Source organism: Micromonospora kangleipakensis (genome assembly GCF_004217615.1).
Lineage (GTDB): Bacteria > Actinomycetota > Actinomycetes > Mycobacteriales > Micromonosporaceae > Micromonospora > Micromonospora kangleipakensis.
Genome location: NZ_SHLD01000001.1, coordinates 5,439,680 through 6,362,425, shown reverse-complemented (window position 1 = coordinate 6,362,425; position 922,746 = coordinate 5,439,680). Strand labels below are relative to the sequence as shown.

Annotated in this window: 801 protein-coding genes, 4 tRNA genes and 25 pseudogenes (2 of these 830 only partly in view); 464 read left to right on the top strand and 366 right to left on the bottom strand. The window is 72.2% G+C overall.

From position 1 onward, the window contains the following. Window positions 1-221: the final stretch of an aldo/keto reductase gene (locus tag EV384_RS30270; protein WP_130338710.1), read on the top strand. Its footprint begins 853 nt before the window's first position; only the last 221 of its 1,074 coding nucleotides appear in the window; its start codon lies beyond the left edge, outside the window; the stop codon is at window positions 219-221. A 443-nt stretch (window positions 222-664) separates the two neighbouring features. Here EV384_RS30270 and EV384_RS30265 read toward each other — a convergent pair whose 3' ends face one another. Continuing rightward, window positions 665-1,756, bottom strand: coding sequence for an IS630 family transposase (locus tag EV384_RS30265; protein WP_130328966.1), 1,092 nt, complete (start codon window positions 1,754-1,756; stop codon window positions 665-667). A 159-nt stretch (window positions 1,757-1,915) separates the two neighbouring features. On the opposite strand from EV384_RS30265, the gene EV384_RS30260 reads away from it, so the two are divergent. After that, entirely contained in the window at window positions 1,916-3,298 is a 1,383-nt protein-coding gene (locus tag EV384_RS30260; protein ID WP_165440115.1) for an RNA-guided endonuclease InsQ/TnpB family protein, read from the top strand. A gap of 11 nt (window positions 3,299-3,309) precedes the next feature. On the opposite strand, the gene EV384_RS30255 is transcribed toward EV384_RS30260, so the two are convergent. Further along, the gene (locus EV384_RS30255; RefSeq protein ID WP_130338706.1) at window positions 3,310-3,945 is read right to left on the bottom strand and encodes an NAD(P)-dependent oxidoreductase; all 636 of its coding nucleotides are present in this window, start codon (window positions 3,943-3,945) and stop codon (window positions 3,310-3,312) included. Window positions 3,946-4,510: 565 nt separating this feature from the next. Between EV384_RS30255 and EV384_RS30250 the strand changes: the two genes are divergently transcribed. Beyond that, entirely contained in the window at window positions 4,511-5,482 is a 972-nt protein-coding gene (locus tag EV384_RS30250) for a quinone oxidoreductase family protein (protein WP_207232516.1), read from the top strand. A gap of 166 nt (window positions 5,483-5,648) precedes the next feature. On the opposite strand, the gene EV384_RS30245 is transcribed toward EV384_RS30250, so the two are convergent. Beyond that, window positions 5,649-6,008 carry an ArsR/SmtB family transcription factor gene (locus EV384_RS30245; RefSeq protein ID WP_130338704.1) on the bottom strand — a complete coding sequence of 120 codons (360 nt, stop codon included), beginning with the start codon at window positions 6,006-6,008 and terminating at the stop codon, window positions 5,649-5,651. Window positions 6,009-6,075: 67 nt separating this feature from the next. On the opposite strand from EV384_RS30245, the gene EV384_RS30240 reads away from it, so the two are divergent. The 3 genes from EV384_RS30240 (at window position 6,076) to EV384_RS30230 (ending at window position 8,553) form a co-directional block, all read left to right on the top strand. After that, window positions 6,076-7,170 carry a cation diffusion facilitator family transporter gene (locus EV384_RS30240; protein ID WP_242624368.1) on the top strand — a complete coding sequence of 365 codons (1,095 nt, stop codon included), beginning with the start codon at window positions 6,076-6,078 and terminating at the stop codon, window positions 7,168-7,170. 76 nt (window positions 7,171-7,246) lie between these two features. Next, window positions 7,247-7,579, top strand: a complete 333-nt coding sequence (locus tag EV384_RS30235) for a PadR family transcriptional regulator (protein WP_130338700.1) — start codon at window positions 7,247-7,249, stop codon at window positions 7,577-7,579. Continuing rightward, window positions 7,573-8,553: a hypothetical protein gene (locus EV384_RS30230; protein WP_242624367.1), complete on the top strand. Its 981-nt coding sequence runs from the start codon at window positions 7,573-7,575 to the stop codon at window positions 8,551-8,553. The genes EV384_RS30235 and EV384_RS30230 overlap by 7 nt, the downstream gene beginning before the upstream one ends. A gap of 39 nt (window positions 8,554-8,592) precedes the next feature. Here the strand turns inward: EV384_RS30230 and EV384_RS30225 are convergent, their stop codons facing one another. From EV384_RS30225 to EV384_RS35665, 3 genes are all read right to left on the bottom strand, one after another. Then, entirely contained in the window at window positions 8,593-9,813 is a 1,221-nt protein-coding gene (locus EV384_RS30225; protein ID WP_242624366.1) for a M48 family metalloprotease, read from the bottom strand. Window positions 9,814-9,944: 131 nt separating this feature from the next. Further along, window positions 9,945-10,376, bottom strand: coding sequence for a hypothetical protein (locus EV384_RS30220; RefSeq protein ID WP_130338698.1), 432 nt, complete (start codon window positions 10,374-10,376; stop codon window positions 9,945-9,947). A gap of 262 nt (window positions 10,377-10,638) precedes the next feature. Beyond that, entirely contained in the window at window positions 10,639-11,652 is a 1,014-nt protein-coding gene (locus EV384_RS35665; protein ID WP_207232515.1) for a hypothetical protein, read from the bottom strand. On the opposite strand from EV384_RS35665, the gene EV384_RS36950 reads away from it, so the two are divergent. From EV384_RS36950 to EV384_RS30195, 4 genes are all read left to right on the top strand, one after another. Beyond that, entirely contained in the window at window positions 11,651-11,773 is a 123-nt protein-coding gene (locus EV384_RS36950) for a hypothetical protein (protein ID WP_278045655.1), read from the top strand. The two genes, EV384_RS35665 and EV384_RS36950, sit on opposite strands and share 2 nt — an antisense overlap. A gap of 77 nt (window positions 11,774-11,850) precedes the next feature. Further along, window positions 11,851-13,284, top strand: a complete 1,434-nt coding sequence (locus EV384_RS30205) for an RNB domain-containing ribonuclease (protein WP_130338694.1) — start codon at window positions 11,851-11,853, stop codon at window positions 13,282-13,284. Between the two features lie 94 nt (window positions 13,285-13,378). Next, window positions 13,379-14,077, top strand: a complete 699-nt coding sequence (npdG, locus tag EV384_RS30200; RefSeq protein ID WP_130338692.1) for an NADPH-dependent F420 reductase — start codon at window positions 13,379-13,381, stop codon at window positions 14,075-14,077. Window positions 14,078-14,141: 64 nt separating this feature from the next. Further along, window positions 14,142-14,447: a VOC family protein gene (locus EV384_RS30195; protein WP_130338690.1), complete on the top strand. Its 306-nt coding sequence runs from the start codon at window positions 14,142-14,144 to the stop codon at window positions 14,445-14,447. Window positions 14,448-14,508: 61 nt separating this feature from the next. Here the strand turns inward: EV384_RS30195 and panB are convergent, their stop codons facing one another. Together panB and EV384_RS30185 are read right to left on the bottom strand one after the other, a co-directional pair. Next, on the bottom strand, window positions 14,509-15,354 hold the full coding sequence (gene panB, locus EV384_RS30190; RefSeq protein ID WP_130338688.1) for a 3-methyl-2-oxobutanoate hydroxymethyltransferase: 846 nt from the start codon (window positions 15,352-15,354) through the stop codon (window positions 14,509-14,511). Window positions 15,355-15,476: 122 nt separating this feature from the next. Beyond that, on the bottom strand, window positions 15,477-17,240 hold the full coding sequence (locus EV384_RS30185) for an NAD+ synthase (RefSeq protein ID WP_130338686.1): 1,764 nt from the start codon (window positions 17,238-17,240) through the stop codon (window positions 15,477-15,479). A gap of 224 nt (window positions 17,241-17,464) precedes the next feature. Here EV384_RS30185 and glnA (EV384_RS30180) point away from each other — a divergent pair, with 224 nt between their 5' ends. The 4 genes from glnA (EV384_RS30180) (at window position 17,465) to EV384_RS30165 (ending at window position 20,608) form a co-directional block, all read left to right on the top strand. Continuing rightward, window positions 17,465-18,814: a type I glutamate--ammonia ligase gene (glnA, locus tag EV384_RS30180; RefSeq protein ID WP_130340909.1), complete on the top strand. Its 1,350-nt coding sequence runs from the start codon at window positions 17,465-17,467 to the stop codon at window positions 18,812-18,814. Between the two features lie 80 nt (window positions 18,815-18,894). Beyond that, window positions 18,895-19,320 (top strand): DUF350 domain-containing protein, encoded by a 426-nt coding sequence (locus EV384_RS30175; RefSeq protein WP_130338684.1) that lies wholly within the window; start codon window positions 18,895-18,897, stop codon window positions 19,318-19,320. A gap of 32 nt (window positions 19,321-19,352) precedes the next feature. Then, on the top strand, window positions 19,353-20,045 hold the full coding sequence (locus EV384_RS30170; protein ID WP_130338682.1) for a helix-turn-helix transcriptional regulator: 693 nt from the start codon (window positions 19,353-19,355) through the stop codon (window positions 20,043-20,045). A 191-nt stretch (window positions 20,046-20,236) separates the two neighbouring features. Beyond that, on the top strand, window positions 20,237-20,608 hold the full coding sequence (locus tag EV384_RS30165) for a VOC family protein (protein ID WP_130338680.1): 372 nt from the start codon (window positions 20,237-20,239) through the stop codon (window positions 20,606-20,608). A 254-nt stretch (window positions 20,609-20,862) separates the two neighbouring features. Here the strand turns inward: EV384_RS30165 and EV384_RS30160 are convergent, their stop codons facing one another. Both EV384_RS30160 and EV384_RS30155 read right to left on the bottom strand, forming a co-directional pair. Next, on the bottom strand, window positions 20,863-21,333 hold the full coding sequence (locus EV384_RS30160) for a hypothetical protein (RefSeq protein WP_130338678.1): 471 nt from the start codon (window positions 21,331-21,333) through the stop codon (window positions 20,863-20,865). A gap of 152 nt (window positions 21,334-21,485) precedes the next feature. Further along, window positions 21,486-22,415, bottom strand: a complete 930-nt coding sequence (locus EV384_RS30155) for a S66 peptidase family protein (protein WP_130338676.1) — start codon at window positions 22,413-22,415, stop codon at window positions 21,486-21,488. Between the two features lie 70 nt (window positions 22,416-22,485). Here EV384_RS30155 and EV384_RS30150 point away from each other — a divergent pair, with 70 nt between their 5' ends. Continuing rightward, a complete protein-coding gene (locus EV384_RS30150) occupies window positions 22,486-23,253 on the top strand; it encodes a type 1 glutamine amidotransferase (protein ID WP_130338674.1) in 768 nt (255 codons plus the stop codon). A gap of 1 nt (window position 23,254) precedes the next feature. Further along, the gene (locus EV384_RS30145; RefSeq protein WP_130338672.1) at window positions 23,255-26,341 is read left to right on the top strand and encodes a bifunctional [glutamine synthetase] adenylyltransferase/[glutamine synthetase]-adenylyl-L-tyrosine phosphorylase; all 3,087 of its coding nucleotides are present in this window, start codon (window positions 23,255-23,257) and stop codon (window positions 26,339-26,341) included. A 318-nt stretch (window positions 26,342-26,659) separates the two neighbouring features. Here EV384_RS30145 and EV384_RS30140 read toward each other — a convergent pair whose 3' ends face one another. Continuing rightward, window positions 26,660-28,231, bottom strand: a complete 1,572-nt coding sequence (locus EV384_RS30140) for a hypothetical protein (protein WP_130338670.1) — start codon at window positions 28,229-28,231, stop codon at window positions 26,660-26,662. Window positions 28,232-28,275: 44 nt separating this feature from the next. Here EV384_RS30140 and mptB (EV384_RS30135) point away from each other — a divergent pair, with 44 nt between their 5' ends. From mptB (EV384_RS30135) to EV384_RS30120, 4 genes are all read left to right on the top strand, one after another. Continuing rightward, window positions 28,276-29,676: a polyprenol phosphomannose-dependent alpha 1,6 mannosyltransferase MptB gene (gene mptB, locus EV384_RS30135; RefSeq protein ID WP_207232514.1), complete on the top strand. Its 1,401-nt coding sequence runs from the start codon at window positions 28,276-28,278 to the stop codon at window positions 29,674-29,676. A gap of 6 nt (window positions 29,677-29,682) precedes the next feature. Next, window positions 29,683-31,179, top strand: a complete 1,497-nt coding sequence (gene mptB, locus EV384_RS30130) for a polyprenol phosphomannose-dependent alpha 1,6 mannosyltransferase MptB (RefSeq protein WP_423202928.1) — start codon at window positions 29,683-29,685, stop codon at window positions 31,177-31,179. 78 nt (window positions 31,180-31,257) lie between these two features. After that, window positions 31,258-31,602: an ArsR/SmtB family transcription factor gene (locus EV384_RS30125; RefSeq protein ID WP_130338664.1), complete on the top strand. Its 345-nt coding sequence runs from the start codon at window positions 31,258-31,260 to the stop codon at window positions 31,600-31,602. Window positions 31,603-31,618: 16 nt separating this feature from the next. Further along, window positions 31,619-32,083, top strand: a complete 465-nt coding sequence (locus EV384_RS30120) for an SRPBCC family protein (RefSeq protein ID WP_130338662.1) — start codon at window positions 31,619-31,621, stop codon at window positions 32,081-32,083. A gap of 70 nt (window positions 32,084-32,153) precedes the next feature. Here EV384_RS30120 and glnA (EV384_RS30115) read toward each other — a convergent pair whose 3' ends face one another. After that, the gene (gene glnA, locus EV384_RS30115) at window positions 32,154-33,578 is read right to left on the bottom strand and encodes a type I glutamate--ammonia ligase (protein ID WP_130338660.1); all 1,425 of its coding nucleotides are present in this window, start codon (window positions 33,576-33,578) and stop codon (window positions 32,154-32,156) included. Between the two features lie 255 nt (window positions 33,579-33,833). Here glnA (EV384_RS30115) and EV384_RS30110 point away from each other — a divergent pair, with 255 nt between their 5' ends. Then, window positions 33,834-34,238 (top strand): RDD family protein, encoded by a 405-nt coding sequence (locus EV384_RS30110; RefSeq protein ID WP_278045654.1) that lies wholly within the window; start codon window positions 33,834-33,836, stop codon window positions 34,236-34,238. A 166-nt stretch (window positions 34,239-34,404) separates the two neighbouring features. Here the strand turns inward: EV384_RS30110 and EV384_RS30105 are convergent, their stop codons facing one another. After that, entirely contained in the window at window positions 34,405-35,094 is a 690-nt protein-coding gene (locus EV384_RS30105) for a DUF4191 domain-containing protein (protein ID WP_130338656.1), read from the bottom strand. A 217-nt stretch (window positions 35,095-35,311) separates the two neighbouring features. Here EV384_RS30105 and EV384_RS35180 point away from each other — a divergent pair, with 217 nt between their 5' ends. Both EV384_RS35180 and EV384_RS30100 read left to right on the top strand, forming a co-directional pair. Then, the gene (locus EV384_RS35180) at window positions 35,312-35,482 is read left to right on the top strand and encodes a hypothetical protein (protein WP_165440113.1); all 171 of its coding nucleotides are present in this window, start codon (window positions 35,312-35,314) and stop codon (window positions 35,480-35,482) included. After that, window positions 35,479-38,688 carry a helix-turn-helix transcriptional regulator gene (locus tag EV384_RS30100; protein WP_242624365.1) on the top strand — a complete coding sequence of 1,070 codons (3,210 nt, stop codon included), beginning with the start codon at window positions 35,479-35,481 and terminating at the stop codon, window positions 38,686-38,688. Before EV384_RS35180 ends, EV384_RS30100 begins: the two co-directional genes overlap by 4 nt. Before the next feature lie 99 nt (window positions 38,689-38,787). On the opposite strand, the gene EV384_RS30095 is transcribed toward EV384_RS30100, so the two are convergent. Both EV384_RS30095 and lipA read right to left on the bottom strand, forming a co-directional pair. Next, window positions 38,788-40,470: a DUF423 domain-containing protein gene (locus EV384_RS30095; RefSeq protein ID WP_130338654.1), complete on the bottom strand. Its 1,683-nt coding sequence runs from the start codon at window positions 40,468-40,470 to the stop codon at window positions 38,788-38,790. A 60-nt stretch (window positions 40,471-40,530) separates the two neighbouring features. Beyond that, window positions 40,531-41,577, bottom strand: coding sequence for a lipoyl synthase (gene lipA, locus EV384_RS30090; protein WP_207232513.1), 1,047 nt, complete (start codon window positions 41,575-41,577; stop codon window positions 40,531-40,533). A gap of 390 nt (window positions 41,578-41,967) precedes the next feature. On the opposite strand from lipA, the gene aspS reads away from it, so the two are divergent. Next, entirely contained in the window at window positions 41,968-43,254 is a 1,287-nt protein-coding gene (gene aspS / locus EV384_RS30085; RefSeq protein WP_130338650.1) for an aspartate--tRNA(Asn) ligase, read from the top strand. Between the two features lie 43 nt (window positions 43,255-43,297). On the opposite strand, the gene EV384_RS30080 is transcribed toward aspS, so the two are convergent. The 3 genes from EV384_RS30080 to EV384_RS30070 are packed head-to-tail and all read right to left on the bottom strand — an operon-like array spanning window position 43,298 to window position 46,218. After that, entirely contained in the window at window positions 43,298-43,690 is a 393-nt protein-coding gene (locus EV384_RS30080) for a VOC family protein (RefSeq protein ID WP_130338648.1), read from the bottom strand. A gap of 4 nt (window positions 43,691-43,694) precedes the next feature. After that, on the bottom strand, window positions 43,695-44,342 hold the full coding sequence (lipB, locus tag EV384_RS30075) for a lipoyl(octanoyl) transferase LipB (protein WP_130338646.1): 648 nt from the start codon (window positions 44,340-44,342) through the stop codon (window positions 43,695-43,697). Between the two features lie 52 nt (window positions 44,343-44,394). Then, the gene (locus EV384_RS30070) at window positions 44,395-46,218 is read right to left on the bottom strand and encodes a DUF6311 domain-containing protein (protein ID WP_130338644.1); all 1,824 of its coding nucleotides are present in this window, start codon (window positions 46,216-46,218) and stop codon (window positions 44,395-44,397) included. 192 nt (window positions 46,219-46,410) lie between these two features. Here EV384_RS30070 and EV384_RS30065 point away from each other — a divergent pair, with 192 nt between their 5' ends. After that, the gene (locus tag EV384_RS30065) at window positions 46,411-47,622 is read left to right on the top strand and encodes an extracellular catalytic domain type 1 short-chain-length polyhydroxyalkanoate depolymerase (protein WP_130338642.1); all 1,212 of its coding nucleotides are present in this window, start codon (window positions 46,411-46,413) and stop codon (window positions 47,620-47,622) included. 14 nt (window positions 47,623-47,636) lie between these two features. On the opposite strand, the gene EV384_RS30060 is transcribed toward EV384_RS30065, so the two are convergent. The 5 genes from EV384_RS30060 to EV384_RS30040 form a co-directional block, all read right to left on the bottom strand. Beyond that, window positions 47,637-48,536, bottom strand: a complete 900-nt coding sequence (locus EV384_RS30060; protein WP_130338640.1) for a TIGR01777 family oxidoreductase — start codon at window positions 48,534-48,536, stop codon at window positions 47,637-47,639. 135 nt (window positions 48,537-48,671) lie between these two features. Further along, window positions 48,672-49,178: a DinB family protein gene (locus EV384_RS30055; protein WP_130338638.1), complete on the bottom strand. Its 507-nt coding sequence runs from the start codon at window positions 49,176-49,178 to the stop codon at window positions 48,672-48,674. Then, window positions 49,168-49,476 (bottom strand): hypothetical protein, encoded by a 309-nt coding sequence (locus tag EV384_RS30050; protein WP_242624364.1) that lies wholly within the window; start codon window positions 49,474-49,476, stop codon window positions 49,168-49,170. Before EV384_RS30050 ends, EV384_RS30055 begins: the two co-directional genes overlap by 11 nt. Next, window positions 49,473-49,736, bottom strand: a complete 264-nt coding sequence (locus EV384_RS30045) for a hypothetical protein (RefSeq protein WP_130338636.1) — start codon at window positions 49,734-49,736, stop codon at window positions 49,473-49,475. The genes EV384_RS30050 and EV384_RS30045 overlap by 4 nt, the downstream gene beginning before the upstream one ends. After that, entirely contained in the window at window positions 49,733-50,020 is a 288-nt protein-coding gene (locus EV384_RS30040) for a hypothetical protein (protein WP_242624363.1), read from the bottom strand. Before EV384_RS30040 ends, EV384_RS30045 begins: the two co-directional genes overlap by 4 nt. Window positions 50,021-50,342: 322 nt before the next feature. Between EV384_RS30040 and EV384_RS30035 the strand changes: the two genes are divergently transcribed. Beyond that, window positions 50,343-50,582 carry a winged helix-turn-helix domain-containing protein gene (locus EV384_RS30035; protein ID WP_130338632.1) on the top strand — a complete coding sequence of 80 codons (240 nt, stop codon included), beginning with the start codon at window positions 50,343-50,345 and terminating at the stop codon, window positions 50,580-50,582. Between the two features lie 74 nt (window positions 50,583-50,656). Here the strand turns inward: EV384_RS30035 and EV384_RS30030 are convergent, their stop codons facing one another. The 5 genes from EV384_RS30030 to EV384_RS30010 all read right to left on the bottom strand — a co-directional run bounded on the left by EV384_RS30030 (window position 50,657) and on the right by EV384_RS30010 (window position 55,294). Then, window positions 50,657-51,580, bottom strand: a complete 924-nt coding sequence (locus EV384_RS30030) for a TIGR03621 family F420-dependent LLM class oxidoreductase (protein WP_130338630.1) — start codon at window positions 51,578-51,580, stop codon at window positions 50,657-50,659. 183 nt (window positions 51,581-51,763) lie between these two features. Beyond that, a complete protein-coding gene (locus EV384_RS30025; RefSeq protein ID WP_130338628.1) occupies window positions 51,764-52,657 on the bottom strand; it encodes an oxidoreductase in 894 nt (297 codons plus the stop codon). Next, complete coding sequence (locus tag EV384_RS30020) at window positions 52,654-53,184, bottom strand: hemerythrin domain-containing protein (RefSeq protein WP_207232512.1); 531 nt, start codon at window positions 53,182-53,184, stop codon at window positions 52,654-52,656. The genes EV384_RS30025 and EV384_RS30020 overlap by 4 nt, the downstream gene beginning before the upstream one ends. 155 nt (window positions 53,185-53,339) lie before the next feature. Next, window positions 53,340-54,671: a low temperature requirement protein A gene (locus EV384_RS30015; RefSeq protein ID WP_130338626.1), complete on the bottom strand. Its 1,332-nt coding sequence runs from the start codon at window positions 54,669-54,671 to the stop codon at window positions 53,340-53,342. 44 nt (window positions 54,672-54,715) lie between these two features. Then, entirely contained in the window at window positions 54,716-55,294 is a 579-nt protein-coding gene (locus EV384_RS30010; RefSeq protein ID WP_130338624.1) for a TetR/AcrR family transcriptional regulator, read from the bottom strand. Window positions 55,295-55,442: 148 nt separating this feature from the next. Here EV384_RS30010 and EV384_RS30005 point away from each other — a divergent pair, with 148 nt between their 5' ends. Further along, the gene (locus tag EV384_RS30005; RefSeq protein WP_130338623.1) at window positions 55,443-56,390 is read left to right on the top strand and encodes an SDR family NAD(P)-dependent oxidoreductase; all 948 of its coding nucleotides are present in this window, start codon (window positions 55,443-55,445) and stop codon (window positions 56,388-56,390) included. Window positions 56,391-56,456: 66 nt separating this feature from the next. Here the strand turns inward: EV384_RS30005 and sucB are convergent, their stop codons facing one another. Together sucB and lpdA are read right to left on the bottom strand one after the other, a co-directional pair. Then, window positions 56,457-58,277 (bottom strand): 2-oxoglutarate dehydrogenase, E2 component, dihydrolipoamide succinyltransferase, encoded by a 1,821-nt coding sequence (gene sucB / locus EV384_RS30000; RefSeq protein ID WP_130338621.1) that lies wholly within the window; start codon window positions 58,275-58,277, stop codon window positions 56,457-56,459. Window positions 58,278-58,344: 67 nt separating this feature from the next. Continuing rightward, entirely contained in the window at window positions 58,345-59,772 is a 1,428-nt protein-coding gene (lpdA, locus tag EV384_RS29995; protein ID WP_207232511.1) for a dihydrolipoyl dehydrogenase, read from the bottom strand. Window positions 59,773-59,913: 141 nt separating this feature from the next. On the opposite strand from lpdA, the gene EV384_RS29990 reads away from it, so the two are divergent. Beyond that, entirely contained in the window at window positions 59,914-60,243 is a 330-nt protein-coding gene (locus tag EV384_RS29990) for a hypothetical protein (protein ID WP_130338617.1), read from the top strand. 63 nt (window positions 60,244-60,306) lie between these two features. Here EV384_RS29990 and EV384_RS29985 read toward each other — a convergent pair whose 3' ends face one another. Beyond that, complete coding sequence (locus EV384_RS29985; protein WP_130338615.1) at window positions 60,307-61,878, bottom strand: leucyl aminopeptidase; 1,572 nt, start codon at window positions 61,876-61,878, stop codon at window positions 60,307-60,309. Between the two features lie 162 nt (window positions 61,879-62,040). Between EV384_RS29985 and gcvT the strand changes: the two genes are divergently transcribed. After that, window positions 62,041-63,171 (top strand): glycine cleavage system aminomethyltransferase GcvT, encoded by a 1,131-nt coding sequence (gene gcvT / locus EV384_RS29980; RefSeq protein ID WP_130338613.1) that lies wholly within the window; start codon window positions 62,041-62,043, stop codon window positions 63,169-63,171. Between the two features lie 10 nt (window positions 63,172-63,181). On the opposite strand, the gene tnpB (EV384_RS29975) is transcribed toward gcvT, so the two are convergent. Beyond that, entirely contained in the window at window positions 63,182-64,597 is a 1,416-nt protein-coding gene (gene tnpB, locus EV384_RS29975) for an IS607 family element RNA-guided endonuclease TnpB (RefSeq protein ID WP_242624362.1), read from the bottom strand. Between the two features lie 109 nt (window positions 64,598-64,706). Continuing rightward, complete coding sequence (locus tag EV384_RS29970) at window positions 64,707-65,048, bottom strand: putative quinol monooxygenase (RefSeq protein WP_242624361.1); 342 nt, start codon at window positions 65,046-65,048, stop codon at window positions 64,707-64,709. A gap of 42 nt (window positions 65,049-65,090) precedes the next feature. Here EV384_RS29970 and EV384_RS29965 point away from each other — a divergent pair, with 42 nt between their 5' ends. Next, entirely contained in the window at window positions 65,091-65,495 is a 405-nt protein-coding gene (locus tag EV384_RS29965; protein ID WP_130338611.1) for a winged helix-turn-helix transcriptional regulator, read from the top strand. Between the two features lie 34 nt (window positions 65,496-65,529). Here the strand turns inward: EV384_RS29965 and EV384_RS29960 are convergent, their stop codons facing one another. From EV384_RS29960 to EV384_RS29945, 4 genes and pseudogenes are all read right to left on the bottom strand, one after another. Then, window positions 65,530-66,822, bottom strand: coding sequence for a DUF2314 domain-containing protein (locus EV384_RS29960; protein WP_130338609.1), 1,293 nt, complete (start codon window positions 66,820-66,822; stop codon window positions 65,530-65,532). A gap of 65 nt (window positions 66,823-66,887) precedes the next feature. Next, window positions 66,888-67,661 carry an adenosylcobinamide-GDP ribazoletransferase gene (gene cobS / locus EV384_RS29955; RefSeq protein ID WP_130338607.1) on the bottom strand — a complete coding sequence of 258 codons (774 nt, stop codon included), beginning with the start codon at window positions 67,659-67,661 and terminating at the stop codon, window positions 66,888-66,890. Further along, entirely contained in the window at window positions 67,651-69,636 is a 1,986-nt protein-coding gene (locus EV384_RS29950) for a bifunctional adenosylcobinamide kinase/adenosylcobinamide-phosphate guanylyltransferase (RefSeq protein ID WP_130338605.1), read from the bottom strand. The genes cobS and EV384_RS29950 overlap by 11 nt, the downstream gene beginning before the upstream one ends. A 1,156-nt stretch (window positions 69,637-70,792) precedes the next feature. Next, window positions 70,793-71,689, bottom strand: a pseudogene (locus EV384_RS29945) (serine/threonine-protein kinase); the annotation flags it as partial. 142 nt (window positions 71,690-71,831) lie between these two features. Here EV384_RS29945 and EV384_RS29940 point away from each other — a divergent pair. Then, a complete protein-coding gene (locus EV384_RS29940; protein ID WP_130338603.1) occupies window positions 71,832-72,032 on the top strand; it encodes a hypothetical protein in 201 nt (66 codons plus the stop codon). Beyond that, window positions 72,029-72,826, top strand: coding sequence for a site-2 protease family protein (locus EV384_RS29935; protein ID WP_130338601.1), 798 nt, complete (start codon window positions 72,029-72,031; stop codon window positions 72,824-72,826). The genes EV384_RS29940 and EV384_RS29935 overlap by 4 nt, the downstream gene beginning before the upstream one ends. A gap of 48 nt (window positions 72,827-72,874) precedes the next feature. Here the strand turns inward: EV384_RS29935 and EV384_RS29930 are convergent, their stop codons facing one another. Together EV384_RS29930 and EV384_RS36555 are read right to left on the bottom strand one after the other, a co-directional pair. After that, window positions 72,875-73,873 (bottom strand): aldo/keto reductase family protein, encoded by a 999-nt coding sequence (locus tag EV384_RS29930; protein WP_130338599.1) that lies wholly within the window; start codon window positions 73,871-73,873, stop codon window positions 72,875-72,877. Window positions 73,874-73,955: 82 nt separating this feature from the next. Beyond that, the gene (locus EV384_RS36555) at window positions 73,956-78,410 is read right to left on the bottom strand and encodes a WG repeat-containing protein (protein ID WP_242624360.1); all 4,455 of its coding nucleotides are present in this window, start codon (window positions 78,408-78,410) and stop codon (window positions 73,956-73,958) included. A 161-nt stretch (window positions 78,411-78,571) separates the two neighbouring features. On the opposite strand from EV384_RS36555, the gene EV384_RS29920 reads away from it, so the two are divergent. The 3 genes from EV384_RS29920 to EV384_RS29910 are packed head-to-tail and all read left to right on the top strand — an operon-like array spanning window position 78,572 to window position 81,243. Continuing rightward, the gene (locus EV384_RS29920; RefSeq protein ID WP_130338597.1) at window positions 78,572-79,423 is read left to right on the top strand and encodes an ABC transporter permease; all 852 of its coding nucleotides are present in this window, start codon (window positions 78,572-78,574) and stop codon (window positions 79,421-79,423) included. After that, the gene (locus EV384_RS29915; RefSeq protein WP_130338595.1) at window positions 79,416-80,219 is read left to right on the top strand and encodes an ABC transporter permease; all 804 of its coding nucleotides are present in this window, start codon (window positions 79,416-79,418) and stop codon (window positions 80,217-80,219) included. The genes EV384_RS29920 and EV384_RS29915 overlap by 8 nt, the downstream gene beginning before the upstream one ends. A gap of 34 nt (window positions 80,220-80,253) precedes the next feature. Next, entirely contained in the window at window positions 80,254-81,243 is a 990-nt protein-coding gene (locus EV384_RS29910; RefSeq protein WP_242624358.1) for an ABC transporter ATP-binding protein, read from the top strand. Window positions 81,244-81,271: 28 nt separating this feature from the next. Here EV384_RS29910 and EV384_RS29905 read toward each other — a convergent pair whose 3' ends face one another. The 4 genes from EV384_RS29905 to nadA all read right to left on the bottom strand — a co-directional run bounded on the left by EV384_RS29905 (window position 81,272) and on the right by nadA (window position 84,994). Beyond that, window positions 81,272-81,457: a hypothetical protein gene (locus EV384_RS29905; protein WP_242624357.1), complete on the bottom strand. Its 186-nt coding sequence runs from the start codon at window positions 81,455-81,457 to the stop codon at window positions 81,272-81,274. Window positions 81,458-81,540: 83 nt separating this feature from the next. Further along, window positions 81,541-82,188, bottom strand: coding sequence for a DUF3043 domain-containing protein (locus EV384_RS29900; RefSeq protein ID WP_165440112.1), 648 nt, complete (start codon window positions 82,186-82,188; stop codon window positions 81,541-81,543). A 36-nt stretch (window positions 82,189-82,224) separates the two neighbouring features. Continuing rightward, entirely contained in the window at window positions 82,225-83,637 is a 1,413-nt protein-coding gene (gene murA, locus EV384_RS29895; RefSeq protein WP_242624356.1) for a UDP-N-acetylglucosamine 1-carboxyvinyltransferase, read from the bottom strand. A 157-nt stretch (window positions 83,638-83,794) separates the two neighbouring features. Then, window positions 83,795-84,994, bottom strand: a complete 1,200-nt coding sequence (gene nadA / locus EV384_RS29890) for a quinolinate synthase NadA (protein WP_130338591.1) — start codon at window positions 84,992-84,994, stop codon at window positions 83,795-83,797. A gap of 68 nt (window positions 84,995-85,062) precedes the next feature. Between nadA and EV384_RS29885 the strand changes: the two genes are divergently transcribed. The 4 genes from EV384_RS29885 (at window position 85,063) to EV384_RS29870 (ending at window position 88,530) form a co-directional block, all read left to right on the top strand. Next, window positions 85,063-86,199, top strand: coding sequence for a glycerate kinase family protein (locus EV384_RS29885; RefSeq protein WP_130340900.1), 1,137 nt, complete (start codon window positions 85,063-85,065; stop codon window positions 86,197-86,199). Between the two features lie 166 nt (window positions 86,200-86,365). Then, entirely contained in the window at window positions 86,366-86,734 is a 369-nt protein-coding gene (gene erpA / locus EV384_RS29880) for an iron-sulfur cluster insertion protein ErpA (protein WP_130338589.1), read from the top strand. Window positions 86,735-86,962: 228 nt separating this feature from the next. Beyond that, window positions 86,963-87,940: a carbohydrate kinase family protein gene (locus EV384_RS29875; protein ID WP_130338587.1), complete on the top strand. Its 978-nt coding sequence runs from the start codon at window positions 86,963-86,965 to the stop codon at window positions 87,938-87,940. Continuing rightward, window positions 87,937-88,530, top strand: coding sequence for a P-loop nucleotide/nucleoside kinase family protein (locus EV384_RS29870; RefSeq protein WP_130338585.1), 594 nt, complete (start codon window positions 87,937-87,939; stop codon window positions 88,528-88,530). Before EV384_RS29875 ends, EV384_RS29870 begins: the two co-directional genes overlap by 4 nt. 4 nt (window positions 88,531-88,534) lie before the next feature. Here the strand turns inward: EV384_RS29870 and EV384_RS29865 are convergent, their stop codons facing one another. Both EV384_RS29865 and EV384_RS29860 read right to left on the bottom strand, forming a co-directional pair. Then, entirely contained in the window at window positions 88,535-88,762 is a 228-nt protein-coding gene (locus EV384_RS29865; protein WP_130338583.1) for a sulfurtransferase TusA family protein, read from the bottom strand. Beyond that, a complete protein-coding gene (locus EV384_RS29860) occupies window positions 88,759-89,910 on the bottom strand; it encodes a cysteine desulfurase family protein (protein WP_130338581.1) in 1,152 nt (383 codons plus the stop codon). The genes EV384_RS29865 and EV384_RS29860 overlap by 4 nt, the downstream gene beginning before the upstream one ends. A gap of 169 nt (window positions 89,911-90,079) precedes the next feature. Between EV384_RS29860 and ctaC the strand changes: the two genes are divergently transcribed. After that, a complete protein-coding gene (ctaC, locus tag EV384_RS29855; protein WP_130338579.1) occupies window positions 90,080-91,051 on the top strand; it encodes an aa3-type cytochrome oxidase subunit II in 972 nt (323 codons plus the stop codon). A 10-nt stretch (window positions 91,052-91,061) separates the two neighbouring features. Continuing rightward, complete coding sequence (locus EV384_RS29850) at window positions 91,062-91,487, top strand: cytochrome c oxidase subunit 4 (protein ID WP_130338577.1); 426 nt, start codon at window positions 91,062-91,064, stop codon at window positions 91,485-91,487. Between the two features lie 181 nt (window positions 91,488-91,668). Here EV384_RS29850 and EV384_RS29845 read toward each other — a convergent pair whose 3' ends face one another. The 4 genes from EV384_RS29845 to EV384_RS29830 form a co-directional block, all read right to left on the bottom strand. Beyond that, window positions 91,669-91,872, bottom strand: a complete 204-nt coding sequence (locus EV384_RS29845; protein ID WP_130338575.1) for a hypothetical protein — start codon at window positions 91,870-91,872, stop codon at window positions 91,669-91,671. A 221-nt stretch (window positions 91,873-92,093) separates the two neighbouring features. Further along, complete coding sequence (trpD, locus tag EV384_RS29840; protein ID WP_130338573.1) at window positions 92,094-93,140, bottom strand: anthranilate phosphoribosyltransferase; 1,047 nt, start codon at window positions 93,138-93,140, stop codon at window positions 92,094-92,096. A gap of 86 nt (window positions 93,141-93,226) precedes the next feature. Beyond that, entirely contained in the window at window positions 93,227-93,625 is a 399-nt protein-coding gene (locus EV384_RS29835) for a response regulator (RefSeq protein ID WP_130338571.1), read from the bottom strand. Between the two features lie 106 nt (window positions 93,626-93,731). Further along, a complete protein-coding gene (locus EV384_RS29830) occupies window positions 93,732-94,685 on the bottom strand; it encodes a cytochrome c oxidase assembly protein (RefSeq protein WP_130338569.1) in 954 nt (317 codons plus the stop codon). A 108-nt stretch (window positions 94,686-94,793) separates the two neighbouring features. On the opposite strand from EV384_RS29830, the gene ctaE reads away from it, so the two are divergent. The 5 genes from ctaE (at window position 94,794) to EV384_RS29805 (ending at window position 99,984) form a co-directional block, all read left to right on the top strand. Further along, window positions 94,794-95,393 (top strand): aa3-type cytochrome oxidase subunit III, encoded by a 600-nt coding sequence (gene ctaE, locus EV384_RS29825; protein ID WP_089013301.1) that lies wholly within the window; start codon window positions 94,794-94,796, stop codon window positions 95,391-95,393. Between the two features lie 72 nt (window positions 95,394-95,465). Continuing rightward, window positions 95,466-96,302 (top strand): cytochrome bc1 complex diheme cytochrome c subunit, encoded by an 837-nt coding sequence (gene qcrC, locus EV384_RS29820; RefSeq protein WP_130338567.1) that lies wholly within the window; start codon window positions 95,466-95,468, stop codon window positions 96,300-96,302. 67 nt (window positions 96,303-96,369) lie between these two features. Continuing rightward, window positions 96,370-97,458, top strand: coding sequence for a cytochrome bc1 complex Rieske iron-sulfur subunit (gene qcrA, locus EV384_RS29815; RefSeq protein ID WP_130338565.1), 1,089 nt, complete (start codon window positions 96,370-96,372; stop codon window positions 97,456-97,458). Then, a complete protein-coding gene (gene qcrB / locus EV384_RS29810; protein ID WP_130338563.1) occupies window positions 97,455-99,083 on the top strand; it encodes a cytochrome bc1 complex cytochrome b subunit in 1,629 nt (542 codons plus the stop codon). Before qcrA ends, qcrB begins: the two co-directional genes overlap by 4 nt. A 226-nt stretch (window positions 99,084-99,309) precedes the next feature. After that, window positions 99,310-99,984, top strand: coding sequence for a DUF4142 domain-containing protein (locus tag EV384_RS29805; protein ID WP_130338561.1), 675 nt, complete (start codon window positions 99,310-99,312; stop codon window positions 99,982-99,984). Window positions 99,985-100,041: 57 nt separating this feature from the next. On the opposite strand, the gene EV384_RS29800 is transcribed toward EV384_RS29805, so the two are convergent. The 5 genes from EV384_RS29800 to EV384_RS29780 form a co-directional block, all read right to left on the bottom strand. Then, window positions 100,042-100,329 (bottom strand): Lrp/AsnC family transcriptional regulator, encoded by a 288-nt coding sequence (locus tag EV384_RS29800; protein WP_043329379.1) that lies wholly within the window; start codon window positions 100,327-100,329, stop codon window positions 100,042-100,044. An 80-nt stretch (window positions 100,330-100,409) separates the two neighbouring features. Beyond that, window positions 100,410-101,237 (bottom strand): nucleotidyltransferase family protein, encoded by an 828-nt coding sequence (locus tag EV384_RS29795; protein WP_130340899.1) that lies wholly within the window; start codon window positions 101,235-101,237, stop codon window positions 100,410-100,412. A 131-nt stretch (window positions 101,238-101,368) separates the two neighbouring features. Further along, window positions 101,369-101,908, bottom strand: a complete 540-nt coding sequence (locus EV384_RS29790; RefSeq protein WP_130338559.1) for an NUDIX hydrolase — start codon at window positions 101,906-101,908, stop codon at window positions 101,369-101,371. Window positions 101,909-101,956: 48 nt separating this feature from the next. Continuing rightward, on the bottom strand, window positions 101,957-103,747 hold the full coding sequence (locus tag EV384_RS29785; RefSeq protein WP_130338557.1) for a RelA/SpoT family protein: 1,791 nt from the start codon (window positions 103,745-103,747) through the stop codon (window positions 101,957-101,959). 128 nt (window positions 103,748-103,875) lie between these two features. Next, window positions 103,876-105,633, bottom strand: a complete 1,758-nt coding sequence (locus EV384_RS29780) for a DEDD exonuclease domain-containing protein (protein WP_130338555.1) — start codon at window positions 105,631-105,633, stop codon at window positions 103,876-103,878. 127 nt (window positions 105,634-105,760) lie between these two features. Between EV384_RS29780 and EV384_RS29775 the strand changes: the two genes are divergently transcribed. The 5 genes from EV384_RS29775 to EV384_RS29750 all read left to right on the top strand — a co-directional run bounded on the left by EV384_RS29775 (window position 105,761) and on the right by EV384_RS29750 (window position 110,514). Then, window positions 105,761-107,233 carry an NYN domain-containing protein gene (locus tag EV384_RS29775; RefSeq protein ID WP_130338553.1) on the top strand — a complete coding sequence of 491 codons (1,473 nt, stop codon included), beginning with the start codon at window positions 105,761-105,763 and terminating at the stop codon, window positions 107,231-107,233. A 143-nt stretch (window positions 107,234-107,376) separates the two neighbouring features. Continuing rightward, window positions 107,377-107,589 carry a hypothetical protein gene (locus EV384_RS29770; RefSeq protein ID WP_130338551.1) on the top strand — a complete coding sequence of 71 codons (213 nt, stop codon included), beginning with the start codon at window positions 107,377-107,379 and terminating at the stop codon, window positions 107,587-107,589. An 11-nt stretch (window positions 107,590-107,600) separates the two neighbouring features. Next, on the top strand, window positions 107,601-107,960 hold the full coding sequence (locus EV384_RS37485) for a zinc ribbon domain-containing protein (protein WP_423202927.1): 360 nt from the start codon (window positions 107,601-107,603) through the stop codon (window positions 107,958-107,960). Between the two features lie 173 nt (window positions 107,961-108,133). Beyond that, window positions 108,134-109,393: a M48 family metallopeptidase gene (locus EV384_RS29755; RefSeq protein WP_130340898.1), complete on the top strand. Its 1,260-nt coding sequence runs from the start codon at window positions 108,134-108,136 to the stop codon at window positions 109,391-109,393. Further along, window positions 109,390-110,514: a glycosyltransferase family 4 protein gene (locus EV384_RS29750; protein WP_130338549.1), complete on the top strand. Its 1,125-nt coding sequence runs from the start codon at window positions 109,390-109,392 to the stop codon at window positions 110,512-110,514. The genes EV384_RS29755 and EV384_RS29750 overlap by 4 nt, the downstream gene beginning before the upstream one ends. Window positions 110,515-110,607: 93 nt before the next feature. Here the strand turns inward: EV384_RS29750 and EV384_RS29745 are convergent, their stop codons facing one another. The 5 genes from EV384_RS29745 to EV384_RS29725 form a co-directional block, all read right to left on the bottom strand. Then, window positions 110,608-112,275, bottom strand: coding sequence for a putative bifunctional diguanylate cyclase/phosphodiesterase (locus EV384_RS29745; RefSeq protein ID WP_130340897.1), 1,668 nt, complete (start codon window positions 112,273-112,275; stop codon window positions 110,608-110,610). A gap of 82 nt (window positions 112,276-112,357) precedes the next feature. After that, the gene (locus EV384_RS29740) at window positions 112,358-113,170 is read right to left on the bottom strand and encodes an SAM-dependent methyltransferase (RefSeq protein WP_130338547.1); all 813 of its coding nucleotides are present in this window, start codon (window positions 113,168-113,170) and stop codon (window positions 112,358-112,360) included. 196 nt (window positions 113,171-113,366) lie between these two features. After that, window positions 113,367-114,035: a response regulator transcription factor gene (locus EV384_RS29735; protein WP_007072219.1), complete on the bottom strand. Its 669-nt coding sequence runs from the start codon at window positions 114,033-114,035 to the stop codon at window positions 113,367-113,369. A gap of 7 nt (window positions 114,036-114,042) precedes the next feature. Continuing rightward, entirely contained in the window at window positions 114,043-115,734 is a 1,692-nt protein-coding gene (locus EV384_RS29730; protein WP_130338545.1) for a sensor histidine kinase, read from the bottom strand. A gap of 14 nt (window positions 115,735-115,748) precedes the next feature. Then, window positions 115,749-117,560, bottom strand: a complete 1,812-nt coding sequence (locus tag EV384_RS29725; RefSeq protein ID WP_130338543.1) for an AMP-dependent synthetase/ligase — start codon at window positions 117,558-117,560, stop codon at window positions 115,749-115,751. A gap of 191 nt (window positions 117,561-117,751) precedes the next feature. Here EV384_RS29725 and EV384_RS29720 point away from each other — a divergent pair, with 191 nt between their 5' ends. From EV384_RS29720 to EV384_RS29695, 6 genes are all read left to right on the top strand, one after another. Beyond that, window positions 117,752-118,207 (top strand): SRPBCC family protein, encoded by a 456-nt coding sequence (locus tag EV384_RS29720; RefSeq protein ID WP_130338541.1) that lies wholly within the window; start codon window positions 117,752-117,754, stop codon window positions 118,205-118,207. A gap of 40 nt (window positions 118,208-118,247) precedes the next feature. Then, on the top strand, window positions 118,248-118,934 hold the full coding sequence (locus EV384_RS29715; protein WP_130338539.1) for a hypothetical protein: 687 nt from the start codon (window positions 118,248-118,250) through the stop codon (window positions 118,932-118,934). 52 nt (window positions 118,935-118,986) lie between these two features. Continuing rightward, window positions 118,987-119,943 carry an ROK family glucokinase gene (locus EV384_RS29710; RefSeq protein ID WP_207232508.1) on the top strand — a complete coding sequence of 319 codons (957 nt, stop codon included), beginning with the start codon at window positions 118,987-118,989 and terminating at the stop codon, window positions 119,941-119,943. 55 nt (window positions 119,944-119,998) lie between these two features. After that, on the top strand, window positions 119,999-120,706 hold the full coding sequence (locus EV384_RS29705; RefSeq protein WP_130338535.1) for an endonuclease/exonuclease/phosphatase family protein: 708 nt from the start codon (window positions 119,999-120,001) through the stop codon (window positions 120,704-120,706). A gap of 104 nt (window positions 120,707-120,810) precedes the next feature. Then, a complete protein-coding gene (locus tag EV384_RS29700; protein WP_130338533.1) occupies window positions 120,811-122,217 on the top strand; it encodes a flavin-containing monooxygenase in 1,407 nt (468 codons plus the stop codon). Then, window positions 122,214-123,038: an alpha/beta hydrolase gene (locus tag EV384_RS29695; protein WP_130338531.1), complete on the top strand. Its 825-nt coding sequence runs from the start codon at window positions 122,214-122,216 to the stop codon at window positions 123,036-123,038. The genes EV384_RS29700 and EV384_RS29695 overlap by 4 nt, the downstream gene beginning before the upstream one ends. 27 nt (window positions 123,039-123,065) lie before the next feature. Here the strand turns inward: EV384_RS29695 and EV384_RS29690 are convergent, their stop codons facing one another. Next, a complete protein-coding gene (locus EV384_RS29690; RefSeq protein WP_130338529.1) occupies window positions 123,066-124,484 on the bottom strand; it encodes an alpha,alpha-trehalose-phosphate synthase (UDP-forming) in 1,419 nt (472 codons plus the stop codon). 170 nt (window positions 124,485-124,654) lie between these two features. After that, on the bottom strand, window positions 124,655-125,503 hold the full coding sequence (locus EV384_RS29685) for a DUF308 domain-containing protein (RefSeq protein ID WP_130338527.1): 849 nt from the start codon (window positions 125,501-125,503) through the stop codon (window positions 124,655-124,657). Window positions 125,504-125,746: 243 nt separating this feature from the next. On the opposite strand from EV384_RS29685, the gene EV384_RS29680 reads away from it, so the two are divergent. Further along, window positions 125,747-126,448, top strand: a complete 702-nt coding sequence (locus EV384_RS29680; RefSeq protein WP_130338515.1) for a lysophospholipid acyltransferase family protein — start codon at window positions 125,747-125,749, stop codon at window positions 126,446-126,448. Window positions 126,449-126,455: 7 nt separating this feature from the next. On the opposite strand, the gene EV384_RS29675 is transcribed toward EV384_RS29680, so the two are convergent. Further along, window positions 126,456-130,037, bottom strand: a complete 3,582-nt coding sequence (locus EV384_RS29675; RefSeq protein ID WP_130338500.1) for an ATP-binding protein — start codon at window positions 130,035-130,037, stop codon at window positions 126,456-126,458. 179 nt (window positions 130,038-130,216) lie between these two features. On the opposite strand from EV384_RS29675, the gene EV384_RS29670 reads away from it, so the two are divergent. Then, on the top strand, window positions 130,217-130,426 hold the full coding sequence (locus tag EV384_RS29670) for a hypothetical protein (RefSeq protein ID WP_130338498.1): 210 nt from the start codon (window positions 130,217-130,219) through the stop codon (window positions 130,424-130,426). A gap of 79 nt (window positions 130,427-130,505) precedes the next feature. Here EV384_RS29670 and EV384_RS29665 read toward each other — a convergent pair whose 3' ends face one another. Further along, window positions 130,506-131,198, bottom strand: coding sequence for a Crp/Fnr family transcriptional regulator (locus tag EV384_RS29665; protein ID WP_130338496.1), 693 nt, complete (start codon window positions 131,196-131,198; stop codon window positions 130,506-130,508). Between the two features lie 247 nt (window positions 131,199-131,445). Between EV384_RS29665 and EV384_RS29660 the strand changes: the two genes are divergently transcribed. The 5 genes from EV384_RS29660 to EV384_RS29640 all read left to right on the top strand — a co-directional run bounded on the left by EV384_RS29660 (window position 131,446) and on the right by EV384_RS29640 (window position 135,118). Further along, on the top strand, window positions 131,446-131,943 hold the full coding sequence (locus EV384_RS29660) for a polyadenylate-specific 3'-exoribonuclease AS (protein WP_130338494.1): 498 nt from the start codon (window positions 131,446-131,448) through the stop codon (window positions 131,941-131,943). A gap of 86 nt (window positions 131,944-132,029) precedes the next feature. Next, complete coding sequence (locus EV384_RS29655) at window positions 132,030-132,533, top strand: pyridoxamine 5'-phosphate oxidase family protein (protein WP_130338492.1); 504 nt, start codon at window positions 132,030-132,032, stop codon at window positions 132,531-132,533. Between the two features lie 183 nt (window positions 132,534-132,716). Further along, on the top strand, window positions 132,717-133,745 hold the full coding sequence (locus EV384_RS29650) for a 6-phosphofructokinase (RefSeq protein WP_130340896.1): 1,029 nt from the start codon (window positions 132,717-132,719) through the stop codon (window positions 133,743-133,745). Between the two features lie 73 nt (window positions 133,746-133,818). Continuing rightward, the gene (proC, locus tag EV384_RS29645; protein ID WP_130338490.1) at window positions 133,819-134,637 is read left to right on the top strand and encodes a pyrroline-5-carboxylate reductase; all 819 of its coding nucleotides are present in this window, start codon (window positions 133,819-133,821) and stop codon (window positions 134,635-134,637) included. 130 nt (window positions 134,638-134,767) lie between these two features. After that, on the top strand, window positions 134,768-135,118 hold the full coding sequence (locus EV384_RS29640; protein ID WP_130338488.1) for a DUF2203 domain-containing protein: 351 nt from the start codon (window positions 134,768-134,770) through the stop codon (window positions 135,116-135,118). 32 nt (window positions 135,119-135,150) lie between these two features. Here the strand turns inward: EV384_RS29640 and EV384_RS29635 are convergent, their stop codons facing one another. Genes EV384_RS29635 through EV384_RS29625 form a run of 3 tightly spaced genes read right to left on the bottom strand, consistent with a single transcriptional unit; the run spans window position 135,151 to window position 137,677 of the window. Then, on the bottom strand, window positions 135,151-136,098 hold the full coding sequence (locus EV384_RS29635) for a threonine ammonia-lyase (RefSeq protein WP_130338486.1): 948 nt from the start codon (window positions 136,096-136,098) through the stop codon (window positions 135,151-135,153). Between the two features lie 50 nt (window positions 136,099-136,148). Beyond that, window positions 136,149-136,823 (bottom strand): class F sortase, encoded by a 675-nt coding sequence (locus EV384_RS29630; RefSeq protein ID WP_242624355.1) that lies wholly within the window; start codon window positions 136,821-136,823, stop codon window positions 136,149-136,151. Beyond that, window positions 136,820-137,677, bottom strand: coding sequence for a DUF4397 domain-containing protein (locus EV384_RS29625; protein ID WP_130338484.1), 858 nt, complete (start codon window positions 137,675-137,677; stop codon window positions 136,820-136,822). The genes EV384_RS29630 and EV384_RS29625 overlap by 4 nt, the downstream gene beginning before the upstream one ends. Window positions 137,678-137,836: 159 nt before the next feature. On the opposite strand from EV384_RS29625, the gene EV384_RS29620 reads away from it, so the two are divergent. Beyond that, window positions 137,837-138,328: a GNAT family N-acetyltransferase gene (locus EV384_RS29620; RefSeq protein ID WP_165440111.1), complete on the top strand. Its 492-nt coding sequence runs from the start codon at window positions 137,837-137,839 to the stop codon at window positions 138,326-138,328. A gap of 61 nt (window positions 138,329-138,389) precedes the next feature. On the opposite strand, the gene EV384_RS29615 is transcribed toward EV384_RS29620, so the two are convergent. Continuing rightward, window positions 138,390-139,079 carry an NADPH-dependent F420 reductase gene (locus EV384_RS29615; protein WP_130338482.1) on the bottom strand — a complete coding sequence of 230 codons (690 nt, stop codon included), beginning with the start codon at window positions 139,077-139,079 and terminating at the stop codon, window positions 138,390-138,392. Between the two features lie 237 nt (window positions 139,080-139,316). On the opposite strand from EV384_RS29615, the gene EV384_RS29610 reads away from it, so the two are divergent. Continuing rightward, on the top strand, window positions 139,317-140,120 hold the full coding sequence (locus EV384_RS29610; RefSeq protein ID WP_130338480.1) for an SGNH/GDSL hydrolase family protein: 804 nt from the start codon (window positions 139,317-139,319) through the stop codon (window positions 140,118-140,120). Window positions 140,121-140,191: 71 nt separating this feature from the next. Here the strand turns inward: EV384_RS29610 and EV384_RS29605 are convergent, their stop codons facing one another. Then, window positions 140,192-140,680, bottom strand: a complete 489-nt coding sequence (locus tag EV384_RS29605; protein WP_130338478.1) for a glutathione peroxidase — start codon at window positions 140,678-140,680, stop codon at window positions 140,192-140,194. 145 nt (window positions 140,681-140,825) lie between these two features. Between EV384_RS29605 and EV384_RS29600 the strand changes: the two genes are divergently transcribed. Next, window positions 140,826-142,463 (top strand): glycosyl hydrolase family 18 protein, encoded by a 1,638-nt coding sequence (locus EV384_RS29600; RefSeq protein WP_130338476.1) that lies wholly within the window; start codon window positions 140,826-140,828, stop codon window positions 142,461-142,463. A 71-nt stretch (window positions 142,464-142,534) separates the two neighbouring features. On the opposite strand, the gene EV384_RS36550 is transcribed toward EV384_RS29600, so the two are convergent. Next, entirely contained in the window at window positions 142,535-142,795 is a 261-nt protein-coding gene (locus EV384_RS36550; protein WP_242624354.1) for a helix-turn-helix transcriptional regulator, read from the bottom strand. Between the two features lie 406 nt (window positions 142,796-143,201). Further along, entirely contained in the window at window positions 143,202-144,089 is an 888-nt protein-coding gene (locus EV384_RS29590) for a lytic polysaccharide monooxygenase (RefSeq protein WP_130338474.1), read from the bottom strand. A 150-nt stretch (window positions 144,090-144,239) separates the two neighbouring features. Between EV384_RS29590 and EV384_RS29585 the strand changes: the two genes are divergently transcribed. From EV384_RS29585 to EV384_RS29575, 3 genes are all read left to right on the top strand, one after another. Beyond that, window positions 144,240-144,710, top strand: a complete 471-nt coding sequence (locus tag EV384_RS29585; RefSeq protein ID WP_423202926.1) for a hypothetical protein — start codon at window positions 144,240-144,242, stop codon at window positions 144,708-144,710. Between the two features lie 102 nt (window positions 144,711-144,812). Continuing rightward, a complete protein-coding gene (locus EV384_RS29580) occupies window positions 144,813-146,219 on the top strand; it encodes a class II 3-deoxy-7-phosphoheptulonate synthase (RefSeq protein ID WP_130338470.1) in 1,407 nt (468 codons plus the stop codon). Beyond that, window positions 146,212-147,240, top strand: coding sequence for a threonine aldolase family protein (locus tag EV384_RS29575; RefSeq protein WP_130338468.1), 1,029 nt, complete (start codon window positions 146,212-146,214; stop codon window positions 147,238-147,240). The genes EV384_RS29580 and EV384_RS29575 overlap by 8 nt, the downstream gene beginning before the upstream one ends. Window positions 147,241-147,369: 129 nt before the next feature. Here EV384_RS29575 and EV384_RS29570 read toward each other — a convergent pair whose 3' ends face one another. Continuing rightward, window positions 147,370-148,230: a deoxyribonuclease IV gene (locus EV384_RS29570; RefSeq protein WP_130338466.1), complete on the bottom strand. Its 861-nt coding sequence runs from the start codon at window positions 148,228-148,230 to the stop codon at window positions 147,370-147,372. Then, window positions 148,227-150,212, bottom strand: a complete 1,986-nt coding sequence (gene pknB / locus EV384_RS29565; protein ID WP_130338464.1) for a Stk1 family PASTA domain-containing Ser/Thr kinase — start codon at window positions 150,210-150,212, stop codon at window positions 148,227-148,229. Before pknB ends, EV384_RS29570 begins: the two co-directional genes overlap by 4 nt. A 167-nt stretch (window positions 150,213-150,379) precedes the next feature. On the opposite strand from pknB, the gene EV384_RS29560 reads away from it, so the two are divergent. After that, the gene (locus EV384_RS29560; protein WP_130338462.1) at window positions 150,380-150,769 is read left to right on the top strand and encodes an Rv2175c family DNA-binding protein; all 390 of its coding nucleotides are present in this window, start codon (window positions 150,380-150,382) and stop codon (window positions 150,767-150,769) included. 149 nt (window positions 150,770-150,918) lie between these two features. Here the strand turns inward: EV384_RS29560 and EV384_RS29555 are convergent, their stop codons facing one another. Further along, the gene (locus EV384_RS29555) at window positions 150,919-152,001 is read right to left on the bottom strand and encodes a polyprenyl synthetase family protein (protein ID WP_130338460.1); all 1,083 of its coding nucleotides are present in this window, start codon (window positions 151,999-152,001) and stop codon (window positions 150,919-150,921) included. Between the two features lie 9 nt (window positions 152,002-152,010). Continuing rightward, window positions 152,011-153,501: an NsdA family TPR-like regulatory protein gene (locus EV384_RS29550; RefSeq protein WP_242624353.1), complete on the bottom strand. Its 1,491-nt coding sequence runs from the start codon at window positions 153,499-153,501 to the stop codon at window positions 152,011-152,013. Window positions 153,502-153,737: 236 nt separating this feature from the next. On the opposite strand from EV384_RS29550, the gene metF reads away from it, so the two are divergent. Both metF and EV384_RS29540 read left to right on the top strand, forming a co-directional pair. Continuing rightward, complete coding sequence (metF, locus tag EV384_RS29545; RefSeq protein ID WP_130338458.1) at window positions 153,738-154,655, top strand: methylenetetrahydrofolate reductase [NAD(P)H]; 918 nt, start codon at window positions 153,738-153,740, stop codon at window positions 154,653-154,655. 46 nt (window positions 154,656-154,701) lie between these two features. Then, window positions 154,702-155,391, top strand: coding sequence for a CDP-alcohol phosphatidyltransferase family protein (locus EV384_RS29540; RefSeq protein ID WP_130338456.1), 690 nt, complete (start codon window positions 154,702-154,704; stop codon window positions 155,389-155,391). Between the two features lie 33 nt (window positions 155,392-155,424). Here EV384_RS29540 and EV384_RS29535 read toward each other — a convergent pair whose 3' ends face one another. The 7 genes from EV384_RS29535 to EV384_RS29505 form a co-directional block, all read right to left on the bottom strand. Next, the gene (locus EV384_RS29535; RefSeq protein WP_130338454.1) at window positions 155,425-156,912 is read right to left on the bottom strand and encodes a phytoene desaturase family protein; all 1,488 of its coding nucleotides are present in this window, start codon (window positions 156,910-156,912) and stop codon (window positions 155,425-155,427) included. 11 nt (window positions 156,913-156,923) lie between these two features. Continuing rightward, the gene (locus EV384_RS29530; RefSeq protein ID WP_130338452.1) at window positions 156,924-158,048 is read right to left on the bottom strand and encodes a glycosyltransferase family 2 protein; all 1,125 of its coding nucleotides are present in this window, start codon (window positions 158,046-158,048) and stop codon (window positions 156,924-156,926) included. Next, on the bottom strand, window positions 158,045-158,860 hold the full coding sequence (locus EV384_RS29525; RefSeq protein WP_423202974.1) for a carotenoid biosynthesis protein: 816 nt from the start codon (window positions 158,858-158,860) through the stop codon (window positions 158,045-158,047). The genes EV384_RS29530 and EV384_RS29525 overlap by 4 nt, the downstream gene beginning before the upstream one ends. Continuing rightward, the gene (locus EV384_RS29520) at window positions 158,860-159,432 is read right to left on the bottom strand and encodes a GNAT family N-acetyltransferase (protein WP_130338448.1); all 573 of its coding nucleotides are present in this window, start codon (window positions 159,430-159,432) and stop codon (window positions 158,860-158,862) included. Before EV384_RS29520 ends, EV384_RS29525 begins: the two co-directional genes overlap by 1 nt. Next, window positions 159,429-160,202, bottom strand: coding sequence for a monooxygenase (locus EV384_RS29515; RefSeq protein WP_130340892.1), 774 nt, complete (start codon window positions 160,200-160,202; stop codon window positions 159,429-159,431). Before EV384_RS29515 ends, EV384_RS29520 begins: the two co-directional genes overlap by 4 nt. Window positions 160,203-160,231: 29 nt before the next feature. Beyond that, window positions 160,232-160,720 (bottom strand): YbaK/EbsC family protein, encoded by a 489-nt coding sequence (locus EV384_RS29510; protein WP_130338446.1) that lies wholly within the window; start codon window positions 160,718-160,720, stop codon window positions 160,232-160,234. Between the two features lie 70 nt (window positions 160,721-160,790). Then, complete coding sequence (locus EV384_RS29505) at window positions 160,791-161,522, bottom strand: TetR/AcrR family transcriptional regulator (protein WP_130338444.1); 732 nt, start codon at window positions 161,520-161,522, stop codon at window positions 160,791-160,793. 93 nt (window positions 161,523-161,615) lie between these two features. Between EV384_RS29505 and EV384_RS29500 the strand changes: the two genes are divergently transcribed. After that, window positions 161,616-162,812 carry an FAD-dependent monooxygenase gene (locus EV384_RS29500; RefSeq protein ID WP_130338442.1) on the top strand — a complete coding sequence of 399 codons (1,197 nt, stop codon included), beginning with the start codon at window positions 161,616-161,618 and terminating at the stop codon, window positions 162,810-162,812. On the opposite strand, the gene EV384_RS29495 is transcribed toward EV384_RS29500, so the two are convergent. From EV384_RS29495 to EV384_RS29485, 3 genes are read right to left on the bottom strand one after another with little or no spacing between them, the layout of a single operon-like run. Beyond that, window positions 162,794-163,606 (bottom strand): FAD:protein FMN transferase, encoded by an 813-nt coding sequence (locus EV384_RS29495; protein WP_165440110.1) that lies wholly within the window; start codon window positions 163,604-163,606, stop codon window positions 162,794-162,796. The genes EV384_RS29500 and EV384_RS29495 overlap by 19 nt on opposite strands. A 14-nt stretch (window positions 163,607-163,620) precedes the next feature. Further along, window positions 163,621-164,163, bottom strand: a complete 543-nt coding sequence (locus EV384_RS29490) for an FMN-binding protein (RefSeq protein WP_130338438.1) — start codon at window positions 164,161-164,163, stop codon at window positions 163,621-163,623. Between the two features lie 20 nt (window positions 164,164-164,183). Then, complete coding sequence (locus EV384_RS29485; RefSeq protein ID WP_130338436.1) at window positions 164,184-165,581, bottom strand: ferredoxin reductase family protein; 1,398 nt, start codon at window positions 165,579-165,581, stop codon at window positions 164,184-164,186. Between the two features lie 547 nt (window positions 165,582-166,128). Here EV384_RS29485 and EV384_RS29480 point away from each other — a divergent pair. The 9 genes from EV384_RS29480 to EV384_RS29440 all read left to right on the top strand — a co-directional run bounded on the left by EV384_RS29480 (window position 166,129) and on the right by EV384_RS29440 (window position 176,912). Next, window positions 166,129-166,578: an SAV_6107 family HEPN domain-containing protein gene (locus EV384_RS29480; RefSeq protein ID WP_130338434.1), complete on the top strand. Its 450-nt coding sequence runs from the start codon at window positions 166,129-166,131 to the stop codon at window positions 166,576-166,578. Window positions 166,579-166,727: 149 nt separating this feature from the next. Continuing rightward, the gene (locus tag EV384_RS29475; protein WP_242624352.1) at window positions 166,728-167,510 is read left to right on the top strand and encodes a hypothetical protein; all 783 of its coding nucleotides are present in this window, start codon (window positions 166,728-166,730) and stop codon (window positions 167,508-167,510) included. A 46-nt stretch (window positions 167,511-167,556) separates the two neighbouring features. After that, complete coding sequence (locus EV384_RS29470) at window positions 167,557-169,197, top strand: DNA polymerase Y family protein (protein WP_130338432.1); 1,641 nt, start codon at window positions 167,557-167,559, stop codon at window positions 169,195-169,197. 222 nt (window positions 169,198-169,419) lie between these two features. Further along, window positions 169,420-172,833 carry an error-prone DNA polymerase gene (locus EV384_RS29465; protein ID WP_130338430.1) on the top strand — a complete coding sequence of 1,138 codons (3,414 nt, stop codon included), beginning with the start codon at window positions 169,420-169,422 and terminating at the stop codon, window positions 172,831-172,833. 94 nt (window positions 172,834-172,927) lie between these two features. Then, window positions 172,928-173,110: a hypothetical protein gene (locus EV384_RS29460; RefSeq protein WP_130338428.1), complete on the top strand. Its 183-nt coding sequence runs from the start codon at window positions 172,928-172,930 to the stop codon at window positions 173,108-173,110. Between the two features lie 42 nt (window positions 173,111-173,152). Next, entirely contained in the window at window positions 173,153-173,902 is a 750-nt protein-coding gene (locus EV384_RS29455; protein ID WP_207232507.1) for a methyltransferase domain-containing protein, read from the top strand. Continuing rightward, window positions 173,899-175,080 (top strand): alkaline phosphatase family protein, encoded by a 1,182-nt coding sequence (locus EV384_RS29450; protein ID WP_130338425.1) that lies wholly within the window; start codon window positions 173,899-173,901, stop codon window positions 175,078-175,080. Before EV384_RS29455 ends, EV384_RS29450 begins: the two co-directional genes overlap by 4 nt. A 61-nt stretch (window positions 175,081-175,141) precedes the next feature. Next, entirely contained in the window at window positions 175,142-176,401 is a 1,260-nt protein-coding gene (locus tag EV384_RS29445) for a DNA polymerase IV (protein ID WP_130338423.1), read from the top strand. 115 nt (window positions 176,402-176,516) lie between these two features. Next, window positions 176,517-176,912, top strand: coding sequence for a DUF3040 domain-containing protein (locus tag EV384_RS29440; RefSeq protein ID WP_130338421.1), 396 nt, complete (start codon window positions 176,517-176,519; stop codon window positions 176,910-176,912). Window positions 176,913-177,398: 486 nt separating this feature from the next. Here the strand turns inward: EV384_RS29440 and EV384_RS29435 are convergent, their stop codons facing one another. Genes EV384_RS29435 through EV384_RS29425 form a run of 3 tightly spaced genes read right to left on the bottom strand, consistent with a single transcriptional unit; the run spans window position 177,399 to window position 182,236 of the window. Continuing rightward, window positions 177,399-179,867, bottom strand: a complete 2,469-nt coding sequence (locus EV384_RS29435; RefSeq protein ID WP_130338420.1) for a transglutaminase TgpA family protein — start codon at window positions 179,865-179,867, stop codon at window positions 177,399-177,401. Between the two features lie 16 nt (window positions 179,868-179,883). Further along, on the bottom strand, window positions 179,884-181,182 hold the full coding sequence (locus EV384_RS29430; protein WP_130338418.1) for a DUF58 domain-containing protein: 1,299 nt from the start codon (window positions 181,180-181,182) through the stop codon (window positions 179,884-179,886). A gap of 1 nt (window position 181,183) precedes the next feature. Continuing rightward, entirely contained in the window at window positions 181,184-182,236 is a 1,053-nt protein-coding gene (locus tag EV384_RS29425; RefSeq protein WP_130338416.1) for an AAA family ATPase, read from the bottom strand. A gap of 448 nt (window positions 182,237-182,684) precedes the next feature. Here EV384_RS29425 and leuS point away from each other — a divergent pair, with 448 nt between their 5' ends. Beyond that, window positions 182,685-185,525 (top strand): leucine--tRNA ligase, encoded by a 2,841-nt coding sequence (gene leuS / locus EV384_RS29420; RefSeq protein ID WP_130338414.1) that lies wholly within the window; start codon window positions 182,685-182,687, stop codon window positions 185,523-185,525. 383 nt (window positions 185,526-185,908) lie between these two features. Here leuS and EV384_RS35175 read toward each other — a convergent pair whose 3' ends face one another. From EV384_RS35175 to EV384_RS29400, 4 genes are read right to left on the bottom strand one after another with little or no spacing between them, the layout of a single operon-like run. Further along, window positions 185,909-186,091, bottom strand: a complete 183-nt coding sequence (locus EV384_RS35175; RefSeq protein WP_165440109.1) for a hypothetical protein — start codon at window positions 186,089-186,091, stop codon at window positions 185,909-185,911. Beyond that, window positions 186,091-186,831, bottom strand: coding sequence for a TVP38/TMEM64 family protein (locus EV384_RS29410; RefSeq protein ID WP_130340890.1), 741 nt, complete (start codon window positions 186,829-186,831; stop codon window positions 186,091-186,093). The genes EV384_RS35175 and EV384_RS29410 overlap by 1 nt, the downstream gene beginning before the upstream one ends. Beyond that, window positions 186,771-187,493 carry a type 1 glutamine amidotransferase gene (locus EV384_RS29405; RefSeq protein ID WP_130338412.1) on the bottom strand — a complete coding sequence of 241 codons (723 nt, stop codon included), beginning with the start codon at window positions 187,491-187,493 and terminating at the stop codon, window positions 186,771-186,773. Before EV384_RS29405 ends, EV384_RS29410 begins: the two co-directional genes overlap by 61 nt. After that, window positions 187,483-188,730, bottom strand: coding sequence for a MurT ligase domain-containing protein (locus tag EV384_RS29400; RefSeq protein ID WP_130340889.1), 1,248 nt, complete (start codon window positions 188,728-188,730; stop codon window positions 187,483-187,485). The genes EV384_RS29405 and EV384_RS29400 overlap by 11 nt, the downstream gene beginning before the upstream one ends. Before the next feature lie 355 nt (window positions 188,731-189,085). Between EV384_RS29400 and mraZ the strand changes: the two genes are divergently transcribed. From mraZ to EV384_RS29275, 25 genes are all read left to right on the top strand, one after another. Next, entirely contained in the window at window positions 189,086-189,517 is a 432-nt protein-coding gene (gene mraZ, locus EV384_RS29395) for a division/cell wall cluster transcriptional repressor MraZ (protein WP_089013373.1), read from the top strand. Between the two features lie 205 nt (window positions 189,518-189,722). Further along, window positions 189,723-190,832, top strand: a complete 1,110-nt coding sequence (gene rsmH / locus EV384_RS29390; RefSeq protein ID WP_130338410.1) for a 16S rRNA (cytosine(1402)-N(4))-methyltransferase RsmH — start codon at window positions 189,723-189,725, stop codon at window positions 190,830-190,832. Further along, window positions 190,829-191,431 carry a cell division protein FtsL gene (gene ftsL, locus EV384_RS29385; protein ID WP_130338408.1) on the top strand — a complete coding sequence of 201 codons (603 nt, stop codon included), beginning with the start codon at window positions 190,829-190,831 and terminating at the stop codon, window positions 191,429-191,431. The genes rsmH and ftsL overlap by 4 nt, the downstream gene beginning before the upstream one ends. A 4-nt stretch (window positions 191,432-191,435) precedes the next feature. Further along, window positions 191,436-193,655 (top strand): peptidoglycan D,D-transpeptidase FtsI family protein, encoded by a 2,220-nt coding sequence (locus EV384_RS29380; protein WP_130338406.1) that lies wholly within the window; start codon window positions 191,436-191,438, stop codon window positions 193,653-193,655. A 92-nt stretch (window positions 193,656-193,747) separates the two neighbouring features. Continuing rightward, entirely contained in the window at window positions 193,748-195,271 is a 1,524-nt protein-coding gene (locus tag EV384_RS29375; protein ID WP_130338404.1) for a UDP-N-acetylmuramoyl-L-alanyl-D-glutamate--2,6-diaminopimelate ligase, read from the top strand. After that, on the top strand, window positions 195,268-196,665 hold the full coding sequence (locus EV384_RS29370; protein ID WP_130338402.1) for a UDP-N-acetylmuramoyl-tripeptide--D-alanyl-D-alanine ligase: 1,398 nt from the start codon (window positions 195,268-195,270) through the stop codon (window positions 196,663-196,665). Before EV384_RS29375 ends, EV384_RS29370 begins: the two co-directional genes overlap by 4 nt. Continuing rightward, window positions 196,662-197,786, top strand: a complete 1,125-nt coding sequence (gene mraY, locus EV384_RS29365; protein WP_130338400.1) for a phospho-N-acetylmuramoyl-pentapeptide-transferase — start codon at window positions 196,662-196,664, stop codon at window positions 197,784-197,786. Before EV384_RS29370 ends, mraY begins: the two co-directional genes overlap by 4 nt. A gap of 231 nt (window positions 197,787-198,017) precedes the next feature. After that, window positions 198,018-199,415, top strand: coding sequence for an FtsW/RodA/SpoVE family cell cycle protein (locus tag EV384_RS29360; RefSeq protein ID WP_207232677.1), 1,398 nt, complete (start codon window positions 198,018-198,020; stop codon window positions 199,413-199,415). Continuing rightward, window positions 199,415-200,521: an undecaprenyldiphospho-muramoylpentapeptide beta-N-acetylglucosaminyltransferase gene (gene murG, locus EV384_RS29355; RefSeq protein WP_130338396.1), complete on the top strand. Its 1,107-nt coding sequence runs from the start codon at window positions 199,415-199,417 to the stop codon at window positions 200,519-200,521. The genes EV384_RS29360 and murG overlap by 1 nt, the downstream gene beginning before the upstream one ends. Before the next feature lie 31 nt (window positions 200,522-200,552). Next, entirely contained in the window at window positions 200,553-202,034 is a 1,482-nt protein-coding gene (gene murC / locus EV384_RS29350; protein ID WP_130338394.1) for a UDP-N-acetylmuramate--L-alanine ligase, read from the top strand. Then, window positions 202,031-202,849, top strand: coding sequence for a cell division protein FtsQ/DivIB (locus EV384_RS29345; protein ID WP_130338392.1), 819 nt, complete (start codon window positions 202,031-202,033; stop codon window positions 202,847-202,849). The genes murC and EV384_RS29345 overlap by 4 nt, the downstream gene beginning before the upstream one ends. 262 nt (window positions 202,850-203,111) lie before the next feature. Continuing rightward, window positions 203,112-204,227, top strand: a complete 1,116-nt coding sequence (gene ftsZ / locus EV384_RS29340) for a cell division protein FtsZ (protein ID WP_089013383.1) — start codon at window positions 203,112-203,114, stop codon at window positions 204,225-204,227. A 9-nt stretch (window positions 204,228-204,236) separates the two neighbouring features. Further along, entirely contained in the window at window positions 204,237-204,989 is a 753-nt protein-coding gene (locus EV384_RS29335) for a YggS family pyridoxal phosphate-dependent enzyme (protein WP_130338390.1), read from the top strand. A 192-nt stretch (window positions 204,990-205,181) separates the two neighbouring features. Then, window positions 205,182-205,874 (top strand): cell division protein SepF, encoded by a 693-nt coding sequence (locus EV384_RS29330; protein WP_130338388.1) that lies wholly within the window; start codon window positions 205,182-205,184, stop codon window positions 205,872-205,874. Between the two features lie 28 nt (window positions 205,875-205,902). Next, window positions 205,903-206,208, top strand: coding sequence for a YggT family protein (locus EV384_RS29325; RefSeq protein ID WP_130338386.1), 306 nt, complete (start codon window positions 205,903-205,905; stop codon window positions 206,206-206,208). A gap of 43 nt (window positions 206,209-206,251) precedes the next feature. Further along, complete coding sequence (locus EV384_RS29320) at window positions 206,252-207,055, top strand: DivIVA domain-containing protein (protein ID WP_130338384.1); 804 nt, start codon at window positions 206,252-206,254, stop codon at window positions 207,053-207,055. Between the two features lie 74 nt (window positions 207,056-207,129). Continuing rightward, complete coding sequence (locus tag EV384_RS29315; RefSeq protein ID WP_130338382.1) at window positions 207,130-207,720, top strand: hypothetical protein; 591 nt, start codon at window positions 207,130-207,132, stop codon at window positions 207,718-207,720. Between the two features lie 12 nt (window positions 207,721-207,732). Then, the gene (locus EV384_RS29310; protein ID WP_130338380.1) at window positions 207,733-208,032 is read left to right on the top strand and encodes a DUF167 domain-containing protein; all 300 of its coding nucleotides are present in this window, start codon (window positions 207,733-207,735) and stop codon (window positions 208,030-208,032) included. A gap of 22 nt (window positions 208,033-208,054) precedes the next feature. Next, a complete protein-coding gene (locus EV384_RS29305) occupies window positions 208,055-209,557 on the top strand; it encodes a potassium/proton antiporter (RefSeq protein ID WP_130338378.1) in 1,503 nt (500 codons plus the stop codon). A 230-nt stretch (window positions 209,558-209,787) separates the two neighbouring features. Then, complete coding sequence (locus tag EV384_RS29300) at window positions 209,788-210,207, top strand: TraR/DksA family transcriptional regulator (RefSeq protein WP_007463005.1); 420 nt, start codon at window positions 209,788-209,790, stop codon at window positions 210,205-210,207. Between the two features lie 66 nt (window positions 210,208-210,273). Next, entirely contained in the window at window positions 210,274-210,897 is a 624-nt protein-coding gene (lspA, locus tag EV384_RS29295; protein WP_130338376.1) for a signal peptidase II, read from the top strand. Next, a complete protein-coding gene (locus tag EV384_RS29290) occupies window positions 210,894-211,838 on the top strand; it encodes an RluA family pseudouridine synthase (RefSeq protein WP_130338374.1) in 945 nt (314 codons plus the stop codon). Before lspA ends, EV384_RS29290 begins: the two co-directional genes overlap by 4 nt. Window positions 211,839-211,882: 44 nt before the next feature. Further along, a complete protein-coding gene (locus tag EV384_RS29285; protein WP_130338372.1) occupies window positions 211,883-212,797 on the top strand; it encodes a hypothetical protein in 915 nt (304 codons plus the stop codon). Window positions 212,798-212,914: 117 nt separating this feature from the next. Continuing rightward, window positions 212,915-214,432, top strand: a complete 1,518-nt coding sequence (locus EV384_RS29280; protein WP_130338370.1) for an AAA family ATPase — start codon at window positions 212,915-212,917, stop codon at window positions 214,430-214,432. A 47-nt stretch (window positions 214,433-214,479) separates the two neighbouring features. Next, window positions 214,480-215,406 carry a DUF2567 domain-containing protein gene (locus EV384_RS29275; protein WP_130338368.1) on the top strand — a complete coding sequence of 309 codons (927 nt, stop codon included), beginning with the start codon at window positions 214,480-214,482 and terminating at the stop codon, window positions 215,404-215,406. Here EV384_RS29275 and EV384_RS29270 read toward each other — a convergent pair. Further along, on the bottom strand, window positions 215,321-216,025 hold the full coding sequence (locus EV384_RS29270; protein ID WP_130338366.1) for an LON peptidase substrate-binding domain-containing protein: 705 nt from the start codon (window positions 216,023-216,025) through the stop codon (window positions 215,321-215,323). The genes EV384_RS29275 and EV384_RS29270 overlap by 86 nt on opposite strands. A gap of 231 nt (window positions 216,026-216,256) precedes the next feature. Here EV384_RS29270 and hisD point away from each other — a divergent pair, with 231 nt between their 5' ends. The 12 genes from hisD to hisF all read left to right on the top strand — a co-directional run bounded on the left by hisD (window position 216,257) and on the right by hisF (window position 224,612). Then, window positions 216,257-217,579, top strand: coding sequence for a histidinol dehydrogenase (gene hisD / locus EV384_RS29265; RefSeq protein WP_130338364.1), 1,323 nt, complete (start codon window positions 216,257-216,259; stop codon window positions 217,577-217,579). Then, window positions 217,576-218,661 carry a histidinol-phosphate transaminase gene (locus tag EV384_RS29260; RefSeq protein WP_130338362.1) on the top strand — a complete coding sequence of 362 codons (1,086 nt, stop codon included), beginning with the start codon at window positions 217,576-217,578 and terminating at the stop codon, window positions 218,659-218,661. The genes hisD and EV384_RS29260 overlap by 4 nt, the downstream gene beginning before the upstream one ends. Window positions 218,662-218,706: 45 nt before the next feature. After that, window positions 218,707-219,318, top strand: coding sequence for an imidazoleglycerol-phosphate dehydratase HisB (gene hisB, locus EV384_RS29255; protein ID WP_130338360.1), 612 nt, complete (start codon window positions 218,707-218,709; stop codon window positions 219,316-219,318). Window positions 219,319-219,326: 8 nt separating this feature from the next. Further along, window positions 219,327-219,476, top strand: coding sequence for a hypothetical protein (locus EV384_RS35170; RefSeq protein ID WP_165440108.1), 150 nt, complete (start codon window positions 219,327-219,329; stop codon window positions 219,474-219,476). After that, on the top strand, window positions 219,476-220,099 hold the full coding sequence (gene hisH / locus EV384_RS29250; protein WP_130338358.1) for an imidazole glycerol phosphate synthase subunit HisH: 624 nt from the start codon (window positions 219,476-219,478) through the stop codon (window positions 220,097-220,099). The genes EV384_RS35170 and hisH overlap by 1 nt, the downstream gene beginning before the upstream one ends. A gap of 175 nt (window positions 220,100-220,274) precedes the next feature. Then, window positions 220,275-220,598: a hypothetical protein gene (locus tag EV384_RS29245; RefSeq protein WP_130338357.1), complete on the top strand. Its 324-nt coding sequence runs from the start codon at window positions 220,275-220,277 to the stop codon at window positions 220,596-220,598. Window positions 220,599-220,614: 16 nt separating this feature from the next. After that, a complete protein-coding gene (gene priA, locus EV384_RS29240) occupies window positions 220,615-221,343 on the top strand; it encodes a bifunctional 1-(5-phosphoribosyl)-5-((5-phosphoribosylamino)methylideneamino)imidazole-4-carboxamide isomerase/phosphoribosylanthranilate isomerase PriA (protein ID WP_130338355.1) in 729 nt (242 codons plus the stop codon). Further along, window positions 221,340-221,753 carry a RidA family protein gene (locus EV384_RS29235; RefSeq protein ID WP_130338353.1) on the top strand — a complete coding sequence of 138 codons (414 nt, stop codon included), beginning with the start codon at window positions 221,340-221,342 and terminating at the stop codon, window positions 221,751-221,753. Before priA ends, EV384_RS29235 begins: the two co-directional genes overlap by 4 nt. Before the next feature lie 92 nt (window positions 221,754-221,845). After that, the gene (locus tag EV384_RS29230; protein ID WP_130338351.1) at window positions 221,846-222,292 is read left to right on the top strand and encodes a MarR family winged helix-turn-helix transcriptional regulator; all 447 of its coding nucleotides are present in this window, start codon (window positions 221,846-221,848) and stop codon (window positions 222,290-222,292) included. A 1-nt stretch (window position 222,293) separates the two neighbouring features. Continuing rightward, window positions 222,294-222,725: an organic hydroperoxide resistance protein gene (locus EV384_RS29225; protein WP_130338349.1), complete on the top strand. Its 432-nt coding sequence runs from the start codon at window positions 222,294-222,296 to the stop codon at window positions 222,723-222,725. Window positions 222,726-222,772: 47 nt separating this feature from the next. Beyond that, window positions 222,773-223,771 (top strand): NADP-dependent oxidoreductase, encoded by a 999-nt coding sequence (locus EV384_RS29220; RefSeq protein WP_130338347.1) that lies wholly within the window; start codon window positions 222,773-222,775, stop codon window positions 223,769-223,771. Between the two features lie 73 nt (window positions 223,772-223,844). Continuing rightward, window positions 223,845-224,612, top strand: coding sequence for an imidazole glycerol phosphate synthase subunit HisF (gene hisF / locus EV384_RS29215; RefSeq protein ID WP_130338345.1), 768 nt, complete (start codon window positions 223,845-223,847; stop codon window positions 224,610-224,612). A 40-nt stretch (window positions 224,613-224,652) separates the two neighbouring features. Here the strand turns inward: hisF and EV384_RS29210 are convergent, their stop codons facing one another. Together EV384_RS29210 and yczE are read right to left on the bottom strand one after the other, a co-directional pair. Continuing rightward, window positions 224,653-225,114 (bottom strand): hypothetical protein, encoded by a 462-nt coding sequence (locus EV384_RS29210; protein ID WP_130338343.1) that lies wholly within the window; start codon window positions 225,112-225,114, stop codon window positions 224,653-224,655. A gap of 176 nt (window positions 225,115-225,290) precedes the next feature. Continuing rightward, window positions 225,291-225,968, bottom strand: a complete 678-nt coding sequence (gene yczE / locus EV384_RS29205) for a membrane protein YczE (RefSeq protein ID WP_242624350.1) — start codon at window positions 225,966-225,968, stop codon at window positions 225,291-225,293. 59 nt (window positions 225,969-226,027) lie between these two features. Between yczE and yczR the strand changes: the two genes are divergently transcribed. Then, window positions 226,028-227,485: a MocR-like transcription factor YczR gene (gene yczR / locus EV384_RS29200; protein ID WP_130338341.1), complete on the top strand. Its 1,458-nt coding sequence runs from the start codon at window positions 226,028-226,030 to the stop codon at window positions 227,483-227,485. A 277-nt stretch (window positions 227,486-227,762) separates the two neighbouring features. Beyond that, a complete protein-coding gene (locus EV384_RS29195; protein WP_207232506.1) occupies window positions 227,763-229,073 on the top strand; it encodes a low temperature requirement protein A in 1,311 nt (436 codons plus the stop codon). A 66-nt stretch (window positions 229,074-229,139) separates the two neighbouring features. Here EV384_RS29195 and EV384_RS29190 read toward each other — a convergent pair whose 3' ends face one another. The 3 genes from EV384_RS29190 to EV384_RS29180 all read right to left on the bottom strand — a co-directional run bounded on the left by EV384_RS29190 (window position 229,140) and on the right by EV384_RS29180 (window position 232,810). Further along, window positions 229,140-230,966, bottom strand: coding sequence for an AMP-dependent synthetase/ligase (locus EV384_RS29190; protein WP_130338339.1), 1,827 nt, complete (start codon window positions 230,964-230,966; stop codon window positions 229,140-229,142). Window positions 230,967-231,108: 142 nt separating this feature from the next. Continuing rightward, window positions 231,109-232,056 carry a terpene synthase family protein gene (locus EV384_RS29185; RefSeq protein WP_130338337.1) on the bottom strand — a complete coding sequence of 316 codons (948 nt, stop codon included), beginning with the start codon at window positions 232,054-232,056 and terminating at the stop codon, window positions 231,109-231,111. A gap of 124 nt (window positions 232,057-232,180) precedes the next feature. Further along, complete coding sequence (locus EV384_RS29180; protein WP_130338335.1) at window positions 232,181-232,810, bottom strand: TIGR03085 family metal-binding protein; 630 nt, start codon at window positions 232,808-232,810, stop codon at window positions 232,181-232,183. A 216-nt stretch (window positions 232,811-233,026) separates the two neighbouring features. On the opposite strand from EV384_RS29180, the gene EV384_RS29175 reads away from it, so the two are divergent. Both EV384_RS29175 and EV384_RS29170 read left to right on the top strand, forming a co-directional pair. After that, window positions 233,027-234,904: an ABC transporter ATP-binding protein gene (locus tag EV384_RS29175; protein WP_130338333.1), complete on the top strand. Its 1,878-nt coding sequence runs from the start codon at window positions 233,027-233,029 to the stop codon at window positions 234,902-234,904. Further along, window positions 234,901-236,682: an ABC transporter ATP-binding protein gene (locus EV384_RS29170; RefSeq protein ID WP_130338331.1), complete on the top strand. Its 1,782-nt coding sequence runs from the start codon at window positions 234,901-234,903 to the stop codon at window positions 236,680-236,682. The genes EV384_RS29175 and EV384_RS29170 overlap by 4 nt, the downstream gene beginning before the upstream one ends. A 266-nt stretch (window positions 236,683-236,948) precedes the next feature. Here EV384_RS29170 and EV384_RS29165 read toward each other — a convergent pair whose 3' ends face one another. From EV384_RS29165 to EV384_RS29155, 3 genes are read right to left on the bottom strand one after another with little or no spacing between them, the layout of a single operon-like run. Further along, on the bottom strand, window positions 236,949-237,545 hold the full coding sequence (locus EV384_RS29165) for a TetR/AcrR family transcriptional regulator (protein ID WP_130338329.1): 597 nt from the start codon (window positions 237,543-237,545) through the stop codon (window positions 236,949-236,951). Next, a complete protein-coding gene (locus tag EV384_RS29160; protein ID WP_130338327.1) occupies window positions 237,545-238,300 on the bottom strand; it encodes an ABC transporter permease in 756 nt (251 codons plus the stop codon). Before EV384_RS29160 ends, EV384_RS29165 begins: the two co-directional genes overlap by 1 nt. Then, the gene (locus EV384_RS29155; RefSeq protein ID WP_130338325.1) at window positions 238,297-239,040 is read right to left on the bottom strand and encodes an ABC transporter ATP-binding protein; all 744 of its coding nucleotides are present in this window, start codon (window positions 239,038-239,040) and stop codon (window positions 238,297-238,299) included. Before EV384_RS29155 ends, EV384_RS29160 begins: the two co-directional genes overlap by 4 nt. A 106-nt stretch (window positions 239,041-239,146) precedes the next feature. Here EV384_RS29155 and EV384_RS29150 point away from each other — a divergent pair, with 106 nt between their 5' ends. The 5 genes from EV384_RS29150 (at window position 239,147) to EV384_RS29130 (ending at window position 243,224) form a co-directional block, all read left to right on the top strand. After that, a complete protein-coding gene (locus tag EV384_RS29150) occupies window positions 239,147-239,536 on the top strand; it encodes a MerR family transcriptional regulator (RefSeq protein WP_130338323.1) in 390 nt (129 codons plus the stop codon). After that, window positions 239,533-240,537: an aldo/keto reductase gene (locus tag EV384_RS29145; protein WP_130338321.1), complete on the top strand. Its 1,005-nt coding sequence runs from the start codon at window positions 239,533-239,535 to the stop codon at window positions 240,535-240,537. Before EV384_RS29150 ends, EV384_RS29145 begins: the two co-directional genes overlap by 4 nt. Window positions 240,538-240,634: 97 nt before the next feature. Next, window positions 240,635-241,069 (top strand): phosphoribosyl-AMP cyclohydrolase, encoded by a 435-nt coding sequence (gene hisI, locus EV384_RS29140; protein WP_130338319.1) that lies wholly within the window; start codon window positions 240,635-240,637, stop codon window positions 241,067-241,069. Next, on the top strand, window positions 241,066-242,619 hold the full coding sequence (locus EV384_RS29135) for an anthranilate synthase component I (RefSeq protein ID WP_130338317.1): 1,554 nt from the start codon (window positions 241,066-241,068) through the stop codon (window positions 242,617-242,619). Before hisI ends, EV384_RS29135 begins: the two co-directional genes overlap by 4 nt. Beyond that, window positions 242,616-243,224 (top strand): Trp biosynthesis-associated membrane protein, encoded by a 609-nt coding sequence (locus EV384_RS29130; RefSeq protein WP_130338315.1) that lies wholly within the window; start codon window positions 242,616-242,618, stop codon window positions 243,222-243,224. The genes EV384_RS29135 and EV384_RS29130 overlap by 4 nt, the downstream gene beginning before the upstream one ends. Here the strand turns inward: EV384_RS29130 and EV384_RS29125 are convergent. Then, entirely contained in the window at window positions 243,217-243,492 is a 276-nt protein-coding gene (locus EV384_RS29125; RefSeq protein ID WP_130338313.1) for a hypothetical protein, read from the bottom strand. The genes EV384_RS29130 and EV384_RS29125 overlap by 8 nt on opposite strands. 488 nt (window positions 243,493-243,980) lie before the next feature. On the opposite strand from EV384_RS29125, the gene trpC reads away from it, so the two are divergent. From trpC to trpA, 3 genes are read left to right on the top strand one after another with little or no spacing between them, the layout of a single operon-like run. Continuing rightward, window positions 243,981-244,784 (top strand): indole-3-glycerol phosphate synthase TrpC, encoded by an 804-nt coding sequence (trpC, locus tag EV384_RS29120; RefSeq protein WP_194801305.1) that lies wholly within the window; start codon window positions 243,981-243,983, stop codon window positions 244,782-244,784. A gap of 38 nt (window positions 244,785-244,822) precedes the next feature. Continuing rightward, window positions 244,823-246,067: a tryptophan synthase subunit beta gene (gene trpB / locus EV384_RS29115; RefSeq protein ID WP_130338309.1), complete on the top strand. Its 1,245-nt coding sequence runs from the start codon at window positions 244,823-244,825 to the stop codon at window positions 246,065-246,067. Continuing rightward, complete coding sequence (trpA, locus tag EV384_RS29110; protein ID WP_130338307.1) at window positions 246,064-246,867, top strand: tryptophan synthase subunit alpha; 804 nt, start codon at window positions 246,064-246,066, stop codon at window positions 246,865-246,867. Before trpB ends, trpA begins: the two co-directional genes overlap by 4 nt. Window positions 246,868-247,451: 584 nt before the next feature. Here the strand turns inward: trpA and EV384_RS29105 are convergent. Beyond that, window positions 247,452-248,036: an NUDIX hydrolase gene (locus EV384_RS29105; RefSeq protein WP_130338305.1), complete on the bottom strand. Its 585-nt coding sequence runs from the start codon at window positions 248,034-248,036 to the stop codon at window positions 247,452-247,454. Between the two features lie 103 nt (window positions 248,037-248,139). On the opposite strand from EV384_RS29105, the gene lgt reads away from it, so the two are divergent. Next, window positions 248,140-249,354, top strand: a complete 1,215-nt coding sequence (gene lgt / locus EV384_RS29100; protein WP_423202925.1) for a prolipoprotein diacylglyceryl transferase — start codon at window positions 248,140-248,142, stop codon at window positions 249,352-249,354. A gap of 11 nt (window positions 249,355-249,365) precedes the next feature. After that, on the top strand, window positions 249,366-250,553 hold the full coding sequence (locus EV384_RS29095) for an FAD-dependent oxidoreductase (RefSeq protein ID WP_130338303.1): 1,188 nt from the start codon (window positions 249,366-249,368) through the stop codon (window positions 250,551-250,553). A gap of 42 nt (window positions 250,554-250,595) precedes the next feature. Here EV384_RS29095 and EV384_RS29090 read toward each other — a convergent pair whose 3' ends face one another. Continuing rightward, window positions 250,596-251,441 carry a GNAT family N-acetyltransferase gene (locus tag EV384_RS29090; protein WP_130338301.1) on the bottom strand — a complete coding sequence of 282 codons (846 nt, stop codon included), beginning with the start codon at window positions 251,439-251,441 and terminating at the stop codon, window positions 250,596-250,598. A 145-nt stretch (window positions 251,442-251,586) separates the two neighbouring features. Here EV384_RS29090 and gltB point away from each other — a divergent pair, with 145 nt between their 5' ends. The 4 genes from gltB (at window position 251,587) to EV384_RS29070 (ending at window position 260,402) form a co-directional block, all read left to right on the top strand. Then, on the top strand, window positions 251,587-256,296 hold the full coding sequence (gene gltB / locus EV384_RS29085) for a glutamate synthase large subunit (protein WP_130338299.1): 4,710 nt from the start codon (window positions 251,587-251,589) through the stop codon (window positions 256,294-256,296). Next, window positions 256,289-257,806, top strand: coding sequence for a glutamate synthase subunit beta (locus EV384_RS29080; RefSeq protein WP_130338297.1), 1,518 nt, complete (start codon window positions 256,289-256,291; stop codon window positions 257,804-257,806). The genes gltB and EV384_RS29080 overlap by 8 nt, the downstream gene beginning before the upstream one ends. A gap of 248 nt (window positions 257,807-258,054) precedes the next feature. Further along, window positions 258,055-259,653 carry an MFS transporter gene (locus EV384_RS29075; RefSeq protein WP_242624349.1) on the top strand — a complete coding sequence of 533 codons (1,599 nt, stop codon included), beginning with the start codon at window positions 258,055-258,057 and terminating at the stop codon, window positions 259,651-259,653. Window positions 259,654-259,880: 227 nt separating this feature from the next. Next, complete coding sequence (locus tag EV384_RS29070; RefSeq protein ID WP_130338295.1) at window positions 259,881-260,402, top strand: hypothetical protein; 522 nt, start codon at window positions 259,881-259,883, stop codon at window positions 260,400-260,402. A gap of 319 nt (window positions 260,403-260,721) precedes the next feature. Here EV384_RS29070 and EV384_RS29065 read toward each other — a convergent pair whose 3' ends face one another. Further along, window positions 260,722-262,143: an alkaline phosphatase PhoX gene (locus EV384_RS29065; protein ID WP_130338293.1), complete on the bottom strand. Its 1,422-nt coding sequence runs from the start codon at window positions 262,141-262,143 to the stop codon at window positions 260,722-260,724. A 194-nt stretch (window positions 262,144-262,337) separates the two neighbouring features. Here EV384_RS29065 and EV384_RS29060 point away from each other — a divergent pair, with 194 nt between their 5' ends. Together EV384_RS29060 and EV384_RS36545 are read left to right on the top strand one after the other, a co-directional pair. Next, a complete protein-coding gene (locus EV384_RS29060; RefSeq protein ID WP_130338291.1) occupies window positions 262,338-264,989 on the top strand; it encodes an FtsK/SpoIIIE domain-containing protein in 2,652 nt (883 codons plus the stop codon). Then, entirely contained in the window at window positions 264,986-265,951 is a 966-nt protein-coding gene (locus EV384_RS36545) for a hypothetical protein (RefSeq protein ID WP_242624348.1), read from the top strand. Before EV384_RS29060 ends, EV384_RS36545 begins: the two co-directional genes overlap by 4 nt. Here EV384_RS36545 and EV384_RS29050 read toward each other — a convergent pair. Continuing rightward, window positions 265,921-266,925, bottom strand: a complete 1,005-nt coding sequence (locus tag EV384_RS29050; protein ID WP_207232505.1) for an FAD-dependent oxidoreductase — start codon at window positions 266,923-266,925, stop codon at window positions 265,921-265,923. The two genes, EV384_RS36545 and EV384_RS29050, sit on opposite strands and share 31 nt — an antisense overlap. A gap of 123 nt (window positions 266,926-267,048) precedes the next feature. Between EV384_RS29050 and EV384_RS29045 the strand changes: the two genes are divergently transcribed. Beyond that, a complete protein-coding gene (locus tag EV384_RS29045; RefSeq protein ID WP_130338289.1) occupies window positions 267,049-267,981 on the top strand; it encodes a LysR family transcriptional regulator in 933 nt (310 codons plus the stop codon). 88 nt (window positions 267,982-268,069) lie between these two features. Continuing rightward, entirely contained in the window at window positions 268,070-268,333 is a 264-nt protein-coding gene (locus EV384_RS29040) for a DUF6244 family protein (protein WP_130338287.1), read from the top strand. A gap of 6 nt (window positions 268,334-268,339) precedes the next feature. On the opposite strand, the gene EV384_RS29035 is transcribed toward EV384_RS29040, so the two are convergent. The 3 genes from EV384_RS29035 to EV384_RS35160 form a co-directional block, all read right to left on the bottom strand. Next, a complete protein-coding gene (locus tag EV384_RS29035) occupies window positions 268,340-268,588 on the bottom strand; it encodes a flavin reductase (RefSeq protein ID WP_242624347.1) in 249 nt (82 codons plus the stop codon). Further along, entirely contained in the window at window positions 268,585-268,785 is a 201-nt protein-coding gene (locus EV384_RS35165) for a hypothetical protein (protein ID WP_165439839.1), read from the bottom strand. Before EV384_RS35165 ends, EV384_RS29035 begins: the two co-directional genes overlap by 4 nt. 125 nt (window positions 268,786-268,910) lie before the next feature. Beyond that, window positions 268,911-269,054, bottom strand: coding sequence for a hypothetical protein (locus EV384_RS35160; RefSeq protein WP_165440107.1), 144 nt, complete (start codon window positions 269,052-269,054; stop codon window positions 268,911-268,913). Between the two features lie 310 nt (window positions 269,055-269,364). Between EV384_RS35160 and EV384_RS29030 the strand changes: the two genes are divergently transcribed. The 4 genes from EV384_RS29030 to EV384_RS29015 all read left to right on the top strand — a co-directional run bounded on the left by EV384_RS29030 (window position 269,365) and on the right by EV384_RS29015 (window position 276,222). Then, window positions 269,365-269,583 carry a winged helix-turn-helix domain-containing protein gene (locus tag EV384_RS29030; protein ID WP_130338283.1) on the top strand — a complete coding sequence of 73 codons (219 nt, stop codon included), beginning with the start codon at window positions 269,365-269,367 and terminating at the stop codon, window positions 269,581-269,583. Window positions 269,584-269,723: 140 nt separating this feature from the next. Next, complete coding sequence (locus tag EV384_RS29025; protein ID WP_130338281.1) at window positions 269,724-273,200, top strand: type I restriction endonuclease subunit R; 3,477 nt, start codon at window positions 269,724-269,726, stop codon at window positions 273,198-273,200. Next, on the top strand, window positions 273,197-274,708 hold the full coding sequence (locus EV384_RS29020; RefSeq protein WP_130338279.1) for a restriction endonuclease subunit S: 1,512 nt from the start codon (window positions 273,197-273,199) through the stop codon (window positions 274,706-274,708). The genes EV384_RS29025 and EV384_RS29020 overlap by 4 nt, the downstream gene beginning before the upstream one ends. After that, the gene (locus tag EV384_RS29015) at window positions 274,705-276,222 is read left to right on the top strand and encodes a type I restriction-modification system subunit M (RefSeq protein ID WP_130338277.1); all 1,518 of its coding nucleotides are present in this window, start codon (window positions 274,705-274,707) and stop codon (window positions 276,220-276,222) included. The genes EV384_RS29020 and EV384_RS29015 overlap by 4 nt, the downstream gene beginning before the upstream one ends. 39 nt (window positions 276,223-276,261) lie before the next feature. On the opposite strand, the gene EV384_RS29010 is transcribed toward EV384_RS29015, so the two are convergent. Both EV384_RS29010 and EV384_RS29005 read right to left on the bottom strand, forming a co-directional pair. Next, window positions 276,262-276,705: a hypothetical protein gene (locus EV384_RS29010; RefSeq protein ID WP_130338275.1), complete on the bottom strand. Its 444-nt coding sequence runs from the start codon at window positions 276,703-276,705 to the stop codon at window positions 276,262-276,264. Between the two features lies 1 nt (window position 276,706). Then, complete coding sequence (locus tag EV384_RS29005) at window positions 276,707-279,109, bottom strand: AAA family ATPase (protein WP_130338273.1); 2,403 nt, start codon at window positions 279,107-279,109, stop codon at window positions 276,707-276,709. Between the two features lie 452 nt (window positions 279,110-279,561). On the opposite strand from EV384_RS29005, the gene EV384_RS29000 reads away from it, so the two are divergent. From EV384_RS29000 to EV384_RS28995, 3 genes are all read left to right on the top strand, one after another. Then, the gene (locus tag EV384_RS29000; RefSeq protein ID WP_130338271.1) at window positions 279,562-279,789 is read left to right on the top strand and encodes a hypothetical protein; all 228 of its coding nucleotides are present in this window, start codon (window positions 279,562-279,564) and stop codon (window positions 279,787-279,789) included. A 37-nt stretch (window positions 279,790-279,826) separates the two neighbouring features. Beyond that, window positions 279,827-280,003, top strand: coding sequence for a hypothetical protein (locus tag EV384_RS35155; RefSeq protein ID WP_165440106.1), 177 nt, complete (start codon window positions 279,827-279,829; stop codon window positions 280,001-280,003). Window positions 280,004-280,497: 494 nt separating this feature from the next. Then, window positions 280,498-281,325, top strand: coding sequence for a lipase family alpha/beta hydrolase (locus EV384_RS28995; RefSeq protein ID WP_130338269.1), 828 nt, complete (start codon window positions 280,498-280,500; stop codon window positions 281,323-281,325). Between the two features lie 55 nt (window positions 281,326-281,380). Here EV384_RS28995 and EV384_RS28990 read toward each other — a convergent pair whose 3' ends face one another. From EV384_RS28990 to EV384_RS37470, 4 genes and pseudogenes are all read right to left on the bottom strand, one after another. Beyond that, window positions 281,381-282,253, bottom strand: coding sequence for an aldo/keto reductase (locus EV384_RS28990; RefSeq protein WP_130338267.1), 873 nt, complete (start codon window positions 282,251-282,253; stop codon window positions 281,381-281,383). A gap of 98 nt (window positions 282,254-282,351) precedes the next feature. Beyond that, window positions 282,352-285,969 (bottom strand): annotated as a pseudogene (locus EV384_RS37480) (PAS domain S-box protein); the annotation flags it as partial. Between the two features lie 45 nt (window positions 285,970-286,014). Then, window positions 286,015-286,353 (bottom strand): annotated as a pseudogene (locus tag EV384_RS37475) (response regulator transcription factor); the annotation flags it as partial. A 159-nt stretch (window positions 286,354-286,512) separates the two neighbouring features. Further along, window positions 286,513-287,961, bottom strand: a pseudogene (locus tag EV384_RS37470) (sensor histidine kinase); the annotation flags it as partial. A 439-nt stretch (window positions 287,962-288,400) separates the two neighbouring features. Between EV384_RS37470 and EV384_RS28980 the strand changes: the two are divergent. The 5 genes from EV384_RS28980 (at window position 288,401) to EV384_RS28960 (ending at window position 293,061) form a co-directional block, all read left to right on the top strand. Beyond that, window positions 288,401-288,766, top strand: coding sequence for a YciI family protein (locus EV384_RS28980; protein ID WP_130338264.1), 366 nt, complete (start codon window positions 288,401-288,403; stop codon window positions 288,764-288,766). A 268-nt stretch (window positions 288,767-289,034) separates the two neighbouring features. Then, the gene (gene pyk, locus EV384_RS28975) at window positions 289,035-290,483 is read left to right on the top strand and encodes a pyruvate kinase (RefSeq protein ID WP_130338262.1); all 1,449 of its coding nucleotides are present in this window, start codon (window positions 289,035-289,037) and stop codon (window positions 290,481-290,483) included. Then, the gene (locus tag EV384_RS28970) at window positions 290,480-291,361 is read left to right on the top strand and encodes an acyl-CoA thioesterase (protein ID WP_130338260.1); all 882 of its coding nucleotides are present in this window, start codon (window positions 290,480-290,482) and stop codon (window positions 291,359-291,361) included. Before pyk ends, EV384_RS28970 begins: the two co-directional genes overlap by 4 nt. 78 nt (window positions 291,362-291,439) lie before the next feature. Then, entirely contained in the window at window positions 291,440-291,910 is a 471-nt protein-coding gene (locus EV384_RS28965) for an RrF2 family transcriptional regulator (protein ID WP_130338258.1), read from the top strand. 122 nt (window positions 291,911-292,032) lie between these two features. Then, window positions 292,033-293,061: a sulfite exporter TauE/SafE family protein gene (locus EV384_RS28960; RefSeq protein ID WP_130338256.1), complete on the top strand. Its 1,029-nt coding sequence runs from the start codon at window positions 292,033-292,035 to the stop codon at window positions 293,059-293,061. A 426-nt stretch (window positions 293,062-293,487) separates the two neighbouring features. Here the strand turns inward: EV384_RS28960 and EV384_RS28955 are convergent, their stop codons facing one another. The 3 genes from EV384_RS28955 to EV384_RS28945 form a co-directional block, all read right to left on the bottom strand. Next, window positions 293,488-294,921, bottom strand: a complete 1,434-nt coding sequence (locus EV384_RS28955; protein ID WP_242624346.1) for a pyridoxal-dependent decarboxylase — start codon at window positions 294,919-294,921, stop codon at window positions 293,488-293,490. Window positions 294,922-295,155: 234 nt separating this feature from the next. Next, window positions 295,156-296,151, bottom strand: coding sequence for an LLM class flavin-dependent oxidoreductase (locus EV384_RS28950; RefSeq protein WP_130338254.1), 996 nt, complete (start codon window positions 296,149-296,151; stop codon window positions 295,156-295,158). 60 nt (window positions 296,152-296,211) lie between these two features. Then, a complete protein-coding gene (locus EV384_RS28945; RefSeq protein ID WP_130338252.1) occupies window positions 296,212-296,691 on the bottom strand; it encodes an Lrp/AsnC family transcriptional regulator in 480 nt (159 codons plus the stop codon). A 102-nt stretch (window positions 296,692-296,793) separates the two neighbouring features. Between EV384_RS28945 and EV384_RS28940 the strand changes: the two genes are divergently transcribed. Further along, on the top strand, window positions 296,794-297,954 hold the full coding sequence (locus EV384_RS28940; protein ID WP_130338250.1) for a trans-sulfuration enzyme family protein: 1,161 nt from the start codon (window positions 296,794-296,796) through the stop codon (window positions 297,952-297,954). A gap of 7 nt (window positions 297,955-297,961) precedes the next feature. On the opposite strand, the gene EV384_RS28935 is transcribed toward EV384_RS28940, so the two are convergent. The 3 genes from EV384_RS28935 to EV384_RS28925 form a co-directional block, all read right to left on the bottom strand. Then, entirely contained in the window at window positions 297,962-298,612 is a 651-nt protein-coding gene (locus tag EV384_RS28935) for an NAD-dependent epimerase/dehydratase family protein (protein WP_130338248.1), read from the bottom strand. A gap of 77 nt (window positions 298,613-298,689) precedes the next feature. Beyond that, window positions 298,690-299,439 (bottom strand): helix-turn-helix domain-containing protein, encoded by a 750-nt coding sequence (locus tag EV384_RS28930; protein WP_130338246.1) that lies wholly within the window; start codon window positions 299,437-299,439, stop codon window positions 298,690-298,692. Window positions 299,440-299,471: 32 nt separating this feature from the next. Further along, window positions 299,472-299,555, bottom strand: a tRNA-Leu gene (locus EV384_RS28925). Between the two features lie 94 nt (window positions 299,556-299,649). Here EV384_RS28925 and EV384_RS28920 point away from each other — a divergent pair. From EV384_RS28920 to polA, 8 genes are all read left to right on the top strand, one after another. Further along, entirely contained in the window at window positions 299,650-300,270 is a 621-nt protein-coding gene (locus EV384_RS28920; protein ID WP_109801938.1) for an ANTAR domain-containing response regulator, read from the top strand. A 173-nt stretch (window positions 300,271-300,443) separates the two neighbouring features. Continuing rightward, window positions 300,444-301,613, top strand: a complete 1,170-nt coding sequence (locus EV384_RS28915; protein WP_130338244.1) for a hypothetical protein — start codon at window positions 300,444-300,446, stop codon at window positions 301,611-301,613. 257 nt (window positions 301,614-301,870) lie between these two features. After that, the gene (locus EV384_RS28910) at window positions 301,871-303,034 is read left to right on the top strand and encodes a branched-chain amino acid ABC transporter substrate-binding protein (RefSeq protein WP_130338242.1); all 1,164 of its coding nucleotides are present in this window, start codon (window positions 301,871-301,873) and stop codon (window positions 303,032-303,034) included. Window positions 303,035-303,131: 97 nt separating this feature from the next. Then, window positions 303,132-304,082 (top strand): branched-chain amino acid ABC transporter permease, encoded by a 951-nt coding sequence (locus EV384_RS28905; RefSeq protein ID WP_130338240.1) that lies wholly within the window; start codon window positions 303,132-303,134, stop codon window positions 304,080-304,082. After that, window positions 304,079-305,233 (top strand): branched-chain amino acid ABC transporter permease, encoded by a 1,155-nt coding sequence (locus tag EV384_RS28900; RefSeq protein WP_130338238.1) that lies wholly within the window; start codon window positions 304,079-304,081, stop codon window positions 305,231-305,233. The genes EV384_RS28905 and EV384_RS28900 overlap by 4 nt, the downstream gene beginning before the upstream one ends. Then, a complete protein-coding gene (locus tag EV384_RS28895; protein WP_207232504.1) occupies window positions 305,226-306,146 on the top strand; it encodes an ABC transporter ATP-binding protein in 921 nt (306 codons plus the stop codon). The genes EV384_RS28900 and EV384_RS28895 overlap by 8 nt, the downstream gene beginning before the upstream one ends. Next, window positions 306,136-306,846, top strand: coding sequence for an ABC transporter ATP-binding protein (locus EV384_RS28890; RefSeq protein ID WP_130338236.1), 711 nt, complete (start codon window positions 306,136-306,138; stop codon window positions 306,844-306,846). The genes EV384_RS28895 and EV384_RS28890 overlap by 11 nt, the downstream gene beginning before the upstream one ends. 147 nt (window positions 306,847-306,993) lie before the next feature. Beyond that, entirely contained in the window at window positions 306,994-309,693 is a 2,700-nt protein-coding gene (gene polA / locus EV384_RS28885) for a DNA polymerase I (RefSeq protein ID WP_130338234.1), read from the top strand. Window positions 309,694-309,701: 8 nt separating this feature from the next. Here polA and EV384_RS28880 read toward each other — a convergent pair whose 3' ends face one another. From EV384_RS28880 to EV384_RS28870, 3 genes are read right to left on the bottom strand one after another with little or no spacing between them, the layout of a single operon-like run. After that, window positions 309,702-310,133 (bottom strand): DUF3140 domain-containing protein, encoded by a 432-nt coding sequence (locus tag EV384_RS28880; RefSeq protein WP_130338232.1) that lies wholly within the window; start codon window positions 310,131-310,133, stop codon window positions 309,702-309,704. After that, window positions 310,120-310,338 carry a hypervirulence associated TUDOR domain-containing protein gene (locus EV384_RS28875; protein WP_130338230.1) on the bottom strand — a complete coding sequence of 73 codons (219 nt, stop codon included), beginning with the start codon at window positions 310,336-310,338 and terminating at the stop codon, window positions 310,120-310,122. The genes EV384_RS28880 and EV384_RS28875 overlap by 14 nt, the downstream gene beginning before the upstream one ends. Window positions 310,339-310,377: 39 nt before the next feature. Then, window positions 310,378-311,184: a class I SAM-dependent methyltransferase gene (locus tag EV384_RS28870; protein WP_130338228.1), complete on the bottom strand. Its 807-nt coding sequence runs from the start codon at window positions 311,182-311,184 to the stop codon at window positions 310,378-310,380. A gap of 366 nt (window positions 311,185-311,550) precedes the next feature. Here EV384_RS28870 and rpsA point away from each other — a divergent pair, with 366 nt between their 5' ends. Then, on the top strand, window positions 311,551-313,044 hold the full coding sequence (gene rpsA, locus EV384_RS28865; protein WP_130338226.1) for a 30S ribosomal protein S1: 1,494 nt from the start codon (window positions 311,551-311,553) through the stop codon (window positions 313,042-313,044). A 135-nt stretch (window positions 313,045-313,179) separates the two neighbouring features. Continuing rightward, a complete protein-coding gene (coaE, locus tag EV384_RS28860) occupies window positions 313,180-314,361 on the top strand; it encodes a dephospho-CoA kinase (RefSeq protein WP_130338224.1) in 1,182 nt (393 codons plus the stop codon). Between the two features lie 80 nt (window positions 314,362-314,441). Here the strand turns inward: coaE and EV384_RS28855 are convergent, their stop codons facing one another. Further along, the gene (locus EV384_RS28855) at window positions 314,442-316,001 is read right to left on the bottom strand and encodes a hypothetical protein (protein WP_207232503.1); all 1,560 of its coding nucleotides are present in this window, start codon (window positions 315,999-316,001) and stop codon (window positions 314,442-314,444) included. 298 nt (window positions 316,002-316,299) lie between these two features. On the opposite strand from EV384_RS28855, the gene uvrB reads away from it, so the two are divergent. The 4 genes from uvrB to EV384_RS28835 all read left to right on the top strand — a co-directional run bounded on the left by uvrB (window position 316,300) and on the right by EV384_RS28835 (window position 320,712). Then, entirely contained in the window at window positions 316,300-318,408 is a 2,109-nt protein-coding gene (uvrB, locus tag EV384_RS28850; protein WP_130338222.1) for an excinuclease ABC subunit UvrB, read from the top strand. A 16-nt stretch (window positions 318,409-318,424) separates the two neighbouring features. Further along, the gene (locus EV384_RS28845; protein WP_130338220.1) at window positions 318,425-319,252 is read left to right on the top strand and encodes a helix-turn-helix domain-containing protein; all 828 of its coding nucleotides are present in this window, start codon (window positions 318,425-318,427) and stop codon (window positions 319,250-319,252) included. A 24-nt stretch (window positions 319,253-319,276) separates the two neighbouring features. Then, a complete protein-coding gene (locus EV384_RS28840) occupies window positions 319,277-319,645 on the top strand; it encodes a VOC family protein (protein WP_130338218.1) in 369 nt (122 codons plus the stop codon). 152 nt (window positions 319,646-319,797) lie between these two features. Then, window positions 319,798-320,712, top strand: coding sequence for a helix-turn-helix domain-containing protein (locus EV384_RS28835; protein ID WP_130338216.1), 915 nt, complete (start codon window positions 319,798-319,800; stop codon window positions 320,710-320,712). 48 nt (window positions 320,713-320,760) lie between these two features. On the opposite strand, the gene EV384_RS28830 is transcribed toward EV384_RS28835, so the two are convergent. Then, the gene (locus EV384_RS28830; RefSeq protein WP_130338214.1) at window positions 320,761-321,522 is read right to left on the bottom strand and encodes an SDR family oxidoreductase; all 762 of its coding nucleotides are present in this window, start codon (window positions 321,520-321,522) and stop codon (window positions 320,761-320,763) included. A 136-nt stretch (window positions 321,523-321,658) separates the two neighbouring features. Then, the gene (locus EV384_RS28825) at window positions 321,659-321,952 is read right to left on the bottom strand and encodes an antibiotic biosynthesis monooxygenase family protein (protein WP_130338212.1); all 294 of its coding nucleotides are present in this window, start codon (window positions 321,950-321,952) and stop codon (window positions 321,659-321,661) included. A 103-nt stretch (window positions 321,953-322,055) separates the two neighbouring features. Here EV384_RS28825 and pnuC point away from each other — a divergent pair, with 103 nt between their 5' ends. From pnuC to EV384_RS28810, 3 genes are all read left to right on the top strand, one after another. Then, window positions 322,056-322,709, top strand: a complete 654-nt coding sequence (pnuC, locus tag EV384_RS28820) for a nicotinamide riboside transporter PnuC (RefSeq protein WP_130338210.1) — start codon at window positions 322,056-322,058, stop codon at window positions 322,707-322,709. Then, window positions 322,706-323,785 (top strand): AAA family ATPase, encoded by a 1,080-nt coding sequence (locus EV384_RS28815; RefSeq protein WP_242624345.1) that lies wholly within the window; start codon window positions 322,706-322,708, stop codon window positions 323,783-323,785. Before pnuC ends, EV384_RS28815 begins: the two co-directional genes overlap by 4 nt. A gap of 414 nt (window positions 323,786-324,199) precedes the next feature. Continuing rightward, window positions 324,200-325,198 carry a TerC family protein gene (locus tag EV384_RS28810; protein ID WP_130338208.1) on the top strand — a complete coding sequence of 333 codons (999 nt, stop codon included), beginning with the start codon at window positions 324,200-324,202 and terminating at the stop codon, window positions 325,196-325,198. Between the two features lie 56 nt (window positions 325,199-325,254). Here the strand turns inward: EV384_RS28810 and EV384_RS28805 are convergent, their stop codons facing one another. Continuing rightward, entirely contained in the window at window positions 325,255-326,172 is a 918-nt protein-coding gene (locus EV384_RS28805) for a C40 family peptidase (RefSeq protein WP_130338206.1), read from the bottom strand. A 58-nt stretch (window positions 326,173-326,230) separates the two neighbouring features. Next, entirely contained in the window at window positions 326,231-327,328 is a 1,098-nt protein-coding gene (locus tag EV384_RS28800) for a mandelate racemase/muconate lactonizing enzyme family protein (RefSeq protein WP_130338204.1), read from the bottom strand. A 44-nt stretch (window positions 327,329-327,372) separates the two neighbouring features. On the opposite strand from EV384_RS28800, the gene EV384_RS28795 reads away from it, so the two are divergent. Then, window positions 327,373-328,170: a tyrosine-protein phosphatase gene (locus EV384_RS28795; protein WP_130338202.1), complete on the top strand. Its 798-nt coding sequence runs from the start codon at window positions 327,373-327,375 to the stop codon at window positions 328,168-328,170. Window positions 328,171-328,248: 78 nt separating this feature from the next. Here EV384_RS28795 and EV384_RS28790 read toward each other — a convergent pair whose 3' ends face one another. Next, on the bottom strand, window positions 328,249-329,115 hold the full coding sequence (locus EV384_RS28790) for a serine hydrolase (RefSeq protein ID WP_130338200.1): 867 nt from the start codon (window positions 329,113-329,115) through the stop codon (window positions 328,249-328,251). Between the two features lie 73 nt (window positions 329,116-329,188). Here EV384_RS28790 and EV384_RS28785 point away from each other — a divergent pair, with 73 nt between their 5' ends. After that, window positions 329,189-329,866, top strand: coding sequence for a class I SAM-dependent methyltransferase (locus EV384_RS28785; RefSeq protein ID WP_130338198.1), 678 nt, complete (start codon window positions 329,189-329,191; stop codon window positions 329,864-329,866). A gap of 197 nt (window positions 329,867-330,063) precedes the next feature. On the opposite strand, the gene typA is transcribed toward EV384_RS28785, so the two are convergent. Next, a complete protein-coding gene (typA, locus tag EV384_RS28780) occupies window positions 330,064-331,932 on the bottom strand; it encodes a translational GTPase TypA (protein WP_130338196.1) in 1,869 nt (622 codons plus the stop codon). A 134-nt stretch (window positions 331,933-332,066) separates the two neighbouring features. Here typA and EV384_RS28775 point away from each other — a divergent pair, with 134 nt between their 5' ends. The 6 genes from EV384_RS28775 (at window position 332,067) to EV384_RS28750 (ending at window position 339,003) form a co-directional block, all read left to right on the top strand. Then, entirely contained in the window at window positions 332,067-333,527 is a 1,461-nt protein-coding gene (locus tag EV384_RS28775) for a DedA family protein (protein ID WP_130338194.1), read from the top strand. 70 nt (window positions 333,528-333,597) lie between these two features. Next, the gene (locus EV384_RS28770; RefSeq protein WP_130338192.1) at window positions 333,598-334,476 is read left to right on the top strand and encodes a lytic transglycosylase domain-containing protein; all 879 of its coding nucleotides are present in this window, start codon (window positions 333,598-333,600) and stop codon (window positions 334,474-334,476) included. 259 nt (window positions 334,477-334,735) lie between these two features. After that, a complete protein-coding gene (locus EV384_RS28765; RefSeq protein WP_130338190.1) occupies window positions 334,736-335,251 on the top strand; it encodes a MarR family winged helix-turn-helix transcriptional regulator in 516 nt (171 codons plus the stop codon). A gap of 5 nt (window positions 335,252-335,256) precedes the next feature. Next, window positions 335,257-336,924 (top strand): CocE/NonD family hydrolase, encoded by a 1,668-nt coding sequence (locus EV384_RS28760; protein WP_130338188.1) that lies wholly within the window; start codon window positions 335,257-335,259, stop codon window positions 336,922-336,924. Between the two features lie 220 nt (window positions 336,925-337,144). Further along, window positions 337,145-337,720, top strand: coding sequence for an ArsR/SmtB family transcription factor (locus tag EV384_RS28755; protein WP_130338186.1), 576 nt, complete (start codon window positions 337,145-337,147; stop codon window positions 337,718-337,720). Further along, window positions 337,717-339,003, top strand: coding sequence for an MFS transporter (locus EV384_RS28750; protein ID WP_242624344.1), 1,287 nt, complete (start codon window positions 337,717-337,719; stop codon window positions 339,001-339,003). The genes EV384_RS28755 and EV384_RS28750 overlap by 4 nt, the downstream gene beginning before the upstream one ends. 49 nt (window positions 339,004-339,052) lie before the next feature. Here EV384_RS28750 and EV384_RS28745 read toward each other — a convergent pair whose 3' ends face one another. Then, window positions 339,053-339,256 carry a cold-shock protein gene (locus tag EV384_RS28745; protein ID WP_007462771.1) on the bottom strand — a complete coding sequence of 68 codons (204 nt, stop codon included), beginning with the start codon at window positions 339,254-339,256 and terminating at the stop codon, window positions 339,053-339,055. A gap of 170 nt (window positions 339,257-339,426) precedes the next feature. On the opposite strand from EV384_RS28745, the gene EV384_RS28740 reads away from it, so the two are divergent. Both EV384_RS28740 and EV384_RS28735 read left to right on the top strand, forming a co-directional pair. After that, a complete protein-coding gene (locus EV384_RS28740; protein ID WP_130338184.1) occupies window positions 339,427-340,116 on the top strand; it encodes a class I SAM-dependent methyltransferase in 690 nt (229 codons plus the stop codon). 100 nt (window positions 340,117-340,216) lie between these two features. Next, window positions 340,217-340,840 carry a DedA family protein gene (locus EV384_RS28735; RefSeq protein WP_130338182.1) on the top strand — a complete coding sequence of 208 codons (624 nt, stop codon included), beginning with the start codon at window positions 340,217-340,219 and terminating at the stop codon, window positions 340,838-340,840. A gap of 105 nt (window positions 340,841-340,945) precedes the next feature. Here the strand turns inward: EV384_RS28735 and EV384_RS28730 are convergent, their stop codons facing one another. Together EV384_RS28730 and EV384_RS28725 are read right to left on the bottom strand one after the other, a co-directional pair. Continuing rightward, on the bottom strand, window positions 340,946-341,599 hold the full coding sequence (locus EV384_RS28730) for an MBL fold metallo-hydrolase (RefSeq protein WP_130338180.1): 654 nt from the start codon (window positions 341,597-341,599) through the stop codon (window positions 340,946-340,948). Between the two features lie 7 nt (window positions 341,600-341,606). Next, window positions 341,607-342,323, bottom strand: coding sequence for a maleylpyruvate isomerase family mycothiol-dependent enzyme (locus tag EV384_RS28725; RefSeq protein WP_130338178.1), 717 nt, complete (start codon window positions 342,321-342,323; stop codon window positions 341,607-341,609). Between the two features lie 179 nt (window positions 342,324-342,502). Between EV384_RS28725 and rsgA the strand changes: the two genes are divergently transcribed. The 6 genes from rsgA to EV384_RS28695 all read left to right on the top strand — a co-directional run bounded on the left by rsgA (window position 342,503) and on the right by EV384_RS28695 (window position 351,725). Further along, window positions 342,503-343,582: a ribosome small subunit-dependent GTPase A gene (gene rsgA, locus EV384_RS28720; protein ID WP_130338176.1), complete on the top strand. Its 1,080-nt coding sequence runs from the start codon at window positions 342,503-342,505 to the stop codon at window positions 343,580-343,582. Between the two features lie 195 nt (window positions 343,583-343,777). Continuing rightward, window positions 343,778-346,720, top strand: coding sequence for an excinuclease ABC subunit UvrA (gene uvrA / locus EV384_RS28715; protein WP_130338174.1), 2,943 nt, complete (start codon window positions 343,778-343,780; stop codon window positions 346,718-346,720). Between the two features lie 144 nt (window positions 346,721-346,864). Beyond that, window positions 346,865-347,347, top strand: a complete 483-nt coding sequence (locus EV384_RS28710; RefSeq protein ID WP_130338172.1) for a Rieske (2Fe-2S) protein — start codon at window positions 346,865-346,867, stop codon at window positions 347,345-347,347. Between the two features lie 316 nt (window positions 347,348-347,663). Continuing rightward, entirely contained in the window at window positions 347,664-348,146 is a 483-nt protein-coding gene (locus tag EV384_RS28705) for a Rieske (2Fe-2S) protein (RefSeq protein WP_130338170.1), read from the top strand. Between the two features lie 121 nt (window positions 348,147-348,267). Continuing rightward, window positions 348,268-350,208 (top strand): excinuclease ABC subunit UvrC, encoded by a 1,941-nt coding sequence (gene uvrC, locus EV384_RS28700; protein WP_130338168.1) that lies wholly within the window; start codon window positions 348,268-348,270, stop codon window positions 350,206-350,208. An 863-nt stretch (window positions 350,209-351,071) separates the two neighbouring features. After that, window positions 351,072-351,725 (top strand): C39 family peptidase, encoded by a 654-nt coding sequence (locus EV384_RS28695; protein WP_130338070.1) that lies wholly within the window; start codon window positions 351,072-351,074, stop codon window positions 351,723-351,725. A gap of 60 nt (window positions 351,726-351,785) precedes the next feature. Here EV384_RS28695 and recQ read toward each other — a convergent pair whose 3' ends face one another. Then, the gene (gene recQ / locus EV384_RS28690; protein ID WP_130338166.1) at window positions 351,786-353,651 is read right to left on the bottom strand and encodes a DNA helicase RecQ; all 1,866 of its coding nucleotides are present in this window, start codon (window positions 353,649-353,651) and stop codon (window positions 351,786-351,788) included. A 292-nt stretch (window positions 353,652-353,943) separates the two neighbouring features. Between recQ and rapZ the strand changes: the two genes are divergently transcribed. The 8 genes from rapZ (at window position 353,944) to EV384_RS28650 (ending at window position 360,971) form a co-directional block, all read left to right on the top strand. Continuing rightward, on the top strand, window positions 353,944-354,831 hold the full coding sequence (rapZ, locus tag EV384_RS28685; protein WP_130340880.1) for an RNase adapter RapZ: 888 nt from the start codon (window positions 353,944-353,946) through the stop codon (window positions 354,829-354,831). Then, on the top strand, window positions 354,828-355,823 hold the full coding sequence (locus tag EV384_RS28680; RefSeq protein WP_130338164.1) for a gluconeogenesis factor YvcK family protein: 996 nt from the start codon (window positions 354,828-354,830) through the stop codon (window positions 355,821-355,823). The genes rapZ and EV384_RS28680 overlap by 4 nt, the downstream gene beginning before the upstream one ends. Window positions 355,824-355,877: 54 nt before the next feature. Further along, window positions 355,878-356,858 (top strand): DNA-binding protein WhiA, encoded by a 981-nt coding sequence (whiA, locus tag EV384_RS28675; RefSeq protein WP_130338162.1) that lies wholly within the window; start codon window positions 355,878-355,880, stop codon window positions 356,856-356,858. Between the two features lie 263 nt (window positions 356,859-357,121). After that, window positions 357,122-358,126, top strand: a complete 1,005-nt coding sequence (gap, locus tag EV384_RS28670; RefSeq protein WP_130338160.1) for a type I glyceraldehyde-3-phosphate dehydrogenase — start codon at window positions 357,122-357,124, stop codon at window positions 358,124-358,126. After that, window positions 358,123-359,346, top strand: coding sequence for a phosphoglycerate kinase (locus EV384_RS28665; protein WP_130338158.1), 1,224 nt, complete (start codon window positions 358,123-358,125; stop codon window positions 359,344-359,346). The genes gap and EV384_RS28665 overlap by 4 nt, the downstream gene beginning before the upstream one ends. Beyond that, window positions 359,346-360,137: a triose-phosphate isomerase gene (gene tpiA, locus EV384_RS28660; protein ID WP_130338155.1), complete on the top strand. Its 792-nt coding sequence runs from the start codon at window positions 359,346-359,348 to the stop codon at window positions 360,135-360,137. Before EV384_RS28665 ends, tpiA begins: the two co-directional genes overlap by 1 nt. 95 nt (window positions 360,138-360,232) lie before the next feature. Further along, window positions 360,233-360,493 (top strand): preprotein translocase subunit SecG, encoded by a 261-nt coding sequence (secG, locus tag EV384_RS28655; protein ID WP_109805976.1) that lies wholly within the window; start codon window positions 360,233-360,235, stop codon window positions 360,491-360,493. A 133-nt stretch (window positions 360,494-360,626) separates the two neighbouring features. Next, window positions 360,627-360,971 carry an RNA polymerase-binding protein RbpA gene (locus EV384_RS28650; RefSeq protein WP_130338153.1) on the top strand — a complete coding sequence of 115 codons (345 nt, stop codon included), beginning with the start codon at window positions 360,627-360,629 and terminating at the stop codon, window positions 360,969-360,971. Between the two features lie 45 nt (window positions 360,972-361,016). Here EV384_RS28650 and pgl read toward each other — a convergent pair whose 3' ends face one another. From pgl to tkt, 6 genes are all read right to left on the bottom strand, one after another. After that, window positions 361,017-361,787 carry a 6-phosphogluconolactonase gene (gene pgl, locus EV384_RS28645; protein WP_130338151.1) on the bottom strand — a complete coding sequence of 257 codons (771 nt, stop codon included), beginning with the start codon at window positions 361,785-361,787 and terminating at the stop codon, window positions 361,017-361,019. A 126-nt stretch (window positions 361,788-361,913) separates the two neighbouring features. Next, window positions 361,914-362,930, bottom strand: coding sequence for a glucose-6-phosphate dehydrogenase assembly protein OpcA (locus tag EV384_RS28640; RefSeq protein WP_130338149.1), 1,017 nt, complete (start codon window positions 362,928-362,930; stop codon window positions 361,914-361,916). Between the two features lie 31 nt (window positions 362,931-362,961). Further along, entirely contained in the window at window positions 362,962-364,512 is a 1,551-nt protein-coding gene (gene zwf / locus EV384_RS28635; protein ID WP_130338148.1) for a glucose-6-phosphate dehydrogenase, read from the bottom strand. A 2-nt stretch (window positions 364,513-364,514) separates the two neighbouring features. Then, window positions 364,515-366,164 (bottom strand): glucose-6-phosphate isomerase, encoded by a 1,650-nt coding sequence (locus EV384_RS28630; protein WP_130338146.1) that lies wholly within the window; start codon window positions 366,162-366,164, stop codon window positions 364,515-364,517. A 73-nt stretch (window positions 366,165-366,237) separates the two neighbouring features. Further along, a complete protein-coding gene (gene tal / locus EV384_RS28625; RefSeq protein WP_130338144.1) occupies window positions 366,238-367,416 on the bottom strand; it encodes a transaldolase in 1,179 nt (392 codons plus the stop codon). A 15-nt stretch (window positions 367,417-367,431) separates the two neighbouring features. After that, window positions 367,432-369,570 (bottom strand): transketolase, encoded by a 2,139-nt coding sequence (gene tkt / locus EV384_RS28620; RefSeq protein ID WP_130338142.1) that lies wholly within the window; start codon window positions 369,568-369,570, stop codon window positions 367,432-367,434. 268 nt (window positions 369,571-369,838) lie between these two features. Between tkt and EV384_RS28615 the strand changes: the two genes are divergently transcribed. The 3 genes from EV384_RS28615 to EV384_RS28605 all read left to right on the top strand — a co-directional run bounded on the left by EV384_RS28615 (window position 369,839) and on the right by EV384_RS28605 (window position 372,320). Further along, window positions 369,839-370,798, top strand: a complete 960-nt coding sequence (locus EV384_RS28615; RefSeq protein ID WP_130338140.1) for a heme o synthase — start codon at window positions 369,839-369,841, stop codon at window positions 370,796-370,798. A 260-nt stretch (window positions 370,799-371,058) separates the two neighbouring features. Then, entirely contained in the window at window positions 371,059-371,394 is a 336-nt protein-coding gene (locus EV384_RS28610) for a hypothetical protein (protein ID WP_089013506.1), read from the top strand. Window positions 371,395-371,402: 8 nt separating this feature from the next. Continuing rightward, the gene (locus tag EV384_RS28605; protein WP_130340879.1) at window positions 371,403-372,320 is read left to right on the top strand and encodes an ATP-grasp domain-containing protein; all 918 of its coding nucleotides are present in this window, start codon (window positions 371,403-371,405) and stop codon (window positions 372,318-372,320) included. A 37-nt stretch (window positions 372,321-372,357) separates the two neighbouring features. Here the strand turns inward: EV384_RS28605 and EV384_RS28600 are convergent, their stop codons facing one another. Next, window positions 372,358-373,320, bottom strand: coding sequence for a COX15/CtaA family protein (locus EV384_RS28600; RefSeq protein ID WP_207232502.1), 963 nt, complete (start codon window positions 373,318-373,320; stop codon window positions 372,358-372,360). 98 nt (window positions 373,321-373,418) lie between these two features. Here EV384_RS28600 and EV384_RS28595 point away from each other — a divergent pair, with 98 nt between their 5' ends. The 12 genes from EV384_RS28595 to EV384_RS28540 all read left to right on the top strand — a co-directional run bounded on the left by EV384_RS28595 (window position 373,419) and on the right by EV384_RS28540 (window position 382,839). Beyond that, a complete protein-coding gene (locus EV384_RS28595) occupies window positions 373,419-374,168 on the top strand; it encodes a helix-turn-helix transcriptional regulator (RefSeq protein WP_130338136.1) in 750 nt (249 codons plus the stop codon). Next, complete coding sequence (gene sufB / locus EV384_RS28590; RefSeq protein WP_130338134.1) at window positions 374,165-375,595, top strand: Fe-S cluster assembly protein SufB; 1,431 nt, start codon at window positions 374,165-374,167, stop codon at window positions 375,593-375,595. The genes EV384_RS28595 and sufB overlap by 4 nt, the downstream gene beginning before the upstream one ends. Before the next feature lie 85 nt (window positions 375,596-375,680). Further along, the gene (gene sufD, locus EV384_RS28585) at window positions 375,681-376,823 is read left to right on the top strand and encodes a Fe-S cluster assembly protein SufD (RefSeq protein ID WP_130338132.1); all 1,143 of its coding nucleotides are present in this window, start codon (window positions 375,681-375,683) and stop codon (window positions 376,821-376,823) included. After that, window positions 376,823-377,149: a non-heme iron oxygenase ferredoxin subunit gene (locus EV384_RS28580; protein ID WP_130338130.1), complete on the top strand. Its 327-nt coding sequence runs from the start codon at window positions 376,823-376,825 to the stop codon at window positions 377,147-377,149. The genes sufD and EV384_RS28580 overlap by 1 nt, the downstream gene beginning before the upstream one ends. Then, a complete protein-coding gene (gene sufC / locus EV384_RS28575) occupies window positions 377,149-377,922 on the top strand; it encodes a Fe-S cluster assembly ATPase SufC (protein WP_130338128.1) in 774 nt (257 codons plus the stop codon). The genes EV384_RS28580 and sufC overlap by 1 nt, the downstream gene beginning before the upstream one ends. A 23-nt stretch (window positions 377,923-377,945) precedes the next feature. Beyond that, window positions 377,946-379,250, top strand: a complete 1,305-nt coding sequence (locus EV384_RS28570) for a cysteine desulfurase (RefSeq protein ID WP_130338126.1) — start codon at window positions 377,946-377,948, stop codon at window positions 379,248-379,250. Next, window positions 379,250-379,726: a Fe-S cluster assembly sulfur transfer protein SufU gene (gene sufU, locus EV384_RS28565; protein WP_130338124.1), complete on the top strand. Its 477-nt coding sequence runs from the start codon at window positions 379,250-379,252 to the stop codon at window positions 379,724-379,726. The genes EV384_RS28570 and sufU overlap by 1 nt, the downstream gene beginning before the upstream one ends. Then, window positions 379,723-380,124, top strand: coding sequence for a metal-sulfur cluster assembly factor (locus EV384_RS28560; protein WP_130338122.1), 402 nt, complete (start codon window positions 379,723-379,725; stop codon window positions 380,122-380,124). The genes sufU and EV384_RS28560 overlap by 4 nt, the downstream gene beginning before the upstream one ends. A gap of 371 nt (window positions 380,125-380,495) precedes the next feature. Beyond that, entirely contained in the window at window positions 380,496-381,131 is a 636-nt protein-coding gene (locus EV384_RS28555) for a LysE family transporter (RefSeq protein ID WP_130338120.1), read from the top strand. A 122-nt stretch (window positions 381,132-381,253) separates the two neighbouring features. Next, window positions 381,254-381,916 (top strand): acVLRF1 family peptidyl-tRNA hydrolase, encoded by a 663-nt coding sequence (locus EV384_RS28550; protein ID WP_130338118.1) that lies wholly within the window; start codon window positions 381,254-381,256, stop codon window positions 381,914-381,916. Between the two features lie 131 nt (window positions 381,917-382,047). Then, window positions 382,048-382,347: a muconolactone Delta-isomerase family protein gene (locus tag EV384_RS28545; RefSeq protein WP_130338116.1), complete on the top strand. Its 300-nt coding sequence runs from the start codon at window positions 382,048-382,050 to the stop codon at window positions 382,345-382,347. 126 nt (window positions 382,348-382,473) lie between these two features. Continuing rightward, window positions 382,474-382,839 carry an SgcJ/EcaC family oxidoreductase gene (locus tag EV384_RS28540; protein ID WP_130338114.1) on the top strand — a complete coding sequence of 122 codons (366 nt, stop codon included), beginning with the start codon at window positions 382,474-382,476 and terminating at the stop codon, window positions 382,837-382,839. A 139-nt stretch (window positions 382,840-382,978) separates the two neighbouring features. Here the strand turns inward: EV384_RS28540 and ypfJ are convergent, their stop codons facing one another. Further along, window positions 382,979-383,890 (bottom strand): KPN_02809 family neutral zinc metallopeptidase, encoded by a 912-nt coding sequence (gene ypfJ / locus EV384_RS28535; protein ID WP_130340878.1) that lies wholly within the window; start codon window positions 383,888-383,890, stop codon window positions 382,979-382,981. A gap of 248 nt (window positions 383,891-384,138) precedes the next feature. On the opposite strand from ypfJ, the gene EV384_RS28530 reads away from it, so the two are divergent. Further along, window positions 384,139-385,743: an ABC-F family ATP-binding cassette domain-containing protein gene (locus tag EV384_RS28530; protein WP_130338112.1), complete on the top strand. Its 1,605-nt coding sequence runs from the start codon at window positions 384,139-384,141 to the stop codon at window positions 385,741-385,743. 55 nt (window positions 385,744-385,798) lie between these two features. Here EV384_RS28530 and EV384_RS28525 read toward each other — a convergent pair whose 3' ends face one another. Next, on the bottom strand, window positions 385,799-386,401 hold the full coding sequence (locus EV384_RS28525) for a cadmium resistance transporter (protein ID WP_130338110.1): 603 nt from the start codon (window positions 386,399-386,401) through the stop codon (window positions 385,799-385,801). 226 nt (window positions 386,402-386,627) lie between these two features. On the opposite strand from EV384_RS28525, the gene EV384_RS28520 reads away from it, so the two are divergent. From EV384_RS28520 to EV384_RS28510, 3 genes are all read left to right on the top strand, one after another. Further along, a complete protein-coding gene (locus EV384_RS28520; protein ID WP_007462679.1) occupies window positions 386,628-386,855 on the top strand; it encodes a helix-turn-helix domain-containing protein in 228 nt (75 codons plus the stop codon). Window positions 386,856-386,901: 46 nt separating this feature from the next. Continuing rightward, window positions 386,902-387,669: an enoyl-CoA hydratase/isomerase family protein gene (locus EV384_RS28515; protein WP_130338108.1), complete on the top strand. Its 768-nt coding sequence runs from the start codon at window positions 386,902-386,904 to the stop codon at window positions 387,667-387,669. 112 nt (window positions 387,670-387,781) lie between these two features. Further along, window positions 387,782-389,761, top strand: coding sequence for an ABC transporter ATP-binding protein (locus tag EV384_RS28510; protein WP_130340877.1), 1,980 nt, complete (start codon window positions 387,782-387,784; stop codon window positions 389,759-389,761). Window positions 389,762-389,785: 24 nt separating this feature from the next. On the opposite strand, the gene mug is transcribed toward EV384_RS28510, so the two are convergent. From mug to EV384_RS28480, 6 genes are all read right to left on the bottom strand, one after another. Next, entirely contained in the window at window positions 389,786-390,370 is a 585-nt protein-coding gene (gene mug / locus EV384_RS28505; protein WP_130340876.1) for a G/U mismatch-specific DNA glycosylase, read from the bottom strand. Between the two features lie 145 nt (window positions 390,371-390,515). After that, window positions 390,516-391,277 (bottom strand): SDR family oxidoreductase, encoded by a 762-nt coding sequence (locus EV384_RS28500; protein ID WP_130338106.1) that lies wholly within the window; start codon window positions 391,275-391,277, stop codon window positions 390,516-390,518. A 42-nt stretch (window positions 391,278-391,319) separates the two neighbouring features. Then, window positions 391,320-391,796, bottom strand: coding sequence for an SCO6045 C-terminal-like domain-containing protein (locus tag EV384_RS28495; RefSeq protein WP_130340875.1), 477 nt, complete (start codon window positions 391,794-391,796; stop codon window positions 391,320-391,322). 98 nt (window positions 391,797-391,894) lie between these two features. Next, entirely contained in the window at window positions 391,895-392,713 is an 819-nt protein-coding gene (locus EV384_RS28490; RefSeq protein ID WP_130338104.1) for an MbnB/TglH/ChrH family RiPP precursor modification enzyme, read from the bottom strand. Further along, window positions 392,710-393,618, bottom strand: a complete 909-nt coding sequence (locus EV384_RS28485; protein ID WP_130338102.1) for a TIGR04222 domain-containing membrane protein — start codon at window positions 393,616-393,618, stop codon at window positions 392,710-392,712. The genes EV384_RS28490 and EV384_RS28485 overlap by 4 nt, the downstream gene beginning before the upstream one ends. Before the next feature lie 123 nt (window positions 393,619-393,741). Then, window positions 393,742-394,314 (bottom strand): TetR/AcrR family transcriptional regulator, encoded by a 573-nt coding sequence (locus EV384_RS28480; protein WP_130338100.1) that lies wholly within the window; start codon window positions 394,312-394,314, stop codon window positions 393,742-393,744. Between the two features lie 106 nt (window positions 394,315-394,420). Between EV384_RS28480 and EV384_RS28475 the strand changes: the two genes are divergently transcribed. The 3 genes from EV384_RS28475 to EV384_RS28465 all read left to right on the top strand — a co-directional run bounded on the left by EV384_RS28475 (window position 394,421) and on the right by EV384_RS28465 (window position 397,099). Continuing rightward, on the top strand, window positions 394,421-395,275 hold the full coding sequence (locus tag EV384_RS28475) for a carbon-nitrogen hydrolase family protein (RefSeq protein ID WP_130338098.1): 855 nt from the start codon (window positions 394,421-394,423) through the stop codon (window positions 395,273-395,275). Between the two features lie 62 nt (window positions 395,276-395,337). Beyond that, entirely contained in the window at window positions 395,338-395,982 is a 645-nt protein-coding gene (locus EV384_RS28470; RefSeq protein ID WP_130338096.1) for an HAD family hydrolase, read from the top strand. Between the two features lie 187 nt (window positions 395,983-396,169). Further along, on the top strand, window positions 396,170-397,099 hold the full coding sequence (locus EV384_RS28465) for a serine protein kinase RIO (protein WP_130338094.1): 930 nt from the start codon (window positions 396,170-396,172) through the stop codon (window positions 397,097-397,099). A 43-nt stretch (window positions 397,100-397,142) separates the two neighbouring features. Here EV384_RS28465 and EV384_RS28460 read toward each other — a convergent pair whose 3' ends face one another. After that, on the bottom strand, window positions 397,143-397,391 hold the full coding sequence (locus EV384_RS28460; RefSeq protein WP_130338092.1) for a DUF2630 family protein: 249 nt from the start codon (window positions 397,389-397,391) through the stop codon (window positions 397,143-397,145). Between the two features lie 138 nt (window positions 397,392-397,529). Here EV384_RS28460 and EV384_RS28455 point away from each other — a divergent pair, with 138 nt between their 5' ends. The 8 genes from EV384_RS28455 to EV384_RS28420 all read left to right on the top strand — a co-directional run bounded on the left by EV384_RS28455 (window position 397,530) and on the right by EV384_RS28420 (window position 406,695). Continuing rightward, a complete protein-coding gene (locus tag EV384_RS28455) occupies window positions 397,530-398,447 on the top strand; it encodes a GNAT family N-acetyltransferase (RefSeq protein WP_130338090.1) in 918 nt (305 codons plus the stop codon). 207 nt (window positions 398,448-398,654) lie between these two features. Continuing rightward, window positions 398,655-399,992, top strand: coding sequence for a cytochrome P450 (locus tag EV384_RS28450; RefSeq protein ID WP_130338088.1), 1,338 nt, complete (start codon window positions 398,655-398,657; stop codon window positions 399,990-399,992). A 38-nt stretch (window positions 399,993-400,030) separates the two neighbouring features. Next, the gene (locus EV384_RS28445; protein ID WP_130340874.1) at window positions 400,031-400,906 is read left to right on the top strand and encodes a terpene synthase family protein; all 876 of its coding nucleotides are present in this window, start codon (window positions 400,031-400,033) and stop codon (window positions 400,904-400,906) included. 5 nt (window positions 400,907-400,911) lie between these two features. Beyond that, complete coding sequence (locus EV384_RS28440; RefSeq protein ID WP_130338086.1) at window positions 400,912-402,549, top strand: prenyltransferase/squalene oxidase repeat-containing protein; 1,638 nt, start codon at window positions 400,912-400,914, stop codon at window positions 402,547-402,549. A 112-nt stretch (window positions 402,550-402,661) separates the two neighbouring features. Next, window positions 402,662-405,202 carry a sensor histidine kinase gene (locus EV384_RS28435; RefSeq protein ID WP_130338084.1) on the top strand — a complete coding sequence of 847 codons (2,541 nt, stop codon included), beginning with the start codon at window positions 402,662-402,664 and terminating at the stop codon, window positions 405,200-405,202. Between the two features lie 86 nt (window positions 405,203-405,288). Continuing rightward, the gene (locus EV384_RS28430; protein WP_130338082.1) at window positions 405,289-405,720 is read left to right on the top strand and encodes a roadblock/LC7 domain-containing protein; all 432 of its coding nucleotides are present in this window, start codon (window positions 405,289-405,291) and stop codon (window positions 405,718-405,720) included. Continuing rightward, window positions 405,717-406,106 (top strand): DUF742 domain-containing protein, encoded by a 390-nt coding sequence (locus EV384_RS28425; RefSeq protein WP_130338080.1) that lies wholly within the window; start codon window positions 405,717-405,719, stop codon window positions 406,104-406,106. The genes EV384_RS28430 and EV384_RS28425 overlap by 4 nt, the downstream gene beginning before the upstream one ends. Further along, window positions 406,087-406,695, top strand: coding sequence for a GTP-binding protein (locus EV384_RS28420; protein ID WP_130338078.1), 609 nt, complete (start codon window positions 406,087-406,089; stop codon window positions 406,693-406,695). The genes EV384_RS28425 and EV384_RS28420 overlap by 20 nt, the downstream gene beginning before the upstream one ends. A gap of 62 nt (window positions 406,696-406,757) precedes the next feature. Here EV384_RS28420 and EV384_RS28415 read toward each other — a convergent pair whose 3' ends face one another. Next, on the bottom strand, window positions 406,758-409,643 hold the full coding sequence (locus tag EV384_RS28415) for an aconitate hydratase (RefSeq protein WP_130338076.1): 2,886 nt from the start codon (window positions 409,641-409,643) through the stop codon (window positions 406,758-406,760). Window positions 409,644-409,803: 160 nt separating this feature from the next. Here EV384_RS28415 and EV384_RS28410 point away from each other — a divergent pair, with 160 nt between their 5' ends. Then, the gene (locus tag EV384_RS28410; protein WP_130338074.1) at window positions 409,804-409,998 is read left to right on the top strand and encodes a VOC family protein; all 195 of its coding nucleotides are present in this window, start codon (window positions 409,804-409,806) and stop codon (window positions 409,996-409,998) included. Between the two features lie 116 nt (window positions 409,999-410,114). Next, the gene (locus tag EV384_RS28405; protein WP_130338072.1) at window positions 410,115-410,771 is read left to right on the top strand and encodes a DedA family protein; all 657 of its coding nucleotides are present in this window, start codon (window positions 410,115-410,117) and stop codon (window positions 410,769-410,771) included. Between the two features lie 87 nt (window positions 410,772-410,858). On the opposite strand, the gene EV384_RS28400 is transcribed toward EV384_RS28405, so the two are convergent. Next, window positions 410,859-411,512 carry a C39 family peptidase gene (locus EV384_RS28400; protein WP_130338070.1) on the bottom strand — a complete coding sequence of 218 codons (654 nt, stop codon included), beginning with the start codon at window positions 411,510-411,512 and terminating at the stop codon, window positions 410,859-410,861. Window positions 411,513-412,153: 641 nt separating this feature from the next. On the opposite strand from EV384_RS28400, the gene EV384_RS28395 reads away from it, so the two are divergent. Next, complete coding sequence (locus EV384_RS28395; protein WP_130338068.1) at window positions 412,154-412,531, top strand: ArsC/Spx/MgsR family protein; 378 nt, start codon at window positions 412,154-412,156, stop codon at window positions 412,529-412,531. 17 nt (window positions 412,532-412,548) lie between these two features. On the opposite strand, the gene EV384_RS28390 is transcribed toward EV384_RS28395, so the two are convergent. After that, window positions 412,549-412,761: a hypothetical protein gene (locus EV384_RS28390; protein ID WP_130338066.1), complete on the bottom strand. Its 213-nt coding sequence runs from the start codon at window positions 412,759-412,761 to the stop codon at window positions 412,549-412,551. Between EV384_RS28390 and EV384_RS28385 the strand changes: the two genes are divergently transcribed. Both EV384_RS28385 and EV384_RS28380 read left to right on the top strand, forming a co-directional pair. Next, window positions 412,760-413,422: a hypothetical protein gene (locus EV384_RS28385; protein ID WP_130338064.1), complete on the top strand. Its 663-nt coding sequence runs from the start codon at window positions 412,760-412,762 to the stop codon at window positions 413,420-413,422. The genes EV384_RS28390 and EV384_RS28385 overlap by 2 nt on opposite strands. Window positions 413,423-413,462: 40 nt before the next feature. After that, a complete protein-coding gene (locus tag EV384_RS28380) occupies window positions 413,463-413,852 on the top strand; it encodes a hypothetical protein (RefSeq protein ID WP_130338062.1) in 390 nt (129 codons plus the stop codon). A 21-nt stretch (window positions 413,853-413,873) separates the two neighbouring features. On the opposite strand, the gene EV384_RS28375 is transcribed toward EV384_RS28380, so the two are convergent. Beyond that, window positions 413,874-414,419 carry a GNAT family N-acetyltransferase gene (locus EV384_RS28375; protein WP_130338060.1) on the bottom strand — a complete coding sequence of 182 codons (546 nt, stop codon included), beginning with the start codon at window positions 414,417-414,419 and terminating at the stop codon, window positions 413,874-413,876. 145 nt (window positions 414,420-414,564) lie between these two features. On the opposite strand from EV384_RS28375, the gene EV384_RS28370 reads away from it, so the two are divergent. After that, a complete protein-coding gene (locus EV384_RS28370; protein WP_130338058.1) occupies window positions 414,565-415,239 on the top strand; it encodes a hypothetical protein in 675 nt (224 codons plus the stop codon). A gap of 433 nt (window positions 415,240-415,672) precedes the next feature. Further along, complete coding sequence (pulA, locus tag EV384_RS28365; protein ID WP_130338056.1) at window positions 415,673-421,171, top strand: pullulanase-type alpha-1,6-glucosidase; 5,499 nt, start codon at window positions 415,673-415,675, stop codon at window positions 421,169-421,171. A gap of 69 nt (window positions 421,172-421,240) precedes the next feature. Here the strand turns inward: pulA and EV384_RS36540 are convergent, their stop codons facing one another. The 3 genes from EV384_RS36540 to EV384_RS28350 all read right to left on the bottom strand — a co-directional run bounded on the left by EV384_RS36540 (window position 421,241) and on the right by EV384_RS28350 (window position 427,371). Beyond that, complete coding sequence (locus EV384_RS36540) at window positions 421,241-423,241, bottom strand: hypothetical protein (RefSeq protein WP_242624343.1); 2,001 nt, start codon at window positions 423,239-423,241, stop codon at window positions 421,241-421,243. 444 nt (window positions 423,242-423,685) lie between these two features. Continuing rightward, complete coding sequence (locus EV384_RS28355; protein WP_130338052.1) at window positions 423,686-425,587, bottom strand: hypothetical protein; 1,902 nt, start codon at window positions 425,585-425,587, stop codon at window positions 423,686-423,688. Between the two features lie 299 nt (window positions 425,588-425,886). Then, on the bottom strand, window positions 425,887-427,371 hold the full coding sequence (locus tag EV384_RS28350; protein ID WP_130338050.1) for an aminopeptidase P family protein: 1,485 nt from the start codon (window positions 427,369-427,371) through the stop codon (window positions 425,887-425,889). Between the two features lie 111 nt (window positions 427,372-427,482). Between EV384_RS28350 and asnB the strand changes: the two genes are divergently transcribed. Beyond that, window positions 427,483-429,444, top strand: coding sequence for an asparagine synthase (glutamine-hydrolyzing) (gene asnB, locus EV384_RS28345; protein WP_130338048.1), 1,962 nt, complete (start codon window positions 427,483-427,485; stop codon window positions 429,442-429,444). Window positions 429,445-429,726: 282 nt separating this feature from the next. Here the strand turns inward: asnB and EV384_RS28340 are convergent, their stop codons facing one another. Continuing rightward, on the bottom strand, window positions 429,727-430,101 hold the full coding sequence (locus EV384_RS28340) for a nuclear transport factor 2 family protein (protein ID WP_207232501.1): 375 nt from the start codon (window positions 430,099-430,101) through the stop codon (window positions 429,727-429,729). 50 nt (window positions 430,102-430,151) lie between these two features. Between EV384_RS28340 and EV384_RS28335 the strand changes: the two genes are divergently transcribed. After that, window positions 430,152-431,084, top strand: coding sequence for a carbohydrate kinase family protein (locus EV384_RS28335; RefSeq protein ID WP_130338046.1), 933 nt, complete (start codon window positions 430,152-430,154; stop codon window positions 431,082-431,084). A gap of 189 nt (window positions 431,085-431,273) precedes the next feature. Here the strand turns inward: EV384_RS28335 and EV384_RS28330 are convergent, their stop codons facing one another. Together EV384_RS28330 and EV384_RS28325 are read right to left on the bottom strand one after the other, a co-directional pair. Then, window positions 431,274-432,104 (bottom strand): MBL fold metallo-hydrolase, encoded by an 831-nt coding sequence (locus EV384_RS28330; RefSeq protein WP_130338044.1) that lies wholly within the window; start codon window positions 432,102-432,104, stop codon window positions 431,274-431,276. After that, window positions 432,101-432,505 (bottom strand): thioesterase family protein, encoded by a 405-nt coding sequence (locus EV384_RS28325; protein WP_130338042.1) that lies wholly within the window; start codon window positions 432,503-432,505, stop codon window positions 432,101-432,103. The genes EV384_RS28330 and EV384_RS28325 overlap by 4 nt, the downstream gene beginning before the upstream one ends. A 299-nt stretch (window positions 432,506-432,804) precedes the next feature. Between EV384_RS28325 and EV384_RS28320 the strand changes: the two genes are divergently transcribed. Next, the gene (locus tag EV384_RS28320) at window positions 432,805-433,887 is read left to right on the top strand and encodes a phosphatase PAP2 family protein (RefSeq protein ID WP_242624342.1); all 1,083 of its coding nucleotides are present in this window, start codon (window positions 432,805-432,807) and stop codon (window positions 433,885-433,887) included. A gap of 19 nt (window positions 433,888-433,906) precedes the next feature. On the opposite strand, the gene EV384_RS28315 is transcribed toward EV384_RS28320, so the two are convergent. The 3 genes from EV384_RS28315 to EV384_RS28305 all read right to left on the bottom strand — a co-directional run bounded on the left by EV384_RS28315 (window position 433,907) and on the right by EV384_RS28305 (window position 436,384). Further along, window positions 433,907-435,244: a PH domain-containing protein gene (locus EV384_RS28315; RefSeq protein WP_130340872.1), complete on the bottom strand. Its 1,338-nt coding sequence runs from the start codon at window positions 435,242-435,244 to the stop codon at window positions 433,907-433,909. A gap of 359 nt (window positions 435,245-435,603) precedes the next feature. Continuing rightward, window positions 435,604-436,131, bottom strand: a complete 528-nt coding sequence (locus EV384_RS28310; RefSeq protein ID WP_130338040.1) for a PH domain-containing protein — start codon at window positions 436,129-436,131, stop codon at window positions 435,604-435,606. Between the two features lie 22 nt (window positions 436,132-436,153). Continuing rightward, window positions 436,154-436,384, bottom strand: coding sequence for a hypothetical protein (locus tag EV384_RS28305; protein WP_130338038.1), 231 nt, complete (start codon window positions 436,382-436,384; stop codon window positions 436,154-436,156). Between the two features lie 240 nt (window positions 436,385-436,624). On the opposite strand from EV384_RS28305, the gene EV384_RS28300 reads away from it, so the two are divergent. Genes EV384_RS28300 through EV384_RS28290 form a run of 3 tightly spaced genes read left to right on the top strand, consistent with a single transcriptional unit; the run spans window position 436,625 to window position 439,661 of the window. Next, window positions 436,625-437,731: an AAA family ATPase gene (locus EV384_RS28300; protein WP_130338036.1), complete on the top strand. Its 1,107-nt coding sequence runs from the start codon at window positions 436,625-436,627 to the stop codon at window positions 437,729-437,731. Next, window positions 437,710-438,714, top strand: coding sequence for a DUF58 domain-containing protein (locus EV384_RS28295; protein WP_130340871.1), 1,005 nt, complete (start codon window positions 437,710-437,712; stop codon window positions 438,712-438,714). Before EV384_RS28300 ends, EV384_RS28295 begins: the two co-directional genes overlap by 22 nt. Further along, a complete protein-coding gene (locus EV384_RS28290) occupies window positions 438,711-439,661 on the top strand; it encodes a VWA domain-containing protein (RefSeq protein ID WP_130338034.1) in 951 nt (316 codons plus the stop codon). Before EV384_RS28295 ends, EV384_RS28290 begins: the two co-directional genes overlap by 4 nt. A gap of 69 nt (window positions 439,662-439,730) precedes the next feature. On the opposite strand, the gene EV384_RS28285 is transcribed toward EV384_RS28290, so the two are convergent. From EV384_RS28285 to EV384_RS36945, 3 genes are all read right to left on the bottom strand, one after another. Next, the gene (locus EV384_RS28285; protein ID WP_130338032.1) at window positions 439,731-439,946 is read right to left on the bottom strand and encodes a hypothetical protein; all 216 of its coding nucleotides are present in this window, start codon (window positions 439,944-439,946) and stop codon (window positions 439,731-439,733) included. 301 nt (window positions 439,947-440,247) lie between these two features. Further along, window positions 440,248-440,910: a response regulator gene (locus tag EV384_RS28280; RefSeq protein WP_130338030.1), complete on the bottom strand. Its 663-nt coding sequence runs from the start codon at window positions 440,908-440,910 to the stop codon at window positions 440,248-440,250. Further along, window positions 440,907-442,133: a sensor histidine kinase gene (locus EV384_RS36945; protein WP_130338028.1), complete on the bottom strand. Its 1,227-nt coding sequence runs from the start codon at window positions 442,131-442,133 to the stop codon at window positions 440,907-440,909. The genes EV384_RS28280 and EV384_RS36945 overlap by 4 nt, the downstream gene beginning before the upstream one ends. Window positions 442,134-442,288: 155 nt before the next feature. On the opposite strand from EV384_RS36945, the gene fabG reads away from it, so the two are divergent. The 4 genes from fabG to EV384_RS28255 all read left to right on the top strand — a co-directional run bounded on the left by fabG (window position 442,289) and on the right by EV384_RS28255 (window position 445,719). Further along, on the top strand, window positions 442,289-442,993 hold the full coding sequence (gene fabG / locus EV384_RS28270; protein WP_130338026.1) for a beta-ketoacyl-ACP reductase: 705 nt from the start codon (window positions 442,289-442,291) through the stop codon (window positions 442,991-442,993). 39 nt (window positions 442,994-443,032) lie between these two features. After that, the gene (gene fabI / locus EV384_RS28265; protein WP_109947124.1) at window positions 443,033-443,800 is read left to right on the top strand and encodes an enoyl-ACP reductase FabI; all 768 of its coding nucleotides are present in this window, start codon (window positions 443,033-443,035) and stop codon (window positions 443,798-443,800) included. 69 nt (window positions 443,801-443,869) lie between these two features. Next, the gene (locus EV384_RS28260; RefSeq protein ID WP_130338024.1) at window positions 443,870-444,901 is read left to right on the top strand and encodes a ferrochelatase; all 1,032 of its coding nucleotides are present in this window, start codon (window positions 443,870-443,872) and stop codon (window positions 444,899-444,901) included. Next, the gene (locus EV384_RS28255; protein WP_207232500.1) at window positions 444,850-445,719 is read left to right on the top strand and encodes an HAD-IIA family hydrolase; all 870 of its coding nucleotides are present in this window, start codon (window positions 444,850-444,852) and stop codon (window positions 445,717-445,719) included. The genes EV384_RS28260 and EV384_RS28255 overlap by 52 nt, the downstream gene beginning before the upstream one ends. A gap of 24 nt (window positions 445,720-445,743) precedes the next feature. Here EV384_RS28255 and EV384_RS28250 read toward each other — a convergent pair whose 3' ends face one another. After that, window positions 445,744-446,538 carry a hypothetical protein gene (locus tag EV384_RS28250; protein ID WP_130338020.1) on the bottom strand — a complete coding sequence of 265 codons (795 nt, stop codon included), beginning with the start codon at window positions 446,536-446,538 and terminating at the stop codon, window positions 445,744-445,746. A gap of 181 nt (window positions 446,539-446,719) precedes the next feature. Between EV384_RS28250 and EV384_RS28245 the strand changes: the two genes are divergently transcribed. Then, complete coding sequence (locus EV384_RS28245; protein WP_130338018.1) at window positions 446,720-447,532, top strand: DUF3097 domain-containing protein; 813 nt, start codon at window positions 446,720-446,722, stop codon at window positions 447,530-447,532. Between the two features lie 252 nt (window positions 447,533-447,784). Here the strand turns inward: EV384_RS28245 and EV384_RS28240 are convergent, their stop codons facing one another. Beyond that, complete coding sequence (locus EV384_RS28240) at window positions 447,785-449,101, bottom strand: serine hydrolase domain-containing protein (RefSeq protein WP_130338016.1); 1,317 nt, start codon at window positions 449,099-449,101, stop codon at window positions 447,785-447,787. A 95-nt stretch (window positions 449,102-449,196) separates the two neighbouring features. Here EV384_RS28240 and EV384_RS28235 point away from each other — a divergent pair, with 95 nt between their 5' ends. From EV384_RS28235 to EV384_RS28220, 4 genes are all read left to right on the top strand, one after another. After that, the gene (locus EV384_RS28235; RefSeq protein WP_130338014.1) at window positions 449,197-449,670 is read left to right on the top strand and encodes an NfeD family protein; all 474 of its coding nucleotides are present in this window, start codon (window positions 449,197-449,199) and stop codon (window positions 449,668-449,670) included. A gap of 5 nt (window positions 449,671-449,675) precedes the next feature. Then, the gene (locus tag EV384_RS28230) at window positions 449,676-450,782 is read left to right on the top strand and encodes an SPFH domain-containing protein (protein ID WP_130338012.1); all 1,107 of its coding nucleotides are present in this window, start codon (window positions 449,676-449,678) and stop codon (window positions 450,780-450,782) included. A gap of 149 nt (window positions 450,783-450,931) precedes the next feature. Continuing rightward, on the top strand, window positions 450,932-451,732 hold the full coding sequence (locus EV384_RS28225) for a hypothetical protein (RefSeq protein ID WP_130338010.1): 801 nt from the start codon (window positions 450,932-450,934) through the stop codon (window positions 451,730-451,732). Window positions 451,733-451,825: 93 nt separating this feature from the next. Then, the gene (locus tag EV384_RS28220) at window positions 451,826-454,030 is read left to right on the top strand and encodes a transglycosylase domain-containing protein (RefSeq protein WP_130338008.1); all 2,205 of its coding nucleotides are present in this window, start codon (window positions 451,826-451,828) and stop codon (window positions 454,028-454,030) included. Between the two features lie 22 nt (window positions 454,031-454,052). Here EV384_RS28220 and EV384_RS28215 read toward each other — a convergent pair whose 3' ends face one another. Both EV384_RS28215 and EV384_RS28210 read right to left on the bottom strand, forming a co-directional pair. Continuing rightward, a complete protein-coding gene (locus EV384_RS28215) occupies window positions 454,053-454,490 on the bottom strand; it encodes a GNAT family N-acetyltransferase (RefSeq protein ID WP_130338006.1) in 438 nt (145 codons plus the stop codon). Window positions 454,491-454,520: 30 nt separating this feature from the next. Then, window positions 454,521-455,123: a nucleoside/nucleotide kinase family protein gene (locus tag EV384_RS28210; protein ID WP_130338004.1), complete on the bottom strand. Its 603-nt coding sequence runs from the start codon at window positions 455,121-455,123 to the stop codon at window positions 454,521-454,523. 177 nt (window positions 455,124-455,300) lie between these two features. Between EV384_RS28210 and EV384_RS28205 the strand changes: the two genes are divergently transcribed. From EV384_RS28205 to EV384_RS28190, 4 genes are read left to right on the top strand one after another with little or no spacing between them, the layout of a single operon-like run. Beyond that, window positions 455,301-455,858 (top strand): dihydrofolate reductase family protein, encoded by a 558-nt coding sequence (locus EV384_RS28205; RefSeq protein ID WP_130338002.1) that lies wholly within the window; start codon window positions 455,301-455,303, stop codon window positions 455,856-455,858. A gap of 21 nt (window positions 455,859-455,879) precedes the next feature. Next, complete coding sequence (locus EV384_RS28200; protein WP_242624545.1) at window positions 455,880-456,749, top strand: TrmH family RNA methyltransferase; 870 nt, start codon at window positions 455,880-455,882, stop codon at window positions 456,747-456,749. Window positions 456,750-456,788: 39 nt separating this feature from the next. Continuing rightward, window positions 456,789-457,367: a hypothetical protein gene (locus EV384_RS28195; RefSeq protein WP_130337998.1), complete on the top strand. Its 579-nt coding sequence runs from the start codon at window positions 456,789-456,791 to the stop codon at window positions 457,365-457,367. 55 nt (window positions 457,368-457,422) lie between these two features. After that, on the top strand, window positions 457,423-459,099 hold the full coding sequence (locus tag EV384_RS28190) for a PucR family transcriptional regulator (RefSeq protein ID WP_479724762.1): 1,677 nt from the start codon (window positions 457,423-457,425) through the stop codon (window positions 459,097-459,099). Window positions 459,100-459,127: 28 nt separating this feature from the next. On the opposite strand, the gene EV384_RS28185 is transcribed toward EV384_RS28190, so the two are convergent. Together EV384_RS28185 and EV384_RS28180 are read right to left on the bottom strand one after the other, a co-directional pair. Beyond that, on the bottom strand, window positions 459,128-459,922 hold the full coding sequence (locus tag EV384_RS28185; RefSeq protein WP_130337994.1) for a maleylpyruvate isomerase family mycothiol-dependent enzyme: 795 nt from the start codon (window positions 459,920-459,922) through the stop codon (window positions 459,128-459,130). 101 nt (window positions 459,923-460,023) lie between these two features. Then, window positions 460,024-461,373 carry a MurL-like N-terminal domain-containing gene (locus EV384_RS28180; protein ID WP_130337992.1) on the bottom strand — a complete coding sequence of 450 codons (1,350 nt, stop codon included), beginning with the start codon at window positions 461,371-461,373 and terminating at the stop codon, window positions 460,024-460,026. Between the two features lie 89 nt (window positions 461,374-461,462). Here EV384_RS28180 and murD point away from each other — a divergent pair, with 89 nt between their 5' ends. Together murD and EV384_RS28170 are read left to right on the top strand one after the other, a co-directional pair. Further along, window positions 461,463-462,809, top strand: a complete 1,347-nt coding sequence (gene murD / locus EV384_RS28175) for a UDP-N-acetylmuramoyl-L-alanine--D-glutamate ligase (protein WP_130337990.1) — start codon at window positions 461,463-461,465, stop codon at window positions 462,807-462,809. 78 nt (window positions 462,810-462,887) lie between these two features. Continuing rightward, the gene (locus EV384_RS28170; protein WP_130337988.1) at window positions 462,888-463,253 is read left to right on the top strand and encodes a hypothetical protein; all 366 of its coding nucleotides are present in this window, start codon (window positions 462,888-462,890) and stop codon (window positions 463,251-463,253) included. 10 nt (window positions 463,254-463,263) lie between these two features. Here EV384_RS28170 and EV384_RS28165 read toward each other — a convergent pair whose 3' ends face one another. Then, window positions 463,264-464,232 carry a hypothetical protein gene (locus EV384_RS28165; RefSeq protein ID WP_242624341.1) on the bottom strand — a complete coding sequence of 323 codons (969 nt, stop codon included), beginning with the start codon at window positions 464,230-464,232 and terminating at the stop codon, window positions 463,264-463,266. A 245-nt stretch (window positions 464,233-464,477) separates the two neighbouring features. Here EV384_RS28165 and EV384_RS28160 point away from each other — a divergent pair, with 245 nt between their 5' ends. After that, entirely contained in the window at window positions 464,478-465,776 is a 1,299-nt protein-coding gene (locus EV384_RS28160; RefSeq protein WP_130337986.1) for an aspartate aminotransferase family protein, read from the top strand. 119 nt (window positions 465,777-465,895) lie between these two features. Further along, the gene (locus EV384_RS28155; protein WP_130337984.1) at window positions 465,896-467,383 is read left to right on the top strand and encodes a CoA-acylating methylmalonate-semialdehyde dehydrogenase; all 1,488 of its coding nucleotides are present in this window, start codon (window positions 465,896-465,898) and stop codon (window positions 467,381-467,383) included. On the opposite strand, the gene EV384_RS28150 is transcribed toward EV384_RS28155, so the two are convergent. Continuing rightward, window positions 467,355-468,734, bottom strand: coding sequence for an acyltransferase family protein (locus EV384_RS28150; RefSeq protein WP_130337982.1), 1,380 nt, complete (start codon window positions 468,732-468,734; stop codon window positions 467,355-467,357). The genes EV384_RS28155 and EV384_RS28150 overlap by 29 nt on opposite strands. A gap of 206 nt (window positions 468,735-468,940) precedes the next feature. Between EV384_RS28150 and ngcE (EV384_RS28145) the strand changes: the two genes are divergently transcribed. The 7 genes from ngcE (EV384_RS28145) to EV384_RS28115 all read left to right on the top strand — a co-directional run bounded on the left by ngcE (EV384_RS28145) (window position 468,941) and on the right by EV384_RS28115 (window position 474,046). Further along, window positions 468,941-470,356 (top strand): N-acetylglucosamine/diacetylchitobiose ABC transporter substrate-binding protein, encoded by a 1,416-nt coding sequence (gene ngcE / locus EV384_RS28145; protein ID WP_130337980.1) that lies wholly within the window; start codon window positions 468,941-468,943, stop codon window positions 470,354-470,356. A gap of 61 nt (window positions 470,357-470,417) precedes the next feature. Continuing rightward, window positions 470,418-471,326 (top strand): carbohydrate ABC transporter permease, encoded by a 909-nt coding sequence (locus EV384_RS28140; protein ID WP_130337978.1) that lies wholly within the window; start codon window positions 470,418-470,420, stop codon window positions 471,324-471,326. Then, entirely contained in the window at window positions 471,323-472,219 is an 897-nt protein-coding gene (locus EV384_RS28135) for a carbohydrate ABC transporter permease (protein WP_130337976.1), read from the top strand. The genes EV384_RS28140 and EV384_RS28135 overlap by 4 nt, the downstream gene beginning before the upstream one ends. Window positions 472,220-472,309: 90 nt before the next feature. After that, window positions 472,310-472,846 carry a hypothetical protein gene (locus EV384_RS36940; protein WP_130337974.1) on the top strand — a complete coding sequence of 179 codons (537 nt, stop codon included), beginning with the start codon at window positions 472,310-472,312 and terminating at the stop codon, window positions 472,844-472,846. A gap of 88 nt (window positions 472,847-472,934) precedes the next feature. After that, entirely contained in the window at window positions 472,935-473,309 is a 375-nt protein-coding gene (locus EV384_RS28125; protein WP_130337972.1) for a glyoxalase superfamily protein, read from the top strand. Next, entirely contained in the window at window positions 473,302-473,622 is a 321-nt protein-coding gene (locus tag EV384_RS28120; RefSeq protein ID WP_130337970.1) for an ArsR/SmtB family transcription factor, read from the top strand. The genes EV384_RS28125 and EV384_RS28120 overlap by 8 nt, the downstream gene beginning before the upstream one ends. Further along, window positions 473,615-474,046: an SRPBCC family protein gene (locus EV384_RS28115; protein WP_130337968.1), complete on the top strand. Its 432-nt coding sequence runs from the start codon at window positions 473,615-473,617 to the stop codon at window positions 474,044-474,046. Before EV384_RS28120 ends, EV384_RS28115 begins: the two co-directional genes overlap by 8 nt. Before the next feature lie 129 nt (window positions 474,047-474,175). Here EV384_RS28115 and EV384_RS28110 read toward each other — a convergent pair whose 3' ends face one another. Further along, complete coding sequence (locus EV384_RS28110) at window positions 474,176-475,165, bottom strand: N-acetylglucosamine kinase (protein ID WP_130337966.1); 990 nt, start codon at window positions 475,163-475,165, stop codon at window positions 474,176-474,178. 197 nt (window positions 475,166-475,362) lie between these two features. On the opposite strand from EV384_RS28110, the gene EV384_RS28105 reads away from it, so the two are divergent. The 7 genes from EV384_RS28105 to EV384_RS28075 all read left to right on the top strand — a co-directional run bounded on the left by EV384_RS28105 (window position 475,363) and on the right by EV384_RS28075 (window position 483,004). Then, window positions 475,363-476,331: a MurR/RpiR family transcriptional regulator gene (locus EV384_RS28105; RefSeq protein ID WP_130337964.1), complete on the top strand. Its 969-nt coding sequence runs from the start codon at window positions 475,363-475,365 to the stop codon at window positions 476,329-476,331. Next, on the top strand, window positions 476,328-477,077 hold the full coding sequence (locus EV384_RS28100; RefSeq protein ID WP_130337962.1) for an SIS domain-containing protein: 750 nt from the start codon (window positions 476,328-476,330) through the stop codon (window positions 477,075-477,077). The genes EV384_RS28105 and EV384_RS28100 overlap by 4 nt, the downstream gene beginning before the upstream one ends. Window positions 477,078-477,103: 26 nt before the next feature. Beyond that, the gene (gene ngcE, locus EV384_RS28095) at window positions 477,104-478,516 is read left to right on the top strand and encodes an N-acetylglucosamine/diacetylchitobiose ABC transporter substrate-binding protein (RefSeq protein ID WP_130337960.1); all 1,413 of its coding nucleotides are present in this window, start codon (window positions 477,104-477,106) and stop codon (window positions 478,514-478,516) included. A gap of 32 nt (window positions 478,517-478,548) precedes the next feature. Continuing rightward, the gene (locus EV384_RS28090) at window positions 478,549-479,490 is read left to right on the top strand and encodes a carbohydrate ABC transporter permease (RefSeq protein ID WP_130337958.1); all 942 of its coding nucleotides are present in this window, start codon (window positions 478,549-478,551) and stop codon (window positions 479,488-479,490) included. Between the two features lie 13 nt (window positions 479,491-479,503). Beyond that, a complete protein-coding gene (locus EV384_RS28085; RefSeq protein ID WP_130337956.1) occupies window positions 479,504-480,460 on the top strand; it encodes a carbohydrate ABC transporter permease in 957 nt (318 codons plus the stop codon). Window positions 480,461-480,593: 133 nt separating this feature from the next. After that, window positions 480,594-482,267, top strand: a complete 1,674-nt coding sequence (locus EV384_RS28080; protein ID WP_423202924.1) for a bifunctional 3'-5' exonuclease/DNA polymerase — start codon at window positions 480,594-480,596, stop codon at window positions 482,265-482,267. A 143-nt stretch (window positions 482,268-482,410) separates the two neighbouring features. Beyond that, window positions 482,411-483,004 carry a nucleotidyltransferase family protein gene (locus tag EV384_RS28075; protein ID WP_130337954.1) on the top strand — a complete coding sequence of 198 codons (594 nt, stop codon included), beginning with the start codon at window positions 482,411-482,413 and terminating at the stop codon, window positions 483,002-483,004. Window positions 483,005-483,046: 42 nt separating this feature from the next. Here the strand turns inward: EV384_RS28075 and EV384_RS28070 are convergent, their stop codons facing one another. From EV384_RS28070 to EV384_RS28050, 5 genes are all read right to left on the bottom strand, one after another. Then, window positions 483,047-483,961, bottom strand: a complete 915-nt coding sequence (locus tag EV384_RS28070) for an amidohydrolase family protein (protein WP_130340868.1) — start codon at window positions 483,959-483,961, stop codon at window positions 483,047-483,049. A gap of 5 nt (window positions 483,962-483,966) precedes the next feature. After that, entirely contained in the window at window positions 483,967-484,776 is an 810-nt protein-coding gene (locus tag EV384_RS28065; RefSeq protein WP_130337952.1) for a metal-dependent hydrolase, read from the bottom strand. A 102-nt stretch (window positions 484,777-484,878) separates the two neighbouring features. Next, a complete protein-coding gene (locus EV384_RS28060; protein WP_130337950.1) occupies window positions 484,879-486,498 on the bottom strand; it encodes a serine/threonine-protein kinase in 1,620 nt (539 codons plus the stop codon). Window positions 486,499-486,643: 145 nt separating this feature from the next. Further along, window positions 486,644-487,969 (bottom strand): glycosyltransferase family 4 protein, encoded by a 1,326-nt coding sequence (locus tag EV384_RS28055; protein WP_130337949.1) that lies wholly within the window; start codon window positions 487,967-487,969, stop codon window positions 486,644-486,646. A gap of 142 nt (window positions 487,970-488,111) precedes the next feature. Further along, a complete protein-coding gene (locus EV384_RS28050) occupies window positions 488,112-490,052 on the bottom strand; it encodes an amylo-alpha-1,6-glucosidase (protein ID WP_130337947.1) in 1,941 nt (646 codons plus the stop codon). 42 nt (window positions 490,053-490,094) lie between these two features. Here EV384_RS28050 and EV384_RS28045 point away from each other — a divergent pair, with 42 nt between their 5' ends. Further along, entirely contained in the window at window positions 490,095-492,797 is a 2,703-nt protein-coding gene (locus tag EV384_RS28045) for an MGH1-like glycoside hydrolase domain-containing protein (RefSeq protein WP_130337945.1), read from the top strand. A gap of 66 nt (window positions 492,798-492,863) precedes the next feature. Here EV384_RS28045 and EV384_RS28040 read toward each other — a convergent pair whose 3' ends face one another. Then, on the bottom strand, window positions 492,864-494,213 hold the full coding sequence (locus EV384_RS28040) for a hypothetical protein (RefSeq protein WP_242624339.1): 1,350 nt from the start codon (window positions 494,211-494,213) through the stop codon (window positions 492,864-492,866). A gap of 174 nt (window positions 494,214-494,387) precedes the next feature. On the opposite strand from EV384_RS28040, the gene EV384_RS28035 reads away from it, so the two are divergent. From EV384_RS28035 to EV384_RS28020, 4 genes are all read left to right on the top strand, one after another. After that, the gene (locus EV384_RS28035) at window positions 494,388-495,086 is read left to right on the top strand and encodes an HAD family hydrolase (protein WP_130337943.1); all 699 of its coding nucleotides are present in this window, start codon (window positions 494,388-494,390) and stop codon (window positions 495,084-495,086) included. 21 nt (window positions 495,087-495,107) lie between these two features. After that, a complete protein-coding gene (locus EV384_RS28030) occupies window positions 495,108-495,893 on the top strand; it encodes a DUF4184 family protein (protein ID WP_130337941.1) in 786 nt (261 codons plus the stop codon). 349 nt (window positions 495,894-496,242) lie between these two features. After that, window positions 496,243-496,479, top strand: coding sequence for a GntR family transcriptional regulator (locus tag EV384_RS28025; RefSeq protein WP_130337939.1), 237 nt, complete (start codon window positions 496,243-496,245; stop codon window positions 496,477-496,479). Between the two features lie 70 nt (window positions 496,480-496,549). Beyond that, entirely contained in the window at window positions 496,550-497,257 is a 708-nt protein-coding gene (locus EV384_RS28020) for an AMIN-like domain-containing (lipo)protein (RefSeq protein ID WP_130337937.1), read from the top strand. 73 nt (window positions 497,258-497,330) lie between these two features. Here the strand turns inward: EV384_RS28020 and EV384_RS28015 are convergent, their stop codons facing one another. From EV384_RS28015 to EV384_RS28000, 4 genes are all read right to left on the bottom strand, one after another. Further along, window positions 497,331-497,606, bottom strand: a complete 276-nt coding sequence (locus EV384_RS28015) for a hypothetical protein (RefSeq protein WP_130337935.1) — start codon at window positions 497,604-497,606, stop codon at window positions 497,331-497,333. Between the two features lie 47 nt (window positions 497,607-497,653). Beyond that, window positions 497,654-498,085: a RusA family crossover junction endodeoxyribonuclease gene (locus EV384_RS28010; RefSeq protein WP_130337933.1), complete on the bottom strand. Its 432-nt coding sequence runs from the start codon at window positions 498,083-498,085 to the stop codon at window positions 497,654-497,656. Window positions 498,086-498,270: 185 nt separating this feature from the next. Continuing rightward, window positions 498,271-498,627 carry a VOC family protein gene (locus tag EV384_RS28005; protein WP_130337931.1) on the bottom strand — a complete coding sequence of 119 codons (357 nt, stop codon included), beginning with the start codon at window positions 498,625-498,627 and terminating at the stop codon, window positions 498,271-498,273. Between the two features lie 56 nt (window positions 498,628-498,683). After that, window positions 498,684-499,262 (bottom strand): DsbA family protein, encoded by a 579-nt coding sequence (locus EV384_RS28000; RefSeq protein WP_130337929.1) that lies wholly within the window; start codon window positions 499,260-499,262, stop codon window positions 498,684-498,686. A 234-nt stretch (window positions 499,263-499,496) separates the two neighbouring features. On the opposite strand from EV384_RS28000, the gene EV384_RS27995 reads away from it, so the two are divergent. The 6 genes from EV384_RS27995 to EV384_RS27970 all read left to right on the top strand — a co-directional run bounded on the left by EV384_RS27995 (window position 499,497) and on the right by EV384_RS27970 (window position 506,279). Beyond that, on the top strand, window positions 499,497-500,786 hold the full coding sequence (locus tag EV384_RS27995; protein ID WP_130337927.1) for an ABC transporter substrate-binding protein: 1,290 nt from the start codon (window positions 499,497-499,499) through the stop codon (window positions 500,784-500,786). A gap of 40 nt (window positions 500,787-500,826) precedes the next feature. Further along, entirely contained in the window at window positions 500,827-501,822 is a 996-nt protein-coding gene (locus EV384_RS27990) for a carbohydrate ABC transporter permease (RefSeq protein ID WP_130337925.1), read from the top strand. Window position 501,823: 1 nt separating this feature from the next. After that, window positions 501,824-502,660, top strand: a complete 837-nt coding sequence (locus tag EV384_RS27985; protein ID WP_130337923.1) for a carbohydrate ABC transporter permease — start codon at window positions 501,824-501,826, stop codon at window positions 502,658-502,660. Window positions 502,661-502,669: 9 nt separating this feature from the next. Beyond that, entirely contained in the window at window positions 502,670-503,878 is a 1,209-nt protein-coding gene (locus EV384_RS27980) for an ABC transporter ATP-binding protein (RefSeq protein ID WP_130337921.1), read from the top strand. A gap of 557 nt (window positions 503,879-504,435) precedes the next feature. Then, a complete protein-coding gene (locus tag EV384_RS27975; RefSeq protein ID WP_242624338.1) occupies window positions 504,436-505,452 on the top strand; it encodes a mechanosensitive ion channel family protein in 1,017 nt (338 codons plus the stop codon). A 230-nt stretch (window positions 505,453-505,682) separates the two neighbouring features. Further along, entirely contained in the window at window positions 505,683-506,279 is a 597-nt protein-coding gene (locus EV384_RS27970; protein ID WP_165440104.1) for a DDE-type integrase/transposase/recombinase, read from the top strand. A gap of 116 nt (window positions 506,280-506,395) precedes the next feature. On the opposite strand, the gene EV384_RS27965 is transcribed toward EV384_RS27970, so the two are convergent. Beyond that, the gene (locus EV384_RS27965; RefSeq protein WP_165440103.1) at window positions 506,396-507,328 is read right to left on the bottom strand and encodes an NAD-dependent epimerase/dehydratase family protein; all 933 of its coding nucleotides are present in this window, start codon (window positions 507,326-507,328) and stop codon (window positions 506,396-506,398) included. Between the two features lie 200 nt (window positions 507,329-507,528). Here EV384_RS27965 and EV384_RS37465 point away from each other — a divergent pair, with 200 nt between their 5' ends. The 3 genes from EV384_RS37465 (at window position 507,529) to EV384_RS27950 (ending at window position 511,273) form a co-directional block, all read left to right on the top strand. Next, window positions 507,529-507,873, top strand: coding sequence for an integrase core domain-containing protein (locus EV384_RS37465; RefSeq protein WP_423202973.1), 345 nt, complete (start codon window positions 507,529-507,531; stop codon window positions 507,871-507,873). A 435-nt stretch (window positions 507,874-508,308) separates the two neighbouring features. Next, window positions 508,309-509,595 carry an IS256 family transposase gene (locus EV384_RS27955; protein WP_423202900.1) on the top strand — a complete coding sequence of 429 codons (1,287 nt, stop codon included), beginning with the start codon at window positions 508,309-508,311 and terminating at the stop codon, window positions 509,593-509,595. A 295-nt stretch (window positions 509,596-509,890) separates the two neighbouring features. Next, the gene (locus tag EV384_RS27950; protein WP_341273645.1) at window positions 509,891-511,273 is read left to right on the top strand and encodes an RNA-guided endonuclease InsQ/TnpB family protein; all 1,383 of its coding nucleotides are present in this window, start codon (window positions 509,891-509,893) and stop codon (window positions 511,271-511,273) included. Window positions 511,274-511,372: 99 nt separating this feature from the next. Here EV384_RS27950 and EV384_RS27945 read toward each other — a convergent pair whose 3' ends face one another. Further along, a complete protein-coding gene (locus tag EV384_RS27945) occupies window positions 511,373-511,675 on the bottom strand; it encodes a helix-turn-helix transcriptional regulator (RefSeq protein ID WP_130337909.1) in 303 nt (100 codons plus the stop codon). 66 nt (window positions 511,676-511,741) lie between these two features. Between EV384_RS27945 and map the strand changes: the two genes are divergently transcribed. From map to EV384_RS27935, 3 genes are all read left to right on the top strand, one after another. Further along, the gene (gene map / locus EV384_RS27940; RefSeq protein ID WP_130337907.1) at window positions 511,742-512,527 is read left to right on the top strand and encodes a type I methionyl aminopeptidase; all 786 of its coding nucleotides are present in this window, start codon (window positions 511,742-511,744) and stop codon (window positions 512,525-512,527) included. Window positions 512,528-512,628: 101 nt separating this feature from the next. Continuing rightward, window positions 512,629-512,763, top strand: coding sequence for a hypothetical protein (locus EV384_RS36935; protein WP_278045651.1), 135 nt, complete (start codon window positions 512,629-512,631; stop codon window positions 512,761-512,763). Window positions 512,764-512,821: 58 nt separating this feature from the next. Next, window positions 512,822-513,262 (top strand): hypothetical protein, encoded by a 441-nt coding sequence (locus EV384_RS27935; RefSeq protein ID WP_130337905.1) that lies wholly within the window; start codon window positions 512,822-512,824, stop codon window positions 513,260-513,262. Between the two features lie 296 nt (window positions 513,263-513,558). Here the strand turns inward: EV384_RS27935 and EV384_RS27930 are convergent, their stop codons facing one another. The 4 genes from EV384_RS27930 to EV384_RS27915 form a co-directional block, all read right to left on the bottom strand. Next, a complete protein-coding gene (locus tag EV384_RS27930) occupies window positions 513,559-513,951 on the bottom strand; it encodes a hypothetical protein (RefSeq protein ID WP_130337903.1) in 393 nt (130 codons plus the stop codon). A gap of 266 nt (window positions 513,952-514,217) precedes the next feature. Continuing rightward, window positions 514,218-516,326: a xanthine dehydrogenase family protein molybdopterin-binding subunit gene (locus EV384_RS27925; protein ID WP_130337901.1), complete on the bottom strand. Its 2,109-nt coding sequence runs from the start codon at window positions 516,324-516,326 to the stop codon at window positions 514,218-514,220. After that, window positions 516,323-517,315 carry an FAD binding domain-containing protein gene (locus tag EV384_RS27920; protein WP_130337899.1) on the bottom strand — a complete coding sequence of 331 codons (993 nt, stop codon included), beginning with the start codon at window positions 517,313-517,315 and terminating at the stop codon, window positions 516,323-516,325. The genes EV384_RS27925 and EV384_RS27920 overlap by 4 nt, the downstream gene beginning before the upstream one ends. Continuing rightward, window positions 517,312-517,863 carry a 2Fe-2S iron-sulfur cluster-binding protein gene (locus EV384_RS27915; RefSeq protein ID WP_130337897.1) on the bottom strand — a complete coding sequence of 184 codons (552 nt, stop codon included), beginning with the start codon at window positions 517,861-517,863 and terminating at the stop codon, window positions 517,312-517,314. Before EV384_RS27915 ends, EV384_RS27920 begins: the two co-directional genes overlap by 4 nt. Window positions 517,864-517,911: 48 nt before the next feature. Here EV384_RS27915 and EV384_RS37460 point away from each other — a divergent pair. The 3 genes and pseudogenes from EV384_RS37460 to EV384_RS27905 form a co-directional block, all read left to right on the top strand. Beyond that, a pseudogene (locus tag EV384_RS37460) lies at window positions 517,912-518,085 on the top strand (hypothetical protein); the annotation flags it as partial. A 55-nt stretch (window positions 518,086-518,140) separates the two neighbouring features. Further along, a complete protein-coding gene (locus tag EV384_RS27910) occupies window positions 518,141-519,052 on the top strand; it encodes an XdhC family protein (protein WP_130337895.1) in 912 nt (303 codons plus the stop codon). Between the two features lie 58 nt (window positions 519,053-519,110). Continuing rightward, entirely contained in the window at window positions 519,111-519,563 is a 453-nt protein-coding gene (locus EV384_RS27905; RefSeq protein WP_130337893.1) for an NTP transferase domain-containing protein, read from the top strand. Here the strand turns inward: EV384_RS27905 and EV384_RS27900 are convergent. Then, the gene (locus tag EV384_RS27900; protein WP_130340866.1) at window positions 519,551-520,687 is read right to left on the bottom strand and encodes a winged helix DNA-binding domain-containing protein; all 1,137 of its coding nucleotides are present in this window, start codon (window positions 520,685-520,687) and stop codon (window positions 519,551-519,553) included. The genes EV384_RS27905 and EV384_RS27900 overlap by 13 nt on opposite strands. 42 nt (window positions 520,688-520,729) lie before the next feature. On the opposite strand from EV384_RS27900, the gene EV384_RS27895 reads away from it, so the two are divergent. The 3 genes from EV384_RS27895 (at window position 520,730) to wrbA (ending at window position 522,739) form a co-directional block, all read left to right on the top strand. After that, window positions 520,730-521,488, top strand: coding sequence for a HipA family kinase (locus EV384_RS27895; protein WP_130337891.1), 759 nt, complete (start codon window positions 520,730-520,732; stop codon window positions 521,486-521,488). Continuing rightward, on the top strand, window positions 521,485-521,853 hold the full coding sequence (locus EV384_RS27890) for a DUF3037 domain-containing protein (RefSeq protein WP_130337889.1): 369 nt from the start codon (window positions 521,485-521,487) through the stop codon (window positions 521,851-521,853). Before EV384_RS27895 ends, EV384_RS27890 begins: the two co-directional genes overlap by 4 nt. A 268-nt stretch (window positions 521,854-522,121) precedes the next feature. Continuing rightward, the gene (gene wrbA / locus EV384_RS27885) at window positions 522,122-522,739 is read left to right on the top strand and encodes an NAD(P)H:quinone oxidoreductase (protein WP_130337887.1); all 618 of its coding nucleotides are present in this window, start codon (window positions 522,122-522,124) and stop codon (window positions 522,737-522,739) included. A gap of 70 nt (window positions 522,740-522,809) precedes the next feature. Here the strand turns inward: wrbA and EV384_RS27880 are convergent, their stop codons facing one another. Continuing rightward, entirely contained in the window at window positions 522,810-524,783 is a 1,974-nt protein-coding gene (locus EV384_RS27880; protein ID WP_130337885.1) for an anthranilate synthase family protein, read from the bottom strand. Between the two features lie 261 nt (window positions 524,784-525,044). Between EV384_RS27880 and EV384_RS27875 the strand changes: the two genes are divergently transcribed. The 4 genes from EV384_RS27875 to EV384_RS27860 all read left to right on the top strand — a co-directional run bounded on the left by EV384_RS27875 (window position 525,045) and on the right by EV384_RS27860 (window position 531,003). Beyond that, on the top strand, window positions 525,045-526,448 hold the full coding sequence (locus EV384_RS27875) for an FGGY family carbohydrate kinase (RefSeq protein WP_130337883.1): 1,404 nt from the start codon (window positions 525,045-525,047) through the stop codon (window positions 526,446-526,448). Between the two features lie 105 nt (window positions 526,449-526,553). Further along, on the top strand, window positions 526,554-529,187 hold the full coding sequence (locus EV384_RS27870) for a nitrate- and nitrite sensing domain-containing protein (RefSeq protein WP_130337881.1): 2,634 nt from the start codon (window positions 526,554-526,556) through the stop codon (window positions 529,185-529,187). Further along, window positions 529,184-530,563, top strand: a complete 1,380-nt coding sequence (gene tnpB / locus EV384_RS27865; RefSeq protein ID WP_130337879.1) for an IS607 family element RNA-guided endonuclease TnpB — start codon at window positions 529,184-529,186, stop codon at window positions 530,561-530,563. Before EV384_RS27870 ends, tnpB (EV384_RS27865) begins: the two co-directional genes overlap by 4 nt. A gap of 17 nt (window positions 530,564-530,580) precedes the next feature. Beyond that, on the top strand, window positions 530,581-531,003 hold the full coding sequence (locus tag EV384_RS27860; protein ID WP_130337877.1) for a roadblock/LC7 domain-containing protein: 423 nt from the start codon (window positions 530,581-530,583) through the stop codon (window positions 531,001-531,003). Window positions 531,004-531,137: 134 nt separating this feature from the next. Here the strand turns inward: EV384_RS27860 and EV384_RS37455 are convergent. Next, a pseudogene (locus EV384_RS37455) lies at window positions 531,138-532,006 on the bottom strand (glycoside hydrolase family 1 protein); the annotation flags it as partial. A 16-nt stretch (window positions 532,007-532,022) separates the two neighbouring features. Between EV384_RS37455 and EV384_RS37450 the strand changes: the two are divergent. After that, window positions 532,023-532,118, top strand: a pseudogene (locus tag EV384_RS37450) (glycoside hydrolase family 48 protein); the annotation flags it as partial. Window positions 532,119-532,563: 445 nt separating this feature from the next. Further along, a complete protein-coding gene (locus EV384_RS27845; protein WP_165440099.1) occupies window positions 532,564-533,451 on the top strand; it encodes a phosphatase PAP2 family protein in 888 nt (295 codons plus the stop codon). Here EV384_RS27845 and EV384_RS27840 read toward each other — a convergent pair. Further along, the gene (locus EV384_RS27840; protein WP_130337873.1) at window positions 533,448-533,903 is read right to left on the bottom strand and encodes a YbhB/YbcL family Raf kinase inhibitor-like protein; all 456 of its coding nucleotides are present in this window, start codon (window positions 533,901-533,903) and stop codon (window positions 533,448-533,450) included. The two genes, EV384_RS27845 and EV384_RS27840, sit on opposite strands and share 4 nt — an antisense overlap. 108 nt (window positions 533,904-534,011) lie before the next feature. Between EV384_RS27840 and EV384_RS27835 the strand changes: the two genes are divergently transcribed. Further along, complete coding sequence (locus EV384_RS27835; RefSeq protein WP_130337871.1) at window positions 534,012-534,683, top strand: maleylpyruvate isomerase N-terminal domain-containing protein; 672 nt, start codon at window positions 534,012-534,014, stop codon at window positions 534,681-534,683. A 67-nt stretch (window positions 534,684-534,750) separates the two neighbouring features. On the opposite strand, the gene EV384_RS27830 is transcribed toward EV384_RS27835, so the two are convergent. Beyond that, window positions 534,751-535,614, bottom strand: coding sequence for a DUF1028 domain-containing protein (locus tag EV384_RS27830; protein ID WP_130337869.1), 864 nt, complete (start codon window positions 535,612-535,614; stop codon window positions 534,751-534,753). A gap of 286 nt (window positions 535,615-535,900) precedes the next feature. Between EV384_RS27830 and EV384_RS27825 the strand changes: the two genes are divergently transcribed. Then, window positions 535,901-536,881 carry an LLM class F420-dependent oxidoreductase gene (locus EV384_RS27825; protein WP_130340864.1) on the top strand — a complete coding sequence of 327 codons (981 nt, stop codon included), beginning with the start codon at window positions 535,901-535,903 and terminating at the stop codon, window positions 536,879-536,881. A 1-nt stretch (window position 536,882) separates the two neighbouring features. Further along, on the top strand, window positions 536,883-537,674 hold the full coding sequence (locus EV384_RS27820) for an SDR family oxidoreductase (protein WP_130337867.1): 792 nt from the start codon (window positions 536,883-536,885) through the stop codon (window positions 537,672-537,674). Window positions 537,675-537,692: 18 nt separating this feature from the next. On the opposite strand, the gene EV384_RS27815 is transcribed toward EV384_RS27820, so the two are convergent. From EV384_RS27815 to EV384_RS37540, 8 genes and pseudogenes are all read right to left on the bottom strand, one after another. Continuing rightward, on the bottom strand, window positions 537,693-537,962 hold the full coding sequence (locus tag EV384_RS27815) for a hypothetical protein (protein ID WP_130337865.1): 270 nt from the start codon (window positions 537,960-537,962) through the stop codon (window positions 537,693-537,695). 29 nt (window positions 537,963-537,991) lie between these two features. After that, window positions 537,992-540,220 carry a transglutaminase TgpA family protein gene (locus EV384_RS27810; protein ID WP_130340863.1) on the bottom strand — a complete coding sequence of 743 codons (2,229 nt, stop codon included), beginning with the start codon at window positions 540,218-540,220 and terminating at the stop codon, window positions 537,992-537,994. Between the two features lie 160 nt (window positions 540,221-540,380). Continuing rightward, the gene (gene tnpB, locus EV384_RS27805; RefSeq protein WP_242624540.1) at window positions 540,381-541,727 is read right to left on the bottom strand and encodes an IS607 family element RNA-guided endonuclease TnpB; all 1,347 of its coding nucleotides are present in this window, start codon (window positions 541,725-541,727) and stop codon (window positions 540,381-540,383) included. Between the two features lie 5 nt (window positions 541,728-541,732). Continuing rightward, the gene (locus EV384_RS27800) at window positions 541,733-542,314 is read right to left on the bottom strand and encodes an IS607 family transposase (protein ID WP_130337861.1); all 582 of its coding nucleotides are present in this window, start codon (window positions 542,312-542,314) and stop codon (window positions 541,733-541,735) included. A 37-nt stretch (window positions 542,315-542,351) separates the two neighbouring features. After that, window positions 542,352-543,515 carry a DUF58 domain-containing protein gene (locus EV384_RS27795; protein ID WP_130337859.1) on the bottom strand — a complete coding sequence of 388 codons (1,164 nt, stop codon included), beginning with the start codon at window positions 543,513-543,515 and terminating at the stop codon, window positions 542,352-542,354. A gap of 3 nt (window positions 543,516-543,518) precedes the next feature. Further along, window positions 543,519-544,514, bottom strand: a complete 996-nt coding sequence (locus EV384_RS27790) for an AAA family ATPase (RefSeq protein ID WP_130337857.1) — start codon at window positions 544,512-544,514, stop codon at window positions 543,519-543,521. Window positions 544,515-544,544: 30 nt separating this feature from the next. After that, window positions 544,545-547,115: a fibronectin type III domain-containing protein gene (locus EV384_RS27785; RefSeq protein WP_207232671.1), complete on the bottom strand. Its 2,571-nt coding sequence runs from the start codon at window positions 547,113-547,115 to the stop codon at window positions 544,545-544,547. A gap of 2,050 nt (window positions 547,116-549,165) precedes the next feature. Beyond that, window positions 549,166-549,630 (bottom strand): annotated as a pseudogene (locus tag EV384_RS37540) (tetratricopeptide repeat protein); the annotation flags it as partial. 244 nt (window positions 549,631-549,874) lie between these two features. Between EV384_RS37540 and EV384_RS27765 the strand changes: the two are divergent. Further along, window positions 549,875-549,958 (top strand) — tRNA-Leu (locus tag EV384_RS27765). 1,002 nt (window positions 549,959-550,960) lie between these two features. Here EV384_RS27765 and EV384_RS27755 read toward each other — a convergent pair. Next, window positions 550,961-551,182 carry a winged helix-turn-helix domain-containing protein gene (locus EV384_RS27755; RefSeq protein ID WP_242624334.1) on the bottom strand — a complete coding sequence of 74 codons (222 nt, stop codon included), beginning with the start codon at window positions 551,180-551,182 and terminating at the stop codon, window positions 550,961-550,963. A 186-nt stretch (window positions 551,183-551,368) separates the two neighbouring features. Between EV384_RS27755 and EV384_RS27750 the strand changes: the two genes are divergently transcribed. Next, window positions 551,369-551,575 (top strand): hypothetical protein, encoded by a 207-nt coding sequence (locus EV384_RS27750; protein ID WP_130337853.1) that lies wholly within the window; start codon window positions 551,369-551,371, stop codon window positions 551,573-551,575. 137 nt (window positions 551,576-551,712) lie between these two features. Here EV384_RS27750 and EV384_RS35660 read toward each other — a convergent pair whose 3' ends face one another. Genes EV384_RS35660 through EV384_RS27735 form a run of 4 tightly spaced genes read right to left on the bottom strand, consistent with a single transcriptional unit; the run spans window position 551,713 to window position 555,011 of the window. Next, a complete protein-coding gene (locus EV384_RS35660; protein WP_207232496.1) occupies window positions 551,713-552,027 on the bottom strand; it encodes a phospholipase D-like domain-containing protein in 315 nt (104 codons plus the stop codon). An 11-nt stretch (window positions 552,028-552,038) separates the two neighbouring features. Then, the gene (locus EV384_RS35655; RefSeq protein WP_207232495.1) at window positions 552,039-552,422 is read right to left on the bottom strand and encodes a hypothetical protein; all 384 of its coding nucleotides are present in this window, start codon (window positions 552,420-552,422) and stop codon (window positions 552,039-552,041) included. Next, entirely contained in the window at window positions 552,412-554,478 is a 2,067-nt protein-coding gene (drmB, locus tag EV384_RS27740; protein ID WP_242624333.1) for a DUF1998 domain-containing protein, read from the bottom strand. The genes EV384_RS35655 and drmB overlap by 11 nt, the downstream gene beginning before the upstream one ends. Next, on the bottom strand, window positions 554,475-555,011 hold the full coding sequence (locus tag EV384_RS27735; RefSeq protein WP_207232494.1) for a hypothetical protein: 537 nt from the start codon (window positions 555,009-555,011) through the stop codon (window positions 554,475-554,477). Before EV384_RS27735 ends, drmB begins: the two co-directional genes overlap by 4 nt. 634 nt (window positions 555,012-555,645) lie before the next feature. Here EV384_RS27735 and EV384_RS36930 point away from each other — a divergent pair. Beyond that, window positions 555,646-555,774 (top strand): hypothetical protein, encoded by a 129-nt coding sequence (locus tag EV384_RS36930; protein WP_278045650.1) that lies wholly within the window; start codon window positions 555,646-555,648, stop codon window positions 555,772-555,774. Window positions 555,775-555,960: 186 nt separating this feature from the next. Here EV384_RS36930 and EV384_RS27730 read toward each other — a convergent pair whose 3' ends face one another. Together EV384_RS27730 and EV384_RS27725 are read right to left on the bottom strand one after the other, a co-directional pair. Beyond that, window positions 555,961-556,605 (bottom strand): response regulator transcription factor, encoded by a 645-nt coding sequence (locus tag EV384_RS27730; RefSeq protein ID WP_130337851.1) that lies wholly within the window; start codon window positions 556,603-556,605, stop codon window positions 555,961-555,963. Further along, window positions 556,596-558,083, bottom strand: coding sequence for an ATP-binding protein (locus tag EV384_RS27725; RefSeq protein ID WP_130337849.1), 1,488 nt, complete (start codon window positions 558,081-558,083; stop codon window positions 556,596-556,598). Before EV384_RS27725 ends, EV384_RS27730 begins: the two co-directional genes overlap by 10 nt. 109 nt (window positions 558,084-558,192) lie before the next feature. On the opposite strand from EV384_RS27725, the gene EV384_RS27720 reads away from it, so the two are divergent. From EV384_RS27720 to EV384_RS27710, 3 genes are all read left to right on the top strand, one after another. Beyond that, window positions 558,193-558,846 (top strand): hypothetical protein, encoded by a 654-nt coding sequence (locus EV384_RS27720; RefSeq protein WP_130337847.1) that lies wholly within the window; start codon window positions 558,193-558,195, stop codon window positions 558,844-558,846. A gap of 68 nt (window positions 558,847-558,914) precedes the next feature. Continuing rightward, window positions 558,915-559,568, top strand: coding sequence for a hypothetical protein (locus tag EV384_RS27715; RefSeq protein WP_130337845.1), 654 nt, complete (start codon window positions 558,915-558,917; stop codon window positions 559,566-559,568). After that, entirely contained in the window at window positions 559,550-560,653 is a 1,104-nt protein-coding gene (locus EV384_RS27710; RefSeq protein ID WP_165440098.1) for a TRAP transporter substrate-binding protein, read from the top strand. The genes EV384_RS27715 and EV384_RS27710 overlap by 19 nt, the downstream gene beginning before the upstream one ends. Here the strand turns inward: EV384_RS27710 and EV384_RS27705 are convergent. Further along, on the bottom strand, window positions 560,550-562,232 hold the full coding sequence (locus EV384_RS27705) for an ATP-binding protein (protein ID WP_130337841.1): 1,683 nt from the start codon (window positions 562,230-562,232) through the stop codon (window positions 560,550-560,552). The two genes, EV384_RS27710 and EV384_RS27705, sit on opposite strands and share 104 nt — an antisense overlap. An 86-nt stretch (window positions 562,233-562,318) precedes the next feature. Here EV384_RS27705 and EV384_RS27700 point away from each other — a divergent pair, with 86 nt between their 5' ends. Continuing rightward, a complete protein-coding gene (locus EV384_RS27700) occupies window positions 562,319-563,497 on the top strand; it encodes an outer membrane protein assembly factor BamB family protein (protein ID WP_130337839.1) in 1,179 nt (392 codons plus the stop codon). A 185-nt stretch (window positions 563,498-563,682) separates the two neighbouring features. On the opposite strand, the pseudogene EV384_RS37440 reads toward EV384_RS27700, so the two are convergent. The 5 genes and pseudogenes from EV384_RS37440 to EV384_RS35635 form a co-directional block, all read right to left on the bottom strand. After that, window positions 563,683-563,844: pseudogene (locus EV384_RS37440) on the bottom strand (transposase); the annotation flags it as partial. 82 nt (window positions 563,845-563,926) lie between these two features. Next, window positions 563,927-564,166, bottom strand: a pseudogene (locus tag EV384_RS37435) (transposase); the annotation flags it as partial. Further along, window positions 564,105-564,488, bottom strand: a complete 384-nt coding sequence (locus EV384_RS37430; RefSeq protein ID WP_423202972.1) for a transposase — start codon at window positions 564,486-564,488, stop codon at window positions 564,105-564,107. The pseudogene EV384_RS37435 and the gene EV384_RS37430, both read right to left, overlap by 62 nt. 91 nt (window positions 564,489-564,579) lie before the next feature. After that, window positions 564,580-564,861, bottom strand: coding sequence for a hypothetical protein (locus EV384_RS27690; protein WP_130337837.1), 282 nt, complete (start codon window positions 564,859-564,861; stop codon window positions 564,580-564,582). A 259-nt stretch (window positions 564,862-565,120) separates the two neighbouring features. After that, window positions 565,121-565,792 (bottom strand): integrase core domain-containing protein, encoded by a 672-nt coding sequence (locus tag EV384_RS35635; protein ID WP_242624332.1) that lies wholly within the window; start codon window positions 565,790-565,792, stop codon window positions 565,121-565,123. Between the two features lie 835 nt (window positions 565,793-566,627). On the opposite strand from EV384_RS35635, the gene EV384_RS37425 reads away from it, so the two are divergent. Further along, a complete protein-coding gene (locus tag EV384_RS37425; RefSeq protein WP_423202922.1) occupies window positions 566,628-567,071 on the top strand; it encodes a helix-turn-helix transcriptional regulator in 444 nt (147 codons plus the stop codon). Here the strand turns inward: EV384_RS37425 and EV384_RS27670 are convergent. After that, window positions 567,002-567,787, bottom strand: a complete 786-nt coding sequence (locus EV384_RS27670) for a phytanoyl-CoA dioxygenase family protein (protein WP_130337833.1) — start codon at window positions 567,785-567,787, stop codon at window positions 567,002-567,004. The genes EV384_RS37425 and EV384_RS27670 overlap by 70 nt on opposite strands. A gap of 102 nt (window positions 567,788-567,889) precedes the next feature. Here EV384_RS27670 and EV384_RS27665 point away from each other — a divergent pair, with 102 nt between their 5' ends. Next, on the top strand, window positions 567,890-568,735 hold the full coding sequence (locus tag EV384_RS27665; RefSeq protein WP_130337831.1) for a helix-turn-helix transcriptional regulator: 846 nt from the start codon (window positions 567,890-567,892) through the stop codon (window positions 568,733-568,735). Between the two features lie 57 nt (window positions 568,736-568,792). Here EV384_RS27665 and EV384_RS27660 read toward each other — a convergent pair whose 3' ends face one another. From EV384_RS27660 to EV384_RS27640, 5 genes are all read right to left on the bottom strand, one after another. Next, window positions 568,793-569,182, bottom strand: coding sequence for an integrase core domain-containing protein (locus EV384_RS27660; RefSeq protein ID WP_130340859.1), 390 nt, complete (start codon window positions 569,180-569,182; stop codon window positions 568,793-568,795). A gap of 583 nt (window positions 569,183-569,765) precedes the next feature. Next, window positions 569,766-570,563, bottom strand: coding sequence for a carbohydrate ABC transporter permease (locus tag EV384_RS27655; RefSeq protein WP_165440097.1), 798 nt, complete (start codon window positions 570,561-570,563; stop codon window positions 569,766-569,768). A gap of 42 nt (window positions 570,564-570,605) precedes the next feature. Continuing rightward, on the bottom strand, window positions 570,606-571,433 hold the full coding sequence (locus EV384_RS27650; protein WP_165440096.1) for a carbohydrate ABC transporter permease: 828 nt from the start codon (window positions 571,431-571,433) through the stop codon (window positions 570,606-570,608). A 200-nt stretch (window positions 571,434-571,633) separates the two neighbouring features. Beyond that, entirely contained in the window at window positions 571,634-573,148 is a 1,515-nt protein-coding gene (locus EV384_RS27645) for an ABC transporter substrate-binding protein (RefSeq protein WP_165440095.1), read from the bottom strand. Window positions 573,149-573,374: 226 nt separating this feature from the next. Then, the gene (locus tag EV384_RS27640) at window positions 573,375-574,448 is read right to left on the bottom strand and encodes a LacI family DNA-binding transcriptional regulator (protein ID WP_130337823.1); all 1,074 of its coding nucleotides are present in this window, start codon (window positions 574,446-574,448) and stop codon (window positions 573,375-573,377) included. Between the two features lie 237 nt (window positions 574,449-574,685). Between EV384_RS27640 and EV384_RS27635 the strand changes: the two genes are divergently transcribed. From EV384_RS27635 to EV384_RS27595, 9 genes are all read left to right on the top strand, one after another. Beyond that, window positions 574,686-576,215, top strand: a complete 1,530-nt coding sequence (locus tag EV384_RS27635; protein ID WP_130337821.1) for a family 43 glycosylhydrolase — start codon at window positions 574,686-574,688, stop codon at window positions 576,213-576,215. A gap of 146 nt (window positions 576,216-576,361) precedes the next feature. Then, the gene (locus EV384_RS27630; protein ID WP_130337819.1) at window positions 576,362-577,363 is read left to right on the top strand and encodes an aldose 1-epimerase; all 1,002 of its coding nucleotides are present in this window, start codon (window positions 576,362-576,364) and stop codon (window positions 577,361-577,363) included. After that, window positions 577,360-580,842, top strand: a complete 3,483-nt coding sequence (locus EV384_RS27625) for a glycoside hydrolase family 38 N-terminal domain-containing protein (protein WP_130337817.1) — start codon at window positions 577,360-577,362, stop codon at window positions 580,840-580,842. Before EV384_RS27630 ends, EV384_RS27625 begins: the two co-directional genes overlap by 4 nt. After that, window positions 580,839-581,174 carry a hypothetical protein gene (locus EV384_RS35625; RefSeq protein ID WP_207232492.1) on the top strand — a complete coding sequence of 112 codons (336 nt, stop codon included), beginning with the start codon at window positions 580,839-580,841 and terminating at the stop codon, window positions 581,172-581,174. The genes EV384_RS27625 and EV384_RS35625 overlap by 4 nt, the downstream gene beginning before the upstream one ends. Before the next feature lie 96 nt (window positions 581,175-581,270). After that, on the top strand, window positions 581,271-582,101 hold the full coding sequence (locus EV384_RS27615) for an SDR family NAD(P)-dependent oxidoreductase (RefSeq protein ID WP_242624331.1): 831 nt from the start codon (window positions 581,271-581,273) through the stop codon (window positions 582,099-582,101). Between the two features lie 127 nt (window positions 582,102-582,228). After that, the gene (locus EV384_RS27610) at window positions 582,229-583,035 is read left to right on the top strand and encodes an SMP-30/gluconolactonase/LRE family protein (RefSeq protein ID WP_165440094.1); all 807 of its coding nucleotides are present in this window, start codon (window positions 582,229-582,231) and stop codon (window positions 583,033-583,035) included. After that, on the top strand, window positions 583,032-584,084 hold the full coding sequence (locus EV384_RS27605; protein ID WP_130337813.1) for a mannonate dehydratase: 1,053 nt from the start codon (window positions 583,032-583,034) through the stop codon (window positions 584,082-584,084). Before EV384_RS27610 ends, EV384_RS27605 begins: the two co-directional genes overlap by 4 nt. After that, entirely contained in the window at window positions 584,084-584,935 is an 852-nt protein-coding gene (locus EV384_RS27600; RefSeq protein WP_130337811.1) for a fumarylacetoacetate hydrolase family protein, read from the top strand. The genes EV384_RS27605 and EV384_RS27600 overlap by 1 nt, the downstream gene beginning before the upstream one ends. A gap of 338 nt (window positions 584,936-585,273) precedes the next feature. Further along, window positions 585,274-586,002, top strand: coding sequence for an SDR family NAD(P)-dependent oxidoreductase (locus tag EV384_RS27595; RefSeq protein ID WP_341273644.1), 729 nt, complete (start codon window positions 585,274-585,276; stop codon window positions 586,000-586,002). 176 nt (window positions 586,003-586,178) lie between these two features. On the opposite strand, the gene EV384_RS35135 is transcribed toward EV384_RS27595, so the two are convergent. Both EV384_RS35135 and EV384_RS27585 read right to left on the bottom strand, forming a co-directional pair. After that, window positions 586,179-586,748: a hypothetical protein gene (locus EV384_RS35135; protein ID WP_165440093.1), complete on the bottom strand. Its 570-nt coding sequence runs from the start codon at window positions 586,746-586,748 to the stop codon at window positions 586,179-586,181. Then, window positions 586,745-587,233 (bottom strand): recombinase family protein, encoded by a 489-nt coding sequence (locus EV384_RS27585; protein WP_130337805.1) that lies wholly within the window; start codon window positions 587,231-587,233, stop codon window positions 586,745-586,747. The genes EV384_RS35135 and EV384_RS27585 overlap by 4 nt, the downstream gene beginning before the upstream one ends. A 119-nt stretch (window positions 587,234-587,352) precedes the next feature. Between EV384_RS27585 and EV384_RS27580 the strand changes: the two genes are divergently transcribed. After that, entirely contained in the window at window positions 587,353-588,132 is a 780-nt protein-coding gene (locus EV384_RS27580; RefSeq protein WP_130340857.1) for a transposase family protein, read from the top strand. Between the two features lie 50 nt (window positions 588,133-588,182). Here EV384_RS27580 and EV384_RS27575 read toward each other — a convergent pair whose 3' ends face one another. The 3 genes from EV384_RS27575 to EV384_RS27565 form a co-directional block, all read right to left on the bottom strand. Continuing rightward, window positions 588,183-588,686, bottom strand: coding sequence for an NUDIX hydrolase (locus tag EV384_RS27575; RefSeq protein ID WP_130337803.1), 504 nt, complete (start codon window positions 588,684-588,686; stop codon window positions 588,183-588,185). Between the two features lie 72 nt (window positions 588,687-588,758). Next, window positions 588,759-588,941, bottom strand: coding sequence for a hypothetical protein (locus EV384_RS27570; protein WP_130337801.1), 183 nt, complete (start codon window positions 588,939-588,941; stop codon window positions 588,759-588,761). A 21-nt stretch (window positions 588,942-588,962) separates the two neighbouring features. Then, window positions 588,963-589,202 (bottom strand): hypothetical protein, encoded by a 240-nt coding sequence (locus EV384_RS27565; protein ID WP_130337799.1) that lies wholly within the window; start codon window positions 589,200-589,202, stop codon window positions 588,963-588,965. A gap of 962 nt (window positions 589,203-590,164) precedes the next feature. On the opposite strand from EV384_RS27565, the gene EV384_RS27560 reads away from it, so the two are divergent. After that, entirely contained in the window at window positions 590,165-590,503 is a 339-nt protein-coding gene (locus tag EV384_RS27560) for an AbrB/MazE/SpoVT family DNA-binding domain-containing protein (RefSeq protein WP_242624330.1), read from the top strand. After that, window positions 590,500-591,519: a tyrosine-type recombinase/integrase gene (locus EV384_RS27555; protein WP_130337797.1), complete on the top strand. Its 1,020-nt coding sequence runs from the start codon at window positions 590,500-590,502 to the stop codon at window positions 591,517-591,519. Before EV384_RS27560 ends, EV384_RS27555 begins: the two co-directional genes overlap by 4 nt. 156 nt (window positions 591,520-591,675) lie before the next feature. On the opposite strand, the gene EV384_RS27550 is transcribed toward EV384_RS27555, so the two are convergent. Both EV384_RS27550 and EV384_RS36505 read right to left on the bottom strand, forming a co-directional pair. Further along, entirely contained in the window at window positions 591,676-591,981 is a 306-nt protein-coding gene (locus tag EV384_RS27550; RefSeq protein ID WP_130337795.1) for a hypothetical protein, read from the bottom strand. A 270-nt stretch (window positions 591,982-592,251) separates the two neighbouring features. Continuing rightward, window positions 592,252-593,355, bottom strand: a complete 1,104-nt coding sequence (locus EV384_RS36505; protein WP_242624329.1) for a hypothetical protein — start codon at window positions 593,353-593,355, stop codon at window positions 592,252-592,254. Between the two features lie 492 nt (window positions 593,356-593,847). Here EV384_RS36505 and EV384_RS27540 point away from each other — a divergent pair, with 492 nt between their 5' ends. Beyond that, on the top strand, window positions 593,848-595,179 hold the full coding sequence (locus EV384_RS27540) for an MFS transporter (RefSeq protein WP_130337793.1): 1,332 nt from the start codon (window positions 593,848-593,850) through the stop codon (window positions 595,177-595,179). 8 nt (window positions 595,180-595,187) lie between these two features. Here the strand turns inward: EV384_RS27540 and EV384_RS27535 are convergent, their stop codons facing one another. Continuing rightward, window positions 595,188-595,937 carry a Mu transposase C-terminal domain-containing protein gene (locus EV384_RS27535; RefSeq protein ID WP_242624328.1) on the bottom strand — a complete coding sequence of 250 codons (750 nt, stop codon included), beginning with the start codon at window positions 595,935-595,937 and terminating at the stop codon, window positions 595,188-595,190. Window positions 595,938-596,126: 189 nt separating this feature from the next. Between EV384_RS27535 and EV384_RS27530 the strand changes: the two genes are divergently transcribed. The 3 genes from EV384_RS27530 (at window position 596,127) to EV384_RS27520 (ending at window position 598,386) form a co-directional block, all read left to right on the top strand. Beyond that, a complete protein-coding gene (locus tag EV384_RS27530) occupies window positions 596,127-596,423 on the top strand; it encodes a hypothetical protein (protein ID WP_130337791.1) in 297 nt (98 codons plus the stop codon). Window positions 596,424-596,497: 74 nt separating this feature from the next. Further along, window positions 596,498-597,630, top strand: a protein-coding gene (locus EV384_RS27525; protein ID WP_130337785.1) for an IS3 family transposase whose coding sequence is annotated in 2 segments (ribosomal slippage) — window positions 596,498-596,762 and window positions 596,762-597,630 — 1,134 coding nt in all. Because the reading frame shifts where the segments join, the coding sequence is not laid out codon by codon here. A gap of 255 nt (window positions 597,631-597,885) precedes the next feature. Further along, window positions 597,886-598,386, top strand: coding sequence for a hypothetical protein (locus EV384_RS27520; RefSeq protein WP_130337789.1), 501 nt, complete (start codon window positions 597,886-597,888; stop codon window positions 598,384-598,386). Window positions 598,387-598,730: 344 nt separating this feature from the next. On the opposite strand, the gene EV384_RS27515 is transcribed toward EV384_RS27520, so the two are convergent. From EV384_RS27515 to EV384_RS27495, 6 genes are all read right to left on the bottom strand, one after another. After that, the gene (locus tag EV384_RS27515; protein ID WP_130337787.1) at window positions 598,731-599,021 is read right to left on the bottom strand and encodes a hypothetical protein; all 291 of its coding nucleotides are present in this window, start codon (window positions 599,019-599,021) and stop codon (window positions 598,731-598,733) included. 650 nt (window positions 599,022-599,671) lie between these two features. Beyond that, window positions 599,672-600,804, bottom strand: a protein-coding gene (locus tag EV384_RS27510) for an IS3 family transposase (protein ID WP_130337785.1) whose coding sequence is annotated in 2 segments (ribosomal slippage) — window positions 599,672-600,540 and window positions 600,540-600,804 — 1,134 coding nt in all. Because the reading frame shifts where the segments join, the coding sequence is not laid out codon by codon here. Between the two features lie 60 nt (window positions 600,805-600,864). Then, window positions 600,865-601,080, bottom strand: coding sequence for a hypothetical protein (locus EV384_RS35615; protein ID WP_207232490.1), 216 nt, complete (start codon window positions 601,078-601,080; stop codon window positions 600,865-600,867). A gap of 23 nt (window positions 601,081-601,103) precedes the next feature. Continuing rightward, window positions 601,104-601,376: a hypothetical protein gene (locus tag EV384_RS27505; protein ID WP_130337783.1), complete on the bottom strand. Its 273-nt coding sequence runs from the start codon at window positions 601,374-601,376 to the stop codon at window positions 601,104-601,106. Between the two features lie 289 nt (window positions 601,377-601,665). Beyond that, complete coding sequence (locus EV384_RS27500) at window positions 601,666-602,007, bottom strand: sensor histidine kinase (protein ID WP_130337781.1); 342 nt, start codon at window positions 602,005-602,007, stop codon at window positions 601,666-601,668. A gap of 88 nt (window positions 602,008-602,095) precedes the next feature. Continuing rightward, entirely contained in the window at window positions 602,096-602,551 is a 456-nt protein-coding gene (locus tag EV384_RS27495; RefSeq protein WP_130337779.1) for a VOC family protein, read from the bottom strand. Window positions 602,552-603,449: 898 nt separating this feature from the next. Here EV384_RS27495 and EV384_RS27490 point away from each other — a divergent pair. Continuing rightward, the gene (locus tag EV384_RS27490) at window positions 603,450-605,285 is read left to right on the top strand and encodes a glycoside hydrolase family 15 protein (protein WP_130337777.1); all 1,836 of its coding nucleotides are present in this window, start codon (window positions 603,450-603,452) and stop codon (window positions 605,283-605,285) included. 198 nt (window positions 605,286-605,483) lie between these two features. Here the strand turns inward: EV384_RS27490 and EV384_RS27485 are convergent, their stop codons facing one another. Continuing rightward, complete coding sequence (locus EV384_RS27485; RefSeq protein ID WP_165440172.1) at window positions 605,484-606,572, bottom strand: IS110 family RNA-guided transposase; 1,089 nt, start codon at window positions 606,570-606,572, stop codon at window positions 605,484-605,486. Between the two features lie 640 nt (window positions 606,573-607,212). On the opposite strand from EV384_RS27485, the gene EV384_RS36500 reads away from it, so the two are divergent. Then, entirely contained in the window at window positions 607,213-607,518 is a 306-nt protein-coding gene (locus EV384_RS36500; RefSeq protein ID WP_242624327.1) for a hypothetical protein, read from the top strand. A 15-nt stretch (window positions 607,519-607,533) separates the two neighbouring features. After that, window positions 607,534-607,974, top strand: a complete 441-nt coding sequence (locus tag EV384_RS36495; RefSeq protein ID WP_242624326.1) for a tyrosine-type recombinase/integrase — start codon at window positions 607,534-607,536, stop codon at window positions 607,972-607,974. A 151-nt stretch (window positions 607,975-608,125) separates the two neighbouring features. On the opposite strand, the gene EV384_RS27475 is transcribed toward EV384_RS36495, so the two are convergent. Genes EV384_RS27475 through EV384_RS27465 form a run of 3 tightly spaced genes read right to left on the bottom strand, consistent with a single transcriptional unit; the run spans window position 608,126 to window position 610,074 of the window. Further along, window positions 608,126-609,142, bottom strand: a complete 1,017-nt coding sequence (locus EV384_RS27475; protein WP_130337774.1) for a hypothetical protein — start codon at window positions 609,140-609,142, stop codon at window positions 608,126-608,128. A 4-nt stretch (window positions 609,143-609,146) separates the two neighbouring features. Further along, a complete protein-coding gene (locus tag EV384_RS27470) occupies window positions 609,147-609,500 on the bottom strand; it encodes a hypothetical protein (RefSeq protein ID WP_130337772.1) in 354 nt (117 codons plus the stop codon). Window positions 609,501-609,504: 4 nt separating this feature from the next. Then, window positions 609,505-610,074 (bottom strand): hypothetical protein, encoded by a 570-nt coding sequence (locus EV384_RS27465; RefSeq protein ID WP_130337770.1) that lies wholly within the window; start codon window positions 610,072-610,074, stop codon window positions 609,505-609,507. A gap of 57 nt (window positions 610,075-610,131) precedes the next feature. On the opposite strand from EV384_RS27465, the gene EV384_RS27460 reads away from it, so the two are divergent. Next, window positions 610,132-610,497 (top strand): hypothetical protein, encoded by a 366-nt coding sequence (locus tag EV384_RS27460; protein ID WP_130337768.1) that lies wholly within the window; start codon window positions 610,132-610,134, stop codon window positions 610,495-610,497. Between the two features lie 271 nt (window positions 610,498-610,768). On the opposite strand, the gene EV384_RS27455 is transcribed toward EV384_RS27460, so the two are convergent. After that, complete coding sequence (locus EV384_RS27455; protein WP_242624325.1) at window positions 610,769-611,884, bottom strand: helix-turn-helix domain-containing protein; 1,116 nt, start codon at window positions 611,882-611,884, stop codon at window positions 610,769-610,771. Between EV384_RS27455 and EV384_RS27450 the strand changes: the two genes are divergently transcribed. Then, window positions 611,796-613,043, top strand: a complete 1,248-nt coding sequence (locus EV384_RS27450; protein WP_130337766.1) for an MFS transporter — start codon at window positions 611,796-611,798, stop codon at window positions 613,041-613,043. The two genes, EV384_RS27455 and EV384_RS27450, sit on opposite strands and share 89 nt — an antisense overlap. Before the next feature lie 209 nt (window positions 613,044-613,252). Here the strand turns inward: EV384_RS27450 and EV384_RS27445 are convergent, their stop codons facing one another. Continuing rightward, window positions 613,253-614,230, bottom strand: a complete 978-nt coding sequence (locus EV384_RS27445) for an IS110 family transposase (RefSeq protein WP_207232488.1) — start codon at window positions 614,228-614,230, stop codon at window positions 613,253-613,255. 232 nt (window positions 614,231-614,462) lie between these two features. On the opposite strand from EV384_RS27445, the gene EV384_RS27440 reads away from it, so the two are divergent. Then, the gene (locus tag EV384_RS27440; RefSeq protein ID WP_242624324.1) at window positions 614,463-615,575 is read left to right on the top strand and encodes an IS110 family RNA-guided transposase; all 1,113 of its coding nucleotides are present in this window, start codon (window positions 614,463-614,465) and stop codon (window positions 615,573-615,575) included. Window positions 615,576-616,009: 434 nt separating this feature from the next. On the opposite strand, the gene EV384_RS36490 is transcribed toward EV384_RS27440, so the two are convergent. Beyond that, window positions 616,010-616,303: a hypothetical protein gene (locus EV384_RS36490; RefSeq protein WP_242624573.1), complete on the bottom strand. Its 294-nt coding sequence runs from the start codon at window positions 616,301-616,303 to the stop codon at window positions 616,010-616,012. On the opposite strand from EV384_RS36490, the gene EV384_RS27435 reads away from it, so the two are divergent. The 3 genes from EV384_RS27435 (at window position 616,247) to EV384_RS27425 (ending at window position 619,838) form a co-directional block, all read left to right on the top strand. After that, entirely contained in the window at window positions 616,247-616,786 is a 540-nt protein-coding gene (locus tag EV384_RS27435; RefSeq protein ID WP_242624539.1) for a DUF1062 domain-containing protein, read from the top strand. The genes EV384_RS36490 and EV384_RS27435 overlap by 57 nt on opposite strands. 249 nt (window positions 616,787-617,035) lie before the next feature. Then, entirely contained in the window at window positions 617,036-618,151 is a 1,116-nt protein-coding gene (locus tag EV384_RS27430; protein ID WP_130337764.1) for a MerR family transcriptional regulator, read from the top strand. A gap of 403 nt (window positions 618,152-618,554) precedes the next feature. Then, complete coding sequence (locus EV384_RS27425; protein ID WP_207232486.1) at window positions 618,555-619,838, top strand: hypothetical protein; 1,284 nt, start codon at window positions 618,555-618,557, stop codon at window positions 619,836-619,838. Window positions 619,839-620,003: 165 nt separating this feature from the next. Here EV384_RS27425 and EV384_RS27420 read toward each other — a convergent pair whose 3' ends face one another. From EV384_RS27420 to EV384_RS37420, 3 genes are all read right to left on the bottom strand, one after another. Continuing rightward, window positions 620,004-620,594, bottom strand: coding sequence for a DinB family protein (locus EV384_RS27420; protein ID WP_130337762.1), 591 nt, complete (start codon window positions 620,592-620,594; stop codon window positions 620,004-620,006). Between the two features lie 122 nt (window positions 620,595-620,716). Then, the gene (locus tag EV384_RS27415; protein WP_130337760.1) at window positions 620,717-621,508 is read right to left on the bottom strand and encodes a DUF2785 domain-containing protein; all 792 of its coding nucleotides are present in this window, start codon (window positions 621,506-621,508) and stop codon (window positions 620,717-620,719) included. Further along, on the bottom strand, window positions 621,505-621,669 hold the full coding sequence (locus EV384_RS37420) for a nitroreductase/quinone reductase family protein (protein WP_130340853.1): 165 nt from the start codon (window positions 621,667-621,669) through the stop codon (window positions 621,505-621,507). Before EV384_RS37420 ends, EV384_RS27415 begins: the two co-directional genes overlap by 4 nt. A gap of 192 nt (window positions 621,670-621,861) precedes the next feature. Here EV384_RS37420 and EV384_RS27405 point away from each other — a divergent pair, with 192 nt between their 5' ends. Beyond that, window positions 621,862-622,359 carry a YcxB family protein gene (locus EV384_RS27405; RefSeq protein WP_130337758.1) on the top strand — a complete coding sequence of 166 codons (498 nt, stop codon included), beginning with the start codon at window positions 621,862-621,864 and terminating at the stop codon, window positions 622,357-622,359. A 214-nt stretch (window positions 622,360-622,573) separates the two neighbouring features. Here EV384_RS27405 and EV384_RS27400 read toward each other — a convergent pair whose 3' ends face one another. The 3 genes from EV384_RS27400 to EV384_RS35130 all read right to left on the bottom strand — a co-directional run bounded on the left by EV384_RS27400 (window position 622,574) and on the right by EV384_RS35130 (window position 625,856). Next, the gene (locus EV384_RS27400; protein WP_242624323.1) at window positions 622,574-623,167 is read right to left on the bottom strand and encodes a GNAT family N-acetyltransferase; all 594 of its coding nucleotides are present in this window, start codon (window positions 623,165-623,167) and stop codon (window positions 622,574-622,576) included. Window positions 623,168-623,512: 345 nt separating this feature from the next. Beyond that, entirely contained in the window at window positions 623,513-625,672 is a 2,160-nt protein-coding gene (locus EV384_RS27395) for a TerD family protein (protein WP_130337756.1), read from the bottom strand. A gap of 55 nt (window positions 625,673-625,727) precedes the next feature. Then, window positions 625,728-625,856: transfer RNA gene (locus EV384_RS35130), tRNA-OTHER, on the bottom strand. Between the two features lie 465 nt (window positions 625,857-626,321). Here EV384_RS35130 and EV384_RS35125 point away from each other — a divergent pair. From EV384_RS35125 to EV384_RS27370, 6 genes are all read left to right on the top strand, one after another. Further along, window positions 626,322-626,415 (top strand) — tRNA-Thr (locus EV384_RS35125). Between the two features lie 231 nt (window positions 626,416-626,646). Continuing rightward, window positions 626,647-626,808, top strand: a complete 162-nt coding sequence (locus tag EV384_RS35120; protein WP_165440092.1) for a hypothetical protein — start codon at window positions 626,647-626,649, stop codon at window positions 626,806-626,808. Window positions 626,809-626,854: 46 nt separating this feature from the next. Continuing rightward, the gene (locus EV384_RS27385; protein WP_130337752.1) at window positions 626,855-627,103 is read left to right on the top strand and encodes a hypothetical protein; all 249 of its coding nucleotides are present in this window, start codon (window positions 626,855-626,857) and stop codon (window positions 627,101-627,103) included. Between the two features lie 129 nt (window positions 627,104-627,232). Then, the gene (locus EV384_RS27380) at window positions 627,233-627,634 is read left to right on the top strand and encodes an FUSC family protein (RefSeq protein ID WP_130337750.1); all 402 of its coding nucleotides are present in this window, start codon (window positions 627,233-627,235) and stop codon (window positions 627,632-627,634) included. A 48-nt stretch (window positions 627,635-627,682) separates the two neighbouring features. Beyond that, the gene (locus EV384_RS27375) at window positions 627,683-628,063 is read left to right on the top strand and encodes a MerR family transcriptional regulator (RefSeq protein WP_130337748.1); all 381 of its coding nucleotides are present in this window, start codon (window positions 627,683-627,685) and stop codon (window positions 628,061-628,063) included. Between the two features lie 57 nt (window positions 628,064-628,120). Then, complete coding sequence (locus tag EV384_RS27370) at window positions 628,121-629,227, top strand: oxidoreductase (protein WP_130337746.1); 1,107 nt, start codon at window positions 628,121-628,123, stop codon at window positions 629,225-629,227. A gap of 704 nt (window positions 629,228-629,931) precedes the next feature. Here EV384_RS27370 and EV384_RS37110 read toward each other — a convergent pair. Continuing rightward, the gene (locus tag EV384_RS37110) at window positions 629,932-630,372 is read right to left on the bottom strand and encodes a sulfite exporter TauE/SafE family protein (protein ID WP_341273643.1); all 441 of its coding nucleotides are present in this window, start codon (window positions 630,370-630,372) and stop codon (window positions 629,932-629,934) included. Beyond that, window positions 630,272-630,910, bottom strand: a complete 639-nt coding sequence (locus EV384_RS27360) for a maleylpyruvate isomerase N-terminal domain-containing protein (protein WP_130337744.1) — start codon at window positions 630,908-630,910, stop codon at window positions 630,272-630,274. The genes EV384_RS37110 and EV384_RS27360 overlap by 101 nt, the downstream gene beginning before the upstream one ends. Window positions 630,911-631,358: 448 nt before the next feature. Between EV384_RS27360 and EV384_RS35115 the strand changes: the two genes are divergently transcribed. Then, window positions 631,359-631,517, top strand: a complete 159-nt coding sequence (locus EV384_RS35115) for a hypothetical protein (protein WP_165440091.1) — start codon at window positions 631,359-631,361, stop codon at window positions 631,515-631,517. Between the two features lie 166 nt (window positions 631,518-631,683). Here EV384_RS35115 and EV384_RS27355 read toward each other — a convergent pair whose 3' ends face one another. The 5 genes from EV384_RS27355 to EV384_RS27335 all read right to left on the bottom strand — a co-directional run bounded on the left by EV384_RS27355 (window position 631,684) and on the right by EV384_RS27335 (window position 638,297). Next, a complete protein-coding gene (locus EV384_RS27355) occupies window positions 631,684-633,399 on the bottom strand; it encodes an aldehyde dehydrogenase family protein (protein WP_130337742.1) in 1,716 nt (571 codons plus the stop codon). Between the two features lie 106 nt (window positions 633,400-633,505). Then, window positions 633,506-635,062: a long-chain-fatty-acid--CoA ligase gene (locus EV384_RS27350; protein WP_242624322.1), complete on the bottom strand. Its 1,557-nt coding sequence runs from the start codon at window positions 635,060-635,062 to the stop codon at window positions 633,506-633,508. Continuing rightward, window positions 635,059-636,486, bottom strand: a complete 1,428-nt coding sequence (locus tag EV384_RS27345) for an APC family permease (protein ID WP_130337740.1) — start codon at window positions 636,484-636,486, stop codon at window positions 635,059-635,061. Before EV384_RS27345 ends, EV384_RS27350 begins: the two co-directional genes overlap by 4 nt. Window positions 636,487-636,498: 12 nt before the next feature. After that, the gene (locus tag EV384_RS27340) at window positions 636,499-636,885 is read right to left on the bottom strand and encodes an SCP2 sterol-binding domain-containing protein (protein ID WP_130337738.1); all 387 of its coding nucleotides are present in this window, start codon (window positions 636,883-636,885) and stop codon (window positions 636,499-636,501) included. Then, a complete protein-coding gene (locus tag EV384_RS27335) occupies window positions 636,882-638,297 on the bottom strand; it encodes a flavin monoamine oxidase family protein (protein WP_341273642.1) in 1,416 nt (471 codons plus the stop codon). The genes EV384_RS27340 and EV384_RS27335 overlap by 4 nt, the downstream gene beginning before the upstream one ends. Window positions 638,298-638,391: 94 nt before the next feature. On the opposite strand from EV384_RS27335, the gene EV384_RS27330 reads away from it, so the two are divergent. After that, complete coding sequence (locus EV384_RS27330) at window positions 638,392-638,988, top strand: TetR/AcrR family transcriptional regulator (RefSeq protein WP_130337734.1); 597 nt, start codon at window positions 638,392-638,394, stop codon at window positions 638,986-638,988. 252 nt (window positions 638,989-639,240) lie between these two features. On the opposite strand, the gene EV384_RS27325 is transcribed toward EV384_RS27330, so the two are convergent. From EV384_RS27325 to EV384_RS27315, 3 genes are all read right to left on the bottom strand, one after another. Continuing rightward, a complete protein-coding gene (locus tag EV384_RS27325) occupies window positions 639,241-640,869 on the bottom strand; it encodes an isovaleryl-CoA dehydrogenase (protein ID WP_130337732.1) in 1,629 nt (542 codons plus the stop codon). Further along, complete coding sequence (locus EV384_RS27320) at window positions 640,866-641,441, bottom strand: TetR/AcrR family transcriptional regulator (RefSeq protein WP_242624321.1); 576 nt, start codon at window positions 641,439-641,441, stop codon at window positions 640,866-640,868. Before EV384_RS27320 ends, EV384_RS27325 begins: the two co-directional genes overlap by 4 nt. Before the next feature lie 259 nt (window positions 641,442-641,700). Further along, window positions 641,701-642,990, bottom strand: coding sequence for a D-alanyl-D-alanine carboxypeptidase family protein (locus EV384_RS27315; protein WP_207232485.1), 1,290 nt, complete (start codon window positions 642,988-642,990; stop codon window positions 641,701-641,703). Between the two features lie 270 nt (window positions 642,991-643,260). Here EV384_RS27315 and EV384_RS27310 point away from each other — a divergent pair, with 270 nt between their 5' ends. Together EV384_RS27310 and EV384_RS27305 are read left to right on the top strand one after the other, a co-directional pair. Continuing rightward, the gene (locus EV384_RS27310) at window positions 643,261-643,917 is read left to right on the top strand and encodes a response regulator transcription factor (protein ID WP_130337726.1); all 657 of its coding nucleotides are present in this window, start codon (window positions 643,261-643,263) and stop codon (window positions 643,915-643,917) included. Further along, the gene (locus EV384_RS27305; RefSeq protein ID WP_130337724.1) at window positions 643,917-645,128 is read left to right on the top strand and encodes a sensor histidine kinase; all 1,212 of its coding nucleotides are present in this window, start codon (window positions 643,917-643,919) and stop codon (window positions 645,126-645,128) included. Before EV384_RS27310 ends, EV384_RS27305 begins: the two co-directional genes overlap by 1 nt. A gap of 42 nt (window positions 645,129-645,170) precedes the next feature. Here the strand turns inward: EV384_RS27305 and EV384_RS27300 are convergent, their stop codons facing one another. The 10 genes and pseudogenes from EV384_RS27300 to EV384_RS27260 form a co-directional block, all read right to left on the bottom strand. Further along, on the bottom strand, window positions 645,171-645,602 hold the full coding sequence (locus EV384_RS27300; RefSeq protein WP_130337722.1) for a hypothetical protein: 432 nt from the start codon (window positions 645,600-645,602) through the stop codon (window positions 645,171-645,173). A gap of 55 nt (window positions 645,603-645,657) precedes the next feature. Beyond that, entirely contained in the window at window positions 645,658-645,855 is a 198-nt protein-coding gene (locus EV384_RS37415) for a hypothetical protein (protein ID WP_130337720.1), read from the bottom strand. Between the two features lie 375 nt (window positions 645,856-646,230). Further along, window positions 646,231-646,545: pseudogene (locus EV384_RS27290) on the bottom strand (cytochrome d ubiquinol oxidase subunit II); the annotation flags it as partial. A 60-nt stretch (window positions 646,546-646,605) separates the two neighbouring features. Then, window positions 646,606-647,808 (bottom strand): ABC transporter permease, encoded by a 1,203-nt coding sequence (locus tag EV384_RS27285; RefSeq protein WP_207232484.1) that lies wholly within the window; start codon window positions 647,806-647,808, stop codon window positions 646,606-646,608. After that, a complete protein-coding gene (locus tag EV384_RS27280) occupies window positions 647,805-648,512 on the bottom strand; it encodes an ABC transporter ATP-binding protein (protein ID WP_130340849.1) in 708 nt (235 codons plus the stop codon). The genes EV384_RS27285 and EV384_RS27280 overlap by 4 nt, the downstream gene beginning before the upstream one ends. Window positions 648,513-648,514: 2 nt before the next feature. Next, window positions 648,515-649,546, bottom strand: coding sequence for a peptidoglycan-binding protein (locus EV384_RS27275; RefSeq protein ID WP_165440090.1), 1,032 nt, complete (start codon window positions 649,544-649,546; stop codon window positions 648,515-648,517). 17 nt (window positions 649,547-649,563) lie between these two features. After that, the gene (locus EV384_RS27270) at window positions 649,564-650,142 is read right to left on the bottom strand and encodes a hypothetical protein (RefSeq protein ID WP_130337716.1); all 579 of its coding nucleotides are present in this window, start codon (window positions 650,140-650,142) and stop codon (window positions 649,564-649,566) included. 222 nt (window positions 650,143-650,364) lie between these two features. Further along, window positions 650,365-651,249, bottom strand: a complete 885-nt coding sequence (locus tag EV384_RS27265) for a sensor histidine kinase (protein WP_207232483.1) — start codon at window positions 651,247-651,249, stop codon at window positions 650,365-650,367. 2 nt (window positions 651,250-651,251) lie between these two features. Further along, window positions 651,252-651,494 (bottom strand): hypothetical protein, encoded by a 243-nt coding sequence (locus EV384_RS36480; protein ID WP_242624320.1) that lies wholly within the window; start codon window positions 651,492-651,494, stop codon window positions 651,252-651,254. Then, a pseudogene (locus EV384_RS27260) lies at window positions 651,491-652,140 on the bottom strand (response regulator transcription factor). Before EV384_RS27260 ends, EV384_RS36480 begins: the two are co-directional and overlap by 4 nt. 425 nt (window positions 652,141-652,565) lie before the next feature. On the opposite strand from EV384_RS27260, the pseudogene EV384_RS37535 reads away from it, so the two are divergent. The 3 genes and pseudogenes from EV384_RS37535 to EV384_RS27250 form a co-directional block, all read left to right on the top strand. Beyond that, a pseudogene (locus tag EV384_RS37535) lies at window positions 652,566-652,907 on the top strand (AlbA family DNA-binding domain-containing protein); the annotation flags it as partial. Continuing rightward, a complete protein-coding gene (locus EV384_RS27255; protein WP_130337714.1) occupies window positions 652,908-653,708 on the top strand; it encodes a hypothetical protein in 801 nt (266 codons plus the stop codon). Between the two features lie 3 nt (window positions 653,709-653,711). Then, window positions 653,712-654,167, top strand: coding sequence for a hypothetical protein (locus tag EV384_RS27250; RefSeq protein ID WP_130337712.1), 456 nt, complete (start codon window positions 653,712-653,714; stop codon window positions 654,165-654,167). Here the strand turns inward: EV384_RS27250 and EV384_RS27245 are convergent. Then, window positions 654,139-654,549, bottom strand: a complete 411-nt coding sequence (locus EV384_RS27245) for a hypothetical protein (RefSeq protein ID WP_130337710.1) — start codon at window positions 654,547-654,549, stop codon at window positions 654,139-654,141. The genes EV384_RS27250 and EV384_RS27245 overlap by 29 nt on opposite strands. Before the next feature lie 239 nt (window positions 654,550-654,788). Here EV384_RS27245 and EV384_RS27240 point away from each other — a divergent pair, with 239 nt between their 5' ends. The 3 genes from EV384_RS27240 (at window position 654,789) to EV384_RS35110 (ending at window position 657,472) form a co-directional block, all read left to right on the top strand. After that, window positions 654,789-655,073 (top strand): hypothetical protein, encoded by a 285-nt coding sequence (locus EV384_RS27240; protein WP_130337708.1) that lies wholly within the window; start codon window positions 654,789-654,791, stop codon window positions 655,071-655,073. A gap of 752 nt (window positions 655,074-655,825) precedes the next feature. Next, window positions 655,826-657,037 carry an FUSC family protein gene (locus EV384_RS27230; RefSeq protein ID WP_165440089.1) on the top strand — a complete coding sequence of 404 codons (1,212 nt, stop codon included), beginning with the start codon at window positions 655,826-655,828 and terminating at the stop codon, window positions 657,035-657,037. Between the two features lie 228 nt (window positions 657,038-657,265). Further along, window positions 657,266-657,472 carry a hypothetical protein gene (locus EV384_RS35110; RefSeq protein ID WP_165440088.1) on the top strand — a complete coding sequence of 69 codons (207 nt, stop codon included), beginning with the start codon at window positions 657,266-657,268 and terminating at the stop codon, window positions 657,470-657,472. Between the two features lie 130 nt (window positions 657,473-657,602). On the opposite strand, the gene EV384_RS27220 is transcribed toward EV384_RS35110, so the two are convergent. The 7 genes from EV384_RS27220 to EV384_RS27190 all read right to left on the bottom strand — a co-directional run bounded on the left by EV384_RS27220 (window position 657,603) and on the right by EV384_RS27190 (window position 664,717). Beyond that, window positions 657,603-659,108 (bottom strand): tripartite tricarboxylate transporter permease, encoded by a 1,506-nt coding sequence (locus EV384_RS27220; RefSeq protein ID WP_130337702.1) that lies wholly within the window; start codon window positions 659,106-659,108, stop codon window positions 657,603-657,605. A gap of 3 nt (window positions 659,109-659,111) precedes the next feature. Then, window positions 659,112-659,651 carry a tripartite tricarboxylate transporter TctB family protein gene (locus EV384_RS27215; protein WP_165440087.1) on the bottom strand — a complete coding sequence of 180 codons (540 nt, stop codon included), beginning with the start codon at window positions 659,649-659,651 and terminating at the stop codon, window positions 659,112-659,114. A gap of 47 nt (window positions 659,652-659,698) precedes the next feature. After that, window positions 659,699-660,682: a tripartite tricarboxylate transporter substrate binding protein gene (locus EV384_RS27210; protein ID WP_130337698.1), complete on the bottom strand. Its 984-nt coding sequence runs from the start codon at window positions 660,680-660,682 to the stop codon at window positions 659,699-659,701. A gap of 129 nt (window positions 660,683-660,811) precedes the next feature. Then, window positions 660,812-661,597: a triose-phosphate isomerase gene (locus EV384_RS27205; protein WP_130337696.1), complete on the bottom strand. Its 786-nt coding sequence runs from the start codon at window positions 661,595-661,597 to the stop codon at window positions 660,812-660,814. Window positions 661,598-661,599: 2 nt separating this feature from the next. Then, on the bottom strand, window positions 661,600-662,055 hold the full coding sequence (locus EV384_RS27200; RefSeq protein ID WP_130337694.1) for a ribose-5-phosphate isomerase: 456 nt from the start codon (window positions 662,053-662,055) through the stop codon (window positions 661,600-661,602). Next, window positions 662,052-663,782: a dihydroxyacetone kinase family protein gene (locus EV384_RS27195; protein ID WP_130337692.1), complete on the bottom strand. Its 1,731-nt coding sequence runs from the start codon at window positions 663,780-663,782 to the stop codon at window positions 662,052-662,054. The genes EV384_RS27200 and EV384_RS27195 overlap by 4 nt, the downstream gene beginning before the upstream one ends. Beyond that, window positions 663,779-664,717, bottom strand: a complete 939-nt coding sequence (locus EV384_RS27190) for a sugar phosphate isomerase/epimerase family protein (RefSeq protein WP_130337690.1) — start codon at window positions 664,715-664,717, stop codon at window positions 663,779-663,781. The genes EV384_RS27195 and EV384_RS27190 overlap by 4 nt, the downstream gene beginning before the upstream one ends. A gap of 150 nt (window positions 664,718-664,867) precedes the next feature. Between EV384_RS27190 and EV384_RS27185 the strand changes: the two genes are divergently transcribed. Together EV384_RS27185 and EV384_RS27180 are read left to right on the top strand one after the other, a co-directional pair. After that, window positions 664,868-665,587, top strand: a complete 720-nt coding sequence (locus tag EV384_RS27185; protein WP_207232481.1) for a GntR family transcriptional regulator — start codon at window positions 664,868-664,870, stop codon at window positions 665,585-665,587. Between the two features lie 26 nt (window positions 665,588-665,613). Then, on the top strand, window positions 665,614-666,699 hold the full coding sequence (locus EV384_RS27180; protein ID WP_207232480.1) for a 4-hydroxythreonine-4-phosphate dehydrogenase PdxA: 1,086 nt from the start codon (window positions 665,614-665,616) through the stop codon (window positions 666,697-666,699). 69 nt (window positions 666,700-666,768) lie between these two features. Here the strand turns inward: EV384_RS27180 and EV384_RS27175 are convergent, their stop codons facing one another. Further along, entirely contained in the window at window positions 666,769-667,026 is a 258-nt protein-coding gene (locus EV384_RS27175) for a DDE-type integrase/transposase/recombinase (RefSeq protein WP_165440086.1), read from the bottom strand. A 154-nt stretch (window positions 667,027-667,180) separates the two neighbouring features. Here EV384_RS27175 and EV384_RS27170 point away from each other — a divergent pair, with 154 nt between their 5' ends. The 13 genes from EV384_RS27170 (at window position 667,181) to EV384_RS35100 (ending at window position 681,541) form a co-directional block, all read left to right on the top strand. Beyond that, window positions 667,181-667,396: a hypothetical protein gene (locus tag EV384_RS27170; RefSeq protein ID WP_130337684.1), complete on the top strand. Its 216-nt coding sequence runs from the start codon at window positions 667,181-667,183 to the stop codon at window positions 667,394-667,396. 154 nt (window positions 667,397-667,550) lie between these two features. Continuing rightward, window positions 667,551-667,952 carry a hypothetical protein gene (locus tag EV384_RS35610; RefSeq protein ID WP_207232479.1) on the top strand — a complete coding sequence of 134 codons (402 nt, stop codon included), beginning with the start codon at window positions 667,551-667,553 and terminating at the stop codon, window positions 667,950-667,952. 437 nt (window positions 667,953-668,389) lie between these two features. Then, entirely contained in the window at window positions 668,390-669,685 is a 1,296-nt protein-coding gene (locus EV384_RS27160; RefSeq protein ID WP_130337682.1) for an ABC transporter substrate-binding protein, read from the top strand. A gap of 266 nt (window positions 669,686-669,951) precedes the next feature. Next, window positions 669,952-670,773 carry a carbohydrate ABC transporter permease gene (locus EV384_RS27155; RefSeq protein WP_242624319.1) on the top strand — a complete coding sequence of 274 codons (822 nt, stop codon included), beginning with the start codon at window positions 669,952-669,954 and terminating at the stop codon, window positions 670,771-670,773. Further along, window positions 670,770-671,645, top strand: coding sequence for a carbohydrate ABC transporter permease (locus EV384_RS27150; RefSeq protein WP_242624318.1), 876 nt, complete (start codon window positions 670,770-670,772; stop codon window positions 671,643-671,645). Before EV384_RS27155 ends, EV384_RS27150 begins: the two co-directional genes overlap by 4 nt. Window positions 671,646-671,682: 37 nt before the next feature. Next, entirely contained in the window at window positions 671,683-673,998 is a 2,316-nt protein-coding gene (gene yicI, locus EV384_RS27145) for an alpha-xylosidase (protein WP_130337678.1), read from the top strand. Further along, entirely contained in the window at window positions 673,995-674,738 is a 744-nt protein-coding gene (locus EV384_RS27140) for a family 1 glycosylhydrolase (RefSeq protein ID WP_130337676.1), read from the top strand. Before yicI ends, EV384_RS27140 begins: the two co-directional genes overlap by 4 nt. 47 nt (window positions 674,739-674,785) lie before the next feature. Further along, window positions 674,786-675,799 (top strand): LacI family DNA-binding transcriptional regulator, encoded by a 1,014-nt coding sequence (locus EV384_RS27135; protein ID WP_130337674.1) that lies wholly within the window; start codon window positions 674,786-674,788, stop codon window positions 675,797-675,799. A 254-nt stretch (window positions 675,800-676,053) separates the two neighbouring features. Continuing rightward, the gene (locus EV384_RS27130) at window positions 676,054-679,005 is read left to right on the top strand and encodes a glycoside hydrolase family 3 protein (protein WP_341273641.1); all 2,952 of its coding nucleotides are present in this window, start codon (window positions 676,054-676,056) and stop codon (window positions 679,003-679,005) included. After that, window positions 678,944-679,636 carry an HXXEE domain-containing protein gene (locus EV384_RS27125; RefSeq protein WP_130337670.1) on the top strand — a complete coding sequence of 231 codons (693 nt, stop codon included), beginning with the start codon at window positions 678,944-678,946 and terminating at the stop codon, window positions 679,634-679,636. Before EV384_RS27130 ends, EV384_RS27125 begins: the two co-directional genes overlap by 62 nt. A 16-nt stretch (window positions 679,637-679,652) precedes the next feature. Continuing rightward, a complete protein-coding gene (locus tag EV384_RS27120; protein ID WP_130337668.1) occupies window positions 679,653-679,913 on the top strand; it encodes a DUF1272 domain-containing protein in 261 nt (86 codons plus the stop codon). A 137-nt stretch (window positions 679,914-680,050) separates the two neighbouring features. After that, complete coding sequence (locus EV384_RS27115) at window positions 680,051-680,875, top strand: transposase family protein (protein ID WP_130337666.1); 825 nt, start codon at window positions 680,051-680,053, stop codon at window positions 680,873-680,875. Window positions 680,876-681,025: 150 nt separating this feature from the next. Beyond that, window positions 681,026-681,541: a hypothetical protein gene (locus EV384_RS35100; RefSeq protein ID WP_165440085.1), complete on the top strand. Its 516-nt coding sequence runs from the start codon at window positions 681,026-681,028 to the stop codon at window positions 681,539-681,541. 292 nt (window positions 681,542-681,833) lie between these two features. Here EV384_RS35100 and EV384_RS27105 read toward each other — a convergent pair. The 4 genes and pseudogenes from EV384_RS27105 to EV384_RS27090 all read right to left on the bottom strand — a co-directional run. Beyond that, window positions 681,834-681,956, bottom strand: a pseudogene (locus tag EV384_RS27105) (helix-turn-helix domain-containing protein); the annotation flags it as partial. Window positions 681,957-682,135: 179 nt separating this feature from the next. Next, entirely contained in the window at window positions 682,136-682,942 is an 807-nt protein-coding gene (locus EV384_RS27100) for a MurR/RpiR family transcriptional regulator (RefSeq protein ID WP_130337662.1), read from the bottom strand. Further along, a complete protein-coding gene (locus EV384_RS27095) occupies window positions 682,939-684,174 on the bottom strand; it encodes an allantoate amidohydrolase (protein ID WP_130337660.1) in 1,236 nt (411 codons plus the stop codon). The genes EV384_RS27100 and EV384_RS27095 overlap by 4 nt, the downstream gene beginning before the upstream one ends. After that, window positions 684,171-685,388, bottom strand: coding sequence for a pyridoxal-phosphate-dependent aminotransferase family protein (locus EV384_RS27090; protein WP_207232476.1), 1,218 nt, complete (start codon window positions 685,386-685,388; stop codon window positions 684,171-684,173). The genes EV384_RS27095 and EV384_RS27090 overlap by 4 nt, the downstream gene beginning before the upstream one ends. A 166-nt stretch (window positions 685,389-685,554) precedes the next feature. On the opposite strand from EV384_RS27090, the gene EV384_RS27085 reads away from it, so the two are divergent. Genes EV384_RS27085 through EV384_RS27075 form a run of 3 tightly spaced genes read left to right on the top strand, consistent with a single transcriptional unit; the run spans window position 685,555 to window position 688,891 of the window. Then, window positions 685,555-687,141, top strand: coding sequence for an AtzH-like domain-containing protein (locus EV384_RS27085; protein ID WP_207232475.1), 1,587 nt, complete (start codon window positions 685,555-685,557; stop codon window positions 687,139-687,141). Beyond that, entirely contained in the window at window positions 687,123-687,734 is a 612-nt protein-coding gene (locus EV384_RS27080) for a nucleotidyltransferase family protein (RefSeq protein WP_242624316.1), read from the top strand. The genes EV384_RS27085 and EV384_RS27080 overlap by 19 nt, the downstream gene beginning before the upstream one ends. A gap of 47 nt (window positions 687,735-687,781) precedes the next feature. Then, window positions 687,782-688,891 (top strand): XdhC family protein, encoded by a 1,110-nt coding sequence (locus EV384_RS27075; protein ID WP_130337658.1) that lies wholly within the window; start codon window positions 687,782-687,784, stop codon window positions 688,889-688,891. A gap of 4 nt (window positions 688,892-688,895) precedes the next feature. On the opposite strand, the gene EV384_RS27070 is transcribed toward EV384_RS27075, so the two are convergent. Beyond that, window positions 688,896-690,533 carry a PucR family transcriptional regulator gene (locus EV384_RS27070; RefSeq protein WP_130337656.1) on the bottom strand — a complete coding sequence of 546 codons (1,638 nt, stop codon included), beginning with the start codon at window positions 690,531-690,533 and terminating at the stop codon, window positions 688,896-688,898. 146 nt (window positions 690,534-690,679) lie between these two features. On the opposite strand from EV384_RS27070, the gene uraD reads away from it, so the two are divergent. From uraD to EV384_RS27010, 10 genes are all read left to right on the top strand, one after another. Then, the gene (gene uraD, locus EV384_RS36475) at window positions 690,680-691,537 is read left to right on the top strand and encodes a 2-oxo-4-hydroxy-4-carboxy-5-ureidoimidazoline decarboxylase (protein WP_242624315.1); all 858 of its coding nucleotides are present in this window, start codon (window positions 690,680-690,682) and stop codon (window positions 691,535-691,537) included. A 2-nt stretch (window positions 691,538-691,539) separates the two neighbouring features. Next, entirely contained in the window at window positions 691,540-692,382 is an 843-nt protein-coding gene (gene pucL, locus EV384_RS27060) for a factor-independent urate hydroxylase (RefSeq protein WP_130337654.1), read from the top strand. Continuing rightward, the gene (locus EV384_RS27055) at window positions 692,382-693,242 is read left to right on the top strand and encodes an FAD binding domain-containing protein (RefSeq protein WP_130337652.1); all 861 of its coding nucleotides are present in this window, start codon (window positions 692,382-692,384) and stop codon (window positions 693,240-693,242) included. Before pucL ends, EV384_RS27055 begins: the two co-directional genes overlap by 1 nt. Next, complete coding sequence (locus EV384_RS27050) at window positions 693,239-693,751, top strand: (2Fe-2S)-binding protein (protein WP_130337650.1); 513 nt, start codon at window positions 693,239-693,241, stop codon at window positions 693,749-693,751. The genes EV384_RS27055 and EV384_RS27050 overlap by 4 nt, the downstream gene beginning before the upstream one ends. Then, window positions 693,748-695,103: an 8-oxoguanine deaminase gene (locus EV384_RS27045; RefSeq protein ID WP_130337648.1), complete on the top strand. Its 1,356-nt coding sequence runs from the start codon at window positions 693,748-693,750 to the stop codon at window positions 695,101-695,103. Before EV384_RS27050 ends, EV384_RS27045 begins: the two co-directional genes overlap by 4 nt. A 2-nt stretch (window positions 695,104-695,105) precedes the next feature. Then, window positions 695,106-697,424: a xanthine dehydrogenase subunit D gene (pucD, locus tag EV384_RS27040; RefSeq protein ID WP_130337646.1), complete on the top strand. Its 2,319-nt coding sequence runs from the start codon at window positions 695,106-695,108 to the stop codon at window positions 697,422-697,424. Next, complete coding sequence (gene allB / locus EV384_RS27035; RefSeq protein WP_130337644.1) at window positions 697,421-698,728, top strand: allantoinase AllB; 1,308 nt, start codon at window positions 697,421-697,423, stop codon at window positions 698,726-698,728. The genes pucD and allB overlap by 4 nt, the downstream gene beginning before the upstream one ends. 2 nt (window positions 698,729-698,730) lie before the next feature. After that, entirely contained in the window at window positions 698,731-698,955 is a 225-nt protein-coding gene (locus EV384_RS27030; RefSeq protein WP_130337642.1) for a hypothetical protein, read from the top strand. A gap of 903 nt (window positions 698,956-699,858) precedes the next feature. Next, the gene (locus EV384_RS27015) at window positions 699,859-701,970 is read left to right on the top strand and encodes an MMPL family transporter (RefSeq protein ID WP_130337640.1); all 2,112 of its coding nucleotides are present in this window, start codon (window positions 699,859-699,861) and stop codon (window positions 701,968-701,970) included. Window positions 701,971-702,190: 220 nt separating this feature from the next. Then, on the top strand, window positions 702,191-703,246 hold the full coding sequence (locus EV384_RS27010; RefSeq protein WP_207232474.1) for an MFS transporter: 1,056 nt from the start codon (window positions 702,191-702,193) through the stop codon (window positions 703,244-703,246). 163 nt (window positions 703,247-703,409) lie between these two features. On the opposite strand, the gene EV384_RS27005 is transcribed toward EV384_RS27010, so the two are convergent. From EV384_RS27005 to EV384_RS37410, 3 genes and pseudogenes are all read right to left on the bottom strand, one after another. Continuing rightward, a complete protein-coding gene (locus EV384_RS27005) occupies window positions 703,410-704,321 on the bottom strand; it encodes an acyl-CoA desaturase (RefSeq protein ID WP_242624314.1) in 912 nt (303 codons plus the stop codon). A gap of 152 nt (window positions 704,322-704,473) precedes the next feature. Further along, complete coding sequence (locus EV384_RS27000) at window positions 704,474-704,677, bottom strand: cold-shock protein (RefSeq protein WP_130337636.1); 204 nt, start codon at window positions 704,675-704,677, stop codon at window positions 704,474-704,476. 898 nt (window positions 704,678-705,575) lie between these two features. After that, window positions 705,576-705,800 (bottom strand): annotated as a pseudogene (locus tag EV384_RS37410) (transposase); the annotation flags it as partial. 88 nt (window positions 705,801-705,888) lie between these two features. Between EV384_RS37410 and EV384_RS26990 the strand changes: the two are divergent. Both EV384_RS26990 and katG read left to right on the top strand, forming a co-directional pair. Then, window positions 705,889-706,317: a Fur family transcriptional regulator gene (locus tag EV384_RS26990; RefSeq protein ID WP_130337634.1), complete on the top strand. Its 429-nt coding sequence runs from the start codon at window positions 705,889-705,891 to the stop codon at window positions 706,315-706,317. 23 nt (window positions 706,318-706,340) lie between these two features. Further along, on the top strand, window positions 706,341-708,617 hold the full coding sequence (katG, locus tag EV384_RS26985; protein WP_130337632.1) for a catalase/peroxidase HPI: 2,277 nt from the start codon (window positions 706,341-706,343) through the stop codon (window positions 708,615-708,617). 254 nt (window positions 708,618-708,871) lie between these two features. Here katG and EV384_RS26980 read toward each other — a convergent pair whose 3' ends face one another. After that, window positions 708,872-709,810 carry a helix-turn-helix domain-containing protein gene (locus EV384_RS26980; protein WP_130337630.1) on the bottom strand — a complete coding sequence of 313 codons (939 nt, stop codon included), beginning with the start codon at window positions 709,808-709,810 and terminating at the stop codon, window positions 708,872-708,874. A gap of 104 nt (window positions 709,811-709,914) precedes the next feature. Here EV384_RS26980 and EV384_RS26975 point away from each other — a divergent pair, with 104 nt between their 5' ends. Beyond that, the gene (locus EV384_RS26975; protein ID WP_130337628.1) at window positions 709,915-710,976 is read left to right on the top strand and encodes a saccharopine dehydrogenase family protein; all 1,062 of its coding nucleotides are present in this window, start codon (window positions 709,915-709,917) and stop codon (window positions 710,974-710,976) included. Window positions 710,977-711,024: 48 nt separating this feature from the next. On the opposite strand, the gene EV384_RS26970 is transcribed toward EV384_RS26975, so the two are convergent. Together EV384_RS26970 and EV384_RS26965 are read right to left on the bottom strand one after the other, a co-directional pair. Next, window positions 711,025-712,047 (bottom strand): integrase core domain-containing protein, encoded by a 1,023-nt coding sequence (locus EV384_RS26970; RefSeq protein WP_242624313.1) that lies wholly within the window; start codon window positions 712,045-712,047, stop codon window positions 711,025-711,027. Between the two features lie 214 nt (window positions 712,048-712,261). Then, a complete protein-coding gene (locus EV384_RS26965; protein WP_130337626.1) occupies window positions 712,262-713,122 on the bottom strand; it encodes an SAM-dependent methyltransferase in 861 nt (286 codons plus the stop codon). A gap of 295 nt (window positions 713,123-713,417) precedes the next feature. Between EV384_RS26965 and EV384_RS36465 the strand changes: the two genes are divergently transcribed. The 5 genes from EV384_RS36465 (at window position 713,418) to EV384_RS26935 (ending at window position 719,231) form a co-directional block, all read left to right on the top strand. Next, a complete protein-coding gene (locus EV384_RS36465; RefSeq protein ID WP_130337624.1) occupies window positions 713,418-714,515 on the top strand; it encodes a CapA family protein in 1,098 nt (365 codons plus the stop codon). Between the two features lie 129 nt (window positions 714,516-714,644). Next, window positions 714,645-715,328, top strand: a complete 684-nt coding sequence (locus EV384_RS37405) for a hypothetical protein (RefSeq protein WP_423202920.1) — start codon at window positions 714,645-714,647, stop codon at window positions 715,326-715,328. A gap of 130 nt (window positions 715,329-715,458) precedes the next feature. Beyond that, the gene (locus tag EV384_RS26950) at window positions 715,459-716,184 is read left to right on the top strand and encodes a hypothetical protein (protein ID WP_130337622.1); all 726 of its coding nucleotides are present in this window, start codon (window positions 715,459-715,461) and stop codon (window positions 716,182-716,184) included. A gap of 812 nt (window positions 716,185-716,996) precedes the next feature. Continuing rightward, window positions 716,997-717,941, top strand: coding sequence for an RNA polymerase sigma-70 factor (locus EV384_RS26940; protein WP_130337618.1), 945 nt, complete (start codon window positions 716,997-716,999; stop codon window positions 717,939-717,941). Window positions 717,942-718,034: 93 nt separating this feature from the next. Continuing rightward, the gene (locus EV384_RS26935) at window positions 718,035-719,231 is read left to right on the top strand and encodes an NAD(P)/FAD-dependent oxidoreductase (protein ID WP_130337616.1); all 1,197 of its coding nucleotides are present in this window, start codon (window positions 718,035-718,037) and stop codon (window positions 719,229-719,231) included. Window positions 719,232-719,355: 124 nt separating this feature from the next. Here EV384_RS26935 and EV384_RS36455 read toward each other — a convergent pair whose 3' ends face one another. From EV384_RS36455 to EV384_RS26880, 10 genes and pseudogenes are all read right to left on the bottom strand, one after another. Further along, the gene (locus tag EV384_RS36455) at window positions 719,356-719,652 is read right to left on the bottom strand and encodes a prolyl oligopeptidase family serine peptidase (protein ID WP_242624312.1); all 297 of its coding nucleotides are present in this window, start codon (window positions 719,650-719,652) and stop codon (window positions 719,356-719,358) included. Next, on the bottom strand, window positions 719,570-721,483 hold the full coding sequence (locus EV384_RS26930; protein WP_242624311.1) for a prolyl oligopeptidase family protein: 1,914 nt from the start codon (window positions 721,481-721,483) through the stop codon (window positions 719,570-719,572). Before EV384_RS26930 ends, EV384_RS36455 begins: the two co-directional genes overlap by 83 nt. Window positions 721,484-721,574: 91 nt before the next feature. Beyond that, window positions 721,575-721,946: an ArsR/SmtB family transcription factor gene (locus tag EV384_RS26925; protein WP_130336508.1), complete on the bottom strand. Its 372-nt coding sequence runs from the start codon at window positions 721,944-721,946 to the stop codon at window positions 721,575-721,577. Window positions 721,947-722,398: 452 nt separating this feature from the next. Then, on the bottom strand, window positions 722,399-722,863 hold the full coding sequence (locus tag EV384_RS35600; RefSeq protein WP_207232473.1) for a LysR substrate-binding domain-containing protein: 465 nt from the start codon (window positions 722,861-722,863) through the stop codon (window positions 722,399-722,401). Window positions 722,864-723,278: 415 nt separating this feature from the next. After that, on the bottom strand, window positions 723,279-723,734 hold the full coding sequence (locus EV384_RS26910; RefSeq protein WP_130337612.1) for a pyridoxamine 5'-phosphate oxidase family protein: 456 nt from the start codon (window positions 723,732-723,734) through the stop codon (window positions 723,279-723,281). 123 nt (window positions 723,735-723,857) lie between these two features. Then, window positions 723,858-724,484 (bottom strand): VOC family protein, encoded by a 627-nt coding sequence (locus tag EV384_RS26905; protein ID WP_130337610.1) that lies wholly within the window; start codon window positions 724,482-724,484, stop codon window positions 723,858-723,860. Window positions 724,485-724,489: 5 nt separating this feature from the next. Continuing rightward, window positions 724,490-724,954, bottom strand: coding sequence for a helix-turn-helix transcriptional regulator (locus tag EV384_RS26900; protein ID WP_130337608.1), 465 nt, complete (start codon window positions 724,952-724,954; stop codon window positions 724,490-724,492). 43 nt (window positions 724,955-724,997) lie between these two features. Next, window positions 724,998-725,310, bottom strand: a pseudogene (locus EV384_RS36450) (excinuclease ABC subunit UvrA); the annotation flags it as partial. Between the two features lie 23 nt (window positions 725,311-725,333). After that, entirely contained in the window at window positions 725,334-725,744 is a 411-nt protein-coding gene (locus EV384_RS26890; protein WP_130337606.1) for a VOC family protein, read from the bottom strand. A 204-nt stretch (window positions 725,745-725,948) separates the two neighbouring features. Beyond that, the gene (locus EV384_RS26880) at window positions 725,949-726,611 is read right to left on the bottom strand and encodes a hypothetical protein (protein ID WP_242624310.1); all 663 of its coding nucleotides are present in this window, start codon (window positions 726,609-726,611) and stop codon (window positions 725,949-725,951) included. 116 nt (window positions 726,612-726,727) lie between these two features. On the opposite strand from EV384_RS26880, the gene EV384_RS26875 reads away from it, so the two are divergent. Beyond that, window positions 726,728-727,195 (top strand): hypothetical protein, encoded by a 468-nt coding sequence (locus EV384_RS26875; protein ID WP_130337604.1) that lies wholly within the window; start codon window positions 726,728-726,730, stop codon window positions 727,193-727,195. 49 nt (window positions 727,196-727,244) lie between these two features. Here the strand turns inward: EV384_RS26875 and EV384_RS26870 are convergent. Then, window positions 727,245-727,443: pseudogene (locus EV384_RS26870) on the bottom strand (hypothetical protein). A 78-nt stretch (window positions 727,444-727,521) separates the two neighbouring features. Here EV384_RS26870 and EV384_RS26865 point away from each other — a divergent pair. Together EV384_RS26865 and EV384_RS26860 are read left to right on the top strand one after the other, a co-directional pair. Further along, window positions 727,522-727,887 carry a hypothetical protein gene (locus tag EV384_RS26865; protein ID WP_130337602.1) on the top strand — a complete coding sequence of 122 codons (366 nt, stop codon included), beginning with the start codon at window positions 727,522-727,524 and terminating at the stop codon, window positions 727,885-727,887. 45 nt (window positions 727,888-727,932) lie between these two features. Beyond that, a complete protein-coding gene (locus EV384_RS26860) occupies window positions 727,933-729,024 on the top strand; it encodes an IS630 family transposase (RefSeq protein WP_130330592.1) in 1,092 nt (363 codons plus the stop codon). On the opposite strand, the gene EV384_RS26855 is transcribed toward EV384_RS26860, so the two are convergent. Both EV384_RS26855 and EV384_RS26850 read right to left on the bottom strand, forming a co-directional pair. Further along, entirely contained in the window at window positions 728,945-730,087 is a 1,143-nt protein-coding gene (locus EV384_RS26855; protein ID WP_165440084.1) for an RNA-guided endonuclease InsQ/TnpB family protein, read from the bottom strand. The two genes, EV384_RS26860 and EV384_RS26855, sit on opposite strands and share 80 nt — an antisense overlap. Window positions 730,088-730,526: 439 nt before the next feature. Continuing rightward, the gene (locus EV384_RS26850) at window positions 730,527-731,618 is read right to left on the bottom strand and encodes an IS630 family transposase (protein ID WP_130330592.1); all 1,092 of its coding nucleotides are present in this window, start codon (window positions 731,616-731,618) and stop codon (window positions 730,527-730,529) included. Between the two features lie 538 nt (window positions 731,619-732,156). On the opposite strand from EV384_RS26850, the gene EV384_RS26845 reads away from it, so the two are divergent. Then, window positions 732,157-732,651, top strand: a complete 495-nt coding sequence (locus EV384_RS26845; protein WP_130337598.1) for a DUF6624 domain-containing protein — start codon at window positions 732,157-732,159, stop codon at window positions 732,649-732,651. A gap of 236 nt (window positions 732,652-732,887) precedes the next feature. Here the strand turns inward: EV384_RS26845 and EV384_RS26840 are convergent, their stop codons facing one another. Then, window positions 732,888-733,916, bottom strand: a complete 1,029-nt coding sequence (locus tag EV384_RS26840; protein ID WP_130337596.1) for a DMT family transporter — start codon at window positions 733,914-733,916, stop codon at window positions 732,888-732,890. Here EV384_RS26840 and EV384_RS26835 point away from each other — a divergent pair. Next, a complete protein-coding gene (locus EV384_RS26835; RefSeq protein WP_130337594.1) occupies window positions 733,915-735,321 on the top strand; it encodes an aminotransferase-like domain-containing protein in 1,407 nt (468 codons plus the stop codon). The genes EV384_RS26840 and EV384_RS26835 overlap by 2 nt on opposite strands. 220 nt (window positions 735,322-735,541) lie before the next feature. Here the strand turns inward: EV384_RS26835 and EV384_RS26830 are convergent, their stop codons facing one another. Continuing rightward, window positions 735,542-736,591 (bottom strand): hypothetical protein, encoded by a 1,050-nt coding sequence (locus EV384_RS26830; protein ID WP_130340842.1) that lies wholly within the window; start codon window positions 736,589-736,591, stop codon window positions 735,542-735,544. A gap of 61 nt (window positions 736,592-736,652) precedes the next feature. On the opposite strand from EV384_RS26830, the gene EV384_RS26825 reads away from it, so the two are divergent. The 3 genes from EV384_RS26825 to EV384_RS26815 all read left to right on the top strand — a co-directional run bounded on the left by EV384_RS26825 (window position 736,653) and on the right by EV384_RS26815 (window position 739,695). Continuing rightward, window positions 736,653-736,862 (top strand): hypothetical protein, encoded by a 210-nt coding sequence (locus EV384_RS26825; protein WP_130337592.1) that lies wholly within the window; start codon window positions 736,653-736,655, stop codon window positions 736,860-736,862. A 45-nt stretch (window positions 736,863-736,907) separates the two neighbouring features. Beyond that, window positions 736,908-737,441 (top strand): hypothetical protein, encoded by a 534-nt coding sequence (locus EV384_RS26820; RefSeq protein ID WP_130337590.1) that lies wholly within the window; start codon window positions 736,908-736,910, stop codon window positions 737,439-737,441. A 619-nt stretch (window positions 737,442-738,060) separates the two neighbouring features. Next, entirely contained in the window at window positions 738,061-739,695 is a 1,635-nt protein-coding gene (locus EV384_RS26815) for an FAD-binding oxidoreductase (protein WP_130337588.1), read from the top strand. Between the two features lie 133 nt (window positions 739,696-739,828). Here EV384_RS26815 and EV384_RS26810 read toward each other — a convergent pair whose 3' ends face one another. Beyond that, window positions 739,829-740,278, bottom strand: a complete 450-nt coding sequence (locus EV384_RS26810) for an iron chaperone (RefSeq protein WP_130337586.1) — start codon at window positions 740,276-740,278, stop codon at window positions 739,829-739,831. A 438-nt stretch (window positions 740,279-740,716) separates the two neighbouring features. Beyond that, complete coding sequence (locus tag EV384_RS26805) at window positions 740,717-740,902, bottom strand: hypothetical protein (RefSeq protein WP_242624536.1); 186 nt, start codon at window positions 740,900-740,902, stop codon at window positions 740,717-740,719. A 407-nt stretch (window positions 740,903-741,309) separates the two neighbouring features. On the opposite strand from EV384_RS26805, the gene EV384_RS26800 reads away from it, so the two are divergent. Beyond that, entirely contained in the window at window positions 741,310-742,179 is an 870-nt protein-coding gene (locus EV384_RS26800; protein WP_130337582.1) for an alpha/beta fold hydrolase, read from the top strand. A gap of 313 nt (window positions 742,180-742,492) precedes the next feature. On the opposite strand, the gene EV384_RS26795 is transcribed toward EV384_RS26800, so the two are convergent. After that, window positions 742,493-743,248, bottom strand: coding sequence for a PIG-L deacetylase family protein (locus tag EV384_RS26795; RefSeq protein ID WP_130337580.1), 756 nt, complete (start codon window positions 743,246-743,248; stop codon window positions 742,493-742,495). An 84-nt stretch (window positions 743,249-743,332) separates the two neighbouring features. Here EV384_RS26795 and EV384_RS26790 point away from each other — a divergent pair, with 84 nt between their 5' ends. After that, the gene (locus EV384_RS26790; protein ID WP_242624309.1) at window positions 743,333-744,232 is read left to right on the top strand and encodes an alpha/beta hydrolase; all 900 of its coding nucleotides are present in this window, start codon (window positions 743,333-743,335) and stop codon (window positions 744,230-744,232) included. Between the two features lie 369 nt (window positions 744,233-744,601). Here EV384_RS26790 and EV384_RS26785 read toward each other — a convergent pair whose 3' ends face one another. The 7 genes from EV384_RS26785 to EV384_RS26755 all read right to left on the bottom strand — a co-directional run bounded on the left by EV384_RS26785 (window position 744,602) and on the right by EV384_RS26755 (window position 754,290). Further along, window positions 744,602-747,550, bottom strand: coding sequence for a M15 family metallopeptidase (locus tag EV384_RS26785; RefSeq protein ID WP_130337578.1), 2,949 nt, complete (start codon window positions 747,548-747,550; stop codon window positions 744,602-744,604). 9 nt (window positions 747,551-747,559) lie between these two features. Next, on the bottom strand, window positions 747,560-748,828 hold the full coding sequence (locus EV384_RS26780) for a hypothetical protein (RefSeq protein ID WP_130337576.1): 1,269 nt from the start codon (window positions 748,826-748,828) through the stop codon (window positions 747,560-747,562). Between the two features lie 15 nt (window positions 748,829-748,843). Then, window positions 748,844-749,371, bottom strand: coding sequence for a hypothetical protein (locus EV384_RS26775; RefSeq protein ID WP_130337574.1), 528 nt, complete (start codon window positions 749,369-749,371; stop codon window positions 748,844-748,846). A gap of 22 nt (window positions 749,372-749,393) precedes the next feature. Beyond that, complete coding sequence (locus EV384_RS26770) at window positions 749,394-750,668, bottom strand: hypothetical protein (RefSeq protein ID WP_130337572.1); 1,275 nt, start codon at window positions 750,666-750,668, stop codon at window positions 749,394-749,396. Beyond that, the gene (locus EV384_RS26765; protein ID WP_130337570.1) at window positions 750,661-752,859 is read right to left on the bottom strand and encodes a hypothetical protein; all 2,199 of its coding nucleotides are present in this window, start codon (window positions 752,857-752,859) and stop codon (window positions 750,661-750,663) included. Before EV384_RS26765 ends, EV384_RS26770 begins: the two co-directional genes overlap by 8 nt. A gap of 151 nt (window positions 752,860-753,010) precedes the next feature. Continuing rightward, window positions 753,011-753,367 (bottom strand): hypothetical protein, encoded by a 357-nt coding sequence (locus EV384_RS26760; protein WP_130337568.1) that lies wholly within the window; start codon window positions 753,365-753,367, stop codon window positions 753,011-753,013. 122 nt (window positions 753,368-753,489) lie between these two features. Next, window positions 753,490-754,290 carry an AfsR/SARP family transcriptional regulator gene (locus EV384_RS26755; RefSeq protein ID WP_207232471.1) on the bottom strand — a complete coding sequence of 267 codons (801 nt, stop codon included), beginning with the start codon at window positions 754,288-754,290 and terminating at the stop codon, window positions 753,490-753,492. Between the two features lie 463 nt (window positions 754,291-754,753). Here EV384_RS26755 and EV384_RS26750 point away from each other — a divergent pair, with 463 nt between their 5' ends. After that, window positions 754,754-755,905 carry a CapA family protein gene (locus EV384_RS26750; protein WP_130337566.1) on the top strand — a complete coding sequence of 384 codons (1,152 nt, stop codon included), beginning with the start codon at window positions 754,754-754,756 and terminating at the stop codon, window positions 755,903-755,905. Window positions 755,906-756,029: 124 nt separating this feature from the next. Here the strand turns inward: EV384_RS26750 and EV384_RS35595 are convergent, their stop codons facing one another. Both EV384_RS35595 and EV384_RS26740 read right to left on the bottom strand, forming a co-directional pair. Then, window positions 756,030-756,236, bottom strand: a complete 207-nt coding sequence (locus EV384_RS35595) for a dihydrofolate reductase family protein (protein ID WP_207232469.1) — start codon at window positions 756,234-756,236, stop codon at window positions 756,030-756,032. A gap of 647 nt (window positions 756,237-756,883) precedes the next feature. Beyond that, window positions 756,884-757,768, bottom strand: a complete 885-nt coding sequence (locus EV384_RS26740) for a PhzF family phenazine biosynthesis isomerase (protein ID WP_130337564.1) — start codon at window positions 757,766-757,768, stop codon at window positions 756,884-756,886. 89 nt (window positions 757,769-757,857) lie between these two features. On the opposite strand from EV384_RS26740, the gene EV384_RS26735 reads away from it, so the two are divergent. Further along, complete coding sequence (locus EV384_RS26735; protein WP_165440083.1) at window positions 757,858-758,760, top strand: LysR family transcriptional regulator; 903 nt, start codon at window positions 757,858-757,860, stop codon at window positions 758,758-758,760. A gap of 321 nt (window positions 758,761-759,081) precedes the next feature. Next, window positions 759,082-760,107, top strand: a complete 1,026-nt coding sequence (locus EV384_RS26725; RefSeq protein ID WP_130337558.1) for a DUF4331 family protein — start codon at window positions 759,082-759,084, stop codon at window positions 760,105-760,107. Window positions 760,108-760,908: 801 nt separating this feature from the next. Here the strand turns inward: EV384_RS26725 and EV384_RS26720 are convergent. Next, complete coding sequence (locus tag EV384_RS26720; protein WP_130337556.1) at window positions 760,909-761,553, bottom strand: hypothetical protein; 645 nt, start codon at window positions 761,551-761,553, stop codon at window positions 760,909-760,911. Between the two features lie 318 nt (window positions 761,554-761,871). Between EV384_RS26720 and coaD the strand changes: the two genes are divergently transcribed. Further along, a complete protein-coding gene (gene coaD / locus EV384_RS26715) occupies window positions 761,872-762,321 on the top strand; it encodes a pantetheine-phosphate adenylyltransferase (RefSeq protein WP_242624307.1) in 450 nt (149 codons plus the stop codon). A gap of 407 nt (window positions 762,322-762,728) precedes the next feature. On the opposite strand, the gene EV384_RS26710 is transcribed toward coaD, so the two are convergent. From EV384_RS26710 to EV384_RS26695, 3 genes are all read right to left on the bottom strand, one after another. After that, window positions 762,729-763,523, bottom strand: coding sequence for a hypothetical protein (locus tag EV384_RS26710; RefSeq protein ID WP_130337554.1), 795 nt, complete (start codon window positions 763,521-763,523; stop codon window positions 762,729-762,731). Window positions 763,524-763,549: 26 nt separating this feature from the next. Further along, window positions 763,550-766,666 carry a CHAT domain-containing protein gene (locus EV384_RS26705; RefSeq protein WP_130337552.1) on the bottom strand — a complete coding sequence of 1,039 codons (3,117 nt, stop codon included), beginning with the start codon at window positions 766,664-766,666 and terminating at the stop codon, window positions 763,550-763,552. 1,806 nt (window positions 766,667-768,472) lie between these two features. Then, entirely contained in the window at window positions 768,473-769,018 is a 546-nt protein-coding gene (locus tag EV384_RS26695; protein ID WP_130337550.1) for a GNAT family N-acetyltransferase, read from the bottom strand. A gap of 153 nt (window positions 769,019-769,171) precedes the next feature. Between EV384_RS26695 and EV384_RS26690 the strand changes: the two genes are divergently transcribed. From EV384_RS26690 to EV384_RS26680, 3 genes are all read left to right on the top strand, one after another. Beyond that, window positions 769,172-770,611: a hypothetical protein gene (locus EV384_RS26690; RefSeq protein WP_130337548.1), complete on the top strand. Its 1,440-nt coding sequence runs from the start codon at window positions 769,172-769,174 to the stop codon at window positions 770,609-770,611. Window positions 770,612-770,869: 258 nt separating this feature from the next. Beyond that, window positions 770,870-772,108 (top strand): esterase-like activity of phytase family protein, encoded by a 1,239-nt coding sequence (locus EV384_RS26685; protein WP_130337546.1) that lies wholly within the window; start codon window positions 770,870-770,872, stop codon window positions 772,106-772,108. A gap of 901 nt (window positions 772,109-773,009) precedes the next feature. Further along, window positions 773,010-773,726, top strand: coding sequence for a GNAT family N-acetyltransferase (locus EV384_RS26680; RefSeq protein WP_130337544.1), 717 nt, complete (start codon window positions 773,010-773,012; stop codon window positions 773,724-773,726). A gap of 121 nt (window positions 773,727-773,847) precedes the next feature. Here the strand turns inward: EV384_RS26680 and EV384_RS26675 are convergent. Then, window positions 773,848-774,644 (bottom strand): annotated as a pseudogene (locus tag EV384_RS26675) (IS5 family transposase). 1,120 nt (window positions 774,645-775,764) lie between these two features. Between EV384_RS26675 and EV384_RS26670 the strand changes: the two are divergent. Next, a complete protein-coding gene (locus EV384_RS26670) occupies window positions 775,765-778,989 on the top strand; it encodes a DNRLRE domain-containing protein (RefSeq protein ID WP_130337542.1) in 3,225 nt (1,074 codons plus the stop codon). 231 nt (window positions 778,990-779,220) lie between these two features. Next, window positions 779,221-785,409, top strand: a complete 6,189-nt coding sequence (locus EV384_RS26665) for an RHS repeat domain-containing protein (protein WP_130337540.1) — start codon at window positions 779,221-779,223, stop codon at window positions 785,407-785,409. Between the two features lie 776 nt (window positions 785,410-786,185). On the opposite strand, the gene EV384_RS35590 is transcribed toward EV384_RS26665, so the two are convergent. Together EV384_RS35590 and EV384_RS35585 are read right to left on the bottom strand one after the other, a co-directional pair. Further along, window positions 786,186-786,869 carry an integrase core domain-containing protein gene (locus tag EV384_RS35590; protein WP_242624306.1) on the bottom strand — a complete coding sequence of 228 codons (684 nt, stop codon included), beginning with the start codon at window positions 786,867-786,869 and terminating at the stop codon, window positions 786,186-786,188. After that, a complete protein-coding gene (locus EV384_RS35585) occupies window positions 786,824-787,237 on the bottom strand; it encodes a hypothetical protein (protein ID WP_242624305.1) in 414 nt (137 codons plus the stop codon). The genes EV384_RS35590 and EV384_RS35585 overlap by 46 nt, the downstream gene beginning before the upstream one ends. A gap of 1,360 nt (window positions 787,238-788,597) precedes the next feature. On the opposite strand from EV384_RS35585, the gene EV384_RS26655 reads away from it, so the two are divergent. The 3 genes from EV384_RS26655 (at window position 788,598) to EV384_RS26645 (ending at window position 798,270) form a co-directional block, all read left to right on the top strand. Further along, window positions 788,598-791,390 carry a DNRLRE domain-containing protein gene (locus tag EV384_RS26655; RefSeq protein ID WP_165440082.1) on the top strand — a complete coding sequence of 931 codons (2,793 nt, stop codon included), beginning with the start codon at window positions 788,598-788,600 and terminating at the stop codon, window positions 791,388-791,390. A 62-nt stretch (window positions 791,391-791,452) separates the two neighbouring features. Further along, the gene (locus tag EV384_RS26650; protein ID WP_130337536.1) at window positions 791,453-797,806 is read left to right on the top strand and encodes an RHS repeat domain-containing protein; all 6,354 of its coding nucleotides are present in this window, start codon (window positions 791,453-791,455) and stop codon (window positions 797,804-797,806) included. After that, complete coding sequence (locus EV384_RS26645; protein WP_130337534.1) at window positions 797,803-798,270, top strand: hypothetical protein; 468 nt, start codon at window positions 797,803-797,805, stop codon at window positions 798,268-798,270. The genes EV384_RS26650 and EV384_RS26645 overlap by 4 nt, the downstream gene beginning before the upstream one ends. Before the next feature lie 1,912 nt (window positions 798,271-800,182). Here the strand turns inward: EV384_RS26645 and EV384_RS35095 are convergent. Further along, window positions 800,183-800,467: an SHOCT domain-containing protein gene (locus EV384_RS35095; RefSeq protein WP_165440081.1), complete on the bottom strand. Its 285-nt coding sequence runs from the start codon at window positions 800,465-800,467 to the stop codon at window positions 800,183-800,185. Window positions 800,468-800,656: 189 nt separating this feature from the next. On the opposite strand from EV384_RS35095, the gene EV384_RS35580 reads away from it, so the two are divergent. The 5 genes from EV384_RS35580 (at window position 800,657) to EV384_RS26615 (ending at window position 804,156) form a co-directional block, all read left to right on the top strand. Then, a complete protein-coding gene (locus EV384_RS35580) occupies window positions 800,657-800,833 on the top strand; it encodes a hypothetical protein (RefSeq protein ID WP_207232468.1) in 177 nt (58 codons plus the stop codon). Between the two features lie 117 nt (window positions 800,834-800,950). After that, complete coding sequence (locus EV384_RS26630; protein ID WP_130337532.1) at window positions 800,951-801,364, top strand: PadR family transcriptional regulator; 414 nt, start codon at window positions 800,951-800,953, stop codon at window positions 801,362-801,364. Next, window positions 801,361-802,260 (top strand): permease prefix domain 1-containing protein, encoded by a 900-nt coding sequence (locus tag EV384_RS26625; protein ID WP_130337530.1) that lies wholly within the window; start codon window positions 801,361-801,363, stop codon window positions 802,258-802,260. The genes EV384_RS26630 and EV384_RS26625 overlap by 4 nt, the downstream gene beginning before the upstream one ends. A 248-nt stretch (window positions 802,261-802,508) precedes the next feature. Further along, a complete protein-coding gene (locus tag EV384_RS26620) occupies window positions 802,509-802,952 on the top strand; it encodes an OsmC family protein (protein ID WP_130337529.1) in 444 nt (147 codons plus the stop codon). 421 nt (window positions 802,953-803,373) lie between these two features. Continuing rightward, window positions 803,374-804,156: a class I SAM-dependent methyltransferase gene (locus EV384_RS26615; protein WP_130337528.1), complete on the top strand. Its 783-nt coding sequence runs from the start codon at window positions 803,374-803,376 to the stop codon at window positions 804,154-804,156. A gap of 272 nt (window positions 804,157-804,428) precedes the next feature. Here EV384_RS26615 and EV384_RS26610 read toward each other — a convergent pair. The 9 genes and pseudogenes from EV384_RS26610 to EV384_RS26575 all read right to left on the bottom strand — a co-directional run. After that, window positions 804,429-805,163: pseudogene (locus tag EV384_RS26610) on the bottom strand (RNA polymerase sigma factor); the annotation flags it as partial. Window positions 805,164-805,804: 641 nt separating this feature from the next. After that, a complete protein-coding gene (locus tag EV384_RS26605; RefSeq protein ID WP_130337526.1) occupies window positions 805,805-807,136 on the bottom strand; it encodes an aminotransferase class V-fold PLP-dependent enzyme in 1,332 nt (443 codons plus the stop codon). Window positions 807,137-808,024: 888 nt separating this feature from the next. Continuing rightward, entirely contained in the window at window positions 808,025-809,011 is a 987-nt protein-coding gene (locus tag EV384_RS26600) for an LCP family protein (protein WP_130337524.1), read from the bottom strand. A 292-nt stretch (window positions 809,012-809,303) separates the two neighbouring features. Then, window positions 809,304-811,496, bottom strand: a complete 2,193-nt coding sequence (locus EV384_RS26595; RefSeq protein ID WP_130337522.1) for an FUSC family protein — start codon at window positions 811,494-811,496, stop codon at window positions 809,304-809,306. A gap of 218 nt (window positions 811,497-811,714) precedes the next feature. Further along, window positions 811,715-811,873: a hypothetical protein gene (locus tag EV384_RS35090; RefSeq protein ID WP_165440080.1), complete on the bottom strand. Its 159-nt coding sequence runs from the start codon at window positions 811,871-811,873 to the stop codon at window positions 811,715-811,717. 245 nt (window positions 811,874-812,118) lie between these two features. After that, window positions 812,119-812,352 (bottom strand): putative quinol monooxygenase, encoded by a 234-nt coding sequence (locus EV384_RS26590; protein ID WP_130337520.1) that lies wholly within the window; start codon window positions 812,350-812,352, stop codon window positions 812,119-812,121. A 237-nt stretch (window positions 812,353-812,589) separates the two neighbouring features. After that, a complete protein-coding gene (locus EV384_RS26585; protein ID WP_130337518.1) occupies window positions 812,590-813,171 on the bottom strand; it encodes a hypothetical protein in 582 nt (193 codons plus the stop codon). Between the two features lie 720 nt (window positions 813,172-813,891). Then, window positions 813,892-814,575 carry a DUF1345 domain-containing protein gene (locus EV384_RS26580; protein WP_165440079.1) on the bottom strand — a complete coding sequence of 228 codons (684 nt, stop codon included), beginning with the start codon at window positions 814,573-814,575 and terminating at the stop codon, window positions 813,892-813,894. Between the two features lie 87 nt (window positions 814,576-814,662). After that, on the bottom strand, window positions 814,663-815,715 hold the full coding sequence (locus tag EV384_RS26575; RefSeq protein WP_165440078.1) for an RNA-guided endonuclease InsQ/TnpB family protein: 1,053 nt from the start codon (window positions 815,713-815,715) through the stop codon (window positions 814,663-814,665). Between the two features lie 487 nt (window positions 815,716-816,202). Here EV384_RS26575 and EV384_RS26570 point away from each other — a divergent pair, with 487 nt between their 5' ends. Continuing rightward, entirely contained in the window at window positions 816,203-817,294 is a 1,092-nt protein-coding gene (locus EV384_RS26570; protein ID WP_130330592.1) for an IS630 family transposase, read from the top strand. A 102-nt stretch (window positions 817,295-817,396) separates the two neighbouring features. On the opposite strand, the gene ddaH is transcribed toward EV384_RS26570, so the two are convergent. From ddaH to EV384_RS26545, 5 genes and pseudogenes are all read right to left on the bottom strand, one after another. Then, window positions 817,397-818,167, bottom strand: a complete 771-nt coding sequence (gene ddaH, locus EV384_RS26565; protein ID WP_130337512.1) for a dimethylargininase — start codon at window positions 818,165-818,167, stop codon at window positions 817,397-817,399. A gap of 236 nt (window positions 818,168-818,403) precedes the next feature. Next, window positions 818,404-819,156 (bottom strand): phosphotransferase, encoded by a 753-nt coding sequence (locus EV384_RS26560; RefSeq protein ID WP_130337510.1) that lies wholly within the window; start codon window positions 819,154-819,156, stop codon window positions 818,404-818,406. 70 nt (window positions 819,157-819,226) lie between these two features. Continuing rightward, entirely contained in the window at window positions 819,227-820,171 is a 945-nt protein-coding gene (locus EV384_RS26555) for an FAD-dependent oxidoreductase (RefSeq protein WP_130337508.1), read from the bottom strand. A gap of 486 nt (window positions 820,172-820,657) precedes the next feature. Further along, a complete protein-coding gene (locus EV384_RS26550) occupies window positions 820,658-821,410 on the bottom strand; it encodes an SDR family oxidoreductase (protein ID WP_130337506.1) in 753 nt (250 codons plus the stop codon). 164 nt (window positions 821,411-821,574) lie between these two features. Then, window positions 821,575-821,904: pseudogene (locus tag EV384_RS26545) on the bottom strand (IS481 family transposase); the annotation flags it as partial. Window positions 821,905-822,258: 354 nt separating this feature from the next. On the opposite strand from EV384_RS26545, the gene EV384_RS26540 reads away from it, so the two are divergent. Together EV384_RS26540 and EV384_RS36920 are read left to right on the top strand one after the other, a co-directional pair. Continuing rightward, entirely contained in the window at window positions 822,259-823,230 is a 972-nt protein-coding gene (locus EV384_RS26540; protein ID WP_207232467.1) for a quinone oxidoreductase family protein, read from the top strand. A 512-nt stretch (window positions 823,231-823,742) separates the two neighbouring features. Then, window positions 823,743-823,838, top strand: a pseudogene (locus EV384_RS36920) (hypothetical protein); the annotation flags it as partial. A gap of 89 nt (window positions 823,839-823,927) precedes the next feature. Here the strand turns inward: EV384_RS36920 and EV384_RS36445 are convergent. The 3 genes from EV384_RS36445 to EV384_RS26525 are packed head-to-tail and all read right to left on the bottom strand — an operon-like array spanning window position 823,928 to window position 826,292. Beyond that, a complete protein-coding gene (locus EV384_RS36445) occupies window positions 823,928-824,485 on the bottom strand; it encodes a hypothetical protein (RefSeq protein WP_242624304.1) in 558 nt (185 codons plus the stop codon). Continuing rightward, the gene (locus EV384_RS26530) at window positions 824,482-825,324 is read right to left on the bottom strand and encodes an ABC transporter permease (RefSeq protein WP_130337502.1); all 843 of its coding nucleotides are present in this window, start codon (window positions 825,322-825,324) and stop codon (window positions 824,482-824,484) included. The genes EV384_RS36445 and EV384_RS26530 overlap by 4 nt, the downstream gene beginning before the upstream one ends. Continuing rightward, window positions 825,321-826,292 carry an ABC transporter ATP-binding protein gene (locus tag EV384_RS26525; protein ID WP_130337501.1) on the bottom strand — a complete coding sequence of 324 codons (972 nt, stop codon included), beginning with the start codon at window positions 826,290-826,292 and terminating at the stop codon, window positions 825,321-825,323. The genes EV384_RS26530 and EV384_RS26525 overlap by 4 nt, the downstream gene beginning before the upstream one ends. Before the next feature lie 177 nt (window positions 826,293-826,469). Between EV384_RS26525 and EV384_RS26520 the strand changes: the two genes are divergently transcribed. The 3 genes from EV384_RS26520 to EV384_RS26510 all read left to right on the top strand — a co-directional run bounded on the left by EV384_RS26520 (window position 826,470) and on the right by EV384_RS26510 (window position 829,696). Next, window positions 826,470-827,147: a response regulator transcription factor gene (locus tag EV384_RS26520; RefSeq protein WP_130337499.1), complete on the top strand. Its 678-nt coding sequence runs from the start codon at window positions 826,470-826,472 to the stop codon at window positions 827,145-827,147. 31 nt (window positions 827,148-827,178) lie between these two features. Beyond that, window positions 827,179-828,510, top strand: coding sequence for a sensor histidine kinase (locus EV384_RS26515; protein WP_165440077.1), 1,332 nt, complete (start codon window positions 827,179-827,181; stop codon window positions 828,508-828,510). A gap of 430 nt (window positions 828,511-828,940) precedes the next feature. Continuing rightward, a complete protein-coding gene (locus EV384_RS26510) occupies window positions 828,941-829,696 on the top strand; it encodes an AfsR/SARP family transcriptional regulator (RefSeq protein WP_130337495.1) in 756 nt (251 codons plus the stop codon). Between the two features lie 73 nt (window positions 829,697-829,769). Here EV384_RS26510 and EV384_RS26505 read toward each other — a convergent pair whose 3' ends face one another. From EV384_RS26505 to EV384_RS26485, 4 genes are all read right to left on the bottom strand, one after another. Next, entirely contained in the window at window positions 829,770-832,961 is a 3,192-nt protein-coding gene (locus EV384_RS26505; protein WP_130337493.1) for an efflux RND transporter permease subunit, read from the bottom strand. A 36-nt stretch (window positions 832,962-832,997) separates the two neighbouring features. Beyond that, window positions 832,998-833,477, bottom strand: a complete 480-nt coding sequence (locus EV384_RS26500; protein ID WP_130337491.1) for a hypothetical protein — start codon at window positions 833,475-833,477, stop codon at window positions 832,998-833,000. A gap of 43 nt (window positions 833,478-833,520) precedes the next feature. Continuing rightward, window positions 833,521-836,742 carry an efflux RND transporter permease subunit gene (locus EV384_RS26495; RefSeq protein WP_130337489.1) on the bottom strand — a complete coding sequence of 1,074 codons (3,222 nt, stop codon included), beginning with the start codon at window positions 836,740-836,742 and terminating at the stop codon, window positions 833,521-833,523. Between the two features lie 296 nt (window positions 836,743-837,038). Continuing rightward, entirely contained in the window at window positions 837,039-837,239 is a 201-nt protein-coding gene (locus EV384_RS26485; protein ID WP_165440076.1) for a low temperature requirement protein A, read from the bottom strand. Between the two features lie 413 nt (window positions 837,240-837,652). Between EV384_RS26485 and EV384_RS26480 the strand changes: the two genes are divergently transcribed. Next, the gene (locus tag EV384_RS26480; RefSeq protein WP_130337485.1) at window positions 837,653-838,969 is read left to right on the top strand and encodes an erythromycin esterase family protein; all 1,317 of its coding nucleotides are present in this window, start codon (window positions 837,653-837,655) and stop codon (window positions 838,967-838,969) included. A 129-nt stretch (window positions 838,970-839,098) separates the two neighbouring features. Here the strand turns inward: EV384_RS26480 and EV384_RS26475 are convergent, their stop codons facing one another. After that, the gene (locus EV384_RS26475; RefSeq protein ID WP_130337484.1) at window positions 839,099-839,887 is read right to left on the bottom strand and encodes a lipopolysaccharide biosynthesis protein; all 789 of its coding nucleotides are present in this window, start codon (window positions 839,885-839,887) and stop codon (window positions 839,099-839,101) included. A gap of 758 nt (window positions 839,888-840,645) precedes the next feature. Between EV384_RS26475 and EV384_RS26470 the strand changes: the two genes are divergently transcribed. Beyond that, the gene (locus tag EV384_RS26470) at window positions 840,646-841,869 is read left to right on the top strand and encodes a multidrug effflux MFS transporter (RefSeq protein ID WP_130340838.1); all 1,224 of its coding nucleotides are present in this window, start codon (window positions 840,646-840,648) and stop codon (window positions 841,867-841,869) included. 261 nt (window positions 841,870-842,130) lie between these two features. Here the strand turns inward: EV384_RS26470 and panD are convergent, their stop codons facing one another. Further along, the gene (gene panD / locus EV384_RS26465) at window positions 842,131-842,568 is read right to left on the bottom strand and encodes an aspartate 1-decarboxylase (protein ID WP_130337483.1); all 438 of its coding nucleotides are present in this window, start codon (window positions 842,566-842,568) and stop codon (window positions 842,131-842,133) included. A 763-nt stretch (window positions 842,569-843,331) separates the two neighbouring features. On the opposite strand from panD, the gene EV384_RS26460 reads away from it, so the two are divergent. The 8 genes from EV384_RS26460 (at window position 843,332) to EV384_RS26425 (ending at window position 863,684) form a co-directional block, all read left to right on the top strand. Further along, entirely contained in the window at window positions 843,332-844,435 is a 1,104-nt protein-coding gene (locus tag EV384_RS26460) for a potassium transporter TrkA (protein WP_130337482.1), read from the top strand. A gap of 13 nt (window positions 844,436-844,448) precedes the next feature. Continuing rightward, window positions 844,449-845,819 carry a DUF6002 family protein gene (locus tag EV384_RS26455; protein ID WP_130337481.1) on the top strand — a complete coding sequence of 457 codons (1,371 nt, stop codon included), beginning with the start codon at window positions 844,449-844,451 and terminating at the stop codon, window positions 845,817-845,819. Further along, complete coding sequence (locus tag EV384_RS26450; RefSeq protein WP_130337480.1) at window positions 845,819-848,314, top strand: non-ribosomal peptide synthetase; 2,496 nt, start codon at window positions 845,819-845,821, stop codon at window positions 848,312-848,314. Before EV384_RS26455 ends, EV384_RS26450 begins: the two co-directional genes overlap by 1 nt. A gap of 58 nt (window positions 848,315-848,372) precedes the next feature. Next, entirely contained in the window at window positions 848,373-850,124 is a 1,752-nt protein-coding gene (locus tag EV384_RS26445) for a beta-ketoacyl synthase N-terminal-like domain-containing protein (protein ID WP_130337479.1), read from the top strand. Continuing rightward, window positions 850,121-853,360 carry an alpha/beta fold hydrolase gene (locus tag EV384_RS26440; RefSeq protein WP_130337478.1) on the top strand — a complete coding sequence of 1,080 codons (3,240 nt, stop codon included), beginning with the start codon at window positions 850,121-850,123 and terminating at the stop codon, window positions 853,358-853,360. The genes EV384_RS26445 and EV384_RS26440 overlap by 4 nt, the downstream gene beginning before the upstream one ends. After that, window positions 853,357-857,055 (top strand): non-ribosomal peptide synthetase, encoded by a 3,699-nt coding sequence (locus EV384_RS26435; RefSeq protein ID WP_130337476.1) that lies wholly within the window; start codon window positions 853,357-853,359, stop codon window positions 857,053-857,055. The genes EV384_RS26440 and EV384_RS26435 overlap by 4 nt, the downstream gene beginning before the upstream one ends. A gap of 93 nt (window positions 857,056-857,148) precedes the next feature. After that, window positions 857,149-862,686 carry a type I polyketide synthase gene (locus EV384_RS26430; RefSeq protein ID WP_242624303.1) on the top strand — a complete coding sequence of 1,846 codons (5,538 nt, stop codon included), beginning with the start codon at window positions 857,149-857,151 and terminating at the stop codon, window positions 862,684-862,686. A 20-nt stretch (window positions 862,687-862,706) separates the two neighbouring features. After that, complete coding sequence (locus EV384_RS26425; RefSeq protein WP_278045648.1) at window positions 862,707-863,684, top strand: TauD/TfdA family dioxygenase; 978 nt, start codon at window positions 862,707-862,709, stop codon at window positions 863,682-863,684. A gap of 29 nt (window positions 863,685-863,713) precedes the next feature. Here EV384_RS26425 and EV384_RS26420 read toward each other — a convergent pair whose 3' ends face one another. Continuing rightward, entirely contained in the window at window positions 863,714-864,892 is a 1,179-nt protein-coding gene (locus EV384_RS26420; RefSeq protein WP_130337475.1) for an RNA-guided endonuclease InsQ/TnpB family protein, read from the bottom strand. 132 nt (window positions 864,893-865,024) lie between these two features. On the opposite strand from EV384_RS26420, the gene EV384_RS26415 reads away from it, so the two are divergent. The 3 genes from EV384_RS26415 to EV384_RS26405 are packed head-to-tail and all read left to right on the top strand — an operon-like array spanning window position 865,025 to window position 873,929. Beyond that, window positions 865,025-865,213 carry an MbtH family protein gene (locus EV384_RS26415; RefSeq protein WP_130337473.1) on the top strand — a complete coding sequence of 63 codons (189 nt, stop codon included), beginning with the start codon at window positions 865,025-865,027 and terminating at the stop codon, window positions 865,211-865,213. After that, window positions 865,210-868,350, top strand: a complete 3,141-nt coding sequence (locus tag EV384_RS26410) for a non-ribosomal peptide synthetase (RefSeq protein ID WP_130337471.1) — start codon at window positions 865,210-865,212, stop codon at window positions 868,348-868,350. The genes EV384_RS26415 and EV384_RS26410 overlap by 4 nt, the downstream gene beginning before the upstream one ends. Continuing rightward, complete coding sequence (locus EV384_RS26405) at window positions 868,347-873,929, top strand: non-ribosomal peptide synthetase/MFS transporter (protein ID WP_130337469.1); 5,583 nt, start codon at window positions 868,347-868,349, stop codon at window positions 873,927-873,929. The genes EV384_RS26410 and EV384_RS26405 overlap by 4 nt, the downstream gene beginning before the upstream one ends. 85 nt (window positions 873,930-874,014) lie before the next feature. Here EV384_RS26405 and EV384_RS26400 read toward each other — a convergent pair whose 3' ends face one another. The 5 genes from EV384_RS26400 to EV384_RS26380 are packed head-to-tail and all read right to left on the bottom strand — an operon-like array spanning window position 874,015 to window position 884,171. Beyond that, window positions 874,015-875,997 (bottom strand): hypothetical protein, encoded by a 1,983-nt coding sequence (locus EV384_RS26400; protein WP_130337467.1) that lies wholly within the window; start codon window positions 875,995-875,997, stop codon window positions 874,015-874,017. Then, on the bottom strand, window positions 875,994-877,130 hold the full coding sequence (locus tag EV384_RS26395; protein WP_130337465.1) for a VWA domain-containing protein: 1,137 nt from the start codon (window positions 877,128-877,130) through the stop codon (window positions 875,994-875,996). Before EV384_RS26395 ends, EV384_RS26400 begins: the two co-directional genes overlap by 4 nt. Continuing rightward, a complete protein-coding gene (locus EV384_RS26390; RefSeq protein ID WP_130337463.1) occupies window positions 877,127-879,394 on the bottom strand; it encodes a DUF5682 family protein in 2,268 nt (755 codons plus the stop codon). The genes EV384_RS26395 and EV384_RS26390 overlap by 4 nt, the downstream gene beginning before the upstream one ends. Further along, the gene (locus tag EV384_RS26385; RefSeq protein WP_130340835.1) at window positions 879,394-880,533 is read right to left on the bottom strand and encodes an ATP-binding protein; all 1,140 of its coding nucleotides are present in this window, start codon (window positions 880,531-880,533) and stop codon (window positions 879,394-879,396) included. The genes EV384_RS26390 and EV384_RS26385 overlap by 1 nt, the downstream gene beginning before the upstream one ends. 11 nt (window positions 880,534-880,544) lie before the next feature. Further along, window positions 880,545-884,171: a DUF4132 domain-containing protein gene (locus tag EV384_RS26380; protein WP_130337461.1), complete on the bottom strand. Its 3,627-nt coding sequence runs from the start codon at window positions 884,169-884,171 to the stop codon at window positions 880,545-880,547. Window positions 884,172-884,615: 444 nt separating this feature from the next. On the opposite strand from EV384_RS26380, the gene EV384_RS26375 reads away from it, so the two are divergent. After that, complete coding sequence (locus tag EV384_RS26375; RefSeq protein ID WP_130337459.1) at window positions 884,616-885,917, top strand: MFS transporter; 1,302 nt, start codon at window positions 884,616-884,618, stop codon at window positions 885,915-885,917. 326 nt (window positions 885,918-886,243) lie between these two features. Here EV384_RS26375 and EV384_RS26370 read toward each other — a convergent pair whose 3' ends face one another. After that, a complete protein-coding gene (locus tag EV384_RS26370) occupies window positions 886,244-887,599 on the bottom strand; it encodes an MFS transporter (RefSeq protein WP_423202919.1) in 1,356 nt (451 codons plus the stop codon). 378 nt (window positions 887,600-887,977) lie between these two features. Continuing rightward, window positions 887,978-888,100, bottom strand: coding sequence for a hypothetical protein (locus EV384_RS36915; RefSeq protein WP_278045647.1), 123 nt, complete (start codon window positions 888,098-888,100; stop codon window positions 887,978-887,980). A 292-nt stretch (window positions 888,101-888,392) separates the two neighbouring features. Here EV384_RS36915 and EV384_RS36910 point away from each other — a divergent pair, with 292 nt between their 5' ends. Beyond that, on the top strand, window positions 888,393-888,518 hold the full coding sequence (locus EV384_RS36910) for a hypothetical protein (protein WP_278045646.1): 126 nt from the start codon (window positions 888,393-888,395) through the stop codon (window positions 888,516-888,518). 391 nt (window positions 888,519-888,909) lie between these two features. Here the strand turns inward: EV384_RS36910 and EV384_RS26365 are convergent, their stop codons facing one another. Then, window positions 888,910-889,113 (bottom strand): cold-shock protein, encoded by a 204-nt coding sequence (locus EV384_RS26365; RefSeq protein WP_130337457.1) that lies wholly within the window; start codon window positions 889,111-889,113, stop codon window positions 888,910-888,912. A 382-nt stretch (window positions 889,114-889,495) separates the two neighbouring features. Between EV384_RS26365 and EV384_RS26360 the strand changes: the two genes are divergently transcribed. From EV384_RS26360 to EV384_RS26335, 7 genes and pseudogenes are all read left to right on the top strand, one after another. After that, a complete protein-coding gene (locus EV384_RS26360; RefSeq protein WP_130337455.1) occupies window positions 889,496-890,944 on the top strand; it encodes a DEAD/DEAH box helicase in 1,449 nt (482 codons plus the stop codon). A gap of 246 nt (window positions 890,945-891,190) precedes the next feature. Further along, window positions 891,191-891,781: a DUF309 domain-containing protein gene (locus EV384_RS37105; RefSeq protein WP_130337453.1), complete on the top strand. Its 591-nt coding sequence runs from the start codon at window positions 891,191-891,193 to the stop codon at window positions 891,779-891,781. Between the two features lie 204 nt (window positions 891,782-891,985). After that, window positions 891,986-892,273, top strand: coding sequence for a hypothetical protein (locus EV384_RS36440; RefSeq protein WP_242624301.1), 288 nt, complete (start codon window positions 891,986-891,988; stop codon window positions 892,271-892,273). Window positions 892,274-892,334: 61 nt separating this feature from the next. After that, window positions 892,335-892,556, top strand: a pseudogene (locus EV384_RS37400) (ANTAR domain-containing protein); the annotation flags it as partial. 14 nt (window positions 892,557-892,570) lie between these two features. After that, window positions 892,571-892,702, top strand: a complete 132-nt coding sequence (locus tag EV384_RS36905; RefSeq protein ID WP_278045645.1) for a hypothetical protein — start codon at window positions 892,571-892,573, stop codon at window positions 892,700-892,702. 54 nt (window positions 892,703-892,756) lie between these two features. Continuing rightward, entirely contained in the window at window positions 892,757-893,074 is a 318-nt protein-coding gene (locus EV384_RS26340; RefSeq protein WP_130337451.1) for a hypothetical protein, read from the top strand. Between the two features lie 489 nt (window positions 893,075-893,563). Next, window positions 893,564-894,064 (top strand): inorganic diphosphatase, encoded by a 501-nt coding sequence (locus EV384_RS26335; protein ID WP_130337449.1) that lies wholly within the window; start codon window positions 893,564-893,566, stop codon window positions 894,062-894,064. A 69-nt stretch (window positions 894,065-894,133) separates the two neighbouring features. On the opposite strand, the gene EV384_RS26330 is transcribed toward EV384_RS26335, so the two are convergent. The 3 genes from EV384_RS26330 to EV384_RS26315 form a co-directional block, all read right to left on the bottom strand. Beyond that, window positions 894,134-895,687: a GH25 family lysozyme gene (locus tag EV384_RS26330; protein WP_130337447.1), complete on the bottom strand. Its 1,554-nt coding sequence runs from the start codon at window positions 895,685-895,687 to the stop codon at window positions 894,134-894,136. Window positions 895,688-896,148: 461 nt separating this feature from the next. Further along, the gene (locus tag EV384_RS26320) at window positions 896,149-896,982 is read right to left on the bottom strand and encodes a helix-turn-helix transcriptional regulator (protein ID WP_130337446.1); all 834 of its coding nucleotides are present in this window, start codon (window positions 896,980-896,982) and stop codon (window positions 896,149-896,151) included. A 43-nt stretch (window positions 896,983-897,025) separates the two neighbouring features. Beyond that, window positions 897,026-897,943 (bottom strand): SDR family oxidoreductase, encoded by a 918-nt coding sequence (locus EV384_RS26315; protein WP_278045644.1) that lies wholly within the window; start codon window positions 897,941-897,943, stop codon window positions 897,026-897,028. A gap of 564 nt (window positions 897,944-898,507) precedes the next feature. Here EV384_RS26315 and EV384_RS26310 point away from each other — a divergent pair. The 6 genes and pseudogenes from EV384_RS26310 to EV384_RS26290 form a co-directional block, all read left to right on the top strand. Further along, window positions 898,508-899,212: pseudogene (locus EV384_RS26310) on the top strand (AfsR/SARP family transcriptional regulator); the annotation flags it as partial. A gap of 340 nt (window positions 899,213-899,552) precedes the next feature. Further along, window positions 899,553-899,687, top strand: coding sequence for a hypothetical protein (locus tag EV384_RS36900; RefSeq protein ID WP_278045643.1), 135 nt, complete (start codon window positions 899,553-899,555; stop codon window positions 899,685-899,687). After that, window positions 899,684-901,960: an FAD-dependent oxidoreductase gene (locus EV384_RS26305; RefSeq protein ID WP_130337440.1), complete on the top strand. Its 2,277-nt coding sequence runs from the start codon at window positions 899,684-899,686 to the stop codon at window positions 901,958-901,960. Before EV384_RS36900 ends, EV384_RS26305 begins: the two co-directional genes overlap by 4 nt. Beyond that, entirely contained in the window at window positions 901,957-902,277 is a 321-nt protein-coding gene (locus EV384_RS26300; RefSeq protein ID WP_130337439.1) for a putative quinol monooxygenase, read from the top strand. Before EV384_RS26305 ends, EV384_RS26300 begins: the two co-directional genes overlap by 4 nt. Next, window positions 902,274-903,500, top strand: a complete 1,227-nt coding sequence (locus EV384_RS36895; protein ID WP_130337437.1) for a cytochrome P450 family protein — start codon at window positions 902,274-902,276, stop codon at window positions 903,498-903,500. The genes EV384_RS26300 and EV384_RS36895 overlap by 4 nt, the downstream gene beginning before the upstream one ends. 63 nt (window positions 903,501-903,563) lie before the next feature. Further along, window positions 903,564-904,217, top strand: a complete 654-nt coding sequence (locus EV384_RS26290; RefSeq protein WP_130337435.1) for a TcmI family type II polyketide cyclase — start codon at window positions 903,564-903,566, stop codon at window positions 904,215-904,217. 199 nt (window positions 904,218-904,416) lie between these two features. Here the strand turns inward: EV384_RS26290 and ygiD are convergent, their stop codons facing one another. After that, complete coding sequence (gene ygiD / locus EV384_RS26285) at window positions 904,417-905,286, bottom strand: 4,5-DOPA-extradiol-dioxygenase (protein WP_242624300.1); 870 nt, start codon at window positions 905,284-905,286, stop codon at window positions 904,417-904,419. A 396-nt stretch (window positions 905,287-905,682) separates the two neighbouring features. Between ygiD and EV384_RS26280 the strand changes: the two genes are divergently transcribed. The 6 genes from EV384_RS26280 (at window position 905,683) to EV384_RS26255 (ending at window position 911,430) form a co-directional block, all read left to right on the top strand. Then, window positions 905,683-907,758 carry a heavy metal translocating P-type ATPase gene (locus tag EV384_RS26280; RefSeq protein WP_130337433.1) on the top strand — a complete coding sequence of 692 codons (2,076 nt, stop codon included), beginning with the start codon at window positions 905,683-905,685 and terminating at the stop codon, window positions 907,756-907,758. 196 nt (window positions 907,759-907,954) lie between these two features. After that, entirely contained in the window at window positions 907,955-908,356 is a 402-nt protein-coding gene (locus EV384_RS26275) for a TOBE domain-containing protein (protein WP_130337431.1), read from the top strand. A gap of 11 nt (window positions 908,357-908,367) precedes the next feature. Continuing rightward, window positions 908,368-909,135, top strand: coding sequence for a molybdate ABC transporter substrate-binding protein (gene modA / locus EV384_RS26270; RefSeq protein ID WP_207232660.1), 768 nt, complete (start codon window positions 908,368-908,370; stop codon window positions 909,133-909,135). A gap of 39 nt (window positions 909,136-909,174) precedes the next feature. Then, complete coding sequence (locus EV384_RS26265) at window positions 909,175-909,966, top strand: ABC transporter permease (RefSeq protein WP_130340830.1); 792 nt, start codon at window positions 909,175-909,177, stop codon at window positions 909,964-909,966. Further along, window positions 909,963-911,024, top strand: coding sequence for an ABC transporter ATP-binding protein (locus tag EV384_RS26260; protein ID WP_423202918.1), 1,062 nt, complete (start codon window positions 909,963-909,965; stop codon window positions 911,022-911,024). The genes EV384_RS26265 and EV384_RS26260 overlap by 4 nt, the downstream gene beginning before the upstream one ends. Before the next feature lie 118 nt (window positions 911,025-911,142). Further along, complete coding sequence (locus EV384_RS26255) at window positions 911,143-911,430, top strand: hypothetical protein (RefSeq protein ID WP_130337427.1); 288 nt, start codon at window positions 911,143-911,145, stop codon at window positions 911,428-911,430. Between the two features lie 15 nt (window positions 911,431-911,445). Here EV384_RS26255 and EV384_RS26250 read toward each other — a convergent pair. Together EV384_RS26250 and EV384_RS26245 are read right to left on the bottom strand one after the other, a co-directional pair. Then, a pseudogene (locus EV384_RS26250) lies at window positions 911,446-913,134 on the bottom strand (alkaline phosphatase family protein); the annotation flags it as partial. A gap of 231 nt (window positions 913,135-913,365) precedes the next feature. Beyond that, window positions 913,366-914,091: pseudogene (locus EV384_RS26245) on the bottom strand (CDP-alcohol phosphatidyltransferase family protein); the annotation flags it as partial. Between the two features lie 91 nt (window positions 914,092-914,182). Here EV384_RS26245 and EV384_RS26240 point away from each other — a divergent pair. The 7 genes from EV384_RS26240 to EV384_RS26210 all read left to right on the top strand — a co-directional run bounded on the left by EV384_RS26240 (window position 914,183) and on the right by EV384_RS26210 (window position 919,885). Further along, a complete protein-coding gene (locus EV384_RS26240; RefSeq protein WP_130337414.1) occupies window positions 914,183-915,160 on the top strand; it encodes a zinc-dependent alcohol dehydrogenase in 978 nt (325 codons plus the stop codon). Window positions 915,161-915,163: 3 nt separating this feature from the next. Next, window positions 915,164-915,562 (top strand): 6-pyruvoyl trahydropterin synthase family protein, encoded by a 399-nt coding sequence (locus EV384_RS26235; RefSeq protein ID WP_130337413.1) that lies wholly within the window; start codon window positions 915,164-915,166, stop codon window positions 915,560-915,562. A 3-nt stretch (window positions 915,563-915,565) separates the two neighbouring features. Further along, the gene (locus tag EV384_RS26230) at window positions 915,566-916,603 is read left to right on the top strand and encodes a glycosyltransferase family 4 protein (protein ID WP_130337411.1); all 1,038 of its coding nucleotides are present in this window, start codon (window positions 915,566-915,568) and stop codon (window positions 916,601-916,603) included. Further along, the gene (locus EV384_RS26225; RefSeq protein ID WP_130337409.1) at window positions 916,600-917,415 is read left to right on the top strand and encodes a class I SAM-dependent methyltransferase; all 816 of its coding nucleotides are present in this window, start codon (window positions 916,600-916,602) and stop codon (window positions 917,413-917,415) included. The genes EV384_RS26230 and EV384_RS26225 overlap by 4 nt, the downstream gene beginning before the upstream one ends. 92 nt (window positions 917,416-917,507) lie before the next feature. Beyond that, window positions 917,508-918,476 (top strand): lysylphosphatidylglycerol synthase domain-containing protein, encoded by a 969-nt coding sequence (locus tag EV384_RS26220; RefSeq protein WP_242624532.1) that lies wholly within the window; start codon window positions 917,508-917,510, stop codon window positions 918,474-918,476. Window positions 918,477-918,542: 66 nt separating this feature from the next. After that, window positions 918,543-919,196 carry a GTP cyclohydrolase II gene (locus EV384_RS26215; RefSeq protein ID WP_130337405.1) on the top strand — a complete coding sequence of 218 codons (654 nt, stop codon included), beginning with the start codon at window positions 918,543-918,545 and terminating at the stop codon, window positions 919,194-919,196. Beyond that, the gene (locus tag EV384_RS26210; RefSeq protein WP_130337403.1) at window positions 919,193-919,885 is read left to right on the top strand and encodes a RibD family protein; all 693 of its coding nucleotides are present in this window, start codon (window positions 919,193-919,195) and stop codon (window positions 919,883-919,885) included. The genes EV384_RS26215 and EV384_RS26210 overlap by 4 nt, the downstream gene beginning before the upstream one ends. 148 nt (window positions 919,886-920,033) lie before the next feature. Here EV384_RS26210 and EV384_RS26205 read toward each other — a convergent pair whose 3' ends face one another. The 3 genes from EV384_RS26205 to EV384_RS26195 all read right to left on the bottom strand — a co-directional run. Beyond that, window positions 920,034-921,143: an FUSC family protein gene (locus EV384_RS26205; RefSeq protein WP_130337401.1), complete on the bottom strand. Its 1,110-nt coding sequence runs from the start codon at window positions 921,141-921,143 to the stop codon at window positions 920,034-920,036. A 130-nt stretch (window positions 921,144-921,273) separates the two neighbouring features. Next, entirely contained in the window at window positions 921,274-922,017 is a 744-nt protein-coding gene (locus tag EV384_RS26200; RefSeq protein ID WP_130337399.1) for an amino acid ABC transporter ATP-binding protein, read from the bottom strand. Then, on the bottom strand, window positions 922,014-922,746 hold the 3' portion of the coding sequence (locus tag EV384_RS26195; RefSeq protein WP_130337397.1) for an amino acid ABC transporter permease. Its footprint extends 62 nt past the window's final position; the window shows 733 of its 795 coding nt (coding positions 63-795); the start codon falls outside the window, past its right edge; the stop codon is at window positions 922,014-922,016. The genes EV384_RS26200 and EV384_RS26195 overlap by 4 nt, the downstream gene beginning before the upstream one ends.

Below are 922,746 nucleotides of genomic sequence, written 5' to 3'. Positions count from 1 at the left end.
CCACAGCGTACGTGCCGATCATCGGCCCGCGCAGCGTCGCGCAGCTCGACGACTACCTGGGCGCGCTGGACGTGACGCTGACCCCGGCGCAGTTCGCCCGGCTCGACGAGGTGAGCGCGATCAGGCTCGGCACCCCGCACGAGCTGAACGCGTGGAGCGTGGGCCCCATCCGCGGCGGTGACGCAAGCGTGATCGACGAGCCCGCGATCCCGGTGGCGTGATCTCAGGCGGCGGACCGGCCGCTGCGCTACGAATGCGCACCGGCCGGTCGCTGTCGGAACTGGACGTCGGCCTCATCGCCGGGCCTGCCGCGTCCGAACCGTTCCGCGCCCGCCTGGCCGACACGGCCGCCGCCACGCAGCGCTGACAACCCAGCACGCCGCGCGGGCAGAGCAGGATCACGCTGTCCGATCAGGACATCCGCATGGGTCAGCTCGAGGCGCCTCCGTACGCGCGGCCAGCAGGCCGCTCCGTCGTGCGCGTCCCGGTCCAGGATGGCGTTGCCAACAGATGCTGCTGCGAAAATGTTCGTGTCGGCGTCGCCAGATCTGGAGGGCCGTGTGGCCGGGTCGCACGCGGGGCACCTTGGGTCGCGGCCGAGACGGCCGACTTACCGCGGCGGTGGGTTGGAGGAACTGCGGTCGCCCTTACTGAAGGGCTCAGGCTAGTGTGCTGCGCTAGAAATCCGCCTACAAAATCGTGCGAGTGATTCGAGAATCTCCTCGGCGGTCTTGGTCCAGGTGAAGGGCCTGGGGTTGGTGTTCCAGTCTGCGATCCAGGTGCGGATGTCGGCTTCCAGGCTGTGAACGCTCTTGTGGGCGCCGCGGCGGATCTTCTGCTCTGTGAGGTAGCCGAACCAGCGTTCGACCTGGTTGATCCAGGAGGAACCGGTCGGTGTGAAGTGCATGTGGAAGCGGGGATGGCGGGCCAGCCACGCCCGCACGGCGGGGGTCTTGTGGGTGCCGTAGTTGTCGCAGACCAGGTGCACGTCCAGATCGGCTGGCACGGCTTTGTCGATCGTGGCCAGGAACTTCTTGAACTCGGTCGCGCGGTGCTGGCGGTGCAGTTCGCCGATGACGGTGCCGTCGGCGATGTTGAACGCGGCGAACAGGCTGGTGATGCCGTTGCGGGCGTAGTCGTGGGTGCGGCGTTCGGGCATGCCGGGCATCATCGGCAGCACCGGCTGGGACCGGTCCAGGGCCTGGATCTGCGACTTCTCATCCACGCAGAGCACCACGGCCCGTTCGGGCGGGTTGTGGTAGAGCCCGACCACGTCGACGACCTTCTCGATGAACTGCGGATCCGTGGAGAGCTTGAACGTGTCGGCCAGATGCGGCTTGAGGCCGAAGTCCCGCCAGATCCGTCCGACGGTGGACTTCGACAGTCCGGACTTCTCCGCCATGGAGGTACGCGACCAGTGGGTGGCGTTACGTGGCGTCTGCTCCAAGGTGGCGACGACGACCTCTTCGACCCGGTCCAAACCGATGGACGGAGGACGACCCGGCCGCGGCTCGTCGATCAGTCCGTCCAGCCGCAGCTTCAAAAATCGGCGACGCCATTTCCCCACCGTGGACAGATGAACACCCAGTGCCGTTGCCACATCAGTGTTCGAGCCGCCATCGGCGCAGGCCAGAATGATCCGGGAGCGCATCGCGAGGACCTGCGCCGTCTTCGCCCGCCGCGACCATCGGGTCAATGTCGCACGTTCTTCATCGGTCAACGTCAGCGGCGGGGTGGGACGCCCAGTCCTCGGCATCCCACCACCATACCCACTTATCAGGCGAATTTCTGGCGCACCGCACTAGTGCCGTGTCCAAAAACGTTGGCCGGGTTGGTCGGGGTTGGGAAAATGTCGTACCGGTAGGGTTGGCTTCGGTTTGTGCCTCGTCGTCGGGATCCCGCCGCTGCGCGGGTCGTGCATCGCACCGCCCGCGTCGCGTTGCGGGTGACGCCGGGCCAGCGGCGCCGTTGTTTCGGGCTGCTGCGCTCGGCTGGTGACGTGTGGGCGTGCGTGTTGGAGGTCAACGCGTGGCGGCGGCGCCGCCGGGACGTACCCCTGTCCGGTTATCAGGAGTTGTGCCGGGTGTTGGCGGCATCCGGGCCGGGCACGTTCGCGGAACTGGACACCACGGGTGCGCGGTCGGTGTTGCGCCGGTTCTCCGATGCGTGGTTCGCGGCGGCGAAACGCCGCAAGGACGGTGACCTGTCGGCGCGGTATCCGCGTCGTCGGCGGGGGTTGGTGCCGGTGCGCTGGTATCACGGCACGTTCACCCTTGACAGACTTCGGGTGCGGATCCCGACCGCGAAAGGCACGTCGGCGTTGTGGGTGCGTCTGGCGCGGGAGGTGCCGTATCCAGTTGAGCAGGTCCGGTCGGTCACGCTGCTGTGTGAAGGTGGCCGCTTGTTCCTGGACGTGACCGCCGAGGTGCCGGTGGCGGTCTATCCGCCGGGCGAGGAGCCGGATCCGGGCAGGGTGGCCGGGGTGGATCTGGGGATCATCCACCCGTACGCGGTGGCCGGCCCCGGTGGGGAGGGACTGTTGGTGTCGGGGCGGGCGATCCGCGCCGAACACCGCATGCACCTGGCCGACACCAAGGCCCGCCGCCGTGCCGTCGCCCGCCGGGCGCCGAAGCCGGGCCAGAAGGGATCCCGGCGGTGGCGGCAGTACCGCCGCCGGGCACGCCTGGTTGAGGGCCGGCACCGGCGCAGGGTCCGCCAAGCCCAGCACGAAGCCGCCCGCAGCGTCGTCTCATGGGCGGTGGAGCAGCGGGTCGGTGTGCTGCACGTCGGTGACCCCCGCGGGGTGCTCGCTATTCCTGCTGGGCGGCGGCACAACCTGCGGCTGCGGCAGTGGCAGATCGGCCGGCTCCTGCAGATCCTCACCGACAAGGCCACCCCCGCCGGCATCACCGTCCGCCTGGTCGACGAACGCGGCACCTCCTCCACCTGCCCCGCCTGCCGCAGGCGGGTTCCCAAACCTCGTGGCCGGACCCTGTCCTGCCCGCACTGCGCATTCTCCGGGCACCGCGACCTGGTCGCGGCCGCCAGCATCGCCACCCGTGTTCCGGGCGGCGGATCCACCACCCCGACAGACGTTGTGCTGCCGGAGGTGGTCACGCACCGTCGAGCCGGCCGGCACCTGCCCGGTGCCGGCCGATCCCGACGTGACCCCCGCCGCCCACCCCGGGCGGCGCGAGGATCGGTTGGCCCGCGGAGGCCCGCCCCACCACCCGGTGGGGAGTCGCTCGCCTTCAAGGCGAGGATCCACAACACCCACCGCACACCCGGTGAACGTTAGTGGACACCGCACTAGTAGCCGATCGCGAGCCAGGTGCGGTGGGTACGCGGGTTCTCGAGTTCGTCGGCGAACGCGATCGCGTAGTCGGCCACTCCGAGCAGCGAGCGGCCCTCCTCGTTGGTGACCTGGGCGGTGCTGCTGGTGCGGTACGACCCGGTGCGGGTGCCGGGGTTGTAGGCGCCGAACTCCCCCGCCGGGATGAGGTAGAACCAGTCGACGTTCTCAGGTGCCGAGTTCAGGATGTCCAGCGCCTGCTGGTGGGCGTCGACGACCGGGGCGAATCGGGCGGGGAAGTCGGGGGTGTCCGCCTGGCGGGGACCGCCCGACACGGTGGGGATGATCGCGGCGCCGCCGACGACCCCGAGCCGCGCCTCGCTTTCCTGCGCAGCCCGGAGCAGGGCGGTGACGGCCGCGCCGAGGCTGCCTTCGGGGCTGAGGGCGGGCAGGGCGGCCACGATGGCATCCGCCCCGGCGGTTACCGAGCTGAGGAACGCGGGGTCGTGGACGCTCCCGGTGACGGCGGCGACCTGCGCCGGCAGGTCGGTTTTCCCGGATCGGGAGACGGCGGTGACCTCGTGCCCGCGGCCGGCGAGTTCGCTCACCAGGGCGCCGCCGACGTAACCGGTACCGAAGACGACGATCTTCATGGTGGTTGCTCCTGTTTGTTACGGTTCCTGGGATTACAGTTCCGGATGTTGCGGTTCCTGTTGTTATATTTCCTGCGGTTCGTGCTCGGTGGCGGTTCCCACCGTGGCCGTTGCTGCGGTTTGCGCTACGGACGCTACGGATTTCTCTCTGCACCCCCGACGGAGGTGCGTCAGCCGCGTTTTCCCTCGACGGCGGCGCGTAGTGCGGGCACGACCTCTTCGGCGAACTGCCGTATGGGGTCACGGTCGGACTGCCCAGGTTCAGCGGCCGTCGGGGCGCGATGCTCCGGCCCGCTCCCGCCGCTAGCCCGACTGGGTGAACTGCGCTCAGGCGCGGGCCGACTGCGCTGGGGCAGGGCATGCTGCGATCGTTGACGCTGGCGCGTGCGGAGTAGGCCGGGACGTGTGTGGACCACCGGCTGCGGGCGATGCATCCGTCGGGGCCTCCGCAGGAACCTCCCGACCTTGATGGCGGCGGAAGCGCCAAGCCGGGAGGGCGACGTACTGGCGGCCATCGCGCGGCGGGCCGGGCGTCCGGGAGCAGCAGGGCGGAGAGGAATTCCATATGGTCGACGGGGATGTGCCCGAGCGGATGCAGGCCGCGGCCTTCGACGAGTTCGGCGGTCCGGAGGTGATCACACCGCGTATCCTGCCTGTGCCGGAGATCGCCGACGACGAGGTGCTGCTCAAGGTGTGGAGCGCCGGCGTGGGGGTGTGGGACGCCCTTGAGCGGGAGGGCGCACTGGTGCCCGAGGGCGCCGCGTTTCCCATCGTGCCCGGCGCCGAAGGGGCGGGCACCGTCGCCGCGGTCGGCGGGCAGGTGACCGACGTCGCGGTGGGCGACCTGGTCTACGTGTATGGCCGCAGACGGCCGAAAGGCGGCTTCTACGCCGAGTACGCGGCGACGAAGGCGCAGTACGTCGCGAAGCTGCCGGCGGGTGTGCCGGTGGAGCATGCGGGAGCCATGCCGGCCAACGCGCTGACCGCGTTGTCGGGCCTGGACGTCCTCGGCCTGCCGGCCGGGGAGTGGGTCCTGATCTTCGGCGCGAGCGGCGGTCAGGGGCATCTGGCCGTTCAATTGGCCAAGCGGCAGGGGCTCAGCGTGATCGCTGTTGCCTCCGGGGCGGAGGGCGTGGCGCTGGTGACCCGGCTCGGTGCCGACCTGTCCGTCGACGGTCACGGCGACGTCGTGGAGGTGCTCGCCCGGATCCGGGATGTGGCGCCGGACGGCGTCGGCGGCATCCTGGCCATGGCCGGTGGGGAGACGCTGGACAGGCTCACCGAAGCGCTACGCGACGGTGGCGTGCTCGCGTACCCCAACGGCGTTCAACCGGTACCGCGCGAGCGACCCGGCGTGACGGTCCGGGCCTACAACGGCGAGACGGGTCCCGAGCGGTTGCAGCGCCTCAACGAGCTCATCGAGGCTGGACCGTTCGAGGTGCATGTTGCCGAGACGTTCCCGCTGGGGCGGGCGGCGGAGGCGCATCGACGTCTGCAGACTTCGTACCCGGGCAGGTTGCTGCTGACGGTGACGTGAGGCCCGTTTTCCGGGCCCCTGGCGGGCTGCACCCGCCCAGAGGACATCCGGGCCACGCCTCGGGCTGTCGTGGGCTGCGGGCCGAGAGCGTAGCCCGGCCAGGGCATGGGCCGCGCCGGGTCGAGGCGGGTCGGTCATCACCGGACTCGTCGAGAATGGCGGGAGCTCAGTCGTGCTCAGGTGCACCGGTCACCCGGTGGGATGCGGCGTGCATCACCTCGGTCACCAGCCGGCGCGCATGCCCGCCCCTGGCGCGGTAGAGGGCGCGACGGCCGTCCCGTCGCACGCTCACCAGCCCCGCCAACCGAAGCTTGCCGAGGTGCTGCGACACCGCCGGGCGCGCCATCCCGACCGCCGCCACGAGCGCCGTCACGTCGTACTCGCCCTCGCTGAGCAGCCACATCAGCCGCAGCCGCGTTCCGTCGGCCAGCATCCGCAGCATCTCGGTCGCCGCCTCCACCTCCTGCCCGCGAGGAAGGCGTTGTTGCAGGTCACTGGCATCTGCAACATTGTCGCGTGCGTACATGAGCACATATTATCGCCGCCGTCGGGGGGTACGGACCGTCCGTGCGACCGCACGACCTGGGGGAGCGGTGAACGACCACGACCACGACCACGGCCATGACCACGACCACGACCACGACCACTCGCACGACCACGAACACGAACACGGCCACCGTCACGACGGCCGGCTCGCCGCGTGGTGGCATCGGCTGGCCCACGCCGTCGTCCCGCACTCCCACGACTCGCGGGCGAAGATCGACCCCGCGTTGGAGTCCTCCCGCCACGGGCTACGCGCCCTGTGGATCTCCCTGGTCGGCCTCGGGATCACGGCCGTCGCCCAGGCGGTCATCGTGGTGTTCTCCGGTTCGGTCGCCCTGCTCGGGGACACCCTCCACAACGTCGCCGACGCCCTGACCGCCGTACCGCTGGGAGTCGCTTTTCTCCTCGGCCGCCGCGCGGCCACCCGCGCCTACACCTACGGCTACGGCCGCGCCGAAGACCTCGCGGGCATCATCATCGTCGCGGTCATCGCCGCGTCCGCCATCGCCGCCGCCTGGACCGCCGTCACCCGGCTGCTGCACCCCACCGACGTGACACACCTGCCCTGGGTGGCCGCCGCCGGCGTCGTCGGCTTCGTCGGCAACGAGCTCGTCGCCCAGTACCGCATCCGCGTCGGCCGACGCATCGGCTCCGCCGCCCTGGTCGCCGACGGCCTGCACGCCCGCACCGACGGGTACACCTCCCTCGCCGTCCTCGCCGCCGCCGGCGGCGCCGCACTCGGCTGGCGCTGGGCGGACCCCGTCATCGGCCTGGTCATCGCCGTCGCCATCACACTCGTGCTCAAGGACGCCGCTCGCGAGGTCTACCGACGCCTCATGGACGCCGTCGACCCCGCCCTGGTCGACCAGGCCGAAACCGCGCTGCGGGCCGTCGACGGCGTCCGCGACGTAGCCGCGGTGCGGCTCCGCTGGATCGGGCACCGGCTGCACGCCGAAGCGGAACTGGTCGTGGACGCCGACCTCACCCTCGTCGCCGCACACGAGATCGCCGCCGACGCCGAGCATCAGCTCACCCACGCCGTGCCCCGGCTGACCGGCGCCACCGTCCACACCGACCCGCACAGCCACCCCGGCGGACACCACCACCCTGACCTGTCCCACCGGCGCCGGCAGCCCCTCCGCTGATCGACCCCGAACGGCGCGAGCGGCGTCAGCGAAGCCGTGAACCACCCCTATGTAGAGTTCCGATACAGTGACGTCCATGCGGATGACGATCCCGGTGGCGAAGGTGCTCTCGGCGCTGCTCGCCGACCCGGAGGCCGAGCGGTACGGCCTCGACCTGATGAAGCTCACCGGCCTGCCCAGCGGCACCCTCTACCCGGTGCTGCACCGCCTCCAGGCGGCCGGTTGGCTCGTCGCCGACTGGGAGCAGGTCGACCCGACCGCCGCCCGCCGGCCCGCCCGCCGGTACTACCGGCTGACCGCCGAGGGGGTCCGCGCGGCCCGGCAGGCGCTCGCCGAGCTGCGGGCGCTCAGCCCCGATCCCCGGCCACGTCGGGGTGGCGCCGAGCCGACGGGTGCTCCCGCGTGGTGACCCGGCGGGTGGCCGAGTTCCTGCTCCGGACGGCGACCCGGCGCTGGCCGGCCGAGGTGCGCGACGAGCTGTCCCGCGAGTGGACCGCCGAGCTGCACGTCCTCGCCGAGCGGGGAGAAGGGCTACGGATGCTCCACTTCGCCGGCAGCCTGGCCGTCAGTCGGTCCGCCGGCCCGCTGGTCGACCGGTCGCGGCTGGACGGACGGATCCGCCGGACGGCGGCCACCCTCCTGCTCGCCCCGGTGGCGTGCCTGGCGATCCTGCTGGTTGCGGCAGTGGTGATGAACGTCGTGGTCAACCTGGTCCTCAGCATGCCGAGCTGGGCGAACGCCGCGCATGCGCCGGTGATGACCGCCCTCACCGTGGGTCTCGCGGTGCTGCTGGCCCGGGTGGCGCACCGCAGCGCCGCCCGCAGCGCCCTGCGCGGACCGACCCGCACCGCGCTCGGCATCGTGCTCCCCGTCGGCCTGACCGCCGTCGGTGCGGAATACGCCATGAACGAGACCACCGACGACCTGGTCCGCGTCGCGCCGGGCCTGCTGGTGTGGCTGGCCGGCCTGGCCCTGGTGCTGCACGGCGCCGGGGTGCTCGCCGGCCGCGGCCGGACCCGGGCCGCCTGGCTGGTCGGGGTGCTCGGCGCGCTCGTCGTCGCCGACCTCGCCGTCGTGCTCACAGTGGTCAACCACATCGCCGGCGGCCCGGAAACGGTCATCGACGGGGTGCCGCAGGGCGACACGATCGACCGGATCTCCGCGCCGCTGTGGCTCTTCGCAAGCTGGACGGACTGGTCGTTCGGGCTGCCCCGGCCGACGCCGTGGGAGATCTTCCTGATCGGCGACCTGATGGAGTTGCAGCCCTTCCTCTACCTGGCCTGCACCCCGTACGCGCTCGCGTACGCGATCCGGGCGGCGCGGCCGGCGGCGGCGCGGCCGGCGGACGCGCCGCCCCCCGAGCCGGCGCCGTCGCCCGCCTGAGCCCGCGGCGGTCCGTCCCGCGACGCCCGGGCGGACCGGTCAGCCCGACCAGCTCACCGCCCGACGGACCTGCTCGTACTCCCGGGCCAGTTCGGCGTCGATCCGGGCCCTCCGGGCCTCGGTCAACACCACCTTCGGGTCGCGCCAGGGCCGGCCCGCCAGCATCCGCCGCCGCAGCCCCGCCGGCGGGTGGGTGGCGAAGAGCGACGCCTCGTCGCGAATCGAGAGCTGCCGCAGCAGGGGCAGCCGGGTCGCCGCCGTCGCGCGGGACGCGGCGACCGCCTCCCGCCACCGCTGCGGCCCGTGCCCGGCCTGCGATTCCCGGCGTACGGCGAGGGCCACCGACTCGGTGGCGAGGAACGCGTCGAGCGCCCCGGTCGCCGCCGCCGACCCGGCCACCCGGGCGGACAACTCGTCGGCCAGGTACTCGGCGCGCTGGGTGTCCCGCAGCGCGACGCCGACCAGCAGCAGGTGCGCGCCGAAGCGCAGTCGGGCCAGCACCGACTGGACGGCGTACGCCAGCGCCGCGCCGAGCAGCTCCAGGACGCCGGCGCCGGTCACGGTCCGCACCGGACGCACCAGGTCGGCGGCGGTGCCGAGGGTGGTGAAGACGGGCTGGACGAGCAGCCCCCGGCGCGGGTCGCCGTTGACGAAGTGGCCCAGATCGTGGCCGAGCAGCGCCACCCGCTCCTGCGCCGGCAGCGATCCCCACAGCGGCAGCCCCAGGCAGAGCACCCGTCGCCGGCGCACCCCGACGATGCCGGCGTACGCGTTGATGTCGCCGTCCACCGCGACCACGTGCGGCACCGGCGCGCCGATCGCCGCGGCCACCTCGTCGACGAGGGCGAAGAGCTCCGGTGCCCGGTCCCGGGTGAGCACCTCCGCGTCCTCGTCGAGGCGGTCGAAGCGGGGCCGCAGCGCGCACGCCAGGCCGAGCAGGGCGACGCCGAGCACCACCGACGGGTTCGGGAAGCGGAACGCGACGATCAGCCACACCCCGGTTACCGCGAGGGCGAGCACCGCGCCGAGCAGCAGCACCGAGGCGACCGCGGTGACCACCCGAGCGGTGGCCGGTCCGGCGTCGTCCAACGGCCGCCCGACCAGCCGGTCGAACTGCCGCGCGGTCATCCGGTACGCCAACCGGTACGTCCACCGGTCCACCCAGGCCCAGCCGAACTCGCGCGGCCGTCGGTCCCGGTCGTACGCGTCGAGGTTCCACTCGCAGCCGGCGCACCACGGCGCCGCGCCCCGCAGCGACACGTGGTCGCCGCGCAGCGCGGGCAGGCGCCCGCCCCGGTCGTCGTGTCGATCATGACGACCGATCCTGCCGAGCGGGCGTGGCCGGCGGTACCCGCCGTTCGACCGACCTGGCCGGGCGTCGGCGGCCGGGGTCAGTCCGGGCAGGGCAGCCGCTCGAGCGGCGCCGGGGTGGCGGCGGGGCGTACCACCTGGGCGAAACACGCCCCGACGTTCGCCCGCTGCCAGCCGAAGACCGAGGCGGCGGTCTTCGCCACCCGGACCCGAAAGGCCAGCCGGACGCCCGGATCGGCGCTCTCCACCGTCAGCACCTCGACCCCGTCGACCGCGCCGGCGGCGTCCCGCAGCGCCGGCCCGGACGCGGACGGCGCGGCCAGCAGCGCGGCCCGGGTCCGCTGCGCGGTCGACGTCACCTCCCGGTCGGCGCGCCGGTCCAGCCGGTGCTGGGACCGGTCCCGCAGCAGCGGCACCGCCACCAGCACCCCGGTCGCGACGAGCGCCACGAGCACGGCGGCGGCCAGCAGGCGGCGTCGCCGCCGTGCCGATGTCCCTCCCCCGTACCGCACCCGGGGATTGTGCGTCACCGACCCGGTCCGCGGCTGCCCCGTTCTTCGCCGTTCCGGCATCCGGCGGCCGGCAGCACGTCTAATGTGGAGGACATCGGCGACTATTTGTGGCGATCCGGTGGCGGCCGGACGCTACGCGGTGCACAGTGATCTCATGAGCGACAGCGGAAGTGGTGCGCACTACTACTGGTGCACGCGACACCACCGGGTCGAGACCGATGCCGACGTGTGCCCTGCGAAGCACGTTCTCGGACCGTACGCCTCAGCCGCCGACGCGGAGAACGCCTTGCAGAAGGTGCAGGAGCGCAACGAAGCGTGGGAAGCCGAGGATGCCCGTTGGGCCGGGGAGGGCAGGTAGACGGCGCGGGACGGCCCGCGTCGAGGTACTCCGTGCTCCGCGAGGAGCCACGCGAGAGCACGTCCCCAAGGAGGGAACCGAGATGGCCGAAGCACAAAAGGCCACCACCCGCCCGGCCGCCAAACGTACGACCGCGAAGAAGACCGCCGCGACGCGGCGGTCCACGGGGGCCGCCACGGCCAGGACGGCGACGGTAACCAAGGCGTCTCCGAACGCCTCCGGCGCCGGCGCCGGTCGGGTGCCGGCGAAGCAGGCCGTCGCGAAGAAGGCCGCCGCCAAGAAGGTGGTGGCGGCGGCGCGGAAGGCGCCCGCGAAGAAGGCCCCGGCCACCAAGACCACGGCGAAGAAGGCGCCGGCCGCGAAGGCCGCCGCGAAAAAGGCGCCCGCGAAGAAGGCGCCCGCGAAGAAGACCACCGCGGCGGCGAAGAAGGCCGCCGCGAAGAAGGCGCCCGCGAAGAAGATCACCGCGGCGGCGAAGAAGGCGCCCGCGAAGAAGGCGCCCGCGGCCGCGAAGAAGGCGCCCGCGAAGAAGGCGCCCGCGGCGGCGAAGAAGGCTCCCGCGCGGAAGGCGGCGGCCAAGACCACGGCAGCGAAGAAGGCCCCCGCGAAGACCACGGCCGCCACCCGGAAGGTCACCTCCACCGGGAGGAAGGCCACCGCGGCGGTGAAGAAGGCCGGCCCCGCGGCGAAGAAGACCGCCGCGAAGAAGACCACGACCGCGGCGAAGAAGGCCCCGGCGAAGAAGACCACCGCCGCGAGGAAGACCACCTCGACCCGCCCGACCGGGGGCGCCCGCAAGGCGGCGGCGCAGAAGGCTCCGGCGAAGAAGGCCACCGCCGCCTCCTCGACCACCACGCGCAAGGCGGCGGCCAGGAAGGCGACCTCCGCGGCGTCGTTCGTAGAGCCCGTCGAGGCCATGACGAGCACCTCGACCGGCACCCACAAACGGCTCACCGCCGCCCGGAAGCCCGCCGGCACGAGGGTCGTCGCCGGCCGTTCGACGATCAAGCCGGCGAGCGCCCGGAAGGCGGCCGGCTGACGCCCGGGAACCGCCGCTGACCGACCGTACGTCGAGCCGGTCAGCGGATCACGCGCCGCGCTGTCAGGATTGACGCCGTGGTGATCCGACGCGTACTGGCGCCCCGCATCGACTTCGGCGCGCTGCGCCGCGAGCTGGGACTGCCCGAGGGCTTCCCGGCCGCGGCGCAGCGCGAGGCGGACGACGCGGCCGGCGCGCCGCTGCCGGCCGCCGCCGACCGCACCGACATCCCGTTCGTCACGGTCGACCCCGCGACCTCGCGCGACCTCGACCAGGCGATGCACCTCAGCCGCCGTCCCGGTGGCGGCTTCCGGGTCCGGTACGCGATCGCCGACGTCGCCACGCACGTACGCCCCGGCGGCCCGCTGGAGGAGGAGACCTGGCGGCGCGGCCAGACCGTCTACCTGCCCGACGGCAACGTGCCGCTGCACCCGCACACGCTCAGCGAGGGGGCGGCCAGCCTGCTGCCCGACGCCGACCGGGCGGCGGTGCTCTGGACCATCGACCTCGACGCCGACGGCGACACGGTCGCCGTCGCGCTGGAACGCGCCCGGGTGCGCAGCCGGGCCAAGCTCGACTACGTCGGCGTGCAGCTCGACGCCGACGCCGGGCGGCTGCCCGAGCCGATCGCCCTGCTGCCCGAGATCGGCGCGCTGCTCACCGCCCGGGGGCTGCGCCGGGGCGCGATCAACCTGCCCCTGCCCGAGCAGGACGTCGAACCGGACGGTGACGGCTGGCGGCTGGTGCTGCGTGGGCCGGGACCGATGGAGGACCACAACGCCCAGATCTCCCTGCTGACCGGGATGGCCGCCGCCGACATCATGCTCGCCGGCCGGATCGGCCTGCTGCGGACGATGCCGCCGCCGAAGCCGGAGGCGGTCGCCCGGCTGCGCCTCGCGGCCGCCCCGCTCGGGGTGGACTGGCCGGCGGACCGGAGCGTCGGCGAGGTGCTCGCCGGGCTGGACGCCTCCCGGCCGCGGGCGGCGGCCTTCATCGATCAGGCGGCCGAGCTGATGCGCGGCGCGGCGTACACGGCCTTCGACGGGGAGCCGCCGGAGCAGCCGGAGCACGGCGGGGTGGCCGCCGCGTACGCCCATGTCACCGCGCCGCTGCGTCGACTGGCCGACCGGTACGCGACGGAGGTCTGCCTGGCCCTGCACGAGGGCCGGGAGGTGCCCGACTGGGCGCGCGCCGCGCTGCCGAAGCTGCCGGAGGTGATGGCGACGACCGACCGGACGGCGTCGGCGGCCACCCGCGGCGCGATCGAGCTGGCCGAGGCGGTGCTGCTGGAGCACCGGGTGGGGGAGACCTTCTCCGCCGCGGTGCTGGACGTGGACGCGCCGCCGAACGGCAACTCGAAGCCCGGCCGGGAGCCCGGCGGCACGGTCGCCCTGGACGAGCCGCCGGTCCGCGCCCGCTGCACCGGCGACCTCCCGCTCGGCGAGCGGGTCCAGGTCCGCCTGGCCACCGCCGACCCGACCCAGCGCAAGGTCCTCTTCGACCGCGCCTGACCGCCGTCGACCGCGGCGGGCGGGGCGGGGTCAGCGGAAATTGTCACAGCGGCTCGCGCTGCTGCCGGGCGGGGCGGTTTGCGAGGATGACGGCATGGCTTACGACGCGACCACGCTGCCCGACGTCTCCGGGCTGACCGTCGGCATCATCGGTGGCACCGGCGACCAGGGGCGGGGCCTCGCCTACCGGTTCGCCCGGGCCGGACAGCGGGTGCTGATCGGTTCCCGTTCCGCCGAGCGCGCGGCGCAGTCCGCCGCCGAGATCGCCGCCCTGCCCGGCGTCCCGGCCGGCGCGGAGGTGGCCGGCGCCGACAACGACGAGGTCGCCCGCGACAGCGACGTGGTGATCATCGCGGTCCCGTGGGACGGGCACGCCGCCATCGTCGCCGCGCTGGCCGAGCCGCTCGCCGGCAAGATCGTGGTGGACTGCGTCAACCCACTCGGGTTCGACAAGCAGGGCCCGTACGCCCTCCGGGTCGACGAGGGCAGCGCCGTCCAGCAGGCCGCCCGGCTGCTGCCCGACTCCCGGGTCTGCGCGGCGTTCAACCACGTCAGCGCGCCGCTGCTGGCCGACCCCGAGGTCGACCGGATCGACCTCGACGTGCTGATCTGCACCGAGGACCGGGAACTGGTCGACGTGGTGGCCGCGCTCGCCGCCCGGATCCCCGGCATGCGTGGCATCTACGCCGGGCGGCTGCGCAACGCCCACCAGATCGAGGCGTTCACCGCCAACCTGATCGCCATCAACAAGCGCTACAAGGCGCACGCCGGCCTCCGGGTCACCGACCTCTGACCGACCTGCCGCCCCCGCACCGCACCGGAAGCGCACTGTCACACCATCAGGGCACCATCGACGGATGGAATGGCAACTGGTGATCGACTGTCGGGAGCCGTCGCGGCTCGTCGGGTTCTGGGCGGAGGCGCTGCGATACCGTCCGCAGCCGCCGCCGGAGGGGTACGCGACGTGGCGTGACTGGTACCTGTCGGTGGGCGCACCCTCGCCGAGTTCGTCGGCTGGGACGCGGCGGGCGCGGATCGACGCCGAGGTGGCCCGGCTGGTGAAGCTCGGGGCGCGGGTGCTGGGGGCGATGGACGACCCGGAGAGCAACTACCACTCGGTCCAGCTCGCCGACCCCGAGGACAACGAGTTCTGCGTGGGCTGACCGGAGCCGGCCGGCGTGGTTGCGGGGCGGTGCGGCCGGTCGACCGCACCGCCCGTCGTGCTCAGAACGTGTGCTCGGCGGCCGGGAACTCGCCGCCGCGGACCTCCTCGGCGAAGCGGCGGGTCGCGTCGGTCAGCGCGCCGGCCAGGTCGGCGTAGCGCTTGACGAAGCGCGGCGCCCTGCCGGTACGCAGACCGGCCATGTCCTGCCAGACCAACACCTGCGCGTCGGTGTCCGGCCCGGCGCCGATGCCGACGGTGGGGATCCGCAGCTCGGCGGTGATCCGCTTGGCCACCTCGCCGGGCACCATCTCCAGCACCACCGCGAACGCGCCCGCCTCGGCCACCGCCCGGGCGTCGGCGATCACCTCGTCGGCCGTGTCGCCGCGTCCCTGGACCCGGTAACCGCCCAGGGTGTGCTCGCTCTGCGGGGTGAAGCCGATGTGCGCCATCACCGGGATGCCGGCGCCGACGATCGCCGCGATCTGGTCGGCGCAGCGTCGCCCGCCCTCCAGCTTCACGGCGTGGCAGCCGCCCTCCTTCATGAACCGCACCGCCGTGCGCAGCGCCTGCGTCGGCCCCTCCTCGTACGAGCCGAAGGGCAGGTCGCCGACGATCAGCGAGTGCCGGGTCGCCCGTACCACCGCGCGGACCAGCGGCAGCAGCTCCTCGGCGGTCACCGGCAGGGTGGTCTCGTAGCCGAAGACGTTGTTCGCCGCCGAGTCGCCGACCAGCAGCACCGGGATCCCCGCCTGGTCGAAGATCGAGGCGGTGTACTGGTCGTACGAGGTGAGCATCGCCCAGCGCTCACCGCGCTCCTTGGCGGTGATCAGGTCGCGGGTACGGACCCGTCGGGTGGCCGGCCCGCCGTAGAGGGCGGTCACCTCGGTCGGGGTGGACTCCACCATGACTCTCTCCTTCCTCGAGGCCGCCTCCGCGGTCCCCGGGTTCCGCCGCGATCGTCGCACCGGACGGCCGGCTCACGGCAGGGCAGAGTGGAGGATTTCACTCCGGCCGGCCGGTTAGCCGGTCAGCCGTGCTCGCGCCAGCGGTTGGTGATGGGCAGCCGGCGGTCCCGCCCGAACGCCTTGATGGAGATCTTCGTGCCCGGGGCGGACTGCCGCCGCTTGTACTCGGCGGTATCCACCATCCGCAGCACCTTGTCCACGATCGCCGGGTCGTGCCCCGACTCGATCAGGCCGTCCCGGCCGAGGTCGCCGTCGACGTAGCCGATCAGGATCGGGTCGAGGACGTCGTAGTCCGGCAGGGTGTCGCTGTCGAGCTGACCCGGGCTCAGCTCGGCCGACGGCGGCTTGCCGATCGAGTTCTCCGGGATCGGGGTGGTCTCGCCCCGGCGGGCCGCGTCGGCGTTGCGCCACTTGGCCAGCCGCCAGATCAGCGTCTTCCAGACGTCCTTGACCGGGTTGTAGCCGCCGACCGAGTCGCCGTAGAGGGTGGAGTAGCCGACCGCCAGCTCGCTCTTGTTGCCGGTGGTGAGGACCAGGTGGCCCTCCTGGTTCGACAGCGCCATCAGGATCACGCCCCGGACCCGGGCCTGGAGGTTCTCCACGGCCACCCCGGAGAGCGACATGTTGGCCAGGTAGGCGTCCACCATGGGCTGGATGGGCTGGATCCGGTAGTCCAGGCCGGTCCGCTTGGCCAGCTCCTCGGCGTCCGCGCGGGAGTGTTCCGAGGAGTGCTGGCTGGGCAGCGACACCCCGACCACCCGCTCCGCGCCGAGCGCGTCCACCGCGATGGCCGCCGACACCGCGGAGTCGATGCCGCCGGAGAGGCCGAGCACGACGGAGGGGAAGCGGTTCTTGTTGACGTAGTCGCGCAGGCCGAGCACCAGCGCCTGCCACACCTCGGCCTCGTCGGCGACCGGCTCGATGATCCCGCCGACCGCGACGTTGTCGGTGTCGGCGGGCGGCAGGATGTCGCTGACCTTGACCCGGACCACCCGCATCCCGTCGGCCAGCTCCTCGCCGTGGTCGACCGGCTCCTTCGCCGGCGGCAGCTCCACGTCGTGCACCAGCAGGTGCTCGACGAACTGCGGCGCCCGGGTGAGCAGCGCGCCGTCCGGGCCGACGATCATCGAGTCGCCGTCGTAGACCAGCTCGTCCTGGCCGCCGACCATGTTCACGTACGCGATGGTGGCGCCGGCCTCCGCGGCCCGGCGGCGGACCAGTGGCAGCCGGATGTCGTCCTTGTTCAGCTCGTACGGCGAGCCGTTGATGTTGAGCACCAGCCCCACCCCGGCCTGTCGGGCCACCGCGAACGGCCCGCCGGCCTGCCAGAGGTCCTCGCAGATGGTCAGCGCGACGTCCACCCCGCCGATCCGCACCACGGTCAGCGTGTTGCCGGACACGAAGTAGCGGTCCTCGTCGAACACGCCGTAGTTGGGCAGGTGGTGCTTGAAGTAGGTGGCCACGACCGCCCCCCGGTGCAGCAGCGCGGCGGCGTTGCGGGCGCCCCGCCCCGGCTCGGCGTCGGCGCTGACCTGCGGCGGGCCGTCCGCGTCCAGGTAGCCGACCATGACCGGCAGCTCGCCGAGCCCGTCGGCGGCCAGATCCGCGGCGAGCTGGTGGAGCGCGGCCTTCGAGGCGGCGACGAAGGAGCGGCGGAAGACCAGGTCCTCGACCGGGTAACCGGTCAGCATCAGCTCCGGGAAGAGCGCGAGCTGGGCGCCGGCGTCGGCGGCCTTGCGGGTCCAGCGGCGGACCAGGTCGGCGTTGCCGGCGATGTCACCGACGGTCGGGTCGACCTGGCACAGGGCGAGACGCAGGGTGGGCATATCTTCATCTTGCCCCAGCGTCGCGGACCCTTCACGGCGGGACGCGGGAGACGCGGGCCACCCCGCCCGGCCCGGGCGGACGCCCCGGGCCCGCCCGCCGGGACACGGCGCGCCGCGCGCCGGATGGTCGCGTAACGTCTGCGTAACGAGGCGGGTGGAGACTGGGCGGTCAGGCCGGACCGGCCCGGACCGGTTGCCGGAGATCAGTGTCGCGAGGGGTGGAAGTGGACCGTCAGCAGGAGTTCGTCCTCCGTACGCTGGAAGAGCGGGACATCCGGTTCGTCCGGCTGTGGTTCACCGACGTGCTCGGGACGCTGAAGAGCGTGTCGGTGGCCCCCGCGGAGCTGGAGGCGGCCTTCGAGGAGGGCATCGGCTTCGACGGTTCGGCGATCGAGGGCTTCGCCCGGGTCTTCGAGTCCGACATGGTGGCCATGCCCGACCCGACCACCTTCCAGGTCTTCCCCTTCGAGGGCGGGGTCAGCGGCGAGAGCGCCCGGATGTTCTGCGACATCCTGCTGCCCGACGGCGGGCCCTCCTGGGCCGACCCGCGGCACGTGCTGCGCCGGATGCTCTCCAGGGCGGCCGAGAAGGGTTTCACCTTCTACACCCACCCCGAGATCGAGTTCTTCCTGCTGGAGAACGGCGCCCAGGACGGCTCGGTGCCCGTCCCGGTGGACACCGGCGGCTACTTCGAGCACACCACCCACGCCGTCGCCCGGGACTTCCGCCGCCAGGCCGTGCTGGCGCTGGAGCGGATCGGCATCTCGGTGGAGTTCAGCCACCACGAGGTGGCCCCCGGCCAGCAGGAGATCGACCTGCGGTACGCCGACGCGCTGACCACCGCCGACAACATCATGACCTTCCGGCACGTGGTCAAGGAGGTGGCGCTCTCCACCGGCGTGCAGGCCAGCTTCATGCCGAAGCCCTTCACCGACCAGCCCGGCAGCGGCATGCACACCCACCTGTCGCTCTTCGAGGGGGAGCGCAACGCGTTCCACGACGCCGGCGACCCGATGAAGCTCTCCAAGGTGGCGAAGTCGTTCATCGCCGGCCTGCTGATGCACGCGCGGGAGTACACCGCGGTCACCAACCAGTGGGTCAACTCGTACAAGCGGCTCTTCCCGCAGGCGCTGCCGGACCGGATCACCGAGAGCCCGGCGTACGTCTGCTGGGGTCACCTGAACCGCTCCGCGCTGGTCCGCGTGCCGGCGTACGGCAAGCCGAACTCGGCCCGGGTCGAGGTGCGCTCGCTGGACTCGGCGGCCAACCCGTACCTGGCCTTCGCGGTCATGCTCGGCGCCGGCCTGAAGGGCATCGAGGAGGGCTACGAGCTGCCCCCGGGCGCCGAGGACGACGTCTGGTCGCTGAGCAGCGCCGAGCGCCGCGCGATGGGCTACGAGGCGCTGCCGGAGAACCTGGCCGAGGCGATCGACGTGATGGCCGGCTCGGAGCTGGTCGCCGAGATCCTCGGCGAGCACGTCTTCGACTTCTTCCTGCGCAACAAGCGGGCCGAGTGGGAGCAGTACCGGCGCGAGGTCACCCCGTACGAGCGGCAGCGCTACCTGTCGCTCTAGATCACGGTGGCCCGGGCCCGCTATCGTCTCGATCACCGTGCCGGCACCCCCGCCGCGCGGCGGCGGGCGGGAGGCAGCCGGTGCTGGAGGATCTGCTCAGCGGGGCCTGGCAGAGCGTGGTGTTCGGGGTCGTCGGGGTGGCGCTGATGGCGGCCGGCTTCCTGCTGGTCGACCTGCTCACCCCGGGGCGGCTGCGGGAGCTGATCTGGGTGCGCCGCAACGGCAACGCGGCGCTGCTGCTGGCAGCCAACCAGCTCGGCATCGCCGGCATCGTCTTCACCGCGATCCTCACCAGTTACAGCTCCTTCGGCAAGGGGCTGGCCTCCACGGTGATCTTCGGGGTGGTCGGCCTGCTGGTGATGGCGCTGGCCTTCTTCGTGCTCGACCTGCTCACCCCGGGCCGGCTCGGGGAGATCATCTGCTCGGACGAGCCGCACCCGGCGGCCCGGGTCAGCGCCGCCACCCACTTCGGGGCCGCGCTGATCGTCTGCGCCTGCATCGCCTGAGCAGTGTCGTACCCGGGGCTTAGCTTCCGGGGGTGAACCGGACCGACCGTCTCTACGCCCTGGTGGAGGAGCTGCGGGCGGTGTCGCCGCGCCCGCGCAGCGCCCGCTGGCTGGCCCGGCGCTTCGAGGTCAGCGTACGGACCATCGAGCGCGACATCGGCGCGTTGCAGGCCTCCGGCGTGCCGATCTGGGCCGAGCCCGGCCGCACCGGCGGCTATGTGGTGGACCGCGCGCACACCCTGCCGCCGGTCAACCTGACCGCCGGCGAGGCCGTGGCGATGGCCGTGGCCCTGCACCGGCTCGGCGGCACGCCGTTCGCGTCGGCCGCCGGCGCCGCGCTGCGCAAGCTGGTCGCGGTGATGCCGGCCGCCGACGTGGCCGAGGCGCACCGGCTGGCCGGCCGGGTGCACCTGATCGGCGACGGGCCGACCACGCCCGTCCCGGCCGTCGTCGCCGACGCGGTCACCGCACGCCGGGTGCTCCGCCTGCGGTACGCGGACCGGTCCGGTACGGATTCCGTCCGCGACGTCGAACCGCTGGGCTACCTCGGCAACCCCCGGCACTGGTACCTGCTGGCCTGGTGCCGGCTCCGCGACGGGCTGCGCTGCTTCCGCACCGACCGGATCGTGTCGGTGACGGCGCTGTCGGAGCGGGTGGACCGCGAGCTGCGCCTGGGCGACCTGGACATCCCCCACGGGCGGGTCCGCGCGCTGAGCCTGGTCTGAAACCCGACAGCGCCGGTCCGCCGGACGCGGGATGCTGGCCGGTCCGCCGTCCCCGGACATGACCGCGTGCTCGAGACGCTCCGCATTCCGGAAGGTCCACCGGAAACACCGACAGGACGGTGTCGCGGGCGGGGGCGAGGCTGCTTCCTGACGACGCCGGCCGACCGGCCGGCGCAACGACAGGAGGCAGCATGTCCAGCACGCCCATCACCTGGTTCGAGATCGGCTCCGACCGGCCGGAGGAGGCCGAGAAGTTCTACGCCGAGCTGTTCGGCTGGAGCTTCGAGGAGCAGGGCGGGCCGGGTGCGTCGTACCGGCAGACGACGGCCGGCGGGGAGCGGGGGATCGGGGGCGCGATTCGGGCCACCGGCGGGCAGTCGCCGAACTACGCGATCTTCTACGCCGAGGTGGCCGACGTGGCGGAGACCTGCCGGCAGGCCGAGGCGGCCGGCGGCAAGGTGCTCGTCCCGGCGAAGACGACGCCGAGCGGGCTCACCTTCGCCCATTTGCTCGACCCCTCCGGCAACCACCTCGGCGTCTTCACACCGCCCGCCACGGCGTGACCCGGTGGTCGGTGCGCTCGTGCCCGGGCGGGCGTGCTCAGCCTGCCCGGCAAGCCCGCGCCCGGGAAGATCGGGACGGACGAGCCGTACCGGCGCTGACCCGGCCGGGTCCGCCCCGGCAACGCCGCCGGGGCGGACCCGGAGCCGGCCCCGCACGGTGGCGGGGCCGAGCGCCGGCCGAGAGGGGTGGCCCCGCCGCGGAGACGGTCCGGCCGGGAGGAAGAGAACGGCCGGTGAGGAGCGGGGCCACCGGGTCACTTGTCGGTCGTACCCTCCGGGCCGTGGTGGCCCCGGCCGCCCGGGCCCGGGAAGACGCCGGCCTCGGCGGCCTTGGTGATCGCGTCCGCCTGCTCCTGGGTGAGCTTGCCGTCCTTCACCGCCTGGTCCAGCCGCTCCTTCAGCATCGCCTGCCGGTCCTCGATGGACGGGCGCTCCGGCCGGTCGGCCTTGCGCTGCTCACGCAGCTTCTCCAGCGCGGCGGTGACCTTGTCGGTCGGGACGCCCAGCTCCTTCGCGAGCGCCGCGGCGAAGTCGGCCTCCCGGTCGGCCCGCTGCTGCTGCCGATCGGTGCCCTGATCGGTGCTGGTGCTGGTGCTGGCGCTCGGGCTCGGGGTGGCCGTGCTGTCCCCGGCGAACGCCACCGTGGGGGCGGCGATCCCCACGCCGAGCACTCCGGCGGCGGCCAGGCCGGCCAGCAGGTGCTTCTTCGACATCGTGCGGGACATCAGTCCTCCAGTTGATCGGTGGTGGTGCGATGACCTCACAGACAGTGACCGGCGGAGCTGGGGGCAACCCGTGGCGACCCTGTGCGCGAGCTGGCAATCGCCGGGCGACCGGACGAACGGGGCCCTGCCGGCGCGCGACCGACCGGAACCGGTCAGCGGACCGCCGGGGCGACCGTCAGGGTGCCCGCGTCGGCGTCCAGGACGGCCCGGGTGCCGACCGGGACGGTGAGCTGGCCCACGCCGTGGCCGATCGGGAGGCCACCGAGGACCGGCACCCCGAGGTCGCCCAGCCGCTCGCCGAGCACGTCCGCGACGGTCGTCTCCCAGCCGTCGGCGCAGTCGGTGAACTGGCCCACCGCCACCCCGGCCACCCCGTCCAGGGCGCCGCAGCGGCGCAGCTGGGTGAGCATCCGGTCGACCTTGTACGGCGGCTCCTGCACCTCCTCGACCAGCAGCACCGCCCCGGTCAGGTCCGGCATGTCCGGGGTGCCGATCGACGCGGTGATCAGGCAGAGGTTGCCGCCGAGCAGCGGGCCGACCGCCCGGCCGGGCACCCGCACGCCGAAGGTCTCCTCCGCGGCCGCGGCGGCCACGGTCACCGGCTCGGTGGTCATCAGCGCGGCGTGCAGCGACTCCGCCGAGTGGAGCGGGGTCCGCTCGTCCAGCCAGGCCGCGCCCGGGCCGTGCACGCTGGCCAGCCGGGCCCCCCGCCAGAGCGCGAACTGCAGGGCCGTGATGTCCGAGAAGCCGGCCACGACCTTCGGGTCCCGCCGGACCGCCGCCATGTCGATCAGGTCCACCACCCGCTGCGCGCCGTAGCCGCCCCGGGTGCAGAGCACCCCGCGTACCTCCGGGTCGGCGAAGGCGGTGTTCAGGTCCGCCGCGCGCAGCTCGTCGCCGCCGGCCAGGTAGCCCCGCCGGGCGTACGCGTTCGGTGCCAGCACCGGGCGCAGCCCCCAGCCGGTGACCAGCTCGACGCCCCGGGCCACCCGCTCCGGCCGGGTCGGGCCGGCCGGGGACACCAGCATCACCGTGTCGCCGGGGCGCAGGACCGGTGGGCGCAGGCAGTCGTCGGTTAGCACAGCGGGAGCTTAGTGCGCGCCGGGCTGAGCCGTTCCGGGCGTTCGCCGCCGCACCAGCTAGCCTCGACACGTGGCGACCGCGCTGGTGATCGAGAACGACCCGACCGACGACCTCCGCCGACTGGGGGAGTGGCTGACCGAGGGGGGCCTCCAGCTGCGGGTGCTCCGCCCGCACGCGGGCGAGGAGCTCCCCGCCGACCTGGCGGGGTACGCCGCGCTGGTGGTGCTCGGCGGCGAGCAGCAGGCGTACCCGCTGCCCGACGGCACCCCCGGCGCGCCCTGGTTCCCGGCGCTGGAGGGGCTGCTGCGCAAGGCGGTGCGGTACCGCGTCCCGACCCTCGGCGTCTGCCTCGGTGGCCAACTGCTGGCCACCGCGCACGCCGGCCTGGTCGAGCGGAGCCCGTCCGGCCCGGAGGTCGGCCCGGGCGTGGTCGGCAAGCGGGACGCCGCCGACGCCGACCCGCTCTTCCGGTACGTGCCGCTGATCCCGGACGTGCTCCAGTGGCACTCCGACGAGATCACCGAGCTGCCCCGGGGCGCGACCCTGCTCGCCGCCTCCACCCGCTATCCGCACCAGGCGTTCCGCCTCGGCGACCGGGCCTGGGGGCTCCAGTTCCACATCGAGTGCGACACCGCGATGATCGCCGACTGGGCCCGCGACTCGGAGCTGCTGGCCGAGCTGGGGTACGACGAGGAGCTGGTGGTGACCGCCTGTGACCGGGTGATGGCCGACGTCGAGGAGGTCTGGCAGCCGTTCGCCATCCGGTTCGCCGCCCTCGCCCTCGGTGAGCTGGACGACGACACCACCCGCCGCAGCCTGCCGCTGCTCGGGCACTGAGATGACCCGACCGGCCCGGGGCCGCCTCGCCCGGTACGGCTTCGCTGAGGGCGACGGTCGGGCGCGCGCCGCCGACCTGCTCGGGCCCGACGGGCTGGGGCTGTGGCGGCCGGACGCCCAGGAGCCGGCCGGCGAGCGGGCCGTCGAGCTGCTGGCCGCCCTCTCCCGGGCCGCCGACCCGGATCTGGCGCTGCGCCAGCTGCACCGCCTCGTCGAGGCGGAACGCCGCGCCGCGGGGGCCGGGCGGGCGGTCGCGGCCAACGGCGGCGCCGCGCCGACCGGCGAGAGGACCGGGTCCGCGCTGCTCGACGCGCTGCACGACGACCCGGGGCTGCGCCGCCGGCTGGTCGCTGTGCTCGGGGCGTCCTCGGCCCTCGGCGACCACCTGGTGGCCAACCCCGACCAGTGGTCGGTGCTGGCCACCGCCCCGGACGGGCTCGCCCCGACCGCCGACGGCCGGCTCGACCTGGCCGCCGCGGCGCGGCTCACCCCGTCCACCCAGCCGGTCGCGGTGCTGCGGCAGGCGTACCGGCTGGCGCTGCTGCGGATCGCGGCGGCCGACCTGACCGGCGGGCGCGGCCTGGAGCAGACCATGGCGGCGCTCTCCGCGCTGGCCGACGCCACCCTCTCGGCCGCGTACGAGATCGCCGTCGGGGAACTGCCGGAGGGGACGCCACGCCCCCGACTGGCCGTGGTGGCGATGGGCAAGTGCGGCGGGGACGAGCTGAACTACGTCTCCGACGTGGACGTCATCTTCGTCGCCGCAGACGACGACGACCTGACCGCGGCGACCCTGGTCGCCACCCGGCTGATCCACGTCTGCGGGCTGGTCGCCTGGCCGGTGGACGCCGCGCTGCGGCCGGAGGGCAGCCGGGGGCCGCTGGTGCGTACCCTCGCCAGCCACCTGGCCTACTACCGGCGCTGGGCCCGCACCTGGGAGTTCCAGGCGCTGCTCAAGGCCCGGCCGGCGGCCGGCGACCTGGACCTCGCGCGGGAGTGGATCGACCAGCTCGCGCCGCTGGTCTGGTCGGCCGCCGAGCGCCCGGAGGCGGTCGAGGACGTCCGGGCGATGCGCCGCAGGATCATCGACAGCATTCCGCCGAAGGAGCTGGAGCGGGAGATCAAGCGCGGCTCGGGCGGGCTGCGCGACATAGAGTTCGCCGTCCAGCTGCTCCAGCTGGTGCACGGCCGGGTCGACGAGTCGCTGCGGGCGCCGGGGACGATCCCGGCGCTGCGCGCGCTGGTCGCCGGCGGCTACGTCGGCCGGGCCGACGGCGAGGCGCTGCTGCGCGGCTACCGCTTCCTGCGCGGCGTCGAGCACCGCCTCCAGCTCCAGGGCCTGCGCCGCACCCACACCGTGCCGACCGAGCCGGCCGCGCTGCGCTGGCTGGCCGCCGCGCTGGGCTACACGGCCACCCCGGGCCGCAGCGCCGTCGAGGAGTTCCGGGCCGAGTGGGTCACCCACGCCACCGAGGTACGCCGGCTGCACGCCAAGCTGCTCTACCGGCCACTGCTGGAGTCGGTGGCCCGGGTCCCCGCCGACGGGCTGCGGCTGACCCCGGAGGCGGCCCGGCGCCGGCTGGAGATCCTCGGCTTCGCCGACCCGGCCGGGGCGCTGCGGCACCTGCAGGCCCTTACCGGCGGGGTGAGCCGGACCGCCGCGATCCAGCGCACCCTGCTGCCGGTGCTGCTCAGCGAGTTCGCCGACGCGCCGGAGCCGGACCGGGGGCTGCTCAACTACCGGCAGGTCTCCGACAAGCTCGGCAGCACCCCCTGGTACCTGCGGCTGCTCCGCGACGAGGGCCCGGTGGCCCGCCGGCTGGCCCGGGTGCTCTCCTCCTCCCGGTACGCCGCCGACCTGCTGGCCCGGGAGCCGGAGGCGCTGCGGATGCTCGCCGAGGACAGCGAACTGACCCCCCGCCCCCGCCAGGTGCTCGGCGAGGGCTTCGCCGCCGCGGCGGCCCGGCACGCCGACCCGGAGCAGGCCACCCGGGCGGTCCGCGCGCTGCGCCGCCGGGAGCTGGTCCGGCTGGCCTGCGCCGACGTGCTCAGTCGGGCCGGCGCGCTCGCCCCGCTCACCCCGCGCCCCGCCGACCCCGGCGTACGGGCCGAGCGGGTGCCGACGCTCGCCGACGTCGGCGCGGTCGGCACTGCCCTCTCCGACGTCACCGACGCCACCCTGGCCGCCGCGCTGCGGACCGCCCGGGCCGTCCGGCCGGAGCTGCCCGGGCTGCGGTTCGCGGTGATCGGGATGGGCCGGCTCGGCGGGTACGAGTCCAACTACCTCTCCGACGCCGACGTGCTCTTCGTCTACGACCCGCCCGCCGGGGCGAACGAGAGCGCGGCCAGCGCCACCGCGCACACCATCGCCGAGGAGCTGCGCCGGCTGCTCGGCGTGCCCGCCCCCGACCCGCCGCTGGGTGTCGACGCCGACCTGCGCCCGGAGGGGCGGCAGGGCCCGCTGGTCCGCAGCCTCGCCGCGTACGCGCAGTACTACGCGCGCTGGTCGAAGGTGTGGGAGGCGCAGGCGCTGCTGCGCGCCCGGTTCGTCTGCGGGGACGCCGACCTCGGCGCCGAGTTCGAGGCGATGGTCGATCCGGTCCGCTACCCGGCCGACGGGCTGACCCGCGAGCAGGTCGTGGAGATCCGCCGGATCAAGGCCCGGGTGGAGAACGAGCGGCTGCCCCGGGGCGCCGACCCGGCCACCCACACCAAGCTGGGCCGGGGCGGTCTGGCCGACGTGGAGTGGGCGGTGCAGCTGCTCCAGCTCCGGCACGCGGGCCGGGTGCCGGCGCTGCGCGGCACGCGTACCCTCGACGCGCTCGCCGCCGCCCGGGACGCCGGCCTGGTCGACGCGGACGACGCCGCGGCGATGGCCGCCGGCTGGACCCTCGCGGCGCAGGTCCGCAACGCGCTCATGCTGGTCCGCGGCCGGGCCGGCGACCAGCTGCCCCGGCACGGGGTGGAGCTGGCCGGCGTGGTCCGGCTGCTCGGCCGGGACGACCCCGGCGAGTTCCTCGACGAGTACCTGCGCACCGGCCGTCGCTCCCGGGCGGCGATGGAGCGGGTCCTGGACGCCCCCGCCTGACCGCCCGCATGCCCGGCTGGCCGTGGGCGGGTCGGGGCAGCACCGGCTGCGGTTTCGCCCTGCCGGGCACCCTGGTGTTTGGTCCCTGTGAAGCTGATGACGTAAACGATTGACCGCGCGGTGCCGACCATGTCGCCGCCGGGTCCGGCGGGTCGCCTTCGGTCTGTGGCCCCGCGTCGCCTCACCCGCCGGCCCGGTCCGCTCGGTGATTCATCTACGACATCAGCTTCATAGGGCGTGAAGAGAGGTGTCCGGCCCCGGCCGGGCCGGGTGCGGCGGCCGGGACGGGCCGCGACGGCCGGGACGGGCCGCGGCGGGTCAGCCGCCCAGGGTGTACGTGCCGGCCCGCGGCACGGTCACCGCCGTCCACTCGCCGTCGGCGGCGGTCGTCGCGCCGCCGGAGACGGCCAGCCAGCGGTCGTGCCGCACCCGGACCGGCACGGTCCCCGCCGATGAGGTGCGGAAGGTGACCGACGCGCCGTCCTGACGGACCAGCTCACCGGGGGCGCCGACCAGCGGGGTCGGATCGGTGACGGCGTACAGCCGCCAGTGCCGATCCGACCAGACCTCGGTGAGGTACGGCAGGCCGGCGGCGACCAGCTCGGCCTCGGCCCGGCCGACCCAGGAGAGCTCGGTGTCCGGCACGGCGACGTACTGCACCGCGTTGTCGGCCAGCCAGGCCCGGTAGGACCCGGCGGTGAGCGGCACGCCGGTGCCGGTCGCGCCGGGCACGGTGGTGAAGAAGAGCGGGTTGCGGGCGATGTCCGCCTGCCGCAGCCAACCCCGCGCCAGCGGCACCTCGCCGAGGTGCGCGGCCTCCCAGTAATTGCGGGTCGGCGGCACCTCCACCCGACCGGCGAGCCCGCGGCGGGTCAACTCGGCGCGGAGCGGGTCGAAGAACGCCCGGTCGCTGGTCTGGTCGCCCGCGCTGCGCAGGTCGGCCGCCACCACCGGCGGCTGCCACCAGCACACCACGCCCAACAGCACCGTCAGGGCGAGCGCACCGACCGAACGCCGACGCCGTGCGCCGACCCACCGGGGCAGCCGGGCGGCGGCGGCCAGCACCGGCAGCGCGAACATCACCACCAGGCGGGTGGCGTTCAACCCGACCGGGGTGTGCACCAGCGCCGCGGCCAGCACCCCGGCCGCCGACAGCAGCGCCCCCACCCGCACCGGGCGGTACGCCACCAGGGCGGCCACCAGCAGGCTGGTCAGCACCGCGCGCAGGGTGTCGGTGCGGCTGATGTTCATCCAGCCGCCCTCGCCGAAGAGCAGCCCGGTCACCCCCAGCGGCAGCGCGGCGGCGGCGCCGAGCAGCAGACCGTCGGCGTACCGGCGGGTGAGCAGCAGCGCGACGCCGGCCAGGCCGACGAAGAGACCCGCCACCGGGCTGGTCGCCGAGGCCAGCAGGGCGCCGGCCACGACCAGCGCGGCGCGCGGCCAGCGGCGCCCCGGCGGGGCGTGCGCCGGCAGGGTCAGGGCGAGCAGCGCGGCCAGGCCGAAGGCCACCCCGAGGGCGTACGTCACCCGGCCGGAGACCAGGTTGCCGGCGATCGTGAGCAGCCCGACCAGGCTGCCCAGCAGCGGCCGGGGCACCCCGGCGCGCACCAGCAGGGCCGCGAACGCGGTCGCCGCGGCGAGCAGCGCGAGCGCGCCGGTGAGGCGTACCCCGAGCAGGGCCATCAGCGGCGGCGAGACCAGGCTGTAGCCCCACGGGTGGACGCCGCCGTACCAGCGCAGGTCCACCGGGGCCGTCCCGTGGGCGGCGAAGAAGTCGGCGCGGGCCACCTGGGCGGAGAGGTCCGAGCCGGTCGCCGGCAGGGCCAGGTACAGCACGCCGAGGGCGAGCGCGGACGCGGCGGAGACCACCACCACCCGACTGCCCCGCATGCCCACCTCCCGACCGCGACCACCGTACTGGCAGCATGTCCCGCGTGCCTCACCACCTCTCGCGCTGGACCGGCCTGGCGGGCTCGGTGCTGCTCGCGGTGGCCGCCTTCCTCGGCGGCGCGCTGCCCCACGGAGACCTGCGACCCACCCCGGTCAGCATCTGGCAGGGCCGGAACGGCCCGCTGATCATCGCGCTCTGGCTGGTCGGTACCGGGTTGCTGGCCTGGGCTTGGTGGTCGCTGCGCGACCGGGTGCCGTCGACCCGCTGGGCGCTGGTCACGATCGCGCTCTGGCTGCTGCCGATGCTGGTCACCCCGCCGCTCGGCAGCCGGGACGTGTACGCGTACGCCTGCCAGGGGGCCAGCTACGGCGGCGGGATCAACCCGTACGAACAGGGGGTGTCCGCCCTGCCCTGCCCGTGGCTGGACACCATCTCGTACATCTGGCGGGACACGGCGGCGCCGTACGGGCCGCTCTTCGTGGTGCTCGCCGGGGCGGTCGTCGCGGCGACCGGGTCGCTGGTCGGCAGCATCGTGCTCTTCCGGCTGGCCGCGGTGGCCGGGGTGGCGCTGACCGCGTGGTGCCTGCCGGTGCTGGCCCGCCGCTGCGGGGTACCGCCGCAACGGGCGCTCTGGCTGGCGCTGGCCTGCCCGCTGGTGCCGGTACACCTGGTCTCCGGCGCGCACAACGACGCGCTGATGGTGGGCCTGCTCATCGCCGGGCTGGCGGTGGTGGCCTCCCGGCCGGGTCGCCCGCTGCCGCTGCTGGGCGGCGGGCTGCTGCTGGGGCTGGCCGCCGGGCTCAAGGTCACCGCGCTGGTCGTGGTGCCCTTCGCCGCGCTGGCCGCGATCGCCGGGCCGTTCCGGTTCCGCGCGCTGCTCCGCGACGGCACGTGGGTGGTCGGGGCGGCGGTGGCCACGGTGGTCGGGGTGACCCTCGCCGCCGGGCTGGACTTCGGCTGGATCACCGGTCTGGAGCAGGGCAACCTGGTCATCGCCTGGACCTCGCCGTCGACCGCGGTCGGGCAGACCGTCGGCTACGTCGCGGCGCTCTTCGGCGCGCACGTCGACGCGCTGCCGGTGACCCGGGCGATCGGGGTGCTGGTGCTCGTCGTGCTGCTGGTCTGGCTCTGGTGGCGGGCCCGCCACCGGGACCCGCTCTGGCACGCCGGCCTGGCGCTGGCCGCCACGGTGGCGCTCTCCCCGCTCTTCCACCCCTGGTACTGGATGTGGCCGCTGGCGGTGCTCGCGGCGACCGCCCGGCGCACCGGCTGGTTCACGGTCGTCGCGCTGGTGTCGTCGTTCCTGGTCCTGGCGGACGGCACCGGCCTGCCCCGGTTCACCAAGATGCCCGGCGCACCCCTGATGACGCTGTTGGTGATCGTGGTGGTCGTCCGGTTGGTACGGTCGGCTCGGGCGGCCCGCCAGCCGGCCCCCGCCGACTGAGGAGAGGTGCCGGTGGCCGATCCGGACGCGGCCGACCGGCCCGGACGAGCCCGGTCCGCGCGGTACGCCGGCCTGGTCGGGGCGACCCTGCTGACCGTCGCCGGCTGGCTCGGCGGGGCGCTGCCCGACGCCCCCGCCACCACCCCGGTCGGCATCTGGCGCGGCCCGCACGGGCCGCTGGTCCTCGGCTGCTGGCTGGTCGGCACGGTCCTGCTGGTGGGCGCCTGGTGGGCGCTGCGGCGGGGCGCGCCGTCGACCCGGTGGGCGTACCTGACCGCCGGGCTCTGGCTGCTGCCGCTGCTGGCCGCGCCGCCGCTGGGCAGCCGCGACGTCTACTCGTACGTCTGCCAGGGCTGGTCGTGGACGCACGGCGCCGATCCGTACCGGGTCGGGGTGGCGGCGGCCGGCTGCCCGTGGACGGACGCGGTGCCGCCGCTCTGGCGGGACACCCCGGCGCCGTACGGGCCGTTCTTCGTGCTGCTGGCCGGGCTGGCGGTCGCGCTCGGCGGTGGTCTGGTCGGGGCGGTCGTGCTGCTGCGGGTCCTCGCGGTGGCGGGGCTGCTGCTGGCCGCGCTCTGCCTGCCCGGGCTGGCCCGGGCCGTCGGCGTGCCGACCCGGCGGGCGGCCTGGCTGGCGCTGGCCTGCCCGCTGGTCGGCGTGCATCTGGTCGCCGGCGCGCACAACGACGCGCTGCTGCTCGGCCTGCTCCTGTTCGGCCTGCTGGTGCTGGTCCGCCGGCCCGGCGGGCCGCGGGCGCTGCTGGTGGCCGGGGTGCTGCTCGGGCTGGCGGTGGCGGTGAAGGCGGTCGCGGTGGTGGTGCTCCCGTTCGCGGCGCTCGCCGCGGTGCTGGGCCACTACACGCCGCGCGCGCTGCTGCGGGCCGCGGCCTGGCTGGCCGGGGGAGTGGTCGGCGCACTGCTGGTCACCTCCCTGGTCACCGGGCTCGGCGTCGGCTGGGTGGGTGGGCTGGCCCGCAGCGGCGACTCGGAGCAGTGGACCTCGCCGCCGACCGCGGTGGGCTTCGTCGTCGACTACGCCGGTGCGCTGGTCGGTCGGGAGCCGCACGCGGTGCCGGTGGCCCGCCTGGTCGCGCTGCTGGTGCTGACGGTGCTGCTCGTCGCGCTCTGGTGGTGGGCCTGGTCGGCGCTGCGACGGCTGAACGACGTACGGCAGCGGGTGGCCTGGCTGGCCGCCGCCCGGCCCCGGGTGGCCCTGACCGGGGCGGGCCTGGCGTTGGCCGCCACCGTGCTGCTCGCCCCGGTCTTCCACCCCTGGTACGCCACCTGGCCGCTGGCCGTGCTGTCGGTGGCCACGGTTCCGGTGGCGCGGACGACCTGGTTCGTGCTGCCCTGCGCGGTGGTCTGCTTCCTCGCCCTGCCGGACGGCACCAACCTGGCCCGGTTCACCAAGGCCCCGGGCGCGATCGCGATGACCGCCCTGGTGGTGGCGCTCGGGGTGTGGGCGGTCCGGGTGGCGCTGGCCCGACGCGCGCGCCCGGCCTGATCGGGGCGAAGTGCTTGACGGCGGGCCCCGATCGGCATACGTTTAACGCATCCGTTAATTAACGAGGTGGTTACGAAAGTGGCAGACGATCGGCTCAGCGTCATCTTCGCGGCGCTGGCGGACCCCACCCGCCGGGCGATCCTGGCCCGGCTGGCCGAGGGCGACGCCACCGTCACGGAGCTCGCCGAGCCGTTCGCGATCAGCCTCCCGGCCATCTCGCGGCACCTCAAGGTGCTGGAGAACGCCGGGTTGATCACCCGGGCCCGCAGCGCCCAGTGGCGCTCCAGCAGTCTCAACCCCGAGCCGCTTCGCGAGGCGACGGCCTGGATGGAGCGCTACCGGCAGTTCTGGGACACGAACTTCGACCGGCTCGACGCACACCTCAAGCGGATGCAGGCACAGGCCGAGCAGCACGAGCAGTGACAGAGAGGACAGCACCATGAGCGAGACCACGGCGGCCCAGGAGCTCGTCATCACCCGCGTCTTCGACGCCCCGCGCGAGCTGGTCTACCGCGCGTTCACCGACCCGGACCAGCTCGCCCAGTGGTTCGGCCCGGTCGGCTGGTCGGTGCCCCGGGACACCGTCGACATCGACGCCCGGGTCGGTGGACACCAGCGCTTCACCATGGTCAATGACGCCGACCCGAGCATGACGTCCCCGGCCGACGGCACCTTCAGCGAGGTGGTCGAGAACGAGCTGCTGGTCGGCTACGAGGAGGTCAAGGGCGTCCCCGGGTTCCCCGACGGCACGCGGCTGACCGTGCGGCTGGAGTTCCACGAGGAGCCCGGCGGCAAGACCCGGCTGGTGCTGCGGCAGGGCCCGTTCGACCCGGCCGTCCGGGCGGACGCCGAGGAGGGCTGGGGCAGCTCCTTCACCAAGCTGGACGCGCTGCTCGCCCGCTGACGGGAGCACGAAATGGCCGGGCCGGCCCCGCTGTCGCGGAGCCGGCCCGGCCGGGTGCTGGTGGAGCTGGTCAGCAGTCGAAGTACATGGCGAACTCGTGCGGGGTCGGGCGCAGGCGCACCGGGTCGACCTCGTTGGCCCGCTTCCAACCCACCCAGGTCGAGATGAGGTCCGGGGTGAACACACCGCCGTCGAGCAGGTAGTCGTGGTCGGCCTCGAGCGCGGTGAGCACCTCGGGCAGCGAGCCCGGGACCTGCTTGACGTCGCCCCACTCCTCCGGCGGCAGGTCGTACAGGTCCTTGTCGATCGGCGCCGGCGGCTCGATCTTGTTCTTGATGCCGTCCAGGCCGGCCATCATCATCGCCGAGAAGGCGAGGTACGGGTTGCTGGACGGGTCCGGCACCCGGAACTCGACCCGCTTGGCCTTCGGGTTGCTGCCGGTGACCGGGATGCGGGTGCAGGCGGACCGGTTGCGCTGCGAGTAGACCAGGTTGACCGGCGCCTCGAAGCCCGGCACCAGGCGGCGGTACGAGTTGACCGTCGGGTTGGTGAAGGCGAGCAGCGACGGCGCGTGGTGCAGCAGGCCGCCGATGTACCAGCGGGCGGTGTCCGACAGGCCAGCGTAGCCGGTCTCGTCGTAGAACAGCGGCTCGCCGTTCAGCCAGAGGCTCTGGTGGGTGTGCATGCCGGAGCCGTTGTCGCCAAAGAGCGGCTTCGGCATGAACGTCGCGGTCTTGCCGTTGGCCCACGCCTCGTTCTTCACGATGTACTTGAAGAGCTGGAGCTGGTCGGCGGAGTGCAGCAGGGTGGAGAACTTGTAGTTGATCTCCGACTGGCCGGCGGTGCCCACCTCGTGGTGCGAGCGCTCCACGGTGAACCCGGTGTCGACCAGGCGCCGCACGATCGAGTCACGCAGGTCGGCGTAGTGGTCCACCGGCGGCACCGGGAAGTAGCCGCCCTTGTACGCGGTCTTGTAGCCGCGGTTGCCGCCCTCCTCCTCCCGGCCGGAGTTCCAGGCGCCCTCGATCGAGTCGATGTAGTAGAACGACTGGTGCGCGGAGGTCTCGTGGCGGATCGAGTCGAAGATGTAGAACTCCGCCTCGGCGCCGAAGTACGCGGTGTCGGCGATGCCGCTCGCCGCCAGGTAGGCCTCGGCCTTCTTCGCCACGTTCCGCGGGTCCCGGGAGTACGCCTCGCGGGTGAACGGGTCGTGGATGAAGAAGTTCAGCGCGAGGGTCTTCTGCGCGCGGAACGGGTCGATGAAGGCGGTCGCGACGTCCGGGAGCAGGAGCATGTCCGACTCGTGGATCGCCTGGAAGCCACGGATCGACGAGCCGTCGAACGCGAGGCCGTCGGTGAAGAGTGCGTCGTCGACGGACTCGACCGGCAGATTGAAGTGCTGCATCACGCCGGGCAGGTCACAGAAACGTACGTCGACGAACTTCACGTCCTCGTTCTTGAGGTATCGCAGGAGTTCCTCGGGATTGGCGAACACACGTCCTCCTGGCACGTCCACGGGGTGGCTAGGCTCCTGGCGACGCTATGACCGTGCGGTTGCCCGGCGGTGTCTCCCCTGTTTCCGCCGTGTTACGTCCCTCGCGGAGCGTCATCCCGGCCGCTCAGTCACCTCTGGTTCTCCGTTCGGACCATACCGGCTGTAAGGGGTGTCGCGCCAATTGACACCCTTGGTCCGATTTGACGGGGAGAGCGCATCCGGACCCGCCCCCGCCGCTGGCTACCCTTGACCGCTGTGACCAACCCGAATGCCCCGGCGCCGGCGCCGCCCGCCACAGACCCCGACTTCACCCCGCCGAGCCTCGGTCGCCGCTTCGGCGCGCTGGTCATCGACTGGGTGCTCTGCCTGCTGGCGTCCAGGTTCTTCGCCGACCCGGTCCGCGACGGCTGGGCCCCGGTGCTGGTCCTCGTCCTGGAGTACGGCTTCTTCCTCGGCCTCTTCGCCCAGACCCCCGGGATGTACATCACCCGGATCCGCTGCGTCGCCTGGTCCGACGGCGGCCGGATCGGCCTGGTCCGCGCCCTGTTCCGCGGCCTCCTGCTCGCCCTGGTCGTCCCCGCCCTGATCATGGACGAACACCGCCGCGGCCTCCACGACCGCCTCACCAACTCCGTCATCACCCCCGCCCCCCGCCCCTGACCCCCCTTCACCCCCGCGATCTTGCACTTGCGGCCCGGACCAAAGGCGCGAAACGGGACAGAGTCCGGGCCCCAACCGCAAGATCGACGGGGAGAGGGTGCGGGGGCGCGGGACGAGAAGAGCCGGGCCCGTCAGGGCCCGGCTCTTTCGCGCGTAAGACGGGGGGTTAGCGGCCCCGGGTCTGGCGGAAGGCGCCGCGTGGGGGGCGCATGTTCTTGGGGATCGCGCCCTTGGGCATTTGCGGGCGGGCGGTGAGCGCCTTGAGTCGCTTGTCCAGGGCGTTGACGTCCTTGGGGGCCAGCGAGCGGGGCAGCCGCATCAGGGTCATCCGCAGCTTGCGGATCGGCAGCTCACCCTCGCCCTGGCCGATCACGTAGTCGTGCAGCGGGGCGGAGCCGATCACCTTGGCCAGCCGGCGCTTCTCCTGGCCCAGCAGGCCGCGCACCCGCTGCGGGTTTCCCTCCGCCAGCAGGATCACGCCGGGGCGGCCGATCACCAGGTGCACCATGTCCATCTGGGTGGTGGAGCTGACCGCCGGCGTCACCCGCCAGTCGCCGCGCATGCTCTCCATGATCTGCGCCGCCGCGCCCGGCTGGCCCTCGGCGGCGTTCATCATCGCCTTGTTGGACCGCAGGTTCAGCACGATCAGCACGGCGAGCAGGATGAACAGGATGCCGATCGGCAGCCAGATCCAGCCCCAGAGGATCACCGCGACCACGGTGAGCGCGAGCGGGATCAGCACCGCCGCGGCGGTCAGCGGCGCGAACCACCGGTCCTGCTTGGCGGTGAACTGGAACACCATCCCGATCTGCTTCAGCCGCTGGCCGAACGAGACCTTCTCCTGGGGCTTTGCCATGCCGAAGAGTCTAGTGGTCCGCGCCCGCCCCGTTGATCCGCGGCCGGCCCCTCCGCCCGGCGGGCTGAGTACCTTACGTCGCCACCCGGCCGCTGAGGCCCCTCGGTAAGGAGGGGGAGGGGGTGAAGATCAGGCGGCGGACCCATGCCCCGGGGCCACCTTCGCGCGGAAAGTGAATCTCGACAGCGAAACGACACCGCACGACAGGGGAACCGAGATGTTCGGCAACGACGCAGACTTCCTGCTCACCATCCACCGTACGCACGCCTCCGAGCTGCAGGCCGACGCGGCAGCGGACCGGCTCGCCCGGGCGCTGCCCCGCCGCCACCCGCGCGGCTGGCTGAGCCGGCGCACCCACACCGCCCGCGCCGTCGACACCCGCCGGTGACCGCCACCGCGCTGCCGACGCCGGCCGCCGGCGGGGGCGCCCCCGCGCCGGGGGCGCCCACCGGCCCCGGCCCGACGAGGCCGGGCGGCTCGGCGGCGGTCGACCGGAACGCCCGACCGGCCGCCACGGGGGCGGCCGGTCCGGGCCCGGCGAACGCCGACGGCCCGCCGCCCCGGCCGGCCTCCACCGTCGACCGGTCGCCGGCCGGCCCGGCGCCCGCCGGCACCGGCGAACGGCCCGGGGACCGGCCGGTCGGCGGGGCCGCCGCGGGCGGCGGTCATGGCATGCTCGGTGTCGTGACCGCACGCGCCGCCAGCACCGTCCTCGTCGGCCGCCAGCCGGAGCTGGCGGCGCTGCGCGACGCGCTCGTCCGGGCCCGCGCCGGCGAACCCACCACCGTCCTGGTCGGCGGCGAGGCCGGCGTCGGCAAGACCCGGCTGCTGGAGGAGTTCGGCGGCCTGGCCAGCACCGCCGGGGCACGCGTCCTGGTCGGCCAGTGCCTGGAGCTGGGTGAGGCCGGCCTGCCCTTCGCGCCGTTCGCCGCGGCGCTGCGGGAGGTGCTGCGCCGCGACGGCGCGGACGTCTTCTCCGGGTACGAGCCGGAGTTCGCCCGGCTGCTGCCGGAGCTGGCCCGGGTGCCGGCCGGGGTCGCCGCGCCGACCGGCCTGCCCGTCTCGGACACCCCGCGCGGCTACCTCTTCGACCTGGTCGCTGACCTCTTCCAGCGGCTCGCCACCGGGCAGCCTCTGGTCCTGGTGATCGAGGACCTGCACTGGGCCGACCGGTCCACCCGGGACCTGATCGCTTTCCTGGTCCGGGCGGCCCGGACCGCGCGGCTGCTGCTGATCTGCACCTACCGCACCGACGAGCTGCACCGCGGCCACCCGCTGCGGCCCTTCCTCGCCGAGCTGGACCGCGCCCGCGGCGTCGAACGCGTCGAGCTGGGCCGGCTCGACCGGGACGGCACCGGCGCCATCCTGGCCGACCTGCTCGGCGCCGAGCCCGCTCCCCGGGCCGTCGACGACGTGCACGACCGGACCCAGGGCAACCCCTTCTTCATCGAGGAGCTGGCCGCCGCGGGCGACCCGGTGGGCTGCGCCGCGCTGCCGGAGACCCTGCGTGACCTGCTGCTCGCCCGGGTCGACCGGCTGCCCGACCCGGCCCAGCGGGTGCTGCGCATCGCCGCTGCCGGCGGCACCCGCTTCGCCCACCAGCTCCTCGCCGAGGTCGCCGGGCTGCCCGAGTCCGAGCTGGAGGACGCGCTGCGCGCCGCGGTGGCCGCCCAGCTCGTGGTGGCCGACCCCGACGGCGACTACGAGTTCCGCCACGCGCTGGTCCGCGAGGCCGTCCACGACGAGCTGCTCCCCGGCGAGCACGCCCGGCTGCACGCCCGCTACGCCGCCGCGATCGAGGCGCAGCCGCACCTGGTGGCCGCCGGTCGCGCCCCGGCCGAGATCGCCCACCACTGGTACGCCGCGCACGACCACCCCCGCGCCCTGGTCGCCGCCCGCGCCGCGGCTTGCGCCGCCGCCGACCGGTACGCGTACGCGGAGCAGAGCCGGCTGCTGGAACGGGTGCTGGAGCTGTGGGAGCTGGTGCCCGACGCCGCCGACCGGCTCGGCATGGACCACCTCCGGGTGCTCGAGGAGACCCTGTCCGCCGCCACCACCGCCGGCGACTCCAGCCGCGCCGTCACCCTCACCCGGGCCGCGCTGGCCGAGGTGGACACCGCCGCCGAGCCGCTGCGCGCCGCCCGCCTGCTCGACCGGCGGGGGCGGCTGCTGGCGCTGCTCGGCAAGAGCGACGGCACCGCCGAGCTGCGCGAGGCGCACCGGCTGGCGGCCGGGGTGCCGGACGGCCCGGAGCGGGTCGGACTGCTCGCCGACATCGCCGCCCACCTGGCGAAGATCGATCCGGCGCAGGCCGCCTCGGTGGCCGCCGAGGCGATGGCCGCGGCCGAGCGGATCGGCGTGGACGTCGCGCTGCTGCCCACCCGGATCGCCCTGCTCTGCCGCACCGACAAGGCCCCCGACCTGGGACTGGCCGAGCTGCGCCGGGCGGAGGCCGCGGCCCGGGCCACCGGCAACGCCGCCGTCCTGGTCAGCGCCCTGGTCCACCTCTCCGACGTGCTCTTCGAGCTGGGCTGCTACTCCGAGTCGGAGCAGGCCGCCGCCGCCGGAGTGAGCGAGGCCCGCCGGGTCGGGATCAGCCGCTCCACCGGGGCGTACCTGCTGTCGAACCGGGCCGAGGCGCTGATCGCCCTGGGCCGCTGGGACGAGGCCGACGCGGCCTGCGCCGAGGCGGCCCGGATCGACCCGCCCGGCGTGTCCGGCCTGCACTGGCTCCAGCTCCGCGCCGGGCTGCGGCTGGCCCGGGCACACCCGGCCGCGGACGAGCTGGTCGGCCGCGCGCTCGCCTTCCTCGCCCGGCCGTACCTCTGGCCCAACCACCGGCTGCCGCTGCACGAGCTGCGCGTCGAGGCCGCGCTCGCCGCGGACGACAAGCTGGCGGCGGTGAAGGCGGCGCGTATCGCGCTGGCCGACGAGCGCCTGCCCGACCTGCCCCGGGAGGGGTGGCCGGTGCTCAGCGCCGTTGCCCGCGCCGCCGCCCTGGCCGGGGACGCCGACCTCGCCGCCGACGTGTCCACGATGGCCGCCGCCCTGCCCGCCCGCTATCCGGCGGAGCGGGCGCACGCCGCCCAGGTCACCGCGATCCTGGCGACCGGCGACGCGGCGCCGCCGGCCTGGCGGGCGGCGGTCGAGGCGTGGCGGGCGGCCGGGCAGCCGTACCCGCTGGGCCGGGCGCTGCTCGGGCTGGCCGAGGCGGCCGCCGCGGCCGGGGAGCGGGACGCGGTGGCCGCGGCGGTGCCGGAGGCCGCCGACCTCGCCGCCCGGCTCGGCGCGACGCCGCTGGCCGAGCAGGCCGCCGTCCTGGCCCGCCGGGTCGGGCTGCGCGGCGGTGGCCGTCCCGGCCCCGACCTGCTGACCAGCCGGGAGCAGGAGGTGCTGCGGCTGGTCGCCGAGGGGCACAGCAACAGCCGGATCGCCGAGCGGCTCTTCATCTCGCCGAAGACGGCCAGCGTGCACGTCTCCCGGATCATCGCGAAGCTGGACGTCACCAACCGGGTCGAGGCCGCCGCGCTGGCGTACCGCCTCGGCCTGCTGGACCGTCCCACCGTGACCGTCCCGCCACCGCGCGCCCGGTAGCCACCCGTCCCGGCCGCCCGCCTTGCGCCGGCGGTCAGCCACCGGGAGGCCAGCCGCGCGTGAAGGCATCCGCGCGGCAGGTCAGCCGCGCGCAGGCGGTCAGCCGCGGGGGAGGTAGACCCGCCAGCCCTGGACCGTGACCACGTCCAGCTCGCCGGGGTCCGGGCCGAGCCGCTGGTCGAGCCGGGCGGCCAGTGGCGAGCCGTCCGACGCCACCCAGGCCGCCCGGGGGTCGGCCTCCACCGCCCGCCGGTACGCGGGGTACCGGTCGAAGCCGGGGCGCAGTTCGTCGTCGACCACCGCGCAGACCACGTCCTCGCCGCTGGCGAAGGTGAGCCGGTTGCAGGTCCAGTAGCCGGCCCGCGCGTGCCGTACCCCCAGCCCGTCGAGGGTGTCGACCAGCGCGCGGTGCCGGTCGGCCTCGGCGTGGGTGGCCGGTACGGCCCCGGTGGCGGTGGCGGTGGCGAATGCCGCCGTGCCGAGCATGGCGGCCAGCACGGCGGCCGCCGTGCCCCGGGCGGCGGCCCGGCGGCCGGCCCGCGTGGCGGCCCGGAGTGGCCAGAGCAGGGCCGGGGTGGCGATCGCCAGGCAGGAGAGGTAGCGGGCGCTCTCCACCGGGGTCCGCCCGGCGGCACTGCTCGCCACGTACGCCCCGAGCACCGCCACCGCCCCCACCAGCAGCGCCAGCCGCACCGCCGCCGCGGCCCGCCGCCCGACGGCAGGATGCGCCGACGCCGACGCCGACGCCGACGCCGACGCCGACGCCGACGCCGACGCCGACGGCGGGAGTGGGTGGGGCGGTGACGAGGTGGCGGCCGGTGCGGGCGCGTGGAGGGCGCGCCAGGCGGAGAGCCCGGCGAGCAGCAGCAGGACGGGGAGCGCGACGGCCCACCAGAGCTGCCAGGTGGCACAGTGGCCCGGCGAACAGAAGCCCATGCCGAGCGGCGGTCCCAGCACGAGCCCGCCGTGCAGCCGCTCGCCCCAGCCGGCCGCCGCGTCCCCGCCGCTCGCCGAGAGAACGGCGGCGAAGGGGTTCCGCCCGTGCCGGAGGCTGTCGAGCAGCATCGGCGCCGCGCCGAGCAGGGTCGCCGCCAGCGCCACGACGCCGGCCCGGCCGGCCAGCTCCCGCCGCCGCCACGCCACGAGCACCGCGCCGGTGCCGCCGATGTACGGCAGCAGCAGCGGATCGACCCAGAGCATCAGCCCGGAGATCAGCCCCCACGCCGCCCACCGGGGCAGCCGGGCGCCCGGCCGGCCGGCGCAGAGGTCCAGGGTGAGCAGGGCCAGCGCGACGCCGGCCGGGTTCAGCTCGGGGTAGCCGCCGCCGGCGATCAACTGGTTCTTGACGATCCGGTCGGAGCCGAGCGCGAGGAGGCCGACGACCAGCAGGGCGAACCAGCGGTCCCCGCCGAGCCGCCGGGTCAGCCGCCAGACGAGGAGGAGGAAGAGCGCGTAGAGCGCGAGGGTGGGCAGCCGCAGCGCGAGCACCGACGGCCCGGTCAGTGCGAGCAGCGGCGCGGCCAGGTACGCCTCCAGCGTGCCCATGTACGCCTGCCCGTAGAACCAGACCGGGAAGTCCTGCCCGCGGGCGATGTGCAGGGCGGCGAGCCCCATCGTCGCCTCGTCGCTGTTGGTCGGCGGCGCGTCGGCCAGCAGCAGGGCGAGCCGGTAGCCGACCCCGGCGACGCCGACGAGCAGGGCGAGCAGCACCGGCAGCCGGGGACGCCGGGGCGTACGCGGGCGGACTGCCCCACGCGGCTCCTGGCGTACCCCGGCGGTCATACCTGTGATCATGGCATCCGGGCACGGGCGGACGGCCGGTGACGCGGCATCTCCCCGGCCTCAGCCGGCGGCCACGACCCCCTCGCGGGCCTCCAGCGCCTGCTTGTAGAGCCGCCCGGCCCGGTACGACGAGCGGACCAGCGGGCCGCTCATCACGCCGGCGAAGCCGATCTCCTCGGCCTCCTCGCGCAGCTCGACGAACTCCTCCGGCTTGACCCAGCGGGTCACCGGGTGGTGCCGGGGGGACGGGCGCAGGTACTGCGTGATGGTGATCAGCTCGCAGCCGGCGTCGTGCAGGTCGCGCAGCGCCTGCGACACCTCTTCCCGCTCCTCGCCCATGCCCAGGATCAGGTTGCTCTTGGTGACCAGGCCGTCGGCGCGGGCCTGCCGGATCACGTCGAGGGACCGCTCGTAGCGGAACGCCGGCCGGATCCGCTTGAAGATCCGCGGCACGGTCTCGACGTTGTGCGCCAGCACCTCGGGACGGGAGCTGAACACCTCGGCGAGCTGCTCGGGGACCGCGTTGAAGTCGGGGATCAGCAGCTCCACGCCGCAGCCGGACTGCAGGGCGTGGATCTGCCGGACCGTCTCGGCGTAGAGCCAGGCGCCGCCGTCGGGCAGGTCGTCGCGGGCGACGCCGGTGATGGTGGCGTAGCGCAGCCCCATCGCGGCGACCGACTCGGCGACCCGGCGCGGCTCGTCGGCGTCGAACTCGGCCGGCTTGCCGGTGTCGATCTGGCAGAAGTCGCAGCGCCGGGTGCACTGGTCGCCACCGATGAGGAAGGTGGCCTCCCGGTCCTCCCAGCATTCGTAGATGTTGGGGCAGCCGGCCTCCTGGCACACGGTGTGCAGCCCCTCGCGCGAGACCAGCCCGCGCAGTTGGGTGTACTCCGGCCCCATCTTGGCCTTGACCTTGATCCACGGCGGCTTGCGCTCGATCGGCGTCTCGGCGTTGCGCGCCTCGATCCGCAGCATGCGCCGCCCCTCGGGGGCGACCGTCGCGGTGCGCGCAGCCTGCTCAGTCGTCGGCGCGGAGTGCTCGATGGTCACAAAAACGAGCCTACGCCCGACGGCGGCCGTCGATGAACGTCGGGCGACCGCCGTCACGCCGCAGATGTTGTGACACCGGACACCGAGGGCCGAAAAATCGTCGTCACACCCGCCCGGTCCGGTGCTAGCCTGCCCGGCAAAGCTGTGACGGAGCCGAGTAACGCACCGACCCGCCAGCGCAGAGAGCCGCCGGTTGCTGGAAGGCGGTCTGGCGCCGGGGCGCGAAGACCCTCCCGAGCTGCGGGAAGAACGGCGCGCCCGCGCGCCCAGTAGAGCCCGCCCGGCTGGCCCCGGTCATCAGGCGACGAACGAGGCTCCCGCCCAGGCGGGGGCGAAGGTGTGGTGGCACCGCGAGGTTCCCGCTCGCCCACACCTCCCGGGGCTGAGGCGATGCTTCGCCGCCCGAGGGCGGCGAAGGCGTTGCGATCGACCGAGGAGCAGCCCACCGTGCAACGCATCCTTTCCACCCAGCTCACCACCCATGTCGGCGAGACCGTGCGGATCGCCGGCTGGGTGCACCGCCGCCGGCTGCTCAAGTCGGTGGCCTTCCTGATCGTCCGGGACGCCGCCGGGCTGGCCCAGGTGGTCGTCACCGACCCGGCCGTCCGCGCCGAGCTCGAGCAGCTCACCGAGGAAACCGTCGTCGAGGTCACCGGCACGGTGGTCGCGAACGACACCGCGCCCGCCGGGGTCGAGCTGACCGACCCGGCGGTACGACCGCTCAGCCCGCCCGCCGTGCCGCCCCCGTTCGACCTGTACCGGCCGGCGCTCACCGCCACCCTGCCCACCCAGCTCGACAACGCCCCGACCGCGCTGCGGCACCCGTCCAGGTCGGCGGCGCTGCGGATCTCGGCGGCGGCGGTGGCCGGCTTCCGGGCGGCCCTGGACGCCCGCGACTTCGTCGAGATCCACACCCCGAAGGTGGTGGCCTCGTCCACCGAGAGCGGGGCGAACGTCTTCGCGCTGGACTGGTTCGGCCGGCCCGCGTACCTGGCCCAGTCGCCGCAGTTCTACAAGCAGCTCATGGTCGGCGTCTTCGAGCGGGTCTACGAGGTCGGGCCGGTGTTCCGGGCCGAGCCGCACGACACCGTCCGCCACCTGGCCCAGTACACCTCGCTCGACGCCGAGCTGGGCTTCGTCGCCGACCATCGGGACGTGATGCGGGTGCTCCGGCACACCCTCGCCGGGATGCTCGGCGCGGTGACCGAGCGGGCCGGCGGCGCGCTGGCCACGCTGGGGATCGAGGCGCCGGAGGTGCCGGCCGAGATCCCCGCCGTGCACTTCACCGAGGCGCTGAAGATCGCCGGGGCGCCGGCCGACGAGCCGGACCTCGCCCCGGCCCACGAGCGGGCGCTGGGGGAGTGGGCCCGGCGGGAGCACGGCTCCGAGTTCCTCTTCGTCACCGGGTACCCGATGGCGAAGCGGCCCTTCTACACCCACCCGGACCCGGCTCGGCCGGCGTACTCCAACGGGTTCGACCTGCTCTTCCGCGGCCTGGAGCTGGTCACCGGCGGGCAGCGGCTGCACCGGTACGACGACTACCTCGCCGCCCTCGCCGCGCGCGGCGAGCCGGTCGAGCCGTACGCCGGCTACGTGGACGCCTTCCGGCACGGCATGCCGCCGCACGGCGGCTTCGCCATCGGCCTGGAACGCTTCGTCGCCCGCCTCACCGGCGCGGCCAACGTCCGCGAGGTCACCGCCTTCCCCCGCGACCTGCACCGGCTGACGCCGTGACCCGGCCGGCGGTCCGCCCGCACCCGGGCGGGCCGCCGCGCCGTCAGGCGGGGCCGAGGAGGTCCCAGGGGTTGCCGGTGAGGTCGCGGAAGACCGCCACTCGGCCGTACGGCTCGGTGCGCGGGGGCTTCACGAACTCGACGTTCGCCTCCCGCATCCGACGGTAGGTGGCCTCGAAGTCGTCGACCCGGAGGAAGAAGCCGACCCGGCCGGCCGTCTGGTCGCCGACCGCCGCCTCCTGCCGCTCGCCGTCGGCGCGGGCCAGCAGCAGCCCCGTCCCGCCGCCCGGCGGGCGGACCACCACCCAGCGCTTCGGCCGCCCGTCGTTGGTCAGCGACGGCTTGTCCTCGACCAGCTCGAAGCCGAGCACCTCGGTGAAGAAGTCGATGGCCGAGTCGTAGTCGGCGACGACGAGGGTGACCAGATCGATGCGCACCCGGTCAGCCTTCGAGCGTGACGAGGGTGGGCAGGTGGCGCTCGACGACCGGGAGCACGTCGGCGACGGTGACCGGGCGGCCCAGCTCGGCGGTGAGCGAGGTGGTGCCCGCGTCCCGGATGCCGCACGGGACGATCCGGTCGTAGTACGACAGGTCGCAGTCGCAGTTGATCGAGAAGCCGTGCTGGGTGACCCCGCGGGCCACCCGGATGCCGATGGCGGCGACCTTGCGGGCCGGGCCGCGGTCGTCCTCCGGCACCCAGACGCCGCTGCGCCCCTCGACCCGGCCGGCGGTCAGCCCGAACTCGGCGCAGACGTCGATCAGCAGCTGCTCGGTGCGGCGCACGTAGGCGACCACGTCCACCGGGTCGGGCAGCTTGACGATCGGGTAGCCGACGAGCTGCCCCGGCCCGTGCCAGGTGATCTTGCCGCCGCGGTCCACGTCGACCACCGGGGTGCCGTCCATCGGGCGGTCCCACGGCTCGGTCCGCTTGCCGGCGGTGTAGACGCTGGGGTGCTCCAGCAGCAGTACGGTGTCGCCCTGCTCGCCGGCCACCACGGCCTCGTGCAGCCGGCGCTGCTCGTCCCAGGCGGCCTGGTAGTCGAGGAGCCCGGCCCGAACAGCGGTCACACCGGAAGTCGTCACGCTCACCCGTCCACCCTAGCCCCGCCGACCGCCGGCGGGCTGCGTGAGCCTCGTCGCGTCAGGCCGGCGGGACCTTCCAGAGCCAGACGTCGTCGACGCGCTGCGGGGGGCCCAGCAGGGCGGTGGCGGTGCGGCGGAGGGCCTCCTCGTCGATGTCGTACTTCGCGCCGTGCACCCGGTCGGGCAGCACCACCACCTCGACGTGCCAGTAGCGCAGGTCGGCCAGGGACTCCCTGATGCTGCCGTCGGTGATGATCGGGACGAGGCCGGTCCGCCCGGCCTGGTCCATCAGCGAGTCGAAGGTGCGCGGCACCGGCCCGATCCGGCCGCGGCCGTCCGGGCCGCCGGGGCCGAGGAAGAAGCCGGCCGGGATGCGGAACTCACCCTGCCGGTGGGCCAGCGCGTACGCCTGCCAGCGCTGGCCGTCCGGCGTCACGTCGACGGTCAGCGGCAGCGGGGTCAGCACCCCGCCGGGGGAGACGTGCTGCTTCCAGGTGCCGGCGGTGATGAACGCCGGGATCGGCTCGCGCACGCTGGTCAGCAGCGGGGTGGGCAGCAGCGGCAGCAGCGCGGCGGCGAAGCCGATCGCCCAGGCCAGCTCGGTGGAGCGGTGCCGGGGCGGCGCGGCGCGCAGCCGGTCGACGGTGTACGCCAGCAGCAGCCCGATCACCGGCGCCACGACCAGCGCCAGCCGGGAGGGCAGCGCCGCGTTGACCACCGGCAGGTTGTCCAGCACCCCGAACGGCAGCAGCTGGTCGGTGCGCCGGCCGTTCCACTTGGCCGTCGGCCCCCAGGAGAGCACCGCGAAGACGATCGCGGTGACGGCCAGCGCCCAGAGGGTGGCCCGGAACGCCCGGTCGGCGCGCCGCCGGAGCAGGACGAAGCAGGCGACGGCGAGCAGCAGCAGCGGGATGCCGAAGAACGAGTTCTCCTCGGTCGGGTTGGGCGCCAGCGAGGTGCCCAGCCCGGCCCACCCGGCCAGCGACCGGCGCGGGTACGACCCGTACGCGGCGATGTCCTCGGCGTGGATGAGCGGGTCGAAGCCGGTGCCGTGGAAGCGCTGCGGCCCGGCGAAGTGCAGCCAGAGCGGGTACGCCAGCAGCACCCCGGCGACCAGCGCGGTGACCCCGAGCCCGCGCAGGAAGTGCGGCAGCGCGGCGCGCACCTCGGCCCGGCGGGACGGCTGCGCCGCCCAGACGGCGAGGAACGAGGCGAGCGCGAGGGCGGTGAAGAAGAGCCCCTCGGCGGCGATCGAGAAGGCGACCGCCACCAGCACACCGAGCAGCACCCCGCCGCGGACCGCGTTGCCGGGACGGCGCAGCGCGAACACGCCCCAGATCAGCAGCGGCACCAGCCAGCCGGCGGTCCAGTTCAGATGGGCGTTGGCGTGCGACACCATGGCCGGGCAGTAGCCGATGAAGAGCCCGCCGACCGCGGCGGCCAGCCGGCTGCGCACCAGGTGCCGGCTGAGCAGCCAGTACCAGGCCAGCGCGGTGGCGGCCAGGTTGAGGGTGAGGATCACCAGGAAGGTCGCGGGCGGCCCGATCAGGTACGTCAGCGGCGCGAAGACCCACGCGTACACGGTGATCGAGGTGTTGACCGCGAGGTTCACCCCGTCCGGGACGTTGATCAGGTGGGTGAAGAGCGGGTTCTCCCCGTGAGTGAGCGAGTGCCCGCCGAAGGCCAGCAGCCACTCGAAGAGCGCCTGGTCGCTGGAGTTGACGGTGATCGCCCGGGTGCTCGGGTCGCGCCACATGCCGCTGGTCACCCAGAACGCCAGGGCCAGCGCGGCCAGCGCCACGATCAGGTCGGCGCGGCGGTCCCGGGTGACGGGCACGGAGCCGGGCGACGGGTCCGTGGCCAGGGACGGGGAGATCGGCACGCAGCGGACGTTACCAACCTGACCCGGACCCACCGGTCAGACACGAAACCTCACTTCGCCACGTCTGCTCCGGCCATATCCCGGCATCGACAAATGTGGTTGCCTCGGCCATGTCGGCGAGGTGAAACACCGACGTAACGTCTCGGCAACTCGGGGGTGACTCAGTTCACAATCCGCCACCAGGAGGTCGCCGTGCGCCGCTCCTCATCCCTCCGCACCCGGCTCGCCGGGGCGGCCACCGCGGTCGTGCTGGCCGCGGCCGCCGCGCTCGCCGCCGCCGTCCCCGCCCAGGCCGCCACCCTCACCCAGGTGACCGGCTTCGGCTCCAACCCCGGCAACCTGAGCATGTACGCCTACCGCCCGGACGGCCTGCCGGCCAACGCGCCGGCCGTGGTGCTGCTGCACGGCTGCACCCAGAACGCCGCCGGCTACTTCGCCAACTCCGGCTGGCAGAAGTACGCCGACCTGTGGAAGTTCGCCCTGATCGTGCCCCAGCAGTCGTCGGCCAACCAGTCGCTGAGCTGCTTCAACTGGTTCACCGAGGGGGACATCAACCGAGGCCAGGGCGAGGCGCTGTCGATCAGGCAGATGGTCGACTACGCGAAGTCCAACTACGGCCTGGACGGCAACCGGATCCACATCAGCGGACTCTCCGCGGGCGGCGCGATGACCTCGGTCATGCTCGCCACCTACCCCGACGTCTTCGCCGCCGGCTCGGTCATCGCCGGGCTGCCCTACCGCTGCTCGCCGCCGGCGTCGACCAGCACCTGCCAGTACAGCGGGGTGGACAAGACCCCGGCGGCCTGGGGCGACCTGGTCCGCAACGCGCACTCCGGCTACACCGGCCGGCGTCCCCGGGTCGCCATCTGGCACGGCACCTCCGACACCACCGTCGTGCCGCTGAACGCCACCGAGTCGCGCGACCAGTGGACCAACGTGCTCGGCGTCTCGCAGACCCCGACCAGCACGGCCTCGCTGCCCGCCGGCACCAGCCTGGAGGTGTACGGCAACGACGCGGTCCGCCTCTACCGGGTCTCCGGGATGGGGCACGGCACCCCGGTCGACCCGGGCTCGGCGACCGACCAGTGCGGCACCGCCGCGTCGTACTTCCTGGACACCATCTGCTCGACGTACCGGGACGCGCTCTTCTTCGGCCTGAACGGCGGGGTCACGCCGACCCCGACCGCGACCGCCAGCCCCAGCCCGACGGCGTCCCCGACGCCGACGGCCTCCCCGGTCTGCGTCACCGCCAGCAACTACGCGCACGTGACCGCCGGCCGCGCCTACCAGTCCGGCGGCTACGCCTACGCCCTCGGCAGCAACCAGAACATGGGCCTGTACAACACCTTCTACACCAGCACCCTCAAGCAGACCGGCCCCAGCTACTGGGTCATCGGCTGCTGATTCCGGCTGTGCGCTCACTCCGTCAACGCGGCGTGCAGGGCGGAGCGGAGGTCCGGGTGGCGGTACTTGAAGCCGGCCTTGGTGAGGACGCCGGGGAGGACGCGGGTGCTGGTGAGGATGTCCTGGGCGAAGCCGCCGAGGGCCACCTTCAGGGCCAGCGCGGGGACCGGGATGATCGCCGGGCGGTGCAGCTGGCGGGCCAGCTCCCGGGTGAAGTCGGCGTTGGTGGCCGGGTCCGGGCCGACCCCGTTGACCGGGCCGGCGATGTAGTCCCCGTCCAGCAGGAACGCCGCCGCGTCCAGCCAGTCGCGCAGCGAGATCCAGGACCACCACTGCCGACCGCTGCCCAGCCGCCCGCCGAGGCCCAGCTTGATCGGGCGCAGCTGCGGCTGGAGCATCCCGCCGTCGCGGTGCAGCGGCAGCCCGGTGCGCAGCCGCACCACGCGTACCCCGGCGTCCTCGGCCGGCCGGGTGGCGGCCTCCCAGACCCGGGAGACGTCGGCGAGGAAGCCCTCGCCCGCCGGGGCGTCCTCCTCGACCGTCCGGTCGCCGGTGTCGCCGTACCAGCCGATGGCGGAGGAGTTGAGCAGTACCGAGGGCCGGTCCGCGGCGGGCAGCCCGGCGATGGTGATGGCCAGCGTGGTGGTGGTGTCCACCCGGCTGGACCGGATCAGCTTCTTGTAGTCGTCGCTCCAACGCTTGTCGCCGACCCCGGCGCCGGCCAGGTTGACCACCGCGTCGGCCTCGGCGACCACCGCCGGGTCGAGCTGCGCGGCGGACGGGGTCCACTGCCGCTCGTCGGGGGTCCGCGCCGGCCGTCGGACCAGTCGGGTGACCTGGTGCCCGTCCGAGGTGAGCCGGTCGACCAGCCGGGTGCCGAGGAAGCCGGACGAACCGGCCATGAGGATCCGCATGACCATATCTTCGGCCACCGACCCCGGCTTGGATGCGTTGCACCGAAACCGGCCGCCGCGCTTTCGCCGCCGACCGCCGGCGAGAAGATGCCTGCTCGTGCGCTATGAAGCTGATGACGTGGATGAATCAGCGCCTCACTCGCCGGTCTGGCCGTCGATCGCCTCCCGGATGATGTCGGCGTGGCCGAGGTGCCGGGCGTACTCGTCGATCATGTGGTTGAGCACCCAGCGCAGTGAGTGCTCCCGGCCGGCGTCGAAGGATTGGCCGACAGCCTCCAGCGGACGGTCGGCGGCGATCCGCCGGGACGCCTCGACCTCAGCCCGCCAGATCGCGAAGGTTTCCTCGCCGGTGGCGTGGTCGACGTCGTTGAAGTCCTCGTCCCGATCGTCGGTGCGGGTGAACAGGCTGCCGGGGAAGTTCCCGTCGATCACCGCCTGGAAGTACCACCGCTCGACCGTGGCCAGGTGCCGGACCAGGCCGAGCAGGGAGAGGTTGGACGACGGCACCGCCCGCTGGCGAAGCTGCTCGTCGGTCAGCCCGGCGCACTTCCGCACCAGCGCCTGGCGCTGGTAGTCGAGGAAGGTGTCCAGCAGCGTGCGTTCGTCCGCCGTGGGCGGCAGCTCGAACCGTTCATCGATCATTTGTGCGATCGTAGGCGAGTCCCGGGTCGTGGACAGCCCCGCGCGGCGACCGGCGAGGGACCGCCCAGCCGAGGAAGCGGTCGAAGAGCTGTCCCGGCTCCGGGCCGTCGTGCGGGCTCAGCCTGGGTAGCTGGCCGGCCGCGTCGTGCAGCATCCCGCCCAGGTAGACCAGCAGCGTCACCCGGTCGTCGGCGTACTCCCGGAGCAGCGTGAGGCGGGCGGTCGCGCACGGCCAGGGGGCGGCGCAGGCCCGGCAGAGCCAGAGCGGGCGCAGCGCCACGTGCGGCGGCCCGCTCACCAGCGGCCGCCGTTGGCCCGCCAGGTCTGCGCCGGGGTGAGCCGGCCGACCCGGCCGACCTGCGGGTTCGCCCGGGTCGCCTCGTCCCACGAGCGGGTGTTCGCCGGCGGGGCGGGCGGCTCGGTCGGTACCGGGGCATGCCGGTCGGGGCAGGCGGCCCAGCGCAGGCCGCACGAGCACCAGCGCCGCCCGCCCCGCCAGGTCCGCCGGTGGCGGGGCGCGAGCGGCACCGGCTTCGCGTTCCGTCGCGGCCACATCATCGCCGCCGATCCGGTACGCGCGCCTGCTGGTCGCCGCGCGCCACCAGCTCGTCAACCACCTCGTCGGGAAGGCCGCGCGACCGCAGCACCCGCCGCCCCCAACGGTGCAGCAGGCAGGGGTACGGGGTCCGGTCGCTGCGGCACAGCGGACCGGTCGGCCAGGCTTCTGGGGCGTGCACCACCACCGCCCGGACGGCGAGCCGGACGTCCTCCGCCGTGACGAACCACGGCACCGGCAACTCGCCGAGCACCTTCTCCACCGCGTCCACCGGTTGGTCGACCACAGGCTGCACGCTGCTCCGCCTCTCTCGTCGGGCGGCGCCGAGACGGGCGGGGTCGGCAATGTGCTGCCGGAGCCCGGCACCCGCCCCGGGCCTGCTCACGGGCCCGCCGACACCAGGTCACGGGCAGGGGGTGGCACCCGGCCGACTACCGGGGGAGTGGCCGGCCGGGTGGTTTCACAGGGCGACCAGCTCCGGGTTTGCAGACCAGGGAGCCGGTCAGGTCGAACTTTGTCAGACAAGACTAGTAAAGTCAACGAACTGGTCCTTACTTGTCTCGTAAAGTGTGTTGTGATCGAATGGCGGTGCAGACCAGGGAGTCAACATGCCCGCCAAAGCCAAGTGGGCGCAGCTTGCGGATCACATCCGCGAACAGATTGCGTCCGGACAACTCGCACCCGGCGACAAGCTGCCGTCAACGGCCCAGCTCAAGGATGAGCACGGTGTGTCAGCCGGTGTCGTGCGTCAGGCCATCCTCGTGCTCCAGATGCAGGGCGTTGTCGAGGGTGTGCACGGCGTCGGGGTGTTCGTCGCCGAGCGGCCGGACGGGCAGCACCAGTCCTGAGAGCGATATGCCTGTCAGTGATAAATATGCCTGACAGTCATATCGCTCGCTGGCACAACCGGGTGCGCGCCGGGTCAGGTCAGCGCCGCCAGGCGGGGGAGCAGCGGGGCCAGCGCGTCGACGGCGTCGGCGCGTACCACGAAGCGGGTGATGCCCCAGCGGCGCCGGTGTGCCGCGACCGCCGCGACGATCTCCTCCGCCGTACCGATCAGGACGAACGGGGTGGCCAGCAGCTCGGCGACGGTCAGGCCGGTGTCGGCGGCCGTCTTCGCGGCGGCGGCCTCGGCGTCGTCGGTCACCGCCACCTGCTGGACCAGGGCCTCCAGCGCGGGCGGCTCGGCCCGGCCGGCGGCTCCGGCCGCCACGTGCGCGAGCTGCGCGTCGATCTGGTCGGCCCGCCACCGCACGTCGTGCGCGTGCCCGTCGGCGAGGGTCCGGCCGAAGCCGGTCAGGCCGACCACGTCGGCGTGCGCGCCGGCCCAGCGCAGCAGCGTCGAGTTCGCCGTACCCATGGTCAGCGGGACCCGGCCCTGGACGGGCCGCAGCCCGCCCAGCTTGGCCGCGTGGGCGACCAGTTCCGGGGTGTCCACGGTGACCTCCGCGCCGGCCAGCAGGTCCCGGACGGCCTCCGCGACGGCCACGCAGCGGCGTACCCGGGCGGCGACGTCGGGCCGCTCGCGGCCGACTGCCCGCCACTCGGCGGGGGTGTGGCCCGCGCCGAGCCCGAGCCGGGCCCGGCCGCCGGAGACCACGTCCAGGGTGGCCACGTCGGTGGCGAGCAGGATCGGCTCGCGGACGCCGGCGTTGGAGACGTACGAGCCGAGGCCGAGCGTGGAGGTCACCGCCGCCGCGGCGGCCAGCGAGACGAACGGCGACGCGCCGTGGCCGGGGTGGTCCGAGGCCAGCAGGGCGTCGAAGCCGGCGGCCTCGGCCCGGCGAGCCAGGTCGAGCCAGCTCGCCGCGTCGGCGGGACGGGCCTGGACGGAGAAGATCACCATCGGCCCAGCATCCGGCGTTGACGGCACGGCGGCCAGCCCGGACCCACCGATTCTGCTGACCGGCGAATCCCGAGCCGCGACCCACCGGGCGCCCGCCCGCGTCCTGCGGCGGAAGTCGTCCTGCCCGGGCCGCCGGGGCCGCCCGACGGCCGGGAGGGGCCGCCGGGCACCCGACGCCGAGGCCTAACCGGCGGACCGGTGCACGGCCTCCAGACGGGCCAGGTCGTCGGGGGAGAGGCGCAGCGCGCCGGCCGCCACGTTCTGCGCCTGGTGCTCCGGGTCGCCGGTGCCCGGGATGGCCAGCACGTTCGGGCCCCGGTGCAGCGTCCAGGCCAGCCGGACCTGGGCCGGGGTCACCCCGTGCTCCCGGGCGACGGCCCGCACCTCGTCGTGCTCGGCGCCGCTGGCCCCGGCCTCGCGCCCGCTGGTGGCGAGCGAGAAGAACGGCACGAACGCGATGCCCTCCGCCGCGCACTCGCGGAGCAGCTGGTCGTTGCCGGCGCGGTAGCCCAGGCCGTACGAGTTCTGCACGCAGACCACCGGCGCGACGGCCTGCGCCTCGGCGAGCTGGTGCGGGCGGATGGCGGAGACGCCGAGGTGGCGGATCAATCCGGCGTCGCGCAGCTCGGCGAGCGCGCCGAAGTGCTCGGCGAGGGGCTCCGGGCCGTACACCCGGAGGTTGACCACGTCCAGGTGGTCGCGGCCGAGCTGACGGAGATTCTCCTCGACCTGGCCGCGGAGCTGGTCCGGCCGGGCCATCGGCAGCCATTCGCCGGACGGGTCCCTGCCCGGCCCGACCTTGGTGACGATCACCAGATCGTCCGGGTACGGCGCCAGCGCCCGGTTGATCAGCTCGTTGGCCGACCGCAGCGGCGAGAAGTAGAACGCCGCCGTGTCGATGTGGTTGACGCCCAGCTCGACCGCCCGGCGCAGGACGGCGATCGCCCGGTCCCGGTCGCTCGGGCCGCCGTCGGCCCTGCTGGTCAGCCGCATCGCGCCGAAGCCGATCCGGTTGACCGTCAGGTCGCCCAGGCGCCAGGTGCCCGCCGCCGCGGCGGTGATCGTGTCGGTGGTCATCGTCTCCCCGTCCCCCTCGGATCCATGGTCGGCGCCCCCTCGTCGGGCAGCGGGACGCCGAGCAGTTCCACGGTGTCGCCCGCCTCCCGGTTCACCGCGTTGAGCGCGGCGACCAGTTTCTTCTCCTCGTAGCTGAAGTGCGACTCCAGCAGCGCGGCGAGGCCGTCCAGCTCGGCGCGGACCTCCCGGCCGGCGGTCGGGTCGGCCGTCAGCTCCTCGATCCGGCGCAGGATGCCCGCCACCACCTGGTGGTCCTCCGCCAGCTCGGCGAGGACCGGGCGCAGCGCCGGCTCCCGTTCGGCGAGGACCCGGAACGCGCCGCCGTCCTCGCCGCCGTGGTGGCGGGTGAGTGCGGCGCAGAAGCCCAGGCAGTGGGCGCGCAGGTCCGGGGACGACCGGAGGTCGGCGCCGGGGGAGTCGAGGCTCGTCCGGAGCCGGGCCAGCTCCTCGCGGAGCCAGAGGTGGATCTCGATCAACTGGTTGCCGAGGGCGGTCAGCCGCCCGTTCGGCTCGTGGGATGGGTGCACATGGTCCCCTGCTGTCCCGCGCCTCCATGCCCACGGCGGTCTTCGTGCCGGGCGCACCGCGACGCTGGCGGCGAGTTTACGCGTCCCGCCCCGGGCCGGCTGCCCCCCGCCGCGCCCGCACCACCGCCATGGTGGCCATGGCGGGCGGCTCCGGGTCACGTCGAAGGCTCGTCGGACTCCCGCTCGTGCCAGCGGGCCCGAAAGGCCGCCTCGCGCGCCTCGTGGGTGGTCCGTTCCTGGGCGACGACCGCGTGCAGCGCGTCCCGGCTCTCGCCCATGGTCAGCACCTCCAGCGCCACCAGCCCGACGCAGATGACGGTCAGCAGGGTGAGGGCGGCCAGCCCCGGCAGGCGTTGGCCGACCGGAATGCACGCCCCGAGCAGCAGCACCGTGCCCACCCGGAGCCAGGTGACCGTGTGCAGGGTGCGGAGCTGGAACAGCATGTTGCCGCAGAGATAGCAGATCACCCCACCGAAGAGCAGCGCCACGCCGGGACCGTCCGCGCGTTGTTCCAGCGGAACGTGCGGATCGGCGATCTCGTGCACGATCCGCTCGGCGCCCAGGGCGAACAGGATGATCCCGGCGATCATCGGCAGGTAGAAGTAGGCGTACGCGTCCCGGGCCATCGCCACCCGGGGGCGTCCCTCGGCGGCGTGGAGGGCGATCCGGGCGGCCGGCCCCACCCAGTCGTAGTGCACCCACCACAGGGCGGCGGTGAAGACGATGCCGAGGACGGCGGCGGCGACGGCCGGCCAGGTCGGCGGCTGACCGAGCAGGTTGCTGCCGACGCCGACCGAGATGACCGACTCGCCCAGGGCGATGATCAGGATGAGGTCGTACCGCTCGGTCCAGTGCTCGGCGGACGTGACGTTCCAGCCCCAGGTGCCCGCGATGAGCCCGGTGGAGTACTGCAGCAGCACCACCGTCGCCCAGAGCCCGTCGCGGACCAGGGCGGCCCGGCCCGGTTCCTGGATCTGCGCCGGGATCAGGGCGGCGAGGAGCAGCAGGAAGGTGCTCAGCACCAGCTCCGGGGCGAAGCGGCGCAACTGCCGGCGCTCGTTCGGGCTGTCCCGCACGACGTGCAGGTAGAGGGCCAGGTGCACGGCGCGGATGACCACGTAGCTGCCCGCCGCCACCATCGGCCCGGCCGCGTTCTCCCCGGGGTCCCGGAAGGCCTGCGGCAGCGCCAGCGCGAAGGTGAAGAGCGCGGCCATCCCGGCCACCATCAGCACCGGAACGAAGCCTTCGCCCAGCCGGACCCGGGTGGCGACCAGGCTGTGCACCACCCACGACCACCAGAGCACGGCGAGGACCAGCAGGGCGTGCAGCAGGTTGGTGCCGTTGATGTCCAGGGCGGTGGCCCGGGTGATGATGAAGAACGAGAAGACGAAGACCAGGTCGAAGAAGACCTCGAAGCGGTCCACCCGCGCGCCGGGGGCGATGGCGACGGCCGGCCCCAACCCTCCGCGCCGCCGTTTGCCGCTCACTGGTCGAGTCTCCCAGCGCCCGGACGGCTCCGGCTTGAAACCGCTCAGCCGGTGGCGTGGCGCCGCAGGCCGTCCATCAGCAGGTCGAGCAGGCGGCCGGCCTGCTCGCGCTGGTCGGGCTCGCCGGCGACCAGGGAGACCCCGCTGAGGCCGGCCAGCACATCAGTGGGCGCGACGTCGGCCCGGACGGTGCCCGCCGCGCCGCCCGCCTCCAGCAGCAGGCCGAGCGCGGCGATCAGCCGGTCCCGGCTCTGCGCGTACGGGTTGGCGCCGGAGGCGATGACCAGCCTCAGGGCGTCCGCCATGCCCCGCTTCGTGGAGAGATAGTCGATGAAACGGTCCATCCAGGCGCGTACCGCCTGGTCCGGCGGCAGGCTGGCCAGCAGCTCCGGCGCGGCGTCGCAGAGCTTGGCCAGCTCGTTGCGGTAGGCCGCCTCGACCAGGGCCTCCCGAGTGGGGAAATGCCGGTAGAGGGTGCCGATGCCGACCCCGGCCTCCCGGGCGATCGAGTCGAGTGTTACCTCCGGCCCGGCGTGGGAAAACGCGCGTACCGCGGCGTCCAGCAGCCGCTGCCGGTTGCGCAGCGCGTCGGCGCGCAGCGGTCGGGGGCTGGTGTCGGGCACGTCTCCTCCTCCGGGCGACCGGCCGAGGCGCGGTCGGGTTGGCAAGCGGAGAAGCCTCCGGTTAGTCTCGAGACGTAACGGAGGATCCTCCGATTCTCATCGTAGCGGCCGGACCGGGCGTCCGCGTCGCCACCGACAAGGATGGATCATGACCACCAGCACACCCGTCAGCACGCCGTACTCCCGGGAGACCACCGCCATTGAGGTGGTGCGCGGCATCGACCTCACCGGGCGCCGGGCCGTCGTCACCGGCGGCGCGTCCGGGATCGGCGTGGAGACCGCCCGCGCGCTCGCCGCCGCCGGGGCCGACGTCACGCTCGCCGTACGCAACGTCGACGCCGGTCAGCAGGCCGCCACCGACATCACCGGCACCACCGGCAACGACCGGATCCTGGTGGCCCCGCTGGACCTCGCCGACCTGGCCTCGGTGGCCGCCTTCGTCCGGACCTGGGACGGGCCACTGCACATGCTGGTCAACAACGCCGGCATCATGGCCTCGCCCGAGATGCGCACCCCGCAGGGCTGGGAGATGCAGTTCGCCACCAACCACCTGGGCCACTTCGCCCTGGCCACCGGGCTGCGCCCGGCCCTCGCGGCGGCCGACGGGGCCCGGATCGTCTCGGTCAGCTCGTCGGCGCACCTGCGCTCACCCGTGATGTTCGAGGACATCCACTTCCAACAGCGGCCGTACGAGCCCTGGGCGGCGTACGGGCAGTCCAAGACGGCGAACGTGCTCTTCGCCGTCGAGGTCAGCCGGCGCTGGGCGGACGACGGCATCCTCAGCAACGCCCTGATGCCGGGCGCGATCCGGACCAACCTCCAGCGCTACGTCAGCGAGGAGGACCTCGCCCGGCTGCGCGCCGAGAGCGGGGGCGGGACGACGCCCAGTTGGAAGAACACCGAACAGGGCGCCGCGACCTCGGTGCTGGTCGCCGCGTCCCCGCTGCTCGACGGCGTCGGCGGGCGGTACTTCGAGGACGTCCAGGAGGCCGGGCCGAACCAGCCCGGCACCCGCACCGGGTACGCCCCGTACGCCCGGGACCCGGAGGCCGCCGAGCGGCTCTGGCAGGTCTCCGAGGAGCACCTGCGCGGCTGACCGGCCCGGAAACGGCGAAAGGGCGCCCCGGTCGAGATGACCGGGGCGCCCTCTTTCGCGCGGGTGTTACAGGCCCAGCTCGGCCTCGAAGTTGCCGGCCTCCAGCCGCTCCTTGACCGCGACCAGGAAGCGGGCGGCGTCCGCGCCGTCGATCAGCCGGTGGTCGTAGGACAGGGCCAGGTAGACCATCTGCCGGACCGCGATGACCTCGCCCAGCTCCGGGTCGTTGACCACGACCGGACGCTTCACCACGGCACCCGTGCCGAGCATCGCCGACTGCGGTGACGGCACGATCGGGGTGTCGAAGAGGGCGCCCCGGCTGCCGGTGTTGGTCAGCGTGAAGGTCGCCCCGGCGATCTCGTCCGGGCTGATCTTGTTGGTCCGGGTGCGCTCGGCCAGATCGGCGACCCGCTTGGCGATGCCGCCCAGGTTGAGGTCGCCGGCGTTGTGGATGACCGGCACCAGGAGCCCCCGCTCGGTGTCCACGGCGATGCCGAGGTGCTCCGAGTCCGGGTAGGTGATCGTCCCCGCCGCCAGGTCCATCCGGGCGTTGACGATCGGATGCGTCTGCAGCGCCTCGACGGTGGCGAGGGCGAAGAACGGCAGGAAGGACAGCTTCACCCCGTGCCGCTGCTGGAAGGAGTCCTTCGCCTGCGCCCGCAGCTTGGCGATCTTGGTGACGTCCACCTCGATCACCGTGGTGAGCTGCGCCATCTCGTGCAGCGACTCCTGCATCCGCTTGGCGATGGCCCCGCGGATCCGGGTCAGCTTCTCGGTGGTGCCCCGCTTGCTGCTCGGCTGCGGCTTGGCGGCCGGCTTGGCCGGGGCCGCCGGAGCGGCAGCGGCGGCCGGCTGCGCGGCCGGCGCGGCCTTGGCCGCCTTGGCCTTCTCGGCCGCCTCCAGCACGTCCTGCTTGCGGATCCGCCCGCCGACGCCGGTGCCGTTGACCGAGGAGAGGTCCACGCCGTGCTCGCTGGCGAGCTTGCGCACCAGCGGGGTCACGTAGCCGGCCGCCTCCTCGCCGGCGCCCTGCGCCGGGGCGGAGGGGCGCTGCGGGGTCGGGGTCGGCGCGGCCGGCTGGGCCGCCTGCTCGGCCTGCACCGGCTGCGCGGCGGTCTCCGCCTCGGCCGCCGGCTGGTTGTACGACATGCCCGGGGTCGGCTCCTCGACCTTCGGCTCCGGGGCGGCCTCGGCCTTCGGCTCCGGCTTCGGCTCGGGCTTCGCCTCGGCCTTCGGCTCCGGCTTGGGCTCCGCCTTCGGCTTGGCCGGCGCGGCGCCGGCCGCGCCGATGATCGCCAGGTCGGCGCCGACCTCGGCGGTCTCGTCCTCGGCGACCTTGATCTCCAGCACGGTGCCGGCGACCGGCGAGGGGATCTCGGTGTCGACCTTGTCGGTGGAGACCTCCAGCAGCGGCTCGTCCACCTCGACGGTCTCGCCGACCTGCTTGAGCCAGCGGGTGACCGTACCCTCGGTGACGCTCTCACCCAGGGCCGGCATCTTCACCGGGGTGCCCTCGCCCGACGGCGCCGGGGCGGCCTGGGCCGCCGGCTCCTCGACGGCCGGCTGTTCCGCCTCAACCTGCGGCTCCGCGGCGGCCTCCGCGGCCGGGGCCTCCTGCGGCTCCGGGGCGGCCGCGCCGGCCGCCTCGCCCTCGCCCGCGATGACGGCCAGCTCGCTGCCGACCTCGGCGGTCTCGTCCTCACCGACCACGATGCGGCTCAGCACCCCCGCCGCGGGCGACGGGATCTCGGTGTCGACCTTGTCGGTCGAGACCTCGAGGAGCGGCTCGTCGACCTCGACGGTGTCGCCCTCCTGCTTGAGCCAGCGCGTGACGGTGCCCTCGGTGACGCTCTCGCCGAGCCGGGGCATGGTGACCGATACCGGCATGTTCTCCAGACTCCTTCATTCCCCTGGTGGGATCATCGCCCGTCGCCGGACGCCGCGGTTGTCGTGATCAGGCGTGCGCGTGCAGCGGCTTGCCGGCGAGGGCCAGGTGCGCCTCGCCCAGGGCCTCGGTCTGCGTGGGGTGGGCGTGCACGAGCTGCGCGACCTCGGCCGGGTACGCCTCCCAGTTGTAGATGAGCTGCGCCTCCCCGACCAGCTCGCCGACCCGGGCGCCGACCATGTGCACGCCGACCACCGGACCGTCCTCGATCCGGACCAGCTTCACGAAGCCAGCCGTCTTGAGGATCTGGCTCTTGCCGTTGCCACCGAGGTTGTAGTTGTAGGTCTTGACCTTGTCGCCGTACTGCTCCTTGGCCTTCGCCTCGGTCAGGCCGACCGACGCCAGCTCCGGGTCGGAGTAGGTGACCCGCGGGATGCCGGCCTCGTCGATCACGGCCGGGTTCTGGCCGGCGATCTCCTCGGCGACGAAGATGCCCTGCTGGAAGCCGCGGTGGGCGAGCTGCAGGCCGGGCACGATGTCGCCGACCGCGTACACGTTCGGCACGCTGGTGCGCAGCCGCTCGTCGGTCAGCACGTAGCCGCGGTCCATCTTGACGCCCTGCTCCTCGTACCCGAGGTTGGCGGTGTTCGGGCCGCGACCGACGGCCACCAGCAGCAGCTCGGCCTCGACGGTCTCGCCGCCCTGAATGGTCAGCTTGACGCCGCTCTCGGTCTTCTCGACCTTCTCGAACGGCTTGCCGACCTTGAAGTTGATCTTCCGCTTGCGGAACGCCCGCTCCAGCGCCTTCGACGACTCCTCGTCCTCGGCGGCGACCAGGCGGGGCAGCGCCTCGACGATGGTCACGTCCACGCCGAAGGACTTCCAGACGCTGGCGAACTCGACGCCGATCACGCCGCCGCCGAGCACGATCACCGACGAGGGGACCCGGTCCAGGGTCAGCGCGTGGTCGCTGGTGATGATCCGCTCGCCGTCGATCTCCAGGCCGGGCAGGCTCTTCGCGTACGAGCCGGAGGCCAGGATGACGTTGCGGCCGGTGTAGCGCTTGCCGTCCACCTCGACGACGTTCCTGCCGACCAGCTTGCCGGCGCCCGCCACCAAGGTGATGTTCTTGGCGCCGCCGACCAGGCCCTGCAGGCCCTTGTACAGCCGGGAGATCACGCCGTCCTTGTACGAGTTGACCGCCGCCATGTCGATGCCGACCAGCTCGGCCTTGACGCCGAACTGCTCCGACTCACGGGTCTGGTCGGCGATCTCGGCCGCGTGCAGCAGCGCCTTGGTCGGAATGCAGCCGTTGTGCAGGCAGGTCCCGCCGAGCTTGCCCTTCTCGATCAGCGCGACGGAGAGGTCCAGCTGGGCGGCACGCAGCGCCGCCGCGTAGCCGCCGCTGCCACCTCCGAGAATGACGATGTCGAAGGTCGCTTCGTTCGGCTCGCTCACGTCCAACTCCCAGGTCGCGTCGCTGCATCGGGGGGTCATGGCGGGGTGACACGGACAGACCCCACCTCGGTCATCTTGTCACTCCGAGCGCGAGGGCGCGTAGTGAGGTGCCCAACGACACGTCGTGGACACGTACTCTTGGCACCGTCTTCGATGGTGCACGGGGGAGGAGAGGGTCCGGTGGGGTTGTTCCGTCGACGGAAGCGGACGAGCGTGGCGAGCCGGGACCGGGTTGCCGACCGCGCCGACCTGGACCATCTGGAAAACTTCGCCCGGACCCGGCGGGGGGTCGAGGCGTACATCGAGCCGCGGACGACGGTCACCGAGACCACGGTCATGCTGATCGCCGACGACGGCGAATGGACCCGGCGGCGGATCGACGGCCCGGAGGGCGCGCGCCGCTTCGCCCACCGGCTGGCCATCCCGATCTACGACGTCCGCCTGATGGGCTACCCGCAACGGATGCGCGACTACAACGAACGCCGCAAGCGCCGCCCCGAGCTGTTCTGAGGCCGGGAACGCGGACGGGGCGCCCCCGCGCAGGGGGCGCCCCGTCGTGCTGTCCGGTACCCGTCAGCCGTTGGCGGCGACGTCCTCGACCAGGTGCACCAGGGTGCGGACCGGGACGCCGGTGCCGCCCTTGGTCCAGTAGCCGGTGGCCTCGCCCGAGTGGTAGCCCGGCCCGGCGATGTCGATGTGCGCCCAGGCGACCTCGTCGGTGACGAACTCGCGCAGGAAGACGCCGCCCTGGAGCATGTGACCCGCCCGGTCCATCCCGGCGTTGACCTGCGAGATGTCCGCGACGTCGGAGTCCATGCCCTTGCGGACGTCGTCCGGCAGCGGCATCGGCCAGGCCGGCTCGCCGGTCGCCTCGCCGGCGGCCTTCACCCGCTCGCAGAGCTCCGGGGTGCCCATCACGCCGGCGATCTTCTTGCCCAGCGCGATGACCTGGCCGCCGGTGAGGGTGGAGGTCTCGAAGAGGTAGTCCGCGCCGTCCTCGCAGGCCCGCGCGATGCCGTCGGCGAGGATCATCCGGCCCTCGGCGTCGGTGTTGAGCACCTCGACCTTCTTGCCGCTGTACATGGTGATCACGTCGCCCGGCCGGTACGACGTGCCCGACGGCATGTTCTCCGCCATCGGCAGGTACCCGGTCACCGCCACGGAGGGCTTGAGCGCCGCGATCGCCAGCATGGCCGCGCCGACCGCCGCCGCGCCGGCCATGTCGGACTTCATCTCCCACATGCCCTGCGCCGGCTTGATCGAGATGCCGCCGGTGTCGAAGGTGATGCCCTTGCCGACCAGCGCCACCCGCTTGCCGGAGCCACCGCCCGCCGGGGTGTAGGTCAGCTTGACCAGCCGCGGCGGGGCCTCCGAGCCCTGCCCGACCGCGAGGATGCCGCCGTACCCGCCGGCCTTCAGGGCCGCCTCGTCCAGCACCTCGACGCCGAGGCCGGCGTCCCGGGCGGCGCTCGCCACCGCGTCGGCGAACGACGGCGGGCGCAGCTCGTTCGGGGCGGTGTTCACCCAGTCGCGGCTGAGCCGGACCGCGTCGGCCACCGTCTGCGCCCGGGTGATCTCCGCCTGGGCGGTCGCGTCGCCGGCGTCCGGCACCGCGACCAGCACCTCGGTCACCGGCTCCCGCCGGGCCGGCTGCGGCTTGGTCTTGTAGCCGGCGAACCGGTACCCGCCGAGCAGCGCGCCCTCGGCGACCGCGCGCAGCGCGGCCGGGGCGTCGGCGTCGTCCGGCAGCGGCAGCGTCAGCGCCACCCGGGGCGCGCCGGCGAGGGCCCGCACCGCCGCGCCGGCGGCCCGGCGCAGGGTCTCCGGGGCCGGGGCGGCGCCGGTCGGCTCCGGGCCGAGGCCGACGGCGGCGACCAGCGGGGCGGTGACGGTGCCCAGCGTGGCCAGCTTGATCACCTCGCCGGGGCCGCCGGTAGCGCCGAGCAGCGCCAGCGTCTCGGTCAGCTTGCCGTCGAACGCGGCGGCGATGCTCTCCGCGCCGCTGGCCAGCAGCAGGTTGCCGGCGGGTCCGCTGGTGGCGTCCTGCCCTCCGGTCTGGCTGTGCACGCCGATCACGATGGCGTCGACGGCGAGTTCGGCGGGGTCGGTGTCGACCAGGCTCAGGGTGGTGCTGGGCGATGTCACTGAAGCTACTCCGGGCGGGCCGGGCCGGTCGCGGGGTCGCGTACCGGCGATGAAGGTCTCCGGCGGCAACCTACCCGCCGGACGTCGGGTGCGTCCCGCCGATCGTCCTGACGGGTCCCGCCGATGCTAACGAGCCGTTCAGGCCCCGGTAAGTTGCCACCCATGACCGACGTGACCTCCGACGCCGCCGCGACCCGGCTGCGCCGTTCCCCGCTGCACGAGCGGCACACCGCTCTCGGTGCCAAGTTCGCCCCGTTCGGGGGCTGGGAGATGCCGCTGGAGTACGCCGGTGGCGGCGTGCTCAAGGAGCACACGGCGGTCCGTACCGGCGTGGGCGTCTTCGACGTCTCGCACCTGGGTAAGGCGCGGATCACCGGGCCGGGCGCCGCGGACTTCGTCAACGCCTGCCTCAGCAACGACCTCGGCCGGATCGGCCCCGGCCAGGCGCAGTACACGCTCTGCTGCGACGACGCCACCGGCGGCGTGGTGGACGACATCATCGCCTACCTGCACGCCGACGACCACGTCTTCCTGATCCCGAACGCGGCGAACACCGCCGAGGTGGTCCGCCGGCTGCGCGCGGCCGCGCCGACCGGGATCGAGGTCAGCGACGAGCACGAGGCGTACGCGGTGCTGGCGGTGCAGGGGCCGCGCTCGGCGGAGCTGCTCGGCGCGCTGGGGCTGCCCACCGAGCACGGCTACATGAGCTTCTCCACCGCCACCCTGGACGGGGTGGGGCTGACGGTGTGCCGCACCGGCTACACCGGCGAGCTGGGCTACGAGCTGGTCGTGCCGGCGGAGCACGCGGTCGCCGTCTGGGACGCGCTCTTCGCCGCCGGGGCGGCGTACGAGCTGCGGGCCTGCGGCCTGGCCGCCCGGGACACCCTGCGCACCGAGATGGGTTACCCGCTGCACGGGCAGGACCTGTCGCTGGAGATCACCCCGGTGCAGGGCCGCTCCGGCTGGGCGGTCGGCTGGGACAAGCCGGCCTTCTGGGGCCGGGACGTGCTGCTCGCCGAGAAGGCCGCCGGCCCCCGCCGTACGCTGCGCGGCCTGGTGGCGGTCGACCGGGCCATCCCGCGCCCCGGCATGGCGGTCTACGCCGGTGACACCCGGGTCGGCACCATCACCAGCGGCACCTTCTCCCCGACCCGCAAGCAGGGCATCGCCCTGGCCCTGCTGGACACCGACCCGAAGCTGGCCGACGGCGACCTCGTCGAGGTCGACATCCGCGGCCGCCGCGCCCAGATGACCGTCACCCGCCCCCCCTTCGTCACCCCCTCGGTCAAGTAACCGTTTCCTTTCATGATGCGTAGGTGAGCTCATGATCGGATGTCCTACCTTGCGGTGGGACGGTCCCGGTGTTACCCGCTTTGGCGGTGCCGGGTTGACGTTTCACGGCCACCAGCCCCGCGAGCGGGGTCTTACGGTCGGCTCCACGTCCGTTTCGCGTCTCCGAGCCACTCCCGGCGACGGCGGCCGCCAGCGCGGCCAGGTTCCGTGCGGCGTTGACGTCCCGGTCCAGGACGAGGCCGCACGTGGTGCAGGTGTAGGTGCGCTCGGACAGGGCGAGTTTGGTTTTCACCGCGCCGCAGCCCGAGCAGGTCTTCGAGGATGGATACCACCGGTCGGCCACCACCAGCCGCCCGCCATTCCACCCCGCCTTGTAGGCCAGGTGCCGCCGCAGCTCGGCGAACCCGGCATCAGCGATACGCCGCGCCAGCCGCCGGTTGGCGAGCATCCCCGCCACGTTGAGGTCTTCCACCACGATGGTGCCGTACTCGCGGGCGAGCCGGGTGGTCAGCTTGTGCAGACCGTCACGGCGCAGATGAGCGACCCGGGCATGCGCCCGGCCGAGCCGGGCGCGCGCCCGTTCCCACCGCTTCGACGCCCGTCGGCCGGTGCGCCGGTCAGGGCCGACCCGGCGACAGACGCGCCGGGCCAGCCGCCGCATCCGGCGGGCGGCGGCGTCCAGGTAGCGCGGGTTGGGCTCCAGCTCACCGGTGGACAGCACCGCCAGATGCTTGACGCCCAGGTCTACGCCGACCACCAGTTGTGGCTGGTGTGGAGTGCGTGCGGCGCGGTCGACGTCGACGCAGAACGCCACGTACCAGCGGCCACCGTCGCGGCGCACCGTCGCCGACACGATCCGGGCGGTGCCCGCCTCCAGCCGGCGGGCGAGCTTACGAGCGGACTCGTGCAGCTTCAACCGGCCCAGCCGGGGCAACACCACATGCCTACGGTCCGGCTCGACGCGGATGGCCCCGGTGGTGAACCGCACCGACGGTGTCGAGCGGCGCCGGGACTTGAAACGCGGGAACCCCACCCGCCGCCCGGCACGCTTACCGGTGCGGGAGTCCGACCAGTTCTTCAACCCCCGGGCCAGGGCGTCCAGGCCCGTGTTGAACGCCTCCTTCGAACACTCGGCCCACCACGGCGCCACATCGGACTTCGCCTGATTCCACGCTCTACGCAGCGCGGGCAGCGACCAGCCCTGCGTCGGGGTCAGGTCCACCTCGTCGATGCCATAAGTGCGTTCGGCGGCCCGCTGATCCATCACCGCCTTCACCCGGGCCAGCGCCCAGTTGTGCGCCACCCGCGCCGCCCCAGCGTGAGCCAACACCGCCCGCTCCTGTCGGGGCGTCAGGTCCAACGCGAACCGGTACGCCTGCACCACACCCAACCGCTCCCGGTGCGCCACGCCCAGCACCGTAACCACCCGGTATGACATAAACCCGCAACCACAAACGCCACACCCCCACGGCACCGAGCCGCCGACCGCCTGATCCCCGGCCTTCCGGAGACGCAAACCTCTTGATCAACCTGGTTCAGCGGGTGGAGGTGACCTCGGTGGGGGTGTAATGGCGCATCTCTTCGATGTGGTTGACGTAGGGGCGGATCTCGGCGAAGAAGGCGGGAAAGTTCGGGCCGGTGCGGAAGTCGCGCAGGTGCGCCTCGGCCGAGGTCCAGACGATGCGGAGGATGTGGCTGGACGAGTCGTCCACGCACCGGCTCAGGTCGTAGCCGACGCACTCGGGCGCGGCGTCGAGGGCCTTCGCCGCCCGCGCGTACGCCGGGACGAAGTCAGCCTGCCGCTCGGGCGGGATGCGGTACCTGATGTACTCGACGAGCATGTCGATCAGCCCACCACCGGCGCGCTGCGTGCTCAAGTACGCACTTTCCGGTAAGTGGGTCGGCGAGGGGAGCGCGGGATGGCCCGGCGGTACCACTGCGCCGTGGAGCTGGCTGTCGACGTGATCGGCGGGAAGTGGCGGCCGGTGATCCTCGCCCACCTCAAGGAGGGCGTGCACCGCTACGGCGAGCTGCGCCGCCGGATGCCGGACGTCAGCGAGAAGATGCTCGTCCAGCGCCTGCGCGAGCTGGAGGCCGACGGCCTGGTCGCCCGCCACGACCTGGGCAACCCGAAGTCCCCGCACGTCGAGTACCACCTGACGGCCGAGGGCCGCACCCTCATCCCCGTCCTGGACTCCCTGCACACCTGGGGCCTCGCCCGCGCCGCCCGCACCCACACCCCCTCGACCCCCCACCCGCCGACCCCGCGAGTTGATCAAGAAGTTTGCGTCCCGCGGCCCGTGATTCCTGACGCAACCTCTTGATCAACAGGGCGAGTCGGGGCAGGGCCGGGGCGGGTTACTCCGGGGTGGGGCGTTCGCCGGCGTCGAGGACGGCCTGGGTCCAGCCGCCCTCGATGACGCCGGTGCCGTCGAGCAGGGCCCAGTCGACGACGTCGGTCGCCTCGACCACCACCGGGGCGCCGATCCGCACCGTCGCGTCGGTGGCGGCGTCGCTGGCGCTGACCCCGACGATCCGCTCCGGGCTGTCCCAGGAGGTCACTCCGGCCCAGACGAACTCGGGGCCCTCGTCGCCGGGGAGGCCGTACTTGACCACGAGCTGGGTCTCGGCGGGGAGCTGACCGGCCAGGAAGCGGGCCCGGATGTCGCCGAGCCCGGCCCGCGCGGTGGCGATCGCCCTGCTCATCGCGTCGCCGGGGCGGGCGTACCGGACGTCCGGCTGGATGCCGGCGAAGAGCGTGGCGCAGGCGGCGGCGAAGTACCGCCCGGCCGGGCCCGGGTGGCCGGGCGGCGGTCGCAGGCTGAGGAACGAGTCGGCGTCCGGGTCCGTCGCCGGGTCCAGCTCCAGCCGGAGCAGTACCGGCGCGGTCGCCCCGTGCTGCTCCGGATTGCCGTACGCCACCGCGATGTCGTGGCCGGTCACCGTGGCCAGCACCGGGAGTTGCACGAACGCCGGCACCTCCTCGCCGGCCAGCCCGTCGGTCCAGTCCCGCAGCAGCCGCCGGGCCGCGCCGGTCATCACCGCGCCCCAGGCCCGGGTGAGGTGGTCCGGCACCCCCTGGGCCTGCAGCTCCAGCAGCCCGAACCGGCGCAGCCCCTTGGTGGTGAACCAGAGCCCGTCGGCGTCCGAGGAGTAGGGCACCAGCACCCAGTCGACCAGCCGGATCCGGCCCTCGGCGTCCGGCAGCGAGCGCAGCGCCGTCGCCGGGTCGAGGAACTGCAGGCCGAAGACGTCCACCACGTCGCTGCCGACGGTCTCGGCCACCGCGGCGGCCACCGCGCGGGCCGCCCACTCGTGCGCGGGCGGCCAGCCCGGCCGGTACTCCGCCTGGACCACCACCAGGTGCGTCGCGGCGGCCAGCCGGGCCAGCTGGGCCTCGGTGGCGCCGAACGCGGTGAGCAGGTCCGGCGGCAGCTCCGGGAACTCGCGGATCGGCCGGGTGTCCACGGTCATCAGCGGGCTGTCGAGCATCTGCTTCGCCAGGCCGTACACCGGCTCGGCGAGCCGTCCCTCGAGGGCCTTCACCGCCGTTTTCGGGCTGACCTTGGGCAGCCCGGCGATGGGCACCAGGTAGGTCGCGTCGAGCGACTCCGGCACGGGTACGGGCAGGAAGTCGTCCGTGATGAGCATGCCGTCCCCCATCGACCGCGCCGGTGCTGTCGTTCAAGAACGCTACCTGGCCGGGCGTGCCGCGCTCAGCCGGACAGCACCAGTCCCAGGTAGACCAGCGTGGTGACGATCTCCACGGTGGCGCCGAGCACGTCCCCGGTGACGCCGCCGAGCCGGCGTACCGCGTGCCCGAGGAGCCCGACCGCGACGGCGAGGGCGGCCACGACGGCGAGCGGCCCCTGCCACGGGCGGCCCGGCGCCGCCGGGACCGCCAGCAGCGCGACGGCGACCGTGCCGACGACCAGTGCGACCGGGCCCACCGTGCCGGCCACGAGCGCGCCCAGCCCCTCCGGCCGGGCGGCCGGGACGCCGCGCCGGCAGGCCACCGCGACGCCGAGCCGGCCCGCCGCGGCCGCGGCGACCACGCCCGCGAGCGCCGCCGGCCAGGACCGCCCGGCCAGCTCCGCGAGCGCCGCCGTCTGCAGCAGGAGTACGACCACCAGCGCGACCACCCCGAACGGCCCCACGTCCGGCTTCTTCATGATCTCCAGCGCCGCCGCCCCGCGCCGGTACGACCCCAGCGCGTCCACGGTGTCGGCCAGCCCGTCCAGGTGCAGGCCCCGGGTGAGCAGCGCGCCGAGGCCGACGGTGACCCCGGCGGCGACCAGCGGGGGAGCGAGCGCGGCGGTCAGCAGCAGCACCCCGCCGAGCAGCGCGCCGAGCAGCGCGCCCACCGCCGGGGCGAGCGCCATCGCCCGGCCCGCCGCGGCCCGGTCGATCCGGCCGGTGCGCAGCGGCAGCGTGGTGAAGGTGGTGACCGCCAGTCGGACGCCGTCGGCGAGCCGCGACTCAGTCGGCACGCCGACCGGGGGAGTCCGGCACGGCGACTCGGTCGTCCGGCTCGACGGTGGTGGGTCCCGGCCCGGCCGGCTCGGGCTCGGCGAACTCGGGCTCGGTGGTGGTCGGCCCCGGTCCGGCCGGCTCGGGCTCGGCGAACTCGGGCTCGGGCTCGGGCTCGGGCTCGGTGGTGGTCGGCCCGGGCCCGGCCGGCTCCGGCTCGACGAAGTCCTCCTCCTCCGGGTCGCCACCGAGCGACGGGTGCACCGGGAGGGTGGCGGCCAGCGCCAGCACCGAGCGCAGCAGCGGCAGCGTGGCCAGCGCGGTGGCCCCCTCGCCGAGGTCGAGCCGCAGGTCGAGCAGCGGGGTCAGGCCGAGCACGTCGGCGGCGAGCCGGACCCCCGGCTGCCCGCCGTGGTCGGGCAGCAGGCACCAGTGCCGGGCCTGCCCGGCCAGGTCCCGGCTGACCATGCCGGCGGCCACCCCGACCGGCCCGTCGAGCAGCACCGGCACCCGCCGGGCGGTCGCGCCGAGCAGCACCCCGGTCGCCACCGCGATGTCGCCGCCGCCCAGCTCGGCCAGCACGTCCTTGGCGTCCCGCGGCGAGCGCCGGGTGCGGTGCAGCGCGTCGCGGACCGCCGCGCAGCGGGTCATCCAGGCCGCGTCGTCGATCTCGCCGGACTCGGTGACCACCCGACCGAGCACGGCCGGCGGTTCCGCGCCGGCCGTCGCCGCGAGCACCGCCGCGGCGGCGGCCTCGGTGCCGGCGCCGCACGCCGCCAGCACCAGCAGCTGTACGCCCGCGTCGGCGGCCTGCTCGGCCAGCCGCCAGCCGTACCGCAGGGCCGACTCGACCTCGTCGGCGGTGAGCGCCGGCCCGTCCTCCATCGGTGCCGAGGCCGGCGCCTCGACCACCTGGAGCCCGGCGCTGCTCTCGGCGGCCAGCCGGGCCAGCGCGCCCCGGCCGGCGCGGGCCTGCCGGGCGCGGCGGGCGGACTCGCCCGGCACGGTGCCCGCGGCGGCCCCGCCGGCGTGGTCGCCGTGCAGCAGCAGCACCCGCACCGAGGCCCAGGGCGCCGGGGTGGCGGTGCCCTGGGTGGCGGCGGCGAAGCCGACCACCCGCTCCAGCACCCCTAGGCCGGCGCCGGGCACGTCCAGGGTGGCGAGCCGGTCCACGGCCTGCGGGCCGGCGTAGTCGTCGGGCATCGGGAGTTCCATGCCGGGCTGGATGACCAGGCCGGTGGCGACCATCGGCAGGGCCATGGTCGGCGCGGCCCAGGCCGCGCTCTCCTCGGCCGGCGCGGGGGCCGGCGCGGGCGGCGCGGTCGGGGTGAGCACCTCCGGCAGCGCGGCCTCCGGCGCCCGGGTGGCGGGGGTCGGCGCGGGCTGTTCGGGCGCCCCGGCCTGACCGGGGCCGGCCTGCGCGGGCACCGCGGCGGCCCGCGGCGCGGCGGCCGGCTTCAACCAGCTCGGCTGCCCGGCGATGACCAGCACCACGGCGTCGCAGGCGTCGGCGACCGCGCGGTTGGTCGCGCCCAGCGCGTCGGTGAACGCCCGACCGAGCGGGGTGGTCGGCACCAGGGAGAGCCCGACCTCCGGGCTGACCAGCACGACCCGCGCGGCGCTCGCCCGGAGCGCCGCCGCCAGCTCCTCGACGGTCGCGGTGTCGTCGGCCGGTTGGTGCGCCGGGTCGAGCAGGACCGTCACCCAGCCGCCGAGGTCGTCGACGAGCAGCGTCTCGTTCGACCCGGCGGCGGCGATGACGTCGGCCAGTCGGCGCGGGTCGTCCGCCGTCTCCTCGGTCGTCCAACTGCCCGGCCGCCGGGCCCGGTGGGTCGCCAGGCGGGTCGCCCACTCGGTGTCCTCCGGGTCCCCCGCCGCGGCGGTGGCCACGTAGCGGACCGTCGGCGCGTCGGCGACCAGCGATTCCGCGAACTCGGACTTGCCGGACCGGATACCGCCGAGCACCAGGAGCGTGTTCCACCCGTCAACGGACATGCCCGTACCTTAAAGCCGTCCGGCGGGTCGCCGCCCGCCGCCCCGTACGCCGCCCGGCCGGCGGACGGCGGGTCGACCCGGTCCGACCGGGCCGGGCTCAGCCGCAGTGCTCGAACGCGCTGCCGTAGCTGGCCCCGGCCACCGCGCCGCCCCACCTCACGCAGGCCCCCGCGGCGCCCGCCCGGACCGGGCCGGCGTAGTACTCGAACGCGCCGCTGTCGGTGCTGCGGGTCTTACCCTGCACCTCCAGGTACGCCGAGACGGTGGTGGCCCGACCGACGTCGGTGTCCTTGAGGGTGACCACGCAGTTGGCCCCGCTGGCGGCGTTGTAGAGCAGGTAGACCCGGGCCCGGCGGGACCCGTCCACGGTCAGCGCCGCCGAGTCGATCACCTGGTAGCCGCTGCCGCACACCTGCCCGGCCGTGTACGGGTTGGGCTGCTCCGGCCCGCTCGTCGTGCCGGACGGCTTCGGCGACCCGGTCGTGCCGCCGGCCGGACGGGTCGCCGACGGGCCGGTCGTCGGGGCGGTCACCGGGTCCGTCGAGCGGGTCGGCGCGGCCGACGGGGACCGGATGGCCCGGCCGGTGCGGCTCGGCGTCGCCCCCGGCGTGTCCCCGGTGCCCGCTCCCGACGGCTGCCCCGACGCGGCGAGCGCCGATTCCCCGGTCAGCGCGGCCCGGCGTTCCGGCGACTCGGACCCGCCGGGCGGGCGCAGCGCCGCCACCGCAACCAGGGTCACCAGCGCGACCAGCACGACGCCCGCCGCGCCCGCCAGGGCCAGCTTCCGCCGCCGGGGGCCACTCGCCGGCTCCTCCCGCGTCGGCGGTACGCCGGAACCGGCGTGCCGGTCCTGCTGGGGGCCGTACCCGCCGGGCCGCGCGGCGGCCGGCCATCCCGGGCCGGGCGAGGCGGGGCCGTGCGGGCCCGGCGCGCCGGGCTGACCGGGGGCCGGCAGGTGCGGGGCGGCCGGCGGGCACCCGCCGGGCTGACCCGGCGGCGGCCCGGCGGGTGCTCCCGTGGGGTGGGCGGTCGACGCCGGTCCGGCCGGTCCTCCCGCGGGGTGACCGGCCGACGGCGGCCCGGCCGGTGCTCCTGCTGGTTGGCCGGCCGACGGCGGTCCGGTCGGCGTCGCCGGGGCGGGGGTCGGCAGCGCGGCGGGGCCGGCGACGGCGGGGCCCGGCACCGCCCACGGCGGGCGGGGCGGCACCGGGACGCTGGCCAGCGTCGCGTCCCGGGCGTCCTCGGCGGCCTCGGCCATGGCGGCCGCCCCCGGATACCGGTCGGCGGGGCTCTTGGCCAGCGCCCGGCGTACCACCTCCAGCACCGCCGGGGGCGTGTCCGGCGGGAGCGGGGCCGGCTCGTCCTGGACGTGCCGCAGCGCCACCTGGAGCGGGTTCTCGCCCTCGAAGGGCGGGCGGCCGGCGAGGCAGTAGTAGGCGACCGCACCGAGCGCGTACACGTCGGTGACCGGCGAGACCGGCTGGCCGGCCGCCTGCTCCGGCGACATGTAGGAGGCGGTGCCGAGCACCATGTGGGCGGCGGTGATCCCGGCCATGGTGGTGGACCGGGCGATGCCGAAGTCCACCAGCACCACGCTGCCGTCCCGCTTGACCAGCAGGTTGCCCGGTTTCACGTCCCGGTGGACGATCCCGGCGAGGTGGGCGGCGTGCAGCGCGTGGGCGGCCTGCGCCACCACCGACATGGTGGAGGCCGGGTCGAGCCGACCGGCCCGGCGGACCCAGGTCACCAGCGGCTCGCCGTCGACGTACTCCATCACCAGGTAGCTGACCTGGCTGCCGTCGGCGAGCGTCGCCGAGCCGAAGTCGTGGACCTGCACGATGCCGGGATGCCGCAGCGCGGCCATCATCCGCGCCTCGGCGTGGAAGCGGGTGGTGAACTCCGGGTCGGCGACCAGCGACGGCAGCAGCGCCTTCACCGCGACCTCGCGGCCGAGCAGGGTGTCGGTGCACCGCCAGACGGCTCCCATGCCACCGGTCGCGATGCGTTCGCTCAGCAGATAGCGGTCGCTGAGCACCACTCCTTGAGTCAGCACCGCGTCACCGTACCGGCCGACGCGAAGTTCGTTGATCCACCGGGTGTTCCGGCGGGAGACGGTGGGCGGGACCGTTCCACGCCCGGCCGACTACGCTTGCACGGGTTCCCAGGGGGACGACGACGGCGAGGGGAGACGCGGCATGGCGTGGAGCTGGCGGTACGAGGGCACGGACGGCAAGTCGGTGGACGGGCCGGCGGAGTCGTTCGCGAGCCAGGCGGACGCCGAGTCGTGGATCGGCCAGGCCTGGCGAGAGCTCGCGGCGTCCGGCGTCACCTCCGTCGCGCTCGTCGAGGACGACCGGGTGGAGTACCGGATGAGCCTGCTGCCCACGGCCGAATGATGGGCTACGACCGCCCGGGCGAGCCGCTGGTGCTCGGGGTGCCCCGGGCGGCGTTCCGGCCCAGCCCGGTCTTCCTCGCCCTGGTCGCGCTCTTCGTGACCAGCGGGGTGCTGGCCTGGCAGCGGTACGGCAACATCCGGCTCGACGTCTTCCTCTTCGTGGTCTCGGGCTGGCTGGTCTCGCTCTGCCTGCACGAGTACGCCCACGCGGTGGTCGCGTACCGGGCCGGGGACCGGGACATCGCCCATCGGGGCTACCTGACGCTCAACCCGTTCAAGTACACCCACCCGCTGCTGTCGATCGTGCTGCCGGTGATCGTGGTGCTGCTCGGCGGCATCGGCCTGCCCGGCGGGGCGGTCTGGGTGGACCGGCACGCCATCCCCGGCCGGCTGCGGCACACCCTGGTCAGCCTCGCCGGCCCGGCCACCAACGTGCTGTTCACCCTGGTGCTGGTGGCGGCCCTGCGGATCGGCTTCGGCAGCGGCGGCTCGGTGGAGTTCTGGGCCGGGGTGGGGCTGCTGGCGTTCCTCCAGCTCACCGCCAGCGTGCTCAACCTGCTGCCGGTGCCCGGCCTGGACGGCGGCAACATGATCCAGCCATGGCTGAGCCCGCAGTACCGCCGGACGTACGACCTGTTCGCCCCGTACGGCTTCATCCTGCTCTTCGCGCTGCTGTGGAGCCCGCGGATCGGCGGCTGGTTCTTCGGCGCGGTCTTCGGGATCGCCGACGTGCTGGGCCTGCCGCCGGCCTTCTACTCGATCGGTTTCGAACTGATCCGCTTCTGGCAGGGCTGAGCGGCCCGGTCCGGCCGGCGCGACCGCGCCGGCCGGACCGGACGGCGCTCACGGCCGCTGAGCGGGAGACTCGGTCTTCGCCGCGTCGCGCTCGGTGACCGGCTCGACGATCTCGTCGATCGCCTTGAGCAGGTCGGCGTCGAGCTTCACGCCGGCCGCCTTGACGTTGTCGTACACCTGCTCGGGACGGGACGCCCCGACGATCGCCGAGGAGACGTTCGGGTTCTGCAGCACCCAGGCGATGGCGAGCTGCGGCATGCTCAGCCCGGCCTGCTCGGCCAGCGGCTTGAGCCGCTGCACCCGGGTGAGCACCTCGTCGGTCAGCCAGGCGGCGATGAAGCCCGCGCCGGACTTCTCGTCGGTGGCCCGGGAGCCGGCCGGCGGCGGCTGGCCCGGCAGGTACTTGCCGGAGAGCACGCCCTGGGCCATCGGCGACCAGACGATCTGACCGACGCCCAGCTCCTCGCTGGTGGGGATGACCTCGGTCTCGATGACCCGCCAGAGCATCGAGTACTGCGGCTGGTTGGAGACCAGCGGGATGCGCAGCTCCCGAGCCAGCTTGTGGGCCTCGCGGATCTGCGACGCCTTCCACTCCGAGACACCGATGTAGTGCGCCTTGCCGGAGTGCACGACGTCGGCGAAGGCCTCCATCGTCTCCTCCAGCGGGGTGCTGTAGTCGTACCGGTGGGCCTGGTAGAGGTCCACGTAGTCGGTCTGCAGCCGACGCAGCGAGCCGTCGATCGACTCCATGATGTGCTTGCGGGACAGGCCGCGGTCGTTGCGGCCCGGGCCGGTCGGCCAGTAGACCTTGGTGAAGACCTCCAGCCCCTCGCGCCGCTCGCCCTTGAGCGCCCGCCCGAGGACCGCCTCGGCCTTGGTGCCGGCGTACACGTCGGCGGTGTCGAAGGTGGTGATGCCGGAGTCCAGGGCGGCCCGCACGCAGGCGGTCGCCGCGTCCTCCTCCACCTGGGAGCCGTGGGTGATCCAGTTGCCGTACGAGATCTCGCTGACCATCAGGCCGGAACGGCCTAGGTGTCGGAATTCCATGCCCCGACCCTAGCCCCGTCGGTTGACGGTCACCGCCGCCCGCGCCGCCGGTGGTGGCGTGGCACACCGCCGCCCGGGCGGCTCACAGCACCGGGCTGGTGTCCGCGAGCAGCCGGTCGATCTCCGCGACCACCTCGGCGCGGCTCGGCTGCACCGGGTCGATCAGCGGCTCACCGTTCCGGTCGAGCGCGCCCCAGCGGCCGGTGCCGTCGCCGACCAGGAAGGCGACCGGGTGGATCACCAGTACCCGGTACGCCGGCTCGACGATCACGCGGCCGGTGCGGTCCACCACGCCCCGGCGGCCGGCCAGCTCCACCACGGCCAGGCCCTCCTCGGTGAAGCCGTCCACGTACCGGCCGTCGGGCAGGGCGGTGGGGAAGCCGTGGTACCGGGTCGGCACGACGAGCTGACCGGTCCGGTCGACCGCGCCCCAGCCGCCCCGGCGGACCGCCGCCAGGCCGCCCCGGAACGGGCGTACGTCCTCGAAGCCCGGCGGGATCTTCACGATGTTGGTCGGGTCGACCGCCATCCAGTTGCCCTTGCCGTCCATCGACACCCAGGCCAGGCCGCCGGAGAAGGAGCCCGCCCCCCGGTAGCCGTTGTTCGCCTCGATCAGGGCGGCCCCGGAGGTGTCGATCAGCGCCCACCGGGAGGCCTCCGGGCGGCGTACCCAGGCCTTGCCCTCGTGGAACGGCTGCACCTCGGCGTACCGGTGCTCGATCACCAGGTTGCCCTCCGCGTCGGCGTAGCCCCAGAGCTCCAGCTCCTCGTCGAAGGTGGGCGATGGGGACCGCTCGCTGCGCAGCATCGCCTCGCGGTCGCGCGGCCACGGGCCGAACCCGCCTGCCGCGGCCCGCTCCCGGACCGCGTCCAGCGCCACCCCGGTACGCGCTGCCAGCTCCGGGTCGGCACCCTGGCGCAGGTCCAGCGCCCGCTCGAAGTGGTGGCACGCCTCGATCAGCCGGCCCTGGTCCAAGCAGGACCGGCCGGCGTGCTCGTGCAGCGCCGCGCGCAGCCGGTCGGGCAGCTCCGGGGAGTTCGCCTCGGCGAAGAGCCGGTCCGCCTCCGCGTGCTCACCCCGCCAGCGCAGCACCTGGGCGAGCCGGGCACGCGCCAGCGCGGTCCGCCGCAACTCGCCGGTGGCCTCGGCGTACGTGACCGCGAGCCGACCGTCGGCGAGCGCGTCGTCCAGGTCGCCGAGGATCCGCGAGGCCACCGAGCGGAGGCTCAGCAGCCGGGCCCGGCTCCGGTTGTCGAGCGCGGTGCCCAGCTTGGCGGTGAGGCCGTCGCGGACGACCCGCAGCTCCTCCGGATCGGTCGCCTCCTCGCGCAGCGTCTCCGGGTCCAGCCGCCACCGGAAGGCGGCCAGCGCCTGCTCCGGGTCGGTGGGTGGCGCCGGCTGCTCCGGTTCGGTCTCCGTGGTGGTGTCGGGCTCCGGTTGCGGAGCCGCCGACAGCGGCCCGGCGGGCGGCCCGGACACCGGCTCCGCGGGCGGCCCGGACACCGGCCCGGCGGGCGGCCCCGACACCGGCCCGGCGGAGGACTCGGACAGCGGCTCCGTGGGGGCCCCGGACAGCGGCCGGGTCGATCCGGCCGCCGGGTCCGCCGGCCCGGACCCGGGCTGTGCGGACGTGCGGCCCTGGGCGGGTGGTCCGGAGACAGGCTGCGCGGGCGCGGACGCCGGTGCGGGTGGCGCGGAGACGGGCGGCCCGAAGACCTGGGCGGGCGGCCCGGAGACCGGCCGGGTGGATTCCACCAGCGGCGGTGGGACCGGCCCGGACGCGGGCGGCGCGGAGACCGGCCGGGCGGGTGCCGTCCCGGCCGACCGGGCCGGGGACGCGCCGACCTGCCCGGCGGGGGGCGCGGAGACGGGGCGGTACGCCGGTGGAGCCGACCCGGGCACTCCGGTGTGGTCCGGCTCGGTCCGCGGCGCGCGCACGGATTCCTCCGCGGCGACCGTCGGTGTGGCCGAGCGGGCCGGCGGCGTCGGCTGGCTCGACCGGAACCACGCCTCCCTCTCCTCGACGGTGCGGCCGGACGGCGGTGTCTGCGCCGGAGTGTCGACCGGCGGAGCCGACGGGGCCGACGGTGCCGCCTCGGGAACCGGTGGCGCGGGGGGCGCGGACACCGGAGCCGACGCGGCGGGGGCCGCCGTAGGCGCCGACTCCGGGACCGGTCGCGCGGCCGGCGGTGCGGACGTCGGAACCGGCGGCCCGGACACCTGGACCGGTGGCGTGGACGCCGGGATCGGCGGTGCGGAGACCGGCCGTGGCTCGGCGCTCCTGCCGTCCTCGGCCCTGGTGCCCCGCTCGTCCCGCCGGGATCCGGCCGGGCCGGGGTACGCGGGCGGCGCCGGCCGGGCCGGCGCGTCGGCGCCGGGGTGCCTCTCGCCGTGCCGGGGGGCCGCCGTCGGGTGCGCGGCCGTCCGGTCGTCGTCGGCGTCCGGACCGGCGGGACGCCGCTCGGGCGCCGGCCCGGGGAGGAACTCCGGGCGCGGCCCGGCGGCCGGCGGCGCGGAGGTCGGTCTCGGCTCCTCCGGCGGGGCCGGTCGCGGGGACCGGTCGTGGGGGTGCGGCTGGTCGGCCGGCGGAACCGGGTACCCGGGCCGGCCCGGACCCGGCGCGCCCGAGGTGGGCGCCACCGGCCGGTCGTCGGGCCGGGTGCGGGCGGCGGGCTCGACGGGCGGGCGTCGGCCGTCGTCGTGCCGGCTGGGCGGGGGCTCGACCGGCCGGCTCGGCGACTCGTCGGGCCGGGTACGGCCAGCCGGCTCCGTCGGGGGACGCCAGCCGTCGGCCGGGCGGGCGGTGCCCCGGTCGGCCGGGTGGCCCGGCCGCTCCTCGGGGCGGCGGAACGCGGGTCGGTCCTCCGGTCGGTACCGGTCGTCGGGCCGGGCGGCGGCCGGCTCGGGTCGCCGGCCGTCGTACCGGGGAGCGGCCTCCTCGGCCGGGTGGCGCTGCCAGCCGTCCGGGTGCGACCCGGCGGGGCGCCGCTCATCCCGCCCCGGCGGCGCGGGATCGACCGGGCGTGCCGCCCGACCGTCCGGGCCGGGCCGGTCGATCGGTGCGGCCTGGGGACGCGGTCGCTCGTCCGGCCGGTACCGGGCCGGCTCGGTCCGGGCCCGCTGCTCGGCGGCGGGCCACTCCTCGGGACGGCGTCGAGGTTCGCCCTGGGGGCGGTGGGCGTCCGGCCGCTCGTCGGGAATGACGGCGTCGGGGCGCGGTCGGGGGTCACCCTGGGGGCGGTGGGTCTCCCGCCGCTCGTCGGGGGTGAAGGCGGCGGGCCGGCCGACGGGTCGGGGGTCGCCGTGCTGCCCGGGCAGCCGGTCGGGCGCCGGGCGATGCGGGTCCCCGGTCGGCCAGCGCAGGCCGTCGCGCTCGGGCGCCGGAGGCGCGTCCCGGTAGGTCTCGGCCCGCGCCGCGGCCTCCCGGCGCGGGTCGCGCTCCCGGGGCGGCGGGCCGTCGAAGCCCTGGTCCCGCCGGTCCCTGCGCGGGGCGGTGGTGGGCCGCCCGTCGGCCGCCGGCGTGCCCCACTGGCGCTCCGACCGGGCCGGCGCGTCCGGGCGTCGGTCGGCGGAATGCGGTCGGTGCGGGAACTCGTCGGGCTCGGGCAGCCAGCCGGGCTCCGGGGCGGGGGAGACCGGCCGGTGGGGGGCGGGGTCCGGCGGCGACGTCCGCCGGCCGGATTCCGGGCGGCCCCAGGGCTGGTCGGGCCGGTCGCCGTGCCAGCCGGCGGCGCGGTCGCGGTCCACCGTCCACTCCGGCGTGCGCCGGTCGTGCCGGCCGGATCCGTGGTCGGCGGGCTGCGCCGGGCCGCGCCGGTGGAGGTCGTCGCCGGCCCGGCCGTCCTCGACCCGCCCGTCCGTCCGGGGCCGCCGGTCGCGGGCCTCCACCTCGCCGCGCCGGTCCGACCAGGCCGGACGCTCGCGGCCGTCGGGCGTGGCGCGCGCGTCGTCCCGGCCGCGTCCGCCCGCCGCGTCGCGCCGCGCGCCCGGACCGGGGATCACCGGGTACGCGCCGCGCCGGTCACCGCCGGCGGGCACGACGGGGTATGACCCGCGCCGCTCGCCGGGGGCGGGGCTGACCGGGTGGGTACCGCGCTGGTCACCGTCAGGAACGACCGGGTGGGACCCGCGCCGCTCGCCGGGGGCCGGGCTGACCGGGTGGGACCCGCGCCGCTCGCCGGGGGCCGGGCTGACCGGGTGGGACCCGCGCCGCTCGCCGGGGGCCGGGCTGACCGGGTGGGACCCGCGCCGCTCGCCGGGGGCCGGGCTGACCGGGTGGGACCCGCGCCGCTCGCCGGGGGCCGGGCTGACGGGGTGGGCGTTGTCGCGCGGGTCGCCGGGGGCGGGGCTGACCGGCTGCACCTCGGCGCGCCCGACGACGGCGGAGCGCCCGCGCGGGGCGGGCGGGGTCAGGTAATCGATGCCGATGTCGCCCGGGTAGCGCTGGCCCGGGAACTGGGGGCGCCACTCGGTGGTCGGTTCGGCGACCCAGGCCGGCTCCGCCGGGTCGCGCCAGCGGTCGTATCCGCCACTCATCGGGGCACCCGGTCGCCGCCCGCGCGGCGCGGCCTCGGGGCCGGCTCGCGTCGCTCGCTCACGGCGATGTCACCTCGTTGGAAATTGTCGCGCCGGGCAACCCACGTGCCGGTAGAGTCGCCCGGTCCAGCACGTCATGGCTGCGGAAGGAGGGTAGCGGCGTGGGCTCTGTCACCGCCACTGTGGCACCGCCCACGGACTCAAACGTTACCCGATGGTTTCGGACATTTGGCGCGATGGTCCTGTCCGGCTTCCGGCGCCACGCCACCTACCGGCAGGCCGCCGTCGCCGGGGTGGTCACCAACACGGTCTTCGGGTTCCTGCGCTGCTACATCTTCCTCGCCGTGGTCGGCGCGGCCGGCACCGTCGCCGGGTACGATCGGGCGCAGCTCGCCACCTTCGTCTGGGCCGGGCAGGGCCTGCTGGCGGTGATCCTGCTCTGGGGCTGGACCGACCTGGCGGACCGGATCCGGACCGGGGAGATCGCCAGCGACCTGCTCCGTCCGGTGCACCCGGTGACCAGCTACCTCGCCACCGACCTGGGCCGCGCGGGGTTCGCCTCGCTCTCCCGGCTGCTGCCGCCGGTGCTGATCGGCCCGCTCCTCTTCGACGTGTACCTGCCCCGGCGCTGGGCCACCGTGCCGCTCTTCGCGCTCTCCGTGCTGGTCGCCGTGGTGCTCTGCTTCGGCTGCCGGTTCCTGGTCAACGCCACCGCGTACTGGCTGCAGGACGTGCGGGGCGCGATGATCCTCTGGACGCTCAGCTCCGGGGTGCTCGCCGGGCTCTACTTCCCGCTGCGCTTCCTGCCCGAGTGGTTCCAGCTCGCGCTCTGGTACGCCACCCCGTTCCCGAGCCTGCTGCAGACCCCGCTCGACGTGCTGGTCGAGCGGGACCCGGCCCCGGCGCAGTTCGGGCTGGTGGGGCTCCAGGTCGCCTGGGCGGTGCTGATCCTCGCCGCCTGCCGGCTGGTCCAGCGCCGGGCCGAACGCCGGCTGGTGGTGCAGGGTGGCTGAGCGACTGGCCGCGTACCGGGCGTTGCTCGGGGCGCAGGCCCGGTCGCAGACCGCGTACCGGACCTCGTTCGTGGTGGACCTGGTCGGCAACGTCGGGGCGACCGTCTTCGACGTGGTCACCGTGCTGGTGCTCTTCGGGGTGACCAGGGAGCTGGGCGGGTTCACGCTGCGCGAGGCGCTGGTCATCGTCGGCATCTCGTCGTTCGCGTTCGCCACCGCCGACCTGCTGGTCGGCAACATCGAGCGGCTGCCCCGGTACGTCCGGACCGGCCTCTTCGACGCCGTGCTGGTCCGCCCGCTGGGTGCGCTGCCCCAACTGCTGCTGATGGACCTGCCGCTGCGCAAGGTGTCCCGCGCGCTCTTCGGCCTGGCCGTGCTGGTGGTGGCGGTGACCTCGGCCGGGATCGACTGGACGCCGGGCCGGTTGGCGCTGGTCCTGGTGGCCCCGGTCGCCGCGGTGGTCTTCTTCGGCGCGGTCTTCGTGACCACCGCGACGGTGTCGTTCTACTGGATCGACTCCGGCGAGCTGGCCAACTCGGTCACCTACGGCGGGCGCGACTTCACGTCGTACCCGATCACCGTCTACGGCGGCTGGTTCCGGGCGGTCTTCGCGTACGGGATGGGCTTCGCCTTCGTCAGTTACCACCCGGCGCTGGCGCTGCTCGGCCGGGCCGACCCGCTCGGCCTGCCGGCCTGGGTCGGTTGGACCGCGCCCGGCGTCGCGCTCGTCGCCGCCGCGGTCGCGGCCGTGTCCTGGCGCGTCGGGGTCCGTCACTACCGGAGTACGGGATCATGAGCCAGGTCATCATCGTGCAGTGCGAGGAGTGAGCTTGCGAGCCCCGCAGTCACAAGCAGCGGTCATTCATGCGCGCGGGCTGCGCAAGGAGTTCACCGTCCGGGTGAAGGCCGGTCGGCTGCGCCGGGAGAAGCGGGTGGTCACCGCCGTCGACGGGGTCGACCTGCGGGTGGAGCGCGGCGAGATGCTCGGCTACATCGGCCCCAACGGCGCCGGCAAGTCGACCACCCTGAAGATGCTCACCGGCGTGCTGATGCCGTCGGCGGGCGAGGTCCGGGTCTGCGGCCTGCGGCCGGTGGCCGAGCGGACCCGGCTGGCGCTGCGCATCGGGGTGGTCTTCGGCCAGCGCTCGCAGCTCTGGTGGGACCTGCCGCTGCGCGACTCGTTCGACCTGCTGCGGCACGTCTACCGGGTGCCGGCGGCCGAGCACGCGGCCCGGCTGCGCCGCTGTCGCGACCTGCTCGACCTCGACGAGTTCCTGGACACCCCGGTCCGGCAGCTCTCCCTGGGCCAGCGGATGCGGGGCGAGCTGACCGCCGCCCTGCTGCACGGCCCGGAGGTGCTCTTCCTCGACGAGCCGACCATCGGGCTGGACGTGGTGAGCAAGCAGGCCGTCCGGGGCTTCCTGGGGGAGCTGGGCCGGGCCGGCGACACCACCCTGGTGCTCACCACCCACGACCTGGCCGACATCGAGCGGCTCTGCCGTCGCCTCGTGGTGATCGACCACGGCCGGGTGGTGCACGACGGCTCCATCGCCGCCCTGCACAGCCGGTACGGCTCCCGCCGGCTGGTCGTGGCCGAGCTGGACACCGCCCTCGCCGCGCCGCCGACGCTGCCGGGCGCCCCGCTGCACCGGGTGGAGGCGGACGGCCACCGGCTGGTCTTCGCCCTGGAGTCGGCGGGCGTCGCCGAGGTGGTTGCCGGGCTCGCCGGCCTGGCCACGCTCCGCGACATCTCGATCGTCGAGCCGGACATCGAGGAGGTCGTCGCCCGCCTCTACCGCGCTCCGGTGGTCACGGGCTGAGCCGACGTCCGGCGGCGGGGCGGCCGGCTCACGGGTGCTCCGCGACCAGGACCGCGAAGGTGCCCGGTGCCAGCGCCTCGTACCGGTGCGGCGCGTCGCCGGGGAAGGTGGCGTAGTCGCCCGGGCCGAGGTCGGTGGCGCTGAAGTCGGCGTGCTCCGAGCGCACCCGCGGGCCCTCGCCGGCCCGGATGACCCGGACCGCGGCCGGCACCACCGCGCTGCTGCTCCTGGCCGGGGTGGCATGACGAGGCCCCTCCCCGCGGCGGGCGGGAAGGGGCCGGTCGGAGCGGGTCCGGGTCAGATCTTGTCGCCGATGTTGACCTGCGGCGCGGGGGCGCGCATCCGGCGGAAGGTGATCGACCGCATGATCGCGTACAGGTAGAGCGAGCCGAGCTTCTGGTCGCTCTTCGGGAACCGCTCCCGCATCAGCTTATTGATCTTGCGGGAGATCAGGACGGAGTCGACCACCACGCCGAGCGCCAGCGCGCCCCACAGCACGTTGGAGATCAACCGGACGATCGGCGGCATGGCCTGGTTGGAGCCGACCAGCACGATCAGCGCGCCGCCGAAGAACCAGGTGCCGACCGTACGCCGGGAGTCGACCACGTTGCGGGCGAGCAGCTTCTCGGGCCCCCGGTCGCGGGGGCCGCCCTCGCGACGGAACTCGGTGGCCGCCTCGGCGCGGGCCGCCCGGCGCTGCTCCCGGGCCTCCTCCTTGGTCAGCGGCCGGCTCGGCGCGCTGAGCCGCCGGCCGGCGACCGGCCGCTTCGGCGTGACCTGGCCCAGCTCCTTCTTGCTCGGGGTGTAGCCCCGGGGGCGGGCGGCGGCGGACGCCTCGTCGGTCGTCACCGAGGTGACGGACTCATCGACGAGGTCGGCGGGCTTGCGGCGAAACAGCGACGGCACGTGGTGAAGAGTAGCCAAACAGCCGCGCCCGGTGCACATCGCGGGTGCACCGGGCGCGGAAGGAGCGGTGTGACGTTACGGACGCTCGACGTGCGCGCCCAGGTCGGCGAGCTTCTTCTCGAAGTCCTCGTAGCCCCGGTTGATCAGGTCGACGCCGTACACCCGGGAGGTGCCCTCGGCGGCGAGCGCCGCGATCAGGTGGCTGAAACCGGCGCGCAGGTCCGGGATGACCAGGTCGGCGGCGTGCAGCTTGCTCGGCCCGGCGATCACCGCCGAGTGCTTGAAGTTGCGCCGGCCGAAGCGGCACGGGGTGCCGCCCAGGCAGTCCCGGTAGACCTGGATGTTGGCGCCCATCGTGTTCAGCGCCTCGGTGTAGCCCAACCGCTGCTCGTAGACCGTCTCGTGGACGATCGACAGGCCCCGGGCCTGGGTCAGCGCCACCACGAGGGGCTGCTGCCAGTCGGTCATGAAGCCGGGGTGCACGTCGGTCTCCAGCGCCACGGCGTTCAGCTCGCCGCCCGGGTGCCAGAACCGGATGCCGCCCTCCTGGCCCGGGTCGCCCAGCTTCGGCGGGCGGGCGTCGGTGACCTCGTACTCGCCGCCGACCGAGCGGAAGACGTTCAGGAAGGTCATCATGTCGGCCTGCTGCGCGCCCAGCACCTCGACGTCCCCGCGGGTGGCCAGCGCGGCCGCCGCCCAGCTCGCCGCCTCGATCCGGTCCGGGATCGGCCGGTGGGTGTAGCCGTGCAGCTTCTTGACGCCCTGGATCTCGATCACCCGGTCGGTGTGCACCTTGATGATCGCGCCCATCTTCTGCAGGATGCAGATCAGGTCGATGATCTCCGGCTCCACCGCCGCGTTGCGCAGCTCGGTGACGCCCTCGGCCATCACCGCGGTCAGCAGCACCTGCTCGGTGGCGCCCACGCTCGGGTACGGCAGGGCGAACTTCGTGCCGTGCAGGCCGTTCGGCGCCGACAGGTGCAGCCCCTCCGGGGTCTTGTCGACCGTCGCGCCGAACTCGCGCAGCGCCTGGAGGTGGAAGTCGATCGGGCGCGGCCCGATGTGGCAGCCACCCAGGTCCGGGATGAAGGCGTGCCCGAGCCGGTGCAGCAGTGGGCCGCAGAACAGGATCGGGATGCGGCTGGAGCCGGCGTGCACGTTGATCTGGTCGGTGCTGGCGCTCTCGACGTTGGACGGGTCGAAGACCAGCTCTCCGTCCTCCGCGCCGTCGGTCACCTTCACCCCGTGCAGGCCGAGCAGCCCGCGGACCACCTCGACGTCGCGGATCCGCGGCACGTCGAACAGCCGGCTGGGCGAGTCACCCAGCAGCGCGGCGACCATGGCCTTGGAGACGAGGTTCTTCGCGCCGCGCACGCGGATCCGCCCTTCGAGCGGAGTGCCTCCGTGTACGACCAGGACGTCGTCGGTCAACGCAACCTCCAGCGCGTTGGTGCTGCCGTGTAAATGGTTGGGGTCCACGATCTGCATCGCTACCCGCAGGGCGGCCAGGTGAAAACGGCCGGCATGTGTTGTCGCCCCGGCAGCATAGCCCTCCGTGACGAAAATGGAATCGGTCACATCGCCAGCCAGGGCACGAACCGGGGTTTCCGGTGCGTTTCCGTACCAACCATGTGACCGAGCGTGATCAAACGGCGGTGGGCGGCGGGGTGTCCGCCCCGGGAAGGGCGAGCATCTGGTCGAGGGCCACCCGGGCGTGGTGCGCGGTGTCCGGGTCCACGGTGATCTGGTTGACCACCCGACCGGCGACCAGCTCCTCCAGCGCCCAGACCAGGTGCGGCAGGTCGATCCGGTTCATCGTCGAGCAGTAGCAGACCGCCTTGTCCAGGAACATGATCTGCTTGTCCGGGTGGGCCAGCGCCAGCCGGCGGACCAGGTTCAGCTCGGTGCCGACCGCCCAGGCCGAGCCGGCCGGGGCCGCCTCGATGGTCTTGATGATGTACTCCGTGGAGCCCACGTGGTCGGCGGCGGTGACCACCTCGTGCCGGCACTCCGGGTGGACCAGCACGTTCACCCCCGGCACCCGCTCCCGGACGTCGTTGACGCTCTCCAGGGTGAAGCGGCCGTGCACCGAGCAGTGCCCGCGCCACAGGATCATCTTCGCGTCGCGCAGCTGCTCCGGGGTGAGCCCGCCGTTCGGCTTGTGCGGGTCGTAGAGCACGCAGTCGTCCAGCGAGAAGCCCATCTCCAGCACCGCCGTGTTGCGGCCGAGGTGCTGGTCGGGCAGGAAGAACACCTTCGACCCCTGCTCGAACGCCCAGTCCAGCGCCCGCTTGGCATTCGACGAGGTGCAGACCACGCCGCCGTTGCGCCCGACGAAGCCCTTGATGTCGGCCGAGGAGTTCATGTAGGTCACCGGGACGGTGTCCTCGGCGATGCCCAGCTCGGTCAGCACGTCCCAGGCGGTCTCGACCTGCGACAGCACCGCCATGTCGGCCATCGAACAACCGGCGGCCAGGTCCGGCAGGATCACCTGCTGCGCGTCCGAGGTGAGGATGTCCGCGCTCTCGGCCATGAAGTGCACGCCGCAGAAGACGATGTACTCCGCGTCGGGCCGGGCCGCCGCCTCGCGGGCCAGCTTGAACGAGTCACCGGTCACGTCGGCGAACTGGATCACCTCGTCCCGCTGGTAGTGGTGACCCAGCACGAACACCTTCGTGCCGAGCGCGGCCTTGGCCGCCGCCGCCCGGGCCACCAGGTCCGGGTCGCTCGGCGCGGGGAGGTCACCCGGACACTCCACGCCACGCTCGGTGGCGGGGTCGCTGCCGCGGCCGAGGAGCAGCAGCGCAGTGGCGGTGTTGGAGGGCTCAACCCAGGTCGAAGTCACGCCCCCCATGGTCCCACAGCGTGGCCGCCGCGCAGCCGTCCCAGGTGTGGGCTGCCACACTGCTGGGCATGCGCGTGCTGCTCTGCCCGGACAAGTTCGCCGGCACGCTGCCGGCCCAGGAGGTGGCCACCGCGGTGGCCGAGGGCTGGCGGGAGGTGGCCGCCGGCGACGACCTGCTGATCCGGCCCCTCGCCGACGGCGGGCCCGGCTTCGTCGCCGTCCTCGCCGAGGCGCTCGGCGGGCGGCGGCTGCCGGTGCCGACCGTGGACCCGCTCGGCCGGCCCGCCGCCGGTGAGATCCTGCTCACCGACGACGGCGTGGCCTACCTGGAGAGCGCCCAGGCGTGCGGGCTGCACCTGCTCACCGCCGCCGAGCGCGACCCGAAGGCCACCACCTCGTACGGGCTGGGGCTGCTGGTGGCCGCCGCCGTCGAGGCCGGCGCCCGGACCGTGGTGGTCGGCCTGGGTGGCTCCGCCACCAACGACGGGGGCGCCGGCATGCTGACCGCGCTCGGCGTCACCCCCCTCGACCAGGCCGGCCACGCCCTGCCGTACGGGGGAGCGGCACTCGCCGCGGTGGCCGCGCTGGACGGCGCGCCCCGGCTGCGCGCGGTCGACCTGGTCGCCGCCACCGACGTGGACAACCCGCTGCTGGGGCTGCATGGCGCCAGCAACGTCTACGGCCCGCAGAAGGGCGCCACCAGGGCCGACGTGCTGCTCCTCGACGCCGCCCTGGAACGCTGGGCGGCCGTGCTGGAACGCGAGCTGCCCGGCTGCCCGGCCGGCTTCGGCGCGCTGCCCGGCGCCGGCGCGGCCGGTGGGCTGGGCGCGGCCATCCTGGCGCTGGGCGGCCGGTGCGAGTCCGGCATCGGCCTGGTCACCCGGGCCATCGGGCTGGACGCCGCGCTCGACCGCGCCGACCTGGTGATCACCGGGGAGGGCTCCTTCGACCACCAGTCGCTGCGCGGCAAGGTGGTGGCCGGGGTGGCCGGGGCCGCCCGGGACCGCGGCGTGCCCTGCGTGGTGCTGGCGGGGCGGGTGAGCACCGGCCGCCGGGAGGCCGCCGCGGCCGGGGTCACCGAGGCGTACAGCCTGGTGGAGCACTTCGGCGGGGAGGAACGCGGCGGGCTGGAGGCGGCGATGGGGCGGCCCGCCGAGGGGCTGCGCGCGCTCGGCGCCCGGCTGGCCCGGCAGTGGAGCCGTTGAGCGGGGCGTTGGCCTGCGGCGCGGCTCACGCGAGCCGGACCACGCCACCGGAGGTGACTCCCCCCGGCGCGGCGTAGGATCGGATCTGGACCACACCGGGAATCACTGGGCGACGCGCGACGTTGGCCAGTGCGTCCGGACCCATACCGCGCAGGGAGATTTCCACGTGACCACGCCAGCGCAGACCGAGTCGACCGAGGCCAAGGCCCCTACTTCCGTCGTCCTCACCGACGTCGCGGCGCAGAAGGTCAAGGCCCTGATCGAGCAGGAGGGCCGCGACGACCTGCGGCTCCGGGTCGCGGTGCAGCCGGGCGGCTGCTCCGGCCTGCGGTACCAGCTCTTCTTCGACGAGCGGTCGCTCGACGGTGACGTCGTCACCGACTTCGGCGGTGTCGAGGTCGTCGTCGACCGGATGAGCGCCCCCTACCTGGCCGGCGCGACGATCGACTTCGCCGACCGGATCGACGCCCAGGGCTTCACCATCGACAACCCGAACGCCGGCAGCTCCTGCGCCTGCGGCGACTCGTTCAGCTGAGTCGACCTCGCGCCGAGCCGGCCGGCCCGTACCGGGCCGGCGGGTGATGTGACGAAAACGGCGGGACCACCCTCCCCGGGTGGTTCCGCCGTTTCTTCGTGCCTCCGGGTGTCCGGGCGGTGACGTCCGGGTATGCGTGGGTCGACCGGTTCTCGACCGACCCGCGACAGACGTGCCGACCGGGCCGGTAGGCTGACCGGCGCCGTGCTGCCGACCCCGAGGGCTGACATGAAGATCGCCGTGACCGGCTCGATCGCGACCGACCACCTGATGAGCTTCCCCGGTCGCTTCGCCGACCAGCTCATCGCCGACCAGCTGGACAAGGTCTCGCTGTCCTTCCTCGTCGACGAGCTGGTGCTCCGGCGCGGCGGCACCGCCGCCAACATCGCGTTCGGCATGGCCCAGCTCGGGCTGAGCCCGGTGCTGCTCGGCGCGGTCGGCGCGGACTTCGCCGACTACCGCTCCTGGCTGGAGCGGCACGGGGTCGACTGCGACTCGGTGCACGTCAGCGAGGTGGCCCACACCGCCCGCTTCGTCTGCACCACGGACACCGCCATGTGCCAGATCGCCTCCTTCTACGCGGGGGCGATGAGCGAGGCGCGCAACATCGAGCTGGCCCCGGTGGCGGCCCGGCTCGGCGGCCTCGACCTGGTCCTGGTCAGCGCCAACGACCCGGCCGCGATGATCCGGCACTCGGGGGAGTGCCGGGAGCGCGGCTACGCCTTCGTCGCGGACCCGTCCCAGCAGCTCGCCCGGATGGACGGCGCGGACGTCATCGGCCTGATCGACGGCGCCGACTACCTGATGACCAACGAGTACGAGAAGTCGCTGCTGCAGAGCAAGGCCGGGCTGACCGACGAGCAGCTGCTGGAGCGGGTCAAGGTCCGGGTCACCACGCTGGGCAAGCAGGGTGTCGAGATCGCCGGGCGCGACTTCGCCCCGCTCCACGTGCCGATCGCCCGGGAGATCCAGGCGGTCGACCCGACCGGCGTCGGCGACGGCTTCCGGGCCGGCTTCTTCGCCGCCCTCAACTGGGGGGTCAGCCTGGAGCGGGCGGCCCAGGTCGGCTGCCTGCTCGCCACCCTGGTGCTCGAGAACTTCGGCGGCCAGGAGTACGAGGTCCGCCGCGACCTGTTCGTGAAGCGCCTCGCCGAGTCGTACGGTGACGCGGCCGCCGAGGACATCCGGCCGCACCTGCTCCCGTGACCTCCGCGGTACCCGGCCCCGACCACCCCGGCGTCTCCGGCGGAGTGGATCCGGGTGCCGTCCGCCCCGGCGCGGCCGCCGCCGCCGGCCCGGTGCTGGTGGCGTTCGCCGGTCTGCCCGGGGTGGGCAAGAGCAACCTGGCCGTCCGGGTCGGCGCGGCGCTGCGCGCCCCGGTCCTGCCGGTGGACCCGGTCGAGCGGGCCATGGCCCGCTACGGCCTGGTCGGCGACGTGCCCGGGATGGCCGCGTACGGCGCGGTCGCCGGTCTCGCCGAGGTGCAGCTCGGGCTGGGGTTGAGCGTGGTGATCGACGCGGTCAACCCGGTGGCCAGCGCCCGGGGCCTCTGGCACGACCTGGCCGAGCGGGCCGGGGTGCCGCTGCGGGTGATCGAGGTGCACTGCGGCGACGAGGCGGAGCACCGCCGCCGGGTCGAGGCGCGGCTGCCCGCCGAGCCGGACCGACACCTGCCCACCTGGGAGCAGACCCTGGTCCGCCGCGCCGAGTACGAGCCGATCATCGGCCCCCGCCTGGTGGTCGACACCACGGTCGACATCGACCCCCTCCCCGCCATCCTCAGCTATCTCGCATGACCCGTCACCGGCTCCGCCGGACGTCGTAGCTGGACCCGCCCGTTACGGCGCCGAGGAACTCCTGCCCCCGCATGCGGCACCAGGCGGGGATGTCGACCGCCGCGGCGGGGTCGTCGGCGAGGACGCGGAGCACCGCGCCGACCGGCAGCTCGGGCAGGCGGCGGGCCAGGGCGATCACCGGCAGCGGGCAGCGCTGGCCCCGGCAGTCGAGGACCTCGTCCGGCTCACTCACAGCCCCATCACCCCGGCCTCGGCGCGCAGGTCGGCGACGATGCCGGGCAGCTCGGTGAGGAACCGCTCGACGTCCGCCTCGGTGGTCTCCCGGTGCAGCGACACCCGGACGTTGCCGTGCGAGAGCACCCCCATCGCCGCCAGCACGTGCGACGGCCGCAGCGTCGACGAGGTGCACGACGAGCCGGAGGAGACCGCGAAGCCACGCCGGTCCAGCGCGTGCAGCAGCGCCTCGCCGTCCACGTACAGGCAGGAGAAGGTGACCAGGTGCGGGAGCCGGTCGACCGGGTCGCCGACCACCTCGACGTCCGGTACCTCGGCCGCCACCCGGGTCCGGATCCGGTCCACCAGCGGCGCCAGCCGGGTCGCCTCGGCCGCCGCGTCGGCCGCCGCCGCGCGCAGGCTCGCCGCCGCCGCCACCACCGCGGGCAGGTTCAGCACTCCGGGGGTACGCCCCGACTCCCGCTCGTCGGCCGGGAACGGCGACTCCCACCGGGTGCCCTTGCGGACCACCAGGAGCCCGACGCCCGGCGGCCCGCCCCACTTGTGCGCGCTGGCGCTGAGCACCGACCAGCCGGCCGGCACCGGCGCCCGGCCGATCAACTGCGCGGCGTCGACGTAGAGCGGCACCCCGGCGTCGGCGCACTCGGCGGCCGCCGTCGGCACCGGCTGGACGGTGCCCACCTCGTGGCTGGCGCCGATCAGCGCGGCGAGCGCCACCCCGGGCGCCCGGACCGCCGCCGACCAGGCGTCCAGGTCGAGCCGACCCGCCCGGTCAACCGGTACCGGCACGGCCGTCCCGCCGGCCCCGACGTGCCGCTCGGCGGCGTGCAGCACGGCCGAGTGCTCGATCGCGGAGTGCACCAGGGCCGCCCCGACCCGGCGCCGGCCGATCAGCCCGCCGAGCACGGCGGCGTGCGCCGCGGCCGTACCGCTGGGGGTGAAGGAGAGCTCGTCGGCGCGGACGCCGAGCGTCTGCGCGGTGGCCTCGCGGGCGGCGTCGAGCAGCTGGCGGGCCCGGCGGGCCTGGCTGTACAGCTTGCCGGGGTCGGCCCAGCCGTCCTCCAACGCCGCCAGCAACGCCTGCCGGGCGACCGGGTGCAGCGGCGCGGCGGTGGCCGCGTCCAGGTAGACCGGGGATGCGCTCACAAACGTCCACGCTATCGCGTCGGTATGCCCAAGATCCCCCGATGGGGGCGGACAGTGACCCCAAGACGGTCAGGCCCGTCATGGTCGAGTAATCTGCGACCGTCGGTGACGCCTTTGCCGTCGGTGTTGAGGAAACAACCACCGCGGCGCGCTAGGGAGGCAGGACCAGGTGGTCGCAAGGAGTTCGGAGGTACGGCCGACGGCCGTACGGCACAGCGCTTCCCCAGGAGCCGGTGGGCGCCGGCGGCGTGGTGCTGGTCGGCTCGCCGGGCTCGGTCTCGGCGGAGCGGCGCTGCTGGTTCTGCTCACCGGCTGCGACGTCGGCAAGACGTTCGGCGGCTTCGGCTGGCCGGAGGGTGGCATCTCCCCCGAGTCGCACCGGATGTACGACCTGTGGATCGCGTCCTGCATCGCGGCGCTCGCGGTCGGCGTCTTCGTGTGGGGCCTCATCTTCTGGTGCGTGATCCGCTACCGGAAGCGCGGCAACGAGCTGCCGGTGCAGACCCGCTACAACATGCCGATGGAGTTCCTCTACACCATCGCGCCGATCCTGATCGTCTCCGTGCTCTTCTACTACACGGCGATCGTGCAGACCGACGTGGACCGGACGACGAAGAACCCCGACGTCACCGTCGAGGTCGTCGCCTTCAAGTGGAACTGGCAGTTCAACTACCGCGACGGCCAGGGCCGCGACGCCAACACCGTCGCCTCGGTCCTCGGCACCAGCGAGGTCATCCCGGTGCTGGTCCTGCCGAGCGGCAAGTCGATCCGGTTCGAGGAGCAGAGCCGCGACGTCATCCACTCCTTCTGGGTGCCGGAGCTGCTGTTCAAGCGGGACGTCATGCCGGGCAACATCCGCAACGTCTTCCAGGTCTCCAGCCTCGACCAGGAGGGCGCGTACGTCGGCCGCTGCGCCGAGCTGTGCGGCAGCTACCACGCCTTCATGAACTTCGAACTGCGGGTCGTCTCGCCGGAGAAGTACGAGCAGTTCCTGGCGGCCAAGAAGGCCGGCAAGTCGACCCAGGAGGCGCTCAAGGCGATCGGCGAGCCCGAGTTCGCCACGAAGACCGAGCCGTTCAACACCCGGCGCGACAAGAACAACTTCAACCCGGACAGCGCTCCGGTCGGCGCGGGAAGCTGAGGGATCCGGCATGAAGACCGAGTGGAAAATCTTCCTGGTCATCGCGACCTTCCTCTTCGGCGTCGCGATCCTCTACGCCAGCTGGACGTACGGCGAGGGCGGCCGGGTCGAGTGGATCGGCACGGTGGCGCTGCTGCTGTCCTTCATGCTCTGCTCGATGTGCGGCGGCTTCTTCTGGTTCGTCTCCCGCCGCATCGACCTGCGCCCCGAGGACCGGCCGGACGCCGAGATCGCTGACGGCGCGGGCGAGATCGGCTTCTTCAGCCCGGGCAGCTATTGGCCGTTCGGGCTGGCGCTGGCCGCCGCGATCGCCGGTCTGGGGCTGGTCTTCTGGCAGTTCTGGCTGCTGGGCCTGGGCCTGGTGACGGTGATCTTCGCCGCCTGCGGCCTGCTCTTCGAGTACTACACCGGCACCCGCCGCACCGCCGAGCACTGAGCTGACGGCTTCCCCGAATGGCCCGCGTCCTCCGGACGCGGGCCATTCGCCTTTCCAGTCCACCCGCCCCCGGCGACGTCGGTCTGCCTCGCCCCAGCTCCGCGACGTGGCGGCCTCGGGCAACTCCGTACACCGCCAGGTCGGCGATGTGGTGGGCGAGCCAGGGCCGGCGGGGCGTGGGTCAGGCCGCGCGGCGGTAGGTCGAGACCCGGCGGCGGCTGTCCAGGCGCGGGGCGCGGAAGGTGAACGTGGCGATCAGCACGGCCGCGCCGCAGCCGGTGCAGGCCCGCTCGGGGCAGTCGACGCCGTGGCCGTCGACGCAGGGCGGGGCCTCGAACGGCTGAACGCCCTCGCAGGTGTCGCAGTAGAGCTCGCGGTCCGACACGGGCGTCTCCTCTCGCTCCGGCGCCCGCCGAGGGACAGGGCCGCCATCGGCGGAAAACGGAAAATTACTCCCGTGTAGTTTGGCACGCGGGTCCGACACTTCCGTTTCGGACCCCGGCCGACGACACGTCCGTTCCGGACCCGGCCGGCCCGCCCCGGACAGAGCGCTGGTCGCGCGCCTCCCGGGTGGCGCCGATCCCCGACGGCGCGGGGCGGCGGGAGTCAGAGCGCGCGGGCGACCTCGAGCCAGCGGTCGAGCGCGCCGGCGGCGGCGCCGGAGTCGATGGACTCGGCGGCCGTGGCCATCCCGGCCCGCAGCGCCTCGATCAGGTCCCCGTCCAGCGGCCCCTGGGTGGCCAGCGCCGCCGCGGCGTTCACCAGCACGGCGTCGCGGACCGGGCCGGTCTCGCCAGCGAGCAGCCGCCGGGCAACCCCGGCGTTGTACGCCGCGTCCCCGCCCCGCAGATCCGCCAGGGTGGCCCGGGGTACCCCGAGGTCGGCGGCGTCCAGCAGCGCCTCTCTCACGGTGCCCCGCTGGGCCACCCAGACCCGGGTGGGCGCGGCGGTGGTGAACTCGTCCAGCCCGTCCTCGCCGCGCATCACGATCACGGAGTCGCCCCGCTCGGCGAAGACGGCCGCCATCACCGGCGCCATCCGCAGGTCGAAGCAGCCGACCGCGCCGGCCCGGGGGCGGGCCGGGTTGGTCAGCGGGCCGAGGAAGTTGAACGCGGTGGGCACGCCGATCTCCCGGCGGACCGGGCCGGCGTGCCGCATCCCGGGGTGGAACCGGGCCGCGAAGCAGAAGCCGATGCCCGCCTCGTCGACGCACCGGGCGACCTGCTCGGGGCTCAGGTCCAGCGGGACGCCGAGGTACTCCAGCAGGTCGGCGGTGCCGCAGGAGGACGAGGCGGCGCGGTTGCCGTGCTTGACCACGCGGACGCCGGCGCCGGCCACCACGAGCGCGGTCATGGTGGAGATGTTGACCGTGTGCGCGAGGTCACCGCCGGTGCCGACCACGTCCAGGGCGGTCCGGCGCAGCTCCTCGGGGAGCACCACCTCGACGGAGCGGCCGAGCATCGCCTCCACCAGGCCGGCCAGCTCGGCCGGGGTCTCGCCCTTCGCCCGCAGCGCCACGGCGAAGCCGGCGACCTGGGCCGGGCTGGCCGCACCCGTCATGATCTCGTCCATCGCCCAGGCGGTGTCGGCGGTGGTGAGCTCCTCGCCGCGCAGCAGCGCGTTGAGCAGCAGCGGCCAGGTCCGTTCGCCCATGGCGGGCCTCCCGAGCGGGCATGGAGATGCGGGTGAGGAACGACGTCGGCGCCACGGCCGCGATGCCGTGGCGCCGAGGGGGTGACTCAGGCCGCGGCGGGCGTACGCCGCAGCAGCTCGGCGACGGTGGTGCCGGTGGTCACCGGGTCGAGCGGGTGCACCAGCGTCGCGTCGACCTCGGCGTACGCGGCGAGCCAGCGGTCGGCCGCCCGGGCGATCACCACGCAGGTCGGCGGGGCGTCGTCCCGGTCGTCCTTGATCTGCCGGGCGATGCCGATGCCGCCGCCCGGAGTGGCCTCGCCGTCGAGCAGGAGCAGGTCGATCTCGTACTCGTCGACCAGCCGGACGCACCCGGCGTAGTCGGCGGCCTCGACGAACTCGATCTGGAGCCCCGGCGCGGGCCGGGTGCCGACGGCCAGCCGCATCCGGTCGCGGACCTCGGGGTCGTCGCTGTAGAGCAGGACGGTGCAAAGACGATCGCTCATCGCTGGCTTGGCTCCCACCTCGTAGCTGCCCGCTGATGGTAGCGGGCGTCACATCGGGCCGGACGGCCCGCCCTGGCGGGCCGGTGGGCGTACCCGCCCGCGACGGTCAGGCGGGCGACTCCGCGGCGCGTTGCAGGGCCTCCTGGCGGTCCAGCTCGCGGTCCACCCGGCGGGCCTCCCGCTCGGACTGCTTCACCCACTGCACGACCAGCACGGCCAGCACGGTGATGCTGACGAGCTCGCCGCCGGCCCAGAGCACGCCGCCGGCCACCACCTGGTCGTTCCACGGGTTCGACCAGCTCAGGTGCAGCGACGGGTACCAGTCGCCGCCGAAGAGGGTGGTGCTCTGCATGATGGTGAGCCCGAGCACGGTGTGGAACGGCACGGAGAGCAGCATCAGCAGCGCCCGGGCCGGGTACGGCCACCGCCCGGGCAGCGGGTCCAGGCCGAGCAGCGGCCAGAAGAACACGCAGCCGGTCATGATGAAGTGCGCGTGCACCAGCTCGTGCGCCCACGCGTGCTGCAGGGTGTAGCGGTACAGGTCGGTGAAGTAGAGCACGAACGGGTTCGCCACGAAGATGGCGAACGCCACCAGCGGGAAGGTGTAGACCCGGGCGATCCGGCTGTGCACGATCGCGAGCAGGCGCTTGCGCGGGCGGAGCGACAGGGTGCGCAGGGCGAGCGTCACCGGCGCGCCGAGGGCCAGGAAGATCGGCGCCACCATCGACAGCACCATGTGCTGGACCATGTGCACCGACAGCAGCGCGGTGTCGTACGCGTGCAGCCCGCTGACCGTCACCGAGGCGATGCCGCCCAACCCGGGGCCGAGGAAGCAGACCGTGCGGACGACCGGCCAGTGGACGCCGCGCAGCCGCAGCCGGTACACGCCGTAGAGGTAGAGCCCGGCGGCGAGGACCAGCCCGAGGGCGAGCCAGCTGTCCAGCCGGGCCTCGGTGAAGACCCGGGCGACGGTGAAGGGTGGTGGGACGGCTTCGCCCCCCGCCGCGAGGGTCGACGGGGCGACCGAGGTGGCGGCGAAGATCGGATCGACGTGCAGCACGCTTTTCAGGGTAGGTCAGGCGAACCGGACCACCCCGATCGGGCCACGGATGGCGCAGGTTTGCCACCCCGCTGATCGCCGGTCCCGGTCAAGGGCAATAATGACCGCGTGACTGCGGCCCCAGCCATTGACAAGAGCCGGATCCACTCCCTGACCCGACCCAACATGGTCAGCGTCGGGACGATCGTGTGGCTCTCCAGTGAACTCATGTTCTTCGCGGCGCTGTTCGCGATGTACTTCTCCATCCGCGCGGCAGCGCCGGAGCAGTGGGAGAAGCACACCGAGATCCTCAACATCCCCTACGCGACCACCTTCACGGTGATCCTGGTGTTGTCCTCGGTGACCTGCCAGCTCGGTGTCTTCGCCGCGGAGAAGGGTGACGTCCACGCGCTGCGGCGCTGGTTCACGATCACCTTCGTGATGGGTCTGATCTTCGTGCTCGGCCAGGCGAACGAGTACCGCAACCTGGTCCACGAGGGCGTGAAGATCAACGTAGACGGTTACGGGTCGATGTTCTACCTGACCACCGGCTTCCACGGTCTGCACGTGACCGGCGGTCTGATCGCCTTCATCATCTTCATGATCCGCACCACCATGGGCCGGTTCACCCCGGCGCAGGCCACGTCGGCGATCGTCGTGTCGTACTACTGGCACTTCGTCGACGTCGTGTGGATCGGCCTCTACGCCATGATCTACTGGCTCCAGTGATCTTGGCGCGTCACGAACCGCGCCGCTGCTCCGTCCCCTGAGACAAGGTCCAACCGGTTAAGGACACAGGTCATGACTTCTGACAACGACCGCCGACGCGGTCTGCTCGCGCGCCTGCGCGGGCGGCCCGCAGCGCGCAGCAGGGGCCGCCGCCGGCTGGGCGCCGCGGTCCGGCTGATCGCCGCGCTGACGCTGGCCGGCGGCGCCTACACCGTCTTCGCCCCCGGCGTGCAGGCGCAGGAAAACCCGCCGCTGAGCGCCGCCGCCGGCGAGGGCAAGGCGCTGTTCGACGTGAGCTGTGTGACCTGCCACGGTCGCAACGCCCAGGGTGTCCAGGGACGCGGGCCGAGCCTGATCGGAGTCGGCTCGGCCTCGGTCGAGTTCCAGGTCGGCAGCGGTCGGATGCCGATGGCCCGGCAGGAAGCCCAGGCCATGCGGAAGCCCCCGCAGTTCACCGACGAGCAGGTGCGCCAGCTCGGCCAGTACATCCAGGAGCTCGGCGGCGGCCCGCAGGTCCCCGCGGGCAACAACCTCCACGAGGGCGCCAACCTGGCGACCGGTGGTGAGCTGTTCCGGATCAACTGCTCGCAGTGCCACGCCTTCGGCGGTGGCGGCGGCGCCCTCTCCTCGGGCAAGTACGCCCCGAGCCTGAAGCCCGCCAGCGACCGGCAGATCTACGCCGCCATGCTGAGCGGCCCGCAGAACATGCCGGTCTTCGGCGACAACCAGCTGCGGCCGGAGCAGAAGGCGGACATCATCGCCTACATCCAGGGGACCCTGAAGCACGACCAGGACCAGGGTGGCTTCGGCCTCGGCCGGTACGGGCCGTCCACCGAGGGCCTGGCGGCCTTCCTGGTCGGCATCGTCGCGCTGGTCTTCGCGAGCCTGTGGATTGCGGGCAAGTCGTGACCGAGCGGATCATTGGTTTCAGTGCTGCGGTGCCGGCCCCCGGCACCGCCCGGAGCGAGGTGACGGCATGAGCACCCACACCGAGCACCAGGCCCCGCAGGGCCGGGAGCCGCTCGACGTGAACGACCCCCGGCTCTCCCGATTCGACATCGTCGAGGAGGGCGCCCGGCGGGACGACATCGAGATCGTCCACTACGAGCCGCAGGTCATCCCCGGCACCAAGGCCGAGCGCCGGCTGACCCGGCTGGTCGCCGGGATGTTCCTGCTGACCGGCCTGGCCGCGACCGCCTTCCTGATCATCTACATCTGGTGGCCGTGGAAGTACGAGGCCGGCCGCGGCGGGGACAAGTACTACACCCCGCTGCTCGGCCTCACCCTCGGCGTCGCGCTCCTGGCCGTCGGCTTCGGCATCCTCACCTGGGGCAAGAAGCTGCTGCCCAAGGAGGTCTCGATCCAGGACCGGCACGACCAGCCGAGCTCGCCGGAGGACCGCCGGATCACCGGCGAGACCATGCTCTACATGGCCGACGAGATGGGTGTCCGGCGGCGGCCGCTGCTCGGCATCTCGCTGCTGGCCGGCCTCGCGCCGGTCGGTGCGGTCATCGCGGCCCCGCTGGTCGGTGGCCTGATCTCCGACCCGCACAAGAACAACCAGATGTTCACCACCGGCTTCGCGCCGGCCGAGGGCGGCAAGCGGATCCGGCTGGTCACCCAGGACGGCCGGCCGATCCGCCCGGCGGACATCAGTGCGGGCGGCCAGATCACCGCCTTCCCCGGCATCGAGCACGGCGTGAGCAACAAGCACGCCGACTCGCCGACCCTGCTGATCCACATGCGGGAGGAAGACGCGCAGCAGTCCCGGGCGAACAACGCCCGCATCGGCCACGGCGCCTACATGTGGGGCAACTACGCGGCGTTCTCGAAGGTCTGCACGCACGCGGGCTGCCCGGCCAGCCTCTACGAGCAGCAGACCAACCGCCTGCTCTGCCCGTGCCACCAGTCGCAGTTCCTCATCACCGACAACGCCCGGCCCATCTTCGGCCCGGCGAGCCGGCGGCTGCCGCAGCTGCCGATCGAGGTGGACGAGGAGGGCTTCTTCGTGGCGAAGTCCGACTACACCGAAACCATCGGCCCCGACTTCTGGGAGCGGCCATGAAGCGCCGAAAGTTTGACGTAGCAGCGGTGCCGGCCAAGACCGCCGGTGCCCTGGACGACCGCTTCCAGGCGGCCACCCCGCTGCGGAAGCTGCTCAACAAGGTCTTCCCGGACCACTGGTCCTTCCTGCTCGGCGAGATCGCGCTGTTCTCGTTCATCGTGCTGCTGCTGACCGGTGTCTTCCTGACCTTCTTCTACGAGCCGGCGATGACCGAGGTGGTCTACAACGGCAGTTACGCCCCGCTGCGGGGCACGCCGATGTCGGCCGCGTACGCCTCCAGCCTGGACCTGTCGTTCGACGTCCGGGGTGGTCTGGTCATGCGGCAGATGCACCACTGGGCGGCCCTGCTGTTCATGGCCTCGATCGTCGTGCACATGCTGCGGGTCTTCTTCACCGGCGCGTTCCGCAAGCCGCGTGAGACCAACTGGATCATCGGCTCGCTGCTGTTCTGGGTCGGCTTCCTGGCCGGCTTCACCGGCTACGGCCTGCCGGACGACGGGCTCTCCGGCACCGGTCTGCGGATCGCCACCGGCATCATGCTGTCCATCCCGGTGATCGGCACCTGGGTCACCTCGTCGATCTTCGGCGGAGAGTTCCCGGGCGAGATGATCGTCAGCCGGATGTTCATCGCCCACGTGCTGCTCATCCCGGGTCTGCTGGTGGCCCTGATCAGCGTCCACCTGGGCCTGGTCTTCAAGCAGAAGCACACCCAGTGGCCCGGCCCCGGCCGGACCAACGAGAACGTGGTCGGCGAGCGGATGTTCCCGCGCTACGCGCTCAAGCAGGGCGGCTTCTTCATGCTCGTCTTCGGCGTGATCGCGCTGATGGGTGGCCTCTTCCAGATCAACCCGATCTGGTACTTCGGCCCGTACGAGGCGTGGGTGGTCTCGGCCGCCAGCCAGCCCGACTGGTACGTCATGTTCCTCGACGGCTCGACCCGGCTCATGCCGGCCTGGGAGATCAACATCCCGATCGGCGACGGGTACGTCATCCCGCCGATCTTCTGGCCGACGGTGGTGCTGCCCGGCATCCTGGTCGGGATCTCCCTGCTCTACCCGTTCCTGGAGGCGCGGCACCTCAAGGACTACAAGCACCACAACCTGCTCCAGCGCCCCCGGGACGTGCCGGCCCGGACCGCCGCGGGCTCGATGGCCGTGGCATTCTGGCTGGTGCTGACCCTCTCCGGCGCCAACGACGTCATCGCGGACAAGTTCCACATCAGCCTGAACGCGATGACCTGGGCGGGCCGGGTCGGTCTGCTGATCGTCCCGCCGCTGGCCTATTACGTCGCGTACCGGCTCTGCCTGGGTCTGCAGCAGCATGACCGGGAGGTGCTGGCCCACGGCGTGGAGACCGGCATCATCAAGCGGCTGCCGGACGGCCGGTTCGTCGAGGTCCACCAGCCGCTCACCGCGGTCGACGGCCACGACGGGCACGGCGAGCTGGACTACGTCGGCTGGGTCGTGCCGAAGAAGATGAACCGGCTCGGTGCCCTCGGCCCGGCGATCCGGGGCTTCTTCTACCCGATCGAGAAGCCGGCCGAGGCGCCGGTCTCGCCGGGGCACCCGCCGGTCGAGTCCCGACCGGAGCGGGCGGAGATCGGCAGCGGCGAGAGCCGTCGCTGACCCGCCCGACACACCCGACCGTGGCGCCCGCCGGATCTCCGGCGGGCGCCACGTCCGTCTCCGGGCACCGGAGACCGCAGTGCCCGATCCGTCCCCCCTACGCGCCGTTCGTGACAGGCGCTCCGCCTTCGGCGGACGTCCGTCCCCGCCACGGACGGGTGGAATCGCAGGAATAACCCCGGTCAGCCGGGTAACCGTGCGGTCCAACGAAAAAGGGGGGGAAAACATGTTGGGTATCAAACGCCTCGGACTGCTGGCCGCCCTGGTGGTGGTCGGGCTGACGCCGGCGACGGCGGCGCATGCCGCAGCACAGCCGTCCACGCAGGACACCCAGTACCTGCAGGCGTTGCACCAGGTGAACCTGGCGGAGATCGTCATGGGGAACATGGCGCAGCAGAAGGGCAAGAACCAGCAGGTCAAGGACCTCGGCAAGCAGTTCGTGACGGACCACACCCAGCTGGACCAGACGGTGCAGAGCACCGCGCAGCAGCTGAACGTGCAGTTGCCCAGCGAGCCCACCGCGGACGAGCAGAAGGTGATCGACCGGCTCAACAACCTCAGCGGCGCCGAGTTCGACAAGGCGTGGGTGACCGCCGAGCTGGCCGGCCACATCCAGGCCATCCAGGCCACCCAGACCGAGATCTCGCAGGGTTCCGAGCAGTCGGTGGTCCAACTCGCCCAGGACGCCCTGCCGGTCCTCCAGGCGCACGTCGACGCGCTGACGGCCCTGGCCCAGACCCTGGGCGTTCCGGTCCCGCAGACCAGCGCCAGCGGCACGCCCAGCCCGGGCGGCACCGGGACGCCGGGTCCGGGTGGCACCGAGTCCCCGACTCCGGGCGGCACGACCACCGAGTCGCCGGGCCCGGGCACCACTGAGACGCCGGCTCCGAGCATCAGCTGACGTCGTACGGCCGATGGTGGCCGGTCCGCCCTCCGGGGCGGGCCGGCCGCCGCGCGTTCAGTCGGCGCTGGCCAGCCCGATCGCGAACGCCTCCTCCAGGTCGTGCTGCGAGTACGCCCGGAACGCGATGTGCGACTCGGTGTTGAGCACCCCGGGGACCTTGGAGATGCTGCCGGCGATCACCTGGGCGATCTGCTCGAACTCGCGGACCCGGACCATGGCGATCAGGTCGACGTGACCCGCCACCGAGTAGACCTCGCTGACGCCGGGGAGGTTGGCCAGGGTCTCGGCCACCTCGGGGATGGAGTCGGTGGCGCAGTCGATCAGCACGATCGCGGTGATCACGGGACATTTCTCCGTTCGTCGACGTCGTCGCCCATGCTAGAGGCTCGCCTTGCCGCGGCGTCCCGGGCTGGTGGATCCGGCTACCGCCGCGCCGCCGGCACCGTCAGGTCGAGGGCCGCCCGGATCGCGTCGGTGAGCTGCTCGTCCGCGCCGACCGTGGCGCCGGGCCACACCACGGCCCGGGTGGCGGTGCCGAGGACGACCGCCCCCGCGCCGACCACGGCCCGGTCCACCCGGCCGGTCACCGTCGCGGTCGGGTGGACCAAGCTCCCGCCCCCGGCGGCGTGCAGGTTGGCCGCGACGTAGTCGGCCGGGGTGCCGGTGTCGTAGAAGGTGCCCTGGTACGGCACCACCGTCAGCGCGCCGGCCGCCTCCGCCGGCCGCCAGACCGCCCGGACCAGGTCGCCGAAGCTGGGCGGGAGGTCGCGGACCAGCCGCCAGGGCAGCAGCGAGAAACCGACGAACCGGTGGCCGCTGAAGGTCCCGAGCGCCGCCGGGTCGTCGGCCGGCCGACCGAGCAGCCGTACGCTCCGCCCGTCCCAGCCGTCCAGCAGCGCGGCGATGTCCGGCCCGGGTGGGGCCTGCGGGTCGGCCAGGTACGCGTCGGCGTTGCCGACCAGGACGCCCCGGCCGGCGACCCAGTCCCGCAGGTTACCCAGCGCGCCGGCGGTGCCGAGCGGGTCGCCCGGCTCGACCGACAGGTGCGCCCGCGCCCCGACGTGCTCGACCACCTGGCCGCCCAGGTAGCAGGCGTTCACCGCGACGCGTTCCGGGCCGGCGAGGCCGAGCCCGGCCAGCCGGGCGAGGGCCCGGTCCAGCAGCGGCACGTTCCCGACCGGGCAGAGCGCCTTGGGCAGCCGCTCGGTCAGCGGTCGCAGCCGGGTGCCCTCGCCCGCGGCGAGCACCACCGCGCAGACCTCGACCGCCGCCCGCCACCCGGGACCCGACCCGCCCGGGCCGGCCGGTCCGGGCCGTCCCGGGGTGCCGGACGGGTGGGTGCGGTCGATCGGGGCGGGACCGTCGGCCGGTCCGGCGCCGGTCACGCCCCCGGCGGGGCGGCGGGCGGGACCTGTCCCGCCCGGGGCCCGATGCCGTAGTAGCCGAGCAGGTTGGCGGTGGCCCGGCTCAGCCGGGGCAGGTCGTCCAGCGGATGCCAGGCCGCCTCGAAGACCTCGGCGCCGTCCACCACCAGCTCCGCGGTCGACGCCGGGACATCCAGCTCGAAGACCACGTCCACCCAGCCCTTGGCGTGCACCACGGCGTTCGGCACGGCCGGGCGGAGCCGGTCCGGGGTGACCCGGATGCCGGACTCCTCGAACAGTTCCCGGGCCGCGCCGACCACCGGCGCCTCGCCGCGCTGCAGCAGCCCCGCCGGGAGCGTCCAGCTGTGACCCGGGGGCTGGCGCAGCAGCAGCAGCCGGCCCGACCCCTCCGCGTCGGCGTCCCGGACCAGGGTGACCGCGCCGACGATGTACTTCGGCACGGCGAGCCGGACCAGCCGGCGGCGCAGCGGGACGGGGAGCCGGTAGAAGACCTGATAGCCGAGGGCCCGTCCGGTGGCACGCGCGCGGGGGATCATGCCTCCAGGCTAGTGGCCGCCCCGTCGGGCCGTGCGAGGGGCGTTCGGCTACTGGCGGTGGTCGACCAGGTCGATGAGTTGCCGCACCACCGCGTCCGGCTCGACCGCCCGGTCGAAGACCGCCACCAGCAGGGTCTCCAGGTCCGGGTAGCCCAGCTCCTCCGACAGTCGCAGCAGCGGCAGGTCGCTGGCCAGCCCCCGGTCGTGCTTGCGCAGCGCCAGGCCGATGGTGGCGCGGCCGAGGCGTACCTTGTCGGCGATCGAGATGCCCGGCTCGGTGTGCTCGGCGAACCAGCGGTTGATCTGCATCTGGGCCTGCGGCGACTTGACGAAGCCGAGCCACTCCCGGCGCGGCCCCCGGGGCGCGGCGTCGGCCTCGAAGCCGCTCTCCGCGTCGGACTCGGTGAAGATCTCCGCCACGTCGCCCTCCTTCAGTTCGGAGGAGAGCGGCGCCAGCCGGCCGTTGATGCGCGCCGCCAGGCAGTGGTCGCCCCGCTCGGTGCCCAGCTCGTACGCCAGGTCCACCGGGGTCGCGCCGGCGGGGAGCACGACCTGCCGGCCGTCGGCGACCACCTGGATCTGCGCCTCGGCCAGGTCGCAGCGCAGCGACTCGAGGAACTGCGCCGGGTCGACGGCCTCCTGCTCCCAGTCCAGCACCCGGCGCAGCCAGGCCAGCTCGTTCGCCCGGTCGGCCGCCCGCCCGGTGGCGCGCGGGAAGCGGTAGTGGGCGGCGATGCCGTACTCGGCGGCGCGGTGCATCTCCTCGGTCCGGATCAGCACCTCTACCGTGCGGTCCTGCGGGCCCCGGATGCTGGTGTGCAGCGACCGGTAGAGGTTGTTCTTCGGCGAGGCGATGAAGTCCTTGAAGCGGCCGGGCGCCGGGCGCCACAGCCCGTGCACCGCGCCGAGCGCGGCGTAGCAGTCGGTGGCCGGGCCCGCCACCACGATCGAGATGCGGGGCAGGTCGAAGGGAGCGGCGTAGCCGCCGGCCACGGTGTCCTTCCAGATCGAGTAGAGGTGCCGAGGGCGCGGGGCTACCTCGGCGTCCACCCGGCTGCGGCGCAGCGCCACCCGCGTCTTCGTCACCACGTCGTCGAGGTACGCGTCCCAGCCCGGCCGGTCGTGCACGTGCCGGGCGATCCGGGCGTGCTCGTCGGGCTCCAGGTGCAGCAGCACCACGTCGTCCAGCTCTCGCTTGAGGGTCTGGATGCCCAGCCGGTCGCAGAGCGGGATCAGCACCTCCTGGGTCTTGCGGGCGATCCGCTCCCGGGAAGCGGCGGACCGGACGCCGAGCGTGCGCATGTTGTGCAGCCGGTCGGCGAGCTTGATGATCAGCACGCGGACGTCCTTGCCGGCCGCGATGATCATCTTGCGGACGGTCTCCGCCTCGGCGGCCTTGCCGTAGAACGCCTTGTCGAACTTGGTCACCCCGTCGACCAGGTGGGCCACCTCCCGGCCGAAGTCCTCCGCCAGGGCCTGGAGCGTGTAGCGGGTGTCCTCCACGGTGTCGTGCAGCAGCGCGGCGACCAGGGTGATGGTGTCCATCCCCAGGTCGGCGCAGATCTGGGCGACCGCGAGGGGGTGGGTGATGTACGGCTCGCCGCTCTTGCGGAACTGGCCGCGGTGCATGTTCTCCGCGATGGTGTAGGCGCGGCGCAGCACCGAGGAGTCGGCGCTGGCGTGGATGTTCCGGTGGGCGCGGATCAGCGCGCTGACCGGGTCGGTGTCGTTGGTGGGCCAGGTGAGCAGAGAGCGCAGCCGGCGGGTGAGGGGCAGCTCACCGGGCTGGGTCGGAAGGGCGCCGCCCAGGGCGGCGCCGTGTCCGGCGTCGACGTCCACCTGGGACACCTCCTCACCGCGGCCCCACGGTCGCCGTCACCGGCGATCGGGAGCAGGCCCGCGAAACGGGCAGGACTGCACTTCTCTAACAGCCTAAGCGAGTTGACGTAGTCCGATCGGTCACTTGGTCATGAGCGTTCGGTCGAGAGTTGGTGGGACCCGCCGTTCTCCGCCTTGGCCAGCAGGTCCCGGAAGCGGCCCGCGCCGGTGATCGGCGAGGCCCAGCCGGAGGAGATCTCCACCAGTCGGGTCTCCGCTCGCTCCAACCAGGACAGGATGCGCTCGGTCTCCTCGGCGGAGGCCCGCGGGACCGGGCCGTGGCCGGGCAGCACCGTCTCGGCGGTCGCCCGGATCGCCTCCAGGGTCGGTCGCGGGTGGACACCCGGCGGGGACACCCCGGCGCCGGCCAGCCGGCCGTGCCGGACCAGGGCCAGCTCCCAGCCGCCGTGCGCGGCCCGCCGGGCGGCGGCCAGCTCGGCGATCCCGGTCAGCCCGACCAGCCGCTGCATCCGGACCGTGGCGCGCAGCACCGCCGCCAGCCGGGACCGCACCACCGCCGCCTCCTCGTAGCGCTGGTCGCGGGCGAGCACCTCGATCCGGGCGAGCAGGGCGTCCACCACCACCTGCGGGTCGCTGGTGGTCGCCGTCCGGAACGGCGCGGCGGCGCGGTCGTCGTACTCCTCGGGGGTGATCCGGTGCTCGCAGGGCGCCGGGCAGCGACCCAGCTCGGCCAGCGCGCAGGCCGGCATGGTCGTGCGCCGCGACAGCCGGTGCGTGCACTGGCGCAGCGGCACGGCGTCGTGGAAGCCCGCGGCGGCCAGCTCGGCGGCCTGCTTGGAGCGGAACGGACCCAGGTACGCGGTGTCGGTGGGGGCGAGGTTCCGCACCACCGACAACCGGGGGTACGCCTCGTCGGTGAGCTTGAGCCAGACCATCCGCTCCGGGTACTTGGAGCGCCGGTTGTACGGCGGCGCGTGCGCGGCGATCAGCCGCAGCTCGCGGACCTCCGCCTCCAGGGAGTGCGCGCACTCGACCGCCTCGACCCGCTCGGCGGCGGCGAGCATCTCGGAGATCCGGGCCCGCTTCTCCCCGGCGGTGAAGTAGCTGCGCACCCGGGTGGCGATGTCGCCGGAGGTGCCGACGTAGAGCGGCCGGTCGTCGGCGGCCCGGAAGATGTACACCCCGGGCACCTTCGGCAGCCCCTCCGCCAGGTGCCGCTTGCGGCGCTGGGTCGGGGTGACCGCCCGGGCGAACTCGATCGCGTCACCGACGGTGTCCACCCGGTGGCCGCCCAGCCGGGCGATCAGCCCGTGCAGCACGTCCACGGTGGCCTTGGCGTCGTCGAGCGCCCGGTGGTTCGGCTGGGTGGCGGTGCGGAAGTAGGCGGCCAGGGTGCCCAGCTTGCGGTTGGGCACCTCGTCCCGGGTGAGCACCCGGCGGGCCAGCGCCGCGGTGTCCAGCACCCGCGGGTTGGGCCAGCGGTAGCCGTGCTTCGCGCAGGCCGCCTTGAGGAACCCCACGTCGTAGGGGGCGTTGTGGGCGACCAGCACGGCGTCGTCGATGAACTCCAGGAAGCTCGGCAGCACCTGCTCGATGGGCGGCGCCGGGACGAGCATCGCCTGGGTGATCCCGGTCAGCACGGTGATGAACGGCGGGATCGGCACCCCCGGGTTGACCAGGGTGGCGAGCACCCCCAGCTCCTCGCCGCCGCGCACCTTCACCGCGCCGATCTCGGTGATCCCGCCGCCGTCCGGCGCGCCGCCGGTGGTCTCCAGGTCGACCACCACGAAGGTGGTCGCGTACAACGGCAGCGCCGGGTCCACCCCCGCGCCCGCCGTCCGGTCCAGGCCGGCCAGCGCCTCCTGGACGTACTCCGCTCGTGCCACCCGGGGCACGCTAGCGGCCGGGTCCGACACTCCCGTCTCAGCCGTCCCAGGAGCTACCACGGGACTAGGATGAGAGATCGGCTCACTCACTGGGCGCTGGGCCCGTTCGCGGTGGGAGACTTGCCACATGCCCCTCACCGAGCCGCACGACGACCACCTCCCCGAGGCGGCGCCGGTGGCCGCCGGGCGGGAGGTCGGTGGGGGCGACGCGGACGACCTCGCGGCCGGCGCCGAGCAGCCCCGGCCGGGGGAGACCGAGCCCACCACGCCGGAGCCCGAACCCGGCAGGCCGGAGCCCGAGCCGGTCCTGCCCGAGCCGGTCCGGCAACGGATCGTGGCGCTCACCGCCGCGGTGCTGCCGGCGATGCCCACCGACGAGGTGCCCGTCCCGCTGCGCCGGGTGGCCAAGTTCGCCCCCAACCGTCGCGCCCGACTGGGCGCGCCGGCGATCGCCGCCCAGCTCACCGGCGACCCGCTGTTCCGGCAGCGGGTGACCGCGCGGGTGCTCGCCGACGCCGGTGACCTGGGCACCGCCGTGGTCGAGGGGACCGCCCCGGCCGCCGCCGACCCGGTGGAGGTGGCCGCCCTGGCGTACCTCGCCCGGCCGCGCGGCTGGCGGGAGCTGATCGAGGCGAGCGGCGCCGCGGTACGGGCCGAGGCGGACAGCGCGGTCGTGGCCGAGCTGGTCCGCGAGGCCGAGCAACGGGCCACCCGCGCCGAGCACGACCGGGCGGTGGCCCGGGTCGAGGCCGAGAAGCTCCGCGACGAGCTGGCCCGGGTCCGGGAGGAGCTGGGCCAGCTCCGCGAGGAGTCCCGGCAGCTCAGCCGTACGCTGCGCGAGACCCAGGCCCGGGAGCGGCGGGCCAACGAGCTGCTCGCCACCGAGCGCGGCAGGGCCGCCCGGGCCGCCGCGGACACCGAGGCGGAGCTGCGCCGGGCCCGCGCCCGGCTGGCCGAGGCGGAGTCGGCGGCCGGGGTCGCCCGGGCCAGCGCCAAGGAGTCGCGCTCGGTCGACGACGCCCGGCTCTGGCTGCTGCTGGAGACCATTGGCCAGGCGGCCGTCGGGCTGCGTCGCGAGTTGGCCCTGGAGCCGGTCGAGAAGCTGCCGGCCGACTTCATCGCCGACGCCTTCGCCGACCAGTCGGCGGCCACCCCGGCCGGCGCCGCCGCCCGCGCCCGGGACACCGACGACCCGGCCCGGCTGGACCAGCTGCTCGCCCTGCCCCGGGCCCACCTGGTCGTCGACGGCTACAACGTGACCAAGCGCGGCTTCGGCGAGATGTCCCTGGAGCAGCAGCGCAAGCGGCTGATCACCGGCCTGGGCGGGATCGCCGCGCAGACCGGCGACGAGGTCACCGTGGTCTTCGACGGGGCCGAGCGGATGCACGGTCTCCCGCCCACGCCGCGGGGGGTACGGGTGCTCTTCTCCCGCAAGGGGGAGACCGCCGACGAGCTGATCCGCCGGCTGGTCCGCGCCGAGCCCACCGGCCGGCCGGTCGTGGTGATCTCCTCCGACCGCGAGGTCGCCGACGGGGTACGCCGGCACGGCGCGTACCCGCTCGGCGCGGACTCGCTGCTGCGCCGGCTGGCCCGCTCCTGACGTCGCTTGATCGGATTCGGGGTGGCTGCGACCTCGTTGTCCGTTTCTGTCACACCCCTCGCCTAGCGTCGACATGACCGACGGTGGTCGGGCGGCCACGACGGCGTCCGCCCGCCGCCGCCGTGACGCGTCAGGAGGCGTTGATGCTCATCGACTGCGACAGCTGCGGGATCCGGGGGGCGGGCTGTTCCGGCTGCCTGGTGACCGCGCTGCTCGACACCGGCTCGCCGACCGCCGACCTCGGCGCCGCCGAGCACCGGGCGATCGAGGTGTTCGCCCGCGCCGGCTTCGAGGTGGAGGTGGTGTCGCCTGAGCCGCGCACCCGGCGCCGCGCCACCCGCCGTCGCGTTGCCTAGGGTGCGTCCTGTTGCTCGGCGTCGGGTCCCGGCGCGGCATCGCGGCGGGCGGGAGACTCCGCTGCGCTCGCGGCTGCCCGCACTGTCGTCCCGGTCGTTCTTCGTCGCAACCGTCGGCGCGGTGTCCGCCGCGACGGTGCGCCGGTACACCGACACCCAGTACGAGAGGCCGTGGCGCAAGGAGGGTCATCGCAGTGGACCCCCGCAACACCTCCCGCACCTGCCCGCGATGCGGGCACTGTGCGAAGGAGAACCGCGACCCAAGCCGACTTCCGGTGTGTGCGCTGCGGGTATGCCGCGCACGCGGACCTGGTGGGCGCCAGAACGTTCTCCGGGCGGGGCTCGCCCGTCAGGCCGCGACTGCGGTCTGAGAGGCTGACGCTCTCAGTCGTCAGAGGAGTCACAGGATGAGCGCTCTCGGACGGGACGGGAGGAGGCGCGATATGGCAGGGGTACGACGTGACGGCGGCGCGCGCCCCGTGCCCCCGGCATGCCCCTGGCGCGCCCCCGGCACGGCGGCCGCCACCGGCACCGGGGCGGCGCGGTGACGCCGCGCGGGTGGGCCGTGCTCACGCTCGCCGGGCTGGCCGTCGCGCTGGTCGTCGCCGGAGCGTTGCTGATCCCGTGGAGCCGGCCTCCGGCGCCCCGCGCCGACCAGCTGGCCGCGTTGCGGGCGCTCCCGGTCGACCAGGTGGCCCGCGGGCGGGCGTTCCACGGCGCGCTGCGCCCCGCCGGCTGGTCTGCGCTCGTGGTCGGCCTGGTGGTGGCGCTGGTGCTCGGGCTCACCCCGCTCGGCGGCCGCCTCGTCGAGCTGGCCGGCCGGCCGCTCGGCGGCCACTGGGCGGCCCGGGCGGTGCTCGGCGGGCTGGCCGTGATGCTCCTCGCCGACCTGCTCACCCTGCCCTTCGCCGCCTGGCGGCAGACCGTGCTGGTCCGCTACGGGCTGAGCACCCAGGGCTGGAGCGGCTGGGCCGTCGACCTGCTCAAGTCGTACGCGGTCAGCGCGGTGATCGGCGGGCTCGCGCTGCTCGGCTTCTACACCGTGGTCCGGCTCGCGCCGCGCTGGTGGTGGGCGTTCGGGGCGGCCGGCGCGGCCGGGCTGGTGGTGCTGCTGTCGTTCGTGCTCCCGGTGCTGGTCGAGCCGGTCTTCAACCGGTTCACCCCGATGGAGCAGGGCCCGCTGCGCAGCGAGCTGATCACGCTGGCCGCCCGGGACGGCGTGCCGGTGCGCGACGTGCTGGTCGCCGACGCGTCCCGGCGGACGAAGGCGGTCAACGCGTACGTCTCTGGGCTGGGGCCGACCCGGCGGGTGGTGGTCTACGACACCCTGCTGCGCGAGGCGACCCCGGCCGAGGTGACCAGTGTGGTCGCCCACGAGCTGGGGCACGCGAAGGACCGGGACGTCTGGGTCGGCACGCTGACCGGGGCGCTGGGCGCCGCCGCCGCGGTCGTCGCGCTCTACCTGATCGGCTCCTGGGCGCCGCTGCTGCGGCTGGCCGGGGTCGACTCGGTGGCCGAGCCGCGCGCCTTCCCGCTGCTGATCGCGCTGGTCACGGTGGTCGGGCTGGTCGCCGCGCCGGTCCAGGCGATGGTCTCCCGACGGGTGGAGGCCCGGGCCGACGCGCACGCGCTCGCCCTGACCGGCGATCCCGCGACCTTCGAGGCGATGCAGCGCCGGTTGGCCGGGGTGAACCTGGCCGATCCCGACCCGCCCCGGTGGGAGTACCTCTGGTCGGCCTCGCATCCGTCCACCGTGGAGCGGATGGCCGCCGCCCGCGCCTACGCCAGGGAGAGCGGCCGATGAGCCGGACGTTGCTGGTCACCAACGACTTCCCGCCCCGCCCCGGCGGCATCCAGTCCTTCGTGCACCACCTCGCCGTGCGCCAGCCCGCCGGCTCGGTGGTGGTGTACGCGTCGAGCTGGCGGGGCGCCGAGAAGTTCGACGCCGACCAGCCCTTCGAGGTGGTCCGGGAACGCACCCGCGTGCTGCTGCCCACCCCGCTGATCGCCCGGCGGGCGGCGAAGCTGGCCCGCGCGTACGACTGCGACACGGTGTGGTTCGGCGCGGCGGCCCCGCTGGGGCTGCTCGCGGCGGGGCTGCGCCGGCGGGCCGGGATCCGGCGGGCGGTGGCCCTGACCCACGGTCACGAGGTCGGCTGGGCGGCGCTGCCCGGCGCCCGCGCCGCGCTGCGCCGGATCGGCCGGGGCGTTGACGTCACCACGTACCTGGGGGAGTACACCCGGGTGCGGCTGGCCCGGGTGCTGGACGGGGTGACCGACCTGCGCCGGCTGGCGCCGGGGGTGGACGTGGAGACGTACCACCCGTCCGTGGACGGGGAGCCGGTGCGGGTGCGGCTGGGCCTGGCCGACCGGCCGGTGGTGGTCTGCGTCTCCCGGCTGGTGCCGCGCAAGGGCCAGGACATGCTGATCCGGGCGATGCCGGAGATCCGCCGGCGGGTGCCCGACGCCGCGCTGCTGATCGTCGGCGGGGGTCCCTACCGGGCGACCCTGGAGAAGCTGGCCCGGCAGACCGGTGTGGAGCGGGAGGTGGTCTTCACCGGCTCGGTGCCGTCGGCGGAGCTGCCGGCGCACTACGCGGCCGGCGACGTGTACGCGATGCCGTGCCGCACCCGGAACCGCGGCCTGGACGTCGAGGGCCTGGGGATCGTCTACCTGGAGGCCAGCGCGACCGGGCTGCCGGTGGTGGCCGGCGACTCCGGCGGCGCGCCGGACGCGGTCCGGGAGGGGGAGACCGGGTACGTGGTCCGGGGTCGGGACGTCGCCCAGCTCGCAGACCGGGTGGCGACGCTGCTCGCCGACCGGGACCTGGCCCGCCAGCTTGGCGCGGCCGGTCGGGCCTGGGTGGAGCGCGAGTGGCGCTGGGAGACCCAGGCGCAGCGGATGGCCGCCCTGCTCGCCGGCTGACCCGCGCCCGCCCGCGCGGCGTGTCCCGTCGCACCTCAGGCAGGAGCGGGAACCGCGACACGGTGAGGTGCGCCCGGGGAAGGCGCGCGATGCTCAGGCCAGGTGGGCGAGGAACTGGTCGGCGGGGGCCGGGCGGCCGAAGTGCCAACCCTGGCCGGCGTCGCAGCCGATCGCCCGCAGCCGGTCGGCCTGGTCGGCGGTCTCCACGCCCTCGGCGGTGACGGTCAGGTCCAGGGCGTGCGCCAGGGACACCAGCGAGGCGAGGATCCGCTCGTCGGTACGGCTGCCCGGGTCGGTGGCCGGGGCGCGCAGGCCGGCCACGAACTCGCCGGCCACCTTCAGCTCGGTCACCGGCAGGTCCCGCAGGTAGGCGAGGTTGCAGTAGCCGGTGCCGAAGTCGTCGATGGCGATCCGCACCCCCAGGTCGGCCAGCACCCGCAGGGCTCGTACCGGCTCCTCGGCCGTGCTCATCATGGTGCTCTCGGTGATCTCCAGCTGGAGCCGTTCCGGGGGCAGGCCGGTCTGCCGGAGCACGCCCCGCACCTCCTGCACCAGGCCGGGGCGGTGCACCTGGCGGACGGCGAGGTTGACGCTGACGAACGGCCGGTCGTCGTGCCCCGCCGACCAGCGCTCCGCCTCCCGGCAGGCCTCGGCCAGCACCCAACCGCCGAGCCGGACGATCAACCCGGTCTCCTCGGCCAGCCCGATGAAGCTGTCCGGCCGGAGCACGCCCAGCTCGGGGTGGCGCCAGCGGACCAGCGCCTCCATGCCGAGCACCCGCCCGTCCCGCAGGGAGGTCAGGGGTTGGTAGTCCAGAAAGAACTCACCCCCGTCGAGGGCGGTGGGGATGGCCGCCGAGAGGGCGTAGCGGGCGAGCTCGCGACGGTTGCGGTCGGCGTCGAACAGGGCCCAGCGGGCGCCGCCGGCCGCCTTGGCCCAGTGCAGCGTGCTGTCGGCGGCCCGCATCAGCTCACCCGGCGAGGTGCCGGCCACCTGCCGTTCGACGATGCCGATGCTGGCCGACACGGTCAGCTCGTGGCCGTCCACCAGCGCCGGTTCGCTCACCGTCGCCAGGGCCGCCTCGGCGACCTTGACCGCGTCCTCGGTGCAGGCGGTCCGTTCGACCAGGATCACGAACTCGTCCCCGCCGAGCCGGGCCACCAGGTGCTCACCGAGGGCCCGGCGCAGCCGCTGCGCCACCGACACCAGCAGCGAGTCGCCGACCTGGTGGCCGAGGGAGTCGTTGACCACTTTGAACCGGTCCAGGTCCAGGAAGCAGACCCCCACCCGGTCGGCGCCCCGGCCGGGCTCGCCGATCGCGGCGGAGAGCCGTTCGGTGAACAGGGTGCGGTTGGGCAGATCGGTGAGCGGATCGTGGGTGGCCTGGTGTCGGAACCGGGCCTCGCTGTCCCGCAGCGCCCGTTCGGCCTGCGCCCGGGCCACCATCGCGGCCCGCCGGATGGACTCCTGTTCGTCCAGCGTCCGGTCGCGCAGGGCGCGGGCGTACCCGGTGGCCACGGTGGCCAGCAGCCGGGCCATCCGGTCCTCGACCTCGTCGGCGACCAGCCCGAGGTCGCGGACCAGGCGGAGCTGGATGACCTCGATGGTCCGGCCGAGACCCTCGGCGGAGGCGATGTGCGCCGACACCAGCTCGGCGCCGACCTGCTGGCCGATCCGCAGGTCGAACGGCTCAGCCTGGATCGCCATGGCCAGCCGCTCGGTGAGCCGTTGCAGCAGGGACTCCAGCTGGGCCTGGGTCATCGGCAGGTAGCTCGTCCCGGAGACTGCCTTGGCCCAGGCCCGGGCGAAGGCGCCGGGGCAGGTGCGGGCCCCGGCGGCCCCGTCACCCACCGAGACGCCCGACGCCGCCCATGAACACCGCCTGCTCCGCGTTTTCCGCCTGCTCCGGGGACTCCGGACGCCACTGCGGCACCCAGACCACGCCCGGGTCGACCAGCTCGAAGCCGTCGAAGAGCGCGGTCAGCTCGGCCCGGCTGCGGATCGAGAGCTGGTTGTCGGTGCGGCGGTAGACCCGCTCCGCCTCCGCCCGCTCACCGGTCTCGGCGCGACCGTCGTCGCTGGCCTGCGACATCACCAGGTAGCTCCCGGGCGCCAGGGCCGCCCGCACCGTCCGCAGGATCTCCTCCGGCCGGTCCTCGGACGGGATGAAGTGCAGCACCGCCACGATCATCACCGCGACCGGCTGGGAGAAGTCCAGCAGCTTGGTGACCTCCGGATGACCCAGGATCGCCTCCGGCCGGCGCAGGTCCTCCTGGATGACGGTGGCCCGGTCGTTGCCGTTGAGGATCTCCCGGCTGTGCGCCACCGCCACCGGGTCGACGTCGACGTAGATCACCCGCGACTCCGGGTCGATCCGCTGGGCGATCTCGTGCACGTTGCCGACGGTGGGGATGCCGGAGCCGATGTCGAGGAACTGGCGTACCCCGGCGTCCGCCAGGAACTGCACCGCGCGGCGCAGGAATGCCCGGTTGGCCTGGGCCATCAGCGGGGCCTCCGGCACCGCCTCCACCATGGCCCGGGCCGCCGCCCGGTCGGCGGCGAAGTTGTGCGAGCCGCCGAGGTAGTAGTCGTACATGCGGGCCACGCTGGGGCGCTCGATGTCGATCGTGTCGGGTGCCCAGTCCGGCCGCTGCATGCCCTTGCCCCTTTTTGTCAACAGCGCGTGAGTTCCACGGCCCCGTGGGCCACCCGGTATTCTGCCCGCCCGTTGTCGCGGTGCAAAGACCGCGGTCTCTGCGAGGTCGGGTCCTCACCGTACGCAGCCGCACCGGAATGCCGGAGAGGCCCGGTCCGGAACGGACGCGGGCCTCTGCCGTGAGCTGTCGGAGCCCCTAGAACTTGGGGGCGTCCGGGGCCTCCAGCAGCCCGAGCCGCAGCGCGGTCATCAGCGCCTGGGCCCGGTTGGCGGCGCCCAGCTTCTCGTAGAGCTTCGAGATGTGCGTCTTGGCGGTCGACTCGCTGACGAAGAGCTGCTTGGCGATGCCCGCCACGCTCATGCCGTCGGCGAGCAGCCGCAGCACCTGCCCCTCGCGCGGGGAGAGCTGCGGGCCGGACGGGGCCAGCCGGCGCTTCATCGCCTCGGCCAGGTCGGCCGCGGTGAAGGCGCTGGGGGAGGAGGCGGCGTGCCGGGCGGCGGCCACCACCTCGTCGGCCGGGGCGGTCTTCGGCACGAACGCGCTCGCCCCCGCCTCCAGGGCGCCGAAGAGCTGGTCGTCGCCGGCGTACATGGTGAGCACGACGATGCCCATCGACGCGCTGGACTTGCGGAGCGCCCGGGTGGCCTCCAGCCCGCTGCCGTCGGGCAGCCGCAGGTCCATGATCACCACGTCCGGCTGGAGCGCACCGGCCTGGCGTACGCCCTCCGCAGCCGTCGCGGCCTCGCCGACGACCTCGAACTGGCGGTCCCGCTCGAAGGCGTGCCGCAGACCCTTGCGGATCAGGTCGTGATCGTCGACAAGGAGGACCTTGGTACGGGTGGCCGGTGTCGGACTTGTGGTCATCCTCGGGTTACTCCCCTTCTGCTGCTGTGCTGCCGCGCACCTTATCGCGCCGGGGCGAGGAGCCGAGTACCACCGCCACGGTAGTGCCGCTGGGTCGCCGCGGCCTGATCTCCAACCGGCCCCGGATACGTTCCGCCCTCTCGGCCATGATCGCAAGACCGTAGTGCCCGTCGGGGCGCTGGTCACCGATGCCGTGACCGTCATCCGACACTTCGATCTGAGCGTACGGGGGATCCACCTCACAGGTAACCCACAGATTTGCCGCCCCGGCGTGCTTGCGCGCGTTGGTGACCGCCTCCTGGGCGATCCGCAGCAGCTCGGCCTCGGTGGCGGCGGGCAACCGGGCGGTGGACTCGTCCAGCGACAGGTGCACCCGCAGGCCGCCCGACGCGCCCACGGTCCGGGCGTACTCGGCGATCGCGGCGGCCAGGCCGCCGTGCCGGTCCACCTCGCTGCGCAGCTCGAACAGGCTCAGCCGCAGCTCGGTGATCACCCGGGTCACCTCCTGGCGCAGGGTCCGCAGCGACTCGGCGGTCTCCTCCGCGTCCTCGTGCACCGTGGCCAGCGCGTTGTCGATGCCGTAGCCGACCATCACCAGCTCCTGGGCGACGCCGTCGTGGATCTCCCGGGCCAGCCGCTGCCGCTCCTCGTTGGTGGCCAGCGACCGCACCTCGTCGAAGAGCAGCGCGGCCTCCAGCCGCAGGGCCGCTGGCCCGGTCAGCGCGGTCACCCGGGCCACCACCGGCGGCGGGTAGGCGTGGCCGGCGTCCGCCTCGAGGACCACCAGGCCGACCGTCCGGACCCCGGCGACCAGCGGCACGATCAGCGCCGAGACCTCCCCGCCGCGGTGCGAGCGGGACTGGGAGCGGGCCGAGGTCTGCGCCTGCTGGCTGGCCCACGCGTCCGCGATCGCCGAGTCCGCGTCGAGCGTGGTCTCCCAGTCGACCCGGTCCACGCCGACCTGGGCGAGCACCACCAGCCGGCCGCCGCCGCTGGCGGAGAGCACCGCGCCGCGGTCGGTCTTCGCCACCACCCGCAGCTCCTCCAGCAGGTGCTCGGAGATGCCGCCCGGGTCGAGGGTGGCCCCGGGCAGCTGGCGCGCGACCGTCCGGAGCTGGGTCAGCAACCGGGTGGCCTCCGCGTACGGCTGGGGCTTGCCCTCGCCGCGGACCCGCATCACCCGCTGCAGGGTGCGGGCGGTGAACAGGCCGAGCCCGGCGAGGATCAGCCACTGCGCGCAGACCGCGAGGTAGCCGGGCTCGGTGAGCTGCCGACGCCCGTCGACCTCGGTGAACGCGGCGGCGACCAGCAGGGTGGCCGCGGCGACCGCGAGCAGCGCCGCACCCTCGGCGAACCGGCGGCGCAGCGCCGTCACGGTCACCGGCACGGCGAGGTACGCCAGCACCGCCGAGGCGCCCAGCCCGCCGGTCACGCCGTTGAGGTGGGTGTCGGCGGCGACCTGGCTGGCGGCCAGCCCGAGGACGGCCACCTCGGCGAACCGGCTGAGCGGGCCGAGCAGCCGATGCTGGGGGGCGAGGACGGCCGGCAGCCCGGCGACGCCCAGCAGGGCTATCCACCAGAGCTGGGCGACGTCGCGGGTGGCGAAGAGGGTGAGGACGGCGACCAGCGCGAGCAGGACCCCGCGCGCGGCCGCGGCGAGTGGCTGGGTCTGGGGCTGGCTGGGTGTGGAGGCGGGCACGTGACGGATCGTAGTCAGCCTCGGTAGATGTCCGCGATCTCCGCCGCGTACGTCTTGTGCACGACCTGCCGCTTGACCTTCAGCGACGGGGTCAGCTCGCCGGTGGTTTCGGTGAAGTCCTGCGGCAGGATCCGGAAGACCTTGATCGCCTCGGCCTTGGAGACCGCCTGGTTGGCCTGATCGACCGCGCTCTGCACCTCGACCCGCAGGGCCTCGTCCTCCCGCAGCTCGGCGACGCTGATCGTCTCCGGCCGGTCGTGCGCGGCGAGCCACTTCGGCAGCGCCTCCTCGTCGATGGTGACCAGCGCCGCGATGAACGGCTGCCGGTCGCCGACCACCACGCACTGGCTGATCAGCGGGTGCGCGCGGACCTGGTCCTCCAGGACGGCCGGGGCGACGTTCTTGCCGCCGGCGGTCACGATGATCTCCTTCTTGCGGCCGGTGATGCTCAGGTAGCCGTCCTCGTCGAGCCGGCCCAGGTCGCCGGTGCGGAACCAGCCGTCGCTGGTCAGCGCCTCGGCGGTGGCCGCCTCGTTGTGCCAGTAGCCCTGGAAGATCAGGTCGCCGGAGATCAGGATCTCGCCGTCGTCGTCGATCCGGACCGCGACGCCGGGCAGCGGCCGGCCGACGGTGCCGATCTTCGTGCCGGTGGGCAGGTTCGCGGCGGCGGCGGGGGAGGTCTCGGTGAGGCCGTAGCCCTCGCAGATGGTCACCCCGATGCCGCGGAAGAAGTGCCCGAGCCGCGCGCCGAGCGGGGCGCCGCCGGAGATCGCGTCGTGGCAGCGGCCGCCGAGGGCGGCCCGCAGCTTGCGGTAGACCAGCTTGTCGAAGACCGCGTGCTGGGCGCGCAGGGCCAGGCCGGGCCCCTCGGCGGTCTCCAGCGCCTCGCTGTACGCGATGGCGACCTTCTCGGCCCGGTCGAAGATCCTGCCCTTGCCCTCCGCCTCGGCCTTCTGCCGGGCGCCGTTGTAGACCTTCTCGAAGACCCGGGGCACCGAGAGCACGAAGGTCGGCCTGAACTCCTGCAGCTCGCCGACCAGGTTCTTGGTGTCGGCGCAGTGCGCCATGGTGGCCCGGGCCTGCACCACGCCGATCTGGATGAGCCGGGCGAAGGCGTGCGCGAGCGGCAGGAAGAGCAGGGTGGAGGCGCCCGGCCGGAACAGGTTCGGCAGCACCGGCACCGCGTTGGCGATGTCGGCGTACATGTTGCGGTGGGTGAGCACGCAGCCCTTGGGGCGGCCGGTGGTGCCGCTGGTGTAGATGATCGTCGCGATGTCGCCGGCCTTGACCGTCTTGCGGCGTACCTCGATCTCGGCCGCGTCGACCGACTCGCCGGCGGCGACCAGCTCGTCCACCGCACCCAGCTCGATCTGCCAGACCTGGCGCAGCTCCGGCAGGCGGTCCCGGACCCCGGCGACCAGGGTGGCGTGCGCGGTGGACTCCACCACCGCGGCGACCGCGCCGGAGTCGGCGAGGATCCAGGCGGCCTGCTCGGCGCTGGAGGTCTCGTAGATCGGCACGGTGACCGCGCCGGCCGCCCAGATGGCGTAGTCGAGGAGCGTCCACTCGTACCGGGTGCGGCTCATCAGGGCGACCCGGTCACCGGGGGAGATGCCGGCGGCGACCAGGCCACGGGCCACCGCGACGACCTCGTCGCGGAACTGGCGGCAGGTCACGTCCACCCGGGCCCGGCCCTCGGCGCCGGCTGGCGCCGGCCGGACGAACTGCACGGCGTCCGGGGCGACCTCGGCGTTGTCCCAGACCGGATCGGTCAGGTTTGCCGCGTCGCCGACGGTGACGATGGGCGGAACGGAGAACTCGCGCACCTGCACTCCCTCGTGCTCGCACTGGCCGGGCCGGCCCTGGGTCGGCTCTGTCGAAACCTACCCGTCCACTCGAATGGGTGAGGTGGGGAGGCGGCCCGCCCGCCTGGTGGGACGCCGGGCCCGCGCCGCCGACGTCGGCGGCGCGGGGGTGGAGCGACGCGGCCGGGCCCGCCGCCGGGTAGCCTCCCCCCATGGCGGACTCCTCCACCCAGTCGATCATCATCGGCGCGCCACCGGACCAGGTGGCGGCGGTCATCTGCGACTTCCCCAGCTACCCCGAGTGGACCGAAGCGGTGCGGCGGGCGGAGGTGGTCGAGGAGTACGAGGACGGGTACGCCAGCCAGGTCCGGTTCACCATCGACGCCGGCGTGCTGGCCGACGAGTACGTGCTGGCCTACGAGTACGCCGAGGACCTCTCCCGGATCGAGTGGCACCTGGTCGAGCCCTCGAAGATGCAGAAGGCCCAGCGCGGCTCGTACGACCTGGTCGGCAACCCGGACGGCACCACGACGGTGACCTACACGCTCGAGGTCGAGCTCTCCGTGGGCATGCTCGGCATGTTTCGGCGCAAGGCCGAGAAAATGATCATGGATACCGCGTTGAAGCAGCTCAAGCGCCGGGTAGAAGCACCCGGTGCGGCCCACTGACCCGACCGGCGACCCGGTCTGCACGGTAAAGGAGCCGACCATGGGGAGTACGGATCCGGGTTCGGCCCGGGAAGAGGCGGAACGTCTGGTCGCCATGGTGCTGGCGACCGCCCGGCTGGCCGGTTCCAGCCCCGGGGCCGGGCCCTGGGGTCCGCTCGGTGGGATCTTGTCGGGTGTCCTCGGTCACAGTGCCGGCTCCGGCCGGACCGCCGGCGGGGACGGCGCGACGTCCGGCGCCGGCTCCGGGCCCGTCGGTTTTTCCACCGGCTCGGCCGAATGCTGCATCTGCCCGGTCTGCCGGGGTATCGCCGCGTTGCGGGATCCGAGTCCCGAATTCGCCGAGCGGCTGGCCACCGGAGCCGGAGACCTGGCCGCGGGAGTGGCCAGTCTGCTGCGCGCCTTCGCCCCGGCCGAGCCCGCCCGCCCGGCCTCTCCGGCCAGCGCCGGTGGGTCCGCCGGACCGGCCGCCGGAGCCGGGGCGGGGGACCACGTGTGGCGCGAGGCCACCCGTACCGGGCATGATTCTCAGCCGGCACCCGAGCAGGACGTGTGGTCCGCCGCCACCCGGGGGGAGGGCGCGGCCGATCCGGGTGCCGTCGTGCCGCCCGCCGATGGTGCCGGGCCGGACGCGCCGGTGACGATCCGGCCGCCGGCCGGCCGTCCCGTGGTGCCCGCCTCGCGGGCGTCCGGTGAGGTGGGCGAGGACGCACCAGGCGACGGGGCCTGACCACCCGACATCCCGACCTTGCACGGCGGTTCGGGCAGCACAGCAGAGGGGAGTGGCAGCGGTGACGCTGACCATCGGAGTCGACGTCGGTGGCACGAAGGTGGCCGGCGGTGTCGTTGACGACACCGGCAAGGTTCTCGTGCAGGCCCGACGGGACACCCCCGCCGACGACGTGGCCAAGACCCGGGACGTCATCATCGAGCTGGTCGCCGAGCTGGCCGTGGGGCGCAACATCGCGGCCGTCGGCATCGGCGCGGCCGGCTGGATCGACGCCTCCCGCTCCACCGTGCTCTTCGCCCCCAACCTGGCCTGGCGGGACGAGCCGCTGCGGGAGTACGTCAGCAACGCCACCGGCCTGCCGGTGATCGTGGAGAACGACGCCAACGTCGCCGCCTGGGCGGAGTTCCGCTACGGCGCGGCGCGGGAAGCTGACGACTCGATGGTCATGTTCACCATCGGCACCGGCGTGGGCGGCGGCATCGTGCTCGGCGGCGAGCTGCTCCGCGGCGCCCACGGCATCGCCGCCGAGCTGGGGCACATGCTCACCGTGCCGGACGGCCACCAGTGCGGCTGCGGCCGCCTGGGCTGCATCGAGCAGTACGCCAGCGGCAGCGCCCTGGTCCGCTTCGCCCGCGCCGCCGCCCGCCAGGAGCCGCACCGGGCCACCGCCCTGCTGGAGCTGGCCGGCGGCGAGGCCGAGGCGATCACCGGTCCGATGGTGACTGCCGCCGCGAAGGGCGGCGACCCCGTCTCCGCCGAGGCGTTCGCCCAGGTCGGACGTTGGCTCGGCACCAGCCTCGCGGACATGGCCCAGATCCTCGACCCGCAGGTGCTCGTCGTCGGCGGTGGCGTGATCGACGCCGGTGACCTGCTGATGGGCCCGACCCGCCGGTCGTTCACCGAGGCCCTCGCGCAGCGCAGCCGGCTTCCGGTGGCCGAGATCCGCCCAGCCGAGCTGGGTAACAGCGCCGGCGTCATCGGTGCCGCCGACCTCGCCCGTCGCCGGTGAGCGCGAGGAACGCAACGGAGCGGAGTCCCGCGGTCGCGAGCGGAAGGTCGGCCCGGTGACCGAAGCGCCCGGCGGGGTGCCGCTGCGGGTGGTGTCGTACAACATCCACAGCCAGCGCGACGACACGGCCGCGCTGGCCGCGGTGGTGCGGGCGGCCGCGCCGGACGTGGTGATCGTGCAGGAGGCGCCGCGGCGGTTCCGGTGGCGGCAGAAGTCGGCCACGCTGGCCGAGTCGTTCGGGCTGGTGGTCGCCGCCGGCGGCCTGCCGTCGCTGGGCAACCTGCTGCTGACCAGCCTCCGGGTCCGGGTGCGCGGCACCCGCTGCCAGCGCTACCCGCTGACCCCGGGCCGGCACCTGCGCGGCGCCGCGTACGCGGAGTGCCAGGTCGGCGCGGCGCGGTTCCTGCTGGCCGGCTCGCACCTCTCCACCGACCCGGCGGAGCGGCCGGCCCAGGCGGCGGCGTTCAAGCGGGAGTTGGCCGCCGCCACGCTGCCGGTGATCGCCGGCGCCGACCTCAACGAGGGGCCGGACGGGCCCGCCTGGCGGACCGTCGCGGCGGGACTGACCGACGCCGCGGTCGCCGCCGACCGGGCGGACCGGCACACCTACCCGTGCGCCGCCCCGCGCCGCCGGATCGACGCCCTCTTCGTCGACCCGCGGGTGACCGTGGTCGACTACGACGTGGTGGACACGCCGCAGACCCGCCGGGCCAGCGACCACTTCCCGGTCCTGGTGGACCTGCTGCTGCCCGCCGTCGACTGAGCCCGCCCCCCCGGCCGGCGGGGCGGGGCTGGACAACGGCCGGAGTTGTCGGCAGGATTTCGCAGCGACCCGGCACACCGTGCCGCACATAAGGAGATTCCCCGGTGTCCTCCTCCACCGACCTCGGCCGCCCCGATCCGGGGACGACGACGCTCGCCCTGACCCGGGACGGCCGCCCGGTCTCGGACCGGGGTGACACGGTCTGCGTCATCGGGGCCGGGGCCAGCGGCCTCGCCGCGGTGAAGAACCTCGCCGAGCACGGCTTCGGCGTGGACTGCTACGAGCGGGAGACCGGCGTCGGCGGGGCCTGGAACTGGCGGCACGACCGCAGCCCGGTCTACGCCAGCACCCACCTCATCTCGTCCCGGCCGTTCACCCAGTTCCCCGACTTCCCGATGCCGGACGACTGGCCGGACTACCCGCACCACAGCCAGCTGCTCTCCTATTTCGAGCGGTACGCCGACCACTTCGACCTGCGCCGGCACATCTGGTTCGGCACCGAGGTGGTCCGGGTGGAGCCGGTCGAGGGGGACCGCTGGGACGTCACCACCCGCAGCACCGGCGGGTACGGCCCGGAGCGCACCTCCCGGTACGCGGCGGTGGTCGTCGCCAACGGGCACAACTGGTCGCCCAAGCTGCCCCGCTACGAGGGGCTGGAGGGGTTCCGCGGCGAGGTGATGCACGCCTCGTCCTACAAGGACCCCGCGCAGCTGCGCGGCAAGCGGGTGCTGGTGGTCGGCGCCGGCAACACCGGCTGCGACATCGCGGTCGAGGCCGCCCAGCAGGCGTCCCGCTGCTGGCACTCCACCCGCCGCGGCTACTGGTACGCCCCGAAGTACGTCCTGGGCCGCCCCGCCGACCAGGTCAACGACACCCTGCTCGCATTGCGGGTGCCGCTGCGGGTCCGCCAGTGGCTCTACCACTGGACGCTGCGGCTCACCGTCGGCGACCTCACCCGGTTCGGGCTGCCCAAGCCGGACCACCGGGTCTACGAGACCCACCCGATCGCGAACAGCCAGCTCGTCTACTACGTCGGCCACGGCGAGATCACCCCGGTGCCGGAGCTGGCCCGCTTCCACGACCGGTCGGTCGAGCTGACCGACGGCCGGGAGATCGATCCCGAGCTGGTCATCTTCGCCACCGGCTACCTGCCGCGCTTCGAGTTCCTCGAGGCGAAGGTGCTCGGCGACGACGAGGGCGTCGGCCGGCCCCGGCTCTGGCTGAACGAGTTCACCGCCGGGCATCCGACCCTGGCGGTGGTCGGCCTGGTGCAGCCGGACTCCGGCATCTTCACCATCTCGCACTGGCAGAGCGTGCTCTTCGCGCGGCTGCTGCGGCTGCGCGCCGGCCGACCGGACCGGGCCGCCGCGTTCGACCGGAAGGTCGCCGCGGGCATCGGCGAGCGCTACTCCGGCGCGGTCAAGGACAGCACCCGGCACTGGTTCGAGGTGCGCCACGCCGACTACCTGCGCGCGCTCCAGCGCGCCCTCGACGAGCTGGAGGCGAAGTGACCGGCGAGCGGCTGCGGATCGTGCGGGCCCGGGAGTGGGCCCGGCCGGAGCGCCCGGCCCGTCGCGAGGTGCTCAGCGCCGTGCCGCAGCTGGAGCAGGGGCGGCCGCCGCTGCTCTTCGTGCCCGGGTTCGGGCACGGGGCGTGGGCGTTCGCCGAGCACTGGCTGGAGCACGCCGCGTCCCGCGGTTTCCCGGCGTACGCGCTCAGCCTGCGCGGGCACGGCGGCAGCGAGCCGGCGCCGGCGGCGACGCTGCGGTCGTACACCCATGACGTGACCCAGGTGGCGGCGAGCCTGCCGCGGCGCGCGGTGCTGGTGGGGCACGGCGCCGGGGCCCGGGTGGTCGCGCACGCGCTGGCCCGCTACCCGGCCCGGGCGGCGGTGCTGGTGGCGCCGGTGCTCGGTGACTGGGGGACGCTCGGCGCCGCGCTGCGGCGCAACCCCGGCGGGACCCTGCCGGCGGTCTTCGGCGGCGGCCTGCGGCTGAGCCGCCGGCAGCTGTTCAGCCGGGAGCTGCCGGACGGCGAGGCCCGCCGGTACGTCGCCCGGCTGGGCCGGGCCGGCCGGCGCGCGCAGTGGCAGCTGCTGACCGGGCGGGAGCCCGAGCCGGCGGTGGGCCGCCCGCCGGTGCTGGTGCTGGGCAGCCCCGACGACCGGGTGGTGCCGGCCGCCGCGCTGACCCGGGCCGCCCGCCGGTACGCCTCGGCCCCGCTGCTCTTCCCCGGCATGGGTCACGACCTGATGCTGGACGCCCGTTGGCGGGAGCCGATCGACGCGATCCTCGACTGGCTGGAGAAGGACCCGGCGCCGGCGACCGGCTGAGCGACGGCCTTCGGCGCCGGGCCCTGGTCAGTCGGTCCCGCCGAGCCGGGTGAGCAGGGAGCCGCTCTTGTCCAGGGCGCTGAGGTAGGACCGGGCCCAGGCGTGGATGTCGTTGCGGTGCAGGTGCTCCCGCATCGCCCGCATCCGGGCGGCCACGTCGGCCGGCGCCGCCCGCAGGGCGGCGAGCAGCTTCTGCTTGAGCCCCTCCAGGTCGTGCGGGTTCACCAGGAACGCCTGGGACAGCTCGGTGGCCGCCCCGGCGAACTCGCTGAGCAGCAGCGCGCCGGTGTCGTCCACCCGGGCGGCGACGTACTCCTTGGCGACCAGGTTCATCCCGTCCCGCAGCGGGGTCACCGCCATCACGTCGGCGACCCGGTAGAGGGCGGCCAGTTCGGCCCGGTCGAAGGTCTGGGTGAGGTAGTGGATCGCCGGCTCACCGACCCGGCCGAACTCGCCGTTGATCCGTCCGACCTCGCGTTCCACCCGCTCCCGGAGGATCTGGTACTGGCCGACCCGCTCCCGGCTCGGCACCGCCACCTGGACCAGCACCGTGTCGCGGACCTTGACGTGGCCGCTGGCCAGCAGCTCGCTGTACGCCTTGAGCCGCTGCTCGATGCCCTTGGTGTAGTCCATCCGGTCGACGCTGAGGATGACGTGCTCGGGGTCGCCGAGGTCGCGGCGCAGCCGGCGGGCGCGGTCGGTGACCTCCGGTCGGGCGGCGAGCGCGGCCATCTCGGCGGTGTCGATCGAGACCGGGAACGCGCCGACCCGGACCACCCGGTCGCCGACGCCGATCCGCCGGTCCGTGGCGGGCAGGTCGAGCACCTTGGCGACCAGCTGCGCGAAGTTGTGCGCCGCCTGGGGCCGCTGGAAGCCGATCAGGTCGGCGCCGAGCATCCCGCGCAGCAGCTCGGCCCGGCGGGGGAGCTGCATGAACAGCTCCGGCGGCGGGAACGGCACGTGCAGGAAGAAGCCGATCCGCAGGTCGGGGCGGAGCGCCCGGAGCAGGCCGGGGACCAGTTGCAGGTGGTAGTCCTGCACCCAGACCAGCGCGTCCGGCTCGGCGACCCCGGCGGCGGCCTCGGCGAACCGCTGGTTGACCCGCTGGTACGCCTCCCACCAGCGGCGGTGGTATTCGGGCTGCTCGACGGCGTCGTGGTAGAGCGGCCAGAGGGTCGCGTTGGCGAAGCCCTCGTAGTGGTCGCGGAGGTCCTCGGTGGTCAGCGGCACGGTGTGCATGCGGACGCCGTCCACCTCCGGCAGGTGGGGCGCCGGGCCGGTGCCGCCCGCCCAGCCGATCCAGGTGGCCGGGGTGTGTCGCAGCAGGGGGTGCAGGGCGCTCACCAGGCCGCCGGGGCTGCGGCGCCATTCGCAGGCGCCGTCCGGCGCCACACTGTCGTCGATGGGGAGGCGGTTGGCCACCACCACGAGGGGGCTCTGTCGCATCTCGGGCATTCCGATCAGCAGAAGGCTGACCGCCACGAGCGGGGAGGAACCAGGCAGTCAGGAGGGAAGTGACGTACAGCGATATTCCTACTGACCGTAAGTTACACCACTGTTACGCCGGCGGCGGGGAGCCGTCGGCGTCCCGATATGCGGGCGACCACCGGGAAGGTTCAGACGACCGCGCCGTCGTCCGGGTCGTGGTCGTCGGTGTCGCCGGGACGCAGCCGCCAGACCAGGGTCACGAAGCCGGCCAGGATGCCGGTGAAGCCGAACAGCGTCACCACCGAGGGGTCGACCGGGAGCACCGTGGGGGAGAGGAAGAGCACGAACCCGATGACGATGGCCAGCACGCCGACCACCGCGTACTTCGAGAAGCGGGGCAGCGGGGGTGGCGGTGGTGGGGTGTAGTGCTCCTCGTCGGCGTTCGCCGGCAGGTCGGCGCCGAAGGTGTCCAGGCCGTCCAGGAGCGAGGGCTCGTCCTGCCGGCCCCGGCTCACCGAGATCCCGGAGATGTCGGCCGCGTACGGCAGGCGCCGGACGTCGGTGGCGGTCGGGCCGCCGGACTCCTCGGCGCCGGCGCGCGGGGCCGCCCCGCCGGCGGGCTCGGCCGGGTCGACCGGGTCGTCCACGTTCTCCACGGCGGGCCACGGGCGGCTCCCGGGGGCCGGCCCGGTGTCGAAGCCGGCGACGATCCGCGCCCACTCGGCCTCGATGTCCGGCTCGTCGTCCCGGGCCGGCTCGGGGGCGCCCTCGTCGGAGAGTTGGGTGAGGTAGTCCCGGGCGGTGGTCAGGTGGGAGCGGTCGACGTAGAGCCGGTCGACCGGTCGGGACGGCACGGTGGTGGTGCGGGTCACCGGGTTGAGGTCGGCGGAGGGCTGGAGGTACGCGGCGATGCCACCGGCGGCGAGCACGTCGAGCAGATGCTCGCCGACGCGCGGATCCACATCGCCCGCGACGGCGTACTCGCTCGCGTCGAGCCCGTTGTCCCGCCGTCCCCGGCGGGGCCCACCCGCTGACACCGGACACCCTCCTCGTCGCACCTGGCGGTGCGGTCGCCGCGACGCGCCCTACGCCGTGCCCTGAATCGTGACACGTCAGGACCCGCTTCCGGGAGTGCGTTGTGGCGTGCCGCTCCCGGTTCGTAGGCTCATCCCCGACAGTCCCGCTCGCCGACGGCGCCCCGGGCGCGGTCCCGGGCGGGTGCCGGTGGCCCGGCCGGGCTCCCGGCGACGGGCGTCGCCACCCCCGCTGGAAGGACACTGGTGCTGTACTGGCTGATGAAGTACATCATCCTCGGGCCGCTGCTGAGGCTGATCTTCCGCCCGCAGGTGGAAGGGCTCGAGAACGTCCCGGAGACCGGCCCGGTGATCCTGGCCAGCAACCACCTCTCCTTCTCGGACTCGATCTTCACCCCGCTCATCGTCAAGCGAAAAGTCACATTCATCGCCAAAGCGGAATACTTCCTCGGTAAGGGCATCAAGGGCTGGCTGACCAAGATGTTCTTCGTCGGCGCCGGCACCATCCCGGTCGACCGCTCCGGCGGCCGCGCCGCCCGCGCCGCGCTGGACACCCAGCTCAAGGTGTTGCGGTCCGGCGGCATCGCCGGCATCTACCCGGAGGGCACCCGGTCGCCGGACGGCCGGCTCTACCGGGGCAAGACCGGGGTGGCCCGGCTGGCGTTGGAGAGCGGTGCCCAGGTGGTCCCGATGGCGATGCTCAACGCCGACGAGATCCAGCCCCCCGGCCAGCTGATCCCCAACGTCAAGCGGGTGCGGATCCGCTTCGGCGCGCCGCTGGACTTCTCCCGCTACGCCGGCATGGCCGGCGACCGGTTCGTCGAGCGCGCGGTCACCGACGAGATCATGTACGAGCTGATGGAGCTCTCCGGCCGCGAGTACGTCGACATGTACGCGCAGAAGGCGAAGAGCCAGCCGGCCGTGCCGAGCGAGCCCGTCCCCGTCTGAGCGGGCCTCAGCAGGCCACCGCGGGCCCGGTGTCCGGAACCGGACGCCGGGCCAGGGCGAGCAGGCCGGGCGCCTCGTTGCGCAGCGCGAAGGCACGCACCTCGGCCAGCGGCACCCCGGCCGCCGCCCGGTCATCGGCCCGGTCCAGCTCCGCGACGGCCAGGGCGAGCGCCAGCATCCGGTCGGTGACGTCCGGGATCCGCGCGTAGATCTCGGCGCCGGCCACGTGCAGCTCGCCGGCGCGCCGGTGGTCGCCGTCGGCCGCGGCGAGGGCCCCGGTGACCGTCCGCAGCGCCGCCTCCGACCACGGCGTGCGGTGCCCCAGCCGGTCCAGCATCGCGCGGACCCGCACCGCCGCGTCCCGGCCGGCCAGGGCCGCCGCGTACGCCGCCGCGGCGATCCACTCGCCGCTGGCCAGCGCCGGCACCGCCGACCATGAGTCGGCCAGCTCGTCGACGAGCGCCGCGGCCTCGTCGGCCCGCCCCTGCAGGGCCCGACAGAGCGCCGCCATGCCGAGCATCGTCCAGTGCGGCCGGTGGAAGCCGCTGCGGCGGGCGGTGTCCAGCGCGGCGGCCACGTCGTCCCGGTGCCGCGCCGGCGACGCGTCGGCGCCCGCCGCCGCGTCCCGCTGCCGGGGCGCCGGCGGGACCGGCTGGCCGCGCAGCACCAGCAGGCAGGAGCGCAGGCCGCGGACCTGCATGTCCCAGCCGCCCGTCGGGGTGTCCACGAACGCGTCCGCGGCGGCGAGCAGGCGGGGGAAGTCCCCGTCGAAGTACGCCCGCATCGCCTCGCCCGAGTAGCTGGTGGTCAGCGTCTGCCCGCTGGCCGTACGCGCCGGCGCGGCCGACAGCAGGGCGTCCGAGCGCAGCCAGTCGCCCTCCTCGCGGACCGCGTAGGCGAGGTTCTGCATCGCCCGGGGCAGGCCCAGCAGCTGCTGGGCCCGGCTGAACTCCACGATCGCGTGCAGCTCGTCCAGGCCGACCCGGTCGCCGGCCTGGTACCGGGCGGTGGCCGCGGTGATCCGGGCGTTGGTGCGGGTCTCCGCCAGCCCCAGCCGCTCGCCGATCTCCGCCGCCGTCTCGGCCGCCGCGACCGCCGCGTCCCGCTCGTAGTTGAGCATGTGCAGCCGGCCCAGCTCGGCGTGCGCGTCCGCCTTCTGGGCGCTGTCCGGCAGCGGCTCGAACAGCGCCACCGCCCGGTCCAGGCAGGCCACCGCCGCGGCCCGGTCGGCACGCAGCCAGGCCGCCTGGCCGAGCAGCGTCCAGGCCCGGGCGGCGCAGGCGTCGTCGCCGTGGGCGAGCAGCCGGTCGGCGAGGGTGTGCAGCTGCTCCGGCCCGCCGCCGGAGAGGAAGGTGTTGCCGTCCCGGTAGAAGGAGATCTCGGTGCTGAGCAGCTCCAGCTGCAGCCGGCCGACCGGGTCGCCGTCGTCGGCCAGGCCGAGCGCGCGGCCCGCGTGGCCGGCGGCCGCGTCCAGGCCGTGCAGCGCGTACGCCCGGCGGGCCGCCCGGTGCAGCGCCGTGCGGGCCGGGCCGGCGTACCGGTGGGTGTCCATGCCCAGCGTCCGGGCGATCTCGTGCGCCGCCCACCGGTGGTGCGCGAGGACCTCCGCCAGGTCGGTGTCCCGGCTCTGCGACAGCGCGTCCAGCCAGTCCGCCGTCCGCTCGTGCCGGGCCACCCGTTCGGTGCGCGGCAGCCGCTGGTAGCAGACGTCCCGGACCAGCACGTGCCGGAACCGGAACTCCGGCTGCCCGGCCATCGTGGACGCCGCCTGCTCGTGCACGAAGTCGCGCTGTTCCAGCCGGCGCAGCGCCCGCTCCACTGACTCCACCGCCAGCCCCAGGGCGGCGGCCACCGCGCCCGGCCAGAACTGGACCCCCACCACCGAGGCGGCCAGCAGCACCGCCCGGTCCTTGGCGTCGAGCAGGTCCACCCGGTTGGCGATGACCGCGTGCACGCTCTCCGGCATCGGCAGGTCGAGATGCTTCTCCAGCGACCAGCCGCGCCCGGACTGGCGCAGCGCGCCCTGCTCGATCAGCATCCGGACGTACTCGTGGGCGTAGAGCGGGTTGCCGCCGGCCACCTCGACCAGCGGGCTGAGCATGTCGGCGGAGAAGGCCGCCTGGCCGAACATGTGCGCGTAGAGCGAGGCGATGCCGGTGTCCCGCAGCGGCGGCAGGGTGATGGTGACCGAGCCGGTGATCGTCCCGGCCCAGCTCGGGTCCCGATCGACCAGCTCCGGCCGGGCCGTGCAGAGCAGCAGCAGCGGCACGTCCCGGGCGGCCGCGCCGAGCAGCTCGACGAAGCGCAGCATCGCGTCGTCGGCCCAGTGCAGGTCCTCGAAGACCAGCACGGTGGGTCGGCGGGCCGCCAGTGCCAGCAGGAACCGCCGCCACGCCGACTCGGCCTCCTCCGCCGGCAGCGCGGTGCCGGCCAGCCCGACCAGCGGGCGCAGGGCGTCGACGATCCGGTCCCGCTCCCCGGGGCCGACCAGCTCGGTCACCGCCGAGGCCAGCCGCTGCGCTGCGGTCGACGCGGGATCGGTGTCCAGGATGCCCGCCTCGGTCTTCACCACGTCGGCCAGCGCGGCGAACGTGACGTTCTCGCCGAACGGCGGGCACCGCCCGATACGCCAGCTCAGCGGCTCGTCGACCAGCCGCCCGACGTGCCGGTACAGCTCGCGGACCAGCCGGCTCTTGCCGATGCCGGCCCGCCCGAAGACGGTCACCACCTGCGGGACGTGGTCCCGCAGCGACCGGTGCAGGGCGTTGACCAGCAGCCCCAGCTCGTGCTCGCGGTCGATCAGCGGAGTGGTGTCCGGCTCCCGGTCGGTCGGCTGGCGGCGGACCGGGGAGAGGGCCAGCCAGACCTCGGTCGGCGAGGAGCGCCCGCGCAGGGTGACCGGCGGCTGCTCGGAGTAGCGGATGGCGTCCTTGGTCAGCGCGTGGGTGGTGCCGCAGACCAGCACCCCGCCGGGCGGCGCCACCGACTGCATCCGGGACGCGGTGTTGACCACGTCCCCGGCCACGATGGCCTGCCCGCCGTCCCGGGCGGCGGCCACGTCGACCAGCGCCTCGCCGGTCGCCACGCCCACCCGGAACCGCAGCTCGTCGGCGCCGGTCGGGGCGAACCGGGTCAGCACCCGCTGCAGCTCCAGCCCGGCCCGCACGCAGCGCAGCGCGTCGGTCTCGGTGGCCACCGGGGCCCCGAAGAGCGCCATCACCGCGTCGCCGATGTACTTCTCGACCACGCCGCCGTACTGGCCGACCACCCGCTTCGCGGTCGAGAAGAAGCCGGTCTGCATGCCGCGGACCTGCTCCGGGTCGGCCCGCTCGACGTACGGCGTGAAGTCGATCAGGTCGACGAAGAGCACGCTGACCCGGCGGCGGTCCTCCTGCGGCGCCGCGGCGGGGCGCTGCGCCCCGGTCCGGGGCGCCCCGCACGAGGTGCAGAACGCCACGTCGGCGGAGAGCGGGCGCAGGCAGTGCGGGCAGACGGCGCCCAGCTCCGCGCCGCAGCCACCGCAGAAGCGGTCGCCGTCGGCGGCGGTACGTCCACATCGGTCACACTGCGCGGAGATGACACCCTCCACTGGCGGATCTGCCGGCCGGCCCGCGGCCGGGCGCCGCGCCCCCCGCGGCGTCCACCGTGAGTATCGCCGCTGACGACGGTGTCAGGTACCGGGCTGTTGGCTTCTGGACAGTCCTTCGGACGGCGTCAACAGCTACATTCAGGCGGCCGGATGCCGACCGCGATCAAGGGGGATACGCCATGGTGTACGTGAAGCTGGAGAGTGACTGGACCGACGCCGACGGCGTCAACCACTCGGCGGGCGAGTCGGTCGACGTGGACGCCGCCACGCTCGCCGCGCTGCAGGCCGAGGGGATCGTCAGCGAGGGGTCCAGCGGCAAGGACACCACCGACTGGGCCGGCCCGGGCAGCACCACCGCCTGGGCGGGGCCGGGCAGCGCCGGCGTCTGAGGCCGGCGGCGACGAGGGGCCGGGGTGGCGATGCCACCCCGGCCCCTCGTGTACGTCCCGTCGCCGTCGCCGTGGCGGCTCAGCGGTCGTTCATGCCGGCGCGGCGGCGCAGCGCGGCCACGTCGGTCACCACGATCCGGCGTCCCTCGGTACGCAGCCAGCCGCGGCTGGCGAACGAGCCGATAGCCTGGTTGACGCTCTGCCGGGAACCGCCGGCCATCTCGGCGAGCTGGCTCTGGTTGAGCTCGATCGTGATCATCGGGGCCTGGCTCTCGCCGGCCAGCCGGACCAGCGTCTTGGCCACCCGACCGGGCAGGTCGAGGAAGACGTGGTCGGCGTTCTGCTCGGTGAGCCGGCGGATCAGCGCGCCGAGCGAGCGCATCACCGCGTCGAGGATCCGCGGGTTGGAGTGCACCAGCTCCATGAAGGCCGGGCGGGACAGCGCGAGCGCGGTGCAGTCCTCGATGGCCTCGGCGGAGGCGGACCGGGTGGAGGCGTCGAGCAGGGAGACCTCGCCCAGCACGTCCGGCGGACGGATCACCGACAGCACGGCCCGCTCACCGGTCGGCGCGGTGCGGAAGACGGCCACGGCGCCTCGGCGCAACACGATCAGCGACTCGCCGGGATCGCTCTCCACGAAGAGCAGCTGACCCTTGCGGTAGGTGCGCGGCACCGCCGCGGCGATGACCCGTTGCCGTACCTCCGGCTCGAGTCCGGCGAACATCTCCACGCCCGTGAGCGCGTCACCCGGCTCCGGCAGGCGAACCTCCACGGCCCAACCCCTCCCCGGTCAAGGACCACAACTCGCAGCCGGGTGAACCTGACAGCCCCCGGTACGAGGTTCTGAACCGGTTCGGCGTCCGGTAGCGGTACACATCAGATCATGACGGCCCGGTCGCTTGCTGTACACCCCTGGAAACACTTCCGTGACCCTGCCGAGCTGCGGCGCAGGGCCGGCGGCCGGCCCGTCAGGTGCCCCGCCGGCCGGCGTCCGGCGGTCGTGGGCGAGGATGGCGGGGATGGTCTACCGCTACTTCTACGACTGCGAATTCATCGAGGACGGCCGGATCGTCGACCTCGTGTCGATCGGCGTCGTCGACGAGTACGGCCGCGAGTTCTACGCGGTCTCCACCGAGTTCGACGACTCCCGGGCCGTGCCCTGGGTGCGCCGCAACGTCCTCGACAAGCTCCCCTCGCCGGCCGACCGGGCCTGGCGCTCGCGGGAGCGGATCCGCGACGAGCTGTACGACTTCCTGATGGAGCCCATCCGGGACCGGCCGGGCGAGCAGCTCGAACTCTGGGCCTGGTACGCCGCGTACGACCACCTGGTGCTGGCCCAGCTCTGGGGCGCGATGCCGGCGCTGCCCCGGGAGATCCCCCGGTTCACCAAGGAGCTGCGCCAGCTCTGGGACGACCGGGGCCGCCCGACGCTGCCGGACGCCGAGGCGGGCCGGCACGATGCCCTGGTCGACGCCCGGCACAACCTGGCCCGGTGGCGGGCGATGATCCGGCGGTGATCTGTCCGGAACGCGACGTCCCGCAGGTTTGACCGGTTCTGTCCCGGGCACGGTTCGACATTGATCCGATGCGAGGGAGTGCTGCCATGAGCAAGGAGCCGACCACCTCCGCGGAGGCCCGGGGGCGGGTCACCGAGTTGATCAGGGACGCCCGGATCTGCCTGCTGACCACGACCGCCGTGGACGGCCGGCTGGTCAGCCGGCCGATGGGCCTGCAGGCCGCGGAGTTCGACGGGGACCTCTGGTTCTTCGCCTACGCCGACTCCGCCAAGGTCCGCCAGATCCGGGTCAACCCGCAGGTCAACGTCGGTTTCTCCGACCAGCGCCACCACGCCTGGGTCTCGGTGGCGGGCACCGCGCAGGAGGGTTGGGACCGGGCCCGCGCCGAGGAGCTGTGGAACCCGCTGCTCAGGGCCTGGTTCCCGGACGGGCTGGACACTCCGGGGATCACGCTGATCAAGGTGCACGCCAGCTCGGCCGAGTACTGGGACTCGCCGAGCAGCACCGTGGTGAACCTGCTCGGTTTCGCCAAGGCGACGGTGACCGGGCAGCCGCCGATGGCGGGGGAGAACCACGAGGTCAGCTACTGAGGGGTAGCTCGTCCGGCGGGCGGGCGGGACCGGCCCGGGGCGCGGTGTCGGCGGACCCCCACGGCGACTACAGTGCGCACTGACGGCCCGCCCCGGGCCGGCAACGGCGCCGATGGTCTGATCTGACGCATATCCTGGGGCTTATCCGGGCTTCACCTGATGCTCCAGGAGGATGAGCAGATCATGCGTATCGGCGTGCTCACCGGCGGCGGCGACTGCCCAGGTCTCAACGCGGTCATTCGGGCGGTGGTCCGCAAGGGCGTCGCCACCTACAGTCACGAGTTCGTGGGCTTCAAGGACGGCTGGAAGGGTCCGCTGGAGGGCCTGTCCAGGCCGCTGGGCATCGCGGAGGTGCGCGGCATCCTGCCTCGCGGCGGCACCATCCTCGGCTCCTCCCGGACCAACCCGTTCAAGATCGAGAACGGCGTGGAGCGGATCAAGGACAACCTGGCCGCGCAGGGCGTGGACGCGCTGATCGCGATCGGCGGCGAGGACACCCTCGGCGTCGCCACCAAGCTGCACGAGCTGGGCGTCAACGTCGTCGGCGTGCCGAAGACCATCGACAACGACCTCGGCGCCACCGACTACACCTTCGGCTTCGACACCGCGGTCAACATCGCCATGGAGGCGATCGACCGGCTGCACACCACGGCGGAGAGCCACCACCGCACCCTGGTCGTCGAGGTGATGGGCCGGCACGCCGGCTGGATCGCCCTGCACGCCGGCCTCGCCGGCGGCGCCAACGTGATCCTCCTGCCCGAGCGGCAGTTCGACGTCGACCAGGTCGCCGGCTACGTCGAGAAGCGCTTCCAGCACCAGTACGCCCCGATCGTCGTGGTCGCCGAGGGCGCGCAGCCGCTGGACGGCCAGATGGTCCTGCACAACAAGGAGCTCGACTCGTTCGGCCACGTCCGCCTCGGCGGCATCGGCCAGTGGCTCGCCGAGCAGCTGGAGGCGAAGACCGGCAAGGAGGCCCGCACGGTCGTGCTCGGCCACATCCAGCGCGGCGGCACCCCGACCGCGTTCGACCGGGTGCTCGCCACCCGGCTCGGGCTCCAGGCCATCGACGCGGTGCACGAGGGCGACTGGGGCAAGATGGTCGCGATGCAGAGCACGGACATCGTCCGGGTCCCCCTCGCAGAGGCCACCCGCGAGCTGAAGACCGTGCCGCTGGAGCGGTACGCCGAGGCCGAGGTCTTCTTCGGCAGCTGATCGACGGCCGGCGGCGCGGCGGTCCCGCGGGGGACCGCCGCGCCGCGGCTCCGACCGAGAGGGGTACGGCGCGATGGCACCCGGGGTGCACACGGTCGCGGTGATCGGCGCGGGCAAGATCGGCGAGCTGATGCTCTCCGGCCTGCTCCGCTCGGGCTGGCCGGTGGAGCGGCTGCTCGCCACGGCCCGGCGGCCCAGCCGCGCCGAGGAGCTGACCGCCCGGTACGGCGTCCGGGTGGTGGACAACCTCACCGCGGTGGACGAGGCGGCGGTGCTGGCCATCTCGGTCAAGCCGCAGGACGCCGCGGCGCTGCTCGACGAGATCGGTCCCAAGGTCCCGGCCGACAAGCTGGTGATCTCGCTCTGCGCCGGCCTGCCCACCACCTTCTTCAGCCGCCGGCTGCCCGACGGCACCCCGGTGGTCCGGGTGATGACCAACACCCCGGCCCTGGTCGACGAGGCGATGAGCGCCATCTCGGCCGGCGCCCACGCCACCGGTGCGCACCTGGCGCTCGCCGAGGAGATGTTCAAGCCGCTCGGTGCGACCCTGCGGGTCCCCGAGTCCCAGCAGGACGCCGTGACCGCCCTCTCCGGCTCCGGCCCGGCCTACTTCTACCTCCTGGTCGAGGCCATGATCGACGCGGGCATCCTGCTCGGCCTGCCCCGGCAGGTGGCGCACGAGCTGATCGTGCAGACCGCGATCGGCTCGGCGGTGATGCTGCGCGACTCCGGCGAACACCCGGTCAAGCTCCGCGAGGCGGTCACCTCACCGGCCGGTACCACCATCTCCGCTATCCGGGAGCTGGAGAACCACGGCGTCCGCGCGGCCATGCTGGCGGCGTTGGAGGCCGCCCGCGACCGCGCCCGCGAGCTGGCCGCCCAGGCGGAGTGAGCCGCCCTGCCCCGCCTGGTTCCGCGCGGGTTGATCGACCTCAGGTCGGGGAGCTGGAGTTGATCGAGCGTGGTTCGCCCCATCCGACGGCGGGGGCGAGCGGCGGCCCGCCGTGCCGCATACTGGCCGCGTGTTCACTCTCGCCCAGGCGCGCCATCTGGTGGCCACCCTGCGGCCGCGCGTCGACGAGCTGATCCGGCTCCGGGCCGACCTGACCGAGCTGCGGGTCGACCTGGCCGATCACGGGGCCAGCGTGCTCGGCGGGCTCGCCGAGGTCAAGGCCCTCGAAGCCCGGCTGCACGCCATCGTGGACGAATTCCACACCCACGAGATCCAGGTCAAGGGAATCGCCCCGGTGCTGCTGGACTTCCCCGGCGAGCGGGACGGCCGCCAGGTGCTCTGGTGCTGGCTGGAGGGCGACACCGACGTGCGCTGGTACCACCGGCTGGAGTGCGGCTTCGCCGGCCGCCGCCCGGTCTGACCGGCCACCGCCCGGCCCGGGCCGGAGTGCGGTCAGCCGAGGGTGGCGAGGCGGGACGGGGCGACGTTGCCGCCGCTGAGGACCAGGACGGTCCGGTCGCCGGGGGCCACCTCGACCAGGCCCGCGCGCAGCGCCGCCAGGGTCACCGCGGCGGCCGGCTCGATCAGCAGCTTCGTCGCGTCCAGCAGGTCCGACCAGGCGGGAAGGATCGACTCCTCCGGCACCTCCACCAGGTCGTCGACCAGCGCCCGGACGTGGGCCAGGGTGTGCCGCCCGGCGAACGGGGCGGCCAGACCGTCGGCGACCGAGGCCGGTCGTACCGGCGGGGTGGGCGTGCCGGTGCGCAGGGCGTACGACATCGCGTTCGCGCCGTCCGGCTCGACTCCGACGATCCGGGTGGTGGGGGAGGCCTCCTTCACCGCCGCCGCGATGCCGCTGATCAGGCCCCCACCGCCGACCGGCACCAGCACCAGGGCCGGGGCCGGGCCGTCGGCCAGCAGCTCCCGGCCGATGGTGGCCTGGCCGGCGATCACGTCGGGATCGTCGAAGGGCGGCAGCAGGTGGTAGCCGCGTTCGGCCGCGAGGCCCTGCGCGGTGTCCAGCAGGTCGTGGGTGAGGACCACCTCGGCGCCGAGCCGGCGGACCGCGTCCAGCTTGGTGGGCACCGCGCCCGGCGGCATGCAGACCACGGTGGGCAGGGCGAAGGCGCGGCCGACGAAGGCCACCGCGATCGCGTGGTTGCCGGCGGAGAAGGCCACCAGCCCGGCCGGCATGCCCTCGCGTTCGGCGCGGGCGAGCAGCGCGTTCATCGCGCCCCGGGCCTTGAAGCTGCCGGTGTGCTGGAGGTTCTCCGCCTTCACCGAGATGCGGAGGCCCAGCTCCGCGCTGAGCGCGGGCGCCGCCAGCAGCGGGGTCCGGACCACCCGCCCGTCGAGGCGCTTCTCGGCCGCCGTGATGTCGTCGCCCGTCACCAGCCGCATTCGCAGGAGCCTAGCCCGCCGGAACGCGCGGCGGCGCCCGGAACGCCGGGTCAGCCGGCCGCGGAGCTGGGCAGCAGGTCGGCCGGGGAGTCGGCGACCGCGAAGACCACCACGTTGTCGCGGTAGTGGCCGCGCCGTCGGTCGAAGTCGCCGCCGCAGGTGACCAGGCGCAGCTCCGGCCCGGGGGTCGGGCCGTACACCCGGGCGGTGGGGAAGCGGTCCTTGGCGACGCGCAGCGACCCGGTGACCCGGAACGGCAGCCACCGGTCGCCCCGGCGCACCTCGATCCGGTCGCCGGTGCGCAGCTCGTCGAGGCGGGCGAAGACGGCCGGGCCGGCGCGCGAGTCGAGGTGGCCGGCGAGCACCGCCGGTCCGGGGTCGCCGGGGGCCGGTCCGCGGCCGTACCAGCCGGCCCGGGCGAAGTCGGCCGGGGGGACGAGGGCGCCGGTCCGGTCCAGCCCGAGCACGGTCAGCGGCGAGTCGACGCCGATCCGGGGCACGCGTACCCGGACGGGTGCGCCCGGGGGCCGTGCCGCGACGGGGGCCGGGCAGTCGGCGGCGCAGCCGGACTGCCAGGTGGCGGCCGGTGGCGGGCCGGCCGTGCCGGCCAGGCCGACGCCGGTGCCGGCGGCCAGGCAGAGCGCCACGCCGGCCGCGCCGAGCGCGGCCCGCGGCGCCCGGCGGCCGTGGTGCCGTCGGATCGCGGGGCCCGGCCCGCTGGTCACCAGGTGGCGCGCTGGCGGCGCAGCGCCACCCCGACCAGCACGGCGCCCGCGAGCAGGCCGCCGGCGATCATCGCGTACGTCCCCGAGGCCGGGCCGGTCAGCCCACCCGCGCCGGTGTCGACGCCCCCGGCGGGGGCCACCGTGCCACCGCTGGCGTCCTGGCGGAGCTCGGCGGTGAGGCCGCCGCTCTTCGCGTCCAGCACGAGCAGCGAGTAGACGGCTCCACCGTGGAGCCTGACCTCGGTGTCCGTGCTCGGCCCGGTGGCGCCGCCCAGCCGCAGGCGCCAGCGGCCCGGCTGGACCTCGCGGTAGTCCGTGGTGGTGGCGAAGCGGACCGCGTCGGCGATGGTCGGTCCGTTGGCGGCGGCGACGTCCAGCACGGGCGCGCGTACCGAGGCCTGCACCACCCGCACCTTGGCCTGCCCGCCGGCGGGGGCGCTCAGGTCGTCGGTGAGGACCCGCAGCCCCAGGTCGGCGTGCCGGCCCACCCCGGCCACCGTGTACGCCGCCCCGGGCGTGACCGCGACCTCGGTGGTGAGCACCGGCGGCTGGTCAGCCGGGGCGCCCGCCCCGCGCATCGCCACCGCGTACCGCCCGGGCGGCAGCGGCAGGTACGCCGACACCACCCCGTACCCGACGCCGGGGAAGACCCGCGGCTCGGCGGCGCCCGGCGCGGAGAGGTAGACGTCCACGGCCGGGGTGTCGGGGGAGAGGTGCGCGAGGCGCACGTACCCGACGGCCTCCTGCCGGGTGGCGGCGCTGGCGGGCGCGGCGGGCGCGGTGAGCGCGGCGCCGAGCAGCAGGGCGCCCGCGGCGGCCAGCAGCCGGCGCGGCGCGGTACGGAGCAGGTGCATGTCGCCTCCGGGAGCGGTCCGGCCGGTGTGGCCCGGCCTACAGGGTCCCGTCCACGGGACCCGGCCGCAAGTCGGCCGTCCGGGCGAACGGACCCGCCGTCCGTCGCCCAGAGTGGACCGTGCCGACGACCGCCCAGCGCGCCTCGGTACGGTGCCGTCGTGATCGATGCACGCCGCGGGACCGCCGACGACGCCGCCGAGCTGGTCCGACTGCGCGGGCTGATGCTCGCGGCGTTGGCCGGTACGGCCCCGGCGCCCGGTCCGTGGCAGGACGCCGCGCGGGAGACCCTGCGGGAAGGGCTGGCCGAGCCGGCGGAGCTGATGGCCGCCTTCGTCGTGGACGCGCCGGACCGGCCGGGCGCGTTGGCCGCCTGCGCCGTCGGCACCATCGAGCGTCGGTTGAGTGGACCGGCCAACCCGAGCGGCCTGGTCGGATACGTCTTCAACGTCTGCACCGACCCGCGGCACCGCCGGCGCGGTTACTCCCGCGCCTGCATGACCGGGTTGCTGGACTGGTACCGCCGGCGCGGGGTGCGCACCGTCGACCTGCGCACCTCCGAGCCGGCCCAGCCCCTCAACCGTTCGCTCGGCTTTCAGCTCACCCGCGACCCGGCGATGCGGCTGGCGCTCCCGGCCGAGCCGCTGGACTGACCGCTGGCACGGGAAGCGCCCGGCGGGCCGGGGAGCGGATCCCGCTCCCCGGCCCGGCTGGTCAGCTGTCGGCGTACCGGCGGGCGGCGGCGAGGGCGGCGCGCAGCCGTTCCGCGTCGACCGGCGCCGGCCGCTCCCAGTCGTTGGCCGGATCGGCCGAGTAGAGCGCGGCGTACGCGGTGGTGTCGCGCTGGAAGCGCCATCCCTCGGCGAGCGCGCCGACGTCGATCGCGTCGTACCCGAGCGAGTCGAGGAACGCGGTGACGGTGGCCTTGGCGGCCGCGTCGTCGCCGGCGATGGGCAGGGCGGTCCGGTCGGCCGCGCCGGCCGGCCGGGCCAGGGCGAGCAGGTGCTTGAAGTAGATGTTGTTGAAGCCCTTGACCACCCGTGACTGCGGTAGGTGCCGCTGGAGCAGCTCGCTGGTGGTGGTGGACTCGTCGTCCAGCTCCGGGAACCGCTCGTCCCGCTCGGGGTAGTAGTTGTTCGTGTCGATGACGATTTTGCCGGCGAGCGGCTCGGCGGGCACCGCGCGGTAGTTCCGCAGCGGGATGGTGACCACCACCAGGTCACCGGCCGCCGCCGCCTCGGCGGGGGTGGCCGCGCGGGCCCGGGGGCCCAGCTCGTCCACCAGCTCCTTGAGGGTCTCGGGTCCGCGTGAGTTGCTGAGCACCACGTCGTGACCGGCGGCGACCGCCAGTCGGGCGACGGTGCCGCCGATGTTGCCGCTGCCGATCAGTCCCACAGTTGTCATGTCCGTTGCCAACCCGACGCCCGGCGGCGGCATTCCCGACCACGGCGCTTGGTTATTCGGCGATGCGTCGCCGAGGGGGCCTGATGACGAAATCCTTCACGTCACAGCATACGGACTGGCAATGATTTATATCAATTGATCTCTATGGGCTTCCCGCGCGAATCTACGGGCTTCCGCCGGGTGTAGATCTATTGATATCTATCTCGCACCACCACTTCCCACCCCCAGGAGTGCCACGTGCGGAGATCCCGTCTCGTCACCCTCGCCCTCAGTCTGGCGGCGTCCCTCGGCGCCACGCTCGCCCTGGCCGTCCCGGCCCAGGCCGCCGCCACCGACCGGTACGTCGCTCTCGGCGACTCGTACGCCTCCGGCGTGGGCGCCGGCAGCTACACCACCGAGAGTGGCTCCTGTCAGCGCAGCACCAACGCCTACCCCGCCCTCTACAACACCAACGTCCAGCCGGCCTCGTACCGCTCGGTGGCCTGCTCGGGTGCGCGCACCACGGACGTGGTCAACAGTCAGCTCGCCGCCCTCGGCTCAACCACCACGCTGGTCAGCGTCACGGTCGGCGGCAACGACGTCGGGTTCGCCAACATCATGACCACCTGCGTGCTCTACGGCACCACCGAGTGCGTCGCCGCCGTCCAGGTCGCCGAGGACAAGGCGCGCGCCGACCTGGCCGGTCTGCTGGCCACCGTCTACAACGGAATCAAGAGCCGGGCCCCCTCGGCCCGGGTGGTGGTCGTCGGGTACCCGGTCTTCTACCAGCTCAACACTCTCTGCGTGGGCCTGAGCGACACCTCTCGCGCGAAGATCAACGAGGGCATCAACCTGGTCGACGACATCACCCGCAGCGCCGCCCTCGCCGCCGGCTTCACATTCGCCGACGTCCGGTCGATCTTCGTCGGCCACCAGCTCTGCAGCTACGGCGAGAAGTGGCTGCACGCGTTGAACTACACCAACCTCGGCATCTCCTACCACCCGACCGCCGCCGGGCAGGCGGGCGGCTACTACCCGGTCTTCCGCGGCGCGGCCGGCTGACCGAGCTCCGTCCGGGACGGGCCGGTCCCGTCCCGGACGCGAGCGCGCTGTCGGATCCCGCGATCAGTGCGTCAGGCGGGGAGGACCTTCTCGACGGCGGTTCGCAGCTCGGGGGAGTCCGGGGTCACCGTCGGGGCGAACCGGGCCGCCACCGTGCCGTCCGGGGCGACCAGGAACTTCTCGAAGTTCCACCGGAGGTCGCCGGTGTGCCCCTCGGCGTCCGGGGTGGCGACCAGCTCGGCGTAGAGCGGGTGCCGGTCCGGCCCGTTGACGTCGACCTTCTCCGTGAGCGGGAACGTCACGCCGTAGTTGACCTGGCAGAACTCGTCGATCTCGGCGGCCGTGCCGGGCTCCTGACCGGCGAACTGGTTGCACGGCACCCCGAGCACCGTCAGCCCCCGGTCGGCGTACTCGTCGGCGAGGGCCTGCAGGCCGGAGTACTGGGGGGTCAGCCCGCACCGCGAGGCCACGTTGACCACCAGCAGGGCGCGGCCCCGGTACCGCGCGAGGTCGGCGGGGCCGCCGGTGAGGGCGTCGATCTGGACGTCGAAAACGGTCATGCCGCCGAGGCTACGCGCTCCCCGGAGGGGCGTGGGCGAGGCCCGAAGAAATCGATGTATGCACATCTTGACGAAGTGATGACGGCGTGAGTAGCGTCTCAGCATCCAATCTGGAAAGTTTCCTAACTGTTTGGGGAGACGCCACATGAAGAGATCGCTCCGCCGGTCCCTCTGGGCCGGTGCCGTGGTCGCGCTGGCGGTCGCGGCGGTGCCGATGGCCACCGCCTCCGCCGCCGGCAGCGTGACCGCCACGTTCGCCAAGGTGCAGGACTGGGGGACCGGTCACGAGACGAAGGTGACCGTCACCAACGGCACCAGCGCCAGCGTCGACACCTGGCGCATCGAGTTCGACCTGCCGTCGGGCACCACGATCAGCACCTTCTGGGACGCCGACGTCACCAGCAGCGGCAACCACTACGTCGCGGTCAAGAAGAGCTGGGCCGGCCCGCTCGCCCCGGGGGCCAGCTTCAGCTGGGGCTACAACGGCACCGGCCCGTACGCCGCGCCGCTGAACTGCACCGTCAACGGCGGGTCCTGCTCGGGTGGCGGCACCCCGACCACCACCCCGCCCTCGCCGACCAGCTCGCCGACGGCCTCCCCGACCGCCTCACCCACGGCGTCGCCGACGACCTCACCGACCACCCCGCCCACCGCGCCGCCGCCCACCGGGGACAAGAAGGTGGTCGGCTACTTCGCCGAGTGGGGCGTCTACGCCCGCAACTACCACGTCAAGAACATCCACACCAGCGGGTCCGCCGCCAAGCTCACCCACATCCTGTACGCCTTCGGCAACACCACCGGCGGCCGGTGCGCCATCGGTGACAGCTACGCCGACTACGACAAGGCGTACACCGCGGCGGACAGTGTGGACGGTGTCGCCGACACCTGGGACCAGCCGCTGCGCGGCAGCTTCAACCAGCTCCGCAAGCTGAAGAAGATGTACCCGCACCTGAAGGTGATCTGGTCCTTCGGCGGCTGGACCTGGTCGGGCGGCTTCACCCAGGCCGCGCAGAACCCGGCCGCGTTCGCCGACTCCTGCTACAGCCTGGTCGAGGACCCGCGCTGGGCGGACGTCTTCGACGGCATCGACATCGACTGGGAGTACCCCAACGCCTGCGGCCTCCAGTGCGACAGCAGCGGCCCGAACGCGTTCAAGAACGTGATCAGCGCCCTGCGCACCCGGTTCGGCTCGTCGGCGCTGGTCACCGCGGCGATCACCGCCGACGGCAGCACCGGTGGCAAGATCGACGCCACCGACTACGCCGGCGCGGCACCGAACCTGAACTGGCTGATGCCGATGACGTACGACTACTTCGGCGCCTTCAACCCGCAGGGCCCCACCGCCCCGCACTCGCCGCTCACCTCGTACGCAGGCATCCCGCAGCAGGGCTTCAACTCGGACGCCGCGATCCAGAAGCTCAAGAGCAAGGGCGTACCGGCGAACAAGCTGCTGCTCGGCATCGGCTTCTACGGTCGGGGCTGGACCGGGGTGACGCAGTCGGCCCCGGGCGGCACCGCCACCGGTCCCGCCCCGGGCACCTACGAGCAGGGCATCGAGGACTACAAGGTGCTGAAGAACACCTGCCCGGCCACCGGCACCGTCGGCGGCACCGCGTACGCGAAGTGCGGCAGCAACTGGTGGGGCTACGACACCCCGTCCACCATCGGCGGCAAGATGACCTACGCGAAGAACCAGGGCCTCGGTGGCGCGTTCTTCTGGGAGCTCTCCGGCGACACCGGCAACGGCGAGCTGATCGGCGCCATCAAGGGCGGTCTCGGCTGAGCCGAGCGCCGACGCACCACCCCACACGGCGGGGAGGGACCACGCACCGGTCCCTCCCCGCCCGCGTGCGGTCAGCCCCGTCCGGCCCGCTCGCGGTGTTCCCGGGGCGAGAGCCCGTACGCGGCCCGGAACGCCCGGCTGAAGTGGGCCGGATCCCGGAAGCCGCAGCGGGCGGCGACCTGCCGCACCGTCAGGTGCCGCAGTCGCGGGTCGGCCAGGTCGCGGTAGCAGCAATCCAGCCGGCCGGTACGGATCAGCGCGGCGACGGTCGTGCCGCTGCCCTCGAAGAGCCGGTGCAGCGACCGGAGTGACAGGTGGTGCGCCTCGGCCACGGCGGCCGGGGTCAGCTCCGGATCGGTCAGGTGCCGCCGCGTGCCCGCTGCTGATCCGGGCCGGCACCGACTCGCGGGCGACCGGTTCCCGCCAGAAGTCGAAGCGCTCCGCCGCGGGCAGCCCTGCGGTGTCGACCGACGCCACGGCCAGGACGACCGGCCACCTCCAGGAGCGGCGAAGCGGGCGGACGCCGTCCCCAGCAGCGTAACCAGCCCACCCCCGTGCCCCGCCCGCGCGTCCGGCTCCTGGGCGGTCCGCGGCGCGGCCGGCCCGCGCCGCGGACGCGCCCCGACCCCGCCGGTGGGGTGTGGGCGTGCCGCGTCCGGTGGAACACCATGGGTGTCACCGGGGTGCTGTGGCACCCATGGCGTTCCACTCGCCGAACACAGTCCCCGCCGCGGTGGCTCAGGCGGCGAGCCAGAGGGCGGGCACGTTCGGCGGTTCCCAGCCGGTGAGCGAGGTGTGCGCCTGCCGGCACTGCCAGGTGCGGCCGGCGTAGCTGACCAGCGCGCCCAGGGCGTACGGCGTGTTGGGCTGCCAGGCCGGGGCCCCGGCCGTCGGCGTGCCCGACGGCGGCGCGGTCGTGGTGGGGGGCGGCGTGGTGGGCGAGGGGGAGGTCGTCGGCGGGGGAGTGGTGGTGGGCGGGGCGGTGGTCGGGGTGACCTGGCCGAACGTGACGTCGGAGCAGGTGTAGAAGGCCTCCGGGCTGTCCGAGCGCTGCCAGATCGAGTAGACCAGGTGCCGCCCGGCGCGGTGCGGCAGCCGGGCGGTCATCCGGTACGCCCCGTCGGTCAGCGCCGGGTCGGTGGCGGTGTGGAACAGCTCCAGGTCCGCCCAGCGCAGCGGACGGGTGGGGTCGTAACCGTCCCGGGTGACGTACAGCTCGAAGGTGCCGCGGTGCGGGGCGGTGGCCCGGTAGGCGAAGGTCCAGGTGTCGCCGGAGGGGAGCGCGGTGGCCGGCCAGTCCGCGCGGGCCAGGTCGAAGCCGCGGTACTTGTCCCGGTTGGCGCTGCACAGGTGGCCGTCCGGGATGAGCTGGCGGTGCCGCCCGGCCGCGTCGGCGATGTTGACCTCGTTCCAGTCGTAGAGCGCCTGGGTACCGCCGGCCGCCACCGCCGCCCGGCAGGCGTCGGTGTCCGGCGACTCCGGGCCCTCCAGAAAGCAGGCGTACGTCCGGCTGACCGGAGACTGCATGCTGCCGTGCGCGCCGGCCTGGCTGACCAGGGCCAGGCAGGCGAGGATGGGGATGCCGCCGATCGCCGCGACGGTCAGGGCCCTGCGTCGTCGGTTCATGGGTCCTCCCTATTCGTAAGGAAAGTTAACTAAAAGTTTCGGGCATGCCGGGCGTGACATGCAAGGGCGTCGATGTGACAGACTCGCCGCTCGGCATGTCCCGATGTCCGCGCCGATGGAAGGGGACCGATGGGCCTGACGCACCCGAGGGTGGCGAGCGCCGTAGCCCTGCTCGCGCTCCTGCCGCTCACCCTGGCCGGCTGCGGCCTCGGCGGGGACGACGACACCCAGGCCCCGGCCACCCAGGCGCAGCGCGCGCCGGCCGAGGAGGCCGCCGCCAAGTCCCGGGAACGGGTGCAGGCGTACCTCGACGCGATGGCGGCCAAGGACGTCGACGCCGGCCGCAGCCAGCTCTGCGTCCCCATGCAGAAGCCCTTCGACGCCGCCGCCACCGGCCCGAACGGCGACTTCGCCGACCACTTCACCGTCCCGCAGGCGACCATCACCGACGTCCGGTCCAGCCCGCGCGGGCAGGTGGTCAGCACCGCGGTCACCGTCGCCGTCGGTAGCCGCAAGGCCACCCGGCCGCTGCTCTTCACCGTCACCCGCAGCGGCGCCGACTGGTGCATCTCCGCCGAGGCCCAGGGCGGCAACACCCCCGAGCCGGCCACCACCCCCTGACCGGTAACCGGCGCTGACCTGCCGGTGTCGGTGATCTCTCATCTGCCGGAACCGTCCCCCTCGGCGGCGGGCAGCCCCGACTGTCGCCGTACGCTTTCTGTCATGCGCCATGAGTGGCATCAGCTGAGTCACCCCGCGGTGGGCAGCCCGGGCCTGCAGACCAGTCGTCCGACCGTCGACTCCGCCGAGGACGCGGCCCTCGGCCTCGACCGCTGGCGGGAGCTGCCCCGGGCGCAGACCCCGCCCTGGCCGGACGAGGCCAAGGTCGCGGAGGTCTGCAAGGTGCTCGACACCGTGCCGTCGGTCGTCGCGCCCTACGAGGTCGACCAGCTCCGGCAGCGGCTCGCGCTGGTCTGCGAGGGCAAGGCGTTCCTGCTCCAGGGCGGCGACTGCGCCGAGACCTTCGCCGACAACACCGAGAGCCACCTGCTGGCCAACGCCCGCACGCTGCTCCAGATGGCGATCGTGCTGACCTACGGCGCGTCGCTGCCGGTGGTCAAGGTGGCCCGGGTCGCCGGCCAGTACACCAAGCCCCGGTCGCTGCCGACCGACGCGCGCGGCCTGTCCGCCTACCGCGGCGACATGATCAACTCGCTGGAGACGACGCCGGAGGCGCGGGTCGCCGACCCGCAGCGGATGATCCGGGCGTACGCCAACTCGGCCGCCGCGATGAACATGCTCCGGGCGTACCTGGCCGGCGGCCTCGCCGACCTGCACGCCGTGCACGACTGGAACAAGGGCTTCGTCAAGAACTCCCCGGCCGGCGAGCGCTACGAGGCGATCGCCCGGGAGATCGACCGGGCGCTGGCCTTCATCCGGGCCTGCGGGATGACCGACGACGAGGCGCTGCGCACGGTCACCCTCTACTGCTCGCACGAGGCCCTCGCCCTGGAGTACGACCGGGCGCTCACCCGGGTCTCCGGCGAGCGGGCGTACGGGCTCTCCGGGCACTTCCTCTGGATCGGCGAGCGGACCCGGCAGATCGACGGGGCGCACATCGACTTCATCTCCCGGATCGCCAACCCGATCGGGGTGAAGCTCGGCCCGACCACCACCCCGGACGAGGCGATCGAGCTCTGCGAGAAGCTCAACCCGGACAACATCCCCGGTCGGCTCACCCTGATCAGCCGGATGGGCAACCACCGGGTCCGGGACGCCCTGCCGCCGATCGTCGCCAAGGTCACCGCGGCCGGCGCCAAGGTGGTCTGGCAGTGCGACCCGATGCACGGCAACACCCATGAGTCCTCGAACGGCTACAAGACCCGGCACTTCGACCGGATCGTCGACGAGGTGCTCGGCTACTTCGAGGTGCACCGCGGCCTGGAGACCCACCCGGGCGGCCTGCACGTCGAACTGACCGGCGAGGACGTCACCGAGTGCCTCGGCGGCGCCCAGGGCATCGAGGACCTCGACCTGCCCGACCGGTACGAAACCGCCTGCGACCCGCGACTGAACACCCAGCAGTCGCTGGAGCTGGCCTTCCTGGTTGCGGAGATGCTGCGTGGCTGATCTTGTTGATCTTCGGTCCGACACGGTGACCCGGCCCACCGCCGGGATGCGCGAGGCGATGGCGACCGCCGAGGTCGGCGACGACGTCTACGGCGAGGACCCGACCGTCGCCGCGCTCGAGGCCGAGGTCGCCGCGCTCTTCGGGCACGAGGCGGCGCTCTTCGCCCCGACCGGCTCGATGGCCAACCAGATCGCCCTCCAGCTCGTCGTGCCTCCCGGCGACGAGCTGCTCTGCGACGCCGACGCGCACGTCGTCACCTACGAGATCGGGGCGGCGGCCGCGTACGGCGGAATCTCGTCGCGGACCTGGCCGGCGGTCGGCGCGGAGATCGACCCGGACCTGGTCGCCGGGATGATCCGGCCCGACGGCTACTTCGCCGTCCCCACCCGGGCGATCGCCGTCGAGCAGACCCACAACCGGGGCGGCGGCGGGGTGATCCCCCTTGCCAGCCTGCGCGAGCTGCGCCGGGTCGCCGACGACAACGGCCTCGCCCTGCACTGCGACGGCGCCCGGATCTGGCACGCGCACGTCGCCGACGGCGTGCCGCTGGCCGAGTACGGCGCGCTCTTCGACACCATCTCGGTCTGCCTCTCCAAGGGCCTCGGCGCACCGGTCGGCTCGCTCGTCGTCGGCAGCGCCGAGAAGATCGCCCGGGCCCGGTTCGTCCGCAAGCGGATGGGCGGCGGCATGCGGCAGGTCGGCATCCTCGCCGCCGCCGGCCGGTACGCCCTGGCCCACCACGTCGACCGGCTCGCCGACGACCATGCCAAGGCGGCCCGACTGGCCGAGGCGATCGCCCCGTTCGGTGTGCTCGCCGCTCCGGTCCGGACGAACATCGTCCCGCTGGACCTGACCAAGCACCCGCTGGACGCGAAGACCCTCGCCGCCGCGGCCCGGGCGGAGGGCGTGCTGATCTCGGTGCTCGGCCCGCGCACCGCCCGCCTGGTCACCCACATGGACGTCGACGACGCCGCCATCGACCGCGCGGCCACCGCCCTCACCCACCTCCTCCGCGCCTGACCCCCCCGGGCGCTCAGGCCCGCCCTCGACGTGTTGATCAAGAAGTTTGCGCCTGGTTCCGGCTCCGGGCCGACGCAAACTTCTTGATCGACAAGGCCGCGCATGGCGGCGGGCAGGGCCTTCGGTGGGTCAGGGGTGGAGGCGCTTGAGGGTGGCGATGTCGGCGGCGTGGCCGACGTGCTTCTCTGAGGGGGTCTCCACCACGATCGGGATTCCCGCGGTGGCGGGGTGGCGCATCAGCTCGGCGAACGCCGGCTCCCCGATGCTGCCCTTGCCGATGTTCTCGTGCCGGTCCCGGGTCGAGCCGACGAGGTCCTTCGAGTCGTTGGCGTGCACCAGCTTCAGCCGGCCCGGCCCGACGGTGGCCACCAGGGCGTCCAGCGTCGCGGTCATGCCGCCCTCGGCGGCCAGGTCGTGCCCGGCCGCCCAGGCGTGGCAGGTGTCGAAGCAGACCCCCAGCCCGGGGTGCCGGTCCACCGCGTCCAGGTAGGGGCCGAGCTGCTCCACCCGGGAGGCGAGCGACCGGCCGCCGCCCGCGCTCGGCTCGACCAGCAGCATCGGGCCGCCCGTCGCCGCCGCCTCGTCCAGCAGCGGCAGCAGCGCCTCGCGGACCTGCCGCATCGCCGCCTCCGCGTGCCCGGCGTCGACCGCGCTGCCCGCGTGGAACACCACGCCCCGGGCGCCGATCGCCGCCCCCCGGCGCAGCGCGTGCGCCAGGGTCAGCGCCGACTTCTCCACCGTCGCCGGGGTCGGGGAGCCGAGGTTCACCAGCAGCGACGCGTGGATGAAGACCGGCACCTCACGCTCGGCGCAGCCGTCCCGGAACAGCGCGTCCTGGGCCGGATCCCCCGCCGGCAGCGCCCAGCCGCGCGAGTTGGAGACGTAGACCTGCACCACCTCGGAGCCGGTCGCCTCGACGTACGGCAGGGCCGCCTTCGCCAGGCCACCGGAGGTGGGAGTGTGTGAGCCGACCGGCCGGTGCGCGTTCACAGGCAGGTGATCGTGACCGGGGTGCCCGGGGGCACCTGCGAGTTCTCGCCCGGGTTCTGGAAGCGGGCCACGCCGTTCGGGTTGAGCTGGATGCTGGTCGGGAAGCCCTGGCTCTCCAGCACCTGCTTCGCCTGCTGACAGGGCAGGTCGATCACCCGGGGGACGACGACCGCCGCGGGGCCCTTGCTGATCTGCAGCTTGACCTGGGCGCCCTTCTCCACGCCGGTGCCGTCCGCCGGGCTCTGACCGAGGACCTCGTCCTTCGGCTTGTCCGAGTCCTTGTACGTCTCCACCGGGGTCAACCCGAGCTGCGCCAGCGTCGCCCGGGCTTCGTTGACGTTCTTGCCGACCAGGTTCGGCACCGAGATCGGGGCCTTGCCCTTGCTCAGCACGACGGTGACCTTGCTGCCCGGCTTGACCACGGTGCCCACCTTCGGGTCGGTGGCCACCACCACCCCGGCGGGCAGGTTGTCGTCGTACCGGGCGGTGCCCTTGGCCACCACCAGCTTGGCGTCGGTCAGCTCCGCCTGGGCCAGCTCGAAGTCCTTGCCCAGCACGTCGGGCACCGGCAGCCGCTCCGGCCCGAGCGACAAGGTGAGGGTGATCGTGCCGCCCTTGACGATCCGGGCCGCGGAGACCGGGTCTTGGCCGAGCACGCTGTCCTTGGGCGCCTTCTCGTCGTACCGCGGCTCGGCGTAGGCGAGGGGGAAGCCGGCCCGGGCGGCCCGCGCCTCCGCGTCGGCCTTGCTCAGGCTCACCAGCTGCGGGGCGACCGTGTACCGCCCCACCCCGAACCACCAGCCGCCGACCGCGGCCACCAGGCCGAGGACCACGGCCGCCGCGGCGATCGCCAGCCGGCCGCGGGGCGAGCCCAGCACGCGGGTACGCAGCCCGGTCAGCCGGGCGCCCAGGTCGCCGCTCTCCGGCGCGGCCCGGCGGCGGTGCGGGCGCTGCCCGCCGCCCTCGGGCAGCCGGGCCCAGGCGGGCCGCTCGGCGGGGCGGACGGCGGCCACCGCCATGGTCGGCTGGGACATCGGTGTGGTGTCGTCGCCGAGCCGGCGCAGCACCGTGGTGTGCGAGTTCGCGTTGCCCAGGTCGTCCCGGGCCACCTGCACCTCGGCCAGCAGCGCGCCGGCGTCGGCCGGGCGGGCCCCCGGATCGCGCCGGGTGGCCCGGGCGACCAGGTCGTCGAGTGCCCGGGGCAGGCCGGGCACCAGCGTCGAGGGGACCGGCACGTCCCGGTCGACGTGCTGCCAGGCCACGTCCACCGGCCGGTCGCCGTCGTACGGGACCCGGCCGGTGAGCATCTCGAACAGCACGATCCCGGCCGAGTAGACGTCGGTGCGGGTGTCCGCGCGCCCCTCGGTGACCAGCTCCGGGGCGACGTACGCCACGGTGGCCATCAGCTGGTTGCCGTTCTCCTCCTCGGCGCTCGCCTCGACCGCCCGGGCCAGCCCGAAGTCCGCGACCTTGACGACGCTGTCCACCAGGTTGGCCGGGCCGCCGGCGGGCGCCTCCGCGACCAGGACGTTCTCCGGCTTGACGTCGCGGTGCACCAGGCCGGCCCGGTGGGCGGCGGCGATCGCGGCGAGCATCTGCTCGGCGATCGCGAGGGCCTCGTCCGGGTTGAGCCGGCGCCGCTCGGCGAGGACGTCGCGCAGGGTGCGCCCGCGGACGTACTCCATCACCAGGTAGGGGAGGCCGCCGTGGGTGCCCTGGTCGTAGACCGCGACCACGTTCGGGTGGGTCAGCCGGGCGATGGTCTTCGCCTCGTCGGTGAACCGTGCCACGAAGCCCGCCATCCGGGCCCGGGCCTCGGGGGCCTGGGTCGGATGAATGATCTTGACCGCCACGGTGCGCTCGAGGCGCTCGTCGGTGGCGGTGTACACGGTCGCCATGCCGCCACGGGCCACGCGACCGCGAATGCGGTAGCGCCCGTCGATCAGCGAGCCCAGCAACGTGTCGGCGACCTGTGTGTCCATCGGCAGGCAGTCTATGTGTCGGAAGGGTGAAGGTTGAACAGGATGCTACAGCCGGCGCCCGACCTGCTGCGTCCCGCCGCGCTCGCCCCGCCGCCGGGCTCCCGGCCGCCGCGTCCGACGGGGGTGCCGTTGCCGGGTCCGTACCGGGCACGTGGCAGGGTGGTCGGGTGACCGATTCCGTACCCGCCGACCAGGCCGCCACCGGCGCGGACCTGCCCGGACCGACCGACCCGGCCGCCTGGCTGACCCTGCCGGACGTCGCCGAACGGCTCGACCTGTCGATCAGCAAGGTCCACCAGATGATCCGGGACCGCGAGCTCATCGCGGTACGCCGCGACGGCGTCCGCCGGATCCCCGCCGACCTGGTGGCCAACCGCACCGTGCAGAAGCACCTGCCCGGCGTGCTCAACCTGCTCGCCGACGCCGGCTACGACGACGACGCGGCGCTGCGCTGGCTCTACGAGGAGGATCCCACCCTCCCCGGCACCCCCGCCGTCGCCCTCGGCGGCGACCTGGCCCGCGAGGTCAAGCGCCGCGCCCAAGCCCTCGGCTTCTGACCCCACCCCGCCCGCCCTTCGGTGCGGTGATCATGAAGTTGTTGCCCGTGACACCGGCGTGTCGTGACAACAACTTCATGATCACCGGGGCCGGCGGGCCGGCCGGGCCGGGCCGGCGGGCGGGCGGGCGGGCCGGGGCCGGGGTTGGGTCAGTCGGTGCGGCGGGTGGCGGCGATGGCCAGGTCGACGAGGGCCTGGCGGGCCTCGGTGTCCAGGTCGACCGTGGTGAGGGCGGCCAGGGCGCTCTCGGTCAGCGCGCCGATCCGCTGTTCGGCGCGGGCCAGCGCGCCGCTGTCGATGATCAACTGGCGCAGCCGGGCCACCCCGGCGCCGTCGAGCCCGGGGTCGCCGAGGCCGCCGAGCAGCAGCTCCCGGCCGGTGTCGTCGAGCGCCTCCAGGGCCGCCGCCACCAGGTAGGTCCGCTTACCCTCGCGCAGGTCGTCACCGGCCGGCTTGCCGGTCTGCGCCGGATCCCCGAAGACCCCCAGCACGTCGTCGCGGAGCTGGAACGCCTCGCCCAGCGGCAGCCCGTACGCCGAGTACGCCGACCGCACCTCGGCCGGCGCGTCGGCCAGCGCGGCGCCGAGCAGCAACGGCCGCTCGACGGTGTACTTCGCCGACTTGTAGCGGGCGACCTTGCCGGCCCGCTCCAGCGAGGTGTCCCCGGTCGCCTGGGTCAGCACGTCGAGGTACTGCCCGACGGTGACCTCGGTGCGCATCTCGTCGAAGACCGGCCGGGCCCGGGCCACCGTGCGCGGGTCGAGGCCGGCGGAGTGCAGCAGCTCGTCCGACCAGACCAGGCAGAGGTCGCCGAGGAGGATCGCGGCGGCGTCGCCGAACCCGTCCGGGTCCCCGCCCCAGCCGGCCGAGCGGTGCCGGGCGGCGAACCGCCGGTGTACCGCCGGCTCGCCGCGCCGGGTGTCCGAGCGGTCCATCAGGTCGTCGTGGATCAGGGCGCTGGCCTGCACGAACTCCAGCGCGGCGAGGGTGGTCACCACCTGGTCGGAGTCGACGCCGCCGGCGCCCCGGTAGCCCCAGTAGGCGAAGGCCGGCCGGAGTCGCTTTCCACCGCCCAGCACGAACGCCTCGATCGCCTCGGCGACCGGTGCGAGGGCGTCGTCGACACCGGTCATCCAGCCGCGTTGGCCGGCGAGGAACTCGGTCAGGGCCTTGTCGATCCGCTGACGCAGGCCGGCGCGGTCGACGGGGGAGACGGGAGCAGCGTGGGTCACGCCAGAACGCTAGCCGGTCCCCGCTGGTCGCGTCGTATCGCCGGGTCGGCGCGCCGCGCGGAGCGTCGACCGGGGTGGCCGGACGCGGGCCGGTCCGGGTGCGGCCGCCGCCCCGACCGGCAGGTACGGGCGGGCCGCCGCGAGGAGCGCGGCGTAGCGCCGTACCGCCGGCTCGTCGCGGTGCGCGGCGAGCCGTCGGCGTACGTCGGTGAGCTGGCCGACCGCTCGGGGCGAGCCCGACCGGACGGCGTCCAGCAGCGCGTCGCCGGCCACCGCGCAGGCCTGCTCCACCTCGCCGAGCTGCAGGTGGCCCCGGGCCAGCCAGGCGCCGTAGACCGCCGCGCGGCGCGGGCGGCCCCGACCGTGCACGGCGGGGCGCAGCAGCGGTGCGGCGGGTCCGGGGCGGCCCAGCGCGACGAGGGTGCGCCCGGTCATCGCCGCCAGCTCCGCGTCGTCGAGCCAGTAGAGCCAGGGCGGTTCGCGGCCCGGCTCCGGTCCGGTCAGCCGGCCAGCCGCCGCGAGGGCCTGCCGGGCGGCCCGCTGCCGCCCACCGAGCGCGGCGGCCAGCGCCACCCGGTGCAGCAGCAGGGCCCGCAGCCCGGGCGAGGCGGCGCCGCGGGCCCCGGCGTACCCGGTACGGGCCAGGGTCAGCGCACCCGCCGCGTCCCCGGCGCCGGCGAGCAGGTGGCTGGCCGACCCGAGCACGTGCCCGGCGAAGGCGGGATCACCGGCGGCGATCGCGGCGCGCAGTGCCAACCGGTAGGCGTCCAGGCCACCGGTCAGGTCGCCCGTGTCGGCGGCGAGCCAACCGGAGAGCTGGGCCGCCTCGGCGAGGACCGGCAGCAGCCGGCGGCGCGTTCCCGGGCCGGCGCCGGAGAGCGTCCGGGCCGCCCGGCGGAGTCGGCGGGCCGCGTGACCGGCCAGGTCCGCCCCGCCGAGCAGGTCGTCCCACCGGCGCAGCTCGGCCAGGTCGTCGGCGCCCGACCGGACCCCGCCCGGCCCGTTCCCGCCCGGCCCGACGCGCAGGCCCGGCCCGGCCGCCTCCGGGCCCGTCCCCGCCGGCCCGGGGTCGGCCACGCCGGGCGCGGCGGCCGGCCCGGTGCGGGCGTGGCCGGCCAGCCGGCCGAGCGCCGGGCCGCCGAGCGCGGAGCCGGCCGGATCGGCCAGCCAGCGCTGCGCGAGGGCCAGCAGCGCCGCCCGTGACCGGGCGCCGCCCCGGGCGGTCGCCGACGCGTCGCCGGGGTGGCGGCTGCGCGCCGCGGCCTCGGCGAGCAGCTCGCCCGGCACGTCGAGGACGACGGCGAGCCAGCCCAGCCAGAAGCCGCCGGGGAGCCGGAGCTGCCGTTCCCAGCGGGAGACCTCGTGCCTGGTGAGGGTGGGCACGCCGGAGGCGGCGCAGAGCTCGGCGGCGATCCGCTGCTGACTCCAGCGGCGGGCCAGCCGCAGCTCGGCCAGGAGCGGCCCGAGCAGGCGCGGGCCGGGTGGCGGGAACGGGGTCATCGGTCCTCCAGTGGGCGTCGGCGCGGTCAGGCGGCGCGGACACCCGGCCAGACCTGGACCGGACCCTCCGCGTCGCGGATCGTGCTGACCCCCGCGCGGCCCCCCGGGGACCGGCCACCGGCCGGCCCCACCGCGCTGCCCCGGTTTTACCCCCCGGGTACGACGCTCCCGGCGGCCGCCGTCCGCCCGCTGGGAAGCTCATGGGTGCCTCGAGCGCGGACCGCTAGAGTCGGTGCGTGGCGCTCGGTCTCCCCTCGGTCCTCCCGAATCCCCAGCCGGCGATCGGGGAGCTGATCCGTGCTGGCCAGCCGACCTTCTCCTTCGAGTTCTTCCCGCCCAAGACGGAGCAGGGGGAGCGGCTGCTCTGGCAGGCGATCCGCGAGCTGGAGTCGCTGCGTCCCTCGTTCGTCTCGATCACCTACGGCGCGGGCGGGTCGACCCGGGACACCACGGTCGCGGTGACCGAGCGGATCGCCACCGAGACCACCCTGCTGCCGATGGCGCACCTGACCGCGGTCAACCACTCGGTCGCCGAGCTTCGGCACGTCATCGGCCGGCTGGCCGGTGTCGGGGTGCGCAACGTGCTCGCCGTGCGGGGCGACCCGCCGGGCAACCCGGGCGGCGAGTGGGTGCCCCACCCGCAGGGCGTGCAGTACGCCGAGGACCTGGTCCGGCTGGTCCGCGACGCCGGTGACTTCAGCGTCGGGGTGGCCGCCTTCCCGTACAAGCACCCGCGCTCGCCCGACGTGGCCAGCGACACCGCGCACTTCGTCCGCAAGTGCCGGGCGGGGGCGGAGTTCGCCATCACCCAGATGTTCTTCGACGCCGACGACTACCTGCGGCTGCGGGACCGGGTCGCCGCGGCCGGCTGCGACACCCCGATCCTGGCCGGGGTGATGCCGGTGACCCAGATCGGCACCATCGAGCGGTCGGTGCAGCTCTCCGGGGCGCCGTTCCCGCCCGCGCTGGCGGAGCGGTTCCAGCGGGTCGCCGACGACCCGGATGCGGTCCGCCGGCTCGGCATCGAGCAGGCCAGCGAGATGTGCGCGAAGCTGCTCGACGAGGGCGTGCCGGGGATCCACTTCATCACCCTCAACCGGTCCACCGCGACCCGCGAGGTCTGGCAGCACCTCCAGGCCGGCACGCGGGTGTGACCATCCGTCCCGCCGACACCGGCAGCGTCCTTCTACGGTTGATCCCGTGGTGGGCACACAGCTGAACTGGGACCAGTACGCGACGGCGTGGGCGCGGCTGCACGGCGGGTTCGACCCCCGGGTGGCGGCGCCAGTGGTCCGCGCCTGGCTGCGCTTCGCCTACCACGTCGGGTACGTGCTGGGCCGGCTGCGGGTCGGCCCGACCGCGGTCACCGTGGTCGGGGTGCTGCTCTGCCTCTGCGTGCCGCTGTTCGTCGGCCGCACCGGGGACGGGCCGCTGCTCGGGGCGCTGTTCGTGCTGCTCGCCGCGGTGGCGGACAGCGTCGACGGCGCGGTGGCGGTGGCGACCAACCGGACCACCCGGCTCGGCTACGTCTACGACTCGGTCGCCGACCGGTTGGGCGAGGCCGCCTGGCTGACCGCGTTCTGGCTGCTCGGCGCGCCGGGCGCGCTGGTCGCCGCCGCCGGTGGCCTCTCCTGGCTGCACGAGTACGTCCGGGCCCGGGCGGTCTCCGCGGGCATGCGGGAGATCGGCGCGGTGACCGTGGGGGAGCGCCCCACCCGGGTCTGCGTGGCCCTGGTCGGGCTGCTGGTCGCCGGGCTGACCGGGCTGATCGACGTGGATCTCCCCGCCGGCACGATCACGATGGCCACCACGGTGTGGGTGCTGCTGGCCGGATTCGGCCTGGGGCAGCTTCTCTCCGCCGTCCGCCGGGCGCTGATCGACGCCGGCTGACTCGCCCCCACGCGCACCACGGACGGGGCGGTGCTACCAGGCCGGGCCGATCTCCTCGGCGACGATCTGGGCCGACATGGTGACCATCAGCAGGCCGCCGCCGGGGTGGCTGGAGCCGCCGACCAGCCAGAGCCCGTGGGCCGGACCCCGGTTGGCCGGGCGGAGCAGCCCGCCCGCGGTGCCGTAGATCGTCCCGCCCGGCGCGCCGGTCGCGGCGTCCAGGTCGGCCGGGGTACGGATCTCCCGGAACACCAGCCGGTCCCGCACGTCCACGCCCCGCTCGGCGAGCACGTCGAGGATCCGGTCGGCGTACGACTCCGCGAGCCCCGGGCGACGCCAGTCGACCGCGCCCGGGGCGGTGCCGTGCCGGGCGGCGTTGACCAGTACGAACCACGCCTCGTGCCCGTCCGGGCGGACCATCGGGTCGTCGGCGACGGTGACGAAGACGGTCGGGTCGACCGCCGGCCGGGCCCGGATGCCGCGCCCCGGGTCGCCGAAGACCGCGTCGAACTCGGCGTCGTGGTCGCGGGGGAAGAAGACGTTGTGGTGGGCCAGCCCGGAGTCGCCGCGGACCCCGAGCAGCAGCACGAAGCCGGCCAGGCTGCGGTCGGTCAGCCCGGCCAGCCGGCGGGGGCTGGGCAGCAGGTCCCGGTAGACGGTGAGCGCGTCGACGTTGGCCACCACCACGTCGGCGGGGACGGGCGCGGCGACGCCGGCGAGGCGTACGCCGTGGACCCGGCCGCCCACGGCGTCGATCCGGGTGACCGTGGCGCCGGTCTGCACGACCACGCCGAGGTCCAGGCAGCGGGAGAGCAGCGCGTCCGCGAGGGTGCCCAGCCCGCCGCGCAGGTACCAGCCGCCGAAGGCCAGCTCGGCGTAGGGGACGGCGACCAGCGCGGCCGGGGCCCGGCGCGGGTCGGCGCCGGTGTAGGTGGCGTACCGGTCGAGCAGCATCCGCAGCCGGGGGTCGGACAGGTGCTTGCGGCCCAGCCCGCGCAGGCTGCGGCCGGGCCCGATGGCGGCCAGGTCGCCCAGCCGCCAGGCCAGCCCGGCCAGGTCGCGGGGGGAGTCGATGGCGCGGCGCAGGATGTCCCGGTGCGACGCCTCCCAGACCCGGGCGGCGCGCCGCCAGAGCCGCTGCCAGTCGGCGGCGGCCCGGTCGCCGAGGGCCGCGCCGATCCGCGCGGCGAACTCGGCCGGGTCGGCGCACGAGTCCAGGGCGGGCCCGTCGCCGGGAAAGACGTGCCGGACGATCGGGTCCAGCGGGGTCAGGTCGAGGTACTCGTCGAGCTTGGCCCCGGTCGCCTCGAACAGATCGTGGAAGACCTGGGGCAGGGTGAGCAGGCTCGGCCCGGTGTCGAAGTGGAACGACCCCGCCGGGGTGTCGTGGGCGTACCGGCCGAGCTTGCCGCCCACGGTGTCGGCCCGCTCGAAGACGGTGACCTCGTGCCCGGTGACGGCCAGCCGGGCCGCGGTGGCCAGGCCACCCACGCCGGCGCCGATGACCACGATCCGCGCCATGCCGTGTCCTCCTAGCTGACCGGGCGGCCCCGCCAGGACAGCCGGCGCCGCTTCCGCAGATGGTACGACCGGAATGTCAGCCAACCGAGGACCACGACCGACACGGGGTGTGCCAGCGCGTCGGGCCAGGCCCGCCCGCCGGTGGCCCGGGCGCTGAGCGCCCGTCCGGCGACGCCCAGCGCGTAGGTGGCCAGGGCGAGCGCCGCCACCACCGGCGCGCCGGCCGCCAGCGCCGCGACCGCGACCAGCGGGGGAGCCGTGTAGAGCAGGAGCAGCAGCGTCACCACGACCGCCGCCGCCGCCGGGTGGCCGAAGGAGGCCCAGAGCGACTTGGTGTAGCCGTCGCGCAGCTGCGGCCAGGTCTCGTACATCCGGCAGGCGGCCAGCTTCGAGCCGTCGGCGAGGGCGATCCGGCCGCCGGAGCACTTCACCGCCCGGGCCAGCTCGATGTCCTCCAGCACCTTGTCGGCGACCGCCGCGTGCCCGCCGGCCCGCAGGTAGCCGGCCCGGTCGACGACGAGGAACTGCCCGCCGGCCGCCGCCAGGGACGGCCGCGGCGAGCGCTCCATCGCGCGCAGCGGCAGGAAGGTCAGCCACAGCCACTGCAGCAGCGGCTGCACCAGCCGGTCGGCCCCGCCGCGCACCAGGATCCGGGGGTACGGCGACAGCAGCGCCGCCCGGGCCGCGCGCAGCTCGGTCACCGCCGCCGCGACGGCGTACGGGGTGAGCACCACGTCGGCGTCGACGAAGGCCAGCACGGTGGCGCCCGGGTCGGTGCGGGTGGCGAGCTGCCAGCAGGCGTGCGGCTTGCCCAGCCAGCCCGGCGGCGGGGCGACCCCGGTGAGCAGGGTGAGCCGCGGGTCGTCGCCGGCCACCGCGCGCACCACGTCGGCCGTGCCGTCGGTGGATCCGTCGTCGAGCACCACGATCCGCAGCCCGGGCACGCCCCGCTGGGCGAGCAGCGCGCGCAGGCACGGCTCCACCCGGTCGGCCTCGTCGCGCAGCGGCAGCAGCACCGCCACCGGTTCGGTCACCTCGACCGGACCGGCGTCGGGGCGGCGCAGCCAGCGGGTGGCGTTGACCCAGGTGTGCGCGGTGAGCGCGGCGACCGCGACGAGGGCGAGGACGGCGGTCATGCCGCCGCGTCGACGCCGGGGCGTGGCGCCCGGTGCGGCTCCCGCCGGTCGGTGCCGTCGCGCCGGGCGCGGAGCAGCGTCCCGGCCAGGGGCAGGGCGGTCACCGCCATGCCGGCCGCGCCCCAGACCGACGAGGCGGGCAGGCGGAGGAAGACCGCGTGCGCCAGCACGCTGGAGAAGTACGTCCACAGGTAGAGCCCGAACATCGGCGCGTCCCGCCCGTCGGTGCGGTCGGCGGTGGCCCCGGCGAGGGGGCGCAGCGCGCTCATCAGCAGCACCGCGAAGAGCAGCCAGCCGAGGTAGTTGCTGACCGGGATGCCGGGCAGCCCGGGCAGCGCCGGGGTGGCGTCCCGCCACACCCAGTACCCCTCGGCCACCATCTGCGGGTCGAGGAAGAGGTCCCAGGCGGCCAGCCCGACGGCGGCCAGCGCGATCCGCCCGGGTCGGGACGAGGTGAGCCGGACCGCGGCCAGCCAGGCCGGCCAGGCCATCCAGGTCCAGGCGAGCGGGATGATCAGCGGCACCCCGGCCAGCTTCGGTCCCAGCTCACCGGAGTAGTCGTAGCTGCCGAACGGGACGCCGGTGGCCACCCCGACCGCCTCGATCGCGAACCCGCCGCCGGTGGCCACCGCGACCAGCGCCCCCGCCGTGCGCGCACCCCGGCTGAGCAGTGCGTGGCCGACCGAGAGCAGGTACCCGAGGACGACGGTGGCCACGGTCAGCCCGGCCCGGGTCGCGCCGTCGGTGAGCGGGTAGCAGATCTGGGCGAGGACCAGGACGGCCAGCAGCGCCCAGGGCAGCCGCCGCGGGATCACGGCGCGGCGGGGCCGGGGGCGGTGGCCGGCGCGGGCAGCGGCAGGTCCCGGCCGAGCACGCCGAACGGCCGCTCGTCGCCGGGGAAGTGGAAGTGGCGCAGGATGTCGGCGAAGCCGAACCGGCGGTACAGCCGCCACGCCCGGGACTTCTGCTCGTCGGCCTCCGGCGTGGAGAGCAGGGTCGTCGTCCCCTCCGCCATGCTGAGCAGCGCGCGCAGCTGGCCGGCGCCCAGGCCGTGCCCCTGCGCGGGCGGCCGGACGTGCAACTCCACCACCTCGAAGCAGTGGGTCAGCCACCGTCGCCGGGCGTCGCCGTCGAGCGCCCGGTACACCTGGTCGTGCCACCACTGGCCGGCGGCGCCGAGGTAGCCGTACCCGAAGCCGGCCAGGTGGCCCTCGGTGGTGAGGCTGGCGACGGCCCGGAAGCCGGGGCGGCGGACGTGGGTGCCGATGTAGCCGCGCCGGGCATCCAGCAGGTCGGCGCGGTAGCCCATCGCCTCGCCGTAGACGGCCACCACGTCGTCCAGCCGCCGGACCAGATCGTCCGGCGTCCACCGCACCAACCTCATGCGCGTCCTCTCGCCGTTTCCGGACCGCCCTCGGCGACCCAACCGAGCACCGTCCGGTCGCCCGCCACGTCGCGCACCTCGAACCGCGCGAAGAGCTCCTCCGCGTACCACCCCTCGGTGGGGGTGCGGGTGATCGCGGCGCGGTGCTCCGGGTGACGGTACGCGAACGCCACCAGGTCCGCCGGATCGCGCCACACGCTCACCGTGCCCTGCCAGCCGAGCGGGGCCTCGCCGACGCCGAACCGGGCGAGCAGCCCGGGCGCGGCGTGCAGGGCGGCGGCGACCGGCGGGATCGCCCGCCAGAAGGTGACCGCCCGGCGGGCCCGCAGCCGGGCCCGGGTCAGCGCCAGCACCGGCCCGTCGACCCGGCCGCCGGGCGGGTCGCCGAAGGGGCGGACGCCGGACCACTCGCCGCGGCTGGTGAGCGGGCGCAGGTCGACCCGTACCGACGAGCGGGCGATGCGAGCCCAGGAACGGCCCACGGGCGAGGCGTCGAAGCCGGCGGCCGCGGTCGCGGAATCCCAGGCCACCAGCGCCGCCCACCGGGTCAAATCGGCGTCGCCGGGACCGAAACCGGTGCCGGTCCCGGTGCCGAGCAGCTTGCCGAACCGTACGCCGCGGGTCAGGCGCAGCCGCAGCGGATGCGTAGCCATTCGGGCCAGCGCCCCGGGGACGGCCGTCCGGGGGATCCGCCACACGTGCAGGGTGACCAGCTCCGGGCTGGTGTCGCGGGCGGTGGCCGGCCGGCGCTCGCCGGTGAATCGCGACATCGGGGCGTGGTCCTCGCCCGTCGACTCGCTCACGCCACGTCGGCCGGCGTCCCGGCGGTGATCCGCAGCAGCTCGGCGTACGTCGTCGGGAAGACCGCCTGCGGCACCCCGCCCGCGGCCCACACCTCGTCGTACTCCTGCAGGGCGGTGTCGACCAGGGTGCGCAGCGGCCGCGGGTGGCCGACCGGGGCGACCCCGCCGATCACCTGACCGGTGTGCTCCTTGACGAACTCCGGGGTCGCCCGGCGCAGCCGGGTGACCCCGATGGACGCGGCCAGGCCGGCGGCGTCCACCCGGTGCGCGCCGCAGGTGAGCACCAGCAGGGGCGCGTCGTCCGCGTCGAAGATCAGCGAGTTGGCGATGGCGCCCACGCCGACGCCGAGCGCCTCGGCCGCCGCCGCGGCGGTGTGCACCGCCTCGGGCAGCAGACGAACCTGGCTGGCGTCGCCGGCGCCGTCCCGCGCGCCCGCGTCGTCGAGCGCCCGCTGCACCGCCTGCACGTTCGGATGTGGCTGCATGCCGGTCATTCTTCCCGGTCCACCGTCCCCGGTTCACCCGACCACGCCGCAACTCCCACCCGGCGGGGGGTCAGGGGTGGCGGGTCCGGATGAGGAGGTCGACGCCGTCGAGGATGCGGGCCAGTCCGAAGTCGAGGGCCTGGTCCTGGGCGGCGTGCGCGGCCGCCGACCCGACCGCGGCGATCAGCGCCGGAAAGCGCTCCTCCTGGCCCCGGAGCAGGGCCGCCAGGCCGGATTCCAGCGCCTGCTCGGGCGTGCCGGTGTCCATCGCCGCCACCTGCTGGGCCAGGTTGCGGGCGTGCCCGAGCAGGAGCACCGCGACGTCCAGCATCTCGCCGCCGTTCAGGCCGGTGCCGGTGAGGGCGGCGAGGGCCCGGTCCAGCCAGCCGAGCTCGTTCGGGCCCATCACCCGGGCGCCGACGGTGGCCGCCAGGGCCCAGGGGTGCCGCCGGAAGCGGTCGAACAGCTGCCGGGCCCAGTCGTCGAGCTGGTCGCGCCAGCCGGCGCCCTCCGGTGGCGCGGGGGGTTCGCCCACCGCCGTCTCGATCATGAGGGCGACCAGTTCCGCCTTGCCGGGGACGTACCGGTACAGCGCCATCTTGGTCACGTCCAGGGACTCGGCGACCCGCTGCATGGTCAGGCCGTCGAGCCCGTCGGCGTCGGCGATCGCGATGCCGGCCCGGGCGATCGCCGTCAGGGTCAGCGTGGGGCGGGGCCCACGCCGTGGCGGGCTCGGCGTCCCCCACAGCAGCTCGTAGAGCGTGCGCTTGTCCGGCGCGCCACCGGCACCCGCCCGGTCCATGGGCCTCCCTCGATCGGTCTTGTCGGGAACCAAAACTGTGTCTAGAGTACTCTGTATCCAACGGACACAGTTCCGATTCAATGGGGGAAACCGATGTCTCACACCCTTCCGCTGCGCGGCCGGCGCGTCCTGGTCTCCGGGGCCGGGGTCGCCGGGCCGGCGCTGGCCTGGTGGCTGGCCCGCTACGGCGCCGAGGTCACCGTGGTCGAGTTGGCCCCGGCGCTGCGCGCCAGCGGCTTCGCGGTCGACTTCCGCGGACCCACCCACCTCGGCGTGCTGGCCGCCATGGGGGTGCTCGACGAGCTGCGCGCCCGGCAGACCCACGCCGGGGCGATCAGCAGCGTGGACGAGCACGACCGGGAGATCTTCCGGCTGCCGGCCGAGTTCGCCGGGGGCGAGCTGGAGGTCTACCGCCGGGACCTCTCCCGGATCCTGTACGAGCACGGCGCCGACCGGGTGGAGTACCTCTTCGGGGACGTGATCACCGCCCTCGCCGAGACCACCGACGGGGTACGCGTCGACTTCGCCCGCGCCGCGTCGCGCACCGTCGACCTGGTGGTCGGCGCGGACGGGCTGCACTCGGGCGTCCGGCGGCTGGTCCTCGGTCCGGAGTCGGCGTACGTGCGGCACCTCGGCTACCACCTGGCCGGCTGGGACCTCCCCAACGAGCTGGGGGTGAGCACCGTCCCCCGGCAGTACAACGTCCCCGGGCGGATGGCCAGCGTCGCCGCCGACCAGCGCGACCCGGACCGGGCCGGCGCCCTCGTCGTCTTCGCCGCCCCCCGGCTCGACTTCGACTGGCGCGACCTCGACCAGCAGAAGAAGCTCATCGCGGACGCCTTCGCCGGGCTGGGGTGGCACGTGCCGCACCTGCTGGCCGGCCTGCGCGACGCGCCGGAGCTGTACTTCGACTCGATCAGCCGGGTGCGCGTGCCCCGCTGGCACACCGGCCGGACGGTGCTGCTCGGCGACGCGGCCTGGGGCGTCACGCTCGGCGGGATGGGCGTCGGCACCGGCGTCGTCGGCGCGTACGTGCTCGCCGGCGAGCTGGCCCTGGCCGGCGGCGACCACCGGGTCGCCTTCGCCGCGTACGAGAGGCGGCTGCGCGCCTACGCGATGCGCTGGCAGCGGGGCGCGAGCCCGGGCCGGTTCCTCGCCCCCGCCACCGGATGGGGGCTGTGGCTGCGCAACCGGCTGCTGGCCACCCGGCCGGTCCAGTCGATGCTCCTGCGCAGCACCGGTTCGCTGGCCACCGATCTCGACCTGCCCGACTACCCGGCGCGGGTCTGAGCCGCCGGCCGGGTTCCGGGCCAGTTCGGGGTGGCCCGGACCCGCCCGGCGGCGTCCACCAGCAGGCCGGCGTACCCGTCGAGGGTGGCCAGCCAGTCGAGCGCGTCCGCGCCCCGGGCGACGGCCGCGGTCGCGTACACGTCGGCCCAGAGCAGGTCGGGGCCGACCACGGTGACCGACCGGACGGCCTCGGCGGGCCGGCCGGCGCGCGGGTCCACGATGTGCGCGCCGCGCCGCGAGGTTCCCGACGTGGCGACCGCGCCGCGCTCCCGCTCCAGCACGTCGAGCAGCCGCCCGGGGCGCCCGGGGTCCTCCACCCCGACCCGCCAGGCGGGCCGGCCCGGCGCGGTCCAGAGCAGCACGTCCCCGCCGGCGTTGAGGCAGAGGTCGTGGTCGGGCAGGTCGGCCAGCCACCGCGCGGCCCGCTCCACCGCCCAGCCCTTGACCAGGCCGGACGGGTCGAAGCCGGTGCCGCCGGCGGGCAGCGGCAGGCGGTCGGCGTCGAACCATCCGTCGGTCCGCAGCCGGGCCAGCTCGCAGAGCTCCACCACCTCGCGCACCACCGGCGCGGCGGTGGCCGGGTCGGGCCGCCGGCCGCCGAGCCGGCCCAGCACGCTCTCCGGCCGGTACGTGCTGAACACCGCGTCGATCTCGCGCAGCTCGGCGAAGACCCGCTCCACCCGCTCCGCCACCGCGTCGGTACGGACCTCCGGCCCGCGCAGGTGCACGCTGACCGGCAGCCCCATCACCTGCACCACCCAGGCCCGCCGGTCGAGCTCCGCCGCCAGGTTCATGGTCGTCACCCCGCTCACTTCAGGTGCGCCGCGTCGATGGCGGACTGGAGGGACTCGCGGTAGCCGTCGCTGGTGACGGTGGCCCCGGAGACGGTGTCGATCTGCGCGCTCTGCGCGGCGAGGGCCTGCTGCCGCAGGATCGGCACCGCGTAGTCGTTGATCTCCTGGTCCCGGCGGTTGCCGTCCGGCACCTGCAGGGCGGTGACGTCGGTGATCTTCCCGCCGGAGACGGTGATCCGGACCTGCACCGGCCCCCACCGGGTCTGCGCCACCGACCCGGTGGCCTTCCCACTGGCCGAGGAGCCGTTGGACGACGAGCCGCCCGACGAGTCCGAGCCGGTCGGGTCCGAGCCGGTCGGGTCCGAGCCGGTCGGGTCCGAGCCGGTCGGGTCCGAGCCGTCCGAGTCGGTCGCGGTCCAGGAGCCCGCGGCCGAGCCGTCGGAGCCGGCGGCGATCGCGCTGCTCTCCCCGCCGGGGCCCATCGTGCTGGTCTTGTAGCTGAACAGCAGCACCAGGGCGGCCACGGTGGAGAGCAGCCAGACGGTGATCCGTCGCATGGATCCTCCTTTCGCGCCTGTCACCAGGCGAAGCGTTCGTGATGGGTGTGCGCGTCGGGCACCCCCGCCGCCCGGGTCGCGGCGCGGGCCGCGTCCACCCAGCCGTCCGGTCCGCAGAGGAAGACGTCGTGACCGGCGATGCCGGGGGAGAGCCGGCGCAGGGCCTCCGCGTCGGGCCTGCCCTCGGCGTACGCCGGCAGCCACGCGGGCCGCCGGGCCCGGGGGCCGACCAGCGGGTGCACCACCACCCCACGCTCCGCCGCGAGCCGGTCCAGCTCCGCCCGGAAGGCCAGCTCCTCGGGGGTACGCGCGCGGTAGAGCAGCACCGCCTCGCCCGGGGCGTACGGCAGCTCCCAGAGCAGCGCCAGCATCGGGGTGATCCCGACGCCGCAGGCGAGCATGGTGACCCCGCCGCCGCGCCAGTGATCCCCGGTCAGCCGCCCGTACGGCCCCTCCAGCAGCACCCGGGTGCCGGGGCGCAGGGTGCCCACCCGGGAGCTGTCGTCCCCGAGGTCCTTGACCGTGATCCGCATCAGGTCCCCGGACGGGGGCGCCGACAGCGAGTACGGGTGCGCCCGGGACCAGCCGGGGCCGTCCAGGAACCGCCAGAGGAAGAACTGCCCGGCCCGGGCGGGCAGCCGGTGCAGGTCGCGCCCGCGCAGCCAGACCGAGGTGATGCCGGGGGCCTCGGGGACCACCGCGGCCACCTCGACCCGGTGCCGCAGCGAGCGCCAGGCCGGCAGGCCGAGCCGGAAGACCAGCACGCTGGCCAGCGCCAGCAGGTACACCGTCCACCAGTAGGCGCGGGCGGCCGCCGAGTCGACGAAGTCGGACCCGGTCCAGAGCTGGTGCGGCAGCGCCAGGGCGATGCCGAGGTACGCGTACAGGTGCAGCAGGTGCCAGGACTCGTAGCGCAGCCGGCGCCGGGCCGCCCGGACCGAGGTCACCACCACCAGCACCAGCAGGGCCAGCGCCGCGGTGGCCAGCAGCATCCCCGGGTACGTCGTGACCAGCTCCCAGGTCTCGACCAGCACGTTGCGCCGGGCGGTCCCGGCGTACCCGAGGGTGGTCAGCAGCACGTGGGCGAGGAGCAGGTGGAACGAGGTGAAGCTGGCGAGCCGGTGCCAGCGGGCGATCCGGTCCTGGCCGAAGCGCCGCTCGATCAGCGGCACCCGGGCCATCAGCACCACCTGGATGAGCATCAGGTCGGCGCTGACCAGGCCGGTGAGCCGGCCGAGCGAGGTGAGGCCGGTGGCGAGGCCGCCGAACAGCTCCTGCACCCCCCGGTCCGCGGTCCAGAGCGCGGTGACGACCAGCAGGCTGAGCACGGCCGCGCTGCCCGCGACGTCGGCCCACCAGCCGGGGACCGCCGGGAGGGCGCGACGCGTGGCTCGCCGGTCGGCGACGGCGGCGGTCACCGGACGGTCGTTTCGGTGCGGCTGACGTTCATGTGTCAACCCTGCGATGACCACCTCCGAGCGGCCTTTGCCGTTGCTGTGCGCGGCCTGAGAGGGCTACAACGAGCTGTCCTCCCCCACGCCGTGACGGCGACCCGGACGGTCCCGGCACTCTCGCGCGTCACACGTTGCATTTTCGTCGGAGGGGAGGTGTACTGTCAGGGCAGTTAGAACGAGTGTTCGATTCGGTCGTACGCCCGTTCCAACACCCGGGAGAGGTGTTTCGCGGCTCCGGATCCCGGGAGGTGCGGTTCCGCGGACCGCACCGGGTTCCGGGCAGTCGCGAGTCCGGTCCCGTCAGGCAGGATCGTCGCCCGCCGCCCACGACCCCCGGGCGGCGGGCGACGGACCCGCCGGTACGCCGGCCGGGTGTGGTGTGGGGAAGCGTCCACACCCGGCCGGCCCCCACCACGGTGCGTCTTCCTCCGCACCACCCGCTCCGGGCGCCCGCTCGGCGGATCCGATCCGTCACGCGACGCGCCCGCCCCGGTCACGCGGAGGAGACACCATGCCGACCAGTCCGGCTCAGGCACCGACGGTGCCGGCGCACGTGCTGCCGCACCGCACCCCCGCCCAGCTGCTCGCGGTGGCCCGCCACGGGCTGGCCGAGGCCGCCCGGACCCGTCCCGACGGTCTCCGGTACGCCGCCGCCCACCTCGCGGCGCTGCGCGCCGCCGCCGCCCTGCTCGCGGCCCGGGCCCGCCCCGCGCCCACCCGTCGCAACCGGATCACCAGCGTCTGGGTCCTGCTCTCCGGCGTCGCCCCCGAGCTCGACGAGTGGGCCCGCTACTTCGCCGCCGGCGCCGGCAAGCGGGCCGCCGCCGAGGCCGGCATCCCGCGGGTGGTCACCGCCCGGGAGGCCGACGACCTGCTCCGCGCCGCCGAGCAGTTCGTGACGGTGGTGGAGATCGCGCTCGGCCTGGCGCACCAACCGGCGCTCGACGGGCTCGCCGCCTGAGTCGTGGTGTCCGGCCACCACCGGCGGGACCCCGGGTGGCCGGACGCCACCCGGCGCGTGTCCCGCCCGGCGCGGCAGCCGCCGCTCTTTCTGATCCAGCAGCACACGACGGGGTAGGTCCCCGCGCGACACGACGGGGGGTTGGTCCGATGGCGGGCCGCATGGTGGTCGGTTCCGCCGCACTGGCCGGTCTGGTGCGTCCGGCGAGCGCACCCGACCCGGCCGGCGGCCACCGGGTGCTCCCGGTCCGGCCGGAGCTGACCGGGCTGCTGCCCAATCGTGGGCTGCGCCGCGGCAGCACCATCGCCATCGGCTCCGGGCAGCCCCGGCGCAGCGGTGCGACCTCACTGATCCTGGCGCTGCTCGCCGAGGCGTCCCGGGCCGGCTCGTGGTGCGCCGTGGTCGGGGTCCCCACCTTCGGGGCGGGCGCGGCGGCCGAGGCCGGGATCGCCCTGGACCGGCTGGCCCTGGTGCCGAACCCCGGGCCGGAGTGGCCCACCGTCATCGCCGCGCTCATCGACGGGGTGGACGTGGTGGTCACCGCCGTGCCGACCACGGTCTCCGCCTCGGTCGCCAACCGGCTGGCCGCCCGCGCCCGGCAGCGCGGCAGCGTGCTCGTCCCGTACGGCCGCTGGGACGGCGCGGACGTCACGTTGCAGGTGGTCCGGGGCGTCTGGGAGGGGCTCGGGCCGGGCCGGGGGCGGCTGCGACGCCGGGAGGTGACCGTCTCGGCGCGCGGGCGCGGCGCGGCCGCCCGCCCGAAGGAGATCAAGGTCTGGCTGCCCGGCGACGAACTCACCCGGGTCATCCCCCGGGCGACCGGGGTGGCCGGGCCGGGCGCCGGGCGGCTCCGCCCGGTGACGCCGGCCGCCTCGGCTGCCCTCGCCATCCCGTCCCGCCGCGGCGCGCTCACCCTCGTCGGTCCGGCATGACCGCCGGTGTGAGCGGTGTGCCGTGCGTCCGCCGGAGAGGGCCGGCGTGACTGCCGCGCCGGTGCGGACGCTGCTGCTCTGGTGCCCGGACTGGCCGGTCCTCGCCGCGGAGATCGTCGACGGGGTGCCCGCCACCGACCCGGTCGCGGTGCTGCACGCCAACCGGGTGGTCGCCTGCTCCGAGCGGGCCCGCGCCGAGGGGGTGCGCCGGGGGCTGCGCCGGCGCGAGGCGCAGGGGCGCTGTCCGCAGCTCACCGTCGTCGAGTACGACCCCGGCCGGGACGCCCGGGCGTTCGAGCCGGTGGTCGCCGCCGTCGAGGAGGTGGCCGCCGGGGTCGAGGTGGTCCGCCCCGGGGCCTGCGCGCTGGCGGCCCGGGGCCCGAGCCGTTACCTCGGCGGTGAGGAGGCGGCGGCCGAGCGGATCATCGAGCACGTCGCCCAGTCCTGCGCGGTGGAGAGCCAGGTCGGCATCGCCGACGGGGTCTTCGCCGCCGGGCTGGCCGCCCGGGACGGGCGGATCGTGCCGCCCGGCGGGACGCCGGAGTTCCTGGCCGCCCTGCCGGTCGAGGCGCTCGGCCGCCCCGCCCTGGCCGACCTGCTGCGCCGGCTGGGGGTGCGTACCCTCGGCGACTTCGCCGCCCTGCCCGCCGGCGACGTGCTGGCCCGGTTCGGCTTCGACGGGGCGCTGGTCCACCGGCTCGCCGCCGGGCAGGACCACCGGCCGCTCGCCGTCCGGCAACCCCCGGCCGACCTGACCGTCACCGCCGAACACGACGAGCCGATCGACCGGGTCGACGCCGCGGCGTTCGCCGCCCGGACGCTGGCCGAGCAGCTGCACGAGCGGCTCGCCGCGTACGGGCTGGCCTGCACCCGGCTCGGCATCGAGGCGGTCACCGCGCACGGTCAGGAGCTGCACCGGGTCTGGCGGCACGACGGCCTGCTGACCGCCGCGGCCATCGCCGACCGGGTGCGCTGGCAGTTGGACGGCTGGCTCTCCGGCAGCACCGGCCGGGGCGGCGCCCGTCCGACCCGGCCGACCGCCGGGATCATCCGGCTGCGGCTGGTGCCGGACGGGGTGCTCGCCCAGGCCGGCCTGCAACCCGGGCTGTGGGGGGAGACCGGCGAGGAGCGGGAGCGGGCGCACCGCGCGTTGAGCCGGGTGCAGGGCATCCTCGGCCCCGAGGCGGTGGTCACCGCCGTGCTCGGCGGCGGCCGGTCCCCGGCCGACCAGACGCGGCTGGTGCCGTGGGGCGATGAACGGCTCCCGGCCCGTCCCGGCCCGCCGGCGCTGCCGGACGAGCCGGCCGCCGGTGGCGCCGCCGGCACCGACCGGGCTGCCGGTCGGGGTGGTGGTGGCACCCCGCCCTGGCCCGGCCGGCTCCCGCCGCCCGCACCGGCCGTGGTGCTGCCCAGTCCGCTCGCCGCCACCGTGCACGACGCCGCCGGCGAGCCGGTCGTGGTCAGCGCGCGACTGGCGGTGAGCGCCGCGCCGGCCCGGCTCACCGTGGGTACGGGTCGCCCGGCGGAGATCGTCGGCTGGGCCGGTCCGTGGCCGGTGGACGAGCGCTGGTGGGCGCCGGCCGAGGCGCGGCGGCGGGCCCGGTTCCAGGTCTGCCTCGCCGACGGCGCCGCTCTGCTGCTGGCCGTCGAGGCCGGCCAGTGGCTGGTGGAGGCGATCTATGACTGAGCCGGTCCGGCCCGGTACTAGTGCGCGGGTCCGGCTGGCCCGCTCCACGCGGGGAGCGGGTGTGCCGGTGAGCGATATACCTGTCAGGCATATTTATGACTCACAGGTATATCGCTCACCGGTCCTTCCGTCGTCGGCGGAGCTGCGGCGGGTCAGCCGAGAGCGGGAGTGCGGGAACGGGTGCCCGCCGCCGTCCGCCGTCGCTCCATCCGGAGCGGCGGGATGAGCTTCCACAATCCCCAGCTGCCCTGGTCGGAGCTGGAACGCGTGCTCTCCGGCCGGTCCGGCGACGGTCGGCGGCCACGCGGCGGACGGTCGCGGGACGGGCGGTCTCGGGACGAGCGGGTGCGGGACGAGCGGCACCTGCACGTGGTGGATCCCCTCGCCGTGGACGCCGACGGCGGGGACTCCCCGGCCTGGAGCCGCAAGCGGCAGCACTACGAGGCCCCCGAGCTGCCCCGCCCGGACGGCACGGTGCCCTACGCCGAGCTGCACGCGCACACCAACTTCAGCTTCCTCGACGGCGCCAGCCACCCGGAGGAGCTGGCCGAGGAGGCCGCCCGGCTGGGGCTCACCGCGCTCGCCGTCACCGACCACGACGGCTTCTACGGGGTGGTCCGTTTCGCCGAGGCGGCCCGCGCGCTGCACCTGCCGACCATCTTCGGCGCCGAGCTCTCCCTCGGGCTGCCCGGCCCGCAGAACGGCGAACCCGACCCGCTCGGCCGGCACCTGCTGGTGCTCGCCCACGGCCACGAGGGGTACGCCCGGCTGGCCGCCACCATCTCCCGCGCTCAGCTGCGCGGCGGCGAGAAGGGCCGCCCGGTCTACGGCGAGCTGGAGGAGGTCGCCGCCGAGCTGCGCGACCACGTGCTGGTGCTGACCGGCTGCCGCAAGGGGCACGTGCCGGGCGCGCTGCTCACCGAGGGCGTCGACGCGGCGGCCCGGGAGCTGGACCGGCTCACCGCGCTCTTCGGCGCGGAGACGGTGGCGGTGGAGCTGACCGATCACGGCCACCCGGTCGACGCCGACCGCAACGACGCCCTCGCCGAGCTGGCCGCCGCCGCCGGGCTGCCCACGGTGGCCACCAACAACGTGCACTACGCCACCCCGGGCCGGCGGCGGCTGGCCACCACCGTGGCCGCGGTCCGGGCCCGGCGCAGCCTGGACGAGATCGACGGCTGGCTGCCCGCCGCGGCCACCGCCCACCTGCGCAGCGGCGCGGAGATGGCGGCGCGGTTCGACGCGTACCCGGGGGCGGTGGCGCGGGCCGCCGAGTTCGGCGCGGAACTCGCCTTCGACCTGCAACTGGTGGCGCCGCGGCTGCCGGCGTACCCGGTGCCGCCAGGGCACACCGAGATGAGCTGGCTGCGACACCTGACCGAGCAGGGGGCCCGGGAGCGGTACGGCCCGCGCGAGGCGCACCCCGAGGCGTACGCGCAGCTGGAGCACGAGCTGCGGATGATCGACGAGCTGGGCTTCCCCGGCTACTTCCTGGTGGTCTACGACATCGTCGCGTTCTGCCGCGCGCAGGACATCTACTGCCAGGGTCGGGGCTCGGCGGCGAACTCGGCGGTCTGCTACGCGCTGCGGATCACCAACGTGGACGCGGTCCGGCACCGGCTGCTCTTCGAGCGCTTCCTCGCCCCGGAGCGGGACGGGCCGCCCGACATCGACGTGGACATCGAGTCCGACCGCCGGGAGGAGGTGATCCAGCACGTCTACGCCCGGTACGGCCGGGAGCACACCGCCCAGGTCGCCAACGTCATCTCCTACCGCCCCCGGTCGGCGGTGCGGGACGTGGCCAAGGCGTTCGGCTTCTCGCCCGGCCAGCAGGACGCCTGGAGCAAGCAGATCGACCGCTGGGGCTCGGTCGCCTCGGTTGACGTGGAGGACATCCCCGAGCAGGTGGTCGCGTACGCCAACGAGTTGCAGACCTTCCCCCGGCACCTGGGCATCCACTCCGGCGGCATGGTGATCTGCGACCGGCCGGTGATCGAGGTCTGTCCGGTGGAGTGGGGCCGGATGCCCGGGCGCAGCGTGCTCCAGTGGGACAAGGACGACTGCGCCGCGGTCGGGCTGGTCAAGTTCGACCTGCTCGGCCTCGGCATGCTCTCCGCGCTGCACTACGGCTACGACATGATCGGGACGACCCTCGACCTGGGCGACATGACCCTGGACGACCCCGAGGTCTACGACATGCTCTGCCGGGCCGACTCGGTCGGGGTGTTCCAGGTGGAGAGCCGCGCCCAGATGGCCACCCTGCCCCGGCTCAAGCCCCGCTGCTTCTACGACCTGGTGGTCGAGGTGGCGTTGATCCGCCCCGGCCCGATCCAGGGCGGCTCGGTGCACCCGTACATCCGGCGCAAGAACGGCCAGGAGCCGGTGACGTACGCGCACCCGCTGATGCGCAACGCGCTGGAGAAGACCCTCGGCGTGCCGCTGTTCCAGGAGCAGCTGATGCAGCTCGCCATCGACCTGGCCGGCTTCGACGCGGCCGGCGCCGACCAGCTGCGCCGGGCGATGGGGGCGAAGCGGTCGGTGGAGCGGATGGCGCAGATCGCCGACCGGCTCTACGCCGGGATGGCCGAGCGGGGCATCACCGGCGAGCTGGCCGACGACGTCTACCGCAAGCTCACCGCGTTCGCCAGCTACGGCTTCCCGGAGAGCCACGCCATGAGCTTCGCCTACCTGGTCTACGCCAGCTCCTGGCTCAAGCGCTACCACCCGGCGCCGTTCCTGGCCGCGCTGCTCAACGCCCAGCCGATGGGCTTCTACTCGCCGCAGACCCTGGTCGACGACGCCCGCCGGCACGGCGTCGAGGTGCGCCGCCCGGACATCAACGCCAGCGGTGCCCTGGCGGTGCTGGAGTCCACCCCGACCACCCGGTGGGGGAGCGCGCCGGGGGAGCCGCCGCACCAGTGGGGGCTGGGCGGTCCGGCGGTCCGGCTCGGGCTGGGCGGCGTGCGTACCCTCGGCGCGGACGTGGCCGAGCGGATCGAGGCGGAGCGGACGGCCAACGGGCCGTACCGGGACATGCCGGACCTGGCCCGGCGGATCGGTCTCACCGCCGCGCAGCTGGAGGCGCTGGCCACCGCGGACGCCTTCGCCTGTTTCGGGCTGACCCGGCGGCAGGCGCTCTGGGCCGCCGGCGCGGCGGCCCAGGACCGGCCGGGCCGGCTGCCCGGCACGGTGACCGGCGCGGCCGCGCCCACCCTGCCCGGGATGGAGGCGGTGGACCGCCTCGTCGCCGACGTCTGGGCCACCGGGCTGTCGCCGGAGAGCCACCCGGCCCGGTTCATCCGCGACCGGCTCGACGCCCTGGGCGCGGTGCCGATCGCCCGGCTCGGCCGGGTGGAGCCCGGCCAGCGGATCCGGGTCGGCGGGATCGTCACCCACCGGCAGCGCCCGGCGACCGCGGGCGGGGTCACCTTCCTCAACCTGGAGGACGAGACCGGAATGCTCAATGTCACTTGCTCCCCGGGCCTCTGGCAGCGCTACCGTCGAGTCGCCCGCACCAGCGCGGCACTGGTGGTGCGGGGCCGGTTGCAGCGGCACGAGGGGGTCACCAGCCTCACCGCGGACCGGCTGGACGCGATCGAGCCTCCCGTGGCTCCGGCATCCCGGGATTTCCGCTGAGCGGAGTGATCCACATTACGGTTTCCGGGGCCGGTAGGCGGGAGACTTCCGGCACGCGCGGGCAGAGTGGCCCGCCCGGCATGGGGGAAGAACGATGACCCTGAACAGCACGCACATCGGTGGAGTGGCGAACGCCCGGCGCACCCGGCTGGCCGCCGGCTGGTCGCCGGCTTCGGACCCGGAGGCCCGCGAGTACCAGGTGACCGACGGGCCGGTGGCCAACGCCCGCCGCTCCCGCGCGGAGGAGCAGGACCCCGCGGGCGGCGGCGAGTCCTGACCCGGAGCGCCACCACCGGCCTGCGGGAGTCGGGTGGCGCGGGTGACTAGGCTCGACCGGGTGGAGCAGACTCGAACGCTGACCCCCCGTACCGCCGTCATCTGGTCGGTGCTCCGGGGCGAGCTGGAGCGCCGTGCCGGTAAGCGGCTCACCGTGCTCGATGTCGGCGGCGGGACCGGCGGATTCGCCGTTCCGCTCGCCGAGGCCGGTCACTGGGTCACCGTGGTCGACGCCAGCCCCGACGCGCTCGCCGCGCTGACCCGCCGGGCCGCCGAGGCCGGGGTCGCCGACCGGGTACGCGCGGTGCAGGGCGACGGCGACGCGCTCGCCGGGCTGGTCGAGCCGGCCAGCGTCGACCTGGTGCTCTGCCACTCCGTCCTGGAGGTGGTCGACGAGCCGGCGTCGGTGGTGTCGGCGCTGGTCGGCGCGCTGCGCCACGGCGGCGCGGCCAGCGTGCTGGTGGCCGGCCGGGCCGCGGCCGTGCTCGGCCGGGCGATGAACGGTCACCTCGACGTGGCCGCCGCGCTCGCCGCCGACGCGCACGGCAACGCCGGGCCGCGGGACACCCTCCGGCGGCGGTACGACGTCGACGGCGCCGCCGCGCTGCTGACCGACGGCGGGCTCACGGTCGAGGAGATCCACGGGGTACGCGTCCTCGCCGACCTGCTCCCCGCCGCGGTGGCGGACGGCCAGCCGGCCGCCCTGGTCGAGCTGGAGCGGGCCCTGGCGGCCCGGTCGCCGTACCGGGACCTCGCCGCCCAGCTGCACCTCTTCGCCCGCCGCCCGGCATGACCGGCCCGTCGCCCGCCTCGGCCGGGCGACCCGGTCCGCTCGACCCGGTCGCCCCGCGCTATGGCGGCGGCAACCTCGCCGACGTGCTGCCCAGCGCCCTGGCGGTGCTCGGCGTCCCCGGCGCGGTCGACCTGCTCGGTCTGGGTCCCCAACTGGCCGGGGTACGCCGGATCGCCGTGCTGCTGGTGGACGGGCTCGGCTGGTACCAGATCCCGACCGCCGCCCCGTACGCGCCGACCCTCGCCGGCCTCGCCGCCACCGTCGGCACCCCGCTCACCTCCGGCTTCCCCTCCACCACCCCGACCAGCCTGGTCAGCCTGGGCACCGGCGTCGCCTCCGGCGCCCACGGCGTGCTCGGGTTCAAGGTCCGGGTGCCCGACACCGACCGGGTACTCAGCCACATCGAGTGGGCCGGCGACCCGGATCCGCTGGCCTGGCAGCCGGTGCCCACCCAGTACGAGCGGGCCCGCGCCGCCGGCGTCGCGGTCACCGTGGTCAGCCGCCCCGAGTACGGCGGCAGCGGCCTCACCCTCGCCGCCAACCGGGGCGGCGACTACCGGGGCGCCTCCGAGGTCGACGGGCTCGCCCGGCAGATGCTCACCGCCCTCGCGGCCGGCGCCGGCCCGACCCTGGTCTCCGGCTACCACCCCGACCTGGACCGGCACGGCCACCTCACCGGGGTCGACTCGGCGCCCTGGCGGCTCGCCGCCGCCGACGTGGACCGGCTGCTCGTCCGGCTGGTCGACGGGCTGCCGCCGGACGCCGCGCTGCTCGTCACCGCCGACCACGGCCAGCTCAACGTGCCGCAGGGCCGGCGCGTCGACTTCGACACCGACCCCCGGCTGCGGGCCGGGGTGCGGGTGATCGCCGGCGAGCCCCGGGTCCGCTACCTGCACGTCGAGCCGGGCGCGGTCGCCGATGTGACGACCGCCTGGTCGGCGGTGCTGGGCGACGCCGCGCGGGTGACGACCCGCGACGAGGCGGTGGCCACCGGCTGGTTCGGGCCGGTGCCCGAGGAGCACCTGCGCCGGATCGGCGACGTGGTGGTGGTCTGCCGTGACACGTGGGCGGTGGTCGCCACCCGGTCGGAGAAGCCGATGGAGTCGCGCCTGGTGGCGTACCACGGCGCGGACACCGCGGCCGAGATGACCATCCCGCTGCTGGTCGTCCGGGGCTGACCGGCCGGCCGCCGGGTGGTCGGACCGTTCAGTTGTCGGACCCGGCGGCTAGCCTGCGGGGATGGGCCGCAGCCAGTCGTTGCCCCGGGGCGGCGATCCGCGCTTCGGGCCGGACGCCGACGACACCGGCTGCTCGATCCTGCACGTGGACATGGACGCGTTCTTCGCCTCGGTCGAGGTGCGCCGCCGCCCCGAGCTGCGCGGCCGGCCCGTCGTGGTCGGCGGGATCGGGCCGCGCGGCGTGGTGAGCTCCGCCAGCTACGAGGCCCGCCGGTACGGCGTCCGCAGCGCGATGCCCACCGCGCGGGCCCGGGCGCTCTGCCCGCACGCCGTCTACCTGCCGCCCGACTTCACGCAGTACACGGCGGCCTCCCGGGCGGTGATGCGGATCTTCCGGGACGTCACCCCGCTGGTCGAGCCGCTCTCCCTGGACGAGGCATTCCTCGAGGTGGCCGGCGCCCGCCGGCTCTTCGGCCCGCCGGTGGAGATCGCCCGGCTGATCCGCCGCCGGGTCGCCGAGGAGCAGCGGCTGAGCTGCTCGGTCGGGGTGGCGCCGAGCAAGTTCGTGGCCAAGCTCGGCTCCACCCGGGCCAAGCCGGACGGCCTGCTCGTGGTGCCGGCGGCCCAGGTGCTCGACTTCCTGCACCCGCTGCCGGTGTCGGCGCTGTGGGGGGTGGGGGAGCGGTCCGCCGAGGCGCTGCGCCGCCTCGGCCTGAATACCGTCGGCGACCTCGCCGAGGCGCCCCTCGGCCTGCTCCGCCGGGCGGTCGGCGAGGCCTCCGCCACGCACCTGCGCGAGCTGGCCTGGGGGCGGGACCCGCGCCGGGTCAGCCCGGAGCACGTGGAGAAGTCGATCGGCGCGGAGGTGACCTTCGACGTCGACGTCGTCGACCCGACGGAGATCCGCCGGGCGCTGCTCGCCCTCGCCGAGAAGGTCGGCGCCCGGCTGCGCGGCGCCGGGCAGGTGGGGCGGACGGTGTCGCTGAAGGTCCGGCTGGCCGACTTCCGCACGGTCAACCGGTCCCGCACCCTGGGCGTGCCGACCGACACCGCCCGGGAGATGTTCGACACCGCCTGGGCGCTGTGGACCGCCCTCGACCCGGGGGAGCCGATCCGCCTGGTCGGCGTACGGGTGGAGGGGCTGGCCGCCGCCGGTGAGACGCCGCGCCAGCTCACCCTGGGTGCGCCGGAGCGCGGCTGGCGGGAGGCGGAGGCGGCGGCCGACGCCGCGGCTGCCCGATTCGGGCGGTCCGTCATAGGTCCGGCCAGTCTTCTCGGCAAGCGTCATCCGGGTCGAGACGAAAATCCGACCCGGCCATAGGTCGTCCCGCTTTCCGACGCGCGAGCCCCCTCGTAGACTTGCGGGTAAGCAGCCGGTTGGCTGCCACGGTCTGTCGGCCCGAGCGGGCCGACCAACGTGACCGGGGAGGAGTGCCGTGCCGCTCTCGGAGCACGAGCAGCGGCTGTTCGAGCAGATCGAGCGGTCGCTTGCCGAGGACCCCAAATTCGCCTCGGCCGTGCGCGCCAGCGACCCGCGTTTCCACACGCGGCGTCGCCTGCTCGTCGCTGCCGGTGTGGTCATCGCTGGCCTGGCCCTGTTGGTCTACGGCGTGATGACGACCCCGCTGCTGTCAGTGGCGGGCTTCGTCGTGATGTTGGCCGCGCTGGGCTACGCGGTGCAGTCGCACCGCCGGGCGCAGTCGCCCGACCTGCACGTGGTGGGCGGCACGACCAGTCGTCGTCGTCCCCGTGGTGGTCGTACCGGCCGGCGGGGCTCGTTCCTCGACCGGATGGAGGACCGTTGGCGGCAGCGCCCGGAGGGGCATCGCTGACCGCGTCGCGCCGCTGACCACGTCGCACCGCTGAGGCGGGGTGACGCGACGGCGTGTCGTCGGATTCGTCCGGCGAGCGTGGTCGCCCCTTCGCGCCCTGCTGCCTCCCCCACGAGCGGGGCGAACCGCCCTCCCCGGCGATCCTGGACCCGGCGCTCCTTGAACCCCGGCGCTCCTTGGACCCCTCGGGCCGGCTTGACCGGCTGTCCGATCTTCCCCATCCCGCGCGTCCCGGCACGGCACGGCCGCCAGCTCGTCGCGCGCCCGCAGGTCCACTCTTGACTCGCCGGGAGCAGGTCCATTGATCCACTCCGGGCCGCCGATGTGGCGGGGTCCGGGGTGTCGGGATGCCACCATGTCGCGGACCTGGAGTGGGGATCAGCCGGCGCGGCCGCCGCGACGTGGATCACCCGGCGCGGCCCGGCGTCGCGGGTCGCGGGCGGTGTCCCGTCCGCCGGCGGGGGAGCGCCGGCGGACGGGACCCGGTCAGCGGGCCAGGCGGCCGGCCAGCAGGCGACGCGGACTCCATCGCACCACGAAATGCCGCACCTGACCGGCCGCGGCGACCAGCCGGGTGGAGGCGTCCGAGATGGCCCGCTGCCAGCGCAGCAGCACCGACGGCGGCAGCACGGCCGCCAGCAGGCGGGTACGTCGGTCCGCCCGCGCGGCGAGCGCCCCGCGTACGCTGCGCAGCGCCGGGTGCAGCGCCTCGCCGGTGAGCGGATCGCGCGCGTACCGGGCCCGCTCCTCGGCGCGGCCGAGCAGCCGGGCCGCGGTGGCCGCCGAGGCGTCCCCGGTGAGCGTGTCCCGGACCAGCCGGTCGGCGGTCGCCCGGGGCGTCTCCGTCCGGTCGACCGGCACCCGGAAGTCCACCAGTGTGTCCAGCAGCTCGTCCCAGGCGGCGTGGGCGTCCGCGCGGGCCCGGTCGGCGTCCGCACCGACCATCACTTCGCGCGCCCCACCCGGGCTGCCGGCGCCGGCGTCCAGCACGGTGGCCGTCGCCCCGTGCGCCCGGACGCGCCGGCGTCGGCGCAGCGCCCTGCGCAGCAGCGCCGGCGCGGCGAGCAGCGCCAGCAGGGCGAGCGCGCCGGCCGTCCACCACGGCCAGACCGGGGCCTGCCGGGTCGGGCCGCCACCGTTCACGGCGAGGCCCTCGTCAATCTCCTTGTCGGTGCGGTCCGGCCCGTTCGGACCGGCCGAGGGGTCGGCCGCGCCCGGGGCGGCCGTGCTGCCCGTCGTCGGGTTGGTCTCCTCCGGAGCGTCGGTGTCCGGGGCCCAGGGCGACCGGATCGAGCCCTGGATGCTCGCCGCCGGGGTGGCGTCGAACGGCACCCAACCGATGCCGCCGAAGAAGACCTCCGTCCAGGCGTGCAGGTTTCGGTTGGTCAGCACGTACCCGCCGCCGCCGGAGTTGCTGCCGTTGGCGAAGCCGAACGCCACCCGGGCCGGGATGCCGGCCCGGCGGACCAGCCACGCCAGCGCGGCGGCGTACTGCTGGCAGAAGCCGACCTTGGTGGCGAGGAAGTCGGTGATGTCGTCGCCGCTCGTGCCGCCCTTGGTGGCGAGCGAGTAGGTGAAGCCGTTCTCGACCGAGAAGTAGTCGTAGATGGCCCGCACCTTGTCGTAGTCGTTCTGCCTGCCCTTGACGAGCTGGTCGACCAGCTTGTCGACCTCCCGTACCACCGGGGCCACGGTCTGCTGGCGCAGCACCGGGTCGTCGGCGGAGAGCGACGGCGCCGCGCGCAGCGCCGAGGGGCTGTACGTCGAGCGGACGTAGTCGAATGAGTAGCGCTTGCTCCGGGAGTTCTCCCGGTTGGAGAAGAGGATCTGCAGGCTCGGGTCGTAGAGCCAGCTGCCGCTGAGGTCGTCGGTCTTCACCGGCTCCGCGTACACCGGCAGCAGGGGCATGGTGAGGTTCTTGGTCACCTCGACGGTCGCCCGGTAGCGCTGCCGCTCGACGCCCCGGCCGGTCCGCTCGGTCGGGTCGGGCAGGCGCCGGTTGGCCGGCTGGCCGGTCGGGACCCGCACCCGGAAGCCGTCCGGGCGCAGCTCGTCGGCCACCCCGAAGCGCAGGTAGAACGGGGACGCCTCGGTGGTGGTGACCTTGACCAGGTCGGTCACCTCGGACTGGTTGAGCTGGCCGCTCAGCGCGGCGAAGAGGTCGATCCGGCCCGGGCTGCCGCCCTGCCCCGGCCGCCCGGTGCCGTTGCCCGTCCCGGAGCCGACCGCGTTCATCAGGCCACCGGTCATCCCCGGCACGGCCAGCGGCAGCGCCACGGCCAGCGCGACGCCGACCACGGCGAGCCGGCGACCGGCGGCGGCCAGCGGCGACGCCTCCCACACGTCGACGTCCCGGCCCTCGCCGGTGAACCGGCGGCCGAACCGGCGCACCCGGTCGACGTTGTCGGTGACCAGGAGCCAGAGGTACCCGCAGGCGCCCACCACGAACGGGGTCGCGGGGACGCTGTCCACGTAGACCGCCACCGGCACCGAGTAGATCGCCAGCATCGGCAGGCCGGCCAGCGCCGGCCGGCGCAGCCCCACGGTCAGCACGTCGACCACGATCGCGACCCCGCCGATGCCGAGCACCGCGAGGAACAGCAGCGAGTCGACGTCGGGCACCTGCACGCCGTATGACCGCATGTCCTGCACCGACGCGCCGAGCAGCTCGCCGAAGTGGCCGAAGGTGCCCGGGGTGGGCAGGAACGCGAGCACCTCGGTGCCGCCCGGGAAGATCCAGGTCAGGCCGAGCAGCAGGCCGGCGAGCATGGCCAGCACCTGGCCCCAGAGCGGGGCCCGGACCAGCCGGCTCAGCGCGGCCGCCCCGGCCACCACCGCCACCACGATGGCCGCCTGGATCAGCCACGTCCAGCGCTCGAAGATGGCCGACAGCGGCGCCGCGGCCAGCAGGGTCGCCGCGGCGGCGACGAAGCCGAGGTTCCGGGTCGCGGTCACGAGGTCGTCCTTCCGGTCATCGCACGCCCCCGGCGACCGTCTCGGCGAGCGCCGCGCGCAGCGCGAAGCCCTGTGAGCCGCGGGCCGCCTGCGGCCACAGCACCGGTAGCCGGCCGCCGTGGTCCACGCCGATCACCCGCCACCCGCTCTGCAGCAGGGCGAGCGCCGCGGCGCCGTGCGCGTGCTCCGCCTCGGCGCGGGCCTTCGGCGGGAGGTTGAGCCAGGTGGAGCTGTCCAGCACGAAGCCGACGCAGGTGGCGCCGTTGCCCCGCAGCCCGCCGAGCAGCTCCGCCTCGGCCGTGCTCAGCGAGCCGAACAGGCCGATGATCAGCCCGCCGTCGGCCCGCTGCCGGACCCGGTGCACCAGCGTGGCGATCTCGCCCCGCTTGTCCAGCCGGACCTCGGCGAGGTGGTCGAGAAGCAGCCCCTCGCCGGCCCCCTCGGTCGCATCCACGTCGGCGTCCGAGCCGGTGACCAGGCGCAGCTTGTAGCCGGCCTGACGCAGGTGCACCGCGATGCTGGCCGCGGCGGAGACCGCCCACTCGAAACTCGCCGTCGGGCCGTCGCCCCGGTGGCCGAAGGCGCGGGTGTCCAGCACGACCGTGGCCCGGCTCTCCCAGGGCTGCTCCTCGCGGCGCACCATCAGCTCGCCGGTGCGGGCGGTCGACTTCCAGTGCACCCGGCGCAGGTCGTCGCCCATCCGGTACTCCCGGGTGGCCGCGTCGTCCTCGCCGTGCACCGCCACCGAGCGGGCCCGGCTGTCGCCGCTGCCGGCGTACTCGCCGGGGAGGCGGACCGAGGGGAGCGGGGTGACCTGCGGGATCACGGTGAGGTGGTCGGTGCTGGGGAAGGCGCGGGTGAGCTCACACAACCCGAACGGGTCGGTGAGCCGGACCACCAGCGGGCCCACCTCGTACCGGCCACGCACGTCGGCGCGGACCGTGTACGCCACCGAGCTGGCCTGGTGCGCGCCGAGCCGCTCCAGCACCACCCGGGGTCGACTGCCCAGGGCGTACGGCAGCCGGTCCTCCAGCAGCAGGGTGCCGGTGGGCAGCCGGGACAGGTTCTGCAGCCGCAGCACCACCCGGGAGCTGGCCCCGACCGGCACCCGGTGCGGCTCCAGCGACCGGTTGCAGGCGAGCTTGTAGCGGCTGCGCCCGACGTACGCCGCCGCGAGCAGCGGCAGAACGGCGAGCAGGACGGCCACCCGCAGCAGGTCCTTCTCGCCGAGGATGCCGGCGGAGACCGCGGCGGCCACCGCGGCCGCCAGGAACGAGCGGCCCCGGGTGGTCAGTCCGCGCAGGCCGTCGCGCACCTCACGGCCTCCGCGGCTCGTACGGACCGCGGCCGTTGCCGGTGGCGGGCCGGGTGTCGTACGGCGAGCGCTTGCGGTCGTGCGGCAACGGCAGCCGGTGCACCAGCTCCGCGACGATCGCGTCGGTGGTGCGGCGGGCCAGCTGCGCGTCGGCGGTCGGGATGATGCGGTGCGCCAGCACCGGCACGGCGAGCGCCTGCAGGTCGTCGGGGAGGACGTAGTCGCGCCCCTCCAGGGCGGCCACCGCGCGGGCGGTGCGCAGCAGCTGGAGGGTGGCCCGGGGGGAGGCGCCGAGGCGCAGGTCCGGGGCCTCGCGGGTGGCGGTGACCAGGTCGATCGCGTACTGCTTGACGGCGTCGGCGACGTGCACCTGCCGGACGGTGGCGATGAGCTGGCGCACGGTGGCCGCGTCGGAGACCGGGCGCAGCTCGTTCAGCGGGTCGGTGGCACCGTGACCGTCCAGCATGGCCAGCTCGGCGCCGACGTCCGGGTAGCCCATCGCGATCCGGGCGGTGAACCGGTCGCGCTGCGCCTCCGGCAGCGGGTACGTCCCCTCCATCTCGATCGGGTTCTGCGTCGCGATCACCATGAACGGGGTCTGCAGCTGGTAGGTGACCCCGTCGACCGTGACCTGCCGCTCCTCCATGCACTCCAGCAGGGCGGACTGGGTCTTCGGCGAGGCCCGGTTGATCTCGTCGCCGACCACCAGGTTGGCGAAGACCGCGCCGGGGCGGAACTCGAAGTCGTGGTTCTCCTGGTTGTAGACGCTGACCCCGGTGACGTCGCTGGGCAGCAGGTCGGGGGTGAACTGGATCCGGCGCACCGAGCAGTCGATCGAGCGGGCGAGCGCCTTGGCCAGCTTGGTCTTGCCGACGCCGGGGACGTCCTCGATGAGCAGGTGGCCCTCGGCGAGCAGCACGGCCAGGGCGAGCCGGACCGTGGCGGTCTTGCCCTCGATCACCTGCTCGATGTTGGCCACGATGGCCTCGCTGGCGGCGCGGAACTCGTCGTGCGGCAGCAGACCGCCCACCTCGTCCCAGGTCTGTTGTGTCACGGGCCTCCTCCTCGTCGCCGGACGGCAGCTCTGTATAGAGCACCTGGACCCGCCGTTAGGTTCGCGACGTGCGAGCCTCGTCTGCCGCAAAAATCTCACTGGTTCTCAGGCTAACCATGTTTACCGCTGTCGCCGACCCCCGCAGCCGGTCGGTCGGTTACGCCCGGAATATTCGTCAGGTCGGGGGAATCGGGCGGTCACGGCCCGTCGTCGCCGGGGCGGTCCGGGGGCCGGTCCGGCCGGGCGCGCGTCCCGACCAGCGGTAGCGGTCGGCGTGGACGGCCGCGGGGCGGGTAGACTCCCGGTCATGGCCGGAGTCTTCCTGCTTCTTACCGGGCCGTGCTGATGCGCTGACGCGCGACAGCACGGCGGCCCCTCCTGCGCGAGGGGCTTTTTTGTGCCCTGAGCAGAGCTCCCCACATCCGACATGAAGCGCCGAGGAGACGCCATGAGCGAGGCAGCCGCACCGGCGACCGACATCCCCCCGTTCCGGTACACCGCGACCCTGGCCGGCGACATCGAGCACCGGTGGCAGGAGACCTGGGCGCGGGAGGGCACCTTCCACGCGCCGAACCCGACCGGGCCGCTGGCCGACCCGGACCACCCGCGGGCGGGCGCGGAGAAGCTGTACGTGCTGGACATGTTCCCCTATCCCTCCGGCGCCGGCCTGCACGTCGGCCACCCGCTGGGCTACATCGGCACCGACTGCTTCGCCCGCTACCAGCGGATGGCCGGGCGGAACGTGCTGCACGCGATGGGCTTCGACGCGTTCGGCCTGCCCGCCGAGCAGTACGCGGTGCAGACCGGCACCCACCCGCGGACCACCACGGTGGCGAACATCGAGCGGTACAAGGAGCAGCTGCGCCGGCTGGGCCTGGCCCACGACGAGCGCCGCACGGTGGCGACCATCGACACCGACTTCTACCGCTGGACCCAGTGGATCTTCCTGCAGATCTTCAACTCCTGGTACGACGCGGACGCGAAGAAGGCCCGCCCGGTCGCCGAGCTGATCGCCGAGTTCGAGGGGGGCACCCGGCCGACCCCGGACGGTCGCCCCTGGGCCGAGCTGACCGTGGCCGAGCGGCGGGCGATCGTCGACGACCACCGGCTGGCGTACGTCTCCCAGGCGCCGGTGAACTGGTGCCCGGGGCTGGGCACCGTGCTGGCCAACGAGGAGGTCACCGCCGACGGCCGCTCCGAGCGGGGCAACTTCCCGGTCTTCAAGCGCAACCTGAAGCAGTGGATGATGCGGATCACCGCGTACGGCGATCGGCTGCTGGACGATCTGGACACCCTGGACTGGCCCGAGCCGATCAAGCTGCAGCAGCGCAACTGGATCGGCCGGTCGCAAGGGGCGCACATCGACTTTCCCACCACCCTGGAGCCGATTCGGGCTTTCACGACCCGGCCGGACACCGTCTTCGGCGCCACCTACATGGTGCTGGCCCCCGAGCACGAGCTGGTCGATCTGCTGGTGCCGGCGAGCTGGCCGGCGGGGACGAAGGACGCCTGGACCGGTGGGCACGCCAGCCCGCGGGCGGCCGTCGAGGCGTACCGGAAGGCCGCCGCGGCCAAGACGGACGTGGAGCGGCAGGCCGACACCCGGGAGAAGACCGGCGTCTTCGTCGGCGCGTACGCGACCAACCCGGTCACCGGCGGGCGCATCCCGATCTTCATCGCTGACTACGTGCTGGCCGGCTACGGCACCGGCGCGATCATGGCGGTGCCCGGGCAGGACGAGCGGGACTGGGCGTTCGCCGAGGTCTTCGACCTGCCGATCGTGCGTACCGTGCAGCCGGCCGACGGCTTCGACGGCAAGGCGTACACCGGGGACGGTCCGGCGATCAACAGCGCCGCGCCCGACCGCGGCGTGGACCTGAACGGCCTGGGGGTCGCCGACGCCAAGGCGACGATCATCGCCTGGCTGGAGGCGAACGGGTACGGCGCCGGCGCGGTGACCTACCGGCTGCGCGACTGGCTGTTCTCCCGGCAGCGCTACTGGGGCGAGCCGTTCCCGATCGTGTACGACGAGACCGGTGCCGCCATCGCGCTGCCCGAGTCGATGCTGCCGGTCGAGCTGCCCGAGGTGGACGACTTCTCGCCGAAGACGTTCGACCCGGAGGATGCCGGCAGCAACCCGGAGACCCCGCTGTCGCGGCGGCGCGACTGGGTGGAGGTGGAGCTGGACCTGGGCGACGGGCCGAAGCGCTACACCCGGGAGACCAACGTGATGCCGCAGTGGGCCGGCTCCTGCTGGTACGAGCTGCGCTACCTGGACCCGACGAACTCGGAGCGGTTCGCCGACCCGGCGAACGAGGCGTACTGGATGGGGCCGCGCGGGGCGGGTGACTGCGGGGGCACCGACCTGTACGTCGGCGGCGCCGAGCACGCCGTGCTGCACCTGCTGTACGCCCGGTTCTGGCACAAGGTGCTGTTCGACCTGGGGCACGTCTCGTCGTTCGAGCCGTTCCGCAAGCTGTTCAACCAGGGCATGATCCAGGCGTACGCGTTCCGGGACTCCCGCGAGGCCGTGGTGCCGGCGGAGGAGGTCGTCGAGGTCGACGGCCGCTTCTTCCACGGCGAGGCCGAGGTGCGTCGCGAGTACGGCAAGATGGGCAAGTCGCTGAAGAACGTGGTCACCCCGGACGAGATGTGCGCGGCGTACGGCGCGGACACCTTCCGGGTGTACGAGATGTCGATGGGCCCGCTGGAGGTGTCCCGCCCCTGGGACACCCGGGCGGTCGTCGGGTCGTACCGGTTCCTGCAGCGGGTCTGGCGGGCGATCGTCGACGAGCAGACCGGCGACCCGCGGGTCACCGACGTGCCGGCGGACGAGGCCACCCGGCGGCTGCTGCACCAGGTGGTCGACGGGGTCCGCGGCGACATGGAGGGGATCCGGTTCAATACCGCGATCGCCAAGCTGATCGAGCTGACCAACGCGCTGACCCGGCTGTCCGCCACGCCGCGGGAGGTGGCCGAGCCGCTGGTGCTGATGCTGGCGCCGTTCGCCCCGCACATCGCCGAGGAGCTGTGGCGGCGGCTGGGCCACGACAGCTCGCTGGCGTACGCGGACTTCCCGACCGCCGACCCGGCGATGCTGGTCGCCGAGACGGTGACCTACCCGGTGCAGATCAACGGCAAGGTCCGCGGCCGGATCGAGGTCCCCGCCGACGCGCCGGAGGACGAGGTGCGCGGGGCGGCGCTGGCGGCGGTCGCCGGTCCGCTGGCCGGCAAGGAGCCCCGCAAGGTCATCGTCGTGAAGGGCCGGATGGTCTCGATCGTCGCCTGACGCTCGCCGACCCGGAGGCGCGCCCCACCTCGGGGCGCGCCTCCGGCATGTCCTGGGTCAGGGCTCGCGGTGGTGGGCGGCGGTCACCGCGACCAGCGCGGCCACGACGGGCCAGACCGCGAAGACCAGCCAGGAACCGCGGACGGTCGGAGGACAGCCGGCCAGGTTCGGGCCTCGGTCGGCACCTGGGGTGGCGCGCGGGGTGCGGCCGCGACCGGTGCTCGCGTTCCGGCGGCTTGCCTGCCGTCCGCCGGGAGGCTGATGCGGTCGCGAGCGACATGACGCTGGGGCACATTCATGACTGTCAGGTAATCGCTCGCGGGCAGCCCAGCTTCGGGGATCGGCCGGCACCGGCGCGACCGGCTGCCCGTACAGCGCAGGCGTCACGTGGCGCGGCCGACGTCGGTGCCGAGGTAGGGAGGCGCCAGGCCGACGCCGGCCCGGTCCAGGTGCCGCAGCAGCGCGGCGACGAAGCCGGCGTTCGCCGGGGGCGTGCGGCGGACGGTGTCGCCGACCCGGACCACCTCGGCGATGAACCCGCCGGGCAGCGGCTCCTCGGCGGGCATCAGCCCGGGACCGCCCGGCGCTGCCGTTCGGCGCGCCACCAGCGGTGGATCAGCACCACGCTGGCGATCAGGCCGAGGCTGGCCGGCGCGGCGGCATACCAGTTGACGTGGCCCGGCGAGCTGATTGCCGCGCCGACGGCGGCGTAGCCGAAGGCGGTCGGGGCGGAGGCGATCAGGCTGCCGGCCAGGAACGGCAGCACCCGGGCACCGGTCGTGCCGTAGCCGTAGCTGACCAGCCCGAAGCCGGCGATCGGCAGCAGCCGGACGGTGACGACGCCCAGGACGCTCTGCCGGGCGAACCAGCCGTCGAGCCGGGCCAGCCGGCCGCGCACCCGTTCGGCGACGAAGTCCCGGCCGAGCAGGCGGCCGACGGTGAAGCCGATCGCCGCCGCCAGCAGCGCGGCGCCGAGGGCGTACGCGGCACCCTCCAGGGGGCCGAAGATCGCCCCGGCGGCGAGCGTGACGAAGGTCCGCGGGACCAGCGCCACCAGCAGCAGCGCCCCGCCGACGATCGCGGCTATCGGGGCATACCCGTCGAGGCAACCGGCCAGCCGCGGGAGCTGGGCCGGGTCCGGCCGGGGCACCAGGAACAGCAGGACGCCGAAGCCGGCGAGCAGCGCCAGGAGCAGGGCGAACCGGCGCGCCGACGGCTGTCGGAGCAGCCGCCGGACGGCCGGGATCACGCCCGGGCGGCGGCCGCCACCGCGGCGCGGCGTTCCGAGCGGAGCCGCTCGGCCCAGGTGTCGTCGAGCGCGGGGAGCTGGTGGATGCCGGTGGCCCAGCGCAGCAGCAGGTCGGCCAGGGCCGGGTTGCGGGCCAGGGCGGGCCCGTGCGAGTACGTGCCGAGCAGCTTGCCCCGCCACGCGCCCTCGGTGCTGCCGTCGTTGCCGACCCCGGCGGTGACCCGGGCCAGCGGCGACACGCCCGGCCCGAGGTGGGTGCGGCCGCCGTGGTTCTCGAAGCCGGTCAGCGCGGGGACGCCCAGCCGCGGGTCGACCTCGCCGGCCAGCTCGCCGACGGCCCGGGTGGGGCCGCGGTCGGAGGAGAAGTCGAGCAGCTCCAGCCCGGCGCACTTGGTGCCCTTGGCGAAGAACGAGGTGCCGAGAAGCTGGTAGCCGGCGCAGACGCCCAAGACCACCGAGCCCTGGGCGACCGCCCGGTGCAGGCCGCCGTCGGCGAGCAGCCGCTGGGCGCCGAGCGCCTGCGGGCCGTCCTCGCCGCCGCCGATCAGGTAGATGTCGGCGGTGGCGGGCAGCCGCTGGTCGGATCGGACCTCCAGCACCTCGACCGGCATGCCGCGCAGCTGGGCCCGGCGGGCCAGGATCAGCATGTTGCCCCGGTCGCCGTAGGTGGAGAGCAGGTCGGGGTAGATCCAGACGATGCGCAGGCTCTCAGTTGACACGGTCCAGCTCCGCTCGGATGTCCTGGAAGGCGGTGTAGTTGGCGATGACCTCCAGGCGGCCCGGTGGCACCGCCCGGATCGCGTCGTCGAAGGTCCGGACGTGCTGGAACGGCACGCCGTTGACGTCCAGCCGGACGGCCAGGTCGTACGCCCGGTCGCCGGTGATCAGGACCTGCCGGCCGCGGAGCGGGGCGAAGTCGACGTCGAAGAGCCAGGAGGTGTCCAGCCCGTCGGGGTCGCGGGCGTTGATGGAGAGCAGGGTGGGTGCCTCGTCGGCCATGTCGAACGCCTCCAGCCAGCTGGCCGGGTTCTTGGCCAGCAGCAGCCGGATGTTGCGCCCGTCCCGGTCCACCTGGGCGTAGCGGCCGGCGACCGAGGTGACCGTGCCGAGCCGGGAGACCGCGTCCACCGGGCGGACGCCGAACTCGGCGGCGACGGCGAGGGCGGTCGCCGCGTTGCCCAGGTTGACCTTGCCGGGGAGCTGGAGCTGGACCTTGTGCCAGGCGCCGCTCGGGTCGAGCACGCCGTCGTCCTCGACGGTCCACTGCGGCTCGGGGCGGCGCAGCGGGCAGCCCGTGCACCACCACTGCTCGCCTGAGCGCTGGATCGTGGAGCCGCACTCGGGGCACACCCACGAGTCGTCGTGCCAGCGCTGGCCGGCGCTGAACCAGCTGACGTGCGGCGGGATGTGGCCGCGGGCCGGGTCGGCCGGCGGGGTGGCGGCCCAGACCACCATCGGGTCGTCGGCGTTGGCGACCACCCGCACGTCGGGGTGCTGGACCAGCGCGGCGCGCCAGAGCTGCGCCATCATGGCGACCTCCTTGGCCCGGTCGAGCTGGTCGCGGGAGAGGTTGAGCAGCGCCACGACGTGCGGCTCGGTGGCCTCCAGGACCTGGGCGAGGTAGTGCTCGTCGACCTCGAGCACCGCGTACGGGGTGCTGCCGGCCTTCGCCAGCGCCGAGGTGTGCCCGGTGGGCATGTTGGCGCCGAAGGAGTTGGTGGCGACCCGGCCGAGCACGCCGACGGCGGCGGTGGTGAGCCGGGTGGTGGTGGTCTTGCCGTTGGTGCCGGAGACCAGGGCGATCGCGCGCCCCGCCGCCAGGTGCACGAGCAGATCCGGGTCGATCTTGAGGCCGATCCAGCCGCCGATCACCGAGCCGTCGCCCCGGCCGGCGGCCCGCGACAGCGCCGCGGCGGTCCGCGACACGGAGCTGGCCACCTTTGCCCGCAGGGGCATCTTCGCGTCCGTCACCCGAGCGAGGTTACCGGACCCGTGGCACTGCCAGATCGCCGCGGACGGCGATCCGTTCGGCCGGGGTGGCGCGGCGGACGGCCGGTCGGCGTTCGGCCGGATGGAGTCGATCAATGTCGGGTAGTGGACGCCGCCCGCGGGCGGCTCTGGCCCTCCACTCCGCTCCACCCCTTCTGACGTGCTCTTTTGCGCTCGGAAACGCCGCGCCACGCGGGCGTTTCTGGTTGCGGGTGGAGGGAAGTGGAGTAGAGTGGGGCGCAATGGTGAGGCCGGGAGGGCCGCACCGGCCCGGGGGGTCAGCGGCGCCGCGAACGCCGCTCAGGGCAAGGGGGTTGGGCCGATGTTCCTCGGCACCCACACTCCGCGCCTGGACGACAAAGGCCGGTTGATCCTTCCGGCGAAGTTCCGGGATGAGCTGGCGGGGGGTGTCGTGATCACCAAAGGGCAGGAGCGCTGCCTCTACGTCTTCCCGATGCCCGAGTTCCAGCGGATCGCGGAGCAGTTGCGCGCGCAGCCGATGACGCACAAGGCGGCCCGGGCCTACAGCCGGGTCTTCTTCGCCAGCGCGCACGACGAGGTCCCGGACAAGCAGGGCCGGGTGACCATCCCGGGGCACCTGCGCTCGTACGCCGCCCTCGACCGCGATCTGGTCGTGATCGGCGCGAGCACCCGGGTGGAGATCTGGGACAGGGCGGCCTGGGAGGCCTACCTCGCGGAGAGCGAAGACGACTTCGCCGACATCGAGGAGGGGGTGCTGCCCGGCGGTCTGTAGGGCGTGGCGACGCCCGGCGTACTGCGAGATCTCCAGCCGCTTTCGAGTTCCTGGCACCCCTTCCCCGGTGCCAGGCGCACGATCCGTAACGGGGGCCGCGGCCTCCGGCGGGCGGGAGCGGATGGGGATCTGGCGGTATGGCGAGGCGTCGTGGCGACGACAGGACGCGACAGGACGAAGCGGGTTTCAACCAGTGGGGGTCGACATGGGGGAGCTACGTGGCACGCACGTGCCGGTGCTGCTCGAGCGGTGTCTCGAGTTGCTGGCCCCCGCGCTGGGTCGGAACGGACGCACCGTCCACGTCGACGCGACGCTCGGGCTCGGCGGGCACGCCGAGGCGGTCCTGGAGGCGCACCCGAACACGGTGCTGATCGGCCTGGACCGGGACACCGAGGCCCTCGCCCACGCGCGGGTCCGGCTGGCCCGGTTCGCCGACCGGATCCACCTGGAGCACGCCGTCTACGACGAGCTGCCCGAGGTGCTCGACCGGCTCGGCTACCCGGCGATCGACGGGATCCTGTTCGACCTCGGCGTCTCGTCCCTGCAACTGGACGCGCCCGACCGCGGGTTCGCGTACGCGCAGGACGCGCCGCTGGACATGCGGATGGACCAGACCCGGGGGGTGACCGCCGAGGAGGTGGTCAACACGTACGGCCACCCGGAGCTGGCCCGGGTGCTGCGGGTGTACGGCGAGGAGAAGTTCGCCGGGCGGATCGCCTCGGCGATCATCCGGGAGCGGGAGCGGGCCCGGATCACGTCGTCGGCGCGGCTGGCCGAGCTGGTCAGGGAGAGCATTCCGGCACCAGCCCGACGAACCGGTGGACACCCGGCAAAGAGAACGTTTCAGGCTTTACGGATCGAGGTAAACAAGGAGCTGGCAGCGCTGGAGACGGCGCTGCCGGCCGCTCTCGACAAGCTCACCGTGGGCGGCCGCATGGTGGTCCTGTCCTACCACTCGCTGGAGGACCGGCTCACCAAGCAGGCGCTCGCCGACCGGGTCCGCAGCAAGGGCCCGGTCGACCTCCCGGTCGAACTGCCCGGGTCGGGCCCGACGTTCCGGCTGCTCAGCCGGGGCGCCGAGGTCGCCGGGGAGGCGGAAGTGGCCGCGAACCCGCGGGCCGCCTCGGTGCGGCTGCGGGCCGCGGAGCGGCTCGACCCGGAGGCGACCCAGCAGGGGCGTACCGACCGCGAACGGTACCGCCGCCGGGTCAAGGCGATGCACCAACCGGGGACGGGGTCACCGGGATCCGCGATGGATTCCCGGTCGACCCGCGGGGACGGCAGTGGGACGGACGAAGAGGGGGAGGGGACATGAACGTCAACAGGCGCGACGGCCGGGACACCGGCATCAAGGAGCGCGCACCGCGGTCGGGGGGCCGGACCGCGGCGCAGCGCACCACGCGAGGGGCGACCGCGACGGCGGGGGCCGACCGGCTCGACCGCCGGGAGGAGACCCGCGCCCGGGGGGCGCGCGAGTTCCCCACCCAGGGCAGCGCCGCGCTGCGGCCGGCCGAGCGGACGAAGGCCACCGCGGCGGGGTCGCCGCGGCTGCGGGTCGCCCCGCCGCCGCCGGTCTCCGTGCCGCGGGCCCCGTTCGTCGGGCTGATCCTGGTGCTGGTGGTCGGCGGGGTGCTCGGCATCCTGCTGGTCAACACGAAGATCAACGAGAACGCCTTCAAGCTGGAGAAGCTCCAGCAGCAGCAGGCCAAGCTCGACGTCGACCAGCAGCAGCTGGAGAAGGAGATCGCCGAGCAGAAGGCGCCGGGCAACCTGACCGCCAACGCCCGCAAGCTCGGCCTGGTCGAGTCCGGCGAGCCCGCGTACATCCGGCTGCCGGACGGGAAGACGATCGGCGTTCCGCACCCGGCCGAGGGCGCGCCGGCCATCACCAGCCAGCAGGGCAACGGGGGGTAGTCAGGTGCCCCCGAGATCGGAGGAACCGCGCCGGGACCCCACGGGCTCCCGGCGCGGCTCGTCCCGGGGCGGTCGGGGCGCCGACCCGCGCTCCGGCGAGCCCGGCGTCGGCGGGATCTCCGACGCCCGGGCGTACACGCCCCGGGGGCGCACCATCCGCGAGGGCGGCGGGGTCGCCCGCTCCGCGCCCACCGGGGGCGCGGAGCAGCGGCGTACCCCGCGCAGCAGCCGCTCCGGCGACCCGTTCCGCCCGGCGTTGCAGGTGCTCGACGGCGGTCGCGCCGGCGCCGGCCGCACCGGCCGGCGGGAGACCGCCGCGGGCGGCCGGGCCGGCGTGGTGCGGACCGTCTCGCCGCGCCCGGCGCGGGAGCCGTTCGACGACGACGAGGCGCCGGCGCCGCGCCGCCGGCCGGGCCCGCGCCGGCCGGACCGGCCCGCCGCCCGGCGGCCGTCGCGCAAGCCGCGCCGCCCGCCGAAGCTCGCCGACCCGCGCCGCCGGCTGCGGCTCGGCACGCTGCTCGCCCTGACGCTCTTCGCCGCGATCGGCATCCGGCTGGTCTTCCTGCAGACCGTCGACACCCCGGCGTACGCCGACGGCGGTGTCACCGACCGGCTCGCCGTGGTCGACCTGCCCGCGCCGCGCGGCGCGATCCTGGACCGGACCGGCGCCCGGCTGGCGCACAGCGTCGAGGCGCGGTACGTCTTCGCCGACCCGACCCGGGTCAAGGACCGGTTCGCCACCGCCCGGCTGCTCTCCCCGCTGCTCGGCGTGCCCGCCTCGGACCTGGCCGGGAAGATGAAGCCCCGCAAGCTCCCGACGGGCAATCCGTCGCAGTTCGAGTACCTGGCCCGCGGGGTCGAGATCGGCAAGGCGAAGCAGATCATGGCGCTGGACCTGGCCGGCATCGGCGTGCACCGGGACGAGCGGCGCGAGGTGCCCGGCGGTGACCTGGGCGCCAACCTGATCGGCTTCGTCAGCCAGGACATGGTCGGCCTGGAGGGGCTGGAGGCGAAGTACGACGACCTGCTCCAGGGGCAGGCCGGCAAGAAGACCTACGAGGTCGGGCAGGGCGACCTGGCCGCGCCGATCCCGGGCGGCTACAGCCAGACCACCCAGCCCAAGCCGGGCAGCTCGCTGGAGCTGACCATCGACCGGGACCTCCAGTTCCAGACGCAGCGGATCCTCACCGCCCAGATGGCGCAGACCAGGGGCAGCGTCGGCGCCGCCGTGATCATCGACGTGGCCACCGGCGAGGTGCTGGCGCAGGCCAGCAACCCCACCTACGACGCGGTGGACCCGGAGGGCAGCAGGCCGACGGACCGGGAGGACGCGGCGACCAGCTTCGTGGTCGACCCGGGCTCGATCCACAAGGCGATCACCTACGGCGCCGCCCTCCAGGAGGGCGTGATCACCCCGGACACCACGTTCCCGGTCGCCAACACGATCACCAAGGGCGACACCACCTTCCGGGACACCCACCCGGCCAACGGGCAGAAGATGAGCATCCCCGGCATGCTGGCCTTCTCGTCCAACGTCGGGACCATCGAGATCGCCGACAAGCTGGGTCGGGACCGGCTCATCGACTACCAGAAGCGGTTCGGGCTCGGCCAGCCCACCGGCGAGGGCATGCCGGGGGAGGCGTCCGGGCGGCTGCTCCCCGCCGACCAGTGGAGCCTCTCGTCGGAAGGGTCGGTGCCGATCGGGCACAGCGTGGACGCCACCCCGCTGCAGATGGCCGCCGCGTACGCCGCCATCGCCAACAACGGGACGTACGTCCAGCCGCACCTGATCAAGGAGGTGATCGGACCGGACGGCAAGAAGAGCCCCGGCCCCGTCCCGATCACCCGCTCGGTGCTCAGCCCGCAGAACGCCGCCGCGCTGCGCACCATGCTGGAGGCGGTCACCACGGTCGACGGGCCCGATGGGCGGGCCACCGGCCTGGCCGCCGCCGTCCCCGGCTACCGGGTGGCCGGCAAGACCGGCACCGGGCTGCGGTACTCCGACGGCAGGCTGCAGCCCGGCGAGGTCGGCTCGTTCATCGGCATGGCCCCGGCCGAGCATCCCCGGTACGTGGTGGCGGTCTTCGTCTGGAGCCCCGGCGGCGAGGGCGGCGCGGTCGCCGCGCCGGCCTTTCGGGAGATGATGGGCTACACCCTGCGGCACTACCGGGTGCCCCCGTCGGCGACCAGCAGGTCCCCCAAGTTCGAGGTCTTTCCGCGCTGAACGGGGCGGACGGGACATCATCGGTGAGTGGCGACGAACCACCGGGGCAGCTGTGCGGTCGGAACCCGGGCGACCGGGTAGGGTCTGACGCCGTGCCCGGCAATCCACGTCCCCGTACCGTGAATCCCGTCCGGCTCGGCGACCTCGCCGCGCGGCTCGCCGTCGTGCCGCCCGAGGGCGCCGTCGAGGTGGCCGTGACCGGGGTGACCCACGCCAGCCAGGAGGTCCGCCTCGGGGACCTGTACGCGGCGCTGCCCGGCGCCCGCCGGCACGGCGCGGAGTTCGCCGCGGGGGCGGCCGAGGCCGGCGCGGTGGCCCTGCTGACCGACCCGGCCGGCGCCGAACTGGCCGCCGCGGCGGGCCTGCCGACGCTGGTGGTCGACGACCCCCGGGCGATCCTCGGCGACGTCGCCGCCGCCGTCTACGGCGACCCGACCGCCGGGCTGACCGTGATCGGGGTGACCGGCACCGCCGGCAAGACCTCCACCAGCTACCTGATCGAGTCGGGGCTGCGCGCCGCCGGCCACACCACCGGCCTGATCGGCACCGTGGAGACCCGGCTGGGCGACCTGGTGATCGACAGCGTCCGGACCACCCCGGAGGCCACCGACCTGCACGCCATGCTCGCCGTCGCCCGGGAGCGCGGGGTGAGCGCGGTGGTCATGGAGGTCTCCAGCCACGCCCTGGCCATGGGGCGGGTCGGCGGGGTCCGCTTCACCGTGGGCGGCTACACCAACTTCGGCTCCGACCACCTGGACTTCCACGCCGACGCGGCGGACTACTTCGCCGCCAAGGCGAAGCTCTTCGACGGGCGCTGCCGGGTCGAGGTGCTCAACCACGACGACCCGGCGCTGCGGCCGTTGTCCAAGCCGGCCACGGTCAGCTACTCGGCGGCCGGCGACCCGACCGCCACCTGGTGGGCCGACGGGATCGACGGCGAGGGGTACGCCCAGCGCTTCACCGTGCACGGCCCGGACGGGCTGGCCCTGCCCGCCGTGGTGGCGCTGCCGGGCCGGCACAACGTGGCGAACGCGCTGCTGGCCGTCGCCACCCTGGTCGCCGCCGGGGTGGACGCGGGCACCGCGGTCGCCGGGGTCTCCGCCTGCGGCGGGGTGCCGGGGCGGCTGGAGTTGGTCAGCGGCGACGCGCCGGTGCGCGGGGTGGTGGACTACGCGCACAAGGCGAACGCGATCGAGGCCGTCCTGGTCGCGCTGCGTGAGCTGAGCAGCGGGCGGTTGATCTGCGTGATCGGCGCGGGTGGCGACCGGGACCGGGGCAAGCGGCCGGTGATGGGCGCCGCCGCGGCGGAGGGAGCCGACGTGGTGCTGGTGACCGACGACAACCCGCGCACCGAGGACCCGGCCGCGATCCGGGCCGAGGTGCTCGCCGGGGCGTACGCGGCGAACGCGCCGGCCCGGATCATCGAGGCGCCCGGCCGGCGGGCCGCCATCGCCGAGGCGGTGCGGCTGGCCGAACCGGGCGACGTGGTGGCGCTGCTCGGCAAGGGGCAGGAGCGCGGCCAGGAGATCGCCGGCGAGGTGCTCCCGTTCGACGACCGGGTCGAGCTGGCCGAGGCGTTGCGCACCCGCTTCGGGGACCTGGCGGGTCGACGGTGATCCCGCTGACCCTGGCCGAGGTCGCCTCGGCCGTCGACGGGCGGCTGCTCGCCGCCGACCCGGCGGCCCGGGTGACCGGGTCGGTCGAGTTCGACTCCCGCAAGGTCGCCCCCGGCGGGCTCTTCGTGGCGTTCCCCGGGGAGAAGGTGGACGGGCACGACTACGCCGCCGGCGCGGTCTCGGCCGGCGCGGTGGCGGTGCTCGGTACCCGGGAGGTCCCCGGCGTGCCGATGGTGCTGGTCGACGACGCGCTCGCGGCGATGGGGCGGCTGGCCCGCACGGTGGTCGACCGGCTGCCCGGGCTCACCGTGATCGGGCTGACCGGCTCCTCCGGCAAGACCACCACCAAGGACCTGATCGCCCAGCTGACCGTGCGGCTCGGCCCGACCGTGGCGCCGCCCGGCTCGTTCAACAACGAGCTGGGCCACCCGTACACGGCGCTGCAGGCCGGGCCGGAGACCCGCTACCTGGTGATGGAGAAGGGCGCCCGCGGGGTGGGGCACGTCCGATACCTCTGCGACGTGGTGCCGCCGCGGATCTCCGTTGTGCTCAACGTCGGGGTGGCGCACATCGGCGAGTTCGGCTCGGTGGAGACCATCGCCCTGGCCAAGGGGGAGCTGGTCGAGGCGCTGCCCGCCGACGGGCTGGCCGTGCTCAACGCCGACGACCCGCTGGTCGACGCGATGACCACCCGGACCCGGGCCCGGGTGGTCCGGTACGGCGAGGCGGCGCACGCCGACGTGCGGGCGGTGGAGGTGACGCTGGACGGGCGGGGGCGGCCGTCGTACACCCTGGTGACCCCGGAGGGCAGCGCGCCGGTGCGGCTCGGGCTGACCGGGCGGCACCAGGTCTCCAACTCCCTCGCCGCCGCCGCGGTGGCCCGCGAGCTGGGGATGCCCCTGGCCGAGGTGGCCGTCGCCCTGGGCGAGCTGGGGCTGGTCTCGACCCGGCGGATGGACGTCTTCGAGCGTTCCGACGGGGTCACCGTGATCGACGACTCGTACAACGCCAACCCGGGCTCGATGGCGGTCGCGCTGCGGGCGCTGGCCGGCCTGCGCGGGCAGGGGCGTACCGTCGCGGTGCTCGGCTACATGGCCGAGCTGGGGACGTTCGAGCGGGAGGGGCATCAGCAGGTCGGCCGGCTCGCGGCCGAGCTGGGCGTCGACCGGTTGCTCGTGGTGGGCGAGCCGGCGGCGCCGATCCAGGAAGGCGCGACAGCGGTAAGTGACTGGGGAGGAGAGTCGGTGCTGCTCACCGATCAGGCGGCGGCCGTCGAGGTGCTGCGGGGCGAGCTACGTCCGGGGGACGTGGTCCTGGTGAAGGGCTCGCGGTACCGCACCTGGGAGGTGGCCGACGCGCTGCGCGAGGCCACCGGGGAGGGGGTCACCTCATGAGGGCGGTCATCGTCGCCATCGGGGTCGCCTTCCTGATCTCGCTGCTCTGCACCCCGATCGCGATCAAGGTGTTCACCCGGCTGAAGGCCGGCCAGCCGATCCGGGCCGAGGGCCCGGCCATGCACCAGGGCAAGAAGGGCACGCCGACGATGGGCGGCGTGGTCTTCATCCTGGCCACGGTGATCGCGTACGTCGCCGGTCATCTCGCGCTGACCACCCTGCCGGACGCGCAGATCGCCCAGGTGGAGCCGACCATGACCGCGCTGGTCCTGCTCGGCCTGATGGTCTTCTCCGGCGCGGTCGGCTTCATCGACGACTTCCTGAAGGTCCGCAAGCGGCACAGCGGCGGCCTGAACAAGCGCGGCAAGCTGGCCGGCCAGATCCTGGTCGGGGCGATCTTCGGCGTCGTGGCGCTCTACTTCCCGAGCAGGATGTACGACGCCACCGGCACCCGGACGAACGCCGAGACGGTCGGCAGCACCACGCTCAGCTTCATCCGGGACATCCCGGCGCTGGAGATCGGCAAGGTCGCCTCGATCATCGTGATCATCCTGGTGGTGATGGCGGCGACCAACGGCGTCAACCTCACCGACGGCCTGGACGGCCTGGCCACCGGCGCCTCGGTGATGGTGCTCGCCGCGTACGCGCTGATCGCCTTCTGGCAGTACCGGCACTGGTGCGCGGACCCGAACTACACCGAGGCGTACTGCTACACGGTCCGGGACCCGCTGGAGATCGCGCTGATCGCCGGGGCGGCGGCCGGTGCCTGTGTCGGCTTCCTGTGGTGGAACACCTCGCCGGCCCGGATCTTCATGGGCGACACCGGGGCGCTCGGCCTGGGTGGCCTGATCGCCGGCATGGCGATGTCCACCCGGACCATCCTGCTGCTGCCGATCATCGGCGGGCTCTTCGTGATCATCACGATGTCCGTGGTGATCCAGATCATCTCCTTCCGGACCACCGGCAAGCGGGTGTTCCGGATGTCGCCGTTGCAGCACCACTTCGAGCTCGCCGGCTGGAGCGAGGTCAACATCGTGGTCCGGTTCTGGATCATCGCCGGGATCGGCGTGGCCATCGCGCTGGGCCTGTTCTACAGCGAGTTCCTCGCCGCGGTCACCTGAGCCGGCACACCGACGGTGCGAAGGAGGGGCCCTGGTGGCCCCTCCTTCGCGTTTCGACACGCCGACCGGCCGGTTGGGCCACGAGCGGGCCGGCGCAGCCGCGATGATGGGCGGGTGGGGGAGGAACGAGACACCGAGGGCACGACCGAGACGCAGACCCGCCGACCGCCCGCGGCGGCGCGGCCGGCGGAGCCGCCGGGCGCGCTGTTCGGGCTGGACGCGGCCGGTGGGCTGGCCGCGCTGCGCGGCCTGCTGGCCCGCCCGTTGGCCTCCTACTACCTGCTGCTCTCCAGCGCCGGGCTGCTGCTGCTGATCGGCCTGACCATGGTCTTCTCGGCGACCAGCGTGAAGGACTACGCCGAGGACGGCGACGCCACGGCCTCCCTGGTCAAGCAGACGATCTTCGCGGTGATCGGCATCGTGGCGTTCTGGGCCTGCCAGCGGCTGCCCGCCCGCACCTTCCGGGCGCTGGGCCGGCCCGCGCTCGGCGTGGCCGTGGCGTTGCTGCTCATCCTCAATGTGCTGGTCGCGCTGGAGTCGCTGTTCCGGGTCAAATCGGTCGGCCCGCTGCACGCCGAGCTGCTCTGGCTCTACCTCGGGCCGATCCAGGTCCAGCCCGCCGAGCTGGCCAAGTTCGCGCTGGCGCTGTGGGGCGCGCACGTGCTGGTCCGCAAGGGGGCCGTGCTGGGCTGGTGGAAGGAGCTGGCCGCCCCGCTCTTCCCGGTGGTCGGCCTGCTCTTCGTGCTGGTCGGCTACAACGACCTCGGCAGCATGCTCTGCCTGCTGGCCCTGGTCGTCGGGCTGCTCTGGGCGGCCGGCGTTCGGCTGCAGGTCTTCGCTGCGCTCTCCGCGGTCGGCCTGGCCGGCGTCGGCCTGCTGGTCGCCGCCGCGTCCCTGGGCGCCGGCTCCGGCTCCCGGGACGCCGACAACTACCGGCTGGCCCGGCTCACCTCGTTCCTCGACCCGGCCAACTGCTCCCGGGACGACTGCTACCAGATCATGCAGGCGCGCAACGCGATCGAGCACGGCGGCTGGTTCGGGGTCGGGCTCGGCAAGAGCAGCTTCAAGTGGGACTGGCTGCCCGAGGCGCACAACGACTTCATCTTCGCGATCATCGCGGAGGAGCTGGGCGTGGTCGGCTGCACCGTGGTGCTGGTGCTCTTCGCCGTGCTGGCGTACACCGGGCTGCGGATCGCCCGGCGGGTGGAGGACCCGTTCCGCCGGCTCGCCGCCGCCGGCGTCACCGCCTGGCTGGTCGGCCAGGCGGTGATCAACATCGGTGGGGTCACCGGCCTGCTGCCGCTGACCGGCGTGCCGCTGCCGTTCATCTCCGACGGCGGCAGCGCCCTGGTGGTCACCCTGGCGGCGATCGGGATGCTCGCCTCGTTCGCCCGCGCGGAGCCCGACGCGGCCCGAGCCCTGCATGCCCGTCCGCCGGCCCGGTGGGTCCGACTAGTCTGGGCCCCGTTGCCGCCGCTTCCCGGCCGGCGACGCCGCCCGGCGTCGCCACCGGGCGACCGTGGGTCCGTACCCCGGTCCCGGGCGCGGCGGGAGGACGACCAGGCCGCGACCCGCGGCGCCCGGCCGAGCCGGACGCGCGCCGGCACGGCGAGCGAGAGGAGGCGCTGATGGGTCCGCTGCGTTCGGTGGTGCTCTGCGGAGGAGGCACGGGTGGGCACATCTACCCGTTGCTCGCCTTCGCCGACTGCCTGCGCCGACACGACCCGGGCGTCCGGATCACCTGCCTCGGCACCCCGAAGGGACTGGAGAACGAGCTGATCCCGCCGGCCGGCTACGACCTGCGGCAGATCCCGGCCTACCAGCTGCCCCGCTCGGTGAACATGAGCCTGGTCCGCACCCCCGACCGGATGTGGAAGGCGGCCCGCGCGGCGGGCAAGGTGATCGACGAGGTGCAGGCCGACGCCGTGGTCGGTTTTGGCGGGTACGTCTCCGTCCCCGGCTACCTCGCCGCCTGGCGGCGCGAGCTGCCGATCGTCATCCACGAGGTGAACGTGCCGCCGGGCGTGGCCAACCGGCTCGGGATGAAGTTCACCAAGAACGTCGCCGTGGGCTTCCCGCACCAGCCGGCGCAGGCCGAGTCGCTGCGCGACGCCCGGGTGGTCGGCGTGCCCCTGCGTCCGGGGATCGCCGGGCTGGACCGGGCGGCCATGCGGAACGCCGCGCGGGCCCACTTCGGGCTCCGCCCGGACCTGCCGGTGCTCTTCGTCGCCGGCGGCTCGCAGGGCGCCCGCTCGATCAACCTGGCGGTCTCCGGGGCGGCCAAGGAGCTGGCCCGCCACGGCGTGCAGGTGCTGCACGTCATCGGCGCCCGCAACGAGCCCGTCTCGGTCCCCACCGACCTGCCGGTGCCGTACGTGACGCTGCCCTACCTGTCCGAGATGGAGCTGGGCTACGCCGCCGCCGACCTGATGCTGGCCCGGGGCGGGGCGATGACCTGCGCCGAGGTGGCCGCGATCGGGCTGCCCGCCATCTACGTGCCGTACCCGCACAGCAACCAGGAGCAGAAGCGCAACGCGCTGCCCGTGGTGGAGGCCGGGGGCGGGCTGCTCGTCGACGACGCCGAGCTGACCCCGGACTGGCTGGAGCGGACGGTCATCCCGCTCATCCGGGACCCGCAGCGGCTCGCCGCGATGGGCGCCGCCGCGGCCGCGTACGGCCGACGGGACGGCGACGTCGCGCTGCTGAACTTCGTCTACGAGGCGGTGGCCCGCTGATGCGGACCGTCGCGACGGGAAGGTACTTCTCATGAACACCGCGCAGTTCACCCCCGCCGGCACGCTGACCGCGGAGGACCTGGGCCGGATCCACCTGATCGGGGTCGGCGGGGTCGGCATGAGCGGCCTGGCCCGGCTCTTCCTCACCCGGGGGCTGCCGGTCTCCGGCAGCGAGCTGCGGGAGTGGCCGTCCCTGGCCGGCCTGCGGGCGCTCGGCGGCACGATCCACATGAGCCACGAGGTGTCCAACCTCGACGGCGTGGACACCGTGGTCTACTCCTCCGCCATCCCCCAGGACCACCTGGAGATGGTCGAGGCGCGCCGACGCGGGCTGCGGGTGCTGCACCGCTCCGAGGCCCTGGCCGCGGCGATGACCGGCCGCCGGACGGTGGCGGTCGCCGGCACCCACGGCAAGACCACCACCACCTCGATGGTGACCATGGTGCTCCAGCAGGCCGGCGCCGACCCGTCCTTCGTGATCGGCGGGGAGATCTCCGAGGTGGGCTCCGGCGCGCACCACGGCACCGGCGAGTACTTCGTGGTCGAGGCGGACGAGAGCGACCGCTCCTTCCTGATCTACCGGCCGTACGTCTCGATCATCACCAACATCGAGGCGGACCACCTCAACACGTACGGCGACCTGGCGAACCTGGAGGCGACGTTCGCCGAGTTCGCCCGGCTCACCGACCCGGACGGGTTCATCATCACCTGCGCCGACGACGCGGGCGGCCGGCGGCTGGCCGAGACGCTGCGCGCCGACGGCCGCCGGGTGTGGACGTATGGCGAGTCGCCCGACGCCGACCTGCGGCTGAGCGAGATGATCTCCTCCGCGCAGGGGGTGCGCTACCTGGCCGAGATCGACGGCCGCTCGCTGGGCGAGATCCGGCTGCCGATCCCGGGCCGGCACATGGGGCTCAACAGCGCCTCCGCGGTGCTCGCCGCGTACCTGCTGGGGCTGCCGGTCGAGGCGGCGGAGGCCGCGCTGGGCGCGTTCCCCGGCGTCCGGCGGCGCTTCGAGCGCAAGGGCGTCGCGGACGGCGTGCTGGTCTACGACGAGTACGCGTACCACCCGACCTCGATGACGCTGGCCCTGCAGACGCTGCGCGAGGTGGCGGGCGAGGGCCGGTTGATCGTGGTCTTCCAGCCGTACCGGCTGTACCGCACCCGGGACCTGCAGGCCGAGATCGCCGCGGCGCTCGGCATCGCCGACGAGCTGGTGCTGCTGGAGGTCTTCGGCCCCGGTGAGCTGCGGCAGCCCGGCGAGGGCTCGGCCGCGCTGATCGAGGCCGTGCCGCTGCCGGCCGACCGCAAGGTCTTCGTCGACTCGTGGGACGAGGTGCCGGCCGAGGTGGCCCGTAGGGCCCGACCGGGCGACGTCGTGGTGACCATGGGCGCGCCGCCCATCTCGTTGATGGGCGACCAGCTGGTCGACGCGCTGCTGGCCCGTACCGGCGGCCCGACGGCCGTGGGCGCCGCCGTCGACACGGACGGCGCGGCCGCCACGGCCGGATGAGTCCCGGCCCGGCCCGGGGCCGGACACCCGGCCCGGACGGCGGCGCCGGCCGGCGCGGACCGGTGCGGCGCTGGCAGCTGGTCCGGGCCGGCACCGACGCGGTCCCGCCGTCCACCCGCCGGTTCATGGCCCGGGCGCGGCAGCGCCGGATGCGGGCCGCCCTGCCCTGGGCGGTCGCGGTCGGGGTGCTCGCGCTGGCCGGGCTGGTCGCCTGGACCGTGCTGGGCACCGGCCTGTTCGGCGTCCGCGAGGTCCGGGTGGTCGGCGCGAAGCTGGTCACCCCCGTCGAGGTGCGGGACGCGGCGGCGGTCCCGGACAACCAGCCCCTCGCCCGGGTGGACCTGACGGCGACCGCCCGGCGGGTCGGCGCGCTGGCGCCGGTGGAGCGCGCGTCGGTGTCCCGGGACTGGCCTGGCACGCTGGTGATCCGGGTGGTGGAGCGGACGGCCGTGGCGGCGGTGCCGCAGGGGGAGCAGTTCGCCCTGATCGACCGCGCCGGCGTGGTCTTCCGGACCGTGCCCCGGGCCCCGGACGCGCTGCCGCTGGTCCAGGTCGGCAGGCCGGGGCCGGACGACCCGGGCACCCGGGCGGGGCTGGCGGTGCTCGCCGTGCTCAGCCCGCAGCTCCGCGCCGAGCTGGTCTCGGTGGACGTGGCCGGGCTGGCCCGGATCACGCTGCGGCTGCGGCACGACCGGGCGGTGGTCTGGGGGGACGCCACCCGGGGGGCGGACAAGTCGCGGGTGGCGACCGCGCTGCTCGGTCGGCAGGCCGACACCATCGACGTGAGCGCGCCGGACGTGGTCACCTTCCAGTGATCCGCCGGTCAGCGGGGGTGTCCGGTGGCGGGCGGGACGTGACTCGTCCCGCTATGGGCGGCGACACGCCGGGCGGGTCCTTGGCTCTCGGCGTGGAGGCGCTTACGTTGCCCCGAAGAGGATCAGTGGTTGACATAACTGTAAGCCTCTAGTACAGGGTGAGGGTTTCGACCCGCGCCCTCGCTGGGAACTGCGTCGACCGCTGGTCTGGCCAAGCCGTGTGGGGTCGGCCCATGCCAATCTCGAAGGGAAAGGACCGGAGATGACACCTCCGCACAACTACCTGGCGGTCATCAAGGTCGTCGGCATCGGGGGTGGCGGCGTCAACGCCGTCAACCGGATGATCGAGGTTGGGCTCAAGGGCGTCGAGTTCATCGCGATCAACACCGACGCGCAGGCGCTGCTGATGAGCGACGCCGACGTCAAGCTCGACGTGGGCCGGGAGCTGACCCGGGGGCTCGGCGCCGGGGCGAACCCGGACGTCGGCAAGAACGCCGCCGAGGACCACCGCGACGAGATCGAGGAGGTGCTCAAGGGCGCCGACATGGTCTTCGTGACCTGCGGCGAGGGCGGCGGCACCGGCACCGGCGGCGCGCCGGTGGTGGCGAACATCGCCCGCAAGCTCGGCGCGCTGACCATCGGCGTGGTGACGCGGCCGTTCTCGTTCGAGGGCAAGCGCCGCCAGGTGCAGGCCGAGTCCGGCATCGACGAGCTGCGCAACCAGTGCGACACGCTGATCGTCATCCCGAACGACCGGCTGCTCGCGCTCGGCGACCGTAACATCTCCATGATGGATGCCTTCCGGACCGCCGACCAGGTGCTCCTCTCCGGTGTCCAGGGCATCACCGACCTGATCACCACCCCGGGTCTGATCAACCTGGACTTCGCCGACGTCAAGAGCGTGATGAGCGGCGCCGGCAGCGCGCTGATGGGCATCGGCAGCGCCCGCGGCGAGAACCGCGCGGTCGAGGCGGCCGAGGCGGCCATCTCCAGCCCGCTGCTGGAGCAGAGCATGGACGGCGCCCGCGGCGTGCTGCTCTCCATCGCCGGCGGGTCCGACCTGGGCCTGTTCGAGATCAACGACGCCGCGCAGCTGGTCACCGACGCGGCTCACCCGGAAGCCAACATCATCTTCGGCGCGGTCATCGACGACGCGCTCGGCGACGAGGTCCGGGTCACCGTGATCGCGGCCGGCTTCGACGGGGGCACGCCCGCGTACAAGGCGGCCGAGCCGACCCGCAAGCCGAACCAGAACCAGCCGGCGCAGCCCGGCACGCCGGTCGCGCCGCCGGCCACCATGCCGGCGCCGCAGCAGTCGCCGCGCCGGGTGCTCTTCGACGACGTGGACGTGCCGGACTTCCTCAAGAACGGTTCCTGAGCCGCGCCGATGACGGAGACACCAGCCACGGTACGACCGGACCGGCGTGCCGAGCTCGCGGCCGGGCTCGCCCGGGTGCGGGCCCGGATCGCCGACGCCTGCGCCGCCGCCGGCCGGGACCGCGCCGAGGTCACCATGATCGCGGTGACCAAGACCTACCCGGCCGGCGACGTGGTGGCCCTGGCGGGGCTCGGCGTCGCCGACATGGGGGAGAACCGCGACCAGGAGGCGGCCGCCAAGGCCGCCGAGGTGGCGGCGGCCGGGGTGACGCCGCGCTGGCACTTCATCGGCCAGCTGCAGCGCAACAAGTGCCGCTCGGTGGTCCGGTACGCCGACGTCGTGCAGTCGGTCGACAGCGTTCGGCTGGCCGGGGCGCTGGACGCCGCGGCGGCGGCCAGCCCGGACCGGGACCGGCCGCTGGACGTGCTGGTCCAGGTCAGCATCGACGGGGACCCGGCCCGGGGCGGGGCGCTGCCGGACTCGACCGACCCGGACCGCGGCCTCGGCCCGGTGGCGGAGGCGGTGGCCGGCGCGGGGGCGCTGCGGCTGGGCGGCCTGATGGCGGTGGCGCCGCTGGGCTGGGAGCCGGAGCGGGCGTTCGCCCGGTTGGCCGAGGTGGCGGAGTGGTTCCGTCGGCGGCATCCGGCGGCGACCATGCTGTCGGCCGGAATGAGCGGGGATCTGGAAATCGCGATCGGATACGGCGCGACACATGTCCGCGTCGGCAGCGCGTTGCTCGGAATGCGCCGCACGCTGCGGTAGCCTGACCGCGAAAGAAGCAAATTACATCAGTGTTGTTAGGAACGGCATCCCCGTTGTCGGGGGCCATGGCGGGCGGACCGCGAATCGCGCGCCAGGGGATTGCCGATCCGGTCCGGTGGGCATCGTTGTCCACTAGTGATCAAGCGACACGGCACGGGGGCGCGTGCCGCACGGCGGACGGAAGGGCGCGGGATGGGTGCACTGCGCAAGGCGGGGGTCTGGCTCGGTCTGGTCGAAGAGGACGACGAGCGGGCTTACGAGGACGGTGGCTACGACAAGGGTGGCTACCGTGACTCGCGCTACCGGTCGAGTCGTTACTCGGAGGAGTTCGCCGACGAGGAGGACGACGAGTCCGAGGAGCCGCCGGCGACGCGGTCCCGGGTCGGCGACCGGAGTCGGCTGACCGAGCGCGCCGCACGCGCGGCGGAGGCCGACCGCGCCGACGGTGAGCGGCCGGAGCGGGTCGAGCGGTCGAGCGTCCGGTCGATCACCCGGTCGGGGGCCGGGGAGACGTCGGGCGCGCTGACGTACCACACCCGGGACAACCTCGCCCTGGCGCCGCAGGTCCAGCCCCGCGAGCGGGCCGTGGTGGCGGAGGAGGAGCAGCGCTACCAGATCACCACGCTGCACCCCACCACCTACCGCGAGGCGCGGACCATCGGCGAGCACTTCCGTGACGGCGTGCCCGTGATCATCAACCTCACCGAGATGGACGAGGCGGACGCCCGCCGACTGGTCGACTTCGCCGCCGGGTTGGCGTTCGGACTGCGCGGTACGATCGAGCGCGTGACCAACCGGGTGTTCCTGCTCTCACCGGCCAATGTCCAGGTCACCGCGGAGGACAAGGCCAAGATTGCTGAGGGCGGCTTTTTCAGCCTGAGCTAGCCCGCCCGACCGAGGGACGTCGCCTGCCGTGTTGTCGATCCTGTTCCAGGTGCTGTACCTGCTCACCTATTTCTTCCTGCTTGTGCTTCTGGCCCGATTTGTCCTTGGGGCCGTCCTCGCGTACGGTCGCCGCTGGCAACCGGGCCGTGGAGCATCGGCGGGACTGGAATTGGTGTGGAGCGTCACTGATCCGCCTCTCCGGACGTTGAGGCGTGTGATCCCTCCGCTGCGAATTGGTACCGTGAGCATCGACCTGGCCTCCCTTGTGCTCCTGGTTATCCTGTTCGTGCTGATGGAGTTCGTGTTAGACCGGCTGATCAGGAACTTCTCCTGACCAGCGCGCGCTTTCGCGGCCGCAACTGACCCGAGGAGTTTCGATGCCGCTGACCCCGGCCGACGTCCACAACGTCGCCTTCAAAAAGCCGCCGATCGGCAAGCGGGGGTATGACGAGGAGGAGGTCGACGCCTTCCTGGACGAGGTCGAGCGCGAGCTCGCCCGTCTGATCGAGGAGAACAACGAGCTGCGCGCCCAGGTGGAGCGCGGCGGTCGCGGCCCCGCCCCCGCCGGTCCCGGCGGCGACGCCCGTCTCGCGGCCGAGCTCAACGACGTCAAGGCCCAGCTGGACCGGGTGCAGCGCGACAAGGCGGCCGCCGAGCAGGCGGCCCGGGCGATGCAGGCCGAGCTGGAGCAGGTCCGCGTCCAGGGCGGCCCGGCCGCCGGCGCTGACGGCGAGCAGCAGGCGCTGCGGGTGCTGATGATGGCCCAGCGCACCGCCGACGACCACGTGTCGGACGCCCGCCGCGAGGCCGACCAGCTGCTCTCCGAGGCCCGTTCCAAGGCCGAGGAGGTCACCCGCGAGGCCCGCGCCAAGGCCGACGCGCTGGAGCGCGACGCCCGCCAGCGGCACCAGGAGGCCATGGGCGGCCTGGACGCCAAGCGCACCGCGCTGCAGAAGCACATCGAGGAGCTCAAGCAGTTCGAGCGGGAGTACCGTACCCGCCTCAAGGCGTACCTGGAGAGCCAGCTGCGGGACCTCGACGGCCGGGCCCAGGGCCTGGAGGCCGAGGTCAACCGCACCGAGGGCAATCGCTCCGGCGGTGGCAGCAACGGCCTCGCCGCCGCCAGCCTCGCCAGCTCGTACGGTGGCGGTCGCTCGGGCTCGCTGGAGTCCGGCCGCTGATGCCGCCGTCGGCGGCCGTCCCCGCGATGGACGCCGACCGCTCGCAGACCGACCCGATGCGGCGGGGGTGAGCCGTGATAGTCGCCAGCATCCTGCTCATCCTCGTCGCCGCCGTGCTCCTGGTGGCCGGGTTGGCCGGCGGGTCGAGCCCGCTGCTGATCACCTCCATCGCGGCCAGCCTGCTGGCCGCCGTCACCCTCGTCGTGGGTGCCCGCCAGGCAGCCGCCACCCGGGCGGCGACCGGCCGGACGCGTCCGGCCGGGCCGGCAGGGCCGCGCATGGCGTACGGCGCGGGCGTCGGGGAGCCGGAGATTCCGCTGCAGCACGTCCCTCCGACGGTTGGCACCGGGTGGCGGCAACCGCCCGGTGCGCCGTCGGGCTCCGACCTGCGGCCACGGCCGGCGCCGGGGCCCGGCACCGACGAGCCGTTCGACGAACCGGACGCCCAGCAGGTCCGGCCCGACGACGAGGCGCTCGTCGCCCAACTGGCCACCCCGGTCCACGTGGTGCAGGGCCGACCGCGGTACCACCTCGCCAGTTGCCCGCACCTGCTCGACCGGGTGCCGTCCCGGATCCCGGTGGCCGAGGCGGTCGAGCTGGGCTTCACCCCATGCGCCCGGTGCGCCCCGGCCACCGCGCTGCTCGCCGACTCGCGACCGAGCTGAGTGCCGGTTCCCATGGACGACACGCTCACCGTCGCGGTACGGGTCAAGCCCGGCGCCTCCCGGGCCCGGGTCGGCGGCCGCTTCGACGGCCCGCACGGGCCGGCCCTGGTGATCGCCGTGAACGCCCCGGCGGTCGACGGCCGGGCCACCGAGGCGGCCCGCCGCGCCCTCGCGGACGCGCTCGGCGTCCGGGCGGCGGCGGTCTCGCTGCGCACCGGCGCGGCCAGCCGCGACAAGCTCTTCCTGGTCGAGCGCCCGCCGTCGGAGCTGCCCGGGGTGCTGCGCCGGCTGCGCGACGGATCGGCCGAGTGAGGGCCGCCCGGGCCGGCCGCGGATGACCCCCGGGCTGGATCTCGCGCTGCTGCTCGGCGCGGCCGTCCTGCTGGTGGCGGTGGGCGCGGTGCGCTTCTCCACCCGGCTCGGGGTGCCCAGTCTCCTGGTCTACCTCGCGCTCGGGGTGGCGATCGGCGAGGCGGGCCTGGGGATCCGCTTCGACGACGTCGAACTAACCCGGGTGCTCGGGTTCTGCGCGCTCATCGTGATCATCGCCGAGGGCGGGCTGAGCGCCCGGTGGAGCACCCTGCGGCCGGTGCTCGGGCTGGCCGCCGCGCTCTCCACGGTCGGCGTGGTGGTCAGCATCGTGGTCGTCGGGCTGGTGGTGCACCTGCTGCTCGGCCTGGACTGGCGGCTGGCGCTGCTCTACGGCGCGGTGCTCTCCTCCACCGACGCGGCGGCCGTCTTCGCCACCCTGCGCCGGCTGCGCCTGCCGCCCCGGCTGGTCGCCACCCTGGAGGCCGAGTCGGGCATGAACGACGCCCCGGTGGTGATCCTGGTGGTGCTGCTGTCCCGGGCGGCCCCCGCCGCCCACCCCTGGTGGTACGAGGTCCTCCTGGTCGGGTACGAGCTGGGCGCCGGCGTGGCGGTCGGGGTGGCGGCCGGGATCGCCGGTCGGTGGGTGCTGCGCCGGGCCGCGCTGCCCTCGGCGGGCCTCTACCCGATCGCGGTGGTCGGCTTCACCGTGCTCGCGTACGCCGCCGGAGCGGTGCTGCACGCCTCCGGTTTCCTCGCCGTGTACGTCGCCGGGGTGCTGCTCGGCAACGCCCGGCTGCCGCACCGCCAGGCCATCCTGGGCTTCGCCGACGGGCTGGCCTGGCTGGCCCAGATCGGCCTCTTCGTGCTGCTCGGCCTGCTGGTGTCGCCGGGCCGGCTGGACGCCGCGGTGCTGCCGGCGGTGGTGGCCGGCCTGGCCCTGGTGCTGGCCGCCCGGCCGCTGTCGGTGGCGGTCTCCGCGCTGCCGTTCCGGTTCAACCTGCGCGAGCAGGCGTTCCTGTCCTGGGCCGGGCTGCGCGGCGCGGTGCCGATCGTGCTGGCCACCATCCCGCTCTCCGAGCGGGTCCCGGGGGCGGAGCAGCTCTTCGACGCGGTCTTCGTGCTGGTGGTGATCTTCACGCTGGTGCAGGCCGGGACCCTCGCCCCGGCGGCGCGCCGGCTCCGGGTGACCGCCCCGGCCGAGGCGGCCGAGATCCGGGTCGAGACGGCCCCGCTGGAGCGGATGCGGGCGGACCTGCTCCAGCTGGAGGTGCCGCCGGGCTCCCGGCTCGGCGGGGTGCACGTGGACGAGCTGCGGCTCCCGGTGGGCGCCTCGGTGACCCTGGTGCTGCGCGACGGGTCGGGTTTCGTGCCCGGGCCGGACACCCGGTTGAAGGTCGGCGACAGTCTGCTCATCGTCGCCACCGCCGAGGTCCGGGACGAGGTGGAGCGGCGGTTGCGGGCGGTCAGCCGCCGGGGCCGGCTGGCCCGGTGGTTTGGCGAGTACGGCGAGGACCGGGACGAATAATCTGCTAGCGTTCCCTTTGCCCTAATTGGTGGCTGTTCGGGGCTGAATCGCGGAGCAACGGTGCGGCACGTTGTCGGACGCCTGTACGTTCCGTATCCTTGCCACCCTCCGGAGTGCGCGGCCCTGGTCGCCGTGCGCCCGTTTCGTACATGGGGGACGCCCAGGCCGGTCGCCCCTGCCCAGGCACCGCACCGCCGACCGCCGCGCATCCGCGGCCGAGGGAGCTGACGATGGCGAAGCCAGCCGATACCAGGACCGCCGGCCGCAAGCCGGTGGCGAAGGCCACCCGCAGCGCGGCGGAGACCGAGAAGATCCGGGCGGCCCTGGCGGCCCGGCGGGACGAGCTGCGAGCCGAGTACGATCAGACGCTGAGCGAGATCACCGAGCTGCAGCGCGACCGGCTGACCGACTCGGCCGGGGACGACCAGGCCGACACGGGCACCAAGACGTTCGAGCGCGAGCAGGAGATCTCACTCGCCAACAGCATTCTGGAACGGATCACGCAGGTCGAGCGGGCCCTCGAGCGGCTCGACGAGGGTGGTTACGGCTGGTGCGAGCGGTGCGGCAACCCCATCCCGGTGGAGCGGCTCGCCGCCTTCCCGTCGGCCACCCTCTGCGTGACCTGCAAGCAGCTGGAGGAGCGGCGCTAGGCCCGCTCCCCGGCGGCGGAGTGGAGACGGTGAGCGATCACCGCCGAGAGCGTCGATGGGGAGCAGATGACCGCAGCACCGCCCGCCGGAGCCGGCACCGCTGAGTCGGGCGGCGGCACGCCCCGACGTCGGGCGGTCGGGGTCCTCCTCGGCGTCGCCCTGGTCGCGCTCCTGGCCGACCTGGTCACCAAGCAGCTCGCGCTCAGCGCGCTCACCGGCCAAGGGCCGGTGTCGCTGCTCGGTGGTGCCGTCTACCTGACGCTGACCCGCAACAGCGGGGCGGCGTGGAGCATCGGCTCCGACCACACCTGGGTCTTCCCGCTGATCACCATCGGGGTGATCGGCTGGATCGCCTGGATGGCCGTACGGCTGCGGTCGGTGCCGTGGGCGGTCTCCCTCGGCCTGGTGCTGGGCGGGGCGCTCGGCAACCTCACCGACCGGATCTTCCGCGCGCCCGGCCACTTCATCGGGCACGTGGTCGACATGATCAGCCTCTTCGACCCGTACGGGCAGGTCTGGCCGGTGTTCAACCTGGCCGACAGCTCGCTGGTCTGCGGCGTGCTCCTCGCCGTGCTGCTGGAGCTGACCGGCCGGCAGCGCGACGGCCGCCGGGCCGGCGACGAGCCGGCCGCCGCGGCGGAGTCCGGCGACGGGGCGGCCGCCGCCACCGAGCAGCGGGGGCGGGCATGACCTCGGCCTTCGCCGCCGGTGGCGACCACCGCTCCCTGCCCGTGCCGGACGGCCTCGACGGCATGCGGCTGGACCAGGCCGTGTCCCGGCTCTTCGGGCTCTCCCGGACGGCCGCCGCGGCGCTGGTCGACGCCGGGGACGCGCTGGTCGACGGCACCGTCCGGGCCAACTCGCACAAGGTCAAGGCCGGCTCCTGGCTGGAGGTGACCCTGCCCGCCCCGGTCGCCCCGCCGACCGTGGTCCCGCAGGCCGTGCCCGGCCTGACCGTGGTCTACGCCGACGACGACATCGTGGTGGTGGACAAGCCGGTCGGCGTCGCCGCCCATCCCAGCCCCGGCTGGACCGGCCCGACGGTGATCGGCGCCCTCGCCGCCATCGGCCACCGGATCTCCACCAGCGGCGCCGCCGAGCGGCAGGGCGTGGTGCACCGGCTCGACGTGGGCACCACCGGGATCATGGCGGTGGCCAAGAGCGAGCAGGCGTACACCGCGTTGAAGCGGGCCTTCAAGTACCGCGAGGTGGAGAAGCGCTACCACGCCGTGGTGCAGGGCCACCCGGACCCGCTGCGCGGCACCATCGACGCCCCGATCGACCGGCACCCGCACCACGACTACCGCTGGGCGGTGGTCACCGGGGGCAAGCCGAGCATCACCCACTACGACACCCTGGAGGCGTTCCCGGCGGCGAGCCTGCTCGACGTCCGCCTGGAGACGGGGCGCACCCACCAGATCCGGGTGCACTTCTCGACCCTGCGCCACCCGTGCGTCGGCGACATCACGTACGGCGCCGACCCGACCCTCTCCGCCCGGCTCGGGCTGAGCCGGCAGTGGCTGCACGCCCGCTCGCTGAGCTTCGCGCACCCGCGTACCGGCGACGAGGTGACCTTCGTCAGCGAATACCCGGAGGACCTGGCGCGCGCGCTGGAGATCCTGCGCGACTGACCCCGCCGCGCCGACCCACCGACCGCCCGACGAGGGGATGACCCGTGCCCGCCGAATCGCCGCGCCCGCGCCGCGGGCTGTCGACGGCGCGGGTGCTGACCTGGGTGGCGCTGCTCTGCGCGGTGGCGGTGCTGCTCGCCGCCGCCCGGGCCGGGCAGCGCGAGCCGGTGGGTGACCGCACCGTCGGCGAGGTCACCCGGGTCGGCGTGGCGGCCGGCGACCCGGTGCCGGCGTACCTGCGCGCCGCCGCCGACGAGCTGGCCCGGCTGACCGACCCCACCGGACCGGCGCCCGGCACGTACGCGCTGGTCTCCTTCTCGGCGTACCTGACCCCGCAGCGGGTCGCGGCGACGCTCGGCCCGACGCCGGTCTCGGCGGTGGTGGCCCGGGTGCCGCTGCCCGGCCGGCAGACCGAGATCGTCCGGATCGCCGCGCTGCGCGTACCGCAGGACGTGGTCGCCGGGATGGCCGAGGTGGCCGCGCGCAAGGACGGGGAGGCCGCCGACTACCGGGCGCGCGCCGCCGCCCCGGCCGCGTCCGCCGACGCCGAGCTGCACCGGCTGTACGACACTGGCGCGCGGGTCGCGGCCGAGGAGGCGGCGGCGTACCGGTCGGCGTGCGCCTGCGTGTACGCGGCGGTGATCCGCGCCACGTCGGTCGCGCTGCGTGGCCTGGCCGTCCGGCCCGGGGTGCGGGCCGTCGACCCGGCCCCGGAGGTGAGCCGGCTGGACCGGACGGTCTTCACCCCGCCGCTGCCCGAGCAGCGTGACGTCGCCCGGCCGCCGGCCGACGCGGCGCTGGCGCCCGCCACGCCGGCCGGGAAGGCCCCGGCGGTGGGCGATTCGTCGGAAGCCGCACGGACGGTGAGCGCCTCCTCACCGGGCTCCGGCGGGTCCGCGCCGGGCGGAACGCCGCCCAGCACCGCCCCGACCTCCCCGGACGCGGCCGGCGGGGGCTGACCGGGGCCTTGCCGGTGAGCATGCCCACCGGGGGATGTGCGCGGACAGGTGTGGTCCGAATAGGGTTTCGTTCGTAGCCTGTCAGGCGGAGATCGATGTGGCTGGGGAGGGCGAGCCTTGGACGGCAGCGAAACCGGCTGGGGTCGGCAGGCTGAGCCGGCACCGCGGTGGCGGGCGCTGCTCGACCGGGCCCGGCTCGGCCGCGGCGCGGAGCAGGCCGAGGCCGACCGCCGCGCCGAGGAGCCGGCCGCGCCGACTCCCGAGGCGATGCCCCGGCGCGGCGAGGGCAACGGCTGGTCCGGGCGGGCGCCGGCGATCGGGCACCCCGCCGAACTGTCGTACGGCGCCGAGCCGGCCTACCGGGTCGAGGCGACCTACCGGGTCGAGCCGGCCTACCGGGTGGACCCCGGGTACCAGGCCGAGCCGCGCTACCGGGCGGAGCCGGCCTACGGCGCGGAGCCGGCCTATCCGGCCGAGCCCGGCTATGCCGCGGAGCCGGCCTACCGGGCCGAGCCGCCGTACCGGGCGGAGCCCGAACCGAGCCACCCCGACCGGGAGCCGCACCGGGGGTCCGCCTCCGTCGAGTCCCGGTACTCGGTCCTGGACAACGGCTACCGGCACGAGCCCCCGCCGGTCGAGTCCCGGTACGCGCTGCTGGACAACGGCGGCTACCGGCCGGAGACGTACCAGCAGCCCGAGCCCGCCTACCAGCCGCCGGAGCCGGTGGCCCCGGCGCCGGCCGGTTACCAGCAGCCGGCGATCGCCGACTCCTACCCGGCCCGGATCGAGCCGGCCCGGGTCGAGTGGCGGGCCCCCGCCCCGGAGAGCGACCTGGACCGGGCCGCCGGGGTGCTCCGCCGTGAGCTGGGCACCCCCCGGGTGCTCGCCTTCGCCAACCCGAAGGGCGGGGTGCACAAGACCACCGCCACCGTGCTCGCCGCCGCCACGGTGGGCAGCGTCCGCGGTCGCGGGGTGCTCGCCTGGGACGACAACGAGCTGCGCGGCACCCTCGGCCTGCGCGCCGGCAGCGCCCGGCACGCCCGGACCATCCGGCACCTGGTCCACGACCTCGCCCAGATCGAGATCCTGGAGGGCGAGACCCTGCTGGCGCACCTCGACGACTACCTGCGGCACGCCTCCGACGGCTCGTACGACGTGCTGGCCGGGGAGGAGAGCCCCCGGTTCGCCCAGCGGCTGGACCAGTTCACCGTCAAGCGGGTGCTGGAGCTGCTGCGGCGCACCCACGACGTGGTCTGCGTGGACACCGGCAACAACGTGGAGAGCTCGAACTGGCGGACCGTGATGCAGGCCGCCGACCAGCTCGTGGTGACCACCGTGCCGCGCGAGGACGCTGCGTTCAGCGCGGACTGGATGCTCGACCTGCTGCACGAGGTGGGGATGGGGGAGTTGGCCGACAACGCGGTCACCCTGATCTCCTGCCCGACGCCGGGCCGCTCGTCGCTCCAGGACGACCTGGAGCGGCACTTCGCCACCCGGACCCGGGCGGTCGCCGTGGTGCCGTACGACCCGGCGCTGGAGACCGGCTCCTCGATCGAGTACCACCAGCTTCAGCCGGAGACCCGGCAGGCCTGGCTCAGGGCCGCCGCGGTGATGCTGGAGCCGTTCGCCCGCTGACCGCTACCGCCGCCCCATGACGGACCGACGCCTGAGAGGATCATCGGGTGAGTTCGGACACCCCTGATCCCGAGCGGGCCGCGCACCGGCCCGGCGAGCCCGGTCGCGCCGGTGCCGGTCCCGAGCCCGGGCAACCGGCCGGATACCCACCCGCCGGCCTGCCGGTGCCGGCCGGCACCCCGGCCGGCGCGCCCGGCGCCGACCCGTTCGCCTGGGCCGGCCCGGGAGCCGAGCACCGCCCGGCGACGGTCGCCGGGCCCGGCGGGCCCGCCGTGACCGCCCGACCCGCCCGCGGGGTCCGCCGGGCGGTCGGGCTGACGCTGGGGGTGGCGCTCCTGCTGACCGTCCTGGGCGCCCCGCTGGGGCTGCTCTGGGCGGCCGTCGCGCCGGACATCCCGGTGATGAAGACCGCCGAGGGGGCGATCTACGCCACGCCCCAGCCGGAGCAGCCGGTCGCCGCCGACGGCTGGTTCAGCCTGCTCGGACTCGGCTTCGGCGTACTCGCCGCGATCGCCCTGTGGTTCCTGCTGCGCCGCCGTCGGGGCCCGGTCGGGCTGCTCGCCGGCACGCTGGGCGGCCTCGGCGCGGCGGTGGTGGCCTGGCAGGTCGGCCGCCGGATCGGGCTGTCGACCTACCAGCACCTGCTGGAGACCGCCCCGGACGGCCAGGCCTTCACCAAGCCGGCCGACCTGCGGGCCGGCGGAGTGGACTGGTTCGTCGTCCCCCACGGCAACCTGCTGCTGCCCGCGTTCGGCGCGGCCGTGACGTACACCCTGCTGGCCGGCTGGTCGCGCTGGCCGTCGCTGCGCCCGGAGCCGGAGCCCTACGGGGCCTGGCCGCCACCGGCGGCGGGGGCCGGCGGCTGGGGCGTCGGCCCGGCGGAGGGGCTCAGTTCGGCGCCGGCGGACCGGCCAGCTCGCTCAGCGGCACCGGAACCGCCCGGACCTGACGCAGCAGAGCCGCCTCGCGGTTGAGCAGCCGCAGCTCGGCGCGGAGCCGGCCGGCGGTGTCGTCGATGGCGAGCAGCCGCTGGCGGTCGGCGACGGTCAGCGCGGCGGTGGCCGCGACCAGGTGCGACAGCACGGTCGGGTCCTCCGGCAGCTGCTCGGAGATCTCCTCCGGGTCCGGCCGGATCAGCCCCAGGTACTGCCGGAAGACCGAGATCACCCGGGCGGCGAGCAGGTCGGCGACCTCGTCCGTGCCGGTCGGCTCGGGCAGCCACTCCACCTCGGCGGTGAGGTACGGCGCCGAGCGGTCGTCGACGTCGGCGATCCGGAACCGCCGCCGGCCGACGGTGACGATGTCGAAACCGCCGTCGGCCAGCTCGGTGACCTGCCGCAGCTCGGCGGTGCAGCCCACCTCGTGCAGCGTCACGTCCCCGCCGCCGGGCGTCGGCCGCCCGGGCGGCCCGGCCGGGGCGACCTCCCAGCCGGCCCGGATCGCCACCACGCCGAACTCGCGCGGCGCCCCCTCGGGCAGCCCGACCAGGTGGCGCACCAGCTCCCGGTAGCGCTCCTCGAATATGTGCAGCGGCAGCACCAGCCCCGGGAAGAGCACCGTTCCGAGCGGAAACACCGGCAGCCGCGCAGTCACGCGTCGAGCGTAGTGCGGTTTCCACTGACTTTCACCGGGTGTCCGGTGGGTGTTGTGGATCCTCGCCCGCAGTCAACATCCCCGTACGACGCTTTGCCAACGGCGGGCAACGCGGCGGCGTTCATCGGCATCGCATCAGTTCGATCGAGACCCGTCAGCGTGTCCCGGCTCACCGTCCCGGCGTACGGGCGGCGCGGGTCGGCTCCGGACGGGCCGCCTAGACTCGCAAGGGTGTTGAATCGGATCGACCTGCGCGGCGGGGTCCGTGACCCACGCCGCCTGCTGCCCCGTGCCCAGCTCGACGTGTCGGTGGCCGTCGAGCGGATCCGCCCGCTGGTGGAGGCGGTCGGGGAGCATGGTTACCCGGCGATCCGGGAGGCGAGCGAGCGGTTCGACGGCATCTCGCCGGAGCGCCTGCGGGTGCACGCCGAGGCGATCAAGGAGGCCGAGGGGACCCTCGACCCGCGGGTCCGCGCCGCGCTGCTGGAGTCGATCACCCGGGCCCGCAAGGTCCACGCCGACCAGCGGCGCACCGACCACACCACCCAGGTGGTGCCCGGCGGCACGGTGACCGAGCGCTGGGTGCCGGTCGACCGGGTCGGCCTGTACGTCCCCGGCGGCCTGGCGATGTACCCGTCGACCGTGGTGATGAACGTGGTCCCCGCCCAGGCGGCCGGGGTCCGCTCCCTGGTGGTGGTCAGCCCGCCGCAGCGGGACAACGGCGGCCTGCCCGACCAGCGGGTCCTCGCGGCCTGCGCGCTGCTCGGCGTCGACGAGGTCTACGCCGTCGGGGGCGCCCAGGCGGTGGCGATGCTCGCCTACGGCGCGACCGTGGACCCGGACGGCGCGGAGCGCTGCGAGCCGGTCGACATGATCACCGGCCCGGGCAACATCTGGGTGACCGCCGCGAAGCGGCTGCTGCGGGGCGTGGTCGGCATCGACGCCGAGGCCGGCCCGACCGAGATCGCCATCCTCGCCGACGACACCGCCGACCCGGCGCACGTCGCCACCGACCTGATCAGCCAGGCCGAGCACGACCCCCTGGCCGCCAGCGTGCTGGTCACCCCGTCGGTCGCCCTCGCCGACGCGGTCGAGCGGGAGCTGGCCCGGCAGGTGCCGGCCACCAAGCACGTCGAGCGGGTCACCACGGCGCTCACCGGCGAGCAGAGCGGCGTCGTCCTGGTCGACGACCTGGCGGACGGGCTGCGGGTGGTCGACGCGTACGCGGCCGAGCACCTGGAGATCCAGACCGAGAACGCCCGGGAGTGGGCGCTGCGGGTGCGCAACGCCGGGGCGATCTTCGTCGGCGCCTGGTCGCCGGTGTCGCTCGGCGACTACTGCGCCGGCTCCAACCACGTGCTGCCCACCGGCGGCTGCGCCCGGCACTCCTCCGGCCTTTCGGTGCAGTCCTTCCTGCGCGGCGTCCACCTGGTGGAGTACACCCGGGACGCGCTGCGCGACGTCGCCCCGCACGTGGTCACCCTGGCGACCGTGGAGGACCTGCCGGCGCACGGCCAGGCGGTCAGCGCCCGCTTCGCCGAGGAGGGCTCGTGACGACGCTGGACGACCTGCCGCTCCGCGACGACCTGCGCGGGCTGAAGCCGTACGGGGCGCCGCAGCTCGACGTGCCGGTGCGGCTGAACACCAACGAGAACTCCTACCCGGTGCCCGAGCCGGTGGTGGACGCGATCGGCAAGGCCCTCGCGGCCGAGCTGCGCGACCTCAACCGCTACCCGGACCGGGACGCCGTGGCGCTCCGCGCCGACCTGGCCTGCTACCTGGGCCACGGGCTCACCGTCGACCAGGTCTGGGCGGCCAACGGGTCCAACGAGATCCAGCAGCAGCTGCTCCAGGCGTTCGGCGGCCCCGGGCGGACCGCGCTCGGCTTCACCCCGGCGTACTCGATGCACCCGCTGCTGGCGCTCGGCACCGGCACCGGCTGGATCCCGGCCGCGCGCGGCGCCGACTTCGGGTTGACCGCCGCCGACGCGGTGGCCCAGGTCCGCGAGCACCGCCCGGATGTGGTCTTCCTCTGCTCGCCGAACAACCCGACCGGCACCGCCCTCGACCCGGCGGTGGTCGCGGCGGTGCTCGACGAGGCGCCCGGCATGGTGGTGGTGGACGAGGCGTACGCCGAGTTCGCCCGCCCCGGCACGGTCAGCGCCCTGGCGGTGCTGTCCGGCCACCCCCGGCTGGTGGTGGCCCGGACGATGAGCAAGGCGTTCGGCTTCGCCGGCGGGCGGCTGGGCTACCTGGCCGCCGACCCGGCCGTGGTGCAGGCGGTGCAGCTCGTCCGGCTGCCGTACCACCTCTCCGCGCTCACCCAGGCCGCGGCCCGGGCGGCGCTGGCGAACCGGGACGCCCTGCTCGGCACGGTCGCCGCGATCATGGCGCAGCGCGACCGGATCGTCGGCGAGCTGCGCGCCCGGGGCCACCGGGTCGCCGACAGCGACGCCAACTTCGTGCTCTTCGAGGTGGGCGGCGACCAGGCCGCCGCCTGGTGCACCCTGCTCGACGCCGGCGTGCTGGTCCGCGACGTCGGCCTGCCCGGCTGGCTGCGGGTCACCGCCGGCACCCCCGCCGAGACCGACGCCTTCCTTTCCGCGATGGAGAAGGTCCGTGGGCGCGAGGAGTGAGCCGCTCTTGCGAGCCCCGCAGTCGCGAACGAAAGGTTGCCCAGCATGAGTCGCACCGCCCGGATCGAGCGGATCACCAAGGAGACCAAGGTCCTCGTCGAGATCGACCTCGACGGCACCGGCCAGGCCGAGATCAGCACCGGCGTCGGCTTCTACGACCACATGCTGAACCAGATCGCCCGGCACGGAGGCTTCGACCTGACCGTGCGCACCGTCGGCGACCTGGAGATCGACGCCCACCACACCATGGAGGACACCGCGCTAGCCCTGGGCGCCGCGTTCGACCAGGCGCTGGGCGACAAGGCCGGCATCCGGCGGTACGGCTCGGCCACCGTCCCGATGGACGAGGTCCTGGTCCGGGCCGCCGTCGACCTCTCCGGCCGGCCGTACGTGCTGCACGACGAGCCGGCGCTCGCGCCGTACATCGGGCCGGTCTACCCGACCAGCATGACCCGGCACATCTGGGAGTCGTTCGGCCAGGCGGCCCGGATCACCCTGCACGTGGACGTGCTGCGGGCGGCCCGGCCCGGCGGCCACCCGGACGCCCACCACGTGGTCGAGGCCCAGTTCAAGGCGGTCTCCCGGGCGCTGCGCGAGGCCACCGCGATCGACCCGCGCAACGCCGGGGCGATCCCCAGCACCAAGGGCGCGCTCTGATGGGGACCGTGCTGTTGATTCTGGCCGGCGTGCTGGTCGGCGGGACCTGGTCGTTGCACAAGCAGGGCGCGGCGCGGGCCGCGGTGGTGGTCACCGGGGTGCTGGCCGCGCTGGCCACCGTCGGCGGGCTGCTCTGGCTGCTGCCCGGGGAGGGTTGATGAGCAAGCGGATCGTGGTGCTCGACTACGGCTCGGGCAACCTGCGCTCGGCCGAGCGCGCCCTGGAGCGGGCCGGCGCGGACGTCACGGTGACCGACGACCTGGCCGCCGCCGCCGAGGCGGAGGGCCTGGTGGTGCCGGGGGTGGGCGCGTTCGCCGCGTGCATGGCGGGGATCGAGGCGCTCGGCGCCGGTCCGGTGATCGCCGAGCGGGTGGGAGCCGGCCGGCCGGTGCTCGGCATCTGCGTGGGGATGCAGGTGCTCTTCGAGCACGGTGACGAGCACGGCGTGGTGACCAAGGGGCTCGGGCTGCTGCCCGGCGGGGTGACGAAGCTGCCCGCCGAGCGGCTGCCGCACATGGGCTGGAACACGGTGCGCGCGCCGGAGGGCTCGGTGCTGTTCGCCGGTCTGCCCGCGGACAGCCGGTTCTACTTCGTCCACTCGTACGGGGTGAACGACGTGGCCGGGCTGGCCGCCGCGGGCGCGAAGGTCACCACCGCGCACCACGGCACCGACTTCGTGGCGGCCGTGGAGCGGGGCCCGTTGTCGGCCGCCCAGTTCCACCCGGAGAAGTCGGCCGACACCGGCGCCGCGCTGCTGCGCAACTGGCTCGCCACCCTGTGAGCGCGAGGAGTGAGCCGGGTCTGCGAGCCCCGCAGTCGCGAACCATGGTGGCTCCGGTGAGCGCGAGGAGTGAGCCGGGTCTGCGAGCCCCGCAGTCGCGAACCATGGTGGCTCCGGTGAGCGCGAGGAGTGAGCCGGGTCTGCGAGCCCCGCAGTCGCGAACGATGGTGGGCCGGTGAGCAAGGAGCGGGCCCGCCGCCGGGCGGCCCGCCAGGCCGAGGTGGAGGCCGAACGCGCCGTCCGCCGCCGCCGGGTAGCCCGCCGGGAGCGCCGTCGCGCCGTCGTACGCCGGCTGACGCCGAAGGTGCGGCGGGGCCGCACCGGCCGGCTGGCCCGGCACACCCGGGGCGAGCGGGCCGCGATCGTGCTGCTCACCGGGGCGGCGCTGGGCGGGATCTGGTATTTCGTCGACGACCTGGCGCTGCGGCTGGCGTTGGTCGTGTTGTTGCTGCTGGTCCTGCCGGCGATCGTGGTGATCGCTTTGGACCGTCGTACCTGATGCGAGGAGAAGAGCGTTGAGCCTCATCCTGTTGCCCGCCGTGGACGTCGCCGACGGCCAGGCCGTCCGGCTCGTGCAGGGCGCCGCCGGCAGCGAGACCACCTACGGGGACCCGCTGGAGGCCGCGCTGGCCTGGCAGTCCGACGGCGCGGAGTGGATCCACCTGGTCGACCTGGACGCCGCGTTCGGCCGGGGCACCAACGCGCACCTGCTCGCCGAGGTGGTCCGGCAGCTCGACGTGAAGGTCGAGCTCTCCGGCGGGATCCGGGACGACGAGTCGCTGCACGCGGCGCTGGGCACCGGCGCGGCCCGGGTCAACATCGGCACCGCAGCGCTGGAGGACCCGGAGTGGTGCGACCGGGTCTGCGGCGAGTACGGCGACCGGGTGGCGATCGGGCTGGACGTGCGGGGTCGTACCCTCTCGGCGCGGGGCTGGACCCGCGACGGCGGTGACCTGTACGAGGTGCTGGAGCGGCTCGACAAGGCCGGCGCCTCCCGGTACGTGGTTACCGACATCACCAAGGACGGCACGATGCGCGGGCCGAACCTGGACCTGCTCCGCGGGGTCTGCTCCCGCACCGACGCCCCGGTGATCGCATCCGGCGGCGTCTCCACCCTCGACGACCTGCGTGCCCTGGCCGGCCTGGAGCCCGTCGGGGTGGAGGGCGTGATCACCGGCAAGGCGATCTACTCCGGCGCGTTCACGGTCGGCGAGGCGCTGGAGACGTTGCGGGCGGCCGGGTGACCGCCGTCGCGGGGGACGGCGCGGCCGTCACCCGGCTGGGCTCGGGCGGACCGTGGGAGGCCGTCTTCGGCTACTCGCGGGTGGTCCGGGCCGGGAACCTGGCCTGGACGGCGGGCTGCACCTCGACGGTCGACGGGCGGGTGGCGCACGTCGGGGACGCCGCGGCGCAGACTGCCCAGGCGTTGCGGATCGGCCTGGACGCGCTGGCCGAGGTGGGCGCGGAGCTGGCTGACGTGGTCCGGACCCGGATGTACGTGACCGACCGGAGCTACGCCGACGAGGTGGGCCGGGCGCACAACGCGGTCTTCGGGGCGGTCCGCCCGGCCGCGACGATGGTGGTGGTGGCCGGGCTGATCGACCCGGAGCACCTGGTGGAGGTCGAGCTGGAGGCCTGGCTCGGCGACCGCTGACCCCCGCCGACCCGTCCGGGACGCGGGTGGGCGCGGTCACACCGCATCCAGATCAGTTGTGCACAACTTGATTGGACACTACGGTATTGGACGTGACCGATGATCTGGTGCTGCGCCGGCAGGTGTGCTTCGCCCTCTACGCGGCGTCGCGCGCCCTCACCGACGTCTACCGGCCCATCCTCGACGAGCACGGGCTGACCTACCCGCAGTACCTGGTGCTGCTGGTGCTCTGGGAGCGCGGCGACGAGGCCCCCACGGTCTCCGAGCTCGGCGCCCAGCTCCGGCTCGACTCCGGCACCCTCTCCCCGCTGCTCAAGCGCCTGGAGGCGGCGGGCCTGGTGGTCCGCAACCGCTCGGCGCGCGACGAGCGCCGGGTGGAGGTGGGCCTCACCGAGCGGGGCCGGGAGCTGCGGCAGCGGATGGCGGACGTGCCGATGCGGATCGCCTGCGCCACCGGGCTCACCGAGGCCGAGCTGATCGGGCTGCGCGACACCCTCACCCGGGTCACCGAGACGATCCACCGACAGAAGGAGCAGTGACATGCAGGTGCTCTACACCGCCTCCGCCCGCGCCACCGGTGACGGCCGGGACGGCCACGTCCGCACCTCGGACGGCACGCTCGAGCTGGACCTGGCGATCCCGAAGGAGATGGGCGGCGCCGGTGGCGCGGCCAACCCCGAGCAGCTCTTCGCCGCCGGCTACGCGGCCTGCTTCCACTCCGCGCTGCGGCTGGTCGCCCGCCGTGCCAAGGCCGACGTCAACGGCTCGGTCGTCGAGGCCGAGGTCGGCATCGGCCCGAACGGCAGCGGTGGCTTCGGCCTGACCGTCGCCCTCGTGGTCGACCTCCCCGCCGTCGAGCGCGCCGCCGCCGAGCAGCTGGTCGAGGCCGCCCACCAGGTCTGCCCGTACTCGAACGCGACCCGTGGCAACATCGAGGTCGCCCTCACCGTCCGCGAGGCCGCGTCGGCCTGAGCGCCGGCGACAGCCCCGACCCCTCGCGTACGAAAGGACGAACTCCGATGAGCGCCAACCGTGAGATCCACCTGGCCTCCCGCCCCCAGGGCTGGCCGACGGCCGAGAACTTCCGCCTCGTCACCACCGAGGTGCCCACCCCGGGCCCGGGCCAGATCGTGGTCCGCAACCAGTTCATGTCGGTCGACCCGTACATGCGGGGCCGGATGAACGACGTCAAGTCGTACGTGCCGCCGTTCCAGCTCGACGCCCCGCTCGACGGCGGCGCGATCGGCGAGGTGGTGGCCAGCGAGGTCGAGGGGATCAAGCCCGGCGACACCGTCCTGCACGGCCTGGGCTGGCGGGAGTACGCGCTGCTCGACGCGAAGGCGGCCCGCAAGGTCGACCCGAGCCTGGCGCCGGTGAGCGCGTACCTGAGCGTGCTCGGCATGACCGGCCTGACCGCGTACGCCGGTCTGCTGGACGTGGCCGCGATGAAGCCCGGCGAGACCGTCTTCGTCTCCGGCGCGGCCGGCGCGGTGGGCAGCATGGTCGGCCAGATCGCCAAGCTCCGGGGCGCGTCCCGGGTGATCGGCAGCGCCGGCTCGGCGGCCAAGGTCGAGCGGCTCAGGGCGCTCGGCTTCGACGCCGCCTTCGACTATCACGACGGTCCGGTGCGCGACGCGCTGAAGGCCGCCGCCCCGGACGGCATCGACGTGTACTTCGACAACGTCGGCTCCGAGCACCTGGAGGCCGCGATCGGCGCGCTGAACCTGCACGGCCGGGTCGCCGTCTGCGGCATGATCGCGCAGTACAACTCCAGCGAGCCGCCGGCCGCGCCGCGCAACCTGGCGCTGGTGATCGGCAAGCGGCTCACCCTGCGCGGCTTCCTGGTCAGCGACCACGGCCACCTGCGCGACCAGTTCGTCCAGGAGATGTCCGGTTGGCTGCGCGACGGCAGGATCTCGTACGACGAGACGGTCGTCGACGGCATCGAGAACGCCCCGGAGGCGTTCCTCGGCGTGCTGCGCGGCGAGAACCTGGGCAAGATGCTCGTCCGGGTGTGACCCGGAACTCGTTCACGGCGGTCGGCCCGGTCGGGCCGGCCGCCGTGCCGTTCGCGTTGGATAGGCTCGCGGCATGACGGTGGCGGTACGGGTGATCCCGTGTCTGGACGTGGACGCCGGCCGGGTGGTCAAGGGGGTCAACTTCCTCGACCTGCGCGACGCCGGCGACCCGGTGGAGCTCGCGGCGGCGTACGACCGGGCCGGCGCGGACGAGTTGACCTTCCTCGACGTCACCGCCTCCGCCAGCGATCGGGGGACCATGCTCGACGTGGTCCGCCGCACCGCCGAGTCGGTGTTCATCCCGCTGACCGTCGGCGGCGGCGTACGCCAGGTCGCCGACGTCGACACGCTGCTGCGCGCCGGCGCCGACAAGGTCGGCGTGAACACCGCCGCGATCGCCCGACCGGAGCTGATCGCCGAGATCGCCGACCGGTTCGGCCGCCAGGTGCTGGTGCTCTCGCTCGACGTCCGACGCGCGCCGGCCGGCACCACGCCGAGCGGCTTCGAGGTGACCACCCACGGCGGTCGCCGGGGCACCGGGATCGACGCCGTCGAGTGGGCGCGCCGCGGCGCGGAGCTGGGCGCGGGGGAGATCCTGCTGAACTCGATGGACGCCGACGGCACCAAGACCGGCTTCGACCTGGCGCTGATCCAGGCGGTCCGCGCGGTGGTCGACGTGCCGGTGATCGCCAGCGGCGGCGCCGGCGAGGTGGCGCACTTCCCGCCGGCGATCGGCGCGGGCGCCGACGCCGTGCTGGCGGCCAGCGTCTTCCACTTCGGCGAGCTGACCGTCGGCGAGGTCAAGGACGCCCTGCGCGGAGCCGGCCACCCGGTCCGCTGACCACCGCCCCCTGACCCGCCGAGCCCGCGCGCTGTCCCGATCAGCCGCGGCCGGAGTGGCCCTCGGGGGAGCGGCGCGGGGCGGGGATCGAGCGGACCGCGTACTCCTGGACGGCGGCGGCGTGGTCGTCCTCGGCGAGGTTCCATTCGGCGGTGCCCGGGGTGTGCCGACGGCTCAGCACCCCCTGCACGGTCTCCACCGTGGTCGCCACCCCGGCGCTGGGCCGGGTGCGCCAGAGCCGTTCCCCGTCCGGCGTGAGCCGGAACCAGCCGTCCGAGACGCTGACCAGCCCGGCGCCGGCCAGCCGGCGGACCGCGCCCTCCACCTCGTGGCGTTCGGGGATGGACTGGTTGAGGTGGTCGGCGGTGGAGAGCATGTCAGCCAGGCGCACGCCCTCGGGCCGCCGCGTCGAGGCCGACCGGCGGTGTCGGCCGGCGCCGCTCGCGATGACCAGTGAGACGAAGATCCAGGCGTCGGTCCAGCGCCATCCGTTCTCCCCCATGCACGAATGATGCCCGGCGCCGACGGCGGAGAAAACACCCGGTTTTCCACTGGCGCATCACCGCAGCTCACCGCGGGTCCGGGCGATCCCATTCAGTGGCGGTCGGCGGGCCGCCGGTGACCCTGCGTGTCCGGGCACCGCCGGGACGCGACGGGGTCGCCGGGCCGGGGGAGCGGTCAGGCCGCCTCGGTGGCCGGACCGGTCGCGCAGACCGCCGGGTCCGGGGTGGACCGCGCCGGCTCCGGCCGGGGGGCCACCGCGAAGAGCGGGATGAACACCTGGGCCAGCGGGCCGATGGCGAGCGCGTAGGCGACGGTGCCGACTCCGACGGTGCCGCCGAGCAGCCAGCCCAGCGCCAGCACCGTCACCTCGATGACCGTGCGGACCAGTCGGACGGACCGGCCCGGGCGGCGGGCGACGTACCCGGTCATCAGGCCGTCGCGCGGGCCCGGGCCGAGCTGCGCGCCGAGGTAGAGGCCGGTGGCGGCGCCGTTGGCCACGATGCCGACGACCAGCAGGCCGATCCGGACCGGCAGCGGTCCGCCGGGCGGCAGTACCGCGAGGGTGGCGTCCACCACCAGGCCGATCACCACGACGTTGCTGACCGTGCCCAGGCCGGGGCGCTGCCGCAGCGGGATCCAGAGCAGCAGGACGAGGGCGCCGACCGCGATGGTGACTGTGCCGAAGGAGAGCCCGGTCTGCCCGGCGAGCCCCTGGTGGAACACGTCCCAGGGGTCGAGGCCCAGTCCGGACCGGATCATCAGCGCCATGCTGACCCCGTAGAGGGCGAGCCCGACGTAGAGCTGGCTCAGCCGCCGGGTCGGCCGGTACCGGAGATTGCCAATCGCTGCCATGCATGCCACCCTAGGGGCCAATCTCGGCACTTCAAGGAGCCAATTTGGGAGGGGTGGCCATGACGAGTCAGGTGCGTGGCACCCAATTGGCCCGGCTGCTCGGTCAGTGGCACGCGCTGCCCGGCCGGCGGCGCAGCCCCGACTACGCCGCGCTCGCCGCCGCGGTCCGCGGCCTGCTCGCCGACGGCCGGCTCCCCCTGGGGGTACGCCTGCCGGCCGAGCGGGAGCTGGCCGAGGCGCTGCGGATCAGCCGGACCACGGTCACCGCCGCGTACCGGGAGCTGCGGGAGACCGGCCATCTGGCCAGCCGCCGGGGCGCTGGCAGCTGGACCATGCTCCCGGGCACCCACCGGGTGGCCAGCACCGGCCTCTGGACCCCGCTGGACGACCGGGACATGATCGACCTCGGCGTCGCCGCGCTCGCCGCGCCGGCCCAGCTCGTCCCGGCCGCCCGGGCCGCCGCCGAGGACCTGCCGCGCTACCTGAGCGGTGCCGGCTACCACCCGACCGGGATCATCGAGCTGCGCGAGGCGGTCGCCCGGTCGTACACCGAGCGGGGCCTGCCCACCAGCCCCGAGCAGATCATGGTCACCAGCGGCACGCAGCACGCGCTGGACCTGGTGCTGCGGCTGGCGCTGTCGCCCGGCGGCGGGGTGCTGGTCGAGTCCCCGACCTATCCCAACGCCCTCGCGGCGCTCGCCGCCCGCCGGGCCCGGATCACCACCCACGGGCTCGCCGCCGACGGCGCGGGCTGGGACGCCGACCTGCTGCTCGGCAGCATCCGGCAGACCCGGCCGAAGCTGGCGTACCTGATCCCGGAGTTCCAGAACCCGACCGGCCACCTGATGGCGGCCGAGCTGCGTGAGCGGGTGGTCGGCGCCGCCCATGCCGCCGGCACCGACCTGGTCATCGACGAGTCCTTCGTGGACCTGCCGCTGGACGGCACCGAGCTCCCCCCGCCGACCGCCACCTTCGACCGGCACTCCCGGGTCATCTCCATCGGCGGAATGAGCAAGCCCTACTGGGGTGGCCTGCGGATCGGCTGGGTCCGCGCCTCCGCCCCGCAGGTGCAGCGGCTGGCCGCCGCCCGGGTCGGGGTCGACATGGCCAGCCCGGTGCTCGACCAGCTCGTCGCGGTGCACCTGCTGGCCGACGCCCCGGCCATCGTGGCCGCCCGCCAGGCCCAGCTCACCACCCAGCGCGACGCGCTGATCGGCGCGATGGCCGAGCGGCTGCCCGACTGGCGGGTCACCGTCCCGCGCGGCGGCGTGACGCTCTGGGCCGAGCTCGACGGCCCGATCTCCAGCGCCCTGGCCCGGGCCGCCGAGGAGGTCGGCGTACGACTGGCGCCCGGCCCCCGGTTCGGCCTGGACGGCACCCTCGAACGGTTCCTGCGGCTGCCCTTCACGCTGCCGGCCGCCGACCTGGTGGAGGCGGTGGGCCGGCTTGCCGCGGTCCGCTACGACCTGGACCGCGCCGGCCGCCCACAGTGGCGGGAGCCCTCCGTCATCGCGTGAGGCCGGCCGCGCCCCGACGGCGCGCCGGACCTTCGGGGACACCGGTGGTACGGGCCGGCTGCGAGACTGGGACGACAGCCACCATCGGCTGACCGGCCCGCTGCCCGGCCTGGGCGGCGCGGGTGCGCCGCCCGGCCGCAAGGCCCCGGGGGCAGCGCCGCCCCGCCGTCGCGCTGGCTGCCCGCGCTGACCGCCGGGGCCAACCATCGGTGGCGCCAGCACTTCTGAGCTGCCCGGATCGGCCTCGTGCCGGCGGCCGGGCTGGGAGACTGCGCAGGTGGGGAACGGCGGCGGTACCCGGTCGCGCGTGGTCCGCCCCGGCGCGCCCGGGTCCCGGACGACCCGGGTGGAGCTCTTCTACGACCTGGTCTTCGTCTTCGCGTTCCTCAACGTCACCAGCCTGACCGCGAGCCATCCCACCCCGGTCAACCTGTTCCGGTGCCTGCTGGTGCTGGCGCTGCTTTGGTGGTGCTGGACCGGCTTCGCCGGGGTGGGCAACCTGGTCCGCGCCGACCAGGGCGTGCTGCCGGTGGTCGGCTTCGTCACCGTGGCCGCCACCTTCCTGCTGGCGCTGAGCATGCCGGGGGCGTTCGTCGACCGCCCCGGCGGGCTGAACGGCCCGCTCGTCTTCGCCGCCTGCTACTTCGTGGTCCGCGCCGCGCAACTCGCGGTCTTCGTCTGGGTGGCCCGCGCGGACGCGGACCGGCGCCGGCGCTGGCTGCTGCTGGCCGTCCTGCCGGCGCTCGCCTCGGCCCTGCTGCTCGCCGCCGGGCTGGCGCCGCAGCGGCTCGCCGACCGGCCCGCGGCCATCGGGCTCCAGCTCGCGCTCTGGACGGCGGCGCTGGTCGTGGAGTACGCCGCCGGGGCGGCGCTGGGCGGTAGGTACTGGCTGGTGGTCTCCGCCGGGCACTGGGCGGAACGGCACGCCCTGATCATCCTGGTGGCGCTCGGCGAGTCGATCATCGCGTTGGGGATCGGCCCCAAGTTCATCAGCGGCCTGCCGCTGAGCGGACCGGTGGTGGTCGCCGCCGCGCTCGGCATCGCGGTCGTGGCGACGCTCTGGTGGGCGTACTTCGACACTCTGGCCTTCGCGGTCGAGCAGGCGCTGCACCACACCCGGGAGCCGGTCCCGCGCGCCCGGCTGGCCCGGGACGTCTACACCTTCCTGCACCTGCCGATGGTCGCCGGGATCATCTTCTTCGCCCTCGGCCTCAAGGACCTGCTCGAGGAGGCCGCGGAGCCCGACACGCCGCGCTGGGGGGTGCCGCTGGGCGGCTTCTGGATCACGGTGCTGTACGGCGGGGTCGGCCTCTACCTGCTCAGCCTCGCCGCCTGCGCCCGGCGGGCGCTGCGGGCCGTGCACTGGCCGCTGCTGGTGGCGGTGGCGGTGCTCGCCCTGGTCGCCCCGGTGGCCGCCCGGCTGCCGGAGCTGGTGGCGCTGGCGCTGCTGGCGTTGCTCTGCCTCGCCACCACGGTTGCCGAGACCGTCAGCGAGGACGGGCGGCGGCGGCAGATCCGCCAGCTCGCGCTGGAGGAGCAGATCGCCGCCGAGGTGGAGCAGAGCCGGTGGCGGCAGCGCCACCTGTGACCGTCCGACGAACCGGCGGCCGTGCCCCGGGACGGAGGGGCACGGCCGCCGGCCGGTACGGGTGGGTCAGAGCTCGGCGAGGGTGCCGGCGTACATCTTGTCGATCTCGGCGGCGAAGTTGCTCTCCACGCCCCGGCGCTTGATCTTCAGCGACGGGGTGATCTCGCCGTGCTCGATCGTCAGGTCGCGGGGGAGGATGGCGACCTTCTTGATCGTCTCCCACCGGTTGAGCTTGGCGTTCAGCTCGGCCACGTACCCGTCGACCATCGCCTGCGCCTCCGGGGACGCGACGATCTCCGCGTACTCCTTGCCCTCCAGCGGGCCGCCGGCCACCCAGCCGCGGATCGCGTCCGGGTCGAGGGTGACCAGCATGGTGCAGTAGTTGCGGGCCTGCCCGATCACCACGGCCTGCGAGGTGTACGGGCAGATCGCCTTGAACATGCCCTCGATGTGCGACGGCGCGATGTACTTCCCGCCGGAGGTCTTGACCAGGTCCTTCTTCCGGTCCGTGATCCGCAGGTAGCCGTCGTCGTCAAGGCTGCCGATGTCACCGGTACGGAAGAAGCCGTCCTCGGTGAACGCCGCGGCGGTCTCCTCCGGGAGGTTGTGGTAACCGCGCATCACCGGCCTGCCGCGCACCAGGATCTCGCCGTCGGTGTCGATCCGGCACTCCAGGTCGCCCATCGACCGGCCGACGGTGCCGATCCGCAGCCCGTCCGGCGGGTTCACGAAGTTGCCCGCGCTGGTCTCGGTGAGGCCGTACCCCTCGGAGATCGGCAGGTTGGCGGCGGCGAAGAAGGTGGCGATCTCCGGGCTCAGCGGGGCCGCGCCGGAGACGAGCACCCGCATCCGGCCGCCGAGCCGGGCCTGGAGCTTGCTGAACACCAGCTTCTCGGCCAGCGCGTACTTCAGCTTCAGTCCCGCCGAGACCGGCTTGCCGGCCTGCTCCAGGGCGACCTTCTCCTTGCCGGTACGCACTCCCCAGGCGAAGATCTTCGCCTTCGCGCCGCCGGCGCCCTGGGCCGTGGTGACCGCCTTGTTGTAGACCTTCTCGAAGACCCGGGGCGCGCCGCACATCAGCGTCGGCTTGACCACGGCGAGCAGGTCGACCAGCTTGTCCACCCGGCCGTCGACATAGGTCGGCATGCCGACGTGGGTGGCGCCGCAGAGCAGGGTCTTGCCGAACGAGTGGGACAGCGGTAGCCAGAGGTACTGCAGGTCGTCGTCGCGGAGCAGCCCCATCTCGGCCTGCGCCACGCCCTCCCAGCACCAACCGCCATGCAGCAGTTCGACCCCCTTGGGCCGTCCGGTGGTACCCGAGGTGTAGATCAGGGTGGCCAGGTGCTCCGGGCCGATGCCGGCGACCAGCATGTCGATCAGGTCCGGCTCGGCCTCGAGGGTCCGCGCCCCGCGCTCCTCCAGCTCGGCCAGGGTGAGCTGGGGGACGGCGGCGGCCGGGTCGGGGTCGCCGTCGAAGAGCACCACGTGGGTCAGCGCCGGCAGCTCGGCGCCGGCGATCTTCGCGGCCTGGGCCGGGTTCTCGGCGAAGAGCACCCGGGACCCGGAGTCGGCGATGATGTAGGTCGCGTCCTCGGGCTCGGTGGTCGGGTAGACGGTGGTGGTCGCGCCGCCGGCGCACATGATGCCGAAGTCGGCGATCACCCAGTCCAGCCGGGTGTTCGCCAGGATCGCCACCGGATCCTCCAGGCCGACGCCGAGCCCGTGCAGCCCGGCGGCGACCGCCCTGGCGCGCCGACCGACCTGCTCCCAGCTCAGCCAGACCGGTCCCGAGTCGTCGGGAGCGGGATGGGCGAAGGCGCGGCGGTCGGGGGTCGCCGCCACGCGCTTGAGGAACATGTCGGGGATGGAACGGTACGGTACATCGAGAGCCATCGCTGTAGCCGCCTTCAGAGGGTGGAGAGACGTGACGGGGGTCACGCCATTCTGCGGTTACCGAAGAGTATTGCCTGCACCGGGGCGGCGGCTAGCCCTCTGATCCCGCGTCGGCCGGCGTCCCGGGACGTGGAACGCCGGATCAGGCATACCGGGAGACGGCGAGCGACCAGTCGTAGGTGGCCCGGATCCAGTTCCGGCGGGTGACCAGGAAGGCCCGGACCGACTCGTCCCCGGCGCCCGTCAGCGCGGCCTCCCGCTCGGCGTACGCGGCCAGCCCCTCGTTGAACCGGGCCGCCGCAGCCCGCAGCGCCGCCTCCTCCCCCTGCCCGCTCTCCCCGGCGATCGTGGTCACCAGGTTGTGCACGTCCGGCGCGCTGCTCAGCTCCTTGCCGTAGGAGAAGAGGTCGTTGCACCAGCAGACCAGGTCCGCGGCGAGGTCGTCCAGCGCGGCCAGCGCCGGGTCGGCTTGCCGGGCCGCGGCGGGCAGACCGTCGTGCGCCAGGTCGGTGAGGGTGAAGCTGGGCCGGGCCCCGCCGGTGTGCCGGCGCATCTGCACGTACTCGGCCACCCCGGGCACCCGGCGGTGCTCCCGGTTCGCCGCCTCCCAGAGCAGCGCCAGCAGGTACTCCCGGAGCTGGCTGATCAGCCGCAGGAGCGTCGGCCGGTGCAGGGCGCGGACCCGCCGGCAGAGGTCGTCCAGCCCGACGCCGAGCGGCCCGGCCGCCACCGGCCGCGGCGCCGCCGGATCACCGTGCCCGTCCAGCACCTCCAGCAGTTCCGCCACGGTGGGCGCGAGCCGGGTGGGGCTGGCACCGAGCCCGTCCTCGTCGCAGGCGTCGTCCATCACGAACAACCAGGAGATCAGGTCGGTCAGCAGCCGCAACCGGTCGACCGGCGCGTCCGGGCAGGCCCGGCCGGCCAGCTCCGCCGCACCGGCCCCGCGCAACCGGCGCAGACCGGCCGCCGTGGCCACCAGGCCGAGGTCGCGCGCCCACCCGGTGCTCTCCCCGGCGACCAGCTCGACGGCCGCGTGCCGGCGTGCCGGGAAGGGAGGTTCGCGCAGTGCCGAGACCGCGAAGCTCCGCATCCGTACCCCCTGCCCGCCACCCTGGTTCGAGGCGGCGGGCAGCAGCGTACGGGAGCACGGATCGGCCCCGGTCGCTGGGTCGAGATCGGTTCACGTTGACCGGTGACCGTTTCCGCACACTCGGTCAGAAGCCCAGGCTGGCCGCCCGCAGCCGGTCGGCCGGGATGGCCGGCCCGTCGATCTGCACCCGGGACACCCGCTGCCGGCCCGAGAGGAAGAGCGCCAGCTCTCCCGGCGCGCCCACCAGCCGCAGCCGCTCCCCGCCCCGGCCGACGGTGAGCTCGCCGAACCCGGGCGCCTGGACGAGCAGGTCGGCGGGGAACCGGCGCAACGCCACCCGGGCCAGCATGGTGGCCCGCTTCCAGAGCACCGCCGACAGGCCGGCCGGCAGGTCCCGGGGCAGCCAGCCCGGGCGGGCCCGCCGTACGTCCTCGTGGTGGATGAAGAACTCCATCGTGTTCACCAGCTCGTCGGTGAGCGGGTTGCTCACCGGGCTCCAGGCCGGCGGGCGGCGTACCTGCGCCACCAGCTCCGGGTACGGGCGGGCGGCGACCCGGCGGCGGACCGCCTCGGCGTACCGGCGCAGCGGCGGCAGCAGGATGCCCGCGGCGGCGTCCGGCCGGCGCTCCCGGACGATCAGGTGCGCGGCGAGATCCCGCGTGCCCCACCCCTCGTTGACCGTCGGCGCGTCCGGTCCCAGGTCCAGCAGCAGGTCGGCGAGCGCCTCGCGCTCCGATCGGGCGTACCGCGGCATGGCCCGATCGTAGGGCCCCGGCGGCGTCCCGGCGCGCCCGGCGCGGGCCCGGCGCCGCCGCGGCCGGGCCGGCGGCTATCCACCGCGGCGCCAACCGCCCTGGTCGGCGCCCTGCCAGCGGGGGAGTGACGCTGGACATATGCCGTCCGGGTCGGCGGAGCTGGCACGGACCGGTAAGGATGAGGGAGATAATTGCGGCTTACGGCGGGGGAGAGCGTGGCGAGCGGGACAAGTCGGGACGTCCTCGGCAGAGGGCTGTGGGTCCTCGGCCGGGCCATCCGGGAACAGCCGCGGATCTTCACGGTCGCGGTGACCGGGAGCGTGCTCTTCGGCCTCATGGTGATCGCCAGCGCGTTCGTGGTCGGCCGGGTGGTCGGCGACGTCGTGGTGCCCGCGATCGCCCGCGGCTCGGTCGGCGCGGGGGTGCTCGCCCTGGCCGCCGCGTCGCTGTTCGGGATCAGCCTGCTGCGGGTGGTCGGGATCTTCGGCCGCCGGCTCGGCGCCGGCTACATGCAGTTCCGGCTCCAGGCCGCCTACCGCCGCCGGGTCACCCGGCGCTACCTGGACCTGCCGCTGTCCTGGCACCACCGCAACGCCACCGGCACGCTGCTCTCCAACGCGAACTCCGACGTGGAGGCGGCGTGGTACCCCATCGCGCCGCTGCCGTTCGCGGTCGGCACCCTGGTCATGCTGGTCGGCGCCATCGTCTCGCTCTTCCTGACCGACTGGGCGCTCGCCCTGGTCGGCCTCGCCGTCTTCCCCGCGCTCTTCGCGCTCAACGTGGTCTACTCCCGGCGGATGGCGCCCCGCCAGGCCCGGGCCCAGCGGCTGCGCGCCGAGGTCAGCGGCATCGCCCACGAGAGCTTCGACGGCGCCCTGGTGGTCAAGACGATGGGCCGGGAGGCGCAGGAGACGGCGCGTTTCGCGTCCCGCGCCGGCGAGCTGCGCGACGCGCTGATCTCCGTCGGCCGGCTGCGCGGCATCTTCGACCCGATGCTGGAGACCCTGCCCAGCCTCGGCACCCTCGCCGTGCTGGTGGTCGGCGCGGTCCGGCTCCGGCAGGGCGCGATCAGCGTCGCCGAGCTGGTCAGCGTCGCCTTCCTCTTCACCGTGCTGGCCTTCCCGGTCCGGGCCATCGGCTGGGTGCTGGCCGAGCTGCCGCGCAGCGTCGCCGGCTGGGACCGGGTGCGCCGGGTCCTCGACGCCACCGGTGAGATGCCGTACGGCGACAGCGTCCTCGACCCGGCCGCTCCGACGCCGGCCACGCTCGCCTTCCACGACGTGCACTTCGGCTACGAGCCGGCGGAGGCGCACCGGCCCGGCGCCGAGGTGCTCGGCGCGGTGAGCTTCACCGTGCCGGCCGGGAAGACCGTCGCCCTGGTCGGGCCGACCGGCGCCGGCAAGTCGACCATCGCGTCCCTCGCGGTCCGGTTGGTCGACCCGCGCGCCGGCACCGTCACGCTGGACGGCGTCGACGTCCGTGACCTCACCGCCGCCTCGCTCGCCTCGACGATCGCCCTGGTCGCCCAGGTGCCGTTCGTCTTCGACGACACGGTCCGGGCCAACATCACCCTCGACCGGCCCGGCATCGGCGACGACGAGGTGTGGGCGGCCCTGCGGCTGGCCGAGGCCGACGGGTTCGTCGCCGCCCTGCCCGACGGGCTGGACACCATGGTCGGCGAGCGGGGCACCTCGCTCTCCGGCGGCCAGCGGCAGCGGCTCACCCTGGCCCGCGCGCTCGCCGGCCGGCCCCGGCTGCTGGTGCTCGACGACGCCACCAGCGCGGTCGACCCGCGGGTCGAGGCGGCCATCCTGGCCGGCCTGCGCGCTCCGACCGGCGGCTCGGGCGCCGCCGCGTCGATCCTGGTGGTCGCGTACCGGCGGGCCACCATCGCCCTGGCCGACGAGGTGATCTACCTGGAGCAGGGGCGAGTCCTGGCCCGGGGCACCCACCTCGAGCTGCTGGCCACCGTCCCCGGCTACGCCGACCTGGTCACCGCGTACGAGCAGGCGGAGCACGACCGCGAGCAGCCCCGGACGTACGACGAGGTCACACCGTTGACCTCCGGCCTGGAAATCGAGGTTGACCGGTGAGTACCACCACCAAGGAGCCGGAGCAGGAGGCCGAGTCGACCTGGCGGACGCTGCGGCGGGGGCTGGCGCTCTCCCCGGAGCTGAAGACCGGGCTGGCCGGCACCGTGGCGCTGGCGCTGGCCTACATGATCGGGCGGGTCGCCGTCCCGGTCGCCGTCCAGCGCGGCATCGACCACGGCATCGTCGGCGGCCTGGACCTCGGCGTGGTGTGGCGGGTGGTCGCCGTCACCGCGGCCGTGCTGGTGATCACCACCACCTGCGGCTACCTGATGATGCGGCGGCTCTTCACGGTCAGCGAGACCGCCCTGGCCGGGGTGCGGACCCGGGCGTTCCGGCACGTGCACGACCTGTCCATGCTGCACCAGCAGTCCGAGCGGCGGGGCTCGCTGGTGTCCCGGGTGACCAGCGACGTCGACCAGATCACCACGTTCCTCCAGTGGGGCGGCGTGATCCTGATCGTCAACCTCGGTCAGCTGGTGGTCACCACGATCGTCATGCTGGCGTACTCCTGGCAGCTCACCCTGGTGGTGCTCGTCGCCTTCGCCCCGGCGGTGCTGGTGATCCGGCTGCTGCAGCGCCGCCTCGCCGGCGCGTACGGCCTGGTCCGGCAGCGGATGGGCACGCTGCTCGGCACCATCGCGGAGAGCGTCGTGGGGGCTCCGGTGATCCGGGCGTACGGGATCGCCGGGCGGACGGCCCGGCGGCTGGACGCGGCGATCGAGGGGCAGCGGCAGGCCCAGCAGCGGGCCATCCGGATCAGCATCCTGGGCAGCTCGGTGGGGGAGCTGGCGGCCGGCCTGGCGCTGGCCGGCGTGGTCGTCGTCGGGGTGACCCTGGGCGTCGACCGCACCCTGTCGATCGGTCAGCTGACCGCGTTCCTGTTCCTGGTGACGCTCTTCATCCAGCCGGTGCAGATCGCCACCGAGGTGCTCAACGAGGCGCAGAACGCGATCGCCGGCTGGCGCCGGGTGCTGGACGTGCTGGACGTCGCCCCGGACGTGGCCGACCCGGGCACGCAGGGGCGGGAGCTGCCGCCCGGCCCGCTGGACATCCGCTTCGCCGGGGTGACCTTCGCCTACCCGGGCGGCCCGCCGGTGCTGCACGACGTCCGCCTGGAGATCCCGGCGAAGAGCCGGGTGGCCGTGGTCGGCGAGACCGGCAGCGGCAAGACCACCTTCGCCAAGCTGCTCACCCGGCTGATGGACCCGACCGCCGGCGAGGTGCTGCTCTCCGGGGTGCCGCTGCGGCAGGTCCGGTTCGACTCGCTGCGCTCGCGGGTGGTGATGGTGCCGCAGGACGGCTTTCTCTTCGACGCCACCGTCGGGGAGAACGTCCGCTTCGTCCGGCCCGAGCTGGCCGACGAGCAGCTCACCGCCGCCTTCACCGAGCTGGGCCTGGCCGACTGGCTGGACGGGCTGCCGGCGGGGCTGGACACCCCGGTCGGCGAGCGCGGCGAGGCGCTCAGCGTGGGGGAGCGGCAGCTCGTCGCGCTCGCCCGGGCGTACGTCGCCGACCCCGACCTGCTGGTGCTCGACGAGGCGACCAGCGCGGTCGACCCGGCCACCGAGGTACGCCTCCAGCGCACCCTGGACGCGGTCACCCGCGGCCGGACCACGCTGGCCATCGCCCACCGGCTCTCCACCGCGCAGGCCGCCGACGAGGTGATCGTGGTGGACCGGGGCCGCGTCGTGCAGCGCGGCCCACACGACGAGCTGGTCCGGGACCCCGAGTCGATCTACGGGCTGCTCTACGCATCCTGGCTGGAGCAGACCCGGTAGGAGACGCGTCCCGGCAGCGCCGGCCCGCCTCCGGCGCCGTCGCATCGCTCGCGGTTGCGATCCTCGGCGGGCGGCGCTGGCGGCGCTGCCGGCATGTCCCCACCTGCGCCGGCGGCTGTATGCCCGGTGAGCGATATACCTGACAGGCATAAATATGACAGAGAGGCATATCGCTCACCGGCACGTTCGCCGCCGGTGCGGTCACCGTGGGTGACGTCAGCCATCAGCCGCCAGCCGCGAGCCATCAGCCGCCAGCCGTCAGCCGGTCAGGCGGAGACGTCGCCGGTGAGGTAGCGCTGCACGGTCGGGCCGATCGCGGCGGCCAGGGTCTCCGGGTCGGCGGAGGCGACCGGCTCCAGTCGGACGACGTACCGGGTCATCGCCAGGCCGAGCATCTGGGTGGCCACCAGCGAGCCGCGCAGCGGCAGCTCGGCCGGGTCGATGTCGAGGTGGTCCAGCACCCGGCGGAGCACCTGGGTGACCAGGAACTCGCGCATCAGCCGGGCGGTCCACTCGTTGTTGACCGCCGAGCGGAGCAGGGCGACCGCCGGGGTGCCGGCGGGGGAGTCCCAGACGTCGAGGAAGGTCCGGACCAGCCGTTCCCCGACCCCCTCCCGACCTCCGGCCAGCACGCCGGGCAGCAGCTGCGCCGGATCGATCGGCACCTCCATGGTGGCCCGGAACAGCTCCTCCTTGGTGCCGAAGTAGTGGTGCACCAGGGCGGGGTCGACCCCCGCGGCGGTGGCGATGCCACGGATCGAGGCGGCGTCGAAGCCGCGCTCCGCGAACGCCGTCCGGGCCGCCGCGAGGATCGCCTGCCGGGTGTTCGGGTTGCCGGGCCGGCGGCCGGTCCGCCGGGCCATCATCCGCTGCGCCGCCGCAGGGTGGCCGCGGCGAGCACCAGCGCCAGGACCGCCGCGCCGGCCACCACCGCCAGGTCCCGCCACATGGTGGCGGTCGGGTCGACGTGCCGGCCGACCTCCTGCAAGGCCTCGACCGAGTACGACAGGGGGAGCACGTCGCTGACCGCCTGGAGCCAGCCGGCCATCTCGCCGCGGGGCACGAACAGCCCGCAGAGCAGCAGCTGCGGCACCGCCACGACCGGCAGGAACTGCACCGCCTGGAACTCGGTGCGGGCGAAGGCGCTGCAGAACAGTCCCAGGGCCACCGCCAGCACGGCGTTGACGACCGAGATCAGCACCACCAGCCCGATGCTGCCGGCGGTGTCCAGGTCGAACACCCAGTACGCGACCGACGAGGCGATGGTCGCCTGGACCGCGCCGGCGAGCCCGAACGCGATGCCGTAGCCGAAGAGCAGGTCGAGCTTGCCCAGCGGGGTGGTGAGCAGCCGCTCCAGGGTGCCGGTGGTGCGCTCCCGCAACATGGCGATGCTGGTCACCAGGAACATGATGATGAACGGGAAGAAGCCCAGCATGATCAGCGCCACCCGGTCGAAGACCGCGGGCTGCCCCGGCGGGGTCGGCTGGTCGACGTACATGAAGTAGACCAGGGTGAGCAGCACGGTCGGCAGCACCACCAGCAGGGCGACGGTGCGCCGGTCGTGCCTGAGCTGGCGCAGGATGCGGCCGGTCGTCGCGGCCAGGATTCGGGGACTCACGATGCCTCCCGTCCGGCGTGCCGCTGGCCCGCCTCGCTCGCCCTGATCAGTCGCAGGAAAGCCTCTTCCAGGTCGTTGACGCCGGTGGCGGCGCGGACCGCGTCCGGGGTGTCGTCGGCGATCAGCCGGCCCTCCCGGATGAGCAGCAGCCGGTCGCAGCGGGCCGCCTCGTCCATCACGTGGCTCGACACCAGCAGCGTCGTCCCGGCCGCGGCCATTTCGTGGAACCGGGCCCACAGGTCGGCCCGGAGCACCGGGTCCTGGCCGACGGTCGGCTCGTCGAGGACGACCAGCTCGGGATCGCCGACCAGGGCGCAGGCCAGCGAGGCCCGGCTGCGCTGACCGCCGGAGAGGGTGCCGACGAGTTGCCCGGCGGCGTCGGCCAGCCCGACGTCGGCGACCGCCCGGTCGGCCTCGGCGTGGCCGCGGCCGTGCAGGGCGGCGAAGTAGCGGGCGTTCTCCCGCACGGTCAGGTCGGCGTAGATGCTGGACGCCTGGGTCAGGTAGCCGACCCGGCGGCGCAGCTCCGGCGCACCTGCCGGCCGGCCGAGCACGGTGACCGTGCCCGACCTGACGGTCTGCACCCCGACCAGTGCCCGCATCAGCGTGGTCTTGCCGCTGCCGCTCGGCCCGAGCAGCCCGGTGACCGCGCCGCGGGGCACCGCGCAGCTGATGCCCTGGAGCACCCGCCTGCGTCCCCGGTCGACGACCAGGTCACGGACCACCACCGCGTCCTCCATCGCCCGCCTCCAAAACTCATCATCCGTTGAACTCAACGGTAGATGAATTGTCCCCCCGCGCGCAACGGTTGACTTCGAGTGCGCTCCAACTGGGAGCCTGGGGGGCGTGGACATCAGCACGCGGGAAATGAGCCTCACCGTCGGTGAGGCGGCGGAACGGGTCGGCCTGACCACCTACACGCTGCGCTGGTACGAGCAGGAGGGGCTGGTCGCCCCGGTCGGCCGGGACTCCGCCGGCCGGCGGCGCTACACCGAGGGCGACGTCAACTGGTTGCTCCTGCTCACCCGGCTGCGCCGGACCGGGATGCCGGTCCGGGACATGCGCCGGTACGCCGAGCTGGCCCGCCAGGGCGATCGGACGCTCGGCGCCCGGCGGGCGCTCTTCGAGGCGCACCGGGCCCGGGTGCTGGCCCGGATGGCCGAACTGGAGGAGGACCTGAAGGTGCTCGACTACAAGATCGACGCGTACCGCAGGGCGGAGGAGGAGAGCGCATGATCCGGCGACGAGTGGGTGCCACGGGGCCTGAGGTCTCGGCGATCGGCCTGGGCTGCATGGGGATGAGCTTCGCGTACGGCCCGGGGGACGACGCCGAGTCGACGCGGACCCTGCACCGCGCCCTCGACCTCGGCGTCAACCACCTGGACACCGCCGACATGTACGGCTTCGGCGCGAACGAGCGGCTGCTCGCCCCGGTGGTGCGGTCCCGCCGGGACGAGGTCTTCCTGGCCACCAAGTTCGGCAACCGCACCACCGGCGACAGCTTCGGCGGCACCGGCACCCCGGGCGCCTTCGTGGACAGCAGCGCCGCCTGGACCCGGGAGGCCTGCGATGCGTCGCTGAGCCGGCTCGGGGTGGAGAGCATCGACCTGTACTACCTGCACCGGCGCAACCCGGAAACCCCGATCGAGGAGACCGTCGGGGCGATGGCCGACCTCGTGGCGGCCGGCAAGGTCCGGCTGATCGGGCTCTCCGAGGTCAGCCCGGCGACCCTGCGGGCCGCGCACGCGGTGCACCCGATCTCCGCGGTGCAGATGGAGTACTCGCTGTTCAGCCGGGACGTCGAGGGCGAGATGCTGGCGACCTGCCGGGAGCTGGGCGTGTCGCTGGTGGCGTACTCGCCGGTGGGGCGGGGGCTGCTCACCGGGGCGATCACCGGTCGCGACCAGCTGGCCGAGGACGACTGGCGGAGGAACGTGCCGCGGTTCGCCGACGGCAACCTCGACGCCAACCTGCGCCTGGTCGAGGCGGTCCGGGCGGTGGCTGGAGAGATCGGCTGCACGCCGGCCCAGGCGGCGCTCGCCTGGCTGCTGGCCCAGGGCGAGGACATCCTGCCGATCCCGGGCACCAAGCGGGTTCGCTACCTGGAGGAGAACGCGGCGGCGGCCGACATCAAGCTCGCTCCGGAGCAGCAGGCCCGGCTCCGCGACGCGGTGCCGGCCGGGGCGGTGGTCGGGGAAAGGTACACCGCGGCAGGAATGCGAACCGTCGGGCACTAGCCCTGCCACCGGACACCAGCCAGCCGTCGCGCCCGCCGCGCCCGACGGTCGGGACGCGGCGCCGGTCCCGGCACCGCGTGCGGGACAATGGGTCACTGTGCCCGCCACTGACGCGCCGCTGACCGGCGCCCACGCCACGTCCGGCGAACCCGCGGCCCCCGGCCCGGTCCGCTCGTCCCGGCTCGACCCGGCCATCGCCGCCCGGTTGCGCCGCACCCCCGACGGCCTGGTGGCCGCGGTGGTGCGCCAACACGACACGGGCGAGGTGCTGATGGTCGCCTGGATGAACGACGAGGCGCTGCACCGCACCCTCACCACCGGCCGGGCCACCTACTGGTCGCGCAGCCGGCAGGAGTACTGGGTCAAGGGCGCCACCTCCGGCCACCACCAGCACGTCCGCTCGGTCGCGCTGGACTGCGACGGCGACGCCCTGCTGGTGAGCGTCGACCAGGTCGGCGCGGCCTGCCACACCGGGCACCGGACCTGCTTCTTCACCGAGTTGCCGGTGACCGCCCCGGAGGCGACCTCATGACCGACGGCGCGGTCAGCCCGGACGAGGCGACCTTCACCGACCTGGCGGCCCGCTGGCGGGTCGTCCCGGTCACCCGGCGGCTGCTCGCCGACGCGGAGACCCCGGTCGGGGTCTACCGCAAGCTCGCCGGCGGCCCCGGCACCTTCCTGCTCGAGTCGGCCGAGCAGGGCGTCGGCTCGGCCGGGATGGCCTGGTCCCGGTACTCCTTCATCGGCGTCCGCAGCAGCGCCACGCTGACCGAACGGGACGGCGCCGCGGTCTGGACCGGCGAGCCCCCGGCCGGCCTGCCCGTCGACGGGGACCCGGTCCGGGTGCTGCGGGAGACCGTCGCGGCCCTCGCCGGGCCGGCCTGGGACCCGGCCAGCGGCATGCCGCCGCTGACCGGCGGCATGGTGGGCTATCTCGGGTACGACCTGGTCCGCCGCTTCGAGCGGCTGCCCGAGCTGACCGAGGACGACCTCGGCGTGCCCGAGCTGGGCATGATGCTCGCCACCGACCTGGTGGTGCTCGACCACTACGACGGCTCGGCGATCCTGGTCGCCAACGCGATCCTGCCGCCGGCGGACGCGCCGGACCGGGCGCCGCTGGTCGCGGCGGCGTACCACCACGCGGTGGGGCGGCTCGACGCGATGACCACCGCGCTGTCCCGACCGATTCCGCCCATGATCTCGACGGTCGACCGGCCGCCCGCGGGCGAGGTGGTCAGCCGCACCCCGGACGGCGGGTACCCGAAGGCGGTGGAGGCGGCGAAGGAGGCGATCCGGGCCGGCGAGTGCTTCCAGATCGTGCTCGCCCAGCGCTTCGAGCGGGAGACCCACGCCGACCCGCTGGACGTCTACCGGGTGCTGCGCACCACCAACCCCAGCCCGTACATGTACCTGCTGCGCTTCGACGGCTTCGACATCGTCGGCTCCTCGCCCGAGGCGCACCTGAAGGTCAGCACCGGCGCGGACGGCCGGCGGCGGGCGCTGCTGCATCCGATCGCCGGTACCCGACCGCGCGGCGGCACCCCGGAGGCCGACGCCCGGCTCGCCGCCGAGCTGCTCGCCGACCCGAAGGAACGCTCCGAGCACGTGATGCTGGTCGACCTGGGCCGCAACGACCTGGGCCGGGTCTGCCGGCCCGGCACCGTCGAGGTGCCGGAGTTCGCCACCATCGAGCGGTACAGCCACGTCATGCACATCGTCTCCACCGTGGTGGGGGAGCTGCGGGAGGACCGGACGGCCTTCGACGCGCTCGCCGCGACCTTCCCGGCCGGCACCCTCTCCGGCGCGCCGAAGGTGCGGGCCATGGAGATCATCGAGGAGCTGGAGCCGGTGCGGCGGGGCCTCTACGGCGGCACGGTCGGCTACTTCGGCTTCGGCGGCGACCTGGACATGGCGATCGCCATCCGCACCGCGCTGATCCGCGACGGGCGGGCGTACGTCCAGGCCGGGGCGGGCGTGGTGGCCGATTCCGATCCCGCCGCCGAGGACCAGGAGACCCGGAACAAGGCCGCCGCGGTGCTCGCCGCGATCGCCGCCGCCGAGACCCTCCGGCCGGCCCGATGAGCGCCGCGCCCGAACCCGCCGCCAACCACCCGTCGGCCACCGCTCCGGCCGGCAGGCCGGTCGCGCGGCGGCGGCGCGAGCTGACGTACGCGGTGCTGCTCTGCCTGGCCGGCGCGGGCCTGGCCTGCTGGGCGGCGACCCGGACCTGGTCGGTCGAGCTGACCCCCCGCGGGTCGCTGCCGCCGGCCCGGCACGCCCGCACCGGCGGGGACCTGCTGCCCTGGCTCTCCGCGCTGGCGCTGGTCGCGCTGGCCGGCGGTGGCGCGGTGCTCGCCACCCGGGGCCGGGTCCGGCGCCTGCTGGGCGGGCTGCTGACCCTGCTCGGTCTGGCCGTGGCGGCCGGCGGCGGGTACGGCCTGACGGCCGCCTTCGACGGCGGGGTCAGCCGGCAGTGGCCGGCGCTCTGCCTGGTCGGCGGGTTGATCGCCGCGGCCGGCGGCCTGGTCACCGCGCTGCGCGGTGGCGACTGGCCGGCGATGGGGGCCCGCTACGAGCGGCCGGTCCGCGCGGCGGAGCAGCCGGCGACGGACGGCCCGGCGGTCGGGCGGGGCACCCGGGACGCCTGGGACGCGCTGGACCGGGGTGAGGACCCGACGGTCAGTTGACCGACTGCGGCTGGCGCACCTCGCGGCGCTCCCGCGCGGCGGCCCGGGCGGCGGCCAGCTCGGCGACCAGGCGGTCCAGCTCCCGGCGTTGCTCGGCGCGGGCCCGGTCGGCGCAGACCGCCTCCCAGGCGTTGCCGCGCGCGGTCCGCATCCGGCCGTCGCCGACCACCGCCCGTTCGAGGGTGTGCACCACGCCGACGGCGAGCGAGGCGACGGTCCGGGAGATGGTGGTCAGTCCGATGGTCGGGCTCGGCCCGTTGGTGCTCATGGTCACCCCGCACGAGATCGTTGGCGAAGGTTGGCGGACGCCTCATCGAGTCTGCCCGAGGAAGATGCTGCCCGGCTCACGTTTCGCGGCCGTGAAGGCCAGGTCAACTGTGCCTTCGAGGGGACGACCTGGACAGGGCCGTTCGTCCTTGAGCTTGGTCACAACATCGACCGGCATCGTCGTTATGCGCCCCGGGTCCGGCCATGGTGAGATGGAGCATGGGCGGCGATCTATGGGCGGTCGACGAGGGCCCGGGACGGAGGTGACGCCGGTCGATGGGCATCGTGGCGCTACGTGACACTCCGTTCACCGGAAGTCCGGCATCATGCCACAGCCCATTTCGTGAGGAGCGCCATACCCCCGGGCACTCGTGGCCAGGTGGCGCCCCCTAGCATCGGCCCATGACACCCGGAGAGGGGAGTCCGTTGGTGACTGCTGAGCATGCGCACGCGGAGGGGGACGAGGCCGGTTCGGCGGCGTCCGTAAGCGTGCTCGACGAGATCCTGGCCGGCGTCCGGGAGGACGTGGCCCGACGGCAGGAGCAGGTTCCGCTGGAGCGGATCCGGGAGCTCGCCGCGGCCGCGCCGCCGCCGCTGGACGCGTACGCGGCCCTGCGCCGGCCCGGGGTGGCCGTGATCGCCGAGGTGAAGCGCTCGTCGCCGTCCAAGGGGCGGCTGGCGGAGATCGCCGACCCGGCCGACCTGGCCGGCGACTACGCCGCCGGTGGCGCCCGGGCGATCAGCGTACTGACCGAGGGCCGCTGGTTCGGCGGGTCGCTCGACGACCTGGCCGCCGTGCGGGCCGCGGTGAACGTCCCGGTGCTCCGCAAGGACTTCGTGGTCTCCAGCTACCAGGTGCACGAGGCGCGGGCCCACGGCGCCGACCTGGTGCTGCTGATCGTCGCCGCGCTGGAGCAGAACGCCCTCGTCGGGCTGCTGGAGCGGATCGAGTCGCTCGGGATGACCGCGCTGGTCGAGGTGCACACCGAGGAGGAGGCCGACCGGGCCCTGGAGGCCGGCGCGCAGGTGATCGGGGTCAACGCCCGTGACCTGCGTACCCTGGAGGTCGACCGCTCGGTGTTCGAGCGGATCGCGCCCGGCCTGCCCAGCAGCGTCGTCAAGATCGCCGAGTCCGGCGTGCGCGGCCCGCACGACCTCATCCGGTACGCCTCGGCGGGCGCCGACGCGGTCCTGGTCGGCGAGGGCCTGGTTACCCAGAAGAGCCCCCGCGAGGCGGTCGCCGAGCTGGTCAACGCCGGCAACCACCCGGCCACGCCCCGCCCGGTGCGCTGACCCGCGCCGGGGAGAGTCCGCAGCGAGAGGACACCGCGATGAGCGTCAACGCGTCCGCCCCGGCCGGCCAGGTCCCCGACGCCGCCGGCCACTTCGGTCGGTTCGGCGGCCGGTTCGTCCCGGAGGCGCTGGTCGCGGCCCTTGACGAGCTCGACGCGGCGTACCGGAAGGCGATGACCGACGAGGCGTTCCTCGCCGAGTTCGACGCCCTGCTGCGCGACTACGCCGGCACCCCCTCGCTGCTCTACTCCGCCGAGCGGTTCTCCGCCAAGGCGGGCGCGCGGATCCTGCTCAAGCGGGAGGACCTGAACCACACCGGCGCGCACAAGGTCCGCAACGTGCTCGGTCAGGCCCTGCTCACCAGGCGGATGGGCAAGAAGCGGGTGATCGCGGAGACCGGCGCCGGCCAGCACGGCGTGGCCACCGCCACCGCCGCGGCCCTGTTCGACCTCGACTGCGTGGTCTACATGGGTGAGGTGGACACCCAGCGGCAGGCGCTCAACGTGGCCCGGATGCGGATGCTCGGCGCCACCGTCGTCCCGGTCACCACCGGCTCGCGGACCCTCAAGGACGCGATGAACGAGGCGATGCGGGACTGGGTCGCCAACGTCGACGACACCCACTACCTGATCGGCACGGCCGCCGGCCCGCACCCGTTCCCGGAGATGGTCCGGGACTTCGTCCGGGGCATCGGCGAGGAGGCCCGCCAGCAGTGCCTCGACCTGACCGGCGCGCTGCCGGACGCGGTCGCCGCCTGCGTCGGCGGTGGCTCCAACGCGCTCGGCATCTTCCACGCCTTCGTGCCCGACACCGACGTCCGGCTGTACGGCTTCGAGGCCGGCGGCGAGGGCGTCGAGACCGGCCGGCACGCGGCCAGCATCACCGGCGGCACCGCCGGCGTGCTGCACGGCACCCGGACGTACGTGCTCCAGAACGAGGACGGCCAGACCATCGAGTCGCACTCGATCTCGGCCGGGCTGGACTACCCGGGCGTCGGCCCCGAGCACGCCTGGCTGCACGACAGCGGCCGGGCCAGCTACGCGCCGGTGACCGACACCGAGGCGATGGCCGCGTTCGAGCTGCTCTGCCGCACCGAGGGGATCATCCCGGCGATCGAGAGCTCGCACGCGCTGGCCGGAGCGCTGAAGATCGCCCCGACGCTCGCCGCCGAGCTGGGCCGGGAGCCGGTCATCGTGGTCAACCTCTCCGGCCGGGGTGACAAGGACGTGCACACCGCCGGCGAGTACTTCGGCATCCTCGACCAAGGAGCAGTGAGATCGTGAGCCGGATCGGGGTGGCCTTCGACAAGGCCCGCGCCGACGGGCGGGCCGTGCTGGTCGGCTGCATGCCGGCCGGGTTCCCGACCGTCGAGGGCAGCATCGCCGCGATGACCGCGATGGTCGAGGCGGGCGTGGACGTCATCGAGGTGGAGATCCCGTACTCCGACCCGGTGATGGACGGTCCGGTGATCCAGAAGGCCAGCGACATCGCCCTGGCTGGCGGCGTGCGCACCGCGGACACGCTGCGCATCGTCGAGGCGGTCGCCGCCACCGGCGCGCCGGTGGTCACCATGACCTACTGGAACCCGATCGAGCAGTACGGCGTGGACGCCTTCGCCCGGGACCTCGCCGCCGCCGGCGGCACCGGCCTGATCACCCCGGACCTGATCCCGGACGAGGCCGACGAGTGGCTGGCCGCCTCCGACGCGCACGGCCTGGACCGGACGTTCCTGGTCTCCCCGTCCTCCACGGACGCGCGGCTGAAGATGACCGTGGAGCACTGCCGGGGCTTCGTCTACGCCACCGCGATCATGGGCGTCACCGGCGCCCGCGCGCAGACCTCCGACGCCGCGCCGATCCTGGTCTCCCGGCTGCGCGAGGTCACCGACCTGCCGGTCGGCGTGGGGCTGGGCGTGGGCACCGGCGCGCAGGCCGGCACGGTCGCCGGGTACGCCGACGGCGTCATCGTCGGCAGCGCGCTGGTCCGCTGCCTGCTCGACGCGCCGGACCAGGCCGCCGGCCTGGCCGCGCTGCGTACGCTCAGCGCCGAGCTGGCCGAGGGCGTCCGCAGCCCGCTCCGCTGAACCCTGGTCCGGCGAATCCCGGTCCGCCGACCTCGGACGGGCCGGCGCGGCGTGCCGCTCCCGCGGGCCCGGTCGGGCCCTGCTTCGTCCCGCCGCGCCCCGACGGCGGTATTCGCTGACGGACGCTACGGAGCTGATGTCGCAGATGACTCAGCCCGGCCGGCGCCGCCAGGGGTGCGCACCCTTCCGGTGGTGTCGCTCGGAACCAGCCGCGTCCGCACGGCCGGCGTTCCACGCCCCGTGCGGCCCCGCAGTCAGGTCCGCAGCGCACCCCCGCACCGCGCTGCCCGCACGGCGCAGGCCCGTGACGAGGCCGCAGCTTCCGGGGAAGAGCGGCTTTCCCGCGCCGAGCTCACTCCTTGCGAGAAACTGTGCGGATCTTGAGCTGGACGGCGAGCTGGCTGCCCGTTGAATCGTTTGCGACATCAGCTTCATAGGGGGCGCCGGGCATAGGCGACGGCGACGGCGACGACGGCGGCGACAGCGACAGCGACGACGGCGATGGCGGCGGCGACAGCGACGACGGCGGCGACAGCGACGACGGCGACGGCGGCGGCGACGGCGGCAACGCGGGCGGCGAGGGCTCAGCGTCGGGCGATCGGGGTGTCGTCCGGCTCGGGACGTTGCCCGGGCGCGACGAGGTCGCCGCCCTGGCCTCGCCCGCCGGGACCTCCGTCGCCCCCGACGGCGGACGGGGCGGCCGCCGGTCGGGCCAGCTCCCGCCCGGCGTCCCGCAGCACCCCAGACCGGCCGGCCAGCGCGTCGGCGACGGCCGCCCGGGTGATCGGGGTGACGGCGTTCGGCAGCTCGGCCGGGGCGTGCCAGCCCAGGTGGCAGCCGCCCACCGGGTCTCCCGTCGGCGTCCCGCCGGTCACCCGGGCGCGGAAGACGTGCACCAGCACGTCCGGCAGCGGCCCACACCGGCCCGCGGCGGGCGGCGGAGCGCTCGGGTCGCCGAGCCGGTAGAGGCCCACCAGGTCGACGACCCGGATCTCCCAGCCGGTCTCCGCGTGGATGTTCCGGAGCACCGCCGCCGCGGGGCTCTCGTCCCGGCGCAGCCGCCCGCCGGGTAGCCCCCAGCGTCGCTCGCCCCGGCCCTGCCGGCAGAGCAGCACCCGACCGGCGTCGTCGCTGACGACCGCCGCGACCGCCCAGGTGAGCGCGCTCATGGACAAAGAGCCTACGACCGCGCAAACCAGAAGTCAGCCGGCCGGCGAAGCCGACCGGACCGGGGTGCCGCGGAGCCGGCCCGCACCGGTAGCGTGTGCACCCGTGACCCACGCCCCGATGACCCCCCTGGCGGCCCTGCCCAGCCCCAGCACCGCCGTCTGGCAGCTCGGACCGGTTCCGATCCGGGCGTACGCCCTCTGCATCATCGTCGGCATCGTGGTGGCCTGCCTGGTCACCGAGCGTCGGCTGCGCCAGCGCGGCGTCGCACCGGGCGCGGTGCTCGACATCGCCGTCTGGGCGGTGCCCACCGGCATCATCGGCGCCCGGATCTACCACGTCATCACCTCGCCTGAGAAGTACTTCGGCGCCGACGGGCAGCCGCTCAAAGCGTTCGCCATCTGGGAGGGCGGTCTCGGCATCTGGGGCGCCGTCGCCGGTGGCGCGCTCGGCGCCTGGATCGCCGCCCGGCAGCTCGGCATCCCGTTCGCCGTGGTCGCCGACGCGCTGGCGCCGGGCCTGCCGCTGGCCCAGGCCGTGGGCCGGTTCGGCAACTGGTTCAACAACGAGCTGTACGGCGGCCGCACCTCCCTGCCCTGGGGGCTCGAGGTCCACGTGATGGACCCGGACAACCCCGGGCACGCGCTGCGTGACGACGCCGGCAACGCGGTCCTCCTGCCGGGGCTCTACCACCCGACCTTCCTCTACGAGGCGCTCTGGAACATCGGCGTCGCCGCGCTGGTCCTCGTCCTCGACCGGAAGCTGCGGCTCGGCAAGGGCCGGGCGTTCGCGCTCTACGTGATGGGCTACACCGTGGGCCGGTTCTGGATCGAGCTGATGCGCACCGACGAGGCGAACCACATCCTCGGCCTGCGGCTCAACGTCTGGACCGCGGCGCTGGTCTTCCTCGGCGCGCTGATCTACTTCCTCCGGGTCCGCGGCCCGCGGGAGTACCTCATCCCGGTCGGCACGCCGGCGACGCCGGTCCCGCCAGCGGGCGGCGACGTGTCGCAGGTCGACCTCTCCGCCCGGGAGGCCGGGCCGCGGGCGGTCGCGCCGGAGGGCTACCGGGTGGTCAGCGAGGAGCAGTTCCGCGCGTACCAGGAGACCGGCGCGGTGCCCGACGAGCCGACGGAGACCACGCCCGAGGACGGGACCGAGGGCGACGGCACGGCCGTCGCGGACCCCGACGACCGGGCCGAGTCGGACGACCGGGCCGAGCGGACTGAGCCGGACGACCGGGCCGAGTCGGACGAGCGGACCGAGCCGGACGACCGGGCCGGCGCGGCCGGCGCCCGCCCCGCCGACCGGGACAGCTGAGCGGGGCGGCGATGCGTACCGCGGTGGTGGTCGGCGCCGGGCTCGGCGGGCTGGCGGCGGCCGGCGCGCTGGCCCGGTCCGGGTGGCGGGTCAGCCTCCTCGAACGGGCCGACCGGGTCCGCCCGGAACCGACCGCCCTCGTGCTCTGGCCCAACGGGGTACGCGCGCTGCGCGCCCTGGGCCTCGGCGCGGGCCTGGACGCGATCGCCACGCCGCTGGCCGACGGCGGCGTCCGCCGTCCGGACGGGCACTGGCTGGTGCAGCCCCGCGCGACGCCGGCGGAGCGGATGCCGGTGGTGGTGCACCGGGAGGACCTGCACGACGCGCTGATCGCCGGCCTCGGTGACCGGGTCGAGCTGCGGACCGGGGTGGCCGTCCGGACGGTCCGCGCGGTCCCCGGCGAACGCCCGGCGGTCGGCGACGGCCGGCACACCGTCGAGGCGGACCTGGTGGTCGCCGCCGACGGCACCGACAGCGAGATCCGCCGCCAGCTCGCCCCGGAAGCGGGGGTGGTCAGCTCCGGCTGCGCCGCCTGGCGCGCGGTGATCCCCTGGTACCGGGCGCCGAAGCTCCCCGCCGACCAGCCCGTGGGCGGGGAGACGCTGGGCGCCGGTTATCGCTTCGTGGCCGCCTCGCTCGGTGAGCGGGGCACGGCGGGCGGCTCCAGCCGGGGCGGCATCTACTGGGTGGCCACCGCCGCGGGGGCGCCCCGCCCCGAGCCGCCGGAGACCCAGCTCGCCCTGCTCAAGCGCTGGTACGCCGGCTGGCCCGCGCCGATCGCCGAGCTGCTCGACGCGACCGACCCCGCCGACCTGGTCCAGCAGGAGATCCGCGAGCTGCGTCCGCTGCCCCGGGCGTACGGCTTCCCGGCCGGCCCGGGCGGCGTGGTGCTGCTCGGCGACGCCGCGCACGCCATGCCGCCGCACCTCGGGCAGGGCGCCTGCCTCGCCTTTGAGGACGCCGCCACGCTCGCCTCGCTGCTGCGCGAGTCGCGACTGCCGGACGCCGTGCAGGCGTACGACCGGTTGCGTCGCCCCCGCGCGGCGACCATGGTCCGGCAGACCCGCCGGATGTCCGCGGTGCTGCAGACCCGCGGCCGCCTGGCCCTGCGGGCCCGCGACGCCGCCCTCGGCACGATCAGCCCCCGGCTGCGCAGCACCGCCGCCTCCGCCGCCGCCCAGTGGCACCCGCCCGCCTGAGCCCGGACGCCTCCGCTCACCACGACGGGTTCGGGGGGCCGGTCAGCCGATGAGGGCGGCCGGTTCGGCGATGCAGGCGGTGCCGACGCGGCGGAAGCCGACCCTCAGGTAGACCCGCGCGATCTCCTCGCTGCCGGCGGAGAGGAAGATCAGATCGGTGCCGGCGGCGCGCAGCTCACGGGCCAGGGTGGCGGTGACCGCCGCGCCGAGGCCACGGCGGCGGGCGACCGGCAGGGTGGCCACCCCGGCGATCTCCGCGACGTCGCCGACCCGCATCGCCATCCCGCTGGCCAGCGCCCCCTCGTCGGCGGTCTCCGCGAGCACCGAGATCCGCCGGCCGTCCGCGATCCGGGCGCCCTCCTCCTCGAGCGCGGCCACGTCGAGCCGGGCCACCGTCGCGTCGCGTTCCGCCGGTCCGGCGTCGCCACGGGCGGTGCCGCCGTTCGAGAACCCGACCGCCGCGACGGCCCGGCGGATCGCCACGTCGGCGGCGAAGCCGGGGGAGCCGGGGTCGAGGACCCGCACCGGTACGTCGCTGAGCGTCCCCGGGTCCGGCAGGCCGGCCGGGTCGAGCACCATCAGCGGCGCCTCCAGCACGCTCAGCCCGGCGGAGCGGGCCACCGCGAGCAGGTCGGGGGTGACCTCGTGCACCCACTCGAACGTTTCGGGCAGCCCGAGCTCCCGCTGGCGGGTCCGGACGGCGGTCACGTCGGCCAGCGACGGTGGCGTGGTGGCGTCGAGCCGGGGGCGGGCGTAGAACGGCCAGCCGAGGCCGTCCCGGACGAAGAGGACCAGGGCGCCGTACTCCTCCGTGCGGGCCCCGTCGCGGGGCACCGCGTCGTAGAAGGTCTCCAAGCGGTCGAACAGCGCAGCGCGTACGACATCCACCGCGCGAGACTACACGTCCCAGATTCTGGAAGTGTGATCAATCCGAACTGGCCTTGCGCGGCACGCCCTAACGTAGACTCAATAAACCCACAAGGGCCGACGTCGTCCCGACCATGATCCAACCTGAGTGACGACAGGAGGCCCGGTGGCCTTTCCGTACCCTCTCAGCCCGCAGTCGGCCCCGCCCGCGACGGGCCTCTACGACCCCGCGCAGGAGCACGACGCGTGCGGCGTGGCCTTCGTGGCGGACCTGCACGGACGCCGGTCGCACGAGGTTGTCGCGAACGGTCTCGGCGCGCTCTGCCGGCTGGACCACCGGGGCGCCCGGGGCGCGGAGCACAACACCGGTGACGGCGCCGGGATCATGATCCAGGTGCCGGACGCGTTCCTGCGCGCCGTGGTCGACTTCCCGCTGCCGCCCGCCGGCCAGTACGCGACCGGCCTGGTCTTCCTCCCCGACGACGACGCCGCCGAGGCCCGCGCCCGCCGGGTGATCGAGAAGTACGCCCTGGTCGAGGGAGCCGACGTGCTCGGCTGGCGGGACGTACCCACCGACCCGAGCGGCCTCGGCGAGACCGCGCTCGCGGCGATGCCCCGGGTCCGGCAGCTCTTCCTCGCCGCGCACCGGCTGACCGACTCGCCGGCCGGCCCGGGCGGGTCCCCGCTCGCCGGGCTGGACCTGGACCGGGTGGCGTTCTGCGTGCGCAAGCAGGCCGAGCGGGAGACCGCCGAGCGGGGCGTGCCGGCGTACTTCCCGTCGCTGTCGGGGCGGACCATGGTCTGGAAGGGAATGCTCACCCCGGACCAGCTCCCGGCGTACTTCCCGGAGCTGACCGACTCCCGGGTGGTCAGCGCGATCGCCCTGGTGCACTCGCGCTTCTCCACCAACACCTTCCCGTCCTGGCCGCTGGCCCACCCGTACCGGTTCATCGCGCACAACGGCGAGATCAACACGATCCGCGGCAACCGGAACTGGATGCAGGCCCGCGAGGCGCTGCTGCGCAGCCCGAACCTGCCCGGCAACATCCGCCGGATCTTCCCCGTCTGCACCCCCGCCGCCTCCGACTCGGCCAACTTCGACGAGGTGCTGGAGCTGCTGCACCTGTCCGGCCGGAGCCTGCCGCACGCGGTGCTGATGATGATCCCGGAGGCCTGGGAGAACGACCTGGACATGCGCGCCGACAAGCGCGCCTTCTACCGTTTCCACGCCAGCCTGATGGAGCCGTGGGACGGCCCCGCCTCGGTCGCCTTCACCGACGGCGAGATCGTCGGCGCGGTGCTGGACCGCAACGGGCTGCGCCCCGGTCGCTGGTGGCGTACCGAGGACGGGCTCGTGGTGCTCGGCAGCGAGGCGGGTGTGCTCGACCTCGACCCGGCCCGGGTGGTCGCCAAGGGGCGGCTCCAGCCGGGGAAGATGTTCCTGGTCGACACGGTCAACCACCGGATCGTCTCCGACGACGAGATCAAGGCCGAGCTGGCCGCCGAGCGGCCGTACGACGAGTGGCTGCACGCCGGCCTGATCGAGCTGGGTGACCTGCCGCCGCGCGAGCACATCGTCTACACCCACGACTCGGTCCGCCGCCGCCAGCAGACCTTCGGCTACACCGAGGAGGAGCTGAAGATCCTGCTCGCGCCGATGGCCCGGGCCGGCGCGGAGCCGATCGGCTCGATGGGCACGGACACCCCGATCGCCCCGTTGTCCACCCGGCCGCGGCTGCTCTACGACTACTTCCACCAGCTCTTCGCCCAGGTCACCAACCCGCCGCTGGACGCCATCCGGGAGGAGTTGGTGACCAGCCTTGCCTCGACCATCGGGCCGGAGGGCAACCTGCTCGACCCGGGCCCGGCGAGCTGCCGGCAGATCGTGCTGCCGTACCCGGTGATCGACAACGACGAGCTGGCCAAGATCCTCTCCATCGACGAGGACGGCGACCTGCCCGGCTTCAAGGCGGTCCGGGTCTCCGGGCTCTACCGGATCCGCGACGGCGGCGCCGGCATCAAGGCCCGGCTGACCGAGATCTGCCGGCACGTCTCCGAGGCGATCGAGGACGGGGTGCGCATCCTGGTCCTCTCCGACCGGGACTCCAACGCCGACCTGGCGCCGATCCCGTCGCTGCTGCTCACCGCGGCGGTGCACCAGCACCTGGTCCGCGAGCAGACGCGGACCCAGGTGGCGCTGATCGTGGAGTCCGGCGACTGCCGGGAGGTGCACCACGCGGCCGTGCTGATCGGCTACGGCGCGGCGGCGGTGAACCCCTACCTGGCCTTCGAGTCGGTCGAGGACATGATCTCCACCGGCGCGCTGGTCGGCATGGAGCCGGCCAAGGCCGTCCGGAACTACGTCAAGGCGCTCGGCAAGGGCGTCCTGAAGATCATGTCGAAGATGGGCATCTCGACGGTCTCGTCGTACTGCGGCGCGCAGGTCTTCGAGGCGGTCGGCCTGGACACCCGGCTGGTCGAGCGCTACTTCCGCGGCACCCCCAGCAAGATCAGCGGCATCGGGCTGAACGAGATCCACGCCGAGGTGGCCGCCCGGCACGCCCTGGCCTGGCCCGCCCCCGGCGCGGAGAGCTCCGACCGGCTGGAGGTCGGCGGCGAGTACCAGTGGCGCCGCGAGGGCGAGCTGCACCTGTTCAACCCGGAGACGGTCTTCCTGCTCCAGCACGCCACCCGCAGCCGTCAGTACGACGTCTTCCGGCAGTACACCGCCAAGGTCGACGAGCTGGCCGCGCAGGCGGGTTCGCTGCGCGGTCTGTTCACCCTGCGTGCCGGGGTGCGCCCGCCGGTGCCGCTGGACGAGGTGGAGCCGGCCAGCGAGATCGTCAAGCGGTTCGCCACCGGCGCCATGTCGTACGGGTCGATCTCGGCGGAGGCGCACGAGACCCTCGCCATCGCGATGAACCGGCTCGGCGGCAAGTCCAACACCGGCGAGGGCGGCGAGGACGTCGACCGGCTGCACGACCCGGCCCGCCGATCCGCGGTGAAGCAGATCGCCAGCGGCCGGTTCGGCGTGACGAGCGAATACCTGGTCAACGCCGACGACCTCCAGATCAAGATGGCCCAGGGCGCGAAGCCCGGCGAGGGCGGCCAGCTCCCCGGCAACAAGGTCTGGCCGTGGATCGCCCGGACCCGGCACGCCACCCCGGGCGTCGGCCTGATCTCCCCGCCGCCGCACCACGACATCTACTCCATCGAGGACCTCGCCCAGCTCGTGCACGACCTGAAGTGCGTCAACCCGGCCGCCCGGGTGCACGTCAAGCTGGTCAGCGAGGTCGGCGTGGGCACCGTCGCGGCGGGCGTGGCCAAGCTGAAGGCCGACGTCATCCTGATCTCCGGCCACGACGGCGGCACCGGCGCGTCCCCGCTCAACTCGCTCAAGCACGCCGGCACCCCCTGGGAGCTGGGCCTGGCCGAGGCGCAGCAGACGCTGCTGCTCAACAAGCTCCGCGACCGGGTCACCGTGCAGGTCGACGGCCAGCTCAAGACCGGCCGGGACGTGCTCATCGCGGCGCTGCTCGGCGCGGAGGAGTTCGGCTTCGCCACCGCCCCGCTGATCGTCGAGGGCTGCGTGATGATGCGGGTCTGCCACCTGGACACCTGTCCGGTCGGCATCGCCACCCAGAATCCGGTGCTGCGCGAGCGGTTCAACGGCAGGCCGGAGTTCGTGGAGAACTTCTTCCTCTTCCTCGCCGAGGAGGTCCGCGGCTACCTGGCCGAGCTGGGCTTCCGCTCCGTCGAGGAGGCGATCGGGCAGACCGAGCTGCTCGACCTCACCCCGGCGATCGACCACTGGAAGGGGCACGGGCTGGACCTGTCGCCCGTACTCCAGCTGCCGGAGCTGCCGGAGCTGCCGGCGGACGCCGCGCGGCGCGGGATCCGGGCCCAGGACCACGGCCTGGAGCTGGCCCTGGACAACGAGCTGATCGCGCTGGCCGAGCCGGCGCTGCGCGACCGCACGCCGGTCCGGGTCGAGGTGGCGGTGCGCAACGAGCACCGCAGCGTCGGCGCGATGCTCGGCGGCGAGGTGACCCGCCGCTTCGGCGGCGCGGGCCTGCCGGAGGACACCATCGAGTTCCTGCTGCACGGCACCGCCGGCCAGTCGTTCGGCGCGTTCCTGCCGCGCGGGGTAACCCTGCGGCTGCACGGCGACGCCAACGACTACGTCGGCAAGGGCCTCTCCGGCGGCCGGCTCATCGTCCGCCCGGACACCGCCGCGCCGTTCGTCGACGGCGAGGCCGGGCCGGGGGATCGGGCCGAGGACCAGATCATCGCCGGCAACACCATCCTGTACGGCGCGACCGGCGGCGAGGTCTTCCTGCGCGGCCGGGTCGGGGAGCGCTTCGCGGTGCGCAACTCGGGCGCGGTGGCCGTTGTCGAGGGCGTCGGCGACCACGGCTGCGAGTACATGACCGGCGGCACGGTGGTGGTGCTCGGCGAGACCGGGCGCAACTTCGCCGCCGGCATGTCCGGCGGCACCGCGTTCGTCTGGCGGCTCGACCGGGCGCGGGTCAACGCCGAGCTGGTCGACCTGTCGCCGCTGCGCGCCGAGGAGCGGGACCGGCTGCACGAGCTGGTGCAGCGACACTTCGCCGAGACCGACTCGGCGGTCGCCGAGGAGCTGTTGAAGCGTTGGCCGGAGGCGGTGGAGGAGTTCACCGCCGTGGTGCCCCGGGACTACCGCCGGGTGCTGGAGATCATGCGGGCCGCCGAAGCCGCCGGCCGTGACGTCGACGACGCGGTGATGAGCGCATTGGCGGCGCACGCCGCCCCGACACCGCAGTCGGCGCCTTCCGCTTCGTCCATGCCGGTGCCGCCCGCCCCGCGGGCGGCCGCCCAGGAGGTGGCTCGTGCCTGACCCGAACGGTTTCCTGCGCTACAACCGGCGGCTGCCGGCGCGCCGCCCGGTGCCGGTGCGGATCTCCGACTGGCGGGAGGTCTACCCGCCGGCCGGCGAGGAGCTGATCCGCGAGCAGGCGACCCGGTGCATGGACTGCGGCATCCCGTTCTGCCAGAGCGACACTGCCGGGTGCCCTCTTGGGAATCGAATCCCGGACTGGAACGACCTGGTCCGCACCGGCAACTGGGACGCCGCGGTGGACTCGCTGCACGCCACCAACAACTTCCCCGAGTTCACCGGCCGGCTCTGCCCGGCGCCCTGCGAGGCCGCCTGCGTGCTCGGCATCGGTGGCGGGGAACCGGTCACCATCAAGCAGGTCGAGGTGGAGATCGCCGACGCGGCGGTGGCCCGCGGCGGGCTGCGGCCCCGCCCGGTGCCGGCGCCGACCGGTCGGTCGGTCGCCGTGGTGGGCTCCGGGCCCGCCGGGCTCGCCGCCGCGCAGCAGCTCGCCCGCGCCGGTCACGCCGTCACGGTGTACGAGCGGGACGACGCCCTGGGTGGCCTGCTCCGGTACGGCATCCCCGACTTCAAGCTGGAGAAGCAGCACATCGACAAGCGGTTGGCCCAGCTCGCCGCCGAGGGCGTGCGGTTCCGCACCGGGGTCGACGTCGGCGTCGACGTCACCGCCGAGCAGCTGCGCGCCGAGCACGACGCGGTGCTGCTGGCCTGCGGCGCGCTGCAGGGCCGGGACACCCCGGAGACGCCGGGCCGGCAGCTGCGCGGGGTGCACCAGGCGATGTCCCACCTGGTCGCCGCCAACCGGGTGGTGGCCGCGGCCGGGGAGGGCCGGCCGGCCCTCGCCGTGCTCCCCGACGGCACGCCGATCGACGCGGCAGGCAAGCACGTGGTGATCATCGGTGGTGGCGACACCGCCGCCGACTGCCTCGGCGTGGCCCACCGGCAGGGCACGGCCGGCGTCCACCAGCTCGACCTCTACCCGGAGCCGCCGACCAGCCGGGACGCCGACCGCGACCCGTGGCCCACCTGGCCGTGGGTGCTGCGCAACTACCCGGCGCACGAGGAGGGCGGCGAGCGGGTCTTCGCCGTCGCGGTGCAGGAGTTCGTCGACGACGGCACCGGCCAGGTCAAGGGCGTCCGGATCGCCGAGGTGAGCGTGGAGAAGCGGGACGGCCGGCGGATCGTCACCGCGCTGCCCGGCTCCGAGCGGGAGCTGCCGGCCGACCTGGTGCTGCTGGCGATCGGCTTCGAGGGCACCGAGGAGCAGCCGCTGCTGACCCAGTTCGGGGTGGCCCGCAACGCCCGCGGCGCGGTCGACGCCCGGCCGGACTGGCAGACCGACGCCGACGGGGTCTTCGTCGCCGGCGACATGCACCGGGGCGCCTCGCTGATCGTCTGGGCCATCGCCGAGGGGCGGGCCGCCGCCGCGGCGATCCACTCGTACCTGGGCGGGGTCGGCACCCTGCCCGCCCCGGTGGACCCGGCCCGGCAGCCGCTCGCCGCCCGCTGACCCCGGGGCTCCACCCGACCCGAACACCCCGGTCCGGACGTACCCGTCCCGGGCCGGGGTGTTCGGCGTCCCCGTCCGGTTCGTGGCGGGGGCTACCCGGCTGGTGAGGTGTGCCCACCTCGGGGCGCCGCCGAGCCGGTGAACCTGCTCACGAATGCGGCAAACAGGTTTGAGCTGGGGTGAGACTTGGCGGCTGCCGCACCGACCGTGGTGCGGCTTTGTCATGTCGTCGGAACGGGGAGGCCGCCGTGGCCCTCGGAGCCACGTTCGCCGCGCTGCGCCACCGGAACTACCGGATCTGGGCCGGCGCGGGGTTCGTATCGGTGATCGGGACCTGGATGCAGGTGCTCGGCGTCAACTGGTACGTCCTAGCGCAGACCCGCTCGGCGACCTCGATGGGCCTGGCCGTCCTGCTCCAGGCCCTGCCGACGCTGCTGCTCAGCGTCTGGGGCGGGGCGCTGGCCGACCGGCTGCCGGCGAAGCCGCTGCTGATCGCCGCCCAGGCCGTGCACGCCACCCTCGCCGCGGGGCTGGCGGTGGTCGCCGTCACCGGCGTCGGCGGCCTTCCGGCGATCTACGCGATCGCCCTGGTCACCGGCGCGGTGTCGGCGATCGAGGGGCCGGTGTCGGGGCGCTGGTCGTCGACCCTGGTCGACCGGGAGAACCTCGGCAACGCCCTCGCGCTCGGCTCGCTGACCAACTCCGCCGGGCGCATCCTCGGCATGAGCGTCGGCGCCGTCGTGGTCGCCGCCGTCGGCCCCGCGCTGCTCTTCGCCATCAACGCGGCCAGCTTCGTCGCGGTGGTCGCGGCCCTGTTCGCCGTACGCGAGCGGGAGCTGCACCGGGGAGAGGCCGCGACGGAGGCGGTGGTCGCCGACGGCGACTCCGCCGTACGCGAGCGGGAGCGGCCCGCAGGCGAGCCGGCGGACGGCGGCATCCGGGCCGGCTTCCGCTACCTGCTGGGCCAGCCGGTCGTGCTGGTCGCGCTGGCGCTGTCGTTCGTGCTGGGCAGCCTGGGCCGCAACTACCAGGTGACCATGGCGGCGATGAGCGACGGCCCGCTGCACGGCGGGGCGTCCGGCTACGGCCTGCTCTCCACCGTCTTCGCGGTCGGCACGGTGCTCGGCGCGCTCGTGGCGGCCCGCCGCCGGGAGCTGGGCTACGGGATGCTGGTCGGCGCCGGCCTGCTGGCCAGCGTGCTGCAGATCGTCGCCGGGCTGGCCCCCGGCACGCTCAGCTTCGCCGCGGTGATCCTCCCCGTGGCCGCGGCGGCGGTGATCATCGACACCACGGTCGGCGCCCGCGCCCAGCTCGACACCGACTACGCCATGCGCGGTCGGGTGCTGGCCGCCCTGGCGGTCACCGGCTCGGTCTCCGCCGCGGTCGGCGCGCCCCTGCTCGGCTGGCTCTCCGAACACGCCGGCCCCCGGCAGACCCTGGTGCTGGCCGGCGCGGTGACCGCGATCGCCACCGCCGCCGCGGGCGTGGCCCTCGACGGGCTGCGCGACCGCCGGCTGCGTCGCCGGGTCACCCTGGTGCTGGCCGCGCCCGCCGTGCGCCGCCCGGCCCGCCGGGTCGCCGCCATGGCCGCCCGCGTCGTCCTGCCCGCGACCCCGGCCGTCGCGTTCGCCCGCCCGGCCGCGACGGCCCGACCGGCGGGGAGCCTGCCGCCCGGCCTGCGCCCGGCCGGGCGCCGCCCGGGGTCCGGGCGGCTGCCGTCCAGCCAAGCGGTCCGGGCCGCCCACGACTGCGCGGGCTTCGCGCCGCCCCGGTCCCGCCGTCGCCCCCGGCCGGCCGGCCCGGCCCGGGTCGACGCCCACCTGGTCGACTGCCCGCCTGCCGACTGACGTCGCCCGGCACGGTGTGGCCGCAGGGCCCGTGCGGGGAGCGCCGCCCGGGCGGACGCCGGCTGCCACGTGGTGGATGAGATTGCCGTCGGCGTCGTACGGCACCTCGGCGACGGCGCTCGGCCTGGCCATGGTCCTCCTCGGGTGTGAGCGAGGCCATGACCCTCGTGTCCGGGTCCGACACTTTCGGGAGCGGACGCCATGAAGATCATCGTTACGCTGCCGTCATGGACATCGAGAAGCGCCTGCGCCGGGTGCGCGGGTGGCTATGGGTCGTGGTGGTCGGTCTCTTCCTCAGCGGGGTGACCGCGTTTCCGCTGGAGATCGAGGTGCGCTGGCTGCTGCGGGCGCTCGACCCGCTCGCCGGCCAGTTGCCGGCGCTGGTCTCCTGGATCGAGCGGGTCCACACCGGACTGGTCGAGACCGGTGACCGCTATCCCTTCATGCGGTACGGCACCGACTGGCTCGCCTTCGCCCACCTGGTGCTCGCGGTGGCGTTCTGGGGGCCGCTGCGGGACCCGGTGCGCAACGTCTGGGTCGTCCAGGTCGGCATGATCGCCTGCGCCGGGATCGTGCCGCTGGCGCTGATCTGCGGGCCGATCCGGGACCTTCCCTGGTTCTGGACGCTGGTCGACCTGTCGTTCGCGGTCGGCGCGTTCCCGCCGCTCTGGATCGCGTACCGGCACATCCGCGCGATCGAGGCGGCCGCCGCCCGGCCGGCTGATTCACCGGTGACATCAGCTCCGTAGCGTCGGCTCGGACCACCGCGCCGGCCGACGGCGGTGCCGACCGACGGGCAGTGCCGTCCGACGGGCCGGCCGGGCGCCTGCTACGGGAGCGGGCGTCCGGCCGGTGCCGGTCAGTGGGCCAGGAGCTGGTGCGCGGCGCGCACCTTCGCCCAGGACTTCGGCTGCGCCGGAGCGCCGGCCGACCGTGCCGTGGCGGTGGTCAGCTCTGGGCGGCCGGCGGTGGAGAGCCAGGTGGTGAAGACGTCGACCCGGGCTGCCGGCCGGCCTGACCGCCGGCCGGCGGCCCCTCGTGAGGACCGCCGGCCGTGGCGCGGCGTGGTCAGGCGTCGGCGACGTCCGCGTTGCTCGGCCGGCCCCACGGGCCGGTGATCGCGAAGACGTAGCCCGGCGACTGGATGTTGGCGAAGAGGATCTGCCCGTCCGCGCTGAACGTCGGGCCGGTGAACTCGCTGTCGTTGAGCTCGTTGCGGGCCAGCGGGAACGCCTTGCCCTCCGCGGTCACCCCGACCAGGTGGGACACCCCCTCGCCGTCCTCGGCCAGGATCACCCCGCCGTACGGGGAGACGGTGATGTTGTCCGGCCCGTCGAAGTTGCCGGTGTCGGCGGCCGGGTCCTGGTTCACCCCGAAGATGGTCTTCAGCGTGACCGTCTCGGTCCGCGGGTCGTAGAACCAGACCTGGCCGTCGTGCTCGTTGGTGCTGCCGTCGGAGTGCCGGGCGAAGCTGGCCACGAAGTAGGCCCCGCCGTCGGCCCACCAGGCGCCCTCCAGCTTGCGGCTGCGGGTCACCTGATCGTCGGTGAACTGCTTGCGCACCGACACGGTCTTCGCGTCCCGGTCCGGCACGTCCACCCACTCCACCTTGTACCGGGTGCCCGGCGTGGTGGCCTCCGACAGGTCGGCGATGTGCTGGCTGCCCAGGTAGCAGCTCATCGCCTGGAGGCTGCCCACGGTGTCGCCGTCGGGCCGCTGCGCCAGCGCCCGCAGCGCGCCCTTGCCGCCGCGGAAGCCCGCCGGCGGCGTCCACCGGAAGTAGAGCCCGTTCGGCCCGCCCGCGTCCTCGGTCAGGAAGATCGAGTGGGTGTACGGGTCGACCGCCACCGCCTCGTGGGAGTAGCGGCCGAGGAACTTCAGCGCCACCGGGTTCTGGTTGGCGGCCCGGTCGTGCGGGTCCACCTCGAAGACGTACCCGTGGTCCTTGAGGAATTGCCCGCCGGCCCGCTGCTCGGTCTCCTCGCAGGTCAGCCAGGTGCCCCACGGGGTGATGCCGCCGGCGCAGTTGTTGTGCGTGCCGGCCACGCTGACGTACTCGCGCAGCCGCCGGCCGTGCTGGTCCACCTCGATGGTGGTGGTGCCGCCGCGGGCGCCCGGGTCGTAGGTGAGGCCGGCCAGCGCGGGCACCGGGTACGGCTCGCTGCCGCCGATCTCGTGGTTGTTGACCAGCACCGAGCCCTCGCGGCCGAGGAAGCACCCCGTGCCGTCGGCGTCGCTCGGCGTCGGCTGCCCGGACTCCAGCAGGGTCGCGCCGGCCTGGGCCACGATCGTGTACGAGAAGCCGGGCGGCAGGGCCAGCAGACCGGCCGGGTCCGGCACCAGTTCGCCGTAGCCGACCGCCGGACGGGTGGCGGCCAGGGCGGTCGCCGGTCCCGCGATCGCTTCCAGGTTGCCGGCCAGCACGATGCCGAGGCCGCCGGCCGCGCCGCCGCGCAGCACGGCGCGCCGGGAGATGGGGGAGGAGGTCACGTCGTCGCCTTCCTGTTCACCATTGTTGTTCCGTTGAGCAGGCAATCCGGACCGGGCCAACGACGCCGGCGTGGCCGGCGGCAGCCAGGTGAACAGTCGACCAACCATCGGTGTGCCGCGCGCCGTGCCGAGTCGCCGAGGGTCCGTTAGGGTTCGGATCGATCGTGGACCGCGGCGGCGTCGGGGGGCAAGGGGTGGGCAGGCTCGCGACGGCGTACGGGCAGGCGATCGCCGCGCACCGCGAGGCCGTACGGCGCTGGGAGAACGCCCGCCGGGCGCTCGCCGCCGCCGGACCGCCGGCCCCCGACAACGCGGAGCTGGTCGCCTGGCTGGCCCGGGTCGCCGCCGACCTCGCCGGCCCGCCGCCCGGCGCCGCCGACCTCACCGCCGCCCCGGTGCCGGTCCGCGTCGGTGAGGCCACCACTCTGGACGGTGGTTTCCCGGTGCTGCTGCCGCTGGCCGGCGGCGCCCACCTCGCGGTGGACTGCGACGCCCGGGACCCCCGGGTCGGTGAACTGCTGCGGGCGGTGGTCGTGCGGCTGCTCGCCGCCGCCCCGGCCGGCGCGGTCCGGGTCGCCGGGATCGACACGGTCGCCTTCGGGGCCGCCTTCCTGCCGCTGCGCCCACTGCTCGACGCCGGGGTGCTGGCCCCGCCGGCCACCACCGCCGCCGACGTGGCCGCCCTCCTCGACGAGGCGGAGCGGCACGCCCGCGGCGCCCAGCACGGCGCCCCGGCCGACCGGGAGCTGCTGCTGCTCGTCGCCGCGTCCGCGCCGCCGCCCCGGGAGCTGGCCCGGCTCGCCGCGCTGACCCACGCCGGCCCGGACGCCGCGGTCTGCGTGCTGATCGCCGGTCACCCGCCGGCCGGCCCGGGTGACGCCCCGCCGCCGTTGGGCGCGACCACCCAGCTCCGGCTGAACGAGCGGTACGCGCTGGTCGGCGACCCGCCCGGGCAGCCGTACAGCGCCGACGGCAGCGGGCTGGCCGCGGCGGTGCTGCTCGACGGGGATCCGCCGGCCGCCTCGGTGGCCGCGCTGGGCGCGCGGCTCGCCGCGGCCACCCGGCGCGCCGAGGCGCTGCGCTTCACCGACCTGCTCCCCGCCGGGCGCTGGGCGGAATCGGCCGGTCCCGGACTGCGCACGGTGCTCGGCCGGGCCGGTCGGGAGCAGGTGACGGTCGCCTTCGACGACGCCACCCCGCACTGGCTGGTCGGGGGTCGCACCGGGGCGGGCAAGACGGTGTTCCTGCTCGACGTGCTCTACGGGCTGGCCGCCCGGTACGCCCCGGCGGAGCTCCAGCTCCTCCTGCTCGACTTCAAGGAGGGGGTGAGCTTCACCGAGTTCGTCCCCACCGAACGCGACCCGTCCTGGCTGCCGCACGCCCGCGCGGTCGGCATCGAATCCGACCGCGAGTACGGCGTGGCCGTGCTGCGGGAGCTGCGCGGGGAGCTGACCCGGCGGGCCGACGTCCTCAAGCGACACGGCGTCACCAAGCTCGCCGACCTGCCCGCGGGCGTCCGTCCACCCCGGATCGTCACCGTGGTCGACGAGTTCCAGGTGCTCTTCGCCGGCAACGACGCCCTCGCCCGGCAGGCCGTCGACCTGCTGGAGGAGCTGGCCCGCAAGGGCCGCTCGTACGGCCTGCACCTGGTGCTGGCCAGCCAGAGCACGACCGGCGTCGAGGCGCTCTACGGCCGGGCCGAGGCTATCTTCGGCCAGTTCCCGCTGCGGGTGGCGCTGCCCGGCGGAGGCGGCGTGCTGGACCCGCTGAACGACGCGGCGAAGGCACTCGGGATCGGCTCCGCCGTGGTCAACACGGCCGGCGGCGCGGCGGGCGCGAACACCGTGGTCCGGTTCCCCGACGCGCACGCCGCCGCCGCGGACCTGGCCACCCTCCGCCACGAGCTGTGGGCGGCCCGACCGGCGGGCGCGCGGCCACCCGCCGTCTTCCGGGGGTACGAGACGCCGCGGCTGACCGACGACCCCGCCTGGGCCGGGCTGCGACCGGGCGGCGACGTGCCGCTCGCCCTGGTCGGCCGCGCCGTCGACGTGGCCGGCAGCGCCGCCGGGTTCCCCCTGGACGCCACCCCCGGCCGGCACCTGGCCGTGGTGGGTACGGCCACCGCCGGGGCGGACGTGCTCCGGGCGGCCACCCTCAGCCTGGCCCGGCAGCACGCCCCGGGCACCGCCCGCTTCCTGCTCGCCCCGCTCGTCGCCGGGACGGCCGAGCTCGCCGGCGACCTGGCCATGACCCTGGCCGACGCCGGCCACCCCGTCGAACGCCTCGACGCGCCCGCCCTGCCGGACCGCATCGCCGCCGTCGCCACCCCGGACCAGCCCGGAGCCTCCGCCGCGGGCGGCAGCCCCGCCGGCCCAGCGGCTGGGGCACCGACCGGTCCGGCGCCCGGCTCGGCCGCCACCGACGCCGGAGCACGGTCCGGGCCGGCCGACGCCGCCCGCCGGACCTACCTCGTGGTGTTCGGCGTGGACGCCGCCTCCGCCGCGCTCGGTGCCACCGACCCGGCCACCTTCCGCTCCGGCCACGACGACCTGCGGGCCCTGCTGCGCCAGGGGCCCGGCCACGGGGTGCACCTGCTCGGCTGGTGGCGGGGGCTGCGCCGGCTCGCCGAGGACCTCGGCGGCGCGCAGCACCGGGACGACGTCGCCTGCCTGGTCGCGCTGAACGTGCCCGGCGCCGACCTCGGCCTGCACCTCGGCGTGCACGACCTCAGCTACACCCCGCGCGCCGGCCGGGCGCTGCTGGTGGACCGGCACGACCATCGCGTCCGGCTGATCGTGCCGTTCGTCCACTCCGGACCCGAGCCGGACGGGGGCGACGACCGGTGACGGCGTTCGAGGAGTACGCGGCGCTGGCCCGGCAGCTCGCCGGCCAGCGGCGCGGCGCGGACCGGGCCGCCACCGCCGAGGCGGAGCGCCGCCGGGCCCTGCACGCCGCCGTCGACCAGCTCGGTCAGCGGCTCGCCGCCCAGCGGCAGCTTCTCGACCGGCTCGGCCGGGCCATCGGTGCCGCCGCGTCCGGCGCCGGCCCTGCCCCGTCCGGCGCCGACCTCGCCGCCGCGCCGCACACCGGGCCCGCGCCGTCCGGCATCGACTTCGCCGCCCAGCCCGGCGCCGACTTCGCCGCGCCCGGCGGGGACCTCGCTGCCGCGTCCGGGTCGGCGGTGCCGTCGGCCGGGCCCGCCTCAACCGTGGTGGGGCCGTTCGGTCCCGGTCACGGCGGGGCGACGGGTCCCGGCGGCGCAGCCGCCGCGCCGGGGCGGCCGGGGGTCGGGGCGTACCCGCAGGTGGCGGTGGCGGCGACCGGCGCGACGCCGACGACGGGCGCCGGCACGACGGGCGGCGGGGTGCCGGGGCCCCGCGCGCCGGAGGCCGACCCGGCGGCTGAGCTGGCGGCGGCCCGGCAGCTCGCCGACGAGGCGGACCGGCACGGGCAGCAGGCCGACGCGCTGGCCCGGCGGCCCGCGCTGCTGCCGACCTGGTCCCCGCTGGCCCGGGCGGCCGCCGTCTACACCGGTGCCGCGCTGGCCGGGGCGGTGCTGATGCTGGCCATGGTGGTCGCCTCCGGCCTGGAGGTGGTCGGGCTCGGCGCCCTGTACGCCTCGATGTGCGCCGGCCTGCCGGTGGCGTCGTTCGTCGCCGGCTACCTGGTGCTCGGCCGCTGGGGGCGACCGGTGATCGACGGCGGTGCCCCGTCGTCGCGGTTCGTCCCGCTCGGCTTCGTGATCTGCGTCCTGCTGGTGCCGCTGGTCTACTGCGCCTACCTGCTGGCGTTCCGCGTGCTGCGCTGAGCCGGCCGAGGGCCATCCGCGTCGTCCAGCGCCAGCCGGGCCACCTCGGCCGCGCAGCCCCACGAGAGGGTGACCCCCGCGCCCCCGTGGCCGTAGGCGTGCACCAGCCGCCGCCCGGGCGGACCCTCCGGCGCCACCGCCACCCGCGGGCCGCCGTGCCGGGCCGGTCGCAGCCCGACCCGTTCGGCGAGCACCGGCGCGGCGGCCAGCTCCGGCACCAGGGCCACGCAGCGGCGCCGGATCGCCGCCGAGATGGCCGGGTCGGGCCGGGTGTCCCACTCGCCCGGCTCGAACGTGCCGCCGAGCACCACGTCGTGCCGGCGCGGGTGCACGTAGGTGATCCCCGCCGGGTTCTCCTCGTCCCGGACCGAGGTGGTCAACCCCGGGTTCGCGACCAGCACGACCTGCCCCCGTGCCGGGTGCACGGCCGGGTCGTCGGCGAGCCGACCGGCGGCCAGCCCGGTGGCGTTGACGACCGTCGGCGCCAGGGCGAAGCCGTCGGTGAGCCGGTCGAGCCGGCCGCGCAGCAACCGCCCGCCGGCGCTGGCGAACCGCTGCCGCAGCCAGCCCAGGTACGGCAGCATCTCCACCGTCGGCGCGGTGAACCGCAGCTCCGTCGAGTACGGCCCGCTGCCCGGCCGGGCGACCAGGTCCGCGGTCGCCGCCGCCCACCAGGGCGGGCCCGCCCCCGGCCGCCGCAGCAGCATCCGGGTCGGCCGGGCCACCACCCCCGGCACGCCCGCCTCGGCCTGCCGGCCCAGCTCGGCGTGGGTCTCGGCGGCCCAGCGCAGCACCCGCGGGTCCGCCTCGGTGTGGCTGGGGTACCAGACCGCGGCGGCCACCGCCGAGACGGTGTCCGCCGGGTCGTCGGCGGCCAGCAGGGTCACCCGCGCTCCGCGTTCCCGCAGCCGCACCGCCGCCGTCAACCCGATGATCCCGCCACCGACCACCAGCACGTCCGCCCGGTTCGTCATGGTCAGGCCTCCCACGTCGGGCCGCCCGCGACGGGCGGCTGGACCTGAATCGTCTCCCCGGCGGGACGGCGCGGTCCAAGTCCGGATCGACCGGCGGCGATAAGCCGCGCCTATGATGGCCGGATGGCGGTGACCCCGACCGGAGGCGCGGACCGGCCGGACGCCGGCCGGGGCGGCGGGGACCTGCGCCGGTGGCGGTACTTCGTGGTGCTGGCCGAGGAGCTGCACTTCACCCGCGCCGCCGCCCGGCTGCGCATCGCCCAGCCGGCGCTCAGCCAGCAGATCCGGGCGCTGGAACGGCAGCTCGGCGTGCCGCTGCTGCGCCGCGACAGCCACGGCTGCGCGCTGACCGAGGTGGGGGAGCAGGTCGCTGCGGAGGCCCGGCGTCTGCTCGCCGAGGTGGACGCCGCCACCACCCGGATCCGCGACCTGGTCCGTGGTCGGGGCGGCCGGCTCCGGTTGGCGTACACCCGCTCGGCGCGGGGCGGCCGGGTGGACGCGCTGATCGCCCACTTCCGGGCGGAGAACCCGGAGGTGGAGGTGGTCGCCGAGACCGGCTGGACGGCGCCGAACGTCGCCGGCCTGCTCGCCGGCCGCCTCGACGCGGCCTTCGTCCGCCCGCCGGTGCCGGAGCCGGGCCTGACCTGCCGGATCGTCGACACCGAGGAGCTGCTGCTGGCCGTGCCGGCGGGGCACCCGCTCGCCACCGGCCGCCGGCGGCTCGACCGGGCCGAGGTGGTCGACCTCCTCGCGGTGATGTGGCCGCGGGAGAACGGCCCCGGCATGTTCGACCGCACGATCGCCCAGATCTGGCCGGGCGGGGGCTTCCGGCTGGTCCGCCAGGAGCCCGACGACGAGCAACTGCTGCGCGCGGTCGCCGAGGGGGACATGGTCGCGGCCGTGCCGGCCGGCCGGGCCCGGGCGCTGACCGTGCCCGGGGTACGACTGCGCCGGTTCACCGCCCCCACCCCGACCGTCGACATCGGACTCGCTTGGCGCCGCGGCACCACCAACCCCGCGGTACGCCGCCTCGCCGCCCTGCTCGCCGCCGGCTGACGGGTGCCGGCCGGGCCGTCGCCGTGTCAGGATTCAGCACCGGCCTGCGGCGTGACCCGGCCGGGGCGGTCCGACCAGGGGAGGGCGCGTGAGCGCGGCGCAGATCATGGCGAGGCTGGCGGCGGCAGCCGAGAAGCTGGACGAGGCGAAGGCCAAGACGGCCGCCGCGGCGCAGGACGCCGCCGAGGCGCGGGCGCTGGTCGCCGGCGCCCTCGAAGGCGTCGCGGCCGGTCCGTTGATCGGGGTGATCGACGCCTACCGGCAGGCCCTCACGCAGGCCGTGCAGGGCGGCGAGCCGGCGAAGCAGCACGTTCAGGAGACCATCGCCAAGGTGCGGGCGCTGGGCAGCTGAGGGCGGTCATCGGGCCCGGGCCCAGGTGAGGAAGCGTTCGGTCAGGTTCTCCGGTACGGCGTGCCCGTTGAGTTGGGAGAGCTGGGCACCGGCCTCGGCCATCAGCGTGCTCAGGTAGACCAGCAATGCCGTGCGGTCGGCGCGGTACTCGACCAGCAGGGCCAGCCGCGCCGGCTGGCAGGGCCACTCGACCCCGCAGGCGCGGCATCGCCATAGTGGACGCATCGGCAGGTGCGGCCGGGACGCCCGATTCACCGTGGGCCGCCGTTCTGCCGCCACCCGCCGGCCCGCCATCGCTGCGCCCGGGTGAGGTTGCCGGCGCCACCCGGGTCGGTCGTGGGGAAGACCTGGGTCGGGGTGGTCGTCCACGTTGGCCGCTCGTTGAGCGGTGTCCGTTGCCCAGGGACCGGGAACGTCGGTATGGGCTTGCGGCGCCAGAACAGGAAACGCATGGGGGATGCCTCCTTCAGAGTGGATGGGGGTCGCCTCGACGGCGTTGGCGGGGCGGCCCTACGCCGATGCCGACCGCCGGGCTGCTCGCCTCCACCGGTTGCGCCGTCCTCAGCTCAGCCCGCGTTCACAGATTCGCCTTGACCAGCAGGGCGAAGCGAGCCTCGGGGCAGGGGTAGTCCTCGCCGCAGTGGCAGAGCCAGCGGGTGACCCGGTGCGGGGGATGGGCGAAGAGGATGTCGTCGGCGTCTTCCATGTCTTGCTCGGACACGAAGCGCGGTTGGTCGCGTTGCTCGTCCACGGGTGTCTCCCGTCGGTCTCCCTCGGCTCGGCTGCGGTGCTGCGGGCCGTCGCGGTGTCGCTCAAGACGTCTGGCATGAGTGGACTCCGGCACGCCCGGCCGTCCGGGGGGACCGGCCGACCGGGCGCTCTGCACGGAGGGGAAGGACCAACTCCAAGGGTGCTGACCAGGGAGCCGGTCAGTTCGAAGCCTAGGATAACAAGCTATCGCAGTCAAGCTATCACTTGCGATAACAAGGCGAGGGGTGGTCGAATAGCGGTGCTGACCAGGGAGTACCGCTATGCCGCCAAGCCCCAAGTGGGTTGAGCTTGCCGAGCACATCCGCAAGCAGATTTCCTCGGGCGAGTTGTCGCCCGGGGAGAAGCTGCCCTCCACCTCGCAGCTCTGTCAGATCCACGGCGTCTCCGCGATCGTCGTGCGGAACGCGATGCTGACGCTCAAAGCCGAAGGCCGCGTCGTGGGCGTGCCAGGAGTCGGTGTCTTCGTCGCCGACCGCTGAGGCCGGCCCGTCTGTGGCCAGCCGGGCAGTGTCGGATACCTGATACCGCCCGTGTAAAGGGTCGCGCCGTTCGGTAACGGCACATATCCTGGCGTGTTCATCGGCGGCTATGAACGTGGAGAGTCGTGGATCCTCGACAGATGCGACGGTTGGCGGAAGGATCCGCCAACTTCGGGTTCTTGAAGGACCACCCGCTGTTGGTCTTCTACGGCGCGGGGGCGGAGTCCCTCATCTACGTCGACGCCCAGGCGGCGATGTTCAAGACCCGCAGCTTCGGTGAGGTACTGGCCCGGGACCTTGTCCGGCGCACCAACGCCAGGCCGGTGAGTGGCAAGTTCGTGCACCAGGTGCAGGCGCTCAACGCCGACGGCACCCTTGTTCCCCACATCTATGCCGCCTTCGAGCGTCTGCGCAACGTGGGCAACCAGGCGGTGCATGACCACCTCGACGAGGTGCGAACCGCCCTGGAGCTGCTCCGCACAAGCTTCGAGCTGGGGCTCTGGTTCCACCGCGCGCTGACCGGCGACCGCTCGCCTGTCGGGTTCGTGCCACCCACGCCGCCGCCCCAGCAGGTGCCCGCGGCTGTGGTCGACGGACTCCAGGCCGAGATCCTCCGCTACAAGCAGGAATTGGCTGACACGAAGCTGCTCCTGGAGGGCAAGGCGTCGCTTGCCCAGGCCCAGGCCGAGGCGGCGGTGGCGGCCGAGCGTGCCGTGCGCGATGCGGAAGCCCGCCGAGACGAGGCAGCGGCGCTGGTCACGAGTCTGGAGCCGGCGGTCCAGGCTGCTCAGCGTGAGTTCGAGAGCGCAAAGGTCGCCAAGGTCTCAGCGGCCAAGCGGGAGGACTTCATAGCCCGCGCACGGCGCGCCTCCCACGAACCGTTGAACGAGATGCAGACCCGGCTCGAGATCGACCGGCAGCTTGCCGCGACCGGGTGGGTGGTCCAGGACGAGAGCCAGATCAACCCATACGCGAGCACTGGCGTGGCCGTGCGCGAGGTGACCCTGGCGACGGGCCGAGCCGACTATCTGCTCTACGTCAACCAGCGGCTAGTTGGCGTGATCGAGGCCAAGCGGGAGGGCACCGCCCCCCGAGGGGTGGAGGCCCAGCTTGACCGCTACCTGAAGGGACTCACGGCCGAACAGAAGCTCGCCGCGTGGCGGCGGGATGCGCCCTTGCCGTTCGGATACGTCGCCACCGGGACGGAGACCGCATTCGTCAACCGGCTGGATCCGTTTCCTCGTACCCGGGAGGTCTTCGCTTTCCACCGGCCGGAGACCCTCGCGCGGTGGATGCGCGAGGCGGACGACGAGCCAGAGGCGCCGACGCTGCGGGCCCGGCTACGCCGGATGCCGGAGTTGGACCGGCTCGGTCTGCGGCCGGCCCAGATCGACGCCATTGAGGGGCTGGAGCGGTCCTTGGGCGAGGACAGGCCCCGCTCTCTGATTCAGATGGCGACCGGCGCGGGGAAGACGTTCACCGCGGTGACGGCCAGTTACCGTCTGATCAAGCACGCCCGCGCCGACCGGATCCTGTTCCTGGTCGACCGTAACAACCTCGGTAAGCAGACCCTGCGGGAGTACGCCGCCTATCAGACTCCGGATGACGGGCGGAAGTTCATTGACCTGTACAACGTCGACCGGCTGTCCGGGGCGGGGATGCTCGACTCGTCGGCGGTGGTGATCTCGACGATTCAGCGGCTCTACGGCGCGCTGCGCGGCGCTGAGATCCCGGACGTCGACCTGGACGACCGGGAGTACGACAGCTACGACCTGGACGCGCCGGCCGAAGTCGGCTACAACCCCCAGATCGCGCCGGAGACCTTCGATCTGATCGTCGTGGATGAGTGCCACCGCTCGATCTACGGCAAGTGGCGAGCCGTGATCGAATACTTCGACGCGTTCGTAGTCGGCCTGACGGCGACGCCCGTCAAGCAGACGCTGGGCTTCTTCCAGCAGAACCTGGTCTCGGAGTACACCTACGAGCAGGCGGTCGCCGATGGGGTAAACGTCAACTTCGACGTGTACCGGATCAAGACGCAGATCACCGAGGCCGGCGAGAAGATCGAGGCCGGCACGGTCGTGCCGCTGCGCGACCGGCGCACCCGGGCCGAGCGCTACGAGGAGTTGGAGGACGACTTCACGTACGCCGGCAGCCAGGTCGGCCGGTCGGTGATCTCCAAGGGGCAGCTCAAGCTGGTGCTGGAGACCTTCCGGGACCGGCTCTTCACAGAGATCTTCCCGGGCCGGTCAACCGTGCCCAAGACCCTGATCTTCGCGCGCGACGACAACCACGCCGAGGAGATCGTGACCATGGTCCGGCTCGTCTTCGGGTTGGGCAATGACTTCGCCACAAAGATCACTTATGCCTCCCGGCGGGACGGAGGCAACCCGGACAGGCTCATTCAGGCGTTCCGCAACAGCCCTGAGCTGCGCATCGCGGTGACTGTCGACATGATCGCCACCGGCACCGACATCCGGCCGTTGGAGTGCGTGTTCTTTCTCCGTCCGGTGCGCAGTGCCACCTACTTCGAGCAGATGAAGGGGCGCGGCGCTCGAACCATCGACCCCGCTGACTTCCAGGCGGTCACGCCGGATGCCGAGGTCAAGGAGCGGTTCGTCATCATTGACGCGGTCGGTGTCACCGAGGCTGACCTGGACGAGGCGGTGCCGCTGCAACGGCACTCTGAACGGCAGATCTCGCTGCGGGACCTGCTCAAGAAGGCCGGCACGCTGACCGCCGGCCCGGACGAGGTGGCCACCCTCGCCGCCCGGCTGTCCCGGCTCAATCAGCAGCTGACCGACGCCGAGCGCCACGAGCTGGCCGACCTCGCCGAGCAACCGTTGACCGGCATCGTGCGCGGCCTGGTCGACGCGATCGCCCCCGAGCAGCTCAACCCGGCCAAGCAGGCCGGGCCGGAGGCCGTACGCGATCTGCTGGCGGGCGCGCTGCGTCCCCTCGCCGCGAACCCGGCGCTGCGTGAACGCATCCTGGAGATCCGGCGGGCGCACGACATCACCATCGACGAGGTGAACGCCGACACGCTGATCTCGGCGGCCGGCGTGCCGGCCGAGGAGCGTGCGCAGGTCACCGTGAAGAGCTGGCACGACTACCTGGAACAGCACCGCGACGAGATCACCGCGTTGCAGGTCTTCTTCGATGGTCGAAGCCGGGTCGGCTACGACCAGCTCAAGGAGTTGGCCGCGCGGATCGAGCGGCCCCCGCAGGCGTGGACGCCGGAGTCGCTGTGGAAGGCGTACGTGCTGCTCGGGCGGACCGCCGAGGCGCCGGGCAGCCGGGGTGTGACAGACCTTGTCACCCTCATCCGGTATGAGTTGGGGCTCGACCAGGAGCTGCGCCCCTACCGCAGCCTGATCGAGGAGCGCTTCCGTGGGTGGCTGCTCCGGCAGGAGCAGGCGGGCGCTACGTTCACTGCTGATCAGACGTGGTGGCTGGAGAGGATCAAGGACGTGATAGCGGTCAGCGTGGAGATCACCGCGGACGACCTGGACGGCGCCCCGTTCACCGAACGCGGCGGCCTCGACGGCTACGCCCACGTCTTCGGCAACCGCGCCGAACCCCTCCTCGACGAGCTGAACCAGGAGCTGTCCGCGTGACTGTTCTACCGGCAGGTTGGGTCTGGGTTGACCTGGCTGACGTTGCCGACGTACAGGGCGGTATCCAGAAGCAAGCCAAGCGTCGACCAGTGCTGAACAAGTACCCGTTCCTGCGGGTGGCCAACGTGCACCGAGGCAAGCTTGACCTTGCTGATGTTCACGAGGTCGAGCTGTTCGACGGGGAGTTGGAGCGGTTCGGGCTGCGGCGTGGGGACCTCTTGGTAGTGGAGGGAAACGGTAGCCCTGACCAGATCGGTCGTGCGGCCATCTGGGACGGTAGCATCGACAGATGCGTGCATCAGAACCATCTGATTCGTGTCCGCCCCACCGCCGCGCTCCTATACAAGTATCTTGAGCTGGTCTGGAATTCGCCTCTTGTCGCGCGTCACCTTCGCGAAGTCGCCGGCTCCACAAGCGGGCTTTATACGCTGAGCACAGGAAAGCTCAAGTCCGTGCGGCTACCACTTCCCTCGCTCGCCGAGCAGCGCCGCATCGTCGCCGCACTCGAAGACCACCTGTCACGTCTAGATGCTGCGGCTAACTCCGTCCAAGCCGTGAAGCCGCGAGCCAAGACGCTGCGTAACAACCTCCTCGACAGCATCGTTGAGGGCAGATTTTTGCCGGCCGCTCGCGGGCCCGTGCAGGATAGCTGTTTCTCCGAATTGCAAGGCAGGGTGGCTAAGAAGATCAGCTATGATGGCCTGCCGCTTTTGCCCGACGGTTGGAAGTGGCGAGTTGCCCACGAGGTCTGCAGCTCGATTGTCTCAGGCGGTACGCCGGTGGCATCTCACATGTACGCCGGAAATGGCGAGATTCCCTTTCTGAAGGTTTACAATCTTGCAGGCTCGGGACACGTTGATTTCTCGATCCGTCCGACCTATATCGATAGGTCGACGCACGCGGGATTGCTTCGCCGCTCTCGCGTGAGGCCAGGTGACGTCCTCACGAATATTGTGGGCCCACCGCTCGGGAAGACTGCCGTCGTGCCAGCCATGCATGCGGAGTGGAACATCAACCAAGCGATTGTCGCGTTCAGAGCCGGGTCCGATGTCTTGCCCCAGTGGCTCGCGTTAGCCCTTCAATCTCCGCTAATCCTTGGGTTCCTGCAGCAAACGGCGAAGGCGACTGCTGGGCAGTTCAACATCGCCCTGTCGACCTGTAGAGAGTTGCCTCTGCCGGTACCGCCCCTTGCTGAACAGAAGCGGATAGTTGAGTTCGCCGATAGGTTGCTGACGAGGATTGAGGTCGTCGGAGATCTTTCGGCAACAGCGGCAGATCGTGCGGATCACTTGCGGAAGTCAGTGCTCGTGGAGGCGTTCGCCGGGCGGCTGGTCCCGCAGGATCCGAATGACGAGCCGGCGTCAGAGTTGCTGGCCCGGATCCAAGCCGAACGGCCAGCCGCGTTGCCGAAACAGAAGGTGCGCTCTCGGCGTACCCAAAAGGAGCTGCCGGCGCCGCCGACCAGGGTGACCGGCGACGACTACCAGCAGGAGGCACTGCCGCTGTGAGCACTGTGGATTCGCGCCGGCTGGTGCAGAAGCTGTGGAATTACTGCGACGTGCTGCGGGACGACGGGGTCTCCACCATCGACTACGTGGAGCAGTTGACGTTCCTGCTGTTCCTGAAGATGGCCGACGAGCGTGCCAAGCGGCCGATCAGGCCGGAGCAGATCGTGCCGGACGAGCTGAGCTGGCAGACCCTGCTCGACGCCGAGGGCGACGCGCTGGAGGTGCAGTATCGGCACATCCTGACCGGGCTTGCCCGGGAGGGCGGCACGCTCGGCACGATCTTCCGCAAGGCCCAGAACAAGATCCAGGACCCGGCGAAGCTCAAGCGGCTGATCGTCGACCTGATCGACAAGGAGCAGTGGTCGCAGGCCGGCGTCGACGTCAAGGGTGACGCCTACGAGGAGCTGCTGGCCAAGGGCGCCGAGGACGCGAAGTCGGGTGCCGGGCAGTACTTCACGCCGCGGGCGTTGACCGCCGCGATGGTCGACTGCATGCTGCCCACCCCGGACGACACCATCACCGACCCGGCCTGCGGGACCGGCGGCTTCTTGCTCGCCGCGTTCGACCACATCCAGCGGCACCACGGCAGTGCACTCACCCCGGGTCAGCGCCGCCGGCTCGCGGGTGGCGCGATCACCGGCACCGAGTTGGTCGACGGCACCGCCCGGCTGGCCGCGATGAACATGCTGTTGCACGGCATCGGCACGCCGAGTGGGGAATCCCTGATCGCGATCAGGGACGCTCTCGGCAGGGAGCCGGACCGGCGCTACAGCCTTGTCCTCGCCAACCCGCCGTTCGGCCGCAGCTCCTCGATCCGGATGGTCGGCGAGGACGGACGGTCCACCCGCGAGGAGCGGGAGATCGAGCGGAACGACTTCTGGGCCACCACCGCCAACAAACAGCTCAACTTCGTCCAGCACATCGCCTCGCTGCTGGAGATCGACGGCCGGGCCGCCGTCGTGCTGCCCGACAACGTGCTCTTCGAGGGCGGCGCGGGGGAGACCATCCGCCGCCGGCTGCTCAAGCAGTACGACCTGCACACCCTGCTGCGCCTGCCCACCGGCATCTTCTACGCCGGCGGGGTGAAGGCCAACGTGCTCTTCTTCGAGCGCAAGCGCGCCCGCGAGGAGCCGTGGACCCAAAAACTCTGGGTGTACGACTTCCGCACCAACCAGCACTTCACCCTCAAGCAGAACCCGCTGCGCCGCGAACACCTCCAGGACTTCGTGGACTGCTACCTGCCCGGCAAGGACCGCGCCGAACGGGTCGAGGCCGAGCGGTTCCGGGCCTTCTCCTACGACGAACTGATCACCCGAGACAAGGTGAACCTCGACATCACCTGGCTCAAGGACGCCTCCCTGGAGGACGCCGACGCGCTCCTGCCACCCGAGGTGATCGCCCAGGAGATTGTCGAGGACCTGGAGGCGGCGCTACGCGAGTTCGCCGCCATCGCGGATGCCCTCAACTCTCGCGCTCCCAGTACGGCTGCTGAGGGCTTGGACATCGAAAGCTGACGGTCCGTCGCCTAACGCCCGGGAGTGGCGGGACGTCGGCTAGGGAACCGTGGTGGTTAGTGAGGGTTGATCCAGCACGAGCGGTTGCTCAGGTCGGGTGATGCACAACTCAAGTTCGAGATTGTCGACGGCGGCCGTCCATGCCTCCACATCTTGTATCGGCGGCGTCGGATCCGGGTTGCGCCCGTGTAGCAACTCGCAAATGGACTGGTAGGTGCCTACCCCTGCGGCGATGACCCGCATCCGCCGGACTCGCTCTTCATGCGTAAGCCCCGGCTCGCCGATGCTCAAATACAGCCGCCTTTCGATGAGGGAGATGTCCGGCTGCGCGGCGATGACCGTGCCGGGCAGGTTCGCCGCAGCCCGCTCGATCCGTACCCTCAGGATCAGCGCCCACAGGGCTGTTTTCCCTCTGGGGTCATCGGGCCACGCGGCATAGGCCGTCTCAAGATCGTTGATGCTGACGTCAGGAAAGGTAGCCACCTCAACCCCCGATCGCCTGAACGGCCTTGATGATCTTGCGCGTATGGCGTACCCACTCCTTGAGCTCACCCGCGGGAACGCGACCGTGGGAACCGCCATTGAGCGCTTGGATTGTTGGCTCGTACGGACCGATCCGCACGGGCCTCAGTTGGGCGAGTTGGGCGTAGTCGTTGAGAAGCTCGATCTGGTCACGGGTCTTCCGTGCTCTCTTGAGATCGGCGACGATCTTCGCCTCCGGAAGCTGGGTACGCCGGCCTAGGATTTCGATTTGGGTAACCACCTCGGTGTCGAGAGCTTGACGGCACATCGCCAAGGTCATCGCCGTCTGGGCCTCGGGTGTTCCGATCGCCGATGGTCCACTTTCCTCGCCCAGAATCTTCTGTAGGTCGGCAAGCATCTGATTACCCGGGCTGGTGATGTTGGTGACCCGCACCTGCGGATTGCGGTCTCCGCGCCGGTCCATTCGGACGTGAGCGGGTCGAGCGCCTAGCCCGCGTAGCTCGCGCCAGAGCCGGTCGTCGTGGGTGAACACGACGACCTGAAAGCGCTCAGCGAGCTTGAGAAGGTGGGCGGCGAGGTAACGAACGCGCCAGGTGTCGAAGGCGTGGATGGGGTCGTCGAGGATGAGGAACCCGAATGGGCTCTTCTGCTGGGTGGCCCGTGGCAGGTATGTAGCGAGGGAGAGGGCGTTGCGCTGCCCGGTGCTCAGCACTGCTGAGCTGTTCTTTCCCGTCGGCAGGGCCACGTCGCCGTCCGCCAGACCCAAAGTTACGCCCCGTCGGCGCTGGGTCCCGCCAGTGAGGGCGATCTCGGTCAGCTTCAGATCGGCGTCGGAGTTGAGGATGGACCACAGCTCGATCACCTCCTCGCCAATGGGTTCGAAGATGTCCTCGCGGGCGGTGCGCAGCCACCCGTCCACCTTGCGGTGGAGCCGTTCGGCGACAACGAGCCGGGCGAGCGTTGGACGTTCCTGGCTGAGGGTGTCGATCCATGATTCGACATGGACGCGCACGGCTGCCTGTGCGGCGATTGCGTCATCACGCTGAGCGAACAGATCCTCGCGGATCGGTCCGTACCACTCGGCCAGGTCAGCGCACTCGTCCAGCAACGCCCCGAGCCCGGCGGGGGACAGTTCGGCCGTGGTCAGGCCTCCTCTATTGAGCGTGAGGCGATCCCATTGCTTGATCCGGAGATTGCACGTTGGGTCCGCATGGTGTGCCAGCGCTTGACGCAGAGAGGCCGTCAGCGCTGGGGGAAAACACGCTGCCGCCTGTTCCAGCGCCGCGGATGCAGCCCTCTCCGCGTTCCGTAGGGCCTTCGAACTCAGGCTTAGGCGGTTCATCTCCTCCGTGGCGAGCTTTACCCAGTCGCGGCCGCCTGCCTGGCATACCGGGCACACATCGTGGTCGCGGTTGTGCGCAGTCGCCGGATCGTCCGCTCTGAGTAGCCTCCTGAGCGCGTCGAGCATCGGTCGGGTGTCGGTGGCAGTCGACTCGCGAATCCTGGCCAGTTCGGTCAGCGCCGCGATGGCGGTGGTGCGCCGCTGCTCGTCCACCATCCACAGCTCGGGCAGGCTCAGTGGCGGAGGCGTGGTGTCCGGGAGGCCGGCCGAAAGCAAGCGGATCTGCTCGAGAGCGCCGTCGTCGGCGACCCCGCCGTGAGATCGCAGCAAGGCCGCCAGCTCCTGGTGGCCGACCTTCGTCACGCCGTTCAGCGCGGCCTTGTGGGCGGCGTCCACGGTGCGCTGCGCGGCTGTGCCAGCTTCACGGATGGCCTTCAGCCTCGCCTGCAGATCCTCCAACGCTGCAAGTTCAAGCGCGTCCTTGAGGAAGGCGTGTAGGTTGCTCGGATCCTGGATGACCTGCGACATCTCGGGATACAGCAGCACCGGCATGTAGCGTTCGAACGCCTCGCTCCACTCGGCGGGTGGCGTGGACAGCTCGCCGTCAGGGTCGCGCCATCGTACGACCTCATCGGGCCCGCACAGGATCTCGATTTCGCGAGTCCCGTTGGTGAGGGTTACCACTACATCGCGCTCGCGGTAGTGGACGTTCTCGGCCAGGACTTGATAAGAGCGTTTGGCGCCTCCACTGAGGTTGTGCCGGCATCCGTCGGCGATGCTGGTCTTGCCCGTGCCGTTGCGGGCGGTGACGACAGTCAGGCCAGTTGTCGGAGTGAGATCCAGGTTGACCGGGTGCTCGCCGACGCCGATGTGCCCGCGCACACGGACCGCACGGACGTACCACGGTCCCTCGGCGGTGGTGACGCTCGTTGTCGAAGCCGTGCCTTTCTCGTGGACGAGTTCCAGCAGCAGTTCGCGCATGTCAACGTCGAGACCTGAGGCGGCGTCAGCGATGTCTTGCCAGGTAAGCAGCACCTGTCGCGGCACGCGTGTCGTGTCCACGGGGGTCCTCTCGGTGGATGTACTGGCCGTGGACAGTCGCCGCGTTTGCCTCGTGCCGATAATGAGCAGGTGGACCGATGGGCGGCCCAGCAGCGAGCCGCACAACGTATCGCAATGCCCGATGCCATACCAAGCCCATTCACTAGGGGTCTAACCCCAATGATGTGTACGTATGTGCTAAAAGCCTGCACAGAGGCTATAAGTGAACGAAAATTTCCTTGTGCGCTTTTGGCGTGTCGCCCGTGCGCCCTGACCTGCGACACTCATGTTCAGCCGTGCGCAGCTGCCTCGACGGAGCGGGCTCACAATGGCGCAGTGGGTGCTGTTCCGGGGTCCAGGCGGTGGTGGACGACTGATTCTCCGCGTTGGGTGACCACGACGGCCAGGGCGCACTGGAGCTGCTGAGGCCGCAGGTCAGGGCATCCGTGGGCGACGGCGAGCAGATTGCTCGGATGGTTGAGGCGGAGAGCTACCAGCCGCCGACCGACGTGGAGGTGACCTCGGTCGGGCGGGACGGGGACAAGGCGGTCGCCAAGGTCGCCAACACGCTGGCCGGGCAGAAGCTGACGGCCGAGCTGCCGTCGCGTCGGGAGGAGTCGGCGGCCCTCGGGCTGTTCCACCGGTGGTCGATCGCCGTCGCGCCCGCGCCGCTCAGCCTCCCCGGCGGGCAGGCGGGCTGACCAGGCCCGGCCTGCCGGCGCCGATCGCGTCCGGGGCGTGCCGCAGGTGGTCCTCGACGCGCCCGGGCAGGAGAGCGCGGGGAGCGCGGAGCTGACGCCGACCCTGATGCCGGCCGCCGAGGCGACGGCGGAGGAGAGCGTCAAGGTGGCGTACCTGGACTCCTGCGTTGCGCAGGCGGTGGCCGCGCCGGAAGGCTGCCCGTTCCGCTACTAGAACGGGGAGACGGTGAAGAAGATTGATTGGAAATCACCCGGTACCGGCAGGTCAAACTACGTCGTGGCGACCCTGTCCGGGGAACTGCTGGCCGACCGAGGGCCGGGCAGGGCCAGGCGAGGGCTGCGGTGGGGTTGGCCGTCAGACCAGCAGCGTCGAGAAGGCGGTGGCGATGCCGGTACGGATGGCGCCGGGCATGGGCATATGAGCCCTCTTCCGAGGTGCGGCGAGATCGCCCTGGTGGCGACGGGCCGTCAGGTGCCCACATTCGAGCGCGGGCACCTGTCCGGAACCGCCACTGTGGACGCCCTGTGGACCGTTCCGCCGCCGCGTCCGATAGGCCGCTTCGTGCTCCTGGCGAGACTTCACGTTACCAGCGCGTAACTTTCCATTGACGAGTGTGAAATCTGCCACGCATCATCGTTTCCACGATCGATCGGATTCCCCCACCCACCGTCCCGGCTCCCCGGGTGCCTCCCACCGGAGGTGCAGCCATGCTGCTCCGAACGATCCTCGCCGCAACCACCACCGTCGCCGCCCTGCTGGTCCCGGCCACCGCCGCCCAGGCCAGCCCCCACCGCGCCGCCCCCACCACCAGCGCCGCCACCGGCGCCGTCGCCACCACCGCCCGCACCGCAGCGAGCGAGGTGACCGCTGCCGCAGGCGCCAACCCCGTCATCGTCGTCGGGGGACTGATCGGGGTCTCCATCGCGTACGAGCCGATTGCCGCCCGGCTGCGCGCCGACGGCTTCCGGGTCTCCATCTACCAGCTCCCCAACCTCGGCTTCGGGGACATCCGCGACTCCGCCCGCGCCCTCGCCGCCTACGTCGACCAGGTCCGCGCCGCCACCGGGGCGGCCAAGGTCGACCTGGTCACCCACTCCGAGGGCGGCCTGGTCTCCCGCTGGTACGTCAAGTTCCTCGGCGGCGTCGACAAGGTCGACCACTACCTCAGCCTCGGCAGCCCCCAGCAGGGCACCTACGCCGCCAACATCCTGAAGTTCATCGGGCTCGGCAGCTGCGCCGGCATCATCGCCTGCCAGCAGATGTCGATCGGCTCGGACCTGCTCGCCGCCCTCAACGGCGGCGACGACACCCCCGGATCGGTGCGCTGGACCACCGTCCGGACCTGGCAGGACGAGCTGGTCTGGCCGATCGGCAACGCCAGCCTCGCCGACGGCGCGACCAACGTGCTGATCCAGGCGTGGTGCCCGCTGCGGGTCGTCGGCCACCTCGGTCTCATCCTGGACGGCACCACCTACACCGTGGTCCGCCAGGCGCTCACCGACGCCGCGATCCGCCCCGACTGCTTCGCCCTGTAGATCGCAACAGACGGCCGGCCGCCGAGGTGGCGGCCGGCCGTCACGCGTACGGGAGTCAGGCGGCCTTGGCGAGCGCCTCGAACTCGTCGTCGGTGAGCCGCACCTCGGCCGCGGCGATGTTCTCCTCCAGGTGCGCCACGGAGGACGTACCGGGAATGGGGAGCATGACCGGCGACCGGCGCAACAGCCAGGCGAGCGCGAGCTGCGCGGGCGTCGCGCCGTGCTCGGTGGAGATCGCGTCCAGCGGACCGCCCGGCTTGGCCAGGTTGCCGGTGGCGATCGGGAACCACGGGATGAACGCCAGGTCGTTGCGCTCGCAGTGGTCGAGCACGTCCTCGGCGCTGCGGTCCGCGAGGTTGTAGAGGTTCTGCACCGAGACGATCGGGGTGATCTTCCGGGCCGCCTCGATCTGCTCGACAGTCACCTCGGAGAGCCCGATGTGCCGGATCTTGCCCTCCTGCTTGAGCAGCGCCAGCTCGCCGATCTGCTCCTCCAGCGGCACCTTGGCGTCGATCCGGTGCAGCTGGTAGAGCCCGATGCTCTCCAGCCCCAGGTGGCGCAGGCTCAGCTCGCACTGCTGGCGCAGGTACTCCGGGCGGCCCACCGGCCGCCAGTCGCCGGGGCCCGAGCGGGTCAGCCCGGCCTTGGTCGCGATGACCAGGTCGTCGGCGTACGGGTGCAGCGCCTCCTTGATCAGCAGCTCGCTGACGAAGGGGCCGTACGAGTCGGCGGTGTCGATGAAGGTCACGCCCAGCTCGTACGCCCGGCGGAGCACCCGGACCGCCTCGGCCGGATCCTTCGGATCCCCCCAGACCCCCGGCCCGGTGATCTGCATCGCCCCGTAGCCCAGCCGGTCCACCTGGAGGTCGCCGCCGATCCGGTACGTCCCGGAGGCCTTCGCGGGCTGCTTGCCGGCTTCGATCGCCATGAACGGTCCCCAATCCTGTCCGTCGTCGTCAACGTCCCGATTGTTCCCGGGACACGGCGGGTGCAACGCCGAGACCCGGATTGTGGGTGGGGACACGCTCAGCCGACGTGCCGGATCACCACCAGGGCCTGGTCGTCCTCGCCGCCGGCGAGGTCGGCCAGCAGCGCGTCGGCGATCGCCTCCACCGGCCGGTCACGGACCGCCTCCACCGCCCGGTGCAGCGCCGCCACCCCCTCGTCGTACGCCCGCTCGCGGCGCTCCACCAGCCCGTCGGTGTACGCCACCAGCAGGTCACCCGGGCCGAACGGCACGGTGGTGACCGTCATCGGCTCGTCCACCATGCCCATCGGCAAGGCGTTGACGGTGTGGACCGGCTCCGCCGGCCGGCCCCGGGGCAGCAGCACCGGATGCGGATGACCGGCCCGGGCGACCCGTACCTCCCCGGCCACCGGGTCGACCACCATCACCAGGCAGGTGCCGAGGAAACCCACCCCCAGCAGGTCGGTGAGCCGGAGCAGCACCTCCTCCAGCGGCACCCCCAGCCGGATCAGCGTGTTGAGCATGGTGCGCAGCTGCGCCATGTCGGCGGCCGCCTCCACCCGGTGCCCGACCACGTCGCCGACCACCACCGCGAGCCGGTCCTGGTCCAGCCGGACCAGGTCGTACCAGTCCCCGCCGAGGTGCAGGCCGCTCATCGCCGGCTGATAGCGGGTGGCGATCTCCAACCCGCTCGGGGTGCTCCGCGCCGAACTGCGCAGCCGCCCGGCCAACCGGGTCACCAGGTTGTGCTCGGCGGCGGCCAGCCGGACCCGCTCCAGGGTCTGCTCGCACAGGTCGGCGAGGGTGTCCAGCAGCGTCAGGTCGCTCTCGCGCAGCGACCGTTCCCGCCGCCAGCCGAAGCCCAGCGCGGCGATCGGCCGGCGCTGCGCGTCGAACAGCGGCAGCGCCACCGTGGTGACCATGCCGTGCGCCCCGACCGGGTCCGGCAGGCCGGGGAACCGGGCGGCGAACTCGGCCCGGTTGCGCAGGATGATCCGCTCACCGGTGCGCAGCGCCCGGGCGATCGGCCGCGGGTCGTCGATCATCAGATCGCGGTAGGTGGCGGCCAGCCCGGTGGGCACCTCGTCGTTGTACCAGAGCCGGATCCGGCGCCCCTCGTCGTGGATGGCGAGGCCGGGCAGGGCGGCCCCCAGCGCGATCGGCGCCGCGGTGAGGATCACCTCGACCGCCTCCGTGGTGGACCGGGCGACGCTCAGCCGGGCCGCGAAGTCGGCCATCGCCTGCGCCGAACCGGTCAGCTCGGCCCGCTGCAGCGCCTGGCTGCACAGCCCGGCCACCGCGTGCAGCAGGTTGCGCAGCGCCTCGTCGTCGGCGACCGGCCGCGCCCAGCGGACCTCCAGCGCGCCCAGCGCGCCGCCGTCGCCGTACCGCAGCGGCAGGCAGATGCCCGCCGTCCGGCCGCCCGCCGGGTCGACCGGCAGCACGACGTTGTCGCGGACCGCCCGGGCCAACGGCTCGTCGGCCTCCACCGGCAGCTGGCCGGCCGGATCGCCGCCCCCGGCCACGTCGAGGGTGAGCGCGCCCGGCGGGGCGATCGCGACCCGGAGCGCGGCGGCCCCCACCACCGACGGGACGACCGTGGTCACCACGTCGACGATGGCCGCCCGGCCCCGCGCCGAGCTGAGCGCCCCGGCCAGCCGGGCCAGCCCCTCCGCCTGCCGCAACGCCCGCTGCCGGTCGCCGATGTCCCGGGCCACCGTGGCGACGAACGCGGTGCTGTCCCGCCCGTCCCCGGTCGTCACCGTGAACGTCTGGTGCTCCACCTCGAACTGCTCGCCGGTGTCCAGGCGGACCAGCCGACTCTCCGCCCGGTGCTGGCCCTCGCGCAGCGCGGTGGGGATCAGCTCGCGCCGCCACACCTCCCGTACGTCCGGCGCGGCGAAGTCGACCAGTCCCAGCCCATCGACCCGGTCGACCTCGCCGAGCCCGACGAGCTGCCGGCCGGCCGGGTTGACGTAGACCGCCCGGCCGTCCGGGGTGGCCACCGCGATGAAGTCGCCCGACCGCTCCACCAGCGCCTGGAACAGCCGCAGCTCGGCCTGCGCGGCCCGCTCGGCGCTCAGGTCAGTGGCGTACGCCAACCAGCGCAAGGGCTTCCGCTCCAACGCCACCACGCCGATCTGCACCGGCACCCGGCGCCCGTCGGCGTGCCGGTACTCCTTGTCGTACGCCCGGGCCCGGCCGCTCTCCGTCAGCTCCGCCAGGGCCCGCGCGTCGGCCTCCTCCCAGCCCGGGGGAGTGAGGTCCGACAAGGTCAACCGCCCCCGCGCCACGTCCTCGGCGGTGTAGCCGAGCAGGGCGAGGAACGCCTCGTTGGCCTCGGTGATCCGCTCCTCCTCGCCGCCGAAGACGGCGAGCACGTCGGTCGCGGCCAGCCGCTCGTGGCGGGCCCGCTCGGCGCCGAGCGCCTCCAGCAGCCGGGTGCGTTCGGTGACGTCGACGATGGTGAAGCCGAGCCCGACCAGCTCGCCGGTGTCGGCGATCCGGATCGGGAAGTAGCTGGCCACCACGTGCTGCCGGCCGGTCGCCGGCGGGGCCGCCTCGGCGGTGAACTCGACACCGACGATCGGCCCGTGCGCCAGGGCCCGGCGCATCAGCTCCTCGATCCGCGGCTCGTACACCGGCAGGCACTCGCTCGGCCGCCGGCCGAGGTGGTCGGCGGCGGGCAGCCGGTTCATCGCCGCCAGCGCCGGGTTGACCAGCAGGTAGCGCAGCTCGGTGTCGACCAGGCCGACGCCGACCGGGGCGCTGTCCAGCAGCGCCTCGCTGACCGTGGCGGTGCGCCGGGCCGCCGCCTCGGCCCGCTGCTGGTCGGCCCGGGCGGCCGCCTCGGCCCGCCAGGCGCGCTCCCGCTCGGTGGCCTCCCGGACCGCGTCGCGCAGCCCGTCGGTGAGCGCGTGCTGCTGGCGTACCGCCTCCACCCGGCGCAGCGCCTGGCTGCCGGCGGCGGTGAGCAGCCCACCCAGCATCCGCTCGTCGGCGCGGACCGCGCGCGGCGCGGCGAACGCCACCCAGACCGCCCACGCCCGGGTCGGGGTGCTCAGCCGCCCGCCGACCCCGAACACCGCCGCGTCCGTCCCCTCGTCGTCCCCGGGCCGCGCCAACCGGGCCGCCACCGTCGGGTCGAGTTCCGCCACGGCCACCGGCCCGGCCGCGGTGTGCGCCGGGCCGTCGCCGTCGCGGGGGAGCAGGTACGCGGTACCGGCGAAGGCCTGGCTCAGCGCCGCCGCGGTCAGCGCGAGCACCTCGTCCTCGGCGGCCACCTCGGCGAGCCGGTCGGCCAGCGCGGCGGCGGCCCGGTGCCGCTGCGTCACCGCGTGCTCGGCGGTCACGTCCCGGACGGTGCCGACCAGCAGGGTGCGGTCGTGTTCCGGGTCGCGCACCTCCGTCGCGGAGACGGAGACCCAGTGGGTCCGGCCGTCCCGGTGCTGGAACGGCACCTCCCACGCCCCGGTGCGCTCGCCGAGCAGGTGCACCAGCGCCCGGTCCAGCAGCGCCCGCTCCTCCGGGTGGGTGACCGGGTCCGGCCACCACGGGTACGGCGGCGGATACGGCGCGTCCGCCTGGCCGTAGCCGGTCAGCCGCTCGAACGTCTCGTCGACCTGGAAGACGACGCCGTTCTCGTCGGCGACCCACACCCCGTCGGTGATCGACTCGACCACCTGCGTCGCCCACTCGCCCCGGCGCAGCCGGGCCCGGGCCCGGGCCAGGTTGGCCCGCACCCGGGCCAGCAGCTCACTCGCCGAGAAGGGCTTGACCAGGTAGTCGTCCGCGCCGGCGGCGAGCCCCTCCACCGCCGCCTCCGGTCCGGCCCGGGCGGAGAGCAGCACCACCGGCAGGTCCGCGGTGCGCGGGTCCGCGCGCAGCGCGGCGAGCAGGCCGAAGCCGTCCAGGTGCGGCATCATCACGTCCGCCAGCACCAGGTCCGGCGGGTCGGCGACGATCGCCGCCAGCGCGGCCCGGCCGTCCCCGGCGGTGCGGACCCCGAAATGCGGCGCGAGCAGCTCGGTGACGTAGGCACGCAGGTCCGGGTTGTCGTCGACCAGCACCACCCGCGGGGCGTCGGGCGGTCCGGTCACCTCGCCCGGGCCGGCGGGCCCGCCCAGCTCGTCGGCGAGCGCCGCCGCCGCCGTCGTGGGCGCGGCCGACACGGCGGTCCCGGCCGCCGCCGCGTCGCTTCCCGAGCCGTACGGGATCCGGACGGTGAAGGTGGCCCCCTCGCCCGCTGCGCTGGCCACCTCGATCTGCCCGCCGTGCAGGGCGACCAGCTCCCGGACCAGCGCCAGGCCGATGCCGCTGCCCTCCGCGGAGCGGCCGGCCGGGCCGGTCACCCGGTGGAAGCGCTGGAAGAGCCGGGGCAGCTCGTCGGCCGGGATGCCCACCCCGGTGTCCGAGACGGTGAGCCGGAGCCGCCCGCCGTCGTCGGCGACCGCCAGCCGGATCGTCCCGGTCACCGTCGCCTTCAGGGCGTTGGAGAGGAGATTGAGGACGACCTTCTCCCACATCACCCGGTCCAGGTACGCGGGGCGCGGCAGCCGGGCGCAGTCCACCTCGAAGGTGAGCCCGGCGCGCTCGATGGCCGGCGCGAACGCGGCGGCCAGCTCCCGGGTGAACCGGGCCACGTCGAGGGCGACCCGGTCCGGCACCAGCCGGCCCGCCTCGATCCGGGTGAAGTCCAGGACGCTGTCGACCAGCCGGTGCAGCCGGGCGGCGTTGCGGTCGACCAGTTCCAGCCGCCGCCGCAGCGGCTCCGGCAGCGGCTGCGCCGGGTCGGTGAGCGCGTCGCGTACCGGCCCGGCGATCAGGGTCAGCGGGGTGCGCAGCTCGTGACTGACGTTGGCGAAGAAGGCCGACTTCGCCGCGTCCAGTTCGGCCAGCGCCTCGGCCCGACGGTGTTCCGCCTGGTACGCGCGGGCCCCGGCGAGCGCGGTGCCGATGTGCCCGGCCAGCAGGTCCACGAAGGCGCGGTAGTCCGCGTCGACCGGGCGGCGCGGGTTGAGCCCGGCGATCAGCACCGCCGTCGGGGCGGCGGCGCCGGGCTCCGGCACCGGCACCACGGCGACCAGCGGGGTGCCCGGGCGGTCGGGGTCGTCGGTCGGGTCGAGGGGGAGCAGCCGCGGCTCGCCGCTCGCCAGCACCTCGGCCAGCGGCCAGGACTCCTCGGCGCCGGCCGGGGCGCCGGCCTCGTTGCCGTGGACCGGCCGCAGGCCGTCCTCGCCGGCCAGGTAGAGCCGGACGAACGGCACGGCCGGGCTGCCGGCCAGGGCCTTGACCGCCCGCCGGCCCACCTCCTCCGGCGCGGTCGCGTCGACCAGCCCGGCGGTGAGGGTGCTGAGCAGCCGCAGCCGACGCTCGCTGACGACCCGCTCGGTGGTCTCGGTGACCACGGTGAAGACGCCGCCCGGCGCGCCCGACTCGTCGATGATCGGGCTGTACGAGAAGGTGAAGTAGACCTCCTCGACGAAGCCGTTGCGGTCGAGCAGGAGCAGCTGGTCCTGGTTCCAGGTGGCGCCCCGCCCGGCCAGCACGTCGGTCAGCATCGGGCCGATGACGTCCCAGATCTCCGGCCAGACCGCGGCCGCGGGGCGACCCAGCGCGTCCCGCTTCGACAGGCCCAGGATCGGCCGGAACGCGTCGTTGTAGAGCATCACCAGCTCGTCGCCCCAGAGCAGCAGCATCGGGAAGCGCGAGTGCAGGCAGATGGTCAGCGCGGTGCGCAGGCTCTGTGGCCAGGAGTCGATCGGGCCGAGCGGGGCGGTCCAGTCGTGGTCGGCGATCGCCGCGCCCATCTCCCCGCCGGCGGCGAAGACGTCCTGCCACCGGGAGCTGTCCGGCGGCGTGCCGGCGGGCGCGCTGCCGCTCACCTGGGACCTCCGCTCGGTGCTTCTCGGCCCTACTACCCGGAACGTACCAGCGGCGCAGCGGGTCGGCGTTTCTCGATCTTGCCGGGCCGCGATCCGGCGGGACGAACGGCCCAGCAGGTCGGCTACCGGGCCGGCGCGGGGGCAGTTGCGCCGAGCGCCCGCTGCGGCGGTCCGGCTCGTGCGACGCTGTGCCCGGGTCGGACGAACGTCGGGAGGGGGCGCCATGCCGGACACGCCGCAGGTCGACTTCGCGCTCGACACGTTCGAGTGCATCGTGCTGTACCCGGGTCCGTCGGGTCGGGCCCTGCCGGAGGAGACGGTGCAACGGCTGCAGGCCGAGCATCTCCAGCACATGCGCGCGCTGCACCGGCGGGGGGTCATCCTGGTCGACGGCTCGGTGGACGGACCGGCCCGCGAGCCGGACCCGCCGATCGGCTTCGGCCTGGCCCGGACCGGCTCGGTGGACGACGTCCGCAGCGTGATGGAGGCCGACCCGGCCGTGCAGGCCGGCCTCTACCGGGTGGACGTGCTGACCTTCCTCTGCCCGGCCGGCTCGCTGGAGTTCCCGCTCGCCGAGACGCAGAGCTGAGGCCGCACCTCCGCTCCGGCTGCCCGCCCGACCACGCGTTCCACCTCGGCCGCACCCCCGGCCCGGCGCGGACCCACTCCAGGAGCACCCCAGTCGGCGCACGAGAGCGAGCGGTACGATTTCGGCCGCGCGGTCGCCGATGCCCGCCGACATACGATGTTCCGGTGCGGTTCCGTCCGCCCGCTGCGCGGGGATCGCGCCGTTGGACAAAGTTCCGCAGCCCGCATGGGATCGGCCGGCAGGTCGATCCGAAGGAGAGACTAGCCTGATGGGCGTGACACGCCGCGCGAAGATCGTCTGCACTCTCGGCCCCGCCACCTCGTCCCCCGAGCGCATCCGGGGCCTGGTCGAGGCGGGTATGAACGTGGCGAGGCTCAACTTCAGCCACGGCAGCCACGAGGATCACGAGTCGGTGTACCGCCTGGTCCGCGAGGCGGCCGACGCGGCCGGCCACCCGGTGGCGATCCTCGCCGACCTGCAGGGCCCCAAGATCCGGCTGGGCCGGTTCGCCGACGGCCCGCACGAGTGGCGGACCGGCGACTCGGTGGTGATCACCGGTGACGACATCGTGGGCAGCAAGGAGCGGGTCTCCTGCACCTACCGCAAGCTGCCGCAGGAGGTGAAGCCGGGCGACCGGCTGCTGATCGACGACGGCCGGGTCGCGGTCGAGGTCAGCGACGTCACCGGCAACGACATCCGGGTTCTGGTCACCGAGGGTGGCCCGGTCTCCAACAACAAGGGCGTCTCGCTGCCCAACGTGGCGGTCAGTGTGCCGGCGATGTCGGAGAAGGACGCCGAGGACCTGCGGTTCGCGCTCGGCCTGGGCGTCGACCTGATCGCGCTCTCCTTCGTCCGCTCGGCCGAGGACATCAAGCTGGTGCACGCGATCATGGCCGAGGAGGGCGTGCACCGCCCGGTGCTGGCCAAGGTCGAGAAGCCCGAGGCGGTGGACCACCTGGAGGCGATCGTGCTCGCCTTCGACGGCGTGATGGTCGCCCGCGGCGACCTCGGCGTCGAACTCCCGCTGGACCAGGTGCCGCTGGTCCAGAAGCGCGCGGTGCAGCTCTGCCGGGAGAACGCCAAGCCGGTCATCGTGGCCACCCAGATGCTCGACTCCATGATCGAGAATTCCCGGCCGACCCGTGCCGAGGCCTCGGACGTGGCCAACGCGGTGCTCGACGGCGCGGACGCGGTGATGCTCTCCGGCGAGACCAGCGTCGGCAAGTACCCGGTGCTGACCGTCAGCACCATGGCGAAGATCGTCACCACCACCGAGTCCGGCTCGATCGGGGTGCCCCGGCTCCAGCACGACCCGCGTACCCACGGCGGCGCGCTCACCGTGGCCGCCTCCTCGATCGCCCGGGCCATCGGCGCCAAGGCGCTGGTCGCCTTCTCGCAGACCGGCGACACCGTCAAGCGGCTGAGCCGGCTGCACTGCGACCTGCCGCTGCTGGCCTTCACCCCGGTCCCCGAGGTGCGGAACCAGCTCGCGCTCTGCTGGGGCGTGGAGACCTTCCTGATGCCGTTCGTCGAGCACACCGACGACATGTTCCGCCAGGTCGACCAGGCGCTCCTCGGCCTCAACCGGGCCAACCCCGGCGACCACGTGGTGATCGTGGCCGGCAGCCCGCCCGGCACCCCGGGCTCCACCAACACCCTGCGCGTGCACCAGCTCGGCTCGCTGGTCGACGCCGCCTCCGCGCGGGCCCTGCAGTGACCGAGCGTCCGGCGGCCGGCCAGGCCGCGGTCGACCAGCTGCTGGAGGTCCTCGACCTCGACCACACCGGCGAGATGACCTTCCGAGGGATGAGCCCGCCGGTCGGCCCGCAGCGGGTGTACGGCGGTCAGGTCGCCGGCCAGGCCCTGGTCGCCGCCGGGCGCACCGTCGACGCGGAACGCTTCGTGCACTCGCTGCACGGCTACTTCGTCCGCCCCGGGGACCCGGTCGAGCCGATCGAGTACCAGGTGGAGAACATCCGCGACGGGCGTTCCTTCTCGGTACGCCGCTCGGTGGCGTTCCAGCACGGTAAGCCGATCTTCTTCATGTCGGCGTCGTTCCAGCGGCAGGAGGAGGGGCTGGACCACCAGGCCCCCACCCCGCCGGACGTGCCCGGGCCGGAGGACGTGCCCACCATGGCCGACCGGCTCTCCCGCTACCCGGAGCGGCTCGGCATCTGGGGGCAGATCCCGCGCCCGATCGACGTCCGGTACGTCGGCGAGCCGGGCTGGGTGCGCCCCGGCGACCGGCCCGCCGACCCGTACCAGCGGGTCTGGATGCGGATCGACGGCAAGCTGCCCGACGACCCGCTGCTGCACGCCTGCGCCCTGACGTACGCCTCCGACCTGACCCTGCTCGACTCGGTGCTGTCGGTGCACGGCGAGGTCTGGGGCCCCGGCGGCGTGGTCGGGGCGAGCCTCGACCACGCGCTCTGGTTCCACCGGTCGTTCCGGGCCGACGAGTGGTTCCTCTACGACTGCTGGAGCCCCTCCGCCTCGGGTGCGCGGGGGCTGGCCACGGGCCGGATGTTCACCACCGACGGCCGGCACATCGCCAGCGCGGTGCAGGAGGGGCTGCTCCGCCGCGTCGGCGCCTGACCGGCCGGGGCCGGGTCGTGACCGATCGGCCGAGGGTCGCCACCCCGGGCGGCTGATCAGCGGACTAACCTTGCCGACATGCGTCTCTCCGCCCGGGTCGACTATGCCCTCCGCGCGGCGGCCGAGCTGGCCTCGGTCGCCGACGGCAGGGCGGCCGAACGCAGTCGACCGGTGACCGCCGAGCAGATCGCCCGGGCCCAGGAGATCCCACCGAAGTTCCTGGAGAGCATCCTGCTCCAGCTGCGCCGGGGCGGGATCGTGCACGCCCAGCGCGGCCCGGAGGGCGGCTACTGGCTGGCCCGGCCGGCGGCGGAGATCTCCCTCGCGGAGGTCATCCGGGTGATCGACGGCCCGCTGGCGCACGTCCGGGGGCAGCGACCGGAGCAACTCGGCTACCACGGCGCCGCGCGGGCCCTGCAGGACGTGTGGATCGCGCTGCGGGCCAGCGAGCGGGAGATCCTCGACCTGGTCACCATCGCCGACGTGGCCAATGGCACGCTGCCCGGCCGGGTCAACGAGCTCGCCGCCGACCCGCGCGCCTGGAGCTGATTCGCGCCCCACACGGGCCGTCCGGCGCGTCCCATCAACCGGATAGAGGACTTGACCGGAGCGTCTCCGTGCCGCATTGTCGACCAAGTCGATAGGAGATGCCGAAAAGTCAGGGGGCGCTCGTGCGCAAGCTGCTGATCCTCGCTCTGGTCGGGCTCGCGGCGCAGCTGGTCGACGGCGCGCTCGGCATGGCGTACGGGTTGACCTCGTCCACCCTGCTGCTCTTCGCCGGGGTGGCGCCGGCCGCCGCCTCCGCGTCGGTGCACCTGGCCGAGATCGGCACGACGCTCGCGGCCGGGGTGGCGCACTGGCGGTTCGGCAACGTCGACTGGCGGGTGGTCGGCCGGATCGCCGTGCCGGGAGCGATCGGCGCGTTCGCCGGCGCCACCTTTCTGAGCTCCATCTCCACCGAGACCGCGGCGCCCTGGATGGCCGCGATCCTGTTCACCCTCGGCGCGTACCTGCTGGTGCGCTTCTCCCGACCGCTGCGCGCCAACCGGGCCGCCGGCCCGCTGCGCGGGCGGTTCCTCGGTCCGCTCGGCCTGGTGGCCGGCTTCGTCGACGCCACCGGCGGCGGGGGCTGGGGGCCGGTGGCCACGCCCGCGCTGCTGGTCTCCGGCCGGATGGAACCGCGCAAGGTGATCGGCTCCGTGGACACCGCCGAGTTCGTGGTGGCGGGCGCGGCCAGCGCCGGCTTCCTGATCGGCCTCGGCGCCGAGGGCTTCCTGCTGCCCACCGTGGCGGCGCTGCTGGTCGGCGGCCTGGTCGCCGCGCCGATCGCCGCCTGGCTGGTCCGGATCGTCCCGGCCCAGCTGCTCGGCGCCACCATCGGCGGGGTGATCGTGCTGACCAACGCCCGGACGCTGATCCGCGCCGGCGAGCTGGGCGGGCCGGTCCCGCCCCTGCTCTACGTGCTGCTCGCCGCCGGCTGGCTGGTCGCGCTGGTCCTGGCGGTCCGCGCGCTGCGGCGTACCCGCCGGGCCCGGGCCCTCGCCGACGCGGCGCTCGCCGCCGACGCCACCCCGGCGACGACGGTCGCCACCGACGGCAGCCCGGCGACGACGGTCGTCACCGACGCCAGCGGGGCGGTCGAGCCCGCGATCGCCGACGCGGACCGGTCCCGTCGACTGGCCGCGGCCGTCGAGGGCTGATCCGCTCCAGACGGCTGCGCCTCGGGGGAGGGGATCTCGCCCCCCGCCTGACGCTGGCCGACGAAGGTCAGTGGCAACTGACCTGGCCGCCGCGGGATCCCGACGTATGTCACCGACGGTTGCCGCCCTGCGCGGCCGGCTTCCCCGCACCATCCCCTTTGCTCTGCTTCAACCGACGCAACACCCCCTTGACCAGCGCCATCCTCGTTCGCGGCTGGCGGTGGCCCGGCGGGTCCCGCGACTCTGCGTCCCTGTTGTCTCCGGTGAAGCAGAGCAAAGGATGTCCGCGAGACCCTGCCGGCCCGGCCGCCGCTTGCGATGAGGGCTGGCCGGTGTGGACGGCCGGCCGGCACGGAGCCGCCGCCCCCACGTCGCGCGCTGGCGGTCGCGTGGGCGGGCGCCGGCCCCGAGCCGGTCGTCGTCGGGTCAGCCGGCCAGTAGGCCTTCGGCGGCTGCGGAGAGCAGGTCCCACGCCTCGTCGACCTGCTTCTCGGTGGTCAGCGGCGAGCCGACCGCCAGCCGCAGCGTGTACCGCCCTTCCACCCGGGTGTGCGTCAGGTGCACCCGACCGGTGTCGTTGACCCGGCGCAGCAACTCGGCGTTCGGCTCGTCACCCGCCCGCAGCCGGAAGCAGACCAGCGAGAACGGATGCGCGGCGGCCAGCTCGAACCGGTCGTCGGCCTCGATCCGTTCGGCGAAGCGGTCGGCGAGGGCCACCCCGGTGCGGATGTGCGCCCGCAGCCCCTCCACCCCGTACCAGCGGAGCACGAACCAGAGCTTGAGGGCCCGGAACCGCCGGCCCAGCGGCACCTGCCAGTCCCGGTAGTCGAGCACCGCGCCGGACTCGGTCGCGGCGTTGCGCAGGAACTCCGGCATCACCGTCAACGCCTCGATCAGCTCGCCCCGGTCGGCCACCCAGAACGCGTCGCAGTCGAAGCCGGTGAGCAGCCACTTGTGCGGGTCGAAGCAGTAGGAATCGGCGTGTTCCAGGCCGGCGTGCGACCAGCGCAGCTCCGGGCAGACCGCGGCCGCTCCCGCGTACGCGGCGTCGACGTGCAGCCAGACGCCGTACTCCGCGCAGATCGCGCCGATCTCCGGCAGCGGGTCGACGGCGGTGGTGGAGGTGGTGCCGATCGTCGCCACCACGATTGCCGGCGTCACCCCGGCGGCCCGGTCCGCCTCGATCGCCGTCCGGAGCGCCTCGGGGCGCATCGCCTGGGTACGCGGGTCCACCTCGACCGCTCGGACCCCGTCCGCGCCCAGCCCCGCGATCCGGGCGGCCTTCTCGATCGAGGAGTGCCCCTGGGTGGACGTGTACGCCCGGTACCGCCGGTCGATCCCGTCCACCCGCCAGCGGCCCTTGCTGGCCCGGTGCAGTGCGGCGAGCGTGGCGACCAGCGTGGCCGAGGACGCGGAGTCCTGGATCACTCCGCCGCCCCGGCCGGTGGAGCGGAACCGCTCCGGCAGGTCGAGCAGCCCGGCGAGCCAGTCCAGCATCACCGTCTCCAGCTCGGTGCAGGCCGGACCGGTGGCCCAGAGCATGCCCTGCACCCCCAGACCTGAGCTGACCAGGTCGCCGAGCACGCTCGGCCCGGAGGTGTTGGCCGGGAAGTAGCCGAAGAAGCCCGGATGCTGCCAGTGGGTCAGCCGCGGTGCGATCACGCTGTCCAGATCGGCCAGCACCGCCTCGACCGGCTCACCCCGCTCGGTCGGGCCGGCCGGTAGCGCGGCGGCCACCGCGCCCGGCGGGTCCTGCGAGGTCACCGGTCGCTGCCCGAGCGTCGTCCAGTAGTCCGCGATCCAGTCGACCACCGCGTAGCCGGCGCGCCGGAACTCCTCGGGGTCCATGTGCTCTGCCATGACCCCGAGTCGATCAGGTGACCCGCCCCGGATCAAGGGGCGGGACGGTTCGCTGAATCCGGCCCGGAAAAGCAGGCACCGGGCCGCCGACCGCGGAATCCGCACAGTCGGCGACCCGGTGCACCACACCGCAGCACCCCCGACCCGTCCCGACCGGGAATGCCGTACCACCACCGGTCACAAAGCTATGGGAGCCCCGCGACGGTGGGGTGACGTCGCTATGAAGAGCGTGTTTCAGCCGTTCCGCCGCAGGCCACCGGCCACCTTCTCGGCGACCAGCTCGAAGGAGCGCACCCGATCGGCCACGTCGTACACCATCGTGGTCAGCATCAGCTCGTCCGCGCCGGTGCGCTCCAGCAGCTCGCCCAGCTGCCGGCCCACCGTCTCCGGCGAACCCATCGCCTGGCCCTCCCGGCGCTGCCGGACGAAGTCGCTCTCCAGCTCGTCGTACGGGTACGCCGCCGCCTCCTCCGGGCTCGCCAGCGGCTCCGGGCGACCCGAGCGCAGCTTCAGGAACGACAGCGAGCTCGGCCCGGCCAGCCACTCCGCCCGCTCGTCGGTCTCCGCGCAGACCACGTTCACCGCGACCATCGCGTACGGCTGCTCCAGCCAGCGCGAGGGCCGGAAGCTCTGCCGGTACAGCGCCAGCGCGGGCAGGGTGTTCTGCGCGCTGAAGTGGTGCGCGAACGAGAACGGCAGCCCGAGCAGCCCGGCGAGCTGGGCGCTGAACCCGCTCGACCCGAGCAGCCACACCGCCGGGGACTGGCCGCGCCCCGGGGTGGCCGTGATCGGGCCCGGCTCCTCGCCGCTGAAGTAGTTCATCAGGTCCGCCAGCTCCCGGGGGAACCCCTCGGCCGACAGCCCCTCCGTGGTCCGGCGCAGCGCCAGCGCGGTCACCTGGTCGGTGCCCGGCGCCCGGCCGATGCCCAGGTCGATCCGCCCCGGGTGCAGGGCCTCCAGGGTGCCGAACTGCTCGGCCACCACCAGCGGCGCGTGGTTGGGCAGCATCACCCCGCCCGAGCCCAGTCGGATCGTCGAGGTGTTGGCGGCCAGGTGGGCGAGCAGCACCGCCGGGGCGGAGCTGGCGATCGCCGGCATGTTGTGGTGCTCGGCCACCCAGAACCGGCGGTAGCCCAGCTCCTCGGTGCGGCGGGCCAGCTCGGTGGTGTGCCGCAGCGCCTCGCCGGAGGTCGCCCCACGGGCCACGGGAGCAAGATCAAGAACAGACATCGGTACGTCGATCACTGGTGGAGCAACCCGTCCCACGCCGGAATTGTTCCGGATGGTGCCCTAGCCCATACCGCGCGCCTGCTCGAAGATCAGGCTGGTCTGGGTGTGCTGCACCGCCGGATCCACCGCCAGGTGGTCGAGCACGAAGTCCCGCAGCGCGTCCCCGGAGGCCGCCCGCACGTGCAGCACGTAGTCCTCCGCGCCGGCCACGTGGAACACCGACACCACCCCCGGCAGCCGGACCGACCGGGCCCGGAACGCGTCCACCGCCGCCCGTTCGTGCGCGGTCAGCCGCACCGACACCAGCGCCTGCAACGGCAGCCCCACCGCGGCCGGATCGACCTCGGCGTGGAAGCCGCGGATCGCCCCGCACTCGCGCAGCGCCCGGGTCCGGGTCAGGCACGTCGAGGGCGCCACCCCCACCCGCTCGGCGAGGGCGTTGTTCGGCAGCCGGCCGTCGGCGGCCAGCTCGGTCAGGATCGCGCGGTCGACGTCGTCCAGGGCCGCGAACGGCCGCACATCATTCGGTGCAACGGGCATGTGAGCATCCTTCACCGAACCGTAGAACGTTGGAAGAGCTGGCAGCAGAATCTTCTTCGCATCTATTGCCTCTTGCTGGGCTGATGTTCGACCCTTCCGGTCATGACAGCCGTGGACACCAGAGCCGTGCACGCCGGGCGCGACGACCTCGCCGGTCTCGGCGTCCACGTGCCGCCCATCGACCTCTCCACCACCAACCCGCTGCCGTCGGTCGACGACGGCGGCGACGCGTACGAGACCCTCGCCACCGGCGGCACCCTCCCGGCCGGCGGCAGCGCCGTCTACCAGCGGCTCTGGAACCCCACCGTGGCCCGGTTCGAGACCGCGCTCGCCGAACTCGAGGGCACCGCCGAGGCCGTCGCCTTCGCCAGCGGCATGGCCGCCCTCACCGCCGCCCTGCTCGCCGCCACCCGCGACGGGAAACGCCACATCGTCGCCGTCCGCCCCCTCTACGGCGGCACCGACCACGTGCTCGCCACGGGCCTGCTCGGCACCGAGGTCACCTGGGCCCGCCCGGACGAGGTCGCCGCCGCCGTCCGCCCCGACACCGCGCTGGTCATCGTCGAGACCCCGGCCAACCCCACCCTCGACCTGGTCGACATCGGCGCCCTGGCCGCCGCCGCCGGCGACGTCCCCCTGCTGGTCGACAACACCGTCGCCACCCCCGTGCTCCAGCAGCCCGCCCGGCACGGCGCCGCGCTGGTGCTGCACAGCGCCACCAAGAGCATCGGCGGCCACGGCGACGTCCTCGCCGGCGTGGTCGCCTGCGACCCCGGCTGGGCCGCCCGGCTGCGCCAGGTCCGCGCCGTCACCGGGGCGATCCTGCACCCGCTCGGCGCGTACCTCCTGCACCGCGGCCTGCAGACGCTGCCGCTGCGGGTCCGCGCCCAGCAGGCCGGCGCGGAGAAGCTGGCCATCTGGCTCGCCGGCCACCCCGCCGTCGAGCGGGTCCACCACCCGGTGGTGCACGACCCGGCCGGGCTGGTCGGCCGGCAGATGTCCGGCACCGGCAGCCTGCTCGCCTTCGAGGTACGCGGCGGCGCGCCCGCCGCGGCGGCCGTCGCCGGGGCCTGCGAGCTGATCACCCACGCGGTGTCGCTCGGCGGGGTGGACACCCTGATCCAGCACCCGGCGTCGCTGACCCACCGGCCGGTGGCGGGGGAGGCCAAGCCGTGCGGCGGGCTGCTGCGGGTCTCCGTCGGGCTGGAGGACCCCGAGGACCTCCGTGCCGACCTGGAACGGGCGCTCGCCGCGATCGGCTGAGCGCCCCTCAGCCCAGGTCGCGGCTCTCCAGCACCCGCCGGGGAGAACCTTCCCGGGCCACTCGCAGCATCGCGCGGCCGACCAGCTCGGTGGTCGTGACCTGACCCGGGAAGAGCCGGCGCAGTACCGGATAGAGCGGCGTCGTGATCCGGTACAGCACCCGGTACCAGCCGGTCTTCGACACCGCGCCGTGCATCGGCTGGATGAAACCCGGCCGGAAGGCGTACCCGTTGGGCAGGAGCGCGAGCACCGCGTTCTCCGTCCGGCCCTTGACCCGCGCCCACCTGGCCCGCCCCCGCTCCGACGAATCGGTGCCGGCACCGGAGACGTAGACGAAGGTGAGCCCGGGGCTCGCCTCGGCGAGGGTGCGCGCCGCCGCGAGAGTGTAGTCGTAGGTGACGCGGGTGTAGTCCGCCTCGTTCAGTCCGGCGGCGGAGACCCCGAGGCAGTAGAAGCAGGCGTCGAGGCCGGTGAGTTCGTCGGCGATCGGGGCGAAGTCCGTGAAGTCGCGGTGGATGATCTCGCGCAGCTTCGGGTGCCGTAGCCCGGTGCCGGTGCGGCCGACGACCAGCACGCTCTCCACGTCGTCGGCGAGCAGGCACTCCCGCAGCACACCCTGCCCGACCATCCCGGTCGCGCCGAAGACGACGACCCTCATGCGGCGTCGGTACGGGTGCGCGGGGCGGGTGCCGGGGATCCGGATCCGGTGGGGGTCATGGCAGGAGCATAGGCCGGTCAGGACTTCGGGCCGACGTGCCGGTCGAGGGCGGCGACGGCCTCCCGGCGGGCGACGGAGAGCGAGTTGCGGCGGTTCATCTTCCAGGCGATGCCGAGCAGGTCCAGCGCCCACTGGCAGAGGCCCATGATGTCGGCGGACTCGTTGGTGAACAGGTAGCGCGGATAGATGTACTCCTTGCCGCGGACGGTGACCCGGTTGCTGATCCGGCAGCCGTCGGAGTGGAAAAGCCCCCGCAGGAAGTGCCCCGCGTGAGCTTCCACGATCACGCGCTGCCAGTCGGCGAGAACGATCGACCGTTCGTGCTTCTTGCCCGGACCGTGTTGAGGGAACAGGCACGGCCAGTGCTTGCCGTAGCTCTGCACGCTGACACAACCTTGCTGCTGGACGCGCTGAACCCTGGCCGCCAGTACCGATCGCATCGCCGCGTCGCAGGCGCTGATCAGGTCGGGCCACGCGTTGCTGCAAGAGATCCGCAGCACGGGCACCCGGGCCGAGGTGACCAGGTGGCCGTCACCGAGATACAGGCCCAGCAGGTAGCTGTATGCCGCAGGGTCTATCGGATTGTCGACGTCCGGACGGCAACGGAAGCAGCGGGACGCGCTGCCCTGTCGCTTCGGTTCCGGGCGGTCTTTACACCATTGACGAACGGTGGGGTAGGACAAGCCCACGCTGCGCGCGGCCTCAGCGACGGTCGCGCCGGAGAGGTAGAGGCGTCGAGCTCGGGCGCGTATCTCGGGTGGGTGCACGCCCACATCATCGAACAGGTGTATGACAAGAGTGCCGGGAGCGGGACTCGAACCCGCACGCCCTTTCGGGCAGATGCTTTTGAGGCATCAGAGTCTGCCGATTCCTCCATCCCGGCGTCACCCTCAAGGGGGTGTGGCTCACTGTACCCGACTAGGCTCATACGGCAGCATGGGTGGTAGCCGTGCCGAGATCGATGGTGGGAGTGGCTCGTGGCCGAGACGCAGACGGATGCCGAGCGCAGGCGCGTACTGATCGCCGAGGACGAGGCGCTCATCCGGCTGGACCTGGCCGAGATGCTGGTCGAAGAGGGTTACGAGGTGGTCGGCGAGGCCGGTGACGGCGAGACCGCCGTCAAGCTCGCCGAGGAGCTGAAGCCGGACCTGGTCATCCTCGACATCAAGATGCCGATCATGGACGGGCTGGCCGCCGCCGAGCGGATCGCCGGCGCCCGGATCGCCCCGGTGATCATCCTGACCGCGTTCAGCCAGCGGGACCTGGTGGAGCGGGCCCGGGCGGCCGGCGCGATGGCGTACCTGGTCAAGCCGTTCCAGAAGAGCGACCTGGTGCCGGCGGTGGAGATCGCCCTCTCCCGTTACTCGGAGATCGCCGCGCTGGAGGCGGAGGTGGCCGGCCTCACCGACCGGCTGGAGATCCGCAAGACCGTGGAGCGCGCCAAGGGCGCGCTCATGACCACGTACGGGATGACCGAGCCGCAGGCGTTCAAGTGGATCCAGCGCACCGCGATGGACCACCGGATGACCATGAAGGAGGTCGCCGAGCGGATCCTCGCCGAGACCGCCGGCGGCGAGGTGACCCAGCCCGCCTCCTGACCGCCCGCCTCCCGTCGCGATCGCCCCGCGCGACCGGCGCACGCCCGCGCGCGGCCGACCGGCGGCGCACGGCGGACCGGTCTCGCAAGGCCCGCGCCCGACCGATCGCCGGCGCGGGAAATCGGCGCGTCGGCGGGCCCCGTATCTCGTCGGCGGTCGATACGATCGCGGTCATGCGTGCTCGGCGTCCCCTGGCGGTGCTCGGCCTGACGGCCGTGCTGCTGGCCGGCTGCCGGTCGACCGGGCACGCCGACCCGGCGCCGGAGCCGGCCCACCCGGCCTGGCAGCCGGTGACGCTGCCGGCGCCGCCCGGCGCGTCCGGGCGGCTGCTGCTGCGGGACGCGACGGCCTGCGCGGGCCGGTGGTTCGTGGTGGGGGCGGTCGCCGACGCGGCGGGTGGCACCCGCCCCGCGGCGTGGACCAGCACCGACGCCCTCGCCTGGACGGCGCTGCGTCCGGTGCCGCGCAGCCCGTACGGCGAGGAGAACGTGCTGACCGCGGCGGGCTGCCGGGACGGCCGGCTGGCGGCGGTGGGCGGCAAGAGCGGCGGGGTGCACGGCAATCCGCGGATCAGCACCTGGCGGCAGGTGGCCGACGGATCGCTGGTGGAGGTGCCGGCCGAGTTCGAGGTGTTCGGCGGCCCGGACGCGGTGAACGTGGGCCGCATCGCGGGCGGCCCACGCGGCTGGCTGATCTCCGGTAACCGGGCCACCGGGGCGGCGGCCTGGGTCTCCGCCGACGGCACCGACTTCCGGCTGGTCAGCGGGGTGCCGGGGCTGGCCACGGACGCGACCGGCCGGCCGTGGGCGGCGGACGGTACGGCGACCGCGTCGGGGTGGCTCATGGTGGGTTCGGTGCTGCCGTCGGGGCGTACCGGCGTGGATCCGGCGGTGTGGACCTCGCCGGACGGTCGGGCCTGGCGGCGTGCGGTGCTGCCGGCGGGCGGGGTCGACGCGGATCTGCAGCGGGTGGTCCGGGTGGGGGAGCGCGCGGTGGCCGTCGGCCGCCGGGGCGACGGCCTGGGCGCCTGGCTGGGTGACGGCGGGAGCTGGCGCGCGGGCGGCGGCTTCGGCGGCGCGGGGACGGCCCGGCCGGGCCGGGTATGGGGGCTGACCGCGGTCGCCGACGGTGCGCTCGCGGTGGTCGCGGGCGGGATGACCGGTGCCGGGTGGTTCTCCCGGGATGGCGCGGCCTGGTCGCCGGTGGCCCTGCCGGTGGCGGTGCCGGCGGGCAGCGACCGCACGGTGGCGGTGGCCGGTGCCGGGGAGGCCGTTCTGTTGCTGGAGGACAACAAATTAGGGGCCACGATCTGGTCGGCGCGCGGGCCGTGGGGTCCCGGCTGACCCTCCCACCAGCGGGTTTCCGCCCGGTGTCGGATGTCCGATTTTCCCATCTCGCGGGCGCGTGTGTTACAGCACATCCGTGAATCCGGCCACTCAACGTAACGGTTAGGTCAACCCCGCTATCTAGGTCTTACGGCATACCCCGCCGGTGGGATAACGTCCCGGCCCAGACCGGGATCGCGGTCGGTCCGGCCAACCCTGCAAGGTCCAATTCGCGGTGGGTGGTCCGGGCCTTCGGACGGAGGAGGGTACGAGCCGTGAGGCAGAAGCTCGCACGGGTGCTTGGTGGCGTGGCCATCACCGCGCTCGTTTTCAGTGGCGCGGCCTGCAAGGCCGACAGCGGTAATGAGGCCGGCGGCGGGAAGGCCGCCTGCGACCTGAAGATCGGCTTCTTCGGCCCGCTGACCGGTGACGCCGCGGGTCTCGGTATCCACATGCGCAACGGCGCCAAGCTGGCCATCGACCAGTACAACAAGGACAACGCGGACTGCAAGGTCAACCTGGCCGAGTACGACTCGCAGGGTGACCCGGCGAAGGCCGCCCCGCTGGCCCAGCAGGCCGTCAGCGACAGCAAGGTCGTCGGCATCAACGGCCCGTCGTTCTCGGGTGAGTCCGAGGTCGCCGACCCGATCTTCGACCAGGCCGGGCTGCCGATCATCACCCCGTCGGCCACCCGCCCGAGCCTGAGCACCAAGAACTGGAAGATCTTCCACCGGGGCGTCGGTAACGACACCTCCCAGGGCCCGGCGGCCGGTCGCTACATCAAGAACGTGCTCAAGGCCGACAAGGTCTACGTCGTGGACGACCAGTCGGCGTACGGCGCGGGCCTGGTGGACGAGGTCAAGAAGATCATCGGCACCCCCGCCGGCCAGGACAAGATCCAGGTCAAGCAGACCAACTTCTCCGCCGTCGTCACCAAGATCCAGAGCAGCGGCGCCAACGTCCTCTTCTTCGGTGGCTACTACACCGAGGCCGGCCTGCTGCTCAAGCAGCTCAAGGGCGCGGGTTGGAAGGGCACGATGGTCGCCGGTGACGGCGTCAACGACGCCAACTTCATCAAGGTCGCTGGCGAGCAGGTCGCCGAGGGCACCATCCTGACCTGCCCGTGCGCCCCGGCCACCGCGGCCAAGGGCACCTTCGTGACCGACTACAAGGCGGCCTTCGACAACGCCGAGCCGGGCACCTACGCCGACGTGTCGTACGACATCACCAAGATCATGCTGGAGGGCATCAAGGCCGGCAAGGGCACCCGCGCCGACCTGCTCAGCTTCATCAAGTCCTACAACAAGGCGGGTGGCGCCACCGGCGTGACCTACAAGTTCGAGGCCAACGGTGAGCTGGACCCGACCCAGGTGCTGGTCTGGGCGTTCAAGGTGAACGCGGGCAAGGTCGTCCCCGACATCGAGATCCCCAAGTCCTGACCGGTTCTGTCCGGTCCCGACAGGGGACACCAGGTGTGTGCGGCCGGGAGTCTTCCTCCCGGCCGCGCCGCTTGGCCGCAACAGTTGGAGCCCTCACTTGAACTTCGATGAGCTGTTCGGGAACTTCCCGGCACTGACCATCACCGGGCTGGAACAGGGCGCGATCTACGCGCTCGTCGCCCTCGGCTACACCCTGGTGTACGGCGTCCTGCGCCTGATCAACTTCGCCCACTCCGAGGTCTTCATGGTCGGTACCTTCACCGCCCTGTGGACCTGGGAGGCCCTCGGCTACAACCAGAACTCCCCGGCGCCGGCCTTCGGCCCGCTGATCGTGGCGATCCTCGCCGGCCTCGCCGTCGCGATGGTCGCCTCGGCGGCCACCGCGGTCACCGTCGAACTGGTCGCCTACCGCCCGCTGCGCCGGCGGAACGCCCCGCCACTGGCCTTCCTCATCACCGCCATCGGCGCCTCGTTCGTGCTCTCCGAGTCGTTCGGCATCGGCACCGAGCGCGCGCCGTTCGGCATGCCGACGCTGATCCCGTCGGAGACGGTCTTCACCGTCTTCGGCGCCGCGGTGACCAACATCCAGCTGCTGATCCTCGCCGTGACCCTGCTGATGATGGTCGGCCTGGACCAGTTCGTGAACCGCAGCCGGCTCGGGCGGGGCATCCGCGCCGTCGCCCAGGACCCGGACACCGCCGCCCTGATGGGCGTCAACAAGAACCGGGTCATCCTGCTGGTCTTCGTGCTCGGCGGCATCATGGCCGGCGTGGCCGCCCTGCTCTGGGACGTCCGCTACGGCTTCACCAAGTTCAACGTCGGCTTCCTGATCGGGCTCAAGGCCTTCTCGGCCGCGGTGCTCGGCGGCATCGGCAACCTGCGGGGCGCGCTGCTCGGCGGCCTGCTGCTGGGGGTGGTGGAGAACTACGCGGCCGGGCTCTTCGGTGGAGAATGGAAGGACTTCACCGGTTTCGTGCTGCTGGTCGTGCTGCTGATGTTCCGGCCCACCGGCCTGCTCGGCGAATCTCTCGGGAGGGCGCGCGCATGACCGCCACCGTGGACAAGGGACGGACCTCGGCGCTCAAGGGTCGCTGGGCGGCGATGCCAAAGCAGGTGCGCTGGACCGCGATCGCGGCGCTGGTGGTCCTGCTCTACATCCTGCCCAACAAGTGGTTCTACGAGTACCTGGGCTTCCCGATCGGCAGCGAGTACTTCGCCTTCTACACCACCAAGTCGGATTTCGCGGCGGTGCTCTTCGACACCGCGATCTTCGTCCTGCTGGCGGTCGGTCTGAACGTCGTGGTCGGCTTCACCGGCCTGCTCGACCTCGGCTACTTCGGCTTCTACGCGGTCGGCGCGTACACGGTGGCGCTGTTGACCTCGCCGGAGAGCCGGTTCGGGACGAACTGGCCCTGGCTGGCGGCGGTGCCGGTGGCGATCGCGGTGGCGATGATCTCCGGGGTGATCCTCGGTGGTCCGACCCTGCGGCTACGCGGTGACTACCTGGCCATCGTGACCCTCGGCTTCGCCGAGATGATCCGGCTCTACGCCGCTCGGCAGGATGGCCTGCTGGGGGGCCAGCGGGGCATCCCGCAGGTGCCGCACCCACCGGGCACCGGCTCGGACGGCAAGCCGCTGTTCGGCGTGGTGGACTCCAAGCCCTACTACTGGCTGATCCTGACCCTGATCATCGTGATCATCTTCGCGATGCGGAACCTGGCCAACAGCCGGGTCGGCCGGGCCTGGGTCGCCATCCGGGAGGACGAGGACGCCGCCGAGATCATGGGCGTGCCGACGTTCAAGTACAAGCTCTGGGCGTTCGCCATCGGCGCGGCGGTCGGTGGCCTCACCGGCGCGATCTTCGCCGGCAAGCAGACGTTCATCAACTCGGACAGCTTCCAGCTGGAAAGCTCGATCCTGGTGCTCGCCGCGGTCATTCTCGGCGGCGCCGGTAACATCAAGGGCGCCATCGTCGGTGGCGCGATCACCTGGTACCTCCCGGAGTGGCTGCGCGGCGTCGGCGATCTGATCGGGGTCGAGTTCAACGCGGCCGAGTACCGGATCCTCGTCTTCGGCCTGGTCGTCATCGTCATGATGATCTTCCGACCGCAGGGCATCGTGCCCAACCGGCGGCGGGCGGCCGAGTTCGCAGACCGGCGCAAGGAAGCGGTTCCACAGGAGACGGTGCCCAATGAGTGAGCCGCAGATGCACAGCGAGCGGGACGAGACCAGCGAGCGGGACATCGCCGACGACGGTCGCAGCACCGTCGGCACCCCGCCGGAGAAGGGCCCGGACGAGCCGGTGGAGACCACCCCCGGCAACACGGACCCGGCCGGCCGGGAGCCGCTGCTGGAGGTCGACCACGTCACCCTCCGCTTCGGCGGTGTGGTCGCCCTCAACGACGTCGCGTTCACCCTGTACAAGGGGGAGATCCTCGGCCTGATCGGCCCGAACGGCGCCGGCAAGACGACCTGCTTCAACGCGATGACCGGCGTCTACCGGCCCACCGAGGGCGAGATCCGGTTCAAGGGGCAGCGCACCAACGGCAGGCGCCGGTCCTGGATCACCAAGGCCGGCATCGCCCGGACGTTCCAGAACATCCGGCTCTTCCCGGAGATGACCGCGCTGGAGAACGTGATGGTGGGCGCGGACGCCCACCACAGGACCAGCGTGATCTCCGCGATGTTCCGGCTGCCCCGGCACTGGCGCGAGGAGCGGCAGGGCCGGGACAAGGCGTACGAGCTGTTGCGCTTCGTCGGTATCGAGCGCCGCGCCGGCGAGCTGTCGCGCAACCTCTCGTACGGCGAGCAGCGGCGGCTGGAGATCGCCCGGGCCCTGGCGACCGATCCCACCCTGCTCTGCCTGGACGAGCCGGCCGCCGGCTTCACCCCGGCCGAGAAGGAGGAACTGCTCGGCCTGATCCGTAAGATTAGGGACAACGGCACGACGGTGCTGCTGATCGAGCACGACATGCGTCTCGTCATGGGCGTGACCGATCGGATCGTGGTGCTGGAGTTCGGCAAGAAGATCGCCGAGGGCCTGCCGGCCGAGGTCCGCGAGGACCCGAAGGTGATCGCGGCGTACCTGGGGGTGCCGACCGATGCTGCTTGAGATCAAGGACCTGACCCTGCTGTACGGCCGGATCCAGGCGCTGCACGGGATCAGCCTGGCGGTCAACGAGGGCGAGGTGGTGGCCCTGATCGGCGCCAACGGCGCCGGCAAGACCACCACCATGCGGGCCATCTCCGGGCTGCGCCCGGTGGCCCAGGGCTCGATCGTCTTCGACGGCACCGACGTCACCCGGATGCGCGCCGACCTGCGGGTGGTCCGGGGCATCGGGCAGGCGCCCGAGGGCCGGGGCGTCTTCCCCGGCATGACCGTCCTGGAGAACCTGGAGATGGGTGCGTACACCCGCCGGGACCGGGCCGGCATCGCCGAGGACCTGAAGATGGTCATGGACCTCTTCCCCCGGCTGGCCGAGCGGCGCAAGCAGGCCGGCGGCACGCTCTCCGGCGGTGAGCAGCAGATGCTCGCGGTCGGTCGGGCGCTGATGGCCCGGCCGCGGCTGCTGCTGCTCGACGAGCCGTCGATGGGGCTGGCCCCGATGCTGATCCAGCAGATCTTCGAGATCATCACGCGGATCAACGAGCAGGGCACGACCATCCTGCTGGTGGAGCAGAACGCCCAGCAGGCGCTCTCCCGGGCCCACCGCGGCTACGTGCTGGAGACCGGCCGGATCGTCAAGGAGGGGTCCGGCCAGGACCTGCTGCACGACCCGGCGGTCAAGGAGGCGTACCTCGGCGTGGCCTGAGGTCGTACCGACGCGGCCGGCCGCCCCCCTCGCGGGGGTGGCCGGCCGTGGGCGTTTTCGCGCCGGGTGCGCCGGGCATCGGGTTTCCGGCGCCGGCGCAGTGCCGCCGTGGGAGGGATGTCGGTCGTACGGACTAGAGTCGCTGCCGTGACAGCTACGACGCCGCGCCTGCTCCTCGTCGACGGACACTCCCTGGCATACCGGGCGTTCTTCGCCCTGCCGGTGGAGAACTTCTCCACCACGACGGGCCAGCCCACCAACGCGGTGTACGGCTTCACCTCGATGCTGATCAACGTGCTCCGCGACGAGCAGCCCAGCCACATCGTGGTCGCGTTCGACGTCTCCCGCCGCTCCTTCCGCACCGACCGGTACGCCGAGTACAAGGCCGGCCGCAGCGAGACCCCGACCGACTTCAAGGGCCAGGTCAGCCTGGTCAAGGAGGTCCTCGCCGCGCTGCGCATCCCGGTCGTGGAGAAGGAGGGTTACGAGGCCGACGACGTCATCGCCACCCTCGCCTGCCAGGCCCGCGACCAGGGCATGCAGGTGCTGATCACCAGCGGCGACCGGGACGCGTTCCAGCTCGTCGGCGACAGCGTCACCGTGCTGTACCCGCGCAAGGGCGTCTCGGACCTGGCCCGGATGGACCCGGCCGCGGTCGAGGCGAAGTACGGCGTCGGCCCGCAGCGCTACCGCGACCTGGCCGCCCTGGTCGGCGAGACCAGCGACAACCTCCCCGGCATCCCGGGCGTGGGCCCGAAGACCGCGGCCAAGTGGATCAACACGTACGGCGGGGTGGAGGGCGTCATCGCCCGGGCCGACGAGATCAAGGGCAAGGCCGGCGACAGCCTGCGCGAGCGGCTCGCCGACGTGATCCGCAACTACGAGATCAACTGCCTGGTCTCCGACCTGGAGCTGCCCGTCCACCCCGAGGACGCCCGCTGGCAGGGCTGGGACCGGGAGGCCGTGCACCAGGTCTTCGACACCCTGCAGTTCCGCATCCTGCGCGACCGGCTCTACCAGTACCTGGAGGCCGTGGAGCCGGAGGCCGAGGCCGGCTTCGACCTGACCGGGGAGATGCTCACCGAGCCCGGCGCCCTGGCCGGCTGGCTGGAGACGCACGCCCCGGTCGGCACCCCCGTCGGGCTGGCGGTCAAGCTCGACACCGGCCCCAACCGGCGGCACACCGCCTCGGTGACCGGGATGGCCCTGGCCACCGCCCCCGGCGCGGCCGCCTGGTTCGACCCGGCCACCCTCGAGCCGGCCGACGAGTCGGCCCTCGCCGGCTGGCTGGCCGACGCCGAGCGCCCCAAGGTGCTGCACGACAGCAAGCCGGCGGTGCTCGCCTTCGCCGCGCACGGCTGGGAGCTGGCCGGCATCGCCCGGGACACCCAGATCGCCGCCTACCTGGCCCGCCCCGACCAGCGCTCCTACGACCTCACCGACCTGGCGCTGCGCTACCTGCACCGGGAGCTGCGGGTCGACGCGCCGGAGACCGGCCAGCTCACCCTGGAGGGGCTGGGCGGCGACGGCGAGGTCGAGCAGAACCTGATGCTCCAGGCCCGGGCCACCCTCGACCTGGCCGACGCGATCGACGCCGAGCTGTCCCGCGACGGCGAGCAGTCCCTCCGGCTGATGGCCGGGGTGGAGCTGCCGCTGATGCGGGTGCTCGCCGCGATGGAGCGCACCGGCATCGCCGCCGACACGCACTACCTGTCGGAGCTGGAGGCGCACTTCGCCGCCGAGGTGAAGGCCGCCGCGCAGGGCGCCTACGCGGCGGTCGGGCGGGAGTTCAACCTCGGCTCGCCCAAGCAGCTCCAGGAGATCCTCTTCAACGAGCTGGGCCTGCCGAAGACCAAGAAGATCAAGACCGGCTACACCACCGACGCGGACGCCCTGCAGTGGCTCCACGCGCAGCAGCCGCACCCGGTGCTGGAGCACCTGCTGCGCCACCGGGACGTGGCCAAGCTCAAGTCGACCGTCGACGGGCTGCTCAAGTCGGTCTCCGACGACGGCCGGATCCACACCACGTTCAACCAGACGGTGGCGGCCACCGGTCGGCTCTCCTCCACCGAGCCCAACCTGCAGAACATCCCCATCCGCACGGAGGAGGGTCGGCGGATCCGTCGCGCCTTCGTGGTGGGGGAGGGCTACGAGTGCCTGCTCACCGCCGACTACAGCCAGATCGAGATGCGGATCATGGCGCACCTGTCGTCGGACGACGCGCTGATCGAGGCGTTCAACTCGGGCCACGACTTCCACGCCGCCACCGCCTCGTCGGTCTTCTCGGTCGAGGTCGGCGCGGTCACCCCCGACCAGCGGCGCAAGATCAAGGCGATGAACTACGGCCTGGCGTACGGGCTGAGCGCGTTCGGCCTCTCCCAGCAGCTCGGGATCAGCGCCGAGGAGGCGCGCGGGCTGATGGAGAACTACTTCACCGGCTTCGGCGGCGTCCGCGACTACCTGCAGGAGGTGGTCGCCCGGGCCCGCCAGGACGGCTACACCTCGACCATTCTCGGCCGTCGGCGCTACCTGCCCGACCTGGTCAGCGACAACCGGCAGCGCCGGGAGATCGCCGAGCGGATGGCGCTCAACGCCCCGATCCAGGGCTCCGCGGCCGACATCATGAAGGTCGCCATGCTGCACGTCGACAGCGCGCTGCGCGACGCCGGGCTGCGTTCCCGGATCCTGCTCCAGGTGCACGACGAGCTGGTCCTCGAGGTCGCCCCGGGCGAGCGGGAGGCCCTGGAGGCGCTGGTGCGCAAGGAGATGGGCGAGGCGTACCCGCTGTCGGTGCCGCTGGAGGTCTCCGTCGGCGAGGGCCGCGACTGGAACAGCGCCGACCACTGATTCGCGGGTTACCGTCCCGGTCCGCGGCGCGCCTTCGGTGGGGTGCCGCGCCTCTCGAGGGCCCGCCGGGACGGGCCGCCCGGCGGTGGAAGCGGAGCCTTGAGGGGGTCGTGACCCCAGTTCATCAGGGAGAACCGCCACCGGGTCTCGCGGACGTCGCCGCTCGGTCGCTGCGCCATGTGCCGCCGTACGTACCCGACGACCTTGCGCATGTGCTTGTAGTCGCCCTCGGAGAGCTGGTCGCGCTTGCGCCGCAGCAGCTCGATGATCTTACGGCCGGACTCGTGGCCGACCGACTCGCCGCCCTTGGTGCCCTTCTTCCGCCAACCGACGTGCTTGGACTCGTCGGTCTCCAGCCACGTCGACAGCTCGCCGGGCTTCATGTTCACCGCCTCGGTGAACTCCCGATAGGTGTCCCGGCCGCCGTCACTTCGGTTCATGGCGCAGCGCATCCGGTCGGTGGGCGACGTCCCGGCCCGAGTCGTCGTTGCGGATCCGGTACTGCGGGTCATCCTCCGAGGCGTTGACGGGGTGCCCGCGGATGTGCGTCCGGTCGATGAGCTTCTCCTTGACCACGCCGTGCGCCCGGCCGCTGTGGCTGGCCCAGGAGACGTGGTCGCCCCTGCGGAACTCCTTCTCAGCCATGCCCGCGGGGTACCCGGGGCCGGCGAGCGGAAACGACGACTACCCCTCGGCAGGCTTCTCGGCGACGAAGATGGCGGTGCCGGGGAAGAGGCGGCCGCGCAGCGGGCTCCACTGCCCCCAGATCCCCTCGTGCCCCTCGGGCCACTCCGGCTCCACCAGGTCCAGGAAGCGGAAGCCGGCGCCGACGATCTCCCGGATCCGGTCCCCGAGGGTGCGGTGCTGCTCGACGTAGGTGGCCGCCCCGCGCTCGTCCTGCTCGACGTAGGGGGAGCGGTCGAAGTACGAGTGCACCGCGGTCAGCCCGCCCTCGCCGGGGTCGTCGAGGAAGATCCAGCGCATCGGGTGGGTCACCGAGAAGACCCAGCGGCCGCCGGGGCGCAGCACCCGGAACACCTCCCGCATCACCGCGGCGGAGTCGTCGACGAACGGGATCGCGCCGAACGCCGTGCAGGCGGTGTCGAACGCCGCGTCGGCGAAGGGCAGGGCGAGGGCGTCGGCCTGCACCAGCGGCACGCGTACGCCGGTGCTGGCGGCGGCGAGCGCGGCGTGCCGCAACATGCCGGCGGAGAGGTCCAGGGCGACCGGCCGGGCGCCCTGGGTCGCCAGCCACCGGGCGGCCGCCGCGGCGCCGCTGCCGAGCTCCAGCACCCGGCGGCCGGCGAGGTCGCCGAGCAGTCGGGCGTCGGCCTCGCGCAGCCCCTCGGGGCACCAGACGAAGTCCACGTCGCCCAGGAACGCGCCGTGCTCCGCCTGGTAGTCGTCGGCGTCGGTGTCCCACCAGCCCCGGTTGGCCCGGCGTACCTCGGCGTCGCCGACCCGGCGTCGGGTCACCCTGTCGTCATCCACCCGCTCACGCTAGGCCCCGCGCCCCGTTCCCGGCCCGTCGGCCGCACCGAGCGGTGGGGCGGGTGGTGCGGATGTGACGGACGAGACAGCCGTGGCACCTTACCGTTCGAAATCTCCGCTTTCGCAGTTGACGAGGTCGCGAGGAGACGGGAGGGCTTGCACGCTGTGGTAATGCAGCGGGTAGGCTAGACGATGCGCTCGCGGATCGTGTGCCTCGGCAGGGAGCAGGTGCGCGGTCACCGGAGCCACTAATGATCTTCACTTGGCGATCGTTCGGTGTGCCCGGCGGCGAATCCGCTGGCGCGAAAAGGTCACCGCGACACCACGCCTGCTGTGACAACCCATCCGACCGGAGCAACCGCCCACATGACGAGCAGCATCGAGGCCCCCTCGAGCGCCACCCGGGTCACCCACGACGATCTCGGTTCCGAGGAGGCTTTCCTCGCCGCGATCGACGAGACCATCAAGTACTTCAACGACGGCGACATTGTCGAAGGCACCGTCGTCAAGGTCGATCGGGACGAGGTCCTGCTCGACATCGGCTACAAGACCGAGGGTGTCATCCCCTCTCGGGAGTTGTCGATCAAGCACGACGTGGACCCTGCCGAGGTCGTCTCGGTCGGTGACCACATCGAGGCCCTGGTCCTCCAGAAGGAGGACAAGGAGGGTCGTCTGATCCTCTCCAAGAAGCGGGCGCAGTACGAGCGGGCCTGGGGCACGATCGAGAAGATCAAGGACGAGGACGGTGTCGTCCGCGGCTCGGTCATCGAGGTCGTCAAGGGTGGTCTCATCCTCGACATCGGGCTGCGCGGCTTCCTGCCCGCCTCGCTCGTCGAGATGCGGCGGGTGCGCGACCTGCAGCCGTACGTCGGCCGCGAGCTCGAGGCCAAGATCATCGAGCTGGACAAGAACCGCAACAACGTGGTCCTGTCCCGCCGGGCCTGGCTGGAGCAGACGCAGTCCGAGGTGCGCACCGAGTTCCTCAACAAGCTCCAGAAGGGGCAGGTCCGCAAGGGCGTCGTCTCCTCGATCGTCAACTTCGGCGCGTTCGTCGACCTGGGCGGCGTGGACGGCCTGGTGCACGTCTCCGAGCTCTCCTGGAAGCACATCGACCACCCGTCCGAGGTCGTCGAGGTCGGCCAGGAGGTCGAGGTCGAGGTCCTGGATGTCGACCTGGACCGCGAGCGGGTCTCGCTGTCGCTGAAGGCGACCCAGGAGGACCCGTGGCGGCAGTTCGCCCGCACCCACGCGATCCAGCAGATCGTGCCGGGTAAGGTCACCAAGCTGGTGCCGTTCGGCGCCTTCGTCCGGGTGGACGACGGCATCGAGGGCCTGGTCCACATCTCCGAGCTGGCCGAGCGCCACGTGGAGATCCCGGAGCAGGTCGTTCAGGTCGGCTCCGAGGTCATGGTCAAGGTCATCGACATCGACCTGGAGCGCCGCCGGATCTCGCTGTCGCTGAAGCAGGCCAACGAGGGCTTCGTCGAGGGCGAGGAGCACTTCGACCCGACCCTCTACGGCATGGCCGCGACCTACGACGCCGAGGGCAACTACATCTACCCCGAGGGCTTCGACCCGGAGACGGGCGAGTGGCTCGAGGGGTACGACAAGCAGCGCGAGACCTGGGAGAGCCAGTACGCCGAGGCGCGTCAGCGCTGGGAGGCCCACACCAAGCAGGTGCAGACCTCCCGGGCCGCCGACGCCGAGGCCGCTGCCAACCCGGCTCCGGCCGTGGCCGCCGGTGGCACCACCACCACGACCACCACGGCCCCGAGCCGGCAGGCCGAGGAGCCGGCTGGCACCCTGGCCACCGACGAGGCGCTCGCCGCTCTGCGGGAGAAGCTCGCCGGCGGCAAGTGACCCGCTGACGACGACGGGCCCCGCCCCCGCGATCCGGTTCCACCGGGTCGCCGGGGGCGGGGCCCTCGCCATGTCCGGCGCCGTCCCGTGCCGGCCCCGTTTGGCAGCGGACGGGTGATCGGGTTGACTGGTCCGGTGCTGATGGTGGGACTGACCGGTGGGATCGGGTCCGGCAAGAGCGCCGTGGCGGCCCGGCTGGCCGCGCTCGGCGCGGTGGTGATCGACGCCGACCACGTTGCCCGCGAGGTGGTCGCCCCGGGCAGCGCCGGGCTGGCCGAGATCGTCGCGACCTTCTCCGACCGGGTGCTCGACGCCCACGGCGCGCTGGACCGGGCGGCGCTGGGCGCGGTCGTCTTCGCCGACGAGGCGGCCCGCCGCCGGCTGGAGGCGATCACTCATCCCCGGGTGCGGGCGCGTACCGCCGAGCTGGTCGCCGCGGCGCCGTCGCACGCCGTCGTGGTCAACGACGTACCGCTGCTGGTGGAGGTGGGGCTCGCGCCGACGTACCACCTGGTGGTGGTCGTGCAGACGGCGGTGACCACCCGGCTGGAGCGGTTGACCCGCGATCGCGGCATGGACCGCGCGGAGGCCGAGCGGCGGATCGCCGCGCAGGCCGACGACGCCCGCCGGCGCGCGGCGGCCGACGTGGTGCTGAGCAACGACGGTGACCTGGCGGAGCTGCACGCGGCGGTGGACGGGCTGTGGCGCGACCGGCTGGTCCCCTACGAGGGGAACCTGCGGGCGCGGCGGGCGATCCGGCCGGAGCAGGCGGTGCTCACCGAGCCCGACCCGACCTGGCCCGAGCAGTACGCCCGGCTGGCCGCCCGGATCCGGCACGCGCTCGCCCCCGCCGACCTGTGCATCGAGCACATCGGCTCGACCGCCGTGCCCGGGCTCGCCGCGAAGGACGTCATCGACATCCAGCTCGGCGTGCCGTCGCTGGCCGAGGCGGACGGGCCGCTCGCCGAGCGGCTCGCGGACGCCGGCTTCCCCCGGCTGCCCGGCGAGTGGTGGGACAACCCTCGTCGGGCCGGCAGCGGACGGTGGGAGAAGCGGCTGCACGGCAGCGCGGACCCCGGCCGTCCGGTGCACCTGCACCTGCGGGTGGCCGGCTCCCCGGCCTGGCGGTACGCCCTGCTGATGCGCGACCACCTGCGCGCCGACCCGGACCAGCGGGCCGCCTACCTGCACCTCAAGCGGGAGCTGGTGGCCTCGGCCCCGGACAGCGCGACCTACGGCACGCTGAAGGACCCCTGGTTCGACGAGGAGCACCTCCGGGCCGAGGAGTGGGCCGAGCGGACCGGCTGGCGGCCCTGACGGCCCGCCCCTGACCGGCCGTCGGCCGGCTCGGCGGGTTCTCGATCTGGTCGGGTTGGCTCGACCAGATCAGCCCGGCCTCACCGGGCGGTGGGCCGGGGCGGCGGCGTGGCCGTGGGCGGCGCCGGGACCCGCCCCGGGGTGAGGTCGAGCTGCGCCCACACGCCGCGCCCGGTCCGCAGCTCCACCCGGCGCAGCAGCCCGGCCCGGTCGATCCAGTAGCGAAGTTGGCCGCGCAACTCGATGACGTCGACGGTGCGCCCGGCCAGCCGGTCGCCGCGCAGCCGGACCGCCGAGCGGGCGTCGACCGGCGGGCCAGCCGCCCGCAGCGCGGCGCCGACCAGCCGGTCCAGGTCGTCGGTCGAGGACGTGGGGCGCGGCCAGGAGACGCCGGCCGGCGGCGGCAGCGGCGGTCGGGCCGGCAGCTCCGCCGTGCCGCCGTCCGCCGGGACCGCCACCCGGGCGACCCGGCCCGCCTGGTGGCGCAGCAGCGTCCGACGTCCGGGCGTGCCGGCCTCGCCCACCGCGAGGTACGCGGCGGAGCCCGCCCAGCTCAGCCAGCCGGCGGCGCGCAGGTTCGCGGTCGGGCCGAGCGGCGCGGTCCCGGTCAGCGCGGCGCCACCGGCGGCCCGTAGCCGGGTCGGCAGCCGGGCCAACCGGTCCGCCTCGACGTCGCTGAGCGCCCGCGGTAGACCGGGCCGGCCACCCAGGGCGTCGACCGGTCGCAGGGTCGGCCGGTCGCTGCGTTCCAGCTCCACGGTGACCGGTGTGTCGTCGGGCAGCCGTCCCGTCAGTCGGTGCAGCCGGGCGTCCTGGTCGAGCCAGAGCCGGAACTGCCGGACCGGTGCCGGGGTCGCCGGGGCCACGGCGGCCGGGCCGGCCGTGAGCGGCGCCTGCAGCACGTCCACCGAGGTGCCGGCGGTGGACTCCCGGCCCAGCCAGCGCGCCTCGGCGGCGACGGCGTCGGGCCGGTTCCCGCCCAAGGCGAGGAGCAGGTCGCGCACGGCGGTCAGGCCGCGCCCGGGGGGAGGTTCGCGCAGCTGCCAGCGGTCGGTCGGGGGCACCAGCGGTGGCGGGGCGGCAGTGGCCGCCGCGGTCGGGTCCGGCCGGGCCATCAGCGCCGTCGGGGTGGCCTGGACCAGGCCCCGGTCCGGGCCGGCGCCCGGACCGCCGACGTCGAGGTAGAGCAGCGGCCGCGCCCAGTCGACCCAGCCCGCCAGTTCGGTCCGGGCCGCCCCGGCGCCGACGGTGACGCGCACCCCGGAGCGGACGTCCCGGTAGGCGGTGACCCGCATCGCCGCCAGCCGTTCCGCCTCGGCCGCGGTCAACGGGCGGGCCGGGTCGGCCGGCTCGGGGGCGTCCCAGCTCGCCAGCCCGGCGACCAGCGCCGCGGCGGAGGCCGTCGCCACCACCCCGAGCGCGAGCAGGATGCTCCGGCGCCGGCCCGGGCGCCCGGGCGGGTCCCCCGCGCCGTCCGGGTCGGTCCGGGGGTCGGGCTCGGTTCCGGGGTCGACCGGGGCGGTTCCGGTGGGCGGCGCGGCCGACCCGGTGGGCGGTGCGGGGATCCGCGGGCGTCGGCCGCGGCGGCCGGCGGCGGGTACGGGGGTGGGGCGGGGGGGCCGCCCGGGAGACGTCTCCACAAGTGGATAACGCGGCTGCGGGAATCGGGTGACGAGCAGGGGCGCTCGCGGCGGCCGGTCAGCGCCTCCAGCGCGACCACGTCGGATGCGCACGCCGGTGATGTCCGGGTGCTGCGACCCTCGGTGCCGGGGGCGGCCGTCCCCTGAGGGGGGCCACCGGCCCGGTCGGCCGCCGCGAGCGGCCTACGTCGAGAGCCTAGCTCGGTGAGATGTGGCACACAATGGGAATATCGAAGCCGATCACGGACCCTCCGTGCTCGGCCCGGAACTGTCGGACCCGCGGCGTACGGTTGACGTCATGGCGCTCGACATTCCCCGGCTCGACGGCCGTTTCCAGGTCGTCAGCGAGTTCCAGCCGGCCGGCGACCAGCCGGCAGCCATCGACGATCTTGAGCGTCGGGTCCGACGCGGCGACCGCAACACGGTGCTCCTCGGCGCGACCGGCACCGGCAAGAGCGCCACCACCGCGTGGCTGGTCGAGCGGCTGCAACGGCCGACCCTGGTGCTCGCGCCCAACAAGACCCTCTGCGCCCAGCTGGCCAAGGAGTTCAGCGAGCTGCTCCCGCACAACGCGGTGGAGTACTTCGTCTCCTACTACGACTACTACCAGCCCGAGGCGTACATCCCGCAGACCGACACCTACATCGAGAAGGACTCCTCGATCAACGAGGAGGTCGAGCGGCTGCGCCACAAGGCCACCATGTCGCTGCTCACCCGGCGCGACACGATCGTGGTCGCCACGGTCTCGGCGATCTACGGGCTGGGCACCCCGGAGGAGTACCTCGAGCGCGCCGTCCGGGTCCGCGTCGGTCAGGAGATCGAGCGGGACAAGCTGCTGCGCCGGCTGGTCGACATCCAGTACACCCGCAACGACATGGCCTTCCAGCGGGGCACCTTCCGGGTCCGCGGCGACACGCTGGAGATCATCCCGGCGTACGAGGAGCTGGCGCTGCGGATCGAGTTCTTCGGCGACGAGGTGGAGAAGCTCTACTACCTCAACCCGCTCACCGGCGACGTGGTCCGGGAGGTCGACCACCTGCTGATCTTCCCGGCCACCCACTACGCGGCCGGCCCGGAGCGGATGGAGCGGGCGACCCGCGACATCGAGGCCGAGCTCGCCGAGCGGCTGGCCGAGCTGGAGCGGCAGGGCAAGCTGCTGGAGGCGCAGCGGCTGCGGATGCGCACCACCTACGACCTCGAGATGATGCGCCAGGTCGGCTTCTGCTCCGGCATCGAGAACTACTCCATGCACATCGACGGCCGGCTGCCCGGCAGCCCGCCGCACTGCCTGCTCGACTATTTCCCGGACGACTTCCTCACCGTGGTCGACGAGTCGCACGTGACCATCCCGCAGATCGGCGGCATGTACGAGGGCGACGCGTCCCGCAAGCGGATGCTCATCGACCACGGCTTCCGACTGCCGAGCGCCGCCGACAACCGGCCGCTGCGCTTCGACGAGTTCCTGGAGCGGGTCGGCCAGATGGTCTTCCTCTCCGCCACCCCCGGTCCGTGGGAGCTGGAGCAGGCCCAGGGTGAGTTCGTCGAGCAGGTCATCCGCCCGACCGGCCTGATCGACCCCGAGGTCATCGTGAAGCCCACCAAGGGTCAGATCGACGACCTGATGCACGAGATCAAGCTGCGCACCGAGCGGGACGAGCGGGTGCTGGTCACCACGCTGACCAAGAAGATGGCCGAGGACCTCTCGGACTACCTCCTGGAGAACGGCATCCGGGTGCGTTACCTGCACTCCGAGGTCGACACGCTGCGCCGGGTCGAGCTGCTGCGCGAGCTGCGCAAGGGCGACTACGACGTCCTGGTCGGCATCAACCTGCTGCGCGAGGGCCTCGACCTGCCCGAGGTGTCGCTGGTCGCGATCCTCGACGCGGACAAGGAGGGCTTCCTGCGCAGCGGACGGTCGCTGATCCAGACCATCGGCCGGGCCGCGCGTAACGTCAGCGGCCAGGTGCACATGTACGCCGACAAGATCACCCCGTCGATGGCGGGCGCGATCGAGGAGACGAACCGGCGGCGGGCCAAGCAGATCGCGCACAACGCGGCGCACGGGATCAGCCCCGAGCCGCTGCGTAAGAAGATCCACGACATCCTCGACGACATCTACCGCGAGGCCGAGGACACCGAGAACAGCCGGGTCGGCGGCGCGGCGCGACAGCTCTCCCGGGGCAAGGCGCCGGTCAAGGAGACCCGCAGCCGCAGTCGGGCCGGCGGCGCCGCCCCCTCGCGGGAGGGGATGGCCCGGGCCGACCTGGCCAACCTCATCCAGGAGCTCAACGACCAGATGCTGGCCGCTGCGCGCGAGCTGCAGTTCGAGCTGGCGGCCCGGATCCGCGACGAGGTCGCCGATCTCAAGAAGGAGCTGCGGGGGATGGACGCCGCCGGCGTGAGGTGACGGACGGAGGCCGGGGATGGGCACGTTCGAGGTCGTCGTCGGTCGTCCCGACGTCCGGCTGCGGCCGTTCGTCGACCGGTACGTCGGCTACCGCGAGCGGGCGGAGCTGCCGCTGGTGCGCCGCCAGGCGGCGGGCGCCTTCGTGGTGCTCATCCTCGGCTGGGGCGCGCCGCTGGACGTGGTCGACCCGCGGTGCGTCGAGCGCGGCGCTCATCAGGTGGACTCCTTCGTGGCCGGCACGTTCGACGCGTACTGCCTGACCCGCACGATCGGGGTGGGCACCGGGGTGGAGCTCCTGCTGGCGCCGTTGGCGGCCCGCCGGATCCTCGGCGTGCCCCTAGGCGAACTGGCCAACCGGGCGGTGGCGGTGGAGCGGTTCCCCGGCGGGTGGCTCGACCGGCTCCGGTGCCGGCTCGCCGAGACACCCGACTGGCCTGGGCGGTTCCGCCTGCTCGACGCCGCCGTGGCCGCCCGGCTGGCCGCCGCCGAGCCGGTCGATCCCCGACTGGAGTGGGCGTGGCGACGGCTGGCCGGCAGCGCCGGGCGGGTGGGTGTCGGCCCGCTCGCCGAGGAGCTCGGCTGGAGCCGCCGCCACCTGGCCACCGTGTTCCGGCGCGAGGCGGGGCTGGCCCCGAAGACCACCGCCCGGCTGCTCCGGTTCGCGGGGGCACATGCGGCGCTGACCGGCGATCGGCCGGCGGGCGAGGGCGCCCCGGCCGGCGCGGCCGAGCTGGCCGTCCGCTACGGCTACTACGACCAGTCGCACCTGATCCGGGAGTTCCGCGAGTTCGCCGGGGCGACGCCGGCCAGCCTCGCCAGGTCACATTCGTCCAATCCGGGGTGACGGGCGGGGCGGCACAGTGGAGGCATGCGAACCATGTATCCGATCTTCAGGTACCCCGATGCCCGCGCCGCCATCGACTGGCTCTGCACCGCGTTCGGTTTCACCGTGCACGCGGTGCACGAAGCCCCGGACGGCTCGGTGGCGCACGCCGAGCTCACCCTCGACACCGGCATGATCATGCTCGGCGAGCGGTCCGAGGCGCTGCCCCGACCGGCCGACGACGACTGGTCGGTCTACGTCGCGCTCGACGACGTCGACACGCACTGCGCGCACGCCCGCGCCGCGGGCGCCGAGATCGTCCGGGAACCCTTCGACACCGACTACGGCTCCCGCGACTACGCGGCCCGGGACCTCGCCGGCAACGTCTGGTCGTTCGGCACCTACCGGCCCTGATCCGGGCCGCCGCCCCCGCCGTGGCCCCGGGGCCGCCGTCGTGCCCCCGGGGCAGATCCCCTGCTGCGCACTCTGACGGCCGGTCGCACTCCGCGAGCGAGGTATTGCCGTGAGTGACGGCCGTGCGTACTCTCCCTCGGTGGGAGGCTGGGATGCCGTTGTCAGCAAGTCCTGTCATCCGGCGGGTGCGGCTCGGCGCCGAGCTGCGCCGGCTGCGCCACCGGGAGTCGCTCACCCTGGAGCAGGTCTGCGGCCGGCTCGGCTGGGCGTCCACGTCCAAGTTGTCCCGCATCGAGCTGGGCCAGAGCCGGCCGGATCTGGCCGACGTGCTCGACCTGTTCGACGTCTACGCGGTGCCGCCGGGCCAGCGGGAAGCGCTCATCGTCATCGCCCGGGACGCGGCGACCGGCCGCGGCTGGTCGAAAGCGCTGGGCGAGATGGGGGAGCGGCAGCGGGCGTACGCGGAGTTGGAGGCGGGCGTCGCCCGTCTCGTCGAGTACCAGCCCGCCGTGGTGCCCGGCCTGCTCCAGACCCCGGCGTACGCGCGCCTGCGGGTGTCCGCCGGTGCGCTGCTCGACGACGAGGTGGACGTCGAGGCCGACCTGCGGGCCCGGCTTGCGCGGCAGGAGGTGCTGCGCCGGGCGGATCCACCCGAGTACACGGCGCTGCTCGACGAGCGGGTCTGTGATCGTGGCGGCACGCCGGTCGAGGTCTGGCGGGAGCAGCTGCGGCACCTGGTGACCCTCGCCGACCGGCCGAACGTCACCATCCGGCTGGTGGCGCGGGACGCGGCGCCGCACGGCGACGTCCAGCCGTTGACGGGGTTCTCGCACTACGCGTTCCCCGATCCGGCCGATCCCCGGACGGTGCTGGTGGAGACGCTCACCACCGATCTGCGCCTGGTCACCGAGACCGACGTGGCCCGGTACGAGCGGCTGGTCGAGTGGTTGCTCGCGGTCGCACTGCCGGCCGAGGAGACGGCGGCGCTGCTGGCCCGTCAGGCGGAGCTGCCCGTGGTGCCGCGCCCCCGCGCCGCGCCGGACGGTCCGCTGCCGGACGTCCGCTGAGCGGGCCCGCCGGATGGACGGCGGGCCGCGAGGCCGTGCCGTGCCGGCTCACCGGTGGCGCTGGAAGCCGCCCTCGGAGTCGATCACCTGGCCGGTGATCCAGTCGGCGTCGGTGGAGCAGAGGAAACGGACCAGCCGGGCGGCGTCCTCCGGGGTGCCCCAGCGGCCACCCGGGAAGAGCCGGGCCACTGCGGCCAGTCGTTCCGGGTCGGCGTAGCCGGTGTCGGTCGGGCCGGGGTTGACGCAGTTGACCGTGATGCCGTTGGGCATCAGCAGCGGGGCGAGCTGGAGCGTGAGGTTCTCCACGCCGGCCTTGCTGGCGGCGTACGCCAGCTCGCCGGGCATCGGGCCGAGCCGCTGGCCGCTGGAGAAGAGCACCAGCCGTCCGCCCTGCCCGCCCGGGTGGGCGGCGGCGAACGCCTCCGCGAGCAGCAGCGTCGCCCGGACGTTGACCAGCAGGTGCCGGTCGATCTCGGCGGCGTCGAGCGCACCGAGCGGGGTGTGCGTGGAGTAGGCGTGCACCGCCACCACCGCGTCGAGGCGGCCGTGCCGGCGGACCGCCTCGGCGACCAGCTTCGCCGGCGCCGACGGGTCGAGCAGGTCGGCGGGGCGGTGGCGGGTGTCGTCGCCCAGCTCGGCGAGGAGCGCCGGCACGTCGTCCGGGTCGCCGCCGTAGGGCTGGGCGTCGTCGTACCCGGGCAGGCCGGTCAGCAGCAGCCGCCAGCCGTCCGCGGCGAGCGCGCGGGCGACCGCCGCGCCGATGCCGATCCGCCGGCTCACGCCGGTGACCAGGGCGACCCGTTCCGTCATGATCGACAGCCAACCGGGTCCGGCCTCATCCCGCAAGGCAGTTGTCGGCGCGCGGCCACCGGGCCCGGCGCCCCCGATGCCCGTCGGGACCGGCGGCCAGCGCGTCGCACGCACGCTAACCGGGAGGTACGACAGCTCAGGCCGGAACGTCGACGAAGTGCTCGACCAGCGGCGGGCCGGCGAAGTGCGGGCCGATCAGGGCGCGCCACTGCGGGAACTTCTCGCTCTGCCGGAAGTTGACGTCGTGCGCCTCGACCGAGTCCCACTCGACCAGCAGCACGAACCGGGAGGGGGACTCGACGCCCCGGGTCATCCGGGCCGAGCGGCAGCCCTCCGTGCTGGTGATGATCGGGTACGCCTGCACGTACGCGGCGGCGAAGGCGTCCTCGTGCCCGGGGGTTACGTCGATCAGTGCGACCTCAAGAACCATGACCGAAGCCTCGCACGCCGCCCCGGCGGTCACGGGGCAGGGGTCTTTCCCGGTCCGGTCCGGAGCTCTAGGGTGAGCGCTCGGAAACACGGGGGAGGACCACATGCTCGACTGGCTGACCGGTACGGCGTTCACGGTGGCGGGGACCGGCACCACCTGGGCGGAGCTGCTCGGCTTCGCCACCGGCGTGGTCAACGTCTGGCTCGTCGCCCGGCAGCACATCGCGAACTGGCCGATCGGCATCGCCAACGTGCTGCTGCTCATGCTGCTCTTCTGGACCGCCGGCCTCTACGCCGACGCCGGCCTCCAGGTCGTCTACGTGGTCCTCGGCGCGTACGGCTGGTGGCACTGGCTCTTCGGCGGGGAGCGGCGCAGCCGGCTCGCCGTGGCCCGCACCGGGCGGCGGGAGTGGTGGGCCCTCGGGGTCGGCGGGGTGCTGCTCACCGCCGGGCTCTGGGCGCTGCTGGACCGGGCCACCGACTCGACGGTGCCGTTGGCCGACGCGCTGACCACCGCGCTCTCGCTGCTCGCCACGTACGGGCAGACCCGCAAGCTGGTGGAGAGCTGGTGGCTGTGGATCGTGGCCGACCTGATCTACATCCCGCTCTACGCGTACAAGGGGCTCTGGCTGACCGCCGGGCTCTACCTGATCTTCCTGGCCCTCTGCGTGGTGGGGTTGCGGGCCTGGCGGGCCGACCTGCGCGATCGGTCGGCGGCGACCCCGGTGCCGCCCGGCCCGGCCCCGGTGGCCGCGTGACCGGGCCGCGCGACGAGCCGGAGTTCCGGCACGGCATGGTGGTGGGTAAGTTCTACCCGCCGCACGCCGGGCACCACGCGCTGATCGAGGCCGCCGCGGCCCGCTGCGCCGCGGTCACCGTGGTGGTCGCGCCGTCCCGGCGGGAGTCGATACCGCTGGACGAGCGGGTCGCCTGGCTGCGTGAGGCGCACGCGGCCACCCCGTGGGTCCGGGTGGTCGGCCGGTACGACGACCATCCGGTGGACTACGCCGACCCGGTGGTCTGGGACGCGCACTGCGCGGTGTTCCGGGAGGCGGTCGGGGCGGAGCCGGTCGACGCGGTCTTCTCCTCGGAGGCGTACGGCGCGGAGCTGGCCCGCCGTTTCGACGCCGTGCCGGTCTGCGTGGACGCCGACCGGCTGGCCGCGCCGGTCTCCGGCACCGCGGTGCGGGCGGACCCGGCGGGGCACTGGCGGTGGCTGAGCCCGCCGGCGCGGGCCTGGTTCGTCCGCCGGGTCGTGGTGGTGGGGGCCGAGTCCACCGGCACCACGACGATGGCCGCGGCGCTCGCGGACCACTACCGCACCGCCTGGGTCCCGGAGTACGGGCGGGAGCTGACCGCCCGCAAGCTCGTCGAGCTGCGGCGCCGGCGCCCGGCGGCGACGGTCTTCGACGTGACCTGGGACCGGGACGACTTCGTCGAGGTCGTTCGGGCGCAGCAGGCCGCCGAGGACGCGGCGGCCCGGACCGGCGGCCCGCTGCTGTTCTGCGACACCGACGCCCGGGCCACCGCGGTCTGGGAGGAGCGGTACCTCGGGTCGGCCTCGGCGGCGGTCCGGGCGGCGGCCCGCCGGCCGGCGCTGTACCTGCTCACTGACCACGAGGGCGTCCCGTTCGACGACGACGGGCTGCGCGACGGGGAGCACCTGCGGGCCTGGATGACCGGGCGGTTCCGGGCCGAGCTGGCCGACTGCGGGGTGCCGGTGGTGGAGCTGCGCGGCCCGCACCCCGAGCGGCTGGCCACGGCGGTGGCGGCCTGCGACGCGCTGCTGGCGGCTGGCTGGTCGCTCGCCGACCCCCTGCTGCCCGCCGCCTGAGGCCGGCCCGGCGACGGCCGACGCGTCGCGGCCCGGACGCGGTCCCGGTCGGGGGGAGCCAAGCTCATACCCGGCAATTCGGGCGCCTAGCCTCCTAGGATGCCGTAGCGGATATCGCCTGCCGCACCCTGGAAAGTGATCCCACCATCAATCGGGGCCGCCGGAGATGCGCCGACCACCCCGGATGGTGAAGAATGGCGGCCGAGGAGGGGAGTATTCCCCCGCGACGGAGTCGTCAGCACGGACGGCCGCCGACCCCTGGCGGCACGACCCGGCTCCGTCGGTCAGCGGCCCGTCACCCGGGTCGGTGGCGGAAGAGACCTCCGACAGTCACCAGAGTCAGCGTCGACGCACCCCGGCCCCTCACTCGGCGTACGGTGTGCCCGACGCTGCGTGTCTGCCGGAGGATGGAAATTGAACGTGTCCGGATGGGTGTGGGCTGCGACCCTCGTCGCGATGACGGCGGTCCTGCTCGTCGACCTCTTCATCATCGGTCGTCGCCCGCACGAGCCCAGTGTCCGGGAGTCGAGCCTCTGGGTCGGCTTCTACGTCGGGTTGGCCCTGCTCTTCGGGGTCGGCCTCTGGCTCACCTCCGGCCCGAGCGTGGCCGGCCAGTTCTACACCGGGTGGCTCACCGAGTACAGCCTCTCGGTGGACAACCTCTTCGTCTTCGTGATCATCATGGCCCGCTTCGGGGTGCCCCGGCGGTACCAGCAGAAGGTGCTGCTCGTCGGCATCGTGCTGGCGCTGGTCATGCGCGGTGGCTTCATCGCCGCCGGCGCCGCGCTGATCTCGCAGTTCTCCTGGGTCTTCTACATCTTCGGCGCGTTCCTGATCTACACCGCGGTCAACCTGGCCCGGCAGGGCGAGCCGGACGAGGACGAGTTCACCGAGAACCTGCTGATCCGGTGGAGCCGCAAGGCGCTGCCGATCGCCCGTGACTTCGACGGCGCGAAGATGACCACCCACGAGAACGGCCGGCGGCTCTTCACCCCGATGCTGATCGTGATGATCGCGATCGGCACCACCGACCTGATCTTCGCCCTCGACTCGATCCCGGCGATCTTCGGCATCACCCAGGAGCCGTACCTGGTCTTCACCGCGAACGTCTTCGCGCTGATGGGGCTGCGGCAGCTCTACTTCCTGCTCGGCGGGCTGCTGGACCGGCTGATCTACCTCAGCTACGGCCTGGCCGTGGTGCTCGGCTTCATCGGGGTCAAGCTGGTCCTGGAGGCCCTCGCCGACAACAACCTGCCGTTCATCAACGGCGGCCAGCACGTCGGCTGGGCCCCGCACATCCCGATCTGGCTCTCCCTGACGGTCATCCTCGGCACCCTGGCCGTGGCCACCGCGGCGAGCCTGGTCAAGTCGTCCCGCGACCGGCGCCGCGAGCTGGCCGAAGCCCGGCGCTGACCCGTCGGAAAAGGGCGCTCCCGTCGTCGGGAGCGCCCTTTTCTTCGCGTATGGGGTCAGACCCGGTGCGCGCCCACCAGGGTGGCCAGCCGGTCGGCGGGCAGCTGCTCCTCGACCAACCGGCGCTGCCGGTAGCAGGCGTGCAGCATCCGCCGCTGGTCGCCCTGCGGCTCGGCGGTGACGATGCCGACGTGGTGGATCCGGCGGCCGGGCCGGGCGAAGAAGTAGAGGTCGCCGGGGAGTTCCTCGCCGAGCGCCAGCGGGGTGGTCGCCTCGGCCTGGTCGTCGGCGTCCCGGGGGAGCGTCACCCCGAACCGGCGCCAGGCCAGGTGCACCAGGCCGGAGCAGTCGATGCCGAGGCTGGAGAGGCCGCCCCAGATGTAGACGAGGCCGCGGAGCCGGTCGGCGACGGCGAGGACCTCCTTGGCCTCCGGCCGCTCGGCCGGAAGGGGGACCACGTCGGTCTCGGAAACCCAGAGCGGTTCGGTGTGCCCGGGAACGTGGCACGGCAGCCAGCCGTCGAAGAGCGGACCCGCCCGGTGCAGCCGCGTGCCGAGCACCACTCCGGGAAGCGCCGGCGGACCACCGGGCGTGGCGTGCAGGTCGGCCACGAGGGCGTCGATCACGAATAGCGGCGACCGTTGCCGCTGGGGCAGGAGCGGCGCCAGTTGGGCGGTGGGCAGCCAACCGGGGTAGCCGCGCGGGTCGAGCTTCGCCGCCGGCTGCTCGACGGCGACCACGTGCGCCCAGCCGTCGGCGCGCAGCTCGGTGACCAGCACCTGCTCACCGAGCAGCAGCTGGCTGAGCACGCAGTCGCCGACCTGCTGGTCGTGGTCCAGCCCGGCGACCCAGGCCGGGACGTCCGGGTCGCCGGCCAGGGCGGGACGGTCGACCGGCCGGACCGCGTCGGGGGAGGCCCAGAGGGTCGCCACCGGGACCCGGACGACGGCCTCGCGGCCCGGTTCCAGCTCCACGTCCACCCCCACCTCGCGCCGCTGTCACCCGCGACCCTATGAAAGATTCCAACGATCATCAACCACGGGTCTGCATCTTTGCTTCAGTCACCGAGGTGACGCCGAGCCCGGGGGCGTCCGGCAGCACGACCGTCGCGCCGTCGTACCGGATCCCGCCCCGCACCGGTGACCAGGCCAGCCACCAGGCCGCGTCGAGGTCCGACACGGCGGTGGTGCCGTAGGCCGCGACCAGGCTGGCCGCGGCGCCGACGCCGATCTGACTCTCCATCATCGAGCCGACGATCGTGCCGACGCCGTGCGCGGCGGCCAGGTCGAGCAGGGTGCGGGCCGGGTGCAGGCCGCCGCACTTGGCGAGCTTGACGTTGACCATGTCGGCGGCCCGGCGGCGGATCACCTCGACCAGGTCGCGCACGCCGGAGACCGACTCGTCGGCGAGGATCGGCAGGTCGACGCGGTCGCTGACCCAGGCCAGCCCGTCCAGGTCCCAGCGGGCGACGGGCTGCTCGACCAGTTCGACGTCGAGGCCGGCGTCCTCGATGCCGCGGATGATCCGGACCGCCTCGCGCGGCGTCCAGCCCTGGTTGGCGTCCAGCCGGATCCGCACCCCCGGCCCGACCGCGGAGCGGACCGCGCGGACCCGGTCCAGGTCCCCGCGGGCGTCGGTGCCGACCTTCAGCTTGAGCACGTCGAACCCCTCGCCCCGGCGTTGCTTGGCGGCGGCGGCCAGGTCCACCGCGTCGCCGGCGGCCAGGGTGACGTCCGTCGGGACCCGCCGGGTGGTGCCACCGAGCAGCCGGACCAGCGGTACGCCGAGCCGCCGGGCGGCCAGGTCGTGCAGCGCGACGTCGACGGCCCCCTTGGCGGACTCGTTGCCGGCCACCACCCGCTGCACATCGGCGCAGCGGGCCACCAGGTCGTCGGCGTCCCGCCCGGCGAGGGCCGGCGCGATGAGCTCCCGGACGCACGCCTCCGCGCCGGCGACGGACGCGCCGGTCACCTGCCAGACCTGCGGCGCCTCGCCGAAACCGGACCGTCCCTCGTCGTCGATCACCTCGACGACCAGGGTGTCCACGGTGGTGGTCCGGCGCAGCGCGGTGACGAACGGGGTGTGTAAGGGGGCGGAAAGCCGGTGGGTGCGTACCGCGGCGATCGTCATGTGCGGCACCCTATACGGAGGCGGGCGCGAACAGGGGAGGCCGGATGCTGCAGCGGGACTGGGAACTGGTGGGCGCGCCGAACGCCCGTGACCTGGGCGGCCTGCCCGCGGCGGAGGGGCGGCGGGTGCGGGCCGGTCGGCTGATCCGGACCGCCGCGCTGGGCCGGTTGACCGACGAGGACCTCCCGGTGCTGGGCAAGCTGGGGCCGGCCTGCGTGGTGGACCTGCGGGGCGCCGCCGAGCAGCAGGTCGCCCCGCCGGACCGGCTGGTGGGCGAGCCCCGGGTGGTGCACCTGCCGGTGTACGACCCGGCGCACCCGGTCTTCACGTACGTCTCGGCGGTGCTGCTCGGCCACGACCTGACCGCCTACGACGAGCTGGCCCGGGAGGGCATGCCGGCGGCGATGGCGCAGATCTACCGGTGGTTCGTCACCGGGGCGGCGGCCCGGGAGGGCTTCGGGGCGGCGGTGCGGCTGGCGGCCGAGGAGCGGAACCTGCCCCTGCTCTTCCACTGCTCGGCCGGCAAGGACCGTACCGGCTGGCTGGCCGTCGTGCTGCTCACCGCGCTGGGGGTGGACGAGGTGACGATCCGGGCGGACTACCTGCGGCACAACGAGCTGACCGAGAGTCTGCGCGAGGTGCTGCTGGCCGCGATGACCCGGCGGCAGCCGCACCTCGACCCGGCGACGGCCCGGCCGCTGCTGGAGGTGCGGGCGGAGTACCTGGATGCCGCGTACGACGAGGTGCGGCGGGTGCACGGCTCGTTCGGGGCGTACCTGCGCGACGGGCTGGGCGTGACCGACGGGGTGGTCGCCGCGCTGCGGGACAACCTGCTGGACTGAGGTGCCGACCTGGTACCTGGCGGCGGTGCTCGGCGGCGCGCCCGGCCGGGTGGCGGGACGGGGCAGCGGTGCGGCGGGTCAGTCGGCCAGGGCGTGCCGGGCGTCCCAGACGCGGGCCGAGATGGTGGCGATCAGGCGGCAGGCGTCGTCCTCGGTCTCCTCGCCGCTCGGCCCGCCGTCGGCCAGGTCGGTGGTGGTGCAGACGACGATCGCGTACGGCGGGGCGTCGGCCGGGAAGACCACCCCGGCGCCGTGCCGTACCCCGCGTACCCAGCCGTTCTTGTGCGCGATCCGGGTGCCCTCGGGTAGCCCGGCGGCGAGGTCCTCCCGGTGCTCCTGGGCGAAGAGCACGTCCAGCATCGCGGCGCAGCTCGCCGGGGCTGCCAGCGGGCCCGGGCGGTCGGCCCCGACCGCCAGCCCGCCGAGCAGGGCGGCGAGGTCGCTGGCGGTGACCAGGTTGGTGATGCCGGCGTCCCGGGCGGCGAAGTCCTCGATGCCCCGGCCGGTGACGCTGTGCCGGGCCCCGGCGAGCGCCCAGGCTCGCGCCACCGCCGGCAGCCCGACCTGGCTGAGCACGATGTTGGTGGCCAGGTTGCTGGACCGCACGATCATCCGCTCGGCGAGCCAGCGCAGCGGCGCGGTGCCGCCGACCCGGTCCCACACGGCGTCGTCGTTGTCGTAGTGCTGGGCGCAGGCGAACCGTGGCACGCCCGGCAGTGCGGAGTCGAACTCGTTGCGTACCGGGATCGGCGTGTCCAGGTCGAGGGTGCCGGCCTCGGCGGCCCGGTGCAGCGCCACCAGCACGGCGACCTTCATGGTGCTGGCCGCGTAGTGGGTGGCGTCCGGCAGCCGGGTCCAGGTCGGTCGGGCGTCCAGCCGCCCCACGTACGCGGAGACGGTGCCGGGCACCTTGTCCAGGTGGGCGTCGAGGTCGTCCCAGATCATGCCGGTGACCGTAGCCGATCATCGCCCCGCGCGGGGCAGCGGTCCGCCGCCGGGCCGCCTAGCGTGCGGGGGTATGACGACCTCCGCATACGACGCCATCGCCGACTGGTACGAGGACTACGTCACCACCTCCGCCGCCGACTACAGCGATCGGGCCAGGGGCGTGCTGCGGGAGTTGCTCGGCTCGGGTCCGGGCCGCTGCCTCGACCTCTGCTGCGGCACCGGCGCGCACGCCGCCGAGCTGCGCCGGTTGGGCTGGGACCCGGTCGGGGTGGACCTGTCGGCCGGGCAGTTGCGCCACGCACGCCCCCGGTTGCCGGTGGCCCGGGCCGACGCGACCGCGCTGCCGCTGGCGGACGTCGCGGTGCCGGCCGCGGTCTGCGTCCTCGCCCACACCGACATGCCGGACTATCCGGCGGCGATCGCCGAGGCGGCCCGGGTGCTCGCGCCGGGCGGGCGCCTCGTGCACCTCGGGGTGCACCCCTGCTTCGTCGGCGCGTTCGCCGATCGGTCCGAAAGGGACCGGATCGTCATCGACGGCGGCTACGCCGAGCGGGAGCGCACCTTCCGGGCCTGGAACGCGGACGGGGTACGAGCCCGGGTCGGCGCCTGGCACCTGCCGCTGGCCGATCTGCTCAACGCGGTGACCGACGCCGGCCTGACGCTGACCCGGGTCGCGGAGTCCGGCTCCGGCCCGATCCCCGACATCCTCGCCCTCCAAGCCACCAAACCCCCCACCAAACCCACCTGACCCACCTGACCCACCTGACCCGCCCCGCCCCTGCCTCCTGCTCAGACAAGTTGATCATGAAGTTGTTGCCACCCGAGCCGGCGTGTCGTGGCGACAGCTTCATGGTCAACGGAGCGGGGTCGGGGAGAGGGAGGCGGGGGCGGAGACGGCGGAGCCCGGGCCGCCTGGGGCGGTCCGGGCTCCGAGTGTGCGGTGGGTCAGCCGGCGTGCTTGCGGCGGGCCGCCATCCGGCCGCGCTGGGTCTGGTCCAGCACCACCTTTCGGATGCGCACCGCGACCGGCGTCACCTCGACGCACTCGTCCTCGCGGCAGAACTCGAGGGCCTGCTCCAGCGACAGCTTGCGCGGCGGGATCAGCTTCTCGGTCTCGTCGGAGGTCGAGGCGCGCATGTTCGTGAGCTTCTTCTCCTTGGTGATGTTGACGTCCATGTCGTCGGAGCGGGAGTTCTCCCCGACGATCATGCCCTCGTACACCTCGGTGGTCGGCTCGACGAAGAGCTGGCCGCGCTCCTGAAGGTTGATCAAGGCGAACGCGGTGACCGCCCCCGCCCGGTCGGCCACCAGCGACCCGTTGTTGCGGGTACGCAGCTCGCCGAACCACGGCTCGTACGACTCGAAGACGTGGTGCAGGATGCCGGTGCCCCGGGTGTCGGTGAGGAACTCGGTGCGGAAGCCGATCAGGCCGCGCGCCGGGACCAGCCACTCCATCCGGATCCAGCCGGTGCCGTGGTTGACCAGCTGCTCCATCCGGCCCTTGCGGGTCGCGAGGAGCTGCGTGATCGCGCCCAGGTACTCCTCCGGGGCGTCGATGGTCAGCCGCTCCACCGGCTCGCAGGTCTTCCCGTCGATCTCCCGGGTGACCACCTGGGGCTTGCCGACGGTCAGCTCGTAGCCCTCCCGGCGCATCTGCTCCACCAGGATGGCCAGCGCCAGCTCACCACGGCCCTGCACCTCCCAGGCGTCCGGCCGCTCGGTCGGCAGGATCCGCAGCGACACGTTGCCGACCAGCTCCTTGTCGAGCCGGTCCTTGACCATCCGCGCGGTGACCTTCGAGCCCTTGACCCGGCCGACCAGCGGCGAGGTGTTGGTGCCGATGGTCATCGAGATCGCCGGCTCGTCGACGGTGATCAGCGGCAGCGGCTGCGGGTTCTCCGCGTCGGCCAGAGTCTCACCGATCATGATCTCCGGGATGCCGGCGACCGCGATGATGTCGCCCGGGCCGGCCGAGTCGGCCGGCTTGCGCTCCAGCCCCTCGGTCATCAGCAGCTCGGAGATGCGCACCCGCTGGGTGCTGCCGTCGGTGCGGCACCAGGCCACCGTCGCGCCCTTGCGGATGGTGCCCTGCCGGACCCGGCACAGCGCGAGGCGGCCGAGGAACGGCGAGGCGTCGAGGTTGGTGACGTGCGCCTGCAGCGGCGCGCCCTCTTCGTACGCGGGCGCCGGGATGGTGTCCAGCAGGGTGCGGAACAGCGGCTCCAGGGAGCTGCTGTCGTCCGGCACCGAGCCGTCGGCGGGCTGGGTCAGCGAGGCGATGCCGTCGCGGGCGCAGGCGTAGACGATCGGGAAGTCGATCTGCTCCTCGTCGGCGTCCAGGTCGAGGAAGAGCTCGTAGGTGTCGTCCACGACCTCCTTGATCCGGGCGTCCGGCCGGTCCACCTTGTTGATCACCAGGATGATCGGCAGGCGCGCGCGCAGCGCCTTGCGCAGCACGAAGCGGGTCTGCGGCAGTGGGCCCTCGCTGGCGTCGACCAGCAGCACCACGCCGTCGACCATGGTCAGGCCGCGCTCGACCTCACCACCGAAGTCGGCGTGGCCAGGGGTGTCGATGATGTTGATGGTGACCGGATCGGACCCGTCCGCCGGCAGGTAGTGCACGCCGGTGTTCTTGGCCAGGATGGTGATGCCCTTTTCCCGCTCCAGGTCCCCCGAGTCCATGACCCGCTCGGTTACCTCACCACGGGCGCCGTAGGCGCCGGCCTGCCGCAACATGGCGTCGACCAGGGTCGTCTTGCCGTGGTCTACGTGGGCGATGATGGCGACGTTGCGGAGGTCGGTGCGAAGCTGCATACCCTCCATACTCCTGTCTGCGGTTGCCGGTGCGCGTGTCGGGGTCACCCCGAGATCGCCCGGATCTCTGCCGAAACTGCTGTTCCGACCGTTCCTGCGGCTGGCATGCTGGCCCCCGTGCTGCTGGGGACCGGATGCCTGACCTGCTGATGTCGCTGCAGGGCCTGCCGTCCCTGCTGATCTACCTGGCCGCCGCGACGATCGTCGCAGGTGAGACGGCGGTGATCTTCGGCTTGCTGGTGCCGGGAGAGGCGACCCTGTTGCTGGTCGGCTTCTTAGCCTACGCGGGGACGCTGCGGATTATTCCGGCGCTGCTGGTGATGACGGGTGCTGCCGTGATAGGCGACACACTCGCCTTCCGGGCCGGCCGCCGGTTCGGCCCGCGGCTGCGCGCCTCCGGCCTGGGTGCCCGGATCGGCCCCGAGCGCTGGCACCGGGCGGACGCCATGCTCGCCCGGCTCGGCGGGCGGGGGTACTTCGCCGCCCGCTGGGTGGCCTTCGCCCGCACCCTGGCGCCCCGGCTGGCCGGCGCGGCGGGCCTGCCGTACCGGCGGTTCGCGCCGTGGAACCTGGCCGGGGTGGTCACCTGGGTGGGCGCCTCGGTCCTGCTCGGCTACCTCGCCGGCGAGTCGTACGAGCGGGTCTCCCACCTGCTCGGCCGGGCCACCGGCGCGGTCGGGGTCCTGCTGCTCTGCCTGGTGGCCGTGGTGCTGGCCGGTCGGTGGCTGGGCCGCAACCCCGACCCGGCGCGGGTCCTGGCGTCGCGGGCCGCCGCGCTGCCGCCGCTGCGTTGGCTGCGGGCCCGCTACGGGGTGCTCTTCTTCCTGCTCACCACGCGGATCGGACCGGCCTGGACGCTGCTGCTCAACCTCGCCGCCGGCCTGCTGCTGCTCTTCACCGCCGGGCTGGCCATCGCCTCCGCGCTGGAGGCGGGGGTCCGGTACAGCGGGCTCGCGGTGGTCGACGGCCTGCTCGCCGACTGGTTCGCCGACCGGCGTACCCCGGGGGTGGTCCAGGCCGCGTCGACGGCGGCCTCGCTGCTGCGCGGGTCGTTCCTGATCGTGGTGGTCGCGCTGGTCGCCGCCGTGCTCGCCTGGCGGCACCGGCCCTGGCGGGCGGACCTGCTCAGCGTCGTCGGCACGGTGGGGGCGTTCGTGCCGCTGGTGGTGCTGGCCGTGGTGGCCGACCTCACCGGACCGGGCGGGCCGGGCGACGCCACTGTCCTGTTTCCGACCCAGAACGCGGTGGTGACGGCGAGCCTCGGCACGTTGGCCTGGCTTCTGTCCCGGGGAGCGCACTGGCCGGCGGCGGTGGCCGCCTGGACGGTCGCCGTCGCGGGTGTGGTGGCGATCGGCGGCGCCCGGCTCTATCTCGGCTGGAGCACGGCCAGCGGCACCGCCACCTCCGTCCTGCTCGGCATGGCCTGGACGGCGGTGTTCATGGTGGCCTGGGCCACCCGGGACCGGGCGGTCGGCGACGGGCGGGCGGCCGACGGCCCGGCCGGCGACGAACCGACCGCGGCCCTCGGCCGGCGACGCGCGCCGGCGGGGGCCGGCGCGCCGGAGCGGGACCGGCGTCGATCGACCGGTCGGTGAGCGCTTCTCGGGCCCCCGCGACCCGTCCGGTCCTTGCTAGGGTCCGGCGCAGAGCCACGGGGAGGGTCAGATGCGTCGAGGGATGAGTCGGATGGGCGCCGCGGTGGTGGCCGGCCTGCTGCTGGCCGGCGGGATCACCGGCTGCGGCGGCGCGGACCCCGCGCCCCGGGAGCTGGCCGCGCCGGTCGCGCTGCCGACGGAGGCGCCCGTCGAGGCGCCCGCCGACCAGCCGAGCGAGGTGCCGCCGGGCGTCGAGGCGATGGGCGTGGCACCCAGCGCCAAGGCCAGCCCGAGCGCCAGTCCGACGGTGAAACCGAAGCCGAAGCCCACCCGGACGACGGCAGGTCCGCTCTCCACCCCGAAGCCGCCGACCGAGACGCGGGTACCGCCGCCCCCGCCGAAGCCGGCGCCGAGCGGCTGCCAGCCCACCTACCAGGGCACCCAGGCGACGCGCAGCCAGGTCAAGGCGGCGCTCGGCGACGCTGCCGCCCGCACCTACTGGCCGACCTCCGCGCCGGACATCGCCATCCCGCTCAAGCTGCTCAAGGCGACCGCCTGGCAGGAGAGCGGCTGGCAGTCCAACATCGTCGCCTGCGACGGTGGGATCGGGCTGATGCAGGTCATGCCGGCCACCGCGGACTGGATGAACCAGCGCTTCGGCCAGTCGTACGACATCGGCGACTACCGGGACAACGCCTACCTCGGCGCCAACTACCTGGCCTGGCTGACCAAGTACATCGGCGACATGTACTTCGAGTCCGACTACCGGCTGGACGCCTCGCTCTGCACCGACGAGCTGAACTCCTGCCTGCTCAACGCGATCATCTCGGCGTACAACTACGGGCACAACGCGGTGGCCCGGGAGGGCGAGCCGCTGACGATCCCCAACCCGCAGTACGTGCGCAACGTGCGGGCGCTGATGACCGAGTGCGTCTGCCTGACCTACTGACCTGACCGACGCCGGCCGCGGTGGACCCGCGGCCGGCGTCGCGCGGTGTCAGTCCCGTGCCGCGGCGGGCACGGGCTCGCCCCGGTCGGGCTCCGCCAAGGTGTCGGCCCGCACGCGGCGTGCCGAGAATTTCGTCCCCCAAGACCAAGTCGGCAACTCGAAGTCCGAACATCTTGCCCGGCGAGACTGTCGGCGGCGTTCTATGCTGCTGACCCGGCCTGTTCGACAGGGGAATCGACAAGACGTGGCATCGCACGGCATGTACCGACGGCGGGACGACCCACGCGGGCGGATGGTCTCGGACATCACCAACGACCTGCGGCGCTACTCGGTGGACGCGCAGCACGTCGGGCATGCCTTCGCCGCCCTGCACGGGCTCAACGCCACCGACCTGCAGGCGCTGATCGCCGTGATGGACGCCGAGCTGGCCGGCGCCCCGATCACCCCCGGTCGGCTCGGGGAGCAGCTCAGCCTCTCGTCCGGCTCGGTCACCGCCCTGGTCGATCGGTTGGAGCGGGCCGGACACATCCGGCGTGACCGGGACACCGCCGACCGGCGCAAGGTGTTCCTGCATTACGCCGACCGGGGCGCCGCCCTGGCGATGGAGTTCTTCCAGCCGCTCGGCGCGCGGACCGACCAGGTGATGGCCCGGTTCAGCGACGAGGAGCTGGCGGTGGTCCACCGGTTCATGGGTGAGATGGGCGCCTCACTGCGCGAACACCGCGACGCGGTGCGGGCCGCCCGCCCGGAGTCGGCACGCCGGGCCACGGACTGACCGACGTGCTCGACCGGCTCGCCACCCGACTCGCCACCGCGGTGCTGCGGTTGCCGGCCGCCCGGAGCCGGCGGGTCACGGTGACCCGGGACATCCCGGTCCGGGTCCGCGACGGGGTGACGCTCCGCACCGACCACTACGCCCCGGACCTGCCCGCCGCGCCCACCGTGCTGATCCGGACTCCCTACGGGCGGGGCGGGCCGGTGCGGCTGCTCGGCCGGCTCGCCGCCGAACGCGGCTTCCACGTGGTCATCCAGTCCTGCCGGGGGACGTACGGCTCCGGCGGGGAGTTCGCGCCGCTGGTGCACGAGCGCGACGACGGCCTGGACACCGTCGAGTGGCTGCGCCGGCAGCGCTGGTGGTCCGGCGCGTTCGGCATGTTCGGCGCCAGCTACCAGGGCTTCGTGCAGTGGGCCGTCGCCGCCGAGACGGCCGACGAGCTGAGGGCGATGGTCGCGGTGGTGACCGCCTCGGGCACCCGCGACTCGACGTACGCGGGCGAGTCGTTCGCCCTGGACACGGTGCTGACCTGGGCGGAGCTGCTCCAGGCGCAGACCGTGCCGTGGCTGGCCCGGCAGTGGGAGCTCAAGCGGGGGCAGCCCCGGCTGGCCGCCGCGCTGGCCCACCTGCCGTTGGCCGAGGCCGACCGGATCGCCACCGGCGTGACCGTGCCCTTCTTTCAGGAGTGGCTGCGCCACCACACCCCGGACGCCGACTACTGGCGGTCCCGGGTCTTCGGCGACCGGATCGCCGAGGTGCGCGCCCCGGTGGCGATGATCAGCGGCTGGCACGACATCTTCCTCCCCGCCCAGCTCGACGACTACGCCGCGCTGCGGGCCGCCGGCGCCCACCCGCGACTGACCGTCGGACCGTGGACCCACGGCAGCCCCGGGCTCTTCGCGGCCGCCCTGCGGGACGGCCTCGACTGGCTGGACGAGCACCTGGCCGGCCGCCCGGTCGCGCGTGCCGCGCCGGTGCGGGTGCACGTCGGGGGAGCGGGCGGTGGCTGGCGGGACCTGCCCGACTGGCCCCCGCCGGCCGCGTCGACCCGGTGGCACCTGCACGCCGGGGGCGGCCTCGCGCCGGACCCGCCGGCCCCGTCCGTGCCGGATTCGATCTGGTACGACCCCACCGACCCCACGCCGTCGCTCGGCGGACCGCTGCTGGTCGCCCAGCGGGCCGGTGCGGTGGACAACCGGCCGGTGGAGGCCCGGCCGGACGTGCTGACCTACACGAGCCCGCCGCTCGACGCGCCGGTGGAGGTGATCGGCCCGGTCCACGCCGAGATCCATGTCCGCAGTGAACTCTCTTACCTGGACGTCTTCGTGCGGCTGTGCGACGTGGACCGCCGGGGTCGTTCCTGGAACGTCTGCGACGGTCTGGTCCGGGTCGCGCCGGGCCGCTTCCCGACCGGTCCGTCCGGCGTGGTGCGGGTGCCGGTGACCCTCTGGCCGACCGCGCACCGGTTCGGCCCCGGGCACCGGTTGCGGGTCCAGGTCTCCGGCGGCGCCCATCCGCGGTACGCGCGCAACCCGGGCACCGGCGAACCGCTCGGCACGGCGGTGACGCTGCGTGCCGGTAGGCGGGAGATCCTGCACGATCCCGAACATCCCTCGGCGCTCGTCCTGCCGCTCGTCGGCGTCGGTCCACAGTCTTCTCTCAGTTCCAGATAACGCCGCTGAGCTGGGCAGACCCTCGGAGGTCCGGCTACTCTCGGGGCAACTGCCCGGTGCCGTGCAGCAACTCGCCGGGCACATTCCCGGATCACCCCGTCCTATACGCGGTGTGAAGGGCCGGTCCGGGCGACGGTGGGGTCCAGTCTCCGGCATACCGGCAACGACACTTCCGCAATAGATGTTGCGCAAGCATCGTTGCCGGTGTCAGGATCTGGGTATGCCGAACCAGGACGTCCGACAGGTGACCGATTCCCGGGTCCTCGCCGCGCTCGCCCACCCGCTCCGCCGTCGCCTGATGGACGTGCTCAAGGTGCACGGGCCGGCGACGGTCGGGCTGCTCGCCGAGCGGACCGACCAGGCGCCGGCGAACGTCAGCCACCACCTCAAGGTGCTGGCCACCGCCGAGCTCGTCACCGAGGCTCCCGAGCTGGCCCGGGATCGCCGGGAGCGGTGGTGGCGCCTGCAGAGCCGCGGGGTGCGCTGGTCCAACACCGACTTCGACGCCGACCCCGCCGCCCGGGCCGTCGCCGACGCCGCCACCTCGCTCAACCTCGACCGGCAGGTCTCCCTCGCCCGCGCCTGGCACGCCGCCACCGACGAGGCCCAGGCCGCCTGGGGCGACGGCCCCTTCTCCACCGACCGCTGGCTGCACCTCACCCCGGAGGAGCTGGGCGAGCTGGGCCGCGAGGTGATCGACCTGCTCGCCCGGTGGGCGGACCGGGAGGTGCCCGACGACGGGCGGCGGCGCGAGCCGGTCTTCCTGTTCGCCTACGGCATCCCGGCCCAGCCGTGAGCACCGCGACCACGAACCGGGTGCCCGATCCGCCGGTACGCCCGCGCGGCGGGCTGTTCCGGCACCGGGACTTCCGGCTGCTCTGGACCGCGCAGGCCGTGAGCAGCGTCGGCAGCAACGTGACGACGGTGGCGTTGCCGCTGGTCGCGCTGGCCGTGCTGGACGCGACCACCTTCCAGGTCGCGGTGCTCACCGCCGCGGCCTGGCTGCCCTGGCTGCTGGTCGGCCTGCCGGCCGGAGCCTGGGTCGACCGGCTGCCCCGCCGCCCGGTGATGATCGTCTGCGACCTGGCGTCGGCCGTGCTCTTCCTCAGCGTCCCGGTGGCCGCCGTCCTCGGGGCGCTCACCATCGGCCAGCTGCTGGCCGTGGCGCTCGGCGGGGGCCTGGCGCGGGTCTTCTTCGAGACCGCCGACCAGGCGTACCTGCCGACCCTGCTCCGGCCGGAGGAGGTGCCGGAGGCCAACGCGAAGCTGCAGGCCACGCAGACCGCGAGCTACGTCGTCGGTCCGGGGCTGGCCGGCCTGGTCGCCCAGCTCGCCGGGGCGGTCACCGCCCTGCTGCTCGACGCGCTGAGCTTCCTCGTCTCCGCGGCCTGCCTGGGCCGCATCCGCGCGGTGGAGCGCCCGGCGCCCCGCCTCGACGGGCCGCCGTCGCTGCGCCGGGAGGTGGCGGTCGGGATCCGCTTCGTCGCCCGGGATCCCTACCTACGGGTGCTGACCCTCTTCGGGGCCGCCAGCAACATCGGGCTCACCGGCTACCAGGCCGTCCTGGTGGTCTTCCTGGTCCGCTCGGCGGGGCTGCCGCCCGGCCTGGTCGGGCTGCTGATCGGCCTGGCCAGCCTGGGCGGCATCGTCGGCGCGACCATCGCCACGACCGTCGCCCGCCGGGTCGGCACCGCCCGCGCGCTGCTGCTGGCCGCCCTGGTCAGCGGGCCACCCGCCCTGCTCATCCCGCTCGCCGGGCCGGGCCTCGGGATGGTCTGGCTGCTCCTCGGCGGAGTCGCGGTCAGCCTCGCCGTCAGCGTGGGCAACGTCGTGAAGGGCAGCTTCCGGCAGACGTACGCCCCGCAGGCGCTGCTCGGCCGGGTGACGGTCAGCATGCAGCTGCTCAACTTCGGGACGATCCCGCTGGCGGCCGTGCTGGCCGGGGCACTGGGCGCCGCGTACGGGCCGGGCCGGGCGATCTGGGTGATGACCGGTTGGTTGGCGCTGACCCCGCTGATCCTGCTGGTCGGGCCGCTGCGGCGGCGACGCGACCTGCCGGCGGCGCCGGAACCGGCCTGAGATGCGCTGCGGCGGCGGTCGGATACCGACCGCCGCCACCGGCACGGAGCTACATGGGACGGACGTTGTCCGCCTGCGGCCCCTTCTGCCCCTGGGTCACCTCGAACTCGACCTTCTGGCCCTCGTTGAGTTCCCGGTAACCGCTACTCGCGATGGCCGAATAGTGGACGAACACGTCCGGGCCTCCGCCGTCCTGCTCGATGAAGCCGAAGCCCTTTTCCGAGTTGAACCACTTGACCGTGCCGGTTGCCATGCAATCTCTCCCTGTTCAAAGCGGGTGAGCACCGACCGCGCGGCCGATGATCGCCCTGTACCTCCCTGACAGTAGCCGCCCGGAGCGCGATTCGCTGCCGGAAGTGCCGGCGCGCCTCAGGGAATCCGCGCGGAGTGGGAAAAGCCACCCGGTCCGGACCGACCAGGGGCATGCTTGCCCCGGTGAGGGATCGCACGGCGCTGGCCGACCTGGAACGGGAGATCACCGTGCCCGGCTCCGGGCTGGACCGGCTCCGGCTGGTGGAGACCCCGTTCGTGCCCGAGGTGCGGCTGCACCTGGCCGAGGACGCGATCGTCTGGTGGGCCCGGATGGAGGCGGCCGCCGGCCATCCGCTGCCGCCGCCGTTCTGGGCCTCCGCCTGGGCCGGTGGCCAGGCCCTGGCCCGCCACCTGCTCGACCACCCCGAGCTGGTCGCGGGCCGCCGGGTGCTCGACCTGGCCGCCGGGTCGGGGCTGGTGGCGATCGCCGCCGCGCTCGCCGGCGCCGACCAGGTGGTCGCCAACGACATCGACCCGTACGCCGTCGCGGCGGTCACCGTCAACGCGCGGGCCAACCGGGTGCTCGTCACCGTCAGCGCCGACGACCTGCTCGACTCCACGGTGACCGCGGACCTGCTGGTGGCCGGGGACATCCTCTACGACGCGGCGCTGGCCGAACGGGTGCTGCCGTTCCTGCAGCGGGCCGCCGCCGGCGGTGCCGAGGTGCTGGTCGGCGACCCCGGCCGGGGGCACCTGCCCACGGGGCGGCTGGAGGTGGTGGCCAGCTATTACCCGGTGCCCACCACCGAGCCGTCCGTGGACTCCCCGGTGCGTCGGGTGCAGGTGCTGCGCCCCGCCTGACCTCCGGCGGCGGGTCGGGGTCGACCCCGAGCCGGGATCAGGGGCCGGTGGGGGATCGAACCCGATGTGTGGGGCGGCCGGCCGGCCATAGCGTACGGGCATGACGGATCTGCTGGCCCAGTTCGGTGAGCTGCCCACCGCCCTGCTGATGAGCACGCTCGGCATGGTCATGCTCGCCGACGCCGTACCGCTGCTCGGGGTGCTGGTGCCCGGCGACGCCGCGGTCCTCGCCGCGGTCGGCGCCGGTCGGCCCGCGACCGGGCTGGCGACCGTGGCGGCCGTGGTGGCCGGCTGCCTGGCCGGCTGGTCGCTCAGCTTCCTCGCCGGCCGGCGCTGGGGCGACCAGCTGCGGCGCAGCCGGGTGGGCGGCTGGATCGGCGAGTCACGGTGGGCGGCGGCCGAGGTGATCCTGCGCCGTGGCGGCGGCCGGATGGTGCTGGTGGCGCCGTTCCTGCCGGTGTTCAACGCGCTGCTGCCGCTGGCCGCGGGCGGGCTGCGGATGTCGTACCGGCGGTTCGCGGTCTGCGCCGCGCTCGGCGCGACGGCCTGGGCGGGCCTGTACGTGCTTCTCGGCACGGCGGCCCGGGCGTTGACCGGGCTGCTGCCCGGGGCGCCGAACCCGACGGTGCTGACGATGGCGGTCGGCCTGCTGCTCGCCGGCCCGGTGCTGCTCGGCACCCGGCACCGGCTCCGCGCGCTGGCCGGGGTGGGCACGTCCGCCTGACCGGTGACGCCGGCGACGGGGGTCGACGGTGGCCGCGGCGCGCGGCCACCGTCGGGGTCGGACCGGCGGCCGGTGCGGACGGTCGGGCCCGCACCGGCCGGGGACTCACCAGCCGCGGGCGCGCCACTGCGGCAGCGAGGCCCGCTCCGCGCCGAGGGTGCTGTCCTTGCCGTGGCCCGGGTAGAACCAGGTCTCGTCCGGCAGCCGGTCGAAGAGCTTGTGCTCGACGTCGTCGACGAGCTGCCCGAACCGCTCCGGGTCCTTGTCGGTGTTGCCGACCCCGCCGGGGAAGAGGCTGTCGCCGGTGAACAGGTGCGGAATGCCGGCCGGGTCGCGGTAGAGCAGCGCGATCGAGCCGGGGGTGTGCCCCTTGAGGTGGACGACCTCCAGCGCGCAGTCACCGACCGCGACGGTGTCGCCCTCGGTGAGCGTCTCCGTCTCGATCGGCAGCCCGTCGGCGTCGTCGGCGTGCACCAGCGGGCGGGCGCCGGTCTTGGCGACCACCTCCTCCAGCGCCACCCAGTGGTCCATGTGCCGGTGGGTGGTGACCACCGCGGCCAGCCCGCCGTCGCCGACCAGTTCGAGGAGCCGGGGCGCCTCGTTGGCGGCGTCGATCAGCACCTGCTCGCCGGTGTCCCGGCAGCGCAGCAGGTAGGCGTTGTTGTCCATCGGCCCCACCGACATCTTGGTGATGGTGAGCCGGTCGAGCTCACGCACCGCCGGCGCGCCGCCGGGGGTGACGTCTCCGCTGTAGGTCATGGCGTCTCTATATCCATTCCGGTGGAGTCGGCAGGGGACCGTCGGGGGTGACGGTGAGCACCTCGCCCGCGCTCCGGCCGATCAGCCAGGCGGCGAGTTCGGGCGCGGGGGCGGTGATCGTGGGCGCCCCCTCGGGGTCGCCGACGACGAGCTTGTGGCGGACGCCGTCGAAGCGCAGCACCATGGCCGGCGCGTCGGGCCGGCCGGCCAGCCCGGTGGCCACCTCGTGCAGCAGCCGCTGGCCGAACGCCTCCGGCCAGTCGGCCGGCCGGTAGCCGGCGGCCAGGTCCACGTGGTGCACCTCGATCTCGCGGAGCCGGCCCCAGACCAGCAACGCCGCCGGCCACGGGCCGCGCCGCGTCTCGACGGTCGCCCCCCACGCCTCGACCGGCATCGCGTCGACCGCCTCGGTGAACCGCTCCGAGCTGCGACGCAGGTCGTCCAGAAGGGCGGCGGGCGGGCGACCGGCGCCGGCCTCGATGTCCGCGGTGCGGGCGTCCGCGCTGGCGTACATCGGGATCCGCTCGCCGGTGCGGGCGGCGGTGAACAGGTTGACGAAGCCGTCGGCGTTGCGGGCCAGGTGGGTCAGCACGTGCCCCCGGGTCCAGCCCGGGAGCAGGGAGGCGGCGGCGACGTCCGCGGCGTCGAAGGCCGCCGCGGTACGCAGCAGCCGCGTCATCGCGTCGTCCAGCTCGCCGGTCAGCAACAGGGGATCGCTGGTCACCCATCGACCCTAGCGGTCCGGCGCGCCGGCGTCGCCGGGGAAATCGCTTTCGGCGCGTCGGTCCGCGCCCTACCGTCGGCTTCGAACGCGGCACCGGGACGACGGAGTGGAGGTGGTGAGCATGCCGGTCGTAGCACGCGTGTTCCGCCATGTACCGCCTCGACACCGATGAGGATGCCATGACCATCGATCTGACCGCCCTCGGCTGGGACGCCGGATGGGCGGCACACGTACGACGGGGCAGCGACCACCGTCCGGGCCGGGTGGCCCGGGTCGACCGTGGGGTCTGCACCGTGCTCTGCGCCGACGGCCCGGTCCGGGCCAGCCTGGGCGGCGGGGTCCTCGCCGCCGCCGCCCGGGACCCGGGCGCGCTGCCCTGCGCGGGCGACTGGGTGCTGGTCGGCACCTGGCCGGACCGCCGGCGGACCGTCGAGGTGGTGCTGCCGCGGCGCACCGCGCTGGTCCGCCGCACCGCCGGCAAGGACGCCAGCGGGCAGGTGCTCGCCGCCAACCTCGACGCCGCCGCGGTCGTCGAGCCGGTGCACCCGGCGCCCGACGTCGGCCGGATCGAGCGGGCGCTCTCCCTGGTCCACGAGTCCGGGGCCCGGCCCCTGATCGTGCTGACCAAGGTCGACCTGGCCGCCGACCCGGCCGCGCTCGCCCGCCAGCTCGCCGCCGTGGCGCCCGGGGTGCCGGTGCTGCCGGTCAGCGCCGAACAGGGCCTAGGGCTCGACCCGCTGCGCCCGTTCGTCGCCCCCGGGCGGACGCTCGGCCTGCTCGGGCCCTCCGGGGCCGGCAAGTCGAGTCTGGTGAACGCCCTCGCCGGCGCCGTCGTCATGCCGACCCAGGCGATCCGCCGGGTCGACGGCAAGGGCCGGCACACCACCACCTGGCGGGCGCTGGTGCCGCTCCCGCACGCGGGCGCGGTGGTGGACACCCCGGGAGTCCGGGCGGTGGGCCTGCTGGACGGGTCGGCCGGCCTGGATCGGGCCTTCGCCGACATCGTCGAGCTCGCCGCCGGCTGCCGGTACGCGGACTGCGCGCACGACGGCGAGCCCGCCTGCGCCGTGCGGGAGGCGTTGGAGACCGGGGAGCTGCCGACGCGGCGCTGGGAGAGCTGGCGCCGGCTGCAGCGGGAGGTGGCCTTCGAGAGCCGCCGCCGGGAGGTCCGGCTCGCCGCCGACCGTCGTGGCGGCTGGCGCGGTGGCCGACGGCGGACGGGGCGTCCGGCACCGCCCCCGGCGCCGGGCGGATTCTGACCCGGTCAGCGGCGCACGCCGGCCCGGACCGGGCCGGCGTGACCGGTGTGAGCTGGGGGAATGTGCGGGCGCGGAATGTTGTCGTACCTCGGGGCTAAAGTTGCCGAGGCGTCTCTTCTGCGCCCGTAAACCGCTCAGACCTCGTTCGGAGCGGACAGATCCGCCCCACTTTCTTCTTCCGGGAGTACACGGACCGTGGCCGACCGACTGATCATCCGTGGCGCGCGCGAGCACAACCTGCGTGACGTCAGTCTCGACCTGCCCCGGGACGCCCTGATCGTCTTCACCGGGCTCTCCGGGTCCGGCAAGTCGAGCCTGGCCTTCGACACCATCTTCGCCGAGGGCCAGCGGCGCTACGTCGAGTCGCTGTCGTCGTACGCCCGGCAGTTCCTCGGCCAGATGGACAAGCCCGACGTCGACTTCATCGAGGGCCTCAGCCCCGCGGTCTCCATCGACCAGAAGTCCACCTCGCGCAACCCGCGCTCCACCGTCGGCACCATCACCGAGGTCTACGACTACCTGCGGCTGCTCTTCGCCCGCATCGGCGAGCCGCACTGCCCGGTCTGCGGCGAGCGGATCTCCAAGCAGAGCCCCCAGCAGATCGTCGACCGGGTGCTGGCGATGGACGAGGGCATCCGGTTCATGGTGCTCGCGCCGGTCGTCCGCGGCCGCAAGGGCGAGTACGTCGACCTCTTCGCCGAGCTCCAGGCCAAGGGCTACGCCCGGGCCCGGGTCGACGGCGTGGTGCACCCGCTGACCGAGCCGCCGAAGCTCAAGAAGCAGGAGAAGCACACCATCGAGGTGGTCATCGACCGGCTGAGCGTCAAGGCGAGCGCGAAGCAGCGGCTGACCGACTCGGTGGAGGCGGCGCTCGGCCTCTCCGGCGGCCTGGTGCTGCTGGACTTCGTCGACCTGCCCGAGGACGACCCGGACCGCGAGCGGCGCTACTCCGAGCACCTGGCCTGCCCCAACGAGCACCCCCTGGCGATCGAGGACCTGGAGCCCCGGGTCTTCTCCTTCAACGCGCCGTACGGCGCCTGCCCGGAGTGCACCGGCCTGGGCACCAAGAAGGAGGTCGACGCGGAGCTGGTCGTGCCCGACCCGGAGCGCAGCCTGCGCGAGGGCGCCATCCAGCCCTGGGCGACCGGGCACAACCTGGAATACTTCCTCCGGCTGCTGGAGGCGCTCGGCGAGAGCCAGCACTTCGACATCGACACGCCCTGGCGGGCGCTGCCGTCGCGGGCGCAGAAGACGATCCTGCACGGCTCCGACGACCAGGTGCACGTGCGCTACCGCAACAAGTACGGCCGCGAGCGCTCCTACTACACCGGCTTCGAGGGCGTGGTGCAGTGGATCGAGCGCCGGCACTCCGACACCGAGTCGGAGTGGTCGCGGGACAAGTACGAGGGCTACATGCGGGACGTGCCCTGCGCGGCCTGCGGCGGCACCCGGCTCAAGCCCGAGGTGCTCGCGGTCACCCTGGCCGGCCGGAGCATCGCCGAGGTCTGCAACCTGTCGGTCGGGGAGGCGGCGGAACTGCTCGCCGGCATCGAGCTGACCGATCGGCAGAAGATGATCGCCGAGCGGGTGCTCAAGGAGATCAACGCCCGGCTGAAGTTCCTGCTCGACGTCGGCCTGGACTACCTCTCCCTGGACCGTGCCGCCGGTACCCTCTCCGGCGGCGAGGCGCAGCGCATCCGGCTCGCCACCCAGATCGGCTCCGGCCTGGTCGGCGTGCTCTACGTGCTGGACGAGCCGTCGATCGGCCTGCACCAGCGGGACAACCACCGGCTGATCGAGACCCTGATCCGGCTGCGCGGGCTGGGCAACACGCTGATCGTGGTCGAGCACGACGAGGACACCATCCGGGTCGCCGACTGGATCGTCGACATCGGCCCGGGCGCCGGCGAGCACGGCGGCAAGATCGTGCACAGCGGCTCGGTGCCCGCCCTGCTGGAAAACCAGGAGTCGGTCACCGGGGCGTACCTGTCGGGGCGCAAGTCGATCCCGACGCCCCGGCAGCGGCGCCCGCAGACCCCCGACCGGGAGCTGGTGGTGCACGGCGCGCGCGAGCACAACCTGCGCAACCTCACCGTCTCGTTCCCGCTCGGCCAGCTCATCGCGGTCACCGGCGTCTCCGGGTCCGGCAAGTCGACGCTGGTCAACGACATCCTGTACGCGGTGCTGGCCAACCAGATCAACGGCGCCCGGCTGGTCCCCGGCCGGCACACCCGGGTCACCGGCCTGGAGCACGTGGACAAGGTCGTCGGCGTCGACCAGTCGCCGATCGGCCGCACCCCGCGGTCCAACCCGGCCACCTACACCGGGGTCTGGGACCACGTTCGCAAGCTCTTCGCCGAGACCACCGAGGCCAAGGTCCGGGGGTACGGCCCGGGCCGGTTCTCGTTCAACGTCAAGGGTGGCCGCTGCGAGGCCTGCTCCGGCGACGGCACCATCAAGATCGAGATGAACTTCCTCCCGGACGTCTACGTCCCCTGCGAGGTCTGCAAGGGCGCCCGGTACAACCGGGAGACCCTGGAGGTGCACTACAAGGGCAAGACCGTCTCCGACGTGCTGGAGATGCCGATCGAGGAGGCGGCCGAGTTCTTCTCCGCCATCCCGGCCATCCACCGGCACCTCAAGACGCTGAACGACGTGGGCCTCGGCTACGTCCGCCTCGGGCAGCCCGCGCCGACCCTGTCCGGCGGTGAGGCGCAGCGGGTCAAGCTCGCCTCCGAGCTGCAGAAGCGCTCCACCGGCCGGACGGTCTACGTGCTCGACGAGCCGACCACCGGCCTGCACTTCGAGGACATCCGTAAGCTGCTGATGGTGCTCGAGGGCCTGGTCGACAAGGGCAACACGGTGATCACCATCGAGCACAACCTCGACGTGATCAAGACCGCCGACTGGTTGATCGACATGGGCCCGGAGGGCGGCCACCGGGGCGGCGCGGTGCTCGCCACCGGCACGCCGGAGGAGGTCGCCGAGGTGACCGAGAGCCACACCGGCCAGTTCCTGCGCCAGGTGCTCAAGCTCGACGGCGAGGCGAAGGGGGCCAGGGCGGCCACCACCCGGGCGGCCAAGGCCAACGGTGCCAAGCCCCGGGGTACGAAGAAGGTGCCCGCCGGGGCACGCTGACCTCCTCGCCTCCACGGTGGGGTGACCGGCCCGGTCGTGGCCGGCCCGAATCCCCGCAAACCGGGTGAACCGTCTGACAGAGTGGTCTCTGCGTGCAGGAACGTGACCGCGAATGACGGGCGCGGCGGCAGAGAGGGGCGAGGCATGAGCGAGGATCAGGTGAGCACCGAGCCCGGTACGCAGAGCCGTCGGGCCCTGCTCACCGGTGCGGGCGCGGTCGGCGTGGCGGCGGTCCTGGCCGCCTGCGGCGACGACGACGACTCCGACGCCGCCGCCCCCCCAACCACCGTCACCGCCAGCCCCACCCCCACGAGCACCGGCGGCGGCGATCCGGCGGCCGGCCGGCCGCTGGCCAAGACCACCGACATCCCGGTCGGTGGCGGCAAGATCTTCGCCGACCAGGGCGTCGTGGTCACGCAGCCGAATCAGGGTGAATTCAAGAGCTTCAGTGCGATCTGCACCCACCAGAACTGCACGGTTTCACGCGTCGAGGGCGGCACGATCGACTGCCTCTGCCACGGCAGCAAGTTCTCCATCGTCGACGGCTCGGTCAAGACGCCCCCGGCCAAGCGGCCGCTCCCGCCCAGGGAGATCAAGGTCACCGGCGACCAGATCTCCCTGGCCTGACCCGCGCCGCCCAGTTCCGGCCCCCGTCCGTCTCGTTCCGGCCTGCGCCCCGCCCGGCCAGAGCCCACCCGACCGGCGCCCACCCCACCAGCCGCCCGGCTGGTGCTCGGGGCCGTGCGGCTGGCGCGGGGCGGCGGGTCCCCTCCGCCCGGAGTGCCGGGTCATAGTGCTCAAGCGCGTTACGGGACGTCATGGGTGTCCGCTCGAGCCGACACCCACCTTGTCCTTGGGTGAACCGTCCGGCACGGTGTTGCGTGTGCAGGGGCGTGGCCGCCGATCGCGACCGGCGGTGGCAGTCGACGCAGAGAGGCCGGAGATGAGTGACGATCAGGTATTGACCGGACCCGGTACGCAGACCCGGCGGGCGCTGCTCGCGGGCGCCGGGGCGGTGGGAGCATCGGTGCTCTTGGCAGCCTGCGGCGGCGACGACTCCGGCGACGGCGCCACCGCGCCAACCAGCGGTGGCCCGGGGGCGACGGCTGGTGACGCCGAGGGTGGCGACCGGCAGGGTGCGGCATCGATCGCCAGGACCGCGGACATCCCGGTCGGCGGGGGCGCCATCTACGCCGCCCAGGGTGTGGTGATCACCCAGCCGAACCCGGGGGAGTTCAAGGCCTTCGATCCGATCTGCACCCACCAGAACTGCCCGGTGTCGAACATCGACGGCGGCACGATCAACTGCACCTGCCACGGCAGCAAGTACTCGATCACCGACGGATCGGTCAAGCAGGGCCCGGCGACCAGGCCCCTGCCGCCCAAGGAGATCAAGGTCCAGGGCGACCACATCTCCCTCGCCTGACCCCCGGCATCGTCGATCATGAGGTTGGCGGCAGTGGAGGAGATCCAGACTGCCGGCAACTTCATGATCAACGGAGTGGCGGGTGGGGGAGGGTGTCGGAGGGGCGGATTAGGCTTGGTGGGTGGCTGATCCGTCGACGTACCGTCCCGCGCCCGGCACCATCCCGGAGTCGCCAGGGGTCTACCGGTTCCGCGACGGCACCGGCCAGGTCATCTACGTCGGCAAGGCGAAGAACCTGCGCAGCCGGCTCAGCTCCTACTTCGCCGACCTGTGGGGCCTGCACCAGCGCACCCAGCAGATGGTCACCACCGCCGAGTCGGTCGACTGGGTCACCGTCGGCACCGAGGTCGAGGCGCTCCAGCTCGAATACACCTGGATCAAGCAGTACGACCCGCGGTTCAACGTCCGCTACCGCGACGACAAGTCGTACCCCTACCTGGCCGTCACGCTCGACGAGGAGTACCCGCGGCTCCAGGTGATGCGGGGCGCCAAGCGCAAGGGGGTGCGCTACTTCGGGCCGTACTCGCACGCCTGGGCGATCCGCGAGACGCTCGACCTGCTGCTCCGGGTCTTCCCGGCCCGGACCTGCTCGTCCGGCGTGTTCAAGCGGGCCGGCCAGGTGGGTCGTCCCTGCCTGCTGGGCTACATCGGCAAGTGCTCCGCGCCGTGCGTCGGCAGCGTCTCCGCCGAGCAGCACCGTGACATCGTCAACGGGTTCTGCGACTTCATGGCCGGCCGCACCGACACCATGGTCCGCCGGCTCGAACGGGAGATGACCGAGGCCAGCGAGCAGCTGGAGTTCGAACGGGCCGCCCGGCTCCGCGACGACGTCGCCGCCCTGCGGCGGGCGATGGAGAAGCAGACCGTGGTGCTCGGCGACGGCACCGACGCCGACGTGGTGGCCTTCGCCGACGATCCCCTCGAAGCCGCCGTCCAGGTCTTCCACGTGCGCGACGGCCGGGTCCGCGGCCAGCGCGGCTGGGTGGTGGAGAAGACCGAGGACCTGAGCACCGGCGACCTGGTGCACCACTTCTGCACCCAGGTCTACGGCGGGGAGCAGGGCGAGGCCGACGTGCCCCGCGAGCTGCTCGTGCCCGAGCTGCCCGCCGACGCCGAGGCGCTCGCCGAATGGCTCTCCCACCACCGGGGCAGCCGGGTGTCGCTGCGGGTGCCGCAGCGCGGCGACAAGAAGTCGCTGCTCGAGACCGTGGAGCGCAACGCCAAGGACGCCCTGGCCCGGCACAAGCTCAAGCGGGCCGGCGACCTGGCCACCCGCAGCAAGGCGCTCGACGAGATCAGCGACGCGCTCGGCATGCGGACGTCGCCACTGCGCATCGAGTGCTTCGACGTCTCCCAGATCCAGGGCACCGACGTGGTGGCCAGCATGGTCGTCTTCGAGGACGGGCTGCCCCGCAAGGGCGAATACCGCCGGTTCATCGTCCGGGGCGCCACCGACGACCTCTCCGCCATGTCCGAGGTGCTGCGCCGGCGCTTCGCCCGCTATCTGGAGACCCGCGCCGAGACCGGGGAGATCGGCGAGGAGACCGCCGGCGACCCGGACCGGCCCGGCATCGACCCGACCACCGGTCGGCCCCGCAAGTTCGCGTACCCGCCCCAGCTGGTGGTGGTCGACGGCGGCGCGCCCCAGGTCGCCGCCGCCGCGCAGGCCCTCGCCGAGCTGGGCATCGATGACGTGGCGCTGTGCGGGCTGGCCAAGCGGCTGGAGGAGGTGTGGCTGCCCGACGACGAGTTCCCGATCATCCTGCCGCGCACCTCCGAGGGGCTATACCTGCTGCAACGGGTCCGCGACGAGGCGCACCGCTTCGCCATCACCTTCCACCGCCAGCGCCGCTCGAAGCGGATGACCGAGTCGGCGCTGGACAACATTCCTGGGCTGGGCGACGTACGGCGCAAGGCGCTGCTGCGGCATTTCGGCTCGCTCAAGCGGCTCTCCGCCGCCACGGTCGAGGAGATCACCGAGGTGCCCGGGGTGGGGAAGCGGACGGCCGAGGCGATCCTGGCCGCCCTGGACGAAGGCACCAGGACACCGCAGAGCTCGTGACGGGCTCCCTGCCGACCACGTCGCGTTCCCGGTTCGTCGCAGGCTTCTGACCAGGCTTTTTCGACTCGGGCGCCCCGAGCGGGGTTACTTCTCGCCCGCCCTTGGCTCTGCTTCAGCGGACGCAACAGTTACCGGTCGTGCCTGTTGCCCATGGTGAAGCAGAGCAAAGGGAGCGGTCGGATGGTTGGCCGGCAGAACGAGGGTGACCGTCGGTAGCTCGGCGGGAGGCGCGGGGTCGAGGTGCGGGCGTGGGGGGGGCGTGGGGCGCGGGACGGCGTGGTTTTGGCCGGGGCGAACCGGACATGGCGGCATCCGCCCCGAGGTATCGCCCGCCTCGTCGGCGCCTCCGACCGGGATCCGGACGGCGACAGGGAAAGAATGCCCTCGTCACGCCGGATGGCCGTTCCTCTCCCGAGAGAGAGCGCTGGGTGGCTGTCGGCGGATTCATATCGCGTGGGGTCGGGTGTCCGGGTCGGGGTGCGCCCGGGTGGGTGGGGTGTCCGGTTCGTGGTGGGGTGTCCGGTGGTCGGGGCCACCCCGGCGGTGGAATGGCGGCCGGGGCCGGGGCGTTGAACATGGCATACCACCGCGGGACCCGCGGGTGGTAGAGCCCGGAGCCGCGGCCGTGGGAACACCCGGCCGGCCGGGACGGTTACATCCCCCTGGAACCCCGGCCCCCGCGGCCCGGGAAGCCCGTGAGCCTGGTGGAATGCGTCGCCGGCCCGGGTGGTTACATCCCCGGGACACCCGAGCAGGCCCAGCCGCCGGGCAGATCCCCCAAGACTTTCCCCCCCTTTTTCACGCGACACCACCGCACCCCCCTGCGGTGTGTCGTGTACCCCCGAGCAGAGGAGCACGCCATCATGCGTACCGATCTGATCCGTAAGACCGCCCTGACCGCTGCCGGCCTCGCCGCCACCGCCGGTGGCATCGCCGGCCCCGCGATCGCCGCCCACGCCGCCGAGGCCAAGCCCGCCGCGCAGGTGCAGACCGACCGTAAGCACGGCGGTGAGCGGGAACTCAACGTCCGCTACGAGGCGCAGCCGAACTTCTACTACTGCGGCCCCGCCGCGACCCGCAACGCCCTGTCCGTGCAGGGCAAGGCCATCGACGTCGACGCCATGGCCAAGGAGATGGGCACCACCGAGGCCGGCACCAACAGCGTCAACGACATCACCCCGGTCCTGAACAAGGAAACCGGTAAGGACGTCTACCACAGCGTCGAAATCCGCGACGCCAAGGCCGACGACAAGCAGACCGACACCCTGCGCGCCGACATCGTCCACACCGTGGACAACGGCCGGGCCGTGGTCGCCAACATCGCCGGCACCGCCGTCGACACCGACGGCAACACCCACTCCTTCGAGGGCGGCCACTACATCAGCGTCGTGGGCTACCGCGACGGCGGCCACACCGTGACGATCGCCGACTCGGCCGACCCGAACATGGCCTCCTACCGGATGAGCGTCGACAACCTCGCCGACTGGATCGCCACCCGCGGCTACACCGCCTCCTGACCCACCAGCACCACACGCGAAAGGGCCGACCCCCACCCGGGGCCGGCCCTTTCGTCGTCTCTACCCGGGCCCGTCAGCCGGTGCGTCGGCGAGCACGGCGAGGAGCTGCTCGCCGTACTTCGCCAGCTTGTTCTCGCCGACGCCGTTGATCCGGGACAGCCCGGCCAGCGAGGCCGGCGCGTCGGTGGCGATCTGCCGCAGGGTGGCGTCGTGGAAGATCACGTAGGCGGGCACGCCCTGCTCCTTCGCGGTGGCCGCCCGCCACGCGCGCAGCCGCTCGAAGATCGACCCGGCGGCCGGGTCCAGATCGGCGACCACGGTGGCCGCGCCGCGTGGCTTCGCCGACCGGCTGGACGCCGGCTTCTCCGGCTCGCGGCGCATGGTCACGGTGCGCCGGCGGCCCAGCACCTCGGCGCTCGCCTCGGTCAGCGCCAGGGTGCCGTAGTCGCCCTCGACGGCGAGCAGGCCCTCGGCGAGCAGTTGCCGGACCACGCCCCGCCACTCGGCCTCGCGCAGCTCGGTGCCGATGCCGAAGACGGTCAGCGAGTCGTGACCGTACTGGGTGATCTTGTCGGTCTGCTTGCCGAGCAGGATGTCGACGCAGTGCCCGGCGCCGAACCGCTGGTTGCGCTCCCGGTCCAGCCGGAAGACGGTGGAGAGCAGCTTCTGCGCGGCGACGGTGCCGTCCCACGACTCCGGCGGGTTGAGGCAGGTGTCGCAGTTGCCGCAGGCCGCCGTCGCCGTCGCCGTCTCGCCGAAGTATTCGAGGAGCTGGACCCGCCGGCACCGGACCGTCTCGCAGAGCGCGAGCATCGCGTCCAGGTGGGCGGCGAGGTTGCGGCGGTGCGCGAGGTCGCCCTCGGACGTCTCGATCATCTTCCGCTGCTGGACCACGTCCTGGAGCCCGTACGCCAGCCAGGCCGTGGACGGCAGGCCGTCCCGGCCGGCGCGGCCGGTCTCCTGGTAGTAGCCCTCGACGGACTTCGGCAGGTCGAGGTGGGCGACGAAGCGGACGTCCGGCTTGTCGATGCCCATCCCGAAGGCGATCGTGGCCACCATGACCAGGCCGTCCTCGCGGAGGAAGCGCTGCTGGTTGGCGGCGCGGGTCGCCGCGTCCAGGCCCGCGTGGTACGGCAGCGCGGGGATGCCGTTCTGCACCAGGAACTCGGCCGTCTTATCCACGGAGGCGCGGGAGAGGCAGTAGACGATGCCGGCGTCGCCCGGGTGCTCGTCGCGGAGCAGGCTCAGCAGCTGCTTGCGCGGCTCCCGCTTCGGCACGATCCGGTACTGGATGTTGGGCCGGTCGAAGCTGGCCACGAAGTGCCGGGCGTCGGTGAGCCGGAGCCGGGTGGCGATCTCGGCCCGGGTGGCGCTGGTGGCGGTGGCGGTCAGCGCGATCCGCGGCACCCCCGGCCACCGCTCGTGCAGCATCGAGAGGTTGAGGTAGTCGGGACGGAAGTCGTGCCCCCACTGGGACACGCAGTGCGCCTCGTCGATCGCGAAGAGCGCGATGGTGCCGCGTTCCAGCAGCTGGAGGGTGGATCGGACGGCCAGCCCCTCCGGGGCGAGGTAGAGCAGGTCCAGCTCGCCGGCGAGGAAGGCCGCCTCCACCCGCCGCCGCTCGGCCAGGTCCTGCGTCGAGTTGAGGAAGCCGGCCCGCACGCCGACCGCGGTGAGCGCGTCCACCTGGTCCTGCATGAGGGCGATCAGCGGCGACACGACGACCGCGACGCCGGCGCGGACCAGCGCGGGGATCTGGTAGCAGAGCGACTTGCCGCCACCGGTCGGCATCAGCACCAGCGCGTCGCCGCCGGCCACCACGTGGTCGACGACCTCGTGCTGGAAGCCGCGGAAGGCGTCGTAACCGAACACCCGGTTGAGCACCCGCAGGGCGTCCTCGGTCCGCAGATCGGTGGGGGAGACCATCCGGGCAGTCTACGAGCGTCCCCCGACACGCCGGCCGACGCCGAGCCGCGCGCCGGCCGGGGGAGCGACGCGCGGGCGGTCCCCGGCCTCCGCCGGCTTTCGGGCCGGAACCGGACAAGCCGGTGTTCCGGTCGTCACCCCGTGGAATCCCGGGCGGGGTCCCAGCCGTTAGAGTCGCTGATTGACCACGCGCGGCCGACCGGGCCGCGGCGCCACGGCTTGGGGGTAGTGGGTGAGCGAGGCGCGGACGACGGCGGACCTGGTGCCGGCCGAGACTGAGAGGGCGGAACCGGTGGTCGGGCAGCCGGCGCCGACCGAGGCGGACACCAGCCTGGTCGTGGTGACCGGCCTCTCCGGCGGTGGGCGGAGCACGGTGGCCCGGGCGCTGGAGAACGTCGGCTACTACGTGGTCGACAACCTGCCCCAGGCGTTGATGTTGGACATGGCAGAGCTGGCGTTCAAGGCCGGCGGCGCCGCCCGGCGTACCGCGATGGTGCTGGACGTCCGCTCGCGCGCCTTCTCCACCGACCTGGCCGGGGCGATCCGGGAGCTCAAGGACCGCGGCTTCTCGCCGCGGGTGGTCTTCGTCGACGCCGACGACGAGGTGCTGATCCGCCGGTTCGAGAGTGTCCGGCGCTCGCACCCGTTGCAGGGTGAGGGGCGGTTGGCCGACGGCATCGCCGTCGAGCGCGCCCTGCTGGAGGAAGCCCGCGACCAGGCCGACGTGATCATCGACACCAGCCACCTCAACGTCAACCAGCTCCGGCGGCGGGTCGAGGAGCTCTTCGGCGGCGAGGACGCCCGCCGGCTGCGGATCACCGTCCTCTCCTTCGGCTTCAAGTACGGGCTGCCGCCCGACGCCGACTTCGTGATGGACGCCCGGTTCCTGCCGAACCCGTACTGGGTGCCGGAGTTGCGGGAGCACAGCGGGCGTGAGGAGGCGGTCAGTTCGTACGTGCTGGGCCAGGAGGGGGCGGACGCCTTCGTGGCCGGGTACGCCGACCTGGTCAACGCCACCACCGCCGGGTTCGAGCGGGAGGGCAAGCGCTACCTGACCGTCGCCGTCGGGTGCACCGGCGGCAAGCACCGCAGCGTCGCCATCGCCGAGGAGCTGGCCGCCCGGCTGCGCCAGTCCGGCATCGCCGCCAACGCCCAGCACCGGGACCTGGGGCGGGAATGACCGTCCGGAAGGTGGTCGCCTTCGGCGGCGGGCACGGCCTGTCGGCGTCCCTGCGGGCGCTGCGGCACTGCGTACCGGAGTTGGACCTGGACATCACCGCGGTGGTCACGGTCGGCGACGACGGCGGCTCCAGCGGCCGGCTGCGCGCCGAGCGCGGTGGGCTGCCCCCGGGCGACCTGCGGCAGGCGCTCGTCGCGCTGGCCGGCGACCACCCGGCCACCCGGCGCAGCGCCGGTCTCTTCCAGCACCGCTTCGCCGCCGCGGCCGTCGCGGCGGATGCCGGGGGACCGGCCGCCGCCACAGACGCGCTGGCCGGGCACGCGGTCGGCAACCTGGTCCTCTGCGGCCTGATGGAGCTGCTCGGCGACCCGGTCGCCGCGCTCGACCACGCCGGCGCCATGCTCGGCGCCGTCGGCCGGGTGCTGCCGATGTCCCGCCAGCCGGTGGGCATCGAGGCCCGGGTGCGCGGCGCCGACGCCGCCCACCCCGACGAGGTACGCACCGTGCGCGGCCAGCACCAGGTCGCGGTCACCAGCGGCCGGGTCGAGTCGCTCCGGCTCACCCCGGCGGCGCCGGCCGCCTGCGCGGAGGCGGTGGCCGCGGTCTCCGAGGCCGACTGGCTGATCTTCGGGCCGGGCAGCTGGTACACCAGCGTGCTGCCGCACCTGCTGGTGCCGGGGCTGGCCGACGCGATCGTGTCGAGTCCGGCCCGGCGGCTGGTCACCCTCAACCTGGTGGCCGAGAAGGAGACCCTGGGTCTCTCCCTGGCCGACCATCTGGCCACCCTGCACCGCTATCTGTCCGAGTTGAAGGTGGACGTGGTGCTGGCCGACTCCAGGGCGGTGGGTGATCCTGAAGCGGTCGAACGTGCGGCAGAATCGCTGGGTGCCCGGCTGTTCCTCGCGCCCGTCGCCGTCACCGACGGCACGCCCCGGCATGATCCGGCCGCCCTGGGCGCCGCGCTGGTGCCTGTCCTGGGCGCCGATCGTTAAGCACGTACGTAATCACCGGCGACACGCCGGTACCGGTCCGTGAGGGGGCGCACTATGGCGATGACGGCTTCGGTCAAGGACGAGCTGAGTCGGGTCGACGTGCCCAAGCCCTGCTGCCGGCGGGCGGAGATGGCCGCCCTGCTGCGCTTCGCCGGCGGGCTGCACATCGTGTCGGGTCGCGTGGTGGTGGAGGCCGAGCTGGACACCGGCGCGGTGGCCCGGCGGCTCCGGCGGGAGATCGCCGAGGTCTACGGCTACCCGAGCGAGATCCACGTGCTCGCCTCCGGTGGGCTGCGCAAGGGCAGCCACTTCATCGTCCGGGTGGTGAAGGACGGCGAGGCCCTGGCCCGGCAGACCGGGCTGCTGGACGTGCGCGGTCGTCCGGTGCGCGGCCTGCCGCCGCACGTGGTCGCCGCGAACGTCTGCTGCGCGGTCTCCGCCTGGCGGGGCGCGTTCATGGCGCACGGCTCGCTGACCGAGCCGGGCCGTTCCAGCGCCCTGGAGATCACCTGCCCCGGCCCGGAGTCGGCGCTGGCGCTGGTCGGCGCCGCCCGCCGGATCGGCATCGTGGCCAAGAACCGCGAGGTGCGCCAGGTGGACCGGGTGGTGGTCAAGGACGGCGACGCGATCGCCGCGCTGCTCACCCGGATCGGCGCCCACTCGAGCGTGCTGGCCTGGGAGGAGCGGCGGGTGCGCCGGGAGGTCCGGGCGACCGCGAACCGGCTGGCCAACTTCGACGATGCCAACCTGCGCCGGTCCGCCCGCGCCGCGGTCGCCGCGGCCGCCCGGGTGACCCGCGCGCTGGAGATCCTCGCCGACGACGCGCCCAACCACCTGACCTCGGCCGGTCAGCTGCGGCTGGAGCACCGGCAGGCCTCGCTGGAGGAGCTGGGCGCGCTCGCCGACCCGCCGCTGACCAAGGACGCCATCGCCGGGCGGATCCGCCGGCTGCTGGCGCTGGCCGACAAGCGGGCGCGCGACCTGGGCATCCCGGATACGGAAGCGGCCGTCACGCCCGACATGCTCGTGGTCTGATAGGACGGTGGGGCGGCATGATGCGAGCGGGATCACCACCCGGCGCAGCGCGACGCCGCACGCTCGGATAAGGTCGCTGCGTACGGCAAGGGGGCCGGCACAGGCATCCCTCGCCGTGCTCACCGCCTCGGGCGGTCAGGTCCTTGAGACCGCGGCGGGGTGGCCGAGATGAACCGTCAACGGCCGGCTCCACCGGTCGGCGAACACACCTCCGCCGGCCCGGGTCTGACGCCGGCGGACCAGAACGCGAGGAGATGGGACCTGTGACCATCCGGGTTGGCATCAACGGCTTCGGCCGGATCGGCCGTAACTTCTTCCGGGCAGTGCTGGCGTCCGGCGCTGACATCGAGGTCGTCGCGGTCAACGACCTGACCGACAACGCGACGCTCGCCCACCTTGTCAAGTACGACAGCATCCTGGGTCGCCTCCCGCACGAGGTGAAGGCCACCGCTGACGAGATCACCGTGGGCGGCAAGACCATCAAGGTGTTCGAGGAGAAGGACCCGGCGAAGCTGCCGTGGGGCGACGTCGGCGTGGACGTGGTCATCGAGTCCACCGGCTTCTTCACCGACGCCACCAAGGCGAAGGCGCACGTCGACAGCGGGGCCAAGAAGGTCATCATCTCCGCGCCGGCGAAGAACGAGGACGTCACGGTCGTCATGGGCGTCAACCACGACCAGTACGACCCGGCCAAGCACACGATCATCTCGAACGCCTCCTGCACCACCAACTGCCTCGCGCCGATGGCGAAGGTCCTGCAGGACACGTTCGGCATCCAGCAGGGTCTGATGACCACGATCCACGCGTACACCCAGGACCAGAACCTGCAGGACGCGCCGCACAAGGACCTGCGCCGGGCCCGCGCCGCCGCGCTGAACATCGTGCCGACCTCGACCGGCGCCGCCAAGGCGATCGGCCTGGTGCTGCCGGAGCTGAAGGGCAAGCTGGACGGCTACGCCCTGCGGGTGCCGATCCCGACCGGCTCGACCACCGACCTCACGGTGAACGTCAACCGGGAGACCACGGTGGACGAGGTCAACGCCGCGATGAAGGCCGCCGCCGACGGCCCGCTCAAGGGCATCCTGGTCTACAACGAGGACCCGATCGTCTCCTCGGACATCGTGACCGACCCGGCGTCCTGCATCTTCGACGCGCCGCTGACCAAGGTAGTCGGCAACCAGGTCAAGGTGGTCGGTTGGTACGACAACGAGTGGGGCTACTCCAACCGCCTGGTCGACCTGGTCAAGCTGGTGGGTTCGTCGCTGTGAGCATCCGGACCCTCGACGACCTGCTCGCCGAGGGGGTGTCGGGTCGGCGCGTGCTGGTGCGCGCCGACCTGAACGTCCCGCTCGACAAGCAGACCGGTGAGATCACCGACGACGGCCGCATCCGGGCCGTCCTGCCGACCCTGAGCGCGCTGGTGCAGGCGGGCGCGAAGGTGGTCGTCTGCTCCCACCTGGGCCGCCCGAAGGGCGCGCCGGACCCGCAGTTCAGTCTCCGCCCGGTCGCCGGGCGGCTCGGCGAGCTGCTCGGCGCGCCGGTGCACTTCGCCTCCGACACCGTCGGCGACTCCGCCCGGTCCACCGTGGACGGCCTGGCCGACGGTCAGGTCGCGCTGCTGGAGAACCTGCGTTTCAACAAGGGCGAGACCAGCAAGGACGAGACCGAGCGGGGCGCCTTCGCCGACCAGCTCGCCGCCCTCGGCGACGCGTACGTGGACGACGCCTTCGGCGCCGTGCACCGCAAGCACGCCAGCGTCTTCGACGTGCCGGCGCGACTGCCGCACGTGGCCGGCCGGCTGGTGCTGCGCGAGGTGGAGGTGCTCAGCAAGCTGACCGGCGAGCCCGACCGGCCGTACGTGGTGGTGCTCGGCGGCTCCAAGGTCTCCGACAAGCTGGCGGTGATCGAGGCGCTGCTGCCGAAGGTCGACCGGCTGCTCATCGGCGGAGGCATGTGCTTCACCTTCCTCAAGGGCCAGGGCCACGAGGTGGGCACCTCGCTGCTGGAGGAGGAGATGGTGGAGACCTGCCGCAACCTCCTCGAGCGCTCCGAGGGCAAGATCATGCTCCCGGTCGACGTGGTGGCCGCGACCGCCTTCTCCCCCGACGCCGACCACGACGTCTTCCGTGCCGACGGCATTCCGAGCCATCGGGTCGGGCTGGACATCGGGCCGGAAACGGTCGCCGGCTTCGCCGCCGCCCTGAAGACCTCCGCATGTGGAGATCCGGGGAACGCGCGGACGATCTTCTGGAACGGCCCGATGGGCGTGTTCGAGATGCCGCCCTTCGCCGCGGGCACCCGGGGCGTCGCCGAGGCGATCGCCGACTCCGAGGCGTTCAGCGTGGTCGGCGGCGGTGACTCGGCGGCCGCCATCCGGGTCCTCGGGCTGGACGAGTCGGCGTTCGGGCACATCTCCACCGGTGGCGGTGCCTCGCTGGAATACCTGGAGGGCAAGACCCTCCCCGGCATCGCGGCGTTGGAGGACTGATGGCGGGCGTCACCCGCCGGCCGCTGATGGCCGGCAACTGGAAAATGAACCTGAACCACCTCGAGGCCAACCTGCTGGTGCAGAAGCTGGCCGCGAGCCTGACCGAGAAGCAGCTCACCGACGTGGAGACGGTGGTCCTGCCGCCCTTCACCGACCTGCGGACCGTGCAGACCGCGGTGGACGGCGACAAGCTGCTGATCGGCTACGGCGCGCAGGACCTGTCGCCGTACCAGTCCGGGGCGTACACCGGGGAGATCTCGGGGCCGATGCTGGCCAAGCTGGGCTGCACGTACGTGGTGGTCGGGCACTCCGAGCGGCGGGCCCACCACTACGAGGACGACGCCGTCGTCAACGCGAAGGTGGCGGCGGCGCTGGCCAACGGGCTCACCCCGATCCTCTGCATCGGCGAGGGCCTGGAGATCCGGGAGCAGCTCAAGCACGTGCCGCACTGCTGCGACCAGCTCGACGCCGCGCTGAAGGGGCTGACCGCGGAGCAGGTCACCAAGGTCGTCGTCGCGTACGAGCCGGTCTGGGCGATCGGCACGGGCAAGACGGCCACGCCGGAGGACGCCCAGGAGGTCTGCGGCGAGGTCCGCAAGCGCCTGGTGCAGACCTTCGACGAGGGCACCGCGCAGCAGGTCCGTATCCTCTACGGCGGGTCGGTCAAGGCGTCGAACGTCGCCGCGATCATGGCCCAGCCGGACGTGGACGGGGCCCTGGTGGGCGGGGCGAGCCTGGACGCCGAGGAATTCGCGCAGATCTGCCGGTTCCCGGAGCACATCGCCCGCTGACGGCTCGCTATTCTTGACTCCGCCCGTCCGCCGGCCGGTGCCGCGTGCCCGACCTGCCCGGGCAGATGATCGCTACGAGAGGACTGACCCCAGCCATGCCGATCGCGTTCGCGTACACGTTGATCGTGTTGTTGATCATCACGAGCATCCTGCTCACCCTGCTGATCCTGCTGCACCGAGGTAAGGGCGGCGGGTTGTCGAGCATGTTCGGCGGCGGCGTCAGCTCCAGCCTGGCCGGCTCCTCGGTGGCCGAGAAGAACCTCGACCGCTACACCGTTCTGGTGGGGATCGTCTGGTTCGCGTGCATCGTCGGGATCGGCCTCTGGCTGCGGCTGCAGATGAGCAGCGGGTCCTGAGCGAGCTCGTCTGGTCGTACAATCTGCGCGCGGTCCGTCACGACGGGCCGCGCGCAGTTCTTTGTCCGCCGCACCGCGTCGCCGCCGTCCACCCGAGCGGCGGTCCCCACGACGACGACAGGAGCGAGCAGCCGTGCCGAGTGGCAACGTCATCCGTGGCGCCCGGGTCGGATCCACCCCCGAACGGCCGACCGGGCGGTCCGCACCGGCCCCGCGCCGGCCGGTCGCCTACTGGTGCCGCAACGACCACCGGGTCGAGATCCTGCTCGCCGCCGAGGCGGTGGCGCCGCCGGTCTGGGACTGCCCGCGCTGCGGCCAGCCGGCCGGACCGGACGCGCAGAACCCGCCCGGTCGGGCCCGCACCGAGCCGTACAAGTCGCACCTGGCGTACGTGAAGGAGCGGCGCACCCCCGAGCAGGGCGAGGCGATCCTCGCCGAGGCCCTGGCCGCGCTGCGCCAACGCCGCGCCGGCGCCTGAGCAGCGGCAGCCCCGGTCCCGGCGGAACCGGGGCTCGCTGTCCGGTCAGCGCAGGCTGCGCAGCCGGGGCGGCACCTCGGCCGCCGCCGCCCGGTCCAGCAACCAGAGGGTACGACCGACGCCGTGCACGCCGGCCGCGGGCAGCTGCACCGGCCCCGCCCCGGCCAGCGCCATGCCCACCGCCCGGGCCTTGTCGGCCCCGCTGGCGACCAGCCAGACCTCTTCGGCGGTGTTGATCGTGGGCAGGGTGAGGGTGGTCCGCACCGGCGGTGGCTTCGGGCTGCCCCGGACCGCGCTGACCGGCCGGTTGTCGTGGTGCACCGGGTGCTCCGGGAAGACCGAGGCCACGTGCCCGTCCTCCCCGACGCCGAGCATCAGCACGTCGAAGTGGGGGAGCGGGGCGTGCCCCGGCCGGGCCGCCCGGGCCAGCTCCTCGGCGTACCGCGCGGCGGCCGCCTCCGGGTCGTTGCCCGCCGGCCCGTCGGAGGGCGGCATCGGGTGGATCCGGGCCGGATCCAGCGGCACCACGTCCAGCAGCGCCGCCCGGGCCTGGGTCTCGTTACGCTCCGGGTCACCGGCCGGCAGGAACCGCTCGTCGCCCCACCAGACGTCGACCCGGGACCAGTCGACGGCGTCCCGGGCCGGCAGCGCCGCCACCGCCCGGTACACCGCCGCGGCGATCCGCCCGCCGGTCAGCACCACCGACGCCTGGCCCCGGTCCGCCTGCGCGTCCAGCAGCTTCACCACCAACCGGGCCGCCACCGCCTGCGCCAGCAGGTCGGCGTCGGCGTGTACGGCGACACTCGCCTCACTCATTCGTCGTGCCTCGCGTTCCGACCGCGTACGCGGTCACCTGTGCTCTCCGACCGACCAGCGGTCCCCGTCTGCGACCGCCGGGCAGGCGCCCGTGCCGGCCGACCGCGACCGTCGCGGCCCGCCCGCTCAGTGGTCCGCGCTCGTACCGGCGTGCGCGGTGACCCCGGCCTCGGCCCGCTGGGCGGTCGCCGGATCCTTCCACACGTGCACCCGGTGGGCGGGCCGCTGGTCCAGGCCGGTGAGGTCGGCCGTGGCGCCGAGCGCCTCGGCGTAGATCTGGTCGGCGTCGAGCCGGCGCAGCTCCTCGGCCAGCTCGTCGCCGAGCGGCCGGCGGACCAGCGGCAGGGTCTGGTCGTCCTGCCCGGAACGCCGGAAGGTGGCGATGCTGTCCTCCCGGGTGAGGGTCAGCTCGTCGCCGTTGGCGCAGCGCAGCTGCACCTCCCGCATCCGGGGATACCCCTCGGTGTGCTCCCACACCGGGTTGATGCCGAGCCGGGCGGCCAGCCAGCCGCGCATCAGCGCCGCCGTCGGGTCCGACCGGGGCGCGACGACCGTCGCCTCGGTGACCCGGGCCTGGGTGGTGTCGAACGCCCCGGCGACCAGGGTGCGCCAGGGGGTGATCCGGGTCCAGGCCAGGTCGGTGTCGCCAGGGGCGTAGTCCCGGGCCCGCTGCCGGATCGCCTCGATCGGGTCGACGGCCTGCGCGGCGTCGGTGATCCGCCGGTCCGCGACCACGCCGAGGAAGTCGGTGGCGATCTCGGCCGGCGGTTCGCCGTGCCACCAGGTGACCACCGGCACGTCGGGCACCAGCAGCGGCATCACCACCGACTCGGCGTGCAGGGCGAGCCGGCCGTACATCCGGGTCACCACCGCCTCGCACGGGCCCAGCCGGCCGCCGACGACGATCTCCGCGTCCAGCCGGTTGCGGTCCCGCTCGACGTCCGAGCGGACCACCACCACGATCCGGCAGGGGTGGGCGGCGGCGGCTATCGTCGCCGCCGCCTCCGCCTCGCGGACCCGCTTCTCGTCCACCACCACGACCAGGGTGAGCGCCATGCCGCTGGCCACCCCGCCGGCGCTGCGCCGCTCGGCGGCGAGCGCCTTGACCACCTCGTTGCCGGTGGTGTCCCACAGCCCGATCAATGGAGCCTCCTGGTTCCCTCGCTGTGCCCGCTCACGCCCGCCGCCAGGCCCGGCCCTCGCGGGCCAGCATCTCGTCGGCCGCCCGCGGGCCCCACTCGCCGGCCCGGTACGGCTCCGGCTTCGTGCCCGCCCAGGCGTGCTCCAGCGGGTCCACCGCCTGCCAGCTCTGCTCGACCTCGGCGGCGTCCGGGAAGAGGGTCCGGTCGCCGATCAGCACGTCCAGCACCAGCCGCTCGTACGCCTCGGGGCTGGACTCGGTGAACGCCTCGCCGTACTGGAAGTCCATCGCGATGTCGCGGACCTCCATGGTGGTGCCGGGCACCTTGGAGCCGAACTTCAACACCACGCCCTCGTCCGGCTGGACCCGGATGACGAGCTGGTTGGGGCCGAGCGACTCCATGTCCGTCGCGTTGAACGGCAGGTGCGGTGCCTTCTTGAACATGATGGCCACCTCGGTGACCCGCCGGGGCAGCCGCTTGCCGGCCCGGATGTAGAAGGGCACCTCCGCCCAGCGGCGGTTCTGGATGCCGAGCCGGACGGCCACGTAGGTCTCCGTGGTGGAGTCCGCCGGCACGCCCTCCTCCTCCAGGTAGCCCACCGCGCGCTCGCCGCCGACCCAGCCGGGCAGGTACTGCCCGCGGACGGTGTCCCGGGCGGCGTCCTTCGGCACGGTGATCGCCTTGAGCACCTTGAGCTTCTCGGTCCGGATCTCGTCGGCGTCGAAGCTGGTCGGCTCCTCCATCGCCACCAGGGCGAGGAGCTGTAGCAGGTGGTTCTGGAGCACGTCGCGGGCGGTGCCGACGGTGTCGTAGAAGCCGGCGCGGGTGCCGATGCCGACGTCCTCGGCCATGGTGATCTGCACCGAGTCGACGTACTTGGAGTTCCACAGCGGCTCGAACAGGTTGTTCGCGAACCGCAGGGCGAGGATGTTCTGGACCGTCTCCTTGCCCAGGTAGTGATCGATCCGGAAGACGTCCTGGCGGGTGAAGACGTCGTCGACCAGGTCGTTCAGCGCCTTCGCCGAGGGCAGGTCGTTGCCGAACGGCTTCTCCACCACCACCCGCCGCCAGCCGCCGGACTTGGCGTTGTCCGCCATGCCGGTGCGGGCCAGTTGCTTGAGCACCACCGGGAAGGCCGCCGGGGGGATGGAGAAGTAGAAGGCGGCGTTGCCCGGGATGCCGTGGGTGTCGCGCAGCTCGTCCAGGGTCGCGGCGAGGTGGTCGAACGCGGCGTCGTCGTCGAACGAGCCGCCGACGAACTTGATGTTGCCGGCGAGCCGCGCCCACACCTCCTCCCGCCACGGGGTCCGGGCGTGCTTCTTCGCCGCCTCGTGGGCCAGCGACTCGAAGTCGCCGTCGCCCCAGTCGCGCCGGGCGAAGCCCAGGACCACGAAACCGGGTGGCAGCAGGCCCCGGTTGGCCAGGTCGTAGACCGCCGGCAACAGCTTCTTGCGGGCCAGGTCCCCGGTCACCCCGAAGATCACCAGAGCGCACGGCTCCGGGATCCGCGGCAGCCGCCGGTCCTGTGCGTCGCGCAGCGGGTTCACGCCGCCTCCTCGCTCCGCCTGGTTCACGTCATTCATCGTCACGTCCGTGTCCGTCCGGCCGCATCCAGCAGCTGGGCGACGCCCGCCGCCCGCTCGGTCAGGTGCAGTCGCAGCACCGGTCGCTCCCGGCCGGCCAGGGCCTGCCGGTCGCCGGCGGCCTGCGCCGCCTGAAGCTCCCCAAAGGTGTACGGGCGTCCCGGGACCGGCAGGTCCTCGGTGACCGCGCCGGTCACCTGGAGGAAGCTGCCGACCTGCGGTCCGCCCTTGTGGTACTGCCCGGTCGAGTGCAGGAAGCGCGGTCCCCACCCGAAGGTCACCGGCCGGCCGGCCGCCTCCGCCAGCAGCGGGCGCAGCCCGGCCACCGCCGCGTCGGCCTGCCGGTCGAGGTACGCCAGCACCGCCAGGTACCCGTCGTCGCCCAGCCCGTCGAGCAGCCACCGCAGCACGCCGGCCAGGTCGCCCGGGGCGGCCGGCGGTGCGTACACCTCGATGGCGCCCTCGACGAACGACGGCGTCTCCGCCGGTGGACCGGAGGCGAGGATCCGGGTGGTGTTCTCCTTGCTCTCGCTGACGTTCGGCTGGTCGAACGGGTCGACCCCGAGCACCACCCCGGCGATCGCGGTGGCGTACTCCCAGGTCAGGAAATGCGCGCCGAGCGGGCCGTTGACCGCCACGTCGGGGCTGCCGCCACCGCCGGGCACGTCGCCGGCGGTCAGCGCCCCGCCGTAGGACACGGTCAGCACGTCGGGGCCGGCGGCGCCGGGCGCCTGCGGGGACTCCACCACCACCGGCAGGATGCCGACCCCGGCCTTGCCGGTCGACTCGGCGAGCAGCTGCTCCGCCCAGTACCCCAGCCCGTCGATGCCGGTGCCGTCGCCGACCAGGGCGACCTTGTCGCGGCCGGTGGTGGCGGCCGCGGCCAGGGCCACCCCCAGCGCCAGGCCCGGGTTGTCCCGGTCCCGGCCCAGCGACCCGCTCAGCGCCTCGGCCTCGTCGAGCAGCTCCGTCACCTCGGCCCCGGCCAGCGCGGACGGGACCAGCCCGAACGCGGTGAGCGCGGAGTACCGGCCGCCCACCTCGGGGTCGGCGAAGATGGTGACCACGCCCATCGCGGCGGCGGTCACCGCCAGCGGCGAGCCCGGGTCGGTGACCACCACGAAGTGCCGGGCGGCCTCCGCCTCGGTCATGCCGGTGTCGAGGAAGGCCTGCCAGTAGGCGCGCCGGTGGCTGTCGGTCTCCACCGTCAAGCCCGACTTGCTGGAGATCACCACGACGGTCCGCTCCAGCCGGTCGGCCAGCGCCGCCCGGACCTGACCCGGGTCGGTGGTGTCCAGCACGGTCAGCGGCCGGCCCAGGGTCCGGGCGATCACCTCGGGGGCGAGCGACGAGCCGCCCATCCCGGCGAGCACCACGTGGTCGAGGTCCTCCAGCTCGGTGGTCAGCTCGGCGAGCTGAGGGAGGAGTTCCCGGCTGCGCCGGTGGGTGTCCAGCCAGCCGAGGCGGGCCTTCGCCGTCGCCTCGGCCTCCGGACCCCACAGCGTCGGGTCCTTCGCGGCCAGCGCGGCGGGCACGCCCCGGGTCACCAGGGCGTCGCGCGCCGAGGCGGGCGCGGACCGGTCGACCGTGTCCGCGCCGTACACGGCCAGCCCGGCGGCCGCGTCCGCCGGGCCGGCCAGCAGGTCGCTCACGTCGTCACCCCGTCGGGTACGGCGACGGCGTGGAGCGCCCCGGGCCGGCCCGGGGCGCATCCGGCGCCGTTCGTCACGCGTTGCCCCCGGCCTGCTCGGCGGCCCGGGCGCTGCCCTTGGCGGCCTGGCCCGGCTTGCCGGCGCCCTTCGCCGCCTCGGCCAGCGACTTCTTCACGCCGTCGAGCAGCTCCAGCCAGCTCGCCTCGAACTTCTCCACGCCCTCGCGCTCCAGCGTGGCGATCACGTCGGACATGTCCACGCCGACCGCCTCGAGGTCGGCGAAGACCTTGCGGGCCTCGTCGTACGAGCCGGTGATGGTGTCGCCGCGGGTCTCCCCGTGGTCGGCGAACGCGTGGATGACCGACTCCGGCATGGTGTTGACCGTGCCGGGGGCGATCAGCTCCTCGACGTAGATGACGTCCCGGTAGTCCGGGTTCTTGGTGGAGGTGGAGGCCCACAGCGGGCGCTGCGGGTGGGCGCCGGCGTCGGCCAGGGCCTGCCACCGGTCGGAGCCGAAGACCTTGCCGTAGCGCTCGTACGCCAGCTTGGCGTTGGCGATCGCGGCCTTGCCGCGCAGCGCCTTGGCCTGGTCCGAGCCGATCTTCTCCAGCCGCTTGTCCACCTCGGTGTCGACCCGGGAGACGAAGAACGAGGCGACCGAGCCGATCTTGGACAGGTCGTGACCGTTCGCCTTCGCCTGCTCCAGGCCGGCGAGGAACGCCTCCATCACCTCGGAGTAGCGGTCCAGCCCGAAGATCAGCGTCACGTTGACGCTGATCCCCTGGGCGAGGGTCGCGGTGATCGCCGGCAGGCCCGCCTTGGTGGCCGGGATCTTGATGAAGAGGTTGGGCCGGTCGATCAGCCACCACAGCGCCCCGGCCTCGGCGACGGTCTTCTCCGTCTCGTGGGCCAGCCGCGGGTCCACCTCGATGGAGACCCGGCCGTCCACCCCGGCGCTCGCGTCGTACGCCGGCCGCATCACGTCGCAGGCCCACCGCACGTCGTACGTGGTGATCATGCGGACGGACTCCTCGAAGTCCACCCCACGGATGGCGAGGTCCTTCAGCTGCCAGTTGTACTCGTCCGCGTCGCTCAGCGCCTTCGCGAAGATGGTCGGGTTGGACGTGACCCCGACCAGGTGCTTCTCCCGGCGCAGCTGGTCCAGCCCGCCGGAGCTGAGTCGGGTCCTCGAAAGATCGTCGAGCCAGATCGCCACACCCGCGGCGCTGAGCTCACCCAGCCTGTCCGTCATGTCCCCCACGCTCCCTCAGTTGCCGGTCGTGTAACCGGTGATCTCGCCCACCCGGGTCAGCGCCGCGTGCGCGGCCGCCACGATCCGGTCGGGGGTGAACCCGAACTGCTCGAAGAGCACGGTGTGCGGCGCGCTCGCCCCGTAGTGCTCCAGGCTCACGCTCTCGCCGCTGTCGCCGACGATTCCGCGCCACGACATGGCGATGCCCGCCTCCACGCTCACCCGTGCCTTTACCCCGCGTGGCAGGACCGACTCCCGGTAGGCCTCGTCCTGCTCGAAGAACCACTCCTGGCAGGGCATGGAGACCACCCGGGTGGGGGTGCCGTCGGCCTCCAGCCGCTCCCGGGCGGTGAGGCAGAGCTGCACCTCGGAACCGGTGCCGACGATGATCACCTGCGGCATGCCGGTGGACGCCTCGGCCAGCACGTAGCCGCCCTTGGCGGCGCCCTCGGCGCCGCCCAGCCGCTCCCGGTCCAGGGTCGGCAGCGGCTGCCGGCTGAGCGCCAGCGCGGTCGGCCGGTCGGTGTGCTCCAGGGCCTGCCGCCACGCCCACGCGGTCTCGTTGGCGTCGGCCGGGCGGACCACGTCCAGGCCGGGGATGGCCCGCAGCGCGGTCAGATGCTCCACCGGCTGGTGGGTGGGGCCGTCCTCACCGAGGCCGATCGAGTCGTGCGTCCAGACGTAGGTCACCGGCAGCTTCATCAGCGCGGCGAGCCGGACGGACGGGCGCATGTAGTCGCTGAACACCAGGAACGTGCCGCCGTACGGGCGGGTGCCGCCGTGCAGGGCGATGCCGTTGAGGATCGCGCCCATGGCGTGCTCACGGATGCCGAAGTGCAGGGTGCGGCCGTACTCGTCGCCCGGGAAGTCCTTGGTCGCGTGCACCGCCGGGATGAAGGACGGCTCGCCCTTCATCGTGGTGTTGTTGCTCTCCGCCAGGTCGGCCGAGCCGCCCCAGAGCTCCGGCAGCACCGGCGCGAGCGCCTCCAGCACCTTGCCGGAGGCGGCCCGGGTGGCCACGCCCTTGGCGTCGGCGGGGAAGGTCGGCAGCGCGTCCGTCCAGCCCTGCGGCAGCACCCGGCCGGCCATCCGGTCGTAGAGCGCCTTGCGCTCCGGGTTGGCCGCGGCCCACGCGTCGAAGGCCGTGGTCCACGCCTGCTGGGCTGCCGCGCCGCGCTCCAGCACCCCGCGGGCGTGCTCGAGAACGTCCTCGTGGACCTCGAAGGTCTTCTGCGGGTCGAAGCCGAGGATCTCCTTGGTGGCCTTCACCTCCTCGGCGCCGAGCGCCGAGCCGTGGATCTTGCCGGTGTTCTTCTTGTTCGGCGCGGGCCAGCCGATGATGGTGCGCAGCGCGATGAAGGAGGGGCGGCCGGTCTCGGCCTTCGCCGCCAGCAGCGCCCGGTACAGCGCCTCGACGTCCTCGTGGTAGTCGCCCTGGTCGGCGTCGCCGCGGCGCCAGTCGACGGTCTGCACGTGCCAGCCGTACGCCTCGTAGCGGGCCGCGACGTCCTCGCTCTTGGCGATCCGGGTGTCGTCCTCGATGGAGATCTCGTTGTCGTCGTAGATCACCGTGAGGTTGCCGAGCTGCTGGTGGCCGGCGAGCGAGCTGACCTCGTGGGAGATGCCCTCCTCGATGTCACCGTCCGAGACGATGCACCAGATGTCGTGGTCGAAGACCGACTCGCCGCGCTCCGACTCCGGGTCGAGGAGGCCGCGCTCCCGACGGGCCGCCATCGCCATGCCGACCGCGTTGCCCAGGCCCTGACCGAGCGGACCGGTGGTGGTCTCCACGCCCGGGGTGTGCCCGTGCTCCGGGTGGCCCGGGGTGAGCGAGCCCCACTGCCGCAGGGCCTTGAGGTCGTCCAGGGCGAGCGGGTAGCCGGAGAGGAAGAGCTGGATGTAGAGGGTCAGGCTGGAGTGCCCGGCGGAGAGCACGAAGCGGTCGCGGCCGGCCCAGTTCGGGTCGGCCGGGTTGTGCCGGATGACCCGGTTGAAGAGCAGGTACGCCGCCGGGGCGAGGCTCATCGCCGTGCCCGGGTGGCCGTTGCCGGATTTCTCCACGGCGTCCATGGCCAGCACGCGGACCGTGTCGACGGCCCTGCGGTCGAGGTCGGACCAGTTGAGAGCGGGAAGCTCGGGTCGGTTGGCAGCCACGATGGTTGTGCTCCTCGGCAGATGGGCGGAACCCTCACTGATGACCCTATCGAGCGGTTCTAAACATGCGCCCGGGGATCTCTGCATGCCGTTCTGTACGTCTCCGACCGGATCGGTCGTTCAACGTCGACTGTGACGACCCGCACCGTTGTCGGGTCCGCCGGGCAGCCAAAACGACGACGCGTAGTGTGTGGGGCGGTGTGTGGACCCCGGGACGGGGTCCGGGCCGACCCGACCTCCCCCTGCCGACGCCGGAAGGTGGCAATCCGTGAGCATGATCACCGAGCGCCCCGTCAGCAACTCTGCCGGGCAGCCGCCGGTGCGCACGGTGGGGGAGGCGTCGGCGACCGGCCGGCGGGACGTCCGGGCGGTGGTGTCGGCGTACGTGGCGCTGACCAAGCCGCGGATCGTCGAGCTGCTGCTGGTCACCACCGTGCCGGCGATGATGCTCGCCGACGGGGGCATGCCGTCGCTCTGGCTGGTCGCCGTGGTGCTGGTCGGCGGCTCGCTCGCCGCCGGCGCGGCCAGCGTCCTCAACTGCTACATCGACCGGGACATCGACCAGCTGATGCGGCGCACCAAGCGCCGTCCGCTGCCGGCGCACACCGTGGCGCCCCGCAACGCGCTCGTCTTCGGGCTGGTGCTGGCGGTGATCTCGGTCGCCCTGATGGCCGCCGCCACCAACTGGCTGGCGGCCGGGCTGACCCTGGCGGCGATCGCCTACTACGACCTCGTCTACACGCTCTGGCTGAAGCGGACCACCGCCGCCAACACCTTCTGGGGCGGGGCGTGCGGGGCGGCGCCGGTGCTGATCGGCTGGGCCGCGGTCACCGGCTCGCTGGCCCCCGCCGCGTGGGGCCTGTTCGCCGTGGTCTTCTTCTGGCAGATGCCGCACTTCTACGCGCTGGCCATCAAGTACAAGGCCGACTACGCCCGGGCCGGCATCCCGATGCTGCCGGTGGTGGCCTCGGTGCGCCGGGTCAACGCCGAGATCATCATCTTCTCCTGGCTGACCCTGCTCTCCTCGCTGGCCGTCTGGCCGCTGGGGATGAGCCCGATCTACGGGGTCACCGCGCTGGTGGTGGGCGGCATCTTCGTGGTCGAGGCGCACAAGCTCTGCCGGCGGGCGGCCCGCGGTGAGGCGGTCAAGCCGATGCGGCTGTTCCACTGGTCGACCACGTACCTCACGATCCTCTTCGCGGCCGTCGCGCTCGACGCGCTGATCTGACCTGTCCGACCCACTCCGGGCAGTCACCGGGGTGGATGGCTTTACGCAGGTCGCAGATTTCATCAGAATTTTTTTCGCCCTGAGTCCGGGGGGCTCAAGCCGGACAGACTGTGACTATCCGCCCCGCCCGATTCGCCCGGACTTACCGGACATGTCCGGGCGAATCACCTGTGGTCTTCCTTAAACCCGTAGGTAATTGGCATCACAAATTGTTCATGCTTCTCGCACATGTGGGTGGAAGTCTGCTTAGGCTTCGCGTCATGGCAGATGGTTCCGATACGACGCTGACGGCTCAGCAGGCCGCCCCCGAGCAGGCCCCCAACGGTCTGGTTTCGGGCATCAAGTCGTTCGCCGCCGGGCACGGCGGCGCGAAGGCGGTCATCGAGTACGTCGGCAAGCGCGGTGCACGGATCGTCCTCGTGGGTGAGGACGGGGCGTGGGCCGACCAGTTCGCGGACGGCACCGACGTCGCGCGGCAGGCCTGCGCCAAGGCGGGAGTCACCGTTGAGAACGCCTGGGAGCGTGAACTGATGGACCAGATGCGTCCGAGCAACGACCTCTGGCGGTCGATGGCACGCCGCACGATGGCCCGTTGACAGATAAATTGATCGATCACCACCAGTCGGCCCGGGGGGAACCCCGGGTCGCTCTCGTCACCTGCACCGAACTGTCGGATCTCGACCCGGACGACCGGCTCGTGCTCGCGCCGCTGGCCGCCCGGGGGATCGCCGCCGAGGCGGTGGTCTGGGACGACCCGGCCGTCGACTGGCCCGCGTACGACCTGGCCGTGCTCCGCTCGCCCTGGGACTACGCGCTGCGCCGCGACGAGTTCGTCGCCTGGGCCCGGACCGTGCCGGCCCTGGCCAATTCGGCCGAGGTGGTCCGCTGGAACACCGACAAGCGCTACCTGGCCGAGCTCTCCGCCGCCGGCGTGCCCACCGTGCCCACCGCGTGGGTGGCGCCCGGGGAGGGCTGGGTGGCCGCGCGGTCCGGCGAGTACGTCGTCAAGCCCGCGGTGAGCGCCGGCAGCCAGGACACCGGCCGGTACGACCTGGCCGACCCGGAGCACCGCGCCCTGGCCGTCGCGCACGTCCGGCGGCTCTCCGACGCGGGCCGGCTGACCATGGTGCAGCCCTACCTGCACGCGGTCGACACGGCCGGCGAGACGGCACTGCTCTTCCTGGCCGGTCCGGACGGGCTCCGGTTCAGCCACGCGATCCGCAAGGGCCCCATGCTGACCGGCCCGGACCTGGGCGTCGAGGGGCTCTACAAGGTCGAGGAGATCAGCGCCCGGACGGCCGCCCCCGCGCAGTTGGCGGTCGCGGAGCAGGCCCTCGCCGCGGTGCCCGGCGGCACCGGGCAGCTGCTCTACGCCCGGGTGGACCTCATCCCTGGTCCGGACGGGGCGCCCGTCCTGGTCGAGCTGGAGCTCACCGAGCCCTCGCTCTTCATCGGCTACGCCGACGGCGCCCCCGACCGCCTGGCCGACGCGATCGTCACCCACCTGGCCGGTCCGGCCTGACCGCATCCGTTCCCGTCCCGCGACCGGCGGGGCGGGCTCAGGCGGCGGCGGTGACCGGCTCGGCGGCCGGCACGGTGTCCGCGGCGGGCGGGACGGCCCGACGCTCGCGGGTCGACCAGAGCACCCCGAGGGTGGCCAGCAGGACCAGGCAGGAGCCGAGCATGTGCGCGGCGACCAGCGCCGCCGGCAGCTGGGTGAAGTACTGCACGAAGCCGATCAGGCCCTGCCCGAGCTCCACCGCGACCAGCACGACGGCGGCCCGGGCGGCCCGGGTCGCGCCGACCGCCCGGAAGGCGAAGATCAGCGCCACGGAGAGGCCGATCAGCAGGAAGACGCCGTCGGCGTGCACCTGGGAGATCGCCTCGGGGTCCAGGCCGTTGCGGGCGGCGCCCTGGTCGCCGGCGTGCGGGCCGCTGCCGGTCACCCAGGTGCCGACCACCAGCACGGCCGCGCCGACCAGCGTGGTGAGCAGGGCGAGGGCGCGCAGCGGGGCGGGCACGGCGGGGGTCGTCGGCCCGTCCGGCTCGACGGTGCGCCGCCAGAGGGCGTACGCGGCGGCGATGACCACCATCGAGGCGAGGAAGTGCAGCCCGACCACCCACGGGTTGAGGTTGGTCAGCACGGTGAACCCGCCGATCACCGCCTGCGCGGGGATGCCCAGGAAGACCGCGACGGCCAGCGGCAGCAGCCCGCGCGGGCGGGGGCGCCGGGCCAGCACGGCGAGCAGCACGGCGAGCGCGATGATCCCGACCGCGAAGGTGAGCAGTCGGTTGCCGAACTCGATCACCCCGTGCGCGCCCATCTCGGCCGTGGTGACGTACGACCCGTCGGTGCACCGGGGCCAGGTGGGGCAGCCGAGGCCGGATGCGGTGAGCCGCACGGCCCCGCCGGTGACCACGATCGCGACGTTCGCGATGATCGAGGCGTACGCGAGGCGGCGCAGCAGCGAGGCGGAGACCGGGAACCGGACGGAAGGCTTCACGGAGCGAATCCTACGCACCGTAGTTGACCCCGATCGGGCGACTCGGCCGGGCCGGTGGTCGGGATCACCGGGACCCGGGTTTGCGAGCCTCCGACGAATTACGTAACGTTGGCGTTGTGAAAAACGCGGCGGAGCTCTCCGAGCACCTGCCGGCGACCGCACCGGTCGCCGGTGCGGCCGCGTCCGATCTTTCCACCCGGGACCGGGTCACCCAGCTCCTGCTGGAGCGGGGGGCGACCACCGCCGCGCAGCTGGGTTCGGCGCTCGGGCTCAGCCCGGCGGCGATCCGCCGGCACCTCGACGCGATGCTCGCCGACGGCGACGTCGTCGCCCGCGAGCAGACGGTGCGGGGCAGCCGCGGTCGGGGTCGCCCGGCCAAGGTGTTCCTGCTGACCGACGCCGCCCGGGTCCGCTGCGGCACCCACCACTACGACAACATCGCCACCGCCGCGCTGCGCTGGATCGCCAGCAACGGCGGCCCGGAGGCGGTGGACGCGTTCGCCGCCGACCAGGTCGCCGCCCTGGAGGACCGCTGCCGGGCCGCGATGGAGGACGCCGGCGACGATCCCCTCGCGCGGGCGGAGGCGCTCGCCGAGGCGCTCACCGCCGAGGGTTACGCTGCCAACGCGTCCACGATCGCCTCCGGCGGCCAGCTCTGCCAGCACCACTGCCCGGTGGCGCACGTGGCCGCCGAGTTCCCCCAGCTGTGCGAGGCCGAGACCGCGGTGATCTCCCGTCTGGTCGGCACCCACGTGCAGCGCCTGGCCACCATCGCGCACGGCGACGGGGTGTGCACCACGCACATCCCGACCCAGCCGCGTGCCCAGTCCGGTAACACCGTCACCACTGTGAGGACAGATAAATGACCGAGCAGATCGTCCAGCCCCTGACCCAGGAGGAGCAGCTCGCCGCCCTCGGTCGCTACGAGTACGGCTGGTCCGACTCCGACGCCGCCGGGGCTGTCGCCCAGCGTGGCCTCAACGAGGCGGTGGTGCGGGACATCTCGGCGAAGAAGAACGAGCCGGCCTGGATGCTCGACCTGCGCCTGAAGGGCCTGCGGTTGTTCGGCCGCAAGCCGATGCCGGCCTGGGGCGCGGACCTCACCGGGATCGACTTCGACAACATCAAGTACTTCGTCCGGTCCACCGAGAAGCAGGCCGCCAGCTGGGAGGACCTGCCCGAGGACATCAAGAACACCTACGACCGGCTGGGCATCCCCGAGGCGGAGAAGCAGCGGCTGGTCGCCGGTGTCGCGGCACAGTACGAGTCCGAGGTCGTCTACCACAAGATCCGTGAGGACCTCGAGGAGCAGGGTGTCATCTTCCTGGACACCGACACCGCGCTGCGCGAGCACGAGGACGTCTTCAAGGAGTACTTCGGCACGGTCATCCCGGTCGGCGACAACAAGTTCGCCGCGCTGAACACCTCCGTCTGGTCCGGTGGCTCGTTCATCTACGTGCCGAAGGGCGTGCACGTGGAGATCCCGCTGCAGGCCTACTTCCGGATCAACACGGAGAACATGGGCCAGTTCGAGCGGACGCTGATCATCGTCGACGAGGGTGCGTACGTGCACTACGTCGAGGGCTGCACCGCGCCGCTGTACTCCTCCGACTCGCTGCACAGCGCGGTCGTGGAGATCATCGTCAAGAAGAACGCGCGCTGCCGCTACACGACCATCCAGAACTGGTCGAACAACGTCTACAACCTGGTCACCAAGCGCGCCGTCTGCCACGAGGGCGCGACCATGGAGTGGGTCGACGGCAACATCGGCTCCAAGGTCACCATGAAGTACCCGGCGGTCTACATGACCGGCGAGCACGCCAAGGGCGAGGTGCTCTCGGTGGCCATGGCCGGCGAGGGCCAGCACCAGGACGCGGGCGCCAAGATGGTGCACGCCGCGCCGCACACCTCCTCCACCATCATCTCCAAGTCGATCGCCCGGGGCGGCGGCCGCACGTCCTACCGCGGCCTGGTGCAGGTGCTGGAGGGCTCGCACAGCAGCCGGAGCACGGTCAAGTGCGACGCGCTGCTGGTCGACACCATCTCCCGCTCGGACACCTACCCGTACGTCGACATCCGCGAGGACGACGTGTCGATGGGGCACGAGGCCACCGTCTCCAAGATCAGCGACGACCAGCTCTTCTACCTGATGAGCCGGGGCCTGAGCGAGGACGAGGCGATGGCGATGATCGTGCGCGGCTTCATCGAGCCGATCGCCAAGGAGCTCCCGATGGAGTACGCCCTGGAGCTCAACCGCCTGATCGAGCTCCAGATGGAGGGCGCGGTCGGCTGACGCCGTCCACGTTGCGGCGGGCCGTGCCTGGCCCGGCCCGCCCTCCGGTTTAACTGACACCGTCGTCGTAGAACACAAGGAAGAGATGACTACCCAGGCTTCCGCGCCGCCCAGCACCAAGTCGCAGGCGCTCCGCTCGTACGACGTCGCCGACTTCCCGGCCCTGACGGGCCTGGAGGAGGAGTGGCGTTTCACCCCGCTCAAGCGCCTGCGCGGCCTGGTCGGCGGGGCGCCGGCCGCGACCGGCACGGTCCGGCACGAGTACGGCGACCTGCCCGAGGGCGTCACCGTCTCCCGGATCGGCACGGACGACCCGCGGGTGGGCAGCGTGCTCACCCCGGTCGACCGGGTCAGCGCGCTCGCCTACGGCGGCGCCGCGGACGCGCTGCTGGTCCAGGTGGATCCCTCGGCCGTGGTTGCGGCGCCGGTGAGCCTGCGGGTGGTCGGCGACGGCGCCGAGGGCGTGGCGTTCGGGCACACCTTCGTCGAGGTGGGCCGGTTCGCCGAGGTGACCGTGGTGCTGGAGCACGCGGGCTCCGCGACCCTCGCGGACAACGTCGAGGTGGCGGTGGCCGAGGGCGCGAAGCTGACCCTGGTCACCATCGCCGACTGGGCGGACGACGCGGTCCAGGCGCAGCACCTGAAGGTCAAGCTGGGCCGGGACGCCAAGGTGATCCACGTCCAGGTCAGCCTCGGCGGCGACCTGGTCCGGCAGTACACCAGCGTGGAGTACGCCGACCGGGGCGGCGAGGCCGAGCTGTACGGCGTCTACTTCGCCGACGCGGGCCAGCACCTGGAGCACCGCCAGCTGGTCGACCACGCCGTGCCGGACTGCCGCAGCTACGTCGGCTACCGGGGCGCCCTGCAGGGCGAGAGCGCGCACACCGTCTGGGTGGGTGACGTGCTGATCCGCGCCGAGGCGACCGGCACCGACACGTACGAGATCAACCGGAACCTGCTGCTCACCGACGGCGCCCGGGCGGACTCCGTGCCGAACCTGGAGATCGAGACCGGCGAGATCGCCGGCGCCGGCCACGCGAGCGCGACCGGCCGCTTCGACGACGAGCAGCTCTTCTACCTGATGGCCCGGGGCATCCCGGCGGGCGAGGCCCGCCGCCTGGTGGTCCGCGGCTTCTTCGCCGAGCTGATCAACAAGATCCCGGTCGAGGAGCTGCGCGAGCGGCTCGGCGACGCGATCGAGGCGCGACTGGCCAAGGCCGGCGCCTGATGATCAAGATCTGCTCGACCGAGGACGTGTCGAAGGGCACCGCGATCAGCGCCGACGTGGACGGCACCCAGATCGCCATCGTGCACGGCGAGGACGACAACTTCTACGCCGTGTACGACGAGTGCTCGCACGCCGCGGTGGCCCTCTCCGAGGGCGAGGTCGACGGGTGCACGCTGGAATGCTGGCTGCACGGATCCCGTTTCGACCTTAGGACGGGTGAGCCCACCGGGCTGCCCGCGACCGAACCCGTTCCCGTCTATCCCGTCGAAGTCCGCGACGGCGACATCTACGTCAGCCTGACGCCGAGCAATGGAGTGACCCGATAATGAGCACCCTGGAGATCCGCGACCTGAAGGTGTCGGTCAAGCTGCCCGAGGGTGAGCTCAAGCCGATCCTGGCCGGTGTCGACCTGACCGTGAAGTCGGGGGAGACCCACGCGATCATGGGCCCGAACGGCTCCGGCAAGTCCACCCTGGCGTACTCGATCGCCGGCCACCCCAAGTACGAGATCACCAGCGGCTCGGTGACCCTCGACGGCGAGGACGTGCTGGCCATGTCCGTCGACGAGCGGGCCCGCGCCGGCCTCTTCCTGGCCATGCAGTACCCGGTCGAGGTCCCCGGCGTCTCGGTCGCCAACTTCCTGCGTACCGCCAAGACCGCCATCGACGGCGAGGCCCCGAAGCTGCGCACCTGGGGCGGCGAGCTGCGCGGCGCCATGGAGCGCCTCCAGATGGACCCGGCGTTCGCCCAGCGCAACGTCAACGAGGGTTTCTCCGGCGGTGAGAAGAAGCGGCACGAGATCGTGCAGCTGGAGCTGCTCAAGCCGAAGATGGCGATCCTCGACGAGACCGACTCCGGCCTCGACGTGGACGCGCTGCGCGTGGTCAGCGAGGGCGTCAACCGGGTCCGCGACACCGGCGACACCGGCCTGCTGCTGATCACCCACTACACCCGGATCCTGCGCTACATCAAGCCCGACTACGTGCACGTCTTCGTCGCCGGCCGGATCGTCGAGCAGGGCGGCCCGGAGCTGGCCGACAAGCTCGAGGAAGAGGGCTACGAGCGGTACGTCGCCGGAGCCGGCGCCGCGCGGGCCTGACACGAACGACAGGGGCCGCTGAGATGACCACCATCGCCATCCCCGAGGGGATGCCGCAGTACGACGACGTGCCGCGTTTCGACGTGGCCGCGGTGCGCGCCGACTTCCCGATCCTCGACCGGGAGATCAACGGGCACCGGCTGGTCTATCTCGACAGCGCCAACACCTCGCACAAGCCGCGGCAGGTGCTCGACGTGCTCGCCGAGCACTACGCGATGCACAACGCCAACGTGTCGCGCTCGGTGCACACGCTGGGCACCGAGGCGACCGAGGCGTACGAGGGGGCGCGGGCGAAGATCGCCGCGTTCATCAACGCGCCGAGCGTGGACGAGGTGGTGTTCACCAAGAACTCCACCGAGGCGATCAACATCGTGGCGTACGCGTTCTCCAACGCCACGCTGCGGCCCGACGCCGACCCGCGGTTCCGGCTGGGGCCGGGCGACGAGATCGTGATCTCCGAGATGGAGCACCACTCGAACATCGTCCCGTGGCAGTTGCTCTGCGAGCGGACCGGCGCGACCCTGCGCTGGTTCCCGGTCACCGAGCAGGGCCGGCTCGACGAGTCCGGGCTGGCGGAGCTGGTCACCGAGCGGACGAAGATCGTCTCGCTGGTGCACACCTCCAACATCCTCGGCACGGTCAACGCCACCTCGCGGATCACCCAGCGGGTCCGTGAGGTGGGCGCGCTGCTGCTGCTCGACTGCTCGCAGTCGGTGCCGCACATGCCGATGGACGTGGTCGACTACGACGCCGACTTCATCGTCTTCACCGGTCACAAGATGTGCGGCCCGACCGGCGTCGGCGTGCTCTGGGGCCGGGGCGAGCTGCTCGCCGCGATGCCCCCGGTGCTCGGCGGCGGCTCGATGATCGAGACGGTCACCATGGCCCGGTCCACCTTCGCGGCGCCGCCGGCCCGGTTCGAGGCGGGCACCCCGCCGATCGCCGAGGCGGTCGCGCTCGGCGCGGCGGTGGACTACCTCAGCGGGATCGGGATGCGCGCCATCCAGTGGCACGAGAAGGAGCTGACCGCGTACGCGCTGGACGCCCTCGCCACGGTGCCCGGGCTGCGGATCTTCGGCCCGAACGTGCCGGTCGGCCGGGGCGGGACGATCTCGTTCGCGCTCGGCGACATCCACCCGCACGACGTGGGGCAGGTCCTCGACTCGCTCGGCGTGCAGGTGCGGGTGGGGCACCACTGCGCGAAGCCGGTGTGCACCCGGTTCGGCGTTCCGGCCATGACGCGGGCGTCGTTCTACCTGTACACCACCACGGCGGAGATCGACGCGCTGGTGGCGGGTCTCGAGCAGGTGCGGAAGGTGTTCGACTGATGCAGCTCGACCAGCTCTACCAGGAGATCATCCTGGACCACTACAAGCACCCGCACGGCCGTGGCCTGCGGGACGCGGCGGACGCGGACGCCCGGGTCGGCGAGGCGCATCACGTCAACCCGACCTGCGGTGACGAGATCACCGTACGGGTGGCCACCGACGGCAAGGTGTTCACCGACATCTCGTACGACGGCATGGGCTGCTCGATCAGCCAGGCGTCGGCGAGCGTGCTGCACGAGCTGCTGCGCGGCCGGGCCGCGGACGACGCGGCCACGGTGCACGAGGCGTTCGTCGAGTTGATGTCCGGACGTGGCCAGGTCACGCCGGACGAAGAGGTGCTCGGAGACGGGGTGGCGTTCGCGGGTGTCGCGCGCTACCCGGCCCGGGTGAAGTGCGCGCTGCTGTCGTGGATGGCGTTCAAGGATGCCGCGGCACGCGCCGGCGTGGGCGTGAGCCCTACGGAGGTGAAGGCATGAGTTCTGAGGAGATCACCGGCACGGCGGCCGGCGCTGTGGCGGAGGCCGGCGCGGCTCCCGCGGCGACGGGCGGCAAGGCGGCCCTCGCCGACATCGAGGAGGCGATGAAGGACGTCGTCGACCCCGAGCTGGGCATCAACGTGGTCGACCTCGGCCTCGTGTACGGCGTGCACGTCGACGACGACAACGTGGCCACGCTGGACATGACGCTGACCTCGGCGGCGTGCCCGCTGACCGACGTGATCGAGGACCAGGCCCGGCAGGCGTTGACCACCGGCCCCGGCGGGGGACTGGTCAACGACATCCGGATCAACTGGGTCTGGCTGCCGCCATGGGGTCCGGACAAGATCACCGATGAGGGTCGGGACCAGCTCCGTTCCCTCGGCTTCAACGTCTGACCCGACTGCGGTCGGTCCTCATCGAGCGCGGTGCCCCCGGGGGCACCGCGCTCGACGCGTTCCCGGACCTGCCGGCGGGGCGGATGCCCGCCCACCAGCCATGATCCTTTGCGGTTCCCGGGTCTGACACGCCGGGTGGAAGGACCGAGGACGTCAGACGATCTTGTCGGGCCCCCGGAGGCCCCGCCTCGGTTCCCGGCGGGGGCGGCCCCGGCCGTCGGCGCGAAATCCGCTTCCGCCGCCCCTCCGGCGCGGCCACAATGACCCGGTGACCGATCTCCGCATCCGCCCAGCTGTCCCCGCCCACGCCGTCGTCGACGCGGGGCGACAGCAGCCGGCGGCTGCCGGGAGGTGGTCCGGGCCCGCCCGCCATGGGTGACGCCCTCCTCGCCGGCCTGCTCGCCGGCTACGGCGTCGCCATCCCGGTCGGCGCCATCGCGATCCTCATCCTCGGGCTCAGCGCCCGTACCTCGTTCCGGGTCGGGGCGGCCGCGGCGCTCGCGGTGGCCACCGCCGACGGGCTCTACGCGGCCGTCGCGACGATCGGCGGCGCGGGACTGGCCGGCGTCATCGCCCCGGTCGCCGGGCCGCTGCGGGTGGCCGCCGCGCTGGTGCTGCTCGGCCTCGCCGCCCACGGGCTGCGCTCCGCCTGGCGGGCCCGCCGGCCGGACGCCCGACCCGCACCGGCCCGCGCCGGCAACGGGCTCACCACCCCGGGCCGGGCCTTCGTCGGCGTACTCGGGCTGACCCTGCTCAATCCGACCACCGTGCTCTACTTCGCGGCGCTGGTGCTCGGCCGGCGGGACGCGGCCGACCCGGACGCCACCACCGCGGCGCTCTTCGTGGCGGGCGCGTTCCTCGCCTCGGCGAGCTGGCAACTGCTCGTCGCGGGCGGCGGCACGTTGGTCGGCCGGGCCCTGGCCGGACCCCGTGGCCGGCTGGTCACCGGCCTGGTCTCCAGTGCGCTCATCGCCGCCCTCGCGGTGGCCACCCTGCTGCCCGGCTGATCGGGGGCCGGGGGCACGGATCCGCTGCCCGGCCGATCGGGGGGCCGGGAGCGCGTATCTGCTGTCCGGCTGATAAGGGGCCGGGGGCACGGACGGTGCCGGCCGTGCCGTACGGTCGGGCGGTGACCAGCCGACCCGCAGCCGGGGGCGGCCGGTGGGTCGAGGTCGACCCGGCCCGCGTCGCCCGCTGGGTCGAGGGCTTCGCCGACCGGCACGGCCCGCCCACCACCAGCATCGAGGGGTACGGCCTGCTGCTCGCCGCCCCGGACGGCGCGACCGCCGAGCTGCACACCCCGCCCGGCGCTTCGGCGAGCGCCGACGTACCCGGGTTCGTGGCGGCCGTCAGCGCGCCCCGGCGGCTCGGCCTGCTGCTGGCCCGCAAGGGCGCGGTGGCGGTCGGCGTCGCCGCTGGGACCGACCTGGTGGTCTCCAAGGTGGACACCCGGTACGTGCAGGGGCGCACCGCCGCGGGTGGCTGGTCGCAGCAGCGGTTCGCCCGGCGGCGGGACAACCAGGCGAAGGCGGCCCTGGGCGACGCGGTGGAGCTGGCCGTGCGGCTGTTGCTGCCGGAGGCGGCGATCCTGAGCGCCCTGGTCTGCGGCGGGGACCGTCGCGCGGTGGACACCGTCCTGGCCGAGCGTCGGCTCGCGCCGCTGGCCGCGCTGCGCGCCGAGCGGCTCCTCGACGTGCCGGAACCCCGGCACGCGGTGCTGGTCGGCGCGATCGCCGCGGCCCGCGCGGTGCGGATCCTGGTCCGCGACCCGGCACCCGACCGCGCCGGCTGACCTCAGCGGTTGGCGGCGGTGTCCGCGGCGGCCGCATCCGGCCGAGGAACCAGAGGCGACAGTCGCGCCCCATAAGAGCAGTTTCCGCGCAAAATATGCAGTGTTGTACGCCCGGCGAGGGAGTATGAGCAGTGGAGTTTCTCGTTGACATGGTCACCACGGTGCCGGACGGCACGTCAGTCGATGAGGTCGCCGAGATGCGCGAGCGGGAGGCGGCGCGGTCGGCTGAGCTGGCCGCGCAGGGCAGTCTCCTGCGGCTGTGGCGGCCGCCGCTGGGGCCGGGCGAGTGGCGTACGTGGGGACTTTTCCGTGCGGACGATGGGGATCAGCTGGAAATGGTCCTCGCGTCGATGCCGCTGCGCGAGTGGCGGCACGACTCCGTCACGCCGTTGTCACCGCACCCGAACGACCCGGCTCAGCCGGCCCGGTAAGCCCGGAACGGGTCGCCCGACGGGATCCACGCCATGCCGGTGTCGAGACCGAGCGTGCCGACGTCGCGCGTCAGCCTTCCCCACCCTCCGCACACTCTCATCCGCCCAACAGCACGGGAGACCACCATGACCAACACCGAGGCGCAGATTCTGCGTACCGTCCTCGACCGGTGGAGGTCCGCCGTCAATGCTCACGACCCTGATCGCGTCGCGTCGTACTTCACCGACGACGCGATCTTCCAAGGCCTGCATCCGTACACTGTCGGCCGCGACGGCGTCGCCGAGTATTACGCCGCCCAGCCCGTCGGCATGACCGCCGCGTACGACATCCGCGAGACCCGGCGACTCGCCGACGACCTGGTCCTCGGCTATCTGAGTGTCGACTTCGCCTTCACCGACCGGCCGGTCCTGACCGTCCACCTCAGCGTGATCGTGCGCCGGATCGGCGAGGCCTGGTTCATCAGCCACTACCAGGTGTCCCGGCTCGGGTGACCCGAGCCCCCGATGACCGAAGCCGTGGCCGGATGTCATGCATGTGGTGGCCTCACGGCGACCGTGGTGCCACCACGGAGGGACCCCGGCGCCGGGTCGCCCACCACGGCGCCGGGGTCCTGGTGCGGTCCGGTCGGCGTCAGAGGCTGCCGCCGAAGGTGTCGCAGGCCTTCGGGTCGCCGGTGGAGTAGCCCTTGGTGAACCACTGCTTGCGCTGTTCCGACGTGCCATGGGTGAACTCGTCCGGGTTCACCGGCCGGCCCGAGCGCTTGGAGATCGCGTCGTCGCCGATCTTCTCGGCGGTGTCGATCGCCTGCTGGATGTCCTGCTCGGTGATGCTCTTGAAGATCTTCTGTCCCTGCTCGTCCGAGGTGCCGGTGGCGTTCTTCGCCCAGGCGCCGGCGTAGCAGTCGGCCTGGAGCTCCAGCTTCACCGAGAGCGCGTTGGCGTTGTTCGGGTCACGCTGCTGCTGGCGGCGCATCTGCGCCTCGGTGCCGAGCAGGTCCTGCACGTGGTGGCCGTACTCGTGGGCCAGCACGTACGGCTGGGCGAACTCGCCCTCGGCGCCGAGCTGGTCGGCGAGGAGCTTGTAGAAGGTGAGGTCGATGTAGACCAGGTCGTCGGCCGGGCAGTAGAACGGGCCGACGCCCGAGTCGGCCTGGCCGCAGCCGGTGTTGACGCCCTGGCTGAAGAAGACGGTCTTGGACGCCTTGTACTGCTCGCCGAAGACCTCCGGCAGGGCCTTGGTCCAGTACGCCTGGATCGAGTTGACGTACAGGGTGTTGCGGCAGTCGAGCTGCTCCAGCGCGTCCTGTGCCGAGCATTTCTGCTGCAGCGAGGTGTTGTCGCCCTCCTGCGAGCCGCCGTCGTTCATCGCGTTCAGCCCGAAACCGCCACCGACCAGCGCGACGAGGACGGCGATGATGATGCCGACGATCCCACCACGTCCGCCGCCGATCGGGATCGGAATGCCCATCCCGCCGCCTCCGCCGGACCCTCGCCGGTCGTCCACCTGGCTGGTGTCGATCCGCGCGTTCTCGTTCAGCTCCATGTTGACCCCGATCACCGATTGATCCGTTTTTGGTGGTTGCGGTACCGGACCGGGTCCGGATGGCGAATTCCGTACCCGATGATCTTGCTCGGTAATCCGGGCGGGGCGCCACGGGCCGCCCGGTACACTTGGCGGGTGCTGCGCTGCGAAGGCTGAACCGCCCCGCGCCGACGGGAACATCTGACCCGTTGGCGCTTTCGCGTGCCCTGAGTCAGCCCTTCCGGATCCCCGAGAGCGAGTACTGCGAAATGATCACTGCCACCGGCCTGGAGCTGCGCGCCGGTTCCCGCATCCTGTTGTCCGACACCACCCTGCGGGTGCAGCCGGGCGACCGGATCGGCCTGGTCGGCCGCAACGGCGCCGGCAAGACCACCACGCTGAAGGTGCTGGCGGGGGAGGGGCAGCCGTACGGCGGGCAGATCGACCGGCGCAGCGCGATCGGCTACCTGCCCCAGGACCCGCGGACCGGCGACCTGGAGGTGACCGGGCGCGACCGGGTGCTCTCCGCCCGGGGCCTGGACGTGCTGATGGCCCAGATGAAGGAGATCGAGGAGAAGCTCGCCGACGACGCCAACGAGAAGCTGGTCCGCCGCTACGGCGCGCTGGAGGACCAGTTCGCGGCCCTCGGCGGGTACGCGGCCGAGGCCGAGGCGGCCCGGATCTGCGCCAACCTCGGCCTGCCGGACCGGGCCCTCGCCCAGACCATCGGCACCCTGTCGGGCGGCCAGCGCCGCCGCATCGAGCTGGCCCGGATCCTGTTCCGCGACGCCGGCGAGAACGGCGGCGGCATCCTCCTCCTCGACGAGCCCACCAACCACCTCGACGCCGACTCGATCACCTGGCTGCGCGGCTTCCTCGCCAACCACAAGGGCGGCCTGATCGTGATCTCCCACGATGGTGCGCTGCTGGAGTCGGTGGTCAACAAGGTCTGGTTCCTCGACGCCACCCGCTCGGTGGTCGACGGCTACAACCTGGGCTGGAAGGCGTACCTGGAGGCCCGGGAGACCGACGAGCGGCGCCGCCGCCGGGAGCGGGCCAACGCCGAGAAGAAGGCCGGCGCGCTGATGGCGCAGGCCGACAAGATGCGGGCCAAGGCCACCAAGACGGTCGCCGCGCAGAACATGGCGCGCCGCGCCGAGAAACTGATCTCCGGCCTCGAGGAGGTACGCCACGCCGACAAGGTGGCCAAGGTGCGCTTCCCCACCCCGGCCCCGTGCGGCAAGACCCCACTCACCGCGACCGGCCTGTCGAAGTCGTACGGGTCGTTGGAGATCTTCACCGACGTCAACGTGGCGGTGGACCGCGGCTCCCGGGTGGCCATCCTCGGCCTCAACGGCGCAGGCAAGACCACCCTGCTGCGGATGCTCGGCGGCCTCCTCAAGCCGGACACCGGCGAGGTGCACGCCGGGCACGGGCTGCGGCTGGGCTACTACGCCCAGGAGCACGAGACGCTGGACGTGGACCGGACGATCCTGGAGCACATGCGTAGCGCCGCCAGCGACCAGACCGACACGGACCTGCGCAAGATCCTCGGCGCGTTCCTCTTCTCCGGGGAGGACGTCGACAAGCCCGCCGGGGTGCTCTCCGGCGGGGAGAAGACCCGGCTGGCGCTGGCCACCCTGGTCTGCTCCGGCGCGAACGTGCTGCTGCTCGACGAGCCGACGAACAACCTCGACCCGGTCAGCCGCGAGCAGGTGCTCGACGCGATCGCCCGCTACCCCGGCGCGATCGTGCTGGTCACCCACGACCCCGGCGCGGTCCTGGCGCTCAAGCCCGACCGGGCGATCCTGCTCCCCGACGGCGACGAGGACGCCTGGAGCGACGACCTCCTCGAACTGGTCGAGCTGGCCTGACGGCACCGAGGTCGACCCGGGCTGAGCCACCGACCCGGGTCGACTGGCTGACGAGTCAGCCGGCCAGCTCGGCGAGGCGGGTCAGGACGCCGGAGGTGACCAGGATCGTCGCGCCGATCGCGACGAAGACCGCAGGCACCAGCCAGCGGCCGGCGCGACCGACCAGCCGGACCACCCGGGGATGGCCGCCCAGCAGAGCGGCGACCGCGCACCAGACGGCGACCAGGGCGGCGAAGACCAGCAGCCACACCAGCCCGGTCGCCGGGTCCAGGGAGCGGAACACCGGCACGTAGACCGCGACGTTGTCGGCGCCGTTGGCGATGGTCACCCCGGCGACGCCGAGCAGGCTGCCGACCACGGCCGGCGGCCCGTCGTCGGCGGAGCGGCTGAGCACGGCGCGGATCCCCAGCCCGATCGGCAGCAGGCCGAGCAGGCCGGTCCACGGGTCGGGGACGACCAGCAGGCCGGCGGCGACGACCACCGCGACGGCGACCAGCGCCCCGATGCCCAGGTACTGACCGGCCACGATGTGCCAGGGGCGGGGTCGGCCGGCGTGCCGGGCCGCCACGAAGAACACGGTGAGCACCACGATGTCGTCGATGTTGGTGGCGGCGAAGACGGCCGCCGCGGCGGCCGCTGCGGCGAGCGGGTCGGTCACCGGGGCAGCGTACGGGCCGGCGCACCATGATCGTTCGGACGGCCGGCCCTGGCGGGACGGTCGGGCGGCGCGGTGTCAGCCGGTCAGAAGGATCACTCTATCGGGAAGCTGACATTGCATAGCGTGTCGGTTGGCGAAGAGTTGATATCTGGCGCATGATCGTTCGAGGCGGTCTAATAGGTGGGACCGTATCCGAACCGCACAGTCTGGGACGTGAGGAATCAGCATGGCAGCCACTGGCACAGCCACCAGCACTGAGAAGGGTCGCCGGATCGTCGGGGCCGAGCGTCAGACGCTCGCCAAGGACCTGGTAAAGCGGTACACCTCTGGGGAGAGCATCCGTGCGCTGGCGGCCTCGACCGGCCGTTCCTACGGGTTCATCCACCGGGTGCTCACCGAGTCCGGGGTGCAGCTGCGGCAGCGCGGCGGCGCCCGGCGCCGCAAGAAGGCGTGACCCGCCCGCCAGCGTCGTCCATCAGCGCCGTGCCCCGGGCAGTCCGGTGACCGCCGAGACGACCGGGGTGCGACTCGACTGCGACGGGCCGGTCGCGACGGTGACGTTGTGCCGGCCCGACGTGCTCAACGCCCAGACCCCGGCGATGTGGCGCGCGATGAGCGACTTCTCCCGGGAGCTGCCCGGCGACGTCCGCGTCGTCGTCGTCCGCGGCGAGGGGCGGGCCTTCTCCGCCGGCCTCGACCTGTCGGTGGCCGGCGCCTCCGGGCCCGGCTCCTTCGCCGAGCTGTCCACCCTGCCCGAGCAGGAGTGCGCCGACCGGATCGCCGAGTTCCAGGCCGGTTTCACCTGGCTGCACCGCCCCGACGTGATCTCGGTGGCCGCCGTGCAGGGGCACGCCATCGGTGCCGGCTTCCAGCTCGCCCTCGCCTGCGACCTGCGGGTGCTCGCCGAGGACGCCAAGCTCTCCATGGCCGAGGTGACCCTCGGTCTCGTCCCCGACCTCGCCGGCACGAAGCGCCTGGTGGAGCTGGTCGGCTACGCCCGCGCGCTGGAGATCTGCGCCACCGGCCGCCGGATGGACGCCGCCGAGGCCGACCGGATCGGGCTCGCCAACCTCGTCGTGCCGACCGCCGAGCTGGACGGCGCGGTGCGGGATCTGACCGCCGGCCTGCTGGCCGGCAACCGGGACGCGGTGGTCGAGATCAAGGCGCTGGTCGCCGGCGCCGGTGGTCGTACCCACGCCGAGCAGCAGCGTGCCGAGCGGGAGGCGCAGACCCGCCGCCTGCGTGACCTCGCCGGGCGGGGAGAATAGTAAGGACCGTTAGGGAAGATCCGGGTTACTCGCGAGGTTGTCGTAGTCGTCGGGAGAATTGACCCGACGGTCCAGGCTGCCCACGACCCGGAGGTGACGAGTGTCCAGTCCGATGCACGGCGGGGGCATGGCGGGCTGGAGCATGCTCCGGTCGATGCGCAGCCAGGATGAGGTGACCGCGCACCAGCTCAAGCGCGGCACCGCCAAGCGGATCGTCGCCTTCGCCCAGCCGTACCGGCGCGACATTGTGGTCTTCCTGGTCACCGTGGTGATCGCCGCGGTCATCGGGGTGGCGACCCCGGTGCTCGCCGGTGACGTGATCAACGCGATCAACCGCGGCGGCGCCGAGGCCGGCTCGGTGGTCGTCCGGCTCGCCGTGGTCATCGCCGTGCTGGCCGTCGCCGACGCGCTCTTCTCCCTGGCCCAGCGCTGGTACTCCGCCCGGATCGGCGAGGGGATCATCCTCGACCTGCGCACCCGGGTCTACGACCACGTGCAGCGGATGCCGTTGCAGTTCTTCACCCGGACGCAGACCGGCGCTCTGGTCAGCCGGCTCAACAACGACGTGCTGGGGGCCCAGCGGGCCTTCACCTCGACCCTGTCCGGCGTGGTCAGCAACGTCATCCAGCTGGTGCTCACCGCCGGCGTGATGTTCACCCTGTCCTGGCAGATCACCACGCTCTCGCTGATCCTGCTGCCGATCTTCATCATCCCGGCCCGCCGGGTCGGCAAGCGGCTCGCCGAGATCACCCGCGAGTCGTACAACCTCGATGCCAAGATGAACGCGACGATGACCGAGCGGTTCGGCGTGGCCGGGGCGCTGCTGGTCAAGCTCTTCGGCTCGCCCGAGCTGGAGGCGCGCCGCTTCGCCGGCCGGGCCGAGCGGGTCCGCGACATCGGCATCCAGTCCGCCATGTACTCGCGGACCTTCTTCGTCGCGATGCTGCTGGTGGCATCCCTGGCCCAGGCGCTCACCTACGGGCTCGGCGGCTGGCTGGCGGTCACCGGTGGGGTCAGCGCCGGCACCGTCGTCACCCTCGCGCTGCTGCTCACCCGCCTCTACGGGCCGCTGACCGCGCTCTCCAACGTCCGGGTGGACGTGATGAGCGCGCTGGTCTCCTTCGACCGGGTCTTCGAGGTGCTCGACCTGCGCCCCGGCATCGAGGAGAAGCCGGACGCCGTGCCGGTGCCCCGGGGCAACGGCCGGGTGGAGTTCCGCGACGTACGGTTCCGCTACCCGAGCGCGGCCGAGGTGTCGCTGGCCTCCCTGGAGGAGGTCGCCACCCTGGACCGGACGATCAACGAGCCGGTGCTCAAGGGCGTCTCGTTCACCGTGGAGCCCGGGCAGATGGTCGCCCTGGTCGGCCCCTCCGGCGCCGGCAAGTCGACGCTCTCCATGCTGATCTCCCGGATCTACGACGTCAGCGACGGCCAAGTGCTGGTCGGCGGGGTCGACGTCCGGGACGCCACCCTCGCCTCGCTGCGCGACGAGATCGGCGTGGTCACCCAGGACTCGCACCTGTTCCACGAGACCATCGCGGAGAACCTGCGCTACGCCAAGCCGGACGCCACCGACGACGAGATCTGGGCCGCGCTCGCCGGCGCGCAGATCGCCGACCTGGTCCGCGCCCTGCCCGACGGGCTGGAGACCACGGTCGGGGAGCGGGGCTACCGCTTCTCCGGCGGCGAGAAGCAGCGCATCGCGATCGCCCGGCTGCTGCTCAAGGCGCCGTCGATCGTGATCCTCGACGAGGCCACCGCCCACCTGGACTCGGAGAGCGAGGCGGCCGTGCAGCGGGCGCTGTCGGTGGCCCTGACCGGGCGTACCGCGCTGGTGATCGCGCACCGGCTCTCCACCGTCCGGGCCGCCGATCAGATCCTCGTGCTGGACGAGGGGCGAATCGTGGAGCGGGGCCGGCACGACGAGCTGGTCGCCGTCGGCGGCCTCTACGCCGAGCTGTACCGCACCCAGTTCGCGGTCGCCGACTCGCCCACCCCGTACGTCGACGCCACCGGCCCCGAGCCGGTGATCACCATGCCGATGGCGACGTATGTGGCCGACGAGGCGATGCCGCCGGCCGCGGCGAACTGACCCGGCGGCGACGGCCACCGGCGATCAGCCGGCGGTCGTCGCCGCGCGCAGCTCGCCGAAGGCGGCACCGAGCGTCTCCGGGGTGAAGTGCGCGTTCAGACCGCTCGGGTTGGGCAGCACCCAGAGCCGCGCCCCGCCGAGCAGCTCGGGCTGCGGGCCGAAGGTCGCCTTCGGCCGGGCGAAGCCGATCCGGTACGCGGTCACCCCGACCACCGCCACCCACCGTGGCCGGTACCGCTCGACCTTCCCGGCGAGGATGTCCGCGCCGGCCAGCAGCTCCTCGGCGGTCAGCTCGTCGGCCCGGGCGCTGGCCCGGGCCACCATGTTGGTGATGCCGAGCCCCCAGCCGAGCAGCTCGCCCTGCTCACCGGGGTGCAGCTGGCGCGGGGTGAAGCCGCCGCGGTGCAGCGCCGGCCAGAACCGGTTGCCCGGCCGGGCGAAGTGGCAGCCGGTGGCGGCCGACCAGAGCCCCGGGTTGATCCCCACGAAGAGCACGTCCAGCCCGGGTGCGATCAGATCCGGGATGGTGCGGTCGGCGGCGGCCGCCAACTCCTCCCGCGTCGGCCGTGGACGGCAGGTGACGGACGGAGCCGTCGCCGCACCGCCCAGGAGCGGACCACGTGCCCGCCGACGCCCGCCGGACGCCTCCGCGGGGCCGCCGTGCGCCGGCGTCGTGCGGCGGTCGTCGGGCGTCGCCGGGTCGCCGTCGGCCGGTCCCCGCGCCGCCCTGCGCCCGCCCGTCACCGGTCTGCCGTCACAGGCCGCGCAGCGCGCCGCCGTCGACCGGCACGGTGATCCCGGTGACGTAGCCGGCGGCGGGGGAGAGCAGGAAGGCGGCGACCCGGCCGAACTCCGCCGGCTCGCCGATCCGGCGCAGCGGGATGCCGGCCTGCGCCTCGGCCAGGGCCCGCTCGGCGTCCCCGGTGGCGGCGAAGAGTTCCCGGTTCCGGTCCGTCATGATCCGCCCCGGCAGCAGGCCGACCACGCGGACGCCGCGCGGGCCGTACTCGTCGGCGATGTCCTTGGCCACCCCGGCCAGGCCGGGGCGCAGGCCGTTGGAGATGCCGAGGCCGGGCAGCGGCTCCCGGGCCGAGGTGGAGAGCACCAGGCCGATCGCGCCGCCGTCGGTGAGCGCGGCGGCGACCGTCCGGGCGGCGCGGACGCTGCCCAGGAAGACCGTCTCGAAGGACTCCCGCCACTGCTCGTCGGTCACCTGGGCGGCGGTGCCCCGGGGCGGCCCGCCCACCGAGACCAGCGCCCCGTCGAGGCGGCCGAACTGCTCCCGGGCGGCGGCGACCAGCCGCTGCGACGTCTCCGGGTCGCTCAGGTCGGCGGTCAGCCCGATCGCCCGCTCCGGGCCGCCGAGCGCCTCGACCGCCGCGGCCACCTGCTCCGGGGCGCGCGCCGAGATCACCACCCGGGCGCCGTCCGCGACGAGCTGTTCGGCGGTGGCGAAGCCGAGGCCACGGGAGGCGCCGGTGAGCACGTACACCCGGCCGGCCAGTCCGAGATCCATGGGGTCGATCCTGCCGTACCCGGGAGGACCGCGCGAACCGGGTCAGCGACGGGCGGGGCGCAGCAGGCGTACCCGACCGGCGAGCTGCACCACGACGGCACCGCCGGCCCGGCCCACGGCCGGGAGCCGGCGCGGCCGGGGGCCGCCGCGGCCGTCGTAGCGGGTGACGGCCTCGCGGGTGGCCAGCTCCTCCGCGCCGAGCGCCGGCAGCGTGCCGCGGTCGCGCAGCTCCCGGGCCAGGTCCCAGCCGTCGCGCAGCGACCCGTTCGTGGGGCGGCCCGCCGCCCAGTCGGCGAAGGTCGCCGGCCAGGTGGCGCCGAGGCCGGCGGCGAGCAGCGGCCAGTGCCGGGCCACGTCGCCGCCGCGCTTGCCCAGCAGCGCGCGACGCGCGGCGTCGACCGGCGCCGGGGCGAAGCCGGACGGCAGCGGTCCGCCCGCGACCAGCGTCGCGACCAGCTCCGCCTGCCGCGTCGCCAGGTCGCCGGCCGGGCCGGCACCGCCGGTCGGCGGCCCCCCGATCGGAGCGCGGACGGGCGGCCCGGGGCGGCGGTCGTCGGCCGCGCCGGTGACCGCCGTCGCGGGGGTGACCGCCGCGCCCGACGCGGTGTCGGGGCCGGTCACGTGACCACCGGGAAGCCGGCGGCGGTGGCGAGCGCGTCCAGCTCGCCGCGCAGCTCCGCCGCGGGCGGGTAGCGCCCGTCCCGCTCCAGCAGCAGGGCCGGCGGCCGGCGGCGGGCGCAGAGCTCGCCGACCAGGTCGAGCACCTCCGCGGGGATCGGGTCGGTGTGCGTGTCGTGGTAGAAGCCACCCTGCTCGGCGCCGCCCGCCACGTGCGCGTAGGCGACCCGGTCCAGCGGCAGCCGGTCGAGCAGCGCGAGCGGGTCCCTGCCCCGGTTGCGGGCGTTGGCGTGCACGTTGGCGACGTCGAGCAGCAGCAGGGCCCCGGTGGCGTCGAGGATCTCCGTCAGGAAGGCCGCCTCGTCCAGCTCGTCGTCCGGCCAGTCGAAGAGCGCGGCGATCGGCTCCAGCGCGATCGGCACCGGCAGCTCGGCCTGCGCCCGCCGGACGTTCGCCACCACCGCGGCGACCGCCTCCCGGCTGCGCGGCAGCGGCAGCAGGTGCCCGGCCTCCAGCCCGCCGGCCCGGACGAACGCGATGTGCTCGCTCACCAGCGGCGCGTCGACCAGCGCGGCCACCGAGGCGAGGTGGGCCACCCGGGCCGGATCGACCGGCTCGGTGCCGCCGAGGGAGAGCTTCACTCCGTGCGGTACGACGGTGACCCCGCGCCCGCGCAGCTCGGCGAGGCCGGGCGGCGGCGGCCCGGCCGGGGCGACCGTCTCGGCGACCACCTCGACGAAGCGCAGCCCCGGCAGGTCGGCCACGAAACCGGCGATCTCGGGCCGCCAGCCGATGCCCACCCCGGACGGCCCGGTCATCCGCCGCACCCGCCCCCGCCGCCGCAGCCGCCGCCGCCCCCGCAGGAGCTGCCACCGCCACAGGAGCTGCCGCCGCCGCACGAGCTGCTCGCGCCGGACGTGCCGGAGAGCGCCTGGCGCTGGATCTCGGCCTGCTCGGCGAAGCCCGGGTCCATCGTCCAGATGGTGGCGGTGCCGAAGAGCGCCACCCCCATCGCCGTGTCGGACGGTCCGTAGGTGGCGTACGCGGGCGCCGAGGCGGGCGCCAGGTGGGTGTGCCGGCGACGCAGCTCGCGCAGCGCCCGGTCGGCCGCGCGGGTCCGCCAGGGCACCCGGCCGAGCAGCAGGAAGGCGACGAAGAGGGGGACCAGGGTGAGCATCAGGAAGCCGGCCGGCCGGCCGTTCGACAGCCCCACGAAGAGCCGGATCCCGCCGAGCACGAGGAGGGCGGCGAGCAGCATCGGGCCGCGTCGGACGGCGGCCCGCCGGGCCGGGCCGAGCGCCAGGCCGCGCTCCTGGAGGCCGTCGCGGAGCTGGTCGAGCGCGCGGGTCACCCACTCGTCGCGGCGCAGCTCCCGGGCGAAGACGTGCCGGCCGGCGGCGTTGTAGATCGCCTGGTCGAGCGGGGTGACCCCGGCCGGCATCGAGGCGCCGGTGGTGAGCCGCCGGTCGGGTCGCACGCCCACCACGCCGCTGCGCCGCAGCCCGCCGAGCGCGGTCCAGACCGCGAGCTGGTCGCCCCCGTTGAGGTACGCGACCTGCTGCGGTCCGAGTTGCCCGTCGCCGACCGTGGGCGTACCGGCCAGGGCGCGGAAGCGGTGGACCAGGGTGCCGACGAGCACCACGGCCACGGCCAGGAGGTACCAGCGCAGGAATACCGGGCCGGGGATGCCCCAGGTGTCGCCCGGTGCGGCGAGGACGGACATGCTCTGCTCCTGTCGCCCGAGGGGAACGCAGGCCCCCATTGTGGAGCAGGCCCGCCAGGGCTGATCCCGCCCGCGGGCCGAGTTACCGGACCGAGATCCGGCGCCGCGGGCGGAGCCGGGCGGTCAGCGGCGGCGGACCGCCTCCTCGACCAGGTCCAGCACCGGCCCCAGGTCTCCGGCCGGGCGCCCCATCGCCAGGTGCAGCACCAGCCCGTCGTAGGCCAGCTCCAGGAACTGGGCCAGCACGTCGATCGGCACGTCCTCGCGGAGCACCCCGGCCTCCCGCTGGCGGACCAGGCGTTCCCGGGTGGCCTCGGCGATGGCCGCCGACCGTTCCGCCCAGCGCCGGGCGAAGGCCGGGTCGGTACGCAGCCGCCGGGAGACCTCCAGCTGGCTGCCCAGCCAGCCGGTGGTGTCCGGGGAGACCGCCCGGGCGAGCAGGTCCCGCATGACCTGGACCAGGCCGTTGCGGGCCACCGTCTCGACCATGACGGCGGCGTCGTCCTCGGCGACGGCCAGGAAGAGCGAGTCCTTGTCGCGGAAGTGGTGGAAGATGGCGCCCCGGGACAGCCCGGTGGCCTCCTCCAGCCGGCGGACGGTGGCGCCCTCGTATCCGTGCCGGGCGAAACACGCCCGCGCGGCGGCGAGGATCTCCTGCCGGCGCGCGTCGAGCTGGACCTGACTTACTCTGGGCACGGGACGATCGTGTCAGGTGCCCCGAGCCGATGCAAACCGTACGTACGGCTTGGGAGTGGGTTTCGCCGGAAACCTCCGGCCTCGGCGGTCCGGTTAGGATCGCCCCATGACGCCGCCCACCCCCCTCCCCGAGCACCCGCTGACCGTGGCGGCCGTCCAGGCCGAGCCGGTCCCCGGCGACGTCGCCGGAAACGCCGCCACCGCCGCCCGGCTGGTCGGCCGGGCGGCCGGCGCCCGGATCGTCGTGCTGTCGGAGCTGTTCCTGCCGGCGTACCACCCACCGACCCTGGCCGCCGACCCGGCCGGCACCGACGTGGCCGCCGGCCCGGACGGTCTGGTCGACGATCCGCGGCTCGATCCGCTGCGCGGGGCCGCCCGGGACGGCGGCGCCACCGTGGTGGTGGGCGCGGCCGTCCGGCACCCCGACGGGCGGCGGACCATCTCCTCGCTCGTCGTCGACGCCGCCGGCGTCGCCCGGTCGGCGTACGACAAGCAGCAGCTCTGGGGCGGCGAGCGCGACCTGTTCGACGCCGGCCGGCGCGGCGCCACGCTGCTGGTCGACGGCTGGCGGCTCGGGCTCGGCATCTGCTACGACGGATGCTTCCCCGAGCACGGCCGGGCCGCCGCCGCCGACGGCGCGCACGGCTACCTCTGCCCCAGCGGCTACCTGGCCGGCTCGGCGCACCGGCGCGACCTCTACTACGCCGCCCGCGCCCTGGACAACACGATGTACGTCGTCTTCGCCAACGCCGTCGGCGGCGCCGACCCGTGGCGATTCAACGGCGGAGCGGCGGTGTACGACCCGGAGGGCCGGCCGCTCGCCCGCGGCGCCGACGCGGAGGAGGACGTGCTGGTCGCGACCCTCGACCCCGGGGCGCTCGCGGCCACCCGGGCGGCGCACACCATGCTCGCCGACCGCCCTGCCGACCAGGGGCTGCCCCGAACGGTGCTGGCCGGCTGACCGACGGCGCAGGGTCGCCCGGCCCCTGTCGGCCGTGCACCTCGGTCCCGTAGGGTGCGCGAGTGCCGCTGCTCCTGCTGGACCTGGACAACACCCTGCTCGACCGGGCCGGGGCGTTCCGTACGTGGGGAGAGCGCTTCCTGGACAGCGTCGGCGCGCCGGCCGTCGACATCGACTGGCTGCTCTCCGTCGACGCCGACGGACTTACCGACCGGTGGGACGTCGCGGACGCCATCCGGAACCGGTACGGGTTGCGCATCCCCTCCATCGACCTGGTCGACGAGCTGCACGACGGGGTGGTGGCGAACACCCGGCTGGATCCGCTGGTCGCCTGCGCGCTGCGGATCGCCGACGACGCGGGCTGGGTGCCGGTGGTGGTCAGCAACGGCGCGGTACGCCAGCAGGACGCGAAGATCCGCCGCACCGGTCTGGACCGGTACGTCGCCGACTGGGTGATCTCCGAGGAGGCCGGGGTCAGCAAGCCCAACCCGAGGATCTTCGCCCTCGCCGCCCAGCGCGCGCGGATGCCGCTGCGCGGCGCCTGGGTGGTCGGGGACAGCCCGGAGGCGGACATCGGCGGGGCCGCCGCGGTCGGCCTGCCGAGCGTCTGGCTGCACCGCGGCCGGACCTGGTCGGACACCCGGTTCGCGCCCACCCGCACGGTGGACGGGCTGATCGCCGCGGTGGCCACCGTGCTCGCCGGCTGAGCCGGCGCGCGTCCCCGCCGGGGCCCGGTTAATCGGTTGACCCGGCGGCGGCCCGGCGGTGAGCATGGGAGCCGCGCGCAGGCGCAGCCGGGCGGTGCCCGGTCGAGGAGAGGAGGTCGGTAATGGCCGTCTTTGCAGGGTCGTTCCACCTGCCCTCACCAGCCTCGACCAAGGGATCACCGAACCCGTGCCTGAACACGACCTCCCGGCGCGCGAGCGCCGTGGCCGCGGCAAGAGCCGCTTCGACGACGACGAACCGTATTACCTGAAGCACGGCCGGCCCGCCGAGCCGGCCCTGACCGAGCCCGACGACGAGGCCGACCCCGAGGATCCCTGGTCCTCCTGGGACGGGGCCGTGCACGGGCCGGAGCCGCACCCCGAGTGGCTGGTCACCGAGCTGGCCGCGCGGGACACCGAACTCGGCGTGCTCAAGACCGGCAAGGAGGCAGACGTCCACCTGGTCCGCCGGGCCGTGCCGGAGACCGGCCGGTCCTGCCTGTTGGCGGCGAAACGCTACCGGGACGCCCAGCACCGGCTCTTCCACCGGGACGCCGGCTACCTGGAGGGGCGGCGGGTCCGCCGGTCCCGGGAGAACCGGGCGATGGCCGGGCGGACCGCGTTCGGCCGGCAGATGATCGCCGGGCAGTGGGCGGCGGCCGAGTTCGCGGCGCTGGCCCGGCTCTGGGAGATCGGCGCCGAGTCCGGGCGGATCGCCGTGCCGTACCCGGTGCAGTTGCTCGGCACCGAGCTGATGCTGGAGTTCGTCGGGGACGCCGCCGAGGGGCAGGCCGCGCCGCGGCTGGCTCAGCTCCGGCCCGAACCGGCCGAGCTGCGCGACCTGTGGGAGCAGCTCGTCGACGCGCTGGTCGTGCTCGCTCGCGCCGGGTACGCGCACGGCGACCTCTCGCCGTACAACCTGCTGGTGCACCGGGGGCGGCTGGTCATGATCGACCTGCCGCAGGTGGTCGACGTGGTGGCCAACCCGCAGGGGCCGGAGTTCCTCACCCGGGACGTCCGGGTGGTCGGCGCGTGGTTCGCCGCGCGGGGCCTGCCCGCCCCGGATGCCGACCCGGCCGCGCTGACCGAGCTGCTGCTGCGCGAGGCGGGCATCCGCTGAGCGGGCCGGGTCCCGGGCGGGGCGACCCGCCCGGGACCCGGGTTCACTGGAGGTAGCGCTCCACCTCCGGAACCGGGCGCTCGCCCTGGGCGTCCGGGTCGCCGTGCGCCTGCCGGGCCGCCCGGCGGCGGCGCAGCAGGTCCCAGCACTGGTCGAGGGATTCCTCCAGCGCCCGAAGCCGTTCCTTGGCCTCGTCATCGGTGCCGGACTCGTGCTCCTGCGCGGCCGAGCGCAGCCGGTGCTCCTCGTCGACCAGTTCGGAGATCCGGTTCAGGATGGTCTTGTCGTCCATGCCCCTGAGCCTGGCACAGGCCGTCCGGACACGCCCACGTTCTCCCCGCCGGCACGCCCCGAACCGGGCGGCGTCGACGTCCGGCGGTGTCCGTGGCGGGGTGCTCGGCCGTGGTGGCGGAAGGGTAGGTTGCCGGCAATGACCGTCGTCATCCGTGCCTTCCGGTCCGCCGACGCCCGCGCCGCCGCGGAGGTGCTCCGGGCCGGCGCGCCGTACCAGGTGGTCACGCCGGAGCTGCTCGGCTGGCAGGCCACCTCGGCGCCGGCGGCCGAGCGCCATGCCCTGCTCGTCGCCGAGTCCGCCGGGGAGCTGCTGGGGGTGGCGCGGACCGGGCTGCTCCACGAGAGTGCGGAGCCGGGGCTGGGCTTCGCCAACGTCGCTGTGCACCCGGATCGCCGCCGCCGGGGCGCCGGCGCGGCGCTGCTTTCCGCCGCCGAGGAGCGGCTCGCCGGGTTGGGCGTGCTGACCGCGTACGCCAAGGTGGCCGACGATCCGGCGGCGACCGCCCTGGCCGAGCGGCGCGGCTACCGGCGCGGCCGGCTGGCCCGGCTGCTCCACCTCGACCTGGCCGCGGCCGAGCTGCCGCGGGTCCCGGCGCCGTCCGGGGTCCGGCTCGCCTCGGCGGCGGAGCTGGCCGACCCGAGGGCTCTCTACGAGGCGGACCTCGACGTCTCGCGGGACGAGCCCGGCGAGGTGGGGATGGACGAGATCTCCTACGACGACTGGCAAGCCGCCTACTGGGGCCGGCCGGACCTGGACCGCTCACTGACCTCGGTGGCGCTGGTGGATGACGTGGTGGTGGCGTTCAGCTTCGCGCTGACCGACGGGCGGGACCGCTACCAGTCGGGCATGACCGGCACCCGGCGCGCGTACCGCGGCGTGGGCCTCGCGCGGCCGGTCAAGCTGACAGCCCTGCGCCGGGCGCGGCACGCCGGCTATCGGCACGCGGTGACCAGCAACGACGCCAACAACGAGGCGATGCTGGCCGTCAACCGCCGACTGGGCTACCGAGTGGTCGGTGGCGAGTGGCGGTACCGCAGGGAGTTGCGCCGCTGAGCTGTCCTGTCGGGATCCTGTATGGACTGTGAGACTTTCCACCGTGAAAATTCTTCATTCACCGTCTAGAGAAATTTGCTCGGGCGGTGTCATGCTTCCCCGGACCGTGACTCGGCACAGTCGTCCGACGACAAGCGGTTGTCTGAAGGGGGTCCGCAGCAGGTGGAAGCAGCAGCCACGCAGGCCGGTACCCGGCGAGCGGACTCGATGCCGTTACGTCGAATTCTGCCCGGCCTGCTCCGGGATCCGGCCCGGGCGCTCGTGGAATGCGGCGAGCGGTCCCGGGGAGAGGTCGTCCGGCTCAACCTCGGCTCGTTCCGGCCCTTCCTGGTCACCCACCCCGAGCACCTGCAACGGGTGCTGCGTGAGCGGTCCGACAACTACGTGCGCGCCGGGGACGGGCTCCAGTGGCGACCGCTCAAGCGGCTGTTCGGCGAGGGGATCCTGAGCGACGGACGACACTGGACGGACAGCCGCCACATCCTGCAACCCCTCTTCACCGCGCGGCGGATCGACTCGCTGGTGGACACCCTGGCCGAGGTGATCGCCGGCGCGGTCGCCGAGCTGGACGCGTCGGCCCGCTCCGGAAGCCCGGTCGACATGGGCGTCGAGCAGGCCCGGATCGTCTGCCGGGCCATCATGCAGGTCTTCTTCGCCGACAAGATCTCAGTGCCCGACGCCATGCGGATCATGGAGGCGCAGGACGTCATCGCCTGGTCGGTGATGCCCCGCATCGCCGTACCGTGGGCCCCGCTGGCCGTGCCGATGCCCGGTGACCGGAGCTTCCGTCGGGCCGTCCAGACCATCGACGACCTGCTACTGCCCATCGTCCGGGCCTCTCGGGAGACCGCCGAGGCGGACGGCGACGACGTCATCGCGACGCTCTGGCGCGGTCGTACGCCCGATGGCCGCCGGCTCGATGAGTGGCAGGTCCGCAACGACACCGTGGCCATGGTCGCCACCACCACCGAGACCACCATCAGCGTCCTCACCTGGCTCTGGCCGCACCTCGAGGCGGCTCCGCAGGTCGCCGCCCAGCTGAACGAGGAGATCGACCGCGTGATCGGCGACGGGCCGATCCGCGGCGCCCACCTCAAGGAGCTGCGGTACACCCGGCAGGTCCTGGACGAGTTGCTGCGGCTCTATCCGATCGGCTGGCTCTTCCCGCGGCTGGCGGTCGAAGAGGACGTGGTGGGCGGCGTCCGGATTCCCGCCGGGTCGACCATCGTGGTCAGTCCGCTGATCACCCACCGGATGTCGATGTTCTGGGACCGGCCGGAGGTCTTCGACCCCGACCGGTTCGCCCCGGAGCGGGTTCGAGGCCGGCACCGGTACGCGCACTTCCCGTTCGGCGGGGGCCCGCACCAGTGCCTCGGTATGCACCTGTTCTACCTGGAGGCGCTGCTGATCGTGGCCACCGTGCTGCGCCGCTACCGCTTCCGGCTGCGCCGGCCGGAGCTGCCCGGGATCAAGGTCGCCGCGGCGCTGCGCCCCCGGCAGCGGGTGGAGGTAACGCTCGAGCCGGCCCTGGGCGGGACCAATTGATCCCGTCCGCCCAGCTGACCGACGTGGTCTCGGAACAGATGCGGGTCGCGGCCGAGCAGGGCCGGACCTGGGCCCTGGCGGCGCGGGGGCAACGCGACCTCGCCGAGTTGGCGGCCGGGTACCCGGAACTCTTCCCGGCCCGGCCGTTCGACGCGGCGCTGTTCGGCAACGTCGCCGCGGCGATCGCCTTCGGCGCGCCCTGGTGCGATGCCGCGCGGCTGCGGGTCACCAACCGCGCCGTGCTCTGGTGTTTCGCGCTGGACTGGCTCGTGGACTACGTCGCCACCTCCCGTACGGAGATCGACCGGATCGCGGCCCGCTGCCTGGCGGTGGCCGACGGCGGCGTACCGGCCCCGGACGACCCGCTCGGCCGCCTCCTGGCGGAGTTGCGCGACGAGCTGGCCACCGTCGCGGCGTTCCCCGATCTGCGTCCCGTCTGGCGGGCCGAGCTGCGCAAGGTGCTCGACGCCATGGCCCGGGAGTGGGACTGGAAGCAGGCCTCCGGTGTGGACGGCGCCCCGGCCGCGCTGCCGAGCCTCGACGACTACCTGGACAACGCCGACAACCTGGCCTGCACCGTGGTCAACGTCGCCCATTGGATCTACTCCGGCGACCCGGACACCCTCGCTCACCTCGACCCGCTCATCGAGGCCAGCGCCGAGGTCCAGCGCATCCTGCGCCTCGTCAACGATCTGGGCACGTACGAGCGGGACCTGCGATGGGGGGACCTCAACGCCCTGCTGCTGGTCGACCGGAGCCAGGTGGAACGCCGCATTGACGAGCTGGTCGCGCGGGCGGGGGAGCTGCTGGCACCGCTGGAGCGGAGCTGCCCCGAGCAGGCCCGCTACCTGGCCCGGCAGATCGGCTTCAGCAGCGGGTTCTACCGCTCCGCCGACTTCTGGGGAGCACTGTGACCAGCATGCCGTGGGTCGACGCCCGCCAGGACGACAGCCGCCCCGCCCTTGCTGACCCGCCGGACCGCAGCGCGGCGGACGGCGTGCTCACCGACCTGCTCCGGCAGCCCGCCGGGCAGCTCACCCCCTCGGTGTACGAGACCGGCCGGCTGGTCACCCTCGCGCCCCGGCTGCCCGGCCACGACCGGCGGCTGCGCTACCTGCTCGACTGTCAGCGCACCGACGGCGGCTGGGGCGCGCCGGAGGGGTACGCACTGGTGCCCACGCTGAGCGCGGTCGAGGCCCTGCTGAGCACCCTCGCCGCCGGCCGACCGGCCGGGGTGCCCCGGGACGAGCTGCGCGCCGCCGCCGGGCGTGGCGTGGCCGCGCTCTCGGGTTGGCTCGGTACCACCCGGCGGATGTCGGTGCCGGACACCCCCGCCGCCGACCTGATCGTGCCGACCCTCGTCGAGGCGGTGAACGGGCACCTGCACAGCCTCGACGACCAGCCAGACTCCCGGTGGCTGCCCACGACGGCGCCCCTGTCGCTGCCCGCCGGCATGGACCGCCGGCGGTTGGACGCCCTGCGGGGACTGCTCGCCACCGGTCGACCCGTGCCGCAGAAGTTGCTGCACGCCCTGGAGGTGCTGGGGCCCGCCGCGCGGCGCCGCGCGGACGTCGTACCGGTCGCGGGCGCGGTCGGCGCGTCGCCCGCGGCCACGGCCGCCTGGCTCGGCGAGCCGGGCGGCACGACCGAACCGAGCCTGGCCTACCTGGAGGACGCGGTCCGGCGGCACGACGGGCCGGTGCCCTGCTGCACCCCGATCTCCGTCTTCGAGCGGTCCTGGGTGCTGGCCAACCTGGCCCGGGCGGGCCTGCGCGCCCGTCCGGCGCCCAGCCTGGTCGCCGAGCTGACCGCGGCGCTCGGGCCGGAGGGCACGCCGACCGGACCCGGGCTGCCGGCCGACGCCGACACCACCTCCGTCACGCTGTACGCCCTCGCCCGGGCCGGCCATCCGGTGCACCCGGCCAGCCTGATTCGCTACGAGCAGGACGGTCACTTCTGCACCTGGCCGGGGGAGGATGGCCGGTCGGTCACCACCAACGCGCACGTGCTCGAGGCGCTCGGCTGGCACGCTGGCCGGAGCACCGCCGACGGTGATCCGGAGGCCCGTCGACTGCTCCGCCTCGCCCGCTGGCTGCGGGAGCAGCAGCACCCTGACGGCCGCTGGTGCGACCGCTGGCACGCCTCGCCGTACTACGCCACCTCGTGCGTGGTCATGGCGCTGGACCGGTACGCCCCAGCCGCGGTCGCGGCGGAGGCGGTGGACCGGGCCGTCGACTGGGTGGTCGGCACCCAACGCGCCGACGGGTCGTGGGGCCGCTGGTCGGGCAGCCGGGAGGAGACCGCGTACGCGCTGCACGTGCTGCTCGGCGTCAGCCGGCCGGTGCGGCCCGGGGTGGCCGAGTCGGCCCGGCGGGGCGTGGCCTACCTGTCCGCGACGGCCGGCCGGCAGGACGACCCACCACTGTGGCACGACAAGGACCTCTATGCTCCGGTCCTCATCGTCCGCTCGGCCGTCGTCGCCGCTCAGCATCTCGCCGCCGCCCGGCCTGAGCTGGTCGGGCCGGCGCCGACCGGCCGCCGGACACTATCGTCATGATCAGGAACGCTTGAGTGACATCCGCGACACTGCTAGCGTGCGCCGGGGTCGATGCGTGTAGGTCGCGGCACGCCGACTCTCGATCCGCACGGGCCACGCCAGGGACGGTGTAATGCGTTTCCGCAGTTCGAACCTGCGTACCAAGGTTGTCGCCCTGCTCGCTTCCCTGGTCGCGCTCTGGTCCTTCACCGCGTGGGTGACCGTACGGGACGGGATCAACCTGCTCGGCGTGCAGGCGCTGGACAGCAGGGTCTTCGATCCCACGGAGCCACTGCTGCTCCAGCTTCAGCTGGAGCGCCGGACGTCGCTGAGCTACCTCGGCCGCTCCGGCGACGAACGGCAGTCCGAGCTGGCGCAGGTACGGCAGCGCACCGACCAGTTGACCACGGAGTTCGCGGAGTCCACGGGGACCTGGCAGGTCGGTCTCTTCGGCGCGGACAAGCTGAACCAGCGGATCGACGAGCTGATCACCGGGCTGGGTGAGCTCCCCGCGACCCGGGCCGCCGTCGACAGCAAGAGCATCGACCGGGCAGGCGCGGGTGCCGCCTTCACCGGGCTGATTGAGGGGATCTACCGGGTCTACGACGCGCTGGGCAACCTCGACGACGAGCAGGTGGCCGAGGACACTGCTGCGCTGATCGGCCTGAACCGGGCCCGTGAGTTGCTGTCCCAGGAGGACGCGCTGCTCGCCGGCGTGCTGGCGGCCGGCCGGATCACCCCCGCCGAGCAGGCGCAGTTCGCCCAGGTGGTGGGTGCCCGACGGTTCACCGCCGGCCAGTCCATCGTCCGGCTCCCGGCCGCCGATCAGGACCGCTACGAGCGGATGCTGGCCGGTCCGACGTACGTCCGGCTGGCCGGCCTGGAGAGCCGGGTCATGCAGGGCGCCGACAACAGGGTGCCGGTGACCGCCGCCGCCTGGGAGGGCACGATCGGGTCCGCGCTCAGCGAGATCGGTCAGGTGGTGCTCGCCGGCGGCGACGACGTGGTGCAGCGGGCAACGCCGGTCGCGGTCGGCGTCATCGTCCGGATGGTGCTGGCGGCCGGCCTCGGCCTGCTCGCCGTCATCGCGTCCATCGTGGTGTCGATCACCACCGCCCGCGCGTTGGTCCAGCAGCTCGAACGGCTGCGTGAGGCCGCGTTCCGGCTGGCGAACGAGCGGTTGCCCGGCGTGGTGGAGCGGCTCGGCCGGGGCGAGGAGGTCGACGTCGATCGGGAGGCGCCCCCGTTGCAGTTCGGCGACGACGAGATCGGTCAGGTGGGCAAGGCCTTCAACGTCGTGCAGGAGACCGCGATCCGGACCGCCGTCGAGCAGGCCGAGCTGCGCCGCAGCGTCCGCGAGGTGTTCCTCAGCCTGGCCCGGCGCACCCAGGCCCTGGTGCACCGCCAGCTCACCCTGCTCGACGCGATGGAACGCCGCGAGCACGACGCCGAGGAGCTGGAGGACCTGTTCCGGGTGGACCACCTGGCCACCCGGATGCGGCGCAACGCCGAGAACCTGATCGTCCTCTCCGGCTCCACCCCGGGCCGGGCCTGGCGCCGCAACGTGCCGATGGTCGACGTGGTCCGCGGCGCGGTGGCCGAGGTCGAGGACTACACCCGGGTGAACGTGCTGCCGCTGGGCCCGGTGTCGCTCGCCGGCCGGGCCGTCGGTGACGTCATCCACCTGCTGGCCGAGCTGATCGAGAACGGACTGTCGTTCTCGCCCCCGCACACCACCGTCGAGGTGCGCGGCCAGGTGGTGGCCAACGGGTTCGCCATCGAGATCGAGGACCGGGGCCTCGGCATGAACGAGGAGGACCTCGCCGCCGCCAACCACCGGATCGTCGACCGGTCCGAACTGAACCTGGCCAACGCCGCCCGGCTCGGCCTCTACGTGGTCAGCCGGCTCACCGGCCGGCACGGCGTGCGGGTGCAGCTCAAGGAGTCCGCGTACGGCGGGACGACGGCGGTGGTGCTCATCCCGCTCGACCTGGTCACCGACGACGGCCCCGATCCGACCACCTCCGGCGGGTTCCGGGCCGGCACGGGGACCGGTCGGCCACTCATGGCGGGCGCCGGGAGCGGACGGTCCGAGCCGGCCGGCGAGCAGCCCACCACCCCGGTGGCGCTGGCCGAGCCGACCCGGCCGACCACGCCGGACGCCGGGCACCGGGAGGACGCCGCGGACGACGTGCCGGCCGGCACGGACCCGGTACCCGACCGCGAAGCGGTGGCCGCGCCGGACGAGCCGCCGGTTACGGAGACGGGGCTGCCGACCCGGCGGCGGACCGGGCAGCCGGGGCTGGACGATCCGACCTTCCCGGCCGGCCTGCCGGTGACGGTCGGACGGTCCACCGGGGACGGTGCCGTCGCCCCGGCGGCCGACGCCGCGCCGGACGGGGCCGCCGGCCCGGCGGAACCCGCCCGGACCGACTCCGGGCTGCCGGTGCGGGTACGGCAGGCGAGCATCGTGCCGGAGCTGCGTGACGAACCGTCCCCTTCGGACGCTGACGAGGACGACGACGCGGTACGGCCGCCGGAGCAGGTGCGCCGGATGATGAGCTCCTACCAGAGCGGCACCCGACGCGGCCGGACCGACGCGGCACGGCTGCTCGGCGGGGTGACGCGCGGGCCCGAGAGCGGGCCGAACACCGGGGACGAGCAGGCGACCTGAGGACGACGTCGGTCCGGCGGCACCCGATGCGGCCGGTACGACGGAGCGAGCACGGCGAAACCAGCCGGGGGAGAAGAGGACGACGAGTGGCGCAGAAGACGGCTTCGAGCGCGGACCTGACGTGGCTGCTGGATGATCTGGTCGGCCGGGTGAAGCAGGCGGAACACGCCGTGGCGCTCTCCACCGACGGCCTGCTGATGGCCTCCTCACAGGGGCTGAGTCGGGACGACGGTGAGCACCTGGCGGCGATGGCGGCCGGCATCCAGAGCCTGGCCCGGGGCGCGGGCAAGCGGTTCGGCGGTGGTCAGGTGCAGCAGACCATCATCGAGATGCAGTCGTCGTTCCTGTTCGTCACGGCGGCCGGTCGCAACGCCTGCCTGGCGGTGCTGGCCTCCGAGGACGCCGACGTGGGCCTGATCGCGTACGAGATGGCGATGCTGGTCACCCGGGTCGGGAGGTTCGTCGCCTCGCCGACGCGGACACCCGAGCAGCCGAGCGGCGAGACCCCGACGCGATGACCGTGCAGGGGGACTCCGCGGAGCACGAGTGGGTGGACGACCACGCGGGCCCGGTGGTGCGCCCGTACGCGGTCACGCGGGGCCGGGCTCGTCCGGTCACCGGCACGTTCGACCTGATCTCCCTGGTGACGGCGACCCGGGCCGACGTGGGCGCGGAGTCGGGGCTGGGCCCCGAGCACGTGGCCATCGTCGGCCTCTGCCAGCGGATGCAGTCCGTGGCGGAGGTCGCCGCCCACCTCGACCTGCCGGTGGGCACCGTCCGGGTCCTCCTCGGTGACCTGGTGGCCCGCAGCCTGGTGCAGGTCCGTGAGCCGCGCGCCACCACCGCCGGCCTTCCCGACGACAGCGTTTTCGAGGCGGTTATCAATGGACTTCGGGCCCTCTGAGCGGCCGGCGGGAGCGGCGCCGCTGCCCACCGCGATCAAGATCCTGATCGCCGGTGGTTTCGGGGTGGGCAAGACCACCATGGTCGGCGCGGTCAGCGAGACCCGACCGCTGCGGACGGAGGAGGTGCTGACCGAGACCGGGGTGGGGATCGACGACCTCTCCGGCGTGGAGCAGAAGGGCACCACCACCGTCGCGATGGACTTCGGTCGGATCACGATCAGCGACGACCTGGTGCTCTACGTCTTCGGCACCCCGGGACAGGACCGGTTCTGGTTCGTCTGGGATGAGCTGGCGCTGGGCGCCATCGGCGCGGTGGTGCTCGCCGACACCCGGCGGCTGGCCGACTGCTTCCCCTCGATCGACTACTTCGAGGGGCGGGGGACGCCGTTCGTGGTGGCGGTGAACTGCTTCGAGGGCGCCAAGGGGTACCGGCTGGACGAGGTGCAGGTGGCGCTCAACCTCGACCCCGGGGTGCCGGTGGTGCTCTGCGACGCCCGGCAGCGGGAGTCGAGCAAGGAGGTGCTCATCACGCTGCTGGAGCACGCCATGAAGACCCGCGAGGCCCGCCGCCGGGCCGCCGGCGACTGACCTCCCGGACGTCGAAGGGCCCCTCCCCGCGATCGCGGGAAGGGGCCCTTTTCGCTGGTACGTCAGCTGGCGATCATGCGACGCAGCACGTACTGCAGGATGCCGCCGTGCCGGTAGTAGTCCGCCTCACCGGGGGTGTCGATCCGGACCACGGCGTCGAACTCCACGCCGGTGTCGGTGGTGACCTTCACCGTGCGCGGGGTGTCGCCGTCGTTCAGCGCGGTGACGCCGCTGATGGAGAAGGTCTCCGTGCCGGTGAGCCCCAGCGACTCGGCGTTCGTGTCGACCGGGAACTGCAGCGGCAGGACGCCCATGCCGATCAGGTTCGAGCGGTGGATCCGCTCGTACGACTCGGCGATGACCGCCCGGACGCCGAGCAGCATGGTGCCCTTGGCCGCCCAGTCGCGGGACGAGCCGGAGCCGTACTCCTTGCCGGCCAGGATGACCAGCGGGATGCCGGCCTCCTGGTACGCCATGGAGGCGTCGTAGATCGAGGCCTGCTCGCCGGTCAGGTGGTTGACCGTGAAGCCACCTTCAGGGAGCGCAGCTCCCGCAGCGGAACCGGCGCCCGGCATCCGCAACTGATTGCGCAGCCGGATGTTGGCGAAGGTGCCCCGGATCATCACCTCGTGGTTGCCCCGGCGGGAGCCGTACGAGTTGAACTCGTGGCGCGGCACGCCGTGCTCGGCGAGGTACTTGCCGGCGGGGGAGTCGGCCTTGATCGAGCCGGCCGGGGAGATGTGGTCGGTGGTGACCGAGTCGCCCAGCTTGGCCAGCACCCGGGCGCCGGCGATGTCGACGACCGGCTTCGGCTCCCGCTCCATGCCCTCGAAGTACGGGGGCTTGCGGACGTAGGTGGAGCCGCCATCCCAGGCGAAGGTGTCGCCGGTCGGGGTGGGCAGCGACTGCCACCGCTCGTCGCCGGCGAAGACGTCGGCGTACGCGGCGCTGAACCCGGTGGCGCCGATCGCCTGGGCGATGACGTCCTGGATCTCGGCGCTGTTCGGCCAGATGTCGCGCAGGAAGACCGGGTTGCCCTGGCTGTCCTCGCCGAGCGGCTCGTTGGCCAGGTCGATGTCCATCGTGCCGGCGAGCGCGTACGCGACCACCAGCGGCGGGGACGCCAGGTAGTTCATCTTGACGTCCGGGTTGATCCGGCCCTCGAAGTTGCGGTTGCCCGACAGCACCGAGACGACGGCGAGGTCGCCCTCGTTGACCGCGGCGGAGACCTCCTCCGGCAGCGGGCCGGAGTTGCCGATGCAGGTGGTGCAGCCGTAGCCGACCAGGTTGAAGCCGAGCTTGTCCAGGTACGGCGTGAGGCCGGCGCGGTCGTAGTAGTCCATGACGACCTTGGAGCCCGGCGCCAGGGTGGTCTTCACCCACGGCTTGCGGGTCAGGCCCTTGTCGACCGCGTTGCGGGCGAGCAGCGCGGCGCCGATCATGACCTGCGGGTTGGAGGTGTTGGTGCAGGAGGTGATCGCGGCGATCACCACGGCGCCGTGGTCCAGCTCGTACTCGACGCCGTCGGCGCCGGTCACCCGGATCGGGTTGGTCGCCCGCCCGCCGGAGCCGGCCGCGGCGGTCTCCAGGTCGCGCGGCTCGTCGGCCGGGTCGCTGAACTCGTTGGCCGGCGGGTCGCTGGCCGGGAAGGACTCGGCGCTGGCCTCGTCGGCCGGGCCGTTCGCGCCTCGGGGCAGCTGCTCGCGGGACACGCTCGGCTTGAGCTCCCTCTCGACGCCGGCGACCTCCTCGGCGACGTAGTCGGTCAGCGCGGAGCGGAACAGGGTCTTGGCGCTGCCCAGCGGCACCCGGTCCTGCGGGCGCCGCGGGCCGGCCAGGGACGGCTCGATGGTGCCCAGGTCGAGCTCCAGGCGCTCCGAGTACTCCGGCTCGTGGTCCGGGTCGTGCCAGAGGCCCTGCTCCTTGGCGTACGCCTCGACGAGCGCGACCTGCTGCGGGTCGCGGCCGGTCAGCTCCAGGTAGCGGACGGTCTCGGCGTCGATCGGGAAGATCGCGACGGTGGAGCCGTACTCCGGGGACATGTTGCCGATGGTGGCCCGGTTGGCCAGCGGTACGGCGCTCACACCGGGGCCGTAGAACTCGACGAACTTGCCGACCACGCCGTGCTTGCGCAGCATCTCGGTGATGGTGAGCACCAGGTCGGTGGCGGTGGTGCCGGCCGGCATCTCGCCGGAGAGCTTGAAGCCGACGACCCGCGGGATCAGCATGCTGACCGGCTGGCCGAGCATCGCGGCCTCGGCCTCGATGCCGCCGACGCCCCAGCCCAGCACGCCCAGGCCGTTGACCATGGTGGTGTGCGAGTCGGTGCCGACCACGGTGTCCGGGTAGGCCTGGCCGTTGCGCTCCATGATCGTGCGGGCCAGGTACTCGATGTTGACCTGGTGCACGATGCCGGTGCCCGGCGGGACGACCTTGAACTCGTTGAACGCGGTCTGGCCCCAGCGCAGGAACTGGTAGCGCTCCTTGTTGCGCTCGTACTCCAGCTCGACGTTGCGCGCGAAGGCGTCCTCGCGGCCGAAGAGGTCGGCGATGACGGAGTGGTCGATGACCAGCTCGGCCGGCGCGAGCGGGTTGACCTTGGTGGCGTCGCCGCCGAGGTCGCGGACGGCCTCCCGCATGGTGGCCAGGTCCACGACGCAGGGCACGCCGGTGAAGTCCTGCATGAGCACCCGCGCCGGGGTGAACTGGATCTCCACGCTCGGGTTGGCGGTGGGGTCCCAGCCGCCGAGCTCGCGAATGTGGTCGGCGGTGATGTTCGCGCCGTCCTCGGTCCGCAGCAGGTTCTCCAGCAGGATCTTCAAGCTGTAGGGCAGCCGGTCGTGGCCCTCCACCTTGCCGATCTTGAAAATCTCGTAGCTCGCGTCTCCGACGCGTAGCTGGGTCTTCGCACCGAAGGTGTCGAGGCTCGCCACGTCGTACTCCTTCACACCAGCGACCGTGAATAGTCCTGAGCAGTCTGTCGCACCGACCGGGGTGACGCCCCAGTTAGGTGACACTTACCGCCGATTCTCGCTTTCAACAAAACCGTACGTCCGTCTTGCTATTGATGCAACCTCATGCCAGGGTTCGGGACAGGGAGGTGCCACCATGATCCATCACGTCCTGCTCGCCTGCCCACCCGGCTCCGAGGCCGCGTCCCGGGCGTTCTACGCCGGCCTGCTCGGCATGACCGAGAAGCCCAAGCCGCCGGCCCTCGCCGCCCGCGGTGGCTTCGGCATGCGCCGCTTCCACACCCACGACCCGCACGGCAACCGGCTCGAACTCCTCGCCCCGATCTCCTGACCAACCGCCCCGGCCGGGCCGTCGGCTGGCACCCGGCCGGGTGGTGCCGGGGGTGAGCGGACGGCCGGCCCGCCGGACCGGAGGTAGGGTTCGAGGCCGGACCGGAAGGGGTGGCGGTGGTAGACGTACAGCACTGGCTCACCGCGCTGCCGCCGGGCGTGGTCTACCTGATCGTCGCCGCGGTGATCGGCGTCGAGAGCATGGGCGTGCCGCTGCCCGGCGAGATCGTCCTGGTCAGCTCCGCTCTGCTCGCCGCGGCCGGCGTGGTCGAGCCGGAGTGGGTGGCTACCGCCGCGGCGGCCGGCGCCATCATCGGCGACTCAGTCGGGTACGCGGTGGGCCGCCGGGGCGGTCGTCCGCTGCTGGCCCGGCTGGGCCGGCGCTTCCCCCGACATCTCGGCCCCGCGCAGCTCGCCCGCGCCGAGCAGAGCTTCGCCCGGCACGGCGTCTGGGCGGTCTTCTTCGGCCGCTTCGTGGCGCTGCTGCGGATCCTCGCCGGCCCGCTGGCGGGCGCGCTGCACGTGCCGTACCGCCGGTTCCTGGTGGCGAACGCGGCCGGCGGCCTGGTCTGGGCCTTCGGCACCACCTACCTGCTCTTCACCGTGGGCCGGGCGGCCGAGCACTGGCTCAAGGACATCTCCTGGGCGGGGCTGGTCATCGCGATCCTCGCCGGGCTCGGCAGCACCTGGTGGCTGCGCCGCCGGGCCCACCGGCTCGACCCGGCGGAGGCGGCCGACGAGGCCGAGCCGGTCCGCGCCGGCAGCGAGCGCTGACCCGCTCCCCGGCGCGCGCATACCCGGACACGACGAAAGGGCCGGCCCCCATCGGGGGTCGGCCCTTTCGCGTGTGGTGCTGGTGGGTCAGGAGGCGGTGTAGCCGCGGGTGGCGATCCAGTCGGCGAGGTTGTCGACGCTCATCCGGTAGGAGGCCATGTTCGGGTCGGCCGAGTCGGCGATCGTCACGGTGTGGCCGCCGTCGCGGTAGCCCACGACGCTGATGTAGTGGCCGCCCTCGAAGGAGTGGGTGTTGCCGTCGGTGTCGACGGCGGTGCCGGCGATGTTGGCGACCACGGCCCGGCCGTTGTCCACGGTGTGGACGATGTCGGCGCGCAGGGTGTCGGTCTGCTTGTCGTCGGCCTTGGCGTCGCGGATTTCGACGCTGTGGTAGACGTCCTTACCGGTTTCCTTGTTCAGGACCGGGGTGATGTCGTTGACGCTGTTGGTGCCGGCCTCGGTGGTGCCCATCTCCTTGGCCATGGCGTCGACGTCGATGGCCTTGCCCTGCACGGACAGGGCGTTGCGGGTCGCGGCGGGGCCGCAGTAGTAGAAGTTCGGCTGCGCCTCGTAGCGGACGTTGAGTTCCCGCTCACCGCCGTGCTTACGGTCGGTCTGCACCTGCGCGGCGGGCTTGGCCTCGGCGGCGTGGGCGGCGATCGCGGGGCCGGCGATGCCACCGGCGGTGGCGGCGAGGCCGGCAGCGGTCAGCGCGGTCTTACGGATCAGATCGGTACGCATGATGGCGTGCTCCTCTGCTCGGGGGTACACGACACACCGCAGGGGGGTGCGGTGGTGTCGCGTGAAAGGGGGGGAAAGTCTTGGGGGATCTGCCCGGCGGCTGGGCCTGCTCGGGTGTCCCGGGGATGTAACCACCCGGGCCGGCGACGCATTCCACCAGGCTCACGGGCTTCCCGGGCCGCGGGGGCCGGGGTTCCAGGGGGATGTAACCGTCCCGGCCGGCCGGGTGTTCCCACGGCCGCGGCTCCGGGCTCTACCACCCGCGGGTCCCGCGGTGGTATGCCATGTTCAACGACCCGGCCCCGGCCGCCATTCCACCGCCGGGGTGGCCCGGCCCACTGGACGGCCCGCCACAAACCGGACAGCCGGCGCAGGCCGTCCCCAGCGAAACCCGACACCCCGCCCATGGCGCCCACGAGCGCCCACCGACCCCCCGCGCGCGTCGGGTCTCGACGGGCCAGGATCCGCGCACCTTGCGGGAAACGGCTGCCTCCCGGCGCTGGCCGCACTTCTCACAGGTTTGTGCGGATCTTGGGGGCGTGCGCGGGGCGCGGGGGCTGGTCAGGGGGCGGTCAGGCGGGTCCAACTGCCCGCACGACCAACCGTGTGGACAGGATTCGGTATCTGCCACCATGTCGGTCATGGAGATCTGGCACAACCCGGCCTGCTCGAAGTGCGCCACCGCGCGGGCGACCCTCGACGAGGCGCGGGTGCCGTACCGGCTGCGGGCGTACCTGGAACAGCCGCCGAGCGCGGCCGAGCTGACCGAGGTGCTGCGCCGGCTCGGTGCCCGCGCGTGGGACATCTGTCGGACCGGTGAGCCGGCCGCGGTCGCCCAGGGCATTGCCGACTGGCCGCGCGACGACGCCGAGGAGCCCCGCTGGATCGCGGCGATGGTCGCTCATCCGGAGCTGATCCAGCGCCCGATCCTGCTGCTGGACGACGGCGGCGCGCTCGTTGGTCGTACCGCCGAGGCGCTCGACCTGGCGGCGCGCCGGACGGCCCGCGACGGCGGGTGAGCGGCGCGGGTGCCGGGTCAGGGCCGGTCGTCGGCCGGCGTCGCGGCCCCCGCGGCCTTCGCGTGCCGCTCGCGCAGCCGGTCCCGGATCTCCTCCGGGGTGTACGCCCGCCGCCGCCGCTCCGCCCGGGCGATGACCACCCCGGACGCCGCGACGCCGGCGAGGCCGGCCAGTCCGAGCACCTTCCACCACCGCATTCGTTGCCGCATCCGCTTAGGGTAGTCGTCCATGAGCATCAGCCTGGACGAGGCCGTGGAGCTGACGCGGACCGGTGACGTGTGGGTGTTCCGGGGCCGCAGCGTTCCCGATCGCGCGATCCAGTTCACCACCAACAGCCCGGTGAACCACGTCGGCATGGCGGTGGTGCTCGACGACATGCCGCCGCTGATGTGGCACGCCGAGCTGGGCCGTTCCCTGCCCGACATGTGGACCGGCACCCACCAGCGCGGCGTGCAGCTGCACGACCTGCGGGACGCGGTCTGCGTATGGGCGAACCGGTACGGGCAGCGCGGCTGGCTGCGCCAGCTCGAACCGCCGGCCGACGCCGCGATGGAGGAGGCGGTGCTGCGGACCGTCGCCCGCCTCGACGGCACCCCCTTCCCGTCCACCGCGCAGCTCGCCTGGCGCTGGGCGCGGGGGCGGGTGCCCAACGTGCGCCGCCGGACGCCCTCCATCACCGACGGTGGGGGTGTGCCGGTACGCGACCGGGCGCTGGAGACGGCGTACTGCGCCGAGGTGGTGGCCGTGACGTACGAGGCGATGGGGCTGCTGCCCGCCGGCCGCCGTCCGAACTGGTACGACCCGGGGCGGTTCTGGAGCGGCGACGACCTCGACCTCACCGGCGGCGCCCAGCTCGGCGCCGAGATCGAGGTACGCATCCCGCCGCGCTGAGCAGGTTTGACGCGCCGCGTGCGCGGCAATTGAGACCGGCGTGAAGGCCTCGACGGATCTCGACACGCTCACCGACTTCTTCGACCGGTACGGCGTGGCGCTGACCGCCGGCGACGTGTCCGCCATCGCCGGTTGCTACGCCCTGCCCGGGATGGTGGTGGCGGACACCTACAGCTTCTCGTTCACCTCGCCGGCCGCGGTGGCGCTCTCCTTCGTCGGCGCGGCGCCGGACTACCAGGAGCGCGAACTCGTCGCGGCGAACGCGCAGTTCGAGGACGTGCAGCAGATCTCCGCGCTGCTCACCGAGGTGGCGGTGCGGTGGGAGTTCCTGGACAGTCAGGGCCGGGCGGTGCCGGGCGAGCGGTACCGCTACCTGCTGCGGGCCACCGAGGGCGGCCCGGCCATCTGCACCGTCATCCGCACGGCCTGACGCGTGGATGACCAGATGCGGTCAGGACCGGGCGGTTGGCACCCAGAACCGGAGCCTGCCGGCCCGCTCGTCCTCCAGCACGCCGCCGTTGCGCTCGATGACCAGCCGCGAGGCCGCGTTCTCCACGTCGCAGGTGACCAGCGCCGGGTCGATGCCGAGCGCGTGGGTCACCGGCAGCGCCGCGCGCAGCATGGCGGTCGCGTGGCCCCGCCGACGGGCGCTGGCGCGTACGTCGTAGCCGATGTGGCCGCCCGCCTCGAGCAGGAACGGGGTGAGCCGGTGCCGGACGGCGATCCGGCCGAGGTACTCGTCGCCGTCGGCCCACCAGAGCGTCGTGGCGGGCACCCAACCCGCTGCGCGGGGCGTCTCCTCCAGCTCCTGCGCGCGCAGCTCGGCGACGTACCGGGCGAACCCCGGCGCGGTGTGCCACGTGCCGCCGTGCTGCCGGATCTCGCTGCCGACCATGGTGTGGTCCTGCCGGTCGCCGCGGCCCTCGGCGCGGAATTCGGCCATCGCGGCGAGGAAGCTGGCGCGCAGCCGTTCGGTGGGCGGGATCAACGCGGGCATGGTCGTGAGTAGACCCGAACCGCCGGTCGCCGGCCACCCGTTTTCCGAGTCCCGCCGACCGGACGGTCGGATCGGGGTAGGCGGGACGCGCCAGCCGGGTCCGGCTGGCTACGCTGGCGCGTCGGCTCCGACAAGGGGGGACCTGATGAGCATCGAACAGGGCGAGCAGGCGGGGTCGTCGTCCGCGCAGAGGGTGCTGACGTCGGTGCCCTGGGTCGTGGTGCTGCTGGGCGTCAGCCTGCTGACCGTCCTGCTGCTCGTGGCCCTGTTCACCCTGCGCGGGCCGGAGCAGCAGTCGGCGGTGCCGCGGCCGGCCCCGCCGATCTACCTGCCCACCATGGGTGCGATGACGACGTCCGCCGCGCCATCCGACGCTCCGCTGGTCGCCGTCGACGCCACCCCCTCGCCGAGCGCCTCCGCCAGTGGCACCCCGTCGCCCCGGGCCAGCTCGGCCCGGCCGTCCGCGTTGGCGTCCGCCGGGGGCGCCGCGCCGCGGAGCGGCACGCTGTCCGCGCGTTATCAGGCCACGGCGAGTGAGCGGGACTACTTCGAGGCCCAGCTGACGGTCAGCAACGGCTCCGCCCGGAGTCAGGAGTGGCGGGTGGAGCTCCTCTTCACCGGCAACGTGAAGAGCCTCCAGGCGTCCTCCGGCTCGGGGCTCTCGGTGACCTCCCAGGGCAACGGTGCGTTCGTGCTGCGCGGCACCGGCCCGCTCGGCGCCGGGCAGAGCGCCGTCGTGCAGATGCGGTTCAGCCGTACGGGCAGCGGTGACCGGCCGGGTGTGTGCACCGTCAACGGCACGGCCTGCGTCATCGGCTGACCGCACGCGGCGGCCGTACCACGACGCCGAGCCCACGGCCCGCCCGCCGCGACGATCCCGCCGCCGGGCCTGCCGCCCACCACCACCTCCGCCGCCGCACGGTGGTGCCCGGCCGGTACGGGGTGGTGGACACCTTCGAGGGCGGCTTCATCGGCGGAAACGGCTCGTCACGTCCTGGGTGGACGGGGCGGCACCGGTACGACGCGCCCGGCGAGTTGCACCGTCGACGGCGCCGGCTGCGCCGGTCGATGAGCCCTCTGCGGGCGGCGTGTCGGCGGCCCGGCGGTCACCATGGGCGACGGTCGCGCTGCGCCACGGCTACGCCGTGTTTCGCAAGATGGCTGCTTTGTTGCGACGCGGTTTGCAAGCTATTGCAGAATGTTTCGGCAAGAGCTAGCGTGCGGGCGAATCAGCGACCAGAGGAAGGCCGTCGATGAAACCCCCGCCGATGTCCCGCAAGGCACTGCTCGCCTTGGTCTCCACCCTCACCCTCGCCCTCGTCGGCACGCCGGTCGCCGTTCACCAGCTGGGCGCCGACGCCACCGACCGGTCCGCCGGCACGGACCTCCTCGCTGCCGCCGGCGCCGCACAGTGGCGCCAGGAGCCGTCCGCCGAGGCCCTCCTCAAGGCCAGCACCAACACCGCGAAGAACGACCAGTTCTACTTCGTCCTGCCGGACCGCTTCGCCAACGGCGACAAGCGCAACGACACCGGCGGCCTCAGCGGTGACCGGCTGAGCACCGGGCTCGACCCGAAGGACAAGGGCTTCTACCACGGCGGTGACCTCAAGGGCGTCATCAACAAGCTCGACTACATCCAGGGGCTCGGCACGACGGCCATCTGGCTCGCCCCGATCTTCAAGAACCGGCCCGTGCAGGGCACCGGCGCGGACGTCTCCGCCGGCTACCACGGCTACTGGATCACCGACTTCACCCAGGTCGACCCGCACTTCGGCACGAACGAGGAGCTGAAGAAGCTGGTCACGCTCGCGCACCAGCGCGGCATCAAGGTCTACCTCGACGTCATCGTCAACCACACCGCCGACGTCATCAAGTACGCCGAGGACAAGTACGCCTACGTCGACAAGAAGACCGCGCCGTACCAGGACTCCCAGGGGCGGGCCTTCGAGGACCGCAACTACGCCGACGGCACCCGGGACTTCCCGCAGGTGAACCTGAAGTCGTTCCCGTACACCCCGACCTTCGCCACCGCCGCCGACGCGAAGGCGAAGGTCCCGGCGTGGCTGAACGACCCGACCATGTACCACAACCGCGGTGACTCGACCTTCGCCGGCGAGAACAGCGAGTACGGCGACTTCTTCGGCCTGGACGACCTGTGGACCGAGCGCCCCGAGGTGGTGCGCGGGCTGACCAAGGTCTACGGCGACTGGATCGGCAGCACCGGCGTCGACGGTTTCCGGCTGGACACCGTCAAGCACACCAACCTCGACTTCTGGCCGCAGTTCAGCCAGGGCATCAAGCGGGCCGCCGAGAAGGCCGGCAAGAAGGACTTCTTCATGTTCGGCGAGGTCTACAGCGCTGACCAGGAGATCGAGTCGACGTACGTCCGGCAGGGCGGCCTGCCCGCCACGCTCGACTTCTCCTTCCAGGAGGCCGCCCGGGGCTACACCGCCGCCGACGGCTCCGCCAAGGCGCTCGCCGACCTCTACGCCCGGGACGACCTCTACGCCGCCCGGGACACCGACGCCAACCGGCTGACCACCTTCCTCGGCAACCACGACATGGGCCGGATCGGCTCGTTCATCGCCGCGACCGGCGGCGACGACGCCAGCCAGCTCCGCCGCGACCGGCTCGCCCACCAGCTGATGTTCCTCACCCGCGGGCAGCCCGTCGTCTACTCCGGCGACGAGCAGGGCTTCACCGGCCCGGGCGGGGACAAGGACGCCCGGCAGGACATGTTCGCCAGCAGCACGGCGGACTACCTCGACGACGACCTGATCGGCACCACCCGCACCCACGCCAGCGACCAGTACGACAAGAGCCACCCGCTGTACCGCACCATCGCCGAGCTGGGCAAGCTGCGGCAGGCCCACCCGGCCCTGCGCGACGGCATCCAGGTCACCCGGTACGCGGCCGACGGCCCCGGCGTCTTCGCCTTCTCCCGGATCCTGCCGAAGGACCGCACCGAGTACGTCGTCGCGGTCAACAACGCCGCCACCGCGCGGACTGTCTCCGTGGACACCTGGTCGGCCGGCGCCACCTTCACCGGCATCTACGGCGACACCGCCACCCCGACCGCCGGCGCCGACGGCAAGCTGTCCGTCACCGTGCCGCCGATGTCGACGGTGGTCTACCGGGCCGGCACGCCGATCCCGCAGGCCGACGCCGCCCCGGGCATCACCATCACCGAGCCGGGCGACGCTCCGGTCGCCACCAAGGCCGCCGTCACCGCCCAGGTCACCGGCGACCCGCTCGCCACGGTCACCTTCGCCGCCCGGGTCCCCGGCGGCAAGTGGACCCTGCTGGGCAGCGCGCACAAGGCCCCGTACACCGTCCACCATGACCTGACCGGGCTGGCCGGCGGCACGAAGGTCGAGTACAAGGCCGTGGTCCGCGACGGCAAGGGCCGGGTCGCGAGCGCCCGCTCCACCGGTGTCGTCGGCACCCCGGCGCAGAGCGCGTCGCGGGACTGGGCGGTGGTGCACTACCAGCGCCCGGCCGGCGGGTACGACGACTGGGGCCTCTACACCTGGGGCGACATCGACCCGGCGTACGCCACCGAGTGGCCCAAAGGGCAGCCGTTCGCGGGTGAGGACTCGTTCGGCCGGTTCGCCTGGGTCAAGCTGAAGCCGGGCGCCAGGTCTGTCGGCTTCCTCGTGGTCGACAAGAACGGCAACAAGGACGTCGGCAACGACCGCACCATCGACGTGACGCAGACCGGCGAGGTCTGGGTCAAGCAGGGCGACACCGCGCTCTACCCGACCCGGCAGGCGGCCACCGGCGAGCCCGACCCGGCCGTCGACCAGAGCACCGCGGTCATCCACTGGCGCAAGGCGGACAACAACTACGACGGCTGGGGCCTGCACCTCTGGGACGGCGCGGCCAACCCCACCGACTGGGGCAGCCCGCTCAAGCCGGAGAAGATCGACTCGTTCGGCGCGGTCTTCCGGGTGCCGCTCGCGTCCGGGGCCACCGGGCTGAGCTACATCGTCCACAACGGCGACACCAAGGATCAGCCCGACGACCAGCGGCTCGACTTCGCCGCCGCCGGGCACGAGGTCTGGCTGCTCGCCGGCGTCAAGGGCCGGCTGCTGCCGTCCACCTCCTCCGGCGTCGCCAAGGACGTCGACATCACCAAGCAGAAGGCGCAGTGGATCGACCGGTCCACCGTGGCCTGGCAGACCGGGCCGACCGACGGCAAGCGGTACGCCCTGGTGGCCGCCCCGACCGGTGGGCTGAGCATCGCCGACGGCGAGCTGGCCGGGACGTACACCACGCTGCCGCTGCGGGCGCAGCGCAACGGGCTCACCGAGGCCCAGCGGCAGGCCTACCCCCAGCTGTGGGCCTACCACGCCTTCAGCCTCGACACCGATGACCTGGCCAAGGTGCCGGCGGCGCTGCGTGGGCAGCTCGTGGTGACCGAGCGGGACGCCGAGGGCAAGCTGCTCGGCGCGACCGGCGTGCAGGTCCCGGGCGTGCTCGACGACGTCTACCGGGCCGCCACCACCGCGAAGCTCGGCCCGACCTTCGCCGGCAAGGTCCCCACCCTCGCCGTCTGGGCGCCCACCGCCCGGAAGGTCGCGTTGCAGCTCTTCGACTCGCCGACGGCCGAGCCGAAGACCGTGTCGATGAGCCGCAACGACCGCACCGGCGTCTGGTCGGTGCGCGGCACGAAGGGCTGGACCGGGAAGTACTACCGCTACCAGGTCGAGGCCTGGCAGCCGGCGGCGCAGAAGGTGGTCACCGCCGCGGTGACCGACCCGTACTCGGTGGCCCTGGCGCCGGACTCGACGCACAGCCAGATCGTCGACCTGACCGACCCGGCGCTGGCCCCGGCCGGCTGGGCGGCGCTGCGCAAGCCGGCGGCGGTGCCGTCGTCGAAGGCGCAGATCCAGGAGCTGTCGGTCCGCGACTTCTCCATCGCCGACGCCAGCGTGCCGGCCGAGCGGCGGGGCACCTACCTCGCCTTCACGGACCCGAACACGACCGGCATGAAGCACCTCAGGGCGCTCGGCGACGCGGGGGTCAACTACCTGCACCTGCTGCCGGCGTTCGACTTCGCCACCATCCCCGAGAAGCGGGCCGACCAGCAGCAGCCGGCCTGCGACCTGGCCGCGCTGCCGCCGGACTCCGACCAGCAGCAGAAGTGCGTCGCCGCGGTGGCGGAGAAGGACGGCTTCAACTGGGGGTACGACCCGCTGCACTACACCGTGCCGGAGGGCGGCTACGCCGTCGACCCGGCCGGGGCGAAGCGGACCACCGAGTTCCGGCAGATGGTCGCGGGGATCAACCAGGCCGGCCTGCGCGTGGTGATGGACGTCGTCTACAACCACACCTCGGCCGCCGGCACCGACCCGAAGTCGGTGCTCGACCAGGTGGTGCCGGGCTACTACCACCGGCTGCTGGAGGACGGCAGCGTCGCCAACTCGACCTGCTGCGCCAACACCGCCCCCGAGCACGCCATGATGGGCAAGCTGGTGGTGGACTCCCTGGTCACCTGGGCCAAGCAGTACAAGGTGGACGGCTTCCGGTTCGACCTGATGGGTCACCACCCGAAGGCGAACATCGTGGCCGTGCGGGCCGCGCTGGACAAGCTCACCGTGGCGCGCGACGGCGTGGACGGGAAGAAGATCCTGCTCTACGGCGAGGGCTGGAACTTCGGCGAGGTCGCCAACGACGCCCGGTTCGTGCAGGCCACCCAGGCCAACATGGCCGGCACCGGGATCGGCACCTTCAACGACCGGCTCCGCGACGCGGTGCGCGGCGGCGGCCCGTTCGACGGCAATCCGCGGATCCAGGGCTTCGCCTCCGGCCTGTACACCGACCCGAACGGCGACGACGTCAACGGGTCCGCGGCCGAGCAGAAGGCCCGACTGTTGCACTCCCAGGACCAGATCAAGGTCGGGCTGACCGGCAACCTCGCCGGCTACCGGTTCACCGACTCGTCCGGTCGCCAGGTCACCGGGGCGCAGGTGGACTACAACGGTTCGCCGGCCGGCTACACCGCCGCGCCGGGCGAGGCGGTCACCTACGTCGACGCGCACGACAACGAGATCCTGTACGACGCGCTGGCGTACAAGCTGCCGCAGGGCACCTCGGCGCAGGACCGGGCCCGGATGCAGGTGCTCGCCCTGGCGACCACCGCCCTCGGGCAGGGGACGGGCTTCGTGACGGCCGGCTCGGAGCGGCTGCGCTCCAAGTCGCTGGACCGCAACTCGTTCAACTCCGGTGACTGGTTCAACCAGATCCGTTGGGACTGCGCCCAGGGCAACGGCTTCGGCGCCGGTCTCCCGCCGGCGCAGGACAACCAGGACAAGTGGCCGTACGCGAAGCCGCTGCTGGCCGATCCCAAGCTGGTGCCGGACTGCGCGGCGATCAACCTGGCCGACGCCCGGTACGCGGAGCTGCTGAGGATCCGGGCGTCCTCGCCGGTGTTCGGACTGGCCACCGCCGACCAGGTGCAGAAGCGGGTGGCCTTCCCGCTCTCCGGCGGCAAGGAGACCCCGGGCGTGCTCACCATGACGCTGGACGCCCGCGGGCTGGGCGGGAAATGGAGGTCGGTGACCGTGGTCTTCAACGCCACCCCGGAGGCGGCGGAGCAGACGGTGACCGGCCTGCGCGGGGCGAACGTGGCGCTGCACCCGGTGTTGGCGAACTCGGCTGACCCGGTGCTCCGGACGGCCTCGTTCGACAGGGCGAGCGGCACGTTCACCGTGCCGGCCCGCAGCGTGGCGGTCTTCGTCCAGGAGTAGTTCGCGCGGGTCGGCCCCCTGCCACCGAGGTGGCAGGGGGCCGACTTCTTCCTGTGTCCGCTGAAGCGCTCAGTTGAAGCAGTCTTCGACGGTCTTGGCGCAGTTGGTGGGGTCGTTGTCGGTGATGGTGGAGTCGTCGTCGAGTTTGACCTTGCCGTCGTTGTTGAAGATGCCGCCGGCGATCTTGTTGCGCCTGTCGCCGTTGTCGGCCTTGTTCTCCTTGACCTTGGTGTCGGTCAGGGTGACCTTGCCTTCGTTGTTGTAGATGCCGCCGCCGTTCTTGCCGGCGAAGTTCTCCTTGATCTTGGTGTCGCGCAGGGCCAGGCGGGCCTCGAAGTCCTCGTCGTCGTTGTCGTTGTCCTTGTGGTTGGACGAGGCGTTCGGGGCGGTCATGTTGTCGCCGTTGTGGTCCTCTTCGACGGGTTCGCCGTTGAAGATGCCGCCGCCGAAGCGGCCCGCGCTGTTCTCGAGGATCTCGCTGTCGGTGACGGTGGCCGAGCCGCGCTTTTCCTCGTCCTTGTCCTTGTCCTTGCCGTTGCCGTTGCCGTTGTAGAGGACGGCGTCGTGTTCCTTCTCTTCGCTGTTGACGTTGTAGATGCCGCCGCCGTCCTTGTGGGCCTTGTTCTTCTCGATGGTGCTGTTCTTGACCGTCAGGACGGTGTCGATGGCGGCGATGCCGCCGCCGTTCTTGCCGGCGTTGTTGTTCTTGATGATGGTCCAGCTGATGTCGACGAAGCCGTCGTTGCTGAACAGGCCGCCGCCGTTCTTGTCGGCGGTGTTGCCCTCGATGAGGGTCTTTTCGATCTCCACGGTGCCGGCCTTGCGGTCGTCGCGGTCGTCGTCGTGGTCGCCGTCGTGGCGGCTGCCGTTGACGCGGTCTCCCTTGTCGTGCTTCTTCTTCTCGCCGTGGCCGTTGGCGATGCCGCCGCCGTTCTCGCCGGCGGTGTTGTTGGTGATGCGGGACTCGCCGCCCTTACCGTCGCGGGACCCCTCGACCTCGAGGACACCGGCGTTGAAGATGGCGCCGCCGTCGTCGCCGGCGTGGTTGTTGTCGAGCGTGCTGCTCTCGATCTCGACCCGGCCGAAGTTGGCGATCGCGCCGCCGTTGTCCTCGGCGCTGTTGAGGGTGAACTTGGTGTTCACCAGGTGGGCCTTGCCACCTCGCTCGACCAGCAGACCACCGCCGTCGCCCTCGTGCTCCTCGCGGTCCCTGCCGTCCTTGTCGTGCTTGCCATCCTTGTCGTGCTTGCCGTGCTCCTTGCCGTCCTTGCCGTCCTTGTCGTGCTTGCCGTGCTCCTTGCTGTCCTTGTGGTCCTTGCTGTCCTTCGGGTCCTTGCTGTCCTTGCTGTCCCAGCCGTCCTTGCTGTCCTTGCTGTCCTCGTGGTCCTTGCCGTCCTCGTGGTCCTTGCCGTCCTCGTGGTCCCTGCCGTCCTTGCGGTCGCGCTCGGCGGCGGCGCCGTTCTTGACGGCGACGTCCTTCAGCGTCAGGTCACCACCTTCGGCGACCCGGAAGATCCGGAAGCCGTCCCTGGAGTCCCGCTTGATCGTCGAGCCATTACCCTCGATCTTGATCTCTTCCTTGATCGTGGGCAGGCCCGCCCCGGACTTCTTGTCGAACTCGTCCAGCTCGTAGGTGCAGTCGCGGGCCAGCTTCAACGTGCCGCCCTCGTCCCGGTTGGCCAGTTCGAGGGCCTCGATCAGATCATCGTCGTCACAGTCCACCTCCCGAACCTCATCGCGTTCGTCCTTGTCCTTGTCCTTGTCCCGGTCCTTGTCCTTGTCCCGGTCCTTGCCCTCGTGGTCCTTGCCCTTGTCGTCCCGGTCCTTGTCGTCCCGGTCCTTGTCCTTGTCCCGGTCCTTGCCGTCGTCGCTGACCAGTTGGGCGGTCGACCACTTCACGTCGGTCAGCCGATGGGCGCCGGTGACGCCGGTGGTGGCGTAGGCGACGCCCGCGAGGCTGATTGCTCCCGTGAGGCCCGCAACGCCGGTAACCAGCCAGAGTCCGCGGCGGCGGAACGGGGACTTCGTCTCGCGGGTGACGTCATCGTTATCGCGAAGGTAGTTGGACATCTGAGCTCTCTGCCCTCTCCTCGTACCAGACCAGGTCGCTTCGCCCTTGCGAGGCGACCTTCGCTACAAATCGGTTGTAGCTGCTGAAGAACACCGTATGGGAATCTTCCTCACTATGCGTGCGTATCCGAAAAAACCCCGCATTAGGTATGCCCGGCGCGGACGGCAGGAGTGCGGACGCCCGGGCCGGGCTTGGTATGACCGGTGCTCAGAACGTGGCTAGTGGCGGAAAGCTCGCGGATGCCGCCAGGACCTGGCTGGTGGCGGAAAGCTCGCACGGGCGCGGAGGACGTGGTTGGTGGCGGGAAGCTCGCGGCGGCCGCCGGGGAGGGTCAACGGTGATGGTCGGGGACGGCCCGCCCGTACCACTCGGTAGATGGCCGGAGGTCCCTCTCCGCCGTGCGGCGGAGAGGGACCTCCGGCGTTATGTGGTGGTGCAGTCGTTCAGTTGAAGCAGTCTTCGACGGTCTTGGCGCAGTTGGTGGGGTCGTTGTCGGTGATGGTGGAGTCGTCGTCGAGTTTGACCTTGCCGTCGTTGTTGAAGATGCCGCCGGCGATCTTGTTGCGCCTGTCGCCGTTGTCGGCCTTGTTCTCCTTGACCTTGGTGTCGGTCAGGGTGACCTTGCCTTCGTTGTTGTAGATGCCGCCGCCGTTCTTGCCGGCGAAGTTCTCCTTGATCTTGGTGTCGCGCAGGGCCAGGCGGGCCTCGAAGTCCTCGTCGTCGTTGTCGTTGTCCTTGTGGTTGGACGAGGCGTTCGGGGCGGTCATGTTGTCGCCGTTGTGGTCCTCTTCGACGGGTTCGCCGTTGAAGATGCCGCCGCCGAAGCGGCCCGCGCTGTTCTCGAGGATCTCGCTGTCGGTGACGGTGGCCGAGCCGCGCTTTTCCTCGTCCTTGTCCTTGTCCTTGCCGTTGCCGTTGCCGTTGTAGAGGACGGCGTCGTGTTCCTTCTCTTCGCTGTTGACGTTGTAGATGCCGCCGCCGTCCTTGTGGGCCTTGTTCTTCTCGATGGTGCTGTTCTTGACCGTCAGGACGGTGTCGATGGCGGCGATGCCGCCGCCGTTCTTGCCGGCGTTGTTGTTCTTGATGATGGTCCAGCTGATGTCGACGAAGCCGTCGTTGCTGAACAGGCCGCCGCCGTTCTTGTCGGCGGTGTTGCCCTCGATGAGGGTCTTTTCGATCTCCACGGTGCCGGCCTTGCGGTCGTCGCGGTCGTCGTCGTGGTCGCCGTCGTGGCGGCTGCCGTTGACGCGGTCTCCCTTGTCGTGCTTCTTCTTCTCGCCGTGGCCGTTGGCGATGCCGCCGCCGTTCTCGCCGGCGGTGTTGTTGGTGATGCGGGACTCGCCGCCCTTACCGTCGCGGGACCCCTCGACCTCGAGGACACCGGCGTTGAAGATGGCGCCGCCGTCGTCGCCGGCGTGGTTGTTGTCGAGCGTGCTGCTCTCGATCTCGACCCGGCCGAAGTTGGCGATCGCGCCGCCGTTGTCCTCGGCGCTGTTGAGGGTGAACTTGGTGTTCACCAGGTGGGCCTTGCCACCTCGCTCGACCAGCAGACCACCGCCGTCGCCCTCGTGCTCCTCGCGGTCCCTGCCGTCCTTGTCGTGCTTGCCATCCTTGTCGTGCTTGTCGTGCTTGTCGTGCTTGTCGTGCTCCTTGCCGTGCTCCTTGCTGCCCTTGGGGTCCTTGCTGTCCTTGTGGTCCTTGGGGTCCTTGCCGTCCTCGTGGTCCTTGCCGTCCCAGCCGTCCTTGTGGTCCTTGTGGTCCTTGCGGTCGCGCTCGGCGGCGGCGCCGTTCTTGACGGCGACGTCCTTCAGGGTCAGGTCACCACCGTCGGCGACCCGGAAGATCCGGAAGCCGTCCCTGGAGTCCCGCTTGATCGTCGAGCCATTACCCTCGATCTTGATCTCTTCCTTGATCGTGGGCAGGCCCGCCCCGGACTTCTTGTCGAACTCGTCCAGCTCGTAGGTGCAGTCGCGGGCCAGCTTCAACGTGCCGCCCTCGTCCCGGTTGGCCAGCTCGAGGGCCTCGATCAGATCATCGTCGTCACAGTCCACCTCCCGAACCTCATCGCGCTCGTCCTTGTCCTTGTCCTTGTCCCGGTCCTTGCCCTCGTCGTCCAGGTCCCTGCGGTCGTCGCTGACCTTCTGCTGGGCCGTGGCGGCCTGCCTGTCCGACACGCGGTCCGTCTTGTCGGACTTGTTGTCACGAGCGGCGAGGCCGCCCAGCGCCGCCAGCCCGACGACGCCGGTCAGCCCGGCCACGCCGGTGGCGACCCAGAGCGCCCGCCGCCTGTTCGTCGGCGGGGGCATCGGAGCCCCGCCGTCGGAAGTCGTTACGTCGTTGGACATCAGAGCCTTCCGCCCTTTCGTGTATCAGACGGGTCGTACCGCTTAAGGCGGGGCGACCAGCTACAAATCGGTTTGCAGCCTCTGATCATCACCGTATGAGAAGGATCCTCGCGACGCGGACTTATCCGAGAAACCCCCGCATTTCCCCCAGATCGGGCGACAGGGTTATCCGGCGCGCAGGTGGTTCGGAAGGGCGCTGAGCGCGCAAACGCCGACGGGCCCCGCCACCGGTGTCGAAACGACGGAAAACGTCGCAGACGCCGGCGGCGGGGCCCGCCGCTGTGGTCGTACGGCCGGGGTCAGCCCGGCAGGCGAGGCCCGGCCTCGCGCTGCTCGGCCAGCCAGGTCTCCACCTCGTCGGAGCGGCGCGGCAGCCCGGCCGAGAGGTTCACCGCGCCGGTCGCGGTGACCAGGATGTCGTCCTCGATCCGGATCCCGATGCCGCGCAGCTCCTCCGGGATCAGCTCGTCCTCCGGCTGGAAGTAGAGCCCCGGCTCGACGGTGAGCACATAGCCCTCGCCCAGGGCGCCGTCCCGGTAGTTCTCCTTGCGGGCGTTCGAGCAGTCGTGCACGTCGATGCCGAGCATGTGGCTGGTGCCGTGCAGCGTCCACCGGCGGTAGACCGTCGAGGCCGGGTCCATCGCCTCGTCCACGCTCACCGGCAGCAGCCCGAGGCCGGACAGCGCCTCGGCGAGGACCCGCATCGCGGTCAGGTGGACGTCCTTGAACGCCACGCCGGGCTTGATCACGTCGATGCCGGCCTGCTGCGCGGCGTACACGGCGTCGTAGACCTGCCGCTGGAGCGGGGTGAACCGGCCGTCGACCGGCAGCACCCGGGTGACGTCGGCGGTGTAGAGGTTGCGGTTCTCCACGCCCATGTCCATCAGCAGCAGCTCGCCCGGGCGGGTGGCGCCGTGGTTGTGCACCCAGTGCAGGATCGTGGCGTGCTCGCCGGCGCCGACGATCGAGCCGTAGCCGACGTCGTTGCCGTCGTGCCGGGCGCGCAGCGCGAAGATCCCCTCCAGCAGCCGCTCGGAGACACCGCGGTCGGCCGGCAGCGCCCGGGCCACGTCCTCGAAGCCGCGGACGGTGGCGTCGCACGCCTCCTGGAGCTGGGCGATCTCCCACTCGTCCTTGACCAGCTTCAGCTCGGAGATGGCGATGGCCAGCTCCCGGTCGCGGGCCGGCTGGCCCTCCGCGCGGGCACCGTCGAACGGGCGCACGGCCGCGTCCACCCGGGCGTCGAAACCACGCAAGGCCCGGGTACGCCCCGGCGCGCAGTCGGCCAGCGCCGCGTCCAGCTCGGTCAGGTCGGCGGTCGGCAGCCCCAGCTCGGTCGACTTCTCACCGAGGGTGTGTCGCCGGCCCACCCAGAGCTCGCCGTGCCGGCTGCGGAAGAACTCGTCGGTCTTCCGGGACGACCGGGGCCGCATGAACAGCGTGCCGTCGTGCCCGGAGCCGTTCGGCCGCAGCACCAGCACGCTGTCCGGGTCGTGGTCGCCGGTCAGGTACGCGAAGTCGCTGCCCGGCCGGAACGGGTGGTCGGTGTCGTTGGCGCGTACCTTCTCGCCGCCGGTGGGGATGACCAGGGTCTCGCCGGGGAAGGCCGCGGAGAGCGCGGCCCGCCGCTTGGCGTAGTTGGGCACCTCCGGCCGTGGGCCGATCGGCAGCTCAGTGTCCCGCCAGCCCTGCCGCATGAACGTCAGGAACGCCTCGGGGAAGTCCGGGTCGTGCGATTCCGTACCGTCCGCCGGCTTGCCCTGCTGCGCCCGCTCCTCGGCCATGATCCGCCTCCTTGCGCCTCGTCGCTGGTCCAGACGGTACCGCGCGGACCGGGGTGGGAAGAGCCTGCGGTGCCGCGACGTCCGCTCCGGGCGCGTGGAAAGATGACCACCATGTGCGGACTCCTGGCCTTCTTCAGCGCGCGCGGCGACGCCGCCGCCCACCGCGACAACATCGCCGGAGCACTGGAGTGCCTGCACCACCGCGGCCCGGACGAGACCGGGGTCGAGGTGGTCGGCGACGCCTCCGGCCGGTACGCGGACGGGGTGTTCGCGCACAAGCGTCTGGCGATCATCGACGTGGCGCTCAGCCACGAGCCGCTGCCCTACGCGGACGGGCGCTACCTGCTCACCTTCAACGGCGAGATCTACAACTACATCGAGCTGCGCGACGAGCTGATCCGGGACTTCGGGGCCCAGTTCGCCACCAACGGCGACGGCGAGGTGATCGTCGCCGGCTACCACTACTGGGGCGAGCAGGTGCTCACCCGGCTGCGGGGCATGTTCGCCTTCGTCATCTGGGACCGGCAGGAGCGGCGGGCGTTCGGCGCCCGGGACTACTTCGGCATCAAGCCGCTGCACTACCTGGAGACCGCCGACGGCCTCTACCTCGCCTCCGAGAAGAAGGCGCTGCTGCCGTTCGCGCAGTCGGCGTACGCCGGCGACGCGGGGATCGACGCGGCCAACCTGAGCCACTACCTGACCCTGCAGTACGTCCCTGAGCCGGGCACCCTGCACAAGGGGATCAACCGGATCGGGTCGGGGGAGTACCTCACCTGGACGCCGGGCGGCCGGATCGAGGTGCGCCGGTGGTACCGGCCGGTGTTCCGGCCGGCACCGGTCTCCGACGAGCAGAAGCTCTACCACGAGATCCGCGAGACGCTGCGGGAGAGCGTCCGGATGCACATGCGTTCGGACGTGCCGGTCGGCTCGTTCCTCTCCAGCGGCATCGACTCCACCGCGGTGGTCGCGCTGGCCCGCGAGTTCAACCCCAACATCCTCACCTTCACCGTCGGCTACGACGTCCCGGGCTACTCCGAGATCGACGTCGCCCAGGAGTCGGCCCGGCACCTCGACGTGACCACCATCCCGACCAAGATCGGGCCGCAGGACATGATCGACGCGCTGCCGAAGATCGTCTGGCACCTGGACGACCCGGTGGCCGACCCGGCCCTGGTCCCGCTCTACTTCGTGGCGAAGAAGGCCGCCGAGCACGTCACCGTGGTCCTCTCCGGCGAGGGCGCGGACGAGTTCTTCGGCGGCTACACGATCTACCGGGAGCCGCTCTCCCTCGGCACGGTCAACGGCCTGCCCGGCGGCGTGCAGAAGGGGCTGCGGGCGGTCTCCAAGGCCATCCCGCAGGGGGTCAAGGGCAAGAGCTTCCTGGAGCGCGGCACCACCCCGATCGAGCAGCGCTACTACGGCAACGCCCGGATGTTCACCGAGGAGGAGAAGCAGCACCTGCTGCGCCGCTACGACCCCTCGGTCCGCTACACCGACGTCACCGCGCCGATCTACGCCGAGTGCACCGAGCTGGACGACGTCACCAAGATGCAGTACGTCGACCTCTACACCTGGCTGCGCGGCGACATCCTGGTCAAGGCCGACCGGATCTCCATGGCGCACTCGCTGGAGGTGCGGGTGCCCTTCCTCGACCGCGAGGTCTTCAACGTCGCGGCCGGCATCCCGGTGGACCTGAAGCTCCCGCCCCGCTCCGACGCCACCAAGTACGCCATGCGCCAGGCGCTGCAGGGCGTGGTGCCGCCGGCCATCGTCAACCGGAAGAAGCTGGGCTTCCCGACCCCGACCCGGGTCTGGCTGCGCGGCGAGATGTACGAGTGGGCCCGGCACGTGCTGGCCACCTCCGGCGCCGGCGACCTGGTCGACCTGTCGTACGCGATGCGGCTGCTGGAGGAGCACAAGCGGGAGGAGGCCGACCACTCCCGCAAGGTGTGGACCGTGCTGATCTTCTGCATCTGGCACGCCATCTTCGTCGCCAAGACCCTCGACCCGGGCATCCAGCGCAACCAGTCCGCCCTCCTCACCAAGCCCGTCGTGGGCAGCATGGTCCGCTGACCGCCGGCCCCGCCGGGGCCGTCGCTGTCGATCAAGAGGTTGGCGTCCGCCGGGGTTCGCTCCGGGGACGCAAACCTCTTGACCGTTTCAGGACGGGGTCAGCGGCCGGAGCAGGTGACCGTGGGGAGGGTGTTGGTGCCCGTCCGGCTCGCGGTGAAGGACCGGTCTGCCCTCGCGTCGGCTCAGTCCCGGCGCCGGTGGCGCGGCAGCCCCCCGCAACCCGTCCGGCAGCGCCATCCCACCACGCGCCGGCACCCGACGCAGTAGTCGAACGTCGATGTCTCAGTATCGCTGCACGAGATGCTCCCGACCGGCGGGCGGATCGTAGGGCTCCGGCCAGAAATCCGTGATGGCCTGGATCAGGCCGGACTCGTCGAGGTCGAAGAACGTCGTCGCCGGGGTGGGCGTGCCGTCGACGGTGACGGTGATCAAGGTGGCCGCCCGTCGCCCGTCGCCCACGGCACGCACCACGGAAACGTGCCAGTCACCGGGATACTCCTGATTGAACCGCAGATAGGCGGCCCGACCGTGGATCCGTTCCCGGGTCTGCGGCAGGTCGTAGACCATGTCGTCGGCAAGCAGCGTGCCGAACCGTTCCCAGTCCCGGGCTTCGCACGCGGCCCAGTAGGCCAATACCGTGGCTTCGGCGCTCATCATGCCGGGCACTGTGCCAGCCTGGTGCGACAAGATCGGACGGTGGAGGGGACATGGGTTACGCGGTGGTGCTCGGCGAGGCGCTGGTCGACCTGCTCGACGCCGAATACGAGGGGCAGCCCGTCTACCGACAGGCGATCGGCGGCGGCCCGCTCAACGTGGCCGTGGCGGTGGCCCGGCTCGGCGGGGACGTCCAGTTCGTCGGGTCGCTCGGCGACGACGCGCTCGCCGACCGGATCCGCGCCTTCCTGCGCGCCGCCGGGGTCGGGCTGGCCGGCACGGTGACCGTACCGGCGCCGACCGCCCTGGCCGTGGCCACCTTCGCCGGCCCCGAACCGGACTTCCGCTTCTACGGCGAGCCGCGGTCGTACGCGCTGCTCACCGCCGACCACCTGGACGTGGCGCTGGTCGAGGGCGCCGACGTGCTCTACTGCGGATCGGTCGTGCTGCTCGACCCGCCGGTGCGCGCCGCGGCGCGTCGGGCCTGGTCGATCGCCGGCGCGCTGCGGGTGTTCGACCCGAACGTCCGGCTCCGACTGCTGGGCAGGCCGGGGGCCCTCGCGCGGCTGCGGGAGGTGGTGGCCGAGTTCGCCGCCAGCGCGCACCTGGTCAAGCTCAGCACCGCCGACGCCGAGGTGCTCTACCCCGGTGAGCCGGTCGAGGGGGTCGCCGCGTACCTGCGCGAGTTGGGCGCGGGGACCGTCGTGGTCACCCTCGGCGCGGCCGGGGCGCTGGTCGCCGCCGGCCCCGACGTGGTACGGATTCCTGCGCCGAAGGTCCGGGCGGTGGACGCCACCGGCGCCGGCGACTCGGTGATGGGCGCGCTCATCGCCGACCTGCTCGTCGACGGCGAGCCCGCGGACCCGGCCGGCTGGCAGCAGCGGGTGGCCTTCGCCCTGCGGGTGGCCGCGCTGGTCTGCGAGTCTTCCGGCGGGGCCGTCGCCATGCCCACCCGCGCCGAGGTGTCGCGGCGGTTCACCGACTGAGGCTCGTGGCCGGCCGCTTCGCTCTGGCACATTCCGGCGCGTGGCGGTCACCCAGCAACTCGTCCGACTCGCCGGCGAGGAGGTGGCGGCGTGCCGATCGTCGGTCGCCGAGCTCGACCGGCTCTGTTCCTTTCGGATGCGTCCCCCGTCGGATGGGCCGGGGCCGGGGCCGGGTGGGGTGGGGTGGGGTTAGAGGGTGCCGTTCAGGTCGGCGTAGCCGCGGCGGGCGGCGATCAGGCCGGGGCGGGCGCCGAATGGGGACTCCGCGGCCACCCGCTCGGGCGGGGCGCTGCCGGTGTGGCCGGCGCGGATCATCCAGGCCTGCTCGACGAGCTGGGCGTGCTGAGCGCGGACGAACTCGACGTCGACCGGGTCGCCGTGCCCGGGCACCACCACCGTCGCGGGGGTGGTGAGCCGGAGCAGGTCGGCGACCGCGTCCGGCCACTGCAGCGGGTACGACTCCTCGAAGGCCGGCGGCCCGCTCTGCTCGACCAGGTCGCCGGCGACCAGCACGTCCGCGTCGGGCACGTGGACCACCAGGTCGGCGTCGGTGTGCCCGTGCCCCGGGTGGCGCAGCACCACGCGCCGCCCGCCGACGTCCAGCACCGTCTCGGTGTGCACGGTGTGCGTCGGGGCCAGCAGCACCGTGTCGGCCAGCTCGGCGGCGAGCGCCGGCCGCTCCTCGCGGATCTCCTCGTACGCGGCCCGGCGCAGCTGGTCGGGGCGCTCGCGCTGCGCCGCGGCGGCCAGCTCGTGCGCGTACACCGGCCGGGGCGGGTCGGCGGCCAGCGTGGCGTTGCCGAAGCAGTGGTCGAAGTGGTGGTGGGTGTTGACCACGATCCACGGGTGCGGGGTGACCGCCCGGGCCGCGGCGGCCAGGTCGCGCGCCTGGCCCGCGGTGGAGAGGGTGTCCACCAGCAGCGCCGCGCCGTCGCCCACCACCAGCGTGACGTTGACCTGGAGCAGCGGCTCCCGCAGCACGTGGACGCCGTCGGCGACCTCGACGAAGCGGCCGTTCATGACGCCCGCGAGGCGCGCTCGACGAAGCGTTGCCGGTCGACCAGCACCCGCTCGACCCGTGCCTCGGCGACGGTCTCCCCGCCGTCGGCGACCGTCACCTCGAAGAGCAGCCGTCGACCGTCGACCGTGGCGAGGCGGGCCTGCGCGACCACCGTCCGGCCGACCGGCGTGGGAACCCGGTGGTCCAGCTCGACCCGCAGCCCGACGGTGGTCTGCCCGGCCGGCATCCGGGTGGCGGTCGCGGCCACGGTCGCCGCCTCGGCCAGGGCCAGCACCCGGGGGGTGCCGAGCACCGGCACGTCCCCGGAGCCCACCGCCTGCGCGGTGTCGGCGTCGGTGACGGTCAGCTCGACCCGGGCGGTCAGGCCCGGCGCGAAGGAGGGCTCCGGCGGCTCGTGCATGGTCCCAGCGTAGGTGCTCGCCCACCGCCCGCGTCACGCCGGGCGACAACCGGTGGATCCCGGCGCGCCCGTCGTCGCGGCCGGCCGGGCCGGTCCCGGCGGGTACCACCGACGCGGTCGACGGCGCCGGTCCCGGCGACCGCCGTCGGCGGGTACCACCGGCGTGATCGGTCGGGCCGGTGCCGGCGCCGCGGGCGGGCGCTGCCGGCGCGGGTGGTGGGGCCGGTCGCCGCCCGGTCCGCGCGACGGGCGGTGGTCGGCGTCGGTCCGCCCGCCGCCCGCCGTTAACCTTGACCGCGATGGCCGTCGTGACAGATCCCCAGCCCCCCGCCCGGACCGGTCCGGCCGCGTCGCCCGACGGCGGGCGGCGCCGCGTCGTCGCCATGGCTGTCTGGGCGGTGGCGTTCGTGGCCGGTTGGTTCGCCATCGGCCTGCCCACCGACCCGGCGTACGCGTTCGTCTGGATCTGGGCGGCCACCGTCGCCTGGAACTCCTCCCGGCCGTGGCGCAGTCACCTGCGGTTCGCCCGGGACTGGGTACCGGTGGTGCTGCTGCTCGCCGCGTACAACCTCTCCCGGGGGTTCGCGGACAACGGGGCGACGCCGCACGCGATGGAGTTGATCGTCGCCGACCGGTTCCTGCTCGGCTGGGCCACCGGTGGCGAGGTCCCCACCGTCTGGTTGCAGCAGCACCTCTACCGGCCCGACGTGCACTGGTGGGACGTGCTGGTCAGCTGGGTCTACTTCTCTCACTTCGTGGTGACCCTGGCCGCCGCCGCGGTGCTCTGGCTGCGGGACCGGACGCGCTGGGCGGCGTACATGCGGCGGTGGGGGTTCCTCTGCGCCGCCGGGCTGGTCACCTACTTCGTCTACCCGGCCGCGCCGCCCTGGTGGGCCGCGCAGAACGGCCTGCTCACCGAGGTCGCCCGGATCTCCACCCGGGGCTGGAAGGCGTTCGGCATGCACGGCGCGGGCAACCTGCTCAACGCCGGCCAGATCGCCGCCAACCCGGTGGCCGCGATGCCCTCCCTGCACACCGCGTTCGCCCTCTTCGTGGTGCTGTTCTTCCTGGGCGCCACCCGGCGGCGCTGGTGGCCGCTGCTGCTGGCGTACCCGCTGGCGATGACGTTCACCCTGGTCTACAGCGGCGAGCACTACATGATCGACGTGCTGGTCGGCTGGGCGTACGTCGGGATCACCTTCCTCGTCGTCGGCCTGGCCGAACGCTGGTGGGCGACCCGGCGCGCGCGGAGCGTGCCCGCGTCGGCGGAGCCGGCGGCGGTCACGGACGGCCCCGCGGCGGATCGGGCGACCCCCGCCGCCGGCCCGCAGGTGGGACGGGACGCGGCCGCCGACTCCGCGCCGGTACCGGCCGACCGCTGACGGGTCGCCGTCGGCCCGGTCAGGAGAGTGGGTCGCCGCCGGCGCGGCGGGCGGCGTGCGCCCGCGCGGTCAGCTCCGCCGCCAGCTGCCAGGCCTCGGCCACGTCCCGGTCGTGCGCGGCCGCACCGGCCCCGCCGGCCGTGTCCGCGTGCACGGTGGCCAACCGCAGCCGCCGCTGCGCCGGCCCCTGCGTCACCCGCACGCTCTGGATCCGGGCGTACGGGACGATCGCCAACCGCCGGGTGAGCAGGCCGGAGCGGGCGGCGAAGACGCGCTCGTCGAGGCCCGCCCCGATCGCCGACCGGCTCAGCGGGCGCAGCCAGCGGGCCCGCCGCGGCGGCCGGGTCAGCGGCAGCGCGGTGAGGCGTACGCCGGGCAGCACCTCCGCCACCACCAGCTCGCCGGTGCGCAGGTCGCCGACGGGGAGCAGCCGGTCGGGGCGGTTCCGGTCGTCCGGTTCGGCGGCCGAGTAGCCGGCCACCTCCAGCCGCAGCCGCAGCCAGCCCTTCATCCGCCAGAGCAGCGGCCAGGTCACCCCGACGGTCTGCACCCGGTGCAGCGGCACCGTCTGCGCCCGGGTCTCCAGCAGGCCGTTGCGGATGCGCAGCGTGTCGCCGTCCCGGTCCAGCCGGAAGGCCCAGTCGTCGAGCACCCGGCGGACGGGTTGCAGCAGCACGCCCGCCATCGCGGTCAGCGTGCTGGCGACCGCGATGAAGGACCAGGAACCCGCCGAGAGGAACTGCGCCACCACGAAGGCCACGCCGAACGGGAGCAGGAACGCCTGCGGGGTGAGCAGCTGGCTGACCAGCAGGTCCGTGTTGCGTACCGTGTGCAGCCGGCGCCCGGCCGGCGCCGGCGCGGCGGCCGGGCCGGCGGTGGGCGCGACGGCCTCCGGCGTGCGGCCGGCGACGGCGAGCAGGCGCTGGCGCAGCGCGGCCGCCTCGGCCACCCCCAGGTACGCCAGCGGCGCCTCGGTCTTGCCCCCGCCGACCACCTCCAGGCGCAGCTCCGCCAGCCCGGTGAGCTGGGCCAGCAGCGGCCGGACCACCTCGACGGCCTGCAACCGTTCCAGCGGGATGGCCCGGGTACGCCGCCAGATCAGCCCCTCGTGCACCCGCAGCTCCCGGCCCACGATGTGGTAGCCGGTGTTGTACCAGCTGATCACGGCCAGCACGGTGGCGCCGAGGGCGAGCACCGCGGCCATCGCGGCGAACCAGCCGAAGCCCACCCGGGAGAGCGTGGACCAGGAGAGGCCGGCGATCACCACCACCAGCGACTTGGCGCCGTGCAGCGCGGGACTCAACGGGTGCAGCCGCTGCCGGGGCTCCTCGCCGGGCGGGGGAGCGACGCCGGGCACCCCGGGCCAGCCCTGCCCGGCGGTCCCGGGCGCTGGCGCCCCGGAGTGCGGCGCGACCGGCCAGTGGGCCGGGACGGCGTGTGGCCCGGTCGGCCAGTACGGCTGGGCCGGGCCGGGGGCGGCGGCGTGTGGCCCGGTCGGCCAGTACGGCTGGGCCGGGCCGGGGGCGCCGACCTGCGGTCCGGGCGGCTGGGCCGCGCCCGGTCGCGGGGCCGTCGGCCAGGGCGGCTGGGCGGGGTCGTGGGCGGCGGGTCGTGGCGCGTGCGGCGAGGGGGGCCGGTCCGGGCCGGCGGGTGGCGGGACCGGTTCGGGGCCGTGGGGTGGCGGTGCGTCGGGCCGCGGGTCGGCCGAACCGTCGCTCACAGGCCCTCCGCCCGGTCCTCGCCGAGCGCGGTCAGCCGGTCGCGCAGCCGGGAGGCCTCCGCCGGCCGCAGGCCGGGCACCCGCGCGTCGCTCGCCGCCGCGGCCGTGTGCAGCTGCACGGTGGCCAGGTCGAACGCCCGCTCCAGCGGGCCGGCGCTGACGTCGACGAACTGCATCCGCGAGTACGGGACGATGGAGAGCCGCCGGACCAGCAGCCCGTGCCGGACCAGCAGGTCGTGCTCCCGCTCGGCGTACCCCCAGGCCTGCACCGCGCGGACGATGGTGGCCACCCGCCAACCGGCCAGCAGGACGACCACGCCGAGGGCGGCGCCGAAGAGCCAGTGCCCGCTGAACGCCCAGCCGAGGCCGAGCCCGATCAGCAGGACGGCCAGCAGCACGCCGAGCCGGATCAGCTCCACCCAGATCAGGTCGCGGGAGATCGGCTGCCAGCGGACGGTGTCCGGCCACGGCTCCAGCGGGCCGGCCGGGGCCGACGGCGGCCCGGCGAGGTCGTCACCGTTCACCGGGGTGATCCGCTGCGCTCACTCACCCTTCGAGCGTAGGCGATCCGGCCACCGCCGCCACCTCGCGCAGGAAGCCACGCGCGTCGAGAAACGCGCCGAGCGATTCCCGGTGCTCGGGACAGGCGAGCCAGGTCTTGCGCCGGTCGGGGTCGTGCAGGCGGGGATTGTTCCAGCGCAGCGCCCAGGCGGCGGGATTGCGACATCCGCGGGCCGAGCAGATCGGCGCCTCGTCGGCAGGGCGGGGAGTGGTCATCCGGGCCAGTCTAGGCCGCGCACCGGGAAGTTTTAGCGCCGGGCGGCCACGGGGGGAGCCGCCCGGCGACGGGGTGAATCGTACACACGCCGTACCCCTTCCTGTCCACCCGTGTTCAGCGTTTTCCGGGCCACGGGACGGCGCGGCGAAAATCGTCCTCTCCCACCCTCGGCTCTCAGCCGGGCATGACAGTCTTGATACGCACCACGCCGCGACGACCGATCATGCTGTGGAGGACCGGTGGCCCAGCCGACCACGCCCGACGCACCGACCCCGACCGAGGCCCTGCCGGACGGGCCGCCGGTCGGCACGACCCCCGCCGAGGACGCCACCCTGCTGGAACGCGCCCTGTTCGAGATCAAGCGGGTGATCGTCGGTCAGGACCGGATGGTCGAGCGGATGTTCGTCGCCCTGCTGTCCCGGGGACACTGCCTGCTCGAGGGGGTGCCCGGGGTGGCGAAGACCCTCGCCGTGGAGACCCTCGCCCAGGTGGTGGGTGGTTCCTTCGCCCGGGTCCAGTTCACCCCCGACCTGGTCCCCGCCGACATCATGGGCACCCGGATCTACCGCCAGTCCAGCGAGAAGTTCGACGTCGAGCTGGGCCCGGTCTTCGTGAACTTCCTGCTCGCCGACGAGATCAACCGGGCGCCGGCCAAGGTGCAGTCGGCGCTGCTGGAGGTGATGAGCGAGCGCCAGGTGTCGATCGGCGGCGAGACCCACCGGGTGCCCGACCCGTTCCTGGTGATGGCGACGCAGAACCCGATCGAGCAGGAAGGCGTCTACCCCCTCCCGGAGGCGCAGCGCGACCGCTTCCTGATGAAGATCGTGGTGGGCTACCCGACCGACGCCGAGGAGCGGGAGATCGTCTACCGGATGGGCGTCGCCCCGCCCGAGCCGACGCCCATCTTCAGCACCCCCGACCTGATCGCCCTCCAGCGCAAGGCCGACCAGGTCTTCGTGCACAACGCGCTGGTCGACTACGCGGTCCGGCTGGTGCTGGCCACCCGCGCCCCGGGCGAGCACGGCATGCCGGACGTCGCGCAGCTCATCCAGTACGGCGCCAGCCCGCGCGCCTCGCTCGGGCTGGTCCGGGCCACCCGGGCGCTGGCGCTGCTGCGCGGCAGGGACTACGCCCTGCCGCAGGACGTGCAGGACATCGCCCCGGACATCCTGCGCCACCGGCTGGTGCTCAGCTACGACGCGCTCGCCGACGACGTCCCCGCCGACCACGTCGTGCACCGGGTGATGTCCACCATCCCGCTGCCCGCCGTCGCGCCCCGGCAGCAGGCCACCCCGCCGCCACCGGGCGCCCCGGCCGGTGCGGGCTGGCCCGGGCAGCGGCCGTGACCCCACCCACCCACCTGCCGGCCGGGGCCGGCGCGGAGCGCAGCGGCGCGGTGCTGTCCCGCCTGCAGCTGCTGGTCACCCGCAAGCTCGACGGCCTGCTCCAGGGCGACTACGCCGGGCTGCTGCCCGGGCCGGGCAGCGAGGCGGGGGAGTCCCGCGAGTACCGCCCCGGCGACGACGTCCGCCGGATGGACTGGCCGGTCACCGCGCGGACCACGATGCCGCACGTCCGGCGTACGGTGGCCGACCGGGAGCTGGAGACCTGGCTGGCGGTGGACCTCTCGGCGAGCCTGGACTTCGGTACCGGCCAATGGCTCAAGCGCGACGTGGTGGTCGCCGCGGCGGCCGCCCTGACTCACCTGACGGTGCGCGGCGGCAACCGGATCGGGGCGGTGGTCGGCACCGGCGCCCCGGTGCCCGCGCGGACCGGCCGGTGGCGGGGCGCGCCCCCGGCGACCGGGCCGGGGACCCTGCTCCGGCTGCCCGCCCGGGCCGGCCGCAAGGAGGCGCAGGGCCTGCTCCGGGCGATCGCCGGGGCCGAGATCCAGCCCGGGCGCAGCGACCTCGGCGCGCTGGTCGACATGCTCAACCGGCCGCCGCGCCGCCGCGGTGTGGCGGTGGTCATCTCCGACTTCCTGGCACCGCCGCAGCAGTGGGGCCGGCCGATCCGTAAGCTGCGGGTCCGGCACGACGTGCTGGCGATCGAGGTGGTGGACCCGCGCGAGCTGGAGCTGCCCGACGTGGGGGTGCTGCCCGTGGTCGACCCGGAGACGGGGGAGCTGCACGAGGTGCAGACCGCCGATCCGCGGCTGCGCCGCCGGTACGCCGACGCGGCCGCCGCCCAGCGGGCGGCGATCGCCGCCGAGCTGCGCGCCGCGGGCGCGGCCCACCTGCGGCTGCGTACGGACCGAGACTGGCTGCTGGACATGGTGCGTTTCGTGGCCGCGCAGCGGCACGCCCGCACCCGAGGGACGACACGATGATCCGTTTTCTGCAACCGTGGTGGCTGCTGGCCGTGCTGCCGGTGCTCGCCCTGGCCGCCGCGTACGTCTGGCGGCAGCTGCACCGCCGGGCGTACGCGATGCGGTTCACCAACGTGGACCTGCTGCGGACCCTCGCGCCGAAGGGGCTGGGCTGGCGGCGGCACGCGGCGGCCACCGCGTTCCTGCTCTGCCTGCTCGTGCTCGCCACCGCGCTGGCCCGGCCGGCGATGGACACCAAGGAGCCCCTGGAACGGGCCACCGTGATGCTCGCCATCGACGTGTCGCTCTCCATGCAGGCCGACGACGTGGCGCCGAACCGGCTGGAGGCGGCCCAGGAGGCGGCCAAGCAGTTCGTCGGCGAACTGCCGGAGAACTACAACCTCGGGCTGGTCTCCTTCGCCAAGTCGGCGAACGTGCTGGTCTCGCCGACCAAGGACCGGGAGGCGGTGACCACCGCCATCGACGGGCTGGTGCTGGCCGAGTCGACGGCCACCGGGGAGGCGGTCTTCACCTGCCTGGAGGCCATCCGTTCGGTGCCGTCCGACGGCGCGGCGGGCATCCCGCCGGCCCGGATCGTGCTGCTCTCCGACGGGTACCGCACGTCGGGGCGGTCGGTGGAGGAGGCCGCGGCGGCGGCCCAGGCGGCGAACGTCCCGGTCTCCACGATCGCCTTCGGCACCGACTCGGGGCAGGTGGAGATCGGCGGCCAGCCGCAGCGGGTGCCGGTGGACCGGATGGCCCTCGCGCAGCTCGCGGAGACCACCGAGGGCTACTTCTACGAGGCCGCCTCGGTCAGCGAGCTCAAGCAGGTCTACCAGGACATGGGGAGCTCGATCGGGTTCCGGACCGAGCCGCGCGAGATCACCCAGTGGTACGCGGGGATCGCGCTGCTGCTGGCCCTCTGCGCGGGTGCGCTGAGCCTGCTCTGGTCGTCGCGCCTGCTCTGAGCGGGCGCGACGGCCGGCGGCACGGCGGCGGGACGACCGTGGTCGGTCGCCCTGACCGGCCGGCGGTGGTCAGTGACCGCCGCCGGCCAGGACGAAGAGGACGGCCACCCAGACGGCGGCGAGGGTGAAGCCCAGCGGGGCGACGTAACGGCTCATGGACAGGCTCCGGTGGCGGCTGGACGGTCCGCGACGGGACCGCAGGGGCAGGCAGGACGCGCACACGAAGTCGTGACCGGGGGGCTCCTCCGCGGCCGGCCCCGGGTCGGGGCGGCGCAGCACGCTCACCCCGGCCGGGGCCGAGGGTCACGCGGGGGGAGCGGGAGCTGGGTCAGCTCACCTGACTGAGTCGTGGCTCAGCGGGGCTGACGTTCGGCCCGGCCACGACTGGGAGGATCGCTATCTCGCACAGCGATCACCTCCTGCGGTCGGCGGAGCCCGGAAGGCGGGCGATCGACCGCCCGCAAACGTGGATCATCGTACACCCGGCGCGCCGGCGCGCCGCACTCGGCCGACCGGCCCCCACCCACCCCACCGGAGGGTCCATCCGGCTCCGGTCCGACGTGCCGCCGGTCAGCCGCCCCGCGGGCTACTCGCCGGCGGCCACCAGACCCGTCTCGTACGCGACGACCACCGCCTGGGCGCGGTCGCGGAGCTGGAGCTTCGCCAGGATCCGCCCGACGTGGGTCTTCACGGTCTGCTCGGCGACCACCAGGTCGGCGGCGATCTCCGCGTTGGAGCGGCCCCGGGCGATCAGGCGCAGCACCTCGGTCTCCCGGGGGGTCAGCCCGGCCAGGTCGGTCGGGCGGGGCCGGCGGTGCCCGGGACGGGCGGCGAACTCGGCGATCAGCCGGCGGGTCACGGTCGGGGCGAGCAGCGCGTCCCCGGCCGCCACCACCCGGACCGCGTGCACCAGGTCGGCGGCGGGGGCGTCCTTGAGCAGGAAGCCGCTCGCCCCGGCGCGCAGCGCCTCGTAGACGTAGTCGTCCAGGTCGAAGGTGGTCAGGATGAGCACCCGGGGCCGGTCGGCCCGGCGGTCACCGAGCAGCTGGCGGGTCGCCGCGAGCCCGTCCAGCACCGGCATCCGGACGTCCATCAGCACCACGTCCGGGTCGAGCCGGCGGGTCGCCTCGACCGCCGCCGCACCGTCGGCGGCGTCGCCCACCACGAGCAGGTCCGGCTGGGCGGCCAGCAGCGCGCCGAAGCCCTGCCGGACCATCGCCTGGTCGTCGGCGATCAGCACCCGGATCATCCGTCCCCGCCCTCCCCGTCGTACGGCAGCAGCGCGTCGACGACGTACCCTCCGCCGTCGGCCGGCCCGGCGGCGAACGTACCGCCCAGCGCGAGGGCCCGTTCGCGCATCCCGGTCAGCCCGTGCCCGGCGCACCGCTCCACCGTCGACGGATCGTCGCCGGCGGTGTTCTCGACCCGTACCGCCAGGGCGTGCGGCCCCGGACGGACGCTGACCCGCACCGCCGCCCCCGCCGCGTGCCGGGCCGCGTTCGCCAGCCCCTCCTGGACGATCCGGTAGGCGGCCAGCCCGACCGGCGCGGGCGTCCCGCCGGCCGGCGCGGGGGCGTCCAGGGTGACCGCCAGGCCGGCCCGGCGGGCGGCGTCCACCATCGCCGGGAGGTCCGCCAGGCCGGGCTGCGGCGCGGTCTCCGGACCGGTGGACTCGCTGCGCAGCACGCCCAGCAGGCGGCGCATGTCGGTCAGCGCCGCCCGGGCCGAGCCCGCGATGGCGGCGAACTCGGCGCGGGCGCCGTCCGCCACCTCGGTGACGCGGTACGGCGCGGTCTCCGCCTGCACGGCGATCATCGACATGTGGTGGGCCACCACGTCGTGCAGCTCGCGGGCGATCCGGGTGCGCTCCTCCAGCACCGCCCGCCGCTCCCGTTCCCGCTCGCTGAGCGCGGTCTGCGCGGCCAGCGCCCGCCGGGAGAGCCGGTTGCCGCGCACCAGGTCGCCGAGGACCAGCAGCATCAGGACCGGCACCACGACGTCGATCCGGTGGTCCGGGTCGACCAGCGCGACCACCGGCACCATGGTGAGCAGACCCACCCAGACCAGCACCGGCCGGTCCACCCGGGTCGCCACCACCGCCAGCACCAGCAGCGACCCGAGCGCCAGCACCGGGTTCCACGGCCAGGCCGCGCCGGCCGGCGCGTTGAAGGTGCAGGTCGCCAGCCCCAGCACGGTGAGCCGCCAGGCCAGCAGGGGACGCCGGGGCAGGACGAGCAGCGGCGCGACCGTCAGCCCCGCGAACAGGAATGGCACGACGCCCGGCAGATGCCGGCCGGTCTCCGTGGCCAGGGCGACGGCGAAGAGACCGACCACCGCGAGCAGGCCCACCGGACCCGCGTACGCGGCCAGCCGCGGCCAGCGGTCCAGCGGTGGCCGGACGGGCGCGACGTCCGGCCCGGCGACGGCCCGCCGCAGCGCCTCCCACCAGCTCCCGACCCGGGCTCTCTCCATCAGCCGCAGCGTACGGACCGGCCGCCGCGACGTCGTCCCGCCACGGGACGAGTCCGCCCGTCACACCCCGGTGTGACCTGGTCGCGTTAGCGCTTACCTACCGGTAACCCCTAGGCTCCGACCGACGCAGAGATCAGCTGAGCAGAGGGGGACCCGTGGCCCGTACCGTGCTGGTGACCGGCGGAAACCGGGGGATCGGCCTGGCCATCGCGCAGGCCTTCGCCAAGCAGGGCGACCGGGTGGCGGTCACCCACCGCAGCGGTGAGGCGCCCGCTGGGCTGTTCGGCGTCAAGTGCGACGTCACCGACTATGCCTCCGTCGACGCCGCCTTCAGCACCGTCGAGGCCGAGCTGGGCCCGGTCGAGGTGCTGGTCGCCAACGCCGGCATCACCGACGACACGCTGCTGATGCGGATGTCCGAGGAGCAGTTCACCGGAGTGCTGGACACCAACCTGACCGGCGCGTTCCGCTGCGCCAAGCGGGCCTCGGCCAAGATGCTCCGGGCGAAGTGGGGCCGGATGATCTTCATCTCCTCGGTGGTCGGCCTCTACGGCAGCGCCGGCCAGGTCAACTACGCGGCCAGCAAGGCCGGCCTGGTGGGCGTCGCCCGCTCCATCACCCGCGAGCTGGGCAGCCGCAACATCACCGCGAACGTGGTCGCGCCCGGCTTCATCGCCACCGACATGACCGCCGCCCTGCCCGAGGAGCGCCGCGCCGAGTACCGCAAGGCCATCCCGGCCGGCCGGTTCGCCGAGCCGGACGAGGTGGCCGGCGTGGTCGCCTGGCTGGCCTCGGACGCGGCCGGCTACATCTCCGGCGCCGTCATCCCGGTCGACGGCGGCCTGGGCATGGGCCACTGAGCCACCCGTCCCGAGAAGAACGCACGGAGGAACCTCTCGATGTCTGGACTGCTCGCCGGTAAGCGGCTGCTCGTCACCGGCGTCATCACCGACGCCTCGATCGCCTTCTCGGTGGCGAAGCTCGCCCAGGAGAACGGCGCTCAGGTCGTGCTCACCGGCTTCGGCCGGCTCTCCCTGGTCGAGCGGATCGCCAAGCGGCTGCCCGAGCCGGCCCCGGTGATCGAGCTCGACGTGACCAACGCGGAGCACCTCGCCGGCCTCGCCGACAAGGTCCGGGAGCACGTGGACGGCCTGGACGGGGTGGTGCACTCGATCGGCTTCGCCCCGCAGAGCTGCCTCGGCGGCGGCTTCCTCGACGCCCCCTGGGAGGACGTGGCGACCGCGTTGCAGGTCTCCACGTACTCCTACAAGTCCCTGGCGATGGCGGCGCTGCCGCTGATGTCCGCGGGCGGCGCGGTGGTCGGCCTCACCTTCGACGCCACCAAGGCCTGGCCGGTCTACGACTGGATGGGCGTGGCCAAGGCCGGGCTGGAGTCCGCCTCCCGCTACCTGGCGCTGCACCTGGGCAAGCAGGGCATCCGCAGCAACCTGGTCGCGGCCGGCCCGCTGCGGACCATCGCCGCCAAGTCCATCCCGGGCTTCGACCAGTTCGAGGACGCCTGGACCGAGCGCGCACCGCTCGGCTGGAGCCTCACCGACCAGGAGCCCGCCGCCCGGGCCTGCCTGGCGCTGCTGTCGGACTGGTTCCCGGCCACCACCGGTGAGATCGTCCACGTCGACGGCGGCTACCACGCGATCGGCGCCTGAGGCGGCTCCGAAACCCGACCGTCCGGGGTCGTCGTCGGGTCGTCACGGCCGTCGGGGGAGAATGGCGCCATGGCGTACGACGCGTTGGTGCTGGTCTCCTTCGGCGGTCCGGAGCGGCCCGAGGACGTGGTGCCCTTCCTCCAGAACGTCACCCGGGGGCGGGGCGTGCCGCCCGAGCGGCTGGCGGAGGTCGCCGAGCACTACCTGCACTTCGGCGGCGTCTCCCCGATCAACCAGCAGTGCCGGGAGCTGCTCGCCGCGATCCGGGCGGACTTCGCGGCGAACGGCGTCGACCTGCCGGTCTACTGGGGCAACCGGAACTGGGACCCGATGCTCGCCGACACCGTGGCGCAGATGCGCGACGACGGGGTCGAGCGGGCGCTGGCCTTCGTCACCAGCGCGTACGGCGGCTACTCGTCCTGCCGGCAGTACCAGGAGGACATCGCCGCCGCCCGGGCCGCCGTCGGCGCGGACGCCCCGGTGATCGAGAAGCTGCGGCAGTTCTGGGACCACCCCGGCTTCGTCGAGCCGCACGCCGACGCGGTGCGTACCGCGCTGGCCCAGCTCGATCCGGCGCAGCGGGACACCACCCGACTGGTCTTCACCGCGCACTCCGTTCCGACGTCGATGGCCGCCACCGCCGGCCCGAACGGCGGCCGGTACACCGCGCAGCTGGCGGAGACCGCCCGGCTGGTGCACGCGGCCGCCGCGCCGGACCTGCCGTACGACCTGGTCTGGCAGAGCCGGTCCGGCCCGCCGCAGGTGCCGTGGCTGGAGCCCGACATCAACGACCACCTGGCCAGCCTCGCCGCGTTCGGCGTCACCGGCGTGGTGGTCAGCCCGATCGGCTTCGTCTCCGACCACCTCGAGGTGGTCTGGGACCTCGACACCGAGGCGCTGGAGACGGCCAAGCAGCTCGGCCTGGACTTCGTCCGGGCCGGCACCCCGGGCACCGACCCGCGCTTCGTGGCGATGGTCCGCGAGCTGGTCACCGAGCGGACGGCGCCGGACGGGGAGCGGCTGCGCCGCCGCCTCGGCGAGCTGCCGATGTGGGACACCTGCCCGACGCCGTGCTGCGTCCCTGCCGCCCGGCGCCCGTGAGCCCGACCGACCCCTACACCCCCTTGGGACGACGACTGATGCATGACCGCAAGCCGGTGCAGAGCTGGCTCACCGACATGGACGGCGTGCTGGTGCACGAGGGCCAGCCGGTGCCCGGAGCACCCGAGTTCATCAAGCGGCTCCGTGCCTCCGGCAAGCCGTTCCTGGTGCTCACCAACAACTCGATCTACACCCCGCGCGACCTCCAGGCCCGGCTGGTCCGGATGGGGCTGGACGTGCCGGAGGAGGCGATCTGGTCGTCGGCGTTGGCCACCGCCCAGTTCCTGGCCGACCAGCGGCCGGGTGGCACCGCGTACGTGATCGGGGAGGCCGGGCTGACCACCGCGCTGCACGCGGTGGGGTACGTGCTCAGCGACTTCGCGCCCGACTACGTGGTGCTGGGGGAGACCCGCACCTACAGCTTCGAGGCGATCACCAAGGCGGTCCGGCTGATCAACGACGGGGCCCGGTTCATCTGCACCAACCCGGACGCGACCGGCCCCTCGGTGGAGGGCGCCCTGCCGGCGGCCGGCTCGGTGGCGGCGATGATCTCCAAGGCGACCGGGGTGGATCCCTACTTCGTGGGCAAGCCCAACCCGATGATGATGCGTTCGGCGTTGAACACCATCGAGGCGCACTCGGAGAGCACCGCGATGATCGGCGACCGGATGGACACCGACATCCTCTGCGGGCTGGAGGCGGGGCTGGAGACGATCCTGGTGCTGACCGGGATCAGCAGCCGCGCCGAGGCGGAGCGTTACCCGTACCGGCCGTCCCGGATCGTCGACTCCGTGGCCGACCTGATCGACGAGATCTGAGCCCGCGCCCCGGCGGCTGCGCCCTCAGGGGCGCAGCGGGGCGTTGCAGGCGGCGACCAGGGCCTGCCGGCAGGCGGTGGTGAGCGGGCGCAGCGCGGCGTCGCGCTGCTGGGCCTCGTAGTTGTTGATCGCTCCGCCCGGCGCGCTGTGCCCGGCGAGGGCGAGCACCCGGTCCAGGACCGCGGCCCGGGCGAAGAGTCGCCGGGCCCGCGGGTCGAAGCCCGGTGGCAGGTCGGTGGCGCCGTCGGGGCGGCGCAGCGCGGCGAGCGCCCCGGCCAGCTCCGGCCGCCACTGGGCGACGTCGAGGCGGGTCAGCGCGGCCGTGGTCTCCGCGAGCGCGGCGGCCAGCTCCGCCTCCGCCTCGGCCGCGCCGGGCGCGGTGAGCGACGCCGCCGGCGCGTTGGGGGGCAACGGGTACACCCGCCAGAGCACCGTCTCCCAGGTCATCCCGGAGCCCGAGGTGTGGCTGCGCACCTGCGGGATCAGCCCGAGCCCGCCGGCGACCACCGCCTCCGCGGCGAGCAGCGCCGCGCCGGCGAAGTCACCGGGGCCGGGCAGGCCGCGTGGGTCGCCGGGCGCGGGCAGCACCAGCCTGATCTCGTCGGGGGAGAGCTTGGCCAGGGTGGGCAGCGCGTCCCGCAGCGGGACGTCGGTCCAGGTGCCGGGGGCGTCCGCGACCAGGTGCTCCTCGTCGCCGGCGATGGAGTCGGCGACCTCGTCGAAGGGCACCAGGCCGGCGCGCCAGGCGCGCACCCAGGCAACGAACCGGCTGGACCGGCGCGGAGCCAGGGTGGCCGCGCCCGTGGCGGGGAGGGACATGCGGAAAGGGTACGTGCTCGCCGCCGCCCCTGTCTCGACTGCCGCTCCGGCCGCGTAGCCTGCCCCGAACTGCCTTCTTCGCCCCTTTTTGCGGGCCCGCGGCGTCCGCCGTCCGGGCGGGCCGGCGTCGCGGCGGCGCGTCGGCGGGCGGCGCGCCGGACCGCCGGTTAGCGTGATCCACATGGCGGGGCGATACGGCGAGGACGTGCTGGCGGGGGACTGGCGACGGCGGAAGGTCACCCCCGAGGTGGACGCCGAGCCGGACCTGGTGGTCGAGGACGCCGACTCCGGTTTCTGCGGCGCGGTGGTCGGCTTCGAGGCCGGCGCGGTGGTGCTGGAGGACCGGCACGGCCGGCGGCGCAACTTCCCGCTGCTGCCGGCGGCCTTCCTGCTCGACGGCCGGCCGGTGACGCTGCGCCGGCCGACCCGCGCCCCCGTGCCGGCGGCCCGACGGCGTACCGCCTCCGGCTCGATCGCGGTCGACAACGTCCGCGCGCAGGTCGCGAAGGCGAGCCGGATCTGGGTCGAGGGCGTGCACGACGCCGCGCTGGTGGAGCGGATCTGGGGCGACGACCTGCGGATCGAGGGCGTGGTGGTGGAGCCGCTGGACGGCATCGACGCCCTCGACGCCGAGGTCCGCGCCTTCGCCCCCGGCCCGGGCCGGCGGCTCGGCGTGCTCGTCGACCACCTGGTGGCCGGCTCCAAGGAGAGCCGGATCGTGGCGGCGGTGACCTCGCCGCACGTGCTGGTCACCGGCCACCCGTACGTCGACGTGTGGCAGGCGGTCAAGCCGGCGGCGCTCGGCATCCGGGCCTGGCCGGTGGTGCCGCCCGGACGGCCCTGGAAGGAGGGCGTCTGCGCGGCCCTCGGAGTGGCCGAGCCGGCCGAGATGTGGCGGCGCATCCTGTCCCGGGTCGACAGCTTCGCGGACGTGGAGACGCCGCTGATCAACGCGATGGAGCGGTTGATCGACTTCGTGACCGAGCCTTTGTAGTCGTCGGTCGGCTCCTTGCCGCTTGCCGCTTGTCGCGGTTCAGGGCCGGGGGCCGCCGTGCCCGGCTCCGCGCGGTCAGGCTTGATCCCTCCGCCGGGCACGGCGGCCCCGGGCCCCGTCGTGGGCGGGCTGCGCGGTCCGGTTGCGGAGGGGGTGTCCTTCGTAGCGGTGGCGCACCGACCCCGCCCGCCGGCCGGCCAGGTCCGAGCCCGGCCCGGTCCGAGCCCGGCCGGGTCGGGGCGGCGTGGTGGGTCAGGGTTCCTGGTCGGGAGTGCGGGTGAAGACGAAGGTGGCGATGTCGAGGGCGACCGCCCGGCCTGCCTCGTCCCGGACGACGGTGAGGATCTCGCCGTCCTGGCCGCCGGAGCGACCCCGCCAGCGGTCCGGGCCCTCCGGGGTGAACCGGAGCACCGGCTGACCGACCGGGCCGGCCAGCAGGTTGCCGGTGCCGTCGGGGCGGACCTCGTACTCGGTGCCCATCCACCACCAGCGGCCGGTGAGCTCGGCGATGTCGGCCGGGGGCGGCGCGGCGGCCGGGCGCCACGGCGGCACCGCGGCGGGCTCGGCGTCCAGCACGAGGGTGAGGATCTGCCGGGCCAGCCCGACGATGTGGTGCCCGCCGCGCAGGCCGTACGAGTTGGCGAAGTCGACCACGGCGGTGCGGCTGGGCCGGTGGACCGCCAGCCCGGCGATGTACCCGGGCATCGAGCCGCCGTGGCCCAGGTACACCCGGTCGCCGACCCGGTAGAGCTCCACGCCGAGGCCGTGCCCGCCGGTCCACGAGTCCAGGTCGCTGATCACCACCGGGGCGCACATCGCGGCCAGCGTCTCCGGGGCGAGCACCTCCGGCGCCGGGTCGGCCAGGAACGCGGCCCAGCGGGCCAGGTCCTCGACGGTGGACCAGAGCTGACCGGCGGGGGCCATCGCCCCGGTGTCGGTACGCGGCTCCTCCCGCAGGGTGTCGTGCCAGGGGTGCACGACGTAGCCCCGGGCGTACGGCTCGGTGGCGTGGTAGGTGGTCCGGCGCATGCCGAGCGGTTCGAGGATCCGCTCGCGGAGCAGGTCGTACCAGGGCGTGCCGGTGACCCGCTCCAGCACCCCGCCGAGCAGCCCGTACGCCAGGTTGGAGTAGTGGTAGACGTGGTGCGGCGGGTAGGCGATCTTGTCCGGGGTCAGCCCGGCGACGAGGGTGGCCAGGTCGATCCCCTCGGTCCGCTCCCACCAGGAGCCCTCCGGCTCCCGCTGCAGGCCGCTGGCGTGCCCGAGCAGCTGGCGCAGGGTGAGCGCGCCGACCGGGGTGCCGGGCAGGTGCCGCTCCAGCGGGTCGTCCAGGGCGAGTCGGCCGGCGTCCTGCTGCTGCATCACCAGCACCGCGGTCATCGTCTTGCTGATCGAGCCGATCCGGTACTGCTGGTCGGCGTCCGGCCGTGGGTGCTCGCCGGCGACCGCGAGGTGCGCGAGGGCCCCGTCCCGGACCACCCCGACGGCGAGCGAGGGCGCCCGCCCCTCCGCCTGGGCCCGGCTGACGAGGGCGTCGACCTGTCGGGCGGTGTCGGGCAGCAGGGGCACGGCGGTTCTCCTCGCTCGGCGGGGCATCGGGTGCCGCAGAGCTTACTGATCATCACGGGACGCCGGTGCGTGCTTCGACGTGTCACGATTGCTACGTGGACGCCGTGGTGTGGATCGTGTTGGGTGTGGTGCTGGCGGTCGCCGAGATCTTCACGACGACGCTCTTCCTGATCATGTTCGCTGCCGGGGCGTTCGCCGCCGCCGGGGCGGCCGCGCTCGGTGCCCCCGTGGCGCTGCAGGCGTTGGTCTTCGCGGTGGTCTCCGCGCTCTCGGTGGCGGTGGTCCGGCCGGTCATCTGGCGGCACGCCCGGTCGGCGCTGGAGAGCGGCGACCAGCCGTTCGGCGTGGAGGCGATCGAGGGCTCCACCGCGCTGGTGCTGGAGCGGGTGGACGCCGAGCACGGCATGGTCAAGATCGACGGCGAGTTGTGGAGCGCCCGCTCGTACGACGTGACGCAGAGTTTCGCCCCCGGTGAGCGGGTGCAGGTGATCAAGGTCCGGGGCGCCACCGCCCTGGTCTGGCAGGACGACATTTCCCACCCCGGTGAGCTTCCCGAAGCGAAAAGGTGAACGGTATGGACTTTGCATTGGTGCTGTTGGCCGCCGTGGCGTTGATCGTCGTGGTGACGCTGATCAAGGCGGTGCGGATCGTGCCGCAGCAGCGCCAGGACGTGGTCGAACGGCTCGGCAAGTACAAGCGCACCCTGAACCCGGGCCTCAATCTGCTGGTCCCCTTCATCGACGCGGTCCGCACCAAGGTGGACATGCGGGAGCAGGTGGTCAGCTTCCCGCCGCAGCCGGTGATCACCTCGGACAACCTGGTCGTCTCGATCGACACGGTGCTCTACTTCAAGGTGGTCGACGCGGTCCGGGCGACCTACGAGATCTCGAGCTTCCTCCAGGCCATCGAGCAGCTCACCGTCACCACGCTGCGGAACGTGATCGGTTCGCTGGACCTGGAGCGCGCGCTGACCAGCCGGGACGAGATCAACCGGCACCTCTCCGGGGTGCTGGACGAGACCACCGGCCGGTGGGGCATCAAGGTCACCCGGGTCGAGATCAAGGCGATCGAGCCGCCGGCGAGCATCCGCGACTCGATGGAGAAGCAGATGCGCGCCGAGCGGGACCGGCGGGCGGCGATCCTCACGGCCGAGGGGCACAAGCAGTCGCAGATCCTCACCGCCGAGGGTGAGAAGCAGTCCGCCGTGCTCCGCGCCGACGGTGACCGGCAGGCCCGGATCCTCCAGGCGGAGGGCCAGGCGAAGGCGATCCGGACGGTCTTCGACGCGATCCACCAGGCCAACCCGAGCCAGAAGGTGCTCGCCTACCAGTACCTCCAGGCGCTGCCGCAGATCGCCAACGGCACCGCCAACAAGGTCTGGATCATCCCGGCCGAGCTGACCAAGGCTCTTGAGGGGATGGGCGGCGCGCTGGGCGGTCTGAGCCAGATGGTGGGTGACCTCCCGGCGCCGGAAGCGGCCGACCACGCGAGCCAGGTCGAGCGCGAGGCCGCCGAGGCGGCGCAGGCCGCCGCCGCCGCGGCCCAGCGGATCCACGACGAGGTACGCGTCGCCGAGGCGCAGGCCACCGGCGGTGCGAAGCCGCAGGGGCTGCCCGCGCCGGAGCCGGTCTCCCCGGACAGCCTGCTCAACGACCCGTCGGACCAGCGCGAGCGGGGCTGATCCGGCCGCCGTCCGAGCCGGGCGGCAAATGCGAGAAACACTCATGCGGCGCCCCGGCGCCTGCCACGATCGGTCTGAGGACGGGTGGTGAGCAGGAGCCGGGGCGCCGTACGCGTCCCGCGCCGCCCGCAGGCGGAGCGAGGTGACGCATGAAGGATCCGGCGAACAGCTTGTGGTCCAGGGAGCCGGTCCCCGGCGACCACGATCCCGCCGGTCCGCTGGGCAGCCGGCGTACCGGGGGCGGGTTCGGGGTGCTGCCGTTCGTCTCCGACCCCGGGCCGGCCGCCCCGGCCACCAACGCGAGCTGGGCCTGGTCGGTACGGCGGTTCGCCCGCGCGGCGGTCTGGCTGCTGCCCGCGTACGCGATCCTCTACGGCGCGGTGGCGATGGCCAGCGACGGCGGCGTGGGCAACGACCCCTACCCGGCCGACGGCCGGGCGCTCTACCTGGTGGGCTGGGTGGCCGCGGTCTGGCTCGGCCTGCTCGCCCTGCTGGCCCTGACCGGCCTGCTCGCCGCCACCCGCTGCCGCCGGGTCGCCGCGGCCGGCCTGCTGGTCAGCATCGCCGGCACCGTGCTGTTGCTGCCGTTCGCCGGGCTGGCCGAGGAGACGCCGGTCTTCGGCACCACCGCGCGGAGCCTGGTCCTCTTCGGGGCCACCTGTTACAGCCTGGGATGGTTCCTCACCGGGTGGTCGGTCGCCCGGTCCGGGATGTTCAGCTACGGCGACGGGGTCATGCTGATGATCGCCGCCCCGCTGCTCGGCCTCGGCGGCGCGCTGATCGGCTCGTTGCAGACCTTCGGCGCGCTCTTCGTGCTGGTCGCCGGCATCGGCATCGGCTACCGCTCGGGCCGGCTGGTGCCCGCCGCCATCGCCCGGGACGCCGCCACCGCCAGCGTCGCCACCCCGACGGCGCCCGGATCCTCCCCGAACGGCCCCCTCGCCACCTGATGACCCGCCCGTAGCTGGGAAGTCGCCGTGAGGTAACTGACAGTTGCCTGGCGGGGTGGCCGGTTGGCGGCTTTCGCGGTAATCCTGGGGTGCATGCCGTCACCCCGGTCGCCGCTGTCGCGGCTCTTCACCGTGCTCCTCGCCGGCGCCCTCGCCGGGCTCGTCCTCGCGGTCGCCGCGCTGCCCAGCGGCCTGCTCGGCGGGCAGGTCGCCAAGGCGGCCCTCGGGGCGTACGTGGAGCTGCCCGACGCGCTGCGCACCCCCGCGCAGCCCCAGCGCTCCTACCTCTACGCCAACGACGGCAAGACCCTGATCACCACGTTCTACGACGTCAACCGCACCGACGTGCCGCTGGCCGAGATCGCCCCGGTGATGCGGCAGGCGATCGTCGCGGCCGAGGACCGGCGCTTCTACTCCCACGGCGGCGCCGACCTGCGCGGCATCGCCCGCGCGCTGGTCGCCAACGTCCGCGGCGGCGGCACCGAGCAGGGCGGCTCCACGCTGACCATGCAGTACGTCCGCAACGTGCTCAAGACCGACCCCACCCGCACGGCCGAGGAGCGGCAGGCCGCCACCGAGCAGACCGTCGGGCGCAAGCTCCAGGAGATCCGGTACGCCTCCGCGGTGGAGAAGTCCCTCAGCAAGGACGAGATCCTCAACCGCTACCTGAACATCGCCTACTTCGGCTCCGGGGCGTACGGCGTCGCGGCGGCCAGCCAGCGCTACTTCGGCAAGGCGCCGGCCGATCTGACCCTGGGCGAGGCGGCCCTGCTCGCCGGGCTGGTGCAGTCGCCGGACGAGTACAGCCCGATCGACGGCGACAAGGCCCGGGCGCTGGAGCGCCGGGCGTACGTGCTCGACGCCATGGCCGAGACCGGCGCGATCAGCGAGGCGCAGGCCGCCGCGGCCAAGGCGGAGCCGCTCACGCTGCACCCGACCGCCCAGCCCAACGGCTGCACCGCGGTCGCCCAGGGGCACGACGACTGGGGCTTCTTCTGCGGCTACCTCCGCCAGTGGTGGCTGACCCAGCCCGCCTTCGGCAACACCGTGAAGGAGCGCGAGCAGGCGCTGCGGCGCGGCGGCTACACCGTGGTCACCTCGCTGGACCCCAAGGTCCAGCAGACCGCGCAGCAGCAGGCCACCGGCGTCTACGGGTACGACAACAAGCGCGCCCTGCCGATCGCGGCGGTCGAGCCGGGCACCGGCCGGGTGCTCGCCATGGCGGTGAACCGGCACTACAGCCTGGACGAGAACCCCGCCGGGCAGGCCAACCGCCCGAACACCGTCAACCCGCTGATCTCCGGCGGCGCCAGCGTCGACGGCTACCAGGCCGGCTCCACCTTCAAACTCTTCACCATCCTCGCCGCGCTGGAGGCCGGCAAGACCCTCTCGACCGGCTTCGACGCCCCCAGCAAGCTGCCCACCCGGTACGCCGCCGAGGGCGAGGGCGCCTGCGACGGCAAGTGGTGCCCGGCCAACGCCAACCCGGAGTGGATGGACGGGTACCGGATGATGTGGGACGGCTTCGGCCGCTCCGTGAACACCTACTTCGTCTGGCTGGCCGAGCAGGTCGGGCCGGCGAAGGCGGTCGAGATGGCGCAGCGGCTCGGGATCAAGTTCCGGGCCGACTCCGACGCCGCATTCGCCAGGGACGACGCGGAGAACTGGGGTGCGTTCACCCTCGGCGTGGCCGCCACCACCCCGCTCGACCTGGCCAACGCGTACGCCACCGTGGCCGCCGAGGGGACGTACTGCACCCCGCTGCCGGTGGTCTCGGTGACCGCCGCGAACGGCGAGAAGGTGGCCGTCGGCCAGCCGTCCTGCAAGAAGGTGCTGGAGCCCGACGTGGCCCGGGCGGCCACCGACGCGGCCCGCTGCCCGGTCGGCCAGCAGTCGGCGTACGGGCAGTGCAACGGTGGCACCGCGACCTCGGTCGACCGGATCGTCGGCCGGCCGGTGGCCGGCAAGACGGGCAGCTCGGAGCGGAACGCCACCGAGACGTTCGTCGGCTTCACCCCGCAGGTGGCCGTCGCCGGCATCGCCGCCAACCCGGACGACTCGACCGACCTGGTCGGCGCGCCGGTGCAGGCGAAGGTGATCGACGCGGTGGCCCGGGTGATCAAGACCACGGTCAGCGGCCAGCCGGTGCAGGACTTCACCGCGCCGAGCCGCGAGCTGGCCGGCGACCCGCAGCGGCCGAAGCCGCAGCCGACCCCGCGGCCCGAGCAGCCGCGGCAGCAGCAGGACCGGGGCATCCCCTCGGACCTCCTGCGCTGGCTGCAGAACCGCCGCGGCTGAGCCGACGGCACCGGGCCGGGTCCTAGTGCCCCGGCCCGCCGTGCGGGGGCCGGTACGGGCCGACGCGGAACATGCCGGTCATGTCGTCGTGCACGGCGTACCCGAAGCGGCGGTAGAGGCCGACCGACTCCCCGGCGGCGAAGAGCCCGACGAACGTCCGGGGCGAGGCCCGGGCGGCGATCCACTCCTCCAGCCGGCCCAGGATCGCCGCGCCGACCCCGCGCCGCTGCCGCTCCGGCCGCACCGCGAGGTCCTGCAGGTAGTAGTAGATCGCCCCGTCGCCGACCAGCCGCCCGATCCCGATCACCCGGTTGCCCTCGACCGCGACCACTCCGTGCAGCGAGGCGGCCAGCGAGGCCGGGATCGCCGCCGGGTCGTACGCGTCGGTCCAGCCGACGGCGGAGGTGACGGCGACGAACTCCTCGACGGTGGGCAGCCGGTCCACCAGGCGGTACTCCATGATCGACAATCTAGTCCGGCGGGCGCGCGGTCAGCCCCGGACCAGGGGTGACACCACCCGGTCCAGCGCCGCCGCCACCTCGTCCGGGTCGCCGTCCCCGTCGACCACCACGACCGTCCCGAACTCGGGCAGCGCCCGGTACGCGGCGTCCAGCGCGCGCAGGTGCGCCAACTCTTCGGTGTCGATGCCCCGGGCCGTTACCCGGTCCCGCGCCACCGCCGGCGAGGTGGCCAGGAAGCAGACCACGGTCGGCCGGGGGAAGAGCGCGTACGCGGCCCGGACCGCCCGTCCGCCGCGGTCGCCGCGGGCCGCCATGATCACGTACTGGCACCAGGTCCAGCGGTCCAGCACCGCCGTGCGGCCGGTCAGCCGGGACCACAGCAGCGTCCGGCTCATCGCCAGCGCGCGAACCGTCGCCTCCAGGGCCGGATAGAGGGTACGGCCGAAGAGCGCCACCCCGTCACGCCGGCCGAGGGTCCGGGCGAGCCGGTTCCACAGCGGGCGCCCGCCGGCGTTCTCGAAGTAGCTCGCCGGGGTGCCGCCGGCGGTGAGCCGGCGCGTCAACGCCCGCGCCTGGGTGCTCTTGCCCGAGCCGTCGACGCCGACCAGGGCGATCATCAGGGGACCGGCCACGGGTCCGGACGGTACCGGGGTGGCGCAACCCCGGCGGCCCGCGCCCCGACGGCCGGCGCCGCCGCCGCCCGGAGAACCCGACGGAAAAAATCCGCGCGGGCTGTCGGATCCGGCCGGGCGGCTCCGACCCACCGGTGACCGCGCCCGCCGGGGGCGCGGCCGATCGAGGAGAACACCATGGGCAAGATCATCTACTGGGTGCACCAGTCCGTCGACGGCTGCATCGAGGGGCCGAACGGCGAGTTCGACTGGCCCGTGATGGGGAAGGAGCTCTCCGCGTACTCCCTGGAGCAGAGCGAACGGGCCGGCGCGTTCGTCTACGGGCGCAAGGTCTGGGAAATGATGTCGTACTGGTGGCCGCGGGCCGAGTCGATGTCCGACGCGCACGGTCGGGCGTTCGCGCCGATCTGGCGGCGTACCCCGAAGATCGTCCTGTCCCGCACCCTCGAAACGGCCGACCACGGGGCCCGGGTCATCGGCGCCGACCTGGTCGAGCAGGTCGCCGCCCTCAAGGCGGAGCCGGGCGGGGACCTCCTGCTCACCGGCGGCTCGGGTGCCGCCGCGGCGCTGACCGACCACGGTCTGATCGACGAGTACCAGGTCATCGTGCACCCGGTCGCCCTCGGCGGCGGCAAGCCGGTCTTCCCGCCCAAGGACCGGCTCGCCCTGCGCCTGGTCGGATCCCGCAGCTTCGACGGCGCGAGCGTGCTGCTGCGCTACGAACGAGCCAGCTGACCAGCGGCGCCCGCCGCGCTCATCCGCTCCGCGACGCGGCCGGTGGCCGGGGCGGTGCGGGGCGTCCGGCAGAATCGTCGGGTGCCCGTCCACGAGATCACCGACCCCGACGACGACCGGATCGCCGACTACCGCGCGCTGACCGACGTCGAGCTGCGTACCCGCTGGGAGCCCCCGCACGGCCTGTTCATCGCCGAGGGGGAGCTGGTGCTGCGGCGGGCGCTGCGGGCCGGCTATCCGGCCCGGTCGTACCTGGTCGACGCGAAGCGGGCCGACCAGCTCGCCGACCTCGACACCGGCGACGCCCCGGTCTACGCGGCCACCCAGGAGGTGCTCCAGCGGGCCACCGGCTTCCACGTGCACCGGGGCGTGCTCGCCTCGTTCCACCGCAAGCCGCTGCCGAGCGCGGCCGAGGTGCTGGCCGGCGCCCGGCGGGCGGTCATCCTGGAGGACGTCAACAACCACACCAACCTCGGCGCGATCTTCCGGGCCGTGGCCGCCCTCGGCGTGGACGCGGTGCTGCTCTCCCCGTCCTGCGCCGACCCGCTCTACCGGCGCAGCGTCCGGGTCAGCATGGGCGAGGTCTTCGCCGTCCCGTACGCGAAGCTGGAGCCCTGGCCGGACGCGTTGGCGCAGGTCCGGGCGGCCGGCTTCACGGTGCTGGCGATGACGCCCGCGCCGGACGCGGTGCCGATCCAGCGGCTGGACGCGGCGCAGCGCGCCCGCGCGGCCCTGCTGATGGGGGCCGAGGGGGCCGGCCTGACCCGGGCCGCCATGGAGGCCAGCGACGTCCGCGTGGTGATCCCGATGCGGCGCGGCGTCGACTCGCTCAACGTCGCCGCCGCCACCGCCGTGGCCTGCTGGGAGCTGGGCCGCGACGACCCGCTCTGAGCCCCCACGGCCGGCGTCCGGATCGGTAGGGTCCCGCGCATGAACCCGGTCGCGGCACGTCGTGGCGTGGTGTGGAGCGCCCACGGGGTCGGCGTCGGAGGCGCCGGGTGCCTGTCGTGGGCGTTCAGCGTTCCGGGGTTCGCGGTGCTGATCGCGATGGCCGCCGTCGCCATTCTCGGCGTCGCGGTCGTGCTGTGGACGGTCGGGGCGCAGCTGTCGCACAGCGCCGGCCGGACCTGGCCGTGGTGGCTGCCCCTCGCGCCGGCGATGGCGGTCGTCATGCTCGTCCTGCTGGTCACGGGCGTGCCGCTGCGGGCCCGCTGGGCGCTGAGCCGGGACGCGTTCGAGGCCGTCGTGGCGGAGCTGCCCGAGCGCTCGCCAGCCACCGGATTCGACCCGGTGCCGGTGCCGACCACGGTGGGCAGCTACCGGATCACCCGGGCCTACCTGGTGTCCGGCGGAGTCGTCTTCTACGAGGAGAACGGCGCGTTTTTCGACGACGCCGGCTTCGCCTACCTGCCGGACGGTCCCACCCCGTCGCTCGGGAACGGGTCATTTGAGTCCCCGGTCTTCCGGCCGCTCGGCGGCGGCTGGTACCGCTGGACGGCGAGCTGGTGAACCACGGCCGAGCGGCTGTTCGGGATCAGGGGTGACGCAGGGTAGCGTGTCGGCCGTGTTCCCTACCGTCCGTGAGGTTCTCGCGCTCGACCCGGTCCGCCACGGCGCCCCGCGCCTGGTCGCCGGGGAAGCGGGGCTGGACCGGCCGGTCCGCTGGGTGCACGTGGCCGAGGTGCCGGACATCGCCACCCTGCTCAACGGGCGGGAGTTGGTGCTCACCACCGGGATCGGGCTTCCGGCCGACGACGCCGGGCTGCGCGCCTTCATCGGCGCCCTGGCCGACGTCGGCGTCTCCGGGCTGGTGGTCGAGCTGGGTCGCCGCTACGTCAGCGGGGTGCCCCGGGTGATGGCGGCGGCCGCCGAGCGGCGCGGGCTGCCGCTGGTGGAGCTGCGGCGGGCCACCCCGTTCGTCCGGATCACCGAGGCGGTGCACGCGCTGATCGTGGACGCCCAGCTCACCGAGCTGCGCGCGACGGAGGAGATCCACCAGCGGTTCACCGAGCTCTCCGTCGAGGGCGCTGACGCGGCCGAGGTGGTTCGGCAGGCGGCCGAGCTGGCCGGCAGCCCCGTGGTGCTGGAGAACCTGTCCCGGCAGGTGCTGGCGTACGACCCGGCGGGGGAGAGCGCCGAGCTGCTGCTGGACGGCTGGGAGCAGCACTCCCGGCGGATCCGGCCGGACGGGCGCACCGCGTACGACCTGGACAGCGGCTGGCTCGTCACCACCGTCGGCGCCCGGGGTCAGGACTGGGGGCGGCTGCTGCTGCGCTGGCCGAGCGGCGACCTCGCCGCCGCCGGCACGCCGGCCGGCGACGGCTCGCCACCGACCCGGCTGACCATCCTCGTCGAGCGGGCCGCGTCGACGCTGGCGCTGGGCAGGCTGATCCGACGCGACGCCGAGGGGCTGGAACGGCAGATCCACCGCACCCTGCTCACCGCGCTGCTCGACCACTCCCGACCGGTGGACGAGGTGGGGCTGCGGGCCCGCGCGCTCGGCGTGGTGCTGGAGCGTCGGCACCTGGTCGGCGTGGTGGTCCGGCACCGGTCCGACGACCCCGACGGCGGACCGCAGGCCGGCCCGGCCCGGCTGCGGGACCTGGCCGAGGCGGTCGGGCAGGCGCTGCGCGAGGCCAAGCTCACGGCGCTGACCAGCGCCATGGACGATCAGGCCGTCGGCGCGCTGCTCGCGCTGCCGGAGGCCGAGGCGGAGGAGCGGGCGCTCGCCGCGTTCGCCGCCGCGCTGCGGCGGGTACGCCTCGATCCCCGGCCGGCGCCGGGCACCCCCGCTGCGGTGATCGTGGCCGCCGGTTCCGGGGTGTCCAGCCTGCGCGAGGCGCGCCGCTCGCTGGTGGAGGCGCGGCAGATCGCCGACGCCGCCCGCCGGGACCGCCGGGAGCTGCCCGTCTTCAGGCTGCCGCACGTCGGCCTGGCCGGCCTGCTGCACCTGCTGCGGGACGAGCCGCGGTTGCAGACCTTCGTCGAGCGGGAGCTCGGCGGCCTGCTGGCCTACGACGCCCAGCATCCCCGCGAGCAGCTCCTCGGCACCCTGCGGGCGTACCTGGAGCAGGGCCGGAACAAGTCCGCGGCGGCCGCGGCGGCGCACCTGTCCCGGCCCGCGTTCTACGAGCGGCTGGCCCGGATCGGCCGGATCCTCGACGTCGACCTGGACTCCGTCGACGCCTGCCTGTCCCTGCATGTCGCCCTGCTCGCCCTGGACGCGGTGCGCGACACCTGAGTCGTCCCGCCCGACCGGTGGGGGCGCGTCAGAAGGGGATGCGGGCCTGGCGGAGCGCGGTCAGGACGGCTGCGTCGCCGGAGACGAGTTCCAGGTCGACGTTGTCGTCGCGGCCTGCCAGGGCGCGCAGGTAGGCGACCGCGTCGGCGCGGACGACGGCCACGAGCTCGCCCGAGCCGATCAGCCACGTGCCCCCGGCCGGGCCGGTGAGTTCCAGCGCGACCGGTGCCGCCGACCACTGGAGCGCGAGATCCCGCATGACCTGCGCGACGATGTGCCGATCGTGCTCGGCGATGACGAAGAGTTTGCCGGTGGCCCGGGCCAGGTCCGCCCGGTGCATCCACAGGTCCCGGTTGAGGATGACGTCGAGCAGGTAGGCGACGCGGACGCGCGGCACCCCCGGCATCCCCAGGCTCATCCTGGCCCGGCGCAGGAGCGCGGGCCTGCGCCGACGGGCCCGTACCGCCTGCGGCCACAACACCGCGAACCGCTCGACCAGCTCCGGCCCCCGGTCCGACCGGTGCTCGTCGACCCCGACGGCCGTGTGGGCGTCGACGGGGATCTTGCCGCGGCGGTGGAGGCGTCCCACGAGTTCCCGGCGCAGCATGGTGCGCAGTCGGAGCGCGTCCTCGGCCTGGGCGACGAGGTGGGAGACCGTCGTGCGGACGTCCCATTCGGTGGCGTCGGTACGGCGTTGCCAGTCGTCGTCCCGAAGCTGCCGGAGCAGGGCCAGGGTCGCCCGCCCCTCGGCCTCGCCGACCGCCGCCGCCTGGTCGCGGTCAGCCTGCCGCTGCTCTGCGGCCACGACGAGGGACTGGGTCATCGGACTCACCGTGCCTTCCGGACGCCGGCGGACGGACCTCTCCAGTGTCGTCGAGATCGACCAGATGAGGTGGCGGTTCGGCCAGCTCCGGCCGGTCCTCCTCAGGTGAGGGCGGTGAGGGCCTTGGCGTAGGCGGCGGGGACGAAGTTCGGGCCGCCCGGGGTGAAGACGTCCGACGTGGCGGCGGCCGACCAGGCGGTGTCGGGGAGCGCGTCGACCAGGGCGCGGACCACCGGGGCGTCGCGCCACTGCTCCTGCTGGGCGAGGAGGCTCAGCGCCACCACCGACTCCTCGACCTCGCCCACGCACTCGAACGGCTTGTGCCCGTCCACGCCGAGCAGCTCCCGGTAGCCGGGGACCTGGGTCTCGTCGGCCAGCAGGTCGCCGCCGAAGATGTGGGTGATCCGCTCGCGCGACATGAACGGCGCCATGGCCAGGAAGACGAACCGGCACTTCGGGCAGTTCCGGCACCAGCGCTCGCTCGCGTCGCGCAGCTTGAACGCCGCGTTGCAGCTGGTCACCACGTCGTCGTACCGCTCGATCTCGGCGAAGAGCCGGGCGATGTGCAGCTCGGAGAGCGAGCGCAGCAGGGAGAAGTACGGCTCGGTGAGCCCGGCGTGCTCGGCCAGCGCGGCCCGCAGCAGCCCTTCCGCCTCGACGCCCTTGGACCACTGGTGGTTGATCTCGTGACCGTTCCAGACCAGGTTCGGGTCGGAGGCGGAGCGCTCGTTGGACATCACCACCGGGCCGAGCCCGTGCAGCACCGCGGTGGCGACCGCGATCAGCGAGTTGATCGCGGTGACCGGGATGTGCCCGTTCAGCGCGCCGGCCGCGTTGAGGTCGAACAGCACCGGGTCGATCCGGCGGCGGGCGGCCAGCGGAGGCAGATCGGAGGCCTGGTTGACCGCGATGATGACGTGGTTCGGGTTGACCGAGAAGGGCACCGGGTCGAAACCGGCGCGGCGCAGCGCCTCCAGACTGACGATGGAGTCCTTGCCGCCGCCGACCGCGGAGAGCGGCCGGCGGTCCGAGTCGTCGTACACCCGGGGTGGGCCGACCTCGCCGGCCGGCACCTCGGGGCGCAGCTCGAGCACGTGCGGCAGCCGGTTGCGGTACGCGTACTCGGCGAGGCCCTTGGTGTAGACGGCGGTGACCAGCTCGGCGGCGGCCGCGCCCAGCGGCGTCGGCAGCACCAGCCGGTGCGGCGCGGCGGCCTTGTAGTAGCTGACCCCGGCGACCACGTGCAGCAGCTCGAGGACCCGGTTGAGGGTGGCCGCGGTCGCGTCCGACACCGGCTCGGCCGGCAGCGGGAGTGTGATCACCTCGGTGAACCGCTGCTCGCCGTGGGGGCCGGTGAGGGCGTAGTCGAACAACGCCTCGCCGGTGGCGAAGTCGATCGAGTAGGACGGGAAGGTGAAGGCGTCCATCCGCCGGAGCTGCTCGTTGGGCACACGCCATACTAGGCCCTGGTTCGTCCGGCCGTGTCCGGCTGCGCCGGACCCTGCCCGCCGATCGCCGTCGAAACCCCCGAGGAGAGCCCGTGCGCCTGTCTGACCTGCGCGGACGTACCGTCGCCGTCTGGGGCGCCGGCCGGGAGGGCCGGGCGGCGGTGACCGCGATCGCCGCGCACGGCCCCGCCGGCCTGGTCGTCGTGGACGACAGCGCCAACTTCCTCACGCTGCCCTGGGAGGGGCCGCTCGCCGAGGCCGCGCCCCTGGTCACCGGCGAGGAGGGCTTCGACCGGCTGGCCGCCGCCGACGTGGTGGTCCGCTCGCCGGGGGTGCCGAACACCCACCCCTGGATGGTCGAGCTGCGCCGCCGTAGCGTGCCCGTCACCCAGGGCAGCGCGCTGTGGATGGCCGACCACGCCGACCGCACGGTCGGGGTGACCGGGAGCAAGGGCAAGAGCACCACGTCGAGCCTGATCAGTCACCTGCTGACCGCGATGGACCGGCCCAACGTCTTCGGCGGCAACATCGGTGTGCCGCTGCTCGACCTGCCCGAGGCCGAGCTGTACGTGCTGGAGCTCTCCAGCTACCAGTGCGCCGACCTGACCGACTCGCCCCGGGTGGCCGTGGTCACCGCCCTCTTCCCCGAGCACCTGGACGCGCACGGCGGCGAGCGGGAGTACTACCAGGACAAGCTCAACCTGCTCGCGCACGGCCCGCGGACGGTCGTGGTCAACGGCGCCGACCCTCGGCTCGCCCTGGAGCTGGGCGACCGCGCGGCCGTCCGCGCCGGCTCGCCGGACGCCACCTCCGTCGCCAACGGCCCGGACGGCACGCCCTGGTTCCACCTGCGGGACCAGCCGCTCTTCCCGCGGGCGGTGCTGCCCCTGGTCGGCCGGCACAACGAGGGCAACCTGTGCGTGGCGCTCGCCGTGCTCGACGCGCTCGGCGTCGACGTGGTCGCCCGGAAGGACTCCCTCGCGCTGGCGGTCGCCGAGTTCCAGGGGCTCGCCCACCGGCTCACCGAGATCCCGGACCCGTCCGGCCTCACCTTCGTCGACGACACCCTCGCCACCAGCCCGTACGCGGCGATGCACGCGATCGACGCGTACGAGGGCCGGCCGCTCACGGTGATCGTCGGCGGCACCGACCGGGGCCTGGACTACACCCCGCTGCGGGACCACCTGGCCGAGCGGGAGATCACCGTGATCGGCATCCCGGACAGCGGTCCCCGGATCGTGGCGGCGCTCGCCGGGCTGCCGGCGGTGCGCACCGAACTCGCCGACGACCTGGTCGCCGCGGTGGGGCTGTCCCGCAAGCTCACCCCGGCCGGCGGGGTGGTGCTGCTCTCCCCGGCGGCCCCGAGCTACGGCCGGTTCCGCAACTTCGAGCACCGCTCCGAGGTCTTCGCCCAGGCGGTCGCCGACACCGCCCGCTGAGCCCGCGACCGACGGCTGCCCGCACGGACGGTCCCTCGGCCCTGGGAGCCGCCCGCACCGGCGAGTAGGCTGTGGATCATGGCAGTGCTGGTGCAGGTGGACCCGGAGCAGTTGGTCGTCCGGTTGACCGGGGCGGACCGGCTCTGGGCGCTCACCGCGGGCGTGGCCGTGCCGACCGCCTCGGTCACCGGCGTGCGGACGGTGGGCCGCGCCGAGGCGTACCGCCGGGGCGCCGGCTGGCGACTGCCCGGCACCTTCTGGCCCGGCCTGATCATGGCCGGCAGCTACGTCTCCCGTTCCCACGGTCGGTCCTTCTGGTGCGTGCACCGCGCCGACGAGGTGCTGCTGGTCGACCTGGAGGGACCGGCCTACGACCGGTTGATCCTCGAGGTGGACCAGCCGGCGGAGGTGTCGCGGGCGATCGCCCGCGCCCGGTTCCGCTGAGCCGGACGGGTCAGGCCGGCGTCAGCGTGGCGTGCAGGGCGCGCAGGGACCGGATCGCCGAGCGGATCTCCTGGAGGTAGCGCCCGGGGGTGAGGGTGGGTTCCGGCACCCGGGCCAGCCCGGTCAGCGCCGGGTCGACGCCGACCGTGTCGATCCGGCAGCCGTACGGCACGGTCAGGGTGCGCAGCGCGTCGCAGTGCTGGAACGGCACGTAGATCGGCGCCGTCACCATCAGCACCGGGTCGCCGGCGCGCAGCCGGACGTGCTCCGCCCAGAACCGCTGGGTGTCGGCGGTGTGCGCCCGCCGCCGCTCCGGCTCGCTGGACGGCGCGGCGAGCACCCGCACCGGCGGCGATCCGGCCGGGCGGTAGGTCCGCGAGGACCAGGAGTGGTGCGGGTGGGCGGCGTCGTGGCCGTCCTCCTCGGCGGGCGCGGCGAGCCCGAACGCGGCCCGGACCCCGGCGTCGAGCGCGTCGACCTCGGTGGCGCAGCCGGTCACCCCGGCGTCGGCCAGGACCTGCCGCTCGGGCCCGGTCAGCGGCCGGAAGCTGCCGAGCACGGCCACCTCACCGGTCACCGCCGGGCCGGTGCGCAGCAGGTGGGCGGCGTACCCGACCCGCCGCAGGCAGGCGTGGGCCAGGCCGCCGAGCACCAGCAGGTGGGCGTACCGGGGCAGGGGTGGAGGCAGCGCCCGGACCAGGCCGAGCGCGGCGGCCGAGTCCAGGATCAGGCCCACCGTGCCGAGGTCGAAGGCGGGTTCGCGGGCGTCGGGGCGTTCCCGGCCGTCGCGGAAGTCCCAGTGGCGGGCCGAGAAGTCGTCCAGCCCGGCCAGCACCTCGGTCAGGTTCCCGGCCGGCCAGTCGCCGCCGAAGCGCCCGACCAGGTCACGCAGCGGGGGCGACTCCACCCAGGTCCGTACGCCGGCCGCCAGCTCCGCGCCGCTGGTCCCGGCCGGCAGCGCCACCTCCACTGTCCGCACCGGCCGGATGCTACCGGCGCGGCGCGGTCACGTCGGTGCACCGGCCCGCTGCTGCGGAATGAGTGGTCGACCAGCGCGATGACGGACGGAAAGGTAAGTGCCGATCACGCCGCACCCTGGAAACCGCAGCACGCAGGTTGACGCGCTGTCAGGCGCGCACCGTCGCTGCGCTACACAGTGACAGTTGTCCCTGCCGCCGCCCGGTGAAAGCGTGCGAGGACACCAACCGCCTGAAGGGTGCCACCATGACCTCCGACGACCTGCTGGCCCGGCACCGGGCCGTGCTCCCGTCCTGGATGCCGCTCTACTACGACGAGCCGATCGAGCTGGTCTCCGGCTCGGGTCGCCGGGTGACCGACGCGCAGGGGCGCAGCTACCTGGACTTCTTCGGCGGGGTGCTGACCAACATGGTCGGTTACGACATCCCGGAGATCCGGGAGGCGGTGCAGCGGCAGCTCGCCACCGGCATCGTGCACAGCTCGACGCTCTACCTGATCCGGCAGCAGGTCGAGCTGGCCGAGAAGGTCGCCCGGGTCTCCGGCATCCCCGACGCCCGGGTGTTCTTCACCAACTCCGGCACCGAGGCCAACGAGGCGGCGCTGCTGGTCGCCACCAACTACCGCCGCTCGCACCAGATCCTCGCCGTGCGCAACAGCTACCACGGCCGGTCGTACGCGGCGATGGGCGTCACCGGCAACCGGAGCTGGTCGGCCAGCGCGCTCAACCCGCTCCAGGTGGCCTGGCTGCACTCCGGCGAGCGGGTCCGCGGCCTGCTCGCCCGGCTCGGCTCCGACGAGCAGGTCGACGCGGCGGTGGAGGACCTGCGCGAGGTGCTCGCCACCCAGACCGCCGGTGACGTGGCCTGCCTGATCGCCGAGCCGATCCAGGGCGTCGGCGGCTTCGTGCACGCCCCGGACGGGCTCTTCGCCGCGTGGAAGAAGGTGCTCGACGAGTCCGGCATCCTGTTCATCTCCGACGAGGTGCAGACCGGCTGGGGCCGGACCGGGGAGCACTTCTGGGGCTACCAGGCGCACGGCGTCACCCCGGACCTGCTCACCTTCGCCAAGGGCATCGGCAACGGCTTCGCCCTGGCCGGCGTGGTCGGCCGGGCCGACGTGCTGGAGTCGGTGCCGGCGATCAGCTTCTCCACCTTCGGCGGCAACCCGATCTCCACCGCCGCCGGCAACGCCGTCCTCGACTACCTGCTCGACCACGACCTCCAGGCCAACGCGGCCCGCGTCGGCGCGATCCTCGCCGACGGCCTGCGGTCCGCGGTGGGCGGCCTCGACTGCGTCGCCGAGGTACGCGGCAAGGGGCTGATGCTCGGCGTCGAGTTCGTCCGCCCGGGCACCATCGAGCCGGACCCGGCGATGACGGTCCGGGTCTTCGAGGCGTGCCGGGCCGGCGGGCTGCTCGCCGGCAAGGGTGGCCTCTACGGCAACGTGCTGCGGATGGGCCCGCCGCTGACGCTGACCGAGGACGAGGCCCGCGAGGGCCTCGCCATCCTGGTCGACGCGATCCGCTCCTCGGCCGAGGTGGCCTAGTGAGCGCGAGGAGTGAGCCGGGTCTGCGAGCCCCGCAGTCGCGAACGGAAGGTGACTCAGTGAGCGCGAGGAGCGAGCCGGTTCTGCGAGCCCCGCAGTCGCGAACGGAAGGTGACTCAATGACCATCGGGCACTTCATCGACGGCAAGCGGGTGAACGGCAGCTCCGAGCGGCGGGCCGACGTCTTCGACCCGGCCACCGGCCGGCGTACCGGTCAGGTGGAGCTGGCCTGCGCCGCGGACGTCGCGCGCGCAATGGAGGCCGCCGAGCGGGCCGCGCGGGCCTGGCGGGACGCCTCCCTGGCCAAGCGGACGGCCGTGCTCTTCGCCTTCCGCGAGCTGGTCAACGCCCGGCGCGAGCGGCTCGCCGAGGTGGTCACCGCCGAGCACGGCAAGGTGCTCGCGGACGCCGCCGGCGAGGTGCAGCGCGGCCTGGAGGTGATCGAGTACGCCTGCGGCATCCCCTCGGCGCTGCGCGGCGGCTTCAGCGAGAACGTCTCCACCGAGATCGACTCGTACAGCCTGCGCCAGCCGCTCGGGGTGGTCGCGGTGATCTCGCCGTTCAACTTCCCGGTGATGGTGCCGCTGTGGTTCGTGCCGGTGGCGGTCGCCTGCGGCAACGCGGTGGTGCTCAAGCCGAGCGAGAAGGACCCGAGCGCGGCGCTGTTGCTGGCCGAGTGGTTCGCCGAGGCGGGCCTGCCCGACGGCGTGCTGAACGTGGTCAACGGTGACAAGGAGGCGGTCGACGCGCTGCTCGACCACCCCGGCGTGAAGGCGGTCTCGTTCGTCGGCTCCACCCCGGTCGCCCGGTACGTGCACCAGCGCGGTTCGCTGGCCGGCAAGCGGGTGCAGGCGCTCGGCGGCGCGAAGAACCACATGGTGGTGCTCCCCGACGCCGACCTGGACCTGGCCGCCGACGCGGCGGTCAACGCCGGCTTCGGCTCGGCGGGGGAGCGGTGCATGGCGATCTCCGCCCTGGTCGCGGTCGAGCCGGTCGCCGACGCGCTGGTCGCGAAGATCGCCGAGCGGATGGCCGGCCTGCGCACCGGGGACGGCCGGCGCGGCTGCGACATGGGCCCGCTGGTCACCGCCGCGCACGCGGCGAAGGTCCGCTCCTACGTGGAGTCCGGGATCGCGGCCGGCGCGGTGCCGGTGGTCGACGGCCGGGACGTCACCCCGGACGGCGAGGCGGACGGGTTCTGGCTGGGACCGACCCTCTTCGACCACGTCACCCCACACATGTCGATCTACACCGAGGAGATCTTCGGCCCGGTGCTCAGCGTCGTCCGGGTCGGCTCGTACGACGAGGCGGTCGACCTGGTCAACGCCAACCCGTACGGCAACGGCACGGCGATCTTCACCAACGACGGCGGCGCCGCGCGGCGCTACCAGCACGAGGTGGAGGTCGGCATGGTCGGGATCAACGTGCCGATCCCGGTGCCGATGGCGTACTACTCCTTCGGCGGCTGGAAGGCCTCGCTCTTCGGTGACCTGCACGCGCACGGCGCCGACGGGGTCGCCTTCTTCACCCGGGGCAAGGTGGTCACCAGCCGCTGGCTCGACCCGCGTCACGGCGGGGTCAACCTCGGCTTCCCCACCCAGACCTGAGCAGCCGCAGCACCCCCGCCCCGGCCAGGTACGCCACCAGCGCCGGGGCGGGCAGCCCCAGCGGCTCCGGGGCGGCCTTGCGGGTCAGGCTGTTCAGCAGCAGCCCGGCGACCACGCCCGCGTACCCGGCCACCACGAGCACGGTCCGGACAGTCGGCGTGCGACGGGTGCCCTCGGTGCCGGGCGCGCGGGTGTCGGGCCGGGCCGGGGCGGGTCGGCGGGTGCGGGCCTCGATCGGGCCGAAGACGGCGACGAGCACCGCCAGCACCACGGCCAGGGCGAGCAGCCAGGGCACCCGCCACGCCCACCAGGCCGCCGAGCCGACCCGGGGGGTGGGCAGCACGCCGACGGCGTCCAGCAGTCCGACCAGCAGCACGGCGGCGGTCAGGTGCCAGAGGAAGACGGTCAGCACCACCGAGTTCACCGCGATCACCACCTGCCACGGGCGGCTCCGGCGCAGCCAGCGGCGCGCCGGGGCCTGGAGCAGCAGGATCAGCCCGAGCTGGGCGGTGGCCACGGCGAGCAGCGCCAGGCTCGGCGGGGCGGTGTTGTCCAGCCGCTCGCCGGGCACGTTGAGCATCACCACCGGATACGGCCCGACGATCGTGAGCAGCACCAGCGCGACCAGCCCGCCGGCCAGCAGGACCGCCCCGGCCCGGCGCGAGGTGGGCAGCCGCCGGCGGCGCGGCGTGTCCGGGGAGCGGGCGTCGTACCAGGCGAAGCCGAGCTGATGCACGGCCAGCCAGCCGAAGAGGTAGTTCCCGGTCGCCAGGCCGGCCGGGCCGAGCAGCCGGCCCAGGTCGCCGAGCGCCACGAGGCCGACCAGCACCAGCGGCACGACCAGCCCGAAGCGACGGTGCAGCGCGTACATCGGCGGGGTCAGCGGGACGACGATCAGGTAGGCGACCAGGAACCAGAGCGGGATGGTGGCGAACCAGACCACGGTGCGGATCTCGGTGGCGTCGGCGCCGCGCAGCCGGGCGACCGCCGCGCCGATCGCCAGCACCACCAGCAGGGCGGTGGTCGGGCGGACCAGCCGGGCGCTGCGGTCGACCAGCCAGCCGGTGGCCTCGCCGCCCCGGGCGCGGCGGGCGGTCAGCGAGGCGGCGTTGGCGTACCCGCCGACCAGGAAGAAGACCGGCATCACCTGGGCCACCCAGGTCAGCGGCCAGGCCCAGGGCAGGTCGCCCAGGGCGGAGTGGCCGGTGGGCCGGCCGGCCCGGTCGTACCCGATGACGGTCACACCCCAGTGACCGGTGACGACCATGGTGATGGCGAGTCCCCGGAGCAGGTCGACGTAGCGCTCCCGCCCCGCCGGCGTGCGCTCGGCGAGCTGCCGCAGGCGGCGCATGGGCCCAGGCTATGCCAGCCGGCGTTGGCCGGTGGTGATAACGGTTCGGTCGTCGGGTCTTGTGGTCCGCGCCCCACTGTCGTAGAAATTCTTCAGCAAGATTATGCGAAATGAAGACAAGCAACACACGACACCCCCGTGCCTCGACGTCGCGGCCGCCATCCCCCAGCCCGGCGGCCCGCCCGTACCCGAACCGAGGAGATGTGATGAACAGGCGTGACATCCTGCGGCGCAGCGCCGCCGCCGGTCTGCTGGCCACCCCCGCCGCCGGCCTGCTCGCCGGCTGCGCCACCTCCGGCGGCGACGACAAGTCCGATGCCGGCACCTACAAGGGGACCAAGAGCGAGCAGAACCCGCTCGGGGTCAAGGACGACGCCCCGCTCGAGGTGGTGATCTTCAACGGCGGCTTCGGCGAGGAGTACGCCAAGAGCCATGAGGCCATGTACAAGGAGAAGTACCCCAAGGCCGAGATCAAGCACTCCGCGACGCAGGAGATCAACAAGACCCTCCAGCCGCGCTTCGTCGACGGCACCCCACCCGACGTGGTGAACAACTCCGGCGCCGGCCAGATCGACCCCAACGGCCTGGTCTCCCAGAACGCCCTCGCCGACCTGGGCGAGCTGCTCGCCGCCCCGAGCCTCGACATCCCGGGCAAGACCGTCAAGGACACCCTGCTGCCCGGCGCCGTCGACGTCGGCTCGTACGACGGCAAGTTCCTGGTGATGAACTACACCTACACCGTGTACGGCATCTGGCACTCCACCAAGCTCTTCACCGAGCGCAACTGGCAGTACGCGAAGACCTGGGACGAGCACATCGCGCTCTGCAAGCAGATCAAGGCCGCCGGCATCGCCCCCTGGACGTACGCGGGCATCCACCCGCGCTACATGAGCTGGCCGCTGATCTCCACCGCGATCAAGCTCGGCGGCCCCTCGGTCGCCCTGGCGATCGACAACCTGGAGCCGAACGCCTGGAAGTCCGACGCGATGAAGACCGCGGCCGACGCCTGGTACCAGATCGTCAAGGACAAGTACATCCTGGAGGGCTCGCCCGGCCTGGACCACAAGCAGTCGCAGACCGCGTGGTGCCAGGGCAAGGCGGCCTTCATCTCCTGCGGCTCCTGGCTGGAGAGCGAGCAGAAGGACGTCACCCCGGCCGGGTTCAACATGACCGTCGCCCCGACGCCGAGCCTGGGCAGCGGCGACAAGCTGCCCTTCGAGGCGATCCGCGGCACCGCCGGCGAGCCGTTCATCGTGCCGGCCAAGGCGAAGAACGTGGCCGGCGGCCTGGAGTACTTCCGGACCATGCTCTCCAAGAAGGGCGCGCAGGACTTCACGAAGAAGGTCGCCAGCCTCACCGTGGTGGCTGGAACCACCGAGGGCGTCGAGTTGCCGTTCGGGCTGACCAGCGTGGTCAAGGCGCTGGAGGCGTCCGGGTCCAACGGCTTCAACTGGGTCTACAACAACTACTACCGCAAGCTGGAGCGCAACCTCGTCGACGCCGCCTGCGGCGAGTTCTTCAGCGGCCGGTCCACCCCGGCGGAGTTCCTCGACCAGTGCCAGAAGGGCGCCGACTCGATCGCCCAGGACAGCTCGATCAAGAAGTACAAGCGGGCCGCGTGACGTCCCCGGTGGGGGCGGGCCGTCCCGCCCCCACCGACCGAAACCAGGGAGGGTCGCCCCGGTGCGACATGGCAGATACCCGCTGATCGTCAGCTTCCTGCTGCCGCCGCTGGTGCTGTACGGCATCTTCGTGCTCTCGCCGTACCTCCAGGCCTTTCAGATCTCGACCACCGACTGGCTGGGGTACTCCGCGCAGGCCGACCCGGTCGGCCTGGCCAACTTCCGCACCCTGCTGCACGACGGTTACGTCTGGAACGCGTTGAAGAACAACGCGATCCTGCTCGCCCTGGTGCCGGTGCTGACCATCGCGCTCGGCCTCTTCTTCGCCACCATGCTCACCATGGGCGGCCGCAAGGGCCGGGCCGGGGTCTCCGGGGTCCGCGGCACCTCGGTCTACCGACTGGTCTACTTCTTCCCGCAGGTGCTCTCGGTGGTGATCATCGCGCTGCTCTGGAAGGAGATCTACCACCCCAACAGCGGCCTGCTCAACGGCGCGCTGCGGGCCCTGGGCCTGCCCGCCCCGACCTGGCTGGGCGACCCCCGGTTCGCCTTCTGGTGCGTGCTCGCGGTGATGGTCTGGAGCAACGTCGGCTTCTACGTGGTGCTCTTCGGGGCGGCCATGCAGGCCATCCCGCGCGACATCTACGAGGCGGTGCTGCTCGACGGCGCGTCCCGGGCGGTGATGCTGCGGAAGATCACCATCCCGCTGCTCTGGGACACCGTGCAGGTGGCCTGGATCTACCTGGCCATCGCCGCGCTGGACGGCTTCATCCTGGTCCAGTTGATGACCAACGGCGGCCCGAACTTCTCCTCCGACGTGATCGGCAACCGGATGTACGACACCGCCTTCGGCAGCGAGACCAAGTTCGGGTACGCCTCGGCGATCGGCGTGGTGATGTTCTTCCTGACCCTCTCGGTGGCGGTGCTGGCGCTGCGGGCCGCCCGGCGCGATCGGATCGAGCACTCGTGACCACAGTGGAAGAGACGACGCCGGCGGTGGCCCCGCCCCGGTCGGCCGACCGGCCGCTGCGGCGGGAACTGGGCGTGGCGAACGCCTTCTCGCACACCTTCCTGCTGCTCTGGGCGGCGATGACCGTGCTGCCGCTGGCCTGGATGTTCCTGAGCTCGCTCAAGAGCAACAGCGAGATCCTGGCCGACCCGTGGGGGCTGCCCGGCGAGCTGCGCCTGGACAACTGGGCCCGGGCCTGGACGAAGGCGCACATCGGCCAGTACTTCCTGAACAGCGCGGTGGTGGTGGCCGGCTCGCTGACCTTGACCATGCTGCTCGGCGCGGCCGCCGCGTACGTCTTCGCCCGGTACGAGTTCCGCGGCCGCCAGGTGGTCTACTACCTGTTCGTGGGCGGGATGATGTTCCCGGTCTTCCTGGCCCTGGTGCCGCTCTTCTTCGTGGTGCGCAACGCCGGGCTCTTCGGCACCTGGACCGGCCTGATCCTGGTCTACGCGGCGTACTCGCTGCCGTTCACCGTCTTCTTCCTGACCGCGTTCTTCCGGACCCTGCCGACCTCGGTGGCCGAGGCCGCGCTGATCGACGGCTGCGGTCACTTCCGGCTCTTTTTCCGGGTGATGCTGCCGATGGCGCGACCGGGACTGATCAGTGTCGCCATCTTCAATTTCCTCAGCCACTGGAATCAGTTCCTGCTGCCGCAGGTGTTGATGCAGGGCGACGAGTCGAAGTGGATGCTCGCCCAGGGGTTGAACGCGCTCGCCGTCAACCAGGGCTACGCCGGCGACTACGCACAGCTCTTCGCCGGCCTGACCATCGCCGTGCTCCCGGTGCTGGTGGTGTACGTGACGTTCCAGCGGCAGATCCAGGCCGGGCTCACCGCGGGCCAGCTCAAGTGAGGTGTCGCCCGCCACAGGAAACGGGGCAGCGGGGTCTCCGGGTGCTCCTCTATGGTGGGTCGGCACATTAACCGGATTGACGGGGATCACATGTTTGAACTTGTCTACGAAATCCTGCTGATGCTCGGCGGCATCGCGATGATCGTCACCGGTCTCGCAATCCGCGAGCAGGGCACGGGCTCCCGGATCCTGAACGTCGTCGTGGGCCTCGCCTTCTTCTGCTACGGCTTCTACCTGATGTTCCTCGCTCCCGTGGGCAGTAGGTACACGATCTTCTTCTACGCCTTCATCCTGCCGATCCTGCTGATCGTCCGGGCCGTGAAGGCGCGCAAGGAGGCCAGGGACGAGGCCGGCGCGCCCCAGTTCGCCGCCCAGGGCCACCCGGGCCAGCCCGCGCAGGGTTGGTCGGCGCCGCAGGGCCAGCCCGGCCCGTACGGCCACGCGCCGCAGGGGCAGCCCGGCCACCCGGCCCCGCAGGGCCAGTACGACGCGGCCCCGCAGGCCCAGCACGGCCAGGCGCCGCAGGGGCAGCCCGGCTACCCGGCGCCGCAGGGGCAGCCCGGCTACCCGGCGCCGCAGGGGCAGTACGGCCACCCGCAGGGCCAGCAGGGCTATCCGACCAGCTGACCGCGGATCTCGGAGCAGGCCGGTCGGCGGCGTCGGCCGGCCTTCTCTCGACTTGACCCGTAGGAAATCTCCTACCTATTGTGGCGGCATGACAGTGACCCATGTGCAGCTGGTCTCCGTGCCGGTGAGCGACCAGGACCGGGCCCGTGACTTCTACGTCGACACCCTCGGCTTCGACCTGATCTGGGACAACCCGATGGGCCCCGGCGGCCGGTGGGTGCAGGTCGCGCCGAAGGGGGCGGCGACCGCGCTGACGCTGGTCACCTGGTTCCCCACCATGCCGCCGGGCTCGCTCAAGGGCCTGGTGCTGGAGACCGACGACCTCGACGGCGACGTGGCCGCGCTGCGCGCCCGGGGCGTGGACTTCGCCGACGGCGGGATCCAGACCGCGCCCTGGGGCCGGTACGTCACCTTCGACGACCCCGACGGCAACGGCATCGTGCTCCAGGCCACCCGTGTCTGAGGGGGACGTCTTCGCCGCGCTGGCCAACCCCACCCGGCGGGAGCTGCTCCGGCTGCTGCTGGAGCGGGGCGAGCAGCCGGTGCAGCGGCTCGCCGACCACTTCGACATGCGCCGCCCCAGCCTCTCCGAGCACCTGAAGGTGCTCAAGGACGCCGGGCTGGTGGTGGAGCAGCCGCTCGGCCGGCAACGGTTCTACTCGCTGCGCCCCGAGCCGTTGCGGGAGGTCGCCGACTGGCTCGGCCCGTACGAGCGGTTCTGGCGCGCCCGCCTCGCCGACCTGCGCGACGTGCTGGACGGGCTGCCCGATGACTGACCGGGCGACCATCGCCGTGGATCAGTTCCTGGCCCACTCGCCGGCCAAGGTCTGGCGAGCCCTGACCGATTCTGATCTGTTGTCCCGCTGGCTGATGCCGAACGACTTCCGCCCCGTACCGGGTCACCGCTTCACCTTCCGCACCGAGCCGCGGCCCGGCCAGGGCTTCGACGGGGTGGTGCACTGCGAGGTGCTGGAGCTCGACCCGCCGCGCCGGCTGAGCTGGGCCTGGCGCGGCGGCCGGCTGGACACCGTGGTCACCTGGACCCTCGCCCCCGAGGGGCGGGGCACCCGACTCTTCCTCGAGCACGCCGGCTTCGACCCGGACGACCCGGTGCAGCGCCGCACTTTCACCCTGCTCGACGGCGGCTGGCGCAGCCACGTCTGGCGCCGGCTCGAGGCGGCGCTGACCGCCGTCGACTAGCAGCTCGCCGGACGGGGTGCGCTGCGTCCTGCCCCGGCGCGGGAGCGTCGCCGACCCCGCATCGCAGCCCGACGGCGTCCGCAGCCGACCGCGGCCCCGGACGACCCGCGCCGGTCCCCGGCAGGGCCGTCAGGCCGGCGGCGGGACCAGCACCGCGTGCAGCGCGGTCGGATCCGACACCTCGGGCAGGTCAAGGGCGGCGAGCCAGGCCGCCGCGGCGGCGCCGTCGCCGGCCGTGCGCAGCGGCGCGTCCGGCCAACGGCGGGCCAGTTCGGCGCGGGCCGCCGCGGCGAGCGGGGTGTCGCCGGTGAGCAGCCCGCCGCCGACCACCAACGGGTCGCTCACCCCGGCCGGCCGGATCCGGGTCACGCTCTCGGCGAGCAGCGCGGCGGCCTCGGCGACGAGGTCGAGGCCGGCCGGCTCACCGTCGGCCGCGGCCGCCACCACCAGCGGGGCGAGCCGGGCCAGCTCCACCGGCGGGCGGCGGGTCACCGCCTGCACCACCGCCTCGGCGGTCGCCCGGGGGCGGGCCGCCACCTCGGCGGTGCCGGTCAGCTCGGCGAGCACGCGGGTGGCGAGGACGCCCGGCGGGCGGGCCCGGTCCAGGTCGGTCAGCAGCCGCCGGACCGCCTCCCGGCCGAGCCAGAAGCCGGAGCCGGCGTCGCCGAGCAGCCAGCCGTGCCCGTCCGCGGTGCGGTCCAGGCGCAGGTCGCGTACCTGGGCGGCGATCGCGCCGGTCCCGGCGATCAGCACGGTGCCGTCCGGGACGGCGGTGCCCGAGGCGTACGCGACGAGGGCGTCGCCGTGCACCGCGTACGGGCAGCGCAGGCCGGCGTCGTGCCAGGCGCGGTCGAACGCCGCCCGGCCCGCCGGGTCGGCGAGCAGCCGGCCCGCGCCGGCCAGCCCGATCGCGCCGGCGCGCACCCGGGACGGGTCCACCTCGGCGAGCGCCGCGCGCAGCGCGGCCGACAGCTCGGCCGCCGCCCGGTCGGCGCCGTGACTGGTCGGGTTGCCGCCGCCGGCCCGGCCGGAGCCGAGGCGTACGCCGTCGAGGCTCAGCGCGGCCGCCCGGGTGGACGTACCTCCGACGTCGAGACCGACCACGACGATGCCGGACATCCGGTGGGCCTCCCTGGGGTCGCTGCTGGCGGCCTTCATGCTGGTCGGCCCGGCTCCCCGAGGCAAGATTGGCGAGCGCGTCGGGCGCTGTGCGCCAGGTAACAGTTTGAAAACTTCGCCCACGGCCTTGACACGGAGGGCCCTTCAGTAAGAACTTTTACCACTAACAGTTAACACTCTTTTCCGAAAGGCGTCCCATGGTTGATCACGAGGTGGACACCCCCGCGTTGCACCTGCACGCGGTGGTCGACGCCGACGCGGTCGACCGGCCGAGCGCGGTGGCCGTCTCCGCGGACGGGGTGCTGGCCAGGGTCCGGGCCGGGGCGGGGGAGCTGACGGGGGCGTTGCGCCGGGTCGCTGAGCACGTGCTCAGCGATCCGGAGGCGGCGGCCCGGGCCACCATCGTGGAGCTGGCCGAGCGCAGCGGCACCTCACCGGCGACCATCACCCGGTTCTGCCGGGCGATGGGCTTCGAGGGCTACGCCGACCTGCGACTCGGCATCGCCTCGGAGACCGGCCGGGCCCGGTCGGCGGGCTGGACGGTCGACATCGGACGAGAGATTCAGCCCAGCGACCCGCTGACCCGGGTGCTGGACCAGATCATGGCCGCCGACACCCGGGCCATGCACGACACGGCCGCGCTGCTCGACCTCGCCGAGGTGGAGCGGGCCGCGGTGGCCATCGCCGGGGCGAGCCGGGTGAACATCTTCGGCGCCAGCGGCAGCGCCCTGGTCGGCGAGGAGATGCAGTTCAGCCTGCACCGCATCGGGGTGGCCGCGTGGGCCTGGAGCGACGTGCACGAGGGCCTGGCCAGCGCCGCGCTGCTGGGCGCCGGGGACGTCGCGCTCGGCATCTCGCACACCGGGCAGACCCGGGAGACCATCGAGATGCTCGCCGAGGCGGGCAGCCGGGGCGCCACCACCGTCGCACTGACCGGCTTCCCCCGCTCGCCGCTCGCCGAGCTCGCCGACATCGTGCTGGTCACGGCCAGCCAGGCCACCACCTTCCGACCGGACGCGCTCTCCGCCCGGCATCCCCAGCTCGTCGTCCTCGACCTGCTCTACATCGCGGTGGCGCAGCGGACCCACGACCGCGCCCACGCGGCCTTCCGGCGTACCGCCCAGGCCGTCGACGGGCACAAGGCCGCGAAGGGGGCCGCCTCATGATCAGCGCACAGCGGTACGCGGACGCCGTCCGCCCGATGCTCGACCGCCTGGTCGACACCCAGGCCGAGGCGGTCGACCGGGCGGCCGACCTGATCGCCGCCGGGCTGCGGGCCGGCGGGGTCCTCCAGGGCTTCGGCGCGGGGCACTCCGAGGCGTTCGCAGCCGAGCTGGTCGCCCGGGCCGGCGGGCTGGTCCCCACCAACCGGCTCTCCCTGCACGACCTGGTGCTGCACGGCGACGCGCCCCGCGACGTGCTCGCCGACCCCAAGCTGGAACGCGACCCGGCCGTCGCGCACCAGCTCTACGCGCTCGCGGCCCCGCACCCGCGGGACGTGTTCGTGGTCGCCTCCCAGTCCGGCATCAACGGCTCGGTCGTCGAGCTGGCGACGCTGGTCAAGGAGCACGGCCATCCGCTGATCGCGGTCACCTCGGTCGAGCACACCGCTCGGGTCGCCCCGCGGCACCCGTCCGGGCACCGGCTCGCCGACCTCGCCGACGTCGTGCTGGACAACGGCGCGCCGTACGGCGATGCACTGCTGCCGCTCGAGGGCGGCGGCGCGGTCTGTGCGGTCTCCTCGGTCACCGCGGCGCTGCTGGCGCAGCTGCTGACCGCCGAGGTCGTACGACGGTTCCACCAGGCCGGGGAGGTACCCCCTATCTACCTCTCCGCCAACGTCCCCGGTGGGGACGAGCACAACCTCGCCCTCGAGTCGCGGTACGCCGGGCGCCTCCGGCGGACCGCCTGACCCGGACACCACAAGGAGAGACAGAGATGTCGATTACCCCCGAGAACCTCGGCGACCTCAGCCGCCGGACCCTGCTGCGGCGGGCCGCCGCGGCCGGCCTGCTCGCCACCCCGGCCGCCGGCCTGCTCAGCGCCTGCGCCGGCAGCGAGCCGAGCAAGTCCGACGACACCGGCGCCGCCAAGAGCAAGGACAACCCGTTCGGCGTGAAGGACGGCAGCGCCGTCAAGGTGGTCATCTTCAACGGCGGCCTCGGTGACCAGTGGGCCAAGGAAGACAAGGTCGTCTTCAACGCCAAGCACCCGAACATCACGGTCAACATGAGCTCCACCCAGAAGATCAAGACCGAAGAGCAGCCGAAGATGGCGACCCAGCCGAGCGACCTGGTGATGAACTCGGGCGCGGACAGCATGGACCGCAGCACCCTGATCAACGAGGGCGCGATCGAGCCGCTCGACGACCTGCTCACCGCGCCGGCGTGGGACGGCGAGGGCACGGTGGCCGACACGCTGCTGCCGGGCACGGTCGGCGACGGCACCCAGAACGGGAAGTTCTACGTCGTGAACGTGGCGTACACGGTGTGGGGCAACTGGTACAACGCGGCCCTGTTCAAGAAGGAGGGTTGGCAGGCGCCCACGACCTGGGACGAATTCTTCGCCCTGGCCCCGAAGATCAAGGCGAAGGGCATGGCGCCCTACGTCCACGACGCCGTGCACGGCTACTACCCGCGCTGGGCGCTCATGGCGAGCATCTGGAAGGCGGTCGGCAAGCAGGCCGTCATCGACATCGACAACCTGAAGGACAACGCCTGGAAGGCCGACGGCATCGTCGCGGCGCTGGAGCCGTGGGAGAAGCTGGTCAAGGACCGGCTGCTGCTGCCGGGCAAGCTCGACCACACCCAGTCGCAGCAGGCCTGGCTCGACGGCAAGGCCGCGTTCATCCAGGTCGGCACCTGGCTGAAGAACGAGATGTCCGCCACCATCCCGCCGGGATTCGAGCTGACCCTCTCCGACTACTGGTCGAAGCCGGGCGACAAGGCGGCCAAGGACGTGTACGCCGGATCCGGCGAGGGCTTCGTGGTGCCGAGCAAGGCGCCGAACAAGGAAGCCGCCAAGGAGTTCCTGCGGGCGATCCTGTCCAAGGCCGGCTCGGCGAAGTTCGCGGAGCTGACCAAGTCGCTGGCCTCCACCAAGGGCTCCGGCGACAACGTGCAGGACACGGCGCTGGCGTCCGCGAACACGCTGATGAAGAACGCCACCTCGGACCTGATCTCGGTCAAGTTCCCGGACTTCTACGCCGACCTGGACAAGGAGAGCCAGAACCTGTCCGAGGAGCTGATGGCCGGCCGGCTCACCGCGCAGCAGTTTGTGGACAAGATGCAGGCGGCCGCGGACAAGGTCGCCAAGGACTCCTCGATCAAGAAGCAGACCCGCACGGCCTGACCGACCCCGATCAGTTAGAGAAGTGAGTGACCATGCGGCATGGTGTTGCGCGTTTCGTCACGGGTTTCCTGGCCCTGCCGGTTGCGCTGTACCTCTTCTACGTGGTGTGGCCCTTCGTGCAGGCGGCGGGTTACTCGCTGACCGACTGGGGTGGGTACTCGGACTCCCAGCACTTCGTCGGTCTTGACAACTACGTCCGGCTGCTGTCGGACGAGTTGATCAGGAAGGCCTTCTGGCACAACGTGTTCTTCCTGGTCACCGTGCCGCTGTTCACGATCGCGCTGGCCCTGTTCCTCGCGTTCCTGCTCAACGTGGGCGGACGCGAGGACAGGGCCGGCATCCGGGGCGTGTTCGGCTCCGCTCTCTACAAGGTCATCTTCTTCTTCCCGCAGGTGCTGTCGCTGGTGGTCATCGCCGTGATGTGGCAGCAGATCTACCGGACCGACAGCCAGGGCCTGATCAACGGCCTGCTCATCAAGATCGGGCTGGTCGACGCGGAGAACCCGCTCGCCTTCACCGCCGACCCGGAGCCGTTCCTCGGCGTGCCGGCGGTGCTCTGGTGGCTGCTGCTCATCGCGGTGTGGAGCGGCGCCGGCTTCTACATGGTGCTCTTCTCCGCGGCCATGCAGTCGATCCCGAAGGACATCTACGAGGCGGCGATCCTCGACGGGGCCAGCCGGTTCCACACGTTCTTCCGGGTCACCCTGCCGCTGCTCCGGGACACCATCTCGGTCGCCTGGGTCTACCTGGGCTTCATCGCCCTGGACATGTACGCCCTGGTCTTCGTCATGACGCCGAGCCAGGGCGGCCCGAACCACGCCAGCGAGATCTTCGCCTCGGTGATCCAGTTCAACGCGTTCCAGAAAGGCCAGTTCGGCTACGCCTGCGCGATCGCCGTGGCGCTGGCCATCTTCACCATCCTGCTGGCCGCCCTCCAGCTGAGGATTACCCGTCGTGACCGGATCGAGTTCTGAGGAGGCCTGGACGATGAGCACGGTGACCCACACCTCCGGCCAGAGGCGACCCGATGCGGTGCCGCCGGCCGGTCCGGCAACGGGCCGACGGGCGGGAGCCGCCGCCTACAGCATCGGCGGCCGGATATTCAACGGCTTCTCGCACCTGTTTCTCGCGGTGTGGGCGGTCATGGTGGTCTACCCGCTGTTCTGGGTGGTGATGTCCGCACTCAAGACCGACTCGGAGGTGATCCGCGAGCCGCTGTCGCTGATCCCTGAGTCGCTGCAGTGGGACAACTTCGCCCGGGCTTGGACGGCCGGGATCGACAGCTTCTTCCTGAACACGCTGCTCGTGCTCGTCTTCAGCGTGACCCTGACGATGCTGCTGGGCTCGATGGCGGCGTACGCGCTGGCCCGCTACGAGTTCCGGGGCAACCGGCTGATCTACTGGATGTTCCTGTCGGGGCTGACTCTGCCGGTCTACCTCGCCGCGGTGCCACTGTTCAAGGGCGTCTACAACATGAACGTGGTGTTTCCGCTGCTCGGCCCGAACAAGCACGCCACGCTGATTCTGGTCTATGTGGCCTGGTCGCTGTCGTTCACCGTCTTCTTCATGCACTCGTTCTTCCGGACGCTGCCGCACTCGATCGCCGAGGCGGCGATGGTCGACGGCGCCTCGCACACCCGGTCGTTCTTCAGCGTCATGCTGCCGATGGCCAAGCCGGGCCTGATCAGCATTGGCATCTTCAACGTGCTCGGCCAGTGGAACCAGTGGTACCTGCCGACCCTGCTCATGCAGTCGGTGTCCGGTGAGCCGAAGCACCAGGTGATCGCCCAGGGGCTGATCGAGCTCTCGGTCAACCAGGGCTACAAGTCCGACTGGTCCGGCCTCTTCGCCGGGGTCACCATGGCGATGCTCCCGGTGCTGATCGTGTACATCGTCTTCCAGCGCCAGGTCCAGTCCGGCCTGACGGCCGGCGTCGGGAAGTAACCCGCCGCCGCGGGGGCGCGGCTGCACGCGGAGAGTGGCCATTCCGGCAGGGACGGCCACTCTCGGTGTGCAAGGGAGCGTTCCGGCGACGGCGCGGGGTGGACTGTCGCAGGGGCGGGGCAGAATCGCGTTCGTGCTGGTGGCGGTGGTGGCGGACGAGCGGGACGGGGGAGTGCTGCGACCCCTCGACGCCGCCGGCCGGCCCGTGGGGCCGGCGGAGCCGGTGGCCGACCTCGCCGCCGCGGTGGCCGCCCGGGAGGCCGCCGAGCGCCCGCGCTGGGTCTGGGCCGCCGGGTCGGGGGTCTATCCCGCGCTGCTGCGCGCCGGGGTCCGGCTGGAGCGCTGCCACGACGTGGAGCTGACCGAGGCGCTGCTGCTCGGGCACGCCGGCCGGTGGGGCGAGCCCCGGTCGCTCGCCGCGGCCTGGGCGCGGCTGACCGGCGCGCCGGTCCCGCCCGACCCGGCGCCGCGGGCGCCGGAGCCGCCGGGCCACGGGCAGGGCGCGCTCTTCGACGCGCCGTCCGGTCCGCCGGGCCCGGGCATCGAGGCGCTGACCCGGGTGTACGCCGACCAGCTCGCCCGGATCGCCGCGACCGAGCACCCCGGCCGGTTCCGCCTGCTCGTGGCGGCCGAGTCGGCGGGCGCCCTGATCGCCACCGAGATGGGGGCGGCCGGGCTGCCGTGGCGGGTCGAGGTGCACGACGCGATCCTCGCCGAGCTGCTGGGGGAGGCCTCCCCGGTGGGTGGGCCGCCCCGCCGGCTGGCCGAGCTGGCCGCCCTGATCGCCGAGGCGTTCGGCGTACGGCAGCTGCACACGGACTCCCCTGCGGAGCTGCTGAAGGCGTTCGCCCGGGCCGGCGTGGAGCTGCCGAACACCCGGGCCTGGGTGCTGCGCGGGGTGGAGCACCCGGCGGTGCCGCTGGTCCTGGAGTACAAGGAGCTCTACCGGATCTGGACGGCGCACGGCTGGGCGTGGCGGGACGCCTGGGTCTCCGGCGGCCGCTTCCACGCGGAGTACGTGCCGGGCGGCGTGGTCTCCGGCCGGTGGGCCACCCGGGGCGGCGGGGCGCTGCAGATCCCGAAGGTGATCCGGCGGGCGGTGGTGGCCGATCCCGGCTGGACCTTCGTCGTGGCCGACGCGGGCCAGTTGGAGCCGCGGGTGCTGGCCGCGGTCTCCGGGGACGCCCGGCTCGCGGCGGCCGGTGGGGCCGGCGACCTCTACGCCGCGCTCGCCCGGGACGCCTTCGCCGGTGACCGGGCCCGGGCGAAGGTGGCCCTGCTCGGCGCGATGTACGGGCAGACCGGCGGAGCGGCGGTGCCCGCCCTGGCGGTGCTCAAGCGGAGCTATCCGACGGCGTTCGGCTACGTCGAGGCGGCGGCGCGGACCGGCGAGGCCAATGGGCTGGTGCGCTCCTGGCTCGGGCGGACCTGCCCGCCGGGCTCGGTCGGCTTCGCCGACGGCGACGAGGCGGATCCGGACGCCGGGGCGGACCCGCAGGGGCCCCGGGCCCGCGCCGCCCGCTCCCGGGGCCGGTTCACCCGCAACTTCGTCATCCAGGCGACGGCCGCCGAGTGGGCCTCGACGCTGCTGGCCACGTTGCGGACGGCGCTGGCCGGCACGAGGGCGGAGCTGGTCTTCTTCCAGCACGACGAGGTGATCGTGCACTGCCCGGCCGGGCAGGCCGACGCGGTGGCGGAGGCGGTTACCGCCGCGGGCGCGCGGGCCGCGGCGCTGCTCTTCGGCGACACCCCGGTCCGCTTCCCGCTGGACCTGTCCATCGTCGACTGCTACGCCGACGCGGCATAGTCGGGCAATTTTCCCTTTTGCCCCGCCACCCCGCCCCGGGGGCGCTCGTTGGGCCCGTTGTGCGTACGACGGGACGGACCGGACGCGGGTGCGCCGGTGCCGTCCCCACGGTCGAGGGGGCGCAGCTGAACCGGATCGCAGGAATGATCATCGCAGCGGGCGGGGGACGTCGCATCGGCGGACCCGAGGCGCTGCTGCACCAGGGGGAGAAACCCCTGGTGAACCGGATGATCCACACGATGGTCGAGGCGGGCTGCGAGCAGGTCGTGGTCGTCCTGGGCGCGGCGGCCGACCAGGTCCGCGAGACGACGGACCTGACCGGAGCCACCGTGGTGGTCAACCGGGCGTGGGGGACCGGCGTCGGTTCCTCCATCCGCGCCGGACTGGCGGCCCTGACCGACGAGGGGATTGAGGCGGTCGTCGTGGTGCCCGTGGACATGCCGGGGCTGACCGCCAAAGCGGTCCGGCGGGTCGCCGCGCTGCCGTACCCCGACGTGCTGGTCTGCGCGACCTACGACGGGCTGCGCGGCTACCCGATGCTCTTCGGCCGCCGGCATTGGGCCGGCATCGCCACCCTGGCCAGCGCCGACGTCGGCGCCCGGCCCTACCTGCTGGCGCACAAGGACCAGATCGTCGACATCTCGTGTGAATCGGTGGCCGACGGCAGCCGGGTGGACAGCCCCGAGCTGATGGCGCTGTACGGGCTCACCGTGCCCGAGCAGCGGGTGGGCGCCTGACCTCAGGCGCGCGGCGCCCTCCGGCGGGCCCGCCACCCCGACTCAGGTCAGGTCGAACAGGGCCGCCGCGCTGCCCCAGCAGACCGCCCGCAGCCAGTCGTCGCCGAGTCCCAGCTCGGCCAGGCCGGTGAGCTGCTCGGCGTACGGGTAGGGGATGTTCGGGAAGTCGCTGCCGAGCAGCACCTTGCCGGCCAGCCCCAGCTCGCGCAGCCGGGGCAGTTCCCCGCCCGGGAACGGCATGAACCGGTCGAAGAACGAGGTGAACGCCATCGTGGTGTCCAGCCGCACCCGCTCGTGCTTCTCCGCCAGGTCGAGGAACGCGGCGTAGTCGGGCGCGCCCAGGTGGGCCACGACCGCGGTCAGCCCCGGATGCCGGGCGAGCAGCGCGGCGAACGGCTCCGGGCCGGTGTGCGCGGTGCCGACGGGCGCGTGCCCGGCATGCACCACCACCGGTACGCCCGCGTCGGCGAGCAGCCCCCACACCGCGTCCAGCGCCGGGTCGGTGGGGAGGAACCCACCGACCTGGACGTGCACCTTGAACACCCGGGCGCCGGCGTCGAGCGCCTCGGCGACGTAGCGGACGGCCGCCGGCTCCGGGTAGAAGGTCGCCGAGGGCAGGCAGCCGGGGGTGGCGCGGGCGAACTCCAGCGTCCACCGGTTCAGCGCCTCCGCCATGCCGGGCCGGTGCGGGTACGCCAGCGCGGTGAACGCCCGTACGCCGAGCCGGCGCAGGTGCGCCACCCGCTCCGCGTCGCCCCACCGGTACCGGATCGGCCACTCGGTGCAGACCAGCGGCCCGGCCGCGTCGAAGTACGCCCAGACCTTGCGCAGCAGTCGGGGCGGCAGGAAGTGCACGTGCACGTCGGCGAGCCCGGGCAGGCCGAGCCGGCGCCAGAACGCCGGCACGGTGGCGTCCTCGGCCGGCGGCCGACCCGGGTCGGCCGGGGTGTCCTCGATCTCCGTCACACCTCGATGTTGAACCGGTGCAGAACCGACGGCGCGACCAGCCCCACCGCGGCGAGCACCGCCAGGACGGTCAGCGCGGCGCGCAGCACGATCACCTCGGCCTTGCTGCCGGTGCGCAGCGCGATGCTGTTGGGCAGGCCGACCATCATCCACATCCGGCGTCTGATCGGGATCGGCCAGAGGATCGGCACCCCGGCCCGGGTGATCATGTCGCCGAGGATGTGCACGAAACAGCCCACCCCGACGGCCAACCCGATCAGCGGGTAGCCCCGGTCGCCCGGCAGGTTGGCGAAGGTGAACCAGGCGGCGGCCGCCGAGGCCAGCGTCACGATCACCCAGCCGGCCCGCTCGGCCCACTCGTCGAAGAGGCCGCGCAGCGCCAGCCCGATCATGAAGAACAGGATGCTGACCACCGCCCACTTGCCGTAGTGGGCGCAGAGCGCCGTGGTGCCCCAGCCGACCAGCCCGGTGAACGGGAGGGTGTGGGTCAGCGTGCGGTGACCGTTGTTGCGGCGCGGGTCCTTGCTGAGCTTGGTGGCGTAGTAGACGCCGAGCGAGATCTTCTCCATCACCTCGGCGATGAAGAGGCTGAACACGCCGAAGGTCCGGGCCACGGTCGCCCCGCCCTGATTCCGGGTCACCTTGCCGGAGAGGTCGAGGTCGGGGAAGAGCGCCCCGCCCGCGCAGACCGCGGTCCCGACCGCGAGCGCCAGCGGCGTCTGGTGGTAGTCGGCGAACTGGTCCAGGGCCCAGGACCCGGTCAGCCAAACCGCCGCGCCGGACAGCGCGTGGGACGGTCCCATCATGTCGACTCGCCCTCCCCAGAGATCTTGATCGACAAAACTACGCCACTGTAATCAGCCGGGTCGCCGAGGGGCATCACCCGGACGGTCCACTGGGGAGGGGGATCAGGGACCGGGCCGGAAGCTCTGCCGGATCATCAGGAAGTATGTTGCGTTGACCTGCCAGTCGAACTCCTTCGTCAGCCATGAGACGGTGTACGCGCGGCCCGGCGCGACGGCCAGCACCAGCCGGGCGCTGTGCACCTTGTCGCCGGCCCCGGTGACCCAGCCGCACTCCCAGAGCGCGCCGGCCCGGAACATGTCGATCGGCCCGATCTCGACCCGCCGGTAGTCGGCGAGCAACCCGTCGCCGGTCAGCCGCCGCTCCTCCGCCCGCCAGTACGCCACCGGGTCGGCCGGCGCCGCCGTCGCGCCCACGCTCAGCAGCCGCGACCCCCCGGGTTCCCGCAAGCAGGTCACCCCGCCGTCGGTCCAGCGCAGCCAGTTCACCGGCGCGGCGATCCGGAACCCGGACGGGTCGACGTACCAGGTCCAGTCGGGGATCAGGCCGAAGCGCTCGCCGGTCGGGGCCGGCGCGGAGCGGACCGGGGTGGCCCCGGCCGGCGGGGGAGCGGCGCAGGCGAAGGCCGCCGGCCGGGCCGCCGGGCTGCCGCCGCCCACCCCGGGGGCCGGCGGCCGGTCGTCCGGGCCGCCCAGCGCCAGCACCGTGCCCGCCGCGGCGAGCAGGGCGACGGCCGCCCCGAGCGCGGCCCACCGCTGCCGCCGGCGCCGGACCGCCGGCCGGGGCGGCCCCGGACGGTCCGCCGTCCGCCGTGCCGCGTCCGCGCCCTCCGTCGCCCCGGGTGGCTCGCCCGGGGTGGTCGCCGCCGCGCGTAGCAGCGGCTCCACCTCGGCGGCGGTCAGCCGGCGCCACGGCTCGCGCTGCAACAGCCCCTCCAGCGCCGGCCGCAGCGGGCCGGCCCGGCGGATCGGGTCGGGCGGATCGGTGGCCAGCGCGCTCAGCGTCGCCATCGCGCTGCCCCGGGCGTACGGGGACTGCCCCTCCACCGCCGCGTAGAGCGTCGCGCCGAGCGACCACAGGTCGGTACGCGGGTCGGAGATCCCGTCCCGGGCCCGCTCTGGCGCGACGAACTGCGGTGAGCCGAGCACCAGCCCCGGCCCGGTCATCGCCCCGTCCCCGCCGACGAAGGTGGCCAGCCCGAAGTCGGTCAGCACCACGCGGCCGTCGTGGGCGACCAGCACGTTGTGTGGCTTGACGTCACGGTGCAGCACCCCGGCGGCGTGCGCGGCGCGCAGCGCGGCCAGCACCGCCAGCCCGATCTCGGCGGCCCGCCGGGGCGGGAACGGGCCGTCGGTGTTCAGCAGCTCCTGTATCGAGCGGGACGGCACGTACTCCATGACGATCCAGGGGCTGCCCCGGTCGTGCACCACGTCGTAGATGCGGACCACGTTGGGGTGGTTCAGCCGGGCGGCGGTCCGCGCCTCGCGCAGCGTCCGCAGCCGCAGCTCGTCCCGTTCCGGCTCGGTCAGCCAGGCGGGTGGGACGACCTCCTTCACCGCGACGTCCCGGTGCAGCATCTCGTCGCGCGCCAGCCAGACCCGGCCCATCCCGCCGGACCCCACCTGGTCGAGCAGCCGGTAGCGCCCGGCGACCAGCAACTGCAGCACGTCGGCGCCCCCTCGGCCACTCCCGTACACGATAGCCAGCGGCCGATGATTTCTCATCCGGGGCGGGCGCCGGTGGCGGTCAGCCCGCCGAGTGGGTCGGGCGGCCCGACCGGAAGCTCTGCCGGACGCGGGTCAGGTCGGCGCCGGCCGCGCCCCGGTCACCGTCCACGGTGGTCCATCCGAGCGTCAGGGCGGCGCCGGGTCAGCTGGCGGCCCCGGTCAGCAGATTTCCGTCCGGGATGGCGACGACGGGTCGGCCACCGGCCAGCAGGGCGGCGGCCCGCCGGGCCTGGAACGCCCCGTGCTCGCGGCGGGCGACCGCGTAGCTGGTCGCGGTGTGCGCGGCGATGGTCGACCAGCCGTACCGCTCGGCGACCATGGTGCGGGCGCGGCGGGCGATCCGGCGGGCGAAGACCTCGTCGCCGAGGAGCTGGCCGACCGCGCCGGCGAGCGCGCCGGGGTCGCTGTGCGGGAAGGTCACCCCGGTGACGCCGGGCTCGACGATCTCGGCCAGCCCGCCGGTGCTCGCCACCGCGAGGGGCGCCCCGGCGGCGGCCGCCTCCAGCGCGATCATGCCGAACGGCTCGTAGAGGCTGGGGATCACGGTCGCGTCGGTGGCGGCGAGCACCGCCGGCAGCTGGGTGGCGTCCATGAAGCCGGCGAAGCGCACCGTGTCGCCGAGGTGCAGCCGCCGCGCCTCGGCGAGCAGCTCGTCCCGGTACGGCCCGTCGCCGGCGATGACCACCCGCAGCCCCGGGTGCCGGTCCCGCAGATACGGCACCGCGTGCACCAGGTGCTGCACGCCCTTCTCGTAGACCAGCCGGCCGGCGTACCCGACCAGCGGGCCGTCCCCGGCGTAGCGGGCCCGGGCGGAGGCGACGGTCCGCGGGCGGGCGCGCCAGGCCCGGTGGTCGACCCCGTTGGGGACCACGTCGATCCGCCCGGTCGGCACGTCGAAGAGCCGGGCCACCTGGTCCCGCATGTAGCCGGAGCAGGCGATCACCCGGGCCGACGCGTTGCTGAGCCAGTGCTCGACGCCGTGGATGGTGCGGTTCATCTCCTCCGGCAGCCAGCCCTGGTGCCGACCGGCCTCGGTGGCGTGGATGGTGGTGACCAGCGGCAGGTCGAGGTGTTCGGCGAGGGTGACCGCGGTGTGCGCGACCAGCCAGTCGTGGGCGTGGATCACGTCGTACGCGCCGGACTCGGCGGCGCGCAGCGCCGCCCGGGTGAGCGTGTGGTTGAACGCCATCGTCCAGGCCAGCAGCGAGCCGGTGGCGAGCGGGAAGGTGACCGGGTCCGCGGCGGCGCGGAGGACTCGGACGCCGTCGGCGTACTCCTCCAGCGGGGCGCCCTCGGCGTGCCGGGTGACGACGGTGACCTCGTGGCCGGCGGCGGCCAGGGCGACGGAGAGGGCGTGCACGTGACGGCCGAGTCCACCGACGAGCACGGGTGGGTACTCCCAGGAGAGGATCAGCACCCGCTGGTGCCGGGCGGGGTGGATGTCGATCACGTCGGCGTCAGGTGACATGGGCCCCCCTTTGAGTTGTCCCCGGACCGCGCGGCGGTCGGCACCACAGCGGGTGTCCGCCGTCTCGCGTGGGTCGGGGCCAATCCTGCCGAGCGGTCGATAACCAGCGGAGACGTGGTGGTTGCCGGTGTGTAACGCGTGCCTATCCGGCCCGCCGGACGCGCAGCAGCTCGGCGACCGACCACGCCTGGAACGGGCAGCCGGTCGCGGCGTGCGGGGCGAGCGCCTCGGCCGTCTCACTCACCGATCCCAGGCCGTACTCCGCCAGGTGGCCCTCGAGTCCCACCAGGAGGTCATCGGTGGGCAGTCCGGCCCGCCGGTACGCGTCGACGAGCGGCCCGATCAGCCACGGCCAGACGGTGCCCTGGTGGTAGGCCCCGTCCCGCTCCGCCGGACCGCCCCGGTGCCGGCCGACGAAGCCCGGCGAGTCGGGGGAGAGGCTGCGCGGCCCGAGCGGGGTGAACAGCCCGGCGGTGATCCGGCGTAGCGTCGCCTCGTCCGGTTCGAGCGGGGCGTACGGCAGCGACCAGGCGAGCAGCTGGTTGGGGCGGAGCAGGTCGTCGTCGTGGTGCGGGGCCCCGCCCAGCGGGTACGCCGGGGCTGGCGCGTCCACCACGTCGTGCAGCCAGCCCACCGGCGCCGGGAACCGCTTCCGGAACGCCGTGCTCGCCTTCGTGTGCAGCCCCCACAGCGCGGTGGCGTCCCGGCCGGTCAGCTCGGTCAGCTCGGCCAGGCCGGCCAGCCCGTTCACCCAGAGCGCATTGACCTCCACCGGCTTGCCGGTACGCGGCGTCACCGGCACCCCGTAGACCCGGGCGTCCATCCAGGTGAGCGCGGTGTCCGGCGGGCCGCCCTGGGTGAGCAGCCCGTCGGCCGGGTCGACCGCGATGCCGTACCGGGTGCCGGCCAGGTGCGCCTCGATGACGGCGTGCAGCGCGGGCAGCAGTTCGTCGCCGAGGTCGGTGTCGCCGGTGACGGTGACGTGCCGGCTCACCGCGTGCAGGAACCACAGCGTCGCGTCGACGGTGTTGTACTCCACCCGGCCGGTGTCGGCGGTGTTCGACAGCATCCCCTCCGACAGCGTCGCCGCGTACGCCCGCAGCAGCTCCCGGCCCTCGTCGGCACGGTTGGTGCGGAGCAGGAGCCCCTCGTAGGAGGTCATGGTGTCCCGCGACCAGGCGCCGAACCACGGGTAGCCGGCGACCACGTCCGGGCCGGCGGCGGTCCGCACCACGAACGCGTCGGCGGCCAGGGCGAGGGTCGCCTCCACTGGGTCGGCCGGCTTCGCCGCGGCCACCACGTCCCGGTTGCGCCGCCGGGCCGCCTCGACCAGCGCGGTCGCCGCGGGCGGCTCGTCGGCCAGGTCGTCGGCCCAGGCCAGCACCGACACCGTGTCGCCCGGGCGCTCCAGCGCCCCGGCGAAGCGGCCCGCGTACCAGAGGTCCTCGTCCGGGTTGAGCCCGCGGGCCGCCTCCTCGCGGTGCCGCACGCCCAGCCACCACTGCCCCTCGGGCGTCCAGTCCGGTCCGGCCAGCCGGTACGCCCCCTCGACCACCGCCCCGCCGGCGGCCGGCTCCATCCGGGGCGTCGGCCCGTCGGCCCGCCGCTCGCCGTGCGCGTCCCGCCAGGTGCATGCCGCCGCCAGGTCCAGCCGGACCGGGCCGCCCGACACCAGCCGGTGCACCACCGCCACGCAGGACCGGCCGTGCGCCATGGCGATCTCCCGCTCGATCACCACGTCGCCGATCCGCCAGCGCCAGCGCGGCACCCCGTCGACCAGGGCGAACTGCTCCAGCAGTTCGAAGCCGCGCGGGTCGACGGCACCGGAGGACCACTCGTGCGCGCCGAGGCGCACCCGGGCCCCGGACGGCAGGGTGACCGCCGGGTCCAGGCCGACCAGGCCCATCCGGCGGGTTGCCGGCGTTTCCCCGGCGACCACCAGCAGCCCGTGGTATCGGCGGGTGCGCAGCCCGCTCACCGTGCCCATGGCGTAGCCGCCCCGGCCGTCCGGGACCAGCCATTCCCGGGTCGCCCCGGTGTTCAGCTCCCCGCAGACCTGCGGCCCGAAACGAATGTCGATCAACTTTCCTCCACCGGCGGCGAGGTGCTACACGCCACGACGACAATGGCCGCTGTGGTGATGTACCCCGGCGGCGTCGAAGATGTGCAGGTGATCACTGACCGTCCGACCTCCGCTGCCCCCGACCCCGAGCGGCACCGGCTCGCCCAGGCCGATGCCGGGGAGCAGGACTGGCGCGCATGGGGTCCCTATCTGTCCGAGCGGGCGTGGGGGACGGTACGGGAGGACTACAGCGAACACGGCACGGCGTGGGACTACTTCCCCCACGATCACGCGCGGTCCCGAGCCTACCGGTGGAACGAGGACGGCATGGCGGGCGTCTGCGACGACCGGCAGACGTTCTGCTTCGCGCTCGCCCTCTGGAACGGGAAGGACCCGATCCTCAAGGAGCGGATGTTCGGCCTCGGCGGCGACGGCGGCAACCACGGCGAGGACGTGAAGGAGTACTGGTGGTACGAGGACTCCACCCCCACCCACTCCTTCATGCGCTGGCGCTACCACTACCCGCAGGCCGCCTTCCCGTACGACGAGCTGGTCGCGGTCAACGCGCTGCGCGGCCGGGACGACACCGAGTACGAGCTGGTCGACACGGGGATCTTCGACGACGACCGGTACTGGGCGGTAACCGTCGACTACGCCAAGGCGTCCCCGACCGACATGTGCATCCTGGTGACGGTCGCCAACCGGGGTGACCGGGCCGAGCGGCTGCACGTGCTGCCCACCCTCTGGTTCCGCAACACCTGGGCGTGGGGGCTGCCCGGCGGCGACCGGGTGCCGAAGCTGGTCGGCGAGGATGCCCGGCTGGTCGGCGAGCACTGGGTGCTCGGCCAGATCGTGCTGGAGGGCGACGGCGCGCCGACCCCGCTGCTCTGCGACAACGACACCAACGCCGAGCGGCTCTGGGGGCTGCCGGGCCGGTCGGCGTACCCGAAGGACGGGATCAGCGACCACGTCGTGGCCGGCGCGGCCACGGTCAACCCGGACCGGGAGGGGACGAAGGGGTCGCTGCACTACGTCCTCGACGTGCCGGCCGGCGGGCAGCGGCAGATCCGGCTGCGGCTGACCCGGACGGCCCCGCCGCCGGCGAGCACCCCGCCGCCGCCGGCCGATCTCGGCGACGACTTCGACAGCGTGCTCTGGGCCCGGCGCGCCGAGGCGAACCGGTTCTTCACCGGCGTCATCCCGGAAGGGGCCAGCGCCGACGAGGCCCTGGTGGCCCGGCAGGCCATCGCCGGGCTGCTGTGGGGCAAGCAGTTCTACCACTTCGACGTCAAGCGCTGGCTGGAGGGCGATCCGGGTTCACCGCCGCCCCCGCCGGGCCGCCGGCACGGCCGCAACAGCCACTGGTGGCACATGACCAGCTTCGACGTGATCTCCATGCCGGACCCCTGGGAATACCCCTGGTACGCGGCCTGGGACCTGGCCTTCCACTGCGTCACCATGGCCCGGGTCGACCCCGGCTTCGCCAAGGAGCAGCTGCTGCTCCTGCTCCGGGAGTGGTACCTGCACCCCAACGGGCAGATCCCGGCGTACGAGTGGGCGTTCGGCGACGTGAACCCGCCGGTGCACGCCTGGGCGGCGCTGAAGGTCTTCGAGATCGACGGTTCCCGGGACCACGAGTTCCTCGCCCGGGTGATGCACAAGCTGCTGCTCAACTTCACCTGGTGGGTCAACCGCAAGGACACCGGCGGCAACAACGTCTTCGAGGGCGGCTTCCTCGGGCTGGACAACGTCGGCCCGTTCGACCGCTCGGCCGCGCTGCCGGTGGCCGGGGTGCTCGAACAGTCCGACGGCACCGGCTGGATGGCCATGTACGCGCTCAACCTGCTCGACATGGCGATCGTGCTCGCCGAGCACGACCGGGCGTACGTGGACACCGCGACGAAGTTCTTCGAGCACTTCGCCTACATCGCCGCGGCCGCGTACGACCAGGGGCTCTGGGACGACGAGGACGCCTTCTTCTACGACGTGCTGCGGCTGGCCGACGGCAGCCAGGTGCCGCTGAAGGTCCGCTCGGTGGTCGGGCTGCTGCCGCTCGCCGCGACCACCCGGCTCACCGCGCGGACCCTGCACCGGCTGCCCGAGCTGGGCGCCCGGCTGCGCTGGTTCCTCACCAACCGCCCCGAGTACGCCGACGTGATCGGCGCCCGTCGGCTCGGCCCGGACGGCCGCCAGCAGCGGCTGCTCTCCATGGTCGGCCCGGACCAGGTGGTCCGGCTGCTCGCCCGGATGCTGGACACCGACGAGTTCCTCTCCGAATACGGTCTGCGTACGCTCTCCCGCGCCCACCTGGACAAGCCGTTCTCGGTCACGCTGGGCGGGCAGGAGTTCTGCGTCGGCTACGAGCCGGCCGAGTCCACCAGCGGGCTGTTCGGCGGCAACTCCAACTGGCGCGGCCCGATCTGGATGCCGACGAACTTCCTGCTGATCAGCGCGTTGCGCGACTACGCCGCCTTCTTCGGCGACGACCTGCAGGTCGAGTACCCGACCCGGTCCGGGGTGAAGCGCACCCTGGACGAGATCGCCGACGACCTGTCCGCCCGGCTGATCTCCCTCTTCACCCGGGACGACTGGGGCCGGCGGCCCATCTACGGCGCCGCCCAGCTCTTCCAGACCCACCCCGACTGGCGGGACCTGATCTGCTTCCCCGAGTACTTCCACGGCGACAACGGCGCCGGGCTCGGCGCCTGGCACCAGACCGGCTGGACCGCGCTGGTAGCCGACCTGATCCTGACCCTGCGTCGCTGATCCGCCGGACCGGCCCCGGGGCGCGGCGGCCGGAAGGATCGACCGCCGCGCCCGTGCCGGCACGGGTCAGGGCAACGGGAAGAAGGCGATCTTGCCGTGGTACTCACCGGCGACGGTGCTGGTGTCGCTACCGATCCAGAGTCCCCGCTCGGTGGCGTACAGCTCGGCGGTGCCGACCCCGCGTTCCTTGGTCGGGTTCCACGCGAGCGCCTTGCCCGTGGTGGGGTGGATCGCCCCGATCCCGGGCCGGGACACCGCGCCCGCCCCCGCCGAGTTGCGGCCGTACGGGTTGTCCAGCCAGCGCTGGTGCCCGCCGACGTAGACCGCCGGGCCGGTGATGGCCACCGAGAGCAGGGTGTCGCCGCCGGTGTAGTTCACCCAGGTCGGCTGCTTGCCGGAGGTCTCGGTCCCGAACTCCCACCGGGCTGCCGCGTCGCAGAGCAGGCCGGTGTACGTGTAGCCGGTCGTCACCACGGCGAACCAGGTCCCGTCGGGCGAAATGTCCACCCCCCGCATGTAGGTGGGCGTTCCGCCCGAGCACGTGGGTTGGTACCGGGTGGTCGACCAGCCGGAGAGGGTCGCCCCCGTGGAGCTCAGCCCTGCCACCGCGAGCTGGTGCCGGGCCTGGCCGGCGACCGTGCTGAAGTTCCCCACGAAGATCAGCCGGCTGCCGTCGGCGGAGACGTCGAGCGCCTCCACCTTGACCGGGGCGGTGACGCCGGTCGTGGTGGTGCGCGGGCCGTCGAGCCGCAGGTTCACCGATGAGTCGGCGGCCCCGGAACCCGCGTTCAGCGCCGCCAGACCGCGCCGGGTCACCCCGCCCACCGTCTGGAACGCCCCGCCGAGGATGAGCCGGGCGCCGACCAGCCGCATGTCGTTGACCTGCCCGTTGAGCGCGGCCGGGGCGAAGCCGGCGACCCGGGCCCCGGTGGCCGCGTCGACCCGGGCGACCCGCGGGGCGGCCACGCCGTTGACCGAGGTGAACGACCCGCCGATGTAGAGCGACCGGCCGTCCGCCGCGGCGGCGAGGGCCTTGACGGTGCTGTTGACCACCGGCCGGAAGGTGGTGTCGATCCGGCCGGTGGTGGCGTCGAAGGCCACCAGCCGGGGCATCGCCAGGTCCGTGGTGCTGCCCGCGTTGCGGACCTTGGTGAAGGAACCGGCCATGTAGACCCGGTTGCCGATCTGGATGATCCGGTAAACCGTGCCGTCGAGCGCGTGCGGCGTCCAGTTCGCCGGGTCGGCGCTGACCACGGTGGCGTGTGCGGCGTTGACCGCGAGGGCCGGGGTCGCGGGAAGGGCGCTGCCCGCCGCGACGAGGGCGGCCAGCAGTCCGGCGGCCGCGCTCCGGCGACGCCGCTTCCGTCCGCTCGGTCGGGCCCGGGTCGTACGTGGATGATCGCGAGAGGTCGTCATCGCCGAAGCATCACCCGGCGACTCCGGTACGCGCAGTCGGGTGGCCGCCGCCGGTACGTCGGCGTTCGGTCAGTCCGCACCGGCCGTCCGGCCGCCACCGGAGGACATAACCGGATGTCCCGGTCCGCCGGGCGCAGTAGCGTGTCCCCGGTCCGGACACGGAAGGGGAACGCGATGCCGCAGTGCCGGGAGGCGACGGTGCTCATCTTCGACGCCGACGACACGCTCTGGGAGAACAACGTCCTCTTCGAGCGGGTGATCGACGACTTCCTCGCCTGGCTGGACCATCCCACGCTGGACCGTACCGAGATCCGGGCCATCCTCGACGACATCGAGCGGGCCAACGCCGTGGCGCACGGCTACGGCAGCAAGGTCTTCCTGCGCAGCCTGGGGGAGTGCCTGGAGCGGCTGCGCGCGCGGCCGGCCACTGAGCGGGAGCGCCGGGAGCTGGACGAGCTGGCCGCGGCGCTGGTCGGGCACACCGTCGAGCTGATGCCCGGGGTCGCGGAGACGCTGGACGACCTCGCCACCCGCCACGAGTTGCTGCTGCTCACCAAGGGGGAGCAGGAAGAGCAGCAGCGCAAGCTGGACGCCTCGGGCCTGCTGCGCCACTTCCGCGCCGCGCACATCGTCCGGGAGAAGGACGTCGAGACGTACCGGTGGCTCGCCGCCGAGCACGCGTTCGACCCGGCCGGTGCCTGGATGATCGGGAACTCCCCGCGGTCGGACATCCTGCCGGCCCGGGCCGCCGGCCTGAACGCGGTCTTCATCCCGAACGAGAACACCTGGGTGCTGGAGCACGACGAGCTGGACCCGACCGACGCCGGGGTGGTCCGGCTGGCCGCTTTCCCCGACCTGCTCCGGCACTTCTGATCCGCCGGTAATGTCCCAGCCGTGCCGCTGACGTTCCCCTCGCACCTGGCTCCGGTGCTGCCGCTGAAGCTGTGGCGCCCGCACTGGTTCGACGGGGTGGCGCTGGCCACCGGGGCGGTGTCGCCGGACGTCGGCTACCTGTTCAGCGGCACCCGGTACGACCTCGGGCTGCGGACCCACACGCTGGGCGGGCTGCTCTGGTGGTGCCTGCCGGTCGCGCTCGGCTACGCCTGGATCGTCCGCCGGACGATCGCCGGGATCGCGGTGCACCTGCCCGGCGACCGTGCCTTCGCCTGGCGGGACCATGCCGCCCTCGGCGGCGTCCGGCATCCATGGCAGGTCACCGTCTGCTCGGCGCTGATCGGCGCGGCCAGCCACGTCGCCTGGGACCGGGTCACCCACACCGACCGCTGGCTGCGCGCCCTGGGCGTCGACTGGCACGCGCTCACCGGCATGGACTGGTGGTTCTTCGGCGACCTGCTCAGCACGGTGGGCGGCGCCGTCGTCGTGGTCGGCCTGGCGCTGCGCGCCGCCCGCCGGCATGAGATCTTTGACGGCGTGCGACCGCCGACGCCACCGCCGCGGCCCACGGTCTTCTGGGGGATGGCGCTGATCGTCACGGCCGCCGGCGCGGCGGTGCTGCCGGCGCTGCCGTACGCGACGGTGCCGGCCCCGGGCGGGGTGCGGCTGCTGCATCTGGGTGCGCTCGCGCTGATCGCCGGCGCCGTGGCGGCCGGCCGGTCCGAGGCGCGACGGGTGGGCGGGCGGACCGGCCGCTCCGAGGAGAAACAGCGCCACTCCGGCTGACCCTGTTACGCCGACATGCCGTATTTCCACGTTGGTATCAATCACATTCTCCCGGGTCCGCAAAAGCTTGTTCGACCTGCGGCGGGATGCCTAACCTGGGCCCGCGTTCACGGCTCTTCGGGGTGAGTCGGGGGCGCGCCGAAGTCCGGTAGTTGGGCACCGTGGAGCTGAGTGCATGCGGGCCGGCTCGCCGTGTTGAGCCCGGCGTTGGCGGCGTGCCACGCCTGCCGCGCTCGCAACGGCGAATTCCGCTACCACGCCGGACGGCTGGGGGTCAGGACCGGGGAGTTGCGGACCCGGTCCTGACCCATCCCCACCGGTCGCCGGCCGGCTCCTCGCACTGCTCGGCGTGTCCCCCGACGCCCCGGCGCGGGTGGATCGGGCCGCCGCCCAGCTCGGCGTCTCCGCGCACCGGGTACGACGGGCGCTGGAGGACCTGGCCGACGCGCACCTGGTGCAGTGGGAGGGGCCCGGCGGCTGTCGCCTGCCGGCGCTGGTCCGCGAGTACGCGGCGGAGCTGGCGGCCGTGCCGGCCGCCCCGGGGCACCCGTTGACCGGCTCGCGGGTCGACCCGATGGCCGCCTGACGTCGACGATCCCGCCGACACGGCACGAACGGCTCTGTCCAGGGTGCCCAGCCCGGCGGGAGACTGAGCCATGACACCTCAGCGCGTACCACTGCTCGCCAGCCTGGTCGTGCTGCTCGTGGCGGCCTGCGCGACCGACCGCGACGGCGCGACGTCCGCACCCTCGACGGCGCCCGCGCCCGGCGCGTCCACCGCCGCCACCGCGCCGGGCACCACCCCGCCGTCCGACACCACCCCGCCGCCGACCAGCGCGGCGCCGAGCCAGTCCGTCGGCGACTGGCGGGTGACGTACGGCTGGGCGGTGCCCACCGCGCCCGCCCAGGTGACGCACACCGTCCGGGTGCCGGTCACCCCGGCGCCGGGGGAGCCGCTGCCCGTCCTGGTCGAGGTGGGGGTCGGCGACCACCCGGCCGAGGGCTTCAGCCGGATCACCTTCGCCTTCCGCGGCCCCACCCCCGGCTACCAGGTCGGCTACGTCGACCGGGTGGAGTCCGACGGCAGCGGCACCCCGGTCGACCTCCCGGGAGACGCGTTCCTCTCCGTCCGCTTCCACCCCGCCCAGGGGCACGACAGCAGCGGCCGGAGCACGGTGAGCGCGCCCGCGCGGACCATCGGCTACCCCACGCTGCGCGGCTGGGCCCCCGCCGGTGACTTCGAGGGGTACCTCAGCTTCGGGCTGGGCCTGCGGACCACGAGCGGCCCGCTGCCGGTGCGGCTGGGGGAGTCCACCCGCCCGGACGGCACGCACGTCGTCTCGGTCGACGTGCGCCGCAGCTGAGGTGCGCGGGAGGTGAGCCGCACGGAACCGACCGGCGCCGACCCGGGGGCCGGCGCGGTCGGTCAGGCGTGCCTCAGGAGGTCTCGCCCCGGACGATCGCCACGGCGACCCGACAGAACTCGTCCATGTCGGGGTTGAAGCCGGCGGCGATGTCCGGGTGCAGGCCGGCGCGGGTCTCGTCGAGCAGCCGGCGGCAGACCTCCTCGACCGGCTCGCCGGCGTAGCTGGACCGGACCCGGTCGATGGCCGCGTGCAGGGCCGAGGTCAGCTGATCCTCCAGCGGGCCGCGCAGCTTCTGCTGCACTGCATCGAGCCCGCTCGGGTCGAGCGTGACATGTGGCTCCGACATCGGCGCTCCCTTCATCGGCGTCCGCGGTACCCCACCGCGGCCGTCGGTCAAACCACGGTGGGTACGGCGGCCACCCGGACCTGGTACGAGAAGTCCTCCGCCGGCTCCTCGACGTAGGACAGCCGGCGGATCTGCCGGTCGTCGTCGTAGAGGGCGACGTCGACCAGGACGCCGAGGTGGGCCAGCCCGATGTTGGCCACCCGCTTCTTGTCCTGCAGCACCGCGCAGACCCCGCCCAGCAGGGTGCTGGCGTCGGAGGTGCGGTGCCCGGGCGGGCAGCGCAGGGTCAGGTCCACCTCGATCGGCCCGGCGAGCGGGGTCCAGCCGGTGCGCTGGGCGGCTTCGCAGGCCGCCTGGAGCAGGGCGCGGACCCGGGTCGCCTGCCGGTGCCCGGCGGCGAAGATGGACAGGGCCTCGGTCTTGACCGGGGGCAGGCCGCTCACCTCGAACGTCAGGGCGAGAGCGCGGGTGTCCTGCACGACAACCTCCTCGTTGGGGACGATCCTGCCCAACCGGTGACGCGGCAGAGGGGGGTTCCCGCGATTACCAACCGATCGGACGGGTCGGGGGTCGGCCGGAGGCGTATCGACTTCGACGGCGACGCGCTGGCTGCGGAGCTACCGAAACGCTAGTGCACCGGGCGCACGCTGGGTAGTCTCGCCGTTCACTGGGTGGGACGGGCAGGGAAGGCGCAGAACTCGTTGCCCTCCGGGTCGGCCAGCACCCACCAGTCGACCTCCGCGTCCGGCTCCCGGACCAGCCGGGCGCCGGCGGCCAGCAGCGCCGCCGGGTCCGCGTCGGCGAGGCGCAGGTCCAGGCGCACCCGGGTCTTGCCGGTACGCGGCTCGGGCACCCGGTTGACCCAGATCGACTCCGGTCCGGCCCCGCCGGGGCGGAGGTCCATCCGGGCGTCACCGTCACCGGTGTCGACCACCTCGCCGTCGAGGATCCGGGCCCAGAACCCGGCCAGCGCCGGGGCGTCGGCGGCGTCCATGCAGAGATCCTTGAAGCGCGCGATCATCCGGCCATCATGCCGCCCCCGACCGACACCGGCCCGCCGCGCCGCCAGGGGAGGGGTCAGTGGCGGGCGCGCTTGATCTCGTGGAAGGACGGCAGCCGCATCAGTGGCAGCAGCGAATCCCAGACGGTCAGGGCGTCGTCGGTGCCGGGCACCTCGGTGAGGATCGGGCCGTGGATGCCCCGCTCCGCGCCCGGAACCATCAGCACCGGCGAGCCGACGTCCGGGCCCGCCGAGGCGTACGACAGGGCGTGCGACTCGCGTACCGCCCGGTCCCAGCGCTCGTCGTCGAGGGCCGGCGCGGCCGCGGTGAGGCCGGCCGCCTCGACGGCCGCGGTCACGATCTTGTCGCCGAGCGGGTTGTCGCCGTCGTGGGTGCGGGCGCCCAGTTCCGCGTAGAAGCGGCCGGCGTCGTCGTGGCGGCCCTCGGCGCGCAGCGCCTCCACCAGCCGGAGGGCCCGGCCTGAGGCGGCCATCGCGTCGGCGTACTCGGGGGCGATCCGGCCCTCGTTGAGGATGGCCAGGCTGAACGCCCGCCACTCGACGCGCAGCCCCCGGGCCTCGGCGACGGCGACCAGCCAGCGGGAGGTGCGCCAGGTCCACGGGCAGGCGGGATCGAAGAAGAGGGTGGCGTCCATCCGCCGAGCGTAAGGGCCGTCCGGCCGGCGCGCAGGGTGGTGATCCCGCCCACCCGAGGTCATGTCTTTCCCGTTCCGTGACGCTCAGGTTTCGCAGCGTCGCAGGTCGGGCACTGTTGGCGCACGAAACGCCCGGGGCCGAGTGGATTTGCCGCAACCAGCGCCCGGCCGTGTCGCCGTGCGCCGGGGCACGGGTGCCTTACCCCGGCTCTCGCCGAAGAAAGGGGGAGGGCGATGACGACAGACCCCGACGAGGCCGCGGACCGGCGGCGGCCACGATTCCGCGCGGCGGCCGCAGCCGCCGCGCTGATGTTGGTGGCGCCGCTGGCGGCCTGCGGGTCCGGCGGCGCCGGCGGTACGCCGACGATCAACCTGTACTACCCGCCGGAACAGAACCTGCAAAAGGTCGTCGACGACTGCAACGCGCAGGCGCAGGGGCGCTACGAGATCGTCTACCGGGTGCTGCCCCGGGAGGCTGACGAGCAGCGGGTGCAGATGGTGCGCCGGCTGGCCGCGCAGGACAGCGGGATGGACGTGCTCGGCCTCGACGTGACCTGGACGCAGGAGTTCGCCAGCGCGCACTGGATCCGGGAGTGGACCGGTCAGGACAAGGCGGAGGCGGAGCAGGGCACCCTCACCGGCCCGCTGGACACCGCCCGGTACGAGGGCAAGCTCTACGCCGCGCCGAAGAATACCAACGTCCAGCTCCTGTGGTACCGCACCGACCTGGTGCAGCAGCCACCGAAGACCTGGGACGAGATGATCTCCGCCGCCCAGCAGCTCAAGCAGCAGGGCAAGCCGTACCAGGTGCTCACCATGGGCGCCCAGTACGAGGGGCTGGTCGTCCTCTACAACACCCTCGCCGAGAGCGCCGGCGGGAAGATCCTCAGCGACGACGGCAAGCAGGCCGTGATGGACGCCGGCACCGTCAAGGCGCTCGACCAGCTGAAGAAGTTCGCCACGTCGGGCGTGACGTCGCCGTCGTTCACCAACGCCAAGGAGGACCCGGTCCGGCTGGAGTTCCAGTCCGGCACGGGCGCCTTCCAGGTCAACTGGCCCTTCGTCTATCCGGCGATGCAGGAGGCGAACCCGGACCTGGCGAAGAAGGTCAAGTGGGCCCGGGTTCCCGGCATCGACGCGAACACCCCGAGCAAGGTCACCATCGGCGGCGTCAACATGGCCGTCAGCACCTACTCCAAGCACCCGACGGAGTCGTTCGAGGCGGCCCGGTGCATCCGCAACGCGAAGAACCAGAAGTTCTCGGCGGTCAACGACGGCGTGCCGCCCACCATCGAGCAGGTCTACGACGACCCGGAGATGGAGAAGGCGTACCCGATGAAGGAGACCATCCTGGAGGAGCTGAAGGAGCCGGCGGTCCGTCCGCTGACCCCCGCCTACCAGAGCATCTCCACGGTCATGTCGGCGATCCTGTCGCCGCCGTCGGGCATCCGGCCCCAGCAGACCGCGAACGAGCTGCGGGACGCCATCGCCGACGCCCTCGAATCGAAGGGGGTCCTGCCGTGAACCGGCGAATCCACCGCGACCACCGACCGGAGGTGACGGCATGAGCAGCAACGCCACCCCCGCCGGTGCGGAGGTCACCACCGAGGCCGAACGGTCCACCGGCCGGCACTCGGCAGTGCCCGCCCAGCGGGCCAACCGACGGGCCAAGGCACCGCTGAGCGAGAACAAGCGGGCCGAGCGCCGGCTCGGCTGGGTGCTCTGCGCGCCGGCCGCGCTGGTCATGGTGCTGGTCACCGCCTACCCGATCCTCTACTCGGTCTGGCTGTCGCTGCAGCGCTTCGACCTGCGCTTCCCCGACCAGCGCGAGTTCATCGGGCTGGAGAACTACGCCACCGTGCTGACCAACCAGTTCTGGTGGACCGCGTTCGGGATCACCGCGCTGATCACCGTGGTCACGGTCGCGGTCGAGCTGGTGCTCGGCATGGGGCTCGCGCTGATCATGCACCGCACGCTGGTCGGCCGGGGCATCGTCCGCACCGCGGCGCTGATCCCGTACGGCATCGTCACGGTCGTCGCCGCCTTCTCCTGGCGGTACGCCTGGACCCCCGGCACCGGCTACCTGGCGAACGTCTTCGACGGCAGCGCGCCGCTGACCGAGCGGGCCAGCTCGTTGGCGATCATCATGCTGGCGGAGATCTGGAAGACCACGCCGTTCATGGCGCTGCTGCTGATGGCCGGCCTGGCCCTGGTCCCGGAGGACCTGCTCAAGGCGGCCTCCACCGACGGCGCGACCTCCTGGCAGCGGTTCACCAAGGTGATGCTGCCGGTGATGAAGCCGGCGATCCTGGTCGCCCTGCTGTTCCGCACGCTGGACGCGTTCCGGGTCTTCGACAACATCTTCGTGCTCACCGCGGGCGGCAACGAGACCTCGTCGGTGTCGATGCTCGCCTACAACAACCTGATCCGGGGTCTGAATCTCGGCATCGGCTCCACGATGTCGGTGCTGATCTTCATCACGGTGGCGATCATCGCCTTCGTCTTCGTGAAGCTGTTCGGTACCGCTGCCCCCGGCAGCGACGACGGGGAGAGGCGCTGAGATGGCTGTCGAAACCACCACGCGGGCGAAGCTGCGCTGGGGTCTGCTGGACGTGATCGTCGTCGTCTTCGCGCTGATCCCGGTGCTCTGGATCGCCTCGCTGTCGTTCAAGACCCCGGCCACCATCACCGACGGGAAGTTCTGGCCCCGGGAGTGGACGCTGGACAACTACCGGACGATCTTCGACACCGACCAGTTCGTCCGGGCCCTGGCCAACTCGATCGGCATCGCGCTGATCGCCACCCTGATCGCCGTGGTGCTCGGCGCGATGGCCGCGTACGCGATCTCCCGACTGGACTTCCCCGGCAAGAAGCTGCTGGTCGGGGTCTCCCTGCTGATCGCGATGTTCCCCCAGGTGTCGCTGGTGTCGCCGCTGTTCGAGATCGAGCGTCAGCTCGGCCTCTTCGACACCTGGCCGGGGCTGATCCTGCCGTACATCACCTTCGCCCTGCCGCTGGCGATCTACACGCTGTCGGCGTTCTTCAAGCAGATCCCGTGGGACCTGGAGAAGGCGGCGAAGATGGACGGCGCCACCCAGGGTCAGGCATTCCGGCGGGTCATCGCCCCGCTGGCCGCGCCGGGGTTGTTCACCACGGCGATCCTGGTCTTCATCTTCTGCTGGAACGACTTCCTCTTCGCCATCACGCTCACCTCGACCGAGCGGGCCCGCACGGTGCCGGTGGCGCTGTCGTTCTTCACCGGCGAGTCGCAGTTCGAGGACCCGACCGGGGCGATCTGCGCGGCCGCCGTGGTGATCACCATTCCGATCATCCTGTTCGTGCTCTTCTTCCAGCGCCGCATCGTCTCCGGCCTGACCTCCGGCGCAGTCAAGGGATAGGTGGTAGTCATGTCTGACATCGTGCTGGACAAGGTGAGCAAGCGGTTCCCGGACGGGACCGTCGCGGTGCAGGACGTCGACCTGGAGATCGCCGACGGCGAGTTCGTGATCCTGGTCGGCCCGTCGGGCTGCGGAAAGTCCACCACCCTCAACATGATCGCCGGGCTGGAGGACATCAGCTCCGGCGAGCTGCGGATCGCGGGGGAGCGGGTCAACGACAAGGCGCCCCGCGACCGGGACATCGCCATGGTGTTCCAGTCGTACGCGCTCTACCCGAACATGACCGTCCGGGAGAACATGGCCTTCCCGCTGCGCCTGGCGAAGCTGGACAAGGCCACCATCGACGCCAAGGTCGACGAGGCGGCCAAGGTCCTGGAGCTGACCCCGCTGCTGGACCGCAAGCCGGCCAACCTCTCCGGCGGCCAGCGCCAGCGGGTGGCGATGGGCCGGGCGATCGTCCGGCAGCCCAAGGCCTTCCTGATGGACGAGCCGCTGTCCAACCTCGACGCCAAGCTGCGGGTGCAGATGCGCACGGTGGTGTCCCGGCTGCAGAAGCAGCTCGGCACCACCACCGTCTACGTCACCCACGACCAGACCGAGGCGATGACCCTCGGCGACCGGGTGGTCATCATGCGGGGCGGGGCGGTGCAGCAGGTCGGCCCGCCGCAGGAGCTCTACGACCACCCGCGCAACCTCTTCGTCGCCGGCTTCATCGGCTCGCCATCGATGAACTTCCTGCACGCCGCCGTGGAGGACGGTCGGCTGCGGACCGCGCTGGGCGACGTGTCGATTGGCGAGCGGGTGCGCCGGGAGCTCGACGGCGCCGACGCCCCGCGCGAGTTGATCCTCGGTATCCGCCCCGAGCACTTCGAGGACGCCGAGCTGATCGACGAGGAGACCCGCCGCCGGGGCATGGAGTTCGAGGCGCCGGTGGACATCGTCGAGTCGATGGGCTCGGACAAGTACGTCTACTTCACCGTCGAGGGGGAGCGGGCCACCGCCGCCGAGCTGGAGGAGTTGGCCGCCGACGCGGGGGCGGCGGACTTCGCCGGCGCCGGGTCCAGCCTGGTCACCCGCCTCTCCGCCGAGTCGGCGGTGCGGGAGGGGGAGAACCGGCGGGTCTGGTTCAACCTCGACAAGATCCACCTGTTCGACCCGTCCACCGGCCGGAACCTGACCCTGCACGAGGGCCGGGCGGCGGGCGCGCTCGCCGACTGACCGACGCGAACGGGGGCCGGTGACAGCAGCCGCCGGCCCCCGTTCGCATCGAGAGGGCCAGGGGTTCAATCCCCCCAGTTCCACCCCAGGTCAAAGGCCGTTTCCCGTGGCGGGAGACGGCCTTTTCCGATCTTGTACAGCAGTGGAGCACAGCAACCACAGCGAGTAGTCCCGGGCACCCTTGCACCCACCTCGGTTATCCGTTGTCGCCATGGGTATTCCCTTCTGTGGGTATCCCAGGCCACAAGAAGCTCCCCTTGCTGACGCCCACCCTCGGCGGCGCTGAGCCGTACGGTACGAGACGCTTCCTCATGGCCGAGGGCCGGGACGCTGGGTGGGTAGGAAACCATCGGGCGCCAGGTGCGCTAGCTGGCAGGCGACTGTCCGGTCGATGTCGGCGCTCCGAGGAGTTGATGACGCGACGGCACCGGACACGGCTACCTCTCGATAAACCTCGGTGGTGTCAGGCGCTGCGGGGCGGCGGGGCCGAAGACGGTGACCCACGGCACGCGTCGTACGTTGCGGTGCCGGCTCCTCTGCTGGCCCCGGTCGCGTTGGTGCGCACGGCGCTGGTCGTCGCGGCTGCCGTCGCCGCTGGTTGGCTCGTGGGTTGGCTCATCGGCGTAGCCATCAAGAAGGCGGCGAGGGAGCCCTACCGGTCGTTGTTGATGCCGACCTATCGCGCCTGCCGCCGCCTGACGATTCTCATCCTGGTACTCGCTGCGCTGTACTTCACACTGCAATACACCGGCCTGCCCAATGATTGGTTGCCCCACGGCCGTAACGCGCTGCGCCTGGTATTGGTCCTTGCATTTGCTTGGCTGGTGGCCAAGGCGCTGCGCGTCACCGAGGCAGGCGCCCTGCTACAACTCCCCCCGCACAGCAAGGATCCGTCCATCCGGCGGACCCGCAACGAGATCCGGCTGCTTCGCAAACTGGCCGGGGCCATCGTCGCAGTGCTGGCGATCGGCTGGGTCCTGACAACCTTCGACACCCTGCGGGCATTCGGCATATCCCTGCTGACATCCGCGGCAGTCCTCGGCGTCGTCGTCGGCCTCGCCGCCCGGAACACGCTCGGCAACGTCCTCGCCGGACTCCAGGTGGTTGTCGCCCACGCCATGCAGGAAGACGACGTCGTCGTGGTGAACGACGAGTGGGGCCGCGTCGAGGAGGTGAACCTCACCCACGTCGTCGTGCGGATGTGGGACGAACGGCGGCTAACCGTGCCCACCACCTTCTTCACCGAACGCGCTTTCCAAAACTTGACCCGACACGACGCGCGGGTGATCAGCGAAGTCACCCTGCACTTGGACTTCACGGCCGAACTGAACGAGTTGCGCAGCGAGGCGCTACGCCTCTTGGAGGCGAACCCGCTGTGGGAACGCGACAACAAATGGCAACTACAGATGGTCGACATAACACCGCAAACAGTCGCCGTCAAGCTACGCGCCTGGGCCGCAGACTCACCCAGCGCCTGGAACCTCGCCTGCGAAATGCGGGAGGCCCTCACCACGTACGTCCGGGACCAACACCCGCAATGGTTCCCACGCACCCGGGGCGAGTATCACCCGTAATACCCTCGCCCGGGACGGCCGCAGGTCGGCTGCGGCAGCAGCGCCGAGCCGGGTAGTGCGGAGGCGCACTCCGGTGGCAAGCCGCTGTGGCGGGGATCCGCAAGCTCCACGGCCGCGAGGTTCCACCGTTACGGTCCGTCGCAGCCGGTGCTGCACAGCCGGCTGCCGGCCGCCTGGCTGCCGGACACTGACGCATCGCGTCGAGGTTGGCGTGAGCGTAGACCTTGAGTGTGATCTCTTCCGCGGCGCACCGGCGCCCCGCGCGGCCGCCACGCGATGACGAGCAGCGGCTGCGGGCCCGGCTGCGCCACATCTCGGTCGCGCATCCGCAGTGGGGTTGGCGCAAGGCCCACGCGATCGCCGTGAGGGAGGGGCTGGTGACCAATAGGAAGCGCACCCGCCGGCTGTGGCTCGCCGAGGGCCTCGAACGCCCGCCGCGGGTGCGCAAGAAGCGCCGGATCGGCTCGGCGCGGCATCAACGCCTGCACGCGACGCGGCCGGATCAGTTGTGGGCGCTCGATTTCCAGGTCGGCGTCACCGCGGAGGGTCGGCAGGCCCGGTTCCTCAACGTCATTGACGAGTACACCCGCGAGGCTCTGGCCCCTCGGGCGGCCCGCTCGTTCACCGCGGATGCCACCGTCGCCGTACTCGACGAACTAATCACCGGCCCGGGCCGACGCCCGGAGCACATCCGCATGGACAACGGCCCCGAACTGACCGCGCACGCGCTGGTCGACTGGTGCCGATACAGCGGCGTCGACGCGGCCTACATCGACCCGGCATCGCCGTGGCAGAACGGGGTCTGCGAGTCGTTCAACGGCCGCTAACACCTACAGGCCCCACGGCTCGCTGCATGGGCTCCCGGAAGCCTTCCGACAGCGGTGGATCACCAACCGGCAACCAACGCTCTCATAGCCGGTGGCCGGCCCACCCCTCGAGGCGATCAAGTGAACAGCTCTCGGAATCCCTCCCGCCATGACGGGTACTCCAGGTTCAGCCCCAACTCAGACTTGGCCTTGGCGTTGCTGGCCGCGCGGAGCTGGGTGCCGTAGTACACGGCTTGAACGCCGATCTGTTCCTCGGCCTCCTCCTCAGATACGCGCCGCGGCGGAGGGGCGTCCAGGATTTCGGCCAGGTACGGCAGCCACTCAGCCTGGGGGGCGGGCTCGTCGCCCACGACGTTGTAGATGCCGGGGCTTGCCCTGTCGACCGCTTGCACGGTGGCCGACACCGCGTCGCGGACGTGAACAAACGGATACCGGCCGGCGCCCTCGCCGACAATCGGCACGTCGCCCGACTTGACCCCCGTTGCCCATTCTCCACCCGGCCCGATCGCGGTGCCTTCACCGTAGAGAAAGCCATATCGAAGGACGACGCCTTCGATCCCCGGCGTGCCCAACACCAGTGTCTCGGCCGCGATGTTCGCCTGTATGTGGCTTCGGATCGGCTCCGGGGCTTCCAGGTACAGGGGTGACGACTCGTCCGTGGGGCCCGATCCGACCGGCTGGGTCATGAAGCTGGCGCTCTGCGCAACAACCCGACGGGTGCCGGCTTCACGAGCCGCCGTCATCAGCGTCTTCGTGCCCTCGCTCCGCAACCGGTTGGTCACTGCCAGCCACTTCGCGTAGTTACGAGACGGCGCGGAGAGCGCCGTGATCTGGTTGATGATCACCTCAGGTTCGGCCTCGAGGATCGCCTGACGCACCGCAGCATCGTCCAGCCCGTCCATCAATGCCGGCCGCGCCCCGAGTGCCTCGATGACCGAGAAGTTCTCGCTCCGGTGGGTGCTGGCCGTGACCTCGTGGCCCAGGTCCACCAGCGCCTCGACGAGGGGCCGACCCAAGACCCCCGTTCCCCCCGCGACGAAAATCCGCACTGTCGTCTCCTTGCTATAACGAGCAGCTCTGCCCGGGCTGTTGCAGCAAACAGGTTCACCACCTACCGTGCCGCGGCCTGCTCGTCGCTCGGCGGTCGACGAAAGACTGCACCGCCGATCGCCTGCCAACACGTCCCAGTCCGACTCATCGTGACCCGCAGCTCTGGTTGACCGCGAACCAATCGGTCAAGCTCGTCGAGATGTCGATACTGAGCGAACCGCGAGATGAGGACCACGCACTGGACGCCCCAGGTGCGATCCTGAGCCATCACGCCTGCGACGCCCGGAGGTCGTCACGGCACATCAGCTCGAGCGCGGCCCCCGGGTCCGCGGGACGGGTGATGCGACGCCCCGCAGTACACCCAACTTGTCCAACGTCGCCTCGGCGAGCTGCGTGTGACACCCTACTGGCGGTGCAGGTCCTGGCCGAGGACTGGCGCATCAAGTACAACACCTACAGACCCCACGGCTCGCTGGATGGGCTCACCCCGGAAGCCTTCCGACAGCGGTGGATCAACAACCGGGGCAAACCAACGCCCTCATAGCCGGCGGACCACAAACCGGGGCCCAGTCACGATCGTTCACGCCGGCTGCTTGAGTGCATCCAGCACCTCCAACAAGGCAGACGGTCCAGGGTCATCGCGTACTCGGTCCTCTGCGTGTTCTTGGTCGTTCACACAGAGACTCACGCGATGACCCGCCTCTATGCCGGCGGCACGCCGAAAGCGGTCAGCTTCTACACCACCCGGCGGGACTCAACCGCGTGGTGGGCGACGGACGAGTCGACCTGTACGCCGGATTCTGCAAGGTGGGGCGACAGGTCGGTGCGTGCGGTCGGCCGCTACTGGGCCGGGCCTTGCACCGACAACGCAAGACCTCGCCCAGCCCGGCAGGCCGATCCGCCCGATTGGGGACTGTGGATTTAACGGTGTTTCCGGCCTGACCCGCCGGGCGTGGTGCCTGGCGAGGAAGGTGCCGTGATGACCGCGACACTGAACGATGTGACCCCACGGAAGAGGAAGCCTGAGCCGTCGGCGGAGGAGCAGGCCGCTGCCGAGCTGGTCCGGCTGGCCAAGGAACAGGGCTTGTCGCTGACCGGCCCGGACGGGCTGCTCAAGCAGTTGACCAAGACGGTGCTCGAGACTGCGCTGAACGAGGAGATGACCGAGCACCTGGGCTATGAGAAGTACGATCCGGCCGGCGCCGGGTCGGGCAACATCCGCAACGGCACCCGGTCCAAGACGGTGCTGACCGAGGCGACTGGTCATGTCGAGATCGACGTGCCACGTGATCGGGCCGGCACGTTCGAACCGCAGATCGTCCGCAAGCGGCAGCGCCGGTTGTCCGGGGTCGACGAGGTCGTGTTGTCGCTGTATGCCAAGGGGCTGACGACCGGGGAGATCTCGGCGCACTTCGCCGAGATCTACGGGGCGTCGGTGTCGAAGGAGACGATCTCCCGGATCACCGACAAGGTCATCGAGGAGATGACCGACTGGTCGCACCGGCCCTTGGACGAGATCTACGCCGCGGTGTTCATCGACGCCATCGTGGTCAAGGTCCGCGACGGGCAGGTCGCCAACCGGCCGTTCTACGCCGCGATCGGGGTCACCCTCGACGGGGACAAGGACATCCTCGGGCTGTGGGCCGGCGCCGGTGGTGAGGGCGCCAAGTTCTGGATGGGCGTGCTGACCGACCTGCGCAACCGAGGCGTCAAGGACGTGTTCTTCCTGGTCTGCGACGGCCTCAAAGGGCTGCCGGAGGTGGTCACCAACGTGTGGCCCCAGACCGTCGTGCAAACCTGCGTGATCCATCTGATCCGCAACACGTTCCGGCTGACCTCCCGCAAGTACTGGGACGAGCTGAAACGCGACATCAAGCCGATCTACACCGCGGTCAACGCCACCGCGGCCCGGGCAGCGTTCGACGACCTCGCGGACAAGTGGGGTGGACGGTATCCGGCGGTGATCCGGTTGTGGGACAACGCCTGGGCCGAGTTCATCCCGTTCCTGGACTACGACGTGGAGATCCGGCGGGTGATCTGCTCGACCAACGCGATCGAGTCGTTGAACGCCCGCTACCGCCGGGCGGTCAAGGCCCGCGGCCACTTCCCGAACGAGCAGGCGGCGCTAAAGTGCCTGTATCTCGTGACCCGGTCCCTGGACCCGACCGGAACCGGCAGGACCCGATGGACGATGCGCTGGAAACCCGCGTTGAACGCCTTCGCCATCACCTTCAGCGACCGCTTCCCGGCCGCTGAGACCTACTAGAAGATCGCCGGAAACACCGTTAGCGAGATAGTCCCCCCGATTGCAGATGATCGAGGCTTTGCCAGAGGGGTTCAGGGTTCGAGTCCCTGGCGGCCCACCAGCGCAAGCACCTCTGAGGCGGAAGGCATCAGGTGCGGGCCAAGGTGTCGTGCACTGCCGGCCCCGCACCGGATTTCAGCGCTAGTGCCGTGTCCACAAACGTTGGCCGGGTTGTTCGGGGTTGGGGAAATGTCGTAGGTGTGGTGTTGGCTTCGGTTCGTGCCTCGTCGTCGGGATCCCGCCGCCCCGCGGGGTCGTGCATCGCACCGCGGGCGTCGCGTTGCGGGTGACGCCCGGGCAGCGGCGCCGTTGTTTCGGGCTGCTGCGCTCGGCCGGTGATGTATGGGCGTGCGTGTTGGAGGTCAACGGGTGGCGGCGCCGCCGCCGGGACGTACCCCTGTCTGGTTATCAGGAGTTGTGTCGGGAGTTGGCGGCGTCGGGGCCGGGCACGTTCGCCGAGCTGGATTCCACGGGGGCGCGGTCGGTGTTGCGCCGGTTTTCGGATGCGTGGTTCGCGGCGGCGAAGCGTCGGAGCGCGGGTGACGTGTCGGCGCGGTTCCCGCGTCGGCGGCGGGGGTTGGTACCGGTGCGCTGGTATCACGGCACGTTCACCCTGGACGGGCGTCGGGTGCGGATCCGGACCGCGAAGGGCACGTCGGCGTTGTGGGTGCGTCTGGCGCGGGAGGTGCCGTATCCGGTCGAGCAGGTCCGGTCGGTCACCCTGCTGTGTGAGGGTGGCCGGCTGTTCCTGGACGTGACCGCTGAGGTGCCGGTGGCGGTCTACCCGCCCGGTGAGCAACGGGACCCCGGCAGGGTGGCGGGGGTGGACCTGGGGATCATCCACCCGTATGCGCTGGCCGGCCCGGACGGGGAGGGGTTGCTGGTGTCGGGGCGGGCGATCCGCGCCGAGCACCGCATGCACCTGGCCGACACCAAATCCCGCCGCCGCGCCGTCTCACGCCGGGCACCGAAGCCGGGCCAGATGGGATCCCGGCGGTGGCGGCAGTACCGGCGTCGGGTCCGCCTGGTGGAGGGCCGGCACCGGCGGCGGGTGCGGCAGGCCCAGCACGAGGCCGCCCGCAACGTGATCTCGTGGGCGGTGGATCAGCGTGTCGGTGTGTTGCACGTCGGCGACCCCCGTGGGGTGTTGGACCTTCCTGCGGGGCGGCGGCACAACCTGCGGTTGCGGCAGTGGCAGATCGGCCGGCTCCTGCAGGTCCTCACTGACAAGGCCACCCTCGCCGGTATCAGTGTTCGGCTGGTCGACGAGCGTGACACGTCGTCGACCTGCCCCGCCTGCCGAATGCGGGTATCGAAGCCTCGTGGGCGGACGTTGTCCTGCCCGCACTGCGCATTTTCCGGGCACCGCGACCTCGTTGCGGCGGCCAGCATCGCCACCCGTGTTCCGGGCGGCGGATCCACCACCCCGGCAGCTGTTGTGCTGCCGGAGGTGGTCACGCACCGTCGAGCCGGTCGGCATCTGCCCGGTGCCGGCCGGTCCCGACGTGACCCCCGCCGCCCAGCCTGGGCGGCGCGAGGATCAGTTGGCCCGCGGAGGCCCGCCCCACCACCCGGTGGGGAGTCGCTCGCCCAACAGGCGAGGATCCACAACACCCACCGCAAACCCGGTGAACGTTAGTGGACACCGCACTAGCTGTACTGGCCGGGGACGTTGGTTGAGAACCGCGCCCAGCTGTTTCTATCGTCGGCAACTGCAACGGAGCTGCGGGGTCGAGACTTACGAGGCCAACCGCTCACCTGCGTTGCGACCTGATCTTGCGAGTTCGACCCCGCCGTCTGACTGGTTGATCTCCGACCACACTGCATCGAGGGAAAGGCCGAGGACGTCGGCGATCGCAGCGATGGTCGGGAAGGCAGGGGTGGCTACGCGACCGGACTCGATCTTCCGAAGAGTCTCCGGCGAGACACCTGCGTCCAGCGCGGTACCGAGCATCGAACGCTCCCCCCTGGCTCGACGCAGGAGGGCGCCGAGGCGCTGTCCGCGCTCGACCTCTGCGGGAGTGAGCGGCAACCTAACCATGGCTCCGATTCTAGTACCGGGATAATATGGCCGGGATACTTATTGGCTGTACGAGTTAGGCGCCGCATGATCGAGATCCTGAACCTCCTCACCGAACTGCCACGAGCGAAGGACGCAGGCGCCCTGGTCGCTGGCATATTGCGGACCCTGGAGAGCCGCAGCACAGTCGGTACAAACCTTCGAGACATCAACCGGTGGGCCCAGGCCATGATCACCGAGGCCGGAGCGCAGTCCTGCTACGTCGACTACGAGCCATCCTTCGGACGCGGGCCATTCGGCCACTACATCTGCACGTCAGTCAACGACGCCGTGCTCCACGGACTGCCATACGACTACACGCTTGCCAATGGCGACCTGCTGACGCTCGACCTCGCTGTCTCCAAAGGCGGAGTTGTCGCTGACTCCGCCATCAGCTTCATTGTGGGCGACTCGAAGCCCCCGGAGAGCGTCGCGATGATCAGCGCGACCGAGCGCGCATTGAGCGCAGGGATAGCCGCGGCCGGACCGGGGGCTCGCATCGGTGACATCTCCCATGCCATTGGCGCGGTCCTCAGCGAGGCGGGATATCCGATCAACACCGAGTTCGGCGGTCATGGCGTCGGATCGACGATGCACCAGGACCCGCACGTCCCAAACACGGGGCGGCCCGGTCGCGGATACAGGCTGCGCCCTGGGCTGCTGCTGGCATTGGAGCCATGGGTCATGGCGGACACCGCCGAGCTCGTCACCGATGCCGATGGCTGGACACTCCGAAGCGCGACAGGCTGCCGGACAGCGCACAGTGAGCACACGATCGCTATCACCAACGACGGAGGCGAAGTTCTCACCTTGCCGAAGCAGGCACAACCGTGAGGTGACAGCCATCCGCGTTCCCCGCTCCCAGCAGTTCGCCTTACCCGGGCCACTACCTCAAGCAGTGTGACCAGGACCGGCATCTGCTCGACACGCGGCAGGTGGCCGAGGTGCTGTGGCACTTCCTGCCGCACGCCAACGGGTCGCTGGACGTCCCGCAGGATCTGCTGGGCTGCCTGCGCCGCAACCGGATCCCGTTCAAGCTCTACTCGTCGAACGGTTCCTTCTGGCCCTGATCCCTTCCGTGTGGGGCCCGGTGGCGACACCGGGCCCCCTTACCCGATAGTGAGAGTCATGAGCCGGTTGCGACGCTCCCGCCCTGCCTATGCGGTCGACGGTGTCGAGCCGCAGCGCAGCAGCACCGGCTGGGACATCTTCCCCGGCGAGGCTGTGGCCCGGCTGCCCGCGGTGACCGAGGCCGCCGCGCGCCTGCCGCAGGACCCCGCGCTGGAGGATCTGCCGGACTATCTGTCGGTCGCCACGAAAGACGGCCGGGAGTGGACCTGCAGCTTCGACGACGGGATGCTGTCCGTCTTCGACCTGTCCTATCCCGGCAGCGACGTCTTCGAGCAGGTGCTGACGGCCGCGCCGTGGACCGAGTCGGTCGAACGCGTCGACCGCGAGGTCTTCCTGTTCACCACGACCGGGGTGCTCACCGCCGACGTGGTGCTGGCGCACTGCGTCGACGTCTGCGGCGAGGTCTTCCGCAACCTCGGCGATTCGCCGCCGGCTTAGCTTAGCGACCGCCACCACACCTTAGGCGCCTCCGTCGACCTCGTTACGCTGCTGGACGCCGCGGGTCGACAACGCCTCGAGAGCCGGGATTGACGACAGCCAAGGGACCGTTGTTTCCAGTGCCCTGGCCCAAAGAGCCGGACGGAGTGTCTGGGAAGGCAAGGAGTGAAGGCGCAGGTCAGCGTCGCCACTGCCGAGACGAGACAGGCGAGTAGACGCAGACACTTGGCGTACAGCAGCCAAGTACAGCAACCCACCTGACCGCAAGCGGCTATGCCGATCCGTTGCGTGCCGGCCTACGTCGCATCCGCCTTCACCGGACCGCTCTGCCATGAGCTAGGGGTCAAGGGGTCGAAGGTTCGAATCCCGCCGTTCCCACCAAGGTCCGAGGGATATCCGATCGATGGATACGCCGTCTTGTCGTTGAACGGCTGTTCAGGCGAGGCATGGCCGCCCGGCAAGGCACCGAGCACTTGCTGCTGCCCGCTGCCCCAGCCCACCACGCAACCGGCGCCCGCCGATACGGCGTAGACGATGGCGTGCCGGGGTGCCGGGTCCGTTGGCCCGGCTGGTCGTACGACGATGTCGGTGAAGCCGGCGGCGGTGAGCGTCTGGCGGATCTGATCGGCGATCTGCTCAGGGTTGTCCGTGGCCGGAACATCCGCCGGCGGGCCTGCTCCGCCAGGCACTCATGCGTGGCCGGCTGGGCACAGTCAGACGTCATCCGGCCGATCGCCGCGAAACGGAGACGTGAACAAGGGTGTCTTCGCGCTGACGCCGATCCACTCCCACGACTCCAGGCCGCGTCGGAGCTGTTCCTCGGTGAAGTTCCTGATCAATTCCACGTCGGCTTCCAACCCCAGAACAGTCACGGTGGCGAGCCGCCAACGCCCCGGGACAGGCCCAGCTACCGACTCGACGATCCGTCGAGCCGTGACCGCCGGAGACCGCCCCGTCACCGCGTGGGCGGGCGGTCCAGCAGCTTGTCGAGCCGGACGGGCAGGTCCCGGACCCGTACCCCGGTCGCGTGGTACACGGCGTTGGCGACCGCCGCGGCGCTGCCCACGATGCCGATCTCGCCGATCCCCTTCACCCCGGCCGGGTTCAGCTCGGAGTCCTCCTCCGGCAGCCAGTACGCCTCGATCCGCTCCACGTCCGCGCAGACGCTGACGTGGTACATGGCGAAGTCGTGGTTGACCCAGTCGCCGTACCGCTCGTCGAGCAGGCCCTCCTCGTGCAGCGCCATCGACAGCCCCATCGTCATGCCGCCGATGAGCTGGCTGCGGGCGGTGGTCGGGTTCACCACCCGCCCGGCGGTGAAGACGCCGAGCATCCGCCCCACCCGGATCTCGCCGGTGTCAGCGTCCACCCGCACCTGCACGAAGTGGGCGCCGTACGCGTAGCGGGGCCGGGCGGGTTGCGCGCGGACCTCGTCGGCGGTGCTCACCTCGACGGTCAGTCCCTCGGCCGGCACCGCACCGCCGGGAGCCCCGCGGATCCGTTCGCGCAGCGCCTCGCCGGCGCGGATGACCGCCCAGCTCCACGAGGCGGTGCCCATCGAGCCGCCGGCCACGCCCGCCGGGGGCAGGTCGCTGTCGCCGACCCGGATCACCACCCGGTCGACGGGTACGCCCAGCGCGTCGGCGGCCACCTGCCACAGCGCCGTCCGGGCGCCGGTGCCGATGTCGGTCGCGTTGATCCGTACCTCGAAGGTGCCGTCCGGCGCGGCGGTGGCCGCCGCCGCGGCCGCCGTGGACCGGGCCGGGTAGCTGGCGCCCGCCACCCCGGTGCCGACCAGCCACCGCCCGTCGCGCCGGACCCCCGGCGTCGGGTCCCGGTCGGCCCAGCCGAACCGGCGCGCCCCCTCGCGCAGGCAGGCGGCCAGGTTCCGGCTGCTGAACGGCTGCCCGGTGCCGGGATCGACGGCCGGGTCGTTCCGGATCCGCAGCTCGACCGGGTCGACGCCGCACGCCGTCGCCAGCTCGTCCATCGCGGACTCCAGCGCGTACGCGCCCGGGCACTCGCCCGGCGCGCGCATCCAGAACGGGGTCGGCACGTCCAGCCCGACCAGCCGGTGGGTGGTGCGCCGGTGCCGGCCGGCGTACATGCTGCGGGTGTAGACGGCGGTCTGCTCGGCGAACTCGGTCAGTGTCGAGGTCTGGCTGATCGCGTCGTGGCAGACCGCGGCGATCCGGCCGTCGGCGTCGGCGCCGAGCCGGACCCGTTGGATGGTCGGGGTTCGGTAGCCGATCGGACCGAAGAGCTGCTGCCGGGTCAGGGCCAGCCGGACGGGCCGGTCCACCTGCCGGGCGGCCAGCGCGGCGAGCACCACGGCCGCCTTGGCGGACCCCTTGCTGCCGAAGCCGCCGCCGACGTGCTCGGCGACCACCCGGACCGCCTCCCGGGGCAGCCCGAACAGCTCGGCCAGGGTCGCCTGCACCGGGGAGGAGCCCTGGTTGGAGTCCTGCACGAGCAGCCGCCCGTCCTGCCAGCGGGCGGTGGTGGCGTGCGGCTCCATCGGGTTGTTGTGGTAGGCCGGGGTCCGGTAGGTGGCGTCGACGCGGACCTCGGCCGCCGCGAATCCGGCGTCGAAGTCGCCCTCGGTGGTGTCCGTCGGATAGCTCGGGTTGACCTTCTCCGGCCGGTACAGCCCGGGGTGGTGTTCCGAGAGCACGGTGCTGTGCGGCTCGGTGTCGTAGTCGATCCGGACGAGCCGGGCCGCCTCCCGGGCGGCCTCGATGGTCTCCGCCACCACGACGGCGATGAACTGCCCCCGGTAGTGCACGGCCGGCTCCTGGAGCAGGAACAGGTCCGCGTCCACCCCGGGTGTCAGCCGGGGCGCGTTGCCGTGGTGCAGCACGTCGAGCACCCCGGGCAGGGCCAGCGCGGGAGCCGGGTCGACCCGGACGATCCGGCCGCGGGCCGCGGTCGCCGGCACGGACCAGCCGTACGTGACGTCCTCGACCGGGTACTCGACCGCGTACCGGGCCGCCCCGGTGACCTTGTCCCGGCCCTCCAGCCGGGGGTGTTCCCGGCCGACCGCGCCGACCGGTGGCGCGCTCACGGCCGCACCGACCCGGCCAGCCCGGTCAGCGCGCGGACGGTGATGTTGCGGATCAGCGGCACCTTGAACCCGTTGTGCCGCAACGGCCGGGCCGCGGCGAGCTCGGCGTTCGCGGCCTGGGCGGCCAGCTCGGCGGTGAACGGCCGGCCGCGCAGCAGCTCCTCCGCCCGGTACGCCCGCCACGGCCGGTGGGCGACCGCGCCGTACGCCAGCCGGACGTCCCGGACCACGTCGCCGTCCAGGTCGAGCGCCGCCGCCACCGAGCCGGCCGCGAACGCGAACGCGGCCCGGTCGCGCACCTTCAGGTACTCCGACCGCCGGGCGAACGGCAGGGGCCGGACCCGTACCGCGGTGATCAGCGCGCCGCGGGGGAGGGTGGTCTCCCGTTCGGGGTGGTCGCCGGGGGTCCGGTGCAGCTCGGTGAGCGGCACCTCCCGGGGGCCGGCCGGCTCGCGTACCTCCACCACGGCGTCCAGCGCGACCAGGGCGACCGCCAGGTCCGACGGGTGGGTCGCCACGCAGCGCTCGGACCAGCCGAGGATGGCCAGCTCGCGGTTCTGTCCGTGCAGCGCCGCGCAGCCGGCGCCGGGCTCCCGCTTGTTGCACGCCTTCGTGGTGTCCTGGAAGTAGCCGCACCGGGTGTGTTGCAGCAGGTTGCCGGCGGTGGTGGCCATGTTGCGCAGCTGCCCGGAGGCGCCGGCGAGCAGGGCCCGGGCGAGCAGCGGGTAGTCCCGCCGCACCAGTGGGTGCGCGGCGAGGTCGCTGTTGCGGGTGGTGGCGCCGATCCGCAACCCGCCGTCCGGTCCCGGTTCCACCGTGTCCAGCGGCAGCCCGCTGACGTCCACCAGCAGACCGGGCCGTTGCACGCCGAGCTTCATCAGGTCCACCAGGTTGGTCCCGCCGCCGAGGTACGCCGCCTCCGGGTCCGCGTCGAGCAGCGCGACCGCCTCCGTGACGTCGACGGGCCGGTGGTAGCGGAAGGCTCTCACCGGGACGCCGCCGCCGCGCGGATCGCGGTCACGATGTTCGGGTACGCGGCGCAGCGGCACAGGTTGCCGCTCATCCGTTCCCGCACCTCCGCGTCGGTCAGCTCCACCGGCGCGGTCAGGTCGTCGGCCACCGCGCTGGGCCAGTCCCTGGCCACCTCGTCGAGCATGCCGCGGGCGGAACAGAGCTGGCCGGGGGTGCAGTAGCCGCACTGGAAGGCGTCGTGGGCGACGAAGGCGGCCTGGAGCGGGGAGAGCTCGTCCGGTCCGGCGAGTCCCTCCACGGTGGTCACCTTCCGACCGTCCAGGGTGACCGCGAGGATCAGGCAGCTCTTCACCCGCCGGCCGTCGAGCAGCACCGTGCACGAGCCGCACTGGCCGTGGTCGCAGCCCTTCTTGCTGCCGGTCAGGCCGAGTTGTTCCCGCACCGCGTCCAGCAGGGTGGTCCGGTTGTCCAGCGTCAGGTCGTGGCCGACACCGTTGACGGTGAGGGCGACCCGGGACGACCATCCGCCGTCCGCCGGTTTCCCGCTCTCCCGCCCGCTGCGCACCCGGTCAGACTACCGTTGTCCGTACTATTAGCGGACAAATCCGGGCTAATGCCCGGCCGGTGTGATCGGCGGAGCGGCATGCGCGAGGTGCTGGGCGCGGCGCACGGCTGGTCCCGGCAGGGCGTCCCGTTCGGACTCACCACGGTGGTGGCCAGCAGCGCGGGCGGCCTGACCGCGCCGGGCGACCTGCTGGCCGTGGACCCCGCCGGCGAGGTGCGCGGCGGCATCCCGGCCGGCTGCGTGGAGGCCGCGGTGCTCGAGGCGGCCGACGGAGACCTTGCGGACCGGCCGCACCCGGCTGGCGCGGTACGCCGTCGGCGGGGACGGGCCCTGGCCGGCCCGGCCCGGGTGCGCCGGGATCCTGGAGGTGCTGCTGCGGCGGGTGACGCCGGGCGGCGCGACCGCGCGGGCGCTCGCCGCCCTCGCCGGCCGCGGTCCGGCCGCCGTGGCCACCGTCGTCGGCGGCCCGGCGCCCTTCGCCGCCCAACTGACCGTCGGGCCGGCCGGTACGGAGGGCGGCCTCGGCGACCCGGCGCTGGACGAATGGGTCGTCGACCGGGCCGCCGAGCTGCTGACCGACGGTGGCACGGTGGTGCTCCGGCGGGGCGACCGGCCGGTGCGGGTGCTGATCCAGGCGGCGCCGGTCGCGCCCCGGATGCTGCTGTTCGGCGCCACCGCCGTCGCCGCGGCGCTCAGCCGGATCGGCGTCGGCCAGGGCTACACCGTCACCGTCTGCGACCCGCGGCCGACGTTCACCACCACCGGGCGGTTCCCCGACGCGCACGAGGTGCAGCGGGCCTGGCCGCACCGGTTGCTGGCCGCCACCCCGGTGCGCCCCGACACGGTGCTCTGCCTGCTCGGCCACGACCCGCGCTCCGAGATCCCGCTGCTGCGGGCGGCGCTCGACACCCCGGCCGGCTACATCGGCGTGCTCGGCAGCCGGGGCGCGCACGCGGCCCGGCTCGCCCGGCTGCGCTCGGACGGGGTGCCGGCGACGCAGCTCGACCGCCTGGTGGCGCCGGCCGGGCTGGACCTCGGCGGGCGTACCCCGGTGGAGACCGCGCTGGCGATCGCGGCGGAGGTGGTGGCCCGGCGGCACGGCGGCACCGGCCGGGCGCTGCGCGGGCCGAAGGGCCCGATCCACCGCGCCCCGGACCGGGCCCGCCAGCCCGTGGGGTCGCCGCGGTGACCGTCGCCGGGCTGCTGCTCGCCGCCGGGGCGGGCGCCGGTTCGGCCGGCCCAAGGCGCTGGTCGAGCTGGACGGCGAGCCGCTCGTCCGGCGCGCGGTGCGGCTGTTGCGGGCCGGCGGCTGCGCGCCGGTGCACGCCGTCGTCGGCGCGGGCGCGGATGCACTGCCCGAGCTTCGCGGGGCCGTGCCGGTCGTCAACCCGCACTGGCGGAACGGGCTGGGCGGCTCGCTGCGCCGCGGCCTGGCGTCGCTGCCCGGGCACGTCCGCGCCGCCGGCGCGCCCGTCGCCGCCGCCGGCTACGCCGGGCGGATCGGGCATCCGGTGCTGCTCGGCCGCGCCGTGTGGCCGCTGCTCGACCGGTACGCCACCGGGGACCGGGGCGCCCGCGACCTGCTGCGGGCCCGCCCCGACCTGGTCACCGTGGTGCCGTGCGACGGCCTCGGGTCACCCCTGGACGTGGACACCCCGGGCGACCTGGCCCGGCACGCGGCAGCCGGTCACCAGGAGTGACGAACGGGCCGGCCGAGGAAGCGGGCGTAGCCGTCCAGCGCCGCCTCGACCCGGGTCCGCAGCCCGCCGTCGAACGGGACCAGCGGGTGCACGGTGACCGTGGCCCGGGTCTTGCTGAGGGTGCGCTTCCAGGTGCCCACCACCCGGCCGGCGCGGACGACCGTGGACTGGAAGACCCCGTTGCCGCCGGGGATGACCGCCTGCCGGTCCGCCGGGTCGAGCATCAGGGTCCGGTCCTTGAAGCCGAGCAGGTATTCGTCGAACCCGGGCAGCACGTGCAGGTCGTCGACCGGTCCGCGCGGCGCGTCGAGCAGCGCCGCGTCGACGACCGCCTCGGTGTCGTCGACCCGGACGGTGGCCAGGGCGTCGCCGGCCACCGCGATGCCCCGCCGGGCGTCGGCGGCGGTCAGCCCGGTCCAACCGGCGAAGTCCTGCCGGGTGGTGGGGCCGTGGCTGCGGAAGTACCGCAGCGCCAGGATGCCCAGCGCCTCGTCGCGCTCCGGCCGGTGCGGGTCGGGCGCCCACTCGTCGAGCAGGGCGAACGTCTGCTCCGCGCCGACGTGCGGGGCGATGCAGGTGACGCCGCGCTGGCTGGCGTACCAGAGCAGGTGGTAGCCGCGCTGCCCGGCGGTGTCGATCCCGGCGGCGGCGAGGGTGGCGAGGCACTGGGCGCGGGTGAGCCGGCCGCCGCCGGCCAGCGCGGCGCCCAGCACGTCGGCCGCCCGGTCGGCCTCGGCCTCGGTCAGCCCCAGGACCGCCCGCCGGGCCGCCGCGCCGGCCAGCGCCCGGACGCCGGTCACCGCCAGCATCCAGCGGGCGTCCCGCGGCGGTACGAGGTGGACCGTGCCGCGCATCGGCCAGGTGCGCAGCGCCTCCCGGCGCTCCAGCGCCGCCTGCACGTCGGCGAGGGTGCGCCCCGGGAGGCGGACGCCGAGCGACCACATGCCGCTCGCGGCGTCCTGGGCCTGCATGGCGCCGAACCACTCGACCACCTCGGCCACGTCGTCCGGCCGGGTGGTCGGGTGCGGGCGCAGCAACAGGCTGGTCATCCGCAGGGCCAAGGCTTCCGGGCCGGTGAGCCGCACGTCCACGGGCCGCCTTCCGTCGGTGGTGGCGGCCAGCATAGGCGGCCGGTCCGACATGCCCGGCGGGTTAGGGTGGGCGACGTGCTCCGACAGGTCACCGGGATCCGGTACGTCACCCCGCTGCGTGAGGGCGGCTCGCTGCCCGGCGTGGTGGAGGCCGACGACCTCGGCACCTACGTGGCGAAGTTCCGTGGCGCGGGGCAGGGGCCGAAGGCGCTGGTGGCCGAGGTGATCTGCGGTGAGCTGGCCCGCCGGCTCGGGCTGGCCGTGCCGCGGCTGGTGGTGCTCACCATCGACCCCGTCATCGGCCGGGCCGAGCCGGACCAGGAGGTGCAGGAGCTGCTGCGCAACAGCGGCGGGGCGAACCTGGGGATGGATTTCCTGCCCGGCGCGCTCGGCTACGACCCGGTCGCCCACCCGGTCGACGCCGCGCTGGCCTCCCGGGTGCTCTGGTTCGACGCGTACACCGAGAACGTCGACCGGAGCTGGCGCAACCCCAACCTGCTGATGTGGCACCGGCAGCTGTGGCTGATCGACCACGGCGCCACCCTCTACTTCCACCACAACTGGCCGCGCGCCGAGGCCGCCGTGCACCGGGCCTACCGGGCCGACGACCACGTGCTCGCGCCGTACGCCACCCGGCTGGCCGAGGCGGACGCCGAGCTGGCCCCGCGGATCGGCCGGGAGCTGCTCACCGAGGTCCTGGCGCAGGTACCCGGAGAGTGGCTGGCCGGCCCGGACTTCGACACGCCCGACGCCGCCCGGGCGGCGTACGTGGACCACCTAACCCGGCGGGTCGCGCGGACCGACGCCTGGCTGCCCGCTGGGAGCGCGGCATGAGAGAGCCCTTCGAGTACGCGGTGATCCGGCTGGTGCCCCGGGTGGAGCGCGGCGAGCAGATCAACGTGGGCGTGATCCTCTACTGCCAGGCCCGCGACTTCCTCGGCGCGCGTACCCATCTGGACGCCGACCGGGCGCGTGCCCTGGCCCCCGACGTGGACCTGGACGCGGTGGCGGCGGCGCTGGGCTCCTGGGACCGGACCTGCGGCGGCGACGGGCCGGCGCGGACGATGAAGCGGGGGGAGCGGTTCCGCTGGCTGGCCGCCCCGCGGAGCACGATGATCCAGGCCGGCCCGGTGCACACCGGGCTGACGGCCGATCCGGCGGCGGAGCTCGACCGGCTGATGGCGGCCCTGGTCCGCTGACCCCTGATCGCGCTACGCCAGCCTCGTTGCCGGCGGAGCGCGATCCCCCGTTCAGGTTCGCCGGTGTGGGGCGGCGGCGGGGTTCCGCCGACACCGGTGCGAACAGGATCCCCGGCGGGCGGAGCGCCGGCACCGTTGCGGATCGGAACTTGCAGAAATCTTGAGCAGCCGCAAGCTATCGACCCCGACGACTGTCGTCAACGACCGTTTGGCGCCGCATGCAACGGGTAGTCGCCGGAGCTGATCCGATTTGAGGAGGGAACGTCTGATGGATGGTCGGACCAAGGTCGCGGTGATCTACTACAGCGCGACCGGCATCACCTACCAGATGGCGCAGTCAGCGGTCGAGGCCGCCGGCGATGCCGGGGCCGAGGTGCGCCTGCGCAAGGTACGTGAGCTGGCGCCCGACGAGGCGATCCGCTCCAACTCCGGCTGGCAGGCGCACCACCTGGAGACCCAGGACGTGATGGAGGCGCAGCTCGACGACCTCTCCTGGGCTGACGTGGTCATCTTCGGCTCGCCCACCCGCTACGGCATGGTCGCCGCGCAGCTCAAGCAGTTCATCGACACCACTGGCCCGCTCTGGGCCCAGGGCGCGCTGGCCAACAAGGTGTACTCGGGCTTCTGCTCGACGGCCACCTCGCACGGCGGCCAGGAGTCCACCCTGCTGGCCCTCTTCAACGTCTTCTACCACTGGGGTGGCGTCGTGGTGACCCCCGGCTACACCGACCCCAGCCAGTTCGTCGCGGGCAACCCGTACGGCGCCTCGCACACCAGCAACAACGGCGAGACCGCGCCCGACGACATCGCGCGCAACGCGACCGCACTGACCGCCCGACGCGCGGTGCAGATAAGCACGGCGCTGAAGAAGGGCCTGGCCGGCTGACCCCGGCCGGTGGCGACCGGTGGTCGAACGGGGGCTCTCGACCCGTCCGGACCACCGGTCGCCCTCAGCCCTACCCCCGATCGGCCGGACCATGCCCGGTCAGGGCCGGATTGGCGAGCAGATGCCCGAGCAGGTCGGCCAGCACGGCCAGGCCGTCCCGGCTGAGCACCGACTCCGGGTGGAACTGCACCCCGGCGAAGCCCGGCCCGCGCAGCGCGTGCACCGCACCGTCCGCCGGGTCCCGGGACAGCTCCACCGGCCCGTACGCGCTGGCCACCCGGTCGGCGTCGGCGCGCGCGGTGAAGGTGGAGTAGAAACCCACCCGGCGGGTCGCGCCGAAGACCGCCACGTCCCGCTGCAGCCCCTGGTAGGGCGCCTCCCGCCGGTGCAGCGGCAGCCCGAGCAGCCCGGAGAGCAGCTGATGCCCGAGGCAGACCGCCAGCGTGGGCCGGCCGGACTCCAGCAGGCCCACCAGCAGCGCCCGCATCGCCGCCATCTTCGGCGCGGAGAGATCGCCCGGGTCACCCGGCCCGGGACCGACCACCACCAGGTCGTACCCGTCCACCGGGCCGGGTTCCCGCCAGTCGCGGCGGTCGACCCGCAGGCCGAGCGCGCCGAGCTGGTGGGCGAGCATGCCGGTGAAGGTGTCCTCCCCGTCCACGATCAGCGCCCGCAGCCCGGCGAGCCCGGCCAGCGCGGACGCGCCGGGCGTCCGCTGGTCGAGCCAGAACCGGGCCAGCGGGGCGTTGCGGGCGGCGAGCGCGGCGCGGACCTCCGGGTCGTCGGCGTACGACTGTTCCGGGTCGCGGCGCGGCGTCAGACGCGCCGAGCCGGAATGGTCGTACCGGATCTCCGGGCGGGGGCCGGGCTCCGGCGCGTCCGGGCCGAGGCCGAGCGCGGCCAGCACCCCGGCCGCCTTCGCGTGCGTCTCCGCCACCTCGCCCGCGGCGGTGGAGTGCCGCACCAGGGTCGCCCCGACCGGCACCCGCAGCTCGCCGGCGGGGGAGAGCTCCGCGGTCCGGATCAGGATCGGCGCGTCGAGGGTCTGCCGGCCGCCGTCGTCCCGGCCGAGCAGCGCGAGGACGCCGGCGTAGTAGCGGCGGCCGGTCCGCTCGTGCCGGGCGATCACCCGGCAGGCGTTCTCCATCGGGCTGCCGGTGACCGTCGGGGCGAACATCGTCTCCCGCAGCACCTCCCGGACGTCCCGCGAGCCGCGCCCCGCGAGCAGGTACTCGGTGTGCGCGAGGTGCGCCATCTCCCTCAGGTACGGCCCGACCACCTGGCCGCCGTGCTCGGCGACGGTGGCCATCATCTTCAGCTCCTCGTCGAGCACCATGTACAGCTCCTCGACCTCCTTCGGGTCGTGCAGGAACCGCAGCAGGGCGTCGCGGTCGGCCGCCGCGCCGGTGTGCCGGAACGTGCCGCTGATCGGGTTCATCATCACGAGGCCGTCGTCGACGCTGACGTGCCGTTCCGGGCTGGCCCCGACCAGGATCCGGGAGCCGGTGTGCACCACGAACGTCCAGTACGCGCCGCGCTCGCGCAGCAGCAGCCGGCGCAGCGCGGCCAGCGCCGCCACCAGCGGCGACCCCTGCACGGTGGCCCGCATGGTGCGGTGGATGACGAAGTTGGCGCCCTCGCCGCGGCCGATCTCGTCGGCGAGCACCCGGCCGACGGTCGCGGCGTACTCGTCGTCGGCGATGTCGAAGCCGGCCCCGGTGCTTCGCACCGGGCGGTCGGGCAGGACGTCGAGCGCCTCGGCCAGCCCGATCCGGTGCCGTGCGGAGATCACCAGGCACTCCAGCGGCACGCCGTCGTCGACGCAGGCGAAGCCGCGCTCGCCGATCTGCCGGTACGGGACCAGGGCCAGCGTGCGCGGGCCGGGCGGGCCGTCCGGCAGCGGGATGTCGGCGAGCCGGTCGGCGGTGCGTACCGTGCCGGTGAAGAGCTCGAGGTGGTCGGCGCCCTCGCGGCGGACGAGCGCGAACGGGCCGGGGTCGACGCCGTCGGCGACGGCGGCGAGCAGGTCGTGCGGGCGGGTCATCGGGGTCTCCTCGGGCCGGGAGCCGCCGGCGGGGCGGCCCGGGATGCCGGGGAGAGACCGGCGGCCGCCTCGTCGGGCGGCCGCGTGGGAAAGCTACGCGCGGGGGTGGGCCGCCGGGTCGGCGGGCCACCAGCAGGACAGGTGCGCGGGCATGGCGATCACTGTACGCGACCGGACGGTCCCCGGGAACCCGATCGCCGCGTCCCGGCCGAGTCGGGATCTTGGCTTCACCACCCGCCCCGCCGGGTAGGTTGACCGGCGATGAACATTCTCGCTCTCGACCTGGGCACCTCCTCCGTACGCGGACTCGTGCTGGACGCGGACGCCACCCCGCGGCCCGGCGCGCTGGCCCGGCGGAAGGTGCACCTGGCCACCGGCGAGGACGGCACCGGCACCCTGGACGGCCGCCGCTATCTCGCCTGCCTGGCGGAGTGCCTGGACGAGCTGGCCGACGCCGGCCACCTGCGGGACATCGAGCTGGTGACGCCCTGCGCGCAGTGGCACTCGGTGGTCCCGCTGGACGCCGACGGCGAACCGCTCGGGCCGGTGCTGACCTGGATGGACACCCGGCCGGCGCCGTCCGCGGGCGCCGCCGGTCCGGCCGACCCGGACGCCTTCCACCAGCGCACCGGCACCTGGTGGCACCGCGGTTACTGGTCGGTGCGGCTGCCCTGGCTGCGGGAGCAGGCGGCCACCCCGGTCGCCCGCTTCGCCGGCCTGGCCGAGTACGTCCTCGGGGCGCTGCTCGCCGAGGCGCCGATGTCCATCTCGATGGCCTCCGGGACCGGACTGCTCGACCTGTGCCGGCTGGACTGGGACGCGGAGGCCTGCGAGCTGGCCGGCGTACGCCCCGGCGAGCTGCCCGCGTTGGCCCCGACGGGGTGGCTCGGCCGGCTGCGTCCCGAGCACGCCCGGCGCTGGCCGCAGCTGGCTGGGGCCCGGTGGACCGCGCCGGTGGGCGACGGCGCGGCGTCCAACGTGGGCTCCGGCTGCGTCGACCCGTCCCGGGCCGCGGTCACCGTGGGCACCTCGGCCGCGGTACGCATCATCCAGCCGGTGCCGGCCGGCGCGGAGCTGCCGCCGCTGCCCTACCAGCTCTGGCGGTACCGGGTCGACCACGAGCACGTGGTGACCGGAACGGCGTACTCCAGCGGCGGGAACCTCTTCGCCTGGGCCAAGCGGGAGCTGCGGCTGCCCGAAGGCGCCGAGCTGGAGGCGGCGCTGTCCCGAGTGCCGGCGGACGGCCGGGTGCTGGCCAATCCGCGCTTCGGCGGTGACCGCCCGCCGGGCCTGGCGCCGGCCGGCTCCGGTGAGCTGCTCGGGCTCAGCTTCGGCGCCACCGCCGTCGACCTCCTCGCCGGCCTGATGACGGGCCTGTGCCGGCTGGTCGCCGAGGACCTGACGGTGCTGGAGTCCGGTGTGGTGAAGCCGGCCGAGGTGGTGCTCGGCGGGGGAGCGATGGCCGCTTCGGCGTGGTGGCGGGCGGCGTTCGTCGCCGCGCTGGCGCCACGGCCGGTGCGGCACCAGCGGCATCCGGAGATCGGGGCGACCGGCGCCGCGCTCCTGGCGCTGGGGCGGGTCGCCGACGGAGCTCGCGTGGGTGGCATCGGCCGGACGGACGAGGTGGACGCGCCGAACACCGTAGCCGGTGCCCGGCCGGGCTGACCTTCCTGATTGACCGGCCGGTCAGGCCGTTGACACCGTACGTCGGCCTGGTTGGATGGACTGCGCTCCCCGAGTTGGTGGAGGCGAGGGACCGAGGAGGCATGTGTGGGCGCAGGTCCCGACCCCGATCGGGGCGCGGTCTCGAACCACCGCCGGAACCGGTTCGACGTCCGGGTCGTGCCGCACCGCCGCCGTTCGGCCCTGCGGCTGCGGGACTGGCGGATGCGCACCAAGCTCGCCACCGTGCTGATCATCCCCTCGGTGGCGTTCCTGGTCCTGGCCGGAGTGCAGACCCGGGCGCTGGTCGGGCAGACCACCACCCTCAGCGCCTTCGCCCAGCAGGTCGGCATCGGCCGGCAGATCACCGCCGCGGTGGACCGGCTCCAGCAGGAGCGGGACCGGACCGCGGGCGAGCTGGCCGCGCTGCACAAGTCCGCCGGCGGCGCCGCACGGGACGCCGCAATCGCCGTGCTGAAACCGCTGCAGACCGCCTCCGACCAGGCCATGGCCGACCTGCGCGGGGCGGCCGACCCGCTCGCCGACGCCGACGCCGCCTGGCGGGTCGCCTACTCCGAGGCGCTCGAGGCATACGACCAGGTCATCTACATTCGGGCCACGGTGCCGCCGGCGGTGCTCAGCAGCGACACCATCCTGAGCAACTACCACCGGGCCATCGACGCCCTGCTCAACCTGCTGGCTGAGCCCTCGCCCGGCGACGACCAGCGGGCGCTCACCGACGCGGTGCTGCGCTACGTCCAGCTCTCCCGGGTCAAGGAGCTCTCCTCACGGATCCGTGGGCAGCTCTACGCCGTCGCCCGCGCCGGCCGGTACGAGCTGGACGACCAGATGACCCTGACCGACCTGCGGGCCCAGCAGCTGACCGCCCTGAGCGCGTTCCGGGTCGTCGCGACCGCGGACCAGGTTCGCCGGTACGACCAGACCTCCGTGAACCCGGGGTTCGTTTTGGCCACCAAGCTGGAGGAGACGACCCTGCCCGGCGCCGCCGCCGAACCGGCGGTGCTGCTCGCGCCAGAGTGGTGGATTGTCAGCGAGCAGCGTCAGGACCTGCTGCACCGGCTCGAGAACGAGGTCCTCGACGACACCGTACGCCGGGCCGACGACGCCAGCTCGGGGCAGCTGCGGGACACCCTGCTGGTGGTCGGCGGCATCGTCGCCGTGCTGCTGGTCGCCGTGCTGATCTCGCTGCTGATCGGTCGCTCCATCGCCCGGTCCATGCGGCTGCTGCGCAGCCAGGCGTTGCGGATCGCGCAGGTCGAGCTGCCCGACGCCCTCGACCGGCTGCGCGCCGTGGACAGCCCGGTGACCGGGATCGACGTGCACCCGGCGGTGGTCCGCTCGCTGGACGAGATCGGCGAGCTGGCCGAGGCGTTCGTGGCGGTGCACCGCAGCGCGGTCAGCGTCGCCGTCGAGCAGGCGCTGATGCGCCGCAACGTCAACGCGATGTTCGTCAACCTCGCCCGGCGCAGCCAGGTGCTGGTCGAGCGGCAGCTCGAACTCCTCGACGACCTGGAACGCGAGGAGAGCGACCCGGAGCAGCTGGAGAACCTGTTCAAGCTGGACCACCTGGCCGCCCGCATGCGCCGTAACGACGAGAGCCTGCTGGTGCTGGCCGGCACGGAGTCCACCCGGCGGTGGACCCGCCCGGTCGGCCTCGTGGCGGTGCTGCTCGCCGCCGGTGCCGAGATCGAGCAGTACCAGCGGGTCCGCCACTCCTCGACCGGGGACCTGCACGTGGTCGGGCACGCCGTCGGCGACCTGGTGCACCTCTTCGCCGAGCTGCTGGAGAACGCGACCGCGTTCTCCCGCCCGGACACCCTCGTCCGGGTCACCGCCCGGCCCGAGGGCCTCGGGGCGCTGGTGGAGATCGCCGACCAGGGGCTCGGGATGAGCCCGAGCGCGCTGGCGGAGGCGAACGCGCTGCTGGCCGAGCCGCCGGCGGCCGACGTCGCGGCCTCCGAGCGAATGGGTCTGTTCGTGGTCAGCCACCTGGGCGCCCGGCACCGCGTGCAGATCCGGTTGCAGGGCGGTCAGGACGGCCTGGTCGCCCAGGTCCGGATCCCCGCCGAGCTGCTCGCGCCGGCGTCCGCTCCCGAGCTGGACGCACCGGCCTGGCCCCGGATGCTGACCACCGAGGTCCGCGCGGCCACCCGGCCGGCCACCCCGCGCGCCGTGCCGGTGCCGCGCCGGTCCGAGCAGCTGGCGGAGGTGCCGGTGGCGGGTCGCCGGCCGGAGGCCCCGACGGAGCTGCCCGTGGCGGGCCGGCGGCCGGAGCCGCCGGCGGCGCCGCCGCAGAACCGGCAGGTGCCGATCCGGGCCGAGAACGTGCTCACCCCGGCCGCGGCGGCCGGCGGTGGCTGGTTCTCCCGGCAGGGGCCGTCGTCGTCGACGCTCGGCGTAACACCGCCGCCGGCCGAGACGCCGGTGACCGGAGGGACCAACGAGCGGGGCCTGCCGGTACGGGTGCCGATGGCGCAGCTGGCCGCGGTCACCCGCTCCGCCCGTCCCGACGAGCCCGCCCCACGGCACGAGCCCGACCCGGACGCGGTCGGCGGCATGCTCTCCCGCTTCTACGGCGGGGTGCGGCGGGCCGAGGCCGAGGAGACCAGAGTGTTGATCATGCCGCCCGTCGGCGATCGCAGTGAAGGGGTGGGCAGCAGTTCCGCCGCGGACCGAGCCCGCCGGGCGGTCGAAGTCGCTACCGGGGACGAGCCAGCGTGAGGACAAGGCAGGCGTACCGCTTCGCGTTGGACCTGACGCCCCGACAGGAGCGGGTGGTGCTGGCTCACGCGGGGGCGGCGCGGGTGGCGCACAACTGGGCGCTTGCTCGGGTCAAGGCGGTCATGGACCAGCGGGTCGTCGAGCGCACGTACGGCATCCCCGACGAGCACCTCACCCCCACGATCGGCTGGTCTCTGCCGGCGCTGCGCAGGGCGTGGAACGCGGTGAAGGCGGATGTGGCGCCGTGGTGGGCCGAGTGTTCGAAGGAGGCGTTCAACACCGGTCTGGACGCGCTGGCCAGGGCGTTGACGAACTGGTCCGATTCCAGCACCGGTAAGCGCGCCGGACGCCGGGTGGGGTTCCCGCGGTTCAAGTCCCGGCGCCGCTCGACCCCGTCGGTGCGGTTCACCACCGGGGCTATCCGCGTCGAACCGGACCGCAAGCATGTGGTGTTGCCCCGGCTCGGCCGGTTGAAGCTGCACGAGTCCGCCCGCAAACTCGCCCGCCGGCTTGAGGCGGGCACCGCTCGGATCGTGTCGGCGGCGGTGCGCCGCGACGGGGGCCGCTGGTTCGTGGCGTTCTGCGTCGAAGTCGACCGCGCTGAACGCGCGCCGGCGCAGCCACAGGCCACGGTCGGCGTGGATGTTGGGGTCACCAACCTCGCCGTGCTGTCCACCGGCGAGATGGTGCCCAACCCGCGCCACTTGGATGGCGCGGCCCGCAGGATGCGGCGTCTCGCCCGGCGCGCCTCTCGCCGGGTCGGCCCTGACCGGCGCACCGGGCAACGTCCGTCCAAGCGGTGGGAGCGGGCCAACGCCCGGCTCGGCCGGGCGCATGCCCGGGTCGCTCATCGGCGCCGCCACGGCCTGCACAAGCTCACCACCCGGCTCGCCCGCGAGTACGCCACCATCGTGGTCGAAGACCTCAATGTCGCCGGGATGCTGCGCAACCGGCGGCTGGCCCGGCGCATCGCCGACGCCGGATTCGCCGAGTTGCGCCGGCAACTGGCCTACAAGACCGGATGGAACGGCGGCCGACTGGTCGTGGCCGATCGCTGGTATCCGTCCTCAAAAACCTGCTCGGGTTGCGGCGCGGTGAAAACCAAGCTGACCCTGTCCGAGCGGACCTACAACTGCACCGTGTGCGGCCTGACCCTCGACCGGGACCTCAACGCCGCACGTAACCTTGCCGCATTCGCGGCTGAGGTGACCACCGCCGGGAGTGGCCCGGTGGCCGGACGTGGAGCCGACCATAAGACCCGCCAAGGCAGGCCGGTGGCCGTGAAGCGTCAACCCGGCATCGCTTTAGCGAGCAAGACCGGGACCGTCCCACCGCAAGGCGGGACATCCAATCACATGCTCACCAAAGCATCATGAGAGGAAACGGGACAACAATGATTACGTTGAGCCAGGAGGCGCGTGACCTGAGCTGGCTGGTGAACGCGTTCGCCGAACGGGTCCCCGGGGTGGCGCACGCGGTGGTGGTCTCCTCCGACGGGCTGCTGGTGGCGATCTCCGCCCACCTGCCCCGCGACCACGCCGACAAGCTGGCCGCGGTGACCTCGGGGCTGATGAGCATCACCGCGGGCGCCGCCCAGATGTTCGACGGCGACATCGTCAAGCAGACCGTCGTGGAGATGGGGCGCGGGTACTTCCTCGTCATGCAGATCCGGGACGGCTCGATCCTGGCCACCCTGGCCGCCGCCGAGGCCGACATCGGCGTGGTCGGCTACGAGATGGCGCGGTTGGCGAAGCAGGCCGGCGAGATGCTCACCCCCGCGCTGCGGGCGGAGCTGCAGCAGGCCCTGCCCCGCTGACCGGGGCGACCGGGCCGGGGCGTCCGCCCCGGCTGGGTCGTCGTCGCGACGCTCAGAGGCCGTTGTCGCGGATCATCGTGCGGTACCAGTGGGCGCCGCGCTTGAGCACCCGGCGCTGCGTCGGGTAGTAGACGTAGCCGGGTCAGGATGTCGTACATCCCCTCGGGGTGGATCTGCTGCCAGTCCGCCTCCGAGGTGGGCCAGCGGTGGGTGGTGTCGCCGGTGGCGGTGACGTAGATGGGCGTGTAGTGCTGCACCGCGAGCAGGTCCACCGGGCTGGCGATGACGTCGAGGTCGCCGTCGCGGATCCCGGAGACCATCCGGCTGCCCGCGCCGAGGTCGGCCAGCACATCCTGCGGGTACCCGCCCTTGAGGACGGAGTCGAGGTAGAGGCGGTTCTCGTGACCGTCGTATAGCCGGGTCGCCGCGGCCGCCTCGGGGCTGTCGTCGGCCGGGTAGCAGGGGTGCAGGTTGAGCGCCGGGCCGATCCGGCCGGCCTGGCCGGTGGCCCGCAGCGCCTGTACGGCCAGGCCGTGCGCGAGCTGGAGGTGGTGGGTGACCAGGTACGCGGCCTCCGGGGCCTGCCGGCCCGGCGCGTGGTGCCCCCACAGGTAGCCGTTCTGCACCACGGTCTTCGGCTCGTTGATGGTGAGCCAGACCGGGACCCGGTCGCCGAGGGCGCGGAAGACCGCGTCGGCGTACTCGGCGCGCCGTCGGCCTGGATCCGCGGCCAGGAGATGGAGAACCGGTAGCTGCGCAGCCCGAGGTCGGCCATCAGGTCGTCGCGGCAGCGGTGGTAGTGGTCGGCGGCGACGTCGCCGGTGTCGCTGTTGCGGGTCCGGCCCGGGGTGTGGCTGAGGGTGTCCCAGACGGACTCGCCCCGACCGTCTTCCTTCGCCGCCCCCTCGATCTGGTCCGCCGACGTGGCCGCGCCCCAGCCGAAGCCCGCCGGGAAGCGGAGCGGTCCGCGCGGGCCGGAACTGCTCTCCCGGTCCGGCTTCAGGGTGCCAAGGGCATGCGGGGCCGAGCCGGCCTTCAACTACCACCGGTTCTGGGCACAGGCGGACGTCGCCATGGCGGACGCCGACTACGGGAACCTGTTCCCCAGCGGGTGACGAACTCCTCCGGACGGGCGGCCGGCCCCGCCCGTCCGCAGGCCGCCCGGGCCCTGGGGGAATTTGAGAGGCCCGGTCGGCGGACGGCCTGATTCCCACGGTCAGGCCGGGTGGGCCGGCCGTCCGGCCGACGCGGCGGACCGGCCGGCCCACCACTCCATCCGGAGACGAGATTGCCGCGAAAAAGCCCGGGAAAATCCGTACTCCACGGGATCACACGGCGGCGGTGGACGGAGTAACGTACATCACCGGAGAGGCCGCTCCCCCCGTGGCGGCCTCTCTTTCACATTCCCGGGCCCGGTGCTCCCGACCCCTGGCGCCGCTCGGACGCCGCAGCTCCGGCGGGCACCGCCCGGTCTTCCGCGGCACCGCGCCCGGACTACGGGACGGCGGCCGTGGTACGCCGCAGTCTCGCCGCGCGCCGACCCGTGCCGGCCGTTACGGTGTGCGGGTGCGGGAGACGGCGAGGGGTTGGACGGCGGTCTGGTTGGTCGTGCTGGCCCTGGTGCAGGCGGCCGCCTTCCTCGTGGTGTGGCGCTTCGCCCTGCACACCGAGGTCGGCCAGTGGCTCGACACGGTGGCGCTCACCGGCAACCGGATCGGCCAGGAGCGGATCGACGGGCCGGTGGACCGGATCCTCAACGCCATGTCGGTGGTGTCCCTGCTGGTGGCCACCGCGGTGATCGGCTTCATCGCGCTGATCCGGGGCCGCAAGGCCCTCGCGGTCACGGCCACCCTGCTGATCGCCGGCGCGAACGTCAGCACCCAGCTGCTCAAGTACGTCCTCACCCGGCCGGACTTCGGCGTCGACCCGGAGCGCGCGGCGGCCGGCAACAGCATGCCCAGCGGACACACCGCCATCGCGGCGTCGGTCGCGGTGGCGCTGATCCTCGTGCTGCCCCGCAAGGTCCGGGTGCTCGGCGCGTTCCTCGGCGTCGGCTACGCGGCCGCCGCGGGGGTGGCCACCCTCTCCGCCGGCTGGCACCGGCCCAGCGACGCCGTGGCGGCGTTCCTCGTGGTCGGGGTCTGGGCCGCGCTGGCCGGCCTGGTCCTGCTGTTCTTCCAGCGGGAACGGGCGCAGGTGTCGTCGGCCGACTCGCACCGGGTCGCTGCCGCGGTGCTCGGGATCAGCGGAGGGCTCGCGGTCGTCGGGTGCGGGCTCGCCCTGTCGTGGCTGCTCGACCTCCGCGACGTCCCGGCGGCCGAACTCGGCCGCCGGCCGCTCTTCGTCGCGTACACGGGCAGCGCGGCCGGCATCGCCGGGACGATGGCCATGGTGGCCGCGCTGGTCCTCGCGGTGGTGCACCGCCTGGTGCCCCGCTACAAGGGCTAACTGCGGTAGTAGGTGCCGACCATCGTGCCGCTGGCGATCTCCTTGTCGGTGAGCGCGCGGTGCACGTCGGTCGCCTGGGGCGCCTCGGGCAGGTCCAGCGGTCGCTCCAGCGCGTAGAGGCGGAAGAAGTACCGGTGCGGGTCCTCGTGCAGCGGTGGATGCGGGCCGCCCCACCCGGCCGTGCCGAAGCCGTTGGGCCACTCGCGGCCCCCTTCGGGCACCGCGCCCTCGGCGACCCCGCCGGACCCGGGCGAGATCCCGGTAACCAGCCAGTGCAGGAAAGGAGCCTTCCCGGCGTCCGGGTCCTCGACGATCAGGACCAGCTCCTCGGTCGCATCCGGAACCTGGGACCACTCCAGCGGTGGCGAGACGTTTTCGCCCTCCCGGGCGAAGCGTCCCGGTAGCTGGTCGTGGTCATTGAACGCGGTGCTGCGCAGCATGATGCCGGCCATCTCGGCGCCCCCTCTCGTCCGGTCGTCGGCGGGTACCCGGCCCGGTGGCGGCGAAACGGCCGTGGCACGGTAGGGCCGACGGGTCACCGGCAGGTCGGGGAGGAACGGGTGGACGGGGTGCGGACGGCGTTCCGGGACGAGTGCGCGCGGCTGGAGGAGGTGCTGCGCGGGCTGGCCGGCACCGACCTCGACCGGCTGACCCCCTGCCCGCCCTGGCGGGTACGGGACCTCGTCGCGCACGTCCGGACCGGCGCCGGCCGGCTGGTCGACATGCTCGCCACACCCGCCCCGGACCGGGCGGAGGTGGACGCCGCCGGCTACTTCGGGGCCGCCAAGTTCACCCCCGAGGTGGACAGCGCCCGGATCGACAGCGCCCGGCGCGAGGCGCGGGAACTGGCCGGCGTCCCGGAGGTGGCGGCGGACTTCGCGCGGGCCTGGCGGGCGACCGACGCGGCCGTCGCCGCGCAGCCGGCGGGGCGGCTGGTCCGCACCCGGCACGGCGACGCGATGACGCTCACCGAGTTCCTGCGGACCCGGGTGGTGGAGGTCGGCGTGCACGGCCTGGACCTGGCCGAGGCGCTGGACCGGCGGCCCTGGCTGACCCCGACGGCCGCCGCGGTGGTGGCCCACCTGCTGACCGGTGGCCGGCCCGTCCCGGCCGGGCTCGACTGGGACCCGCTGACGACGATCCGCAAGGCCACCGGCCGGTCCGACCTGACCGACCGGGAGCGCACGCTGGTCGACGAGTCCGGCCTCCGCTGGCTCTCCTTCGGCGGCTGACCCCGGCGCGGTCCGGCGTCGTGACCGACTCCGGGGCCGCCGGCCTGGCGAGGTCCGGCGGGCCGGGTCAGTCGCCGGTGCGGGCGGCCGGGACGTGCGGTGCGGTGCGGCGCAGGTGGTCCAGGACGATCGGGTCGATCCGGCCGGGCACCAGCCGCTCCTCGAGGTTCTCCACCCCGGCCCAGGAGGCGAGCGCGTCGTCCAGGCCTGCCGCGCCCACCGGGTGGCCGACCGCCGCGAGCAGGCCGGCGACCTCGTCGGCGAGCGGCCCGGCCAGGTCCCGCAGGGTGGCCGGGTCGGGCCTGCCGAAGAGCATGGTGTGCGTGTCGAGCAGCCGCCCCAGCTCGGTCACCGGGTCGGGATGGTCGTCCACCCGCAGGTCGACCAGGGTGTCGCCGGTGCCGGCGTACCCGCCGTGGCGCTCCACCACCAGCAGCCCGGCGCTCTGCCGGCCGCGCCGGTCGCCGCCGGCCCGGTCCCCGGCGTGCAGCGCGGCGAGCAGCCGCTGCGGGAACGGCAGGCCGGTGCCGGCCAGCCAGGCGTCCCGGACCGCGTCGATGACGTGCGGCCCGGCGAGGATGTTGCCCTGCGCGGCCCAGCCGTCGCCGGCCTGGCCGCCGGCCCACGGGTGGCAGCGCGGCCCGGTCCAGGTCGCGCCGTCGCCGGTCGCCCCGACCACGCCGAGCTGTCGGTCGTCCCGGCCCGGGTCGGCGGCGACCAGGCCGGCCACCACGTCCGCGGCGGCCACGCCGGTGCGCAGCAGCGCCAACCCCTGCGGCCGGTACGCGAGGTTGACGTGCGCCTGGGTGGCGACGGCGCCCACCTCCGCCTCGGCGGCCGGCACCAGCGCGCCGGCGGCGAGGAACTTGCTGGCCACGGCGACGCCGTGCAGGCGGCCGTCGGCGGACCGGGCGACGATCGAGAAGGTCACCCGCGGATGGTAGCGCCGCGACGCCGCGCCGGCGTCCCGCGGAAGCGCCGGGACGAGAGTTCCAGGAAGTCGCGCGCTCGGGGTTCTTCGCCGGCAGCAGGCCGCTCGGACCTTCGCCCGTCATGGTCGGCATTCCCCGCCGTCGCTCCACCCCACGTTGCAGTCGTAACACTCTTTCCGGGCGTAACCGCCGGTATCGCCGGGATCCCCGCCGGTACGACCGTTCTGGATCTTGCTCGGGGCGACGGCGAGCGGGCACGATCGACCGGTGACGAATCGATGGGGCATGACGGTGCCGCTGAGCGGCATCCCGCTCGCCGACCACGCCGCGGTCTACGCGGCCCTCGACCAGGCCGGCTTCACCGACGTCTGGTCGTCGGAGGTGGCCGGCGCCGACGCGTTCACCCCGCTGGCGCTCGCCGCGGCCTGGCAGCCGGGGCTGCGGCTCGGCACCGCGATCACCCCGGTCTTCACCCGGGGACCCGGGCTGCTGGCGATGACCGCAGCCGCCCTCGCCGAGACCGCCCCCGGCCGCTTCGCCCTCGGCATCGGCGCCTCCTCGCCGGTGCTGGTGCGGGACTGGAACGCGGTCCGCTTCGACGAGCCGTTCCGGCGGACCCGGGACGTGCTGCGGTTCCTCCGCGCCGCGCTGCGCGGGGAAACCGTCGACGAGGTCTACGACACGTTCACCGTCCGCCGGTTCACCCTGGAACGCCCGCCGGCCGTCCCGCCACCGGTGCTGCTGGCCGCGCTGCGCCCCGGCATGCTCCGCCTCGCCGCCGCCGAGGCCGACGGGGTGATCCTCAACTGGCTCGCCGCCGACGACGTGCCCCGGGCCCTCGCCGAACTCGGCGACCGCCGGCCGGGCTTCGAGGTCGTCGCCCGGATCTTCGTCTGCCCCACCGAGGACGCCGCGCACGCCCGCGCGCTGGGCCGCCGGCTGATCACCGGCTACCTCACCGTCCCCGCGTACGCCGCCTTCCACCGCTGGCTCGGCCGGGAGGCGACGCTCGGTCCGATGTGGGCGGCGTGGGCGGCCGGGGACCGGCGGGGCGCCGCGGCGGCCGTGCCCGACGAGGTGGTCGACGCGCTGGTGCTGCACGGCTCGCCCGAGCACTGCGCGGCGCAGGTCCGCCACTACGCCGACGCCGGGGTGGACGTACCGGTGATGGGACTGCTGCCCACCCCGGAGCTGGCCGCCGGCGGCGCGGCGGCGCTGGCCACACTGATCCCCCGACTGGGCGTCACCGACGCGGACCGGAGCTGAAATGAACCTCACCGATCGGGTGGCCGTGATCACCGGCGGGGCCGGCGGCATCGGGTCCGCGCTGGCCCGCCGCTTCGTCGCCGAGGGCGCCGCCGCCGTCGTCCTCGCCGACCTGGACGCCGACGCGGCCCGCGCGGTCGCCGCGGAGATCGGCCCGGTCGCGCACGCCGTCGGCCTGGACGTCACCGACGAGGAGCAGGTCCGCGCGCTGGTGGAGGAGACCGAGCGGCGGTACGGGCGGATCGACCTGTTCTGCGCCAACGCCGGCGTGGCCACCGGCGGGGGAGTGGAGGCCCCCGACGCCGACTGGGACCGGGCCTGGCGGGTGAACGTCCTCGCCCACGTCTACACCGCCCGGGCCGTGCTCCCGGCGATGCTGCGCCGCGGCTCGGGGCACCTGCTGCTCACCTGCTCGGCGGCGGGTCTGCTCACCGCGGTCGGCGACGCCCCGTACAGCGCGACCAAGCACGCCGCGGTCGGCTTCGCCGAATGGCTCGCCATCACCTACCGGGACGCCGGCATCCGGGTCAGCGCGCTCTGCCCGCAGGGCGTGGACACCCCGATGCTCGCCGGCGGCCTCGCCGCCGGTCACCTCGGCGCCCGGGTCATCGCCGCCTCCGGGGCGGTGCTCACCCCCGACCAGGTCGCCGACGCGACCATCGCCGGGCTGGCCGAGGAGCGGTTCCTGATCCTGCCCCACCCGGAGGTCGCCGACTACGCCCGGCGGCGCGCCGAGGACCCGGACGGCTGGCAGGCCGGCCTGCGCAAGCTGGTCCGCAAGCTGCGCGGCTGAACCGTCCACGCCCGTCGGTCAGATCGACCCGGTACCACCGCCGACGTCGCCGGGCGGGCCGCCCATGAAACTGGACCAGTTGTCGGCGGGGCGGGCGCTCTCCGTGTCGGAGAGACCGGGGCCGGCGCGGCGGGCGGTGCGGCGCAGCCCCCGCGCCGCCCTCCTGGCCGCGGCCAGTTTCTGCTCGCGGGTGAGTGTGCGACGGCGACGAGCGCGCCGCGTCCAGCCGACCATGACCAGCGGGGCGCCGGTGAGGAGGGCGATGACCGCCCAGAGGGGACCGGGCATGCCCCGACGGTAGGGCCCGGCGGCAAATGTCAGCGGCGCCAGCGCAGCGGGCCCGGGTGCACCGTCCACAGCAGCCGCCGCCACCGCGGCCGCGCGGACCGCAGCGCCGAGACATACCCGTCGGCGACCGCCGCCGCGCGGTCCGCCTGCTCCGGTGTCGGCGTGCCCGACGCGAAGGCCGCCTGGTTGAGCAGCCCGGCGAGTTCGTCCACGTTGTCGGGCGGGACGGCCTCGGCCCGGGTGTCCGCGCCGCGGGTCCGCGTCGGATCGGGAGTCAGTGCCGCCCGGGCCGCCGCGAGGGTCCGCCCGGCCGCCTCGGCCACCTCGCCGGCGGACAGGTCGCCGCCGACCGGGTGGCCGGCCAGCCGCAGCCCGTCGGTCACCTCCCGCCACGCGCCGGCGATGCGCCCACCGGGGTCACCCCGCCCCAGCCGGGCCCGGGTCAGGTTCCGGCGCAGCGCGGCGAGGGTCAGCAGCACCAGCCCGACCAGCAGCACCAGGCTGCCCGCGCCCCCGCCCACCAGGACCGGGGCGGAGAGCCCGGACCGGTCGCCCGCCGGGCCGGACGGGGCCTCGGCCGGGGGCGTCGCGGTCGGCTCCACGGTCGGCTCCGGCACCTCTGACGGGGGCGGGTCGTCCGGGGTGGGGCGGAAGTCCTCCTCCACCGGGCGCGGCTCCTCGTCCGGCTGCGGCAGCGGGTCGAACGGCACCCAGCCGACCCCCTCGAAGAGCACCTCCGGCCAGGCGAACGCGTCCGCGGCGCGGACCGGACCGTCCCCCCGGGGTTCGAAGCCCACCACCACCCGGGTGGGCAGCCCGGCCAGCCGACCCAGCACCGCGAACGCCGCCGCGAACTGCTCCGAGGTGCCCCGCTGCCCGCCGCCGTTGCGCGGTCCGAAGAGGAAGAACGCCAGGTTCGGGTACGCGTGCCCGCTCGGCGCGTCCGCGGTGACCCGGTAGTGCTCGGCGAGGAACTGTTCGATCGCGGCGGCCCGCGCGTACGGGGCGCCGTTGGACTCGGCGAGCTGGGCGGCGAGCCGGCGCGCCTGCTCCGGCGCCCCGTCGGCCACCCGCAGCACCCGGGACACCGCGTCACCCGCCGGCACGTTCGCCGTGGCCAGCAGGTTCCCGTCGGGGCGCTCCCGGAGCGAGGTGACCGTGTAGCGCAGCCCGGGAGCCAGCCCCTCCGGCCGGATCAGCGTCCCGGTCGCCGGGTCGTACGCCACCCGGGCGCCGGTGATCTCCCGGGGCGTGGCGACCGCCGGCAGCAGCCGCCCGGTCAGGTCGGCCACGGTGATCTCCTGGCGGACCGTGTCGGTGGCACCGCCCGGAGCCGGCTCCACCGCCGGCAGGATCCGGCCGGCGTTGCGGTAGGTGGCCCCGACCCGCCAGGTCACCCCGTCGTAGTCACTGAGCACGGCGAGCCGGATCCGGGCCGCCCCCGACCCCGATCCGCCCGCCTCGGTGCGGACCTCCAGCAGCCGCTGGTCCGGGTTCAACGCCCAGCCGGAGATCCGGATCAGCGGGTTCTCGTCCAGCGACTCGACCTGCGGCGGTTCGACGTACCGGCGCGGGTCCACCGGGCGCTCGTCCACCTGACCGGCCACCAGCGGGGCGAGCAGGGCGGCGAGCCCGACGACCACCGCCACCCCCGCCGCGCCGGCCGCGAACAGCCGGACCCGGACCGCGGCGCGGACCGCCGGAGCGAGCCCCGCCGACGGGTCGGCGGTCGCCGGCCCGTCCCGCCGCGACGGCGCCGCCAGGCCCACCGCGGCGACCGCCGCGAACGCCACCGTCGGCCAGATCGCCGGCTGCGCGTTCGGACCCACCACGTACAGCGCGCCCGCATAGAGCAGGGCCGGCGGCAGGTAGCCGAGCAGCACCCGGCCGGCCCGCAGCGCCACCTCCGCGCCGGCCAGCCCCGCCAGCCACGCGGCGACCAGCGGCAGCAGCACCGTGTCCGGCGCCGGTTCGACCGGGATCATCGCGGTCAGCAGCCGGGGGATCGCGTTGCGGGCGGCGTCCGCGGTCACCGCGCCCAGGCTTCCCGGCAGGTCGGCGTGCGCGACGGCCAACCGCAGCGCCAGCGCCGTCCACCCGGCCAGGGCGAGCACCGACAGCGGTGCGACCAGCCAGGACGGCAGCCGCCGGGCGGCCACGCTGACCAGCACCGAGCCGACCGCCGCGCCGACCATCAGCCGGGTCAGCAGCGGCCCCGCGTACACCCGGTCGAGCACCACGCCGGCCAGGGCGATCATGGTGATCAGCGCCAGCGGCGCCGGCACGGCGGCAAGCAGCCGCACCACGGCCTCGCCGCGCCGCTCCTGCCCTGGCGGCGGTCCGGCCGGCGCGTCCGCGTCGCGCGGCGGCGCCAGGCTCACCACCGGCGGACCGTTGCGGGTGAGTGCTCGTAAGCGCTCACGCAGCCCTGCCTTGCGGCGGGGCGGTCCCGGCCTTACCCGTTTTCGCGGGGCCGGGTTGACGTTTCACAGCCACCGGCCCGCCGTGGCGGGTCTTACGGTCGGCTCCACGTCCAGCCGCCGGGCCACTCCCGGCGGTGTCGACCTCAGCCGCGAGCGCGGCGAGGTTCCGTGCGGCGTTGAGGTCCCGGTCGAGGACCAGACCGCAGCTGGTGCAGGTGTAGGTGCGCTCAGACAGAGCCAGCTTGGTTTTCACCGCGCCACAGCCCGAGCAGGTTTTCGAGGACGGATACCAGCGGTCGGCCACTACGAACCGGCCGCCGTTCCATCCGGTCTTGTAGGCCAGTTGCCGACGCAGTTCGGCGAACCCGGCGTCGGCGATGCGCCGGGCCAGTCGCCGGTTGCGTAGCATCCCGGCGACGTTGAGGTCTTCCACCACGACCGTGCCGTACTGGCGGGCCAATCGGGTGGTGAGCTTGTGCAGGCCGTCGCGGCGCAGGTTCGCCACCCGGGCGTGAGCGCGGGTCATCTGGCGGCGCGCCCGCTCCCACCGGTTCGACGGCCGCTGCCCGGTACGTCGGTCCGGGCCGACCCGGCGCGACATCCGACGGGCGAGGCGTCGCATCCGCCGCCCCGCGGTGTCGAGGTGGCGCGGGTTGGGCACCAGCTCACCGGTCGACAGCACCGCGAGGTGCGTGACGCCCACATCCACGCCGACCGTCGAGAACGGGCGAGTCGGGACACGGTCAGCGCGCTGCACCTCGCAGGTGAACGACACGTACCAGCGTCCGCCGTCACGGCGCACCGTCGCGGACAGGATCCGCGCCGCGCCCGCCTCGACGCGGCGGGCCAGCTTGCGAGTCGACTCGTGGGTCTTCAACCGACCCAACCGGGGCAGCACCACATGCTTGCGGTCCGCCTCCACCCGAATCGCGCCGGTGGTGAACCGGACACTCGGCGTGCTCCGGCGGCGGGACTTGAACCGGGGGAACCCCACCGGCCGCCCCGCCCGCTTACCCGCACGTGAATCAGCCCAGTTCTTCAACGCCCGAGCCAGGGCGTCCAAGCCGGTGTTGAACGCCTCCTTGGAACACTCGGCCCACCACGGCGCGACGTCGACCTTCGCCCGATTCCACGCCTTACGCAGCGCGGGCAGCGACCAACCGACCGCCGGCGTCAGGTCAGCGTCGGCAACCCCGTAGCTTCGCTCGGCGGCGCGCTGGTCCATCACGGCCTTGACCCGCGCGAGCGCCCAGTTGTGCGCCACCCGCGCCGCACCAGCGTGCGCCAGCACTGCCCGCTCCTGCGACGGCGTCAGGTCCAGGGCGAAACGGTACGCCTGCATCGTCTTCACGCCGGCTCATCCTGGGCGGTGGCGGCTTCGACCGCGCGGCGCACCCGATCCGCGGCGGCCCTGCGGCCGTAGAGGCGGGCGCACAGCGAAGTCAGGATCTCCGTGACGTCGCGCACGAGGTCGTCGTCAACCTCAGCCGGATCGACCACGAGCAGGCGGCGGCCCTGCGCGGCGAGTGCCGCCTCGACGTACTCGGCGCCGAAGCGGGCGAACCGATCGCGGTGCTCGACCACGATCGTCGTCACACCCGGGTCGCGCAGCAGGGCGAGGAACTCCCTGCGGTGACCGTTGACCGCGGAGCCAACCTCTGTCACCACCCGGGACACCGCGAGGCTCTGGCCGGTGGCCCACGCGGTCACCCGAGCCACCTGGCGATCCAGGTCGGCGCGCTGGTCCGCAGACGACACCCGGGCATACACCACCGTCACTCCACCACCGACCGCAGTCGGCAGGGGGTTACCGATCACGATCAGTCGGCCGACCCGGTAAGCGGGAACAGGCAGCTTCCCCGCCTCGTACCAGCGACGCGCCGTCACATACGAGATGCCCTGGGAAGCCGCCCACTCCTTCAAATTCACGGGAAGACTATAGCACGCCAATGAGCGCTAAAGCTCATCACATCCCCGAGCTGCTGGCAACCCCGTCCCACTCGGCGGCGAACTCCGCGCCGTCCGCCGCGTCCACCACCAGCAGGCCGGCCGCGCCGGCCGGAGTCGGCTCCGCCGCCCCGAGGACCCCCACCAGCACCGACGGGTACGCCCCGCGCAGCGCGCCGACCTGCCCCAGGTCCCCGCGGCCACCCGGCCCGGTGAGGAAGACCAGGGTGTCGCCGAGCCGCTCCTGCCGCAGCCGGCTCATCGCGGTCCGCAGCACGTCGTCCCCGGCGTCGGCCAGCTCCACCGCGGCGAGCCGGTCCAGCGGCCCACCGGCGCCGGCCGGATCCCCGTCGGCGGGTACGACCAGCAGCAGGCTCACCGGCAGGTCCTCCCGGACCGCGGCGGCGACCACCGACGCTGCCGCCTCGCAGCCGGACTCGAAGGACTCGGCCACCCCGTCGACCCGCTCCGGGTGCGCGGCCGCCCGGTTGTCCAGCACCACCACGATCCGGGGCAGGCTGGTGTCCACGTTCTCCCGGACCATCAGCTCGCCGACGCGGGCGCTGGTCCGCCAGTGCACCCGGCGCAGCTCGTCGCCGACCACGTACTCCCGCAGCGAGTCGAAGGTGATCGAACCGTGCGGAACGCTGTCGGTGCGGCCGTCGAGGCTGCGCCCGGCTCCGGTCGGCACCGCGCGCAGCGGATGGATACGCGGGTGCACCCAGACCGGCACCGTCCCCCCGTACGGGCGGGCCAACGCGACCAGCCCGAGCGGGTCGCGCCGGGTCACCCGTAGCGGACCGACCGGCACCACGCCCCGCCGGCGGGTCGGCACGTCGTAGCGGACCGTGGTGTCCCGGCCGGGACGCAGCCGCAGCAGCGGCACCGGCACCAGCGCCGCGCCGCAGCGGTCCTCGGCGACCAGGTTCGCCGCCCGCAGCCGCCCGGTGTTGCGCACGGTCAGCGTCATGCTGGCCGGCTCACCGCGGGCCACCCGGTCCGGGTCGGCGCTGCGCTCCACCGCCAGCCGGGGCCGCCACGCGGCGGTGACCAGCCCGTACCCGACGGCGACGGCGGCCGCCGCGCCGAGCACGGTCAGCTCCGGGTACGCGTACCGGAAGCCGACGCCGAGCAGCGCGACGGCGGCGGCGAGCAACCCGATACCGCGGGCGGTGATCCCCACGTCTCAGCCGTGCACCGGGGCGGGCTGGCCGGACGGCAGCGGCACCGGCACCGAGGCGGCGGCCTGGCGCAGCACCTCGGCGGCGGTCACCCCGCGCACCTGCGCGTCCGGGGTGAGCAGCAGCCGGTGCGCGAACACCGGCTCGACCAGGGCCTTGAGGTCCTCCGGCATGATCCAGCCCCGCCCGTCGATCAGCGCGTACGCGCACGCCGCCCGGGTCAGCGCGATGACGCCCCGGGGGCTGACCCCGACCCGCACCTGCGGGTGGCCGCGGGTGGCCGCGGCCAGCCGCACCGCGTACGCGTAGAGCGGCTCGGCGATGTGCACCCGGAGGGCCATCCGCACCATCTCGCCGACGGTGGCGGTGTCGGTGACCGGGCTGAGCGAGTCGGGGGAGCGGACGGTGGCTCCGCGCAGCACCTCGATCTCGACGGCCTCGTCCGGGTAGCCGACCGACAGCTTCACCAGGAACCGGTCGAGCTGGGCCTCGGGCAGCCGGTAGGTGCCGTCCATCTCGACCGGGTTCTGGGTGGCCACCACCAGGAACGGCTGCGGCACCGGATGCCGGACGCCGTCCACGGTGACGGTCCGCTCCTCCATCACCTCCAGCAGCGCCGACTGGGTCTTCGGCGACGCCCGGTTGATCTCGTCGGCGATGACGATGTTGGCGAAGACCGGACCCGGGTGGAACTCGAAACCGCGGGTGGCCTGGTTGAAGATCGTCACCCCGGAGACGTCCGAGGGGAGCAGGTCCGGGGTGAACTGGATGCGCCGCCACTGCCCCTTGACCGTGGCCGCGATCGCCCGGGCCAGGGTGGTCTTGCCGACCCCCGGCACGTCCTCGAGGAGGACGTGCCCCTGGGCGAACAGCGCGGTCAGCGCCAGCCGGACCACCTGCGGCTTGCCCAGCACGACCGCGTTGACGTTCTCGGCCAGCCGGGCGGCGAGGGCGGCGAAGCCCTGCACCTCCGCCTGGCTGAGCGGTTCGGGGGTGTTCACGCGCGGGTGCTCCTCGGCTGGGTGGCGCGGTCAGCAGGTGGGCAGGACGTTGATGTTGTCGCCGCCCTCCAGGTTGAGCCAGGCCCACGGGATGTAGTTCCGTCCCGAGTAGTCGACCTGCACCCACCAGGTGCTCTGCTTCTGGTTGTTGTAGATCCAGGAGTCGACGTTCCCGCCCTGCTGCTTGCAGTACGCCTTCAGCCGGGTGCCGGGCCTCGCCCAGCCGACCTGCTTGGCGTTGAGCTGCTGCGGCACCGAGAAGATCTCGTTGCCGTTGCGGCCGTCGACGTCCGCGTCGCAGTAGGTCCGCTGATCCCCGGAGGGCCCGTTGTTGCAGGTCGCGATGCCGTACAGCGGGTCGGTGGACTGCGCGCGGGTGGCGGTGCCCTTGCCGGCCGCGTTGCTCGCGGTCACCGTCAGCGTGTACGCCGTTCCCGGCGTCAGCCCGGTCACTCGCAGGCTGGAGCAGCTTCCGCTGGCGCTCTGCCCGCCGGTGGCGGCCGAGCAGGTGGCGTTGCCGCCGCCCGCGTCCACGGTGAACGTCACGGTCACCGAGGTCGCGTCGGCCGACGAGCCGGTCACCGTGATCCGGGGCGTGGCCACCGTCCGCGCCGTCGTCGACGCCTCCGCGCCGGGCCCGGCCTCGTTGACCGCCTTCACCTTCACCGTGACGTTCTGCCCGTCGCCGAGCCCACTGACCGTGGTCCGCACGTCGGTCACCTCACTGGTCTTCCCGCCGACGTCCACCAGGTACTTCGTGACCGGGCGGCCGTTCTCCACCGCCGGCGACCACTGCACCGCGATCGTGCCGGGCTGGTCGGCCACCGTGCTGGCCCGCAGGTCGGCCGGCGCGGCGGGGGCGGTGAACGGCACCACCGTGTTGCTGACCGGGGAGGCCGCCGAACCGGCGCCCTTGTCGTTCACCGACACCACGGTGAACGCGTACTGGGTGCCGTACTCCAGCTCACCGGCGGGGATCACCAGCTCCGTCTTCGTCGACTCGCCGGCCGGGGCGGTGGCGCCGGCCGAGGCGGCGGTGACCGCGTACCGGGCGATGGTGTTGCCCTGGCCGTTGGCCGCGGGCCACTTCACCAGCACCGTGCCGTCGGGGCGGGCCTCGGCGGTCACGCTGGCCGGCGGGTCGGGCACGGCCGCGGTCGGGGTGACCGGGTTGCTCTTCCGGGCCGGCCCGTCGCCCTTGGCGTTGACCGCGTGCACCGAGAACGTGTACGTCTCGCCGTTGGTCAGCCCGGTGATCTCCACCGCGCGCTGGTTGGCGCCCACCTCGTGGCGCTGGTCGGCGCCCTCCACCACGTACTTGCTGATGTCGGCGCCGTTCGCGGCGGCCGGCCGCCAGCTCACCCGGGCCGAGGCGTTGCCGGCGGCGGCGGTGACGGCGCGCGGCGCGCTCGGCTTGCCCACCCGGGGCTTCTTCGGCGGGGGCGGCGGCGGGGGCGCCGGCGGCGGGTCGCCGCCGAGCACGTCGTTGGCGTACTTGTTGACCTCGCGGACCTGGTTCTTGTCGTCGACCACCCGGGCGGTCGGGGAGTTGGGCGCGTTGATGAAGAGGTGGTTCTCCCGCACCTCCAGCTCCAGCGGGCCGCTCGTCCCGGAGCCCTTGATGGTGTCCACCAGCTTGCCGTCGGCGCCGAACGAGTAGACCGTGCCGGTCGCCTCGTCCGCGCAGTAGAAGCGGTTCGCCCAGGCAACCGCCGGGCTCAGCCGGTCGCCGGCGCCCGGGACGGTGAACTTCCGCACCTCGCTGTCGCCGCGGACCACGTGCACCCGCCGCTCGCCGGCCACGGTGACCGGCACCTGGGGCCCGCTGGTCCGCTCGGGCAGGGCGCCCGGGGAGGTCATCGTCAGGTCCGCCCGCCGGGTCTGGCCACCCTGGACCGTCACCAGCGACGCGGAGGTGCGATCGAGCACCGCGACGCCCTCGTCCAGAGCGGAGAGCGCCAGCTCGTGGCTGGGCTCGGCCACGTCGTACGTCTGGACCTGCTTCGGGCTGAGCCCGGCGCCCGCCGGCAGTGCGGCGCCGGGTGTGGCGGGCAGCTCCGCGGCGGTGATCGACGAGACGGTCCCCTCGCTGGGCACCGCGATCCACAACCGACCCTCGCCGTCGAACGACCCGCCGGTGATGCCCGGCGGGTAGCGCACCGGCTCGCCGACCGGCGTCAGCGAGCGCGGGTCGAGCTGCCGGACGATGCCCTGCACCGCGTCCACGACGAACGCGGCGTCCTCGTGCAGCGCGACGTTCACGCCGAAGCCGGGGGTGGTCGGGGTGGTCGCGGTGATCTGGAGCGTGGCCAGGTCCAGTGAGCTGACCTGGCCGGTGTTCAGGTCGCGCAGGATCAGCAGCCGGTCGGTCTGGGTGACCTGCATCTGGTGCCGGCGGGCGCCGGGAACCTCGACCCGGGTGTCGACCCGCGCGGTGACCCCGTTGACCCGGGCCATCTCGCTGCGGGTGGTGCTCCACAGCCAGGAGCTCCCGTCGTAGTTGGCGACCGCGTTGTCGGCGGCGCCGAGCCCGAGGACGGTCAGCCCCATGGCGACCAGCAGCGCCGCCACGGTGCCGATGGTGACCAGCCCACCCCGCATCCGGGAACGGGGTCGGGGCGTGTCCGCCCCGGTGCTCGCGACGTCCTCGATGGTGGCCACTGCCGGCTGCCTCCCCGTGTCGGTGCGGGGAGACGCGCCAGGCGGCGACGACCCTCCCCAGAGCCGGGAGCCATCATATGGGCCGCCCCGACGCGGGGGAACCCGCACCGTCCCGCTGTGGACACCCAGCGTGTTGCAGGTGGACGGTCGGTCAGCCCGGCGGGGTGGCGCGTTCGCGGTCGGTGCAGACCTGACCCGAGGTGGCGAACGTGTCCGTCGAGTAGACCGCCAGCACGGTGAAGCAGTAGTCCAGCTTCCCGTTGAGCCCGTTGACCGTGTAGCTGGTCTGCCCCGGGTCCACCGTGGCCATCACCCCCAGCTTCTGGCCCGCCCGGCCGCCGGTCACCATGAACGGCACGCCGCCGCCGGTCGGGTCCGTCCAGGTGATGGTGATCGTGGTGGTGTCGTCGCGCAGCCGCAGGTCACCCGGGGGCGCGCCGGTCGCCACCGGCTTCGCCCGCGTCGGCCCGGGCGCGGGCGCCGGTGCCGCGTCGCGGTTGAGCACCACCGCGCCCACGCCGATCGCGGCGGCCACGGCCACCACCACCGCGCCCGTCGCCACGGCGATCACCGTGCGGTTGCGGCCGCGCGGCTCGGCCTCCTCTACCTTGGGGTACGCGGGCGGCTGGTGGAACGGCGCCGGCACCGCGGGCCACGCCCCCTGCGCCGGGTACGCCTCCGTCCCGGGCGCCGGGTCGGCCTGCCGGGGCTCGGGGAACTCCAGCAGGTCGTCGTAGACCGGCAGCGGTGCCGGGCCGGCGGACTCGGTCGCCGGAGCGGGCCCGGGCAGCGGATGGGGCTCCGGTTCGTCGACGTCCTCCTCGGCCGGCGCGTCGAGCCCCACGTCGGCCGGCCGGTCGAGCGGCTGCGGCGGTGCGGCGCTGCTCCACGGCGGCGCGGTCAACCCCCACGGCGGTACGGGCGACGCGCTGACCGGGGCCACGGCCGGTGGCCCGCTCACCGGCGGCGGGCCCAGCGGGTGACCCGCCCCGCCCGGGTACGGGTTTGCCAGGTCGACGCCGGGTGTGCCGCTCACCGGGTACGCCGGGTGCCCCGGCGGGCCGCTGACCGGGTAGTCCGGTTGCCCCGAAGGCCCACTCACGGGGTACCCGGGTGTCGGTGGTGCGCTCAGCGGCGGCATCGGCATCGGCGGGGCGCTGACGGGTGCGGCGGCGACCGACGGGGCCGGCGGCGTGCCGGGCGGTGGAGACGGCGCGGTCGCTGCGGCCCCGTCCGCCTCCTCCCGCAGCAGCGGCGCGATTTGCTGCACCTGCACCGTCGGCTTGGTCCATCCGGGCGCCGGGGTGATCGGCGGTTGCTGGTTGGTCCCGAGGCCGGCGGCCTCCGTTGCGGCGGGCCGACTCGGCGCGGACGGCGCCGGGACGGGAGCGGCGACACCCGGCGCGGGCAGGACCGGCGCGGTCGGCATGCCGGGTGCGGGTGGGGCGGGGGCTGGTGCCGGGATGACCGGGGCTGGCGGTAGGGGAGCCGGTGGCGAGGAGGTCGGCATCGGGGACACGGACGGGGCCCAGGTGGGCGCCGCAGCGGTGCCGGTCGGTGGTGCCGACGCCGGCGTGGAGTCGGGTGCCGGGCGGGGCACCGGGGTCGGCGCAGGCGGGGCTGACGCGGGTGCCGGAATGACCGGGGGTGGCGGCAGAGGGGCGGCGGGGACGGGCGGCGCGGAGGCGGGCGCCGCGCTGGCCGGTGACGGCGCGGCGATGACCGGGGGCGGCGGCAGCGACGCCGCTGATCCGGCGGCCGGTGGCGGCGCCCACTCCGATGACGCCGGGTACGGGTGCGCCGGCGCCGAGACGGGCCGGGCCGGCTGCGGCGCCCCGGGCTGAGGCGGCCCGGGCTGCGGCGCCCACTCCGATCCGGGGACGGCCGGCGCGGGCGGGGCCGACCGCGGCGCGCCGGGGACCGGCGGGGCCAGCGGGGCCAGTGGTGCGGCTACGGCCGGCAGCGTCATCGTCGGCCCGGAGAGCGCTGCCGGATCGGGGAGCGGGCCGCCGGCGGCGGGAGCGGCGGCGGAGCCGCCGAGGTAGCTGCGGGCCGCGCGTACCGCGGGGTGGTCGGGGCCGAGCACCGCGGGCCCGGCGGTGGCGACGCGGGTGTAGTTGCGGCGGGCCTCGTGCCGGTTGCCCAGTTCCTCCGCGACCCCGGCCAGGTCGAAGCTGAGCGCCAGCATCAGCGGGTCGGCGTCCCCACGGTGGCGCTCGCCGGCCGCGTACGCCTCCTCCAGGACCCGGCGGGCCGCGGCCGGGTCGTCCGCCTCCCGGTGCAGCCGGGCCAGCAGGTGGGCGCTGCCCAGCACCTCGGGGTGGTCCTCCCCGTACGCCGGTCGGGCCGCCGCGATCGCGTCGGTGAGCAGGCGGCGGGCGCTGGCCAGGTCACCGGCGGAGCGCAGGGTGAGGGCCTGGTGCTGGGCGGCGGTCAGAGGGGAGGGGTGGGACACGTCAGCAATGCTGCCGGTAATCGGCGGTTGGACGCTACCCGCCCCGACGCATCCTGGGGCCAGGCCGCCGGTGAGACCCCCCGGTCCGACGCCGTGAGCTGCGAAAACCTCCGTTGCCGGAGCGTGGCGGGCGGCGATGTGCATGATCCATCCGAGCCGTGTACAGTAATGCCCCGTGCGGCCCACCTGGGCGGCTGACAGGTGACCAGGTCACCGCGGCCGACAGGGTAGGCTGGACGAGCAGGTCCGGGTGGCGGAATGGCAGACGCGCTAGCTTGAGGTGCTAGTGCCCGTATAGGGCGTGGGGGTTCAAGTCCCCCCTCGGACACGACCCATAACCCCACGGTGCGCGCTGAGATCAGCTTCAGCGCGCACCGTTTGTGTGTCCGGGTGGTAAGTCAGCCGAAGCCCGAGCTGCCGGTAGACCTCGGCCTTGTCGTCCGGGTCGGCGTCGCGGAGCACGGTGACGTTGGCGGTGCCTGGATGGGGCGACCCCTGTTTGGTGGTGGCCTGTTCTGCTGGGCGTCAGCGTGGACTAGCAATGCTCTGGAGAGCACTTCTTTCACACCGAAGAGGTCACTGGTTCGATCCCAGTATCGCCCACCATCAATATATACAGCTAGGAAGCCCGTCACCGGAACCCCCGGTAACGGGCTTCTCCGCTGTTGCCCCTTAAATTGGGAGCAGTTTGGGAGCAGGGGCGTTGATGGCGCCGGATCGAGGTCTCCAACCGGCCTCGTGCGAGAGGCCGGGCGGGTACCTGGCGGGCGTTCTGGTCGACGACGATCTTCACTGGCGGCAAGATCGGGAACGCGACCCCTCAAGGCGCCCCTGGCTCAGATGTGGACTCGCGCTGGATTGACAAGGAGTCGCCGCGGGGGAGGTGCGTCCAGTCACCCTCCGCGTTTGTCTGGGCAGGTAAGCGCGGCGGGCATCCTCGATTACCGGCGTCGGCGCTGGCCCTGCCGCACCTCTATGGCCACATCGGACCCGCCGATTCCGCTATCAAGTGGCGACAGTGTGTCCAGCTGAAGGCATTGAACCCGAGTGGCGTACGACCGGCCTGACCGGCCCGCGCGGCTGGCAAACCTGGCCGAGAGGGTACGGCAGGCCGCGCCAGGCCGGACCATTGGCCGCTGCTCTCAGCCGGTTCCACGATCGCGGGCAACGCGGTGGAGGCGGCCAGGTAGAGCCTGAGCGGGGCCCGCTGCGGCGCTGGCCCGGGCTGGAGGACGCGGCCGAGGCGAGAAGGGGAGTCTGCTGCGGCTGCCTGAGCCATCTGGAACAACGCCCCGGACCCCGTGAGGTCCGGGGCGTCCCGCGTCCACCGCTAGCCGTTCTCCTTCACGTAGACCCCGGCGCCGGGCAGCGATTCCGTCAGTCCCTGCATCTTCAGGATCAGAAACACGCGGTCCGCGACGAAGCTGGACACCTCGTACTGCTCGCACAACTCGGCGCGGCTCGGCAGGCGTGAGCCAGGCGGAAACTCCCCGGACTTGATCCGGTTCGTCATATCTTCGGCTACGCGCTGGTAGGTGTACTGCGGTGGCACTGGTGGTTCCCTCCGGTCGGCACCTCCTACTCAATCACCCATGGTGAGTCCTTGACTAGCAATGGCTAACCATGGCAGGTTCGTTGCCAGGTCCCTCCGGTCGGCAACCTACGGGACCTCGGATAGCGGTCCGGGCACCTGATCGGGGATCGGTGCCCGGACCTGCTCGCCCCTGGAGGTCTGACCGTGCCCATTGATGACGGACCGATCACGCCGGCCCTGGTTCTCTGGACGGCCAAGCGGGTGATCACGGCGCACTCCGAGCCGCCCAACCCGCACCGGGCTACTGGCCGCTGCATGCAGTGCCGGGACAACGGGTGCGACATGCTGAGTTGGGCGATCGGCGTGCTCAAGGCGCACCGGCGGGATCCCCCCGCCCCGCACTCCCCCTAACTTCGAAGAGCCGTCAAACCGAGGCGATACGGTTGTGGCACCCCACAGGCCTCCGCGAGTCGGGTCCGGTCACTTCGTTACCGCTCGGCCGTTTCACGTTCGTTCCTGACCCCCGTATGCACTGCCGAGCCACCCTTTCAGGTGACTTGTTCGTAGAGGATGCCGTGTTTGCTGCGCATGAGGGTTTCGATCGACGCGGCGAGGTTGGTGTCATGCACCAGCAGTCCCAGCTCGATGTTGGTGTTTTCGGCGCTGTAGGAGAAGTTCGCGCTGGTTAGCAGCGTTATCGCACGGTCGACGACGATGAACTTGGCGTGGCTGACCAGCGGATGGTGGCCCCCGGGTAGGGTCAGCGTCCGGAGTACGGTCGCCTTCGGCAGGTGGGCTGCGACGGCCGCCGGGGAGCCGGCGTGGGCGTCGAGGTACACCCTGACGCTCAGGCCGGGGCGCACTGCGGCGTTCTTCAGGGCAGTCCACTGCCTGAGTGCGGGGTGAAGTTGAAGCTTGAGCAGACGATCGACATGCGTGCGTCGTCGATGATGCGTTGAGCTTCGCTGGTGAGGCGGCCGGTCGTGGCCTCGACGCCGGGCATTGTCCAGACGGGGGTGATGGCGGTCCGGACCGATCGTGCGCCGGCGATGGCCCGTAGCACGGCGACCGTGTCGTCCCGGTGCTCCGGGCCGAGTTCGGCTGCGGCGAGCAGGCGTTTCACCTCACTGCGGCGGGCAGCGTGCACCTCTTTCAACGCTTGGCCAGTGGTGCCGCCGGCTTGTAGCACGGTGGCGAGTCGTTGTGCCTCGTAGGCGGTCAGGAAGGCGCCGAGGGCAGCGTAGGGGTCAGTAGACATCGATGGTGCCGAAGAAGCCGGGGACCCGTTCGTCATCGATGGTGGGCAGGGTGAGCATGAACCGCCGATCGAGGAACCGGTTGGCGCGTTCGCAGGAGGTCTCCGAGGCGAAGCAGCAGCAGTGGCAGGCCGCGCCGTGCAGGAAATCTTCGCCGTGCCGTGGCGTGCGTTGGCCGCAGACGGGGTCGGATGAGCAGCGGGCTGCTCTGCGCAGTGCGTCGAACAGGAGTCCGTGGAGTCGTTCCGGCTGGCTGAGCGCGACCAGGCCGCCGAGGGTTCCCTCGCTGTCGGAGGCCGTGGTGCAGATGAGCAGTCCAGCGGCAGCGGGCCGGTCGGGGGTGGCGGGCCAGGCGTAGAGGCGTTCGCTGAGGCTGGCAGCACCGTACCCGCAGGACATCGCCATCTCGCGGATGAGGATGTGCGCCAGGCTGTGGATCAGCCAGTAGCGCGGGGCGGGGAACCGGGTGTCGGGGTCGATCTGGGCGGCGGTGGCGGAGAAGCGTCGGGAGAAGTTATGCCGGTGGGCTTCGCGGTGCGCCCGCCACAGACCGCTGGGCAGGATCTGCGATTCCCAGGCGGCGACGGCGTTCTCGTCCAGTTGCAAGAAGATGCCCTCGCCGCGGTCCTCGGTGGCCGGCACCCAGGTGGGGCGGCCGTCCCGGGCGAGCTTGACGAGCCTGCTCGCGAGGTCGTTGACCCGGTCCATCTCGTCGATGCGGGTGAAGCCGATCACCGCGTTGACCTTCTTCATCCGATTCACGGCGATGACCCGGTGCACCTGCTTCGGGAGGTCGGCGGCGGTGGGCATCTCGGTGACCATCAGCCCGCTGCCGTCCTGCTGCTGCGCGAACAGGCTCGGCTTCTGTAGGTAGTCCCACTCCGGCACGAGCAGCTCGACCGGGTCCCACTGGCGTAGCTTCTCCTGGCGCTCCTCCTCTGACGGTGGCGGGGCGAGGGCCTCGGCTGCCGCTGCGGTCAGCTCCTCGTCGGTGACTCCGGCGATGTCGCACTTGTGTGCGACGAGTAGCGAACGGAGCACCTTCGGCATGGTCGCGTAGTCGGTGAGTTCCTCCGGGGTCAGGTGCGTGCGGAGTTTCGTGGCGAGCGCGGTCTGGTCCTGCTCCGGCGTACGGGGCATGACGATGATCGACTGGGTGGAGGCGAACCAGAGGTTGGACGCGCCCATCATCATCAGCGAGGTGTCCAGCCCACACTTGGGGTCGAAGGCGTTCAGGTGCGGATGCCGACCCCGGCAGGTGGGCAGCTTCCGTTTGCCGGACTCGCCCTGCGCCTCGCTGATGCTGCGTCGCTGTTGGCAGCGCTCGCAGGTGATGACCGCGCCGGCTCCCTGACCGACGTTGCTGTCGCGCAGCTTCAGGTCCGGCTGCGGGGCCGCGGGACAGGCCTTACCACGGTGAACCCACAACGCGTACGGGAACTCGTCGAGGTGACCGTTGGCGCAGGCGAGCAGATAGCGGGCGGGTACCGCCGGGCTACGCCTAGCCTTGCCCTTCGCGGGAGCCTTGACCTTCCCCTTCGCGGTCCCCGCGAACGTGCGGCCGGGACAGCTGGCGTGTTCGAAGGTGGCCAGATCGGGCCGGTACGGATGGGTGTTGGTGTAGCTGAACCGCGACAGCGGCCCGAGATAGTCGCAGCCGGTGCACCGCAGCCACTGCGGGAACACTCGCGCCGGGATGCCGAGGTCGGAGCCCTCCTGTGACATCGCGCGGGCCTTCGGCTGCCACGGGAACGGCCGCAGATGCTGCACGCGCGACCCGAGGTGAAGCTGGACCACCTTGAGTAGCCGTGGTTCCTCGATCGTCGGCACGGTGGGCCGCCGCCGCCAGATCGGCTCCCAATCGTCGAGGCCGGCCGGCATGATCGAGAACTGCGGCAGGTCCATGATCGAGCCGACACCGTAGGTGTAGAGCAGCGACGACGGGCGAGCTGAACCGACCTTCGCCCGGTTCTTGACGTTCGCCTGCTCACTGTCGGCCAGCGGGTCCAACGGCTGCGCAGATTCGAAAATCATCTGCGTCGGGTCGTTGTCCGTCACGCGTCCTCTCCTTCGGGCAGCTCCCAGGACGGCGCGTCGTCGGGCTCGACGACGAACAGCCGCTCGGGTAGCGGGCTGACCAGCAGGTTGATCTCCGGCTGAACCTCCCGCATTGAGTGCGCGACGACGAACGGCGCGCGGTCCGGCTGCCCCTGGTGGGCTTTCGCGTTCTCCGGGCTGATCAGCAGCGGCAGGTAGCTGTCGTTGTCACCGGTGCGCTCGTACACCAGGGTCTTGCTCAGCTTCCCGGCGTACCTGCCCCGAGCGTTCCACTGGTCCAGCCGGTTGATCAGCCGTTGGTGCGCCTGCGCCATCAGATCGTCCAGCTGGGCAGCCGTCCGGATTCGGGCGTGGAGCCGATCGACCAGGGCGGCGAGGGCGTCCTGCTCGTCCCGGACCCGCCACGCGGCCCGTTCCGGAGACAGCCCGTCGGTGCGGTGCGCTTGCAGCACCCGGGCCGCGCTGACCAGCACCCCGTCGATTCCCCGGTCCAGAGCCGTCGGCGAGGACGGGGTGACCGACAGCGCCTCCACCTGCGCGTAGAACGTCTCGTGGTAGTGCCGGAACTGCTCTTATGGCACCTCAGCCGGGCCAGCCAGTTACTGAACCGGCAGCCCGCATGTCCCGTCCGGACGAAGTTGGCACCGTCCAAGCCGAAGTGTTGAGTGACATAGATACGTCGCCGGGAAGTGACACTGAAAGTCAGCAGATCTGACATCGGAACGTCAGCCGTGTGACATGACACGTCAGCCGTCTTCAGTCCGGCCGCGGCGGACCGTTCGGGGGAACATGCGCACGCCCCGAACTGCTTCCACCTCGCCGCCGACGCGTGCATCATGATGGACACGAGCCTGACGCGAACCGGTAGGTGTCGCACTGATGCGCCACCCATCCCTGCCGGTACTCCCGACATCGGTCTCCCACCGTCCCCACCACGCGCGCACCGACACGGGGTCGACGCCGACCGGGACGCAGTGAGCGTTGTCCTGCAGCCGACCGCTTGACCTCGAGCGTGGCGAGGACGCGCCAGGTGGCCCGAAACCGTCGGGCGCCTACCAGGGCGCGCAGCAGACGGAACCGGACGATGTCACTCGACAACCACCAGGTCCAGCCTCTCCGCTCGGGCCATCCCTTGCTTCTCCCCTGCGCCGTCCCGACCGCCGGGGCGTGGGCCTGCGCCGCCGCAGCATCGGACTGGGCCTGCTGCAGCTCGCCGCGCCACGGGAGGGATCGGCCCGGCTGCAGGGCGTCATCGAGCGGCGCACTTCCAAGATCGGAAAGGATGGCCGGTCGTGAGCGTCACGTCGTCCGTCATGGTTTAAGACCCAGTCAGCGCCGACGAGGTGTTCGACGCCGCCCGAGCAGCCGCCGATGTCCCGGACTCCGGACCATGGGATTCGATCCCGGTCGGCCCGGTGCACTTGCTGCAGACTCGGGAGTTGCAGGGCGCCACACACGAGCGGCGATACCAGGTTGCGGCCGCTACGACCGCAGCACCCTGATGGCGGCCAGCACGCGCCGGTTGACGTCCGGGTCCGGGGGCAGGCCGAGCTTGGCGAAGATCTGCGCGCACACGGACTCGACCGTCCGCTCGCGGATCCGCAGGCGCATCGCGATCGCGGCGTTGGAGCAGCCCTCGGCCATCAGCGCGAGCACCTCGCGCTCGCGGGCGGTGAGGCCGGCGGCGACCGAAGGCGGGCGGGCGGCGTCGAGCAGGCGCTGGACGATGGCGGGGTCGACCACGCAGCCGCCCGCGGCGACCCGCTGCACCGCGTCGGCGAGGACGGCAACGTCGGAGACCCGCTCCTTGAGCAGGTAGCCCAGGCCCGCAGGCTGGTCCGCCAGGAGCCGGGAGGCGTACCGCGGTGCGACGTACTGGCTGAGCACCAGCACCGCGGTCGCCGGGTGGCGGGCGCGGATCTCGCGGGCCGCGACGAGGCCCTCGTCGCGGTGGGTGGGTGGCATCCGGATGTCGACGACGGCGACGTCGGGGCCGGTGAGGGCGACCAGGCGCAGCAGCTCCGCGGCGTCGGCCGCCTCGCCACAGACCTGCATTCCCGCCTCGGCGAGCAGCCGCGCCAGCCCCGCGCGGACGATCATCACGTCGTCGGCCACGACTACGCGCACGGCAGGCTCACCACCACGGTCGTGCCGCCGCCGGGCGGGCTGTGCAGCCGCAGCTCGCCGCCCAGCGCACCGGCGCGGTCGGCGACCGCGGTGAGGCCGTCGCCGACCCGCGCACCGCCCGGGCCGTCGTCGGTGACGCGGACCGTGAGCCGGTCGCCGTCGTCCTCGACGCTCACCCTTGCCCCTCCGCCCGGTGCGTGCCGGGCGGCGTTGTCCAGCGCCTCGCCGACGGCGGCGAGCGCGGCCCGCTGCGCCGGCCAGCCGAGCGGCGCGCTGGACAGCGCGACGGCGAGGTCGGCCCGTGCCGTGCCCGGCGCACGGGCGACCAGGTCCTCGACGGCCGCCTCGAGCCCTTCGGCGGCGAGGACCGCCGCCAGCGACTCCGACGACTGCGCGCGCAGTGCCGCGAGCGCCTGCCGCACATGCTCCTCCGCCTCGACGAGAGCCGCGTCGAAAGCCGCGTCGCCGGAAAGTGCGCGGGCCGAGCGCAGCTGCATGGTGACGGCGACCAGCCGCTGCTGGGCGCCGTCGTGCAGGTCGCGCTCGATGCGCCGGCGCTCGGCGTCGGCGGCCTCGACGATGCGCCGCTGCGACGCCTGGACCTCGGCCAGCTGGTAGTTCACGGCCGCGCGCAATCGGGCGTTCTGCAGCGCCAGGCGGGCAGCGGGGGTGACCGCGGCGAGCGCGACGGCCGGCTCCACCCGCAGTCCGAGCACCAGCCGCACCGCGGGCGCGCCGCGATCGAGCAGCAGCGCGGCGGCTCTGCCGTCGTCCGGCACGGGCCGCCCGGCGCCGTCGAGCCAGACCGAGTCCGCGGTGTGGCCGGTGCCGTGCACGTCTCGCTGCCCGTCGGCCCCGGCGGGCAGCGCGAAGTGTACGGCGACGACGGGGTCACCCGGGTCGCCGCTCAGCTGGGACACGGCCCGCTGGACCCGCCGGCGCACGCGCCGCACGCGCAGCGCCTCCGCCCAGACCTCCGCCGGGGCGAGGAGGGCCGCACCGGTCATGAGCGCGCCCGCCGCGCCGGGCCGCCCGGCCAGCGGGGCGCCGACGGCCGCGACGGTCAGTGCCGCGGTGCCCGCACCCGCGAGCCGCACCGGCAACGGCCGCCGGGCCCCGACCGCCGCGACGGCGGCCGCGAGCGCCGTCGCCGTCACGAGGAGTGCCGTCTGCCGCGGTCCGACCACAGTGGAGAGCGGGACCGGCGCCGCGAGGCAGGAGCGGTCGCAGGCTGGGTCGAAGAACGGGTCGTAGGCGAGCACGTGCAGGACCAGGGCCACCCCGGCGAGCCCGCACGCGAGCCACCGCCGGCGACCGACGGGGTTCAGCAGCACCGCGACGCCTGCCAGCGCGAGTGGCGCCGCTGCCAGGAGCGCCGCCCGCGGGTACGGGCCCGGCGCCGGCCACGTGGCGAGTGCCGGCAGCAGCCAGCCGAGACCGATCAGCCCACTGCCGACCGAGGCGTCCCGGTCGATCATAGGAAGTAGCGTACGGCGGCGGGCGGCGGCACCCAACCGGGCTACCACGGTGGTGTGCGCGGGGCGCGGTTCGTAACGTCCGCTGCATAGAAAGACGTTCTGCGTGTCGATGACAGGACATGGCAAGGCCGCGCGGCTGGCGCTGCTGACGGCCGTACTCCTCGCCGGATGCTCAAGCGGCACCGGCAGCGCCTCCGAAACGGCGACGGCGAGCGCGACGGGCGCGCCCACGGGCGCCGCGCCGCCGTCCAGCGCCGCACCCGCCTCGCCCGCGGCCGCTCCCGCCACCACGGGTGCGCAGGTGCCGGCCGAGCGCTCCGCCCTGCCCGACGGCGTCTACCGCACGCAGCTGACGATCGACCACGCGAAGCAGCTCGGCCTCGACGACCCCGGCAACGCCGGGACGTGGACGCTCACGGTCAAGGCCGGCACCTTCAAGCTCGAGTGCGTGCCGACCAGCACGCCCGGCGTCGAGTGCGGCACGCACGACCCGCGGCTGCCCGCGGTGGTCGAGGTCGGCACGCTGCACGGCACCGGCAACACGGTCTGGTTCGTGCACGACCAGGAGCTGCTGGTGAAGCTCAGCGGCTGCGTCCGGCACTCGCCGAAGGTCGACGGCTGCGGACCCGAGGACGCGTACCATCTCGACTGGAAACGCGCCGGCAACGGCCTGCAGTTCAACAACTACGTCGGCCTCGGCGACCAGGCGGGCCTCCCGGAGCTGAGCGCATGGACGGTGCAGCCTTGGACGCGTATCGCGTGACGGGCCGGGCGCGGCCACCGAGCTACCACGGTGGTGTACGCGGGGCCGCGGTTCGTAACGTCCGTCGCATGACAGCACATCGCAGGGCAGCGCAGCTGGCGCTGCTGACGGCCGTACTCCTCGCCGGATGCTCAAGCGGCACCGGCAGCGCCTCCGAAACGGCGACGGCGAGCGCGACGGGCGCGCCCACGGGCGCCGCGCCGCCGTCCAGCGCCGCACCCGCCTCGCCCGCGGCCGCTCCGGCCACCACGGGTGCGCAGGTGCCGGCCGAGCGCTCCGCCCTGCCCGACGGTGTCTACCGCACGCAGCTGACGATCGACCACGCGAAGCAGCTCGGCCTCGACGACCCCGGCAACGCCGGGACGTGGACGCTCACGGTCAAGGCCGGCACCTTCAAGCTCGAGTGCGTGCCGACCAGCACGCCCGGCGTCGAGTGCGGCAACAAGGACCCGCGGCTGCCCGCCGTGGTCGAGGTCGGCACGCTGCGCGGCACAGGCAACACGGTCTGGTTCGTGCACGACCAGGAGCTGCTCGTGAAGCTCAGCGGCTGCGTCCCGGACTCGCAGAAGAGTGAGGGCTGCGGAACCCAGGACCCGTACCATTTCGACTGGAAACGCGCCGGCAACGGCCTGCAGTTCAACAACTACGTCGGCTTCGGCGGCGCGGCGGGATTCCCGGAGCTGAGCACATGGACGGTGCAGCCTTGGACGCGTATCGCGTGACGGCCCGGGCGTTCGCCTGGGCCGCCCTCACGGCCGCGGTCGCCGCCGGTCAGGGCTGCGACGCCGCCGGTGTCGCGGACAAGACCGGGAGCTCCGTGACGGTGCTGCGGTTCGCGACCATCGACACGCTCAACCCCAACGGCGAGCTGGTCGCGCCGGGCGTGTTCGTCGACGCCGTGGCGCGCCTGTCGGGCGGGCGGCTGCGCATCGACGTCGACAACCACTACGGCGACGGGGCGGCGGCGGCCGAGACGGACATGGTCACCGCCATGGCCGGCGGCAGGCTCGACGGCGGCTTCCCCGCGACGCGCGCCTTCGGCGCGGCCGGCCTGCACGGCCTGGATCCGGTCGGCGCTCCGTTCGTGCTCACGAGCTACGCCGCGCAACGGGCGCTCGCCTCCGGCCCCGGCACCGCGGTGCTGCTGGCGACCCTCGACGGCTCCGGCGTGGTGGGGCTGGGTCTCGCCGTCGGCCCGCTGCGCCGGCCGTGGTCGCTGTCGGCCCCGCTCACCGACGCGGGCAACTGGCGGGGCGTCCCGTTCCGGACGTTCCACGACACGGTGCAGGCCGACGCCGTCAGGGCTCTCGGCGGCGTGCCGGTCGACGCCAGCTACGGCTTTCCGGACCTGGTGCGCCAGGGCACCCTGCAGGCGGTCGAGACGGACGTCGCCCAGTACGCGCGCAACGGCTACGGCCCGCTGCTCCCCGTGCTCGCCGGCAATGTCGTGCTCTGGCCCAGGATGCCGGTGATCGCCATGAGCCGGCAGCGGTACCGCGCGCTGACCGCGCGGCAGCGCGACTGGCTGCGGTCGGCGGCGCAGGAAGCGGTGCGAGCCTCCGTCGACCACGCCTACGACGACTCGGCGATCGCGCTGCGGCTGTGCCGGCTCGGGGTACGCGTCGCCGAGGCGTCGCCGGAGCAGCTCGCCGAGCTGCGCCGGGCGGTGCAGCCCGTCGTCGATGCGCTCGCCGCCGGCCCGCTCACCGCGCCGTCGCTGGCGGAGGTGCGCCGGACGGCGTCGGCGGAGCCGGAGCCGGAGCCGGAGCCGTTGACGGTCCCGCCGGGCTGCCGTCTGCCGGGCTGACCGCGACGGTCGCCGTCACCACCGTGCCCCCGCCGGCCGGGCTCACCACGCTCAGCCGGCCGCCGTGCGCCGCCAGCCGGTCGGCCAGGCCCTGCAACCCGGAGCCGTGCGGGTCGGCGCCGCCGCGGCCGTCGTCGCCGACCTCGAGTACCAGCCGCCCGTCCGCGCGGCGCAGGCGGATCCAGGCGCGGCTCGCGCCGGCGTGCTTGGCGACGTTCGTGAGCGCCTCCGAGCACACGTAGAACAGCGCGGTCTCGGCGGTCGCGCCGGCCGCGAAGACCGGGTCGACGTCGACGGACACCGGCACCGGCGCGGCCGCCGCGAGCGCACCGACGGCGTCGCGCAGCCGCCCGGCCCCGAGCGCCGAGGGCGGCGCCCCGCCGACGATGCGGCGCACGTCGCTCGCCGCCGTGGCGATGAAGGCGACGGCGCCGTCGATGAGTGCTCGCACCTGCGCGCCCTCGCCGCCCGCGGCTCGGCCCTCCAGTGCGGCGGCGGCGCGGTCCAGGTCTGCGATGACATCGGTGCGCAGCGCGGCGGCGGCGCGGTCGCGTTCCCGGTCGGCCGCGGCCAGCAGCCGCCGCCGCGATGCCCGCAGCTCTTCGACCCTGCGCTCGTGCGCCTCGCGCAGCCGCTGGTTGGCGACCGTGAGCCCGACCGCGGTCCGCACCGCCGCCGCAGTGCCCGGGTCGGCCAGCGCCGACGCCGTGGACACGACCCGGGCGGCGGGGGCGCCGTCCAGCGGTACATCCAGCGCCTCCATTGCCGCCGAGGGCCGCTCGGCGCCGGTCAGCGGGTCGGCATAACACCGTGCCGCCGGGTCCCACACGTCGATGCGCAGGTCCGGGTCGCCCAGCAGTTCGGCGAGCACGATCCGCAGGCCGGGGACGCCGGTACCCGCGTCAGCCTGGGCCCCCAAGTGCTCCGTGGCGTGCACCGCCGCGTCGGCCAGCCGCTCCGGCGCCCTGGTCGCCGCGACGAACCCGGCGGCGACCGCCAGCAGCGCCGCCTCGTACGCGACCAGCGGCGGCACCGGCGAACGCTGCGGCGCCTGTCCGCCCCACCAGGCGAACAGCAGCACGGCCGCGAGCAGCGCGCCGGCCGCGGCCGGGAACGCCGCGCGCACCGGCCGCGGGCGGGCCCACGCGACGACCGCCACGGTGGCGAAGAGCGCGGCGACGCCGGCCTGCGGCACGAGCTGCAGGGCCGTGGCGGCGGCCGCCGCAACGAGCGGGAGCCTTGCCGCGCCACGGATCCGGCCCACCGGGAAGGCCAGCAACGCGCAGGCCAGCAGGCCCTGGTGCAGCGAACGCGCCTCGGCGAGGACCGACCCGGCCAGCCACGCGGCGCCGGTGCCGACCACGAGTAGCCGCTGGGCGGCGCTGCCGGCCGCGGCGAGCGCGGCCAACGCGAACGCCAGCCCGACGGCGACGTCCAGGCCGGCCGACAGCACCGCCGGAAGGTCCGCCGGCACGGAGGACGCGGCGGCCAGATCGGCGCGGACGGCCGCGACCGACAGCACGGCGACCGCGACGGCGACGGCCGCCGCCGCGCAGCCGGTGAGCCTCGCCGCCCGCACAGCACTATGATGCGCCCGCGGCCGCGGCCCGGCGGCACCGTGGCAGCACGGTACCGGGCACGGGCGCGCCGCCGCAGAGTCGGCGCATGACGATGCGCCGAACCGCCGCCGCAACCGCCCCGCTGCTGGCCGCCGCGTTGTTGGTGGCCGCGTGCACCGCTGCGCCGCCGCCAGGCGAGCGTCGATCCGCGCCGGCGGACGTCCCGGACTACCGGGGCGACCTGCGCCGGACCGGCCGGATGCCCGGGCCGGCGCCGCAGCCGCCGGTGCGGGTGCAGTGGCGGTACGCCGGGCCTGCCCCGGTCACCCTCCCGCCCGCGGTGGTGGCCGGCGCCGTGCTGGTGCCCGGCGACCGTTCCCTCGTCGCGCTGGACCTGGCCACCGGCGCCGCCGAGTGGTCGGTCGCGCTGGGCGCGCCGCTCTCCGGCCCGGTCGCGGTCGCGGGCGGAATAGCGTACGCCACCACGTCCGACGGCGTCACCCACGCCGTCGACCTGGGCGACCGCCGGGAGCGCTGGCGCTTCGCTGGTACGACCGACGGCGGGCAGGTGGGCGTCGTCGACGGCACGGTCTACCTCGGCACCCGCGCGCACGACCTCGTCGCGGTGGACGCTGCGGACGGCCGGAAGCGGTGGTCCGTCGCGATCGGGCACAACGCCTCCCGCGTCACGGTGGACGGCGCCCGGGCGTACGTCGGCGGCGAGGGCAGCGGCGTCCTGACCGCGGTCGACCTGGGCCTGCGGCGCGTGGCGTGGTCGTTCGACACCGGCGCCGACCGGCTCGTGACCCCGGTGGCCGAGGGGGACACCGTGTACGTGGCCGGCGTCGCCGCCGCGGCCCTCGCCGGGCGCGGCACCACGCTGTTCGCGCTGGACGCCGCGTCCGGCGCTGGCCGGTGGTCGTTCGCGCCGCCGGGCGACCCGCCGATGTCGTCGTTCGCCGTCGGCGACCGCGCGGTGTTCGCAGGCACCGACGAGACGCCGGGCACCCTGTTCGCCGTCGACCGCACCACGGGCGCGGTGACGTGGCAGCGGCCGGTTCCGGGCCCGGTCGACCGGCCCGCCCTCGTCGGCGGCGGGCTGTTCCTCGCCTCCGGCGGCGGCGGCCTGCTGGCGCTGGACGCGGCCACAGGCGCTCAACTCTGGTCGGCGCCGGTGGACGGCTACGCCGAGGGCGTGACCCTCACCGGTGGCCTGGCATTGGTGTCCGCCCGCACCGCGTCCGACGCGGCGGGCACCGTGACCGCGTTCGCCGGCGCGCAATGAGCGCGATCCGGCGCGCAATGCGCCGCCGCGCAGGTGACCGTCGACCTGAGGGCGGCGGTCGGTACCTCGGCGACGAGGAAACAAGGCGACCCGGACGGGTTCGCGCTGGTCATGTTCACCACCACCGGGACCGACCTGGAGGCCGTCCGGGCCCATTAGAGCCTGGTATAAGGGTTTCAGGTGTGTTAGTGGCGGGCGAGGCGACGGGTCATGACGATGATCATTGCCCATTGGACCATCGCGGCGTGGTGGTCGGGTAGCCGTTCGTAGTCTCGGACGGTGCGTCGGCACCGGTTGATCCAGGAGAACGTGCGCTCGACCGCCCACCTGCGGTGCAGGGGACGACGAACGTGGTCTGCCCGGCGAGCTTCGCGACGATCTGCACGTCAGGGTGAGGTGGGCGGCGGCCCAGCCGACGAGCCGGCCGGCGTAGCCGCTGTCGGCCCAGGTCAGGCCGATGGTGGGGAAGCAGGCGCGTAGCGCCCACAGCAGCGGCCGGGCGGCGTCGCGGTCCTGGACGTTTGCGCCGGTGACCAGGATCGCGAGCAGTAGTCCGCAGGTGTCGACGGCGATGTGGCGTTTGCGGCCGTTGACCTTCTTCCCCGCGTCATAGCCACGCCCGGGCCGGCCGACGGTCTCCGCGCCCAGCACCGACTGGGAGTCGACCAGCGCGGCCGTCGGCTGCCGGTTTCCGGCCCTCGACCTGTTCGCGGACCTGTTCCCGCAGGCTGTTGTGCATGCGGTTCAGGGTCCCGTCGCGGGTCCAGGTCGTGAAGTAGTGGTAGACGAGCTCGTGGTGCGGGAAGTCGGCAGGCAGCGCGTCCCACTGGCGGCCGGTCCGGTCTAGGTAGCGGATCGCGTCCACGACGTCCCGCCGGGGGTAGGTGATCGGCCGGCCGCGTCCGGTCCCGGCCGGCACGTGCGGAGCCAGGACCTGCCATTCGGCATCCGAGGTGTCGGACGGATAGTGCCGTGGCCGGGCGGTGGGCAGGTGGTCGTCAACGGTAGCCGGGGTGGCGGATGCGGCGACGCCGGCGACAAGGTATACAGACAGGGTTGGGCCTTCGGGCGTGCTGGTTTAGTCACCTTGCTCGTATCCGAAGGCCCTTCCCTATGTCACGTCGCCGCGCCGGTGCCGTCACGATCGTCGATCTTCGCCAGGCCCGCCGGCCACCAGAACCCGTCATTTGCTTGGCTCTTAACACCTGCCGGATCTCGGACGTGCGACCGGTGAACGTGTCACCGATGGCCACGGCGGCGAGCCTCTCCCTGTTGCGGTCCCGTACCCACTCGTCGACGGTCTCCGCGTCGAGGCTCTCCAGCCACCGAAACTCATCGTCAGCGTTGTCGATCACCGTGTCCACCTGCACAGCTATTTCCGACGGCGTCCACATACGGTGGCCGTCAGCCGGGTAGCCGACACCACCTCCCGCGCCGGCACCGCCTGCTGAGCAACAGTCAGCCGGCCTTCCGCGCCACGCCGATCGGTTCGGACAGTGTCGACGAACCAGAGGGACTGGCCGGCCGGCGACGTCAACGGCAGTTGTCTGCCGTCCAGCCCCGGCCAGGTTGGGTCGGGGAGGGTGTGGGGTTTCAAAACTCGGTCGTGGTTCTGAGCTGGTGTTATGCGGCGCGGTCGTACTCGTTGGTCAACCCGCCGAGGACTGGTCGGCGCGCGATGTGTCGGCGGTCGGGGTTGACGACCGGCCGGGTGGATCGTGGGGGAGTGAGGCGCAGGGCCCGGTGGGGCCGCCGTCCGTTGTAGTGCGCGGCGTACGTCGTCAGGACGTGTCGCAAGTGTTGGGCGCCGAAGATGAGCATGCGGTCGGTGACCTCGCTGCGGACGGTGAGCACGAACCTTTCGGCGAAGGCGTTGGCTCGGGGGCACCGTGGTGGGATCTTGACGATGGTGATGCCGGCGTCGGCGAGGAGCGTGTCGAACGAGGCGGTGAACTGCCCGGCTCGGTCCCGGATCAGGAACCTGAACCGGTCGGTTTGCTCGCCCAGCTCCATCAGCAGGTTGCGCGCCTGTTGGGTGGTCCAGGGTCCGTCCGGGTTGGCGGTGACGCCGAGGATGTGCACGTAGCGGCTGCCGACCTCCAGGACGAAGAAGACATAGAGGCGGGTCAGGGTCACCGCGCAGTCGACGTGGAAGAAGTCGCAGCACAGCGTCGTGGACGCCTGGGCGCGTATGAACCGGCGCCAGGTCGTGTGATCGCGACGGACCGGTGCCGGCGGTATGCGCAGCCGCTTGAGGATCCGGCGGATCGTGGCGGCGCTGACCCGATAGCCCAAGCCAAGCAGCTCTCCCTGGATGCGGGTAGCCCCAGCCGGGGTTGTCCCGGGCTATTCGCACCACGAGGTCCACGATCGTCGAATCGACCGGTGGGCGGCCGAGGTGAGGGTAGGTCCAGTGTCGGGCCACCAGGCGGCGGTGCCATCGCAGCAGCGTTTCGGGAGTGACCAGCCGATGCCACCTCAGCGCTTTCGGAAGCTGCCGGGCCATGGCCGCCAAGACCGCCCGGTCGGTCCAGTTCAAGCGCGGCTTGGGGTTTGTGCGGCGCAGGATCGCGTTCTCGTGACGCAGGACGAGGATCTCCACATCCTTGACAGCGTCCGATCGAGCGAGCAGAACCAGCCACTGGATCAAGCGGCAGAACATCAGGTAGATCAAGGACACGGGCACGCCGCCGATGATGACCGACCTACCGGCTCCGCGCCGTACCCGCCCAGGTCAGCGACGACGACCGACTATTGAAACCCCACAGGGTGGTCAAAGTTCAGCCGGAACACGATGGTCAGGATTCAGGCGGCGTTGACAGCCTTGCCCAGAGTTGGCTCCAATCGGGACTCGGTGGTCATCATCAGGCCGTGGGCTAGCGCTTTGGGGCGAGCGAGACCACGTGGCCGACCATTGGGGCCTGCCCTTGCCGAAAACTCGTCCGAGTAGGTCAGGCGGCATGTCGGTACTCGTGGAGGATGCCGCCGAGACGATCGCGTCGTCGTATGTCGAGGCGGGTTATCTTGTTCGGATCGGCGACCCGCGCTGGCAACGGGTACAGCGCAGCGCGACGGCACAGCACAACCGGCCTCGTCCTCGCCGTCGACCGGCTGATTCTGGAGATCACCCGTGAGGTGCGGGACCTCCCGTCCCAATGCTCGCAGCGCACCCGGCTGTCACGAGAGCGCGGGAGCTGCTCGACCCGGACAACACGCGCAAGTGGACTCTCAACGAACTGGCTCGCGACGTGGGCCTCGCCCGGGGTATCTCGCCACGCTCTTCGCACGGGAGATCGGCATGACCCCACATCGATATCTCAACGAGCGACGGCTGCACCAAGCCCGGCACCTGCTCACCACGACCGACCTGTCGGTCACCGCCATCGGGCTGGCCTGCGGCTACGGCTCGGGCCAGCATTTCGCCCGCGTGTTCCGGCAGCTCACCGGAACGACCCCACGTGAACACCGGCGGGCGGCGAGCCCGCCGCCCGCCGGTGACCCCGCTCAGGACCAGGCGGCTGAGTCCCGGAACGGGAAATGGCGTGCCGGGTCGAAGACCGGCACGGGCTGGTAGGAGTTGACACCGAGATCTCCGCGCAGCCACAGTGCACTCGGATACGGCTGCTCCTCGCCGAGGATTCGGGTAGAGGTGGGGATGTAGCGGAGAGTCAGCCCGCATCGGCGGTGCGGGCTGACGTTGGCGTTGCTTCCGTGGATGATGTTGGGGTGGTGCACCTCGACGTCGCCGGGGCGCAGCACGATGTCCACGGCGTCGGCCTCGTCCACGTCGCAGGCGATCTCGTGTCCGAGAACGTTGTCCACCTCGGTGTTCGGCCGCACCGCCGCGATCTCTCGGGTGTGGCTGCCGGGGACGACCCGGACGCAGCCGTTCTCGGGCGTCGAATGGTCGACCGCCAGCCACAGCGTCACGACCTCCATCGGCTCCAGCGGCCAGAAGGCGCTGTCCTGATGCCAGAGCACGGTCTGCCCGGTAAAGGGAGGCTTGCTGATGTAGTGCGAGGCGAACAGGGCGATGTTCGGGCCGATGAACATCTCGGCGATGTCGAGAAGCCGGTCATCGCTGATCAAGCGGATCCAAAATGGATCATCTCGAAGATAGATGTGGCCCAGCTGCTCGGTACGCACGTCGGGATGACGCTTCGCGAGCCAGTCGACGTGTGCGCTCGCCTCGGCGATGAGATCGGCGTCGATGACGTTCCGGAAGATGGAGTAGCCGTCGCGCTCGTACTGATCGAGCACTGACGCTCTGCCTACGCTGACGGTGGACATGGCGTTCCCTTCGGGCAAGGAGTTGTCCTGTGCGCACACCGTGCCACTCGCGGCCCCAGCCGGGATACGCTCTGTGCTCTCCAGAAGTTGTACCGTGTTGATGTGTCCTCAACGCAGCCGGAACGCGCGGAGCGGTTCGAAGACCACGCACTCGGGCGGCCATATCACGCCGCGCTCGTCGAGCTGAGGAGTCGTTCGCACCCGCACAGCCATCGTGATTATTACGAAATCATGGCCATCGTCGCCGGCGACGGCGAGCAACTCGTGTCACATGGTGGCGGCCCTCCGCGCCGGCAGCCGCTTCGTGGGGGCGACCTGCTGCTCGTCCGTCCGCGCGACCACCACACCATCATCGGTGGGCTGCACTTCTACAACATCGCATTCCCTGCGGCTGGCTGGAGGGCCTTCACCGGGCTCGCCGGAGCCGACCCCGCGGGCGGGTCCCTCCCGCCCCTGGTACACACCGGAGACGACCGCGGTGCCCAAACATGCGCCGCCGCTCTCGAACGGTTCCATGACGCGCCCCGGCAAACCGACCTCATCCGCTTCTGGTGCGAGGTCCTCGACCTGCTCACACACGGCGCCGATACGCCCGGACAGCCACTCGAGATCCCAGCGTGGCTCCTGACCGCAACTGCCGCCATGAGCCACGAAGAGCACCTGCGCGAGGGAGTCCCGCGATTGCGGGAACTGGCACACGTGAGCGACGGGCACCTGGCCCGCAGCATGCGCCGCTACTACGGGACCACACCGACCGAGTTCGTTGCCGACGCGCGCTTACGGCGCGCGGCCACGTTATTGGCCACGACGACACGCACGATTGCCGACATCGCCTACACCTGCGGCTTCACCAGCGCCAGCTACTTCACCCGGCGATTCCGTGATGCGCACGGCGCCTCGCCACGCCAGTTCCGCGTCGCGGCGCGAAACGCGTTCGTGCCCGCCTAGCCGGGCCTCACGAGGCCCGGCTAGGCCTTGCACTTGCCGAAACCTCGTCCGCGCAGGTCACGCAGCATGCTCGGACTCGTGGAGAACACCGCCGAGGCGATCGCGTCTTCGTATGTCGAGGCGGGTGATCTTGTCTGGGTCGGCGACCGGCGCGGGCAACGGGTGTAACGGTCGTGCGTTCCCGATGCCCTGGTGCGGGCGGTGCCCGTTGTAGAACTGCTCGTACTCGCGCAGGGCGTGGAGGAGATGCTGTTGGTTCCAGACGGCTGCGGTCAACAGTTCGCGTCGGCAGGTCTGTACCCAGCGCTCCATGATCGGGTTCATGCGCGGCATCCGGACGCCGCTGAGCACGACGTCGATGCCCGCGTCTGCCAGGAAGGCGTCGAACAGGGCCCGGAACTTCCCGTCACGGTCTGGATCAGGAACCTGGACACCTGGTCTCACCATAGGCAGCACGCCGCCACCGCTGGCGTCACGCCCAGGTAAGCCGTTCGCAGCAGCACGGCGGACCATCATGCCGTGCCGATCACCGGTGTGCGAGAGCCCCAACCCGCAATCGGGATCAGCACCCCGTCCACCCCGCGCACCGGCTCCAACCAGGGCGGGTGGAGTTTTCGGCAGGGGCAACCGTGGAGCGGCTCACGCGCAACGCAGGACCGCGCGGGGTCGTGCGCGGCGAGAAGATCCGCACCACGGTCGCCGATCCCGGCCAGGAACGCGCCGGCGACCTGGTCGCCCGGGATTTCACCGCGACCGCGCCCGACCGCGCCGTTTCCCGGCCGACCACAACCCCGCCCGGCGCCCATGCCGGCGCTGCCCGCACCCCGTCCGCCAGAGCACGCCTTGCCGGGAGCCCTTGCTCGGTATGGCTTGTGCGGACCGCTCCGGCTGGGTGACCGAACGCGGCTTACTGCGTGCGCTACGCTCGCCCCGGGCCACCCCATCGACATCCACCCGCACGACGGGATCCTGGTCATCGGTCCGCGAGGTGATAGGCCCACGTCGAGTCGAACAGCGGGCTGGGGTGCTACTACGCCTTGAGCGCACCGGAGAGCATGCCCCGGATGAACGCTCGCATCGTGATTGCCAGCACGACTACCAGCGGCAGCGCGGAGAGCACGTAGCCGGCCATCAGCTGGGGGTAGTCCACGTTGTACCGATCGCCGGTGAGGAACGCGAGCGCCACAGGCACGGGACGCTGCTCCTCGGAGCTGATCGTCACCAGCGGCCACAGGAACTGGTTCCACGTCCACAGCACGTTGAGCGTGACGAGGGTGGCCAGTGTCGGAAGACTCAGCGGCAGCACAACGTGCCAGAGCACGCGCAGGTCGCCGGAGCCGTCGAGCTTCGCCGCCTCGACCAGCTCCTGGGGAACAGCGCGAAAGAACGCGCGCAGCAGAAAGACCGACAGACCAACGGTTCCCGCGGTGTACGGCAGCACCAGGGCCCACTGCGTGTCGATGAGCCCGAGATCGCGGACGAGCACGAACATCGGCACGAAGGTGAGCACGGCCGGCACCATCATCGTGCAGATGGCGACGGTGTAGATGAGCTGTTGGCCGCGGAAGCGACGCCAGGCAAACGCGTACGCCGCCGGCACGCCACAGGCCAGAACGAGCGCGACGGTGGCCGTGCTGACCAGCACCGAGTTCCAGACCGAGGGCAGCACCTCACTCGCCGCAGCACGGTAGTTGTCGAGGTGCACGTGACGATCGGGCAGGAAGTAGTTGGTGGCGAACGCCGACTTCGTCTTCAGAGAAGAAATTGCGACGAAGACGATCGGGTAGAGCGATGCCCCGAACAACACGACGAGGATGAGTGCCCGCACGGCGCTGCCGGCGCTCGACCGCCACCGCTTCGGACCCATGGCTCAGTGCTCCTTTCGCCAGGGCCGAGCCGGCCCGAGCACCGTGAGGACGAAGATGACCACGAAGAGCACGACACCGATCGCGGCGGCGTAGCCGTACTGCCCGTAGCGGAAGGCGTTGTTGTAGAGCAGCAGGCCCGGTACCACGCTGGCGTCGGCCGGGCCGCCCTGAGTGAGCAGGAAAACGTTGTCGTAGTTCTGCAGGCCGAGGATGACCGAGAGGATGACGAGTAGCCGAGTCTGCCCGCGTAGCAGCGGCAGCTCAACGGACCAGAAGGTCCGCCAGCGGCCGGCGCCGTCCATGCGAGCCGCCTCGTAGAGGTCGTGCGGGATGGTCAGCAGGCCCGCCAGGTAGATCAGGGTGTTCGCGCCGTTGAGCCAGGGGAAGCCCACCAGGATCAGCGCGAACAGCACAAAATCCGTGTCGCCGAGCCAATTGTGGCCCAGCGAGTCGAGCCCGACCACGCCGACAAGCCGGTTGACCAACCCGTCCGGCTGCAAGAACTGGCTCCACACCAGGAAACTGACGACCGTTGGCACGACCGCCGGGACGAGCAGCAGGATGCGCAGCCAGTACTGGACCCGGTCGCTGCGCAGGTGGTGGATCAGCCAGGCCGTGCCCAGCGGCACCAGCACCGACTGCGCGACGAACGCTACGGTGAGCAGCCCGCCGTTGCGGATGGATCGCCAGAACAGCGGGTCTTCGGTGAACATCGTCCGGTAGTTGGCCAGGCCGACGAACTCGTCGATGTTCGCGCCGTTCCACTCCGTGAACGAGCGGTAGATGGCCTGGCCGAACGGGTAGAGGACGAAGACGCCAAGCACGGCCACGAGAGGCAGGACCAGAACGTACGGCAGGAGCGCGTGCGTCAGGCGTGTCGTTGCCGACTCGCGGCGCGCGGCACGCGGCGGCGACGCCGTCGCCGCGGGCGCCCGCCCTTCAAGAACCTGAGTCATCCCGTCGCCCTTCCCCGCCTGACGAAAGCCGGGTCCCGGCGGAGACGATTGCCTCCGCCGGAACCCGATTCTTGCTATCCGAGTTCGCGCTTGATGAAGCCCTGGTCTACCTGGGCAGCGGATACCTTGAGGTTCCGCTCGAGTGCATCCAGGTTGGACTTGGACCGCTGCGACAAGAATTGGTCGATGCTCGCCTTGCCGCTCCACAGACCCTGCCACTGGGCAATGAACTCGTCGAAGTCCTTCGTGTCGAAGGTGGGTGGCATCCCGAATCCGTACAGCGGGATCTCCGCGAACTTCGCCGTCGTGTCGACCTTCGTGAACGAGGCGGGGTACTGCACGCCGACGATCTCGGCCGGGTCACCGGCGGTCGTCCCGCTGTCGCCCTTGGTCGCCCACATCCTGCTCGCCTGGTCCGGGCTCGTGATGAACTGCAGGAAGTCCACGGCGAGTGCGCTCTGCTTGGTGGCCGCCGGGATCATCCAACCGTTGCGCGTGCCGGCCAGCGGGTTGGTGCCACCTGCGGTGAGGCCGGGGAAGTCGGTCGGAGTGATCGAGGGGAAGTTGGTCGCCCCGATCTCGAACTGCTTGTCCGTCGCCAGCCCACCGATCTTCGTCAGGATGCCCGGAATCGCGAAGGTGCCGGTGAGGTCCTGCACGCTGGCGCCGGAGACGAACTTGTCCTCGACCTCCGCGCCCTTGGCGGCGACCGCATTGGGGTTGAGGTGCGGCTTGAGCTGCAGCATCAGCTCCACTGCGCGGCGGTACTCCGCCGACTTGGCCGGGTCGATGACACCCTTGCGGAAGGCGACGTACAGCTCGTCCGGGGTGTACGACTCGCCCGCCACCGAGGCGGCTTTCGCATGGTCGTACTTCCACCCGTCGGCGTGCCGCAGGTTGATCTGCTCGCTCTTGGGCCGGTAGAGCGCCTGCAGCATGGTGGTCAGCAGCCACCACGTCTGGGCGTCGTCGTTCTTGATGGCGGTGTAGAGGGGCGCCTGGCCGCTCGCCTTGAGTTTGTCGTTCGCCGCGATCCAGTCCTGCCAGGTGGCCGGCGGCGTCGTGATGCCGGCCTTCTCGTATGCCTTCTTGTTGTAGGTGAGGCCGACCCAAACCGCGGACCACGGCACCATGACGGCCTTGCCACTATCCATCGTCGACTCCACCGAACCCGGGCGGAAGCCGTCACGCCAGGTGCCGGTGCCGCCGTACGAATTCGCCTTGCCGAGCGCACCGGTCAGGTCGGTCGCTAATCCGCGCCCGCCGAGCCCCTGCACCATCGGTGGCTCGACCAGGACGAGGTCGGCTGCGGTGCGGGAGACGAGCCGGGTCTCGAGGGCGTCCTTGTAACCGTCGTACGGCGCCATCTCGATCTTGATGTCGACGCCAGCGTGCTTGGCCTCGTAGTCCTTGGCCGCAGCCTCGAGCTGCGCCTTCCAGTTGGACGTGCCATCGAAGGCGAGCACCCGCAGGTCGCCGGAGAGATTGCCGGCCGCCTTGTCACCGTCGTCGCTGCCGCAGGCAGCCGTCAGTATGAAGAGGCTGGCAGCCACGCCTGCGGCCGCCAGTCGTCGGGTATATCCGCGCAACCGTTCCTCCTCGAATGAAGGTCCGCCGAGCGAGCTTGCCCGGCGGTCCTGTCGCTCGGCGGGCGCTGGGGGCCTTGCTTGGTGAGGCCTCGCCGGGGTGGGTGCGGCAAAGGCTAGGGCGGTATAGATAACGTTGTCAACGGATGCGCTGAAACCTGGTCGTTGCGACGTCGAGAACCCGGAGCCGGAATCCTAACGCCGGTGGTGGTTGCGAGCGGCCCAGCCACTAGCCACCGGCACCGGAGCCCGAGCCGGCTCTCGTGCTGGCCCTTGCGGCGCGTGGGCCAGGTGTGCGCGCGCCGGCGCCCGTGGCGGGCGCGCGTCGGCCGGCCGTCTCCGACCCGTAGCGCACGAGCGTCGTGGGGATGACGACCTGCTGCGGAGTGCGCCGTCCATCGAGGCGTTCGAGCAGCAGTTGGGCCGCCCGCCGGCCCGCCTCGGCGGCGTCGTACGAGACCAGCGCGAGCGGTTGCGCGAACAGGCCCGCCGTCTCGATGTCATCGAACCCCGAGACATCCGCCGCGCCGCCGCGCCGCTGCAGCTCGGCGAGCACACCCACGGTCATTCGGTTGTTGCAGGCGAAGAACGCGGTCGGCGGGTCGCCACCGTCCAACAGCTGAGCTGTCGCGGCGGCGGCGTCCGCCGGAGTGAGCGGGCCGAGGCAGACCAAGTCCTCGGGGTACGGGACGCCCGCGCGTGCCAGCGCCGAACGGAAGCCGGCGAGACGCTGGCGCATCGTCCAGACTTTCGCCTCGTGGCCTAGCACGGCGATCCTGTGGTGGCCGCGATCGAGCAGGTAGTCCGTGGCGGCGATGGCGCCGCCAAGGTTGTCCACCAACACGGTGTCCGCGATGAGGCCGGTCGCCGGCCGGTCGAGGAAGACGACTTGCAAGCCCATCTCGATCTCGGCCTGGAGGAAGCTGTGGTCCAGGGCCGTCGGCACGATGATCATGCCTTCGACTCGTCGTTGACACAGCTCGAGCACGAGCCCGCGCTCCCGCTCAGGATCCTCCTCACTGCTGGCCGTCATGAGCACGAAATCCCGGTCGCGTGTCAGCTGCTCGACGCCGCGGGCGACCGAGCTGTAGAACGGGTTGCCAAGATCCTCGATGACCAGCCCCACACTCGCAGTGGATCGACCGGCGCGCAGGTCACGAGCCATCGCGTTACGGCGGAAGCCCAGCTTGGCGACGGCCTGGAAGACTCGGTCGACCAGCTCGGGACTCACCCCCGATTCGCCGTTGACCACCCGCGAGACCGTCTTGAGACCGACGCCAGCCTCCCGTGCGACGTCCACCATCGTCGGCCGTCGACTCCTCATGCGCCGCCTCCATGGCATTCGTACGTTGTCACGCTAGCGCTCGCCCATGATTGCACGCGGCTGCGGACCGTCGCTGCTGCCGAACGTTCCGTCGTCGACACCGCAGCGGCCCACGCAGGCTGTGTTTCCGCGTCACGCACTGCGGCCTCTGGCGCGGAGTTTGACTCTAGATAACGTTGTCAGTATTCGGCTACTCTAACCGTTAGATCGCGATCTATGTCACGACCCCGAAGATGCCGCGCCAGGACGAACGCTCCATTCGCTGCGCACGACTGGGGCGCCACGTGTGCGTGGCCCGTCCCCAATCGTGAAGGAGGAACGACATTGATGTCGCGGTTTCATCGACCGCTGCGCACGTTGTGCGCGGTGCTCGCCGCCGTGGTCCTTGCCGCGGTCGGATACGCCGGCCAGGCAAGCGCCAGCGACAGCCCGTACCCCGCGACCATCTCCGCACTGTACGACCGAAATGAGGCGTTCCTGAAGGTCGACAAACAGTGGGTGATGGGCGAACCGTTCAACATGCACTTCATCTCCACGGTCACCACCGGCGGAGAGATCCGGGCGTACTACATCAAGAACAAGCCCGACGGCACGTTCGCGACCGCCCTCGCGACGTCCACCGACGGTGTCAACTGGTCCGACCACGGCATCGTGCTCGACACCGGGCCGTCCGGCTCCTGGGACGACCGGATCGCGAGCTTCCCTGGCGTGGCGTACGTGAATGGCACGTTCTACCTCGTGTACGAGGGAGCTGGCTTCAGCCCCGCCAACCCGGGTGACATCGGCCTGGCGACGTCGACCGACGGGGTCACCTTCACGAAGGTCGGACGGATCCTCACGCACAACCCGTCTGGGTGGGAGTCGGCGAACATCGGTACGCCGAACCTGTGGTACGAGAACAGTACCTGGCACCTCTACTACCACAGGTACGACGGCACGGACGTGCGCGTCGGCTTCGCCAGCGGAACGAGCCTCACCTCGCTCTCGAAGAGTGGTAGCAACCCGGTGCTGAGCACTGGCCCGGGCGGTTCGTGGGACGCCGGCACGATCGGCAAACGGGACATCGTCAAGGAGGGCTCGTACTACTACATGGTCTACGAGGGCAGCACTGACGCCCCCTTTGAGACCGCCCAGTGGTCGAGCGGACTCGCCCGGGCATCGAGCCCGTCCGGCCCCTGGACGAAGTACCGGCAGAACCCGGTGCTCGCTCCAGAGAGCGGGTTCGGTAACGACGGGCCGGCATTCCTCAGCCTCGGCGGGGAGCGGTGGGTGTACTACCGCAGCATCGGCCAGTTCGGCAGCGTTACCCGTCGTGCCAAGGTCTCCAACGAGACCAACGGCGGGTGGGGGCTGATGTTCGAAACCGAGTCGATGCCGTACCACCAGGTGGGTCGCCCCGACGGCGACGGCTGGTCGGCGAACACGTCCGACGGGCCGGGGTTTCTCGCGTATGGGCCGTACAACAACAACGTCGTGCCCGACTGGAACACCGGCGTGGTCAAGCTCGCGATCGACAACGTTACGGCCGGCAACGACCTCGTGGCGACGATCGATGTATACGACGCGACGGCGGGCCAGATCATCGCTCTGCGGCAGATCTTCCGGCACGACTTTCAACAGGCCAGCCACTATGAGTTCATGATCGTGCCGTTCGCGTGGGAGGGCCGTGCGGGCCATACGTTCGAGATCCGGACGTTCACGCACGGCACCGCATACCTGCGGCAGGACCGCCAAGGCACCGACTAGTTCCTCCGTGATCAGAGCGTCCATCATGCCGTCCTGACGACAGGGGGACGCTCTGATCACGAGGCGGAGCGGGGCCTAGACAACGTTGTCGGAGCGGGTTACGGTGACCGCCCAAGAGCCAGCAGCGGACGGCAGGAGGCGCGACGGTGAAACAGCTCGACGTCGTGGAACGGCGCGGGTGGGAGGTCGTCCGGCTCGGCTCTGATCTGCTGTCCGCCGAGGTCCTGCCCGGCAAGGGTGGCGATGTCCTGTCGCTGCAGTGGCTTGGCACGGCCACCGAGTTGCTGTGGCAGTCGCCATGGGGGCTGCGCGCTCGCGGCGCCGTCACCACGAGCGAGGACGACGTGGCCCGACTGATCGAGGCGTACCCGGGCGGCTGGCAGACCGTTTTCCCGAACGGCGGCGACGCGGTCACCGAACACGGCGTCGCCTGGGGCATGCACGGCGAGGCTTGGCTGACACCGTTCGACTGGACGCCCGTAAACGACGCCGGTGGCGGCTGCGGCGTCGAGATGCGCGCCCGGCTCGTACGCAGCCCATTCGAGATCGTCAAGCGGGTCGTCCTGGACGCTGCCCGGTTGAGCGTCAGCGAAACCATCACGAACGTCGGCTGCGAACCCATTGAGGCGATGTGGAGCCAGCACCCTGCCTTCGGGGCGCCGCTGATCGGGCCCGACACGCTCGTCGAGACGACCGCCGGCACGTTCGTGGTCGATGACCAGCGCGACACGCCGAGTGCCGACCTCGCTCTCGGCGTCCGCGCCACGTGGCCCCACGTCCCCGGCCGGGGCGGCGGGACCGTCGACCTGACCCGCATCCCGGCACCCGACGCGGGCGTCGATCGGATGGGCTACCTCACCGACTTCACCCGCGGTCACGCGGCGATCCGCAACTCGCGCCTGGGTCTCGCCGTCGAGCTGGACTGGGACGCGGCGACCCTGCCGCACGCCTGGTACTGGCTGGAGGCGGGGGGCAGTGCGGGCTTCCCGTGGTATCGCAGCGCCTATGTGCTGGCAATCGAGCCGGCAACGAGCTTCCCCGGCCGGGGCATCGCCGCCGTACGGGCCAACACGGGCACCCAGATCCTCTTCGCCCCCGGCGAGACACGGACCGCGTCCGTCGCCGTCACCGTGGCGGAGCCGGCGTGAGCAGGCAACTGTGGCAGATCGGCGACCCGGCTGCCGGCCCACGCCAGTTCGCCGACCACTGGTACGCCGGCACCGACGCGCGACCGTCGCCGTACTCGCCAGTGGACAGACCGGACCCGGCCGAGCGAGGTCCCGTCTTCGAGATCGGCCGCAGCGACGCCTCGACGCACTGGCCGGCGGTGCAGCCGGGCCCACTTGACGCCGGACACGGCTGGCGGCCCGCGGACGCGACGATCCGGTTCGACGCTCCGGCCGGCTCGGAGGAACTCTGGCATGACCTGCACCTGCACGCGCTGGCCAGCCACGGCCCCTGCCCGGATCTCATCGTCACGGTCAACGGCCGGCGCGGTCTGGTGCTGCTCGACCCGGTACGCGACGACCGGGCCCACGCGCCGATGCCGCCGTCGCCGATTTCGGGGCCGATCGACCGGGTCGTTCCGCTGCGGCCCGGGCTCATCCGGGCCGGCCGGAACGAGATCATCCTGACCACGCACTGCCCGGAGGAGGTCGAGCCCGACCTCACGAAGACGCAGCCGCACCTGCCGCACCTGGGCGTGTGGTTCGGTAGCGCACTGTCCTGGCGGGGACTCTCGCTCGCGGCCGGCACCACACCGGCCGAGCCGACGTTGCGGCTTCGCCCCACCCCGCTGTACGTCGAACGCGACGGCGACCTCTTCGAGCTGGTCGACCTGGACCTGACAGCCCCGCACGGGTTCGCCGTGGGCACCGCCGCCCTGCGGGTCGGCTCGCACGAGCTGGCGTCTCCTGTGGCCGGCGTCGACTTCGGCGACGCCCGGATCAGGTTCGCGGTGCCGGCCCGCTCCGACACAGAGACCGAGACCGACGCCCACGCCGCGCTCGACCTCGACGGCCGCCGCGTCGAGCTGCCCCGGACGCCGTTCCGCCCCGCACGGCGCTGGACGCTGCATCTGATCCCTCACGTGCACCTGGACATCGGGTACACCGACAACCAGGCGAAGGTCATCGAGCTGCACAACCGCAACATCGATCGGGTGACCGGCATCCTGCGCCGCACACCCGACTATGCGTTCACGGTCGACGGCAGCATGATCCTGGAGACCTTCCTGCGGTCCCGTACCGAGGCGCCCACAACCGCGGCACTCGAGGCGATCCGCGCAGGTCAGGTCGGCGTCAACGCGTTCTACGCCCTGTTCCTCGCCGGCGTGGCGAGCCTCGAGGAGTGTTATCGAGCGGCCTACCTCGCCGCCCAGCTCGGCCGTGACCTGGGCCTTCCGATACGCACGGCCAACCTCACCGACGTACCGTCGTACCCACAGGCGATCCCGTCGATCGTCTCCGCGCTGGGGCTGACCGGCTTCTTCGGCATCGCCAACCACACCCGCGGCGGGAACCCGGATAGCGACACCCTGCACCTGCTCTCGCCGGTTCGCTGGCGCGGCCCGGACGGCGCCGAGGTGGTCGCGTACTTCTCCGACTCGTACTCGCAACTGCGCTTCATGTGCGCGGACCCGCCGTCGCTCGCGGGCATGTCCGCGTCGCTTCCGCGCTACGCGGCCCGTTACGACCGACCCGACTATGCCCCGCACGACCTGCCGATCGTCGGCACGCACGCCGACAACGAGGACGTGGCCGACGGTTACGCCGATCTGGTCGGGCGATGGAATGCCCGGTACGCCTATCCCAGACTGCGCTTCAGCACCATCGCCGACTACCTCGATGCCATTCGCCCGCTCGCAGACCGGCTGCCGGTGCTCGAGGGCGACGGCGGCAGCTACTGGGAGGACGGCGTCGGCACGCAGGCCGCGGCGATCGCCCGCTATCGCCGCGCGCAAGCCCTCATGCCCGCGGCCGAGGCAATGTCCGCGCTGGTCGCGACGGCAGATCCGACGGTACGCCCAGACGTGTCCACCCTCGACGAGGGCTGGCGCCGGTTGCTGCTCGGCTGCGAGCACACCTGGACCGCGGCCCATGCGACCATCCGCCCGCACTCGGCAGATGTGATCGACCAGCGCGACTGGAAGATCGGCCAAATTGACGAAGGGCTGCGCATCGCGACCGACGAGGCCCGGCGAGCACTGTCCCAACTGGCCGAGCTCGTGCCGACGGAGGGCCCGGCGCTGGTGGTCGCGAACCCGGCCAGCTTCGCGCGGAACGTTGAGATCGAGGTGGAGTTGGCCGCCGACGAGCGCGTCGAGACGCTCGATGGCACCGCGCTACCCGCGATCCGGCTCGGCTCTGCGCCCGGGGTCGTCCGGGTGCGCACCGGCCCGCTGCCCGGCTTCGGTTATGCGACGTACGCCGTGCGTCGTGACACTGCGCCATCCCGTGAGGCCACCGCCCGCTCCGTGCCGTCCTCTCTGGATACACCGCGCTACCGGGTCGCATTCGACCCGGACACCGGCCGGCCGACCAGTCTGCGGCATCACCGACTCGACCGGGAGCTGCTCGACCCGAGCCATGGCTGGGCGCTCGGCGACGTGCTACACGTGACCGGTGGCGGCACCGCCAGCGGGCGTGGGCTGGGCGACGAAGCTACCTCCCTCAACGACATCGACCCGGCACTGCCCTCACCACAGCTGACGGTCAACGCGGCGGCGATGCAGGCCGAGGGCGCCCGCCGTCTGCCCTGGGGCTGGGAGATCAGCGCGGTCGGCGCTGCGCCGAGCCTGCCCGTGGTGCGTACGACGCTGCGACTGCACGACGACACCGACCGCATTGACCTCACCGTCACCCTGGTCAAGGAGGCCGAGCTGGCGAAGGAGTCGGTGTACGTCGCGTTCCCGTTCGCCGTGCCCGACCCGATCGTGCGGTACGACCGGCAGCAGGGCTGGGTCGACCCCGTCCGCGATCACCAGCCCGGCGCGTGCAATGAGTGGTTCACGGCCCAGGACGCCGTCACTGTCGCCGGCCCAGACCTCTGCGTGGCCTGGGCAAGCGCCGACGCGCCGCTGTTCACCCTCGGCGACATCGTGCGTGGTCGCTGGCCACGCACCGCCACCCCGAGCGGCATGGTCCTCTCCTGGGTCATGAACAACTACTGGTGGACAAACACGCCGGCCAGCCAGGACGGCACAGTCATCCTGCGATACGCGTTCACCCCGCTGTCCACGTACGACCCGGTTGCCGCCTGGCGACTGGGCCGCGACCTGCGCGCGCCGATGTTGACCAACCTGGTCACGTGGCTGGACAAGGGTGCTAGCACACCACGACGGCCCGCCGCCGGCACCCTTCTCGACGCCGCCCTGCCATCCAACGTGGATGCCTCGGTCTTCGCCGGTCGCCGGGCGAGCGGCATCGTGGTCCGGCTCCGCGAGCTCGCCGGTACCGCCGCCACCGCGTCGGTCCGGCACCCGCACACCGGCCCAGGAGCCGTCGCGCTGCGCTGCACCGCGACCGAAGAACCGGTCGAGTCGCTACCCGTCCGTGCGGACGGCACCGTAGTCGTCACCCTGCGCCCGTACGAAGTCGTCACCGTCGCGCTGAAGGAGCCGGCGTGAACTACCGCCTCAACCGCCTGTTCAACCCCGCCTCTGGCCGCTGCCTGGACGTGGCCGTGGACCACGGCTTCTTCGGCGAGCCGTCGTTCCTCACCGGCATCGAGGACATGCCCGCGGCGATCGAGACCCTCGTGGCTGCCGCACCGGACGCCATCCAGCTGACGCCCGGGCTGGCGCCCCTGCTGCAGTCGCGGCGATGTCGACCCGGATGCGCCGGCCTGGTGGCCGCGCGCGCGAAGACCGGCACGCAGATACGGGTCGAGCCGGGTGAGTCTCGAAGCAGCGCACTCACCCTCACGGTGACCGCCGACGGAAACGGACGTCGCGACTGATTGAAAGGTGCCATGTCCGCCCACCGACTGGTCCGGTGACCACTTTCCAGGGCGGTCGTGGACGGGGGATAACCGCCGAACGACGAGGAGGACGGCATGGGTGAACGGATGGAGGATGGCGACATGGTGTACGCCAGCGACCTTGCCGGCAAGGTAGCGGTCGTGGTGGGCGGGTCTACCGGCATCGGCGCCGCGACTGCGCTGCGGCTAGCGAGCGCCGGCGCGGCGGTCGTCATCGGCGGGCACGAGGCCGATGATGTGAAGGCTGTCGTGGACCGGCTGGGCGCCCAGGGGGCCGTGGTGGACGGCGACGTGGGCGACGTGCGCAACGATGACGACATGGCCCGGTTGTGCGCTACCGCAGCGGACCGGTTCGGCGGGCTGGACGTGTTGGTGTACTGCGCGGGCATCCAGCGGTACGGCACCGTCGTAGACACCACCGCCTCCGGGTTCGACGAGGTCATCGCCGTTAACCTACGCGGCCTGTACCTCGCCGCGCACCACGCCGTACCCAGGATGCGGGAGCGGGGGGGCGGCGCCATCGTCGCCGTCGCCTCCGTGCAGGCCCACGCGACCCAGAAGGGGGTAGCGGCGTACTCCGCCAGCAAGGGCGGCATCGTCGCACTGACCCGGGCGATGGCCATCGACCACGCGGCCGACTGCATCCGGGTGAATGTGGTGTCACCGGGTTCTGTCGACACGCCGATGCTTCGTCGTTCGGCCCGGCAGTTCGGCAACGGCCGCGCCGAAGATGACGTCCTGCGGGATTGGGGGGCCAGCCACCCGCTGGGCCGGGTCGCCCGCGCCGACGAGGTGGCCGAGGTCATCGCGTTCCTGGCCGGTCCGCGGGCCAGCTTCGTCACCGGCGCGGAGATCCGGGTCGACGGAGGACTGCTCGCCAACCTGGCCGTAGCGCTGCCCGAATGACGATGGGGCTGGAAGTGACAGTAGACGAGCCGGTGGCCGGGTCGAGCCGGACCTTCAACACCTTCGGACGGGAGTCATGACCACTGACGTACGGATCCATTTCGACGGTCTGTTCACCGAACCGCGGTTGGACCACGCGGAGGGTGTGGCAGTAGCCCCGGACGGGACGGTGTGGTGCGGCGGCGAGCAAGGCCAGATCTACCGCCTGGCAGACGGCCGGTTTGAGCAGGTCGCGTCGACAGGCGGGTTCTGTCTCGGCCTGGCGTTGGACGCCGCGGGACACGTCTTCGTGTGCGACGCGGCCCACGCGGCGGTGATGCGGTTGGACACGGTCACTGGCCAGGTCGACACGTTCGCTGACGGCGTGCCGGGCCACCGCTTCGTCAACCCCAACTATCCGGTGTTCGACACGGCCGGGCGACTGTACGTGTCCGACAGCGGCACGCCGCACGTACCCGGCCCCGGCATCGCCCGCCTCGAGCCGGACGGCGGTGACGTGCTGTGGCATCGCGGGCCGTTCGACTTCGCCAACGGGCTGGCCCTGTCCGCGGACGGCCGCACCCTGTACGTGGCCGAGACCTGGGGTCACCGCGTCACGGCGATCGACATCACCGCCGACGGTGCGCCCGGTGCGCGACGCGTCCTCGCGCGGCTGGGCGAGGCGCTGCCCGACGGGCTTGCGCTGGACACCGACGGCAACCTCTACGTCGCCTGCTACGAGCCCAGCCAGATCCTGGTCGTCGCCCCCGGCGGCGCCGTGTCGGTCCTGGCGCGGGACCCGGGCGCCCACGAGTTGTGCCACCCCACCAACGTGGCATTCCTCGGCAGCACCCTGATCGCGGCCAACCTCGGCCGCTGGCATCTGTCCGCCATCCAGACCGGGGCAACCGGGCTCCCACTGGGCCCGTTCCGTGACAAAGGGACACGGCCATGAGCATGCGCATCGCCCTCGGCCACATCGACACCTACGACGACCGCACCGCCGCGTTCGCCCGACAGCTCGGCTTGACCAGCGTGCAGCTGCACGCCCCCAGCAACCTCCCAAGTGACGCCGGCTACTGGACCTACCCAGACCTGCGGGCGCTACAGGACCGCTGCGCACGCGACGGCCTGACCATCGAAGGGCTGGAGAACGTCCCGGCAGCCCACTTCGACAAGATCCAGCGCGGCGCCGCAGGGCGGGACGAGCAGATCGAAAACTACCAGCGCACGATCCGTAACATGGCCCGGGCCGGGATCTTCCTGCTCGGCTACCACTTCATCACGACCTACGTGTGGCGTACCGACATGCGGGCCGTCGGCCGGGGCGGCGCCCGCGTCACCGCGTTCGACCTCGCCGACGTTGGTGCCGGCAACGCCCTGGCAAGCTACAAGCTGACACCCAGCGAGCCGATCGAACCGCCGATCACCGCCGAGCAGATGTGGGCGAACTACCAGTACTTTCTCGATGCCGTGCTACCAGTCGCCGAAGAGGCCGGCGTGCGGCTCGCCCTGCACCCCGACGACCCGCCGGTCGACGCCCCGCTCGGTGGCGCCGCGCGCATCTTCATCACCCCGGCCGCCCTCAAGGAGGGCCACCGGCGGGCCAACGGCAGCCCGGCGTGGGGCCTCAACCTCTGCCTCGGCACGGTATCCGAGATGGACGGGCACCGCAGCGTCGACGAGGTGATTGACTTCTTCGGTCGTGCGAACGCGATCAGCTACGTCCACTTTCGCGACGTGAACGGCACCGTGCCCGCATTCACGGAGTGCTTCCTCGGCGAGGGGAACCTCGACCCGGCCGCCGTGATGGCCCGACTCGCGTCGGTCGGCTTCGACGGCTTCATCATCGACGACCATACCCCGGCGATGACCGACGATCTCGACACGTGGGGCGATACCTCCTCCGCCGCCTATTGCAGCCGCGGGCGGGCTCACGCGATCGGCTACCTTCAGGGCATCCTCACCGCCTGCGGACGGATGCGCGCCGGACGGGAGAGCTGATGAAGCTGATGCGGGTGGGCCCGGCCGGCCACGAACGCCCGGTGCTCGTCGGTGAGGGCGGCCGGCACCATGACCTGACGCCGATTACGGCGGACCTGGACAGCAGGTTCTTCGCCACGGGCGGTGTGGCGCGGGTTCGCGCCGCCTACCAGTCGGGCCGGCTGCCGGAGGTGGACGTCTCCGGCCTGCGTGTCGGAGCCCCGGTGGCGCGGCCGGGCGTCGTGCTGTGCATCGGGATGAACTACGCCGCGCACGCGGCCGAGTCCGGCGCCGCCCCTCCAGCCGAACCGGTCATCTTCTACAAGGCACCCAACACCGTTGTGGGGCCGTACGACGACGTGGTGATCCCGCGCGGTTCGACGCGAACCGACTGGGAGGTGGAGCTGGCCGTTGTGATCGGCGCTCGCGCCCGCTACCTCGACACACCCGATGATGCGCTGACCTGCGTGGCCGGGTATGCCACATCGAACGACGTGTCCGAGCGGGAATTCCAGCTTGACCGCTCCGGCGGGCAATGGTCCAAGGGCAAGAGCTGCGAGACGTTCAACCCGCTCGGACCGTGGCTGGTCACCCCCGACGAGGTCGGGGACCCGCAGGACCTTCCGCTGCGCAGCTGGGTCAACGGCGAGCCGCGCCAGGATTCCTCCACCAAGGACATGGTGTTCGGGGTGGCGCACCTGGTGTGGCACCTGTCCCAGTTCACCGTGCTGGAGCCAGGCGATGTGATCAACACCGGGACGCCGCAGGGGGTGGCGCTGTCGGGCCGCTTCGGCTACTTACGCCCGGGTGATGTCGTCGAGGTCGAGGTGGCCGGCCTGGGCCGGCAACGCAACACCTGCCGGCAGGCGTGACCACGATGAGCTCGCCACGATCCACCTCGTCGCCTGCGTTTCCTGGCCTCCGCAGAGGTCGGCGGGTCGGACGCGAGGAACCCCGCCCCGGTACCGGTCCGCACACCCGCGGCGGGCGTCGGGCTGCACAGGCGCATCGCGCGCCTGCGCGACCTTTCGTCGACGCGGTGGTGATGGCGACGGCCACTGCGTCGCGCCGGCCGCGCCCGAATGCTCCGCCGGGATCATCTCCGAGGCGCTCGACCGCTTCCGAGATCCATATAACGCCGCGTGGCGATGACCGACACCTCACCGAACCAACGATAGGAGGCCATTAGGTGGGCACAATGGATGGTCTGGTGGCGGTTGTCACCGGCGGCGCATCGGGCATCGGGGCCGCGTGCGTGCGCCGGTGCGTGGATGCCGGCGCGCGGGTGGCCGCGCTGGACCTGACCGCGGGCGACCGGACCGACGACCGAGTGCTGCCCGTGCACGCCGACGTGGCCGACGCCGCGTCTGTCGACGCGGCGCTCGCCCAAGTCGACGCGGCGTTCGGCGGCGTGGACATCGTGGTCAACAACGCGGGCGTCAGCGCCGTCGGCGGTGTCGACGCCAACGACGACGCCGAATGGCATCGGGTGCTCGACATCAACGTCGTCGGGGTCGCCCGGGTCAGCCGGGCGGCCCTGCCGTACCTGCGCCGCAGCCGCCATGCGGCCATCGTGAACATTTCCTCGGTCGTCGCGCGGGCGGGCCTGCCCAACCGGGTCCTGTACTCGGCGACCAAGGGCGCCGTACACGCGATGACGCTGGCCATGGCCGCCGACCTGATCGGCGACGGCATCCGCGTCAACTGCGTGTGCCCCGGCACTGTCGACACCCCGTGGGTCGCCCGGCTGCTCGCCACGTCCGCGGACCCCGACGGGGAGCGGCGCCGGCTGGAGGCGCGGCAGCCGACGGGCCGGCTTGTCACGGCCGAGGAGGTGGCCGACGCCGTGCACTACCTGGCGTCGCCGGCGGCCGCTGCCACGACCGGCTCCGCGCTGGCCGTCGACGGCGGCATGCACGGGCTACGCCTCCCGAGGTGATGGACGAGGGCAGGGGTGTCTGCTCGCGAGCGGCGTTTAGCAAAGCGTGGGTTGGCGGTCTCGGCGGGCCGCGGTGATCCCGCGCTCGGCCGATCTGGCCTCGGTCGGGCCGGTGCGGGTCGTGCTGGAGGCGGTCCCGCTCGGCGAGGCGGCGGACCCGGCCAGGCCTACACCACTCATCCCTCGCGGCCGAGTAGGAACTCACTGGTCAGGTCGAGCTGGCGTGGGGTTTCGGTTCGTGTCCCCCCTCGGACACAAACCGAATCCCAACGGTGCGTGGCAAGATCCACATTTGCCCGCACCGTTTGCGTTTCTGGGTCGTAGGTGAGGCGTAGGCCGAGGGCGCGGTAGACCTCCAGCTTGTGTTCGGGCTCGGCGTCTCGTAGCGCGGTGACGATGGCGCCGAGTTCTTCAACGATGGCGATGATCTCCTCTTCGGTGAGGTGGTCGGTGGCGTCCGGTGCCTCGGCGGCCAGCATGGTCCGCTCGTGGTGCTCGGCGCGTTGCCGTTCGGCCTGTGTTTCGGCGATCCATCCGGCGATGACAGCCGGGTCTGCTCCGGCTTCCAGGGCCGCTCGGTAGCGGGCCAGTTTCGCGTCGCACTCGGCCAGTGTCGGCCCGACTGGCGCCACGGTCGTGACGACGGGCACGTCGGCAGCGGCTTGTTCGAGGAGCTTTGTGATTGTGTGGCGGCGCTGCAGTGGTCCGAGTTCCCCCGCCAGCCACGTGTCCAGCGGCTTGATCAAGGTTTCGTCGCGTGGCCGAGCGCAACGTCGTTGACGTCGAGCAGGACTTTGCCGGTGCGCTGCTTGTTCCAGGTTTGCCGGCCCGTGTATCGCGGGTTGGTCAGGATGACCCGGACCGCGCTCTTGGGCCACGCCAGCCCGCCGCGATGCCGGTTGCGGGTGCGGTCGTATGCCGAGGGGCACGGGATGTCATCCCGGGTGAGGGCTTCGGCGATGGCGAACATGCCGTAGCCGCCGAGGTACATGGCGAAGATGCGCCGCACGACGGGCGAGGTCTGCGGGTCAGGGGTAAGCCCACGCAGGCGCTTGCCGTCGGCCGCCTTCGCCGGGTTCGGGTGCGGCCCGAGATCCTTGAGCATGTACCCGTACGGTGGGCGACCACCGAGGTACCTGCCCTCCAGCAGGGTCTGCGAAGCCATCGCGGTGCGAACCCGAACCTTGACGCGGTTGCGTTCGCCTTTGCTCATCCCGCCGAAGACAGACATGACCAGGTCATGGGCTACTTCGTCGTCCGAACGGCGATTGCCTGCGCGATCAGCACTGCGCTAAGGACGTCTCGTAACCCGGCGTCTGTCCTCTGAGGAGGATCACAGAAGATGTCGTGGTGCAGGTGATCACCTCAGCCCGGCCGGAGTGGATCTTCCCGTTCACCGGTCTGCAGCCCGCCCAGTTCCGCCGGCTGGTCCGGCTGGTCGCCGAGCGTGGCGGGGACGCCATCGCTGACGGCCGGCCAGGCCGGCAGTGGCCCCTCGACCTGCCCGACCGGGTGCTGCTGGTCGCCGCGTACTGGCGCACCAACCTGACTATGCGCCAGATCGGTCCGCTGTTTGGCGTCTCGCACTCCGCCGCGCACCGGGTCATCGACACCCTCGGACCTTTGCTGGCCCTGGCCCCGGTCCGCCGGCGACCGGTCGACCAGATCGCCATCGTTGACGGCACCCTCATCCCCATCCGGGACCACCGCCTGGCCGCGCCGAGCAAGAACTACCGCTACTCGACCAACCTGCAGGTCGCCATCGACGCCAGCACCCGCCTCGTCATCGCCCTCGGCGACCCGCAACCCGGCAACCGCAACGACACCATCGTCTACCGCACCAGCGGCATCGACCAGAAGCTAGCCGGCAGGCCGGTCATGGCCGACGGCGCCTACCGCGGCAACCCCGACGTGATCATCCCCTACCGCAAGCCACGCGACGGCAGCCCGCTGCCGGCCTGGAAGCAGGAGCTGAATGACCAGCACCGCACCGTCCGCGCCCAGGTCGAACACGCCCTGGCCCGCATGAAGACCTGGAAAATCCTGCGTGACTACCGCCGCGCTGCCAGCACATTGACCGACACCGCTTCCGCCATCGCCCACCTGCACAACATCGCCCTCACCGGGTGAGCACCAGTGCGGCCACGGGCAACGCCTTCACCGAGTTACGAGACGTCCTTTTAGAGGCCGAGTTGGACCGGATGCGTCGGCGTGCCTGTGGTGAGAAGCGCCGTCAACGGTGTGGCGAGGTCGCGGGGCGAAAACAGCTCACGGCCGGCGTAGCTGACGATCTCCGAGAGCTGCCACCAGCGGAACGCGGCCAGGTTCTCGGCGGCGAGTTGGTCGTCGGTCAGCTCGCCGCGGGGCTGGAAGTGGCTCGCGCGGATGAGGAAGTAGTCATTGGTGAAGCCGTCGAAGCCGGGCGCGTGGTCGGCGGCGACGATTTCCTGGTGCCAGACGTGCGGTGGGTCCACGGTGATCGTGAGACCTGTCTCCTCGCGAAGTTCGCGACGCAAGGCCGTCAGCGGGTCCTCGCCGGGTTCGATGCCGCCGCCTGGTGCCGTCCACACGGCCTTCGCGTGGCCCGGCACTGCTGGGTGAGGGAAGACGAACCGGCACAACAGTATGCGGTCGTCCTCGTCGAGCACGATCGCACGGACGGACCGGCGCAGGTTCGGCGTCATGGTTCGTCGGACGCGGCGGCGGGGCGAACGATGATCGACATATCCGGAGACTATCAGCCCCTTACTCGGTCTTTATGGCTCGCCGTTGGCGCTGTGCTGGCCAACCTTGTTTCCCTGTCCCAGTTGTGGTTCGGCGATGCGGCGGTCGGCGAAGCGGTTGTTCTCGCGGGCGGCGGCCAGTTTGTCGGCGAGGCTTCGGACCTCGGTTTCCTGATCGCGCACGGTGCGTTTGAGGGCGAGGTTCTCACTGGTCATACGGATCCAGTCCGGCCGAGGCTACGGATCAGATGGCTGTTTGCCAGCCGCGTGCGGATGCATCTCGCGAAGCCAAGCGAGATCAGTGCCCTTGCGCTCCGCTGCGTCCCACAGTTGACGAGCATCGCGACCCAGCGCCCAGCGGCGCACGCACGGCGCGCAGTCAACGACCACGGTGGCCCGCACGGCCAAGCCGACCGTGGCGCGAGGCGTCGAGTACCAGATCAAGCCATCCGTGCCGGGCACGGTCCGATCAGCCATGTCTTAGATCATGCGTGCCGGGTCTGACACGCCTGACCCGCTGGACAAGATCAGGGCTCCTCCGTCCCAGTTTGACGCGCGCCTCGGTAGGGAAGTTTCGCGGACACCTCAATGAAGGAGGCTGTATGGAGACGTCCGCTAGCGTCGGGCGCAGTTATCGACAGCCGACACGTCCATGCGTGGCGGTGCGTGCTGCAGCGCCAACCGCGAGGGGGCGAGCCTAATGGCTCGCGTCGGTCGCTACGGGATCCCAGGGTTCGTGTGGTTCCTTATCTGGCTCGTCGTCTGCATCTTGATCGTCATCCTGTTAGCCCTGCTCATTCACCACTTCGGAGGCGCCTCTCTTTCGCTCAAGCTCGGCCACTTCTACCTGAACATCGGGGTCACCTGACCTGCCAGATCGTCGACACTCCGGCGCCGGTACCGCACCAGGTTTGTTCGCCGTCACCTTCGGCGACGGCTAACACGGCTTGAAGTGCCATGCTGCATCGGCGTACGGCTCGGGATCCGCCGTGGCGGAGTCGGTAGGGATTCCGGCAGCTGAGACTCGAATCCCACGGGCAACCCTCTGACCAGGGCTTCCTGTCCGGTGACCTCTTCGGCGGGGCTCGAAGAGGTCACCGGAGCACCTAGACTTGTGTGATCTTCAAGGTCTTGGCGATCGTCATCGGCGGTGGGGCAATGGTTCGTGTCGCCCCTCGGACACCAAATTGCAGCATCCATGCTGTGTTTCGCGTACTGGTGGTCAAGCACGCTTGACCACGCCAATCTCAGCGCAGCTACTCCCTCGATCGCCCCTGCCTCGATCGGGAGCGATTGTCGTGGCTGATCGTTCCGTGGCTCCCGTCATCCCTCCCGTGAGGCTGGCGGACCGGGAGCCGGGCCACCGTCGGCCACGTGGTGAAGCCCCTCGCCGCCCGCCGTTGCCCCTGCCGGTCCTGCCGACGCCACGCGCCGGCACGATGGTGTACGGCCTGGCTGCCATCGACAGCAGTGGCCGCATCGCCGACCGTGCGGTCATCCGTACCCTCGGATGGAATCCGGGCACACGGCTGCACATCCGCGAGGGCTCCGGAGTGATCGTCGTCCGGCTGGATGGGCAGGGCGTCTTCACCGTCACCGGCCAAGGCCATCTCCACCTGCCGGCGGCTGTCCGGCACTGGTGCGGGCTCACCGCCGGCGACCGGCTGCTGCTGGCCGCCAACCCCGCTGACGGCCTACTGGTGGTGCACCCTCCTGCCGCCCTGGACGCGATGGTCGTGGCGGTTCACGCAGATCTGCTGGGCGGTGGTCAGGCATGAGCGACACCACCGTGGGCCGGGCGGAGCTGGATGCCGCGCGGTTGTTGCTGGCGCGGATGGGGATCTCGCCGGCTGACCTTGTCGAGGCGGCCTCGGAGCGTCCACCCGCACCGACGTTCGCCGAGTACGTTCCGGTGGTAGCGGCAGCGGTCAGCGACGGTACCCGGCGGGCCTACGGCTCGTACTGGACGCGGGTCCTGGAGCAGTGGGAACAGCGACGGCTCGATGAGCCGACACCGTCGGAGATCGAGCAGCTCGCCGAGTACACCAAGACGCACGTGGTGGCCCGGCGTAACGCACGGGGTGGGCGAAGTGCGGCGGAGCATCTGATCGCCGCGTTGCGATGCCTGTACAAGCGGGCCGTCGCCGACGGGTACATCGCCGCGGCGGACAACCCCGCCCTTAAGGTGGCCAAGCCGCGGCGCCTGCCCAGCACCAGACGAGCGGTAGCGGACACCAGGCTGGCAGAGATCAACGCCGTCGCCGCCAGCACGGGCGACGACCCTGCGCTGGACAGCCTGCTGCTGCGGCTGCACACCGAGACGGCGTGCCGCCGGGGCGGTGCGCTTGCCCTACGGCCGATCGACCTAGACCCGGACCAGTGCCTGATCCTGCTACGCGAGAAGGGCGACACAGTGCGATGGCAGCCGGTGTCACCCACGCTGATGAGGCATCTACAGCAGCATGCCGAGGAACGCCAGGCGACGGGAACGGGTCAGCTGCTGCGTTACCGCAACGGGCAGCCGATCACCTACCGGCGCTACGACCACATGTGGGTACGCATCGGTGAGCACCTGCCGTGGGTCTACGTGCAGCAGATCAGCACCCACTGGCTGCGGCACACGACGCTGACGTGGGTCGAGCGGAACTTCGGCTACGCTGTGGCCCGCGCGTACGCCGGTCACTCCGACAGCGGCAGTGACGTTGGCACCACCACTACGTACGTCCGGGCGAGTCTGCAGGAGGTCGCCGCCGCTCTGGCGGCGTTAACCAACGAGCCTCATCCCCTCGCTTGAGCTGGAACCGACCGCGGGTGGGCCTGGGTGGTTACGTTCAGGCCCACCTGCGGGAGCTACTTCGTAACAGCGCCGATGTCTTGCAGGATGGGCCGGCGCTTCCTGCCGGCTGCGCCTGCGACGCAGCCGCTCCAGGCGGCTGCGGTATTGGCTAACCTATTCGCTTGGGGTGCCTTCGCGGGCTTCCTGCTCGTCGTCGACGCCTTTCTCGGCGACCGGGTTCGAGTCCATGGCGGCAGGGTCCTGCTCACGGCCCAAGAGGTGCTTCGAAACAAGCCTCCATGGGTCGAGCTTCCAGAGCCCGACGCCAGCTGCCGCGACGACGGCGCTCGCAGCGACGCCGATCGCCACGCCCTTCTTTACGCCGGCAGCTTCGCCGATGGCTCGGCCGATCTCTTCGCCGATGGCGAGGCCCTCTCCCACGCCCGTGTGGTGGCCAGCGCCCCACGCCGCGTTGCCCATGCCAGTCTCCTCCCGCGTTGCCCATGAATCGCAGCGAAGCCTAGCCGCGGGCTGCCACCTGTTCATCAGTTCTCGACGGGGCCAGCTCGTCGCGGGGCTCCGCGTCGGCCAGGTCGTCGAGCACGGTTGACTCGGCCGCCTGGTCCTCAGCGGCCAGCCACGGCAGCGAGCGACCTGTTGGGGGCTGGTTGGCCGGCCCAGACACTCGGTCGCAACGAGGTACTGCACGAATCCATGATCGCATCCGCCCGTACCGCTGTTTGCACCTACTCATTTGCCGCTGTTCGGGCGTGGTACAGGCCTGTCCGTACTTTCGGCGGCAGGCCACCCGAATTCGATTGGTGCGCTGCGAGGCCATGCCGACCGTGGTGGCGAGCAGCGTGCGGGATGCGGACTGCGCGGCGACCGCGCGGACAACCACAGCTCGGAACCTCTATCGAGCGCCCACGCAAGCTGGCACCGCTCGGCCCTGACATGAGATGCCCAACGCGGCGGTGCTGCATCGGACCGAACCTGCACGACCGGTAGGGGCGCGTATTCGACTGTGGCGGGTTCTCCGACTGGCCCGGGGTCAGGGTGACGGCGTGTGTCGCCAGCGGCGTACTGGCTCCAGGTTCCGCCGGCGTTGGAGACCTGCCGGGTGGCGGTGGTTTGGTGGAAGCCGAGAGCGTCTGCGACGACCGGGGCGGGGGCCTGCAGGACGAGTTGGCGTAGCGCGGCGACGCGGGCTTCCGTGATGGGGAAGCCGAGGTTGCGCAGCCGGTTGTGCAGCGTCTGGTAGGCGATGGGCTGTCCGGCGAGCCGGCCGGGGAACAGTAGAGCCGGCGGTGGCCCGGCGGCGGCGGCGAGCTGCCGTAGGAGCGTGGCGAAGGGCTCGGGGACGGGGGCGGGTGGGTCGCCGAGGTGGATGAGCAGTTCGCCGTCGTGTGAGGTGACGTGGTTGGTGGTGAGGTGCTGGATGCGGCTGAGGGGTTGGGCGTAGAGCAGCAGCAGGCAGGCGGCGGTGCGGGTGCCGACGTCGGCGTGCTTGTCGACGGCGAACCGACGCAGCAGGGCCAGGCGGCGCTGCTGCGTGATGACGACGCCAGGTTTGAAGGTCAGCCGAGTGGTGAGCCGCTTGTTGATCGTGCTGACGGTGATCCGACCGCCGCGCTCCGAGGGCCACAACGCTGGCGAGCCCGCCTCGGGCATCAGTGGCCGGACCTCGGTGGTCCACTGCTGGAGGATGTCTGTGGTCCAGTCCCAGACGGTCAGCACGCTGCGCGGTTTAAGCGGCGAGCCCTTGCGTGCCTTGCCGTAGCGCACCCGACAGATCCCGAAGTCGCCGAACTCGCGGGCGTGAGGGTTGGCACCGAAGTCGACCAGGTCGAGCATGGTCACCTCCCGACGGCGCAGCCAGTGGACACTCAAGATCGATAAACTGATCTTGTCTTCCCGGCCGATCAGCGATTGACGTCAACGCGCTCCCAGCACTCTAGGACGACGGCGGTCTCTTCTTCAGTACGAGTCGTCTCGAAGTGGAACTGGTCCTACATGCGACCGGATGACCGTGAGCCGCGGCCGGTGGGTGAGGACGTTCGTCCAGGCGGAACCAGCTGATGCTCGCCAATAAATCGACGGACACGTAGATCTTCAGTCGCTAGAGTTGGAGCTGTTGCGGAACCGTCTGCCTGGGAATTGAGGAGCACTGATGTCTAATTCATCGGCTGGAGCTTCCATTCGCCCCTTGGCGACCGCAGTCGCAGGCTTGTAACGCCGCGCGTGTAGCGAGCTCAGCCCACATCCCGGTCGCCGGGGCGAGGTGACACGTGTCACCAGCCCTTGGCGCTTTTCGGCGCCTCCGTTCGCCTTTCCGGGAGCTCTGCTGTGTCCGCTCGTCGTTCCTCGATCCACCGTGTCCTTGTCTTTCTCCAACGCCTGATCACTTTTCCGTTCGGCAGGAGAACTCGACGGCTCAGGTCAGCTCCGGCTGCTCCAAACCTTGCTGACGAGACCGTCAGCCGCAATGTTCGCCTGCTGCGTTGGTTCAACTTCCTCGGCGACTTCCGCATGTACGGGCCAATCATGGTCATCTACTTCGCGCAGGTCACCGGCTCGTACACAGCCGCCGCAAGCCTGCTGGCGCTGAAAATGCTGTCCTCCGCGGCGTTCGAAGTCCCCACCGGCGTGCTCTCCGACCGGCTCGGGCGTCGCGGCACGATGATCGCCGGTGCCGTCGTCATGGTGGCCGCCCACCTCGTGTACGCCGGCGCTTCCGGCTACGGCCTCCTCCTGGCAGCTGTTGTGCTGGAGGGATTGGCGGCCTCACTGTGGAGCGGCAACAACGACGCGCTTCTGTACGACACTCTGCTCGGAGCCGACCGGGAGGAGGAGTTCCCCCGGCACTCGGGCCGTGTGAACTCGATGTTCCAGCTCGCGCTCGCGCTGGCGGCAGCCATAGGTGGCGTGGTCGCCGGCGCGTGGTCGCTGCGTGCGGTGGTCGTGCTGTCGGTCGTGCCGCAGGTGCTGTGCGTGCTCGTCGCCTTGCGGGTCCGGGAACCGCGGGTGCACGGCCCGCTGGAATCGAACGTGCTGGTGCATCTCGGATCGGCCCTGCGCGGCATCCGCCGTAATCCGGTGCTCCGCCGGATGACTCTGGTGTCGGCGCTTCGTTACAGCAGCGAAAGCGCGGCTCAGTTGTCGCCTGTTTTCGTGGCAGGGCTGTGGCCGCTCTGGGCGCTGGGCGCGTGGCGCACCTTCGGCCATGGCGTGGCCTTCGTCGGCTTCCGCGTCAGTGGTTGGGTGATCGGCCGGGTGGGAGCGGCCCGCACTCTGCTGTTCGGTGAGCTGCTCGACAACGTGGCGAACTTCGTGGCGCTGGTCAAGCCGACGGTATTTTCGCCCGTGCTACTTGGGTCACCGGCCTACGGCATGTCGACAATCGCCCAGCAGACGTTGCTGCAGCGCGAGTTCACCGATCGGGAACGCGCGACGATGGGTTCGCTCGGGTCGCTGCTCGGCCGCGTGCTGTACGCGCTCGTCGCCGTGGGGGTCGGCCAGGTGGCAGACCGTTGGGGCATCGTCGCGGCGTTGCTCGCGATCCAGGCAGTGGTCCTGGTCGCACTTCCGCTCGCCTGGTCGGTGCACGCACACGCTCTCCGACCGTCCACTTGCCCCGACGCCCCTTTGGCCGGAACGACGCCAGGAGAGACGGCATGAGCGCCTTCTCAGCCCCGGCGAGGCCTGCGGTAGACGTCAGAGTGCTGCAGGGCGAAATCGAGTCGGGGTTCGGCCTCCGCTGCTCGGTTCCCTTCATTTTCACCGTTCGGCTTCGATCTCGGCGTCGAACACCCCGAACGGGATGACCTCGGCATCCGAGCGGTCGGGCTCGTCGACGGCCGCCGCAACCGCGGGTTCGGGCAGGGCCGGGCGGTGGCTGATCTCCCGGCGCGGGTCCGTGCGGTGATCCGGGTGCTGGCCCGGTTCGGGCCGTGCTCGGCTCGAGTGAGCAACTCGTCGAGGACCCGGGCGACGTCGGTTTCGGTGGCACCCGTGCCAGCCAGCCGGCGGGCGTGACGCCAGGTGAAGTCGGCGAACGGCGCGGACACCATCGGCAGGTGCGTCCAGGCGGCGGTGATCCAGCCGTCCGGGGTGCGCAAATGGACCTGGGAGACGTCGTAGGGGTCGTAGTGAACCTCCCACCGGTCCCGCTTGGCGATCACCCCGGAGTGCTGGTGCCGGTAAGGGCCGAGCTCGGCGGTGTTATAGGTGCTGTTGCCGATCTGGATGCCCTCGTCGGTGATGCGCCGCCACTCGACCGGCAGCACACCAACCCGGTCCCTCGGCCCGAAGGCCGGAACCGCCATGACACGCCCACAGGCGAAGCGCCCGTTGCGCAGCGGCAGAGCCCAGTACTGCCCTGCTCGGAGATGCCGGTTGGATCTCGGCGCGAACGGGTAGCGGCTCGGGTCTGTCATCAGCGCATTATGGCGGTCGCCAGTACAGCCATCCGTACAGCCAAGCCGGCGGACGGACACGAATGAGGGGCGGCGATAACCGACACGACGAGCAGGCCAACCGCGCTAGCCGACGCCGGCCGACAGCAGTCTTTATCTTTGCAAGACCGAGGTCACCTATGATCCGGTGACCACACCGGAGGAGGCCAGATGGAGCAATGGCGCTTCGTGGCCGCCGTCATGATGAGCATGACTGTGGGCCTCGTAGGTATCGCCCTGGCTACCAACTTTCGTGGCGTGACGGAGTGGCACGTGCGGCGGTCAATGACCACCGCGAGCGTTCTACGGCGAGTTCCGCCGTGGCGCTGGCTACCAGATGTCCAGTACGACAAGCGTCTGGCGCGCTTCGTCCTGCTGGAACGGGTGATTGGCGTGATCTTCGCTGCGGTCGGCGTCATGTTCTTGATCGTTTTTGCCTACGGCATATTGTCCGGTGAGCCGATGTGACTGGGTCCCGGTGAAGTGGTCCACCTGTTGTGAGAGCCCGATGCCCCATGATGGGGTTGGGAGGGATCATCACGATGGGTACCCGACGGCGGCACACGCCGGAGCAGATCATTCGCAAGCTTCGGGAGGGCGAGAAGCTGATCGGGCAGGGTTCCGTCTTGCCCGAGGTGTGTAAGCAGCTGGAGGTTTCCGAGGCGACCTGGCATCGGTGGGTGGCGCAGTACGGCGGGATGAAAGCCGATGACGCCAAACGGCTGAAGGACCTGGAGCGGGAGAACGCCCGGCTGAAGAAGATCGTCGCTGAGCAGCTGTTGGACATCGACATGCTCAAGGAGCTGAACCGGGGAAACTGGTGAGTCCGGAGCGCCGCCGCCGCGCCGTGACCGTGTTGCAGCAGCGCTTCGGAGTGTCCCAACGACGTGCGTGTCGGCTGGTCGGGCAGCACCGGTCGGCGCAACGCCGGCCGGCGCCGGCTCGTCGTGACGCTGATGAGGTGCTTCGGGCGCGGCTGCGGCAGATCTCCGCGCAGTATCCGCGGTGGGGGTGGCGTAAGGCCCACGCGATCGCCGCCCGCGAGGGCCTGGTGGTCAACCGGAAACGCACCCGCCGGCTGTGGCTCGACGAGGGCCTGAAACGCCCGCCCAGGGTGCGCAAGAAGCGGCGGGCCGGACCGGGCCGTCATCAGCGGATGCGCGCGACCCGGCCGGATCAGATGTGGGCGTTGGACTTCCAGGTCGACGTCACCGCCAACGGCAGGCAGGTGCGGTTCCTCAACATCGTCGACGAGTACACCCGCCAAGCCCTGGCCACCCGCGCGGCCCGCTCCTTCACCGCGGACGCCACGGTCGCTGTCCTCGACGAGTTGATCGCACGGTTGGGCAGACGGCCGGAGCACATCCGCATGGACAACGGTCCCGAGCTGACCGCCCACACGCTGACCGACTGGTGCCGTTACACCGGCGTCGACCCCGCCTACATCGACCCCGCATCACCGTGGCAGAACGGGATCTGCGAATCGTTCAACGGCCGATTCCGCGACGAATTCCTCACCTGCGAACAGTTCGACACCCTGCTGGAGGTTCAGGTACTGGCCGAGGACTGGCGCATCGAGTACAACACCTACAGACCCCACGGCTCGCTCGCCTGGCTCACCCCAGACGCCTACCGCCAGCAGTGGATCACCAACCGGCAACCAACGCTCTCATAGCCGGTGGACCACCAACCGGGGCCCAGTCAGATGCCTTCGAGCCGATGAGGTAGCCGCCGCGGGCGTCCGGATCTGGCAGGCGAGCGGTCCGCATCCAGTCCGCAAGAGGTCGGCGGACGGCGGGGGAGTGGTGTGAGATGTCGAGAGGCATTTCCGCTGCTAGACCCCCATGCGCCCAGGTCGTCGGCGCTGACAATTTGACCTCGTAATGCGTAAGTCGGCGGGACAAGTGCCCAGCGAAGTAGGTTGTGTCGCGTGAATGATCCGGTCGCTGCGGCCGAGCTCGTCCGTGACCTCATCGGCCGGAGGCTGCTCGCGGTGAGCGAGGCGCGTTACTGGCACGAGGGACAGCGCGACGACGACGCGGCAAGCCTGCTGGACTTCTGGCTGCACTTCGAGGGCAAGCCGGCGTTGATGGCTCACGGCCGCGGCGAGCACCTTAGCTTGGAACGTGTCGACCCCTACCCGTCGTACGAGATGCAGGAGTGCGGCGAGACGAGAGTGGGCCCCGCACGGGAGCCGGACCTGCTGGCCTCGTTTGTTGGGCAGCGACTGCTCGATGCTTCTCTCATCCACGGCTACACAACAGAGCTATCGGTCGGCGGTCTCCGAATGCGGTTCGAACACGACGACCTGGTGGTGGCTTCGCTTGGTGATCAGTGGGTGGTCCGGCGAGGAACGGTCCCGAGCGACCTCCGCCGGTACCTCACTGGCGGGCCATGGCTTGGCGGCGCCGAGGATCGACAGCAACGGTGACAGCAACCTGGCCGCACGAGGACGCCCGCTAGAGGACGAGTGCGGACAATCGTCCGAGGTCGCAAACGAGGACAGACGACGCGGGACGACCCGCACAGAGCTTGTAAGCGAGAAGTCGCACCGGCAGCGACCGCCACGCCGAGTCAGCAGAGAGTCAGCAAACCGCTCGCCGCGCAACGATGACGGCTGGAAGGGGTGGCACGGCCCCGGTGCGTGAGAGCAGGAGACGACGTCGGTTGACACCAGCCGGCAACGCCGACCAGGCTCCCCCCGACGGGGGTCCTTCCGAGTAGAGGCGGAGGGCTTACAGACGACCGCGGACGCGTCGAGTTCCCGGAAAATGATCAACGGACGCGGGCGCGCAGGACGAAGCTCACGGCGATTATTCCCAGACTCAGGGCAATGTAGAGGATCACCAGAGCTCGGCCGCGCCGTCGCTGCCGCACCGGTTCCGAGCCGGTCCGGTCGGAGTTGCGGGCAACGGCGGAGGCCAACCGCTCGAAACCGGCTACCTCCCCGGCTGGCGTCAACCAACTTGTTTCCTCCACCTCCGGCAACGGCGGCGGATCGGAGACGTCATGTGTCTCGTACCGAGGTTCGATCCGCGGCGGCAGCTGGCGGAACCGGTTGTCCATGCCACCACTGTCGCAGACGCCGCCAAGGCAACCCCGGGTCAAGGGCTATCGCCGTACAGCACGGAAGTACAGCCGCGAGCCGGACTTGAAACCCCAGACCGGCCGGCCGAGGCTCCCCACCTTTGTACCGAGCGGTCAAGTGACCGACTCGCCGGCAATCCGTAGGTGCAGGACCGGTATGCGCGGCTGAGGCTCTGGCCACTCTCGGAAGAAGCAAGGAGCAGCGAACGTGCCACCTGCGGTCGACGGGTCACGACAGTGGACGAGGTCGTAGCCGAGCTGAGAGGCGCGGAACGACAACCGATGGCAGCAGACAATGCACGGCAGCCGCGTTCGGGACGAAAGGGTCAGGACCACCGGAGGCGCCCCTGCCGTGAAGAGACGGCGGTCTTGCCCGAGGTGCGCTCATCCACGTCAGCAGGGCCCCGCCAAGGCGGGGCCCTGCTGAGCTTGTGTGATGTAGTTACCGGCCGCGCCTAGGCGCTTGCACGAGGTCGGGGTCGACGCCGGCCTCGCGGAGCAGCTCTCGCAGGCGCTGCTTGACGTCGACCGTGGCGTCCAGGGACTTCAGTACCGACACGGTCTGGCGTCGCAGTCGGCTCCAGTATCTGGCTACGCCAGTGACTGGGCCCCGGTTGGTGGTCCACCGGCTATGAGAGCGTTGGTTGCCGGTTGGTGATCCACTGCTGGCGGTAGGCGTCTGGGGTGAGCCAGGCGAGCGAGCCGTGGGGTCTGTAGGTGTTGTACTCGATGCGCCAGTCCTCGGCCAGTACCTGAACCTCCAGCAGGGTGTCGAACTGTTCGCAGGTGAGGAATTCGTCGCGGAATCGGCCGTTGAACGATTCGCAGATCCCGTTCTGCCACGGTGATGCGGGGTCGATGTAGGCGGGGTCGACGCCGGTGTAACGGCACCAGTCGGTCAGCGTGTGGGCGGTCAGCTCGGGACCGTTGTCCATGCGGATGTGCTCCGGCCGTCTGCCCAACCGTGCGATCAACTCGTCGAGGACAGCGACCGTGGCGTCCGCGGTGAAGGAGCGGGCCGCGCGGGTGGCCAGGGCTTGGCGGGTGTACTCGTCGACGATGTTGAGGAACCGCACCTGCCTGCCGTTGGCGGTGACGTCGACCTGGAAGTCCAACGCCCACATCTGATCCGGCCGGGTCGCGCGCATCCGCTGATGACGGCCCGGTCCGGCCCGCCGCTTCTTGCGCACCCTGGGCGGGCGTTTCAGGCCCTCGTCGAGCCACAGCCGGCGGGTGCGTTTCCGGTTGACCACCAGGCCCTCGCGGGCGGCGATCGCGTGGGCCTTACGCCACCCCCACCGCGGATACTGCGCGGAGATCTGCCGCAGCCGCGCCCGAAGCACCTCATCAGCGTCACGACGAGCCGGCGCCGGCCGGCGTTGCGCCGACCGGTGCTGCCCGACCAGCCGACACGCACGTCGTTGGGACACTCCGAAGCGCTGCTGCAACACGGTCACGGCGCGGCGGCGGCGCTCCGGACTCACCAGTTTCCCCGGTTCAGCTCCTTGAGCATGTCGATGTCCAACAGCTGCTCAGCGACGATCTTCTTCAGCCGGGCGTTCTCCCGCTCCAGGTCCTTCAGCCGTTTGGCGTCATCGGCTTTCATCCCGCCGTACTGCGCCACCCACCGATGCCAGGTCGCCTCGGAAACCTCCAGCTGCTTACACACCTCGGGCAAGACGGAACCCTGCCCGATCAGCTTCTCGCCCTCCCGAAGCTTGCGAATGATCTGCTCCGGCGTGTGCCGCCGTCGGGTACCCATCGTGATGATCCCTCCCAACCCCATCATGGGGCATCGGGCTCTCACAACAGGTGGACCACTTCACCGGGACCCAGTCACCAGCGCCAGTCCGGTGAAACCGGACTGTATGTAGGGTTTGTTGCTGACGATGAGGCCGAGGTCAACGCCGCGTACGCTGCAGCGATTGAGGCGGGCGGAACGAGCGAGGGCGAGCCAGCGATACGCGCGTACTTCGGCCCGAACTACTACGCAGCCAACATCGCTGACTTCGACGGCAACCACCTGGAAATAGTTCACAAGAGCTTCAACCCGCCAAGCCATCAGCATCTCGTGTAGACGGCGTCGAAGGCATCGCGGTGCTCACCGGAACACGGCCAGCGTCCAAGAACCTCATTCACTAGATGGGTGGCCAGCACGGGAGGTGCAACGCTACCGGCAGAGCAATAGCCGTAGTGTTCGGCGACCCACACCCGACCGAATCCGAACTCTGCGGCTCGTTGCGCGGTCGAGACCACTGCCTGAAGACCCTCACGCGCACACGCGCCCTCCAGCACCAGAGCCAGCTCCAGCACCGACAGCGGCGGCAGCGGCACGCGCGGGCAGCTCGTCCAGCAGTGAAATGTCGCCGTGGTGCGCGTTCATATCCGAATTGCTATCACGGTGCAGCTGGAGGAGGTCACGTCTGATCGAGGTTCCGCTGCCGCCACGGCCAGGGTGCAGGTCTGGCATTGAATGAGACAGCCGGCGGCAAGACGGTTGCCGTCCGCGCGTTGGCTGGGTCGCTGCGCCACGGCCCGTCGTGCCGGAACGTGCTGCACCGCAGCCGGGTGGTGCTCGGGATGGCGTAGCGCCGGTACCGCAAGGCTCACCCGCGCCTTGAGGTCATTGCCACGGTGTCCACCAGTGCGTACCGCCGACGCCACCGACCGTGCCGGCCCCGTCGTCGCGCACCTCCAGCCGAACAGCAGCCGGCTGCCAATAGTCGAGGATCAGTGCGGCGCGGGCCGCCCGGGCGTGCTTGCGGACGTTGGCGAGCCCTTCCTGGGCCGCCCCGAACAGCGGCTCCTCCGCCTCCGCGAGCAGCGGCCGGACCCAGCCAACGACATCCACCTCGATCGGTACGCCGGCGGCCGACGTCTCGTCGGCCACCCCGCGCAACGCCTCCGGCAGCGGCACCGCCGGCTGTGGCTCGCGCAGGCGCTCACTGGCCGACCCAGCTGTCAAGATCGCCGGCGTGTGGCGCTATGTGCATGGAAAATCGACATGTGTGCGGCATTCGGTAGGTGGTGGAGCAAGGACGCGGCTTGTGATGTCACGAACGGGCCTCGCGACCCGGCATGCGGGTAGTGACCTCCTGCAGCGTCCAGCCGTTTCCGTCCGGGTCCTGGAATGAGGCGTACGAGTTGTAGCTCTCACGTTCGGGGTCGGGGCCGGGTTGGCGTGCCTCGGGCCAGAAAGCGCTGCCGGGGCCGTGGTAGACCTCGGTGATGTCGACGCCCCGCTGAGCCAGCTCCTCCCGTGTGGCCACGATGTCGGAGGTCACCAGCTCTAGGTGCCGCATCGACCCCGGTGCAGCGGCTATCGGCAGGCCTTTGCCGAACACGATGGACGTATGGCCGGCACCAGTCGGGGTCAGTTGCACGACGCGGACGTCGTCGCCGACCTCGATGTCTAAGTCCAGTCGCCAGCCCAGGCGATCCCGGTAGAACTCCAGCGCCCTGTCGACATCCGACACGGGGATCGTGACCACCTCAAGATTGACGTCCATCGTACCCACTCCTTGTTCGTCCTGTCTGCGGTGTTCTGTCCCGACGGCGGGAACCCTTTGGTCCTGGCCCCGGGCCACCCGGGCTCCCGCCGGCCATCAGTCACCAAGGCCGGATCAACGCCCCTGTGATCGAGGACCGGGAGGGGCTACTGCCGCCGCTGTTCCTACCGCCGGACGGTACCCCCGATTGGGCCATGTCACGGGAGGATCCGGAGGTTGTGCTGGTCGGATGTCCGTCGCGAGGGTCCGTGGCCCGCTGCCGGTGACGAGTGGTTCGAGTATCGTCCGGCAGGCGGGACAGCGTTGCTTCGTTACGGTCCACGCCACAAGCACCTGGCTGAGTGACATGCATCAATGTGCTGCTCGTGGTCGAGGTTGCCGATGAAACCACGATCCAAGATCTCAATGTCAAGGCGAAGTGTGAGCTGCCCCGGGTTTCGTAGCGGCCGGTTTGCGTGTTTTCAGGCGGCGGTCGGACGGTCAGTGAGCGGTATCAACGAGGTTGCTCGCGAGATGGGCGCCAGCGCCGCTGCGGTGGCCCTGGCCTGGGGTGCAGGGCCATGCCGGGAACGCCTCCACCCCGAGGGGTGCGCGCCGGAGGGACCAGTTCGAGGCCAACCTGCGCGCGCCGGACGTGAAACCCATCGCCGACCCACCGCGCCGGCTTGGTGATCAACGGTAGCGATTTGCCAGGGCGCGACCGGAGATCTCCGCGACGTCGCCGCTGCGTTCGATGACCAGTGGCTCATCCCGCACGATGAGCTCAACCCGCACGCTGTGCCCCGGACTGTCGATGACCTGCCGAAGGTGAGGCGTCGGCTTTTGCCAGTTTCGAGCCGTGATGCCTGCTTCGTCCGGTTAGGGTAAGTCCCCGGGTGAGATGTGGTGGGAGGGACGGGTGGACTCGTACCCTGCGGTGGAGGCCCACGGCTTGATCGGCGATCTGCAGACCGCGGCGTTGGTGGCGATGGATGGGACGCTGGACTGGTTCTGCGCCCCTCGGTTCGACTCGCCGAGCCTGTTCGGGGGCCTGCTCGATCGGCACAAGGGTGGGCACTTCCAGGTGTCGCCGGAGGGCGTCGAGTACGTGAGCAAGCAGTTGTACCTGCCGGGCACGGCGATCCTGATCACCCGGTTTCTCAGCGCGGACGGCGTGGGTGAGCTCGTGGATTTCATGCCCGTCGCGGGGGATGAGGCGACCGACCGCCACCGTTTGGTGCGGATGCTGCGGATGGTCCGAGGCACGATGCGGTTCCGTGTCGATTGCCAACCCCGCTTCAACTATGGGCGGGATCCGCACGAGCTCGATCGCTACCCCGAGGGGCACGTCTTCCGCAGCCCTTCGCTCTCCCTCGCCGTGAGCACCGTTCGATACCCCGAACGCCCGCCCGACGAGCAGGAAATGCGGCCTACCGGGGAGGGCGGCTTGCGGGCGATCGCCACGCTGCGGGAGGGCGAGGCCGGGGCTGTGGTTATGGAAACAGGAGTGTCACTTGACCGGCCGCGTTTTTACACACCGGGCGAGGTGCAGCAGTTGCTGGAGCAGACCCGTGACTTCTGGCGGCGTTGGCTGGCCCGCTCCCGCTACATCGGCCGGTGGCGGGAGATGGTTGAGCGGTCGGCGATCACGCTCAAGCTCCTGACGTACGCGCCGACCGGCGCGTTGATCGCCGCCCCCACCGTCGGGCTGCCCGAGCAGATCGGCGGCCAGCGCAACTGGGACTACCGCTACACCTGGATCCGCGACGCGTCGATCACCGTGCACGCCCTGCTCTGCCTGGGCTTCACCGACGAAGCGTGGCGGTACATGGACTGGCTCAACGATCGAGTCCAGGAAGTCAAGGACCGGCAGGCGTCGCTGCAGATCATGTACCGCGTCGACGGCTCACCCGATCTCAGCGAGGAGACGCTCGACCACCTCGAGGGTTACCGTGGGTCAGCGCCCGTGCGGGTGGGCAACGGCGCGGCGAACCAGCTGCAAATGGACATCTACGGCGAGGCACTCAACGCCCTTCACGAGGCCGACAGCCATGGTCTGCAGATCTATCGCCACGGGTGGCTGAGCACCGTACGCATGATGGACTGGCTCTGCGAGCACTGGGACCGGCCCGAAGACGGGATCTGGGAAACCCGTGGCGGCCGCCAGGACTTCACCTACGGGCGCGTGATGTCGTGGGTGGCCCTCGACCGGGCTGTCCGCCTCGCTCATCGACGCGGACTACCGGCCGACACCGACCGGTGGGCATGTACCCGGAACCAGATCTACGAACAGATCATGACGCGCGGGTTTCACCCCGGCCGGCGTGCCTTCGTGCAGCATTACGCGACCGACGTCCTGGACGCGGCTCTGCTCGCCATGCCGTCGGTCGGAATCATCGCGCCGACGGACCCCATGTGGCAGTCCACGCTGCGGGCCATGGACGCGGAGCTCGTGTCCGACAGCCTGGTCTACCGGTACGACCCGGCCGCCTCGCCCGACGGCCTTCCCGGCCAGGAGAGCACCTTCACCATGTGCACCTTTTGGTACGTCCGGGCCCTCGCCGAGTCCGGACGGCTCGACGACGCCACGCTGACCTTGGAGAAGATGCTCACCTACAGCAGTCCACTCGGCCTCTACTCAGAGGAGATCGCACCCACCGGCGAGCAGACCGGCAACTTCCCGCAGGCGTTCAGCCACCTCTCCCTGATCGGCACGGCCGTGGACCTCGACCGACTGCTCGACGCCCGGGCTTGAGCCGACGTAGCGATGTCCCGGCGGGGACCGCTGATCACCAGTACAGAGGGACTGTGCAAGCTCAGAGGGGTCGCGCGATGGTGTCGATTAAAACTAGGGCTAAGGAACCGACGTAGGCTCTGACGTGAGGAACGGAGCGGGCCGGACGCTGGCTCGGGATCCGCGCCAGTACGAGGGGCGCCGATGCCCCTATGTTTGTCAAGCCGTTCGGGGGCACTCGGTGGTGGGATTGAGCTGTCGGATCAGGTTGTAGATTTCGCGTGCGACGTAGCGTTTGACGCAGCGGATGGCTTCGCGGCGGGTGAGGCCTTGGGCGGCGCGTCGGTCGAGGTAGTCGCGGGTGCGTTGGTCGCAGCGTGATCGGGTCAGGGCGATGCGGTAGAGGGCGGCGTTGGCGCGGCGGTCACCGCCGCGGTTGAGGCGGCGTCGGCGGGTTTTGCCCGAGGACGCCTCGATGGGGCTGACGCCGCACAGGGCGGCGAAGGATGCTTCGTTGTTCATCCGGTCGGGGTTGTCGCCGGCGGTGATGAGGAGAGCGGCGGCGCTGTCAGGACCGACGCCTTTGCGTTGCAGCAGGTGCGGGGCGTGGGCGTCGATGACCGCGGTGATCTGTAGCTCCAGTTCACGGGCTTCCCGGGTGAGGACCTGGATGCGCCTGGCCAGGCGGCGCAGGGTGTAGGCGGTGGCGGTGGACACGTCACGTGGCGGCGTGTCGGGCAGGCTGGCGCAGTATCGGATCAGGGCCGTGCCGGTCAGGCCGGTCAGGGTTTCGCGTAGTGCCGGTTCGGCGCCGACGATGACGGCCTTGAGCTGGTTGACCGCCTGGGTCCGGGACTTGACCGCGGATGTTCTGGCGAGTTTGAACATGCGCAGCATTTCCACCGGCCCGTCAGCGGTCTTGGCCGTGGTGTTCGCGCGGCCGGACAAGACGGCGTGGGCGGCTGCGGTGGCGTCGACAGCGTCGGTTTTTCCCTGGCGGCGCCGGGCGGCCCGGTCCGGTCGGTTGACCTCCACGACGGTGATGTTCTGCCGGCGGAGGTGTCGGGTCAGCGCCGACCCGTAGGAGCCGGTGCCTTCCACCCCGGCACGACACAACACGCCGAAGCCACGCGCCCAGGCCAGCAACTGCCGGTAGCCGGCCGTGGTAGTCGGGAACGCGGCGCTGGCTACCAGCACGCCGAGCACGGTGATGACCGCGGCGACGTGGGAGTCCTTGTGGGTGTCGACACCGAGGATGATCTCCTCATCGCGCGGGTGGCTCTGGCTGCTCTCATCCGGGTGCGGCATGCTGGGCATCGGTGGTTCGTCTCCTGACCGGCTCGGGTGGCGGATGGCCGTCGCCGGGCCGGCAGGGCGGTCAGAACTGTGACGGTGCCCTTGTTGCAGCAAGGCCCCTATCGGGACACGCCCCACCGGTCCGGCGACAGCTTGTACTCCCAGAACCGACAGCCGACAGATCGGCGCCAAGGCATCAACCGAGCCAGTTGCGTTGCGGGTCAGACCGCGGCCCCGGGAGAACGGCTCCACAATCCCAGAGCCGCAAACCGAGACTCACAGTTGCGTTGTCGCTCAACGCAACAGAGCCTCGGCTGCTGCCGTCATCTGGGTGTCAGTCGTAGTTCGTCGTGAACGACGATCATGGATGTTTGGTCGACGTCGCCCCTTGGACACCAGCAGAACGACGCAGGCATTGGGCCGCTGACCTGGTATTACTCAGGGCGGCGGCCTTCATCGTTTCTCGGGCAAGATCCGCCCTGGGAACACCGTGGGAATACGGGCTCGGAGTTGCGTCGTCCGCGCCAGCGGGCGGCGCGATCTTGTGCCCGGCGGGCGAGACGGTTGCGGTCCCACTGTTGCGCACACAGGCGCGTCGGCGGCAGAGCCCGCAGACACCGGGTCGAGGCCGCCACGTTCACGTGGAGGAACCGTGGCGTCAGTCGAGAAGTGGACGACGAAGGACGGCAAGAGCACCCGGTGGCGGGTGAAGTGGCGGGAGGGCGGCCGCCGCGAGAACGGGTTCGACAGCCACACGTTCGACTACCAGGCGGACGCGAAGCGGTTCAAGACGCTCGTCGACGCGGCCGGGCAGCAGATGCCGCCGCCGGAGCAACTGGTGGCCCACGGCTTCGCCCAGCTCGTGCCCGCCGGCGTGGCCGCCCCGGCGCCGGAGCCGGTGCAGGAGAAGCTGACGTTCCGCGCGTACGCCGAGGACTGGCTGGGCCAGCTGGTGTAGCCGCACCCGGAGACGGTGCGCAAGTACCGGGAGCGGCTGGAGAAGCACGTGTTCCCGCGGCTCGGCGAGCGGCCGATCGCCGAGATCACCCGGCGGGAGATGCGCGAGTGGCAGCAGGACCCGCGCGACGCCGGCCTGTCGGCGAAGACGATCGCCAACATCCGGGGCGAGAGCGTGGTGCCGATCTTCAAGGCGGCGTGCCGGCCGGGCGAGGACGAGGAGCCCGCCGTGCGGACGTACAACCCGACGGACGGGCTGCCGCTGCCGGAGGGCCCGCGCGCCGAGCGGGACATCCTGGAGAGCCCCGCCGAGGCGACGCTGTTCCTGGCGGCGGCCTACGAGGTCGACCCGGAGGCGGCGGACCTCCTGTTGTGCAAGCTGTCGACCGGCCTGCGCTGGGGTGAGGTGTCGGCGCTGCCGCCCCGGGCGGTGAACGTCGCCCGCCGTAGCAGCTGACCAGCGAAGAGGATGACGCTCGCCGGTATCGCCAACATGAGGACGGCCAGCAACTCCACGACCCGCTCCCAACGCTTACGTTCGCGTCGCCTACTCCTCAACGCTGCTCCTTCGGGCGTCACCCGACCTTGGTCAGCCTAGCGATCCGCGATCATCCTGAGCGGTGTTGTGCCACGGTGGTGTCGAACCAGTTCCGCAGGTCTTCTGCGGTCGGGGGTGTAGGCGGATGTGCGGGGTCGGGATTGCGTGCGTGGTAGACCTTCCCGGCGAGTGGCATCAGCGACGTGATCGGCTCGACGTCGTGGCCGCGCCCGGCCAGTATCGGCTGACCTTCGTGCAGGTACCCACGGTGCTGGCCGTGCGCCACCTGCCAGGTCAGGTCCGGCACCGCGCGGCGCAGGCACTCCGCCGCGTAGAAGGAGACCGCGTCGATCAGCGCGAGGGATTCGTCCGACCAGACGTGCGGGGCGAGGAGCAGGCTGCGTCCGTACCACATCGGGAAGACGGCGCCCTCCGGGCGGAGGAAGGCACTGCCGTTGGCGAGGAACACCTTCTCTTTAGGAGCGTCGGCGGGGCGGGGTTGGAGCCGACCGATGGCCCAGTTCCACAACGGGACCAGGCTGTCGCGGGAATAGTCGAGCCGGAGTGGGCTGCCGGTCGCCGCGGCGTGGTCGCGCAGCCAGGTGAGCCGGTCGTCCCCGGCGGCTAGGTAGCGCAGTAGGTAGTCCTCATCGGACCCCGCCGGCGTGCCAGTTTCCACCGCGGCCGATGGTTTGCCGTTCTCGGTTGGCGAGATCAGGTCGAGCACCTCGTCGAGCGAGGCTCCGGTGACATCGCCTTCCTCAACGATGAGCCGGCCGCCGCTGGCTTCCGCTAGTTCCCGGAGCACCTCGACGATCCGCGCTGCCTCGTCCCGGTATGCGCTGGCCGGGCGGCTTGGGAAGCTGTCCCAGACCTCGACCTCCAGCTGCCCGACTCCGGTCTCGCCGGGGTAGACGAACCATTGGGTGCTGATGCGCTCGCCGTCCCAGAACAACTCGGCATACTCCCCGGCGGGGACCCGGGTGTGGAGATCTGGATCTTCGCCGAGCAGCCTGCTGAGCAGGGCGACCAGCGTCGCCCTGCTCAGCTCGGTCCCGGACGGGACCACGCCCATGGTCAGGCTCACTGGGCTAACTTATAGGGTGAATGGTGTAAGGAATGTTGTTGCGCTTCAAGCATTCAAACAGGTTCTCGGCGATGCCGATGCTGTGGAAGCGGTCGTGTGCGATGAAGTGCCAGTGCACGCCCTTGATAAGGGGTCTGCCGTTGGTTCCATCCTGCTTGTGCACCGCCCTGCCCGCATCGGTGAGCATCCACGCGTCCTTGCGACACTCGTCGAGCATGCTGCTCCACGTGGGGACACCGGTCTTGACCTCGTGCAGGATAAGTCCACCGTCGCTCGGATCCACCTCGGCGCAGTCGGCCTTGCGCTTGATTGATCCCGGTCTTGGGAAGCCTGTCGTGAGTACCTCGTGCTGCGGCAAGCAGTTACCGTTCAGGATGATGTCTCTCAGGGCATTCCTCGCCGGCCGTGGCGTTACGCTGGGGCGGGACCGAAACGCCGTCGTTCTTGTGGAGAGGGTGGCGCATAGCGTCCGCGATCGTCTCCCAATCGGTGCGGTCTCCTCGGGTCAGTCTGCGGATGTCGGCGCGGCTGAACCGGAACGCGGAGATACTGAAAGCGCCGCTCTCGCCGACGAGGAAGGAGTAGGTCTCGCCGAGGATCAGCTCGAGCGCCAGGTCCTTGACGAAGTCGGGGATCTTGTCGTAGCGGGTGACAAACCGCAGGGTCTCCCGCAGACGGTGGACGTACTTCGCCACGAATCGGGCCGCCTTGCCCGGGATCGCGACGGCGTCGCCCACATAGGGCACGACCCCGAGAATGCTCAGCCCCGCACTGACCCAGTCGCCATGGATGACCCCGGCGATGGTGTCGCGCAGGTCGGCCAGGCCGCCGAGGATCCAGCCCACGACCGGGATGGCGCTCAGGCCGCCGGAGCACAGGTTTCCGGCGAGCCAGGCCATCGAGTCGCGCGGCGCGAAGTCCCCGGCGAACATCCCGAGCAGGAAGTCGCTGACGTATGTCCACTTGCCGGCTCAGCCTGGCTCCGCAACATGCGCAAGACAGGCCACGTGACATACAGCGGCCTTTATGGCGTCCAGACCCTTCCCGGCAGCAGGCAGCCCAGCGTCCGCGTCGTGCTTCCCCTGGCGCTGGGCTCGTTACAGGTCTTCCTCAAGCCCTCCGCCGGCCTGGACGGCAGCTTCCATCTGCATTCCCCGATCGGCAGGTTCGGCGCTAACGGCGCATATCTCGTGCTGGAGCGGTATGACGAAACGCTCAGCGCACGTCGTGTTCCGCTGAACGAACATTTCCACCTATATGTCGACGAGGACGGTGACGTGCGGGCCGATCACAGCCTCAAGCTTTGGAACATCCCCGCAGTGCGGCTGCACTATCGGATGCGGCGTCAGGCCTGAAGAAAACGCAACCGGCGGCCTCGCTCCGGCTCTCCGGTGGGCCCACGCGTACTAGTTTGCCGCTGGTCGTGCGGTCGTGCCGAGGAGAGTGCGTTCACTTCGTGGCCGGCCTGGTCGCTTCCGACCTCGGCGTGGTCCCTGGTTTAGTTGGTCAGTCGCCCGCTCGCTGGCCCACGACCAACGATCTCGCCGATGAGCGGATAGCCGGCTGCTACGAGTAGTTGGTGTCGCAAACGACTACATTGACACGGTCGGCCTGCGCGAAGCTGGGTCAGCTTGTCCGGGCCTGGTGGAAGGTGCGGCGGTAGGCGGCGGGTGTGGTCCGCACAGCCTGGTGGAACCGCCGCCGGAGGTTGACGGCTGACGAGAGACCGACTCGGTCTGCGATGGCCTCGACCGACAGATCGGTCTCCTCCAGCAGTGCGCGCGTGGCGGCAATGCGTTGCGCGAGGAGCCACTGGCCGGGGCTGGTACCGAGCTGGGTGGCGAACCTGCGGGTCAGCGTCCGGCCGGACATCTGCGCCTTGGCCGCTAGGTCGTTGATGGTCAGCGGCTCGTGTAGCCGGGCCGTGGCCCAGTCCAGCAGCGGCGCCAGGGAGTCGGGGACCGGCCCGGAGGTGGGCAGTTCGGCATACTGCCGCTGGCCGCCTTCTCGATGTGGCGGCATGACCATGTGCCGGGCGACGTGGGCCGCGTGCGCGGCGCCGTGGTCGGTTCGTACGACGTGCAGGCACAGGTCGATGCCGGCGCCGGCACCGGCGCTGCTGGCCACGTCGCCATGGTCGACGTAGAGCACGTCCGGGTCGACCTGGACGTTGGGAAACCGGGCCGTCAGGTCGGCGACGAGGGCCCAGTGCGTGGTCGCCCGGCGGCCATCGAGCAGGCCGGTCTGGGCCAGCGGGAAGACGCCGGAGCAGATGGTGATGATGCGTGTCCCGCGCCGGTGTGCCTGTTGCAGGGCACGCACGATGGCGGGTGGCGCCGGCTCCGGGTAGGTCTGCCAGCCGGGAATAACGATGGTGTCCGCACGGCGTAGTGCGGTGAGATCGTTTGTAACCAGCATGTCGAAGCCGGCGAGCGTCGCCAGCGGACCCGGCTTTTCCGCGCACACCTCGAATTGGTATGGCTCGGGCAGTCCGGGGCGGTGCAGGCCGAAGACCTCAGCGGCGCAGGCAAGCTCGAACGTCGACTGCGGCGCATGCGCGAGCGCTGCCACCCGATGGGCCATGGCTGGATAGTGCTCAAGAACGTCTTTCAGGACACTTGGCGGTGTGATCGGCTTCGCCGACCATGACGACATGACTCGCTTGTGGTCGCGGAACTTCGCGTTGTATTTCGTCGCCCGCGCGGTCTCGCTCGTCGGCGACGCGATGATGCCGGTCGCCACGGCGCTCGCCGTGGGTCCCGTCCACGGCACGTCCGGCGTGGGATTCGTGCTGGCCCTGTGGACGGCACCGTTCGTGCTGCTGGTGCTGTTCGGCGGGGTGTTGTCCGACCGGCTCGGGGCGCGGCCGATGATGGTCGGCGCCGACCTGGCCAGGATCGCGACGCAGTCGACAGTTGCGGTGTTGTTTTTCACCGGCACTCCGTCGTTGTGGCTGTTGATGGCCTGTTCGGCGCTGGCCGGCGCCGCCGCCGCGATGTTCCAACCTGGGGTCAACGGCATCGTTCCGCACGTTGCACGTGACCTCCAGCGAGCGAACGCGAGCATCAAAGTCGCCGACTCGGCGGCGCAGCTACTCGGTCCCGCGGTCGCCGGCATCCTCGTCGCCACGGTGGGCGCTGGCGCGGTCTACACCATCGACGCCGCCACGTTCGCCATGAGCGCCGCGTGCCTGCTGGCACTACGGATCCCTACGCACCTCGCGGTCGCCGCCGGCTCGTCGGTGGTGCGCGACCTGCGGGTGGGCTGGCGCGAGTTCCGGTCCCGCACGTGGATCTGGGTCGTCATCCTCGTCTGGGTGGCGTACGGGATCACAATGTTCGGGCCGATCATCCCGATCGGCTCGACGCTCGTCGGTGCCCGACTCGGCGACGCCGCGTACGGCTGGGTGGTCACCGGCTGGGGAGCCGGTGCCGTGGTCGGCGGCTTCGGTGCGATGCGGGTCAAGCCCACCCATCCGCTTCGCGCCGGCGCCGTGGCCATGTTCGGATGGGCGGTGCTTCCGCTCGCCGTTGTCGCCAGCGCACCGCTGTGGCTGCTGCTCACGGGTCACCTGATCGCGGGCGCGGCGTGGTCGTTCTGGTCGGTGATGTGGGCGACGAGCGTTCAGACCCACGTCCCGTCCAAGTTGCTCAACCGGGTCACCGCATACGAAGTTGCCGGCTCTGTTTCCGGCATCGCCGTCGGCCAGGCGCTCGCCGGACCGGCCACCCTCCTCGTCGGCGGCGCCGAGATCCTGGGTGTCTCCGCCGCGGTCTGCATAGTCGGCGCCGCTCTGCTACTGGCGGTACCGGCAGTGCGGAACCTGCGCCGGGATCCACCACCAATCGTGCCCCGGTACGTGACCTCGGTGGACACGGTCGTCGCGGAGGCCCCCCGGTGATCCGCAGCGTCCGACGTGTTGGCTGTTGCGGCCCGTGTCGTAGTGGAACGTCCGCTCTTGCCGCGATCCGCGCGCTACGCGGCGTCACGAAATGTTGACGCGGCCGCCATACGCACATGGCACCCCTCTGTGTCATCAAGAGGCGGCGAGGAGCGGTGTTCTAGGCTGGGTGTCGGCGGGTCCGGGAAGTGACTGTTCCGAAGTGTCGATCATGGGGATCGGGTCGGCCGCGCTGGATTGAAGAGTCGCCCCCACGTGTCCTCCCGGGCCCGTCCCGGCCTTCTTGGCGTCTTTGGCCATCTGCTTGTAGACGATGTCGGACAGCCGTCGCTTGAGTGCGCGCATGGCCTCCATCGGTGTTTTGCCGGCGGCGAGTTTGCGTCGGTAGTAGGCGCGGCCTTCGGTGTCGTGGCGTTCCAGGACGCGAAGTGTCCACGGGTGGCGAAGCGGCTGATGTCCGCGACGTCGCCGATCAGGCGGGCGGCGCCGGAGGGGCCGATGCCGTTGAGGTCCTGCAGGCTGCTGCCGGTGGTTGCGACGAGCTCGGTCAGTTCCTTGTCCGCGGCCTTGATCTTCTTGTCGACCTGGACCAGCTCGGTGATCAGCTCGGACGCGAGCCGGCGGCGGGTGCGGCCGACCAGATCACGAGGACGGATGGTGGCGAGCATCGTGCGGGCCTGCGGGGCGGACAGGAACTTCTTCGCTCCGCCGGGCAGCAGTTCCAGCAGCAGCTGGTGGATGCGGTTGAGCAGGTCGGTGCGGGCATGACCGAGACCGTCGCGGCGGTCGGCCAGCAGCCTCAACGCAACGGTCACATCGTCGACGGTGACCTGCCGCAAACCCTTGGCGCGCAGGGCTGCGACGGCGACGCTGTGGGCGTCGACCGGGTCGGTTTTGCGGCCCTGACCGGTGTCGAATACCCGGGCCCGGGCGGACAGTTTCGCGGGCACGTCCACCACGGTTTCGCCGTCGGCGACGAGGCGTTGAGCGATGTGCCGGCCGATGCCGTTGCAGCCCTCCACCGCCCAGACCCGGTCCTTGTGCTGCCGGCCGAGCTTGAGCATCGTCTGGTAGCCGTCGCGGTCGGTGGTGAACCGGCCCTGCGCGAGGATTTTCTCGCGGTCGTTGATGATCTCGATGGTCGCGGACCGCTTATGAGGATCCATGCCGATGATGACCTGTCCCACGCTCGTCCTCCTCGATCAGACCGGGGCTGAATCCGGCGAGGAGGGCAGCGCTACTTCGAGCTGGGCAGACCCCTGACTTGTCTAATAGGAACAGACGCGCGGGTCTGCAGCCCGTAGCGTCAGGGCGCCGGTTGGCATTGGCTCGCAGACCCCTTGCCGCCTTACCGGGTTGGCTTATCAAGAGCGTGCCACGGCCGGCCGGCGCCCGGCCGTGGTGTGGCGCGACAGAGGCGTGCACAAGGACTTCTTGAAGTCAGGCTGCCCACCACGGCGCATCTCCTGCCCGCCTGCTGAAGGGACTCCGCCTGCCGTGATCACGATTGGGATCGATCCGCACAAAGCCTCATTGACCGCCGTGGCGCTGGATGCCACCGGCCGGCAGTTGGCGGTCAGACGCGTGGCGGTCAACGCCGGCACCTACAAGACGTTGATGGGGTGGGCCGCCCGCTGGCCGCAGCGGCGGTTCGCCGTGGAAGGCGCCGCCGGTCTTGGCCGCGGCATCGCCCAACTGCTCGCCGGTGGCGGCGAAGACGTCGTCGACGTGCCGGCCACGCTCGCCGCTCGCGCCCGGCTGCTGGACACCGGCGGTGCCCGCAAGAGCGATCCCGCCGACGCCGCCAGCGTCGCGCACGCCGCCATGCGCCACAAGCGGTTGCGCGCGGTGGTCGCCGAGGACCACACCACCCAGCTGCGGCTGCTGGCCGAACGCCGTGACGACCTGGCCGGTGAACGCGTTCGCGTCCTCAACCGCCTGCACGTCCTGCTCCGCGACCTGATTCCCGGCGGAGCGCCCTCCGACCTGACCGCGGACAAAGCCAGCGCGCTGCTGCGCGGCGTCCGCCCGCTCACCGCCACCGACGCCTGCCGCCGCGAGCTCGCCCGCGACCTCCTCGCCGACTTGCGCCGCGTGGACCGTCAGCTAAGCGCCAACCAGGCCAAGACCAGCCAGACCCTGGCGGTCACCCGCTCGACACTCACCGAAATACACGGCGTCGGGCCCGTCGTGGCCGGGAAGATCCTCGGCCACGTCGGCGACATACACCGCTTCCCGACCATCGACCACTTCGCCAGCTACACCGGCACCAGCCCGCTTGACGCCTCCAGCGGAGACCGCCGCCGCCACCGGCTCAACACCACCGGCAACCGCCAACTCAACACCGCGCTCCACACCATCGCGGTATGCCAAGCCCGCGACCCCGGACCCGGGCGCGTCTACTACCTGCGCAAGATCGGCGAAGGTAAGACCCCCGCCGAGGCCCGACGCGCGCTCAAGCGACGGCTCGCCAACGTCGTCTATCGGCATCTCGCCAAAGATCAACAACGACGCCCTACGGTCAGCCCTTGACACACAGAGGCGCTCTTGAGCCTCTCCCCGCCACGGTGACCGGCAGGACGCATGCCATGAGTGAGCCACACCAAAACGCGGTGGGCAGCCGATGAGAGAGCGACCCCACCGGTCACCTCGACCAAGCCTGGCCGGGCCGCGGTCGTACCACCAGTAGATAAGTAGCCGATGAGAGTGCTCCGTGCGGCGCTATTGCAGAGCCTCTGCCCCATGCCTACACGTCAGGTTGGGGGGCGGCCGGAATACGGCAGAAAGGGGCCGCGGGGGCGATCGGCGCGTGGTCGACGCCCAGCTCGCCGACCCCGCCCCTCAGTGCTCGGCACCAGGACAAAAATGGGTGGCCTCGCCAGCCCGTCCCGCCCTACCTTCTAACTGGATCTTCTTCTCCGACCCACTCACAAGAGGACTTCACCCCGCGTGACGCCGCCTGCTCTTTAGACCTGACACCTTCCCCGTGCATCGGTCGCCGACGTCGCCGTCGGCTCTCTTCCCATGCCTTCCGTCAGGTCTTCAGAGAGATCATGTCTATGCGTCCTCATATCGTGCTGTCCTGGACCCTTCGGCGCACGCACCTTCCCCTGCTCGCGTTCCGCTGCGTCCACTGCCATTCCGGCCTCGCCAGCACCGGCGACGGGAAGTTCCGCGTCAATGCCAACGGCAAACTCCTCGACATCTGGCTCCTCGTCGCCTGCGTTTCCTGCGACCGAACCAGCAAGATCACCGTTCACGATCGCGTCCCGGTCCGGTACCTGGATCCGATCCTTCTGGAGGGCTACTCCGGCAACTCCTCTGCCCTCGTCGCCCGCGTCCTTCTCGACCCGCTGATCGCCCGGCGCAACCGGTTCGCCCTGGAGTGGGACTCATGCTGGGAGCTGCTCGCCCCGTCCCCTCCCGAAAGCCCCTGGCCCGTCCAGGTTTCGGTCATCTTCGACGACCCCGTGGCCCCTTCGCCCCGAACGGCTCATCGCCCAGGGGCTGGGCATCAGCCGCGGGGAGATCGCTCGCCGCGTCAAGATCGGCATTCCGCTGAACCGCAGAACTCACAGGGACCTCTCGTTCGTCCTGCTATGAGCCGCCGCCGTGGGCCTGAGCCGGGGCGAGAGGCAAGGTGGCCCTGCCCCGGACTGCATCACGCGGCGGTCCGCGCGCGGTCGCTCATGACCGGGCGCGAACGAGGGTCAGGGCCGGCCCGATACCGGCGACGAAGGTGAACGCCCCGACTCCATCGTCGACGCTGACGGGGTCGGGCCACGGATCGGGGGTTGAGACGGACTGGCAGGCTCCGTTGATCGAGTAGTCGGAATTCACCTCATCAACGCCGTCAGAGTGACGCTCTGTCACGGGCCGAGACCTGCGCCATCCGCGCTGAGCATCCGCATCTGGCCGATGAGCGGAAACTCGGTCATTCCAGCAGCGAAGCGCTTGCCCCTCACGCGGCGTCATGCCACATAGTCGGTGGCGTGGAGGAGCACCTGACCGTGGGGCGTGTGGCGGAGTTGGCCGGCGTAAGCGTCCGCACACTGCATCACTATGACGAGATCGGCCTCCTGGAGCCGTCCACGCGGACCGCGGCTGGGCACCGGGCCTACTCCGCGGACGACGTGGAGCGACTCCGGGAGGTGCTCGCCTACCGGCGGCTCGGCTTCGGATTGCGGGAGATCGCGGAACTGGTTGACGATCCGGCTACCGACGCAGTCGCGCACCTGTGCCGGCTGCGCGGCCTGTTGATGGACCAGCGCGACCGCGCTGCTGCCATGGTGACGGCCATAGACAGGGAACTGGAGGCACGAGCAATGGGAATCAGGACGACGCCAGAGGAGCAACTGAAAGTGTTCGGCGCGCGGTTGTACGATGCCATCGGATCCGCTTACCCAGCGACGCGGCGCACTGAGCCACGGATCGCCGCGCGCATCTGGGATGCGCTTGGGGATGCACAAACGGTACTGAACGTCGGAGCCGGCACCGGCTCCTACGAACCCCCCGACCGCGACGTCACGGCGGTGGAACCTTCGGCGGTCATGCGGGCGCAGCGTCCCCCGGGCGCGGCGCCCTGCGTGGCCGCCGCTGCGGAGAGTCTGCCGTTCGAGGACCAGTCCTTCGACGCCGCGATGGCGGTCAGCACCGTTCATCACTGGCCGGACCCGGTCGCCGGGCTGCGTGAGCTGCGGCGTGTGGCCCGCCGCGTGGTGGTGTTCACGTACGACGCCGATGACACCGGCTGGCGTCAGCGGTTCTGGCTCACCCGCGACTACTTACCTGAGTTCGCAGACCTCCTCGTCGGCTGGCCGTCCCTGGCCGACCTAACCCGCGCGATCGGAGGACGCGCGGAGCCGGTGCTCGTCCCGTGGGACTGCGCTGACGGCTTCTTCGAGGCATACTGGCGCCGGCCTGAGGCGTACCTGGACGAACATGTACGCCGCGCGGTTTCGGTATGGACCAGAGTCGGACCGCAGGCCGAGCAACGGGCAGTCAGCACACTCCGCGAAGACCTTTCCTCAGGCCGGTGGGCCGAGCGCAACCGCGACCTCGTCGCCCTCGACACGGCAGAGCTCGGCCTCCGCCTGCTCGTAGCCTGAATTACCGTGCGCGAGAACGCCGCCAGAGAGCTGCACCGCGCAGCCATGGCTGCTGAGCAAGTGCGATTGCTCTCCCAGGTCACGACGTAGCGAGCCGAGGCGGTTCGGGCACCGCCACATTCGGAATCATGTTTTCCCAGTTCACGTGCTACAGGTGGACCGGATGTGGCAGAACCCGAACCGCTTTCGCGCTGTTCAGAGGCCGGTCGTGACGCTGTCAGCCGTTCGCCGACACACCCCCTGACCCGCTCAGCTCGCGTCACCCCCCGCAGCGCCGCCTGACTGATCCGATCCGCGAGCAGCACCGGCGGCGCGCCGATCGAACGCGAGATGTCCGACCAGACCTGCGCTAGCGGTTGGCGGTCGGTGCGGTAATAATTCGGGAGCCGGAGGGGGCTGATCGATGACCGACATGGACGAGAGCACTTTCGAGGCTGAGCTCGTCGAGGAGGACGCCGCGCGTGACATTGCGAAGGCGGTCAGCGCTCGGCATTCGATCGCTCGCAGGTACGTCATGCGAGTCCGCCGTCGGAATCCGGATGCAACGCCCGCCGAAGTGATCCGACTGCTCGAGCGGCAGTACGTCACCGCCATCAGCGCCGCGGGTGCCGTCATCGCCGCCGGTGCGATAGTGGCCGATGTCGGGATCGCGCTGATTCCCGTCGCTGGGGCCGCTGCGGCCGGTGCCAAGAGCGCGGGACAGCAGGCAGCGAAGAAGGCGGGTAAGGAGGCTGCGAAGGTCGTCGCTAAGGAAGCCGCGAAGGCGGCAGCCAAGAACGTAGCGCTCGGCGCCGCGACGACGGGAGCTCGGCGAGTCGCGGCGCTTCTCCCTGCGGGCGACGAGCAGCTCCAGTTCGAGATCACGGCGATCTTCGGGCTCGCCATCGCTGACATCCACAACATGGACCTCGACAAAGAGCAAGCTCACGCCCTGGTCTACGGACTGTCGAACGAGCGCGTCAGCCAGCAGCAGATCGCGACGATGGCAACTGACCTCGCAAGTATGTCGACGGGGGGTGCCGTTGGCGTCGGACACGCGATTGCTGCCGGTCGGAGCGATTGGTCGCACTGGGCGAACACACTTGCGGACATGCTCCCTGGTGGCGCGGCGCAGAGCCTCGTTCGCACCATCCAGACGGGCCAGCTAGACACCGTGCGCCTGAACTTGAATGGGAAGCAGCAGGCGGCGATCGAATACGGAGTCGGAGCCCTGGCAGGAGGGGTCACGCGCTTCCTATTCGGTCGGGAGGTGGTTGACGCTGCCCGGGTCGCATTCGCTGATGCTCCGGACGAGTTCCCGGCACATTTGGCCATTCCAGTGAAGTCGAAGCCCGAGGACGATGACGTCGAGGCTGAACCGAACCGAGCGCTCGCGGCCCTGGAAGACGCAGCGAAGGCGACGGGAAATTGGATCTCCGACGCCGCCAATGTAGCGGGTGCTGGCGTGGCGGCCGCGGCGGGCGCTGTGGCGCGTCCGTTCAGAAGCGCCGACCTGGACGGCGACGGCATCCCGGATGCGCCGCAGGCACTGACCGCGGTGAAGGGTGTGGGCGGAGCGATCGCCGGTGCAGCCGGCGCGGTCGGGGGTGCAGCCGCTTCGCTGTTCAAGACCAAGAAGCTGGGACGCCATGCTCCTGGTGCCGACCAACGTCAGATCGAGGACACGTCGGCCGGTGCCGAGGAGTAGGCGGCGTGGGTGCTGTGCCGTCCGGCATGTTGAAAGCCATTCCCGTGTGCGCTCATGCCGCCGACCGCGCGTCACTGAGCGCAGCCGTTGTCCACGGGTAGCGGCCCGCGGACGTGCCGATGAGCGGATGCTGACCCCTCCGACTGTATCGACGGACCCAGACGGCTATCCGAATCGGTCAGCGAGCTTCGTCAGCTTCGTGACGTACGCCGGCCAGTCATAGTCGTGGGGGATGTTGGTGTTCTCCCGCTGCCAGCCGATCGATCCGTCGTGCTGCTCGCGCATCAGGTCGGCGTGCCCGGCGTGACGGGCGAGGTCGCAGGTCACGTGGACGATGATCCTTTGCAGCGTCACGGCCTGTCCACCTGGCCGCCACCACGACACCTGCCCCGGCGCGTCGAGCGGTAACTGTTCGATCGTCTGATCCGCGAACACCCCGACACGGCGATACAGGTCGATCAACCCATCCTTCGTCTCGTCCTCGCGCGCGTACCAGTCTGCCTGCGGGTCCTCCTCGAACGCCTGCATGGGGACCAGTTCCTCAGGCGTCGGGAATTCGCGCCCGAATGTGGGCCCGAAGTAGCCGGCTTCGACATTGAGGCAATGCTTGATGACGCCCAGCAGGTTGTTGCCGGTCGCGGTGCGGGGCAGTCTGGCTTCGCGTTCGCTCAGCCCGTCGAGCTTCCAGATCAGGTCTTCGCGAGTCGCCTGGAGGTAGTGGTGCAGCGCAGCCTTCGCATCGCCCAGATCAGCCATGCCTGCCAGTCTTCCTTATGCGCCCGAGCCATCGTACGAGGTGTCGCCTGCAGGATCAGCGCCCGGCTGGACGGGTCGGCATCCTCATTTGCCGCGATCCGGGCGGCAGCCGCCGCCCCGCGTCAGGAGTGCTGGAAGACCTCGGCAAGGATTGGCACCAGGCGGTCCTTCACTGCGGCGGCGTGCGGCAACGGGATAGGTGCGCTGTCGCGGCCGGTGCGCGCGCCCAGGTCGGCCAGGATGTACAGCATCCGCAGAGTGCGCATCGTGTTGGACCGGTACACCGGGGTCTGCCCGCGACGAGGTGAAACGAAGTCCTCGTGGATCGGGCCCAGCCACCGGACGGCCTGGTCACTGGTGAGCTCGGCGCGGGTCAGGGTAAGCGCGATCGCCCGCGCGAGCCGGTCGTCCTCCTGCTCGGCATACAGGTACTCGGTGCGTGTCAGTAGCCGCGCCGCGGCCAGCTCCAACATGGCGGTCGGGTCGACACGCGGATGCCGGCCGAACGCGGCCAGCAGGTCGGCGCCGTGAGCCACCGCGTGCAACCAGGCCAGCTTGTCGTCATACCCGCGCAAGTCGGTCTCGGCCAGGTACCAGCGGCGGAACGCCTCCTGCCACGCCGGCTCGAAGTCACCCTTGCTGACGATCATGTCCAGAACCAGCGGGGCGAAGGTACGCGCCTCGATCTGCTGGTCAGCGAACCGGGCTGCCATCTGGTCACCCAGCCACCGGCGCCGCACACGATCGATGACATCACGGGCGATCCAGGTACGCAGCACCACGTACGGTGAACCGTCGCGTACCTCCGGGTCAGGGTCACGCAGAGATTTGGCTAGATCAGCGACGAGCTCATCGAGGTCAGCCGTCGCCGGCAAAGCGAAGTCCGTATCGCATACGTGGTCCCAGTCGATCAACTGGGCAGCCTAGGCCATCGCATGATGTACGACCTGCCGGGTACCGTCCACGACCGCCCCGACTTCCGCCCGGTCGTGGCCAGCAACAGCAACGGTGCGCCGAACATCTTGCCGCCGATCTTCCCTCCGCTGCGCCGGTCCAGCCACCCGGCCGTGCGCAGAAACCCTCGCTCAAGCCGAATCCCCAGACCGTTCCGCCATGGTCACTATCCACCAGGCAAGGGTCGGTGGATGCCCGGTCAGGCCGCCAAACGCGCGCTCTATGCCCTGACAACGGGCGGCCCCGACGATCCGGCCAGCGGGGCGCGAGTCAGGCGCTGCCCGGGGGCGGGTGGGAGCACTATCGTTCTGGCGTGCACATCCGTTTTGACGTCCCAGCCGATCCCGCCTACCCGGGCCGCGTGGCCGCTGCGCTCAGCAGTGTTCGGCTGCGCAAGTACGGTTATATCGGCGCAGTACTGGCGGCGGTCGGGGCGATCGGTTTCGCCGTCTCGCGGGGGTTCGCGTGGGGCGACCAGATCTCGCCGCTGTGCATGGCGATGGTCGTGGGTGGCCTGCTGTCGATGCTGTACTCGCCGTGGGTGCGGTTGCGCGCCCGGCGCCGCTCCAGTCGCTACGCTGTCGAGGGCGCCTACGACATCACCGACGACAACATCATGATGCGCAGCGGCTCGGAGTCCGGCGGCATCGCCTGGGACGGGGTCGCCCAGGTAAGGCACACCCCTGAGTTCTGGATCGTGTACGTCGGCCGGATGCCGGCGACCGTGATCCCACGCCGCTTGATGTCCGCCGAGGACGCCGAGACGTTGCGAGCCTATATGGCCAAACGTGGGCTGCTCCAGCGTCGGTGAACTCATTTGCCGCGAAGCGCTCGTCACGGAAGGTAACCGGATCGCGGGTGCCTGCATCCGGACGTGCCGAGATCCGGGTGTCGAGTGCCCGATAGGGAACGGCCGACGGGCCGCCCCGGCGCTGATCTTTACCGGCTCGTGCTGTTGACCATCGATCAGTGGTCAAGTTGGCGATGGCCGTACCGCGGCGTCACCGGACCGTTGGCACCATGGGTCATCGGCCTCCGGCTCGTTGGAGCGCGCGCAGCCGTTCGCCGCGCAGGCCGACGCAGTCGTGGGCCCAGAAGACGTCGGAGTAGACAAGGGTGCCGTGCATCCAGTCCTCGTACGCCGACAGCCGGGCGACCTGGTACGCGCCCGGCGGGTACCGCAGCGTCGGCGGCCGGAAGCCCAGCCGCTCGGCGTCGTCGAAGCCACGCGCACCGTAGTAGCCGGACGCGCCCTCCAAGAACACCAGCGGTATGCCCTGGGCGTCGGCGGCGGACAATGCGTGGCCGATCAACGCGGTGCCGATCCCGGATCGCTGGAACTCCGGCAGGACGCCCAGCGGCGACAGTGCGTACACGGCCACCAACCGCTCCGGCGCGTCCAACCGGCAACCGCTGAGCATCACGTGCCCGACGACCCGATCGCCTTCCGAGTCGTCGACGGTGGCCACCAGTGACAGTGGTGGCAACGGCGCTCGGGCGGTCCGCAGGTCGTCAACCAGGCCCGGCACCCGGTCTGGATGGCCGAACGCGCGGGCGTGAACTTCCCGCACCGCCGCGTGATCGTGTTCCTGCTCCAGTCGCACGTCATGTCCCGTCACGGCCGCAAGGTTAGCCGTAACGCCGCCGCGTAGTCGGGGATTTCTGTCCGGCCTCAAGGGTCATGGTGGTGCATCAATGCCGCACAGAGGGACGGTGATCGGCAGCTGACCGTGCTCGGCGTCCGGATCTGCCGCTGATCGCCGCTCGTGCCGATGTGAGTGCGTCGTCGAGGCAGCGTGGCGCTGCTTCCCCGGTCAGTTCGGAAGGTGGCCGGAAAATTTCTGTGGCTCGCCGGCGAGGGCCGAGGAGAGCGCGGGCGCTGAATACCAGATCCTCCGCTTGCGCGGAGTTCCCGAATCGAACGGAATAGCAGGAAGCGCCCGCATGGCCTCGGCCGTCGCCGCTTACGCAGGGATCAGCTCACTGAGCCGATCGAGAGTATATGCCTCCGACCCATCCGGTAGTTCCTCAGGCGCCTCGATGCCGATGAACGTGATCGGCTCGTCCGGCAACCGGCCGTTCCACGTCATTACCTCGGCCCGCGCACGCCAACGGTCGACAAGGTAGGACACGGTGAGGTAACGCCTCTCCATCAGTGCTCGTACCCGGTCGGCCGTGGTGAACGTGTTCTCCTCCACCCGATTGAATGACGGCGTACCCCGGAGGTACAGGTGCAGCCACACCGCCTGCCAGCCACGCTCGCCCTTGGCGAACACCATCGGCAGCGCGACCCGGCCCTGGCCGCGCAGGTGCGAACGCGCCCGCACGGTCCGTGCGTCGAACGGGGCGCCGAGCTGGTCCCGTGTGCGGGTCTGGTACCCGAACATCGACTCGGCGACCTCGTCGAACGACTCGCCCGCATAGATGTTGACCTGCGGAACCACATAGTGCCCGCGAACTGTCAGGGGCACGTCGATGAACTCAGTCGCACCGTTCGTTGCGTCGGTGACGTCACCGGAATGCACCACACCGTCGTGGTGGTAGTTCGTCCAAGACACCTGGCCTGCACCGTGGAACTCGTCATCGAGCAGCAGCACCGACAGGTCGTAGTCGGTGCGACGACTGGTCTGACGCCAGTATGTGAAGAAGCGCAGCAGCTCACCGGACACCGACGCCCGCGAGCCCCTCGGCAGGACCGAGAAACCGCCTTCGGCCGCCTTGCCGGACAGCGGCAGTGCAACGTCGAGCACCTCCGGGTCCACCACCAGCGGTCGTTCCGGCTCCGGCAGCCGGGCGCTGATCTCGGCGTCGAGCAGCGACGACAGCTCGGCCACCAGTTCGGCCGGCAGCGGTGGCCGCTCGTCGGGACCGACCCACGCGTTGCGCGAGCGGCTCGCGTACATCCGGGCGGACGCGGGCGACAGCCGGTTGTCGACATGCTCCCGCAGCGAGAGGAGCACTCGGCCCGACGCCGAGCCGAGCGCACCGGTGACTGCTTCGACGACAGCGGTTCGCTCCGACGGCGACGCCAGCCGCAGCAGCCGGTCCGCAGATCGCAGGAGCAGGCCCGGCGCGGCCGACAGCACCGATGCGGCCGGGCCGATGGCTCCGGCGCGGATCGCCGCCTCCGCGCGGCCGGCGAGGTTGGGTACCCGCCGCTCGCCACGCGCGACCGCGAACACCTCCTGCGCGTGCGGCCACTGGTCGTACTCGTGCGGGTGCAGCCGTTCCCCGAGGCGCTTCCACCGCTCCGCGTAGCGCACGACGTCCCCGAGCTTGTCCGGGCTTGCACCGACGACCTTGTTCAGGGCGGCCAGCAGCATCCGCCGCTCCGGGCGCCGGAAGGCACGGAATCGCGTGGGTGTCACGAGCGAGGCGTCCCCGCCGGAGACCTGGCAGGCAAGGCGCAGCACGTCGGTCGTCGTGTCCACGCCGACCAGCGGCCGGCCGAGGACGAGCCGGATCCCGTTGAGCACGGCACGGTTCTCCCGTACCGGGATATCGGCCGGCTGCGCGCCGTCCACGCAGGCGACTGCGAGCTCACTGAGGATCGCGAGGTCCGCCTCGCCATGCGGCGTCGAGCTACCGGCCAGGGCCAGATAGAGCCGCGCCGCCTCCACGTCGGCGGCGTCGCCGAGACGCAGCAAGGTCACCCGGTCACCGGCTGTGGTGATCAGGTCGTCGTGCGCGGCCAACAGCTCGGCATGGGTGTGCTGGTAGGTCCCGTAAGTCGGCAGGTCCAGCAGGTTTACCCCGCCCGAGGCGACGGCGTCCCGCAGCTGCGCGTCGGTCGCCGTGCCCCCGCCGATGAGTACGGCCGCCCGTAGCCGGTCCGTCCAGAACTCGATCGTGTCCGGCACGTCGTCCGGGAAGCCGATGAAATAGGCGTTGTGCTGGACATGGTCGCCGACCAGCTCGCGCACCGCCGAGACGACCGTGGCGGCGAGGTCCATCGCCGGCGCGGGGTCCAGGGTGCCGATGTGCTCCAGCAGAGCCCGCGACGCCGAGAACCCGACATCGAGCAGTGCCGCGTCCAGTTGCCGGGCCACCGGCGTGCCGTCGCCAGCCGCGCCATTGCTGGCCGGCACGCGCAGTGTTTTCTGGATGATCAGATTCTCGAGCACGTGGTCCTCCCTTCCGGTCGACTCTGGCAGTTGCCGGCCTGCGGCCGGGGCACAGTGGGTCGCCGGGGACTCGAACCCCGAACCCTTCGATCCAACTAGGAGAAGGAAGCGCTCCCGTGACCGCACAGGCGGAGAGCGGACGCGCTACTCAGTCGAATGCTCTATCCAGTTGAGCTAGCGACCCAGATGTCGATCATCGCACCGGCCGGGCCGACATGGCTATCCGGTTTCGAAGTCACTGCCGGACACGACGGACATGGAGTGCCGCTCCCCGGCGGTGACGGCCCGCAAGCCCGTCAACATGGAGGACTTCTACAGCTGAGGGCCGCTCCGAGGCGTACTCATTTGCCGCATTGCGCGTTCGACCAGGCTGTCGCAGCGCCCGACTCCGACGGATCAGTTGAGGCTCGGCGGATCTTTCGGCCGGACAAGCCGGAAGGCGAGGTGGGTGGCGATCGGGCCGTTAGCAACTCCCGTTCGCTCAAGGTCGAGCCGTGTGAGCTCAGGGTGGTCGAAGAGGCGGGAGGGACGCGCGTACCGGGTCAAGCGCGCCGGCGCACTTCGATACGGGCACTGGGCCAATAAAGCAGCGGTTGACATCAACGGGGGCGGCCGTGGCCGGACACGCTCGCACGGATGTCGCCATCAGGCCGGACGCAGCGGCCGTCAGCGGACACTCCGACTCTTGCCAGAAGCGCCTTGTAAGCGAGATGTCGCCGGTTCGATCCCGGCCGGGGGCTCCAACTCCACCAGGCGTTTCGGGGCAACGGCTCCCGCGAGGCGGCCGGATGCCAGCAACGCTGACAGCAGCCGGGGTCATGACAGCCGCCCGTGGAGCTTGCCGAGCGCCTGACGCATCGCGTCGAGCGGGACCAGGGGAGGGACCAGCTTTGCCGGGCCGCCAGCGGATGACCGGCAGGCCCGTTGGTTCGGTCGCCACGTCACTGGCCGTGGGTGTGCTATCGCTCGTAGCCGTGCTGTGTACCGGGATCGTGGCCGTGCCGGTGTCGTGGGCTGTTCTCAAGCAGGCCGAGGCAAATCGAGGTGAGGCGACGCCGGACGCGGCGGTGAGCGTGTACGTGCTCCAGATGAGCAGCGGGGAGGAGATCGGCCTGTCGCGGGTGGCTCGCCGGTAGCCGTCACGACGAGCTGTTGCGGCAGTGGCGTCAGTATCGCGGCGAGATGGAACGCGGCAACGTGCCGTCGAAGCTTGAGACGGTGGGACCGATTGACGTCGAGGGCCAGGGCGACGGCCGGGCGACGGTGACTGTCCAGGTCCACGCGATCTGGTGGAACGAACAGGTCAACCTCAGCGGCGCAGCCCACCCGTGGCGGTTCGAGACGCGGCGAGACGCCGGCGGCTGGCGGGTGTGCGCAGCGGACCTGCCGCCATGGTGCGATGTGCACGTCCGGGCGGATGGCTGCGGTTGAGGCTGGCGGTTGGCACATACGAGTTGCCTCCGCCTTCGGTGGCGCGACAGATTGCGGATCTCCAGCATCCGATCTTCACCGATACACGTTGATTTCGTCGGAGGGCCGATGGATTCACGGAGGTGAGACGTGCTCAGCTGGCTTCGGGGTGTGCTGCGCGAGACCGTGCCGCGAAAAGGCCGAGATGTGTACGAGCGGCTCCGCACGTACCTCATCGTCGCGGTGCAGGCGGGGCTGGCGGCCGAACTGTCCTGGTTCATCACGCGCGACGTGCTGGACAATGCACAGCCCTCGTTCGCGCCCGCCGTCGCGGTCGGCGCGATCGCGGGAGCCATCGGTAATCGGATCAGGCGAACGCTGGACATCATTGGCGGCGTGATCGTCGGGGCGGTGGTCGCGCACTTGATCACACGGGCCATCGGGGTAGGGCCGGTACAAACCGGCGTGGTCGTGGCAGTGGCCATCTCGATGGCCGTCCTGTTTCGGTATCCGTCCGGCGCGGGCTTCCGTTCGACGGCGGCGACGGCATAGATTCGAATTCCGGTGTCGAGGCCACGGGTGTCAGGCGGGAGGGACGCGATGCGGATCGGCGAGCTAGCGGCCCGGACCGGGGTGAGTGCCCGGTCGATCCGGTACTACGAAGAGCAAGGACTGCTCGTGTCGACGCGTACGGCGAGCGGCCAGCGGATCTTCTCGGAGGCGGCGCTCGAGCGGGTCCGGCTGATTCAGCGGCTGTTCGACGCGGGCCTGAGCAGCAAGCGCATGTATGAGCTGCTGCCCTGCATGACGAATCCGGACATCCGCACGTCGTGGTTGACCGACCGGCTCCGCGAGGAGCGCGACCGCATGGCCGCGGACATGGCCCAGCTCGCCCATACGGTCTCGGCGCTGGACCGCATCGTCGACGACATGACGGTCGACGAGCCGGCCGGCGGACCTGCGGCACGCGCCGCGGCCTGAAACCGACGCTGCCGCGGGCTTGCCCCTGACACTGGTGTCAACTCCTACCGTGAGGGCATGACAGCAATCCTCACCTCTCACCCGGTCGTCGACCTGGCGCTGGCGCCGCTGCTGGAGCCGGTCACGTTCGCCGGTCTGCCGTTGGCCTCCCGGTTCGTCATGGCGCCGATGACTCGGTTCCACTCGCCGGGCGGGGTGCCGGCGCCCGAGGTGGCCGCGTACTACCGCCGCCGGGCCGAGCACGGTGTCGGGCTCCTCGTCACCGAGGGAGTCTGGGTCGGCCATCCCACCGCAGGCCACGAGGACACGGTGCCGCGGATGACCGCGGGTGCCGCCGAGGCAAGCTGGCGGCGTGTGGTCGACGAGGTGCACGCCGTGGGCGGTCGGATTGCCGCGCAGCTGTGGCACCTGGGCAGCCTGCGCGAGCCGGTTGACGGGCTGGCGGCGTGGACGCCGTCGGGGGTGCGTGAGCCGGGCCGCCCGGCAAGCCGCGCGATGACGGTCGCCGACATCGACGAGCTGCTGGAGTCGTACGCCGAGGCGGCCCGGGTGGCGGCCAGGGCCGGGTTCGACGCGGTCGAGATCCACGCCGCGCACGGCTACCTGCTGGACGAGTTCCTGTGGCCGTTCACCAACCGGCGCACCGACGCGTTCGGCGGCTCGCCGGCGCGGCGGGCGGCGTTCCCGGCCGCGGTCGTGCGCGCCGTCCGCGCGCAATTCCCTGCGGACCGGCCGCTGATCGTGCGGTTCTCGCAGTTCAAGGAGCGGCGGTTCGACGCCCGAATCGCGGAGACCCCCGCCGAGCTGGACGCGATCCTGACCGCGTTCGCCGAGGCCGGCGCGAGCGCGCTGCACGCGTCTCAGCGGCGATTCTGGCAGCCGGCGTTCCCCGGCTCCGGACTGAACCTCGCCGGCTGGGCTAAGCGGCTCACCGGCCTGCCAACGATCACGGTGGGCTCGGTCGGCCTGACCCGCGACTTCCTGCGGCCCGGTGGCCCCGAGTCGGTCTCCGGCCTGGTCCAGCGGGTGGCGGCCGGCGAGTTCGACCTCGTCGCGCTCGGCCGGATCCTGCTGGGCAACCCCGCCTGGGTCACCCACGCCGCCGCAGGACGGCTCGACGACATCGTCGACTACCGCAAGTCCCACGAGGACACGTATCATTGATCTACTAGGCCGTGTTTCATAGGCGGGGTTGACCGTGCGGGAATCGGCCCGCCGTCACGGCATCGACCTGCCCTATAGGGGACATCAGTTGTTGACATCAACGGTGGCGGTCGAGGCCGGACAACCGCGTACAGGTGTCGGCTCTAACGCGAACCTGGTGAACATCAGCGGATGCCACGACTGTTGCCGGATGCGCCTTACAAGCGAGGGGTCGAGCGGCGGACGACTCGCTCGTCGCCCGACCCCTCGGGTTGTGCGCGATCAACGATGGCAGGCCACCTTTGCCCCTAACGAAGCCTGGACGCTGGTTAGGCCCGGTTTGGTGCCCGAACCGACCCCCACGCAGACCAGGGAGGCCGCTCTATTGCGGTGGTGGATGCCCCGTGTTGATCGCCGTCAAGGGTTAGCGGAGTGGTCCGACATGATCGGGACGCGGTGCCCGGGCCAAGCGTCGCCTGGCAATATGGGGCACACAGGGGGCACAAGACACCGTCAAACGTCGTCAAGCAGCGAGCGACTACGGCAGCCCGAAACGTCGTGTGAGCAGGTGTCCGGCAGTGGTTCCGCTGGTTGGATGATTGGTGTCTCTCAGTTCCGCTTCAACGTCGGACGGTCCAGGGGCTACAAGCCGACGAGGAACAGCAGACCGGCCGCGACGAGGCCGACTTCGACGAGTCGGACGAAGGGGCGGTCGCTGATCCGGTTCACGGTGCGTTTGCCGGCCCAGGCTCCAGCGAGAGTGGCGGGGTGAGTGTTACGCCGAGCAGGAGGACCTGGGGGTCGAGTAGGGAGCCGGCTCCGTAGGCGATGAGCTTGGTGAGGTGCATGGTCAGCGCGCATGCTGCTGCGGTTCTGATGTAGGCGTCGCGGACCAGGCCGTAGGCGAGAAAGAACGGTGCCGTGAGCGGGCCGACGGAGCCGAGGAGGGCGGAGCCGAGCCCGGAGGCAGCCCCGACCCCGACGAACGCGCGGGGTGAGGGTTTGCGCGGGTGAGGGGCACCCTTGCTGTCGCGGCGATCCGAATGGCTGTGATGACCCGGCGTTCTACAGCGCCGAGATCGAGACGGGCGCGCGTTCGGCGCGGCTGAGGGCACGCAGCACGTTGGTCGCGCCGTGCCGGCGTAATGCGATCCGGGAGAGCACATCGACGACGGTCTCGATGGCCTGGGCGGGTAGTTCGGGTGCCGGAACGCCGACGCTGTAGGCGAGATCGTCGCAGTGGACGACGACTTCCAGGAGCCGACTCGTCACGAAGTCGTCCAGGCTGATCGACCACGCTCCCCAGGTTGGACGGCGCACCGGCCGAGAAGGCGCGGTCGGCAGCACGGCTCGTAGCTCTTCCACGGTGGCTTCGACGCGGGCAGCCAGCGCCGCCGGGCCATCCGCGGCGTCCTGTTCGCCACTGGTGCGGATGAGGACGTTGAACGGATCATCGAGGTCTGATCCGATCCAGCTCACCCGCGCGTAGTACTCGTGGAGTGGGATGACCTTCTCGGTGGGCACCGGTTCGGCGAGCACCTTGGGGATGAAGAAGATCTGCCCGGCCAGATGTCCGGCCAGCCCTCGAACGCTCAGCTTCGCCAACGCGCTCGGCTCATGCCACGCAGTGGCTACCTGCGGGGCAGCGAGCAGCTTCGCCGCCGACGCTGCCGCACTGAGGTAGAGCTCTCTGATCTGCGCCATGTCAAAGCCCCTCGGGTTAGTGGTGCATGCCTGTGTCCGGCAACGTCAACAGCAAGATCCCGGAGGGCATTCCGCCTCGCCGTCCCTGACTGGCCGCCGGCTTCCCGCCGAGTCGCGATTGCCCATGTCGGCGGCGTGGGTTGACCGGATTTGCCGTAGCGGCCACACGTCGGTGGGTCGTGGATCCACTGAGCCCTTTTCATCGAGATCATGCTGATCACGGGGGTGCCGGGGGGCCCGGAGATCGATGAAGGCGAGGCGGGCGAAGGCGGCGGCGTGAGCCTGCCCGTCGTCCAGGGGCTGGGCGGTGTGGTCGTGCACGCGGGACGTCGCCGCCGCAGTGGTGACCGACCAGGAGTGCGCCCGCCGGCGCTGGCGGGGCGTGTACGAGGCCGGCGGCATGACCTAGCCGAAGCTGAGCCGCGCGCTCGACGGCGACGTGCCGCCGATGTGGTGGGACGGGGACGTGATCCTCGCCGACCGCACCGAGGCCGGCGACGGGCTCATGACGATCGAGCCTGACGAGCGCGGGCTGTACGTGGTGATGGGCCGGATCTGGACCTGGGAGGAGGTCCCGGTCGACGCCGCCGACGCGGTGCATGGGTGACGGTCGGACCGTAGCCGTATAGCTGGGGGCGGTGCGACGCGCCGGCCCCCTTCGCTTGGGCAAGATCGACCTTGTTCCCGGCGGGAACATCACCGGGAACAGTGGGCCGCGACGGGCTACAAGGGGCCACGAGTAGACACAAGCTGCCGGCCTGAAGCCCGCTCGGTTATCCCCGCAGTGCGGAGGTGAAGATGGCGGGCAGCGCGCTCCAGCGGGGCCGGGCCGCGAACGCGGTGAGTCTGCGGCCGGTTGTCGCGGCGGTGCGGTTGGTGACGAACCACGGCGGTTTCGGGGTGAGGCTGAACTCGCCGGTCATGACCGAGCGCGGCAGCGGCCGGAACGGGCCGTACACCACGGTCCGCTCGGGACGGTGCAGCAGCAGCGAGTTGTGCACCACGCCGCGGCCGCTCTGGACGTCGTCGAGCGGATGGCCAGGGAACGCGCCCCAGGTGGCGCGCGGAGTCAGGTAACCCACGCCGGTCCAGGCGTTGACGCCGATGGTGCCGTAGCGCAACCGGGCGATGCTCTCGCGCAGGTGCGCGCCCAGTTGCCGCCGGGTGCGGTTGTCAATGATCAGGTTGGCGCCCAGGGTGCCGTGCATGCGCTCGTTGGCCACATCGACCGCGGCGTTGAGGAACTCCACACCGGTGCCGGGTAGTTCGGCCACGCCGAGGACCGGTCCGAAGTACTCGGTGCCGAACGCGGACTCGGTGCCGTCGGCGAGGTCGAGGTTCCACAGCAGGGTGCGCTCGGCGGTCCCGCCGACGCCGTCGAAGCCCGGATGCTCCTGCCGGGCGCCGGCCACCCGCGCGTCGCAGCCGGGATACCAGGCGGGACGGGCAGGTGCAGCCGCGAACGCGGCACGCAACGCGGTGAAGAACTCCTGCTTCTGCGGCCAGTCCTTGCTGACGATGACGACCTGGGCGGCGATGCAGTTGAAGCCGCTGTTGTGCAGGCGGTGGGTGGCGATGTGCTCGGCCTGAAAGCGGATGTCGGCCGCAGACCAGCGGCCCGGCACCACGATCGTCGGCGACACCCCACCGAGTTCGCTGGTGATCGGCTTGGTCAGGCGTGGGGTGCCCGCCGCCTTCGCCGTGGCGCCCGCCGCGCCCGCACCCCAGACGATAGCGTCGTGGGTGGCCTCGCTGCCGGTGATGTGTACGGCGTCGACGCTCTCGTGGGTCACCAGGTGGTCGCCGACCTTGGCGTCGCCGGTGACGATGCGCAGGTAGCCGCGGTCGATGAACGGCGCGAAGACTGCCTCGAACACCGGCAGCAGCGCGTCGGTGACTGGGTTGAGCTTGAGCAGGACCACCTGGTTGTGGGCATAGAGCTGGTAGAGCACGTCCAGCGGCGGGATCGAGGTGATGTTGCCCGCGCCCATGACCACCGCGACACCGGCGGTCTGCTCGGGCGTTCGCAGGCCCAGGCCTGCCTGTTCCTGCGTCTCCTGCGCGGTGACGCCCGGCTCCATCCACACCTCGGCCCGGAAACCGCTGAGCAGCAACCGGTCGAACATGTGGTGCGGCAGCACGTCGATGGCGACCCGGCCACCGGGCGCGGTCCCGACCGGGTATCCGGCCAGCAGATTCCGGCCCTCCGCCAAGCGGGCCAGGGAGTCGGCCAGGGCCTCGGCGTAACCGAGCACCGCCCATGGGCCACTGATCCATTCCTCACCCAGCAGGGGCGAACCGGCCGGCAACTGCTTGATCTCCCCGGCGACGCGTACCCACTCCTCGGCCTGGGCGGCGACGTTGGCATGCATCTGCAGCAGCAGGTTGCGGCGGGACGCGAGCGACTCGGCGGCCCAGCCGCGCTCCCCGTCACGCAGCGCCGCGATCAGCTGATCCAGCTGCGCGATGGTGGCGGTGCTGATACTCATCGGGCGACGTCCTTTTCGAAATCGGTTCTGCGGGGGGTATGGGATGGAAAGGCCGCCTTCCGCCATGACCTGACTCATGGCAGGCGGCGGTGTTCAGCAGGCCGGCTCAGCCGGTGGTGTATGGCGCGACGAGGTCGGCGGGCGCCTCGACCTCACGCTTGAGGATCTTGCCGGTGGGGGTTTTCGGCAGCTCGTCGACGATCCACACGTGCCGCGGGTACTTGTACGCCGCGGCCTGCGCCTTGACGTGCTCGCGCAGCTCGTCGGGGGTGGCGGTGGCGCCGTCCTTCAGCGCGATCGCGGCGCAGACCTCCTCGCCCAGCTCCGGGTGCGGGATGCCGATGACGGCCACCTCGCGCACGGCCGGGTGCTCGTAGAGCAGCTCCTCGATCTCGCGCGGGTACACGTTGTACCCACCACGGATGATCATGTCCTTCTTGCGGTCGACGATGAAGAAGTAGCCCTCGTCGTCCATGCGGGCCAGGTCACCGGAGCGGAACCAGCCGTCGGCGTCGATCACCTCGGCGGTCGCGTCGGGGCGGCGCCAGTAGCCCTTCATGACGTTGTGGCCCCGGATGACGATCTCGCCGACGCCGTTCTCGACGTCGCGAAGCGCCATCTCCACGCCGGCGATGGCGGTGCCGATCGAGCCGGGCTTGCGCTCGCGGTCGGCGTGGTTGAACGACGCGATCGGCGAGGTCTCCGACAGCCCGTAGCCCTCCAGGATGATGCAGCCGAACTCGGCCTCGAACGCGCGAATGACCTCCACCGGCAGCGCCGCCCCGCCCGATGCGCACATCCGCAGGCTGCTCACGTCGAACTTCGCCCGTTCCGGGTGGGCCAGCAGCGCGACGTACATGGTCGGCACGCCCTGGAAGATCGTGACACGGTGGTGGTGGACGGTGTCGAGCACGGCGTGGGCGTCGAAGCGCCGCACCAGGGCCAGGCAGGCACCTGCCGTGATCGCCGTGTTGAGGCCGCAGCCCTGGCCGAACGAGTGGAACAGCGGCAGCGCCCCCAGCACGATGTCCTGGGCGGTCAGCGAGAACAGGTCGACCGCGATCTGGGCGTTGCGGGTCAGGTTGGCGTGGGTCAGCTCGGCGCCCTTGGGGGTGCCGGTCGTACCCGAGGTGTAGAGGATGACGGCGGTTTCGGTCGCGTCGCGCTCGACGATCCCGGTCTCCGGCGTGGTCCCGGCCAGCAGAGTCTCGAACTCTCCCGGCGTCACCAGCAGGCACTCCGTGCCGGCGGTGGCCGCGCCGGCCGTGGCGTCCTCGGCGAACCCGTGCCAGGCCAGCACCAGCTTCGCCTGCGAGTCGCCGAGGTAGAACGCCACCTCACGCGCCTTGAGCAGCACGTTCATCGGCACCACGACGGCACCGGCGCGCAGGATGCCGTAGTAGGCGGCGGCGAACTGCGGCACGTTGGGCAGCATGATGCCGACCCGGTCACCCGGCTGCACGCCGCGGTCGCGCAGCAGCCCGGCCACCCGGGCGCTGGCCTCGTCGAGCTGCGCATACGTCAGCACCATGTCGCCGAACCGGATGGCCGGGGCGGCGCCGTCGCGGGCGACCGAGGCGGCCAGATTCCGGGCGAGGTTGGCCATAACCAGGTCTCCCTGTCGTGTGTTGTCGGCCGGGGTGTCCAGGGCCGTGATGGTCATGAAGGCGCGCCTTCCGAGGCCTCGACGACCTGAGTGCCGGCCCGGGCGGCTGCGCGGGCAGCGGCCCGGGCCGCGCGTCGGGCTGCCAGTTCCTCGGCCTCGCGGCGCTCGAGGCGGGGGACGTAGGTGAAGACGTAGCTGGTGGCCAGCACGGCGAACCCGAGGACGATGAGCAGCGGCACCGGGTTGATGTCTGGACCGACGCTGACACTGGCGAGTAGGCCGAGGAGCCCGAAGAGCCCGGTGCAGCCCAGCGCAACGAACGCACCGCCGCGCATCCGGAACGGGCGCGCCTGGTCGGGGTCTCGACGGCGCAGTCGCCACACGACGTAGCCGGCCGCAGCGTAGATCATCATCTCCAGCGCCGCGCAGACCGAGACCATGACGAAGAACGACCCGGTGAGGGCGACCACGCCTGCCAGGACCAGGGAGCTACCACCGAGAAGGTAGACCGGGAGCACCGGCACGGCCCGGTCGTTGAGCCGGGCGAGCGCACGGGGCAGCTTGCCTTCGCGAGCGACAGCGTAGATGAACCGGGACATGGTGACGAAGCCGCCGTTGAACGTATTCACCGCCGTGAGCGCCGTGATGGCCAGCATTACCAGCATTCCGACGTGGCCCAGCGCAGCCTCTGCGACCAGGAGCTGCGGGTACGCCGTGCCGAGCTGCTCGCCGTTGAGGGTCAGGCCCATCGCGACGGCGAAAACCGCCTGGCTGACCGCGAGGACCAGCACCGAGACCAGCATGGCCCGCTGGATCGTCTTGGGCTTGGTCACCTCTTCGGCGTTGGTGGTGACCCACTCGAAGCCGGTGTAGAGGAAGATGCCCAGGATCAGCGCCTGCAGCGGGGAGCTGCTCGAGCCGGCGCCGGGGTGCGCCACCGGCCCGTGGTTGACGATGGCGGCCACGCCGATCGCCACCGTGCCCACCACGACGATGCTGGTGACGATCTTCTCCGCCACTCCGGCGAGCTTGATGCCGCGCAGGTTCAGCCACGTGGCGAGGACCAGGAGCACGGTGACATAGACCATCGCCACGAGGTGGCCGTTGTCGAAGGCGTAGGCCAGCGCCTCGCCGATGATGTAGGCGTCCGCGCCGATGACCAGGACGATCGCGGTCATGTAGGTCAGCGTGATGATCAGCGCGACCCGGTCGTTCATGGCACGGCCCATCCAGAGCCGGATACCGGCGGCGGTCGGATAAAGGCCGTTGAGCTCGGAGAACAAGCCGCGTACCCCGAGGATCAGCACGCCACCGGCCAGGACCGCGATCCAGGACAGCGGGCCGCTGATGTAGGTGAGCAGCGCGGCCATGCCCAGGAAGTTGATGGCCGCGAAGGCCAGGCCGGTGGAGATCGCCGAGGCGCCACCGAGGGAGAGGGAGCGGCTGAGCTGGGGTGGCTCGGTCGCAGTCAGGTCGGCCATGAGTGTGTGCTCCTACTGTCCGAGGAAGATGAACATGGCCATCGCGTCCAGACGCATCACGTCGTCCGCTCGGCCCTGGGTCTTGATGGCGCCCTGCATGTAGTTCGACACGGGGTTGGCGTCCCCCCAGAAGATCTCGGCCAGGTCCATGCTGCCGCCGCGGACGACAAGGTCCGGGACGCCTTCGAGACCCTGGACGATGGGCTGGGCGATGCCCTTGATCACGTGGAAGGTGAACGCGGCATCGGGAAGGTCGGTTGCCTGGATGTGGATCCGGCAGGTCCACGACGCGAGCGTCTTCTTCGATCGAGGGCTGGCGTTGGCCTTGTCGACGTACTCGACCAGGGCCTCGTGCAGCTCCTCGGCCGAGACGGCGTCGCGGCTCACGTCGGCGCTCATCGGGCCACCTCCGCCGTGGCGGCGATCTCGGCGAGCACGGCCTCGGCGGTCGCGAGACCCGAGCTGACCGCGCCGTCCATGTAGCCGTTCCACTTGGTGGCGCACTCGGTGCCGGCCCAGTGGATCGGGCCGATGGGCTCGCGAAGCGCCGGGCCGAGGGTGGACCAGGTGCCCGGCGACATCATGCCGACGTAGCATCCGCGCGCCCACTCGTCGTCGAGCCAGGACTTCTCGTACACCGCGACCGGGTTGCGTGCCTGCTCGCCGTAGTAGGTGACCAGGTCCTCGATCACGGTGGCTCGTCGCTCGTCGGCGGGCATCCGCAGCGCTCGGCGGGCCGCAGCGGCGTCGATGAAGCACACCAGGACCCCCTCGGGTCGATCCGGGTGGGTCTGGTCCAAGGTGGTGCAGACCAGCCGGTTGTCGCCGACCATGTGGCCGGACAGACCGTCGGCGCGCCAGAACGGCGTCTCGTAGACCACGCTCATCTTGATCGTCGAGGCCATGAACGAGCGCTGGGTCAGCTGGTCGCGGAGGCCGGGCAGCGCCGGAGCGTAGCGGATCCGTCCAGCCAGCGTGGGTGGGATCGCCACGATCACGCGGCGGGCGTGCAGTGCCCCGTGCTCGTGGTGCACGGTGACACCGTCGGCGTCGTGGTCGATGCGGTGCACCGGACTGTTCAGCCGCACCCGGTCACCCAGCAGTCCGGCCAGGCGCTGGGAGACCTGCATCGACCCGTGGGTGAGGCGGTTCTCCTGGGCGCTGTTGATGATGCCGATCATCTTCTCCAGGCCACCGCCGGATGAGATGTAGAACAGCGCGTGCAGCAGGGAGATCTCGCCAGGCTCGGCCGGGAAGATGGCCCGCGTCAAGGTACGCAGCCACACCTTGGCACCGTCGCAGTAGGGCTGGCTGCCGATCCAGGTCTCCACCGTCATCGCGTCCAGCTCTGCCGCACGGGGGTGCTCCCACGGCGCGGCCGTGTCAACCTCCATCGCCGCGCTCGTCAGCTCAACCATCGCGTCCATCAGGTCCGCGGCGATGATCGGATCACCGGTGGGAATGGCACCGTGGTAGCGCAGCAGCCTCCCGTCGGCCAGTTGCAGGTTGTCGCCGTCGGCGTACTGGGTGAACGTCTCCAGACCGAACTCCGCGATCAGCGCGTACATGTGGTCCTGGGTGGGTCCCACCCACTGACCGCCGTACTCCACCAGCAGGCCGTCCCCCTCGGTCTGGGACAAGGTACGGCCACCGACACGGTCGCGCGCCTCCAGGACAACCACGTCGACGCCCGCGTCGTGCAGCTTGCGCGCCGTGGACAGTCCGGCCAGGCCGGCACCGACCACTACAACGCCGGTGTCAAAGTCTGTGGACAAGGATGACCTCCGAAGTTGAACGCTTGACTCAGTCAAGCGTTCAAGGAATGTAGAGTGATCTCGGTAACACCGTCAAGAGGTCCGCAAGAATGCGTGCACGACACCGAACGGGAGGGCACCTGTGGGTCGGATGAGCGCCGAGGCTCGACGGGAACAGCTGGTGGAAGCGGCCATCGAAGTCATGTCCCGCGAAGGGCTCGAGCGCGCGACAACCCGCAGGATCGCGCAGCAGGCCGGGACGGCTCAGGGCGCGATGCACTACGCGTTCCGCGACAAGAACGAACTGCTCACCGCGGTGGTCGGTGCCGTGACCGTCCAGGTCGAACAGGTACTCCGCGACGCGGTCGACCCCGCCCGCGGACTCGCCGCCGCCATCGACGACGGCTTACGCGCCTTCTGGCGCTTCGTCGTCGGCGACGACGGGCTGCAGCTGATGCAGTACGAGCTGGCGATCTTTTGCTGCCGCACCCCTGGCTACGAATGGCTCGCTGCATGGCAGTACACCCGCTACGCCGCGGCCGTGCAAGAAGTCTTCCAGGCCGCAATCGATCACGAACCCGGGCCGCAGGAAGTCGACCTCCCCGGACTATGCCGGTTCGTGGTGGCCGCGGTCGACGGTTTGATCCTCCAGTACGAGGTCCACCACGACATCGATCAATCCGAGCGGGACCTCAGCAACGTCATCCGCTGCGCGGTCATCCTCGCGGGGCTCACTCCGCCAGGCTGAGGCACCAGCAGCAACATTCACACACAAACCAGTGCGGTGTGTGCGGTGTCGGGCGAAGCCGCCGGGGCTGCCGTCGACGTGCAGCCGGCCCGTGAAGATCCCGGCGAGTCCGGACTCTGGCCCGGCCTTCGCGTCGTGCACCGCACCGAGCTGCGGCCGTGTGCCTACCGCCGATTGACGTGACCCATGTTGGCAGCCGGCGGCGAATCCCTGCGCCGGGACCGACATCGCCATCGGTCCCGGCGCTTTCGGTCAGCCCACCTTGGGTGTGGCGCGGGAGATGAGCGCGGCGAAGTCGACACCGCTCGGCAGCGTGCCGTACGCCTGGCCGTGGTCGCCGCCGAGCCGGGAGGCGCAGAAGGCGTCGGCGACGGCGGGATGGCCGTGCCGCACCAGCAGCGAGCCCTGCAGGACCAGTGCCAGCCGTTCGACGACGCGGCGGGCCCGCAGTTCGAGGTCGCCGTGGTCGGCCAGCTCGGCCTGCACCTGGCGTACCGCGGCGTCGAGCCGCGCGTCGGCGCCGGCGGCGGCGGTCACCTCGGCCCGGAACGCCTCCATCACCTGGGGTTCCTTGGTGAGAGCGCGCAGTACGTCCAGCGCGGCGACGTTGCCGGAGCCCTCCCAGATCGAGTTCAGGGGCGACTCGCGGAACAGCCGCGGCATGCCTGACTCCTCGACATAGCCGTTGCCGCCCAGGCATTCGAGCGCCTCGGCCGCATGCGCCGGCCAGCGCTTGCAGACCCAGTACTTGCCGACCGCGAGGGCGAGCCGTTTGAATGCCGTCTCGCTGGCGTCCCCGCGCGCGGATCGGTCGGTCGCTCCGGCGAGCCGCATCATGAGGACGGTGGCGGCCTCGGACTCGACCGCGAGGTCGGCGAGCACGTTGCGCATCAGCGGCTGGTCGACCAGGTACCCACCGAAGGCCTGCCGGTGGGCGGCGTGGTGGGCCGCGGTGATCACGCCTTGGCGCATCCCGGCCGCCGCGCCGATGACGCAGTCGAGGCGGGTGAGGTTGACCATGTCGATGATGGTGCGCACGCCACGGCCCTCGTCTCCGACGCGCCAGGCCACCGCGTGCTCGTACTCGACCTCCGACGAGGCGTTGGACCGGTTGCCGGGTTTGTCCTTCAGGCGCATCAGCCGCATCGGGTTGCGCGTGCCGTCCGGCAGGACGCGCGGGACCAGGAAGCAGGTGAGCCCGCCCGGTGCCTGGGCGAGGGTGAGGAAGATGTCGCACATCGGCGCCGAGGTGAACCACTTGTGCCCGAGGAGCCGGTAGGTGCCGTCCGGCTCGGGGTGGGCGGTGGTGGTGTTGCCGCGCACGTCCGAGCCGCCTTGCTTCTCCGTCATCGACATGCCGGCCAGCAGCCCCTGCTTGGCCAGCGGCGGACGCAGCCCGAAGTCGTACGTCCTGGCCGTGAGGAGCGGCTCGTACTGCGCGGCCAGGTCGGGGTTGTGCCGTAGCGCCGGCACCGCGGCGTAGGTCATCGAGATCGGGCAGCCGTGGCCGGCGTCGGGGCGCCACGTGTAGAACTTTGCGGCCCGGGCCACATGCGCGCCGGCCCGGTCGTCCGCCCACGGCGCGGCGTGCAGGCCGTGCGCGACCGCCGTGCGCATCAGCTCGTGCCAGGCCGGGTGGAACTCCACCTCATCGATCCGGTGGCCGTAGCGGTCGTGGGTGCGCAGCACCGGCGGGTGTTCGTTCGCCAGCCGCCCGTAATCGATCGCCTGCTCGGTGCCGCCGATCCTGCCGAGCTCGTGCAGCTCGGCGGCGGCCCAGCCGGCGCCCTCCCGCTCAAGGCCGTCGAGCAGTGCCGGGTCGTCCGCCGCGTCGTAGCCGGCCAGCGGGGGAACCTGGTTGAGGACCTCGTGTGTCGTCACGGCGATACTCCAAGCGCGCGGTGGATGAACGTGATCAGGCTGGGGATGGTGCTCGGCCCGGCGACCCCGGCGGCCAGCGGACCGACCATGGCCTCGGCCAGGGCGCCGACCAACGCGGTGGCGGTCAGCTCGGGATCCTGCGGGGGAAGTTCACCGTTCGTCACACCCTCCGCGACGTAGCCGGCGATCAGTTCGGCGTACGCGCGGCGGAAGACGAGCCGCTCGGCGTCGACCGCCGGGTCGACCGGCTCGGCGAGCAGGGCGTACGCCAACCGCGGGGACTGGAGCGCGCGACCGGAGAACGTCTCGATGACGGCTGACACCCGCTCGGCGATGGTGGTCTCCAGCGCCGCGGCGCGCGCGACGGCGTCGACTTCGCGCTGCGAGGCCGTGCGGAAAACCTCGGCGAACAGGTCCGCCTTGGTGGGGAAGTGGCGGTAGACGCTGCCGGTCGCCATGCCGGCCCGCTCGGCGACGGCGGCGACCGAGCAGCCGGCGTACCCGTGCTCGGCCATGATCTCCAGCGCGGCGGCGATGATCCGCTCCCGCGAGGCGCTCAGTCGCGCTTTCATCCGCTCGGTGCTCCGGTAGACCACGCAAGGATTGAACCACCATTCAATCCTTGGCGGCAAGGGCGCTGTCGCCTGGCCGCACGATCGTGACCCGCAGCTGTAGGTTGCGGGTGGCGAGGATGTGGTCGATGAACTCGCCTCGGCCCGGGCGGCAACCACAGGTTGAGGGGGTCTGCTCGCCCCTCAACCTGCTTGTCTCCGATCTGGTCAGCGCCCGGCACCATGGCGGGCGCCGGCGTCGGGCCGTAGCGTCGCCGTTTCAGCGGTGCTGTCGGATGCGATCCCAGGTGCTCGGCGGCTCCAGCCCTACGCCGGTGCGAAGCGCGGTGGCGACCGGCGTGCCCTCGCCGGCGACCGCACTGACCCGGCCGTGTTCGGCCTCGGCCGGCAGCCGTGTCGGTACGGCCGGGATGTCGACGTCCAGCCGTACCCGCATGCCGGGCCAGCCCACGACGGTCAGGTCCTTCGCGGCGTTGATCGTCGTTCCGGTGCCGAGCGGCCCTCGCACGGTGGCGACCTGATCGCCGGCCCGGACGATCGGATGCTCCGTGATCGCGGCGGCGGCGGTGCGGACCAGCGGACGGGTCGCCCGGAACACCCGGTCCAGCTGCACCGGGGTGTTGGCGCCGGGCTGCCCCAGGACGGCGCCCACGATGGTGATTCTCCGGCCGCCGACCTTGACGACGGCGGCGAAGACGAGACATCCGCCGGCCTCGTCGGTGGACCCGGTCTTGATCCCCACGACGCCGTCCCGGCCGACCAGGGAGTTGTAGTTCCGCACGGTGCCGGCGACCGGCAGGGTGGCCTTCTTCTGCGCCACGATCTCCGCGAACGCCGGCAGTTGCATCGCCTTGCGGGCCAGGATCACCTGGTCGACCGCGGTGCTCACGGTGTCCGGGTCGAGCCCGGACGGATCGGTGTAGTGGGTGTCGGTCATGCCGAGCGCGGCGGCGGTGCGGTTCATCTTGGCGACGAATGCCTCGACGCTGCCGGCGTCCCAGGCGGCGAGGATCCGCGCCATGTTGTTCGCCGACGGGAGCAGCACCGCCTGGAGCGCCTGGCGCTCGGTGAAGACCGCGCCCGCGACGACCGCCACGAGGGACTCGCCGCGCGCCAGCTCCCTCGGGTACGCCGCGGCCTGCTCCGCGCTGACGGTGAGCTTCGGTCCGTGCTCGCCCCGGTCGAGGGGATGCTCGGTCAGGATGACGTACGCCGTCATCACCTTGGTCACGCTCGCGATCGGCACCGGGTTGCTCCCGCCCGACGTGCCGAGCGAGCCCAGCCCTTCGACCGAGAGGGCGGCCTGCCCGGTCTCCGGCCACGGCACCGCCGGGGCCGTGCCGGGGATGATCGTCGACGCGGGCAACGTCTGCGTGACCGTCGGCGCGGGCAGCGGGCGGCGCAGCGGCTCGATCGCGACCAGCGCGGTGCCGCCCAGGAGCAGGGTCAGCAGGCCAGTGAACAGCACCCGGAGGCCGCGTGTGCGACGCCGGGCCGGCGGTTGTGGCGGGACCGGTTCGATCACCTGGGTCGTCGCAGTGTCGAACATCCTGATATCTCCCCCGTGTGGCACGCCGGCCTGCTCCACTGCGCAGCCCGTGCGCTGATGTCGGTATCACTGACGTCGGTGCTGCAGGTGAGCCGGTACCGCGCGCGAAGTAGTGCATTGTCGCACCGCTGCCAGCTCTCCAGTCACGTTCGGTAGCCAACAGCAGGGCGTGTGAGGGTGCCGCGAGGGATTTCACTAACGCTGCGCTAACAACGCCCGTGCATACTTGGCGGTCGGTAGGTCGGTCCGGTCGGTCGAGGAGGTGGCGGGGTGCGGGTCCTGGTCGTGGACGACGAGGAGTTGATGGCCGACGCCGTCGCCGAGGGGCTGCGGCAGGAGGCCATCGCCGTCGACGTCGCCTACGACGGGGCGGCGGCGCTGGAGAAGCTCGCGGTCAACGCGTACGACGTGATGGTCCTGGACCGCGACCTGCCGCGGGTGCACGGCGACGAGGTGTGCCGCCAGGTCGTGGCGCAGGGCCTGGACGTGCGGGTGCTGATGCTCACGGTGTCGGTGACGGTGGCCGAGCGGGTCGCCGGGCTCAGCCTCGGCGCCGACGACTACCTGCCCAAGCCGTTCGCGTTCGCCGAGCTGGTGGCGCGGGTGCGGGCGCTGGGCCGCCGGGCCCGCCCGGCGACGCCGCCGGTGCTGGAGCGGGCCGGGATCCGGCTCGACCCGCACCACCGGGAGACGTACCGCGACGGCCGCTACGTGGGCCTGTCCCGCCGCGAGTTCGCGGTCCTGGAGGAGCTGCTGCGGGCCGAGGGTGCGGTGGTGTCGGCCGAGACGCTGCTGGAGAAGGTCTGGGACGAGCACATGGACCCGTTCACCACCATCGTCCGGGTCACCATCAGCGGCCTGCGCCGCAAGCTGGGCGAGCCGCAGCCGATCGAGACGGTGACCGCCGTCGGCTATCGGATCCGCTGATGGGCGAGTGGCGCGGCAATCTGCGGGTACGCCTGACCGTCGTGTTCAGTCTCGTGTTCGCCCTGGCGGGCGGCTCGGTGCTGGCGGGCACGCTGATCCTGGTCGACAACAGCATGGAGTACAGCCTGAACGTCGCGTACGAGGAGAAGTACGCGGCGCTCCCGCCGGAGGAACAGGCGGTCGCGGGCGAGCACATCGGGCAGAGCTTCGCCTCCAAGCAGACGATCATGGACTCGATGCAGTCCAACCTGCTGTTCAAGGGCGGCCTGACGCTGCTGGCGATGTGGCTGGTCGCCACCGCCGCGGGCTGGTTCGTGACCGGGCGGCTGCTGCGCCCGCTCAGCATGATCACCGCGACCGCGCACCGGATCGCCGGGCGCACCCTGCACAAGCGCATCGACCTGGACGCCCCGCCGGGCGAGGTGAAGAGCCTCGCCGACTCGTTCGACAGCATGCTCGACCGCCTCGACGAGGCCTTCGCGGGCCAGGGCCGGTTCATCGCCAACGCGGCCCACGAGCTGAAGACCCCGATCGCACTCAACCGCACCCTGGTCGAGGTGGCGATGAGCCGCCCCGACAGCCCGCCGCAGGTGCGCCAGCTCGGCGAGAACCTGCTCGCCGTCAACCAGCGCCACGAGCGGCTCATCGACGCCCTGCTGACGCTCGCGCGCGCCGAGGACGCGGTTACCGAGCGCCGCCAGGTCGACGTCGCGGAGCTGGCGACCATCGCCGCCGACACGACCGAGGCCCTGGCCGGGCGGCTGGCCGTGCAGATCGGCCGCGAGCTGGCCCCGGCGCCGGTGACGGGCGACCCGATCCTGCTGGAGCAGATGATCCGCAACCTGATCGACAACGCGACGCGCTACAACGTCGAGGGCGGCTGGGTGCGGGTGCAGACCGTCGCCCGGCCCCGCCACGCCGAGATCGTGGTGAGCAACACCGGCGCGGTGATCTCGTCGTACGAGGTGCCCACGCTGTTCGAACCGTTCCGGCGGCTCACCGACCGGGTCGGCTCGTCGCGCGGCAGCGGCCTCGGGCTGTCCATCGTGCGTGCGGTCGCGCAGGCCCACCGCGGCGACGCAGTGGCGGTGCCCCGTCCCGGCGGCGGCCTGGTCGTCCGGGTGATCCTGCCCCGCTCCGCCCACCCCCTCGTCGAACCGGTGATCGTCGCCCCGGCACTGCCCGAGCCCCACGACGCGCCCCACCCCTGACCCGCCCCGTCGCGGCGGGCCGCGCCGTGTGGTGGGAGGGTGTCAGCGCAGGACCGGGCCGCCGGCGAGGACGGCTCGGTGGAGTGTGCGAACGGCGAGGTGGCCGTGTTCGTCGAGGAACTCGGGGCGGATCGTGGCGGCGATGGCTTCAGCCGTCACCTTGGCGGGACGGCACGGGTTGTCGGGGTCGCCGAGGAGCGGGCTCCGGGTTCCGGGTCGACGTAGACCGCCGTGCACGGTTAGGTCGCCGTCGACGACGTAGACGGTGTCCTCGTCCTCGCCGGGTCCGTTGCCCAGGGCCAGCGGCCCGTCGACGGTGAGGTCCCCGGCATGGACGTGGAAGCGCTCGGGCTCGTCGCCGAACAGGTCCGTCAGGTGGACGCTGTCGTAGCTCGCTTCGCCGAGGTCGTAGCGCTGCGCCGCCTGCGCCAGGGGCACGGGTTCCCATGCGTCCGGCATGCCGTCGAAAAACATGAGGGGACGGTAGAGCCCACCTCATGTTCTCCGATCCACGGCCTTGGCGAAGCGGTCAGACGAGGCCCAGGCCGAGGGTGAGGGTGCCCGCGGCCAGGGCCGCGGCGCCGTACTGCACCGGCAGGTTGTGCGGAGTGTTGGCCATGCTGACGGCCTCGACCAGCACCTGGCCGGAGCCGTTGGCGTAGCGGGTGCGGGACCAGCCCGACTGCGGGGTGTCCGTCGAGGTCGGCGTCCGGCTCAGACCGTGCACGTCGGTCCACTGCTTCGATCGCCTCGCCGAAGTTGACGTACGACAGGACCTCGTCGTTGACGCCGTGCCACAGCTGCATCCGCGGCCGCGCGCCCGGGTAGCCGGGGTAGGCGTTGCGCACCAGGTCGCCCCACTGCTTCAGGGCCTTGACGACCTGCCCCTGGGCGCAGGCGCTGTTCCAGCTCTCCGGCAGTCGGATGAAGCCGCCCACCCGGGTGGACGGTCGATGCTCCCGATCGGGGAGTGTAGTGGCGACGGTGAATGTGTGTCAGCGCCGCGTCGGCGAGCGGTAGCGCCACAACGGCGTGCGGCCGATGTCGACCCGCAATGTGGCAGTGCCTCGGTGAGCAGCCGCAAGCTGCGGCGCGGGCGGGGTTATCCGGCGGCGGCGCGGTCGCCGGGTGCGGGCAGTTGAGCGACTTCGTCCGGGATGTGGTGGGTGCCGATGCGCTTGCGGAACACCCAGTAGGTCCAGCCCTGGTAGAGCAGCACGATCGGGGTGAAGACCAGGGCCACCCAGGCCATGATCTTGAGGGTGTATGGCGTGGACGACGCGTTGGCCACGGTCAGGCTGTTGGCGGCCGGTTCCACGGTCGACGGGAGTACGAACGGGTAGAGGTCGGCGAACAGCGACGCCACGGCCAGGGCGATCGCTGCGGCGGTGCCCGCGAACGCCCAGCCCTCGCGGCGGCCCTCGGGATCGGTGCGCGCCGGCGGCGACCCCGATCGGGACGCCGCCGGCCGGTCGGCTCAGACGCCCGCCAGCGCTTCCGTCGGCGTGAGCCGGGCGGCTCGCACGGCGGGGTAAAGTCCCGCGACCGCGCCGATCAGCAGCGTCGAGGCGAACCCGCCCGCCGTCGCCCACAGCGGCACCACGGCCGGCCAGTCCTGCGTGGCCGCGTACCCGCCGGTCACCACGACGCCGATCAGGATGCCGCCGAGGCCGCCGAGCGCTGACAGCAGCAGCGACTCCACCAGGAACTGCAGCAGGATCTGGCCGCGGGTGGCCCCGAGCGCCCGGCGCAGGCCGATTTCCGACCGGCGTTCGAGTACCGAGATGACCATCGTGTTCGTGACGCCGATCCCGCCGACCAGGAGCGCCACCGCGCCGAGGCCCAGCAGCAGGCCGCTGAACGTGTTCTCGGTGATCGTCTTGGCGGCCAGCGCGTCGGACGGCCGCGAGACCAGGACCTCGCTGGGCGCCGTCGGTTTCACGGTGCGCGGAAGGGCCTTGCGCACCTCGACCACCGCGTCCTCCGCCGTACGCGTGTAGACGGTCGTCGCGTGCCCGTCGAAGCCGAGGTAGGCCGTCGCGGCCGACCAGCCGACGAGCACGGCGCGGTCCAGCTCCTCGGCCAGCGGCGCCGGCCGCAGCACGCCCACCACGGTGAAGCGTTGCTTGCCGAGCACGATCTGCGGCTGTGCCGCGGCGTCGTCGATGCCGAGCCGCTGCGCCGCGGTCCAGCCCAGCACGGCGGTGGGGAAGTCGGCGGTGGGCTGGCTCAGCCAGCGCCCGCTGACCGGGCTGAGCCCGACCGTTTCCGGCAGGTCGAGGCGGCCCGCGTACACGGCGAGGCTGCCGGTCTGCGCGGGGTGGACGTGCTCGTTGCGGTACGCGTGCACGTTGGGCAGCCGTCCGACCGCCGACACCGCCTCCACCGACGCGATTCTTGCGATCATGGGGATCGCCTCGTCCGGTAGATGCGTCGGCTTGTCGTCCAACGATCTGCCCGGCTCGACAGTCAGCAGGTTGGTGCCCAGTTCGTCCAGCTGCCGGTCCAGTTCGGCCTGGCTGGAGCTGGAGATGCCGACCACGGCGATCATCGCGGCGATGCCGATCGCGATACCGAGCGCGGACAGGAACACCCGCAGTCGGCGCGATCGCAGCCCGGCCGCGCCGGCCCGCAGCACATCGCCCGGCGACAGCCGCCCGGGGCGGGGTGGGGCGCTCACCGGGCCGCCCCGATCCGCGCGGCGAAAGGCACCACGCCGGGTTCGCGCTCGTCGCGCACGATGAGCCCGTCGGAGACCTCGACCCGCCGCGGCAGCCGTGCCGCCAACTCCCGGTCGTGGGTGATGACCACGACGGTGGTGCCGGCCGCGTTCAGCTCCGTCAGCAAACCCAGCACGGTCTCGCCGGAGGCGGAGTCGAGGTTGCCGGTGGGCTCGTCGGCCAGCAGCAGCGGCGGATCGCCGATCAGCGCCCGGGCGATCGCCACCCGCTGCCGTTCACCGCCGGACAGCTCGTGCGGACGGTGGTGCAGCCGGTGGCTAAGGCCCACCCGTTCCAACGCGGCGTCGGCCCGCCGCAGCCGCTCCCGGGCGGCCACGCTCGAGTAGAGCAGGCCGTCGGCCACCGCCGCCCGCACCGCAACGCCCGGGGTCAGGTGGAACTGCTGGAAGACGAAGCCGATCGTGGCGGCCCGAAGGCCGGACAGCTGCCGGTCGGACAGGGCCGCCACGTCGTGTCCGCCGATGCGGACCCGGCCGCTGGTGGGGCGGTCCAGGGTGCCGATCAGGTTGAGGAGGCTGGACTTGCCCGATCCGGAACGCCCGACGACGGCGACCGCCTCGCCGTATGCGATGTCGAGGCTGACCCCGCGTACGGCCCGTACCCCGCCGGGGTAGGTCTTGGTGACGTCCGTCAGCTCGACCACGTTCACTGCGCGACCCCCACGGTGACGCCCTCGGCGATGCCGTCGCCGCTGATCTCGACCTTGCCGCCGGCGAACAGCCCCGTCTGCACGGGCACGACCCGGCTGGTGGCGCCGTCACGCAGTTCCACGCCGTAGCCGCGCTCGCCGATGGCGAGCAGCGCCTGGATCGGCACGACGAGCACGTCGGTGTGCTCGGCGGTGACGAAGCGGACCGTCACCGGCCCGGGCTCCGGCTCGGCGGTGGCTTTCAGGACCAGCTGCACGGTCACCTTGGGCTCCCCCTGACCCGGCGGCGGATCCTCGGGCGTGCCGCCGGCGGGTGTCACCACGCCGAGCACGGTCGCCTCCACCGGTGCGCCGTCGGGCAGCGTGACGGTGGCCTTGGCGCCCTTCTTGGCCAGGTCGGGTTCGGTGGCCGGCACCTTCGCGGTGACGACGTGGGTGGTCGGGCTGGCGGTGAGGATGTCACCGGCGGCCGGCGCCCCGAGCCGGGCCGTCTGGGTGGCGACCCGCAGCGGACCGGATGCGACGATCACGTCCGTCGGCGCCACGGTGCCCGTGACGGGCAGTCCCAGGTCTTTCTGCCACCGCTTGACGGCGGCCGCGGTCGACGCGGAGTAGGAGGTGTCGGCCTCGAAGCCGGTGTACTTCAGCGCGACCAGGTTCGCCTCGAGCTGGGCGACGTCCGGGCCTTTGACCCCGTCGGCAAGGACCCGGTAGAACGGCAGCCCGCCGTAGAGCAGCACGATCGGGTTGTTGTCCGCACGCAGCAGCGGCTGTCCGCGCCGCACCGTGCTGCCGGCCGCCGCGAGCCAGGTCAGGGTGCCGGCCGCCTTGGACGTGACCGCCGACGGCTGGCCGTAGCCGATCTCGCCCTCGACGACCGTGGCCGCCGTGATCGTGGACCGCGTCACCTTGACCGTGTCGACCGCGGGAGCGCCGACGGGGCTGTCGTCCCCGCCCCCGGTGATGACCCCGGCGGACATCGCCGCCGCCGCGGCGACCACCGCGGCGGCGACGACACCGAAAAGCACACGGCGCCATCGGCCGCTCATCCGACGCCCGGCCCGTCGCTGGCCCCGGGATTGCAGATCGCCATCGCCGCCTTGTACGCCGGTTGCGCCATCCGGGCTTTGATTTCCTCTTTCTCACGTCGCGCGGTGGCCGCGTCGATCGGGGCGGGGTCGGGATCAGGATCGGGGTAGTCCGGCACGCCGTTGTCGCGCATGCACGCCGCGATCGCCCGGCCCGCGCGCAGTTGCTCCTCGGTCGGCTTGCGGGGCGTGTCCTTTACCGGGGGGTCCAGCGCGGGCCACTTCTCGAAGCACTCGTCCAGGTCGGGAGTCAGCGTGTCCGGCCAGCCCGAGAATTCCATCATCAGGTTGTCGTGACCGAGGTAGCGGACCTCCGTCAGGCCCTTCTCGTTCAGGCACGTCGCGAGGTTCTGCTTCTGCTTGTCGTACGCGTCCCACAGACCGGCGGTGCCGGAGTCCGCCTCGCCGGTGGTCTCCGACTGGCCCGGCCCGCACGCCGTCAACACCGCCACCAGCAACGGCGCGCACGCCGCCAGTGCCGCGTACCGGACGCCACGCCCCGAACGCCGGCCCACACGTCTGCCGTCGATCGGCATCTACTTCTCCTTTAGAGCTGGGTTTCGCATCGCGTACGACGCGCCCGTTCCAGCGGGAACGTCGCCGCCATGCCTGTGCTGGACGCCGGAGGGATTCACCGGCCGTCTCGGTACACAGTCCACCAGAGGTGGTGTTACGGGGCGGTGAGCAGAATTCCACACATCCCGCTAACATAATCCGAAGTAGATTTATATACTGATTCTTCGGGTGTGGGCGTGGGTTCACGCCCGCGGGGCGTCACTGCGGGGCAGGATCACGCGCACGGCCAGGCCGCCGTCGGGACGGGGGATGGCCAGCGCGTCGCCGCCGTGGGCCTGGGCGACCGCACGCACGATGGACAGGCCCAGACCGCTGCCCCTGGCCGAACCCACCCGGTCGGTGAGCCGGCGGAACGGCTCGAACAGCGCCGGCACCTCGTGCGGCGAGATCAGCGCGCCCGTATTGGTCACGACGATCTCGGCCTGCCGGACCTCGGGCAGGGTCTGCACCCACACGAAGCCGTGCGGGTGGTTGTAGCGGACCGCGTTGCCGACCAGGTTGCGGATCAACTGCTCCAGCAGGATCGGGTCGCCGACCACCGGCGCCGCCGCGAGTTGCGCCTGGACCTGCACCCGCTGCTCCGCGGCCGCCTTCGCGGTGACGTCGAGCGCATACCCCGCCAGTTGCGCCAGGTCGACCGGCCGCCGGTCGGTGACGGCCACCTCTGCCCTGGCCAGGGTGAGCAGCGAGTCGATCAGCCGTTCGTGGCGCTGGTTGACGGCGAGCAGGTTCTCGCCGAGCTGGCGCAGCTGCGGCAGGCTGTCGGGGCGGCTCATCGCCACCTCGACCAGGGTGCGGTTGAGTGCGATCGGGGTCTTCAGCTCGTGCGCGGCGTTGGCGATGAACCGCCCCTGCCCGGCGAACGCCTCGTCGAGCCGGTCCAGCATGCTGTCGAACGAGTCGGCCAGGCTCTTCACCTCACCCGGAGGCGCGTCCAGGTCGATGCGCTTGTGCAGGGTACGCCCGGCGATCCGGTGCGCCGTCTCGGTGATCATGTTGAGGGGGCGCAGCAGTCGCCCCGACAGCCACCAGGCCACCGCGGTCGCCGCCACGCATACCGCCAGCACGGTCAACCTCCCTTGGCCAGGAGGTTGTCACGCATCGAGTCCATGATGATCTGCTTGGAGACCTCGTCGGCGGCCATGTTGTACTTCTCCCACTTGCGTGTGAAGGCCACCGACAGGCTGTAGTCCATGCTGTTCTGAACCAGGATCAGCACGCCGCCGAGCACCACGCTGCCCGCGAACAGGAACATCAGCCCGACCATGAGGGTATGGCGCACCCGCAGGCTGCCGTGCCAGGAACCGTTCATGGCAACCGGTAACCCCTGCGGTCACCGTCTCGATGAGCTGCGGCTCCCCGAGCTTGCGGCGCAGGCCGCCGATGGTGACGCAGACGATGGTGGTGAGCGGGTCCATGTTCTCGTCCCACACCTTCTCCAGCAGGGTCTCCGCGGACACGACCGCCCCGTCGGCGCGCAGCAGCTCCTCCAGCACCGCGACCTCCTCGCGGGCCAGGTGGACGTAGCGGCCGTCGCGGTAGGTCTCGCGGTGGCGCGGGTCGAGCCGGACGCCCGAACGCTCCAGCACCGGTGGCACCGGCAGGCGGGACCGGCGTCCCAGCGCCCGCACCCGGGCCACCAGCTCGGCGAACGCGAACGGTTTGGCCAGGTGGTCGTCGGCCCCCATGCTCAGCCCGGCAACCCGGTCGGCGTCGGAGACGAAGACGCTGAGCATCAGCACCCGCACGCCGGTGCCGGCCGCCACGACCCTGCGGCAGACCTCGTCACCGTGCACCCGGGGCAGGCCCAGGATCAACACGTCGTAGCCGTTGACGGCGAGCTTGTCCAGCGCCTCGGCCCCGTCGTGCGCGATGTCCACCGCGAACGCCTCCTGCCGCAGACCCTCAGCGACGGCCGCGGCCATCAGCTCCTCGTTGTCCACCACCAGCAGCCGCATACACCCTCCTCGCCAGACTGCCCTGCGCAAGTATCCGGAGGTCGCGTTAGCCGGCGGTGAACGATTCCGCTCACGCGCCGCTAACATGCCGGAAGCCGCGCGCGCTGGCCGACTACCGGCAGCGGGCTGAAAGCGTTGACTCGAAAATGTGAGTGATGTGCTGGTCAGGCTGTTGCGGGGATGATCGCGACGAGGTAGCCGAGGCGCTCGCGTTGGGCGATAGCTCATGCACCTCCGGCACGTACTCCGGAAAGCGCCACCGGTGCGGGTTCAACAGTCCATGGATTGAGCTGCGCGGTCGGCATGCCTCCTGAGTCCGCCAGCGTGCGACCGCAGCCGGGAGCGACCTTTTCCCTAGCCATGTAGCGACTGGGGAACTGACCGCCGGACGCTGAACCGCAGATCGTTTGCCAGTATCGACGCCAGTGCTCGTGCAAGCTCTGCCTCGCGGGCCGCCAGCCCATCGAGTGCGACAGCGACCTCGCGTCGCATCGCTGGCCGTCGACGGGGGAACACTCGTCATCGGGATCGAGGAGAACCGGGACAGCGGGCGGGCAGTCGGCCTCACACCGGTCGAGCTGGCGGGGCAGGTCGAGCGGATCCAGCAGGTGTGCCGGGGTCGGATCGACCCACCGCTCGCCTTCACCGCGACCGACCTGGTCAACCCCGACGACCCCGCGACCGGCCTGATCGTCATCGACGTTCCGCCCAGCCCGTTCGCGCCGCACCAGGTCGACGGGCGGTACGTCGGCCGAGCGGACCGGACCGTGAGGGCGCTGTCGGACCCTGAGGTGGTCCGGCTGCACCGCCTGCGCGACGTAACCGAGGACAGCATCCTCGATGACCTGGACAGGGCGCGCCGCAGCGCCGCGGCGCTTGATCTCGGGCCGTCGACACTGACGGTGGCGATCGCGCCTATCCCCGTGATCCGGCACGAGCTGGTGCGCGACGAGCTGGCCGACGGCAACAGGTGGCTCGGCGAGGTGACCAATGCGGCGCAAGACCGCGTGAGGCGCATCGGCGACGACAGCCCCCTCGCGCCCTTGGTCATGCAGAACGCCAGCTTCCCGTTCAGCAGCCGCAACGGATACGCCACCCCGAACGGTTACGTGTTCAGGTACAACAGCCGCGAGGACTCGTACGCCTTCCTCGAGGTGGCGGAATCCGGCGCCGTCTCACTCGTCGTACGTGACGTCACCGCCGCGGCCGCGATCGGCAGGGACCGACCTGAGTACGAGAAGGTCATCAACCAGTACGAGGCGGCCACCTTCACGGCCCTCGCCCTCGCCGTGTTTGCCGAGGTAGCGGAGCGCAGCGGCTTCCGAGGCATCGTCGGCGTCGGTCTCCGCCTGGACGGCATGCTCACCGTCACGCCGATGCGCGAACAATCGCACCGGATCTGGGACCGGCCCGTCCCGTACCCCGACGACCACTACCAGCGCGTCACCAGCGCCACCAGCGTCGAACTCGACGGCGACCTGACGGCGGTCATGGACCGGCTGTACGGCCGGCTACTGCGGCCCCTGGGCCTCGATGACATGCTGCGCCAGCGGCCGACCGAGTCGTAGGCCATGCGGGTTCGATACTTCGAGGGCCGGCTCGCCCACCTGCTCGCCGCCCAGCGGTGTGTCAGCATCGTCGCCCGGTTCACCGAGGGCGGCCCGAAGCCGGTAGGCCTGGCCATCGACCCGGCGCCGCCTGGTGGCGTGTCGGTCGTCGTGCAGATGGTGGGTGCCGCACCGACGACCGCCGCAACCTCAGCAGCAGACAAGCCCGAGACATGGCCAGGCAGCGACGCCGAGGTAGAGCACGTTGCCGTGCCCCGCGCGCCCGAGTCCGCCGCCGAATGGGCCGAAGCCATCGCCGCCGTCGTGAACAGCGCGGCGGCGGCCGTCACCGCCGACCGCAAGGTCGCCGGCCCGCCGCCCCCGGCGCCCGGATCCTCCTCCGGGCCGGGCACTTCCCCGGCGCCTACGACCACGACAAGTACCGCAACGGTCAGTTGGAGGTTGACATGCGCGGCGTGAAGCTCCGGGTGGCGCTCGCCACGTAGAGCGGCACCACAGGCAGGAACGCCACCCCGATGCCGAGTGCCAGCAACACGCCCCAGCCGCAGATGACGACCGCGGCGACGATGTCGGCAATCCCGGCCAGCCGGTCGGAACGCCTGGCCAGCACTGGAGCCGTCGCCGCGAGGACTGGCACACCGAGTAGGTAGCTTGCCGCTGGCCCAGAATCCTGCACGGTCCATGGGGTGAGAACGGCGGCGACCAGCACGGTGATCACCAGACCAGCCAGGCGGACGAGCCGTTTGGCGGCCGCGGGCCGGCGAATCAGCAGCAGGAGACCGACCGCCAGGACAGCCGCGAAAGCGCCCGCCGTCACGAAACTGGTCATGGCCCCCGCCATGCAGCTCACGATAGCGCCGTTTGGAGCGGTGGCGCGCCGCTGTCAGACAGCAAGTCCACCACGTCCACCGCGCGTCGCCTTTCGGATAGCAGAAATCCGACGAGCTGCGCTTGGATGGACTCGACGATGCGGCGCGCCGGGGCAGCGTGCTGTCGTTCCCCGCAGGTGTCGGCAACCCGTCACCGCTGCTGCTGTTTCGGCCCAGTGACTAGCAGCAATGCGTCAGGCAACGTGTGTGGATGACCACGAGCTTGGCCGTTCTAGTCATCATCAGTGTTGCGATCGGGTTTCTGGCCGGCCGGGCTTACCAGGTCGCTCACCGGGCCTGGGCGGACTACAAGAAGACCAAGGCGCTCGTGCCCGAGCTGCTGAAGGCGTTTTGGGCGGCCGTGCGGGCGGCTATCGTGATCCTTGCCGTGGCCTCCGCGTGGATGGTTGGGTCCGCATGGGCGGCAAGCAACTCGACCGAGGGTCCCTCGCCGTCGCCGTCGCCGTCATCGCCAGCTCCATCACCCAAACGGTAGAGCGCGGCGCCGTCGCCGACCTGACTGCGAGCGGCAGCCGACGCTGGTGCTGCGCTGGCTGTGGGGCAGGGAGGGGGCTAGCGAGCCGAGCGGCGTGACGGTCGAGGGCGCTGGAAACCAACTCGGGACTGCGGAGCGAGCGGGTAGCAGCAGCCGAGCGGACTGGTGATGGGCGATTCACCGGCGAGGTGAGGGCGGCGCGGCATGTAGACGGCCGCACCGCCCTCACTCGTCATCGCTAGAAGGCGCGGACGACGGTGATGGTGACGTTGGGGCAATTGTTGGCCCAGCTGGTGAGGGCGTTCTTTTCGGTGGTGTCGACGGTGAGCCTGTAGGGCTCGTAAATTCGGTTCGGTGGCTGTGACGTGCGGTTTTGTGCGCGGTCCTGGGAACGTGGGCGGTGACGATCCAGACCATGTCAGACGGGCGGCTCGAGGCGGTTGGATCGTAGATCGGATGGAACCAGGCGGTGAGCCGGACCAGGTCGGGGGCGGCCGCCCAGGCCGCCTCGGCATCGATGATGGACAGCACGGCGGTTAGGTGCGCAGTGGTCCAGTAGTGCCGGTGCGGCTCCCGCCATCGCCGGAGTTGTTCTGCGCCAGCCTCGTCCACGGCGGCCTGGTCTGTCGCTCCGGCCGCCAGCGCCGTCACCCGTCACCGCTGCATCAATTGCCGCACGTGCTTGGAGTTTGCCTCGGGCACTCGGACCACAAGCCATGATTCAGCCGCGTTTCGGGCGGGTAGTCCCCGCCATGGCCGGCAAGCGGGACAAGCCACGCAGGGTGGACATTGATGGGGTGGCCATCGCCGCCTGGCCGGAGCGGGTCGGTGAAGCTCTGCGGCAGGTGCGCCAGCGGGCGCGGCCGACGATTCGCGACCGGTGGCACCGGGTGCGATTCAGCTTCACGGTAATCCTGCAGGTGGGGCTCGCTGCCACCCTGTCGTGGTTCATCGCGGCCGAGTTGTTGCAGGTGAGCCAGCCGGTCTTCGCCCCGATCGCCGCGCTGAGTACCCTCTTCTCCTCGATCGGCCAGCGGTTTCGCCGCACGGTCGAACTCATCGCGGGGACCGTGCTGGGCATCGGGATCGGCGACGGTCTGATCATTCTTATCGGCAAAGGGTCGTGGCAGGTCGGACTGATCGTCATCCTGTCGATGGGCATTGCCATTTTCGTCGGTGGCAGCCCCTCCGTGGTGAGCAACGCCGCTGCCACCGGCATCCTGCTCGCGACGCTCGGGGGGACCGAGGGCAACATTCAATTCCGGGTCATCGAGGCGGTGATCGGCGGTGCCACCGCGCTGCTCGTCTCGACGGTGCTGCTGCCGTTCAACCCGTTGCGGGTGGTGAACCGGGCGGCCCGCCCGGCGCTTAACCGGCTGGCGGACGAGTTGACGCAGACCGCGGAAGCGCTCGAGAAGCGGGACGCCGGATGCGCTCAACGGACCCTGGACCGGCTACATGAGGTGGAGACGTTCATGGGGGAGCTGGAGAAGGCGCTGGAGGGTGGGCGGGAGACCGCCACCCTCTCTCCGGTCCGGTGGCGCCGCCGGGGCGCGCTAACCCAGTATGTGGAGAGCGCCGAATACCTCGACCACGCCGTAGCCAACAGCGGGACATTGGTGCGCCGGGCGGTCACCCTGATCGAGGACGAGGAGCCGACCCCCGCGTCGCTCCCGTCGGCGGTACGTGAACTCGCCGAGTCGATCCGGCGATTGCTCCAAGAACTCGGCCGCGGTGCGGATCCGGCGGGGTGCCGGGAATGCGCGCTGAACGCCGTCGCCGACGCCGGTCAAGCGTACGCCGACGGGGTCGGCTTCTCTGGCAGCGTGGTGGTGGCGCAGGTCCGGACGACGGCTAGTGATCTGCTCAGGGCCTCCGGGATCGAGCGTGGGGAGGCGTACCAGATGGTGCGCCAGGCGGTTACGCGGAAGGCCGGAGAGCGCGCGGAAGGCGCCATGCCCTAGCCGGCCGACACCGGCCAGCCGCCCACTCCACCCTCGCCAGCCGGCGCCCACTGAACCTGGGCAAGCGGTTCGCGCCGCAGGCCGACGGGACTCCGGCCGATGCCGACCTGGTCACTGTCACAGCTGACGGCAATAACCTGCGTTATGAGGGCGGGATGTTGCGTGCGGCGGTGGCGGGCTGGTTGCGGGGATGGTTGCTGACGCGTCCGGTCGGGGCGCTGCTGGGCCGTGACGCTGTACGGCGGCCACGGACCCGACGTGGAGCGGGTGACATCGGGGCTGGTGCGGGTGGTGGAGGCGGCCCCGGCTCGGGCGCCGCGGGCTCGGGTGGTGCTGGTGGATTACCTGACCGTGCTGGGTGAGGACACCCGGCCCGGGCCTGCCACGCCGTTCCAGGTCCACCAGATCGCCGGATTTCGGACCGCCTCGGCATGAGCGGCACGGCCAAAACTGACGCACCCTCACCGCCATCGCCGGCATGCTCACATCAGACAGCCAATGGCCCCGGTCACGTCTCCCCGGCGTACGTCCCGGGATCGCTGCCTGGCGATCCCGGGACGGTACGTCAGACGCCGGCGGGCTCGCGATCCCTGGCCGGTGTGTTGCGCGGTAGCAACCTCACCAGCGACGGGCCGGCCGCGAGCAGGACGGCGAGGGCCAGCACGACGAGGGCGATGGGGTGTGAGAGGACGATCAGCAGGTCACCGTCACCGAGGGCGGAGGTCTGGGTGAGCGCCTTCTCGAAGAGGGGCCCGATGACCAGGCCGAGGACGAGGGGTGCCATCGGCAGGTCGTAGAGCTTCATGAAGTATCCGGCGACGCCCGCGACGAAGACGATCCAGACACTGAACATGTTGTTGTCGATCGAGTACGCCCCGACGAAGCTCGTGAACAAGATGATCGGGTAGAGGTACGCGTACGGGATTCGCAGCATCTGGGCGAAGATCGGGGCCATCGGCAGGTTGAGCACCAGGAGCATCACGTTGCCGATGAAGAAGGAGACCAGCAGCCCCCACACCAGCGTCGGCTGGCTCTGGAAGAGCAGCGGGCCGGGCTGTAGGCCGTACATGGTGAACGCACCCAGCAGGACGGCCGTCGTACCGCCGCCCGGGATGCCGAGGGTGAGCGTCGGCACGAAGTTCGCGTTGGCCGCCGCGTTGTTGGCGCTCTCCGGCGAGGCCACACCTTCGATGGCTCCCTGACCGAGCTGGCTTCGGTTCCGGGAGACCCGCTTCTCGACGCCGTAGGCGATGAAGGAGGCGAGGGTTGAACCGGAGCCGGGCAGGCAGCCGAGGAGGAACCCCAGGACGCTGCCGCGCCCGATCGGGCCGATACTGCGCCGCAGTTCGCTCCTGGTGATGAGCAGTTCCCGGAAGCGGGTCCGGATCGGCGCGGCCGCACCGACTCGGATCTGGTACATGACCTCGCCGACGGCGAACAGCCCGATCATGACTTCGACGAACGGCACCCCGCTGAGTAGGTTGACGTTGTCGAAGGTGAACCGTGCCGTGCCGGTTGCGGCGTCCATGCCGACGGTCGCCAGCAGCAGCCCGGCCGAGGCCATCGCGAAGCCGCGGATCCGGGACTCGCCGGAGAAGCTGACGATGGTCGCCAGGCCGAGGATCATGATCGACAGGTTCTCGACGGGGCCGAACTTCAGCGCGAAGTTCGCGAACGGCGGGGCGAGCACCATCAGCAGGACCAGGGAGAAGATGGCGGCCACGAAGGACCCGATGGCGGCGATGGACAGCGCCGCGCCGGCCCTCCCACGCCTGGCCATCTGATAGCCGTCGAGGGTTGTCACGACGCTCGACGCCTCGCCGGGGGTGGAGATGAGCACCGAGGTGATGGTCCCGCCGTACTGGGCCCCGTAGTAGATGCCGGCGAGCATGATGAGGGCGGTCACCGGCTCGAAGTCCAGGGTCAGCGGCAGGAGCACCGCCACGCCGGTGGTGGAGCCCAGCCCCGGCAGCAACCCGATCACTGTGCCCGCGAGGACCCCGACGAAGCACCAGAGCAGGTTCTGGGGCGTCAGCGCGGTCTGAAACCCGAGAATGACGTTGTCGATCACCGCTCAGCCTTCCGTTCCCAGCCCGAGCAGCCCACCGGGCAGGGGGATCTCGAGGAACAGCCCGAACACGCCGTAGATCAGGCCGGTGGCGGCCGCCGCGATCACGGCTGATTTCAGCAGCGGCTGTCGTTCGATCCAGGTGGAGATCACGAATACCAGGGCACCGAACGCGGCGAGGAAACCCACCACCTGCACGAGCGGGATCGCACCGAGGGTCAGCCCGAAGACCTTCCAGAGGTTGTGGATCCGCTCCCGCCTGGTGCGCCCGCTGATGTCGACGTCGTCGTCCGTACCGTTGTCCACCGAGTCGATGTCCACCGGGTCGATGTCCTCGACAAGGTGCGGCTCGACGCCCTCCGCAGGCCCGCCCGGAGGATGGCTGCGCTCGCCGTGCACGCATCGCAGGGCGAGCCAGCCGCAGAGGACCGCCGTCAGGCCGCCAGCGACGAGCGGCAGGAAGCCGGGACCGACGCGGCCGCCGTCGACGAACACGCCGTAGAAGGCGCCGGACACCGCGGCGGCGAGGCCGACCAGGGCGAGCACGGCGTACACGGTCGCCTCGCCGTTGTCGCGGATTCGGACCAGCGTGCTCACTTGCCCAGGGCCTTGCTGAGCATGTCGTTGTTCTCGTTCAGGTATGTGGTGAAGTCGTCACCGAACAGGGCGTTGGGCTGCAGGTAGTTGCTGGCGATGTACTGCTTCGCCTTGTCGGACTCGACGAACTTCTTACTCGCGTCGATCCAGAACGTCCTGGCGCCGTCGCTGATCCCGCCCGGAGCGATCAGGCCACGGAACTGGGCGTACGCGACGTCGACCCCTTGCTCCTTCGCCGTCGGGATGTCCTTCAGCTCGGGGTACTCGTACCGCTTCTCCGCGAACGCGCAGAGCGCCTTGAGCTTCCCGGCCTTGAGCTGCTCGACGACCTCCCCGGGGTTGAGGGACGCGACCTGGATCTGGTTGCCCAGCAGCGCCGCGAGCAGTTCCTCGCCCGACTCGAACGGGACCCGGTCGAACTTCGCGCCGGTGGCCTGCTCGGTCAGCGTGAAGACCACGTTGTCCAGGCTGGTCGCACCGGAGACGCCCGCGATGACGCGCCCGGCCTTGCTGGCGTTCACGGCATCCGCGCACGTCTTCCACGGCGAGCCGGTCGGTACGACGGCGAGGGTGAAGTCGTCACCGACCTTCATGATCGGGGTGAACTTGGTGTAGTCGAAGCCCACCTTGGTGTTGAGCGGCAGGGCCAGCAGCGCGGTCTCGCTGGGCAGCAGATAGTTCGGGTTACCGGTCTTGCTCAGGAAGTACGAGTAGCCGACCGCGCCCGAGCCGCCGTCGCGGTTCTCCGTGTTGATTTTCAGGCCGGGGGCGACTGCCTCCAGACCCGCCGCGATGGACCGGCCGGACATGTCGCTGCCGCCGCCCGCGCCGAACGGGACGACCATGGTGACGTTGCCCTTGGGCTTGAAGGTTTCCGCGTCGCCGCCGGCCGACGTCTTCCCGTTGGCGGCGCCGCAGGCTGTCAAGAGGAGGACCGACGCGGCCGCGACCGCGGTGAGCAGCACATTGTTGCGCTTCATGACGACCCTTTCGTTGGTGGTGGTGGTGGTGGTGGTGGTGGTGGTGGTGGTGGTGGTGGTGGTGGAGGTGGTGGTTGAGCCTGGTGTTCGTGGACGAATGGGGTGCCGCGGCGACGGTCCCGGCGCGGGTCAGCGCGGAACGGTCGCCGCCGCTACCTCGCCGGCCTCCTGGGCCACGTCCGCCGCGATGCGTAGCAGGTGCAGGTATCCGTTGACGTCCCAGGCGCTGCGCCCGACAAACAGCCCAGTGACGCCGGGGGTGTGCAGCAGGTCCCGCGCGTTCGCCGTGCTAACCGACCCCCCGTACAGCAGGGCGGTCATCACGCCGCCGTACTCCGCGTCAAGGGCCTGGGTGACTTCTGCGATCTCGTCGATGGCGGGTTCCCGGCCCTTCTCTCCGATCGCCCAGACGGGTTCGTAGGCGAGCAGGACGCGGGATCCGCCGGGCACCCCGTCCAGGGCGGCGGCGACCTGCGAGAGCACGTGCTCACGCGCGCCTCCGGCCGCCCGCACCTCGGCGGGCTCGCCCACACAGACCAGCGCAGTCAGGCCGTGGCGAAGAACCGCCCGTACCTTCCAGTTGACGGTCCGGTCGGTCTCGCCGAAGTGCTCGCGCCGTTCCGAGTGCCCGATCTCGACGAGTGTCGCGCCCGCATCGGCGACCTGCGGCACCGACACCTCGCCGGTCCACGCGCCGACGTCCTCCCAGTGGGCGTTCTGAGCGCCGACGACGAACGGGGAATCCGGCCCCAACGCGTCGCGGACCACGGAGATCGCGGTCGCCGGCGGAACGACGAACGGCTGCACACGGGGCCATCCGCCGGCTGCCGCCCCGATCCGGAGCCGACTGGCGAACGCGATGGCCTCGGTCTGCGTCTTGGTCATCTTCCAGCTGGTGCCGATCCACAGGACCACGGTCAGTCACCCTCGTACGAGCAGATGGCCGCGACCTTGGCCGCGGAGGCGGAGGCGGGGTCGAAGGAGTAGGTGAGCCACTCCCGGGCGAGGCGGCGGGCCAACTCAAGCCCGATGACGCGTTGGCCGAAGGTCAGTACCTGAGCATTGTTGGACAGGATCGCTCGTTCGACCGAGAACGAATCGTGCGCCGTGACGGCCCGGACTCCGGGCACCTTGTTCGCGGCGATGGCCACACCCAGTCCGGTGCCGCACACGAGCAGGGCGCGGTCGGCCGCTCCCTCGGCGATCAGCCGCGCGGCGGCCACCGCCACGTGCGGGTAAGCGGTGTCCTCGCCCGAGGCGACGCCCACGTCGACGACCTCGCGCACCCGCGGGTTGTGGGCCAGGTCGGCCTTGAGTGCCTCCTTGTAGCTGAAGCCGGCGCTATCGGCGCCGACGACGATCCGAAGAGTCATGACTGCTCCCGGGACTGGTCGGTGGGGAAGTGGATGCCAAGAGCGCTGACGATCAGGGCGAAGGACACCGCCCCCGCGTCGGGCGTGCCGATGCTGCGGTCCCCGTGGGTGCGCGCGCGGCCGAGACGCGCGGGGACGCCGGCGGTGGCCTCGGCCGCCTCCGTCGCCGCCTCCGCGGCGGCCGACCACGCGGCGGCCAAGGGTGTTCCCGCCGCGGTCCGGGCCTGGAGCACCTCTACGAACGGCATGGCCGCGTCGACCAGCGTCTTGTCGCCGGGCTTGGCGCCGCCGAGCCGCACGACGGTGTCGACGGCCGCTCTGCTGGCCCGGACGATGTCGTCCGGCGTCGGGATGTTCTCGTCGTCCAGAGCGCGGGCGGCGGCGGTGAGGCCGGCACCCCACAGGGCGCCGGAGGTGCCGCCGGCCCGTTCGGACCAGGCCTCGGCGGCGTGCACCAGCAGCCCCCGCACACCCGCCCGTGCGCTGACCGCCTCCGCCGCCGCCTGCGCCGCGGCCGCACTGCCGCGCGCCATACCCATGCCGTGGTCTCCGTCGCCGGCCACCGCGTCGATCTCGCCGAGGCGGGCCTCGTGCTGGGCCACGACATCCCGGACATGGGCCAGGGCGCCCGCGACCCAGGCGGCACAGGCGCGCGAGGCGGGTGAACCCGGCTGAATGCGCCGTCCAGCCGGGGCGGCCGCGAGGATCCGGCGGGGCTGCTCGTAGACGACCGGGCCGCGGTGGAAGGCGGGGGTGTCCGCCGGGGCAGTCCAGTACCTTTCGAGGTCGTCGTCGAGGAAGGTGACGGTCAGCGAAAGGCCGGACATGTTCAGGCTGGTGACCTGCTCTCCGACCGTCGGCCGGACCACGGTCAGGCCGGCCTTCGCGAGTCGATGGGCGACCCGCCGGTAGACGATGAACAGCTCCTCGTACTTGACCGATCCGAGCCCGTTGACCAGCACCGCCACGCGGCCGTCCGGCTGGCTGGTTCCGGCCTCGTCGAGGATCTCGCCGGCCAGCAGATCCGCCAGCTCGTCGGCGCCGAGAAGTGGCTGCTCGCCGATCCCCGGTTCGCCGTGGATGCCCAACCCGATCGCCATCTGCCCCGGTTCGACCGTGAAGAGCGCACGCCCCGCACCGGGAAGGCTGCAACCGTCGAAGGCGACCCCGAACGAGAAGGTGGCGTCGTTGGCGCGGCGGCCGATCGCCTCCACCGCATCCAGGTCCAACCCCTCCTCCGCCGCGGCGCAAGCGACCTTGAAAACGATGAGGTCACCCGCTACACCCCGGCGTTGGTCGCGTTTCTGCCGCGGCGCCGAGGCGATGTCATCCGTCACGGCGAGCGTACGGACGTCGACGCCCTCGGCGCGCAGCCGTTCCGCGGCCTGCCCGAAGTGCAGGACGTCGCCGGCGTAGTTGCCGAAGCCGAGGACGACGCCGCCGCCGGCATCGGCGGCCCGGGCCACCGAGTACACCTGACTCGCCGCCGGCGACGCGAAGGTGTTGCCGCAGACGGCACCGTGCGCGAAGCCGGGACCGACCCAGCCGGCGAAGGCGGGATAGTGGCCGGAACCGCCACCCAGCACGACGGCGACCTGGCCCGCCGGGGTAGCCGAGGCGCGTACCACCCCGCCGTGCACGGGGAGGACGTGACCGCTGTGCGCGGCGACGAATCCTTCGAGCGCCTCCCCGGCGAAGTTCGGGGCCGCGTTGACCAGGCGGGTCATCGCCGGGCTCCGAGCTTCGCCCGAAGGATGCCCCGCAGGTAGTCACGGTTACGGGCCGACACGCTCAGCCCGTCGCCCCCGTAGTGCTCCACGCAGATGGGGCCCTGGAACCCCGCCTGCAGGGCGATCTCGATGGCGCGCCGGTAGCTGATGAGGCCCGACTCGGCGGGGGCGGGGACCGTGAAGTACGCGCCGGTCGCCGGGTCATGGTCGCGGTAGTAGTTCTTGATGTGCCAGTAGTTGGCGTAGGGGAGGGTCTTCAGGTGCATCTCTTCCCAGTCCTCGATGGGCCGGTGCAGCCGGATGAGGTTGCCGATGTCCGGGTTCAGGCCGACGTTCGGCAGATCGATGGCGCGGACCAGCGCGACGGCATCGTCCGCCGTGCCCAGCAGGGTGTCCTCGTAGATCTCGAGCGAGAGCTGGATGCCGAAACCTGCCGCGTGCCGCCCGATGCGGGAGAAGCGCTCGACGGCACGGTCGAAGCTGGCCTCGTCGCGCTCCTGGTCGGCCCCGGGCTGGGTCCAGAACCACTCCGCATCCCGCTGCCACGCGGTCAGGGGCCGATGCAGCCCCAGGCAGACCACTCCCGTGCCGATGCCCGCCGCGGCTTCGACCGTACGCAGCGCGTAGTCGACATTGGTTTCGCCGTGCTCCGGGTCAAGGATGCTGCGCCGGACGACCGAGATCGCGCTCACCCCGAGGTCTGCGTCCTTGAGCGTGCGGACCAGGTCCTCGCGTTGGCCGTCGGTGAGGTCGCCGGGACGCAGCCAGGTGTCGGTGAGGTCGACGTGGTCGAACCCGCAGGCGGTGACCTCGGCGAAGACCCTGGCCCATTCGATCGGGCCGGCGTCCGCGACGTTGGTGCCATCGCCGGTACGCCCTGGGAACTGGATCAGGGCAGCGCCGATGGGCCACTGCTCCGCCGTCCAAACCATGCGTTGTCTCCGATCGCGGGTGCCGGGTCGTTGCCACGCGGTTGCTGCGTGGTTTCCGTATCGTTGCCGATAGATCCTGTAGGATCCACGATCGTGCGGGCTATGTCCAGAGATTCGGACGGTAGGATCTCAACCACCATGACAACGTCGATGACTTCCGATGGCGCCCAGCTCGGGCCGGACCAGAGTCGGCCCGTCGAGCGGCGCGCCCTGCGAGATGGCGTCTACGACGCGATCCTCGAACTTCTCCTAGAGGGCCGGGTCAAACCGGGCGCCTCCCTGAGCATCGACGCCCTCGCCCGGCAGCTTGGCGTCTCACCCACGCCGGTGCGAGAGGCGATGGTGCAGCTGGAGCACACGGGCCTGGTCACCCGGGCCGCCCTCAAGGGCTACCGGGTGGCTCCGCCGCTGTCGGCGGAGCGCATGTCCGAGCTCGTCGACGCGCGCACCATCCTCGAGATCGCCGCCGTGCGTGGCGCGGTACCAATAACCGGCGCGGCGCTGCTGGAGCTGAAGGCCGCGCACTCCGACCACGTGCTCGCGGCCGACTACGTCAAGCGCGTACGGGCCGGAAACGACGAGCAGAGCTGGTCGGTCATCCGCCGGTACTACACCGCGGACTGGGCGTTCCATCGGGTGATCCTCAACCACTGCGGCAACCAGTACCTACTGCAGTTGGCGGAGTTCCTCTCGCCGCAGGTGCATCGACTGCGGCAGTCACTCGGTCACGGCCTCACGGACGTGGACCAGGCCGTGGCCGAGCACGGCGACATCCTCGAGGCGATCGCTTCGGGGGACAACGACCGGGCAGAGAACGCCATGCGGGCCCACCTCATGGGCGTACGCGCACGCTCGCTCGCCGAGAGCTGACCGATCCGGGCAGCGGGAGAAGCTTCTTGACGCGCCATGACGGGGCAGTAGATCCTATAGGAAACAGGGTGCTGTTCGGCTCCGGACACCCCGAGAGAGGACTCGCAATGCCCCACACCGCCGCCGAGGTTCTACCCCGGATCGCCCTGACCATGGGGGATCCCGCCGGCATCGGGCCTGAACTTGCCGCCCGGCTCCTCGCCACGCCCGAAAACCTGCACAAGGCCGAGGTCTACGTCCTGACCGACGCCACCGAACTCAAGGCGGTCGCCGCCGAGCTCGGTGTCGACGTTCCGGTGGCCGACGAACCGATTCCAGGCCACGCCGTCCTCGTCGGCAGCGGCCTGTCCGGTCCGCCCGTGCAACTCAGGACCGTCAGCAAGGCCGCCGGCGAACGCGTCATGGCCGACCTGCTCAAGGCGCTCAACCTCTACCGCTCCGGCGTGGTCGACGCGATCATGTTCACGCCGCTGAACAAGGCCTCGCTGCATCTGGCCGGCATGCACGAGGAGGACGAACTCCGCTGGTTCGCCAAGAACCTGGGCTACCAGGGCACCACCTCCGAGCTCAACTTCATACCCGGACTGGTCACCTCCCGGGTAACCTCACACGTCCCGCTCAAGGACGTCGCAGCGCGGATCAACGCCGACTCCGTCCTCGCCGCCATCCGCCTCCTCGACGACGTGCTCAAGGGATCAGGGATCCCCGCACCCCGCCTCGCCGTCTGCGCCCTCAACCCGCACGCCGGCGAGAACGGCAAGTTCGGCCGCGAGGAGATCGAGCACATCACCCCCGGGATCGAGGCCGCACGGGCACAGGGGATCGAAGCGACCGGGCCCTATCCGTGCGACACGGTCTTCATCAAGGCCAAGAACGGCGACTTCGACGGTGTGGTGACCATGTACCACGACCAGGGCCAGATCGCGATGAAGCTCATGGGCTTCGACCGGGGCGTCACCGTGCAGGGCGGCCTTCCCGTCCCGATCGCCACACCGTCGCACGGCACCGCATTCGAGATCGTCGGCAAAGGCGTCGCCTACCTCGGTCCCAGCCAGCACGCCTACGATCTGGCCGTCGCTCTCGGACGACGCAACCGGCAGAACCGACGATGACCACAACAGTCGGGGGCGCCGTTGCGTTATCGGATCGGCGGACGTGTTGAACCCGTGCCGGGTCCGCGGTCAGATCGCGTGGGCGAGTTCGGCGAACGCAGCGGCGACCCGCAGAGCGGGCGGGGTGTCGACGGCGAGTTCGTAGTGTCCGCGTCGGAGGTTCATCATGAACGCGTGTCCGGCGATGATTACCTGTGCTGTCTTGTCCGTTCGTAGCCCGCGCATCGGTCTCAACCGCTGTTTGAGCTGGCTGTGATCAGCCTCGATCGGATTGTTCGCGTACTGCTCGACGTGGTGCCACGCGGACGGCATCAGCTGGTCGAGCACGCGGGGTAGATCGCGGCACTCCCGCATCAAGCAATACCTCAAAGACGGCCGCGCCATGCGCATCGAAACCTGTACCGCTCGGAAACCTGATTCTGGTCCCTGAAGTGCGGTTTTGTGCGGGGCGGATCAACCGTCCCCGGGCATCGTGGCGGGCATGTTCCTGTCCTTCGGCTACCTGATCCTGTGTCAGATCCTGCGGCTGGTGGTGCAGTGCTTACGCGGCGAGCGGTCGAAGGACATCGAAGTCCTGGTGTTGCGTCATCAGGTCGCGGTGTTGCGCCGCCAGGTCGCACCGGCGGGAGACTCGCAGGGTTCCGTGGCGCTTCTTTCTGACAATGGGGAGCTTTCGCGGATTTGCTACTACGGTTGACCAACACCATTCACCTGTCTGGACGTGGATGGGTACTTGCTGTGTTGGCGGCCTTCATCGTCTGACGATGGTCACCGGCGTCGTCGGGTTGAGACGGCAGCGGTCCAACCGGAAGCGACCCTTGAGGACGGCGACCTCGGCGAGCCTCGAGCGGGTGGCGGCAGAGATCATGCAGCTCGAGAGCAAGATCGACGAGTTCGTCCGTGATCTGGGCCCTCGCCACCTGGCGACCATGGCGCTGCGGGACAGTCGAGATGAGGCGCGCGAGGTCATGGCCTCAATGCGGGCGAACGACGTTCGAGAGGCGAAGCCGACGCCCGTGCGCGTGGAGAGCGACGACCGAGGCGCCGACCTGCTGGCACTGCGGGCCATCGGAGCCATCACGCTGGCGCTGCCGACTGTGCTCCCCATCGGTCACGTCCTGACGACGTGGTCCCTCACCCTCATGCCATCTCTCAGCGCCGATGTCGATCTCGGGCTCCAGCGCCGCGGTGTACCAGGCACGCAGCCGCTCGGGGTCGGTGCTGGCGAGCAACATGCTGTCCAAGCTGGGTGATGCCGTCGTTTCCTCCTTCCCGCGCCCCCGGCTCGGGACGTCGCTGTTGTGGTGCTGTCACGTGTACGGACCACTCGCATCGTGAAAACCCATCGGTCGACCGAGTTGGGAGCCGGACCGTCGGCAAGATCCTTTGTGGAAGCGTTCCCACATTATGTTTCCGCAGGTCAGTGCCGATTTCGATGGGCTTTCGGGCAATCACTTGCGGGTGACCCCATTGTGTCCGGCATCACAGAGGCTTAACATTTGGCGAATCGAAGCGGTTCGACGATGCGGTTCGACGGCACGCCCGATCCATACCCAGGGGAGGGAGTGCGATGTCAGCGACACACCCCTATGCCTCCGGGTACGGGCGGCCGGCTCGGGGGAACCACAGGTGCCCGCAGGCTCTCGGGCGCGACCTGACGTGAGACTTCAGACCCCCTTGGAGGAACCCGATGTTCAAGAGAAGTAGGCGTGCGGCGCTGCTGGCGGCGCTCGCCGCGGGAAGCCTGGCGTTGACCGCCTGCGGCGGCGGTGACGACGGCTCGAGCGGCTCTGCCAAGGAGCTCAAGCTCTGGCACTACGAGGGCCCCGACAGCGCGATGGGCGTGGCGTGGAACCAGGCCATCAAGGAGTTCGAGGCCTCGCACCCCGGCGTGAAGGTCAAGTTCGAGGAGAAGGGCTTCGAGCAGATCCAGAAGACGGCGCCCATGGTCCTCAACTCCAAGGATGCTCCAGACATCATGGAGTACAACAAGGGCAACGCCACCGCGGGCCTGCTGGCCAAGCAGGGGCTGCTCACGGACCTGACGCCGCAGGTGACTAAGCGAGGCTGGGACAAGCTGCTCGGCCCGACCATTCAGACCACCGCCAAGTACGACGCGAAGGGCGTCATGGGCGGTGACAAGTGGTTCGGCATCCCGAACTACGCCGAGTACCTGCAGGTCTACTACAACAAGGACATGTTCGAGAAGAACAACGTCAAGGTCCCCACCACCTTCGACGAGTTCGTCACGGCGCTCGACACCTTCGCCAAGAAGGGGATCACCCCGCTCAGCAACGCGGGCGCGGAGTATATGGCGCAGCAGTACCTCTACCAGCTCGCGCTGACCAAGGCCGACCAGACCTGGGTCGACAACTTCGAGCGCTACACCGGCAAGGTCGACTTCCACGACGCAGCCTGGACCTACGGCGCGACCACCTTCGCCGACTGGGTGAAGAAGGGCTACATCGCCAAGAACTCGGTGAGCATCAAGGCCGAGGACGCGGGGACCACGTTCATCTCCGGCAAGTTTCCGATGATGTTCTCCGGCAGCTGGTGGTACGGCCGGTTCCAGAAGGAGATCAAGAACTTCGAGTGGGGCACCTTCCTGTGGCCCGACACCAACCTGACCCTCGGCTCGAGCGGCAACCTCTGGGTGGTTCCGCAGGGTTCCAAGAACAAGGACCTGGCCTACGACTTCATCGACATCACGATGAAGAAGGGCATCCAGAACACGCTCGGCAACAACGGCGGCGTGCCGGTGGCCGCCGATGAGGCGGACGTCACCGATGCCAAGAGCAAGGAACTGATCAAGAACTTCACCACCCTCACCGGTAAGAACGCCCTGGCGTACTACCCGGACTGGCCGGTGGCGGGCTTCTACGACACGTTCGTGGCGCAGACCCAGAAGCTCATCAACGGCAGCGCGACGCCCGACAAGGTCCTGACCGACCTGCAGAAGGCCTACGACAGCGGCCTGCCCAAGTGACGGCCGACTACTAGAGATCTGAGAAGCATCCTCGTGGGAGCAGTGCGCCCGCCTGCGCACTGCCCCTGCGAGGCGGCGAAAGGCCCTCTCGTGAAAGGCGCGGCATGACACGACCAGCGAGCGCGACACCGGCGTCGCCACCGGTGGCGGGGCGGCGTCCGCCACCCACGCCACCGAAGCCCCGCCGGACCGGGCGATCGCGTGATCGCGCGGCGTACTGGCTCTACCTGCTCCCCGGGCTGCTGCTGTTCGTCGGCGTCATCGGCGTGCCGTTCATCATGAACATCGGCATCAGCTTCACCGAGTGGCCGGGGATCGGTACTCCCAAGTGGACGGGCCTGGACAACTACAAGGCGCTGTTCTCGGACGGGGAGTTCTGGGCTTCCTTCCGCAACAACGCGGCGCTGATCATCGCGATGGCGATCATCCCGACGTGTATCGGGCTTGTGCTGGCGGCGGCGCTCACGGACTTCATCGGTAAGAAGTTCGGTCCGCGTACGGCCAGCGTGCTGCGCGCCTGCATCTACCTGCCGCAGCTGCTTCCCGTCGTGCTCGTCGGCATCGTGTGGAGCTGGCTTCTGGCTCCGGACAACGGCGCCGTCAACGAGATGTTCAAGGCCGTCGGCCTGGACTCACTCGCGCACGACTGGCTGGGTGACCCCATGACCGCCATATGGAGCGTGATGGTGGTCATGGTCTGGATCCAGATCGGCTTTCCGCTGGTCATCTTCATGTCGGGTCTTCAGCGGGTCGATCCCTCGCTCTACGAGGCGGCTGAGATCGACGGCGCGTCGTGGTGGCGGCGGTTCTGGCACATCACGATCCCGCAGATCCGGCCGGAGACCTTCGTGTGCCTGCTGTGGTGCACCATCGCCTCGCTGAAGGTCTTCGGGCACATCTACGTACTCACCAAGGGTGGGCCCGGCGGGGCGACGAACGTGCCGGCGTACTACTCGTTCCAGAACTTCTTTGACAAGACCGAAGTGGGCTATGGGTCGGCGATCGCCACCATTCTCACCCTGATCATCGTGGCGCTGACGGTCGTCTTCCTGCGCGTACAGAGCAAGGACCTGGGGGAGGAGCAGTGACCGCTACTTCGGTCGAACCACCAATCAAGGCGCCCAGCAGAGCGAGGCGACGGCGTGACCCGTCGAACTACGTCGTCCTGGCGGCGCTGATCGTGCTCGTCCTCGTGATGCTGATCCCCTTCGTGATCGTTGTCTTCAACGCGCTGAAGACCCCCGAGGAGTACTCAACGAACGGTCCGCTCGCCGTGCCCGATGGCATCCATCTGCAGGGCTTGAAGGACTTCTGGGAGCGCGTCGCTTTCGGCGAGAAGCTCCTCAACAGTGTCATCATCAGCGGCTCTGTCGCCGCCTTCGCGGTGATCCTGTCGGTTCTGAACGCCTACGCCCTCGGCATCGGCCGGATCAAGGGCCGGCTATGGATTCTCGTCCTGTTGCTCATGGCGAACACGCTGCCGCAGGAGGCGTTGGTCTACCCGCTTTACTACCTGTCGAAGCAAGTGGGCCTCTACGACACCCGCCTTAGCGTGATCATCATCTTCACCGTTATCCAGAGCGCCTTCGGGACCTATCTCCTGTCGTCGGTCCTCGGTTCCTTCCCGCGGGCGTTGCTCGAGGCGGCGCGGATGGACGGGGCGAGCACGTGGCAGGTGCTGTGGCGGATCGTCGTCCCGGTCACCCGCCCGACCGTCGCCGTGCTGCTGGTCTTCTTCTTCATCTGGACCTGGAACGAGTTCCTGATCCCGCTCGTGTTCCTGACTTCGAATGAGAACCAGACGGTCTCGGTTGCCCTGGGTGTTCTGCAGGGCCAGCGACTCATGGACGCCACGATGTCGAGCGCCTCGGCACTGCTCGGCATCATCCCGACGGTCATCTTCTTTCTGATCTTCCAGCGGACCCTGACCCGCGGCCTGACAGCGGGCGCGATCAAGTGAGCTCAGCCCCTTCGAGCGTGAGAGGTACTCCCCGTACATGAAGTTCACCGATGGCTACTGGCTGATGCGGGAGGGCGTGCATGCCGTCCACCCGGTCGAGGTTCTTGACGCGACGACCGGGCCCGGATCCCTGACGGTGCACGCGCCCGTCAAGCGGATCCAGCATCGAGGTGACCTGCTCGAGGGTCCGGTCGTCACGATCGCGTGCACGAGCCCCGTGCCGGAGGTCATCGGTGTCAGGATCACCCACTTTGCCGGAGAGGCGCGACGGCCAGAGTTCGAGCTGCAGGACGGGCCCGCCGAGGTGGAGATCTCGGTGGACGACGAGGCCGCTGTCCTCACCTCGGGTGAGTTGTCCGTACGGATCGACCGGGGCGACCAGTGGCGCGTCGACTTCCTGGCCGACGGTCGTACGCTCACCACGAGTGGGTCGACGGCCATGGCTGTCATCGACACCGACGACGGCAAGCACTACGTGCGGGAACAGCTGGATCTCGGCGTCGACCACCACGTCTACGGGCTGGGTGAACGCTTCGGGCCGCTGGTCAAGAACGGCCAGGTCGTCGATGTCTGGAACGCCGATGGCGGCACCGCCAGCGAGCAGGCATACAAGAACGTCCCGTTCTTCCTCACCAACGCCGGCTACGGCATCTTCGTCAACCACCCTGGGCATGTGTCCTTCGAGGTCGCCTCGGAGGCGGTATCGCGGGTGCAGTTCAGCGTCGAGGGCCAGTCGATGGAGTACTTCATCATCTACGGTCCGACGCCGAAGGAGATCCTGCGCAAGTACACCGCGCTGACCGGGCGTCCCGCGCGGCTGCCCGTGTGGTCGTACGGCCTGTGGCTGTCCACCTCGTTTACCACGTCGTACGACGAGACGACGGTGACCAGCTTCATTGACGGGATGGCCGAGCGGGATCTGCCGCTGTCGGTCTTCCACTTCGACTGTTTCTGGATGCGCGAGTTCAACTGGTGTGACTTCGAGTGGGATCCGAGGACCTTCCCCGACCCGCCCGGGATGCTCAGGCGGATGAAGGAGCGGGGACTGAAGATCAGCCTGTGGATCAACCCGTATATCGCGCAACGCTCGCCGCTGTTCGCGGACGGTCAGGCCAGGGGCTACCTGCTCAAGCGGCCCAATGGGGACGTGTGGCAGTGGGACCGGTGGCAGCCGGGCATGGCGGTGGTCGACTTCACCAACCCCGAGGCCCGGGAGTGGTACGCCTCGAAGCTGGACGCGCTGCTCGACATGGGCGTCGACTGTTTCAAGACCGACTTCGGCGAGCGCATCCCGACCGACGTGGTGTACTTCGATGGCTCCGATCCGGAGCGGATGCACAACTACTACACCTACCTCTACAACCAGACGGTGTTCGACCTCCTCCGTAAGCGCCGCGGAGAGGCCGAGGCGATCGTCTTCGCGCGTTCGGCCACAGCGGGCACCCAGCAATTCCCGGTCCACTGGGGCGGCGACTGCGAGTCCACCTTCAAGGCGATGGGTGAGAGCCTGCGCGGCGGCCTGTCGCTCGGGATGTCGGGTTTCGGCTACTGGAGCCACGACATCGGGGGCTTCGAGGGAACCCCTGACGCCGCCCTGTTCAAGCGGTGGATCACGTTCGGCCTGCTCTCCTCGCACAGCCGGCTGCACGGCAGCCACTCCTACCGGGTTCCGTGGCTGTTCGACGAGGACTCCGTCGACGTGCTCCGACTGTTCACCAAGCTGAAGCTGCGGCTCATGCCGTACATCACCGGAGCGGCGCGGCAGGCCTACACCGAGGGACTGCCGATCATGCGGGCGATGGTCGTCGAGTTCCCCGACGACCCGGCGTGCACGCATCTGGAGCGGCAGTACATGCTCGGCGACGATCTGCTCGTCGCACCCGTGTTCTCCGAGAGCGGTGAGGTCTCCTACTACGTGCCCGAGGGGACGTGGACGCACTACCTCACGGGGGAGCAGGTCGCCGGGCCACGGTGGGTCCGCGAACGTCATGGCTTCGACAGCGTGCCGCTGCTCGTACGACCCGGTGCGGTGCTTCCGGTCGGCGCGGTCGACGACCGGCCCGACTACGACTACGCCGACGGTGTCACGCTGCGTGTGTACGAGTTGCCCGACGGTGCCCATGTCGCGACCGAGATCCCGGCGCCGACCGGGGAGACCGCTGCGACGTTCATGACCTCCCGCGAGGCCGACGTCGTACGGGTCGAGGCGACCGGCGCCGCAACAGGCTGGCAGGTCCTCCTCGTCCATGTACGGTCGGTCGGGTCCGTCGAGGGGGGCATGGCCACCGAGCACGAACAGGGCGTACTCGTCCAGGCCGCAGAGGACACGCTTGTCGTCAGGGGGGTCGCATGAGCGCGAACACGAACACGGTCTTCCCGGAGGGCTTCCTGTCGGGCGCGGCCACTGCCGCGTACCAGATCGAGGGCGCGGTGGAGGAGGACGGCCGGACCGCGTCGATCTGGGACACGTTCAGTCATACGCCAGGCAAGGTGCTGGCCGGTGACACCGGCGACGTGGCGACCGACCATTATCGCCGGTGGCAGGAGGACGTCGAGGCGATGAGCGCCTTGGGCCTGGGCGCCTACTGGTTCTCGATCTCCTGGCCGAGGGTGCTGCCGCAGGCGGACGGGCGCGGCGACGGCACGGCCTCGCCGAGGGTGGGGTGTGACGACGTCGAGTTCGTCCAGCAGCCCGGGCCCTACACGGAGATGGGCTTGCCCATCGATGCGACCGGGGTGGAAGAGTTGCTGCTGCGGCTGCACCGCGACCACCCGGGGCTGCCATTGATGATCACTGAGAACGGCGCCGCGTTCGACGACCGGGTAACCCCGGAGGGACGGGTGCACGACGGTCGCCGGGTCGCATATCTGCATGACCATCTTGAGGCGCTCGGCCGGTCCATCGACGCCGGAGTGGGTGTACGAGGCTATTTCGCCTGGTCTCTGCTCGACAAGTTCGAGTGGGCGTACGGCTACTCAAAGCGTTTTGGCATCATCCATGCCGACTACGAGACGCAGCGGCGCACGTGGAAGGACAGCGCCTTCTGGTATCGGGACATCATCTCCGCCCATGCCATTGTGTCGGAGGTGTGACCCGTTTAATATTCAGTTAATCGAAACGCTTCAAATAGGGGTGGTTCGTGGTCAAGATCACTGACGTGGCGCGCCATGCTGGCGTGTCGCCGAGCACGGTCTCCTATGTGCTGAGCGGCAAGCGTTCCATCTCAGAGGAGACCCGGCGCCGGGTGGGGGAGAGCATCCGGGAGCTGGGCTACCGCCCGCACGCGGGGGCCCGCGCGCTGGCGAGCAATCGCTCGAACGTGCTCGCGTTGGTGATCCCGTTGCGTTCCGGTATCCACGTCCCGGTTGTGATGCAGTTCGCGGTCTCCGTGGTGACCACGGCCCGTCGGCACGATCATGACGTGCTGCTGCTCACCCAGGAGGAGGGCGAGGAAGGGCTGCGCCGGGTCGCCGGCAGTTCCCTGGTCGACGCGCTCATCGTGATGGACGTCCAGATGCGCGACGCGCGCATCCCGTTGCTGCGCACCTTGGACCGGCCCGCGGTGCTCATCGGCTTCCCCGCAGAATCCGCCGGGCTCACCTGCATAGACCTGGACTTCAAGGCGGCCGGTGAAGTCTGTGTCGACCATCTGGCCGATCTCGGGCACCGCTGCGTAGGGCTAATCGGTTCACCGTCCGAGGTCTACGAGCGGGAGACCGGGTTCGCGCAGCGGACCGCCGACGGTTTCATGGCCGCGGCCCGCCGCTATGGCCTCACCTCGACGCTGCACCCGTGCGAGGCGACTCCCGACGCCGCCCGTGCGATGGTCGCGACGCTGCTCGACGAGCACCCTGACCTGACCGGGGTGGTGGTGCACAACGAGCCGATCGTCGCACCGATCGTGGACGCGTTCCGGCGGGCCGGTCGGCGGGTTCCCGACGACCTGTCGGTGGTCGCCATCTGCCCCGACGAGCTGGCCGAGCACGCCGAGTTGCCGCTCACCTCGGTCGCCATCCCGGCCGAAGAGGTGGGGAAACGGGCCGTCGAACTGCTCATGGAAAAGCTGGACGGGCATGAGGTGCCGGAGGCAACGCTGCTGCCGCCACGCCTGACTCAACGCGCCAGCACCGCCCCGCACGTCGACGAAGTTTAAGGAGAACGGGACCTAATAATGTCCATTATTGAGCGGAATCGAAACGCTTCGACTCTTGCGCTGTTAACACACTTTGCCGATTGGTCGTCCGCATTAGATAACTGCTGAAGGCCAACAGGAATATCGGGCGATGGGCTCAACAGTTTCAGTGAAGTGCTTCACCTATCGAGGAGGACACAATGAAACCCACCCATCGGGCGGCCCGTTCACCGGGCCGATTCCGCAGATCACTGGTACCGACCATGATCACGGCCGTGCTGGCCCTGGGTCTGGCCGCCCCGGCGAACGCCCAGGAGAGCTACCCCTTCCAGAACCCGGATCTCTCGTTGAGCAAGCGGGTCGACGATCTCCTCGGGCGACTGACCCTGGATGAGAAGATCTCGCTGCTGCACCAATACCAGCCGGCCATCCCCAGGCTGGGCATCAAGGCCTTCAAGACGGGCACCGAAGCGTTGCACGGCGTCGCATGGACCAGCGACGCCTCCGGCAACCAACTGCTGGCCAAGGGCACGGTGTTCCCGCAGGCCATCGGGCTGGCCAGCACGTGGGACCCGGAGCTGATCAAGCAGGTCGGCCGGGCGACCGGTGTCGAGGCGCGCGGTTACCACGCCACCAACGATGAGCGGATGCTGTGGGGCCTGAACATGTGGGCCCCGGTCACCAACCTGCTGCGCGACCCCCGCTGGGGCCGCAACGAGGAGGGTTACTCCGAGGACCCGACGCTGACCGGCGCGATCGCCACCGCGTATGGCAAGGGCCTGCAGGGCGGCAATCCCAAGTACCTACTGACCGCGCCGACGCTCAAGCACTATCTGGCGTACAACAACGACGACGGCCCCGCCGGCTCGGGGCTGGACCGGGACACCACCGACTCGCAGGTGCCCGAGCGCGTGCTGAATGAATACGACCGGGAGGCGTTCCGGCCGACCCTGGCGGCCGACGCGGCGACCGGCGTGATGACCTCCTACAACCTGGTCAACGGGCGGCCCGCGACCGTCAGCGCGGACCTGAACACGGTGGTTCGCTCGTGGACCAAGAAGCCGCTGTTCCACGTTAGCGACGCCTACGCGCCCGGCGGTCTGAGCGAGTCGCAGAAGTACTACGCCAACGACACCGAGGCGTTCGCCGCCGTCGTCAAATCCGGCAACGACAGCTTTACCATCGGCAACGGCGACAACAGCAGGACGGTCAACGCGATCAAGAACGCGCTGGCGCAGGGGCTGCTCACCGAGGCCGACATCGACCCAGCGGTGCGCGACGTCCTCAGCATCCGGGTCCGGCTCGGCGAGTTCGACCCCGACGGCGGCCCGTACGCCAAGATCACCTCGTCGGTGATCGGCAACACCGCGCACAAGAAGCTGGCCCGGCAGACCGCCGCCGATGCACAGGTGCTGCTGAAGAACTCCGGCATCCTGCCCCTCGACGCGGCCAAGACCAAGAAGGTCGCCGTGGTCGGCCCGCTGGCCAAGGTCCTCTACCGGGACTGGTACTCCGCGGAGCTGCCGTACAAGGTCACCCCGGTGGACGGTATCAAGGAGCGGCTCGGCTCCTCCGGCACCGTGACCGACAGCGAGGGCGCCGACCGCATCGCGCTCAAGGACGTCGGTTCCGGTAAGTACGTCACTGCGGGGACCGGTGACGGCGGTGCGCTGCTCAAGGCGACTGCCGCCACGGCGGGCGCCACCGAGCAGTTCGACGTCTTCGACTGGGGCCAGGGCATCGTCACCCTACGCGCCGTCGCCAACGGCAAGTTCGTCGGGCGCTACAACTGGGGCTCCAACTTCGCCAACGATCAGTCTGAGCCCAACGGCTGGTTCGTCCAGCAGATCTTCAAGCTGGAGAAGCAGGACGACGGCAACTACCTGCTCCGCTACGCAGGCTACGAGAAGGCCTACGGCTGGGCCGATCCGTCGACCGTCTACGCGAAGGTCGCCGACGACGGCACCTTGCAGCTCGCCACCAAGGCGGACGCCACCAAGTTCTCCAAGGAGGTGGTCAGCAGCGGTGTCGATGAGGCGGTCAAGGCCGTGACGGGTGCCGACACAGCGGTGGTGGTGGTCGGCAGCAACCCGTGGATCAACGGCCGTGAGGACCACGACCGGACCACCATGGTGCTCGCGGAGGGCCAGGAGGAGCTCGTCAAGGCGGTGCGTAAGGCCAACCCGAACACGATTGTGGTGGTGGAGAACAGCTACCCGACCACCCTCAACTGGGAGCAGGCCAACGTTCCGGCGATCCTGTGGACCACGCACGCGGGGCCGGAGACCGGGCATGCACTGGCCGACGTGCTGTTCGGCGACGTCAACCCGTCCGGGCGGCTGACCCAAACCTGGTACAAGTCCGACGCCGACCTGCCGAGCATGTTCGACTACGACATCATCAAGTCCAACCGGACCTACCTCTACTACCAGGGCACCCCGCTCTACCCGTTCGGGTACGGCCTGTCGTACAGCACTTTCAGGTACGGCACGCCACGGCTCTCGGCCGGCCAGGTCGGTGCCGGCGGCACCGTCACGGTGAGCGTCGATGTCACCAACACCAGCAAGGTCGCCGGAGACGAGGTGGTCCAGCTCTACACCCACCAGCGGACCTCCCGCGACAAGCAGCCGGTCAAGCAGCTGCGCACCTTCGCCAAGGTGCACTTGGGCGCGGGCCAGACCAAGTCCGTGCAGCTCCGGCTGAAGGCGGCCGACCTGGCGCACTGGGACGTCACCCGCGGCAATTGGGTGGTGGAGTCGTCCTCCTATGACGTGCTCATCGGCTCCTCCTCCGCCGACATCCGCCAGCGGACGACGCTGCGGGTCAACGGTGAGAAGATCCCCGCCCGGGACCTGTCGAAGACGACCCAGGCGATTACATTCGACGACTACTCCGGGGCCAAGCTCGTCGACGAGTCCAAGGCGACCGGCACCGCAGTCGGCGGCGCCACCGGCGACTGGATCAAGTTCGCGGACGCCGACCTCGGCTCTGGACTGAAGGGCTTCAAAGCCCGGACGGCGAATGCCGACGCGGGCGACGGGTCGGTCCAGATCCGGCTCGACGGCGCGAACGGCCCGGTCGTCGGCACCGTGAGCGTGCCGTCCACCGGAGACAAGTACACCTACCGGGACGTCACCGCCGCGGTCACCGGAGCCACCGGCCGGCATGACGTCTACCTCGTGTTCAGCGGAGACCTCCGGCTGTGCACGTTCTCCTTCACCAAGTAGTCGCAGACCGGTGCCCCGCCCCCCCCGGGGTGGGGGCGGGGCACCCCCATCGGCCCATCGAGAACCCCTCATCCAGATTTTCATATCGAACCGGGGTCGGGGACCGACTGCGACGGCCACCTGGGGACTGCTGGCGGCCTGGGCGATCCACGACAGTGAAGAACTCGTCACGATGGGCGGCTGGCTGGCTGGCTGGCTGGACCGGGCCGGGCCGCGGCTGCGGGCCCGGTTCCCGCAGGTGCCCGAGCGGGTCTGGGACCAGGTGAGGGTCAGCCCGTCGCAGGCGCGCATCGCAATCGGCGCGATGGGTGCCGTGATGGCCGCCGCCGCAGCCAGCGGGGCTCGCACCGGTGGCCGCAGCCGCTTCTACCAACCCACCCTGGTCGGGTTCGGCTTACAAGCGGGCGGCCACGTCGCCCAAGCGGTGGTCACCCGCGGATACACTCCTGGTGTGGTGACTGCGCCGCTGGTCGCCGCCCCGTTCTCGCTGTGGGCGTGGCGGCGCTTACGCGCGTCCGGCGTGCCCCGCGATGGTCACGCTGCGGTAGTGGGCGCGGCCCTGCTGCTACCGATCACCGCCGCAGCCTGCCACGCCCTGGCCCGCATGCTGGCACCGCACAGGCCACGCTGAGGACGAGGACGCGACCATGCTGAAGATGAAGCAGCAATGTGAACGCTGCAACGGCGCCTTGCCCGCCACCGCCGAGGCATACGTGTGCAGCTACGAGTGCACGTACTGCCCCCGCTGCACCGAGGCGCTCACCGCCGCCTGCCCTAACTGCGCTGGAGAACTGGTCCGCCGCCCCCGCCGCACCACGGGCGCCGCCGCCATCGCCGTGCGCACCCCGGGCCGGATCGTCCGGCTACTGCGCCGATCCCAACGGACACGGTCCAGGCAACCTCACTGACCGGCGCTAGAAGGGCGAACGAGATAGCGGCGAATGAGAGGGCCATGACGCGCCGAGGGCGTTGTCATGCAGCACAAGAACGCAGAACCCCGGTACGAAGGTGGTTCCTTCCAAGATCAACCTCATAGGGGTTCTGCGTGGCCAACAGTGTCAAATACGCCGCCGCACTGTCCGTGCGCGAGGAGACGTTGCTGTTCCTGTCCAGTCTGCTGCACGCTGAGCGGCAGCGCCGGGGTACCCGCGCCAGCCGCCGAGCGTTGGGCTGCTTCGCCCACGCAGTGCTGGTGCTGCGCTGGTTCCTCGACGGCACCCGGGTCAAGCAGCTGGCGACGGACAACGCTATCGGCGTCTCGACCGCATACCGGTACCTGCACGAAGGCGTCGATGTGCTCGCCGAGCGCCGGCCCAACCTGCACGGCGCGCTGCTGGCGGTCAGGACCGCCGGCTACAGCCACGTCAACCTCGACGGCACACTGATCGAAACCGACCGGATCGCCACACCGGGCCCGACCCGAGGGGTAGGCCTGTGGTGGTCGGGCAAGCACCACCATCATGGCGGCAACATCCAAGTCGTCTCCGCCCCCGACGGCTGGCCACTGTGGACGTCCGACGTCCGTCCCGGCCGGGAGCACGACACCACGTGTCTCCGTCAGCACAACATCCTGCCCGTGATCGCCCTGGCCACGCCGGACCTGCCTGCCCTGGCCGACCTGGGTTATCAAGGCGAAGCAGGAACAGTCCGCGTCCCGATCAAGAAACCCGCCCAGGGTCAACTGTCCGACGACCAGAAGAGCGCCAACCTCATCCACGCCCACTTACGCTCTCAAGCTGAACGGGCGAACTCCCTGCTCAAGACCACCTTCAAAGCACTGCGCCGGGTCAGCCTGTGCCCGTGGCGCATCGGTGCCATTACCGCAGCGGCGCTCGTGCTACTTCACCAAGAACACGGCCGGGCTACGTGACCAATCACAGAACGCTACCCGCCGTTACGGGGAATGGCTCAGTGTGAGCCGGGTCCCAGCGCGAGGTGAGATCATAGGACGAACACGTGCCTAGTCGCTTGGCGTCCAGAGCGACGTGGGGATCTCACTAGGCGCGGAACGAGGAGACGTATGACCACTCCACGGCCGGCTCGGCATGCTTGGCAGCGGTTGCCCGGCAGGCGCCGGCTCAGCGTCGAGCAACTGTCCTCAGGAATCTACGGCGTCGTGGTCTCGTCGGCCACGATGGCCGCAGCCGGTGACAAACCTCTGGAGACCGTGGTGATCAGCGTTCTCACCACCGTCCTCGTCTACTGGATCGCCGAGCAGTACGCGAGGGGTCTGGCCCATCGCGCCACGGTCGGCCGCCTCACCGCATCTGACCTGCTGCATGGATTGCGGGAGCGTTACACCATGGTGGAGGCCACTTTCGTCCCGCTCCTCGTGGTCGTGGCTTTGGGAGCCTTGGGCGTGACGGCTCCCGTGGCGGTGACGGTAGGTCTTCTTGTCGCGGTCGGGGCCCTCGCCGCCGTCGGTATTCTCGCTGCTCGGAGGTCCGGACTGTCGGCCCTCGGCACCGCGCTCTCAGGGCTGATCGCAGCCACACTGGGCGTTGCCATTGTGGTGCTCAAGCTCGCACTCCATTGAGGCGCACTGGTCGCGAGGTCGCGGTGCCAGCGCAGGACGGTGTCCGGGCGCACCAGCAGCCGTAACCTACGCAGCACGTCTGCCGGGAGCCGGTGCAGCAGGGCCGCCGGGAACGCCCGATTGCTCGCGTCGAGCCGGACTTTCTGCTTGCCCAGTTGCCGCTGCAGCACCGTGATCTGATGGCGCAGCGAGCGACAGCCCGTGCAGCGGTACCGACCAGTCGACAGCCGCCAAGATCTCAGGGGCCGGGCAGCAGCTCCCACCTGCGCGGATGAGGATTTCGGCAAGGGCAATACCAGCGCAGCCACCGGTGCACCGCCTGCCGGGAGACGCCGAACCGGTCGGCCACCTCCGTCACGGCAAGCCCGACCTGAACCTCCAACACGGCCCGATACCGCAGTTCGGTCACGCTCATCTCCACCAGCACTCGGCGGGGCGTCACCCATCAAGTGAAGCCACCGTGTAACGCATCATCGGAGTCGGACAGCCGGCTGTGTGCAATGTCGGGTCTCAGGACCGTCTGCGGGTATTACCGGTACGGTGGCGGTGGTCATTGGTGTACCGGAGGAGGCGGCCGCCCGGCGGTGCAATCTGTCACTCCACTTCGTCGAGGCGTCGATAAGCGCTGCTGATACCGGAGATCCGCCTGCGGGCGGGCGAGCCGATCGTCGACAGCACGCCGTCGGCGATGACGCTCACCAGGCTCATCACCGCCGCGTAGCTGTCGAAGGCCAGGCCGGTCGAGATCGGGCAGTTGAGCCAGTAACGGGAATAGGCTGCATGTTCGCGGGCCGTGGGATCGGCGAGCAGCACCAGGTCGGCGCGGGTGGCTGCGGCCTCGGCCATGAAGGAGCCGAACCCGGCCGGGCGGCGGCGGAAGCCCACGACCACGATGAGGTCTCCGGCGGTGATGTCGGCGAGTTCCTCGCCGATGACCTGGCCGGGCAGCGGCGCCAGCCGCACGTCCGCTCGGGCGTGGGCGAGTTGCTGGCGAAGATGCATGGCGACCGGGTAGCTGTTGCGCCAGCCGACGACGGTGACCCTGCGGGCGGCGGCGAGGAGGTCGACCACGTCGGTGAGCGCAGGCTGCTGAAGCGCCTTGTGGATCGCGTCGGCCTGTTGGACCGCGTAGCCGGTGAGACTGGGCGGCACCTGCACCCGTCGGGGCTCGCCGGCGGACCGCAGCGCGCGGAGGTGTTCTCGTACCTCGTCGAAGTCGGCGAAGCCCAGGCTGCGGAACAGCCGGCTCATGGTGGCCTTGGATACCCCGGCCAGGGCGGCGAGTTCTGCGGCCCGGTAGGCCGTCAGATCGTCGAGGTGCTCGATCAGCGTATCGGCGGCGCGGCGTTCCTGGGGCGAGAGGTCGGCATGGTACTGCGCGATGCGCTCCTCGATTCTCACTGCCGCAGTCTCTCGCCGGCGATGGCCAACACCGCGTTCTCGAGGGCGTCGAGGCCGCGAGCGACGTCGATTTCGCGCACGTTCTCGGACGGATGGTGGCTGATGCCGTCGTGGCACCGGACGAACAGCATGCCCACGTCGGTGACGTGCCCGATCGCCATCGCGTCGTGACCGGCGGGGCTCCACAGACCGAGCGGCTCGGCGTCGCCCGTCGTCGCGATGCCGCTGGCAACCGCCGCCCGCAGCCACGTCGCGCACGGTGTTGCCGCCGCCCGATGTATCTCCAGCGCCTCGAACCGCAGGCCGCGAGCGGAGCAGATGTCCTGGATGCGGGCCCGGATCATGTCCCAGGCGGCGTCCCGGTCTTCGTCAGTGGCGGCCCGTAGGTCGAGGCTGAAGTCGGCGCGGCCGGGGACCACATTGACCGCACCGGGGGCGACCGCTATCCGACCGACGGTGGCGAGACAGCCGCAGGTGCGGGCGATGTGCTCCACGGCGGTGATCGCCTCGCTGGCGCCGACCAGGGCGTCCCGCCGGCGCGGGTACGGCGTACCCCCGGCGTGGCGTGCCTCGCCGAGGATGCTCAACGTGAAGCGCCGCGCCGCGGCGATCGTGGTGACGTAGCCGAGCGACCGGTCCGCCGCCTCCAGGTGGGGGCCTTGCTCGATGTGGGCCTCGAGATACCCGACCAACTCCTCCGGTGCGCGGGCGGCGTCGGCCACTCGCGTCGGGTCCAGCCCGAAGTCGGTGAAGGCGCGGTGGAGTGTGATGCCGTCGCGGTCGCGCAGGTCCCACCAGGCCTCATTCCACCGCCCGGCGACGGCGCGGCTTCCGAGTAGCGTCGTTCCGAACCGGGTGCCCTCCTCGTCACCGAAGCCGATCACTTCGAGGGCGAAGGGCAGCTCGCTTACCCGGTCACCGAGCCGCTCGGCCACCGCGACGGCCATCAGGACGCCGAGCATCCCGTCGTAGCTGCCGGCGTCGGGCACGGTGTCGAGGTGAGACCCCAGGAGCAACGCCGGCAGGTCGGGTGTGCGGCCCTCGCGGCGTCCGCACTGGTTGCCCGCCGCGTCCTGCCAGGTACGCAGTCCGGCCTGCGCCATCCACTGGGCCACCCGGCTGTTGACCTGCGCGTGCTCGCGGGACAGGTAGACGCGTTCGAGCCCGTCCGGACGGGCGGAGAAACGGTTGAGTTCGGCGCAGCGGGCGAGGAGGATTTCCGCGTCGGTCATCCGGCGTACACCTCCTGAGCCGCGCCGACGCCCCCGCCGGCCGTGACTTCTACACCGCGGGCGCGGAGCACCTGCTCGAGGGCGGCGAGGGTGAGCAGCACGGCATCCTTGCGAGCGTTGTAGCCCATCGTGCCGATCCGCCAGACCCGGCCGTGGAGCGGGCCGAAGGAGGTGCCGATCTCGATGCCGTAGTCGTTCAGCATGGCGGCCCGCGCCGCGTCGCCGTCGACTCCGGCGGGGATCTCGACCGCGACCACGTTGGACATCTTGTGGGTGACGTCGCCGAAGAGGCTGAGTCCGAGACCGCGGACACCTGCCAGCATTGCCGCTCCGTGCCGGCGATGCCGCTCAACGGTATGGTCGATGCCTTCGGCGACCAGCAGCCGCGCGCATTCGCGGGCGCCGTACAGCATGGTCGTGGCCTCGGTGTGGTGGTTCAGCCGCCGGCTTCCCCAGTAGTCCATGATCATCGCCAGGTCGAAGTAGTTCGAGGCGATACGCGTCCCCCGGGCGCCGTCGTCGTGCTCCCTGATGCCCGCCTCCACGTGCTTTCGTGAGTTGATCACCTCGACGGCGCGCGGGGAGATGCTGATGGGTGCGCTGCCGGACGGGCCGCCCAGGCACTTCTGCAGACCTGCCGTCGCGATGTCCAGGCCCCAGGCGTCCATCTCGAACGTGTTGCCACCGAGGGTGGCGGTCGCATCGCAGTAGAGCAGCACGTCGTTGTCCCGGCAGATCCGGCCGATGTCGGCGAGCGGCTGACACATCGTGGTGCTCGTGTCGCCCTGCACGATCGCGAGCAGTTTGGGGGAGACCCTGCGCACCGCCTGCTCGACCATGTCCGGCTCGAAAACCTGACCCCACGGAACCTCGATCGTGTGCACCTCGGCGCGACACCGTCCGGCGATCTCGGCCAGCAGTTGCCCGAAGCGGCCGAAGATCGGCACCAGCACTCGGTCACCGGGCTCGATCAGCGAGACCAGTGCGGCCTCGATGCCGGCACGGGAGGTGCCGTCGACGAGGAACGTCTGCTCGTTGGTGGTGCGGAAGACCTCGCGGTAGAGCGTCATCGTCTCGGTCATGTACGCCCTCATCGAGGGGTCGAACTGCCCGACGAGCTGGGCCGACATCGCGCGAAGGACCCGGGGGTCGGCGGTGATCGGACCGGGACCCATCAGGAGCCGGGAGGGTGGGTGGATCGGCTCGGTATGCATGGCCTGGTGCTGATTCCTTCCCGCGCAGGCGGAGTGTTGCTCAGCCTATGAAACGGCTGTTTCAGCGGCATTTCGGCACCCTGGCTGCGAATGTCGGCCTCTCGGCTCCCGCCATCGGGTTGCAACGGAACATGATTGAAACACGGGTTCCGTAGGATCTCGAGACGTGGGCATCCGCAAACACGGTGCGCTCGGTGACGGGGCCGGGCAGGTGGCCGCCGCGACGCATCCTCCCGCGACCGTTCCCGATGGCCTGATGGACGCGTTCTGGGCGTACGAGAGCGCATTGACCGACAACGACCTCGACGCCCTCGACCGGCTTTTCGCACCGGGGCCGACCACGCTGCGCGGCGACGCGAACGGACTGCTGGTCGGTCACGACCGGATCAGCGCCTTCCGCCACGCGCGTGGGGGCGGACCGCGACGGCGGATCGTGGAGGTCCACGTCCAGCCGATCGACATGAGCCATGCCCTCGTCGTCGCCGTCACGGAGTTCGCCCACGGCGGCCGCGGCCTGCAGACCCAGTTGTGGAAGCGTACGCCGGCCGGTTGGGCGGTGACCGCCGCCCACGTCGCCCAGCCGGCGCCGGCGCTGGACACCCGGATCTGGCGGGTCGTGGGTGATCCGCTCATCCCCGCAACGGGAGCAGGACCACTCTCCGGCCATTCGTTGGCGGTAAAGGACCTGTACGCCGTGGCCGGTCACCGCATCGGCGCGGGCAACCCGGCCTTTCTGGCCGCGGCGCCGATCCAGCCCCGGCACGCGGCGGCTGTCGAGGCGCTGCTGGCCGCCGGGGCGGACCTGCGGGGGATCGCACGCACTGACGAGTTCGCCTACAGCCTCGCCGGCACCAACGTGCACACCGGCACTCCGCCGAACCCCAAGGCCCCGCACCGCATCTCGGGCGGATCGACGTCCGGGTCGGCCAGCGCCGTCTCGCTGGGCCACGCCACCATCGGCCTCGGCACCGACACGGGCGGCTCCATCCGGGTGCCCGCGGCCTATCAGGGCCTGTTCGGCTTTCGGCCCACACACGGCAGCGTGTCCACTGCCGGCCTGCTGCCGTTGGCGCCGTCATTCGACACGGTCGGCTGGCTGACCCGTGACGCGCTCCTCCTGGCCGCGGTCGGCGACGTGCTGCTGCCGGACTCAGCCGTCCGTCCCTTCGGCGAGGTCGTCGTCGTACCGGAGCTGCTCGCCCTCGCCCAGCCCGATGTCGCCGCGGCGGTCGAGACACGCGTCGGGGGATGGGCCCCACGCGAGAGCTGGGATCTGCCCGACCTGCCCGCCTGGCTCACGGCGTTCCAGACCCTCCAGGCCTGGGAGGCCTGGCAGGCCCACGGCGGCTGGCTGGCGACCAGGCTCCACACGCTCGGCGCGGACGTGCGTGGCCGCTTCGAGGCGGCGTCCGATGTCGGTGAAGACGACGCCGCCCAAGCCGCCGAGCAGGTCGCCGCCGCGCGCATACGTATCCGTGAGCTGGTCGGCGACCGGCTGCTCGTGCTTCCCTCGGCTTCCTCCGTGGCGCCGCCCCTCGGGCAGGTGCCGCCGGAGGTTCGCCAGGCCACCATGCAGTTGACCTGCCTCGCCGGCATCGGCGGCCTGCCCTCGGTCAGCATCCCGACCACCACCGCCGACGGCCTCCCGTGCGGCGTCTGCCTGGTCGCCTCCCCCGGTCGGGACCGGGACCTGCTGCACCTCACCGCCGAGCTCCCGACCGTTAGCGTGCGACCGTGGCTGCGCGACGGGTAGCGGTGCCGGTGGCCGGTCTGGTGCTCGCCGCCGGCGCGGGCCGGCGCTACGGGCGTCCCAAGGCCCTGGTGAATCTCGACGGCCGGCTGCTCGTGGAGCGCGCGGTCGCCGCCGCCCGCGACGGCGGCTGCCGGCCGCTGGTGACGGTGCTCGGGGCCGAGGCCGCGGCTGTCCGGGATCGCGCCGACCTCACCGACACCATTGTGATCGACAATCGCGAATGGGCGACCGGAATGGGTTCCTCGCTGCGCGCGGGCCTCGCCGCCCTGCAGCCGACCGAGGCCGTCGCCGTCGTCGTACTCCTGGTCGACATGCCCGGCGTCACCCCCGAGGCGGTGCGCAGGCTCGCCGAGCTCGCCACCCCGGACTCGCTCGCCATGGCCGGCTACGGCGCCGATCGCGGCCATCCGGTCCTGCTCGGCCGGGCGCACTGGGAGGGCGTGGCCGCCCTGGCCGTCGGCGACGTGGGCGCCCGGGCGTACCTGCGGACGCGGGCGACGGATCTGCGGATCGTGCCATGCGGCGACATCGCCGCCGGAGGTGACATCGATACCGTGTCCGACACGGTCAGCGACCCGGCGGGTAGCGGGTGACCGGTCGCCGCCGTGTCAGCCCTGGCTGACAGAAACTGGGAGGTCGCATGCGTGACGTGCTCGACGATCTGCTGCGGTGGTGGCAGGCCGGTGAGCCGGTCGGCCTCGCGACGGTCATCGCCACCTGGCACAGTGCCCCGCGCCCGCCCGGCGCGACGATGCTGGTCGCCCCGGACGACACGGTCGTGGGCAGTGTCTCGGGCGGTTGTGTCGAGGCGGCCGTCTACGAACTGTGCCGCGAGGTGATGGCCTCCGGAGTGCCGCGGACGCAGCGCTACGGGGTGAGCGACGGCGACGCCTTCGCCGTGGGCCTGACCTGCGGCGGCACCATCGACATCTTCGTGGAACGGGTCGACCGGAGCACATTTCCGGAGCTGGCTGACGTCGCCGCCGCGATCGCCGGGCGGGCGCCGGTCGGCGTGCTCACCTGCGTCGACGGGCCACCGGAACGGATCGGTCGACACCTGGTGGTCTGGCCCGACGCGCGGCGCGGCTCGCTCGGCTCCGACCGGCTCGACGACGCGGCCGCCGACGACGGGCGCGGGCTGCTCGCCGCCGGAAGCACCGGTCTGTTGCACTACGGCCCGGATGGGCAGCGGCGCGGTATTGGGCTGACCCTCCTGCTCAACGCCTACGCCCCGCCCGCCCGGATGATCGTCTTCGGGGCCATCGACTTCGCCGCCGCGGTCGCGCGGGTCGGCGCCTTCCTCGGTTACCGGGTCACCGTCTGCGACGCACGCGGCGTCTTCGCCACACGGCAACGGTTTCCCGACGCCGACGAGGTGGTGGTCGACTGGCCGCACCGCTACCTGGCCGCCCAGGCGCGCGCCGGGCAGATCGACGACCGGACCGTGGTCTGCGTGCTCACCCACGACCCCAAGTTCGACGTGCCCGTCCTGCAGGTGGCCCTCGACCTGCCGCTCGCGTACGTCGGCGCGATGGGCTCCCGGCGCACCCACGCCGACCGGTTGGCCCGGCTGCGCGAGGCCGGGGTGCCCGAGGCCGCGCTGGCTCGGCTCTCCTCGCCGATCGGGCTCGACCTGGGCGCCCGCACCCCGGAGGAAACCGCGATCAGTATCGCCGCGGAGATCGTCGCCACCCGCTGGGGCGGCAGCGGCGGGCGACTGTCCGAAATCGAGGGCCGGATCCACCGCTGAGGTCTCACCGTCCGAACGGCAGGTCACCGTTCGACGGCAGACGCAGGGCGAGGAAGAAGTCGACCCGGTCCTCGAAGCGGGACAGGTCGCGACCGGTGAGCTGCTCGATGCGGCCGATCCGGTAGCGCAGCGTGTTGACGTGTACATGCAGCAGGGCGGCGCACCGGCTCCACGATCCCGCGGAGGCCAGGAACGCGTCCAACGTCTGGAGCAGGTCGGCATGGTGCGCCCGGTCGTACTCGATCAGCGGGCTGAGCAGCCGGTCCCGGAACGCCCGCCGCGTGTCGGCGGGCACCCCGGCCAGCAGCAGCAGATGGGAGGCCAGCTCACCGGCGCAGACCACGGTGGCCCGATCGGGGCGGGCGAGCGCGGTACGCAGCGCGTGCCGGGCCTCCGCGACCGCGCCGGTCAGTGCCTCCGCGCCGGTGACCGGCGCGCTGACCCCGACGGCGAGCCGGCCGGTGCCGAGCCCGCAGGACAGCACGGCCACCGAGGTGCGGATCGTGTCGAGGACAGCGGCCGCCCGCTCGGGCGCGACGGCCAGCACGGCGAGCACCGCGTCGGGTATGGCGTCGCCGGTCACCGCCGCGGGCTCCCCGGCCGGTCGGACGATCTCGTCGCAGACCGCCACCGCCAGTTCCGATGGCGTGCTCAGCCCGGTGAGGCTGGTGGCCACGGCCAGGAACGTGGCGTCCGGCGCCAGCCCGCAGGCCAGCAGCCGGCCCCGCACGTCGGCTGGTCCACCCCGGCCGGCGAGCGCCGCCCCCAGCTGGTCGGCGAGGCGTCGCTCGATCCGGGCCGCCTCGTCGACCTGTGCGCGTTCCATCGCGATCAGGCTGGTCAGCTCGGCGGCGGCGTCGGGCAGGGCCGGCGGGGCGGTGCGATCGCGGGCCCCCGAGGGCGGGGCGGTGCGATCGCGGGTTCCCGCGGACGCGTGGGTGCGGTCGCGGGCGGCGTAGGCGAGCAGCCAGGAGGCGAGCCGGTGCGCGGGTCGACCGGGCACGCCGACCATCTCCAGCCGGCGGCCGTCCACTGTCACCCGTGCCGGCAGCCGCCCGGCCGCGAGGAACGCCGTCGCCAAGTCGGCGGGCGCTCCCGCCGGCAGCGCCGCGGTAGCCGCGACGAGCCGCCCGGTCGGCGCCAGCACCCAGCAGTCCACCCCCAGGTCGGCAGCGACCGGCTGGAGCAGGTCGGCCAGCCGAGCGCCGGCGGCTATCGCCGCGACCAGGCCGCGGTGGCGGCCCAGTACGGTGGCCAGCCCGGTGAACCGACGCGCCCACAGCGACGGGGTGACCTCGTCGATGACCTCACGGAACGAGATCTCGACCGGCACCTCGAACAGCGGCATGTGGTGCCGCCGGCACGCCTCCACCAGGTCCTCGGGGACCGAGCCGAACGCGGCGTCGCCCGCGCCGATCGCGGCCACCTCGGCCGCGGCGCACGCCGCGACGAACGCCTCCGAGTCGGCCGGCTCCCGCCGCCACATCAACCCGGTCAGCACCAGCTCCCCGCCCGACAGGTAGCGCCGCGGATCGGGCAGGTCGGTCACATAGACCCGGCTGACCGGGCGCTCCAGCTCGTCGGCCCCGACGAGCAGCGTCAGCCGCAGCCGCGGCCGGTCCAGTGCCTCACGCAGCAGCATCGCCGACGCCCCCTTTCGTCGCTGGTCACGACGCTCATTTGGAGAAACCTACGAAGAACGTACGGCGGACATGTTTCGGATTCGGTCCTCTCGTCGCTTCATCGCGCGCCAGCCGATTGCTGTACTTCTCCACAACTGGGGGAGAGGTGCTCACCATCAACGCAGTCAGCGAGGCCGTCGCCAGCTTCAACGCCCGCCCGGCGGCCGACGCCGAGCGGGACGTACTCGCCTGCTGCGCGGTGCCGGGCTGGGCGCGGGGGGTGGTCGCCGCGCGGCCGTACCCGGATCTCGACGCACTGCTGGCGGCGGCCGACGCCGGGCTGCGGCGGCTGACCTGGACCGAGGTGGCCCAGGCGCTCGCGGCCCATCCGCGCATCGGCGAGCGTCCCACCGGCTCGGATCGCGAGTCGGTGTGGTCGCGTCGCGAGCAGGCCGGCGTCGCCGGCGCCGACGCCGCAACGCGGGCCGCGCTCGCCGAGGCGAACCGGGAGTACGAGCAGCGCTTCGGGCACCTTTTCCTGATCTGCGCCAGCGGGCGCAGCCAGAGTGAACTGCTCGCCGCGGCCCGGGAGCGGCTCGCGAACGACGACGAGGCCGAGCGCCGTGTGGTGCGGGAGGAACTGCGCAAGATCGCCCTGCTTCGGCTCGAGGGGCTGCTGAACATGACACGCCGATTCGCCGGGATCTCCACCCACGTCCTCGACACCGGGCGCGGAGAACCCGCCAGGGACGTCCGGGTGCGACTTGACCGGCGCGACGGCGGAGGCTGGACACCGGTGGCCGAGGCGCGCACGGATGGCGACGGGCGTTTGCGGGACTGGGTACCGGCGGGTGAGTGGCGGGCCGGCGGCTACCGGCTGGTGTTCTTCGTCGAGGCCTACGTCGGCTTCGCTGCGTTCTTCCCGGAGATCACGGTCGCCTTCCAGGTCCGCGACCCGGACAGGCACCACCACGTGCCGCTGCTGCTGAGCAACTACGGCTACACCACCTATTTGGGGAGTTGAGCATGACGATCGTGCTCGGAGCCAACCAGTACGGCAAGGCCGAGACGCGACTGGTGCGGGTGGAACGCGGCGGCCCGCGGCACGAGCTGCGGGACCTCACCGTCACGGTGGTGCTCGCCGGTGACCTCGCCGCCACCCACCTGACCGGTGACAACAGTCAGGTCCTGCCGACCGACTCGCAGAAGAACACGGTCTACGCCTTCGCCCGGCAGCACGGGGTCGACCAGATCGAGGACTTCGGGCTGCTGCTCGCCCGGCATTTCGTCTCCTCGCAGGCCGCGATCAGCCGGGCCCGGGTCGACCTGTCCGAGTACGCCTGGCAGCGGCTCGGTCCGCACTCCTTCCAGCGGGCCGGCGGCGCGACGCGTACCGCCACGGTCACCGTCACCGAGTCGGCGACGGTGGTGGAGTCCGGCGTGACCGGACTGGTGGTGCTCAATTCGACCGACTCGGAGTTCACCGGGTACGTGAAGGACCCGTACACCACGCTGCCGGAGGCGAAGGACCGGATCCTCGCCACCGAGGTGAACGCCCGCTGGCGACACGCCGGCGTCGAGGGCGACTGGGCCGGGTCGTACGCCGGGGTGCGGGCGGCGCTGGTCGCGGCGTTCGTCGAGACGTACAGCCTGTCGCTGCAGCAGACCCTGTACGCGATGGGACGCCGGGTGCTCGAGGAGCGTCCGGAGATCGCCGAGGTGCGCCTGTCGCTGCCCAACAAGCACCACCTGCTCGTGGACCTCGCGCCCTTCGGGCTGGACAACCCGGGTGAGGTGTTCGTCGCCACGGACCGGCCGTACGGGCTGATCGAGGGCACGGTCCAGCGTGCGGAGCCGGGGTCGTCGTGATGGATTTCCTGTCGCCCACGAGCTGGGCCGAGGCGCTCGCCGCGAAGGCCGCGTACCCCGAGGCGGTGCCGATCGCCGGCGGCACCGACGTGATGGTCGAGCTGAACTTCGATCGCCGTCGGCCGCCCGCCCTGCTGGATCTGACTCGGATCGGGGAGTTGGTCGAGTGGGGCACCGACGGTGGTCTGCTCCGGGTCGGTGCCGGGGTGACCTACCGGCGGATCATCGCGGAGCTCGGCGACCGGATGCCGGGGCTGGCGATGGCTGCCCGGACCGTGGGGTCGCCGCAGATCCGCAACCGGGGCACGGTCGGCGGGAACCTGGGCTCGGCGTCGCCCGCGGGCGACGCCCTTCCGCCACTGCTGGCGGCCGGCGGGCTGGTGGAGCTTGCCTCGGTGCGCGGCGTCCGCCGGCTGCCGGTGGCCGAGTTCTTCACCGGGCCGAAGCGCAGCGTACGGGCACCGGACGAGTTGATCGCGGCGTTCCTGCTGCCGATGGAGCGGGGGCGGCACCAGTTCGCGAAGATCGGCACCCGCAACGCCATGGTTATCGCGGTGTGTTCGTTCGCGCTCGCGCTGCGTCCGGCTACCGGCGAGGTCGGCACTGGGATCGGTTCGGCCGGCCCGACTCCGCTGCGCGCTGTCGACGCCGAGCGGTTTCTCGCCGGCGAGTTGCCATGGCAGACGGGAGCGGGACTGCCCGACCCTCTCATCCGCCGCTTCGGCGAACTGGTGGTCGCGGCCGCCGCCCCGATCGACGACGTACGCGGCAGCGCCGCCTACCGCCGGCACGCGCTGTCCGTGTTGGCCCGCCGCACCCTCGTGTGGGCGTGGGAGGAGTACCGGAGGGAGGGCCCGTGAGGGTGAGTTGCCGGATCAACGGCGAACAGCGGGAGGCCGACGGCGTGTGGCCGGGGGAGAGTCTGCTCTATCTGCTGCGCGAGCGGCTCGGCCTGCCGGGCGCGAAGAACGCCTGCGAGCAGGGGGAATGCGGCTCGTGCACGGTCTACCTCGATGGTCTTCCGGTCTGCGCCTGCCTGGTGGCGTCCGGCCAGGCGCAGGGACGCGAGGTGGTGGCCGTGGAGGGGCTGTCCGGCCCGGACGGGACGCTGGACCGGGTGCAGCGCGCCTTTCTCGAGGCCGGAGCCGTCCAGTGCGGATTCTGCACGCCGGGCCTGATCGTCGCGGTGCACGACCTGCTGGCCCGCGTGCCGGCCCCGGCCGATCCCGACATCCGCGAGGCGCTCGCCGGCAACCTGTGCCGGTGCACGGGCTACGAAAAGATCATGGAAGCCGTACGCCTGGCCGCCGCGGCGCCGCCCTCGGCGCCGGGCGCCATGCCGGTTCCCGCGCCGGGCGGGCCGAGATGATCATCATCGAGGGTTGCGCGATCGCCACGGTCGACGCCGACCGCACCGAATACGCCGACGGGCACGTGGTGATCGACGACGGGCGGATCGTGGCGGTCGGTCCAGGCTACGCCGGACACTACGACGATTCGGCGCGGCGGGTGGACGGCACCGGCTGCCTCGCCACCCCGGGCCTGGTCAACACGCATCACCACCTCTATCAGTGGGCCACCCGTGGCCTGGCCCAGCAGGAGAACCTCTTCGGCTGGCTCACCGAGCTCTACCCGATCTGGGCCGGGCTGGACGCGGACCTGGTCGCCGCGACCACCGGCGCCGGCCTCGGCTGGCTGGCGTTGTCCGGCTGCACCACCAGCACCGACCACCACTACGTCCACCCCGCCGGAAGCGGGGACCTGATGGCCGCCCAGGTCGAGGCGGCCCGCGAGGTCGGGCTCCGGTTCCACCCGTGCCGCGGCTCGATGGACCTCGGCCAGTCCCAGGGCGGCCTGCCTCCCGACCATGTCGTCGAGGACCTCGACGTCGCGCTGGCGGGCACCGAGGAGGCGATCGACCGCTTCCACGACCCCGCCGACGGGGCCATGGTCCGGGTGGCCGTCGCACCCTGCTCACCGTTCTCGGTCACCGCCAAACTCATGACCGAGGCCGCGGAGCTGGCCCGCCGCAAGGGCGTACGGCTGCACACCCATCTCGCCGAGACGGTCGAGGAGGAGGAGTACTGTCAGCGGGTCCACGGCTGCACGCCGGCCGAGTACGCCGAGCGCCTGGGCTGGCTCGGCGACGACGTCTGGCTGGCGCACGCCGTACACCTCGACGACGCCGCGGTGTCCCGGCTCGCCGCCACCGGCACCGGTGTCGCGCACTGCCCCAGCTCCAACGCGCGGCTCGGCGCGGGCATAGCGCCGGTCCGCGACCTGCTCGACGCCGGCGCCCCGGTCGGGCTCGGCGTGGACGGCCCGGCGTCACAGGAGGCCAACCACCTCGGCGCCGAGCTGCGTCAGGCGCTCTACGCGGCCCGGCTGCGCGGCGGCCCAGCCGCGCTCACCGCCCGCGAGGCACTCGCCCTGGCTACCGTCGGCGGCGCCCGCTGCCTGGGACGCGCCGACGAACTCGGCTCGCTCGAGATCGGCAAGCTCGCCGACGTCGCCCTCTGGCGCCTCGACGGGCTCGGCCACGTCGGCATGGACGATCCGGTCGCCGCGCTCGTGCTCGGCCCGCCCGCTGCGCTGCAGCTGCTCCTCGTCGGTGGCCGGCCCGTGGTGGAGCGGGGTGAGCTGCGCACGGTCGACGAGCGAGAGCTGGTGCGGCGGGCCCGCCGGGCGCAGCGCACCCTGATGCGGAGGGCGCAACGGTGACGGTGTCGGAGACGAGGACCAGCGGCGGCGCGGTGACCGGTGGCGTCGGGGACAGGCCGGTACGACCGGACGGGACGCTGAAAGTCAAAGGACAGTTCGCCTTCTCCTCGGACCTCTGGACCGACGACATGCTGTGGGGGGCGACGCTGCGCAGCCCGCACCCCCGGGCCCGTATCAGGGACATCGACCTGAGCGCAGCGCTGGCGCTGCCCGGGGTGCACGCGGCGCTCACCGCCGCGGACGTGCCGGGCGCCACGCACTACGGCCTGGAGGTCCCCGACCAACCGGTGCTGGCCGTCGACGAGGTGTGTTACCAGGGCGAACCGGTCGCCATCATCGCGGCCGACCATCCGGAGACCGCCCGCCGCGCGGCCGCTCGGATCGCCGTGGACTACGAGGTGCTCACCCCGGTTACCGACGCCGACGCGGCCCTCGCCGCCGGAAACCTGTTCCGCCACGTGCCGGTACGCCGCGGTGACCCGCACGCCGGCGCCGACGTGGTGGTCACGGGCGAATACCAGGTCGGCATGCAGGACCAGGCGTTCCTCGGACCGGAGTCCGGGCTCGCCGTGCCGGCCGACGACGGCGGCGTGGACCTCCACATCGCCACCCAATGGCTGCATGTCGACCAGAGACAGGTGGCCGCGTGTCTCGGCCTGCCGGTCGACAAGGTGCGGCTGCACCTCGCCGGCGTCGGCGGCGCGTTCGGCGGCCGGGAGGACCTGTCGATGCAGGTCCACGCCTGTCTGCTGGCGCTGCGCACCGGGCGGCCGGTCAAGATGGTGTACGGGCGCGAGGAATCCTTCTTCGGCCACGTGCACCGGCATCCGGCGACGATGCGCTACGAGCACGGCGCCACCCGCGACGGCCGGCTGGTCTACGTCAAGGCGCGCATCGTGCTCGACGGCGGGGCCTACGCCTCCACCAGCCCCGCCGTCGTGGCCAACGCGGCCACGTTGGGCCTGGGCCCGTACGAGGCGCCCAACGTGGTGATGGACGCCTACGGGGTGCGCACCAACAACCCGCCGTGCGGCGCTATGCGCGGCTTCGGCGCGGTCCAGGCCTGCTTCGGCTACGAGTCGCAGATGGACAAGCTAGCCGCCGCGCTCGGGCTCGATCCCGTCGAGATCCGCCGGCGCAACGCGATGACCACCGGCTCGGTCATGCCCACCGGGCAGGTGGTCGACGGGCCGGCCCCGGTCGCGCGCCTGCTGGAACTCGTCCGCGACCGGCCGGCCCCGCCGGCGGCGAGCGGCGATCAACGAGAGTGGCCCGGCGGGGTCGCCAACACCACCCACGGCGAGTCGGTGGTGCGCGGAGTCGGGTACGCGATCGGCATCAAGAATGTCTGCTTCTCCGAGGGGTTCGACGACTACTCCACCGCGCGGGTGCGGCTGGAGGTGGCCGCCGGCGAGCCGGTGGTGCTCGTGCACACCGCCGCCGCCGAGGTCGGCCAGGGTGTGGTGACCGTGCAGGCGCAGATCGCGCGCACCGAACTGGGCGTCGAGCGCGTCACGGTCGCCGCTGCGGACACCACTGTCGGCAGCGCCGGGTCGTCGTCGGCGTCGAGGCAGACGTACATGACCGGGGGTGCCGTGCGGGCCGCCTGCCGGGCCGTACGCGACCGGGTGCTGGCTCGGGTGGGGGAGGGCTCCCGGTCGGAGGGCGGGTTGCGGCTGGCTGGCGGCAAGATCATCGACGTGCCCGGCGTCGTCGTCGCGGATCTGGCCGAGGTGCTCGGCGACGAGCCGATCGAGGAAACCGTGCAGTGGCGGCACCGCCCCACCCATCCGCTCGATCCGCAGACCGGACAGGGCGACGCGCACGTCCAGTACGCCTTCGCCGCGCACCGGGCCACCGTGGACGTGGACACCGAACTGGGCCTGGTGCGGGTGGTCGAGGTCGCCACCGCCCAGGACGTCGGGAAGGCGATCAATCCGCAGGCCGTTCTCGGGCAGATCCACGGCGGCACAGCACAGGGGCTCGGGCTGGCGCTCATGGAGGAACTCCAGGTTGTGGACGGGCTGATCCGCAACCCGTCCTTCACGGACTACCTGATCCCGACGATCCTCGACGTGCCGCCGATGTCGGTCGAGGTGCTGGAACTGGCCGACCCGCACGCGCCGTACGGCCTGCGGGGTGTCGGGGAGCCGCCGACCATATCGTCCACCCCGGCGGTGGTCGCCGCGATCCGGGCCGCCACCGGGCTGTCACTGTCCCGGGTGCCGGTGCGTCCCGAACATCTCACCGCAGCACTCCTCGCCGCTGCGCCCAATCCCGACGAGGCCGGTGTCCGTCGCGCGGAGCGGGAGGTGCCGTGAGCTTTGACCTGGTGCTGCGGTCGCGGCGAGTGGTCACGCCGGCGGGCGAACGGGCCGCCGCGATCTGCGTGCGCGACGGGCGGATCGCGGCGATCCACGACTACCACGCGGTCGACGGCCAGGACCTCGGCGCCATGGCCCTGCTGCCCGGCCTGGTCGACACCCACGTGCACGTCAACGAACCCGGACGCACCGAATGGGAGGGCTTCAGCAGCGCCACACAGGCCGCCCTGGCCGGCGGAGTCACCACCATCGTCGACATGCCGCTCAACTCGCTGCCCCCGACCGTCAGCGTGGAGGCGCTACGGGTAAAGCGGCGGGCCGCGGCGGGCCAGTGCCACGTCGACGTCGGATTCTGGGGCGGCGCGGTGCCGGACAATCTCGCCGACCTGGCGGACCTGCACGCGGCCGGGGTGTTCGGCTTCAAGGCGTTCCTGATCGACTCGGGGGTGCCGGAGTTTCCCCCGCTCGATCCGGCCGACCTGCGGAAGGCCCTCGCGGCAGTCGACACGACGTTCCTCATCCACGCCGAGGAGCCAGCCGAGATCACTTCCGCGCCGAGTTCCGCCCGATACGCCGACTTCCTGGCCTCCCGTCCCGCAACCGCCGAGCAACGCGCGGTCGCCGACGTGCTCGACGCCGCCCGCGCGACCGGCGCCCGGGTCCACATCCTGCACCTCTCCGCCGCCGAGACACTGCCGCTGATCGCCCAGGCCCGCCGGGACGGAGTCCGGGTGACCGCGGAGACCTGCCCGCACTATCTGACCTTGACCGCCGAGGAAATACCGGACGGAGCCACGCAGTTCAAGTGCTGCCCGCCGATCCGGGGGCGGCACAACCGGGACGCCCTCTGGGCGGGGCTGGTCAGCGGGGCCATCGACTGTGTCGTCTCCGATCATTCGCCCTGCACCCCGCAGCTCAAGCGGCCCGACGTCGGCGACTTCGCTGCGGCCTGGGGCGGCATCGCGTCGCTGCAGCTGGGCCTGCCGGTGATGTGGACCGAGGCCCGCCGGCGCGGCCACGACCTGGCCGAACTGGTGCGGTGGATGGCCCAGCGCCCCGCCGAGATTGTCGGCCTGACCGGCAGCGGCCGCATCGAGGTCGGTGCCGACGCCCACCTCGTCGCCTTCGACCCAGATGCCAGCTTCACCGTCGAGCCGGCGCAGCTGCGCCACCGGCACCCGGTGACGCCGTACGCCGGCCGGACGCTGACCGGCGTGGTCCGCGGCACCTGGCTGAGCGGGCACCCGGTCACGCCGGAGGGGCCACCGCGCGGGCGGCTGCTGACCCGAACGGACGTGTGACCATGACCGTTCGTGACGTCCCACTGAAGTGGCTCACCTGGCCACCGGCAGTAGTCTCCGTGGTGGCATGGTGCCTTGGCTGCCTGACCCATGCTGGTTTCTTTGATCTCCTCGCCGTCGCCGCAGGTTCATGGTTGGGCGGCTACGTGCTGAGCGCCGCAGCAATTCGCTACCTGGTCCGAACCAACCAGCTGTCAGGCACGGGCGAGGACGAGCCGGAGTTGTGACAGCCGCGGTCAACACTGGTCGCTGCGGCCGAGGGCGGGACTCAGTCGGAGAAGTGCGCCTTCGGGATCGCCCCGTGCGCGCCGACGGTCCGGTCAACCACCTGCGACACCTCGAAGTTGGCGGCCGCCGACAGTACGCGTAGGCCACCGCCCGGTCCATGCCCAGGTCGTGTTCGAGGAAGTCGAGCGCGTTGACCACGGCCCGGCGCATGGCGATGTTCAGGTCATCGCCCTGGCTGTTCTGGGCGCCGTCCGGATCGGACCGGCCGACCGGCACCCACGCGTCCGGGGTCTCCACGAAGGGGTAGTGGAAGGCGACCGATGGTGCCTCGCCCGAGCCCGGCTTGCAGACCGTGAGCCGGAAGGTTCCCGCAGCGATCCCTGGCGAGCCCCGTCTGCCAGATGACGTTGCGGCTGAGCCAGAACTGCTCCCAGATCGCCGACGGCGCGGGCAGGATGAACGGAGCCACCCGGCCAGGCGTCACGGTCAGCTCCCACAGCACCAGGCCGCCGACGCCGACCACGAGGGGCGGTACGACGGCGCGCGCCACGGCTGCGGCGCCGGGCCGCGACCGGGGCCGCCGGGTCCGCGGTGACCAGTGGATCCACCGTCGCCGCCATTCAGCGCTCCGCGGTGAGGACGAGCTCACATCGTCATCGCCGGCCGCCTGATCGGGTACGGGGTCCTTTCCGTCGCGGCCGCGCAGTGTCCGCCGCACCTTGGTGATGCCGGCGGAGAACCGGGCCGACTGGCGGGTCGCCTCGGTGCGCTCACCCAGGTCGATGTCGACCCCTAGGGGTTTCGGGCAGTGGTGTCGGTGCGTACTGCCGATGTCGGGACGCTTGGGTAGGCGGGAACATAACGTGGTCCATTGAGGCTTGGACGTCCAAAACGGGGGGATCATGGCCAGGTCGGTCGCGAGCTTGATCACAGGACGCAAGACGAAGTACCTCATCATCGTGTTCTGGCTGGCTCTCGTCGCGCTGGCCGGGCCGCTTGCCGGCAAGCTCACCAGCGTCGAGGACAACGAGGCGAAGTCCTGGCTGCCGGGTAGCGCGGAGTCGACCCAGGTGCTCGACCGGCAGGCGGCGTTCGCGTCGCCCGACACGATCCCGGCCGTTGTCGTCTACCAGCGGGCCTCTGGACTGACCGAGGCCGACCGGGTGAAGGTCGCGTCCGATGCGCACAGGTTCGGCCAGCTGGCCGAAGTCGACGGCCAGGTCGGCGGCCCGATCTTGTCCGGTGACGGTCAGGCGGCGCAGATCATCGTCCCGCTCAACCTCGGCCCTGAGGGGTGGGACAAGGCGGGCGACATTGTCACCTCGATGAAGGACGTCGCGAAGGCCGGTGCCAGCGGGCTGTCGGTGCACGTCACGGGGCCCGCTGGCAGCGCGGCGGACTCCAGCGAGGCCTTCGCTGGCATCGACGGCAGGCTGCTGTTCGCCACGATCGGTGTGGTCGTGGTGATCCTGTTGTTCACCTACCGCAGTCCCGGGCTGTGGCTGCTGCCCGTCGTCTCGGCCGGCGTCGCGCTGACCACCGCCCAGGCGGTCATCTACCTGCTGGCGAAGAACGCCGGCCTCACCGTCAACGCGCAGAGTGCGGGCATCCTGACCGTGCTCGTGTTCGGCGCGGGCACGGACTACGCGCTGCTGCTCGTGGCGCGGTACCGCGAGGAGCTGCGGCGCCACTCAGACCGGCATGAGGCCATGGCAGTGGCGCTGCACCGCGCCGGCCCGGCGATCATCGCGAGCGCCGGCACCGTCGTGATCGGCATGCTATGCCTGCTCTTCGCTGAGACCAACTCCACCAAGGGCCTCGGCCCGGTCGCCGCGATCGGCGTCCTGGTGGGGCTCGCGGTCATGCTGACCCTGCTCCCGGCCCTGCTTGTGACGGTGGGCCGCTGGATCTTCTGGCCGGCGCGGCCCCGGTTCGGTTCCGCAGAGCCCACCATTACCGGGTTGTGGGCCAAGATCGGCAAGCGGATCGCCACCCGCCCCCGGCTCACCTGGGTCGCCACCAGCCTGGCACTGGCCGTAATGGCGATCGGCCTCGTCCAGCTCGACGCGACCGGGCTGACCAACCAGGAGACCTTCCGCGGCAACCCGGACTCGATCGTGGGCGAGGAAGTGCTTGCCGGACACTTTCCGGCCGGTGCGGGCAACCCGGTCGTCGTAATCAGCAAGGCGGAGCAGGGCGCAGCGGTGAAGGCGGCGCTCGCGTCGACTGAGGGCATCGACCCGGCGTCGGTCAGCGAACCCGTCGCCAAGGGTGGCCTCGCCTATGTCGTGGGCACCCTCAACGCCGCGGCCGACAGCCCGGCGGCCTACGACACGGTCGACCGGGTACGCGACCGCGTGCACGCCGTGCCCGGCGCGGACGCTCAGGTCGGCGGCAACACCGCGATCAACCTCGACCTGCAGCGGGCGGCCCGGTACGACCGCAACCTCATCATCCCGATCGTGCTCGTCGTGGTCCTCGTTATCCTGGCGCTGCTGCTGCGAGCCATCGTCGCGCCGTTGGTGCTGGTAGCGACGGTGGTGCTGTCGTTCGGTGCCGCCCTGGGCGCGAGCGCGCTGGTCTTCCGGCACATTTTCGGCTTCGGCGGCGCCGACACGTCGTTGCCACTGTTCGTGTTCGTGTTCCTCGTCGCACTGGGCATCGACTACAACATCTTCCTGATGACCCGGGTACGCGAGGAAACCGCGAGGTACGGCACCCGGCGCGCCGCACTCATTGGCCTCGCCGCGACCGGTGGCGTGATCACGTCCGCGGGTCTCGTCCTCGCCGGCACCTTCGCGGTGCTGGCCACCCTCCCGCTGACCGCCTTCGCCGAGATCGGCTTCGCGGTGGCGTTCGGCGTCCTGCTCGACACGATCATCGTCCGGGCGGTCCTGGTCACCGCGCTGAACCTCGACATCGGACGGCGCATGTGGTGGCCCGGACGGCTGGGCAAGATCGCCGACGTGGAGCCCGCCGAGGCGGCCCAGCAACCAAGCGAGGTCCCCGCCTGACGGCAGATACCAGCGGACCGCGACGACGATCACCTCCGGCGCGAACTGCTCATGCTCGGTGGTCGCACGGCGGATCTGCTGGGGCGGCGGCGGGTGTTCATGGTCGGCACGGCGCTGTTCCTGTTCGCCTCCTTGATGTGCGGATTCGCCTGGTCCGGTTGGGTGCTGGTGGCGGCCCGCGTCGTGCAAGGCGTATCGGCGGCGATCATGGCGCCGCCTGATGAGCACGTTTGCCGAAGGCGCCGAGCGCAACAAGGCGCTGGGCATCTGGTCGGGGGTTGGTGGGACAGGCGCCACGGCTGCGCTGTTGATCGGTGGTCCGCTCGCCGACGGGCCGGGCTGGGAGTGGATCTTCTTCATCAACGTTCCGGTCGCGGTGGGGCTGTTGGTGTTCAGCCCGGTCCTGCTCGGCGAGAGCCGCGAGCCCGGGCGTCGGCGCTTCGATCCGGCCGGTGCGGTGACGATCACCGCCGGGCTGGTGCTGCTGGTCTACGCCGTGGCCGAGGCACCCGACGCCGGCTGGATAAGCGGGCAGACGATCGGCCTGCTGGCCGGCTCGGCCGCGCTTCTGGCGCTCTTTGTCCGCATCGAGAAACGTTCAGCCGCGGCGCTGGTGCCGCTTCGCATCTTCGGCTCGCGGGTGCTCGTGGGCGGCAACCTCGTCATGTTCGTGCTCGGCATGCTCGCGTTTGGCATGTCGCTGGTCCTCTCCCTCTACGCCCAGCAGGTGCTGGGCTACTCGCCGCTGCTGTTCGGACTCGGCACCGCACGCATGACCGCGATGGCCGTCGTCGGCTCCGTCGTCGGGCAGGCCGTTGTCACCAGAACCGGTCTACGCCCGGTCGCCGCCGCCGGCATGGTTCTGCTCGGGGTCGGCCGCCTGCTGCTGAGCCAGGTATCGGTCAACGGCAGCTACGTCGGCGACATCCTCGCCGGCCTGCTCATCTTCGGGCCAGGACTGGGAGCGTGTTTCGTCGCCGCCTGGATCGCCGCGCTCACCGGCGTCGCCGAGCAGGAGTCTGGTCTCGCCTCCGGGATCAACACCGCCGCATTCCAGATCGGCGGTGCCCTTGGCGTCGCGATCACCACGACCGTCGCCGTGTCCTACGCGGTCGGGTCCGAACCACTGTCCGCTCTCACCGATGGCTACCGAGCCGGCTTCACCGCGTGCGTCGTCATCGCCGCCATCGGCCTGCTCCTCGCCCTCCCACTCCTCCGCCAGCCCCATCGCGCCCCGACCCACACCACCGACACGCCCGTATCAGCCCGGCTTTGAATGTGCACGCGGCTCATGTCGACGTGGTGGGGCGAGGACGTGCTAACCAGACGTCTACCATCTCTGGACGTCGCAGCAAATGAAGACTTCGCCGAGCTCATGGATCCGTTCCGGCGCGAACTGCACCAGTGCGGACATCCGGCCACCGAGGAAGAGCGCAGCCCTACCGCGCGCGCTTCGCGTCGAGCCGTTCGGGCACCGGCCAACGCACGTCGCCGGCCAGCCGGAGCTTCTCGAAGATCCAGATGAGCCGGGCGGCGGGGTCGAGCTGGCCGCGCAGGACGCCGTGGCGGGCTCCTGTGGGATCGGCGTGATGGGAGTTGTGCCAGCTCTCGCCGAAGGAGAGGATCGCCAGAGGCCAGAAGTTCGTGGCCCGGTCCTTGCTGGCGAAGGGCCGGTCGCCCACGACGTGGCAGATGGAGTTCACCGACCAGGTGACGTGGTGCAGCACGGCCATGCGGACCAGCCCGGCCCAGAAGAAGGCGCTCAGCGCGCCCGCCCAGGTGCCGGTGACGAGGCCGCCGATCAGTGCGGGCGTGAGCAGGGACACCGCGACCAGCGGCCCGAAGAGGCGGTCGACCACGCGGATGTCGCGGTCGGCGAGCAGATCCGGGGCGAAGCGGGACCGGTTGCTCAGCTCTCGCCGGAACATCCAGCCGATGTGGGCGTGGAACAGGCCCTTGAGCACCGCGGTGACGCTGGTGCCGTAGCGCCAAGGCGAGTGGGGGTCGCCTTCGCGGTCGGAGAAGGCGTGATGGCGGCGGTGGTTGGCGACCCACTGGGTCGGCGAACCCTCGACGGCGAGCGATCCGGCCACGGCCAGCGCGATGCGCAGTCCGCGCCGCGCCTTGAACGACCCGTGGGTCAGGTGGCGGTGATATCCGGCCGCGATACCGAACCCGCTGATCAGATAGGTGGTGATCGCCAAGGTCAGGTCGACGCCGGACAGCCCCCAGCCCCACGCGACCGGCATGGCGGCGAGGAGAGCGATGAACGGGGTGACCACGAAGATCCAGATTGCGACCGCACCTGCTCTGGTCTGCGGCGCGGCGAGCAGCGGCTTGGGTTCGTTCACGGTGCGGGGGACATCGAGGCGATCGACGACCGCCGGTGGACTGGTCGCGCCCATGCGACTCCTGTCTGAGATTCGGTGGTGGGGGGGTTTGTGCTGGCCCGTTAGCGACATGGCCGGGAGCCCGACGGGTTCCCGGCCATGATCACGATTGCTCAGAGGACGCGTACGGCCGCTGCCTGCGGGCCCTTTTGGCCCTGCACGATGTCGAACTCGACCCGCTGGCTCTCGGTGAGGCTGCGGAAGCCGTTCGACTGGATCTCAGAGAAGTGGACGAAGACGTCGGCGCTGCCGTCGTCGACGGAGATGAAGCCGAAGCCCTTGTCGTCGTTGAACCACTTCACGGTGCCCTGTGCCATATGTCTCCTCCTTGGGAGTGGGAGCCGCACCCTGCGGCTATCCGAGCCGTTTGCCCCGGCGGCCACATCCGCCCCAAGAGGAAGACGAAAACCACCCGCGCTACCTGATCCGCGGATGTCAAAAGATCAACTACTGAAACACGCAAAATCACGACCTGCAGGAAATCAACTCTCCCACACCTGCCCTTATTCCCGCCCGGGCGGATTCGGCCCTCTCCTGGAAACGCTGTGACGAGGACAGACTCGGGCGCGGGCACGGTCGCCGACGGCTCAGCGGCGTCGTGTGGAGGGCGTGTTCGCGCAGCCCGCGTACACACGGGCAGTCGACCCTCGGCCCGGCTCAAGCCGGTGACGTCCGACATCGCGGCGGCCGCGCCTCGGCGACCAAGCTCGGGGGCTGCTCGGCGGGGAGGGCCGGCGCGAACAGGTAGCCTTGCATCACCGACAGCCGCTCGACGCAGTTGTCAGCGAAGGCTGGTAGCCCCCCGGGCCGGCTTCTGTCAGAGCGCCATACCGAACACCACGCCGCCATGGTCCAATGGTCATTGGATTTTGGGTTCGGGTTGTCTCAGGATGCCTACTCCAACCGTCAGCATAATTGCAGGTCAGCAGCCATCCTGATCATGTAGTTGGGGTTCAACTCGCCCTCGGACACAAACTGAAGTCCAACGGTGCGCGCCAAGATCAATCATGGCGCGCATCGTTTCTGTTTCTGGCGTATAGATGAGTTTCAGGCCAAGGGCGCGGGTAGGCCTCCGTCTTCTGGTCGGGGTCGGCTCCGCGCAGGCGTGGATGGCCTGGCCTCGCTGGTGCGCTCATGGGGTGGGGGCTTCGGTTTGGTGAAGGCCGTCCCGGCGCACCTTCCGCTGCTGTCCGAGATGCCGGCTGGCGGCCGGGTTGGAACGGCGATCTCCACCGGGCCGGCATCCGTCAGCGTCGTCTTGGCCCGCACGTCGTTGCGGGAGTTCCCGCTCTTCTTTCCTGCCGGGTCGCCCTTGTCATGGCCCGGGTGGTCGGTGATCTCACCCTCGAGCGCCGATTCCAGGATCCGCTTTGTGAGCTGCTGCAGCAGTCCGCCATCGCCGGCCAGCTGCGACCCAGCCGCCCGGGTCTGCTCGACCAGCTGGGCGACCGGGTCTGCGTCGAAGGTGTGCGGGTCGAGGTCGAAGCAAAACTAGATTCATTCCAAAAGAGTGGACTATGTTCATCACATGACGCCCGACTTCGAGACGCAGCTGCGGGCGGTCTCGTTGCGCGTGACCCGGCCCCGGTTGGCGGTGCTCGCAGCGCTGCGCGACCACCCGCACGTCGACACCGACACGGTGATCGCCCTGGTACGGGCGGATCATCCCACGGTCTCCCACCAAACGGTGTACGACGTACTGCGTGCGCTCACCGACGCCGGTCTGGTGCGGCGCATCCAGCCTGCCGGTGCGACCGCCCGCTACGAGTCCCGGGTCGCGGACAACCACCACCATGTCGTGTGCCGCTCCTGCGGCGCGATCGCCGACGTCGACTGCGCCGTCGGCCACTCTCCCTGTCTCACCGCCTCCGACGACCACGGTTTCGCGGTCGACGAGGCGGAGGTCGTCTACTGGGGCACCTGCCCCGACTGCGCGACCGATCGCACGCCCCAGTGACCCGCCAGTTCGGAAGGAAGCAGATGAGCGACACCCAGGACAATGGTCCCTCCAGTGCGCAGGGCGTGGACCAGAAGGCGGCGGCCGGCTGCCCGGTCGCGCACGACTCCGTGACCGCGCACGGCAGCGAGAGCGAGAACCCGGCGATCGACTCGCCGACCCCGAAGACCGGCGGTCGTCCGCGCACCAACCGGGACTGGTGGCCCAACCAGCTCGACCTCTCGGTGTTGCACGCCCACTCGTCGAAGGGCAACCCGCTGGCGGAAGGGTTCAGCTACGCCAAGGAGTTTGAGAAACTCGACGTCGAGGCCCTCAAGCAGGACATCACCGAGGTCCTCACCACCTCGCAGGACTGGTGGCCGGCCGACTTCGGCCACTACGGCGGTCTGATGATCCGGATGAGCTGGCACGCCGCCGGCACCTACCGCATCGAGGACGGTCGCGGCGGGGCCGGCGACGGGGGTCAGCGTTTCGCGCCGCTCAACAGCTGGCCGGACAACGCCAACCTCGACAAGGCCCGCCGGCTGCTGTGGCCGGTCAAGCAGAAGTACGGCCAGAAGATCTCGTGGGCCGACCTGCTCGTGCTCGCCGGCAACGTCGCCCTGGAGTCGATGGGGTTCAAGACCTTCGGCTTCGGCTTCGGTCGGGAGGACGTGTGGGAGCCCGAGGAGATCTTCTGGGGTCCGGAGGACACCTGGCTCGGCGACGAGCGCTACGCCTCCGAGAAGGAGATGGCGGCCGGCGTCGGGGCGACCGAGATGGGTCTCATCTACGTCAACCCGGAGGGCCCCCGCGGCAACGCGGACCCGGCTGCGGCGGCGCACTTCATCCGCGAGACCTTTGCCCGGATGGCGATGAACGACGAGGAGACCGTCGCCCTCATCGCCGGTGGCCACACCTTCGGCAAGACCCACGGCGCGGGCGTTGCCGACGACCACGTGGGCCCCGAGCCCGAGGGGGCCCCGCTGGAGGCGCAGGGCCTGGGCTGGCTGAGCACCTACGGCAGCGGCAAGGGCGGTGACACGATCACCAGCGGCCTCGAGGTGACGTGGACCGACCGGCCGACGCAGTGGAGCAACCGTTTCTTCGAGATCCTCTTCGGCAACGAGTGGGAGCTCACCACGAGCCCCGGCGGCGCGAAGCAGTGGGTCGCCAAGGATGCCGAGGCGATCATCCCGGACGCCCACGACCCGTCGAAGAAGCACAAGCCGACGATGCTCACGACCGACCTGTCGCTGCGCGTCGACCCGGCGTACGAGAAGATCTCGCGCCGATTCCTGGAGAACCCCGACGAGTTCGCGCTGGCGTTCGCCAAGGCCTGGTACAAGCTGCTGCACCGCGACATGGGTCCGGTCAGCCGCTTCCTGGGACCGTGGGTCGCCGAGCCCCAGTTGTGGCAGGACCCGGTGCCGGCCGTCAACGATGGACTCGTGGGTGACGCCGACGTTGCCGCCCTCAAGGCGAAGGTCCTGGAGTCCGGCCTCACGACCGCCCAGCTGGTCTCCACCGCCTGGGCCTCCGCCGCGAGCTTCCGGCACACCGACAAGCGTGGCGGCGCCAACGGCGCGCGGATCCGTCTCGAACCGCAGCGCAGCTGGGAGGTCAACCAGCCCGAGCAGCTCGCGACGGTCCTGGACACCCTCGAGGGCATCCAGCGGGAGTTCAACGATGCCGGCGGCGCGAAGATCTCGCTCGCCGACCTGATCGTGCTGGCTGGCTCGGCCGCCGTCGAGAAGGCGGCGCGCGACGCCGGCATCGAGGTGACCGTGCCGTTCCGCCCCGGCCGCACCGACGCCACTCAGGAGCAGACCGACGTCGAGTCGTTCCGGGTCCTCGAGCCGCGCGCCGACGGATTTCGCAACTACCTGCGTCCCGGCGAGAAGACCCAGCCGGAGGTGCTGCTCGTCGACCGTGCCTACATGCTGAACCTGACCGCGCCCGAGATGACCGTCCTCGTCGGCGGCCTGCGCTCCCTCGGGGCCAACTCCGGCGGCGCGCAGCACGGCGTCCTCACCGATCGGCCCGGTGTGCTCACCAACGACTTCTTCACCAACCTGCTCTCCCCGGGCACCCGGTGGAAGGCGTCGGAGTCCGACGAGCACGTCTACGCGATCCGGGACCTGGCCACCGATGAGGTGAAGTGGACCGCCACCGCGGTCGACCTCATCTTCGGCTCCAACTCCCAGCTGCGGGCCCTCGCGGAGGTCTACGCCAGCCAGGATGCCCGCGACAAGTTCGTGGCCGACTTCGTCGCAGCCTGGACCAAGGTCATGGAACTCGACCGGTTCGACCTCGCCTGACCCGGCTCCAACCGACAAGCCCCGGTCGATCCAGCAGCGATCGACCGGGGCTCGCCCACCATGGGATTCGGTCATCTGGGCCGGGCATCACAGTTAGCCGGGCGCCAGTTGTAGTTGGCCACAAATGGCGATCATGGATTCGTGGTCGACGTCAGTCCTCGGACATCAACCGAATCCCCACTGTGGGCGCCAAGATCGATGATGGCGTGCACCGTTTGTGTTTCTGGCGCGTAGTTTCAGGCCGACGCCGAGGGTCAGGCGCTGCGGAAGGTGCGACGGTAGGCGTCCGGAGGTACACCTACGGTGCGGTGGAAGTGTCGGCGCAGCGTCGTGGCGGTTCCCATACCAGCCGCCTGGGCGATGGCGTCGATGCTGTTGTCCGTGTTCTCCAGCAACTCCTGGGCCCGGCGGATCCGCTGCGTTGCCAGCCACTGCAGCGGGGTGGTGCCTGTTACCGACCTGAAGTGGCGGGCCAGGTTGCGCGAGCTCATATTCGCCTGGCGAGCCAGGTCCTCCACGGTCAGCGGACGGTTCAGCCGTTCCATCGCCCACGGGAGCAGGTTGGCAAGGGGATGGTCGTCGCGGGCGGGCACCGGGGTGGTGACGAACTGGGCCTGGCCGCCGGCGCGATGCGGGGGCACGACCAGGCGGCGGGCGACGGCGTTGGCGACCGTCGAGCCGTGGTCGCGGCGGATCAGGTGCAGGCACAGGTCGATCGCGGCGGCTTTGCCAGCGGAGGCGAGCACGTTGCCGTTGTCGACGTAGAGCACGTCCGGGTCGACCTTCACCCGGGGATAGCGGGCGGCTAGCGCCTCGGTGTGGGCCCAGTGCGTGGTCGCGCGCAGCCCGTCCAGCACCCCGGCGGCGGCCAGCACAAACGCACCGGTGCACAGCGAGACCATCCGAGCGCCCGCCTCGTGGGCCGCGCGGACGGCGTCAAGCAGGTCGGGTGGCACGTCCGCGTCGATGTCTTCCACGGCAGGGATGATCACGGTGTCGGCGCGGGCGAGTCGGTCCAACCCGTCGTCAGGTTCCATCCGGAATCTGCCGATCCGGACCGGGCCCGGGCCGCAGACCACGAGGTCGTACCACGGGTCTGCCAGGCCGGAGGGGTCGCGGACGAAGACCTCGCAGGCCATGGCGAGCTCGAAGTGCAGCATCGCGTCGGTGGCGGCGAGCGCGATAGTGGCCATGTCCGAAATTGTATGGGGCATGGCGTTCCAGACACTGCTCCGGGTCGGCCGCTGCTGAGAGGATCTCCTCAGTCGATCTTTCGAGGAGCACGGAGGAACTGCAGATGGGTTCTGGTCAGACCGTGGCGGTGTTCGGTGCGTACGGACACACCGGGCGGTTCGTGGTGACGGAGTTGCGCGATCGCGGGTTCGTCCCGCTTCTCCTCGGTCGCGAGGCGGGCAAGCTCCAGGCGCTGGCGGTGTCGCATCCGGGGCTCGAATACCGGGTGGCGTCGGTCGACGATCCGGCCTCGCTCGACCAGGCATTGAAGGGCGCGGCCGCGGTCATCAACTGCGCCGGCCCGTTCGCCTCGACCGCGGCCCCCGTGATCGAGGCCGCCCTGCGCACCGGGATCCCGTACGTGGATGTGGCGGCCGAGATCGAGGCCAACCTCGACACGTTCACGCACTTCACCGACCGCGCTCAGACCGCGGGCGTCGCGGTGGTCCCGGCGATGGCCTTCTTCGGCGGACTCGGCGATCTGCTGGTCACGACGGCGATGGGCGACTGGATGGCGGCCGACGAGGCGCACGTCGCGTACGGACTGAGCAGTTGGCACCCCACGGCCGGGACCCTCGCCTCCGGCACCGTCTCCCGGGAACGGCGCGATGGCCAACGTGTCCGCTACACCGGAGGCCGGCTGGAGTATTACGTCGCCGAGTGCGACCTGCCGACCCTGGAATGGGACTTTCCCGCTCCGATGGGCCGCCGGACCGTCCTCGGCGAGTTCACGATGGCCGACGTCGTCACCGTCCCCAGCCACCTGTCCATCCCCGAGGTGCGCACGTACATGACCACGGACGCGGCCAAGGACCTGGCCGCTCCAGACTCACCCGCACCGACTGCGGTCGACGAGCTGGGCCGGTCCGCGCAGACGTTCACCGTCGACGTCATCGTGCGCTCCGGCGACACGCAACGACGCGTCGTCGCCAGCGGCCAGGACATCTACGCCATCAGCGCACCGCTGGCGGTCGAAGCGGTCCATCGCATTCTCGGCAGTCAGACGAGGACGAGCGGCGTCGCCTCCGCCGGCGAGATCTTCGACGCGCCCGACTTCCTCCGCGCGCTGTCCGCGCACATCTCGCTCGAGCCGCGCCAGGAGTCTCGCGCGCCACAGTTCGCCTGATCGCCCTGTGGGGTTCCAAAACGCTGTCACCGGTGGTGAGCTGGACTTCTATGCTGCTCGTTCGTACTCGTTGATGAGCCCTGCGAGGACGGGCCGGCGCTTGATCCGCTCGTGTGTCAGGTCGACGGCGGGACGGTCGGATCGTGGGGGCTGCAGCGCCAGGGCTCGATGTGGCCGTCGCCCGTTGTAGTGGCGGGCGTACTCGCCGAGCGTTTGGCGTAGGTGTCGTTCGCCGAAGATGAGTATGCGGTCGGTGACCTCGCTGCGGGCGGTGAGGACGAACTTTTCGGCGTAGGCGTTGGCTCGTGGGCTACGTGGTGGGATCTTGCATACGGTGATGCCGGAGTCGGCCAGCACGGCGTCGAAGGCGGCGGTGAACTGCCCGGCCCGGTCGCGGATGAGGAATCTGAACTGCGCGGCCCGTTCGCCGAGGTCGATGAGCAGATTGCGGGCTTGCTGCGCTGTCCAGGGCCCGTCCGGATTGGCGGTGACGCCGAGGATGTGGACGTATCGGCTGCCGACCTCGAGCACGAAGAGCACGTACAGGCGCTTGAGGGTGAGCGCGCAGTCCACGTGAAAGAAGTCGCAGGCGAGCAGGGTCGAGGCCTGAGCAGGCAGGAACCACCGCCAGGTGGTGTGGTCACGTCGCAGCGGCACCGGCGGTACCCCGCAACGTCGGAGGATCCGCCGGATGGTGGACGCGCCGGCGCGGTCGCCAAGGCCGAGCAGCTCACCTTGGATGCGCTGGTAGCCCCAGCCGGGATTATCCCGGGCCATCTGCTCAATCAGAGCGGTGATGGCCGGGTCGATCGATGGGCGCCCTGGCCGGTTTGGGTAGGTCCAGTGCCGGGCGACCAGCCGGCGATGCCAGGCAAGGACCGTGGCGGGGGTGACGAGCCGGTGCATCTTCAGAGCGCGGGGGAGAAGCCTGATCAGGGCGCTGAGCTTAGCCCGGTCGGCCCAGTCCAAACGCGGCCTCGGGTTGGCCCGGCGTAGCACTGCGTTCTCGTGGCGGAGGACCAGGATCTCCACGTCCTTGGCCGCACTGGTCTCGGCAGCAGGGTCAGCCACTCGGTGATGCGGCAGAACACGAGGTAGAGCATGCGTAGCGACACGAGCTACGATCCTGCCCGACAGCAGTGCAGGCATTGCGCCTGATCAACCACGGTAAGCGGGTTTTGGCGCCCGACAGGGCGGATGAGGTTTTCTGCAAGGGCAACGCCCACCGCCGGGAGACCAGTTCAGGATGCCAACGAAGCAGCATCTCTCTACGCTGCCGAGTCGGTCAGGGTTTGCGGGCGACGCCTCCGTAGACGGAGGCGTCGGCGGCGGACGGGCGCGGCTGCGGCTCGTTTTCGGCCCGCCACTCTGCCACCGGACCGATCCCCGGAGGCGCCAGCTCGAGCCCGTCAAAGAAGCGGGCGAACTCATTGCGACTGCGGAACCGGATCGGGCCGTGCCGGCCGCTGGTGGCAGCGGCGTCGGCCTCCCTCTTTTCCTCTGGCGGCATGAGATCGGTGGTCACGTTGGTGACAGCCAAATAACTGCCCGATGGCAGCGCGTCGAGCAGCCGGGTGACGATCCCGTACGGGTCCTCAGAGTCGACGATGAAGTGCGTGATCGCGATCAGCATCAGCGCCACCGGTTGGGACAGATCCAGGGTGCGCAGCAGGTCCGGATGATTGAGGATCTTCTCCGGCTCGCGCAGGTCGGCGTCGATGTAGGCGGTGGCGCCTTCGGGAGAGCTGGTGAGCAAGGCGCGGGCGTGGGACAGCACGATCGGGTCGTTGTCGACGTAGACGATCCGCGAATGCGGGGCGATGGACTGTGCGACTTCGTGAGTGTTGTCGGCGGTCGGGATTCCGGTGCCGATGTCGAGGAACTGCCGGATCCCCGCCTCTTTGGCCAGGAAGGTAACGGCGCGGCGCAGGAAGTAACGGTTTTCCAACGCGGCGATGCGGACGGCGGGGAAGGCTGCGGCGATCGCGTCGCCGGACTCCCGGTCGGCCTGGAAGTTGTCCTTGCCGCCGAGCCAGTAGTTGTATCGGCGGGCCGGATGCGCCACCGACGTGTCGATCCGCGATGACGCCAGCTCCGCGGCGACCGGCGAGAATCTCGACTCTTCGCTGCTCACAGGTGCCTCCATCGGCTCTGATGTCTGCCGGAGCCGGACGCGGCGGTCCCGACCGGTCCACTTCGGCCACGCGCCCTCATCGTAGTGCCAACCCGTCCCACGGTGCCCACCCGCGGCTGCAGCGCCCGCTGCCTCGCCGGTGGTGTGTCTCCCCGCCGGGGCCCCCTTGGGTCGGGGCCTTTCGTCGATCGACCGGCCGAGGTGGTTCCGGCGGCAGGAGCCAGGTCTGGTGAACCTGGGTCGATGATTCCGGAGGTGGTGGCCGCCGGGTAACGGGGCGTCGCCCGGAGCGCGTACCCTCGGCCGGGTGATCCGCAGGACGGCGCTCACCTCGCTGGCGGCGCTGACGGCGGTCGCGGTCGGCGTCGGGCTGGCCGGATGCGCCGCCGGATCGACCGGCCCGGCGCCGGTCTGGCGTGGGGCCACGCCGGGTCCGACGTCGTCCGCCACCGGCACCGCGACGCCGGAGCCGAGCGCGCCGGTCGAGGTGCGGCTGGCCTTCGCCGGTGACGTCCACTTCACCGGTCGTACCCTGCGCCTGCTCGACGATCCGGAGACGGCCTTCGGGGCGATCGCGTCGACGCTGCGCGACGCCGACGTCACGCTGCTCAACCTGGAGACGGCGGTGACCGACCGGGGCACCCCGCAGCCGAAGACGTACCACTTCCGGGCTCCGAAGACCGCCTTCGCGGCGCTGCGCGCGGCCGGGGTCGACGCGGCGTCGATCGCCAACAACCACATCCTCGACTACGGCCAGCAGGGGCTCTCCGACACCCTCGACGCCGCGAGGGAAGCCCAGTACCCGGTGTTCGGCGCGGGCCGCGACGCCGACGCGGCGTATGCGCCCTGGTTTACCACCGTACGAGGGCTGCGGATCGCGGTGCTCGGCATGTCACAGGTGCATGACCTGGCCGGGTCGTGGCGGGCGACGGACACCCGACCGGGGGTGGCAATGGCGTTCGATCCCGCCCGGGCCACCGCCGCGGTGCGTTCGGCGCGGGAGCAGGCCGACCTGGTCATCGTCTTCATGCACTGGGGCGTCGAGGGCAATTCGTGCCCGAGCGGGGAGATGAAGACGTTCGCCGGCAGGCTGTCCGAGGCCGGCGCGGACGTCGTGGTCGGTACGCACGCGCACACGCTGCTGGCCGACGGCTGGCTGGGCCAGACCTACGTGCACTACGGACTGGGCAACTTCCTCTGGTACGGCAATTCGCACAGCACGGACTCCGGCGTGCTGAACCTGGTTGTACGCGACCGGACAGTGGTGGACAGCCAGTTCGTCCCGGCGACGGTCTCCGGCAGCGGCCGGCCGGTGCCGGCCACCGGGGTTGGCAAGCAGCGCATCCTCGACAAGCTCGCCACCGCACAGCGGTGCACCGGCTTGGCGGCGAAGCGCCCCGGATAGCGCGGCGGACAGCGCCTGGCCGCCCCCACCACATCGAAGACCTCATCGACAAGATCAAAAAACGCAACGCCGACATCGCTACCGCGAAAGCCAGCCCCGACCCCGCCCACCCGCGCCAGCGTGAGAGGAGTGCGACCCACCGGGCCTGCCACCATCGCGCGTATCCGCGCGACCCTTCGCAAGGCGTTCAACGACGCCCTCGCCCGCAAAGTGGTCAGCGGCATCCCGAACCCTGCCGCCCTGGTCAAGACCTCCAATGCTCGGGCCAAGCCGATCGTGTGGGAACCGGAACGGGTCGAGAGGTGGAGGGCCACGGGTGCGGTCCCCGGTCCGGTCATGGTCTGGACCGACAATCTCCTCGTCCAGTTCCTCGACTACGCCGCCGACCACGACCCCGACCCCGACCCCGACACCGTCGCCGTGCTCACCGCCTACAAGGCCCGCCGCGCCGCCTGGCGCCTCGCCGCTGGCACAGACTGGCCAGACACCAAACCGTTCTTCGTCCGCCCCGACGGCAAGCCCTGGCACCCCAACGCGGTCCCCAACGCGTCCGCCGCCTCGTCAAATGAGCCGGGCTGCCACCCATCCGCCTGCACACCCTGCGCCACGGCGCCGCCACCCTCGCCCTCGACGTTGGCGTCGACATCAAAGTCGTCTCCGACCAACTCGGCCACTCCACCACGACACTCACCCGCGACACTTACCAGAGCGTCGTCAAGCGGCTGCACCATGAAGCCGCAACCGCCGTCGCCGGCAGGATCAAGAAAAAGCGGCGCCGTACCGCTTGAGCGACCGACCTGGGTGATGGGTTGAAATATCGGCTCAGGGGGCCTGCGGTACTTTCTTCACCAACACCGATCGGTGAACAGGTGGAGTTCCTGCCGCGTTGCCGGACGTCCTACATGAGGCGACAGCCGTTATCCACATTGGAGGCCATGATTCGATGAGTTCCTACACCATCACCATCGCCGCTGACGATCCCAGTCGAGCGATCACAACCCTGAAGGTCGAGGTGAACGACACCACCCCGCGCATCACCGAACTGGTGGTACGCGCCGGGCAGGGGGACGGGCTGACCGCGGGCCAGATCCCCGCGGTCGACCTGGACCTGCTCTTGAGGGCGATCGCGCCCGCCGCCGGTGGACGGCAGGCGATAGCCACGCCGCCGATTGCCGTATCCGACGAGGCGCCCGCAGCCGGCGCCGTGCCCATTGACGACGGTGAGCCCGCCGCCGAGCCGACGGCGGTCCAGCCCACCGCCCCTAACACGGGTGCGGATGAGCCGGCTACGAGTAACCGTGAAGGCGCTGGAGCGGTGGACGTCGTGGTGCCCAAGCAGGCGTCACCGGCGACCAAGGCAAGCAAAGCGAAGAAGGCCACCCGGGCATCAGGCGCCGGCGCGACCCACAGCCGAGCGGGCAAGCCGAAGACCGCAACGGGCGCCAAGGCCACGACCACGGCGGCGAAGGCCACGAAGCGGAGCGCCAAAGGCGGATCCTCCGGGGGCGAGGGACGGGTGTACCGGCGCTCACCGGCCGATCTCGAAGCGGTCTACCAGCAAGCCGGGAGTGTGACTGCCGTCGCCGACCACTACGACGTGCCGCGGCACACCGCCCAGGGGTGGATCCGCACGCTGCGCCGCCGGCAAGCCGGACCAGTTCCTGAGTAGGGGAGCCGGGTACCGGGTCGGAACGGGCCAACAGGGGTGTCGCTTCAGGGCGTGGGATAGAACCTGACGGCGGCGGTCGCCGTGCGCGACAACCCCAGCAGCTCCCGTGCCATGCTTCCGCGCCATTGGTTGGCGGTACACCGGCCGGCGACGGTTCGAGGACCCGGTCGGGAAGAGCGTCGAACAGGTTCGCCGTATCCGCAACGCATCGAACGCAGCGTCTGCGCGTAGCTCGCCGAAGTCCACGTTGCCAGAGCCAGAGCCTGATGTCAGTCCCCCGGAATCGTGGCCTCCACGCTATCGGGGGAACCTCACCGCCGGGCGAGGGCGGTTCATGCCGGAGGCGGATGGCTGCCTGGGCTACTCCTGCCGAAGTAGCAGGTGAAATCCCGGCCCGGCCCGGGACTGCAGTGCACCACGTAAAGCGACAGCTCGGCTGCATACCTGGCCCGGCACGGGCTGACGCCACCAGCGATCCGCTCGTACACGACACGGGTTGACTCGCCCAGCTCATCCGCGAGGGGTAGATGGGGTGTGTCAGGCGTGCCCTCGTACTCCTTGATCTCGGTGATCGTGTTCGACTTGTAGTGCTTGGCGTTGGACTGCTGGCCTACCGTCGGCGGCCCACCAGCAAATCGCCGCGGCGCCCAACGCAATGCGGATTATGCCGTGGGACGGCAGCGGTTTGCTCGGCGGCCACCAAGCCTCGCGCCAGCAGCTGACAGCAGCCGGTCTGGTTGGGTGCGTCAGGTGGGGAATATTCGGAAAAGTCCGTGCCTGTTTGCCACCCCCACCCGCCTAGGATCGGGGCCATGCCCTTGACCGCGAACGACGTCGACCGGTTCGAGGCCTTCAGGCACCGCCTGGAGGCCATCGCCTACCGCCTCCTCGGCTCCGCCGGGGAGGCCGAGGACGCCGTGCAGGAGACGTTCCTGCGCTGGCAGGCCGCCGATGTCGACCGCATCGAGGTCCCCGAGGCCTGGCTGACGAAGGTGCTCACCAACCTGTGCCTCAACCAGCTCACCTCCGCGCGGGCACGGCGCGAGACCTATGTGGGCCAATGGCTTCCCGAGCCGCTGCTCGCCGGGGACCCGATGCTCGGCCCGGCCGACACCGCCGAGCAGCGCGAATCGGTCTCGTACGCGGTCCTCACCCTCATGGAGCGACTCTCCCCCAGCGAGCGGGCGGTGTACGTGCTGCGGGAGGCCTTCGACTACCCGCACCGGGAGATCGCCGAGATCCTCGACATCACCGAGGCCGCGAGCCAGCAGATCTTCCATCGCGCCAAGAAGCACGTCGCGGACGGCAAGGCCCGCACCGAGATCGACGAGGCCGCCGCCCGGCGGATAGTCGAGGAGTTCCTCGCGGCCGCCACCACGGGCCAGACCGAGCCGCTCGTGCGGCTGCTCACCGAGGACGCGATCTCGATCGGCGACGGCGGCGGGAAGGTCCCGGCCCGAGCCAAGGCGTTCGAGGGCGCCCTCGCGGTCGCGAAATTCCTGCGGGGCCTGTTCAAACCCGGCGAGGCCAAGCGCGCCATGGTCGGCGGCGCGCCGGAGGTCTACGCCTGGACCGCCAACGGCGACCCCGCCGTCGTGGCGGTCGTCTCCGGCCGGGTCGTCGGCGTCATGTGCCTGGAGGTCACCGCCGAGGGCATCGCCGCGTTCCGCAACCAGGTCAACCCCGACAAGCTGGAGCGCGCGACCGAGCGGTTCGCGGCCTCCGACCACGGGGAACCGCTGTTCAAGGCCTTCTGACCCTCGTGTGAGGTGCTTCACATCGCGTTCCTGTCAGGAAACGGCGGGCCGCCCGGTTCAAGTGGCGAACCCGCAGCAGACAGGAGCACGGAAATGCAGCACCGCATCATCGTCCTCGGAGCCGGATACACCGGAGCCATCGCCGCCGGCCGCCTCGCCAAGCGGCTGCGCCGCGAGGACGTCGCCGTCACCCTCGTCAACGCCGAACCCGACTTCGTGGAGCGGGTCCGGATGCACCAGCTGGCGGTCGGCCAGGACCTCAAGCCCCGGCCCTTCAGCGAGATGTTCGCGGGCACCGGCGTCGAACTGAAGCTCGCAAAGGTCACCGGCGTCGACGTCGACCGCAAGACCGTCGCCGTCATCGACGCGAACGGCGCCGAGGAGCTGGAGTACGACACCCTCGTGTACGCCCTCGGCAGCGGCTGGAACGCCCAAGGCGTCCCCGGCACCGCCGAGCACGCCCATGAGATCGCCAGCCGCCCCGGAGCGCTCCGGCTGCGCGAGCGCCTGGCCCGCCTGGAGGCCGGGCACACCGTGACCGTCGTCGGCGGCGGCCTCACCGGCCTGGAGGCCGCGACCGAGATCGCCGAAGCCCGCCCGGACCTCGACGTCGCCCTCGCCGCCCGCGGCGGCCTCGGCGACTGGCTCTCGCCCAAGGGCCGCGGGCACCTGCGGAAGGTCTTCGACAAGCTCAGCATCACCGTGCACGAGCACGCCGCCGTCACCGGCGTCGAAGCCGACCGCGTCACCACCGCCGACGGCAAGGCCATCCCGGCCGCGGTCACCGTGTGGACCACCGGCTTCGCGGTCCACCCGATCGCGAAGGCGACCGCCCTGGAGGTCACCGGCGCCGGCCAGATCGTGGTCGACGGGACCATGCGCTCGGTCTCGCACCCCGACGTGTACGCCGTCGGCGACGCGGCCTACGCGATGGGACCGGGCAACAAGCCGCTGCGGATGTCGTGCGCCTCGGGCACCCCGGTCGCGTGGCAGGCCGCCGACGCGATCGCCGCGCGCCTGACCGGCGGGAAGCTCCCGAACATGCCGATCCGCTACTTCAACCAGTGCATCTCGCTGGGCCGCAAGGAAGGCGTGATCCAGTACGTCACCGCCGACGACCGCACCGTCCGGGCGGCACTGACCGGACGGCTCGCCGCCGTCTACAAGGAACTGGTCTGCAAGGGCGCCGCCTGGGGCGTCGCGAACCCGACGCTCGGGATGCCGACCCGGCGCCGCCGCGTCGCGCGGGAGCGGGCCACGGCGGGCTCGGCCGTCAAGGCGCTGCCCTAGTGCACGCGGCGAAGCGGGCGCCCTCGATGCGAGGGCACCCGCTTCGCTGTCGGTCCAGGCGGCGACGATCGCCGGGGGAAGGTCCTCGGCCGCGGGCTCCCAGGCGTCGACGTCGACGGTGACCTTACTCGGCTATCCAGGAGGCGCCGGCCAGCAGCCGGTGATAGCGACGCATGTCCATCAGCGGTACGTGCGCGACAACGGCCCCGAACAGCGAGGGATAGCGGGTCAGCATCACCCCCATCAACAATCCGCCGTTGCTGCCGCCCTCGATACCGAGCCGGGCGGGGGTGGTGATCCCGCGTGCCACCAGGTCGGTCGCAATCGCGGCGAAGTCCTCATACGCCCGCAGCCGATTCTCCCGCAGCGCGGCCCGGTGCCATTCGGGGCCGTACTCGCCGCCGCCCCGGATGTTGGCCACCACGTACGTGCCGCCGCAGGCCAGCCAGGAGCGGCCGATGACGCCGTCGTATGAGGGCGTCAGGGTTCGTATCCGCCGTACCCGGTGAGCAGCGTCGGCCCGGGTGCGCTGGGTCGCCGACGACGAAGTACGGCACCCGGGTGCCGTCGGCTGAGGCGGCGAAGAACTGCCGGACGGTCATGCCCTCGGTGTCGAAGAAGCTCGGCTCCCGCTTGAGCGTCTCAACCGCACCGCCGATCTGCCCGAGGCTCAGCGATGCGGGCTGAAGAAACCCCTCCGACACGAGCAGGTACGCGTCGCCGTTGTCCGGGTCGGTCGCCACGATCGTGCTGTGGTCGTACTCCGCCACACCCGGCAGGGGCGCCCGCCGCCAGCGGTCCCCGTCCGGCGTGAGCACCTCCAGCCGAGTCTTGACGTCCGACAGCAGGATCAGGATGAGGTGGTTGCGGGTCCCGGCGTAGTCGTACAGCGCGGTGGGCGCGTCGGGTTGGAAGAGAATGGTCAGGTCACGCTCACCGGCGAGGTACGCGTCGAACCGGGTCACCAGCAGAGCCCCGGCCGGGTAGGTCGCACCGTCGATGGTCAACGGCGAACGCAGCCGGATCAACAGCCACTCGCGGTGTACGTCCCATGCCGCGTCGTCCGGCACCGGGATACGGATCAGCTCCCCGGCGATCGTGCGCAGGTAGCTCTCACGACGAAAGAAGTCCAGGCTGCGGACGACGAAGTCGCGGGCGAAGCCGGCTGTCGGATCGTGCGTCGCGCGGACAGACAAGTCGTCCGCCCGGCATTCGTACACCGTCTCCGCCTCCGACAGCGGCGTGCCCCGCCGCCATCGCTTGACGATGCGGGGATAACCGGAGGTGGTCAGCGAGCCGGCGCCGAAGTCGGTGCCGACATAGATGGGGTCGGCGTCGATCCAGCAGACGCTGCTCTTCGCCTCGGGCAGCGTGAACCCGTCCGCGACGAAACCCCGCCGATCCAGATCGAACTCGCGCACCACGACCGCGTCGGCGCCGCCGCGGGACAGGCTGATCAGGCAGCGCTGGTAGCCGGCGCGCAGGACGGTGACGCCGCCCCAGACCCAGTTCTCGCCTTCCTCTGCGGCCAGCGCGTCGACGTCGAGCAGCACGTCCCACTCCGGCTCACGCCTGCGGTACTGGTCGAGGGTCGTCCGTCGCCACAGCCCTCGGGGGTGCGACGCGTCGGTCCAGAAGTTGTAGTAGTGGCCGTCACCGCGCCAGCCCGGATACGGAATGCGGTCGCCAGCGTCTAACACCTGCCGGATCTCGGACGTGCGACCGGTGAACGTGTCACCGATGGCCACGGCGGCGAGCGTCTCCCTGTTGCGGTCCTGTACCCACGCGGCGACGGTCTCCGCGTCGAGGCTCTCCAGCCACCGAAACTCATCGTCAGCGTTGTCGATCACCGTGTCCACCTGCACAACTATTTCCGACGGCCTCCACATGCGGTGGCCGGCAGCCGGGTAGCCGACACCACCTCCCGCGCCGGCACCGCCTGCTGAGCAACGGTCAGCCGGCCTTCCGCGCCACGCCGATCGGTTCGGACAGTGTCGACGAACCAGAGGGACTGGCCCGCCGGCGACGTCAACGGCAGTTGTCTGCCGTCCAGCCCCGGCCAGGTCGGGTCGGGGCGGGATCCCCGCCTCGGTGATCAACACCGGCCGGTCGGCGGCGGCGAGCGCGCCGGCCGCTGCCGGCACGACATCGTTCGGATCGCTCACCGCGCTGAGGCACGCCCGGCGCGGCTCATCGGCATCGGGCAAGCCACGCTGGGCGGCCGCCGCTACCGCGGGATTCTTGAACACCACGCCCCAAGTGCGCTGGATAGGTGCGTCCTGCGTGGGTCTGCCGACCTACGGGTGGGGACCCGGCACCGGCGCCGGCCTTCGACAGTGCCGCTCAGCGGGCCTTCTTCGTCGCCCGCTTGCGGGGCGGCGTCAACAGGTCCGCGATCGCCGCGATCGCGGACGGCACCAGGCGGTAGTACGCCCAGACGCCGCGCTTCTCGCGCTCGAGCAGGCCGGCCTCGGTGAGGATCCGAAGGTGATGACTCACGGTCGGCTGGGAGAGACCAAGCGGCGCGGTGAGGTCACTCACGGACGCCTCGCCCTCCGGAGCGGACTGGATGAGACTGAGCAGTCGCAGCCGGGCCGGGTCGGCGAATGCCTTCAGCACTCCCGCGAGCCGCTCGGCATCGGCACGCTTGATCGGCTCGCCAGCAAGCGGCGAGATAGCAGGCATAGCAGTTTTCGCAGTTCCCACGTCTGCCATCGTTCCACCAACACCATCGATAGGCCGGTAAAACCAGGACCAGTACCCCGATGGCCAGCAGTCCGGGCGGTGTCGGTACACCCGCCGGTCGCGTCCACGCCGGTGTTCAACCGCGGGCGTGATCTCGTACAGGCAGGCCTGCCACAGGACGGTTTCCCCGCCGCCGGGGACGATGTGCCCGTCACCTGGCCCGCCGCGCAGCAGCAGGTCCGCCCATTCGACGGTGCGTCCGGGCAGGGGGCGTGCGCTACGAGCACTCTATATGACCCCGCCGCTGGCGACCGTAGAAGTGACGGAGCGGGAAGCCCGCCAATCCGGGCACCGGGTGAAAATCGCGAGCCAACCCGTTGCCGAGATCGTGGCGATGCCTCGGGCCGGGCTGAAGCTTTCCCGTTGGGCGGTTCGAGCAGCTTATGGCAGCCATAAGGGGAGCAGTCGTCGCCCTGCCGGGCCTACTCCGACTCCCGATACTCAAGGGCGGCGATGAGCTGGCCAAGGTCGCGGCGGCGCGAACAGGCGGGCCATACCGCCCAGGTGCGCCGGACCAGCGGATGCCCGGCCAGCGGCGCCCAGGTGATGGACTCCGGGATCGGTGCCGACCAGTTGGGCGGTGCGAGGGCGAAGGCCCCGCCGGCTGCCACGGCCGCGAGTTTCACCTCGGCGATCAGTTCCTGTCCCTTGGGCGGGGTGGGTCCAAGATCCAGACCGTGGCTGCGCAGGATCGCGGTGAGCTCGTCGCACCAGGCGGGGCTTCCGGCACGGGGGAAACCGACCCAGTCCAGCCCGGCGAGTGCGTCCAGTCGGATCCCGTCGGGCCCGGCCAGCTTCGCGGCTTGGTCGGTGGCCAGTAGCACGCCCAGGCGTTCCTCGACGACCAGCACGGCGTCCAGGTCCGGGCCGGTCGGGTGTTCCCGCACCAGCCCGACATCGATTCCCCGGCCCGCAGCGCAGCGAGCTGTGCCGCGGTGGACATGTGAAGTGCCTGAACCCTCGTATCCGGGTAGTTCGCGGCAAGGTCGGCGAGCGGCCGGGACAGCAGACCCGTGGGTAGCTCCAGCGGTAGCCCGAGCCGCAGCGCCCTTCCGCCCGCCCCGCTGTGCGGGTCCGAGGCGTGACAGCGGCCAGTTGGAATTCCCCACCGGAGGCCAGTTGCTGGGGAGACAACTGGCCGCCGACGATCACCGGGTGTTACGTGCTTCTCCCGACGAAGGTCGGTGCTGGAGCGGTCTGAGATGCGTCAGCCCTGTTCGATCCGAGTGCGGAGTCCCCGCTGGAAGTCCACGTCCTTACCCGCACCGCTCGCCGGGGGGCGGGTGCGTTCCCGTGCGACGGTCAGCCGAGCCAGCGGCCGTCGCGCATGAGGACGCGTCCCTGCAGCTCGTTCGCCTCCCGCCAGGCCTGGATACGCCGCGGCCGGATCAGGAAGTATTGGTAGGGCTCGTCGAGCTCGCGCGGGTCGAAACCGGTCTTGGTCGCGAACGCGTCGCCCGTCCCCGGGCCGAGGTCGGCGATATCCACCGGCTCGGCGGTGCCGTCGACGACGACGACGTCGCGCGTCGGCCCAAGGCTGAGTCGCACCCGACCGTCCGCCAGGAGGTTGCGGCCGGTGACCGAGGCGCGCGACGTCGAGATGAGGAACGCGGTCCCGTCCCAGAGGTACGAGAGCGGGATGAGGTGGACGCCGCCCGGGGAGCCCGACGTCGCGACCCAGAGATCGACGTCGCTCTCCAGTTTCGCGCGAGTGTCCAGCAGCCTCTCCTCAAGCCCACGCGGCGGGGCGCCCGTCATGCTTCCTCCAGTCACTTCGTAGAGAGCCCTTCCTCCAAGGGAGGGGCTCCATCGGTCATCAGTCGGCTCACCCGGCGGCCGTCTCGTCATCGGCGGCCAGGTAGGGCAGGCAGCAGTGACACATCAGGGCGTGGGTGCCAGCGATGCGGCCTCCCATGCAAACCCGTCCGGGTCGGTGAAAGGCCCGGCATCGCCGCCGATCATGAGCCGGTGCGATCCGGTGCCGTCGGGAGCGACGCCGACGTCCTTGGCAAGGGCACGCCGCCTGTACAGCGCCAGCTTGACGGGACTCGACCCAGCAGCGAACTCGACGTACATGCGGCCAAAGCTCCTCGCCACGGCAAGGCCGCGCTCGACGTAGAACCGCTTGCTCGCGGCCACGTCCGCGACTCCCAGCAGGAGCACGATCTCGTCGATCTGCCGGGTGGCCGGGCCGGTGTCCTTCTTCGCCGAGGTCGCGACCTTCCAAATTGTCCCGTCCGGGGCTTGTACGACACCGCCGTAGCCCCAGAGCGACTTCGCGGCAGGCTTCAGCGGCGTGGCACCGGCGTCCAGGGCGGCGCCGATGAGGCCGTTGACGGTGGCCGGCTGGGACACCGTGAGCGCCAGCGTGAACCCACGGAAGCCGGTCGTCGGTGCCTCCGAGGCCCGCAGGCCTATCTGCGTGTCCAAGCCGAAGGCGGCGGTGTAGAAGCGGTTGGCGGCCGTGGGGTCGGCCACGTCGAGGGTGACGGATTCGATGGATGCCATGGCCATCACGCTAGTTGCGGCTCGGCGACCGGCGCTTCTCGATTCCTGACCGGTCTTGTCACCTGTTTCGCCACACACGGCGGCATCCCCGCCGCAGCGCCCGTTGCGCGGCGCCGGTAGGCGCTGGGCGGCATGCCGACCAGCTCGGTGAAGCGGGTGCTGAAGGTGCCCAGCGACGCGCAGCCGACCGCGAAGCAGACCTCGGTGACGCTGAGGTCGCCACGACGCAGCAGCGCCGTCGCGCGCTCGATGCGACGCGTCATCAGGTACGCGTACGGCGACTCGCCGTAGGCCAGCCGGAACTGGCGGCTGAGGTGCCCGGCCGACATGTTCACGCCGCGGGCGAGCGCCTCGACGTTCAGCGGCTGCGCGTACTCCCGGTCGATCCGGTCGCGGACACGGCGCAGTCGCGCGAGGTCGCTCAGGCGCTGCGCCGCGGCGAGTGCGCGCCCCCACGAGGGGTGACACATGAGAGAACTCCTTTCATCGATGTCCGCGAGCATCTGGGTTACCTGCCGAGCAGGCGGCGAGGTGCTCGATGACGATGACCGACTTGCCGGAGTCGACGAGCCGGTCGAGCAGACCGAGCAACTGCTCGACGTCGGCCAGACGGAGGCCGGTGGTCGGCTCGGCGAGGATGTAGACGCCGCCCTTGTGGGGCGGCCGGCGGGCGCGCCTCCCCCTCGGCGAAGAACGCCTCGGCCTCGGCGGCCGACAGCGCGAGCACCTCTGCGATGGTGCAGCCGCCGAGGGTGTGCTCGAGGACAGCGGCCCGGAAGCGCTGGCCGCAGCATTCTTCGCAGGTGGTCGCGACGCCGGCCATCATGGCCGAATCGATGACCGGACGGCTCAGCGAAGCTCCTGGATGCGGATCAGGTTGCCCGCGGGATCGCGGAAGGCGCAGTCGCGGACGCCGTACGGCTGCTCGGTCGGCTCCTGGACCACCTCGGCGTCGCCGGCCTGCAGCTTCTCGAAGGTGCCGTCGAGGTCCCGGGTGGCCAGCAGGATCCAGCCGTAGGTGCCCTTGGCCATCATCTCGGCGATGGTGCGGCGCTCGTCCTCGGTGACCCCAGGGTCGGCGGCCGGCGGCGCCAGGAGGATGGACGTGCCGGGCTGGTCGACGGGGCCGACCGTGATCCAACGCATCTTGCCCTGTCCGACGTCGCTGCGGACCTCGAAGCCGAGGGCGTCGCGGTAGAAGGTCAGGGAGGCGTCCGGGTCGACATGCGGGAGGAAGCTCGTGTGAATGGTGACGTCCATGAAGATCATGCTAGGTGCGGCTCCATGACCCGCACTTCTCGATTCCTGATCGATCTGGCCACTTGTTTCGCCACACACGGTTGCATCCCCGCCGTCGCGCGCGCCGCCTGGCGCCACGTCACCCAGGACCTCCTCAACCGTCTCCCAGGTGATCACAAGCCGGGACAGGGCCGTCTGGCCTCGGACAGTTAGGCGCCCGACAAGTCAGCTTGGCGGTTCGACCTCGGCGATGCGGGTGCGGAGTTGTTGTTCGGCCGCATCCAGCGGGGTCCAAAGGTCGAACCACGCCCGGCTGCGGGCACGCGTGCCGGAATCAAGACCGACGACGGCGATGCTGTAGACGCCCCACAGGATGTCGTAGCGACCGGACGGCGAGTCGACACCAATGGCGAAAGACGCGGCCAAGGCGGCACGAGTAACGATCAAGCTGTCCGGGTCATCGGGGGCACGCCGTCCAGCGGTGAGGTACCGCGGCTCCTCGGTGATCTTCATCCATCGCACGGTCGCGCCCGGTACCTGCTGATCGATGATCTCGGCTACGGATTCTCGGATCGTCGCAGCCGGATCGTGTCCGAGCCAGTCGAGCCAATGATCGGTGGCAAGAAGCTTGGTGAAGTCGTCCCGCGCAGGCCCGTAGCTCGGGTTGGGCTGGAACTCGCCGGTGAGCTGGCCGATGGCGTCGACCTTCCACATGCCTCGAACGGCTTCGCCGGGGATGTAACCGTTTGGGTCACTGATCAGCGTGCGGTCGATCTCGGCAACGGAACCCCCCGGGTGCCGTGCTGCCTCCGCGATGAGCTCGGTTGGCGGCGTCGCGCGTCGCCCGGGTTCGTCGCCGGGTTCTATGGATGTAGTCATGATCGCCATCCTGTGAGTCTTGCCGTCGGCGTCCAGGCCGTCACCAGCGCAGACTCGCCAGCTGCCTGGCGCGGCAGGGGATCCCGTCGGGTATCGAGGCGTGTCGCGGCAGTACCGTGCGCGCCATGATCCGCAACGCTATGATCGTAATGCCTCTTCTCGCTCTGCCTCTGACCGCATGCGCGGGCAACGCCGACAAGCCAGACGCCTCTGCGCCCTCGTCATCCGCGGCTCCTTCGGCGACCGCGTCGTCAAGTGCCGCCGCCAGCCCGACCGCCCAGGCACCTGCCGGGCAGGAGGAGCTTCGCCAGGCGGTGGTGGGGTACTCGGACGCCTTCCTCGACGCGAAGCCCACCGTCGCGTACGACCTGTTCTCCGCCAGGTGCAAGGATCGCGTGACCCTCAGCGAGTTCACCGGCATGCTGACCGCGGCCAAGCAGATGTACGGCAAGGCAATGCCGCTCAAGACCTTCGATGCACAAATTTCGGGTGATCTCGCTCGAGTGACCTACACGTACGACGTGCCTGCACTGAACCAGACCAAGGAGCCGTGGGTCCGGGAAGACGGCAAGTGGAAGCAGGACGACTGCTAGGAGACCGAGCGGCGAACGTGCCACCCGGGGTGCCCCCAGGAGATACGAGTTACTCGCAGCGGTCTTCGGAGCCTCGCCCGTATGGCTCGCAGCAGTCGGGGCGGTGGTGGTACACGCGCAGGTCCCGTCCCTGCCGGTGATCCACCGCCGGCGTGATCTCGTACAGGCAGGCTCGCCACAACAACAGTCTCCCCGCCTCCCGGGACGACTTGATCGTCGCCTGGCCCGCCGCGCAGCAGCACGTCCACCCGCTTGAGGTTATGTGGCTACCGGGCAGAGAGTGTGCAGTACGAGCGCTCCGCCCCGGCGCGGCAAGGGCTGCAAGCGTGGGCGTCGACGCCGCCAATGACGTCAAGCTGGTGATCTGTCATGGTGGGAGTGCTGTCCTTCCAGGTGACCAACCGGGGCTGCTCCAGTTCGCCCTCAACGAAGCGGTGAGCACCTCACCGTTCACCGGCTTCGCCACGGTCACCACGGAGGTGCTGGACCGGTTCGTCGAGGATCTGGTTCCCGTCCCGCTGCAGCCGATGCGTGTACCTGGCGACCCGGCGCGCCATTGGGTGGCTCCCGGACTGGTCGCCATGGCCGCCGACTACGGCGAGAGTGGTATCTGGCTGAGCGTCGGCAGCCGGCAACGCTCAGCCCTGCGGCCCCTACGCTCTCGCCTCGACTGGGAACAGTTCAATGGCTAGTGTGGTGCGTCAGAAATTCGTCTGATAAGTGGGTATGGTGGTGGGATGCCGAGGACTGGGCGTCCCACCCCGCCGCTGACGTTGACTGATGAAGAACGTGCGACGTTGACCCGATGGTCGCGGCGGGCGAAGACGGCGCAGGTCCTCGCGATGCGTTCCCGGATCATTCTGTCCTGTGCCGATGGCGGCTCGAACACTGATGTGGCGGCGGCTGTGGGCGTTCATCTGTCCACGGTGGGCAAATGGCGTCGGCGATTTTTGAAGCTGCGCCTGGACGGAGTGATCGATGAGCCGCGACCGGGCCGTCCTGCGTCCATCGGTGTGGACCGGGTCGAAGAGGTCGTCGTCGCCACCTTGGAGCAGACGCCACGTAACGCCACCCACTGGTCGCGTACCTCCATGGCGGAGAGGTCCGGACTGTCGAAGTCCACCGTCGGGCGGATCTGGCGGGACTTCGGCCTCAAGCCGCATCTGGCCGACACGTTCAAGCTCTCCACGGATCCGCAGTTCATCGAGAAGGTCGTCGACGTGGTCGGGCTCTACCACAACCCGCCCGAACGGGCCGTGGTGCTCTGCGTGGATGAGAAGTCGCAGATCCAGGCCCTGGACCGGTCCCAGCCGGTGCTGCCGATGATGCCCGGCATGCCCGAACGGCGCACCCACGACTACGTCCGCAACGGCATCACCAGCCTGTTCGCCGCGTTCAACATCGCCGACGGCACCGTCATCGGCGAACTGCACCGCCAGCACCGCGCGACCGAGTTCAAGAAGTTCCTGGCCACGATCGACAAGGCCGTCCCAGCCGATCTGGACGTGCACCTGGTCTGCGACAACTACGGCACCCACAAGACCCCCGCCGTGCGGGCCTGGCTGGCCCGCCATCCCCGCTTCCACATGCACTTCACACCGACCGGTTCCTCCTGGATCAACCAGGTCGAACGCTGGTTCGGCTACCTCACAGAGCAGAAGATCCGCCGCGGCGCCCACAAGAGCGTTCACAGCCTGGAAGCCGACATCCGCACCTGGATCGCAGACTGGAACACCAACCCCAGGCCCTTCACCTGGACCAAAACCGCCGAGGAGATCCTCGAATCACTGGCACGCTTTTGTAGGCGAATTTCTGACGCACGACACTAGTGCGGTGTCCACTAACGTTCACCGGGTTTCCGGTGGGTGTTGTGGATCCTCGCCTGTTGGGCGAGCGACTCCCCACCGGTTGGTGGGGCGGGCCTCCGCGGGCCAACTGATCCTCGCGCCGCCCTTGAAGGGCGGCGGGGGTCACGTCGGGACCGGCCGGCACCGGGCAGATGCCGGCCGGCTCGACGGTGCGTGACCACCTCCGGCAGCACAACCGCTGCCAGGGTGGTGGATCCGCCGCCGGGGTGCGGGTGGCGATGCTGGCGGCCGCGACGAGGTCGCGGTGCCCGGAAAATGCGCAGTGCGGGCAGGACAGGGTCCGCCCACGCGGCTTCGATACCCGCATTCGGCAGGCGGGGCAGGTGGAGGACGTGCCACGCTCGTCGACCAGCCGAACGCTGATGCCGGCGAGGGTGGCCTTGTCGGTGAGGACCTGCAGGAGCCGGCCGATCTGCCACTGCCGCAACCGCAGGTTGTGCCGCCGCCCGACAGGAAGGTCTAACACTCCGCGGGGATCACCGACGTGCAACACACCCACCCGCTGACCCACCGCCCACGAGACCACGCTGCGGGCGGCCTCGTGCTGGGCCTGCCGCACCCGCCGCCGGTGCCGGCCCTCCACCAGGCGTGCCCGACGCCGGTACTGCCGCCACCGCCGCGACCCCTTCTCACCCCGCTTCGGCGCCCGACGTGCCACGGCGCGGCGGCGGGCTTTGGTGTCGGCCAGGTGCATGCGGTGCTCGGCGCGGATCGCCCGCCCCGACACCAACAACCCCTCCCCGTCCGGGCCGGCCACGGCGTACGGGTGGATGATCCCCAGATCCACCCCGCCCACCCGGGCCGGATCCGGTTGCTCACCGGGCGGGTAGACCGCCACCGGCACCTCAGCGGTCACGTCCAGGAACAGGCGGCCACCCTCACACAGCAGGGTGACCGACCGGACCTGCTCGACCGGATACGGCACGTCGCGCGCCAGGCGCACCCACAACGGCGACGTACCTTTCGCGGTCGGGATCCGGACCCAACGCCCGTCGAGGGTGAACGTGCCGTGGTACCAGCGCACCGGTACCAACCCCCGCCGGCGACGGGGAACCGGGCCGACAGGTCACCGTCCTTGCGGCGTTTCGCCGCCGCGAACCACGCATCGGAGAACCGGCGCAACACCGACCGGGCGCCGGTGGTGTCCAGTTCGGCGAACGTGCCCGGCCCGGATGCGGCCAACTCCCGGCACAGCTGTTGATAGGCGACCAGCGGCGCGTCGCGGCGGCGGTGGCACCACGCGTTGACCTCCAGCACACACGGCCACACATCACCGGCGGAGCGCAGCAGCCCGAAACACCGCCGTCGCTGGCCGGGCGTCACCCGCAACCGGACGCGTGCGGTGCGATGCATGACCCGCGGGGCGGCGGGATCTCGACGGCGAGGCATGAACCGGAGCCAACACCGCCCCTACGACATTTTCCCAACCCCGACCAACCCGGCGAACGTTTGTGGTCAGAGCACTAGTGTCGTGCGTCAGAAATTCGCCTACAAAAGCGTGCCAGTGATTCGAGGATCTCCTCGGCGGTTTTGGTCCAGGTGAAGGGCCTGGGGTTGGTGTTCCAGTCTGCGATCCAGGTGCGGATGTCGGCTTCCAGGCTGTGAACGCTCTTGTGGGCGCCGCGGCGGATCTTCTGCTCTGTGAGGTAGCCGAACCAGCGTTCGACCTGGTTGATCCAGGAGGAACCGGTCGGTGTGAAGTGCATGTGGAAGCGGGGATGGCGGGCCAGCCAGGCCCGCACGGCGGGGGTCTTGTGGGTGCCGTAGTTGTCGCAGACCAGGTGCACGTCCAGATCGGCTGGGACGGCCTTGTCGATCGTGGCCAGGAACTTCTTGAACTCGGTCGCGCGGTGCTGGCGGTGCAGTTCGCCGATGACGGTGCCGTCGGCGATGTTGAACGCGGCGAACAGGCTGGTGATGCCGTTGCGGACGTAGTCGTGGGTGCGCCGTTCGGGCATGCCGGGCATCATCGGCAGCACCGGCTGGGACCGGTCCAGGGCCTGGATCTGCGACTTCTCATCCACGCAGAGCACCACGGCCCGTTCGGGCGGGTTGTGGTAGAGCCCGACCACGTCGACGACCTTCTCGATGAACTGCGGATCCGTGGAGAGCTTGAACGTGTCGGCCAGATGCGGCTTGAGGCCGAAGTCCCGCCAGATCCGCCCGACGGTGGACTTCGACAGTCCGGACCTCTCCGCCATGGAGGTACGCGACCAGTGGGTGGCGTTACGTGGCGTCTGCTCCAAGGTGGCGACGACGACCTCTTCGACCCGGTCCACACCGATGGACGCAGGACGGCCCGGTCGCGGCTCATCGATCACTCCGTCCAGGCGCAGCTTCAAAAATCGCCGACGCCATTTGCCCACCGTGGACAGATGAACGCCCACAGCCGCCGCCACATCAGTGTTCGAGCCGCCATCGGCACAGGACAGAATGATCCGGGAACGCATCGCGAGGACCTGCGCCGTCTTCGCCCGCCGCGACCATCGGGTCAACGTCGCACGTTCTTCATCAGTCAACGTCAGCGGCGGGGTGGGACGCCCAGTCCTCGGCATCCCACCACCATACCCACTTATCAGACGAATTTCTGACGCACCACACTAGCCAACAAAATCTCTCCGGTCCGAGCGCACCTCTCCTGCGGCGGGATGGGCACGTATCGCTGGTCGGCGGTCTACCCAAGACCAAGTGCACACATCTGCCGCGGACCTTGCGCCGCGGAGCGTCACGATCGCTTGAGCCAGCCGCCGTCCGGTCGTACCGATGAGCGCGCATATACCGAATGCCGGATTGCTGCTCTTTCGGGAATCGGCTGGGAAGGAACTCTGCTCGACACATAGGCGTCGGAACTCGTCTGTCAGCGCACCGGATCGGCTCCACCCAGATCCTTGGGATGCCTTACGACCGGCCGCATCGATCCGCCGCTTGGTCGTCCTCTTGTCTCTCGAGATCACGTGACGCGACAATCGGCGGAAGAGAAGGGTGCCCATGAGAGCTCTGCTACGAGTCCTGTTGCCGCTGGCCGCCCTCATGGCTGCCGCGGGATGTTCCACCTCTCCAGAGCCTTCCGAGCCGCCCGAATCAGCAGCCACCGTGCAGTTCAACCAGGCGCTGCACGATGAGCTGGTCGGGATGCTCAAGCGCGACCAGGCCGAACGCACCGGCGGGCCCCAAGGCGAGGGTGATGAGGCGCGCACCGCCCGCTTGAAGGAAATCATCGATGAACACGGCTGGCCGACGGTCGATCTCGTGGGCGTGGACGGTGGGGATGCCGCGTGGACGATCGCCCAGCACTCCGATTTCGACCCCGCATTCCAGCAAGAGGCGCTCGAGATGCTGCGCGATGCCGTGGCTGACGGCCAAGCTTCACCGGGTAACCTCGCCTATCTCGAGGATCGGGTAGCGGTCGCCAACGGGCAGCCACAGGTGTACGGGACGCAGATCCGCTGCGGCCCGAAGGGCCCCGTTTTCGCAACGCCGATCAAGGACCAGGCGGGAGTCGAGGACCGACGAGCAGAGGCACAACTCGATACGCTGGCCGACTACATGGTCGAGATGACCGCGATCTGCGCCCAGGACGCGGGGTAGCCTCCCAGCATTGTCCGGCCGGGTGGCGGCACCACCAGAATGACCCGCGAAGAGGACCAAGCTGGCCGGCTCGCAAGCGGAGCAGCCTGTTGTCGTTCGCTGAGGTGTCCGTGTCGGGAATGGCCTGGGGCACGTGACAGTGGTCGAGTACCCATGCCCTTCCGGACGTCCTCAACTGCCGCGATCCGCGCGGTCATGCCGAGTTGAGTGTGGCCGGGTCCGTCACGTCGGCAAGTTCAGGGGTTGATGGGTGGTCGGCCGCTCGCGGGGATGCCTTGTGCCGGGAGTTGCCCGCGCGCATGGGGTGGAAGGGTGCGGTGCATCGCGTCAGCGGTGGCGCCCTGGTCTGTTGCGCGCGGGGTGCGGTTGCGCTGGATCAGTACGACGCAGGCCAGCACGACCAGCGCCGCCCCGATCGAGGCGGGGGTGACGGTCTCTGCGAGCAGTAGCGCGGACCAGAGCAGGGTGAGTACCGGCTGTGCGAGCTGGATCTGGCCGACCTGGGCGATGCCGCCTCGGGCTAGACCTGCGTACCAGGCGAAGAAGCCCAGGAACATGGAGATCGCGGTGAGGTAACCGAACGCCGACCAGGCGGCGGCGTCGGCGCGCGGCGGGTGGGCCGAGGCGGCGACGAGCGTGATGGGCAGGGTGACGGGCAGTGAGAGCAGCAGCGCCCAGCAGATCGTAAGGGCGCCGCCCAGTTCGCGGGCGAGCGCGCCGCCCTCGGCGTATCCCAGCCCACACAGGACGACCGCTGTGAGCAGGAACAGGTCGGCGGCCGACAGTGCGCCGTGCACCGTCCCGCTGGTGATCAGGAAGGCGAGCACCGCCAGTAGCCCGCCGGCGCTGGCGACCCAGAACAGCAGTGGTGGGCGTTCGCCGGCCCGCAGTACCGCGAACACGGCGGTCATGGCGGGCAGCACGGTGATGACGACCGCGCCGTGTGCGGAGGTTTGGGTGGTCAGTGCCAGCGAGGTGAACAGCGGGAAGCCGACGACGACGCCGAGGGCGACGATCGACAGCCGCCGCCACTGGCTTCGGGTGGGTCGCGGCGCGCCGGTGAAACGTAGGTACGCCCATGCCAGTAGTGCCGCACCGACGGCCCGGCCGAAGGCTACGAACCACGGGTCGAGTTGCTGCACGGCGACGCGGGTGGCGGGCAGCGACATGCTGAAGGCGAGCACGCCCAGCGCGCCGAGGGTGAGGCCGATGGCCCGATCCGCCGTTACCGTGGTGGCGACAGTAGCGCTACTATTGTCTCTCATGAACGACGGTAACGCAGTGGACCGCGTTATCCAAGATCTGCGCGGGCTCGTGGCCGCCGCGGACCCCGGAACACGGCTGCCCTCGGTGCGCGAGTTGACCGCCCGGCACCAGGCCTCGCCGGTGACCGTCGCCGAAGCGGTCCGACAGCTGGTGGCGCAAGGGCTGATCGAGACGCGACCGGGGAAGGGCACCTTCGTGGCCGCCCTGCCGGACGAGCGGCGCATGCCCGACTTGTCCTGGCAGACGGTGGCGCTCGGTGCCCGCAGATCGGGCGAGGATGAGATGCAGGCGTTACTCGCGTTACCGCGGCCGGGAGCGATCCCGCTGTCCGGCGGCTACCTGGACGCAGATCTGCAGCCTGCTGCGGCGCTCGGCGCCGCGCTCGCCCGCGCTGCCCGGCAGCCCGCAGCCTGGCAGCGCGGGCCGGCCGAGGGGCGTGAGGACCTACGCGCCTGGTTCGCCCGTGAGGCCGGGGCCCGGCTGCGCGCCGACGACATGGTGATTTGCCCGGGCGGGCAGGCGGCGCTGTCGTCCGCGTTACGCGGTCTCGCCGCACCCGGCGACACCCTGCTCGTCGAGTCCCCAACTTACTTGGGGGCGCTGGCCGCGGCCCGGGCGGCTGGGCTGCGGGTGGTGCCGGTGCCCGCCGACGCCGACGGCGTACTCCCTGACCAACTCGCCGCCGCGTTTGCTCGCACCGGCGCGCGACTGTTCTACTGCCAACCGCTCTACGCCAACCCGACCGGTGCGACACTGGCAGCTCACCGCCGACGCGAGGTCGCCGATGCCATACGCGACGCCGGAGCGTTCCTGATCGAGGACGACTACGCCCGCGACCTCACCATCGACGGAGAAGCCCCGCCACCGCTGGCCGCCGATGACCCTGACGGGCACGTGATCTACCTGCGCTCACTGACCAAGTCCGCCGCTCCCGGTCTACGTGTCGCCGCGATCGGTGCCCGCGGCCCAGCCGGCGCCCGGCTGCGTTCGGCCAGGCTGCTCGACGACTTCTTCGTCGCCGGCCCGCTGCAGCAGGCCACGCTGGAGTTCGTCACCGCCCCGGCCTGGACACGGCACCGGCGCGCCCTGCGCACCGCGCTGCGGACACGGCGCGAGGCGCTGCTGACTGCACTGCGCCGGCACCTGCCGGGACTCGCCCCACCGACGATCCCACGCGGCGGCCTGCACCTGTGGGCCCGCCTGCCCGACAGCACCGACGACGTCGCGCTGGCCGCCGCAGCTGCCGCCGAAGGCGTCATCGTCTTCCCCGGCCGCCCGTGGTACGCGGCCGAACCCCCGGCGCCGCACCTGCGCCTGACCTACGCCGCAGCCCCACCCGACCTCATGGAGGAGGCCGTCCGCCGCCTCGCTCGCGCCCTCAGACAAGAAACGACACGTTCTTAGCCTGCCTACTGCGCAGAGAGTTCGCTGGTATCCGCGAACAAGATCACGTGCACGCTTCTGCCGCGAGTCGCGCGCGGTCGACCACCAGCTCTGCCGATGCCCGACTTTGCCGAGAAGCGTGCGTTCCGGCGCTCATACGCAGTGACCGGATAGCTTTCGGTCGGTTGGTGGCTGTGGGGCAGCCGCCCGGTGGCTCCAGGTCCCTAGTGTCGACCGGGTGTCATCCTTCGGGATCGTGCAGTGAGGTCGGGGAGAGCAGCGGCTGAAGTAGAGCGGGGTTGATGATCGCCGGCAACCGCCGGGCTACCCCAGCGAGGAGGTCGGCGACCTGGACCCGCGGATCGTCGCGGGAGTCGACCATCACCAGCCCAGCCAGGGGTGATACGCCGGCCGGCAACGCCCCAGCCTTGTCGGCGTCTGCCGCCGATGGTCCGCCGTCGTTGGCCAGCACCTGCTGCAGGCGGGTCAGCCGGTCGGCCGTGAGGGCGCTCTGCTCGTCGTGGATCACCAGCACCTGCCGCTGTCCGCCGCTCCAGGACAAGACCGTTTCCGCCAGCGCCGGCAGCATCGGTTCCAGCGGTGGCGGGATCGACCGGTCGTCGTTGTCGAGCCTGGTCAATACAGCCCACACGTGGGTCGAACTGAGCCCGTTGAGGACAGCATCGGCCTGTGTGCCGAGCCCGTTTCGTACCAGCGCATCCCGGGCCTGGAAGAACCGCTCCACGGTCCGGCGACCCGGACGCCGCCGTTTGATCCGGACCAGGTCGACGAAGGCTGCTAGGAAGACACCCCAGTCGCTTCCGGCCGAGCGCCTGGCCCGATACAAGGCGAGAGCGGCCGGACGGTGGTCCTGAGTCAGGCGGGTGCCGGCCGCGTACGACGGCTCGGTCAGCAGCAGGTCGACGATCCGGGTTACGAGGAAGAACTCCTTGTCGACCAGATGGACGTGCGCGCGGCCCGTCAGCGCCGCCAGGAACCACTCCAGCGCTTCACCCGCGCCCGGGCCGCGAAGGAACTGCCCGGACTTGAACTCGTGCGGCGAGAACCGGAACCCGGACCGCAGCGCTGTGATCAGCCCGATGGCCTCGCCCGCGCCCAGGTCGACACTCGCGTGCGTGATCACCGGGGTGGTCGAATGGAGCAGATTGGTGCCCGAGAATCCGGACTCGTCACAGGCGATCTCCACAACGGCGCCAACCACCGCATCCACCGGCGGTAGTCCGCCCTGAAGCGGCGATCTCACACCCGATCCCCCCACCATGCCGACCATGGTCACCCGTGCACCCTCATCGAACAATCCAATTGCGCCCGGGAGGCCCGCGACGGAGGGCATGCTGGTGCTGGTGCTGGTGCTGGTGCTGAGGCACTTGGACGACGGACCACAGATCACCACCGAACCCGGCCGCAGGTCGTTACGCCTTGCCTGCGCGAGTCGACCCATCCGCTTCTGCCGCGATGAGCGCGGTCATGCCGAGATCAGTGCGTTCCCAGAGTTCGCGCGGCCCACCAAACCCGTCGGACGCGGTCGCCCCGGTGAATGAAGTCGATCTAGCTTCCTCCATGCATCGCTGCCAGACTGTTGGGTCGTGGATACGGTGGCAGTGATCATTACGACGTTCGGCGGCGCGCTCTCGGCGACGCTCGGTGTTCTTGTGGGCGGTGTGGTCACCCGTCGGGTCCAGGAGCGGCATTGGTTGCGCGACAAGCAATTGCGCGCATACGAGGAGCTGTTCTCGCAGTACGCCCGGTTCATGATGGCGCTGCGGCGAGCGCACCTGGACCGAACGCCGGTTGACGTCGACTGGGGTGCCTGGAGCGTCTCGCTTACCTCCGCAAGCCTGGTCGCTCCGCTGCGCGTGGCGCGGGCGATTGACGCGTTTGGAAGCGCTGTCGGCGTCTTCCTCGACGCGGTGTCAACCCGGGATCCCGTCGCGAATCCGGTCGACGAAGAGGCTCTGACCGAGGCGTCGCGTCCGGCGGCGGCGGCGCAGCTGGCCCTGCTGAACGCGATCCGTCGGTCCATGGGACGCTCCCTGGAGGAGCTGTCGTTCTACATCGGCGGTACGCTCGGTCGCCATCCCGAGGGAACGGAGTCGCCCGCGACCAACCACCCTCGCTGACAGCGTCCGACCGTGAGGCATCCGACTGAACCGGGCGGAACAGTAGTGTTGATCGCACAGCTGCGGACCTCGCGCCGGCATCCTCAACGGCCGCTGGTCGCGCGGCCGTCGTGTGATCGTCGGCCTAGGCGCGGTCAGCGGCTGGCGTGGTCGTGATGGTCTCCGTGACGGCGCCGCCCTCCGTGGCGAACTCGATCGTCAGTGAGGTAAAGGTGCCCGGCTACCTCGCAGCCAGCACGGCGAAGCCCCAGACGTCCTCGGCCTGGAACGGGCCACCACCGTGGTTCGGGTCGCACGTGGGTGCCGAACGCGTGCCGGCGCGGCTGGCACGAATCCCTGGCGGAGCAGCCAGCCGGCGATGTCCGACTAAGCGTCGTCGTGGCCGAAGGTCAGTCGGGTCAGGTCGATCGTTAACTGGCCCGCGCTGGTCGCTCCTCGCCCAGGCCGCGGTCCGTGCGGTACCGCACACGGTAGGCAGTGACCGTCGGGAAGGCCAGCCCCATACCGGTTCGCGGCCGCAGGCAGTCCACGCCTACCACGACGGCATCGACGGGGCTGCCGGCCGTCGAGTACGTTACCGGCGAGTCGATCTGGCGATGGTGGACCGCGGGGAGGCCGCGTGGCCGGGAAACACCGTTCGTGGTGGGGCTGGGGGCACGTTGAGGACGCAGTGACCGGCGCGGAGGCGACGGCGTTGGCCGACCGGGTGCGTACCCTGCTGCCCGACGTCGACCTGACCGAGCACGTCGCGCCGCCGGTGGCCGAACTCGACCTGCGCCCGCCGCGGGTCGATCCGCCGACGTCACTCGCCCGGCTGTGTTCGACGGACCCGGCCGACCGGGCGGCGCATACCCACGGCAAGGCGTTCCGGGACGTCGTCCGCAACCTGCACGGGGACGTCCACGACCCGCCGGACCTGGTGGTCCGGCCAGCGACGGAGCAGGACGTCGTCGACGTGCTGGACTGGTGCGCGGGCCGGGACATCGCGGTGATCCCCTACGGCGGCGGCTCGTCAGTGGTCGGCGGCGTGGAGCCGCGGCTGGACGACGCGTATCCCGCGGCGGTCAGTCTCGACCTCGGACGCCTCGACCGGGTGCTCGAGGTGGACCCGACCAGCAGGGCGGCCCGCATCCAGGCCGGCGTGTTCGGCCCGGCCCTTGAGGACCAGCTCCGGCGGCACGACCTCACGCTGCGGCACTTCCCGCAGTCGTTCGAGTTCTCCACCCTGGGCGGCTGGTTAGCCACCCGCGCCGGCGGTCACTACGCCACCGTCCTAACCCACATCGACGACCTGGTGGAGTCGTTGCGGGTGATCACCCCGGCAGGCACCAGCCAGTCGCGCCGGCTGCCCGGCTCCGGCGCCGGGCCGTCCCCGGACCGGCTGTTCCTCGGCTCGGAGGGCGTGCTCGGCGTCATCACCGAGGCGTGGATGCGGCTGCAGGACCGGCCCCGCTGGCGGGCGGGCGCCTCGGTGCACTTCACCGACTACGACGAGGCGATCACGGCCACTCGGGCCATCGCCCAGTCCGCGCTACACCCGAGCAACTGCCGGCTGCTCGACCCGGCCGAGGCGCTCCTCAACGCCGGCGCCGCCACGACCGGCGGCGTGCTCGTCCTGGGATTCGAGTCCGCCGACCATCCGGTCACACCGTCGCTGGACCGCGCAGTCGAGCTGTGCCGCGACCACGGGGGAACCCTGCCGGAGCCGCCCCGCAGCGACGACTCGTCCGGCCCACGGCAGGGCACCGCCGCCGACGCCTGGCGGTCAGCGTTCCTGCGGATGCCGTACCAGCGCGACGCGCTCGCCGCCCGGTCGATGATCGTGGAGACGTTCGAGACCGCCTGCACCTGGGACCGATTCCCCGCCTTGCGCACCGCCGTGCTCGACGCGGTCGGCGACGCGCTCCGCGCCGTCGCCGCGACCGGCGTAGTCACCTGCCGCTTCACCCATGTCTACCCGGACGGCCCCGCCCCCTACTTCGGCGTGTACGCCACCGGCCGCTGGGGCGCCACCCTCGGCCAGTGGGACCAGATCAAGCATGCCGTCTCCGACGCGCTGCTCGCCGCCGGCGGCACCATCACCCACCACCACGCCGTCGGCCGCGACCACCGACCGTGGTACGACCGGCAGCGTCCGGACCCCGTCGCGCTCGCATTGCGCAGCGCCAAGAGCGCGCTCGACCCGTCCTGGATTCTCAACCCGGGCGTCCTCGTCGATCCGCCGGCTGACTTGGGCCGGCCCCGCGATGCCTGACTTTTAGGTAAACCCCGTGCTGGCGGGGCGGCCCCATCCGCCCCGCGGGAACTCGGCTACCCGGATCGTCGTATGCGGGTGACATGCTGGCGGTCGTGACCCCATTGACGATCATCGGCGGTCGTGGCAACGGTCAGGAGACTGCAGCCTTCACCAGCTCGACGAGCTTCTTCTCTACCGCGGGGCTCCATTTCTGGAGCGCGTACGACACCGGCCACAGGTCCCCGTCGTCGAGGTTGGCCGCGTCCTGGAAGCCCAGGGTCGAGTACCGGTAGTTGAACTTGCCCGAGTCCTGGAAGAAGACGACGATCTTGCCGTCCGGGTTCGCGTAGGCGGGCATCCCGTACCAGGTCTTTGGCGACAGCTCGGGGGCGGCAGCGGTCACCGTCGCGTGCACGCGCTCGGCGAGCGCGCGATCTTCCGGCGCCATCTGCGCGATCCGGTCGAGGACCGCTTGCAGCTCGTCGGCCTTCTTGGCGCCCTTCTTGCCCTCGGCGCGCAGCTCGGCGGCGCGCTCCTTCATCGCGGCACGCTCCTCGGCGCTGAAGCCGTCTGACACGGTCGTGGAATTCTTCGCGGACATTCTCGGGCTCCCTTTCCGCCGTTCAAGGCTCGGCGTGATGCCGGGTCTGGGAGAAGGCTAGGCCCGACGACACCCTGGCGCTTCTCGAATCCTGATCGGATCGCGGGCCCAGACGAGGCGTTCGAGTAGCGCGCTGTTCACTGACGGATCGTCCCGGATCTGCCGCCCACCGCAGGCGTTCAGCGCCGCCCTGTCCTGTCGAGTTGAGTGTGCCAGCCAGCCTGGAGGTACTCGGCCCGTCGACGTGGTCCTGCCCACCCGCGGCGCCCCGCGCCATCCCTGTGCACTAACGAGAAGGCACTTCGCCGAGGCGCCCATGCGATGGACCGACCCCATGCGGAGGCGCCAGCGGACGTGGGGACGCGTCCGCCGGGCACGGTCAGGGTCCGGGCAGGCAAAGCGCTGCCCCCGTCAGGCGGCTCGGTACAGAAGCCCGGGTCAGAGACCTGGGCTTCGCCGTTTCCCGAGGTCGACCACCCTGCCGCCTGGCGTGCCAGTCCGCAGATGGTCCGCATCCCGCGCCGCGAACGCCTCGTCCAGCCGGTTGGCGACGGCGTCCAGGTCGTCACCGAACAGCCCCGCGTACACGTCCAGCGTCATCGACGCCGAGGCGTGCCCTCGCATCCGCTGCACCCCCTGACGCTGGCACCCGCCGCCATGGCCAGGCTCGCCACCGTATGCCGCAGGTCATGCGGAGTCAGCCCAGCCAGCCCGGCCGACGCCGCCGGCCCGAACACCCGCGACCGGAAGTTCGTGTTGCGCAGCGGCCCACCCCTCCAGAGCGTGAACAGCGGCAGGTTAGCCGCGGACTAAACATCCCGTCATGCCGCGAATCGCGCGTTTCGGGCTCGGACGGGTCGATGAGCGGGTGCCTGAGGCGTAACGTTCCAGACGCTTCGCGCTGCGCCGCCGGTTTGTCGGCCGTGGCTGGTGCGGCGGGTGTCGGGGAGGGATGGGGTGCCAGCCCGGTGCCGGCGCGTGGGCGCAGGGTCCGGTGAGTTTTCGCCAGGGGAGGGGTCAACATTGTCATGATGAACACGCACAGGCTGGAGACCGCCGAGGCCGACATCGTCTACGACGTGCACGGCCCGCTGCCCACGGCCGACGGACGCCCACCGCTGTTCATGATCGGCCAGCCGATGGACGCCAGCGGCTTCGCCACGTTGGCGTCGTATTTCCCCGACCGCACCGTGGTCACCTATGACCCACGCGGCCTTGGCCGCAGCAGCCGCAAGGACGGCCGGGTCGACCATGCCCCCACGGTCCAGGCCACCGATGTGCACGCCGTTATCGAGGCGCTGGGTGTTGGACCGGTCGAGATGTTCGCCAGCAGTGGCGGTGCGGTGACCGCGCTGGCGCTGGTGGCGGCCTTTCCCCACGATGTGACCACCCTGGTGGCCCACGAGCCACCACTCATCCCGTTGCTGCCCGATGCCGAGGCTGCCGAACGCGCCCGCGGCGGCGTTCGCGACGCCTACGAGGCCAAGGGGTCGAATGCCGGCATGGCGGCCTTCATCGCCATGACGTCGTGGCGAGGCGAGTTCACCGACGACTACTTCGCCCAGCCCGCGCCGGATCCGGGCCAGTTCGGGATGCCGAGCGAGGACGACGGCTCTCGTGATGATCCGCTGCTGTCGGACCGGTCCTGGGCGGTCAGTAGCTACCGTCCCGACCTGGACGCGCTGGCCGCGGCGCCGACACGCATCGTGATCGCCGTGGGCAAGGAGTCCGCGGGCATCTTCACCGGACGCACCTCAATGGCCACCGCCGAACTGCTCGGCCAGCGGCCGAGCGTGTTCCCCAGCCACCACGGCGGCTTCCTCGGTGGCGAGTTCGGATACCCCGGCCAACCCGAGGCCTTCGCGCGCGAGCTGCGCGAGGTCCTCGACGAAGACAACTGACGCGGTGCATTCCGCCTCGCCGTCGATCTGGGCAGGACGTGGTGGCCCGCAGACACGGCGAGCAGGTCCCGGCGGTCGTGTGCCGCTGGGTGTCGCAGGTCGCTTGGTCGACCAAGACCTGGGCCGATGAGCATCCAGGTCCAACCGCGCCCAGCTGTGGTCATGAACATCCGGATCTGCCACGACCAGCGCGCTGAGGTGTCGCAGACTAGTTGGCGGACGAATGTCGCGATCAGCGGATGCCATTTTCCGACAGGCGCAGCGTCAGCTCGCGGTCGCCGGACACGCTCACAGGAGAGAGTTCTGGCAGGGCTCAAAGCCAGGGTGGTGGGCCCTCGAAGGCGAGGGTGTGCACGTCGAACAGGACCGCCGCCTCCACGCCCAGCGCCGGCCCGCCCTGGCGGGCCGCCCAGGTGAGGAACGGCCCGGGTTCGGGGCCGACCACGCCCAGGCCCTTGGTGTACTCGGCGTGCGCGGCTAGCGAGGCGATACCGCGTCGCAGCGGCTCGCCGGCGACGTCCACGCCGTGCGTGGGGCGCTCGGCGCCGGCGAAGCAGACGTAGCGCACGCCGCCCCAGGGCGGTAGCCCCTCGCCCACCAGTTCCGGGAAGATCCACCGGTTGCCCGCGTCGCGGGCGGCGTCCAGCGTAGCCAGTCCCACCGCCCGGTGGTCGGCCTGGTTGGTGATGCCGCCCACCATGCGGACGGTGAAGGCGCCCGAGACGATGACGTCGGGCCGGTGCCGGCGTATCGCCCGCACGATGTCGCGGCGCAGGTCTGGACCGTACTCGACGACCCCGTCGCGGTGGTCGAGGAACTCCACGACGTCCACGCCGACCTCCCGGGCCCCGGCGCGCTGCTCCTCCTCGCGCAACGGCGCGGCCTGGTCCGGGTGCATGGCGTCGATTCCTGCCTCACCCCGGGTGGCAAGCAGGTAGGTGACCTGCTTGCCCTGTGCGGTCCAGCGGGCGATCGCCGAGGCCGCGCCGTACTCGATGTCGTCAGGGTGCGCGGCCACCGCAAGGCAGCGCTCCCAGTCCTCCGGCAGCACCGGTAGAAGCTCATCCACGGTCCACACCGTAGCCGCCTCTCCGCCGATCCGTCACCGCCGCGTCGGCACGTTGACAACCGCCGAGCAAGCGATACTGAGCGGGTGGATCCCAGCCGGCTGCACCCGCAGGCGCGGGCGGCGATGCAAGTCCAGCAGCGCGTCCCGCTCACCCGGGCGGCCCTGCCGGCGGCACGGCTCAGCATGGTCCAGGCGACCCCGGCCGAGGTGGGCACCGCACCGGCGATCCGGTCCGTGGTCACAGTCGACGCCGGCGGCGTACCCGCCCGCCTCTACCGCGACGGCGATCACGACGCGATGCCGGTGGTCCTCTATGCGCACGGCGGGGGCTGGGTGATGGGCAGCGTGGCCACCCACGACGGGCTGTGCCGGCACCTGGCGGCCGCGTCCGGCTGGGCCGTGCTCTCCGTGGACTACCGGCTCGCCCCCGAGCATCCTTACCCGGCCGCGATGGACGACGTGGCGCGCGCGCTCACCTGGCTGCGCGGGCCCGGGGCGACTCGGCACGGCCTCGACCCGGGCCGGATAGCGGTGGCCGGTGACTCCGCGGGAGGGCACCTTGCGGCGGTGACCGCTCGGCGCGCCCGGGATGCGGGGATCCGTCTTGCCGGGCAGATCCTCATCTGCCCGGTCATTGACCCTGCGGCCGACTATCCGGCCCTGGACGAGTACGGCCTGGACCGGGAGGAGATGCTGTTTTTCTGGGACGCGTTCGCCCCACCCGGCGTGGACCGTACCCAGCCGGATCTGGACCCACTGCGGGCCGACCTCACCGGCCTGCCCCCCGCCGTGGTCATCACCGCCGAGCTCGACCTGTTGTCCGCCGAGGGTGAACGGTACGCGGCCAGGCTGCTGGCGGCCGGCGTTCCCGTCACCGCTACCCGGTACCAGGGACTCATCCACAACTTCCCGCGGAAACTGGCCCTGTTCGACGCCGCCCATATCGCCCTGGCCCAGTTGGCCGCCGCGCTGAACCGGTGGTGAAAAGGTTCGGACATTGCGGGTGCCGAAAACCGTTCGCGATCTCTGTTCGGTTCATCCTGGCGTGGTCCCGCCAGCTGTGTCGTGTGAAGATCGGCTTCGGCTCGTGCCCGTTCGGCCTGCGTCTGGGCTATCCAGCCGGTGACCACCGCGGGGTCCGCCCCGGCGTCGAGGGCCGCCTGGTGCCGCGCGAGCTTCGCGTCGCACTCGGCGATGGTGGCGTGAGCTGCGGCAGTGACCGTGGAGAGTACGCACGCCGGATACTTCAGTCAGTCGAGGCGAGGACGTTCCCGGCAGCTCAGGGCCCGTGGAGCAGCAACTCAAAGCCTCGTGATCGTTGCCGGCGCCGTGGTCGGGTGCCGATCCGGGATGTCAGGGCCGAGGTTGTGCCGAACCGGGCGCCTTAGGAGGGCGTCTGGTATAGGAGGCCAGTCCAGCAAAGAATGCCTTGGCGTGCTCCAGGCGCACATTCTCGAGCGTAGCGTCATCGGCGTCATCTTGTGGGTCGAGGTTGGACACTGATCGCCAGCGCGCATCGACGACCCGTAGCGCAAGGAGGATGTTGGGATACATCAGCCTGAACAGCGCCGTCCGACCCCTGCGAGGATCGGTGAACTGGGGCATTGCGGTCAGGAAACCCTTGAACGGAGGTGCGCCCAGAGATATCTTCGGCACCAACTCCTGGTAAGCCGCTATCTGCGACTGCGAGAGCTGCTGCCTGCCCGAGTTGAGGAGCTCGGCCAGTACGAAGTGCTCCAGGTAGGTCCGCCGTTGTTCGCCGGGGAAGAAGTCGCGTTCGACACTCGAGCGTTCGAACGAGCCGGTGGTGGGCTGGAACTTGGCGAATTCCTTGAACTTGCCGCGTAACTCATCGACGATCTGCCGCTCCATCTTGCGGGTGGCGATCTCGTCGTCGATCCCCGCGGTGATACGCGCCGTCGGGGTGGCTCCAGCCCGGCGTCTGCCCTGCACAAGGCGAGCCGCATGTATGGATTCGTGCGCGATGCTCTCCAGCCACTGCCCTTTTGCCTGCAGCGATACCTGCTGGGTCGGATCACCGGTGCCATCAGGCCGCTCAATGAATATTATGTCACCGGCGAGATAGTTGTCCGGACTACCGAAAGGAGAGAACTGCGAGCCGTGGAGGGACTCTAAGACGTATACTCGGCGTCGGCCCTGGTGGGTGCCTGCAGTGAAGACGCCGTCACCGTTCTGGAACTTGTTTACCTCGGAGCCGACAACTCCAGCAATGTATTTCTCGTCGAGAACTTTGACGATGGATTTGTAGGTCGTCGACTGTTTGAGCAACCGTATTACCGAGTCTGGTACCCCCGTTAGCCGTGCGTAAGCTTTCAACGCCTTGCCAAACTCACCGGTCGAGACGGCGATATTGCCGCTCGGCTCTGCGGACCCGCCCGCCTGATACTCGACTGCGGCGGCCTCATCCTCGAACGCTTCGAGTTCGGCGGCGCTGGAGTCCGGCTCCGTGCGGATGCCCCTGGCGAGTTCTGCGGGCGTGACGTTGATCTGGAAATGCATGGTGTCCTTGGTGGACCGCCACCGACCGCCCCATGCGAACACCTGGTGACCGTCGACCGTTCGGATGGCCTCGACGGCTGCGACCTGAGCGGGTGTGAAACTGGTGTCGGCCCTTCCCTGACGGACGTCTCGGCACCGGTCCTCCTTGGTGGCCGCCGAGGAGAACCGGACCGCCCGTCCGTCGGGTGTGGCCCGGTTGACGTTGCAGGTCGGCCGGGCATGGTCGATGTCGATCGCGAGCCCGTAGGCGTGCAGCGACCGGGTCTGCTGGCCGCCGATGTCGCGGCAGTTGTACACCCACGCTCGATGGGCCTGGTAGCCGGCAGCGACCAGAGCGTGCTCGAGTGCCCGCCATGCGTCCACGGTTTCCGGGTTGACCGGGGTGTTCCATCCGAACAGCCGAAGCGTGCGCATCTTGGGCTGCGCGCATTCGTAGTCGCGCCAGGCCGTCCGCAGCTGCGACGTCCGCCGGATCGGCGGGCGGGAACCGGCCGGTACCGCCTCGAGCTCCTGGCCACCGCCGTCCTCCCCGAGGTCGGCATCCTCGTCGGTGATCGCCTCGTACAGCGCGTGGCGGGCGAATTCCTCGGCTTCGAACAGCTCCTCGGCCTCGAACGCATTCGCCGGCTCGTCCAGCGATTCGAACTCCGATGCGAACTCCGGGTCGGTAAAGAGCTCGGAGTCGTCCTCGTCGAGGAACTCCGGGGCTGCTTCGCTGTCCCACGAGTCGTCCTCGTCGAGGAACTCCGGGGCTGCTTCGCTGGCCCAGAGCGAGTCGCTCTCGGCCTCGGTCGATCGGCGCGATGATCGGCAAGTGACCAACGTCGTGCCGGGGAGGCTGGCGTCGGATTCGGCCAGCAGCCGCCACCCGTACCGGCGCGGAATGGCGCAGTGTTTGGTCGAGGTGGACTCGATGCGGTACCGCCCGCCCAGTCCGGAGTCGCCGGCCAACGCCCGGCACAGCGCTGCCTGCGCACGCTGCATGTGGGCCTTGTTGTCTGGGTCGTGCTGGATGGCCCGGAACGCACCGGAGCGTTGGAAGGGCGCCGAGGTGTTCCTGTCGCGGTCGACGTGGCGCCGGATCCATTGGACCAGATTGTTCGGCGGCGGATAAAAGGCGTCGAAGTAGTGGATTTCGTCGGGGTCGTTGGAGGCGAGGATCTGCTCGATCGTGTACCCGCCTCCGGAGTGCGCGGTGAGGATCAGCCGGCCGCGCTTGGCGGCGATCCCGGTAGTACTGCTGAACTCCCGTAGGCAGTCGTCGATGAACTTGTCCAGCCCACCCGGGGCGACCAGGGTTGGGAAGCGGAACTTGGAACCTCCGACGAATTTTCCCCCGGGCAGGATCGTCAGGGTCGGGCGGCGCCGACCGGCCACTGCGGGGTTGTCCGGGTCGGTGAAGTCGAGACCGCTGATCGGCAGGACGTCGTTGACCACATGCAACTTTCGGGCCGTCGTGTTGTCGCCGTGGAAGTGCACGACAATGTCGATCCGCGTCGGCTTGGCCATCGCGTTCCACTGCAGGACCACGTCTGGGCTCGTGCTGCCGGCCGGCAGGGCGAGCCGGCCGCCGCCGGTCGAGACGTCCGGAGTCTCCGGTTCGGCCTGCGCATGCCCGAACGGCGACTCGAACAGGCCCCCGTTGTCCTCCATGGCCTCGTGGTAGAGCTCGTGCCCGGGCCACGACGGCGGCAGGATCTCCACTTCCGTGGACGTCGCGTCGACCTCGGAGGGGAACGGGGACTCCGCCAGGCTGGCGTCTGACAACCAGGTGTCGCTCATCTCGCCGCCTCAGGTCCGGTGGCCGTTGGTGGATGCCGCGGCCAGCGCGGGCGCCGCCGGGCCGGGAGCAGGGGTGGGCACCCGCAGCGGCTGAGCCGGCGGTCGCGGGGCCGCAGGTGCGCCCGGGACGTAGGACGTCGTCGTCTTGATCCGGGTCCCGGTGGCCGACTGCCAGAGGTCGATGATCCGGTTGACCTCGATGTTGAGCGTGGTCGGTGGGCCGTTAGGCACGTTCGGCAGGTAGAGCGACTCCGGCGCGCCGCCGGGGTTGAACAGGCCCAACTCGATTCCCCACAGCAGCGAGGACATCGGTTCGGCCAGCTCGAACAGCTCCCGGGAGCGCGGCGCCGGCGTCATGCCGACCCGCTCGCCGAGCTTGGCCAACCGTTCGGCCGGGCTGGTGGCGGTGGCTTGCAGGTCCTGCACGACCGGCGTGTCGTACTCGACGGTGAGGTGGCACAGGCTCAAGCCGGCGACGAAGGTCTGCTCCTCCCTGGCTAGCAGGCCGCCCTGCCGGCGGTTGCCCAGCATGTCGTCGATGGCCTCGGCCAGCAGGCCGACGTACTGGGCGTCGGTGGCGTTGGCGCCGACCTGGTTGACCTTGTTCTCGTAGCCGGTCCAGACCTGGGTGAACAGCTCGTTCAGGCGGCCACCGAAGGCGGTGTTGACGCCGTTGCCGACGTCGACCTTCCAGCAGGGTGTCGACGCCCCGCCGGCGCACCCGCAGGACGAGGGCATCGGGTGGGGCAGGTCGAAGGCGAACATCCGCCAGTAGGCGTTGCGCCGCTGGCAGCGGATGTCGCTTCGCAGTCTGCTCTCGATCGCGGCGATCGAGAAGTTCGGCTGGGCGCGGAAGAGCAGCTCCTCCATGGCCCTCGCCCACTGCAGAGTCTCCGGCCGCAGCCGCCCCAGCGTCTCACCGCGCATGATGCGGCTCAGGATCTTGGCGATAATCTCCCAGATGCCGGTGCTTTCGATGAGGTAGGCGTACATGAGGTGATCCGACAGCAATGGGCTGTTCTGCCGGCCAGGGGGCGTGTAGTCGCCCGGCCGGGCGAGGTCGACGCCGGGTTCCAGCGTCCGCAGCAGGGTTTCCGGCATGTCGAAGTCGGCGATCACCGTCGTGCTGCCGAGCTGGGCCAGCCTGGGGGTGTTGCCGATCACCGGAACGTTCGGCGCAGCCGCCCACGCGGTCTCCAGCCACCGGCTCAGCTGCAGCGGGTGGACGAGGAAGAGGTCGGGGGGCGACGCGAACTTGTTGGCGAGGTAGCGGTACATGGTCCACCCTCCGGATTAGTCGGTGAACGCCGCGAGGGACGGGCCGAACGCGAGAAACGTGTCCTCGCAGTCGAAGACCTCGACGCGGGAGATCGGCATGGCCTGAGTGATCCTGTCCAGGCTCAGGCGGTTGGCCGCCGGATCCGCGTCGACGCGCTCGGTGACCGGGCCGGACGACAGGGTGCCCGGGCTTTCGACGATCGCGTAGGCCGACGACACCGGCAGCGGGTCGTCGACGACGATGTCGTTCTCGGAGCGGCGCATGTTCAGCCCGCGGGGGGCTCCGGCCCGCCCGAGCAGCCCGCGCAGGACCTCGTAGTCCCGCGCGGCCCGGGATCGGACGGGGTCCGGTGCCGGCCCACCGCCGTAGCCGTCCCTGCCGGTGAGGTGGGCGAGCAGCGACAGTGCCCGCGCATCGTTCACCTCGTCTCGTGTGATCGCGGAACCGATCGTCTCGAGCGCGGCGACCAGGCGAGCGGCGAGGTCGGCGTCGAGGGCGACCGCCGAGGGGGCCGGGTCCCCGGTCGGTTTCGTTGTGGCCATGGTGGCTCCCTCTTTCTGTTGTTCAGACCACGGTGGCGCGCGTGAGCACGGGTGGGGTGGCAGGTTGTTGCAGCCCGCCGAGGGTGGCGACCCACCCGCGGAGGGTGCGCCAGTGGAAAGGCGCGTTCCTTGGGTCGTCCAGCGCCCGACCGGCGAGCCAGGCGAGGATCCGTACTGGCTCCTTGCGGGCCAGGTAGCTGGACGTCAGCAGCGACGGCCCGGCCCGGCGGGCCAGCTCCGCGAGGGCCGCTGGCGCCACTCGGCGGGGATCGGCCACAGTGGAGAACGGACGGCCGCCGAGGGCCTGCATCGGCTGTCGGGTGCAGGCGTCGACCAGGTCGCCGAGCGCGGCGATGCTGAGCCGGGCCAGCCGGGCCCCGTCGGAGCCGTGCCGCCCGCTCAGGTGCCGCTCGGCCCAGGTGCGGGCCGTGGCGTCCCACGGTCCCGCCCCGAACCACACCCGGCAGAGGGCGGCGTTGAACAGCACCCTGACCAGGGGGAACGGGTGCGGATCACCGGGGATGATCCGCAGCACCGCGTCGGTCGGACCGTCGACCACATTGGCCAGCGCCGGCACCGGCGACCAGCCGCACAGCGCGAAGGCGTGCACGTCGGCGGCGACCTCGCTGGCCCAACTTCGCCACAGGGCGGCCAGTTCGGTCGACCTGCCGACCAGCACCGAGGCCAGCGCGTCCGCCAGCTCTGCGGTCCACCCGGTGAGGTGGGCGAACTGGTGGCCGGTCTCGTGGAACAGTGCCGTTGGATGCGGCAGTGAGTGCCAGGTGAGCTTGATCGCCGCGGCGGGCGACGGGTTGGCCTGATCCCACAGTCGCACGCCGGCGCGCAGGATGGCGGCGCCGCGGCCTTGGTCGAGGTAGCAGAGCACCGGCGGGCTGTCGATGCCGAGTGGCCGAAGCAACGCCTCCAGGCCGTCGGAGGCGAGGGTGTCGAAGCCGCGGAGCAACGCGGCCAGCCCGGGGTTGCTTCGGGTGGCGATGGCATCGCCGTAGAAACCCAGGATCGTCTCCGCCCGGAAGTACCTGCGCCGTAGCCGCAGGACGCGATCCCGCAGGTCGGGCAAATTGGCTTGGCTACCGGCTGCTGCTTCAAGCTGGGCCGCCTCGAGCCGTAGCCCGGCGACGATGGCGGCCAGCCGATCCCGCACCTGCACCCGCAAGTACTGCTCCAACCCGTCCCAGGCGGCCGGGGAGGCGACGACGTCGAGGTCGGCCATCGCGTCCACGGCGTATCGCCAGTGCGCGAGCTCGGCCGCCAGCTGATCGGTGGAGTCAGTCACGATGCCGACCCGGGCGGACGGTGACGGTGGGGGCGTCTGGCCTGCCGGCGGCTAACGCGGCCCGGTCGGCGAACCCGAATTCGAAGGTGAGCGTCACGCCCTCGGCAGCGTCCCGCGCGGCAGCGGCCAGGGTTGGCGCCAGGGACCGCAGCTGCGCGGAGATTGCGGCCACCATCCGCTCCCCAACGCCAGCGGCCAGCGCCCTTGCCTGCGCGGCGGTGAGCGCCGCGCCCGGCGTGCGTTCCGCCTGGCGTGCGATCCGCCCGGGCAGCGGTTGCTGTGCGATGCCGAGGATGAGCGACCGGAAAGCGGCCACCAGCCGGACGTCGGCGTTCTGTGCCAGCAGCTCCGTGACCCGGTGGGCGGCGCGCTCGCTGAGGCGCAGGTGCACCCGTAGCACAGGGCGGGGACCGGTCAGCACGAGCAGCACGACCGCTCGTTTGAACCGGCGCCGGTGCCGCCCGCCGCGGCCGGGCACCACCCGGTAGTAGCGGCGGCCGACGCCGCCGTACGCGGGACGCCCGAGACCGGGCTGGTTGAGCAGCAGCGCGGCGGTGTTCGGCGTGAGATCTTCGAACTCGCTCGGGTCGACCTGACCCTCGGACGCGGCCAGGTGGCCGAGATGGGTGCCGGGCAGCGCCTCGTAGACGTGGACCTCCGCTTGGGCCGGCCAGCCGGCGGCTCCCTCGTCGAGGAAGCGTTGCTCCAGTGTGCCGCCGTCGGAGAGCACGATGGCCCGAGCGACGTTGCGGCTGATCCGAACCGGGAAGATCCGTGAGCACTTCCGGTACCGGTAGCGGCGGCCGGGGCCACGTGGCATCAGCACCCACACCGCCGATTCGCCGTCGATCTCGTTCGCGTCGAGGTCGGCACGGAGCAGCTCGGCGGGCAGGTGCCGCGCGGCCGCCGCAGCGAACGCCTCCTGCAGCTCCGCCCGCACCCGTAGCGGCTCTGCCAGCGACTCCGGCGGCAGCTGGCCGACGGCCCGGATGGTGTCCTCCAGCATCGACACCAGCGCCTCCACGCCGAGCTGCCCGCCCGTCGAGGACTCCGCCTCCAGGCGGAGCAGTGCCAGTCCCTTGTCGGCGATGGCGCGGGACAGCGCTTTGGCGGCCTGCGCGCCGACGTGGCCCTTCATCAGCTCGGCCAACGGCCTGGCGATCAGCCCGACGACCTTGTCCCTGCCGATTGCGCCGATGCCGGCGCGGATCAGAGGAAGGGCAGCCATCACGGCGGGAATGAACTGCTCCACCTCGGTGGTGAGCACCGAGCCCGGTTCGGCCTCGGCGAGTTGGTCGGCGAGGGTGGCGCGTGCGGCGTCCAGGCCGGCCACCGCGGAGGGGCCGTCCTCGTCGGCGTCGGCCTCCGCTTCGGCCATCAACCGGTCGGCCATCGAATGGTTGCCCGTGAGTACCGTGTTGGCGAGGTGGGCGTCGAACAGCTCGGCGAGCGCGGCACCGGTGGTCGGCTCCGCCGGTGCTGGTTCGGCGGCCGGCGTCGGTGTTGGCAATGCGGCCGGCGCCGATTGGGTGGACGGAAGGGTGATCCCGAGCTTGGCGGCCAGCGCGGCTGCGTCATTGCGCAGGTTTTGGGGCAGCCGGTTCAGGGCCTTGCTGAGGACCCACTTCAGCATCGTCGGGACGATTCGCCGGAGCGCCCCGACCAGCGGCCCGACCAGGAAGCGGCCGGCGAACGCGACGCCACGCTTGGCCAGCGTGGCCACGCCTCTGAGCAGCGAGCCCGCCTTCCGGGCGAGGGCGGGGATGAAGTTCTCACCATCGAGGCCCGGCCGGCCCTCGGCGACTAGGGCCTCGGTGAGCGCTCCGCCGATCTCGCCGTCGGTCAGAGATTCCGGCGTCCTGGCTGCGAAGTGCTGTTCGACGTGTTCCAGCAGGCGGTCGGCTTCGGCGGCGACTCCCGCCATCCAGTTCTGCACCTCGCCCGTCGCCAGGTGCTCGGTCGCCTCGGTTGACCAGGTGCCGGCCGACGCCAGGTGCAGGCCGGCGGCCTCGTCGACGAGGTCCTGCACAGCCTCGTCGAAGCCCTCGTCGGTCAGCTCACCCACCAGCGCGGCGAAGGCCGCGTCCGACTCCGACTCGCCGCCGTCGAGCAGCCCCTCGGAGAATGGGCTCGACAGCAGTCCCACCAGGTCCTGCTCGCCGTACCCGGAATCGGCAGCTTCGGAACTCACGCGAGCATCCATCGGCCGCACGCCGCCAGTGAATGGCGACGACGACGCCTCGGCTGCTGGCGCCTCGGGGTAGACCACGTTCGAGTGCCCGTTCATCAGCGCCTCCTGAACCATCCGGCCGGACCATACGGAGGCCGCGTCCCCGCCAGCGTCAACGCCGCGTCAGCCGCCCGTCGATTTCGTCGTCACCCGCGGGCAAGGGCACCGGCCGCTGCCGCGACCGGTTCGTCCGCCCCGCCGACGGCCGAATCCGGAACTCCGACCACATCAGGGCCGCGTAACGCTCGAGTTGGTGGCGCGCCTGGGCCACATTGCGTTCGGCGAGGAAGATCTTGATCAGGGCGGCATTCGCCGACTCCCGCAACGGCTCACCGGCGATCGCGGCGAACGCCGCCTCGGTCGCCTCGTTCGGCGTCTGGTGGCGTGGGCCCGCCGGCATGGCGAGGTCGTGCGTGCCGGCATCGAGGGCACTGGATCCTACGGAGCTGGCCTGGCCAGGTACCTGCACGGCGTGGTCGTGGTGGTCATCGAGGTAATCAACCTGATCGCAGCGCGCGCCGGATGAAGGGCAAGTCCGATCCTCTTGATGCGTACGCTGCCGGTGCAGTGCTCAACGGGTCCGCGACCGGCTCACCGAAGTCCCGTGCGGGCGCGGTGGAGGCCGTCCGGGTACTGCGGGCTGCTCGCCGCGGTGCGGTCAAGGCCCGCACCCAGGCCGTCAACCAGCTCAAGGCGTTCGTGACGGCGCCTGAGGACGTGCGGGAACGTCTGGGCGGGCTGCCGCTTGTCGCCTTGATCCGCGTCTGCGCCCCGGTGCGCATGGACGCCCATACGGTCGAGCAACGCAGGCGATGGGTCGAGGCCGAGCTCGCGCCACAATAGACTCGCGTACCAGTCGAGCTGCTGGTGCGCCTGGGCAACGTTGCCTTCCGCGAGATAGGTGTCGATCAACGCCGTGTGCCCGGATTCGCGCAGCGGCTCGGCCGCGATGACCGCGAATGCGACATCGATTGCCTGCGAGTAGCGGCCGAGCTTGCGCAGGCGGCGCGAGAGCGCCTCGAGCGCATGCACCTGAAGTTGGCGGATTCGTTCCCGTTCGAGCAGCAGCCAGTCTTCGTCCCAGCCGGGCAGCAGGTCGCCAACCAATGGCGTTATCTGGGTATCAGCCGGTCGCAGCTCCGGATCGTCGGACAGCAAGCGCGTCGCCTGGGCCTGGGTGCGATGCACGTCGACCTCGACCGTTTCATCGAGCCGCACCCGGTCGCGCGCCGCACGGATCAGCTCTGGGTGCGCCTGCCGGATCCGCCAGAGCGCCGTTCGCAGGCTGGCGTGCGCCCGTTTGGCGGCGACCTCCGACCAGAGCCGCTCGGCGAGCACATTGCGGGCGCAGTCCGGCCGGCCAATCCGGTCCAGCGACAGGAAGGCGAGCACCCGACACGCGTGAGTCGGTACGAAAACGGGTGAGTCGGCTATCGTCAGGCTGAATCCGCCGAGGAGCGAAATCTGTGGCGGCGGTGGCACGGCTCCGGCCATCGCGCGAGGCCCGGTGGGTTGCATCGGGGCCCCCTCTGCTCAGCTGACACCCCGACTGTGCGCACCATCGTGACCCCGTGTAGTCGGAGAAATCAACGGGGTGTCACTGTTCCGACGTGGCGTTGACGCCGGCACGACACCTGGAAGATCCGGGTTGCCGCGTACCTGGCGGCCCAGGTCGGCCGAGCCGCTTGGTTGTTGACGTCGACCGCCGACGGTGGGCAACCGAGGCCGACGCCCGCCGCGACGTGTTCCGGTGGATCGCCTTCTACAACCGTGACCCGACCGGTTTGTCACCTGAGGGTTGCAGAGCTTGCGATTGCTCGCCCCGGCCTCGATCGGTGACGCGAAGATAGTTCATATGAGGAGGATGTCGTCTGGCCTGCTTCTGTCGGTCGTACTCGTGGCCGCCTGTGGCGGCCCACCCGGCCGTGCGGACACCAAGCCGCCCGGGCGAGCTTCGACCGCCAGCCAGTCGCCTGCGCCGAAAACCCAGATCACCGTCGTCGCCGCCGGTGACCTCTTGGTACATCCCGAGTTGACGGCCCAAGCCGCGACCGACGCCCGCGCCGCCGGACGCGTCGGCCACGATTTCACCCAGGTCCTGGCCGCGGTACGGCCGGTGGTGAGCCGGGCCGACCTGGCGATCTGCCACATGGAGACCCCACTGGCGGAGCCGTCCGGCCCGTTCACCGGTTACCCGATCTTCAGCGTGCCCCCCGAACTGGCCGATGCCGCAGCATGGGCTGGTTTCGACACCTGCTCGACAGCGTCCAACCACTCCCTCGACACGGGTCTACCGGGTATCCGCCGCACCCTGGACAGGCTGGACCGGGTCGGATTACGCCATGCCGGGACCGCGCGCAGCGCGCAGGAGGCAGCGCGGCCCAACATCCTCGACGTGGCCGGGGTGAAGGTGGCCCAGTTGTCGTACACCTTCGGTTTCAACGGCATCCCTCGGCCTGCCGGCCAGGACTGGGTGGCGAACCTCACCGACCGCAACGCCATCCTGGCCGAGGCACGGCGGGCCCGCGACCAGGGTGCAAGGATTGTCATCCTGTCGATGCACTGGGGCACGGAGTACCAGAACAAGCCGAACGACGACCAGCTCCAGCTCGCCCGGGATCTCCTCGCCTCACCCGACATCGACCTCATCGTGGGCCACCACGTACACGTGGTACAGCCGTTTGAAAAGATCGGCACGAAGTGGGTGGCGTACGGGCTGGGCAACTTGACCACGTACGGCTCTGAGGAGAGCACCCAGCAGGCGGCGGTGCCAGAGTTCACCTTCACCCGTACGGCGTCGGGCCGATGGGAGGTGAGCAGCGTCGAGGTGCACGCGACCTGGATGCAGTACCAGCCGGCGGCCCGGGTGGTCGACCTGGCCAGCGCGGGAAACGACGTCCGGACGCCAGAGGAGCGCCGAACCGACCTGGCCCGCGTCCAGCAGCAGATCACCCGGTACGTCGACATGCGGGGTGCCCTGGCCGCCGGGCTACGGATGCGGCGCTGACCGTCACGCTGTCTTCCCCCGAAGGGCCACAGCACCGCGACCTCTCGTCGACCCAGGCGACGGTAGCCCGCCCCGACGGGAGCGGCCTACCGTGCAGGACCTCAGCGGACGACGTCGTACACCTTCATCTGGACGCCGTGGCATACGTGGCGTGCTCGACCAGCGCCAGCTTCTGCTTGTCGGCGCCCTCGGTGGCGAGGAGCCGCTTTCCGCTGCCGACGATGACCGGGAAGACCAGCAGGTGGTAGCGGTCGACCAAGCGGACGGCGGCAAGGCCCTGCGCGAGGGTGGCGCTGCCGTGCACGAGGATCGGGCCGCCATCGCCCGCCATCGCCCTGCTTGAGCTCGGTCTCGGCCTGGTCGCCGTACAGCCCGGAAGTACCAGCAACCCACGGCACCGTGGCAGCCCTCGACCGACCGGACGACACCCGCCACCTGCGTACCGGGCCGAAGCGGGGGCTGACCAGCTACGCCAGCAATTGGCGTGTCGTGGTGGGCCAACGTCGGGGTTGTAGAGGAACGGCACCATGGGCGTGACCAGGCCGTCGGCATGACGCGCTAGCGTCGGTATGGGTCGCGAGGGCTGGAACTCCTATCCCAGGGACAGCGCCCTGACCAGCGTCTCCTGTTGGCGAACTAAGCCACGGGACGTCTTTGCTGCACTCGCGATGGTCGTAGCGACGCTTGGCGGTGTCGACGGCCGTTGGTAAATGGCAGAGTCGGTGCCTGCCATGAATTTGTACGGCACCGTGCCGCTCGCCGCTCAGGTGCTACGCATCGGCCACTCGTCGCAGGAACCTTGCCGGGTTTGTCTTGGCTTCTGCAGACCTAGTGCGGTGTCCACTAACGTTCGCCGGGTTTCCGGCGGGTGTTGTGGATCCTCGCCGTAGCAGGCGAGCGACTCCCCACTGAGCCAACACCGCCCCTACGACAATTTCCCAACCCCGACCAACCCGGCCAACGTTTGTGGACACGGCACTAGCGGATCGATCTGGCGCTGCCGGTCACCTGCACGCGGTCGTCGTCTCGGGTCACGTCAACGAGCAGGCGGCTGGGGCTACCCATGTCCGCGCCCTGCAGGAGCGTGATCTGCGCCGGAGGGTCCACGAGGTGGAGTGCCCGAAGGTAGCCGCCGAAGGCGGCGGCGGCCGCTCCGGTGGCGGGATCCTCCACGACACCGCCGGGCGGGAAGGGGTTGCGGGCAGAGAAGAGCAGCGGCGTGTGGGCGTGTACGAGTTGGAGCGTGGTCCAGCCGCGCTCGGCCATCAGGGCTGCCAGCGTGCCGTAGTCGTAGTGCAGGTCCGCCAGGCGGGTGCGGTTGGACACGGCGAGGACGAGGTGATCGTTGCCGGCGTACGCGACGTGTACGGGGTACCGGGGGTCCAGGTCGGTGGAGCGCCAGCGTAGCGCTGCCAGAGCGGCGGCGAGCTCCTCGCCCGAGGCGGGCCGGGTACGGGTGGGGACGCTGGTGAGCGTGGCGGTCAGGCCGGCATCGCTCTCAGCGGTGTTCACCTCGACAGCGCCGGCGAGAGTCTGAAACAGCAGCGGCCCGCTGCCGCGGCGTTCGGCCAGGGCGACGGCGGCCGCAATCGTCGCGTGTCCGCAGAACGCCACCTCAGCCAGTGGGCTGAAGTACCGCACCCGGAACTCCCCGTCCCGCCCGGTGGGTTCGAGGAACGCCGTCTCGGAATAGCCGACCGAGGCTGCGACGGCCAAGCGGGTGGCGTCGTCGAGGCTGGCCGCCTCCAGTACGACACCTGCGGGGTTTCCGCCGGCGGCCCCGTCCGGGAAGGCGGCGTAACGCAGCACCTCCACGTCGGCGACCTCGGGCCGCGCGGTAGTCGCGTCGTCTGTGTCAGTCATCGAGGACCTCCCGGGGCTAGTCTCGCCGGGTAACGCCCATCGAGTCCAACGATGAGTCATGATGAGACCAATCAAGGAAAGGAATGGCAGTGGAGACGGACCTGCTGCGAACCTTCACCACCGTGGCCCGCACCGGCAGTTTCACGGCCACAGGGCGGGAGCTGGGCTTCGTGCAGTCAACGGTGACCGGGCATGTGCAGGCCCTCGAGCGGCACCTGGGCGTCCGGCTGTTCGACCGGCTTCCGTCCGGGGCCGTGCTGACCGACGCCGGCATCCGGCTCCTGTCGTACGCCAACCAGCTGCTCGATCTGGAGGGCCGCCTTGCCTCCGAGGTGCCCGCCCGAGACGGCCGACCGTCTGGCCGGGTGCGGCTCGTGGCTCCTGAGTCCGTGTGCGCCTACCGACTTCCCGCCGCGCTCGGCAAGCTCCGCCTCCTCGCGCCCCAAATCCGGCTGTCGCTCGCACCAGGGGGCACTGCGCAGGCACTCCAAGCCGTACGCGCCGGCGCCGCCGAAGCAGCTCTGCTCCTCGAACCCGACATGGCCGTGGCAGACCTCCATCTGGAACCCCTCGGCGCCGAAGAACTCACCGTTGTCGCCGGGCCCGACCTCGACCTGCCGGCAGGGACAGTCACCTGGGCGCAGCTGGCCGAGCACGACGTACTCCTGCTCGAGGAGGGCTGCAGCTACAGCGATCAGGTGGCCCGCAGCCTGTTCGTCGTCGGACAACCGGACTTTCGCCGCGTCCGCTTCGGAAGCATCGAAGCCGTGAAGCGCTGCGTCGCGGCCGGGCTCGGATGGGCCGTGCTGCCCACCGCCACCGCCACCGCCGAGCTGCAGGCGGGCGCGCTCATCGCCGTTCCCGGGCCACTCCCACCCGCGCCGACCGTCTACCTCGCCACGCACCCCGACCGCACGCTCAGCGCCGGCACCACGCTCGTCCTCGACCAGCTCCGCGCGCTATGGAACCCGGGCTCACAGCAGGAGCCGTGACACAAGCTCGGCGTGAGTCGCACGGGTGCGGCGTCCCAGGCGATCGAGTCGGCCTCCTCCTCGTCGCCGAAGCCCTCGTCGTACGCGACCAAGCGGCCCGCGCGTGACTCCTCGTCGTACCCCCGCCGGCGGTACCTGCTCGACGGGGGGCAAGCGGAGGGCCCGCCCCGGTCGCAATCTCTAGCGCGCGCAGGATCGGGCCGTTGAGCACGCGTCCGGCGGCCCGATCGGCGTAATGTCGCTGAATTGGACTCTTGTGGGCTTTTCGCCCGTCTAGCCTCGGCCCGGTCCTGCATCAGGCGCAACCTCGGGAGCCAGCCCATGTCGCACCACCTCGACACCCCGCTCGCCGCCCAGACCGGCCAGCTCTACCTCGACGACCTGTACGTCTTCGGCGGCGAACGCGGCACCGTGTTCGTGATGGACGTGAACAGCTCGGTGACGAAGGCGGACATCAAGCCCGGCTTCCACCACGAGGCCCGGTACGAGTTCAAGATCCACATCAACGGCTCGGAGATGGAGGAGCTGACCTACCGCGTCACCTTCGGCGAGTTCGACGCCCAGGGCGGGCAGGACCTCGCCCTGCACGCGCTCACCGGCGCCGACGCCCGCGACGACGCGGCGACCGGCACCCTGCTCGCCGAAGGGCGCACCGGCGCGGAGGTGACTGGCGAGCACGTGCGGATTTGGGCCGGGCGGATCACCGACCCCTTCTACATCGACCTCGACCAGCTCGCCACCGTCAACGACGCCTTCAAGAACGGCGCCAAGCTGGACCGCAACGCCTGGAAGCCGGAGAATGCGAAGAACAGTTTCGCCGGCACCACCGTCGACTCGATCGTCCTCGAGGTCTCCGACGAGCCGATGCTGGGCCAGGGCACTCAGATCGGCGTCTGGGCGGCCACCAGGCTCGCCACCGACGCCGGGGGATGGCGGCAGATCAACCGCGCCGGGCACCCGATGATGTGGCCGATCTTCTGGCCCACCGACACGGACTTCAGCAATCCGGCCAACACCCGGCACCCGTGCGAGGACCTGCGCGCCGACGGGGAGGAGATTGCCACGGCGGTGGCCCGGGTGGTTGCCGCGAACGGAACCGCGCCGGACCCGCAGGCGTACGGCTGGAACGTGGCCCGCGCGCTCTACCCGGACGTTCTGTCGTACGAAGTCGGGACCCCGGCGAACTACGGCTTCGCCGCACACAACGGCCGCACCATGGCCGACAATGCGCCCGAGGTGATGTTCTCCCTGGTGCTGAACACCGGCATGGCCTCCGGCCTCACCCCGGACATAACGAAGGAAGCCCGCCCCGACCCCTTCCCGTACGTGGTGCCCGCCGGGCGGTGAAGCACCGCGGCCGCACCGACTGGGTGCACTGGCAGGCCGGCCCGCGCTGCTGCTGCCCCGCCTGATCGCCGTCTGCGTCGGGGGCGGTTGTCGAGGCAGGTCGAGAGGTCTCCGGGGTGGTCATATCGTTGTGAACGCCAGTGACGGTGAGAGCGATGTCGAGCTCGGCTTTATCGGCGGCGCCACAGGGTGGGCGAGCTGATCGTCGCCCAAGCTTCCTGGTTTGGCCCGCAATCCATCTCCCGTCGGACGTATTCGGGAGCAGGTCGGGAGCATCGGGGCTGCGGTGCATGCGGCCTGAGCCTGGCTGCACTGGTTTCGGCTGCGGCCGCACTGCTTCATCAGCGCCGCGGAGGACCTGCCTGATCGGGGTCGAGGCACCCGATCCTGTCATGCGTGCTGTGAGGTTGGGATCGGGGGAGCATGGTGGGAGCAATTGGGTGTCCTGAACGGTCGTCAACGGCATGCAACGACACCGAACGGCAGTCAAGCGCGCTAACCCCTACCTGCGGTCTTCCGCTTTCACAGGTCAGAGTCGGTGCAGCGTCCTGCTTCACACCGAAGAGGTCACTGGTTCGATCCCAGTATCGCGGCATCTGTCATGGTGGCCCTTGACGCCGGCGAGTACGTGCTACGTCTCGTCGCGGAACTCGGCGACTTGGTCTCGTAACCGGGGCCCAAGTCGGAAGCGCGCGGTCGGCGGCAGATGTGCGCACCTCCGCCTGGAGAGTCTGGGTGGCCTGCCTGCGCCCGGCCCGCGATTTCGAGGCCGTATGACGACTTGAGGAGATCCAGGACTGATTAGACAGTCATCACTGCACTGAAGTGGGCGGCTACCTCATCAGCGATGGACTCGGCATCCTGGGCGCCGTTCACCTCGATCACGCGAATGCCCAAGGCCCTGGCCCGCTGGGCGGCGTCCGCGGCGAGGATTCGGTCACGTTCCAGGCGGTTGCGCTGCGCTCGTGCGGGATCGGGCAGGTCCGCACCGAACGCAGCGGCCCGGGGTAGGGTCGCAGCCTGGTGCCGGCGCCACTCATCGGTGGGAACCAGCACGATCACGCGACGTAGGTCGCCGGCCACGGTGACGACCAGATCGGGCCGCAAGTTCCACCCGTCGACCAGGATCGGGTGCGGGGAAACCAAGGCGCGCAGGTCGTCCAGCACCCAGGGGAATTGTTCGGCGGAGTTGTCGAGCGCGCGGTTCGCCATCTCACGGGGCGAAAGCTTGGTCCAGTACTCCGACCAGTCCGTCGGCGGTTGCCCGCGCCGGGCCCGCGTGGCGATCCGGCGATCCTCGTGGGTACGGGAGTCGTGATAGTCGCAATGGTAGTGGGTCAGGCCGTACCGGCCGGTGAGGATGGCGCCGACCGTGGTTTTGCCAGCCCACTGTCCGCCGCCGATCCAGAGCGCGTTACGAATTGTCCCGTCGTACGTCCATTGCATGGCGTCGAGACTGCACCGCCGATCGCGAAAGAAACAGTCTTGTTCTCGACGTCCACTTTTGGTCTATTTAGGGAGAGGAAGCTCTTCGCCTCTCACCCGACTGCGCTCGCCCGAGCCGTCGGCCCCTGATGCACTGATCTCGGCATGTGAGCGCGCCGATGCGTTCCGAGATCAACACGCTAAACGCGGCTAGATCAGGATGTCGGCGGTGGTCGGTGGTGACGACAAGGCCTAAAGTCGGGTCGGCACATGTGCGGCTGGGATGATCGTGGCCATGTGGTTGGAGTCGCGGTGACGGCTACGTCGGATCGTGGAGTGGTGCCGGTACACGGTTCGTTGGCGGTCTATCCCGGTACGTTCGATCCGTTCACCCCGGGGCACCGCGACCTCGTGGCCCGCGCCCGGGTGATGTTCGACCGGGTCATCGTGTTGCTTGCGGTAAACCCCGACAAGCGACCAACCGCCGAGGCCACGGCCAGGGCCGCACGCGTGCGCGACGCCATCTCGGCAGCCTGGGGCAATGTCGAGGTGGACACCTGGACCGGCCTGACCACCGCCTACTGCGTGCGCCGTGGCGCCACCGTCATCGTCCGCGGCGTACGTAGGGCCGCGGACCTTCGCCAGGAGTACCAGCTCGCAGCGATGAACGAGAAACTCGGCGTTCAGACCGTCTGGTTGCCGACGCGTCCGCAGCTGGCCGCCACTTCGTCCACGGTCGCACGCGCATACCGCTCGGCACAGTCGGGCCCGTCCATCCCTGAACTCTGAAGAATGATCCCCGGGGTAACTGAACGGTGGCAACGCCTCGATGTCGGATGCACTCTTCTCGGCAGACATCCGGTCGTCTCCGGCGCGCTGTCAGCGGCTACTTCTTTAATTTCGAAGGGCGTGCCACCAGGACATCCTTCCTCCTGGCCATCCTGCCAGGGATCAGGGTGTCCGGCCCAAAGGGGGAAGCTCACTCCGCGTCAGCGCAGGCCCCACACGTGTCTCCGGTGGCGGCGTTGGCCAGTTCGCTGCCCATGATGAACTCGGGCAACCGCGGGGAACCGCAGCAGCCCGACCGGGGTGATGCGGCTGTAGCGGCCGGCGCGTTCGTCGTCGGTCAGTCGCAGCGCGGCCAGCCCGGACCCGGTGGTCCACGCCCCACGCGTCACGACTGCATGGTCACCCGGTCACAGGGCACGCAGCCGGTCGCGAAGAGGGCGAAGGTCGCCGACCGCAGCCTGATCGCCTCGTGCCGTGGCGATGGCGCTGGCCCGCTCGACATGGTCCATCTCGTCGGCGATCCGGTGCGCCTCGATCCGCATCCGGTCCCGGTCGGTCACGGCCGCGTCTGCCCGCTGGGCCGCGGCGGCGGCGTGCGCCTCCGCAGGTACCCGCCCAAAGTAGTATCCGATCACGACCCCGGCCAGGTTGAGCAGGGCATTGAGCAGATCCTTGACACCAGGCGCCTTCGCTGTGTCTCCGACCACTCCCAGCGCCTTCAACGCCATCCAGAGCGTCAGCCCGACGATCATCAAAGCCAGCACAGTGGCGGTGAGCTCGCGTACCCACTGGAGGTCGATAGTGCTCCGGCCGCCGAGACCGCTGCCACCGTGGCCGCCACCACTATCACCGCCGACCGGGCCGAGGGCGGGTGATGCTGGTGGCCGCCGGGGTGGCGGCACGATCGCGGCACCGTTGCCGGGCGGCGGAAACCCCGCCGCGGCGGGCGGCGTCCTGTCCCGCCCGGGAAACAGGCCCGGCTCCGCCGCGCGCAGCGCGGACTTCGCCGATGGGTACTCGTCGAGGAGCGCCATCGCCTGCTCGAGCGTCTCGGCCTCGGACTCCGGACGTTCGTTGGCCGCGGCGGTGAGCTCGTCGATCCGCTGCCCGAATGCCGCCCGGTGATCCTCGGGCACCGCTCGGAGCACTGCGTCGCGTTTCGTACGCAGCGCCTCCACCAGCCGAAGCAGTTCGTTGGCCATCTCCGCCTCCCGGTTGCTACTCAAGATCACGGCTTTGCCGAGAGCGTGAGCCCTGGGTGTCCGTACACGGCGTATGCCAGCCAGGTCGCGTTGCCGGGGTCCAGCTGGCGGACGTCGGCGCGCGCCAGTCGGACCGCCCGGGCCAGCGGCCGGCCGGCCACCAGTCCGTCGTAGACCGCGATCGCGAACTTTGCCGCCAGCTCGTCATCGATGAGCCAGTTGGCACCGATGAAGGCGCGGCAACCGAGTGTGAGGAAGCGCTGCACCCAGCCGTCGTCGCCGACGACGCTCACGGTTTGCCGCCCGCTGTGACACGCGTTGAGAAACACCAGCGGGGTCGCCGACAGCAGGCCGCTTTCGAGGTCGGTACCGATGATGTCGTCGAAGGAGAGCGTGCCGCGGTCGAGCTCAATTGTCGCCACCGTGGGATCCCCCGGACGCAGCAGCCCGTGCGTAGCGAAGTGGAAGAGGTTGGTGCGGCCGGCGGCCATCATGCTGAGCACCTCATCGGCACGCACAGGGTAGGGCCGGGGCAGTCGCACCGGCGGCCACCGGTTCGGCAATTGCTCCAGGCACAGGGCCTCGGTGCGTACCGCGAGGAGGTTGGTCGTCGGGATCACTGGCGCGATGTCGCCGATCTGCAGCCGCGCTCGCGGAAGCTGGCCCCCGTCGCTGTAGTACCAGCGGGACAGGTCGAACCGGGCGCAGAGGTACTCGTCGGTGCCGGGCGGCAGATCCGCGCCCCACGGCTTGACCAGTTCCCAGGGAATCCACGGCTCGTTGCTGTACACCAGCAGGCTGGACCCCGTCGGAAGCTGCTTGAAGAGCTTCTTCAGGTGCGGTGTGAACAGCTTGTAGTAGAGGTTCTCCCCCATCTTGCGGATCCGCGATTCCCGGTGGCCTCCGTCGTCGGGTGAGCGACTGCGGGACGCGTCGCCGAGCTTCGTGAAGATGTCGGCGAGCAGCGCTCCGGCCGAGGTGTTCAGCACGACCTGTCCGGCGTCGATGACCGGCCAGTTCTGCGCCCGCCACTCGAGGCTGTAGCTCAGCGTGTCCTGCCCTTGTGCCCGCGCCCGGTTGACAGTCAGGATGACGTCGGGTGCGGCGTCGTCCTGGGGGATGCCGCGCGGGCGGAAGCCTACGTGGCGTGCGCCCGGGCCCGGCTGGGCGGTCACCGACACAACGGTGGTGACTTGGCCCAGCAGGTCGCCGCCGACGAAGAAGCCGACGTTGATCTCGTTGGTGCCGGCTGCACCGGGGCGGGCCCGCAGGTCGAACGTGACCGTGTCCCCGTCCCGGTCCGGGTATACGGTCAGCTCGGCCCGGCGCCGAGCGCCGATGACTTCGAAGGCCGCTGACGGATAGACAACCGCGTACACCGCGGCAGCGCCGGTCGGCTGGCTGTCTTTGTCGCGTGTCGGCGCGAAGTCGACGGGCGCGGACGTCCCGCCGGCGACCGGTGACTGTCGCAATTGGACGGTGAGGGCGAACGGAACGCCCGCCCGTACCGCCTCCGGCGTGACGACGTCGGCGTACCGCGCGACGGCCGTGGCGGGCACGGCCGCCTCTTCGCCCGAGCCCATGCCGCCGGGCTCGCCGCGGCGGGCCCGGGAGAGTACGCGAACATTTCCGACCTGGGCGATCGGTGCTGCGGTCGTGGTGTCCCACAGGTGCAGCCGGCCGTCGATCTGGGTCGTCATGAGCTGGCCGTTGTCCGCGAACCTCGGTGCGATGCCGGGTACGTCGAAGAGTACCGCCCCGGTGTCGGCCTCCGCGACCGTGGTGCTGCCAGTCCGCATAGTCGACTCGTTGGCGCGGAAAACCCATGCGTCCCGAGTGGTCGCGAGCTTGTCGCCGGCCGGCGCTATCTGGACGTCGTCGCCGCGCAGCCGGTACCGCTCGCTGCCGGTTCGGGCGTCGAGGCCGACCACCTCGCGGTCGACGGCCACCACGATGTCTCGTCCAGGCACCAACCGGAGTCCGCTGCCCTCGACGGTGAAGTGCCGTCCGCTGGATAGGTGCCAGGCCGCGTACGTCGACCAGTCCTGCGGCACGAACACCATCTCGCCGCCGGGGAACCTCGACGGCGCGGCGCCGTACCCGTGCCGCAGCGCCACTCGTTCGGCCGCCGGGAGTGTCCGGATTCGGGCTCCCGTTTCGGCATCCCACAGCACCACCTCGGTACCCACCACGGTTACGACGATGTGCCGATCCGGCGCAAACATCGGTGCTCGGCCCGGCGCCCGGAATCGAACTTCGCCGTCGGCCAGCGCGACGAAGGTGCAGGTGCCCACCTCGCCGGCGGCCTTGTCGGCGACGCTCAGCGGATCCTCGACGGCGATGACGTCGCCGTCGGGGCTGAACGCGGCCCAGCACCCGGCAAGCTCGCGCGCCTGCGCGCCCGTCGTGGTGTCGTACACCCGCAGGACATCACCGACGTGCTCGATTTCGCCGTCGGGTGTCCAAGTGTCGGCGCGGTGGTCGACGACGGCGAGCCGCCGGCTGTCGGGGGAGAATCGGGCGTCCTCCGACGGCACCGAGGTGACGCGCCGGCCGGTCGCCGTCTCCAGCACGTCGCTGTGCTGCCATTGGATCGCCAGCACGAAGGCGCCGTCGGGCGACAGCCGTACCCGCATAGCGTCGATCGGCACGGTCGCCACGCATAGGCCGGATGCGACGTCCCAGATCTTCACCAGCCCGGCGGCGGTGGTCACCGCGTGCCCGCCGTCGGCCGAGAACGCGGTGTCCCGCGGCGTGTCGAGATGGCCGTCACCGTACGCGCCGGATGGCATCGCGAGCGCCATCGGACGCTCGCGCAGCGGCAGGTACGGCACGTCCATCGGAGCCTCCGCCGGCTTCAGTGCCGCGTCGCAGGCGCCGGCGAGGCTGGCGAGGTCGGTCTCCGGCACGGACCGCAGCGTCAGGACCGCCGCGCCGTGCAGCAGCGCGAAATTCAGGTACGCGACGAACTCGGCGGCCAGCCGGTCGGACCACCACGGCAGATCGTCACGCAGGTCGGCGATCGTGACGACCTCTGCCTCGTACCCGGCGATCGGGTGAAGCTGATCCAGCCGCCGCAATCGCTCCCGCTGCTCGTCGGGCGGAAGTACGGCGAGGACGTCGTACTGGACTTCGCGATTCATCCCTCATCCCCCACTGTGGCGCTGAAATTACAATACGAATGCGGCCGTCCACGGTAGGTGTCGGCAAGCCGACTGTGGCGCGCCTTCCGGGAGTAGCGCGCCCACAGAGTGGCTCCGCCGAGCAGCGGGCCGACAGCTACGCCGCGCTGCCAACGAACTGGCCGCGCTGCCGCAATCACAATCGCGGTGGCGCGGACGGCTCCCGGCTGCTCGGCATCGTGCCCGACGCCGCCAGCCGCGCATCCGGCACGGCTGCCTCAAGACCGACACGAAGTACGACGAAGTCAAGGCCTGGACACCAATACAGCGAGATCAACAAATTGCTGCTTGACAAACAACATCATGGGATGCTTTGACAGGTGGAGCGCCATGCCTGCCGAGTCTCAATGTCACATAAGGGCGTTTCGGCCGGGATGCCTTGGCGTGGTGGCGGCGGAGCAGGTCGCGGTGCCGGCGCAGGACGGTGTCCGGGGAGACGATCAGGTGCAGTTGCCGCAGCGTCGGCCTGGGTAGCCGGTGCAGGAGGGCGGCCAGGAGCGCCCGGTCGGGCGGGGTGAGGCGGGGCTTGTCGATCTGGCGCTGCCGACGGCGAGTTGGTGGCGCACGGCAAGAATCTCGACGTTGTTGTCCGCATCGCTCATCGGCAGCAGCCGGATGAGGGTGACCACGCTCGTCGGAAATTGAGCTGCTCGGTCAAGGTGAGCCGATCGCGGTCACGTCCCGTGGCGTGGTGTAGATCGCCTGCAGGCTCAGTTGCGCATGGTGGCCCGTCGTTCTTCCTGGCCGCGAGCCGGCGCTTGGCGTTCGAGGCCGTCGTGGGGCCGGCCACGCCGCTGAGGTATTGGCAGGATGGTGTGGGCGATGATAGCGCTGACTCTGCATACCGCGACACGTCCGTGTGATGTGGTTCGAGCGTTCGGGTCTTGGCTGGGGGAGGACATGGTGTCGCGCGGGTTTCGGTGGCTGGCCTCGACCACGACGTTGCGGCGCAGTTTGAACGAGCGCGTGGAACAGGTTGTCCTGCAGGGGGTCGACGCGTAACCGGAGGGGCAAGCAGTTGCTGGTCAGCGCCGATCAGCTGCCGCCGGTCTAGGGCCCCGAGATTGGGGGAGCACGTTGGGAGCAACCGGATGCACTGAACGGCGTTGAATAGCGTCCAACGGCACCGAGCGGGGCTCATCTGCACCCATCGCGACCAGCGGGTTTTCGTTTCCGCAGGTCAGAGTGGGTGTGGCGTCCTGGTTCACACGGAGTGCTCCCCGGTTTTGCGCAGCAGTCGACAGCACTCTATGTCCCCTGGCAGGGGAGTATGCGCAGGTCACGGCGGTAAGGAGCTGCTGGATGGCATGGCCTTGCAAGTGGGAGCAGATTGGGTGCAGGTTGGCGAAGTGGTCACCGCGCCCGAAGTGCTCACCGACACTGGACAGAGCCGAGTGCTCTGACCTGCGGTGATGTGGGCGAGCGGCCCGGCGTGACCTCCCAGAGAACACCGAAGTGGTCACGCTGGCAATGCTGTCCCGCCCACACGCTCTACCGGCGGCGCCCACCGGCTTTGCCGGACAGGGTTGGAGTTACTAGATCGGCGCTTGTCGCTGCGGTTCGCCAGGTAGCCGCTGGCGCCGGTCCCGCTTCCTGGAACATCGATCTCACGTGCAGCGGCTTGACCAGGCCTTACTATTCGGTGAGCTCTTCGGCACACCCGAAGGGGTCAGCATCCGTGGCTTTCGCTGGTCCGCCTGGCGGTGTCCTTATCTCGAGTCCTCATCTGGGGAATGAGTGCGTTGCTCGGGACAGCGCCGTCTGCTGCTAGCCAGGAGAGATTCGGTACAGGACGTGCCGGCGGAGCCGATGGCCCGGCGGCAAGTCGGGGTGGTCGAAGTCGTCTGCCGGGTCGCGGGCCATGCCGAGCCGCTCCATGACCGCCCGCGACCTGGCATTGATAGCGGCCGTGAAAGAGACGATCATCGGAAGCGCCGCGCGGGTGAAGCCGTAGTCGATCGCCGCCCGGGCTGCCTCCGTCGCATACCCCTGGCCCCAGGCCGGTCGCGCCAGCCGCCAGCCAACCTCCACTGCGGGTATGAAGTGAGCCTCGAACCCGGGCACCGACAGGCCGGTCAACCCGACGAACTGCCCGGTCGTAACCACCTCGATGGCCCACAGCCCGAACCCATGTTGCTCGAAGCCGGCCTCGATACGGTCGACCAGTAAATCACTGTCGCGGCGGGTGAGCGGTGCGGGAAAGTGTTCCATGACCTCGGGGTCGGCGTTCATTTGCGCGAACGCTGCCCGGTCGGCCTCCCGCCAACGCCGCAGCCGCAGCCGCTCCGTCCTCAACTCATGACCGTGACCCATCGCCGCCTCCTTACCGAGGCGTCTCCCTCGCCATGGCCCCGATCTTGCCAGGGCAGGCAGTTCCAAAGCAGCGCCGCCGTCGCAGAGCCAGCACCGGGGTGGACGGCACTCGACCGCCTCACCCGGGGTGAGATCGATGGCCGCAGGCACGTCATGTCGCCGACCGAGTACCTGGTCATGCACGTGCCCGGCTTCGAATCCGTGGCCAGAGGCCGCTGCGAGATGGTTCTTGGCGGGGCCGGCGGTCGAATCGATGACAACTATCAGCCAATTGACGGCGGCGCGTCCGGCGAGAACGCTAGGAGCGGGGGCAGCCCTCCGAAGCAGGTGACACTCGCCACGCTGGCGGGAAGGCGCTTCGGCCGGCATCGACAACGTCCGGCATCGGCGACGTTAGGAAGTCCTGCCATGGACGACCCGCGACCTCCCAAGTCAACAACCTGGGAATCTCGCCGGCCTGCGCGGCGCGCGTGGTGGCCGGTCATCGGCGGTTGGGCCGTAGTGGTGCTGGCAATCAACAGCTGTGGGCAGCCGGTGCGGCAGGCTCCGCCGGCGGGAACTTCGACCGGAGTCGTCAAGCAGACGCTTGACGTGATTCGCGGCCGCTACACCATGATCATGAGGCAGGACGGACAGGAGTTCCGTCAGGAGTACGAGGTGATCGCCGACGGCAATCGGCGTACCCGCATTAACTACTTCGGGGAACCGGAGACGGACTGGGAGAAGAGGACCGACGGCAGTTGGACGGTCTGGGACGGCCAGGTCCTGCTCGACTACAACCCGAATGGCGAGCCGGCGTACACCCGGGTCGACGACCCGGACGCCGGCCAGCGGCCGGTCTACGTCCTTCGGGAGGGCTCGCAGCATTTCCGGCGGGCGTGCCCGGAGGCCCGCCGCTTGGGGACGCACACCTTACTCGGGCACACCGCCGTCCGCTATGCGTGCGCCGCCTCGATTGACGAGGGCGGGATGCCCGAGCCGCACGAGATGTCGTTGGATCAGGCGACAGGGCTGCTACTCAAGGATGATGGAGCGACGCTGTCCATCGTGGCTACCGACGTCGATTTCGTTCACACTGTTGACGTTGGCACGTTCTCCACTGAGCTACCCGTCGGCGCGCAAGACGCGTCCGATCTGAGGATCGAGGACTTCCGCCTGCCGCGGGTGGGCGGCGGCGAGCTCGCATTGGCCGACTATCCGCCGCCGTTGGTGATCGTCGTCGGAGATGCGGCGGGCATCCGAAAGATGGTGGCTCGACTCCTACCGTTGACGCAGGGCGGCGTCCGACCGCGGGTGATCGGCATGCTCGTCGCAGTACCGCCCGCGGATTGGAAGGGCAGCCTGCTCAACCCGGCCGACGCCGCGTCCTTGGCCGAGGAGGCGTCGAAGGCGGCAGGCCCGTTCCCCGTGCCGGTTGGCGTGGACATCAAGGGTACGGCCGGATACCACATCAGCCAGGCAACCGGTATCGAAGCCGGGCAGACCAAGCCAACCGCGGTTGGTTTCGTCGCCTCCGACAAGACGGTGGCGAACGCTAGCACGGATGCTGCAACCGACGACGAGCTGCGCGAATTGATCGACACGCTGCAATGATTGTCTGTTCTCCTCGACGAGCATAATTCGGCGGTTGCGCCGGAATCGGAAGTCGCGCGTTGGTGAGCGGCGACGGCGAACCTTTACCGGTCAATCGTCCACGCAATCGCATCGTTGAGCGGATGGTCACGCGTTCCGATTTGGGTCAGGCTGGAGACCGAGTCGGTCCCGTGCGGGCGTCGGACCTCGGCAACCTGTACCCGGGACACGGGCTTACGCAAGCTCACTAGTGGTTCACACCGTCCTGAGGAGCCGGTGATGATCAAGCGACTGTCCACGTTCGCCGCTGCCGCGCTCGCGGCGACGGTGGCGATCCCATCCCTCGGCGCACACGCCGATGACACCGGAAGCGGGCAACCGACCCTGCTCGGTCGCGCCGTGCTGCCGGTCGAGACGTACGCCCCCGGCCCGCCCTCCGGGACCCTCTTGCCTCCCGGGACCGTCAACGGGATCACATTCCCGCTGCCTTCGCAGCCGGTCGAGGGGTTCTCGGCGATCGTCGCTGGCCGACACCCAGGGGAATACCTCGCCATGCCAGACAACGGGTTCGGCGCGAAGGCGAACTCGAGGGACTTCCTCATCCGCGCCTACTACATCCGGCCGGACTTCAAGACCGCCAAGGATGGGAGCGGCGAGGTCGCCGTCGATCTGAACGAGTTCATCCAGTTCCGTGACCCCGACGGTCTGATCGGCTTCACGATCGTCAACGAGGGGACGACCGAACGGTCGTTGACCGGCGGCGACATCGATCCTGAGTCCCTGCAGCGTGGCGCTGATGGGGACCTGTGGGTCGGCGACGAGTTCGGCCCGTGGGTCCTGCACTTCGACGCCACCGGCAAACTGCTGGACCCGCCCTTCGCGGCTCCGGGCGGCCTGCGGTCGCCCAACAACCCCCACCTCGGCGGTGCGGCGGCAACCCAGCCCAACAGCCGCGGCTTCGAGGCCATGGCCATCAGCCCGGACGGCCAGTACCTGTACCCGGCGCTCGAGGGGGCCACGACGGCCGAACTCGGCACCACGCGGCGCCACGTCTTCGAGTTCAGCGTCCGCGACGAGGCCTTCACGGGACGGGTCTGGCTGTACCAGACCGAGCAGCCCGGCTACTTCGTGTCAGACATGGCGGCCCTCGACCGGCACTACCTCGCGGTGATCGAGCGCGACGGCGGTCTCGGGCTGAACGCGCTGTTCCGCAAGGTGTACGTCGTGAACCTCGCCGATATCGATGCAGGCGGCTCGCTCGTGAAGACGGAGGCCGTCGACCTAGCGGCCGTGCCCGACCCCGACCTGGTTTCCCTGCCCCCCATCCACAACGGCGACGTCGGACTCGGCAACCCGTACCGCGTAACGTGCGAGTCGATCGAGGCCATCCATCAGATCGACGGCAACCAGTTGCTGCTCGGCTGTGACAACAATTTCCCCAACACAGGCCGCAACCCCGGCCGGGCGGACGACAGCGAGTTCATCGTCGTGAAGGTGCCCGGCCTCCGCCGCGAGTAGAGAGAGCAGAGCGTCGCACGACCCTCCGACGGGCATGCACGATGCTGCCGGGACGGTGACGGTCCCGGCAGCACCACCTCGCGTTTCCCTGCTGTGCCCGGGAGTGAACCGCTCTGGGTCTTGTTGACGTCAGTGAATTGGGTGCCGGTGATGGCCGGGGGAGTTGGGGCAGGAGCAGGAGCGGGTTGGGAGCAACGGGGTGCGTTGAACAGCGCTGAACTGCATCGAACGGTGCCCAACTGCACCCAACTGCAGCCATGCGCACCTGCGGCTCCACGTTTCCGCAGGCCAGACGCGGTGCGGCGTCCCGTTTCACAAACTGCGCTCAACGGCAGTGAACAGCAGTCAACGGCAGTCTATGTCGCCTGGTAGGGGCGTATCCGCAAGGTCAGAGCGGGAAGGAGTTCCGGCTTGCTTGGGCCTTGCAGGTGGGTGCAGATTGGGTGCAGCTTGGCGAAGTGGTCACCGCGTCCGAAGTGCTCACTGAGGCCGGACAGAGCAGAGCGCTTTGACCTGCGACGATGCGGGCGAACGAGTCGGCGTGACCTCCCAGAGAACACCGAAGTGTTCACGCTTCGTTGCTCTCTGCCTGGCTGGTGCCGGCCGTCGTCTGGGACACCGGCAAGCGCCAGCAGAGAGCGCCTCGCCGCATCGACGTATAACCTTGAGCATTGCCGCGCAGGCACCGGTGTCAGTCCTGCTAGGTGAGACTCGGATCCCACCGGCAACGCCCGGACCAGTGCTTTCTGTGTGGTGACCTCTTCGGCGGACCCGAAGTCCTCAACACTCGTAGCTGTCGCTCGTAAGCCGGGCGACATCCCACGGCAGGTGGGCCCCGAGCATCGTCGTGGACTGGCGAAATGGGTAGACAAGGGGATGTGAGTCGAGGTGTGGTGTTCGGATGGGTGACGCTGCTGTGCGGATCTCGACCGCCCACGCGGACACCGCCGATCTCACCCCGGCCAGCGGCGACTGGGCTGTCGTGTCCGGCGTGCCGTGTCAGCACATCGCGTTGCCCTACCCGTGGGCCACCACCGGGCGGGTTCTCGCGTTGCCCGGTCCGCCCACCGCCGACCAGGTGACTCAGGTGGCCGCCTGGCTGCGGGCCAGATCACCGCGATGGACGCTGATGGTTCGGGCCGAGGACGAGCACCAGGTCGCCGGCTTTCAGCGGTGGGATCTGATACCCGTACTAGCCCTGCAAGGTCCGCCTCGATCGCGCCCGCGATCGGTGGCCGACATCGGACCGGCCCGTGACCGCGACGAGTTCCTCGTCCCCTATGGAGCCGCACTGGCGCCCCTGGTCACCGACGCCCACCTTGCCTCCGAACGGATGCATCACCTGGTAGCACGGGTCGGCGGCAAACCAGTCGGCTGCGCGCGGGTGAGGCTCATGGCCGACACCGCGTACCTGGGAGCCATCACCGTGCTTCCCGCCTGGCAGCGCAAGGGACTCGGCACCGCGCTGACCATCGCTGCAGGTGAACTCGCCGCCAGATACTCCGACCTGGTCTGGCTGCACTGCACCCCAGGTTCACGGGCCCTCTACGAACGGCTCGGGTACCGCCACGTCGACGACCATGCCCTACTCGTACCCGTACCAGGGGCCAAGGGATAGTATGAAATGTTGATCAACTCGTGAAGCGACCTTGGGATGGCTCGCGCGGACGGCCAGGATCGGGGGAGCGCCTTGGGAGCAGTCGGGTGCACTGAACGGCGCTGAACTGCACTAAGAGGTCCTAACAAAGTCGTACGACGTGTCGGTAGGTGATGATGCAGGTCGCGAGGCTGAGGAAGGCTTCGTGGATGTCGTCGCGGCGTTCCCACCGGATGCGGAGCCGTTTCATGCCGTGGTATCAGGCGATCGTTCGCTCGATCACCCACCGGTAGACGCCCAGCCCGGAGCCGTGTGGTGTGCCGCGGCGAGCGATCCGCGGGCGCATACCCTTGGCCCGTACGGCTTTGCGGTACTTGTCGTGGTCGTGGGCCCGGTCGGCGAACAGTTCGTCGGGGCGCCGGCGGGGCCGGCCTCGCCGGCCGCGGACCGTTGGGACCTTGTCGATCAACGGCAGCAGTTGGGTGACGTCGTTGCGGTTGCCGCCGGTCAGCGACGCGCACAGGGGGATGCCGGCGCCCTCGGTCAGGACGTGGTGCTTCGAGCCCGCTCGGGCGCGGTCGACCGGGCTCGGTCCGCTTTTGGGCCGCGTCTGGCCGCACGGACGTGGGAGGAGTCGATGACCGCCCGGGACCAGTCCAGCTTTCCCGCGGCTTGCAGCTCGGCGAGCAGTAGTTCGTGCAGCTGCTGCCACACCCCGGCCCGGTTCCACTCCTCGAGCCGCCGCCAGCAGGTCATCCCGGACCCGAACCCGAGCTCCTGGGGCAGGAACTCCCACTGGATGCCGGTGTGCAGCACGAACAGGATCCCGGACAACACCTGCCGATCCGGGATCCGTTTCCGTCCCGGACGCCGGGGATCGCGGAGCACAGGCTTGGGCAGCAACGGCTCAATGCGCTGCCACAACCCGTCCGGCACGATCCACGGCGGCTGCTCACCACGCCTCACGGCCAGACATCGTAGACCACTATCCACAAAGGACGGAAGAGGCATAGATCACTTCTGTTAGGAACTCTAAACGGCACCGAACGACGCCCAATGGCATAGGCCCCGACCTGCGGTCTTGCGTTTCCGCAGGTCAGAGCCGGTGCAGCGTCCTGCTTCACACGGCAGTGCTCAACGGCGCTGAACGGACTTCAACGGCGCTCTATCCCACCTGATGGGGGAGTCTGCGCAGGTCGGGCCCGTAACGACCTGGCATGTGGGTTGGGCCTTGCGCTGGGAGCAGATTGGGAGCACACCTCCGAAGTGGTCACGCTAGCGAAGCGCTCAACGGCGGCCGCCTTGGGCAGGGCGCTGAGCAGCAACGATGTGGCTATCTGGCGTGCTTGACCTCCCAGTGAAGGTCGTAGTGCTCAGCCTCGGCTGCTCCCCGCTTGGTCGGTGCTGACTGTCGATCGAGTCCCGTGGCTCCCGTCTAGAACGGCGCTGCTGTATCGGCGTATGGCACTGGAATATGCCGGGCTGACGTCGTAAGGCATCCCGCGAGCTGAGTCTCGGATCCCACCTGCAATGCCGTGACCAGCGCATTCCGCGCGCTGACCTCTTCGGGAAGACCAAAGTGGTCAAAGCCGCGGGCGCTACGAGGGCCGACCGCGCAACCGGCAATGCCAACCGTCTCGGCGGGTCAGCGTTCGAACGACTTGGTCGGCGCTTATCGCTGCGCCTCGCCGTCCAGCCCTGGCCGCTGTCCCACCTCCTGGAACTCCCACCCCTGTGCGTTGACCAGGGCATGCTGTGCGCTGACCTTTTCGGCGGCTCCGATGGAGTCAGAAGTGCTCTGTGCTTGACTGGGTCAGGTGCTGTCCGGCCGGTGGGGGTCTTCGAGTCTTCGCCACGCTGGGTCACGTGGTTGCCCGTCGTGCGGCTCTAGTCCCGTTCTGTCGTAGCAAGTTGTAGTGGTCATTGACACCGATGATCAACGTTCGTACCGTGCGCTCATCCATTTCGATGAGTTACGGGGGCGGTCGTGACTGGTGGGTTTGACGCTGCGCGTCTTTTGCGGGCCAGGCGGGCAAGATGGCGTGGGGCGGTCGGCGCGTTGGCGGCCCTGTTGGTGGTGACGATGGCGCCGTCGCAGGCGGTCGGCGCGTCGGTGACCTCGAAGCCCGTCTCCGGTGCCGCGTCCGCGGTGGCAGCCTCTCAGGCCGCGGAGGAGGCTTCCGCCGCGGCGTTGGCCTACCGCACCCGCAGGCCCGTCCTGGTCGCTGGCCGGACCACGGAGTCGTCCCGCACGTGGGCGCAGCCTGATGGCACGTTCAAGTCGGAGGTGTCCCTGGCTCCGGAGCGGGTGAAGGAGGACAGCGGCGCCTGGCGTGAGATCGACCTGAACCTGGAGCGGAAGCCCGGCGGGTCGGTGGCGCCGCGGGTGCACGCGCGTGGCGTCGTCCTCGCCGGTGCCCGTTCCGCCGGCTCGGATTCCCTGGTGTCACTCGGACGGGGCGGCGACTCGGTGGCCCTGGGGTGGCGTGGGGCGCTGCCTGCGCCGGTGCTGTCCGGCAACCGCGCGACCTACCCGGAGGTGCGTCCGGACGTGGACCTCGTCGTGGAGGTTCTGCCGGCGGGGTTCCGGTATTTCCTGACGGTGAAGACGCCGCAGGCGGCCGCCGGCTTGGCGAAGGTGGCGATGCCGTGGCGTACGGGCGGTTTGGCGCGGACGGCGGCCGCGCCGGGGAGCGTGCTGCGTTACGCGGCTGCGTCGGGCGCCAAGGTTGTGGTGTCGCCGGCGGAGATGTGGGACGCCTCAGTCTCGCCCCGGACGGGCGAGCACGCGCGGCGGGCGCCGGTGGGGGTGGCCGTCCAGGGTGACGGCGACGCCGCCGATCTGGTGCTCACCCCGGATCCGGCGCTCCTCGCCGATCCCGCCGTGAAGTACCCGATCACCATCGACCCGTCGATCAACCTGAACCCGTCGTTCGACGCCTTCGTGCAGGACACCTACTCGTCGGACCAGTCGGGGGACGAGGACCTGAAGCTCGGCTGGAACGATGACGCCAGTGAGGGTTGTGGTTCCGGCTGCACCGCCCGTTCGTTCCTGAGTTTCAGCGGCCTGAGCGGCTACAACGGCGCCACCGTTGTCTCCGCTGAGCTTTTCCTGTGGAACTACCACTCGTGGTCTTGCACCGCGGCGGCGTGGGAGTCGTGGCGGACCTCGTCGGTCAGCACGGCGACCCGGTGGACGAGCCAGCCGAGCTGGGTCGAGCAGGACGGCTCCTCGACCGGGACGAAGGGCTACGGCGGCTGCGCCGACGGTTGGGTCTCCGTGTCGGTGAAGAAGACCTTCCAGGCCGCGTTCAGCGCCGGCGCCTCCTCCGCGGCGGTGGGCCTGCGTGCCGACAGCGAGAGCAACCACAACGGGTGGAAGCGGTTCCGGTCCTCCGAGGCGTCCTCCGGGCGGCCGTACGTGACGCTCGTCTACAACCGCACCCCCAACGCGCCGACCACCCAGACCATCGACTCGTGCTACACGGCTTGCAGCTCGCCGGCGATCGTCCGCTCGGGCACGCCGACCATTTCGGCGAAGGTGTCCGACCCCGACGGTGGGACGCTGCGCACCGAGTACGAGGTCTACGACAATGCGAAGACCACCCTGAAAGCCAAGTCCGGCACAGCGGTCACCGGCGTGAGCTCCGGCACCGCCAGGCCTTGGCGGATCGTGCCGCTGTCCGGGACCAGGCTGCCGGACGGGGTGTACAACTGGCGGGCCAGGGCGTGTGACTCGTACGTCTGCGGCGGCTACTCGGGCTGGTTCACCTTCACCATCGACACGACCGATCCGTCGCTGCCCACCGTCTCGAGCACGTCCTACCCGGAGAAGGCGACCGGGACGTGGAGCGGCGGGCCGGGCCAGGCGGGCAACTTCGTCTTCGGCCCCAACGGCGCCACCGAGATCAGCCAGTACGTGTACTCCCTCAACGGCGGCAACGCCGTCACGGTCTCCGCCGGCACGCTCTCCTCGACCCAGAAGCTGAGCAGCAGCCAGCAGACCGTCGCGGACCTCTCGGGCTTCACCGCGTCCAGCATGGCGATCCTCTCGCAGTACACGTACGCTCACACCGGGCCGTACTCGCTGAAGATCGACCACCCATACGCTTTCGGGACCACCGACAGCTACGCTAGCTTCGGCACCGACACGGAACTCCAGGTGGGCATGAAGGCCGGCCGTCGGTACACCGTCTCGGGCTGGATCTACGCACCGATCACCACTCTGCAGGCGACCCAGTCGACCAACAGCCTCCGGATCGTCGTCCGCTACGAGGACGACGAGGGCGTGCACTACGTGCGGTCGAGCAAGCTGACCCAGGCCATGACCTGGACCAACCTCTCCGTCACGGTGACCCTGCCGGCCGGTACGACAGCCGCTGGCATCCGCCTCTACAACGGCGTGGAGCGGATTTCCGGCGCGAGCGGTAACAAGCCGGTCTACTACGACGACCTGTCCGTGGTGGAGGAGGGTGGTCTCACCCGGAGCATCACGCCCAACCAGGACGGGGTTAACGTGCTCACGGTCCAGTCCCGCAACGCTGCGGGCGCCACCTCGGATCCGCGGGTGTACCAGTTCCTCGTCACCCCGAGCACCGGATCGTGGAACTGGACGCTGGACGAGAACGCCGGGACCACCGCCGCGTCCGTGCCGAGCACCCGCCCGGCGACGCTGAGTGCCGCCCCCGGGGCTGGCTGGACGACTCCGGGTCGGGTCGGCCCAGCGGCACTGGCTCTGGACGGGACCGGTAGCGCGACCACGACCTCGGCCGTGCTCGACACGGCCAATCCGGCCGGGTTCACGGTGGCGGCCTGGGTGCGTAAGTCCGGTGCCGGTGGCGCGGTGCGCACGGCCGTGTCGCAGGACGGGCCGTACGTTTCGATGTTCCGCCTCGGCTACCGCGAAGACCGGGATCTCAACGCCGATGGCGTCCCCGACCCGGCCTGGTGCTTCTCGGCCACCCAAAACGAATCGTCGACGAGTGCGGACATGGCCTGCACCACCGACTACGTGGTGGACGAGGACTGGGTGAGCCTGGTCGGGGTCTACGACAAGATACTCGGTCAGCTGCGGCTCTACGTGAACGGCACTCCCGACTTCGGGGGAACCCTCGCGACCGCGCCGATCACCGGCAGCGGCTGGTCCGCGACGGGTTCGTTCGCGATGGGCCGGGGCTGGACGGGCTTCGCGCCGGCCGAGTACTGGACCGGCGACCTGGACCACGTCTACGCCAGCCAGTACGTCTGGACCGAGTCCGAGATCGTCCAGCACGCCATCGCCTGACGACCTCTTCCGCCTACCAGCCGTCCCTCCTACCCGCGAAGGAGAACCGTGGGTTCCGTCGATGTCGCACGCCCGAGTTCCGGCCGTTTCCTCGCTTCGGTCAGCCGGGTCAGCCGGCGTATCTCCAGCGTGGTGGCGGCTGTCGTAGCCGTCGGCGCGTTGGGCCAACTCCCAGCCTCGGCCGTGGCTCGACCCAACTGGAAGGCACCGAAGGGTAAGGACGTCACCGGGGTGGCGGTTGCGCCCCTGAAGCACAAGACACGGGCGGCCTGGACGGCCGCCGGGCGCGAGGCCCGCGGCCCGGGCCGGGTCACCTGGCCGCCCGCTGCCAAGGCCGAGGTCGACCTCTCGGCGATCCCACTCACCGCCGCGCGGTCGGGCGGCGGCGGGGCACGGGCCGGCGTGCTGCCGATCTGGGTCGCCCCGGCGGGCGAGTCGGACGAGCGACGGTCGGCCGCCGCGCCGGTCGAGAAGGTCACTGTGGAGGTCGGAGACCGGGCAGCCGCCGCGCGGGCGGGCGTTGCCGGCCTCGTCGGCAAGGTGAGCCGGGCTGACGGCGACCGTGCTGCCGGCAGCGTGCGGGTCGAGGTGGACTACACCGGCTTCGCGGCCGCTTACGGGGGCGATTGGGGGTCGCGGCTGCGGGTGGTTTCCCTGCCGGACGGCAAGCCGCTGCCGGGGCGGAACGACACCCGGTCCGGCAGGGTGTCGGCGACCATGCCGGTCTCGGCCAGTGGCGTGGCGACGACCTTCGCGGTGACGGCTAGTCCGTCCGGCGACAACGGCGACTACACCGCGACCAGCCTCTCCGCAGCGGGCACCTGGCAGGTCTCCCAACAGACCGGCGCCTTCTCCTGGTCGTACCCGGTGAACAAGCCGCCGGCGATGGGGGGCCCCGAGCCGTCGATGGCGCTCGGCTACTCCTCTGGTGCGGTGGACGGCCTGACCGCCGGCACGAACACCCAGGGGTCCTGGATCGGCGATGGCTGGAGTCTATGGCCCGGATTCGTGGAGCGCACGTTCAAGTCGTGCGCCGACGACAAAGACGCAATCCGGGGTGGCGACCCGAACAACAAGCTTGTTAACAGCGGTGACCAGTGCTGGTACCGGCCCGAGGGCAACGCGACGATCTCGCTCAACGGGCAGGCCATGGAGCTGGTGAAGTCCACCGGCAACCTGTGGAAGGGCGAGGCCGACGACGGCTCGAAGATCGAGCTGCTGAAGGATGCCTCGTTCGCCAACGGCGACAACGACAACGAGTACTGGAAGTTTACCAAGCCCGACGGCACCCAGTACATTTTCGGCCGTAACCACGGCGTCGGTGGCGCGTCGGCCGGCTCCGCGACCAACTCGGTCTGGACCGCGCCGGTTTACGGCAACCACCCGGATGAGCCGGGCTACGTCGCGGGGGACTACGCGGCGTCGCGAACCACGCAGGCGTGGCGCTGGAACCTCGACTACGTCGTGGACCCGCGGGGCAACACGATGACGTACTTCTACGAGAAGGAGGAGGGCGCCTACGGGCGGGAGGGGAATCCGGACAAGCGCACCACGTACGACCGTGGTGGCTGGTTGACGAAGATCGAGTACGGCAGCCGGCGGGACGCGTCGGCCGGCACGTACGCCGCTGCCCGGGTGCTGTTCGACGTGGGCGACCGCTGCGTCAGCAACTGCTGGTCCGGTCTGGACCCGGTGAAGGCCTCCTGGCTGGACACCCCGTGGGATCAGTACTGCAAGGCCGCGCCCTGCACCGACCAGCTCGCCCCGACGTTCTGGACCGCGAAGCGGCTGTGGCGGATCCGGACTCAGGTCTATTCCGGCTCGGCGGGCAGCTACAACGAGGTCGAGTGGTCGACCCTGCGCCACACCTACCTACAGTCCGGTGCCAACGAGGGCAAGCCCATGTGGCTGTCCGGGATCACCCGTACCGGCAAGGTGACCTCCGCCGGCGGGGCCGAGGTGAGCTACCCGGAAATCGTCTTCGACCCCGGCGAGGAGGCGCTGGCCAACCGGGTCGACGGGATGGCCGACGGCCGTTCCAACCTGTTCCGCTACCGGGTGCGGACTATCACTACGGAGTCCGGCGCTCAGCTGTCGGTGACCTACTCGCCGACGGAGTGCACCCGTAGCACCCTGCCGGAGGTGCACGACAACGCCAAGCGGTGCTACCCGGCGTACTACGGTCCGAAGGGTGAGGAGCCCACTCTCGACTGGTTCCACAAGTACCGGGTGGACCGGGTCGACGTGTACGACAACACTGGCGGGTTCACCCACGAGCAGACCAACTACGACTATCTCGACCAGCCCGCCTGGCACTACGACGACTCCGAGCTGACCGAGCCGAAGAGGCGCACCTGGGGCGAGTTCCGCGGGTACGGCAAGGTGAGGGTGCGTAAGGGACTGGAGTCCGGCGTGCAGTCCGCGACCGAGTACCTCTACTACCGCGGCATGGACGGCGACAAGCAGCCATCCGGCACCCGCAGCGTCGACATCACCGACTCGCAGGGCACGAAGGTCGCCGACGAGGAGCCCTACGCCGGCATGGTGCGCGAGGAAGCCACCCTCCTCGGCGCCGGCGGCAGCTGGATCACCGGCACCATCACCACCCCGGTCAAGCAGGGACCGACCGCCACCTTCAGCAACCTGAAGTCGTACATGACCGGGACCGGGGCGGTCCGCAACCGGCTCAAGCTCGCCGATGGGTCGACCCGGTGGACGAAGACCGTCACCACCTACAACAGCGACAACCTGCCCACCGCTGTCGACGACCTGGGCGACGAGTCCACCGCCACCGATGATCGGTGCACCCGCACCTGGTACGCCCGCAACGCCACCACCTGGATGCTCGACCTGGCCAAGAAAACCGAAACGGTCGGGGTCAACTGCGCCACCACCGCGTCCCTGCCCGGCGACATGCTCTCCGCCACCCGCACCACCTACGACACGGACACCAACGACTGGAACACCTACCTACCGGTATACGGCCATGTCGCCAAGGTCGAGGAAATCGACTCCTGGACCGGCAGCACCCCAACCTGGGTCATCACCAGCCGCGCCAACTACGACACCACCGGCCGGGTCAAGGAGAGCTACGACGCCCTTGGGCGTCTGACGAAGTCCGACTACACACCGACAGCCGGAGGCCCGGTCACCTCGGTGAAGATCACCAACCCGCTGTCCCAGGCAACCACCACGACGTACGCGCCCGCGTGGCATCTGCCCACGACGGTCGAGGATCCTAACGGCCTGCGCACCGACCTCACGTACGACGGCCTGGGCCGACTCCGGCAGGTGTGGCTGCCGGGTCGAGCGAAGGCCAGCTACCCCAGCACGCCGGACCGCGAATTCATCTACAACCTCCGCAACACCGCGTCGGCGGCGATCACGGCGAAGACGTTGCTGCCCTCGGCCACGACGGCCTACCGCACCACCATCACCCTCTACGACGGTCTGCTGCGCGAACGGCAGGCCCAGACCCAGGCGCCTGGCGGTGGCCGGGTCCTCACCGATTCCGTCTACGACTCGCGGGGTCTGCTCGAGTGGACCTCCCAGCCCTACTACGACACCACCAACACGGCCCCGAACACCGATCTCGTCGGCAGCGTCGGAACGCCGGCGGTCCCGGCTCTGACGGAGAACGTCTACGACGGCGCCGGCCGGCTCACTGACGCCATCTTGAAGGTCGGGGTCGACACCAGGTTCAACGAGAAGTGGCGCACCACGACGACCTACGCCGGGGAGCGCACGAGCGTGTCCCCGCCACTGGGTGGTACGGCCACCACCACCATCACCGACGCCCGGGGCTGGACCGTCGCCGTACGGCAGTACAAGAACCGGGCCGATGTCGGCAGCGATACGGCCGGCACGTACGACGAATACCGCTACGGCTACACCGACCGGGGTGAGCAGGCCAGCGTCATCGACCCGGTGGGAAACACCTGGCGCTACACCTACGACCAGCGGGGCCGGAAAATCTCCGAGGAGGACCCGGACCGGGGCGCCAGCAGCTACACCTACAACGCGGCGGGGGAGTTGCTCACCGCCAAGGACGCGCGGAACACGCTCGTGTACTCCTACGACGGCCTGGGGCGGAAGAAGACTGTCAGGGAGGAGACCGACACGGGCAAGCTGCGGGCCGAGTGGACCTACGACACCCTCCAGTACGGCATCGGGAAGCTGACCAAGTCGGTGCGGTACGAGCCGGCCGGCTCCAGCAACGCGTACGTCAACGAGGTCGTCGCCTACGACACTGCCGGACGGCCGAAGGACACCCGGATCAGCATCCCAGCCACCGAGGGCGGACTCTGCGCCTCGAACACGCTCACCCCCTGCTCGTACGACTACAACACGACCTACCGTCCCGACGGTCAGACGGCCACCACCACCCTTCCGGCGGCGGGCGGCCTGGCGGGCGAGAAGCTGACCTACACCTACAACGACGTCGGCCTGCCCAACGGGCAACTTTCCGCATCGCAGATCTACGTCAACCAGACCAGCTACACGAAGCTGGGACAGGTGCTGCAGACGATCCTTGGCGCGACCGGCAAGCGTACCTGGATTACCAACACCACCGACCCGAACACGGGCCGGCTGACCAACAGCAACGCCGTGCCCGAGCTGAAGCCGGAGATCTTCAACTTCACCTACAGTCAGGACCCCCTCGGGAACATCGACAAGATCACCGACACGCCGGCCAACGGTGTGGCGGAAACCGAGTGCTACACCTACGACTACCTGCGCCGCCTCGCCAACGCCTGGACGCCCAACACCGACGACTGCGCGGCCGCCCCGGACGCCACCGAGCTCGGCGGTCCCGCTCCCTACTGGCACGGGTACACCTACACGCCGGGCACGGACAACCGGAAGACCGAGACCTTCTACGAGGGCGGGCAGAAGACCCGGACGTACACCTACCTGGACCAGGGGTTGGGCAGCGGCTCGCAGCCGCACGCGGTGCAGAAGGTGGAGACGACCGGCGCGGTCACGAAGACCGAGAACTACACCTACGACGAGACCGGCAACACCAAGACCCGGCCCGGGCCCAACGGCCAGCAGAACCTCACCTGGGACTACGAGGGCCGGCTGGCCACCAGCTCGGACAGTAGCGGCGGCACCAGCTACGTGTGCGACGCCGACGGCAACCGGCTGATCCGCCGCGACCCAGCGGGCGCCACCCTGTACCTGCCAGGCGGGACCGAGGTGCGTAAACCGACCAGTGCCTCCGCCACCGGCACCCGCTACTACTCTCAGGCGGGCACGTCGGTTGCGGTCCGCGATTCCGCCGGGCGGCTCGACTGGATCGTCTCCGACCACCACGGCACCGCCGAGGCGACGATCCGCAACAGTGACCTGAGCGTGTCACGACGTCGCAGCCTGCCCTTCGGCGGAGAGCGCGGCGCTCCTCCCACGACCTGGCCATCGGTCATGGACAAGGGCTTCGTCGGCGGCATCAAGGATAACAGCGGCCTCACTCACCTCGGCGCCCGTGAGTATGACCCCTCGACCGGCAGCTTTATCTCGGTCGATCCGGTCATGGACATGACCGACCCGCAGCAGTGGCACGGCTACGCCTACTCACACCACAACCCCGCGACGTCCAGCGATCCCACCGGGCTCATCGACACCGACTGCCTGACCATCGCCAGTTGCCCCGACTACCGCGTAGGAGACGAGAAAGGCAACCGTCGCAACAAGGCCAAGAGCCCTACGTGCTGGCCACGATGCTCCGGCTCGCGGGACCTGACGAAGCCGCGGCACTTGACGCGTCCGAACCCGAACAAGCTGCGGTGCGTGAACTGCAACACAGGGCAGGGCACCCCCGGAAATGTCTGGCACGAGACAAACTCGGCACCGTTCACGGTAATCCCGGCGGACCCTCGCCAGTGTCTGTATCCGACGCCAGCGACCTACTGCGCTCTTCCTGGTAACGGTGGATACCGGAACGACTGCGGTCAGTGGGTGTCCGACTACAGCTCCGTATACGAGCCCTGCCAACTTCCCCCACCCGCACCCGCGGAGGAGGACGAGCCGTTCGGTACGGTGAACGTCTGTCTCGGGGTGGGGGCCATACTCGGCGGCGGCGCCTCGCTCGAGGGCTGCCTGGAATTCGACGACAAGGGCATGGGGCTCGGCGGCGGCTTCAAACTGGGCGCTGGCCCGAGCGCCGGCGCCGATGCCACGATCGGTGTCAGCTACTCCAATCAGCGGATCAGCCAGAAGGGCGGCTGCAACCCGTATGGGCAGGTGGCCGCAGGTGAGGGCATCATCGGCTCGATCAGCGGAGAAAGCGACTTCGAAGGCAACTACCAGGTTGGCGTTGCGGGAGGAGTCGGCGCCGAGTTCACTCCAGTCCCGCCGTTCGCTTTCGCGGCTAGTGGCGGGATGTCATGCTCAGACGCGTTCTACCTCTTCCACTACTGACGGGTGACTTGCTGTGGACCATCAGATGGCGAAATCAGAGCTTCTTCGGAGTGGAAGATGGCGAGCGGCCGTCCTTGGACTTCGGATCGGAGTGCTGAGTTTTCCTATCCTGCTCGTCTTGATGCTGGTGGCGCGCATTCCCGGAGCGAAGGAGGCGAGTGTGTCCATCATCCTCGTGCTCCTTCCGGTCGCCGTGACGTCGATCCTCGTGGGCTGGCTGAGCGCTCTTCTCCTGGTTCGCGACACCAGTCGTTACACGGGGGCCAGCTCGGGTCGCCCGAGTACTGATCGAGTCTGGGGACTCATGCGGGCGCTGGTGGTTGACCTTTGTAACCTCCGCAAGTGGTAGGAGTTTGCTGGGCAGCGTCAAACTGTCAGGCATCGAGTGCGAATAGTTATCGCGGTAGCTGCCGTGCGCGGTGGAGAGTGGTCGGCCATGTGGCGACTGCTCAACGGAATCGTGTAGAAACTCGGGGCGGGCGCGACCTGGCGTGACATCCCCCGCCCGCTGGGTGCTGGCAGTTGATCTACAGCCGCTTCTGGGCGGGTCCTCGACCGCGCGTTCGCCCGGATCCTCGCCAGGGCGACCGGGTGGATGAGCCTTCGGCTCGATCGACGATCGAGCCGAAGGCTCAATTCGAGCGCCGAGGCGATCCCGATTTGCGGGAACGCCCATCCCACGAGCAGTTGGCTGACCAGCAGCAGCGGCCCGCACCCGTCCGACAACGGCCTTTGTCTTGCAAGGCTGTCCTTGCCGAAAACCCCATCCGCACAGGTCAGGCGGCATGCTGGTACTCGTGGAGGATGCCGCCGAGGCGATCGCGTCTTCGTATGTCGAGGCGGGCCAGCTTGTCCGGGTCGGTGATCTGTGTGGGCAACGGGCGTAGCGGGCGGGCGTTCGCGATGCCCTGGTGTGGGCGGTGTCCGTTGTAGAACTGTTCGAACTCGCGTAGGGCGTGGAGCAGGTGCCGCTGATTCCAGATCAACGTCCGGTCCAGTAGTTCGCGGCGGCAGGTCTGGACCCACCGTTCCATGATCGCGTTCATTGTCGGCATCTGGATGCCGCTGAGCACGATGTCGATGCCCGCGTCGGCGAGGATGGCGTCGAACAAGTGGGGGAATTTGCCGTCCCGGTCGCGGATCGTGAACCGGGCTCGGCAGCCGGTGTCTTCGAGGTCCATGACAAGGTTCCTCGCGGCCTGTACTACCCATGCGGTGGTCGGGTGCGGGGTGGCGCCGAGGATCCGGATTCGGCGGCTGGCGTGCTCGATCACCGCGAACACGTACATTCGCGCCCCGGATAGGGTGACCGTTTCCAGGAAGTCACAGGCCAGCAGGGCGTCGGCTTGGGAGCGCAGGGAGTCGGCCCAGGTGCTGCAGGCCCGTTCGGGTGCCGGGTCGATGCCGGCCTCCTTCAAGATCTCCCACACCGTGGACGCGGCCACTCGTACGCCCAGCACCAGCAGTTCGCCATGCAGGCGTCGGCAGCCCCAGCTGGGTTTTCCCGGGCCAGACGCAGTACCAGGGTGCGGACGGAACGCACGGTCCGCGGCCGGCCCGGACGCTTCGGTCGGGAGACGGCCACGTGACGGCGGGCGACCAGGTCGTGGTGCCAGCGCAGCACCGTGTCGGGGCGCACGAGCAGCCGCACTCGGCGCAGCACGTCGCGCGGCAGCCGGTGCAGCAGCGCCGCCAGGAACGCACGGTCGCCCGCGGCGAAGCGCACCTTCTCCTTGCCCAGATGGCGCTGCAGCAGCGTGATCTGATGGCGCAGGGCAAGGATTTCCACGTCCTTGTCCCGATTGCTCATCGGCAGCAGGCGCAGCATCGCGAACGCGTTCGTCGCGCTAGGTATGCCAGTCGCAGCAGCACGGCAGCCCATCATGCCGCAGCGATCACCCGGCTGCGCGCAGCGCCAGCACCGGTAACCGGCGCCGACCAACCGGTACCCCGGCTCCCACCAGGGCGGATGACGTTTTCGGCAAGGGCAGGCGCAGCGTCCTGCTTCACACGCAGTGCTCAACGGCAGCTCGCTAACTTCGACGACGCACTATTCGACCTGGTGAAGGAGTATGTGCATGTCAGGCCGGTAAGGAATCAGTAGCAGAGCCGATCCTTGCGCTGGGAGCAGATTGGGTGCACGTCGACGAAGTGGTCACCGCGACAGAAGTGGTCAACCGACATCACGTCGGCTAAGGCGCTGACCAGCAATGATGCGGCGGCCGGATCTGTTTGACCTCCCAGTGAAGACCGAAGTGGTCACTCCGCTGTGGCTTTGTGATCGACCTGCGTCGATAGATCTGTCGGACACCTGGGTGGGTCAGGAGCGAGGCTGCTAAATCGACGCCTGACTCTGCGGCCAACCGCGCAGGCGCCGGTGCATGTCCCAGGAGCTGAGACTCCGATCCCACCAGCAGTGCGCTGACCAGTGCTTCCACGCTGGTGACCCTTTCGGCGGCTCCGATGGAGTCAGAAGTGCTCTGTGCTTGACTGGGTCAGGTGCTGTCCGGCCGGTGGGGGTCTTCGAGTCTTCGCCACGCTGGGTCACGTGGTTGCCCGTCGTGCGGCTCTAGTCCCGTTCTGTCGTAGCAAGTTGTAGTGGTCATTGACACCGATGATCAACGTTCGTACCGTGCGCTCATCCATTTCGATGAGTTACGGGGGCGGTCGTGACTGGTGGGTTTGACGCTGCGCGTCTTTTGCGGGCCAGGCGGGCAAGATGGCGTGGGGCGGTCGGCGCGTTGGCGGCCCTGTTGGTGGTGACGATGGCGCCGTCGCAGGCGGTCGGCGCGTCGGTGACCTCGAAGCCCGTCTCCGGTGCCGCGTCCGCGGTGGCAGCCTCTCAGGCCGCGGAGGAGGCTTCCGCCGCGGCGTTGGCCTACCGCACCCGCAGGCCCGTCCTGGTCGCTGGCCGGACCACGGAGTCGTCCCGCACGTGGGCGCAGCCTGATGGCACGTTCAAGTCGGAGGTGTCCCTGGCTCCGGAGCGGGTGAAGGAGGACAGCGGCGCCTGGCGTGAGATCGACCTGAACCTGGAGCGGAAGCCCGGCGGGTCGGTGGCGCCGCGGGTGCACGCGCGTGGCGTCGTCCTCGCCGGTGCCCGTTCCGCCGGCTCGGATTCCCTGGTGTCACTCGGACGGGGCGGCGACTCGGTGGCCCTGGGGTGGCGTGGGGCGCTGCCTGCGCCGGTGCTGTCCGGCAACCGCGCGACCTACCCGGAGGTGCGTCCGGACGTGGACCTCGTCGTGGAGGTTCTGCCGGCGGGGTTCCGGTATTTCCTGACGGTGAAGACGCCGCAGGCGGCCGCCGGCTTGGCGAAGGTGGCGATGCCGTGGCGTACGGGCGGTTTGGCGCGGACGGCGGCCGCGCCGGGGAGCGTGCTGCGTTACGCGGCTGCGTCGGGCGCCAAGGTTGTGGTGTCGCCGGCGGAGATGTGGGACGCCTCAGTCTCGCCCCGGACGGGCGAGCACGCGCGGCGGGCGCCGGTGGGGGTGGCCGTCCAGGGTGACGGCGACGCCGCCGATCTGGTGCTCACCCCGGATCCGGCGCTCCTCGCCGATCCCGCCGTGAAGTACCCGATCACCATCGACCCGTCGATCAACCTGAACCCGTCGTTCGACGCCTTCGTGCAGGACACCTACTCGTCGGACCAGTCGGGGGACGAGGACCTGAAGCTCGGCTGGAACGATGACGCCAGTGAGGGTTGTGGTTCCGGCTGCACCGCCCGTTCGTTCCTGAGTTTCAGCGGCCTGAGCGGCTACAACGGCGCCACCGTTGTCTCCGCTGAGCTTTTCCTGTGGAACTACCACTCGTGGTCTTGCACCGCGGCGGCGTGGGAGTCGTGGCGGACCTCGTCGGTCAGCACGGCGACCCGGTGGACGAGCCAGCCGAGCTGGGTCGAGCAGGACGGCTCCTCGACCGGGACGAAGGGCTACGGCGGCTGCGCCGACGGTTGGGTCTCCGTGTCGGTGAAGAAGACCTTCCAGGCCGCGTTCAGCGCCGGCGCCTCCTCCGCGGCGGTGGGCCTGCGTGCCGACAGCGAGAGCAACCACAACGGGTGGAAGCGGTTCCGGTCCTCCGAGGCGTCCTCCGGGCGGCCGTACGTGACGCTCGTCTACAACCGCACCCCCAACGCGCCGACCACCCAGACCATCGACTCGTGCTACACGGCTTGCAGCTCGCCGGCGATCGTCCGCTCGGGCACGCCGACCATTTCGGCGAAGGTGTCCGACCCCGACGGTGGGACGCTGCGCACCGAGTACGAGGTCTACGACAATGCGAAGACCACCCTGAAAGCCAAGTCCGGCACAGCGGTCACCGGCGTGAGCTCCGGCACCGCCAGGCCTTGGCGGATCGTGCCGCTGTCCGGGACCAGGCTGCCGGACGGGGTGTACAACTGGCGGGCCAGGGCGTGTGACTCGTACGTCTGCGGCGGCTACTCGGGCTGGTTCACCTTCACCATCGACACGACCGATCCGTCGCTGCCCACCGTCTCGAGCACGTCCTACCCGGAGAAGGCGACCGGGACGTGGAGCGGCGGGCCGGGCCAGGCGGGCAACTTCGTCTTCGGCGCCAACGGCGCCACTGAGATCAGCGAGTACGTCTACACCCTGAACGGCGGCCCGTCCGTCACGGTTCCGGCAGGCACCGCGACCGCCAGCCAAAAGCTGACCACCAACCAGCGGTACGTCTCCACCGACCTGACCGGCTTCTCGAGCGGCTCTGCTCTCATCTCGAGAACTACGTCGCTCGGCCACTCGGGCTCGGACTCCCTGTCTGTCCGGCCGGCCCCGGGCCTCAACTTTCCCTCGCTCAGCTACGCCGGCTTCAGCAGCGAGAACGGGTTCCAGGCCGGTATGCAGGCCGGCAGGCGGTACACGCTCTCGGGCTGGATCTACGTGCCGTCCGCCACCCGCCAGCTGGCCAATTACAGCTACAGCCTCCGCATCGGATTTAGCTACTCCGACGAAGACGGTGGACAACTGGTGCTGTCCACCAGAGCCGCGTCGATCGACAAGTGGGAACAGCTGAGCGTCACGGTCACCCTGCCGGCCGGCGCGACGGCGGCCGGTGTCCGCCTCTACAACGGGACGCCCGGTGTCGACCCGGTCACCGGGACGGCTACGTCCCGGCCGGTCTACTTCGACGATCTGTCCCTAGTCGAGGAGGGTGGCCTGACTCGTAGCATCATGCCCAACAAGGATGGGGTGAACGTGCTCGAGGTGAAGTCCCGTAACGCCGCCGGCGCTACCTCGGACCCGCGCGTCTATCAGTTCTTGGTCACGCCGAGCACCGGGTCGTGGAACTGGACGCTGGACGAGAATTCCGGATCGACCGCTGCGTCGGTGCCGGGCACTCGCCCGGCGACGCTGAGCGCCTCCGGGGCGTCCTGGACGAGCCCTGGCCATGTCGGCGCCGCTGCCCTGACTCTTGACGGCACCGGCAGCGCCACCATCGGAGTGCCCGTGCTCGACACGGCCAACCCTGCCGGCTTCACGGTCGCCGCCTGGGTTCGCAAGTCTGCAACCGGCGGGGCCGTCCGTACGGCGGTCTCCCAGGACGGTACCGACATCTCGATGTTCCGCCTGGGCTACCGCGAGGACCGCGACCTTAACGCCGATGGCGCAAACGATCCCGCTTGGTGTTTCTCGGTGGCGTGGGGTGACTCTCCCTTTTCGAGTGAGGACGTTGCCTGCACCACCGACTACGTGGTGGACGACGACTGGGTGAGTTTGGTCGGTGTCTACGACAACATCTCCGGCCAGCTGCGGCTTTACGCGAACGGCACTCCCGACTTTGGTGGGACGCTCGCCACGGCATCGGTCAGTAGGAGTGCTTGGTCCGCTACAGGTTCTTTCGCCATGGGCCGGGGCCTGGCGAGCACGGCCCCGGCCGAGTACTGGACCGGCGATCTGGACCACGTCTACGCGAGCCAGTACGTCTGGACCGAGACAGAGATCGTGCAGCACGCCATCGCCTAGACAATCGTTCCCTCCCATCCACCTTCTCAAGCCGTCCCTCCTCCTCTGCGTGAAGGAGAACCGTGGGTACCGTCGATGCCGCACGCCCTTTTTCCGGCCGTTTCCTGGCTTCGGCCAGCCGGGTCAGCCGACGTCTCTCCCCTGTAGTGGCGGCCGTCGTGGCCGTCAGTGTGCTGGGACAACTCCCCGCCTCGGCCGACGTCCGACCTGGCTGGAAGCCGCCGAAGGGGAAGGACGTCACCGGGGTGGCGGTTACGCCCCTGAAGCACCCGACCCGGCCGGCTTGGACGGCCGCCGGGCATGAGGCGGGGGCCGGCAGGGTCGCCTGGCCGGTCGCCGCCAAGGCGGAGGTCGACCTGTCGGCGACCCCCCTCACCGGCGCCCGGACGGGCGGCGGTGGGTCGCGGGCCGGCGCCCTGCCGATCTGGGTCGCCCCCGCCGGCGAGCCGGACGAGCGACGCTCGGCCGCCGCGCCGGTAGAGAAGGTCAGCGTGGAGGTCGCCGATCGGGCGGCCGCGGCACGGGCGGGCGTGGCCGGCATCGTCGGCGCGGTGAGCCGGGCCGACGGCCGCCGTGCTGTCGGCAGTGTGCGGGTCGAGGTGGACTACTCCGGTTTCGCGGCCGCCTACGGCGGCGACTGGGGATCGCGGCTGCGGGTGGTTTCCCTGCCGGATGGCAGGCCGCTGCCGGGGCGCAACGACACCCGCAATGGCAGGGTGTCGGCGACCGTGCCGCTATCGGCGAACGGTCTGGCGACGACCTTTGCGGTGACGGCGGGGCCGTCCGGTGACAACGGCGACTACACCGCGACCAGCCTGTCGGCGGCGGGCACGTGGCAGGTCTCCCAGCAGACCGGTGCCTTCTCTTGGTCGCACCCGCTGAACCAGCCCCCCGCCATGGGTGGGCCCGAGCCGTCGATGGCGCTCAGCTACAACTCGGGAGCGGTCGACGGCCTGTCCGCCGGCACCAATACGCAGGGCTCGTGGATCGGTGACGGCTGGGACATGTGGCCCGGCTTCATTGAGCGCAAGTTCAAGTCGTGCGCCGATGACAAGGACGCGATCCGGGGTGGTGAGCCGAACAACAAGCTGGTCAGCAGTGGTGATCAGTGCTGGTACCGGCCTGAGGGCAATGCCACGATCTCGCTGAACGGGCAGGCCATGGAGCTGGTCAAGTCGACCGGCAACCTGTGGAAGGGCACGGCCGACGACGGCTCCAAGATTGAGCTGCGCGCGGACGCGTCGTTCGCCAACGGCGACAACGACAACGAGTACTGGAAGGTCACGAAGACCGACGGCACGCAGTACTTCTTCGGCCGCAACCACGGCGTCGGCGGCGCGTCGGCCAGCACCGCCACCAACTCGGTCTGGACGATGCCGGTCTACGGCAACCATCCGGACGAGCCGGGCTACGTCGCCGGGGACTATGCAGCATCCCGCACCACGCAGGCGTGGCGGTGGAACCTGGACTACGTTGTGGACCCGCGCGGCAACACGATGACGTACTTCTACGGCAAGGAGGAGGGCGCCTACGGGCGGGAGGGGAACCCGGACAAGCGCACCACCTACGACCGGGGTGGCTGGCTTTCGAAGATCGAGTACGGCAGCCGGTCGGACGCGTCCTCGACGACCTACGCGGCGGCGCGGGTGCTGTTCGACCCGGCCGACCGCTGCGCGAGTAACTGCTGGTCGGGCACCGACCCGGTGAAGGCGTCGTGGTTGGACACCCCGTGGGACCAGTACTGCAAGGCGACGCCCTGCACGGATCAGCTGTCTCCGACGTTCTGGACGGCGAAGCGGCTGTCGCGGGTCCGCGCCCAGGTCTACTCGGGCTCGGGTGGTACCTACAACGAGGTCGAGTGGTGGACGCTGCGCCACACCTACCTGCAGTCGGGTGACAACGAGGGCAAGCCGATGTGGCTGTCCGGGATCACCCGCACCGGCAAGGTGACCTCCGCCGGCGGTGCCGAGGTGAGCGACCCGGAGGTCGTCTTCGACCCGGGAGCGGAGGCGCTGGCCAACCGGGTCGACGGAATGGCCGACGGCCGTTCCAACCTGTTCCGGTACCGGATCCGGACCATCACCACGGAGTCGGGTGCGCAGATCTCGGTGACCTACTCACCGACCGAGTGCACGCTCGGCACGGTTCCCGAGGTGCACGACAACACCAAACGGTGCTACCCAGCCTATTACGGGCCGAAGGGCGAGGAACCTACCCTCGACTGGTTCCACAAGTACCGGGTCGACCGCGTCGACGTGTACGACAACACCGGCGGATTCACCCATGAGCAGACCAACTACGACTACCTCGACCAGCCGGCGTGGCACTACGACAACTCGGAGCTGACCGAGCCGAAGAAGCGCACCTGGGGCGAGTTCCGCGGGTATGGCAAGGTGCGGGTGCGCAAGGGCCTGGAGTCCGGCGTGCAGTCCGCGACCGAATACCTCTACTACCGCGGCATGGACGGCGACAAGCAGCCCTCCGGCACCCGCAGCGTCGACATCACCGACTCCCAGAACACCACGGTCGCCGACGAGGACCCGTACGCCGGCATGCTCCGCGAGGAGACGACACTCCTCGGCTTCGGGGGCAGTTGGATCGACAGCACCATCACCACCCCGGTCAAGCAGGGACCGACCGCCACCTTCAGCAACCTCAAGTCGTACATGACCGGCACCGGGACGGTCCGCAACCGGCTCAAGCTCGCCAACGGATCGACCCGGTGGACGAAGACGGTCACCACCTACAACAGCGACAACCTGCCCGTCACCGTCGACGACCTGGGCGACGAGTCCACCGCCACCGACGACCGGTGCACCCGCACCTGGTACGCCCGCAACGACACCACCTGGATGCTCGACCTAGCCAAGAAGACCGAAACGGTCGGCGTCAACTGCGCGGCCACCGCGTCCCTGCCGGGCGACATGCTCTCCGCCACCCGGACCACCTACGACACGGACACCAACGACTGGAACACCTACCTACCAGTCCAGGGCAACGTCGCCAAGGTCGAGGAGATCGGCTCATGGACCGGCAGCACCCCGAACTGGGTCACCACCAGCCGGGCGGCCAAGTACGACCCGATCGGTCGTGTCACGGACAGCTATGACGCCCTGGGGCGCCTCACCAAGACGGCGTACACCCCTGCCGCCGGCGGACCGGTCACCTCGATGAAGATCACCAACCCGCTGTCGCAGGCAACTACCACGACCTACGCACCCGCGTGGCACCTGCCCACGACCGTGGAGGACCCCAACGGCCTGCGCACCGACCTCACCTACGACGGCCTGGGCCGACTCCGGCAGGTATGGCTGCCAGGACGGTCGAAGACCAGCTACCCCAGCGCGCCGGACAGGGAATACATCTACAACCTCCGCAACACCGCATCCACGGCGATCACGGCGAAGACCCTGCTGCCCTCCACGGCGACGGCCTACCGCACCACCATCACCCTCTACGATGGGCTGCTGCGCTCACGGCAGACCCAAACCCAGGCGCCCGGCGGCGGCCGGGTCCTCACCGACACCGTCTACGACTCGCGCGGTCTACTTGAGTGGACCTCGCAGCCCTACTACGACACCACCAACACGCCCCCGAACGAGACCCTGGTCGGCAGCGTCGGCACGCCCGCGATCCCGGCGCTGACGGAGAATGTCTACGACGGCGCCGGCCGGTTGACCGACGCCATCTTCAAGATCGGTGTCGACACCACGAAGAACGAGAAGTGGCGCACCACGACGACCTACACGGGCGAGCGCACCAGCGTCACTCCACCCCTGGGCGGCACCGCCACCACGACCATCACCGACGCCCGGGGCCAAACCATCGCCCTGCGGCAGTACAAGAACCGAGCCGACGTAGGCAGTGACACCGCCGGCACCTACGACGAGTACCGCTACGGCTACACCGACCGCGGTGAACTCGCCAGCGTCACCGACCCCGTGGGGAACACCTGGCGCAACACCTACGACCAGCGTGGACGCAAAATGACCGCGGAAGACCCGGACCGCGGCAACACCAGCTACACCTACAACCTTGCGGGCGAAACGCTCACCAGCACAGACATGCGGAACCGCACCCTCGTCTACTCCTACGACGACCTCGGCCGGAAGAAAACCGTCCGGGAGGACACCGACACCGGCAAGCTGCGGGCCGAGTGGACCTACGACACCCTTCAGTACGGCATCGGGAAGCTGACCAAGTCGGTGCGGTACGAGCCGGCTGGCTCCACGAATGCGTACGTCAACGAGGTCGTCGCCTACGACACTGCCGGCCGGCCGAAGGACACCAGAATCAGCATCCCGGCGGTTGAGGGTGGGCTGTGCGCATCGGACACCCTCGCCCCGTGCTCGTACAACTACAACACGACCTACCGGCCTGACGGGCAGGTCGCCACGACCACGCTGCCGGCGGCGGGCGGGCTGGCCAGTGAGAAGCTGACCTACACCTACAACGACGTCGGCCTGGCCAACGGACAGCTCTCCGCGTCCCAGATCTACGTCAACCAGACCAGCTACACCAAGCTGGGACAGGTGCTGCAGACGATCCTCGGCGCGACGGGCAAGCGCACCTGGATCACCAACACCACCGACCAGAACACCGGCCGGCTGACCAACAGCAGCGCCGTGCCCGAGCTGAAGCCGGAGATCTTCAACTTCACCTACAGCCAGGACCCCGCCGGCAACGTCGACAAGATCACCGACACGCCCGCCAACGGTGTGGCGGAAACGCAGTGCTACACGTACGACCAGCTGCGCCGGCTAACGAACGGTTGGACGCCGAACACGGACGACTGCACGGCCGCCCCGGACGGCACCAAGCTCGGCGGCCCCGCCCCCTACTGGCACGGCTACACGTACACGCCCGGCACCGACAACCGGAAGACCGAGACCTTCTACGGCAGCGGGCAGACCACCCGGACCTACACCTACCCCCAGCAGGGCCAGGGCACCGGAACGCACCCCCACGCCGTGAGCAAGGTCGAAACCACCGGCGCGGTCACCAAGACCGAGGACTACACCTACGACGAGACCGGCAACACCAAGAGTCGCCCCGGACCGAACGGCCGGCAGAACCTCACCTGGGACTACGAGGGCAGGCTTGCCAACAGTTCGGACAGCAGCGGCGGTACCAGCTACGCGTACGACGCCGACGGCAGCCGGCTCGTCCGCCGCGACCCGACCGGCGCCACGCTGTACCTGCCAGGTGGGACGGAGGTTCGCAAACAGACCACTTCCTCGGCTGCCGGCACCCGCTACTACTCCCACGCCGGCAAAACGATCGCCGTACGGGACTCCGCCGGCAGGCTCGACTGGATCGTCTCCGACCACCACGGCACCGCCGAAGCCACGATCCGCAACAGCGACTTGAGCGTGTCACGACGTCGCAGCCTGCCCTTCGGCGGCGACCGTGGTGGCCCGTCCAGCGCCTGGCCGCCCGCCATGGACAAGGGCTTCGTCGGAGGCACCAAGGACAACACCGGCCTCAGCCACCTCGGCGCCCGAGAATACGATCCCTCGACCGGCAGCTTCATCTCTGTCGACCCGGTCATGGACATGACCGACCCGCAGCAATGGCACGGCTACGCCTACTCACACCACAATCCAGCGACGTTTAGCGACCCCACCGGGCTCATCGATACGGACTGCCTCACCATCAGTAGCTGCCCGGACTACCAGCCGGGAAACGAAAAGGCCAACCGTGAGAACAAGGCCAAGAATGGTAGCTGCTGGCCGCGATGCTCCGGAAAGGGCAAAGGCGGCGGCAAGCCAAAGCCTCCGCCCCAGGCTTGCACGTTGGCTACCCCTGAGTACTGCCACGCCGAGGGGTCGCGCGAGGAAGGCCCTTACGACATAGTGAAGCAATGGTTCCTCGACATGGTGTACGGCTTCCAGTCGCCGGACCTTACCTGTGGCATCTTCGGCCCAACGGATCGATGCGCGCGCTATGAGTACTTCCGCTGGGGGGATCGAATGACCAGGGAGCTTTGGTTGACGGACGAGTTCGCGAACATATACCTCGAGATCGATAGGCGCGCCGCCGCGGGCGAGCTGGGTGGACGCCAGGACTTTCACTACTCCGACATGCCGAAGAGCGAAAACTACAGGCACCTGCTTCAGGACATGCTGAGTAATGCAACCCAGGGCGCTTTGGGCAGCAGAGAGGTTATGGCGGTTACCGGATCGTTCGATGTCGACTGGAAGGTCGTGGGCTACGAGAGCGATAACCCTGTCGTTGAGTACCACGTGCGAAACGCCACAACAATCTATTCCGGCTCAAGAGTTCCTGGAGTAACGCCGCCACGCGGTGACGGGAACGCGGGAAGCGGGGCAGATGCCTATCCGCTTGAGCACTACATGATTCAGAGCTACCGTTTTAGAGCTACCACCTGTGTCAATTTAGGGTGTCCGCAGTGACCGGACGTACGCGGCGGCGACTTGCTTTTGGAATTATCGCCTCGTGTATGGCCTGCCTTCTCGTTATCGTCGCCGTTAATGCAGTGATGAGATGGCTCGGCGATTCCCGTCCAGAGCTGTCCAACGACATCGTGGTCGGTGTGTGGCAAGGAGCCGGTGGTTGCGAGTTGGTCCTCAACGACGACGGGACATTCCATGCGTCGCAGATCCCTGTCTCGCTTCTAGGATCAGAGCCGCCAACATCGGCTACAACGTCCGGAGCCGGGAGATGGTCGGTCCGCGCCGCCGTTAACGACTACAGCGGGAGAAAAACTGAGGTTGCTCTCGTCTTTGAGTCACTCGACGAGTTTCCGGTCCCGTACTCAGTTAACCTTCGATCAGACTCAGTCGACGGTAAGATCGTTCTATTCTGGTTCATCGGTGATCCCGACCTCGGTCGCCGGTTCATTCTCGAAAGGACCTGACTGGTGACGCTCTGCTCTCAGCTCAGCTTCGATCCGCCGATCCATTGCGGGAGTGGCCCGGCTGTGAGTCGGAGGCCATCGAGTGCCGTGCAAATATCCGTGCAGGTAGCATTCGGCCTGATAATTTCGAAGTCGGCCGTTGTGCCGTCTTGAGACGGATCATGGAGGCCCGCTCGCGGGTCACGTCCTTATAGCCATGCCGAATCATGCAGGGCGAGGCTCAGGTGAGGAGCCTCGCCCTGTCATTTCCGCCGCAGCCAAAGGACGCCGAGCGGCCGGGACCCGCAGCGCCACCGATCGCGGCTACCGGGTCGAGGATGCAGACCCCTGGTGGGCAGCAGCGGCTGGCCGTCGGACCCGATGGTGCTGTAGCAGGCGGCGGAGGCGGTGCCGCCGCCGGTGAACATCGCCCCGGTTCCGCCCGCGCATAGCACGAGCACGGCAACCGCCCCCGCGGCGATGGCGTCCAGGGCGCGGGCGCTCACCGCGGCGCCCCCACCGCCGAGGCGGGCCCGTACCGCCGCTCTCGGACCGTCGTGCTGAGGTCGACGATGCGCCCGGTGGTAGCCGCGGGTGGGGAGGTGACGCACCCGCCGAGCGGGTACCGGGACACGGGTTCGCCGTCGTCGGTGCACGGTGACGGCTGCGGTCGCCGGAGGCTCGTGCCCGCCTGAGCGGCTGCCCGCCGGCTGGCGGGCAACGATGCCGTTGATCGACATGTCGTCGTACCTCAATCACCTGATGACTCGGTTCATCGCCGCCGGCGGCACCGTCGCCCCTGCGGAAGGTGCGGTCGCTGACGGAGGCGGCGCCGGTGGTGGTGAACTGCTCGGGTCTGGGCGCGCGGGAGTTGGCGGACGACCCTGCACGTGTGCCGCCACCCTGCCTCGAACGACGCCGACGAGCGAAGCACTTGCCGCGCTGTGCACCCAGCGGGCCACAACGGCGGCTGAAGCAAGCCGAAGTCGGCCAGCTGGCTTATCCATTCCTAGGCGACGGATGGGGGAGCAGGTTGGGAGCAGGCGGGTGCACTGAACGGCCGTCAAGTGCACGTAACCCCGCTAAACTGCACCCAACGGCACCCACCCCCACCTGCGGCTCCGTGTTTCCCCTGTTCAGAGGGGGTGCGGCGTCCCGTTTCACACCGGAGCGCTCAACGGCACTGAACGGACTTCAGCGGTCCTCAATGTCCGCTGGTAGGGGAGTATCTGCAGGTCACAGCGGTAAGGAGTTCCGACCGGCCGACACCTTGCAGGTGGGTGCAGATTGGGAGCACCTCGCCGAAGTGGTCACCGCGTCCGAAGTGTTCACCCACACCCAATGGCCGATGGTGCCCTGAGCAGCGACGATGCGAGCAGTCTGGCGGCTGTGACCTCCCAGAGAAGACCGAAGTGGTCACAGTGCCGTCGCTGCCGGCCCCCTCGCGCCGGCGGTCCCGTCGACCGCACGGACCGACCGACAGGCAGGCTGATTGATCGATGTCCGACTCTGCGTGGCATCGCCCAAGCGTCGACTAGTGTCCCGCTTATTGAGACTCCGATCCCACCGGGAGCGCGTTGACCAGGGCTTTCTGCTTGGTGACCTCATCGGCGGACCCGAAGAGGTCACTCTGCTGCGGTCGCCCCACTCTCGGCTTCGTTTCCGGCCGCCGTTGGAGCCGCTCGAAGTCCCTCGCCGAGGCGACGCCTGCTGGGGGCAACCGAGCCCTACATCCAGAGCGGCGGATCGGGAGCTTCATCGGCTCCTCGCACCAGCAGCCCATCAGCCTGCTGCCGGCCGAGGAGCCAGCCGAGTAGCTCCGCGGTTTCGCCCTCCACCGTTACCACGCACGGCCGGTCGGCCTTCACCTCCCAAATTCGATGACGGTCCGTCGGCGCCAGGCGGAGCGCCGGCGCCTCACTGCTCGGTGCATTTACGACTTGCCGCGCAGGACGGCGCGGCGCTGCTTCAGTTCGTCCTCGCCGATCTCGCCGCGGGCGTACCGCTCGGCGAGCGTGCGCTCGGCGGCGCCGCGGGCGGACTGCTTGGGCGACCTGCGGTAGATCACGTACCCGATCCCGGACAGGACGAGGACCCAGAACAGGATCGGGAAGATCAGCCACCAACCCGGTCCCCCGCCATTCCAGGGACCGTGCCCGTCTGACCATCCCGGGTACGGGTGGGCGTACACCGTGAAGCTCATCAGTTCTGCCGACATTGCCATCTCCTGTCGTGTGGGCTTCTTCTGCGCCGTCCCTGAGATCGTGCGCCGGCCACACCGGCAGCGTCGTCGGTCAGGCAGCGGCACCCGGGGTACGTCGAGCAGCGCAGGTCGCTACGGGCACATACCGCCGCCGAGGTACGGCGATGCCGCGTTGCGCAACGCCGCGCTGGCCGTGACTGCCGGTTGTCGTGCGCCCACGGCGAACCGCACCCCGGAAACCCTGATCCGGGCACCCTCGGTCTGCGGCTCATCGACCGGGACACCGTGCAGATCGCGCCACCGGAACGGGACCTGTGGATGCTCGCCGGCGACACCGACGAGGTACTGGTCGGCTACGCCCCGCCACCCGCCGGCCGGTAGCAGGAGTCCCTACCTCAAGGTCAAGAGCACCGAACTGCCGCGAGCCGCGTGGCGTTCCGAGAAGTGCATGCCTTCTGCTCAATGACGCCAACTACTGTATCTGTTATGGTACTAGCCATGGTTGACAACGGGCGAGGCGACGCCTCGCCGAGCGCCGACGTACTCGCCGCCGACCTGCTGCGCGGGCATACGGACACGATCGTGCTCGCGGTGCTGCGCCGCGACGACAGCTACGGCTTCGAGATCTTCAAGCGGATCCGGGACGCCACCGGCGGTCGTCACGAGATCAAGGAGGCGACCCTCTACGCAACGTACCGGCGGCTGATGAAGGACGGCCTGATCGAGGCGTACTGGGGCGACGAGAGTCAGGGCGGGCGGCGCAAGTATTACCGCATCACCGACGCCGGCCGCGCCGTCTACCGCCGCAACGTCGCGGCGTGGATCGCCACGCGCGACATTATCGACTCGCTGCTCGACCTGGACGAACGTAACGGCTCCCACGAGCCGGCATCCGGAAGGCGGTCATCGTGACCATCCCCAATGACACCGCGGGCGGCTACGGCATCCATGTGCACCGCCTGCTCGACGAGGCGTTCGCCGGCATCGAGATGACCCAGGACCGGCAGGATCTCAAGGAGGAGATGCGGGCCAACCTGGTCGCCCGCGTCGCCGAGCTGGAGTCGACCGGGGTCGCCCCCCAGGCGGCCGCCCGGCAGGCCACCGAGGAGCTGGGAGACGTACGCGACATCCTCGACGGGACCGGACCGGAGCCCGACGGGGCTGCGCCGGACTGGATGGCCCACCGGGTACGACCGGATCCGATGTTCCTGGTCCGCGCGGTAGTGCTGTCGGCGCTGGCCACGGCCGGGCTGGTCGTCCTCGTCCTGGCCGCCACGCTGCTGGATGTCCCGTTCATCGGCCAGGTCGCCGCCGTCGTCGCCGTCGCACTCGCGGCCGGTGCGGTCACCGCCGATGCGCTGCACCAGGAGACGACCAGTAACCATCCGATGCCGACCGGCCGGGCGCTCGGGTACGCCCTCGGCGCGGTTCTGGCCCTGGCTAGCCTCGGCGCCGGCTGGCTCTACCTGAGCGAGGGTGACCTGCCCTGGCTCGTCGGTGGTGCACTCACGGTCGTCGCGTCGGTCGCGCTGTTCACCTATCTCGGCGCCACTCAGACCAACCGGCACAAGGAGTGGGTGGTCCGGACGCAGGCGTCCCACGCCCAAATGGGGGACCGGTTCACCGAGGATCCGGCCGCCGCGGCGCGCTTCGGCCTGTATGTCGTGACGAACTGGCTGCTGGTCCTCGCCGCGTTCGTGGTGCTGACGCTGACGGTCGGCTGGGCCTGGTCCTGGCTCGCAGTGCTCGCCGGGTTCGTGACCATGATGCTCATGATCGCCCGGATGTTGTTCTCCCCGCGTCCCTGACCCGGGGGCCGTGGCCGCGGTGCGCCAACATCACGGCCACGGCGGTGACACATCGGAGTCGCCGCCGGGCGCGGGTCGAGTCCTGCCGTGCGTGCCCGCAAGCGTGACGGTAGCCCATTTATCGCTCGCCGGCGCGGCACTTCTGATCGACGCTGTCCTGATATGGCCGTCTCGACGGTTGAGGATGGGCCGATCGGCCGGCCAGGCCGGTGGCTCGGGGGCCAGAAGGCCTGGGTAGTTTCCCTGTCATGAGTGAGGACACCTTCCGCTCGGTGGAGATCGAGCGCACCAGCGTTGGGAAGTACGTCGCGCGGAACGTCCGCGGCGGATCGATGTCGATGGGCACGGGCGAGGACGCCAGCTTCACGCCGGTGGAACTGCTTCTGGCTGCCATCGGCGGCTGCACTGCGATAGACGTGGACCACATCACCAGCCGCCGCGCCGAGCCGACCCAGTTCTCCGTCGAAGTCAATGGCGACAAAATCCGGGACGAGGCCGGAGGAAACCGGATGCAGAACCTCAGGGTCGAGTTCACCGTGACGTTCCCGGTGGGCGCGGACGGCGACAGGGCGCGCGAGGCGCTGCCCCGGTCGCTGCAGCAGTCGCACGAACGGCTGTGCACCGTCTCCCGTACCGTCGAACTTGGCACTCCCGTCTCGATCGTCGAGGCTGCCGGTTCCACGGGGGACTGAGGTCTCCGGGCGTCACCCGGGGTTTACGGGCGGCGAGGCATTCGATCACCTGTCCTCCTCAATCAGACCGAGCTGATATCAGCGAGGAGGGCGGCGCTACTTCGAGCTGGGCAGACCCCTCTGACTTGAGCCTCTCCCCGCAGTGGTGACCGGCGGGCCGCATGCCGAATGAGAGCCACACCAAACCGCGGGGGGCAGCCGAAATGAGAGCCACCCCGCCGGTCACCTCGACCAAGCCAGGCCGAGCTACGGTCGTAGCGCCAGTTAACAAGTAGCCGACATGAGTGCGTTCGCAGACGAGACCACCTCTCCCTGGCCGGAGCAAAGCAGCAGGATGAGGCGAGGTGCCAAATCGGGGTGATCTGAAGGGGTTTGCCGACCGCTCCGACCAGGCCGCGGCGACCCTCGCCATACTGGGCGGATGGAGACCCCACCACGGACCTTGGCGAACTACTTCGACGGCTGGTATGCCGACATGGTCGGGTCGCCAGTTAAGGACGAGATCCTTCAGCGCCATCTGGGGCTGCCGCCACACTTGCTGTCCACCAGCCTGCTCGGCTGGGAGGGGATCGCCGAGGTCGTCGAAGCTCTGCGCCTGTCTCCCGGCGACACTCTGCTGGACCTCGCCTGCGGCCGCGGGGGCTACGGCCTGGAGATCGCCGCCCGCACCGAGGCTCGGCTGGTGGGGGTCGACTTCTCCGCCGAGGCGGTGCACCAGGCCCGCGAGCAGGCGCGGCGGCTGGGGCGCCCGGCGGACTTCCGCATCGGGGACCTCGCCGCGACCGGACTGGACGCCGGCTCGGTCGACGCCGTGCTGTGCGTCGACGCCATCCAGTTCGCCGAGCAGCAGGACTCCGCCTACCGCGAGCTGCAGCGGGTCCTTGCACCCGGCGGACGGGCAGTGCTGACCTGCTGGGAGACCCTCGACCAGGACGACGAACGGCTGCCCGACCGCCTGCGGCGGGTCAACCTCGGCGCAGGGCTGACGGCTGCGGGTTTCGACAACGTCGAGGTGCGAGACCGCCCTGCCTGGCGGGCCCATGAGCGAGCCATGTGGGAGGAGGCCGGGGCGCTCGAACCCGGCGACGATCCTGCCCTGCAGTCATTCCACGACGAGGGCGTGCGCTCCCTCGAAATCTTCGACCTGATACGCCGGGTCATGGGCACCGCGACCGCACCTTTGATGGCTCCGTCGATGAGGTAGAGCCGGCGGACTGTCCGTATGGCCGGTGGTGCGCGCCCGCTTGACACGGGCGAGCGCAGGTCCTCGATCTGCTGGTTGTCGAAGACTTCGACGGCGCTGCCGCGCTTGGCGAGCACGCGAGGGGTGCCTTCGTTGTGGGCGATTGCGACCGCGGATGCCCGTGCGTGTGCCTGGCCCCGAGCCCGATGCTTCACCGTCCTCTGGTTCGTGCCGCGTATTCCATCGGGGCCGGCCGCCGCTTTGCACACGGTTTCGGTTGGGATTTGCGGGCGCTACCCGAGCTGGTCGCGGCGGCGTGTCAGGTAGGCGGTCTCGGCGGTGTTGCCCGCCAGCTCGACGGCTTTGTCGTAGGCCGCGCGCGAGTTCTGGCCGCGGCCCAGCCGGCGCAGGAGGTCGGCGCGGGTGGCATGGTAGGCGTGATAGTCGGCCAACTTGTCCTCAAGACGATCGACGGCCGCCAGTGCCACCTCCGGGCCGTCGAGTTCGGCGATCGCGATGGCTCGGTTGAGGGCGATGATCGGCGAGGGGTCGAGGCGGACGAGCTGGTCGTAGAGGGCGACGACCTGCGACCAGTCGGTGTCGCGGATGTCGCGGGCGGCGGTGTGCACGGCGTTGATCGCTGCGAGGATCTGGTAGCGACCCGGAGCCACCCCGGCGGCCAGGCGCTCGCGCACCAGCCGATGACCCTCGGCGACCAGGGCCGCGTCCCAGGCCCCACGGTCCTGCTCGTCGAGGGCGACCAGTTCGCCGCTAACCGACACCCGGGCGGTGCGGCGGGCCTCGGTGAGGAGCATCAGCGCCAGCAGACCGGTCACCTCACCGTCGTCGGGCACGAGGGCACGGATCAGGCGAGTGAGCCGGATCGCCTCGGCGGTCAGGTCGTGACGCACGGGATCAGTGCCGGGGCCGGTCGCCAGGTAGCCCTCGTTGAAGACGAGGAAGAGGACGGCCAGTACGCCGGAGACGCGTGCCGGGAGATCCTCCGCGGACGGCACTCGATAAGGTACGCCGGTTGTAAACGATCGACAGCGCGACGGTTCGGGGCGACCGCGCTCCACTTCTTCACGCCCGCCCAGCGCGGACGAGCTCTGGGATCAGGTCGATCGCGAAGCCCCTGACTCGGCGTCCGGTCATGGCCGCTGGCCGGGCGGGCCGGCCGATTCGTCGGGTGCCGTCGATGAGGCTGCACACTCTGGGCTTACCGGGTTTAGAAGGAATGGCCACGGCATCGTCCCGATGGTGCGGCGGCCGCACGGCTCAGCCTTCCACGCAACGGCCGTTGGCCAGCCGACCTCGGACCGCGGCCGGCGCGGAGTTTCCGTCGATGTGCACCAGCACGCAGGCGGAACCGACCGGAACCGCGATCAGCACACTGCCGATTGGAGCCGGATCGTCCGCCCGGGCCCGGCGCACCAGTGCTTCTACTCGGTGACCTATTCGGCGCCTCCGAAGTTTGTCAGACTGCCTCCGGGTTCCACTGGCGCGGGCCTGTCCGGCTGCTAGGGGTGACATCAGAGTCGAACGTGGCCGGCCTCGGACAGCCGCCATGTCTGGCGGGTGTCGCAGCGAGTTGCGGGTCGGAGTACGACTGGAGGCGGGGACTCGGATCGCTCGGCACGGGCATGGATCCCGAGATGCGCGGCAGCGCTCAGACCAACCCCCGAACCGCCCGTAGTGCCGAGTCGACATCCGCCTCGCTGTTGGCGATGGTCGCTCCGAATCGCAGGTAGGAGGGGCGGTACGGCGTGCTGCTGGCGATCACGCCCGCGGCGTGCAGCCGGCCCACTGCCTCACCTACCGGCACGTCGGTCACGTCGCAGCAGACGACGCCGGCGGAAAGCTCGGACGAGCGCGGGGTGACCAGCCGCACCCCGCGAATGCCGGCCAGGCCGTCCTTGAGCCGGTCGGCCAGTTCGCGGGTCCGCGCGGCGACCCGCTCTGGCCCGATCCGTCGGTGGAACTCGAACGCCTCGGCCAGCGCCCACCGGTGCTCGAAGCTGTGGTAACCCCCCGGGGTATGTGCGGGTCCGGCGGGCGTCGCCGGCCCGCCCGCACGTCCGAACAGCCAGTGGCCGATGCTGCGCCCGTCAAAGGTGGGGATCACCGGCGTCATCCGGCCCCACGCCCGCTCACTGCCCCAGATGAGTCCGGTGCCACGCGGCCCGAGCAGCCACTTGTGGCAGCCGGAGACCAGGGCGTCGCAGCCGAGATGCGCCGGGGTCACCGCCTCGGCGCCGAAGCCGTGCACCCCGTCGACGCAGACCAGCGCTTCCGGGCTGCGCGCGCGAACCGCGTTGGCGAGCTGCCGAATCGGCAGCTTCACCCCGGTGCTGGAGTGCACCCAGGTGAGCGCGACGACCCTGGTTCGGGCGGTGACCGCCGCCGAGAGGTTGGCGACCAACTCGTCAACGGTGGTCACCGCCGGGTCCCGGTAGAGGCGCACCCGGCGGACGGTCACCCCGTCCCGCTCGGCCCGCAGCCGCAACGACTCGTGCGTGGCGTAGAAGTCGTGCTCGGTGGTCAGCACCTCGTCGCCGGGCCGTAGCCGTACCGCGGTGTAGAGCAGGCCGAGGCCCATCGTGGTCGAATCGGTCAGGGCGATCTGGTCCGGGCGGGTGTCGAGGTGGTCGGCGGCCGCCTCGAGCACAGCTTCGTCGAGCCGTTGCTCGTTGGCGCCCAGGTAGCCCATCGCGTCCCGGTCGAGCCCGTCCCGGTGCGCGGTGACGGCGGCGCGGACCGGCGCGGGGTGTGCCGAGAAGACGAAGGTGGCCAGGTGCGCCCGGCTGCGGTCGAGCGCGAACTGTGCGCGCACGCTGCCCCAGCTCGCCGGGTCGAAGGGCGGTGTGGCGCTCGCCGGGCCGTCGGCCGGTGGGGCACCGGATTCTCGGCGGTCCGGCTCACAGCCGGTGGCCAGACCCGTCACTCCGGCTGCCGCGGTCGCGCCGAGCAGGCTCCGTCGGGTGAACTGCATACCGCTCATCGTTCATCGTCAACGTCACGTACAGGTCACCGAGGCGCTCGCGCTCAAGGCCGCGTGAGCTGCACGAATGGTCGGATGGCCCACGAGAGCGGGACGTACGAGCCGGGTCAGGCGTGTTCGGCCAGGCCATGTAGGCATACTAGGCCGGGTACGGCGGCGCGGCCGAGTTCGGTGCCGGTGGCGGGATCGTGCCAGCTCACGGCATCGGTCTGGCCTACGTAGAGGCGGTGACCGTCGGGGGTCCGCACGAGGCTGCTTGACGGGTTGGCGGACCGGCCATTCGGTGGCGGGGCCGAGGTGCCCGAGATCGACTGTGCGCACCGTTGTGCCGGCGCCGACGGCGCACCGGCCCTGCCGGTGGAGATCTGCCGAGCCACGCGAGGCCGCTGACACCCCCACCCGGCGGTCCGCCCCGCCTGTGCCCGACAACCTGCCCACCGTGCGCCCGTCCGGCCGCCCCTCGGGCGCCTCGTTCCCGGCCGCGTCGGGTCGCCCGGGAGGCAGCCCGGTGGGTTCGCGGGGCTCCGCCCGTCGGATGCCGACGACGCGACCTGGCAGAAGGCTCAGGAGGCCTGCCGTTCGGTACCGCCCAGCGGTGGCCCGGGTCGCGCCCGTGACGGCAACGGCCCTGGCAGCGGGTCGGGAACGAACCCGGCGTACGCCAACTGCCTCTCGACCACGGAGTGCAGCGCGGCGCCACCTCGGACGCGAGTGATCCGACGGCCAGCGCGGCGCTGGAGGCGTGCGAGGCGCTCAAGCCGGCCCCGGCTGCGGGCTGCCGCTCCGCCCGGCCCGGCACGTAGAGCGGCAGGACGAGGCGGCCGGGACACCCTGTCGACGAGGATCCACCACAGCGACCCCGACCGGTGAGCGTTCGTGAAGACCGCTCTAGAGGCGGGAGTTGGCGGAGTGGGTCGGGGACGGTGTCGGGCCCTCGCTTCCCCGCAGGTACTCCTGGACCGTGTCGTGGGCGACCGCCTGGAAGAGCGCCCCCGCCCGGGCAGTGTCCGGCAGCACCACGCTCTGCCCACTCCTGGTGCCGGTCCCCGCGCTCGGGCTGCCCAGGAAGGTCAGGTCCGTGCTGCGCAGGTCCCGCAGTTCCAGCGCGACGTCGACCAGGTCGAAGTCCTTGTCGACGGTGACCGACCTGGTGACGGCCTGGAGGAAGGAGTTGAGCTTGACCGGGTTGGCCAACGTACCGAGGCTCGCCGCCCGGTCGAGCAGTGCCTGGAGGAACTCTCGCTGGTGCCGTTCCCGGCTGAAGTCGCCGTCGGCGAACTGGTAGCGCTGGCGTACGTAGTCGAGCGCTTCCGCGCCGTTCAGATGCTGGGTGCCCTTGTCGAAGGTCCGGTACGGCGGGTGGATCGACGTGATGGTCTTCTCGATCTTCAGATCCACGCCGCCCAAGGCGTTGACCACCTGCTCGAAACCGGCGAAGTCGACCAGTCCGACGTGGTCGATGTGGACGCCGGTGAAGGTCTCCACGGTCTGGACCATGAGCGGCGTGCCGCCCCAGGCGTACGCGGAGTTGATCTTCGCCATGGTGTCTCCGTGTCGACCGTCGGTCGACTTCGGGACGAAGACCCAGGTGTCCCGAGGGATCGAGATGACCTCAGCCTTCTTGTGGTCGGCTTCGAGGTGCAGAAGCATGATCGTGTCGGTTCGGGAGTTCGAGGTCGTGTCCGGGTCGCGGGAGTCGCTGCCGAGCAGCAGCACGTTCATGGCGCCGCTGATCGGCTGCGTCGGGCGAGCGCCGGCCGGCACTCCGGCGAAGGCGTCCGCGCGGGCCAGGTTGTCGTTGAGCGAGCGGCCGTACGCCCCGATGGCGAAGGCCGTGCCGCCGCCCAGCACCAGCAGTGCCGCCAGCACGGCCACCGCAATCCGTCGTGATCTTCGTTGCACCCGCTCCAGCCCCCCACGCCTCAGCCGGACGCCATCCGGTCGCCCGATCGTCACCCAAAGTAATAAGCCAAGCTGGGAGGCGGCTTGGAGTGATCACGGGCGCAGTGCGTCTCGCCGGTGACATGGCGACCGACCCGAGCTCTCCGGTCGACCACGATCGGGACACGGGTGCGGACATCCCCGCAACCAGGACGGCTCGCCCGAGCGGACCGCATTTGCGGCGACGCCAGGCCACCTGCCTCAGTCGGGATGGGCAGGACGTCGTCTACGTCTTCTGCCGATGTCCCGCCGGCATCGTCGGTGGTGACTGGATCCGCGCGATGTGGCCGGTGAGGCCGGCAAGCCAGACGTCGACCTCGACCGGGCGCAGGACCTCGGGCCGGGTCTCGCCGCTCCGGATGCTCTCATCGACGCGGTCGACGATGTCCGGGGCAGCCGCCGGTGGGGCGACGGGGCGGCGGATCTGCCCCTGCGGCAACTGTCTGGCCAGGTCGGCGTAAGCGGACCGCAGTCGCTGGGCCCAGCCGACGAGCTGGGCTGCGGAGTCGGGCCAGGGCGCCAGAACGCCGGGTCGATCGCGGGCGAGAAGCGCCTCTGCGCCGTGCAGGATGCGGTTCCCGGCGATCAGTACGCCCTCCCAGTCCACATACGACATCCGCGGATCGTGGCGCTCGAAATGGTACTGGGCGAAGGATGCGTCGGTGAGGATCTTTCCTCGACGCGCTGCGTCGAGCGCCCCGGGCGTTCGGTCTTTCCCCGCGAGTACCTGCACGGTTTGTGCGATGGCCTCCGCAGCAGCCCCGAGGTAGGCGGCAGCGTTGCGCCGCAGTTCGCTGCTGGCGCCGCGGGGCCACATCAGCAACCCGGCAAGAACACCGACCGCCGCACCGATCAGGACATCCACCACACGGGCCCCGACCAGCTGCCAGTTCACTGGCGTGAGCTGGGCGAAGACGAAGATAAGCAGCAGTGTCAGCATGGCCTGCGACCAGCCCACGCCCAGCAGGGGGCCCAGGCCGAACGCCAGCACCATGCTGATCGGCAGCAGCGCCGCGTAGATCTCGGGCGCTGGAGAACTGAGGAGCAGCAGGCCGCCGGCGACCGCACCGATCAGGGTGCCGACCAGTGCGGGACGCAACGTGGTGCGGGTGTCCGCGCCGGAGGTCCGCAGGAGAGTGAGGATGGCGAGAAGCACCCAGAAGCCGTGGAGCAGGTTGAACGTTCCGGCGATGATGCGGGCGGCGGCGAGAGCCACGGCAAGCCGGACGGCTCCCTCGAAATACACCGAGCGTGGGGTGAGGTGCGCGCGAAACTGCTGCCAGTACAACGACAGGACGCTGCGCCGGGCGTACCAGAACTGGTCGGGCCCGGTGGCCGGACGCTCTGTGGCCTGCCACGTCCGGAAACCACCAGCCACCCGCGCGGCGGTCGCGAAGATGCCGGCCTGTTCGACCACTGCCTGAACGATGGCATCTACGCGCAGACGAATGGCGTCGGCCCGCTGCCCCGCCCGGGCCCGCCGCCTTTCGAGTGCGGCGCCCGCGGCATCAAGGTGGTCGTCCGTGCCGGCTGCCTGGGCTTCCCCGAGCGCGATGTCGCCGGAGGAGCGGATCGATGCTGCGGACTGCCGCAGCAGTCGCGCCGCGTCGGCGTCCCTGGTCTCGGTTGTCCCCCGTTCGGTCGCGAGCGACTCGGCGAGCGCGAGCATCTCGTGTACGGCGGCGGCAGCGTCTCGCAACGCACGGTCCCGCACGCTGGCGGACATGGGCCGCTGGGTAGCGGGTAGCTGCAGTATCCGCACCTGTTCGACCGCACGGATAGCCGGAGTGTGGCGCCGCGCCACCTCCGCGTCTGCACCTTGCTGCCCGGACATCACGTCCGCGATTCCCTCGAGGAACGCGGCGACCGCCCTCGCCGCGTCGCGCAGGCGGTGCGGGAAGGCGACCGGTGCCGGGTCGGGCCACAGCGCCACCTCGGCGAGGCTCACGAGCACGATGCCCAGCGTCACACCAGCCAACCGGGCCGGAAGCGTCCCGGGCTGATACGGCGGGAAGCAGGCCAGGATGTAGAAGAGCTGGAACGCGTTGGCCAGCCCGACCAGGCGCGGGCCGCCGACGCCGGCGAACGCCACGGCGAACCCGACGACCAGCATGCCGGCCGCCGCGGCCCAGGTGCTCCAGGCCAGGACGGTGCCGATGGCCACCAGCACCCACGCCATCGGCAGTGCGGCGAGCAGCGTGCGCGCTCGCTGGGACGCGTCGCCCGGCAACTGGGCGAACTCGCCGGTAGCGACCGTGGCGAACAACGCGTACGTCGCCAGAACGGTGCTGCCCAGACCGTACCGGCAGCCGTAGAAGCTGACGGAGGCGACGAGGGTCAGCCGCGCCGCCCGGCGAACTGTCCGGTATCCCGGATCCCGGCGGCGGAGCCAGCCGAGGACACTCCGTCCCAACCGCATGTCCTGCCCCCGAACAGTTTGACTGTGACGGCCAGCCCGGTCTGGTCCCCGCTAGGCGAGCGCAAGCGGAGCGCCTGCGTCGGCCGGTTGGTGGCGCGAACATGATCGGTGCCGTCAAACTGTGGCAGCAGGCCGACCGGGATGCTCCCACGCCCGGGCGGGCCCGCGTCCGGCGCCGAGCAGGCCCAGGGCCGGGACTCCGAAGCCGCCCGGCTGGTCTAGCTGGAGGGCTGGCTGACCATCGCCATCACGTGCGCGGTCCAAGGGACCACCAAGCGCCCGTCCACCTCGCCCCGAACATACCGGTAGAAGTTCGGCGTGTTCATGTGCTTGGCGAGCACCTCTTGGTCGGTCCAGTTCTCGTAGAAGAAAATCAACGACGGGTCCGCCCGGACTGGTACAGGTCGTGGTCGAGGCAGCCGTGCGCAGCCCGGGTCGGCTCCACCATCACGAGGTGGGCCCGACGCACCTCGTCGACCGCACCCGGCTCGTGGTGAAGAACGGAACGAGGAACACCTGGGCGGGGGAGTTCGCGGTCGCTCGGGGCCGGTCCGGTCTGGTGTCCGGGCTGGAGAGCGGCCGCGCAGCTCAGCATGGGCGCAGCCACCAGATCCGGCGCGGCCTACTCGTTCAGCAGGGTACGGAGGTTCCCGCTGGCCACGTGCTGATCGAAGGCAGCCTGGTCCCGCCAGTTGGCCAGTACGTAGAACGCAGCCGGATTGTTCTTCAGCAGATGCAGGTCATAGCTGACGTTGCCCGACTCCGCGCGTGAGGGCCCGGCCAGTGGGCGCATCGGGCGGCATCGCACGCCGCAACTGTCAGGGTCGCCGCCAGCGCGACGAAGGAACGTGCCCATTTCACTCAGCGCAGCGTACGGAAACCCGCCCGACCCTGAGCCTACTTGGCCAGGATTGCCCTCGACCTGACCCGCGTGATGTCGGGGCCGAGATGGCAAGGTAGGAATAACCCGGACGACAGTCCCTGGCCGGCACCCGAGCTCTCGGGTGCCGGCCAGCGGAAGATCCAGTCATGGGCGACGGCTGACCCGGCCCTGCCGGGGCAGAACCCCGCCGTACGGATGAACCGGCTCAGGTCATGCGACGAAGCGACGACGCCGTTGCGCGAGAAGCAGTACGAGGCCGACCACGATGAGACTGCCGCCCCCCGCAGCGAGCTTGCCGAGCGTCGGACCGGAGACTCCCGCGCCGGTCACCGGCAGGCCCGGGCTAGGTGTCCCGCCGGTCGCCGGGCAGGTCTGCGCCAGGTCAAATGTTCCGTCGGTGCCCGTGATCACCGCCGTGGCGTTGGTGAGGGCGAACGGATTCACCAGCTCGCCGGTCGAGGACAGGCCGGCTGGCGTCCTGATCCACGCCCTGTCGCCGACGATCGCGCGGTCACCGGCGGGCGTGGTCGTGATGGTCTCCGTGACGGGGCCACCCTCCGTGGCGAACTCGATGGTCAGTGAGGTGAAGGTGCCCTGCTGCTTCGCAGCCGGCAGGGCGAAGACCCAGACGTCCTCGCCCTGGAAGGGACCACCACCGAGGTTCGGGTCGCACCTGTGAGTGCCGAACGCCGCCGCCGTCGTGCCGGTGTCCGCCGGATCGATGTTGATCGTCGTGCCACCCCCAGCCCACGCTGGTGCGGCAGACCCCAGGCTGATCACGGCGGCCAGCACGGCGGCCCCCGCAAGGCGGGTGAATGATGGTTTGGTCAACTAAATCCCCCCAGATGGCGTATTTCTCTTAACAGCTCGTGAAGTGGGGCGCGACCCGGTGCCAGGTAACCACGGACGGCGGGTGCCGATTGCCAGAATCCAACTCTTCCCTCGGGGGCCAGCGGGCCGTGATAGGCGATCTGCGAGCTGCGACTCCCAGGAGAGCCTCCCGGCCCAACCGATGTAGCAGCTCGGCCGCGGTCACCGCGCTCGTTCAGGTGATGGCTGTGCGGCGGCGGACGCCTGGGAAATCACCGCGATCCCGCAGGCGATGTTGAGGGTGAGGTGGAGCAGTTGTCGGCACTGAGGAGTGGGACGGAGTTGGATGTCACCTTGTGGCCGATGACCAGGCCGTAGATCCGTCCAGCCGCACTACCGCGACGTGGCCCGAAGTCGATCCGCCACCGCACCTGGCCGCCCGGGTCCGCGCACACCGCCTCGCCGACAGTGGTCCAGACATCTGGGCTGAGGTTCGGTGCCCCGGCGTGTCCCCGCCGCACGCCCTTCTCCTCGGTCGGGAAAGGCGGCGACCCGGGGGAGGAGACCGGTGAGAGTTCTCGCCACGATCATCGGTGGTGGGATAGTGGTTCGTGTCGCCTCGTCCCCCTCAACACCCACGGTCTATCGACGGGTGATGGGGAGCGGGTTGGGAGCAGCGGGTGCATTGAACGGCAGTCAACGTCAGCGGGCCAGGTCGGCGATGAGGTTGACGGAACCCGCCACGATCACCACACCGAATACGTACGACAGGACGGCATGGGACAGCACGCTGCCCCGGATCCGCGGATCGCTGATGACCGTGTCCGATACTTGGTAAGTCATGCCGATCGTGAAGGCGACGTAGGCCAAGTCGCGGTAGGTGGGCCGCCCCTGCACAGACTGGCCGCCGAAGCCGATCCCCCCGGTCGTTGATCGGAATTGCAGGTCGGCGTAGCGCAGGGTGAAGACCGTGTTGACAACGGTCCACGACAGCAGGACGGTCAGTATTGCGACGCCGACGAGCAGTACCGGCATTGAGCCGCTCTGCCGGCCGGCGAGGCTGAGAGCAAAGCCGACACCCAGCAGGCTGGTGACGCCCGCCCCTACCAGCAGCACTGCGGCGGTTCCCCGGGTCTCGTCCTCACGCATGGCGAGCATCTCGGTGTGGGAGCTGTCCGCTCCGATGATGACCGGCCAGATGGTGAGGAGGAAGGCGAGCGCGGCGGCGTCCCAGCCCCCGACCGCGGCCAACTCCCACGTCATGAACGGCAGGAGCGCCAGAGCGACGATGAGCCCGATGGAGGCGACGATGACGGCTCGCCGCAGGGCAGGGGCGTGCCAGCCCAGGCATCGGTGATACAACGTCTGCGGGGGGATGCGGGTCATCGTCCGAGTGTCTCCCACCGCATCGCATGGCGTGCTCATAGTCGCGCACAGCGAGCCCGATGGCCCATTGATCTAGTGCGGTGTCCACTAACGTTCACCGGGTTTGCGGTGGGTGTTGTGGATCCTCGCCTGTTGGGCGAGCGACTCCCCACCTGGTGGTGGGGCGGGCCTCCGCGGGCCAACCGATCCTCGCGCCGCCCAGGCTGGGCGGCGGGGGTCACGTCGGGACCGGCCGGCACCGGGCAGATGCCGACCGGCTCGACGGTGCGTGACCACCTCCGGCAGCACAACAGCTGCCGGGGTGGTGGATCCGCCGCCCGGAACACGGGTGGCGATGCTGGCGGCCGCGACCAGGTCGCGGTGCCCGGAAAATGCGCAGTGCGGGCAGGACAAGGTCCGCCCACGCGGCTTCGATACCCGCATTCGGCAGGCGGGGCAGGTGGACGACGTGCCGCGTTCGTCGACCAGCCGAACGGTGATCCCGGCGAGGGTGGCCTTGTCGGTGAGGACCTGCAGGAGCCGGCCGATCTGCCACTGCCGCAACCGCAGGTTGTGCCGCCGCCCGACAGGAAGGTCTAACACTCCGCGGGGATCACCGACGTGCAACACACCCACCCGCTGACCCACCGCCCACGAGACCACGCTGCGGGCGGCCTCGTGCTGGGCCTGCCGCACCCGCCGCCGGTGCCGGCCCTCCACCAGGCGTGCCCGACGCCGGTACTGCCGCCACCGCCGCGACCCCTTCTCACCCCGCTTCGGCGCCCGACGTGCCACGGCGCGGCGGCGGGCTTTGGTGTCGGCCAGGTGCATGCGGTGCTCGGCGCGGATCGCCCGCCCCGACACCAACAACCCCTCCCCGTCCGGGCCGGCCACGGCGTACGGGTGGATGATCCCCAGATCCACCCCGCCCACCCGGGCCGGATCCGGTTGCTCACCGGGCGGGTAGACCGCCACCGGCACCTCAGCGGTCACGTCCAGGAACAGGCGGCCACCCTCACACAGCAGGGTGACCGACCGGACCTGCTCGACCGGATACGGCACGTCGCGCGCCAGGCGCACCCACAACGGCGACGTACCTTTCGCGGTCGGGATCCGGACCCAACGCCCGTCGAGGGTGAACGTGCCGTGGTACCAGCGCACCGGTACCAACCCCCGCCGGCGACGGGGAACCGGGCCGACAGGTCACCGTCCTTGCGGCGTTTCGCCGCCGCGAACCACGCATCGGAGAACCGGCGCAACACCGACCGGGCACCTGTGGTGTCCAGTTCTCCGAAGGTGCCCGGCCCCGACGCGGACAGCTCCCGACACAACTGCTGATAGCCCACCAGCGGCGCGTCCCGGCGCCGGCACCGCCCCGCGTTGACCTCCAACACGCACGCCCACACGTCACCGGCCGAGCGCAGCAGCCCGAAACACCGCCGCCGCTGACCCGGCGTCACCCGCAACGCGACACGCGCGGTGGGATGCACCACCCGCGGAGCGGCGGGATCCCGACGGCGAGGCACGAACCGAAGCCAACACCAGCCCTACGACATTTCCCAACCCCGACCAACCCGGCCGACGTTTGTGGTCAGAGCACTAGTGTGGTGCGTCAGAAATTCGTCTGATAAGTGGGTATGGTGGTGGGATGCCGAGGACTGGGCGTCCCACCCCGCCGCTGACGTTGACTGATGAAGAACGTGCGACGTTGACCCGATGGTCGCGGCGGGCGAAGACGGCGCAGGTCCTCGCGATGCGTTCCCGGATCATTCTGTCCTGTGCCGATGGCGGCTCGAACACTGATGTGGCGGCGGCTGTGGGCGTTCATCTGTCCACGGTGGGCAAATGGCGTCGGCGATTTTTGAAGCTGCGCCTGGACGGAGTGATCGATGAGCCGCGACCGGGCCGTCCTGCGTCCATCGGTGTGGACCGGGTCGAAGAGGTCGTCGTCGCCACCTTGGAGCAGACGCCACGTAACGCCACCCACTGGTCGCGTACCTCCATGGCGGAGAGGTCCGGACTGTCGAAGTCCACCGTCGGGCGGATCTGGCGGGACTTCGGCCTCAAGCCGCATCTGGCCGACACGTTCAAGCTCTCCACGGATCCGCAGTTCATCGAGAAGGTCGTCGACGTGGTCGGGCTCTACCACAACCCGCCCGAACGGGCCGTGGTGCTCTGCGTGGATGAGAAGTCGCAGATCCAGGCCCTGGACCGGTCCCAGCCGGTGCTGCCGATGATGCCCGGCATGCCCGAACGGCGCACCCACGACTACGTCCGCAACGGCATCACCAGCCTGTTCGCCGCGTTCAACATCGCCGACGGCACCGTCATCGGCGAACTGCACCGCCAGCACCGCGCGACCGAGTTCAAGAAGTTCCTGGCCACGATCGACAAGGCCGTCCCAGCCGATCTGGACGTGCACCTGGTCTGCGACAACTACGGCACCCACAAGACCCCCGCCGTGCGGGCCTGGCTGGCCCGCCATCCCCGCTTCCACATGCACTTCACACCGACCGGTTCCTCCTGGATCAACCAGGTCGAACGCTGGTTCGGCTACCTCACAGAGCAGAAGATCCGCCGCGGCGCCCACAAGAGCGTTCACAGCCTGGAAGCCGACATCCGCACCTGGATCGCAGACTGGAACACCAACCCCAGGCCCTTCACCTGGACCAAAACCGCCGAGGAGATCCTCGAATCACTGGCACGCTTTTGTAGGCGAATTTCTGACGCACGACACTAGCAATCGGCATGCCTCTGCGCCCGTCGAGCAGTGCGACTCGACTGCATGCGAGCGAGTGGAACGTCCGCAACTGCCGCCGACCGAGTCCGGCTGGGGCGTGGGTCAGACCCCGGGGATCAGCACGCTCAGACAGGTGACGCAGCCCTCAAGCTTCTCGTACTCGCCGATGTCGACGACGACCGGTGTGAAGCCGAGGTCCGCCACGAACGCCGCGGTGCGCGGCGCCGACGCGGCCAGCAGCACGAGGTCATCACCGACCGGTACGACGTGGCAGCCGGCCTCCTCGTCGACAGGGCGCACCGGCTGTCGGAGCGCGGTCGTGTCGAGCAGTTCCGGCAGCGCGAGGAGGGTGCCGTCGGGCAGCGCGGTCACGGCCGACTTGAGATGCAGCACGTCGCGCAGCGGGACCGGGATCACCGTGCGCCCGCGGGTCGCCAGGTGGGCACGCAGCTGGGCCACGCCCTCACCGTTGGTGCGGCCGCCTCGACCCACGTACACCGTGGTGCCGATTTGCAGCACGTCGCCGCCGTCCAGCGTCCCGGGAGCCTCGATGCGTACGACCTCCAGCCCGGCCTCTCGTACCGCCTTCTCCGTGCCGGGGATCTCCGGACGGCGCTCTGGCGCGCCCGGCCGTGTGATCACCGCCAGGCCCTCGCAGACCACGACGGTGTCCTCGACGAACACCGAGTCGGGGCAGTGGTCGGCGGGGGCGACCTCGCGCACTTGCCAGCCGGCTTCGGCGAGCGCGGCCCGGTACGCCTCGTGCTGACGCCGGGCCTGCGCGACGTCCACGTCGCTGCGCTCGATGTGGGTGACCAGCCCCTCGGCCAGCCGGCCGCTGGGTCGCCGGACCAGGGCAATGCCTCGCGTCATGCCACCAGTGTGCCGTGCGCCTGTCAGCCAACCTCAAGCAGGGCAGGCAGCAGTTCGCGCTGCGCCCAGTCGAGGAATGCGGACTCCCGCTCGTCGCCGACCTGTACGAGGGCGACGTGCGTGGGCTGGCGGCTCGACATCAATATCGATTGATCAGGACTTCCTGCTCGGTGACCTCTTCGGCTGCTCCGAAGGTGTCGACTTCCGGCCGGTGCATGATTGGGCCCGGCTGCAACTCATGCCGAATTGAGTGCGGCGATAAACGTCTTTCGGTTGGCCTCGGTGTAGGCCAATTCGCGTCGGGTCCAGGCGAGCACCTCGCCAAGGCGTGCGCGAGGGACCGAGGCCGCTTCGTCGTCGAGGATGTCTCGCCAGAACGCCTCGTTGCGGCGTAAGCGCTCGCCGATGGCGGCAGGTAGACGGTCACGGTCGATCGGGCTCAAGCCGTAGGCGTCCGCCAGGATCCGCACCTGGCGGGCCTGTTCTGTCGCGGGTCCCCGATCGGGCCGTGACGAGATGCACCAGGCCCACGCCATGTACCCCACGTCCTCGAGCGGGTGGCCTGGCGCCGCGAAGTCGAAGTCGATGAAGGCGATCGGCTGGCCGTCGCGGAAGACCGTGTTGTTCGGACCGGGGTCGTGATGGCAGACCACCTCCTCCCGGAGGCTGGGCATCAAGTCTCGCGTGGCATCGTGCAGCTGTCGCAGCAGCGTCGCTGCCTGTCCGACCTGGTCGTCGGTGAAGTGCTGCCATCGTGGAGGAACGTGGCCGGGCACGAACGACAAGATGTCACGGCCGTATTGGTCCCACCCCAGGTGCTGAGGGCAGCCGTCGAAACCCTTCCTGACGAGATGAGTCAGCAGTCGCGCCACGTAACGCGACGCCGGCGACGCCGGGCGGCGGGCCGTGTCTCCGACCCGCACCACACCAGCCGTCAAACGACCCCCGGCCAAGGGCTGCTCCGTGTCATGCTCGCCGCCCTGACTCACCTCGCGACCCTAACGGCCGCGCACCGAATGACGGTAAGGCGGCACCGCTGCGACGCCGGGCTCACAGCGGTCAGGACAGTCCTGATACGAGTTTGGCGACGTCCTCGGCGCAGCCGTAGGACAGTGTGACTCCGGCGCCACCGTGGCCATAGCAGTGCACCACCGGACCGCGGTCGATGAACTCGGTTTCCAGCCGCACGGTCGGGCGCCCAGGACGTAGGCCCACGCGATGGCTGAGGATGCGGGCCTTGTCGAGCGCGGGCACCAGCTCGGTGCACTGTTTCAGGATGTCGGTGATCGTTTGCGGCCTGACGGTTAGATCCTCGTCGCCCTCCTCGGCGGTGCCGCCGAGCAGCACGGTGTCGCTCCTGGGTACGACGTAGATCAGTTGTTCGGGATCGTTCTGGTCGAGTAGCCATTCGGTCAGGCCGAACTGTGCGACGACGATCACCTGTCCCCGTACCGGTGTGAGGGTCTCGTCGTGGATCAACTTTCTGGATCCCAGTCCGGTGCAGTTCACCACGGTGTCCACGTCCTCGAACGCGTGGGCTAGATCATCCACGTATTGGGCCCGTACGGCGACCCCCGCCGTTTCCAACTGGCCGAGCAGCCATGGCAGATGCACCGCCATGTCCACCACCGGAACGCTCAGTTCGTAACCGTCGACGTAGCCGGCTGGCAGTCGCTCGCCGGCAACCCGACCCAGCTCGGGAACCGCATCCCGCCACCACGGGTCGGAGGCGTGCCGACGGAACAACTCCCGCCCGTGGCGCATCCGCACGCCGGCGGAGGGATCGGAGGTCAGGCCGCGCAGCACCTGGTAGGTGGTCGCCGACCATCGGGTTACGTCCGCCTCCGGGTACGCGCGGTAGGGATACCAGAGTGCCGCGGCGACCGACGATGTGGTGCTCTTCCCCATCTTCGCGGCAACTACGTCGACCTCATGACCGGTTTGCGCCAGGCGGAGTGCACTGGTCAAGCCCACAACACCGGCGCCGACGACCCTGACCTTCATGCCTTGAGATCACACCACATCGGGGTGCCCTTACGGGTAACGGACGCCTGGGCAGAGCCAACATGCGCGATGCCTCAGACGCACCTTGTCGGCTCTTCCCCGCCGGGGCGGGGTGGCGTGATCCTGGTATCTGGAGTACGGCGAGAGCATCGGCCGCACGAGACCAGGCGAGAGCCCGGCTGCAGGCGAGGCCAGAAGTACGCCCTGTCCATGATCCGCGCGGGCGCACACCTGCCGCAACAACCCTTGGCCACCGGCCCGCCGCGGGCGTACACCTGGGCGATCTTCGGCTTCTTCCGCGCGGTACTGATCACGCTGATCGTCGCGGGCCTGGTCACCCTGATCTCCCGCCGCGGCCGGCACCGCGCCGCGGCGGCCAGGGACACTGGCCGGGCGAGTCCGACGAGCCGTTCACCGAGGCGGCGCGGGTGCTGGTGGAGCGCCTCGGCAAGCCGACGGATCCGACCGCCGCGCCGACGTAGCGGGTTACTGCTCGCGGGCCGCCTGCGCGCGCCAGTCGTCGAGGCGGGTACGGGCGACGCGGGCGCCGTCGGCGGGAACGAGTGAGCGTTCGCCCAGCGTGGCGCCGAAGTAGCGGGCGGCGGGGTCGGTCACCACCGAACGCGGGTCGTGACGGGCGGCGAGAACGGATCGGCCCAGCTCGTCGAGGCGGAACTGCTCCGGCCCGGCGACCTCGACCACGTTCGTCGGCGCACCGACCGCGACCTCGGCCACCGCCGTCGCGACGTCGTCGGCCGCCATCGGCTGAATGAGCACCGGCGCGAGGCGTACGGTGTCGCCGTCCGTGGCGGCGTCGACGATGCCCTGGACGAACTCGAAGAACTGCGTGGCGTGCACCAGCGAATACGGGATCCCGGACGCGACGATGAGCTTCTCCTGGGCGACCTTCGCCCGCATGTACCCGCTGTCCGGAAGCCGGTCGCTGCCCACGACGGAGAGCGCCACGTAGTGCCCCACCCCGGCGTCCGCCGCGGCGGCGAGGAGATTCCGGGTGGACGTCTCGAAGAACTCCAGCACCGCGGCGTCCTCGAACGAGGGAGAGTTCGACACGTCGACGACGACGTCGGCACCGTCGAGCACCTCGCCCACGCCTTCGCCGGTCAGCGTGTTCACGCCGGTCTTCGGTGACGCCGGCACCGCCTCGTGGCCCTGCGCACCGAGGCTGTCCACGAGCTTGGAGCCGATGAGGCCGCTGCCGCCGATGACGACGATCTTCATGATCGAACCACTTCCTGTCTGCCGGTGATGGGCTGGGTCGCGTTACCAACCAGTACGACGGAAACAGGGCACCGATCCGTGAAAGGTGCACCGACGGCAGTTGACGGAGTTGGCCCGGTGGAAGGTCTCACGGGCCGAGACCAGCCTACGTACCTGCGGATACGTGGCGTGGAGACATCACGCCTCATGATTGTGTACGTCATACACCATGGATGGTCGTGCTCTTAGCGACGGATCGGCTCGCCGGTGGCGCGGTCGATGTGCGTCAGCCGGTTGATCCGGCAGCGGGTCAGCACGGCGTGCACGGTCGAGGCCGGCATCGCCAGCTGGCCGGCGATCTGCACCGGCCCGAGGCGCTGTTTCCAGCGCAGGTGCACGATCTTGCGCACCACCGACCGGCCAGTCTTGGCCGGGCTGTGGTGCGGGCGCGACGACCGGTCCGTCATCGCGGCCGCACCGTGCTCGGCGTACCGCACGGCCCACCGCTTCGAGGTTACGGTGTCCGTGTTGATCGAGCTGTGCTACCGGGCATCGTGTGACGCTCGAACCGGTACCAGACCACGTCAGGTTCGTTAGGGTGTGGCCGCAGCGCGGTCGGATGGTGTGTACTCCTCGCCCATGCGGTCGCGACGGGTCCATCCGCCGGTCGGGGTCGCCGAGTGGTGACGGGGCAGGGCGGCAGACCGTGCTTCGCCTGTCACCGGACGCGTCCGCGGCGCGGGTCCGGCGCGTTGGCGGCCGGTAGCCCGACCGGGTGAACGGCGCTCGGGCAGCGACCGACGGCGACGGGGGCAGGGCATGCTGCGTTCGACGATGCCGGTGGCCGCCGGGGCGGAGAGGAATTCCAGATGGCAGACGGCGATGTGCCCGAGCGGATGCAGGCCGCGGCCCTCGACGAGTTCGGCGGCCCGGGGGTGATCACCCTGCGTATCCTGCCGGTGCCACAGATCGCCGACGACGAGGTGCTGATCAAGGTGTGGAGCGCCGGCGTGGGGGTCTGGGACGCCTTCGAACGGGAGGGCACGCTGGTGCCCGAGGGCACCTCGTTCCCGATCGTGCCCGGCGCGGACGCCGCCGGCAGCGTCGCCGCCGTCGGCCGGCAGGTGACCAACGTCGCCGTGGGCGACGTGGTCTACGTGTACGGCTACACCCGGCCGAAGGGCGGCTTCTACGCCGAATACGCGGCGACGAAGGCGCAGTACGTCGCGAAGCTGCCGGCGGGGCTGCCGGTGGAGCACGCGGGGGCCATGCCCACCGACGCGCTGACCGCCTTGTCGGGTCTGGACATGCTCGGCCTGTCCGCCGGCGCGTGGGTGTTGATCTTCGGCGCGAGCGGCGGGCAGGGCCACCTGGCCGTGCAGTTGGCCAAGCGGCAGGGGCTCAACGTGGTCGCCGTGGCGTCCGGGGCGGAGGGCGTGGCGCTGGTGACCCGGCTCGGCGCCGACGTGGCCCTCGACGGTCACGGTGACCTCGCCGAGGTGCTCGGGCGGATCCGGGAGGTGGCGCCGGACGGCGTCGACGGCCTGCTGGCGATGGCCGGTGGCGAGACGCTGGACAAGCTCACCGAGGCGCTGCGCGACGGTGGCGTGCTCGGGTACCCCCACGGGGTGCAACCGGAACCGAGCGAGCGGCCCGGCGTGACGGTCCGGGCGTACGACGGCGAGACCGGCCCCCGGCAGTTGCAGCGCCTCAACGAGCTCATCGAGGCGGGACCCTTCCAGGTGCACGTCGCCGAGAAGTTCCCGCTTGGGCAGGCGGCGGAAGCGCACCGTCGCCTGCAGACCTCCTTCCCAGGCAAGCTGCTGCTCACGGTGGCCTGACCGCCGGCCCCGGCCTCGACGGGCCGACGTCGACGACAGCCGTCCGGGGACACCATCACCTGACCGGGCCGCCCGGGTTGCTATACACGAAGGCCCCGAGCAACCCCGGCACCGGTTCGTGCCAGCGCCGGGCATGCTCCCTACCCGCCCCCACCTCGTCCGGCGCCTACACCTTTGACGCCGTCGGCGGTGAAGGCCCGATTGTCAAGCGCCTGGCCAAGGACGGCCGGGATGCCGGGCTGGAAGGAGATCACCCCGCACTCGTTCCTGCACGCCTGGGACGCTTGACGAGCAGGATCTACGCACCACCCAGCGGCCGCTGAAGGTTCTAGCGATGGTGGGCCCGCGGCGCTGGAGCTGCCCGGGCTACCCGCAGCGGCCGCTCAGCCCTGCAGACCGCGCTGAGGGCCGGCATCCGCGACCTTTTCCCGTGGCTCGCACAGGTGAAAGCCAGGTCGACGCCGGATACCAGGGCTGGCCGAACAGCCCGCCATCGACGAAGGACAGCAGTCATGACCCACCGCACCGCCTTGATCATCGGCGGCGGCGTCGCCGGTCCGGCCGCAGCCATGGCCCTGCAGAAGGCCGGGATCGACTCGGTCGTCTACGAGGCCCATCCCACCAGCGCGGACGGCATCGAAACCTTCCTCACCCTTGCCACAAACGGAGTCCTGAATCCGAGGGTGAGTTCCTCCTGTCAACTCGTACGCCGAATGCGATATCTGGCAGCTGCGGCCACCAGACCGAGCACGACCGGAACGACGATGGCAACCGGCAGCGAGCCCGCTGCGGTCAGGGTCCGCTTTCCGGCCACCGCCACGTGTACCGGCTGGCTCACCACGAGCGGGCCGGTACCCGCCGTGGAGTCGCCGCCGGGCATGAGCACGACGTAGACGTCGAAACTGCCGGTGTTGACGGCCTGGAACTGCCAGGACAGCGACGTGCTGCTGCCCGGCGCCACCGGCGGAACTTCCCGGGTCACGTCCGCCGACCAGTCCTCGAGGTCGACGTAGACGCCGTCCAGGCTCGCGACGTTGAGGTGGGCCACCAGCCGGTCGGTCGGCGCGTCACCCGAGTTGACCACGCGGGACTCAAGCGTCAACCTCTCACCAACGACCGTGTTGAGTCGGCTCTGCTCCAATACGACCTCGACGACGCCCGGCAGTGGCGGCGGAGCGGCTGCCGCCGCAGCGGTCAGGCCGACGGGAGCCGTCAGCGCCAGTAACAGCCCGGCGAGGGCCAGCCCTGTCTTCATGCTCCGCTCACCCCTCCATACAGCCTGACGATCCGGGTGCCGGCGGCAACCAGGACGCCCCCGGCCAGTACCGCGGTGAGTAGCGGAGAGATCAGGTAGGACAGGTCCCGCGTCCAGGCGTGCCCGTTGACGAGCACAGCCGTCAGGTAGTGCAGCGCCGCGTCGACCGGGTTGAGCCGGACGAGGACGTCTCCGAACCAGCCCCTCGGCGTGCCGCCGGGCAACTGGGTCGGCGCGAAGAACGCCAACAGCAGGAACAGGCTTATTGCGAGACTGACCTTGTTGGAACTCGAAATGGCGCTGATCAGCAGACCGAGCGCGGCGAGCGCGACCGCCAGCAGCGTGCCGACGAGCAGGCCCAGCAGCAGCGCCTGCCCGACGATGGACACTCCGCGTCCGAGCACCCACAGGTACGGCACACTCACGACGAAGGTCGCGAGCCAGAGCGACAAGGCGGCGGCCATCTTCCCCAGCACGATCGCCCGGCGGGAGACGGGTGCGAGCAGCAGGCTCTCCAGCGTGCCCCGCTCCCGCTCCCCGCTGATCGCGTCGGCGCTGACCACCAGCGTGACGAGGACGCCGATCGCCACCGCAACCTGCAGGGTGAGGTTCACCGCCTCCCGCTGCTCGAGGAAGTTGAGCACCTGATTGGTACCGGCAAGGTAGGTCATGACGCTCAGGACGACGCTGAACGCGAAGACCAACACCGGGCCGCGCCCGCTCACCCACAGATCGCGGCACTCCTGTTCGGCGACGACCCGCCAACCCGGGCCATCGCCGCGAACCCCGCCCGCGCTGGGTTCGGCGCTCCGGACCCGCCCGCTCAGACCCGTCGTCACCGGACACCCTCCCCGGTCATGGCTAGGAACGCGTCGCTGAGTCGCGCGCCTTCGACCTCGAAGGACAGGACCGGCACGTCGGCGCTCAGCACCGCCCGCAGTGCTGCGTTCATCCCGGTATCCGTGCCGCCCTGGTCTGCGGCCGGCCGTCCGTTCAGGGAGATCCTGAGGATGTCGGGACGTTCGTCGGCGGGCTCTGTCATCAGGTCGGCGACGCCCGCGAGCGCTTGCCGGGCCCGACCGACCAACTCGATCGGGACGCGCATCTGCGCGTACTGCTGGGTGGGGACAGCGCGGGTGACCTCGCCGAAGGTGCCGGAGACGAGGATCTTCCCCTTGTGGAGGATCAGCACGCTCGTGCAGATCTCCTCGACGTCCGGAAGGGTATGGGTGCTGAGGATGACGGTGGCTCCTCTGCCCGCCGCGATCTCGCGGACGATCGCCAGCATCTGACGTTGCCCGGCCGGGTCGAGCCCGAGCGTCGGCTCGTCGAGGAACACGACAGCGGGATCGTTGACCAGCGCCCGTGCGATACCCAGCCGCTGCCGCATGCCGCGGCTGTACGTGGAGATCCGCGACGAGCCACGCTCGGCCAGGCCTACCTCCGCCAGTAGCCGCTCGGCGGCCCGCACGGCGTCCGGACGGCCGTGGCCGAACAGCCGCGCGTGGTAGCGCAGGTACTCCTCGCCCGTCTGGTGTCCGGGATAGCCGCTGCTTTCCGGCAGCACGCCGATCCGCCGGCGAATCTCGCCCGGCCGGGTGCAGGGAACCCCAGCCACCGAGAACTCCCCGCTCGTCGGCGCGAGCACCGTGGTGAGCAATCGGATGGTGGTCGTCTTGCCCGACCCGTTCGGCCCGAGCAGTCCCACGACCTCGCCTTGCCGTGCCGTGAAGCTCAACCCGTCAACCGCCGTACGGTCCCCGAACCGCTTGGTGAGCCGCACCGCCTCGAGCTGCACGCTGGCCATGAGCGTCCCCCTCTCTCGCCGTGCGAGGTGGCGGCGCGCCACCCGCGGTCCGTTCGACCAGGACGTCATGGCGACTGTACGGCGGGTTGGCTGAAGACCGGCTGAACGCGGACGAAGCCGGAGGTCTGCGTCGGCGGCTTCAGCGGGCAGTAAGCCGGCGAGTGGCACACTTGGGGAGTGCGCATCCTCGTGGTCGAGGACGACAAGCACCTCGCCCGGTCGGTCAAGCGTGGACTGGAGGCCGAGGGGTTCGCTGCTGAGGTCGCACTCGACGGCATCGACGGCCTCTGGCGGGCCACGGACGGCGACTTCGACGTCATCGTTCTCGACATCATGCTTCCCGGCAAGAACGGCTTCCAGGTGTGCGCCGAGTTGCGTGAGGCCGGCAACTGGACCCCGATTCTCATGCTCACGGCCAAGGACGGCGAGCTGGACGAGGCGGAAGCTCTCGATACCGGAGCCGATGACTACCTGTCCAAGCCGTTCTCCTATGTCGTACTGGTCGCCAGAATTCGGGCGCTGCTGCGCCGGGGTTCGCGGGAGCGCCCGGCCACGCTGAATGTCGGCGACCTGCGGCTCGACCCCGCCGCCCACCGGGTCTGGCGTGGGGAAACGGAGGTCTCACTCACTCCGCGCCAGTTCGCCCTCCTCGAGTTCCTCATGCGGCGTCCGGGCGAAGTGCTTTCCAAGGGCACCATCCTCGCCCACGTCTGGGACTTCGCGTTCGACGGCGACCCGAACATCGTCGAGGTCTACGTCCGGCACCTACGCAGGAAGATCGACGAGCCGTTCGGTCGATCCGCGATCCAGACCGTCCGTCTCGTCGGCTACCGACTGGACCCCGATGGCGGCTGAAAACCCCCGGCCTCGGGCACGCCTCACGACGGTGCGCGCCCGTACCACCGTGGCCGCCACGATCGTCGTCGGTGTCGCCCTCGTGGTCACCGCCGTGAGCCTGGTGATGTTTCTGCGATTTTCGCTGGTCGAACGCGTCGACGACATTGCGAGGGTACGTGCGCACGACGTCGCGACCCTGGCCCGCCAGGGCACACTCCCCACGGAGCTGGCCGTCGAGGGTGACGACGGAAGCATCGCCCAGGTCGTGGACGGCGCCGGCCGGGTGGTGGCCGCCACCGCCGGACTTCAGCGCGATCAGTCTCTCGCCCGGTTCCGCCCTCCCGGGGCGGGGTCCGAGGTTCGCACAGTGGACGGCCTTCCGTTCGGCGAGGCCGGCAGCTACCGGGTCATCGCGCTGCCCACGGCTACGCCCGAAGGGCCGGTGACCGTCTACGTTGCGGCGAGTCTTTCCCCGGTCGATGACGTCGTCGACGTTCTCCAGGGCGCCCTTGCCACCGGTGCTCCACTGCTGCTGGCACTCGTCGCCGTCACGACCTGGACGGTCGCGGGTCGCACCCTGCGGCCGGTGGACGCCATCCGGGCCGAGGTCGCCGACATCTCCGAACGCTCCCTCGACCGGCGCGTGTCCGTGCCGGCCACGGACGACGAGATCAGTCGGCTCGCGGGCACGATGAACATGATGCTCGACCGGTTGGATGCCGCCGCCGAGCGTCAACGCCGCTTCGTCGCGGACGCCTCGCACGAGCTGCAGACCCCGCTCGCCGCGGCGCGCACCGATCTGGAGGTCGCGCTCGCCCACCCTGACCGCACCAGATGGAACGAAACCGCCGCCGACCTGCTCGCGGCGAACCGTCGCATGGAGCGGCTGGTCCGGGACCTGCTCTTCCTCGCACGGGCGGACGCCGGCGTTCCCCGCCCCCCAGCCCGTCCCGTCGACCTCGACGACATCGTCCTGGCCGAGGCGGCCCGGATCCGGGGCGGCGGCCACCTGCGGGTCGACACCGGCGCGGTCTCGGCGGCTGCCGTCGACGGCCGTCGCGACGACCTGACCCGGGCCGTACGCAATCTGTTCGACAACGCCGAGCACCATGCCTCGTCCCTGATCAGGGTCGAGCTCGGCAGCGACGACCGCCGGGTCACGTTGATCGTCCACGACGACGGGCCGGGGATTCCGCCCGCGGACCGGAAGCGCGTCTTCGAGCGATTCACGCGCCTCGACGATGACCGGAGCCGTCGCACGGGCGGCACCGGTCTCGGTCTGGCCATCGCGAGAGAGATCATCGACGCACACGGAGGCTCGATAGACGTCGAGGACGCGCCTCGCGGCGCACGGTTCGTCATCCGCCTACCCGCGCGCTAATTGACCGCCTTGCTGGGAAAGACCCGGCGAATCCCCCTTTATGGCAAACGCACCTTGTGAGGAGGGCAAGGCGGGGCACGTGCACCTGCCTGTTGCGGAAATGCGCGTCTTGGTAGGCAATGAAACTGTGGTGCGGGTGACCGAATTTCTGATGATTACTCGCTTTTACCCGCGAACACAGACTGAATCGGCCTCTAGTGTCGCAATTTATACTTAAACCTTGACATTCATATGCGCATTCTGTTATATCCTACTTTAGGTGCTTTCGACGGCTGGCGAGTGCATACCACTTGTGACTGGTGTCGGCGGAATACAGAGAACGGGGCCAATCGACCGAACAACCGTTTCATCACAAGCATCGACGGCCTGGATCCGAGACCCTGCGCAGCGAGGCGGAGGAGGTGTAGACGCATCACGGGGGGAGGGGGTTGTGGAGTTCCGGCTCTTGGGTGCAGTGGAGGCATGGGCGGGTGATCGACAGGTCGATCTCGGGCCACGCCAACAGCGGCTTATGCTGGCGATCCTCGCGCTGAACGTGAATCAGCTTGTGCCGCTCGACCGCCTCGTTGACCTGACATGGCCTGAATCGCCGCCCCCGACCGCACGTCATGCCATCCACGTCCGCGTCTCGCAACTCCGCACCGCCCTGGCCATGGCCGGAGCGGATCGTGAAGGCGTAAAGATCACCACCCGCGGCCCGACGTATCTCCTGCGAGCCGACCCGATGAGTGTGGACGCCCACCGCTTCCGCGCTCTCCTCACCGTGGCTCGTCTTGAGACGGAGGACCTGGAGAAGGCGGCGATGTTGCGGCGTGCGCTCGATCTGTGGCACGGACCCCCGCTGGCCGACGTGGCGACCCCGCGAGTCGAAGATCTGTGCCGGGGGCTGGAGGAAGCGCGGTTGACGGCTGTGGAGGAGTGGCTGGACACGCAGTTGCGGCTCGGCCGGCACGAGGCCGTATTGGACGAACTCGCCGAGTACGCCGGGCAGTATCCGTACCGCCAACGATTGCTCGCGCAGCTCATGCTGGCCCTGTACCGCGCCGGCCGCGCCGCCGACGCGCTGGTCGCGTACCGGCTCGCGCGGAGTCGGCTGGTCGACGAGCTCGGACTCGACCCATCGCCGCAGCTGCAGAAGCTGGAGAGGGCGATCCTTCGCGGCGATCCTGCACTTGACCTGCCGTGACCGCAGCGGCCCGGCGGACCCGTCGGCAACCACGGCGATTCGTCGTAGCTGGGCCGAGAGCCCGCCGGACCGGTCAGGCATGGGACCTTCCGGACCGCAGGGCCATGGGCCATAACCGCCCGGCAAGCGGCCGGCGCGTGGACGAATCCTTGGGTCGGCCGAAACGCAGATAGAGCGACGGGAGGACAAACAGGTTCAGCAGAGTCGAGGTGAACAGGCCACCCAGAATCACCACCGCCATCGGGTGTTCTATCTCGTGACCGGGCAGGCTGCCCTCGATGGCCAGGGGAACCAGGGCGAGCCCGGTCGCCAACGAGGTCATGAGGATCGGCGAGAGTCGCTCCTTCGCGCCACGGAGGACGAGGTTTCGGCCGAAGCTTTCCCCTTCCTCCCGCTCGAGATACTGGAAATGGTTGATCATGAGAATGCCGTTACGCGCGGCGATGCCCAGCACGGTGAAGAATCCCACGAGCGAGCCGAGCGAAAGGATGCCGCCACCGACGTATGCCGCGAGGATCCCGCCCACCAGAGCCATGGGCAGCGTGAGGAGGACGAGGAACGACAGCCGCCAGCTGTTGAAGGCGGTGGTCAGCAGGAACAGGATCCCGATCACCGCGACGCCGGCGAAGAGCCGCAGCCGGTCCTGGGCGCTCGTCGCCTCCTTGTACTCACCGAGCAGTTGTGGGTGGTAGCCGGGCGGGAAGTCCACCGTCGCCAGGCGGCGCTCAACCTCGGCCGCGACGTCGCCCAAGGCCTTCCCCGCGGCCACATTGGCGCCCACGTTGATATACCGCGATCCATTCTCCCGCAGGACCTGGTTGGGCGTGGGCACCATCTTGACCTCGGCCAGCTCGCCCACGGGGACCTTGCTCCCGTCCGCCGCGTCCAAAAGGAGGTTACGGACGCTCTCGATGCTGTACCGGGCACTCGGCACGCTCCACACGTGCACCTCGGTGTTCTTGCCGTTCCGCCAGATGTCGCCCGCCTCCTCGCTGGCGATGAACGTGGCGGCCGTTCGGCGTACGTCGCCGGGCTTGATCCCGTACCGGGCCGCCTTGGCCAGGTCGACCTGGACGTCGACCTGGGGAACTGTGGTCTGCAGCGTCACGTGTTCGTCGATGATGCCGTCGATCCCGGCGACGAGGTCCTTGACCTCGTTGGCCTTGTTGCGAAGCACGTCGAGGTCGTCGCCGACGATGCGGACGATGATGGCGTCGCTGGAGCCGGTGAGCACCTCCTTCGTGCGCTCCTTCAGATAGGTCTGCACATCGCGCTGCAGGCCGGGATAGCCGTCGACCACCTTCTGCACGGCGTCATGAGTCTTGTCGTAGTCGACCTTCGGGTCGATGCTGATCCAGTTCTCGGTGAAGTTCATGCCGACGACCTCGTCGGCCAACGTGCCCTGCCCGATGTGGGCGCCGAAGTTCCGGACCCCGGGGATCGCCCGCAGTTCCCTGCTGACCTGTTCCGTGATGCGGACACTCTCCTCACGCGAGGTGCCGGGCTGGGTCACCCAGTGCATCAGGAAGTCCCGCTCCTTGAACGCGGGGAACAGGTTCTGTCCCAGCATCGGTACCACCATGACGCCGCCCGCCAGGACGAGTACGACGGTCGCGTAGGCGAAGGCGGGACGCGGGATGATGCGTGCCAGCGACGCGGTATAGCCGCGCTGGAGCCAGCGCACCAGCGGCGATTCCCGCCGCTCGATCGGTGACCGGGCCAGCAGCATCAGGGCGAGCGCCGGGATCACCGTCAGGGCCACCAGCAGCGAGGCCAGGATGGCCAGCCCGTAGGCGAACGCCATGGGCCGGAAGAACGAGCCGGTGAGCCCGGTGAGCAGGAAGATCGGGACCGTGCTGACCAGGATGATCATCGTGGCCTGGACGATGGGACCACGGACCTCCACCGACGCGTCGAGGACGATGGCGGCGGTCGACTTCGTGCTGCCCGCTCGCCGGTGCTGGCGGATGCGGCGGACGATGTTCTCAACGTCGATGATGGCGTCGTCGACGAGCACGCCGAGGGCGATCACCAGCCCGGCCAGGATCATGGTATTTATCGTGGCCCCGGTCCAGTGCAGGACGAGTCCCGCCGCGACGAGGGAGAGCGGGATCGAAATGGCGCTGATCAGCGCGACCCGCCACTCGAAGAGGAAGAGCACCAGGATCAGGACCACCAGGATGAATCCGATGACCATCGCCCGACCGAGGTTCTCGACCGAGGTCTCGATGAAGGTCGCCGGCCGGAAGATCTCGGTATCGACGTCGAGGCCCTGCATGCCGGGCGCCATCTCCTTCAGCGCGGCCTCCACCCCGCGGGTCACCTCGAGGGTGTTGCCCCAGGGCAGCTTCTCGACGATGAGCATGAGGCCGGGGCCGTCGTTGATGACCGCGTCCCCCGTGAGCAGGGACGGCGGCATGATGTCGTCCGTGATGTAGGCGACGTCCTTCAGGTAGACCGGCTTGGCGCCCTTCGGCACCTCGATGGGGATCTCGGCCAGTTGCTGCCCGGTCAGGGCGGGCAGTTGGTGCTGCACCTGGAGCCGCTGGTTGGCGGTGTCGACCCACCCGCCGGTGCCGATCTCGAACCCGCCGTTGAACTTCAGCTGACCCACGTCCACCGCGTCTCCGGCGGCCTCCATGACCTGGGCCAGCGTGACGTTGTGCTGCTTCATGAGCTCGGGATCGACGAGGGCCTGCTTGACGTGCCACCGATCGCCCCAGATGGCCACGTTCGCCACCCCGGGTACCCGCATCAGGCGGGGCCGGACCGTCCAGTAGGCCTGCAGCGCCATGTCGACGTGGGCGGCGTCGGACTTGTCCGCCTGGGATATCCCGATCTTCATCACCCGGCTGGTCGACGACAGCGGTTGGATCATGAAGGGGGAGTTGGCCCAGCGCGGCAGTCTGGGAGTGATGGCGGTGAGGCGCTCCTGGATCAGCAGGCGGGCCGCCATCAGGTCGGTCCCCGGCTTGAAGATCAGGATAATCGAGGAGAGCTGGGAGACCGACTTGGAGCGCATCACGTCCAGGCCCTCGATCCCGGTGAGCCCCTGCTCAAGCGGGACGGAGACAAGCTCCTCGACGTCCTGCGCGGACAGTCCGATGCAGATCGTCTGTATCTCCACCCTCGGCGGCGCGAACTCGGGGAACGCGTCGACGGGCATGTCGCGAATCTGCAGGACGCCGAAGAACATCAACATCGAGGCCCCGACAACCACGAGGAACCGGAGCTTCAGACTCGTTCCAATGATCCAACGCATCATGGCGTGGGGTCCCTACCCTCGTAGCGACTGGATGGACTACTTGCCGACCCCGAGCTCGGCGCCCCAGAGTTCGATCGCGCCGGTGGTCACGATCGTGGTCCCCGCTGGCGGTGCCTGGGCAAGGAACGCGTCGGTCCCGCTCGCCCCGCCCACGGTCGCCACCACGACCTTCTCCCGGACATAGGTCAACGGCTGAGGAACCGTATAGACCCAGGCCACGCCGTTCGGGTCGTAGAGCACTGCCGAGTACGGCACCACAGTCGCCGGCGGGCCCGGCGACGGGGTCGGCCCGACCGGCGGTGCGGTCCGCGCCGCGCCGATCGTGACCGTCGCGATGCCCACCCGGCGCGCCGCCTGCTCGGTCAGCGTCACCTGCTTGACGTCCTTGCCCGGCATCGCCTCGACCCTGGCCGGGCTCTCCTTGTGGCCACCCGAGGTGTTCGAGGCGGGCGTCGTGCAGGCCGCCAAGCCCAGCGTGATCAGGATCGCTGCGATCCACCGACCACTGTGTCGCATGTGGTCGCCTCCTTGTCTGTGCATGGGACTCTCCTGGTTCCGATCAGGCCGGAGCCGGGCTTGAAGGGGTTTCCTTGCCCGCCGCACCGGGTTCTGGCCTGGGCGTGGGTATCGATCCGGCCCGGGGCTCCGACCGGGCCACCGATGGAGACCGGACGGCGAACCGCAGATACAGCACGGGCAGGACGAGCAGGTTCAGCAGCGCGGTCGTGACCAGGCCACCAAGGATGATCAGGGCGAGCGGGCTCACGATCTCGAGGCCGGAGACGCTGCCGTAGATCACCATGGGAAGCAGAGCCAGCCCCGCCGCCAGGATGCCCGTCACGGCCGGGATGAACTGCTGCCGTGACCCGCGCTCGACCAGCTCGGCACCTGGCGGGTGGCCTTCCTCTTCCAACCGCTGGTACCGCATGATCTGCAGCGTGCCGCCCCGAACGGCCATGGCCAGCACGGTGAGCAGCCCCAGCAGCGCGACCACCGAGACGGCCGACCGGTCGATGGCCGCCAGCAGCAGCCCGCCCGCCAGCGCCGTCGGCAGGAGCAGGAAGTACAGCGACGCCACCCGCCAGCTACCGAAGCCGGCCTGCAGCAGGAAGAAGATCAGGATCACGGCGCCGATCACGAAGGTCCACACCCGGAGGTCTGAACTGGCCCGTGCCTGCCCCTCGCCGAGCACCTCCAGATGGTGCTCACGGGGGAAGGTCACCTGCGCGAGCCGGTCCTTGACCTCGCTCGTCACGGCACCCAGACCACGCCCGCGCACGTTTGCGACGACGTCCATGCTGCGGGAGACCTGGTCGTGTGTGATGACCTCCGGCTTCGCCACGATTCTGACGTCGGCGACATCAGCCAGGCGCACCTGGGTCGGGCCGCCGCCCCGGCCACCGACCGGCGCGTCGATCAGCAGGTTCTGGATGGTGGACATGTTCTGGCGCACCGCGGGGACGCCCCACACGACGACCTCGAACACCTTCTGGTCGTCGAAGAGGTTGCCCGCGACCGTGGACGAGACGAGGGTGGCGGCCGCCCGGCGCACGTCGCCCGGCTTGAGGCCGTACTTCGCGGCCTTGGCGACGGAGACCTCGATCTCCACCGTCGGCGCGACCTCTGCGGTCCGTACCCGTGGCTCGGTGACGCCGTCGATGGCGGCGATGATGCCGAGGACCTCCTGGGCCTTCTCGTTGAGCACCGCATAGTCGTTGCCGTAGATGCGCACGATGAGGTCCTCCGTGGCACCGCGGGTCACCACCTCCCGGATCCGCTTGTCCGAGTAGGTGATCACGTCGCTCTGCACCCCGGGATAGCCGTCCACCACCTGCTGCACGGCGGCCAGGGTCCGGCCGTAGTCAGCCCCCGGGTCGACACTGAGCCACACCTCGCCCGAGTTCATGTTGACGACCTGGTCCGACGCCAGTGCCCTCCCGGCGTGGGCGCCGACGTTGCGTACTCCCTGGACGGCCCGCAGTTCGGCACTGAGCGCACCCGTGATCCGGTTCATCTCCGGTCGGGACGTGCCGGGCGGCGCCTCCCAGGTGATCAGCAGGTCGCGCTCCTGAAGCGTCGGGGACAGCGGCCGCGAGCCGAGGAACGGCAGAGCGGCCAGGCCCGCCACCACGAGGAGTCCGACCAGGGCATAGGACCAGACGGGCCGGCGGAGCAGCCGGGGCAGCAGCGCGCCGTACGCCCGCTCCAACGCTCGGGCGAGCGGCGACTGGCCGTGCTGCAGCGACGACCGGGAGAGCAGGAGCGTGGCCAGCACGGGGGCGACCGTCAGCGCGACCACCAGTGAGACCACTGTGGCGGCCAGGAAGCCCTGTGCGACCGGGGTGAGGAACGCGCCGCGCACCCCGTCGAGGATGAAGAGGGGCACGACCGAGATCGCGGCGATCAGGGCTGCGACCAAGAGCGGGCCGCGTACGTCGAGGATGGCTCCCCGGATGGTGTCGGAGAGGGGCTCGTCGGAGCCATCCTCGCGGCGCTGCCGCAGCCGTTGCCTGACGTTGTCGACGGCGATCACCGCGTCGTCCACGACGATGGCGAGGGCCATCACCAGCCCCGCCAGGGACAACATATTGAGGGGTACGTCGAACCAGGACAGCACGAGCACCGTAACCGCCACGGAGGCTGCGATGGTCACGAGACTGACCAGCGCGGTGCGCCAGCTGAACAGGAAGGCACCGAGCACCAGCAGCAGGAGGATGGCGCCGAGGATCAGCGTCGTGGTCAGGTTGTCGACCATCTTCTCGATGAAGGTGGCCGGCCGGTACACCGTCGTGTCGATCTGGACGTTCGGCATGGCGGGTCGCAGCTCGTCGAGGGCCGCCTCCACGTCCCGGGTCACGTCCGCGACCTTGGCGCCCGGGAACCGCTCCACCACGAGCATGAGGCTCGGGGCGTCCTTGACGACCGCGTCGCCGATGAGGAGCTGGTGGTCCTCGACGATCTGGGTGACGTCACCCAGCAGCACCCCGCGGTCCTCGGCGCCCTGAACGGTGACCTTGCCGAGATCCGCGGCGGTCTTGATCGGCTGGTTGTGCTGGATCTCGATCCGCTGGTTGGCGGTGTCGATGAAACCGCCCAGCCCGGGTGTCGAGGCCTCCACGAAGGTCAGTGGCGAGACCCACAGCGCGTTGGCCGACGTGCGCAGGACCTGGTCCAGCGTGACGCCGTTCTGCATCAGCTTGGCGGGATCGACCTGCACCTGCAGCTGCCGGTCGCGGAACCCCCAGATGGCCACGTTGGCCACGCCGGGGACGCTCAGCAGGCGGGGCACGATCGTCCAGCGCGACAGCAGCGACATGTCGATCAGTGAGCGATCCTGGGACGACAGACCGATCATCATGAGCCGACCGGTCGACGAGAGGGGCTGCACCACCAGCGGCGGCCTCGACGAGGCGGCAGGCAGCATGGCGACCATGGTCAGGCGCTCCTGCACGACCTGCCTGGCCCGGATCGGGTCGGTGCCTGGCTCGAACGTCATCTCCATCGACGACAATCCCGGGAGCGTGCGGGACTCGAGCTTGGCCAGCCACGGGATCCCGTTGAAGAACTCGTTCTCCATCGGGTTGGTGATCAGATTCTCCACCTCCTCGGCGGAGAGCCCGAGCGCCTCGACCTGCACGTCCACCCGCACCGGCCCGAACTCCGGCAGGGCCTCGACCGACGTGTTGCGAAGCTGTACGAAGCCGACGGCCATCAGGGCGACGGCGATGGCGAGCACCAGCCGTTGATATTTGACGCTTGACCCGACGATCCACCGCATCATGGCCCGAGACCTCTCAGTTGGAGTTCACCGGTCTGCCGATCAGGGCCAAGATTGACGGCGCCCGCTCACGCTCCGCTCACAGTGGGCTCACACACTCACAGGCTCACAGCAGGCGCACGCCCGTCGTCCACCTGCTGCGGCCGACATTCCGCTACGCCGGCCGCCAGCACTCGGACGCGATCGCGAAGGCCGTGAGACCGGTCTGCACCGCGGCAACGCGCTGCGCTCCACCGCGGCCCGCTGCGTCGGGTTCTGCCGGTTGACCAGCCAGAAGGCGCCGAGGTGCGGCAGCCGGATCAGCGCGTAACAGGCCACGAAGACCAGCGTCCCGACAGACCACCTCTGGCATCGTTGAACGCCTGCGGGCTTGCCAGCGTGATCACCGCAGTCACCGCGACCACCATCACCATCACCAGGCGTACCACCGGGCTCTCCGAGCGGACCGCCGCGGCCAGCCAGGTGTACGCGCACCAGGCGAACCAGAGCACGACGAGCACCAGGAGCCCCGCGTGCCCCGCCCCGCCGGGTGGGGTCTTCCGCCATCAGGGCGACGACCTGGAGGAACGCGTACACGAAGATCAGGTCGAAGAACAGCTCCTTCGGCGTCACGCCGGACTGCTTGACGACCGGGCGGATCGCGGCGTGCAGCTGTCGGTGGCGGTGCCGGAAGACCGTTGCGTCTGCCAGCGCCATGGCAGCCACCGCTGCGGCGAGCAGCGCCAGCTGGGCCAGCAGCGGCACCCGAGGCGCGATCAGCGCCAGGGAGCCCACCAGGAGGATCCCGAGGGACCGGTGACCGGCCGAGCAGGCGTGCGGGTGAGGTGTACCAGTTGTACGGCCCGCGTCCGAACGGCGAGTCTTCCGTTTGTCCGGCGCGGGCCCGGGTAGCCGCCGGGAAGGGACGGCACCGATGGGAGCGACTGTGGCGCGGTATTCGGATGAGGTGGTGGCGCTGGCCGCGCCGCTGACGGACGCGGGGGATCTCGACGTACTCGTGGACCGTATCGGCGACGCCCGGGTGGTGATGCTGGGCGAGGCGAGCCACGGTACCCACGAGTTCTACCGCTGGCGGGCCGAGCTGACCCGGCGCCTGATCGCTGAGCAGGGCTACTCGTTCGTCGCCGTGGAGGGTGACTGGCCGGATTGTGACCGGGTCGATCGGAGCGTCCGCTGCCGCGCCGACGCGCCGGAGGACCCGTACCACGCGCTCGCCGCCTTCGAGCGTTGGCCGACCTGGATGTGGGCCAACGAGGAGGTCGTCGACTTCTGCCGCTGGTTGCGGGGGCACAACACCGGCGTCGATCCGGAGGGTCGAGTCGGCTTCCACGGGTTGGACGTCTACTCGCTGTGGGAGTCGCTGCGGGAGATCCTGGTCTGGTTGCGCGAGCGGGAACCAGGGTTGGTGCCGGCCGCGCTGGCCGCGTACCGCTGTTTCGAGCCGTACCGGGAGGACCCGCAGGAGTACGCGATGGCCACCCGGTTCGTGCCCACCAGCTGCGAGAACGAGGTCGTTGACCTGCTGGTCACGCTCCGCGCCACGGCCGCCGACCCCGAGCGGGCCGGCGGTGACCCGGGGTCCCGCTTCGCTGCCCGGCAGAACGCCGAGGTGGTGGCCGGCGCGGAACGCTACTACCGGACGATGGTCGCCGGTGGGCGGCAGTCCTGGAACGTTCGGGACCGGCACATGGACGAGACCCTGGACCGGCTCCTCAACCACTACGGCCCCGGATCGAAGGCTGTGGTGTGGGCGCACAACACCCATGTCGGTGATGCCCGGGCGACCGACATGGCCGACGCCGGGGAGATCAACATCGGTCAGTTGGCCCGCGAGCGGTACGGCGCCGACCACGTGACGCTCGTCGGCTTCGGCACCCACCACGGCACCGTCGTCGCGGGCGGTGTCTGGGGCGCGCCGACCGAGTTGATGGCAGTGCCGCCGGCCATGACCGGCACCCTGGAGGACGTCCTGCACCGGTCAGCCCCCGAGCGGGCGCTCTTCGTCTTCCCTCAAGCTGACCGGCCCGACCTGCTCACCGACGAGCTGGACCATCGGGCGATCGGGGTGGTCTACCACCCGGAGCGGGAACGGCTGGGCAACTACGTGCCGACCGTGCTGGGCGATCGGTACGACGCCTTCTGCTGGTTCGACGCCACCCAGGGAGTGCGCCCCCTGCACATCGGCCGGGCCGGCGCGCGGGAGCCGGAAACCTTCCCCTCCGGCGTCTGAGACCTCCCAAAGAAGACCGAAGTGGTCAAGGTGTCGGCGCTGTGGTGGGACCAGGTTCGTGATCTCTGTCCGGCGCGGCCCGCTGGCGCGCCTGGCAGCGGCGGCGCAATGAGCCGCCCCTGCCCACGGTCAGCTCAGGTCACGGAACCGCTGGATGATGACGATGACGAACGCGACGAGCAGCGGTGCGGCGACCATGTCGAGGATCCGGAGGACCTTCCGCCGCGCAGGCTGCGCGGTGAGCTGCACCACGATCCGGGCGATGAGCACCGGACGGTCGGGCAGCGTCGCTTCGGTACGGCGCGCCCGCAGCCGGGGCAGCAGCCGGCGGAAGACCAGCACGTTGACGGGAATGAGCGTCGCGACGACCGCGAGGTTCCACGAGACGCCGGCGACGCAGAGGGCGAACGCCACCGCGAGCAGGGGAGTGCGGTGCAGGAATTCGAGCCGGCCGGCGACCATGGGTGCGAGCAGCAGGAACCCACCGCTCAGGACGAGCGCCGCCAGGCAGCTGACCCCGTAGGCGTACCCGACCAGCCGGCTGCCCTGCGCGGCGGCGGTCGGCAGGAAGCGGGCGAGCGCCCCGTTCAGGTTGAGCTGGGAGAGGTTGCTCAGGAACGACATCGTCGACACCTTCGCCGCGCCGATGCCCAACTCGGCCGGCGAGTAGAGGCGGGCGGCGAGAGCCCAGTACGCGATGCCGAGCAGCGAGCTCACCGCCGTGTTGAGCATCAGCGCGTAGACGTTGCCGTTCAGCGGGTCGCGCAGGTGCTGGCGCAGCCGTACGCCGATCGGCTCGGCGACGGTGCCGACGCCGGGAGCGGCGCGACCGACCGACGCGTCGGTGGTCAGCAGCCCCCCGCGCGGGCGTCGCTCGCCTGCAGCCCTCCTCGATGTCCCGCAGCGACGAAAGGTCACCAGCCGTCTGGGTGCAGCGCGATCAGCCCGCGTTCGCGCCGGTCACGCTCGGCCAGCCGCTCGGCCGACGCGCCCCCGGCAGGGAGCGAGCTGGGAGCAACGGGGGTGTACTCAACGGCGCTGAACCGCACCTTGGCGGCGCTGCAATGCACCCACCGGCACCCTCGCCTAGGTGCGGCTCCGCGTTTTGCCAGCCCAGAGGTGGTTTTAGCGTCCCGTTCAGCCAACTGCACGCGGCATGGAACGGCAGTCAACGGCAATCTATATCGCCTGGCAGGGGCTATCCGCAGGTCAGCGCGACGAGGAACTGGCGGGCATTCAGGCCTTGCTGGTGGGTGCAGCTTGGCGAAGTGGTCACCGCGTCGGAATCGCTCACCCGGCCCGGGCGGTCAATGAGGCTCCGACCAGCAACGATGCGGGGGTTCTGGTGGCCGTGACCGCCAGCGGTAGCGCTGCGGGCGTTGGCTGCGCCTGCGCAAGATCCCCAGCGAGGGACTGCGAGGGCCCTGGCGCCACAGGCGGCTGAGGATGCTCCGCTGGTCGGCCTGTCAGGGCCATCGCGCTGCCGCCGCTCGACTGTGACCTGAGATACCTCCCGGTCGACGGGGAATCAGCTCACCGGATCCGGGCTTGGAGCCGAATGTGACTCCTGCCCTGTTCTCCGCCCGGCTGCGCAACGACCGGTCGGCGGCGACCCGATGACCGCCACCGTCGACGCCCCCGAGGGTCCGGCAGCCCCGCTGACGCCGGGCGACCTGATGAGCCCCCGACAACGCCTGCGGCTCGTCCTCGTGCTCGGGTCGCTGATCGCGGTGGGTCCGCTGACCATCGACATGTACCTGCCCGCGCTGCCCGCGATCGTCGCCGACTTCCAGACCACGTCGGCGGCCGTCCAACTGACCCTCACCGGCACGCTGGCGGGCCTCGCCATCGGCCAGTTGCTGATCGGTCCGCTGTCCGACGCCGTCGGTCGGCGCGCGCCGCTGATCGCCGGCATCGCGCTGCACGTCGTGGCGTCGGTGCTCTGCGTCATCGCACCGAACATCGCCGTTCTCGGCGGATTGCGGGTGGTGCAGGGCCTCGGCGTCGCAGCGGCCTCGGTGGTCGCGATGGCCGTGGTCCGCGACCTGTTCAGCGGCGCGGCCTTCGCCAAGCTGCTCTCCCGGCTGCTGCTGGTCATGGGGGCCGCGCCGATCCTCGCTCCGACCCTCGGTGGCTGGTTGCTGCGCTGGACGGACTGGCGCGGTGTGTTCGTGGCCCTGGCCGCCTTCGGTGTGCTGCTCGTCGTGGTCGCCGCGCTCGGTCTCCGCGAGACGCTGCCGGCCGATCGGCGCCAGCGCGGCGGGGTGGCCGCGACGGTGATCGTGTACGGCTCGCTGCTGCGGGACCGTACGTTCGTGGGCCTGGTTCTGGTCGCCGGGCTGGCCATGGCGGCGTTGTTCGCCTACGTGGCCGGGTCGTCGTTCGTCCTGCAGGAGCAGTACGGGCTGGACGAGCAGCAGTTCGGGCTGGCCTTCGGCGCGGGCGCGGTCGGGCTGATCGCGGCGACCCAGTTCAACGTACGGCTGTTGCGCCGTCACTCGCCGCAGCGGATCCTCGTCGCCGCCCTGGGCGTGGGGACCGGGGCCGGCTTGGCGCTGCTCGCCTTCGCCGCGACCGGGCTCGGCGGGCTGCCGAGCGTGCTGGTGTCGTTGTGGGTGGTGCTCGGGGCGGCGGGCCTCGCGATGCCGAACGCGCCGGCCCTGGCCCTGTCCCGGCACGGGGAAGCGGCCGGTACGGCCTCCGCTCTGCTCGGCGCCGTGCAGTTCGGCGTCGGCGCGCTGGCCGCGCCCCTGGTGGGTGTGCTGGGCACCGGCGCGGTGGCCATGGCCCTCGTCGTTGCGGGTGGCATGGTGGCGGCGATGGTGGTGCTGCTCGTGGTGGTGCGGCCGGCCCGGCTCGCCGACCTCGAGCCGGACGCGGTGGTCGTCGCAGCGCACTGAGAATCGTCGCGCTTCATGGCGGCCATGCCGAACGCCGGGCGGACGGGCGCGGCAGTGGGAAGCCCGAGGCCGCCGAGGACGACGGATCCGGTGAGTGCTTGAGGCGGTTGGGTCGGCAGCCGGCCGCGCGTCGCGGCTTGCGTAGCGCACGCCGGGCCGGCTGCCGAGCTGCGGGTGGTCGCGGGCTACCGCGCCTCCGGCGGGAACCGCTCCGGCTCCGCGCCGGCAAGCCGCCCACCAGCCCGCGACGCGCCGGACGGCCTAGGCACCCGAGCGATCGCCGGCGCCCCGCAGAACCGCGCCGGAGACCAGGCCGTGGCCGTCCGGCACCCCCACCGCGTCATGCCCCTGGCTGACCACCTTGTTCTCGGCGTCCACGAACACGACGCTGGGCTTGAAATCGCGCGCGCCCGACTCCTCAACGAGCGCGTAGGCGATGAGGATGACGAGGTCCCCGGGGCTGATCAGCCGAGCGGCGGCCCCGTTGATACCGATGACCCCGGAGTTCCGGGGACCCTCGATGACGTAGGTGGACAGCCGCGCGCCGTTGTCGATGTCGACGAGGTCGACCTTCTCGCCGGGCAGCAGATTGGCTGCCTCCATGAGATCCGCGCTGACGGTGACGGAGCCGACATAGTGCAGATCGGCCTGCGTCACCGTGGCTCGGTGGATCTTCGACTTCATCATGGACCTGAACACGTGTCATGAGCCTTTCGCCGTGACGTCCGCGTCCGTACACGGACGGTTCGGTTGAGGGAGAGAAGGAGCCGTGTCGGGCTCACCATGACCGCGCCATCCTCTGACGCGCACCGCGGTCGGCCGTGCCGTGCGCCGTCATCGGCAGACGGTCCACGAGGACGAGGCTCCGCGGGACGATCTCGTGCGCCAGGTCCCGCCCCGCTGGGGCGCCGGGTTCCGCCTCGGCGTCCGCCGCCCGGCCAACGACGTACGCGGTGAGCCGGGAAAACTCGCCGTCCCATGCCGACGATCACGCCGTCGGCATGGGACGACCGATCTTGCCGAGCCGCTCGCACCACGAGGTCATCTTCTGCTCGTCCATGCTGCCGACGCTACTGTCCCGACGCGATCCTGTCCGGGTCCGGGAGCACGCTCTCGTACTTCGCCTGGTCCGCCTGGGAAGTGCGGGCTGCAGCGTAGCTCAGCACCACGGCTGCCGTGCGGTGCGCCTTCTCGCCCCGCACCTCGCGCCCTTGCCAGGCGGCTGACCAGGCCGACTTTCTGGACCGGATGATGTCCGAGATGGACTACCCCCCCGTGGGATTCCGTGGCAATATCCCGGAAGAGATGTCGGGTGGTCGATGTGATCCATGCGACTGTCTCGATGTAGTCCGCAGTGTCGCGGGCGTACGTCTGTCGGTGGGGGAGGCGTGCTTGTCATGCTCCATGCCATGATCCAGTCCAAGGTTCGGCTGCGCACACTGGCCGGTCCGGTCGACCCCCGATGACCCCTCGGCGCATCGCGGTTGTCGGCAGTGGTGCCCTCGCCCGCGCCCTCGGCCACTCTCTGGCAGCCTTCGCACCGTCCCACCCGGCCGGCCGACCCGACGTACCGGTCACAGTCACCCTGCTGGCCCGCGACGGTGCCGCGGTCGCCGAGCTCGCCCGGAGCTGCCGGGCCCGGGCCGCGGTCAGCGGCAACCCCGTCTCGTTCACCGCCGAGCCGCTGACCGACGAGGTCGAGACGCTGGACCGGCTCCGGCCCGACGTGCTGGTCTGCTGCGCCTCGGCGCAGTCCCCGTACGAGCGGGTGACCGCGCCCTCGGCCTGGACCAGGCTCATCGCCGAGGCCGGGTTCGGGGTCACCCTTCCGCTGCAGGCCACGCTCGCCGTGCGGCTGGCCCGGGCGGTGGCCCGGGTGAACCCCGGAACCCGATTCGTCAACGGCGCCTTCCCCGACATGGTGAACCCGCTGCTGGTCGCCCTCGATCTGCCGGTGCTGTGCGGGATCGGCAACGTGTCCACCCTCGCGGCCTGCCTGCGGGCCAGTCTGAACCTGGCGCCCGGTGACCGACTTGCGATGCTCGGCCACCACGTGCACCTCGTCGCCCCGACGGATCCGGGCGACGAGGTACGTGCCTGGTCCAACGGCACCCCGGTGACCGGCGTAACCGCGCTGCTGGCCGCCGATCGGGCGCTGCCTCGCGGGGAACTCAACGCCATCGGCGGGCACGCCGCAGCCCGGTTGCTGCTCGATCTCGTCACCGGCGCCGAGATCCGCGCCAACCTGCCCGGGCCGATGGGGTTGCCCGGTGGGTACCCGGTCCGGATCTCCGCCGGGACGATCGTCCTGGACCTTCCCGCGGGAATCACCCGCACCGCCGCCGTCGACTGGAACCTCCGGGTCGGGCGACGGGACGGTGTGCAGGTGGTCGACGGGCGGATCGAATATTCACCTGCCGCCGCCGCCGCGATCGCCGACCACCTGCCCGACATCGCGGACGGGTGGACACCTTCGGCCCTCGACCAGGTCACCGAAGAACTCACCGCGCTACGAGGACGGCTCAGGCTGGCGCCACCCGCGCCCGCCCCCGCCCGGCTGGCCTGACCAAGGAGACCAGATGCTGTCCACGCCGCCCATCGTCAACGCCCGCAACCTGATCGTCGACTACTACGACCTGATTCCGGCCGCCGTCGCCCGTTGCGGCGCCGCCCCGGGAGGCACGGCCGGAACGCCCGGCTTCGCGCCCGGCTTCGACCTGCCGGTACTGACCGACGAGATCCGGGAGTTCTTCGCCGCGGCCACGGCGACCTGGCGTTCGTTGGGGGAGTACCAGGGGCACCCGGTCCAGTTCATGGACCTGACCGGCAACCCCGGCACGCACACCACGAAGACGTTCGCCTCGATGCTCATCGTGGCCCGAGCGGTGGAGCACATCCGGCGTACCGGTGAGTCGATCTGCATCTTCACCCCCACCTCGGCCAACAAGGGAATCGCCCTGCGTGACGCGGTGGGGCGGGCGTTGGCGGTCGGTCTGGTCAAGCCCGACCAGCTGTCGGTGGTCGTCCTCGCTCCCGCGTCCACCCGGCACAAGCTCCGGTCCGACCGGTTGGCCGGCGACCCCGCCCTGCGCCGACTGAACCCGCTGTTGCGGTTCACCGGCGGCGCCGCCGAAGGCGTCAAGGCGCTCGGCCGGGCGTTCGTCGACGAGTACGCCGCCGAGGCGTACGACAAGTACGGCCTGAACCTCTGGTACTCCCTTGACCTGCGCAACTACCTGGTGGCCGACGCCGCCCGCGCGGCGTTCGAGGCCGACGCGTCGCCGACCTCGTCGGCCGCACCGCGCTGGCACGCGCACGCCGTCTCCAGCGCGTACGGGCTGCTCGGCTACAACCTCGGCCGGGACGTGCTCGAGGCGACCGGTCGGGCCGAGCCGGCGGATCGGCCCGGCTTCCTGCTCGTGCAACATCTCGGCACTCCGGACATGGTGCTCAACCTGCGGCATGACAGCTTCTCCCGGTCGCACCTGCCCCGCTACCAACGGGACCAGGCGGGCGGCGGGTGGACGCAGCGCGAGGATCCGCACTTCCCCGAGGTCACCGACGAGCCGGACGAGATCCTCGACCCGACCTTCTACACGCATGAGCCGGTCACGTCACCGGCGATGAACGACCTGGTCCGACGGTTCGGTGGCGACGGCATCGTGGTGTCCCGCCGCGAATGCGTGCGGCGCTACCCGATGCTGCGGGACTGGTTCGCAGACGGCACCCGCCCGCTCCCGGCGGACCCCGCGCAGCTGCGCGAGTGGTCGATCGTGATGGCCCTGACCGGCGTGCTCAACGCGATCGACCGCGGGATCGTACCGGCCGGCCACGAGATCGTGCTGCACGGATCCGGCTGCTACACCGGCGCCGACTACGTGACGGCCGAGCCGGACGCGGAGGTTTCCACCGTGGACGGGATCGCCGCGGCGGTCCTCGGTTGCCGCTGATGGGGCCGACCCCCACCCCGCTGGTGTCAGGTCCGGTCACGACCGCCGAACCGGAGCCGCCTGAGCGCCGTTCGACGGTCGTGCTCGACGCCGGGCTGAGCAGGCGGCTGACCGAACTCGCCGCCCGCCACGGCGTACCGCGGGAGGTCGTGGCGGTGGTCGCGGTGGCCCTGCTGGTACGCCGCTGGACCGGGCGGTCCACGGTCCCGGTCCGCTGCCCGGACGCCGGGTACCTGCTGGACCTCACCGGTGACCGGCCGGTCCGGGAGGTGCTGACCGGCGTGGCCGCGCCGATCCGGCGGACGAGCCGCACCGACGAGTGCGCCGACCCGTCGGCCGGATCGGCCGAGTCGTCGTCGGCGCCGGTCGCACCGTTCGCCGACGGGATCGAGCTGGCGACCCGGACCGACGTGTCGCGGTGGGAGATCCGGCTCGGTGACTGTCCGGCGGAGCTGGTCGAACCGCTGCTGGCCGACCTGGTCACCCTGCTCGCCGCGCTCGCCGGCGACGACGGTGTCTCCACCGCGCACCTGCTGCCGGTCTCGGCGTACGAGCGGCGCCGGGCGTCCCGGTGGGCCGAACTGCACGGCGGCGCTGCCGGCGCCCGACCTGAACGCGCACCGGGAGACACCATCCCGGGCGCGTTCGCCGCGCAGCTGCGTCGGACGCCGGACCACCCGGCGGTGCTCGCCGACGACGGGTGCCTGACCTACCGGAAGTTGGCGTCGGCGGTGGTGGCGACCGCCACGGTCATCCGGTCCACGGCCGGGACGCGACAGGGCGGCCAGGTCGCGCTGCTCTGCCGGCACGGCGCCGGTACCGTCGTCGCGCTGCTCGCGGCGCTCTCCGCCGGCCGGGCCTACGTCCCGCTCGACCCGACCTTCCCGGCGCACCGGTTGGCCCACATCCTCGCCGACAGCGATGCGGACGTGCTGCTCACCGACGCCGCACACGCCGACCTGGCGGACCGGTTGCGGGACCTCGCCGGCCGGGCCGACCTGCGCATCGTGCCGGTGGCGTCGGCGGTCGGACCGGCCGACCTGGCCGACCTGGCCGTCGGGCTGGCCACCCCGGCCGGCCCGGACGACCCGGCGTACCTGCTCTACACGTCCGGGTCGACCGGCACCCCGAAGGGGGTCGTGCAGAGCCACCGCAACGTGCTGTTCGGCGTCGGCAACCACATCCGCAACTTCGCCCTGACCCCCGCCGACCGGACCAGCGTGCTCACCTCGTTCGGCTACGACATGGCGGTCACCGACACGTTCAGCGCGTTGCTGTCCGGCGCCGCCGTCGTGCCGGTGGACATCCGCAGCGAGGGCCTCGGTCACCTCGCCCGCACCTTGGCGACGCGGGGCGTCACCGTCTACCACTCGACGCCGACCGTCTACCGCTATCTGTGCGCCAGCCTCGGCCCGGACGGCGCACTGCCGGACATCCGCGCCGTGCTGCTCGGGGGCGAGGAGGTGACCCGGCACGACGTCGAGCTCGCCCGTCGCCACTTCGCCCCGGGCGCCGTGTTCGTGAACGGCTACGGCACGACCGAGATCAGTTTCGCCGCGCAGGACCACCTGCCGGCCGACGCGCCGCTGGCGCACGCGGTCGTGCCGGTCGGGCATCCGCTGGACGGCATCGACGTCCTGCTGCTCGACCCGGCGGGCCGGCCCACCTGCCTGACCGGTGAGGTGGCGGTCCGTTCGGCGCACGTGGCGCTCGGCTACTGGCGGTTGCCCGAGCTGACCGCCGGCCGGTTCGGCGACCATGACGGGGTCCGGACGTACCGGACGGGGGACCTGGCCCGGCGGCTGCCGGACGGACGGCTGGTCTATCTCGGCCGGGCGGACCGGCTGGTGAAGATCCGCGGGCACCGGGTCGAACTGGGCGAGGTGGAGGCCGCCCTGGCCGCCCTGCCGGGCGTCGGGCACGCCGCCGTCGTGGCCCAACGCCGGACCGGCGGTGCCGGCGCGGGCGACAAGGAGATCATCGGGTACGTCGTGCCGTCGCCCGACGCCTCGGTCGAACCGACAGCGCTGCGGGCCGGCCTGGCGATCCGGCTGCCCGACTTCATGCTGCCCCGCACCGTGGTGGCGGTGGACGCCCTGCCGATGGGGGTGACCGGCAAGCTGGACGTCGCCGCCCTTCCGCCGCCGCCACCGGGGCCATTCGTCGACGCGGCCGGCCAGGACCCGCTGGAGGCGATCATCGCCGCGACCTGGTGCGAGGTGCTCGGCCTGGACCGGGTCGGCCGGGAGACGGCCTTCGTCGACCTGGGTGGCCATTCGCTGCTGATGGCGCTGGTGCAGCAGCGCCTGCAGGCGACGTTGAACCGGCGGATCCCGCTGGTGCGGCTGTTCGAGTTTCCCACCGTCGCCGGGCTGGCCGCCCAGCTGCGCGAAGGCGTTCCGGTCGACGGGCCGGGAGGGGAGGACGGTGCGCTGCTGCGCGCCGCCGGTCGGATGCGCCGACGCCGCCGGGCGCGGTCAGGGGAGACAGCGTGAGCGCGAGGAGTGAGCCGGGTTTGCGAGCCCCGCAGTCGCGAACGAAAGGTGGGGCGGAATGACGGACGACGACCGGATCGCGATCGTCGGGCTGGCCTGCCGGGTGCCCGGTGCCGAGGGACCGGCCGAGTTCTGGGCGAATCTCACCGCTGGGACCGACGCGGTACGGCGGTTCTCCGCCACCGAACTGACGGCGGCCGGGCTGCCCGCCGAGACGGCCAACGACGCCAGCTTCGTGCCCGCCTTCGGTCGGCTGGCCGGGCTCACCGACTTCGACGCGGCGCTGTTCGGCTACTCCGCGGCCGATGCCGCCCTGCTGGATCCGCAGCACCGGCTCTTCCTCGAGGTGGCCTGGTGGGCGCTCGAGGACGGCGGCTACGGCCGGCCGGACCCGGAGACCCAGATCGGGGTGTTCGCCGGCTGCGCCGCCAACCGCTACCTGCGTCACCACCTGCTCGGAAACCCGGCCGTGCAGCCGGCCGGCAGCCTGCCGGAGGACTGGGACGACCTGCTGGCCGGCGGCACCTGTGACTACCTGCCGAGCCGGGTGGCATACGCGTTGGACCTGACCGGTCCGGCGGTCGCCGTGCAGACCTCCTGCTCGTCGTCGCTGGTGTCGGTCTGCCAGGCGGCACAGAGCCTGCTCGACTACCGGTGCGACCTGGCGATCGCCGGAGGCGCCGCGGTGGTGTCCACCCGGCAGATCGGCTACCGGCACCGTCCCGGTGGCACGCTCGCCGCCGACGGCGCCTGCCGGCCGTACGACGCGGACGCCTCCGGCCAGGTGTTCGGCAACGGCGCCGGGGCGGTACTGCTCAAGCGGCTCGCCGACGCGGTCGAGGACGACGACCACATCTACGGGGTGCTGGCCGGCTGGGCGGTGAACAACGACGGCGCCGACCGCGCCGGTTTCACCGCCCCGGGCGTCACCGGGCAGGCCGCCGTGGTGGCGGAGGCGCTCGCCGCAGCCGGTTGGCAACCGACCGACGTCGGCTTCGTCGAGGGGCACGGCAGTGGCACCGCGATCGGCGACGCGCTGGAGATCCAGTCCCTGACCCGGGCCTTCCGGATGCACACCGACCGGTCCGGGTACTGCGTCCTGGGCTCGGTGAAGTCCGGCATCGGCAACCTGGACGCCGCCGCCGGGGTGATCGGCCTGATCAAGGCGGTGCTCGCCGTGCGGCACGGGGTCATCCCCGGCACGCTGCACTTCAGGCGGCCCCACCGGGACGTCGACCTGGCGGCCACCCCCTTCGTGGTCACCGCGACCGAGCAGAAGTGGGCCGGTCCCCGGCGGGCCGGGGTCAGCTCCTTCGGGCTCGGCGGCACCAACGCGCACGTGCTGGTCGAGGAACCACCGGTCCGCCCGGCGGCGGACGGGGGACCACCCTGGGCACTGCTGCCGCTGAGCGCGGCCGGCCCCCGGGCGCTGCGCCAGCTCGCCGGTCGACTGGTGGAGCACCTCGACACCGGGTCCGATCGATCGCTGACCGATGCGGCGTACAACCTGGCGACCGGCCGGCGACGGCTGCCGCACCGGGCCGCCGTCGTGGCCCGGGACCGGTCCGGGGCGGTGGCGGCGCTGCGGTCGCTGGCCACGGGGTCGGAGCCCGAGGAGGCCCGGGTCGTCGGGCCGGTGCCCGCGGACGCCCCGGCCGAACTGGGTGACCGGGCCGCCGAGTGGCTGCGCGGCGGTGAGGTGCCCGCGACCGCCGGGCGGCGGGTGCCGCTGCCCGGCTACCCGTTCCAGCGCGACCGGCACTGGATCGAGCCAGCCGGGCCCGCGCCGCTGACCGGGGTGCGGCCATGAGCGCCGCCGACGCCCGGACCGGGACGGCGGGCCGACCCGTGACCCCGGCGGCACAGTGGTACGTCAGCCTGCGTCCCCCGGCCGACTCCGGTCCGCTGCTGCTCTGCCTGCCGCCCGCCGGGGCCGGCCCGAGCAGCTTCCGGGACTGGCCGGCGGCCCTGCCCGCCGGAGTGGGACTCGACGTGCTGGCCCTGCCCGGGCGGGAGGCGCGGATCATCGAATCGCCGACCTTCGACCTCGGCCAGGTGGTCGAGGCGGTCCGGCAGCGGGCCGACCGGCCCTACGCGATGTACGGGCACAGCATGGGCGGCCTGCTCGCCTTCGAGGTGGTCCGCGAACTGCGCCGCCTGGGCGCCCGGCTGCCGAGCCGGCTCTACCTGGGCGGGAGCCGACCGCCGCAGCTGCCGAAGACGCTGGCCCGGATCGCCGACCTGCCGGACGAGGAGTTCCTGGCCCGCATCGCCGAGCTGGGTGGCCTGCCGCAGGGGGTGCGGGACGTACCGGAGCTGCTGGATCTGATCCTTCCGGCGCTGCGGGCCGACTTCGACTGGCTCAACCGGTACACGTACCGACCGGAGGCGCCGGTGCCGGTGCCGTTGGTCTGTCTGGCCGGCACCGGCGACCGGGACGCCGATCCGATGACGATGGCCCACTGGGCCGAACACACCGCGGTCGGCTGCACTGTGCGCACGATCCAGGGTGGACACCTGTTCTTCGCCGAGCGGGCCGAAGAGGTGGCCGCGCTGGTCGGCGCAGACCTGCTCGCGGCCACCGGCACCACGACGACGGTCCGGGCCGGCACCGCGACCACAACGGGCACCGCGACCGCCGGGGCCACGCCTGGCCCGCGGACCCCGGCGGAGGAACGGTCGCCGGGGTCGGACCCGGTGGCCGAGCACCTGATCCCGCTCGGCAGCGGTGGTTGGCGGGTGTGGCGCGAGGGTGTGCTGCGGGCCGCCGGCTTCCCGGCCGACGGGGTGCTGCGGCTGACCGCGCCGGAGCTGGCCGCGGTGGCGGACGCCCACCTGGACGGCACCGTGACCGAGGCCGAACTGCTGCCGGTGCTGGGCGCCGCGGTGGCCGAGACCAGCAAGATGATCTACGACCTGGCCGGCGATCCGCTGTTCCGGGAGGCGGTGACCTGGCAGAACCTCAACGCGCTCACCGCCCTGGACTCGGTGCGCCGGGGCGGCCCGGACGAGCGGAGCCACGACAAGCGGCGGGCCCGCGAGCAGGCGATCGGCCGGTACTGGCAGCGGTACACGGCGAAGAACGACACCATCGGCTTCTTCGGGCCGATCTGCTGGGCGACGCTCACCCGGCGGACCCCGACGACCAGCATCACGGCCGGCCCGGCGCTGGTCCGGCGCCGGATGGTCGCCTTCGAGTGGCGGGCGCTGGCGGCGTTCGGTGACCGGATCGCCACCGACCCGGCCGTCCGCCGCTGGTTGCCGGCCGGGCTGCACGCGCCGTACCGGCTCGCCGACGAGCGGCGGGTGTCGCGCCCGGCGGCACCAGCGGTCGTGCTCAGCCCCGCCGAGGCGGCGGTGGTCGCCCGGCTGGACGGCCGGACGCCGGTGGTCGAGATCGCCCGGCACCTGGTGGCGGAGGAGCCGACCGCGCAACGCGGACTGCGCAACGACGACAACATCTACCTCTTGCTGGATCGGCTGGTCGACCGCGGTCTGCTCTGGTGGGGGGTCTCCCTGCCGATGAGCGGCGCGGCGGAGGGTCGACTTCGCGAGGTGATCGAGGGGATCGGGGAGGCGGACCTGCGACGGCCGGTCGAGGCGGACTTCGCCCGGCTGTGCGCGGCGCGGGACGAGGTCGCGGCGGCGGCCGGCGACCCGGACCGGCTGTACCGGTCGCTGCGGGCCCTGCACGCCGACTTCACCGAGCTGACCGGCCAACCCGCCATGCACCGGCCGGGCGAGACGTACGCCGGCCGGGCCGTCTGCTACGAGGACACCGTCCGGGACCTCGACGTGACACTGGGGGCGGCCGTGCTGGACACCGTGGCCGCGCCGCTCGACGTGCTGCTGCGGGCGGCCCGCTGGTTGACCGTGGCGATCGCCGAGGCGTACGGGGTGGCGTTCCGGGGACTCTACGAGGAGTTGGCCGCCGAGGCGGGCGACCCCGAGGTGGGCTTCGCCGACTTCTGGTACCTGGCCCAGGGGCCGCTCTTCGGCACCGGGGAGCGGCCGATCGACGCGGTCTCGGCCAGGCTCGCGACGCGGTTCGGTCGGTTGACCGGGCTGGACGACGACCCGACCGGGGACACCCGGCTGGTGGAGCTGTCCGCCGCCGACCTGGCCACCCGGGTCGACGAGATCTTCCCGGCCGACCGTCCCGGCTGGTCGGCGGGCCGGATCCACAGTCCGGACCTGCAGATCTGCGCCGCCAGCGTCGAGGAGATCGACCGGGGTGCGGCGACCGTCGTGCTCGGCGAGCTGCACACCGCCTGGTCCACCCTGGACAACTCGGTGTTCGCCTCCGGTCACGACGCGCCCGAGCAGCTGGCGGACTGGCTCGCCGCGGACCTCGGCCCCGGCCGGGTACGTCTGCTCTTCCCGCCGTCGATGCCGCGGCACACCGCCCGGGTGACCTTCGCCCTGCAGCACCGGACGGATGTCCAGCTCGCCTTCGTACCGGCACCCGGCGCCGATCCGCGGTGCGTGCCGATCACCGCCCTGCGGGTGCGCCCCGTCGGCGGGGAGCTGGTGGTGGACGGGGCCGGGCACGGGCCCTGGCCGCTGCTGGAGGTGTTCAGCGAACTGCTGTCGATGCACGCGGCCGACGGCTTCAAGCTGGTCACCACCCGGTCGCACACCCCCCGGATCGTGATCGACCGGCTGGTCGCCGTACGGGAGACCTGGCGGACGAGCATCGACGAGTCCGGCTTGGCCAGCGCCACCGGAAGCCTCGGTCGTTACCTGGCCGTGCGGCGCTGGCGCCGGTCGTTGGGACTGCCGGAACGGGTCTACGTGAAGCTCTCCACCGAGACGAAGCCGTGCTACGTCGACCTGTCCAGCCCGATGTTCGCGTCGTCCCTCTGCGCGATGGTCCGGGCGGCACGGCAGCAGGCCGGCGGCGCGGCGGCCATCGTGGTCAGCGAGGCGCTGCCCGGCCCGGACCTGGCCTGGGTCCCGGACAGCCAGGGCCGCCGGTACCAGTCGGAACTGCGGATCCAGGTGGTCGATCCGGCGCTGCCCTCGACGATGGAGGTGACCCGATGACCGGACACGAGGCGCTCACCGACACCCGCGGCGGGCAGGACGCGGGCGGTCGGGCAGGAGCGGATCGCGCGGCGCCGTACGCCGTCGGACCGGACCGGGACTACCCGGAAGCCACCCTGGTCGACCTCATCCTCGCCGCCGCCGCCCGCCGCGGCCCGGCGGTCGCCGTCCGGCAGTGGCACGAGGTGCTCAGCTACACCGAACTGGTCGACCGGGCCGGGGCGCTGGCGGCCACCCTGCGCGGTCACGGCGTCGGCCCGGAGACCCGGGTCGGCATCTGCGCCGAGCGGCGGCCGGACCTGCTCGTCGCGGTGCTCGGCGTGCTGCTGGCCGGCGGGTGCTACGTGCCGCTGGACCGCGCCCACCCGCAGCGGCGGTTCCGGGAGATCGCCCGGGACGCGGGGCTGTCGACCGTGGTGATCGACAAGGCCGGCCGCGAGGCGCTGTCGGACCCGGACCTGCGGCTGGTGAACATCCCCACCGAGCCGGTCGGTCCGCCGCCGGCCGCCGTGGCCTGCCCGGCCCGCCCGGACAACGCCGCGTACGTGCTCTACACCTCGGGGTCGACCGGCCGGCCCAAGGGTGTCGTGGTCAGCCACCGCAGCGTCGTCGCGCACGTGACGGCGTTCGGGGCGTACAGCGGCGCGGACGAGACCTGCCGGGCCTTCGGATTCGCCCCGCTCGGCTTCGACGCGTCGGTGCAGGATCTGTTCATCCCGCTGGTCGCCGGTGGCGAGATCGCCCTGGTGCCCGACGCGGACCGGGTCGACCCGGTCCGGCTGCAGCGGTTCGCCGAGGCGCACCGGGTGACCTGGGGGTGCCTGCCGGCCGCGCTGCTGCCGCTGCTGGATCCCGACCGGCTGCCGCACTGGCGTACGGTTTTCACCGGGATCGAGTCGCCCGCCCCCGAACAGGTCGAGCGCTGGACCGGGCCGGCGGATCGTCCGACCCGCTGGTTCTCCAACGGCTACGGCCCCACCGAGGCCACGGTCTGCGTCACCGGCTACCTGGCGAGCGGATCCTGGGACGGGCCGGTACCGATGGGCCGGCCGTTGGCCAACCACCGGATCCACCTGGTCGATGCCGATGGCGACCTGGTGCCACCCGGCACGCCCGGCGAGGTGCTGATCGGCGGTGTCGGCCTGGCTCGCGGCTATCTGGGTCGGCCGGCCCTGACCGCCGAGCGGTTCGTTCCCGACCCGTTCTCCGGCGAGCCGGGCGCGCGGTTGTACCGCACCGGCGACCGCGCCGTCTGGCTGCCCGACCGGCAACTGCTCTTCCTCGGCCGGATCGACCGGCAGGTCAAGGTCCGCGGCCAGCGGGTGGAACTCGGCGAGGTGGAGGCGGTGCTGGGCGAACACCCGCAGGTCCGGCAGGCTGCGGTCGTACCGGCCGACGGTCCGGCCGGCACCGAACTGGTCGCCGTCGTGGCGCCGGCGCTGTCGCCGCCGGACGGCGAGCTGCTCGAGTTCCTCCGGCAGCGGGTGCCGGACGTGATGGTGCCCCGGCGGCTGCTCCGGCTGGACGAGCTCCCGCTCACCCCGTCGGGCAAGCGGGACGCGGCGCGGCTCGCCGAGCTGGCCGCGGCCGGGTTCGCCGCGCTGACCGGGTCGTCCGACGAGAAGTCGGCCGGTGCCGCCGGCGCGGGGCTCGACGCCACGCCGGCCAGCGGGCTCGCCGGCAGCGCCGGTGCCTCCGGGACGCCCGACGAACGGGCGGTCGCCGGCGCCTGGCGGCGGGTGCTCGGCGCCCGGACGGCGGACCGCGACGACGACTTCTTCGCCGCCGGCGGGACCTCGCTGTCGGCGATGCGAATGGTCGCCCTGCTCCGCGACGAACTCCGTCGGGACGTCTCCGTGGCGGACATCCTCGAGGGCCGTACGCTCGGCGGTCTGGCCGCCCGGGTGGCCGACGCGGACCGGCTCACCGAGCCGGAGCTCATCCCGGGCCAGCCACCGACCCTGTCGCCGTCCCAGCGCCGGCTGTGGTTCCTGGACCAGCTCGCGCCCGACTCGGCGGCCTACAACACCGCCATGGCGGAGCGGCTGCGCGGCCGGCTGGAGCTGACCGCGTTGCGCGCCGCGCTGCGGGCCGTCGCCGACCGGCACGAGGTGCTGCGCTGGCGGATCACCCGGGTCGCCGGTGCCCCGCACGTGATCTGTGATCCACCGGGTGACGTGCCGTTGACCGTGGTCGACGTGTCCGGCATGGGCCGGGTCGACCGGGAGGCCGCGTTGCGGGCCCGGCTGCAGGCCAGCGCCGCGACCCGGTTCGACCTGGCCACCGGACCGGTGTGGAAGGCCGAGCTGTACCGGCTGGACGCCCACGAGCACGTCCTGGCGATGACGTTTCACCACGCCGTGTTCGACGGTTGGTCGCAGGCGGTGCTGTACGACCAGTTCGCCACCGCCTACCGGGCGGCCCGGGACGGTACGGCGCCGCTGGACCCGCTGCCGGCGACGTACGCCGACTACGCGGTCTGGCGGGCCGCTCGGGACCGGCTGCGCGGGCCGGACGACCTCGCCTGGTGGACCGCGCACCTGGCCGGCGCGCCGACCGTGCTGGAGTTGCCCGCCGACCGGGTACGCCCGGCCGCGCAGACCTACCGCGGCGAGTTCGCCAGCGCGCCGTTCACGCCCGAACTCGACGCCCGGGTACGCGGACTGGCGACCCGGCTCGGCGCGACGCCGTCCACCGTCCTGCTGGCCGCCTTCGGCGAGGTGCTGCGCCGACTGGTGGACCGCACGGACCACGTGGTGGGCGTCGTGGTCGCCGATCGCCGGCTGGCCGCCGTCGCGGACCTCGTCGGGTTCTTCGTGGACATCGCGCCGGTCCGGCTGCACACCGACGGCGGGAGCAGCTTCACGGATCAGGTGCTGGCCTGCCGGCAGGAGTTGCTCGACGTGCTGGCCCATCCGAACGCGCCGCTGGAGCGAATCGTCCAGGAGCTGTCCGTACCGCGGGACCCGGCCCGCCCACCGCTGGTCCAGGTGCTGTTCAACGTGTTCAACTTCGCCGAGCCGGCCCTGGACCTGCCGGACCTGGTCGCCGAGCGGGTGCCGGCCGGTCTGCCGGGTTCGCCGTTCGACCTGACCCTCTACCTGGTCGAGCGCAACGGCGTGCTGGCGCTGGACGCGGTCTACAACCCGGACCTGTTCGCCGCCGCCCGGATCGCCGATCTGCTCGACGGCTACCTGGCGGTGCTCGACTCGCTCACCGACGCACCCGAACGGCCTGCGGACTCCGCTCCGGCGCCCGCGCTGTCCCGGGTCCGGGCGGGCGCGGTCCGGTCGACTCCGCCGCCCACGCCGGCAGGCCGGGCCCCGGTCGGTCCGGCGGCCGGCGCCGATCCGGTCGCACCGTCCGGCCCGAACGAGGAACTGGTGGCCCGGGTGTGGCGGGAGACGTTGCGCGTCGACCGGGTGGGTGCCACCGACAGCTTCTTCGACCTCGGCGGGCACTCGATCGCCATGGCCGAGGTGCAACACCGGCTCGCCGAGGCGATCGGGCGCGAGATCGCCCTGGTGGACCTCTTCCGCTATCCCAACGTCCGCGCCCTGGCCGCGTTCCTGGACGGTGCGGAGAACAGCGACGGAATCCACCTGGCCCTGCAACGCGCCGCCGACCGCCGGGCCCGGGCGCGCGGCCGGCAGCAGCGGCGGCCCACCGGCACCCCCGGGCGGGCAGACCCGTGACCGGGCCCGTCCCGCCGGCCGGGGCCCGCCGCAGCCGGGTCCGTCGCCAATCGTCCCGCCGCGTCAGCGGCACCGCGAGATAGAGGAGTCAGCGTGGTCCTCCATATCCGCTCCGACATCCTGTCCGACGACGGGGTCGAGCCGTTGGCCATCGTCGGGCTGGCCGCCCGGGTGCCCGGTGCCGACGACCTCCGGCAGTTCTGGCGCAACCTGGTGGACGGGGTTGAGTCGGTCACCTCGTTCAGCCGGGAGGAGCAGCTTGCCCGGGGCGCGAAGCTGTCCGAGGTGGACGATCCGGGCTGGGTCTCCCGGGCGCCGATCATCGACGGGTTCGACCAGTTCGACGCCGGGCTGTTCGGGATGACGGCCAGGGAAGCCGAGGTGATGGACCCGCAGCACCGGTTGTTCCTGGAGTCGTGCCACGCCGCGCTGCAGGACGCCGGATACGACCCGGCCCGCTACGACGGGGCGATCGCCGTGTACGCCGGCACCGGCAGCCAGACCTACCTGCGGGAGAACATCCTCCGCAACAGCCGGGTCAGTGGTTCGCCGAGCAGCGTGGTGTCCATCAGTACCGGCAACTCGCCGAACTACGTGACCACCACACCCTCCTACCGACTGAACCTGCGCGGCCCCAGCCTGACCGTGCAGACCGCCTGCTCGACCTCCCTGGTCGCCTTCCACCTGGCCTGCGAGGCGTTGCGCAACGGGGAATGCGACATGGCGCTGGCCGGTGGGGTCAACCTGGAGATGCCGCACGGCATCGGCTACCTGGGCATGGACGGGTTCACCTCTCCGGACGGGCACTGCCGTCCGTTCGACGCCGGGGCGAACGGCACGGTGTGGGGCAGTGGGGTCGGGGTCACCCTGGTCAAGCGGCTCGCCGACGCGGTCGCCGACGGCGACACGATCCGGGCGCTGGTCCTCGGCAACGCGATCAACAACGACGGCGCGCAGAAGGCCGGGTTCACGGCGCCCAGCGTCGACGGCCAGCTGGCCGCCGTCGCTCAGGCGGTCGGCACGGCCGCGATCGACCCGAGGACCATCACGTACGTCGAGGCGCACGGGACCGGCACCGCGCTGGGCGACCCGATCGAAGTCGCCGCGCTGTCGGCCGTGTACGGGCAGCACACCAGCGAGCGCGGGTGGTGCGGGCTCGGCTCGGTGAAGTCCAACATCGGCCACCTCAGCCAGCCCTCCGGCATCGTCGGCGTGATCAAGACGGTGCTGGCGATGGAACACCGGCTGATCCCGCCGACCATCAACTACGAGCGGCCGAACCCGGCCATCGACTTCGCCGAGACCCCGTTCCACGTGGCCAACGCGCTGGCCAAGTGGGAGACCGACGGGGTGCCCCGGCGGGCCGGGGTCAGCTCGTTCGGCATCGGTGGCACCAACGCCCACGTGATCCTCCAGGAGGCGCCGGAGTCGACATCGGTCGCACGGCGGTCGCGGCCACGCCGTACCCGGTTGGTTCGGGTCTCGGCGAGGACGGCGACCGCGCTGGAGCGTGCCGTCGAGCAGCTCGCCGACCACCTGGAGACCGCCCCGGACGGAACTCCCGAACACCTCGCCGACGTGGCCCACACGCTGCGCGTCGGCCGACCGGAGTACCCGCACCGGACCAGCGTGGTCGCCGACGACCTGCCGGCGACGGTCGCCGCCCTGCGGGACAAGCGTCGCCGGCAGACCGCGGTCGTCGACGGGGCCGCGCCGCCGGTGGCGTTCCTCTTCTCCGGCCAGGGCGCCCAGTACGCCGGCATGGGTGCCCAGCTGTACGCCGAGGAGCCCGCCTACGCCAAGGTGGTGGACGACTGCGCGGTGCTGCTCGAACCGCACCTCGGTCTGGACATCCGCGACCTGATCCTCGGCCGGGACCCCGGGGCCGAGGAGAAGCTGACCGAAACCCGGTACACCCAGCCGGCGTTGTTCGCGGTCGAATACGCGCTGGCGGCCACCTGGGCGATGCTGGGCGTACGCCCGGCGGCGATGATCGGGCATTCCATCGGCGAGTACGTCGCCGCCACCCTGGCCGGTGTCTTCACCCTGCCCGACGCGCTGCGGGTGGTCGCCGCCCGGGGCCGGCTGATGCAGTCGATGCCGGCCGGTTCGATGCTCGCCGTCGCGTCCGACGAGTCCGAGGTGGCCGGCCTGCTGCCGGACGGGGTCACGATCGCCACGGTGAACGGGCCGGGCACCTGCGTGGTGGCCGGCGAGACCGCGGCGATCTCGGCGTTCGCCGACAGCCTGCCGGGCAGGACCAAGAAGCTGCGGACGTCGCACGCGTTCCACTCGCCGATGATGGACCCGATCCTGGCCGAGTTCACCCAGGTGGTGGCCGCGGTCCCGCTCGGCCGGCCGCGGACCCGGTTCCTGTCCAACGTCAGCGGCGCCTGGATCACCGACGAACAGGCGACCGACCCCGGTTACTGGGCGACGCACCTGCGCCAGCCGGTCCGGTTCGGCGCCTGCGTCGCCACCCTGCTGGCCGAGGGGCGCTGGTCGCTGGTCGAGTGCGGTCCCGGCCGGCAGCTGGCCGGCCTGGCGCGGATGCAGGTGGCGCGGGCCGCCGCGCCGGCGCAGCGGGCGCTCACCCCGCTGGCGAGCCTGCCCGGTCCGGCCGAGTCGACCAGTGACGTGGCCACGCTGTCCAGCTCGATGGGCGCCCTGTGGGTGCGTGGAGTGCCGGTGCGCCCGCTGCCCGGCGAGGACGACGGCCACACCGGGGACGGTCCGCCCGCGCTGTTCCGGGTGCCGCTGCCGGTCCACCCGTTCGAGCGCAGGCGCTACTGGGTGGACCCGGACCCGGAGCAGCTGGCCGTGGCGGTCGTCCCGCCCAGCGGGCCCCGCGAGCTCGCGGACTGGTTCGCGGTGCCGACCTGGCGCCAGGCCGCGCCCGATCCGCGTAACGCGCCGATCGGCCGCTGCCTGGTCTTCGTCGACGGGCCGCGTGGCGACGAGTTGTCCGGTGCGTTGCGCGACGCCGGTGCCGACCTGGTCGAGGTGCGGCCGGGACCGGCCTTCGGCCCGACGCCGCACGGCTTCCGGCTTCGGCCGGGCGTCCGGGAGGACCACGACGCCCTGGTCGGCGCGTTGTCCGCGGCCGGTGTGCCGGCGCGGATCGTGCACGCCTGGGCGCTGGACGGCGAGCCCGCCGGCACAGACATCGCCGCCGCCTGGGCCGCCCAGGACCGCGGGTTCTTCAGCGCGCTGCACCTGGTCCAGGCGCTCGCCGGGGCGGGGCTGACCGCCGGCGAGGAGGGCGCCGGGCCGGTCCGGTTGGAGCTGGTCACCTCGGGCGTCGGCGACCCCGCCGGCGGCGACCTGGTCCGTCCTGAGCACGCCACCCTGGCCGGGCTGGCCCGGGTGCTCCCGGTGGAACAGCACGGGCTGAGCGTCCGGCTGATCGACGCCGATCCGGCCGCCACCGACCCGTCGGCGCTGGTGGCCGAGCTGTGCCGGCCGGCCGACGGCGGGCCCGCCGAGGTGGCGTTGCGCGGGGTACGTCGCTGGGTCACCGGGTTCGAGCAGGTCAGCCTGGACGGTGCGGCGGAGTCCGGGGTGCTGCGCGAGGGCGGTCGCTATCTGATCACCGGCGGCCTCGGCGGGATCGGCATCACCCTGGCCGAGGACCTCGCCGCGCGGGTGCGGGCGCGGCTGGTGCTGCTGGCCCGCTCCGGGCTGCCGGCCCGCGAGGAGTGGGACAGCTACCTGGCGGTGTACGGCAGCGACCGGACCGACCGGGTGGGTCGGGCCATCGCGGCGATCCGCCGGATGGAGCGTGGCGGGGCCGAGGTGCTGGTGCTGGCCGCCGACGTGACCGATCCGGCCGACCTGCGCCGGGTACGCGACCAAGCCGAGGCGGCGTTCGGCGGGGTGGACGGCATCGTGCACGCCGCCGGCCTGCCAGGCGGCGGGATGGCCGAGGTCAAGGAGCGGGCCGAGGCCGAGCGGGTGCTGGCGCCGAAGCTCGCCGGCACCCTCGCGCTGGCCCAGGTCTTCGGTGACCTGCCGATGGACTTCGTCGCGCTCTGCTCGTCGATCACCTCGGTGGCGGGCGGTCTCGGTCAGGTCGACTACTGCGCGGCCAACAACTTCCTCGACGCGTACGCCCGGGCCGGCCACGGCTGGCGCGCCCCGGTGGTGGCGCAGAACTGGGGCGGCTGGGCGGAGATCGGGATGGCCGTCGAGACCACCTCGGCCACCCTCCGTCCGGCGGGCCGGGAGACCGTCACCGGGCGGGTCGACCACCCGATGCTGACCACCCGGGTCAGCGGTCCGGACCAGATCGTCGTGCACGGGGTGGTCTCGGCCGCCACCCACTGGGTGCTGGATGAGCACCGGATCGGTGGCGTACCGGTGGTGCCGGGCACGGGGCACCTGGAGTGCGCCCGCGCCGCCGTCGCGAGCGGCGTGCCGGCGCCGGGCGCCGGGCAGGTGATCGAACTGAATGACGTGGCCTTCCTGCAGCCCTTCACGGTGCCGGACGGCTCGGTGGCGCAGTACCGGGTCGAGCTGTCCACCGAGGACGGGACGTTCCAGATCCGCAGCCTCGGCGGTGGCCGGACGCGCACCCACGTACGCGGATCGGTTGGCTGGGCCGCGGCGGGCGACGCCCCGGTGCTGGACCTCGCCGCGGTGATCGGCCGGTGCCGACGGATCGACGGCGGCCGGCCACGGACCGGAATGGTGACCTTCGGGCCGCGCTGGGACGTGCTGCGCGAGCACCACGTGGGCGACGGTGAGGAGCTGGCCCGGATCGAGGCGCCCGCGGTGTCCGCCGGTGACCTGGCGGCCTGGGGGCTCCAGCCGGCGATGCTGGACGTCGCCACCGCATTCGGCCGCGGCCGGGGCGAGGGCAGCTACCTGCCGCTGTCCTACGGTCGGGTGGTCGTGCGCGGCGACCTGCCAGGCACCTTCTACAGCCACCTGCGGCACCGGGACACCACGACCGACGACGTCGTCGTGGCCGACCTGTCGCTGGTCGACGCGGACGGCCGGGAACTCGTCGCGATCAGCGAGTTCGTCCTGCGCCGGGTGGACCAGGCGGCGGTGACCGGCGACCTCGTCGCACCGGCGGCCGGGCCGGTCGCCGGGCAGCCGGGCGAGCCGGTGGACACGGCGCCGGCCGGCCCGTCGGGAGAGATCAGGCCGGCCGACGGGGCCGAGGCCTTCCGCCGGAGCCTGGGCGCGGGTCTCGGACCGCAGGTGGTGATCACCACCCGGCCGGTGGACGACATCCTGCGCCGGACCCGGCAGCGGGCCACCGACGCCGACCCGGACCAGCCGGACGGGGCGACCGCGCCGGCCACCGGTGGTGGTGGCACGGCCGGCCCTGGCGGCGGGCTGGAGGCGGCCATCGCCGCGGTGTGGCGGGACAACCTCGGCGTGGACGACATCGGGGTGGACGACGACTTCTTCGAGCTCGGCGGCAACTCGCTGGTGGCGGTCCAGCTGATCGCCTCGATGCGCAAGGCGGTCGGGGTACGGCTGCCGATGCGCAGCCTGTTCGAACGGCCCACCATCGCCGGGCTGGCCGCGCTGATCGAACAGCTGCGGGCCGAGGCGCCCCCGGAAACCCCCGCCGCCGACCCGGCGGCCACGACCATCCCGCGGCTGCCCCGCGGGTGAGCGCACAGGAGGAGGACCAGGTGACCGATCCGGCCGCAGCCGGGCTGCCGTTGACGATCGAGAGCGACGGCACGCCCATCGTGGAGCTGATCGAGACCCGACGCGCAGAGATCCGTGCGGCCCTGGTCGAACACGGCGGGGTGCTGTTGCGCGGCTTCGACGTCGGCGGCGTCGACGGGTTCGACCGGGTGGTGCGGGCGCTGGCGGGCAGCCCACTCACCTACACCGAGCGCTCGTCGCCACGCAGCACGATCAAGGGGCAGGTCTACACGTCGACCGACTATCCGGCGGACGAGGAGATCTTTCTGCACAACGAGAACTCGTACCAGGCGAGCTGGCCGCTGACCCTCTTCTTCTACTGCATCCAGCCGCCGACCTCGATGGGCGCCACGCCGCTGGCCGACGTCCGCCGGGTGTGCCGGGAAATCGACCCGGCGGTCCGCGAGGAGTTCGAACGGCGGCGCTGGATGCTGGTCCGCAACTTCCACGGCGACTTCGGCACCCCCTGGCGGCAGGTGTTCAACACCGACGACCGGGACGAGGTGGCGGGCTACTGCGCGGCGAACGGGATCGAGGTGGAGTGGCTCGGTCGGGACGGCCTGCGTACCCGGTCGGTCCGCGACGCCGTCCACCACCGGCCCGGCAGCGACCAGCCGAGCTGGTTCAACCACGCGACGTTCTTCCACGTGTCGACGCTGGCCAAGGACCTCCAGGAGGGCCTGTTGGCGATGTTCGGCGAGGAGGGGCTGCCGACCAACACCTACTACGGCGACGGCGAGGCGATTCCTGCCGACGTGATGGACCACCTCCGGGCCGCCTACCGGGCGGCGACGGTGCGCTTCGACTACCGGGCGGACGACGTCCTGGTGGTGGACAACATGACCGCGGCGCACGGCCGGGAGCCGTTCACCGGGCCCCGCCGGATCGCGGTCGCAATGGCCGAGCCGTACAGCCCGGCCAGCCAGCAGGATCCGATCAAGCAGCAGGAGCAGTGGTGACTCCGCTGACGCCTGAAGGCCTCAGCTTCTCAGGCCGCTTGCACGGACTGAAGGGCAAGCCCTGCCCTCAGTATGTTGCTGGCGCCAACTACGTCCGCGTGCCCGGTGTAGCCGCAGGTTACGCAGGTGAAGCCGGCTTGAGTGGGGCGGTTGTCCCGGGCACAGTGCCCACACTGGGGGCAGGTGCGGGAGGTATTGGCAGGGTTCACCGCAACCACCAGCCGCCCGGCGCTTTCAGCCTTGGCGGCAAGGATCCGCAGGAACGCCCCCCAACCCGCATCCAGGATCGAACGGTTGAGCCCAGACTTCTGCGCCACGTTGCTGCCCGGCGCGTCGAGGGTGCCGGCCGCCGAGCGGGTCATGTTGCCGATCCGCAGGTCCTCGTGCGCGATCAGATCGTGGTGTCGGACCAGCCATCGGGCGGTCTTGTGGGCGTGGTCGAGCCGCTGCCGCCGGACCCGGGCGTGCAGGGCCGCGACCCGCTCGCGTGCTTTCCGGCGCCGGTTCGACCCACGCTCGCGGCGGGCCAACACTTGCTGAGCGGCGCCCAATCGGGCAGTGGATGCGGCGAGGTACCGGGGATTGGCGACGTGTACGCCATCAGAGGTGGTCAGGAACGACGCGACGCCCATATCGACACCGACCGCCGACCCGGTGGCCGGCAGTTGTTCGGCGGGTACCTCGTCGCACGACAGGATCACGTACCACCGGCGGCCCTGCCGTTTGACGCTGATGGTCTTGACGATGCCGGCCACAGCGCGGTGCGCGTGCACCCGCACGTGCCCCACACCCTGCAGGTACAGCCGAACCTGGCCCGAATCGGGCGCCGAGTCCCAGCGGCAACCATCGCGGTCCTTGGGCCATTCCACGGTGTCGAACCAGCCGCTGCCCTTGAACCGCGGATATCCCGGGGTCTGGCCGGATTTGACCCGACGGAAGAACGCGGCGAAGGCCTTTTCCAGCCGGCGCAGGGTGGCCTGCTGGGAGGAGAACGACCAACGTGCCTGCCCCGACGGATCGGTCCGCCTGATGTCTTTGAGCTGGGTGGACTGGTCGCCGTAGCGAACCGTCACCCGGGACCGACGCCAGGCCCCCCGGCGCTCCTCCAACGCCGCGTTGTAGAGGTTCCGGTGGTCGTCGAGGCAGGCCGCGAGAGCGGCGGCCTGCCGGGCGGTTGGTCGCAGCAGGAAGGTGTACGCCCGTCTCACCACTCACGATCCAGTGACTCACGGCCAACAAGCACGCCCAAATCGTACGACGTTTGTCCACACGGGATTGAAGGGAGGGAGCGCGGATTCCCCCCGTACTTCACGGGTGCTGGTCCCCTCCGCGCGAATCTTATGACCGAAGACCGTTTCGTCGTGGTACGCAACGACGAGGAGCAGTACTCGATCTGGTCGGCCGACCGGGAGATCCCGGCGGGCTGGCAGGACGCCGGGTTCACCGGCTCCAAGGCCGACTGCCTCGCGTACGTGGACGAGGTGTGGACGGACATGCGCCCGCGGTCGCTGCGTGAGTCGGCGCGATGACGGAGGCCCGTGAGTGGACCTTCCCGGCCTCGTACGCCCAGGAGCGGGTCTGGTTCGCCAACCAGCGCGACGTCGGATCACCGGTCTACAACGTGTCCAGCCCGTGGCTGTTCCCCGCCGGCCTCACCCGGGAGCAGGCCATCGCGGTGTTCGCCGAGGTCGTCGCCCGGCACGAGTCACTGCGTAGCTACCTGCGCCTCGACGACGGCGTCCTGCTGCAGGTGGTGTGTGCGGTCGAGCCGATCGAGCTTCCGGTCGACGACCTGCGCGAGCTGCCCGACGACGAGCGGGCCGGCCGGGCCGCCGAGATCGCCGAGGAACTGGCCCGGACCGCGATCCCGCTGGACCGGCCGCCGCTCTGGCGAGCCCGGCTGGTGCGGCTGGGTGCCACCGAGTGGCGGTTGCTGCTGGTGCTGCACCACGCGGTGTTCGACGCGCACTCGGTGGCTGTCTTCCGGGGCGAGATGGACGCCCTGTCCCAGGCCGCGGTGTCCGGTACGGCGGCCGTGCTGCCCGAGCTGCCCATCCAGTACGCCGACTACGCGGCGTGGCAGCGCGAGCAGTTGACCGGTGTCGGACTGGAGAACCAGCTCGCATTCTGGCGGGACCGGCTCGCCGACGCCCCGCCGATGATCAACCTGCCGCTGGACCGCCCCCGACCGGCCGAACTCGGCTTCGCCGGGGACGAGGTCCATTTCACCCTCCCGGACGGGCTGCTCGACCGGGTCTCGGCGCTCGGCCGGGGGGCGTCCGCCACCCCGTTCATGGTGCTGCTGACCGCGTTCTCCGCCCTGCTGTCCCGGCTGTCCGGCAGCCCGGACGTGGTGGTCGGGGTCTCCACCACCGGGCGGGACCTGCCCGAGCTGGCCCCGCTGATCGGGATGTTCGTCAACCCGGTCGCGCTGCGCTGCGACCTCGACGGCGATCCCACCTTCACCGAGCAGCTCGGCCGGGTCCGGGACGCCCTGATGGACGCGATGGAGCACGGCCAGACCCCGTTCCAACTGGTCGTCCAGGCGGTCGCGCCGCAGCGGGACCCCGCGGTGCAGCCGATCTTCCAGGTGGCCATCAACTACGTGCCCGACACCGGCTTCGACCCGGTGCCGCTGGGCACCACCAAGGACGACCTCGCGTTCGACCTGGCCACCGGCACCAGCCGGCTGCTCTACCGGACGGCGCTGTTCGACCGGTCCACCGCCGAGGCGATCGTCCACCGGTACGTCCGGCTGCTCCAGGCCGCGGTCGCCGATCCGGCGTTGCGGGTCTCCGAGCTGCCGGTGCTGACCGAGGCGGAGCGGGCGCTGGTGGTGGGGGAGTGGAACCGCACCGCGCGCCAGATCGCCGAGCGCACCGTTCCGGCGCTGATCGAGGAGCAGGTCGACCGTACGCCGGAGGCGACCGCGCTGGTGTGCGACGGCGCCACCATGACGTACGCGGAGCTTGACGCGCGGGCCAACCGGCTCGCCCGGAGGCTGATCGCCCGCGGCGTCGGACCGGAGTCACTCGTGGCGTTGGCGGTCCCGCGCTCGCCGGAACTGGTGGTCGCGGTGCTGGCCGTGCTCAAGTCCGGTGCGGCGTACCTGCCGATCGACACCGGCTACCCGGCCGAGCGGATCGCCTACCTGCTCGACGACGCGGCGCCGGCGCTGGTGCTGGCCACGGCGGCCACCGCGGCGCTGGTGCCCGGCGAAGCGCTGGTCCTGCGCGGCGACGCGGACATCGACGCATCGCTGACCGGCGACGACCGCGCGCCGGTGACCGACGCGGACCGCGTCGCGCCCCTGCGGCCGGGGCACCCGGCGTACGTCATCTACACCTCCGGGTCGACCGGCCGGCCGAAGGGCGTGGTGGTCGAACACCGGTCGGTCAACGCCTACCTCGCCTGGGCCCGGCACAGTTACCCCGGCCTGGCCGGCACCGCCCTGCTGCACTCGCCGATCTCCTTCGACCTCAGCGTGACCGGGCTGCTCGGGCCGCTGACCGCCGGTGGCGCGATCCGGCTGGCCGCGATCGACGCACCCGCGGCCCGGGCCGGTGGCCGGCCCGCGTTCCTGAAGGCGACGCCGAGCCACCTGCCGCTGCTGGACGGCGAGGTGTCACCCACCGCGGACCTGGTGATCGGCGGTGAGGCGCTGGCCAGCGAGCCGCTCGCGGCCTGGCGCGCCGCGCACCCCGGGGCCACGGTGATCAACGAGTACGGGCCGACCGAGGCCACGGTCGGCTGCGTCGCGGCCCGGATCGAGCCCGGCGAGTCGTTGCCTCCCGGCCCGGTCGTCATCGGCAGGCCGATCTGGAACGTCCAGGTGTACCTGCTCGACCCGGCGCTGCGGCCGGTGCCGGTCGGCGTGGCCGGCGAGTTGTATGTCGCGGGCGATCAGGTGGCCCGCGGCTACCTGCGCCGGCCGGCGCTCACCGCGGAGCGCTTCCTGCCCTGCCCGTTCGGCGCGCCGGGCCGGCGGATGTACGCCACCGGCGACCGGGCCCGGTGGCGGGCGGACGGGACCATCGAGTACCTCGGCCGCACCGACCACCAGGTCAAGGTGCGCGGCCACCGGATCGAACTCGGGGAGATCGAGTCGACCCTGCTGGCCCGGCCGGACGTGCACCGGGCGGTGGTCCTGGTCCGCGAGGACGACCAGGGCGAGCCGTACCTGGTGGGCTATGTTGTCGGTCCGGCCGAGCGGGACGTCCTCGCCGCCGATCTGGCCCGGACGCTGCCCGCCCAACTGGTGCCGGCCGCCTTCGTCCGGCTCGACGACCTGCCGCTGACGGCGAACGGCAAGCTCGACCGGGACCGGCTGCCGGCGCCGGAGCAGGTCAGGCAGGCCTACGTCGCGCCGCGGACCGACGCCGAGGCGCTGGTGGCCGAGGTCTTCGCCGAGATCCTGCAGGTGGAGAAGGTCGGCGCGCGGGACGACTTCTTCGCCCTGGGCGGCAACTCGCTGCGCGGCATGCGGGCGATGGCCCGGATCCGGTCCGAGGTCGACCTCGACGTGCCGATGCGGTCGCTGTTCAGCCATCCGGTCGTCGCCGACCTGGCGGCCCAGATCGAACAGCTGATCGCCGCCGAGGTGGACGACCTCTCCGACGACGAGGTGGCCGCGCTGCTCTCGGCCGAGGAGGGAACGACCCCATGACCGCCGGGACCGAGGCGGCTGACCGCAACGCCAGCCGCGAAGCGCTGATCGCCCGGCGACTGCGGCGCCGCGCGGCCGCACCCACCGCCGGGATTCCCCGCCGACCCGACGGCACCGACCCGCCGCTGTCCTTCGCCCAGGAGCGGGTGTGGTTCATGGAGCAGATCGCTCCGGGCGAGGCGGCGTACCTGATGGCAGTGCCGCTGCGGGTGCGCGGCCCGCTGGACGTCGACCGGCTGCGCGCGGCGCTGGACGGGCTCACCCGGCGGCACGAGTCGCTGCGTACCCGGTTTCCGGCGGACGCCGACGGGCGTCCGCTGGCGCTCGTCGAGGACGCCGTCGAGGTGCCGCTGCGGATCGTCGAGGCGGCCGACGAGAACGCCGCGCAGGCCCTGGTCGACCGGGCCGCGGTGGAACCGTTCGACCTGGCCGCCGGCCCGCTGCTGCGGGCCCTGCTGATACGGGTGGCCGTCGACGACCACGTGCTGCTGCTGACCCAGCACCACATCACCTCCGACGGCTGGTCGGTCGACGTGCTGCTGCGTGACCTGATCGCCCTGTACCACCGGTCGGAGCAGCTGCCCGAGCTGCCGATCCAGTACGGCGACTTTGCGCACTGGGAGGCCCGGACGTTGGCCGGCCCGCAGGTGCAGCGGCACCTCGACTACTGGACCGGGCGGCTGGCCGGAGTGCCTCCGCTGGAGCTGCCGCTCGAAGCCCCCCGCCCGGCCACCCAGACCTACCACGGCGACTTCGTGGAGTTCCGGGTGGACCGGGAGGTGGTCGACGGGTTGGCCGCCCTGGCCCGGGAGGCCGGCGGCACGCTGTTCATGGCGCTGCTGGCCGCGTACCAGGTCCTGCTGGCTCGGCACTGTGGCCAGGACGACTTCGCAATCGGCGTCTCGGTCGCCGGCCGCTCCGCCCCGGAGCTGGAGAACGTGGTGGGCATGTTTATCAACATGCTGCCGATGCGGGCCGAGCTGGCCGGCGACCCGACCTTCACCGAACTGCTCGGTCGCACCCGCCCGGCGCTGCTGGACGCCTTCGAGCACGCCGACGTGCCGTTCGCCCGGGTGGTGCAGGAGCTGGGTGTGCCACGCGACGTCAGCCGCTCGCCGGTGTTCCAGGCGATGTTCGTACTGCAGAACTACGAGATGGGGCGGTTCGAGGCGGCCTCCGGCCGGGCCGACGTGGAGTTCGACTGGACCCCGATGGAGCTGCGGGCCACCCGGTTCGACATCGAACTGCACCTGGTCGAGGTCGGCAGCGGCCTGTGGGGCAAGCTGGTCTTCAACACCGACCTGTTTGACCGGTCCACCGTCGAGCGGATGGCGGCCCGGTTCGGCACGCTGCTGCGGTCCGCCGTCGCCGCGCCGGAGTTGCCGGTCTCCGGGCTGGACGTGCTGGCCGACGGCGAGCGCACGCTGGTGGTCGACGCCTGGAACGCCACCGCCACCCCGTTCCCTGAGCACGCGACGCTGCACGGACTGGTCGAGGAGCAGGTCGCCCGTACGCCGGACGCCGTCGCGGTCCGGTTCGACGGGCGTTCGGTGTCCTACGCCGAGCTGAACACGATGGCCAACCGGATCGCACACCGGTTGCTACGGGCCGGCGTGGGCCCGGAGACTCTGGTCGGGGTGTGTGCGGAGCGGTCGGTCGAGCTGGTCGCGGGGCTGCTCGGGGTGCTCAAGGCCGGCGGCGCCTATCTGCCGTTGGACCCCGAGTACCCGGCCGACCGGCTGGCGTTCATGGTCTCCGACGCTGCCGCGCCGGTGGTGCTGCTCCAGGACCGGCTGCGGGGGGTGCTGCCGGACACCGACGCGACGGTGCTGGCGCTCGACCACGAGTCCGAGTGGCGCGGTGAGTCCGGGGACGACCCGTCGCCCACCGCCACCGCCGGCAACGTCGCCTACGTGATCTACACCTCCGGTTCCACCGGGCGGCCGAAGGGAGTCGCCAACGCGCACCGGGGCATCGTCAACCGGCTGGACTGGATGCAGCGGACGTACCGGCTCGGCGCGGACGACGCGGTGCTGCAGAAGACACCGGCCAGCTTCGACGTGTCGGTGTGGGAGTTCTTCTGGCCGTTGCAGACCGGTGCCCGGCTGGTGTTGGCCAAGCCCGGCGGGCACAAGGACGCCGGCTACCTGCGCGATCTGCTGATCGCCGAGCGGGTGAGCATCGCCCACTTCGTGCCGTCGATGCTGACTGCCTTCCTCGCCGAGGACGGCATCGAGGCGTGTGCCAGCTTGCGCCGGGTGATCTGCAGCGGCGAGGAACTGCCGCTGGCGTCGGCCGTCGAGTTCACCGGTCGGTTTCCGGACTGCGAACTGTACAACCTCTACGGGCCGACCGAGGCGGCGATCGACGTCAGCCGGTGGCACTGCCGGCCGGCGGAGCTGGCGGAGCTGACCAGCGTGCCGATCGGTGGTCCGATCGCCAACCTGCGCCTGTACGTGCTCGACGAACGGCTCAACCCGGTGCCTCCCGGGGTCAACGGTGAGCTGTACATCGGTGGTGTCGGTGTGGCCCGCGGCTATCATCGGCGGCCCGCATTGACCGCCGAGCGGTTCGTCCCGGACCCGTTCGGCCCGACGCCGGGTACCCGGCTGTACCGGACCGGCGACCTGGTCCGCTGGCGGCCGCTCACCGGCTCGCGGCGGCCTCCCGGCTCGTCGGAGGCATCACCGCCGGGCGCTGACGGGACGCCTCCGCCGGCGGCCGGCGTAATCGAATTCCTCGGCCGGATCGACCACCAGGTCAAGCTGCGTGGCCTGCGGATTGAGCTCGGCGAGATCGAGAGCGCGCTGCGCGAGCAGGACGGCGTGGTCGAGGCCGCGGTCGTGGTCCGCGAGGACACCCCTGGCGACAGGCGGCTGGCCGCCTACCTGGTCGGCCCGGCGTCGGCCAGCGAGCTGAAGACGGCGCTGAAGCAACGGCTGCCGGAGTACATGGTGCCGGCGGCGTTCGTGTCGCTGGACGCGCTGCCGCTGACCTCGAACGGCAAGCTCGACCGCAGGGCGCTGCCCGCCCCGGTGGCGGCCCGCGAGTCGGCCGTGGAACTCGTCGAACCCCGTGACCCGACCGAACGGACGCTGGCCCGGATCTGGTCGGAGGTGCTCGGCGTGCCGGCGCTCGGCATCGACGACGACTTCTTCGACCTGGGCGGGCACTCGATGCTGGCCACCCAGGTCGTCGCGCGGATCCGCAAGGCCGAACTCGCCGGCCGCCCGGTCGGCGTGATGGACCTGTTCCAGAACCGGACGATCCGCGATCTCGCCGGGTTCATCGACGGACCGGCGCAGGACGACGGGCCGCGCCGGCTGCTCTACGAGCTGACCAGGCCGGTCCCGCCGGCCCAGCGGACGCTGACCTACGTCTGCGTGCCGTACGGCGGCGGTAGCGCCATCGTCTATCAGCCGCTGGCCGACGCGCTCCCCGACGGCGTCGCGATGTATTCGGTGGCGATCCCGGGGCACGACGTCGGCCTCGAAGAGGACGCGGTGCCCCTCGACGAGCTGACCGGTCGGGTCGCAGCGGAGGTGCTGGAGCGGATCTCCGGCCCGCTCGTGCTCTACGGGCACTGCGGCGTCGGTAGCGCGATCGTGGCCGAGGTGGCCCGCAAGATCGAGGCGGCCGGCCGGGACCTGGAAGCGGTGTACATCGGCGCGATGTTCCCGTTCGCCCGGCCCAAGGGCGTCTTCTCGGCGATGCGTACCCGGCTGGAGGCGTTGCGGAGCAACAAGCACTACGCGAGCTGGCTGAAGGGCATGGGGGTCGACACCGACGAACTCGACCCCGAGCAGGCCGACCGGATCATCAGCAACATGCGGGCGGACTCGCGGGCCTCCGAGGAGTACTTCACCGGGCTGCTGGACCGTCGGGTGGAGAAGCTCCGGGCGCCGATCGTCTCGGTGGTCGGTTCGGCGGACCCGGTCACCGAGTACTACGCCGAGCGGTACGCGGAGTGGCAGTTCCTCAGCGACACCCTCGGCCTGGTGGTGCTGGACGAGGCCGGGCACTTCTTCCTCAAGCACCGGGCCGACGAACTCGCCGAGATCGTCACCGCGACGCATCCGGCGCTGGCCGTCGGCGACACGACCGCGCTGGAACCCGAGGCGCGGGGGGCGGACGCGGCCTGGGCGCTGCGCGACTGGCAGCGCCTCACCGCGGACGCCGACGAGACCACCCACACCGTCAGACCGAGCATGGGCCGGTTCCTGGCCGTCTCGCTCGGTCAGCTCGTCTCCACCACCGGGTCGGCGTTGACCAGCTTCGCGCTGCCGATCTGGCTCTACAGCCGGACCGGATCCGTCACCGACCTCGGCTTCCTCTGGGCGCTGGCGTTGATCTGCGGGGTGCTCACCCTGCCGGTCGCCGGCGCGCTGGTCGACCGGGTCGACCGGCGGCGGATCATGCTGGTCGCGAGCTGCGTCTCGGGCACCTTGCAGCTGATTCTGGCGGGGCTGCTCTGGTCCGGACAGCTCGCTCTGTGGGAGATCTACGCGCTGGTGTCGCTGAGTCAGGTGGCCGCCTCGTTCCAGCGGATCGCGTTGCAGTCGGCGGTGCCCCAGCTGGTGCCGAAGCGCTATCTCGGCCACGCGATGGGTATCACCCAGCTGACCAACGGGTTCGCGCTGCTGCTGATGCCGGTGATCGCGGCCGGTCTGCTCGCCGCGATCGAGCTCAAGGGCATCCTGCTGATCGACGTGGCGAGCTATCTGTTCGCGGTGCTGACCCTGCTGTGTATCCGCTTCCCCGACTCGTTGGGCTGGCGGCCCAGGGAGCCGCTGACGGTGGCCATCGTCAACGGGCTGCGCTACTCGTGGAACCACCGCGGCTTCCGGCCGATGCTGGGCTACTTCGCGCTCGGGAACGTGTTCCTGGCTCCGGCGCTGGTGCTGACCACCCCACTCGTGCTGTCCTTCGGGACGGTGGCTCAGGTGGCCCAGGTCGCCGTCGCGGAGGCGCTCGGCGCGATCGCGGGCGGCACGTTGATGGCCGTCTGGGGAGGCCCACGGCAGCACCGGATGATCGGGGTGCTGATCGGCAACTTCGGCACCGCCGCGGGCTGTGCGCTGGTGGGCGTCCGCCCCTCGATCGTGGTGGTGACGGTCGGGCTGTTCCTGATGACCATGGCGATGGCCACGGCGCAGGAGATCTACGCCACGATCGTGCAGGTCAAGGTGCCGCAGCGCTATCACGGACGGGTGTTTGCGCTGAACCAGACCATTTCCTGGTCGACCCTGCCGATCGGGTTCGCGCTGCTCGCCCCGTTGGGGACCGCGCTGTTCGAGCCGATGCTCGCCCCCGGCGGCGCGCTCGCCGGCTCGGTCGGCGCGGTCATCGGGGTCGGCCCCGGACGCGGAATCGGGTTCGCGTACCTGGTGTTCGGGTTCGTGCTCGCGCTGGTTACCGGCGGTGGGTTCCTGACCAGGGCGTTGCGCCGGTTCGACACCGAGGTGCCCGATTCGCTGCCCGACGACCTGATCGGCGCTCAAGAGCGGGCGCGGCGGCCGGCCGCAGCGAAGGTCGAGGACCGAGAGGCGCTGCCGCCACTGTTGCCGTCGGCCTCCTGACGGGTAGCGGTTCGAGCAGCCGGCGCGCCCGTTCGTCAGTGACGGTCGCGAAGCACTTCCTGGCGGCCGGCGGCGGTCCGGGCCCTCAGCACAGGTCGAGTGCCACGTCCACCCGCAGGTAGGCATCCACCCACGCCCGCACCGCGACCTCTCCCGGGTCGGGGCCGAGCGTCGCGGCGAAATACTCCACGGCTGCCGCAACCCGGTGCAGGCCGAGCCGCGTCAACCCGCGGGCCGCGCCGCGTAGGCGGTCGGGGTATGTGGCCGGCAGGTGCAGCAGTCCCTGGTGGGCGACGTTGGTGAGCAGCGTTCGACCGTCCTCGAGCGCGGCGGCCAGCCCCCCGGGGTCGTCGTTCGGGTCGGATTCGAGGTGCGTCGCGGCGGCGGGGGCCAGCTCGGGCACGACCAGCGCGCCGTCGATGCTGAACGCCAGCGGGTCGATCACCACACGGCCGCCCGAGCGGTGCACGGTGCCGCTGATGTACAGGATCGGGCCGTGTGTGCCTGCGAGTGCCGCCGCGATCGCGTCGAGCCGGCCGGGTGCGGCGACGCTGTGGGTGGCGGTGACCGTGGCGGGGGTGCCGTGCGTGTCCACGACGATGGCGTCGAGGCGTTGCTGGCCGGGCGAGTAGGTGACGTTCAGGACCTGGGCGACCTGCACGACTCGTACCAGCTCGGCTTCGATGCGCGGCCGGACCACCCGTGGCGGTAGCGCGTCAAGCTCAGCGGCCAACGCCTTGATGTCTCGTACCACGAGGGTGTCGGGCAGCGTGTCCCACCGCCCCTGAGACGGAGTGACCGTGGTTTGCGCGACCCGGCTGGTGGCAAGGCGGACAGCCCGGCTGGCGCTGCGCACGGCGGATTCGGTGACCAGGTTGCCGGCGGCCAGCGCGCCGACGGTGGCGCTGGCGACTCGCCGCCGGGCCAGGGTGGCACCGTCGGCGTCCCCGTCCCAGCTGCGCCGTACCACCAGCACGGTCGCGGTGTCGGCGTGCGCGTAGAAGATCTCCACCACGCGTTGCTCGCCGACCGCGGACACCCGGGCGCCGAGGGAGTCGAGCCGGACCCGGCGCAAGGGTGTCTCCGCCGCCTCCTCGGTGCCGAGCACCCGCGCCCGCAGGCTGGCGCCGCCGTTGACGACCGCCCGGTGGCGCGCGTGCAGCTCCAGGATCAGCCCGGCCAGCGCCTCGGGTCGGTAGCGGGCGCTGCGTTCCTGGTACGCCGTGAGCTGCTCGCTGAGCTCGCCGACCGCCAGCAGTGGCCAGCGCAGGCCGGCGGTGTCGAGACGGCGCTCTTGGTCGGCCAGGGCTGCGGCGATCCCGGGCCCGAGGTGTACGGCGCCGTCGCGCAGCACCGTGTCTGCGAGCACGAGCGTCGGTTCGAGCCCGGAGCCGCCCTCGTTGCCCCGGCCGCCGACCTCGACCTGTACCTCGGGTACGTCGGGAGCGCGCTCGTCGGCGACCCGGAAAGCCCACACCGCGAGCGCCACCACGTCGTCGCGGGTGCCGGCGGCGGCGTCGGTGTGCACGAAACCGAGGTCGTGGGGGACGAGGAAGCGCACCGTCGCCGAGCCCAGCTCAACCGACGGGACGGGGTCGACGGGGGTGGGCCGCCGAACCCGGGCCAGGTATCCGGCGTGTTCCGCCCGTCGGGCCGCGGCCACCAGTCGGGCACCGATGTGGCCGGTGAGCTGCTCGTCGGTGAACGCGCCGGGGGACCAGTAGGTGACTTCCGATGCCGTAGCGCTGACGCTCCCGGTGCCCTCGGCCGGGGGAGTCACGCCCTGGTGGCGCTGGTACGCCAGGACCAGTCCGATCAGATGGCGGCAGACGCCGCTGGCGTCGCAGGAGCAGGTGCCCGAGCTGAGACCGCCGGTCGGGAGGCTGCTGCTGGTGCCGTCGGGGAACGTGCCGCGTACGGTGCCGTCGGCGTCCACGACGACGGCCGATCCGGTGCGGTCGAGTTCCTTGGTGGCCCGCTTGACCAGTCCCCGATTGGTCAGGGCGGCCAGTGATTCGGGGGTCAGGGCCAGCAGGTCGCCGCGGGTCGTGACCTGGTCGGTGCTCACCGGCCCACCTGCTCGGCGACGAAGGTGGCGAGCTCACCGGGTGTCATTGCCCCGACAGACGCGCCGACGTCGGCGAGGCGTTGCGCGAGCGCCCGGTCGTAGGCCGGGTTGGCCTGCTCGTCCAGCGCGGCCAGGCCGAGCACTCTGGTGCCCTGCTCGACCAGGCTCCGCACGGTGCACACGAGACGTCCCTCCGATCCACCCTCGTAGAAGTCTGAGATCAGCGCGACGATGGTCCGCCGGGGCTGCTCGATGAGCTGCGCGGCGTAGTCGACAGCGCGAGCGATATCGGTGCCGCCGCCGAGCTGGACCTTCATCAGCAGCTCGACCGGATCGTCGACGTCGCTGGTCAGGTCGACCACATCGGTGTCGAAGGCGATCAGGTGGGTGCGGACGCCGGGCAGTCCCCACAGGCAGGCGGCAGTGACGGCGGAGTGAATGACTGAGTCCGTCATCGAGCCGGACTGGTCGACCAGCAGGATGACCTGCCACTGGTCGACGTGTCGGCGGGTGCGGGAGAAGAAGTACGGCATGTCGATGTACAGCCGCCGGTCCTCGACGCGGTAGTGGGCGAGGTTGTTGCGGATGGTGCGCCGGACGTCGAAGTTGCGTGCCTGCCGGAACCGGCTGGGTCGCCGCGCCCGGGCCCCGGTGAACGCCGCCCGCACCTCGGTGGCCAGCCGCTCGGTGAGCTGGCGGACGACCGTTTCGACGATGCGCCGGGCCAGTCGCAGGACGTCGGGGTTCATCAGGTGCTTCGTGCGAAGTACCGCCTTGAGCAGGGCCGGGTTCGGCTCCACCCGCTGCAGGACGGCGGGGTCGGTCACCACGTCGTGGATCTCGTACCGCTCGACGGCGTCGCGTTGCAGTCGCTCGACGGTCTCCTTGGGGAAGAGCCGGGTGATGTCGTCGAGCCAGGTCACCGTGGTCAGTGTCGAGGCCCCGTCGCCGCCGTGCCGGCTGCTGCCACCGCGCCGTACGCCCCGGCGATCGAGGTCCTCGTCTCGTCCGTACAGCCAGTCGAGGGCAGCGTCGCGCGCGCCTGCCTCGGCTGAGAGGGCCTGGCCGCCGAGGCAGGCGTTGCCGGCCTCGCCGAGCACGAGCCGCCACCGTTCGAGATCGGGATCGGTCACGCGGACACCAGTCCTTCCCGGGTGAGGACCACGTCGACCCGTTGGTCGAGAGCGCGGCCGGCGGCGACCAGGTCGGGCGCGGTGGGCAGGCGCAGCAGCGCCCGGGCCGAGGCGGCGACGCCGCGTCGGGAAAGAACATGCCGGGCGATCGTCTCGCGCTCGCGGGGCGGGAAGTACGCGAACGCCTGCCGCAGGGCGGGCAGGGCGACGAGGAAGTCATCCTCGCCCATGCCGCTGACCAGGTCGTCGAGCAGGCCCAGGACGCCGTCGGCGGCGAGGACCTCCTCGCGGGCCAGCGCGAACAGCCCGGCGAGCCAGTCACCGACCGACGCCGGGGCGTACGCGCCGCGGACCGCGCGGACCGGCTCGACCTCGGCGCGCAGCGACCAGCCGAAGCCGAACGCCGCGCCACGCAGGTCCGGTGGCGCGTCCGCGTCGGCGGCAATGCGGGCCGCGACGTCGAGGGCCGTGCCGGGGTCCAGCGTGAGGGCGGGGCCCGCGTGCACGAGCGCGTCGCGGACCGCCACGAGCGCGTCGATCCGGGGCCCGTCGGCCGGTGCGATGCCGCCGCGCACACCCTCGGCGAGCCACAGGATCCGCTGCACGCCGGCCGCGATGACCGCGCCCAGGGTGCCGCTGCGGGCGGCGCCCAGCAGGTGGTCGTGCCGCCACAACGCCAGGGCGACGGCCAGTACCCGACCGAGCGCACCGAGGTCGGCCGCGGCCGCGACCGCCCGGGTCACGTCCTGGAGTATCCGGTCGGACAGGTCGCCGCTGCCGCAGAGGGCGGCGTCGAACAGGGCACCCGCCAATTGCGTCACGTCACCGGCAGCGGCGCCGATTCGCTCGGCCAGCACGGCGGTCGCCGCCTCATCGAGCTCCCGGCCGTAGCCGCCGGCCTCGATGAGGGCGGGCAGCCGGTTGTCGTCGGCGCGTACGGTCCAATCCTCGTCAAGGACCGGGTCGATGCCGGTGGCCGGGCCGGCGTGCCGGGTGAAGCCGGGGATTCGCAGGACCCGCAGCCGGTGCAGGATGCGGCTGCGTTCGCGGTCGGTCACGTCGGTGAGCCGCAGGCGTACGTCGCCGGGCCGGTCGAGTCCGTGCCGTTCCAGTTCGGCGTGGGCGTTGTGCACCAGCGGCGGCAGCGGGGTCGTCGGGTGCAGTCGGCCGACGCGGTCGCCGCTGAGCGCGGCCACCATCTCGACGATCGCCGGATGGGTGCCGGCGGTCAGGGTGCCCCGGGTCGACCAGGGCAGAGCCACGTCGAGGGCCTCGTTGACCAGCGCGGCGGCCAGCCCGTCGAGGATGTCGACCCGGGCCGGGTGCTGGTGGCCGCGGATCCGGGCGAGCCCGTCCGCGGTAGCTCGCGCCGCGATCAGATCCGCTGTCGACACCGGCTGCCGGCGATCGCGCAGCCGCCCGACCACCGCGGCGACGAGGTGGTCCGCGGCGGCGTGCGGCCCGGCGTCCCAGAGCTGTTGGTAGTAGTCAGGCGACGGCATCCCGGACTGGTAGCCGTCGAAGGCGTCGAGCCGCCGAAACGAGTACGGCACCAGGTAGCTCCCGCCGGTCGCACCGTTGGGCATCCCGGGCATCGCCGGCCACACCGTGTCCGAGGTGCCGCCCTGAGCGGTGAGCCGGATGAGCGCCGGCCGGTGGAAACCGCCGGTAACCACCACGACCGGCCGATCGCCGGCGTCGGCCACCGCCGCCCGCACCCAGCGGGCCATGTACTCCTCCCGCTGGGTGTCCTGCGGCCCGGCGGCCGACTCGCCCCGGACGAGGTCGAAGTAGACGGCCAGCCGCTCCGCGAGATCGTCGGCTGGTGGCACCTCGAACAGGTGATCCCACAACGTGTCGACGTTGTCGACGGCGAAGGTGCGGCACAACCGCTCCACGACGTCGGCGTAGCGCTGCTCGGCGTCCGCGTACCGGTTGCGCCGACCGGCGAACGCCGGATGCCAGGCGGGCAGATCGATGAAACGCACCTGCGCGGCGACCTCCCGGCCGGCGCTCAGCGCCACCCACTCCGGGGAGTACGCGCAGAACGGCGCCCAGGAGGCGTGCTGCCGGTCGGCGTCGCGGTAGCTGGTGAACACCGCGACCGGCAGCTCATGGTCGAGCAGCAGCTCGTCGAGCCGGTCGTTCATGTCGGCCGGGCCCTCCACCAGCACGTACGCCGGCCGCAGCTGCTCGATCGTGTCGACGACGAGGCGGGCGCAGGCCGGACTGTGGTGGCGTACCCCGATGAACGTCGCCCCCATCAGCCGGGCAGCAGGTGTCGGGCGTCGTGCAGCTCCCGCCAATGCCCGCCGGAGCGCCAGCTGATCTGCTGTTCGAGGTAGCGGCGCAGGCGAGCCAGGTCCTCGGGGTTGTCCTTGGCCGCGGTGCCGGCCAGGCAGGACACCAGGTCGGCGGCGGTGCCGGGCTCGCCGCGCAGGAACCAGCCGCGCAGGCCGACGGCGTGCGCGACCGACACGGCCTCGGCGGTGCTCATCACGGCAGACAGGCGGTCCATCGCGTCACCCCGGACGGTCTGACCGGTACGCAGCTCACGGAATGCGGTGACCAGCACCTCGAGGATGTCGCGGCGCGGCTCGGCGGTCACCCCGGAGCGACGCAGCAGCGTCCCCGCCTCGGTGGCCACCAGGGCCAGCTCGGTGTCCAAGTCGGCGATCGGGAAGACGGTCTCGAAGTTGAACCGCCGCTTGAGCGCCGAGCTCATGTCGTTGACGCCGCGGTCTCGGGTGTTCGCCGTCGCGATGATGTTGAACCCCTCGTGGGCGAACACCATCGCGTCGTCGCCGGTCAGCTCGGGCAGCGCCAGCACCCGATCGGACAGCGGTGACAGCAGGCAGTCCTGCACCTCCAGCGGGCAGCGGGTGATCTCCTCGAACCGGACCACCTTGCCCTCCGCCATACCGCGCAGCAGCGGCGCCGGCACCAGGGACCGCGGCGACGGCCCCTCGGCAACCAGCAGGGCATAGTTCCACGAATACTTGATCTGGTCCTCGGTGGTGGCCGCGCCGCCCTGGATGGTCAGGGTCGAATCGCCGCTGACCGCGGCGGCCAGCAGCTCCGACAGCAGCGACTTGGCGGTGCCCGGTTCGCCGACGAGCATGAGCCCTCGGCTGGTGGCCAGGGTCACCAGAGCCCGGTCGATCAGCGACGGATCGCCGACGAACTTGCGGCGGATGCCCGCCGTCTCGTCGCCGACGATAAACCGCCGAGCCGCCTGCAGACTCAGCGCCCAGCCGGGCGGTCGCTCCGCGGTGTCGTCGGCGCGCAGCCGCGCCAGCTCGTCGGCGTAGCGCACCTCAGCCGGCGGCCGCTGCACCCGCGGCGCGGCGCCGCCGGCGCCGCCGGGCGCACCCGGGGTACGGGGCGCATCGGTCCCGGCCATGTCGGCCACTCTCATGCGGTGATCTCCTTGAGGTCGCGGATGATCTCGGAACGGGTGACCGGGTCGAGTTCGCCGAACGACGCCCCCCGCTCCCGGTCCCAGTACCGGTCCTGGGCGCGCCGCACCCAGATCTCCTCGAGCTTCTGCTCGGCGAACTCGTTGACGACGCCGACGGCGATGCCCGGGTCGAGCCCGATGACGACCCCACCGCCATCGGGCAGCGGGCGCTCGACCCAGCCCTGGATGCCGGCGTCCTCCGGCGCGGTGCGGTGCCAGCCGCGGCGCTCCAGCCCGAGCAGTTTGCCGACGTGCACCGTGATCCCTTCGAACCGGGTCAGCCGGTGCGCCGTCAGCTCCTCCTCGGTCAGCGTGTGTACCTCCCGGCCGAGCTGCGGGAACGGTTGCAGGATCTCGTAGTCGCCGAACAGCTCCCCCCAGGCCGCCACGCTGCCGCCCAGCTCCAGCGGGTGGGCGACCCCGACCACGGCGTCATCGCTGAGCAGCACCGGGTCGTCATCCACATTGGCGAAGGTGCGGTCCTCGGCCACCCGCAGGGCACCGACCAGCGCGCCCTGCTCGTCGTACCGGCCCCACACCAGCCGCCGGACGAGGTGCCAGAGCAGCGGATGCCCGACGAAAAGCTGGCGCAACTCCCCGCCCGTCCACCGCCGCTGCGTCACCATCGCCTGCTCCAGCCGGCGGATCTGCTCCGCGGCGATCGTGCGGACGTCCTTCTTCAGGCCAGCGAACCGCCGGTACGCGGCCGGCGCAAGCGTCTCCTTCACGCCGGGCTTCGGCAGGTCCTTGCGGCGCTTACCGTCGGCGTCCCGTACGTAGGGTTTGAGCTGCTCGTCGAAGCCCACCACGAACTGGCGGGGCCCGTAGTCAAGCGTGAGGCTGCCAGTCGCGTCGAGCCCCAGGTCCGGCACCAGCCGGTCGGCGAGCTGCTCCGGCTCCAGCCCCAGCCCCGCCGCGACCTCCCGCATCTTCTCGCTGGCGCGCTCCTTGAGGCCCTTGAACTTCACCTTCTGCGCGATGCCGTGCAGGTGCATCAGCGCCACGTCGGTGCCGATCGTGGCGAGCACGTCGAGGCCGGTGACGGCTCGGGCGTGACCGCCCTCGCCGGGCCACGCCCGGATCACCGGCGCGAGCCTGCGTACGACCTCGTCGTCGCCGACCAGGGCGAGCGCCTCGAGCACCCAGCTCTCCTTGGCGGGGCTGCCCGCCGCCTGCCAGCTGAGGAACAGCGCCCAGGCGAAGTCGGCCAGGCTGTGCGGCTCGCAGAGGTCCTTGACCACAGCCACACCGGCGTACGGCTCGCCGAGGCGCGACATCGCGAGCATGGTGGCCACGTGAGCCGTGACGGGCAGCGGCAGCGCACCGGAACCGTCGCGCATCCGGAGCCGCGGCAGCCGGGCGGGGTCGGCCCACTCCGGCAGCCGGGGGATCCGGGCCGGCAGAAGGTCCAGCGGGTCGACGGCCAACAGCTGGTCGATCCCGGCCGCAGCCTCCGGACCGTACTGCTTGGCGGCGGTGCGGATGTCCTCGGCGTACCCGTTGCCAGCCAACGCCCACAGGGCCTGCTCAGCGCGGCGCCGCTCGACTCCGGGCCGGCCCAGCCCCGGCGGTACCAGCGCCCGGGCGGCCGCCGCAGCGTGCCGGGCCAGCCAGGCCAGCGCGGCCGGCCGCGACGACTTGAGCCGGCCGAGCCAGTCGGCCATCAGAATTGCGATCTCGGGAGACGTGTAGGGGAGCAGGGCGCCGGCGATGGTGGCGGGGCTGCGCCGGGCGGCGTCGAGGGCGGCGGGCAGGGCGTCCAGCTCGAAACGCCCCACCACGATCGGCATCCAAGCGGCACCATCCCACAGGTCACGGGCGCGCCACTCGCGGATCAGCGGGCGGGCGATCTCCTCGGGCGCCCGGACGAAGAAGTCAGTCGCCTCCCACCAGCCGGTCGCGCCGTTGCGCACCCGGGTGGCCACCGACTCCCAGGTCCGGTCCTGGTTGGCCCAGGCCCGGCGGTGGCCGGTGGCGTCACGCCAGGCGTCCCGCTCGCCGGGCGCCCACACCATGGCCGGCTCGTCGGCGCAGACCAGGCCCTCCACCACGACGGGCCGGCGAGCCGCCCGCTTGACCAGCCACGGGGGACGGACCATCAGCTCGGGAAGGGCCTCGGTGGGCGCTTCCGTCACCGCGACGGTGTCGGCCAGAACGGCCCGGATCCGGCCGGCCACGTCGTCCGACAGGGTCGGCAGCACCCGCTCGACCACGGCGAGGTGAGCCAGCGCGTGCGCCGGCAGCAGGTCGCGCACGCCGCGTCGCGGGTCAGCCGCGAGCAGGCGCAGGGCCCGAGCGGGGAACCGCCCGGCGGCGTCGAGCAGGGCGGCCGGCACGTACTTGCGGTCGAAGCGGTCGAGCAGCAGCCGGAACGGCTCGTCGCCGGGCAGCGCGGCCAGCGCCGCCAGCAGCCGCCGCTTGCCGTCCGCCTCGACGTAGGCGTCGTCGAACCAGCGGGCCAGGATGGGCGCCGCCGCAGCGCCGACCCCGGCGACGAACGAGTACACCAGCGTGGCCGACCGCACCGTCGAGTAGTCGTCGGCGAGGTCGGCAAGCCGGGCGGCATGCGACGGCGTGGTCACCACGGTCAGCAGGACCGCCGCCAGGTTCTCGTCGCCGGCGGCCGTGACCGCGGCAACGGCCTCGTCATGCCAGTCGGTCTCGGTCGGCGCGAGGAAGGTCGCCGCCACCCGCTGGTGCAGGGTGCCCTGCCGGTACGGGCCGAGCGCCTCGAGGCTGGCGGCGTACTCGTCGTGGGAGGCGGCGGCGAGCGCTGCCCGGACGCGGCCGGCGATCGTCAGGCCGGCCTCGTGTACCAACCACGCGCGGGCTTCGTGCGGCCGGAGGCGGTGCAGGGGCAGCGCGGCCTCGCTGTGGTAGTTGCCGCGATAGTCCCAGCCCACGGAGAGCAGTTCCGCCGCCGCGGCGGTGGCGAAGGGCAGATCGTGGTCGGCCAACCACAGATCCGCGAGTACCCGCAGGTCGTCCTGCTGGCGCCAGGTGGCCCTGGCCATCAGGGCGGCGGCGACCGCCGCTGCCCCCAGCGGGGACGGCGTTCCGGCCAGCACGTCGAGGCCAGCCGCCGCCACCTCCGGGTCGGTCTGGCCGTGCCGTAGGGACTGCTCGATGCGCTCAGAGTGGGTGGTGAGCAGCGCCGCCGCGTTGGCCCGGGCGGCCGCGTCAGGCCAGCGCGCTGGCACGCCGGCACCGCCCCGGCGGGGAAAAAAGCTGCGACGCCACGAGGACGGCACCACGAACGTGTCCTCATCGGCTACCGCGACGTCGGAGACGGGCACCGCGCTCGTGTTCGGATCGGCGACCGCCGGCTCACCGCCGGCGCGAGACGCGGTCCGGCGTTGGTCGACGGTGTCGGACTCGACGTAGCCCTTGCCCAGCTTCGCCGCGACCAGCCTGTCGACGTGCGCGATGGCGGCGTCCTCGGTGGTGAAGGTCCTGCTGGTTGTCTGGCCGGTCGTGCCCTTCCGGCCGTACCGGACGACCACGTCGACGCCGTCGCGGGTAACCTCCCAGAACTTCGAGGAACTGCCGCCCACGAAGTCGAAGCTACGGCTGCTGACCACTCGCGGAACCTCCTGCACTGACGTCAACGGCGGGCTGCCCCCCCACAGCGCGCACCAGCTGTGGCGACCCCGGCAGGGGCGCCGGGGAGCGCCGTCCAACAGCGGACACACACCGGTTGGGCGGGCAGTCGGCACACCATAGCGATCACTACCGACACGTTCCCTGCCGATCGGGTATCCGCCTCGCCCCACTGCCGTTGCAGGCCTACCGCAGATTGAAACAGCTCACTGTCCTGTTGCGCACCGCCGCGGGCTGAGGTGCAGTCGGACCTTCCCGTACCGGAGTGTCGTTCGAGCTGTAGCCGCCGGACTGGACTCTCGGCGGTCGCTTGGCGGGGCGGCGCCGAGGATTCTGGAAGGGCAGTCCGGGTCGTCGAAGCGTCACGCGCAGGCAGATGATGGGACCGGTGGCTGCCGGTCCCACGCCGGGCGGAGGTGTTGGTGGTGGCGCAGACGGACGCTCGGCGGGAGGCGCCCGGTGATGGTCGGTTGGTGGTTGCGTGGCAGGCCGTAGCGCCGTACCGGCCGCTGATGGCGCTGATGCTGGTCAGTTCCACGGCGTCGTTCGCGGCACTCGGTGTGCTGTCCTTGTTCGCGCGGGACGAGTTGGGCGCCTCGGACACCATGGCGACGATCAATTTCGCCGTCGTCGCTCTGGCCGGCATGGCCGTGATGCTCACAACGGGCCGCTTCTCCGACCGGGGCGGCGAACGACGGGTGATCATCTCGGCGAGCCTCGCGTGGCTGGCCGCCGGCTACGCGATCCTGGCGAGCGTGCGGTCGTACCCGGCCATGCTCGCCGTCGGGGTCGTCTTCTTCTGCGTGGTCGGCGTTCCGAACGTGCAGCTGATGGCCTACACCCGCGACCTCGTTGAACGCCGGAACGACACCGCTACCTCCACCGCTGTGATCGCCGCGATGCGCATCGTGCTGTCCATCGGTTCGTTCACCGGATTCGGCGTCGGCGGTCTCGGTCTGGCCTATCTCGGGCCACGTCCGCTCTTCCGGGTCGTTTCGGTCGTCTGCCTCGCCTGTCTCGCGCTGTCGTGGTATCTGCTGCGAGCGGGCGACACCATCGCCGCCGCGACACCGCACCCGGTCACGGGTGAGAACATCGGCGACAGGGGTGGTGTCCGGACGAGGCCGGCTGGGGGTCAGCGGCTACTGCTGATCCTCGCGGTCGTCATGGTGCTGTTCTCCAGTGGACGCATCATGCTGCTGTCCCAGTTGCCGATCCTGATGCGCGTATCCCTGCACGCCCCGCTGCAACTGACCGGGCTGGCGCTGGCGCTGCCACCGCTGTGCGAGCTGGTACTCATGCCGATCATGGCGTACGCCGCCGTGCGGTGGGGCCGCGGCACAGTGTTCCTGGTGGGCGGTGCCGCGAGCGTGGCCTACTACGGCGGCCTCGTCGTCATCACCACACCCGGGCAGCTGATGCTGCTGCAGATCCTCTACGCGCTGTTCGGCGCCGCCACGGTCATGGTCGGCATCGACCTCGCGCAGCGGTTGATGGTGGGGCGTGCCGGCACGGCGACGTCGATATACCTCAGTCACGAGAACGTGGCGGCCATCAACGGAAGTCTCGTGGCGACCGTGTCAGTTGCCGCGCTGGGACACCAGGTCGGCTTCCTCGTCCCGGCGACGCTGTGTCTGGTCGCCCTCGGGCTCAGCACGTGGGCCTTCGCCCGGCATCCAGCAGCATTCGACCTTCGTCGCAGGCCACCGCCCGTGCAGCGGCCCTGATATCCGCTCGGACGGGATGGGACTCATCACCGGCATACCGTGCGAGATGGCCGTCAACCAGACCCGAGGAATCATCAACGCATACGCCGAGGGCGCCCGTCCGGCCTCGCACCCCGGGCTACCTGGTGCTCGGTACCGCAGCTCCACGCACTCACCCTTCCGATCCGCCAGCCCTCGGAGACAGGTGAGCTGCAGACGCCCGGCCCCACCTTCAACGCGGCTGGCCATGCGATCGCGTCAATCATTTCGTGAACGGTCCTGCGTCCGACGGTGTCCGTCCGACCGGCGCACAATCAGCGTCGCCACCCGGCACCTGTCGTTCTGGCTCAGTCTTCTATGTTCGTTGACGTCAAGGCTCGGCCCGCGTCAGACGACCGGCAGGGGGATGACGCGCCGCCGGTTGTGGATGGTTTGTGGCGCAGGATGGTGAGACCGGCTGCGATCACGCCGAGGGCCACCGTAGCCGCAGCGCACAGGAGCAGCGTCTCTCGGGCGCCGATGGTGGCTACCAGAGGGCCGCCGAGCAGGGTGCCCAGTGGCACCGCCAACACAAGGACGGCACCGTTGGCGGCTAGCACCTGGGGGAGCTTGGTGGTGGTGGTGCTGCGCTGGAACAGCGCCATCGTGGTTGACATGTACGGCGCCCAGATCAGGCCCGCGAGGGCGAAGGCCGGCAGCGACAGGCTGATGGGTGCGTCCAGGCTGAGCGGGAGCATGGCGGCGCCGAACCCGATGACGATGCCGAGGGTGGTGGGCCACAGCGACCAGCGGTGCAGGTAGCCGGCGGCCAGACCGCCGAGGACGCCGCCGATACCGAACGCCGTGTAGTAGATCCCGAGCACTGCTGCCGAGGCGTGCAGATCCTCGGCGACGCGGATCGGCATGGCCACGTACACCGGTCCGAAGAGGAAGAAGAGCCCGAAGCTCAGTGCCAGTAAGCCCAGCAGGGTCCGGTTGTGGCGGATGATGCCGAAGCCGGCGGTGCGCGAGGCGGCGGCCTCAGTTGGTTCGGGTCGGTCGGCAGCGGGAATGGCGAGGCGATAGGTGAGGGCCAGGACGGCGAACGTGACCACGTCGACGGCGATGACCCACACCGGGCCGGCCCAGCTGATGAGGATGCCCGCCAGTGGAGGCCCGACGATGGTGGCGGACGCGCCGATGGTGGTGAGCACCGCGTTGGCCGGCAGGTGGTGCCGTTGGGGGAGGACCTCGGCGATCAGGGTGAAGCGCCCGGCGGAACCCCACGAGTGCAGCAGCGAGGACACGGCGAGCAGCGTCACGTACAGCCCGGTGTTGAGCACCCCGATCAGGTAGGCGGTCGGGATCGCCGCGAGCGCCCCGGCCCGCAGGATCGCATCCCCACCAGCAAGCTGCGCACCACTTCGACCGCTCAGAAGCCGGCCGAAGATCACGGTGCCGGCCGCACTGGGCAGGGTGTATGCAGCTACGGCAATCGCGATCCACATGCCGCGCTGGGCCTGTGGCGCGAGCTGTAACGCCAGCCAGGTCACCGCAACCAACGCCATGCCATCGCCCAGCGCGGACAACGCCAATCCGGGCAGGACACGCCGCAGCAGGGGATGACTGACCACCGGCCAGTAGGGCGAGGAATGCGGGAAACGGGGCGTCGCTGTGTCGGACGGCATGCTGCCACCCGACACCGCGCAGGTCATCGATATCAACAAAGATAGCTACGAGCGAAATCGGCTCTCGGCAGAAGGCCGAGCCCGGTCCGGGCTGCAGCGCCGCACCCTGCACCTCGCGACGTGGGAGCCGGCCCCTGGGCCAGGCCGTCGCCAGGTTGTCGGAGGTCGTAGAGCGAAGACCAACACCACCGATTGACCGCCTGCCGCTGCCCCTTGTTGACTCGCGCATCGCTGCCGGCCGTCGCGGCCGCACATTCGATGAGGATGTCACCGCGATCGGGTACGCCCATGTCCAAATCGACGCGCCCGGACCTCAGCAACTAGAAGCGGTCGGCGGATCGCCCCTCGTGGAACAGCCGCCGGCCGGCGTCCTGGACGACCGGGTGGGCCTGAAACGAGAGCCGTTCCAACCGATCAGCTTTTTTCCCCGTTCTCGACCTTGATCGGGATCTCCTTCGCGCCCGGCATGATGTCGCCGACCTTCGCGGTGATCTCGAACATCCCGTCCGCGTACCGGGCAGCGATGGTCTTCTCCATGACGCCCGTCGGCACTGGGATGGTCCGGGAGAACGCGCCGCGGTGACGACCGGGCCGTCGAGGGAATCGCAAGTGTGGGGCGCAACGGCCCCGCGCGGCCCGCGTGCTACCGAGGACTAGGCTATGGACATGGTCGTCTGACCATAATTTTCTTGGCTCAGGGTGGCCAATCGACCAGGCATCGCCTGTTGTCCACGTGTTCCGTCCGGCAGATCGCGCTTGGCGCGGACATCGAAGTCGCCGCCGACCTGCGGCCGATCCACCATCCTGACGTTGCGAGGGAAGGGCCGTTATGGCGGACAAGTCTCACCAGAAGAGCAATGTGAAGAAGCAGGGCAAGACTTTGAAGGAGAAGCGGGCGGCGAAGAAGGCCAAGCACGCGGACAAACCTTCGTCGATCCCGCCGACCGGCCACTGAACGAATGGCACGGCCGTCGGACGTGCGAACTGACGTGGCAAAGACAATTGGTACTGTCTATCGCATTTGCGCCCCCGCCGTGCATGCTTGCTCACCTGCAGGGCAGGTCGCCATCCAGGCGTCGTGGGGGAGGAGACGGTCGGCCCACCAGCGGATGACGCAGTGAGCCGACCGTCGCTTGAGGCGCCCCTACGCCGCCGGCGTCACGGGAGAGCGTTTAGCGGCGAGGCGCTGGGGACTGGGCTCGCGCACGCCCGCGTGCCCAGCGGGATTTCTCGACAGCCAGCTCAGTCGGGCGGTGTCGTCAGGTGCGGCTGCAGGAATCTGGGCACCCGCCACCGCGGCCGGGAGCCTGGTCGATCGAAGCTCACGACGGCAGCGTAAAGAGCGATCAGAGGACGCGCACCGCGGTCGCCTGTGGACCCTTGGCGCCCGGCGTGATGTCGAACTCCACGCGCTGATCCTCGTCAAGGCTACGGAAGCCGTCGTTGCGGATCTCGGAGAAGTGGACGAAGACGTCCTTACCGCCGTCGTCGACGGTGATGAAGCCGAAGCCCTTGTTGTCGTTGAACCACTTCACAGTTCCCTGTGCCATAACTGTCTCCCTCTTCGGAGTGGGGCCCGCGCCATGCGAGCCCGCTGGGCCGTCGTCGGCCGGCAGCGTCAACCCGTCGGGAGGAGGAGATGACAAACGCCCGCGGCACCTGACGCGCGGGCGTCACAGATCACCACAGACACGCAAAAACACCACCAACCGATGCAACCGGCCACCACAGCGTTAAATTCCCGTCCCCCACCCGCCGGTTCAGGACGGGCAACCTGGACGCCGCAGGCGCCCAAGTAACTCGCCGGCGCGGGTAGATTGGGTACACGGCTCGCATCGTTCTGCCTCGGGCCGGGTTTGACGTCGACCACCACGCGCCGCGACCGCTCAGGTCTGCGCCGGGCAGGACGACCCTTCCACGTTCGGAGATTTCATGGCGGCACGCCGCCCCCACACCACACCTTCGTCTACGTCCACCACGTTCACCGACCTCGGCGTACCCGCCGCGCTCACCGAGGCGCTTGCGGCCGGCGGTATCACCACGCCGTTCCCGATCCAGACGGCGACGCTGCCCGACACGCTCGCCGGACGCGACGTGCTCGGCCGGGGCCGAACAGGCTCGGGCAAGACCTACGCATTCGCCTTGCCCGTGCTGACCCGGCTGGCTGCCAGCACCTCGCCGCGGCGGCCCGGTCGTCCGCGTGCGCTGATCCTCGCTCCCACCCGCGAACTCGCTACCCAGATCGAGGCGACCATCGCCCCGCTGGCCAGGACGCTGTCGCTACGCACCCTCACCGTCTTCGGCGGGGTGAGCCCGAACCCCCAGGTCTCCGGCCTGCGCGCGGGCGTGGACATCCTTGTGGCCTGCCCGGGCCGGCTCGCCGACCATCTCAGGACGGGCCACGCACGTCTCGACGCGGTCGAGATCACGGTGCTCGACGAGGCCGACCACATGGCCGATCTCGGCTTCCTCCCCGTGGTTCGGCAACTACTGGACCAGACCCCGCGATCCGGCCAGCGGCTACTGTTCTCCGCGACGCTCGACGCCGGGGTCGAAGTCCTCGTGCGCCGGTTCCTCACCGACCCGGTCACCCACAGCGTCGATTCGTCGCTGTCACCGGTCGCGGCGATGTCGCACCACCTGTTGCATGTGAGCCATGACGACCGGCTTCCCGTCCTGGTCGATCTCGCGGCCGCGCCGGGTCGCACGCTGGTGTTCACCCGCACCAAACGCGGGGCGAAGACACTGACCCGCCGGCTCGTCGCCGCCGGGGTGCCGGCCGTGGAGCTACACGGCAACCTGGCCCAATCCGCGCGCGACCGCAACCTGCTCGCCTTTTCCGAAGGCAGCGCGAAGACGCTGGTCGCCACAGACATCGCGGCCCGCGGCATCCACGTCGACGGCGTCACCCTCGTCATCCACGCTGATCCGCCGGTGGAGCACAAGGCGTATCTGCACCGTTCCGGCCGAACGGCCCGTGCCGGCGCGCACGGCACAGTTGTCACGCTCATGACCGACGACCAGGTCGGCGACGTGCGCGAGCTGGCCCGCAAGGCGGGCATCGCGCCGACGACCACCCGACTGCGGCCCGGCCATCCGCTGCTCACCCAACTCGCCCCCGGTCAACGTTCGTTCGTCACACCACCGGTCGACCATCCGGCCGTGACCGACACGTCACGGCACGGCCGTTCACGTCGGAAGCCGAAGCCACTTTCCTCCGCCATGCCTCACACCGGATCCGTGTCACCGCATGGGACGTCATCGCCGCAGTCGGGCTCGGGCCGAGGTGGCCGTACGGCGGCTGCGGCACCCGCCCGGCCGTCGGGCGCAGCAGCCTTTTCCGCTCGAACCCACGTGGGCGCGCGCCGCGGCAGCCGCTGATGAGCAGGCCCTCTGTGACCACACCAGGGCGCAGCGTTGTTGGCCCGGCCTCCAGGGCGCCATGACATGGCTATCCGCCGACAGCGCCTCCGCCGCTCGCATGTCGTACTTTCGGCGTAGTGTGATGACGTCGTCGCTCGCCTCGTGCTTTGGGCCTGCAACAGGCGTGGGCTGCTGCGATCAGGTGCACCGGGCAGCGTTGAAGGGGGCGACCGTGTCGTCGCGAAGGGGTCCCGCGGTTCCGTCATGCTGGTTTGCCGGTCGGGAAGGTTCCGAGGGCGGGGGCTCGTGGTCTCACCGTCATGTCTCGCACCGCCGGTGGGCTGCTCCGGAGCCGAAACGGTGAGTTCAGCCGGTGACCGTGAGCGCGACAGGGATGTCGCGGGGCGCCCGCGCAACGCCCGCCCACGTGACGAACTGGGTCGACCCCTACCCCGCGGCGCGGCTGGGGTCGAAGGCGTTCCCGACGATCTCGCGCTATCTCCGGACGAGACGCTCACCGAGGCGCAGCGACTCCTCGACGCGGGCCGAGCGTTTCAGGCGCACGAGGTACTGGAGAGCACCTGGAAGGCTGCCCCAGGGGGCGAACGTGAGCTATGGCGGGGGCTGGCCCAACTCGCCGTGGGCCTCACACACGCGCGGCGAGGTAACGCAGTGGGGGCGGCGGAGCTCTTGAGGCGCGCCGCGGACCGTGTGGAAGGCTACGCCGACGCTGCGCCACACGGCGTGGACGTGGCTGGTCTCGTCGCCTGGGCGCGCGCTCTGGTCGTACGCATCGAGCAGGACGGCCTCGCCGTCTTGACGCGGGGCGACCTCACCCCACAACTTCGCTCCTGATCTTGACGGCACCAGCGGGACGTGCAGCCGGCCGAGGGGATGACCTGGCCGTCGGCGTACGGTACGGGTGTCGCCCAAGACCCCGGCGCCGTGAAAGTCCGTTGATGCCGGCCTCCATCGGTGGAAGGGGCATGGTGGTCGGGCTTATCTGGCGGACACCGCCGGTGTCACCAGGGGCGGACGTGCGGTATGCGGGGCTGCGGCGTGCCGGTCGTCGCCCGCGTCAGCGGACCGTCCATTGGCCACACAGCCGCGCTGCTGGGCCTTCATGCCACCATCCACGCGACGAAGATGAGGATACATACCATGCACATCGAAAAAACCGAGATCATTGCAACGCTGCGGTCCAGAGGTCTGCACGCCAGGGCCGACTGGGTCGACCGGGAACTGCCCCGGCTCGTCGACACGTACAAGAACGACTCACTACTCAGGACGCTCGACATCGACCCAGCCGCCATGTCACCTGTCGAGGTTGCATCGCAGCAAGGTTGAGCCGCCCCGGCTCACCGCCGCCGCGGCCGAGGTCGGGTTCGCTGCGGTCCACGCCCTGCCCATGCGCCTGCGTTCCGAGGTGATCGGCGTGCTGAACCTCTTCGACACCCACCTGGGCGCACTCGACGAAGGCAAGCTCCGCATCGGTCAGGCACTCGCCGTGGCCACCATCGGGCTGCTCCAGCACCGCGCCATCCACCGCTGCGACATCCCCACCGAACAGCTGCAGACCGCACTCAACAGCCGGGTCCTGATCGAGCAGGCCAAGGGTGTCCTCGCCGAGCGCTCCAGGTCGACGTGGGGGAGGCCTTCGCGCTGCTGCGCAACGGCGGCCGCAGCCACAACCGGCGGCTGTCCGACCTGGCTCAGGCGATCATCGACGGTTCCGAGCAGCTCGCGCCAGGAACGGCAGCCAACCTGTCCGCCTGACTGCCCGGTCAGGTCGATGCCGCCCGACCGCCACCGCCGGGCGGGCAACTGCCGATGGGAGTCGCGCTGCTGCTCGCCGCAGTGTTCGGCGTGCTGCTCGAGACCATGCACGCCACCATGCGGCGCATCATCCAGGTGCGGCTGCTGACCCGCAGGCACGGCACCCCCCTACACCACCGCCACCATCACCCGTCCAGACCGCACCGCCGACACCGCCGAGCCGGGCGCCGGCGTACCGGAGGGACGGATCTCCTGATCCGCTCTGCCGAGGACCAGCCGGCGGCCTGGGACAGGCATCCGTGCCGGATCGGCGTCGGCGGCGCCACGGTGCGGCTGGGCTGGTTCACGACCCCCCGGGGGCCGCGCTGGTGATCGTCACAGGCCCACGGGATCCCTCGCGACGGTTGGCACGATACGGCGACGACGTAGCCGTCTGGGAAACCGAAGGCGGCCATCTTCAGCCCGATCGACAACTCGCAGCGCCGGTCCAGATCTGAACGCTCCAACCGGTCCGGACCGGCGGCACGGGGGGCCGGTCTGGCGCGCGATACGCCGCCGCGTCGGCCGCATCCGGGTACTTCTCTTGGTACTCGCCCTGCTCCTACCTCTGTTGATCACCTCACTCCTGGACGAACTGATCTAACCGCAGCAGTCCCGCGTCGGTCGGATGCCGGCGGGCCCCAACCGCGGCGGAACACTCTCGGGTGCCCGCGTTCGCCCGCCGAACCAGTCGTTACAGCTACTGGCCCGCCCGTGTCGTTGTCCTGTTCGACACTCGCACGGCAGCGAGATCGCCGTGTTCATCACCGACCGGGCCGATAGCCGGTCACTAACTGAAGGTCCGAAGAGCGGAGCAACCGCATGGAGTTCGACGTCACCATCGAGATCCCCAAGGGAACGCGCAACAAGTACCAGATGGATCGCCAGACCGGTCGGATCCGGTTGGATCGCACCCTGTTCACCGCTACCCAGTACCCGGCCGACTACGGCTTCATCGAACACACCCTCGGCGAAGACACCGACCCCCTCGACGCGCTGGTACTGGTACAGGAACCGACCTTTCCCGGCTGCCTCATCCGATGCCGGGCCATCGGCATGTTCCGCATGCGGGACGAGAAGGGGCCAGACCCGAAGGTGCTGTGCGTGCCCACGGCTGACCCCCGCCTCGCGTACCTCGGCGACATCACGGATCTGGAACACTTCCACAAGCTCGAGATCCAACACTTCTTCGAGGTGTACAAGGACCTGGAGCCGAGCAAAAGCGTCGACATCGAAAGCGGGGTCTGGGCCGGCCGGACCGAAGCCGAGGCGGAGATCAGACGCTCACAGGAACGCGACCGCCAGCCGACCTCTGCCAGATGACCGCGCCAGGCCGAGCCACCTGTTCCGGTGGGGGCCGGAACGGCGATCGATGCACGGCTGGACGGGCGGTCAACTGGTCAACCGGAGGAACTTCTCCCAGGAGCCGATGGCGGTCCGGTTGGCGATCAACGGCAGGGCACCGGCCTTCTCCGCGGTCACGTACCGGTTGTTCGCGTTGGCCAGCAGGCTGACCGTGCCATCGGCGTTGGTGCTGATTCGGAACTTCTCCCAGGACCCCACCGCTGTGCGGTTGGCGATCAGCGGCGAGGCGCCGGCGTTCTCCGCCGTGACGTACCGGCCGTTGATCCGGGCGCGGAACGCCACGAACCCGCCCCCCACGTCGATCTGGTCAAACTGCTCCGAGGGACCGATCACGGTCCGGTTGGCGATCAAGGCGGAGGTGCCGCCGTTCTCCGCCGTGACGTACCGGAGGTTCACGTTGGCCAGCAGGTTGACAAGGACCGGCGGCGTGACGACGCGGAACTTCTCCCAGGAGCCGATGGCGGTCCGGTTGGCGATCAACGGCAGGGCACCGGCCTTCTCCGCGGTCACGTACCGGTTGTTCGCGTTGGCCAGCAGGCTGACCGTGCCATCGGCGTTGGTGCTGATTCGGAACTTCTCCCACGACCCCACCGCTGTGCGGTTGGCGATCAGCGGCGAGGCGCCGGCGTTCTCCGCCGTGACGTACCGGCCGTTGACCCGGGCGCGGAACGCCACGAACCCGCCCCCCACATCGATCTGGTCAAACTGCTCCCAGGGACCGATCACGGTCCGGTTGGCGATCAAGGCGGAGGCGCCGGCGTTCTCCGCGGTCACGTAACGGTTGTTGACGGTCGCCAGCAGGCTGGTCGCGGGACCGCCGAGCAGTCGGGCCAGAGCTGCCTGGTCGCCCTTGAAGACGTCCAGATCGGGCGTGGAGAAGTCGGAGCCGGGGATGGGGGTGCCCGCGGCGTGCTGCCAAACGGTGAAGGACGACCAGCCGGCCGGTAACGGCGGCGGATTCTGCGAGTAGTTGGCGATGAACAGCGGGTTCGCCGCGAAGCTCTGGCTGCTGGCCGTACAGGGATTCCACCAGTTCGTGTTGGTGTAGATCATGGCCTGCCGACCGGTGCGTACCGCGATCTCGGTGACGAAGTCCCGGATCCAGGCCACCAGTTGGGCGGGTGTCATGTTGTAGCAGTCGTTCAGGCCCCATTCGGTCCGGGGCCACTCGATGTCCAGCATCGGCGGGAGGCTGCGTCCATCGGAGACGTAGGGGGCGAAGCCGAGCAGGACGTCCGCCTGCTGCTTGCCGCTGCTCAGGTCAGGGCGGGCGCGATGGTACGCCCCGGTGTACAGGCCGTTGGCCCGGGCACCGGCATAGTTGGTGGCGTAGAAGGGATCAGGATTGTTGTGCGACACCGCTCGACCATCCTGCTCGCTGACCCGGATGTAGGCGAACTTCGCGCCGCCCCGGGCTACCGCCGCCCAGTCGAGCGATGGTCCCTGGAAGTAGGACACGTCGACGCCGGTGATCGAGTATCCGGACGGAGTGGGCAGCGCCTGGGCCGGCGACGCAACCCCGGCCAGCCCCACGAACCCCAGCGCCGCACCCAGCAGAACAGCAAGTCCTCTGCGTACCATGGCTCGCCTCCAGACACCGCCAGGGCTCGTGTGGACGAAGCGTAGCCGCGCCCTGGACGCGGAGACATGGGCCAGTAGTCCCTAGTTGCCGGCCGTCGGGCCGTTCGGATCGAGCGCGCGGTCAGCGAACGATCTTGAATTGAAGATCGGGGTGTTCAGCGGGCCCATCGGTCGTACCCAGATCGGCAGGACCACTTCGGTGCCCGGGCGGTGGAGATGTCGCCGAGGTCGATGATGTCGGTGTGGCCGAAGCTCTCCCGCAGCGCCGCGACGTGGCGATGGAGTTCGACACCGACCCACCCTGACGATCCACGCGGTTGAGCCGTTCCTGATCCCACCCGGTGTCGTCCACAACGCGCAACATCGGCACCGTCGAGACGATGATGCTCTCGACGTACTTCGTCGACGAGACGCAGCCGCTGGTCACCATGTGCGACTGAGCGGGCTCGCGAAGCGCCCCGTCAGATGCGCTGGTCGCCGACGACCGAGAGGAGCTGGAGCTTCTCGTGGCTCTCGCTGCCGGGTGTGGCGGTGTAGACCAGCAGCGCCTGGGACTGGTCGGGGTCGACCAGGGTCTGGCAGTGCAGCTCGAGCATCCCGAGCAGCGGGTGTTGGAGGCGCTTCGGCGCGCAGTAGCCGGCCGCGACGGGGTGCTCCCGCCAGATGTCGGCGAACTCGGGGCTCGTCGCCAGCAGCGCGTCGACGATCGTGGCGGCCCGTGATCCCTCGCCGCCCCGGGTGTACGCCTCGTGCAGGTTCGCCGCGATGAGCCGGCTCTGCGCCGGGTGCTCGTCCGTCGGGTGGAGCAGGCGCGAGGTCGGGTCGGTGAACCACCGGTAGTGCAGGCTGCGCGCCAGCCCGGTGTATCCCGTCTCGTCGCCGAGGAGCGCGACGGCAAGCCGGGTCTGCTTGAGGGTCTCGCCGAGGAGGTTCACCACCTGGGCGGGGGTGTCCTCCAGCCGATCGAGGATCCGCATCATCCCGGGATTGAGGTGGTCGCCGCGCAGGGCCCGCAGCGGGACGGCGTAGCCGCCGAGGCGGAACAGGTGGTCGCGCTCCTCGAGCGAGAGGCGCAGGCCGCGCGCGATCGCGGCGAGCATCTGCTCGGACGGGTGCGGGCCGCGTTCCTGCTCGATCCGGCTGTAGTAGTCGGTCGACATGTCGCTCAGAGCGGCGACCTCCTCGCGACGGAGCCCGCCGGTCCGCCGCCGCCGTCCCCGGGGAAGGCCGACATCCTCGGGTTGCAGCGCGGCGCGCCGCGACCTCAGGAAGCTGGCGAGTTGGGCCCGGTCCATGATCGTGGTTCTCCTCTGGGTGGCGGCGGCGGACGAAGGTCGGTCAGACGGTGGCGAACTCGACCCCGGCCAGCCGTTCGGACACGTCCCAGAGTCGCGCCGCCTCGGCCTCGTCGCGGGCCGACCGGTAGACGGCCAGCTCGGTCGGGCCGCCGGTGAACTGGCCGAGCCCGTCGGGCCCGTAGAACCGTCCGCCCAGCGCCTGCAGGCTGGTCGCCGCATAGAGGGCGGGCAGGAGACCCCGGTCGACGGTCTGCACGAGCACCCCCCAGCGCGAGAGCCGCCTGATGATCGACTCGTACGGCGAGGGCCGGCTGCGGCCGAGGTTCGGGCCGGAGGCGTACAGGTTGGTGAAGGTCGTGCCGGGGTGCGCGACGTTGCTGACGATGCCCCAGCCGCCCGCCCGGCTGCGCCGGTCGAGTTCCAGGCCGAAGAGCAGATTGGCCAGCTTCGACTGGCCGTACGAGCGGATCGGAGAGTACTTCCGCGTGCTCTGCAGGTCGTCCCAGTTGATCCTGCCGGAGCGGGCGGCGCTGCTCGACATGGTGGTCACCCGGGCGTGGCCGGCGCGGAGCAGCGGCAGGATCCGCCCGGTGAGGGCCAGGTGACCGATGTGATTGGTGCCGAACTGGAGCTCCAGTCCGTCAGCGGTGGTGTGCCGGGTGGCCGGCGTCATCACGCCCGCGTTGTTGATCAGAAGGTGGATCGGCCGGCCCTCGCGGTTCAACGTGTCCGCCAGCGCGCCCACCGAACTGAGCGAGGCCAGGTCCAGCTCCCGGGTCGAAGCAACGGCTCCCGGCGCGGCGGCGCGGATCCGCTCGACCGCCGCGGCGCCCTTGGCCGGGTTGCGGACCGGCAGCACGACCTCGGCCCCGGCGCGGGCCAGGCGTACGGCCAGGCCGAGGCCGAGACCATCGCTCGCGCCGGTCACCACGGCGAGCTTTCCCCTCAGATCCGTCACGTTCACGTCACCCACAACAAACCCCCTGGTCAGTACGTTCCGCTCGGCTGGGCAAGCCTGCCGCCGCCGAGCGCGGAGATCCATGCAGGGCCTGTCCAGGGATCGGCAGTACCTGGACAACCACCCTGAAACCGCTGTCTCCAGTACGAACTTCGCGGAGGGCGACCCGAGTCCGGCGGCGGGACGAGGGCGGCGGCGGGCGTCAAGGGACCGTCACCGGAAGCGCACGGATGTCGGCGCACGATGACGCTGGAGTGACGCCGATCCCGCAGACTCCCAGCTGAGGCGAGCGGACCTCGGGCAGCTCAAGCCCCATCTCATCGGTCCGGGCGGCGGTCGGACGGCCGACCGCGCATCGACGCGGTGTGGTGACGATGACGGCGTTCGTCATCCTCGGCGCGATGTCGTTCGCGGTCAGGGCGCCAGCGGGCCGCCCGACAGTGGCGTCGTGGACCGGCCACTCCGCCAGGGCGGCTCTCGCCGACCAGGGTCCCGGTGCAGGGGGGTTCGATCGTGACCGCTGAGGAGAGGTTGTCCGCGACAGGCAGCACCCGACCACGGTCGGTGTCCGACGTCCAGCCGAGGATCCGCCTCCTGCTGCTCGGCGGCTTCCGGCTGCTGCACGGCGGGCGGACCGTGGTGGTGCCGCGCGGCCTGCAACGCAGCATCGCCCTGATCGGCCTGCGCCCGGGGGCCAACCGTACCCAGCTGGCGGCCCTGCTGTGGCCGGAGGTTTCGGAGGAGCGCGCGCTCTCCTCGTTGCGCACGGCGCTGTGGCGGCTGCGCCGGGATCCGATCTGCCCGGTGGTCACCGTCGGCGACACCGTCCGGCTGCACCCGGTGGTCGACCTGGACGTCGACGAGCTGGCCAGGGTCGCCGCCCGGGTGAGCCAGGGCGGTGACCCGCGCCCGGCGGCGGCGGTCCTCGCCGCCGGGCGTCACGACCTGCTGCCCGGCTGGTACGACGACTGGGTGCTGGTCGAGCGGGAACGGCTCAGACGGTTGCGGCTGCACCTGCTCGACGAGCTGGCCCGGGCCCACCTGCGCGCCGGTGAGCACGGCGAGGCGTTGCAGGCCGCGCTCGAGGCGATGGCGGCCGATCCGCTGCGCGAGGCGCCGCACCAGCTGGTGGTCGCGACGCACCTGGGGGAAGGCAACGCGTACGAGGCGCTGCACGCCTTCCTGGCCTACCGCGATCTACTGCTGCGCGAGCTGCAGCTCGAACCGTCCGCGGCGATGTGCGCGCTGATCAGCGACGTGCTCGCGCCGGCGTAGCGGCGCCCGGTCCGTCGCGGACGATCCCGGCCCGCCCCGCCTGTCGGCGCCGCCGGAGCCGCTGGTGGCTGGCCACCGAGTGTCCTCACAGGACGCGGTCGCCCCGCTGCCGAAAATGACAATGGTCGACGCGTTGTCGCGGGGCTCCACTGTGCCGCGGCCCGTCCCTGCGGCGTCAACGGCCGTGGACTCGACACCGGTCGCCGGTGACGGCGGCGTGACGCGTCGTCCGGCAGGGTCGCAGCACGACGTCGTCGTGGTCCGGGCGGCACCGGTGGAGCCCTTGCCGCCCAAGGAGGAAGAACCTCCGCGGGGATCAGGAAGGAGATCCGTGATGATCCGCAAACTGCTGCTCGTCGTACGCGAGTCCTGCCGGATGGCTGTCGACGTCTTCCTGGTCAGTGCGCGCGGCTACGGCGGGGTCATCAGCCCGATCGTCTCCCGCAGGCGATCCAAGGAGAATTCATGATCAGGGCGATGGCCCGGCTACGGGTGCGCCCGGGGTGCGAATCCGCCGTCGAATCCGCCTGGCGAACGGCCGCCGGTCAGCTCAGCCGGCTCGCCGGCAGCCTCCGGCGGGAGCTGCTGCTCGACGCCAACGATCCGCGCTCGTTCGTCGTCGTCACCGAGTGGGCCGACGAGTCCGCGCTGCACGACTACGAGAACGGACCGGTGGCCGCGCGCTTCGCCGAGGCGATCCGCCCTCTCCGCGAGACATCGGGGGCGGAGAACTACCGGGTGATGCGCAACCCCGACGGCAGGGGATCGAAGATCTTCGTGGACATCGAGCTCACCGTGCCGGCCGACCGGCTGGCGGAGTTCGAGCGCGGGTACGCCGAGGTCGCCGCACGGATGGCGGAGGTGCCGGGGTACCTGCGCGAGGACCTGCTGCGCGAGCCCGGATCGGACGTCCACCACATCTTCGCCGAATGGCGCGGCGAGGCGGAGTTCTACCGCTGGATCGGCAACCCGGCACACGCGCAGGAGGAGGCCGGGCCGATCGCGCCGTTCCTCCTCGACATCCGGCGCCGCCTCTTCCACGACGTGGCCCATCCCGAAAGCAGGCGAGGCCCGAGTACGGGCAAGGAGATCGACGTGCACACGACAACGGACGTACTCATCGTCGGAGCGGGGCCCACCGGGCTGACCGCCGCCGTCGAGCTGGCCCGGCGCGGCATCGAGTGCCGGGTGATCGAGAAGCAGGCCACCCCGCCCGCCCAGGCCGACAAGGCGATCGGCATCCACTGCCGCACGATGGAGATCTGGGCGGACCAGGGCATCGTGCGGGACGCGATGGACGGCGGGATCTGGCTCACCGGGAACATGGTGTTCGTCAACGGCGTGCAGACCCATCGGATGAGCTGGGAGCTGCCGGAACTGCCGTACGCGCACCTCGGCCTGCCCCAGTACGAGACCGAGCGCATCCTCACCGAACGGCTGGCCACCCTCGGCGTGCGCCCGCAACGCGGCGCCGAGCTGATCGCGTTCACCGAGGGCGACGACGGCGTGCTGGCCACCGTCGCGACCGGCGGCGGCGAGGAGACGGTACGCGCGAAGTACCTGGTCGGCTGCGACGGCGCGCACAGCAGGGTCCGCGAGCTGCTCGGGCTGACGTTCTCGGGTGGGCTGGGCCGGTTCCCGCAGCTGTTCATGCTCGGTGACGTGGACGTGGACTGGGACATGCCGGAGGGTCACCTGCTCCGGTTCATGCACGAGACCGACGGCCGGATGGACGGGATGCTGGTCTGCGTCCCGCTGCGCGGCGAGTCCCGGTACCGGATCGCGACGCTGGCGCCGCCCCGGTTCTTCGCCGAGACCGGCGGGAAGGACGCCCCGCCGGGGTTCAGCGAGGAGCTCGCCGAACCGACCCTCGCCGACATCCAGGCCGCCATCGACCACCTGGCCCCGGCCGGCACCCGCGCGTCGAACCTGCGCTGGTCGTCGGTCTTCCGGATCAGCCACGGGATCGTGGACCGGTACGGCGCCGGCCGGGTGTTCGTCGCCGGCGACGCGGCGCACCTGCACCCGCCCGCGGGCGGTCAGGGCATGAACACCGGGATCCAGGACGCCTGGAACCTGGCGTGGAAGCTGGCGCTGGCGGTGCGGGGGATCGCCGCGCCCGGGCTGCTGGACAGCTACGAGACCGAACGGCGCCCGGAGGGCGAGGAGATCGTCGGGCGCGCGGTGCGGATGGCCTTCACCGACGAGCTGGACCGCAACGACCTGAAGCGTCAGTTCCTGCAGGAGATGTCGATGCTGCTCAGCTACTCGGACAGCCCGCTCGTCGGCGAGTCGCTCTCCGCTCCCGACGCCCTGCGGGCCGGTCCCGGGCCCGGCGACCGCGCTCCCGACGTCGGCGGCCTGCAGCGACGGGGCGTCGGGCATCCGCTGCGGCTGCACGACCTGACCCGCGGCACCAGGCACACGTTGCTGGTCTACGCGGACGGCTCGGCCGACGAGGGGACCCTGGCCGCGGTGGGGAAGCTGTGCGCCGACGTCCGCCGGCAGACGTCCGGCCAGATCGACGTGTACCTGCTGCTCAGCCCGGACGCCCGCGCGCCGTGGCTGCTCGACCCGCCGGTGGTGCGGGACGCCGGGGGCGAGTTCCGGGCCGCGTACGGAGTCGCCGGCACCGCGCTGTACCTGGTTCGTCCGGACGGGCACGTCGGGTTCCGCAGCCAGCCGATCGACGCCGACGCGCTCAGCAAGAACCTGCAACTGGTCTTCGGAGGCGTGCGATGACGACCGTACGGACCGTGCTCGCGATGCGTACCAGGGAGGGCTGCGAGGAACGGTTCGAGGCGGAGTGGCGCTCGGCGGCTGAGGAGATCCGCACGCTGGACGGCTGCCTGCACCAGGACCTGGTCCGCGACGCCGACGACCCGCGCAGCTACCTGATCATCAGCGACTGGGCGGACCGCGAACGGCTGGACGCCTTCGGCCGCAGCGAGCAACGCGACCGGCTGCTGCGCATGATCCGCGAGCTTCGCGAATCCGCGTACCGGCACACCTACCAGGTTCTGCACAGCGTGCGGAGCGAGCCGGAGGAGTTGCGATGACCGACGATGCCGTACCCGCGTCGGAGCTCTACACCGACGAGTTCGCCGCCGACCCCTACCCCGCCTTCGCGCAGCTGCGGGCCGACAAGCCCGTCTGCCCGGTCAGCTCGCCGCGCTTCGACTCGTACCTGATCACCCGCTTCGACGACGCCAAGGCGGCGCTGACCGACCCCCGGCTCTCCAAGGATCTGTACGGCCCCGACCAGCACTACCTCCGGATCTTCGGGCCGAACTCCGAGGGGTTGAACAAGAACATGCTCAACTCGGACCCACCGGAGCACACCAGGCTGCGCCGGATCGTGTCGCAGGCGTTCGCGCCGCGCCGCATCGAGGCGCTGCGACCCCGGGTGGCGCAGATCGTGGACGACCTGCTCGACAAGATTGTCCCGCAGGGCCAGTCCGAGCTGATGCACGACTTCGCGATCCCGCTGCCGATGAGGGTGATCAGCGAACTGCTCGGGATACCGGAGGCCGACCACGACCGGGTCCTGGACTGGACCCAGGTGATCAGGACGTCCGGGTCGTCCGGCCGTAGTCCCCAGGAGGACCGGGCGGCCGTGCAGGAGGCCCAGCTGCGGCTGCACCACTACTTCGCCGACCTGGTGCAGGCCAAGCGCGCACACCCCGCCGACGACATGATCAGTGCGCTGATCGAGGCCTGCGACCACGACGGGAAGCTCTCCGAACCGGAGCTCGTCACCACCTCGTTCCTGTTGCTGTTCGCCGGGCACCAGACCACCGCGGACTTCATCGGCAACGCGACGGTGGCCCTGCTGACCAATCCCGACCAGCTCGAACTGCTCCGCGCCTCGCCGGAGCTCCTGCCCTCGGCGATCGAGGAGCTCCTCCGGTTCGACGGCCCGTTGCCGGTGGCCAGCCCCAGGATCGCCACCGAGGACGTCGAGTACCAGGGCGTCAGCATCCCGCGCGGCGCCATCGTCGGCGTGGTGATCAATTCGGCGAACCACGACCCGGCGCACTTCGCCGACCCGGACCGGCTGGACCTCTGCCGCGAGCGCGGCCCGCACATCGGCTTCGGTCACGGCGTCCACTACTGCCTGGGGGTCTCGCTGGCCCGGATGGAGGCGCAGATCGGCATCGGGGCGCTGCTGCGCCGGCTACCGGAGCTGCGGCTCGGGGTGCCGGTCGCCGAGCTGCGCCGGCTACCGGCGGCGTCGCCGTTCCGTGGCCTGCTGGAGCTTCCGGTCCGGTTCACCGCCTGACCCGTTCGCTCACAAGGGATCACTGTCCACTCAGTCACCGTCAAACTCATCCGAGGAGCAGTCATGGTCTTCCGAAACGTGATCGTCTGTCACATGGTTCCGGGCAGTGAGAACATCGTCGGGGATGTCTTCGGCTACTACGACAAGACGACCCGGCCGCAGGACCTCGGGGTGATCGGGCGGATCCTGCTCTCCCATGAGGACCTCTACATCCACGTCATCGAGCGCGAGCAGGACCCCAAGGTGTCGGGCCAGACCCGTGGGCTGCCCGCGTTCCAGCAGATCGCCGAGGCCATCGGCCCGTACGTGACGCCGTACCCGAGGTACTGGAAGAACCCCTCCGACTCCGTCGCGAAGGAGTTCTACCGGTGGGTGTCGGACGGTGAGGCGCCGGCGGAGACGACGCTGATCGTGATCGTCGGTCGGATCAAGCCCGGCGCCGAGCCCGACGTCGCGCGAATCTTCGCCGAGTCCGACGCCGGGTCGCTGCCGGTCCAGCTGGGCATCACCGGGCGCTGGCTGTACTCGATCGACGACGTCTACGTCCACCTCCTGGAGCAGGAGGCGTCGAAGGCCGAGGCCGCTCGGGACAACCACGACAAGAAGCCGGCCTTCGCCAAGATCATGGCGGAGCTCAGCCCGTTCATCAGCCCGTACAACCCGGAGGCCGGGCGCGGACCGGCCCGGGAGTTCTACCGCTGGCGCGCCGACAGCTGACCGCCGCGACCCGCCGGCTCCGGGTCGCCAGGTCGGCTTTCCGACACGTCGACACCGTGCCGTCGCCGGCGGCATCGTGCTGCGCCGATCAGGCCGGCGATCCAGTGGCCGCGGCGGCCGTCTCGGCCGAGCTGCACCGGCTCGGCGCCGGGCCGGTGCAGCGGTGAAGCCCGCCGCCGACGGCTCGTGCGGGCCGCGGTCAGATGTTCGCCGAGTCCGCCGGCACGTCGGCCGGCAGCGAGGGCGCGCCGGTCGCCGGCGCCGCCGGCCGGCAGCTGAGCCCCAGGGTGTACGCGGTCATCGAGAGCGATCCGTACGCGTACCCGTCGACCAGCACCTCCGGGCGGCCCGCGGCGGTGTCGGCCAGCCCCGCCAGGTACAGCAGCGGGATGAAGTGGTCCGGCGTCGGGACGGCCAGGTCGTAGTCGCGGTGGCCGTCCAGCCGGGCCGCCTCGGTCGGCGCGCCGAGCAGGACCTCCCGGGCCGCGTCGTCGAAGCGCCGCGCCCAGTCGAAGCCCTCGTCGGTCAGCCGCGGGTCCACCCCGCCAAGGTTGTGCACCACGTTGCCGCTGGCCACGACCAGCACCCCGCGCTTCCGCAGCGGCGCGAGCCGGGCCCCCAGGTCCAGGTGGTAGTCCAGCCCCTTGAACGCGTTGATGCTCAACTGCACCACCGGGACGTCCGCGTCGGGGAAGGCGTGCGTCAGCACCGACCAGGTGCCGTGGTCGATGCCCCAGGAGTCCACGTCGGCGCCGACCCAGGTGGGGTGCACGGCGTCGCTGATCTCCTCGGCCAGCTCGGGCAGCCCCGGCGCCGGGTACTCCAGGTCGAACAGTTGCCGCGGGAAGCCGTAGAAGTCGTGGATGGTGCGGGGTCGCGGCATGGCCGTGACGGCGGTGGCGCCGATGTACCAGTGCGCGGAGACGACCAGGATCGCCCGGGGTCGCGGCACCGCCCGCCCGAAGTCCCGCCACGCGGTGGTGTACCGGTTGACCTCGAGGGCGTTCATCGGGTTGCCGTGGCCGAAGAAGGCCGCGGGCATCACCGTCTCCGTCGTCTGGCTGCTCATGCCGCTCCCCGGGCCGACCGTGCCCCGAGGCTAACCCGGACCGCCCGCCGGTGTCCCGCCGACGGGGCCCGGGCCGGCCGGGTCAGGCCTGGTAGGCGAGGTCCACCATCATGCCGGTTCCGGCGTGGTAGGCGTGTGGCAGTGGGTCATCCACTGCCCGGGCTTGTCGGCGTCCAGGTCGCCCGCAACGCCGCCGGTTGATCCCGGTTGACGCCGCCCGCGGAGCTCCCATCGCCGTCTCCTTCCGTGCTCCCGACCGTTGCTCCGGTCCGGGCCGGTCGGACACGGAAGGATGGCCCTTGCCCAGGGGTCGAAGGTCACTACCCCTCCGGGGTACGCCACGAACGTTGTCTCATACCCCTGGGGGGTATATGGTGCTTGTGGAGGTGGAGTTCGATGGAACAGGAACACCAGCCGCCCGCGCACCAGGACGCGGTGAGGGGCGGGCACCACGGCCACGGCGGCGGGCACGACAAGCACGCGGGGCACGACCCCGAGCAGTTCCGGCGCAAGTTCTGGCTGAGCCTGGCGTTGACGCTGCCGATCGTGGCCACCAGCCACATGGTGATGGAGTGGTTCGACTACTCGATCGACTTCCCGGGCATCAGGTGGGTCGGCCCGGTCCTCGGTTCGGTGGTCTTCTGCTACGGCGGCTGGCCGTTCCTCGTCGGCGGCGTCCGGGAGGTGCGGGCCCGCACGCCCGGCATGATGCTGCTGATCTCGGTGGCGCTCGTGGTGGCGTACGCCGCCTCCGTCGCCACCAGCCTGGGCGCCTTCGACCTGGACTTCTGGTGGGAGCTGGCGGCGCTGGTGACCATCATGCTGCTGGGGCACTGGCAGGAGATGAAGGCGATCGGTCAGGCGCAGGGCGCCCTGGCCGCCCTCGCGGCCCTGCTCCCCGACGACGCGGAACGGGTCGACGACGGCGAGGTCCGGCGGGTGCCGGTCGCCGAGCTGCGGGTCGGTGACGTGGTGCTGGTCCGCTCCGGCGGCCGCGTCCCCGCCGACGGCCGCATCGTCGACGGCGCCGCCGCACTGGACGAGTCGATGATCACGGGGGAGTCCCGGCCGGTGTCGCGCGCCGTCGGAGACCGGGTGGTCGCCGGCACCGTCGCCACCGACTCCGCCCTGCGGGTACGCGTCGAGGCCGTCGGCGAGGACACGGCCCTCGCGGGCATCGGTCGGCTGGTCGCGCAGGCGCAGGCCTCCAGCGGGCGCGCCCAGGTGCTCGCCGACCGGTTCGCCGCGCTGCTGTTCTACGTCGCCGCGGTCGCCGCGGTGGTCACGTTCCTCGCCTGGGGAGTGGCCGGCAACCTCGGCCAGGCGGTGGTGCGGACGGTCACCGTGCTGGTGATCGCCTGCCCGCACGCCCTCGGGCTGGCCATCCCGCTGGTGATCGCCCTGTCGACGGCGCTGTCGGCCCGGGCCGGCATCCTGGTCAAGGACCGCCTCGCCCTGGAACGGATGCGGACGGTCGACACCGTGCTGTTCGACAAGACCGGCACCCTGACCAAGGGCAAGCACACCGTCACCGGCGTGGCCGCGGCCGGCGGGCTCGGCGAGGACGAGGCGCTGCGGATCGCGGGAGCGGTCGAGGCCGACAGCGAGCACCCGCTGGCCCGGGCGCTGGTGCAGGCGGCGCAGGACCGCGGCCTGCGGGCCCGGGCCCGGGACTTCCGGTCGCTGACCGGCCGGGGCGTCCAGGCGGTCGTCGACGACACCACCTGGGCGGTCGGCGGCCCGGCCCTGCTCCGCGAGCTCGGGGTGGCGGTCCCCGACGAGCTGACCCGGGCCGCGGAGGGCTGGTCGGCGCGGGGCGCGGCGGTGCTGCACCTGGTCCGGCTGCCGCAGGGCGGCCGGCCGCAGGTGGCCGCCGGCTTCGCCCTTGAGGACGAGGTCCGGCCGGAGGCCCGCGCGGCGATCGCGGAGCTGCGCGAGCAGGGGGTGAAGAAGATCGTCATGATCACCGGAGACGCCCGGCCGGTCGCCGAGGCGGTCGCCGCCGACCTGGGCTTTCGCCCCGGCGTGGACGAGGTCTTCGCCGAGGTGCTCCCCGCCGACAAGGACAAGGCGGTCGCCGAGCTCCAGGCCCGTGGCCTCACCGTGGCGATGGTCGGCGACGGCGTGAACGACGCCCCGGCGCTGGCCCGCGCCGACGTGGGGCTGGCCATCGGCGCCGGCACCGACGTGGCGATCGAGTCGGCCGGGGTGATCCTGGCATCCTCCGACCCGCGCGCCGTCACCGGCGTGATCCGGCTGTCCCGGGCGTCGTACCGGAAGATGCTCCAGAACCTGGCCTGGGCCGCCGGTTACAACGTGGTGGCCATCCCGCTCGCCGCCGGCGTGCTGGCCTGGGCCGGGATAGCGCTCAGCCCGGCGATCGCCGCGGTGCTCATGTCCGCCTCCACCATCGTGGTCGCGCTCAACGCGCAACTGCTCCGCCGGGTACGCCTGACCCCCGATTCGCAGTGACGGCGGAGACGCCGGGGCCCGGTCCCGGCGTCGCCGGTTCCGCCCGTCGCCCTCGGGCCGGCACGTCGTCGACCCGACCCGCCGGTGGAACTTCGGCCGCTGCCCGCAGGCGCGGTCCATCTTGAGTCTGTCGGCTTGAGGATGCCAGGGTTCAGACGGCTTCCCTATCGCAGGTGCGGCCCGTTAGGGTGACCGCGTGACGGTGTTCCGGATCGGCGAGGCCGCCGAACTGCTCGGGGTCAGCCCCGACACGGTCCGCCGCTGGATCGACGCCGGCCGGCTGGCCGCCAGCCGGGACGACCACGGTCACCGGGTGATCGACGGCGTCGACCTGGCCGCGTTCGTCCGCGCCCCGGGGCACCCGGAGCTGTCGTCCGCCCGCAACCGGCTGCGCGGGATCGTCACCGCGGTCGTCAAGGACACGGTGATGGCGCAGGTCGACATCCAGGCCGGGCCGTTCCGCATCGTGTCGCTGATGAGCCGCGAGGCCGTCGACGACCTCGACCTGGCGGTCGGGTCGGTGGCGGTGGCCGTGATCAAGTCGACGACCGTCGTGGTGGAACGCGCCACCGCGCCCAAGGGAAGGACCACCCCGTGACCGTACGGTGGATCCGTGCCGCCCTCGCCGGAGTGGCCGCGCTGACCCTCGGCCTGGCCGGCTGCGGCGGCGGCGGCGCGCCCGCCGGAAAGGCCGGCGGCGGGCGGGTCACCGTCTTCGCCGCCGCCTCGCTGACCGAGACGTTCACCCGGCTCGGCCGGGACTTCGAGGCCGCCCACCCCGGTACGACGGTGACCTTCAACTTCGCCGGCAGCTCGGCGCTGGCCAACCAGATCACCCAGGGCGCCCCGGCCGACGTCTTCGCCGCCGCCTCACCCGCGACCATGCGGACCGTGACCGACGCCGGCGAGGCCGCGGAGAGCCCGGTCACCCTCGCCCGCAACCAGCTCGTCATCGCGGTGCCCCGGGGCAACCCCCGGGGGATCAGCGGCCTGGCCGACCTGACCCGGCCCGGGGTGAAGGTCGCGCAGTGCGCCGAGCAGGTGCCGTGCGGGGCGGCGGCGCGCACGGCGCTCGGCGCGGCCGGCGCCCGGTTCACCCCCGCCACCCTGGAGCAGGACGTCAAGAGCGCGCTGGCCAAGCTGAAGCTCGGCGAGGTCGACGCCGCGCTGGTCTACCGCACCGACGCCCGCGCCGCCGGGTCCGACGTGGACGCGGTCGAGTTCGCCGAGTCGGCGCGCGCGATCAACGACTACCCGATCGTCGTGCTCAAGCGGGCGGGCGACCCGGCCGCGGCCCGCGCCTTCGTCGACCACGTCCGTTCCGACGCCGGCCGGGCGGTGCTCACCGCCGCCGGATTCCAGCCCCCGCAGGCGTAGGTGCCGGCCCGCGACACCGCCGCTCCGGCGGCCCGCCCGATGCGGCGGCCCCGGCGCCGGGTGCCCCTCGCGCTGCTCCTGCCCGCCGGGCTCGGGCTGCTCTTCCTCGTCCTGCCGCTGGTCGGGCTGCTCGCCCGCGCCCCGTGGACCACCCTGCCGCAGCGGCTGGCCCAGCCCGGCGTCCTCACCGCGCTGCGGCTCTCCCTGCAGACCGCCACCCTCGCCACGCTGCTCTGCGTCGTCCTCGGCGTGCCCCTGGCGTGGCTGCTGGCCCGGGTCGAGTTCCCCGGCCGACGCCTGGTCCGGGCACTGGTCACCGTCCCGTTGGTGCTGCCCCCGGTGGTCGGCGGGGTGGCGCTGCTGCTGGTGTTCGGCCGCCGCGGGCTGCTCGGCTCCTGGCTGGACGCCACCTTCGGGGTGACCCTGCCGTTCACCACCACCGGGGTGGTGCTCGCCGAGGCGTTCGTCGCCATGCCGTTCCTGGTCATCGCCGTCGAGGGCGCGCTGCGCGGCGCGGACCCGCGCTACGAGGAGGCCGCCGCCACCCTCGGCGCCGGCCGCTGGATCACGTTCACCCACGTCACCCTGCCGCTGGTCGCCCCCGGCATCGCCGCCGGGGCGGTGCTCTGCTGGGCGCGGGCCCTCGGCGAGTTCGGCGCCACCATCACCTTCGCCGGCAACTATCCCGGCCGGACGCAGACCATGCCGCTCGCCGTCTACCTCGCCCTGGAGACCGACCTGCCGGCCGCGATCGTGCTCAGCCTCATCCTGCTCGCCGTCTCCGTCGCCATCCTGGCCGGGCTGCGGGACCGCTGGGTCGGCGCCCCGTGACCGCCCCGCCCCTGCTGGACGCGCACCTGGTCGCCGACCGGGGCGCCTTCCACCTCGACGTCCGGCTGCGGATCGCCGCCGGCGAGGTCGTCGCGCTGCTCGGCCCGAACGGCGCCGGCAAGACCACCGCGCTGCGGGCGCTGGCCGGCCTGCACCCGCTCACCGCCGGCCACCTCACCCTCGGCGGTGTCGACCTCGACCGCCCCGACCGGCGGCGCTGGGTTCCGCCCGAGCGGCGCCCGGTGGGCGTCGTGTTCCAGGACTACCTGCTCTTTCCGCACCTCAGCGCGCTGGACAACGTCGCGTTCGGCCCCCGCCGGCACGGCGCCGACCGGCGGGCCGCGCGCGACCGGGCGCAGGGCTGGCTGGCCCGGGTCGGCCTCGGCGAGCAGGCCCGCCGCCGGCCCCGGCAGCTCTCCGGTGGGCAGGCCCAGCGGGTCGCCCTCGCCCGGGCGCTCGCCGTCGACCCGACCCTGCTGCTGCTCGACGAGCCGCTCGCCGCCCTGGACGCGGGCACCCGGCTGGACACCCGGGCCGAGCTCCAGCGGCACCTCGGCGGCCACTCCGGCGCGACGCTGCTGGTCACCCACGACCCGCTGGACGCCTTCGTGCTCGCCGACCGGCTGCTCATCGTCGAGCACGGGCGGGTCGTCCAGGAGGGCGACGCGGCCAGCGTCACCGCCCGGCCGCGCACCGACTACGTGGCCCGGCTGGTCGGGCTCAACCTGCACCGCGGCCGCGCCGACGGGCACACCGTCCAGGTCGGCGAGCTGACCCTCACCGCGGCGGACCGGGTCGTCGGGGATGCCTTCGTCGCCTTCCCGCCCGCCGCGGTCGCCCTGCACCCGGCCCGACCCGACGGCAGCCCCCGCAACGTCTGGCCGGCCACCGTCGGCGGGGTGCAGCGGCACGGCGACAACCTGCGGGTCCAGCTCGACGGCCCGATCACGGTCGCCGCGGACGTCACCCCCGCCGCGGCGGCCCACCTGCGGCTCGTCCCCGGCCAGCCGGTCTGGGCGGCGGTCAAGGCCGCCGAGACGCACGCCTACCCGGCGTGACCGGGGGCGACGGCCCGGCGTGACCGCCGTCTCGTGGACGCCGCCGCCCCGCTGAGGGAGGTTTGACCTGGCCCTGACGGGTCAGTCAGACAGAGAGCGACGACGAGAGGGGTTCGGCGTGACCGACACGACGCAAACCCGGTCCAGCCGCGAGGCCGTCCTGCCGGACGACGTGACGGACCCGCTGCTGTGGCGGGCGGCGTACGACGTCGCCGCCGCGCACGAGCCGGACGAGGAGGGCCGGTGTCCCAGCCTGCTCTGCGGCCACCAGAGCGCCCCGTGTGAGCCGATGGTCAACGCCCGGCGGGCGATGCGCCTGGCTCGCGCCGGCACGTCGGGCGGCCGGGGGTCCGAACCCCGGGAGACGCCGGTGCCGCGGGCGCGGGACCGCCGCGCGGCGGCCTGACCGGCGCCGGACCGGTCACCGGGCGCCCTGCGGGCCGAACGCGGTGAGGAAGCGGTCCCGGAAGGTGTCCATCCGCCACACCGGGGCCCGCGGCCCGGGCCGCAGCCCGTCCTGCCAGCCCCAGCCGGCGATCCGGTCGAACATCTTCGGGTCGTGCGCCACCACGGTGATCGGCACGTCCCGGCTGGCGCCCTCACCGGTGACCGCCGCGGCCGGCTGGTGGTCGCCGAGGAAGACCAGCACCAGGTCGTCCCCGCCGTACGTCAGCACGTAGGAGACCAGGGTGTCGAGCGTGTACTCGATGGAACGCCGGTAGTCGGCGCGGATCTGCGTGGCGTCGCGCTGCACCACGTCCCGGCTGCCGCCCGTGCTGGTGGCGGCGTCGTGGAAGATCGAGCCGTCGCCGACCGCGTCCCAGCCGACCGGCTTCGGGATGGCCGACCAGGGGGAGTGGCTGGAGACCAGCGGGATCTCCGCCATCAGCGGGGCGTGCGGCCGGTCCCGCTCCAGCCGCTGGAAGGTGGCGAGGGTGTACTGGTCGGGCATCGGCGCGTAGCTGAACTTCGGGCCGCGGTAGGCCAGCTTCTCGGCGTCGTAGTAGCGGTCGTAGCCGAAGAACTTCCCCTCCGGCCAGGGCTGGGTGGCCGCCGGCATGACACCCACCGTCTGCCATCCGGCCCGGTGGAACGCGCCGTTGAGGGTCAGCCGGTCCCCGGCCAACAGGTCCCGGTGGCGCTGGTCGTTGTCGATCCAGAGCCCGGAGAGCAGCGTGGCGTGGGCCAGCCAGCTCCCGCCGCCGAAGGTGGGGGAGGTGAGGAAGCCGCTGCGGGCGTCGTACCCGGCCGCCCGCAGCCGGCGGTAGCCGTCGTCGAGCACCGCGTCGACCTGCGGGGCGAACTCCGGGTCCTCGACCGCGTCCCGGCCGTAGCTCTCCACGAACGCGACCAGCACGTCCTTGCCGCGCAGCCCGGTCAGCAGCCGGTCGCCGGGGACGTCCCGGAAGGCGTCGGTGGCCGCCTCGCCGGCGAATGCCTCCCGGTCGTGGAGGCCGGCCCGCACCTGGCCGGCGTGCGCCGCGACCAGCGTGGTCGCCGCCCGGTCCGCGACCGGCACGCCGGGGGCGAGCCGCACCCCGAACACGGCGCAGCCCAGCCAGAGCACGGCCAGCGCCGCGACGGCGCGGACCGTGGCGGGGCGGTGCCGGACCATCAGCCGGGTCAGCCGCAGCACCGACAGGGTGAGCAGGACGAACAGCGCGGCGGCGAGGAGCAGCACCCCGGCCGCCGCGGCGACCGCGCCGCCCCGGCCGACCGAGTCGGTGAGGAAGCCGAAGCCGTCGTCGAAGAGTCCCCAGTCGAGCAGCACGTCGAACGGCCGGTCGCGGGCCACGAAGAAGCCCATGTCGAGCAGCTTGAGCACGGTCAGCAGGCCGAGCGCCAGACCGAGCGCCACGGCCACCGGCCGGCGGGCCCGGGCCGGCAGGACGAGCAGCAGCGCGACGGCGACCAGCGCCTCCACCGGGATCCGCAGGAACGCGCCGGGCCGGAGCCGGCCCAACTGGTCCGGCGCCACGAGCGCGGCCAGCACCAGCACCGCGGCGAGCCCGGTGAGGGCGCCCGCCACGACGCGGCGGCCCCGGGTTGCGACCACCGTCGAGGGGGCGCCGTCGTCGTCCGCCGGTGTCACTGCCGGTCGGCGGAAGCGCGTGAAGAGTGACAATCTCGGTCCTTCCCTGCGGTGTCCGCCGTGCGGGCTGTCGTGGCGGTCGGCTCAGACCGGCTGGTGGGCCGTCCACCGGGCCGCGGCCGGCTCGCCGGTGGCGGCGTGCGTGGCGCGGGTGACGGTGACCCGCATGGCGCGCGGAACGGTGACGTGCCGGACGGTCACGTGCCGGACGGTGACGTGCCGGACGGGCACGTGCGGCACGGTCACGTGCGGAACCGGGACGGTGACCTGCGGGACGGGGACGGCGGCGGGGCGGTGCCGCCACAGCCAGGCGACGTCGTGGCCGAACGACTCGACCAGCATCGCCAGCGCGCCCGCCACCAGCACGGTCGTCGCGGCCCGGGGCAGGGTGCCGGCGGACGCGACGGCCAGCACGACGCCCTGCGCGGCCGCGACCACCTTGCGCCAGTACCGCAGCGGCAGCGTGCCGCGCATCCAGGGCAGCAGCCAGCTCGCGACCACGAAGGCGTACCGCATCCCGCCGATGACCAGCACCCAGCCGCCGACGGCCGGCGCCAGGTGGACGCTGAGCACCAGGATCAGGAACGCGTCGACCTCCATGTCGAACCGCGCGCCGAGATCGCTCGCGGTCCCGGTGCGTCGGGCCACCCGGCCGTCGACCGCGTCGAGCGCCAACGCCACGGCGGTGAGCGGGACCAGCACCGCCACCGGCGCCGGCCGCGACCAGGCGTCCACCGTCAGGGCCAGCACGCCGCCGACCAGGACCGCCCGGGTCAGGGTCACCCGGTCCGCCGGGCCGAGCGCGTCCGCCCCGGCCGCCCGCAGGCCGCGCAGCAGCAGGCCGCACAGGGTCGCACCGTACGCGAGGCCGGCCAGCCAGCCCGCCGCGCCGAGGCCGACCGTGCCGGCCAGCCCCGCCAGCAGGACGAACTGGGCGATCAGCCCGAGTACCGGGCCATTTCGAACCGTGGACACCCTGCCTCCGTGTCTATGATCGACAACCCTGCCACTCAACACGGGAAATACGGCCGTCCGGTTCGGTCCGGATGCGGAAAGAGGGAAATTCGTGACCCGCGACGCCCGCGCCTTCTGGCTCCGCGCCCCCGGCGAGGGCGAGATCCGGTCGGTGACCCTCCCCGCCCCCGGCCCCGACGAGGTTCTCGTCCGCACCCGCTACTCGGGCGTCAGCCGGGGCACCGAGACCCTGGTCTTCGCCGGCCGGGTCCCCGCCGACCAGTACGCCACCATGCGCGCCCCGTTCCAGGAGGGCGACTTCCCGGCCCCGGTGAAGTACGGCTACCTCAGCGTCGGAGAGGTCGAGGAGGGGCCCGACGCGCTGCGCGGGCGGACCGTCTTCTGCCTCTATCCGCACCAGACCGCGTACGTCGTGCCGGCCGACGCGGTGGTGGTCGTACCGGAGGGGGTGCCGGCGGCCCGGGCGGTGCTGGCCGGCACGGTGGAGACCGCGGTGAACGCGCTCTGGGACGCCGCGCCGCTGGTCGGCGACCGGGTCACCGTGATCGGCGGCGGCATGGTCGGCTGCTGCGTCGCCGCCCTGCTGGCCCGCTTCCCCGGGGTACGGACCGAGCTGGTCGACGCCGACCCCGCGCGGGCCGCGGTGGCCGCCGCGCTCGGCATCGACTTCGCCCTCCCCGCCGACGCCGCCGCCGGACGGGACCTGGTGGTGCACGCCAGCGCCAGCGCCGCCGGCCTGCAACGCTCGCTGGAGCTGCTCCGCCCCGAGGGCACCGTGCTGGAGCTGAGCTGGTACGGCGACCGCCCGGTCACACTCTCGCTCGGCGGGGCGTTCCACTCGCGACGACTGCGCATCCGGAGCAGCCAGGTGGGTACGGTGTCGCCGCGGCGGGCCGACCGGAGCTACCGCGACCGGCTGGCGCTGGCCCTGGACCTGCTCGCCGAGCCGACCTTCGACGCGCTGCTCACCGGCCGGTCCCGCTTCGCGGAGCTGCCCGACGTGCTCGACCGACTGCGCACGGGCCGGCTGCCCGCGCTCTGCCACCTCATCACCTACGACGGGGAGTGATCCGTGTTCAGCGTGACCGTCCGTGACCACATGATGGTCGCCCACAGCTTCACCGGCGAGGTCTTCGGGCCCGCCCAGCGGCTGCACGGCGCCACCTTCGTCGTCGACGCCACCTTCCGCCGCCCCGACCTCGACGCCGACGGGATCGTCGTCGACATCGGCCTGGCGACCGAGCAGCTCAAGGCCGTCCTGGCCGAGCTGACCTACCGCAACCTGGACGACGAGCCCGACTTCGCCGGGGTGAACACCACCACCGAGGTGCTGGCCCGCACGGTCGCCGACCGGCTCGCCGAGCGGATGCACGCCGGCCGGCTCGGCGACGGCGCGCGCGGCCTGGCCGGCATCACCGTCACCCTGCACGAGTCGCACGTCGCCTGGGCCAGCTACGAGCGGCCGCTGTAGCGGATGACCACGGTGCACGTGGTGCTGCCGGGCGACATCGACGATCCGGCCACCCCCAGCGGCGGCAACGGCTACGACCGCCGGGTCTGCCGGGGACTCGCCGCGGCCGGCTGGACCGTCCGGGAGCATCCCGTGCCCGGCGGCTGGCCGCGACCGGGGGCGGGGGAGCGGGCCGCCCTCGCCGGGGTGCTCGCGGGGGTGCCCGACCGCGCGCTGGTGCTGCTCGACGGACTCGTCGCCTCGACCGTGCCGGAGGTGCTGGCGCCGCAGGCCCGCCGGCTGCGCCTGGTGGTGCTCGTACACCTGCCGCTGGAGACCGACGCCGAGGCCGAGGCACTGGCCGCCGCCACCGCCGTGGTCACCACCAGCGAGTGGACCCGCCGCCGGCTGCTCGACCGGTACGCCCTGCCCGCCGACCGGGTCCGGGCGGCCCCGCCCGGGGTCGACCCGGCGCCGCCGGCCACCGGCTCGGCGGCCGGCTCGGCGCTGCTCTGCGTCGCGGCGGTCACCGCGCACAAGGGTCACGACGTGCTCGCCGCGGCGCTGGCCGCGGTCGCCGACCTGCCCTGGACCTGCGACTGCGTGGGCGCGCTGACCCGGGATCCCGACTTCGTCGACCGGCTGCGCGGGCAGCTCACCGGCGCCGAACTCACCGGCCGGGTCCGCCTGGTCGGCGCCCGCACCGGCGCGGCCCTGCACGACGCGTACGCCCGCGCCGACCTGCTGGTGCTCGCCTCGCGGGGGGAGACGTACGGGATGGTGGTCACCGAGGCGTTGGCCCGGGGCGTACCGGTGCTGGGCACCGAGGTCGGCGGGCTGCCCGAGGCGCTCGGGCGCGCCCCTGACGGCAGCCGGCCCGGCCTGCTCGTGCCGCCCGACGACCCGGACGCGCTGGCCGGCGCGCTCCGCCGCTGGCTCACCGACCCCGCGCTGCGGGCCCGGCTGCGCCGCTCCGCCCGGGACCGGCGGGACACCCTCACCGACTGGGCGGTCACCTCGACCCGCCTGGCGGCCGTACTGAAGGAGGCGACGGCGGCATGACCACCCCACTCCCGCCCGACTTCGCGGACTGGCTGCGGCTGCGCGAGCCCGCCGACGCCGCGGCCCGCGCCACCGGACTGGTCGACGTGGTCCGCCGCCGGCTGGCCGGTGACCGGCCGCTGGTCGTGCACGACCTGGGCACCGGGACCGGCTCGATGGGGCGCTGGCTGGCGCCGCTGCTTTCCGGGCCGCAGCACTGGATCCTGTACGACCGGGACGCCGGCCTGCTGGACCGGGCCGCCGCCGACCTGGTCGACGCCGCCGCCGACGGCAGCCCGGTCACCGTCGAGACCCGGCGCGCCGACATCACCCGGCTGACCGCCGCGGACCTCGCCGGCGCCGGCCTGGTCACCGCGTCGGCGCTGCTGGACATGCTCACCGCCGAGGAGGTCGAGCGGGTGGTGGCGGCCTGCGCCGGGCACCCCACGCTGTTCATGCTCACCGTGGTCGGCCGGGTCGAGTTCACCCCGGCCGACCCGCTGGACGCGGAGTTCGCTGCGGCGTTCGACGCGCACCAGCGCCGTACCGTCGACGGCCGCGCCCTGCTCGGGCCGGACGCGGTCGAGGCCACCCGGGCGGCGTTCACCCGGCGGGGGATCGAGGTGCTGGTGCGGCCCAGCCCGTGGCGGCTCGGCCCGGAGCAGGCGGCGCTGACCGCCGAGTGGTTGGCCGGCTGGCTCGACGCGGCCGTCGAGCAGCGGCCGGAGCTGGCCGCCCCGGCCGGGGGGTACCGGCGGCGGAGGCTGGCCGAGGCGGCCCAGGGCCGGCTGCGGGTGCTGCTGCACCATGCCGACCTGCTGGCCGGCGGGTGAACCGGACCGCCCCGCCGTACGTGACACCAGGTGGACTGAGGGAGGACCGCTTGTCGCACGCGACCATCGCCGCGCCCGTCGTACCCCCGGTGGTGACCGCAGCGTCCCCGGCCGCGCCGGCGGCGAGCCCCGCGGCCCGGTCGCCGTGGGCCTGGGTCCGCACGCTCGGTGGGCTCGGGGTGCTCGCCGCCCTGGTCTGGTGGGTGGGCACCGGCCCGTTCCTCGACGGGCTGCGGCTGATCGACGGCCCGGCGCTCGCCGCAGCCCTCGCCATCGGCCTGGTCACCACCGTCTGCTGCGCCTGGCGGTGGGCGCTGGTCGCGGGCGGCCTCGGCGTGCGGCTGCCGATGGGCGCCGCGGTGGCGCACTGCTACCGCGCGGTCTTCCTCAACTCGACCCTCCCCGGCGGGGTGCTGGGCGACGTGCACCGCGCGGTGCGGCACGGCCGGGACGCCGGCGATGTCAGCCGGGGCATCCGCGCGGTGGTCTGGGAACGCACCGCCGGACAGGTCGTCCAGCTCGTCATCGCCGTGGCGGTGCTGGCGGCGCTGCCCTCGCCGGTCCGGCCGTACCTGCCGGCGGTGACCGGCGCGCTGCTCGTCGCCGGGCTGGGCCTGGCCCTGCTCGCCCGGGCGGCGCCCCGCTCCGGCGCGTCCAGGTGGGGGCGGGCGCTGCGCACCGCGGTGGCTGACGTCCGGTCCGGCCTGCTCGCCCGGCGCACCTGGGTGGGCGTGGTGGTCGCCTCCGCCGTGGTGGTCGCCGGCCACCTGGCCACCTTCGTGGTCGCGGCGCGCACCGCGGGCGCCGACGCGCCGCTGTCCCGGCTGGTGCCGCTGACGTTGCTGGCCCTGCTGGCGATGGGGCTGCCGGCCAACGTCGGCGGGTTCGGCCCGCGCGAGGGGGTCGCCGCGTGGGCCTTCGCCGCCGCCGGCCTGACCGCCGCGCAGGGCGTCGCCGCCGCCATGGTGTACGGCGCGCTGGTGCTCGTCGCGAGCCTGCCCGGCGCGGCCGTGCTGGTGGTGCGCCGGTTCCGGACCACGGCGGCCAGCACCGACCGCTGACCGCGCCTACCCTGGACCTTGGTATGCGCTGCCGGCGCGTCCGGCCGCGCCGGACGGAGGAGAGCAATGGACGAAGCGCTGCCGGTGGCGACGGTCCGGAACCAGGTCACGGTCCCCCTGCGGTTCCCCGACGGGTACGTCACGACCGCCCGGGTCTTCTCGTTCGACGGCCTGGCGGACGGCCGGGAACATCTCGCGTTCGGCCTCGGTGACTGGGCGTCGACCGTGGACGGACAGGCCACCGGTGGGCCGCCGCCCCTGGTCCGGCCACACAGCGAGTGCCTGACCGGGGACGTCTTCGGCAGCCAGCGTTGCGACTGCGGCCCGCAGCTGCGGGAGGCGGTCGAGCGCATCGCCGAGGCCGACGGCTTCCTGCTCTACCTGCGCCAGGAGGGGCGCGGCATCGGCCTGTACGCCAAGCTCGACGCGTACGCCCTGCAGGACGCCGGCCTGGACACGTACGAGGCGAACCTGGCGCTGGGTCGGGGCGCGGACGAGCGCGACTACACGGCGGCCGCGCAGATGCTGGCCGCGCTGGGCGTGGCCCGGGTCGCCCTGCTCAGCAACAACCCGGACAAGGCCGACCAGCTCGACCGGCTCGGCGTGACGGTGGCCGAGCGGATGCCGACGGGCGTGCACCTCTCTCCGGCCAACGCCGGCTACCTGGCGGCGAAGGTCAGCCGCGGCGACCACGCCCTCGACCTCCCGTTCGTGCCGTGACCGGCCGGCCGTACGTGCTGCTCAGCTGCGCGATGTCGATCGACGGGTACATCGACGACGCCTCGGCCGAGCGGCTGCTGCTCTCCAACGCCGACGACCTGGACCGGATCGACGCGGTCCGGGCCGGCTGCGACGCCATCATGGTCGGCGCGAACACCGTCCGGCTGGACGACCCGCGGCTGCTGGTGCGCTCCGACCGGCGCCGGGCCGAGCGGGTGGCCCGGGGCCTGCCGCCGTCCCCGGTAAAGGTCACGGTCACCGCCAGCGGGGACCTCGACCCGACGGCCCGCTTTTTCGCCATGGGCGAGGCGACCAAGCTGGTGTACTGCCCGAGCGGCGCGCTGGAGAAGACCCGGGAGCGGCTGGGCGGGGTGGCGACCGTGGTCGACGCCGGCGAGCCGGCCGGCCCGGGCGCGGTGCTGGCCGACCTGGCCGCCCGGGGCGTACGCCGGCTGATGGTCGAGGGCGGCGGCGCCGTGCACGCCCAGTTCCTCAGCGCCGGCCTCGCCGACGAGCTGCACCTGGTGGTCGCGCCGTTCTTCGTCGGCGACGGCCGGGCGCCGCGCTTCGTCGGTGACGGCCGATTCCCCTGGCACCCGGGCCGGCGCGCCCGGGTACTGGAGGTCCGCCAGATCGACGACGTGGTGCTGACCCGGTACGCCCTCTCCGACCGCTGCCCGGAGCCCTGACCCGGCACGTCAGCTCGGGAACCGTCCCCGGGCGGCATCGTCTTCCTGACCGATATACCTGAGAGTCATATTCATGCCTCTCAGGTATATCGCTCACCGGGCATGCGTCGGGTCGGCGCGACATGCCGGGAACCGATCCCGCCCACGTTCACACCGCCGGCAGGCCGAGCGCCTCGTCGACCCGGGTGAGCACCGCGACGTCGTCCTCGCCCACACCGCGCAGCAGGTCGATGGCGGTCGCCCGGATCTGCCCGACGATCATCACCACCGGCAGCGGTGGGTCGGAGTCGAGCAGCTCGGCGCCGATGCGGACCGCCTCCAGGGCCGCCTCGTCGGCCCGGCCGACGTGCCGGTCGGCGTCGTCGTGGCCGGTCAGGTCGGTGGCGAGCGCCGCGCCGGCGGCGCGTACCGCCTCGGCGAGCGCGCGGATCGCGGCGCCCAGCTCCGGCGGCGTCGCCGTGTGCAGCCGGGTCAGCGTGCTGGCGTTGCGGGCCAGCACCCGGATGTTGCGTACGGCGTAGTCGAGCTGCCGGGTGGTGGCCTCGACCTCCTCGATCTGGCCGAGGTGCCGGCGGCGGCGGACCCGCAGCCGCAGCGTCTCGCCGCAGGCCTGGACGGCCTCGCGCAGGCGTTCCACGCAGCCGTCCACCTGGCGGGCCCGGTCCAGCGCGGCCTGGGCGGCCGTCTCGTCGCACCGGTCGAGCGCGTCGTCGATCCGGTCGAGCAGCTCGGCCAGGTCGGTGAAGGTCTGCCGGGCCTCGGCGACCAGCGGGGCGAGCGGGTCGCGGGCCGTCACGAGCTGGCTCGCGGCGAGCGCCACCGCGCCGCCGATCAGCGCGTCGACGAAGCGGAACGGCACGAACTCGCCCTTCGGGGCGGCCACCACGACCAGGTAGAGCGCGGAGACCGCGGTCTGGATGACCAGCGTGCTGCTCGCCCCGGCGGCCACCGTGATGCCGAGGGTCAGCAGCAGCACGATCAGCATGGTCCCGGTGCCCGGTCCGAGCGCGTGCACCACCAGGTCGGCGATGAGCACGCCGCCGGCCACGCCGAGGATCAGCTCGACGGTCTGCCGGACCCGCTGCCCCCGGGACTCGCCGAGGACGATCAGCGCCGCGCTGGGCGCGAAGAACGGGTCCGGGTGCCCGATGAGTCGCGCGGCGATCAGCCACGCGACGGTCGCGGCGAGCGCGGCCTCGACGACCGGGATCCAGCCGTCCCGCAGCCGCCCGACGGCGGCCTTCCACCAACCTCGCACTGTCCGCACCCTCTCTAGGCGGACCGGCGCACCACCGGACCGACGACTCCGGCCGCACGGGCTTCTACCCCGGAAGTTGATCGTCGTAACGGGACAGACCGTTCTCGCAGCCGGCGAGTGGAGGGCGGGGTCAGAGCACCTGGGAGAGGAAGCGGCGCAGCCGGGGGTGCTCCGGGGACTCGAAGATGGCGGCCGGCTCGCCGGCTTCGAGGACCACGCCGCCGTCCATGAAGGCCACCGTGTCGGCGACCTCGCGGGCGAAGCCCATCTCGTGGGTCACCACCACCATCGTCATGCCGCCGGCGGAGAGGTCCGCCATGACCCCGAGCACGCCCTTGACCAGCTCCGGGTCGAGCGCCGAGGTCGCCTCGTCGAAGAGCATCACCTGCGGTTGCAGGGCCAGGGCGCGGGCGATCGCCACCCGCTGCTGCTGACCGCCGGAGAGGTGCGCCGGCCGGGCGTCCGCCTTGCCGGCCAGGCCGACCAGCTCCAGCTGGGTCCGCGCGAGCTGCACCGCCTCGTCCTCGGGCAGCTTCTTGAGCCGGCGCAGCGCGAGGGTGATGTTGCGCTGCACGGTCATGTGCGGGAAGAGGTTGAACTGCTGGAAGACCATGCCGATCCGCTGCCGCAGGGCGTCCGGGTCGTCGCTCAGCACGCTGCGCCCGTCCAGCAGGACGTCGCCCCGGTCCGGCTCGATCAGCCGGTTGACCGTACGCAGCAGGGTGGACTTTCCGGAGCCGGACGGCCCGATCACGCAGGCCGTCGCGCCCCGGGGCACGTCCAGGTCGACGCCGCGCAGCACCCGGTTGGCGTCGAAGGCGAGGTGGACGTCGCGGACGCCGAGGCTGACCGAGGTGGCGGTGCTGGTGCTCATCGCGGGTCCTTCCGTCCGGTCGTGGGCAGCGCGGCCTCGCCGGCCAGCGCCAGCCCCGCGTCGTCCTCGGCGTCTGGCGCGGCGGCCGCGCGGCCCTGGCGCAGTCGCCGGTCGATCGCGTTGACGGCGTGGGTCAGCGGGATGGTCAGGGTGAGGTAGAAGAGGCCGGCCAGCAGCAGCGCCGACTCGTTGCCGGTGGTCGCGGCGTGGTCCTGTCCGATCCGGAACAGCTCCCGCTGGCTGGCGACCAGACCGAGGAAGTAGACCAGGCTGGAGTCCTTGATCAGTGCGATCAGCTGGTTCACCCAGGCCGGCAGGACCCGGCGTACGCCCTGCGGGATGATCACCAGCCGCATTGCCTCGCCCCAGGAGAAGCCGAGCGCCCGGGCGCCCTCCAGCTGCGCCGCCTCGACGCTCTGAATGCCGGAGCGGAAGATCTCCCCGATGTAGGCGGCGGCGATCAGCGACAGCGCCAGGATCCCCAGGGGATAGGGGTTCGGCCCCCACACCTGCATCCCGAGCGGCGCCAGGCCGACGCCGATCAGCAGGATGGTCGCCGCCGCCGGCAGGCCGCGGAACACGTCCGTGTAGACCCGAGCCGGCCACCGCAACCAGCGGGTACGCGAGATGCCGGCGACGGCCAGCAGCATGCCCAGCACCGAACCGAGCAGGGCGGCGGTGATCGCCAGGATCAGCGTGTTGGGCAACCCGACCGTCAGCATCTCCGGC

Coding starts and splice junctions, on each gene's coding strand:
- EV384_RS29320 (WP_130338384.1), top strand. CDS start 206,252: ATGCCGCTGACCCCGGCCGACGTCCACAACGTCGCCTTCAAAAAGCCG.
- EV384_RS30140 (WP_130338670.1), bottom strand. CDS start 28,231: ATGCGGGGCAGTCGGGTGGTGGTGGTCTCCGCCGCGTCCGCGCTCGCC.
- typA (WP_130338196.1), bottom strand. CDS start 331,932: ATGCAGCTTCGCACCGACCTCCGCAACGTCGCCATCATCGCCCACGTA.
- EV384_RS27160 (WP_130337682.1), top strand. CDS start 668,390: ATGTTCAAGAGAAGTAGGCGTGCGGCGCTGCTGGCGGCGCTCGCCGCG.
- EV384_RS27195 (WP_130337692.1), bottom strand. CDS start 663,782: ATGACCCGCCTGGTCAACGCGGCCCCGAACTTCGCCGGGGAGGCGCTC.
- EV384_RS27385 (WP_130337752.1), top strand. CDS start 626,855: ATGGAACGCGGCAACGTGCCGTCGAAGCTTGAGACGGTGGGACCGATT.
- qcrB (WP_130338563.1), top strand. CDS start 97,455: ATGAAGCGCCGAAAGTTTGACGTAGCAGCGGTGCCGGCCAAGACCGCC.
- EV384_RS29000 (WP_130338271.1), top strand. CDS start 279,562: ATGGTTGAGGCGGAGAGCTACCAGCCGCCGACCGACGTGGAGGTGACC.
- qcrC (WP_130338567.1), top strand. CDS start 95,466: ATGACTTCTGACAACGACCGCCGACGCGGTCTGCTCGCGCGCCTGCGC.
- sucB (WP_130338621.1), bottom strand. CDS start 58,277: ATGCCGGTATCGGTCACCATGCCCCGGCTCGGCGAGAGCGTCACCGAG.
- EV384_RS27875 (WP_130337883.1), top strand. CDS start 525,045: ATGAACATTCTCGCTCTCGACCTGGGCACCTCCTCCGTACGCGGACTC.
- EV384_RS28835 (WP_130338216.1), top strand. CDS start 319,798: ATGCCGTTGTCAGCAAGTCCTGTCATCCGGCGGGTGCGGCTCGGCGCC.
- EV384_RS27305 (WP_130337724.1), top strand. CDS start 643,917: ATGGGCGAGTGGCGCGGCAATCTGCGGGTACGCCTGACCGTCGTGTTC.
- EV384_RS26860 (WP_130330592.1), top strand. CDS start 727,933: ATGCCGAGGACTGGGCGTCCCACCCCGCCGCTGACGTTGACTGATGAA.
- EV384_RS29460 (WP_130338428.1), top strand. CDS start 172,928: ATGACCCTGAACAGCACGCACATCGGTGGAGTGGCGAACGCCCGGCGC.
- EV384_RS26800 (WP_130337582.1), top strand. CDS start 741,310: ATGAACACGCACAGGCTGGAGACCGCCGAGGCCGACATCGTCTACGAC.
- EV384_RS26365 (WP_130337457.1), bottom strand. CDS start 889,113: ATGGCACAGGGAACTGTGAAGTGGTTCAACGACAACAAGGGCTTCGGC.
- EV384_RS29530 (WP_130338452.1), bottom strand. CDS start 158,048: ATGACCGCCGTCCTCGCCCTCGTCGCGGTCGCCGCGCTCACCGCGCAC.
- murA (WP_242624356.1), bottom strand. CDS start 83,637: ATGCAGATCGTGGACCCCAACCATTTACACGGCAGCACCAACGCGCTG.
- EV384_RS29605 (WP_130338478.1), bottom strand. CDS start 140,680: ATGACCGTTTTCGACGTCCAGATCGACGCCCTCACCGGCGGCCCCGCC.
- EV384_RS29720 (WP_130338541.1), top strand. CDS start 117,752: ATGGCGGACTCCTCCACCCAGTCGATCATCATCGGCGCGCCACCGGAC.
- EV384_RS28845 (WP_130338220.1), top strand. CDS start 318,425: ATGGGCACGTTCGAGGTCGTCGTCGGTCGTCCCGACGTCCGGCTGCGG.
- EV384_RS29775 (WP_130338553.1), top strand. CDS start 105,761: ATGCCCCTCACCGAGCCGCACGACGACCACCTCCCCGAGGCGGCGCCG.
- EV384_RS28965 (WP_130338258.1), top strand. CDS start 291,440: ATGCGTCTCTCCGCCCGGGTCGACTATGCCCTCCGCGCGGCGGCCGAG.
- EV384_RS27250 (WP_130337712.1), top strand. CDS start 653,712: ATGCGGGTTCGATACTTCGAGGGCCGGCTCGCCCACCTGCTCGCCGCC.
- EV384_RS28955 (WP_242624346.1), bottom strand. CDS start 294,921: ATGGCAGAGCACATGGACCCCGAGGAGTTCCGGCGCGCCGGCTACGCG.
- EV384_RS26725 (WP_130337558.1), top strand. CDS start 759,082: ATGTCGCACCACCTCGACACCCCGCTCGCCGCCCAGACCGGCCAGCTC.
- sufD (WP_130338132.1), top strand. CDS start 375,681: ATGACTACCCAGGCTTCCGCGCCGCCCAGCACCAAGTCGCAGGCGCTC.
- murC (WP_130338394.1), top strand. CDS start 200,553: ATGAACACCGCGCAGTTCACCCCCGCCGGCACGCTGACCGCGGAGGAC.
- hisB (WP_130338360.1), top strand. CDS start 218,707: ATGAGTCGCACCGCCCGGATCGAGCGGATCACCAAGGAGACCAAGGTC.
- EV384_RS28225 (WP_130338010.1), top strand. CDS start 450,932: ATGAAGGATCCGGCGAACAGCTTGTGGTCCAGGGAGCCGGTCCCCGGC.
- EV384_RS28770 (WP_130338192.1), top strand. CDS start 333,598: ATGCGTCGAGGGATGAGTCGGATGGGCGCCGCGGTGGTGGCCGGCCTG.
- EV384_RS29600 (WP_130338476.1), top strand. CDS start 140,826: ATGAAGAGATCGCTCCGCCGGTCCCTCTGGGCCGGTGCCGTGGTCGCG.
- EV384_RS26280 (WP_130337433.1), top strand. CDS start 905,683: ATGGAACAGGAACACCAGCCGCCCGCGCACCAGGACGCGGTGAGGGGC.
- trpB (WP_130338309.1), top strand. CDS start 244,823: ATGAGCGTCAACGCGTCCGCCCCGGCCGGCCAGGTCCCCGACGCCGCC.
- EV384_RS28260 (WP_130338024.1), top strand. CDS start 443,870: ATGGCGTACGACGCGTTGGTGCTGGTCTCCTTCGGCGGTCCGGAGCGG.
- EV384_RS28215 (WP_130338006.1), bottom strand. CDS start 454,490: ATGGAGTACCGCCTGGTGGACCGGCTGCCCACCGTCGAGGAGTTCGTC.
- EV384_RS29835 (WP_130338571.1), bottom strand. CDS start 93,625: ATGAGCGATCGTCTTTGCACCGTCCTGCTCTACAGCGACGACCCCGAG.
- EV384_RS27465 (WP_130337770.1), bottom strand. CDS start 610,074: ATGTTCGCCGGGGACTTCGCGCCGCGCGACTCGATGGCCTGGCTCGCC.
- EV384_RS30120 (WP_130338662.1), top strand. CDS start 31,619: ATGAGCGAGACCACGGCGGCCCAGGAGCTCGTCATCACCCGCGTCTTC.
- EV384_RS29625 (WP_130338484.1), bottom strand. CDS start 137,677: ATGCACCTGCTCCGTACCGCGCCGCGCCGGCTGCTGGCCGCCGCGGGC.
- EV384_RS27460 (WP_130337768.1), top strand. CDS start 610,132: ATGCGCAAGACAGGCCACGTGACATACAGCGGCCTTTATGGCGTCCAG.
- EV384_RS35175 (WP_165440109.1), bottom strand. CDS start 186,091: ATGCCCGCCGAGGAGCCGCTGCCCGGCGGGTTCATCGCCGAGGTGGTC.
- EV384_RS36555 (WP_242624360.1), bottom strand. CDS start 78,410: ATGAGTGGCGGATACGACCGCTGGCGCGACCCGGCGGAGCCGGCCTGG.
- EV384_RS28500 (WP_130338106.1), bottom strand. CDS start 391,277: ATGGATCTCGGACTGGCCGGCCGGGTGTACGTGCTCACCGGCGCCTCC.
- EV384_RS27555 (WP_130337797.1), top strand. CDS start 590,500: ATGAGCGACACCACCGTGGGCCGGGCGGAGCTGGATGCCGCGCGGTTG.
- EV384_RS30030 (WP_130338630.1), bottom strand. CDS start 51,580: ATGGTGATCTTCTCCGTCCAGGCCCGTCCCGCCGACGCGGCGAGCTGG.
- EV384_RS27995 (WP_130337927.1), top strand. CDS start 499,497: ATGACGACAGACCCCGACGAGGCCGCGGACCGGCGGCGGCCACGATTC.
- EV384_RS27700 (WP_130337839.1), top strand. CDS start 562,319: ATGACGATGCGCCGAACCGCCGCCGCAACCGCCCCGCTGCTGGCCGCC.
- EV384_RS29305 (WP_130338378.1), top strand. CDS start 208,055: ATGACCCCCGGGCTGGATCTCGCGCTGCTGCTCGGCGCGGCCGTCCTG.
- EV384_RS28555 (WP_130338120.1), top strand. CDS start 380,496: ATGGGTGACGCCCTCCTCGCCGGCCTGCTCGCCGGCTACGGCGTCGCC.
- EV384_RS30055 (WP_130338638.1), bottom strand. CDS start 49,178: ATGATCGATGAACGGTTCGAGCTGCCGCCCACGGCGGACGAACGCACG.
- EV384_RS29960 (WP_130338609.1), bottom strand. CDS start 66,822: ATGCTCATCACGGACGACTTCCTGCCCGTACCCGTGCCGGAGTCGCTC.
- pgl (WP_130338151.1), bottom strand. CDS start 361,787: ATGAGTGAGGCGAGTGTCGCCGTACACGCCGACGCCGACCTGCTGGCG.
- EV384_RS26785 (WP_130337578.1), bottom strand. CDS start 747,550: ATGAGCGACACCTGGTTGTCAGACGCCAGCCTGGCGGAGTCCCCGTTC.
- ypfJ (WP_130340878.1), bottom strand. CDS start 383,890: ATGGAGCTGAACGAGAACGCGCGGATCGACACCAGCCAGGTGGACGAC.
- EV384_RS29740 (WP_130338547.1), bottom strand. CDS start 113,170: ATGCAGCGGCCGGACTGGGCACCCGACACGATCGACATCGAGCGCCCC.
- EV384_RS28400 (WP_130338070.1), bottom strand. CDS start 411,512: ATGCGTACCGATCTGATCCGTAAGACCGCGCTGACCGCTGCCGGCCTC.
- EV384_RS30060 (WP_130338640.1), bottom strand. CDS start 48,536: ATGCGGATCCTCATGGCCGGTTCGTCCGGCTTCCTCGGCACCCGGCTG.
- EV384_RS28055 (WP_130337949.1), bottom strand. CDS start 487,969: ATGTCACCTGACGCCGACGTGATCGACATCCACCCCGCCCGGCACCAG.
- EV384_RS29875 (WP_130338587.1), top strand. CDS start 86,963: ATGAAGATCGCCGTGACCGGCTCGATCGCGACCGACCACCTGATGAGC.
- EV384_RS30245 (WP_130338704.1), bottom strand. CDS start 6,008: ATGTACGCACGCGACAATGTTGCAGATGCCAGTGACCTGCAACAACGC.
- ngcE (WP_130337980.1), top strand. CDS start 468,941: ATGAACAGGCGTGACATCCTGCGGCGCAGCGCCGCCGCCGGTCTGCTG.
- EV384_RS27315 (WP_207232485.1), bottom strand. CDS start 642,990: ATGTTCGACACTGCGACGACCCAGGTGATCGAACCGGTCCCGCCACAA.
- EV384_RS27880 (WP_130337885.1), bottom strand. CDS start 524,783: ATGACCCGCCCGCACGACCTGCTCGCCGCCGTCGCCGACGGCGTCGAC.
- EV384_RS27095 (WP_130337660.1), bottom strand. CDS start 684,174: ATGACCGACGCGGAAATCCTCCTCGCCCGCTGCGCCGAACTCAACCGT.
- EV384_RS26570 (WP_130330592.1), top strand. CDS start 816,203: ATGCCGAGGACTGGGCGTCCCACCCCGCCGCTGACGTTGACTGATGAA.
- EV384_RS28775 (WP_130338194.1), top strand. CDS start 332,067: ATGCCTGACCTGCTGATGTCGCTGCAGGGCCTGCCGTCCCTGCTGATC.
- EV384_RS29650 (WP_130340896.1), top strand. CDS start 132,717: ATGCGTATCGGCGTGCTCACCGGCGGCGGCGACTGCCCAGGTCTCAAC.
- EV384_RS28530 (WP_130338112.1), top strand. CDS start 384,139: ATGATCACTGCCACCGGCCTGGAGCTGCGCGCCGGTTCCCGCATCCTG.
- EV384_RS26590 (WP_130337520.1), bottom strand. CDS start 812,352: ATGGGCACGTTCCTTCGTCGCGCTGGCGGCGACCCTGACAGTTGCGGC.
- ftsZ (WP_089013383.1), top strand. CDS start 203,112: ATGACACCTCCGCACAACTACCTGGCGGTCATCAAGGTCGTCGGCATC.
- EV384_RS27190 (WP_130337690.1), bottom strand. CDS start 664,717: ATGGTTTGGACGGCGGAGCAGTGGCCCATCGGCGCTGCCCTGATCCAG.
- EV384_RS27535 (WP_242624328.1), bottom strand. CDS start 595,937: ATGACAGACCCGAGCCGCTACCCGTTCGCGCCGAGATCCAACCGGCAT.
- EV384_RS26705 (WP_130337552.1), bottom strand. CDS start 766,666: ATGAATCGCGAAGTCCAGTACGACGTCCTCGCCGTACTTCCGCCCGAC.
- EV384_RS28900 (WP_130338238.1), top strand. CDS start 304,079: ATGACCGCCACCGTGGACAAGGGACGGACCTCGGCGCTCAAGGGTCGC.
- npdG (WP_130338692.1), top strand. CDS start 13,379: ATGGCTTACGACGCGACCACGCTGCCCGACGTCTCCGGGCTGACCGTC.
- EV384_RS30045 (WP_130338636.1), bottom strand. CDS start 49,736: ATGATGTGGCCGCGACGGAACGCGAAGCCGGTGCCGCTCGCGCCCCGC.
- EV384_RS28305 (WP_130338038.1), bottom strand. CDS start 436,384: ATGACCACTCCCCGCCCTGCCGACGAGGCGCCGATCTGCTCGGCCCGC.
- EV384_RS27000 (WP_130337636.1), bottom strand. CDS start 704,677: ATGGCACAGGGCACCGTGAAGTGGTTCAACGACGACAAGGGCTTCGGC.
- pucL (WP_130337654.1), top strand. CDS start 691,540: ATGACGATCGTGCTCGGAGCCAACCAGTACGGCAAGGCCGAGACGCGA.
- EV384_RS27550 (WP_130337795.1), bottom strand. CDS start 591,981: ATGGGCAACGCGGCGTGGGGCGCTGGCCACCACACGGGCGTGGGAGAG.
- EV384_RS36900 (WP_278045643.1), top strand. CDS start 899,553: ATGATCCGCAAACTGCTGCTCGTCGTACGCGAGTCCTGCCGGATGGCT.
- EV384_RS27670 (WP_130337833.1), bottom strand. CDS start 567,787: ATGTCCACCGTCAGCGTAGGCAGAGCGTCAGTGCTCGATCAGTACGAG.
- EV384_RS27985 (WP_130337923.1), top strand. CDS start 501,824: ATGGCTGTCGAAACCACCACGCGGGCGAAGCTGCGCTGGGGTCTGCTG.
- EV384_RS28695 (WP_130338070.1), top strand. CDS start 351,072: ATGCGTACCGATCTGATCCGTAAGACCGCCCTGACCGCTGCCGGCCTC.
- EV384_RS26470 (WP_130340838.1), top strand. CDS start 840,646: ATGAGCCCCCGACAACGCCTGCGGCTCGTCCTCGTGCTCGGGTCGCTG.
- EV384_RS26620 (WP_130337529.1), top strand. CDS start 802,509: ATGAGTGAGGACACCTTCCGCTCGGTGGAGATCGAGCGCACCAGCGTT.
- EV384_RS28335 (WP_130338046.1), top strand. CDS start 430,152: ATGGGTTACGCGGTGGTGCTCGGCGAGGCGCTGGTCGACCTGCTCGAC.
- EV384_RS28115 (WP_130337968.1), top strand. CDS start 473,615: ATGACTGACCGGGCGACCATCGCCGTGGATCAGTTCCTGGCCCACTCG.
- ygiD (WP_242624300.1), bottom strand. CDS start 905,286: ATGAGCAGCCAGACGACGGAGACGGTGATGCCCGCGGCCTTCTTCGGC.
- EV384_RS26695 (WP_130337550.1), bottom strand. CDS start 769,018: ATGGGTCACGGTCATGAGTTGAGGACGGAGCGGCTGCGGCTGCGGCGT.
- EV384_RS29300 (WP_007463005.1), top strand. CDS start 209,788: ATGGCGAAGCCAGCCGATACCAGGACCGCCGGCCGCAAGCCGGTGGCG.
- EV384_RS29125 (WP_130338313.1), bottom strand. CDS start 243,492: ATGAGCACCAACGGGCCGAGCCCGACCATCGGACTGACCACCATCTCC.
- EV384_RS27185 (WP_207232481.1), top strand. CDS start 664,868: ATGACTTCCGATGGCGCCCAGCTCGGGCCGGACCAGAGTCGGCCCGTC.
- EV384_RS28065 (WP_130337952.1), bottom strand. CDS start 484,776: ATGATGGGACCGTCCCACGCGCTGTCCGGCGCGGCGGTTTGGCTGACC.
- EV384_RS26825 (WP_130337592.1), top strand. CDS start 736,653: ATGCTGGTGCTGGTGCTGGTGCTGGTGCTGAGGCACTTGGACGACGGA.
- EV384_RS28460 (WP_130338092.1), bottom strand. CDS start 397,391: ATGGACGACAAGACCATCCTGAACCGGATCTCCGAACTGGTCGACGAG.
- EV384_RS26335 (WP_130337449.1), top strand. CDS start 893,564: ATGGAGTTCGACGTCACCATCGAGATCCCCAAGGGAACGCGCAACAAG.
- EV384_RS26615 (WP_130337528.1), top strand. CDS start 803,374: ATGGAGACCCCACCACGGACCTTGGCGAACTACTTCGACGGCTGGTAT.
- EV384_RS29130 (WP_130338315.1), top strand. CDS start 242,616: ATGAGCGCCGCGCCCGAACCCGCCGCCAACCACCCGTCGGCCACCGCT.
- EV384_RS29635 (WP_130338486.1), bottom strand. CDS start 136,098: ATGCGGCTGGTGACGGGCGACGACATCACGGCGGCCGAGAAGCGCCTC.
- hisF (WP_130338345.1), top strand. CDS start 223,845: ATGACGGTGGCGGTACGGGTGATCCCGTGTCTGGACGTGGACGCCGGC.
- EV384_RS27945 (WP_130337909.1), bottom strand. CDS start 511,675: ATGGTTAGGTTGCCGCTCACTCCCGCAGAGGTCGAGCGCGGACAGCGC.
- EV384_RS28945 (WP_130338252.1), bottom strand. CDS start 296,691: ATGCCCGTTGCACCGAATGATGTGCGGCCGTTCGCGGCCCTGGACGAC.
- EV384_RS28435 (WP_130338084.1), top strand. CDS start 402,662: ATGCGTTTCCGCAGTTCGAACCTGCGTACCAAGGTTGTCGCCCTGCTC.
- EV384_RS26215 (WP_130337405.1), top strand. CDS start 918,543: ATGGACGAAGCGCTGCCGGTGGCGACGGTCCGGAACCAGGTCACGGTC.
- EV384_RS26775 (WP_130337574.1), bottom strand. CDS start 749,371: ATGGCCACAACGAAACCGACCGGGGACCCGGCCCCCTCGGCGGTCGCC.
- EV384_RS26940 (WP_130337618.1), top strand. CDS start 716,997: ATGCCCTTGACCGCGAACGACGTCGACCGGTTCGAGGCCTTCAGGCAC.
- mraZ (WP_089013373.1), top strand. CDS start 189,086: ATGTTCCTCGGCACCCACACTCCGCGCCTGGACGACAAAGGCCGGTTG.
- murG (WP_130338396.1), top strand. CDS start 199,415: ATGGGTCCGCTGCGTTCGGTGGTGCTCTGCGGAGGAGGCACGGGTGGG.
- EV384_RS30145 (WP_130338672.1), top strand. CDS start 23,255: ATGACCCGACCGGCCCGGGGCCGCCTCGCCCGGTACGGCTTCGCTGAG.
- tal (WP_130338144.1), bottom strand. CDS start 367,416: ATGACGGACAGGCTGGGTGAGCTCAGCGCCGCGGGTGTGGCGATCTGG.
- EV384_RS35115 (WP_165440091.1), top strand. CDS start 631,359: ATGTGGTGGGACGGGGACGTGATCCTCGCCGACCGCACCGAGGCCGGC.
- EV384_RS27575 (WP_130337803.1), bottom strand. CDS start 588,686: ATGACGCCGAACCTGCGCCGGTCCGTCCGTGCGATCGTGCTCGACGAG.
- EV384_RS28290 (WP_130338034.1), top strand. CDS start 438,711: ATGATCCGTTTTCTGCAACCGTGGTGGCTGCTGGCCGTGCTGCCGGTG.
- EV384_RS29190 (WP_130338339.1), bottom strand. CDS start 230,966: ATGGCTCTCGATGTACCGTACCGTTCCATCCCCGACATGTTCCTCAAG.
- EV384_RS27140 (WP_130337676.1), top strand. CDS start 673,995: ATGAGCGCGAACACGAACACGGTCTTCCCGGAGGGCTTCCTGTCGGGC.
- EV384_RS28995 (WP_130338269.1), top strand. CDS start 280,498: ATGCTGCTCCGAACGATCCTCGCCGCAACCACCACCGTCGCCGCCCTG.
- EV384_RS30255 (WP_130338706.1), bottom strand. CDS start 3,945: ATGAAGATCGTCGTCTTCGGTACCGGTTACGTCGGCGGCGCCCTGGTG.
- ngcE (WP_130337960.1), top strand. CDS start 477,104: ATGTCGATTACCCCCGAGAACCTCGGCGACCTCAGCCGCCGGACCCTG.
- EV384_RS28825 (WP_130338212.1), bottom strand. CDS start 321,952: ATGGTTCTTGAGGTCGCACTGATCGACGTAACCCCCGGGCACGAGGAC.
- EV384_RS27615 (WP_242624331.1), top strand. CDS start 581,271: ATGGGTGAACGGATGGAGGATGGCGACATGGTGTACGCCAGCGACCTT.
- EV384_RS29445 (WP_130338423.1), top strand. CDS start 175,142: ATGGGCCGCAGCCAGTCGTTGCCCCGGGGCGGCGATCCGCGCTTCGGG.
- EV384_RS26445 (WP_130337479.1), top strand. CDS start 848,373: ATGACGGACGACGACCGGATCGCGATCGTCGGGCTGGCCTGCCGGGTG.
- EV384_RS27570 (WP_130337801.1), bottom strand. CDS start 588,941: ATGACCAGTGAGAACCTCGCCCTCAAACGCACCGTGCGCGATCAGGAA.
- EV384_RS26905 (WP_130337610.1), bottom strand. CDS start 724,484: ATGGCATCCATCGAATCCGTCACCCTCGACGTGGCCGACCCCACGGCC.
- EV384_RS28280 (WP_130338030.1), bottom strand. CDS start 440,910: ATGATCCGGGTGCTGATCGCCGACGACCAGGCGATGGTCCGGCAGGGC.
- EV384_RS26225 (WP_130337409.1), top strand. CDS start 916,600: ATGACCACCCCACTCCCGCCCGACTTCGCGGACTGGCTGCGGCTGCGC.
- EV384_RS28370 (WP_130338058.1), top strand. CDS start 414,565: ATGAGCATCGAACAGGGCGAGCAGGCGGGGTCGTCGTCCGCGCAGAGG.
- EV384_RS26685 (WP_130337546.1), top strand. CDS start 770,870: ATGATCAAGCGACTGTCCACGTTCGCCGCTGCCGCGCTCGCGGCGACG.
- EV384_RS28950 (WP_130338254.1), bottom strand. CDS start 296,151: ATGTCTGTTCTTGATCTTGCTCCCGTGGCCCGTGGGGCGACCTCCGGC.
- zwf (WP_130338148.1), bottom strand. CDS start 364,512: ATGAATGACGTGAACCAGGCGGAGCGAGGAGGCGGCGTGAACCCGCTG.
- EV384_RS30095 (WP_130338654.1), bottom strand. CDS start 40,470: ATGACCGCCGGGGTACGCCAGGAGCCGCGTGGGGCAGTCCGCCCGCGT.
- EV384_RS28330 (WP_130338044.1), bottom strand. CDS start 432,104: ATGAACGGCCGCTTCGTCGAGGTCGCCGACGGCGTCCACGTGCTGCGG.
- EV384_RS28085 (WP_130337956.1), top strand. CDS start 479,504: ATGAGCACGGTGACCCACACCTCCGGCCAGAGGCGACCCGATGCGGTG.
- EV384_RS35585 (WP_242624305.1), bottom strand. CDS start 787,237: ATGCTGCGCCTGCTGCCGATGAGCAATCGGGACAAGGACGTGGAAATC.
- EV384_RS28880 (WP_130338232.1), bottom strand. CDS start 310,133: ATGAACCGAAGTGACGGCGGCCGGGACACCTATCGGGAGTTCACCGAG.
- EV384_RS27320 (WP_242624321.1), bottom strand. CDS start 641,441: ATGAAAGCGCGACTGAGCGCCTCGCGGGAGCGGATCATCGCCGCCGCG.
- EV384_RS29790 (WP_130338559.1), bottom strand. CDS start 101,908: ATGATCCCCCGCGCGCGTGCCACCGGACGGGCCCTCGGCTATCAGGTC.
- EV384_RS29520 (WP_130338448.1), bottom strand. CDS start 159,432: ATGAGGTTGGTGCGGTGGACGCCGGACGATCTGGTCCGGCGGCTGGAC.
- EV384_RS26435 (WP_130337476.1), top strand. CDS start 853,357: ATGACCGGACACGAGGCGCTCACCGACACCCGCGGCGGGCAGGACGCG.
- EV384_RS26840 (WP_130337596.1), bottom strand. CDS start 733,916: ATGAGAGACAATAGTAGCGCTACTGTCGCCACCACGGTAACGGCGGAT.
- EV384_RS29690 (WP_130338529.1), bottom strand. CDS start 124,484: ATGCGACAGAGCCCCCTCGTGGTGGTGGCCAACCGCCTCCCCATCGAC.
- EV384_RS28755 (WP_130338186.1), top strand. CDS start 337,145: ATGCCGAACCAGGACGTCCGACAGGTGACCGATTCCCGGGTCCTCGCC.
- EV384_RS28485 (WP_130338102.1), bottom strand. CDS start 393,618: ATGTCCGTCCTCGCCGCACCGGGCGACACCTGGGGCATCCCCGGCCCG.
- EV384_RS28390 (WP_130338066.1), bottom strand. CDS start 412,761: ATGGACGACTACCCTAAGCGGATGCGGCAACGAATGCGGTGGTGGAAG.
- EV384_RS29335 (WP_130338390.1), top strand. CDS start 204,237: ATGACGGAGACACCAGCCACGGTACGACCGGACCGGCGTGCCGAGCTC.
- EV384_RS26880 (WP_242624310.1), bottom strand. CDS start 726,611: ATGGCGATCATGACTACATCCATAGAACCCGGCGACGAACCCGGGCGA.
- EV384_RS26480 (WP_130337485.1), top strand. CDS start 837,653: ATGGGAGCGACTGTGGCGCGGTATTCGGATGAGGTGGTGGCGCTGGCC.
- EV384_RS28710 (WP_130338172.1), top strand. CDS start 346,865: ATGAGCGAGGATCAGGTGAGCACCGAGCCCGGTACGCAGAGCCGTCGG.
- EV384_RS27785 (WP_207232671.1), bottom strand. CDS start 547,115: ATGCGGGGTGGGCTGGTCACCATCGGCACCGTGGCGGCGCTGCTGGTC.
- EV384_RS26290 (WP_130337435.1), top strand. CDS start 903,564: ATGGTCTTCCGAAACGTGATCGTCTGTCACATGGTTCCGGGCAGTGAG.
- EV384_RS28355 (WP_130338052.1), bottom strand. CDS start 425,587: ATGTCCAACGACGTAACGACTTCCGACGGCGGGGCTCCGATGCCCCCG.
- EV384_RS29490 (WP_130338438.1), bottom strand. CDS start 164,163: ATGCGACGGATCACCGTCTGGCTGCTCTCCACCGTGGCCGCCCTGGTG.
- EV384_RS29770 (WP_130338551.1), top strand. CDS start 107,377: ATGCTCATCGACTGCGACAGCTGCGGGATCCGGGGGGCGGGCTGTTCC.
- EV384_RS29655 (WP_130338492.1), top strand. CDS start 132,030: ATGAGCAAGGAGCCGACCACCTCCGCGGAGGCCCGGGGGCGGGTCACC.
- EV384_RS29155 (WP_130338325.1), bottom strand. CDS start 239,040: ATGGAGGACGCGGTGGTGGTCCGTGACCTGGTCGTCGACCGGGGACGC.
- leuS (WP_130338414.1), top strand. CDS start 182,685: ATGAGCGAGGCAGCCGCACCGGCGACCGACATCCCCCCGTTCCGGTAC.
- EV384_RS27370 (WP_130337746.1), top strand. CDS start 628,121: ATGACAGCAATCCTCACCTCTCACCCGGTCGTCGACCTGGCGCTGGCG.
- EV384_RS28520 (WP_007462679.1), top strand. CDS start 386,628: ATGGCAGCCACTGGCACAGCCACCAGCACTGAGAAGGGTCGCCGGATC.
- EV384_RS35665 (WP_207232515.1), bottom strand. CDS start 11,652: ATGGCCTCGACGGGCTCTACGAACGACGCCGCGGAGGTCGCCTTCCTG.
- EV384_RS28230 (WP_130338012.1), top strand. CDS start 449,676: ATGGACTTTGCATTGGTGCTGTTGGCCGCCGTGGCGTTGATCGTCGTG.
- EV384_RS28740 (WP_130338184.1), top strand. CDS start 339,427: ATGCTTGCCCCGGTGAGGGATCGCACGGCGCTGGCCGACCTGGAACGG.
- EV384_RS36480 (WP_242624320.1), bottom strand. CDS start 651,494: ATGAACGGTTCCTGGCACGGCAGCCTGCGGGTGCGCCATACCCTCATG.
- EV384_RS29030 (WP_130338283.1), top strand. CDS start 269,365: ATGCCGCCAAGCCCCAAGTGGGTTGAGCTTGCCGAGCACATCCGCAAG.
- EV384_RS28110 (WP_130337966.1), bottom strand. CDS start 475,165: ATGTCCGGCATCGTCGTGGTCGGTCTCGACGTCGGAGGTACGTCCACC.
- EV384_RS29180 (WP_130338335.1), bottom strand. CDS start 232,810: ATGCCGCGGTACGCCCGATCGGAGCGCGAGGCGCTCGCCGACCTGCTG.
- EV384_RS37110 (WP_341273643.1), bottom strand. CDS start 630,372: ATGTGCTCTCCCGGATCGCATTACGCCGGCACGGCGCGACCAACGTGC.
- EV384_RS26230 (WP_130337411.1), top strand. CDS start 915,566: ATGACCACGGTGCACGTGGTGCTGCCGGGCGACATCGACGATCCGGCC.
- EV384_RS26390 (WP_130337463.1), bottom strand. CDS start 879,394: ATGGGGGCGACGTTCATCGGGGTACGCCACCACAGTCCGGCCTGCGCC.
- panB (WP_130338688.1), bottom strand. CDS start 15,354: ATGGTGGAGTCCACCCCGACCGAGGTGACCGCCCTCTACGGCGGGCCG.
- EV384_RS28245 (WP_130338018.1), top strand. CDS start 446,720: ATGGCGGGGCGATACGGCGAGGACGTGCTGGCGGGGGACTGGCGACGG.
- EV384_RS37465 (WP_423202973.1), top strand. CDS start 507,529: ATGTCGATACTGAGCGAACCGCGAGATGAGGACCACGCACTGGACGCC.
- EV384_RS29670 (WP_130338498.1), top strand. CDS start 130,217: ATGGTGTACGTGAAGCTGGAGAGTGACTGGACCGACGCCGACGGCGTC.
- ftsL (WP_130338408.1), top strand. CDS start 190,829: ATGAACGTCAACAGGCGCGACGGCCGGGACACCGGCATCAAGGAGCGC.
- EV384_RS26980 (WP_130337630.1), bottom strand. CDS start 709,810: ATGGCCACTATCGCGCTCGCCGCCACCGACGCGATGCTGCACTTCGAG.
- yczE (WP_242624350.1), bottom strand. CDS start 225,968: ATGGCAGCGATTGGCAATCTCCGGTACCGGCCGACCCGGCGGCTGAGC.
- EV384_RS29465 (WP_130338430.1), top strand. CDS start 169,420: ATGAGCTTCCACAATCCCCAGCTGCCCTGGTCGGAGCTGGAACGCGTG.
- EV384_RS28895 (WP_207232504.1), top strand. CDS start 305,226: ATGAGTGAGCCGCAGATGCACAGCGAGCGGGACGAGACCAGCGAGCGG.
- EV384_RS26925 (WP_130336508.1), bottom strand. CDS start 721,946: ATGGCAGACGTGGGAACTGCGAAAACTGCTATGCCTGCTATCTCGCCG.
- EV384_RS27810 (WP_130340863.1), bottom strand. CDS start 540,220: ATGATCGCCCTGGCCGGCGTGGTGCTCGACCGGGTGTACGCGGGGCCG.
- EV384_RS26900 (WP_130337608.1), bottom strand. CDS start 724,954: ATGTGTCACCCCTCGTGGGGGCGCGCACTCGCCGCGGCGCAGCGCCTG.
- EV384_RS28425 (WP_130338080.1), top strand. CDS start 405,717: ATGACCGTGCAGGGGGACTCCGCGGAGCACGAGTGGGTGGACGACCAC.
- qcrA (WP_130338565.1), top strand. CDS start 96,370: ATGAGCACCCACACCGAGCACCAGGCCCCGCAGGGCCGGGAGCCGCTC.
- EV384_RS26460 (WP_130337482.1), top strand. CDS start 843,332: ATGACCCCTCGGCGCATCGCGGTTGTCGGCAGTGGTGCCCTCGCCCGC.
- EV384_RS28560 (WP_130338122.1), top strand. CDS start 379,723: ATGAGTTCTGAGGAGATCACCGGCACGGCGGCCGGCGCTGTGGCGGAG.
- EV384_RS26405 (WP_130337469.1), top strand. CDS start 868,347: ATGACCGCCGGGACCGAGGCGGCTGACCGCAACGCCAGCCGCGAAGCG.
- EV384_RS26750 (WP_130337566.1), top strand. CDS start 754,754: ATGAGGAGGATGTCGTCTGGCCTGCTTCTGTCGGTCGTACTCGTGGCC.
- katG (WP_130337632.1), top strand. CDS start 706,341: ATGAGCGACACCCAGGACAATGGTCCCTCCAGTGCGCAGGGCGTGGAC.
- EV384_RS29185 (WP_130338337.1), bottom strand. CDS start 232,056: ATGCGGAGCTTCGCGGTCTCGGCACTGCGCGAACCTCCCTTCCCGGCA.
- trpD (WP_130338573.1), bottom strand. CDS start 93,140: ATGGGCGAACGGACCTGGCCGCTGCTGCTCAACGCGCTGCTGCGCGGC.
- EV384_RS26340 (WP_130337451.1), top strand. CDS start 892,757: ATGGGAGTCGCGCTGCTGCTCGCCGCAGTGTTCGGCGTGCTGCTCGAG.
- EV384_RS29850 (WP_130338577.1), top strand. CDS start 91,062: ATGAAGACCGAGTGGAAAATCTTCCTGGTCATCGCGACCTTCCTCTTC.
- EV384_RS28540 (WP_130338114.1), top strand. CDS start 382,474: ATGACCAACACCGAGGCGCAGATTCTGCGTACCGTCCTCGACCGGTGG.
- EV384_RS29210 (WP_130338343.1), bottom strand. CDS start 225,114: ATGGGGGAGAACGGATGGCGCTGGACCGACGCCTGGATCTTCGTCTCA.
- EV384_RS28490 (WP_130338104.1), bottom strand. CDS start 392,713: ATGACCGGGCCGTCCGGGGTGGGCATCGGCTGGCGGCCCGAGATCGCC.
- EV384_RS27210 (WP_130337698.1), bottom strand. CDS start 660,682: ATGAAGCGCAACAATGTGCTGCTCACCGCGGTCGCGGCCGCGTCGGTC.
- EV384_RS26540 (WP_207232467.1), top strand. CDS start 822,259: ATGGCAGACGGCGATGTGCCCGAGCGGATGCAGGCCGCGGCCCTCGAC.
- EV384_RS26680 (WP_130337544.1), top strand. CDS start 773,010: ATGGGTGACGCTGCTGTGCGGATCTCGACCGCCCACGCGGACACCGCC.
- EV384_RS27820 (WP_130337867.1), top strand. CDS start 536,883: ATGAACCTCACCGATCGGGTGGCCGTGATCACCGGCGGGGCCGGCGGC.
- EV384_RS26975 (WP_130337628.1), top strand. CDS start 709,915: ATGGGTTCTGGTCAGACCGTGGCGGTGTTCGGTGCGTACGGACACACC.
- EV384_RS28060 (WP_130337950.1), bottom strand. CDS start 486,498: ATGAGAAATCATCGGCCGCTGGCTATCGTGTACGGGAGTGGCCGAGGG.
- rsmH (WP_130338410.1), top strand. CDS start 189,723: ATGGGGGAGCTACGTGGCACGCACGTGCCGGTGCTGCTCGAGCGGTGT.
- EV384_RS30185 (WP_130338686.1), bottom strand. CDS start 17,240: ATGCCCACCCTGCGTCTCGCCCTGTGCCAGGTCGACCCGACCGTCGGT.
- EV384_RS27070 (WP_130337656.1), bottom strand. CDS start 690,533: ATGCTGCTGCGTGAGGCACTGGACCGGCCGCGGCTGCGGCTGACGCTG.
- pnuC (WP_130338210.1), top strand. CDS start 322,056: ATGCTCGACTGGCTGACCGGTACGGCGTTCACGGTGGCGGGGACCGGC.
- tnpB (WP_242624540.1), bottom strand. CDS start 541,727: ATGCAGGCGTACCGTTTCGCCCTGGACCTGACGCCGTCGCAGGAGCGG.
- EV384_RS28455 (WP_130338090.1), top strand. CDS start 397,530: ATGACCGTCGTCATCCGTGCCTTCCGGTCCGCCGACGCCCGCGCCGCC.
- EV384_RS27635 (WP_130337821.1), top strand. CDS start 574,686: ATGTCACGACCCCGAAGATGCCGCGCCAGGACGAACGCTCCATTCGCT.
- EV384_RS27980 (WP_130337921.1), top strand. CDS start 502,670: ATGTCTGACATCGTGCTGGACAAGGTGAGCAAGCGGTTCCCGGACGGG.
- EV384_RS28325 (WP_130338042.1), bottom strand. CDS start 432,505: ATGCACGAGCCGCCGGAGCCCTCCTTCGCGCCGGGCCTGACCGCCCGG.
- EV384_RS27585 (WP_130337805.1), bottom strand. CDS start 587,233: ATGTCTGTCTTCGGCGGGATGAGCAAAGGCGAACGCAACCGCGTCAAG.
- EV384_RS36445 (WP_242624304.1), bottom strand. CDS start 824,485: ATGAAGACAGGGCTGGCCCTCGCCGGGCTGTTACTGGCGCTGACGGCT.
- EV384_RS30195 (WP_130338690.1), top strand. CDS start 14,142: ATGGAATGGCAACTGGTGATCGACTGTCGGGAGCCGTCGCGGCTCGTC.
- EV384_RS30025 (WP_130338628.1), bottom strand. CDS start 52,657: ATGACCACCGACACGATCACCGCCGCGGCGGCGGGCACCTGGCGCCTG.
- EV384_RS26950 (WP_130337622.1), top strand. CDS start 715,459: ATGAGTTCCTACACCATCACCATCGCCGCTGACGATCCCAGTCGAGCG.
- EV384_RS28420 (WP_130338078.1), top strand. CDS start 406,087: ATGGACTTCGGGCCCTCTGAGCGGCCGGCGGGAGCGGCGCCGCTGCCC.
- sufC (WP_130338128.1), top strand. CDS start 377,149: ATGAGCACCCTGGAGATCCGCGACCTGAAGGTGTCGGTCAAGCTGCCC.
- EV384_RS27330 (WP_130337734.1), top strand. CDS start 638,392: ATGAGCGCCGAGGCTCGACGGGAACAGCTGGTGGAAGCGGCCATCGAA.
- EV384_RS26810 (WP_130337586.1), bottom strand. CDS start 740,278: ATGTCCGCGAAGAATTCCACGACCGTGTCAGACGGCTTCAGCGCCGAG.
- whiA (WP_130338162.1), top strand. CDS start 355,878: ATGGCGATGACGGCTTCGGTCAAGGACGAGCTGAGTCGGGTCGACGTG.
- EV384_RS28195 (WP_130337998.1), top strand. CDS start 456,789: ATGAACCCGGTCGCGGCACGTCGTGGCGTGGTGTGGAGCGCCCACGGG.
- EV384_RS27720 (WP_130337847.1), top strand. CDS start 558,193: ATGACAGGACATGGCAAGGCCGCGCGGCTGGCGCTGCTGACGGCCGTA.
- EV384_RS28915 (WP_130338244.1), top strand. CDS start 300,444: ATGCGTGCTCGGCGTCCCCTGGCGGTGCTCGGCCTGACGGCCGTGCTG.
- EV384_RS28105 (WP_130337964.1), top strand. CDS start 475,363: ATGGTTGATCACGAGGTGGACACCCCCGCGTTGCACCTGCACGCGGTG.
- EV384_RS36505 (WP_242624329.1), bottom strand. CDS start 593,355: ATGCTCGACCTGGTCGACTTCGGTGCCAACCCTCACGCCCGCGAGTTC.
- EV384_RS26605 (WP_130337526.1), bottom strand. CDS start 807,136: ATGAGCGGTATGCAGTTCACCCGACGGAGCCTGCTCGGCGCGACCGCG.
- EV384_RS29330 (WP_130338388.1), top strand. CDS start 205,182: ATGGGTGCACTGCGCAAGGCGGGGGTCTGGCTCGGTCTGGTCGAAGAG.
- EV384_RS26550 (WP_130337506.1), bottom strand. CDS start 821,410: ATGAAGATCGTCGTCATCGGCGGCAGCGGCCTCATCGGCTCCAAGCTC.
- EV384_RS30160 (WP_130338678.1), bottom strand. CDS start 21,333: ATGTCCCGCACGATGTCGAAGAAGCACCTGCTGGCCGGCCTGGCCGCC.
- yicI (WP_130337678.1), top strand. CDS start 671,683: ATGAAGTTCACCGATGGCTACTGGCTGATGCGGGAGGGCGTGCATGCC.
- EV384_RS28005 (WP_130337931.1), bottom strand. CDS start 498,627: ATGATCGCGCGCTTCAAGGATCTCTGCATGGACGCCGCCGACGCCCCG.
- EV384_RS35180 (WP_165440113.1), top strand. CDS start 35,312: ATGTTCGGCAACGACGCAGACTTCCTGCTCACCATCCACCGTACGCAC.
- EV384_RS26710 (WP_130337554.1), bottom strand. CDS start 763,523: ATGGCCAACGAACTGCTTCGGCTGGTGGAGGCGCTGCGTACGAAACGC.
- EV384_RS35100 (WP_165440085.1), top strand. CDS start 681,026: ATGACCACTCCACGGCCGGCTCGGCATGCTTGGCAGCGGTTGCCCGGC.
- EV384_RS28610 (WP_089013506.1), top strand. CDS start 371,059: ATGGCAGATGGTTCCGATACGACGCTGACGGCTCAGCAGGCCGCCCCC.
- EV384_RS27890 (WP_130337889.1), top strand. CDS start 521,485: ATGAGAGAGCCCTTCGAGTACGCGGTGATCCGGCTGGTGCCCCGGGTG.
- ddaH (WP_130337512.1), bottom strand. CDS start 818,167: ATGACGCGAGGCATTGCCCTGGTCCGGCGACCCAGCGGCCGGCTGGCC.
- EV384_RS29480 (WP_130338434.1), top strand. CDS start 166,129: ATGCCGACCAGTCCGGCTCAGGCACCGACGGTGCCGGCGCACGTGCTG.
- EV384_RS29805 (WP_130338561.1), top strand. CDS start 99,310: ATGTTGGGTATCAAACGCCTCGGACTGCTGGCCGCCCTGGTGGTGGTC.
- EV384_RS36915 (WP_278045647.1), bottom strand. CDS start 888,100: ATGGAGAAGACCATCGCTGCCCGGTACGCGGACGGGATGTTCGAGATC.
- EV384_RS29105 (WP_130338305.1), bottom strand. CDS start 248,036: ATGAGCGCGCTCACCTGGGCGGTCGCGGCGGTCGTCAGCGACGACGCC.
- EV384_RS28580 (WP_130338130.1), top strand. CDS start 376,823: ATGATCAAGATCTGCTCGACCGAGGACGTGTCGAAGGGCACCGCGATC.
- EV384_RS29095 (WP_130338303.1), top strand. CDS start 249,366: ATGCGTACCGCGGTGGTGGTCGGCGCCGGGCTCGGCGGGCTGGCGGCG.
- EV384_RS29900 (WP_165440112.1), bottom strand. CDS start 82,188: ATGTGCACCGGGCGCGGCTGTTTGGCTACTCTTCACCACGTGCCGTCG.
- EV384_RS26415 (WP_130337473.1), top strand. CDS start 865,025: ATGACCGAAGACCGTTTCGTCGTGGTACGCAACGACGAGGAGCAGTAC.
- EV384_RS36910 (WP_278045646.1), top strand. CDS start 888,393: ATGGCGGACAAGTCTCACCAGAAGAGCAATGTGAAGAAGCAGGGCAAG.
- EV384_RS27605 (WP_130337813.1), top strand. CDS start 583,032: ATGAGCATGCGCATCGCCCTCGGCCACATCGACACCTACGACGACCGC.
- EV384_RS29495 (WP_165440110.1), bottom strand. CDS start 163,606: ATGAACCTGGCGGCGGAGCTCGACCGGCGGGCCTGGGTGGTGCAGGTG.
- EV384_RS27660 (WP_130340859.1), bottom strand. CDS start 569,182: ATGGTGAGACCAGGTGTCCAGGTTCCTGATCCAGACCGTGACGGGAAG.
- EV384_RS28935 (WP_130338248.1), bottom strand. CDS start 298,612: ATGAGGGTCGTCGTCTTCGGCGCGACCGGGATGGTCGGGCAGGGTGTG.
- EV384_RS26580 (WP_165440079.1), bottom strand. CDS start 814,575: ATGACCCGCATCCCCCCGCAGACGTTGTATCACCGATGCCTGGGCTGG.
- EV384_RS28020 (WP_130337937.1), top strand. CDS start 496,550: ATGACACCTCAGCGCGTACCACTGCTCGCCAGCCTGGTCGTGCTGCTC.
- EV384_RS28395 (WP_130338068.1), top strand. CDS start 412,154: ATGGAGATCTGGCACAACCCGGCCTGCTCGAAGTGCGCCACCGCGCGG.
- EV384_RS28150 (WP_130337982.1), bottom strand. CDS start 468,734: ATGCGCCGCCTGCGGCAGCTCGCCGAGCGCACGCCGGCGGGGCGGGAG.
- EV384_RS27010 (WP_207232474.1), top strand. CDS start 702,191: ATGAGCACGTTTGCCGAAGGCGCCGAGCGCAACAAGGCGCTGGGCATC.
- EV384_RS28015 (WP_130337935.1), bottom strand. CDS start 497,606: ATGTCGGAGCCACATGTCACGCTCGACCCGAGCGGGCTCGATGCAGTG.
- EV384_RS29500 (WP_130338442.1), top strand. CDS start 161,616: ATGTCTCACACCCTTCCGCTGCGCGGCCGGCGCGTCCTGGTCTCCGGG.
- EV384_RS36895 (WP_130337437.1), top strand. CDS start 902,274: ATGACCGACGATGCCGTACCCGCGTCGGAGCTCTACACCGACGAGTTC.
- EV384_RS28185 (WP_130337994.1), bottom strand. CDS start 459,922: ATGACCCAGTCCCTCGTCGTGGCCGCAGAGCAGCGGCAGGCTGACCGC.
- EV384_RS26875 (WP_130337604.1), top strand. CDS start 726,728: ATGATCCGCAACGCTATGATCGTAATGCCTCTTCTCGCTCTGCCTCTG.
- EV384_RS26595 (WP_130337522.1), bottom strand. CDS start 811,496: ATGCGGTTGGGACGGAGTGTCCTCGGCTGGCTCCGCCGCCGGGATCCG.
- EV384_RS27350 (WP_242624322.1), bottom strand. CDS start 635,062: ATGACCATCACGGCCCTGGACACCCCGGCCGACAACACACGACAGGGA.
- EV384_RS29930 (WP_130338599.1), bottom strand. CDS start 73,873: ATGGAATTCCGACACCTAGGCCGTTCCGGCCTGATGGTCAGCGAGATC.
- EV384_RS29550 (WP_242624353.1), bottom strand. CDS start 153,501: ATGACCCCGTTCCCGCCACCCGGCCCGCGCCTGCTCGGGCCGCTCCTG.
- EV384_RS26495 (WP_130337489.1), bottom strand. CDS start 836,742: ATGATGCGGTGGATCGTCGGGTCAAGCGTCAAATATCAACGGCTGGTG.
- EV384_RS26500 (WP_130337491.1), bottom strand. CDS start 833,477: ATGCGACACAGTGGTCGGTGGATCGCAGCGATCCTGATCACGCTGGGC.
- EV384_RS28340 (WP_207232501.1), bottom strand. CDS start 430,101: ATGATGAGCGCCGAAGCCACGGTATTGGCCTACTGGGCCGCGTGCGAA.
- EV384_RS28155 (WP_130337984.1), top strand. CDS start 465,896: ATGACCATCGGGCACTTCATCGACGGCAAGCGGGTGAACGGCAGCTCC.
- tpiA (WP_130338155.1), top strand. CDS start 359,346: ATGGCGGGCGTCACCCGCCGGCCGCTGATGGCCGGCAACTGGAAAATG.
- EV384_RS28100 (WP_130337962.1), top strand. CDS start 476,328: ATGATCAGCGCACAGCGGTACGCGGACGCCGTCCGCCCGATGCTCGAC.
- EV384_RS28875 (WP_130338230.1), bottom strand. CDS start 310,338: ATGGCTGAGAAGGAGTTCCGCAGGGGCGACCACGTCTCCTGGGCCAGC.
- EV384_RS30165 (WP_130338680.1), top strand. CDS start 20,237: ATGTCCAGCACGCCCATCACCTGGTTCGAGATCGGCTCCGACCGGCCG.
- EV384_RS27420 (WP_130337762.1), bottom strand. CDS start 620,594: ATGGCTGATCTGGGCGATGCGAAGGCTGCGCTGCACCACTACCTCCAG.
- EV384_RS29965 (WP_130338611.1), top strand. CDS start 65,091: ATGGCCCGGCGGTACCACTGCGCCGTGGAGCTGGCTGTCGACGTGATC.
- EV384_RS28375 (WP_130338060.1), bottom strand. CDS start 414,419: ATGCCCGCGTTGATCCCGCCCACCGAACGGCTGCGCGCCAGCTTCCTC.
- EV384_RS28790 (WP_130338200.1), bottom strand. CDS start 329,115: ATGATCTGGGACGACCTCGACGCCCACCTGGACAAGGTGCCCGGCACC.
- EV384_RS28250 (WP_130338020.1), bottom strand. CDS start 446,538: ATGTCCCTCCCCGCCACGGGCGCGGCCACCCTGGCTCCGCGCCGGTCC.
- EV384_RS29045 (WP_130338289.1), top strand. CDS start 267,049: ATGGCGGTGACCCCGACCGGAGGCGCGGACCGGCCGGACGCCGGCCGG.
- EV384_RS28045 (WP_130337945.1), top strand. CDS start 490,095: ATGGCCGCTGTGGTGATGTACCCCGGCGGCGTCGAAGATGTGCAGGTG.
- EV384_RS28840 (WP_130338218.1), top strand. CDS start 319,277: ATGCGAACCATGTATCCGATCTTCAGGTACCCCGATGCCCGCGCCGCC.
- EV384_RS27090 (WP_207232476.1), bottom strand. CDS start 685,388: ATGCATACCGAGCCGATCCACCCACCCTCCCGGCTCCTGATGGGTCCC.
- EV384_RS28570 (WP_130338126.1), top strand. CDS start 377,946: ATGACCACCATCGCCATCCCCGAGGGGATGCCGCAGTACGACGACGTG.
- EV384_RS28940 (WP_130338250.1), top strand. CDS start 296,794: ATGACAGCCGTGGACACCAGAGCCGTGCACGCCGGGCGCGACGACCTC.
- EV384_RS27495 (WP_130337779.1), bottom strand. CDS start 602,551: ATGGACGTCAATCTTGAGGTGGTCACGATCCCCGTGTCGGATGTCGAC.
- EV384_RS28075 (WP_130337954.1), top strand. CDS start 482,411: ATGATCATCGCAGCGGGCGGGGGACGTCGCATCGGCGGACCCGAGGCG.
- EV384_RS27055 (WP_130337652.1), top strand. CDS start 692,382: ATGGATTTCCTGTCGCCCACGAGCTGGGCCGAGGCGCTCGCCGCGAAG.
- EV384_RS27045 (WP_130337648.1), top strand. CDS start 693,748: ATGATCATCATCGAGGGTTGCGCGATCGCCACGGTCGACGCCGACCGC.
- EV384_RS27360 (WP_130337744.1), bottom strand. CDS start 630,910: ATGGCGCAGATCAGAGAGCTCTACCTCAGTGCGGCAGCGTCGGCGGCG.
- EV384_RS27990 (WP_130337925.1), top strand. CDS start 500,827: ATGAGCAGCAACGCCACCCCCGCCGGTGCGGAGGTCACCACCGAGGCC.
- EV384_RS36940 (WP_130337974.1), top strand. CDS start 472,310: ATGTTTGAACTTGTCTACGAAATCCTGCTGATGCTCGGCGGCATCGCG.
- EV384_RS26330 (WP_130337447.1), bottom strand. CDS start 895,687: ATGGTACGCAGAGGACTTGCTGTTCTGCTGGGTGCGGCGCTGGGGTTC.
- EV384_RS26780 (WP_130337576.1), bottom strand. CDS start 748,828: ATGTACCGCTACCTCGCCAACAAGTTCGCGTCGCCCCCCGACCTCTTC.
- EV384_RS28990 (WP_130338267.1), bottom strand. CDS start 282,253: ATGGCGATCGAAGCCGGCAAGCAGCCCGCGAAGGCCTCCGGGACGTAC.
- EV384_RS28125 (WP_130337972.1), top strand. CDS start 472,935: ATGACAGTGACCCATGTGCAGCTGGTCTCCGTGCCGGTGAGCGACCAG.
- EV384_RS29615 (WP_130338482.1), bottom strand. CDS start 139,079: ATGACAACTGTGGGACTGATCGGCAGCGGCAACATCGGCGGCACCGTC.
- EV384_RS29220 (WP_130338347.1), top strand. CDS start 222,773: ATGAGCGCCAACCGTGAGATCCACCTGGCCTCCCGCCCCCAGGGCTGG.
- EV384_RS28475 (WP_130338098.1), top strand. CDS start 394,421: ATGACGCCGCCCACCCCCCTCCCCGAGCACCCGCTGACCGTGGCGGCC.
- lspA (WP_130338376.1), top strand. CDS start 210,274: ATGACCGCAGCACCGCCCGCCGGAGCCGGCACCGCTGAGTCGGGCGGC.
- EV384_RS26850 (WP_130330592.1), bottom strand. CDS start 731,618: ATGCCGAGGACTGGGCGTCCCACCCCGCCGCTGACGTTGACTGATGAA.
- EV384_RS28170 (WP_130337988.1), top strand. CDS start 462,888: ATGGCAGTGCTGGTGCAGGTGGACCCGGAGCAGTTGGTCGTCCGGTTG.
- recQ (WP_130338166.1), bottom strand. CDS start 353,651: ATGGTCTCCCCCACCGATCTGCGGACCGAGGACGCCCTGCGGGTGCTC.
- EV384_RS29310 (WP_130338380.1), top strand. CDS start 207,733: ATGGACGACACGCTCACCGTCGCGGTACGGGTCAAGCCCGGCGCCTCC.
- EV384_RS27640 (WP_130337823.1), bottom strand. CDS start 574,448: ATGGTGGACGTCGCACGGGAGGCTGGCGTCGGTCTCAAGACGGTCTCG.
- EV384_RS28980 (WP_130338264.1), top strand. CDS start 288,401: ATGCCGGACACGCCGCAGGTCGACTTCGCGCTCGACACGTTCGAGTGC.
- EV384_RS27125 (WP_130337670.1), top strand. CDS start 678,944: ATGACGTCTACCTCGTGTTCAGCGGAGACCTCCGGCTGTGCACGTTCT.
- EV384_RS27030 (WP_130337642.1), top strand. CDS start 698,731: ATGACCGTTCGTGACGTCCCACTGAAGTGGCTCACCTGGCCACCGGCA.
- EV384_RS30250 (WP_207232516.1), top strand. CDS start 4,511: ATGGTCGACGGGGATGTGCCCGAGCGGATGCAGGCCGCGGCCTTCGAC.
- EV384_RS28220 (WP_130338008.1), top strand. CDS start 451,826: ATGCCGTCACCCCGGTCGCCGCTGTCGCGGCTCTTCACCGTGCTCCTC.
- EV384_RS28090 (WP_130337958.1), top strand. CDS start 478,549: ATGCGGCATGGTGTTGCGCGTTTCGTCACGGGTTTCCTGGCCCTGCCG.
- EV384_RS27015 (WP_130337640.1), top strand. CDS start 699,859: ATGGCCAGGTCGGTCGCGAGCTTGATCACAGGACGCAAGACGAAGTAC.
- EV384_RS28385 (WP_130338064.1), top strand. CDS start 412,760: ATGAGCATCAGCCTGGACGAGGCCGTGGAGCTGACGCGGACCGGTGAC.
- EV384_RS26935 (WP_130337616.1), top strand. CDS start 718,035: ATGCAGCACCGCATCATCGTCCTCGGAGCCGGATACACCGGAGCCATC.
- EV384_RS29535 (WP_130338454.1), bottom strand. CDS start 156,912: ATGGCGCGGATCGTGGTCATCGGCGCCGGCGTGGGTGGCCTGGCCACC.
- EV384_RS30235 (WP_130338700.1), top strand. CDS start 7,247: ATGCGGATGACGATCCCGGTGGCGAAGGTGCTCTCGGCGCTGCTCGCC.
- rpsA (WP_130338226.1), top strand. CDS start 311,551: ATGACGAGCAGCATCGAGGCCCCCTCGAGCGCCACCCGGGTCACCCAC.
- EV384_RS26630 (WP_130337532.1), top strand. CDS start 800,951: ATGGTTGACAACGGGCGAGGCGACGCCTCGCCGAGCGCCGACGTACTC.
- EV384_RS26805 (WP_242624536.1), bottom strand. CDS start 740,902: ATGCGAGGGCACGCCTCGGCGTCGATGACGCTGGACGTGTACGCGGGG.
- EV384_RS29400 (WP_130340889.1), bottom strand. CDS start 188,730: ATGCCCCTGCGGGCAAAGGTGGCCAGCTCCGTGTCGCGGACCGCCGCG.
- EV384_RS27425 (WP_207232486.1), top strand. CDS start 618,555: ATGACCGACATGGACGAGAGCACTTTCGAGGCTGAGCTCGTCGAGGAG.
- EV384_RS28160 (WP_130337986.1), top strand. CDS start 464,478: ATGACCTCCGACGACCTGCTGGCCCGGCACCGGGCCGTGCTCCCGTCC.
- EV384_RS26720 (WP_130337556.1), bottom strand. CDS start 761,553: ATGCAATGGACGTACGACGGGACAATTCGTAACGCGCTCTGGATCGGC.
- EV384_RS35595 (WP_207232469.1), bottom strand. CDS start 756,236: ATGGCGGGCGATGGCGGCCCGATCCTCGTGCACGGCAGCGCCACCCTC.
- EV384_RS28785 (WP_130338198.1), top strand. CDS start 329,189: ATGACGACCTCCGCATACGACGCCATCGCCGACTGGTACGAGGACTAC.
- EV384_RS26265 (WP_130340830.1), top strand. CDS start 909,175: ATGCGGCGGCCCCGGCGCCGGGTGCCCCTCGCGCTGCTCCTGCCCGCC.
- EV384_RS26990 (WP_130337634.1), top strand. CDS start 705,889: ATGACGCCCGACTTCGAGACGCAGCTGCGGGCGGTCTCGTTGCGCGTG.
- EV384_RS27860 (WP_130337877.1), top strand. CDS start 530,581: ATGATTACGTTGAGCCAGGAGGCGCGTGACCTGAGCTGGCTGGTGAAC.
- EV384_RS27345 (WP_130337740.1), bottom strand. CDS start 636,486: ATGGCCGACCTGACTGCGACCGAGCCACCCCAGCTCAGCCGCTCCCTC.
- EV384_RS27300 (WP_130337722.1), bottom strand. CDS start 645,602: ATGTTTTTCGACGGCATGCCGGACGCATGGGAACCCGTGCCCCTGGCG.
- EV384_RS26505 (WP_130337493.1), bottom strand. CDS start 832,961: ATGATGCGTTGGATCATTGGAACGAGTCTGAAGCTCCGGTTCCTCGTG.
- EV384_RS29885 (WP_130340900.1), top strand. CDS start 85,063: ATGCGCGTGCTGCTCTGCCCGGACAAGTTCGCCGGCACGCTGCCGGCC.
- EV384_RS27240 (WP_130337708.1), top strand. CDS start 654,789: ATGACCACGAGCTTGGCCGTTCTAGTCATCATCAGTGTTGCGATCGGG.
- pknB (WP_130338464.1), bottom strand. CDS start 150,212: ATGGACACACAGGTCGCCGACACGTTGCTGGGCTCGCTGATCGACGGG.
- hisH (WP_130338358.1), top strand. CDS start 219,476: ATGAGCAAGCGGATCGTGGTGCTCGACTACGGCTCGGGCAACCTGCGC.
- EV384_RS28320 (WP_242624342.1), top strand. CDS start 432,805: ATGGCCGTCGTGACAGATCCCCAGCCCCCCGCCCGGACCGGTCCGGCC.
- EV384_RS30005 (WP_130338623.1), top strand. CDS start 55,443: ATGACCACCAGCACACCCGTCAGCACGCCGTACTCCCGGGAGACCACC.
- EV384_RS29050 (WP_207232505.1), bottom strand. CDS start 266,925: ATGACGAACCGGGCGGACGTGCTGGTGGTCGGTGGCGGGATCATCGGG.
- EV384_RS28450 (WP_130338088.1), top strand. CDS start 398,655: ATGCCGTTACGTCGAATTCTGCCCGGCCTGCTCCGGGATCCGGCCCGG.
- EV384_RS27725 (WP_130337849.1), bottom strand. CDS start 558,083: ATGATCGACCGGGACGCCTCGGTCGGCAGTGGGCTGATCGGTCTCGGC.
- EV384_RS27450 (WP_130337766.1), top strand. CDS start 611,796: ATGACTCGCTTGTGGTCGCGGAACTTCGCGTTGTATTTCGTCGCCCGC.
- EV384_RS27120 (WP_130337668.1), top strand. CDS start 679,653: ATGCTGAAGATGAAGCAGCAATGTGAACGCTGCAACGGCGCCTTGCCC.
- EV384_RS29135 (WP_130338317.1), top strand. CDS start 241,066: ATGACCGACGGCGCGGTCAGCCCGGACGAGGCGACCTTCACCGACCTG.
- EV384_RS29950 (WP_130338605.1), bottom strand. CDS start 69,636: ATGTCCGTTGACGGGTGGAACACGCTCCTGGTGCTCGGCGGTATCCGG.
- lpdA (WP_207232511.1), bottom strand. CDS start 59,772: ATGACCCCCCGATGCAGCGACGCGACCTGGGAGTTGGACGTGAGCGAG.
- EV384_RS27840 (WP_130337873.1), bottom strand. CDS start 533,903: ATGGCCGGCATCATGCTGCGCAGCACCGCGTTCAATGACCACGACCAG.
- EV384_RS35095 (WP_165440081.1), bottom strand. CDS start 800,467: ATGTCGGCAGAACTGATGAGCTTCACGGTGTACGCCCACCCGTACCCG.
- EV384_RS28745 (WP_007462771.1), bottom strand. CDS start 339,256: ATGGCAACCGGCACGGTCAAGTGGTTCAACTCGGAAAAGGGCTTCGGC.
- EV384_RS29660 (WP_130338494.1), top strand. CDS start 131,446: ATGGTCTACCGCTACTTCTACGACTGCGAATTCATCGAGGACGGCCGG.
- EV384_RS26320 (WP_130337446.1), bottom strand. CDS start 896,982: ATGGACCGGGCCCAACTCGCCAGCTTCCTGAGGTCGCGGCGCGCCGCG.
- uvrB (WP_130338222.1), top strand. CDS start 316,300: ATGGCGCTCGACATTCCCCGGCTCGACGGCCGTTTCCAGGTCGTCAGC.
- mraY (WP_130338400.1), top strand. CDS start 196,662: ATGAGGGCGGTCATCGTCGCCATCGGGGTCGCCTTCCTGATCTCGCTG.
- EV384_RS26300 (WP_130337439.1), top strand. CDS start 901,957: ATGACGACCGTACGGACCGTGCTCGCGATGCGTACCAGGGAGGGCTGC.
- EV384_RS29745 (WP_130340897.1), bottom strand. CDS start 112,275: ATGACCCAGGCCCAGCTGGAGTCCCTGCTGCAACGGCTCACCGAGCGG.
- EV384_RS26555 (WP_130337508.1), bottom strand. CDS start 820,171: ATGAAGGTCAGGGTCGTCGGCGCCGGTGTTGTGGGCTTGACCAGTGCA.
- EV384_RS29735 (WP_007072219.1), bottom strand. CDS start 114,035: ATGACCACAAGTCCGACACCGGCCACCCGTACCAAGGTCCTCCTTGTC.
- EV384_RS28705 (WP_130338170.1), top strand. CDS start 347,664: ATGAGTGACGATCAGGTATTGACCGGACCCGGTACGCAGACCCGGCGG.
- EV384_RS27270 (WP_130337716.1), bottom strand. CDS start 650,142: ATGCCGATCGACGGCAGACGTGTGGGCCGGCGTTCGGGGCGTGGCGTC.
- EV384_RS26690 (WP_130337548.1), top strand. CDS start 769,172: ATGTCGCCGACCGAGTACCTGGTCATGCACGTGCCCGGCTTCGAATCC.
- EV384_RS28205 (WP_130338002.1), top strand. CDS start 455,301: ATGGGCAAGATCATCTACTGGGTGCACCAGTCCGTCGACGGCTGCATC.
- proC (WP_130338490.1), top strand. CDS start 133,819: ATGGCACCCGGGGTGCACACGGTCGCGGTGATCGGCGCGGGCAAGATC.
- EV384_RS29715 (WP_130338539.1), top strand. CDS start 118,248: ATGGGGAGTACGGATCCGGGTTCGGCCCGGGAAGAGGCGGAACGTCTG.
- EV384_RS36950 (WP_278045655.1), top strand. CDS start 11,651: ATGACGAGCACCTCGACCGGCACCCACAAACGGCTCACCGCCGCCCGG.
- EV384_RS26305 (WP_130337440.1), top strand. CDS start 899,684: ATGATCAGGGCGATGGCCCGGCTACGGGTGCGCCCGGGGTGCGAATCC.
- EV384_RS28510 (WP_130340877.1), top strand. CDS start 387,782: ATGCACGGCGGGGGCATGGCGGGCTGGAGCATGCTCCGGTCGATGCGC.
- EV384_RS28035 (WP_130337943.1), top strand. CDS start 494,388: ATGCCGCAGTGCCGGGAGGCGACGGTGCTCATCTTCGACGCCGACGAC.
- EV384_RS29515 (WP_130340892.1), bottom strand. CDS start 160,202: ATGTCGCGATTCACCGGCGAGCGCCGGCCGGCCACCGCCCGCGACACC.
- EV384_RS27825 (WP_130340864.1), top strand. CDS start 535,901: ATGACGGTGCCGCTGAGCGGCATCCCGCTCGCCGACCACGCCGCGGTC.
- EV384_RS28890 (WP_130338236.1), top strand. CDS start 306,136: ATGCTGCTTGAGATCAAGGACCTGACCCTGCTGTACGGCCGGATCCAG.
- EV384_RS27375 (WP_130337748.1), top strand. CDS start 627,683: ATGCGGATCGGCGAGCTAGCGGCCCGGACCGGGGTGAGTGCCCGGTCG.
- EV384_RS36945 (WP_130338028.1), bottom strand. CDS start 442,133: ATGGAGAGAGCCCGGGTCGGGAGCTGGTGGGAGGCGCTGCGGCGGGCC.
- EV384_RS27600 (WP_130337811.1), top strand. CDS start 584,084: ATGAAGCTGATGCGGGTGGGCCCGGCCGGCCACGAACGCCCGGTGCTC.
- EV384_RS28000 (WP_130337929.1), bottom strand. CDS start 499,262: ATGGACGCCACCCTCTTCTTCGATCCCGCCTGCCCGTGGACCTGGCGC.
- EV384_RS28680 (WP_130338164.1), top strand. CDS start 354,828: ATGACCGTCCGGAAGGTGGTCGCCTTCGGCGGCGGGCACGGCCTGTCG.
- EV384_RS29590 (WP_130338474.1), bottom strand. CDS start 144,089: ATGAACCGACGACGCAGGGCCCTGACCGTCGCGGCGATCGGCGGCATC.
- EV384_RS36540 (WP_242624343.1), bottom strand. CDS start 423,241: ATGTCCAACTACCTTCGCGATAACGATGACGTCACCCGCGAGACGAAG.
- EV384_RS29505 (WP_130338444.1), bottom strand. CDS start 161,522: ATGGACCGGGCGGGTGCCGGTGGCGCGCCGGACAAGCGCACGCTCTAC.
- EV384_RS28040 (WP_242624339.1), bottom strand. CDS start 494,213: ATGACGACCTCTCGCGATCATCCACGTACGACCCGGGCCCGACCGAGC.
- rsgA (WP_130338176.1), top strand. CDS start 342,503: ATGACCATCGATCTGACCGCCCTCGGCTGGGACGCCGGATGGGCGGCA.
- fabI (WP_109947124.1), top strand. CDS start 443,033: ATGTCTGGACTGCTCGCCGGTAAGCGGCTGCTCGTCACCGGCGTCATC.
- EV384_RS30105 (WP_130338656.1), bottom strand. CDS start 35,094: ATGGCAAAGCCCCAGGAGAAGGTCTCGTTCGGCCAGCGGCTGAAGCAG.
- yczR (WP_130338341.1), top strand. CDS start 226,028: ATGACGAGTCAGGTGCGTGGCACCCAATTGGCCCGGCTGCTCGGTCAG.
- EV384_RS28765 (WP_130338190.1), top strand. CDS start 334,736: ATGTACCGACGGCGGGACGACCCACGCGGGCGGATGGTCTCGGACATC.
- EV384_RS29225 (WP_130338349.1), top strand. CDS start 222,294: ATGCAGGTGCTCTACACCGCCTCCGCCCGCGCCACCGGTGACGGCCGG.
- EV384_RS26410 (WP_130337471.1), top strand. CDS start 865,210: ATGACGGAGGCCCGTGAGTGGACCTTCCCGGCCTCGTACGCCCAGGAG.
- EV384_RS27530 (WP_130337791.1), top strand. CDS start 596,127: ATGGAGCAATGGCGCTTCGTGGCCGCCGTCATGATGAGCATGACTGTG.
- EV384_RS27715 (WP_130337845.1), top strand. CDS start 558,915: ATGACAGCACATCGCAGGGCAGCGCAGCTGGCGCTGCTGACGGCCGTA.
- EV384_RS26385 (WP_130340835.1), bottom strand. CDS start 880,533: ATGGCCGGGACCGATGCGCCCCGTACCCCGGGTGCGCCCGGCGGCGCC.
- EV384_RS27245 (WP_130337710.1), bottom strand. CDS start 654,549: ATGGCGGGGGCCATGACCAGTTTCGTGACGGCGGGCGCTTTCGCGGCT.
- EV384_RS29025 (WP_130338281.1), top strand. CDS start 269,724: ATGCGACGGTTGGCGGAAGGATCCGCCAACTTCGGGTTCTTGAAGGAC.
- EV384_RS29450 (WP_130338425.1), top strand. CDS start 173,899: ATGACCGGCCCGTCGCCCGCCTCGGCCGGGCGACCCGGTCCGCTCGAC.
- EV384_RS28735 (WP_130338182.1), top strand. CDS start 340,217: ATGACGGATCTGCTGGCCCAGTTCGGTGAGCTGCCCACCGCCCTGCTG.
- EV384_RS26455 (WP_130337481.1), top strand. CDS start 844,449: ATGCTGTCCACGCCGCCCATCGTCAACGCCCGCAACCTGATCGTCGAC.
- EV384_RS26360 (WP_130337455.1), top strand. CDS start 889,496: ATGGCGGCACGCCGCCCCCACACCACACCTTCGTCTACGTCCACCACG.
- EV384_RS28350 (WP_130338050.1), bottom strand. CDS start 427,371: ATGGCCGAGGAGCGGGCGCAGCAGGGCAAGCCGGCGGACGGTACGGAA.
- EV384_RS26525 (WP_130337501.1), bottom strand. CDS start 826,292: ATGGCCAGCGTGCAGCTCGAGGCGGTGCGGCTCACCAAGCGGTTCGGG.
- map (WP_130337907.1), top strand. CDS start 511,742: ATGATCGAGATCCTGAACCTCCTCACCGAACTGCCACGAGCGAAGGAC.
- EV384_RS35165 (WP_165439839.1), bottom strand. CDS start 268,785: ATGCGTTTCCTGTTCTGGCGCCGCAAGCCCATACCGACGTTCCCGGTC.
- EV384_RS29750 (WP_130338549.1), top strand. CDS start 109,390: ATGAGCCGGACGTTGCTGGTCACCAACGACTTCCCGCCCCGCCCCGGC.
- EV384_RS29070 (WP_130338295.1), top strand. CDS start 259,881: ATGGACATCGAGAAGCGCCTGCGCCGGGTGCGCGGGTGGCTATGGGTC.
- pulA (WP_130338056.1), top strand. CDS start 415,673: ATGAAACCCCCGCCGATGTCCCGCAAGGCACTGCTCGCCTTGGTCTCC.
- EV384_RS27170 (WP_130337684.1), top strand. CDS start 667,181: ATGTTCCTGTCCTTCGGCTACCTGATCCTGTGTCAGATCCTGCGGCTG.
- wrbA (WP_130337887.1), top strand. CDS start 522,122: ATGGATGGTCGGACCAAGGTCGCGGTGATCTACTACAGCGCGACCGGC.
- sufU (WP_130338124.1), top strand. CDS start 379,250: ATGCAGCTCGACCAGCTCTACCAGGAGATCATCCTGGACCACTACAAG.
- EV384_RS26835 (WP_130337594.1), top strand. CDS start 733,915: ATGAACGACGGTAACGCAGTGGACCGCGTTATCCAAGATCTGCGCGGG.
- EV384_RS37105 (WP_130337453.1), top strand. CDS start 891,191: ATGCTGGTTTGCCGGTCGGGAAGGTTCCGAGGGCGGGGGCTCGTGGTC.
- sufB (WP_130338134.1), top strand. CDS start 374,165: ATGACCGAGCAGATCGTCCAGCCCCTGACCCAGGAGGAGCAGCTCGCC.
- EV384_RS30035 (WP_130338632.1), top strand. CDS start 50,343: ATGCCCGCCAAAGCCAAGTGGGCGCAGCTTGCGGATCACATCCGCGAA.
- EV384_RS27900 (WP_130340866.1), bottom strand. CDS start 520,687: ATGCTGGCCGCCACCACCGACGGAAGGCGGCCCGTGGACGTGCGGCTC.
- EV384_RS26440 (WP_130337478.1), top strand. CDS start 850,121: ATGAGCGCCGCCGACGCCCGGACCGGGACGGCGGGCCGACCCGTGACC.
- EV384_RS28440 (WP_130338086.1), top strand. CDS start 400,912: ATGCCGTGGGTCGACGCCCGCCAGGACGACAGCCGCCCCGCCCTTGCT.
- EV384_RS26450 (WP_130337480.1), top strand. CDS start 845,819: ATGGGGCCGACCCCCACCCCGCTGGTGTCAGGTCCGGTCACGACCGCC.
- EV384_RS29290 (WP_130338374.1), top strand. CDS start 210,894: ATGACCTCGGCCTTCGCCGCCGGTGGCGACCACCGCTCCCTGCCCGTG.
- secG (WP_109805976.1), top strand. CDS start 360,233: ATGCCGATCGCGTTCGCGTACACGTTGATCGTGTTGTTGATCATCACG.
- EV384_RS27075 (WP_130337658.1), top strand. CDS start 687,782: ATGCGTGACGTGCTCGACGATCTGCTGCGGTGGTGGCAGGCCGGTGAG.
- EV384_RS26965 (WP_130337626.1), bottom strand. CDS start 713,122: ATGGAGGCACCTGTGAGCAGCGAAGAGTCGAGATTCTCGCCGGTCGCC.
- EV384_RS27560 (WP_242624330.1), top strand. CDS start 590,165: ATGGTGTACGGCCTGGCTGCCATCGACAGCAGTGGCCGCATCGCCGAC.
- EV384_RS28800 (WP_130338204.1), bottom strand. CDS start 327,328: ATGACGATCGCCGCGGTACGCACCCACCGGCTTTCCGCCCCCTTACAC.
- EV384_RS28795 (WP_130338202.1), top strand. CDS start 327,373: ATGCTGCAGCGGGACTGGGAACTGGTGGGCGCGCCGAACGCCCGTGAC.
- asnB (WP_130338048.1), top strand. CDS start 427,483: ATGTGCGGACTCCTGGCCTTCTTCAGCGCGCGCGGCGACGCCGCCGCC.
- EV384_RS27200 (WP_130337694.1), bottom strand. CDS start 662,055: ATGACTCTTCGGATCGTCGTCGGCGCCGATAGCGCCGGCTTCAGCTAC.
- EV384_RS28830 (WP_130338214.1), bottom strand. CDS start 321,522: ATGACGGAACGGGTCGCCCTGGTCACCGGCGTGAGCCGGCGGATCGGC.
- EV384_RS29165 (WP_130338329.1), bottom strand. CDS start 237,545: ATGGCCCGGCGGACCGGCCGCCGGCCCGGCAACCCGAACACCCGGCAG.
- gcvT (WP_130338613.1), top strand. CDS start 62,041: ATGACCGACGTGACCTCCGACGCCGCCGCGACCCGGCTGCGCCGTTCC.
- EV384_RS29510 (WP_130338446.1), bottom strand. CDS start 160,720: ATGCAGCCACATCCGAACGTGCAGGCGGTGCAGCGGGCGCTCGACGAC.
- EV384_RS29940 (WP_130338603.1), top strand. CDS start 71,832: ATGGCGTGGAGCTGGCGGTACGAGGGCACGGACGGCAAGTCGGTGGAC.
- EV384_RS27340 (WP_130337738.1), bottom strand. CDS start 636,885: ATGAGCGCCGACGTGAGCCGCGACGCCGTCTCGGCCGAGGAGCTGCAC.
- EV384_RS28445 (WP_130340874.1), top strand. CDS start 400,031: ATGCGGGTCGCGGCCGAGCAGGGCCGGACCTGGGCCCTGGCGGCGCGG.
- EV384_RS27485 (WP_165440172.1), bottom strand. CDS start 606,572: ATGCCGCACCCGGATGAGAGCAGCCAGAGCCACCCGCGCGATGAGGAG.
- EV384_RS27955 (WP_423202900.1), top strand. CDS start 508,309: ATGACCGCGACACTGAACGATGTGACCCCACGGAAGAGGAAGCCTGAG.
- EV384_RS27515 (WP_130337787.1), bottom strand. CDS start 599,021: ATGGACAACCGGTTCCGCCAGCTGCCGCCGCGGATCGAACCTCGGTAC.
- pyk (WP_130338262.1), top strand. CDS start 289,035: ATGGGCGTGACACGCCGCGCGAAGATCGTCTGCACTCTCGGCCCCGCC.
- EV384_RS29145 (WP_130338321.1), top strand. CDS start 239,533: ATGATCCGGCGACGAGTGGGTGCCACGGGGCCTGAGGTCTCGGCGATC.
- EV384_RS26830 (WP_130340842.1), bottom strand. CDS start 736,591: ATGGTCGGCATGGTGGGGGGATCGGGTGTGAGATCGCCGCTTCAGGGC.
- EV384_RS27355 (WP_130337742.1), bottom strand. CDS start 633,399: ATGAGTATCAGCACCGCCACCATCGCGCAGCTGGATCAGCTGATCGCG.
- EV384_RS26200 (WP_130337399.1), bottom strand. CDS start 922,017: ATGAGCACCAGCACCGCCACCTCGGTCAGCCTCGGCGTCCGCGACGTC.
- EV384_RS27815 (WP_130337865.1), bottom strand. CDS start 537,962: ATGCCCGGTCCCCTCTGGGCGGTCATCGCCCTCCTCACCGGCGCCCCG.
- EV384_RS29345 (WP_130338392.1), top strand. CDS start 202,031: ATGAGTCCCGGCCCGGCCCGGGGCCGGACACCCGGCCCGGACGGCGGC.
- EV384_RS30265 (WP_130328966.1), bottom strand. CDS start 1,756: ATGCCGAGGACTGGGCGTCCCACCCCGCCGCTGACGTTGACCGATGAA.
- EV384_RS29475 (WP_242624352.1), top strand. CDS start 166,728: ATGGCGGGCCGCATGGTGGTCGGTTCCGCCGCACTGGCCGGTCTGGTG.
- EV384_RS26910 (WP_130337612.1), bottom strand. CDS start 723,734: ATGACGGGCGCCCCGCCGCGTGGGCTTGAGGAGAGGCTGCTGGACACT.
- EV384_RS28730 (WP_130338180.1), bottom strand. CDS start 341,599: ATGACCTACAGCGGAGACGTCACCCCCGGCGGCGCGCCGGCGGTGCGT.
- EV384_RS29935 (WP_130338601.1), top strand. CDS start 72,029: ATGATGGGCTACGACCGCCCGGGCGAGCCGCTGGTGCTCGGGGTGCCC.
- EV384_RS27565 (WP_130337799.1), bottom strand. CDS start 589,202: ATGGCTGATCGGACCGTGCCCGGCACGGATGGCTTGATCTGGTACTCG.
- EV384_RS27935 (WP_130337905.1), top strand. CDS start 512,822: ATGAGCCGGTTGCGACGCTCCCGCCCTGCCTATGCGGTCGACGGTGTC.
- EV384_RS29580 (WP_130338470.1), top strand. CDS start 144,813: ATGCGCCATGAGTGGCATCAGCTGAGTCACCCCGCGGTGGGCAGCCCG.
- EV384_RS35655 (WP_207232495.1), bottom strand. CDS start 552,422: ATGTCTACTGACCCCTACGCTGCCCTCGGCGCCTTCCTGACCGCCTAC.
- EV384_RS26740 (WP_130337564.1), bottom strand. CDS start 757,768: ATGACTGACACAGACGACGCGACTACCGCGCGGCCCGAGGTCGCCGAC.
- EV384_RS26890 (WP_130337606.1), bottom strand. CDS start 725,744: ATGGACGTCACCATTCACACGAGCTTCCTCCCGCATGTCGACCCGGAC.
- EV384_RS28410 (WP_130338074.1), top strand. CDS start 409,804: ATGATCCATCACGTCCTGCTCGCCTGCCCACCCGGCTCCGAGGCCGCG.
- EV384_RS27230 (WP_165440089.1), top strand. CDS start 655,826: ATGGCCGGCAAGCGGGACAAGCCACGCAGGGTGGACATTGATGGGGTG.